The following is a 911517-nucleotide window of genomic DNA, read 5'->3' as shown; positions in this document are numbered from 1 at the left end:
GAATGATCTTGCGGATCTCAGCTCTGTAATGAGTGAGGCTCTGTTTTGAGCCACATTTTTGCTGCAGCGCAACAATGTCCGCGGCCCAAATCATCTTGCTACCCAAGTGCTTACGAGCGAGTTCATACAACCGCCGTTCAAGAGGCATCCGCAGCCCAAAGTAGCGCCGATCAATGCTCATCACTTCAAAATGCAGGAAGGCGTTGTAGATCCACTCTGACAACACGACTTCGCACTCCAACACTCCTTTGCCATTGGATGCGGTCTTGGTGACGGTGTAGTCCTCGATCCAGCCAAACCCTTTCGTCTGCTCTTGACCACCAGTAACGATATTGGTTTCGAGCTGCGTCCCTTTTAATCGCCGAAGCATGTCCAGGACGTTCGAATAGGCGTTCCCACCAGGATCGCGGGATGTACCCGTCAAAAAATCGTATGTGTCGAACTTAACCCGCTTGGAAATTGGCATTCCAGCTTTACGGGCCTCGATGATCTGCGATCCGAGGAACAGCAACAGGTCTTTGTCGAAAACGGTGGCGGCACCGATCACTGGCGGGATGATGCGTACACGCTTGTTCGTACCGGGCTGGCTGTACTCACGTACGCTTGTATCAGGTTTGGTCGACAAGCTGAAAAGCGGGAACTCCATGCTGGCCAGGTCATCCTTAACTGGCCACTCGACAATGTTCGCCTGGAACATGTCGGTCTGTACGTAGGGTACTACGTGCGCCTTTCGCCCTCTCTTGAGTGGCTTATCATCGTCCGCTGCCATATCGGCCATCTTCATCTCGATCATTACGCGTTCCCGCCATTGTACACAGGTAGATAGCGACGCTTGTGCAGCTGCCGACTCACCCTGTGTATCAGTTTTGTGCAGGCCTCATCCGAGGCCAATACGGTTCGTATTTCACCGACACCGTGCTCTCCGCAGATACCCCAGCTCCTCATTGCCACGGTGTGACCGATCAGATCGACGAGGATCCGCAGCTCATAGAAACGCGCACCACGTTCCCATCTCGCGTAGTAGGGTTGGTTGAGGTAGCTGGTTGCAGTCGTTATCATGTCCGAACCCAGACGCTCCTAGACGAGTTCTTTTCTGGTAGAAGCCCGGAACCGGTAGCCGCCGACCGGGCTTCGCTCTGCTTACGGCAAGACTTTATCGTCGTAGAGCATGACCATCTCAGCCATTACACACAGCTCCCCCTGCACCTTGGCCATCAAGCCGCGGCAATCGCCTCGCTCCAGGACACCTGCATCCCACAGTTTGCACAGCTCCGCATAGCTGTAAGTCTGCATCGGCCAGTCACAATGCCGAACGAACGTCCAACCATGGCTATCCCGAAACTCACGGGAATATGAAGCGCCCATGATCACAAATTGTCGGCCATTAACTTTCACCGTTGGAACAGTCGGGACCTTGTCGCCCGCCTCTGCGAACGCTGCAGGGCAAACAGCACCATCCCAGCGGTGAGAGTCAAGCTTATGCAGGTGGACAACGTCACGATGACTGGCCCGAAAGAAACTCGACTCCCACGGTACGAACTCACACCAGCAACGCTGTTCAGCGCTTTTCAGCCAGGCCTGCACAACTATTGAGCCGACGCCAGGAACATGGATGCCCAAGGTTTGCGAGCGCGGTGCGCGGCGCTGCTTGAAACGGCAACCATTCAAGCCACCAGCGTCTGCAAGGAAAGACAAATCTGCCCATTGATCCATGGACACAGGCAATGCCGATCGCCACATAAACGAGCCAGTTTGAACGGTGTCGGTACCGCAGCGCTTTTCCTGAAGCAATGCTTGAAGACATGATTCGATGCTCTGCTCGAACAGCGGTCGGACTTCGGCGGGTACGTCATGCAATCGGGCAGCTGCAGTGTCAAGCATCGCCTTATAGGCATCATGGGTATATTCAGGCGAGCACCAGCTCTCGCTACCGCCGAAAGCAGCTTCAGCGACGGTTTCATCAAAGCTCAAGCCCATTTGCACAGGATTCATCTTCTGCACTCCTAGAGAAATTCAACCCGGTAGCCGCCGGGGAAGCAGGAACGCTTCAGAACAAAGAATAACATACGTACGTACGCACGGAAAGAGCAAATACATTCCACCACGGAGACCTGGTGCAAATGCAGTTGATATCAGCCCAGGTAGTTGAATTCCGGGTCCAGCTCGGGGCTGGGGAGGGGAGGGAGGAGGGGTCGTCAGTGCTTGAAACCCCGAGGCCGATTGCGCAGCCCCTTTTTCATTAAACAGCCTTACCCTTGGCCTTCACCGGCAGAGTCTGGCTCTGGTGATAGGCGGGCATCCAGCGGGTAAGCAGCTTGATCCCATGGAAAGAGCTGCCTTGGCCACTGATCACAAATGCAACTGGGTCCGCCCCCTTGGGGACGCGTCGACCTTCCTTCTTCCAATACCCCGCGGTTTTGACGTCATCAGGTTGTAGTGGCCAGCACGATACATCAGGTTTGCAGTCGTAATGCGGGAGCCCGGGATGCTCGGCTTCTTCGGCTTTCAACCGTTCAATGATTGCTGCTGAACGAGTCATAAACACCTCCCCTCAACAAGGGTTTCCAATTCGCTACCCGCGTGCAGGTAACGGGTGATCGGGTCGCTTCGGAGTCACGCAAGGAGATGCGGGGTGATTTGGGTTAGCCGCTATCGCCGCGCACTCCGCCTCATACGCAGCCTGGTCAGCCGCCTTTTCGTACCTCTGCTGCCCATATCCGACGATGAGGAACGTGCCGATCAGGATCAACTTTGTAGACGTTTTCATGCTGTGTTCACTTCCCTGTAAGTCCATTTTTTAAGGTCGCCTTCCGGGCATCCTTACTTTGGTTCATCAGGTTTGCCGCCAGAAGGCTTCACCGTCGCACTGCTATGCCGGCTTTTGGTCGGGCTCAAGCGAGTCATAAGCTCGCTGTTCTGCCGCAGCACCTCTTGGAGGCCACCGGCAGTCTTGGCCAGCTCGCGGGAGTTCTCATCTGCAGCTTGGCGCCACTTTTCTGCATCAGCCTGCAACGTAGTATGCGAGCGCTGCAGTTCTGCATGTTGAGCACCTAGTGTGGCAACCTGCAACTGCAGGCCATCAGCCTGTTGCTGTTTGACATCTAGTGCCGCACGCACTCGCACCAATTCTTCATTTGCTGCCTCAGCTTGGGCCTGGGCCTGGGCAAGCTTCACCTGTGTATCACCCAATGCCATTTGGCGCTCCTCGGCCTGCTCAGTTACAGACTCAAGGCGAGCCCTGGCCGTAACCAAATTCTCGTTCAGGCTCTCGATCTGCTCGGCGGCAACACCTTTCTGCTGATCCAGCTCTGCCAGGTGGCTGATACGCGCTTGAGAAAGCTCCTGCCTCACTGCAGCGGTCTCCTCGTGGGCAACCCGCAGCTCGTCTTTAAGGTCGTTCGATCGACGTTCGATCTCAACTGCTCGGGTGGTCTGCTCGGCAAGACTCTCGCGCGCCTCTGCCAACTGCTGAGAAAGCTGCTGGTTTTGTTGCGTAAGCAAATCATTGGATCGCTGGACCTCGGCATGTGAACTACGGGCCTGCTCAGCATCAGCCACTGCCCCCTCATACGCATCCGCAAGCTCGCGACGCATAGTCTCATTGTCGCCGCGCTCCAGCTCCCATTTAGCCTCCGCTTCTCGAAGGCTGGCATTTGCTTGCTCCTGCGCGGCGGTCCAAACAATGCCGACTGCCTCAAGGTGGGCTGACTTCACTTGATCCGGCACTGCCACTGCGACAAGAGCGGGCTTGGCGGTCTGCTGCCGCTTCCATTCCTTAAATACCGCTGAGCAAGTATTCATGTCAGCCCGCGCCCGACCCCGGACATCGCTCACAGTCGGAAACTTATCGACGCGACCCAACTGGTCATACAGCTCTTCAATCGCGCTGATGATCCGTGCGCGAACGTCGGGGTTAACGGGTGACAGTTCCATTCTCAGCTCCAAGAAATCAACATAATAAGAATAATAATATTATTCTTATTATTCTTATGCAATGGATCTTCAATGAAGGAAGCTCATTTGCGTGTGCTGAAACATTGCTCCCACCTGATCTCAGACACACGGCGAGTTGGCGGGGCGACCTGATACCTGGTCGGCAACGGGGCCCACGACTGCGTAGAGGGTCTTGGGAATGGAGGTAGGTGCAGGGGGAGGCAACAGCGTGATGATCAAGCTAGTCGTCGCAACGGCCAGCATGAGCAGTTGAATGATTCGGTCGTACATGTGAAGGCACTCCTGGGCCTGGAAGATGACTGGAAGCTTGCCGTCACGACCGATTCGAAATCCTGGTGGGTTTTTTCCGCTCGAATCTGATTTGTCACGACGATGGCCAGGTCAATGATCAACCGCCCACGAACCCATACATTCCGCAAGGTTTCCGATTAACCACGCTGTCCGTGATCGAGCCAGCAACCTGGCAAGCCCTGACATATGCCAGCTCAAGGGCCATCCAGAATTAAAGAGGGCGCTCTACGCTGCAATCTGAGCGATTAGTAAGGGCGAGATGCACCAGATTCCACGTAGGAGAACGCCCATTAACAAGAGGGGCTCCGCACCTAGCAGAGATATCCAAGGATGGAATGAAAGTGGCACGGAGGAGAGCAGGTTATGTTGAGCAGGCTGGAGGTTCAGTGTGTCGAATCACTCCCCATGCACACCCACCATCTGAATTACTAATCAGGCAAAGGCGGAAGCAAAGCAGCCCCGGTAGGGGCAGGTACCTGATATACAGCATCCTTTACACCAGGTTTAATTGGCTCAGCCCCATGGTTTTGACCGGCTGGTTGTAGTGCTGGTGTGGTCTGGGGGGGGTGCTTGGGGCGAAGGGGAACAACCGACGGCGACTGTGCTTCTGTGATGACCGCCTTGTACTTGGCCACGGTTTGGCGAGAGACGCCTGCAGTCAGGGCGATAGCCGTGTAGGTAAGATGAGCCCCTTTAGCGATCAACTGCCGGCAAGCCCCACGGATCTTGTTTGCGGTCTGGTTTTGTCTGACTGCATGGGTCCGTTTGGCGGCGAGGCTCTGGCGCTCCTCGAGTGGCAGCGATCGATCAAGCTCCATCACACCACGGTGATAGTCACCACTTCCGCGGTAATGAGACCAGGTCCATCGGGCAATCGATTTAGCTGTGGCGCGCACTGATGACAAGGGCAGGTCGTTGCAACGCTCTCGCGTGCGAAAACGGTTGTCGTTGTGACATTGCGCAAGGACTCGAGAGTAGAACGACTCGAAGTAACCACCAGCTCGCTCAGCATTGACGATGCTGTATGCGTAGAAACGGACACGTTCGAACAAGGTGCAATGCCTGGAGTGGGACACTGCATCCATGTCGGGTCCTTTGGACCACAAAGGCATCGGCCTGGCCAAGTCGAGTTCTTCAGCCAGATCGCCCAAGTCGTAGACATGATTGTGCAGCTCGGTGGTGATCCACCAAGGATGACCTGGTGTCTTTGCAACTGGACCACTGTGGTAATCGGGGTCAGCCTTGAGCAGTGCGGCCATGCTGTCGTAGACAGCCTTCATGTACAGGATCGGCTTTTCACGGGCTCGCTCGGTGGTACACACCGGAGCAATCGCATAGTAGAGGTGCGAGTTGCCTGAGTTTCTGTTACGGACAATGAAGTTGGGGGGGGGAAGCCCATGCTCCTCCCAAATCAGGGAGTTGGTATGGTCGAGATCGAAAACGAGCCATGACACACGGCCAGGACGATTCACCTGCATGTAGGGGTAGCGGATCGCGTATTCACGCGGCCGTACTCTCATCGCCGTTTTATTGTCACTGCAGCGTGCGAGATAAGAGGCCTCTTCGAGGATACGGCTCATCGCTGACGCCGGCTGGTAATAGCCCGGGTGGGCAGGCGCCGTCGAAGCTGCCGTGATGAGGTTGCTCACAAGCAGGCCTCAATGAAGAAGCTGACAAATTCAGGGCGAATTAACCCGTGCCGCGTATTGCGCAGCAGAGTGCAGGTGTCCATACTCGAATTACCTGAAAGGGGCCCTCACGTCATCGATCTGCCAGGACCAGATGTGTGGGCTCTTTTTTTTTGCCCGGCAACGGTGGCCGGATCCCTCTTTTAATCGCTCGACCTTTCGATAAAACCTTCCTAAAAAGTGGCATTCGTTGAGCAAGTTTTGGCGAAGGCTAGAGGCTCAGTTTCGCCCCGTCAACCCGCTGAAACCCGCGTATTTACTGGGTTTCCTCCAAATTTCAGAACCGTTTTTCTAATTAGAATGGGCTGCGTTGCCTAAGCGGGTAGCCGCATTGATCCCGAACCCCCTCCCCGCGATTGCCCTTGTATGTCGGGGGATTCGAACGCTTCGTACGTCGGTGAAATACGAAATTTCGCATCGGCGATATACGACCTAACTATCGGTGATGTACGAATCGAAAGATCGGCGATATACGAGCCACAGCTAGTGAAAAAAAAAAGCATCGGCGATATAGGGGTTGGGGGAGCAACGGAACAGAAAGTGCACTTAAGCTCAGTCGCTGCCCCGCAAACCCTTGTAACGTCTGGACAGTTTCGAAAAACGACCGTTTTATGAAACCGTTTCAGCGAGCACTAGGAAAGGCCGTGACCACCCGAAAAGTGGTGCGATAAACTCGTTTCGCCAATCAAAGTTCGCTAATCCACAACAGATGACGAGTAAAGCGAACTTTAATTCGTGCTTATGTTGGTTTTCGGTTCCATTGCTCCCCAAACCCCTGGAAGAGCTGGTGCCCTCCGTGAGCAAGTTTGGCGCCCGCGAGTTTGAAAGCGTCATGGCCGTGGTCGTGGACCTGCTGGGCGGTGATGGCATTGCCGTGCACGGTGAGCTGCCTATCTGGCTCCGTGTTTACCCCAGCGTGGAAGGCAAGCTCCCTGCCTTCAGTGTCGATGACTGGCGATGGATTCGCCTGTCCTCGATCCAAGAGGTTCAACCCCGCCGCGCAATCGCCATTGGCGAAGATACGTCTAAATGGCAGCTCATGGTCAACGTTGTTGCCAATGGCCAGGTGTACCACGCTACACAGCGCCTGTTCCTCGGCGCATCGGTAGAAAAGCCGGTAGACCGTCTGTTGACGTTGGTTAGCGCCGCTGTGAGTGAAGAACAGCGGCGCCGGATGCAACTGTGATAGTGCGCAGCAAGTAGCACACCCGCACCAAACCAGCCCCGCATTTGCGGGGCTTTTGTTTACCGCTATATCTTGTGCTCGATCAGCTGGCCAGCGACACAAGATGTTGTGTTTCGAGGGGTAATTTTGAAGCAAACAAACTGGACGGTTATTGGTGTGGCCAGATGGTACGACTGGAAGCTGGGCAAGCTTTCCGACCGGGACCTGGCCAAACTGGTCGGAACCAGCGAGGGCAGCATACGCCGCCGACGTGTTCAGTTCGGGATCGAGGTTTACTCGGTCGCGGTGGCCATCGCCCCTTACCAGCACCTGCTGGGCGTGGAGTCGGACAGGTCTGTCTCGGCCAAATGTGGTGTATCGGTGAAGAGTGTCAAAGCTTACCGCGAGTCCCAGGGCATCAAGCCCAGGTCAAAGGCCACACGGCGCATTCAGCGCCTTCCGCTCGATCATCCCGTCAGGCCGTACAAGGGGCGAATAGAGAAAACGGAAATTTTCGTACGCTAAGCGCTCTGTCTGTCAGGTTGAGGTCGTAGAGGTGGACGCTGGAACGTCAGGAAATTCAGAAAGCCATCCTACTCTGACGCGGCCTGAATGGTCGGCCTTACGCCCGGTTGGGGTGTACTTCAACTGGACGCAGTCCATGCCCGTTGCGGCTTACAGCCATCACGCGGGGCTTAGCGTACAAAAAACTCCGTATTCTGCGGGCTCCCCTGGATGAACTGCGCGAACGGCCTCAATTAGGCAATCCCGGACTCTCAGATACACTGCGTGTGTTCGGTCGTCAGGAATTTGTAGGGATTTATTGACGTTGGAGGCCTGCCAAACCAATCGCAGAATCAGCTCGAAATCCTGAGTGTCGAAAAACTCGAAAAGACGGTCAACATCCTTAGTAATAAGACCATTTTGCTGGGCGTGCTCAAGCAACGACCCGTAAGCAAAGCGGGGTGAGAGGGCGATGCTGGCTCCGTTGCCCAGCAGGATAGTTCCGTGCCCGTACTCAGCGACAATCTCGGCCCATTGTGCAACCTGATGTGGCATATCGGATCCCTCCGGCTCTTATGGATACGGATAATACCCGATTGATTTGCGGCGACCTATGATCGTGAGATCTGTATGGAAACTTTACGATTTAGATCATAAGCAGCCCTACCCTAGCGATCCCTCCCAATCCGTTGCAGCATTCTAGGTGTACGGTCCCGGAATGAGATGGTGCGGATTGATAGTGAAGCGCGCTGGGTTTTTCGTCCAGGCCTCACAGATCACCTTGAAGGGTGTACGCCATCGCAAGGCCTTGAGGTGTCTGGCGAAGTTGTAGGCCATAACAAAGGCCTGCACGTGCGCCTGTAGGGCAGCGAAGTCGGGATAGTGGAAGGCCTTGATCGTGGCTTCTTTGATCGTCCGGTTCATGCGCTCGACCTGGCCATTGGTCCAGGGATGGTAGGCCTTGGTCAGACGGTGCTTGATGCCGTGTTCGTGGCAGACGCGATCAAAAATGTGGCCACCGAACATATTTGTCGCGCCGTTGCGATACCGCGGCTGCTCAGTGAACGCCACACCGTTGTCAGTCAGGACGGTGTGGATCTTGTACGGAAACGCCTGCACCACCTGGCGTAGAAATTCAGCACCGTTACGCTTGGTCGCCGAGTCGAAGAACGCAACGTAGGTAAACTTCGTAACACGATCAATGGCCACGAACAGGTGCTGCTTACCGCTCTCAAGACGCAGCTCCGAGCTATCGATATGCAGATAGCCCATCTCTGTTTTGTCGAATTTTCCGCGTTTGGTTGCGCTACCGCTTTTGGGCGTCTGGTTGATCCCGTGGCGTACCAGGCAGCGGTGCAATGCGCTGCGGCTCAGCTGTGGAAAGTAATCAAGGAGATGGCCCAGCATGTCGTCCAGGGGCATCATCGTGCGCTGTCGAAACTCGACCACCATTGCCTCTTCAGCGGCTGTCAGCTTGGCGCTGCATGGCTTGGCAGGGCCCATCCGAGCATCCTGCGTGGTCGTGCGTGATCGCCATTTGATGACCGTCTTCACGTTCAATCGGTAGCGTGCGGCGAGCTTTCGATTCGACTCTTTCGATGCTTGGAGCTCGGCTCGGATTCGCGGCGTCGTGCGGGCTGAGCCATGGATACGTCCTTCCAAAATGCATCCTCCTCATGAGGCGTTAAGGATGCACCATGACTCTCTGGGACTGAACACCTAGCATTGGCGCTTAACAGTACTACTGGCAAAGCGGGAACTCTCTTACCGCCAGCTGAATGCTGCTAGCCAGAGAGGCCCTGTCCCCTCCAGGCTGACGCCAAGCGCGCCAAGGCTTTCCCTATGTCAGGCTGCATAAGAACCCGTCATAAGTTAATACTCCCATGTGAGGTCTCACTAGTCTGTCGGATCTTGTTCGTCAGCCGCATAACCGTGCCGTCTTTGACCTGCACCACCTCATCAGCGATCTCAATCAGGTGAGGCCGGTGAGAAACAGCAATGATGGTGATGTCAGGCGTGAGGGCTTTCAAGGATGCGCAGATGTCCCTTTCCGCTTCAGAGTCGAGAGCACTGGTAGCTTCATCAAGGATGAGCAGTTGAGGACAATGGGCCAATGCGCGAGCGATCACGATGCGCTGGCGCTGACCGCCAGAGAGCAAGCCGCCGCGCTCGCCTACAACCGAGAGCATGCCACCCTGGAGTTTTTCAACGAACTCCCAGGCCCCGGCTTGGCGCAAGGCTCGCTCGGCGTCGGCCGCCGTTAAAGCGGGCTCACCCAAGGTAACATTGGCCAGAATACTGTCATGCAGCAATAGGGTTTCTTGCGTCACGTAACCGATCATTCGCCGCCAGCGGCGCCGGTCGAGGTTGGCCAACGGCACACCATCCACGCTTATTTGCCCTCCCTGGGGGCTGAGCAGTGCGCAAAGCAGATCGAGAATGGTGGTCTTGCCAGCACCGGAAGGACCAATCAACGTAGTCATGGTGCCAACTTCGAAAGCAAAAGAAACGCCATCGAGCACTGTGCGTCCGTCGTACGAAAATGACACTTTGTTAAAGCCGATACGCTGAATCAAGGTCGGCTGCACACTGCCGCCCCTGGGCTCAGCCTCAGCGCTGGCCTTCTCGACGGCTTCGTGCAGCGCCCAGAATGCGCTTTCTTGAGCTGCCATTCGGTGGTAACGCTGCTGGGCCTTATGCATCAAGCCGAGCACCCGTACTACCATGAAGATCAGTACCATCACCGAAGACAACGGCAGCGCCCAGACTACCAGCCCTGCGTACAGACCCGCTGCTGCGAGGATAGCCAATAGCGGTTCCTGCAGCGCTCGCAGCGTTTCACGACTGGTCACTTCCTTTTCCATCGCAGCGTTAAGTTCCGTGGCCTGATGACGCAGCAAGGAATCGGCAATATCCTCTCGGGCCATCGCCTTCAACGGTTTGACCGACCCAAGGGTATCGCTCAGGCTGACCAGCAAATCTCGCATAAGGCTAGTCTGACTTTTGCCCGCTCGGCGAGAGGTCTTCACCAGACCACGCAGGGCAAGGAGTATCGCCAGGCCTACCAAGAGGCCTACCAGCGCCGCTTGCCAGGACACGATCAGCGCAATTATTCCATAGGCGGCCGCCTGAATAGATAGCGCGACCATGTTGGCCGCGTGTTCGTAGGCTGTTGAAGCGCGGTAGGCCTCGGTGGCCACTGCATTGGCCAAAGCGCCACCGGGCTGGCGCAGGTAGTATTCCCAGCGACTGCCGAGGGTGGCGTTGATCAAATCAACGCGCAAATCAGTGGCCACATGCGCTACGGTATAGCCCACCTGACGGTTAGCAGCGAGAATCAATAGGCTGCTTAGCACCATGCCGACCACGATGATCATCAGCAGTACAAGGATGGTCGGCTGCAGGCCAAACAGCTGCAAGGCGTTGACGATATGCATGCCGAAGGTCGACTGGACATTGTCCCCGACCATCACCGAAACCAGCGGCAGCATGGTGGTCAGGCTAACGCCCTCTACTAGCCCTGACACTATCAGGCTCAATAGCATCAGGACGGTACGGATAGGGTAGGAGCGACCAAAAGCAAAGATAATTCGCATCACACTCACTTCGAAATCAACTGTGTGCCACTCTAAAGCTCAACACATGGCGTTTGCTGCGCCTATGACCAAGCGCCGGTCACAGGCGTCCGGTATTGCGTGTTCTGTCAATCAGTCAGACCTGCCAAGGGGCGCAGCACTGAAAATGCCTGAATAATCTGCCCGATCTGCTCAGGTGTATGCGCCGCGCTTACGCTGCAGCGCACCAGTGTAACGCCGGCCGGTGTGGCGGGTGGCAGTACCAGATTGACGTAAACCCCCTGGCCGATAAGCGCTCGCCAGAAGTGCAGGCCTTGCTCCTTCGTGCCCACCATCACTGGGACCACTGGACTGGCATGTGGCCCGAGGGAATAACCTAGTCTCGCCAGGCCGTCGTAGAGACGATTGGCATTGTTCCATAGGCGCTCGCGCAATTCCGGCCGCGTGGCTATTGCCTGCAATGCCGAACGCACCGACGCCACGACTGAGGGTGATGGCGACGCGGTGAAGATGTAGGGGCGGCTCGCATAGCGCAAGACTTCCATGTCGCTACTTCGGCCAGCGGCAAAACCGCCGATCGCGGCCAGGCTTTTGCTGAAGGTTCCCAGGATGATGTCGACATCGGCCTCTACTCCGAGGGCTTCGGACAGCCCTCTACCGTTAGGCCCCATCACGCCGAATGAATGGGCCTCGTCCACCAACAAGTAGCCGCCCAAGCGACGTTTGATCTCGACGATTTCCTTGAGGGGTGCCGTATCCCCCAGCATGCTGTAAATGCCTTCGACGATGATCAGTGCATCCTTGGCACGCTCTCCCAGGCGCAACATGCGGCGTTCGAGGTCCATAGCATCGTTGTGGTGAAAACGGATAATCTGTGCCCCCCCCAGGGCGCACGCGTCATAGATGCTTGCATGGCAATCGGCGTCTAGCAGGACGACTTCACGCGGGCCCGCCAGCGACCCTATGATGCCCAGGTTCGCCACGTAGCCCGTAGAAAACACCATCACCGAAGGGCGATCCAGGAATGCGGCGATTTCGGACTCGAGTGCCGTGTGGCCGCCGTAGCTCCCGTTAGCCATCCGCGACCCGGTGGTACCGGTGCCCTCGGCAGCCAACGCTTGTTGCGCCGCTTCGATTGCCTGCGCGTCGAAGGTTAGACCCAGATAGTTATTGGTGCCCGCGAGGATGACGTCCTTATCGCCTATACGCCCCTCTGTCGGCGAGTAGATAGCATCCATACGGGTGCCGAACGGGCTGGGACCGGAATCTTGAAAATTGTTGCGCTCAGCGGCCAGCCGGCTGAATTTGTCATATAGCCCCATGGCTTTTCTCCACGTACGCCACCAGAGAACTGGCGAGCTGGCGGGGGGTTCTGACATCCATCAAGATGTTAATCGGAATTGAAATATCGTATTCATCTTCCAATTTCATCAACAGGTCCATCATTTTCACTGACTCCAGGCCAAGGTCATTGACCATGTCGCTGTCTGCAGAGATGTGCTCCTGTAAGGGGACCATCTCTAACAGACAGGCCAGAATATTCTCTACGATAGTATCTTGGATAAGCATGGTTGACCTCTTCGACATTCGAATTGCCGCACGCTCAGAACAGGCCATCCTGCAGGGCGCGGTGTAACTTTATCTGGGGCGCCCAGCCAATGGAGGCGGTGATTTCCGTGTTGCTGCAGGTCCAGTCGTGGTGGGTCAGTTCGTTGACCTTGCTAGTCGTCAGCATCGGTGCGCGTGGCAGTAGGTACGACAGCGCCAGATTGGCCTTGGCAATGGCTTTCAGCAGCCTGACTGATACCTGAATCTGCCGGACTGGCTTCTGGCGGAGATCTACACCGATACTCGCCAGGCTCTCCCAGCTGTACCCACCTGGAGTGCCGTCACTGATTTCATAGGTAGCCGACTTAGCTACGGGCGAAGTGATCCACTGTATGACGGCAGCTGTCAGGTCGAACACATGCACGAAACTCAGGTGCGCTTCTCCTGACCCCAGCCGTACCAAAAGACCCCGCATCAGCCAAGCGAACAGCGGTTGCAGTTCACGATCTCCTGGTCCGTACACTGCCGTAGGTCTGAAAATGCCGACGCTGACGGTGCCGGCAGCGTCCATGACTTGCTGCTCTGCGTCGAACTTCGATCTGGAGTACCAAGACAAGTTGGGATAACGAGCCGCGAGGGAAGACATGTGCAAAAACCGCTCACAGGTTCCGGACTGCCGGGCGGCTTCCATTACGCGGCGACTACCGTCTACGTTGATGGCATGAAAACCTGTCGCATCGCGCCCTCTGACAGCCCCCGCGCAATGAATCACGGCCTGCGCTCCGGCGACCAATTCGGCGAGCGATCCTGCGTCCTCTAAGGAACCCCGCACCCATATAACTCCGCGATGCAGACCTGATTGGGTCCTGCTCAACGCACGAACACTTATGCCCTGAGCGACTAACATTCGCGCGATTTGACCGCCGATAAAACCGCTTCCTCCGGTTAGCGCAACGACCAGAGCCATCAAGCAGAACCTGCCGTCGTCAGCGTATGCGGCGCCATTGATAGCTGGCTCAGGAAGCGCTTACGCGCTTCGGCCCTGGCCGGCTTGCCTGAGGACGTACGCGGGATGCTATGGGGAGGTACCAAGTCGATCGTTGGGGATACACCGAATTCACTATGGATCTTCGAAAACAGCGTGTGCACCAGCCGCTCACGTTTGTCCAAGGACAAGATACGACATTGCACTTGCATCACCACCGCCGGTTCGCCGTCCTTGTCCACGATGAATACGATCACGTCTCCAGGCCTGACGTCGGCCTCGGTTTCGGCCACCAGCTCGATGTCCTGGGGCCAAATGTTACGCCCGCGTATGATGATGAGGTCTTTCTTGCGGCCAGTCACATACAGATTGCCGTTCAACAGATAGCCGAGGTCACCGGTGTCCAGCTGCTGGGTTTCGGCAAGCTGGCGTTTTGACTCAGGGTCGTGGAAATAGCCCTGCATCAGACTCGGACCGGAAATCACAATCCGTCCGACGCTGCGCTCCGGCAGCGGATTGCCGGCCTCATCGAGTACCTGAACCTGATGGCCCGGCAACGGGCCGCCACAATTGACGAAGGTGCTGATGGCCGTTGAGCGCTCGGTGGCCGGAATGGCTCTACTCTCGAGCTCAAGGATGTCACGATCCACGCGATCGGTCTGGCCGCCTAGATCAGGGGCAGCGAAGCTTACGGCCAAGGTATTTTCGGCAAGGCCGTAGCACGGCATGAATGCACTGGCTTTAAAACCTGCGGGCGCGAAGTGCTCTGCGAAACGATCAAGGGTGGTCATTGCAATAGGCTCCGCCCCTACCCCAGCCACGCGCCAATGGGAGAGGTCAAGGTTCTGCACCTCGGTCGAACTGCAGCGACGTACGCACAGGTCATAACCAAACGGCGGTGCTACGGACACCGTGCCCCAATTACGGCTCATCAGGTTAAGCCACTGCTTGGGGCGCATGGCAAAATCTTGGGTCTGTAGATAATCTACTGACAACTGTGTGGCAACCGGCGTCAGGACGAAGCCGACCAATCCCATGTCGTGGTAGAAGGGCAGCCAGGAGATGCAACGGTCTCCGGGCCGCAACCGAATGCCAGCAAGGCTTATACCGTGCAGATTCGCCATCACCGAGCGCTGAGTGACGACTACCCCGCGAGGAAATCGCGTGCTGCCAGAGGTATATTGCAGATAGGCAATGTCATCCGGTTGAGGACGCGCCAACTCGACATCTGCCACCGGCAGCACTTCAAGCTGCTCGGCGGTACCGATGAAAGCCTGGGTCGCCGGATCAATGGCTTCGCGCACGAAAGATAGCCATTCTTCACTGCCCAGCACCGCTGAAGGCGAGCAGCTTGCCAGCAAGCCGCGGAGCTTTTCAACGTAGGACTGATGGTGACCTACGCCCATGGGGATCGGCAGGGGAACCGGTACCAACCCTGCGTACTGGCAGGCAAAGAAAATTTCCACAAACTTGGGCGTCGTATCAGCGATCAGCGCCACCCGGTCGCCCTTTGCCAAGCCAAGGCCCAGCAGCCGTTTCGCTGCGCTGATAGCGCGCATTCTCAATGCGGAATATTCCATGACCGCAGTCAGGTGACAGCGCCGGTCATAAAAATTCATGCCTGTTTGCCCGAGCGCGGCATAATCCAATGCGTCCGCGAGAGAGGAAAAGTCTGCAAGGCGCTGCTTAAGTGAATGCTCAGCGCTTGTCTCTGACAGGTAAAGAACAGCCATTGATTTGAGCTCATTCAGGGAGGTGGAAAACAGTCACGCTGGACGTCGTGCGAGAGCTGCTGAGCGAAATCCTCAAACACACGCCGAAGGCGATTTATCTCAAAGCCATTAGGTGGATTCCTGAAAGATGGCAAATGTTAGTACGATGAGAGACAATGCAACAAAGTATTTCATACAGGCTGGGAACATTATTCGCAACCTCCCAGAGGATCGCAGGGCTCTAGAGCCAGATGCCTTGCACCCGACACGCGATGAGGGAAACGCTATTACATGAACAAAATGCTTTCTCCGATCGTCACGGAAATGGTGAAGTCTCGCAGCGGCCTGGACAGCTTCATTTCGCTACCAGGTAAGCTTTTTCAGAATGACCCCCATTGGGTCGAGCCGTTGCATATGGAGCGTCGTGAACACCTGTCCGGTAAGAACCCCACCTCTCCGCACGTCACGTGGCAAGCATGGGTGGCGAAGCGCGGCAACATTCCGGTAGGCCGAATCCTGGCCCAGATCGATACGCTTCACCGTGAGCTCCACGGTGCAGACACAGGGCATTTCGGGATGCTCGACGCCATCGATGATGCCGAGGTTTTTCAGAGCCTGATAACGACGGCCGAGGCGTGGCTGCGTGAACATGGTGCGCGGAGGATCACTGGCCCGTTCAGCCTGAACATCAATCAGGAAAGCGGATTGCTCGTCGAAGGATTCGACACGCCACCCTCCGCGTTCATGAACCACAATCATCCCTATTACCCAGCACAGCTGACGGCGCTGGGTTACCAGCCGGCGATGGATCTGCTTGCCTACTGGATGCGCACCGATGAGCTGAACTTCCCTGCCCCGCTGCAGCGGATGATGGACCGCGAACGTGGGCGGGTCTGCATCCGCGCGCTCGACCGAAGCCGGTTCGAAGCCGAAATGCAGACGCTTCGAGACATATTCAACGATGCGTGGGCGAAAAACTGGGGGTTTGTACCCTTCACCGAAAAAGAATTCAGTGAGCTGGGCGCGCAGATGAAAATGCTGGTGCCCGAGGACCTCATCTACATTGCTGAGATCGACCAGCACCCGTGTGCCTTTATCGTCGCGATGCCGAACATCCATGAAGCCATAGCCCCCTTGAAAGGTCGACTGCTGCCGTTTGGCTGGCTGCGCTTGCTGTGGAAACTGAAGGTCACAGGCACGCGCACTGCTCGCGTGCCACTAATGGGGGTGCGGCAACACTATCAATTCAGCCGGCAAGGCCCCGTGCTGGCGCTGTTGCTGATCGAGGCGCTGAAGCAACCTTTTGTCCAGCGCAAGATTGATGCCTTGGAAATGTCCTGGATTCTTGAAACGAACACAGGCATGCGCACTATTCTGGAGCGCATCGGCGCGGCGGTCTACAAACGTTATCGCCTGTATGAAAAACGCATCTGACGTGACGCGCTTTTCAGCGCTGGTGCTAGCCGGAGATCGTCGACCTGGCGACCCGGTTGCAGCGCTTGGCGCGGCCGGGTGCAAAGCCTTGGCACCGGTCAACGGCATTCCTATGCTGCACCGGGTGTTGGCCACGCTGCAGGCCAGCGGGCAGATTGGCCAGATCACCCTGGTAGGGCCCCATCGACCCTTGCTCGAGGGCGATCCGTTCATGCACGCCTTGTTGAATTCCGGCGCAGTGACGGCGCTGGAACCGGCGGCATCTCCCAGTGCCAGCGCACTGATGGGGCTGCAACATATCACCGTGCGCCCAGTATTGGTCACCACGGCCGACCATGCGCTGCTGCGACCTGAGATGGTCGACTACTTCCTTGAGCACTCGCGTTCGAGCGGCTATGACGTCACCGTTGCGGTAACGCCACTCAAGACCGTCTTAGCAATGTTTCCGGAGAATCGACGCACGGCCATCAAACTGCACGGCGGGCCTTACTGTGGCAGTAACCTGTTCACCTTCATGACCCCTGAAAGCGAAAGACTGGCGGCGTTCTGGAGAAATATCGAACAGCAGCGCAAGGACCCGAGAAAGGTCATTGCCAAGGCCTTGGGGCTTGCTGCCACACTTAGGTACCTGTTAGGCACATTGTCCCTGGATGGGGCGATGCAGCGTATTTCCGCAGCTGTCGGGATGCGCGTAGGGGCGGTGGTCATGCCCTTCGCCGAAGCCGCTGTCGATGTCGACTCGCTCAGCGATCACCGACTCGTTGAAAAGATCCTGCGGCAGAGGACCGAGAGCTGACACGCTTGAGCCTGGCCTGCAATTGCCATTTACTGATGGATCAACACAGCGCACCCGGGGTGCGCTGTGTTCCTGTGCGCCCAATCCTGAGTCCAAGGTGTGCCGAATGCTGCTGATCGAGCGCTACATCATCGCCGAAATTCGGCGCCCCGTTTCAGTGATGGTCGGTATTCTGACCTTCGTCTTCGCCAGCTATTCGGCTGAACGCTACCTCACGCAAGCCGTCAACGGCACCTTGGCATTGCAGTCGGTGCTGGACATGGTCGTATACAAGGTGGTCATTGCGCTCGAAATGTTAGTACCGGTGGCGCTGTATGCCTCAGTAGCGATCGCCCTTGGCAGGCTTTACCACGACTCGGAAATCACCGCCATCCTGGCGTCTGGCGTCAGCCCGCTGCGGCTGTATCGGGCAGTAGCCTTGATTACCTTACCAATAGCCATTGGCGTCGGCGTGCTTTCGGTCTACGGCCGCCCTTGGGCGTATACGCAGACGTATCTCCTGGAGCAAGCATCACGCGCCGACCTGGATGTCAGTCATCTCTTGCCACAACGATTCAACCTTAACCAGGACAACGGCCGGATGATTCTTGCCGAACGTATCGACCAGGCGACCGGTAACCTTGAAAACGCGCTTATCTACGACCCTGGAGAGGGCAAGAGCCGGGTCTTCCGCTCCAATGTGGCCCAGGTGGTCGATCCCAACCCGGCCGACCCGATCGTGGCACTGACCCGAGGCACGTCATATTCCCTGGAGCACACCGGCACTCAGGATGTGGTCAGCGTGTTTGAAAACCTGTTATTGCACCTCAAGCCGATCGAACCCGAGCCGGACAATAAACGGAAATCCACCGCTACTGGTTTGCTCAGCGTGTCCCCGCTGCCCCAGGACCAGGCGGAGTTACAATGGCGCGAGACGCGTGGTGTAAGCGCGCTCTTGCTCGCGCTGCTGGCGGTCCCGTTAAGCAGGACCGCGCCGCGCAAGGGCCGCTTCTCGACCCTGCTGCCAATTGCGATGCTCTTCGCGGTAATCTTCTACGCGGGCAATATCTGCCGGACACTGGTTGCCAATATGGCCCTGCCACTCACCCCCGGTGTGTGGCTGGTGCCCTTGTCAATGGGGGCGGTGGTACTGATATTCATCGCCCGGGACATGGCTGTCCTGCGGTTGCGTTCCACATGAGAATCACCAGCCTCTACCTGATTCGTAACGTGCTGATTGGTTTCGCCGCGGCGGCCGCCCTGCTGCTGCCTCTGTTCACCACCTTTGACCTGATCAGCGAACTCGACGATGTGACCACCGGTGGCTATCGCTGGACCCAGGCATTGGAAGTGGTGCTGATGACACTGCCACGCCGCGCCGTGGACCTCGGGCCCTTTATCGCGCTGTTGGGTGGCATCGTCGGGCTGGGGCAACTGGCCTCCACCCAGGAATTGACCGCCATGCGCACAGCGGGCATTTCCATTGTGCGCATCGCCATTACCACTGTAATGGCAGGCCTGATCCTGGTAGTGCTGTTAGGGACAATTGATGAATGGGTAGCGTCCCCCTTGCAGCAACGAGGCGTGCAGCTGCGCAACGCTGCCTTGGCCATCTCCGGAGAAGCGGCCAGCCCGTCCGGGAGCATCTGGGCCAGGCGCGGTGACGAAATAGCTCGGATCGGCGCGTTGTCGCGCGATAACACCCCAGTCAATGTCGAGATATTCCAGTACACCTCTGACATGTTCCTGAAGTCGTACGTGTTTGCCGAGAGCGCGGAAATCGGCGCGGGTGGCACCTGGGTGCTGAAGAACGCCCACATCAAGGAGTGGAACCATATCGATGAAAGTATTCGCCAGCAGGACAGCCTGGTTTGGCAGTCGGTGTTCTCCGACCGACGCTTGAAGGAGCTGACGCTGCCAACCGACAGTTTCTCGATTAGACAACTGCGTCGCTACATCCAGTTTCTCGATGCCTCTCATCAGCCGTCTGCCGAGTATGAGATGGCGATGTGGCAGAAGCTCGGCCGCCCCTTGCTGACGCTGGCGATGATCCTCTTCGCGGTGCCCTTCACCTTCGCGCAGCCACGCTCGCCGGGGCTGGGCGGTCGGCTGGCCGTTGGCGCGGTGATAGGCCTGCTGATCTACGTGGGCAACCAGATCATCGCCAACCTTGGCCTGCTGCTGGCCGGCAACGTCATGCTGACTACCTTGCTGCCATCGGGTGTGTTACTGGGGATCGCCTTGTGGCTTATCTACCGTTTTGACCGAGTCCGATAAATGAGCGGCAGCCAACATGACTAAGTTGACACCCCGCCCCGAGCGGATTGGTATTCTCCTCAACCCCGCCAGTGGATACGTGCGGCGCCATTTGCCAAGCCTGCGCCGACGCGTGGCTGGGATAGCGAACGCCAGGGTGGTCGAGGCCTCCTCGGCTGAGCAGATCAAGGGCGCGGTCGAGTCGTTACAGTTAGGGCCCTCGGACCTGCTGGTGGTCATAGGCGGCGACGGTACCCTGCAAGCGGCGCTCACGGCGACCCTAATTCAGGGGCCATCGGCCACTCCGTACGTGCTTGCCTTACCCGCGGGCACGACCAACATGAGCGCTAGAGATCTGGGCATACGCGTGAATCCCACCGTCGCCTTGCAGGAGCTGGATAACTGGCTTAGCGGCAAGACCTCGGCACCTGCCGTCCGTGCCCGGGCTGTGCTGCGGGTCTCTGACGCGAGCCTGGCGCCGCCACAGTTCGGCATGTTTTTCGGGGCCGGCGCGATCATCAGCGGGGTCCGGTATTTCCACAGCAGCGTGCGGCCCAAAGGCGTGCGCGGTGCCCTGGGTCCGTCATTGGCTTTTGTGCGCATGTTGCTGTCGCTGCTTCGCCGCCGTGAGCACAGCCTGTTACCGGCTACCTCGGCGCGGCTGCACCTGGCCGCCGAGCCCCTCCTGGTCCCATGGTTACTTATTCTGGCGACCACGCTGGATACCTTGTTGCTCGGCAGCACCCCCTACTGGGGGGGCGAAAAAGCCCCCATGCATTTTACCGCCATCGCCCACCGGGCGCCGTGCCTGTTGCGCTCACTGGTATTCCTATTGCGGGGCAAATCCACTGCGACCATGAGCAACAACCCAGCATATGTGAGCCATAACCTGAGCCACACAGCGATCGATGACCTGACTGAATACCTGCTCGATGGCGAGATCTTTTCAAGCCACGGGCAACTCCAGCTAACGGCGACCCCCGCCATTCGTTTTATCGTGCTCTAGTGAAAGGCCAACCCATGCTCTGCTCCGCGCCCCCCCGTTTGCTGGCCACCGTGGCCCAGGCCTGTGCATTGCCGGTGGCTGATGAACTACAAGCGCTGGTACAGGTACTGCGCGCACGCTTGGGCGACGCCTTGAGCGGATTGCTGTTTTATGGTTCGTGCCTGCGCAGTGGCGATCCGACTCAAGGGCTGGTGGACCTCTACGTACTGGTCGATGACTATGCGAGCGTGCGCACCAGCCTGCTGCCCAGACTCGCAGACCAATGGCTGCCACCCACCGTGTTCCTGCTCAAGACCAAGATGCCAGACGGCCGGATGCTGCGCGCCAAGTGCGCCCTGATTTCCCTGAAGGATTTCGAGGAAGGCACGACCCGCTGGTTTCAGAGCTATCTCTGGGCGCGCTTTTCTCAACCGTCGCGCCTGGTGTATTACCGCAACACAGCCATCCGTGATCGTGTACACGCCTCAATCGCCAGTGCAGTGATCCGCATGATGTCGGAAACCCTCGCGGCACAGGACCAAACATTCTCCAGTATGGCCTTCTGGGAACGCGCGTTTTCCCTGACCTATAGCACCGAGCTGCGCCCGGAAAAAGCCAGCCGCCCCGCGGAAATCGTCGGCAATGACGCGGCTTATTACGCCCGGGTTACAGGCGAGGCGGCAGGCTCCGTGAAAGGCTTGAACCTCTCAGAGCATCAGAGTGGTGTATTTTCTCACCACTGCACCGCAGCCCAGCAAAGGAAGAGCCGCCGACGCTGGAAAGTCAGAAGAGTCCAAGGGCGCATGCTGAATGTGCTGCGCCTGATCAAATCGCTCTTCACCTTCGAAGATGGGGTCGACTATGTGATCTGGAAACTTGAGCGGCACCTCGGTGGGCCAGTGGAAGTCAGCCCGCACCTGCACCGCTATCCACTGATCTTTTGTTGGCCATTGCTATGGCGACTGCTCAAGAACCGTCGCCTGCGCTGAGCAATACGTTCTGTTTAAGCCACTGCTGGGTCGTCGAGCCAGCAACGGCCACGGGCGCGCTGTTCAATCGGTTTTTTTAGGGCTAGATGCGTTGCATTCAGGCTTGATTGTGTTGGTACGAGTCACATCTACTGCCCCCAGGTGTTGCAACGTGTTCCGCCCGAGTACGACCGTGTAATCCTTCTTGGCGCGACTCTTAAGCATTAGCTCCTCTTGGTAAGCCTGGTTACCGATGCACAGGGTCATTTTTATCACCTGCCGATGCCCGCCCCCACCGATCAGCCCCTTACCCTTTTCCGTGCGCACAATCTTGCGTTCAAATGGAATACCTACCGACGCACCGGTCAAACTCTTAGGCCCCTCCACCGAAAATCGCACCCACTTTTCACCGTCCTTGTCGAAAGGCTCGATGTTGGTTGCCGCCAAATAAGAATTTTCAGCCGAGGTATCCAACTCTATCTTGATCGACGTGTGTTCTGGCAATAACACCGCTTCCTCTTCCCAACCGAATACCTGAGCTGGCGATGCGGCGCACGCCAATTGTGGCAACATCAGGGCGAATGTGGTGCCGAGGATAAGTTTGCTGAGGGCCTGCATGAGGTTCTCCGGGGGCAAAGTTAGAGTCGCGGCGCCAGTTATCCGCATGGCCGGGCGCCTCTTCAGCCAGAGTTATAGCTTGACGATGTGGGGTCAGCCGGCCGGCCGCTCAAGTCGAAATGTGAGGCAAGCCGGAACTCATCCATTTGCGCTTGGTAATCCCAGCGTTCTACGCGCACCTGCTTTTGCGGATCGTTGGTGATGATAATTCGATTGAACGAATTAGGTGCATCGCCGCGCAGGCGACTGGACAGTGCTGTGCCAGCCTGCACGGTCCAGACCTCGCGCTTCAAGTGATACTGCTGGCTTAGCTGTAGCACGTAGGGCAGGTGAATGTGACCGCCCATGACGATATCCAGCCCAGCCTCCGCCCAACGCACAAGGGCTTCCTTGGCGCCGTGCTGCAGGTTGCGCTCATCCGAAGCGACCATTGCTCCAAAGGGCTGATGGGCCACTACCACCCGCACCTTGCTCGGGTCGCATCGCCGCAGCCGTTCGACGACCGCCGCCACTTGCGCCGGGGTGACTGCCCCATCCTTGCGGCGTCGGGGGTGGGTGGTGTTCAAGCCAATCATTAGCACCTGGTCATTTTCGAAGAGAGGCTCTAGTTCGTGGCCGAAGGCGCGGCTGTAATTGCGGTAAGGGCATAGAAAGCGTGTTGCCAGGTTGTACAGTGGCAGGTCGTGGTTGCCAGGGATTACCAGCCGGCCCGGGACGCCGAGCGCCTGCACGCTCTCTACGAAACGTTTCGCCGCCACGAACTGACTGGGCTTTGCCCGCTGGGTGATGTCGCCCGACAACACTAGCAGGTCCGCCGACTGTTCGCGCACATGGCGCAGCAGCGCTTCGACAACGGCGCTCTGCTCAGTACCGAAATGGGTGTCGGAAATATGCAGGATATGGGTCATGGGAACTGAGGGCGGTCCGGTAACAAGCCCTCGACCGGTAGAGGGCGATGGTGCAAGATTCGGGGCAAGGGCAGTCAGAACTGCGGACTATATACGTCGCAGCTGATCCGGCCAAGCGGGGCATGCTCGGACTACGAGGGGACACATGACGTTCGATTCAAACTCTGTGGATCGACCGGGAGATCCGGTCGCAGCGAGAAATTCATGTGCTATTGCCGGTGCTTTAGGAGAAGCCCTCTCCTGCGGCAAGGATGGCGCCGACCAAGGTGTGCCGTTCATCGTGCCCGTGGTGTTCGAGGCAGCAGTGGGCGCGCCGGTCAGGCCGCCGGTGCGCCTGTTCCTCGGAACGGAGCCTGCTCAGCACCGTGCCGAACGGGTCTTCTTCTACTCATTGGAGCGGGTGCGCGACCCGCTGCGACGTTACGAGATCTACCGAATGACCGGCCTGCCCGGTTTCAGGCAGGAAGGATGGCGTACCGGCTTCACTAACTATCGATTCGCCATCCCTGATCTGGCCGGCCGTCATGGTCGGGCCATCTACAACGATGTCGACCAAGTGTACACGGCCGACCCTGCGTTGTTGTTCGACCAGCCCATGAACGGCAGTGCCTACTTGGCTCTGTCTCCCCAGGACACCGCGGTCATGTTGATCGATTGTGAACGAATGGCGCATTGCTGGACCTTCAGCAAAGCCTGCCGGGAAAGCAAGAAGACGCTGCACAGGCAGGCTGCCGCCGAGCCGGGACTGTGGGGTGCCCTCGATTCTCTGTGGCATGCGCGTGATCTTGAATACCGCAATGGCCAGTCGCGGTTGCTGCACTACACGACGTTGCACCTGCAGCCGTGGCGCCCGACGCCGGAGCAGTACTCCTACCATATTCACCCCTACGCCGAATATTTCCTGGGGCTCGAGCAAGCGGCCGACGCGGCGGGTTATGAAATCTATACGGCGGCTCGTCCCAGCCCAGCTTTCGCCACGGCCTGCCAGCAACCGTGGGCACCGGTCCCGCTCACGGGTCTGCCTAGCAGGCTCGACGCTGATCTGCAGGCAAGCAGCGCAAACCATCTGGCGCTTGTAGGTTCGTGGGGCGACGGCCGGACTGAAGTCACGACGCTGCGCTGGTCGTTCGATCAACTGCGCCGGGACGACCTGCCGGCCTGCGAGGCGGTTGTCACTAGCGGCCTCGAGCGCCTACCGGTTGAGGACCTCCCTTGGGTACTGGCCCGACTGTTCGAACGCGCCAAAAAGTGGGTCTATATCAAGGTGGCGCTCGGGCCGCAGAGCAACAGCATGGCGGAGTGGCGCCGACTGCTACGGCGCGTCGCACTGCGCTATCCGGGACGTTGCTGGCAGCTCGACTGTATTGATAGTGAAGGCCACTTTCATCGGTTCCGTGCTGACTTCACGCAGCGCTGCGCAGAGCGCGGCGCACTCCCATCTGTCTGGGTGCTGCTAGGCAAGCATGCTGGTGACAACGCTCAGATGACGGACATTGCCAAGGCGCTCGGCTGGCCATACGCACTTAAGCAAGCAACGACAGACGAAGGTTCGCAGGCGCTTGTAGCGCCACCGTGGCCAGACCTGGTGATCAGTGCGGGACGGCGGACCGCGCCCCTGGCACGCAGTATTTGCGAACGCTCTGGCGGCTCGACCCGTTCAGTGGTGGTGGGCCGCCCGCGGGCGCCGTTAAGCAGCTTTGACCTGGTACTCACTACCCCGCAGTACGGCCTGCCACTGCGCGACAACGTGGTGGATATGCCGGCGCCCTTTATTGCCGAGCGATTGTTGGACGATGCAACGCTCGAGGCTTGGCGGCAGCGCTTTGCCAAACTGCCACGGCCTTGGGTCGCGCTCCTGGTTGGCGGCAACAGCATGCCTTATCGACTCGATGCCGCTATTGCAGCCGAGCTAGGGCGTCAAGCCAGTTCGGCCGTGGCTGCCCAGTGTGGGTCGCTACTGGTTTCGACCAGCCCGCGAACACCGACCGACGCCAGCCAGGCATTGCTGAAGGCGATCGATACGCCAGTGCTCAGCTACAACTTCGGCAGTGGTGAGGAGAATCCCTATGGGGCTCTGCTAGCCTTGGCCGATGCCTTCATCGTCACCGGTGAAAGCGTTTCCATGCTCACAGAGGCTTGCATGACCGGGCGTCCGGTGGCGGTCTTCCCACTGCCGGTCCGACGCCACATGAAGGCCCGACTACACCATGCGATTGAGCGCCGCCTGGGCATCATTGACCGGGCCGCGGGCAGTCGCGGCACGCCGCGGCAACAGAACAAGGTCGGGCGAGTGTACGACGAACTGGTCGCGGCTGGGCGGGTCAAGCGTGAGCGGCGCACCGAGGAGGTCCATCTGGCCCTTGGTGTATCGCCGCTGCCAGAGGGGCTGATACAGCTGCCGGGGCTGTCTCCCCCACAGCTGGCCGATGCACGGACACGGGCACTGGCGGCGATCCGGGCGCTCGTCGAAGGCGAGCGGCCCCTTTGACAGGCAGCGCTATCGTGGGGCTCTGCTAGCGGTTCAGCCCGCGCTCCCAGGCCCGATGGTTGCGCCGGGCATCCTGGATGAACGGTGACCAGCGGATCAATTGCAGGACGACCCGATTGAGCCAGGCGCCGGGCCACACCAGCGGCCGCTGTACATCAAGAAACAGCACCACCCGTGTGCCGTCTGTGTCGTTCCATACCTGATGACGGAAGGTGTCGTCGAAGATGACGAACTTCCCCTTTTCCCAATGGCGCGTTTGGTCCTCGACCTGGATGCGGCACTGCTCCTTGGGCTCGGGCACCATCAATCCCAGATGGGCGCGTAGCAAGCCGTTGTACGGACCGCGGTGTGGCGGAATGTGCTTGCCCGGCGCCAGGATCGAAAAGAATGCTGTGAACATGCCGGGGATGGACTCGACCAGCCGAGTCGTCTCCGGGCATCGCTCACAGTTGTTTTCCATCTTATAGCCGTACCCATACAGGAAAAACGTCTTCCACCGATCGTCCTGCGTGATGTTCAACTGGTCCTTGGAAATGTCCTGGAAGTTGGGGATATCGTCCTGGCGGGTGAGCACTTGTTCCAGTTCACCGCGTATCACCTGCCACTGGGCTTCCAGCGCGCCGGTCCAGGAGAACTGCGCCGGATCGAAGAAGGGCGTCACACCAACTTTTGAATAGCGGCGGATCGCGTTTTCCAGGCGTTTGATGACCCACAAGCCAATGGCCACGCTGGGCCGATGCTTGCGCTTGCGTTTGGGTCGGCCTGCATCGATCTTGTTGTTGCCTTGGCTCATGTTTCCTCCAAAAGACGTGTCGGATAGGGCACTCGGATCAGCCCAGGCGCCGGTGCCATCAAGCACCACCCTGCTCCCGAGCAACTGGACCTCCACGAGTCGTACGCCTGCAGGCCGGGCATCAGGCGTCGTGTAGCCCGGAGCGCGGCGCAAACAGGCGTACCACCGGCCTGTGCCTTTCAGCTTTCAGATCGACCTGAGTGAGCCAAGGCTGCAGCTCAGCGCCGCGCTTGCGCAGGCTGATCGCCCAGATGACCCGCACCGCCAGTACCAGCGTCGAGATCAGGGTCCAGAGCGCCACGAGTTGCAGGCCGATGTCATTGGCCTGTGCTATCCAGGCCAGGCTGAGCAACAGCAGGTTGGGATTACGCCGCGCGGTCACCAACCGGTTGACGGAATCGAACGGCCGCCAGAGAAACAACGAAAAAGGCGCCGCCAATTTGAACGCTCCTTCGCACAGGCGCCCGCCCAGGTAACCGAGGAAAATCACCCAGTACAGGGCGTCGAGCGGCATGGCATGGTTCCAGCTTGCTGCGAGCCCGACGCCCCAGGCGATGTACCACAGGGGCGGATGCACCAAGTCCAGGGCGTGGTCAAAGATATTGCCGAAACGCGTCGAGGTGACGGTCACCCGGGCCAGCTTGCCGTCAACGGTGTCGAGGAATGTCATCACCCAGCCCGCCAGCAGGCCGGAACCATAGTTGCCGTTCCAGAACCACCATCCAGCGAGAATCGCCAGTACGTAGCTCGCCGCCGTGACATGATTGGGGCTCAGCCCCAGGCGCACGCATACGCCGGTCACCCAACGCGCCGGCAGTGGCCATACCTTCAGGGTGATGAGGTCGGTGACGCCTTTGTAGGCACCGCTGAACAGCGCTTTTTCCAGTTGTGCCCGGTTGGAATCCGTTATGAAGGCGACCCAGGGCCGATCCAGTTTGCGCAATTGAGTCTGCAGTCCGGACGCTACAGTGTCGGGCCGAACCTTCTGCAAGCCGGCAATGACTGGGCCTTCGAGGCGGACGGCTCGCTCATCGAGTTGATCGGCACCAAGGCAGGCCGCCGCCACCGTGCCGTTACGCGGGTCCTGCAGGGCAACGCCTTCACTGGCCAGGAGGCCGCGTATGACGCGCTCGTCATACAAATAATCCTCGCGCAGTAACAACACAACGCCATCCTTGGGTAGCGGCTGGCCGGCCCCTAGCAAATGAACCTTGGGTAGCCTGCGCAACATTCGGTGCAGCCTTTCCCTGGAGCTTAACCCCCACAACGTCACCGTACATTGGCCTACTAGATAAACTTTCGTTGTCATAAATGCCATGCCTTTTTTTGCGAAAATCGTAGGCCGACCTAGCTCAGTTAGTGCGGCGGCGTAAATCATACGCTAGCATGGCGCGACGCGTGCATCGGCACGACTTATTGACTGGGCGGCTCTGTCCCAGTTTCAGTACCCTGCTTGGAGACGGCATGACGCAGAGCAACGGGCTTCATCGTGTAATCATTCTCAGTGCAGGCCAGGGCCGTCGCCTTCTTCCCTATACCGAGAGCAGCCCAAAATGTCTGATCGAACTCGGCGGCAAGACGGTCATCGAATGGCAGATAGACGCGCTTCGGGCAAGGGGCTTCGATGACATCAATGTCGTCGCCGGCTATGGAATTGACCAGGTTGAACACTTGCTTGAACAGCGTTATGGCCAAGGCAGCATTTCCATTCACTACAACCCGTTCTTCGAGGTGGCCGACAACCTTGCCAGTTGCTGGATGGCACGGCATTTAATGGATGGTGAATTTCTTTTGCTCAACGGCGACACCGTGTTTGATCTTCCGGTGCTTGACCGCCTGCTCAAGGCACCGGCTAGGCCGATTACGCTTGCCATAGACCACAAGCCCGGTTACGACAGCGATGACATGAAAGTCTGCTTGGACGGCGACCGGCTTGCCCGGGTGGGCAAGAACTTGCCGCTGGACAGCGTGGACGGCGAGTCGATCGGCATGATGCGCTTTCAACCCGAAGGCGCCCTGTTGTTCCGCTGTGCGCTGGAAGCCAGCATGCGCACCCCGGAAGCATTACAGCGGTGGTACTTGAGCATCATTGACCACTTGGCGCAAACCACAGGCCAAGTGTTCGTCCACTCCATTGCCGGCTTGAGTTGGGGAGAGTTAGACTTCCCACACGATCTCGAGGCAGCCACCCTTAAGGTTCGCTCATGGAGCCGGCCGGCGACCGGAGTGTATGACAAGCCGTTTCAGCCATGATCCTCTCTAGAAGCTTAGTTGGAAGTGGATCGCCACCGATGGTGCTTCGGCAGACGGACCGTCTACCGCATTTATCTTGCTTTAGCCACCCGTATAGATGTCTAGCGTCTCTACAGGGGTGAGGTGACTACACGGTGGCGGGGCACGCTATGGCCATACGCTTAGGCTCCTTCATTACGTCTACTACCCGATCAAAAAGTGCAACCATGACTTCATTCGGCCTGCCCTTCGAATTCGAAAGGCTCTAGTGGCCTTTACTTGCTAACCGAGGGACGCCATGAGCAAGTCACCCTGTGATCAACCTCCATCCGCAGGCCGGCGCGGCCTGCTCAAGGATCTGCTGGGCCTGAGTGCCGCCGTGAGCCTGCTGCCCCTGGCCAGCACCGCCCAGGCCGGCATTGGCGACCAGCCGCCCCGGCGGCCGGGCATTGAGGGCAAGCGCTACGGCATGCTGGTGGACCTGCGCAAGTGCATCGGCTGCCAGGCCTGCACGGTGAGTTGTTCAGTGGAGAACCTGCCGCCGATCGGCCAGTTCCGCACCACAGTACTGCAGTACGAAGTCACCGAAACCCCCGACGCCCCCTCGGCACTGATCAACCTGCCGCGCTTGTGCAACCACTGCGATGAGCCGCCGTGCGTGCCGGTCTGTCCGGTGCAGGCCACCTTCCAGCGCACCGACGGCATCGTGCTGGTGGACAACGAGCGCTGCGTGGGCTGTGGCTACTGCGTGCAGGCTTGTCCTTACGACGCGCGCTTCATCAATCACGAAACCCAGACCGCCGACAAGTGCACCTTCTGCGAGCATCGCCTGGAGGTCGGCCTGCTGCCGGCCTGCGTGGAAAGCTGCGTGGGCGGGGCGCGCGTGATCGGCGACCTGAATGATCCGCAAAGCGAGATTTCCCGCCGGCTGGAAACCCACAAGGACGAGATTCGTGTCCTCAAGCCGGGGATGAACACCGACCCGCACGTGTACTACATCGGCCTGCCCGAGGCCTTCGTCAACGAAGTGGACGGCCAGGCGGGTATCCGTCTGATCGCCAAGCATTAAGGACGTTGCCATGCAGATCGTTGAGCTGCTGACCCCCGAGTACGAGGCTGCCTGGCTGCCCTGGGCGGTGCAATATTTCTTCTTCATCGGCATCGCCGCCACCACGGCGCTCACCGCCGCCGTCCTGGCATTCGGCAAGCCCGGCTCGCCCTCGGCGCGCCTGATGCCGGCGGCCGTGGTGGTGCTGCTGGTCACCGCCATCGCCGCGCCAGTGTCGCTACTGGCCGACCTGCACCAGCCGGGGCGCTTCTGGCACTTCTATGCGCATTTCACGCCCTGGTCGTGGATGTCCATTGGCGCCTACCTGCTGCCGCCGTTCGTGATGCTGGCCCTGGGTTTTTGCCTGCTGTGGTGGCTGCGCTGGGAACGCCCGCTGCGTCTTGTCGGCCTGGCCATGGCGCTGCTGGCGGTGGGCATCCTGGTCTATACCGGCGCCGAAGTGATGGTGGTGCGCGCCCGCCCGCTGTGGAACACGCTGCTGCTGCCGTGGAACTTCGCCGTCACCGGCTGGCTGGCCACGCTGGGCGCCATGCTTTTGGTCGGCCGCTGGCTGCCGGGCGGTCTGGCCGCCATGCCGCTGGAACTGCTGCGTCGCCTCGGCCTCAGTGCGCTGGCGCTGGTGGTGCTGGGCGCGCTGGTCTGGGTGGTGACCGGCAGTCTGGGCCTGGATCCGTCGTTCCCCGTGGCGCTGCGCCTGTTCGAGGACTTCCCGGTATGGCGCCTGAGCCTGCTCGGCGCGGTACTGAGCGGCTTGCTGTTGCTGGCCATGCTGGCCCGCCCCGCTGCGCGACTGGGCGGCGCCGGCTACTCGCTGCTGGTGGCGCTGGCCATGCTGGCTTCGGCCTGGGTGTTCCGCTGGGTGGTGTTCATGAGCGTGCAGGGCGTGCCCAAGTACGGTGCCGGCCTGTACCTGTACAGCATGCCGCTGGGCGGTGACGGACTGCTGGGCATTGCCGGCATGTTCGGCCTGTGTCTGGCGCTGCTGGTTGCCGTGGTATTCGTGCTGGAACGCTTTCCCTCTTTTAACCCGGCCCGGGCCGGTCACTGATCAGGAGTCGATGACATGACCGACAAGTCCAAGCAACAAGAACTGCAGGATGCCGGCCGGCGCAAAGTGATCACCCAGGGCGCCGCCGTCGCCGGTGGTCTGGCGGTGTTCGCCGCAGGCTACAGTGAAACCGTCAGCCGGGCGGTGACCGGGCTGGTGCACGGCACCGCCGGCACGCCCACCGCCGACGCGGTGCGCGGCAATTCCCTGACCCCGGAATTTCGCATTGACCCGCTAACTGGCGCGCTGTCCACCCAGCCGGGGCAGACAGTTAGCCCGTCGGTGTGCCTGGGCTGCTGGACCCAGTGCGGCATTCGCGTACGGGTGGACAACGAGGCCAACCGCATCATTCGTGTGGCCGGCAACCCTTATCACCCGCTGGCCACCACCCAGCCGGCGGACATGCAGACGCCGGTGCGCGATGTGTACGCAGCGCTGGGCGGCGATGCCGGCATCGAAGGCCGCGCCACCGCCTGCGGGCGCGGCTCGGCGATGTTCGAGCAGCTGACCAGCCCCTACCGCGTGCTGCAACCGCTAAAACGGGTGGGCAAGCGCGGCGAGGGCAAGTGGCAAACCATTTCCTTCGATCAGTTGGTCGAGGAAGTCTGCGAGGGTGGCGATCTGTTTGGTGAAGGTCATGTGGACGGCTTGCGCGCGATCTATGACCGCGAGACCCTGATCGATCCGGCCAACCCGGAGTACGGCCCGCTGAGCAACCAGTTGCTGTTCACCGATGCCGGCAACGAAGGCCGCACGCCGTTCGTGCGCCGCTTTACTCAGCAGTCGTTTGGCAGCGTCAACTTTGCCAACCACGGCTCGTACTGCGGCCAGACCTACCGGGTGGGCACCGCTGCCGCGCTCGGCGACCTGGCCGGCACGCCCCACGGCAAGCCGGACTGGGACAACGCCCGTTTCGGCCTGTTCATCGGCACTGCGCCGGCCCAGGCGGGTAACCCTTTCCAGCGCCAGGGCCGGCAACTGGCCGAGGCGCGTACCCGCACCGACAAGCCGGTGTTCGAGTACGTGGTGGTTTCGCCGACACTGCCGGCCACCTCCAACGTGCTCAGCGATGGCAGCGAGTGGCTGGCGGTCAAGCCGGCCGGCGACCTGGCGCTGGTGATGGGCATGATCCGCTGGATCCTCGACAACCGTCGCTACGACGCCGGCATGCTCGCCCAGCCGGGCCAGGCGGCCATGCGGGCGGCGGGCGAAGTGTCCTGGAGCAACGCCACCCATTTGCTGGTCAATGATCCGGAGCATCCGCGCTTCGGCAGTTTCCTGCGCGGCGCCGACCTGGGCTGGAGCGATGTCGATGCCTACGTTGTGCAGCGCGCCGACGGCGAGTTGGCCGCGCACACCCAGGCCGAACCGGCGGAGCTGTTCGTCGAACGCACGGTGACGCTGGACGGTCAGCCGGTGCGGGTCAGCAGCTCGCTGAGCCGCCTGCACGCTGAAGCCCGGCGCATGAGCCTGGAGGAATACGCTCGCGAATCCGGCGTGCCGGTGGAGAAGATCATCGGGCTGGCCGAACGCTTTACCGGCTACGGCAAGCAGGCGGTGGCCAACTCCCACGGCGGCACCATGAGTGGTTCCGGCTTCTACACCGCCTATGCCATCGGCATGCTCAACACGCTGATCGGCAACCTCAACGTCAAGGGCGGCCTGGTGGTGGACGCCGGCCAGTTCCCGCCGTTCGGCCCGGGGCCGCGCTACAACATCGGCGGTTTCGCCGGCAAGGTGGACCCCAAGGGTGTGGCCCTGTCGCGCCACCGTTTCCCCTATGAAAAGAGCAGCGAATACCGCCGCAAGAAAGAGGCCGGCCAGTCCCCGTACCCCGCCAAAGCGCCCTGGTATCCGGCAGTCGGCGGGCTGAGCTCGGAAATGATCGCCGCCGCCCTGGATGGCTACCCGTACCGCGCCAAGGTGTGGATCAACCACATGGGTAATCAGGTGTACGGCATCGCCGGCTGGCGGCACGTCATCGAGGAGCGCCTGCGCGATCCGAAACTGATGCCGCTGAGCATCGCGGTGAACCCGTTCATCAACGAAACCAGCGCGCTGGCCGACTACATCGTGCCGGACACCTTGACCTACGAAAGCTGGGGTGTCTCCGCGCCCTGGAACGGCGTGGTGGCCAAGGCCTCCAGCGTGCGCTGGCCGGTGGTCGAGCCGCGCGTGGCGAAGACCGCCGAAGGTCAGCCGATCAGTCTGGAAAGTTTCCTGATCGCCACCGCCAAGCGCCTCGGCATGCCGGGCTTTGGCGCCGGCGCGATTCGTGACGTCCAGGGCAACCGCCACGACCTGAACAGCGCCGCCGACTTCTACCTGCGTGGCTTTGCCAACATCGCCTACGCCGGCGGCCAGCCGGTGCCGGAAGCCAGCGATGACGACCTGGCGCTCACCGGCGTGATACGTCACGCCGAGCAGTTGCAGCACGGTCTCAAGCCCGAGGAGTGGCGGCGTGTGGCGCTGTTGATGAGCCGTGGCGGACGCTTTGCGCGCGTCGAGGATGCCTGGAACGAGGATGGCCAGCTGCGCCAGGGTTACGCAAATCCGCAGCAGATCTGGTACGAGGACCTGGCCAGGATGCGTCACTCGCTGACCGGCGAGCGTTACAGCGGTTGCCCGACCTGGTATCCGGTGCGCATGGCCGACGGTCGTCCGATGCGCGAGTTGTACGGCGAGGCGCAGTGGCCGCTGCTGATGATCTCCTTCAAGTCGCACCTGATGAGCGCGTTTTCCATCGGCGCCGACCGGCTGCGTCAGGTGCACCCCCATAACCCGGTGTATCTGCATCGCGACGATGCGGCGCGGTTGGGCATCGGTCATGGCGACCGAGTGCGCCTGGTCACTCCAGGTGGCACGCGGGAAGGGGTGGCGCTGGTGCGTGACGGGCTGATGCCGGGCACCGTTGCCGTTGAGCACGGCTACGGACACACCGAGCTGGGCGCTCGCACCCATCAGGTGAATGGCCAGCCCATGCCGCACAACCCGGCGCTGGCGGCGGGGGTCAACCTCAACGACCTCGGCTTCGGCGATCCGACCCGTCCGGACACCAACGTGTGGATCGACTGGGTCTCGGGTGCGGCGGTACGCCAGGCCCTGCCGGTGCGCATCGAACGGGTCTGAGTCGGGCGGCACGTCAGACGCCGGGTCAGGAGCAATCCTGGTCCGGCGTTTTTCTGTCTGGAATTCATGTAGGGCGTGAAAACGATGCCGGCAATTGGCAGGCTTAAAATCTATTGCCTAATAAAATATAAAAACATATATTGTTTCTGTCTTAGATGAGTGAGATTTCATGAATACCCATCCCATTCCCCTGGACATCCAGAAACTGCGCGCCAATGCCGACAGCGCAGGCCAGTTGCTCAAGGCGCTGGCCAATCCCGATCGTTTGCTGCTGCTCTGTCAGCTGTCACAGGGCGAGCGCAACGTGAGTGAGCTCGAAGCGTTGCTGGGCATTCAGCAGCCGACGCTGTCCCAGCAGTTGGGCGTGTTACGCCGTGAAGGTCTGGTGGAGACCCGGCGCGAGGGCAAGCAGATCTATTACCGCATCAGTAGCCCCGAGGCGCTGGCGGTGATTTCCACGCTCTATCAACTGTTTTGCGCAAAGGAGTCGACATGATCATTGATTGGGCTCATTTCACACCCTGGACTTCGCTGGCCGGCGGCATGTTGATCGGCCTGGGCGCCGGCCTGTTTGTGGTCCTCAATGGGCGCATCGCCGGCATCAGCGGGCTGCTGGCCAGCCTGTTGGAGCGGGGTGGCGAGGGGCGCGGCGAAAAAGGTCTGTTTCTGCTCGGGGTGCTGCTCGCGCCACTGTTATGGGTGGTCTTCTCCACGCTGCCAGTGCCGCAATTCCAGACCAACGGGTTGGGCCTGTTGATGGCCGGTCTGCTGGTGGGCGTGGGCACGCGCTATGGCTCCGGGTGCACCAGTGGTCATGGCGTATGTGGCATTTCACGCCTGTCGCCCCGCTCCATGGCTGCAACCGCTGCGTTCATGGCCAGCGGTTTTGTCACGGTTTTCATGCTACGTCATCTGTGGGGAGGCTGATATGCGCAAGGTGACTGCTTTTGCCGCCGGATTGATCTTCGGTATCGGCTTGTTGTTGTCGGGCATGGCCGATCCCGCCAAGGTCATCGGCTTTCTCGATCTGGCCGGCCAGTGGGACCCGTCGCTGGCACTGGTTATGGGTGGCGCTGTCGCCGTGGCCTTTTTACCCTTCACCTGGGCGCGTCGGCAGACCCGTTCGCTGCTGGACGCTCCCATGCGGCTGCCCGAGAAGCGCGAGCTGGATCGTCGCCTGATCGGCGGCAGTTTGCTGTTTGGCATCGGCTGGGGAATTGCCGGGATCTGTCCGGGGCCGGCCGTGGCGCTGGTGCTGACCGGCTACTGGCAAATCCTGCTCTTCGTGTGCGCCATGTTCGCTGGAATGTGGCTGTTCTCCGCGCTGGAACGCCGGCGCCCCTGATGACCTAGAGGTCTGTATGAAAACCAACGTGGGAACCCTTGATCGCGGCCTGCGCATTGTCGTTGGCGTGGTGCTCATCGCTCTTAGCCTGTTCGGCGTGATCGGTTGGTGGGGCTGGCTCGGCGTGCTGCCGCTGGCCACCGGGCTGTTCCGCTTCTGCCCGGCGTATCCGCTGTTGGGCATCAACACCTGCAAACGTTCCTGACGTTTTGTTCCTGACAAGGAGTGGCCTATGAAAACCATCAGTGTGCAAGGCGGCATGGGTAACGGCTTCGCCATCGAAATGGCCTGCGGCAATCATTCGGTGTTCATCGACCAGCCGCGTGCGGCATTCGGCACCGATACCGGCCCGAGCCCGCTGGAGCTGGTCCTGGCGGCGTTGGGTGGCTGCCTCGGCACCATCGCCCGGTTCCTCGCCCACCAGCGAAAGATTGAACTTCGCGGCATGCGCTTCGAGATCGAGGCGGATTACGACCCGGCCGGTCTGCTGGGGCGTGATAACACCGTGCGCCCCGGTTTTGAGGAGGTGCGCTTGCGCGTCGAGATTGATGCGGACCTGAGTCCTGAAGAGAAACTGGCGTTCTTGGAAGAAGTCGAGCGCCGCTGCCCGTTGGTCGACAACCTGCTGAACGGCACCCACTTGCACACCGAGCTGGCTGAGCCGTCCTGAAGTGAAAACTGCCTGGACCAGGGGCGTAGCGACACACTCAAGTCACTACGCCCCTGCCTCTGGGCTGCAAAACTCAGCGCATATCGAACAGTTCCTGATGGAAGTCGGCAGGGCTAAGGCCGTGGGCATTGAAGTCCTCGCTCAGCGCCTGGCCAAAGCCGGCCGGGCCGCAGAACCAGATATTTGCCGCCGACCATTCCGGCACTTCCTGACGGATGCGTTCGCCGTTCAGTCGACCGTCGCGAGCCGTGACCAGCACATGCAGTCGAACCCCGGCGCGTTTGGCGAGCTGGCGAACTCGCTCGATAAAACCCTCGTCAGGCTCGTTGGTGCTGTAGAACAGATCGATGGCCTTGCCATCCGGCTGTTTGATCAGAGCCTGCAGGCGGGCAATGAACGGGGTGATGCCGATACCACCCGCTACCCAGATCTGCCGCGATTTGCCGCAGCTGAAGTCGAAGCGGCCATAGGGACCCTCCACGCTGACCAGATCGCCGACCTTCACCTTGTCAGGCAATGTTTGGGTGTAGTCGCCGAGGCCTTTGACCAGGAAGAACATGCGGCCATCGTCATGCCAGGCCGAGGAGATGGTGTACGGGTGGGCGCCCTCGTGTGGATCGAGGGTCACGAAGGCGAACTGTCCAGCCTGGTGGCCGGGCCAGCGGTCTTTCAGCTTGATGGCAAACTTCAGCACGCGGTTGTCGCGGTGGTGCAGCACTTCCTCGATTTCGCCCACGGCGCGGCGCTTGTAGCCCACGCGGCGGAATAGCGAGACAAAGGCGGCGATCGTGCCGCCGGCCATGAGCGCCAGCATCAACAGGCCGATGGGTGCGCTCCAGAAATCGAACGGCATCAGCACCACCGAATGCACGACCAGCGCCAGATAGACCAGCGCCAGCAACCGGTGAGTCTTGAAAAAATGCCGGTAGGGGAAGCGTTTGAGCAGAGCCAAGACGACCAGCACGACCAGTGCATAGAAGGCCCATTCGCCGATACTCTCGGCCAGGCCGCGCTGGCTGCGAAAAAAGCGGAACAGTTCTACTGTCTGCTCGGGCTGCGGTCCCTTGTGCGGTTTGGTCAGCAAGCCCCAGCCAACCGCCCATTTGGTGCCTTGGGCCCACAACCAGTGGATGATCGAGACCACCAAGCCGGTTATGCCTAGCCACTTGTGCAGCCGGTAGGTCTTGTCCAGACCGCCGAAAAAGGGCTCGATCCGCACCGGGCGCAGCGCCAGCAGCATGCCCACGCTCATCACGCCGATGCCGATGATGCCGGTGTAGGTCACCAGCACATGGCGTACGTCGAAAAATCCATAGTTGGGCGGCAGCAGCGGATCGGCCAGCAGCCACAACGCGCTGAGAATCAGCAGTAGGGCTATATAACCGACTTTGATGGGCTTCATGAGGGTATCTCCGGACTTACTTGCCGGTATTGTCCGTTAAGGCCGGTCACCAGTGACCGGCTTTTTCATTTGAGCGAGGGCTGGCCTTGGTCTGTGTGCAAATCGTGCAATCGCTGTTCAGACTGAATGCAACTGCTGTTCAGTGGCGTTGCAATTGGGTGTTCAGTGCGAATGCAACTCGATGTGCAGGTCACTGCGTTTTCGCAGTTTTATGAAACCGTTTCAGCGAGCACTAGGAAAGGCCGTGACCACCCGAAAAGTGGTGCGATAAACTCGTTTCGCCAATCAAAGTTCGCTAATCCACAACAGATGACGAGTAAAGCGAACTTTAATTCGTGCTTATGTTGGTTTTCGGTTCCATTGCTCCCCAAACCCCTTGTTCACATAAACGACGACGATGTCGCCCACCTCTGCGTCGAGTGACCGGTCGATCACGAGCAATGTGCCGTGGTAGATGCCAATACCGGACATGCTGTCGCCTTCGGTCTCGGCCAACCAGATATGAGGGGCTCGGAGGTTCAGCAGCACGTCGAGCGATATCGGTGGTTCGTAGTAGTCCGCAGCAGGGCTTGGGAAGCCTCCCTGGACCGTTCCGGAAAGGACGCTTACCAGAATGTTTGTTTCGACGTCGGTACACCTTCGGAGACGCATAAACGGCACTTCACTGTAACTGTACGCATATACAGTAACGCGCCCGGCACTCAAATTTCTAGAGCATTCGGTCTCCGGATCCAGGGCTCAGCGCCGTATCGATTGCATAAGCATAAGCGGCGTCGGCCAGCTCCTGTCTTTCCCGGCGCTCCGCGTCGTCAATGAGATCAAGGCGATAGAGGGTGTCGAGATGCGCACGGAGCGCGCCATAGCGGAATGCTATGTCGCCGGCCGAGGTCAGCTGCTCAATCTCTACATCCCAAATGGCCAGCTCCTCGATCAATGTCGTCGCCATGGCTTGTCCTGGCGAAGCTTGATTAGAAGCTGCAGAACCAATCCGACGCGGCGTACTCGGCGTCGGCGAAGGTCATCTGCTTCATCGGGAAACTCGGTGGGTGGAATCCGGGTATTTTGCCAAAATCTGGAAGTCTTCTTCAGAGTTTCCCTAGTGTGCGCTCTCTTGCTTGGATGGCATTACGTTCTGGCCCAACGTTACTGTAGCGAATCCGCAGCAGTATCAATCAAAGCCTCCTGTATCCCGCGTGAAGAAAGACGCTACGTTGCGCCCGTTCTTCCACGGCTTCGCTTGCCGCCCCGCTACGGCAGATTCGAAGTATTCATCGAAATGTCATCCTTTAGAAGCAGTGCGGTAACAAGGAATTTCTACCCTCTGCATCGCGAACCGCAATTGTGCGGCCAGCAATATTGCGAAAGGTGATCAAATGACGCCCCATCCGATACAGGACGCCGTGCTGCGGGTCGACCGGTTGAGCGTCGTCTATCCAGGCGGCGTGACAGCCCTACGCGATACCTCGATTGCATTTCGGCGTGGTGAGTTCACCGTGCTGCTTGGTCTCTCGGGCGCAGGCAAGTCGACCTTGCTCCGTAGTCTCAATCGACTCGTCACGCCCACTGGCGGCAGTGTCACCAGCGAACTCGGTGAACTCGGCAGCGGCTCGGCCTTGCGTCAGCATCGTCGGCGTACCGCCATGATCTTTCAGCACCACCAGCTAATCGAACGTCAAAGCGCACTGGCTAATGTGCTGACCGGTCGGCTGGCCTTTCACAACACGCTCCGCTCGCTGTTTCCTCTGCCGCGTGCCGATCAGGAGATTGCGCTCAGTTGCCTCGCTCGGGTCGGTCTGGCAGACAAGGCGCTAAGCCGGGTGGACAAACTGTCCGGTGGCCAGCAGCAGCGGGTAGGCATCGCGCGTGCGCTAGCGCAACAGCCGGCGATCATTCTGGCCGATGAGCCGGTAGCCAGTCTCGACCCGGCCACTTCGGTCCGTGTTCTCGGATTGCTGCGCGACATCTGCAAGGAAGACGGCATCACCGCCATCGTTTCGCTGCATCAACTCGAATATGCCCGCCGCTTCGCCGATCGCGTCGTCGGGCTGGCCGATTCTCAGATCGTTTTCGATGCCGCGCCCTCGGAACTCACCGATGCGCAGCTTGAGCGCATCTATGCAGGCGGCTCTACGACTCAGCCAGCGAATGCTCCGGCTGAACCACCTGTCATGCTCGAACCTTCACAGGAGATGTCCCGATGAAACGCTTATCCGCGCTCTTATTGACTTGCTTGCTGTCCGCTGTTTCAAGTTTGTCCGCCCTAGCGGCCGATGCCGATCCGGATGTGCTAAAGGTTGCCCTGCTGCCGGACGAAAACGCCTCCGAGCTGATCAAGCGTAACCAGCCGCTGAAGGATTATCTGGAAGAGCATCTGGACAAGAAGGTGCAGCTGATCGTAACCACCGACTATTCCTCGATGATTGAGGCGCTGCGCTTTGGCCGTATCGACCTGGCGTATTTCGGTCCGCTGTCCTACGTCATGGCCAAAAGCAAAAGCGACATCGAGCCCTTCGCTGCCATGGTCATCGACGGCAAGCCGACCTATCGCTCGGTGATTATCGCCAATGTGGCGTCAGGCGTGAATGAGTATGCCGACCTTAAGGGCAAGAGAATGGCCTATGGTGACCGGGCATCGACGTCCAGCCATTTGATTCCCAAAACCGTGCTTCTTGAGACGGCCGATTTGACGGGTGGGCAGGACTACGAACAACATTTTGTGGGCACGCATGACGCCGTTGCCGTCAACGTGGCGAACGGCAACGCCGATGCGGGTGGGCTGTCGGAGGTAATTTTCAATCACGCAGCCGAACGTGGCCTGATCGATCCGAGCAAGGTGAAAGTACTTGGTTACAGCGGCGAATACCCCCAGTACCCCTGGGCGATGCGCTCGAACCTGAGCCCCGAGCTGAAAACCAAGGTGCGGGATGTATTCGTCGGTATCGACGATCCCGAAGTGCTGCGCAACTTCAAGGCCGAGGCCTTCGCGCCAATCACCGACGCCGACTACGATGTGATCCGCAACATGGGATCGCTGCTCGGCCTCGACTTCGCCACGATGTGAGCACCGATATGTCTTCTCATTACGACGTGCAGGCGCTGCCTGCAGAGCAACGCGAGCACATCCTTCGAGGCTTCGGCCTCGGTTGGTGGCGCCAGCTGGGGCAGGTGGCGATTGTATTCGGAGTGGTGCTGTTGGCCTGCTGGTACGTGGGGCTGCTCGATGCCACCACGCTGCTGAACGGGCTGCCCTCCATCGCGACCCTGGCAGGCGAGGCCATGCCGCCAGACTTTTCGGGCTATCGAAGCTGGATTCGCCCCTTGATCGACACCTTGGCGATGAGCATCGCCGGTACGGCCATCGCAGTGGTGTTCTCGCTGGTGGTGGCCTTCGTTGCAGCGCGCAATACGGCGCCGCACCCCCTTGTGTTCGGTGTTGCCCGGGTGCTGCTCAATGCCCTGCGGTCGGTGCCGGAGCTGATCATGGGCATCATCTTCGTTGCAGCCGTAGGGTTCGGCGCCTTGCCGGGCGTGCTTGCCCTGGGTCTGCATTCGGTCGGCATGGTCGGCAAGTTCTTCGCCGAGGCCATCGAGCACGTCGACGAAGCGCCGGTGGAAGCCGCTCGGGCGGCGGGGGCTACGCCGATGCAAGTGCTGCTGCACGCGGTTTTGCCACAGGTGACGCCGCAGTTCGCCGACGTGGCGATCTACCGCTGGGAATACAACTTTCGCGCCTCCACCGTGATGGGCATGGTTGGCGCCGGCGGTATCGGCTTCGAACTCATGGGCTCGCTGCGCATCATGCAGTACCAGGAGGTTGCAGCAATCCTGCTGGTCATCCTGGCCATGGTCACGCTAGTAGACGCCTTCAGTGGCGTGCTGCGCAAACATTTCAAATAGGACAAACCATGCTGCCGAAACTCGTTATAACTCACCGAGTACACGATGAGATCCTGCAACTGCTGGCGCCACATTGCGAGCTGATGACCAACCAGACCGACAGCACGCTGACGCGCGAGGAAATTCTGCGCCGCTGCCGCGATGCTCAGGCGATGATGGTGTTCATGCCCGATCGGGTCGATGCAGACTTTCTTCAAGCCTGCCCTGAGCTGCGTGTAGTCGGCTGCGCGCTCAAGGGCTTCGACAATTTCGATGTGGACGCCTGTACTGCCCGCGGGGTCTGGCTGACCTTCGTGCCTGATCTGTTGACCGTCCCGACTGCCGAGCTGGCGATCGGACTGGCGGTGGGGCTGGGGCGGCATCTGCGGGCAGCAGATGCGTTCGTCCGCTCTGGCGAGTTCCAGGGCTGGCAACCACAGTTCTACGGCACGGGGCTGGATAACGCTACGGTCGGCATCCTTGGCATGGGCGCCATCGGACTGGCCATGGCTGATCGCTTGCAGGGATGGGGCGCGACCCTGCAGTACCACGAGGCGAAGGCTCTGGATACACAAACCGAGCAACGGCTCGGCCTGCGCCAGGTGGCGTGCAGCGAACTCTTCGCCAGCTCGGACTTCATCCTGCTGGCGCTTCCCTTGAATGCCGATACCCAGCATCTGGTCAACGCCGAGCTGCTTGCCCTCGTACGGCCGGGCGCTCTGCTTGTAAACCCCTGTCGTGGTTCGGTAGTGGATGAAGCCGCCGTGCTCGCGGCGCTTGAGCGAGGCCAGCTCGGCGGGTATGCGGCGGATGTATTCGAAATGGAAGACTGGGCTCGCGCGGACCGGCCGCGGCTGATCGATCCTGCGCTGCTCGCGCATCCGAATACGCTGTTCACTCCGCACATAGGGTCGGCAGTGCGCGCGGTGCGCCTGGAGATTGAACGTTGTGCAGCGCAGAACATCATCCAGGTATTGGCAGGTGCGCGCCCAATCAACGCTGCGAACCGTCTGCCCAAGGCCGAGCCTGCCGCATGTTGAATCCGGTCTGGCTGAAGAGCCTGGTAGCGATCGTTCAAACAGGCAGTTTTCAGAGCGCGGCGAGGGCGTTGGGGCTGGCCCAGCCGACGGTGTCGCAGCACTTGCAGAAGCTTGAAGAGCAGGTCGGCGTAACGCTGGTGCAGCGCAGTCGTAGCGGCTGCCAGCCTACCACACGGGCGCTGGCCTTCATGCCGCATGCGACCGCCTTGCTCGACATGCACGCCCGGGCGCTAGAAGCCCTGCATGGCAATCGTGAGCGCGTCGGGGCCAGCTCCAACATCGGCACCTACCTTCTCCAGCCATTCGTGCGCAACTATCTGACGACCGCAAATGAGAGGGGCGAGGTGGATCTGCGCATCGCCGCCAACCCGGATGTGGCCGACCAGCTACTGGCGGGCCAGCTCGACGCCGCGATCATGGAATGGTGGCTACCTCACCCCGACTTCGAACACCGCCTCTGGCGGGTCGAGCCGCTGGTGCTTATCGTCAGCCCCGACCATGCGCTGGCTGAAGCAGGGTGCATAGAACGTGATCGTCTGGTGGACCTGCCGATGCTGGGAGGTGAACCGGGTAGCGGTACCGGACGGCTTCTGACCGAATACTTTGGCGAACTGGGCGTGCCTCGCAGCGGTATGCAGCTAGGCAGCACCGAGGCAGTCAAACAAGCAGTGAGGGCGGGACTCGGCGTGTCGTTGGTGATGGCTTCCGCAGTACAAGACGAAGTTCGCAGTGGCGCGCTGGTAGCTCTTCCCATCCCGGGGCTTGAAAAGCGTCTCCAACTGATCTGGCGCAAACCTCCCGGAAATCTGCACCCGCCGGGATTTGTGCGGCACTTATTGGAGGAGGCAGATCTAGCTGGATAAGGTGATGGATGGTTGCGATCCAGCGCTTGGCTTGTCAGCCTAGGGAAACTCTGAAAAAGACTTTCTGATTTGGCAAAATACCGCGACCCCACCCACCGAGTTTCCCGATGAAGCAGATGACCTTCGCCGACGCCGAGTACGCTGGCAAGCGCAAGCAAACCCGCAAGGAGTTGTTCCTGATCGAGATGGATCGGGTGGTGCCGTGGAAGGGCTTGATTGCTTTGATCGAGCCACATTATCCGAAGGGTGAAGGTGGCCGTCCGGCCTACCCGTTGATGGCGATGCTGCGTGTGCATCTGCTGCAGAACTGGTTCGGCTACAGCGATCCAGCGATGGAGGAAGCGCTGTACGAAACCACGATCCTGCGCCAGTTTGCCGGGCTGAACCTGGAGCGCATCCCCGACGAAACCACCATTCGACGACCTGCTGGAGCTGTACTGCGGCAACGGCAACTTCACTCTGCCGCTGGCCACCCGCGTGCGTCGCGTGCTGGCCACCGAGATCAGCAAGACCTCGGTCAACGCGGCGCTGGCCAATATCGCTGACAACGGCATCGACAACATCGAGCTGGTGCGCCTCTCCGCCGAGGAGCTGACCCAGGCGCTGAACGAGGTGCGGCCGTTCCGCCGCCTCGCCGATATCGACCTGAAGCGCTACGATTTCGGCAGCGTCTTCGTCGACCCACCGCGCGCCGGCATGGACCCGGACACCTGCGAACTGACCCGTCGCTTCGAGCGCATCCTCTACATCTCCTGCAACCCGGAAACCCTGGCGCAGAACATCGCCCAGCTGGCCGACACCCACCGCATCGAACGCTGCGCGCTGTTCGACCAGTTCCCCTACACCCACCACATGGAATCCGGGGTGCTGCTGGTCCGCAAGTGACCCGCTGCGATTGAACGCCGGCGGCCAACCGGCGCTCACATCCGTAACCCTCACGGATTACGGAGGCACACGCATGCTGGTATTCGAGTCGATCTACACCGAAGGTCTGGCGCAGATTTCCTATCTGGTGGGCGACAGCAAGGCCGCCGTCGCCGCGGTGATCGATCCGCGGCGCGACGTCGAGGTCTACCTCGACCTGGCGCGCGACAAGGGCCTGCGCATCGCCTATGCCATCGAGACGCACATCCACGCCGACTTCGTTTCCGGCGCCCAGGCGCTGGCCGAACGCTGCGGCGCCGAGATCATCGGCGGACTACGCCTTCGGGCTGCGTCAGGTGGACGACGGCGAGGTGCTGGAACTGGGTCAGGTCAGCCTGGAAGTGCTGCACTCGCCAGGCCACACCCCCGAGCACATCTCGCTGCTGCTACGTGACAGCCAGCAGGGCGAAGCGCCCTTCGCGCTGTTCACCGGCGATACGCTGTTCAACCTCGACGTCGGCCGCCCCGACCTGCTCGGCGAGGACAGCACCAAGCAGCTGGCAGCGCAGCTCTACGCCACGCTGTTCACCCGCTACCTGCCGCTCGGCGAACGCATCGAGATCTACCCCTGCCACGGCGCCGGCTCGGCCTGCGGCAAATCCATCGGTGACCGTCGCCACTCCACCCTCGGCAACGAATTGCTGTTCAACCCGGCGCTGAACCAGCGCCGCACCGAGCAGGAGTTTGTCGACTGGCTGCTCGACGGCATGCCCGAGCCGCCGCGCCACTATGCGCGGCTCAAGCAGCTCAACGCGCGCCCGCTCGAACGCCTGCATGGCCCGGCGCTGCCACCGCCGTTGGCGCCGGAGGAGTTCCGCCAGCGCACCGCCGATCACGATGCCGTGCAGCTGGTGGATGTGCGCTCGATCCTCGCCTTCGGCGGCGGCCATGTGCCGGGTGCGCTGAACATCGCGCTGCGCGACGAGTTCGCCAGCTGGGCCGGCTGGATGCTCGACGACCAGCGACCGATCTACCTGATCGGCGAGGACAGTGTGGAGGTCCACCAGGCGACGCTGCAGCTCTATCGCATCGGCCTCGACCAGGTCGCCGGCTACCTGCGCAACGGCATGACCGACTGGCAGAACGCCGGCCTGCCGCTGGCGTGCGTCATGCAGTGGACGGTGCACGAACTCGACCGCCGGCGCGGCGACCCCGAGGTCCAGGTACTCGACGTGCGCTCCCCCGAGGAGGTTGCGCAGGGCCGCGTGCCCGGCGCGCGGCATGCCTTCGTCGCGCACCTGCCGCAGCATCTCGAGCAGCTGGACCGGGACGGCATCGTCGCGGTCTATTGCGGCAGCGGCTATCGCGCCTCGATTGCCGCGAGCCTGCTCAAGCGCCACGGCTTCAACCGGGTCGCCAACGTGCCCGGTTCCTGGGCCGCCTGGCGCAAGCATGACCTGCCGGTGGCGCAGCGCTGAATTCGCCGCGGCACGATCCGCATCAGCTGAAGAATGGCCAATCGCTTTTTCCACCGGCCAGAGGCACAGGTACTGCCGGATAAGGCTGCGCCGTTATCCACCCTACGCCCCGTCGATCACCCGATGCGCAGGGTGGATAACGGCCAGCGGCCTTTCCCACACGTCAGTATTCGACTTGCAGTTCGGCGCTGCGCGGTTCGGCTTGGCAGGCCAGCGCCCAGCCCTGACGCACCTCGCTTTCGCTCAGCACCTGGTTGCTGCGCATGCTCACGCTGCCCTCCACCACCCGGCACTTGCAGGCGGCGCAGACACCCGAGCGGCACGCGCTCGGCGGTTGCAGGCCAGCCTGTTCCATGGCCTCCAGCAGCACCTCGCCGCGCGGCACGTCCAGCTCGTGACGGCGACCGTCGAGCGCGACCCGCAGGCGGCTGCGGCGCCCGCCCGGTGCGGCCGTCGGCGCTGCGGCGGCAAAGCGTTCCAGATGGATACGCGCCGCATCCACACCCCGCTCGCCCAGCGCGGCACCCGCGGCATCCATGAACGGTTGCGGCCCGCAGATGAAGGCGTCGGCGGCTGACCAGTCAGCGATCTTCGTGGCAATCGCCGGGCCGCTCGGCACACCCTGCTCGGCATCGAGCCAGATGCGCAGCTGCAGGCGATCGGGGTAACGCGCAGACCACTCGGCCAGCTCCTCGGCAAAGATCAGCGAGGCGGCATCGCGGCTGGCATAGAACAGCCGTACCTGCCCGCTGCCCTCGACCAGCGCCGCCTGCAGGATCGCCATCAGCGGCGTGATACCGCTGCCGGCGCCGAGCAGCAGCAGATCGTCATCCAGGTTGCGCGGCACGAACACGCCGGCCGGCGGCAGCGCCTCGATGCAATCGCCGGCCTGCAGGTTGTCCAGCAGCCAGTTCGACGCGCGGCCGCCGGGCACCCGCTTGATGGTGATGCGCAGCGCGCCATCCGCCTGCGGTCGCTGCGACAGCGAGTAGCAGCGCAGCAGCGCCGGCTCGGCAGCGGGCACCTTCAGCGTGAGGAACTGCCCCGGCTGCGCGGCAAAGCGTGCGCGCTGGGCGGCCGGCACCTGCAGGGTGAACGAGCAGCTGTCGGCGGTTTCGGCCTGGCGTGAGACGATGCGCAGACGGGTGAACTCCCCGGCGGCAGGCGCTGGCGCCGATGCGAACGCGGTCGCGACCGACGTCGTTGCCGGTGTCGACGTCGAAGCCGAAGGTGCAGTCGAAGCCGGCCCCGCCTTGGGCACGCCGCGCAGCATCGGCCATACCGACTTGCGGCGGAACAGCAGCACATAGCCGACATGCAGGCCGATCAGCCACAGCCCCAGGTTGGCGAAGAACTCGTGCACCTCTTCGGCGTCGCCCATCCAGCCGACGAATTCGATGTCGCTGGCGGCGCCGAAGACATCCGGCCCCACGCCCGGCAGGGCGGCCAGCACATCACCGTTGTCGACCATACCCAGGCCGACCACGCTGGCAATGGCGAAACTGCCCAGCGCGCCGACCGTCAGCCACTTGCCGACGCTCGACAGGCCGGGCTTGCTCCGCTGGCCCTTCGGCGGCAGCAACTGCGGGAAGCCGCGCAGGCGCAGCGGCACGATCAGCAGGCGCCACATCAACAGCGCCACCAGGCCATAGCCCAACCAGATATGCAGCGTCTCGGCGTCGTCACCGCTGAGGTAGGCGCCAAGAAAGAAACCGGCCAGCAGCCAGTGGAACAGACGGAAACGATTGAAAGCAGCCACGACGGCGATCCTCTTTGAATGGATGCCGCCTTTGTATTCCTGCGAGCTGAAACGAAACTGAACGGCACCGACCGCTGCGCTTCAGCTTGGCGTAAGGTAGCGCGCCTAGGCTGCGCTCATTCCCAACCGGAGAGCGCACCATGAAAGCCCGCTGGATCATCCTCCTGTCCTGCTGCCTGAGCCTGCCGGCCCTGGCCAAAACCGAACACCCGCTGCTGGCCGGCTACGCCGCACAGGCGCGTCAGGAGAATCCGAACTTCACCAGCTTCTCCGCCGAGCGCGGCAAGGCACTGTACTTCGCCGAGGAGCAGCGCAACGGCAAGACCATGAGCTGCACCACCTGCCACACCGCCGACCCGCGTCAGCCCGGCAAGACGCCGGCGCACCGCAAGGTCGATCCGCTGGCGCCGGCAGCCAACCCCGAGCGCTTCACCGACCTGAAGAAGGTCGAGAAATGGTTCCGCCGCAACTGCGACGACGTCTACGCCCGTGAATGCACCGCGCAGGAAAAGGGTGACTTCATCAGCTGGATCGACAGCATCAAGGGGTCGTCTCAGAAAACGGAAAATAAAGCACGCTAAGCCGGTGGCAGCGGTCGCAATGGCCTGAACTTCCCCGCACCGACCTTGGCACTGCTGCGCCATAGGTAATCGCCGGTCAGGTTGATATGCTCCCACCCCAGCGGGGACAGATATTGCAGCAACGTGTCGTCCAGCGCCATGCCGTGGGCACGCAAAGCACTGGTGGCACGCTCCAGATAGACCGTGTTCCACAACACGATGGCCGCCGTCACCAGATTGAGGCCGCTGGCCCGGTAGCGCTGCTGCTCAAAACTGCGGTCGCGGATTTCACCCAATCGGTAGAAGAAGACCGCCCTGGCCAGCGCGTTGCGCGCCTCGCCCTTATTCAGCCCCGCATGGACGCGGCGGCGCAGCTCCACGCTTTGCAGCCAATCCAGAATGAACAGCGTGCGCTCGATGCGCCCCAGCTCGCGCAGGGCGACGGCCAAGCCGTTTTGGCGCGGATAGCTGCCGAGCTTGCGCAGCATCAGCGAGGCCGTCACCGTGCCCTGCTTGATCGAAGTGGCCAGCCGTAGGATTTCATCCCAATGAGCGCGAATAGCCTTGATGTTCAGCCTGTCGCTGCTAATCATCGGCTTGAGTGCATCGTAGGCAGTATCGCCCTTGGGAATGAACAGCTTGGTGTCGCCCAGGTCGCGGATGCGCGGCGCGAACCGGAATCCCAGAAAGTGCATCAGGCCGAACACATGATCGGTGAAGCCCGCCGTGTCGGTGTAGTGTTCCTCGATACGCAAGTCAGACTCGTGGTACAGCAGGCCATCGAGCACATAAGTCGAGTCGCGCAAGCCGACGTTGACCACCTTGGCGCTGAAGGGCGCGTATTGATCGGAGATATGGGTATAGAACGTCCGCCCAGGGCTACTTCCATACTTCGGATTGATATGCCCGGTGCTCTCTGCCTTGCTGCCGGTTCGGAAGTTCTGGCCGTCCGACGATGACGTGGTGCCGTCGCCCCAGTTTCCGGCGAAGGGTTGTCGATACTGTGCGTTCACCAGCTCGGCCAGCGCCGTCGAATAGGTTTCGTCGCGAACGTGCCAGGCTTGCAGCCAAGACAGCTTGGCGTAGGTGGTGCCAGGGCAGGACTCGGCCATCTTGGTGAGCCCAAGATTGATACCATCAGCCAGAATCGTCGTCATCAGCAAGGTTTTGTCCTTGGCCGTGTCGCCGGTCTTCAGGTGTGTGAAGTGGCGCGTGAAGCCCGTCCATTCATCGACCTCCATCAGCAACTCGGTGATCTTGAGGTGCGGCAGCAACATCGCCGACTGGGGTTGTAAGCCGGAAACCCAGAAATTTCCGTCAGCCGATCAACATGGCTTGTCTCGCGCTTGGTCGATGAGTTCCTGCATCGCCCGCATGACTTCTTCGTGGGTGTACGACTTGGCGTTGGGGTCGTCGGCCTCTCGGAGAGCTTCCTCGACCTCGCGGGTCATCCGCGCATATTCTTCCGGCCACAGCGCTTGCTCCATGCGCAGCGACGCCTGCCCAAGCAGGTGCAGCAGGCCGAACAGCCGCATGTCATTGGTGGCGACGACGTGCTCTCGAATCCGCTCCTGGATCACCTCGCAGGCCCGATGCGCCTCTGGCGTCGCCGTGCCCTCGTAGCCGGCTGGGAGTTCTGCTTCTTCAGCGATTCGCGCCCAAGCGATAGCCGGTGGACAGGTTCATTTGCTCATCCACTTGCGCAGCAGACGCTTTTTCAGGGAGGCGCGCTCTTGCGGATTGCGTCCCTTGTGGTTGGCAATGCGATCCGCCGTGGCGGCCTGGCGCTTGATGGGCCAGTAGGAGCGGCCATCCTTACCCATCGACCAGACGTTGCTGACCTGGTTTTCCAGTAGAGGCAGATGGGCGCATAGAGCTTCCGGCGACGCGCTGGCCAGCGCGGTGCGCTCGTGAGTTCGCCAGCGCTGATGCCAGAGTTTCTTGTCCTCGCGCTCGCTACGGCAGGTCGTGTGCCCAACGATGGGCGTTTTGCGGCGGCTGCGGCTCATGATGTGGTTGTCTCCAAGAACATTCAGGACAGGCTTTCTGGGTAGAGCGCCGTCAACCGGGACAGGGTTTCTTGCACTTGTTCCAGCGAGGTCATCAGATGATCAACCTGATCCTGAAGATCCACGGCGAGATCAAATAGCTCAGCCACTCGGCTGCGTGATCCCTCGTTGAACGCGGCCATTGCCAGTTGATGCAGCTTCAACAGGTCGGTGCGCAGTTGCGGAGGTGCGCCGTCTGCGCTGTCATTCAAATCGCCGCGCAGCACGTCCACGGCATCGACTGCACGCAGCAGTGCCGTGGTATCGAAATTCTCGGGAGTCAGTTCGTCCCATTCGTCGTCGGTGATGCGGGCTGCCATCAGGAGGGCTCCGATTAAGCGGTTGCGAGCGTTAGATGCCCGATCGGCTCGGCTGCTGGCCGTACCTTGATTTCGATGTCGTAGCCGAGGCGATTCAGACAATCCATCAGCTTGCGTTCGGATAGATTGGTGAAGTCGCCGCGCATCATGCCCGACACCTTCGGTTGCGGGATGCCCATGCGTTTGGCCGCCGCTTGTTGAGTCAGCCCAAGGGCGCGCATGGCCCTCCTGATCTCGACCACCAGGCCGGTCTTGATCTTGAGCTTTTCAGCGTCAGGCAGTCCAAGGTCGGCAAAGACGTTGCCCGAGCTGCGCTGAACCTCGACGCCTTCAATGATTCGTTTTTGCATTTCGTAGCTCCTGTGCCAATACCTCGGCCACCTTCAGCCGAGCGCGGATGATGTCCATGTCGGCCTTTGGCGTGGCGATTCCGCTCTTGCTCTTCTTCTGGAAGCAGTGCAGGACGAACACCGCTTCCGCAAACTTGACCGTGTATACCGCTCGATAGGTGCCGCCGGCATCGTCTTCGACGACCTCCAGCACGCCGGCACCACCGAACCCCTTGAGCACCTTTGCTGCGTCATCCTGATCGCCTATCTGCGCCAACGAGAGCGCGTAACCGAAACGGCGACGCACGTCGGACGGCAACGCCATCAAATCCTTGTGGCTGCTCGCGATCCATTCGAGCGGTTTTTCTTTGTTTGTCATGACGGAATTTTATACCTGTTCAGGTAATGATGTAAACGCGGCAACCTCAAGGAGGTGTCGTAAAACATTAGCGTACGATTTTTTCCGTTTTCTCTATTCGCCCCTTCCAGTGACATGCCAAAAGAGCGGCATCGGCGAATAAACAGCAGTTTGTCCGCATGGTCTGCTTTATAGGTTCGGTAGCCATTGTCCTGGCGATTAGGCGGTGGAAGCAGTCCCTGACGTTCATAAAAACGAATCGTCTGAGTGTCCACTCCTGTCTGCTGTGCAAGTTGACCGATGCGCATGGTCTGTCCCTTGGTAAAAAAGCCAGTATATCCAGGCTTGACCCTATAGCCACTACATGGTTTTTAATCGGTAGAATCAAGTCCTATAGGAGAGGCGAGTCATGACTTCTTGTGATAAATCCTGTGGCTGTGGCCCTGAGCCGGCAACCACTGAAGCGGCAACCGCGCCTTCGAATGAAGGGACTTGGGTCAGCAGTTTTTCTGTGCCGAAGATGGATTGCCCTTCAGAAGAGCGCATGATTCGGCTCGCGCTCAATGGCTTTCCTGAGCTCAATTCGTTGTCCTTTGATCTGAGCAGCAGACAGGTACGCGCTTTCCATGACGGTCCGGTTGACCAGATCGCGACCAAGCTGGAATCACTTGGTTTAGGGGCAACGCTGCTGGGCACTCAACCGGCCAGTCAGGAAGCAGCTTCGGCCAATAGCGCCAGTGAAGAGCTGACTGCTTCCAAGGAGGCCAGCACGCTCAAAATCCTGCTCGGTATCAATGCCGCGATGTTTGTCATCGAGATGGGCGCAGGCTTGATCGCCCAGTCGACGGGCCTAATCGCCGACTCGCTGGACATGTTTGCTGATGCTGCCGTCTATGGCCTGGCTCTCTTTGCGGTCGGTCGGGCTGCGCGGCTGCAGGTTCGCGCTGCGCACCTGGCGGGTTTCTTCCAGATCGTTTTGGCTCTGGGGGTACTGGTGGAAGTGGCTAGACGCTTTCTCTACGGCAGCGAGCCTGAGTCGATGCTGATGATGGGGATTGGCTTAGTAGCACTCGTCGCAAACGTCAGCTGTCTCTTGATGATCTATGGCCACCGCGAAGGTGGTGCACACATGAAAGCGAGTTGGATTTTTTCAGCCAACGATGTGCTCGCGAACACTGGTGTTATCGTAGCCGGCGCGCTGGTCGCGTGGACAGGTTCTCCCTACCCTGACTTGGTAATTGGTACGGTCGTTGGCCTCATCGTGCTGAACGGTGCACGCCGAATCTTGGCATTGAAAGCCTGACCAACCGGATCGACAGCTACCCCCATTTTCCCAAACAGAGACGCGTAGCTTGTGACTGACGTTGAGACGACTGAGATAGAACAGTTGATGGCTGGATTGGACGGCAAAATCGCCGAAGGGCATGCCGCCCAGAGTCGCGATGCTGCTTATGCCGTCTATGTGAAGCTCGCGTCGCTTCGTGAACAGCTCCCAGCCCAGCCTGATGTCAGTAAAATCCTCACAGAAGTCGGGGTGGAGAAGGCCTTGGAGCAAGCCAGCCAGAAGGCCTGGCGACTCTATGAGGCCTTTTACCTCGAAGTGCAGTATGACTTGGAATGGGCGAGCAGCCGCAGCTACGAAGACGCTTAGAAATTCTTCCTTGAAAGATGAGAAAGCGGCGAATGGGCCACGGGTGATACCTGGCCTAAACGAATCCAACGCGCCATAAATGAGGTTTCCACTATGCAGCATCGAACTACCAGATGGTTGTCTGCCGTTTTTATCGCTTTGGCGATGGCACCCTGCTTCGCTGCGACGAACACACCCCCCAAAGTATTTGGCTGGGTGGAGGAAGGACTGATTCAGCCGGAAAACATCTCCGTAAAAATCAAATTGGATACGGGGGCCTTGACCTCATCGATGGATGCGAAGGACCTGGAAAGGTTTGAAAAGGACGGCGAGAAATGGGTCCGCTTCAACGTGGAAGTCAAAGACAGTGAGACCGGCAAGATGGCCAATTCATCATTTGAGCGCAGGGTCATTCGCAATGTGAAGGTGCGTGGTGCGGGCGGCGCTGAGAAAAGGCCAGTTGTAGTCATGCAAATGTGCATCGGGTCACGTATTTATAGTGAGGAGTTTTCGCTCAAGGATCGAGGCAAGATGAATTATCCAGTCCTTATCGGCCGCCGCACACTGGCGCGTATCGGTGCGGTTGATGCCTCCCAGACATTCACCATGGAGCCGCGATGTGGCAAATCATGACCCTGAGACGCAACCTCTTGTCATGACTTTAGTTAGATTTGCTCTGCCATTGGTTTCGGTAGTCATAAGTTTATTGATCGCCTTCCAGACCTATGCAACTGACCTCAATGTGGAGTGGCCAGAAGGCTGGAGTAGCTCGCGCCAGCCCGCTCTGCTGGATGCACAGGGACAGCCTACCGGCTCGCGCCAGAGAGCTGTATTACAGGACAAGGATGGCAACCAACTAGCGGCAATGGAGGTCACACGTCTAGCCGTGCCAAAAGAGCATGCCGTGAGCATCGAGAACGTTATCGCGACTATGCGCAAAGCGTTGCAGTTCCACTATGCCCAGCTCGGGCTCCTGGCGAACTGCACCAAGCCGACTGAAACAGCACTTGGCGACCTGCGTGGTCTTCAAGTTATGTGCACCATGACTGCACGAGGTGAGGCGGTACTTAAACACGCATTGGTCACTGCCGCAGGAGGGCAAGTAGCCTACTCACTGGAATACGCTGCAGTTCCCGTAGCGTTCTCTGAGCATTTGCAAGAGTTCCTCCAGGTGCGCAAGTTACTCTGATTGACGGCTGTGCCTGTGTCGCCACTCCTTAGAGAGAACTTGGCAGCTGAGTCAAAGAGCCTGCATCCAGGTTTAAAGGGATGACGGGCTTTGCAGCCAAACCGCCAAATGAAACCGAGGGGTCGATGTAGCGCATCGCCGACTTGATGTCCTTCCAGCCGACATAGCTCATCAACGACTTGATGTCCCAACCATTCGCCGTGGCCCAGGTGGCGAAGCCACGGCGCAGGGAATGGCTGGTGTACAACTCGGCCGGCACACCCGCGCGCTGCAGGACCTGCCGCAGGAGCGCAATGATGCTGTTGGGGTTGAAGCTATCCTCACCCAGATGCCCCCAGCGATCGATCCGGCGAAACACCGGTCCGCGTGCAATACCGGCCACGCTGATCCAGTTCAGGTAGGCCTGTACCGGACAGAGGCGTTTCAACGCTGGCGTTTGATAGGTAGTCCCGAGGTGCTGGCGATCCCCCTTGCTGTGCGGCAGGTACAACGCTATGCCGGAGCCAGCCTCTGCCTGGATCTGCTCGACCTGCAGACGGCACAACTCGTCACTGCGAAAGCCGCGCCAGAAACCGATCAGCAGCAAGGCGGCATCCCGACGGCAGCGCAGCAGTCCACCGAGATTGGCTTGCACGGTCGCCCGTGCAGCTTCTGCATCCAGCCAGGCGATGACCTGTTCGAGGTGGTGAAGCTGCAGCGGCACCGCCTGTTTTTCTTGAGCGGGATGCAGGGTTCGGATGCCTTTGAGCACCTGCTTGACGGTCGGTGTTTTGGTCGGATCGGGGAAACCCTGGCTGCTGTGCCATTGAGCGAGCGCCGCCATGCGTTGCTTGAGGGTGTTGATCGACAGCTTGTCAGCGTGATCCACCAGATAGCGCACGATGCTGTCGCTGGTCGCCGGCAGAAACCCGCCCCAGGTCACTTCGAAGTGTTCGACAGCCGACTGGTAACTGCGCCGGGTGTTCTCCCGCGTGCCCGCCTGCAGATAGCGATCTACCTCACTCATCACATGACCTCCGCCCACCGTACTGAAAAGCAGCTGTTTGACCGCCGTTTTCAGCTTTCCCATTCGATAACACTCCATTATTTTATCTGATTAATCCAGTTGAAACGCGCTTTACATCAATCAAATATAGTATGTAAATACATAGTATGTAATCCACTATGAAATTGTAGGAGCAGGCCATGGCCCGCGGCGGCATCAACAAGGCGCTGGTTCAGAAGGCACGACAGGCCATCCTGGCGCGGGGCGAGAACCCCAGCATCGATGCGGTACGGGTCGAGCTGGGTAATACCGGCTCGAAAACCACCATTCACCGCTACCTGAAAGAACTCGAAGACGCCGAGCGCGGCCGGAATGCGGGCTCAATCCCGCTCAGCGAACAGCTGGCCAATCTGGTCGGCCAACTGGCAGATCAGTTAGAGGAGGACGCGCAGGCCACCGTGGCCCAGGAGCGCGAACAACTGGCACGCGAACGGCTCGATTTCCAGAACCAGGCTCGGCAAGCCGAAGGCCGAATCCAGCTGTTGGAAAGTCAGAGCAGCGGGCTCACGGAACAGCTACGGGCTGTTCAGCAAGCGTTACAGCAGGAGCAACAGCAACGCCAACAGAGCGAGATCGAAAAGGGGTGCCCGCAGAATTAGGAAAAAATCGTACGCTAAGGTTTTCCGGGCATCCGTAGGGGCCGAAACTTCCCGTCTTCCAGCCTGCGGCTCAGCCGCCAGACGTAATCGCCGGTCAGGTTGATGTGCTCCCAGCCCAACGGCGACAGGTATTGCAGCAGCTCACCGTCCACCGGTTTGCCGGCTTCGACCAGCCCCTGGGTGGCACGCTCCAGGTACACCGTGTTCCACAGCACGATGGCCGTCACCTAGCAATTTGACCGGATCTTGGTCAGATCCCTAATAAATTGACATCCGTCAATTTCTCTACGTTAATGTCGTTATATTATATTTGCATCTTCAAGTAAGCCATGTTCGCGGATTGTTCCTGCGAGGGAGCTTTGCTCGAGCAATTCCACCATGCATCCTGATTGTTAGCAGAAAAAGGCGGATATCTGATGTCTTTGTTTAAAGTCGCGGTTGATCCAGCGCTTGACGGCCTGTTTCTGACTGAATATGGGCAAGTCGATGTTTTTTCTACCGACTTTACGGACATCGCTGCCGCGGTTGCCCCCTTGGGCTCGCTGGCCCAGGTGGCAAGCCGAATCGAGCAGACCGGTTTTTCCGTCCCGCTGTTCGCCGCAGTCCAACCTGGCGAGTCCCTTCCCGAGAACCTGCTGCTGCGGGTAGCCGGCGTGATCCAACTGGGCCACGGCGGACGGCATTATTTCGGCCGTCAGATATCCGATGCGGCCAAGCGGTACACGGAGAATCTGCTGCCGCCGTTCTTCAAGGCGCTGAAAGACTACGTGCAGCGCGGCTACGTCGAATTCGACTGCCCGGGTCACCAGGGCGGCCAGTTCTTCGCCAACCATCCGTTGGGCCGGGTGTTCTTCGATTTCTACGGCGAAACCCTGTTCCGGTCCGACCTGTGCAACGCGGACGTCAAGCTGGGCGACCTGCTCATCCATGAAGGTGCCGCGCTGGAGGCCCAGCGCAACGCGGCAAGAATCTACAACGCCGACAAGACCTATTTCGTACTAAACGGTACATCGACGTCCAACAAGGTCGTCACCAGCGCGCTGCTTGCGCGCGGTGACCTAGTGCTGTTCGACCGCAACAACCACAAGTCCGTGCACATGGGCGCGCTGGTGCTGTCCGGCGCGCGGCCGGTGTACCTGGAGACGGCGCGCAATGCCTGGGGCTTCATTGGCGGTATAGACGCCAGCGCCTTCGACGAGCAGAGCATCCGCGCACAGGTGCGCGAGGTCGCGCCCGAGCGCGCCGACCTGCCGCGTCCGTTCCGCCTGGCGGTGATCCAGCTTGGCACCTACGACGGCACCATCTACAACGCCCGCCAGGTGGTCGACCGCATCGGCCATCTGTGCGACTACATCCTGTTCGACTCGGCCTGGGTAGGCTACGAGCAATTCATCCCGATGATGCAGGACTGCTCGCCGCTGCTGCTCGAACTGGGGCCGGACGACCCCGGCATCATCGTCACGCAGTCGGTACACAAGCAGCAGGCGGGTTTCTCGCAGACCTCGCAGATCCATAAGAAAGACAGGCACCTGGAAGGGCAGCAGCGCTTCTGCGACCACCGGCGCTTCAACAACGCCTACATGATGCATGCCTCGACCAGCCCGTTCTATCCCATGTTCGCGGCGCTGGACGTGAATGCCCAGATGCACGACGGCCAGGCCGGCCGCCGGTTGTGGCGCGATTGCGTGAAGATGGGCGTGGAAGCCCGCAAGCTGCTGCTCAAGACGTGCCGGCAGATACGGCCGTTCATCCCCCGGATGATCGACGACAAGCCCTGGGCGGATCACGACACCGAGGTCATCGTCGACGATCTGCGCTTCTTCCGCTTCCACCCGGCCGCAGACTGGCACGGCTTCGAGGGATATGCCGACAACCAGTATTTCGTCGATCCGTGCAAGCTGCTGCTGACCACGCCCGGCATCGACCGCGACACCCACGCCTATTCCAGCTTTGGCGTACCCGCTTCGATCCTGGCGCGCTACCTGCGCGAGAACGCGATCATTCCCGAAAAGGCGGACCTGTATTCCATCCTCTTCCTGCTTACGCCGTCCGAGTCCGCGGGCAAGCTGCAGCACCTGATTGCCCACATCGCGCAGTTCGAGCGCCACGTGGACAACGACGCGTCGCTGCGCGAGGTGCTGCCCTCGCTGTGCGCCGCCTACCCGGAGGTCTACGGCCACATGGGCATGCGCCAACTGTGCCAGCGCATGCACGATTTCTACCGCGGCCACGACATGAAGCAGTTGCAGACGCGCATGTTCCGCAAGGCGGAGTTCCCCAGCAAGGCCATGCTGCCCGTCGAGGCCAACGATGCGCTGGTGCGCAACGAGGTCGAGCTGGTTCCGCTGAGCGCTATCGACGGACGCATCGCCGCGGAAGGGGCGCTGCCGTATCCGCCCGGCATCCTATGCGTGGTGCCCGGCGAACGCTGGCAAGGCCCGGCGCTGGACTACTTCCGGGCGTTGGAATCAGGCATCAACGCGCTGCCGGGCTTCGAACCCGAGATACAGGGCGTCTATCTCAACCGGGAAGCGGACGGTTCGCGCCGCGCCTATGGCTACGTCGTGAAGGAAGCCTCCGCATGAGCACTGCCGCCACTGTCCACAAGATGGGGGTCATGCAGCTAACGCTGCTGACCGTGGTCAACATGATGGGCTCGGGCATCATCCTGCTGCCCACCAAGCTCGCCGAGGTGGGCACACTGTCCATTACTTCCTGGATCGTGACCGCGCTGGGGTCGCTGGCGCTGGCCTACGCCTTCGCCAAATGCGGCCGCTTCAACCGCAAGGCTGGCGGCATGGGCGGCTACGCCGAGTACGCCTTCGGCACGGCGGGCAACTTTCTGGCCAACTACACCTACGGCGTATCGTTGCTGATCGCCAATGTTGCCATCGCACTGACGGCGGTGGGCTACATGCAGGCCTTCTTCGGCTGGACGCTGTCGCCCGTAGCGGTGTCACTGGCTAGCATCGCGGTGCTGTGGCTGACCACCGTGCCCAACTTCGGTGGCGCGCGCATCACCGGCCAAATCGGTGCGGTCACGGTATGGGGCATCATCCTGCCCGTGGTCGGCATCTCGCTGATCGGCTGGTTCTGGTTTGATCCGCAGATTTACCTCGACGCCTGGAACCCTCGCAACATGGGTACGCTAGACGCCGTGTCGGCCTCCATCTCAATCACGCTGTGGTCGTTTCTGGGTCTGGAGTCGGCCTGCGCCAACGCCGACGCGGTGGAAAACCCCGAGCGCACCGTGCCCATCGCCGTGCTGGTGGCCACCATCGGGGTGGCGCTCATCTACATCGCATCGACCAATGTCGTCGCCGGCATCATTCCCAACGCGGAACTGATCAAATCCAGCGCACCCTTCGGTCTGGCCTTCTCGAGAATAATGTCGCCGGCCGCTGGCCAGGTAGTGATCGCGCTGATGATCATCGCCTGCTTGGGATCGTTGCTGGGCTGGCAGTTCACGGTGGCGCAGGTATTCAAGTCGTCGTCAGATGTCGGCTACTTCGTGCGCCTATTCGGCAAAGCCACGGCCAAAGGGACGCCGGTGGTCGGCATGATCATCTTGACGTTGGTGCAGACGGGGCTTGCCATTATGACCATGAGTCCTTCGCTGTCCGAGCAGTTCAACTTGCTGGTCAACCTGGCGGTGGTGACTAACCTGGTGCCGTACATCCTGAGCATGTCTGCGCTGGCGGTCATGATGAAAGCCTACGGCGCGGGGTCGCGCGAGTACTCCCTGTCGCTGTCCATGGCCTTCGTCGGCAATGCGTACAGCTTCTATGCGTTGTACAGCTCGGGCCAGGAGGCCATGTTCTGGGGCGCGTTGGTGACCTTCTTCGGCTGGCTGCTCTATGGCACGGTTTCCCACAAGTTCGATCTGGTACGCAACCAGGACCAGAAGGCGGTCTGACAGCGGCCTCAACGCAGCAAGGAGTACAAAATGTCAACTCTTTCCCGGCGGCTGGGCATGAAGGGCCTGCTGGTGCATGAAGACTATGACAACGCCACCGCGGCCGGCCGCGCCGTGCGCGGCATCGCACTGGAACTGGAGCAGCGCGCCGTCGAAGTGCTGGTGGCGCGCTCGGGCGACGATGCCCGGGCCGTCATCCAGTCCGATCCCATGATCCAGTGCCTGCTGCTGAACTGGGACCTGGATGGCGACGAAGACCATGGCCAAGCCATGGGAGTGCTAGATGCCGTGCGCGAGCGAAACGCCACGGTTCCCATCTTTCTGCTGGCCGACCGTAGCAGTGCCTCGCAAGTGCCGGTGCAGGCCATGCAGAAGGCGGACGATTTCATCTGGCTGCTGGAAGACACCACGGTCTTCATCGGTGGACGCATCGTCGCCGCCATGCAGCGCTATCGCGAAGCCGTGCTGCCGCCCATGTTCGGCGCGCTGGCGCGCTTCTCGCAGGTCTACGAATATTCCTGGCACACGCCAGGCCACACCGGCGGCACGGCTTTCCTGAAGTCGGGACCAGGCCGTGCGTTCTTCGATTTCTTCGGAGAGAACCTGTTCCGCTCCGACCTGTCCATTTCCGTGGGCTCGATGGGGTCGCTGCTGGACCATTCCGGTCCGATCGGCGCCGGAGAGGCCTATGCCGCGCGCGTGTTCGGCGCGCATCGCACGTATTATGTGACCAACGGCTCGTCCACGTCCAACCGGGTCATCCTCATGGCCAGCGTGACGCGCGGTCAGATCGCACTGTGCGACCGCAATTGTCACAAGTCGGTAGAGCACGCCATGACGCTGTCAGGCGCCATTCCTACTTACCTTGTACCGTTGCGCAACCACTTCGGGCTGATCGGCCCCATCCCGCCCGAGCGGCTAACGCCCGCCGCCATCCGTCGCAGCGTGGCCGACAATGCGCTGGTGGTAGAGGGCATCGATCCGGCTCCGGTCCACGCGATCATCACCAACTCCACCTATGACGGGCTTTGCTACAACGTGTCACGGGTGGAGGAACTATTGGGCGGCAGCGTCGACCGGCTGCATTTCGACGAGGCGTGGTACGGCTACGCCCGCTTCAATCCGCTGTACCGTGAACGCTACGCCATGCACGGCGACCCCGCACAGTACGTCGGCGACAGGCCATCGGTATTCGCCACTCAGTCCACCCACAAGCTGCTGGCGGCCCTGTCTCAGGCGTCCATGATCCACGTGCGCGACGGCCGCAGGCCCATCGAACACTCGCGCTTCAACGAGGCGTTCATGATGCACGCCTCGACGTCGCCGAACTACGCCATCATAGCGTCTAACGACGTCAGCGCGGCGATGATGGACGGCCCGGGTGGAGCGGCGCTTACCGGCGACTCCATCCGCGAGGCGATTGCATTCCGGCAATTGCTGGCTCGCATTAGTGCAGAGTTCGCCGCCAAGGGCGACTGGTTCTTCGACGTGTGGCAGCCCGACCTGGTGACCGAAGTGAATGGTGGTGTTACGCGCCCATTCCATGCTGCCGATGCGGAGCAACTAGCCACGGACGCGTCTTGCTGGGTATTGAGGTCTAACGCCGCGTGGCACGGCTTCGGTGCGATCGAAGACGGCTACTGCATGCTGGATCCAATCAAGGTGTCCGTCATCACACCCGGCATGGGGCAGAACGGCCTATTGCCGGTCGGCATTCCTGCTGCGGTGGTTACTGCTTATCTCGCACGGCAGGGCATCGTCGCCGAGAAGACCACAGATTTCACTATCCTCTTCCTGTTCTCCATGGGTGTCACCAAGGGCAAATGGGGCACGCTGGTCAACGCGCTGCTGGATTTCAAGCGCGACTACGATGCCAACGCGCCCCTGCAGCAGGTACTGCCGGACCTAGTGTACGACTATTCGGGCCGCTATCAGGACATGGGCTTGCGCACGCTCTGCGACAGCATGTTCGGCGCCATGGCCGAGCTGCGTACGACGCACAGCATGTCTCAAGCGTTCTCCACACTGCCCGAGCCCGCGCTCAGCCCGGTGCAGGCGTATGAGCACCTGGTGCGCGGTGACATTGAAGAGGTCGGACTGGATGCAATGGCCGGCCGCGTGGTCGCCACCGGCGTAGTGCCTTACCCGCCGGGCATCCCCCTGATGATGCCCGGCGAGAACGTCGGCCCACTCGATGGCCCCCTGCTGACCTACCTGAAGGCCTTGCAGGACTACGACCTGCGCTTTCCCGGTTTCGAGCATGACATCCACGGCGTGCGCAAGGAGGACGGTGCGTACATGGTCTCTTGCGTCGCAGGTTCGCAGCCCAGCCTGGAGCCGACTTCCCGCTAAGCCTTCCTGTCCTTGTTCCCGCGAGAACGCGTAATGAGAAAAATAATGTTTGCCGCTGCCCTGGCGGCGGGCGCCGGCGTGGCGCAGGCCGAACCCACGATCACCCTGTACGGGCTGATCGACACCGGCATCAGCTACTACAAGGTCGATGGTGGGGGGGTATGATCACAGCCATCCGGTCGGCGTAAACAGCCGCCAGCTTAATCACCTCAAAGTCGTAGGCAACGCCCAGGGCGTACTGACGCGGCGCACCGGGCACGTCAACCCGAGGTACGGCAGCGAGCCGGGACGGCTGTTCTACACCCATATCTCCGACCAGTACGCGCCGTTCAGCACCCGCGTGGTGAATGTCGGCGTCCGCGACTCCACCTATGTGCTCGACGGCTTGCTGTACCACGAATCCGACCTGCGGATCGCAGGGCAGCACCACAGAATTTTCTGCGAAAAGAATTATGCTAGCACAGCTGATTATTCGCGCTTCTGGCAGAAATTGGCTGACGGCCATCCTAAATCAGGTTTATTTAGGCGGCTGCGCAAAGACGGTAACTTAGTATTGATTGAGGCTACTTATATTCCAGTTCAAAATCAAGATGGAAAAGTTATTGAGATCATTAAGATTGGCTCAGATGTCACTCAGAGAGAAAACGAGTTACTCTCACTAAGAGCCGTCCATGCAGCCATCTCCCGCTCGATGGCGGAGATCGAGTTCACACCTAGCGGTGACATTCTGCATGCAAATGAGAATTTTCTCCGTGCTATGGGTTATCGCCTCAGCGATATCAAGGGTCGACACCACCGAATGTTCTGTTTCGATAATTTTTATCAAGAAAATCCAAATTTTTGGCAGAGTTTAAAGGGAGGAGCTTTTTTCAGCGGGCAATTTGAGCGCAAGACCGCATCGGGAAAGACCATCTATCTTGAGGCCACCTACAACCCCGTCGTTGATGAAGCCGGCCAGGTTGTGAAAGTGTTAAAATTTGCCACCGACGTCAGCTCGCAGAAGCATAAGGCTGATGAAATCCGTCAAGCCGCAGAGCTTTCCTTCACCACCGCCGAGGAGACATCTCAAATTTCCGTGCGGGGCATGGAGTCCCTTGCTAGTTCAATTGAATTATCTCAGAGCACACTTAATTTAATAAACGGTGCGGTTATTTTGATTACACAGCTAAATGCTCAGGCTAAAGATATCGAGAAAATTGTTACCACCATCCAAGGCGTGGCAGAACAAACTAACTTACTAGCACTTAACGCCGCAATTGAAGCTGCCCGAGCGGGTGAAATGGGCCGAGGATTTGCTGTAGTAGCCGACGAGGTTCGTCAGTTGGCAGCTCGAACTAGCAGTGCCACCGTGGAAATCCAGAATGTGGTAACTGCTAACGGAAAGCTTACTCAGCAACTGAATATAGATATGAACAGCATCGCTAGAAGCGCCGAAGAAAACAACGATCAGATCGCAACTGTAACAACTATTATGCGTGAAATCAGTGACGGTGCAGACCATGTTGCCCGTACCGTATCGACGTTGTTCAAAGACAATAGCTAGTGTCCAGTTTTAGGAAAAATCAGGATCGGAACTTCGAGCCGCAGCGCTACAGAGCCAGAAGCCCAAACTTGGTGACGGCCATCGTGCTGTGGAACACGGTGTACCTGGAGCGGGGGTCATGCCGAGATAAAGGAAAATTAGGACATACGCGCTGCAACTGATTGTATTTAAATATTTTTCTAGCGTCGCTGAGCTGCTCAGGGTGGGCTTTATAGGCTTTTATAGTCAATTATAGAAACGGCTCTGAACGCCTGATTGAGGTTATGCCGAGGCAAGGGGGAAATTCACTCATTTGTCCTGTAACTCATTGTTATTAATGAGTTTATTTCGACAAGAGGGCGTGCCGAGATAAGGCAAAAATTAGGGCATTCGCTCTGTAACTTGCCGCACTTAAACGAACAGATTGGAAATCCTGCTCAAGCGAAGGCGCGCTTAGCGTAATGGCTTCAGCCAGATACCGCTGAGGATCAGTTCGGCCTGCTGCGAATTAAGTAGGCCGATCTGGAGTTGGCAAAGGTACTGGGGTGTCGGTATCAAGGCTCTGAGCCCAAGTCTCGACCAATGCGTGATCGATCACCAAACCCTCGCTCACGTCGGCCAATGCCTCGCGTGTTAGATCAGCGAGTCGTTGGTCGTGATTTATTGAATTGGCCATTCCCCGTCCATTTTGCCGTGCTCTGCTGCTAGCTGACGGGCGTTGGCTCTGAATAGCCCGTCTTCACGCCCTGGGTGGCCGCGTAATGGCGGGTTTGGAAAGCCAGGACATCCTGCATCTGCTTGCTGACGTCCTCTTCAAGCCCCCATTCATAGGCCAGCTTGTCGAGTTGGTAGCGAGAGACAAGCTGGGTCGCACGCGGTGAGCGCTCTGCTGGTTTCAGGTTTGACCAACTGCTGACAAAGCCTTTTAGGCGCGCGGCTTTGTCCGTTGATACACAGGGAAAGCGACGCAGCAGGTCGACGAGATAGAGGGCACGCAGCTTCTGTTCAGGCTGGCGCAGCTTGCCTGCCACTTCACGCTGCAGTACTGGCACGAGGTCGCGCTCTTCGTACCACAACTGCTTGGCGAGCTCCACAAGAGCATCGGACGCAACTTGGCTAAGACGCTGCTGGGTGACAGTCTCCAGAAGCGTGCCAAAGCTTTGTTTACGATCCAGACGTGGCATCTCGCCCATCCTCCAGGTACTTCGCTGTGACCAGTTTCAGGCAGCCTAGCATTGCACTTCGGTTGCCCACGGCATAATCGATTGCCTCTGTTGCTAGTGTAACAAACTGGCCGACATCGACACGGCCACATTCGATGAGCTGTTCGATATCAGATTGATCGTTTTCCGTAAAGCGGCCGAGCTTGGAGATGGCCAGATCCACGCCGGCGGCAACGAAGATATGTAGCGGCTGCTCACCCTCGAAACCCTCCATGGGGATGGCGCGCTCGCGGTAATCCTCGTGCAGTGGCCCGAGGGCATTGGTGTAGTTCTGGTCCAGGTACACCTGCAAGTCGCGGCCGTCGCCGTCCTCATATCCCTCTGGCGGTGTGTAGACGGCCATGATCTCGTCCTTACGCAGCACACGGGCCGCCTCGATCTCCGCATCGATGTCCGCACTACCACGCGCATGGGTGAGCAGGTGCACCGCGCAGCCGCCGAAGACGAAGACCTTGAGTGAGCCTGGCGGATTGCCATCCAGTAGCGGCAAGGCCCGGGCGAACAGATTACCAATGGCCTGGCCCAGCGGCGTAGTCAGCCGGACAGGTTCCGCAGCCCCCTCATCGGCAGTCTCAAGTAGTGTCATCTCCACCTCCGCTCAGTGCATAGGCTCAGTGTGCCGGTTCATGTGCTACGTGCGCCATCGCTGTTCACAAGCGGCACCCCGAGTAGCTTTAGCTGTGTAGTGGCTTCGACCAAGCGCTCCTGCAGGCCCTGCGTCTACTGCACCTGAAGCGCGGATGCTTCGCTCAGCCGGGACACCTCCTCCTGCAATGTGCGACAACGCTGTTCAAGGGCTTCATTCGAGCGTTCGGAGCCGGCCAGCGTGCTCTGCAGAGCCTCCAGGGCCTGAGTTTTCTGCGCCACTAGCTGTTGCTGTGCATGTCGCTCTTTTTGCAACTGCCGCGCCTCGGTGAGCAAGCGTGCATTGTCGCGGTTCAGTTGCGTCAGTTCGTCCTGCTTGATTATCAAGGTCTGCTGCAGTTGCCGCAGTTCTAGTTGCAATTGTTGTATCTGCGACTCGTGTCGGCGTTGTTCCTGCTCACGCTGTTCCTTGCTGGCCTGCCGGTAGTGCTCCAGGGTGTCGCGCGCATGTCGGTGTTTTTCCTCCAGCGAGTGGATCTGTGCGTCGCGATCCTTGTGCCGCTCCTCCAGGTCGCGATTAGCCTGCTGTAGGCGGGCGTTCTCGATCTCGGCCTGCTGCAACTCGTGATGAGTGGTCTGAAGTCGTTCCGCGTCGAGCGCGGTCTGGCCTTCCAGTTGTTGGATGCGGTTTTCGGCCTGTCGAAACCGATGCTGGTAATCGAGCCGTTCGCGGGCCAGTTGTTCGCGCTCCTGGGCCACGGCGGCCTGCGCCTCCTCCTCTAGCTGATCTGCCAGTTGGCTGACCAGATTGGCCAACTGTTCGCTGAGCGGGATCAAGGCCGCATCCCGGCCGCGCTCGGCGTCTTCAAGCTCTTTCAGGTAGCGGTGAATGGTGGTCTTTGAACCGGTATTGCCCAGCTCGATGCGCACCGCATCAATACTGGGGTGGATATCGCGGGCGAGTAGAGAATTCCGGGCTTTCTGCACGATTGCTTTGTTGATGCCACCGCGGGCCATAAGTGGAACTCCTGACGATTTCGTTCTGTGGTATGTACTATGTAAATACATAGCATATTATCAAGAACTTCGTTTTTTTCCGCTCGTATTCTAGAATTGGATAATCATGAATTATCCAAGGTGATGCGGTGTTTTTGTCGTTTGGCAGTCGCTCACCGGTACACCAAGGGGATGCGCTCAGATGAGCCAGGAGATCGAGCGGTACCTGCAGGCCGGCACTCGTGCCAACACCCGGCGGAGCTATCAGCAGGCGCTTGAGCACTTCGAGGTGACGTGGGGTGGCTTTCTGCCGGCGACTAGCGATACAGTCGTGCGCTATCTGGTCGATCACGCCGCCACCCTGTCCAGCAATACCTTGAAGTTGCGCCTCGCGGCGTTGGCGCAGTGGCATGTCAGCCAAGGCTTCCCGGATCCGACCAAGACTCCGCTGGTCCGCCAGATCCTCAAGGGCATTCGTACTTTGCACCCACGCCAAGAGAAGCAGGCCGAACCTTTGCAGCTGCGCCAGCTCGAACAGTGCGTGTTGTGGCTGGAACAAGCTTTGGAGCAGGCCCGCGCGGAAGACGACTTGCCACGGCTACTGCGCTGTTGCCGCGATCGCGCTCTGATACTGATCGGCTTCTGGCGGGCCTTTCGCAGTGATGAGCTATGTCGCCTACAGGTCGAGCACATCCAGGTGCGGACCGGGGAGGGCATGCAACTGTTCCTGCCCTGGAGCAAAGGTGATCGGGACAACCAAGGCCAGACCTTCAACGCGCCGGCGCTGGCCAGGCTGTGCCCAGTACAAGCCTACGTCGACTGGATCAGTCTTGCGGGTATCGCACGCGGGCCGGTATTCCGTGGAATTGATCGCTGGGGGCACTTAGGTGAGCAGGGCTTGCACCCAAATAGCGTTGTCCCACTCATGCGCGCCGTACTGCAGGCAGCAGGGCTGCCTTCGGAGCTGTACAGTAGCCACTCGCTGCGCCGCGGGTTTGCCACCTGGGCCACCCGCAGCGGCTGGGATATCAAAGCGCTGATGCAGTACGTAGGCTGGAGCGATGGGCAATCCGCATTGCGCTATGTCGAGAGCACAGGAGTGTTCCCTGGGCAACTGAGTGCGCTACAACACATCTCAAACTGGCCCGAGGGACTGCCATAAGACCGCCTTCCGCGGCCCCGATCTGCACCTAGCTGCGCACTGGGAACACCAGCTCGTCATGTGCGGTGCAAATGAGTCGATGATCCAGCACATGGAAAATTGCAGGGTTCTTGGCATCCTGGGCACCCACAAAGAAGAGGTAACTGCGGGATGCCTGCTTGTCTTTTTTGGCTTTTATGTTCTCTTGCCGGGCTATTTCCAGCTCATTTTTCAGTCGCCCGCGGGCAGCTGCTGACCACTCGCTCCAAAGGACGACCACCTGGTAAGGCGTTAGTTTTTTCTCTTCCCATTCGCCCGCGTTGAGTGAAATGGTCAAGTGTTCATGCTACAAAGACGCGCTGAGGGAACGCTGGTCGAGGCAGTCCAGGTTGTACTGCCTGCGAGGCTGAATGGATCCAATGACTGGACGATGGAGAAGCTGACCGAGCTGATAAGGGTCTATGACCGGGACGAACGAGTCTTGGGCTACGACTTCAAAACGGCATCAGGCCAGACCTACTCGCACAGAGATTGCCTGTACTCACAGGACGGAGCCAAGCACCAGGTCTATTGTTCGATGATGTGTCCCGCATGAGATGGTCGCCACCTCTGGTGGTTCTTGGCAGGGCCACTCACGAGGTTTGACAGGACAATGAAGGCTCTTCCGGAGAAAATCCTGGACATCATTCAACAGCTTCCAGAAGGTGAGGTTCTGACACCTAGCAGATTCCTGCATCATGGTTCTCGCCATGCTGTGCAGCGAGGACTCTCTCGCCTGGTCGAAGGTGGAAAGCTGTTTCGCGTTGCTCGGGGCATTTATGTTGCCGCAGTCGAAACTCGGTTCGGCGTGCGCCCGCCGGCACCGGAGAAGGTTGTCCACTCGCTGGCTAATGCGCTGGGTGAAGTGCTGGTCGACCACGGGGCTCGTGCCGCGAATAAATTAGGGCTGGGCACACAGGTTCCAGTTCGCTATGTCTTTCTAACCGACGGACGCTCTAGGGAGCTTCAGGTAGGCAAGACCACCGTGTCGATTCGGTATGCGCCTCGATGGTTGATGGCTCTAGGCGCTACTGGAGCGGGGGAAGCCATTCGAGCATTGGATTGGATTGGCGAGGCAAGCGTGGGGTATGCCGTTTTCAAACTTCATAAACTACTACCCGAGAGCGAATGGGGTGATCTGGTGTCAGCTCACCGCTCGTTACCTATCTGGATGGCGAATGCAATCTGCGCTCAGTCGAGTTGCACCCACCCTGTCAAGTTGGGCTAGCGGTTTAGCTGTAGCCTACTTACCGCCAGATCGGCATCATCTGGAATGGGGCAATTCGATGTGAAAGCCCGTGAGGCCGGCGGCTGAGGTGCACCAGATGCGGCCTTTGTGAGCCTCAATGATGGATCGGGTGATGGCAAGTCCGAGCCCGGCGTTGCTCGGGCTTCCCTCCCGCCGAGCGGGGTCGACCCGGTAAAAGCGGTCGAAGAGCTTCTCTAAATGCTCTGAGCTAATTGTGTCCCCTGGGTTCTCGATGCTGAAGGTGGTGGAGTCCGCTGCCTGGCGGATCAGAACCGAAATTGTCTTTCCCGCCGGCGTGTAGCGCAGCGCATTGGACAACAAGTTGGATAGCGCACGATCAAGCATAAGCCGATCTCCCAGTACTTGGCCTGTGCCAATGAGCGATAGTCCAATTCCGTGCTCTTCGGCCAGTAGATGGTAGTAGTCAAACAGTTTGAAGACTACGTCAGCCAGTTCGATCCTGGCTTGCTCTGGGATGATTAAGCCATTATCAGCCTTGGCCAAGAACAGCATGTCATCAATCATTCGTGACATGCGCTTAAATTCTTCCAAGTTGGAGTAGAGATTCTCCTCGTAAGCGGTGATGTCGCGCTTATGGCTCAAGATCACCTCAGTATGGGTCATGAGGTTGCTAACGGGTGTTCGTAGTTCGTGTGCGATGTCCGCCGAGAAGTTGGAGAGTCGAATGAAGGCCTCTTCAAGTCGAGCCAGCATCGCGTTGAAGGACAGAACTAACTGCTGAAGTTCTTGCGGTACTGGTTCGAGAGGAATTCGCTCCTGCAATGATCGGGCGGACATCCCGGAGGCCACGCGAGTGACTTGCCGCAGAGGCTTGAGGCCGCTTCGAGCAACCACCCAGCCTAACGCGGCACTAACCAGAGCACTGATGATCAATCCAACCCAGAACCATCGCTGCAGCGTGTCGAAAAAGTGTGTGTGATTGGTGACGTCGAGAATCAGCAGGGCTGTAAGTGGTTCAGGTTGGTCGGCTACCGAAATTTGTGCCGTCATACCGCGGTACATGTGCTGTCCGTTCTGCCACTCCCACATGCTCTGCTCGTTAGCACGCCTGAAGCTTTCAGGAATCTCGACTGCTCTGGGATCGGAAAAGAGAACCGCGCCGTCGCTAGAAAGGATGGTTGCCGCCAGGTCCTGATGCGCTCCCAGCAAGGCTCGCAATTGCGGTAACTCTTCGGAAAGGCTTGCTCCGCCGCGGGCATTATTGAGGATATGCTTGGCTGATTCGAGCTTCTCAACCAGGGCCTGCCGATCCAGCATTCTGAAGTGGTGCTGACTGAGCATATTGAAACTCAGTCCTGCTACCGTCAGAACTGCAATTACCGCAGACATGAACATCAGACTCATGCGTGCTGTCAGCGAAAGGTGCTTCATATTCACTCCGGCGCATCCATCATGTACCCCATGCCGCGGGCGGTATGGATCAGCTTGAGATCGAAATCATCATCGATCTTTGCGCGTAGCCGGCGTACAGCAACCTCGATGACGCTGGTGTCGCTGTCGAAGTTCATGTCCCAAACCTGAGAGGCAATCAGGGGTTTCGGGAGGACCTCGCCGCGCCGGCGCAGTAACAATTCCAGGAGGGAAAACTCCTTGGCCGTCAGGTCAATTCTTTTCCCGCCACGGATCGCACGCCGCTTCATCAGGTCGACTTCCAGATCAGCAATTCTCATAGTGGTCTGCGTAGGAGAGCCATTACCTCTGCGCAACAGCGTTCTGACCCTGGCCAGAAGCTCTGAGAAAGCAAATGGCTTGATCAGGTAGTCGTCCGCGCCAAGCTCCAGACCTTTAACGCGGTCTTCCACACCATCGCGTGCGGTCAAGAACAGCACAGGGACATCTTTTCCTGCCGCTCGCACCATGCGCAGCACTTCCCACCCGTCCAATCCAGGCATCATCACATCCAGGATCAGAAGGTCATAGGACTTGCTCAGAGCATGCTGAAGGGCATCTGTACCTGTCATGACCCGGTCGACATTGAATCCGGCCTCGGTAAGACCTTGCTGTAGGTACGCACCGGTTTTGGGTTCATCTTCAGCTACAAGTAGTTTCATGCGAGCAGATTCCAAAAGTCGGGTGGCCTGAGTTTGCAGGCAAACGGCACCACCAACCAGAAGCTTACGAAAATGTAATCCTGGCTTCAGGTCACTGACAGGGGGCTTTGTCTAGGGTGCAAGCATGAGCACTGGGTTGTGCTCACGGCTCTCGTTAAGACCCAAAGCAGAGTGCCGATTACAGCTTTCCCTGATGGAGACTGCCCCTATGAATTCGTTGAAACCTTTACTTCTGGTTGGTTCGCTGCTGCTTTCTTCTATGGTCTGGGCCGAAGGGGGGGGTGATCGTACCTTTGAGCGCATGCAGCAGATGCGCGACAAAGCGGAAGCCGTGCTGATCCAGGCAGAGAAGGCCCCAGTCGGCGAGCGGCATGTGCATATGAAGGAGCACATGAACATGCTCGAAGACCTCATGAGTCAGCTGCACAATGAACATCCTGCTCCAGGCATGTCTGCCGAAGATCATTTGGCCTGGATGGAAAAACACGACAAGTTAGTAGACGACGTGCTGGGTCAAATGATTCGCGAGCACAAGCTGATGATGGCCGACAAAGAGTGCCATAAGTAAGAGTTTCCCCCATCTTCCAGGCCTTCCGTGATTGCTCCTTTGGCCTAGCGGCGCCTCAATGGCGCCGTGCTTTTTTCCAGCTGACGCAATTGTAGTTTTGGGGTCAGCGGCCTGGCAGGAAGCGGGGAATAGCATGAGATTTCCAGCCTACCTAGCGAGGTCTCACCATGAAACGCATCCCTCTTAAGCTGCTGATCAGCACACTGTTCATCAGCACCACTTTTCCGGCATTTGCCGAGACCAGCGACAGTAGCAATGGCATTGGGCAGCAGGCCCAGGCGACGCCAGCGACTCGTACCATCTTGGTAAAGATGGACGACATCAACTACAGCCAGAAAACGATCGATGTGAAGCCAGGTGAAACCGTGCGCTTCGTTCTGAAGAACGAGGGCGCGTTGATGCACGAGTTCAACATCGGGCAGGCAGCGTCCCAGCTGGAGCACCAGCGCAAGATGGCGTCCTTGTTCAAGGACGGCACACTGACCCCGACCGGCATGGCCGAGCGCATTGTCTGGCATGAGCGTTATGGCACGGGAGACTCCAACCCTCCAGGCTATCCGGAAGTCATCAAAGCCAAGCATGACGACCCGAACGCGGTTCTCGTCGAGCCCGGCACAACCAAAGAGTTCGTGTGGACCTTCCCTAAGGCGGGCAGTTTGAGCTTCGCCTGTACATTGCCTGGGCATTACCAGGCGGGGATGGTCGGTGAGTTTGCTCTGCGTTAGTCCGGCATCGGTGCTACCCGTTGGCAGCGGGCTGGGTAGCACCGATCTGACGAACCTTACTGCGATGTAGTTTTCACGTCAGCGTACCGCCAGCTGCACCTCATTAGCATCGGGACTCATCCCTCCTCAACACCTCAGAGGCACACCATGAAACTCAGACCCGCTTTCATAATCACCACCCTTGGCTTGCTGCTCAGTGCTGCCAATGCGCTGGCCAGCCCGGGCCACAAGAAAGACAGTATTGGGCAACCGGGAGACGGTCAGGCAGTAGATCGCACCATCGAAGTCCGGATGGGGGACATCTTCTTCGAACCCAAAGCAATGGAGATCAAAGCAGGCGAGACAGTTCGCTTCGTCCTGAAAAATGACGGTGCACTGCTACACGAATTCAATCTTGGCAAAGCGGCATCTCATGCCGCGCACCAGAAAGAGATGGCCGCGATGTTTCAGAACGGCACGCTGTCCCCTACAGGTGCACATGACATGAGCAATATGGGCCATGCCATGGGCGGCATGAAGATGGTCGGTATGGAACACGATGACCCCAACAGTGTTCTTGTCGAACCTGGAGCACGCGAAGAGTTGATCTGGACCTTCTCCGCCGCCACCGAACTGGAGTTCGCCTGCAATATTCCAGGACATTATCAGTCGGGAATGGTCGGTAAGGTGACCGTACGCTGACGTTTATTGATACTCGCCAACTCCGTCCAGTCTGAGACACCTATACTGATCCGGCCGCCATTGAAACGAGGCTATTGTCGTGGACCATACCCATCACACCAGTACCACTGAGCCGCCTTTTTGGAAGAGCAAGATTGGCATTGCGCTGATCATGCTGGCCGTAATCGGCATCTTCTATGTAGCGCGTGAGCATTACGGTCATCTTTCGCAGGCCCTGCCGTACCTCATCCTGCTGCTATGCCCGCTGATGCATCTGTTTGGCCACAATCACGGCGGGCACTCCCACTCCAGCAGCACCGCTGTTTCCAAGGACGAAGAAAGGACATAGATCGCATGCAAAAGACCTCCTGCCATCATGACCAGGATCATTCACATAACTCGCACGCCCACTCCGAGAGCCAGCGCGACCCGGTGTGTGGCATGGAGGTGAAATCTGATAGCCCATACCGCGAGAGCGTTGAAGGGAAGACCTATCGCTTCTGCAGTGCCAAATGCCTGCAGAAGTTTCAAATTGATCCCCACTCGTACATGGGCCACTCGTCTCATGAAGCACATCAGCATACGAGTCACCCTACGATATCGGCACCAGAAGGAGCCGCATATACCTGTCCGATGCATCCAGAGATTCGCCAACCGACCCCTGGCAACTGCCCGATCTGTGGCATGACGCTGGAGCCTGTCATCCCGGAGCTGGAAGAGGAGGAAAACCCGGAGCTGAAGGACTTCTCTCGGCGATTCTGGTGGACCCTACCGCTGACCGTCATCGTGACCGTGCTGGCGATGGCTGGCCATTCCTTGCAACTGTTTCATGGCACGACCCAGAACTGGGTCGAGCTGGCTCTGGCGACGCCCGTGACGCTATGGGGTGGCTGGGTGTTCTTCGCCCGCGGCATTGACTCCATCCGGCACCGCAGCCCCAACATGTGGACCCTGATCGGTTTGGGAACGGCCGCTGCCTACCTCTACAGCGTGGCCGCTACCTTGGTTCCGCAGTGGTTTCCGGCGGCTTTTGCCCAGGACGGACGTATCGGCGTCTATTTTGAAGCAGCCGCGGTGATTATCTCACTCACGCTGTTGGGCCAAATGCTCGAACTCAAGGCCCGCTCGCAGACGTCCGCAGCTATCAAATCGCTGCTGGGACTGGCACCAAAGACAGCGCGGCGCATCATGCCCGATGGAGTAGAAGAGGACATTCCTCTAACCCATGTCCATCAGGGCGATCATCTGCGTGTCCGGCCAGGCGAGAAGGTTCCTGTAGATGGCACTGTGCTGGAGGGTGAGAGCGCAGTCGACGAATCGATGCTTACTGGAGAACCGTTACCCGTGACCAAACGGGCAGGGGATGCCCTTATCGGTGCCACCCTAAACACCCACGGCAGCCTAGTTATGGAGGCGCAGAAAGTCGGTGCCGAAACCATGCTGTCGCAGATCGTGCTGATGGTGGCCAAGGCCCAGCGCTCTAAGGCACCCATGCAGCGTATGGCCGATGCCGTTGCGGGGTATTTCGTGGTCGGGGTGATCCTGATCGCGATTCTGACCTTCTTCGGCTGGGGGCTGTTCGGGCCGGAATCTGGCTGGGTATTTGGCCTGATCAATGCGGTGGCGGTGCTGATCATTGCGTGTCCCTGCGCCCTGGGTCTGGCAACCCCGATGTCCGTCATGGTTGCGACTGGCAAGGCCGCTAGCAGCGGTGTGTTGTTCCGCGATGCCAGCGCCATCGAAAATCTATGCAAGATCGACACGCTCATCGTCGACAAGACCGGAACCCTGACTGAGGGGTGCCCCGTATTCCATAGTGCGGAAGGGACAGGCGGTTACGACTCCAATGAAGTGCTGCGCCTGGCTGCCAGTCTCGACCAGGGTAGTGAGCACCCGCTGGCTCATGCCATCGTCGATCATGCGCGGGGTCAAGGCATTGCACTGGTCAAGCCGGACACTTTCGAGTCGGGCTCGGGTATTGGCGTGCGCGGTCAGGTCGATGGCCATCAGCTGCAGCTCGGCAACACCGCACTGATGGACGAGGCGGGCGTCGATATTACCCCGCTGCGCAATCGCGCCGAGCAACTGCGTCTGGAAGGCATCAGCATCATCTATTTGGCCGTTGATGGTCGCCTGGCGGGACTCCTGGCCGTTTCCGATCCGATCAAGCCTACTTCTCAACAGGCTGTCTCCAAGCTTCAAAGCGAAGACGTAAAGGTCATCATGGCCACTGGTGATGGCCTCACCACAGCAAGAGCCGTGGCGAAGCTGCTCGGAATCGAGGAAGTGCATGGTGAGGTCAAACCGCAGGATAAGGAGAAACTGGTCGCCGATTTGCAGGGCTATGGCCGTCGTGTCGCCATGGCGGGTGACGGCATCAACGATGCGCCCGCCCTGGCCAGGTCTGACGTAGGTATCGCCATGGGCACCGGTACCGATGTGGCGATGAACAGCGCCCAAGTGACGCTGGTCAAGGGAGATCTGATGGGCATCCTGCGAGCGCGCACCCTGTCAGTGGCAACCGTGAAAAACATGAGGCAGAACCTCGCCTTTGCGTTCCTCTACAACGCGATGGGAATCCCGCTAGCAGCGGGGCTGCTGTACCCGCTGACGGGGCATCTTCTGTCGCCCTTGATTGCTGCGCTGGCGATGAGTGTCAGCTCGGCGTCGGTGGTCTTCAATGCTCTGAGGTTGAAATCAACGGACATCGGATAGGCTTCCATACCACCGACCAGGTGATTATTCAGAAGCGCATCTGACCGGAAAATGCCGTACGGTAGTTTCCGGTCCGACCTATCTGTCGCAACACATAGTGACGAGGTGACGTTCGATGGACTGTTGCCGCTGCGGGTAGGAGACTGGTCGTCGTTAACCCATGAGGACTCTCCGTGGCCCGCATTCGCAGACTGATTATCAGCAACTTCCGATCTATCCAGGCGCTCGACTGGGTGCCGGCCCCAGGAATTAACTGCCTCATAGGTCCTGGCGATAGTGGAAAGTCCAGCATTCTAGATGCGATTGACCTTTGCGTCGGTGCCCGCCGGGGCGGCACGTTCGGCGACATGGACTTCTTCGCTCTGAACGTCGAAACACCCATCACCATCAGTGTGACGCTTGGCGATTTGCCGGTATCGCTGATGGATATCGATGTTTACGGCGAGTTCTTGCGTGGATTCAATCCAGGAACGGGAGAAGTCGAAGACGAACCGCGAGCGGGGCTGGAGACCGTTATCACCTTGCTTCTGCAAGTTGGTGCCGATTTGGAACCTACCTGGACACTTTTTTCTGAGCGTGCGGAGCAGCAGCAACTCGAACGCACTCTTCCCTGGAAGGAACGAGCGGCACTAGCACCCGCCCGTATCGGCAGCTTTGCGAGTTCGAACTTGTCGTGGAGTCGTGGCTCAGTGCTCAATCGACTTACTGACGAGCGTGCAGAGCTAGGTGCCGAACTTGCGCGCGCCGCGAGGCAAGCAAGAGCGAACTTTGGCAATCAAGCCGTCGGACATCTAACTCAGACGCTTGAGGTGGTGCAACGCACGGCTCAGCATCTTGGGGTTTCGGTTGGAGCGATGCCACAAGCACTCCTTGACGCACATTCTGTGTCGATTGGCGAGGGTGCGATCGCGCTGCACAGCGACACAGGCATTCCCCTTCGCTCCCTTGGCACGGGCTCGTCGCGATTGCTAGTGGCAGGGTTGCAAAGAGCTGCAGCTAGCGCCGCGCCAATTGCTCTTGTCGATGAGGTGGAATATGGGCTTGAACCTCATCGGCTCATGCGATTCCTGGACTCCCTGGGCGCAAAGGACGCTGCCGCTCCGCTGCAGGTCTTCATGACGACTCACTCACCGGTCGCGCTGCGCGAATTGTCCGGCAGCCAGTTATTCGTTGTTCGGTCTGGGCCTCAACGCCACAGCGTTATGGCGGCAGGGGAGGCCAACGAAGTACAAAGTACCCTTCGGAAGGACCCAGAGGCATTCCTCGCCAAATCCATTATCGTTTGCGAGGGTGCCAGCGAGGTTGGCTTCGCGCGTGGCCTTGACCAATGGTGGGGCAGCCTTGGCGCTACCTCATTCCTGGCTCATGGTGGCGCTTATGTGGACGCCGGCGGGGGAAGTCCCGATAACAGTCTTATCCGCGGAACGGCACTTCAGAACCTAGGCTATCGCGTGATGGTTTTTGTAGACGCCGACAAACCTTCGACCGCAGGGCTACCTGAAGCATTCTTGGCCGCAGGCGGACAAATTCTGACATGGCGACCAGGTCTCACTCTGGAGGACGAGATCTTCCGCCATCTCAGTGACCAAGCACTCGATGCACTTCTGGCGAAAGCCGAAACAATAGTGGGTGCAGAGCTGATGAATGCGCACATCCAGACGAAGTCCCAAGGACGTATGACACTACATGACATCAAAGCTGAAAGACTTATTCAGGGCTACTTGCCCGCGACGCGAGAGCTTTTGGGAGCTGCATCTCGTATCCGCAACAGCGGGTGGTTCAAGTCGTTGACAACCTATCAGGAGGTTGCAAGGGACATCGTCGGCCCGTCTCTACAGAACGCCGACCAGGGCTTCATGGCAGTCACGAATCAGCTCTGGACGTTTACAAGTGCCCCTTGAGATCGATCTTTTCGCTATCGAGCGTGGCTCCATAACAGCCCCCGCAGGTTGTGGAAAAACGCAATTGATTGCCGAGACGCTCATCGCGCATAGGCAGAGCAAACCCATACTCGTACTAACGCACACGAACGCAGGCGTTGCGGCCTTACGGGCACGCCTGAGACGAGCCGGCGTTCCTAACTCCGCATATCGAGTCTCCACCATTGATGGATTTGGCCCGTGACCGTGGGCTTGAGTTCTCATTCATGGGCGTGCGTATGCCGCTGCCGGTCGACATCGATGTCAACAAGGTGCCCTACGACACCCTGATGTTGATGATCCGCTCCCAGGTTGGGTACCGCGCCGAACCAGCGACCTATCCTGAGTCGTGGGCTCCAGTTGGAGAAGGTGGCTGAGACGGAACAACAGCGAGCGATGGGACCTGAAATGCTTCCAGATCAACGGCAGGTAGTTATTACCGCCGGTAGCCTGGACTTCGGCACAGGTTTCGCGCAACCGTTCCAGGTTGCCGTCGGGGGAGAGGTATTCCCGAATCAGGCTGCCTGCCTCTTGGTCATCCGGTTCATGAACCAAAATCTGCACCACACCGTCCAGGGTGGCCGCCAGTTGCTCCAGTTTCTGACGTTGCCGTGCTTGGATGTGCTCCAGTTCTTCCTTGGCGCGTTTGTGAATCGTAGAGATTCGCCGGATGAACATCTCGGCTAGGTGATCGCGAGTCCGTACGCGCATCCGATATATCAGGGCAAGCATCAGCGTGTAACGCTTCGGCAGCGAACAGTCCTTAAGCTCGGCGACGTCCGACGCCGCAGCTTGGGCAGCGAAGTGGCGGATTTTGGTATCGACGATTCCATCAAAAATGACATCTAGATTCCCAAAGCTCTCGAGCCAAGCCATGTGATCTATCAGCACATCCAAGTGTTTGCGGGATGGTTTCTTGGGTGCCTGTTTGAGGGCGTTGAAGTCACTTTGGCGTCGCCCGAAATCCGTTTCGAGCAGTTCTTTCAGTTTGTAGACCGCCTCAATTGGCGCCCTGGTCACAACGAGATTGAATAGCCGCTCCTGCATTGCAACTAAGGCATCCTCAGCAGCGTCATTGAGGGTGGAATAGGCTGGGAGTTCGTAGCTGCGCTGCAGCAACTCGCCGATCAGCACATTGATGATATCCGCCCGCTGGTCGAGTACCTCGGCAGATTCGTGCGCAAGGTGGAGAGCTATGGTGAGCGCTTCACTACCATAGAAAGCCTTGATCTGGAGGTACTCACGAATGGCCGCCTGATGCCTATAAAAAGTACGCGGGTTGGTGTAGCGGGAAGTGATACGAGGGCCAAAACCGAGGGTATTCCTGATGTGATCAGTAATTTCTGGAGGTATCTCGTCTAGGGGAGGAAAGTAATGGAGCTCTTGGAATACCTTGAGCTGGACTGCCAGCCCAAGGGAAAGGGCAGGGCTACGAGCTGCCCTGGAAATCCAGTCAAGCTCTCCTGCGGAAAGCGAATAGTTGCGGTGTAAATCCTTAGCACTGAGGGTAGTTGCTAGTCGTGGATATGCCGTTCTCTCCAAAGCCGCCATCGCTCAGCCCCCATGTAAATAGATCAGCATAGACGCTTACGAGCATGAGGCAGGCGAGACAAACAGACCAAATAGAATTCTTTTTATATCAATACGATAGGACCCCTATGTCCTAATTTTCCTTTATCTCGGCATGACCCCGAGCGTGCCACCCAGGGGCTGGTCGAAGCCGGCAAACCGGTGGACGGTGAGCTGCTGCAATACCTGTCGCCGTTGGGCTGGGAGCACATCAACCTGACCGGCGATTACGTCTGGCGGCTGAGCCGCAGGCTGGAAGACGGGAAGTTTCGGCCCCTACGGATGCCCGGAAAACCTTAGCGTACGATTTTTTCCTAATTCTGCGGGCACCCCGAAAATGCCCGCTTGCTGCAGGCCAACCGCGACCTGGAGGAGCGCCTGCGGGACCGCGATGGGCAGATTCGCTCGCTAGAGGAAAAGCATCAGCACGCACGCGACGCCTTGGCGCACTACCGCCAGGCCAGCAAGGAGCAGCGTGAGCAGGAACAACGTCGACACGAGTCGCAGGTACAGCAGCTGCAACTGGAACTGCGGCAACTGCAGCAGACCTTGATAATGAAGCAGGACGAACTGACCCAATTGAACCGCGACAATGCACGCCTGCTCGCCGAGGCGCGGCAACTGCAAAAAGAGCAACATGCGCAGCAACAGCTAGTGGCGCAGAAGATCCAGGCCTTGGAAGCCGCCCAGAGCGCGTTGATCGGCGCCGAGCGCGCGAATGAAGCCCTGGAACAGCGTTGTTGCACATTGCAGGAGGAGGTATCCCGGCTGGGCGAAGCCTCTGTGATCCAGGCGCAGCAAGCGCAGGGCCTACAGGAGCGCCTGATCGAAGCCATTGCACAGTTGAACCTACTCGGGACGCCCGTTGCGAACAGCGATGGCGCACGTAGCACCTGAACCGGCACACTGAGTCCATGCGCTGAGTGGAGGTGAAGATGACACGACTTGAGACTGCCGATGAGGGCACGCGTGGACCTGTCCGTTTGACTACGCCGCTGGGCCAGGCCATTGGTAATTTGTTCGCCCGGGCCTTGCCGTTACTGGAGGGCAACCCACCAGGCTCGCTCAAGGTTTTCGTCTTCGGCGGCTGCGCGGTGCACCTGCTCACCCATGCGCGTGGTAGTGCGGACATCGATGCGGAGATCGAGGCGGCCCGCGTGCTGCGTAAGGATGAGATCATGGCTGTCTACACACCACCAGAAGGCTATGAGGACAACTACGGCCGCGACTTGCAGGTGTATCTGGATCAGAACTACACCAATACTCTCGGGCCGCTGCACGAGGACTATCGCGAGCGCGCCATTCCCATGGAGGGTTTCGAGGGTGAGCAGCCGCTGCATATCTTCATTGCCGCCGGCGTGGATCTGGCAATATCCAAGCTCGGCCGCTTTACGGAAAACGATCAATCTGATATCGAACAGCTCATCGAATACGGCCGTGTCAATGTCGGCCAGTTTGTTACACTGGCAACAGAGGCTATCGATTATGCCGTGGGCAACCGAAGCGCAATGCTAGGCTGCCTGAAACTGGTCACAGCGAAGTACTTGGAGGATGGGCGAGATGCCACGTCTGGATCGTAAACAAAGCTTTGGCGCGCTCCTGGAGACTGTCACCCAGCAGCGCCTCAGCCAAGTTGCGTCCGATGCTCTCGTGGAGCTCGCCAAGCAGTTGTGGTACGAAGAGCGCGACCTCGTGCCGGTACTGCAGCGTGAAGTGGCGGGCAAGCTGCGCAAGCCTGAACAGAAGCTGCGTGCCCTCTATTTGGTCGACCTACTGCGTCGATTTCCCTGTGTATCAACGGACAAAGCCGCGCGCCTAAAAGGCTTTGTCAGCAGCTGGTCGAGCCTGAAGCCGGCTGAACGCTCGCCTCGTGCAACCCAGTTGGTCTCTCGCTACAAGCTCGACAAGCTGGCCTATGAGTGGGGGCTGGAGGAAGACGTCAGCAAGCAGATGCAGGATGTCCTGGCTTTCCAGACCCGCCATTATGCCGCTACGCAGGGCGTGAAGACGGGCTATTCAGAGCCCGCGCCTGTCGGCTAGCTGGCAGCGCTTTATAGGTCTTTATAGTCGATTATAGAATCTATTCCGGCTGCCGATTGCCGCAACCTGGTCAAGGTTGTAATCCGACTTTTCCGAACACCAGGGAACTGCTCCTATACCTGTACGAGGCCGCTCTTCGTTTGATCAGTATCAGGATTGTTGCTAGGTTTTCTGACATATTTCAAAAACTAGCCATCCATGAAATCCCTTCCCGCGGCAATCATCGAACACAGCAGGCTTCTCCCTGAAGGAGGCATTCTTGCACCAAACGAATTCCTTCATTTGGCTAGCCGCGCTGCCGTGGACCAAGCATTCTCTCGATTAGCCAAAGGCGGGGAGTTGATGCGAATTTCACGTGGCCTCTATGTGGTGCCGGTCACCGGGCGCTTCGGCAAACGTGCGCCGGCGACGGAGAAAGTCATCAGTGCGATAGCTTCGAAAAGTCATCAGGTAATCGCGTTAAGCGGTGCCCGCGCAGCGAACCTTCTAGGGCTGACGCAACAGGTGTCGATTAGGGAAGTATTTGTCACCGACGGACGACCAAGAACCCTGCAGCTAGGCAAGGCTCAGGTGAGAATCGAACATGCGCCACAGTGGCAAGTCGCCCTCGGAGCGACCATTGCTGGCGACGCTATACGTGCGCTTGCCTGGTTGGGCAAACCCCACGCCAAAGAGGCCGTCGCGAAGCTGCGCACGTGCCTGTCGAGTAGCGATTGGCAGGTATTGAAATCGCATAGATCCAACCTTCCTCCATGGATGGCTGAAGCGATTGAGCACGAAGCAGCTTTTGCTTGAGCAAGGCTTGTAATCTATTCGTTCAAATCCAGTAGGTTAGAGAACGAATGCCCTGATTTTCCCTTATCTCGGCATGATCCAGTTGCGCTCTGATAAAACTCTATAGAAAACATATAGATAGGAGAGAAGTGAGTGAATTTTCACTTTATCTCGGCATGACCCCATAGGCGCAGCGCAACAGGCTGGTCTTGCCGCTGCCATTAGGGCCGATCAGGCCGACGAATTCACCGGGGTGGACTTGCAGGTCGATGTCGTCGAGCAGGCGTTGACCGCCGGGCGAGGGAGCCCAGTGCACGCTTTCCAGACGTAGGGTAGGGGATGACATGCAGACCAACCGTACCGGGGGTGAATGAAGCCCGACTGGAGACGGCGCGCAAGGAAATCGCGGACAGTGGCCTGTCCAAGACGGCCCGCGCCCGCCCACCGCGGGTGTTGCCAACAGAGGTGACAGGCCGGTCTCCGGGCTTGCGAGGGGCTTGAGGCATTCACCTTCCCATGCCGGCGGCACAGTGGTGTATCGAATGCATCGCTCGCTTACCGTTGCGGGGGCAGCGCCGGACTGATCGCGCAAGGCGAGGCACCGGCTTCCCGTTTAATCCCCGGCACGGCGGCAGGGGACACCTGAAACTGGGGCGCATCTGAGCATTAATGGACGGGTCAGTCAACCGAACAGGGCGTTCTGGCTTTGCCGGCTTTCTTGCGTGACTGATTGTTACGCGATGTTACCCATTGCCCCAAGCCCAGGGCGGTCTCTGAAAGCTGATTCGACTGCAAGGGGCTGTTTGAGAGGGCGATACAAGGGCACAGCATTTGCATTACCGAATCTACGAATTCGGACTGGAATAGACCATGAGTTCTCCACTGCACTGCTGCACCGTTTCGCCAGTCGCGGGCAACCTCGGCGTCCTGTCGGCTGCTGCCAGTGGGCTGGAGGGGTTCGTGACGGAAGTTGGGGGTGACATCGACCTGGTGCTGGGACGTGCCGGCGTCAATCCTGAAAGCCTGCGCCAACCCACACTCAGCCTGCCGCTCACCAATTACTGCCAGGTGCTCGAGGAGGCAGCCCGCCAATCGCACTGCGACAATTTCGGTTTGCATTACGGTCTGCAGTTTCAGCCTCAAGCCTTGGGACTGCTGGGCTATGTCGGGTTGTTTTCCAGTACGTTGGAGGAGGCCTTGCGCAATTTCGCAGCAGCGTTTCCTTATCATCAGCACGATACCTTGATACGGCTGGCCGACTGCGGCGAGTGCTATCGCTTCGATTATCAGGTTCGGCACAGCGCCATCCTGGAGCGCCGGCAGGATGCCGAATTGACCATGGGCATGGTGCTGAACCTGATGCGCCACGTATTGGGCAAGGACTGGGCGCCATTTGCAGTCAGCTTCGAGCACGCGCGCCCACTAGACGGGCAAGCCCATCAGCGGGCGTTCGGCGCGCCTGTCTATTTCGATCGCAATTGTAATTCGATGCTGGTACCTAAGACCGACCTAAAGGACCAGATCATGCCGGAGCGCGATGCCAATCTGCTGTTTCTGGTCCAGGACGTGCTCCGGCGCTTGGGCGCACGCGATCAACGGCGCAACCTACTGGACGAGGTGGACGCTCAGGTACGCCTTGCCCTGAGCGGCGGAGAGCCGTGCCTGGAAACGATCGCGCAGTCGCTGCAGCTCAGCGGCGCCGGATTGCAGCGCCATCTGCGCGAAGCAGGCGTGAGCTTCAGCCAACTGGTGGAGAAGGTGCGCCGCGAAGTGGCGGTGCATTACCTGCGACAGCCCAAGCGGCCAGTGTCTGACCTGGCAGCGTTGCTTGGGTACTCCGAAACCAGTGCGTTCTCCCGGGCTTTTCGCCGTTGGTTTGGCGTTAGCCCGCGACAATGGCGTAGCCAAAAGCCTTGACGATTTGTCCGCAGGCTCATGCCTTGAATCCAGTCACGCTAAGCCCCGAATTGACTTTGTACGTAGAAACTCACTCGCAGGGTCAATTCTTGGTCTAGTCCAGTTGTTAACATCAAGGTCGCAAGCTCCGGATACCTCCCGGCCGGCGCCTTGATAGAGCAGTGCAGGGTGGCAGGCCTACGTTGCGGTAATCACCAGAGGACAACAACATGTACAAAAGTCCTGAGAACGCCCGCTATTACTGGAAATCCCTTCAACGCTGGCGCGTCCAGATATTCATCATCACGTGGCTGGCCTATGCCGCGTTCTATTTCACCCGCAAGGCATTTTCAGTTGCCAAACTGGGCATTGCCGAAGACCCCACTTTCACGCTCGACAAAGCGGCTATGGCCAACCTCGACGCGCTGTACCTGGCTGCCTACGCCGTCGGCCAGTTCGCATGGGGTGTGTTCGCCGACCGCTACGGTACCCGCGTCGTCGTGCTCGGCGGGCTCGTGGTGTCGGCCCTGGCCGCGCTGGCCATGGGCACCTTCGCGACGTTGCCGATCTTCGCCAGCTGCATGGTGATCCAGGGGCTGGCGCAATCCACCGGCTGGTCAGGGTTGTGCAAGAACATCGGCAGCTTCTTCGCCACACGCGAGCGAGGACGTGTGCTGGGCTACTGGAGCACCTGTTATGCCTTTGGCGGCCTGGTCGCCACGCCGTTCGCCGGGTGGTGGGCCTATCAGATCTCCCATGACTGGCGCATGGCGTTCGTATCTTCGGCCGGTGTCGTTATCGTTGTTGCCGTGCTGTTCTTCCTGCTGCAGCGCAATCGCCCGCAGGATGTGGGGTTGCCTGCGGTCGAGGCGCAGGTCCAGCCGACCGGTCGAGACGACGTCCCCCGGGAGAACTACTGGACTGTGCTGCGCAAAGTGCTCGCCAATCGTACGGTCCTGGTACTGGGGATGGCGTACTTCCTGCTCAAGCCTGCTCGTTATGCAATCCTGATGTGGGGGCCGGTGATCGTCTACGAGCGCATGCCAAGCATCGGCAAAGTGGCTTCGGCCATCGTACCGTCCGCATTCGAAGTCGCCGGGTTGGTCGGGCCAATCCTGATCGGCATCGTCTCTGACAAGTTGTTCGGCGCTCGGCGCATGCCGGCTTGCGTCCTCAGCCTGATGGCGCTGACCTTGTGGCTAATACTGTTCGTGCCGACGATGCAAAGCGGCAACATCTATCTGGTCGTCGGCTTGCTGTTCATGATGGGTGTGACCCTGTACGGCCCTGACTCGATGATCAGCGGCGCCGCAGCCATCGATTTTGGCACTAGCGAGTCCGCGGGTACCGCCACAGGCTTCGTCAACGGGTGTGGCTCGGTTGGCGCCATCCTTGGCGGGCTGCTGCCTGGCTATTTCGACACCATTACCGTGTTCTTCGTCTTCACGGGCGCGGCGCTGCTTGCAAGCTTGCTGCTGGTCCCGTTCTGGAACAGTCGCCCGGCAAACCAGGCGGCCGACGCCCAACCCCTGGCAGCGCCTGCCACCGTCGCGTCTCGCTGATGCCGCTGACATTTCACCGGGCGAAGGCTGGAAGGGCCTTCGCACCACGAACCTGTATCTTGGAGGTGGCCAATGGCCCTCGCACTTTTTGACCTGGACGACACCCTTATCGATGGCGACTGCGCCAGTTTGTGGAGCAGCCATATGGCAGCGCTCGGCTGGGTTGACGGGCCCAGCTTCATCGAACGCGATCGCGAACTCATGGCGCTCTATGCGCAGGGCAAGTTGGCGATGGAAGCGTATATGACGTTCAGCCTGTCCCCGCTGGTCGGCCGAACGATAAAGGAGGTGGCCGAAGCGGTGGACCCCTTCGTGGAGGACATCATCACCCCGCGTATCCACGACGACGCCATGGCGTGCCTGGCGAGACATCGAGAGGAGGGTGACCGGGTGTTGATCATTTCAGCATCGGCACACTTCTTGGTGAGTCGTATTGCCAAGCAATTGGGGGTCGGAGAAGTCCTGGCGATTGATCTTGAACAGCAGCAGGGCAGTTATACCGGCAATACCTGCGGGATCTTGACCTATCGAGAAGGCAAAGTGGCGCGGCTGCACAGCTGGCTGCAGGAGCATGGCGAAGGGCTAGAAGGGGCTTATTTTTATTCGGATTCTCGCAATGACCTGCCGTTGCTTTCGCTGGTCGCCAAACCGCATACCGTCAATCCGGATCCAGTGCTGCGAGCGCACGCTGACGCGACGGGATGGCCGGTTTTGCGGTGGCGGTAGTGCAAAGTATGACGGGTGAATTATATAACTCAACAAAATGACTATTTAGTGTAGTTATATCCTGTAGTTATATATGGGGAAGGGTGTCCCGAACTCATTAATGCTGCGCCTCATTCAATTAGCATGGCCGACTTTCAAAAACGATTTTGCCGCCTGCAAGACCAATCCTGCAGACGCTAGCCAGGTCTTGGCTGCCTTGCCCGTGAGGGTAACGTCGATGAGTACGGGCAAGGCGATTACGTCCTCGATGTGCTGGTGGCCGATGCTGTGAGCGGCAAAGTCATTGCCCGCAGTTGCCATGAGGCTGCGATTGTCTCTGACGCGCTGAAGTTTTCTGGAGTGACTTTGGATACCGCGCGATATCAGTTGGCTCCAGGGCTGCGAGCATTTGGCGTGCGTATCAGGTACACAGGCTCGTTACGGGGCAATCCGTTCAGCAGCGAAACCCTGAGTCTGTACGTGAGCGACGGTTCGCAGTTGCGCGAGATTCTGGCGAAATGGTTGTCAGCGAGAGCCAAGGCGATTGGGATGGTTTCTGTACCGGGCATTTCGGCGAGAAAAAGCGAACCCTGGCAGAGGATGATTGTGATGATATCGAAGGCAAGTCGACGACGAACACATTCAACCCGATGAACTGGACTGACCGTCAGGGCTATTGTGGAGATTTGGATCTGGTCTCCATTGATGCTCGCCAGCCAATACGATAGTGCGCATAATGTGTATTATGTTAAATTGTATTTATTCCAGATGGATGCTGCCTCCAATTCATCCCAGCTCTCAGGCAATCGTGAATTTTGCGATAGCCATATATGCCTGCGTTTTCTAATCTTCGGCAGATTGAGACTCCACCGGCCATGCAAGCTTTTGCGGGCTGCTGGTATTTACTCTTTCTGCCCTACCCTGATTCTTTTTTAAGTTGCGTGTGGCAGCGTGTAAGCAAAGAAGCTCAGTCCATCAAGATATCTATGAGCACATGGGTAGGACTGCTCAGTTCCACGTCGCGTCGTGTGACTACTTCGTAAGGTTCACTTCGCGACATCAGTTGCAATGGCAGCCGTACCAACATGCCATGCTCCACGGCCACTTTCGCCACATCCCACGGCATGACGGCGAGCAGTCCGGCATCCTGCTGCAGCATCGACAATGTGGTGAAGGTCGATGAGGTTTCGATGGGATACTGCGGAAAGCTCAACCCGGCCTCACGAAACTCACGCTCGAGCGTAAGGCGCAGGGGCATGTTCACCGGAAACACCACCCAGCGCGAGTCAGTCAGCTGGGACAAGTTCAGGGACTGGCTGCCAGCCAAGGGGTGTGCCGGGTTGGCCACCAACACGAGTTGTTCCTGGTGCTTGACCCGGCTTTCGTAAGCTGCCGGACGATGGCTGACGCTGGTTCGACAAATCACCACGTCCAGTCGTCCCTGATCGAGCAAGCTGAGCAAGCGGTCGCTGGTGTCCTCTACCACCGTGACCGACAGATCCGGCTGGGCCTCGCGCAAGCGCGCTAAACCCTCCACCATCATCGGCACCGCCCCCATGATAGTACCCACCGAGAGACGCCCCCCGTGCCCCTGGAGGATCCCCAACATCTCTTCGCGCAGGTGGGCGAGATCTGTGTTGATCAAACGTGCGTAGCGCACCACGCAACGACCCAAGTCATTGGCCTCCAACCCTTTGTTGGTCCGCTCGAACAGCACTGCACCCAGGGTCGACTCGATCTCGTTCAGGGCCTTGGTGGCCCCAGGCTGGGTTATGGACATTGCCTCGGCTGCTTTGTGGATCGAGCCAAGTTCATCGAGGCTGATCAGGAGGCGCAACTGACGAAGGCGCAGTCGCGAAGCCATGGAAGTCAAAGATGGGAGCATAGGGGATCACTAAAAGTTATCGCGGTGTCAGCAGCTCTCATTAGGCAGCATCGACAGGGAGAAATAAAGTGGCCAGCAATTGATCCCACAAGAACAACAGGAGTCAGCATGCGTCTGATCCAATTTGAAACTGGCCATGCCCAGCGCCGTGTCGGGGTGGTCGAAGGCGACGTAATTCAGGTCGTACGCAATACCACACACATGCGCGAACTGGCCCTGGCGGCCATCCGCAACCGGCGCAGCCTGGGCGACGAAGTTATTGCGCGAGGCCTTGAGCACAGCGATGAGTGCTACGCCCAGATGCTGGCGGAGTGTCGCGTACTGCCACCGCTGGACCACGAAGATCCCGCCCATTGCCTGGTCAGCGGAACAGGCCTGACCCACCTGGGCAGCGCCTCGACGCGTGACAAGATGCATCAGCAGAAAATCGACGATGCCGCTGCTCTGACCGACACGGCGCGCATTTTCCAGTGGGGCATCGAAGGGGGGCGCCCTACCCCTGGGACTGCTGGCGTGCAGCCGGAATGGTTTTACAAGGGCGACGGTTCGATAGTGGTCCGTCCAGGCCAAGCGTTCCAGAGCCCGGCCTTTGCCGAGGATGCAGGTGAGGAGCCGGAGCTCGCCGGGCTTTATATCATCGGCGACGATGGCCGCCCCTATCGACTGGGCTTCGCCATCGGCAACGAGTTTTCCGATCATGTGATGGAGCGGCGCAACTACCTGTACCTGGCTCACTCCAAACTGCGCAACTGCTCGTTCGGCCCGGAACTGCGGATAGGCGAGTTGCCGCGCCACCTGGATGGTGTCAGCCGAATCCTTCGGGGCAACAGCGTGATCTGGGAAAAGGCGTTCCTCAGTGGCGAGGACAACATGTGTCACTCCCTGGAAAACCTGGAGTACCACCACTTCAAGTATGCGCAGTTCCTGCGCCCTGGCGATGTGCACATTCACTTCTTCGGCACCGCGACCTTGTCGTTCGCCGACCACGTCAGGACAGCTGTCGGTGACGTATTCGAAATCAGCCTGCCGGAATTCGGTGCCCCGCTGCGCAACGGCATTGCCCTGTCGCCAGCGACCTTCGCACCTGGACAGGTGACGGCGCTCTGATTCAGCGGCGCTTAGCTGCGCCGGCATTTCATAAGAACCATAAGAGAGAGATGAGCATGAAGAATAGCCCTTACACGGCGTCACCCTCGTCGTCCCTGGCGAGCGCCGACACTGCCCGCCCGACCAACGTACGCTGGCGGATCTTCCTGATTCTCCTGTTGCTCGCTGCCATCAACTACATCGACCGCGCCTCGCTGTCGGTAGCGTTGCCGTTGATTTCGGCCGAATTCGAACTTACCCCGGCGCTGGAGGGCCTGATACTCAGCGCTTTCTTCTGGTCCTACGCTCTGATGCAGATTCCCAGCGGCATGCTGCTGGACCGCTTCCAGGTGCGCAACATCATCGGCGTGGCCACGGTCGGCTGGGGGGCCTTCCAGGCGCTAGGCGGCTTTGCCCACCACTGGATCACCCTGCTGATCACCCGTGTCGGCCTGGGCGTTGCCGAGTCGCCGATCATGCCGGCAGGCGCCAAGCTCAATGGTGCTTGGTTGACCCCGAACGAACGCGGCCGTGGTGCGACCTTGGTTGATGGCGGCGCACCGTTGGGCACCGCGCTGGGGGCGATCATCATCGCAGGCCTGATCACCTGGTTCGACTCGTGGCGCATCGCATTCATCATCGCGGGTGTCGGCACCATCGTCGTGGGTGTCTGGGCCTGGTGGTACATCCGCAACCATCCAAGCGAACACCCGCAGGTCAACACCGCCGAGTTGTCTTACATCACCCAGGCCAATGAAGCTGCAAGCAAGCACAACGGCAACCGCAAGGCCGTGCTCAAGGAACTGCTCAAGAGCCGGTCGGTGCTGTGCATGTTTGCCGGCTATGCCTGCTACAACAGCGTGTTCTACGGTTTGCTGACCTGGATGCCGAGCTACCTGCACAAGGCTCACAACCTCGACATCAAGGCCATGGGCGGCGCGACTTTCCTGATTTTCATGTGCGGCTTCGTCGGCGAGTTGGTCGGCGGCTGGATCGCCGACAAATGGAAAACCAACGGTGGCCAGCCGAACACCGTGATGCGCAGCATGTTCGCAGGTTCTGCTGCCGTGGCTGCCTTGTGCATCCTGCTGGTCGCCTATACCCCGGATGCCGTGAAGGTCATCGCCCTGCTCTGCGTCGCGCTGTTCTTCATTCGCTGGTGCGGCATGTACTGGTGCCTGCCGGCGATCCTTGGCGGCAAGTCCAAGGCGGGCGTGCTGGGCGGCAGCATGAACTTCTGCGGCAACATGGTCGGTGTTCTGGTGCCGATCCTGATCGGCCTGATCGTGCAGTTCACCGGTTCTTACTTCCTGGCCCTGATCTTCTTCGTGGTCATGGCGTTCGGCCTGATGCTGTTCTCGGGGCTGATCGACTATCGCGAACGCGGCCTGGCCTGAGTGCCGCGTCCCCTTGAGGTAAATGTCATGCAATTGATTACAAAGACGGGCAGTGAAAGTGCTGCCAATGCCGTGATTCGACTCAACCCGCTGGACGACGTGCTGATCGCCCGCCAGGCGCTGCCCAAAGACTTGCAACTGGAAGAAGGCGTGCGGGTGCGCGAACCGATCCCCGCCGGCCACAAGGTGGCCGCTCGCGATCTCGAAGCCGGCCAGCCCCTGCGCCGTTACGGGCAGATCATCGGCTTCGCCAGCCAGGCCATCGAAGCTGGAGAACATGTGCATGTGCACAACCTGGCGATGGGCGACTTCGCCCGTGACTATGCCTTCGGTATCGATGCTCGGGGCGTGCAAGCCCCCGTAGAAGACACTTTCATGGGAATCGTGCGCCCGGATGGCCGGGTTGCTACGCGCAATTACATCGGCATCCTGACCTCGGTTAACTGCTCGGCCACGGTAGCCCGAGCGATCGCTGATCATTTCCGCCGTGACATCCATCCCGAAGCTCTGGCGCCCTACCCCAATGTCGATGGCGTGGTCGCCCTGACCCATGGTGTCGGCTGTGCCGTCGACCCCGGTGGTGAAGCGTTGGCGATGCTGCGTCGGACCCTGGGCGGATACGCCGTACATGCCAACTTCTCTGCAGTGCTGCTGATCGGTCTTGGCTGCGAGACCAACCAGATTCCTGACTTGCTCGCTGCCCAAGGCCTCAAGAGTTGCAATGCGCTGCGCACCTTCACCATCCAGGGTACCGGAGGCACATCCAAGACCATCGCCAGCGGTATCGCCCAGGTGAAGTCGCTGCTCGAGGAAGCCAACCGCGTCGAGCGTCAACCTGTCAGCGTTCGCCATCTCACTGTAGGGCTGCAATGCGGTGGCTCGGATGGCTATTCGGGCATCACCGCCAACCCGGCACTGGGCAATGCCGTGGATCGCCTGGTGGCCGCTGGCGGCACTGCGATCCTCTCGGAAACTCCGGAAATCTATGGCGCCGAGCATTTGCTAACGCGCCGCGCGGTGAGCCAGCAGGTCGGCGAAAAACTGATCGCCCGCATCCGGTGGTGGGAAGCCTATTGCCAGCGCATGGGCGCCGAGTTGAACAACAACCCTTCGGCCGGCAACAAGGCCGGCGGCCTGACCACCATCTTGGAAAAGTCCCTCGGTGCTGTGGCCAAGGCCGGTTCCAGTGACCTGGTGGATGTCTATGAATATGCCGAGCCGGTACGCGCCCATGGCCTGGTGTTCATGGACACCCCCGGCTACGACCCGATCTCCGCCACCGGCCAGGTCGCAGGTGGTGCCAACCTGATCGCCTTCACCACCGGACGCGGCTCGGCCTACGGCTGCGCGCCCTCCCCCTCGATCAAGTTGGCCACCAACACGCGTCTGTGGGAAACCCAGGAAGAAGACATGGATGTGAACTGCGGCGGCATCGCTGACGGCAGCATGACCATCGAGGAGCGTGGCGAACACATCTATCGACTGATGCTGCGCATTGCCTCAGGCGAGCGCAGCAAAAGCGAGCAGCACGGCTATGGCCAGAACGAGTTCGTGCCGTGGCAGATCGGCGCTATCACCTGATTTCCTTGTTTACGCTTACAGGAGCCTTTCATGACCCGGATCCTCGGTCACAACTACATCGGCGGCCAACGCTCGGCCCAAGGCAACATCCAGCTCGAGAGCCTGGACGCCACTACTGGCGAACCCTTGCCAGGCCTGTTCAGCCAGGCCACCGAAATGGAGGTGGACGCCGCTGCAAAGGCCGCTGCGGCCGCCTTCCCGGCCTATCGCAGCCTGCCCGCTTGGAAACGTGCGGACTTCCTGGAGACCATTGCCGATGAACTCGACGCCCTGGGGGAAGACTTCATCGCCACGGTGTGCCGCGAAACAGCGCTGCCCAACGGTCGCATCTTGGGTGAGCGTGGTCGTACCAGCATGCAAATGCGCCTGTTCGCCAAGGTCTTGCTCCGTGGCGACTTTTATGGCGCCCGCATCGACCGTGCGCTACCCCAACGCCAGCCTGCAGCTCGCCCGGACCTGCGCCAATACCGCATCGGCATTGGCCCGGTCGCGGTGTTCGGCGCCAGCAACTTCCCATTGGCGTTCTCCACCGCCGGCGGCGACACTGCCTCGGCGCTGGCCGCTGGTTGTCCGGTGGTGTTCAAGGCCCACAGCGGCCACATGGCCACCGCCGAGTGGGTGGCCGATGCCATTCTGCGTGCTGCTGAGCGCACCTCGATGCCAGCGGGCGTGTTCAATATGGTCTATGGAGGCGGCGTCGGTGAATGGCTGGTGAAACATCCGGCGATTCAGGCGGTCGGCTTCACTGGCTCGCTCAAGGGCGGCAACGCCTTGTGCCGGATGGCCGCCGAGCGGCCGCAGCCAATCCCGGTTTTCGCCGAAATGTCCAGCATCAACCCGGTGATCGTTCTGCCCGAGGCGTTGCGCGTACGCGGCGAGGCGATCGCACGCGAGCTGAGCGCCTCGGTCACTCTGGGATGTGGGCAGTTTTGCACCAATCCAGGCCTGATCCTCGGCCTGCGCTCCCCTGCATTCAGCGCTTTCGTCGAGCAGCTCAAAGCCCAGATGGCCGACCAACCAGCGCAGACCATGCTCAATGTCGGTACCCTGGCCAGCTACCGTCAAGGCTTGGAGCACCTACACGCCCACCCAGGCATCCAGCACTTGGCCGGCGCGTCGCAAGGGATGCAACAAGCCTCGCCACAGCTGTTCACAGCTGACGTCAGCCTGCTGCTTGAAGGTGATGAGCTGTTGCAGGAGGAGGTTTTCGGCCCCGCGACCTTGCTGATCGAAATCGAAGACCAGGCTCAGCTGGCCGATGCTATCAAGGCCCTGCGTGGCCAACTGACCGCGACCCTCCTCGGCGAACCGTCCGAGCTGCTGGCCTATGGCTGGTTGAGCGATCTGTTGCAGGAAAAAGTCGGCCGACTGCTGCTCAATGGCTATCCAACCGGTGTGGAAGTCTGCGACGCCATGGTACACGGCGGCCCCTACCCCGCCACTTCTGATGCCCGCGGTACCTCTGTAGGGTCCTTGGCCATCGATCGCTTCCTGCGGCCAGTGTGCTTCCAAAACTACCCCGATGACCTCCTGCCCCCTGCGCTGCAAAATGCCAACCCATTGGGCCTTTTGCGACTGATCGATGGGGAATATAGTCGGGAAGCGGTGGCAGTTTAGCCTGCGCTTTCAGGAGCCATCATGAAAAAACCCCGCCAGTTGGCGGGGTTTCGATCCGACGGCGCGATTATGCAGCGCGCGTCCCACGTTGGATCACCCACTGGATCAACAGCGAGCCCCTGACCCTGGAACAGCTGCGCGGACAGGTCGTTCTCGTCGAGTTCTGGACCTATGACTGCGTCAACTGCCAGCGCGCCCTGCCCCATGTGCAGCAATGGCACGAACGCTATCGCGATCAGGGGCTGGTCGTCATTGGTGTGCACACGCCCGAGTATGCACATGAACAGGTAACGGCCAATCTCGATGAGGCGGTAGGCCGACTCGGCATCACCTATCCGGTCGCCCAGGACAATGACTACAGAACTTGGAACGCCTTCGGCAATCGCTACCGGCCGGCCCTCTACCTGATCGACCAGGGCGGTCGGATCGTCTACCAGCACTTCGGCGAAGGTGCCTATGCCGAAACCGAAACCAAGATTCAGCAACTGCTTCAGGTCACACACTGAGAGAGGAATAGAAACCGGGCGACGGGATATACCATCCCGTCGCCCTGTGGCGGTCTCATGTCATGCCCTTCGCGGGGCAGGGATCACTGCTCCAGCACGAGCAGCGGTTTGCCTTTCTTGACGATGTAAGTCGCCAGCTCAGAGGCCTTGCCCCCACCGACATTGGTGGCGATATGCGGCGTGCCGGCTGGGATGTAGAGGGACTCGCCGGCCTTGAGAATCACCGGCGCCCGCCCCTTGAGCCGATACTCGAAGGTGCCCTCGATCACGTAAGCGACCTCCACTCCCGGATGTGAATGATTCGGCGATGCCACTCCCGGGTCGAAATCGACCCGCGCCTGAATCACTTCGTGAACCGAGTCGCCAAGATCATCGCGAGTCAGATCCGTGCGCTGGATACCTTGTTTCCAGTTGGCGCTCCTAGCGCTTTCGGTCTGGTGCTGGTCGGCCTGGGCAAGCGCGGCAAATGCAGTGAACGTCACGACGGCGGCGAGCACATGGGGATAACGCATGGTCGTCTCCTTTCAGAGCAGTCAAAGGGAGGCGCTACTCTAACCAGTCGCCGTAGCGTCGATATTTCGAAAGGGTGCAGATTTGTATGCCTGAGTGTGCGCAAGGACTTGAGATACATAAGGGTACAGTCGGCAAGTTGACCTTCTACCCGCGCACTGACTACAGCGGCCTTCGCGCTCTTTAACTGTATTCACTGAGTAGCCCTTCGACTTCGACAAGGTCTAAATCGCTGATGTCAAATCCGCGCTACGCGGCTTGCGGGTCATCAGATGGAACAAGCAAAAGGCGCTTATAGCGAATGCACCCTGCAGGCCTAACATCGGCGACGCAGTGCCATCTTGCAGCGCGCTCAGCAGTAAGCCACTGCAGGTAGCACCGAGCATCTGAGAAAAGCCCATGAGACCAGCCGCAAGCCCAGCACGATGAGCATTGGGCATGACAACGCCAGCAACCGACGCAGGGATCAGCATGCCCCCCCCCAGGGTCACCAGTACCTGCGGCAGGGAGACGCCCAGCACCGACAGACCTAATACAGAGTGCACCAGAATAGAGAGTGCGGCGCCGGCAGCAACCAGACTGATGCCAAACCCCACAATGCGCTGCGGCCCCAATTGCATGATCTTGCGCTGGGTGAACAGGGCACCGGCGATCAGGCCCGAAATGGTTATCCCAAACACCATTCCGTACTGCGCCGAGCTCAGTCCCAGCAAATGAATGTAGACCGCGGATGAGCCTGCTATCACAGCGAACATCGCTCCGTAGGTGCCCGCAAGGGTCAAGGCCAGGGCACGACTGGAACGCTGTTTTAGCAGGGAGAAGTAGTCACGTGCCAAGGTCGCAGGATGCCCCGCTGTAGGATCAAGGCTGAGATTGGACTCACGGTAAAACGCTATAACCAAAAGCAACGCAGTGCTACCTATAGTCATCGACGCCAGAACGGGGGCGTGCCAGCCCCCCCATTGGGTCAGCAGACCACCGACCATCGGAGCCAGGGCAATTGCGCTGAGCATACCAATGACCGTCAACGCCAAGGCCGGCGCGGCCTGAGCCTTCCAAGCATCGCGGACGATAGCTCGGGCCAGGACCAAAGCGGCGCAGGCTCCAAGACCTTGGGCCACACGTGCGACGATGAAGCCGATCATGCTGTCGGCCAGAAGCATCAAACCAGTGGCGGCCAAGTAGAGCGTGAGGCCGCCGATCAGAACCGGTCGCCGGCCAATCCGGTCGGATAGAGGTCCGAGCAGCAACTGTCCCAGACCAAATGCAGCGACAAAACCGGACAATGCCGCAACGCTGGCTCCAGGCATCGCACCGAGGCCCTGTTCAATCCTGCTCAAGGCAGGGATCAACAACTGTGTGGAGATTTCCCCCAGCGCAGTTAGCACCATCAGGATTGCAAGCAGCAGGCGGGACGGGTTCATGGCTTGGTTCCTTCTGCGGCTTTCAATTCCAGGATAATCAGCTGCCATTCCATGGCATTCCTGCCGTCGTTGCTAAGGGCGAGCGTCAAAACGCTTTTCGCATCGCACTGCACCGCTTGTCGTTCATTACTCATCGAGCACACCTCAATTGGTCGTACCGTACCCGGTGGGTCGGAAAATATGATGACCATAATATATACACGAAATTTTATTATGCCTATCATATTTTGGACGCGTGGTGCTCAGCCCCACGACCGCCCTACACCCAAGGATCGCACTATGAAACACCTTGCCCTACTTGCCCTGGTTTCTGTATCTGGGCTGGCTTTAAACGGTTGCGACAGCCAAGCCGACACCTTGGCCTTCGCCGCCCAACCACGGGCAGTGATCGCAACGCATGTGCAACCGGCTTCCCAGCAAGACTCGCTCTACACCGGTGTGGTGGCCGCTCGCACGATCAGCGACCTTGGCTTTCGGGTTAGTGGTAAGGTCATCGCCCGCAAGGTGGACCCGGGCACTCGTGTCAAGCGAGGTGACGTGCTACTGGAGCTGGATAACACCGACTTCGAGCTGGCCCTGCGTACAGCACGTAACCGAGTTACCGCCACCGCAGCCGAGTTGCGCCAGGCTCTTGATGATGAAGCACGCTACCGTCGCCTGATTAGAACCGGAGCGGTCTCTGCGCAGACCTATGACCAGGCCCATACTCGTCTTCGGGTGGCCGAAGCCGAGCACGCCGCCGCCACCTCGGAAGCGGCCCAGGTTGAAAATCGTAGAACCTATTCCACCCTGAAGGCCGACGGAGACGGGGTGATCACCGATGTACGGGTGGACCGGGGTCAGGTTGTCGCCGAAGGCCAGATCGTCGCAAGCCTGGCCCACGACGGTGCCCGCGAGGCGGTGATAGATATTCCGGAGACCCAGCGAGCGCTAGCCGATCATCCGGCCCGGGCCTATCCCTACGGCGCCTCCGGCGTCGCCATATCTGCCTCCCTGCGAGAGCTTTCCGCCGCAGCGGATACCATCACGCGGACTTTCCGTGTCCGGTACACCCTAGGGGATGAATCTACAACCCTGGCTATCGGATCTACCATCACCTTGCGCCTCGATAGCACGAGCGAGCAGCAGTTGATGCGTGTCCCACTAGGTGCCCTGCATGACAGGGGCCAAGGCACTGGCGTCTGGGTCATTGGTAACGACGACAAGATCGATCTGCGCTCCATCAAGGTGGTGCGACTGGAACAAGAAGAAGCGGTACTGCAGGGCGGCGTGCAGCCGGGTGAACGCATAGTCGCCCTCGGTGCAAATCTGCTCAGCCCCGGCGACAGCGTGCGTCAACTGCCAGGGCCCTCCCTGGCCCTGGAGCACTGAAATGAGCCGCTTCAACCTCTCCGCTTTCGCGGTGCGCAACCAGGCAGTCACCCTATTCCTGATCCTCGCCACCCTGGTTGCCGGGGCCATAGCCTTTGGCAAGCTGGGGCGCGCCGAAGACCCATCCTTCACGGTCAAGACCATGACCATCACTGCTGCCTGGCCGGGCGCCACCGCGCGAGAAATGCAGGAGCAGGTTGCCGACCGCCTGGAAAAGCGCCTGCAGGAGCTGGACTTCTATGATCGGGTGGAAACCATCGCCCAGCCCGGCTTCGTCTCCATGAAACTGCAGTATCAGGACTCTACCCGCCCGGGCGACATCCAGGCACTGTTCTACCAGACCCGCAAGAAGCTCTCCGACGAGGCCAAGCGCCTGCCCCGTGGCGTCATCGGTCCGTTCTTCAATGACGAATATTCCGACGTCTATTTCGCCCTCTACGCCCTGGAAGCCGGGCGAATGCCGCACCGCCAACTGGTGCAGATGGCCGAGGATCTGCGCCAAGGCATGCTGCGCCTGCCCGGTGTAAAGAAGGTCAACATTCTCGGCGAACAGGCCCAACGCATTTTCGTCGAATTCTCCTACGAGCGTCTGGCCACCCTGGGCCTTAAGCCGGAGCAGATCTTTGAAGCCCTGGGCAAGCAGAACGGTGTGGCCCCAGCCGGCTTCGTCGAGACCAGCGGGCCGCGCGCCTACATCCGTCTGGACGGTGCTTTCGACAGCCTGAAGCTGATCGAGAATGTGCCGATCAATGCGGGCGGCAAATTGCTGCGCATCGCTGACGTCGCAACGGTTAAGCGTGGTTACGAAGACCCACCGACCTACCGCATTCGCCACCAGGGTAAGCCCGCTCTGATGCTAGGCGTGATCATGGAGCCGCACTTCAACGGCCTGGAGCTGGACAAGTCGCTGCAAGCCGAAGAAGACCGCATCCATGCCGAACTGCCGCTGGGTGTGATGTTTGACAAGGTTTCCGACCAGGCCGAGAAAATTCGCATCGCAGTGAACGAGTTCATGCTCAAGTTCTTCGTTGCCCTCGGCGTGGTCATGCTGATCAGCCTACTGGCTCTGGGCTTTCGCGTGGGCCTGGTGGTGGCCGCCGCCGTGCCGCTGACCTTGGCCATCGTCTTCGTCATCATGCTGATGACTGGGCGCGAGTTCGACCGCATCACCCTTGGCGCGCTGATTCTATCCCTCGGCCTGCTGGTTGACGACGCGATCATCGCCATCGAAATGATGGTGGTGAAATTAGAAGAAGGCTTCGACCGCATCCAGGCCGCCACCTTTGCCTGGACCTCCACCGCAGCCCCCATGCTTACCGGCACCCTGGTAACCGTAATCGGCTTCCTGCCGGTGGGCTTTGCCAAATCCGGAGCCGGGGAGTATGCCGGCAACATCTTCTGGATCGTCGGCTTCGCTCTGCTCGCCTCCTGGCTAGTGGCGGTATTTTTCACGCCCTACCTTGGAGTGAAGATGCTACCGAAGATCCAGCCAGTCGCAGGCGGTCATGACGCGATCTACGCCACAGTTCTTTATCAGCGCCTGCGCGCCCTGATTACCTGGTGCGTGAACCACCCCAAGACTGTTACCGCATTGGTGGTAGCGGCCTTCCTCGTCAGCGGCCTGGGCATGGGTGCAGTGAAAAAGCAGTTCTTCCCCAACTCCGACCGTTCCGAGCTGCTGGTGGAGGTGTACATGCCGCCAGGCAGCGCGTTCGTGGCTACCGAAAGCGTGGTCGCCCAGGTGGAAAACGCACTGCTGGAAGAGCCCCAGACGAAACTGGTAGATGCTTACGTGGGCGGCGGCGCGCCGCGCTTCTTCCTTTCTTTAAATCCCGAGCTGCCGGACCCGGCCTTCGCCAAGATCATCGTGCAGACGGCGGACTCCAAGTCCCGCGACGCCCTGCGCGAACGCATGCAGGCACGCATCGCCGCTGGCGAGTTTCCTTCCGCGCGGGTGCGAGTCACTCAACTGGTGTTCGGCCCGCCGGTGCCTTTCCCAGTGGTATTCCGCGTATCCGGCCAGAATCTGGAACAGCTTCGGCACATCACCGAAGAGGTACGCCGAGTGGTAGCCTCCAACCCCATGACCCGCGATACCTTCATCGACTGGGGCGAGCGAGTCAGCGCCTATCGCCTGGTACTGGACCAGGATCGCCTGCGTCTGCTGGGCTTCACTCCCGATGAGGTAAAGAGCCAGCTCAATGCCCTGCTCACCGGCAACCCAGTGACCGAAGTGCGCGAAGGCACCCGCACCGTGACGGTGATGGTGCGAGCACAGAATGTCCAGCGGGAGAATCTCGGCGGTATCGAGGGCCTGACCATCACCAACGCCGCCGGCGTTTCGATTCCGCTGGAGCAGGTGGGGCGCTTCCAGCCGGTGATGGAGGAACCGATCCTTAAACGCCGCGACCGCGACCTGACCTTCGAGGTACGAGCCGACATCCTCAAAGGCACGCGGCCGCCGGACGTAGGAAAGGCCGTGTACGCTGATCTGCAGCCGATGATCGCCCAACTGCCGGCTGGCTATCGGGTGACTATCGGCGGTCCGGTGGAAGAAAGCGCCAAGGCCAACAAGGCTCTGGCAGTCCTGTTCCCGGTGATGATCATGCTGACGCTGGTCGTGATCATGTTCCAGGTGCGCTCCTTCGCCCTGATGTTCATGGTGTTCGCCACCGCACCGCTGGGCTTGATCGGGGCGGTTCCTGTGCTCCTTCTGTTCGATCAGCCCTTCGGTTTCAATGCCATCCTGGCGCTGATCGGCATCGGCGGCATCCTGATGCGCAACACCCTGATCTTCACCGACCAGATCGAGCAGGAGCAGGCCCACGGCCGCCCCCTGCACGAGGCGATCATCGAAGCCACGGTGCGCCGCGCCCGGCCGGTGCTGCTCACTGCACTGGCCGCCGCGCTGGCCTTCATCCCACTGACCTTCTCGGTGTTCTGGTCGTCCCTGGCGTTTGTACTGATCGGTGGAATTCAGGTGGGCACGGTGCTGACGCTGCTTTATCTACCGGCACTCTGCGCTCTGGTGTTGCGTGCCAATCGCGGGGCCAACGCCAGCAACGAGCCTGAGTGGGAAAAGCTGAGCGTGCAACAGGCGCCTCTGGATACACACCAAGGTGTGTGAGCGCCGGCGAGATCCTGCACGTCGACGGTAGTCAGAGCGCAGGCCATTGATTGACAGAATGCTCATCACCGGCACATTCCGGTGATGAGCAGATTCCCTGTGGAGTCTGGTTTTTTAGAAGTCGAATGCGCTGCGATAGGCATAAACACCTGGTCCGCCGCCTGTGAACAGGAACAGTAGGTTAGCCCCCTCGATGAAATCTCCCGCCGCTATGTCATGAAGCATGCCGGCAAAGGCTTTTGCAGAGTAAACCGGATCAAGCAAGATACCTTCGGCCTGAGCCAGGGATGCAATTGCCTCAAGAGCCTCAGCCGTCGGAATCCCATAGCCTTCTCCCCGGTGATTCCCATCTACATCGATTTGATTGGGCGCGATCTCTGAGGACCCGACAAATGCCAGCGCGTCGTTAGCGAGCTTCAAGGTTTGCTGCACCGCCTGTTCTTGGTCTCCCAACACTGTATAGGATCGAATGATCGTCGGGGAGCGTCCACGCGTGACGAAACCTGCGGCTAGACCCGCATGAGTTCCCGAGCTGCCGTTAGGCAGAAGAACCTTCTCGAAGCGGATGTCGTTATCCCGTTCATACTGCATTATCTCGTCACTGCATTTGGCGTAACCCAGCGCGCCAAGAGGTGACGATCCCCCCATAGGGATCAGGTAGGGTTTCTTGCCCTCTTCTTTGAGCAGCTGGATTCTTTTATCTGCGAATTCGGCTGCCTTCTCCCCTAGCGGAAGTACATGGAGCTTGGCGCCATAGATCTGATCAAGCAGCACGTTGCCGTTGCTTTCGTATTCTGCATCATGCCGCGGCACCACCCTGCCGAGGACCAGTTCGCAGTCCAAGCCGAATCGCGCAGCAGCAGCGGCAGTAAGTCGTGCGTGGTTGGATTGGAGTCCGCCAGTCGTGACGATTGTGTCGCATCCTTGTGCAATCGCCTCACCTAACAGGAACTCAAGCTTGCGAAGCTTGTTGCCACCCCCGGCGAATGCCATGTGATCGTCACGTTTGATGTAAAGATTGACTCGCTTGATACCCAGTCGCAGTTCAAGCTTTTGTAGCCGCTGAATCGGAGTGGCCGCCTCGATGAGCGCCACTTTCTCGAAAGCGTCCAGTACATCCTTTTGAGCATCCCTCATTGATATGTGCTCCGGTTGGTATTTCACTTTGATAGCGATCCAGCCCCCACAAAATCAATCCCCGGAAACCTGGGAAAGTGCCGGGCGATCGGACTGCGGCTTGAGATGCAAAGCGCATCTTTGTAATTCAACGTACTGTGAGACACCGCAACGGTGACACTGCCGACTGGCAATTGTCATCGGATAGCTCTCGGTCCCTCGCCGATCGTAGCGCTCGACTCACGGGGTGCAAGCGCATTGATCACTGCGGCCGCAGTGGACAGCAGGATGCCAACAGCGGCAAGGCCGATCCAGCCGGCCCGGTGCACGCCATAATTCCCCAATGCGGCGCCGATCGCTCCCCCCAGAAAATACGACCCCATGAATAGGGTATTGAGTCGGCTTCTGGCCTCGCTCCTCAGAGTGAATACGCGTGCCTGGTTGGCAACCAGCCCTGCACGATTGCCCATGTCGAGCAGCACCATGCCGAGGATCAGCCAGCCAAGATCTCGCCCGCTCGCTGCAATGCAGGCGAAACCCAGGACGAGGGTCATTGCGCCGGCGAGGACCATGGTGCGTGCGCCCACGCGATCGGTCAGCGCGCCAATATGAGGTGACGCGACGATGCCCAGCAGCGCGACCAGCCCAAACAGACCAATGGTGGCGGAGTCGAGTCCGTATGGAGGTTGTGCCAATAGCGCGGCAAGCGAAGCCCACAGTGCACTGAATGCGGCGAACATCAGCAGGCCGCTCGCCGCGCAGTAACGCAGCACGCCTTCCTGTTTGACCAGGCTGCCTAACGAACCCAGGAGCTGCCCGTAGCTTATCGTCTGCAGGCTGCTGGTGGCGGGCAGGCGCTTGGCAACGATGACCAGCAACAGGACATCGCTGAGCGAGGCCAGAACGAACACGGCTTTCCACCCGGCATGTGCGCCGGCGAAGCCTCCGAGCATGCGCGCCAGTAAAAGACCTGCCGAGAGGCCGCTGAGCAGGCTCCCGACGATGCGACCTCGCTCAGCTGGAATGGCCAACCCCGACAGACAGGGGATGATGAGCTGCGCAGTGATCGCTGTCACGCCGACAAGAAAGCTGCTCACGCACAGCATTGTGAAAGTCGGCGCTACAGCGCAAAGAAGTAAGGCAACGGCATTCCCCGCGATGGCCAGCAGCGCGAGTTGGCGTGGTTGTCGACAATCGGCGAGCGGCACGATGAACAGCAGGCCTAGCGCATAGCCAAGCTGCGTCAGCGTGGCGATCAGGCCGGCCTGTGTCGGCGCCAGGCCAAAGGACGCGGCCATCTGGGGCAGAAGCGGCTGGTGGTAGTAGATAGTCGAGACCGCCAGCGCGCAGCACAGGGCCATAAGCGTGACAAGGCGGCTGGAAACTCCCATTGGCGATGCGCAAGAGGCAGACATGACGCAGCCCCTTCACTGCTGCTGCAAAGTCTGCACGAGCCCACGGGTGTCGACGATGCTGTGCGCAAACGTCGGCCCGTTCAGCTCGTGCGCCGCGTGCATCATTTCCTTGCTGAAGGCGGCTGTCGCATCGCGTACCAGCGTGACGTGATAACCCAACTCCATGGCGAAGCGTGCGGTCGATTCGATGCAGGTGTTCGCCAGCAGGCCGACGACGATCACGTGTGTGATGCCTCGCTGCTTGAGCTGGAAGTCGAGGTCGGTATTGGCGAACCCGCTTTGTCCCCAGTGTTCCTGGATGATGATGTCGCCCTCCTGTGGCACGAAGTCAGGATGCCATTCGCCGCCCCAGGAACCCTTGGCAAAGGTGTGACGTTCCTGGATCAGGCGTTGGGTGGGATTGGGGTGATCCCAGCGGGTGTAGTCGCCGGGCTGCCAGCGCCGATGAGGTACGTAGTACACCTGAATTGCTTGTGCTCGCGCGGCGGCAACGATCGTGCGCAGGTTGTCGAGCAGTCGAACTTCATCCGCGACGCTTCTGAGCATGGAATAAAGCTTGCCGCCATCGGACAGGAAGTCGTTGTAGGGATCGACCAGCAGCAGAGCGGTCCGCTCCGAGGCATACACAGGATGGGTCATGATGGTGCTCCAGATGAAAGGAGAGGCGATCTAGGACGTTTGCTATACCGACAAATGCCGCGCTGCGACAGCGCAAGCCGCATAGGCTTCATATTAACTATGATAATCATAGTGTCAACGGGGGTGAGGCTTTGAGCGTTAATCCATGCGACATGGTTAACCTGGCTGCGTTACTATGAAAACAATAGTTTCTACGGAGAAAACAGCGTGATGCCGAGGCTGGACGTGACAAGCGATACGGTGTGCCCGGTGGCACGCTCGATGGATTTGGTGGGCGACAAATGGACCTTTTTGGTCCTGCGTGAGCTGTACATGGGCGCGACACGCTTCGAGGAAATGCAGATCCAGACCACCGCTACGCCCCAGATGTTGACTTCGCGCCTCAAAGCGCTGGAGGCGAATGGCCTGGTCGAACGCCGGCCCTACAGCGAGAAGCCGCTGCGCTACGAATATCATCTGACCGACAAGGGCTGGGACTTCTATCCTGTGATTTACGCGCTGCGCGCTTGGGGTGAGAAGTGGTGCAAGAACCCGGATGAGGGGTTGGCCGTGCATTTCGTGCACCGCGCCTGCGGCCATGATGTGGGTGTGGCCAGCGTTTGTCCTCACTGCGGCGACGCTGTGGAACGCAAGGACCTGGAAGCGCTGGTCAGCGATCGTTTCATTGCCGAACGCGAGTCTCGCCGAGAAGCCTTCAAGCGGAAGTAGCTGAGGCTAAGACGAGCAACGACGACGTTCCTGGAGCGGCGGTGCAAGCTGCAAACGTCTACTGGGTATAGATCACTACCCCGATCCAGTCGGCGACGCTGTACTGGCCGGGCTCGCGCTATATTCGCGTGCGAACTCGATGAAGGCTTTCAATGCCGCTGGCACCTGCCGCCGGCTTGGGTAATACAAATGCAGCCCCGGATAGTAGTGGCACCAGTCGCCCAGAACCTGCTGCAGATCGCCTCGCTCCAGATGTTCCTTGACCATGTCCTCGAACACATAGGCCAGGCCGATACCTTGCAAGGCAGGCGCCAGCATCAGGCTGACATCACCCAGTATCAACGGGCCTTGGACGTCGACCTCCAGTTGGACACCTCCCCGCTCGAACTCCCAACGGTAAAGTGCGCCACTGGGAAAACGGTGTCCGATACAAGGTAGTTTTTTCAGGTCTTGTGGATGTTGCGGAATGAAATGGCGTTCGAAGAACTCGGGCGAACCGACCACCACCGAGCGCAGATAAGGACCAATGGTCAATGAGACCATATCGGCCTGTAACCGTTCTCCCAGGCGTACACCGGCATCGAAACCGGTACCCACCATATCCACCAAGGCATCGTCGCTGAGAATTTCGAGGTGTACATCCGGGTACGCGACCAGGAAACGCTGGGCCATTGGCAGCAGCGCAAGTTCCGCTGCGGCGCGTCCGGCGGTGATGCGCAGATTGCCAGACGGTTTGTCGCGGAAATTATTGAGATCTTCCAAGGCGTCGGCGATGTCACGGAAGGCCGGTTGCAGCCGCTGGTAAAGGCGCTCCCCGGCCTCGGTAAGGGCGACGCTGCGGGTGGTGCGGTTGAACAACCGCACATCCAGGCGGGTTTCCAGGGCCCGCAGCGCATGGCTCAGGGCCGAAGGTGTAAGCCCCAATTCGACTGCCGCACGACTGAAATTCAGATGGCGGGCAATGCACAGGAAGAGCGACAGATCGGCGGTACTGGCTGGCTTCATTGATGAAAATTACTCAAAGGCCCATGCGATATTCATGGGATTATCACAGTAAATCAAAAATCTTAAAGTTCGCTCAACTCATCGAGAAGGCCCCGCACGGTGCAGGGTCGGATACAGGAGGAGTTGACATGCGTACTTGGCTCATTACCGGCGCTTCCCGTGGTTTCGGCACCCTGATCGTCCAGCAGGCCCTCGCGGCAGGCGATGCAGTCATCGCAACGGCGCGTAAACCGGAGGACATCGAGGCCCGTCTTGGTCAGCACCCGAACCTGCTGGCCGTGCGCCTGGACGTGACCGGCGAAGAAGAGGCTTACGCAGCGGTCGCTGCTGGCATCGAGCGCTTTGGGCAAATCGACGTGCTGGTCAACAATGCCGGGTTCGGCGTGCTCGGCGCGGTCGAAGAAACCAGCGCCAGCGAAACCGAGCGGTTGTTCGCCACCAACGTCTTCGGTGTACTGAATGTCACTCGTGCGGTATTGCCCCATATGCGCCGGCAGCGCAGTGGTCATGTGATCAACATCTCGTCGCTCGGCGGCTACCAGGCTTATATGGGCTGGGGCGTGTATGGCTCGACCAAGTTCGCCGTCGAAGGCATCAGCGAAGCGATGCATCAGGAGCTGGCCCCCTTGGGTATCAAGGTGACTGTGGTCGAACCAGGCTTTTTCCGCACCGACTTCCTGGATGAGCAGTCCCTGGTGAAAACGGCTCTGGAACTGCCGGATTACGCCTCCACCGTCGGTGTCATGCGCAATTATGCCGAAGCGGCCAACCATGCCCAGCCGGGCAACCCTGCAAAGCTGGCCGAAGCCCTGATGACCTTGGCCAACGCGGCCAACCCACCGTTGCGCCTGGCCTTGGGCAGTGATGCCGTCGCGCGTATCGAGGCCAAGCACAGCGCAGTCGAGCAGGAGCTGGCACGGTGGCGAGCGCTGTCCCTGTCCACTGACTTTGCCTCGTAACCTTCGTTGGGGCACTAAACCTGAACCGGGCGCGCCGGCTCAGGTTTTTTGTGGCGGATAGTAGGCTCATCCAAGCATGAAACCCAAGGTCAACGTCATGAAAAAAGCCAGCTTTCAACCCATGCCCTGCCCTGTAGCCCGAGCGCTGGAACACATCGGTGATGGCTAGAGCCTGTTGGTCCTGCGCGACGCGTTCTATGGCTTGCGTCGGTTCGATGAGTTCCAGCGCAGCCTGGGCATCGCCACCAACACGCTTACTCGTCGGCTGACCGACCTGGTCACCGCCAGCTTGCTCGAGCACCGACCCTACCAGAGCAACCCGCCACGCTTCGAGTACCTGCTCACCGAGGCCGGGCGTGACTTGCGGCCTGTGATCCTGACGCTGATGGCCTGGGGCGCAAAGCTATCGCCGCCTGCGCCACCGTGCTCAACCTGCATTTCCTGCGCCTTGCCGAGCACCTTAACGGTCAAAACGAGACAATGAATACCTGGATCGAGCAATGGAGCAGCAACGCCCAGGCTCTCGGCCAGGACAGCCTGGACGCCAGCCACACCGCACTGCGCCAGCTCTGGGCACTGACGTGGCGTGAAGCGCAAACGTTGACCTATGCCGACGCCTTCCTGGTGATCATGGCGTGTTTCGCGTTGGCCACGCTGCTCGTGCCGTTGATGCGCAAGGTACAACCCCCAGCACAACCGTCGGCTGACGCCCATTGACCCCTCTCGAAGCGCCCTCTTCGTCTTTTGTGGGTACAGGCTTTCAGTTTTTGCGCTATGCGCAGCAGCGCAGCCCATACAACAAGAAGCCCGCGTACCTAATCAGTTACGCGGGCTGGGGTGTATCTGAACGCCATCACAGCATCACGAAACCCACTTCGATATTGCCGCGGGTCGCTTTCGAGTACGGGCATATCTGATGCGCCTCAGCTACCAGCTTCTCCTTTTCCTCGGCGGCCAGGCCAGGCAAGCGCACCGTGAGTTGGGCAGCCAGCGCGAAACCGCCGTCTGCGGTATTGCCCAGGGAAACATCGGCATCCACTGCTACATCGTCAGGCAGGCGAATGTTGTACTTCTGCCCCGCGCGGCGCAGGGCACCAATGAAGCAGGCAGACCACCCGATGGCGAACAGCTGCTCGGGGTTGGTGCCCGGGCGACCGGAGCCTGGCGGGCTCAGCGGCAGGTCGAGCTCGCCATCGACAGATTGGCCGCGCCCATCGCGGCCACCGGTCGTATGGGTATGGGCGGTGTAGAGGATCGTTGTCAGGGTATTGGGCATGGTAGTTCTCCAAAGGGCATGCTGCCCTCCCCGACCAGGCACACAGGGAGGGCGTTGGCTGCGATCAGTGCTTGGCCTGGCTCAGTTTGCTGCACAGGTGTGCGGAAAATGGGTTGTCGTTGTCCGCGATGGGGGCTTGCGGAACTGCAGGCCTCGTCCAGGTGGGGCCATTTCACGTCCCGCCTGTATCGCCGATGTATCCGAAGGTGGCGGCATTTGTATGCCAGAGCGTCGGACATCGGCGCTGTACACACAGTGATACGGTTCTGTGACTGGACGTTTCCGAAAATGAGGCAGCCCTCGCGAGGGCCGCTTCACCTCGTACGGCATGACGAACGTCAGCTGCGGTAGCGTGTCGCGGGAGTCCTCAACGAAAGATTCGGCATCAACGCTTGCCGCGCCGCCTCGTAACGTTCCAGGTCACCCAGGTCGGGCAAGGACGGGATCGTGATGAACTCTCCTTGGTCCAGCCCGGCAAGCGCCGCGTCCACCATGTCGTCAGCCTTCATGACGATCTCGCCCGGCAGGTAATCCAGGGGTGTGCCTGCTGCCGCCCAAAAGTCGGTCGCCGTCGCACCAGGCAGTACCACCTGAACCCTAACGTGCTTGTCCGCAAGCTCGTGGTGCAGGGATTGGCTGAATGCCAGCACGAACGCCTTGGTGCCTCCATACACGCCGTTGAGCCGTTCAGGCGCAAGGGCCACGACGGAGGCGATATTGATGAGCGTGCCCTGGCGCGCGACCAAGCCTGGAACCGCGGCATAGGTCAAACGCGTCAACACGTTCACGTTGAGCGTGATCATGTCTTGCATTTTGTCGACGTCCGACTCCAGAAGCGGCTGCGTGGCCCCCACTCCGGCATTGTTCACCAGCAAGGTAATGCTGGCGTCAGTGCGCAGCAGCAATTCCACTTGGCGCAGGTCATCTGGGTTGCCAAGGTCGGCTGCCACCACTTCGACGGAACGGCCAGTCTCGTCAGTCAGGCGCTTGGCCAAGGCATTCAGGCGTTCGCGGTTTCGCGCGACCAGGATCAGGTCATAGCCACGATGGGCCAGACGCTCGGCGTAGAGGGCACCGATACCGGATGAGGCGCCGGTGATGAGGGCGGTACCAGGATGGGACTGAGTCATGATGCATCTCCAGGGTTGGGGTGGGTCTGGAGAACAGGATGCAGGGGGATGACGGTATCTCAAATGACGTATAAGGTACTGTTTCCGGACATTGGGGAGTAGGCAATGCATCGCATCAGCTATTTGCTGGCAGACGGGTTCCAAGTGCTTTCGCTGGCCACCCAGGCCGCGTTCGAACTGGCCAACATCGCCGCGCAAGACATCTTCTACACTGTCGAGAACTTCTCGCTCGAAGGCGGCAAGGTGCGTTCGTCCCTGGGCTTGGCCCTCGATACCCAGCCACTCGAAACGCCCCGCCTGACCGACACCTGGATCATCGTCGGAGTCACCAACCCCTTGGAGGTGCCCACCTCGGCGGCGACCCTGGAGTTCCTTCGCCAGGCGAGCACCCATGCCAGGCGCACCGTGGGCCTGTGCACTGGCGCTTTCATCCTCGCCGAGGCGGGGCTGCTGTCAGGGCGTAGAGCCACGACACACTGGGCATTCGCCCGCGAGATGCAACGGCGTTATCCGGATATCAGCGTCGAGGAAGACCGCATCTATATCGCCGACGGTACCCTCTGGACGTCGGCAGGCATGACCGCAGGGCTCGACCTGGCGCTCGGGCTGGTGGAAAAGGACCTCGGCGCGGACATCGCGCGGTCGGTGGCACGCAAGCTAGTGATGCAGCAGTACCGCTCCGGCGGACAGTCCCAACACTCCGAACTGCTGCACCTCGCCCCTAAGTCCGACCGGATCCAGCGTGCGCTGGACTATGCACGCCAGCATCTGAACCGCCCACTAGGCGTCGAGGAGCTGGCAGAGGTGGTGAACCTGAGCCCACGTCAGTTCTCCAGGGTCTTCAGCGCCGAAACCGGGCACTCCCCAGCCAAGGCGATCGAGGGACTAAGGCTGGAGGCGGCACGCCTGATGATCGAGCAAAGCCGGCATCCCTTGGACGTGGTCGCCCAGGAAACCGGCTTTCGCGACCGTCGTCATATGCGCGAGGTGTTCCTGCGGGGCTTCGGCATACCACCGCAAGCGATACGCCGGGATGCCCGTCGCCCGATGCCCTCTTGAGGACTCGGTTGTTGGCATTCACAAGCAAGCTTTCAGTTAGAACCGGTCCGAAGGGCAAGGCAACTCCCAAGACCGGATTACAGATCCAGCTCACCTCTGATCAACGCCCCGAGCGTCTGGGCAACATCGGATCGTTGCGCATTCAGCAAGCCCACCGGAGTGCCCTGCAGAAGCGCCTTGGAAGCGTCCAGTTCGTCTCCCATGAGCGCCAGTGGACAGGCAATCTCCATATGCAACCAACGCAGTCGCTTGGCCAGCTGTGGGCTTATCACTCCCTGCACCACAACCACCAAGGCAGCCGGCTGCAGCGTTGCGCACAACAAAGGCAGCTCTTCAAACGGTTGGCCGCAGCCGAGCACCTCGACGCGCTGTTGATCGCTGCTCAACAACCGGCCAGCGCACAGTAGCTCGAACTCGGCTTGCTCCTGCAGACCTGCCAGTAATACGGGCGGCACCTCAGGCTGGTTCATTTGAAGGCGCATCAACAAGCGGGCGCGCAGGAAATTATCCAGATACAGCCATTGGCTGCGTTCGCCGAAGCCGTCACCTGAAGCCAGTTCATGCCAGACTGGCAACAACACCTCCCGCAACACAGTCACCTTAGGCAGAACAGTCCACAATTGACCGTGCACGGCTTCCAGCGCCCGTCCATCGAATGCCCGTGCAGCCCGCGCCACGGCATCGCGCCACTGCTGGAAGACGCTGTTCGGCTCCGGGGCTGGCTGATGGTCACCGATGAGCCTTTCGCCGACTTTGCTGATCGGCAGCCCATTGGCTGTCCAGCGCTGGATGTCGCGAATTCGCTGAACGTCCTTGGCCGTGTACAGGCGATGGCCGCCCTCGGTGCGTTGCGGACGGATCAGTCCATGGCGACGTTCCCAGGCACGCAAGGTCACCGGATTGATGCCAGTCAGGCTGACCACATCGCGCATGGGCAGTAGGTCGGTTGGTACGGACTCAGTCATTGCGAGCAGTCATCTGAACGGTGGATTACTCTAAACCTATACAGACCTTCTGCGCCGTGCAACCTTAGGTCATCATGCAGCGAATCGTGCCGTAGCTCTACGCTCGGAAGCTACGCTGCGCTTACCGCACATGAAGATTCGGGTGGGCTGGCTAATGATCAATGCAAAACTGCTGCAACTGATGGTCGAAAACTCCAACGATGGCATCGTCGTCGCCGAGCAAGAGGGCAACGACAGCATCCTCATCTATACCAACCCCGCTTTCGAGCGCCTGACCGGCTATCGAGCGGACGACATCCTTTATCAGGACTGTCGATTCCTCCAGGGCCAGGACCATGACCAGCCCGGCGTCGCCTCGATCCGTGAGGCGATTCGTGCAGGCCAGCCTTGCCGCCAGGTCCTTCGCAACTACCGCAAGGACGGCAGCCTGTTCTGGAATGAACTGTCCATCACGCCTGTGCGCAACGAAGCGGACCAGTTGACCTATTACATTGGCATCCAGCGTGACGTCTCGGCCCAGGTCTTCGCCGAGGAACGGGTCCGGGAGCTGGAAGCGGAAGTCGCCGATCTGCGCCGGCAACTGAGCGAGGCCAAGTCCTGATCGAAAAAGCTGTACAGCTATCATTTTGTGTATAGCTTTTATGGCAGGCTTCAGCTATACCTGTACAACAAATCGCGGTTGTACAGGTTTTTCTGGAGCCAAGCATGTCAGCCTATCTGCAACAGTTCGCCGAGCGCTTCGCCCAACTCGATGGCAGTCGTCTCCATGGGCTGGAAAAACTGTACGCCGACGACATCACCTTTCGTGATCCCTTGCATGAAATTCAGGGGCTTGAGGCCCTGAGGGCCTACTTCGCCCAGCTGTATGCCAACACCCACGACATCCGCTATGTCTTCTGCGGCGCTAATGAAGTTTCACCCGGCGAAGGCTACCTACGCTGGAGCTTGCAGTTTCGCCACCCCCGACTGGCCCGCAACCGGCCGGTCAGCTTGCAAGGATGCAGCTACCTGCGATGGCGTGAACGTGTCCATTTTCACCAGGACTACTTCGATGCCGGTGCCCTGCTCTATGAGCATCTTCCGGTCATGGGCTGCGCGATCCGCTGGCTCAAAGGCAGGTTGGCATGAGCCGCTGCTGGTTGACCGGAGCAAGCAGCGGGCTGGGCGCTGCGCTTGCGCAATGCCTGTTGGAGCAGGGTCATCACGTTGCCCTAGGCGGTCGTCACGAGCAACGCCTTGCCCCTTTGGTGGAGCATTTTCCCGGGCAGGTTCTGCTGGCTGTCGGCGACGTCGATGACCCTATCCAGATCGCTCGGATCGCAGCGCAGATCAAGGCTGCCTGGGGAGCGCTGGATTTGGTGATCCTCAATGCGGGCACGTGCGAGTACCTGGAACCTGGTCATTTCGACCCGGCCATGGTCGAGCGGGTGATGCGCACCAACTTTCTGGGCGTCAGCCAGTGCCTGGCCGCTGCCCTGCCCTTGCTTCGCGCTGGCAAACGTCCTCATTTGGTGGTGGTGGGCAGCTCGGTTACCTGGCTGGCTTTGCCCCGGGCAGGCGCCTATGGCGCCTCCAAGGCCGCCGTGCGTTATTTGGTGGAGTCTCAACGCATCGACCTGGCCCACGAAGGCATCGATGTCACGTTGGTCAGCCCAGGCTTCATCGACACGCCTCTGACCCGTCGTAACGACTTCCCCATGCCACAGCTGTGGTCAGCCGAACGCGCCGCACGGCACATCGTCAGGCACCTGCACCGACGTCCGCTGGAGATCAACTTCCCAGGCCTTTTCACCTGGGTGTTGCGTGTGCTGGGTCGACTCCCGCCACGCGCCCGTCTGGCGCTGGGCCGGCGTCTGGCACGTCATGAACAGGAATGAAACGCCATGCGTATAGCGATTATTGGCAGCGGTATCGCGGGCCTGACCTGTGCCCACCTACTGTCTCGCAGACACGAAATCACGGTGTTCGAGGCCAGCGACTGGGTCGGAGGCCACACCCATACCGTCGATGTGGACTGGTGCGGCGAACGCCATGCGATAGACACCGGCTTCATCGTCTTCAACGACTGGACCTACCCGAACTTCATTCGCTTGCTCGATCAGCTCCAGGTGGCTTCACAGCCAACCGAGATGAGCTTTTCTGTCCATGATCCGCTCACCGGGCTGGAGTACAACGGTCACAACCTGAACACGTTGTTCGCTCAACGCCGTAATCTGATCAGCCCACCGTTCTGGGCGATGCTGCGCGATATCCTGCGTTTCAACCGGCAGGCACTGGACGATCTGGACGCACGGCGGATCGATACCTCCACCACCCTGGGCGCCTACCTCCAGGCTCAAGGCTATGGCCAGCGCTTCATCGAGCACTACATCGTGCCCATGGGGTCGGCGATCTGGTCGATGTCCCGGACGCAGATGCTGGGTTTCCCCCTGCAATTCTTCGTGCGCTTCTGTCGTAACCACGGCTTGCTCTCGGTCAATCGACGTCCGCAGTGGCGGGTCGTCCAGGGTGGCTCGAGAAGTTACATCGCCCCTCTTTGCCGACCGTTCGCCGAGCGTATTCGCCTGAACTGCAAGGTGCATCGTGTCGGACGCGACGAGGGAGGCGTCACGCTGCTCAGTGCCGCTGGCACCGAACGGTTCGACAGTGTGGTCTTCGCCTGCCACAGCGATCAGGCACTGGCGCTGCTGGAGACCCCCAGCGTTGAAGAGCGCGCCGTGCTGGGCGCCATCGGCTATGCGCAGAACGACGTGGTACTGCACACCGATCAGCGTCTACTGCCACAGCGAAAGAAGGCCTGGGCCAGTTGGAACTATCGACTGGGTGGCCCCGCGCATGCCCCAGCTGCGGTGACCTACAACATGAACATCCTGCAAGGTATCCAGGCACCGGTGACGTTCTGTGTAAGCCTCAACCAGACCGCGCTCATCGACCCTGCACAGATCATCGCCCGCTTCTGCTACGCCCACCCGCAGTACAGCCTCGCAGCGTCAGAAGCCCAGACGCGCCAGGCACGACTTCAAGGCTACAAGCACAGCTATTTCTGCGGCGCTTACTGGGGCAACGGCTTTCACGAAGACGGTGTGGTCAGCGCGCTGCAGGTGGCCCGGCACTTTGGAGAAACACTGTGAACAGTGGTCTTTGCCTGGGTTGGCTCAGTCATCGCCGACTGTCCCCGCGGTACCACGCGTTCCGCTACCGCATCGGCATGTTCTATCTGGACCTGGATGAACAAGCCTGGCTGATGAGCCTATCCCGTTGGCTGGGTAGCAGACGACTGTCGCCGCTGAACTGGCGCCAGACCGACTACCTGCCAGCGCTGACCCGCCAGGGGGAGCCGCTGGCCGAGGCTGCCCGCTTGCTCGTTGAACAGGCAACGGGGCACAGGCCCGAAGGCCCGGTCCACTTGCTGACCCAATTGCGCTGCTGGGGGCTGTCGTTCAATCCGGTGAGTTTCTATTTCTGCCACGACCGCCATGGACACCTGACGGCGATCCTACTGGAGGTGCGCAACACCCCATGGCATGAGCGGTTTCACTATGTCCTGCCGGTGCAAGGCCGCCTGGACAGGCCTTTCTCCATGGCCAAGGCCTTTCATGTATCGCCGTTCATGCCCTTGGACATGGACTACCGACTGCAGTTGTCCCTGAACCTCAAGTCGGTGCGCATCCATATGGAGAACTGGCAAGGCTGCCAAAAGGTGTTCGAAGCCGATTTGGCCTTGCAGCGCCAACCGCTGGATCGCAAAGCGTTGCATCGATACCTGCTGAGCTTTCCCTGGATGAGCCTGCGCACCGTCTCGGCCATCTATTGGCAGGCCCTGCGCCTTTTGTTCAAGCGCACTCCCATCCATGACCACACCGCCAGCCGGGGCAGCCTGGCACTCGGCCAACCTTGCGAGGACCCTGATCATGTCGAATCCCACCCTGAGCGTTAGCAAGACCACGGTCCTGGCACCCTTGCTTGGCGCATTGGCCCGAACAGTCGTGCTCGCACAACTGGGCAAGCTCCGTCACGGCCATCTCCGGCTGCTCTGCCATGGACAGCAATGGAGCTTCGGAGAGGCCAGCAGCCCCTTGCAGGCTGAAGTGGAAGTGCTCGATGACGCAACCTGGAGCCTGATCGCCGGTAACGGCTCGATCGGCGCGGGCGAAGCTTATATCCATGGGTATTGGCGCAGCCCGGATCTTGCACGGGTGACCCGCCTGTTCGTGGCCAACCTGGACGTGCTGGACGCACTCGAAGGCGGGCTTGCGCGGTTAGGGCGACCTGCCCTGCGGCTACTGCACCGATTGAACCGTAACAGCAGGCGAGGAGCCCGGCGCAACATCCTCGCCCACTACGATCTGGGCAACGCCCTGTTCGAACAATTGCTGGACCCGACCATGATGTATTCGGCCGCCCAGTTCGAATACCCCGAGCAGTCCCTGGAGCAGGCCCAGTTGCACAAGCTCGAGCGCATCTGCCAGAAACTGGAGCTGCGTGCACAGGATCATCTGCTGGAGATCGGCTGTGGCTGGGGCAGCCTGGCCATCCACGCCGCCACTCATTTCGGCTGCCGTGTCACCACCACAACCTTGTCGCAAGCGCAGTATGCCTATACGCAAGCACGTGTGCGGGCCCTCGGACTGGAACAACAGATCACAGTTCTGTGCGATGACTATCGCGACCTCAAAGGTACCTTCGACAAGCTGGTGTCCATCGAAATGATCGAAGCGGTCGGTCACCGCTACCTACCGGTTTATTTCCGCCAGTGCGCCGCGTTGCTCAAGCCCGACGGGTTGATGCTGTTGCAGGCGATCACCATCCGTGACCAGCGCTACGCCCAGGCTCGGCGCTCGGTGGACTTCATCCAGCGTTACATCTTTCCCGGCGGCGCCCTTCCCTCGCTGAGCGTGCTGCTGGACACCGCCAGCCGCCAGACTGCGCTCAACCTCATACACCTGGAAGACTTTGGCCTGGATTACGCCCGAACCCTTGAGCACTGGCGCGACAACCTGCGCAAAAGTCGAACGCTGCTGGCCGACCAAGGCTATGACGATACGTTCCAGCGCCTGTGGGAGTTCTATCTGTGTTATTGCCAGGGCGGCTTCGAGGAACGGGCCATCGGCGTAGCGCAGTTGTTGTGGGCGGCGCCTCAGGCCCGACGTGCGCCCTTGCCCGCACTTCGATGATCAAGCGCTACGGGGTGATTGCCAATGCCCTATGGTTGCAGGCCGGCTGGTGGGCCTGCGTGCTGGGCGCCAAGGCCCCTGGGTGGTTGCTGGTGGTGCCCATCGGCCTGGCCATTCACCTGTACCTGTGCCCGGACTTCAGGGCAGAGGTCAGAGCCGTAGCACGCACAGCGCTGGCTGGCAGTGTGCTCGATAGCGTATTGGGCGCAATGGGTGTGTTCAGGTTCGACGCATGGCCGCTCCCGCTGTGGCTGGTGTTGCTATGGCTGGTGTTGGCCAGCGGCTTGCGACACAGCCTGGCGTGGGCGGGCTGGCCTTTCTGGCGCGGTGCGCTGGCCGGTGCGCTGACAGGTCCTTTGGCCTATCTGGGCGGAGCCCGTCTGGCCGAGGTCAGCTTGCCGCTGGGCCCGTTGGCAACAGGCCTTCTACTGATACCGGTGTGGGCGCTGGCCCTACCGCTGCTGGTACGCATCGCGGCGTGGCGCTGACCGACGGCATCGCTGGGAGCAGTATCGCACCTGCTCCCAGCATCGGGCCCAACGCTTGCGCCAGTTGAAAGGCCGGCCACAGACCACGCAGACCTTGCTTGGCAACAAACGCTTGTTCACAGGCAGTCCCCCGCATCGAGACGCGCCAGTAACGTCTGACCACGGCGCCATACAGCCTCGCGCCGCGCCGGTGCCATGCCATCGAGGTTCCGATAGACCAGCGCCAGGCGAGGGTTATGCGCGAGCTGCGCGCGGTGACGGATGAGAAAGTGCCAGTACAACGCATTGAATGGGCAGGCATCGGCTTCTGTCGCCTGTTCGACCTTGTAGCTGCAGGCCTTGCAATGATCGGACATCCGCTGGATGTAGCGACCACTGGCACAGTACGGTTTGGACCCCAGGTAACCACCATCGGCATGCATCACCATGCCCAGTGTGTTGGGCAGCTCGACCCAGTCGAACGCGTCCAGGTACACCGATAGGTACCACTGGCAAATGGCTGTCGGCGCGATGCCCGCGAGCAAGGCGAAGTTGCCGGTCACCATCAGGCGCTGGATGTGGTGCGCATAGCCCAACTTCAGGGTCTGTTCGATGACCTGCGCCATGCACCGCATGCGGGTGCGTCCGGTCCAGTAGAAGTCCGGCAACGGCCGGGTGTTGTGCAAATGGTTGAGCTCAGCGTACGCCGGCATGCGTAACCAATAGATGCCTCGCACATATTCGCGCCAGCCGATCAACTGCCTGATGAAACCTTCGGCGGCGTTCAACGGCACCCGCCCCTCCCGCCACGCGGTGTCCACGTCTTCGCACACACGCCGCACATCCAGCAATCCGATATTCAGGGCTGCGCTGATGCGGGCATGGAACAGGTAGGGTTCGCCCTCGGCCATGGCGTCTTGATAGTCCCCAAAGGCCGCCAGGCCGTAGTCCAGAAAATGGCGCCACAGCTGCTGCGCCTGGTCATGGGTCACGGGGTAGTCGAAGCCGTCCACGGCGCCGTAATGGTCGCTGAAGTGTTGGCGAACCAAGGCCACGACCGCCGAAGTGATGGCGTCCTGCTCGAAGTGGGCTGGAAACGGCCCGCGCAATCCTCGTGGCAATGGCTTGCGATTGTCACCATCGAAATTCCAAGCGCCTCCAGCGGGGCTGCCGTCTGGCTCCAAGAGCAAGCCGCAGCGTTTGCGCATTCCCCGGTAGAAATGCTCCATGCGCAGTCCAGAGCGCCCTTGGGCCCAGCGCGCGAACGCTTCGCGCGAGCAGAGAAAGCGGGTATCGCGGTGCCACACCAGCGGCAGCTGAGCATCCCGTAGCGCCTGTTCCAGGCGCCATTCTCCGCACTCGGTCACATGTATTTGCGTAGCGCCCAGTGATTGTCGCCAACGTTGCAGCTCACCGACGATGGTCCCGCTGTTGTCAGCCGCGTCGAAGGCCACGTAATGCACTTGCCAGCCGCGCGCTCGCAAAGCGAGCGCAAAATGGCGCATGGCACTGAAGATGAGCACGATTTTTTGCGGGTGATGCGGCACGTAGCGAGCCTCCTGCGCCACTTCCGCCATCAGGATCGCATCGTGGGCAGGGTCCAGCGCGGCGAGGCTGGCCAGGTCGAATGACAGCTGATCACCCAGAACCAGCCCCAGGCGCACCTTCCTGGCTACCACTGGCTGGCCAAGGTCAGCGGCATCCGCAACGGCGCGACGGGGCCGTCCCTTTGTCCGCACATTTCATCATGTACCACCTGCTGCACCAGCATGCACGGCACCGGGGGCAGGTTGGCCAGAAGCTCGCGCAGCTCAGTGGTAGAACGCAATCGAATGGCCTGCCCGCGCTCATCGCTCAGGGTGACCGGGCTGGTCCCGGTCATCGCGCGCAAGACATAGAACCCGCCTTCGAGCGACAGCAGCTCAAGTGACTCGACCTCGCCGGCCGATACCCGCTGGGAGAGTGTGTTCAGGTTCATGGTGTGCCCTCCGGCAGACGGCGGAAGAACAGCGTGATCTGGCCGATCTCCACGCCCAGTTTGCTCATGCTCGAGCGGTTGATGAGGGTGTCGTCATCTATCAGGTACATCCAGTCGTCCAGGTCAACCTTCCAGTGCCTCCCATCGACCGGCAGATCGAGCTGGTAACGCCATCTCAGGGCGTTGCCCGCTACTTCTCCACGGGCTTGCCCAATTACATCCCCGGCTGTTCCGCGCCAACGACCAGGGCCGTCCGGCACCAATGTCCAGGTTCGTTGCTGACGTGTGCCGTCGCTGTAGAGAAAGTGCTCGTCTAGGATCAAGCGCTCGCCTTCCCGACGGCTGTCGATACGTACTACAAAGCGCTTGACCACTTCTCCGGAGCGCTTTTGGAACATTCCCCAAGCCTGTACCGGCCGCGAGAAGAAGGCCGCCAGGTCAAGGCGGGGCTGCTCAGCGGCATACCGCTCGACCCCGACGTTGCCACAACTGCCCAGCAGCAGGCAGGCGGTCAGCAATAGCGCTTTGTACATGTTCAGTTTCCTCGGTCGTCATCGGCCAGGCCGAGCAGGCGCTGGCGCAATTGAGGATCCCGGGCTCGCGGATCCAGCCAGATAGCGAAGAACGCCCGGGCGAACGCCGGATCGGCGACCTCACGAGCGAGCCGTCCGTCGACATAGAAGCGGCAGCCCTCCTGTGGCAAGTACACCCCCGTGATGCGCATGCCCGGACGTACATCCACGAAGGCCGCTGCCATGGTGTCTGACCAGGCGCTGATCTGCCGGTCCGTCACACTGCCGCCTCCCAGGCGCCGCATTTCCTGAAGGCTGGCCTGCACCAGCGTGTCCCGGGATAGAGAGCGGTGGTAGGTCAATTCAAGGGCGAAGGGCTGGCTCCAGTCCTGCACCGGTCCGGCGGCCCACAACCGAGCGCTGTACAGGCGCAGACCGAACCAGGTGAACTCCCCCTCGCCGAGCCGCTGCGCGGCCGGCAGCGCAGCCCGCCAGTCCGCAGAGACCGACGACATCGTGCCGAACAGCAAACAGAGACAGACCATCCGAACCAGGTATGCCATGACGAGCCTGTATGCACCAGAATCTATACAAAGGCTAGCCACTTGTACAACTTAAATCAAACTGTGTATAGATTTTAAAAATCTCGCGGTAGATCCATATGTCCGCTCTGTCCCTTTGCAACAGGTGTCCTTGACCTTCAGAATGCGGCCCTTAGCGCACCGAGAAGGAAGCCTTCATGTTGTACATAGTCATGCTCGGAGGTCGCCACCCACGCGCCAGCATCGAGGTGCACGATGTGGTGTTCGCCCAGGCGCAGACCCTGGAGCAGACCTACCCGCAATTGCGCCAAGGCTGGTTCGGTAGCCGTGAGGGCCTGCATATCGACGGCTGGCTGGAAGTCGATGGCATCGATGCCTACCGCGTCGAGTTCAGCCACTTGGCGCCTGGGCCAGACGATCCAAGGCTGTTTTTCATTAACCTCGGCGGCTATGAGCCAGCGGTCTTCGGTGAAGCACACCGCTACCTTTTGGTCGTCGCTCGGAACAAGCAACAGGCAAGGCAACTGGGCAAGCAGCGCTTGCACGCCCACTGGCTCAAGCCTCACACCGACGCAGTACTCGAGGTGGATGACTGCCTGCCGATCGACTGTGTGGATGGCCGTTACGTGCACCTGGTCGAAGGTGCGCACAGCGGGATCGGTCAATACAGCGACTATCTGCTGCTCTGACGCCGCCTGCCTGGCTCTGCCTCTCTACAAAGCGATACATAAAGACCGATCCCAGACACATCTGAGATAAACACCTCGGACACCATGGCTCCGGACCGCGGTGGCACCCTGCACGCCGCCCCAACGACGGAGTTTGCCATGCACCTTCATGCTCAACCTGCCAGCCTGCATGGCTGGCGTCTGTTCAGTGTGCTGTCTGTTTCGGTTCTGATCATCACGGCATTGGCGCTGATGGCTCAATCGCCTCTGGTGGAGGCGTTGCGCAGTGCGATCCGGGTGACTGCGCGCACATCGTTCCTGTTGTTTCTGGCGACGTTCCTGGCCTCCTCGCTAGCGACCCTGGTGCCCAGTGCCTTCACGCGCGGGCTACTGCGCGAGCGACGGTTTCTCGGATTGGCTTTCGCCTTTTCCCACGCGGTGCATGCGGTGCTGATCATCGTGTACGCCAACTCGTTCCCCGACACCTTCTGGCAGGGTCGCACGGCCGTGACCAACATCCCCGGCTCGGTCGGCTACTTCTTCATCATTTTGCTGACCCTCACCTCGTTTCCTGCGGCCGTCCGGCTGCTCGGCGCACGCACCTGGAAGGCGCTGCACAGCACCGGTACGTGGGTGATCGCGGGGGTTTTCGTGCTGTCGTTCTACAAACGCATTCCCATGGGATCCTGGTATCCGCTGGCATTCGCGCTGATTTTCAGTGCCATCGTCTTCAAGCTCACGGCCAAGTTGGCCACGCATCTGCGGCGCAGTGCGCGCACTGAGGTCAGGGCCTGATCGTGTCGGCCAAGCCCTGGCCATCGCCGATGGCATGGACCAGCCGCTTGGCCGACAGGCCCTCACATGGAAACATTCGGTAATATTTATCCAGCCAATCGGATAGCCTGCCAGGGGCGCTCCTTAGAGCCTTTGATAAACTCGCCGCTTTTGCTCGCGAGCCCTGCCGCGTCAAAAGAAGTCTCAACGCGATAGGATGTTGTGCCGTGTCAACCGATCAGAACCTGGTATTCAAAGCTCCTGCAACCACCGGCGCCCAGGCTGCCGCCGACCGCAGCAAGGCACACGGGGCTCCTACCGGTGTGCAACCGGCCTCGTACCGCGCCGATATCGACGGGCTGCGCGCCGTTGCTGTCCTGCTGGTGCTGATTTTTCATGGTGGGCTGGCGCTGTTCCCTTCCGGGTTCATTGGCGTCGATATTTTCTTCGTGATCTCCGGCTACCTCACCACCTCGATCATCCTGGGCGCGCTAAGCCGGGGTGATTTCAACCTTGGACAGTTCTATGTCAAGCGCCTATGGCGCTTGCAGCCAGCGATACTGGCGCTGTTGATCGTCACGCTCGGCGCGGCCAGCGTGCTGTATCTGCCCAAGGACTTCATCGATTTTCTCAAAAGCGAGAAGTACACCAGCCTGCTGCTGTCAAACCAGTACTTCTCCAAAGCCACCGACGGCTATGCGACCGCCGAGGCGGCGACCCTGCCCTTGCTGCACACCTGGTCGCTGGCCATCGAATGGCAGTGGTACATCTTCTTGCCGCTCGGGTTGATGGCGCTGACGCGCTACCTGGCGCCCCATCGATTAAAAGCCGCTGTCGTGATGCTGACCGTCGTCTTCATGGCTGTCGCGCTGTTCATCGCAAAAACCTCCCCGGATAAAAGCTACTACGCGTTCTTGGCGCGCAGCTTCGAGCTGCTGATCGGCTCGTGCGCAGCCGTGTTCGGCAACGACCGCCAACGACTCGGCCGTGTCAGTGCCTGCGCACTGGGCCTGGGCGCCCTTGGCGTGCTCCTGTATGGCGCAACGCAATCCATACCGACCACTGCCTATCCAGGCTACCCTGCCATCGCAATCTGCCTGGCAACGGCGGTACTGATCTCGGGCCAGGTTGGCCGGGTGGGCATCACGTCCAGGCTGCTGTCATGGTCACCGCTGGTATTCATCGGGACGATTTCCTATTCGCTGTACCTGTGGCATTGGCCTGTCATCGCCATCGTGGAGTACCTGGGCGTTGAAAAGACGCCAGCCATCCTTGCCGGCTACTTCATCGCCTCGTTTGCCCTGGGCATCGCCTCGTACTACCTCATCGAAAAGCCCCTGCGCCGTACCCGGCTGGGTTTTGGCAAATCGCTGTTCATGCTGCTGGTCGTACCTGCCATCGCGTTTTCGGCGCTGCACTCGGCAGGCAAGTCCGCCGGCGGCTGGATGGAGCGCTTCGGCAATGGCCCGACGCACATCCTGCCGCGTCTGAAGGCAAGCGAAATACCCCAGCGTGGGCCGTGCCTGGGCGGTGCCAGCGACGGCTCCGACAGCAGTTGTGTGCTGGGGCAAGCCAACGCCAGCACCACCGCATTGCTGATGGGCGATTCCTACTCCAACCACTTCTGGGGCTTCATTGACATTTTGGCCAAGGACGCCAACCTTTCCGTCATGGCCCAGGGCAGCCCAGGGTGCCTGGCTCTGCCGGATGTCTATCTCTACGACTGGTGGAAGTACAAGAACACCCTCTACAAGAAGTGCCATGACGCCGCCGCCGAGTACCACAAGCTGATCGCTCGCAGCCACTATGACTACGTGATCATCGGCCTGACTTGGGAAACCTACGCCAACAGCAGCGCCGTGGTGCTGTCGATCGATGACCAACGCTCCCAGGCCCTGTCGCGCGAACGCATGAAAGCCGCCCTGCTCAAGAGCCTCGACATCATCGAGCGCTCCGGCGCCAGGCCCGTGCTGATCAAGAGCAACATCGTCATGCCCGAAGGCGCCAATGACTGCCTGTACCGCAGCATCAAGCTCAGGGGCACGATCGAGGAGCATCATTGCGCGACGAGCGTCGCGCAACCGGAAGAAAACCCCTGGCTTGCGCAGCTGTTCCGGGACGCCAAGCAGGCACACCCGGACTTGCTGGTCATCGACCCCAAGGACGTGCAGTGCGTCGATGGCCAGTGCAAGCTGTCGATCGACGGCCTGCCGATCTATCGGGACATCGGCCACATCACCGATTTCGCATCCACGGCGATGGGCAAGATGTATTTGCAGGCCAAGGGCAATCCCTTTAACGAATCCAACCCTTGATGCCGGGCTGCCCCGCCATGAACAGCCAAGCGCTAGAGGCCCAGTTCGCTCAAGCCTGGATGGTCGTCCGGGCGTCTCCCCAACGGCCAGTGGTACTTGCGCTCCTGCTCGGTGATGGGCAGGTCATTGATACTTGCATAGCGCCGCTGCATCAGGCCGTTCGGGCCGAACTCCCAGTTTTCGTTGCCATAGGAGCGGAACCAATTGCCTGAATCATCGTGCCATTCGTAGGCGAAACGCACGGCGATCCGGTTATCGGCGAATGTCCAGAGTTCCTTGATCAGGCGGTAATCCAACTCCCTGCGCCATTTGCGCTCCAGAAACGCCTGAGCCTGGTCGCGCCCTTCGATGAACTCGCTGCGGTTGCGCCAGTAGGTGTCCTCCGTATAGGCCAGCACCACTTTCGCAGGATCGCGCGTATTCCAACCGTCCTCGGCGCGTCGGACTTTCTCGATGGCGGTTTCCAGAGTGAAAGGCGGCAAGGGTGGGCGTGATGACTCGCTCATTTCGATGACCTCCAGAGGCGTTCAGAGGCCTTAAGCTATAGCTCAAATGGGCGACGCGTGGAGCGCCGCCTCTCACCTGCCCCTCGCCTACTGCCCGCAGCGCAATGGCAAACGCTCATAGTTCAGCGCCTTATCGCGCGCGGGCAACGCATAGGATGCCTGACATTGCTGGTCGCCCCAGCGAATCGTCAGCTTGCCCTGCTCTTGCTCGACCAAGGCCAACGCCTTGCCGCTCGGGTCGGAGATCGCCAGTTGCTTGCCCTCGGCATCTTCCAGCGCGGCACCGAACGGGATCTTGCCACCTTGGCTGTCGGACAGCTCGAACTGCACGCGGCGCCCGGTCTTGCCGGCGTAACGCGCCAGCACCACGGCGCCGCGCCGGGGTACCAGTTGCTGGGTGGCATTGTCGATCTCGATATCGGCGCCCAACTCTCGGGTATCCAAGCTGATCCAGTTGACTCGATAGGGCTGTGCGCTCGGGATCACCGCATAGCCATTGCGCCCGGTCTCGACGCCGCTGTAGCTGCTGATCTTGGCACCACGCACACCCGAAACCTCCACCAACGCGAAGGTTTCGCCCACGGTCTGGCCGAGGTTGATGCCACCTTGATGGGCCACCACTGAACCTGAGACGTTCAGGCTCTGCGAGTCGTACCCCCTGCCCTGGCTGTAGCCGACGCTGACATCGGCAACCGATGTCCGCGTGCTGACGTTGGCCGAGGCCGAACGCCCGCCCCCATCGCTGCTGCCGGCCTGCAGCGAATAGAACGTGTCGGCGCTTTCGTTGAAGTAGCCATTGATACCGGCCTGGGTGTTGTTGCCGCTTTTCTGCGAACTGGTGGTGACGAACGCCCGCGGTGCACGTGGGCGAGTACCGAGCGGGAACGACACCGACAGGCTGACCTGGGTGTCGGTGCCGCCAGCGCCGCTGCTCAGGTCCTGTGTCTGGCTCCAGGTGAGGTTGTAGCTGGCATCGCCCCAGTTGTTGCCATAGCCGGCCGAGAAGCTGCGCGATCCGCCGCGGTTCCAGTAGCGCTGGTCGCTGGCGTTCAGGTAGAGGCTGCCCAGTTGTCGATCCGCGCCCAGGCTCTGGTTGATGGTCAAGTCGGTGCGGGTCTTGGAGTGCCCCGAGCGCAGCAGCGGGCCGCTACTGAGGTCCTCGATATGGTTGCTCAGCGTTCGGTAGCCTTCGGTGGAATAGCGGTAAGCCGCCAGGGTGAAACTGGTGGCCGTGCCGGTGAAGGTCTTGGCATACAGGGCACGCAGGCTGTTGCCCGTCTTGCGCTCGCCCTGGGCCTGGCTGCTGGAATGGGTGATGTCCAGCGACACTGCGCCCAGCGAGGTATTTCGTCCTACGCCTAAGGCCAGCGCCTTGTACTGATCGGTGGCCTGGACGCCGACGATGCCGGTCAGGTTGCTGTCGATGCCATAGGCCAGGTTGGCGCTGAGCATCTGCGGTGTGGCCAGCCCTTCGCTGTTGCTGTTGTAGCGACCGGCCGAGACGCTGTAGCGCACCTGCCCTTCACGGACCATGATCGGCAAGCTAGAGAACGCCTGCTGGGTCACCCGCCGGCTGCCATCGGCCTCGATGACGGTGATCTGCAGGTCGCCGTTGGAGCCGCTGGGGTAGATGTCGCTGATCTCGAACGGGCCAGGCGGTACGTTCGTGGTGTACAGCAGGTAATTGTCCTGGCGGATCTCCACCGTTGCGTTGGTCTGCGCCACACCACGAATAATCGGCGCATAGCCACGCTCGCTGTCTGCGCGCATGCCGTCGTCGGATTCAAGCTTCAGGCCCCGGTAGCGCACGCTGTCGAACAGCTGCGCATCGGAGAAGATGTCCCCTGCGCTGAACTGTCCTTTCAGGGCCGTGACATCATGCTGCAAGTAGCTGCGGTTGCTTTTGAAGGTGTCCGGGCGGCCAGTGCCGCTGCTGAAGTTGGACTCGTTGCGCAACCGCCATCCGCCCAGGTTGATGCCATTGCGCAGGCCCAGGTTGGTGTTGTAGCGGGTGTCGGTGCTGCCAGCGTTGCGGCTGGTACTCATCTGGTAGTTGACGAAGGCCGCCGGCACCCCGTTATCCCACAGCTGCGGATCGACGTAGCCGCGTAGACCGCGCTGCATGGCCACCTGCGGCACGCTGATTTCCAGGCGCAAGCGACTGGCATCGAAACTCACGGCGGCCTGGTCGATGAGCGCTGAGAGGTCCTGGCAGGCCTGAACATTTTCAAGATCAAGCTTGGCCTGGGCCTGGAGCTTGTCCAGGTCGATCCCCAACTGCTTGAGTAGCTCGACGGTCAGGCACGGTTCGACGCGGCCACTGGTGGGGTTGCGTTGAAAGTCAACGTCCCGTCGCCCGACCAATACTTGGTTGCTGTACAGGTCGACACGGTAGCTACCGGGCAGCACACGAGTGCCGGCCAACAGAAGTTGTAGATCGACCGATGAGGCCGCGCCCTGCAGGAAAGAGGTATTGAAGGCCAGCAACTGCGGTTCGGCAACCTGCTGGGAAGCTGCATCGGCGTGTACACAGGCGCTGTGAATGGCCAGAGACAAGGCGGCGAGCTTGAGCGGCGCGGGTGCACGGAAGCATCCCCGGTTGTCGAACGGCAGAAACATGCGTGGAAACCTTTCATCCGTGGCAAATACCGGGCACGGCGATGCCGCGCGTGCGCCGGCATGCGCCCAAGATATTTGAGGGTGTTAAGAAGAAGCGGCGGGCTCGACAGCCTTGGCCTTGACCACAGTGCTCGGCATCAGCGCCGCGTGGTACTCGCTCTGCGCCCCATAATCGTTGATGCTGCGAAAGGACAGGTTCGCCGGTGCATCGGCCAAAACCTTGGCCAAGGCAAAGGTCCGGGTCTGTCCGGGCGCGATCATCGCCGAATCGGCCGCCAGCGTTCGCTGACCATTGGCCGTAACCGTGAGGTCGGCCATCGACACGTGGTACAGGCTCGGATTAGTCACCGACAGGACTGTGGAGGCGCCCTCGCGGGTCACGCGCCAGCCCAGCTCCGTCGGCGCCTGCAACGCATCGCCAGGCAGCCCGGCCGGTCGGAAGAACACCTTGATGCGCTGGCGCACGGCCAGTTGCAGTGTGTTGGCCTTTTCGCTGGCCTGAGGGATTTCCTGGACATTGAGCCACACGACCGACTCGCGATCCTGAGGTAAGCCTGTCCCTTCATAGAGGATTCGCAGCAATTGCTGCTGCTTGGCCATGACCCTGGCCAAGGGCGGTGTCACCGCGAACGGGACCGTATGGTGCTGGTCGTCGTCACTGTCGATCCACGACTGGATCAAGACGTCCTGGCCGCCATTGCGCACGGTCACGTTGGCTTCCTTGTGGGCGCCGTCGAACACCACACGTGTGGCGCTCAACGAAATGCCGGCCATCGCCGGAGGCGCTAGGAGCATGCCCAGCAGGCCCAGGCAGGCAATGAGTCTGGGAGTCAACATGTGCAATCACCCCGTTTATCTAAGCGGACGGCGAGGCCCTGAGGCCTCGCGCGTACAGAACCCTGGGTGACGGCTTATTCGTACTGCAGGATGAATGGCAGGGTGGCATCACCGCGACCGGCGGTGGCAGTGCCCTCGGCGCCGGTGGTCACGTAGGCGGCCGAGAAACTCAAGGTGGCATCGCCGCCCGCTGCGCCGACACCATGCATGCCGCTCTGGATAGTGGCAGTGGTCTTGCTGCTGAGGTCGATCTTCGCCCCAGTGCTGTCGAGCAGTGCGATACCGACGTTCTTGGCTGCGCCACTGCCTGGAGTCAGTGCCAGCACGCCCTTGCCGGTGACGATACCGGAGCCGCCGAGGATGGTCGGGTCGAAGACCATGGAAACCTTGGTGCCCAGGTTGCAGTTGACGTTGAGGTTGAAGTCCTTGCTGGTGACACGACCCGAGGCTGGAGCTTCGGCGCTACCCATGTCTTTGATCGAAACGTTGCCCATATCCACAGAGATCACGCGATCGGCATTGGCGCCGTCGACCGAGCACGCGTCATTGTTGATGACGCCGCTGAAGCTGATCTTGCCGCTGCCACCTTGTACAGGAACCGGTGGTTCTCCTGCGGCCAAAGTGCCCATGGAAGTAACGAGTGTCGACAGTGCCAAAGCGGCGAGTGAATAGTTTTTCATGATGATGTCCTAGTTGAAATGTACTGCAGTGAACTGCCAGAACACATTAATAAACCCGGACACCTATCCCCATAAGACGATCCTGATAAGCTCCGCCGAGCGTCAATTAAACAGACGCCGCTCCAGGCAATAAGCCAATAGTGCCTGGTCATTATCGACTTCAAGTTTGCGCATGGCCGAGACTTTTTGCGCACTGATTGTCTTGGGGCTGCGGCTGAGGCTAAGGGCAATATCACCCACGGTCTTGCCGGCCACGAACAAGCGCAACACTTCACGTTCTTTGAGCGACAGCGTTTCCAGGCGCTGGTCAGTGTCCAACCCCGAATCAACCACTGAGGCTCTGGGCGCCTGAGGGCTCAAGTACGGGCGTTTGCCGCGAATCGCCTTGAGCGCGCGCTCGATCTCGGTGTGCAGATGATTCTTCTGAATGACGCCCACCACACCCAACTCGTGCAGGCGCTCAAGAATCATCGAGCTGGATATCATCGTCAATATCAACACTTGAACTGCGGGGTAGTGCCGTTTGAGATAGTCGATCAACTTCAAGCCGTCGCCATAGGGCGAGTCATCCGGCATGTTGTAGTCGGTAATCACCAGATCGACTGGTTGTTCCTGCAGTAAAGCGATCAATGCGCTGGAACTTACCGCCTCCCCGACCACGCAAAAATGCGGGTCCCGTTCGACCAGTTCGCGAACGCCAAACAACACGATGGGATGATCGTCGGCAATGATGACCTTGAGTTTTTCCATAAAGCCTCAGGCGAGTGGATGAACAGTCTGGTTAATGTTACTTGAGCGCGTCGATCATTGCCGCCAAGCGTTGAATGACCTTTCGGACCTGTAGGTGTGCGGCCTCATCGAACGCCTGGTCGGCGAGCAACACCTCAAGCGCGATGCAATGTTGCGCCAGGCTGGTCGCCTGTACCGCGCCCAGCGCGCCGGCGATGCTGTGCAGTTGTCTACCGAGCGCCTGCAGGTCGCCCTGCTCCAAGGCGGTCTCCAGTGCCTGGATGTCCTGGGTCATGGTCTCGATGAACAGGGCGCGCATGGCCGGCGATAGCTTCGCCAGCACATCCTCGTGCTGCTCATCCGTGGTGTGGGCTTGCGGCACCACGGGTTCCTGCTTGTCGCCCTGCCAGTGTGGCCGGCACAGTTTGAGCAGTTGGCTGCGCAACGTCTGCAAGCTCAGCGGCTTGACGATCCAGGCATTCATGCCCACCTCCAGGCAACGTGCGCCCTCCTCGCGCATCGCGTTGGCGGTGACACCGATGATCGGCAGCTCAGGGTCCTGTTCACGCAGTGCGGTGGCCAGCTCATAGCCATTGACGACTGGCATGTTCACATCGGTCAGCACGAGGTCGAACACTTCCGGCTGCCATAGCTGCAGGGCGTGTTCGCCATTGCGTGCAACCACGACACTGCAACCCAGCGCCTCGAGCTGCTCCTTGAGGATCGCCTGGTTGATCGGGTTATCCTCGGCCACCAGGATGTGCAAGCCTAGCTCGTTATCGGTGCCGGCCTGCCGCTGCACAGCAGGTTCCATCTGCCCCTGGTTGATCCGACAAACCGCCCGGGCTATGGCCTGGACATCGTGCAGGCTCATGTCCCAGTCGCCGCGCCCGGCTTGCGCCGAGTCGGTAGCATGGCAACGAATGCGCGGGCCAGGCCAAGCTGGCGCCGTTTCATCGGGCAGCACATCGACCAGCACCGCCCGCGCAGGAATTGCAGCGGACGTAGAGGGCGCCAGATGGGCACGCAGTCCCAGGCGATTGAGCCAGTCGCAATGGTGCTGCGCCAGCTCCGGAATCGGCGCGCGGACGAACACCGGCATCGCCGACGGCACGCCTTCGGTAAGCGAGGGCAACGCGTCCGTCACCACCGGCAAGGCAAGCCGCAGCGTGAAGCTGCTGCCCAGGCCCGGCTCGCTGACCACTTTCATCTGCCCGCCCATCATTTCGCTCAGCCATCCGCAGATCGGCAGGCCCAGGCCGGCGCCGCCCTCATTGGAGCCTCCATGCACCTGATAGAACAGCTCGAACAGCCTGGCCTGCTGCGAGTCGGACAACCCGATGCCGGTATCGGCGACCTGCCATTCCAGGTGCACCTGGCCCTCGGCGCAGTCGAGCACCCGGGTACGCAGCACAACGCGGCCACTGTCGGTGAACTTGATAGCGTTGCTGAGCAGGTTGTTGAGGATCTGCCGAATCCGGATCGGGTCGCCAAATACCCGCTGTGGCAGCCGGGCATCGGTGCAGCCGTACAGCAGCAACCCTTTACGCTGGGCGAAGGCTGAATAGGTGCGCAGGGTGTCTTCGATCATCTCCAGTGGACAGAACTCCACGGGCTCCAGGGCCATCTGCCCCGACTCGATCTTCGAAACATCCAGCACGTCGCTGATCAGCTGGAACAGCGTGGCCGAAGAGCGCTGGATGGTCTGTAGGTACGCTTGCTGGCGAGGCGCCAACGGCGTCAGGCCGAGCAGCTCCAAGGTGCCCAGCACCCCATACAGCGGTGTGCGAATCTCATGACTCATGGTGGCCAGGAACAGTGTCTTGGCCTCGTTGGCCGCAGCCGCCGTGCGCCGGGCGTCTTCCAGCGCCCGGGCATCCTCGACATGACGCGTCACGTCATTGAAGGCATAAAGCCGTACATCCTGGCCCTGGTAGCGAGTGGCGACGAAACCAACCTGCAGATGCCGTCCCTCGATCTCGAGCGCATGCTCGGCCCCCTCGCCGCTGTCCTGCCAATGGTCCAAAGCTGCCACCAACGCCGCGGTCCCTTGCCACTGCCTTGCGCGCTGGTTTTCCAGCAGTACCTTGCGATCTGCCCGGCGCACCACACACAGCCCTGTGGGGGCAGTATCGATGACCACACGGCTGAAGGCCTCGCTCTCGGCAATGGCGGCGTGGGCCTGGTTGGCCGGCAGGATCACCTGGCGCCGATACCAGCGGCTCGCCGCCCAACCCAGGCCGCCCAGGCCGGCCAGCCCCGCGCCTAGACTGAGCAACGAACCCAGCGCATAGCGGAAAAAGCTCTTGAAGCCGATGGTGTAGATCGCCGTCCAGGCTGGCCCGTCGTGGTTGACCAGCTTGAACACCAGCCCGTCGGACTTGAGGTTGAACCCCTCATGCAACGTCATCTCGGGACGCAGGATGCCCGAGAGCACTTGCCCCGACGGGGTGACCAAGGTGAAACGGTCATACACCGACCAGTCCATGGTGCGCTGAAAATCATTGGCATGGGTCAGGTCGAGCATTACCGCAGCCGTGGCGTGCGGACCGGAATCCTTGATGCGCAGCTGTTCAGGCAGCAAATCGAGGTTGGCATAGGCCAGCACGCGCGCGGCAACCACCCCGTTTCCGGGGCTGCCATAGGCGCGCCACTTGACCTCGGGGCCATCGCCCTGTGGTGCCTGGGCGCGAACCATGTCGAACATCTGGCCGATTGGCTCCCGTGTACCCGTACCGGTACTGTGCTCACCTCTCGCGGGCACGGCCACGTCGAAATCGCCCTGTCGATTGAACAGGAAGGCTTGGGGAGACTGGAAATGCGAAGTGGCCCAAAAGGCGCTGTAATAAGCGCTCAGGTGCGCTGCGAGGACGGCAACCTGGGCGGCCTTGTCAGTGTCCTCGGCATGAGTGGCGAGCCTGACACTGAACGGCATCGAGAAGGGATTCTCCTGACCACGGTACATGCCATCGCCTTCCCATTGACGCGGCTCGACCCCGGGCATCTGGGCTGCATCGCGGGGCATCAACTCGCCGCGCAGGCTACGCTGGCGCAGCGAGGTCAGGAACAGCTCCTGCTCCTGAATGTTCTGCATCAGCCGGGTGAAGTGGAAACGCACCGTGTCGTGGTGCTCCTCGATCAGCCGCTGGAACGACCAATAGGTGGTGCTCACCAGCAGCACCGCCACCCCGAGCAGCACCATGATGCCTTTGCTCAGGCGCGACGAGCTGCGGGTGAGATTGTCCAGAAGCGCGTTGGAGTGTTTCATCAAAGGGTCCGTGGGCCAGCAATACGCGTAAGGGTGGGAGTCTACCTCCTAAGCTAGGCGCGAGCGTTGCGCCAGGTCCGATTAATGGCTCATTGCCGGTCCATCGACCTTCAGCAAATGCAGGAACTGGTCCAGGGACACCGCATGGGAAATCAGGAAGCCCTGCACATGGCTGCACTCCAGCCGGCGCAGCAAAGCCAGTTCCTCAGGTTTCTCCACACCCTCGGCGACCACGTTAAGGCCCAGCCGGCGGCCAAGGGCGACAATGCTGGCCAGGGCGCAGGCCAGGTTGTCGTTCTCGTGGCAGCCCTGCACCAACGCGCGATCGATCTTGAGCTCGGTGAACGGCGTAGACACCAGATTCATGTAAGAGCTGTAGCCCTTGCCGAAATCATCCTGTGAAAGGCCGAAGCCCTTGATGCGCAGACGGCAGGCGCCCGCGTAGTAGTTGCTCACCTCGTCAGGAACGGAGCATTCCATCAGCTCGAAGCAGATCCGGGCTGGGTTGCCCCCATGGTGCAATACGAATTCCAGCAGACGGTCAGCCAGGTCATGACTGTTGAGCAGGTGGGTCGGCAGGTTGATCGACACGGGCAAGTCATAACCCCGGGCGCGCCATTGGGCCTGGGCGTCCAGGCTCTGCTTGAGCATCGACCACAACAGGCGCTCCTCCAGATCGAAGGCCCTGAGCGCTGGCAGAAATGCCCCTGGCAACAGCACACCGTGCTCGGGATGTATCCAGCGCACCAGGGCCTCGGCGGCGACGATACGGCCGGTGCTCAAAGATTTCTTGGGTTGGAACCAGGCCTGGAACGCCCGGTTGTTCAGGGCTTCGAGCAAAGTCTGGCGGTCATAATCGACTGCCTGCGGTGTGGCATGGGCGGGTGTTCGCCGCTGCTCGCGCAGTTGCTCGACGACAGCCCTTAGCGCCTCGGGCGTGACAGGCTTGGACAACAACCCCACCACGTCCACGCCAAGATGTTTGGCCGCCAAGCTTGCGGCCATCAGCATCCGCCGTGATGCCGCGCTCATGATCGCCAGGCCTGTCCTGCCTGGCAGTGCTGCCAGGTGCTGGATGAACTGCACACCGTCCATGCCTGGCATCAACAGGTCCGTAAGGATCAGGTCATAGTCGCGCTGCTGCAGGCGCAACAGCGCCTCGGTGCCGTCCCGGGCGGTGTCCACACGCAGCTCGCCCAGTTCATTGAACAGGTGCTGCAGGTACATGCACTGGAACGGGTGGTCCTCGACGATGAGGATTTCAAAGGCTCTCATGGGCGTTTCCTTGGTAGGCGGCCAGGCAGTGGTACAGCGTCTGCAACGTGAAGGGCTTGACCAGGCAGTGATTCATGCCGGCGGCCAGGCACAGCTCCTCCTCGCCGCGCAGGGCATTTGCCGTGGCACCGACGATGGGTACGGTGCAGCCTCGCCGGCGCAGGGTTCTGGCCAGTTCGTAGCCGTTGACCCGGGGCATGTTGACGTCGCTCAGCACCACATCGAACGCCCCCTGATCCCAGCAGCGCAGGGCCTGCTCGCCGTCGCCAGCGAGCACTACGGTGCAGCCGAGTTCTTCGAGCTGATCACGCAGAATCAACTGGTTGATGATGTTGTCCTCGGCCACCAGAATGCTCAGGCCAAGGTGGCGGATCTGCGGGCCAGCGCTGCGCGTCTGATCACCTGCCACCCAAAGCCCTTGGGCCTGGCAGATGGCCTGGTGTAATGCGACCAGGTGGCTGAGGTTGACGTGCCAGCTTTCGCCGTCCTGGCGCGGTTCGCTGCAGCCATCGGCGCTGGCTAATACCCGGCGTCCATTCCATTGCGGCACCAGCTGAGTGTCCAACCTGCCGGGATGCGCCTCGAGCAGGACCCCGCCTGCACTCATCGATACCGGCTGCCCGACCTGGGCCCGCGCGCCCCAGCGCCGCAACCACCCTGCCAGGCTCTCGGCCAGCTCGCGCAGCGGCGACACCACATGGATGCGCTCGGCCAACAGGTTGCAGGGCAAAGCCGCCTCGTGGGTGCGCAAGGACTCCTCCAGCGGCAACAGCAAGGTGAAGCTGGTGCCCAAGCCGAGTTCGCTGACCATACGCATCTGGCCGTTCATCAATTGCGTCAGGCGCTGGCAGATCGGCAGGCCCAGGCCAGTACCCGCCACCCCTTGGATGTTGCCTGCGGTCTGATAGAACGGGTCGAAGATCAATGGGTGTTCTTCCTCGGCGATGCCACGCCCGGTGTCGGCGACCTGCCACAGCAGACAGGAACGCTCTCCCTCCCGGTGCGACAGGCGCACACGCAGCACAACGCGGCCATAGTCGGTGAACTTGACGGCGTTGCTCAGCAGGTTATTCAGGATTTGCCGGATGCGCGCACGATCCCCCAACAGCCGCAGCGGCAGTTGCGGATCGAGGCAGGCATAGAGCTCCAGGCCCTTGCCCAGGGCCGCGGCGCTGTAGCCCTGGATCACCTCGTGCACCAGCTCCAGCGGGGAAAACTCACTGACCTCCAGGGCCAACTGGCCGGCTTCGATTTTCGAGACATCCAGCACATCGCAGATCAACTGCAACAAGGTGGCCGAAGAGCCTTCGAGCGCTTGCAGGTAGTCGCGCTGTTGGGCATCCAAATGTGTACGCGACAACAGCTCCAGCGTCCCCAGCACGCCATACAGCGGTGTCCGGATCTCATGGCTCATGGTGGCCAGAAACAGTGTCTTGGCTTCGTTGGCCGCATCCGCCGATTGGCGCGCCGCTTTGAGCGCCGCCTCCACCTGCTTGCTGGCGGTGACGTCATTGAAAGCACACAGCAGCACATCCTCTCCTTTGTAGCGGGTGGGCACACTGCTAAGGTGCAGGTGACGACCGCTTGAGGTCTCGAAGGTCTCGCCATGGGGAGCTTCGGGCGCGTCGAATGCCTGGCGGATCCAGCCTGGGCAGAGGATCTCCCGGTCCAATCCCTTGCCCAGCCACTGCTGGGCCAACGAATTTTCCAGCACCATCTGACCGTCACTGCGGCGCAGTACGCACAGCGCCACCGGCGCGGCCTGGATCACGTCACGGCTGAACGCCTCACTTTCGATCAGCGCCTGGATCCGATGGATGGTCGGGGTGATCAGGCGCTGCTCGAAGCGGCGCAGCAACAGCACGATCAATAAAATATTGAGCAGACAGAACAGCAAAGTGCCGAGCAACTGCTTCCACAGCCCCTGCAATACGTCGACAAGATCGATCGAATAGACCAGCTGCCAGTCCGAGGACATCAGGTTCTTGCGGATGACCAGATGATCCGGAAACAGGCCGTCGCCGACGAAACCGAAAAAGTTGTCGCCCCGGCGCTCCAGCAGCGATCGGCTCAAGCGCGCGCCCGGCATGTTGCTGAACACCAGCATTTCATCGGCGTTGAGCATCATGAATTCGCCGGCGCTCTGGTCGCTCAGCGCTGCCGACACGGCCCGGCTGTCCATCTCCAGGCCCAGCCAGCCGGAGTCGGCATCCTCTTCGTCCAGGCGCTTGAAGATATACAGGTGCGTGGCCTGTTGATCCTGATCGGTCAGCCACAGTTCTTGTAGCGGTGAGCCATCGTCGTCGCGCAACGCCTGCAATTGCTCGAGGATGCGGCGAGGCAACGCCGGCTCTGCGCCGGACGGGCTGAACAGGCGCACGCCGTGGTCATGCGCCCCATTACCCACATACAAAAGACTGACCTGCTGTGCCCTGAGGTAGTCGCACATGCGTCGGGTCAACCAGATGCTCCACTGCTTGCCGGCCGCATCGCCTAGTTGCAGGTGAACCTCCTCGAAGGACGGCAGGTAGACCAGCGGCTCGGCCTGCCAGCCCTTGCGCACGGCCGACAGGCTCAGGCTTTCGAGCAATGCTTCGCGGGTGGTGAAGAAGGTGTGCGCCTCGGCGATGGCACTGCTCATGTAGCCGCGGCGTTGGGAAATGTCGTTATTGAAGGTGAACAGCAGGAAGTTGTAGGCACCGCTGAGGATGCCGACCGACAGCACGATCGCGAACACCCGAAGCAGTCGGCGGACGGCTTCGGGACTGGAAAGCAAAGGGCTGATCTGCAACAGGTAGCTTTTTAATCTCATCCGCCGAATCTAAGATTCGAGCTGGCCAATGGACATCAGACGATCCTTAGTTCCGACGCATACTGCCTGCCATCTCCCATGGGTCTGGCTCCTCTTCTTGCCAGTCCACGGCTCGAGCAAGCGTCGATCAAAGCCTCAAGGTTAAGGCCAGGCCATCCGGCGCCCCATGAGACGAATCCTAATGTGCTGACTTCGCCTGAGGACAATGCCAGTCTCCCCTACCCCAGGGGTTAACCCTTCGACGGGATAGGAAAGCATTCGGTACGCGCCTACATTCGCCCTACCCCTTTTGCAGCGCGATAACAAGGATTACAAATGCAGCTCGTACGTCCCCCAGCCCTCGGCCGTCGCCTGGCCACGCTCGGCCTTGCCGGGCTCCTCAGCCTCGATGCCGTCGCCGCCGGTGCACCCACCGTGCATTTCTACAACTGGTCCGACTTCCTGGCACCGGAAACGCCCAAGGCCTTCGAGCAGGCCACCGGCACGACCTTGGTGCTGGATGCCTTCGACAACGCCGAAGTCATGGAAAGTAAGCTGATGGCCGGCCATAGCGGGTATGACGTGGTGATGGTGCCCGACGACCTGCTGCCCAACTTCATCAAGGCCGGCGTGCTCGCGCCGCTGGACCTCGCCCAGTTGGGCAACCGCTCGCACCTGGACGAGCAGCTGATGCGCAAGCTCGCCACCAACGACCCGGGCAATCGCTACGCGGTGCCTTACATGTGGGGCACCACCGGTATCGGCTACGACAAGGCTAAGGTGACCCGACTGCTGGGCAAGGACGCGCCGGTGGATTCCTGGGACCTGGTGCTGCGCAAGGAGAACATCGAAAAGCTAAGCGCCTGTGGCGTGGCCATGCTCGATGCGCCGGTAGAGATCCTGCCGATCGCCCTGCACTACCTTGGCCTGCCCGCCAACAGCCGCAACCCGGACGACTACCGCAAGGCCGAGGAACTGCTGCAGGGCATCCGTCCCTATGTGCGCTATTTCGATTCGTCGAAGTTCACCACGGACCTGGCCAATGGCGACATCTGCGTGGTGGTAGGCTGGGGCGGCTCGGTGTACAGCGCCAAGCAGGCGGCCGAGCGGGCCAACAATGGCGTGCAGGTGACCTACAGCATCCCCCGCGAAGGCGCGCCCATGTGGATCAACAACATGGTGGTGCTCAAGGACGCCCCACACCCCGAGCAGGGGCACGCCTTCATCAACTACATGATGCGTCCGGAGGTGGTGGCCAAGTCATCCGACTATGTGGGCTACCCCAACGGCAACAAGGACGCACTGTCCCTGGTCGATCCACGGCTGTTGAAAGACCCGGCGGTCTATCCACCGGCTGAGGTGATGGGCACGTTGTTCACCCTGGAGACGTTGCCGCTCAAATACGAGCGGATGCGCACACGGACCTGGAGCAAGATCAAGAACGGGACCTGATGCGAATCCGCAGGGCAACGCCGTTCCTGTAGGAGCGGCTTGAGCCGCGACCCTGTGAAAGGGCCGCAGCGCGGCCCCGAGGGCTCAGATACCGTCGCGCGCCAGGTCCATCGCGAAGTAGGTCAGGATCAGGTCCGCACCAGCACGCTTGATCGAGCCGATGCTCTCACGCACCACGCGGGCTTCGTCGATGGCACCGGCCAAAGCACCGAACTTGATCATCGCGTACTCGCCGCTGACCTGATACGCCGCCAACGGCAAGCGCGAGGCGGCGCGGATGTCGGCAATGACATCCAGGTAGGCACCGGCCGGCTTGACCATCAGCACATCCGCCCCTTCCTGCTCGTCGAGCAACGACTCGCGTACGGCCTCGCGGCGGTTCATCGGGTTCATCTGGTAGCTCTTGCGGTCACCCTTGAGTGCGGTGCCGCCGGCCTCGCGGAACGGGCCGTAGAGCGAGGAAGCGAACTTGGTCGAGTAGGCCATGATCGCGGTGTCATGGAAGCCTGCGCCGTCCAGGGCGCTGCGGATCGCCTGGACCTGGCCGTCCATCGCCGCCGACGGGGCGATGAAGTCGGCACCGGCCGCCGCGGCCACCACCGCCTGCTTGCCCAGGTTGGCCAGGGTGGCATCGTTGTCCACGCCGTGATCGTGCAGCACGCCGCAATGGCCGTGGCTGGTGTATTCACAGAAGCAGGTGTCGGACATCACCACCATTTCCGGCACCGTGTCCTTGCAGATGCGCGCCATGCGCGCCACCAGGCCGTTTTCGTTCCAGGTGTCGCTGCCTGTGGCATCCAGGTGATGCGAAACGCCGAAGGTCATCACCGACTTGATACCGGCACGGGCATAACGCTCGATTTCACGGGCGAGCATCTTCTCAGGAATGCGGTTGACCCCCGGCATGCTGGTGATCGGGACGAAATCATCGATACCCTCTTCGACGAAGATCGGCAGGATCAAATCGTCTAGGCGAAATTCGGTCTCCTGGAACAGCGTACGCAGGGATTCGTTCTGCCGCAGGCGACGAGGGCGGACAGTGGGGAAGTTCGACATTGGAGCTCCAGACAGTTTTGCTTGCTGCCACCTTAAGTCGTAGGGCCGCCACTGAAAAGTCTTGACGCAAAGAATATCTGTTGCGCGCCGGGCAACAAACCGGGGCAGACGGCCTGCGCCGCCCTCCCCGGCGTCCGCTCAGCGACAATCGGTCGCAATCATTTGGCCAGCGGGTACAGCGCCTCGTCGAATTGCGAAAGCTTGGGGAACTCAAGCGGCAGGTCGTCCGACAGGTGCTCCAGGCGCTGCTGGTAGTCGCGCAAAAAGCCCTTGCGTGCTTCATCGCTGATGTAAGGCACGTGCCAGGCCACGAACGGCGGCAGCACTTCCAGCCCCACGTACGCCAAGGTGCCGCGCAGGATCGGCCGGAGCATGTCTTCCAGCGGCCCATGAATCGCCCCTTCGCCGAACATGTGCTCGCGCCCGCCAAGGGTCACGGTGACCAGCGCTTTCTTGCCCACCAGCCCGCCTTGGTCGTAGAAACGCTTTCCGCCATAGCAAACGCCGGACACCAGCACCCGGTCGATCCAGCCCTTGAGCATGGCCGGCGCCGAGAACCAGAAGATCGGGAAGTTGAGCACCAGCAGGTCCGCCCACAGCAACTTGTCCAGCTCGGCCTGGATGTCCGGGGCGATCGAACCGCTCTTGACGCCCAGGCGCTGCTCCAAGGCATAGACCAGGTAGTCGGGGTTTTCGCGTTTGCCGAAGTCCTCGGCGCTGGCCACCGGGTTCCAGCCCATCGCGTACAGGTCGCTGACCTGCACCTGATGCCCCTGGGCCTTGAAGGTTTCCACCGCCTGGTCACGCAGGGCGGCGGTGAAGGATTGCGGCTCGGGATGAGCGTGGACGATCAGTACATTCATGAAGGTTGTCCTTGCACAGGTTGCAGGTTGGAGTCTCCGGCGCGGCGGGCCAGCAGGCGGTCGAGCCAGTCAGGGTCCATTTCCGGTTCGGAGGAGAACAGCAGCCCGGTGTAGTCGCGATACGGCGGCGAGAAGATGGCCTCGCGGCTGCCGTGATCGACCACTCGGCCGCGTTGCATCACCATCACTTCGTCGGCAATGGCGCGTACCGTGGCCACGTCGTGGGTGATGAACAAGTAGGAAACGCCCAGTTGCCGCTGGATGCGATCAAGCAGCTTGAGCACGCCCTCGGCCACCAGTTGATCGAGGGCCGAGGTGACTTCGTCGCAGATGATCAGCTCAGGCTCGGCCGCCAGTGCCCGGGCGATGCAGATGCGCTGCTTCTGCCCGCCGGATAGCTCGCGGGGCTGGCGGTCCATGTACTTGGCCGGGTCCAGTTCGATCATCTCCAATAGCTCAGCCACGCGCTGGCGCAAGGCCTTGCCCTTGAGGCCCAGGTAGAAGGTCAGCGGACGGCCGATGATGTCGACGATGCGCTGGCGGGGGTTCAAGGCGGTGTCGGGGATCTGGTAGATCATCTGGATCCGCCGCAACTGCTCCTTGCTGCGCTGGCGATAGTCCGCTGGCAGCGCCTGGCCGTCGTACAGCACTTGCCCACTACTGGCCGGCAACAGGCCGGTGATCAGCCGCGCGGTGGTGCTCTTGCCGCTGCCCGACTCGCCGATCACCGCCAGGGTCTGGCCCCGATGCAGCGTGAGCGACACCTCATGCAGCACCGGCTGGGCGCCGTAGCTGGCATTGGCCTTGCGCACCTCAAGCAAGGGCTGGGCCTGGGGTGGGCGCGCTTTGGGCTGGGTGTGGAAACTGCGCACCGCCCATAGCGAGCGGGTGTAGTCCTGGGTGGGGGTTTGCAGCATGGCGCGGGTCTGGGCCTCTTCCACCAGGCTGCCGTGACGCAACACCATGATGCGATCGGCGATCTGGGCTACCAGCGCCAGGTCATGACTGATGTACAGCGCGGCGCTCCCATAGGTGCGCACGGCATCGCGAATGGCCGTCAGCACTTCGATCTGGGTGGTGACGTCCAGGGCCGTGGTGGGCTCGTCGAAGACGATCAGGTCCGGATGACAGGCCATGGCCATGGCGGTCATCACCCGCTGCAGTTGACCACCGGAGACCTGGTGCGGGTAGCGTTGACCGATGTGCTCGGGGTCCGGCAGGCGCAGCACCCGGTACAGCTCCACCGCTTCGGCCTCGGCCTTGGCCCGGTCGACGCCACCGTTCTTCACCGCCGTCTCGATGTGTTGGTCGATCAAACGGTGGGCCGGGTTGAACGATACTGCCGCGCTCTGTGCCACGTAGGCGATGCGCAAGCCGCGCAGACGGCGCAAGGTCTCGGGCGCTGCACCCACCAGCTCTTGGCCATCGAAACGCACCGAGCCGCCGCTGATGCGACAGCCGTCGCGCACGTAGCCCATGGCCGCCAGGCCCAAGGTCGATTTGCCCGCCCCCGATTCGCCGATCAGCCCCAGCACCTCGCCTCGCGCCAGGGTCAGGTCGATGCCCTTGATCAGCGGGTGCCAGGCATCGTCGTGGTGGCCGTCGATGCGCAGATTACGAATTTCCAGCAATGGTTGGCTCATGTTCAGCACTCCTTGAGGCCACTGGCCGTGTGCAGCACCCAGTCCACGACGAAGTTCACGCTGACGGTGATCAGCGCCACGGCCAGCGCCGGCAATAGTGGGCTGACGTCACCGAAGGTGATCAGCACGGCGTTGTCACGCACCATGCTGCCCCAGTCGGCGGTCGGTGGCTGGATACCCAGGCCCAGGAACGACAAGGCACTGATGAACAGAAAGACAAAACAGAAGCGCAGGCCGAACTCGGCGATCAACGGCGCTGCGGCATTGGGCAGCACCTCGCGGCTGACCAGCCACCACAGTCCCTCCCCGCGCAGGCGCGCGGCCTCGACGAAGTCCTGTACCACCACTGTCATTGCCACCGCCCGTGCCAGGCGGAACACCCGGGTGGCATCGAGCAGTGCGATCACCAGCACCAACGAGGTGGCCGTGGTGCCGACTACGCTCAGGATCAGCAAGGCGAAGATCAGCTGCGGGATGGCCATCAACACATCTACCAGGCGCGACAGGCCCTGGTCGATCCAGCCGCCCTTGATCGCCGCCACCAGGCCGCAAAAGCCGCCCACGGCAAAGGCCAGGGCAGTGGTCAGAAAAGCGATCCCCAAGGTATTGCGCGCGCCATAGACCAGACGGCTGAACATGTCGCGACCCAGGTTGTCGGTGCCCAGCAGGAACTGCCCACCCCAGGGCGCGAAGCCCTCGCCCACCACCTCGGTCTCGCCGAATGGCGCCAGTACCGGAGCAAACAATGCCACCAGCACATACAGGACGATCACCAGCAAACCGAACTTGGCGCTCAGCGGCGCACGCTGCAATTGCTTGAACAGGCTCATCGGCTACCCCTTCGGATGCATCAGGCGCGGATTGCTGGCGATCGACAGCACATCGGCACTGGTGTTGAGCAGAATGTAGGTGGCGGCGAAGATCAGGCTGCAGGCCTGCACCACCGGGATGTCGCGCTTGGCGACAGAATCCACCAGCAGTTGGCCCAGGCCTGGGTAGACGAACACCACCTCGACCACCACCACCCCCACCACCAGATACGCCAGGTTCAACGCCACCACGTTGATGATTGGCGCCAAGGCGTTGGGCAAGGCATGGCGGAAGATGACTCGCGCCGGCGAGATGCCCTTGAGCCGGGCCATCTCGATGTAGGGGCTGGCCAGCAGGTTGATCAGCGACGCACGGGTCATGCGCATCATCTGCGCGACCACCACCAGGGCCAGGGTCAGCACCGGCAGCAACGAGCGCTCCAGCACTTCGCCCAGGGAGGCATCAGGCGACAGGTTGGAAATGCTCGGCAGCCAGGCCAGCTTCACCGCGAATACCAGGATCAGGATGTAGGCGACGAAGAACTCCGGAAACGACACCGCCGTCAGCGCACTGGTGTTGAGCAACCGGTCGAACCAACAGTTGCGGTACAGCGCCGCCAGCATGCCCAATAGCAAGGCCAACGGCACCGAGACCAGCGCCGCCAGCAGCGCCAGGCTGAAGGTGTTGCCCAGTCGCGCGCCGATCAGCTCTGCGATCGGCCGCTGGTTGGCCAGCGATACACCCAGATCACCGTGCAACAGCTGCCAGGCCCAGTGGCCGAAGCGGCTCCAGGCCGGCATGTCCAGACCCAGTTGTGCCCGCAGCGCCGCGACGGTTTCAGGGGTGGCCGCCTGGCCCAGCATGGCCTGGGCGACATCGCCAGGCAGCATGCCCACGGCCAGGAAGATGATCACCGAGACGGCCAGCAGCGACAACAGGCCCAAGGCCAGGCGTCGCGCGAGTAATGAACCAAGACTATTCACCATGGGCTCCTCGTGCAGTAACGAAAGGGATCAGGCCTGCCACCAGCGCTCGATCAGCCGCAGGCCATCGAGTTCGCCATAGGGCGCGGTGACCCCGCCGTGGGTGACCCGACGCGAACGCGCCGCCACCGAGCTTGCGAACAGCGGCACGATGGCGCCGCCGTCGTCGCGGCACAGGGCCTGCATTTCGTTGTACATCTCCTGCCGCAGCGGCGCGTTCATTTCGCCACGGGCGGCATTGAGCAGCTGGTTGAAGCGGGCGTTGTCCCAGTGCGTCTCGTTCCAGGCTGCGCCTTTTGCATAGCCGATGCTGAACATGCGGTCGGCGGTCAGGCTGCTGTACCAGAACGAAGTGGTGAACGGCTGCTTCATCCATACGTTGGTGAAGAAGCCATCGGCCGGTTCGCGCACCACATCGATGTCGATACCCGCCTTGCGCGCCTGCTCCTTGAACAGCACCGAAGCGTCCACCGCGCCGGTATAGGCGGCGTCCGAAGCCTGCAAACGCACCTTGAGCGCGTCCAGCCCAGCCTGGCGCAGATGGAAACGGGCTTTGTCCGGGTCGTAGGCGCGCTGTTCGAGCGCCGGGTTGATGAAGCGGCTGCCCGGCTGGATCGGATGGTCGTTGCCGATCTGGCCGTAGCCATGCAGCACTGAAGTCAACAAGGCCTGGCGGTCGATGGCGTACTTGAGCGCCAAACGCACGTCGTTGTTCTTGAACTGGGTGCTGTCGCAGAGCATGGGGAAGGTGTAGTGCTGGGCGCCCTTGGTCTCTTCGATCACCAACTGCGGGTTGCGCTTGAGCAGCGCCACGGTCTTGAGATCGACCTTGTTGATCACGTCCACCTGGCCGGTGACCAGGGCATTGACCCGCGCAGCGCCATCGGCGATGGCCAGCAGTTCGGCGCTGGCAAAATGCGCACGACCGGGCTTCCAGTAGTTCGGGTTGCGCTCCAGGTCCATGCGCACGCCTGGCTCGAAGCGCTTGAGGCGGTAGCCGCCGGTGCCGTTGCCGGAGCGCCAGTCAGCCACACCGTCCTTGGCCGGCATGATCACCAGATGGTAATCGGCGACTACATAGGCGAAGTCGGCATTGCCCGAATGCAGCTCGAACACCACGGTGTCGTTGCCCTGGGCGCGGACCTGGGCGACATCGCCGAGCACGGTCTTGGCCGCCGAGGTGGATTTTTCGCCCAGGTGGTGCTGGATCGAGGCGACCACATCGTTGGCGTCCAGGGTCTTGCCATCGTGGAAGGTGACGCCCTGGCGCAGGGTGAAGGTCCAGACCTTGGCGTCGGGGCTGGACTCCCAGCGCTCGGCCAACTCTGGAATCGCCGTGCCGTCGACGCTGATTTCGCTCAGGGTGTTGTATACGGCCGAGAACCCGACAAACGTAAACGTATCGCTCCACGAGCCTGGGTCGCCGGAATCAGTGGTGCTGCCACCCGCCAGGCCCATGCGCAGGACGCCGCCGGCCTTAGGGGTGCCCTCCTCGGCCCAGCCCGACATCGGCAGGCCCAGCGAGAAGGCGCCGGCGAAGGTGGCCGCCGCCGCGCTGTACTTGAGGAAATCCCGACGCGGCAGGCCGCTATCGGGCATCGCTTGAGTGATCTTGTTCTTGTTATCGCTCATGGCATCGCCTCTGTTGAACCGCCAGGAAAGGTCTTGTTCGCCCGACGACCAAATATTTGTAATTGTCATCGTGACAAATACATTAGACTCAATGCCACGCCCCTGCCAAGTGAGATTTTCACAGGGGTGTAGACTTCGGTTTTTACCCAGGGACCTTTGCCGATGAGCCAGTCGACTCGCCTGATCACCGCCTCGTACATCCTCTCGTTCGTGGCCGCCAACGCACCGCAGAAACTGCGTACGGAGACCATCGCCAAGTGGGTCAAGGTCCATCCGGCACGGGTGCGCAGCCTGGCCTCGCAACTGGTCAAGGCCGACATTCTCAAGTCCTGGCGTGGCGCTCATGGCGGCCTGACCCTGGCCCGCCCGGCCAGCGAAATCACCCTGCGCGAGGTGTACGACGCGGTGCAGGAAAGCTCATTGATCGCCGAGAAGATCGACAACCCGTTTTCCGGGATGGAGGATCACTGCAAGGTGTACGAGGTGTTCACCCGTCTGTTCGCCATGCTCGAGGCGAACATGCGCCTGGATCTGGGGGCGATCACGGCCGATCAATTGTTCGTGGCGTTCGACAGGCCCGTGGAGGATGTGGCGGTGGGGTGATCCTTCCCCTTCGCGTCCTCTTCGCGGGTAAACCCGCTCCCAAAGGTTCACCGTTGCCCTAAAGCAGCGAGGTTGCTGTGGGAGCGGGTATACCCGCGAATGGGCTGCACAGCAGCCCTCCGGTCTCAGAGCTGAACCGCCTTCACTTCGATGAACTCACCCAACCCCTCCTCGCCCCATTCACGCCCGTTTCCGGACTGTTTGTAGCCGCCAAACGGTGCCCGGTAGTTGAACCCGCCACCGTTGACGAAGCACTGCCCGGCACGCATCTGTCGGGCCAAGGCCAGCCCACGCTCGCGATTGCCTGCCCACACTGCGCTGGACAAGCCAAACGGCGAGTCGTTGGCCATCGAAATAGCCTGCTGCTCATCGGCATACGGGATCAGGCACAGTACCGGCCCGAAGATCTCTTCCTGGGCGATGCGCATGCGGTTGTCGACATCGGCGAACAGCGTCGGCGCAACGTAGAATCCACGCTCGAACCCAGGCGCCGAATCACCACCGCACAACAATCGCGCGCCCTCTTCCTGCCCCAGGCGGATGTAGTCGAGCACCGTGCGCCGCTGCCCTGCCGAACACATCGGCCCCAGAAAACTCTGCGGATCACGCGGATCGCCCATGACCAGCGCACGCGTCTCGGCCAAGGCGATCTCCAAGGCCTCGGCGTAGCGCTCGACCGGCAGCAGCATGCGGGTCAACGCCGTGCACGTCTGTCCGGAGTTGATCATCACGTCCTGCACACCATGGCGCACCGCCGCTTCCAGGTCGGCGTCGGCGGTGATCAGCAGCGGCGACTTGCCGCCCAGTTCGAGGCACACCCGTTTGACCGTCGGCGCCGCCGCCTGGGACACCCGCACCCCGGCGCCGGTAGAGCCGGTAAATGACACCATGTCTACCTGCGGATGCCGAGCCAGCGCCTCGCCCACCTTCGACCCCGGCCCGCTGACCAGGTTGAACACCCCGGCCGGCAGCCCAATGGCGTCGATCATCTCAGCCAGCAAGAAGGCGTGCAGCGGCGTCTCCTGGCTCGGCTTGACCACCACCGTGCAACCGGCAGCCAAGGCCGGTGCCAGCTTGCCGATCATCTGGTGCAGCGGGTAGTTCCACGGGTTGATGAAGGCACACACGCCCACCGCCTCGCGGTACACCAGCGAGTTACCGACTTCACGCACCTCATCCATCAAGCCAGCCAGTTCGACATACTGCTCCAGCCCTTCGATTGGCCCGTCGACCTGCACCATCTGGCACCACTGCACCGGCATGCCCAGTTCGCTGGTGATCACATCGGCCATTTCTCCGGCCCGCGCACGCAATTGCTCGGCCAAGGCACGGATATAGCCTGCACGCCGGCTCGATGGCGTGCGCGACCACTCAGCGAACGCCCTTCGCGCCGCATTCACCGCCCGCTCCACATCCTGCTCGTCACCCAGCGGCACACGGCCGATGGCAACTTCGCTGGCCGGGTCGATGACCTCGGCCATCCCCTGCCCGCTCGGCACCTGCCAGGCGCCGTCGATGTACAGCCGCGCGTACTCACGCATGGGTCTGCTCCTTCATCAGTTCGGCGGCGCACCGGGCGATGCGTCGGCACGCCTCTTCCAGCGCCTGTGCACCGACCACCAGGCCAAGGCGGATATGCCCGGCAGCGCTCGGGCCGAAGGCCTCGCCCGCCAGTACCGATACACCCTGACTATCCAGCAGGCGGTCGGCGAAGGCTTGGGCACTGAGGCCGGTTTCGCGGATATCGACCATCACGAACATGCCCCCATCAGGCTTGAGCGCCTTGATGCCCGGGCAACCAGCCAGACGCTCGCAGACCAGGTCACGGCGCTGGCGGTACGCCAGGCGCATTGCCTCAAGCTCCGGCAGCTGTTGCTCCAGTGCCGCCACCGCAGCGTCCTGGATGAAGTCGGGCGAGCCGTAGAGCATGCACAGGGCCAGATTTTCCAGATGGCCCGCCAGCGCGGTCGAACCCACCACCCAGCCCACCCGCCAGCCGGTCATCGCGTGCGACTTGGACAGGCTGTTGAGGGTCGCCGTGCGTTCGGCCATGCCCGGCAGGCTGCCGGGGCTGACATGCTCGCCGTCATACAAAAGCTCGCTGTACACCTCATCGGAGATCAGCCACAGGTCATGGGCGATGCACAGCTCGGCCAGCGCCTCCCAGGTGGCGCGCGGCAGGCTCGCGCCCGAAGGGTTGTGCGGGCTGTTCAGTGCCAAGGCACGGGTACGCGGGGTGATACGTGCCGCCACATCCTCGGGGCACACGCGGAACCCGTTCTCAGGCTTGACCGGCACCGGCACCACCGTCGCGCCACAGGCGCCGAACACGGCCTCGTAGGTCACGTACATGGGTTCGGCGACGATCACCTCGTCGCCCGGATCGAGCACGCACTGGGCCACGCAAAACAACGCGCACTGCGCACCGGCCAGCACCGTGACCTGGTCGGCGCTCACCGCCTGGCCGCTGCGTTGCTGGTGGCGACGGGCAATGGCCTGGCGCAGGGCCAGCTTGCCGCGTACATCCGAATAATGGGTGTGGCCATCGCGCAGGCTATCGATGGCCGCCTCGACGATGGGCGCCGGCGTGTCGAAATCCGGATCTCCCACCGACAGCAACAGGACGTCCTTGCCCTCGGCCTGCATCGCAAGGGCGCGGTAGTGGATGTCCCAGGCGGCGGCGCCGTCGCCGGCGATGCGTTGGGTCAGCTTGGCAAAGCGCATGAGCGTCTCCTATGAAGGCGTCAGTCGACGAGGATCTTCGGGTTGGCACTACCCCAGACCGTGTAGAGGTCGGCCAGCAGCGCGTCATTGATTTCTTCCATTTCGCTCTGGGTGATTTCACCGCCCGCCTGCTTGCCGAACAGCACCACCTCGTTGCCATTCTTGACGTCAGGGAAATCGGTGACATCCACCATCAGGGTGTTCATCGACACCTTGCCTACCACCGGCACACGGTGACCGTTGATCAGCACATGACCTTTGTTGGTGAACACCCGGCGATAGCCATCGGAGTAGCCGACGGTGATGTTGGCCAGGCGCGAATCGCGGCTCAGGGTGAAGGTGCGGTCATAGCCGACGGTGTTGCCGGCCGGGTAACTGTGCACAGCCGCCACGCGGGACTTGAACTGCATGGCGCGGCGGTACTCGGTGTGGCTGGGCACGGTGTCGCCGAACAGCGCGCCGCCGGTGCGTACCATGTCCAGGCGCGCTTCGGGCACCTCCAGGGTGGCGAAGGAGTTGGCCGCGTGCAGGGTCAGCTTGCGGCGGTCGAGTTTGGCATGCTTGATCAGCCAGTCGCTCTGCTCCTTGAAGGCGGCCAGGCCCTTGCGCACGTCGTCCTTGTCTTCGACGGCGAAGTGGGTCATCAGCGCGACCAGTTCCAGGTTCGGCTGCTCGGCGATCTCCAGTGCTTCACCACGGCCCGACCAACTGGCCATTTCCACGCCGTTGCGGCTCATCCCGCTGGAGTTCAGGGCCAGGTGTATACGCAGGGTCTTGCCGTGGCGCTGGGCGATCGCCGCCACCTGGCGGGCGAACTCGGCGCTGCCGACCAACTCGTCCATGTTGTACTGCAAGGCGTCTTCCACCTCGCTCACGCTGGCCAGGCGCACCCGCACCAGTTGCCCTTTGAAGCCGCTGGCACGGACCACACGGGCTTCCTCGTTGCTCGCCACCGCCACGCACGGCACATCCAAGGCGATGATCGAGGGCATTACCAGACCAATACCGTGGCCATAGGCGTCAGCCTTGAGCACCGCGCACAGCTTGGATTTACCGTTCAGTTCTGCCTGCAGGGTCCGGATGTTGTGTTCGATGGCGCTCTTGCTGATCTCGACCCAGGCGTTACTGTTCTGGATGGTCAGGGCGTTGATGCCGTTGTCCATCGACAACGGCGGTGCGGCGTACAGCGGGGCCTGGGCGGCCAGCAGGGCCAGGGAGGCGGCAAGAAGGGTACGACGGAATGGCATCATGCTTGTTCTCTATTTGTTGTCCTGAAGGTGCGGTCAACGGGCACAGGCGTGCTTGAGTTCGATGAAGGTCACGCCTGGCGTGGCAAATCCGTCGACCAAATCCGATTGCAACTCGTCCAGACTGCGCGGCTGGCGCACGGCGCACCCAAAGGCGCGGGCCAGGCCGATGAAGTCCGGGTTGCGTGGCAATACGCCAATCGGTTCGATGTCCAGGCCCAGCATGTCGTCACGAATCTGCCCCAAGGCGTCGTTGTTCCACAGCAGCACCACCAGCGGGCGGTCGAGCTCTTCAACGGCGGTGGCCAGTTCCTGGGCGGTATAGAGGAAGCCGCCATCACCCACCAGCACCAGGCCCGGGCGGTCTTCGGTGGCGAACATACCGCCGATGCCGGCCGGCAGGCCGTAGCCCAGGGTGCCGTAGCCGGTCGGGTGCAGCCAGCTGCGCGGTGCCCGGCTGGTGAAGGCGTAGTTGCCGGTGTAGGCGAGTTGGGTCATGTCGGTGCTGATGAAGGCGTTTTCCGGCAGTGCGGCGGCGATGCGGTCGAGAATCGCCTGGTGAATCGCCTGCAGCGGCGCATGCCCTGCCCGGATCGCCTGGCGCAGGTTGTTGACGGCCGCGATGGCGGCACCGGCATCGCGGGTGGCCTGCGGCAGATGCTCCAGCAGGCTGGCCAGGGTCTGCCGGGCATCGCCGTGCAGGGCAATCGCGCAGGGGTAGAAGTCGTTGAACTTGCGTGGGTCGATGTCCACCCGCAGCAGTTCGCCGGCCAATGGCAGACGTTCACGCCAGAAATCGGTACCGGCCATCTCGGTGCCTACCGCCAGCACCACATCGGCCTCGCCGATCATTTGCCAGCCCGGTTCGACGCACAGGCTGGCACCGGCATTGAGCGGCGCCTGCGGGGCCAGCAGGCCCTTGCCGGCGACACTGGTGAACACCGGTGCGGCCAGGCGCGTACTCAGTTGCACGAGCTCAGCCGCCGCGTGCAAAGCGCCACCGCCCGCGATGATCATCGGCCGCTTGGCGTTGGCCAGCTTGACGGCAGCCTGCTGCAGACTGTCGCGATCCGGCAGGCCGCGCCCTGGGCGGCGCACCACGTCATTGCTCCAGTCGCGGGTAACCGGCGCGGCCAGCACATCCAGCGGCACCGAGATGTGCACCGGACGCGGGCGTTCGCTGTCGAACACCGCCCAGGCACGGGCGATCAGCTCCGGCAGGTCCTCGGTGCTCAGCGCCACGGCGGAGAATGCGGTGATCGGCGCGGTCATGGCGCGCTGGTCCTGGGTCTCGTGCAGACAGCCCCAGCCTTTGCCCAGGCTTGCGGTGTGGTTGACGCTGGAAATCACCAACATCGGGATGGAATCGGCGTAGGCCTGGCCGATGGCGGTGGCAGCGTTGGTCACACCAGGGCCGGTGATGACGAAGCACACACCCGGCTTGCCACTGACCCGCGCATAGCCGTCGGCCATGAAGCCCGCGCCTTGTTCATGGCGAGTCAGCACATGGCGGATGCCGCTGCCCGGCAGCCCCCGGTACAGCTCCAGGGTGTGCACCCCGGGGATACCGAACACCGTGTCGACCCCATAGTTGCTCAACAGCCGTACCAGGGCTTGGCCGCCGGTCAAAGGACGTTCATGCATGTTGTTCTCCTTGCGCCTGGCCGAGGCGGATCAGCGCGTCGACCGCGGTGGTGCCTTGGGCACCGACCATCAATGGGTTTACGTCGAGCTCCAGCAACTGGCCGGCGTTTTCGCAGGCGTAGTCGGCCACCGCGCGGATCGCCGCCACCAAGGCGTCGAGATCGGCGGCCGGGCGGCCACGGAAACCTTGCAACAGACCGGCGCTGCGCAGGCCCAGCACGGCGTTGCGGATGGCGCCGTCGGTGGTCGGCAGCAGCAGATTGACGCTGTCCTTGAGCAATTCCACCAGCACCCCACCGGCACCGATCACCAAGGCCAGGGCAAAATCGTTCTCGCGCTTGATGCCGACGATCAGCTCGGCCAACGGCGCCTGGGCCATGGGCTCGAGCAACACCTGGTCGAACGGCACGCCAGGGGCGTAGGCCGCGATGCGCCCGTGCATCTGCTCGAGCGCCGCTTGCAGGGCGTCGGCATCGCGCAGGTTGAGGGCCACCGCGCCGGCTTCGGTCTTGTGCGGCAATTGTGCGCTGACCGCCTTGAGCACCAGCGGGTAGCCAACGCGTGCGGCATCCTTGAGTGCCTGCTCGGGCGTGCTCAGCACACCGCCAGGTACCGGCAGGCCAAAGGCACGCAGCGCCTGCTTGGATTGCCATTCATCGAGCAGTTGCGCCTGGCCACCCAGGGCCTGCGGGCACAGTGGCACCAAGGCCGACTCGCCCAGCTCCAGCAAGCGCTGGCGGTTGCGCTGGTAGGCAACGATCCGCCCCCAGGCCGCCAAGCCATCTTCCACGCCCTGCAATGCGGCGATGCCTCGCGCATGCAGGCGTTCACGTGCGCTGGCCGGCAGCAGCTCAGGGAAGGCCGAAGTGACGAAGCCGATCTTGCCGTGGCGCTGCAAGGCATCGCAGTACAGCCCCAGCAGCAGGTCGCACTCCTTGCGCTCGCCGGTGAACTCCGCCGGGTAATCCAGCACCAGCATGGCCGCATCGGCATCGGTTTGCAGGGCGCTGTCGAGCATGCGCTCGAGCGCCGCGCCATCGCCCCAGATCGCCGTGGTGAAGTCCAGTGGGTTGACCAGGTTGGCGTAGGCCGGCAACACCTGGGCCAACTCATCCACCTGCATTTGCTCAAGCTTGGGCAAGGCCAGGTGGTTGCGCTCGGCGTAGTCGGCGATCAGGCCCGCATCGCCTCCAGAGCACGCCAGGGCGATCAATCGGCCATCCTGGGGCAAGTGGCCGCAGGCGGCCGCCTTGAGGGTTTCGGCAAAACTGACCGGGCCGCTCACGCGGATCACGCCCAGGCGCTGGAACAGGCTGTCGTACAGGGCATCGGAGCCCGACAGCGAGCTGGTGTGGCTCAGGGCGAGCTCGGCGCCGATCTGCGACACGCCGGTCTTCAAAGCGATGATCGGGATGCCCCGTTCCAACGCCTTGTGTGCGGCACGGGCAAAGCCCGGCACGTTCTTCAGGCCTTCCAGGTGCAGGCCAATGGCGGTGACGCGAGGGTCGTCGAGTAGCACGTCCATTAGCTCGGCCATGCCCAACTGCGCCTGGTTGCCCACCGAGGCCATGTAGGCCACGGGCAGCGAGCGGTCGCTCATGGACAGGTTGTAGGCGAAGTTGCCGCTCTGGGTGAGGATCGCCACGCCCTTCTCTACCTGTTTGCCGCCGTGGGCAACCGGCCACAGGGCTGCGCCATGCAGGTAATCGAGCAGGCCATAGCAGTTAGGGCCGAGCAAGGCCATGGAGCCGGCCGCCTCGAGCAGGCGCTGTTGCAGCACGCGCCCTTGCTCGCCGCTCTCGGCAAAGCCTGAGGCGTAGCAGATGGCGCCACCGGCGCCGATCGCGGCCAGGTCCTTGACGCATTGCAAGGTCAGGTCACGGTTGGTGGCGATGAACACCGCGTCCGGCCCACAGGGCAACTCGGCCACACTGGGCACGCACGGTACGCCATCGAGGCTTTCATGCTGTGGGTTCACCAGCCACATCTGGCCGGCGAAGCCGCCTTCGGCGCAGCGCTTGAGCGCCCGCGCCATGCTGCGCCCGCCGACGAAGGCCAGGTGCCGGGGCGCCAGCAGGCGCTTGAGGTTGTCACGAATCGAGTGCGACATGGGCAATCTCCAGGCCGATCAGCGCAGCAGCGGACGCAGCAGTTCGCGGGAAATGATGTGTCGCTGGATTTCGGATGTGCCCTCCCAGATCCGCTCGATCCGCGCGTTACGCCAGATGCGCTCGACCGGTCCCTCGTCCATCAGGCCCATGCCACCGAAGATCTGCACCGCCTCGTCAGCCACCTTGCCCAGCACTTCACTGGCGAACAGCTTGGCCATGCCGGCCTCGCCGTCGGTCATGCTGCCTTGGTCCATCTTCCAGGCGGTGTGCAGGGTCAGCAGTTCCGCGGCGCGGATCTGGGTGGCCATGTCGGCGAGCTTGAACGACACGCCCTGGTAGCTGCCGATGGCCTGGCCGAACTGCTTGCGGTCGGCGGACCACTGCAGGGAAAGGTCAAGGGCGCGCTGGGCCTGGCCCACGCAGTTGGCGGCCACCATCACCCGACCTGCGGTGAGCCAGGCGTTGGCCACCTCCCAGCCTTTGTCCACCTCGCCCAGCACCTTGCTGGCCGGCACGCGGCAGTCGTCGAAGAACAGCTCGTAGGTGTGGTAGCCACGGTTGCTCACGCACTTGGGGCCACGGCGGATGGTCATGCCTGGCGTACCGCGGTCGACCAAGAAGGCCGTCACGGCATTGCGCTTGCGGCCGTTGTGTTCGTAGGTGTCGGTGACCGCGAAGACGATGGCGAAGTCGGCGTGGCCGGCGTGACTGATGAAGTGCTTGCTGCCATTGATGACGAAGTCGTCACCGTCGCGTACAGCGCGGGTCTTGATGGCATTGGCGTCGGAGCCGGCGCCCGGCTCGGTGAGGGCGAAGCAATCGATCTTCTCGCCTTGCACGCACGGCAGCAGGTAGTCGTTGATCTGCTCGTCCTTACAGGCCATGAGGATCTTTGAGGGGCGCGCCACGAACACGTGCAAGGCCCAGGAAACCTTGGACAACTCACGCTCGATCAGCGCCTGGGACAGATAATCCAGGCCACCGCCGCCGACTTCCTCGGGCATGTTGAAGGCATAGAACCCAGCCGCGATCGCTTTGCCGCGGATCTGCGCCGCCAGCTCCGGCGACACCGCATCGGCGCGGTCCACCTCTTCCTCATAGGGCAGCAGCTCTTTGGTCACGAAGCTGCGTACCGCTTCCACCAACATTTCTTGTTCTTGGGTCAGTTGGAAATTCATCTGGAATCGTCCTGAAGAAGGTCGTGTAAGGGGTTATTTACCAACGAATTCTGGCGCGCGTCGTTCGACCGAAGCCCGTAGCGCCTCGGCGCCGTCCTGGCTGCGCCCGCACAGCAGGCCTGCGGCAAGCTCGGCTTCCAGCTGCTCGCTCAAGGTGCGCTGGGCTCCGTCACGGATCAGGCGCTTGGTCTGGGCGTAGGCGAAAGTCGGCCCCTTGGCCAGGCGAGCGGCCAGTTCGGCAGTGACGGTCGGCAACTGGTCATCGGCGCACACCTCACTCACCAGTCCGGCAGCCAGGGCGCGCTCGGCGCCCCACAGCTCGTCCAGGAACAACAAACGCTTGGCCTGCTCGGTACCGATCAGCCGTGGCAAGTGCCAGCTGGCACCGGCGTCCGGGCTGTAGGCCATGCTGGTGTAACCGGCCTTGAAGCGCGCCGAGGCGGCGGCGATACGCAGGTCGCAGCACAGGCTCAGGTCCATCCCGGCGCCGACGGCGGTGCCGTTGATGGCGGCGATGGTGGGTTTGTTCAGGCTGTGCAGACGCTGCATCAAGGCGTGGGCGGTCTCGGTCCAGCCGTAGCTTTCCAGGGCACCGCGGGCTTCGGCCTCGGCCCACTCGGCCAGGTCCGCGCCTGCGCAGAAGCTGCGCCCAGTGCCGGTCAGCACCACCACCCGCACGGCTGGATCGGTGTTGAAGGCTTCCAGCAGTGCGTGCAGTTGCTTGAGGCTGGGGATGTCCAGCGCGTTGCGTTGCTCGGGGCGGTTCAGGGTGATCCAGGCAACGCCGGCTTCGACCTTGCTCAGCAGTGAGGACGGGCTAGTCATGGGAGGCCTCGATATTGTTGTTGGTGGGTATGAGGGGGACGACTTGGGAGAGATACTAAACAAGTGTTCAACAAGACGGCAATCGGGGCCTGAGTTACTGTAACAACTCAATAAAGCGCCATATCTAGTTGTTTTTTAGGAGTATTTCTCCAACAGAAAAAGGCTTTGATGCGTCGGCTGTTACAACTTCGCACAACTACGGTTTTGCACTGACGGCGCCAAAGCATTCGCGGGTAAGCCCGCTCCCACAGGGCTTGTGCAACACCCTGTAGGAGCGGGCTTACCCGCGAATAGGCACCGCCACTGTCACGTCATACGCCAGGCGCGCTCGGCTCGAAGGCCCCCTGCCGACGACGGTTGATCAGGAAGTACGCCGCGTAGCACACGGCAATGAAGCCAAAGCCCCAGTACAGCGACGGACGCTGGGTCTCGTCCAAGGCCAGGAACACGAACAACGAACTGCACAAGGTGATGCACAGCAGCGGCACCAGGGGGTACAGCGGCGCGCGGTACTTGAGCTCCTCAAGCTTGCCGCCATCACGCAGGAAGGCTTTGCGGAAGCGGTACTGAGCCAGGGCAATGACGATCCAGGTCACGGTGCCGGACATTCCGCTCACCGCCATCAACACCATGAATAGGGTGTCGGCGGCGACGAAACTGGTCATCAGCGAGATCAAAGCGAAGCACAAGGTGATGCTCAGCGCCCGCAGCGGCACGCCGCGCTTGCTCAGCGGCGACAGGCTCTTGGGCGCCATGCCGGTCTTGGACATGGCCCAGAGGATACGCGTGGAGGCATACAGCCCCGAGTTACCCACCGACAGGATCGCGGTGAGGATCACAAAGTTCATCAGGTCCGCCGCGTAAGGGATACCGACCATGTCGAACACTTGCACGAACGGGCTTTCCATCAGGCCGGCCTGCTCGTGCGGCACGATGGCCGAGAGCACGGCGATGGCCAGCACATAGAAGATCAGGACGCGGAACACCACGTTGCGCACAGCGCGAGGGATGCTCTTTTCCGGATGCTCGGTCTCGCCCGCGGCCACGCCCATGATCTCGCAACCCTGGAAGGCGTACACCACGGTCATCATGACCGCGAACACCGCCGACAGCCCATGGGGGAACAGCGAATCGCCAATGAGGTTGTCGAGCATCGGGGCCGGCGCCCCATTGTTCAGCGGGATGCCGCCGAAGATCACCAACAGGCCGATCACGATAAAGCCCAGGATGGTCGCGACCTTGATGCCCGAGAACCAATACTCGGCCTCACCGAAGGCGCGGGTGGCCAGGGCATTGAGCCCGAACAGCACGGCGACGAACAGCGCCGACCAATACCAGATCGGCACCTCGGGGAACCAACGGGTCATCAGCATGCCGGCGGCGGTGAACTCAAGGCCCACGGTGGTGGCCCAGCTCATCCAGTACACCCAGCCGATCATGAACCCCGTGGCCGGGCCGATGAACTTGGTGGCATGGGCCTGGAACGAACCGGACACGGGCATCTGCACCGACAGCTCGCCCAGGCAGACCATGACCAGGTACATCAGAAGGCCCGCGACCAAATAAGCCAGGATCGCCCCCATCGGGCCGCCCTGGTTGATCGTGACCCCCGAGCCCATGAACAGGCCGGTGCCGATCACCCCGCCCAGCGACAGCATGAAGATGTGCCGGCTCTTGAGCGCACGGGTCAGTTGGATGCCTTTGCGGTCAGTGGATTCAGACATGGCGCACCTCGACCTGGCAGGCGCACTGGGCGGGAAGACAATTCAGGAGGTCTTGAGCTTTACGGCATTTCATTATTCTTATCTCCAATAAGCCTCATGGACCGTGTGGAGCACGGTTGCCATCGATTATTGGAAACGGATGTAAGGTGCCGTTGTACGGACGGATCGAAGATGTAAAAAGTCGTAACTTTTTTGTACGTCAGCCCTGGATCAGCTGTTCCAAGGTGGTGCGGGCTAGGCGGATCTGCTCGGCCAGCGGTTCGCTCAAGGCTTCGAATGCCCCAGCATCTCCCTTCAACCCGACGTTCTCCAGGTGTCGTAACGTCGTCGCCAGGCCCGCAAAGCCCAACGAATCGCAGCTGCCCGCCAGACGATGGGCCAAGTGGACCACCTCTGTGCAGTCACCTGCCTTCAGCGCCTCCCCCAGCGCCGCCTCGTGCTGATCGATCGCCTGGCGCAGAACCACGAGCAGACCTTGCAGTTTCTGCTCGCCCAGTAACGCGCGGTGGGTCTGCAGCAAGGCCCAGTCCATCGACGCCTCGGGCACTTGTGCGTCCACCACCGGCGTCAGGTCAACCAGAGCCTCGCGCAGGCTGTCCAGCTTCAAAGGTTTGGCCAGCACGCCCTGCATCCCAGCCTCCAGGTAACCGGGCACCTGCGCCGGTTGCACACCTGCGGTCAAAGCCAGGATGCGCGTCTCACGGTTGAGCCCTGGCGTAGCGCGGATGAGGCGGCACAATTCCACCCCGCTCATCCCAGGCAGGTGCACGTCCAGCAGGATCAGGTCGAACCGGCACTCGGCGCACGCTTGAAGGGCTTGCTGGGCATGCTCGGCGAAACTGACTTGGTGGCCATCTCGGGTGAGCAACCCCCCGGCGACTTCTCGGTTCAGCGCCACGTCCTCGACCACCAGAATTTTCAGTGGTGACAGGGCCTGGCGTACCAGCGCCTGGGTCTTAGGCTGCCGACCGCAGGCCAGGTCCAGCTCGAACCAGAAGCAGCTGCCCTGCCCCTCGACGCTGTCCAGGCCGATGCGCCCGCCGAGTTTCTCCACCAGGTGCTTGCAGATCGCCAGGCCAAGGCCGGTACCGCCGTAGCGCCTGGCCACGGCTTCGCTGGCCTGGGTGAAACGATCGAAGATCTTCGCCTGCATGGCAGGGGCGATGCCGATGCCATCGTCACTCACGTTCACCCGCACCCGTTGCAGGTCCATCCGCGGCTCCAGCACCTGCACCTGCAGCGTGACCTGCCCGTGTTCGGTGAACTTGATGGCGTTGGCCAACAGGTTGCTCAGTACCTGGCGCAGGTACTGTTCGGCGCCGTGCTGGAACTCGGCCAGCTGTTCGTCGATGTGGCAGTGCAGGCGGTTGCCGTTGTCGACAGCCCTGGGCTCGAGCAGGGTCATGACTTCCTGGCACAACTGGCGCAGGGAGAAGTCGACCATTTCCGGACGGCTCTCGCCTTCTTCCAGGCGGGCGAAATAGAGCACTTCATTGAGAATCGCCAGCAATCCCTCGCCGGCCTTGTACAACGCTTCCAGGCGCTCGCGGTCACGCAGCGCCAGGCTGCCGCCGCGCAGCAGCTCGGCCATGCCCAGGATGCCATTGAGCGGCGTGCGCAGTTCATGGCTCATGGTCGCCAGGAACCTGGACTTGGCCAGGTTGGCCGCCTCCGCCTCGTCCTTGGCCCTGGCCAGGCTCGCGGTGCGCCGCTCGACCATCGCCTGTAGCTCGTCGCGCTTGTCCTGCAAGGCCAGGCGATCCAATTCGCGGCGCTCGATGTCCCGCAGGATGGCCCGGCGCATGTCATCCAGGGCATGGGCCACGGTGTCGATCTCGTCCGGACGGGCCGAGCGGCGCCGGGCCAGGCGCAGCGGTTCCTGCCACTGCCCCGCACCGATACGCCGTGCGAATTCGGCCATCACTTGCAGGTGGCGCGTCACCAGGCGGTAGAACAGCCCGGACAGCGCCACCGCAAGGCCGCAGAGGAACACGCCCATCCACAACAGGCTGGTCAGCCCCGTGGCAAACAATCGCCGATGCACAGCGCCCAGGTCGATGCTGACCTCCAGCTCGCCCAAGTGCCGCGCAGGCCCGGACGGCGGTTGGTAATCCAGGGCGAAACGTTCGATGCGCAGCGGCCCCTTGGGCGTGGCGTCGCCGCGCAGCAGCCTGAAGTCTTCGCTGATCAGCCGCACCCGCGCCACGTCGGAAAAGTCCACCAACCCACGCAGTTGCACGTCCAGTTGCGCCTCGTCCAGATCCCACAGGCTGCGCTCCAGGCTCGCCAGGTAGCCGGCGCGGATCAACGCCATGCGCGCCTCGATGTCGCGCATTTCCCGGCGGTACTCGAAGTACAGCTGGACGGAGCTTGCCAGCACGGTAAAGCACAGGCTGAACAGAAAGATGAACAGCAGCAGGCGGCGCAGCAGGCCGTCGGTGTGCAGGCGGATCATCGGGCGTCCACCGGCAGGTTGATCATGTCGCGGTAAGTCACTTCGCTCTGCTCCAGCCAACGCTGGATCTCGCCAGCCTCGGTCATCTTGCGCAACTGCTGGTCGATGGCATCCATGCGCCGGCTCAAAGGGGAATGTCGCGAAACCGCAACGCGCAGATAATCCACGCTCAGTGCGGTGGGCAAGGCGTGGATATCCTTGGCCCCAGGCAGGTGCTCGACGAACAGCTGGCCGGTACGCCGCTCCTGGATCACGAAGTCGATGCGACCACGGATCAGCTTGCCGAAGTTCTGCTGGCTGGAGGACACCCATTCGATGTTTTGGTGCCGCGCCACGAAACGGTCGAACTCAGGCCCATAGCTTTCGCCGTAGAGCAGACCGCCCCGGTAGCCGGCCAGGTCGTCCAGGTGCTCGAAGCGCACCGGCCGGCGCTGATTGACGAACACCGCCACCTCCTCGCGCAGCACCGGCACCGTGGAAAAGCGCATGCCCTGGTCGCGCTGGTCGCTGTTGTAGGCCAGCACCACATCGACCCGCCCTGCGGCGGCGTCCATCAGGCAGCGCTTCCAGTTGCCCAGCACAACGATCTCGACCTCGTAGCCCAAGCGCCCGAGCAACTCGCGCACCACGGTGGGTGCCAGGCCTCGGACCTGGCGGCCATCGCTCCAGGAAATCGGCGGGTACACCGGGTAGTCGCAGTAGCGGATGCGCTCGCCGGCCACACCGTGCAGGCTCACCAGCATCAGGGCCAGGGCGCACAGGCGGCCCATGGACGTCAGGCCGCCACGCTGGCGGTGAACAGGTAACCGGTGCCGTGGATGGTGATGATCAGGTGCGGCTCGGCCGGATCGTCATGCAACTTGCGCCGCAGACGGCCGACCAGCACGTCGATGGAGCGGTCGTTGGGCACCCACTCGCGATTGCGGATCTGGTCCATCAATTGGTCGCGGGTCAGGGTATGGCCGCTGTTGCGCAGGAACACACTGAGCAGTTGGAACTCGCCGTGCGTGAGCAGGGTTTCGGCGCCGCGCGGGTCGATCAGGCGACGGCGATCGGTATCGAGCGCCCAATCGGCAAACTGCTTGAGCGACTGCACGCAGGCCGGCGCAGGCTTGGCGACACGAGCGTGGCGCACGCGGCGGATGAGGTTCTTGGCGCGCGAGACCAGCTCGCGTGGGTTGAGGGGTTTGATCACATAGTCGTCGGCGCCGCATTCCAGGCCGACGATACGGTCGATGTCGTCGTTGCGACCGGTGATCAGGATGATGCCGACTTCCGAGCGCACCCGCAGTTCGCGGGTCAGCGTCAGACCGTCCTTGCCCGGCAGGCGAATGTCGAGCAGCACCAGATCGACATCCTGGCTGGCGAGGAAGGCATCGGCCTGTTCGGCGGTGTCGGCACAGTGGACGTCGTAGCCTTCCTGGGACAGGTAGGCGTGCAGCAAGTCGCGAATAATCGGATCGTCATCGACGATCAGTACCCGAGGCGTCATTGCGTGTTGTCTCTTTTTTATAGGTGTTGTTCATCGAACCCGCGCCCGCAGCGTACTCGTTACTGAACAGGCGATCAACAGCCCCCACTTACACTGAAGCGACGTCGACCGCCTGCCTGGAGACCATCGACCCAGGCCTCGCAGATCAACACCCCCTGTTCCGGCGAGAACGTCCCAGGGTTGAGGCCGGATTCCAGCCACAAACCGTCGAGCAGTGCGCTGAGGCTGATGGCCGCAAGGTCCGCATCGAAGCCTTCCCAGCCCTCCTCCGTGGCCAGTGACGCCAGCAGTTGGCTCAGTTCGTTGCGGTATTCACCGTAGGAATGGTCGTGCACCTGGTTGATCGCCTCGGCGGTCTTGACCGCGCCCCAGAATGCCAGCCAAGCGTCGAGCAGCTTGGGGTCCAGTACGTCCGATCCGAACGATGCGCGAAAGAACGCCGACAGCCGCTCGCGGGCATTGGGCGCGGCCTTGGCCATGGCCTCGCGCAACAGGCCCATGACCCGCCCGGTGACCGCCATGTAGGCATCGGCCACCAGTTCATCCTTGCCCGAGTAGTGGTGGCTGATCAGCCCCACCGACACCCCTGCCTCGGCGGAGATCTTGCGGATCGACGCGCCCTGGAAGCCATGGCGTTTCAGGCACACCAAGGTCGCCTCCACCAGATTGGCCTTGCGCAGTTCCGGCAGCATGCGGTTGTAGCGGGCTTCCTGACTCATCGGTGCTCCTGGAGAAAAACAGCGTTATCGAGTTGGCACGCGCCTTTGGCAGCGGCGACTTTCATTCTCTGTGCGCCAGGGCGACTGGGGCTCCCACAAGGGGACTAGTCTGGCTGAACGACTGTACAACAAGCCAAGCACCGTGATAAACCCTCACGGCGCCCTTGCGCCAAGACCCCGATTCCAACAACAAAAGCGGCTGCCATGAACGACCTGATCACACGCGAGCTGGACCAAGGCCTGTTGACCCTGACCTTCAATCGCCTGGACAAGCTCAACGCCCTGAACATCGCCATGTACGAGCAGCTCGCCGAGCGGCTGCTGGCGGCTGACGAAGACCCGCAGGTGGACGTCATCCTGCTCACCGGCGGCCCGCAATGCTTCAGCGCCGGTAATGACCTGCGCGACTTTCTCGATAACCCGCCACGTGACCGGGACAGCCCGGTGTTTCACCTGATCCGTGTGGTCATGGGTGTGAAGAAACCACTGATCGCCGCCGTCAACGGCGCGGCCATCGGCATCGGCAGCACCCTGCTGCTGCACTGTGACCAGGTGCTGGTCAGCCGCTCGGCCAAACTGCGCATGCCTTTCGCACCGCTAGGGGTGTGTCCGGAATTCGGCTCCAGCCTGCTGCTGCCTCGCCTGCTCGGCCATGCCCGCGCCGCTCGCCTGCTGCTGGCCAACGAACTGCTGACCGGCGAGCAGGCCGTGGACTGGGGCTTGGCCAACGAACTGCACGAAGACGGCGAGCAATGCCTGGCGGCGGCGCGGAAGCTTGCCCGGCGCCTGCAAGCGATGCCCCGTGAGTCACTGCTCATCAGCAAGCGCCTGATCAAAGAGGCCCATCGCGCCGAACTTGAGGCCACAGTCGAGCGTGAAAGCCAACTGTTCGTCGAACGCCTGCAAACCCCTGAAGCCAAGGCCGCCTTGCGCGCCTTGCTCAAGGACTGACCGCTCAGCCCTCGAAGGTTCGGACCAACTGGTCGATGACCAGACGAACCCGGGCCGTGTGGCGCAAATCCTTGTGGGTGACCATCCACACCTCGTAAGGCGCGCTGCGTTCACGTGACGGCCAGACCCGCGCCAAGCCGTCGCGCTCGCCCAGGGCAATGGGAATCTCGCCGATTCCTAAACCTTCGGCGATGGCGCGGCGCACCATCATGCTGGAGTTCACCGCTGCCACCACCCGCCCCTGGTCGATCACCTCATCGACCAGCGTCGGCACCGTCCGATCACGCCAGTACGGCTCATACATCACCAAATCGTGCCCTGCGAAACCACTGGCCGGCACCGGTTCGCCTTGGCGGGCCAGATAGTCGGTGCTGGCGTACAGGCCCATCGGCCAGCTCGCCAGCTTGCGCAGGATCAGGTCCGGGTTGTCCGGACGCTGGTTGCGGATGGCGATATCGGTCTCGCGTTGCGACAGGTTGACCAAATCCGAGGAGCCATGCAGCACCACGCGGATCTCAGGGTGGGCCAGGTGCAACTGACGCAGGGCTGGCATCACGAAATCGCAGGCCAGGGAATCGGTGGTGGAAATCCGCACCTCCCCAGCGCCTTCATTGTCTACTCCGCGAATACGCCGGGTGAGCTCAAGCGCCGCGCTTTCGACCTTCTGCGCGAGCGCGAACGCCTCCTCGCCAATGGCGGTCAGTTGATAGCCTGCGGGCGTTCGCAGGAACAGGGTCGACCCCAGGTCGGCCTCCAACGCAGCGATCCGTCGCCCTACGGTCGCCTGGTCGACCCGCAGCACGCGCGCGGCCCGGCGCAATGTCTGTTCGCGGCCCAGGGCCAGCAGGATCCTTGCGTCATCCCAATTCATCGATGGTCTTTCCTCACAGCACTTGTGCAACAGGGCGCCGCGAAATCGCCGCGCGCCCGGGGCCGACGAGTTCCGTACCCTTGGGAGCAAGTCGCCAACGCGGCCAACCTTCACCTCACAAGGGCACAGTACCCATGAACAACGTTTCCAACATGACCGCCATCGAGATCACCCAACCGGGCGGCCCCGATGTCCTCCAACCCACTCGCCGGACGATTCCCGAGCCTGCCGCACGCGAGGTCCTGATCAAGGTTCGCGCCGCAGGCGTCAATGGCCCGGACCTGCTCCAGCGCAAGGGCCTGTACGACCCACCCGCAGGTGCCTCGGACATCCCTGGCCTGGAGATCGCAGGTGAAGTCGTTGCCCTTGGCAGCGAAGTCCGAGGCTTTGCCGTTGGTGATCCGGTGATCGCACTGGTGACCGGTGGCGGCTACGCTGAATACGCCGTGGCCGACGAGCGTACCACCTTGCACCTGCCCGAGGGCCTGTCGATGATCGAAGCCGCGGCCCTGCCCGAGACGTTCATGACCGTCTGGGTCAACCTGTTCCAGCGAGGCGGGTTCAAAGCCGGCGAGTCGGTGCTGATCCACGGGGGCGTATCCGGTATCGGCACCACCGCGACGATGCTGGCCAAGGCCCTCGGTGCCTCGCGGATTTTCACCACCGTCGCCAACCCCGAACAGCAAGCGGCCAGCCAGGCCCTGGGTGCCGACGTTGCGATCGACTACAACCGTCAGGACTTCGTCGAGGAGGTCTTGCGCCATACCGAGGGCCAGGGTGTGGACGTGATCGTCGACATCATCGCCGGCGAATACGTAGCGCGTAACTTCCAGGCCGCGGCCATGAACGGGCGGATCGTGCAGATTGGCGTCATCAAGGGCCCGGCGCCGCAGGTTGACCTGTTCCCGATGCTGGTCAAGCGCCTGACCCACACAGGCTCGACCTTGCGTGCACGAAGCGCAGACGACAAGGCGCAGATCATCACCGACCTGCAACGACACGTCTGGCCCCATGTGCGCAGTGGCGCGGTCAAGCCGCTGATCTTCCGCACCTTCGCCCTGGGCGATGCGGCCCAGGCCCACGCCTTGATGGAAAGCGGCCAGCACATGGGCAAGGTGGTGCTGACCGTCGACGCCTGACACCAAAGCAACTCACCCGGCGCCGACTTCCTTGAGCAGCGCAGCGGCCGCCAGCTTGCCCAGTGCATTGCCGGCCAACGGGCTGTCGCCGGTGAGCAGCTTGCGGTCCTGCAAGGTGGCGCCGGAAATGTCTTTGTTGATGATTTCCACGCCCAGGGCCTTGAGCTGCTCGCCGAACTTCCACGTCAGGTGCCCGGGCATGTAGCCAATGTCCGGGGTCTTGGCATCCAGATCGTCCGGGAAGGCGCAGATGCGGTAGCCGTTGTAGATGCAGCTATCGCGCGTCTCGCCGAGACCCGCGGCGAGCAGCGCCGCTGGGCCATGGCATAGAGTGATGACGAACTTGTCGTGCTTGGCCGCCCAGAGCAGCAGCTGTTTCACCGCTTTGCTTTCGGGCAGGCCAATCAACGCGCCGTGGCCACCGGGGATGAACACACCGATGTAGTCCGAGTCAGGGCCCAATGCACGCTCGACGACATCCTCGAGTTTGAGCGGTTGTTTGAAGGCATCGCGATAGCGGGCGTACAGGCCCTTGACCTCGGCATCCTCCGAAGGCATCGCCCAGAACTCGAACTTGACCGGGTTGCCAGACAACGTCGCCACATCGAAGGCAAAGCCGGCTTTGTCCAGGTGGTACATGGGCAGCAGGGTTTCCACCGGATGGTTGCCGGTGGAGAACATCGTGCCGTTGTCGGTGAGCAAGTAGCGCTCGTCGGCACCGATCATCAGCACTTTCCAGCGGCCTCCCGTGTAGGGCCTTGGGTAATCGGCGCCACTGAGGTCGGATGTGGGCGAAGTGAACTGACTCAGCGAATAGGGCGAGGGGAAAAACGCATTGTCCTCGGCCGGGTCAGGCGTGGGGCGTTTGTCATCGTTCGGCTGTGCCATGGCGTTCTCCAACAGGCTGGTGGGGACAATCGGGCAGTCTAGTCCAGCCCAGTAAAAGCTATCGCAGGACGCGACTTGCGGTGCGTCGGTCAATAAAGGCTATGTGCCACCAGTCATCCAGCTGTCATCTTTCTGTCGTATTTTCCGATCACTACCCAAGGTCGGGACCATCAGCTGTGATTCGCCGTTTCTTATCGTCCGCAGGGTTGCTTCCCCTACTGATACTGACGCTCTGCGCCATCACCCTCGCCTTCCTGTGGGGGCTGCATGTCACCCAGAAGGCCGCCTCGCGCCAGGATGCGCTGTCGGCCAAGGCCGCCGAGCACATGAACCTGGCCAGTATCGTCGCGCAGAACCTTGGCCAATTGGTGGACCGCGCCCAAGCGGTGGGCCGGGTGACACAGCACGACATGAAATCCCTGCGCCAGGGCAATCTGAGCCTGGCGCGGATCTTGGTCGAAGACCCAGCGTTCAAGCGCATGAGCCTGTATGACCGCCAGGGCCGGCTGCTCGCCTCCAGCCACGCCGACGAACCCCAGGCGCTGCCCCCGGATTGGCTCGACCAGCTCAAGGTGCGGGTTTCCCACGATGGCTTCAAACCCTTCATGCCCCACCTCGCGCCTTCAGACACCCCAACGTCCGGGCCCCACTGGCGCCTGCCGTTCATTCTGCCGCTGACCGACGTGCGCGGGCGGGAGATCGACAGCCTCCTGGTGGTACAGCTGGATGTCGGCTATCTCGCTGTCCTGCTCCAGCACATCGACCTAGGCCGCACCGGGTTGATGCGTGTGCTCCAGGACGATGGCCAGGAGCGCCTGCGCATCGACTCCAGCGGCGTGGTGATGACCGGCGACCGACTGATGCCGAACCTGCCCGAAACCGGTGAGGAGGCCGGCCTGCTCACCCAGTACAGCGTCGAGGGCGCCTACCAGAGCCTGTACCGGCGCGTGGCCAACCGGGGGTTCAGCGTGGTGGTGAGCCAGCAGCACGATGAGATCCTCGCCCCCTCGGCGCTGACCTACGCCCGCCAGTTCTGGCTGAACCTGAGCATGACCCTGATGATTCTCGCCAGCCTCGCCTGGAGCCTGCGCCTGCTGGGCAAGCGCCAGGAGGCCTTCAGCGCCCTGGAGCACGCCCAACGGGTCAACCAGCAACTGATCGGCCGCCTGGAGGATGAACATCGACGCAGCAGCCACGCCGCTGCTACCGACCACCTGAGCGGTTTGCACAATCGCCGACAATTCGTCGAAGTGGCGACCCAGGCCCTGGCCCGGCAACGGGGCAAGCGCCGATTGATGGCGATCCTGTTCATCGACATGGACCGCTTCAAATCGATCAACGACTCCCTCGGCCACAAGATCGGCGACCTGCTGCTACAGGCCGTGGCCGGGCGCATCCAGCGCCTGCTGGAACTCGGCGACGAGGCCTCGCGCTTTGGCGGGGACGAGTTCGTGGTGCTGCTGGCCGGCGAACGCGACGAGGAGCAGATCGACACCTGGGTGCGCGAGCTGGTCGCCAAGCTCTCTGCCACCTATGCCCTGGACGGCCAGGAGGTCAATACCAGCCCCAGTGTCGGGGTGAGCATCTGCCCGCGCGATGGTCAGGACATCGACACACTGATCCGCTGCGCCGACGCTGCGATGTACTCGGCCAAGCAGGCCGGGCGCGCCCAGTACCGCTTCTTCGACCCGTCCTTGAACCTTTCCGACATCCAGGCCTTCACCCTTGAGCAAGCCTTCGGCATCGCCCTGGCCGAACGCCAGTTCCTGCTCCATTTCCAACCCCAGATTCGCCTCGACACCCTGAAGGTGCAGGGCTACGAAGCGCTGGTGCGCTGGAACCACCCTGAGTTCGGCTTGCTTTACCCTGATCGCTTCATCGCCATGGCCGAGCGCAGTGGTTTCATCGTAGAGCTGGGCTGGGAGGTGCTGCGCCTTGCCTGCGAAGCGCTCGGCCGCTGGCAAGCCCAAGGGCGTGATGTGCGCCTGGCAGTCAATGTCTCGGCCTTGCAACTGCGCCAGATGGACTTCAGCGAGCGCTTGCTGGCCACGCTGCACGAGCATGCCATCGACGCACACCGGCTGGAGCTGGAAATCACCGAAACCACCGTGCTCGACCCCGAAGGCACCGCGCTGGACCACCTGCACCGCCTACGCCAGGCAGGCCTGGGCGTCAGCCTGGATGATTTCGGTCGAGGTTATGCAGGCTTTGCCCACCTGCATGCGCTGCCACTGACCAAACTCAAGATCGACCGTGCCTTGATCGCCCCGTTGTGCAATAGCCACGACGACAGCCCGATCGTCTCCTCCACCATCATCCTGGCCAAACGCCTGGGCCTGGAAGTGATCGCCGAGGGCGTGGAGACCCGCGAGCAGGTGGTGTGCCTGAAACTCGCCGGATGCGACAGCGCTCAGGGCTACCACTTCAGCCGGCCTCTGTCACCGGCGCAACTGCTGGAATACCCGCCCTTCAGTGGCGCCCGGGACAGCGCCTGTTGCAGCCTCTGACGGCGTCTCCTGCGTCCAGGCGACCCATCGCCGCGAATCGCGTTCAGTCCCGCGCCACCTGCCACAACCGGGCGACGTCAGTGGCCCGCGCTTGCAACAACTGCGCTGCCTGGGCGCACGCCTGTTCCAGGCTCATCGGCCCGCTGGCCAAGGCGAAGGCCGCATCGATGCCATGGGCATACAACTGCTGGTAGCCCTCGCCCAAAGTTCCGGCCAGCACCACCACAGGCACACCATGACGCTTGGCCACCCGGGCCACGCCCATCGGCGTCTTGCCGCGCAAGGTCTGGGCATCGAAGCGCCCTTCCCCGGTGATCACCAGATCCGCCCCCTGCACCAGCGCATCGAGCCCTGCCAGTTCTGCCACCACTTCAACCCCAGGGCGGAATTGCGCGCCCATGAAGGCCTTGGCCGCAAAGCCCATGCCGCCCGCCGCGCCACATCCGGGAAACTCACGCACATCGTCACCCAGCAATTGTGCGCACAGGTCGGCAAAATGCCCCAGGGCCTGGTCCAGTGCCTGCACCTGCGCGGGGCTTGCGCCCTTCTGCGGGCCAAAGATCGCCGAGGCGCCATTGGGGCCGCACAAAGGATTGTCGACATCGGCCGCCACCTCTACCTGAACCTCCGCCAGGCGGGGGTCCAGATCGCTGGCATCGATACGGGCCAGTCGGCCCAAGGCCAACCCGCCCTCCTCCAGTGCCTGACCGTCGGCATCCAGCAGGCGCAGGCCCAGGGCTCGCAGCATGCCGCTGCCGCCATCGTTGGTGGCGCTGCCGCCAATGGCCAGGACGATGCGCGTCGCACCGGCGGCCAACGCGGCGGCGATCAGCTCGCCAGTGCCCCAGGTGCTGCTGCGGCACGCATCACGCTGGTCGGTCGGCACCCGTTGCAAGCCACTGGCCTGGGCCATCTCGATGATCGCCGTACGGCTCTCGGCCAGCCAGCCCCAGCCGGCCTCGACGCTATGGCCCAGCGGCCCACGTACCACCTGGCGACGCAGCTCGCCATGGCTGGCGGCCAGGATCGCGTCCATGGTCCCCTCGCCTCCATCGGCCATGGGGCATTCGACCCGTTCGGCGTCCGGCCACACTTCGGCCAGGCCCGCACCGATAGCGCGGGCCACACCGGCAGCGTCGAGGCTGTCCTTGAACGAATCGGGGGCGATGACGACTTTCATGGGGATTCTCCTGTCCAGATACCCCGCATGCTGCCAGTTGTGGTGCAGCGGGGCCTCTGTCGAATGCACAAAAGCGTTGCGGTGTTGTTTGGGCGAATGCCTTTTTTGCCAGGGGGCATCACTGCGTCGGCAGCAGTTGCAAGCCCAGGTACAGGCTGAGCATCCCTTCAAGGCGCAACGGATCGACCTCGCTCACCTCGGCGATCCGCTCCAGGCGATACCTCAGGCTGTTGCGATGGATACCCAGGGCATCGGCGCAGGCCTGGCTCTGCCCGTCGTGGGCACACCAGGCGCGCAGGGTCGCAAGCAACTGCCCGCTGGCATCCTTGGCGCGGATGCGCTGCAAGGGCTCGAGCAGTTCGTCCAGCGCGTCATCGTTGCGATGGCGCCAGAGCAAGGCAGGCAGGCGGTAGCGCGATAGACTCAGCAGCCGTTCCTGAGGCAGGACCTCGCGCCCGTAGGCTAGCAGGTCGCGCACCCGCCGATAACCCCGGCGCAGTTGCTCCAGGCTCTGCGCCGTATTGCCCATGGCCAAGCGCTGGACCTGCCAGCCATGGCGATGAAGACGTTCGACCAGGCGCTGTTCATCCAGCGCGACGCCTGCAGGCCGACACCACAACAACGAATGCCGGGCCGGGCTGACGCACCAACTGTCGGGAAAACGACTCGTCAACCAGCCGGACAATGTCTCCGCGCTCGGCCCAGGCTCGAGTTCGAACAGGCACGGCACCCGAGGCAACTGGGGCTTGAGGCCCAACTGCTGGGCTTCATCGAGCAGCCGTGGGGAGTCGCTGCTGCCTCCGAGCAACAAGGCCAACAGGTCGTCGCAGCGCTGACGCCGCCACTGTTGCTCCACCTGCAAGTGGCGCTGGGCCAGGAGCATTTCGGCGGTCATGCGCACCAACTCGCCATAGGTACGCAACTGCTGCGGATCGCCCGTAAGCCCCAACACGCCGATCAGGCGGTCATCGAGCATCAGCGGCAGGTTCACCCCGGGCTGCACGCCCTTGAGGCACTTGGCGGCCTCCACATCCAGTTCGACGATCCGCCCGTTGGCCAACACCAATTGCGCGCCTTCATGGCGGGTGTTGATACGCTCCGGCTCGCCACTGCCCAGGATCAAACCCTGGCTGTCCATGACGTTGACGTTGCACGGCAGGATAGCCATCGCCCGGTCGACGATGTCCTGCGCCAGGTCGTGGTCCAGTTCGAACATTCAAGGGTCCTTGCGGTGGTAGGCTTTGGTCGCCGGCACAGCGCCCCGTGCCAGAAGCTGTGCAAAAGCACAAAGACAGCCGCGCCGCGCTCACCGAGACTCGTCGTGGCGAGCGCCGGAACCCGCGACGCCGCGACAACCATAAAAAAAGAGAATCCGATCATGGCACACAGCCCCGCCCCTGACCAAGGCAAAGACATCACCCGCGATGCGCTGTACCGGCGTATCACCGTGCGGCTGATTCCCTTCATCTTCATCTGCTACCTGTTCAACTACCTGGACCGCGTCAACGTCGGCTTCGCCAAGCTGCAAATGCTCGACGCCCTGAAGTTCAGCGAGACCGTCTACGGCCTGGGTGCCGGGATCTTCTTCATCGGCTACGTGCTGTGCGGCCTGCCCAGCAACCTGGCGCTCAACCGCTTCGGCCCGCGGCGCTGGATCGCACTGATGATGATCGCCTGGGGTACGCTCTCGACCTGCCTGCTGTTCGTCACCACGCCCACGGAGTTCTACGCCCTGCGCCTGCTCACCGGCGCCGCTGAGGCCGGCTTCTTCCCCGGCGTGGTCCTGTACCTTTCGCGCTGGTTCCCGGCGGACCGCCGCGGCCGCATCATGGCGCTGTTCATGTCGGCGATCCCGGTCTCGGGGCTGCTGGGCGGGCCGTTCTCCGGCTGGATCCTCGATCACTTCGCCGCAGGCCAGCACGGCCTGGCCGGCTGGCAGTGGATGTTCCTGATCCAGGGCGTGCCTACCGTGGTGCTGGGCATCCTCGCCGTGCTGCTGCTCAGCGACGGTTACCAGAAAGCCGCCTGGCTGAGCCCGGCCGAGCGCCAGGTGATCGAGGCCGACCTCAAGGCCGATGCCGCTAGCAAGCCCACCACCCAGGGTGACGGTGTGTTGGCCGTGCTCACCAATCCGCTGGTCTGGACCTTCGGCTTCGTCTACTTCTGCATCCAGAGCGGCGTGTACGCCATCAACTTCTGGCTGCCCTCGATCATCAAGAACCTGGGCTTCGACAATCCGCTGCTGATCGGCTGGCTGAGCGCCATCCCCTACCTGCTGGCCGGTGTGTTCATGATCGTCGTCGGGCGTTCGGCGGACCTGCGCAACGAGCGGCGCTGGCACCTTGTGGTGCCGATGCTGATGGGTGCGCTCGGTCTGTTGATCGCGGTGAATTTCGCCCAGAGCCCGACCATCGCCATCCTGGGCCTGTCAATCGCTACCATGGGCGCGCTGACCGGGCTGCCGATGTTCTGGCCGATGCCGACCGCCCTGCTCAGTGCCAGCGCTGCCGTAGCGGGCCTTGCGATCATCAACTCGGTGGGTCAGATGGCTGGTTTCCTGAGCCCCTACCTGGTCGGCTTCATCAAGGACCAGACAGGCTCCACCGACGCTGCGCTCTATTCGCTGGCCGCGCTGATCGTGTTCGGCAGCCTCGTGGCCCTGCGTGCGACCCGTGCCGGCGCGCTGAGCGCTGCCCGCGCCAACTGAAGCTGTTCGGGGGCGCTTCGGCGCCTCCGATCGTCGGTCTGTTGCATCCCCGGCTCGGCGAAGGCGTCAAATGAACCTGAACGGTTCTACGGAGACGCCCCATGACCCAGCACAGCGTGGCCCGCCTCGAACAGCTCGACGACCACACGCCTTTGCGCGTCCAGGCTGGCAGCGAAGAAGTCATCCTGATCCGTCAGGGCGACTTGGTGCATGCCTACCAGGCCCATTGTCCCCATGAAGGCGCGCCGCTGGACGAAGGTGCCCTGTGTGGCGGGTTGCTGGTGTGCCCTTGGCACAAGGCGGCGTTCGCCGTGGACGAAGGCGCGGTCTGCGAGCCTCCGGCCCTGGCCGACCTGCGGCGTTATCCCGTGCAGGTGAAAAACGGCGAGATCCTGGTCGACGACCAGCCGCTGCCCAGGGCCAACCCTCCCCGGCACAGCGACGCCCGCTGCTTTGCCGTGATAGGCGCGGGTGCGGCTGGCAGCGCGGCGGTGGCAACCCTGCTCAGCCATGGTTTCGGCGGCCGTCTGGTGTGGATCGACCAGGAACAGCACCCTGCCTACGACCGCACGTCCTTGAGCAAATTCGTCATCGCCGGGCAGATGGCCCCCGACGAAGTCCCCGCCCTGCTCGAGCCTGACGCCCTGCGCCAGGGCCATCTGGAGCGCTGGCACGCCAAGGTGCGGGCGCTGGATGTCGCCAAGCGCCAAATCCTGCTGGCCGACGGCAAGCGCCTGGATTACGACGCGGCCCTGGTGGCCACCGGGGGCAAACCCAAACGCCCGGACCTTCCCGGCGCCCAGTTGCCTGGCATCTGCTTGTTGCGCTCCCGGGACGACGCCGCACGCCTGCTCGATGCCGCCGAACCGGGCCAGCCGGTGGTCATCGTCGGCGACGGCTTTATCGGCCTGGAGGCGGCTTCGGCCCTGCGCAAGTACGGCGCGCAAGTGCATGTGGTCAGCCGCCATGAAATCCCCCTGGCCAGGCAGCTCGGCGAACGTATCGGCCGCACCCTGCGCGAGCTGCACGAGCTCAAGGGTGTGGTGTTCCATGGACCGACGGAGGTCGAACGCTTCGAAGGCACCGACCACGTCCAGACCGTGGTGCTGGCCAATGGCGAGCGCCTGGATACCGCGCTGGTGCTGCTGGGAGTGGGCGTCAGACCGGCCACCGGTTTCGTGCAGGGCCTGGAGCTGGCAGACGATCAGTCCTTGCCGGTGGACGCCGAGCTGCACGCCGCCGAAGGGCTCTGGGCCGCCGGCGACATCGTCACCTTCCCCTTGGCCGGCCGCCCCGTGCGCATCGAGCACTGGCGACTGGCCGAACAGCACGGCGTGATCGCCGCCGCCAACATGCTCGGTGAGCAGCGCCGTTACGACGACGTGCCGTTCTTCTGGACCTACCAACACGGACGCACCTATGAAGTGCTCGGTCATGGGCAGCACTGGAACCGTATCGAGTATGTGGGTGAACCGGAGAAAGGCGATTTCATTGCCCTGCAATGCATCGACGATCAGGTCGAAGCCGTGATCGCCAAAGGCTACGCCCGCGCCATGGCGGTACTGTCGCAACGGATGAAACGCCCCTTGAACAGTCGCGAGGCGCGGGAACTGATCGATGCCTGGCCGGGCTGAGCCTGCACGTGCCCTGTGGCCAGCCGGATCCTTTCAATGGCAGGTGGATGTGTGTAAAACAGCCCTACACTCCTCGAGACAAGGCGCCGCGCATGATCTACCGCCCCCTCGGCCACAGTGGCCTTCAGGTTTCCGCCCTCACCCTTGGCAGCATGATGTTCGGCGAACAGACCAGCACCGAGGACTCGCTGCGCATCATCGACAAGGCCTGGGACCAAGGCATCAACTTCATCGACACCGCTGACGTTTACAACGCCGGGCGCTCCGAAGAGATCGTCGGCGAGGCCGTGGCCCGCCATCGCCAGGACTGGATCGTCGCCTCCAAGGCCGGTTTCGGCCCGGCAGAAGGCTTGCCCAACCGCAGTGGGCTCTCGCGCAAGCACCTGTTCAATGCCATCGAGGCCTCGCTCACGCGTATGGACCTGGACTACCTGGACATCTACTACCTGCACCGCGAAGACCACAAGGTGCCCCTGGAAGAGACGGTGCGGGCCATGGGCGACCTGCTGCAACAAGGCAAAATCCGCTATTGGGGCGTGTCCAACTTCCGCGGCTGGCGCATCGCCGAGCTGTGCAACCTGGCCGAACGCCTGGGTGTGGCCAAGCCGGTGGTGAGCCAGCCTTTGTACAACATCGTCAACCGCCAGGCCGAGCCCGAGCAACTGACTGCAGCCGCCTACCATGGCCTGGGTGTAGTGCCGTTCAGCCCGCTGGCCCGAGGCGTGCTCAGCGGCAAGTACGCGCCGGGTGCCGAGCCTGCGGCTGGCAGCCGCGCTGCGCGCCAGGACAAACGCATCATGGAAGTAGAGTGGCGCCAGGAATCGCTGGCCATCGCCCAGAAAATCCAGGCCTACGCCCAGGCCAAAGGGGTCGGGATCGTGGAGTTCGCCATTGCCTGGGTGCTGAACAACCAACTGGTCAGTTCGGCGATCGTCGGACCGCGCACCGAGGCGCAGTGGGACACCTATGCCGGTGCGCTGGAGGTGAAGATCACCGCCGAGGACGAAGCCTTCATCGATTCGCTGGTCACCCCGGGGCATGCCTCGACGCCCGGGTTCAACGATGTGGCGCATTTCGTCACCGGGCGCCTGGCTCGCCCATAGGCGTTGGGCGCGCGCAGCCCCCACTGCAATCCCTCAGCCTCGGGCGATGGCAAGGCTCAACGCCCCGCCTCGCGTTGCCCTAGGTATTTCTCGGTCCAGGCCGCCAGCGGCAGCGGAGGCTGCTGCTGGACAATGCGCCGCCAGATCAGCGCGAGGTCCTCGCCGTTGAACATCGAGCCCACGCCATCGCCCAGCCACAGGGTCGGCGTCACCGCGTTCCAGCGCCCGGTACTGTCCCGGCTGGCCATTTGGAAGCGGAAGGTGTAGTTGCCTGGGATGCCCATGCGCAGGTCGGTCACCACCAAGGCATTGCCCACCCTGTCGTAGCGCAGCCAATCATCGGTGAACCAACGCAGTCGCTCGTGCAGCGGCATGCCACGCAGTACCTGGGCGGCCTCCAGGTTCAGCGACTGGCGCTGCATTTCCGGCGGTTCCTGGTCAAAGGCGCTGCTGATGCCTTCGTAGTACTGGCCATCCGGGGTTTTGGCCAATACCCGCCAGACCAAGCTGTTGAAGGCGATGGGCACGGCGCGCACGTGGGTCACGGCAATGCCCTGCTCATCGAGGGCGAGCGCAAAACGCTGTTCGGCCGCCATGCGCCCGGCCAGCCCATAGCCCAGGTAAGCGGTGCTGAACGCCAAGGCCACGCCTAGCACGGTGACAGCATTGCCACTCATGCCTTTGAACGCCGCGTACAGCACAGCGCCGAGCAAGGGCAAGGTGTACACAGGATCGATGATGAACACCGCCGCCCAACTCTGCGGGGTCAGGTGCAGGGGCCAGAACAACTGGGTGCCGTAAACGGTGAAGGCATCGAGTATCGGATGAGTCACCAACACTAGCCAGAACGCCAGGAACACCCGCGGTAGGCGGTAGCCTTTGTCGGGCCAGCGCCTTCGGGCGACCGCGCTGACCAGCCAGGCCAGGGCCGCCGCCAGGGCGGTGAGGACGAAGAGGGAGTGGGAAAAGCCTCGGTGGTAAGTCATCTGCGACACCGGGTCGGCATAGCGGATCAGCACGTCGAGGTCCGGCAAGGTGCCCAGGGCCGCGCCGTACAACAACGAACGACGCCCCTGGATACGCCCCAGCACCGCGCCTTGGAGGGCGGCGCCGAGGACAGCTTGGGTCAGTGAGTCCAAGGTGAAAGTCCCTGATCGGTGTTTTTCAGGAACCTACCCTCATTCACCGTACTCGCCAAGGGGCGGCTGCGCAGCCTATCGCAGGCTGCACCTGGGCCTTGCGTCGTAGAGGCTCAAGAAGGCTTACAGCAGTTGCCAGGTATACACCAGGATCAAGCGGTTCTCATCGATGTCACTGCGGTAGTTGGAGCGTGCCATGGCATTGCGCACGCGAATCCCCAAGCCTTTGAACAGCCCGCCCTGCACCGCGTAACCAAGATCCAGGTCGCGCTCGCGGTCCTTGCCCTCGTAGCCTTGGCCGGTGTCGACGTTGTTGCCGGTGATGTAGCGCACCGTGGCCGTCAGTCCAGGGATACCCATCGCGGCGAAGTTGTAGTCGTAACGCACCTGGTAGGAACGCTCGTCGGTGTAGGCGAACTCGTACGTCGGCACTTCATTGCCCAGCGGCGAGATGTTGGCGAATACCCGAGGGAACGGGCTGTCGCCATAGATCCCCTGATAGCCGACATGGAAGCTATGCCCGCCCTGCCGGGCGGTGAGCATCGAAAAGAACGCCTGGTTGTCGATGTTGCCCAGCAGCGCATCACCGTCCTCGCGGGCGGTGAAGTAGCCCAGATTGGCGCTGAGCACCCAGTCGCCGAGCGGCTTGCTGTGCTTGAGGCCAATGAAGCCCTGTTCGTAGATGTCCTGCAGTTGGCCGTACCAGAGGCTGGCGCTGCTTTGGTTGTCGTTGAAGGCATAGTCGCCACCGAGGTAGTTGAAGGCGTCGCTTTGTGCCTGGCGCATGGGCACATGCCCGAGCATGGCGATCATCTTGTCGTCACCGGCCTCGTTACGCAGGTGGCTGGAGGTCAGGTGTCCGGCCTGCAGGGTCAGGCCGGTCAGTTCGCCGGAGCTGAGGCTCACACCTTGGTAGGTCGGCGGCAGCAGGCGAATGTCGCTGAACGTCAGCACTGGCAGGTTGGGCTGAAGTTCGCCGAACCTCAGTTCGGTCTTGGACAGACGCGCCTTGAAGGTCGGCGCCAGGCGGCTGTATTCGTCCGCGGCGCGGCCATCGCTGTGAACCGGCAACAACCCGGTATTGACCCGGTCAGGGCTGCTGTCGAGCTTGATGCCCAGCAAGCCCAGGGCGTCCAGGCCGAACCCCACCGTGCCGGGGGTGTAGCCCGACTTGAAGTCGAGGATGAAACCCTGGGCCCACTCCTGGGCCTTCGATTGCTGATTGGCCCCGACGATATCCGAATAGTCGCGGCTGAAGTAATAGTTGCGGGCGCTCAGGCTGGCCTTGGCATCCTCGAAAAAGCCGTTTTCCGCGGCCAGCAGGGGTTGGCTGAGCAAGGTGATGCCCAGGGCGACACAAGGGGTGTGGTTCATTCCGAAGCTCTCTTTGATCTTGTTTTTATGGGTAAAGCGCTGGGAACGCGTGGGTCTTGAGTGATGCCTCTCCTCTTCAGCGGGCGCGGCGCAAGGCCGCTTGAACAAGGGGGCGACGCAGGCGTGGCAAGACGTGGGCGGCAAGACCGAACAACAAACCCCAGAACGGCGCCGACAACCCCAGGTAGGACACACCGGAGGCCGTCACCAGGAAAGTGAACAACCCCGCGTCGCGTTCGCCCGGTTCGGACAGGCTCCTGACCAGGGCCTCACTGATCGCGCCGTACAAGGCCAGGCCTGCCAGCGCGGAAATGAGCGCGGCGGGAAAGGCCGCGAACAGCGACATCAAGGTAGCGCCGGCGATACCCAGCAGCAGGTACAGCACGCTGCCGGATACTGCCGCCACATAGCGCCTGCGTGGGTCCTCATGGGCTTCGCGCCCGGTGCACAGGCTCGCGGTGACCGCCGCAAGGTTCAGTCCATGGCAGCCAAAGGGCGCGAGCAACGCCCCCCCTACGGCACTGGCGCTGATCAGCGGGCTCGCCGGCACGCTGTAACCGGCATTGCGCAGTACCGCCATGCCCGGCATGAACTGCCCGGTCAGGGCCACCAGCACCATGGGCAGCGCCAGGCTGAACAGGGCTGCAACACTGAACTGCGGTGCGATCAAGCGTGGCGAGGCCAGCTCCAGCACCAACGCATCACTGCGAAACTGCCCGCTCAGTAGCGTGACAAGCGCACCGACCAGCAGCACCATCGCCACCGCATAGCGCGGCTGGCGCGCGCGCATCAGCACATAGGTGGCGAACATAGCCAGCACCAACATTGGCTGTGCCGGTAACGCGCGGAACACCTCGGCCCCGAAACTGAACAGAATCCCAGCCTGCATGCCGGCGGCAATGGAGCCTGGCAGGCGAGCGATGATGCGGTCGAAGGCGCCGCTGATGCCGATCACCAGCAACACCAGGTTCGCCACCAGATAGGCGCCGATGGCCTGTTCCAGCCCCAACTGCGGCAAGGCGGTGACCAGCAGCGCCGAGCCCGGGATCGACCAGGCGATCACCACCGGCACCCGATAGCGCAGGCTCAGCAGCGCCCCCAGCAGCGCGCTGCCCATGGACACCGCCCAGACCCATGAGGACAGCACCGCGTGGGGCAAGCCGGCTGCCTCGGCGGCATGGAAGATGATGACCAGTGGCCCGGCATAGGAAATCATCGTTGCGATCATGCCGGCGACGATGGCCGACACGGAGCAATCCTTGAACAGGTCTTTCATGGGACCTCTCGCAAGCGCTGGCCGGCCTTGATGGCTGGCACTTGTTTTGTGTTGACTGCATCGCAGGCTGGCGTTGCGTGTGCGATGCGTTCTTCACGAGTAAGCCCGCCCACCGTCCCTGTGGGAGCGGGTTTACCCGCGAAGGGGACACCTCGGGGTATCAGCCCTGCTGCAATGCCCGCGGCCGTCCGCTGCGCTGCTCTGCCTCGCTGTCCACAGCCTTCTGCAGTTGGAAATCGAACGTGAGCTCGGCATACCGCCCCTGTACACCCCGCGCGCCGTCCTCGCGGAACTTGATCTCGCCGACCAGCCCATCACGGGTGGCGTAGGCGAAGTCGTCCCACAGGTACTGGTCACCGGCCAGGTTGATCTGGGTGGTCAGGTGGCGATGGCCCGGCGCAGAAATGAAGAAGTGGATGTGCGCCGGGCGCTGGCCGTGGCGGCCGAGCAAGTCCAGGCATTCCTGGGTCGGGCCCTGCGGGTCGCAGCCGTAGCCCGAAGGCACGATGCTGCGTGCGCGGTAGCGGCCCTGGGCGTCGGTGACGATGCGCCGGCGCAGGTTGTACTGCGACTGGCTCTGGTCGAAGAACGAGTAGGTGCCGCGGGTGTTGGCATGCCACAAATCGACCGTGGCGCCGGCCACCGGCTGGCCGTTCGGGTCGAGCACCTGGCCTTCGAGGAACATCACCGTGGCCACGCCCTCCTCGCTACCGTCGTCCATGCGCACTTCGCCTTCAGCAATAGGCGCACCGGCGACATACAGCGGGCCTTCGATGGTGCGCGGGGTGCCCCCGGTCAAGCCGGCCTGGGCGTCCTTGGCGTCTTGCAGCAGGTCGAGGAAATGCTCAAGACCCAGGCCTGCCACCAGCAGCCCGGCCTCGCCTCGCCCGCCCAGGCGGTTGAGGTAGTCGACGGCGAGCCAGAACTCGTCCTCGGTGATCTCCAGGTCCTCGATCAGGCGCGCGGTATCCTGCAGCACGCGCTGGATGATGCGCTTGATGCGCGGGCTGCCATCATCGTTACCGAAGCCGGCCGCTTCTTCGAAGAACTTCTGGATATCGGCAGTGTGGGAAATCTTCACGGTCATGGTGCGTACCTCATCTTGTTCTTGTGCAAGGGTTCGAATCAGCGATCGTCGCTGTGGATCGACGAGGGGTGGCGGCACAGGCCGTCGACCTCGATGTCCATGTAGGGAAACAGCGGCAGTTGCATCAGGGTGTCGTGCAGGGCCTCGACGCTGGGCACGTCGAATACGCTGTAGTTGGCGTAGTGGCCGGCAATACGCCACAAATGGCGCCAGGTGCCCTCGCGTTGCAGACGCTGGGCCAGTTCCCTTTCATCGGCCTTGAGTTGCGCGGCCTTGGCCGGGTCCATGTCGACCGGCAGCTTCACGGTCATCTTCACGTGGAACAGCATGGGATTCTCCTTGAGTCTGGTTAAGTCGTTGCGGGCGCGGCTTTAGCCGCGAACACCGGCACAGCCGGTGCTATCCACCGCGTTGTCTGCTTCGCGGCTTAAGCCGCACCCACAGGGTCGTGCGTTTTTTCAGCGGCGGGCGAAGCGCGCCAGGCGGGCTTCGTCCAGGGTCAGGCCCAGGCCCGGGGTGCGCGGCACATGCAACTGGAAGTCGCGGTACTCCGGCGCCTGGGTGACGATTTCCTCGGTCAGCAGCAACGGCCCGAACAGTTCGGTGCCCCAGGTGATCTGGCGCAGGGTGAGGAACGCGTGGGCCGAGGCCAGGGTGCCGATCGCGCCTTCGAGCATGGTTCCGCCATACAGGGCGATACCGGCGGCTTCGGCGATCTGCGCGGTGCGCAGCACGGCGCGTGGGCCACCGTTCTTGGCGATCTTCAGGGCGAAGATGCTGGCGGCGCCGTCGGCGGCCAGGCTGAACGCATCCTCGACGCTTTCGATCGACTCATCGGCCATGATCGGCGCCGGGCTGCGCTGGTTCAGGCGGACCTGGCCGGCGCGGTTGATACGCGAGATCGGCTGCTCGATCAGATCGATACCGTTGTCGCCCAGCACCTGGCAGGCACGGATGGCCTGGGACTCGTCCCAGTACTGGTTGACATCGACCCGCACGCTGGCCCGCTCGCCCAGGGCACGCTTGATTGCCACCACGTGCTTGAGGTCCTGCTCCACCGGGTTGGCGCCGATCTTGAGCTTGAACACCCGGTGGCGACGTGCCTCGAGCATGTGCTCGGCCTCGGCGATGTCGCGTGCGGTGTCGCCGCTGGCCAGGGTCCAGGCCACTTCCAGGCTGTCGCGCACCCGCCCGCCGAGCAGTTCGCTGACCGGCAGTCCCAGGCGTTTGCCCTGGGCGTCGAGCAACGCGCTCTCGATGCCGGATTTAGCAAAGGTGTTGCCCTTGGCCAGCTTGTCGAGCTTGAGCATGGCGGCGTTGATGTTGTCTGCCGGCAGGCCGATCAACGCCGGTGCCAGGTGCGCGTCGATGTTGGCCTTGATGCCTTCGGGGCTTTCGTAGCCGTAGGCCAGCCCGCCGATGGTGGTGGCCTCGCCGATGCCCTCCACGCCGTCGCTGCAGCGCAGGCGCAGGATCACCAAGGTCTGCTGCTGCATCGTATGCATCGCCAGCTTGTGCGGGCGGATGGTCGGCAGGTCGACGATGATCGCCTCCAGCCGGTCGATAGTCGGGCTTGTCATGCAAGGCCTCCAGTTGAGTCAGTGAACGGTCAGGCCTGGGCAGGCGCGGTCAGGCCGTGGCGCCGGCCGCTGGCCAGGTGCACGGCCATGGCCAGCGCGGCAATGGCACCAGGGATGGCAAATGCGATGAAGTTCAATTGCAGCGGCAGGTTGATGCCCATCAGCGCACCCCCCAGCAGCGGGCCGACAATGGCGCCATTGCGGCCGATACCCGACGCCCAGCCCAGCCCCGTGGAGCGCACCGACAGGCCGTAAAGCTGGGCGGCGCCGGCATACAGCAGGATCTGCGTGCCGATGGTGGTGGCGCCGGCGATGAAGATCAGCCCATAAAGCACCGGCATTGGGCTGTTCACGCCCAGAAGACTGATGGACAAGGCCGCAGCCAAGAAGAACGCCACCTTGACCTTGACCAGGTTGTAGCGGTCCCCCAGCCAACCACCGAAGATCGCCCCGGCCATGCCACCAAAGTTCAGCGCCAGTAGGAACGACAGGCTCGAGCCCAGGCTGTAGCCGGCATTGGCCATCAGCTTTGGCAGCCAGGAGCTCAGCGCATACACCATCAGCAGACAGCAGAAGAACGCCAGCCACAGCGCCAGGGTGCGCACCGCCAGGCCCTCGCGGAACAACGCCGCCACTGAAGCGCCCTTGGCCTTGCGCTCCGAGACCTGCAGTACATCGTCCGTCTGCACATCGCAGTCAGGATCCACACGCTTGAGCAGCGCACGTGCGTCCTTCACGCGGCCCTGGCGCACCAGAAAGCCGATGGACTCCGGCAGGTAGTAGAGGATCACCGGCAACAGCAGCAGCGGCAGCGCTGCGGCAAAGAACATCGACTCCCAGCCAAAGCGCGGCAGCAAGTAGATGCCGACGCCTGCCGAGAGCATGCCGCCCAGGGAGTACCCGCTGAACATGACCGCCACCAGGGTGCTGCGCAGGCGCTTGGGCGCGTATTCGTTCATTAGCGCCACGGCGTTGGGCATCAGCCCGCCGCAGCCGAGCCCGGCGATAAAGCGGTAGATACCGAATTCGCCAGGGCTGCTGGCAAAGCCATTGAGGATGGTCGCCCCGGAAAACAGCGCAAAGCACAGGGCAATGCCTTTCTTGCGGCCGATGCGGTCGGCCAGGCTGCCGAACGCCAGGGCGCCGAACATCATGCCGAACAGCGCATAGCTGCCCAGGGCACCGGCCTGCAACGGGGTCAGGCCCCACTCTTTCATGATGACCGGCAGGACCACGCCGTAAATGAACAGGTCATAGCCGTCGAAGATCAGCAGCAGGCCGCACCAGGCCATGACCATCCAGTGAAAGGGCGTGAAGCGTGCGTTGTCGATGATCGCTTGGACGTCGAGGGTTCGCATGGCATCTATCTCTGTTGTTTTTGTTGTGTGAAGAAAACCTTGCCGCAGGCGATCTCAGCCGAGATCGCCACCACCGACCGGCAACGTGACGCCGGTGATGTAGGAGGCCTCGTCGGAGGCCAGGAACAGGATCGCGCCGACCTGCTCGTCGATGGTTCCGTAGCGCTTCATCAGGCTGCTGGCGACGGTCTGGTCGACGATCTGCTGGTACCAGGCCTTTTCCTGCTCGCTCTGCTCGGTGCTGTTACGCGGGATGCGCCGCGGTGGCGCCTCGGTGCCGCCCGGAGCGGTGGCATTGACGCGCACCCCACGGCCGGCGGTTTCGAACGCCAGGCAGGCGGTCAGCGCGTTGACGCCGCCTTTGGCTGCGCCATAGGGCACGCGGTTGACGCCACGGGTGGCAATGGAGGAAACGTTGACGATGGCGCCGCTGCCGCGCTCGAGCATGTACGGCAGCGCCGCATGACAGCACCACAGGGTCGGGAACAGCGAGCGCCGCACTTCGGCCTCGATCTGCTCGACCGCGTAGTGCTCGAACGGCTTGGCCCAGATGGTCCCGCCGACGTTGTTGATCAGGATGTCGAGACGGCCGAAGGTCGCCACGGCCTCAGCCATCACCTGGGCGCAGTCAGTGTGCTGCTCCAGATCGGCGATGAGGGTCAGCACGCCCTCCCCGGCCAGCTCGTGGACCAGCTCGGAGCGGTCCACCGCAACCACCTGGGCGCCCTCGGCCTTGAGCCGCCAGCACACGCCACGGCCGATGCCTTGGGCGGCGCCGGTGACCAGGGCGACCTTGCCTTGGAATCTGTTGTTCATCTGCACTTCTCCGATGCGCCGCTGCCACAGCGTTCGCGGACGAAATAAAAAGGGGGCCGCCCTCACCCGCACGATGCGGGCAGCCCCGTGAAACCTCAGGCCGCCGCCGCGAACTTCTCGTAGTAGAAGTTCGCCGGCGTGATGCCTTGCTCGCGGATGTACTGGCTGACCGCCTCGACCATCGGTGGCGGCCCGCACAGGTACACGTCCACGTCGCCGTCATTGAGGTGGCGTGGGTCGATGTGCTGGGTCACGTAACCCTTTTGTGGGTACTGGCTGTCGGGGTTGGCCACGCAGGCGCTGAAGGTGAAGTTGGGAATCTGCGCGGCGAAGGCCTGCAGGCGGTCCAGCTCGACCAGGTCGAAGTCGTTGGTGACCCCGTAGATCAGATGCAGCGGATGCTCGCTGCCCTGCTCGGCGATCTTCTCCAGCATCGCCGTGAACGGTGCCAGGCCGGTGCCACCGGCCAGCAGCAACAGAGGCCGCTGGATCGGGCGCAGGTAGAAGCTGCCCAGAGGGCCGGCCAGGGTCATCTGGTCGCCCGCCTTGGCTAGGCTCGTGAGGAAACTGCTCATCAGGCCACCCGGCACATTGCGGATCAGGAAACTGACCTCGCCGTCCTTTTGCAGCGAACTGAACGAGTAGGCGCGGGTCTGTTCGCTGCCCGGCACCTTGAGGTTGACGTACTGCCCCGGCAGGAACGCCAGACGGTTCAACGCCTCGCCCTTGATCGACAAGGCAATGGTGCTTTCGGACAACTGCCGCACATCGGCGATGGTGGCCTCGAAGCTGGCCTGCTCGGTCTTGCACAGCTGCGAGGACGCCGGAACGCGGATCACGCATTCGCTCAACGCACGCATCTGACAGGTCAGGACATAACCCTGGGCGATCTCGTCCTCGTTCAGGGCGTCTTCGATGAAGTTGTCGCCCAAGTCGTAGCGCCCGGCCTCGGCCTGGCACTTGCAGGTGCCACAGGCACCGTCGCGGCAGTCCAGCGGGATGTTGATGCCTTGGCGGTAGGCGGCATCGGCGACGGTTTCGTGGCCGTCGGCCTGGATGAAACGGGTGACCCCGTCTTCGAAATTCAGTGCGATCTGGAAGCTCATGGCGTACCTCCGGGGCGAGCCTGGCCGCGGCGCGCCTTGCGGCACCCCGAACGGCCCTCGCCGTGACCTGGAATCAGATGTGGTAGATGTCGATGACCTGACGGACGTAGTCGTTCTTCAGGACCACCTTCTTGGCCAGGATCAGCGGCTGCTCGCCGCGCAGATCGAGGGTGTAGAAGCTGGTGCCGAAATAGCTGTCGGTGGTCTTGTAGCGAAAGCTCAAGGTGTGCCAGTTGAAGCGCACCTGGCATTGGCCATCGCCCTGCTCGACGATCTCGATGTTGCTGATGTTGTGCGAGGTGCGGGTGTCGGGCACCGTGGCGCTGGAGCGCTCGGTCTTGATGCGGAACACCCGGTCCTCAAGACCGCCACGGTTGCCGTACCAGATCAGCGAGATTTCACTCTGCGGGTCTTCGGTGAGCGTGTCGTCATCGTCCCAGGAAGGCATCCAGAAAGTCGCATCGGCGGCGTACAGCTCCAGCCATTGGTCCCACTGGGCATCGTCCAGGTAGCGCGCTTCGCGGTAGAGAAAGTCGCGCACGGTCTCGTAAATGCTCATTGCACGGCCTCCACGGGGATCAATCGCTGTTCCTGCTCCAATGCCTTGAGCATGGTGTCCTGCCAATACTTGTGCTGCAGCACGAACAGGCCTTCATCCTCGGTGCGCACGCCCGAGAGCAACGGCTTGAGTTCGATTTCTTTGGCCGCCTCGTCGGCGCCCTCCACCCAATGAGTCGCGCCCCGGGACATGTCGTTCCAGCCGGTGCCCGCGCCGTAGCCGGTCTGGCAGGAGCGGAACTCTTCCAGATCGTCCGGGGTGGCCATGCCACTGACGTTGAAGAAGTCCTCGTACTGGCGGATGCGCTTGGCCCGCGCCTCGGCGCTTTCGCCCTTGGGCGCAATGCAGTAGATGGTGATCTCGGTCTTGTTCACCGAAATCGGCCGGGCGACACGAATCTGCGAGCTGAACTGATCCATCAGGTAAACGTTGGGGTACAGGCACAGGTTGCGCGAGTTCTCGATCATCCAGTCGGCGCGGGCCTGGCCGAAATCGGCGGCCAGCTGCTCGCGGCGCTCGTAGGCCGGACGGTCCTCAGGGTTGGCCCAGCGGGTCCACAGCAGCAGGTGGCCATGGTCGAAGGAGTAGAACCCCCCACCCTGCTTGGCCCAGGCGCCGGCGCTCATGGTCTTGATCTCTTCCCCGGCCTCGCGCTGCTTGCGCTGGTTCTGGGTGGCGGCGTAGTTCCAGTGCACGGAGCTGACGTGGTAGCCGTCGGCACCGTTTTCGGCGGTGAGCTTCCAGTTGCCTTCATAGATGTAGGAGCTCGAGCCGCGCAGCACTTCCAGGCCTTCGGGGGACTGGTCGACGATCATGTCGATGATCTTGGCCGACTCACCCAGGTGCTCACTCAACGGTTTGACGTCCGCGTTGAGGCTGCCGAACAGGAAGCCACGGTAGGACTCGAAGCGGGCGACCTTGGTCAGGTCGTGGGAGCCGTCGCAGTTGAAACTGTCGGGATAGCCGGCGTTGGCCGGATCCTTGACCTTGAGCAGCTTGCCGCTGTTGTTGAAGGTCCAGCCGTGGAACGGGCAAGTGTAGCTTGAGCGGTTGCCGCGCTTGTGACGGCAGAGCATGGCGCCGCGGTGGCTGCAGGCATTGAGGAAGGCATTGAGCTCACCGTCCTTGTTGCGCGCGATGAAGATCGGCTGGCGCCCCATGGTCAGGGTGAGGAAGTCGTTCTTCTCGGGAATCTGGCTTTCGTGAGCCAGGTAGATCCAGTTGCCCTCGAAGATGTGTTTCATCTCCAGGTCGAACAGGCGCGGGTCGGTGAACATCTCCCGCTTGCAGCGGTAGACACCTTTTTCCCGATCGTCCTCGAGCATGGCATTGACGTAGTCGAATCCCAGGGACATGGCCAGGGTCTCCATTGTTATTGTTCAGGCCAGGTCAGGTTAGGGATTGGGCGGCGGGGGCAATATCCGGATCGTGCAGAGTGCTATCCAGTTTGTGCAGGCAGATCGGTGCGCAGGGTGCAGGGCTTGCGCAATCGCGGGCAAGCCCGCGAGCACAGGTCAGTTGCGGCGCTTGAGAGTCTCCGATGGCAGCTCGCCAAAGCGCTGCCGGTAGTGCTCGGAGAACCGACCGAGGTGCAGGAAGCCATAGTCCATCGCCAGTTCGGTGACATTGCGGACCGAACAGCTGGCGTCGCGCAGGCAGGCATGCACCTGCTCGAGCTTGCGCTGGCGGATGTACTGCTTGGGCGTGGTGCCCAGGTGCCGGTCGAACAACGCATACAACGAGCGCAGGCTCATGCAGGCCTGCTCGGCCAGGCCTTCGGCGGTGAGTTCGTGCTTGAGGTTGCGGTCGATGTGCTCGAGGATGCGCTCCAGGCTCGCACCCGCCGCGCCCAAGGGTTCGCGCTGGACATTGGTGCTCATCAGCGTCAGCAGCTTGCTGGCGACGATCTGGCTGTAATGGCCCTGTACCCTGGGCAGCGAATCGCTCACCTCGGCTTCATGGCACACCATCGACAGCAGGTTGACGAAGCCGTCGAGTTCTTCCAGCCGGTAGTGGTTGCGCAAGAAACGCACCCCGCCGCTGGGCCGCTGCCAGCGTTGCTCCTCGCAGATCGAATCGAGCAGATGGGTGGGCACCTTGAGGATGAACTTCTCGCAGTCCTCCGAGTAGGTCAGGTCCACCGGTTCGTCCGGGTTGATCAGCAGCAGTTCGCCCGGCACCAGGTAATGCTCGCGCTGGTGCCCTCGCCACAGGCAATTGCCGTTGAGCAGGATCTGCAGGTGATAAATGGTCTCCAGCGCCGGCGATGTGACCCTGACGCTGCCGCCGTAGCTGATGCGGCACAGGTCGAGCTCGGCCATCTTGCGGTGGCTGAGGCTCGATTGGGGATGGGTGGTGCGGGACAGGCCGATGCAGTGCTGGCCCACGTGCCGGTTGACGTAGTCGGACACGACATAAGGATCGGCGCGATGAAACACGCTGCTGCGCTCGCTCAACAGGCGGCTTTCCATAGGCAAGGCACTCGGCTTCGTTATTGTTCTGGTCGCCGCGTCCTACGGGCACTGGGGCCAGTGGTTGCGGTCATTCACGGTCAGTCTATCGAGCCGGTGGAGGGAACATGGAGGCAGGCGACCACCGGCGTGGTGCTCGCCACACACTAAGCAAAAAGCGGGACCTTGGGCAATGCGACTTAAGCAAACGACGTGCGGATAGCGAACGTCCCGCAAGCGAGACGTGTTCGTTTATCGCACAGCGCTACGCGGGTAAACCCGCCCCCGGAAGGTTGCCAGACCTTGTCGACTTCAGAGGCCGGCTACTGCACCGGCAGGAAGTTCAGCAACAGCAAGCTTTGCGCATAGTTCAGACCGATCCGCCGGTAGCGTTCGTCAAGCATCTGGGCCAACAGGTCCAACCGCGCGACGATCTTGCCGAACTCCACGGCAAAGCTCAGGTTGCTGCCCTCTTCGGAGATTTCATTGGAAAACAGCAACAATACGCCATTGGCGTCCTGCCGCTGGCTCAGCATCCAGGTGGCCTTCTCGATGTTGCGGGCGGCGTTGTTGACGAACAGCGGGTCGATGGTGTCGGTCATGTAGAACTCGGTGCGCCCGCCATGAGCGGTGATCAGCATGCTGCCGATGGCGTAGATGAAGGCGCCGACCCGGTCGCCGCGAAATTCCGGGCTCAAGGCGTAGCTCAAGGCCGCCAGGTCGCGCCGATTGCCAAGCTGTGCCAAGGGTTGGCGCTGCTCGATGGCCAGGCGGATCTGGCGCTCGGCGGTAGCGGCGTCGAGGTAGCCCGATTGCTTCCACTGGTTGGGATTGCGCTGGTAGAGCTTGTTCATCAGCAAGTACAGGCTCTGCAGGTTGTCACGCATGGCAATCGTCGCCATGCGGTCGACACTGGTCTGGAACAGCTCGCTGGGCTTGCCGTCACCGAGCTGGGTGAGGACATCGCGCCCCTGCTCCTGGGTGCAGGCGCACAAGGCCGTCAGGGCGCCAGCCAGGAGCAGGCGGGATAAAAGTCTGGGCAGTGAAACAACCATCGGCACCGGGGTCTGGGATCAACGGCTGGGTCGGGCATCGGCTCAGCCTGGCCATCGATAGAGCGTGCAAATGGAGAAAAGTGCGGCGGGTAAGCGAAACGCTTGTAGTGCTGGGACGCTTCACAGGCCAAACAGCAGACTCAAAGACAGCGCTGCGCCGTGGCAGCACCTGTCTTGTGTTGCTTGCTATGGCCTGTTCGCGGGTAATCCCGCTCTACAGGGACTGCCGCGTTGTTGAAAGCGCCGCAGCACCCCGAGGAGGGTTCACCCGCGAAGCGATCACATGGCGTGACGCAGCATCTCGATAACCTGGGCATGCAACGCCGGATCGCCACAAGCCACCACGCAACCGCCATCCTGCGCCGAGGTGCCGTCCCAGGCAGTGATCACACCGCCTGCGCCCTCGATGATCGGCATCAGCGCCTGCACGTCATACGGCTGCAGGCTGGCTTCGACGATGACATCGACAAAGCCCGACGCCAGCATGCAGTAGGCGTAGCAGTCACCGCCATAACGCATCAGCCGCGCCTTGCCGGCAACCGCCTCGAAGGCCGCCTTGCGCGCGGGCGTGTCGAACATGTCCGGAGTGGTACACATCAAGGTCGCCGATGCCAGGTCGACGCAAGCGCGGGTCTTGAGCGGCGTGCCGCTGCGCCAGGCGCCCTCCGGGGTGCCGACGAAGCGCTCGCCGGTGAACGGCTGGTTCATCACCCCGACCACCGGACGTTCGCCGTCGTTCAGGGCGATCAGCGTGCCCCACAGCGGCAGGCCGGTGATGAATGCGCGAGTGCCGTCGATCGGGTCGAGCACCCAGGTCAATGGGCTGCTGCCCTTGGCCACACCTTGCTCTTCACCGAGGATGCCATGGGCCGGATAACGCGCCTGGATCAGCTCACGCATGGCCTCTTCGGCGGCCTTGTCGGCCACGGTGACCGGGTCGTACAGGCGCCCGCCCTTATCCTCGACGTCCAGGCTTGCACGGAAATACGGCTTGATCGCCGCAGCGGCGGCATCGGCCAACTGCTCGGCGAAGGCGCGGAATTCGCCAATCTGTTCAACGCTCAGGGACATGGATCGGGCCTCGATGTAGGAGAAAAGGCTCGCATCATACCCCAGTCGCCGGGCACCGGAGGCATCGACACAAGGCCTACCAGCCACCAAGGTCTAGACTGAGAAAGGAACTTGGGCGCCGCTTGGCGCGTAAACCGGCACGGGCGGTTTGGGGGCCGCCACACGTGGAGGTATGAGATGAGCCAGTTCAAGCGATTGTTCGTGATGCTCGGCCCGCAGATGCGCCACACACCCGCCCTACAGAGGGCCGCGGCGCTGGCCGAATCCAGCGGCGCACTGCTGGATATCAACGTGTTCGTTGACGATGTCGACACCTTTGGCTTGATGAGCGATACCCGCGAGCGTGAGCGGCTGCTCGAGCACAACCGCCAGTGGCTGGCCGACGAAGTCGAACAGCTGCGCAACGCCGGGCTGGATGTGTCCACCGAGCTGCTACTGACTCGCGACCCGCTGGGCAGTGTGTTGGAACAAGTGGAGCGCCTGGGATGCGATATTTTGATCAAGGACGTTCAGCACGAACCGGTGCTCAAGCGCCTGCTGGTGACGCCGTTGGACTGGCAACTGCTCAAGGACAGCCCTGTCGCCGTGCACCTGGTCAGCGACATCCGTCTGCCCCTGCCCCGGCAGATCGCCGCCGCGGTCGATCTGAACTGCCATGGCGCAGGCGAGCATCTGGATGAACAGGTCATCCGCTGCGCCCATGCCCTGGCCCTGCAGTGCAACGCCGAACTGCACCTGCTGCATGTGTGCGACGCGGCCAAGACCCACATCGCCGACTTCGGCGCCGGCACGGTGACCATGCCAGGCTTTGACGGTAGCGTGCGCACGGCCCAACGCGCCGCTTTCAACCGTCTGGGCGATCACCACCAGATCGATCTTGAGCGTCGACACTTTCTGGAGGGGCCGGCCACGCGCGCGATTGCCCAGTTCGTCAGCCATAGCCGAATCGACGTGATCGTCATGGGCAGCCATCGTCACGATGCGATGCAGACCTTCCTCGGCGGCACCACCGCCCATGTGGTGGAGCATCCGTTGTGCAATGTGCTGGCGATCAAGGCGGTGCGCTGACATGCAGAGACGTCGCAGGCGTGCAGAAGCCGTTGTCTCGCGAGCCTGCGCTGGCCAATTCGCGGGTAAACCCACCCCCACAGGATTGGCGGTGATCCCTGCAGGAGCGGGTTTACCCGCGAACACCGGCGCAGCCGGTGCCAGGCAAAGCCTAGCGCTCCGACAGCCGCACTCTCACTCAACGGGTATCAGAAGCCCTTGCTGTAGTACAGCGAGTAGGACTCGATGCCGTCGTTCGGCTGCTTGAGACCGGCGTTGGAATAGTGCATTGCGCGTACACCGATCTTCTGTTCGGCCGGCAACTTCAGGCCAAAGCCGATGCGGTCTTCGAAGTTGACCGAAGAGCCCAGGCGCTGATCGCCCACATCGGTCTTGGAAAATGCCGCAAGACCTATACCGGCTTCGATGAAGGGGGTGTAGGTAAAGCCGCTGAACTCATAGACGAACACCGGGCTGAACGACAGCGAGTGTGCGCCGCTGGCCTCGCCGCCTTCCCAATAGGTGTAGGCCGCATCCCAGTAACCGGTCAGGTGGCCAGTGTTGCTTTCGAACCACTTCTTGTCCCAGTCGAAGGAAAGGCCGATACGGTAGGTCATATCGCCTTGGCCGGTGGCGCCAACGGCACCAGACACTTGTGCGGCCTGGGCCATGTTGGCGCCGGCGAAAGCCAGGACGGCGGCAGCCAGCGAAGCGGCGAGACGGGTTTTCATCTATGAATCTCCTGATGGTCTTCACGGACAAGCCAGCGCAATGCCTGCCAGCTTGATTCCAGATTGGGGGCTTATGCCCCTCCTTCTTAGTGCCCTGAACTGGGTGCATCCAACCAAGTTACAAGACGCAATACTTTTTGGATTATCGGCCAACCCAACAAAAAGTTGAAAGGCTATTTACCGCTTGTTGATAAAACACTCTGTTGCATATTTGTAAACAATTGAGCATGCCGCACGGAATCTAATATCCCAGCGTCTGAAGATCGCTCAGAAATACTTTAAACATGCTGACGATTTTCCCTCTCGCTAATGCTGTCGCCCCCCGCTCAGTCATACACCGACTCCTCGTGTTCCCCCAATAAGCGCCGCTGCCTGGGCGTCGCTTCTTCCAGCACTTCAGGGTTGAAGTGCCAGGCCAAGTAGGGAGAGAACTTCTGCGCAACCATGCGCCGGCCGTAGTGCACTTGCAGCATGTCGCGCATTGCGGCGCTATGGTTGGCACCCCCGCCATGCCACAGGTCACTGCGAAACACCAACGCGTCGCCGGCGTGACACAGTACATCCCTGGCACCTTGCCCCTGCCAGCTGTCCTCGCCCTCCTGGGGCGAGCGACCGGCGAAATGGCTGCCCGGTACGACCCGGGTCGGGCCAACGGACTCATCGATATCGCACAAGTACAACTGGGCGGTGAGAATCTGGACTGGCTGGCTGTAGTCCCTCCGAGCGCGGATCCAGTCCGGCAACTCGATGGGCAGGTAATCCAGGTGCAGCTCCATGCCGGGGTAACCGGGATGACTGCGCCAGGCGGTCTGGCCAATCACATGACAATCCTGTCCTAGGACGGCCTCGGCCAGATCGATCAAGGGCGGAAGATCCAGAAACGACAACCACAGCGGATTGCGGTTGAACACACATTTGTAGTGTTCCAACAGGCCTTGGTAGTCCCAGTGAAGTGGCTGCAGGTCGTCGATGGCACAGCGCAGCAAGGCAATGCGCAATGGCTCCAGGACGCCCGGAATCAGCACGTAGCCGTATTCATCCAGCGATTTCAACTGAGTTTCCAGGTTCATGGCCATGCTCCGGCAGGCGCTCTGCTGAAATATCAGAAGGACGCGGAATCAAGATCGTTCAAAAAAATATAGGCCCGATCGGTACCTCCTGCAGGAAGCCACGATCAGGCCTGTGGTCTGGATCCGACAGGAGTACAGATGTACTCCTTGATATTCAGGGACGTTTTACCGCCAGTGCAAACTCACATTGGCGGGGGATTTGCCGCTCACGCTCACCTGCTGCTGCACGGTTTGGCCGTCGGCATTGCCGGTGACCCGGTATTGCCCTGGCGGCAGTTGCACGAACAACAGCGGGCCGACGTCCTGCAACGCCAGGACCTGCTGGCCTTGGGCGTTCTGTATATCCACCGTTGCGCCGCTCTGGAACTTGCCCTCCGGGCCCACAGACAAGGTGACATGCAGGTCATAGCCAGGGGTGCGACGCAAGGCATTGGCTTCATCCTGGCCGATCCCGCCTTGCAGGTAGCGCACGCCGTTTTGCTCTTGCGGTTGCAGTTGCACCGCTTGCGGATCGATTGGCGCATTCAGGTCGGCAGCGGCCGCAAGGGTCCAAGGCAAGGCCATGGCCACCAGCAAGGCGGCGCATAGCCCGTAATGATGTTTGCGCATGGTGCATTCCTCCCTGCGAGGGATGGTCTACACAATGTTCGACGCCATAGGGCCAGGGGTGTTCGAGCAGAGGACAGCCGTCGGTCAGGCCGCGCGCCGCTCCTCCAACAGCTTGACGAACATGCTCAGGCTGCGCGAGACCGTTCCTCGGCGCCACACCAGCCAAGTCTTGAGGTAGCGAAAATCCTCGGACAACGGCCAGACGCTCACCGTGCTGCATCCCGGCATGCTGTCGAGCATGCTGCGCGGCATCAGGGCCAGGCCGGCCCCGGCGCTGACGCAGGCCAGCATGCCATGGTAGGACTCCATCTCATGGATCTTGCCCGGCACCGCCTGGTCCTGGACGAACCAGTTCTCGAAGTGATGCCGATAGGAGCAGTTGGCCCGGAAGGCATAGATGCTCTCGCCGTTCACATCCCGGGCCCTGCCCACCGGGGCATGGTTGAGCGGTGCGATGATGACCATTTCCTCCTCGAACACCGGCATGCCTTCCAAGGTCGGGTGCAGCACCGGGCCGTCGACGAACGCCGCCACCAGGCGCCCGGACAGCACTCCCTCGAGCATGGTGCCCGACGGCCCGGTGGACAGGTCCAGGTCGACCTTTGGAAAGCGCTGGTTATAGGCCGCCAGCAGCCCTGGAATGCGCACCGCCGCGGTGCTCTCCAGCGACCCGAGGGCAAAAGTGCCCTGGGGGTCCTCGCCAGCTACGGTCAGGCGCGCCTCATGTACCAGGTCGAGGATGCGCCGCGTGTATTCGAGAAAGTTCCAGCCCGCCGGCGACAGCCGCAACCGGCTTTTCTCACGGATGAACAGCTCCACGCCCAGGTCCTCCTCCAGCTGCTTGATGCGCGTGGTCAGGTTCGAGGGGACGCGATGGATCTGCTGCGCCGCAGCGCTGATGCTGCCGTGCTCGGCCACGGCCTTGAAGATTTCCAGTTGCACCAGGTCCACGGTCTTTCTCCATTCGTGAATGTTTCGCTCATTATTATTCAGTTTTCATTAAAACCACACACCACTAGTCTGGGCGCCAGTCGGATACAACAACGAGGAGCCCGCCATGAGCGAGATCAGCAGCCTGACCCATGCCATTTCCGTCGACCCGCACAGCGGTGAGCGGATCGGCCATTACCCCTTCGACACCGACGCCGCACTGGAAGCGGCGCTGCAACGCGCCAAGAAAGGCTTTGGCCAGTGGCGCCAGGTGTCGCTGGGTCAGCGCAGCGAATACCTGCTCGCCTTGGCAGATGCCCTGCAAGCCAATCATGAAGCCTTCGCCCACATGATCACCCGCGAGATCGGTAAGCCGATCACCCAAGCCCGCGGCGAAGTCACCAAGTGCATCGGCCTGTGCCAGTGGTACGCTGAACACGGTCCGGCCATGCTCGCGCCAGAACCCACCCAGATCGAAAAAGCCCGCATCGAATACCGTCCGATGGGCCCGATTCTGGCGGTGATGCCGTGGAACTTCCCGATCTGGCAGGTCCTGCGCGGCGCGGTGCCTGCCTTGCTGGCCGGCAATACCTATGTCCTCAAGCACGCGCCGAACGTGATGGGCAGTGCCTACCTGCTGCTCGACGCCTTCAAGCAGGCCGGGCTACCCGAGGGCGTGTTCGAAGTGGTCAACGTGACCCCAGAAGGCGTCACCCGAGCCATCAATGACCCGCGCATTGCCGCCGTCACCCTCACCGGCAGCGTACGTGCCGGTATGGCCATCGGTGCCCAGGCAGGTGCGGCGCTGAAAAAATGCGTGCTGGAACTGGGCGGATCGGACCCGTTCATCGTCCTGGCCGACGCCGACCTGGATGCGGCGGTCAAGGCGGCCGTGATCGGCCGTTACCAGAACACAGGCCAGGTCTGCGCTGCCGCCAAGCGCATGATCGTCGAACAAGGCGTCGTCGAGGCATTCACCCGCAAGTTCGTCGAGGCCACCCGGCAGCTGAAGATCGGCAACCCACAGGACGACGACACCTACATCGGCCCCATGGCCCGCTTCGACTTGCGTGACGAACTCGACGGCCAAGTCCAGGCGACCCTGGCCGAAGGCGCCACTTTGCTGCTCGGCGGCAACAAGATCGAAGGCGTGGGCAACTACTATGCACCCACTGTGTTCGGCGACGTTACCCCCGAGATGACCGCCTTCAAGCAGGAGCTGTTCGGCCCTGTCGCGGCGATCATCACCGCCAAGGATGCCGAGCATGCGGTAGAACTGGCCAACGACAGCGAGTTCGGCCTGGCCTCGACCATCTACACCGCCGACCTCGCCTTGGCCGAGCGCATGACGGCCGCCCTGGACACCGGCGGCGTGTTCATCAACGGCTACTGCGCCTCCGACCCCCGTGTAGCCTTTGGCGGTGTGAAGAAGAGCGGTTTCGGCCGCGAACTGTCGCACTTCGGCGTGCGCGAGTTCTGCAACGTGCAGACGGTGTGGCTGGATCGCAACTGATCCTCTGCCGTTCCCTTGGGTTGCGCCGGTTCAGCCCCGGCGCAACCAGTCGATGAAGCGGGCGAACAGCTCCGATTGGGAGTTGATCTCGAGTTTGAGGTAAAGGTTCTTGCGGTGCATGCGGACCGTTTCCGGCGAGATGCCCAACTCGATGGCCGTGGATTTCACCGAGTGCCCACGCAGGATCATGTGCGCCACCTCGCGCTCCCGGTCGGTGAGAACCTGGCAGCCAAAGCTGTCGAACGCTGCCTGCAAACCGCCCGGCTCGGCGGCGTGCGGGGCTTCCAGCAGATGCGCGCGGGCATAGCGCCCCAGCAGCTCACGCACCATCGGCTCCACCGCCCGCAGCACGTCCAGCTGCGCAGCGCTAAGGCGTGTGCCGCTGCAGCCTTGGAACAGGCTCAGCGAGACTTTGCGGTCCTCGGCGATATCGGCGATGAAGTAACTGTCTTCGCTGCAGCCGGTACCTAGGTAGTAGGCCTTGTAGTAGTCGCTGTCGAAGAAGTTGTCCGGCGCGATGTCTTGCAGGTGATAGAAACCTTCAGCCAGCCCGTTCTCCACCGCCAGGCAGAACGGGTCGAGCAGGTAGCCTGCGGCAAAATAGCGATTGAGCACCGCATCGCGATGGCATTCGGGAATACCCTGCTGGTACAGCAAGCGCGGCGCCCGCCCCCGGCATTCCAGGCTGATCATCATCGACTCCACGCAAACCAGTTGGCCGATAGCGGCGGCCAGGTGGGCCAGGGCATCGGGCGTGTCGCTGTGGGCGAAAGCGTGCTGCAAGGCTGCATGCCACTGCTGCAGGGCGCCGAAGGTCAGGGTGATGGGCGTGTCGGGGGTAGGCTGGGTCATGCCCGGCAGTCTAGCCTGCCGGACATGCTCGCGCACAGCCTGTCTCAGGTGGGTCATTGGCCGTGATACAGCCCTTCGCTGTGCAGCTCCTGGGCGGTGTCGAGTATGCATTGGCGCAGGATCTCGACGATCTCGTCGACCTGGGCATGGGTGATCACCAGCGGTGGCGACATCACGTTCAGGTGCATGATCGGCCGCACCAGCAGCCCCTTGGCCTGGGCTTTGCGGTGGATGCGCTCGCCGATGTTCACCGCGTCGTCGAACAGCGCCTTGCTGGCTTTGTCGGCCACGAACTCGACACAGGCCATCAGTTTCAGGCAGCGCACATCCCCCACCAACGGCAGGTCGCGCAGGCTAGCCAAGCGCTGCTCCAGGTAGCCACCCACGTCATTGACGTGGTCCAGCAGACGCTCGCGCTCGATGATCTCGATGTTCTTCAACGCTGCGGTACAGCACACCGGGTGGCCGCTGTAGGTGAAGCCGTGGGTGAAGCAGCGGCCTTTGCCTGGCTCGGCGATCACCTGCCAGATCCGCTCGGAGAAGATGCATGCCCCCAGCGGCAGGTAGGCCGAGGTCAGGCCCTTGGCGGTGGTGATGATGTCCGGTTGCACGCCGAACAGCTCCTCGCTGGCGAAGAAGGTGCCCAGGCGCCCGAAGGAGGTCACCACTTCGTCGGCGACGAACAGGATGTCGTAGGTCTGGCACAGTTGCCACATGCGCAGGAAGTAGCCTTCGGGCGGGATGATCACCCCACCTGAGCCCATGATCGGCTCGGCGAAAAAGGCCGCGACGTTGTCCGGGCCCAGCGAGAGGATCTTGTCCTCGAACTCGGCCACCAGGAAGTCGAGAAACTCGGCCTGGTCCATGTCATCCGGGGCGCGGTAAGGGTTGGGGTTGGAGACATGGTGAATCAGCGGGTGTGCGTAATCGAACTCCGGCACCCGGTCGGCGGCCTTGTTGCCGATCGACATGGTCAGGGTGGTGGAGCCGTGGTAGGCGTTGTAGCGGGCGATGATGTGCTTCTTGTTCGGCTTGCCACGGCAGTTCTGGTAGTACTGGATCAGCCGGTAGGCGGTGTCCACCGCGGTCGAGCCGCCGGTGGTGAGAAACACATGGTTCAGGTCGCCGGGCGCCAGCTGGGCAAGCTTCTGGCTCAGCGCGATGGCCACGTCGTTGGCCATGTCGGAGAACGGGTTGGAATAGGCCAGCTTGCGCACCTGGTCGGCGATGGCCAGGGCCATTTCCTCACGGCCCAGGCCGATGTTGGTGCACCACATGCCGCCCACGGCATCGAGGAAGCGGTTGCCCTCGGTGTCGCGGATATAGGCGCCCTCCCCGGCCACGATGTTCAACGCGCCTTGCTCACGGTGCTCGTCGAACATGTGATAGCCGTGCATGTAGTGGGCCTTGTCGGCCTCAACCAATGCGTCCTGGGCAGGTGTCGAAGCGAATGCTTTGCTGGGCATGGCCATAGGGCAGCTCCTTGGCAGAATACGAAGAAAAAGAACTCAGTAGCCGGTCTTGACCGTGCTCCACACCCGGGTGATGGCCCGCATGTCCCGAGGGGCTTGGGTCTTCTGGGCAAACAGCCGGCCACGGGTGGCGTCGTCGGGGTAGATGGCCGGGTTGTCGCGGATGTCCGCCTGCACCAAGGCCGTGGCGGCGCCATTGCTGTTGGCGTAGTGAATGTAATTGGTCACCTTGGCCATGGTCTGCGGCTGCAGCAGGAACTCGATGAAACGGTGCGCATTGGCCACGTGGGGCGCGTCCTTGGGCAGGTAGAGGTTGTCGAACCAGATCAGCGAGCCTTCCTTGGGAATGAAGAAATCCAAGGTGATGTTCTTTTTCGCCTCCTCGGCACGGGCCTGAGCGGTGGCGTAGTCACCGGACCAGGTCAGGGCCATGCAGACATCCCCGTTGGGCAAACTGGTGAGGTAGTTCACCGAATCGAACTTCTTGATGTAGGGGCGGATGCCCATCAGCAGCGTCTCGGCGGCCTTCAGGTCAGCGGGTGCGGCGCTGTGCGGGTCCTTGCCCAGGTATTGCAGGGCCAGCGGTATGACTTCGCTGGGCGCGTCCATCAAGGTGACACCGCAATCGGCGAAGCGCGAGACGATCTTGGGATCGAACAGCATGGCCAGCGAGCCGATCGGCGCGTCGGGCATGCGTGCCTTGATCTTCTCGACGTTGTAGGTCACCCCGGAGCTGCCCCAGGTGTAAGGCGCCGAGTACTTCAAGCCTGGGTCGTAGCCTTGCAGCTCATCGACCACCTTGGCGTCGAGGTTGTGCCAACTGGGCAATTGACGCTTGTCCAGAGGCTGGAACACCCCCGCCTGGATCAAGGGCGGCACCAGGGAGGCATTGAGCATGACCAGATCGTAGCCAGAGCGGCCGGTGAGCAACTTGGTCTGCACGGTCTCATAGCCATCGAAAGTGTCGTAGATCACCTTGATGCCTGTGGCCTTCTCGAAATCGGCCAGGGTGGTTTCGCCGATATAGTCGGTCCAGTTGTACAACCGCAGCGTCTTGCTGGTGTCCTCTTGCGCCGCTTGCGTGGCGGTAGCGGCGCACGTCAGCAACAGACTGCCAATCACCTTCAGTGCCTTGCCCATAGCAACTCCATCGTGTGACTGCTCGGGATGAGCCGGTGGACCTACTATCGGGACAATCGGCGAAGGGGAACATACCCCGAATGTGTGGGTCACCTGGATTCTGGGGGCGCTGCGCGGCCCATCGCAGGCGTGGCACCGGTATTTTCATTCCCACCGCGAGTCGCGTAGAGTTTTTCCAAGCGACCAAGGGCTGCATCACTCATGGACAAATACACGCCGCGCCAGTGGCTCCCCCACGAAAAGCCCAGCCTGCCTGGTTCACCCTCCACCCCCCTGCACGCACCCGGCAAACGCCTGGCCTATGGCGCGGTCGGTCTTTTGGTGGCGATCACCGGTGGCCTGGGCAATGCCCTGGTCACGGCCAATCTGTCCTTCCTACAAGGTGCCCTGGGCGCGACCAGCGCCGAGATGGCCTGGCTGCCCGCCGCGTTCGTGATGACCAACGTCTCGATGAACCTGCTGCTGGTGAAGTTTCGTCAGCAGTTCGGCCTGCGTGCCTTCACCGAAGTGTTCCTGGTGCTCTACGCCCTGGTCACCTTCGCCCATTTGTTCGTCAACGACCTGAACTCGGCCATCGCGGTGCGCGCCGCCCATGGCATGGTCGGTGCGGCCCTGAGCTCGTTGGGTCTTTACTACATGATCCAGGCCTTCCCCGCCCAATGGCGACTCAAGGCCATGGTGTTGGGCCTTGGCGCCTCGCAACTGGCGGTGCCCCTGGCCCGGGTGTTTTCCGAAGACCTGTTGCAAATCGCCGAGTGGCGGGGCCTCTACATGTTCGAACTCGGCCTGGCGCTGGCCGCACTGGGTTGCGTGCTGCAGCTCAAATTGCCACCGGGCGATCGCTTCAAGACCTTCGAACCTTTGGATTTTCTGACCTTCTCGCTGATGGCCAGCGGCACCGCCCTGCTCTGCGCCGTGCTTTCGCTCGGGCGCATCGACTGGTGGCTTGAGGCGCCCTGGATCGGCGTGGCCCTGGCGTCTTCCATCGCCCTGGTGTGCTCGGGCCTTGCCATCGAGCACAACCGCACCAACCCGTTGTTGATGACGCGCTGGCTGGGCAGTGGCGCGGTGGTGCGACTGGCCTTGTGCGTGGTGCTGATCCGCATGGTCACGTCCGAGCAATCCACCGGCGCGGTGGGCTTTCTGCAGGCCCTGAACATGAGCAGCGAGCAGATGCGCAGCCTGTACTGGATCATGCTGCTGGGCGCAGCCACGGGCCTTGCCACCAGCGCCCTGACCATCAACCCAGCGCACCTGGTCACACCGCTGTTCATCTCGCTGGCGGCGATGGCCACCGGGGCCTTCATGGATTCGAGTTCCAGCAACCTGACCCGGCCCGAGCAGATGTACCTGAGCCAGTTCCTGCTGGCCTTCGGCAGCACGTTCTTCCTCGGCCCATCCATGGCCCTGGGCATCAGTCACGTACGGGCCAACCCGCGCAACCTGGTGAGCTTCTCGGTGATGTTCGGGATCTGCAACAACCTCGGCGGGCTGATCGGTGCAGCGTTGCTCGGCACCTTCCAGACCGCGCGGGAGAAGTTCCACTCCAGCAACCTGGTCGAGCGCCTGAGTGCGCTCGAACCGCTGGTCAATGCCAGGGTCCAGGGCGGCGGTGCCGGTTACGCCGGCCTGATCGCCGACCCCGCCTTGCGCACCGAAGTCGGCACGCGTCTGTTGGCCAGTGCGGCGACCCGCGAGGCCAATATCCTGGCCTACAACGATGTATTCATGCTCATCGGCGCCATTGCCGTGGCGACGATGATCTGGATTCTGATTCGCAGCTACTGGCTGCGCCGCGCGGCGCAGCCGATAGCCTCCCCCGACACCTCCAGTGGCGCTTCGACCTGATGACCCAACCCACCCAGTCCACGACCACCACCGCCATCGCCGAAACCCCGGAGGGCACCGCCCCGCCCAGCGGGCCGGGCGATCAGACCCGCACGCGCCGTGTGCGCCTGCTTTCCTCACTCAGCTTCGCCTGCGTGGCGCTGGCCGGCATCCTGCTGGTGCTCTATGCCTGGCGCCTGCCGCCGTTCAGCAGCGCCATCGAAAGCACCGAGAACGCCCTGGTCCGTGGCCAGGTGACGATCATCGGCCCACAACTGCCCGGCTATATCGTCGAGGTGCCGGTGCACGACTTCCAGTTCGTCAAACGCGGCGATTTGCTGGTGCGCCTGGATGATCGCATCTACACCCAGCGTCTGGCTCAAGCCATCGCTCAACTGCAACAGCAACAGGCGGCGCTGGCCAACAACCTGCAACAGCGCAAGAGCGCAGAGGCGGCCATCATCCAGCGCGAGGCCGCCATCCTCGATGCCACCGCCCAGGCCGACAAGGCCCAGGCGGACCTGCGCCGCAACCAGGCACTGGTCAGCGATGGCTCGGTGTCTCGCCGGGAACTGGACCTGAGCCGTGCCACCCACGCTGGCGCAGTCGCCAACCTGGAACAGGCCAAGGCGGCACTGGAAATCGCCCGGCAGGATAAAGAAACCGTGGTCGTCAACCGCGCAGCCCTGGAAGCGGCCGTGGCAAACGCCAAGGCCTCGGTGGAGCTGGCCCGCATCGACCTGGACAATACCCGCGTGACCGCGCCGCGCGACGGTCAGCTGGGGCAGATCGGTACGCGCCTGGGCGCCTATGTCAACTCAGGGGCACAGTTGATGGCGCTGGTGCCCGACACGTTGTGGGTCATCGCCAACATGAAGGAAACCCAGATGGCCCACGTGCGCATCGGTCAACCGGCCACCTTCACCGTCGATGCGCTCGACCACCTCGAGCTGCGGGGGCAAGTGCAACAGATCTCGCCGGCCACAGGCTCCGAGTTCGCCCTGTTGCAGGCCGACAACGCCACCGGCAACTTCGTGAAGATTGCCCAGCGCATTCCAGTGCGCATCACCGTCGATCCCGACCAGCCGGATGCCAAGCGGCTGCGGCCAGGGATGTCAGTGGTGGTGAGCATCGATACCCGCCAGTGATGCGCTTGCTCAAGGTGTCCAGTCCACAGCGTGGTCCTGCAAGTAGGTGTCCACCGCGGCGCCCACCGTGGGCTGGAAGATGTCGCTGCCGATGTGGCTCAGCACCTCGAGGCGCAGCAGCTTGTCCCTCACCGGGTCCTTGACCTCGGCAAAATGCAGCTCCACACCGGCCTCGCGCAGGGTCTGCTCAAGTTCCACGAGCATGTCGGCGGAGGTAACGTCCACGCTGGTCACCGGTTCCGCCGCGACCACCACCCGCCGCACCTCGCCGTCCGACCGGGCGACAGCTTCCAGCACGCAGCGCTGGAACAGTTCGGCATTGGCGAAGAACAGCGGCGCATCCCAGCGAAACAGCACCAGGCCCGGCACCCGGCGTGCATCGGGGTAGCGGGACACATCGTGGTAGCCGCGGATGCCATCGACCCGGCCCAGCACCGCATAGTGCGGCCGCCAGCCGTCCCAGAGAAACTCGATCACCGCGATGACCACCGCAAGGCCGATGCCCGGCACCGCACCAAACACCGCCACCCCGACGAAGCAGGTAATGGACAGCCAGAACTCCCAACGTTGGATGCGGTAGATCCGCGCCAGGTCCTTGAACTCGAACAACCCGATAGCCGCGGCGATCACCACCGCCGCCAGGGCGCTTTGCGGCAGGTGGCGCAACAGATCAGGCGCAAACAACAGCAACGCCGCCACGCCCAGAGCGCCGAACACACCCGCCAGCTGACTGCGCGCCCCCGCTGCCTCGGCCACCGGCGTGCGGGACGAACTGCTGCTGATGGGAATGCCCTGGAAGAACCCCGACGCCAGATTGGCCAGCCCCAGCCCGACCATTTCCTGGTTCGGGTCGACCTGGGCGCGGGTCTTGGCGGCGTAGGTGCGCGACAGCACGCTGGTGTCGGCAAACGACACCAACGCCACCGCCGCGCCACCGATGGCCACGGTGGCCAGGTCGTTGAAACCGATCAATGGCAACGCGAACCCTGGAAGGCCCTGGGGTAATGACCCGACCACCTTCACCGCGTGGGCGGCTTCCAGGCCCATCAGCCCGCAGATCCCAGTCGCGGCCACTACGGCGATCAGGATGCCCGGCAAGCGCTCCCAGCGCTTGAGCAGCAGAATGATCACCAGCGTACCCGCCCCCAGGGCGAAGGCATGCCAGTTGGCCTTGCCGTCCAGCAGGGCGTTGACCAATTGCAGGGTATCGCGCAGCGGCCCGGCGCTCTGCCCAGAGATGCCGAACAACTTGGGCGCCTGGCTGACCAGCACCGCCAAGGCGATGCCGTTCATGTAGCCATAACGGATCGGTTTGGACAGCAGCTCGGTGATGAAGCCCAGGCGCAACAGGCCCGCGCCGATGCAGATCAGCCCCGATACCAGCGCCATGGCCGCTGCCAGGGTGACCGCCCGCCCCGGGTCGCCCGCCGCCAAGGGCAACACCACGGCCAGGATGATCGGCACCAGCGCCGAGTCTGGGCCCAGCACCAGGATGCGGCTGGGCCCGAACAGGGCGTAGGCCAGCAAGGGCACGATCGTCGCGTACAGGCCGTGGATGCCCGGTACGCCGGACGCCTGCGCGTAGGCGATGCCGACCGGCACCAGCATGGCGGTGAGCACCAGCCCTGCGACCAAGTCCTTGGGCAGCCATGCCATCGGGTACTGACGTACCACACGCAAGCCCGGTATCCAGCGCTGCAAGCCACGGTCGACCGGCTGCGCCGCATAGGCCAAGGGCTTTGGCGGTGGTGTCGAGGTGTCCATGCCCGCCTGGCCTCAGTATCGCTCGGAGACCATCTTGAACGGGTACGGCACCGCCTTGTACTTGCCGATCTTGCCGCGCTTGGGCAGGGCGATCTTCTGCTTGGCACTCAGGTCCTGGTAAGGGATCTGCTGCAGAAAGTGGCTGATGATGTTCAGTCGCGCCTTGCGCTTGTCTTCGGAGCGCGCCATGAACCACGGTGCCCAGGACGAATCGGAGGCTGCGAACATATCGTCGCGGGCGCGGGTGTAATCGTCCCATCGGGTGTAGGACTTGATGTCCATGGGCGAGAGCTTCCACAGCTTGCGGCCATCGTTGATGCGATCTTGCAAGCGGCGGGTCTGCTCCTCGGCGCTCACCTCCAGCCAGTATTTGATCAGGATGATCCCCGAGTCGACCATCATCCGCTCGAACAGCGGCACCACGGCGAGAAACTTGTGCGCCTGCTCTTCGGTGCAAAAGCCCATCACCCGTTCGACGCCGGCGCGGTTGTACCAACTGCGGTCGAAGATCACCACCTCGCCGGCTGCCGGCAAGTGGGTCAGGTAGCGCTGGGCATAGATCTGGGTTTTCTCGCGCTCGGTCGGCGCCGGTAGCGCCACCACACGAAAGACGCGAGGGCTGACCCGTTCAGTGAGTGCCTTGATCGTCCCGCCCTTGCCGGCGCCGTCGCGCCCCTCGAAGACCACGCACACCTTGAGCCCTTTGGCCACCACCCACTGCTGGAGTTTGACCAGTTCCACATGCAGGCGCTTGAGCTCTTGTTCGTAGGTTTTGCGTCCCAGTTTCTCCGGCAGCTCGTCCTTGTGCTTCTTGTTCACAGCCTTGGCCATCGCCTACTCCCCTCGCAAACCGTTGGTTGTCCCGGCAGCGCCGAGACGCCTGAGCCTGGCGCTTGAGTGCGGCAGGTCAGTGGAGTATGGATGAGCCATGGCACTTTGCCTGTGGGCAGGACAGGATGCCGCAGCCGGGGCTTATAGCCACCAGGCCAACACCGCTGGCAACCAGGCGAAAGACAGCACCGTCGAGCACATCACCAGGTTGGCTACCTGTTCGGGTGACCGGTTGGCGCGCACCGCCAACAGATAGTTGAACACCGCCACCGGCATGGAAGACTGCACCACCAGCACCGCACGCTCCAACGATTCCAGGCCCAGCGCAGTACCCACGCCCCACCCCACTGCCGCCCCCAGCACGATGCGCAGACCACCCAGTAACAGGCCACTGCCCACGTGGTGCAGGCGGATGCTGGCCAGGGACACGCCCAAGGTGAGCAACATCAAGGGGATGGTCATGCCGCCGAGCAGGTCCGCGGTGTTGGCCAGCCAGCGCGGCAGCTCCAGGTCCAGGAAGATGATCGGCAGGGCCCCGGCCAGGCTGATCACGATCGGGTTGCGCAGCAGGGCCTTGAACGACGCGCTGGCCCCGGACATGGCGATGCCTAAGGTGAACTGGAAGATCGACAAGGTCAGAAAGAACGCCACCGCCAGCGCCAGGCCATGTTCGCCGAAGGCGTACAGGCTGATCGGCAAGCCCATGTTGCCGGTGTTGGGGAACATGAATGCCGGCATCAGCACGCGCCAATGCTGGCCCGAAGCGCGGCTGACGAGAAACCCGGCCAGCGCCATGCCCAACATGCACAGCACGCACGCGACGGCCATGCTGGTGAAGGCTGCGGGGTCCAGTTGCGTGCGGCTGAGGGTCGAGAGCACCAGTGATGGGGTGCCGACCGTCATGACGATGCGGGCGATGAATTCGGTGGGGTAGTCCAGACCACGGCGGGCCCAGCCATAGCCGATGCCGGCTACGATGAAGACAGGCGCCAGGACGGCGAACAGCGAAGCCAGCATGAAGCGGATCCCCCAGAAGTCGAAGCGACATTATGCGGTTTTCCTCCCAGAACGGTGAAAACGCGTTGGCCTATACCCGGTCCGGTGCGGCTTCTGGTCGCAGGGCCCGGCCACCGCCCAGGCTTTAGAATCGCGCCTCCTTTTCGCCCCCGGCCATGCCGTCATTGCAGACGGTTGAGCCGCACCTCGCTCGCACCGACAGCCAGGCATACCCGCGCAGCCCTTGCGCCCACCGAAAAGGCACACTTTCGGCGTTTTCCAACTAGAGGTAACTATGTCTCCGCGTTTGCTGGCCATGGCGCTGGCACCCCTGCTCGGGCTGTTCATCATTGCCCTGGGCAACGGCTTCCTGTCCTCCCTCACCACGTTGCGCCTGGGCTCGGCCGGCGAATCGGCCACCATGATCGGCATCGTCTCGTCGGCCTACTTCATCGGCCTGACACTCGGGGCGATCTTCAACGACCGGTTGATCCTGCGCATTGGTCATATCCGTGCCTACACCAGCTTCGCCTCGCTGATCGCCGCGACCATCCTGCTGCAGGGCCTGTTCTACGACACCACCTGGTGGTTCGCTTTGCGCCTGATCAACGGCTGGGCTGCGGTCGGTGTGTTCCTGGTCATCGAGAGCTGGCTGCTGCTGGCCGGCGATCCAAAGATACGTGGCCGTCTGCTGGCGCTGTACATGATCGCCTTCTACGGCGCCGGGGTCCTGGCCCAGGCGACGCTAGGCGAAGTCACCGGCTGGGGCGAGACCGCACCGTTCATGGTCGCCGGCATGCTCGCCACCCTGTCGGTGCTGCCGATCGTGATTCTGCCGCGGGTCTCGCCACTGCTCGATCAGGTCGAACCGCTCAAACCGCGCCAGCTCCTGGGCATCGCCCCGACCGGCTTGGTCGGCTGCTTTGGCTCGGGCGTGGCCATCGCCGGGATCTACGCCCTGCTGCCGCTGTACCTGCAACGCATCGGCCTGGACGTAGGCGAGGTGGGCAACATGATGGCCTGGGTGATCCTCGGCGCCATGTTGCTGCAATATCCTGTTGGGCGTTGGTCGGACCGCAAGGACCGGCAAAGCGTGCTGGTCGCCCTGGCGGCGATGTGCACCGTGCTGTCGGTGGTGATCGTTCTGCTGCCGGCTGAGTCGCAGTGGTTGCCAGCGATGCTGTTCTTGCTCGGCGGCGGCGTATTCGCCTTGTACCCGGTGGCGGTCAGCAGCGCGGCCGACCGTGCCCCGGCCGATGCGCTGGTGCCCATGATCCAAGGCCTGCTGTTGATCAACTCGCTGGGCTCGTCGATGGCCCCGCTGGCGATCTCTCCGGTGATGAACGTCTACGGCGAGACGGGGCTGTTCTGGGCCTTTGCGGTGATCAACCTGGCGATGGTGGGTTTCTTCCTGTGGCGCCGCGGCAAGCGCCCGGCCCCGGAACATCCCGCGCCCTTCGCGCCGACGGCCACCTTTTCGCCCACCGGCGCCGAGCTGCGGGTGACCGAGGAGCTGATGCATGCGGCCCAGGAGCATCCGCCGATGGGCGAGACAGCGAACGGGGAGACCCCTTCGTCGCGCACAGAACCCTCCTCCTGATGGGCTGACCGGGCAAGGCCCTGTGGGAGTGTCAGGCCGACGCTCCCACTTATCCCTTCTCCCCTTACCATCCGTCGCCTGAAGGGCACCCTGCCCCGTCTCCCATGGCCGAACGCAGGACAATCATCCCGACAGGAGATTCGCCATGGTTCGTTTCCAGCCCCTGTTCCTCGCCCTGTGCCTGGGCCTGACCACCACTGCCAGCCTGGCCGCCACCGATATGAACGGCACCGACACCCACCCCAAGGCCGACCACTCCTCCGGTGAGCATTCCCAAGGCACCACCGGGAGCCAAGGCAACAGCGTCAACGACCCTGATAGCACCCGCGATAACGACAGCACCGATACCAACTCCAGCTCTGACGTGCCCGACGGCACTACCGGAGGCTCCAATAACACCGGCGAGGCCACCGGCACCGGTGCAGGCGCCTCGGGCGGTGCCGCCGAGGATCAGGACAGCCGCTGAGCAGACGTTGGATTGGCCTGGAATAGATGCGGGGCCAAACCCGAGGATGGCATGAGGTGCTGACTTGGATCGTGTGGGGGGTTCAACCGCCAAGAGGCCACCTCAGGGCCGCTCCGCAAGGGTCACCGCCAGTAGCGCGGGTCGTCCACCACCTGTTCATGGGCCTGGAACAACACCGGCAACTGCTCCTTGAGAAAATCCAGCCAGGTGCGGACCTTGGCGTCCAGGTAATGCCGCGACGGGTAGATCGCATAGATCTCCCGCTGACGCAGCCGATGGGGCGCGAGCAATCGGCACAGGCGGCCTTGCTCGATGGCCTGGGTAGCTGAGTAATACGGCAACAGGCCGATGCCCATGCCAAGCTCCGTCGCCTTGAGCATGGCGTCTGCCACATTGGTCAGGAAGGTGTCCTGGGGCACGATCACGCAAGGGTCTGCCCCTTCGAACGACCAGTCCTCCTCGAACAACGGGTCCACTGTGCGCAGGCACACATGTTGGTGCAGGTCTTCCGGGCGCTGAGGCACGCCATGACGTGCCAGGTAATCGGGCGAAGCGCAGAGAATGCTGTGGATGCTGCCCAGGGGGATGGCGATCAGTTGCGAGTCCGGCAGGCCCTGGCCGATGGCGATCACCACGTCCTGGCCGTCCGCCAGCGGGTCCGGGTTGCGCTGGGACAACGTGAGTTCCATGACCACTTCCGGGCAGGTGGCGTTGTAGCGGGCCACCAGCGGCATCATCAACAGCCCCAGACCATGAGTGCAATGCAGGCGCAATCGACCACGGGGGGTGAGGTGGGCTCCGCGTGCCTCGTCCATGGCTTCTTCGGTCAGCAGCATGATCTGCCGCGAGCGCTCGAGGAACCGCTCGCCCGCCTCGCTCATGCGCAGACGCCGGGTGGTGCGGTGCAGCAGGCGGGTCTGCAGCTGGTTTTCCAGTTCCGCGACGATCCTCGACACCTGTGCGGCAGAAATGTCCAGGGCGTTGGCGGCGGCGGCGAAACTGCCGCATTCCACAACCCGGGCGAAGGTTCGCATGGCGTGCAGCATGTCCATGATGTGTCTTTCCCTGTGACCTATTCGTGCATTCGAGGCAGGAATCTATCACGGATCAGAGTCTTTATTGGCGATACCCAAGAAACACATCATGAGTCAACGCCAAACGAGAACATCGCCATGAAACCTTCGATCGCCTTCTTCACCTTGTTCGCCGCTCTGGCTTCGTTCGGTGCCGTCGCCGAACCTGCGAACAGCCAGCCCGTAGCGGCCACCAGCGAGACCTATGAATACGGGATGCCCTTGGATGTGGCCAAGGTGATTTCCATCACCCCGGCGAGCAATGCGGCCGATTGCGCGGTGGGCACCGCCCATATGGTCTACATCGATCACCAGGGCCAGACCCACAAGGTCGACTACCGAGAAATGGGCAACTGTTCGCAGCTGTAACGGGAATTACGCCAGCAACTGCTCGATCCAGCGCACCTGTCGAGCCACTTCCTGGGCCTTTTGTGTCGGCACCGCCTGCCGGGCACGGGCGAAGTGGGCCATGACCCGTTGCTTGCGTTGCAGGTTCAGGCCCCATTTGGCCAGAAACGCAGGGCTGCGCTCCTGCATCAACAACGGCCCGAAATACAACTCCTCTGGGGAGTACGCTACCGCCTGACACGGTTCGGCCACGATGATCTCGTAGGTGAACTCGTTTTCCTCAAGCAACTCCTCGCAAACGATACGGTAGTCGTTTTCCATCAACCACTCGCGCAGGGTGCCTTCACGCACGTTCGGCTGCAGGATCAACCGCTCCTTGCCGCTCAGGCGATGCTTGCCCCGCTCGAGGATCTCGCGGATCTTCTCCCCGCCCATGCCACACAGGCTGATGGCGTCGATGCGATCCTGTGGCTCGATGGCTTCCAGACCGTCGGCCAGGCGCACGGTGATCGCCTGCTCCAGGCCGTTCTTGCGCACCTTGCGCTGGGCCGAGCGAAACGGCGTCATCGCCGCCTCGCCGGCCACGGCGGCTTCGATACGGCCACGCAGCATCAGCGCCACCGGCAGGTAGCCGTGGTCTGAGCCGATATCGGCCAGGCGTGCCCCAGCCGGCACATGGGCGGCCACGCGCTCCAGGCGCATCGACAATGTCTGTTCGTTCAACCCTTGCCCCTTTTCGCATCAATCGACCGGCGCCAGTGGCCGGTTCGGGGCGCGATTCTGACGAGCAATGCCTGGCATTTCAAATACCGCCGACCAGAGCCACCGCTCGACCCGCCTGGGCCGCTCGCGTAGGCTTGCTGGTTTCCTTCCGTTGCAAGGCAAATACCCTCATGGCAAACGCAGACATCACCTTCATCCCGGACCCGGACCCGGAGTCCATTTCCTCCGACGTCGCGGATTTTCGCGGCCTGCTGGTCACCACCCAGATCCCGACCCGCGCCGACGGCAGCCTGGAGCTTGGCGGCATCGTCGAGCAGAGCGAATGCACACTCCAAGCGCTCAAGGATGCCCTGGAGCGCGCCGGCAGCTCGATGGACCGCGTACTGCACCTGACCATCTACCTGACCGACATGGCCGATCGCCCGGCGTTCAACGAGGTGTACCAGCGTTTCTTCGCCAAGCCTTGGCCTGTGCGCGCGGCGGTTGGCGTGGCGGCCCTGGCGGTCGAGGGGATGCGGGTGGAAGTCACGGCAATGGCAGCCAAGGCCTGAGCCGGTCCTCAAAGCTGGGCGTCATTAAAGCCCTGCCTCCCACACGGGTCGCGCCAGGCCCTGTGGGAGCGGGTTTACCCGCGAATGCGGTCGCGAAACCACCGACGCACCCGCGGATTGCCCAGCGCCCCACCACACGGGGCACGCCATCGGACAGCCGATGGATGCCCCCGGGCCATTTCACCGGTACAATGCGCGCCTTGACCGTGACAGCCCGACCCTAACGACATGTCCCTCCCAAAGAATCACCTGGAACTGCTCAGCCCCGCCCGTGACGTGGCCATCGCCCGCGAAGCGATCCTGCACGGCGCTGACGCCATCTATATCGGCGGCCCGAGCTTTGGCGCCCGCCACAACGCGTGCAACGAAGTCAGCGATATCGCCGAGCTGGTGGAGTTCGCCCACCGCTACCACGCGCGCGTCTTCACCACCATCAACACCATCCTGCATGACAACGAGCTCGAACCTGCCCGCCAGCTGATCCACCAGCTGTACGATGCAGGCGTCGATGCGCTGATCGTCCAGGATTTGGGGGTGATGGAGCTGGACATCCCACCGATCGAGCTGCACGCCAGCACCCAGACCGACATCCGCACCCTGGAGCGGGCCAAGTTCCTCGACCAGGCCGGCTTCTCCCAACTGGTCTTGGCACGCGAGCTGAACCTGCAGCAGATCCGCGCCATCGCCAGCGAAACCGACGCGGCCATCGAGTTCTTCATCCATGGCGCCCTGTGCGTGGCCTTCTCCGGCCAGTGCAACATCTCCCACGCCCAGACCGGGCGCAGCGCCAACCGTGGCGACTGCTCCCAGGCTTGCCGCCTGCCCTACACCCTCAAGGATGACCAGGGCCGCGTGGTAGCGTTCGAGAAGCACCTGCTATCGATGAAGGACAACAACCAGACCGCTAACCTGCGCGACTTGGTCGATGCCGGCGTGCGTTCGTTCAAGATCGAAGGCCGCTACAAGGACATGGGCTATGTGAAGAACATCACCGCCCACTATCGCAAGGAACTCGACGCCATCCTCGAGGACCGCCCGGACCTTGCCCGCGCCTCCAGCGGTCGCACCGAGCATTTCTTCGTGCCGGATCCGGACAAAACCTTCCACCGCGGCAGCACCGATTACTTCGTAACCGACCGCAAGATCGACATTGGCGCCTTCGACTCGCCCACCTTCACCGGCTTGCCGGTGGGCGTGGTGGAAAAAGTCGGCAAGCGCGACCTATACGTGGTCACCGAGGTGCCGCTGACCAACGGCGACGGCCTCAACGTGCTGGTCAAGCGTGAGGTGGTGGGCTTTCGTGCCAACATCGCAGAACCCAAAGGTGAATTCGAAGAGGACGGCCAGAAGCGCTATCGCTACCGCGTCGAGCCCAACGAAATGCCCGAAGGCCTGCACAAGCTGCGCCCGAACCATCCGCTCTCGCGCAACCTGGACCACAACTGGCAACAGGCGCTGCAACGCACCTCCGCCGAACGTCGTGTGGGCGTCGAGTGGCACGCCGTGCTGCGCGAACAGCGCCTGGCGCTGACCGTCACCAGCGAAGAAGGCGTCAGCGTGCAGGTCGCCCTGGACGGCCCGTTCGGCGAAGCCAACAAGCCCCAGCAGGCCTTGGACCAATTGCATGATTTGCTCGGTCAACTGGGCACCACCCAGTACTACGCCCATGCCATCGAGCTGGACGCCCCGCAGGCGTACTTCATCCCCAACTCGCAGCTCAAGGCCCTGCGCCGCGAAGCCATCGAGGCGCTGACCGAGGCGCGGGTCAAGGCCCACCCGCGTGGCGGGCGCAAAGCCGAGACCACACCGCCACCGGTGTATCCGGAGGCGCATCTGTCGTTCTTGGCCAACGTCTACAACCAGAAGGCCCGCGACTTCTATCATCGTCATGGGGTCAAGCTGATCGATGCCGCCTTCGAGGCGCACGAAGAGCACGGCGAGGTGCCGGTGATGATCACCAAGCACTGCCTGCGCTTCTCCTTCAACCTGTGCCCCAAGCAGGCCAAGGGCGTCACCGGCGTACGCACCAAGGTCGCGCCGATGCAGCTGGTGCATGGCGATGAAGTGCTGACCCTGAAGTTCGACTGCAAGCCCTGCGAGATGCATGTGATCGGCAAGATGAAAGACCACATCATCGACCTGCCAAGCCCGGGCAGCGCCGTAGCCCAGGTGGTCGGACACATCAGCCCGGAAGACCTGCTCAAGACCATCCCGCGCGCACCGCACTGATGACGAAACCGGGGGCCCTGTGCCCCCTTTTTCGTGCCCGCTCACGACGCTTCGAAATTGGTACTGTGGTACACCAAATACCACTGTAAATGATAATACCTATCAGTTAAGATCCGCAGCTCCCGCCCTCCCTAGGATCGTGCTGTCGATGCGTCGTACGTTCGTTTCTCTCTGCCTGATTCCCGCTATTTCTCCCGTTGCATTGGCCGACTCGCAGGCCTCGCCTGCTCTTGAGTTGCAAGCGGTCAACATCGATGCCACCAGCGACCTGGAGCGCGCCGACGGTCCGGTGATCGGCTACAAGGCTACGCGCTCAGCCAGTGCCACACGCACGGACACCGCGCTGCACGAGACGCCTCAATCGATCAGCGTGGTACCCAGCGATGTGCTGCAAGACACCGCCGCCACCCGCTTGCAGGATGGGCTGGACTATGCCGGTGGTGTGGGACGAGCCAACAACTTCGGCGGCCAGGGCCTGACCACCTTCACCGTGCGCGGCTTTACCACTGGCGAGTTCTACCGCAATGGTTTCCCCATCAACCGCGGCTACCCCAACGCGCCGGATGCCAACACCGTCGAGCGTCTGGAGATCCTGCGCGGCCCGGCGACCAGCCTGTACGGCCGTGGCGATCCCGGTGGCACTTTCAACGTGGTCAGCAAGCAGCCGCTGGCCGACCCCAAAGTCACCTTGGGCAGCCAGTTCGATGACCAAGGGATGCACCGCGCCACCCTCGATGCCACCGGTCCGCTCGACGAGGAAGGCCGCCTGGCCTACCGCCTGAACGTACTCGGCGAAGGCGGCGAGACCTTCCGCGACGACGTGCAGACCGAGCGCTACGACGTCGCACCCGTGCTCAGCTGGCAGGTCAACGACACCACACGCATCGTCTTCGAAGGCGATTTCATGCGCAACAACCACCCTCTGGACCGCGGGCTGACACGCTTTGCCAATCAGCGCGACCGAGCTTCGCGCGATACCAACGTCTGGGAAAAAGGCTCCGACAACCTGCTGCACAACGACAACAACATGGCCCAGCTGCGCTTCGAGCATCAGCTCAACGAGGACTGGACCCTGGGCGGTGGCATGCAGTGGCTCGACGGCACGCTCAAGGGCAATGCGGTGGAAGCCAATGAACTGCAAGCCGATGGCCGTACCCTCGGGCGCAATTTCAGCTATCGGAAACTGCAATGGACCGATCGGGACTACCAGCTCAACCTGACCGGGCACTTTGAAACCGCAGGTTACGCCCATACCTTGCTGACCGGCATCGAATACGAAGACTACGACTACCAATCCATCATCCGGCGCTCGGCCAAAGGCAGCACGGCCTACCCGATCGACCTGTTCGATCCAGTCTTGGGCCAGCCACGCCCTGCCCTCACCCGCACCACTACCGACGACAAGGAAAACCTCAAGACCTGGGCAGCGTTCATCCAGGACCAGGTGGCCCTCACCGACCGCCTCAAGGCCCTGGCGGGCTTGCGTTTCGAGCGATTCGAACACCAGTACGACAACTACCTGCCGGGCGCTGCTGACTGGACCGCCGCCGATAACGCCGTCACCCCTCGTCTGGGTCTGATGTACGACCTGACCGACACGCTCGCCGTCTACGCCAACACCGCCCGCTCGTTCAAGCCCAATAGCGGTGCCAGCCGGCAAGGCCAGGGCTTCGACCCGGAAAAAGGCAAATCGTACGAGGTGGGTGTGAAGTGGGAGGCGTTGGATCGCCAGTTGAGCGTCGATGCGGCGATCTACCACATCGTCAAGGAAAACGTCCTGGCCAACGACCCGCTGGACCCCACCGGCACCTACAAGGTGGCCGCCGGCAAAGTACGCAGCCGCGGCCTGGACATCACCGTGGCCGGCAATCTCACCCCCGAGTGGCGGATGATCGGTGGCTATGCCTACGTCGATGCCGAAGTGACCAAGGACACCAGCCTGCCGACCGGTACCCGCCTGGCCAACATTCCGCGCAACAGCTTCAGCCTGCTCAACACCTATGAGTTCCAGGACGGTGGCCTCAAAGGGCTGGGCCTGGGCATGGGCGTGAAGTACGTGGACGACCGCGCCGGCCAGACCGCGCCGCAGACCTACACCATGGAGCAGTACACCGTGGTCGACCTGCTGAGCTTCTATCAGGTCAACGAGCACGTACGACTGAACCTGGACCTGAAGAACCTGTTCAACAAGGAATACGACGAAGGCGCCTTCAACAACTACGTCTACCCCGGTGCGCCACGTACCGTGCAGGCCGGCGTAAGCTACACCTTCTGATCGAGCGGTTCCCTCATTTGCAGTAGCGCACGTTATCGACAGGATCGGTTCGAGCCGCGAAGGGGCCGCGAAGCGGCCACCTTTCACGCTGCCGACGGCTTACAGCAAACCCAAACCCCGCGCCGTGCGGTCCACGGCACTCTTGGTCTTAGCCACCAGCTCATCGATATCGCCACGGCTGGCGACCAAGGCCGGGGCCATGATCATCCGGCCCAGGGTCGACCGGATGATGACGCCTTCCTCGAAACCATAGGTCCGGCACTGCCAGGCCAGGTCGTTCTCGTTGGCGTAGCGCTTGCGGGTGGCCTTGTCCTCGGCGAACTGCAACGCAGCGACCAGGCCGGCGCCCTGGATCTCGCCAATCAGCGGGTGATCACCGAACACCTCGCGCAAGCAACGCTGCAGGTACGGGCCGGTGTCGTCCTTGACCTGACGCACGATGCCTTCATCGCGCAGGGCCTTGAGGTTGGCGATGGCCACGGCCGCCGCCACCGGGTGACCGGAGTAGGTCAGGCCGTGGGCGAACACCCCGCCGCGCTCCACCAGCGCCTCGGCGATGCGCTTGCTCAGCACCAGGCCGCCCATGGGCACGTAGCCAGAGGTCAGGCCCTTGGCGATGGACAGGGTGTCCGGCTGGAAGCCGAAGTGCTGATGGGCGAACCACTCGCCGGTACGACCAAAGCCACCGATCACTTCGTCGGCGCACAGCAGCACGTCGTACTGGCGGCAAATGCGCTGGATTTCCGGCCAGTAGCTCTCTGGCGGGAAGATCATGCCGCCGGCGCCCTGGAACGGTTCGGCGATAAAACCTGCAACGTTCTCGGCGCCCAGTTCGAGGATCTTTTCCTCCAGTTGCAGGGCGCAGCGACGACCGAACTCGGCAGGGGTCAGATCGCCGCCTTCGGCGTACCAGTACGGCTCGTCGATGTGCGCGACATCCGGGATCAGCCCGCCCATCTCGTGCATGAACTTCATGCCGCCCAGGGCCGTGGCGGCCAGGGTCGAGCCGTGATAGCCGTTCCAGCGGCCGATCATGATCTTCTTCTCAGGCTTGCCCATCACCTGCCAGTAGCGGCGCACGGTGCGGATCAGCACTTCGTTGGATTCGGAGCCGGAGTTGGTGTAGATGGCATGGCTGTAGTGCCCCGGCAGCAGGCTGAACAGCAGTTCGGACAACTCGATCACCGCCGGATGGGTGGTGTGGAAGAACATGTTGTAGTACGGCAACTGGTCCATCTGTGCGGCGGCGGCAGCGGTCAGGTCCTTGCGGCCATAGCCCAGCTGGGTGCACCACAGGCCGGACATGCCGTCCAGGTAGCGCTTGCCGTCGTTGTCCCACAGGTGCAGACCTTCACCCCGCACGATGACCCGCGGGCCTTCGGCGTTCAGCGCCTTCTGGTCGAGGAAGGCATGGATGTGGTGGGCGGCATCGGCGTTCTGGTAGTCGCGGGTTTCGCGTTGTGGCTGGAAAGGTGCGTTCATTGTTGTTCTCCGTAGAAATATCAGCGCAGCTGGAACCAGGTGGTTTTCAGTTGGGTGTACTTGTCGAACGAATGCAGCGAGAGGTCGCGGCCGAAGCCGGACTGGCGGCCGCCACCGAACGGCACCACCACATCCAAGGCGTCGACGGTGTTGACCGACACGGTGCCTGCCTTCAGACGCCGGGCCACACGGTGGGCGCGGTTGAGGTCATCGCTCCATACCGAGGCGGCCAGGCCATAGATGCTGTCATTGGCCAGGCGCAGGGCCTGCTCTTCGTCCTCGAAGGTGCTGACCGCCAGCACCGGGCCGAAGACCTCCTGGCGGGCCAACGCCATGTCGGCGCTCACGCCGGTGAATATCGTCGGTGCGATGAAATTGTCCGAGCCGTTGATGCTCAGGCGCTGGCCACCGCACAGCAGACGTGCACCGTCGGCCTTGGCTTGGTCGATGGCCGCACTGATGCGTGCGCTTTGCCCGGCATCGACGATGGCCCCGGCGCGGCTGGCCGGATCCAAGGGGTCGCCCGGCATCCAGTCGCGGGCTTTGGCCAGCAAGCGTTCGACGAACTCGTCGTGGATCGAGCGCTGCACGTAGAGGCGCGAGTTGGCCGAACAGACTTCGCCTTGGTTGAAGAAGATGCCGAAGGCTGCCTTGTCCGCCGCCAGGTCCAGGTCGCGGCAGTCCTCGAACACCAGGTTCGGGCTCTTGCCGCCACATTCGAGCCAGACCTGCTTGAGGTTCGATTGCGCCGAGTACTGCATGAAGTACTTGCCCACCTGCGTGGAGCCTGTGAACACCAGGCAGTCCACATCCGGGTGCAGGCCCAGGGCTTTACCGGCCTGCTCGCCAAGGCCTGTCACCACGTTGAGCACCCCTTCCGGCAGGCCGGCCTCCAAGGCCAGTTCAGCCAGGCGCAGGGCAGAGAACGGCGACTGCTCGGCGGGCTTTAACACCACGCTGTTGCCGGCCGCCAAGGCCGGCGCGACTTTCCAGGCGGCCATATCCAAGGGGAAGTTCCAGGGCACCACCGCCCCCACCACCCCAAGGGCTTCGCGGGTGACGGTCGCCAGCGCGTTGCCTGCGGTCGGCGCCACCTGGTCGTAAAGCTTGTCCAGGGCCTCGCCATACCACGCAAAGACGTGCGCCGCACCCGGTACATCGATGGTGTAGGCGTCCATGACCGGTTTGCCCATGTTCAGCGAATCGAGCAGGGCCAGTTCCTCGCGGTGGGCCAGCATCAACTCGGCCAGGCGCAGCAGGATGCGTTTGCGGGCCGTGGGCGCCATGCGGGCCCAGGGGCCTTGCTCGAAGGCCCGACGGGCAGAGCGCACCGCCTGATCGACCTCAAGCTCGCCACAGGCGGCAACCTTGGCCAATAGCTGGTTAGTGGCCGGGTTGATGGCCTCGAAGGTCGCGCCCGAGCAGGCAGCCACGCGGCGGCCGTCGATCAACGCGGTGTCGATGAAGCTTTGTTGCGCAGCGCGCTGCTGCCAATCGCTCAATGTATGCACGCAGGACTCCCTTGCGACCGCCTGGGCGGCCGCTGGTTATGGTTGTAGGTGGGGTGATGCGGTAGGCCGGTCAGCGCCTTCGCAGGTAACTTTCCAGCGGATCCTTGCTCAAGCCTTCCTGAGCCTGGGCCAACGAATCGATGAACAACGAGAACAGCTCGGACTGCTTGGCGATGTCCAGCTTGGTGTAGAGGTTCTTGCGGTGGGTCTTGACCGTGTCTTCGCTGATACCCAACCGTTCCGACAGCGAGCGGGTCGAGTGGCCGCGCAGCAAGTATTGGGCGACCCGGCATTCGCGCTCGGTCAGCAGGGAGGAACCGAAATTGTTCAGGGCGGCGTTGATCTGCCGGCCCAGGGCGCTTTCGAAGCGTCCGCCCAGGCTGTCGGCATCCAGCTGGCCCCAGTGCCGGCGCACGACCGCCACCACCCACGGGGCGATGCGTTTGAGGTCGGTGACCTGCGCCGCGCTCAGGCGCCGGGTGCTGCCCAGGGCCACGGCGATGGTCAGTTGCGCATCGAGCGGGACGATGTAGTTGAGTTCGTCCTCAAGGTGCGCGTGCTGGTAGAACGACAGGTAGTACTCGCTGCGCTTGAAGTGGTCCGGTGCCACGTCGCTCAGGCGATAGCAGCCAGGGCCCAGCCCTTCCATGCAGGCGCGGTAGAACGGGCACAGCAGGTAATAACCTTCGAGGTACTTCTGCACGTTGCCTTCAGGCAACCAAGGGCCCTCTTCGTCTTTCTCGAACAAGGCCGAAGGCAGACCTTTGCGTGGGTAGAGGAACACTGTGATGGCCTGGCATTGGGCCAGGCAGTTGAGCGCGCCGAACAGCGCTTCGACGAAGCCTGGCGTGCCGATGGCCTCGATGACACGGGCCATCTGCTCGTACCAGTCGGGCGATTTCAGCTGGTCTTTGCTCATGTCTCAGGTCCCCGCCAGGGTTGTTGTACGTGTTCGTGGCTGGCTGGGATTGTTTCACGCGCTGACCAGGGCGACCATCACCCTTCGGGGTGAGCTGCCGTTCGTACCGCCGCAGTGAACGCATCCCTCGGCCCACGAACCTAATGCCAGGCAAGCCAACCCGTCTCGGAGGCCAGTCATGGCAGATCCCAAGCAGCCCAATGATCCCGATCCCTATGTGGACAACATCCCTCACAATCCCGGAGAACCGGTGCCACCACCGGAGAAGGAAGCCCCCGACTGGCCGGAAGGCCAGGTCCCCCCAGAAGAGCAGTCCGATGGCTGAGCGCCGTATCGGCCCATTCGCGGGTAAACGGCCAAGCCCCACAGGACCGTTGGTCGCAGGTCCTGCACGAAAAACCGATCGCACTCGTCCCATCAAGGCTCTCAATCCATGAGAGGTGCGGCAACGGCTTCGCCTCCACTCCTGTGTTCGGCCCGCGTTTCTGGCGGGCCCTTTTTTCGAACCCGAGGAGGTCACCATGCACACCACATTGCAGATGGGCGGCGGCAACGTCCAGGACGACTGGCCAGAACTTAACCCTGATCAGCGCAACGACCGCGCCGATGATCCCGATACCGATCCGGACCTGGAAGACGACGGCAACCGCCCCGGCGTTCCAGCCAGCGACCCTGAATCAGGAGCCTGAACGTACACGGGGCAAGCCTGTGTCCCTGCAGGTGCAGGAATGCAGACTTGCCCCGCATGGATCAGCCGCAGGTCAGGCGGTCGCCGCGTCTTCCTGGGTTGAACCAACCTCAGGTTGACCCTGGCCATCGCCTGGGCCCGACCGCGGTACGAAGGCCGGTCCGCTGCCCGAAAGTCGCCAGCTCACGTCACTCAGGCCATAGCGCTCGGCCATGGGCCGGCTTACCTTGCGGATCTTCTCTCGGCCGAACTTCGGAATGATCCCCACCCCAGCATCGCAGCTTGCCCAATGCCAGGCCTCGGCATTGTCCATGCGCTCCAGACGGATGATGAAACTGCGCGGCTGGCCATGCAGCCGGTAGTCGATGATGTACAGCTGTGGGGTTGGCATCGTAGGGGCCCTCCTCTTCTCCATGGATGACATCCAGATGGATCAAGGTTTTGCGCGAAGATTCAAAAGATTGTCGAACAATTCGAATGAGTGGCCCGATACCTGAATCTTGCTAGGCGCTCGGTGCGGCGCCAGGCACCAGAATGACCTTTCGGCAACGCTCCTGCTGCTCATCGAACATTTCGTAGCCGCGCACCGCCTCTTCCAACGCCAGGCGATGGGTGACGATGGCTGAAGGGTCGAGCCGCCCCGCTTCGATGTGCTCGAGCAGCTCAGGCAGATAGCGCTGCACGTGGGTCTGCCCCATGCGGAAGGTCAACCCCTTGTCGAAGGCATCGCCGAACAGAAAACCGTGGATGAAGCCGGCATAGACACCCGGTACGCTCACCACGCCGCCTCGACGCACCGCCGCCATGCTCTGGCGCAGCGCCTTGCCACTGCTGCCTTCGAGTTTCAGCGCGGTGAGCACGGTCTCGGTGGTGCTGCCCTTGGCCTCGAAGCCCACCGCGTCGATGACCCCATCCACGCCACGCATGCCCGCGGTCTGGCGGATGATAGTGTCGGCTGGGTCGTCATCGTGGGTGTAGTCGATCGGAATCACGCCATAGGCCTGGCGTGCGTACTCCAGCCGATAACCGCAGCCATCGACCATGAAGATCTGCTCGACGCCCAGCAGACGTGCGCAAGCCGCCGACAGCAGGCCCACCGGCCCCGCCCCGTAGATGGCCAGGGACGCGCCCTGCCCGACCTCGGCGTTGAGAACCGCCTGCCAGGCCGTCGGCAGGATGTCCGAAAGAAACAGCACCTTATCGTCCGCCAACTGCCCCGGCACCTTGAACGGCCCGACATTGGCCTTGGGCACCCGTACGTAGTCGGCCTGGCCACCGGCCACACCGCCATAGAGGTGGCTGTAGCCGAACAAGGCCGCCCCCGGTGGAATGCTCTTTTTGTTGAGGATGGCGCCGCGTCCGGTATTGGTGGTCTCGCAGGCCGCGAACAAATCATGCTGGCAGAAGAAGCAGCTGCCGCAGGCGATCACGAAGGGAATCACCACCCGGTCGCCGGGACGCACAGCGGTCACCTCGCTGCCGACCTCCTCGACAATGCCCATGAATTCGTGGCCCAGAATGTCACCGGACTCCATCGCCGGGACTTTGCCATGATAAAGGTGCAGGTCTGAGCCACAGATTGCCGTGGCGGTCACCCGCAGCACGATGTCGTCGCTCTGCTCGATGACCGGGTCCGGTACGGTGTCGACCCGAACGTCTCCGGCGCCGTGGTAAGTGAGTGCGCGCATGCTTCAATCTCCCATCAGAACAGGAACGACCCTGGGCAGGCGGCACGTGGCTACTTGCCCAGGGTCGGTGCCCGGCAGGTACTACACCGGGCTGGAGCGGGCGTGCATCACTGATTGCGACCGCCGCCGTGGCTGTGCTGGCCACCTTTGCGGCCGGCCTCGGAAGCGCGCTCCCGGTCGTTGGCAAAGTTGCCCCCGGAGTTCTGCCCGCCTTTGTGGCCTGCGCGGGAGGCTTTTTCGCGGTCGTTGGCGAAGTTGCCCGGGTTGGTTTCCTTGGTGCCGCCACGTTGTCCGCTGTTTTCTTGATCACGAGCCATGTCGTTTCTCCTTACAAGTGGATTAGCTGGGCACGGAATCGCACCGTGCAGTAGTTCCGAACCGGTCAGGGCAGGCTCTGCTCAATCGGTCTGTCGAGGCTCGGACGAGTGGCGCCAAACAATGCTTGAGCCAAACATTTGTACGCGAGTCTCTGGGTGGAGGATTTTTTGGCACTTTGAAAGTGGCGGCGCGGTCATACAGGGACGCCCATTATTCCTCGACCAGGAACCGTGCCATGATCCATGCCCACCCCGCCCACGCCTGCCGACAACTCGCCCTGGAACAGAACCGCCGTCTGCTCCAGCAGGCCTACCAACTCGACCACACTGCCTTCGCCTTGCTTGACCGCCCCGGGCTCGATGCCGGCCGCTTCGACCGCTACCAAACGTTGCGGCGAAAGGCGGCCGAACGCTATCAGGAGGCACTGGAACACCTGGCGCTGATCGAGCGAACGTTCGACGCGGGCAACGAGGCCCAAGAGCACTCGCCGCGCCGTTGAGAGCGGGCCTATAATCGCGCATCAACCGCCCGGCTATGCTTCGATGGGCCGAATCGTTAGGTCTGCAGAAGGCTGCACCCATGAAGTCATCCTCCAAGCCCGCCGTCGCCTCGCCTCAGAATCCGACGTTGAGCCCGAGCCACCTGGACTTTCCGGTGGTCGGCATCGGCGCTTCGGCAGGTGGGCTGGAGGCGATCTGCACTTTCTTCAAGCAAATGCCCGCCGATTGCGACATGGCCTTCGTGGTGGTGCTGCACCTGTCGGCGGACCACCAGAGCGTCGCCGACCGCATCATCCAGGAAACCACCGCCATGCCGGTGCGGCAGGTCAGCGAACCGGTGCCGATCGAGCGCAATCATGTCTACGTGATTTCGCCGGCCAACCGCCTGTCCACCAACGATGGCTACCTGCGGGTCAGCCCGGCCAACCGTCGCCGGGGCGATCATGTGGCGATCGACCTGTTCTTCCGCGACCTGGCCGATGTGCACAAGGACCATGCGTTTTGCGTGGTCCTCTCCGGCACCGGCGCCGACGGAGCGGTAGGTTTGTCGCGGATCAAAGAACAGGGCGGCGTGACTCTGGTGCAGTCCCCCGATGATGCCCTCTACGACAGCATGCCGCGGGCGGCACTGGAGACGGGCATGGTCGATGCCGTGCTGCCGGTGGCCGAGATGCCGCAAAAGCTCATGGAGCTATGGCGCAACGCTCGCCAGGTGAGGCTGCCGACCATCGAGGACGACACCCTGCCCCCTGCCCTGGGCACCCGTAGCGGCGACCCCGCCCAGGCCGAGCCGCTGCTCGATGAAATCCTCCTGCTGCTGCGCACCAATACCGGCCATGACTTCCAGCACTACAAGCGTGCCACCGTACTGCGGCGCATCGAGCGGCGCCTGCACGTCACCGGGCAGCCGAACCTGGCTGCCTACCAGCGCTACCTCGAGCAGCACCCGGCCGAATCTGCCGAGCTACTGGCAGACATGCTGATCGGCGTGACCAACTTTTTCCGCGACCGCGAAGCGTTTGAATCCCTGGAGCGCCATGTCCTGCCGGAGCTGGTCAGCGATGGCGAAAGCGGTGAGGGACCAAGCGAGGTGCGTGTCTGGTCGGCCGGCTGCTCCACCGGTGAGGAGGCGTACAGCCTGGCCATGCTCGTATGCGAGCAACTGGCGCTGGAGCGGCGCGCAGCGAAGGTCCAGGTGTTCGCCACCGACCTGGATGAGCGTGCCATCGGCACCGCCCGTACCGGCCTCTATCCAGAGTCGATCGTCACCGATGTGCCGCCGGCCCGGCTGCGCCAGTTCTTCGTCAAGGAAGACCAGCATTACCGGGTGCGCAAGGAAATCCGCGAAAAAGTGCTGTTCGCCCGGCACAACCTGCTGTCCGATCCGCCGTTCTCGCAAATCGACCTGATCGTCTGCCGCAATTTACTGATCTACCTGGATCGCGAGGTGCAGCGCGACATTCTGCAGATGTTCCACTTCGCCCTGCGCCCGGGTGGGCACTTGTTCCTGGGCACGTCCGAATCGGTGGATGTGGCCAGCGAGCTGTTCATCCCGGTGGACAAGCGCAACCGTATCTTCCGCGCAAGCCCGGCCAGACCGGTCATTCGCTCTTCCGGCCGGCAGCTGCCGGGCGCCGAAGTATCCGTCGCTTTGCAGGACAGCCAGGCCAAGCTACGTCCCGGCCGGAAGATCTCCTATGCCGAGGTGCATCACCGCGCCCTGGCCAAGCGAACCCCGCCCAGCCTCATTCTCGATGGCGACGGCAATATCCTGCACATGAGCGATGGCGTCGGGCGCTTCCTGCACCTGGTCGGCGGCGAGCCCAGCCGGAACCTGATCAACCTGGTGCTGCCAGAACTGCGCCTGGCCCTGCGCAGCACTTTGTTCCAGGCTCGCCATGGCAACGAGGCGGTGACCTCGCGGCCGGTAGAACTGGGCCGGATGCAGGTGGAAATCGCCGTGCATCCGCACAAGGACGAACCCAGCGGCAGCGAATGCCTGCTGGTGGTGTTCGAGGAGCGCGTGCCCGACCCTTCCCTGCTGCCAACCAGCGCCATTCGCCAGACCGACAGCATGGTCCTGAACAACCTGGAGCGCGAGCTGCAACGCACCCGCCTTCAGTTGCAGGAAACCATCGAGCAATCGGAAATTTCCAGCGAAGAGCTGACCGCCTCCAATGAAGAAATGCAGGCGATCAACGAGGAGCTGCGTTCGGCCAGCGAGGAGCTGGAAACCAGCAAGGAAGAGCTGCAGTCGATCAACGAAGAACTGCTGACCGTCAACTATGAACTCAAGAACAAGGTCGAGGAGACCGACAAGGTCAACGACTACCTGAGCAACCTGATCGCCTCCACCGCCATCGCCACGGTGTTCGTCGACCGTAACCTGTGCATTCGCTGGTTCACCCCCCGCGCCGCCGACATCTTCAACATCCTGCCCGTGGATACCGGGCGCTCGTTGCTCGACATCACCCACCGGCTGGATTACCCCGAGTTGGCCGACGATGCCCGCGCCGTGGCCCAGGGCACCACGTCCATCGAGCGCGAAGTGTGCGGTGAAAACCAGCACTGGTACCTGGCCCGCCTGCTGCCTTATCGGGCCAACGAGCAGAAGATCGACGGTACGGTGCTCACGTTCATCGATATCAGCAAAGGCCGTGCCGCCGAGGAGCGCCTGCGCCTGGGCGAAGAACGCATGCGCCTGGTGGCTGAAAGCACCCATGACTTCGCCATCATCCTGCTCGATGAACACGGGGTGATCACCGACTGGAACACCGGCGCCACGCTGATCTTCGGCCACGCAAAAGACGAGGTGGTCGGCCGCCATTACGAGCTGATCTTCACCGAGGAGGACCGCGCCAACGGCGTGCCCAGCCGAGAGCTGCGCGGTGCCCGCCTCAACGGTCGTGGCCAGGACGAGCGCTGGCACGTGCGCAAGGACGGCAGCCGCTTCTTCTGCAGCGGCGAAGTTTCCCTGCTCAAAGGCACTAGCCTGCTTGGCTACGTCAAGATCGCCCGTGACCTGACCGGCCACAAGCGCCTGCACGAGGAGCAGAGCAAGCAACTGGCCGAATCCCAGAGCAGCAGCCACATGAAGGACGAGTTCTTCGCCATCATGTCCCATGAGCTCAAACACCCGCTCAACCTGATCCAGCTCAATGCCGAAATCTTGCGCCGCCTGCCTTCGGTGAAGAACACCAGCGCCGCCAGCAAGGCCGTCGGCACCATCTGCGAAGCCGTCGCCAGCCAGGCGCGGATCATCGACGACCTGCTCGATGTGGCACGCATCCGCACCGGCAAGCTCAAGCTCAAGACCGAACCTGTGGACCTGTGCACCATCCTGCGTGACATCCATGCCGTGGTGCGTAGCGAGCAACACCCGTGCGACGTGGTGCTGGAGTTGCCGGCAGACGACAACGCCCTGTTCATAGAGGGGGACATCACCCGCCTGGAGCAGATCATCTGGAACCTGCTCAACAACGCGCTGAAGTTCAGCCCCGCCGGTAGCGAGATCCGCCTGGTGCTGTCCAACCACGGCGAACAGGCGCTGCTGCAGGTGATCGACCAGGGGCTGGGGCTGAGCGAGGAAAGCCTGGAGAACATCTTCGACCTGTTCACCCAGGCCACCCCGCAAGTCACCAGCCACAGCCGCGAAGGCCTGGGCATCGGCCTGTCGCTGGTACGCCAGCTGGCCCAAGCCCATGGCGGCAGCGTTCAGGCCAGCTCGCCGGGGCTGGGCAAAGGCTGCACCTTCACCGTCCGCCTGCCGCTGTGCCACTTCAGTCCGCAACCGCAGCACAACCCAGGCGAGCAGCAGATGGCCCCACGGCTGGACAATACCCGGGTGCTGTTGGTGGACGACTCACCGGATGTACTGGAAATCATGCAACAGCTGCTGGAGATGGAAGGGGCGCAGGTCCATGCCTTCACTGATCCGCGCGCGGCGCTGAAGGCCGCGGCCAACGGGCAGTACGACATCATTCTTTCGGACATCGGCATGCCGGTCATGGATGGCCATGCGCTGATCAAGGCATTGCGCGAGCACCCGCACCTGCATGACATACCCGCCATCGCCCTGACCGGCTATGGCGCCAGCGCTGACCAGTACAAATCACGCCAGTCAGGCTTCGACCGCCATTTGAACAAGCCGGTGGCCTACGACGAGCTCGTGGAAGCGATCGAGGCATTGAGCGGTTCGCAGCCTTACTGACCGCTCATCCTGGCGGGTACAACTTCCAGCTGGCACCCAAGGCCCAATTCAGTAGGCATACTGGATTTTGCCTGGAGTCTGCATGAAGCCCCTCAAGCATCGCGCTACCGTGATCTGCCGCCATGGCAGGAAAACCCGCAAGTGGTTATGGGTCAGAAAGCCCAAAGCCGCCTGGACATTGCCAGGCGGCAAGATCGAGCCAGGCGAGACCCCGGTGGAGGCGGCCGAACGCGAGCTGTTGGAGGAAACCGGGCTCAGGGCCCGGGAGCTGACCTTCCTGATGCGCTATGAGTCGCCCGCCCGGGTGCATTACGTCTTCGAAGCCGAATTCGCCGACGCCCCGCGGCCCACGGCCAGCCACGAGATCGCCGATTGCTGCTTCGCGCATCTGGATCAGGTGCCCGAACTCAAAGATGACATCAGGCTGCTGATCCAGTCGCTACTCGCCTGTGATCGTGGCCTGGCTGAATCCGTGCGTTGATACTTGACCGGTTTTCGGCGGTGCCCCTTCGCGGGTTTACCGCGAAAGGGCACATCAGCCCGAATCACGCATGGACACTGTGCTGGCAGGCATCGGCCTCGATCGGCATTTCGTCGATGGCGTCGATCATGCCGCTGGCCAGGGCCTCCTTGGCGCCCAGGATGCGCGGATAGGCCATCAGGTAACGCGGCACATCGAGCACTTCGCTAGCCCCCTCGGTCCGTTCGGCCACGATCTGGGCATACAGGCGCAGGTCGTAGTCCAGGCTCATGGCGTATTCGGCCATCCGCGAGTGGTCCACCGAGCCGTGCAAGGTCCAGTGGAACGGATGGAACAGAAACTTGCTCAGCACGCATGCGGTGCGCCGCTCGCCCGCCAGGAACAGAATATTGCCCATGGATTCGACCGTACCCAGGTTGTGGGTATGCACCGGCACCGGCAACGAGCGCAGGAAGTTGTAGAGCGTGAAGCCGTAGCTGCACTCCCCGCCCATGGTCGCGATGTTGATTTGCAGAATATCCGCGCCCTGTTGCAGGGCGCGGGTGCAGGTAGTGATCAGGTTGCCGCAGGTGGATGAATTGATGGGGCCGGTGAAGTGAATGATGTGTCTGGCCATGCTTGCCTCCAAAGTTGGCGAAATCAGTCCAGTGAAGCGGGCAGACGGTCAGTCGGACTCGTAGTTGGCGGCCGGTGGCAAGTCGTCGCAGCCCTCGCCCATCTGCTGGTACTGCTTGCGCAGGGCGTGCAACTTGGCCGGATCCATGTGCTCCAGGTCCAGCAGCGCCTTGTGTGCCTTGTGCGTAGTACGCAGCAGTTCGTCGATCTTGATGTGCAAGACGTCGTTATCGCGGTTCTGGGTGTTCTGGATCAGGAACACCATCAGGAAGGTGATGATGGTGGTCGAGGTATTGATCACCAGTTGCCAGGTGTCGTTGAAGTCGAACAACGGCCCGCTCACGGCCCAGGCCAGGATCAACAACAAGGCGATGGCGAAGGTCAGCGGTCGGCCGGCCCATTTGGCCAGCCATTGGGCGAAACGGTCGAATTTCATGCCGGCGGTCCTCCCTTGCTACCGGCATCAGCCCGGCAGCTTGTCCTCGCCTGGCAGGCCCTGCAAGTCAGGGTCGTCGGGCATGACCTCTGGATCGTCCTCGGGTCGCTCGCTGGCCTGAGGAAGCTGATTGAGTTCGTCGAATTCGGTATCGGTATTCATAGCGCCGCTCCTCTGACAATGCCGGGCGGACGAAATCGCCCCCGGCATCCGGTGGAATCGCCCAGCGCGGCAAAGTTCAAAAACGATGGCGCCAGAGCCGGTCAGAGGCCCAGCGAACGCCCCTTGGTTTGGTGGTCGGCCAGCCAACGCTCCAGCACTGACGCTGGCATCGGCCGCCCGAGCAAAAAGCCCTGGCCTTGGTCGCAGCCAACGTTGCGCAGGAATTCGTACTGCGCCTGGGTCTCGATCCCCTCGGCAGTGATCCGAAAGCCCAGGGCATGGCCCAGGTCGATGATGCCTCGGGCCACCGCTTCGGCGTCATCATCGCCTGGCAGGTCCTTGATGAACGCCCGATCGATCTTCAAGTGATCGATCGGCAGTGCCCGCAGATAGGCCAACGACGAATAGCCCGTGCCAAAGTCGTCCACCGCCGTGACCACGCCCATGGCCTGCAATTGCGCCAGCACCGCACAGGCCTGTTGCTGGCTTTCCATCAGCAGGCTTTCGGTGATCTCCACCTCCAGCAGGCTGGCCGGTAGTTCGTGGCGCGCCAGGGCCGTGGCCAAGCTGGCGACGTAGTCGCTGCGCTCGATCTGCAACGCCGCCACATTGATCGCCAGCGGCCCAGGCAGGCAGTCCGCCGCACGCCAGGCTGCCAGCTGGGCGCAGGCCAGTTCCAGCACCCGCTCACCGAGGGGGATGATGAGCCCGGTGCGCTCGGCCAAGGGGATGAACTCGCCCGGCGAGACCAGTCCATGGTCAGGATCGCGCCAGCGCAACAGGGCCTCGACCCCTTCAAGCCGACCGCTGAACAGGTCCACCTTGGGCTGGTACCACAGCTCGAACTCATCGCATTCCAATGCCCGGCGTAGGTTGCGCTCCAGTTCCAGGCGCTGTTGCAGGCGCTCGGTCATCTCCGCCTGGTAGGGGCGCCAGGCGTTACGCCCGCCCTCCTTGGCCGCGTACATCGCCGTGTCGGCGTGGCGCAGCAGGCTGTCGGCGTCCTCCCCATGCTGCGGGCACCGGGCCACGCCAATGCTGCCGGTGACCAACGCGGCATTGCCATTGAGGTCGAACGGCCGCTGCAGGCACCGCAACAAGGCTTGTATCTGGAGATTGACCTGGCCTTGGCTGCCCTGAAGCATGAACACAAACTCGTCACCGCCCAGACGGCAGAGCCGATCGGCGCTGTGCAGTTCCTGCAGAAAACGTGCAGTGGCTTGTTGCAACAGTAAATCGCCCATCGGATGACCGAGGCTGTCATTGACCTGCTTGAAGCCATCGATATCGAGCATCAGCACCGCCAGACCATGGCCTTGGGCAATCGCCTCGGCGAGTTGGCGTTGAAACAAGACACGGTTGGGCAAGCCAGTAATAGTGTCGTAATGGGCCAGGCGTTCGAGCTGAGCCTGGGACTGTCGCAGCTCGCGGTTACGCTGTTTCAGCAGGCGCTGGTTGCCGTTGAGCTGAGCGACGAACACGCTGAACAGCCCCGTGCAGGTCAAGGCAAACATGAACAGCGGCGACGTGAACAAGCCCAGCACTGGCCATCCGCCCTGTGGGGCGGCGACCATTTGCCAATGGCCGCCGGGCACCTCCACCACCTGGCTGAGCAGCGGCTCATCGAACAAATGCGGATCACCCCAGATCATCGCACCCTCGGCGCCTTTGCCGTCCGTACCGCGGACCGCCACCTGGAAGTCCATGTCCGGTCGCAGGCCCGCAGCCCACAGCAAGCGATCGATATCCGCGACGATCGATACATTGCCCCAGTAGAACCTCACCCCTCGCTTGCCCGTGACGAATACCGGCCGCCGATAGATCAGCGCCCGGCCGCCCTGGAACAGCTGGACCGGCCCGGCCAGCACCGCCTGGCGATGCTCACGGGCCGATTGCAGCATGGGGAACTGGTCGGGCAGGCGACGGTAATCCAACCCAATGATGGCGAGGTTACCTTCACGCGGGTAGACATCAGTGATCACATCATCCGGAGCCAGGGCGATGTGATGCATGTAGGGCACCGACTCGAGGGCATCGAAGGCCATGCCTTGAAAATGCGCCTCGCTGATGCGGCCATCGGTGGCGATCAGTTGCGCAATGCCCTCGGCCTCGCCGAAGGCTGCGCGCAACTGGGCCTCCAGGGCACCACGCACCCCAGACAAACGCGCCGAGATATTGGCGATCTGCTCGCTTTCCTCACGCTGGTTGTCCAAGTGTCCAAGTACCACCGACAGGCCGATGCCGACCACGGCGAAACCGACCGGCAACAGGCGATGGAGCGTGCGCCGCAGCGCGCATTTTGCGGGCGGAGCCGGTTCATCGAGGGAGAGCTGAAGAGTGTTCATGGGCCACGGTCGAGTTCGATTGATCCTGTATCGGCGTGCGGGGGGCAAATTTGAGCCACACTGGTGTTTTTCTACGACAGGGTGCATGCTCACCAGCTGAAGCGTTTCACCAAGCCAAAAACAACGTGAGGTGCCGTACCCATGGATCCTTTGCTCGATTCGCTGTTTCCTGCTGCCGACGACATTCCCGAAGCCTGGCGCCTGGGCGCCCCGCTGGAGCAACGCGACTACCTGGTCGGCGGCCAACTGCGCCGCTGGGACGGCCCATTGGCCACGGTGCGCAGCCCGGTCTGGCTAAAGGAGGGCGACGAGGAACGCCAGGTGATCCTGGGCAGTGCGCCGCTGCTCGATGCCGACACCGCCCTCACCGCTCTGGACGCCGCCGTACAGGCCTACGATAAAGGGCGAGGCACCTGGCCGACCCTGCGCGTGGCCGAGCGTATCCAGCATGTCGAAGCCTTCCTGGCGCGCATGCGCGAGCAGCGCACGGCGGTGGTCAAGCTGCTGATGTGGGAGATCGGCAAGAACCTCAAGGATTCGGAAAAGGAATTCGACCGCACCTGTGACTACATCGTCGACACCATCAACGCCCTCAAAGACCTGGACCGGCGCTCCAGCCGCTTCGAGCTCGAGCAAGGCACCCTCGGCCAGATCCGCCGCGCACCGCTGGGCGTCGCGCTGTGCATGGGCCCCTACAACTACCCGCTCAACGAGACCTTCACCACGCTGATTCCGGCGTTGATCATGGGCAATACCGTCGTGTTCAAGCCGGCCAAATTCGGCGTGCTGCTGATCCGCCCACTGCTGGAGGCATTTCGCGACAGCTTCCCGCCGGGGGTGATCAACGTGATCTATGGCCGTGGCCGCGAGACGGTCAGCGCCCTGATGGCCAGCGGCAAGATCGACGTGTTCGCCTTCATCGGCACCCACAAAGCCGCCAGCGACCTCAAGAAGCTACACCCGCGCCCGCATCGGCTGCGCGCAGCCCTGGGCCTTGACGCCAAGAACCCCGGCATCGTCCTGCCCCAGGTGGACTTGGACAACGCCGTCGAAGAGGCCGTGACCGGCGCCCTGTCGTTCAACGGCCAGCGCTGCACGGCCCTGAAGATCCTGTTCGTCCATGAAGACGTGGTCGAGCCGTTCCTGGACAAGTTCCAGCGCAAGCTCGCTGCGCTCAAGCCCGGCATGCCGTGGGAGCCAGGCGTGGCCCTCACGCCGCTGCCTGAGCCGGGCAAGATTGACTACCTGGACGGTCTAGTGGCCGATGCCACCGCCAAGGGTGCGCGGGTACTCAACGAAGGGGGTGGGCTCAGCCGCGGCTCGTTCTTCTACCCAGCCTTGCTCTACCCTGTCAGCGCCGACATGCGCGTCTACCATGAAGAACAGTTCGGCCCCCTGGTGCCCGTGGTGCCCTACCGCGACCTGCAAACGGTGATCGACTACGTGCTCGACTCCGACTACGGCCAGCAGCTGAGTCTGTTCGGCAACGACCCGCAGACCATCGGCATGCTGGTGGACACCTTCGCCAACCAGGTCGGGCGTATCAACCTCAACGCCCAATGCCAACGCGGGCCAGACACCTACCCGTTCAACGGCCGCAAGAACAGCGCCGAAGGCACCCTGTCGGTGCATGACGCACTGCGCGTGTTCTCGATCCGAACACTGGTGGCGACCAAGTTCCAGCAAGCCAACAAGGAGCTGATCAGCGAGATCATCCGCAACCGTCAGTCGAGTTTCCTGACCACCGATTACATCTTCTGACGCCGGCGCTTATAGAAAATCGATCTAACCGACCTGTCGATTTTCTCTGTGCGCAAACGACTCTAAGCAACAGGGCGCCAACCGGCGCCCTCACGCGAAGGAGAATCGAACATGGCAGTCAAACCCATTCCCGAAGGCCAGCACAGTATTACCCCATACCTGGCCATCAACGACGCCGCCAAGGCCATCGAGTTCTACAAAAAAGCCTTTGGCGCGGTCGAAATGTTCCGCCTGGACGCCCCCGGCGGACGCGTCGGCCATGCCGAGCTGAAGATCGGCGACTCCTCGCTGATGCTTGGCGATCCCTGCGATATGGAAGGCGGCCTGACCGCCAGCCAGAAGCTCGCCGGCGCCGGTGTCGGCCTGCATCTGTATGTGGAGGATTCGGACAAGGTCTTCGCCCAGGCCCTCGCTGCTGGCGCGACACAGCTGCACGCGGTGACGGACCAGTTCTACGGTGACCGCAGCGGCAGTCTGAAAGACCCGTTCGGCAACATCTGGTTCGTCTCCACCCACAAAGAAGACCTCACCCCCGACGAAATCCGCGCCCGCGCCGCGAAGATGTTCGGCGGCAACTGAGCACGGTTGAATGCGCGGCGCGTTTGCTTGAAGCTTGTCGCTCGTAGCTTGGAGCTGCTTCATGCGAATCATCGACAAAACCGCCGCGCAAGTGCGCAGCCTGACCCCGGCCGAAGAGGAACTGTTGGTCGGCTTTGCCACTGGCGCCCTCGCCGGCCCGCGCCTGCTGCAAGCCAACCAGTGGCTGATGAAAGTGCGCAGCGCCAACCAGTGGTTGGCCTGCGATTGCCGGCGCGATGCCCTGCCGGTGCTCAACATCACCCTCAACGGCAGTACCGGCACCTTGTTCCTGCGCAACAACCCTGACACCCCCGAGCACGCTCCGGGCTGCCCGTTCACGAAGGTCGAGCGCGAAGCCAGTGAGCGCACTGAGCAGGCCGCACAACCTGCCGCGTGGCTGGCGCCCGATACTCCACTGCGTCTGCTGGGCGACTTCCACGCTGCCAGCGAAGGTGGCCCAGCCAGCGCCGGAACCGCTACGGAACGTCGCGAACAGCAGCGTTTGCTCTCGGTGCTGCTGACCTGGATGGAAGCCAGCGGGCTCAACGTCTATGCCACGCATGTGAAGAAAGACCTCACCGCTCAGTTCGCCGACCTGCGCGGCGTGGCTGCCCGATACCCGCTGGTCGAGCGTGTACCGGCGAGCAACTACTTGGAAACTCGCCTGGACATGAAGCACATGGTGATGCTCAAGTCCCGTCTGCGCGAAGCCAAGGCCTTCGGTAATCATCGCCGTCATGGGTTGTTGCTCGACTGTGTCGACCAGATCAAGGGACGCAAGGTCTTCAACGCCCGCACCGAGGACGGCTTTGACTTCCAGGGCCACCACCTGTATTGGGACGGCGGCAAGACGCGCGGGCCGTTGCTGGCACTGATGCTCTATTCACCGACCACCGCCGGCAGCCATTTCTACGAGCTGATCCACGTGGCGAGCGTCCCGGTGCTGTCACGTGGGCACCTGTTCCCGGTGTACCGCGACGAAGAGCGCGAGCCGCTCAAAGCCTTGGTGTCGTTGATCGACTGGATGGCGAGCAAGGGGGTCAAGGTGTTGATGCGCAGGCCGGTGATCGGCGGCCAGGTGATGGATGAGCTGGTGCTGACCTCGGATCAGGACCGGGTGCTGTCGGTGTCACTGCTCGAACAACCGATCGGACCTGAGCCAGACACCGAGAACTTCAAGCGCTACGCCGACTTCAAGAGCCTTGAGACCTTCCGCAAGTTCGTCGTCGGCTTCTTCATGCGCGAGCGCTGAAGCCAGCGCTGCCCTCTTCGCGGGTAAACCCGCTCCCACAGGTTCGCTGTTGCCCTGAAGCACAGCGCGGTGCCAGTGGGGGCGGGTTTACCCGCCAAAGCGTCAGTACAGACGCCCCAAGACTTGGCCTAGAACGCCGCCTTGAAGATCGCCTCGATCTGCGCCTGGCTCGCAGGGCGTGGGTTGGTCAGCCCGCAGGCATCCTTCAGGGCATTGGCCGCCAGCAGCGGCACATCCTCGACCTTCGCCCCCAACTCCGCCAGCCCCGCCGGGATCCCGATCGCCGCCGCCAGATGCTCGATGGCCGAAATCGCCGCGCCAGCGCCCTGCTCGGCATCCAGCGCACAGACCTTCACGCCCATGGCCTTGGCCACGTCACGCAGCCGTGCGGCGCTGACCTGGGCGTTGAAGCGCTGCACATGGGGCAGCAACACCGCATTGCACACGCCGTGAGGGAGGTCATAGAAACCACCCAACTGGTGCGCCATGGCATGCACATACCCAAGCGAAGCGTTGTTGAACGCCATGCCGGCGAGGAACTGGGCGTAGGCCATGTTCTCCCGCGCCTTCAGGTCGCCACCATCGGCCACGGCCTGACGCAGGTTGTCGCTGATGAGGGTAATGGCCTTGAGTGCACAGGCGTCGGTAATCGGCGTTGCCGCCGTAGACACATAGGCCTCGATGGCATGGGTCAGGGCATCCATGCCGGTCGCGGCGGTGAGGCTCTGCGGCATGCCGACCATCAACGCCGGGTCGTTGACCGACAGGATCGGCGTCACGTTGCGGTCGACGATGGCCATTTTCACGTGCCGCGCCTCGTCGGTGATGATGCAGAACCGCGTCATCTCGCTGGCGGTGCCGGCGGTGGTATTGATCGCGATCAGCGGCAACTGCGGCTTGCTGGAACGGTCGACGCCCTCGTAATCACTGATGTGACCGCCATTGGTGGCGCATAGGGCGATGCCCTTGGCGCAGTCGTGGGGCGAACCACCGCCCAGGGAAACCACACAGTCGCACCGCGCCTGACGCAGCAAGGCCAGCCCCGCCTCGACGTTGGCGATGCTCGGATTGGGCTTGGCGCCATCGAACACCACCGAATCGATGTCGCGCATGGCCAGCATGCCGGCGATACGCTCGGCGACCCCGGCCTTGACCAACCCAGGGTCTGTGACGATCAGTGCCTTGCGCAGGCCGAAACCTGCGATGGCGGCCATCGCCTCCTCCAGGCAGTCGATACCCATGATGTTGACGGCGGGAATGAAGAACGTGCTGCTCATGGCCGAACCCTCGCGAAAAGTCTGTTTGTCTTCGAGGATCTGCCTGATTGCAGTGAGGGGTGTTGATCCAGCGCAAGGCCACGCCTACAAACGCAGCGTGGCTGACACGCTGAAGGGCCGCAAAGCGGTCCCTGCGCGCTAGGTTCTGCACGAAATGTATCCGCGCTCGAGCGCTGCCCTAGCCCAGGAACAACCGATACGCCGGGTTGTCGGTTTCATCCCAATAGCGATAGCCCATGTCATCCAGGGCCTGGGGCAGGCCTGGCAGCTCATCGCCCGGGACCTCCAGCGCAGCGAACACCCGCGCCTCAGCCGCACCGTGGTTGCGGTAGTGGAACAGGCTGATGTTCCAGCGCTTGCCCAAGCGCTCGAGAAAGCCCAGCAATGCCCCGGGGCGCTCGGGGAACTCAAAGCGCAGCACCCGCTCATCCGCCCCTGGCGCAGCATGGCCGCCCACCGTATGGCGCACGTGCAGCTTGGCCAGTTCGTTGTCGGTCAGGTCCAGCACGTTGTAGCCCTGTTCGCGCAGGCTGGCCAGCAGGCGCTCGCGCGGGTCGTGCTGGGGGTGGGTTTGCACGCCCACGAACAGCCGCGCCTCCTTCCCAGGAAAATAGCGGTAGTTGAATTCGGTGATCTGGCGCTTGCCCAGCGCCTGGCAGAACGCCCGGAAGCTGCCGGGGCGCTCGGGGATGGTAACGGCGATGATCGCCTCGCGCTGCTCACCCAGTTCGGCGCGCTCGGCCACGTGACGCAGGCGGTCGAAATTGACGTTGGCGCAGGAATCGATCGCCACCAGGGTCTGGCCTTGGACGCCTTCGCGGGCCACGTACTTCTTGATCCCGGCCACCGCCAGGGCACCGGAGGGCTCGGTGATCGAGCGGGTGTCGTCGTAGATGTCCTTGATGGCCGCGCACAACTCGTCGCTGCTGACCGTCACCACCTCATCGACAAAATGGCGGCACAACTCGAAGCAATGGGCACCGACCTGCGCCACTGCCACGCCGTCGGCGAACGTACCGACCTGGGGCAGGATCACCCGCTCGCCCGCCGCCAGGGCAGCCTGCAGGCAATTGGAATCCTCTGGCTCCACCCCGATCACCTTGACCTGCGGGCGCAGGTACTTGACGTACGCTGCAATGCCCGCCACCAAGCCACCGCCCCCCACCGGCACAAAGATCGCGTCCAGGGCGCCGGGTTGCTGACGCAGGATTTCCATCGCCACGGTGCCTTGGCCGGCGATCACGTCCGGGTCGTCGAACGGCGGCACGAAGGTCGCGCCGTCGCTGTCGGCCAGTTGCAGGGCATGGGCCAGGGCATGGGGGAAGCTTTCGCCATGCAGTACCACGTGCCCCCCACGCGAGCGCACTCCTTGCACCTTGAGTTCCGGGGTGGTGGTCGGCATGACGATGGTCGCCCGCATGCCCAGCCGCGAGGCGGCCAGCGCCACGCCTTGGGCATGGTTGCCCGCCGACGCCGTGATCACGCCGCGCTCGCGCTGGGCCGGGGTCAGGCGCGACAAACGGGTATAGGCGCCGCGAATCTTGAAAGAGAACGTCGGTTGCAGGTCTTCGCGCTTGAGCAGCACCTGGTTGCCCAGGGTGGCCGACAGCGCAGGTGCCAGTTGCAGGGGTGTCTCGATGGCCAGGTCGTACACCGGGGCGCTGAGAATGCGGCGCACCTGCTCTGAAAGCAGCTGCGCGGGCGAGGCGGTGTTACGAGGGCTGACGCTGAGGTTGGTCATCGATGACTCCTGGTGTTTTCGAGGGCCCAGGAGTCGGAAAGAAAAAACCCGCCTCCAGGGCGGGTTCGGTGCACGTACGCGCTAGCCCGCCAATCCGATAATGGCGGTAATAATAATGGCGCGACGCTGCAGGTATGGGTTCATGGGTTGGGAAATTAGCCCGCCACCCCGTAGGAAGTCAACACCTCCTCTTTCAGGTAAATTCCCCGCCAGGCCTTTATGCGCGTCAATCTAGCGCTTGGCGAGCGGCAGTCGACGCCGCGGTAGCGGTAGCAGACGTTCGCCCGACGGGACGCCAGCACTTGGCTGGACCAGTTGAGCAGTCTGGGCTTGACTCTCTGAGGGCGGAGACATCCGCTGCAGCACAGCGCCAATCAAACACCAGAGAACTTCAAGGAGTTCCCGTCCAGCATGTTCAAGACCATCGAAGACCAGTTGCGCAAGCAGGTGGCCCCCGCTGCGCTGCGCGCCGAATTCCGCCAGCACGAATTCGAGGCCATGCGCCGGTTCTGCCTGCTGATATTCAGCGTCAGCATCGTCATTTGGCTGATCTTCGACCTGATCGTCAGCTACCTGGGCGATCAGGAATTCACCTGGCGATCGATGGTGTTTCTCGCTGCACTGTGCGCCATCACGGTCGTGCTTGGGTTTATCCGCAAAAGCCAGCATTTCGACGTGCTCAACCTGATGTTCATCGCGACCATCACCCTGGGCATGCGCCTGGTGATAGACGGCATTCCCATTGCCCTGCGCCCCGTGTGGCTGGTGTTGGGGGTGTCGACGGTGCTCTACAGCGTTTCGGTGCTGCCGGTACAGCGTTGGTCGTTCTTCTGTGCCATGGCCATCACTTGGCTGGTGCTCAATCCTTTCCAGCACACGCGTATCGAGTTTCTCGAACTCGAAGGTGCGATGTTGACGAGCTATGCGGTGTTTCTTTGCGGGCTGGTGATCTACGCCTATTTGCGGATGCGCCAAGCCAAGCTGCACAACTTCTACCTATCCAAGGTCCTGATGGAGCAGGCCTACATCGATGCCCTGACTGAAATCCCAAACCGCCGGTCGTTCATGCTCAAGGCCGAACAGCAGTTGCAACAGGCCCCATCCGGGCAGTACCTGGCGATGATCGACATCGATAATTTCAAGCGGGTCAACGACCGCTTCGGCCATGACATCGGTGATGAGGTGCTCAAGCGTGTGGCCGCGCACATCAAGGCGAGCATGGCCAGCTATGCCTATGCACGCCTGGGCGGCGAAGAGTTCGCCATCTATTTCCAAGGGCTGGATCAGCAAGGTGCCGAGCGGCAAGTGGGAGCGCTGTGTCAGCGGGTGCGCGAAGACCTGAACGCGCACCCGGTGACCATCAGCATCGGCCTGACCCGCGTCGAGCAGGGTGACACCCTGAGCATGGCGCTGGTGCGGGCCGACCAGGCGCTGTACGAAGCCAAGCACAGTGGCAAGGACCGGTTCGTCTGCTGGTCGGCGCAACTGGCAAAAGGTGCCTAGTGGCTGGGTTGCGCACTCCGATTTACCCGCCAAGAACGCACCTTGGTGTCGGAACAACCTGGCCGTTCTCTAACCTGCCGGCAGACGAATCCTGAACTGCGCGCCACCAAGCGCCGACTGGGCCACGGTCAGTGTCCCGCCCTGCCCCTCGATGGCCCGCCGGCTGATGGCAAGCCCCAGCCCGAAGCCACCGGTACTGCGGTCCCGGCTACGGTCCAGCCGGTAGAACGGCTGGAAGATCCGCTCGCGTTCCTCGGGAGGAATGCCGATGCCGTCGTCTTCCACGGTCACCAGGCACGCGCCGTCTTCTTCCGCGCGCAGGCGCAGCAGCAGGCTCTCGTCGCAATAGCGCATGGCATTGCGCACCAGGTTCTGCACGGCGCGCGCGGTCAGACGGGGGTCGAGCACGAAACGCGGCAACCGGGTCTCGGCCCGCACTTCCCACTGAATGCCCCGCCCGTCGAGCTCTTCGGCGAACCCGCCGAGCACGCTGTCGACCAGCTCCAGCAATGACACCTCGACCCGCTCGCGGGCCTGGTCGGCATTCTGCAGGCGGCTGTAGGACAGCAGCTCCAGCACCAGCTCATCGAGTTCACGCACGTGCCCGACCAGTTCCAGCAGGCGCTTGCGGCATGGTGGTGGCACCTCATCGAACAACAGCACCAGGCCGAAATCCAGCCGAGTCAGCGGTGTGCGCAACTCGTGGGACACCGCATTGAGCAGCTCGCGCTGCTGATTGACATGCCGCTCCAGGTCGCTGGCCATGGTGTCGAATACCCCGGCCAGCTCGCCGATGTTCGAGCGCGGTGAAATATGTGTCCTTTCGGCCATCTGCCCCTGGCCCAGACGCCGGGCGGTTTCCTTCAGGCGTTCCAGATCACGCCAGTGCGGCCACACCCACAGCAGCAGGCAACCGAGCATGGCGGCGCCGATCAGCACCGTGACTCCCCAGGACAACAGGTTGATGTCCAACGGGTCCGGTGGGGTGTACAGGCTCACCAGCCAGTCCTGGTCCAACGGCGCCAGGGCGGTGTCGTAGTAGCCCCAGTCGGCGATACGCACCACGTTCTGGCCTTGCGTCAGGCGCGCGCGCTCCGGCGCCGTCAGTTCGGCCTGGTCCATGCGCAGCAATTTGATTTCCAGTGGCGCGAAGCTCTGCGCCAATTGCCGCTCCACCTGCGGCCACTGCTCGCGCGGGGTTTGCTGGAACTGGCGCACCAGCAGCGATTGCACGCCCTTGGCCTGCTCCAGGTTGTAGGCCATGAAGCGGTCATGGAACAGGCCGACGATGGTGTCGGGGATGAACAGCAGGGCGCCGGCGTAGGCGGCGATGATCACCAGATACAGGCGCACCAGAATCTTCAGCATGGCGTGTCAGTACTCCCACTCGACCCGGCTGAACAGATAACCCTTGCCCCACACAGTCTTGATCTTGCGCGCCTCACCGGCGTGGTCATCGAACTTGCGCCGCAGCTTGGAGATGGCCACGTCCACCGAGCGGTCGGTGCCGTTGAACTCGATGCCGCGCAATTGCTGGAGAATGCGGTCGCGGCTGAGCACCTCGCCGGCATTGCGGGCCAGCACCACCAACAGGTTGTACTCGCTGCTGGACAGCTCCACCTCGTCGCCGCGCCAGGTGACGACACGCTCGGCCAGGTCGATGCGCAAGCCCCCGACCTGGATCAGGTCACTGTCCAGGCGAGGTTCGTTGACCATGCTGCGACGCAGCAAAGTGCGTACCCGTGCCAGCAGCACGCGTGGCTCACACGGCTTGGTGACGTAATCGTCGGCGCCCATCTCCAGCCCCAACACCTGGTCGTGGCTGTCGTCGCGGGCAGTGAGCATGAGGATCGGCAGGGATTGCGACTCCTGACGCAGCAAGCGGCATACCTGCAGGCCATCCAGACCCGGCAACATCAGGTCAAGCACCACCAGATCGGGCTTTTGCCGGCGGAACTCTTCCAGCACGTGGTCGCCTCGGGCAATCACCCGGACGTGAAAATCGTTTCGTTGCAAGTAGCTGGCGATCAGTTCGGACAAGGCACTGTCGTCTTCGACCAGGAGAATATTCGGCATAGGCGGTGAGAAGAACGGGTGAATGAAGAGGATTGACGCGCTGCAGGATATAGAATCCCATGGCCGTCAATGAGAATTCTTACACTTTTTCACATTCGCCCTACATAGCTTCACAGCCAACGCAGGAGCGGCTGCCTTAGCATAGGCTCGGTCATTTTCGGAAGATCCGCATGTCAATTTCTTTCCCTTTTCGTCTGCGCCCCCTGGCGCTTCTGGCGCTGCTGACCCTGTCGTTGGCCGGCTGCGACGACGCCGCCGAGCAGGACGCACAGACACCCCCGCCCCAGGTCCGGGTCGAAACCGTGCAGGTTCAGCCCCTGGCCATCAGCACTGAGCTCAGCGGTCGCATCCTCGCGCCGCGCACCGCCGAGGTCCGCGCACGGGTCAGCGGCGTGGTGCTCAAGCGCGTGTACCGCGAAGGCAGCGACGTCAAACAGGGCGATGTCCTGTTCTTGATCGATCCTGCGCCGTTCAAGGCCGACCACGACGCCGCCCGCGCCACCCTGGCCAAAGCCGAGGCCAACCTGTACCAGGCGCGCCTGCAAGAGCAGCGTTACCGCGAGCTGGTGGACGACAAGGCAGTCAGCCGCCAGGAGTACGACAATGCCCGCGCCGCCTTCCTCCAGGCCGGCGCTGTCGTGGCCGAGGCCAAGGCAGCCCTGGAACGTGCCCGCCTGAACCTAGGCTACGCCACAGTCACCGCGCCGATTTCCGGACGCATCGGCAGGGCCCTGGTCACCGAGGGCGCATTGGTGGGCCAGAACGAAACCACACCGCTGGCGACCATCCAGCAGTTGGACCCGATCCACGCCGACGTCACCCAGTCGACCCGCGAGCTCAACACCCTTCGCCGGGCCATGCGCGCCGGCGAGTTGCAGCAGGTCGGCGAAGGCCAGGCCAGGGCGACCTTGATCCAGGACGACGGCACGGCCTATCCGCTGCCGGGCAAGCTGCTGTTCTCAGACATCAGCGTCGACCCGAGCACCAACCAGATCACCCTGCGCAGCGAGTTCCCCAACCCGGACCTCGACCTGCTGCCGGGTAGCTATGTGCGCGTGCGCCTGGACCAGGCCGTGCAACCGAAGGGCATCAGCGTGCCGCAGCGCGCGATCCTGCGCGACAGCGCCGGTGTGCCCAAGGTGCTGGTGGTCGATGAGCAGGCGCGCATCAGCGAACGCCAGGTGGTACTGGGCAACGCCCAGGGCGATCGCTGGATCGTCACCCAGGGGCTGGCCGCAGGCGAGCGCGTGGTGATCGAAGGCCTGCAACACGTCAAGGCAGGCGACCAGGTCCAGGTCGACACTGCCCCAGATGCCCTGCCCATCGTTCAGCACACTGGCCAGTGAGGGCCTGATTCATGCCGCAGTTCTTCATCGACCGCCCGGTGTTCGCCTGGGTGGTCGCGCTGTTCATCCTGCTTGCCGGCGCCCTGGCCCTGCCCCAGTTGCCGGTGGCCCAATACCCCAACGTGGCGCCGCCACAGGTGGAGATCTACGCGGTCTACCCGGGCGCCTCGGCGGCGACCATGGACGAAAGCGTGGTCAGCCTGATCGAGCAGGAGCTCAACGGCGCCGACAACCTGTTGTACTTCGAGTCCCAGAGCAGCCTGGGTAGCGCCACCATCACTGCCACCTTCGAGCCGGGCACCCACCCGGACCTGGCCCAGGTGGACGTGCAGAACCGCCTTAAGGTGGTCGAGTCACGCCTGCCACGCCCGGTGACGCAGCAGGGCCTGCAAGTGGAGAAGGTCTCCACGGGCTTTTTGCTGCTGGCCACCCTCACTTCCGAGGACGGCAGCCTCGATGAGACCGCCCTCTCCGATATCCTCGCGCGCAACGTGATGAACGAGATCCGCCGCCTCAAGGGCGTGGGCAAGGCCCAGCTGTATGGCTCGGAGCGAGCCATGCGGATCTGGATCGACCCGCAGAAGCTGATCGGTTTCAACCTCACGCCCAATGACGTGGCCGACGCCATTGCCGCGCAGAACGCCCAGGTCGCCCCCGGCAGCATCGGCGATCTGCCGGGGCGCGGCACTCAGGAAATCACCGCCAACGTGGTGGTCAAGGGCCAGTTGGGCACACCCGAGGAATTTGCCGCCATCGTCCTGCGCGCCAACCCCGACGGCTCCACGGTGACCATCGGCGATGTCGCCCGGGTGGAGATCGGCGCCCAGGAATACCAGTACGGCACACGCCTCAACGGCAAACCGTCCACCGCCTTCAGCGTCCAGCTCTCACCGGGCGCCAACGCCATGGAGACCGCGACCCTGGTGCGGGCCAAGATGGAAGAGCTGGCACGTTACTTCCCCGAGGGCGTGCGCTATGACATCCCCTACGACACCTCACCCTTCGTCAAGGTGTCGATCCAGCAAGTGATCAGCACCCTGTTCGAGGCCATGCTGCTGGTGTTCCTGGTGATGTTCCTGTTCCTGCAGAACATCCGCTACACGCTGATTCCGACCTTGGTGGTGCCCGTGGCGCTGATGGGAACCTTCGCCACGATGCTCGCACTGGGCTTTTCGGTGAACGTGCTGACGTTGTTCGGCATGGTCCTGGCCATCGGCATTCTGGTGGACGATGCCATCGTGGTGGTGGAGAACGTCGAACGGATCATGGCCGAGGAAGGCCTCTCGCCCAAGCAGGCCACGCGCAAGGCCATGGGCCAGATCAGCGGCGCCATCGTCGGCATCACCCTGGTGCTGGTGGCGGTGTTCCTGCCGATGGCCTTCATGAAGGGCTCGGTGGGGGTGATCTACCAGCAGTTCTCGGTGTCGATGGCGGTATCGATCCTGTTCTCGGCGTTCCTGGCCCTGAGCCTGACTCCGGCCCTGTGCGCGACCCTGCTCAAGCCCTTGGCCAAAGGCGAGCACCACGAGCGCAAGGGCTTCTTCGGCTGGTTCAACCGTCGCTTCGAACGCATGAGCGAAGGCTATCAACACTGGGTGGTGCATGCCCTCAAGCGCAGCGGCCGCTACCTGTTGGTCTACGGCGTACTGCTGGCGGTGCTCGGCTATGGCTTCAGCCAACTGCCGAGCGCCTTCCTGCCAACCGAGGACCAGGGCTACACCATCACCGACATCCAGTTGCCGCCGGGTGCCAGTCGCATGCGCACCGAGCAGGTGGCCGCGCAGATCGAGGCGCACAACGCCGGCGAGCCTGGCGTGGGCAACACCACGCTGATCCTGGGCTTCAGCTTCTCGGGCAGCGGGCAGAACGCCGCACTGGCATTCACCACGCTCAAGGACTGGTCCGAGCGCGGTGCCAAGGACAGCGCCCAATCGATCGCCGACCGCGCAACCGAGGCCTTTGCCCAGCTCAAGGACGCGGTGGCGTATTCCGTGCTGCCACCACCCATCGACGGGCTGGGTGAGTCCACCGGCTTCGAGTTCCGCTTGCAGGACCGCGGCGGCATGGGCCACGAGGCATTGATGGCAGCCCGAGACCAATTGCTGGACGAGGCCCGCAAGAGCAAAGTGCTGACCAACGTGCGCGAAGCCTCGCTGGCCGAGAGCCCGCAGGTCCAGCTGGAGATCGACCGACGCCAGGCCAACGCGTTGGGCGTGTCGTTCGCCGACATCGGCGCGGTGCTCGACACGGCCGTGGGCTCGAACTACGTCAACGACTTCCCCAACCAGGGCCGCATGCAGCGGGTGGTGGTGCAGGCCGAAGGCGATCAACGCAGTCAGGTGGAAGATCTGCTCAAGATTCACGTGCGCAACAGCAGCGGCAAGATGGTGCCTCTGGGGGCGTTCGTGCAGGCCAAGTGGGTCAGTGGCCCGGTGCAGTTGACCCGCTACAACGGCTACCCGGCGGTGTCCATCTCCGGAGAGCCTTCCGCTGGCTACAGCTCCGGCGAGGCCATGACCGAAATCCAGCGCCTGGTCGACCAGTTGCCGGCCGGCGCAGGCCTTGAATGGACGGGCCTATCGCTGCAGGAGCGGTTGTCCGGCAGCCAGGCGCCGCTGCTGATGGCGTTGTCGCTGCTGGTGGTGTTCCTGTGCCTGGCGGCGCTGTACGAGAGCTGGTCGATCCCCACCGCAGTGTTGCTGGTGGTCCCGCTGGGCGTGCTCGGCGCCGTGCTGGCGGTGACCTTGCGCGGCATGCCCAACGATGTGTTCTTCAAGGTCGGCCTGATCACCCTGATCGGCCTGTCGGCGAAGAACGCCATCCTGATCATCGAGTTCGCCAAAAGCCTGGTGGACCAGGGGCAAGACCCGGTCAGCGCCGCGGTGCAGGCCGCGCGTCTGCGCTTGCGGCCAATCGTGATGACCTCGCTGGCGTTCATCCTCGGCGTGGTGCCCCTGGCCATCGCCACAGGCGCAAGTTCAGCGAGCCAACAAGCCATCGGCACCGGCGTGATCGGCGGCATGCTCAGCGCCACCCTGGCGGTGGTGTTCGTGCCGGTGTTCTTCGTGGTGGTGATGCGCCTGGCCGGGCGACGCCAGGCCAAGGACAGCCAGGCGCAGCCCCACGAAGCCTGACTGGACAACACCTGCGTGACATGGGAGGGTTCCGGGCAATGACTGCCTGGAACCCTTTTTCATGTCTGCTCCCCTGCCCCCTTGTTCCGTTCTCATTCTTGCCGGCGGCCGCGGCCAGCGCATGGGCGGCCGCGACAAAGGCCTGGTGCCCTGGCACGGCGAGCCGCTGGTGGCCCATGTGCAGCGGGTGGTACGGCCGCTGAGTGACGATGTGGTGATCTCGTGCAACCGCAACCACGAGGCATACCGGGCCTATGCCGATCAGTTGGTGTCCGACGCCGAGGCGGACTTCCCCGGCCCGCTGGCCGGCGTAATCGCCGGGCTCGCGGCAGCACGGCATGACTGGGTGGTGGTGCTGGCGTGCGATGCCCCACGCCTGGATCAAGCGTTGGTCACCGACCTGCTGCGCCTGGCAGTCGAGCACGACAGCCCGGCCATGGTGCGCCAAGGTGGGTTCTGGCAGCCGATGTTCAGTGTGTTGCCACGCAAGGTATTGCCGCTGCTGGAACAGGCCTGGAGCACTGGCGAACGGAGCTTGCAGAAGGCCCTGTTGCGCACGTCCGTGCAAGGGCTGGAATGTACCGAGACAGATAGTCGGCTGAGCAACTTCAACAGCCCCCAGTGGCTCGAACAGTGACCAAGGCCGCTGCGCGGCCCATAGCAGGCTTGGCCAGTACCCCCAGGCGCCATCCCCGACCGCACGGATATTTGCTACACGTCATCCCAGACACCACCACCAACCGCACGGATACTTACTACACGCCAGCCCAGACACCACCAATCGCGACCTCAGAAGGCCAAGTGGAGGTGTCTGGAGGGGTTGGCGCGCAGCGCCCTTCGGCGCAGCCGAAGTCGCGAGATGGAGGCTTGCGCAGCAAGCCGGAGGCCGCAAAGCCCCGCAAGGCACCGGAGCGCAGGGAACCCCGGAGCGCAGCGCAGGGGCCGTATGGGGGAGCCAACGGCTTTGGTTACTTTGGCCAAGACCAAAGTAACCCGCAGTAAAGGCGGAAAGCGTCAGCCGTGCCACCACAAAAAAATGGACACAACCAAAAAAACCCAAACCTACCCTTTCAACGCCTCGATACTGATCTCCCGCATCCGAAACTTCTGCACCTTCCCCGTCACCGTCATCGGAAACTCCTCCACGAAGCGGAAGTAACGCGGCACCTTGAAGTGCGCGATGCGGGCCTTGGCCCACTCGCGCAGTTCCTCTTCGCTGGCGACATGCCCAGGATGCAAGCGAATCCAGGCCACGATCTCCTCGCCATACTTGCTGCACGGAATACCGATCACCTGCACATCGGCCACCGCCGGATGGGTGAAGAAGAACTCCTCCAACTCACGCGGATAAATGTTTTCGCCGCCACGAATGATCATGTCCTTGCTGCGCCCGACGATGCGCACATACCCATGCTCGTCCATTACCGCCAGGTCACCGGTGTGCATCCAGCCCTCGGCGTCGATGCTCTCGGCGGTGGCCTTGGGGTTGTTCCAGTAACCGAGCATCACGCTGTAGCCGCGGGTGCACAGCTCGCCGATCTGCCCTCGGGGCACGGTGGCACCTTCGGCGTCGATGATCTTGTTTTCCAGCCGAGGCTGGGTACGGCCCACCGTGGTCACGCGCAGTTCCAGCTCATCGTCCGGGCCGGTCTGCAGCGACACCGGGCTGGTCTCGGTCATGCCATAGGCGATCTGCACCTCGGCCATGTGCATCTCGTCGATCACCCGGCGCATCACCTCGATCGGGCAGGTGGCGCCCGCCATGATGCCGGTGCGCAGGCTGGAGAGGTCGAATTCACCGCGCTGAGGATGATCGAGCTCGGCGATGAACATCGTCGGCACCCCATAGAGCGCGGTGGCATGTTCCTCGGCCACCGCGCGCAGGGTGGCCAGCGGGTCGAAGGCGTCGTTGGGGTAGATCAGGGTGCTACCGTGGGTGAGGCAGCCCAGGTTGGCCATGACCATGCCGAAACAGTGATACAGCGGCACCGGCACCACCAGGCGGTCGTGCTCGGTCAGGCCCAGGCTTTCGCCGACCATGTAGCCGTTGTTGAGAATGTTCTGGTGGCTCAGGGTCGCCCCTTTGGGAAAACCGGTGGTGCCCGAGGTGTACTGGATGTTGATCGGATCGTTTGGCTGCAACTGCGCCTGGCGCTCGGCCAACGCCTGTGCGCTGACCTCATCGGCACGTGCCTGCAAATCATCCCAGGCGAGAAAGCCCGCCGGGGGTTCCTTGGCCAGGCTGATGACCCCGCGCAACTCAGGCAACCGTTCGCAGTGCAGCTCACCTGGGCGGCTGCCCTGCAGCCCCGGCACCAGGCTCAGCAGCATGGCGTGGTAGTCGGAGGTCTTGAAGGCACCTGCGCAGATCACCCAGCGGCAACCAGCCTGCCCCAGCGCATAGTCCAGTTCGCTGCTGCGATACGCCGGATTGATGTTGACCAGGATGGCCCCGACTTTGGCGCTGGCGAACTGGGTGATGCACCACTGGGCGCAGTTCGGTGCCCAGATGCCCAGACGATCGCCGGCCTGTACACCCAGGGCCATCAATGCACGAGCATGGCGGTCGACGGCCTCGGCCAGCTCGCGCCAGGTGTAGCGCAGCCCTTGGTGACGGACGATCAGGGCGTCGCGATCAGGGAAGCGCGCGACGGTGGCGTCGAAGGCATCGCCGATACAGTGAGTGAGCAAGGCCTTGTCCGGGCTGCCCTGGGAGTAGCTTGGCTCAGGCATGGGGGTTCTCTTGTTGTTCTGGCGTTTACCGATCGGCCTCCTCGCGGGTAAACCCGCGAAGAAGCCCACACCGACCTAGCGGACGAACACCTGGGTGGTGGTGATCGCCATGTCTCCGCCGGGCAGCTTGATGTTCTTCACCTTCTTCATCGTCTGCGGGTCGAACACCGCGATGTCGTTGAAGGTCCCGGCCAGGTACAGCTTGCTGCCAGCACGGTCGAACGCTACGCAATAGTAAGTGTGGTCCAAATTCGCAGCCTGGATCAGCTTGCGCTCCTTGATGTCATAGCGGGCCAGGCGATTGAGCACGCCGTACATCTGGTTGGGGTCCTTGGGCGAGCGCAGGCCGGTGAAGTACAGCTCGGTGAGGTCGGCGAACTCCTGGGTGTGGGTCTTGCCGGTTTTCAGGTCCACGCTCAGGTAGCCATACAGCAGCGCGGCCTCGTTCGGGTCCTGCTTGGCGTCCTTGAACTTGGCCACGGTGTAGAGCATCGAGAATTCGTGACGGCCAGTCTGGTGCGGCCAGAAGTACAGCACGTCCGGCGCGCTATAGCCTGGGCGGTTCCAGTTGCGCAGGGGCAAGGCCACTTCGTACTTGCCGGTGTTCACGTCCATCTTGTAGATGTCCGCCCCGGCCACGTACAGGCTGCCATCGTCCCCGGCGCGCATCAGGTAGACCTGGCGCGGCATGGGGAAGTGGCGAACCGGCTTGGCATTGAGCCCATCGGCAGTGCGGAACACCTCGAGGCGCGGCGGCTTGACCACGTAGTGATCGTTCAAGCGCTGGGTCGGGTTGACCGTGGCATACACTTCCTTGCCGTCGGGGCTGATGGCGAAGGAGAACATCGAACGCCCCACTTCCCCCGGTACATTGGACAGGTTGGCATGGAAGGTGGTGCCACAGGTGTCCAGGTCGATGCCGTAGATGTCGCCGAAATGGTTGTTCAGCACGTAGGCGGTGCGCTTGTCCGGCGCCATCATCGCCGTGCCGGGTCCGAAGGCGTCGGGCATGCGGCAGGTCTTGTAGAGCGTGTCGCTGGCCACGTCCACCACGTGCAGGTTGTTCGGGTAGTTGGTGGCGATCAGGTACTCGTGGCCGGCCTTGAGGGCGGGCCCGGTGTCGGCCGCCTGGGCCGTCCAGGCGCCGGCACAGACGGCGGCGGTGAGCGCGAGCTGTGCGCAGAATCCAGGTTTCATGCGGTTTCCCCTTGTTGTTCTTGTCTGGCCGGTCACTTGTCTTTCGGGAATACGGTGCCCAGGTTGCGCCAGTCTTCCATCGAGTTGGTGGCCTGGGCGTTCCAGTCCTGGTAGGTGCTCATCATGTCCGGCACCTGGGCAGGCCACCAGCACGGGTCGGAGCAGCCATACAGGTCCGCCTCCATCGGCTGGCAGAGGGAGCTGACGCCGCCAAAGGCGTCCACTTCCCAGCCCGGGTCGGTGGTGGCGGTGCAGCCTGCCACCGCGCTCATGGCCACGACCTCTTCCACACGGTCTTCGGCGGCGGCCTGCTCAAGGATGCGGGCCTTGTTGTTCAGGGGCTTCAAGTGCTTCATGTCAGTGCGCCTTCCGCGGAGTGATGTAGCGATCGATGAAGGCCGGATTGGCGGCCATGATGCGGCTGTAGACCTCGATGCCGAAGTCCACCCAGTCGCGCATCAGTTCGCAGTAGTGATAGGTCGGGTGGGTGGGGTCGCCATAGCGCGCGTAGCTTTCGTGGTAGCAGCCACCGGAGCACAGGTTGCGGATACGGCAGCTGTCGCAACCGGTGCCGCTGCGGTCCAGGCGCTGGGACAGAAAATCATTGAGCTGCGCGTGCTTCACGCCTTGGTGCACATTGCCGAAGGTGGGCAGGCTGGAGCCGGTGAAGCGATGGCAGAGGTTGAGCTCGCCTTCGTGGTCCACGGCCAGCATTTTCAGCCCGGCACCGCACGGCAGGGCCTTCTTGTGGCCCTCGTGGATATCGGTGATCAGCTGATGCAGGTTGGAAAAACCGATGTTGCGATGCTCCAGTGCCGCCTCCAGGTAGCGCTGCCCAAGGGCTTTCATGTTGGCGAAGACTTGCACCAGCTCCTCGCCGGTCAGGTTGAAGCTGGCCATGTCGCCTGAGGTGACCGGGGCGAAACCGACTTCGGCGAACCCCAGCTCGTTGAACAGGTGGTTCCAGATGGTCTCCACATCGGTGATGCCACGGGTCAGGGTCACCCGCGCACCCACCGGCCGGCTGTGGTAGCGCGACAGCAGCATGTCGACCTTGCGCCGCACCACGTCATAGGTGCCCTGCCCGCCCACGGTGATGCGGTTGCGGTCGTGCACGGTCTTGGGTCCGTCGATGCTCACCGAGAGGCCAAAACGATGGGCGTTGAGCCAGTCGACGATCTCTTCGGTCAGCAGCGTGGCGTTGGTGGTCATGATGAACTCGACCTGCTTGCCCGCCTCGGCGAAACGCCGCTCGCAGTAGGCGACCATGTGCTCGATCAGCGGCCGGTTGGACAGCGGCTCGCCGCCGAAGAACACCACGCTGTAGCGCTGCTCGTCGGGCGATTCCTTGAGCAGCATCTCCACCGAGGCCTCGGCGGTGGCGGCGCTCATCTTCTTGCCGGCCGAGGGTTTGTCCAGGTCTTCCTTGTAGCAGTAGGTGCAGCTGAGGTTGCAGCCGGTATTGACGTTGAGCACCACAGTGTTGAGCGCCGTGCGCTCGACCTTGCGCAGGGCGATCTCCGGCGTCAGTGGCGAGCCGTCGCTGACCAGCTCCAAGGCGATCAGCTCGCGCAGCGTGTCTTCGACGTCCTGGCCGGCGAAGCGCTGGCCCAGGCGTTGTACCAGCTCCTCGGCCGAGCAGCCCTGTTGGCGCAGGGTGTCGATGATGTCGCCGGTCACCGCGTCGGCGGCGAACAGCGAACTGCTGGGGATATGAAAGAGCATGCGGTCGGCATCCACCCGCACCTCGTGCAGGTTGCGTTCGACCAGGTTCAATAGTGCGCCCATGGCGACCTCTCGATGATTCTTCAGCCCGTTCTTGGATGGCACGCGCGACAACCGGCCGTCATGGCAAGGGTGGGTTGTTCCAGCGCTGCACGGTGACGATCATGTGGCCTTCGCCCTTCTGGCCGCCGTCTTCGAGTTCGGCGATGACCTTCAGGTTGCCGGCATTGTTGGTCATCATCTTGCGCTCGGGGTTGGGGCCGGCACCGGCCGGCATGAAGATGCCGTCAGGTTGCATCTGGCCTGCGAACTTCACGTCCTCGTCTTCCACGGCGCGCTCGTTGTACGGCTCGACCTTCCACTTGGCCGGCAGGTAGCCGATACGCAGTGGCTGGCCACTGGCGTCCTTGCCCCAGGCTTCGGCCTCGAAGCGGCCCTGGACCTTGGGCGTGGAGCCGCCGTTCTCACCGATACGGGCGATGGAGAAGGCCGGGACCACCTTGACCTCCTCGACCTTGTCGTACACCGCCAGATTCACGCCCTTGAGCGCGCCAATGGCCACCTCGCGCTGACCCGGCGCGGCATCGGCCGCAGCGCGTGCCTTGACCCGCACCTGCGTCGGCGTGGACTCCAGCACCTCGGTCACCTCGACCCCGGCGCCCAATGCCGGCTTGCCGGACAGGCCGCTGCCGACCAGAGTGATCTCGCTTTCGCTGCCCGCCTTGATGAACGCCGGCTGCACCGCCAGCAGGCGTGCCTTGCCCTCCTTCACCGCGCTGAAGTCCAGGCCACGCTCGTCGTGCTCGGCCTCGAACATGCGGCCTTTCATCTCGCCATCGAGTGCGGCGAACACCTGACGCAAGTTGCTGTCGCCGACCTTCACAGTGCCGCGCCACTCGTAGCCGTTGTAGAGAATCGCCGAGCCGCTGCCGTTGAACGGCGTGCCGTCGGCATAGGTGCCCTTGACCTCGACCTTGAAGGTGTCGTCCTTGTCGGCAGTCACGCTCATCACACCGCGCACATCGCCCTTGGCCAGCATGTGCCCGCTGAAGGCCCACTGGCCCGGCAAGGCATCGGCCTTGGGCCGGTTCTTGAGCCATTGGGTCCAGGCCGGGTTGTCGAGTGGGTAACGCTTGGCCAGGTCCGGGACCATCTGCTTGAGCGCGATGTCCAGCCAGTCGCGGTCGCGGGCCTGGGCCTGGTACTCGAGGGACGGCCACTGGCCGAGGTGGAAGTTGACCAGGTGTTCCCATTCCTGGGCCGGGCGACGCTGCAAGGCGACGCGGGCACCGGAGTGGCAACGGCCGCACATCTGGCTGGTCTGGTCGTCGAAATGCTCGACGGTATTGAGCCGGCGCTCCATGGCGTAACGCACGCCTTCGGTCTCGCTGGGTGCCAGGCCTTGCTTGTCCGCCAGGTACTTGACCAGGGTGCGACGGTCATCGTCGCTGATCTGCAGCCCATGCATCACCTGCATGCGCGCAATGCTCATCAGCCAGCCTTCGGGGGTCTTGCGCTGGTGACTGATGCGGCTGTAACTGTCGTTACCTTCGGGGATGTGGCACCCCATGCACTTCGATTGCAACAGGCTCAGGCCCTGCTCGGCCGCCATGGCCTGGGTGCTCAGCAGTGCGGCGGCGACCAGCGCCAGTTTGCCCGCATGCCGCCGGAGTCGAGTCGTCTTCAAGGTCAGACCTCCACGGTGTTGTTCTTATCGTTATCGCACGCTCTGATACCGCTGGTGCATGTGACGAGGGCTGATACAGAAAGTGTGCCAGCCTGCGCAAAAACCTTTGTTTTCAATAGATTGGGGGCTTTTCTCCGAGGATTTCATCTAGCCACCGGCAAACCGGAACGTCCCATTTCGCGACAGACTGTTTCAGTGTGAGACACAGCTCCGGCATCGGGCGCTTCGCGGCGCCAAACCCGCGAAGCACCCGACCCGGCCCCACTGTTTCAGCACCGTCTCATCCCGTCTCAATGTGCAACAGCATAGCCCTTGGCAGTCGACCTCCACCCAGCACCAAACCCTTGTCGGTCAAGGCCATTGCCGCACCCGCCCGGCCTTGGCACGGCCATTGCGCAGGTGCCTCCACACTCCCATGACAAGAGGCACCGAACCATGCATTGCGAACTGCCCCTCCTCCCTGCCACCCGTGCGTTTCTCGAGCGCAAGCTGAAAATGCGCATCGGCGCCGATTGGCAGGACGCCGCCAGCGGACGGACCATGAGTTTTCGCAACCCGGCCACTGGCGAGGTACTGGGGGAAGTGCCCTCGGCCGACCCGCAGGATGTGGACCGCGCAGTCAAAGCCGCGCGCCAGGCTTTCGACGACTCGCCCTGGAGCCGCCTGCGCCCACGGGAGCGGCAGAACCTGCTGTGGCGCCTGGCCGATTTGATGGAGCGCGACGCCCAAGTACTGGCCGAGCTCGAGTGCCTGAACAACGGCAAGAGCGCTGCCGTGGCCCAGGTGATGGACGTGCAGCTGGCCATCGATTTTCTGCGCTACATGGCCGGTTGGGCGACCAAGATCGAAGGCAGCACGGTCGAGCCGTCCCTGCCTTTGATGCCGAACGAGCAGTTCCATGGGTTCATCCGTCGCGAGGCGGTGGGCGTGGTCGGCGCCATCGTGGCCTGGAACTTCCCGCTGCTGCTGGCCTGCTGGAAACTCGGCCCGGCCTTGGCGACCGGTTGCACCTTGGTGCTCAAGCCCGCCGACGAAACCCCGCTGACCGCGCTCAAGCTTGCCGAGCTGGTGGATGAAGCCGGCTATCCGGCCGGGGTCTTCAACGTGGTCACCGGCACCGGCCTTAACGCTGGCGCCGCCCTCAGCAGCCATCCTGGGGTGGACAAACTGACCTTTACCGGCTCCACCGAAGTCGGCAAACAGATCGGCAAGGCGGCCATGGACAACATGACCCGGGTCACCCTGGAGCTGGGCGGCAAATCGCCGACCATCGTCATGCCCGACGCCAACCTGCAGGAGGCCGCCGCCGGCGCCGCCACGGCGATCTTCTTCAACCAGGGCCAGGTGTGCTGCGCCGGCTCGCGTCTGTATGTGCACCGCAAGCATTTCGACAATGTGGTCGCCGACATCGCCGGCATTGCCAATGGCATGAAGCTAGGCAATGGCCTGGACCCGTCGGTGCAGATGGGCCCGCTGATTTCGGCCAAGCAACAGGATCGGGTTACCGGCTACATCGAGCTCGGCCGTGAGCTGGGCGCCACCATTGCCTGCGGCGGCGAGGGCTTCGGGCCAGGCTACTTCGTCAAGCCGACGGTGATCATCGATGTCGACCAACGCCATCGCCTGGTGCAGGAGGAGATCTTCGGGCCCGTGCTGGTGGCCATGCCCTTCGACGACATCGACGAAGTGGTGCGCTTGGCCAACGACAACCCCTACGGGCTGGGCGCGAGCATCTGGTCCAACGACCTGGGCGCGGTGCACCGGATGATTCCGCGTATCAAGTCCGGCTCGGTGTGGGTCAACTGCCACAGCGCTCTGGACCCATCCCTGCCCTTCGGCGGCTACAAGCTCTCTGGGGTCGGTCGCGAGATGGGGGCCAATGCCATCGAGCACTACACCGAGCTCAAGTCGGTGCTGATCAAGCTCTGACGCGCACGCCGTTGCGGTCTGTTCGCGGGTAGACCCGCTCCCACGGGGTTTGTGTGACCCCCCGCGAACAGGCCGGAGCAGGCAACACACACAACAAAAACAAACATGGAGCACACCATGAGGCACACACTCGCCTGCACGTTGGCCCTGCTGGCCGCCGCCCCTCTGACCCAGGCCCACGAACTCTACAACCAGGAGGGCACCGTCCTGAACGCTGAGCTCGAGGCCCTGTTCGGCGCGTTCCACAGTGACGAGAGCTTCAACCTGGCCGGCAACCGCCGACCGGGCAGCAGTGACTGGCGCGAGGGCTACGTCAAGTATGGGCTTAGCGGTAGCCAGGCGCTGGCCGGCACCGGCACGCTGTATGGCGCCTTCAGCCTGCTCAGTTCCGCGACCTGGGGCGATGGCGATGCTGCCGGATTGTCCTTGGGCGATGAGCGCCGCACCGCCGTCGAGGACGCTTACCTGGGCTGGCGCTCGGGTACCCTGTTCCCGGCATTGGGCGAAGATGGCATCGATGTTTCCGGCGGACGCCAGGTGGTGACGTTGGGCGATGGTTTCCTGATCCAGGGCGACCCGGTCAATCTCGGCAACGTCGATCTGGGCGCCAACTTCGACCGAGGTGGCGCGTATTACCTGGCCGCACGCAAGGCCTTCGACCGTACCGCCGTGCTGCGCCTGGGTGGCAGCCAGGGCTGGCGAGGCGATCTGATGTGGCTCAAATCCGACAACCACTACCAGGCGGACACCTCCCTGGCCGTGACCAATCTGGAGCATGTCGCCGACGCAGGTACCCTTGGCGTGAGCTGGATCCGAGGGCTGGACGTCGACCGGCGCTATGCCCAGATCATGGGCCTGGAGCACCGCGACGGTATGGATACCTACAGCCTGCGCGGGCGCGGCAGCCTAGGAGTGAAAGACCTGGAACTGGCAGCGGAATACGTCACCCAGGACCGTACCGGCGGGCGCGAGGACGCCTGGTACCTGGAAGGTAACTGGACCTTCTCCGACGTGCCCTGGTCGCCGACGGCCACCTACCGCTACAGCCGCTTCTCCGAAGACTTCGACCCGCTGTTCTATGGCGCCAGCCGTGGCTATGGCACCTGGTTCCAGGGCGAGGTAGCGGCCAACTATGCCGGGCCATTCAACAGCAACACCCAGGTGCATCACGTGGGGCTCAAGGCAAAGCCAAGGGACAACCTGACCCTGGGCGCACTGTATTTCGACTTCGATACCCTCGAAACCGACCAAGGCAATCTGGGCGGGCGTGAACTGGACCTGTACGTGGAATGGATGGTCAATGACCACGTCTTGATCAGCCCTCTGGTGGGGTTCTACAAACCTGAGCGCAGCGCCAGTGACGGCGGCGTTCAGTTGGGTGGGCGGGATACCGGAACCTACCTGCAACTGCTGGTCGGGACCTTCTTCTAGCAACGCGCAGCTGCTGAACGGCCCTTCGCAGCTTCGCCTGCGATGGGCCTCAACGCTCTCACCGATACCCCTGCTCGGCTAACCACCGGCGCACCATCCCCTGCTGCTCCACAGCCATCCCGGCCAGTACCGACTGCAACGCCTCGCCCACCTGCACGGCTCGCACCACCGGTGCCAGTTCGACCCCATGCAGATGCCAGATTCCCAATGGCTGGTCCCGGGTCACGACCACCTCGGCCTCCTCCACCAGGCCGTCGCGCAGCACCGGTCGACGCGCCACCTGCACAGCCTGCCAGTGCGCCTCGGCGTGCATCGGCTGAGCGTCTGGCCACGCGCGGCGCCGGGCCCAGAACGTGTGCTCGGCACGGCCCTGCTCCTGGGCGTAGAAGTCCCGGCCGATGCGGGCAAAGCGCAGGAACAGTTGCTCGACCCGCGCTTGGTGGAACTGCCGCGCCAAGACCGCGCGCTCGGGCCGGCGCAACAAGGTATTGATCACCACCGGTGCCTGCAGCGCTGACGATAGCGACTGGAAGATGCCATTGCCCGACAGCGGGTCCACGGCCATGGCCGCATCGCCCACCCGGATCCAATCATTGCCCACACACTCGCCTGCCAGGATCGCTGTGCTGCTACGGGCATGCACCTGGCAAGGCAGCAACGCCTGCTCGTCGAATAGCTGTGCCACCAGCGTCGACTGCCGACGCCGCGCGGCACAGTACGCCGGCAGCGCGGCCTTGCCCGGCAGGCTTGCCGCACCGGCATCGAGCGTGATCTGCCAGTAGCACTGCCCATCAGCCAGGCGTGCCATCCAGGCCCAGCCGTCGTCCAGGCTCTGCACCGCCGATGCCGGTTCCCTGGGCGCACCCTGCCAGCGGTTGAGCAGGCTGACGGTTTCCGGACCGCGTGATCGGTCAGCCGCCAGCGGTGCCTGGCGGCCACGGGCTTCCACCAGAAAATCGGCCCGCAAAACCTGGCCATCTTCCAGCCGTACCTGGTGCCCGTCCTCGTGCAGGAGCTCGCGCACCCGGCCTTCGATCACGGTCACGCCTGCCCGCAGCAGATCGCCACGCAAGGCACGGTCGAACGCTGGGCGGTCGAGCAAGTATTCCTGATTCAGTCGCAGATGCTCGCCATTCCAGAGCACTTGGCGCTTCGCCAGGCTCACCGCCTCGCCCAGCGCCCTGCCCAGACCGGCATGGCGCAGCCCCTCCAGCACCCGCTCGGAGATCCCCTCGACCGCGGCGAAACGGCGCCAGTCCGAGACGACCGTGACGGCGTAGCCGAGGCGCCGCAGGCCCAGGGCCGTAGCCGCGCCCGCAGGGCCTGCGCCCAATACCAGGATGCGCGGGTCAGCCATTGTAGGCACCTCTGCGCTCAGGGCCGGTGAAGGCGGCCGCGTCGCGCAGGTGCGCCAGCAACTGCGGATGATCCATGTCCGGGTGTTGCGCCAGCAGACGCGCTATCTGCCCGCTCAAGGCCGCGCAGGCCAGGCTCGCACCGGCCATGCCCTGCCCGCCGACATACCCGCCGAGGTCGGCCTGGCCGCTGCCCAGCCAGGACCACTGCCCTGGCGCACAACGGGCATCGCCGGTGATACGCAGCACGCCAGGATAGCTGGCCGGATACACCGGCCCACCCCGTGCGGGGCTTGAGGCGCACAGCAGCACGCCAGCGGCCTGTGCCTCTGCGCAGGCCTGGCGCAGCACAGGTCGGTCCTGATGCAGGCCGAGGCTCAGGTTGACCAGGGTCGCGCCCTCTTCCACCAGCCAGAGCAATGCCCCGGCGACCTGCAGGGCGCTGGTGCTCCACTGTCGATCGAAGACCTGGGCCATCAGCGCCGGCAACTGGCCGGCCTCCGATTGCAGGCGGGCCAACACCGCACTGCCATGTCCCAGGTGGTCGGGCACCGGCTCCCCTTCGCACAGCACACCTTCTTCGAGCCGAAAGCGCCGAGCCGCCACCAACGTCGCGGCCTGCTCAGGCGAGCAGCCGCTGTCGATCACGCCGATGCGCAGTTCAGTGGCCATGGCCGGCAACCTCCCGGGGCCTGACCTTGAGTTGGCCATCCTGCACCTGCAGGTGCAGGTCGGCATCGGCAAGGGTCGAGGCACGGTGGCTGATGAGGATGCGAGTGCGGCCGGCGAACAGCTGGTCGATGGCCGCGATGACTTCACGTTCGGTGGCTTCGTCCACCGCCGAGGTGGCCTCGTCGAGCACCAGGATCGCAGGGTCCTGTAGCAGCGCGCGGGCAATGGCGATGCGTTGCTTCTGCCCGCCGGACAACTGTTGGCCACGCTCGCCGAGCAGGCCATCCAGGCCCAGCGGCAAGCTTTGCACCAGGCTCTGGAGCTGGGTCAGACGCACCACGCGCTCAAGATCGGCCAGGCTGGCCTCGGGCGTGCTGTAGGCCAGGTTCTGCGCCAAGGTGCCACGAAACAGCACGATGTCCTGGCTGACCACGGCGATACGTCGGCGCAGCGCCTGCAGGTCCAGCTCGCGCAGGTCCGTGCCGTCCAGCAGGATGCGCCCGGCATCGGGGTCGTAAAAGCGTTGCAGCAGGTCGATCAGGGTCGATTTGCCCACGCCCGAGGCGCCGCTGATGGCAACCTTCAGCCCGCCCGGTATGCACAGGTTCACGTCCTGCAGCACCGCGCCCTGGCGTCCTTCGTGGGCGAAAGCCACCTGCTCCAGACGCAGCTCGCCCGGACCATCGGGCATGGGCCTGGGCGTCTGGGCCTCATGCACCGCCAGCGGTTCCTGCTTGAGCTCCATCACCCTGCCCAGGCTCACCGCCATACGCTGCACCGCCACATAAAGGCCCAGCAGGCTCTGTACCGGCCCTACTGCCATCCCCAGGTAGGTGGAAAAGGCGATCAGGGCACCCAACTGCCAGGTGCCCTGGATCACCCACCAACCACCGACCAGAAACGCACAGGCGCGGCACAGGGAGGTCAGCGTCCCGGGCACCGCCTGGGTGAAGAACTCGGTGACCTGGACTTTGAGCAACTGGCCCATGTAGCCCTGACCGAGCTGCTCCAGGCGCCTGGCCTCGCGGGCCTGCTGCCCCGCCGCCTGGATGAACTTCATGGCCGGCAAGGTTTCGACCAGAAACGACGACACATCCGTCGAACGCTCGCGCAGGCTGCGCACCTCGCGCTCGACCTTGCGCCGCATCCAGCGCAGCCACAGCACTTCGATGGGAATCAACAGCGCCAGCAACAGCGACAATTGCCAGGAGAGCATCAGCATCAGTGCCAACGCGCCGAGCAAGCCGATCACGCTGGACACCGCCGAGAACAGCGAGTCCACGGCAAAGCGCTGGATCTCGGCGACATCGCCGTCGAGCCGGGAGAGGATGTCGCCGGTACGTCGACGCCCGTAGAACGTCGGCGAGAGCTGCTGCAAATGCCGATAGAGGTCATCGCGCAGGGCAAACAGGATGCGCCCCGACAAGCGCGTGTGCAGGTAGCGGTTGATGCCCGCCAGCAGCGTGCCGAACACGCCGGCCAGGATCATCACCGCAGCCATGTGCCAGAGGGTCGTGTAATCGCGTGCCAACAGGCCCTCGTCGATCAGGGTCTTGACCAGCCAAGGCTGGGCCAGGGCCAACAGCGAGGCGCATAGCGACAAGCCCAGGAGCATGGCGATGGCCCGCCGGTGCGGGCGCACGAAGCTGTACAACCAGGCCAGAGCCTGGCGCATCAGTTGCGGGTCACTGGTTTCCACCAGCCGTGCGAACAGCCCGCCCATGTCAGCTGCGCAGCTGCTTGAGCTTGCGGTACAGCGTGGCGCGGCTGATGCCCAGGGCCTCGGCGGCGGCCGAGACATTGCCTTGGTGCCGGGTCAAGGCCCCACGGATCAGTTCCAGTTCGTTTTCGCGCAGGCTGCCGGAGGGCGCCGCGCCGCTGGCCAGCTCGTCCAGCAGGCAGTCGGTGAGGTGCTCAAGGCTCAGCACCTGCTCATCGTCCTCGCGCATGGCCAGGGCGGTGCGCAGCACCATTTCCAGCTGGCGGATGTTGCCCGGCCAGTCGAAGCCCTCGAGCAGCTCGGCCAGGGGCGGGTCGAGGGTCACGCCCTTGGCACCGAACTTGTCCAGCAGGCCTTCGATGATGCTCGCCAGATCGTCCCGCTCGCGCAGCGCCGGCAGGCGCAGGGAGACGCCGTTGACCCGGTAGTACAGGTCCTCGCGAAAATGCTGTTCGGCCACCAGGCGTTTGAGGTCGCGGTGGGTGGCGCAAATCAATGCCACGTCGATCTCCTGCTCTTCGCCAGCCCCCAAGGGCGCCACGCGGCGTTCCTGCAACACACGCAGCAGACGGGCCTGCAAGGCCAGGGGCATGTCGCCGATTTCGTCGAGGAACAAGGTGCCGCCATGGGCCTGCATCAGGCGTCCGACCATGCCGCCGCGGCGCGAGCCGGTGAAGGCGCCCTCCCGGTAACCGAACAATTCGGACTCGATCAGGCCTTCGGGAATCGCCGCGCAGTTGACGGCAACGAAGGGTTTGTCCGCGCGCGGGCTGGCCTGGTGCAAGGCACGGGCGGCCACTTCCTTGCCGGTGCCTGTCTCGCCCAGCAGCAGCACGGGCAGGCCATTGACCAGGCCCTGCCGCGCCATGCGCAGGCCTCGGGACAAACGCGCATCGCCACCGGCCAGGGCTTGCAGGGCTGGGGATTGGTTCGAGGCAGACGCCCTGCCAGGCGCTACGTTGACGCTGAGGTTGCCGTGACGCGGCAGTTGCAAGGCGCGGAAGAAGAACTCGCCCTTGGCGGTCTGCACACTGCTCACACCGCCCTGCCACAAGCGGGCGATGAACGCCGGTGAGCGCTCGCCGAGCAGGTCGCTGCTGCGCCGACCGATCAGCGCCTGACGTGAGACCTGCAACAGTTGGCAGGCGTTGTCGTTGGCCGCCAGCACTTCGCCGTCCAGGCTCAGGGCCAACAGCCCCTGCCAGGCGCTGGTGAGGTATTGCGGACGGCTGTGCAATGCCAGCACCAGATGCTCGCGGTGGCACAGGCCGAACAGCCGGCTTTCGATGTTGCCGGCGGCGAGCATTAGCGTGGAGAGGTTGTCCTGGGGTTGCGTCATCACCCCTTCGCGGGTGATGTCCAGCACGCCGATCACCTCGCCATGCGGGTCACGCAGGGGGACCGAGGTGCACGAGAACGGGCTCAGGCGGTCCAGATAATGTTCGCCGCAGTTGATCAGGGTCGGTCGGCCTTCGACCACCGCCGTGCCGATGGCATTGGTGCCGCGCAGCGCCTCGCTCCAGCAACTGCCCGGGTGCAGATCACGCAGGCCCTCACGGCCGAGCACGTGGGTCTGCCCCTCGATGGCCAGGACGTTGGCCTGGGCGTCACCGAGGATGACGATGCCACTTTTGCCCTGGCGCTTGACCAAGTAATCGAGTTCCGGGGCGACCGCGTCGATCAGCAGCCGGTTGTGTTCGAGCAGCGAGCGCAGGTCGAGCCCCTGCTGGGTGCCCAGGCCCACCTGTTCGTCCTGCAGGCAGTCCAGGCCATGGCCGAGGCTGCGGCGCCAGGAAGCATCGATCTCCTCGCGCAGCATCCCGGAGGGCAGTTCGCCTTCGTTGGCCAGCTTGAGCCGGGCCTGGCGGGATTCCTGCAAAGGGTCAGAGGCGTTTGTTATTGGGTATTGTCGCGCCATCGTTTACTCCAGCTGTGCCCCCACAGGGGAAGGGCTCCGGGACTTGTTGCAGTGTGCGTCAGAATCCCCGGGCCGTCATCCGGTTGAGGTGGAGGTTGGCATAAAGCTTACGTTTACGTAAAGGCACTGACTGCCGGTGCGCGACCTTTCGCAGGTGTATCCGCGCTACCGGTCGGCGTGCCCCCTGAGGGAGCGGGCCTGACCGCCAAGACGACGCCCCACAAGTCGCGCCCCAATTCCCCAATGCTGGGGGACTCAGCCCACCACCGTCTGGCGAAAAAGCAACCTGCAGTGTGCCAGACGCCAAGTCCTGCAAGGCCTGCAGCGCAATATCAAAAAACTGGCACGGCTGTTGCCGATCCCTGTGCAGACGCCCCAACCCATGGGCCCGTTTGCAGGAGGGTTTGACTCATGCACCGACCGACACCCCACCCGCTGGCAGTGGCGATCTTCGCCAGCATGCTCCAGCTTCCGGCCCAGGCTGCGCTCAATGCAGTCGACCAGGGCACCTACACACCGGAGAACGGCGGCTTCGCCGCGTGGTATCAGGACACCCATGGCCGGGTATTGGACCTGTGCCTGACCAAAGCGGTCAGCTCACGGGTGCCAGGTGCTCCAGGCGCGCCGTCGTACATGTGCACGTTGCTGCCGACCCCGGGCGTGTTCGACGATACCCAGCCGATCGTCTTCCCCAGCAACTTCCCTGACGAGGCGTTCTGGTTCACCGCCGACGCGGCCATCAATGATGCCGCCCGCGGAGTCAACCTGGGCTATGTTTCGGCGATCGAGGCCGCGTTCGGCGGTGGCGACCCTCTCGAAGGCGACCAAGTCAGCTTCGCCCGGGTGCGCATCCGCGTCGATGTCCCCACTGCGGGGACCTACATCATCACCCACCCCTACGGCGTCGAGGTGTTCGACGTGGCCACCCCGGGCCGTCGGGCCATCAACATGACCCGCGACATCGGCATCGGCTCGCCAGGCAACTTCACCGGTGCGCTCAAAGGTGACATCGGCCCGTTCCTGCGCAGTGTCAACGGCCCGTACACCGAAACCAATCCCAGCACCGGGGCCAGCGAGCAGTTCATCGGCGACCCCAACCTGAACGAAGCCGTGACCGGCAGCCCGTTCAATACCAACTTCGTACGCATCGAGGGCCCTAACGGCATCGACCTGCGTACCGAGCTGTTCGCCGTGTCCGGCAAACTGTCCACGGTCAACCTGCCGACGCCGTTGCTGCCTCAACGCAGCACCTACTCACGGCACACCGAAAATGGGGACCTGCGCGCCCAGCAGGATGTGTTCGCCTTGGCGCCGCCGCCACCGGCCACGGTCAGCCTGACCAGCCAGTCCCCCAACCTGCCGCTGACCGAAGCCAACAAGACCGGCACCTGGTACGGCCAGTCCACGCTCGACCCGACGCTGCCGGCCACCCTGACCCTCAGCGCCGACAACAGCCTGGCCATTCCCACCAGCACCGCCACCACCGCCAATCTGCCGCTGACCGACCTGGTGACCATCACCCGCGCCGAATACAGCTTGTCCAGCGGTCAGCTGACCCTGGTCGCGAGCAGCAGCGACGAGACCTCCCCACCGCCCATGGTCGCGCGCACCGGCAATGGCGCGCTGATCGGCAGCCTCTCCGGCGACGGTGCGGTGAAGACGTTGAGCACAGGGCTTTCGCCGATTCCGCCCGCGAAGGTGCACGTCACCAGCGACAACGGCGGTAGCGACAGCGAAGACGTGGTGCTGGTGCCATGAACAGACAAAGGCTTCGCCTTCAAGGAGGCAGCATGAACACTTGGCCGCGCCGGGCGCTTTACGCCGCCGGGCTCTCCCTCTCTCTCAGCGGCGCGGTATCGGCTGCGCTCACCGAGGTCGATCCAGGCCCCTACACCCTGGCCACCGGCGGTTATCCGATGTGGTACAAGGACGCCAGCGAACTGTCGCTGGAGCTGTGCCAGTCGCGCGCCACCAGCTCACGGGCACCCGGCGCACCCGGAGCACCTGCGTACATGTGCACCTTGCTGCCAGAGCCGGGCGTGTATGACGACACACTGCCGCTGGTATTCCCGGATAACTGGCCGCCTGAGATGTTCTGGTTCCTGGCCGAAACGTCGATTCCTGCCGTGGGCAACAGCGGCTATGAACTGGAGGTGTACGTCGCCGGCATCGAAGCGGCGTTCGCCTCCGAGAACCCGGTGGACGGCGACCAGCAGAGTTTCGCCCGCATTCGTATCCGCGCCTCGGTGCCGACCCCTGGCACCTACCGCATCACCCACCCCTATGGCGTCGAAACCGTGGTGGTCAACACCCCCGGCCGGCGCGCGATCAACATCACCCGTGACATCGGCATCGGCGCCCCAGGTGACTTCAGCGGTGCACTCAAAGGCGACATCGGGCCGTTCCTGCGCAGCGCCACGGGCTTCTATACCGAGCTCAACCCGGACACCGGCGCCACCGATACCTTCATCGGCGACCCCAATATCACCGAGGCAGTGACCGGCAGCCCGTTCAATACCAACTTCGTGGCCATCGACGGCCCGGCCGGACACATCCAGACCGACGTGTTCACGCTCTCGGGCAAGGTCCTCGACCCGCGCGCGCAGACACCCGTGAACCTGGAGCGTGCCACCTATCAACGTAACGGCAACGGCACCCGCGTCGAGGTGTTCGCCAAGGCACCGAGCGATGCCAGCCTGTGCATGCGCTATGGCCTGGCCCTGGTCGGCACCCCGGGCTCGCCCTGCGAGTTCACCTTGTTGTCCGACAACAACGGGCTGTTCTTCAGCCAGCAGTTGAACCAAGCCGCACCGCCACCTGTGTTGGTGGTCACCGCCAGCAGCACCACAGGTGGCACTCGGCCAACAGCGTTGTCCAGCAAGCTCAGCGACGTGGTGAAGATTCGCACCGCGCATTTCGACTGGGCCAGCAAACGCCTGGTGATCGAGGCCAGCTCCAGTGACGAAGTGCTGATACCGGACCTGGTAGCCCAGGGCTATGGTCGCCTGTCCAAGTCCGGCACGTTGCAGACCTTGACCGTCACCGACCTGACCCAGCCACCTGCCACCGTCACGGTCAAGTCCGCCCGCGGCGGCAGTGACGTCGAACCGGTAACGGTGGTGGGCAACGCACCGGTCGTCGCCGAGAACCAGCCGCCGCTGGCTCAGGCCGATGTCGGTGGGACCAGTGTCGGCGTACCGCTGACCCTCAACTTGCTGACCAACGACACGGACCCCGACGGCGACATGCCGTTGACCATCACCGATCTCACCCAACCGGGTACCGGCCTGGGCTCGGTGGTCCTCAACGGCACCACGTCGGTGACCTATACCCCGCCTGTCGGTGCCACCACGGCCTTCCCGGCGATCTTCAGCTACCGCGCCCAGGACGCCAAAGGGCTGAAGTCCGAGCCTGCCACGGTGACCGTCAACGTCGTGCCCAACCGCGCACCGACCGCTGTCGCCGACAGTGTCGCGACCCTGGGTGTACCGCTGACCATCAACGTGCTGGCCAACGACACCGACCCTGAAGGCAACCTGCCGCTGGCCGTGGCCAGTGTCACTCAGCCACCCGTCGGTCGCGGCACGGTCAGCCACAACGGCACCACGGTCACCTACACGCCACCGGCCACCGTCACCGCGCCTTTCACCACCACGTTCACCTATGTGGTACGGGACTCGATCGGCGCGCTGTCCGGCAATGGCACCGTCACCGTGCAGGTCTCGCCCAAGCCGCCGACCGAGACCCTCACGGTCACCGCGGCGACGGTCACCGCACGCTCCAACAACCGTTACAACTGGGACATCAGCGGTACGTCCTCGGTGACCACCGGCAACACCGTCACGGTGCAGGTGACCACCCGTAACGGTCTGGTGACCCTGGGCAGCACTGCAGTACCACTGACCGGACGCTGGCGGGTGATCGTGAGCAACAGCACCACCCTGGTACCGACCGCCACGCCGTCAGCGACCATCCGTACCAGCCAAGGCACTGTTCGCACCGTGCCGGTCAGGCTGCAGTAAGCCCGGGAGGCTGCCATGAAACGCCTGAATCCCCTGCTGCTCTGCCTGGCCCTGGCGGGCCAGGCCCTCCAGAGCGGCTGGGCCGACGACCTGATGGACAATGCCGACCTTGCGCTGGGCAACGACCTGGGAGAACCGGTGATCGTGCGCCTGATCCCCGCAGGTGCCGGCCAGATGGCGGTCATCGAGCAGCAAGGTTCGGGCAACCGCGCCGCCCTCGATCAGAACGGTCAGGCCCTGCTGGGCCGGATCGTCCAGGCCGGGGGGGCGCAGGAGGCGTACATCCTGCAGGAAGGCAGCGACCTGATGGCCTCGATCGTGCAACAGGGCCAGGGCAACAACGCTGCCATCCGCCAGAGCGGTAGCAACAACAGCGCCTCGATCGAGCAGTTCGGCAACTACAACACCGCCAGCATCCAGCAAAGCGGCACGGGGCTCACCAGCGCCGTGACCCAGGCTGGCAATGGCCAACATGTTCAGATCACTCAATACCGTTAGACCTGGAGGCACCACCATGTTCAAGCTCGCTCCCTTAAGCGCCACCGTTGTCCTGGCGATCGCCGGCCAGGTCATGGCCGATGACAGCCTTTCGACCCAGAGCCAGCAGGGCAAGGCGAACATCGCCGAAGTCCAGCAGACCGTCGCCCCCTACGCCTCGGCCACCCAGGACCAGAACGGCCAGGGCCACAACCACCTGGCCGTGCAGGACACCAGCACCAGTGATATCAGCCAGAGCGCTACCGGCTCCTTCAACGCCGGCTACGCCGACCAGATCCTGGAGAACGGCAGCAAGACCCTCCAGCGCTCCGGCGGCAGCCTGAACGACAACTTCTCCAGCCAGTCGCTGGGCCAGGACAACCAGGTGCTGCAGGTCCAGCAGGGCACCGGCAACATGTCCAGGGTGTTCCAGGAGTTCCAGACTGGAGCCCAGGCCACCACGCTGCAGCAAGGCAGTGCCAACGATGCCGTGGTCGAACAATTGATCGGCGGCACCAACAACCGCGCCCAGATCATGCAGGAAGGCACCGGCAACACCGCCGCCGCCGAGCACATCCTCCATGACAACGGCGACATCCGCATCGGGCAAAAGGGCCAGGCCAGCTGGGCCTATGGCGACCAGCGCAACGGCCTGGGCGGCACCATCGACATCCAGCAGGTCGGTAGCGGCCACTCTGTAGAGGTATGGCAGGACACCCAGGTCGCCAGCCAGGCCAGTGTCTATCAGCAAGGCCAGCTCAACGAGGGCTACATCGACCAGAGCTTCGGCGAGGCCAACTCCGCCCATCTGTCCCAGAGCGGCCAGCGTAACGCCAGTTGGTCGGACCAGTTCGAGTCCACCCACTCGGTGGTCGACATCACCCAGAACGGCAAAGACAACCTGCACTTCACCTACCAGACCGGCGACAACCACAGCCTGACCATCGACACCACCGGCAACGGTAACAAGGTCCTGGCCAGCAACTGGAAGGGCGAGAAGTTCGGCGGCCAGTTCGGCAGCAGCCAGACAGCCCAGGTCAAGCAGAACGGCAACGGCAACAGCGTCAACTTCAACCAGGAAGGCATGAACCAGGTGGCCAAGCTCGAGCAGAACGGCAACCGCAACACCATGGAGACCAACCAGGTCGATGGCAACAACGAGCTGTACTTCGAGCAAAATGGCAGCGACAACCTGCTCATCGCCGCGCAACGCGACGGCGGCAACTACGCCGAGGGCTTGAGCGCCGGTAACGGCAACGTCATCAACCTCGACCAGTCCGGCCAGGGCAACCAAAGCTACACCTACCAACTGTATGGCAGTGGCAACACCGCCAACATCACCCAGACCGACGTCGCCAACGTCGCCTATGTCACCCAGGGCGGCACCGGCAACCTGGCGACCGTCACCCAGAGCAACATGAATCAGAACGCCGCCATTACCCAATACGGCAGCACCAACACTGCCATCGTCACCCAGCAGTAGCGGGTCCCCCCTTGGACCGCGGTGTTCCCTCTCCCTGGCGCCGCGGTTCCTTTTTACTCCCCCTTCCTTGGCGGTAAACCCTCTCCCCTGTCACAGCGCTTGGCTTGAAGTCGTCGCTGCTCCTTCCCGGATACACCCGCAAAGGGGGCAGCGCTCACACCGCGCAGGCTGAGCGGTTCGTCGCTTCGACTGGCCCACGGACAGGCCGCCGGCATTACAATGCGTGCAGACTCAACCGACGCCAACCCCATGATCCAATCCGACCTCGACCTGTTCGGCCCGCAGCCGCAACGCCTGGCCAGCCACACGGTGCTGCTGCCAGGCTTCGCCCTGGCCGAAATCGAGGCTGTACTCGATGCCCTGCGCCCGGTATTGCGCGCCGCGCCCTTTCGCCATATGCGCACCCCGGGCGGCCTGCACATGGCCGTGGCACTGACCAACTGCGGCGCCCAGGGTTGGGTCAGCGACGAGCAAGGCTACCGCTACAGCCCCACCGACCCCAAGACCGGCCTGCCCTGGCCGGCCATGCCCCAGGTTCTGCTCGATCTTGCCGATCGCGCCGCCTGCGCTGCCGGTTTCGATGGCTTCGTCCCGGACGCCTGCCTGATCAACCACTACGTCCCCGGCACTCGCTTGACCTTGCACCAGGACCGTGACGAGCGCGATTTCGGCCAGCCGATCGTGTCGCTGTCCTTGGGATTACCAGCGGTGTTTCTCTTCGGTGGACTGCAGCGCTCGGACCGGACTCAACGGATACCCTTGAGCCACGGCGATGTGCTGGTATGGGGAGGCGAGGATCGACTGCGCTATCACGGGGTGATGCCGATCAAGCCTGGCGTGCACCCGAGAATGGGTGAGCGGCGGATCAACCTGACACTGCGCAAGGCGCGTTGACGATAGAAAGCGCTCTGACCTGTTCGCGGATGAACCCGCGCCCACCAGGATCGCACCGCATCGGGAGGCGACGCTGTACCTGTGGGAGCGGGTTCTCCCGCGAAGTGGCAGTTAAGCCAATCACTGCTGCTGGTTCTGGCTCAGGAATTTGTCCACCTGCCCGTTGCCCTCCCCTGCATCCGCCACCTGCCACAACCGGCGCTCGATGCCCTGGGCCAGCAGGTGTCCCACAGCCGCCTCGATCGCCGACAGCACGCACAGCTGGGCCGGTTCGTTGGTGGTATAGCCCACCTCGGCTTCGAGCAGTTTCTTGAACTCGATGAACTTGAACACCCCGGCGCTGCGACCGACCGAATAGATGGTCTTGCTGGTCATCACATTGGCCAGCACCTGGCCACTGCGCACATCCACCGCCCGCAGGTTCACGGTCACCTGATCGACGCGGTACTCACGGGATAGGTCGATGCCCAGATACCGAGCACCCTCCCCGCCACTGCGCACGTTGGTGTCGTAGGCGATGATGCCGCCTTCGAGCATCAGGTTGGCCGCCTGCAGTGGCGGCAACTCGCCCTGGATGTTCAAGGGCGCGTCGGGTTTCTTTTGCGAAGCGCGGATGATCTTGCGCTCGGTCAACAGGTTCTGCAGGCCCTCGCGCTCCAGGACCACGAACCAGCCGCTGGCGCTCAAGGCGTCCATCAACATGCTCGCCGCGCCTTGGGTGACGCTGGTGGAGAAGGAGCTTGCCGGGGTCGGCTTGTACTGCCCGGTCTGGTCACGGAAGCCGTACACCACTGCCATCAGCCTGCCCTTGGGCCGTGGCATGTTGATCAAGTCGTAGTAGGTCGAGGCGCGCGGGGTCAGGGTCGGGGTCTCCGTATCCTGTTCGGCGGGCATCGGCTCGCGCAGGCCGCAGCCTTGCAAGGTGGCGAGGATCAGCAGTGTGCTCAGCAAGCGTTTCATGGTCGTTCTCCCCTATTGGCCCGTCCCTCTCAGGGGTTCAGGCCGCTGACCTCGATGATCGAGACTTCCCCTGTCGCACGGTCGGTGACCTTGATGCTGAGGGCCCCGGAGTCGTCGATCACATCGATCAGGAACGAATCCGTAGAGAGGCTGCCGGTCTTGCCGTCGTTGATGTTGTCCAGCAACTGGGACAACAACCGCGACTCGAGCTGGTTGCTGAAGCGCTCCAAGGCCGAGGTGCCGGCGAAGGCCGAGGCGCGGTCCTTGAGGTCTGGGTCGTCATGGTCGTTCTGCGCCTGGGCGTTGTTCAAAAGCCAGGTGCCGTTGAGCGGGTTGCCGCCGAACGCCGGATTGACCGGGGTGTACACAAGCTCCGTGGCCTGGGTGTGACCGGCAAAGGCGCCGGCCAGCAGGCAGACGGCGACGCACCGGGAAATGTGGTTGCTCATAGCTCGTCCCTCTCCAGATCAGTGGTGTCCTGCAGCAGCCGTTGCAGCTTGCGCTGGATGATCTGCTGCTTGACCAGGTCCGCCGCCGCGACGGCCTCGTCTTTGAGTTGCGTGGTATTGGGCGGCAGGAAGCGCCGGTACAACACCTCGCGTTCGTACTCCACCGTCACCAGGCTGCCCCAACGGGCGTCGGGGCGTTCGCGCACCACCAGGTTGAAATCCAGGCGGCTCGTGGCGCGCAGGCGGTCGGTGAAGTCGTTGTAGAAGTCATGGCCGATGTGCGAGATGGTGTTGTCGACGATGAACCCCTTCATCTCGTCCTCGGCGTCAGCACGGGCCGGGGTGCCAGGCAAGGCAAGCAGCAGGCACAGGCAGCACAGGGCAGCGAGCGGCTTCATGGCGTATCTCCTGGGCCGCTGTGGGTACGGGCTGCGCCGCTACCCTCGGCGAACGGCTGCTCGGCGACGAATTGCCAGTCGCTGTAGTGCTCGAGCCCCTCGAAACCGGACCACTGGGCATCGAACCCGCTGCGTTTGAGTGGCGTGGCATCCGAACGGCTGTGAATGCCGGTGATCCGCCCGTCCTCCGAACGCAGCAGGCCCCAATCTTCGCCGTTGGTGATCGGGTCGGGGTACAAGCGGCGGATGTGCCGCTGGGGCGATGGGAACCGGTTGTCCTCCAGCAGCTCTTCCAGCGCCTGCGGGTACTGGGCCAGGCCAGGCGATGCACGGTAGTAGCTGCGCAGCGCCTGGGCGTACTGGCCACCGATCCACAGCAGCTGGCGCTCGTGTTCGCGCTGGGCGGCCGTGGCCCACAGGGTGCCGGTGGCGGCCAGGGCCATGCTGCTGACCGCGATCAGAAACAGCACGCCCAAGTAGGTGAAGCCCGCGCAGGCCTTACCATTCGGCATAGAGGCTGCCATCACGCGCCCTCCCGGTTGCACCGCTTTTGATATCGGCCACCCCGCCCGTCACGCCCTCCGGCGGCGGCACCAGTTGCCAGGCATCGCTGCGCTCGGTGATCGGGTCCACCGGGGTGTTGCGCAGGTAGCGCTGCTCCACCAGTTGCTCCAAGGACTCGGGGTAATGGCCGGTGTCGCCGTAGTAATGGTCCAGGGCCTCGCGCAGCACGGCCAGGCTCTGGCGCAGCGTGGCCTCGCGGGAGGCCTCCAGGCTGTTGAAATAGCGCGGCAAGGCGATGGTCATCAGGGTGGCGATGATCGCCATGACCACCAGCAGTTCGATGAGGGTAAAGCCACGGTTGCGTTTCATGACCGTCACCATTGCCCGTAAGGGATGCCGTTCAGGCCAATGCCGCTGGCCTTGGAGTACACATCGAAGACGTCCTTGCCATCACGCGGATTGTCGGCGCTGCTGTCGTAGGCACGCAGCCCCCAGCCCCCTTCGTCCTCACGCTTGGCTGCCACCAACGGGTCATGGGGGATGCGCCGCAGGAAGTAGAACTTCGCCCCTTTGGCACTGCGCACGTCGCGCACCCCTTCGACCAGCACCTCCAGGCTCGGCGGGTAGCCACTGCTGTCCAGGCGCTTCTCGATGTAGCCGGCATCGAAGGCACGTTTGTAGGCGTCGATGGCGTCGCGAATCTGATACAGCGCTTCGCGCAGCTGTTGCTCCTTGCCCCGGCGCACCACGGTTTCGGTCAAGGGCGCGGCCATGCTGGCGAGCAACCCGAGCAGTGCCAGGGTCACCACCACTTCGATGAGGCTGAACCCCCGCTGCTGGCGTTTCATGGCCGTGGGCCCACTGGGGTGGTGATCGCGGCCGGGACGGTGGCGACCGTGCCCTGGGTCGGCTCGGCCTCAGGCTGCACGACAGGGGCCATCATCTGCTGACGGACCTGCAGGCTCGACTCGGTACCCGTGGCGAACTCCATGTCCGACGGACTCTGGTACGGCAGGTTGCGCACGATGCGCGGGGTGATCGCCAGCACCAGCTCGGATTTGCTCTTGTCGTCGCGGTTGCTGCCGAACAGCCGCCCCAGGCCGGGGATGTCACCCAGGCCGGGGATCTTGTTACCACTGGAGGTCAGGTCGTTGCGTACCAGGCCCGCCAGTACCTGAGTCTCGCCATCATGCAAGCGCAGGCTGGTCTGGGCGTTGCGGGTATCGACCTGGACCGGGATGGTGCCCTGGCGAGTCGGCTCCAGCGGGGTGGCGTTGCTCACTTCCAGGGCCACCTTGATCGCCACTTCGTTGTTCAGGTGCACGGTGGGCTGCACTTCGAGTTTCAGACCTACATCCAGGTAGGTGACACTTTCAGTGATCACCGGGCCTTGGGTCGACGGCACCGAAGTGGCGCTGATGATCGGCACCCGCTGGCCGATGTGGATGCGCGCTTGCTCACGGTTGCTGACGCGGATCACTGGGCTGGCCAAGGTGTTGATGTCCTTGTCGGCGGCGTTGATCTTGGCCTGGGGCGCCGGGGCGATGCTGATGCGGCTGGAGTCGATGCCGCGCAGCTGGTCGAGCACGCTGACCGGGTTGCCCTCGTCGTTGAGCACACCGAAGGTACTGGGCCACTGCAGGCCCAGGTCGAGGATGCGTGACCGGGCCACCTCCATCACTTCCACCTCCAGCACCACCTCCGGGTTGGACTGGTCCTGGGACTGCAAGAGCTTCTCGGCCATGCGGATGGCATCGGGTGTATCGCGCATGGTCAGGGTGTTCAGGCGTTCATCGACGAACACATCACGGGTCTTGAGCATGGTCTTGACCATGTTCAACGCGGTGTTGGCGTCGATGCTGGTCAGATAGAAGGTGCGCATGACCAGTTCCTGGTAGTCCTTGGTCTTCTGCGGGGAATCGGGGTAGATCAGCAAGGTGTTGTCGTTGACGATCTTCTGGTGCAGTTGGTTCTGCTCCAGCAGCAGGGCCACGGCGTCTTCGATGCGCACATCGCGCACGAAGATGGTGGCTTTCATGTCCGGGCGCAGGTCTTTGTCGAAGATGAAGTTGATCCCGGCGACCTGGGACAGCACCTCGAAGATGGTCTTGAGATTGGCGTCGCGGAACTCCAGGGTCACCGGCCGCTCCAGCTTGCTGCGCAACTGCGGGAACGGCTGCGCGGTGCGCGCCTGAACGTTTTCGATGTCGCTGCGCAGCGCAATGCCCTTCTGGTTCTGCGGATCCAGGCGCAGCACATCGCGCATGTAGCGTTCGGCACCGAATAGATCGCCCTGGCGCAGCGCGGCCTGGCCCATGGCCACACGTTCGTCGAGGTTGCGCACCAGCTCCAGTTGGCGAATGCCTTCCTGGGCGCGACGGTTGTTCGGCTCGATGGTCAGGACCCGGCCATAGCCCATGCGTGCACTGGCGAAGTCATGGCGGATGCGGTCGGCGTCGGACTGGGTCAGCAGCACTTCGACAGCCTGCTGGCGACCATGGGCCAGAGCGATGTTCAGCTCGGTATCGCGCGGGTCTTCACGCAGCGCGTCTTCCAGCATGGCGATGCCCGCCTCGTACTGGCCCTCCTTCATCAGCTCGGCGCTGTCCTTGCGCGTACCGCTGGAGCCGCAGCCCGCCAGGGCCACGCACAAAGCCAGCATCATGAACGGAGCAGGCTTGCACAACTTCGAAGGCTTCATGGTGCGCTCCCGACAGACAATGTCTGTGACTGGTGCAAAGGCAGGTAGACCAGGTCCAGCTCGGTGGCCGAGATCCGGTCGAGGCGGTAGGTGTGTTCGATGACATCGCCCTGGCGCACGACATAGAGTTTCTCGCCGTTCTGCAGGAACACCTGCAGGTCGTCGCGATCCCCCAGGCGGCCTACGAACTGGAAAGGCAACACCGGGGCGGTGGGTGCGGCCTCCACCACCGGCGCCGGGGCAACGGGTTGCTCGGTGACGGTGGCCATGGTTTTTGGCGCGGTCCATTGCTGGGCCGGGAACAGGTCTGTCGAGGCCTTTGCTTTTCCTATCGCGGGCAAATCCGCTGCCACAGGTGCTGTGCGGGCGCTGGTTGTCGTGGGCGCGGGCTTACCCGCGAAGGGCTCGACACCGTCTTGCTCGCCGAACCAGTGCCCTGGCGCCCAGGCCAGAGCGCCTGAAAGCCCGAGGAAGCCGACCCACATCACCGCGCGTTGAGTGTTCATCACGACCTCGACAGGTAAAGGGTCATGCGCAGACGACCGTTGAGCTCGCGCTCACCGATGCGTTTGCGCTGCAGCTCCAGGTCCTCGAGCACCAAAGTCGGTACCTGGCCGAGCAGCGCCTGGAGAAAACCGCGGATCTGCGGATAGCTGCCGCGCACTGGCAGCACGATCTGGTAGCGCGCCAGCTGGGTTTTCGGGTCGACGCCCAGGGCGTACTCGCCACGCGCCAGGCTGATGCGCTCGGCGCTGGCCAGGTGATACAGGCGCTCGATCAGCTCACTGGCCTGGGGTTGTCCAGGCAGTTGCTGGCGCAGACTGTCCAGCGCCTGCTGCTCAGGCTGAAGCGCCACCTTGAGCTCGCCGCGCTTGACCCGTTGCACCTGCACCGCCGCGTCCGCCTCGCTGGCCCGCAGTTCCCGCACGGCCTGCCATTGCGGCAGCACCCAGGTGACCCCGACCAACAGCGCCAGGGTGCCGACGGCGACTGCGGCGCACCCGACACGGCCCAGGCGTGCAAGGCGCTCATGGAGAATCAGACTAGGGACGTGCATGGCCGGTCTCCCAGGTCGCGGTCAGGTTGAAGCGCACCGGATGCTCAGGCTGGCCGGTCACCACCTCATGGTTGAGCAGCGAGACATCGCGCAGCTCCTCGCTGCGCTCCAGGCGCTGGTGGTACTGGAGCATGGCTTCCAGGTTGCGGGCTTCGGCAGCGATACGGACTTGGCCTTTGCGCGCATCGGGAGTCAGGCTCAGCAGTGCCACGTCTTCCTGGGGCATGCCCTCGAGCATGGCGAACAGTTGCTGCCAGGGCCGTTGCAGTTGCTGGGAGACGCTGCGCATCTGCGCCAGTTGTTCGGCCTGCTCGCGGCTGGCGGCGCTGCTCAGGGGGGCGGCGCTGACCGGGCGGCGTCCCAGCTGCTGCTCGAGCAGATGGACCCGGGCCTGAAGGTCCGCCTGTTCGTCCTGCAAGTGCTGCTCGATCAGCAGCATCGCTGCGAGTACGGCGCATCCCAGGGTCAACAGCGACCAGGCGATCGGGCTGCCGGGGGCTGGCTGGAATTCCAGATCGAGGCGGCGCATGTCAAGCCACCGCCCGCCACATGGCGCACAGCGGATCGCTGTCGCCTGCCGGCTGGCACAGTTGCACGGCGGACAACCGCGGCACATCCCCTCGCCCCGGCGCATGCAGGTAGACCCTGGGCAGGTGCTCGCCGTACAGCTCACAGGTGCGCTCGATCAGCGCCTGCAGCGCCTGGTCGTTGTCGGCGCAGCCCTGGGCCAATACCTGTTGCCAGGCCCCCCCAGCGGCCAGCAGCAGCACACTGCGCCGTGGCTCGGCGAGCACGAAAAGAAAATCGCCCTCCTCCAGTTGCGCCGAGCAGCGGTTATAGGCGGCCATCAGATAAGGCTGGACCGAGCGCAGGCTCAGGCGGCTTTCCCGGCCCAGTGCCTGCAGAGCCTGCAGCAGTGCTTCGGGCAAGGCCGTGGCGATGCGCGAAGCCCCTGCCGGCTCCGGCGAGAGCACGATGCGCCAGTCGTCCAGCGACTGACCGTAGAGGTTCTCGAAGCAGGCCCGGGCGTAGGCGTCCAGCTCACGCGGATGACCGATGGCGTCGCTCCAGGGCACCAGGCAGAAGCGGCTGTAGCGCGCCGACAGCAGCACCCGCAACTGGGCCCGCCGTGGCGCATGTTCGGCGAGCAATTCGCCCAGGGCCTCGAGTGCCGGTGCCCAGGCCGGTTGGGCGGGATCGCAGGTGAAGGCGCGGCTGCCCAGCCACTGATGTTGGTTGGCGTGCCAGCGACCCAGGCCGACACCCTCGGCGCCGAGCACGGCGCAATAGCGATCAAGCGATAAATGTGACACGGTTGATCTCCTCAAGCGTGGTACGGCCCTCGCGGACCAGGTCCAGGGCAGAGGCGCGCAGCAGACGCAGACCCCGCTGGCAAGCCAGCGACTTGATCTGCGACAGGGGCCGGCGCTCGACGATCATCTGCCGCAGGTCGTCATCCAGGTGGAGCAATTCGGCGATGGCGCTGCGTCCGCGGTAACCACTGCCACGGCACTGGCCGCAGCCCTGGGCGCGAACGAAGGTCCATCCAGCCACGCCTTCACGGGTGAGCCCCGAGGCGGCCAGGGTTTCGTCATCCGGCTCGGCGTGGACCGCGCAATGCGGGCAGGCCAGGCGAATCAGGCGCTGGGCCAGCACGGCGTTGAGCGCCGAGACGAAACTGTAGGGGTCGACCTGCATCTGGCTGAAGCGGCCGATCACATCGAAGACGTTGTTGGCGTGGATGGTGGTGAACACCAGGTGCCCGGTCAGGGCCGATTGCACGGCGATCTGGGCGGTGTCCGGGTCGCGGATCTCGCCGACCAGGATCTTGTCCGGGTCATGACGCAGGATCGAGCGCAGCCCCCGGGCGAAGGTCAGCCCCTTCTTCTCGTTGACTGGAATCTGCAGCACACCCGGCAATTGATACTCGACTGGGTCTTCGATGGTGATGATCTTGTCCACGCCGTGGTTGATCTCGCTGATCATCGCGTAGAGCGTGGTGGTCTTGCCGCTGCCGGTGGGGCCGGTCACCAGGATCATGCCGTAGGGCTCGGCGGCCAGGCGGCGCAGGGCCACCAGGGTGTGGTCGGCAAAGCCCAGGGCCTGCAACTGCACCCCGCTGACCCGGTCGGACAGGTCCTGTTTGTCCAGTACCCGCAGCACGGCGTCTTCGCCGAAGATGCTCGGCATGATCGAGACGCGGAAGTCGATTTGACGCTCGCCCACCGCGACCTTGAAGCGGCCATCCTGGGGCACGCGCTTTTCGCCGATGTCCAGCTCGGCCATGACCTTGATACGCGAGATCACTTGGTCGGCGAAGGCACTGCCACTGGCTTTGCCGGCACCGTTGAGCACACCGTCGATGCGGTATTTGATGGTCAGCCCCTGGCCGGTCATGCTCAGGTGGATGTCGCTGGCATGCTGCTTGAGGGCGTCGTAGAGGGTCGAGTTGACCAGCTTGACCACCTTGCTCTGGTCCTCGCTGATGCTGGTCAGCGACAGACGCTGCAGCGGATCGGTCTCGGTGCCGGGCTCGGCATCGTGCTCCAGGGCGTCGACGGCATGGAAACTCTCCTCCTGGCGGGCCAGGAAGGCGGCGATGTCGGCGGCATGGGCCAGGTACAGCGGCGCGCCCTGCAGGCAATCGTCGATCCAGGCCAGGCGGGTATTGTCGAAGGGGTCGGCGAACACGCCGACGGCCTGGCCTTGGTGCTGGACCAGGATGAACTCGCGTTTGAGGCACTGTGCCAAGCTGACCTGCTCGAACAGCGGCGTGCTGGCGAACAGTGCCTGGCTGTCGAGTACGGGGTAATGGAGGGTGGCGCCCAGGCGTTGGGTGAAGGTGGCGGCGTCGTCGCCGGCAAGGCGCGCCAGGCAGCTGAGCAGGCGTTCGTCACCGGCTTGCAGGCGGGCCTGGGCCAGCAGTTCGCGGGGGTAGGCACCAATCCGTGGTGCATCGCCCACAGGCTCAGCGCGCGCCTGGAGGCAATGGAGATCCTGTGGGAGCGGGTCTACCCGCGAATGACCCTGTACAGGCTGGGGTGCTTGGGCTGTATCGACGACGTCTGACATGGCCTGCGACTCCGCTCAGGGGCGCGTCGCAGGCTGGCTCGGGGTTGCCGGGGTGGCCGCGGGCGCCGCTATTCCCCGGTGAGCAGTTCGTCGTCAGGTGTGGGCGGTTTCACGCCGTTGCGTCGGCGGTCGGCCAGTACCCAGCTGCCATCGTACATCTGCAGGGGGAACGTCTGGTTCCTGTTCTGGCGTCGTTCGACGAACCCCTCGGCCTGTGTGTCCGCTGTCCGAGTCTGGTGCTGTGGGCCGGTCAGGTCGGCGACTGCGCGGGCCAGTTCCGCCAATGGGAACGGCTTGAACAGGACATGGGTGACACCGAGTGCCGCGGCCCGCTCACGGACTTCGGCGGTCGGGTGGGCGGTGATCAGCACGAAATGGCACTGCATGCTCCTGCGCACGGTCTCCAGGACCTCGAACCCCTCCATATCGGGCAAGCGGTAATCCAGTACGATCACATCCGGTGCCAGGACCTGTGCCTGGGCAATGCCACTGATACCGTCGTGGGCGACATGGACTTCCAGGCCTTGCGCTTGCAGGTAGGCCTGCAGGTTCTGCGCAAGGGTCTGTTCGTCATCGACTACCAATACTCTGTTCACCAAGGTCGACTCCCAAGAACTTCCCGGTTGCCCGGACTCTGGAGTTCGGCCTTGTACAGGCTTGAGCATCCTTCGTGCCAGGCGTGAATAGTCATGTCGCACCACTGTAAGTCGTTGATTTTGCGGTATCACCCAATCCAGGCGAGGACCGGCTCCCCCACTTGCGGGGAAGTTGATGGCACTTTGCCCGATCGCTTACCCCCAGCATTGGGGAAAACCCCCTGCCGGGCAAGCCCGTGGCAGCGCAATGTGCAAGCGGCCTCTCACATTCAGTCGGCAAGCTCGACCTTCGCACCTTCGCGCAAGCGCTTACGCACCGACTGGCGGGCCTGGGCCTGCATTTCGTCCACGAGCGCGAGCCTGGCCAAGGCCAGACCCTGCTCTCGTTCGACTAAGGTATTGGTACTTTGGTTCTGCATCCGTTGCAATCTTTCCCTGTTTGCCTGATAGAAGGCTTCGACCTGCTCTGGGGTGGGCTCATCGGTGGCGGTCATCTGGGCGTACAGTTGCTGCGCGGCCATCTCGTGACGAGTGTAGTCGGCGTACTCAGTCCTATCGAAGCCGGCCTCGGCAAGACGTTGCTCGAACACCGCAGCGCTGCCGAAGGCCCGCTCCAGCTCAGCGAGACGGGCCGATACGCTCTCCTCGCTGACGACCACGCCACGGCGCTGGGCCTCCTGCCACAGCAGCTCCTTGTCGATCAGCTCGTCCAGGGCCTGGTCGCGCAAGCGCTTGTACAGGCTCGGGCTGCGTATGCTGGCGACCGGTCGACCTTGATCCTGGAGGTATTCGGCAAAGTAGCGCTCAAGGCGCATGCTGCTGATCTCGACGCCATTGACCCTCGCCACGGCGACGTCCGCCTGACCCAACGGCGCGAACCCCAGCAGCAGACACAGCAACACGATGCGCATGACGACCTCCTTCAAGGGGTAAGCGGCAGTGGCTTGTACGCAGCGACAGTCTGGAACTGCGGGCCAGGCAGCGTCACCGCCACCACGTGGGCACCGGCAAGGCCCTGACGCCGGCCGGGGCCGAATCCCAGCGCCGGCGTGAGGCCGGTGTCCAGGTCATGCAGCCCCTCCAGGGCTCGCACCAACTGCTCCCGGCTAGCGTCCCGCCCTACCTGTCTAAGGGCCTCGGCCATCAGCAGCAGCGCGCAGCGGGTGCTGACCTGCAACGCCGCCTGGCGACCATCGAGCCCTTGGCGCTGACGCAGCCCGTTGAGCGCGGCCCGCCCTTGCTCGGTCCAGTCCTGGGGCGTGAAGGGATAGGCCAGGAACAGCCGCTGCGACCAGTCGGCAGACAACCCCGCCAGGGCACCTGCGACCTGGCTCGAGGCCGCGAACAGGTAGGGTTTGCGGCCTGCGGCCTGCTGTGCCTGCGCCAACTCGCCGAACGCCTGGGCGCGCCCCAGGAAGACGACGCCCTCGCCCTCCACCGCCTGCCCCGCGAAGACTTGCACCGGCCCCGGGGTCCAGCCGGCGGCGAGCAGTCGCTGGCGCAGCGCCTCGGCAGGTGCCGCCTGCTCGCTGCCGGCATAGATCACCCGCAGCCCGTCAGGCCCCACGCCCAGGCGGTCACGGGCGAAACCGGCCAGGCTCTGCAATTGCTCGGGCAGGCTTGGCAACGGATCGAAGATCTGCGCACTGCCGACACTGCCAGGGGAGCTGCCGACCAGCGGCACGCCACGTTGTTCGAGTGCGCTGCCCAGACGCGCGTCGAGCATCGGCGCCAACGGCGCGATGAGGGCGAAGACCTGCGCGTCGTCGAGCAAACGCTCGAGGGCCTGTTCGGCGCTGGCGGGCGTATGACCCGGGTCTAGCACCACCAGCTCCAGCCGCCGACCGTGCAGCCCGCCCTGCTGGTTGAGTTGCGCCAGGCCGTCCTCCAGCACTGCGCGCACCACCCTGCCCGCCTCGGCCAGCGGCCCGCTGGCCGGCAGCAAGGTGCCCAGACGCAGGATGTGCTCTTCCACGCCTGGGTCGCGTTCCTGGCCCAGGCGCTTGAGGTAGGCGGTGAGGTTGCGCTGGTCGGACAGGGTCAGTTCGAAACGTGGCATGGCCGGGTCCAGGCGGTTGCCTGCAGGGTCGATGCCTTGCCCGACGGCACGCGCCAGCGTTGCTTCGGCATAGGCCGGGTAGCGTCGGCCATTGGCCTCACGCTCGCCCTGCCCCAACGCCAGGCGCTGCCAATCCAGGCTCGGCGGGCGTACCCCGCCTTCGGCGCGGCCACGGCCATCGTTGCCATGGCAACTGGCACACGGCAGCACACTGGCCGGCACACTGATGTCGCTGGCGCCCACCCGGGCCATCAACTGCGCGTCGCTGCTGGACACCCCTTCGCGGTACAAGCGCTTGCCCGCCTGCTCCTGCTCGGTCAGGTCCAAGGCCAGCGCCGTGTGGCTCGCGAACAGGCCGAGCCACACCACCAGGGGCAGAAGGCGCATGGCACTCACCGTCCCGCCAGGGGCTGGGCCAGCAGTTGCATGCGCTGGGCGATGGCAACGGGCGGTGCGTCGGGCCGGATCTTGCTCCAACGTTTGCCGGCCACGTCGCCGGCGATCAACTGGGTAGAGTGCTGCTCGGGGCTGGGCAGGAACTGCCCGAGACGCCCCAGCACCAGGTCGACATTGGCCTTGTCCCCAGTCAGGAACAGCCAGTTCGGTCCATCCACGCCTTGTTTCTGGGCAAAGGCCTTGAGCGCCTCGGGGGTGTCGTTGAGCGGATCGCTGCTGATGGACACGAAGGTGACCTGCCCGGCCAGCTCAGGGCCCATGGCTTCGCGTACCTCGCGCAGCTTGCGGGTGATCAGGGGGCAGGCGTCGTTGCAGTGGGTGAAGATGACGTTGAGCATCACCACCTTGTCCTTGAGCACATCGCTGTAGAAGCGCAGCTCACGCCCGTTCTGGTCCTTGAGCACGGTGTCGGTGAACCAGGTCTGCGCATCGCGGGTGCCGCCACCGCTGCTCATCGCTTGGGGCGCGGGCTGTGGCTGGGGCGCGCTCGGCGCTTGGCCGTCATGGCCGCCGTCATGGGCCACGGCCACCGAAGCGAGGATCCACAGGCAGCCGACCAGGGTCAGCCAATCCAGGCCCCGCATGCCGACGCGGCGAATCGTCGAGCTGCTCATGGCTGCACCTCCTGGCTGTCCGGCCCACCGGCGATGGCGGTGCTCTTGGCGTGCACACGGCGAGCGCTGAGGCGGTTGATTTCGCTGATCAGCACGGCCGGATCGGTAAAGCCGTAGTAGCGGGTCCAATGGCCGCTGCGCCCGTCACCGACCAGGATCAATGGTGGATGCTGGCTCAGGTCGGCACTGAAGCTGCCCAGGCCCTTGAGCGTCTCGGTGATGGCATACGACGAGCCAGTCAACCAGCTCCACCCCGGGCCACGCTGGAATGCCTTGGCGTAGCCAAGTAGGCGCTTGGAATCATCGCGCTGGGGGTCGACGCTGATCGATACCAGCTGGATCTCCTCGCCCACACGTCCACCCAACTGCTGCTGGACCTTGGACATGATCGACGAGACCACCGGGCAGACCGTGGTGCAACGGGTGTAGATGAAGCCCATGACCACCAGGCGGTCGCCCACCAGGTCCTTCTCCAGGCGCACCGGCATGCCGTTCTGGTCGAGCAACGACACGTCGGCAAAGCGCACGCTGGCCTTCTCCTGACGGGCTGCCGGCGGTTGCTCGGCATGGCCGCTGTGGTCATGCCCGGCGTGGGCCAGGACGTGCTCGCCTCCGAGCAGCAGGCTCAGGACAAGCAGATTGCAGGCGAGCTTGGCGTTCATCTCACACTCCTGGGTTCCACGTGGGAAGCGGTAGGTACGGCGGCCGGCAGGACGCGCAGACTGGTGTAGTTCTCTTCGGCGAACTTGCGGCCCAAGGTCGGCGACTGCACGTGCAGGTACCAGGCGCCCGTCTCGGCCAGTTGCAGCGATCCTTGGTAAACACCATCCCCCATCTCTTGCAGCGGCAGGCTGCGCGGCATCGACGAAGGCGCCAGGAAGTAGCGCAGGCTCAGGTCACGCAGGCCCAGGCGTGGCTCACCGTCGTCCCCGAGGATGCGCACGCGGGCGATATAGGCAGTGTTTTGCAATGCAGGCTGCTCGTTACCCAGGAATTCGGCATGCACACCTTTGCGCTTGACCGCGTCCGGCGCTGCCGAGACCTGGGTGCTGAAGCAGTGGATGATCTGCGGCTGGTTGAGCAGGAACGCCACGTCGAAGGTGCCTGCCGCCGGCAGTTTCACCGTCGAGCCGTATACCCCCGGGGCGATTTCGCGCAGGCTGCGGTCGACCACGATCGCCGCGCGGGCCTGGTGCCCACGGTTGTTGTAGCCCGACATCGGGGCGTTCATGCCCTCGGCGTAGAAGTACGTGGTGTTGTCCACCGGGTTGACCACGAACACCGAGTTGTCGTCGCGGGCCACGGTCAGCCCCTGTGCCAACGGCAAGTCGCCTGCCTGGCGTGGCGCGGCGGGGCCGGCCTCGAACCCCTGGATGATCGGCTCACGCCCGGCCCCCAGGCTGGCCAAGTTGATCATGCTGACTTTCGGCGAGGCCAGGCCGCGCACGTAGGCATAGCCCTTGGTGAAGGTCAGCTGGTACGGCTCGGCCGCGACCGGGAGGCGGTGAATCAATTGATCGTTGCTGGCGTCGATCACCAGGGCCTGGTTTTCCAGGGTGTTGAGCACGATGCCGTAGCGACCGTCCTCGCTGAAACGCATCGGCCCCAGGCCCTGCTCAGCCTTGACGGTGTTGCGCAGCTGGTGGCTGCGGGCGTCGATCACCCGCACCGTGCCTTCCTTGCCATCGGCCACGTACACCGCCTGGGACAGCGCCGAATAGGCCACCGACAGCGGATGGGGGCCCACCGGCAGGGTCTTGGCCAGGCGCATGTCGGCGATGTCGATGATGCTCAGGGTGCCGGCATCGCGGTTGCTGACGAAGGCGTAGCGTGAGTCGCTGCTAAAGGCGATCTCGTGATGCCCGGAGCCGGTGGCGAAGGTCTTGAGCATGGTGCGGCTGGGCACATCGATTACCGTCACCCCACCCTTGGCCGGATCGTCGCTGTTGTTGCCCACCCACAGCCGGCGTTGGTCCGGCTGCAAGGCCACCCGCAGCGGCTGCTCGCCCGCCTCAAGGGTGGCCACGCGGGTGAAGGTCTCGGTGTCGATCACCGCCACCTGGTTGCGCTCGGGCATGGACACGAACACCTGCCGGTCATCGCCGGTGGCCACCCAGTCCATCGGCCGGCCCGGCAGGTCGATGCGCGCCAGCGTGCTGGTGACCCCGCCCACCGAAACGGTGGGGTCGATGACCGTGAGGCTGGCATCCTTGTTCAGGACCAGCAGGAAGTAGCTGTTCAGATCCAGCAAGGGCCGCGCGCCGATGCTGCTCTTGAGAAACAGCGCCACCCGCGCCTTGCAGCCGCTCTGGCGATCGCCGGGCGGCGCCGACTGGGCCGGGTCCAGCCAGGCGCCAGGGGCCATCCCCGAGAGCGGCTGGCCGCTGGTCTGGTCGCTGACCTTGAAGCGGATGTTGGCGAAGTTGCCCTCGCGCAGTTCGCCGCCATCGAGGGGGCGCGCCTCGAACTCCACGGTCACGCCGTCCCGGCTGAGCCGGTGCAGGCCCTGGGGATCGGCCTGCTCCTGCAGCAGCTCGCGCGGGTCGCACCACAGCTTGTCGTAGGCCAGACCCAGGCCGATCAATGTCAACCCCACCATCAACCCCAGGTAGGCGGGACGAGTCTTCTTGTTCATGCGCGCTCCCCCTCTTCTCATTGTGCCGGGGCGGTGGCCGGCGGGGCTTCATTGGTGACCCGCAAAATCCCCCACAGCCCGGAAAGGTTGCCGTAGGCCCCGTAGTCGCGGAACAGGTAGTCGCCCGGCACGCCGTTGGCGCCGCCTGCGCTGGGCAGCATGAAGCTGAAGTGCGCGGCCGGCAGCACGCTTTCCTGGGCGCCGATGTACATCGCCATCGGGTTGTAGCCAAAGCGCACCGAGCCGATGCCAGGCAGCCCCATGGGGTAGCCATTGACGTCGCTCTTCTCCGCCTGGTGAGCGTGCAGTGGCCACAGGTGCCCATCGAGCTGGTAGATCATGCCGCGGCTGCCACCGCTGGGCATGAGGATGTGGTTGCGCAGCGGCTGGCCGGGCTTGGCCCAGAGCACCGGGGTCTGCGGGTCGCCACCGACCAGATCGTTGCTGTAGGCCATATGGGCGTTGGGCACATCGCCAAAGCCCAAGCCATCGGCACGGCCGAACGGCGAGTCAGGCGCCATGCCAAAGCGCAGCCACAAAGGCTCGGTCTTGTAGTTGACGGCCATGTTGCCGTTGTCCTGCGGGTCGCCCGCTGCGCCATTGCCCTCGGTGTTGATGCCCTCCACTGGCCGGCCATCGGCCCAGCGCATGTTCAGCGAGCGTTGCCACACCGTGACGAAGTCGCGGTAGTCCGGCTGGCCAGTGACCTTGACGGTGGCCTGGGCACGGCTGGCAGTGTCCTCGGTCCAGGTCGCGCTTTGGGGCAGGATGCTCATGGCGCCGACCAGACCTTTCTGCGGCTGCTTGATCACATCCGCCGGGGTCAGGTTGAGGCCGCCGAACTCGATGGCCGTGGTGTTGATGTTGTCCACCGTGCGGCCCAACTGCAGCACCGGTTTGCCTTCGCGCTCCAGGTGCCCGGCATAGAACTGGTACACCTTGCTGGGGTAGGCGCCACTGGTGCCCACGCGTGGCGGTACGGTCTGCACCGGGTTCAGGCCAACGTTGGCACCGTCGGACTTGGTGATGTCGTAGGCCAGCAGCTGGGCGTGCAGGCCCACGTGGCTCGATGGCCGCATCTGGTTGTTGTTGAACGCGGTGGAGCCTTCGCTGGCGTTGCGATCGCGCTTGACCACCCCATGCATGACCGCGGTGCTGGCCAGATCCGGCATGACCATCGGCAGGCGGTTCTCCAGGGTGATGCTGATGCAGTCGCCGGAATTGGCGCGCAGCACCAGCGGCTCCACCGGGACGCCAGCCTTGAGCTTGCCGGTGGTTGGATCCAGGTCGGCCTTGCGCACGTACAGGATCGCGGTCGGGTCATGCAGCGGTGCGGCATGGCCACCGATGGTGAAGGTCTCGCCATCTTCCGGATCGACCCCAGACACCAGTGGGATGCTGGTCCGACGGCTGTTGAACACCAACGTGCCGCCGTTGGCCTTGAGCGGGCCGCCGACATGCTGGCCGATACCGGCCGGGTCGGCGATGCTGACCCCGTTGCGGTTCTCCAGGATGTCGTTGGCCAAAGCCGCAACCACTTCATAGCTGCGCTTGACCGTCGGCCGGCTGCCGATGCCATTGGCGTTGGCCGTGGTTTTCGGGCAGATGCCGTCGAACGCCACGGTGTTGCGCATAGCCACCGGTTGCGGGTTGTTCGGCAGCGCGAACAGGTCCGCGCGCTGGGCCGTGTAGTTGCGCATGAGGCCCCAGATGCCGTTCCAGTAACCCTCAAGCGCCGCATCGAGGGAGTACAGGTAGTCACCGTTGGTGGCGGCGGAACTGGAGATCATCGACACCGGCGCCATGAAGCCCAGCTGCTCGGAAATTCCGATCATTTGCGACGACTTCCAGCCCGAGTTGGAGCTGTTGCCGAAGCCAGAGCCGTTCTGCAGCCATTTCACGCCGTGCAGGGTGATGTTGTGCTCCTCCTCATGACCACCGGCATGCATGCGCAGCCGCACGTTGTCACCCGAATAGGTGCGCAGCATCGGGGTGAACGGGTCGCCCGGCTCGGTGCCCTGGTTGATGTGCGGCGGAAACAGCGTGGTGCCGCCGGTCGGCCCGACCGCCGAGGTGATCGCCGAGGGTGCCAGGTTCATCGCCGGGATGGCGCGGTCGGTGCGGCTTTGCATGGCGTAGGCCAGGTCGCCGGCCATGCCGTCGGCCTGCATGCCGCGCTTGCCATCCGGGCCGACCTTGTTCGGGTCGAACACGCGCAAGGCCAGTGGTTCGTTGCGGTAGTTGACGACGAACATGCCAGGGTCATCCACCGAGATCGCCTGCGGGCACGGACGGCTTGGGCAGCCTGGGGCCAGCCCGCCGCGCGACTCGACGATCGCTTCGAGCAGGTTGGAGGCCTTCTGCCGCACAGGCGGGTTGATAGCGTAGCGGAAGCTGTCAGCCGTGGCCGGATAAGCCTGGCCGTCAGGCTTGCCGTCCGGGCCTGCCCCCACATACACGCCCGCTTCATAGGCATGCTGGAAGTCGCTGTACTCCAGGAAGAACTCGCGATAGCTGTCATTCTTACCGTCACCGTCATGATCGCCGGTCTGGATCACCGCTTGCCACGAGGTCGGCCCGCCATCCTGGCGTGTGGCCGGGTTGTACAGCTTTTCGCCCGTTTCGGCGTGGTACCAGGTCGAGCCGGCAGGCTCGGCCAGCACCGTGGCGTACAGGCCCAGTTGCTGGTGGGTCGATGGGCCAAGGTGGTCGTGGGTGAAGATGGTGCCCAGGCCCCGGTCGACGTTATGCACGTTGATCAAAGGGTCGGCGAACCAACGCTGCATGGCGGTACGCGCGCCCAGCCAATCGGCCCGACCGAAGCGCCCGAAGTACGGGTGTTGCTTGGCTTTCGGGCAGGTGTCGGTGCCGTCGCGTGGATCGCCCTCGGTGCAGCCGTTGAAGCTGCGGATGGCCTGTATACGTTCGACCACACTGCCGGGCGAGAGGATGCCGTCTTCATAGTTCCAGCCGTTGGCCGAGCCGTCGGCAGCGGTCAGGTCCCACTTGGGCAGGTGGATGTGCTGACCGATCACGTCGGTCGGGGTGCGCACCTGGTAGTCGTCCATCTCGTAGAACGACGGGATCAGGTTCGTGTGCTGGTACATGGTGCAATCGAAGGTGTTCATGCGCATCACCAGCGGCTCCGGTGGGCGCTGCTTGGTAATCACCGGCCACGCGTCCTCCCACAGGGCGATGATGCGCGCCTGCGGGAAGTGGTAGCCGACCTTGTTGTACACCGCGTCGAACTGGATGTTGGCGCCCTTGTAGATGCGCGGACGGTCGGCGGTGAAGGTGGAACTGCCACGGAAGCTCATGGCGCCCAGACTTTCGCCGCTGATGAACTCGCCCACGCCTGAGGACTGGGTCAGGCGCTTGCCGCGGTCATCCATGCAAGGCTCGTAGTACGGAGCGCCGGCCGTGGGCAAGGCACCGTTGGTGCGGAAGTTGCGCGGTACCGGCGCGCTGCCGAGCATCAGCGCATAGCTGGGATGCTCGGCCTTGGCATGGAACTGCATGGCAGCCTGTTCGACGTCGGTGCCTTCTTCCGGCAGGTAGATCGGCTTGGCCTTTTGCACCGACTTGGAGAAGTCCAGCTTGGTGGTGGTGATCTCGGCTTCGCCGCCTGCGGAGACGCCGTCCAGCGCATGGCGGCCCAGGCCACCGTTCCAGCCATCGACCTGGTTGGGGTCGAGGTTGGCCCACAGGGCCTTGCCGCTGTCCTTGAGCTGACGGGCCAGGGCCGGGTCGAGCATGTCCAGCGGCGGGGTCGGCGGACGTTGGCCGACACTGCTCTCCATGCCCCCGACCCAGAACGGATAGCCGGGGTTCTTCAGGGTGCCATCGGCGTTGCGATTGCTCTCGCTGCGATCGACCAGGGCCAGGGACCCCACGGCACGCGGCGCGTTGGTTTCCTGCGGATGATCGTCATCGCCCGCTTCAGGTTCGTCATCGTCGTCCTGCTCTGCCACGAGGGTCTCGGCCAGCTTCGGCACCACGGTGACCTTGCCAGGCATCGGCGCCATGGCCTTGCCGGGTAGCGGCACGATGGCCGGAATCGGCGTGCCGGCAATGATCTCGCCATCCGGCAACGCCCGCGCGCCTGCTGCCGGCTTGCCGCTGCGCAGGCCGAAAGGCACGGTATGGAAGCCATTTTCGCCTTCGCCGCTCACGGCCAGGCGGGTGCCCTGCTCGAATACATCGTGCACCCGCCACATAGCCCACATGCCTTGGGCGAAATGCGGATAGAAGTGGCAGTGATAGATAGCATCGCCCGCCACCCGGTTGCGGTTACCCGAGCCCCCGTTGGCGATTTCATAGGTATAGCCGCCACCGGCACCGATGCCTTGGGCATCGATGTAGTCGGAGTTGTCGTCGTTGGGGTTGAACAGCCATTGGTGGCCGTGCAGGTGGAAGATGTGCTGCTCATGGCCATTGTGGGTATTGCGGAATTTGGTGAAGTCACCGATGTAGCTGTGGTGCACGTTGGCCGGCTCCGAGGGGTACAGGGCCATGGTGGCCTTGACCCCGACCGCATTGGCCGGCGGCGTCTCGCCGGGGCGGATGTGCTCCAGGCCAACGTTGGCCGGGACATCCACCAAGGTGCCGACGTCGCCCACGGTGTGGGCACTGAGGAAGAATTCCTCGTAGGCGCAGGACAGGCAGTCATGCATCGGCCCTACGCCCAGGCGGTTGGCGATCACCTCGGCGCCCATGCCGCCGGAGCCGTAGTTGATCATGAACGAATCACGGGTCGGCTCCAGCACATGCCCCATCACCGGGTCCGCCCAGTAACCGGGGAAGGCCTGGGTACCGGCCACTTCATCGGCGAACTGCGAGGCGAAGTCGCGGAAGGCTTCCAGCCGGTTGGGCAGCGCCGGGTTGCGCTTGCCGATGGACTCCAGCGGGTAGGTCGAGGGCGGGAAACTACCGTCCTGGTTGGGGCCCATGACGATGGCGTCGGTTTCGCTGCTGAGGATCTCGTTGCCATCGACCATCGCGATGATCGGCTTGCCCGCCTTGCCTTCGGCGATCCATGGCTCGACCTGGGGATAGCGGGCGTTGTAGTCGATCACCGGCTGGCCGGTGGCGGTGCGGCCGGTGGTGGCCAGGCGCATTTCCTCTTCGGTCAGGGTGTTGCGAAAGGTTCGCCCATTCTTGGGAACCACCACCACCTGGCCGAACAGGCCGTTGGAGACATTGCCCGCCGTGCCTTCGCCGCCGAACGTGGCGCCCTTGCTGGTAGCGGCGAACGCGCCTTCACGCTCGGCATAGAGGGTGTAGCTGCGGGTGTTGCCCGGTGCCACCAGGAAGTTACCGTTGCGACCGGTGTTGGCGGCGATGTCGCTGATGCCGTTGACCGCCTGCATACCGTTGACCTGGAAGCCCACGAAGCGGTCGGTGACCTGCTCGTCGGCCACAGGCCCTTCGAGGTTTTCGATTTCCAGTTCCGGGGCTTGCTCGCCCTCGACTACGTTGTCTTCGGGATCGAAGCCATGTTTGTTGGGATTGGCCTGGTAGGCCAGCAGGTTAGTCAGGTTGACTGTCAGGCAGTCACCGGCCGCAACCCGCAGCACGATCGGCCGCGGACGCTTGTCCGGCCGCAAGGTGACCTTGCCGGGAACCGCCGCCCCGCCGTTGCTCAGCGGCACCAGGTGTTCGTCCACCACGTCCTGGCGCAGGGCGAAGATCATTCCATTGGCATTCTGTGCCCCCAGGCGGTTGAACATCAGCGGCTGATCCAGTGCCACTACGTTGGCCACCAGCGTGCGCTGGCACTGCACCGCAGCCTCGCTCACCGCGCCCCACCCCAGCAGGGTCAGGGCCAGTGAAGTCAGGACGGAGCCTTTCGACGGGGTCATCATGCTGCACCTCCGGAAAACACAGACGTTCTGCGCAAAGCCGGAGCAAGTGGCATGCCATAAATTTTTTATCGTTTTTTCAAAGGCTTAAGCTGACATTCAAAACCGACTGGGGAGGATTCCCCAGCCGATTCCCCGATTCGGGGGTAATGCGTCGAGATCGCATTGGAGCGAGCACCACACACTGCGCCAGGGCTAATCTCCCACAGAGGCTGCGCTGACCGGGTAGGAGCAGGTTCATCCGCGAATGGCGCACAGGCCTACCGATACCTCAACAGCCTTTCATCCTCGGCATCTCGATGCCGTGCTCGTGTACACGCCGGTACAGGGTCGCCCGTGAGATGCCCAGTGCCTTGGCCGCATCTGCCGGTTTCCAGCGATGCCGAATCAACGCATCGAGCAGCAACTGGCGCGCAGGGTCGCAGGTCGTCTCGGCAGCTGTCGCACCCACGCCGCGCACCGCTTCGGGCAGATCCTCGCGCCTCACCTGCCCGCCATCGCAGACCGCACAGGCGTAGCGCAGCACCTGGCGCAACTGGCGCAGGTTGCCCGGCCAGTGATAGGTGAGCAGCGCTTCGAGCGCTGCGTCCGTCAGTGTCACATCGACGCCGCAGGCCGCGGCTTCCTCGGCCAACAGTCGATGAATCAACCCCAACCGGTCGTGCCGCTCGCGCAGCGGTGGCAACTCGAAGCGCGCATTGGCCAGGCGGAAGTACAGGTCCTCGCGAAAACGCCCCTCGGCCACCATCGCAGCCAGATCCCGATGGGTGGCGCAGATCACCTGCATGTCCACCCGCTGGCGACGTGCCGCGCCCAAAGGTGCCACTTCACCTTCGGCCAATACCCGCAACAGACGCGTCTGCAGGTTCAAGGGCATGTCGCCGATTTCGTCGAGAAACAGCGTACCGCCATCGGCCTGCTGCAAAAGGCCTTGCATGCCCTTGCTCGACGCGCCGGTAAAGGCCCCGGCCACATAACCGAACAGTTCGCTCTCGATGAGGTTTTCCGGGATCGCCGCGCAGTTGAGGGTGACGAAAGGCCCTTCACGGCGCAGGCTTTGCTGGTGCACCTGGCGGGCGAAGACTTCTTTGCCCACACCGGTCTCGCCTTGCACCAGCACGGCCAGGTTGCAGTCCTTCACCCGCGTGGCCAAGCGCAGGTGCTGCTCGATGCGCGTGTCCTGGGCCGGCTGCACCACCGCTGGCCGGGCCCGGCGCTGGGGTGCACTCACCCGGCCATAGAGCCCGCCCCAGCCAGGCAGGCGCTGGGCGCAGGCATCGCTGGCATCGCGCAGTTGGTCGAGGTCGAACAATTCACCGATATGCACCGGCAGCCGCCCAAGGCCCTCCAGCAGGCGCTGCCGAGCCAGGCTGTTGATCGCCTGCAGGCGACCATCGGCATCCCAGGCCAGCAGATAGTCCGGTTGGCTTTCCACGTAACCGGGGGTGCCGTGGGCGCGCATCACCCAGTGGCCTTGGGCGTTGTGCATGAAAAACGCGTTTTCGATCTCGCGTGCGGTCTGCTCCACCAACTGGCGGATCAGGTGCTGGCTGCGCCGGTCGTCCGGTGACTGCAACGCAGACACATCCACCACGCCCAGCAACTCCCCCTGCGGATCGAACACCGGCGCGGCCGTGCAGGTCAGGCCGATGAACGCAGCGCGAAAGTGATCGCGCTTGTGCACCGTGATCGGCGCCTTGCTGGTCAACACCGCCGCCACCCCGCAGGTGCCCTCTTCGCCTTCCGACCAGCACGTGCCCAAGTACAGCCCGGCCTTGCGGCAGTCGTTGCGGATGGCCGACTCGACCCGATAGTCGATGGTGCGCCCTTGGGCGTCGGTGAGCAGTACACAGTAGTCGGCACCGCGCACTTGCGCGTGCAAGCGGGCCACAGCGTCGCTGGCAATGCGCAGGAACAGCTCGGCACGCTCACGGCACTCGTTGAGCACCGCCTGGGACAGGATGCGCGGCCCCTGCAAGGATCCAGGATCAAGGCGGTACAGGTCCATGGAGCGGCGCCACGAGTCGAGGATCAGCGTCGGCACCGGCGCCTGGGGCAGGCGCTCGGCGTTCTTCAGCACCCGGCTGACGCAATCGACATGGGCTCGGGAGTTCGCGGCAAGCATTGGGGCCTCCGGTTCTCATGTTCTTGTCGTTGTGCGGCCATTAAGCGCCTGCAAGCCGTGCCCGACAAGCGCTGCGTGATCATCGGCCGACCTGAGACGCTGCGTCTCAGCGTCTCGCCTGCGTCCGGGCCTGGCTGGCACCCGGCGTCTCGCCCGGCACTGCGCCAATCGCGGCCAGAGAAACATGAGGACGCTCTGCCACAGGCCTTACAGGCGAGCCAGGCCAACCTGGCACTGCGCTTGCTCAAGCACTGGCAAACAAGAAACCGAGGTGCGCCATGCCGCAACCTGCCCCGACCATCGGCATCATCGCCAACCCAGCCTCCGGCCGCGACTTGCGCCGCCTGACCGCCAACGCCGGGCTTTATTCGAGTACCGACAAGGCCTCGGCCATCCAGCGCCTGCTCGCCGCCTTCGGCGCCACCGGCATCGCCCAGGTACTGCTGCCAACCGACATGACCGGCATCGCCGCCGCCGTACTCAAGGCCAGCGCCGGCCCGATCGCCCGCAGCCAACACTGGCCCGCCCTGGAAGTACTCGACCTGCCGCTCACCCAGACCGTGGCCGATACGCGCCTGGCCACCCGCCGCATGGTCGAGCGCGGCGTGGCGATGATCGCCGTGCTCGGCGGTGACGGCACTCACAAGGCGGTGGCCACCGAGGCCGGTGACGTCCCCCTGCTGACCTTGTCCACCGGCACCAACAATGCCTTCCCCGAGCTGCGCGAGGCCACCAGCGCGGGCCTGGCCGGAGGGCTGCAAGCCAGTGGACGAGTCCCGGCCGGAATCGGCCTGCGCCGCAACAAGCGTCTGTTGGTGCACGTCCCCGAACAGGGCCTGTGCGAGTGGGCGCTGGTGGAGGTCGCCGTATCGCCCCAGCGCTTCATCGGCGCCCGCGCCCTGAGCCGCAGCGATGACCTGGCCGAGGTGTTTGCCTGCTTCGCCGAACCCCACGCCATCGGTCTCTCGGCCCTGTGCGGATTATGGTGCCCGGTGTCGCGCCAGGACCGGCATGGCGCCTGGGTGCACTTGGACGCCGACAGCGAACAGGCCCTGCTCGCGCCCCTGGCCCCTGGCCTGCTGCAAGCGTGCGGCATCAGCGCCTGCGGCCTGCTGGAGCCCGGCGTCGCCTACCCCTTGACCCTCGCCAGCGGCACCCTGGCGCTCGATGGCGAGCGCGAGATCGAATTCGCCCCCCACGACACCCCCACCGTGACCCTCGATGCCAACGGCCCCCTCACGGTCGATGTCGAGGCCGTGCTGGCCTACGCCGCCCGCCATCACCTGCTGGAGGTCCCTCGCGATCACCGGCACTTCGCTGCACACCCGTGTTGAGACAACCCTGGAGAACAACAAGATGTCCACTCACCTCAGTTCCGAACAATTGCTGCATGCCTATGAAGTGATGCGCACCATCCGTGCCTTCGAAGAACGCCTGCACGTGGAGTTCGCCACCGGCGAGATTCCTGGCTTCGTCCACCTCTATGCCGGCGAAGAAGCCTCTGCTGCCGGGGTCATGGCCCACCTGCGCGACAGCGACTGCATCGCCTCGACCCATCGCGGCCATGGCCATTGCATCGCCAAGGGCGTGGACGTGTACGGCATGATGGCCGAGATCTACGGCAAGAAGACCGGGGTCTGTGGCGGCAAGGGCGGCTCGATGCACATCGCCGACCTGGAAAAAGGCATGCTCGGCGCCAATGGGATCGTCGGTGCCGGCGCTCCACTGGTGGCTGGCGCTGCCCTGGCAGCCAAGATCAAGGGCCGCGATGACGTGTCGGTGGCCTTCTTCGGCGATGGCGCCTCCAATGAAGGGGCGGTGTTCGAGGCGATGAACCTGGCCTCGATCATGAACCTGCCCTGCATCTTCGTCGCCGAAAACAATGGCTACGCCGAGGCCACCGCGTCGACCTGGTCGGTGGCGTGCGATCACATTGCCGACCGCGCCGCCGGCTTCGGCATGCCCGGCGTGACCATCGATGGATTTGATTTCTTCGCCGTGTACGAGGCCGCGGGGGCGGCCATCGAGCGCGCCCGCGCAGGGCAAGGTCCGTCGCTGATCGAGGTCAAGCTCAGCCGCTACTACGGCCACTTCGAAGGCGACGCCCAGACCTACCGTGCCCCGGACGAGGTGAAGAACCTGCGCGAACAACGCGACTGCCTGCTGCAGTTTCGCAACAAGACCACCCACGCCGGCCTGCTCACCCACGACCAGCTCGATGCCATCGACGCCCGCGTCGAGGATTTGATCGAAGACGCCGTGCGCCGTGCCAAGTCCGATCCCAAGCCACAGCCCGCCGACCTGCTCACCGACGTCTACGTCGCCTACCCATGAGCTGCGGATTACAAGAACAACAGGAGAACCACCATGGCAAGAAAGATCAGCTACCAGCAGGCCATCAACGAAGCGTTGGCGCAGGAAATGCGCCGCGACAGCACGGTGTTCATCATCGGCGAAGACGTGGCTGGCGGCGCCGGCGCCCCCGGTGAGGACGATGCCTGGGGCGGTGTGCTCGGCGTCACCAAGGGCCTCTACCATCAGTTTCCTGGCCGCGTGCTGGACGCGCCCTTGTCGGAAATCGGTTACGTGGGCGCTGCCGTCGGCGCCGCGACCCAAGGCCTGCGGCCGGTGTGCGAACTGATGTTCGTGGATTTCGCTGGCTGCTGCCTGGACCAGATCCTCAACCAAGCGGCGAAATTCCGCTACATGTTCGGCGGCAAGGCAGTCACCCCCCTGGTGATGCGCACCATGTACGGCGCGGGCCTGCGTGCCGCCGCCCAGCATTCGCAGATGCTCACCTCCCTGTGGACCCACATCCCTGGTCTGAAGGTGGTCTGCCCATCCTCGCCCTATGACGCCAAAGGCTTGTTGATCCAGGCGATCCGCGACAACGACCCGGTGATCTTCTGCGAGCACAAGTTGCTCTATGGCTTGCAGGGCGAGGTGCCCGAGGAGGTCTACAGCATCCCGTTCGGCGAGGCCAACTTCCTGCGTGACGGCGACGACGTGACCCTGGTGACCTACGGTCGCATGGTCCATGTGGCCATGGAAGCGGCCGCCAACCTGGCGCGTCAGGGCATCGACTGCGAAGTGCTGGACCTGCGCACGACCAGCCCGCTGGACGAAGACAGCATCCTTGAAAGCGTCGAGAAGACCGGTCGGCTGGTGGTGATCGACGAAGCCAACCCGCGTTGCGCCATGGCCACCGACATCAGTGCCCTGGTGGCGCAGAAGGCCTTCGGCGCCCTCAAGGGCCCGATCGAGATGGTCACCGCGCCCCACACACCGGTGCCCTTCTCGGACGCACTCGAAGACCTGTACATACCGGACGCTACGAAAATCGAAACCGCCGTGCGCAAGGTGATCGAAGCCACAAGGAGCGCCGCATGAGCCAGATCCATACCCTGACCATGCCCAAATGGGGGCTGTCGATGACCGAAGGCCGGGTCGACACCTGGCTCAAGCAGGAAGGCGACGTCATCAATAAAGGCGATGAAGTGCTGGACGTTGAGACCGACAAGATCAGCAGCAGCGTCGAGGCGCCGTTCAGCGGCGTGCTGCGCCGCGTCGTGGCAAGGCCTGACGAAACCCTGCCAGTGGGCGCCCTGCTGGCGGTGGTGGTCGAAGGCGAAGCCGACGAGGCACAGATCGACGCGGTGGTACAGCGCTTCCAGGCCGAGTTCGTCGCCGAGGGCAGTGCCGACCAAAGCCAGGGGCCGGTCCCGCAGAAGGCCGAGGTAGGCAATCGCTTGCTGCGCTGGTTCGAACTCGGCGAAGGCGGCACGCCGCTGGTGCTGGTACATGGCTTTGGCGGTGACCTCAACAACTGGCTGTTCAATCACCCGACCTTGGCCGGCGAGCGCCGCGTCATCGCCCTCGACCTGCCCGGCCACGGCGAATCGACCAAAGCCCTGCAACGGGGGGATCTGGATGAATTGAGCGAAGCGGTGTTGGCGTTGCTCGACCACCTGGACATTCCCCGCGCCCATTTCGTCGGCCATTCCATGGGCGGCGCCGTGAGCCTGAACCTCACCCGCCTGGCTCCCCAGCGGGTGGCGAGCCTGGGGCTGATCGCCAGCGCGGGCCTTGGCGAAGCGATCAATGCAGGCTACCTGCAAGCCTTCGTCGAGGCCGGCAGCCGCAATGCCCTCAAGCCCGCGATGAGCCAGCTGTTCGCCGACCCGGGCCTGGTGACCCGGCAAATGCTCGAGGACATGCTCAAGTTCAAGCGCCTGGAAGGCGTCGACAGCGCCTTGCGCCAACTGGCCTCGGCCATTGCCGACGGTAATCGGCAACGGCACGATCTGCGCGGCGTTTTGGGACAGCATCCGGTGCTGGTGATCTGGGGCGCGGAGGACGCGATCATTCCGGCCACCCAGGCCCAGGGGCTGGACGCCGAGACGGTGGTGATTCCAGGAATGGGCCATATGGTGCAGATGGAGGCGGCCGAGCAGGTCAACCAGCGGTTGCTGGCGTTCCTGCGCCAACACTGAGTCCAGGGCCGCCCCGCGGCCCTTTCAACACACGGGACGGCGGCGTGCTGGCGACGCCGCTGTGTCCGCAGCCCCTGGATGCAATACTGGGCTCACCCATACAGGGAGTGGTGAACGTGTCCAGAGCGTCTTTACTTGCAGGTAACTGCCCGCAGAACGGACGCACGCCTATGAAGATCGTGATCACCAGCATTCTGGTCGACGACCAAGCCAAGGCCCTTGCCTTCTACCACTATGTGCTGGGGTTCGAACCCAAGCATGACATTCCCATGGGCCAGCACCGCTGGCTGACCCTCACCTCGCCCAACGACCCCAACGGTGTGGAGTTGCTACTCGAACCCGATGCCCATCCCGCCGCCAAGACCTACAAGACCGCCCTCAAGCAGGATGGCATCCCGGCCACATCTTTCGGGGTGCGCGATATCCAGGCCGAGTACACCCGCCTGTGCGCAGCCGGGGTGCGCTTCACCCAGCCGCCGACCGCCATGGGCCCGGTGACCGTGGCCGTGTTCGACGACACCTGTGGCAACCTGATCCAGATCGCCCAGCGTCACTGAGACGTGCCGGCCTCCAGGCGCACGGTCGCCCGCAGCCCATGGGGGGCAACGTTGCACAGCTGCACGCTGCCACCCAGGCGCTTGGCGATCATGCTGACGATCGACAACCCCAACCCCGCGCCATTGGCGGAATCCTTGCTGTAGAAGCGTTCGAACACCCGCTCGAGGTCCGCTTCGTCGATTCCGGGCCCTTCATCCTCCACGCAGAGCAGTACCTGTTCTTCGACGTGCGCCAGCGACACGCGGATCCGGCCGCCAGGCGGGGAATGGTTCACCGCATTGGTCAACAGGTTCTGCAGAGCGATGGCCAAGGCGCTGGCATCGGTTGCCAGATGATAGTCACCGGGGGCGATGTCCAGCGAAGGCTCCTGGCCCTGCTCGAGAATCCATGGCGTCAGCTCGGCCAGATGCTCGGTCACCAGTTCCTCCAGATCGATCACCTCCCGGTTGTGCTGCGCCAGGCGTGGTTCCAACCGTGCCAGGGTCAGCAACTGGTTGACCACCCGGCCAAGCCTATCGACACCTGCAATCAAAAAGCCCAAGGCCTTTTGCCGTTCCTCCTCGGAGGTGGCGGTCTGGGCGTTCTGCGCATGCAGGCGCAGGATCGCCAAGGGCGTACGCATTTCGTGGGCGGCATCGGCGATGAAGCGGTGCTCGCGGCGCAGCAACTGCTCGATCTGTGCCAGCAGCCGGTTGATGGCCGCCTGCATCGGCTCAAGCTCGCGCGGCAACGGCACCAGTTGCAGCGGCGCCAGGGATTCGGCGTGCCGCCCGCGGATGACCTGGGCCATGTTCTGCAGCGGCATCAGGCCGCGACCGATGGCCAACCATACCAACAGCGCCAGTGCCAGGCTGCCCAACAGAAACGGCAGGAGGGTGTGGCGTACGATCCGCCCGACCAGGTCGGCGCGCACATCGCTACGCTCCCCCACCCAGATGATCCAGTGCTGGTCGGGCACCGGCAGGACAAAACTGCGCCATTGCCGTCCATCCACCACCACATCGGAAAACCCTGGCGTGGCCGGCGGCGTGACGAATGCTGGCGCGCTCGGTGTACGCACCAGCAACGGGCCATCGTCGCGCCAGACCTGAAACGCAAGCTTGCTCTCGTAGGGGTGCCCGACCCCGCGCCGCCCGGCCTTGCCCAAGGCAACGTCCAAGGCTTGATAGAGGTCTTCGCGGTGCTGCTCGTGCAGTGGCAGGCTCAACACGCCCTGCAGCAGCCGGGCGTTCTGTGCCAGATGGGCGTCATAGACCTCGGCAATTTCGTGGCGGCTGTCGTGATAGTTGTACAGGGCCAGCAAAGCACTGCCGAGCACCAGCACCAGCATGACCCGCCATAAGGTGCGTCGACGCAGCGAACTCATGGCTTGCCTTCCACCAGGTAGCCGATGCCACGCACGGTACGGATCAGCCCGTTGAACAGCTTTTTTCGTAGGTGATAGATGTGCACTTCCAGGGTATTGCTCTCCGGTTCTTCACCCCAGCCATACAGCAGTTGGGTCAAGCGCTCGCGGGTGAACACCTTGCCCGGCTGGGCCAGCAACTCGTGCAGCAGCCGGTACTCGTTGGGCGTGAGCACCACCGGTTGGCCGTTGTAACTGACCTGCTGAGTCGCCGGGTCCAGCGCGACCCCGGCATGTTCGATCACCAGCCGGGCCCGGCCGGCACTGCGGCGCAACAAGGCGCGCAGACGGGCCTTGAGCTCGTTGAGATCGAACGGCTTGATCAGGTAGTCGTCGGCGCCGGCGTCCAGCCCTGCGATCCTGTCTTCGGTGGCATCACGCGCCGTGAGGATCAACACCGGCACCGCATTGCCGTCCAAGCGCACACGCCGAAGCAGTTCGACGCCATCCAGGCGCGGCAACCCCAGATCCAGCACCACCAGGTCAAAAGGCTCATGGCGCAGGGCGTGCAGCGCGTTGATGCCGTCCTGCAACCAGTCCAGCGTATAGCCCTCCTGGCGCAAGCCGTCGCAAATCCCCTCCCCCAATGCCCTGTCATCCTCCACCAGCAGCAGCCGCATGTTCAGTCCTGTTTGTCTTGGATGCTCTTGAGTAAAGCATCGATTTCCTGACGCCGGCCCTGGTCCGCCAGCTCCCGTCCGGGTCGGGCCGGTGCCTGACGTGCCTTGAGCAAGGCCGCTCTGGCCTGGGCATAGTGGCCTTCGCGCACCAGATGGTCGGCCCAGAAGTAATTGCTGTCGATCCCTTCGGGGTTGAGCGCCAGTGCCTTGCGCAGCATCGCCTCGGCCTTGTCGCTGTCACCGAACCCGATGGGCCAGCCCGGCACCTGGTCGTACAACGCCCCAAGGCTGGTATAGGCCGAGCCCTGGAGGGCGGCCGGGTCCATGGCGATGGCCTTTTCCAGACTGGCGCGGGCAGCCTTGACCTTGCCCAGCGCCCCCAGACCGCCCGTGGCGCCAGCCCAACTGCTGTTGACGATGCCGTCCCAGATCAGCGCCTCAGGCGAGCTTGGGTATTGGCGCACGAACGCACCGCTGTCAGCGGCGAGTTTTTCCAGCGCATCGGCGCGCTGGGCCTTGGGCAATGTGTACTGGATCTGCGCCCAGCGCTGCTGGACATCCGTCAGACGCTGGGTACCCGCCTGGTCCAGGGCCCAGGTGAAGGGGGCGACGGCCAGCAGGCCGGCGAGGATCAGGTATCTCATTTGTTCGACTCCTTGCTGTTGGCATCGCTGTAGCGGCGGATCAACGGCAACTGCTTGCGCAGCGCCCGGTCGACTATGCCGGGCAGCATGCCGTTGAGGCGCACGAAGAGTTTTTCCGGCCAGCCCAGGTACAACTCGCTACGCTCGGCCTGCACGGCGTCGAGTACGGCCTTGGCGACGTCGCCTGGGTCATCCATCCCGACCTTGAGCGCTTGGTTCAAAGCGGTGGCGGCGCTGCTGTTCATGCTGGTTCGGGTCGCCCGGGGTGCGGCGTACAGCACGTTCACCGAGGTGTCGGCAAGCTCCCGGCGCAGGGCTTCGGAGAACCCGCGCAAGGCGAACTTGCTGGCACTGTAGGTGGCATAGCCGGGGTAGCCGATCGAGCCGTAGATGGAGCCGACGTTCACCACTAACGCCCGGGGTTGCTCGCGCAGCAGTGGCAGCAACCCGCAGGTCAGCTGCAGGGTGGCCTTGATGTTGAGGTCGATCAGGTCATCCAGGGCAGCCTCGTCGAGTTGCTCGAACAGCGCGAAACGATTGACGCCGGCGGCATTGATCAGCAGATTGGCCCCGCCGTGGGCGCGTGCCGCAGCGATCACGGCCTGGCGCCCGGCCGGGCTGCGCAGATCGGCCGATTGCCAACGCAACTGCTGGGGGTAGCGGTTCATCAGCCCCGCCAGCGGGCCCATGTGCCGGCTGACCGCCAGCACCCTGGCTCCGGCCGCGCACAGCTGGCTCGCCAGCTCAAGGCCAATGCCACCGCTGGCCCCGGTCAGTACCGCCGAGCATTCAGATAGACGCATGGCGCACCTCTTGCCCGGTGGCACGCGGCAGGCCCTGGAACATCTCGGTGTACAGCCGGTACACCACTTGGGCGGCGTGGATCACCGCCTCCTGGTCTTCGGGTTGGTCCAGACGATCCATCAGGCCGCGGTAGGTGACCATGTGGTCCTGGTCCAGCGCGCCGTGGGAACTGAGGTAGCTGAAAGCCTTGTCCGGCAGACCAAGGCTGCTCTGGATGGTGCCTGCAGCCTGGGTGGCCAGGGCAATGCTGGTGCCTTCGAGCACGTTGACCATGCCGAACAGCCCCACCGGATTGCCCCGGGCGATGGTGTCATAGAGAAACGCTACCATCAGTTCGATCGGCAGCGCCGGGCGGCTGTTGCGCACTTGATCGGGGTCACCGCCGCAGGCCGCGATGTCATCTAGGATCCAACGCTCGTGGCCGTATTCTTCATCGATGTATTCGCACACCGCACCGCGCAGCCATTCCAGGCGCACAGGCAGTCGTGCGCCGCAAGCCATCATCAGCGGCACGGTATGGCGCACGTGGTGATAGGCCTGGGTCAGGAAAGCCACGTAACCCTCCAGACTGACGGTACCGGCGAGTGCATCGCGAATGACAGGCACGCTGAACAGGGCGCCGCGTTCCTGGGTGGTTCGTGCTTGGAGGGTTTCAAAGAAGGACATGACAGGCCTCATGAGTCAGCAATCGCGGATAACAAGCCGTGGTAGCGCTGCAGGATCTGGTCCCGGCGCGGACGGCCATTGGCGGTCAGGGTGGCACTGGCGGCGCTGAAGGGTTCGGGCAGGCGTCGCCAGGCGTGTACACGGGCGTAGTCCGGCAGGCCGGCATTGCACTGGGCCACGGCCTGCTCGATCAGCGGGTCCCCGATGTTCGGGTCCAGTGGCCAGAGCAGCGCCACGTTGCGGGCCAAGCCCTCGCCATGGACGAAGGCTTGGAGTATCACCCCGCCCTGGGTCAGCTCCGCCTCGACCCATTCAGGGTTGACGTTGCGCCCAAAACTGGTGATGAACTGGTTCTTCTTGCGTCCTGCGAGGTACAGATAGCCATCGCCGTCGAAGTGGCCGATATCGCCCGTGGGCCACCACTGCCCGGTGAAGGGCGGCTCGCCCAGGTAGCCCAGCAGGGTCGAGCCGGCCACCAGCACTTCGCCGTCCTCGGCGATACGCACCTGCACATGGGGCAAGGGGCGCCCGACACTGCCAGGTCGCTGTGCCCCCGGACGGTTCAGACAGACCACCGATGCGCATTCAGACAGCCCGTAGCCCTCGAACACCGGCAGGCCCACCGCCTCGGCGCGCGCCAACAAGCTTTGCGCCACGCGTGCCCCGCCCACGGCGACGAAACGCAGCGGGCCGACCTGGGTCCAGCCATGCTCGATGGCGCTCACCAGCCCCAGCAGCAGCTGCGGTACCAGGATCAAGCTTTCGGCACCGCTCAAGGCGATGCTGCCCAGCAAGCGCTTCCAGTCGATCTGTCCTGCGCCCCGCATGCCCAGGTGTGCCTGCGGATAGACCATGACACGGGCGCCGGCCAGCAAGGCCGCGTACAGGCCGAGGTTTTCCAGCAGCACACCCAAGGGCAGCACCGCCAGGTACGTGCTCGGCGCCGACGGCCGACTGGCCGCCTCCAGTTCACGGGCCACCCGCAGCATCGCGTCGGCCCCCAGGCACACCCCCTTGGGAGCCCCTGTGCTGCCGGAGGTGTAGGTGATCTTGAGGGTGCCCGCCGGCAGGGCGTTGGCCACCTGCACCTGGCGGGACCAGACGCCCTCTCTCTCATTAAAGCCTGCCGCCTGCAGCGTCGGTGCAAGGTCAGGTTCGGCCAGCATCAGGGTCACCCCGCTGTCGTCGAGGCTGTGACGGACCTGCGCCGGCGTGAAGAACGGCGGCACGATCACGCACGGGCGTTCGGCCAGTAGCGCCGCCAGGTCCCAGAACACTGCCTCGGGCCCGTTGTCCAGGGCCAGGGCGAAGGTACCTGGCGGCTGAGCGCGCAACCAGGCCTCGCGCTGCTGGACCTCGCTCAACAACTGGCCATAGTCATAACGGCCTACGGCCCCTTGCAGCGCGACCAGCGCTGCGCGCTGACGGGCATGCAGGTTCAGCACCTCGCGAAACGCCTGCAACTCATGCGGCATGACCGGACTCCTGTAACGCCGCAGGCAACCCCAGGCGCTGGAACACGCCCGCGCGCATCAGCGCGTCATGGCCCAGGCCGATGTTGCCGGCGAACACGTGGGGGTGCTGGTTGTAGTAACTGCCCCAATGGTCGCGCTCGCCATTGAGCCGGTCCGGGTCAGCGTCGGCCAGCAACGTCGGCACCAAACCCAGGCGGTGAAAGCTGTTGACCAGCGTCGAGGCGCCGGTGAAGGCGACCCACTCCAGCCCTCGCGCAGCCAGCAGCCAGGTCACGACGATGATCATGATGCGGGCACTGCCGGCGCTGAGCGCTGCAAGATTGCCCACCTCGACCACCTGTTGCCGGTTGACGTCTGCACCGGCCAGGCGCGAGGCCGCCTGCTCCACGGGCTCGTCCAGGTAGCGCTCGAGAAACAACGGCCCGTCCCCGGCCAGGCGCATGCCAGCAGCGGCGATCAGGCGGCCATGGCTGTCGCTCAGCCCGAGCAGCTCAGGCAGATAGTGATGGACATCGGCGTGGTGGATCGAAGCAAAACGCTGATGGATGAAATGTTCGATCGAGTTGCGGTCTGGCTCGCCCGCAAGGCTCAGGGTCAGGTGCGCCGTACCGCGCTCGGCATGAGTACCGATGGCCAGCGGAAACAAGGCACGCCAATGTGCGTCGCTCATGGAAATCCCCCCAGGGGACGTTTCGTTGGGGGGAGTATCGGCGGCTAATCTGAAGGCTATCTGAAGACAGCCTCAAGGCCTTGCGCTACAGTCAGCGGCCCTCACCAGCGCAGCCATAACAAGGAAAACCCAATGCGCTACGAATTCAGCGAAGTCCTGAACGATCTGATCGACTACTTCATCCTGGGCGATATCCAGCTGCTTCATCGCTTCAAGGAAGAACACGCGCTGCCGGACGACCTGGCCCACGCCTTTACCCATGGCGACAGCGGCGACCAGGCAGTGCTCGAGGGCATCGTCCTGCCGTTGGCCGGGGTCGAGAACCTGCCCTACCGGATCATCTTCAGCCTGGGCGACGACACCCCCGCCCTGCTCGCCGCCGGCAGCCGCCTCAAGCACCGTCGGCCGGGCTATGTGCTTCAGGTGCAGAATCGCTCGTTGATGCTGTTTACCTGGCGCATTCTGCAGCACTTCACGCCCAAGGCCTTGGGCGATTTGCTCGCACGTTACCAGCAACCCGGTCGACCCATCATCGAGCTGGACAACGGCTGGTACCACGTGGAGGTGCTCGCAGGTGCCGTGCTGCGCGACGGCTTGTACGAGCCAGCCTTCGAATTCGTGCTGAAGAAAACCCCCGGTCGCGGCAGCGCCACCGGGGTCGATATCGGTTACCGCTTCGCCTTGCGCGGCTGTTTCGATTGACCCGCGAAGGGGCGCATAGCGCCCCTTCGACTGCGCCACTCAGGCGTGATGAATGTCCCGATCCTTGGTTTCGGGAAGGAAGAAAGTCCCCAGTATCGCGGTCATCACCGCAATGACGATCGGGTACCACAGCCCGTAGTAGATATCGCCCGTCGCGGCCACCATCGCAAATGCCACGGTCGGCAGGAAACCGCCGAACCAGCCGTTACCGATGTGGTACGGCAGCGACATGGAGGTGTAACGGATGCGCGCCGGGAACAGCTCCACCAGCCATGCGGCGATCGGCCCGTAGACCATGGTCACGTAGATCACCAGCAAGGTCAGCAGCAACAGCACCATCGGGTAGTGGGTCTTGGCGGGATCGGCTTTTTCAGGATAGCCCGCTTCTTTGAGCGCACTGCCGAGGGTGGCGGTGAAACGCTCGCTCTGGGCCTTGAAGTCCGCCGGGGGCAACGCCCTGCCGTCAAAGCTTGGGATCACCCGCTCGCCGATGCGGATCTGCGCCACGCTGCCTGGCTCGGCGCGTTCGTTCTGGTACGGTATGGCCCGCTTGGCCAGCAAGCTCTTGGCGATGTCGCACGAGCTGGTGAATTTGGCCTTACCCACCGGGTCGAACTGGAATGCACACTGGTCCGGGTCGGCGACCACAACCACCGGGTTCTGCTCCTGAGCGACGAACACATCCGGGTTGCCGTACTCGGTCAGGGCCTTGAAGATCGGGAAGTAGGTCAGCGCGGCGATGATGCAGCCGGCCATGATGATTTTCTTGCGCCCGATGCGGTCGGACAGGCTGCCGAACAGGATGAAGAACGGCGTGCCGATCAACAGCGAGCCTGCGATCAGCAGATTGGCGGTCTGCGGGTCGATCTTGAGCATCTGCAGCAAGAAGAACAGCGCATAGAACTGCCCGGTGTACCACACCACTGCCTGGCCGGCGGTGCCGCCGAGCAGCGACATGATCACCACCTTGAGGTTGTCCCAGCGGGCGAAGGACTCGGTCAGCGGCGCCTTGGAAGCCTTGCCTTCGGCTTTCATCTTCATGAACACCGGCGACTCGTTGAGCTGCATGCGGATGTAAACAGAGATCGCCAGCAGCAGGATCGACAGCACGAACGGGATGCGCCAGCCCCAATCCTCGAAGGCCTCCGAACCCAGCAGCGTGCGGCAGGCCAGGATCACCAGCAACGAGAGGAAAAGGCCCAAGGTTGCGGTGGTCTGGATCCATGAGGTGAAGAAACCACGTTTACCCTTGGGTGCATGCTCGGCCACGTAGGTCGCCGCTCCACCGTACTCACCGCCCAACGCCAGACCTTGCAACAGCCGCAGGGTGATCAGGATGATCGGCGCCGCCACGCCGATGGCGGCATAGCCGGGCAGCACGCCGACCACCGCGGTGGACAGGCCCATGATGACGATGGTGATGAGGAAGGTGTACTTGCGCCCGATCATGTCGCCCAAACGGCCGAACACGATGGCCCCGAACGGCCGCACGGCAAACCCGGCAGCAAAGGCCAGCAAGGCGAAAATGAAGGAAGTGGTCTCGTTGACCCCGGCGAAGAAGTGCTTGGCGATGATCGCCGCCAGGGAGCCGTAGAGGTAGAAGTCGTACCACTCGAACACGGTGCCGAGGGATGAAGCGAAGATGACCTTGCGCTCCTCCCGAGTGATGCCACGCTGGGGCGCGCTGCCCGTGGATGTGCTGTCGATGACCGCCATGGGTTGCCTCCGTCTCTAGGTTGCAGGCCGCAGGTGCCTCTCATGCACTCATCCCGTACACCCAGGCCCTAGGACTTGCGCGAAACACGACAGGCGAAGCGCCAAGGGTCGCAGCAAGGTCAGTTGAAGCATAATCGGCTTTGCCGATGTGGCCATGGCACACCGACCACAGGGCATTCGCCCAGACGATTTACCCGCGAACAGATGGCGCCGATTCAAATGCCCGGCTCTGTGCCAGCAACCGCACCACCTCTTCATCGCGGGTCTGATCAAACTGCTCGTAGTGAAGACCCACCGCGCGAAACGGCTCGGGCGCTTCCAGACAGACCAGCTCATCTACCAACGGGCTCAGCATGGCCAGCGCCTCCCGCGCCCCTACGGGCGCCGCGAACAGCAACCGCGACGGCCCGGCGGCAATCAGGGCGAGCAATGCAGCCCGGGCGGTGTTGCCGGTGGCAATACCATCGTCCACCAGCACCACTTCGTGCCCGCTGATTTCAGGCCGCCGATCGCCGCAATACACCTGCCGTCGACGTTCGATTTCCAGCAACTGTCGGTCTCGCTCGGCATCGAACCAGACCTGCGTGGCGCCAAACAGCGCCATCATCGCCTGGTCAGCCACACAGTACGGCGGATTGCCCTCGGCCACCGCGCCAAGGGCAAACTCTTCATTACCTGGCGCGCCGATCTTGCGCACCAGCACAACATCGAGCGGTGCACCCAGCGCCTTGGCCACCTCGAAGGCGACCGGCACGCCACCACGCGGCAATGCCAGCACCAGAGGCCGACCCTGCAGACGGGGTTTAAGTGCCTGGGCCAAAGCCCGCCCGGCCTGGCGACGGTCCTTGAACAACACGTGCGCAGAAACATCAGGCTTCATGGCTTCACACTCCGAATGGGAAGGTATCGTCCTCGTGGCTGACACCGGCTGGTACCGGCAGTGGCGTCAGGGCGTTGGTCTGCTCGATCCATACCAAGGCGTCGAACTGCTCGCCCAGGACCGCCTCGAAATAATGGCTCTGGCGCTCGGTGCGCGGCCGATAGATCACCCCGATGGCGCGCTCCAGCAAGGTCCCGCTCAGCGCGTCGCGCAGGGCCTCGGCGCCGTCCCCGCGCCAGTCGGTCAACGAGGCGGGAACGCCGGCATCGACCCAGCGCCGCTCCCAGCTGTCCGGCCGCGAAGGCAGTACCTCCTGGATGCGCACCTCGCCGTCCCAGTCATCGGCTGCCGCGACCTGGCCGCGGTCGGTGCTCATGCCAATCAGCACCGCCTCACGACCAAGAGCGGTGCGACACAGCTGGCCCAGGTTGAACTCGCCGCGCCAGCCCATCAGCGTGGCGGCAGCATTGCCGATATGGGAATTGTGCGCCCAGACCACGGCCTTGGCCGAGGCACCCCGATGGGCGAGCACGGCCTGGAGCGTGTCGAACATGTGCTTGTCCCGCAGGTTCCACGACGCCGCCCCGCCACGATACATGGCGCGGTAATACTGCTCGGCGGCACGCACCACCCGGGCGTTCTGGGTAGCGCTGAAAAACGCTTCGCCGTCATCTGCCAGACGCTTGGCGAGCAAGCTGTTGAGCTGTTGCACGACCGCGTCCTCACAAGGGGCCTGGCCTGCGCGCTCGACAAAATGTCCGTACAGGGCCGGGTCGTCCTGCCAAGGCGTGAGACAGCCATATCGCTGGCGGGCTTGGTGGGCCAGCGCGGGATCGGTGCGGTCCAGGTAGCTGAGCACCTGTGCCATCGAATTTCGCAGGCTGTAGATGTCCAGGCCGCGAAACTCGGTGCGCTCGGCAAGCGGCAGGGTGTGATTGTGGCCGCGCAGCCAGGTGATGAACTCGCTCACCTCGGCGTTGCGCCACATCCAGCTGGGAAAGCGGCCGAAAGCCGGGTCCTGGACCGGCATGGGGTCGATCCCCCTGACCTTGCGATCGAGCTGGCCCGCATCGGGCCAGTCGGCCTCCACGGCCACGATGTTGAAGCCGTGCCGCTCGATCAGATGCCGAGTGATCGCCGCCCGGGTTCGGTAGAACTCCCGCGTGCCATGGCTGGACTCGCCGATGAGCACCACCTTGGCATTGGCGTATCGGTCGAACAGAGCGCCGAACATCGGGGTATCGATATGCGGCAACGGCTCGGCATGGCGACGCAACAGCTCCAGCAGTGTGCTGTCTGCGGCCTCGCGGGCATTGGCTTGAGCGGACATGATCACCTCCTGTTGGCCGCGCTCCGATATCCCGGAAGACGCCAGCAGTGCCGGCGATGTTCCTCAGCATTGCATCGGCGGTCGACGATCGCGCCAGGCGCGCCACAGGCCGCCCAGCACGCTACTCGTCAATGCGCCGAGCAGCGCCAGTGCCATGTCCTTCTGTGCATCCCACGGGTCACGCTGGGTGGCGACGAAGGCCTGGGCGGTGTCCTTGCCCACGTACTGGCCCCCCACCCATTCGATCAACTCGTACAGGGCCGACGTGGCCAGCACCACAGTGAGCGTCAGCACGACCAGCCAGGCGCCCCGCAGCACAGTGAGGCGCCACAGGGTTTCGCGCAGCGGCCGATAGAACAGCAGACCATAGCTCAGGTGCACCAGGCGGTCGTACTGATTGCGCTGCCAGCCCAGGGCAGCATCCAGGGAGTGGCCCGATACTGCCTTGGCCCAACGGTCATAGGGCACCTGGGCATAGGTGTAATGTGCGCCCAGTTCATGGATGGCGAACAACAGCACGATCGCAACATAGGCCGACGGTGACAGGCGCAGCCAGCGCCAACCCGACACCAGGGCCAGCAGCAAGGCCAAGGGGACGATGTTTTCCATCAGCCAGTCGGCGCGGTGGGCAGGCGCCACGCCTGAAACCACGATCATCGCCAGGGCCAGAAGCAGCAGGGCCAGCGCTTGAGCTGGGGTAGCGGGTGAGCCAATCGACTGTCGAACCACGGCGGTGCTCTTCGTAGGGCCGTTTCCTCTTAGAGTCATTCCTTCGAAGAGGTTCTGAACCTGAGCCAGCGCCTAGCGCAGCTGAGTACTCTTCATAGGCGCTGGGAGGCACGACTGCCCCCTGTTCAAGTCAGCGGCCCCTTGAGTTCCACTTGGTTGCCGTCCGGGTCGAAGCAATACAGCGACAGGCCTTCGCCCTCGGCGCCGTAGCGCTTCTGCGCAGGTTCGACGGTCACGCCGGCCGCTTGCAGATAGGTGGTCAGGGCTTGCTCGTCGAACGGCTCGATACGCAGGCAGAAGTGATGAAGGTTGTTGCCCTGCCCGTTCGCCGCCGGCCCGCCCGGGCGTCCCAGGGGACCGTCGAGGGTCACCAGGTCGATCATCGCAGTCCCTGCCGCCAGGTGGACCATTCCTAGATCCTCACGCGTTCGGCTCACCTGGCAGCCGAGCAGGTCGCGGTAGAAGGCGATGCTGCGCTCCAGATCCTGGACCCGCAGGACGATATGATCGATGTGCCGGATGGCGAAAGGTGGCATGCCGCTGCTCCATATGGCGGACCCTGAAAGGTACCCAGGCAACATAGCCCATCCCAACGCCTGCCGACAGCCCCGCCTTTTGCTTACTCGTTGACCAGACGCTGCAACTGGGCGCTGTCGTGGCTGGCCAGCACCCGCAGGATCTGGTCGACCAGCGCTCGGTCAGGCGCCTCAAGATGGAAGTGATGACCACCTGGGTGCCAGGTGACCCGGGCATGCTCGGGCAAGGCGCCCTGGCGCTGCTCGAAGCCGTCGCCAGCGAACGCCCCCTGGCGCCCCAGCATCAGGTACAGCGGGCAGGCAATCTGGCGGAGCAAGTCACAGGCCTCATGCTCGGTCAACGGCATCGGTTCGGGCAAGACCAGGCGCGGGTCGTGGCGCCAGCAGTAGCCATCGCCCACCTGCAGCAGATCGCGTAACGCCAAAAGACGTGCCGCCTCACTCGACAACGTACTGTCCAGACGGTTGCGCCGCTGCATCAACGCCGACTCCACGTCATCGAACTGACAGCCGCCAGGCTCGGCGAACCCCTGCAGCCGGCTGCGCCGGACCATACGCTTGAGACGGTAGGCCCGGGCCAGGTGCTGGACGCGGTCATCGGCCGCCACGGTAAACGGCACGCCCATGCCATCGAGGAAGATCATGCTGGCGATGCTGCTGGTGAGCGCCGCCAGCAGCGAAGCGATGCCGGTGCCCATGCCGTGGGCCACCACATGAAAATGCCCGAGCCCCAGGCTGTCGACAACGGCCAGCATGTCCTCGGCGTGTTCCCACAAGTAATAGCCGCTGTCATCGCGCCGGTGGTCCGACCGACCATGGCCGGCCAGGTCCGGCGCCACCACGAAGCACCCATCGAGCAAAGGTGCCAGCCGCTCGAACGAAGCGGCATTGTCCAACCAGCCGTGCAAGGCGAGCACGGGGATGCCGTCCTCCGGCCCCCAGCAACGCACGGCAATTTCGACGCCATCGAGGTCTAGCAGGTGATCCTTGGGACTGCACTGCGAACGCATGAACTCTCTCCCTTGGCTTTGGCCTGGCACCCGCGCATCAGGCCGGTAACCTACCTTGGCGCAGGCAGCCTAGGCTCGCTGGCCCGCGACCGACGGTAACGTGTTCGACACCGACCCCTTGGGTGTTATCTCGTTATCACCCGCGCCACGCACCGAGACCGCTCAATGGCAGCTCTTTGTAACGGAGTTGACCATGACCACCGAGCCCCCCTTCCATCACGCACAGATCGTTCGTTCCTTGCCGACCTGGTGCAAGGCCCTGCCCGCCCAGCGCGTGCCCGACCTGCTGAGCCGGCTGCGCAAGGACTATCTCCAGGCCGATGGCAGCGCCCACGCCTGGTACACCAAAGCCAGCGCCGAGGATCAACAGGCTCTGAACACTGCCATCGACCGCCGGGACGCCAGCCGCAGGACCCTGCAGGATGCGCTGAAGCCACTCAAGGGCATCACTGACTTCTGCAAGCCACTGCTCGAAGCGCGCTTGGGCATCGATCAGCCCGTCGATCAGGCGCAGTACCACTTCCAGCCGTTCAGGCAAATCATCGAGGTGCTCACAGAAACGACCGCCGCCGTTGCCGCACAGACTGACACAGCACGCTATGAACGCGACCCCGAGGGCAAGCCGCGCAGGCTCAGCCTGCTGGAAGCGGCGCTGCACAATTTCGAAAGCGCGGACGAAGCCGGCCCCTTCAGTACCTTGCAGCGCAGCAAGACCGACGCCAGCCCGGTGACAGGCCCCGTGGCCGGGCTGACCGCTGCCGGATTCGTCAAGATCTGCCGCGATCTGGACCTTGGTCGGCAGTACCAGACGCATCTCAGCGCCCTCTATGACGGTCCTGCCTCGGCCTGGATCCAGCGCCTGTCCATCCAGGCCAGCCAGGACGAGCTGCGGGTCCAGGCATGGATTGCCCGACTGCGTGAAAAGGTGAGCGACGCAGGGCATGCTGCGCTCATGCAACTGTGCGAGAACGCCGCCAAGCCGAACTCCCAAGGCCACACTCTGAAATGCTGGCGCGTCAACCTGTTCAAGACGCCCCTGAACGAAGTGTTGGTGATCGGCCCGGACCAGGTGGAGGGGACCAACCCGTGCATGGTCTACATTCCCGGCGCACCGGATGCGCCTTTGCAGGAGTATCCGTCGGCGAGCCAAGCGGCAAGCGATCTCGCCAAGCGCATGCAGGACACTGACCTGTTGCGCTTGATGATCGGCTTCGCCCCTCACAACCTGCAGGGCGAGTTGACCACCAAGCTGCGTCAGGCCTTGTTCATCCAAAAGCGCTTGTTCGGACGCAAGGTCCGGCTGAACAAGAAGGCGCCCAGGCTCCTCTATGAGCGCGTGGCATTGCCCGATGCTCCCTGGGTCACCCTGCACCGCGACCACGTACGCCGACTCAAGAGCGATGCCGCCAGCATTGCGGTACCCACCGCCGATGCCGATGCCAAGTCGCGCCTGGAGCGTCTGGAGCACTGGCTGTCGGTGGGGCTGGACGTGCTTAACGTCGCGGCGATGTTCGTTCCGCTGCTCAACCCGATCATGATGACCATCGGTGCAGCGCAAATCATGGGCAGCGTGTTCCATGGCATCGAAGCCTGGGAGGACGACGATACCGCCCAGGCCCTGGCCCAGGTGGAATCCATCGCGGTCGACATCGCCAGCGCAGCAACCCTTGGTGCCGGCCTCAAGGCACTGAAGGCGTCGGGCTTCGTCGATGCCCTGCAATCGATCCGACACGATGGGGAAGAACGCCTGTGGCGCCCTGATCTTACGGCTTACCAGAGCCCTGTCGAGCTGCCTGCCGAGCTGTCTGCCGATGCTCAAGGCCTGTATACGCTGGACGGTAAGCACTACGTACGCATAGAAGGCCATATGTATGCCCTCGAACAAAGCGAGCACGGCGAGTGGTCCCTGCTCCAACCCGATTCCACCGATGCCTACCGTCCGCGCCTGAGCCATAACGGCCACGGTGCTTGGCGTCTGACCCTGGAACAACCGCTGGACTGGAGCGATCTTCAACTGATGCGTCGTCTCGGGCCTGTGACCGACGGGCTGGAAGATACCTACCTGATCACGGCCATGGCTGCCACCGGTACCGATGCCGATGTGCTGCGTCGCGTGCACATCGATGGACAACGGCCACCGGCGCTGCTCATCGACGCGCTCAAGCGTTTGCGCACCGACCAGGAGACTGACGATGTCATTTCCCGTGTGCGCCACGCCAAGCCGCTTGCCGCCTACAAGCACTATGCGCTTCCGGCCCTGCCCACATTGGCAGGCTGGCCTGAGGATCATGTGATCCTCGCTTTCGAAGGCGCAGAGTCAACCGGTAACGCCACTCGATATGGCGCTGCACAAACTGCGGGCGAGGTGCAAATCAAGATTACGCGCACCGAGCTGGAACAGGGCCAACTCAGTCAGACGGTCATATCGCAGATGGCCCCGCAGGCCATCCGCGCGCTGCTGTCGGGCCATAACGTGAACGAACAAAACGCCTCGGCCCTCAACGAGATCCTGGCCAATCATTTGGCGGGCCAGCGCGCGTCAATGTTCGAAAGCCTCTATAAAAGTCGCCAACCGGTCTTGAGTGCGCCAGCCCAAGTGTTGGCCCGTCAGTTTGGTGGCTTACCCGTCGATGCCCTGGACGCGATCATCGACAACGCCAGCGCCACCGAAAAACAGCGCCTGGCAGCAGGCCGCGTGTCGTTGCGCATCGCCGAGGAAGCACGGCGCCTTCAGGCCCGTGCGCGGCTGGATCGGGCCTTGTTGGGGCTTAATCGGGCAGACCTGGCCAACGCCGACAGCCAGCGCCTGGCTGACGCCTTGGCGGTGGAACAACCCGATGCCAGCCCGGATGAACGTCTTGCAGCGGCGCAGGCAGACCGGAACCTGGCAGCTCGATTGATAGGCCAGCAACCGATCAAGCCTCGTTGGCGCTCGCCGATGCGCCTGAGCGACGGGCGGGCGGGCTATCCGTTGAGCGGCAGATTCCGTTTTTCCAACCTGCTAAGAAGCGGCAGGGACGCTATCCATACCCACCTGCAAAGCCTGTATCCGGGGCTCAACCGGGAGCAGATCCGTACGCTGGCCCGAGATATGGCCCGCCACGGCGATGTTGCGGGGCAAATCAGGGTGTTGGGTGAACAACGCACCACCCTGGCCGAAACGCTGCAAAACTGGACCGATACGGGCACGGAGGATGAATACGATAACCGCCGCAGGCTCAGCCGCCTGCTCAACCGCACGTGGAGCCGCGAGGGTGGTCAGCACCTGCATCTGGACTATCTGGTGCTCGATACCCTGCCTTCGTTGCCAGTCCCGTTTCCCCATATCACCGAGCTCTCCATGGACAGTGTGCATTTGCAGACGATTCCAGAGGACTTCCTGCAGAGCTTTCCGAACCTGCAACGGTTGGAGCTGGCCAATAACCCGCAACTGGACACACGCGCCCTGTTCCGGGCACTGCGCAGCGCGCCAGGGCTACGAGCGCTGGCCCTTAACCGCACACCGCTCCAGCAACTGGATGCAGCGGCCCGCGAGGTACTGGGCGCCATGCGACACCTGCACACGTTGCACATCTCCCATGCCGGTTTGACCCTGAGCGTTGCCGACATGCAGATGCTGGCCAGGCTGCCGCTGCAGATACTGCAACTCAACACCAACGCCATCGACCTCACCCCCGGCTTGGCAGCGCATTTCAGCCAGATGACATCGCTGCGCGAACTGAGTCTCTCGGACAATCCACTGGGAAACGCCCCGCTGCTGGGTGAACTGCACAATCTCGAAGGGCTCTACCTGGACGACTGCCTGCTCACCCAATGGCCGACCGGCCTGACCGAACTGATGGAGCGGCAAGACTGCCGATTGCGCGACCTGCAGCTGAGCAACAATCACATCACCGAGTTCCCGGCGCTTGAGCGGATCCTGCAAAGCCACTTCGTCAACGAATTGCGCACCGGCAGGCGCTTGATCATCTGGACCTTCTTCGACAACGGTATCCCCGAAGAGACGGCCGAGCGCTTGCGTGGAGCAGGCGTCAGGATTCTGGAAACACGCGAGCTGCTACCTCAGCCCCCGGCGGCGAACGTGCCCGCAGTGCCCCCTGAAGTCGCGCCGGTGCAGTGGCTGGCTAACGCGACCGACGCGCAACGCGAATTGTGGAACCACATGTTCGAGGATGGCGCCTACCCGTACCTACGTGAGGTCATCGAGCGCTCCGGACGCTCGGCACAGGCACGGACCAGCCCGCAAGGGTTGGCCCGGCAAATCTGGGGGTTGCTGGAAACGGCGAGCCAGGATGAACACTTGCGTGCCCATCTGGATCGGATCGCCAGTGAGTTCCCGACCACCTGCGGCGATGCGGCTACCGACGGGCTGAGTACCCTCGAGGTAGAAGTCTTGGCGTATGACGAAAGCACCGATGGTGAGGTTGCCGGGCCACGCTTGTTCACCTTCTACGGTCGCCTGTACCGGCGCCACCAAGTAAACAAGCTGGCATCGCGTATCTATGCAACCCGGCTGAAACGTCAGGCGCGATACCTTGAATGGAAAAACCTCCCAGCCATGCAGAGGGGGCCTCTCCCAGCACTTCCTCCCCTCGATCCGCTGGATGACATCGGTCTGGAGCAATTGGGGCAAAGCCTGGTCGATGACATCGAAATACGCTTGGCCTTGCGTCAGGCAGTAGCTGCTCGGCTGGAATTTCCAGAGCCTAGCCACGAGATGCTCTACCGTCAGACCGCGATGATCTCCGATCACACGGCGGACGAGGTGGTGAACGCCGTCGAACGGTTCGAGGAGGACGAAAAAAGCGACGGGCCGCGGCAGGTCTGGATCGCCACGGAGCCGAGCTGGCAGCGGTTTCTCAAAGATCGCTATGCCCAAGACTTCGACGCCCTGACCAAGCGCTGGCAGTCAGGCCTGGATTACCTGGAGTACTGCATGGATTCTGAAGCGGAGCCTGTCGAATTTCTGGACGAGGCCGTGATCAAGGTGCTGGAGCCCGTGTTGCCAGAGCAGCCATTGGATGCAGCTGGCCAGCCGCGCCGGGTAGCGGTCAACGAGGGCGTGCATCTCAAAGCGACCAGTGTACTGCTCAAAGCTCGTCGGGAAGAGGAAGAGGCCCTGCTGCTCGAGCTGACCAAGCAACAGGACCCGAACGCTCATTGACCGCGGAGGTCTTCGAAAAACGCGTGCCGGCCAGCCACCTGGCCGGACGCGCGAGGCGCACCCGCCGACTCGCCGTTGGCGGCTTCCACGTGCCAATAGCAGTGCCTGACCGCGCGGGTCACCGCGACATAGGCCAGGCGCTGCACCTCTTCCTTTTGCGCCGTGTCGAACGGCTGGGCATCACCGGCACGCCCCAGACCGGCCATGCGGTACGCCTGGTTCTTGTACGGCGAGCTGGTCAGGTACTGACAGTCGCCGAGCATGAATACGGCATCGGCCTGCAACCCTTTAGCGCTGTGATAAGTGAGCTGGCGCAGCCGACGTTGGTCGGGCGGCAAGCTAGAATCAGCTTTATAAATAGACGATAAATGCTGTTCTATCAAAGACTTATCCGAACTTCTTCGAAACAGCATCATCACCGTTTCGCCGCGCGCGTAATGCTCCATCAAGGTCTCGGCCAGGGCTGCCTCATCGCGGTCGAAGACTTTGACCGGCGACAACGGCAGCTCGGCGGCCAGACCACTGGCCTTGGCCTTCTTGCCGGTGATGGCCGGCGCGCCTTTGACCAAGTGCTCGGCGGCATCGATGATGTGCTGCTGGCTGCGGTAGTTCTCCACCAACATGACTCGGGTATTGGCCGGTGACGGAAACGCCTTGGTGAACTCCATGAAGTATTTCGGCGAGCTGCCCCGCCAGCCGTAGATCGATTGCCAGTCGTCCCCCACGCACATCAATGAACTGTGACCGGCGTTGCGCCCGAGGTGCATGGCCGGGCCACGTCGGCGGATCTCGGCCAGGCTCGCCCGTAGCCAACTGACGATCTGCGGGGAGACATCCTGGAACTCGTCGATCATCAGGTGCGCCAGCGGGCGCAGCAGCGGGTCGGGCAACAGGCGCAAGTTCTCCGGATTGTTCTCGCCGAACAGGGCGAACATACGGTTGTAGGTCATTACCGGTGGCGACTGGGCCAGCAGGTGCGCCTCCAGGGCTTTCCAGAACAATGCCAACGCCTCGAAGAACGCTGCATCACTGTCATCGGCCGAGAAGCTCATGCCGGCCACCGCAGTGTTCACTTCCAGCCCCAGGTTCTCGATGAAGCTGGCGGCTGCGACGAACGCATCCAGAAGCGGCGCCGGTGCCAGCTCGCCTTTGACCTTGTACTCAAAGCCGGGGCCCGCTACCGCATCACCGGCCAGCGAAGCTGCCAGGCGCTTTGCGGAGGTGTAATTGTCTAGCCATATCAGTGGTTTATCGCAGAAAGCTTGAAACAACGTTCGCTTTACAGCCCACTCCGCCCGCACCCCGAGCTTGGCGCCGGGGCGTTGGTACTGGGCACTTTCGGATGGGTCGAAACCGAGCACCACCCAGGCGTCCAGCCCTTCCAAACGGCCATGCACATGAAAACGACTGCCACGGATCTGCACCGTGTCGCGACAGGGCTCGATGCCTTTGATCGGCCAGGCCCCCGCGGCGAACCATAGGTCCTCGATCACGTCGCACAGTTCTTCGTCGCGCTGGGCCGCCAACTGGGTCACTTGTACGCGCTTCTGCACATCGGGGTGGTCGGGGTCCAGGGGTTTTAGCTGCAATGCCTCCCGGCGCAACGTGCCGATGAGCTCGGCGAAGCGGGGGCTGGCTTGCAACAGATCGCGGTAGCAGAGATTGAGCTGTTGGCGCTGGGCATCGTTCAGGCGCAGGTCGAACGGGTTGCCGTCGGCGTTGGCTTCGCCACCTGCGGGCAGTTCCTGGCCCAGGGTCTCGAAGGCCCGCAGTTGGCCGAAGCCTGGCAGGCTGCGCACCAACGGCAGGATGCGGGAATGGAAGGTGCGCACCAGTTCCCGGGCCTGGGCTGGCTGCAGGTCGAGCTGCCACAGGGCAAAGACCTGCACCAGGCGCTTGATGAAATCCTTGCGCGATTCGCGAGTGAAGGTCACCACGGTCATGGCGTCCAGCTCATAGCCCAGGTAATGGCGCAGCAACAGGATGCGCAGCACCAGGGAGGTGGACTTGCCCGCGCCGGCGCCGGCCACCACACAAGTGGAGGGGGTGTCGCTGAAGATCAGCTTCCACTGGGCGGCGCTGGGTTGAGCCGAAGCTGGCAGGCGCTGGGCGACATCGGCCTTGAAGCGTTTTTTCAGCTCGACGGTCAGTGGGAGACGCCAGTCGTCGAACAGGTTGGAGTCCTGGCCGGGAACGGCCGCCGCCTCGGGGCGCAGGTCACGAATCACCAGCACCTGGCGCCCCGCCTCATAGCCCTCGACGCGGCCACGCTCGTAGCCTTCACGCAGGCCATCGGCATGGCCGCTGCGCTGGCCGGTGACATGGCCCAGGAACCAGGAGTCGCGGTGCTGTGCCTGCAATCGGGTCAGGCCGCGGCCCAACAGGCGGGCGGCCAAGCGGCGAAACCAAGGCAGTTGGGCGGGTGGCGTCAGCTCGGCCGGAGCCGGGGGATGCTCGTGGGACACAGTCACTCCGTTGAAGATCGAATCAGCGGGCCATGTTCACCTCATCCGTAAAAAATCGCCAGCGAATGCTTTCAGATCAGGGTATTAGGCGATGAATCGCATGTATTTGCGCACCTAAAAGAATCTAATAAATAGATAAAAACAAGCCGATATTTACGCTTATTTTCGATCTTTGTTTGGCGCATCATGGCGCCATTCCACCCATTCAAGGAGCACGACCATGCTGCAACTGCGCCCGTTCGAAAGCCTCGGCCACGCCAACCACGGCTGGCTCGATGCCCATCATCATTTCTCGTTCGCCGAGTACTACGACCCAGCACGCATGAGCTGGGGCAACCTGCGGGTCTGGAACGATGACTTGATCGCGGCGGGCAGCGGCTTCCCGCCTCACCCGCACCGCGACATGGAAATCATCACCTATGTACGTGAAGGCGCCATCACCCACCAGGACAGCCTGGGCAACAAAGGCCGCACCGAGGCGGGGGACGTTCAGGTGATGAGCGCAGGCACCGGGATCGTGCACAGCGAGTACAACCTGGAAAAGGTCGACACTCGGATCTTCCAGATCTGGATCATGCCTGAGCGCGTCGGCGAAGCGCCTTCCTGGGGTACCCGGCCCTTCCCCAAAGGCGAGCGCGGCGAAGGTTTCGTGACCCTGGCCAGTGGCCGGGACGGCGATGAAGACAGCCTGCACATCCGCACCGACGCGCGCCTGGTGGCCGCCACCTTGCGTGCCGGTGAAACCGCCGAGTACCGCTTCGACGCCGGCCGCCGGGGCTACCTGGTGCCAGCCAAGGGATTGGTCGAGGTCAATGGGCTCAGGGCCAAGGCGCGTGATGGCGTAGCCATCGAGCAAGAAGACGTGCTGCGGGTCATTGCGATCGAGGACAGCGAAATCGTCCTGGTGGATGTGGCCTGACTCCGGCCTTCACGCCCGAAGTAGGCTGACGGTGAAACCCCAAGCGTTCGGCGAAACAGTACGCTGAACGCGCTGGGGCTTTCATGGCCCACGTCCGGCGCGAGCTCACCGGATGCGATTAATCAGATGCTCCGCTCAAAGCGGACCGACTGTCGAAGGGCTCAGCGGGTTTGCAGGAAACTCATGACCTGCTCGGCCGCCGCTGCCGGGTCTTCCTGCATGAAGCAGTGCCCTCCGGCCACCTGCTGGGCACTCACCTGATGGTTCAATGCGGCCAGCCGCTGCACCGAGTGGGGTACGAAGGGATAGGTATGTTCACCGTAAAGGATGCGGGTGGGGGTCTGGATCCGCGTCAGATGGGTCCACATCCGCTCGGGAAACGAACTGAAGATTTCGACCTCGCGGCTAGGCCGGCACTTGAGCACGACACCTTCACCACATTCACCGATGGCATGCTCCACATAGGCGTGCAACGAGGCATCGGTCCAGCCTTTGAAAATGCCACGCCCTTGCAGCGAGGCCAACGCCGCCTCCCGATCCGGCCAGTGGCTGCGGCGGGTCGCAGCCTTGCGTGCCAGGGCATGGCGACGGTGCAGCCCGACCAGCGCGGCGGCACCCATCACGCCGATCATGCGACGGCTGAACAGCACCGGGTCCAGCAGCACGGCGCGCTCGAACAGGCGCGGCTCAGTGGCCAGAATCAGGCCGGTCAGCACCCCGCCAAAACTGTGCCCGACCGCGAAGCGGGGCACGTCGCCGTATTCGCCGCGTCCAGCGTCGAAGGCTTCCACCGCCAGCGCCGCGCTGCGATTCCACCCACGAAACACCCCGCCGTGGTCACTGTCGCCATGCCCCTGAACATCACTCAGCCACAGATCGAAGTGTTCACCCAAGTGCATCAGCAAGGGCTGGTAGGCCAGGCAGCAAAAACCGTTGCCGTGCAAGAAGTGCAACAAGGGCCGCCCGCTGGCTGGCGAGCGCCAGCCACGCAAGGTGAAACCTTCGGAGCTTTCGTGGGACCAGGGAATCAACTGCATCGGCCTTGTGTACTCATCGGTTCAGGAAAACGCCGATTCTACAAATAGCAGCGGGTACAGCGAAATCACCAGCAGCAAGGCCATCAGGACATTGAACAGCATCAGCCAGCGCGGGTTCTGCAGGAAGTTGCGCAAAGCACTGCCAAACATCACCCAGATCCCGACGCTGGGCAAATTGACCAGTGCGAACAAGGCTGCGATGACGATCACGTTGAGCACATAGCCCTGGGCCGGCGTATAGGTGGTAATCGCCCCCACTGCCATCACCCAGGCCTTGGGGTTGACCCACTGGAACGCCGCCGCCCCCCAGAAGCCCAGAGGCTTGCGTGTGTGTGCGGCATCGCCGGAGATCGGCCCGGAGGTGGCGATCTTCCAGGCCAGGTAAAGCAGATACACGGCGCCCGTGTAGCGCAGGATGCTGTACAGCGACGGCCAGGCAGTGAACAACTGGCCCAGGCCGAAGCCCACGCCCAGCACCATCACCATGAAGCCAATGCTGATACCCAGGGCATGAGGGATCGACCGGCGCACACCGAAGTTCACCCCCGAAGCCAGCAGCATGGTGTTGTTCGGCCCTGGGGTGATCGATGAAACGAAGGCAAAGAGCACGAAGGCGGTGAGCAGATCGGCTGATCCAAGCATGGCAGGCTTCCACAAAGGGTTGTTGTGTTGTCACACTAGCCGAGCGCTTTTCTGCGCGACCCGTACAGTTGCAACAAATTGCACCGATACACATGACTGTATCGGCTTCAAACGACTTGCCCTGCCCCCTCAAGGACGTCTGCACATGAGCTTGACCATTCGCCCTGCCGTGCGTACCGATGCTGCGCAAATCCTCGCCTTCATCACTGAGCTTGCCGAATACGAACGCGCGCGCCATGAAGTGGTGGCCACCGTTGCCGACATCGAACACAGCCTGTTCGACGAAGGCAGCACCGTCCACAGCCTGATCTGTGAGCGCGACGGTGTGGCCATTGGCTTTGCCGTGTACTTCTACAGTTACTCCACCTGGCTTGGACGCAACGGCATCTACCTGGAAGACCTTTACATCACGCCCGAACAACGCGGCGACGGCGCCGGGCGGCAAGTTTTGCGGCACATTGCCCGCGAAGCCGTGGCCAAAGGCTGCGGGCGTATGGAGTGGAGCGTGCTGGACTGGAACGAGCCAGCCATCGGTTTCTACAAGTCCCTCGGCGCCGAGCCTCAGGATGAGTGGGTGCGTTACCGGCTCGATGGGGAGCGGTTGGCGCAATTTGCTGCGCAGACCTGAGACCCCGGGGCCGCGTCCCGGCCCTTACCCGTCCGGGACGCCTGGCGTCCATGTGTCCTGATCGATGATGCATGGCCACATATCATTCCGCTTGATAATAACCTTCGCGCCGTTCGATTCGTTCCCCGCGCGCAAGACTCGCAGAATCCGCCCACTATCCAATCATTGGCGGAGTTCTCCATGGAACAATCACTCAAACCCCTGCGCTTTCCCCTCGCTGCCCTGGCAGTGCTGGTGATCGCCGCGTGCGGTCGTACTCCGGAGGCTGTACAGGCTCCTGCCGCGCCCAAGGTCAGCGTGGCCAAGGTGATCGAGCAGCCGATCAACGAATGGGACGAGTTCACCGGTCGCCTGGAAGCGCCGGAAACCGTCGAGGTGCGTCCGCGAGTCTCCGGCCAGATCGACCTGGTGGCTTTCACCGAAGGCGCCCAAGTGCAAAAAGGTGACCTGCTGTTCCAGATCGACCCGCGTCCGTTCCAGGCCGAGGTACGCCGTCTGGAGGCGCAACTGCAACAAGCCCGCGCCACGGCGCTGCGTAGCGAGAACGAAGCCCGTCGTGGTGAACGCCTGCGTGACAGCAACGCGATTTCCGCAGAGCTGGCCGAATCGCGCAGCAGCGCCGCCGCCGAGGCTCGCGCCGGCGTCGCGGCGATCCAGGCGCAACTGGACCTGGCCCGCCTGAACCTGAGCTTCACCCGAGTGACCGCGCCGATCAGCGGCCGTGTCAGCCGCGCCCAGTTCACCGCCGGCAACATCGTCACCGCAGACGTCACGCCGCTCACCTCCGTGGTTTCCACCGACAAGGTCTACGCCTACTTCGACGCCGACGAGCGGGTCTACCTCAAGTACACCCAGCTGGCCCGCGACGGTCAACGCGGCCAGAGCACCCCGGTGTACCTGGGCCTGACCAACGAGACCGGCAATCCGCACCTGGGCCAGATGAACTTCGTCGACAACCAGGTCAACCCGCGCACCGGCACCATTCGTGGCCGCGCGGTGTTCGACAACCGCGACGGCCGGTTCACTCCCGGCCTGTATGCCCGCCTGAAGCTGGTCGGCAGCGCCAAGTACGACGCCGTGCTGATCAACGACGAGGCCGTGGGCACCGACCTTGGCAAGAAGTTCGTACTGGTCATGGACAAAGACAACAAGGCCGCCTACCGCGCTGTGGAACTTGGGCCCAAGCTCGAAGGCCTGCGGATCGTGCGCAGCGGCCTGAGCAAGGATGACCGCATCGTGGTCAAGGGCCTGCAGCGCGTACGCCCCGGCTCGCCGGTCACGCCACAGGAAACGCCGATGGCCAGCGAAGAGACCCTTGCCACCCTGGCCCGCCAGCGCCAGGCCCTGGAAGCCAGCAACAAGGCAGCACCGGCCGTCGCCGGCGCTCGTGAAAACGTCGCCAGTGCCCAGGCACCGCGCGGTTAAGGGACCCCACCGATGAACTTTTCGAAATTCTTCATCACCCGGCCGATTTTCGCCGCCGTGCTTTCGCTGGTGCTGCTGATCGCAGGCTCCATCGCGCTGTTCAAGCTGCCGATCAGCGAATATCCGGAAGTGGTGCCGCCTACCGTGGTGGTGCGCGCCAACTTCCCCGGCGCCAACCCCAAAGTGATCGGCGAAACCGTCGCCGCACCGCTGGAGCAGGCGATCACGGGCGTCGAGAACATGTTGTACATGTCCTCGCAGTCTACCGCCGACGGCAAGCTGACCCTGACCATCACCTTCGCCCTGGGCACCGACCTGGACAACGCCCAGGTGCAAGTGCAGAACCGGGTCACCCGGACCCAGCCGAAGCTGCCCGAAGAAGTGACGCGCATCGGTATCACGGTCGACAAGGCCTCGCCCGACCTGACCATGGTCGTGCACCTGACCTCGCCGGACAACCGCTACGACATGCTGTATCTGTCCAACTACGCCATCCTCAACATCAAGGATGAGCTGGCGCGCCTGGGTGGCGTGGGTGACGTGCAATTGTTCGGCATGGGCGACTATTCCCTGCGGGTCTGGCTCGATCCGAACAAGACCGCCTCGCGCAACCTGACTGCCAGCGACGTGGTGGCGGCCATCCGCGAACAGAACCGCCAGGTCGCCGCCGGCCAGCTGGGCGCCCCGCCCGCCCCTGGCGCGACCAGCTTCCAGTTGTCGATCAATACCCAAGGCCGCCTGGTCAATGAGGAAGAGTTCGAGAACATCATCATCCGCGCCGGCGAGAACGGCGAGATCACTCGCCTGAAGGACATCGCCCGGGTAGAGCTGGGCTCCAGCCAGTACGCCTTGCGCTCGCTGCTGAACAACCAGCCGGCGGTGGCGATCCCGATCTTCCAGCGCCCGGGGTCCAATGCCATCGAAATCTCGGACGAAGTTCGCGCCAAGATGGCCGAGCTGAAGAAGGACTTCCCCGAGGGGATGGACTACAGCATCGTCTATGACCCGACCGTGTTCGTTCGCGGCTCCATCGAGGCCGTAGTGCACACCTTGTTCGAGGCCCTGGTGTTGGTGGTGCTGGTGGTGATCCTGTTCCTGCAGACCTGGCGCGCCTCGATCATCCCGCTGATGGCCGTGCCGGTATCGCTGATCGGCACCTTCGCGGTGATGCACCTGTTCGGCTTCTCGCTCAACGCGCTGTCGCTGTTTGGCCTGGTGCTGGCCATCGGGATCGTGGTGGACGATGCCATCGTCGTGGTGGAGAACGTCGAGCGCAACATCGGCCTGGGCCTCAAACCCATGGAAGCGACGCAAAAGGCCATGAGCGAAGTGACCGGGCCGATCATCGCCACCGCGCTGGTGCTGTGCGCCGTGTTCGTGCCGGCCGCGTTCATCTCCGGCCTTACCGGGCAGTTCTACAAGCAGTTCGCCCTGACCATCGCCATTTCGACCGTGATTTCGGCGTTCAACTCGCTGACCCTGTCGCCGGCCCTGGCCGCGGTGCTGCTCAAGGACCACCACGCGCCCAAGGACCGCTTCTCGCGGTTCCTGGAAAAACTGCTGGGCAGCTGGCTGTTCGCCCCGTTCAACCGCTTCTTCGACCGTGCAAGCCATCGTTATGTTGGCGGTGTGCGCCGGGTCATTCGTTCCAGCGGTATCGCCCTGTTCGTCTATGCAGGCTTGATGGGCCTGACGTACCTGGGCTTCTCGTCCACCCCTACCGGTTTCGTCCCGGCCCAGGACAAGCAGTACTTGGTGGCCTTCGCCCAACTGCCGGACGCCGCCAGCCTCGACCGCACCGAGGCGGTGATCAAGAAGATGAGCGAGATCGCCCTGGAGCAACCTGGCGTAGCCGACTCGGTGGCCTTCCCTGGCCTGTCGATCAACGGCTTCACCAACAGCCCCAACAGCGGCATCGTGTTCACCCCGCTCAAACCCTTCGACGAGCGCAAGGACCCGAGCCAGTCGGCGGCCGCCATCGCGGCGGCGCTGAACGCCAAGTTCGCTGACATCCAAGACGCCTACATCGCGATCTTCCCGCCGCCGCCCGTGCAGGGCCTGGGCACCATCGGTGGCTTCCGCCTGCAGATCGAGGACCGTGGCAACCTGGGTTACGAAGCGCTGTACAAGGAAACCCAGAACATCATCGCCAAGAGCCATAACGTGCCGGAGCTGGCAGGTCTGTTCACCAGCTATCAGGTCAACGTGCCTCAGGTCGATGCCGCCATCGACCGCGAAAAAGCCAAGACCCATGGCGTGGCGATCAACGACATCTTCGAGACGCTGCAGATCTACCTGGGCTCGCTGTACACCAACGACTTCAACCGCTTCGGCCGCACCTACCAGGTCAATGTCCAGGCCGAACAGCAGTTCCGTCTCGACGCCGAACAGATCGGCCAGCTGAAGGTACGCAACAACCTGGGCGAGATGATCCCGCTGGCGACCTTCCTCAAGGTCAGCGATACCTCGGGACCTGACCGGGTGATGCACTACAACGGCTTCATCACCGCCGAAATCAACGGCGGTGCCGCGCCCGGCTACAGCTCCGGCCAGGCCGAGGCCGCCATGGAGAAACTGCTCAAGGAAGAACTGCCCAACGGCATGACCTTCGAATGGACCGACCTGACCTACCAGCAGATCCTGGCGGGCAACACCGCGCTGTTCGTCTTCCCGCTCTGCGTATTGCTGGCCTTCTTGGTGCTGGCCGCCCAGTACGAGAGCTGGAGCCTGCCGTTGGCGGTGATCCTGATCGTGCCGATGACCCTGCTGTCGGCCATCACCGGTGTGATCATCTCGGGGGGTGACAACAACATCTTCACCCAGATCGGCTTGATCGTGCTGGTGGGCCTGGCGTGCAAGAACGCCATCCTCATCGTCGAGTTCGCCAAGGACAAGCAGGCCGAGGGCCTGGATCCGCTGGCTGCGGTGCTGGAGGCGTGCCGCCTGCGTCTGCGTCCGATCCTGATGACCTCGATCGCCTTCATCATGGGTGTGGTGCCGCTGGTGTTCTCCTCCGGTGCCGGCGCTGAAATGCGCCATGCCATGGGGGTGGCGGTGTTCTCGGGGATGATTGGCGTGACCGTGTTCGGCCTGTTCCTGACGCCGGTGTTCTTCTTCCTGATCCGCCGTTTCGTCGAACGTCGCCAGGCCCGCAAGGCCGAGCGCGCCCACTCGCTGGAGAGCCATGCATGAACCTGCTCAAACCCCTGACCCCGAGCCTGCTGGCATTGGCCCTGGCGGCCTGCGCGGTGGGCCCGGACTACCAGGCGCCGGCGACCGAGCCTGCGCACCTGGACGCCGAACTGCCGACCAAGGCCTTGGACCGCAGCCGCTTCGAGAGCATCTGGTGGAAGCAGTTCGACGACCCGGTGCTCAACCAACTGGTACAGGCATCGCTGGAAGGCAACCGTGACCTGCGCGTGGCTTTCGCCAGGCTCAAGTCAGCGCGCTCGATTCGCGAGGACGCCGAGAACGACCAACTGCCGGTGGTGACCAGCCGCGTCAGCAGCGACATCGGCAAAGGCCAGATCCCTGGCCAGACCGAGCAGCGGGTCAACAGTGAGCGCTATGACCTGGGCCTGGACATGGCCTGGGAGCTGGACCTGTTCGGCCGCATCCAGCGGCAAATCGAGGCCAGCCAAGCGCAGGAGGAGGCTGCTGCGGCCGACCTGCAGCAGTTGCAGGTCAGCCTCATCGCAGAACTGGTGGACGCCTATGGCCAACTGCGCGGCGCCCAACTGCGCGAGAAGATCGCCTTGGCCAACCTCAAGACCCAGCAGGAGTCGCGCAGCATCACCGAGACCCTGCGCGATGCCGGGGTCGGCAATGACCTGGACGTGGTTCGCGCCGATGCCCGCCTGGCCGCGGTGGAAGCGACCGTGCCACAGTTGCAGGCCGAACAAGTGCGCGCCCGCAACCGCATCGCCACCCTGCTTGGCCAGCGTCCGGATGCGCTGAGCGTGGACCTCTCGCCCAAAGCCTTGCCGGCGATTGCCAAGGCCTTGCCGGTGGGTGACCCCGGCGAACTGCTGCGCCGCCGCCCGGACATCCGCAGTGCCGAACGCCAGCTGGCAGCGGCCACGGCCAACGTCGGTGTGGCCACCGCGGACCTATTCCCGCGGGTGAGCCTCAGTGGATTCCTGGGCTTTACCGCGGCGCGTGGGTCGCAGATCGGCTCGTCGGCGGCCAATGCTTGGGCCTTGGGGCCGAGCATTACCTGGGCGGCGTTCGACCTGGGCAGCGTGCGGGCCCGCCTGCGCGGCGCCAAGGCCGATGCCGAGGGGGCGCTGGCCAACTATGAACAGCAGGTGCTGCTGGCCTTGGAAGAATCGGCCAATGCTTTCAGTGATTACGGCAAGCGTCAGCAACGGCTGCTGGCGTTGATCCGCCAAAGCGATGCGAGTCGCAAGGCGGCTGACTTGGCGTCGGTGCGGTATCGGGAAGGGACTGTCGATTATCTGGTGCTGCTCGATGCGGAGCGGGAGCGGCTCAGTGCCGAGGATGCGCAGGCGCAGGGTGAGGTTGAGCTTTATCGGGGCATTGTGGCGATCTACAAGGCTCTGGGGGGCGGGTGGCAGCCTGAGGGGCAGGCGGTGGCCAGCGTTCGCTGAGGTTTTTCTAGGACTCCTTTGGTTGGTTCCTCCCCCAACCGTTTGCCCTGCTGGCCTTTGGTCTGCGGGGCTTTTTTTTGAGGGGCTTGGGCGTTCAGGCTGTGTGAATATCCGGGTTTGGTGGGGGCGCCACCGGCGCTTTTCGCCTTTACGGCGACCTACTTTTGCTCTTGGGCAAAAGTAGGCAAAAACCGCTGGCTCCCACATCCGGCCCCTGCGCTGCGCTCCGGGGCCCCCTCCGCTCCGGTGCCTTTCGGGGCTTCGCGGCCTCCGGCTGGCTACGCCAGCCTCCATCTCGCGACTTCGGCTAGCGCCGAAGGGCGCTGCGCGCCTGCCCCTCCAGACACCTCCACTCGGCCTTCTGAGGTCGCGATAGGTGGCGTCTGGACTATCGCGTATCAAAAGCAACGGCAACGGCAAACAAGTTAATTGTTTGGCTGTTTGTTCCGGCCTATTAGCGGGTAGGAGCGCCGCCGCTCCTACAGGCACAGCGCCGTTCTCAAGAGCTGTGAGCCTGTGTGTGCGGCGGTTCGGCGCCCCGATTTACCCGCGAATAGGCCCAAAAGCTCACCACAAAAACCACTGAATGAAACAACGCCAGTCCAGGCGCCGCCCGTAACTTGCGCCCCATCAGCAGGCCGAGCGGAGGTGTCTGTAGGGGCAGGCGCGTAGCGCCCTTCGGCGTAGCCGAAGTCGCGAGATGGAGGCTGGCGTAGCCAGCCGGAGGCCGCGAGGCCCCGTAAGACACCGCAGCGAGGGGACCCGGTGCGAAGCGCCGGGCCGGATGCAGGGGCGCGCGGCTTTTGGTTACTTTTGGCCAAGACCAAAAGTGACCCGCCGTAAGGGCGGAAAGGTGACTAACCGTCGCCAAATCAAACGGATAAGCCCACAAACCACCAAACCACCAAACCACAAAACCATCAGGAAACCGCCGAAACCCCCTCAACCCCACGCGCAGCGTACTTCTGAGCCAACACCGCACACACCATCAACTGAATCTGATGAAACAACATCAACGGCAAGATCATCGCCCCAATCCCACCGCCCACGAACAAGACCTGAGCCATCGGCACTCCCGTAGCCAGGCTCTTCTTCGACCCGGCAAACAAGATGGTGATGCGATCTTCCACACTGAACCCCAACACACGCCCCAACAGCCGGGTCACGAACAACACCGCTGCAAGCAAGATCCCGCAGACGACGAACAGCCCCGCCAAATGCTGCGCCGAGACCGTATGCCAAAGCCCGGTGACCACCGCATCGCTGAAAGCCGTATACACCACCAGCAGGATCGAACCTTGGTCGACGATCTTCAGCCACCGTGCATTGCGCTTGACCCATTCTCCGATCCAGCGACGGGCAATCTGCCCTGCCACGAATGGGACCAGCAGTTGCAGCGTGATCTTCAACACCGCGTCCAACCCCGACCCGGTGTCGCCTTCGGCACCGAGCAGCAGCATCACCAGCAACGGTGTGAGGAAGATCCCCAGCAGGCTCGATGCCGCTGCGCTGCAGATCGCCGCCGGAATGTTGCCGCGCGCCAGGGAGGTGAAGGCAATCGCCGACTGCACTGTCGCCGGCAAGGCGCACAGATAAAGCACGCCCAGATACAGCTCGTTGCCCACCAACGGCACGAACAGCGGCTTGAAGGCCATGCCCAGCAACGGGAACATCACGAACGTGCAGGCGAACACCAGCAAGTGCAACCGCCAATGGCTGGCGCCAGCGATGATCGCTTCGCGCGACAGCTTGGCGCCGTGCAGGAAGAACAGCAGGCCAATCGCCAAATTGGTCAACCAGCCAAAGAACACCGCGCCATCGCCTGAGCACGGCAAGAAGGTGGCGATCAGCACGACCCCAAGCAAGGCTAAGGTGAAGTTATCGAAGATTTTTCTGACGTACTTCATGGTTTATTCCGAGTTGTATTTATGCAGGAGCAAACGATAAGGTCTCGCCTTCCCTACCGCTAACGCCGGAACCCCCACTAGTGTCGCTGAACGGACATCCCGAGGCCTGCCTCGACCAGCTCGAATGCCTACCACGACAGGTCTATGGCCAGGCCGAAAGCCTCCCCAACATTGCCTTGGGCTATCGTCACCGGCATCCATGGGGGCAACTCTCCCACGCCCGCAACGGCATCCTGCGCGTGCACACGCCCGAAGGCCTGTATCTGGTGCCCCCCCAACGGGCCGTCTGGATCGCCGCACAGGTTCCCCACCGTGTGGTCTGTGAGCCCAACACCTGTATCCGTAGCCTGTATATCGAACCTGCCGCCCTGCCCTGGCCGGCCATGGCCTGCCGGGTGGTGGTAGTGGAACCGCTGCTGGGCGAACTGATCCAGGCGTTCTCGCAATTGCCCGTGCACTATGACGAGTCAGGCGCCGATGGGCGTCTGGTGCAGGTGCTGCTCGACCGTCTGGCCAGTGCCCAGGAAGAACAGATGCTCCTGCCGCTCCCTCGCGATCGTCACTTGCGTCAGATCTGCCGCCGCCTGCAAGCCTCGCCCGACGATACCCGCAGCCTGGCCGACTGGGCGCTGCGTCTTGGCATCTCGGAAAAGACCCTCAGCCGGCGCTTTCTGCGCGAGACCGGCCTGACCTTCCGCCTATGGCGTCAACGGGTGCGCCTGCTAAGTGCCTTGCCAGCGCTGGAGCGCGCAGAACGGGTCACTGACGTGGCCTTGGCTTGTGGCTATGCCTCGCTTTCAGCATTCATCGCGGCCTTTGGCGAGCATTTCGGCCAATCGCCAGGCGAGTTCCTGCGACGCCACACACCTTACTGAATCTGAAAAGGATCTTTTGCATGAAGCCACTGCCCTACGTGCGCTTTGCACTCGCTTTGAGCCTCGCCACCGTGACCGGGCACAGCCTGGCCGACGCGCTGCACACACAGGTCGATGAGGTTATCGAGCCCTTGATGCGTGAACACGACATCGCGGGCATGGCCGTGGCCGTGATCGCCGATGGCAAGGAGCACTACTTCACGTACGGCGTGGCCAACAAGGCCAACGCCCAACCCGTGAAACGCGACACGTTGTTCGAGGTCGGCTCGCTCAGCAAGACCTACACCGCCACCCTCGTTGCGCTTGCCAGCGCCCAGGGTACGCTGGCGCTGGATGCCCCCGCCAAACGCTACCATCCGGCCCTTGAAGGCACGTCCCTGGGTGAGGCCAGTGTGCTGGAACTGGGTGCCTACAGCGCCGATTGCCTACCGCTGCAATTCCCCGACAACGTGCAGACCGAAGCGCAGGTGCAGGCCTTCTATCAGCACTGGAAACCGCGTGTTGCACGGGCCACTCAGCGCTGTTACTCCAACCCCAGCCTAGGCCTGTTTGGTGATCTGGCGGCGCGTGCACAGAAACAATCGTTCGCCAAGATCATGACCGAACAACTCTTGCCTGCACTAGGCCTGACCGATACCTACCTTGCCGTACCTGGCACTGCACAACAGCGTTATGCCCAGGGCTACAACGCCAGCAACCAGCCGGTGCGGGTCAATCCAGGACCATTGGCGGACGAAGCCTATGGAATCAAGACCACCGTGAACGATGCCGCACGCTATGTGCGCCTGCAGTTGAACGCCGACTCGCTGGCGCCATCGCTGCAAAAGGCGATCGCCCTCACCCAGGCGGGCTATTTCAAGGTCGGCCCGATGACCCAGGGCCTTGGATGGGAGCGCTACCGGTATCCAGTCGCCTTGGAAACCTTGCTTAAAGGCAATAGCTCTGAGGTAGCTCTCAACCCCCAACCTACCGTCCGTTTGCAACCGACCCTGCCGACCGAACCAGCCGCTTGGTACAACAAGACCGGTGCCACCGGAGGTTTCGGTGCGTACTACGCCTTCATCCCGGCCAAGGGGCTGGGGATCGTCCTGCTCGCCAACCGCAACTACCCAAATGAAGCCAGGGTACGCGCGGCCTACCAGATCCTTTCCGCCTTGGAACACTGAGACACGAAGCAGCCACTTCAGCCCCAGAACACGCTCGAGGCGCTGCGCGTGATCGATTGTCGGACAACATGTAGTGCCAAAAAATATTCACTACAAACCTGTTGACGTCGTTCATCAGCCTTGGGCATGATGAGGCCGTCTCCCTGATCGGGAGCGGTGGCAAGGGTGTTCCAGACGGCCTGCGCGGTAACGCAGGCCGTCCGTGGAGAGGGAAACTGTCCAAAAGGCAGCGTGAGAAGGCCCCTGTTGCAATGCTGCTGTAGCAGCCGTGTTAGTGCGCTACACATCGTGGCGCCGAGTGAAAAATCACTGACTGATGGGTAATGGGGGCTTTATGATGAATTTGAACAACAATCCTACGATCGACCAATTGGCCCAGCTGTTCGCCGCGCGCAAGGACAGCCTCGATGACCACCTGCTGTGGGTCAGCCAGACTGGCGAGGTACGCCTCGACCGTCTGCCACCCAACACGGTCGAAGATGAATTCGAATCGCACATGCCCAGCATGCGCGCCCGCTTCAAGGTCTACCGCCGTGGCCAAGGCTATGTCGGCAAGAAGGCCGCCGCCGACACCGAGTTCGTCGGCCGCGTCCTGCAGACCCTACAACAAGAATGGCCTACCGCCCGTGAGCGGCAGGCAGTCAAGGTGATAGACCCATTGAACTGAGTCGTACCACCCTTCTTTGAGCCCGGCCCTGCAAGGCCGGGCTTTTTCATGCCTGTTACACTGTGCGCTCCTGTTTGTTGGAGCCTGCGATGAATATCCCTGCCTATGGCACCGGCGACGCGTCCTACCTGGCCGCTGGCGGCATCGACGGCCTGCGCCGTCTGGTCGATGATTTTTACCGATTGATGGACCAGCGCCCTGAAGCATCCAGCGTGCGGCGCATGCACCCTGACAACCTTGAAGGCTCACGGGACAAACTGGCCTGCTTTCTGAGCGGTTGGCTCGGTGGACCACGCCTGTACAGCGAGCGCTATGGCTCGATCGCCATTCCCTCATTCCACGCACAATGGCCAATCGACGAAGAGCACGCCAACGTCTGGCTAAGCTGCATGGAACAAGCCATTGCCTTGCAGCCTTGGGCCAAGGATTTTGCAGAGTACCTGTTGCGCCAGCTGCGCGTGCCGGCCGAGCGTATCGTCCAGGCCAGCCGCAACCGCCGCGCTCAGGCCTGAAGTCGCCGGGCCCTGGCCGCGGGCAACGGCACGGCGCCGGTGGCCAAGGCCCGAGCGCGCTCCACGCCCCAGACCAGGGCACGGGTCATGGTCTCACCGGGGCGCGCGGGATAGTACTCCTCCAGCAGGGCTTTGCCGTTTCCAGCATATAGCCCGAGAAACAATTGCGTGGCACCCAACCGCGACAACCGCACCTGGATATCGAGCACGGTGCCATCACTCAGGACTTCGTCATGGCAGCGGCTGTGCAACTGGGCATCGGCCCATTCCCAGTAAGTCTGTTCCCTGACACGCATGCTTTCACCTCCTTGTGCTGAAAATCGGCGCAAGAAAAGCACAGCCGTGAGCGCCCGGCGAGTACGACCCACCGATGCCATGAGCAAGATCAACAAACAGGATGAAAAGCTGCCAGCGATCGTGATGCAGTTCTCCGATCGATCAGGCAAGCGTCGGCGCAGGAGCCAAAGTGCCCTCGCCTGACCGCTGTATTGCTGGCCAGGCGAGAACGCTGGGCGGGGTTACTTCCGGGTCCGGAACCGGGGCGTGAAACGGCCCTTTTTGACGCGCTGCAAATGTGCAGGCTTAAGTTGTTCCGATTCATCCAGGGTCATGTTGGCGAACCCCAGGCGCAAGAACGCCTGGCCACACCACACTTGGCTGTTGATCGGGAACGCATCGTTCATGTCTTCGGAAAAGGATTCGCTCATGCCCTGCTCCCTCCAATGATGGCTGCGCCAGCAAGCACTCTGCTTGCTCAGAAGCGGCGGCCCGTTGAAATGGAGACTAGTCGGTCATTTGCAGACCTTCCGGACAATCCGGCATCACCCGACCAGTGGCAAAGTGCCCTACTTCAGGCGGACTGCCGTACCGGTTGCGAATACCACGACCATGCCGCCTTGGACTGATGGCATGCTGATTTCGAAATCCACGCCCAGCACTGCATCGGCTTGCAATTGACGTGCCCGCGCCTTCAGCTCCTCGGTGGCCTGCTCACGCGCCTCGCGCAGGGCGCTTTCCAGAGTCTGGGAACGGCCGCCGAAGAAATCACGAAAGCGAGCAAAGAAATCGCGCACGAAGTTGATGCCTTGCACCGATTCGGCGCTGACCACACCCAGGTATTCGGCGACGGGGCGGCCTTCGAGCTGGCTGGTGGTGCTGATGATCATGAAACGGCTCCTTGGCCACAGTTGGAAACGCGCGAATCTTAACAGACCTTTCCATACGATCTGGCCTGGCCAGCTGCCGCACGGGCGTTGCAATTAGTGTCCGGCTGTCCCAAGCTCTGCCATTCCCGCCGCCACGGACCGCCCGATGCCCAACCGCCGTCGTTACCTGATTGCCCTGCTCTTGCTGGTCCTGGTATCGGGTGTCATCGGCTACCTGAGGCGTGACCCGCAACCCACTGCCCCTGCCATCCCTGCCCACAGCTATGCCAAGGCCTTGCGCCAAGCTCATGATGGCGAGCCGGGTGCAGCGCGGGTGCTCTACCAGCAACTGCAGCGCAACGACCTGGCGCCGATCCGCCGGGCAGCCCTGCACGCCGAGCTGCCCAACTACCCCTCCCCCCAGGCACTGAAACTCGCTCGCCAGGACCTGGAGCACGACGACCCGATGGTTCGCCGCGCCGCCATTACCAGCATTCGCCGGCTGTTACCCGCAGCTCAACGTAGTCTGGTTCTGGGCCCGTTGCTGGAGGACGAGGACCAAGGCGTGCGTTTTGCTGCGGTGGATGCCTTGCTGGGCCTCGATCCCGATGCAATCGGTTTGTACTTCGGCCCCTTGCAGGACACCTTGGAGCAGTACCAGCAGGCACTGGAGGCCCAGCCCGACGACGCCGCCGCGCAAGTGCACCTGGCGCGTCTGTATCTGCATGAAGATGCCTACGACCAGGCCGCCGCCGCCCTGCAACGCAGCCTCAAGATCGCCCCTGAGAACCTCGACGCACTGGCCACGCAGGTCCGACTGCTCGAACGCCAGGGCCAGCACGACGCCTCTCGTCAAGTGCTCGCCAAAGCCTTGGCCCTGCGCCCGGACTCAGCCTTCCTGCAGCATCAGCTGGGCCTTTGGCTGACCCGCCACGATCAAGAAGAGTACGCCCTGCTCGCCTTCTCACGCGCCGTCGAGCTGGAGCCGGACAACCTCGACTACCGCTACAGCCTGGCCGTCACTCTGCATGACTTGGAGCAGGTCGAGGCTGCGCAGAAACAGCTGGAGACCGTGCTGAGCCGGGAACCTGCGAATCGGCGTGCGCGGGTGCTGTTGATTCAGTACTGGAAGGAAACCGGGCAACTGCAGAACGTACAGGTGCTGCTGGCCGAACTCGAGCGGCAGAATCCGGACGATCCGTTGCTCCAGCAAGGCTTGTAGGACGCCGCTCATCTGCGGCGGAACCCCTGCTCTCTGTTCGTGGTCCAGTGGGTATCGGTGACCAGAGTCAGGAGAATCCCTTGGCCGCTGCGGTGCTCATAGACGAACGGGCTCTCATCCTGGGGCCCGCGCAGATCGCTGCGCAGATGTCTCGCCTGCTGACAGGTGCAGGCTTCGTGTGCCTGTGCACCGACAATGTCACGCGCCTGGGCGAATGGCTGGCCGAAGGTGTAGGCCTACTGATTGCCGCCAACAGCACGCTGCCGACAGACCCGCAATCGCCACTGCAAGTGTTCATCGACCAACAACCGGTGTGGTCGGACCTGCCTGTTCTGCTGCTGCTCGATACCCCCCCTTCAGGTACCGACCCTCCCACCTCACGACTGGGCCATCTGCTGCAATTGCCATCGCCTGTCGACGATACCCAGCTCCTTCAGATGAGCCAGGTGGCCCTGCATGCACGGCGCCGGCAGTACCGTGCCCGTGACCGCCTGTGCGAACTGCAACAGCGCCTCGATGACCAACGGCAACGGCCTCAGGAGGAGGATCGGGCATGGCGCCAGACCCGGAAGATGGACGCCGTAGGCCAGCTGGCTGGCGGCATCGCTCATGACTTCAACAACTTGCTCACCAGCATCGGCGGCAGCTTCGAACTGATCGAAAAGCGCTTGCTCCAAGGACGTACGGAGCAGTTGGGAGGCGTACTGCGCATGGGACGCGAAGCCGTGGCACGCGCCGCTCGCCTCACCCATCAGTTGCTGGCGTTCTCTTCTCGGCAGTCCTTGCAACGAAAAATCATCGATCTGCGCAGCCTGCTCCAGCGAGAATCCCTGCAAGCCAAGCTCAGCGTATCCGTGACGTTGCAGCTGATCCTGCCAACGAATCTTTGGTTGGTCGAGGCAGACGAGATGCAATTGCGTGAAGTACTGGACAACCTGGTACTAAACGCCTGCGAAGCTATGCCAAGCGGTGGTCAGCTCGACATCGAAGCCAGCAATCAGCATATCGACGATGCCTGTTTCAGCGGCGGTGGACTGTCCGATGGCGACTATCTGCGCCTGAGCATCCGTGACACCGGCCATGGCATGTCGCAAGGCACCCTTGAACGTGCCTTCGAGCCGTTCTTCAGCACCAAACCGATCGGTCAGGGTATCGGCCTGGGCCTGTCGATGGTCTACGGTTTCAGCAAACAGTCTCACGGCCATGTGGTGCTGCACAGCCAGATTGGACACGGTACCCAGGTCGACCTTTACCTGCCACGCTATCGCGGCCAGGCAAAGCCCAAGACAGATACGCACCCCATGAAAGCCGTCGACGGCAATCGTGATGTGCTGATCGTCGAGGACGATCCTCATGTACGAAACCTGGTTTTCCAGGCGCTGCGCGAAGAGGGTTTCCCCTGTCAGGCCGCCTGCAATGCCGATGAAGCCCTGCAACTGCTGAACTCGCCAAGGCAGTTTGCTTTGCTGATCAGTGATGTAGGGCTACCAGGAATGAACGGTCGTCAGCTCGCGCAGATCGCCCGTAAACGGCGGCCTGGCCTGCAGGTGCTGTTCATCACCGGCTATGCCGAGACCGCCATGGCTCGCGACGACTTTCTCGACCCCGGCATGCAGCTGATCTGCAAACCGTTCGAACTGAGCCAGTTGCAGGCCCGGGTCATGCAGATGCTCGGCGAGGCCTGATCAACGACCGATGTCTTCATTCCACAGCGCTGGATGGTTTTCGATGAAGTCGCGCATCATCTGCTCGCACGAGGCATCCTGCAGCACTTCTACGCGTACTCCCCGGCTTTGCAGCAATTGCTCTTCACCCATGAACGTGCGGTTCTCTCCCACCACTACATGGCCGATGCCATAGAGCAAGATGGCGCCACTGCACATCGAGCAAGGCGACAGTGTCGTGTACAGCGTAGCCTCGCGGTAGACCTGCGCGTTTTGGCGACCGGCCCGTTCCAGGGCATCCATCTCGCCGTGCAGGATGGCACTGCCGCATTGCACCCGGCGGTTATGCCCACGCCCGATGATCCGCCCCTCATGAACCAGCACCGAGCCAATGGGGATGCCCCCTTCGGCAAGTCCTTGGCGCGCCTCATCGATGGCCGCCTGCATGAATGTGTCCATACTGCCTCCTGTCATGCCGCCATGCTCGACGGTCTGCCGAGCAGGCTAGCACACGCGCCGGGCCGTGGCTTTCCCGCCATGGGCGTCTATGCTCATTAGGTTTTCTTCTGCCCCGGGCAGATCCGGGCCCTTTGCTGGCGCTGGGAGTGTGGTCATGAGCAAGAAAATCCTGGTTGTGCTGACCAATACGGCGAAATATCCAACGCTGCGGCGCGCCACCGGTCTGTGGCTGGGCGAAGCGGTGCACTTTGTCGACGAGGTCCAGAAGGCCGGCTATGCCGTCGACTACGTCAGCCCCGCCGGGGGCTATGTACCGATCGATCCCCACAGCCTGCAAATGGCGCCCGAGCTCGATTGGCAGTGGTATGACGACAAAGCCTTCATGAATCGCCTGGGCAGCACCCTTTCTCCCGGCCAAGTCAAGGCCGACAGTTATTGCGCGATCTACTACGCCGGCGGCCATGGCGTGGTCTGGGACCTTCCCGACAACGCGCCGCTGCAGGAACTGGCCCGACGCATCTACGAGGCCGGAGGGGTGGTGGCTGCGGTGTGCCATGGCGTGGTCGGCTTGCTCAACATCAAGCTCAGTGACAACAGCTTGTTGGTCAGGGGGCGACAGGTCACCGGGTTCTCCAACACCGAGGAGAAACTCGCCGAGTTGGACAAGGTCGTTCCGTTCCTGACGGAAAACGAACTGGTCGCCCGTGGCGGCAAATACAGCAAGCACGAGGACCCTTGGGCTGCCTTCGTCGTCAGCGACGACCGGCTGATCACCGGGCAGAATCCGGCCTCGAGCCGGCAGGTAGCGCAACAGGTGCTGGAGCGACTGAAAAAGCCGGCATGACTCCGACAACGTCTTTTGCCATGTACCGCTGCGCAAACGGATCGCAGCTACAGTCCACCGGCTACCTGCCCCGTTAATCTTTCCGGCTTCTGTCCATTCAGGACAGTCTGGTCGGAGGGTTACATTTCGATGTCGAGGTTCACTCACGCAGGCCGCAGCCTGCTCGAGATACTGCTGGTCCTGACGATCGGACTGGTCCCGATGGTGTCAGGCCTGCTAGTGATGGTGTACCAGCTGGAAAGAAAACTCGAAGAAAACGCCTTGGTGTCCGTTCAGGAGGCCATCTTCACCGTCGACCGAGTATTGGACCATTTGCAAACAGCCGCCTCCACTGCACTGCCGCTGGCTGGACAGCCCTGTGCGAAGGTTCTGGGGAAGCTCGAACGGCTGGTGGCTGGCGATCCGCGCATTCGCTCGCTGGTGCTGACCCAGGATGGCCAGGCCTACTGCAGCACGATCGAAACCACTTCGTCCTACAGCCCTGCCTTTTCCACTCCCAGCGCCCATGTGCAGCTCAACTTCAACTCGCCGGTCACACCCAATGACGTGGTCGTCGAACTGCGTCTGACCTATGCCAACCCAGGTGTGATTGCCACCGCCTACGGCCTGGAGCTGCGCAACGAACTACGCGGGTTCCAGGATGGCCTGGTGCTGCTGTTGGAATTTGGGGAGACATACCTGTGGAGCGCAGGCGATAGCCGAGAAGCCCAACGCCCTTCGCAAGCGGAGTTCTTTCGCAGTGCGATGTCGAGCAAGCATGGGTACACGGTCAAGGGAGGTTATCCCCAAGGCCATACCAGCCAGGAGATTCGTCAATCGATGTTGCAGATACTCCCCTCACTCGCCCTGATAGGGTTGCTGACGGGGGCAATGATGTATTGGGGAATTTTCAGGAATCGTGCCAGTGGCAGGCACGCTGCGTCATCCCGGGGATGACCCAGCGTGCCCTGGGCCTTATTCGACGTTCAGGACGCCGCGGCGAACCTGGTCACGCTCGATGGACTCGAACAGCGCCTTGAAGTTGCCTTCACCGAAGCCGTCGTCACCCTTGCGCTGGATGAACTCGAAGAAGACTGGGCCGAGCAGGGTCTCGGAGAAGATCTGCAGCAACAGACGCTTGTCGCCCGCCTCGGAAGAGCCGTCGAGCAGGATGCCACGGGCCTGCAGCTCGTCGACTGGCTCGCCATGACCTGGCAGGCGCTCTTCGAGCATTTCGTAGTAGGTCTGTGGAGGCGCGGTCATGAAGCGCATGCCATAACCTTTGAGGGCATCCCAGGTCTTGATCAGGTCATCGGTGAAGAAGGCCACGTGTTGGATGCCCTCACCGTTGTACTGCATCAGGAACTCTTCGATCTGCCCCGAGCCCTTGGACGATTCTTCGTTCAGCGGAATACGGATCATGCCATCGGGCGCCGTCATGGCACGCGAGGTCAGGCCGGTGTATTCACCTTTGATGTCGAAGTAGCGGATCTCGCGGAAGTTGAACAGTTTCTCGTAGAAACCGGCCCAGTAGGCCATACGGCCGCGATAGACATTATGGGTCAGGTGGTCGATGAGCTTGAGGCCCGCGCCTTTCGGATTGCGGTCAACGCCCTCGATGAACTTGAAGTCGATGTCGTAGATCGAGCTGCCTTCTTCGAAGCGGTCGATCAGGTACAACGGCGCTCCGCCAATACCTTTGATCGCTGGCAGACGCAGCTCCATCGGACCGGTTTCGATTTCGACCGGCTGCGCACCCAGCTCCAGGGCGCGGGCGTAGGCTTCGTGGGCATTGCGAACACGAAATGCCATGCCGCAGACCGATGGGCCGTGCTCGGCGGCAAAGTACGAGGCGATGCTCTTGGGTTCGTTGTTCAGGATCAGGTTGATGCCGCCCTGACGATACAGGTGCACATCTTTGGAACGGTGGGTAGCCACCTTGGTGAAACCCAGCATCTGGAAGACCGGCTCCAGAACGCCTGGGGTGGGGGAAGCGAATTCGATGAACTCAAAGCCCATCAGACCCATCGGGTTGTCGAAGATATCAGCCATGTTGGTGTCCTCATCTATAAGCGAAAAACAGTGAAATCAGGTGCTTTGGATGTCGGACAGGCGTGGTGGCGAGCAGGGTATGCCGCGCACGCTGCGGGCAAGGAAGTCACCAATGATGAGTTTGAACCCTTGATATGTCATATGGACCCATTCTCGGCGGGCTTGATCCTCCGGAACGCGGAGAACCTTATTCTTGTATTCGTAAACGGATTCTACAGTGCGTAAAATCATTTGTCGCGCTTTAGTTCACCGCTTCGGCCGACAAACGGCTATCCTCTGCCCATTGTTTTTCATCAGATTAGATCAGCATGCCTTTCAAGGTTAAACGCTCCGCCCGTCGGGGCTGGCGAGTCCTGCTTCCCTGGGCCGTCGGCGCGCTGCCGCTGCTGTGTGGCCTGGCAATCATGCATTGGCAGGCCCAACGCGAGTTGCAAAACACCAGCCAGGCCACGACCCGACAAGTGGTAGAACAGGTCGAACATATCCTCGACAACATTTCCAACGCCGCCAAAGAGCTATTGCCGCTGGTCGGCCGCCCGTGCGACGAAATCGACCTGGCTCTGCGCAGCCAAGTCACCCGGAACGCCTTTGTGCGCTCCACCAACCTGTTCCACAACAACACCCTCTATTGTTCCTCGCTGTTCGGCAACTTCGACGAGCCGGTAGATGCGCAAGACTATACCGACGGTCGCCTCTGGCTGATGAGCGGCAACTCGGTTACGCCCAACCACCCCTTGCTGGCCTATCGCGCCAGCAACGCTGACAGCGGTGCGATCGCCACCGTCGATGGCGACCACCTGACCAGCGCACTGCAGTGGGTCAGTTCTGGAGAAGAACTGCAGCTTCAGGTCGGCGACCACTGGATGGGCAAGGACGGTGTGGTACACAAAGGCACGCCGCCAGCAGCGGCCATCGCACCCTCGGTACAGGCATCGATCCGCTACCCGTTCAGCGTTCATGGCGGCTATGGAACAGGGAAGAAAGTCCAGTTCGTCTCCGAACACTATCCGGCCCTGCTCAGTCTGTTGCTATTGCTCGGCGTCCTCGCCGGCATCGTCTGCCACTGGCAGATACGGCGTGCCTCGTCGCCTCGAGCCGAACTTAGCCGAGCCCTGGAGGCCGATGAATTCCTCCCATACTTCCAACCCGTGGTGCGCAAGGACGACTACCGCTGGGCTGGGGTCGAAGTCCTGATGCGTTGGGACCACCCACGCGAAGGCCTGGTGCGTCCCGACCTTTTTATTCCCTATGCCGAGCACAGCGGCCTGATCGTCCCCATGACCCGCGCTTTGATGCTGCGTACCGCCCAGGCCCTGGCGCCGTATGCCGCACTGCTGGAGGATGGATTTCACATAGGCATCAACATTACCGCCGATCATTGCCGCGACTTGGAGTTGCTGGATGATTGCCGCACCTTCCTCCAGCACTTCCCGCCGGGGCGCGTGGTGCTGACCTTGGAGCTGACCGAGCGCAAGCTGATCGAAGCCACCCCCATTACCCTGGAGTTGTTCGAGAAACTTCATGACATGGGAGTGATGATCGCTCTGGACGACTTCGGCACGGGCCAGTCGAGCCTCAACTACCTGCGCCAGTTCAAGGTCGACTACCTGAAGATCGACCAGAGTTTCGTGGCCATGATCGGCGGCGACGCGTTGTCCCAGCACATTCTCGACACCATCATCGAACTCTCAGGCAAGCTGGGCCTGGGCATCGTGGCCGAAGGAGTCGAGACCGAGGTTCAACGCGATTACCTGGCCCGGCACCAGGTAGGCTTCCAGCAAGGCTACCTGTTCGGCCGACCGATGCCTGTGGGCGACTTCCTCCAAGCCCTGGCCGCCCGCCCGGGGAGCTCGCGGTTGCCGCACAGCATACGGCCTGAGATCATTCCCAACTGATCCACACGCTCATATCCATTAACAGAGGCATTCGTGTCAAAAGGCATCGTTTCGTCCGTCATGGCGTCCTGTCTGTTCGCCGTGATGTATTTCTATACCTCCCTGATGGCTCCACTGGATGGCGAGGAGATCTTCGGCTGGCGCACGCTGCTCACGCTCCCCTGCCTCACCCTGTTCATGCTGGCCACCAAGGACTGGAAACTGGTCGGTGGCTTGCTCGCTCGGGTCAAACAGACGCCGACATTGCTACTGGGGATGATCGGCACGTCCTGGCTGATGGGCGTGCAGCTATGGCTGTTCCTCTGGGCGCCTTTGCATGGGCGCAGCCTGGAGGTTTCCATGGGCTACTTTCTGTTGCCGCTGGCCATGGTCCTGACTGGTCGACTGGTCTATGGCGAGCGCCTTTCGCGCCTGCAAAAAGTTGCGGTAGCGTGCGCCGTCCTGGGCGTGGGGCATGAGCTGTACCAGAACGGCAGCTTTGCCTGGGAAACCCTGGTGGTGACCATTGGCTACCCAATCTACTTCGTCCTGCGTCGGCGCTGCCGCACCGATCACCTGGGCGGTTTGTGGTGCGACATGTTCCTGTTACTGCCGTGGGCGCTGTACTTCGTGATGCAGCGCCCGCTCACGCCGGCCGACTTGGCCGAACATCCGGGCCTCTATGGCTTGATCCCGTTGCTCGGCGCGATCAGCGCCTCAGCCCTGATCGCCTACGTGCTGGCCAGCCGCTTGCTGCCATTTAGTCTGTTCGGGCTGCTCAGCTACGTGGAGCCGGTGCTGTTGGTCGGCGTAGCCCTGCTGCTGGGCGAGACCATCGGCCCTGACCAGTGGCTGACCTACCTGCCGATCTGGGCCGCAGTGCTGGTGCTGGTGCTTGAAGGCTTCAAGCACCTGCTACGCCAGCGTCGTCGCTCGGTGTAAGGCGAACCTGGCGCACCCTGCGCTCCTCCACTGCCATCACCGTCAGCGTCCAGCCATCGCAGGCCAGACGATCACCGACCACCGGCAGACGATCCAGCAAGCTCATGACCAGACCCGCGAGGGTCTGGTAATCCTCGGTAGCGCGGGCGCTGAAACCGGTACGCGCCTGTACTTGGCTCAGGTTCAACGCACCGCTGACCACAAACGCCCCGCCCTCTTCGACGATGCCTGGCCCAGTCACTTCACTGGCGTCAGGCAGTTCTCCGGCGATCGACTCAAGGATGTCGGTCATGGTCAGCAAGCCTGTGAAGTCACCGAACTCATTGACCACGAAGGCGATATGCGTGGAATGTGCGCGCATCTGCTCCAAGGCATTGAGGATGCTGAAGCTCTCCAGCAGGTTAAGCGGCGCACGTGCCAGGCGCTCCAGGTCAGGTCGCCCACCGGACAGCAATTCCTTGAGCAGTTCTTTCTTGTGCACGAAGCCCAACGGCTCTTCGATCCGCCCATCACGGATCAGCGGCAGACGTGAATAGGGCGAGTGGGCCAGCGCTTGGGCGATGGCATCGGCAGGCAGGGCCAGGTCGATGGCATCCACCTTGACGCGCACGGTCATCACGGTGCGGATCGGCCGCTCGGCCAGATTCAGCACGCCACTGATCATCACCCGCTCGCGACGGTCGAAGACCACCTGTTCACCACCGCCTTCGACCAGATCGGCGATCTCATCGCCCACTTCGTCCGCCTCCACCCGGCGCCCGCCCATCAGCCGTAGGACGGCATGGGCAGTTCGCTCGCGCAGCGGTCGATGCTGTTGCAAGCTGCGCTTGCGACGCGCACGCGCCAACTGGTTGAACAGCTCGATCAGCAACGAGAAGCCGATGGCCGCGTACAGGTAGCCTTTCGGAATGTGGAAGCCCAGGCCCTCGGCTGTCAGGCTGAAGCCGATCATCATCAAGAAGCCCAGGCACAGCATGATCACCGTGGGGTGGGCATTGACGAAGCGGGTCAGGGGCTTGCTGGCGACGATCATGATGCCGATGGAGAAGATCACTGCGATCATCATCACCGACAAATGTTCGACCATACCCACTGCGGTAATCACCGCGTCGAGGGAGAACACCGCATCCAACACCACGATCTGCGCCACGATGGGCCAGAACGCCGCATGCCGGGTAGCGCCGTTGGTCTGCACCACATGCCCTTCCAAACGCTCATGCAACTCCATGGTGGCCTTGAACAACAGGAACACACCACCGAACAGCATGATCAAGTCACGACCCGAAAAACTCTTGCCCAGCACCTCGAACAATGGCGCGGTCAAGGTGACCATCCAGGAAATGCTGGCCAACAGGCCCAGACGCATGATCAAGGCCAGGCTCAGGCCAATGACCCGCGCACGGTCGCGCTGATGCGGCGGCAGCTTGTCGGCCAGGATGGCGATAAACACCAGGTTGTCGATGCCCAGCACCAGTTCGAGCACGATAAGCGTGGCAAGGCCCAGCCAGGCCGTAGGATCGGCTAGCCATTCCATTGCGAAGTACTCATGCGGGAGGCGTCACAGGGACGTGGGAAGGAAGGCCGATATGGCCAGAGACTGGGGGGCTCCGAGAAGGTGCTCATGGTGACCTTGATGGCTAATTGGGATGTTGATCCTACAGTCACCGCGGCTTTTTCTGACAGGGTGAAACTATTACAAAAGCTGTAGGGAACTTTTCTTCAATACCCTGCCTGCCCCCTTCGGCCACGATGGTGCGTCCCACCACTCAAGGAATATTTCTCATGAGCCTGTCCCTGTCCATGGCTGCTTTCGCTCTGGCGGCGTCCATTTCACCCGGCCCGGTCAACATCGTTGCCCTAGGCAGTGGCGCTCGCCATGGCCTGCGCGCAAGCCTTGGCCATGCCGCCGGAGCGACCCTGGGCTTTTGCCTGTTGTTGGTGCTGGTTGGCCTGGGCCTGCATGAACTGCTGCTGCGCTGGCCGTTGCTGGGCCGCTTGCTGCATGGTGGCGGGGTGCTTTTCTTGCTGTACATGGCCTGGAAGCTGGCCTGTGACAATGGCCAGTTGACTACCGAGCATCAGGACGACGCGCCTTCAGCCTGGCATGGCGCGGCCATGCAGTGGCTCAACCCCAAGGCCTGGCTGGCCGCTGTGGCAGGCATTGGAGCCTATACAGGGGGTGAGCAGCATTTGTTATGGCTGTTTGCCTGGATCTATGGGCCGATCTGCTTCGTCTCGATTGCCAGTTGGGCCTGGGCCGGCAGTGTGATTCGCCAGTACCTGGGCAACCCTGGGCATATGCGCATGTTCAACCGGGCACTGGCAGCTTTGTTGCTCGCCAGCGCGTTGTACCTGGCCTTGGGCTGACCCTAGCGGCCCGAGCGATAATGCCCAGGGGTCGCCGCCAGGTGCTGCTTGAATGCCCGTTGCAGATGCGCCTGATCGGCAAAGCCTGCCTCCGCCGCTACTTCGGCGATCGCCCGCCCCTGGCGTAATTGGGCCCGGGCGTGCTGCACGCGTTGGTCGAGCAGGTAGCCATGGGGTGTCAGGCCGAAACGCTGACCAAAGGCGCGGATCAGGTAAGCCCGCGACAGGCCGACGGCAGCGCAGATATCTTCGATCGTCAAAGGGTCGAGCCGATGAGCGCGGATGAACGCAGCAGCAGCTTCCAACCGGGGATTGAACTGTATCGGCGGTGTCGGCTCGTCGTCGAGGTCACCCCGCAATGTCCTGAAAAACGCGGCCAGGCAGGCTTGACGGTCTGCGCACTGGTCATCGAACAGTGTGGCAAAGACCTCAAGCAGCCGCCCGTACAGCACCGGTGAGGTGCTGTACGTCGCCAACGGCAGTTCAAAGCCCTGGGCCTGTAGCCACGGCAGGTCGACGAACAGCATCAGGTAGGACCAAGGCTCGTCCTTGATGGGGTTGCAAGTATGGACCACGCCGGGGTTCATCAGCACCGTGGTGCCTGCACTTACCTCCCGTCGTACGGTGCCCGTCACGTAGGTGCTGCGCCCGCCGGTGATAACGCCAATCGAAAAGCTCTCGTGGGAATGGGGCGCATAGCACACCTGGCGGCCATCCCCCACTCGCCGGGCTTCAACGAAGGGTAAAGCCGGATCCCGCCAGAACCGCGACACCTCGATCATCGCTGCGCCCTCATCGCGCCTGGAAAAACGTCAAAACATGATGTGATACGGCGTATAGGCCCACTCTGATGCACGCTGAACAGCGCCGGTTTGCGGCTCGAGCAGTTGCAGGCGCAGCCATTGGTCGATGAACAGATTCGCCGCATGGGCACCTTTGGCATTCTGCCCGAATACGATGCCCACCGAGTAGGGATACAGATTGTTTTCCAAGTACGCCGTTTTGGCGGCCTTGGATTTGTAGGCCAAGGCGAAATCATCGCAATCGAACACCTCTGGCTTGTACTCGAAATACTTGAGGCCTGACTCAACCCAGATGCCGCGCGCTTGTTGAGCGGATATGGCCTCGTAGTACGAATCCACGGACGTCTGATACGTCAAAGTCGTATTGGGCCAGGTCGCTTTGATCAACTCTCTCACCCTGACAAGCGGAATCGACAATTTGTGCAAAGAGAACCGAAGCTGGTCATCGTCGGAGACGTCGCTTTCAGGCACCAGCTTCACCCACCCCCACTTACCAGCAGGCGCCTGCACGGCCATACGCGTGCTGCCGATTTCACAGCTCAGCGTGAAAGCAAACATTTGTCGATGGTTGACGATTGTGGTCCCACTTCGCTTGATCCTGAAGTGCAGGCGCGGATAGTCCGTCCAAACCTTGAACCCCGCGAATACATAGTCTCCAGCGGTCGAGTTGCCATCGGCGAAGAAGGACCAGCCGACCATCTTCTTTTCCGCGGACATCGACAGGTTTTGACTGGTCGGGTCCAGATGCACCACCAACGGCACTAGTTCAGCGCCATATCGTTCCGGCTCACCCAGATACACCCACCCCCAATCATCGGACTTTGCATGAACGCACAGGACACGCCCATGTTGATCACGCAGCACCATGCGATCAGTGGCCTTGATCTGCTTAAGGCCCAGCGCACGGGTCAGCTCTGCCGTGAAATCCGGGGCGGTGGTGTCAGGCTCCGGTGGCGGCTCGACGGGTTCAGGGCGCGGCAGTATCTGACCAACGAGTGGGCTGTTGGCATCATCGGGTTGACCGGGGACAAGTTTGTGAATGGGCATGGGTAATTGCTCGTCGACTTGAAATGAGTCGACAACATGCGCGAGACCTGAGCCAGCCATCAGCGGGTAAACATTCCAGAGACCACTGACAAGGCGCACTCATCAGGCAAAAAAGGGCGGTTCTCACCGCCCTCTTCCCACACTCTGCAAACCTTACGGCATGACCGGTGGCACATAGTGCAAAGTCGTGCCCAGGGCCCACAGCAACACCAGCACCAACGGCACGTGCACCAGCAATTGTACGAATGAAAAGCCGATCAGGTCCCGCGCCTTGAGCCCCAGCACGCCCAGCAGAGGCAGCATGTAGAACGGGTTGATCAGGTTGGGCAAGGCCTCGGCGGCGTTGTAGATCTGCACCGCCCAGCCCAGGTGGTACTGCAGGTCGTTGGCCACCAGCATCACGTAGGGCGCCTCGATGATCCATTTGCCGCCGCCGGACGGGATGAAGAAGCCCAGCACTGCCGAGTACACCCCCATGAGCACGGCATACGTGTCGTGGGAGGCGATCTGCACGAAGAACGTAGAGATGTGGTGCGCCAGGGTCTGTTCATCCACGCCCTTGACCTGAGTGAGGATCGCGGCGATCGAGCCGTACAACGGGAACTGGATCAACACCCCGGTGGTGGTCGGCACCGCGCGGGTCACAGCATCGAGGAAACTGCGCGGACGCCAGTGGAGCAAGGCGCCGAGCATGATGAACAGGAAGTTGTAGGTATTCAGGCCGGAGATAGCGGTGATCGCAGGTTTGGTGGCGAATTCCTGGTACAGCCAACCGCCAGCCAGGGCAACCAGCAGCAGGGTCAGTATTGGGCTGTACTCCAGCCACTCGCCCGGACGGGTGCGTTGGGCCACCGGTGCCGCGCTGAAGCTTGGGTCGACGCCGCATTGCTCGGCGGTGCGGGCACTGTTCGGCCCTGGCGCAGTGGCATAGGCAATGACCAGCGAAACGATCACCAAGGCCGCCAGCATGACGCCGGATTGCCAGAGGAAAATGGTCTCGGTGAATGGAATCACCCCCGTAATGGCGAGGATCGACGGCGGCAGACTGGCCGGGTTGGCCTGCAACTGTGCAGCCGACGACGAAAGCCCTAGCGCCCAGACCGCACCCAGGCCCAGATAGGCGGCAGCGCCTGCGGCACGGTAATCCATCTTCAGGTCTTGGCGCCGGGCCAGGGCACGAACCAGCAAACCGCCGAATACCAGCGACAGCCCCCAGTTGAGCAAGGATGCGAGCATCGAGATCAGCGCTACCCAGCACACCGCCGAACGACCGTTCTTCGGCAACCTGGCCAGGCGGTCGATCAGCCGCGCGGCGGGCGGCGAGCTGGCCACCACATAACCACCAATGACCACGAAAGCCATTTGCATGGTGAATGGGATCAGGCTCCAGAAGCCATCGCCGAACGCCTTGGCGGTATCGGTAGGCTTGGCGCCCATGACCATCGCGCCCAGGCACACCAACACAACGGCCAGGGCGGCGAATACCCAGGAATCGGGGAACCAGCGTTCGGCCCAATTGGAGCAACGCAGGGCAAAACGGGCGGAGCGGCTGTCTTGGATTTCAGCGGCCACGGGATTTTCCTTTTATTTGTTTTTTTGATTTTCAAGCACTGAAGCAGCACAAAGCCCTGTGGGAACAGACTCACCCGCGAAGACGTCCGTTCAGGCGACGGTGTCGCCTCGACTGACGCTTTCGCGGGCAAACCCGCTCCCACAGGGCCGATGTTTCTTAGAAGGTCATTTCCTTCACGTCATCCGGCACGATCAGCTTGCCGGCGGTCTTCTCGATGATTTCCTCCACGCTGACCCCCGGGGCGGTCTCGCGCAGGATGAACGCGCCGTCTTCGATTTCCAGGTAGGCCAGGTCGGTGAGCACCTTGCGGATGCAACCGGCGCCGGTCAGCGGCAGGCTACAGCGCGGCAGCAGCTTGGATTCACCATCCTTGGAGGCATGGGTCATGGTGACGATGATGTTCTCGGCACCAGCTACCAAGTCCATGGCGCCGCCCATGCCCTTGACCAGCTTGCCAGGAATCATCCAGGAGGCGATGTTACCCTCCACGTCAACTTCGAACGCTCCCAGCACGGTAAGGTCGACGTGGCCGCCACGGATCATGGCGAAGGATTGCGCGGAGTCGAAGATCGATGCACCGCGGCGGGCGGTGACGGTCTGCTTGCCGGCATTGATCATGTCGGCATCGATCGTGCCTTCGGTGGGGAACTCGCCCATGCCGAGCAGGCCGTTTTCCGATTGCAGCATCACGTCCATGTCGGCGGGCACGTAGTTGGCCACCAGGGTGGGGATGCCGATACCGAGGTTGACGTAGTAACCGTCCTTCAGTTCACGGGCGACGCGTTGCGCCATCTGTTCGCGGGTCAGTGCCATGGTCAGGATCTCTTTGTTGTTCTGTGGACGGCGCGTTAGGCCTTGACGGTGCGCTTCTCGATGCGCTTTTCGAACGTGCCGACGATGACCCGGTCGACATAGATGCCGGGGGTGTGGATCTCGCTGGGCAGCAACACGCCCGGCTCGACGATCTCCTCGACCTCGACCACGGTGATCTTGCCGGCGGTGGCGGCCAGCGGGTTGAAGTTCTGCGCGGTGTTGCGGTACACCACATTGCCGTAGTGGTCGGCTTTCCAGCCCTTGACGATGGCGAAATCGCCCGTGATGGATTCTTCGAGGATGTACTTGCGCCCCTTGAATTCACGCACTTCCTTGCCTTCGGCGACGGGAGTGCCGTAGCCGGTGGCCGTGTAGAAGGCCGGGATGCCGGCACCGCCTGCGCGCATCTTTTCGGCCAGGGTGCCTTGAGGGGTCAGCTCGACTTCCAACTCACCGCTGAGCAGTTGGCGTTCGAACTCGGCGTTTTCGCCGACATAGGATGCGATCATCTTGCGGATCTGACGGTCTTCCAAGAGGACACCCAGGCCGAAGCCGTCGACGCCGCAGTTGTTGGAGACCACGGTCAGGCCTTTGACGCCGCGGCGCTTGATTTCAGCGATGAGGTTTTCGGGGATGCCGCACAAGCCGAAGCCGCCGGCCAGTACCGTCATGTTGTCGGTCAGGCCTGCGAGGGCCTCTTCATAGGTTGCTACGCGCTTGTCCAGTCCGGCCATGCTCAGTCGCCTTTTGTAGTTGTTGGAACCGTGGAGGCATCTTCACCGCTGTCGACTGATTTGTTAATTTTGTTTTCGTCATCGATTGATAACTTTTTCAAAACAAAATCGGGTTCGTCATGAACGTCAAGCAGTTACGCGCCTTCATCACCGTGGCCAAGTACCAGAGCTTCGCCCAGGCCGGCGAACATCTGCATGTCTCCCAGCCGGCCTTGAGCCTGACCATCAAGGCCCTGGAGGACAACCTCGGCGGTGCGCTGTTAACCCGCACCACCCGCAGCGTCAGCCTCACCCCCGAAGGTGAAGTGCTATTGCCCTTGGCCCGGCGCCTGCTGGCAGATTGGGATGACACCGAGGAAATGCTACGCCAGCGCTTCACCCTGCAATTGGGGCGGGTCTCGGTGGCGGCCATGCCCGCCTTTGCCGGCAACCTGCTGCCGCGCTCGCTGAAGGTGTTCCGCCAGCGCTACCCCAAGGTCAACGTCACCGTGCATGACGTGATCAACGAACAGGTGCTGGAGCTGGTGCGCCATCGCCGCGTCGAGCTGGGTATCGGTTTCGAGCCGGAAAACCTCGACGGTTTGCGTTTTCATCCCCTTTATCTGGACCGCTTCGTGGCGGTGGTACCCGCCGACTCGCCACTGGCAAGCCAACCTCAGGTCACCTGGCAGGATCTGCTGGCCCAGGATTTCATTGCCTTGCAGCGTCCTTCGGCGGTGCGTCTGCTGATGGAGCAGAATGTAGCAGCCAGCCACGGCAAACTGACTGCGGCGTTCGAGAGCCATCAACTGTCGACCGTAGGTCGCATGGTCGCCAACGGCCTGGGCGTGAGCGCCGTGCCAGCGCTGTGCATCAACCAGATGCAGGAGCTCGGCGCGCGCTGCGTGGCCCTGGTCGAGCCCCGCGTGGAGCGCCGCATCGGCGTCATTGCCCTGGCCGACCACAAACTTTCCACGGCAGCGCAAGCGTTGCTCGACGTCGTGCTTTCCCACACCGATCCACAGGAGGTGACATGCGTTTCGTGAATCTGGCAGACGCCAGCGTCCCGGCCATTGGCCAAGGCACCTGGTACATGGGCGAGGACCCACGACACAAGGCCGCCGAGGTGGCCGCCCTGCAACAGGGCATCGAACTGGGCCTGACACTGATCGACACGGCGGAGATGTACGCCGAAGGTGGCGCCGAGCAGGTGGTCGGCCAAGCCATCGCCGGACGCCGAGAACAGGTATTCCTGGTCAGCAAGGTCTACCCGCACAATGCCAGCCGCCGCGGCATTCCCGCTGCCTGCGAGCGGAGCCTGACGCGTATGGGTACCGACTGCATCGACCTGTACCTGTTGCACTGGCGTGGCCAGTATCCGCTGGAGGAAACCGTCGAAGCCTTCGAGCGCCTACGCGAGCAGGGCAAGATCCGTCGCTGGGGCGTGTCCAACTTCGACCTGGAGGACCTGCTCGAGCTGGACAATCCCGACTGTGCCACCAACCAAGTGCTGTATAACCCGGCTCAACGAGGCATCGAGTTCGATCTGCTGCCATGGAGCCAGACACATCGATTGCCGACCATGGCCTACTGCCCGCTGGCCCAGGCCGGGCGTTTGCTGCAACACCCGGTACTGGCCGAGATCGCCGAGCGTCATGGGGCCACACCGGCCCAGGTGAGCCTGGCCTGGGTGACGCGCAACGAAGGCGTCATCGCCATCCCCAAGGCGGTGGAGCCACTGCATGTGCGGCTCAACGCGGCGGCGGGCGAACTGAGCCTGACCGACGAGGACTTGCAGGCGATCGACAAGGCATTTCCGGCGCCGACGCGCAAGCAGCACCTGGCGATGGTCTGAGCGTTCTTCGGGGCTGCTTGGCCCGGCGCTCTCCGCGATCGGGTTCGAGGCTAGTGAAAATCCCGGCTGCGCACATCCAGCCCCTGCAACAAGGGGCTGATGTCCTCAAGGCGCCGGGCAATCAAGTGGCGGACGCCCTTCTCCTGCTCCAGCCGTCCGCTCACCTTGAGCAGTTGCGACCCGACCAGTGCCCTGCGTTGGCGCTCAGCCAGGTCACGCCAGACCACTACGTTGACCATGCCGTGCTCATCTTCGAGGGTAACGAACGTCACGCCGCTGGCGGTCTGCGGCCGCTGTCGCCCTACCACCACGCCGGCCACGGCGATGCTGTCCCCATGCTCGACATCCGCCAGCTCGGCAGAGCTGCGACATCCCAATGCCCGAAGATTTCGTCGCAACAACGCCAGAGGATGTGGCCCTAGGGTCGTGCCCAGGGTGGCGTAATCGGCAAACAGGTCCTCGGCCACGCTCGGCACCGGCAACTCCACCGCCACTTCTGGCGCAGCCTCCACCTGGGCGAACAACGGCAGCTGCGCCTGCACGGCCGCCACCTGCCAACGTGCCTGATGACGGTCGCGAGCCAAAGCACGCAAAGCACCGGCATCGGCCAAGCGGGCACGGGCGCGGCTGTCGAGCTCGGCGCGCAAGCACAAGTCCTCGACATCACGCCAGGGCTGACGCGCCCTCGCCTGCTCAAGGCGTCGGGCATCGGCCTCGCTGAACCCGCGTATCTGCCGCAACCCCAGGCGAATCGCCAACGCGCCCTCACCGTGCGGTTCCAGGGTGCAGTCCCATTCGCTGTGGCACACGTCCACCGGTCGCACCTCGATGCCCTGGCGACGCGCCTCCTGCAACAGCTGATCAGGGCTGTAGAAGCCCATGGGCCAGCTATTGATCAGCGCGCAGGTGAAGATCGCTGGCTCATGGCACTTGAGCCAACTGCTGGCATAGCAGAGCAAGGCGAAGCTGGCGGCATGGGACTCGGGGAAGCCATAACTGCCAAAGCCCTTGATCTGCTCGAAGATCCGCTCGGCAAAGGCCCGCTCGTAGCGGTTCTTCAACATGCCATTGATCAATCGTTCACGGTGCGGCTCCAGGCCGCCGTGGCGTTTCCAGGCAGCCATGCTGCGGCGCAACTGGTCCGCCTCGCCCGGGGTGTAGTCGGCGGCGATCATGGCCAGCTCCATCACCTGCTCCTGGAACAACGGCACCCCGAGGGTACGCTCGAACACAGCTTCCAGTTCGGGTGAGGGATAGGTCACTTTCTCCTGCTTCAGGCGTCGGCGCAGGTAGGGGTGGACCATGTCACCCTGGATCGGCCCGGGCCGGACGATGGCCACCTCGATCACCAGGTCATAGAACTTCTTGGGTTTGAGGCGCGGCAGCATGGCCATCTGCGCCCGCGACTCGATCTGGAACACACCCATGGTCTCGGCGCGGCTGATCATGGCGTAGGTGGCGGGGTCTTCCTTGGGGATAGTCGCCAAGGTCAGGTGCCGGTCTCGGTAACGGGCCAACAGGTCGAAGCAGCGGCGCAAGGCGCTGAGCATGCCCAAGGCCAGCACATCGACCTTGAGCAGGCCGACCAGGTCGAGGTCGTCTTTGTCCCACTGGATCACCGTGCGCTGCGCCATGGCGGCGTTCTCCACCGGCACCAGGCGGTCCAGCGGCTGCTGGCAGATGACGAAGCCCCCTGGGTGCTGCGACAGGTGCCTGGGAAAGCCGATCAGCTGGCCAGCCAGCACCAGGATGCGTTGCAGCGAAGAGCTCTGTGCCTCGAAACCCGCCTCGGCCAGGCGCTGGGCATCGGGGATGCGGTCGCTCCAGCGCCCGCAGCACTTGGCCAGGGCGTCGACCTGGTCGGCCGGCAGCCCCAGGGCCCGGGCCACATCACGTATCGCGCCGGCGGCATGGTAGGTGTTGACCACTGCCGTGAGCGCCGCCCGGTCACGGCCATAGCGACGGAACACATACTGGATGACCTCTTCCCGGCGGTCATGCTCGAAGTCCACGTCGATGTCCGGCGGCTCGTTGCGCTCACGGGACAGGAAGCGCTCGAACAGCAGCCGATGCTCCATCGGGTCCAGTTCGGTGATGCCCAGCACGAAACACACCACCGAATTGGCGGCAGAGCCCCGCCCTTGGCAGAGGATGCCCTGTTTGCGAGCGAAATCGACGATGTCGTAGACGGTGAGAAAGTAGCTTTCGTAACCCAGTTCGGTGATCAGTCGTAACTCTTTGTCCAAGGTGTCCAGCGCCTTGCGGCTGACACCTTGCGGCCAGCGTTCGGGCAAGCGCGACTGGCACAGATGGCGCAACCAGCTGGCGGGGGTGTGTCCTTGCGGCACCACTTCGCTGGGGTACTGGTATTTCAGCTCATCCAGGCCGAAGCGACAGCGGTGGGCAATGACCTGGGTTTCGGCCAGCAGGTCGGGCGGATACAGCTCGCCAAGCTCGGTCAAGGTGCGCAGGTGACGCTCGCCATTGGGGTACAGGTAGCGGCCGGCCTCTGCCAGGGTGCAATGCTGGCGGATTGCGGTCATGCAGTCCTGCAGGGCGCGCCGGCCCCGGACATGCATATGTACGTCGCCGCACGCCACCGCGCGAATCCCCACCTGGCCCGCCAGAACGTGCAGTTGTTGCAGACGCCGGGCATCGTCGCACCCTCGATGCAGGTGCACCGCCAGCCACAGCCGCTCGCCGAACAGCGACTTCAGCCATAGCCCATTGGCCGGTGCATCCCCGGGCTGGGCAACCCACAGCGCCAGCAGACCCTGGCAATGGGCTTGCAAGTCCTCGCGGAGCAATTGGTAGGTGCCTTTTTCCGACCGGCGTCGCGCCCGAGTGATCAGTGCGCAGAGGTTCTGGTAGCCCTCGAGGCTTTCGACCAGCAGCACCAGCTTGGCGCCCCCATGAAGCTGTACTTCGCTCCCGACGATAAGCCGTACACCCTCCTGCCGGGCTGCCTGCCAGGCGCGGACGATGCCGGCCAGGGTGCATTCGTCGGTGATCGCCAGGGCCTGGTAACCCAAGGCCTTGGCCCGCTTGAACAGCTCGTCGGCACTGGAGGCCCCGCGCTGGAAGCTGAAATTCGACAGGCAATGCAGCTCGGCGTAATCCAACCCACTCATGCGAACCACCCCTGCAGCCACAACTGCCCGGGCTTGCTCAGGTCGTCATAGGCCCACCCCTGCAAACCATCACGGGTCTCTATGCGGTAGTAGTCACGACGCACGTCGCCGCCGTCCCACCAACCCGACTCGATACGCTCGGCCCGCCCCAACCGGCGCAAACCTGCTTCGCTCAGAGGCTGGGGCTCAGGTAGCAGCCAGCCAGGGCGGCTGCCTGGCGCGACCGGCAATACGCCCAAGGCCCCCTGCTCCACCGGCTGCCAAGCGCATTCGGGACGGTGATCGGCTTCGGCGCTCAGCGCCTTGACCGCATCGTCGCCCAGGCGCGCCCGCAGGCGTTCGCGCAGCTGCTCCCAGGGTTGGGCCTGTTGGGCCCGAGGGTCGAACAGTGCCTGGTGCTGGGGCACGAAAGGTGGCAGGTCCTCGGCCAGTAAACGAAGGTTACGTACCGGCGCAGGAATGCGCAGCGACTCCAGGCGCCCGCGTGCCAGCTCGAACAGCCTGGCAGCATCGCGCTCGGCGGCCAGCAGACCGACCTTGAGCTCGGTCGCCGGCCCTTGGGCATGTTCCAGGTACAGGTGGAAGCGCTGCACGCCGCAGTCCCGCCCCGCGAGAAAGACCGCCAGGTCGCTCAGCAGACGGCGCAAGGGGAACAACAACGCCTGGTGCGATTCGACATCGAAGTTCAGCTCCAGCCGCACCTCGAAGCGCTCCGCTGGTTGATGGTAGGCCAGGCCCAGGCTGCGCAGGCCGAGCAACTGGTCCAGGTGCACCTGCACCTGGGCGGCAAAGCGCCGGGCCAGCGCATCGCGTGGCAGGGCCAGGACTTCACCGAGATGGCGCAGCCCCATGCGGGCGAACGCCGTCGCCGCCTCCGGGGGCAGACCGATCTTGTCGACAGGCATGCATGCCAGGGCAGCCCGGGTATCCTCCACCGTCATCACTGCCAAGCCGTCATGACCATTGGCGAGCACGCGCGCGGCCACCGGGTTGGTGGCCAGGACAATACGGTGACGCAGCCCCAGTTCGTCCAGCTCCAGACGCAATCGAGCCTCGAACGCCGGCCAGGGCCCGAACAGCCCCAGACTTGAACCGACCTCCAAGAGCAATGCCCGCGGGTAGTGCCGACTGACCTGGCCACTGAAGCGGTAGGCCCAAGTGGCGAGCAACTGCTGGAGCTGCTCGATGCGCGCAGGGTCGGCCTCCACGCACGTGAAGCCATCAGCCAGGGCACGGGCGGTCGTGAGGGTTTGCCCGGCCCGCAGGCCCAGCGCCGCAGCCGCCGCATTGACCGATTGCACCACCCGCCGCTGCTGCGGCCCGCCGATCAGCACCAGGGGGGCGCCAGGGTCGTCACGCTCACGCAGGACGCTGTCCAACGCCAGTTGCGGAAACACGATACACGCCCACAGCATGCTGCATCAGCTCCGCACCGGGCAGGCGATGGGCGCTGCCGGCGACAAGCCGCCACGGCATTTGAGCACCCGCCATTGGGCAGGCCGGGTGTCGATGGCAATACGCAAGGCTGCTGGCGAAGGATTGTGCAAAGCCTGCTGCCCGCGGCAGACGAACGCCAGGGCCTGCCCTGTCTCGGCAGCCACCTGCAAGCGCCGCAGGGCTCGGTCATCGGCACGCCCAGGCCAGCACAGCACGGCCGCGCAACTGCCGGAGCGCAGGCACTGCTCGGCGGCCCACAAGGCTTCGGCCGCAGGGGCCTCGACCTGGGCCAACCAGCGCAGGTCGACACCGGCCGCCTGCCAGGCCGGCGCATAGGGAATGAACGGTGGTGCCACCAGCACCACCCGGCCGCCTTCACCGGTCAGGCGCGCCAGGCTTGGCCAGAGCAATTGCAGCTCACCGCAGCCAGGACTGGCCAGCAGCAGTTCCGTGAGTGCAGCAGCCGGCCAGCCGCCTTCGGGCAGCCGATCGTCGAGCGAGGCATGGCCGGTAGGCTGCAGGCCCTGAGGCCGTGCCTGGACCTGGCGCCCGCGCCAGATCCGACGCTGGTCAAGCAGGCGATCGAGGTCGACTACCGCGCCCATCAGTCACGCCTCAGCAGGCCACAGAACACGCCTTCGATGACGAAATCCCGACCCGACGCCACATCGATTGGCGCATAGGCAGGGTTGCGTGGCAGCAGGCGATAGCCTCCGGGGATGCGCTGAAGGCGCTTGATGGTCACCTCGCCATCCAGGCGGGCGACCACGATCTGCCCGTCGCGGGCCTCGCCCTGCTGGCGGATGCCGACCAGATCGCCATCGAAAATGCCGTCGTCGATCATCGAGTCGCCGCGCACCTTGAGCAGGTAGTCGGGCGTACGACGGAACAGGCTGGGGTCGAGCAACAGCTGCTCGTGGATGTCCAGGTCGGGACCGATCGGCGCGCCCGCCGCCACTTGGCCAAGCACCGGGATTTCGAGGATCTCGGGCCGACGCAGCGGCTCGGCCAGCCGGATGCCGCGGGCCTGGTTAGGTGTCACGTCGATGAAGCCGGCCTGGCTCAAGGCGGTGATGTGCTTGCGCGCCACGCTGCGCGAGGCAAAACCGAAGCGCTGGGCGATGTCGGCCAGGCTGGGGGGCTGGCCGTGATCGGCGATGCGCTCGCGGATGAATTCGAGAATGGCGCGGCGTTTGGGGGTCATGTTATCCATGGAGTACATTTGTACTCTTTTCGGCGTACAGTGAACAGCCCCCTTCGTCGTCCGGTTTGGCTATCATGGCCGGGATTGACGTTTTCCCCTTTTGGATACCCGATGCTGACCGCCCTGCTGTTCGACCTCGATGGAACCCTCACCGATACCGATACCCTGCATTTGCAGGCCTTCCGCCAGTTGCTGCGCGAGCATGACGGCCGCGAGCTGAGCCAAGCGCAGTTCGAGGCCCAGGTCAGCGGGCGGGCCAACGGAGAGCTGTTCGCCGAGCTTTTTCCTCTCTGCAGCCCGGCCCAATGTCTGGCCCTGGCCGAGCGCAAGGAGGCGTTATTCCGCGAACTGTCGCCTCGGCTGACGCCCATGCCCGGACTGGCACGCCTGATGACCTACGCCCGGCAGCATGAAATCGGTATGTGCGTGGTGACCAATGCGCCCCGCCTCAATGCCGAGCACATGCTGACAGCCATGGGCCTGGAGGGATGTTTCGGACATGTACTGGTGGCCGAGGAACTGGCCCGCCCCAAGCCCGACCCGCTGCCCTACCTGACTGGCCTGCAGCGCCTTGCAGCCACGGCCAGCCAGGCCCTGGCCTTCGAGGACTCTCTGCCCGGCGTAAAGGCTGCCAGCGATGCAGGCATCTTCACAGTGGGCATCGCCACTACCCAGACTGCCGAGCGATTGCTCGCTGCCGGGGCGCGATTGGTGGTCGAAGATTTCAACGACACGCGGTTGTGGGCGTTGATAGACGAGATGGCCGGCTAGCGTCGACGGTAGCTTTTGTTGCCCGAGGGTGTCAGGCAATACACCCCGCCTCGCGGGCCCGTGCAGTAGTTGCCACTGCCGCATCCGCAGCCTTCGTCGCTGGCGCGCAATGACTGCACTGCCGGGCGCGCGGTACGGCTCCCGTATAACGCGCTGCAGTTTTTCTTCGAAGCGCTGATCGAACCGTCGTTGCACAGGAAGATCTCGCCGTCACACCCTGCAATCCCACCCTTGCGACCCGAGCACGGGGTGTTAGCCGCCTGGGCCGACGTGATGCCGAGCAGAAGAGTCAACAGAAATAACGACAGACAACGCCAGCGCATGCACAGCTCCTTGTGATTAATGGCCTGATGATATCACTCGAATTCATCCGGGCTACTGCACCATTCGTCGTGAGGGGGCAAGCCTTTGTCGAATCCAACAGCCGCCATTCGACCATTCGCTGAATCCCTCACGTGGAGCCAGCGTCATGAACAATCCAGACATCAAGCACCCAGTGGTGACCCGAAGCGAGTGGCTCGCCGCCCGGCGCCAGCTCTGGCTGCATGAAAAAGCCCTTACTCATCAGCGTGACGAAGTGGCAGCGGCCAGGCGGGCCTTGCCGTGGGTCAAAGTCGAACAGCCTTACCGCTTCCACGGGCCCGATGGCGAGCTGGGGCTGACGGACCTGTTTGCCGGGCGCAGCCAACTGCTGGTCTATCACTTCATGTTCGCCGACGGTTGGAGCGAGGGCTGCCCGGGGTGTTCGTTCCTGGCCGATCATTTCGACGGTGCCAACCTGCACCTGGCGCACCATGACGTTTCGCTGGTCGCGGTGTCGCGGGCGCCCTATGGGCAGTTCCAGGACTTCCGGCGGCGGATGGGGTGGCGGTTTCCTTGGTTCTCGTCACACGGTGGCAGTTTCAACGAGGACTTTGGGGTGAGTGTCGCCACGGATGGGTCTGGGCAGTACAACTACGAGGCCTATGCGGGGAGCGAGCAGGAGCTGCCAGGGCTCAGTGCGTTCTACCGGGACGGGAATGGGGCGGTCTATCACACCTATTCTACGTATGCGCGGGGGCTGGACATTCTGGTGGGGGCTTATAACTTTCTCGACATTGCGCCGTTGGGGAGGAATGAGGGGGGGACGATGGATTGGGTGCGGCATCATGATCGGTATGAGGTGGGGGCGCGGGCTGGGCAGTGTTGTCATGAGTGAGGGCTTGGGCTTGGGCTTGGGCTTGGGCTTGGGCTTGGGCTTGGGCTTGGGCTTGGGCTTGGGCTTGGGCTTGGGCTTGGGCTTTCAGGCTGTGTGGATATCCGGTGTTTGTGGTGGCGCCGCCGGCGCTTTTCGCCTTTACGGCGACCTACTTTTGCTCTTGGGCAAAAGTAGGCAAAAACCGCTGGCTCCCACATGCGGCCCCTGCGCTGCGCTCCGGGGTTCCCTCCGCTCCGGTACCTTTCGGGACTTCGCGGCCTCCGGTTTGCTGCGCAAACCTCCATCTCGCGACTTCGGCTCAAGCCGAAGGGCGCTGCGCGCCTGCCCCTACAGACACCTCCACTCGGCCTCCTGAGGTCGCGATGGGTGGTGTCTGGACTATCGCGTATCAAAAGCAACGGCAAACAAATTAATTGTTTGGGTGTTTATTTCTGCCTATTCACGGCTAGGAACGCCGAACCGCCGCTCCTATAGGCACAGCGCCGTTCTCAAGAGCGGCGGTGAGCCTGTGTGAGCGGCGGTTCGGCGCCCCGATTTACCCGCGAATGGCCCAAAAGCTCACCACAAAAAACATTGAATAAAACAACGCCAGTCCAGGCGCCGCCCGTAACTTGCGCCCCATCAGCAGGCCGAGCGGAGGTGTCTGGAGGGGCAGGCGCGTAGCGCCCTTCGGCGGTAGCCGAAGTCGCGAGATGGAGGCTGGCGTAGCCAGCCGGAGGCCGCGAGGCCCCGCAAGACACCGCAGCGAGGGGACCCGGTGCGAAGCGCCGGGCCGGATGCGGGGGCGCAGCGGCTTTGGTTACTTTGGCCAAGACCAAAGTGACCCGCCGTAAAGGCGGAAAGGTGACTAACCGTCGCCAAATCAAACGGATAAGCCCACAAACCTCAAAACCAACAACCAACAACCAACAACCAACAACCAACAACAACCAACGCCAAATCAAATCTCGTGCGCCGCAAGCAACTCCATGAGCACCTCGGCCAACGCCCGAACCATTCCATCCGCCGTCGGCCGATGCACCACCACGATCTCGTAGCTATCGACCTCCGGCAGCCCCTGCTCCACTCCCAACACCCGGTGCTCCGCCGTCGCCGCCCGCGGCGGCAACAGACTGATCCCCATGCCATCGGCCACCGCCGCCTGTATCCCGCTCAAGCTGGAGCTGGTAAAGCTGATACGCCAACGCCGCCCCATCCCCTCGATCGCGGTAATCATGTCATCGCGATACAACCCCCGCGGCGGAAAAGTCACCAGTGGGATCGGGTCGAGTTCGAAGGCCGGTGTCCGGGCACTGTCGATCCACTGCAATCGCTCAGGCCAGCACGCCACCCCTTCCCTCGCATTACGCCGCTGCTTGAGCAACACCAGATCCAATTCGCCGTTGTCATAGGCTTGGCTCAGGTCCCGGCACAACCCGCTGGTAACCTCCAACTTGACCTGAGGATGGCGTCGACTGAATGCCGACAAGGCATTGGTGGTGCGCCCACCGACGAAATCCTCAGGTACTCCCAAGCGCACCGTCACGCCAACCATCGCCCCCGCCAGGGCTTCGAGCATCTGGTCGTTCAGCGCCAGCATGTGCCGGGCATAACCCAGCAGTGTCTGCCCTGCGTCCGTGGGCAGCACGTCGCGGTTGCCTCGCACCAGCAGGCGGTGCCCCACCATGTCCTCCAGCCGGCGTACTTTCTGGCTGATGGTCGACTGGGTGGAGTGCAAGCGCGTCGCCGCCGTGGTGAAACTGCCGCAGTCGGCCACCACGACAATCGCGCGCAGCAGGTCGAGGTCGAACAGGGCCCTATTCGGTTTAACGCTGATAGACATCGGTGTATTCAACTTCTGAATGACAGACCCGACTTCTAGCACGCCCATACACCGCCGGCAACCGCACGCGCCAGCGCGTCAGTCGCCCAGCGCCGTCCCTTCGCGCCGAGGATCGGCACCCGCCGACCAGCCGTCAGCGGTGCGCTGGATGATCTGCGTCCCGCTGGTCATCGTCATCGGTGTCACCTCATGGCCGCGGGCTTGAAGCGCCTGTATCAGGGCTGGGCTTGCCAACCCCGCTTCCACCTCGGTGCCGAGGTTGCGACTGCCGAAGTTGGGCAGGTTGATGGCCGCTTGGGGATCGAGCTTCCAATCCAACAGGCCGATCAATGCCTTGTTCACGTAACCGATGATCTGCGAGCCACCGGGTGAGCCCAGACTGGCCAGCAGTTCGCCGGACTCACGTGTGAATACCAGTGTCGGCGACATCGAGGACAGCGGTCGCTTGCCGGGAGCGACCGCATTGGCGACGGGCTTGCCGTCTGCGCTGGGTACGAACGAGAAGTCGGTCAGGTGGTTGTTCAGCAGAAATCCTTTGACGAACAGGTGCGAGCCAAAAGCGGCCTCCACGGACGTGGTCATGGCAACCGCACCGCCCAGATCGTCGACGGCCGAGACATGGGAGGTGGCAATGCGCAAGGGAGACCGGTCAGGCGACAGGGCCAAGTTGTTACCCGGCGGTGTACCGGCCTCGGCGTGCTTCATGCTGCTCGGGCCGATCAGCCGGGCACGACTCGCCAGGTACGCCTTGTTGGTCAGCCCTTGGAGATTCACCGCCACATAGTCGCTATCAGCCAGATACTGAGCACGGTCGGCGTAGGCCAGGCGCTCGGCCTCGGCAATCAGGTGAACCGCCATGGGCGCGGGTTCCAGACCCGCCACCGACGCCGCCTGCGTCGGTGCCATGCTGGCCAAGTCCAGCGACGGTGTGGCCGACTGCAGGGCTTCGAGGATGCCCAGGGTCTGCAATACCGCGACGCCACCGGAGGATGGCGGTGGCATGCCGCAAATGCGCCAGATCTTGTAGGGCCCACAGACGGGCGTGCGCTCCTTGGCCTGGTAGCGACGCAGGTCTTCGAGCGACAGCAGGCCGGGGTTGGCATGGCCGCGCACAGCCTCGACCATCGCCTGGGCAATGTCGCCGGTGTAGAACGCATCAGGCCCCTGCGTGGCGATCAGTTCCAGCGTCTGTGCAAGCTCGGGGTTCTTCAGAAGCGTGCCGACCGCCAAGGGCTTGCCTTGGGCATCGAGAAAATAGCGGGCCATGCCGGGCGAGCCGGCGACATAGGTGTCCGCTGCCAGCAGTGTGTGCAATCGCTTGGACATCGGGAAACCGTCGCGGGCCAAGGCGATGGCCGGGGCAAACAGGTCGCGCCATGGCAGTCGACCATGCTGTTCATGGGCCAAATGCAAGGCGCGCAGCACGCCGGGTACGGCCACTGAGCGGCCGCCGATCTGGGCGTCACGAAATGCCATGGGCGTGCCGTCAGACTTAAGGAACAGGTTCGGCGTAACCTGCGAGGGCGCGGTTTCACGACCGTCGAAGGCCTGGACCTGGTGCCCGTCCCAATAGAGGATGAACGCCCCTCCACCGATACCGCTGGACTGCGGTTCGACCAAGGTGAGCACCGCCTGCATGGCGATGGCAGCATCGATGGCGCTGCCACCTGCGCGCAACACCGAGCGCCCTGCGTCACTGGCCAAGGGGTTGGCGGCGGCAGCCATGTGCCGGCTGGCATGAGTCGGCTTTAACCCGGCGCGGTAGCCGGAGTCGAGCTCGGGTGGCAACGGCAAGACCGAGGGCGTTTCTGCCGTTCGTCCACCCCAGCCACAACTGGTCAAGGTCGCCAGGCAACACAGAGCCGTGACACGCACTACAACGGGTAAAGGCCTTTTCAAGAAGGACATCCTGTAATTCGAGGGCAGGCGCAGGGCGCCAAAACCAGCGATTTTAGCCGAACCTGCGCAAAAGCCCGAAAACAGGGGTATATCCAGAAATGCACTGATGTTCATGCGCAGAATTAACTTCAAGCACTCAAGGGTATTTCCTAGGATGAAGACCGGTCATTCAGGAGCCTCTCCCATGCGCTTGCCGTTCGCCGCCCTCTTCGCCTTGCTCATCAGCGTTGTCGCCCACGCCGAGACCCTTGCCATGGATACCCAACTGCTCGATGCCGCCCAGCGTGGCGATGCTTCTGCCGTACGCCGTCTGCTCGATGAAGGCGCCAACGTCGATGCGCGGGACGCTCGGCGCCGCACCGCGCTGCTGGTGGCCACCCACGCCAATGAGGTCGCGACAGCCAAGGTGCTGATAGAAGCTGGCGCCGACGTCAATGCCAAGGACGACATCCAGGACAGTCCTTATTTATATGCCGGGGCCCGTGGTCTGAACGAGATCCTGCGATTGACCCTGGATCACGGTGCCGACCTCAAGAGCACCAACCGCTACGGTGGCACCGCGCTGATTCCCGCCGCCGAACGCGGCCATGTGCAGACCGTACAGATGCTGATCGACGCAGGTGTCGACGTGAACCATCTCAACCGCCTGCACTGGACCGCCTTGCTGGAGGCGGTGATCCTTGGCGATGGCGGCCCGCGTCACGTGGACATCGTCCGCCGGCTGCTGGCGGCCGGGGCGGACCCGGCGATCGCCGACAAGGACGGCGTGACGGCACTGGAGCACGCGCAGCAGCGAGAATATCGGGAGATCGTGGCGTTACTGGAGAAATGAGGGCGAATGGAGCCGTCCGCCCTACTCCACCGCCTCGAACGGCAACCCCACATAGTTCTCGGCAATGTTCACCAACCCGGCCGGCGAGCTGAGGTAATACTCCCGGTCAGCTTCCTGCATCTTGCGGTCCCAGTCATCCTGATGCTCGCCGAAGTCATGCAGCAACTGGGTCATGAACCAGCTGAAGCGCTCACCCTTCCACACCCGGCGCAGGGCCAGGGGCGAGTACTGAGCCAGCAGGTCGGTACGCCCTTCGCGGTAGACCTTGACCAGGATCCGGTAGAGGTAATTGACGTCCGACGCCGCCAGGTTAAGCCCCTTGGCACCCGTGGGCGGGACGATGTGCGCGGCATCGCCGAGCAAAAAAAGCCGGCCGAACTGCATGGGCTCGACCACCTGGCTGCGCAGCGGTGCGATGCTTTTCTCCAGCGCCGCCCCGGTGACCAGTCGTGCCGCCACGTCCTCTGGCAGCCGCGCCTTGAGCTCTTCCCAAAAGCGCTCGTCGCTCCAATCTTCCACACGCTCTTGCAGCGGCACCTGCAGGTAGTAGCGGCTGCGGGTGTGGGAACGCTGGCTGCACAGCACGAAACCGCGCTCATGGTGGGCGTAGATCAGCTCGTGGTTGACCGGCGGCGTATCGGCCAAGAGGCCCAGCCAGCCGAACGGATAGACACGCTCGTATTGCTTGAGCACCCCCGCAGGGATGCTCTGGCGCGACACACCGTGGAAACCATCGCATCCGGCAATGTAATCGCAGTCCACGCGCAGGCGTCGGCCGTCCTGCTCGAAAGTGACAAACGGCTGTGAAGAGTCCAGCCCGTGCAACTGCACCTGACTGGCCGAATAGACGATCGGCGCACCGCTGGCCTGGCGGGCCTGCATGAGGTCACGGGTGACCTCGGTCTGGCCGTACACCATGACTGTTTTGCCGCCGGTGAGGGCCTTCAGGTCAAGGCGTTGGCGACGACCGCCGACTAGCAGCTCGACGCCCTCATGCACCAGTCCTTCACGATCCATGCGTTCGGCGACACCCGCCTCGCGCAACAGGTCGACCGTGCCTTGCTCCAGCACGCCGGCACGGATGCGGCCGAGCACGTAGTCTGGGGTCTGACGTTCGAGGATCACGGTGTCGATGCCAGCTCTGTGCAGCAACTGGCCAAGCAGCAGGCCGGACGGACCAGCCCCGATGATTGCAACCTGAGTCTTCATTGTTGTTGTCTCGTCGTATCGATGCCGGTACTGGCAACGCATGCCTTGGCATCTGCAGATTTGGGTTTGCACCTGCATTTTTACTGGCCACTGCAGGGCAAAAAGTGTGAAATCCCGTGCATTAACTGCACTTTTGCAAATTTCGTTCGATTAACGGACAGACATGCCATGACCACCCGACTTCCCGGAGTGCCACTGTTCCAGCTCTACGGCGAAAACCAGGCCTGGCCCGGTGCCGACTTGCTGCATTGCGAGTCGATCCCTGCGCGCAGCCGTTTGCACCACTGGGAAATCAAGCCCCATCGCCATGCCGAGCTGTTCCAGCTGCTTTACGTGCAAAGGGGCCGGGCGCAGGTACAGATCGAAGGCCAGCGCAGCGAAATCCACGAAGCGGCGATTCAGGTGGTCCCTCCGCTGACCGTGCATGGGTTTCGTTTCAGCGCCGACATCCAGGGCCACGTGCTGACGTTCGGCACCGCCCTGGTGGCCGATCTGGAGCAGCGCCTCGGCGCACCCCTGGCAGTGCTGACGTCGGTGGGTTGCTACCCGCTGGGCAAGGACCGTATCCGCCTGCACGGTCTGATCGACACGCTGCAGCAGGAATACCAGGGCCACGCGCCAGGGCGGGGCGCCATGCTGCAGGCGCTGCTCACCGCACTGATGGTGTGGATCAGCCGTCGCCAACAACTGGGCCAGGCCCCGCGCAACCGAGATGAACGCGACCGGCAATTGCTAAGCCGATACCTGCGCTTGGTGGAAGCCCATTACCGCGAGCACCTGTCGGTCGAATACTTCGCGGCGAAGCTGGGTATTTCCAGCCTGCGTCTCAACCAGCTGTGCCGGGACCTGGCCGGGCAGACCGCTCTGCAAGTCGTTCACCAGCGCCTGTTGCTGGAAGCACGACGCAACCTGGTGTACACGCGCATGAGCATCGGCCAGCTGTCAGACCGCCTGGGCTTCACCGACCCGACCTACTTCGCCCGGTTCTTCAAGCGCCTGTCCGGCCAGACGCCAAATGGCTTCCGGCGATCGGCCCAATCCCAGGGGCCAGCAGCGCCTGCTTGACGTTTACGTCAAGCAGCCTTTAGGTTAGCGGCTATCACCTCTTCCGAGCCCAAGCATGAGCAGCCAGACCTACAGCATCTCCGACCTGTCCCGCGAGCTGGACATCACCACCCGCGCGATTCGCTTCTATGAGGAGCAAGGCCTGCTGAGCCCCGAACGTCGAGGCCTGGAGCGCATCTATTCGGCGCGCGACAAGGTCACCTTGAAGCTGATCCTGCGCGGCAAGCGCATCGGTTTCTCCCTGGCCGAATGCCGGGAGCTGATCGAGCTGTATGACCCTACCAGCGGCAATCTCAAGCAGCTCAACAGCATGCTGGCCAAGATCGCCGAGCGCCGCGCTCAGTTGGAACAGCAGATGCTCGATATCCAGCAAATGCACCTGGAGCTGGACACTGCCCAGGAACGCTGCGAACAGGCCCTGGCCGCCACCCTCAACCAGCACAATCACAATAACCGTTGACCTGACACAGGAACCCCGCCATGTCATTGCCCGAGAAAGTCCGCCTGGTCGAAGTCGGCCCGCGCGACGGCCTGCAGAACGAAGCCCAGCCCATCAGCGTCGCGGACAAAGTGCGCCTGGTGGACGAGCTCACCGAGGCCGGGTTGTCCTATATCGAGGTGGGCAGCTTCGTCTCGCCCAAATGGGTACCGCAGATGGCCGGCTCAGCCGAGGTGTTCGCCGCCATCAAGCAACGCCCAGGCGTGACCTACGCCGCCCTGGCGCCCAACTTGCGCGGTTTCGAAGACGCCCTGGCAGCTGGGGTGAAAGAAGTGGCGGTATTCGCCGCCGCATCCGAGGCCTTCTCACAGCGCAACATCAATTGCTCGATCAGCGAGAGCCTCAAGCGCTTCGAGCCGATCATGGAGGCGGCGCGCAGCCATGGCGTGCGCGTGCGCGGTTATGTGTCGTGCGTGCTGGGCTGCCCTTACGAAGGCAAGGTCAGCGCCGAGCAGGTCGCGCCGGTGGCGCGGGCACTGCATGAGATGGGCTGCTACGAAGTGTCTTTGGGCGACACCATCGGCACCGGTACCGCTGGCGAAACACGCCGGTTGTTCGAGGTGGTCTCGGCCCAGGTGCCACGTGGGCAATTGGCCGGGCATTTCCATGACACCTACGGCCAGGCCCTGGCCAATGTCTATGCCAGTCTGCTCGAAGGCATCCAGGTCTTCGACAGTTCCGTGGCGGGCCTGGGCGGCTGTCCGTACGCCAAGGGCGCGACCGGCAACGTTGCCACCGAGGATGTTGTGTACCTCATGCAAGGCCTGGGAATCGACACCGGCATCGACCTGGAGCGCCTGATCGCGGCCGGCCAGCGCATCAGTTCGGTGCTGGGCCGCGTCACGGGGTCGCGGGTTGCACGGGCGCGTAGCGCTCAATAAGTCATACGGGTGTCACATGTGTGTGGGTGAGTGTTACCTCACCCTCGTTTGCCAGCAAAAAATCGGGTAACAGGGAAACAAATCGACAGATTTTCAGGTGGCCCGGCTTCTGCGAATTCAGACAAGGCATTGATTTTAAAGGATTTTAAAAAGTTGGCATGGCATCTGCTTTATCTCTGGCATAACAAGAACAACAAACGTGACACCCAATAAAAACAATAGGTAACGGCTCTGACATAACAAGAACAACACGGCAGAGGCGTAGCAAGCAGATTTTTTTGGAGTAGGCACGCTTTTCAGAGGGTTCGCCCTCGCGGTCTGACACAGAACAATAAAACTACCTGCAAGGTAGCGGCAGTCAGCATCGGATCAGCAATGATGAAAGCAGGTCAGCGCTCAAAAAAATACGTTTGCTCTTGTGCCCCGAGTGGGGGCCACCCGCACTACCGAGGCAATGGCTGACAAAAACAACAACAGGCCAGTCTCCAATAATAAAAAAAAGAGCAGGCAACAACGCTTTGAGGGGAGCTTCGGCTCCCCTCAGTGCTTCCTGTCACGCTCCTCCTCCTGCTTCCCTTCATCCTCGCCTTCAAGCTTCTCCACCAACAACGGCATGCTGCCCAGCACCAGCAGCGCCAGCACCGTGCTGATCACGGCAGTGGCCTCACGCCCCACACCCGCGGCCGTGCCGATGGCGGCGGTCATCCACAATCCGGCGGCGGTGGTCAGGCCTTTCACATGGCTGGTCTCCTGGCCGTTCCCTTTGAGAATCGTCCCGGCGCCCAGAAAACCGATCCCCGCGACGATCCCCTGGACCACTCGGCTGAGCGCCTGCTCGTCAGCGCCGGCCATGCTCGGCGCCAGGACGAACAGCGCCGCCCCCAGGCACACTAACATGTGCGTGCGCACGCCCGCGGACTTGCCCTTGTGCTCGCGCTCGAAGCCCAGCACCGCGCCCAGCACGGCGGCCATCAACAAGCGCACCAGGATCTGGGTGACCTCGCGCAGGTCGGCGATGTCGGCGAACTCGGCTTGTATGGCCAGCCATACCGTGTGCCACCAAGGGTGCATGTCAGACCTCCAGGTCGTGGGAGCGACGCTCGTACCTCTCAAGGGATGGACCGTTGGGCTTGCCGGGAGTGCAACCGAATCCACTGAGCGCAGCGATGCAGCAACCACCTGTTTGGCGCGGTCACAACTGCAGACCGCCAACCAAGAGGACATCGCCATGCCCGTAGAAATCGACGAAAGCACCCGCCGCTGTACGTTGATCGGCGAAGACCTACGCCTCGAGGCCGAAGGGCCGGACATCGAGATCGTCACGGATGAGCAGTTGCGCATGTCGGTGGCCCTGCTCGCCAACCAGCGCGTCCCCATCACCGAAGCCGAGGCCGACGCGCTCACCGTGGCCGGTGCGGTGGATAGCCGCAGGCATCTGAAGGCAAGCACGCCAGGCTCCGTGATCTGAGGCCTGCGAGGTACCAGCGGTTCATCTGATACGGTTTTTATCGCGCCACCTGAGTCTGTGCTGGAAACAGATCGCGCCCCATAGTGAACGGGCCTGATCGAGACTCAAGAGCACAAGCCATGAGCGATAGAATCCCGTACCGCGTGATCGACGTTGACGCGCCCGCCAGCCCGCGCAAGCGCCTGGGCGACAGCGGCATCCATACACGCAGTTTCACCGGCCTGTACCGCAACCTGCGCATTGGCTTTGCCGGTGCGCTGTTCGTGCTGTTCTTCGGCACCGCCTGGCTGGACTGGAACGGCCGCCAGGCTGTGCTGTGGGACCTTGCCGAAAGCAAATTCCATATCTTCGGCGCCACCTTCTGGCCTCAGGACTTCATCCTGCTGTCGGCGCTTTTGATCATCTGCGCCTTCGGGCTGTTTGCCATCACGGTGTTCGCGGGCCGTGTCTGGTGCGGCTACAGTTGCCCGCAGAGTGTATGGACCTGGCTGTTCATGTGGTGCGAGAAGGTCAGCGAAGGTGACCGCAACCAGCGCATCAAGCTCGCCGCAGCCCCCTGGAACCTTGAAAAGCTTGCGCGCCGCACCCTAAAGCACAGCCTGTGGTTGGCCATCGGAGTGCTCACAGGGCTGACCTTCGTGGGGTACTTCACGCCCATCCGCCCCTTGGCCGAGGCGCTGTTCACCCTGCAGTTGGGCGGCGTGGCGCTGTTCTGGGTGGTGTTCTTCACCGCCGCCACCTACCTCAACGCCGGCTGGCTGCGCGAAGCGGTGTGCATGCACATGTGCCCCTATGCACGTTTTCAGAGCGTGATGTTCGACAAGGACACCCTGGCGGTGGCTTACGACCCTCGCCGCGGCGAGGCCCGTGGCCCGCGCAAGAAAGGCAGCGACCCGCGCGCGCAGAACCTGGGCGATTGCATCGACTGTACCCTGTGCGTGCAGGTGTGCCCCACCGGCATCGATATCCGCGACGGCCTGCAGATGGCCTGCATTGGCTGCGCCGCCTGCATCGACGCCTGCGACAACGTGATGGATAAGATGGGCTATGCCCGTGGCCTGATCGGCTACAAGTCCGAACACACCTTGCAAGGCGGCAAGACGCACTGGCTGCGCCCACGCCTGCTAGGCTACGCCAGTGCCCTGGTGCTGATGATCGGTGCCTTGGTGGTGGCCCTGAACCTGCGCCCGATGGTGTCGCTGGATGTGATCAAGGACCGCGGCCTGTTCCGCGAGAACGCTCAAGGCCAGATCGAGAACATTTACCTGCTCAAGGTCATCAACAAGACCCAGTCTCCCCAGCGCTACGAACTGCGTCTGGTGGACGCCGAGGGCTTCGCGCTGAACGGCAAGACGGCCTTCGTCATTCCCGCCGGAGAAATGAGCGAGCTGCCGGTATCGGTCGCATTGCTGGCCGACCGCCCCACCAACAGTGCCCAGCAGATCACCTTCGAAGTCCGCGACAGCGATGAGCCGACGATCTACAGCCGCGCCGACAGCCGCTTCGTCGCGCCACTGAACCGTTGATCCCTTACACTGACTTGTCACCTTGACTGCCGAGCCACGATGAAACGCTACGAACGATTCGCTGACGACATTGCCGAACTGATCCGCTCCGGCGTCCTGGGGCCCGGCCAACGTGTACCTTCGGTGCGCTACGCCAGCCAGACCCACGGCGTCAGCCCGTCCACGGTGTTTCAGGCTTACTACTTGCTCGAGCGCCGTGGCCTGATTCGCGCCCGGCCGCGCTCAGGCTACTTCGTCAATGCCCACGCACCCCGGCCGTTCAGCGAACCCCAGGCCTTGGCACCGGTCAGCGAATCCACCCAGGTGGACGTCAGCGCGCTGGTGTTCTCCATCCTCGACTCGATCAAGGATCCGCATACCGTGCCGTTCGGCTCGGCCTTCCCCAGCCCGGAACTCTTCCCCCTCCAGCGTCTGTCGCGCTCGCTGGCGAGCGCCAGCCGAGCCATGGACCCGCGCATGGTGGTCACCGACCTGTCGCCGGGCAATCCGCAACTGCGCAGGCAGATCGCCCTGCGCTACATGGTAGGTGGGCTGATGCTGCCCATGGAGGAGCTGCTGATCACCAACGGCGCCCTGGAGGCGCTCAATCTGTGCCTGCAGGCGGTCACCGAACCTGGCGATCTGGTCGCAATCGAAGCCCCGGCCTTCTATGCCTGCCTGCAGGTGCTCGAGCGCCTGAAGCTCAAGGCCGTGGAAATCCCGGTGCATCCACGTGAAGGCATGGACCTGGCCGTACTGGCGCAAACCTTGGAGAAACACCCGGTAAAAGCCGTCTGGTGCATGACCAACTTCCAGAATCCGGTGGGCGCAAGCATGCCTGAGGCGAAGAAGCAGGCGTTGGTGGAGCTGCTGCGCCGCCACCAGGTGCCGCTGATCGAAGACGATGTCTACGCCGAGCTCTACTATGCCCAGCAAGCGCCCAAGCCGGCCAAGGCCTTCGACACCGAGGGCCTGGTGATGCACTGCGGTTCCTTCGCCAAGAGCCTGGCACCGGGCTATCGCATTGGCTGGGTGGCTGCCGGGCGCTTTGCCCAGAAGATCGAGCGGCTCAAGCTGATGACCTCGCTGTGCGCCTCGATGCCCGCCCAGGCTGCGATCGCCGACTACCTGCAACACGGCGGCTACGACCGCCACCTGCGCAAGCTGCGCTATGCCCTGGAAGGCCAGCAGTTGAGCATGCTGGCCGCCATCGCCCGGCATTTCCCGGCACAGACCCGGGTCAGCCACCCCAGCGGTGGTTACTTCCTGTGGCTTGAACTGCCGGAGCAGATGGATGCGCTCAAGTTGTTCCACATGGCCCTGGCCCAGGGCATCAGCATCGCCCCAGGGCCAATCTTCTCGCCCACGCGGCGCTTTGGTAACTGCATCCGCCTGAACTACGGCAGCCCTTGGAATGAGGGTGCCGAGCAGGCCATGGAGACGTTGGGGCGGATCGTGAGGTCGTTCTGATAGCGCAGCAGGGTCTGCTTCGCAGCCCACCGCGGTGCGCGCTCCCCCAGCTACTTAGCGCCCACCACCCAGGTCAATGAAACTACCTGTCGAATAGGACGCTTTGTCCGACAGCAGCCACAGGATCGCCTCGGCCACTTCCTCCGGCCGTCCTCCACGCCCCATGGGCAAACCCGGTTCGAGTTTGGATACCCGCTCCGGATCGCCACTCAACGCATGGAAACCTGTGTGGATGTAGCCAGGCCGTACGCCATTGACCCGCACGCCCTCGCCTGCCACTTCCTTGGCCAGGCCGACGGTGAAGGTGTCCAGCGCACCCTTGGAGGCGGCGTAGTCGACATATTCGTGGGGAGCGCCAAGGCGCGCCGCCACGGACGATACATTGACGATCGCCCCGCCCTGCCCACCATGACGGCGGGCCATGCGCAGCAATGCGTGCTTAGCGCACAGCATTGGGCCGACCACGTTGGTCTTCATCACCTTGAGCAGGCGGAACTCAGACATCTCCTCCACCCGACTCTGCTGGCCGATGGTGCCGGCGTTGTTGACCAGCGCGGTAACCGGACCAAGCTCCTGGTCGACGCGATGGAACAGCTGCGCCACTTCATCTTCGACACTGGCATCGGCTCGCACGGCGATGGCCGTGGCCCCGAGCGCACGCACCTGAGCCAGCACCTGTTCGGCGGCCTGGTCGTCGGCGTGGTAGTTGATGCAGATGCGATAACCCTGCTGCGCCGCCAGCAAGGCGGTGGCGGCGCCGATGCCACGGCTGGCACCGGTGATGACGATGACGTTCTCCATGAATCTGCCAATTGCCTGGAAATGAACGTTCGACAATAGAAGAAATGCAGAGGGTTGTGAATGCCCGCCTGAAGGTTAGCGGTCGCACGCGTGCAGAGCCCCTTCGCGGGCGAGTCCACTGTCACAGGGAGCAACCCGGGCCAGGCGCGAGTGGCTCATCCGCGAAGAAGCCGTTGCATCAGTGTCCGGCCGACGCTGGTCCCGCCTTGGCGGTGAACGGCGGCCGTGCGAGCCATACCAGCAGGATCAGCCCTGCGAACACCCAGGTCATCAAGGTGAAGTAATCCACCGTCGACATCATGTAGGCCTGGCCGTTGAGGATCCGTTCCAGCTGCGCATAGCTCTGCGGGTTGGCCCCGCCCAACTGCTCCAGCATGTGCTGGGTGGAAGGATCGTACTGACTGATGTGCTCGCTCAGGTACGCGTGGTGCTGGTCGGCGCGGCGAATCCAGATCCAGGTGGTCAGCGAGGCGGCGAAGCTGCCTCCGAGGGTGCGCAGGAAGGTCGCCAGCCCCGAGCCATCGGCGATCTGGTGAGGCGGCAGGTCCGACAGCAGGATGCTCAAGGTCGGCATGAAGAACAGCGCCACGCCGATGCCCATGAACAGTTGCACCAGTGCCACGTGCTGGAAGTCCACCTCGCTGGTGAAGCCGGCGCGCATGTAGCAGCTGGCGCCAATCGCCAGGAACGCCAACCCCGCCAGCAAACGCAGATCGACCCGGTGCGCATACTTGCCAACGAATGGCGACAGGACCACAGGCAGCAGGCCGATCGGCGCTACTGCCAAGCCCGCCCAGGTGGCGGTGTAACCCATCTGGGTCTGCAACCATTGCGGCAGGATCAGGTTGATGCCGAAGAAGCCCGCATAGCCAAGCACCATCACCAAGGTGCCGACACGGAAATTGCGGTGCACGAACAAACGCAGGTTGACCACCGGATGGCGATCGGTGAGTTCCCAGATGATGAAGACCGCCAGAAATACCACCGAAATCAGGCTGCCGATGACGATGAACGAGGATTCGAACCAATCCAGGTCGTTGCCTTTGTCCAGCACCACCTGCAACGCGCCCACGCCGATGATCAGCGTCAGCAGGCCGATATAGTCCATCGGCTGACGGCTGGTGACCACGGGTCGCGCGCGCATCTGCTGGCGCACCACGGCCGCGGCGAACAGGCCGATGGGGACGTTGATGAAGAAGATCCAGGGCCAGCTGTAGCTGTCGGTGATCCAGCCACCGAGAATCGGCCCGGCAATCGGCGCCACCACCGTGACCATGGCCAGCAAGGCCAGCGCCATGCCCCTTTTAGCGGGCGGGTACACGGCGATCAGCAGGGTCTGGGTCATCGGGTACAGCGGCCCGGCGACCACACCCTGCAGCACGCGGAAGGCCACCAGTTCCGGCATCGACTGGGCGATGCCGCACAGGAACGAGGCCAGCACGAACAGCAATGTGGCCCACAGGAATAGCTTCACCTCGCCGAAGCGCCGGCTCAGCCAGCCCGTCAGCGGCAAGGCGATGGCATTGCTCACCGCGAACGAGGTGATCACCCAGGTGCCCTGCTCGTAGCTCACCCCCAGGTTGCCGGAGATGGTCGGCAGGGCCACGTTGGCGATGGTGGTGTCGAGCACCTGCATGAAAGTCGCCAGCGACAGGCCGATGGTCGTCAGCAGCAGGCTCGGCGGAGTGAACTGCGCGGGCGCGTCCTTGCTCATCGCTGGGCCGTCTTGCCGGTGGCGCTGTTCTCGTGGATCAGCCGGGCGATCAGGTTGTCGGCTTCGACCAACTGGCGATCGTACACCTGGGTGGTGTAGCTGGCTTGCTGTGGCGGCTGCTGGGCCAGCGCCGGGCCGCTCTGGTCATGCAGATCGACCTCGACAACGGTGGACAGGCCAATACGCAGGGGGTGGTCCTTGAGCTGTTCGGGGTTCAGGTGAATACGCACCGGTACCCGTTGCACGATCTTGATCCAGTTGCCGGTGGCGTTCTGCGCCGGCAACAGCGCAAAGGCGCTGCCGGTACCGGCGCCCAGGCTGTCCACGGTACCGCTGTATTTCACGTCGCTGCCATAAAGATCGGCAGAAATTTCCACCGGCTGACCGATGCGCATGTCGCGCAGTTGGGTTTCCTTGAAGTTGGCATCGATCCAGACCTGGTCCAGCGGGATCACCGCCATGGTCGCGACACCCGGCTGCAGGCGCTGGCCCAGTTGCACGGTACGCTTGGCCACGTAGCCGGTGACCGGTGCTACCAATGTGGTGCGGGCATTGTCGAGGTAGGCCTGGCGCAGGTCGGCGGCGGCAGCCATTACCTCGGGGTGCGAGGAGACTACGGTGTCGTCGACCAGTGCAGTGCTGGTGTTCAGTTGCTGGCGGGCGCTGTTCAGGGCGCTCTGGGCGACGGTCAAGTCGTCGCGAGCGTGGGAGATTTCCTCAGCGGCGATTGCCCCACTGTCTGCCAGCACCTTGCGCCGGTTGTAATTGTCCTGGGCTTTCTGCAGCTCAGCCTGACGCGTCTGCAATTGCGCCTTGAGCGCATCGACATTGCTGTACAGGCCCCGGACCTGACGCACAGTGCGCGCCAGCTTGGCCTCGGCGGCCTGCAAGGCGACCTCGCTGTCGGCCGGGTCGAAGCGCAGCAGGACCTGGCCTTCATGCACCAAGTCGCCATCATCGGCACCGATGCTGGTGACGGTACCGGTCACCAGCGGCGTGATTTCCACCACGTTGCCATTGACGTAGGCGTCGTCGGTGCTTTCATGCCAGCGCCCGACCAGGGTGTACCAGCCCCAGGCGGCGGCACCGGCAAGGATCAGCACCAGCAGCAAGCCAAGCAACCAGGCCTTGCGCTTGCCTGTGTTGTCCGGCGCAGGTGCTGGGGTGGAGGTGTCAGCGGAAGTGGCCATGACAATACCTTGGATGAGTCGTGAGGGATCAACGATCGGCGAAACGGCTGATCGTCAGGGGGTCGCCGGCGCTGATCAGCACCTTGGCAAGCAAGCCTTCAAGGGCCTTGAGCTCTTCGGGCTCGAGCACACCGACCAGCTCGTTCATCGCCGCCGCGCCGATCTCCGGCAGCCGGTCGGCCAGGCGCTGACCCTCGGCAGTCAACGCCAGGCGCACCTGGCGACGGTCTTCTGGGCAGCGGTTACGCACGATCAGCTCCTTCTGCTCGAGGCGATCGAGCATGCGGGTCATCGAGCCGCTGTCCAGGCCCAGGTAGCGACACAGCTCGGCCGGCGTGTCCACTTGGTACTGGGTGACGATGATCAGCACCTTGAACTGGGCGGCAGTGACGCCGTCGGCTTCCAGGTGAGAGTCGAGGATGCGGTCCTTCAGGAGCGCGGCGCGGCCAAGCAGCAGGCCGATGGTGCAGGTCTGGAAGTTTTCCGGTGAGAAATGGGACATGACAGGCTGCTCAGGCAATTGTTTAAAAATATTACTGCCTAGGCAGTGAATGTCAAAGCCTTAAATAGCTTGCTATATAAATTTTCGTACAGAAGCCCTCAGGACTCCTGTAATCCCAGCGCCGCGACCTGCCCACAAGCGATGGCCATGCCCACCAGCTCAGGAAGGCTCGCAGCCTGCAGGCGCTTCATCACCCGCCCTCGATACAGGTCGACGGTCTTGACGCTGACGCCCAATTGCTCGGCGATTTCCCGGTTGCTCAGCCCTTGGGCCAAGGGAATGAACACGTCGCGCTCACGGGGCGTGAGCCCGTCGATCCGCGCCTGCACGGCGGCCAGGGCTTCGCTGCCCTGCTGTCGGCGACGGACCTGGTCCAGGGCGGCTTGCACGCTGTCGAGCAGCAATTGGTCGTTGTAGGGTTTTTCGATGAAGTCGCAGGCACCGGCCTTGAAGGCCCGTACCACGATGGGCACATCGGCGTGGCCGCTGACGAAGATCACCGGGATGTCGAGCCCGCGCTCACGTAGCGCCGCCTGTACCGCCAGCCCGCCCAGGCCTGGCATGCGCACATCCAAAAGCACGCAGGCCGGCTCGCGGTCATCGCAGACATCGAGAAACGCCTGCCCCCCTGTGAACGGCAGCGCGCGCAGGCCTACCGACTCCAGCAACCAGACCGTCGAGTCGAGCATGCCCTGGTCGTCATCGACCACATACACCTTCGCTTGCACCACTGGCCCCTCTCCTTATCCGTTGTTCGCCGGCAGACGACAGCACAGCACCAAGCCACCCGCCTCGCCCGGCCGCGCCTGTAGGCTGCCACCAAAGCCCTCGACAATGCTCCGGCTCATGCTCAACCCCAATCCCAGGCCATCGGCCTTGGTCGTGGTGAACGGCGTGAAGATCTCATCCAGGCGTTCCACTGCCACGCCCGGGCCCTGATCGCAGACCTCCACCAGCAGCCCGTCGTCCACGGCCTTGGCGATGAGCAGGATACGCGAGGCCTGCGTCCCGTGCTGCTCGCGGTTGGCGTCGATAGCATTGCGCAGCAGATTGAGCAGCACCTGCTCGAGCAATACCCGGTCCGCGTACACCTTGGGCAACTGCGGGCCCAGGCGCTGTTCGATGCGCACCTGGGCCTGCCCGGCCTCCCAGGCGCACAGACGCAACGCCTCACCCACCACATCGGCGATATCCAGCGCCTGGAGATGACGCGGCCCCTTGCGCAGGAAGGCCCGTAGGCGACGGATCACCTGCGCGGCATGGTTGGCCTGGGCGTTGATACGTTGCAAGCCCTGAGCGATGCGTTCGCGGGCCTGGGGGTCATGGTCGAGGTTGTGCAGGTAACGCAGGCTGGCGTTGCTGTAATTGAGCACCGCTGCCAGCGGCTGGTTGATCTCATGGGCAATGCCCGAGGCGAGCTCGCCCAAGGTGGCGACGCGGGCGCTGTGGGCCAGGGTCTCCTGGGCTTCGATGCGCAACGTGATGTCGCGCGAGACGGCGACGATTTCCACCACCGTGCCGGTATAGGTCTCGCGGATCGCCCGACAGGCAATCTCGAACCAGCGGTAACGGCCATCGGCATGGCGCACCCGACAGGTCAGGGTGTGGTAGCCCTCCACTTCCAGCGCCGCGCCGGCCTGCAGCAGCACCTGACGCCGCTCGCTGGGGTGCAGCAAAGTGTGCACGGCGCTGCCGCGCAGTTGTTCAGGCCACAGGCCGAGCAAGCGGAACGCCGCCGGCGTGGCATCGAGAAAACGCCCGTCCGGGCTGTGCCGGGAAATCAAGTCGGTGGTGTTTTCAGTGATCAGTCGGTACAGACGCCGGGCACGGCTGGCTTCGCGCGCCTCGCGACGTTCATCGCTGGCGTCGCGGCAGCGGGCCACGACCTGCTGGCCGTTGTCATCGGGAATGAACGTCCAAAGCAGGATGCGCTCCCCAACCTCGGCCTCCACTTCGACGATGGCACGGCGTTGACGCAGACATGCCTTTACCAGCGCGGCGGTATTGGTGGGCAATGCCTGCGTGTCCTCGCCGAACAGCGTCTGGAATGCGGAGTTGAACGCCAACGGGCGTGCGTCGGAGGCCAGCAAGAGGCTCGGTTGCGGGTCCTTGACCAGCAAGGGCGATAGGGTCGTATTCACCGTAGAAGACTCTTCTTATAGTAGTTTTACTATATTGCTATAGTCGATCTTCCAGCTACCATAGCGGTTCGCGTAAAAATGCGACAGGGGCAGCAGCCATCGGCCTGCTCCCTTTCCCTGATCAGAGCTAACAATCAGCCACCGGGGGCCATGCGCACAGGCTGCGTCTGCCTCCTTACAGGACCACCGCATGTCGATCTATTCCCAGGGCCTGATGCCCACTGCTGTCAATCATGTCGCCCTCACCCCCTTGAGCTTCATCGAGCGAACCGCCGCGGTGTATGGCCGCTATCCGGCGGTGATCCACGGCGCCATCCGTCGTGACTGGGCCCAGACCTACGCCCGTTGCCGACGCCTGGCCAGTGCCTTGGCCGGGCGCGGTATCGGCCGGGGCGACACCGTCGCAGTGATGTTGCCGAACATTCCGGCAATGCTCGAAGCGCACTTTGCCGTGCCGATGATCGGCGCGGTGCTCAACACCCTCAACGTGCGTCTGGACGCCGAGGCCATCGCCTTCATGCTGCAGCACGGCGAAGCCAAGGTGCTGATCACCGACCGCGAGTTCCACAGCGTGATCGAAGGCGCCCTGGCCCTGCTCGAACACCCTCCCCTGGTGGTCGATGTGGACGATCCAGAATACGGTGAAGGCCGCGCCGTCAGCGATCTGGATTACGAGGCGCTGCTAGCCGAAGGCGATCCAGCGTTCGCCTGGGAATGGCCCGATGATGAATGGCAGGCGATTTCTCTGAACTACACCTCCGGCACCACCGGCAATCCCAAAGGCGTGGTGTATCACCATCGCGGCGCCTACCTCAACGCCCTGGGCAACCAGATGACCTGGTCCATGGGCCAGCATCCGGTGTACCTGTGGACACTGCCGATGTTCCACTGCAACGGCTGGTGCTACCCCTGGACCGTCACCGCCCTGGCCGGCACCCATGTGTTCCTGCGCCGGGTCGATCCACAGAAGATCCTCAACCTGATCCGCGAGCACCGGGTCAGTCACCTGTGTGGCGCGCCCATCGTGCTCAACGCCCTGGTGAACGTGCCCGATGCCGACAAAGCCGCCATCGGCCACCCGGTGCAGGCAATGGTCGCGGGCGCTGCGCCACCAGCCAAGGTGATCGGTGCGGTCGAGCAGATGGGCATCCGCGTCACCCACACTTATGGCCTGACCGAGGTCTACGGCCCGGTCACCGTCTGCGCCTGGCACGAGGAGTGGGATGAACAGCCGCTGGAGCAGCGGGCTCGGATCAAATCCCGCCAAGGTGTGCGTTATCCGACCCTGGATGGGCTGATGGTGGCCGATCCACAGACCCTGCAACCGGTGCCGCAGGACGGCACGACCCTGGGCGAGATCTTCATGCGCGGCAACACGGTGATGAAGGGCTATCTGAAGAACCCCGAGGCCACCGCCGAGGCCTTCCGTGGTGGCTGGTTCCATACCGGCGACCTGGCCGTCTGGCATGCCGACGGCTACGTCGAGATCAAGGATCGGCTCAAGGACATCATCATCTCCGGCGGCGAGAACATCTCCACCATCGAAGTCGAAGATACCCTCTACAAGCATCCGGCAGTGCTCGAAGCCGCCGTGGTGGCCCGCCCGGATGAAAAGTGGGGCGAAACACCCTGCGCGTTCGTCGCCCTCAAGGCAGGGCAAGCCAGCACCCGGGAGGCAGACATCATCCAGTGGTGCCGCGAGCACCTGGCCGGTTTCAAGGTGCCCAAGACCGTGGTGTTCGGCGAGCTGCCCAAGACCTCCACGGGCAAGATCCAGAAATACGTCCTGCGCGACCGGGCCAAGGCCCTCTGACTATCCACGCGAGCCCCGACATGACTGATTACAACGCGCCTCTGCGCGACATGCGTTTCGTCCTGCACGAAGTCTTCGACGCTCCGGCCCTGTGGGCACGCTTGCCCGCTCTGGCCGAGCGGGTCGACGCCGACACCGCCGATGCCATCCTCGAAGAGGCGGCAAAGATCACAGGCCAATTGATCGCCCCCCTCAGCCGTAACGGCGATGAGCAAGGCGTACGCTTCGACGACGGCCAGGTGATCACCCCTGACGGCTTCCGCCAGGCCTGGCAGACCTACCGCGAAGGCGGCTGGGTCGGTCTGGGTGGCAACCCTGAGCATGGCGGCATGGGCATGCCGAAAATGCTCGCCGTGCTGTTCGAAGAGATGCTCTACGCCGCCGATTGCAGCTTCAGCCTGTACTCGGCGCTGAGCGCCGGCAGTTGCCTGGCGATCGATGCCCATGCCAGTGACGACCTCAAGGCTATCTACCTGCCACCGCTTTACAGCGGCCAGTGGGCGGGCAGCATGTGCCTGACCGAGCCACACGCCGGAACTGATCTGGGGCTGATCCGCACCCGCGCCGAACCCCAGGCCGACGGCACCTACCAGGTCAGCGGCAGCAAGATCTTCATCACCGGTGGCGAACAGGACCTGACCGAGAACATCATCCATCTGGTACTGGCCAGGCTGCCGGATGCGCCGGCCGGTCCAAAGGGGATTTCGCTGTTGCTGGTGCCCAAGTTCCTGGTCAACCCGGACGGCTCGCTCGGTGCGCGCAACGCCGTGCAGTGCGGCTCGATCGAACACAAGATGGGCATCAAGGCTTCGGCGACTTGCGTGATGAACTTCGACGGCGCCACCGGCTACCTGGTCGGCGAGCCGAACAAAGGCCTGGCGGCGATGTTCACGATGATGAACTATGAGCGCCTGTCCATCGGTCTCCAAGGTATCGGTTGCGCCGAGGCCTCGTACCAAAGCGCTGCGCGCTATGCCAAGGACCGCCTGCAAAGTCGGGCCGCCACTGGCCCGCAGGCCAAGGACAAGATCGCCGACCCGATCATTCATCACGGCGACGTACGGCGCATGTTGCTGACCATGCGCGCCTTGACCGAAGGCGGACGGGCCTTCGCCACCTACGTAGGCCAGCAACTGGACCTGGCCCGCTATGCCGAGGACGCGGGCGAACGGGAGCAGGCCGTGCGTCTGGTGGCGCTGCTGACGCCGGTGGCCAAGGCGTTCTTTACCGACAACGGCCTGGAGAGCTGCGTGCTGGGCCAGCAGGTGTTCGGTGGCCATGGCTATATCCGCGAATGGGGCCAGGAACAGCGCGTGCGAGATGTGCGGATCGCACAGATTTACGAGGGCACCAATGGCATCCAGGCACTCGACCTGCTCGGGCGCAAGGTGCTGGCTGACGATGGCCAGGCGCTGGCCGGTTTCCTGGCAGAAGTGCGCACCTTCTGTGCCGACGCACCGGCGCACCGGGAGGCCTTGCAGGACGCCCTGGACCGCCTGGAGCACACCAGCCACTGGCTACGCGCCCAAGCATCCAATGATGCCAATCTGGTCAGTGCCACCGCCGTGGAATACCTGCACCTCTTTGGCCTTACCGCCTACGCCTACATGTGGGCACGCATGGCCGCCGTCTCCCTGCGCAACCTCGAACAAGACCCTACCTTCCATGGGGCCAAGCTGTCGTGCGCGCAGTTCTTCTTCCAACGCCTGCTGCCGCGCAGCCTGGCCCTGGAAGTCAGCATCAAGGCTGGCAGCGGGAGTCTGTACGGCATGACCCCTGAGCAGTTCTGATCCGACAAGGGGCGCTCCGCGCCCCTGCTTATCGGCGCGAGAAGTCGGCTGATGCCGACAAAAAACCCCACAACTGATAGTCATTCGCCATTATCTCGGTTCTCGCCACCCCCCTGTGGAGGGTAGAATGCCGCAAAACCGGGAGCCACGATGAACCAAGACCGCCTCAACCCAGACGATGCCCTCGCCGATGCCGCCGCGCACTGGTGCATGCGCGTGCATGCCGAAGATTGCACGCCAGCCGAGCGCGAGGCGTTCAAACGGTGGCTTGCGGCCGATCCGAGGCACCTGGAGGAATACGAGGCGATGCTGGAGATCTGGCAGACCGCCGAGTTGCTGCCTCGCACCACCACGGTGGTCGATTTCAACCCCAACGCCCGTCAACCGGCTCGTGCGCGCAACTGGCGCCCTTTGGCCTCGGCGGCGGCGATCGCCTTGCTGGCCCTGCCCCTGGCGGGTTGGGTCGGCTGGGAACAAGGCTGGCTGCCCAATCGTTACCAGCACGTTCAAAGCACCGACCAGATGCGCCAGGTCACGCTCAGCGACGGCAGCGTTGTCGAGCTCAACCTTCACAGCGAACTGCGCTACCTCAATTACAAGGATCAGCGCCAGGTCACCCTGGTCCAGGGCGAGGCGTTCTTCAAGGTTACGCACGACAGCACCCACCCGTTCATCGTTCGGGCGGGTACAGGCCAGACACGGGTGACCGGCACCCAGTTCAACGTCTGGAAGTATGAAGATCAGGTCAAGGTGACCTTGGTGGAAGGCTCTGTGCTGGTCAGCAGCAACGGCAACGATGGTGGCTACCGACTGGGCCCCGGCATGCAGGCCAGCTACCGCGCCGGCGACTTCGAACCGGCGCTCGCCCAGAGCGACGACTCAGGCAACAGCCTGGCCTGGCGCAGCGGCAAGTTGATTCTCGACAACCTGAGCCTCGCCCAGGCCCTACCGGTGATAAACCGCTACCTGGACACCCCCCTGCAACTGGCTGACGAGAGCACCGGCACCATTCGCGTCAGTGGCGTCTACAGCATCCATGAGGTCAAGCGATTGGTGGACAATCTGCCCAAGGTACTGCCGATCTACCTGACCCGCAGCAAGGACGGCAGCACCGTCCTCAATCGTATTTCCCCGCCGCCTGGACGCGGCTGACGCCGCAGCGTGCCAGCCTAGCCCTCTAGGTGCGGGCCGAACCTGCGATGGGCTGCAGGGCAGCCCGGGTTCTTCAAAGCACCATCGCCGCCAGCCAGCCAAAGGCCAGCAACGGCAGGTTGTAATGGATGAAGGTCGGCACCACGGTGTCCCAGATATGGTGATGCTGGCCATCCACGTTGAGGCCCGAGGTCGGGCCCAGGGTCGAGTCCGACGCGGGCGAACCGGCATCGCCCAGCGCACCGGCGGTACCGACGATGCACACCGTGGCGACCGGGTCGAAGCCCAGCTGCACGCACAGCGGCACGAAGATCGCGGCCAGGATCGGCACCGTGGAAAACGACGAGCCGATGCCCATGGTCACCAGCAGCCCTACCAACAGCATGAGCAGGGCACCGATGCCCTTGCTGTGGTCGATCCACTGCGCCGAGGTTTCCACCAGGCTCTTCACCTCACCGGTCGCCTTCATCACCTCGGCAAACCCCGAGGCGGCAATCATGATGAAGCCGATCATGGCCATCATCTTCATGCCTTCGGTGAACAGGTCGTCGGTGTCCTTCCAGCGCACGATGCCCGAGAGCGAGAAAATCAAAAAGCCCACCATCGCCCCGATGATCATCGAGTCCAGCCAGAGCTGGATGATGAATGCCGCGGCGATGGCCGCGCCTGCCACCAGCAAGGTCAAGGGGTTGTAGCTGACGCTGACCTGCTCGACCTGTTCGATGCGATCCAGGTCATAGTCACGCTTCTTGCGGTAGCTGAAGAACACGGCCAGCAGCAATCCGGCCAGCATGCCGGCGGCCGGGATGGCCATGGCATGGGTGACATTCACCCCACTGACGTCCACCCCTGCACGGCTGACGTTGGCCAGCAGGATCTCGTTGAGGAAGATGTTGCCAAAGCCGACCGGCAGGAACATGTACGGAGTGATCAGGCCAAACGTGATCACACAGGCGATCAACCGACGGTCGATGCGCAAGCGGGTCAGCACATAGAGCAGCGGCGGCACCAGCAGCGGTATGAAGGCGATATGGATGGGCAGTATGTTCTGCGACGAGATCGCCACCACCAGCATCAGGCCGATCAGCAGCCACTTGAGCCCACCCGCGTTGCCATGCCCCTGGCGGTCGACCATCGCCAGGGCGCGATCGGCCAGGGCGTGGGCCAGCCCGGACTTGGCGATGGCGACGGCGAAGGCCCCCAGCAGCGCGTAAGACAGCGCCACCGTGGCGCCACCGCCCAGGCCACTGTTGAAAGCCTTGAGCGTGCCTTCGGTGCCCAGGCCTCCGACCAGGCCACCGGCCAGGGCGCCAATGATCAGGGCGATGACCACATGCACGCGGGACAGGCTCAGGATCAGCATGATGCCGACCGCGGCAATGACAGCATTCATTGTGTGGGTTACCTCGTAACGACGGACAAAAAGCGGACGCGCCGGCGACAGGCTGCCTCAAGGCAGTGGCCGGGCCAGGGGATATTGTTATGAAGGGCGCACACTCTGAAGCACGCTCGGTCGCTTGTCAAAGCGCTCAACGTCGCGACCTGACGCAACAGGCTCAGGCAATACGAATTTTTATTGAACGCTTGAATAAAGAAAGCCTGGGAGGCGCCGACACAGGAGGCAGACCCCCGATTTATAACAAGGGATTCGCCCGAAAATGCCTCTGCGACAACTCTCCATCCAGTGGAAGATCACCCTGCTGGCCGGGCTCTGCCTGGCCACCATCGTCACGGTACTGATCGGCCTTTCGCTTTACCGCATGGACCATAGCTCCGACCTGGTCAAAGCCAGCAGCATGCAGATGCTCACCGAGTCGGCCCAGGCGCGCATCGAGTCGCAAGGCGAGGTCCAGGCCTTGAACATCCGCCGCCAGTTCATGGATGCCTACCAGTACGGCGCAGGGTTTGCCCGTCAGGTGCTGTTCCTGCGCGAGCAGGCCGAAAAGCGCTTCCTGGACGCCTACGACCTGCGCGAAGACATGACCCGCCAGGTGCGCGCTGCGCTTCAGGCCAACCCCGACTTGCTGGGCCTGTCGCTGGTGTTCGAGCCTGACGCGCTGGATGGCAAGGACAAACTGTTTACCGGTCAGGCCGAACTGGGCAGCAACGAGACCGGCCGCTTCGCCCTTTACTGGTCGCAACCGCGTGCCGGCCAGCTGACCTCCATGGCCCTGCCCGAGCAGGACATGGCCAACACCGAGATCGGCCCGAGCGGCGAGCCGAACAACACCTGGTGGGTCTGCCCGCGCAGCACCGGCAAGGTCTGCGTGAGCGAGCCGTACTTCTACACCATCGAAGGCCAGCAGGTGCTGATGACCAGCATCGTGTTCCCGCTGATCGTCGCCAACAAGGTGATCGCCACCTTGTCCATCGACATCAACCTCAACAGCCTGCAGGCCCTCAGCCAGGATGCCAGCCGCAACCTCTATGAAGGCCGCACCACGGTCGGCATTCTGAGCCCTGCAGGCCTGCTGGCCGGCTACAGTGCCGATGCCAGCAAACTGGCCCACCGCTTCGACCAGGTCGACACCGCCCAAGGCGCCAGCCTCGTGGGCAAGCTGCCCGAAGGCAAGCTGCAGATTTTGCGCAACGAGCAGCGTCTTAAGGTGCTGGCCGCGTTCGAACCGATCCCTGGCGGCAAGCCTTGGGGCGTGCTGCTCGATGTGCCGGAAAGCGCCCTGACAGGCCCGGCCGAGACGCTCAAGCAGGAACTCGACAGCCTCAACACCAGCGGCACCTTGCTGGAGCTGGGCCTGGGTCTGGCCGTGGCGATTGCCGGCCTGTTGCTGGTGTGGCTGATGGCCCGGGGAGTCACCCGGCCGATCCTGGGCGTGGCCGCCATGCTCAAGGACATCGCCAGTGGTGAAGGCGACCTCACCCGTCGCCTGACCTATGACAAACGCGATGAACTGGGCGAGCTGGCCGGCTGGTTCAACCGTTTCCTCGACAAGCTGCAACCGACCATTGCCGACGTCAAAGCGTCGGTCCAGGCTGCCCGTGGTACCGCCGACCAGTCCGCGGCCATCGCTGCCGAAACCAGCTCCGGCATGGAACAGCAGTACCGCCAGGTCGACCAGGTGGCCACTGCCTCCCACGAAATGAGCGCCACCGCCCAGGATGTCGCCCGCAGCGCGGCTCAGGCGGCCCAGGCCGCACGCGAGGCCGACCAGGCGACCCGCGAAGGTTTGGCGGTGATCGACCGCACCACCACCAGCATCGACGCCTTGGCCGCCGACATGAGCGGCGCCATGGCCCAAGTCCAAGGCCTTGCACAGAACAGCGAGAAGATCGGCTCGGTGCTGGAGGTGATCCGTTCGATCGCCGAACAGACCAACCTGCTGGCCCTCAACGCCGCCATCGAGGCGGCCCGTGCCGGCGAGGCCGGACGTGGCTTTGCTGTGGTCGCCGACGAAGTGCGCAACCTGGCACGCCGCACCCAGGAGTCGGTGGAAGAAACCCGCCAGGTGATCGAAGCCCTGCAGGCCGGGACCCAGGAGGTCGTCGGTGCCATGGACAACAGCCATCGCCAGGCCCAGGGCGGCGTCGAACAGGTCGGCCAGGCGGTCACGGCCCTGCAGCGCATCGGCCAGGCCGTGACGGTGATCACCGACATGAACCTGCAGATCGCCTCGGCCGCCGAGGAGCAAAGCGCGGTGGCCGAAGAGATCAACAACAATGTCGCGACCATTCGCGATGTCACCGAATCGCTGTCCGGCCAGGCCAACGAGTCGGCGCGGGTGAGCCAGTCGCTCAATGACCTGGCCAACCAGCAGCAGCGACTGATGGATCAGTTCCGCGTCTGAATCCTGCATCGCCGGGGCCGCTGCGCGGCCCTTGCAACCTCGTCGTCTACACTTGCCACAACCCAAGGACCGGCAACCGACGAGGCTCTGATGAAACGAATTCCAACGCTGCTGGCCGGCCTGCTGCTTGCCGTGGGCCTGGCCAGCACCGACAGCGCAGCCGCCGAGGAGCGCACGCCGATTCACTTCGGTGCCATCGGCTGGGAAAGCGGCGCCCTGACCACCGAGATCCTGCGCCTGATCGTCGAACACGGCTTCGGCTACCCCACCGATACCCTCCCCGGCAGCACCGTCAGCATGGAAGTGGCCTTGGCACGCAACGACCTGCAGGTGATCGCCGAGGAATGGGCCGGACGCAGCCCCGCCTGGGTCAAGGCCGAACAGGCCGGCCAGGTATTCGCCCTGGGCGATACAGTGAAAAATGCCGAAGAAGGCTGGTGGGTGCCGGCCTATGTGATCAAGGGCGACCCGGCCCGCAACCTGAAGGCGCTGGCGCCGGATCTGCGTAGCGTCGAAGACCTCAAACGCTACCCTCAGGTGTTTCGCGATCCGGAAACACCGGAAAAAGGCCGCTTTCTCAATAGCCCCAGCGGCTGGACCTCCGAAACAGTCAACAGCCAGAAGCTCAAGGCCTATGGCCTGGATACCCTCTACAACAATTTCCGCAGTGGCTCCGGCGCCGCCCTGGATGCGGAAATCGGCTCGGCGATCCGTCGCGGCCAACCTGTGCTGTTCTATTACTGGAGCCCTACGCCGCTGATGGGCCGCTATGACCTGGTCCGACTCGAAGAACCGCCGTTCGACCCCGCAGCCTGGGCAACCCTCACCGACGCGAAAAACCCACACCCCAAAGGCAGCCGTTCGCTGCCCGCCAAATTGTCGATCGGTGTGTCGGCGCCCTTTCGCGAGCACTACCCAGACCTGGTGGCGGTGTTCGAGAAAGTCGACCTGCCCATCGACCGCCTGAACAAAGCCCTGGCCCACATGAGCGAAACCCGCCAGTCACCACGTGAGGCTGCCTTGATGTTCCTGCGCGACCATCCAGCGGTCTGGAAGGCCTGGCTGCCCGCCGAGGTCGCCGCCAAGGTCGAGGGCGCGCTGTGAGCGCAGGGTTTCCCGATGCCTGGCAGTTCTCCTTCGCCGAATGGGTCAACCGCCTGGTCGACTGGCTGGTGCTGCGCTATGGCGATCAACTGCGCAGCTTGTCCGACCATTTGCTGCAATTGCTGGTGGGCCTGGAAAGCCTGTTGCGCTTGCTGCCCTGGTGGCTGCTGCTCCTGCTGGTCGGCCTGCTCGCCTGGCACGCCAGCCGCAGCCTGACACGCGCGCTGGTGCTCAGTGCCCTGCTGGCGCTGATCGGCATGATCGGGTTATGGGACAAGCTGCTGCAAACCCTGGCGCTGGTGCTGGTCAGTACCGGCTTGTGCGTGCTGATCGGAGTACCCCTAGGGGTCGTCCTGGCGACCCGTCCCTTGGCACGGCGCCTGGTGCTGCCGGTGCTGGACGTGATGCAGACCTTGCCGGCCTTCGTGTACCTGATCCCGGTATTGATGCTGTTCGGCCTGGGCAAGGTCCCGGCCGTGTTCGCCACCTTGGTCTACGCCCTGCCCCCCTTGGTACGCCTGACTGAGCTGGGCCTGGCGCAGATCGACCCATCACTGCTGCAAGCGGCCCACGGCCTGGGCGCCAACCGCTGGCAACGCCTGCGCCGCATCGCCCTGCCCCTGGCGTTGCCGAGCATCATGGCCGGGCTCAACCAGTCGGTGATGATGGCGCTGTCGATGGTGGTGGTAGCCTCGATGATCGGCGCCCGAGGCCTGGGCGAGGATGTGCTGTCCGGGATCCAGACACTCAATGTTGGCCAAGGTGTTGAGGCAGGGCTTGCGATCGTCGCACTGGCCATGGTCATCGACCGCATCAGCCAGGCCTACGGGCAACCACGACGTTGAGCAATGAGGCCGCGCAGCGGCCCCAAGGCGTCAGGCTCAACGCTTCATGCAGCGCTGGTAACGCTCATCGACCCTTCCTGCGAACCATGCGGTGGTCAGCTTGCGAGTGATCTTCGGGCTCTTGAGTTCGATTCCCGGCAGCACCGCACGCGGCAACGGTTTGCCCGCCTTGGCGTCCGCCAGGGCGAACACGCCTTGGTACAGATCGGTGTCCTCGAACGCCAGGCTGTCACCTTTCTCCAGCTGGCTGCGGATCTGCGGGTTGCGCAGCCCCAGCTTGACGCCCAACTTACGCGCCGCCTGTTCAGTGCTGCCCGGCATGATCGAGCCTGGCGCAATCAGGTCGCCATCGAGCGCCAGCGTCACACCACTCGCCCGGCTGAGCGCCGCCTGGAACGCCGCGTTGCGGCTGGCGTACCAGCCCGCGTTGAAATCTGCGAAGCGATACAACTGGCGTTGATAGTGGCTGGGATACCCCAGCAGGTGGGCAATACCGAAGTACAGACCGCCACGGCGGGTGAAGACCTCCTGGCGAATCGTGCCCTCATAGCTGTAGGGATAATCCTTGGCATGGCGCTCGGCGAATTCGATGCTGACCTGCATCGGCCCACCGGTACGGACCGGGTTCAGACCGCCCAGCAGCGTACGCCCCAGCGGCAGGCCGGCGATGAAGTCATCGAACAGGCCGCTCAACTGCTTTTCGCTGCGCACGGCCATCAAGCGTTGCTGGTAGGTCTTGCCATTGCCCGACGGGGTTTTCAATGCCCCATCGACCAGCAATTTGGGAATGTGCAGCCGCGCGGCGCGCCGATCGATCTCTTCGCGGGCGATGCGGCCCAGGTTCGGCACCTGAGGATCGGCATTGAACGTCGACTCCTGCTCGGTCACCGCCAGCACCGCGCACAGGTTGCTCTTGCTTGGATTGATGCGTTGGGCAGCAAAAGCGGTCTGGATATCCCGGGCCCAGCCGTCCCTGTCCTTGATCGATGCCGGCAGCAGGCGCTTGACCTGAGCCTGCACCTGGGCCGGATCGGCCTCGGAAACTTCAGGCGAGGTCGTACACCCCTGCAATACCCCCAGGACCACCAAGCCCAGGGCGGCCAGCCTGCCGCTCGTCCTGGCAGTCAAGGCTGTTCGCCCACCAGGTAAGTCTTGCTTAGGTGGCGGAACAGCGGATGATCGGCGCTGCCCATCAACTCGAACAACACCATCTCGCGGGTCACCACCTGGGCGCCGGCATCGCGCATGCGAGCCAGGCCCGCCGCCTTGCTGGCGGGGGTGCGGCTGTCGCAGGCATCCTCGACCACGAACACCTGCTTGCCCAGGCCCAAAAGGCCCAGCACGGTCTGCAACACGCAGACATGGGTTTCCATGCCACAGACGATCACCTGCTCACGCGCCATCAGGCTGGCCGGCAAGCACTCGGCGGCCACGCAAGAAAAATGCTGCTTTTCCACGATCTGCGCCGCCGGCGATGCGGCCTTGAGTTCGGCCAAGGTCGGGCCAAGGCCTTTGGGGTACTGTTCGGAAATCACCGTCGGCAGCTCCAGCTCGGCGGTCGCCGCCAACAGCCAGCGTGCCCGGGCGCGGGTGCCTTCGGGGTCGCTCATGGCGTTGATGAGTTTTTCCTGGATATCGACGACCAGCAGCGTGGCCTTGCGAGGATCGATCAGCATTGTCTGCCCTAGCCTGTGAAAATGGGCAGCCCAGGGTGGGCTGCAAAGCCCACTAGGCTGGCCGAGGCAAAGGGCGACGTCAATCAGGCACAGTGTCGAAGCGGCGCCAAGGCATCGGCCAAGAGGCCCAGTACCTGGTCTTCGTGCTGATGAATGAAGAAGTGCCCACCGGGGAAGATATCAAGGGTGAACGCACCCTGCGTCTCTTGTCCCCAGGCCTGCAATTGCTCCTGGCTCGCCCGGTCGTCTTCGCCGCCCAACACATGCAGCGGGCAGTCCAGGGGCGGACGCTGACGGTAGACATAGCGCCCGCACAGCAGAAAATCCGCACGCAAGATCGGCAAGGTGAGGCTCATCAGTTCCTGGTTGGCCAGCACCTCTTCGGGCGTGCCCTGCAGCTTGCGCAACTCTTCGATCAATTCGTCGTCGCGCCGAGGTTCACGCCATTGCACGCCGTCATAGTCCTCACGGCGGCTCGGCGCCGCGGTACCGCAGGCAAACAACGCGAGCGGCGGCGGGCAACCCTGGGCCTGCAGCGCGTGGGCAAGCTCGAAGGCCAACAGCGCACCCAGGCTGTGGCCCAACAAGGCATAAGGGGCACGGGCCGATGCGCGGTGTTCGGCAGCCAGTTGCCGGGCCAGGGCCTGCATGTCGGTCTGCAAGGGCTCGCCCAGGCGCATGCCGCGACCGGGCAGTTCCACCGGGCACACCTGCAGCCAGGCCGGCACCTTGCGACGCCAACGGCGATAGACCATGGCGCTGGCGCCGGAGTACGGCAGGCACAGCAGATTCACTGCATCCACAGGCAACGCCTCATTGAACCTGGGCCTGGGCCATCTTCTGACGCAGGCTCAGCGGCCGCATGTCGGTCCAGACTTCATCGATGTAGGCCAGGCAGTCTTTTTTCAGGCCGCTCTTGCCCACGGCACGCCAGCCGTTGGGGATCGCCTTGTAGTCAGGCCAGATGGAGTATTGCTCTTCGTGGTTGACCACTACCTGGAACACGATATCGTCGCGGTCGAATACGGACGTCATTGCCTGTCTCCTTGAATGATGAGGGCCGCTGCGCGGTGCGTAGGGCGGCTATCCAACAAACGAAAGGTCGACGGCGAAAATTAGTCGCTGTCCGTGCTTTGCAAGCAGCGTGTAGGGTGGCATAAATCCAGATCCCCCTTGGCGATGCCTATTTCGGAGATCCCCCCATGCTAGGCGTGACCGACTACGGTGCTTTCGTTGTTGCGTTCCTCATCCTCCTGGCCATCCCCGGGCCTGGCAACTTCGCGCTGATCACCGCCACCGGCAAGGGTGGCATCAAAGGTGGGCTGGCCGCGACCTTGGGCGTGATCCTGGGTGATCAGGTCTTGATGTGGTTGGCGGTGGCCGGTGTCGCCACGCTGCTGGCAGCCTACCCTGCGGCTTTCCATGTGGTGCAGTGGGCGGGGGCGGCCTACCTGGCTTGGCTCGGCCTGCGCATGGTGCTGAGCAAGCCGCGGGGCGCCCCGCGCGAGAGCCGCATGGCCAGCGGGCACTATCTGCGCCAGACGATGATGATCACGCTGCTCAACCCCAAGGCGATCATGTTCTACATGGCGTTCTTCCCGTTGTTTGTCGACCCGGTGCGCCACCAGGGCGTGGTGACTTTTGCCTTCATGGCGGTGACCGTCGCCGCGCTGACCTTCCTGTATGGCCTGATCGCGGTGCTGTTGACCCATCACCTGGCCGAGCGCATGCGCGCCAACCCACGGGTGTCCAATCTGCTGGAGCGCCTGGCAGGCGCCTGCCTGGTGGGGTTCGGGATCAAGCTGGCGGCGATGCGCTGAAAATCAGGCGTCGCGCAGCAGGTCGTGGGCATCGAGCAGACGGAAGGCCACCTGCGGGTTGCGCTCGAGGCCTCGGCGGATGGCGGCCGGAATGGCCTGGCGGGTCTTGCGGCACAGCCCGGGCTGTTCCTCCAGTTCGATACTGATACCGCGCATGGTGCGGACTTCGTTGTAGCCAGGGGCGATGCGCAGGCGAATCCCCAGCTGCTCGTACAGGCGCACCTGTAGACGCTCCAGATCGTCCAGGTCCCTGAGGTGCTCCAGGCGCTCTAGCAGGCGCTTTTCTTCCTGGCGGGTCAACAGCAGGATCCGCTGGGCCTGGGGTGGGCTTTCGTGCAGCCGCTCGCGCCCGCAATCGCAGAGGCCCGGTGGGCAGGGTTGGCGAAGGGGAAGCTCGGTGATGGTCATGGAGCAAGCATAGATCTTTCCCTGTCCAACTTCATGAGTGCGTTGCGATCGGCTGATTACACCGACACCGCACTTTTCGAGCAGCCAGGGGTCTACCCCCTCTTTTGCCGTACGCAATCGATTGCCGGCCGTTTTTTCACCATGCACAAAGCGGGGCCAAACGCCGTGTGCTTGTGTAGGATGGGCAGCTAGGCGCTGCCAGTCATAGGGAGATTTTCATGCGCGTCCTGTCATCCGTTGCCCGCTTTGCCGCCCTGACGCTGGGCCTTGTCGCCTCCACCGGTGCCTTGGCCTTTACCGGTGAAGAAGGTCAACTGATCGAGTCGATCAATGCCTATCGCAGCCAAGCCCAGCGCTGCGGCGGCGAGGCCTCCCTGGAGCTGCCGCCGCTCAACAGCGACACCCGCCTTGCGCTTTCGCCGGAAGGCACCCGGGACCTGCAACAGGCCATGAGCCGCGCCGCCTATCCCATGGTCAACGTCCAGGCGATCAGCCTGTCCGGCCCACGCGATGCCCGGGCGGCGATGAATGCCATCGAGGAAAGCTTCTGCCAGGTTGTCCTTGACCCACAATTCGTCGACATCGGTGTCAGCCAGGAAGGCCGTGACTGGCGCATAGTCTTGGCCCGCCCCCTGCTCAGCGGGCGCCTGGGTGACTGGCAGGCCGAAGGCCAGAAACTGCTGCAGGCGATCAACGCCGCACGCAAAGCGCCGCGCCAATGCGGCGGTCAACCCTTCGCCGCTGCCCCTGCCCTGAACTGGAACAACACCTTGGCCGGTGTCGCCGCCAACCACACCCGGGCCATGGCCAACCAGAACTTCTTCGACCATATCGACCGCGACGGCCGTACCCCTGGCGACCGGGCGGAGCTGGCCGGCTACCTGTACCGGCAGATCGGCGAGAACATCGCCGCCGGTCGTGACACGGCAAACAAGGTGGTCGATGGCTGGCTGGCCAGCCCCGGCCATTGCGCCACCCTGATGAACCCCGACTTCACCGAGCTGGGCGCCGCCTATGCGGTGGACCCTAAGAGCGATGCGGGTATCTACTGGACCGGGTTGTTCGGGTCGCCGCAATGATTGCCGTGGAGATGTTCGCAACGCCGGGGGAGACTCACTCCCCTGGCCTTCCCGAGGCGCGCAGCGTCAACGCCGTACAGCCAAACCTGCGGCGTACGCACTTGCCCAGGTAACTGACATCCCCCAACCCCACCTCATCGGCGATCTGCGCCAAGCCGTGACTTGAGTTGAGCAACCGCCAGCGCGCCTGCTGCAGGCGCATCTCGAGCCACCAGGCCTTGGCCGTCATGCCGTGACTGGCCTGGAACTGGCGGTCCAGCTGGCGCCGGCTGATGCCCAGTTCTGCCGCCAGCTGTTCAAGGGTCAGGTTCGAGCCCAGGTGATGACGCATCAACGCGATAGCACGCTGCACCGCACGCCCCTGCCCTGGCTCCTGCTCCAGGGAGCGCAAGGCATGGCGACTGTCGCGGGTCTCGTCCACGAGCATGTCGGCCAAGCCCTTGAGTGCCCGCGCCCGGCCACAGGCACGCGACAACAGTTCCACCGCCAGGTCGATGGCCGCCGTGCCCCCAGCACAGGAGATCCGTGCGCCATCGAAGCAATACAGCTGCTCGCGCAGCACCTGCACGGACGGGAATGAGGCGCGAAACTCCGTCTCGTGGCGCCAGTGCACCACCACTTTGTGGCCATCGAGCAAACCACAGGCCGCCAGCAGAAACACCGCATTGTCGACGCCTACCAGCTTCAGCCCCGCCCGGACAGCGCGCTTGAGCAAAGCCCGGTAACGCGGAGCCAGCGCCGCCGTCGCCGCGGCGTTGCGCCCGCCGAACAGCACCAGGTAGTCATGGCCTTTGAAGTCCACCGATTGCGCCGTGGCCTGCACCTGAACCACCGCGCCGCTGCTCGAGGGCACAGGATCGGCAGTCAGCCCGAGCAAAGTCCAACTGCAATAGCGCTGGCGACTGTAGTCTTCGTCGTCCGCACTAAAGCGCAGTTTGTCGAGGAAAGCCCCGAACGGTAGCAAGGCGAATTCCGGCAGGGGAAGGATCAACAGACGAATGTCAGGGGTCATGCAGGGCACGTCCAAAGATAACCGCAGAAAGTCCAGATATTACCTTAGCAATCTCGACGCTTACCCTAGACTGGCGCTCTTCACCCCCAAAGGCTTTCTCCATGGCGCTGGATATTTGGCTCATCTATCTGCTGGCCAGCATTGGCTTGTCCCTGACCCCTGGCCCGAACAGCCTGCTGGCCCTGACCCACGGCGCGCTCTATGGCGCCCGTCGCACCCTGTACACCATCGTGGGAGGCGTGTTCGGATTCAGCGCGCTGATTGCCTTGGCGATGTTCGGCCTCAGTGCCCTGCTGCATACCTCAGCCTCGCTGCTGCAGGTGCTCAAATGGGTCGGTGGGGCCTATCTCTTGTGGCTGGGCATTCAGCTCTGGCGTAGCCCGGCGATGCGCCTGGAGCTTGCTGAGGGCGCCACGCGTCTGGGCAACCGCGGGCTGTTCCGCCAGGGCTTTCTGTCGGCCATGGCCAACCCCAAGGTGTTGTTGTTCTATGGCGCCTTTTTGCCGCAGTTCATCGACCCTCAACGCGGTCTGGCGATGCAGTTCGTGATCATGGCGGCGACCTTTGCCAGCGTGGAGTTCGTGGTCGAATACCTGCTGGCGCGCCTGGCCTTTCGCGTGCGCCCTTGGCTGGCCAAGGGGGGGCGTGGCTTCAATCGCTGCTGCGGGACGCTGTTCGCGCTGATCGGCGTGGCGCTGCCACTGGGGCGCTGAGCCGATCTACACTCAGGGGCCTCACTGGCTTAGCACGCGAGGCCCCAATGCCCGAAAACCTGTTCACGGCCCTTCCTCCGCTCGCCCCCCAGGCGAGCGAGCAGTTCGACGAGCTTCTGCGCCGGCCGGGTCTGCGCATCGAGCGCATCGTCTCCAGTGGCCAGGCCAGCCCGCCTGGCTTCTGGTACGACCAGGTCGAAGGTGAATGGGTACTGCTGCTCACCGGCAGCGCCGGGCTCAGGCTTGAGCATGAGCCCCACGAGCGGGTGCTGCGCCCCGGCGATCATCTGGATATCCCGCCCCATTGCCGGCACCGGGTGGAGTGGACCGAGGCCGGTGTGGCGACGGTCTGGCTGGCAGTGTTCTACGGCAACTGAGGCTGAACCCCCTCTGTCGGGCCACCCTGCAACTGGTAGAAGCGCCAAGGCAGCAGCAACGCCGCCACCGCCAGGCCGCAGGCAAAACCGACCCAGACCCCGACCGGCCCCAACGGCGAATGGAACGCCAGGGCGTAGCTGAGCGGCAATGCCAACAGCCAATAGCTGACCAAGGTCACGCCCACCGGCCAGCGGTAGTCCTGCAATCCGCGCAGGGCTCCCAAAGCTGTGGACTGCAAACCATCGGCGATCTGCATGGTCGCGACCACCACGAACATCGGCACCGCGATGGCGATCACCTGCGGGTCGTCACTCATGGCCTCGGCGATCGCCCGGCCAAACACCATCAGCAGCAGGGTACTGGCCACCATCCAGGCGCTGACACTGATGAAGGTGGCGCTGCCAATGGCCTTGATACGCGCACGCTGGCCTTGGCCCTGGGCCTGGCTGATGCGGATGCTCACCGCCGCGGCCATGCCCAACGGCAGCATGTACAGCAACGAGCCGATCGACTGCACCACCTGATTGGCGGCCAGCGCCGCCGTGCCCAGCCAGCCGAGCATCCAGGCCGCGATCACCACGGCGCCAGCCTCGGCCAGGTAGCCCAGCCCCAGCGGCCAGCCCTCTCCCATCAGCGTGCGCCAGGCCAACCGGGGGCCCAGGGAGGCTCGCCGGTAGACCGATAGCGAAGGCGCCAGACGCCAATAGGCAAATGCCAGCAGCACAGCCAGGGATTCGGCCAGCACGCTGGCGATACCGGCGCCCAACAAGCCCAGGGCCGGCAAGCCGAAATGTCCGTGGATCAGGCCGTAGCTCAAGGGCACGTTGAACACGACCGCACTCATCACCACCAACACCGCGGCCCACGGGCGACCGACGGCCTCCAGCACGTCCTTGAACACCACGGCCAGGCAGAACGGAATCAAGAACACCGCCATCGCCTGCCAGTACGGCGCCAGTACCTTTACGTCCGGCAACGGCACGCCGGCCCATTGCAGCACCGGCAGGCTGCCCAGCATCGCCAGGCAGCCGAGGGTGCCGACCAACAGGCCGTAACCCAGCCCCGCACGCAGTGTGCGTGCCACGCCCTCGGCATCGCCGGCACCGAAGGCATGGCCCACCCGCACACTGAGGGTGGCGAGCATGCCGTAGAGCCCAGCGTGGAAGATCAACCCGGCGCTGGCCGTGAGCGAAACACAGGCCAGTACCAGCGTCCCCAGCGAGGCCAGCATCAGGGTGTCGGTCAAGCTGATCAGCTCACTGGCCGAGAGTCCCAGCACCAGCGGCAAAGCCAGGCGCAGCAAGCCCGGCAATTCGGCAAGCCATGTACGTTGAGGGTGCTGCAGGGACGCGGACATGGGACAAACCTCCAATTAGCATACGCCGCGTATGCTAATACCCCTTATTGACATACGCAACGTATGCTAATTTGCGTCCACTGTTATCTCCCAGGAGCTGCCGATGCCCGCCCCTCGCCGAACCCGAGCCGCCATGAGCGCCGAAACCACCGAGCGTTTGATCGCTGTTGCCCGCCGTCAATTCGCGGAAAAAGGCTTCACCGCCGTGGTCATGGACGAACTGTGCGCCGAGGCTGACCTGACCCGGGGCGCCTTGCATCACCATTTCGGCGGCAAGGCCGGGCTGTTCACCGCCGTGGTGACGCACCTGCTCGACGAGATCAACCAAGCGCTCGATGAGCGTTTCGCCACCCATACCGATCCTTGGGAGGGCTACCTGGACACCTGTCTGCACTACTACGACTTGCTACATGATCCCGCCCTGCGCCGCATCCTGCTGCAGGATGCTCCCGCCGTACTCGGCCCCCGCCTGCGCGAACTCGAGGAAGAAAGCTACATCGGCCCCATGGCCGCCGGATTGATGGAGCTGCAGCACGCTGGGGTGCTGCGTGACTTCGACCCGGTGGCCATGGCGCATCTGATCAACGGCGCCATGGGCGACAGCGGTATGTGGGTGATTGCCCAGGACGACCCACAAAAGGCGGCAGAACGTGTCAAGACAGCCCTCAGATGCCTCATGGAAGGGCTTCGCCGCGCCGAATCAACGGTTTCACACTGATCACCCGAGGCGCTTGGGTAGACGCTGTTTCAGCGATTTTTCGTTCATGATCTAAGCTTTTAAGCGTTATTGGAGAGTTCCGGCCCTGCGACAATCTGACCTGAAAAATAATGTACTAACTTGTTAATTAGCTTGCTAAGGGCCTAAACTGCGCGCAGTCCCACCTGCGAGATCCCTGGCAATGACACAAACACCTCGCGCCTCTGGCGCCTCAACCTTCATCCTGGTCGGGCTCGGCGTGATCATCGCCCTGCTCGGCCTGCTTCTGGCCGTCGGCGGCGTCAAGCTAGCCATCCTTGGCGGTTCTTGGTACTTCCTGCTCGGCGGCCTGGCCATGGCCATGGCCGGCGGGCTCATCGCCCGCCGCAAGCCCGCCGGTGCCTGGCTGTTCGCCGCTTTCCTGGTCGGTACGGCGGTCTGGGCCGTGCTCGATGCAGGCTTGGCGTTCTGGCCGCTGTTCTCGCGGTTGTTCATGTTCTCGGCTATCGGCCTGGTCGTGACGCTGGTCTATCCGATGCTGGTGCGCGCCAGCGGTGGCAGCAGCGGCCGTGGTGCCTACGCCGTGGCCGGCGTGCTGGCCGTCGCCTTGGCGATTGGCGTTGGCAACATGTTCGTCGCTCACCCAAGCGTCGCCCCTACCGGCAAAGGCCCTGGCATGACCCCGGTCGAACCCGGCCAGGCACAGAAAGACTGGGCGCACTACGGCAATACCGAAGGCGGCAGCCGCTTCGCCGCGCTGGACCAGATCAATCGTGACAACGTGAACGAACTCAAGGTCGCCTGGACCTATCACACCGGCGATGTGGCGCTGAGCGACGGCAACGGTGCCGAAGACCAGCTGACCCCGCTGCAGGTGGGCGACAAGGTATTCATCTGCACCCCGCACAACAATCTCATCGCGCTGGACGCGGACACCGGCAAGGAGCTCTGGAAGAACGCGATCAACGCCCAATCCAAGGTCTGGCAGCGTTGCCGCGGCCTGGCCTACTTCGACGCAACCGCCCAGATCGCCCAGCCGACCCAGCCCGACAGCTCGCCGATCGCCGCCGTCAAACTGCCCGCTGGCGCCAACTGCCAGCGCCGCCTGCTGACTAACACCATCGATGGCCGCTTGATCGCCGTCGATGCCGACACCGGCGCGTTCTGCGAAGGCTTTGGCAACAACGGCCAGGTCGACCTCAAGGCCGGCCTGGGCGATGTCCCGGATTCCTACTACCAGCTGTCCTCCGCTCCTCTGATGGCCGGCACCACCGTGGTGGTTGGCGGCCGGGTGGCCGACAACGTCCAGACCGACATGCCAGGCGGCGTGATCCGTGGCTTCGACGTGATCACCGGGCAAATGCGCTGGGCCTTCGACCCGGGCAATCCAGAGGACCGCAACGCCCCGCAAGGCGACAGCACCTACGTGCGCAGCACCCCCAACAGCTGGGCGCCGATGTCTTATGACCCGGCGATGAACACGGTCTTCCTGCCGATGGGCAGCGCCTCCACCGACCTCTACGGCGTCGAGCGCAGCGAGCTGGACCACACCTATGGCGCGTCGGTACTGGCTTTGGACGCCACCACCGGCAACCAGAAATGGGTGTTCCAGACCGTGCACAACGACCTGTGGGACTTCGACCTGCCCATGCAGCCGAGCCTGATCGATTTCACGCGGGACGATGGCAAGACCGTCCCGGCGGTGGTGATCGGCACCAAGGCCGGGCAGATCTACGTGCTCGACCGTGCGACCGGCAAGCCGCTGACCCAGGTCGACGAAGTGCCGGTCAAGCCGAGCAATATCCCTAACGAGCCGTACTCCCCGACCCAACCCAAATCGGTAGGCATGCCGCAGATCGGTGCACAGACCCTGACCGAATCGGACATGTGGGGCGCCACCCCGTATGACCAACTGCTGTGCCGCATCGATTTCAAGAAGATGCGCTATGACGGCCTGTACACCGCGCCAGGCACCGACCTGTCGCTGAGCTTCCCAGGTTCGCTCGGTGGCATGAACTGGGGCAGCATCTCCACCGACCCAGTACATGGCTTTATCTTCGTCAACGACATGCGTCTGGGTCTGTGGATTCAGATGATCCCGTCGCAGAACAAAGGCCAGGCCACCTCCGGTGGCGAGGCGCTGAACACGGGCATGGGCGCCGTTCCCCTCAAGGGCACGCCTTATGCTGTGAACAAGAACCGCTTCCTGTCCGTGGCCGGTATTCCGTGCCAGGCACCGCCTTTCGGCACCCTGACCGCCATCGACATGAAGACCCAGCAGATCGCCTGGCAAGTGCCGGTCGGCACTGTCGAGGACACCGGCCCACTCGGTATCCGCATGCACCTGCCGATCAAGATCGGCCTGCCGACCCTCGGCGGTACGCTGTCCACCCAAGGCGGCCTGGTGTTCATCGCCGGTACTCAGGACTTCTACCTGCGCGCCTACGACAGCGGCAATGGCAACGAGATCTGGAAGGCTCGCCTGCCCGTCGGCAGCCAGGGCGGCCCGATGACCTACGTCTCGCCCAAGACCGGCAAGCAGTATGTAGTGGTCACTGCCGGCGGTGCGCGGCAATCCCCTGACCGTGGCGACTACGTGATGGCCTATGCCCTGCCGTAAACCGCGCCGCCTTCTTCGCGGATAAACCCTACCCCACCGAGACCGCGTCGCTCCCTTCGCCGGTTCTCACAAAGACTCCGAGCAGCCTTTGTGGGACCGGCGAACGGGCCCTCACAGACAACCCGAGACTCCGTAATGCCCCGCGTTATTCGCATCACCCCCGCTCTTGCGCTGGCCCTGGCCAGCACCACCGCCATGGCCGACGGCGACCTGATGACCCGCAACACCCTGACCGGTGACTGGGGCGGCTTGCGCCACCAGCTCGAGGAAGATGGCATCAGGTTCACCGGCGACTACAGCGGCGAAACGGCCTACAACGCCCACGGTGGCCTGCACCGTTCGGCACGCTACTCGCAGAACCTCAAGCTCGGCGTACAGTTCGACCTCTCGAAGCTGTACGGCCTGGACAATGCTGGCAAGGTCCAGCTGACGGTCAACGACCGCCGCGGCAACAGCGCCTCCGAGGACCTGGTGGGCAACCGCCTGCCGATCCAGGAAAACTACGGCGGCCTCTACACCCGCCTGACCGAGCTCAGCTACGAGCGCACCCTGTTCACCCCGGCACTCAACGTCAAGCTCGGTTACATGGCCATGGGCAACGACCTGGGCGGGCTCGACAGCGGCATCCTGTGCAACTTCATGAACGCCGGCTTCTGCGGCCACCCGCTGAACATGTCCGGCGGCAGTGGTTGGACCAACTACCCCAACGCGCATCTGGGCGTGAGGGTCAAATACGACTTGTCGCCAGCCTGGCAGGTGCGTGTGGCAGCGTTCAACGTCGACCCCGAAAGCAACGGCAACGCCAGCCGCGCCTGGCACCTGGGGCCCAAGCACACGACCGGCACCGTGGTCCCGGTCGAGCTGGTGTACAAGCTGCAAGGCCAACTGCCTGGCGAGTACAAGCTCGGCTACTACTACGACAGCTCCGATGCCAAACGCATCGGCCGCAATGACCAAGTGTCCGGGCGCAGCGGCCATTACCTGCTGATCGACCAGGCGGTGTGGAACGACCCTGCCCTGCCGGGCCGAAGCTTGCACGCCTTCGGCCAGTATTCGGCCTCAAGCAAAGCGGCCTCGCCGTTTACCAAGTGGTATGGCGCAGGCGTCGTGCTGTACAAGCCGTTCGAAGGGCGCCCGCGCGATACCCTGGCGCTGGGCTACGGTCGCGCCGTGCCCAACCCCCGTAGCCGCGATGTACTCGAGGACGCCGCCCAGGCCGATGGCCAGGACTTCCCCAACCTGGACAGCGCCGAACAGCTGATCGAGCTGAGCTACGGCTACCAGGCCACACCCTGGCTGAACCTGCGGCCGGATGTGCAGTACATCATCGAGCCGGGCGCATTCTCCGGGCAACGCATCGACAACGCGTTGGTGGTGGGACTGCAGGTCAAGGCGAGCTTCTGATCGATTGCACCTCGGGGCGCGGCGAAAGGGGCGCACGCGCCCCAAGGCTCATCGACCCGCGCTCAGGTGCTGCACCAGGCGAAGCAACATGGCATCGCAGGCCTTCAACTGCTCGACACTGATGAACTCATCGGGCTTGTGCCCCTGATCCATGCTGCCAGGCCCGCAGACCACCGTCGCAATGCCCGCCTGATCGAACAGCCCACCCTCGGTACCAAAGGCCACGGTGCCAAACTCCTCGGAGCCGCTGAGCAGCGCGACCAGTTGCGCCGCCTCGCTGTCGGCCGGGGTCGCCAGGCCAGGGTAGGCACTGAGCGGCTTCAGGCGAATGTCACTGTCTGCGCTGACCGCACGCATGCGCGGCAGCAGTTCGGCCTCGGCGTAGGTCTGCAACTGGTCGGCCACGGCCTGGGCCTCGAAGCCCGGCAAGGCGCGCACCTCGAAGTCGAACTCGCACTCGGCCGGGACGATGTTCAGCGCCCGCCCCCCTTTGATCATGCCGGTCTGCACCGTGGAAAACGGCGGGTCGAAGCGTTCGTCATGGTGCTCGGGACGCGCCAGGCCATCGCCGATCTCGCCGAGCTTGCCGATCAGGCGCGCGGCGTATTCGATCGCATTGACCCCATAGGGCGCGTACGCCGAATGGCACGCGGCGCCGTGCACCTGGCAACGCATGGCCAACTTGCCTTTGTGGCCCAGCACTGGCTTGAGCTCGGTAGGCTCGCCGATCAGGCACAGGCGCGGTTTGTGGGGACGTTGCTCGAGGGCTGCCAGCATGGAGCGCACGCCTAGGCAGCCGACCTCCTCATCGTAGGAAAACGCCAGATGCACCGGCCATTTCAACGGCTGCGCGAGAAACGCCGGCACCGCCGCCAGCACCGAAGCGATGAAACCTTTCATGTCCGCCGTACCGCGCCCGTACAGACGCCCGTCACGTTCGGTCAACGCGAAAGGCTTGACTGTCCAGGCCTGGCCATCGACCGGCACCACATCGGTGTGCCCGGACAACACCACGCCACCCTGGTCCTTAGGGCCTATGGTGGCGAACAAGTTGGCCTTGGTGCCCTCTTCGTTGTGGAAAAGCTCGCAGTCCACACCCAGCCCGGCCAGGTAATCACGAATGAAACCGATCAGCTCCAGGTTGGATTCGCGGCTGACGGTGGCAAATCCCACCAGCCGGGCCAGCAGTTCGCGACTGCTCGACTCACTCATCGCCTGGCACTCCATAGCTTGGCGCGGCGGTTGGGTTCAACGCACGGGTCACGTAGTCCTGCATCTGCGGGCGGTAGTCTTGCCACAGTTTGTCCAGCGCGCCGATAGGGTCCTCGTCCGCCCAGTCCACCCGCAGGTCTACCAGCGGCCAGGTCAGCTCACCGGCAATCTTCATCGCTGCCGAATGCACCGGCCCCGCTTCGCCGCCAGCGGCCATGGCCGCGTGCATCGCAGCCAACAGACGATCGGCCAGGTGCCCGGCCGTTTGCTCGAAGGCCGCGACCATGGCCTCGATCACCTGGATCGAGGACAACAGATTGCCTGCTGCCGCGCACTGCTCGCCGGCCACTGCGTTGTGCACGCCGAGTGCTTCCTTGCCAGTGAACAATGCCACCTGCCCCTGGCTGTCGATCACCGTCACCTGCCGGTATTCGCTCCAGCCATTGGCCGTGAGCACCCGGTCCAGCGCGGCCGCCGGCAGTTGCCCTTGCTCCAGGGCATCGAGTATTTGCGGGCCCAACGCGGGCAAGGTGATGTTCTGCGTGGCCACCGCGCCGACACCTGCACGTACCCAAGGACAACGTGCGCCTACTGCGATGCTCGATGAGCTGATGGCGATACCGAGCTGGCCGGTTTCCTGGCAACGGCCGATGATGGAAAAGGTCATGTTCTGTGGCTCCTGAGGGTCTGTCTAATGCACAGCGAAAACAACTTTTCGCGCGAATGGGAGCATTCTGGGCAGAAGCCATTGACCCACGAAACCAACTTTTTCCTAGGACCAGAAAAGGAAAAAACTAAGGCCATAAAACATCAATAAAAACGGCACTCAAATAAACAGGAAACATAGCTCAACGCCGCGCCGATCAAGGCCTTCGGTAATTTATAGGCAATCATTAGCTAAATAATATTTTCGCGTTGCAAAGCACATCCCTAGTCTGGCCTCAGGCAAAGGCGGTACCCCACCGACCTGAATAAAACCGCCTTCCAAGAAGGGCTCAGACATGACATTGAACAACATCGAAATCGACACTCTCGTGGTCGGCGCCGGCCAGGCTGGCGTGGCCATGAGCGAACACCTGAGCAAACTCGGCGTGCCGCACCTGGTGCTGGAGCGCAAGCGCATCGCCGAGGCCTGGCGCACCGGGCGCTGGGATTCGTTGGTGGCCAACGGCCCGGTCTGGCACGACCGCTTCCCGGGCCTGGAATTCGACCTCGACCCGGATGCCTTCGCCGGCAAGGACCAGGTCGCCGACTACTTCGAGACCTACGTGCGCAAGTACAACCTGCCCGTACGGACCGGCATTGAAGTGAAGAAGGTGGTACGCAACGCCGACTGCCCAGGCTTCACCATCGAAACCAACGAAGGCGTGATCCGTGCCAACCGCGTAGTGGCCGCGACCGGTCCTTTCCAACGCCCGGTGATTCCGGCCATCGCCCCGAAGGACGAGCGCCTGCACCAAATCCACTCGGCCGCCTACTACAACCCCGAGCAACTGCCCGAAGGCGCTGTGCTGGTGGTGGGCGCTGGCTCCTCCGGCGTGCAGATCGCCGAAGAGCTGATGCGCGCCGGGCGCCAGGTGTACCTCTCGGTCGGGGCCCATGACCGTCCGCCACGGTCCTACCGCAACCGCGACTTCTGCTGGTGGCTGGGTGTGCTGGGCGAATGGGACGCCGAGATCGCCAAACCGGGCCGCGAACACGTGACCATCGCCGTCAGTGGTGCCCGCGGTGGCCATACCGTGGACTTCCGCGCCCTCGCCCACCAAGGCATGACGTTGGTCGGCCTGACCCAGTCGTTCGAGAACGGCGTGGTGCGCTTCCAGGACGACCTTGCCGACAACATCCGCCGTGGCGATGAGAACTACCTGGCCCTGCTGGATGCCGCCGATGCCTACATCGAGCGTAACGGCTTGGACCTGCCGCAGGAGCCAGAAGCCCGCAAGCGTCTGCCCGATCCTGAATGCGTCAGCCACCCGCTGCGCGAGCTCGACCTGGCCAAGGCCGGCGTCAACACCATCATCTGGGCCACCGGCTACGGCGTGGATTTCAGCTGGCTGCAGGTCGACACCTTCGATGCCAACGGCAAGCCGCTGCACCAGCGCGGCGTGTCCCGCGAGCCGGGTGTGTACTTCCTCGGCCTGCCCTGGCTGTCGCGCCGCGGCTCATCATTCATCTGGGGCGTCTGGCACGACGCCAAGCATGTGGCCGGCCACATCGCCACCCAACGCACATACCAGGCCTACCGCGATCGCGAACAGCGTGAAGCGGATGCCGAGCAGTCCCCAACCTCGATCCAGAAAGTCAGCACCCTCGGAGCGCACTGATGCCTACCCATACCCGTATCCGCATGTTCAACACCAAGGCGACCTACCCCAATCAGTCGCTGGACAACGACCTCTGCCAGGCAGTGCGTGCCGGCAACACGATCTATGTGCGCGGCCAGGTCGGTACCGACTTCGAAGGTCGTCTGGTAGGCCTGGGCGATCCTCGTGCCCAAGCCGAGCAAGCGATGAAGAACGTCAAGCAGCTGCTTGAAGAAGCCGGTTCGGACATGTCGCACATCGTCAAGACCACCACCTACATCACCGACCCCCGCTTCCGTGAGCCGGTGTATCAGGAAGTCGGCAAATGGCTCAAAGGCGTGTTCCCGATCTCCACCGGACTGGTGGTGGCGGGCCTGGCCCAGGCTGAATGGCTGATGGAGATCGATGTGATCGCCGTGGTGCCGGACCAGGCGTAACACCCTGGCGTTTGCGGGGTTGCTTTGCAGCCCCCTTGCGGGCAAGCCCGCTCCCCTCAGGCGACAAGGCCTTGGGGAGCGGGCTTGCCCGTTCAGGGCTCATGGAAGCTCAAAGCTTGGCCAGTTCCTCCCGGCAGAACTCGACGAACAATTGCGCAGGTTTGGTCAGTTGGACCCGCTTCAACCGCGCCGCCGCCAGCCCCGACAGGGCCACCGGCTCGGCGATGTCCAGCGTCACCAGCCGCTGTCCATCGTAGGTGTATTCGGAATGTGGCCGGGTCACCAGCAACGAAAACCCGAAACCCTGCCCAACCATCCCCCGCACCATCTCGATCGATGGCGAACTGAAGACAATGTTCGGCGTCAGGCCCATCTCGTTGAACAGGCTGACGAAATAGGTGCGGCTCGGCGCGACATCGAGCAGGATCATCGGCTCCGGGCACAAGTCACGCAGCGACACCTGAGCCTGACCTGCGAAGCGGTGCTTTTCAGGAAGCAGCACGTAGGGCTTTTGCGGCGGCATCAATGGCTCGGCTTCGATGGTGCCGTCCAGGTCATGGTCGTAGAGAAAAGCCAGATCGAATGTGCCGGCGGTCAGGCCCTGGATCAGGTCCTGCTGCTCGCCATCGCGCAGGCGGATGTCCACGCCCGGATAACGCTCACGAAAGCCTGCGATCAACCTGGGCAGATACAGCGGCGCCACCGTCTCGAAGCAGCCGATATCGATCTGCCCGGCCACGGTGTCGTTGTCGGCCAAGGCGTTCTGCTCGAACTCGTGGGTCATCTGCAGCAGCGCCTTGGTCTTGGCATAGAAGCGCTTGCCGCTGGGGGTCAGCGAAACGCCCTGGGCATGGTGGCGGATGAACAACTGGACGCCGAAGCTCTCTTCCAGGCTTTTGATGGCCGTGGAGATCGACGGCTGCGCGATGTACAGCTGGCGCGATGCCTCGGCGACGCTGCCGGCCTCCACGGTGGTGACGAAATACTTGAGTTGACGCAAGGTATAGGAAGCCACAGGTACCTCTCTGACGCCGCATGCGGCGTAGCGGATTTTTCCTGCCACCTTACCTTAGCGCTGGGCCCACAGGCGCGTGGGTGAGCAAGGATTTGCCTATGGGTTGAAGATATTTTTCATGGCACGAGCGCAGCCGTGAGGTTAAACGTGTGACGCGCAAAAGGGCCGCAGAGCGGCCCCTCCGAAAAGCCCTGGCTGTTCAGGGCGGTTACGACATCACATCGCGTATACCTGGGATGCGCTTACTGCACCACCCCGCACGCTACCCGGGCGCCGCCACCGCCCAGTTTCTCAGGATGGTCGCTGTGGTTGTCACCACCGGCATGCACCATCAGGGCATGCTCCTTGAAATCGTCCACCTTGAGTCGAGGTGCCAAAACTGGAGTCGTAGCCTTGCCGTCGGCACCGACATACAACGCTGGCAAGTCGCCGCGATGGCCGCCTGCGTCGTACGGGCCTTTGTGAGCGTTGGTCGCCGCCGGATCCCAGTGGCCCCCGGCGGCGCCGGCCGGCACGGACTTGCCGTTCTCCTCGGCCGCGTCGCATGTAGGGCGCTGGTGCAAGTGGAAGCCGTGCACACCCGGAGGCAGGTCGGCAAGATCCGGGGTGAGCAATGCCCCGTACGGGGTCTGCTCGAGGGTGACCGTCCCGATCGACTTGCCTGGGCCGTCCGGGCCGGCAAGCTGCAATTCCACCTTCTGGTCGGCCTGAGCAAGGCCGGCGGTGACCAGCAAGGCGGTCATTACCAGTGCTTTCATGTGATTTCTCCTTGGTTTGGAACAACGGACGTCTTACCTGCAGAACACGCCACCTGACAGGTGGACTGCGTACGCTGCCAGCGATTCCATTCGATCGCAGTCAGACGTACTTCTGTCTTGTGTAAGGAACCTCTACGAGGTTTGCGTTTTCTACCCGACATCCACTCAAGGAGGGCTGCACCATGCTCGATCCCGCAACCGGCATGCAACCAGGCGAACGCTACACCGTCGATAACGAGGAGCGTACCTGGCAATTCACGGGTTTCTTCCTCGATGGAAAGTACTATCTCGACACCGACCTCAACACCGCCGTCGGCTGGCTGGAGGGTACTCGGTTCTACTATGACGACCTTGACCCGGATGGCCAGCCGATCTTTGCGGATCGACTGGCCGGCACCATCGAGGATCTGGTGTTGACTCTGGTCGATGGCGCGACGCTCAAGCTCGAAGGCTCATTGCAGGGTCATCCGAGCGACGCACGCAAAGGCCTCTGAACCGCTCGAGACCTCCGGGTCAATCGAAGTCCCAGTAAGGCTGGCAGTGCCCGACTTCGGTCCAGCCCGTGCCCTCCGGGCACTCTGGCCCGAAATCCCAATAGCTGAGCAGGGCATCGCCGGCGATGACGCCGGTCTGGACAATTGGAGACGGCGTAGCGGCCCCAGGGGCGGACTCGGTGCTGTGGGCGAACGGGGTCAGGCCCGCGGTGAACAACAGAGCGATTACGGCACGTTTTTTCATATCGTTTTCTCGTGTGTTTCTGACGTCGATGAAGCAGGCGAACCGTCATGATCTGCCTGCCGACCGGTGAGGGATCTCGTCCTTCACCTACGCCCACTGTCGTCTGGCAACGCCCCCTCTAGCACCAGGAAATCTACTCGGTCATTACGCTGAATCGATGTCGCGTTCGAGCGCCGTCCTACGCCTGCCCTCAAGACATCGTTCAGCTCTCTTCGCATTCCAGCGACTGCGCTGATGGGGCGAGTCACCTTCAAACTCACTCTGACGACGCTGATCTGGCCACCAGCCTCGTTCGACCATTGGGCCACACTCAAGGAGCGCCACCTCCCAACATCCCACGCTCTACGATGAAATCGATCACCGCCTGCAACCCCTCACCCTTCTTCAGATTGCTGAAAGTCCACGGTCGCTCGGGGCGCATGCGTCGGGTATCGCGCTCCATCACCTCCAGCGAAGCACCGACATGAGGCGCCAGATCGGTCTTGTTGATCACCAGGAAATCCGACTTGGTGATGCCTGGCCCTCCTTTGCGGGGAATCTTCTCGCCTTCGGCGACATCGATGACATAAATCGTCAGGTCAGCGAGTTCCGGACTGAATGTCGCACTGAGGTTGTCGCCTCCGCTTTCGACGAAGATCGCATCGAGATTGCCAAACTTACGCGTCAGCGCCTCTACGGCAGCCAGGTTCATCGAGGCGTCTTCGCGGATCGCCGTATGCGGACAACCACCGGTCTCCACCCCGACAATACGCTCAGGCTCCAAGGCACCGGCCTCGGTGAGGATGCGCTGATCCTCCTTGGTGTAGATGTCGTTGGTCACGACCGCGAGTTGGTAGTGGTCACGCATGGCCTTGCACAAGGCTTCGAGCAATGCGGTCTTGCCGGAGCCGACCGGTCCGCCGACGCCGACGCGCAGGGGGTTTTGATGACTTTGCATGAAGGTCTTCCTCAAGAACGGAACAAACGGGTGTATTGGATTTCATGACAGGAAGAGGCAATGGCGAGCCGCGGCAGGCTGCCGCCGAGCTGGTCATCGTCCAGCGCCAGGGCGCGATCGAGCACGGCAGGCAGCGCCTGCCCCAGGTCGCGCAGTAGCGTCTGGGCCGCCTGCTGGCCGAACGGCACCAGCTTGACCCCGGCCATCACCGCGCTTTCGAGCCAGGCAAAGCCGTGGCCCAAGGCCAACTGACGCAACGGGATGGACCAATGCACGCCAAGCCAGGCCATGCCGCTCAGTTGGCTCAGGTCGAGACTGGCCCGCCAGTCCGGGGCCTGCCCCAGCTGCCAGCCATCGAGCAGCCGCGCCAGCGCACTGCCACGCTGCTGTTCTTCCAGCCGCAACTCGGCAGTCTCACGGTTGGCCAGCACGAAGCGGCTCCAATGCGCGAAGGCGCCGGCATCATTTGCCTGGCAGGCGTGATAGAGCCGCGCCAACACTGGCCAGTCGAGGTAGCCGAGGGTGTCGTTCAATTGCTCGCGTTGCCAGGCAGCGAAGGTTGCAGTGTCGCGCACCCAACCGGCCTCCACGGCCCACTCCAACCCCTGGGAGTAGGTGAAACCGCCTACCGGCAGGCCTGGACTGGCCAGTTGCAGTAGGCGCAGCAGCGCGAGGTCGACGTCCATCAACCGGCCAGCACCAAGGCCGCCCCCGCCAGCATCCCCCCACCGACGGCCTTCTGCAGGCCCGTGTGACGACGCAACAGGCAGCCGACGGCAAATCCCACTGCCAGCAGCAGCGTGCTGACGAGAACGAAACCTGAGCCGAACAGCCAGAATGCGCTGGGTGTAGCCTCCACGCCATGGGCCCAGCCATGGAACAGGGCGAACATCGGCATGATCACTGCCAGCAGCCTTTGCCGACTGGGCAGCAACAAGGCGCCTGCGATCACCCATACCGACACGGCGATCATCGCTTCCATACCCAGCACGTCACCAACCAGATGACCGCACACCGCCCCACCAACCATCGCCGCCAAGGTGGCCAGCGGCAGGCCCAGGCTTCGGCGCGTCAGGGCCGCCAGCACACCGGTGCCCAGCAACATCAACAGATGATCGAGACCGGTCAGTGGATGCAACAGGCCGTCGCGCAAGGGGCTACTGTCGTGACCAGGGTGGGCGAAGGCCGGCAGGGCCACCAGCAGCAGGACAACGGCTAACGTCTTTTTCATTGAAAACTCCCAAGATGGCTCAGCAATAGGCAGGCAAGCGCACGAACTGATGGTCGTGGCCGTGATGATGGGGCGCGCTCTGGTAGGCCCCAGCTTCAGGTTCGAAAGGCGCCTGTTCGGTCACCACGCTCAAGCCCAGGCCGCGCAGCATCTCGTCCAGGACATGATCGTGCTGGAAACGCAGCAGGCCAGGTTCGATCTGCAACGGCACATGGCGGTTGCCCAGGTGGTAGGCCGCGCGGGCCAGCAGCAGCGGGTCGGTGCAACGCACCGTGGACACCTGCTCGGGCGCGGCAAGCACTTGCACTACATGGTGACCTTCGGCGTCACCGAGCAGCTCGCCGCCACGCAGCAGGTGACCACGCTCAAGCATCAGGCCTGCCTCTCGGCCGTCGTCCAGGGTGATACGCAGGCGGCTTTTGATGCGGCAATCCACGTCCAGGGTAACGGTGCCGGTCACAGGGCCTACTTCGTTGAGTCGACGGGTCAGGACAATCATGGGTTTTCCTCAGAACAGAAAATAACGCTGGGCCAACGGGAGTTCGCGGGCCGGTTCGCACACCAGCAGCTCGCCGTCGGCGCGCACCTGATAAGTCTGGGCATCTACCTCGATAAGCGGTTGCAGGCTGTTGTGGACCATGTCGGCCTTGCGTACCCGCCGACAGCCGCGGGCCACACCGATCAGACTGCGCAGACCAAGTGTCTCGGCCAGGCCCCTGTCCATGGCCAATTGCGGCAGGAAGGTCATGCGCGTGGCCTGCCGGGCCGCGCCGAGTGCGCCGAACATCGGCCGGTAATGCACAGGTTGCGGCGTGGGAATCGAGCCATTGATATCGCCCATCGGCGCCGTGACGATCATTCCGCCCTTGAGCACCAAGGCCGGCTTGACGGCGAAGAAGGCCGGCGACCAGAGCACCAAGTCAGCAAGCTTGCCCACCTCCACCGATCCCACCTCATGGGCGATGCCATGGGTCAGGGCCGGGTTGAGGGTGTACTTGGCGATGTAGCGCTTGACCCGGAAGTTGTCGCTGTAATCGCTGTCAGGCGACAACGGCCCGCGGCGCAGCTTCATCTGGTGCGCCACTTGCCAGGTGCGCAGCACCACCTCGCCCACCCGGCCCATGGCCTGTGAGTCCGAAGAGGTCATCGCGAAAGCCCCCATGTCATGGAGGATATCCTCGGCGGCAATGGTCTCGCGGCGTATGCGCGACTCGGCGAAGGCCACATCCTCGGCAATGCTCGGGTCCAGGTGATGGCAGACCATGAGCATGTCCAGGTGTTCGTCGACGGTGTTCACGGTATAGGGCAGCGTCGGGTTGGTCGAAGAGGGCAATACATTGGCCTGCCCGGCTGCGCGGATGATGTCCGGCGCATGACCGCCCCCGGCACCTTCGGTGTGGAAGGTGTGGATGGTGCGATCACCGATGGCGGCCAGGGTGTCTTCGATACACCCGGACTCATTGAGCGTGTCGGTGTGGATCGCCACCTGGATGTCCAGCGCCTCGGCCACGCCCAGGCAGCAGTCGATGGCAGCCGGCGTGGAGCCCCAGTCTTCGTGCAGTTTCAGGCCCACCGCTCCGGCGGCGATCTGCTCCTGCAAGGCTTCGGGCCGCGAAGCATTGCCTTTGCCCAACAAGCCGATGTTGATCGGCAGGCTGTCGGCGGCCTGGAGCATGCGCGCCAAGTACCAGGGGCCGGGCGTGCAGGTGGTGGCATTGGTGCCGGTGGCCGGCCCGGTGCCGCCCCCGATGAACGTGGTGACGCCACTGATCAAGGCTTCCTCTACCTGTTGCGGGCAGATGAAGTGGATGTGCGAGTCGATGCCACCGGCAGTGATGATCTTGCCCTCGGCAGCGATCACTTCGGTGCCCGGCCCGACGGGGACGGTGACCCCTGGCTGGACATCCGGATTGCCCGCCTTGCCGATCGCGGCGATACGCCCATGACGCACGCCGATATCGGCCTTGACGATGCCCCAGTGATCGATGATCAAGGCGTTGGTCAGCACCAGGTCCATCGCCTCGGCGGCGAGCATCTGGCCCTGGCCCATGCCATCGCGGATAACCTTGCCACCACCGAACTTGACCTCTTCACCGTATACGGTGAAGTCCTTTTCCACCTCGACCCACAGGGCGGTATCGGCCAGGCGCACACGGTCGCCGACCGTCGGGCCGAACATGTCGGCATAGGCCTGCCGGGATATCCGACTCATACCCTGCCCTCCAGTGCGCCCATGACCCTGCCCTGGAAGCCGTACACCTCCCGCTTGCCGGCGTAGGCGACCAACTGAACGGTACGGGCCTGCCCAGGCTCGAAACGCACGGCGGTGCCGGCCGGGATATCCAGGCGATAGCCCCGGGCCACCTCACGCTCGAAGACCAGGCAATCATTGACCTCGTAGAAGTGGTAGTGCGATCCGACCTGCACCGGACGGTCGCCATGGTTGGCCACGCTGACGCTGACAGTCGGGCGGCCCTTGTTGAGTTCGATGTCGCCGTCAGCGACCTGGATTTCTCCGGGGATCATGCTCGGCTCCTCAGACGATGGGGTCATGCACGGTCACCAGCTTGGTGCCGTCGGGAAAGGTCGCCTCGACCTGAACGTCGTGGAGCATCTCGGCCACGCCCTCCATTACCTGCGCCCGCCCCAGTACTTCACGGCCCAGGCTCATCAGCTCGGCGACACTGCGCCCATCACGGGCGCCTTCGAGCACAGCGGCGCTGATCAGCGCCACCGCCTCCGGGTAGTTGAGCCTCAAGCCACGGGCCAGGCGCCGCTCGGCCAGCAACGCTGCGGTGAACAACAGCAGTTTGTCTTTCTCTCTTGGGGTCAGCTCCATGGCCTCTCTCTCAGGTGGCCCAGATGCGCGGCGGGCACGGCGCCAGGCCGAGGACAGCCGGACGCAGCAGGTGCCAGAGGCGCTGCAGGGTGGATTGCAGGTGTTGGTTGTCATGGTCGAGCAGGCGGATCACCAGCAAGGGCCCCAGCAAGGTGGCGCCAGCAGGATTGCCCAAGCCCTCCAGTGCCTGGCGCACGCGCTCGAGCAGCGCTGGATTGGCGGGCGCTGCGCAAAACGTAGCGACCAGCGGGTAGCCGCCAAGCTTGTCCAACCCCCCGGCTTCGATGCGCAGCCGCTCCTGCAGCCCAGGGTCATCTGCCAGTTCGATGCACAGGCTGCTATCGAGTGCGCCCTGCTCGAAGCGCTCGCCCATGACCGGTCGCCCCAGGCACAGGGTTTCCCAGGCCAGCAACCGTGCACCGGGCTCGAGCGTGAAGCGGCTGTCGAGCCTGGCTCGCGCGCCACTGAAGAAGATGCTGTCCTGGGGCAGCCATTCCAGCGTGCTGCCCGCCGCCAGGTGGAACCGCTGCGTGAGCCGTGCCGTAGGCCCGATGCTGCGGTAGAACTTGCTCGCCCCCGGCATGGTCAGCAGTGCGTGGCTGCCAGGTTCTAGATGAACCTCCAATTCCAGCCGGTCACCGGCGACGATGCCACCTGGCGGATGCAGGACATAGACATGACAGGGTGCACCTTCGGGATGGAACGGACGCTGCACCAAAAGAGGACCGAAGTGCCGCCGCGCACCAAGGCGGGTCACCCCTTCGCACTGGATGAAGCGCAGTTGGAGACAGGCGCTCCAGCCAGGTTGCTGCTCGAGTTGTTCCTTGCGCTGCGCCAACGACATCCACAAGCCCCCGAAAACACGCGGCCTTGCGGCCGTGAAGCGGGTCAGAAGCAGCGCTGGATGCCCTGCAGGCCTGACCACTTGATCAAATTCTTTGGCAGGGACATAGCAGGTAACGGGCCAACTCTTCGCTTGAGGCTGGATGAAAAGATTCAGCGCACCACGTCGTCGCAAGGGCTGACCAGCCGGTCGCCCGTCTGGGCAATTCATGACTGGACGTTTCGGATCCGCGGCGGATGTATTATCGTGGCGAGGTGCGCATATAAAAGCAGCCTGAGCGATCAGGCCCTAGGCAATACAAGAGGGTGTCATGAGTAACGAGAGCATTAACTGGGACAAGCTGGGCTTCGACTATATCAAGACCGACAAGCGCTACCTGTCCGTATGGCGCAACGGCGAGTGGGACAAAGGCACCCTGACCGAAGACAACGTGCTGCACATCAGTGAAGGCTCCACCGCCCTGCACTATGGCCAGCAATGCTTCGAAGGCCTGAAGGCCTATCGTTGCAAGGACGGCTCGATCAATCTGTTCCGCCCTGACCAGAACGCCGCCCGCATGCAGCGCAGCTGCGCCCGGCTGCTGATGCCGCAAGTGCCGACCGATGTGTTCATCGAGGCCTGCAAGCAAGTGGTCAAGGCCAACGAGCGCTTCGTACCACCGCACGGCAAAGGCGCCCTTTACCTGCGTCCGTTCGTCATCGGCACCGGCGACAACATCGGCGTGCGCACCGCGCCGGAGTTCATCTTCTCGATCTTCGCCATCCCGGTCGGCTCGTACTTCAAAGGCGGCATGAAACCGCACAACTTCACCATCTCCAGCTATGACCGCGCCGCCCCGCAAGGTACCGGCGCCGCCAAGGTCGGTGGCAACTATGCGGCCAGCCTGATGCCAGGTGCCGAAGCGAAGAAGAACAACTTCGCCGATGCCATCTACCTGGACCCGCTGACCCACAGCAAGATCGAGGAAGTCGGTTCGGCCAACTTCTTCGGCATCACCAAGGACAACGAGTTCGTCACCCCGAAATCGGCCTCCGTCCTGCCGGGCATCACCCGTCTGTCGCTGATGGAACTGGCCGCCTCGCGCCTGGGCCTTAAAGTGGTCGAAGGCGATGTCGAGATCAACAACCTCGATCGCTTCGTCGAAGCCGGCGCCTGCGGTACCGCCGCAGTCATCACGCCGATCGGCGGGATCGAGTACAACGGCAAGCTGCACGTCTTCCACGACCTGGAAAAAGTCGGCCCGGTCACCCAGAAGCTCTACAACGAGCTGACCGGCATCCAGAGCGGCGACGTCGAAGCGCCAGCCGGCTGGATCGTCAAGGTCGCCTGAGGCTCCGTCCTCCCCTTGAAAAACGGGGCATGCCAGCAATGGCATGCCCCGTTTTCATTTTCCATACCCGCCTTTGGCGGTGCGCCCGTTCACCAAGGTCAAAGGGGGATCTCGGCCCCGCAGACTCAGGCCGATCAGGTCTTGATGCAGCAAATGAATTTTTCTTAAATCGCGCAATGTCTATTCTTTGGCACAATCAAGCCTCCAATCGCTGCCCAGGTACTAGCATGCCCCGCGTACTGACCATCGAAGACGACGCCGTCACCGCCCAGGAGATCGTCGCCGAACTGTCCAGCCATGGCCTGGAAGTGGACTGGGCCGACAATGGCCGTGAAGGCCTGTCCAAGGCCATCGGTGGAGGCTACGACCTGATCACCTTGGATCGCATGTTGCCCGAGGTCGATGGGTTGACCATCGTCACCACCCTGCGCAACCTCAAGATCGCCACCCCTATCCTGATGATCAGCGCCCTCTCCGATGTCGACGAGCGCGTGCGCGGCTTGCGCGCCGGCGGCGACGACTACCTGACCAAGCCGTTCGCCTCCGACGAGATGGCCGCACGGGTCGAAGTACTGCTGCGCCGCAACAGCGTGCCGGTGACCCAGACCCGTCTGCAGGTCGCCGACCTCGAGTTGGACCTGATCAGCCACGAAGCGCGCCGCGGCGAGCAGACCCTCAACCTGCTACCCACCGAATACAAGCTGCTGGAATACCTGATGCGCCATGCCGGCCAGGTCATCACCCGGATGATGATTTTCGAAGAAGTCTGGGGCTACCACTTCGACCCTGGCACCAACCTGATCGACGTGCACATCGGTCGCCTGCGCAAGAAGATCGACCCGCCTGGCCAGAACCCGCTCATCCGTACCGTGCGGGGCTCCGGCTATGCCATTGCCGAACCCGTCTAAGGGCTGGAGCTCCTCCACCAGCCGCCTGCTGGCGCTGTACAGCTTCCTGTTCGTGGCCTGGAGCAGCATCCTCATGGGGGTGCTGTACTTCGAGGTCTCAAGCTACCTGAACAAGCTCACCCGCCACTCCATGCTGCAACGCCAGCACCTGTTCTCCCACATGAGTGGCAAGCAGCTCGACGATGCGCTGATCGCAAGCCAGGCGTTCGAGGAGCGCGGTTTCGACGCCTACGGCCTGTTCGACGCCCAGCTCAACCCCATTGGCGGGCGTGTGCGCTTCATCCCACCGGAGCTCGGGCTCGATGGCGAAGTCCACGAACTCAAGCGATGCCTGGATGCCGACGACCCACACCTGCCCCGCGACAGCTGCGACGCCGTGGCGATCCGCATCAAGGATGGACGCTGGTTGGTGCTGGTCCGCGACAACGGCTCGCTGTTCGTGGTTACACGGATCATCCTGCATGCCTTGCTCTGGGGCATCTCCCTGACCTTGATCCCCGGTTTCGCCGGTTGGTACCTGCTGCGCAGGCGACCGCTCAAACGTATCAGGGCGATCCAGGCCCAGGCCGAGCTGATCGTCGCAGGTGACCTCACCCATCGCCTACCGCTGTCGGCGCGGCGTGACGAGCTGGACATGCTGGCGGCCATCGTCAATGCCATGCTCGACCGCATCGAACGGTTGATGCACGAGGTCAAGGGTGTTTGTGACAACATCGCCCATGATCTGCGCACGCCGCTCACTCGCCTGCGTGCGCAGCTTTACCGGATCCGCCAGCAAGGCGGTGACAACGCGCCCGAGGCCCAGGCCTTGGAGCAGGCAATTGCCGAGACCGACACGCTGATGGCGCGCTTTCGCGGACTGTTGCGCATCAGCGAACTGGAAGACCGTCAGCGCCGCGCCGGGTTCGTCGAACTCGATCCCCACGCCTTGCTGCTGGAGCTCTTCGACTTCTACCTGCCGCTGGCCGAAGATGGTGGCATCCGCCTGACCCTGGAGCAGCCCGTGCAGTTGCCGGCGCTGCACGGGGACCGGGAACTGCTGTTCGAGGCGCTGGCCAATCTGGTGGGTAACGGCATCAAGTTCACACCGGAGGGTGGACAGGTACGGATCCAGGCGCGTGAGTATGCCAGCGGCCTGTATATCGCCATCGAGGACAGTGGACCGGGGATTCCGGAGCAAGAGCGCGCGGCAGTGTTGAAGCGTTTCTATCGCAGTGAGGAAGGCCATCGCCACCCGGGGTTCGGGCTGGGGCTGTCGATCGTCGCGGCGATCGTCGACCTGCATGGGTTCCGGCTGGAGGTGGGAAGCAGCGAGCTGGGCGGGGCGAAGCTGACGCTGCATTGCCCGTTGGCGGGGCCAGCCAAGTAACGACTGGGGCCGCCTTGCGGCCCTTCGCGGGTTGACCCGCGAAAAGCTGCAAAAAGCAGCCCCAATCAACGCATCGATCAGTCAGCCAGGCGCCAGGTGGTACCGCCCTTGCCGTCTTCCAGGACCACGCCCATGGCGGTCAGCTGGTCACGGATACGGTCGGACTCGGCCCAGTTCTTGTCCGCACGCGCCTGCAAGCGCGCCTGGATCAGCGCTTCCACTTCAGCGGCGTCGACCTTGCCCTCAGCCCCGGCGCGCAGGAAGTCATCGGCGTCCAGTTGCAGTACACCCAGCACATCTCCCAGCTCACGCAGACGACCCGCAAGACCGGCAGCGGCCTCAGGATCGCTGTCACGCAGGCGGTTGATCTCGCGCACCAGGTCGAACAGCACGGCGCAGGCCTCCGGCGTACCGAAATCGTCGTTCATCGCCACGCTGAAACGCTCGACGAACTCCTCGCCTCCCTTGGCCTCGACACGCGGCAGACCACGCAGCGCGTGGTAGAAGCGCTCCAAGGCACCCTTGGACTCACGCAGGCTGTCCTCGGAGTAGTTAATGGCGCTGCGATAGTGGCTGGCCACCAGCAGGTAGCGCACCACCTCAGGGTGATACTTGTCGAGCACATCACGGATGGTGAAGAAGTTGTTCAACGACTTGGACATCTTCTCGCCGTTGATACGGATCATGCCGCAGTGCATCCAGGCATTGGCGTAAGGCTTGCCGGTGGCCGCCTCGCTCTGGGCGATCTCGTTCTCGTGGTGCGGGAACTCCAGGTCGCTGCCGCCGCCGTGGATGTCGAAGCTCTCGCCCAGGCAGCAGGTGGACATGACCGAGCACTCGATGTGCCAGCCCGGACGGCCCGGCCCCCACGGCGACTCCCAGCTCGGCTCGCCCGGCTTGGCGGCTTTCCACAGGACGAAGTCCAGCGGGTCCTGCTTGGCTTCGCCCACTTCGATCCGCGCGCCGATGCGCAAGTCTTCGATCTTGCGCCGCGACAGCTTGCCGTAGCCGACGAACTTGCCGACCCGGTAGTACACGTCGCCATTGCCCGGTGCGTAGGCATAACCCTTGTCGATCAGGGTCTGGATCATTGCGTGCATGCCGGGGATATGGTCGGTGGCGCGCGGCTCCTGATCCGGCGGCAGAATGTTCAGACGGCGCTCGTCTTCGTGCATGGCATCGATCATGCGCGCGGTCAGCTCATCGAAGCGCTCGCCGTTGTCATTGGCGCGGTTGATGATCTTGTCGTCGATGTCAGTGATGTTGCGCACATAGGTCAGCTCGTAGCCGCTCTTGCGCAGCCAACGGGTGATCAGGTCGAAGGCGACCATGCTGCGGCCGTGGCCCAGGTGGCAATAGTCGTACACGGTCATGCCGCACACGTACATGCGCACCTTGTTGCCGTCCAGGGGCTTGAAGGCTTCCTTGGTCTTGCTCAGGGTGTTGTAGATGGTAAGCACGGCGATTCCTTAGCTGCCCCAGGAGTCACGCAGGGTGACGGTGCGGTTGAACACCGGACGGCCCGGTTGGCTGTCCTTGAGGTCGGCGCAGAAGTAGCCTTCGCGCTCGAACTGGAAGCGGTCCTCAGGCGCGGCCTGGGCCAGCGACGGCTCGGCGCGGCAGCCGGTCAGCACCTGCAGCGAATCCGGGTTGATGTTGTCCAGGAAGCTGCCGCCCTCCTCGGTCTTCTCCGGGTTCGGCGAACGGAACAGGCGGTCGTACAGGCGCACCTCGCACTCCACGCTGCCTTCGGCCGGAACCCAGTGGATCACGCCCTTGACCTTGCGGCCCTCGGGGTTCTTGCCCAGGGTGTCCGGATCATACGAGCAGCGCAGTTCGACGATATTGCCGTCGGCATCCTTGATGGCCTCGTCGGCACGGATCACGTAGCTGCCGCGCAGACGCACCTCGCCAGCAGGCTCCAGGCGCTTGTAGCCTTTGGGCGGCTCTTCCATGAAGTCGTCACGGTCGATGTACAGCTCACGGGAGAACGGCAGCACGCGCACGCCCATGTCTTCTTTCGGATGGCGCGGCAGTTCGAGTTGCTCGACCTTGCCTTCCGGGTAATTGGTGATCACCACCTTCAGCGGACGCAGCACGCACATGGCGCGCGGCGCGGTGCGGTCGAGGTCGTCACGGATGCTGAACTCGAGCATGGACATGTCGACCACGCCGTCGGAGCGGTTGGTGCCGATCATCTCGCAGAAGTTGCGGATCGAGGCCGGCGTGTAGCCGCGGCGGCGGAAGCCCGACAGGGTCGACATGCGCGGGTCGTCCCAGGCATCGACGTGCTTTTCGTCAACCAGTTGCTTGAGCTTGCGCTTGGAAGTGATGGTGTAGTTGAGGTTCAGACGGCTGAACTCGTACTGGCGCGGGCGCGCCGGCACCGGCAGTTTGTCCAGGAACCAGTCGTACAACGGACGGTGGCTTTCGAACTCCAGGGTGCAGATCGAATGGGTGATGCCCTCGATGGCGTCCGATTGACCGTGGGTGAAGTCGTAGTTGGGGTAGATGCACCACTTGTCGCCGGTCTGGTGATGGTGGGCATGACGGATGCGGTACAGGATCGGGTCGCGCAGGTTCATGTTAGGCGACGCCATGTCGATCTTGGCGCGCAGCACACGCTCGCCATCCTTGAACTCGCCGGCCTTCATGCGCGCGAACAGGTCGAGGTTTTCCTCGACGCTGCGGTCGCGGAACGGGCTGTTGCGGCCCGGCTCGGTCAGGCTGCCGCGGTATTCCTTGGCCTGCTCAGGGGTGAGGTCGCAGACATAGGCATCGCCCGATTTGATCAGCTCCACGGCCCAGTCGTGCAATTGATCGAAGTAGTCCGAAGCGTAGCGCACCGGGCCTGCCCACTCGAAGCCCAGCCATTTGACGTCACGCTGGATGGAGTCGATGTACTCCTGGTCTTCCTTGGCCGGGTTGGTGTCGTCGAAACGCAGGTGGCAGACACCCCCGAATTCCTGGGCCAGCCCGAAGTTCACGCAAATCGACTTGGCGTGGCCGATGTGCAGGTAACCGTTGGGCTCCGGCGGGAAACGGGTGACGATGCTGCTGTGCTTGCCCGAGTCCAGATCGGCCTGGACGATCGGCCGCAGGAAGTTTGCAGGGACGGCGGGGGCGCCTTTGGCAGCGGCGTTGGGCGCGTTTTCGGCAGTGGGCTTGCTCATAGGATCCTTGAATGCTGGTATCCGGCCTGGGTAGGCCGATTGAATCAAAGGGCCTATCATAGCCGAAGCAGTCAAGCTGCTGACAGCCGGGCACCGACAAACTGGCGCGATTTGTCGCAAGCCATGCAAAATGGCCGACGCGCGCCTTGTGTCGCAGTCGCCCGATCCTGCGTCAGGTGACAGTACGCGCCCTGCGCAGCCCATTTTCCGAATGCCTTTCAAAGAGCGAATTCAGCATGTCCAAAGTCAAACTGAGCACCAACCACGGCGACATCGTCCTGCAACTGGACGGCGAAAAGGCACCGAAAACCGTCGAAAACTTCGTTCAGTACGTCAAGGACGGTCACTACAACGGCACCGTGTTCCACCGCGTGATCAACAACTTCATGATCCAGGGTGGTGGTTTCGAAGCGGGCATGAAGCAAAAGCCAACCCGTTCCCCGATCCAGAACGAAGCCGACAACGGTCTGAAGAACGCCAAGTACAGCATCGCCATGGCCCGCACCATGGAACCGCACTCCGCCTCGGCGCAGTTCTTCATCAACGTCGCCGATAACGATTTCCTCAACCACAGCGGCAAGAACGTCCAAGGCTGGGGCTACGCCGTGTTCGGCGAAGTGATCGAAGGCCGTGACGTGGTCGACGCGATCAAAGGCGTCGCCACCGGTTCCAAGGCCGGCCATCAGGACGTGCCGAAGGACGACGTGATCATCGAGAAAGCCGAGATCATTGAGTGATTCTGCTGATCTCCGATCTGCACCTGCAAGAAGAACGCCCGGACATAACCCGGGCGTTTCTTGATCTGCTCGACGGCCGTGCCCGGCATGCCAAGGCGCTGTACATCCTCGGCGACTTCTTCGAAGCCTGGATCGGCGACGATGCCATGACGCCTTTCCAGCAGTCGATCTGCCAGGCCCTGCGTCGGCTAAGCGACAGCGGCACGGCGATCTACCTGATGCACGGCAACCGCGACTTCCTCATCGGCCAAGCCTTCTGCGAAGCGGCAGGCTGTACCCTGCTGGCTGACCCCAGCGTGGTGCAACTCGGTGGCGAGCCGGTGTTGTTGATGCATGGCGACACCCTGTGCACCCGCGACCTGGCCTACATGAAGCTGCGTCGCTACCTGCGCAACCCGCTGAGCCTGTGGATCCTGCGTCACCTGCCGCTGTCCACCCGGCAGAAGCTGGCGCGTAAGCTGCGCAGCGAAAGCCGGTCGCAGACACGCATGAAGTCCACCGAGATCGTCGACGTCACACCCGAGGAAGTTCCCAAGGTGATGGCAGCCCATGGCGTGCGCACCCTGGTGCATGGCCATACCCACCGGCCAGCGCTTCACAAGCTGGTGGTCGAAGGGCAGCCGGCTCGACGCATCGTGCTGGGTGACTGGGACCGCCGTGGCTGGGCCTTGCAGGTCGATGACCAGGGCTTCCAGCTGGCCCCGTTCGACTTTCCTTGATTCGGGGCCGTCGTGATGGGGCGCCAAGCGCCCCTTCTTGACTCAATGACCTGCGCCGGCCACCACAGCCTGGTCCCCCTCGCTGATCACATACTGGCGATACTGCGGATCAGCCTTGATCTGCGCCTCGGTGAACGGTATCGGTGCCAAGCGCTTGGCAGAGAACGCACGGGTCTGGTCACTGGCATAGGGTGATGCGGCCTCGCTTGACTGCGAAAACGCCAGCAACCCAAGCGCCTGCGGCCCCTGCCGGGTGAAGCTGACCAGCTGCAGATAGCTGGTGCCACTGACGACCTGCTGTTTGCCCGCTCCCGCAGGGACACTGTACATCGCGTTGTACACCCCAAGCTCCTGAGGCCCACCCGGCACAGGTGTGCCATCGGCGGACTGCTGAATCTGTCCCCAATGGCGATCGACATTCACACCCGCCTCATCCAACCGTGCCAACGAAGCCAGCGCTGCTTCATGTACACGCTTGCTCACCGACGCCTGCTCCACCGCCAAGCCGCGCGGCGTATGCTGCGGATCGACCGGATCGAAGGCTACACGCCAGCTTTCAGGATGCTCTGCCATCGCCTCGACGATGTTGGCAAAGTGCAGAAGGCCCACGCCGCTGTCCAGGTCGGCCTTGCCATTCCAGGCGCCCAGACTTGCGCACACCGCTTGCACATCGGATGGCGCCGCCTGGCACCAGGCCAGCAGATCCGGGAGCACGAGATTAGCGGCATACACCTCATCATCCAGCACCATGCGTTGCAGCTCGGCCATCCCGAGTTTGCCGGGCCCTTGCAGGCGCTGCAGGGCAAAGCGGCTGCGCAGGCCCAGCGGCTGACCTTCGCGGCTGACCAACGGTGAGTAACCAGTCAAGGGTTGCGCAGGGTTGGCAAGCCAGGCCGGGTCGTTGGAGTTCTGCACGAAGTCGCGGCGCTCCAGGCTTGGCAGTAGCCGCGCCGGGAAGATGCCGGGTTGAGCCGCTTGCGCATCGGTCTTCCATTGGCACACGCTGCGCGAGCCATCCAGCACCACCAGTGGCTCGGTTGCCGCCGGATCGCCGCAGCGCGCCAGCAACGCCTGGTCCACATAAGGCACCACCGACTGATTCAGATACGCAGCACGCCCCCCGGCATCGACAGCCAGGGTGTTGACCCATGGAACGCCTTGGATCTGCCCCACCGCCTGTTTGAGGCGGTCCAGGCTGTCGGCACGGTTGATCGCATCCCACTGCTGCAACACCCGGGTGTTCTCCAGGTTCGCATCGCGCAGGCTATAGGCGTGTTGCCGGTCCCAGTCCAGCCGGCCAGGCCACTGCACCACCGGACCGAAGCTCGAGGTATAGACGTGTCGCTGGACTCGCTGCAGTTGGCCATCCTCACCCTTGACCGTCACGCTCAAGGTCTGGCGGGTCAGTGGCACGGACTTGCCATCGAGCAGATAGCGAGTGGGGTCCTTCGGGTCGAGTTGCAGGCGGTACAAGGTGAAGTGCTTGGACGTATCGACGGTATGGGTCCAGGCCAGGTGGCGGTTGAAGCCGATATTGATCAATGGCAATCCCGGCAATGCGGCGCCCATGACATCCAACTGCCCCGGGATGGTCAGCTGCATCTGATAAAAACGCATGCCTCCCTCCCATGGGAAGTGTGGATTGGCCAGCAACAGGCCGCCGCCGGTGGACGAACGCTCGGCGCCGACCGCTACCGCATTGCTGCCTCGGGCCGAGGCGAACTGCGCCTGGCGCGCCAAGGCGGCGCTGAAGTCCCGCCCCTCCCCTCGCTCGGCCGCTTGCGGCGGTGAGGCCGCCACCAGCGCCTCGACGAATTGACCGATGCCCCCCTCTGCCAACAACCGGCGGGTGAGCTTGGCCAGGTCCAGGCTGGTGATCGGCCGCAGCCAGTCGCCACTGCCGCATTCAACCGGCAGCCCCTGGCCCTTGCGCTCGGCAAGGGCGCGGTTGTAGCCCGCGGCATACCCCTCCAGCCGCTGACGCACCGGGTCTGGCTGGGCCTGGAGGAAGGCATTGACCACCGAGTCGGTATTGAGCCAGGCGAAGAACGTATCGCTGTCGAGGTTCTCACGCTGCTCGATCGTCTTGCCCCGGGCACCGAAGTAGCGCGCGCGCTCACCATTGACGGTCAGCACTTCGTTGGCCAGCAGGCAAAGGTTGTCTTGGGCATAGGCATAACCGATGCCATACCCCAGGCTTCGTTCGTCCTTGGCCAGGATATGCGGGACGCCAAAAGTGGTCCGGCGGATCTGCGCCGATGCCTCGCCAGTAGCTTCAAGGGCTTGCGCGGCAAGGCCTGAGCTGAGCAGAACGGCTGCCAGCCCAAGGTGGGTCAGGTGACGCGGGAGTATGGACACGGGCACTCCTGGGATTGGAAGGGTCATCCCGATCAGACGAACAGCCCGGTGAAAATTTTACGCAAGACAACCCAGCGCGACGTCTTCAACACAAAGCAGCGATTTTTTTCGCCAAGGGCTGCAGTTTTGCCCATCTCATTCGTCCTATTAAGTGAGGCACTCATGATTTCGGGACAGCCCACGAAAAGGAGCATTCACATGTACGACCCACAACCTGCGTTGCAGAGCGGCCCTCGCCTGGCCACGACCAGAGCGGTCGCGGGCGCCGAGGTGCGTGCCGGTAACGAGCAGATCCGCGAATTGCTGCGAACCTTTGGCCTGCGTACCAGCCTGATCCGCCTCAAAGTCATCGATGCCCTGCACGCCGCCGATCGCGACGGGCGCAGCATCGGGGTGCGCGGCGTCCATGCGCAGTTGGAACAGCTGGACATCCCACTGTCGTTTCTCAGCGTGCGCGAGGTGCTCAAGCGGCTGTGCGCCGAAGGCGTGATCAGCCTGGGCAACGACAAGTGCTACAGCCTCAACCCCGAGGCCCGGGCCGTGCTGGAGCAAGCCACCGCCCGTTGACCCCATGGCCGGCCGCGCTTGGCCAGCCCGCCTGCTTCAAGGCTTGGGCCCGACCTTGCGACGCAGGATTGCGTTGATCACCACCACGACTACGGCGATGGCGATGGCGATGTACTGGAAGGTCTGCTCGGTAATGGTCCCCTGTTTTTGCAGATAGGACAGGCCCAGCATGATGCCCAGCACCACCAGGATGATCAGGATCGAGTATTTCAAGCGTTGCACATGTGTCATCGAAGGTTCCTTGCGACATCAGGGACATATGGCTCGCGACGAGCCGAGGCCATGATACAACGTCCCCCCCATAGGCGGCGCTTTTGCATCTAGCCCTTCCCCGGCACTTGCATCATGGGGTGAAGGTAGGCTGACCCTCCGATGCGCAATGCAAACTGAAAATACGAGTCATCAAGGCCTTCAGGGCTTTGTTGACGCCACATCCTACGTATTCGACCCTCGCTGCCTGCACAACCTCACGCCAGAAGGCTACACCCGCCGATCCGCTTGGCGCCTAGCGACCCCACTCGTGGCTGCCGGAGAATCAAGCTCAGGCCGACGACGACTTCGCCCATTGAGGCAAAGCCCGCCCGCCTTTCGACATGGACCACCATGCCCTGCGCCTGCTTATTTCTCCGAGGAATCACCAATGGAACTGCCAGACCTCAATCGCATCGATATTTCCCAACTGCCTCACTCCCTGCAATCGCTGATCGAATGCATCGGCATAGAAAACGCCTACCGACTGACTTGCGCTTATGGCGGGCGCCCTAAATACATCCCCAAGCATCTGGAACGTACCAAGCTTGCCGATCTATTGCCTCCAGAGGCCTTGCAAAGCCTGATCAAGCGTTTTGCCGGTGTCGCCCTGGAAATTCCGAAGCCGGATCACTTCATGCGCCAACTGCGCAACCTGCAAATCAAACAGGAAAGTGCTGACGGTCTTTCGCGCAGTCTGTTGGCGGACAAGTACGGCTTGAGCTTGCGCCAGATCGGCAATATCCGCCGACAGGAAGATCACGCGAGCTGAGACCTGCTGGCCTAAGTGCCACAGCAGCACGAGGTCCAACTGTTTGAGCGCCTCTCAAAAGCAAAGCGCCCCACCCCTTGAAGGATGAGGCACTCGACACGTTTGCTGAAAGCTGTGAAGGGTTCAAAAATCGCGCTTGTAGAAGATATCCAAGGAACTGGCCAAGCCGCTGGCCGCTTCCAGGAAAACCCTTCTGCTCAGTTTGTAGCGCAACGCGATGGTATTGGCCGGCTCGAACACCCCGACGCCGTAGCGCAAGCTCAGCCGCTCGGTGATGTTACCGCTGGCCACCACGCTGGTGCTGTTGCCCGAGCCTTCGGAGCCTAGTTGGAAGTCCTCGATGCCGAGACTCGAGGCCAGGCCACCTGTCAATTCCTCCCCGCCCAGCAGGCCAAGCCCGAGGGCCGCCTGGGCCAGCATGTTGTTGTCTTCGCCCGTGGCAGTCAGAGGGCGGCCCAGTACCAGGTAGGACAGTGCCTGTTCCTGGCTCATGGCAGGCTCGGAAAACACCTTGGTGGTCGGCTGCTCGGCATTGCCACTGAGGCGAATGCCAGCGATGACGTCGTCGACCCGACGGATCGCTTCGATATCCAGGTACGGCTGGTCGATCGGACCGGCGAACAACAGCCGTGCCCGACGGATGATCAAGTTCTGGCCATATTTGCGGTAGCGACCGTCGGCCAGGCTGAGTTCACCGCGAGTATCCATGTTGTTGCCGATGTGCACATGCCCGAGCAGATTGGCCGTCAGACCAAAGCCTTTGAACGACAGTTTGTCCTGCCCCACGTCCACATCGACGTCCATGGCGATCGCCATGGGCGGCGCACCTTCTTCGGTCTGATCGCCGACGATCACCGTGTCATCCGAAACCTTGACGGTCGATGGCGGCAATTCGCGCACAGTGATCTTGCCCTTGGGCACCTTCACCTTGCCAGCGACCGCCAGCTTGTCATCGACCAGCCGGATGGTCAGGTCTGGCGCAACTTCAAGAGCCGCATAGGGCTCGACGTTGACAGGCAATTGCTGGCCCCTCAAACGCAAATCCATGGCCAGGGCCTGGCCCCAGGTCAGGTTGCCCTCCAATTGGCCACGGCCGGCCTCGCCGCTTTGCCAATTGCCGTTCAGCTGTACCTGCTCACCGGCGATCAGCGCCTGCAGCGAAAGGTTCTTGAGGCTGACCGGCAACTGCGCTCCACTGACTTCGCCACCACTGAGCGCCAGGTTGCCGTTGACCTGTGGGCTCAACAGGGTGCCGGACAAACGACCGCTGCCATTGAGCTGACCGGTGAGGCGCTCGACCATCGGCACGAAGGGACGCGCCACGGACAAGTCCAGGCCCGTCAGGCGGAAATCCCCTGACAGCGGCTTGTTCTTGCCCAGCGGGTCGATTCGGGTGCTCAGGCTCAGCTCACCCAGGCGCTCGCCGCGAAAATCCAGGCGGGTGTCGACCCGACGGGGAGCAAGGGTACTGTCCAGACGCAACACCTGGTACGGGAAGTCGATCCAGCGGTCCTGGTCGCGAACCCGCAGGGTGCCGCCACTGGCATCGACGCGGATGTTGCCCTTGGGCCCGGCGTCTGGAATGTCCAGGTTGATGTCTGCATTGAGCAGGCCCTGCCAGGCGAAATCCTTCGGCAACCACTGGGCCAGGCTGTCCAGCGGGAACTGCTTGAGGTGATAGCGCAGCCGCGGCTCGGGCATCAACCGCTGGTCCTCGCCACACAGGCTCGCCTGCCCGGCGCGCCAGCAATGGGTGCCCAGATCAAGCTGACCGCTGGCCAGGCGCTGCAGTTTTGCCGGAGCCTGCAAGCGCCAATCCTGGCCACCGGCCTGGATACGCCCCTCTGCCAGACGGCCGCGCCAGTCACCCTTGGCCAGTTGACCGTCCAATGCCAGATTCAGCTTGAGCTGCGGCCCGTCGAGCGCGAGGGTGACTGCTTGCTGGCGGATATCCCCTTTGCCGTTGATGTCCAGATTGCCCAAGGCCGTTTCGTCCAGGCGGATATTGCCAGCTTTCAAGGTAACCAGGGCGCGTTGCGCGCTGTCTAGCTTGGCGTCGAGGTCCAGGCGTTGGATCCGATTCTGCGCCTGGCCAAGTTGTTGTCCTTGGAGGGTCAAGGTCCCTTGCGGCGCTTGTAATGTACCGGCGACATCCAGGCGGCCATTCACCCGCCCTTGAAGGTGCGGCCAGAGCTGGCCCAGGCGTGGCAGATCGAGATCGATGCGACCGGCCAAGCGCTGTTGCAGGCTGCCACTGCCATTGATGCGGTTATCGCCCAACTGCACGGCAAGAGTTGCGAGTGTCCAGCGCTCGTCCGCACCGTCGGCCTCCACCTTGAGCACGGCGGGTTGCCCCCGCAAGCGCCCCTTGAGATCAAGCTGAGCCTGCACCTGCAGGTGCTCGTTCTTCAGCTCACCTTTGCTGCGCAGGGGCCCGCCCAGGGAGCCTGGCATCTCCGCCAGCCAGAACGCAGGGTCCAGCGCTGACAGTTGCACATCCACATCCCAGGCCAGTGTGTCGGCGAAACGAACGGCAACACTACCGGCAGCCTTGCCCTGCCCGGCCGTCAAGGCAAACTGTGGCAAGCGCACCTGGCTCAGGTCGCCCTCGAAGGGGCTGGCCACGTTGAACGCTCCGGCGGGGCCGTCGAGGTCACCCTTGAAGTCACCTTTGTAATTGCCGTCTCGGTATTGCACCTGGGCATTGAAGCGTTTGAGGGTAACCTGAGGTGGCTCCTCCAAGGGATAGAGGCGCAGCCAAGGAAAATCCTGCCAGTCGATGCGGGCGTCGGCCTCAAGCCCTTTTTGCCAGTCGGCGCTGGCCTGCAGCTTGACCCGTTGGGTCTCGCTGGCGTTGAGGTCCAGCGCATCCAGGCGAGCGCCCTTGGCATCCACCTGCCCGCCCAGTACCAGGCCAATGGGGCCTTGTTCGGCAGGCAGGCTGGCGGAACCTGCCAGGCGATAGCCCTTGAGCAGATCGCCCGTGGCGTCGAGACGCAGTTGGTTTAGTTGAAGGGTGTCGGGCAATGATGCCGAAGGCTTGAAGCCATCGGCGCGAAGGCTCAGGGTAGCCGGTAGGTGTTCAGCCAATGCCTGCAACTCGCCGCTCAGGCGGGCATCGAGGTAGCCACTGCTGATGGCTTCGAGCGTCAAGGTCTTCTGCAATTCACCCTTGGCTGTCAGCGCCAGCTGCCAGGGCTTACCGTCCACGGCGGGTAACTGCACGGTGCCGGCCACTTGCAACGGCCAATCGCCTTCAGGCTGAAGATCGCCCTGCAGGTTCAGGTGCAAGTCGTCCCGTTGCAGTTGCAAGGTGTCGATGCGCAGGCCGCCGACAGTCCAGTGCGCAGCCAGTTGCAGGTCACCCAGCAGGTCGTTGCCGTCCAGGCGCAATTGCCCGACTTTGACCTCACCCAGCTCGATGGCGATCGGCAGACGCAAGGCGGGCAGTTGCAATGGCCCGCTGTCTGCCGCTGCCTCTGCGGGCGCAAAGGCCATGTCGATACGCTCGGCCTGCAGGCGGTCCACGCACAGTGTGGCGCGCAACAGGCAGGCTGGCGACCACGTCAACCGTGGCGCCTGCACTTCGATCCGGTTGTCGCCATCGGCCCAGACCAGTCGGCTGGCCTGCCAGTTGCTGCCCAGGCGCCCCTCGAAATCGGTGACCTCAAGCCCCGGCACACGCCCCAGTGCCCAGCGGCTGCCCATCTCCGAGCCCAACAGCAGGCCTAGGGCCAAGGCAATGAGCAGCAGCAACGCCAGCAATGTCAGAAGGATGGGTTTGAACACACGAGTCACAGCTCAGGCCCCATGGAGAAATGCAAGCGGAAACCACCGTCCTCATCCAGCGCTCGGGCCAGGTCCAGGCGCAACGGCCCGACCGGCGAAACCCAGCGTACGCCGATGCCGACGCCTGTCTTGAGGCTGGGCAGTTCCAGCGTATTGAATGAATTGCCTTGGTCGATGAACGTCGCCACACGCCACTTTTCGGCGACTGAGTACTGGTACTCGGCGCTGCCTGCCACCAAGTAGCGGCCGCCGATTCGGTCGCCGTCGCTGTTTTTCGGAGACAAGCTCTGGTAGTCGTAGCCGCGCACGCTCTGGTCGCCACCTGCGAAAAAGCGCAACGAAGGCGGGATGTTCTGTTTGTAGCCATTGGTAGCGCTACCGCCGAACTGCACACGGCCAAGCAGTCGGTGGCGCTGGCCGAGGGTGGTCAGGCCCTTGAGCAGCACGTTCCCGTGCAGCAGGTTGGTGTCGGACACCAGCCCTTCTTTTGCCCCTTGCAGGTCGAACTGCAGCCGGTAGCCGTTGTGCGGATCGATGCGGTTGTCGCTACGCAGGTAGGAGAAACTGACCCCGGGCATCAACAGGTTGCTCAACCCCGAATCATCACCCAAGCGGTACTCTTCGCGCTGGTACTTGAGCGAGACGACCCGCTGCCAACCGCTGGGCAGCTTGCTGTGCCACTCTGGGCCCACGGTCAGCAGTTTACTCAGGGTGTCGGTTCCGGCGATCTCCTCGTTTTGGTAACCGCCGGCAAAGCGTAGCTTGTCGGTCAGCGGTGGGTCCAGAGGCACGTCGTACCACAGACCGACGTTTTGCCGCGGCGCGGACAGCTCGGTTTCCCAGCCATAGCTGTGCCCTTGGGCATTGACCCAATGACGGGTCCAGTTGGCCTTGCCGCGTGGCCCGACGTCGGTCGAGAACCCCAGGCCCAGCCCCATGGTACGAGGCTTACGGGTTTGCAGGTGAACGTCCACCGGGATTTCCTCATTGACCGCCGCGGTCGGCGCCGCGTCGACGCGTACGCCTTCGAAATAGCCACTCGATTGGAGGTCGTTGTTGAGCTCGGCGATCAGCTCGGAATCATAGGGTGTGCCGGGTTTGAAGGAGACCATGCGCTGCAGCAGGTCGTTGTCCAAGGGCGTATCGCCGCCGAACGTGACAGCCCCCATGCGGTAGCGGGGACCACTTTGGTAGATGAGTTCGATATCGGCCACGCCCGCCTGGGGGTCGACCGACAGGCGCTGGCGGGTGAAGTGGCCGCTGAAGAAACCATAACGCGATGCCTGGTTCTGGATCAGACGCTTGGCGTCTTCGTAGACCCCGTGATTGAGTGGCTCGCCTGGGCGCAACGCCTTGCTGTCGGGAATGCGAAATGCCCTGAGCTCGCTGGCCGGGCCTTCGATACGCACGGTGACGTTGCGCAAGTGCACAGGCTCGCCGGGCTCGATGCTGATGATCAGTTGCGGGGGATGGTCCTTGTCGCTCGGTGGCTTGACCTCGGTGTCGATCTGCGCCTGGTAGTAGCCCAGGGCCTGGGCGGCCTTGCGCGCCTGCTCCTGAGCACCACGACTGAAGCGTAGCAAGGCTTCTTCGTCACGGTTGCCGAGGCTGCCAATGTAGTTTTCGATATTGCTCTTGAGCGCTTTGTTGGCCGGTTTTACCTGCACCTTCAATTCGCTCTGGGCCCATGCTGCGGTACTGGCGGCCCAAAAAATCAGGCCCCAGGTTAGTCTTCCTGAATACGTCATGGGGCGAATGCTACCAGAGGCGACCCGTTCAGGGTGCCGCTTGTCGAACGTCTTACCCAATCGCAGTCTCCACGGACATCGGGTTGGGACGCATGAAAACGCGCTCACGGATCGGCCCTACCGCAATTTCACCCACCTCCTGATAGCCCACACGCTGGTAGAACGCCAGAAAATGAGCATTTCCAGTATTGAGCACCACGCCTTGGCTCTGCGGGTCTTCGCTGCACCAGTCATGAACAGCTTGTAACAATTGTTCACCATAACGTTGCCTCTGGTACCGAGGATGCACGCCCACCAGCGACAGCACATGCACCCTGCCCGGCGGCAAGGCACTGGACAGCGCCGCTTGGTAATCCAGGTAACGCCGGGTGCAGCGTATGCCTGTGCCGAGGATCATGCGCAGACGCCAGGCCCAACTGTCGGTCACCCCCAGGCGCCGCAGCGAAGGTGCAATCAGCGCCAGACCGACCAAACGATCGTCCACCAGCAAGCCCATGGCTGGCAGTTGAAGGTAGAAGTGCTGTCGCACCCATTCACGCAGCATCATTCGAAGACGCCGCTCATACCCTGGGCGCTGGGCCTCGAAGACATAGGCGAGCGTGGGATCGTGACGATAAGCGTGATAAAGGAGCGAGCGCACCTCGCGGTGGTATCCATCATCGAGCAGACAGACACGGGCCGAGGCAGCAGTGACGTCGGGCATTGCAGGTGATCCTCCTGGAACGGACTTGGACGGGCCGGGAAACGCCTTGAGTGTATCGTTTCAGCTGCCTTGGCACGTTAGCAGCCAGGGCCATAGGGTGCCATGCTGGTGGTGGTCGCCGATGTCAGCTAGCATCCCTGCTTTTATCAGGATTATCTTTCAATGAAGATCGTCTCGTTCAACATCAATGGTTTACGCGCGCGCCCCCATCAACTGGCGGCGCTGATCGACAAGCACCAGCCGGATGTAATCGGCCTGCAGGAAACCAAAGTCAGCGACGATCAGTTCCCGTTGGCCGAGGTACAGGCCCTGGGCTATCACGTGCACTATCACGGCCAGAAAGGCCACTACGGCGTCGCCCTGCTCTCGCGTCGGGAGCCTCTGTCGTTGTTCAAAGGCTTTGCCAGCGACGAGGAGGATGCGCAACGGCGTTTCATCTGGGGCACCTTTGCCGATGCACAGGGCACCCCCATCACTGTCATGAACGGTTATTTCCCGCAGGGAGAAAGCCGAGATCACCCCACCAAGTTTCCGGCCAAGCAACGGTTCTATGGTGACTTGCAGGCATTGCTCGAAAGCCAGTTCAGCAGCGAGCAACCCTTGTTGGTGATGGGCGACATGAACATTTCGCCCCAAGACTGCGATATCGGTATCGGGCCTGACAACGCCAAGCGCTGGCTGCGCACGGGCAAATGCAGTTTCCTGCCTGAGGAGCGTGAATGGATGGAGCGGCTCAAGGGCTGGGGATTGGTCGACAGCTTCAGGCATTTGCATCCTGAGGTGGATGACCGGTTCAGTTGGTTCGACTATCGCAGCCGGGGGTTCGAGGATGAGCCCAAGCGGGGGCTGCGCATCGACTTGATCATGGCGTCGCAGGGGTTGGTGTCGCGGCTCAAGGCGGCTGGGGTCGATTATGAGTTGCGGGGGATGGAGAAGCCTTCGGATCATGCGCCTATTTGGTTGGAGTTGGGGTGAGGGGCTTGGGCTTGGGCTTGGGCTTTCAGGCTGTGTGAATATCCGGGTTTGGTGGTGGCGCCACCGGCGCTTTTCGCCTTTACGGCGACCTACTTTTGCTCTTGGGCAAAAGTAGGCAAAAACCGCTGGCTCCCACATCCGGCCCCTGCGCTGCGCTCCGGGGTCCCCTCGCTGCGGTGTCTTGCGGGGCTTCGCGGCCTCCGGCTGGCTACGCCAGCCTCCATCTCGCGTCTTCGGCTACCGCCGAAGGGCGCTGCGCGCCTGCCCCTTCAGACACCTTCACTCGGCCTTCTGAGGTCGCGATGGGTGGTGTCTGGACTATCGCGCATCAAAAGCAACGGCAAACAAGTTAATTGTTTGGCTGTTTGTTCCGGCCTATTTGCGGGTAGGAGCGCCGCCGCTCCTACAGGCACAGCGCCGTTCTCAAGAGCTGTGAGCCTGTGTGTGCGGCGGTTCGGCGCCCCGATTTACCCGCGAATAGGCCCAAAAGCTCACCACAAAAACCACTGAATGAAACAACGCCAGCCCAGGCGCCGCCCGTAACTTGCGCCCCATCAGCAGGCCGAGTGGAGGTGTTTGTAGGGGCAGGCGCGTAGCGCCCTTCGGCGGTAGCCCAAGTCGCGAGATGGAGGCTGGCGTAGCCCCGCAAGACACCGCAGCGAGGGGACCCGGTGAGAAGCGCCGGGCCGGATGCAGGGCGCGCGGCTTTTGGTTACTTTTGGCCAAGACCCAAAGTGACCCGCCGTAAAGGCAGAAAGGTGACTACCTGTCGATAAAACAATCGGATAAGCCCACCAACAAGAAACCAACAGAAACCAACGATTCACTGCAAAAGAATCTGAATCTGCTCCCGCAAACTATCCAGATCGAACGGCTTGGCCAGTATCGGCGCCCGCCGCGCAATCGGGCTCTGGCACTCGCGGATCTCCGCCGGATACCCACTGATGAAAATCACCTTCAAGTCCGGCCTCAACTTGACCGCAGGCTCAGCGATCTCCACCCCCGAAATCCCACCCGGCAAACGAAAATCCGTCACCATCAAATCCAGATGCGGCTTGCTCGCCAAGATGGCAAAGGCCTGTTCACCGTCTTCGGCCACCAGCACGTGATACCCCTCCCCAGCCAGATAATCACGCAGGATCATGCGAATCGCCGGTTCATCCTCGACGACCAATACGACATCTTGTGCATCTTCACTCATGACTTCGCCTTGGGATTCAATAACTTGGCCATCAGACCGTCACCTCAGGCAGAGGTTGCCTGCGTCTGGTCGCTTTGTCGACGTTGTGCCGCCAGCGGCAGGTAGAGGCTGAACGTCGCGCCTTTACCTTCCTCGCTGTCGACATGAATGCGTCCGCCATGGGCCTGGGCGATCTGTTCGGAGATATACAGCCCCAGCCCCAGGCCCGCGCTGGATTGCTGCGTCGCGACGCGTTCGAACTGCTGGAAAATACGCTGCTGATTGGCCGCGCTGATGCCGATCCCTTGATCCTGCACCTGCACGCAGGCCATGGCGTCGTGCTCGAACACTCGCACTCGCACCGGTCGCCGTTCGCCGTAACGCAAGGCATTGGACAACAGATTGGCCACCACTTGCTCAATCCTGAACTCGTCCCACTCTCCCGGTACCGCCTCGCAACGCTCCAGTTCGAGATGGGTTTCCAGGGCCGCGGCCTGTGCCGCGAAATTCTCCACGAGCCCTCGCACCAGTTGCGCCAGGTCGAACGCCTTGGGTCGGATCGACAGCTTGCCGGTACGGATGCGGGCCACATCGAGCATGTCTTCGATCAAGCGGATCAGGCTGTTGATCTGCCGTTCGTCACGCTCGACCATCGCCCGCAAGCGATCTTCACTGAACGCCGCAATATTGCCCTTGGCCAGATGCATCTTGCGCAGTTGGGTTTCCAGAATCAGGCCATTGAGCGGCGTGCGCACCTCATGGGAGACGATCGACATGAAGTCGTCGCGCATGCGCACCGCGCGCTCCAGCTCGCCACGCGCCACTTCGAGCTCGGCCAGCAGTTGCGCCTGCTCCTGGCGGCTGCGCTCCAGGGCCTCCAGCTGACGCCCCAGCGCCTTGCGCTGGCGGAACAGGTCGACGAAGACCGAGACCTTGCTCTTGACCGCCAGGGTGTCCAGGGGCTTGTGCATGAAGTCCACCGCGCCGCTTTCATAGCCTTTGAACGCGTAGTTCATCTCGCGACCGGCCGCACTGACGAAGACGATCGGGATGTTCTTGGTCTTTTCGGTGCCACGCATCAGTTCGGCCAGCTCGAACCCGTTCATGCCAGGCATCTGCACATCGAGAATGGCCAGCGCGAATTCATGCTCGAGCAACAACGACAGCGCCTGCTCGGCGGACTGGGCCCGGTGCACTTCGCGGTCCTCACCCTGGATCAGGGCTTCGAGGGCCAACAGGTTTTCCGTCAGATCGTCAACGATCAACAGTTTGGCGGTGATATCGCTCAGCATGCGCGCGGTTCCAGGGTAGCGAGCAAATGCCCGATACCACTCAGGGAAAGAATATGGTCGGGCTGCTGCAAGGCCAGCGCGGCCTCCGGCATCTGCGCGACCTGTGCGTCGCGAGGGTCCTGGATCACGGTCCGGCCCCCGCTGTTTTTGATCTGAAGCAAACCCTCGGCACCGTCTTCGTTGGCACCGGTGAGCAGCACGCCGAGCAGGCCGGCGCCATAGGCATCCGCCGCCGACTGAAACAGAAAATCGATTGCCGGGCGGGAGAAATGCACCGGGTCTTCCTGGCTCAACGACAGGGTCAGGTCGCGTTCAATCGACAAATGGTAACCGGGTCCGGCCACATAGATCACCCCGTCGACGATGCGCTCTTTGTCCCGGGCCTCATGTACCGGTCGATGCAAGCGTCGCTGCAACACCGTGGCCAGCTGGCTGTGCCGATCATCGGGCAGGTGCAATACGCACAGCACCGGAATGGCAAAACCTTCGGGCAGCCCGCCTAATACTTGCAACAGCGCCGAAACGCCGCCCGCCGAGGCACCGATGACCACCGCCGCCACGCCACTCATGACTTGCGATAGATCCGTTCAGGCCGCACGAGCGCTTCGAAGCGCTCGCTGTAGGCGGAAAAATCCAAGGACTCCTTGCTGCCGAGTACCAGGAACCCACGATGGCACAAGGACTCATGGAACAGGCCCAAGGCGCGATCCTGCAGCGCCTTGTTGAAATAGATCAGGACATTGCGGCACGACACCAATTGGGTTTCGGAAAACACACTGTCGGTGGCCAGGCTATGGTCGGCGAAAGTCACGTTCTCGCGCAGGCTGCTATCAATGATCGCGTTGCCGTAGGCGGCCGTGTAGTACTCGGACAAGTCCCGGCGTCCTCCAGCCTTGCGGTAGTTCTCGGCGTAGGTCTGCATGGCCTTCAGGGGGTAGATACCCTGCTTGGCTTTTTCCAGTGAATGGGGGTTGATGTCGGTGGCATAGAGGATGGTGCGCTCCAGCAAACCCTCCTCGCGCAGCAGGATCGCCATCGAGTAGACCTCCTCACCCGTGCTGCAACCGGCGATCCAGACCTTGAGCGACGGCCAGGTGCGCAGCAGCGGTACCACCTCCCTGCGCACGGCCAGAAAGTGCTCAGGATCGCGGAACATCTCACTGACCGGAATCGTCAGGAACTGCAGCAACTGCATGAATGCTGCCGGATCGTGCAAGACCCGCTCCTGCAAGGCCGATACCGTGCGGCAATCGAACTGGCGCACGGCGTGCAGGATCCGGCGCTTGATCGAAGCGCCGGAATAATCGCGAAAATCGTAGCTGTACTTGAGGTAGATCGCCTCGATCAACAGCCGGATCTCGATATCGGTGTTGCGTTCGTTACTCAAATTCGCTCCAGTTGCGGCAGCCATACACGGATCAGTGAGAACAATCGGTCCAGTTCGATCGGTTTGGCCAGGTAATCATTGGCGCCAGCCTGCAGGCAGCGTTGCTGGTCGTCCTTCATGGCCTTGGCGGTCACGGCGATGATCGGCAACTTGCGCCAGCGCGCTTGCTGGCGGATCAACCGAGTGGCCTCGTAGCCGTCCATCCCGGGCATCATCACGTCCATGAGCACCAGGTCGATGTCCGGGTGCTGCTCCAGACGCTCGATGGCCTCATGCCCATTGCGACCGATCTCGACGATGGCGCCCTTATGCTCAAGGGCGCTGGTCAAGGCGAAGATATTGCGCACATCATCGTCCACCAAAAGGATCTTGCGCCCTTCGAACACTTTGTCACGACTGCGTGCGGTCTTGAGCATGCGCTGGCGCTCATGGGAGAGCTGCGATTCGACCTTGTGCAGGAACAGCGTGACCTCATCGAGCAGCCGTTCAGGCGAGCGTGCGCCTTTGATGATGATCGAGCGCGAGTACTTGAGCAGGTCCGCCTCCTCCTCACGGGTGAGGTTGCGCCCGGTGTAGACGATCACGGGCGGGAAGGACCGGATCGTCTCGGACGTCATGCGCTTGAGCAACTCGTTGCCAAGCATGTCCGGCAGCTTGAGGTCGATGATCATGCAGTCGTAGATGTTTTCGCGAAGCAGCGCCAGGGCATCCTGTGCCAGAGCCACTGCAGTGATCTCGACATCCTCATCGCCGATCAGGCGGGCGATGCTCTCGCGCTGCAGATCATCGTCCTCCACCAGCAGGATGTGCTTGAGCTTCTGGGTGAGTTTGGCTTCCAGGCGACCGAACACCGCCTTGAGTTCCTCACGGCTGGCCGGTTTGACTGCATAACCCACCGCGCCCATGTGCATGGCCGCCTCGATGCGATCCTCCACCGAGATGACATGCACCGGGATGTGGCGGGTGCTGGCCTGTTCCTTGAGCCGTTGCAGCACCGTCAGCCCCGAATGATCGGGCAGGCGCATGTCCAGCAAAATGGCATCCGGCGTGTACTGGGCGGCCAACGCGTAACCCTCGTCGGCCCCTTGGGCCACCAGGCAGCTGTACCCCAGTTCATGGGCAAGGTCATAGAGGATACGGGCGAAACTTGGCTCGTCCTCCACCACCAGGATGCAGCGGTTGGCGAACGGCGCCTGCTCGCGGTCATCGGCAAAAGCCGGTGCCTTGGCAGGTGGCGGCGCGGCAGGCAGCGTTGCCGGTGGCGTCGGCGCCGGCGCGCTCACCCGCGGCGCAGAGGGTCCTACCTCATCGGCTTCGAGCTGCTCGGGCAGGACAAGACTGAACGCGCTGCCCTGCCCTGGCGCGCTCTCGACCTTGATCTGCCCGCCCAGCAACCGCGCCAGGTCACGAGAGATCGACAGCCCCAGACCGGTGCCGCCGTAACGGCGGTTACTGGTGCCATCGACCTGATGGAAGGCGTCGAAGATTGCCTGGTGCTGGTCGGTCGCGATGCCGATGCCAGTGTCACGGACTGTGAAGACGACACTACGGTCCTGCTGCTGGTCGATGGTCAGGCTGACCTTTCCGTGCTCGGTGAACTTGATGGCGTTGGACAGCAGGTTCTTCAGGATCTGCTCCAGGCGCTGACGGTCGGTGAGCAGCGTTGCCGGTACCCCCGGCTCGAGTCGTACGTCGAACGCCAAGCCTTTGTCCTGGGCAAGCGGCTGGAACAAGCTGCGCAAGCCATCGGCCAGGCTATCGACCTGGGTGACCTGTGGCCGCACTTCGAGCTTGCCCGCCTCGACCTTGGCAATGTCGAGAATATCGTTGATCAGATTGAGCAAGTCGTTGCCCGCTGAATAGATGGATTCGGCGAACTTGACCTGTTCGCTGCTCAAATTGCCCTGCGCGTTCTCGGCCAGCAATTTGGCCAGGATCAACGAGCTGTTGAGCGGCGTGCGCAGTTCGTGGGACATGTTGGCGAGAAACTCGGACTTGTAGCGATTGGTGCGCTGTAAATCCTCGGCTCGGGCCTGCAGCTCCAACTGCGCCTGATTGAGCTCACCATTCTTGCGGCCCAGGGCATCGGTGCGCTCGGCCAACTGCTCGTTGGTCTGCTCAAGCTCCGCCTGTTGAATCTCCAGATGCGCCTGGGACTCCTTGAGTACGCGGGACTGCTCCTCAAGCTCCTCGTTGGCGGTCTTGAGCTCTTCCTGCTGCACTTGCAGCTCTTCGTTGAGCTGTTGCGTCTCGGCCAGTACCTGCTGCAGGCGATGTCGGTAGCGTGCGCTTTCTATGCTGATGCCCAGGCTGCCCGCCACTTGCTGCAGCAGCTCCACATCGCGCTCCTGCAAAGGGCGCAGGAACCCCAGCTCCAACACGCCATTGACCTGACCATCGTCGTGGGTCGGCAGCAGCAAGGCACTGCGTGGCAGACCGCTGCCCAGGCTCGAGCTCAGCCGCAGGTAGTCCTCAGGCAGGTTGTCCAGGCGCAACGGCGCCCGTTGACGGACCGCCTCGTCCAACAGGCCCCCCTGACCAGCGGTCAATGGCCCTTGGGCCTGTTCGGTGTCCAGGCCGTAGCTGGCCACACGCACCAGTTGCCCTTGTTCATCGCGTACATGGAAGGCCCCCACCACGCTGCCCAGGTAACTGGCGAAAAAGCGCAGGATATTGTCGCCGAGCATCGCCAGGGTCAGTTGGCCCAGGACCTGTTCGGCGAGCTGGGTCTGGCCGCTGCGCAGCCATGCCTGGTGCTCCAGGCGCTCGGTGGCGCGGCGCTGGGCCTGCAAGTTGTCCACGTAGCTGTTCGACAGCAGCAGCAGGTCGCGACGGCCAAGATACGCCAGCAAGGCACTGAGCGTGACGATGAACAACACAAAGGCCGTGATCGCCCAGACCGTGACACTGTTGACCTTCTCGTTGCGCGCCATGCGCAGTTGCTGCTCGGTGACAATGAAATCGTCGAACTCCTTGCGGATTTCATCGGTCAAGCGCTTTCCGCGGCCATTGCCTATGGAAGTCTGGTAATCGCCCTGGTTGCGCCGCGAGGCGATCATTTGGCTGCTGAAATCGTTCCAGGCCTGTTGCAGGGCCACCAGGCGGTCAATGCGCTCTGTCTGTTGCGGGTTGTCCTGCACCATCGCTCGCAAGGCCTTCAGACTCGTGAAAATGCGAGGCTTGGCCACTTCGTAGGGGTCGAGGAAGCGCTCGTCCCCGGTGATCAGGAACCCGCGCATACCCGTTTCCATGTCGATCGACAGTTTGACGGTTTCGTTGGCATTGCCGATCACCCGATCGGTGTGCTCGACCCATTGCATGGCCGAGAGCAGGTAGTTGATCACCGCGACGAAAGCCACGGCGCCCAGCAGGCCTACCCCCAGGGGGAGCCCTACGTTGCGGCTCAACAGTTTGCGAAAGCTCTGTTGATCCATCGAGGCTGCTTGAATCATCTGAAAACGCCCGGGTAAAAAAGTCCATTGAAAGGATCGCGGCCACTACGCAAGGCGGACGCTATAGCGAGTCTAACCAGCTTTGCCCGCTCTGACAGGGCAGTTAGCCAGTATTTGAAGGTTGCTGGCGCCAATCGTTCCATCGATCGACAGGGGCCGTTATGCTGGGGAACTTCTGCAACGTACGCACCCACACAAGTAAGGACAACCCATCTGAACAGGACGCCCCCATGCAACTTCTGGTAGTCGAAGACGACGACATCGTTCGGATGTTGATGGTCGAAGTGCTCGACGAACTGGGCTACACCGCCATCGAAGCCGAGAACGCCACCGCGGCCTTGAAGATCCTCGAGGACGCCAACCAGCCATTGGCACTACTGATGACCGATGTAGGCCTGCCGGACATGCGCGGCGAGGAACTGGCAGCCAAGGCCCGAGCACTGCGTCCAGCGCTGCCCGTGCTGTTTGCCAGTGGTTTTGCCGAGAGCTTCGATGTACCGCAGGGCATGCACCTGATTGGCAAGCCCTTTGGTATCGATCAGTTGCGCGACAAGGTGATGGGGATACTGGGAACGCCTTGAGCGCAGGCGCCGCCCTAGGGTCGGCGCTCGCCGAAATAGTAGCGATCCAGACTGCCTTTGCCAAAATAGCGCTCGTATTCCTGGATGGCGTACAGGTCCATCATGCCTGCGATGTAGTCGATGATCAGCCTGTGCCTGTCCGCCTTGAGTGAGCGAAGCTCCGGCGGCAGCAACCTGTTTTTCTCGTTATAACGCTCATCGCTGTACACCTCGAACAGCCCCTTGATCACCTGCTCGCCTCGTTTTTCGTAGAGCTGTACGTCTTTCTTGCGCAGGATGGCCTTGAACAAGAGTTTCTTGAGGCCCTCCGCCAACTTGGCATAACGCGTGTAACCGAGTTTGCCATCCACCAGGCCGATGTCCGAACACAGCGTGTTGACGATCTTGGAGGTCAGCTCCTTCTTCAACACCATGGCGTACTCTTCCGACGACCCCAGTCGATGCGAGCACATCGCATCGTTCTGCACCGCCTGCGCCAGTTGCTCCATCATTGGATACGCCTCGGCGAAGGTGTCGCTGATCTTGAACTCGTGCAGGATCTCTCCCAGGCTGATCAGACCAAAACTCAAGGCGTCCTCCAGATCATGGGCGGCATAGGCGATTTCATCGGCAAGGTCCATGATCTGGGCGTCGATGCTTTTGCTGCCTTCGAAACCCTGCTTCGCCAGTTCGGCACAGAGGAACTGGTAATCCTCGTCGTAGAGGAACTTCGCCGGATTGTCCTCCCGGCGATGAAAGTACTTGGTCACCGCCATCAGCGTACGGACATTGAGGTTGAGCCCGTCGTACAAATGATGCTTGCGCTCCAGGGTACGCAGAATACGAAAGGCCTGGGCATTGCCTTCATATCCGCCACAGTCGCCACACAGTTCGTTGAGCACTTTTTCTCCATGGTGCCCGAATGGCGGGTTGCCGATGTCATGGGCCAGCGCTGCAGTCTCGGCGACGACAGTGTCATTGAGCGCCAGGTCAATGGCTATCGAACGCGCGATCTGTGCGACCTCCAGGCTGTGGGTGAGGCGATTGCGGTTGAAGCGCCCGGCGTCGATACCCAGCAGTTGCATCTTGCCTTGCAAGCGCCGGAAGGAAGAGGAGTACAGGACCCTGGCATAGTCGCGCATGAGTTCCTGACGCCCATTGGATCGTCCATCGTCATGGACGAAGACTCGGTACTCCAATTTCGCAGCTTCGATTTCTTGTTCCTTGGCGTAGGCCTTTACATCGCTGTCGTACATGTCATCCCTTTCCTCGGTTGTACGTAAGTCTCATCGTGGCCGCTATGGCCGAAACGGCAAGCAGGCCGCATCCGATGTCGCGACATCCGCCTCGAACGCCTGCTCACTGTAATCGCGTGGGTAATAGGAAAAGCGCTTCAGATCAAAGTAATCCTGCTTTGCCATGTAGCGCCTGGACAGCGCCAGGCTCGCGCGCTCCACCTGCTCAGCGTCCAGTTCAGGGCTCAGGTTCAGCTGCGTGATGCCACAGTCCTCGGCGCTTGCTGGGTCGACAGGTGTCGCGCCCCGTGCCCTTAGTGCCGTCAGAAACTCAGAACAATGGCTGGGCGGGCCATAGACCACCACTGGCCCGACCGACACGCCCTTGATGCAGTGGGCATGGGCATCGAGCCACTGTCGGGTCTGCTCAAGGGTGTGCGCCGTTTCACCGGCGTAAAGCATCACGTTTACCTTGACCCAAATGCCGTGACGGGCACAGGCCTGCAGTAATTTTGACGCCGCCCCTAGGTAGCGCGCCGGGTCCCGGGCCTTGTTCATCGCCAGGATCTGCTCGGGCGCCGCCGACTCAAGGCCAAGGTCGATGACTTTCATGCCCGCCGCAGCCAGGCTTGGGACTATCTCGGGTTTGATGCCATCGACCCGGCTCTCGCAGCGCCAGAGAATCCTGGCATCACAGCGCTGGACCTGTTCGGCCAGCGCCTGGGCCCATCGCGGGTTGGGCAGGAAGAAGGACGACTGGAAGTAAGGATGGATGCCGTGGTCGCCATAGTCGCCTGCAAGCTGGCGCAGCTCGTCGGCGATCCGTTCAGGGGCTTTGAGCTTTTGCAGCGGGACGTCTCGCTCTTGGCAAAAAGTGCAGCCCTTGCCACATCCGCGCGAGGTCTCGATGCTGGGCTGATAACGATGATGCCCCTCGACCAGCAGATGGTTGAGCCCAGCGGCCCGCCCATCCCATGCACCCTGAAACCCCAGCAACGAAGGCAACAGGTCTTCACCCAAGCCTTGAACGATCCGATCGACCAACGGCAGCTTGCCGTGCAGCCATTGCCGGTCAGGCCCTGTCACCCATCGCCCACCGAGTACGATACGCACCCGTGGCTCCATGCCCTTGACCGCCGAACAGAACACGCGCGCCCACTCCAGAGCATGGAAGCTGGTCATCGACAGCATCAGCGGCGCATCGACCCGGAGCAACCCCTGCCGGTGAAGACGCTCGGCGAGCGCAACGGGAGCCTCGTGTTCGCCATGCACCAACAGGGTCTCGAGACCGTTTCGCTGACACAGGGTCGCCAGACCTAACGCGCCGTAGTTCAGGTACAGCTGCCGACGGGCCAGGGCGTGATCCCGCTTCTTGGGGCGCAGCAGGCCGGCGGACACGAACAGCACCGGTACACGTCCCGCGCCGATCAGCATTCGCCGAGTTCTCGGGCACACCAGTCACACTCGCCGTCCTCGGACTCGCCCTGCACGAAGAGTATCTGGCCGGCTTCACCGGCTTTGCGGTCGTCTTCGATGCAGCCGTCACAAAGGGTGATCGTGGGGTATTGCTCTGCGGCGCGATCAGACATCAGATCGCCATACACTACGCATTTCTTCATGGTCGCATCTCAGGTGATGAGGGCCTTTCGTTAGCCGTTGGCATCCTTTGCCTCGGTCTGGACACCTTCAGCCAGGCCACTTCGACCTGTCAAAAACGCAGTGTTTAGACAACGCCTGGAAAGCCAAGCGCCTTCTTACAACGCACGACTGAACGACCGACACAGACCTTCTTGTCGATGGATCGAAAGCCTGTCGGTGTTCTGAAGTACACTTGCCGTCCAACCTGACCAAGGCTTACCTCATGGCTCGCTTCCCTCGCCTGCTGCTCCCCTTGCTGCTGCTCGTCACTTTCGCCGCCTGCGACCAGAAACCCACCCGCGAAGAAAAGATCCTGGCCAACCTGCCGCTGCAGGAAGCCTACGAGCACAACATCGAGAAGATCGCCACACTGCTCGCACCCAAACATCCGCAGTTGTCCGAGCAACAGATCCAGGCCGTGCTGCGCAAGTACCTCACCGCCGAGGACCAGCGTCAGGACCTGTTCAAGCTCTACAGTGAACAGCACTTCAGCGATGCCGAATTCGACCTCATCGTCGCCGCCACACACGATCCGCAGAAAGCCAAGGCGCTGGAAAACAGCGACGAAGGAAAGCGCCTTAGCGAGAAGCTGACCGCCTTTATGCGCGAAAGCGCCAGCGACGAGCAGGTGCAGGCCCTGGCCGAGCAACGCATGCAGCAGGTCGAGGACGAACTGAGCGAGCTGGAAACCTCCAAGGAGTGAAAACGGCTGCGACTGAGCCCTGTAACAGGTAAGGTTGTTTCTCTTCCCCGCCCAAGAGGTCAGGATTGCCACACACCAAGAAAGGCCTGCGCCTGGATCTGCGCACGCTGATTCTCGTACTTGCGGCACTCACCGCCACCGTGATGCTGCTGACCAGCTACTTCGCCAGCTACCGCGTGCAGCGCCAGCTGCTGATCGACCATGCGCTGGAAGCCAATCGGGTGTACGCCGCGAAACTGGCCTCGATCACCGAGATGTTCCTCGGTAACGCCCTGCAACAACTGGCCTTCAGTGCTTCGGTCCAAGGCCGCCAGCTCGACGATGCTTTGGCGATGCAGAACGAAACCCAACGGCTGCTGCGCCAGAGCAGCGCCTTCAACTCGACGTTCGTGGTCGATGCCCAAGGCGTCCTGCAGGCCATTTCACCGGCGCCGCTGCGAAAGATGATCGGTGCCCGCCTGCAGACCCCTGGCGCCACCCAGGCACTGCGCGAACGGCACGCGTTGGTGTCGACGCCGTTTCTTTCCACCGCCAGCAACCTGGTAGTGGTGCTATCGCAACCTATCTTCGACGCCAAGGGTGGCTACCTTGGTTATGTAGGCGGCACGCTGTACCTGCGCGAGCACAACATTCTCAAAAGCCTGCTAGGCGAGCATTTCTACAAGGATGGCTCCTACCTCTATGTGGTCGATCGCAACCGACGCCTGCTCTATCACCCGGATGCCGAGCGCGTGGGCACAGTGGTCCAAGGCAATGCGTTGATCGATGAACTGGAGGCCCTGGGCAATGGCACGCAGCAGGTGCGCAACAGCACCGGCGTGGACATGCTGGCGGGCTTCGCCACCGTGCCCAGCACGGGCTGGGGCATCGTTGCCCAGCAGCCGTTGGCGCAAACCGTCGCCCCACTCAAGCGCCTGATACTCGATGTGGTCGGCATTTCCGCGCCGCTGGCCCTGCTGGGCTGCCTGGTGCTCTGGTGGCTGACCGTGGCCATCACTCGACCATTGCAACAACTGGCCGCCAGTGCACGCGCCCTGGACCGTCCCGGAACGGCCGAAGGCTTGCAACGGGTCAAGGCCTGGTACTTCGAAGCCGCCGAGCTCAAGCGAGCGCTGCTGTTTGGCTTGAACCTGTTGCAGGAGCGCATCGGCCGGCTCAACCGGGCAGCCCAGACCGATCCGCTCACCGGCCTGGGCAACCGTCGCCACCTGGACTTCAGCCTGTCGCTGCTGGAGGCTGAAGCCTGTGACTTTTGCGTCGTGGCACTGGACATCGACCACTTCAAGCAGGTCAACGATGGCCATGGGCATGAGGTGGGCGACCAGGTGCTGCGTCGACTGACCGAACTGATGCGCCGCTGTTGCCGGGAAGGCGATGTGCTGTGCCGCACCGGCGGCGAAGAGTTCTTGATGCTACTGCCCGACGCCAGCCTGCAAGCCGCCCTCGCCGTGGCCGAGCGCTTGCGCAAGGGCGTGCAGGATACCCCCATCGAGCCGGTGGGTGCGGTGACGCTCTCGCTGGGCGTGGCGCGTTGGGAAGCAGACAGCAACGAGGCGCCCACCGAAGCCCTCAACCGCGCCGACCGGGCGCTCTACGCGGCCAAGCAGGCCGGGCGCAATCGCGTGATGACCAGTGACTGAGGGCACCGTCCGTCGCGGTTTCGGCACCCACCTTGGCATCGAGGGTTCCAATGCACGCAGACCTGATCCAGGAGACGTGCCATGAGACACCCACACCTGCTTTCATTGAGCCTTGCCCTGTGTCTGGGCGCCAGCGCGCCTTTGGCGCTGGCGGCCGGCACTGCCAATACCGTACGCACTCCCAGCGAGCAGACACCCGGCACCGGTACCATCGATCGCGACGGCGGTGCCATGGGCTCTGGCACTCCAGGTGACGCCACGGGCAGCGGCAACGGTGGCACCGATGCCAACGACACCGACAACACCGGCGGCGACGGCACCTCCCAAGGCAGCAAGGGCGACCAAGGCCCGGGCACCGGCAACAGCGGCGATGTCGATGACGCCGGCACCTCGGGCGGTTCGGACATCCACGATGATCGTGAAGCACCCTGAGGCCTGCACCTGCTCTAGTACAGGGCCTCTGCCCGACATGTAACAAGCCTTGTCTTAATACTGTCATCTTACGGTCATAGGATTGACCTCGATCTGCAACCTATCAGGGATGAAGTACCATGCGTCGTGTCGTGTTCAACCACAAAGGCGGTGTAGGCAAGTCCAGCATCGCCTGTAACCTCGCTGCCGCCAGCGCCGCCGAAGGTTATCGAACCTTGCTGGTCGATCTGGACCCGCAGGCCAACGCCACCTACTACTTGACCGGCCTTGCCCACGATGCAATCCCTGCCGGCATCACCGATTTCTTCCGCCAGACCTTGACCACCACGGCGGCCGGCAATAAGCACCGCGTGACGATCACCGAAACACGCTATGACAACCTGCACCTGGTCACCGCCAGCCAGGACCTCACCGACCTGCAGCACAAGCTCGAAAGCAAATTCAAAATCAACAAGCTACGCAAATTGCTCGTGCAGCTGTCGGATGATTACGAGCGCATCTACATCGATACGCCCCCAGCCCTGAACTTCTATACCTTCAGTGCCCTGGTGGCGGCCGAGCGGCTACTCATCCCGTTCGATTGCGACAGTTTTTCGCGCCAGGCGCTACGCAGTGTTCTGGTGGAAGTGGAGGAACTGCGCCAGGACCACAACGCCAACTTGGTGGTCGAAGGGGTGGTGGTCAATCAGTTCGCCGGGCGTACGGCCCTGCACCAAACCCTGGTCGATCAGTTGCGCGCCGAGGGGCTGCCGGTGCTGCCGGTGTACTTGAGCAGTTCGATCAAGATGCGCCAATCCCATGAAGCGGCGATGCCGCTTGTACACCTGGCGCCCCGACACCGCTTGTCCCAGGAGTTCGTCGATCTGCTGGATGTGCTGGAGCGGGCAGCCTGAACCGGCGCAGCATCTGGGCGCCATGCTGCGACAATCCACCACATCACGACCGTTCGTCCGAATGGTAGATTCGCCGCCATGAAAACCTTGCGCCGGACACGTGTGTTGACCGCCTGGACGCTCTATGCCAGCGTCCTGTTCAGCCTATTGCTGTGCGGCCTGCACCATGGCCAGATGAGTGGCCTTCGCCTGTCCGGACTGGAAGGCGGGTTCTGCTCGCTGTCGAGTGACCACGGCCCGGCCGTCGACCTAGGCGACAGCGGCAGCGACTCGCACATGGCGCAGCTCGATTGCCCAGTGTGCTCTTCCTTCGCCCTGGCAGTACCGCTGACCAGCAGCGCCTGGACTTTCACCCAGGCCCAAGGCAATTCGCCCTCGCCGATCGTGGTGCGCAGCTGGGCGCAACCGCCACCGCGCTACCTGCGCCCTGCCCTCAACCCTCGCGCCTCCCCCTCCGATTTCCTCGCAGCAGCAACTTCAGCCTGACCTCGACCGGGTGCTTTCGCGTGCACGGTCGTGGCCAGCCATGACCTTTGCGTGGAATCCCTGACAACATGATCCGCAATACTTCCCTGGTGCTCCTGATGGGCACCTGCAGCTACGCCTGGGCGGGTGCCAACCCCGTCGAACTGACCGCCACCACCATCGATGGCGAACGCGAGGCACCCAGTGGCGTGCAACTGGACGAGCCGATCCAGACCGGCTCCCGATTGGGCCTGACTGCGCGGCAGACGCCAGCCTCGGTGAGCGTTTCGGACCGCCGCGTGATCGAGGAACGTGATGCCAAGGACACCCAGGACGTACTCAACACCATGACCGGCGTGAACGCGTCGGCCAATCCGGGCTACGGTGGGTTCGTGTCCTACCGGGGCTTTACCCAGAACCAGGTCACCCAGCTCTACAACGGCATCAACCTGGGCTACAGCAGCGCCACCCGCCCGGTGGACGCCTGGGTCGTCGACCGGGTCGAACTGATCGGCGGGCCGTCGTCGTTCCTGCATGGCACAGGCGCCGTGGGAGGCTCGATCAACACCATCACCAAGCTGGCCAGCCGTGATGAACAGACCTTCGACGGCCGGGTGCGCTATGGCAGCTACGACGATTCGGAAGTCGCCTTCGGCATCAACCAGGCCCTGGCCAGCAACCCGGCCGACGCCCGGCATTTCGCCCGACTGGACTTCAGCCGTGGCCATGGAAACGGATACGTGGACCGCAACGAACGCTGGACCGACAGCCTGGCCTTCTCCGTGCTCAGCGACCTTGCCCCCGACCTCACCCACACCCTGGCCCTGGAATACCAGCAAGACAAGGAAGACAGCCCCTACTGGGGCTCGCCCATCCTGCCCGGGCGCAGCACGATGAAGATCGACCGCAGCCGGCGCTTCGAGAACTACAACGTCGCCGATGGCCGCTATGAGCAGCGGGTTCGTTGGCTGCGTTCGATCCTCGATTACCAGATCAGCGACACGACGAGCGTGCAGAACACCCTATACCACTACAACGCTCAGCGCGACTACCGCAACCTCGAAAGCTACGCCTACAACGACGCAGGCAACGTGGTGCGCTCGAGCCCCTACCTGCAACGCCACGAACAGCGTCTGCTGGGCGACCGCATCGAACTGCGCCACGATGATCAAGTGCTGGGCCTCGCCAGTCAGTGGTCCTTGGGCCTGGACTATTCGCGCATGCGCCAGACCCTCTACCCCACTTCGGGTAGTTGGCGTGATGTCGTCGATCCAGCGCATTTCGACCCGGGCAGCTTCGATGACATCCCCGGCGTGAACGCAGGCCTGACCAAGCAGCGTCACAACGAGGTGACCAACCGCGCCCTGTTCGCCGAGAACCGCCTGCAACTCACCGACCGCCTGGCCCTGCTCACCGGTCTGCGCTACGACTACCTGGACATGCAAGTGACCAACTATGGTCCTGTCTCGCCGACCAGCCCGGCCTTCTTCGAGCGCCGCTGGGAGCCGTTGAGCGGGCGCATCGGCCTGACTTACGAGCTGACACCTGCTGCGAGCGTTTACATGCAGTACAGCACCGCTGCCGACCTGCCCGCCGGCTCGCTGGCCGCAGCGACCTACTCCAACGTCGGCCTGTTCGACCTCTCCAAGGGCGAGCAGTGGGAGGCTGGCAGCAAGTTCGACTTCCTCGACGGAAGGGGTGCAGCGACGGTGGCGGTGTACCAGATCGTGCGCAAGGACTTTGCCGTGCGCGATTCCAACGACCCCAACGTGATGGTCCAGGCTGGCCAGCAGACTTCCCGCGGCATCGAGCTGTCGGGGCGGCTGCAGGTCACGCCCAAGCTGCTGGCCGAGGGCAACTACGCTTATGTCGATGCCCGATACGACGATTTCAACGAAGCGGCCGGCGGCCAGTCGGTCTCGCGCAAAGGCAACACCCCAGTCAACGTGCCAGCCAACGTCGCCAACCTGTGGCTGACCTATAGCTTCACCTCGGCTTGGTCGGCGGGCGTGGACGTGCGCTACGTCGACTCGGTGTACGCCAACAACGCCAACACCCTGCAAGCGCCGGCCTACACATTGCTGGGCAGCTTTGCCCGCTATCGGCTGGACGCGCACACCACCCTCACCGCTCGGGTGCGCAACCTCACCGATGAGCTGTATGCCAAACAGGCGTATGGCGGGCAGTACTACATGGGCGCGCCGCGTACCGTCGAGGTGGCGATGGACTTGCGCTTCTGAGTGGCGGACCGAAAGCTGGCGGAAAAATCTCAATACACATTGTATTTTTCCGCCATTGCTCAACCCCTTTAAGATCCCGCACGCCTCTCTCACTACGCCGGAGCATGAACGCTCCGGCTATCGACCAAGGATGTTCCCGTGCGACCCGCTTTCTTACACGCCTACCCGCTCCACTTGTGTTTATGGGCAAGCATGCTCTCGCTCGCAGCCTGCCAGGCATCGACCGTCACCCCAGCCGAGAAGCCCTTTATCGAGGCCATGCAGTCTGTCCTTGCCAACGACGTAACGACCGCAACCCAAGGCAAGCTTAGCGGGGCAGTCGATCTTAAGGTCACCCTCGATCGCCAGTCCCGCCCCGTCGCCTGTTCAACCCAGCCCGGCAAACCGGAGTACGCCGCCAAGCTGCCTGCTGAAGTGGTCCGTTCCGCCTATCCGGTTCTGGCCCGCGCAGTCGAACGGCAATGCTGGAAGACCATTTATCCCTTGGTGCCGAGCGAGCTGTATGGAGGCGAAGAGACCGTCCAGATCACTGCCCCCATCGTGATAGTCGCGCCCTGGCCGACATTGGCCAGCGATCACCCCTGGCGGATCCATGAAGCGCGCAAGGCATTTTTCTGGCAGCAACTGATGCGTGAGCAACCCGTCGACAGCGTTGGCCAGGCGGTCATCCGCTACCAGGCCGACGCCCAGGGCAAAGTCACCGGTTGCCTGGTTGATCTGGCCCCCGTACCGCAGCGAACCGATGCCTTTCGCCTGGATGGGCAATTGCAAGCCGACCTGAGCCGTCGCTGCATGCAACTCGACCTGCGTGACATGCCTAGTTTCATGCTGGAGGCGCAGGCGCCTGCAGAAAATCATGCGGTCGTTGAATACGCCCCCTGGAAAGTCGGCCGCCAATAGCCGTCTCGATTGCACAGAACGCCCTCCGGCGCCCTGCAGGCCAAAACAGGTATCCCGATGTCGCCCACGAAAAAGCGCGCCCTCCCGCCTGCCGTTCTACTGGTCTTCACAACAACGATGCCGTGGCCTGACCACGGCACTTGCGCCCAGGCTGCCTTTGAAGACCGGAGAACATCCCAATGTCCGTACCCCATGAGGTATCCCCCGCCACCTTGCGCCGGGTGATCGCCGCCTCGGCCATCGGCAATTTCGTCGAATGGTTCGATTTTGCCGTCTATGGCTTTCTCGCCACGCTGATCGCCAGCCTGTTCTTCACAGGCGAAGATGCCAGCGTCGCCTTGCTCAAGACCTTTGCCGTATTCGCCGTAGCGTTCGCCCTGCGACCGCTGGGCGGTATCGTGTTCGGCGCGCTGGGCGATCGGCTGGGTCGCAAGCGCATCCTGTCGCTGACCATCCTGTTGATGGCCGGCTCAACCACCCTGATCGGCCTGCTGCCGACCTACGCCAGCATCGGCCTGGCGGCGCCGCTGTTGCTCACCGTGGCGCGCTGCCTGCAAGGTTTTTCCGCAGGCGGCGAGTACGCCGGCGCCTGCGCCTATCTGATGGAACATGCACCGCAGGACAAACGGGCCTTCTACGGCAGCTTCGTGCCGGTCTCGACCTTTTCCGCCTTCGCCTGCGCGGCAGTGATTGCCTACACCCTGGAGGCGAGCCTGACCCCCGAGGCCATGAGCAGTTGGGGCTGGCGTGTTCCGTTCCTGATCGCCGCGCCTTTAGGCCTGGTCGGCCTCTACCTGCGCTGGCGGATGGAGGAAACCCCAGCCTTTCGCGAGGCCATGGCCGAGGGCAAGGAACACAGCCACTCGCCGCTCAAGCAAACCCTGCGCCACCACGGCAGGGCGATCCGCAACCTGGGCGCGTTCATTTCGCTGACCGCGCTGTCGTTCTACATGTTCACCACTTACTTCTCTACCTACCTGCAGATGGTCGGCAACCTGAGCCGCGCCCAGTCGCTGCTGGTGACCACCGTGGCGCTGCTGTTCGCCGCGGTCGGCTGCCCGCTGGCCGGCGCCTTCTCCGACCGGGTCGGGCGGCGCAAGACCATCGGCTTCACCTGCCTATGGGTGATGGTGGCGGTATTCCCGGCCTACTGGCTGGCCAGTTCCGGCTCGATGTCCGGCGCGTTGCTGGGGGTCATCCTGCTGGCCGTCGGTGCCTTGCTCAGTGGCGTGGTCACCGCGGCGTTGCTGTCGGAGACCTTCCCGACCCGCACCCGCTACACCGCCTCGGCGATCACCTACAACGTGGCCTACACCCTGTTCGGCGGCACCGCGCCTCTGGTGGCCACCTGGCTGATCAGCCAGACCGGCAGCAGCCTGGCGCCGGCCTTTTACCTGGTGGTGATCGCATTGGTGGCGCTGGTGGGCGGCTTGGCACTGCCGGAGACCTCGCGGATCTCTCTGCACGAGGACGCCGGCGAGCGCCAGCCTGCGCGCGCGATACCCTAGCGATTGAGCAAAGTGCGGCGTGTGGGGCGGCTCAAGCCGCCTCCTCACGCCGGTGCGCCCACTGGTACAACGCCGGCAGCACCAGCAAGGTCAAGGCGGTGGACGACAGGATGCCGCCAATCACCACGGTCGCCAGCGGTCGCTGCACCTCGGCGCCGGTCCCGGTGGCCAGGGCCATGGGGATGAACCCCAGCGAGGCCACCAGAGCGGTCATCAGTACCGGTCGCAGGCGAGTCAGTGCCCCTTCCTCGATCGCCGCATGCAGCGTGCGCCCTTCCTCACGCAGGTTGCGGATGAAGGCGATCATCACCAGTCCGTTGAGTACCGCGACCCCGGACAATGCGATGAACCCGACCCCGGCGGAAATCGACAGCGGGATGTCACGTAGCCACAGCGCCAACACACCGCCGGTCAAGGCGAACGGGATGCCGGTGAACACCAGCAAGCCGTCCTTGAGGTTGTTGAACATCATCAGCAGCAACGCCATCACCAGCAGCAATGCAACCGGCACCACCACCTGCAGGCGCTCGGTCGCCGACTGCAACTGCTCGAACTGGCCACCCCAGCGGGTCCAGTAGCCCGCTGGAATCTGCACCTCGCCGATCAGCCGTTGCTCGGCCTGTTCGACGAACGAACCCAGGTCACGACCACGCACGTTCGCGCTGACCACCACCACCCGCTTGCCATCCTCACGGCTGACCTGGTTCGGCCCCAATTGCAAATTCAACGTGGCCACCTGCGACAGCGGGATGAACCCGATTTGCGCAGCTCCCGCGGCGCTGCTGGCCGGAACGGGGATCAGCAGGCCCGACAGCCCGTCGACATCGGTGCGCAATGTTTCGGACAGGCGCACCAGCATGTCGAAGCGTCGGTCGCCTTCGTACAGGGTACCGGCGGTACGGCCACCGACGGCGATGGCGATGGCGTCTTGCACATCCCCCACGTTCAGGCCGTAACGGGCGGCCTTGTCGCGATCGATGTCGATGGTCAGCACCGGCAGGCCGGTGGTCTGCTCCACCTTGACCTCGGAGGCGCCCGGCACTTGTTGCAAGCTAGCGGCGATCTGCGCGGCGATCCGGTTGAGCACGTCCATGTCATCGCCGAACACTTTCACCGCCACATCGCTGCGCACGCCGGAAATCAGCTCGTTGAATCGTAACTGGATCGGCTGGGACAACTCGTAGTTGCTGCCCGGCACACTGGCCGCGGCACGCTGTACTTCGGCGATCAGCGCTTCGCGCGGCTTGCCGGGATCGGCCCATTGCTCGCGCGGTTTGAGCATCACATAGGCATCGGAGATGTTCGGCGGCATCGGGTCAGAGGCGATCTCGGCAGTGCCAGTGCGGGCGAATACCCGCTCCACCTCCGGCACCTGGGCGATGATGATCTGTTCCAGGCGCTGCTGCATCTGCACCGACTGGCTCAGGCTCGTACCCGGTACCCGCAGGGCCTGGAGGGCGAAGTCGCCCTCGCTGAGGCTGGGGATGAACTCGCTGCCCATGCGGCTGGCCAATGCACCGGACAACACCACCAGCAAGGCGGCGCCGGCGAAGGCCAGCGTGCGCTGGCGCAGGACCCAGGCCAGGACAGGTGCATAGCGCTGGCGGGCGGTGCGCATCACAACGCCCTCTTCTTCCTTGACCTTGCCGGTGACGAACAGGGCAATGGCCGCAGGCACGAAGGTCACCGAAAGGATCATCGCCCCCAGCAAGGCCATCACCACCGTGAACGCCATGGGGTGGAACATCTTGCCCTCGACGCCGGTCAGGGCAAAGATCGGCAAGTACACCACCATGATGATCAGCTGGCCATAGATCAGCGGTCGGCGCGCTTCGCGGGCGGCAGCGAACACCTCATGGAAGCGCTCGGCGCGGGTCAGCATGCGGCCGTGGCGCTGCTGGGCGTGGGCCAGTCGGCGGATGGCGTTCTCGACGATCACCACCGCGCCGTCGACGATGATGCCGAAGTCCAAGGCCCCGAGGCTCATGAGGTTGGCGCTGACCTTGTTGTTGAACATGCCGGTGAAGGTGAACAGCATCGACAGCGGAATGACCATCGCGGTGATCAATGCCGCGCGGATATTGCCCAGGAACAGGAACAAGACCGCGATCACCAGGATCGCGCCCTCCACCAAGTTCTTCTTGACCGTGGCGATGGCCTTTTCCACGAGGTTGGTGCGGTCGTAGACCGTCACGGCCATCACCCCCTTGGGCAGCGTGCGGTTAATGTCGGCCAGCTTGCGCGCCACCGCCTGGGACACCGTGCGACTGTTCTCGCCGATCAACATGAACACCGTGCCCAACACCACTTCGCGGCCGTTCTCGGTGGCCGCACCGGAGCGCAGCTCCTGGCCCAGGCCTACTTGGGCGACATGGCTGACGCGGATCGGCGCGCCGTCGACACTGGAAATGACGATGTTCGCAATGTCCTCAGCCGAAGCCACCTGACCCGGGGCGCGGATCAGCAGTTGCTCGCCGTTGCGCTCGATGTAGCCGGCGCCGACGTTGGCGTTGTTGCGTTCCAAGGCGCCGATCAAATCGTTGAGCGTGAGTTTGTAGGCCGCCAAACGTTTTGGGTCCGGAGCGATCAGGTATTGCTTGGCATGGCCGCCGATGGAGTTGACCTCGGCCACGCCCGGCACGTTGCGCAGTTGTGGCTTGATGATCCAGTCCTGGATCACCCGCAGGTCAGTCGCCGTATAGGGCGTGCCGTCGTCCTTGAGCGCCCCTGGCTCGGCCTCGACGGTCCACAGGAAGATCTCACCCAGCCCGGTGGAGATCGGCCCCATGGCCGCTTCGATGCCGGCGGGCAACTGCTCGCGGGCCACCTGCAGGCGCTCATTGACCAACTGGCGGGCGAAGAAGATGTCGGTGCTGTCTTCGAAGATCACCGTCACCTGGGACAGCCCCGAGCGCGACAGCGAGCGAGTCTGCTTGAGCCCCGGCAGGCCGGCCATGGCGGTCTCGATGGCAAAGGTGATGCGCTGCTCGGTCTCCAGCGGCGAGTAGCCGGGCGCGGCCGTGTTGATCTGCACCTGGACATTGGTGATATCCGGCACCGCATCGATCGGCAGCTTCTGGTAGCTGTTGATGCCGACGGCAGCCATCAGCACCACCGCGAGCATCACCACCAGGCGCTGCTCGATAGCAAATTGGATCAGGCGTTCGAACATGAAGAGGTCCCCAGTCAGTGGCTGTGCTCGGCCGAGCCCTTGCCGAGCTCAGACTTGAGAACGAAGCTGCCAGCGGCCGCCACCTGGGTGCCGGCCGCCAGGCCGTCGGTGATTTCCACCTGGCCTGCGTCGCGTCGGCCGGTTTTCACCGGGCGGGCCTGGAAACCCTCGTCGGTGCGGGCGAACACGACGGTCTGTTCCTCCCACGTTTGCAGCGCTGCCTCTGGTACCACCACGGCGGCATCGAAGCGCTCGACGTTCACCGCGATATTGACGAACAGCCCCGGACGCCAGGCGCCGTTGGGATTGGCCAAGGTGGCACGGGCAGTGGCTGCGCGGCTTTGCTCGCCCAGCAGACTGCCCACATAGTTGACCTGGCCTTGGACCTGAGCCCCCAGATCCGGCGCGCTCACGGTGACCGTCCGCCCGGTCGTGACCCGGCCCAAGTCACGCGGGGTGACCGAAAAGGTGGCCCAGACCCGGCTCAGGTCCGAGAGGGTGAAGGCGTTGCTGGTCTCGTCGACCACTTCGCCGACGGTCAGGTGCTTCTCCACCACCACGGCGTCGAAGGGGGCGCGCAGCTCGTAGCGATTGCCTGCGCCGGCCGGAGCGACGGCGGCGACTTTCTGCTGGGCGTTGGTCAGCGCGATTTCGGCCTCCTGCAAGGCCTGGCGGGCTTGCAGGTAGTCCTGTTCGGCACTGATACGTTCCTGCCACAGCTGTTGTTCGCGCTTGAAGGTCAACCGCGCCAGTTCCACGCGGCGCTGGGCAGCCTGCTGCTCGCTGCGCAGATCGGAGATCTGCTGGCTGGCGATCACCGCCAGGACTTGTCCACGCTTGACTGGCTGGCCCAGGTCGGCGTGCACCGATTCCACCACCCCGGGCACACGGGGCACTACATGAGCGGTATGGTCCTCGTCGAAGCGGATCTCGCCAGGGAAGCTGATAGCGGTGCCCAAGGTCATCGGCGCGGCAGCGACCAACTGCACACCAGCGGCTTCGATCTGGGTGGCGGACAGGTGCAGGCTGCCCTCCTGTTCCTCATGCCCTTCATCGCCACCCTCGGCGTGAGCATGACCATCGTCTTGCTGCGGGCTGTCATGGGTAGGGTTGTTTTCGCCCTGGGTGTCTTGAGGAGCCTGGCCGATGGATTGGGTCCAGGCCAGGCCGCCCAGGCCGATCACGGCGATGGCAGCGGCCAGGATGGCGAGTTTGCGGGTGTTTTGCATGGTTGCTCCTAAAGAGATTGCCGATGGCATCGGTGCAGACGGGCAAGACAGGCCTCGGTCAACGGTCTGGGCCAAGGTCGCCGTAGATGCGCTCGACCTGAGCACGGGCATCGGTTGCCGAGGCCAGGGCCTCCAGGTACAGCCCACGTGCCTCGATCAGCGTGCGCTGGGCATCGAGCACATCGAGGAAGGCGAACTTGCCCATCTCGAAACCACGGGTGGCGGTGTCCACAGCCTGCTGCGCCGAAGGCAGGATGGTGCGGTCATAGGCCTGCACCTCCTGCATTGCCGACGCCCACTGGCTGACGGCGCTGCGGGTGTCGCTGTGCAGGCGCAACTGCACGGCGTTGCGCAGGTCACGGGCCTGGTCGGCGCGGCGCGCGGCAGCCAGCACATTGCCCTGGTTGCGGTCGAACAACGGCAGGGGCATGGACAGACCGACCACGTTGACCCGTTCACGCTCCTCACGGCTGTACTGGCTGCCCAGGCTCACGGTCAGGTCGGGGATGCGCTTGGCTTTTTCCGAGCCGAGGGACGCCTCCCCTCTCTGGATCTGCGCTTCTGCCAGGCGCCACTCGGCGGTTTGCGACACCTTGTCGAGCAAGGTCTGGGCGCGAGGTGCCGGGCCCGGCGACAGCTGGCTCGTATCCAGGCGAGCGAAGGCCGCCTGCGGGCTGCCGGTCAGCCGCGCCAAAGACTGATTGGCGACGACGCGCTGCGACTCGGCACGGCGCACCTGCGCCTGCGCCTGGGCCAGCTGAACCTGGGCGCGGGTGGCCTCGACCGGCGAGGACTGTCCCGCCTTCACCCGCCCTTGCACGACCCGCAGGCCGCGCTCGGTCAAGGCCTGGGATTGCTGCGCCAACTCCAGGGCGGTCTGGGCGCGCAAGGCGGCATGGAAGGCCTGCACCACATCGGCACGCAGGCCATTGCGCTGGCGCTCCCACTCCAGCTGGGCGACGCTCTGGCCGGCGGCGGCCACGTCGATGCGTGCGCCGCGCTTGCCGCCCAGTTCCAGGGCCTGGCTGAGGGTCACGGTGGTCGTTCGGGTATCGCGGCGGGTGTCCTCGGCTTCCCAGGACAACTCTGGATTGGGCAGTAGCCCCGCCTGGCGCCGCTCACCTTCGGCGATACCGATTTCGCGGCCGGCGGCAGCAAGGTCGGGGTTCTGGGCGAAGGCGGCCTCGATCGCCTGGGGCAGGCTCAGGCGCTGCTCAGCGCGCAGGCTGGGCGCAGCGAGGCCAGCCAGCAGTAGACAGAACAAGGCGGTACTGCGGGGGATGAACCGGTTGCGCGGCACGTTTGAAGTCCTCGTCGGCAAGCGTCGGAAAGCATGGCGAGGGACTGTAAAGAGCGCCGCCTATCGGCTCGGTGGCGGCAAAATTACAATTTTGAAAGGGAGGCCGAAGGACGACACTATCCGATAACCGCACACATTCGCTGCGGGGCAAACGAAGGAAATTGACGAAACTAACCAGGTGGTACATATATCGGGGCATCCAAAAACAACAAAGCGATGCCCCGCCATGACGCCCCGAATCCTCGTGCTCAACGGCCCCAACTTGAACCTGCTCGGCACCCGCGAGCCCGACCAGTATGGCCAGGAAACCCTCGCCGACCTGGCCCAAGGCTGTGCCGACTGCGCACACGCGCTCGGCCTGGAAATCGAATTTCGCCAGACCAACCATGAAGGCGAGCTGATCGACTGGACACACGCCGCACGCGGACGCTGTGCCGGCATTCTGATCAATCCCGGCGCCTGGACACACACGTCGGTAGCCATTCGCGATGCCTTGGCGGCGAGCGAGTTGCCAGTCATCGAGGTGCACCTTTCCAACGTGCACAAGCGCGAGCCGTTCCGTCACCTCTCCTTCGTGTCATCGATCGCCGTGGGCGTGATCTGTGGCCTTGGCAGCCACGGCTACCGCCTGGCCCTGACGCATTTCGCCCAACTGCTCAAGGAGCCACGCGGATGAACCCGAACACTGTCCTGGCCGGGCTGATCGGCCGTGGTATCCAAGCCTCGCGGACCCCGGCGCTGCACGAGCACGAGGGCGACGCCCAAGCCTTGCGCTACCTGTACCGGTTGATCGACGCCGACCAGCTGGGCCTGGATGACAGCGCTTTGCCCGGCCTGCTGGATGCGGCCCAGCGCACCGGGTTTACCGGCCTCAACATCACCTACCCGTTCAAGCAGGCGATCCTGCCGCTGCTCGATGAGCTGTCGCAAGAGGCTGAAGGCATCGGTGCGGTGAACACTGTCGTGCTCAAAGACGGCAAGCGGGTCGGCCACAACACCGACTGCCTGGGCTTTGCCGAAGGCCTGCGCCGGGGCCTGCCGGATGTGGCACGTGACCAGGTGGTACAGATGGGCGCCGGCGGCGCGGGCTCGGCGGTGGCTCATGCGCTGCTTGGTGAAGGCGTACGCCATTTGGTGCTGTTCGATGTGGACAGCGCGCGCGCCCAGGCGCTGGTGGGCAACCTCAGCGCCCGCTTCGGCGAAGGCCGGGCGTCACTCGGCACGGACCTGGCCGCCGCCATGGCTACGGCGGACGGGCTGGTCAACACCACCCCGGTGGGCATGGCCAAGCTGCCCGGCACACCCCTGCCCGTGGCGCTGCTGCATGCCCGGCTGTGGGTGGCCGAAATCATTTATTTCCCGCTGGAAACCGAGCTGCTGCGCCATGCCCGGGCGCTGGGATGTCGCACGCTCGATGGCAGCAGCATGGCGGTATTCCAGGCAGTCAAGGCATTCGAGCTGTTCACCGGCCGAACCGCCGATGCCGGGCGCATGCAAGCGCATTTCGCACGCCTGGGGTGAGGTACCTGCTCGCGGGTACATCGCCGTACCCGCGAAGCAGATTGCACGTCATCAGGCGGGCAGCATCCCACGCACCATGAACGCAGTCGATTCACGCACCTCGCGCCAGTACCGCTCCAAGTCCATGGGCTCGCTGCGGCACAGGCGCAGCAGTTGCAGGTGCCCATAGTCGTTGAGCATGAAGGCGGCATAGTCGACATCCAGATCGGCGCGTAACTTGCCCAGCCCGCGCAGCTCGTCCAACAGCGCAGCGATCTCGCTCACCAACGCATCGTTGACCCGCTTGTAGGGCGCAGGCAACGCCGACTGATCAGGCCCAAGCAGCGCAATCACTTGGGGCAGGATCTCGCGCCACAACGCAGGCGACAGCACCTCGAAGGCGAACTCGGTCAGGCAACGCTCGAAATAGCAAATGGTGTCGATCGGGTCGTCCAGCTCGGGGATGCGCTGGCGCGCGGCGCTGATGGCGCGGTGATCCGCCTCGCGCAGTTTCTCCAGAAGGATCTCCTGCTTGCTGCCGAAATAGGCGAAGACCGTAGGCACCGAGACCGCCGCCGAACGGGCGATCTGCTCCATGGTAGTGGTCTGGAACCCTTGGCTCTCGAACAGGCTAAGGGCCGACTGACTGATGGCCTGGCGGCGCAGGGCCTTTTGTTGTTCGCGCAATCCGCTCATGGCTCTCCTGGCTGGCGTTGGCGGGTGGGCGCCCAGCATAACGGCAAACTCATTCGATTAAAAATTTTATTGACTAAAAGTTTTTATGGATTAAAAAATATTTCCACGTGATCGACCGACCACGCCGTACCGGCCGCACCCTGCCCGACAACAACAACCAGCGGGAGCCTTGCAATGCCTACCCTCGCCTGTCGTCCGCGGCCCTCCCTCGCCCAGCCCCACGAGTACCGCCATGACTGAACATGCCGACCTGATCATCCACCACGCCCGTATCTACACCGTCGATCCGCACCGCCCCTGGGCCAGCGCCGTGGCGGTGCGCGGCGAGCGTATCGTGCATGTCGGCGACGACCGTAGCGTGCTGGCTTTCAAGGGCCCTGCCACGCGCATGCTCGACGCCCAGGGCAAGTTGGTGCTGCCAGGTTTCGTCGAATCCCACTGGCACTTTTCCACCACCGCGTTCGCCCATCAGGCCTTCGTCAACCATGAAGACCCCCATCAGGTGCTGGCTGCGCTCAAGCGCTACGTGGACGAGAACCCCAACGAGAAGGCCATCACCGGCATGGGTTGGGTCCAGGCCTTGGTGCCTGGGGACATGCTGCGCCGCGAAACCCTGGACGCGATCTGTGCCGACAAGCCAGTGTGCCTGTTGTCCACCGACTACCATTCCATGTGGGTCAACTCCAAGGCCCTGGAGCTGGCAGGCATCGACCGTGACACGCCACCGGTGGAAGAAGGCGCCAGCTGGTTCGAGAAGGACCCGCACACCGGCGAACCCACCGGCCTGATCGTCGATGGCGCGGCCTATTCGCTACTGATGCAGCGCCTGAGCGACCTGGGTTATCTGCCTGTCGGCATCGATCTGTACCTGCGCTCGATCGCCTTGTGGCAGGAGAAACTGGTCGCCGCCGGCATCACCACCGTGTTCGACGCAGGCTTCCTCGACCCGAGCGGCGATCAGTCGCTGCTGTACCAGACCCTGATGCGCCTGGAAGACGAGCAACGCCTCAAGCTCCGGGTGGTCGGCAGCTACATCGACATGGGCACCGACCCGGACCCGGTGGCCAGTCTCAAGGCCCTGCGCGCTGAGTACGCAAGCCCTCTGGTCAAGGCCCAGGCGCTGAAACTGATGCTCGACGGCACCGAGATGAACCACACCGCCTACCTGCTCGAGCCCTACTGTGACAAGCCGCACAGCTGCGGCAGCACCACCATGCCGGAGGAAACCTTCGAGCGGCACGTGCGCGAGGCCGACCTCAACGGCATCGATGTGATGGTCCACGCCGTGGGCGATGGCGCCGTGCGCATGGCCTTGGATGTGTTCGAGCGTGTCAGCGCGAGCAACCCGCCACGTGACCGTCGCCATGTGATCACCCACGCGTTCCTCACCCACCCGGACGACATCCCGCGTTTTCGCCGCATCGGCGTAATGGCCAATACCCAGCTGCAGTGGGGTGTGGTCGACGCCTATACCCAGGCGATCCAGAAGTCCTATGGCCCGCAGCGCTGGGCCTCGATGTACAAGTTCCGCAGCTTCATCGAACAGGGCGTGACCGTGTCCATCGGCATGGACGGGCTGGCCTGCCAGTGCCGCTGCCAGCATCGACCGGTGGAGCACATCGAGTCCGGACATACCCGGCAGTTGGCGGGCGAGCCCGATGCCCCGGTGATGCCGGACATCCACGAGAAGCTGAGCATCCCCCAGCTGATCGCCGCCTACACCATCAATGGCGCCTACCAGTTGGGCCTGGAGAAAGAGATCGGCTCGATCAGCGAAGGCAAGCGCGCGGACATCATCATTCTGGAACAGGACTTGTTCGAGCTGGACCGCTACCAGATCGGCAAGACCGAGGTTCTGCTGACCCTGATGAACGGCCAAGTCACCCATGACCAGCTGAGCCGCGCCCTGACCTGAGCCCAGGCCCTTCGTCCCAAGCCGCTTCGCAGTGTCGCGCCAACGCGCGGGCTGCGGGGCGCTCCACTGCGACACGCATCAGCCATTTCATTCATCGGGACCCCACAATGCACAACAACAATTCCCGGCTCCAGCGTGCTTCTCTGATCTTCATCGCCAGCACGGCCATCATCGTAATTGGCGTTCAACCCATGTTCATCGGCCTGCTGGCCGAACGCCTGGCCCTTTCCCTCAGCCAGCAAGGCCTGGTGATCGCCATGGAAATGGGTGGCCTGGTCCTGGGTACCCTGCTTAGCCCCTTGTTGGCTCGGCAAGGTAGCCAGCGCCGCGTCTATCTACTGGCCGCGCTGCTGGCGCTGGCCTGTAATCTGTTCACGGCGCAAAGCGCCAGCTTCACCCCGGTACTTGCCTGGCGCCTGCTCGCGGGGATTGGCGGGGGCCTGTTGTACGCCAATGCCCTCAACGACCTCGGCCGCCTGCCGGGACAGGACCGCTCCTTTGGCCTGGTGCTGTTCCTGCAGACAGGCATCTTCGCGTTCTCAGCCGCCACCCTGCCGCTGGTGGCCGAAGCGTTCGGCAGTTCGCTGGCAATCGCCTCGATGGCGGGCTGGTTCGGCCTGATCAGCGTCAGTTGCATCGCCTTACCGGTCTGCCACGCCGTCACCCGCGGCACCGTGCTGGCCGCCAGCGGTCAGGGATCGGCGCGCATCGGCCGCTATTCATTGCTGGGTATGTTGTTCCTGCAACTGGCGATCTACAGCGTCTGGGGCTTCCTCGATCAGCTGGGGCATGACCAAGGCCTGAGCGCCGTGGAGGTGGGTTGGGCATTCGGCATGGGCGTGCTGGGCGGCCTGCCTGGCTCGGGTCTGCCGAGCCTGTTGGGGGCACGGGTCAGCCGCGGGCCGATGATCGGCCTTGGCTCGTTGCTGGTGCTGTTGGCCATCGTCCTGCTCGCCGGGGGTACACCGAGCGCGATCAGCCTGTTCGTGGCGCTGTTCATCCTGAACTTCGGCTGGGCCCTGGCGTTGAGCTACTACATGGGCGCCATCGCCACCAACGACCCCCAAGGCCAGTTCACCCCACTGGTGCCGATCACGCTGGCCAGTGCGGCTGCAGTTGCGCCAGCGTTCATCTCGATGCTGTTGCAGGTGACCGGAAAGCCTTCGATCTTCATCACCGCAGCCAGTGCGGTGACCATCGGTTTTCTGCTCAAGTGCATGGCGGGCATGCGCGAGCGGCAGAAGGCCCTATGAAAAGGGGCGCCAAGCGCCCCAAGATACGCGGTCACTCAGCCAGCAACGCCTGTATCACCTTCTCCTGACCGTCATAGCCGCCTTCGCCGTAATGCACATGGCGCACCTGTCCCTGACGGTCAATGAAGTAATGGGCTGGCCAGAACTGGTTGCCCCAGGCGTTCCAGATCCGGTAGTCGTTGTCCACCGCTACCGGATAACCGATGCCTAGACTGGCCACCTTCTGGCGCAGGGTGCCCAGATCATGCTCATAGTCGTATTCCGGCGTATGCACCCCGATCACCACCAGCCCTTGGTCGGCATAGCGCCGAGACCAGTCGTTGACATAGGGCAGGCTGCGCTGGCAGTTGACGCAATCCCAGGTCCAGAAATCCACCAGTACCACCTTGCCCTTGAGCGCCGGGGCATCCAGCGGCGCCGAGTTCAGCCACTGGCTGGCGCCGGCCAGCGAAGGCATGGCGCCCTGCCCGTCCCGCGCCGCCAGGTAACCGGCCAGGCCAAGCCCAACCAGTCCCATGCCCAACCCGCCGACCTTGATCAGCATGCGCCGGTCAATTTTCATGGCAGCCGCCGGTGGCGTAGGTACGGTACTCGACGCTCTGACGCTGGCCGTGGGAGTCCAGGTAATCCATGCGGGTGGTGACCACGCCACAGGCGTTGGCCTGGTCGTCCTGGGTAGAGAGTACTTTCTGGATATCCAGATGATCGCCATAGCGGTATTGCATCACGTTGTCCTGCATCGGTTGCGGGCTTGCCTGGGCACCGATGGCGCCCAAACTGGACAAGGCAAACAAGGCGGCGATGGCAAAAGTCTTGGTGGTCATGGCATCTCTCCTGCGAGTGTTTATGCGGTGGGGAGTCTTCCCCGGTCGAGAGCCATTTCACCGCTGGCGGGTATCCGGGCTGTGTCCGCAAAGGCCTCCTATTGCCTTGTGCTGTATCTGCACCGCCGACGGATACACTGCAATACAAAGCCCGGTCCGCAAGGGCCACAACGCTCGGTACACTGCGCCTATCCAACCCTGTACAGGAACCCTCCGATGGAACATGTCGATCACATCCTGATCGTCGACGACGATCGCGAAATCCGCGAGCTGGTCGGCAATTACTTGAAGAAGAACGGCCTGCGCACCAGCATCGTCGCCGATGGCCGGCAAATGCGCGCCTTCCTGGAGAACAACACGGTCGACCTGATCGTGCTCGACATCATGATGCCCGGCGACGACGGCCTGCTGCTGTGCCGTGAACTGCGCGCCGGCAAGCACCGCAACACGCCTGTGTTGATGCTCACCGCACGCAACGATGAGACCGACCGCATCATTGGCCTTGAGATGGGGGCCGACGACTACCTCACCAAACCCTTCTCGGCGCGTGAACTGCTGGCGCGCATCAACGCCGTGCTGCGTCGCACGCGGATGCTGCCGCCCAACCTGACCATCAGCGAAAGCAGCCGACTGATCGGCTTCGGCCAATGGCGGCTGGACACCACCGCCCGCCACCTGCTCGACACCGACGGCACCCTGGTGGCTCTGAGCGGCGCGGAGTATCGCCTGCTGCGGGTGTTTCTCGACCACCCCCAGCGGGTGCTCAGCCGCGAACAACTGCTCAACCTCACCCAGGGCCGCGAGGCGGATATCTTCGACCGCTCCATCGACCTGCTGGTCAGCCGCCTGCGCCAACGCCTGGGCGACGACGCCCGCGAACCCACCTGCATCAAAACCGTACGCAGCGAGGGCTATGTGTTCTCCCTGCCGGTGCAGTTACTCGAGTCGCCGTTATGAGATGGCCCCGTACCCTTGCCTCGCGCCTGGCGCTGATCTTTCTCACCGGGCTGGTGCTGGCCTACGGGCTGTCGTTCGGCCTGCAGTTCTACGAGCGCTACGTCAGCAGCCGTTCGATGATGCTCAACAACCTGGAGCAAGACGTGGCAACCTCGGTGGCGATCCTCGAGCGCTTGCCAGCAAACGAACGTGCTGCCTGGCTGCCACGCCTGCAACGGCAAAATTATCGCTATCAACTCAGTGAAGGCCTCAGTGGCCAGGCCATGGCCAGCGAGGACCCGCCCATGGCCGCCGAGTCGATCGTCAAGGCGATCGGCCAGGATTATCGCCTGACCTTCCAGGAGATCCCGGGCCCCATTGCGCATTTTCAGGCCCACCTGCGCCTGGCGGACGGCGCGCCGCTGACCATCGACGTCACGCCGGCCGGCGTGCCCTTGGCCAAATGGCTGCCGGTGGTGCTGTTGATCCAGCTGGCGGTGCTGCTGGGCTGCACCTGGCTGGCCGTGCGTCTGGCGATCCGTCCACTGACCCGGCTGGCCCGTGCGGTGGACGATCTGGACCCGGACAAACCCGGCCCCCAACTGGACGAAAGCGGCCCCCGAGAGGTGCGCTACGCGGCCGTCGCCTTCAACGCCCTGCAGGCGCGCATCGCGGCCTACCTCAAAGAGCGCATGCAACTGCTGGCGGCCATCTCCCATGACCTGCAAACCCCCATCACGCGCATGAAATTGCGGGTGGAGGTGATGGACGACGGCCTGGAGAAGGACAAACTCTGGAGCGACCTGAGCGCCATGGAACACTTGGTGCGCGAAGGCGTGGCGTACGCGCGCAGCATGGACAGCAGCACCGAGGCGCCCTGCCGCATCAAGCTCGATGCCTTCCTCGACAGCCTGGTCTTCGATTACCAGGACAGCGGCGCAAAGGTCGAGCGCCTGGGTGCCACCGATGTCACCCTCCACACCCGCCCCCATGCCCTGCGCCGGGTGCTGGTGAACCTGGTGGACAATGCGCTGAAGTTCGCAGGTGCCGCGCAGCTTGAGGTGGAACACACCGGGAACGGCACCTTGATCCGTGTGCTCGACGAAGGGCCTGGCATTCCCGCCGATGAGCTGGCCGAAGTGCTCAAACCGTTCTACAGGGTGGAAGGTTCCCGCAACCGCAGCACCGGAGGTACCGGCCTGGGGCTGGCGATCGCTCAGCAACTGACCCAGGCCATGGGAGGGCAACTGACCTTGAGCAACCGCGCTGGCGGCGGGCTGTGCGCGCAGATCGAGCTCAGATGACGTGGGGCCGCGTCCCGGCCCCGGCTTCGACTACACGCCGATACATAACGCCACTGCCCTGGACACACTGCAGATACCCTCGCCGCACACACTCCTTGTCACACCTCGAGCCCCCAGGGCTCGAGTTCTCCAACCTGCTGACAAGAGAGCCTGACCATGAACGCATTGCCCCGCGCCTTTAACGCCCTGGATCGCCTCGGTACCTGGAGCGCCGACCTGCCCCTGCGCCTGTTCCTGGCCTGGGAGTTCTTCGAATCGGGTATCGAGAAATTTAACGGCGCCAACTGGTTCACTGATCTGCAAGCGAGTTTTCCCTTCCCGTTCAACCTATTGCCAGCCAATGTGAACTGGCAGCTCTCGCTGTGGGCTGAATTGATCTGCCCGCTGTTGCTGCTGCTCGGCCTGGGCACGCGCCTGGCCTCGGCCGTGCTGATGGTGGTGACAGTAGTGGCTATCGCCGCGGTGCACTGGCCGGCGCAGTGGTCGAGCTTGGCCGAGCTTGCCCAGGGCTATGCGATTACCAACCAGGGCTACGGCAACTTCAAGCTGCCGGTCATCTATCTGGTGGCCTTGCTGCCACTGTTGCTCAAAGGGGCCGGCCGCCTGAGCCTGGATCACTGGCTGCGCGGCCGGTTCCAGCCAATGAGCGTCAGAGCACCCGCCTGATCAATGGCTCGAGGCGGCTGTAGCGCAGCCGCCGCAGCAGCTTGAGCACTTCGCGCGGGTGTTCGCCGGCCTCGCCCAGCTCCTCGGCCGACGACAGCCGGGGGGCGTGCCGACGGATCCTTTCGAGTTCGGCCTCACGGGGGGCGAGCCACTGTCCCTGGGGGTCATCGATCAACAGGCCGTTCTCAAGGTCCAGATTGAACCCACGGGGATTGAGGTTGTTGCCGGTGAGCAAGCTGTAGCGTTCGTCGATCCACACGCCCTTGGCATGGAAGGTGTGCCCCGGATCGTTCCAGATCCGCACCTGCAGCTGGCCGCTGGCAATGGCGCCCTGACGCCGATGGGCGAAGGCGCGCAGGTTGTCCTCGTACAGATAGGGCAAGGCGGCGCTGGCGGTGAAGGGTTGCCCGGGGGCGACGTAGAAATCGTTGGCGGTTCGGTGACCGATGATCATCTCCACCGTCACCCCACGGGCCAGCGCCCGGTCGATCTCGGCGATCAGTACACGGGGCGGGTTGAAGTACGGTGTGCTGAGCACGATCTGCGAACGCGCAGCCGCAAGCAGCGCGCACACGCTGCGGTTGAGCGGATTGCCTCGGCCGATGCCCAACAGAGGGATCACCCGCAGCCCTTCCCGGGCCGGAGCCACGGGCAGGTCGTAGGCCATGTGCCTCAAACGCGCTCGCAGCCGGCGAATCGCACCACGCAGGCGTTTGGTCGTCGGCGGTGCAGGCAAGTCCAGGCGCGGTGTCGCGGTACTTGCCAGTATCTGCCGCACCAGGCCGGCCATGGCGTCAGCCAACCCGGCATTGTGGAACAGGTGGTATCGATCCAGCCGGTAGCGGTCGAAGCGGTGTAGGTAGACGTTGTTCAGGCTCGCCCCGGTGTACAGCACCTGGTCATCGATGATGCTGCCTTTGAGGTGCAGCACGCCGAACAGCTCGCGGGTCTGTACCGGCACACCATGGATGACCACATCAAGGCCTCGGCGTTGACGCTGGGCCTGGTACCACGCCGCGTTGCCCGGTTGCCGGCCCGCCCCCAGCAAGCCGCGCCGGGCCCGGAACCAGTCGACGACGACGAGAACCTCCAGCGCTGGTCGCGCCGCCTTGGCCTGGTACAAGGCGTCGAGCACTTCTTGGCCGGCCTCGTCCTCTTGCAAGTACAGGGCGACGATGACAATACGTTGGGTGGCGCTGGCAATCAGCTCAAGCAAGCGAGTGCGGTAGCTCGCCGCATCGGGCAACACCTCGATGGCACCGGGGGCCAGGGCGAAGCCTTCCTGGGGTACCGGCACGGATTTACGGTTCAAGCGGTCGTCTCCTGTGCAAAAGGGGCTCCGGGTCGTGGGCATTCCGGCCCCTTGTCATCCGGGTGTACTATCGGGCCGGCCACGGCATAGAACAACAAGAATTCCTCAAGGCTGGTTTTTTCTTATAGCCCGGAAACAACGACGCCTCAGCTTGCACAGGTAAATCGCACATGGTCCAGCCCTGCTCTGCGCAGCCTGCCTCCCCCCTCCCCCCACCCAGGACGTTCGGCTTTCTGGTACAACCCAACTTCACCACCATCGGCCTGGCCTCGGCGGTCGAGACCCTGCGCATGGCCAACCTGGCCGCCTGCCGCCCGTTGTTTCGCACCGTAGTCGTCGCCGCCACGCCGGAACCTGTGACCGCCAGCAACGGCATGCGCGTGCTGCCTGACCATGGCATCGCCGACGCACCCGCACTGGATGCCCTGTTCGTGGTAGGTGCCAACCCCATTGCCAACGACCGTGACAGCCGCCCGCTGATCGACTGGTTGCGACAACTCGCCCGCCAGCGGGTACCCCTGGGTGGAATTTGCACGGGCAGCTACCTGCTGGCACGGGCGCAGCTGCTCAAAGGCTACCGCTGCACCATCCACTGGGAAGACATCGAAGCGCTCAAGGAGCGTTTCCCCGGCATCGTCATCTCCAACCAACTGTACGAGCTCGATCGCGACCGCTACACCTGTTCCGGCGGCGTGGCCGCCATGGACATGATGTTGCAATTGGTCGCCCGCCTGCCCGATGGCCAAGCCATCGCCGCCAAGGCGGCCGAGCTGTTGCTGTGCGACCGGGTGCGTGGTGAGCGTGACCGCCAGCGGGTTCCGCTGCGCACCCGCCTCGGCAATGCGCAACCCAAGCTAAGCCAGGTGGTGGCGATCATGGAAGCCAACCTGGAAGAACCCCTGGGGCTGGAAGAGCTGGCAACCCTCAACGAGGTGACGGTGCGCCAACTGGAGCGGCTGTTTCACAAGTACCTGCAGCGCACCCCCAGCCAGTACTACCTGGAGCTACGTCTGTCACGGGCGCGGGAGATGCTGCTGCGCAGCGACGCCAAGGTGCGGGAAATCGCCCTGGCCTGTGGCTTTACCTCGCCTGCGCATTTTTCCAAGAGCTACAGCCGGTTCTTTGGCCTGTCACCGCTCGGAGAGCGGCGACAGGCGTCGTTGCACTGACGGGTTGCTAACGAAGGTAGGGTTCACCTCGAACAAGGTTTCCCGGCGGCACCTGGCACCGGCTCCGCCGATGTTCGCAGGTGAACCCCGCTCCCACAGGTTCTGGATTGCTCGCAAACACCCGTCCTACCGGTTGGGAGCGCTGGGCGCTCTGCGCAGTCAATCCTGCAACGCACGATGCGCCGTTTCCCGGCAGGCCAGCATAGCCACCAGTGCCACCACCGCAGCGACCAGCAGGTAGCCCGCCGGAGCCAGCTTGTTGCCAGTGACCTGGATCAGCCAGGTGGCAATGAACGGCGCGGTGCCACCGAACAGCGCGTTGGCGATGTTGAAGCTCAAGGCAAACCCGCTGAAACGCACACGTGTGGGAAAAATCTCCGCCAGCAAGCAGGGCAAGGTGCCGTCGTTCATCGCCAGCATCGCACCGAACAGGATCTGGATCGCCAGGATCACCAACAGCGGCTGATGATCGAGCAAACTGAACAGCGGCACCGTCAGCCCCAGAAACAGCAGCGAGGCGACCACCAGCATGGGCTTGCGACCAAAGCGGTCCGACAAGCGCCCCATCAGGAAGATCAACCCGATGTAAGTTGCCAGCGACACCGTCGAGGCAATGAACGAGTCGCGCTCGCTCATGCCCATTTCGTTGGACAGGTATGTGGGCATGTAGCTGAGCAGCAGGTAGAAGGCCACCGCATTCAGGCAGGTCACGCCAATGCCGATCAGCACACTGCGCCGGTGCAGGGTCAGCAATTCGCGCAGCGGTGTGGCGCCCGCGCAGCCCTTGCTTTCCAGGCGCTGCTCCATCTCCAGGAATTTCGGCGTGTCCTGCAGACTCATGCGGATATAGCGCCCCACCAGGCCGAACGGTGCAGCCAGCAAAAATGGCAGGCGCCACCCCCAGCTGTGCAAGGCCTCGGTGCTGAGCAGCGCATGCAAGGCGGCGACGAACGCGGCGCCGAACAGCAACCCGGCGGCAGTGCTGGCCGGCACGATGCTGGTGTACAGCCCGCGACGGCCTGCTGGCGCGTATTCGGCCAGAAACGCCGAGGCCCCGGCATACTCGCCGGAGGCGGAAAAACCCTGCACCAGGCGAATCAGCAGCAAAAGGCACGGTGCCCACACGCCGATCTGCGCATGACTGGGCAATATGCCGATGCAGAACGTCGACACCGACATGATCAGGATCGACCACGACAGCGCGTTGCGCCGCCCATGGCGGTCACCGAAATGTCCCCAGACCACCCCGCCCAACGGCCGGACGATGAAGGACAGGGCAAACACTGCAAAGGTGGCCAGCAGGCCAGTGGTCTTGTCGGCATCGGGGAAGAACGTGGCGGCAATGATGGTGGCCAGGTAGCCATAGGCGGCATAGTCGAACCATTCGACGAAGTTGCCCATGAAGCTGGCTCGCGCGGCCTTGCGCAGCGCCTGGCGTTCGGCGTCCTGTGCCGGGAGGTCAAGGTGACGGGCGCTCATGGTGATCATCGCGCACCTCCCAGGGCGGGCAGCAAACGAGATTTCGGCACAACGGAATGACGCTGGGACATGACGGATACCCTCTGTTCTTGTAATTGGCGGCAGGGTCGAGCGGTCACTGGCGGGAAGGTCGCGGGCAGGCCCGCGACCGTGCCCGAGGGTCACTTGCGGATGATGTTGTGCTCCGGCCCGTACGGGAAATGGGTAATGTTCTCGGCACCGTGCTCGTTGACGATCAGGATGTCGTGCTCACGGTAGCCACCCGCGCCGGGGTGCCCTTCGGGCAGCATGATCATCGGCTCGATCGACACCACCATGCCTGGCTCGAGGACGGTGTCGATGTCCTCGCGCAGCTCCAGCCCCGCTTCGCGCCCGTAGTAATGGCTCAGGGTGCCGAAGGAATGGCCGTAACCGAAGGTGCGGTACTGCAGCAGGTCATGACGAAGGAAAATCTCGTTCAGCTCGCGGGCGATGTCGCAGCAGCGGATGCCGGGACGCACCAGCTTCAGGCCCGCTTCGTGCACCTCGACGTTGGCTTGCCACAGGCGCAGGTACTCGTCCGGACAGTGGTCGAGGAACAAGGTGCGCTCAAGCGCGGTGTAGTAACCGGCGATCATCGGGAAGCAGTTGAGGCTGAGGATCTCGCCCTTGCTCACCGTGCGGCTGGTGACCGGGTTGTGGGCACCATCGGTGTTGAGCCCGGACTGGAACCAGGTCCAGGTGTCCATCAGCTCGGCGTCAGGGAAGCTGCGGGCGATCTCGCGCACCATTGCCTGGGTGGCATGCAGCGCCACTTCGTACTCAGGCACCTGATCGCGCAGGGCCTCGACCACTGCCGCGCCACCGATATCGGCGATACGCGCGCCCTGACGGATCAACGCCTGCTCTGCGGCGGACTTGATCATGCGCATACGCATGCAAGGCGCGCCGATGTCGACCAACTCGGCCTTGGGATAGCAGGCAGCGAGCTTGGCATGATTCTGTAGGTTGAGATGGTCATGCTCCACGCCGATGCGCGAGGCCAGCGGCAGGGCCTGCTGGATGGCGACGAAGAAGTTGTCGCGCTGCCAGTCGGTGTAGACGATGTTGTCGGTGCCGACCGTCCGCCGCCAGGGTTGGCCGCCATCGATGTTGGCGCTGATCGAGACCACCTTGTCCTGGGTGACCACCAGCGCATAGGGGCGCCCGAACGAGCAGTAGAGGAAGTCGCTGTAGTAGTTGACGTTGTGGTACGAGGTGAAAATCGCCGCCTCGATGTCATGCTCGGCCATGTAGGCGCGCAGGCGGGCTTGGCGGGCAGCGTATTCCTGGGCGCAGAACGTGGGTTTGGCCTTCTCGCCATTGTGGATCTTCAGGGTCTTGGGCATTTGCATGGTGGGTTTCCTTGTCGTTATGGGCATGCTGTTCAGGCCGGTTGCCTGGGATGCATTGCAGCAGAACGATCAAGGGCGCTTTTGTATCTATCCGACCTGAAATTGGCGAAACGGCCACCGCCCCTTGGCGGCCTTTTTGCGGATCACCTAGACACAAGGCCGCCCCACAGGCACAGCGCAATGGCGTGCGCAGCACCTGTGGGGCGGCCATGTATCGCGATAGGGGGCGCACAGGCCCCTCAAGCCACGGTCACTTCAAGTCGAACCTATCGAGCTCCATCACCTTGACCCAGGCAGCGACGAAGTCCTTGACGAACTTGTCCTGGCCATCACTGCTGCCATAGACCTCCGACAAGGCCCGCAACTGGGCGTGGGAGCCAAACACCAGGTCGACGCGGGTACCGGTCCACTTCACCTGGCCAGTCTTGCGGTCGCGACCTTCGAAGGTTTCGTTGTCCGCCGAGGTCGGCTTCCACTCCACGCTCATGTCCAGCAGGTTGCGGAAGAAGTCGTTGGACAGCACACCGGGCTTGTCGGTAAAGACCCCGTGTCGGCTGCCACCGACATTGGCGCCCAGTACCCGCAGGCCGCCGATCAGCACGGTCATCTGCGGTGCGGTGAGGGTCAGCAACTGGGCTTTGTCCAGCAATAGTTTCTCGGCCTTGACGCTGTAGCGGGCTTTGGTGAAGTTGCGGAAACCGTCGGCCAAGGGCTCGAGCACACCGAACGACTCGACATCGGTCTGCTCCTGCGAGGCGTCCATGCGTCCAGGCCTGAACGGCACATTGACTGTGTGCCCACCGTCCTTGGCAGCTTTTTCCACCGCGGCGCAGCCCGCCAGCACGATCAAATCGGCCAGGGAAACCTTCTTGCCCGAGGCGTTGAACTCACTCTGGATCTTCTCCAGCGCCTTGAGCACTTTGTCCAATTGTTCAGGCTGGTTGGCTGCCCAGAACTTCTGCGGCGCCAGGCGCAGGCGGCCACCGTTGGCACCACCGCGCTTGTCCGAACCCCGGAAGGTCGAGGCCGAGGCCCAAGCGGTGGAGACCAGTTCGCCGACGCTCAGGCCCGAGGCCAACACCTTGGCTTTGAGGGCGGCGATGTCTTGATCGTCGATCAGCGGGTGGTCCACCGGCGGGATCGGGTCCTGCCAGAGCAGCACCTCCTTGGGCATTTCCGGGCCCAGGTAGCGTGACAGCGGGCCCATGTCCCGGTGGATCAGTTTGTACCAGGCACGGGCGAAGGCATCAGCCAACTGGTCGGGGTTGTCCTTGAAACGCCGGGCGATCGGTTCGTAGATCGGGTCGAAACGCAGGGCCAGGTCGGAGGTGAGCATGGCCGGCGCGTGACGCTTGGAAGGATCGTGGGCATCGGGGATCTGTCCTGCCCCGGCGCCGTTCTTCGGCCGCCACTGGTGGGCACCGGCCGGGCTCTTGGTCAGTTCCCAGTCGAAGTTGAACAAGTTCTCCAGGTACTCGTTGCTCCACTTGGTCGGGGTAGACGTCCAGGTCACTTCCAGGCCACTGGTGATGGTGTCGCCGCCCTTGCCGGTACCGAACTTGTTCTGCCAGCCCAGACCTTGCAGCTCGAGGCCTGCGGCTTCTGGCTCAGGGCCTACGTTGTCGGCGGGGCCGGCGCCGTGGGTCTTGCCGAAGGCATGTCCGCCGGCGATCAGGGCCACGGTTTCCTCATCGTTCATGGCCATGCGCCCGAAGGTCTCGCGAATGTCCTTGCCCGAGGCCACAGGGTCGGGATTGGCGTCCGGGCCTTCCGGGTTCACGTAGATCAGCCCCATCTGCACGGCAGCCAGCGGGTTCTCCAGGTTACGCTCCCCTCCCAGGGTGCGGCTTTCTTCTTCACCGTGCTTCTGCGGCTCGGCCACCAGGTCGCCCTGGCCTGGGGCTTGGGCCTTGCCATAGCGCGTGTCGCCTCCCAACCAGACCTTCTCGGAGCCCCAGTAAACGTCTTCGTCCGGCTCCCATACGTCTGCGCGCCCGCCGGAGAAACCGAAGGTCTTGAAGCCCATGGATTCGAGGGCGATGTTGCCGGTGAGCACGATCAAGTCGGCCCAGGAGATCTTGTTGCCGTATTTTTGCTTGATGGGCCAGAGCAGGCGCCGGGCCTTGTCCAGGCTGACGTTGTCCGGCCAGCTGTTGAGCGGCGCGAAACGTTGCTGGCCAGAGCCTGCGCCGCCGCGACCATCGCCGATGCGGTAGGTACCGGCACTGTGCCAGGCCATGCGGATGAACAGCGGGCCATAGTGGCCGAAGTCGGCGGGCCACCAGTCCTGGGAGTCAGTCATCAAGGCGTGCAGGTCCTGCTTGAGGGCCTGGAAGTCGAGGCTCTTGAACGCTTTGGCGTAGTCGAAACCGGGATCCATCGGGTCGGACTTGGCAGAATGCTGGTGGAGGATCTTCAGGTTCAGCTGGTCCGGCCACCAGTCACGGTTGCTGGTGCCACCACCCGCGGTTTGATGAAACGGGCATTTCGATTCGTTCGACATCTGCGTGTACCTTTGGGTCGGTTGTCCAGATTTCCCGGTCTAGGCCAGGTGTTCGATCGGTTGAGCACGCAAGCTCATGCGCCCCCTCATCAGGTCGCGTCGGCGAAAGCCCGACACAGGCTCGTCAACGGCGGAAAAAGCAGGCGCCCCGAGGGGTATCCCTGCCCACGCCCACCCGCCGTTGTCACGGGGCAGAATGAAGACTAGCCGAGCGGCGGCAGGTTTCTAATAGAGTGGCTATGTGGGGGTAATAGGCTGGGACTTTCGGGGGCCGAGGTTCACTTGCCGCGCTGCATCCAGGCTGCGCCCAACCCACTCAGGCAGATGATGGCGATGCCCACCAGGCTGCTGGTTTCAGGTACCTGGCTGAAAATCACCAGCCCCAACAGCCCTGCGAAGACGATCTGACAGTAGCTGAACGGCGCCAGCAAGGCTGGGGCGGCGAAGCGGAAGGCTTGGGTCAGCAGCAGATGGGCGGTCATGCCGCAGCCGCCCAAGGCCAGCATCAGCAAGGCGTGATTCCAGTGCGGCAGTTGCCAGAAGAACGGCACCAGGGCACTGAGCACCAGGGTGTTGCACAGCCCGGCGTAAAAGTTGCTGGTGGTCGGGGAGTCATAGGCGGACAGCTTGCGGGTCAGCAATTGATAGAAGCAAAAACCCAGTGCCGAGCCCAGGGGGAAGAGGATCGCCGGCGTGAACATCGCCCCGCCCGGATGCACAACCATCAGCACGCCGATAAAGCCCATCACCACCGCCACCCATTGGCCGAGGGAGACACGCTCCTTTAGCAGTGGTGCCGAGAGCGCAGTGACCAGCACCGGAGCCAGGAAATTGACCGACGTCGCCTCGGCCAGCGGCAGATACTGCAAGCCTGCAGTGAACAGCAGGCTGGTGCTCAGCAGACTCAGGGCTCGCAGGGTCTGCAGCAGCGGCCGGCGGGTTCGCAGTACTGCCATGCCGGCTTTGGGCAGGAAGATCCCCGCCATCAGCAGGGTGTGCACCAGATAGCGCGCCCACACCACCATGACGATCGGGTACAAGCCACCGAGGAACTTCGACAGCGCATCGTGACTGGCGAACAGGAACGTTGCCACGACCACCAGGGCGATGCCGCGCAGCGGTTGGTTGACTCCGGACAGCGGGGTTCTGGAACTCATGGCGCTCTCGACGGCGCGCGTGGCAGGGCCGGCGCAGGTATGGGCGGATTCTAGAAGAGATGCACCGGGATGAGAAATCGGCGTGCACGGGTTTGTGTTCGCTGATCGACCGGATTTGCCAGTGTGGGTACCGCCTCCACCTGCTCCGGCCGGTTCGTGGGTAAACCCGCTTCTATAGGTATGCGGTGCAATTGAGAGCGACACCGAACCTGTGGGGCGAGTTCACCCGCCAAGCAAGCACCGCCGAGCTTCAGCCTTGCACGGGCACGACACTCCTGAGCCGCTGGCTCGCTGGCGCCGGCTTGCCATACAGGTAGCCCTGGAAATGCGAGCACCCTTCCGCCGCCAGGCGGCGCATCTGTTCAGGCGATTCCACCCCTTCGGCCGTGGTCTTGATCATCAGGCTGTTGGACAGTTCGGTGATGGCGCGAATGATCGACATCGCTTCGCGGCTGTCGCACATGTCATGGACGAACGACTTGTCGATCTTAATCCGGTCGAACGGAAACGAGCGTAAGTACCCGAGCGATGAATATCCCGTGCCGAAATCGTCGAGGGAAATCGACACCCCCAGATCCTTGAGCGCCCGCAGAGTGCGTACGTTTTCCTCGCTGTTGCCCAATAAAACCGACTCGGTGATCTCAAGTTCCAGCCGCTGCGCCGCCAACCCCGAATCGGCCAGGGCCAGGGCCACGGTCTGTACCAGGTTGGCGTTCTTGAACTGCACGGCGGACAGGTTCACCGATACCGTCTGGGTGCCTTCCCACGTGGCGGCTTCCTGGCAGGCCAGATTCAGGGCGCGGGTGCCGATCTCGTGGATCAGCCCGGTTTCCTCGGCGATGGGGATGAAGTCCATGGGCATGACCATGCCACGGGTGGGGTGCTCCCAGCGCAGCAGGGCTTCGTAGCCGGTGACGCTGTTGGTTTGCTGGTCCACCACTGGCTGGTAGTGCAACTGCAACTGCCCCAGGTGCAAGGCGGTGCGCAGGTCGGTCTCCACCAGACGGCGCTGGCGGGCAGCGACATCCATCTCGACGCTGAAGCATTCGTAGCGGTTACGGCCGTTGCGCTTGGCCTCGTACAGGGCCATGTCGGCATAGCTGAGCAGTTGCTCGGCCTGGCCATGATCGTCCGGCGCAAGGGCGATGCCAATGCTCACGCCCACCGAAAACTGATGCCCTTCGATGCGAAACGGCGGGCTGATCGCCTCGATCAGGCGTTGGGCGGTATGGCAGGCGGCCTCGCGGGTATCCAGCCCGGCCAGGACCACGGCGAACTCATCGCCGCCAAGCCGGGCCAGGGTATCGTGCTCGCGCAACTCGCGGCGCAGGCGCTTGCCCAGCGCGCGCAGCAGCTTGTCGCCGAAGGCGTGACCGAGGGAGTCGTTGATGTTCTTGAAGTTATCCAGGTCAAGGCACAGGGTCGCGGTCAACTTGCCGCTGTCCTGGCCGCGGCCCAGCGCCTGCTTGAGCCGCTCGCTGAACAGGGTGCGATTGGGCAAGCCGGTCAACGCATCATGGTGCGCCATGTAGTGGATCTGGGCGTGGGCCGCCAGTTCCTCGGTGGCATCCTCGGCCACGAACAGCACGTAGTCAGCCTGCCCTTCGCGGTTCTGGCTGAGCAACGTCCTGCTGCGCAAGGTGCGCAGGCCGAGCGCTGTGGCCACGCGACTCTCATCGGCATAACCCTTGACGCTGCGCGCGCCTCGGGCCAGCTGCTGGGTCAGGTACTGGGCAGCTTCAGGTGCCAGGCACTGCTCGGGCAACTGGCCGACCATGCATGTGCCCTGAGCGCCAAACAGCTGCTCGGCTTGCTGGTTGGCCAGCAGGATGCGCTGGCTGTCGAGGTCCTGGACGATGACACTGGCTGGGATGTTGGCGATCACCGAGTCGAGAAAACGCGACAGGTCGGCCATTTCCTGGCTGTACTGCTCGGCCAACTGCTTGGCCTGGCGCAGCTCGGCCTCCTGGCGCCGGTGCTCGGAGATGTCGCGGGTGGTCTTGGCGAACCCCACCAGTTGCCCTTGGTCGTCGTGCACCGCGTCGATCACCACATGGGCATGGAACGCCGATCCGTCCTTGCGCAGGCGCAGGCCGCTGGCCTCGAAGCGACCGGTGCGCCGGGCCTGCTCGAGGTTCTGCTGCGGCAGCCCCGCAGCACGTTCATCCTCGTGGTAGAACAGCGAATAATGCTTGCCGACAATCTCCTCGCTCGAATACCCCTTGGCCCGCTGCGCTCCGGGATTCCAGTTGGCCACCCTGCCATCGGGGGTCAATAGGTAGATGGCGTAATCCGCCACACTTTGGATCAACAGCCGGTACATGAGGTCGGGGCTGACTGGCGTCATGATTTACCCTATGGCAGCACGGAACATGCCGGCCTGTCAGGGCCGGATCGAAGTCATCAAAGTGCTGGCATTATGCCGTTATCCGGAAGCGTTTTGTGAAGTGCGTCACAAAAATTTATGGTCAGCTCAGTGGACGGGCGAGACCAGAAAGTTGAGCAGCGGCGGCTCATCGTCCAGGGCGATAACCCGCCAGGCACGGGGCAAGTCCGCCAGCACAGCGCGACAGAACGCCACCGCAGGCGGGTCTTGGGCGTAGCAGCGCAGCAGCCAGTCTCCTGTACCGCTGCATAGCAGTTGCTGGGCAATGGCCTTGCCGATGCCCTGGCGGCGATAGCGCTTGAGAATGAACAGGTCGGCGAGTTCCGTGGCCGCAAGCCCCGGCAGCTCACTGCGCTCGATCAGCACAAAGCCTGCGATGAAGCCATCGACCAAGATCACGCTGGCACTCCAGCCGGGCGATTGCCAATACCGGACCAGGTGTTCTTCGTGGATATAGAAGCGCCCGTCCACTTCGACGTCTTCGGCTTCCCAGTCGGAGGACTCGTAGGCGTAGAACTGGTAGAGGTTGCGGATCAGCTCGGCCTGATCGGCGGAGGTCTGGAGCAGTTGGAGGGGGGCGTGCATGGTGTGGCTCGGCGAAAAAGAGGTGGGATTCTAGCGAAGTTCGCGGGGCGCGTTGCGCCCCGGATTCCCCCTGGGAACTGGCGACAGCCTGCGGCGCAAGGCGATGCGGCCCTGGCCATCATCGTTCTTCCAGCACCGCCCTGCCCTTGACCGCTCGCGGCCCTTTCCAGGCCCAGAAGATCAGCCCTGGCAAGGGCACATACACCACGAAGACGACCCATAGCATCTTGCGTTCGGCACGCCGGTCGCTGCCGATGATGTGCCAGATGGCGACGATCTCCAGCAGGATGAGAATGGCCGCGACAATGATCCAGATCGTTCCGATTTCCATGAGCGTTCTCCCGTAAGCATGTACTGCATTGGGCGACGCTCAGGCGCAAGGGTTCAGTCGGATCCGTCAGGCTGGCTCAGGGCGTGGCACGCTCCAGGGCGGCCTTGAGCGCCGTGGCATCGGTGTACACCCGCTGCCCGGCGAGCACCCGGTGATCCAGTTGCAGCCACAGCACCTGACCCTCCCCGACGCCATAGCGGCTGGCCACCCGTCCCTCGCGGTCGAGCACCACGCGGTAGTTGTAATCGCGCATGGCGGGGATGGCGAACAGCTTGCCGATGATCGCGGGCATGCGCTGGATGTCAGCAAGGAACACAGCATGACGCGCTTGCAGATACCCCTTGGGTTGCTCGGCCAAGGCGGCCTTGACGAGCTTTGCGCCATCCATGTCGCGTGCCACCAGCAGGATGCGGGTGTCGGTATCGAGGCTGTAGGGCTGGTCGTATTGATCGAGCAGCGTCCAGGGTGCGAGCGTGTCGCCCGACTCCAGCGCCTGGGCCAGCAGTGGGAGCAGGCTCAGCAGCAATGCGGCGGCGTATTTCATCGGGGATTGTCCTCGAGGCGGTGGCTCAGCATAGCCCAGTGACCCTGCGCCCGCCATGCGTGCTCCGGTTGTCTTTCCCGCAGACTCCCAGCACACTCATCCGGCCAGCCAGGAAGCGGAGTCAGCAGTGTCCACGCCACGCCAGTTCAGCCAGAAAACCAGCACCAGCAACATGTTGAGGCTCAAGTCCACTGCCGGTAACGGTCAGATGCCCTATCGGGTCGACTTCGTCCTGCTCGAACACTTCTCCATGGCCAGCTTCACCGTGGCGATGGATGTGCTGGTGACGGCCAATCTGCTGCGCGCCGACAGCTTCCGTTTCACGCCGCTCTCGCCCAAGGGCGACCGGGTGCTGAGCGACCTGGGCCTAGAGCTGGTGGCCAGCGAACTGAACGCCGCCAGCCTCAAGGAGCTGGACCTGCTGGTGATCTGTGGCGGCTTGCGCACGCCGCTCAAGTACCCCGAACTCGACCGCATGCTCAGTGACTGCGCCGCCCATGGCATGGCGCTGGGCGGGCTGTGGAACGGCGCGTGGTTCCTCGGTCGCGCTGGCGTGCTCGACGACTACGGCTGCAGCATTCATCCAGAGCAGCGCGCCAGCCTTGCCGAGCGCAGCCCGCAAACCCGCCTGACACCGGCCAGCTTCACCCTCGACCGTGACCGCCTGACCGCCGCCAGCCCCAACGGCGCGATGGAATTGATGCTCGGCCTGGTCCGACGCCTGTATGGCGATGCGCTGGCCGAAGGGGTCGAGGAGATTCTCTCGTTCTCCGGCGCCCGCTATCGCCAGGTCGGGCCGGGGGCGAAGAAGTCCATGAGCCTGCATCTGCGCACCATCGTCGAACTGATGGAGAACAACCTTGAGGAAACCCTGAGCCTCGACCAGCTGGCCGCCTACAGCGGACGCTCGCGGCGCCAGATCGACCGCCTGTTCCAGGCGCAGCTCGGCACCTCGCCACGGCGCTACTACATGGAACTGCGCATCACCAAGAGCCGCCGCCTGCTGCAGTACTCCGACCTGTCAGTGATGGAAGTGGCGGTGGCCTGCGGCTTTGTCTCGGTGTCGCACTTCAGCAAGTGCTATGCGGCGTACTTCGGGTATCCACCCTCGCGCGAGCAACGGCTGGGCGAATGAGTTTCTGGGGCTGCTTTGCAGCCCCGAAGGCATGAATCAAGCGCGGATGTAGCGCAGCACCGCGTCACAGATCATCTGCTTGTGGCGCTGCTTGATCTGCTCGTCGGAGAGGTCGATCTGGAAGATCTCGCTGAAGGTGTGGCGATTGGATACCCGGTAGAAACAGAACGAGCTCATCAGCATGTGCAGGTCGATCACCTCGATACCGGCGCGGAACACGCCCTCCTCCACGCCCCGGCGCAAGGTGCGGCCCAACGCTTCAAGCACCAGACTGCTCATCTCGCGGATGACCGGCGATTGCTTGACGTACTCGCCGTAGTGGATGTTCTCGGTGCAGACGATGCGGACGAAATCCACGTTATGGTCGTGGTGGTCGAAGGTGAACTCCACCAGCCGCTCGATGGCCTGCACGGCCGGTAGAGACTCCAGGTCCAGGCTGTGCTCGGTCTTGCGGATATCGCCGTAGAGTTTGACCAGGCACTCGACGTACAGCTGCTCCTTGCTGCCGAAGTAGTAGTAGATCATGCGCTTGGAGGTGGCGGTGCGCTCGGCGATGGCGTCGACCCGCGCCCCGGCCAGACCTTGCTGGACGAACTCGTGAATGGCGGCCTGGAGGATATCCTCGCGGGTTTTTTCGGGGTTGTTCTTGCGCGACTTGCGCGGCCCTTCGATCTCAGGCTGGCCGAGATTGACTACCGAATCACTCATACCCACTCGCAGGCTGTTGTTTTCAATGGGGTGGGATTATCCGCGAGCGGGACGATGCAGGGAAGCGTGGTGTTGGTCGGGTGGTCAGGTTTGGGGGCCCTACCTGGTCTGGTGGGCCCTTGTCGAAGCACCGCAACCCAGAGTCATCACAGGACCGGTTTGCGCCCTGCCCCGCTGCGCGCCTTGGCCAGCGCCGCCAGGCGCACCGCCACGTTGGCCGCGCCGTACCCTGCGTAATCTCCCTTGCGCTGCAGGACCTCGAAGAAGAACCGCCCCTCGAACGGCTCGGTGTACACGTGGAACAGCTCCCCGCCCTGGGCATCGCGGTCATAGAGCACGTTGTAGTACGCCAGTTCGCTCAAGAACTCATCGTCGAAGTCGAAGCGCGCCGCCAGGTCGTCATAGTAGTTCAGCGGAATTTCCAGCAGCGGCACGCCGGCTTCCTTGGCCCGGGCCACCTCGGCAAAGATGTCGTCGCAGGCAAAGGCGATGTGGTGCACGCCCGAGCCACGGTAGCTCGAAAGCGCGTGGGCGATGGCGGTGTTGCGGTTTTCCGAGATGTTCAGCGGCAGCCGAAGCGTGGCGCAGGCGCTACGCAGGGCGCGGCTCTTGACCAGACCATAGGGGTCGGGCAACACCACCTCGTCGTCGGCGGCAAAATCGAACAGGCTCTTGTAAAACAGCACCCAGCTGTCCAGCGACTCGGCCGGCAGCGCCAGGGCCATGTGGTCGATGCGCTGCAGGCCGCCACTGGGAATGGCCTGCGGGTCGAGGCGAAAATCGCTGTCATAGATCGTCTGGCCCTCGCCCGCCTGCTCCACCAGATAGATCAGACTGCCGTCGGGGGCGCGCACAGCGGGGATCTCCCGCTCGTTGGGGCCGACCAATCCACGGAACGGTTGTCCTCGATAAGCGGTCGCCCGCCCCAGGGCGGCCTGGCCGTCGGTGACGCGCAGCGCCGTGGCACACAGCGATGGGCCATGGGCCTCGAAGAAGTTGTGGGCGAAGGAATAGGGTTCGGCATTGAGCACGATATTGATCTCGCCCTGGCGCAGCAGACGCACGTCCTTGCTGCGGTGCTGTCCGCTTTCGGCAAAGCCCAGGCGCTTGAGCCATGCGCCCAAATGCGCTCCGGTGGCCTCGTCCACCGCGAACTCGAGAAACTCAACGCCCTCGTAGCCGCTGGCCGGCGGCGGGTCGAACAACACGCCCGGCTCCACGGTGTGGGCTTGCTGGGCGAGCCGCACGCGGGTCTGCTCCTCCAGGTAAAGCAACGAGCGCAGGCCATCGGCGGCGTTCTGCCGGGGCGGGGCGGCGCGGAAACCGTCGTTGAAGATCTCCAGCGACAGTGGGCCGCGGTACCCCGTGGCCAGAATCGGGGCGAGAAAACCCGCCAGATCCATCTCACCCTGGCCAGGGAAGCAGCGGAAATGCCGGCTCCACTCCAGCACATCCATGGCCAGGATCGGGGCATCGGCCATCTGCACGAAGAAGATCTTCTCGCCAGGGATCTGGTGGATGCCACTCGGATCGCCCTTGAGCGACAGGGTGTGGAAGCTGTCGAGGATCACCCCCAGGGCCGGATGATCGGCCTGGCGCACCAAGTTCCATACCTGCTGGTAGGTATTGACGTGACGCCCCCACGCCAACGCTTCATAGCCAATGCGCAGCCCGCGCTGGCCGGCACGCTCGGCGAGCAGGCGCAGATCGTCCACCAGCAGCTGCTCATCGCCCAGGGCGTCGGCCTGGACGTTGCTGCACACCAGCACCAGGTCGGTGCCCAACTCCTGCATCAGGTCGAACTTGCGCTCGGCGCGGTCGAGGTTTTTCTGCAGGCGCTCGCGTCGGCAGCCCTCGAAGTCGCGAAACGGCTGGAACAGCGTGATCGCCAGGCCCAGATCGCGGCACAACTGACGGACTTCACGGGGGCTGCCGGCGTAATACAGAAGATCGTTCTCGAAGATCTCGACGCCGTCGAAGCCGGCAGCGGCAATGGCTTCGAGCTTTTCCGGCAATGTACCGCTCAAGGACACGGTGGCAATCGAACGCTGCATGGGGGAGTTCCTTGTTATTGGCGCGCCCCCCGAAGGTTGCGCGGGCTGACGGTCACAGGCCCGTGGGAGCCTGGCACGATCGATTATTCGCAGGTAAAGTCAGCCCCGCAATGCGTTTTGTACGAAACAGTTAGTTTTTGTTCGATTACCGAACAAAAGCGGTTTTGGCGAATTGATTCAGGTCTGCCCCTGGACAACCATGAATCCCCAGCAACGGCCCCTGCCCCCACGTTCAGCAGGTGTCGTGCTGACAGGCCCAGCGTCACGGCATAATAAATTCAATAACCGGGTACCGACCTATGCACACTTCCCTCGCCCTGCGACCCGCACCTGCTTGTTCGTCCCATCGGCATCAGTCATCGACTGATCACTCCTGAACAGCCTCCCGCTGACCTACAAGAACACCGGAGAAAACGATGGCCCACTCCAACTCCCAAGCCAAGAAAGCGACCGCCAGCGGGTGGATCGGCTCGGCACTCGAGTACTACGACTTCTTCATCTATGCCCAGGCTGCGGCACTGATCTTTCCGCAGATCTTCTTCCCCTCCACCGACCCGAAAATGGCCATCATCGCCTCGCTGGCGACCTACGGGGTCGGCTACCTGGCCCGCCCGCTGGGCGCCTTCGTACTCGGCCATTGGGGCGATACCCGCGGTCGCAAGAACGTCTTGTTGCTGTGCATGTTCCTGATGGGGCTGTCGACCATGGCCGTCGGCCTGCTGCCGACCTACCACGACATCGGCCTGCTGGCCCCGGCCCTTTTGGTGGTGCTGCGCCTGGTCCAAGGCTTCGCGGTGGCCGGCGAGATCTCCGGCGCCAGCTCGATGATCATGGAGCACGCCCCGTTCGGGCGGCGTGGCTACTACGCCAGTTACACCCTGCAAGGCGTGCAGGCCGGCCAGGTGATGGCGGCGGCGGTGTTCCTGCCGCTGGCTTATTTCATGCCTAGCGAGGCCTTCAATGAATGGGGCTGGCGTATTCCGTTCCTGATGAGCGCGCTGGTGCTGGTGGCCGGCTATTTCATCCGCAAGGAAGTCCACGAGACCCCGGCCTTCGTGCAGGAAGAACAGCAGGACAAAGTCGCCAAGTCGCCGATCAGTGAAGCCTTCCGACACAGCTGGAAATGCATGGTGCTGGTGGCCTTCATGGCGTTGATGAACGTGATTCCGGTGGTGGCAACCATCTTCGGCGCAGCCTACGCGGTACAACCGGCCTATGGCATCGGCTTCGACAAGAGCGTGTACCTGTGGATCCCGGTGGTGGGCAATATCGTCGCGGTGCTGGTGATCCCGTTCGTCGGCAACCTGTCGGACAAGATTGGCCGTCGCCCGACCATGATCGCCGGCTGCCTGGGCTCGGGCCTGCTGGCCTTCGTCTACCTCTATGCGATCAGCATCCAGAACGTGCCGCTGGCCTTTGGCGTGTCGATCCTGATGTGGGGCATGGTCTACCAGGGGTACAACGCGGTATTCCCAAGCTTCTACCCGGAGCTGTTCCAGACCCGCTATCGCGTCTCGGCCATGGCCATTGCGCAAAACATCGGCACCATGCTCACCGCCATGTTGCCCGCGCTGTTCGCCACCGTCGCCCCGCCCGGCTCGGACAACATTCCGCTGGTGGTCGGTAGCCTGGCGTTCTTCATCACCTGCCTGTGCGCCCTCGCCGCCTACATCGCGCCGGAAACCCACCGTCTGGCCATGGAAGACCTGGGCAACCCACAGGCCAGGCCCATGGACAAAGGCGCCTATGAAGCCAGCCGCAAAAGCAGTTTCCAGGCGGTGAGCCGCTGACACACACCCTGTGAGAGCGGCCTGAGCCGCGCAAAAAGCCCGCTCCCGCAGGGCCCAGCTGACCTTGTGGGAACGGGGTTCATAGAGGCTGCTGTCAGCCGTTGACGATGGTCTGAAGCCTCGCCCACAACTGCTCCACATGCGCCCGCTCGGTCGGTAGCGCCCCCACCGACACCCGCACCATCCAGCGCCCCTCCAGGGTCGCCGGGGTCACGTAGGCATCGCCGGAGCCATTGAGCCGATCCGCCCAGGCCCGGGTATGGGCATCCAACGCCTCCCCCTCCAGCCCCGGCGGGCAGTGACGAATGCACAACGTCTGCAGCTGCACCGGCGCCAACAACTGCCAGTGCGGTGCGGCCTCGATCTGCTCGGCCAGCCAGCGGGCGTTGTCCAGGTCCCGGCGCAGGCGCTGCTGCAGGGCCTCGACGCCTTCGCTGCGCAACATGAACCACAGCTTCAGCGCACGGAAACGCCGGCCCAGGGGGATACCCCAGTCGCGCAGGTTTTTCACCTGGCCATCGACTGCCGATTGCAGGTAGCTGGGGTTGGTGCTCATCACCCGGATCAGGTGTTGTGGATCACGCACGTAGTAGATCGAACAGTCGAACGCCACACCCAGCCACTTGTGGGCATTGACCACCACCGAGTCGGCCAACTCGATGCCATCCCACATCCAGCGGCACTCGGGCAGGATCATCGCCGAACCAGCCATGGCCGAGTCCACGTGCAGCCACAGCTTGTGCGCCTGAGTGATGGCGCCGATCGCCGCCAGCGGGTCGAGGGCCGTGGTGGCCGTTGTGCCGGTGGTGGCGACCACCGCGCAAGGCTGGTTGCCGGCTGCCAGGTCCTGCTCGATGGCAGCCTGCAGCGCCTCGGGGCGCATGGCGAAGCGTTCGTCGGTGGGGATCAGGCGGATGTTCTGGCGGCCAAAGCCGGCCAGCAGCGCAGCCTTGTCCACCGAGCTGTGGGCGTGGGCGCTGACATACACCACCAACGGTTTGGCCTGGGCCTGCAGGCCGCCGCGCACCAGGGCGTAGTCGGTGGCACGCTCGCGGGCGCAGATCAATGCCACCAGGGTGCTGGTCGAGGCGGTGTCCTGGATTACCCCGCTCCACTGTGCTGACAGCCCGAGCAGCTGGCGCAGCCAGTCCAGGGTGGTTTCCTCCAGTTCGCTCAGGGCCGGGCTCGATTGCCAGGACAGCCCCAGCACGCCCAGCCCGGTGCTGAGAAAATCACCCAGCACCGACGACAAGGTGCCGTTCGACGGGAAGTAGCCATAGAAGTTGGGGTGTTGCCAGTGGGACAGACCCGGCATCAGCAGCTTGTCGACATCGGCGAGTATGGCTTCGAACGGCTCACCTTGTTGTGGCGCCTCGCTGGGCAAGGCGGCCTTGAGGTAGCCAGGCTCGACCTGGGCCATGACCGGTCGCTCGGCGACGCTTTGGCGGTAGTCGGCGATCAGGTCGATCAATTGGTGGCCGTATTGGCGAAAGTCTTCCGGGTTCACGCGCAATCTCCTTGGGCTGCTGACGCTATGGACGACAGAGTCTAGGTGCGCCAGGCACTGCGAAGAACCCCGTTTCGCGCATAGGTGCTATGGCGAAGACGCATGCCCGCCCTGCACCCCAAACTGCGACTGCCGCCACAACTCGAAGACCCGGTTGCGCAGCCAGCGGTGTTCCGCCGAGGCCTGCAAACGCTGGTGCCAGACCACCCAATAGCGCTGGGTATGTTCGATGAAACCCAGGGGCCGCCAGGCCAGACGGTGCAGACGACACAGCTGGCGGGCGATGTGCTCGGGCACGGTCGCCAGCGCCTGGCCATTACCGATCACCTGCACCGTGGCAGAGAAGAACGGCACCTCCAGGCTGATCCGCCGCTGCAACCCCTGGGCACGCAAATGACGGTCGATGAAGCTGTCCTTGTCGCCGCCGCCGGAAATGCGCACATGCTTGAAGGCCAGGTAATCCTCCTGGTTCAAGCTCTGCTGGGCGGTCAGTGGGTGATCGTCGCGCATCAGGCACACTGCGCGGTCTTCCCCCAGCAGCCGGCCGTGCAGGTTGGGCGGAGACTCGTCGAACAAGGTAGTGGCCAGGTCGATCTCGCCGCTGGCCAACAAGGCGTACTGGCCGGCCTGCCAGGTGCGGTACTCCAAGGATACGCCCGGCGCCTCACGCTCCAAGGCGCTGACCAGCAGCGGCAGCATGTGTTCGGCCACGTAGTCCGAGGCGGCAATACAGAAGCGCCGCTCACAGCGCGCCGGATCGAAGGCGGCGGGTTGGCGCAGGGCGGCCAGCTCCTCCAACACCTGGCGCAGCGGCTCGACCAGCGACTCGGCATGCTCGCTGAGCACATAGCCGCGTCCTTGGCGGACCAGCAACGGGTCATCGAAGGCGTCACGCAGATGCGCCAGTTGCCGGCTCAAGGCCGACTGGCTGGTACCGAGGCGTTCGGCGGCGTGGCTGAGGTTCTTCAACTGCAGGAGGCAGTCGAGGGTACGCAGGTGAGCGAGGCTCAGGGAAGCGAAGGTGGGATGCATCGATGGGTGACTCCGGCGAGGGCCGTGCCCTCGGTCGCCGGACACCTCGGGAGGCCGAAGTGTCCGGCGATGGGGGCCCCGCTGATCAGTCAGTCAGGCCGACGTAGACGTTCTGCACGTCATCGTGGTTGTCGATCGCTTCCAGGAACGCCTCGACTTCGGCCAGGGCTTCTGCGCTCAGGCTGGCTGCGCTGACTGGGTTTTTCGGGGTATAGCCGATCTTGGCGGAGGTCACGGTGAAACCATGTTCTGGCAGGGCCTTCTGCACCGCATCCAGGTCGGTGGTGTCGGTGATGAACAGGGTCGAGCCCTCTTCCTCGCCTTCCTCGAAGTCCTGGGCGCCGGATTCGATGGCGGCCAGCTCAGGGTCGGCATCGCCGTTGGGAGTGGCTTCGATCAGGCCGACGTGGTTGAAGTCCCAGGCGACCGAACCACTGGAGCCGAGCTGGCCCTTGCGGAAGGCGACGCGGATTTCAGCGACGGTACGGTTGATGTTGTCGGTCAGGCACTCGACGATCAGCGGGACCTGGTGCGGGGCGAACCCTTCGTAGGTCACCGCGTGGTACTGCACGGCATCGCCGTCCAGGCCTGCGCCCTTGCGGATCGCGCGTTCCAGGGTCTCACGGGTCATCGAAGCCTTCTTGGCCTGCTCCACTGCCAGGCGCAGGCGCGGGTTCATGTCCGGATCGGCACCGGATTTGGCGGCGATCTGAATTTCTTTGGCCAGCTTGCCCATGATCTTGCCTTTGGCGTTGGCTGCGGCTTCTTTATGCTTGGCTTTCCACTGTGCGCCCATGTCGACTCTCTTTGTTTCAGCGGCCGGTTCAGGAAGCGACCGGCCAAAAGTGGGAGCAGTTTATACGCCCTCGCCTGCTTGATCGACAAGAAATCGCACAGCAACCGCAGAGCGGCTCCCCTGGCATCAAGCCTTGTCGGCCTTGCCCGCCGCCGCCGCGAACTTGGCCAGACGCACATCGAACCGCCGTGGCCGCACGCCGCGGTCCTCGGCGCGTTCCTTGCGGCGAATGGCATTGCGCACCATCAGCGAGCCCAGGTAACGGATCGGCTCCGGCGGGAAGTAACCGAGCGGCCCCTTGACCAACGGCGAGCGTGTCCACGGGTTGTCCAGGCCCAAGGCCAGCGAGGACAGAATCTGCCCGCCCATGTGGCACGGCCCGACACCGCTGCCCGAGTAGCCAAAGCCGTAGAACACGTTGCCCTGCCCGTCCAGCCGGCCAAAGAACGGCAAGCCGGTCACCGAGCGATCCGACGGTCCGTTCCAGCTGGCCGCCAAGGGCACGTTGGCCAACGCCGGGAAGAAATCCCCCAGGCTTTCACGCAGCAGGGGCTGGTAAGGCGAAGGCTGGTCGAACACTGGTAGCATGCGCCCGCCATAGGCGAACGTGTTGCCGCCCTTGCCCAGCATCAGTCGGCCATCGCTGGTGTTGTGGTAGTAGTGGACGAAAATCCGCGAGTCCAGGACGCTGACGCCACTGACCAGGCCGATCTCGCGCAGCAGCTCTGGACACGGCTCGGTGATGATCATGTCGCTGGAAACGATCGCCACACTGCGCTCGAACTGCGGGAAGGCCCGGGCCATCCAGGCATTGAGGCCCAGCACTACGCGATCTGCACGAATGGTCCCACGCGCCGTGCGCACCTGGGCCGGCGCACCATGCTCCAGCCCCGTCATGGCGGTGCCTTCGTGAATCCGCACACCCCGTTGTAGCGCGACCCGGCGCAGGCCACGCACCAGGCGGCCGGGCTGCACCGTGGCGGCGGCCGGTGAGTACCAGCCTTCCAGATGACGCTCAGAGCCTGCCAGACGTTGTACCTGTTCCAACGGCAGGCGCTGGAACGAATTGATCCCTTTTTGCTCCAGGGCCGCGATCACCGCATCGGTGCCTCCGACTTGGGCCTGGTTGGTCGCGGTGTACAAGGTGCCATCTAGGCGATAGTCGCACTGGATGCCGTTGGCCGCGCAAAACTCACCGATGGCGCTGATGCTGCGCTCCGACTCGCGCACCAGGCGCACTGCCTCCTGCACCCCGAACAGGCGTTCGAGGGTGAAGTATTTAGCCGACCACGACAGCGCGCATCCCCCGTTCCGGCCGCTTGCCCCGGCACCGCAGATGTCCGCCTCGATCAGCATCACATCCAGTTCGGGCGCCTGCTCCTTGAGCATCAGCGCCGTCCACAAGCCGGTGTAGCCTCCGCCGACGATGCACACGTCGCATCGCGCATCGCCGATCAGCGGCGGACACACCGCCTGATCTTCCGTGTCCAGGGCCTGTTGCAGCCAGAAGGGTCTCATGGGTCGCTTTCCTTTAGGTGCGCGCCGGCTTGATTGCCATTGCGGTGTTGGGTGCCACGTCATTGGCCGCAGCGACGCTGGCCGGGCGGCTGTTCCAGTGCGGCAGCAGGACCAGGGCCGAGAACAGCGCGGTGCCGGCGAAGATGATGAACACCGTGACGCTGTCGAAGTAGCCCGGCAGCAGGCCACCGAGCACTGCGCCCACCGAGCCGCAGCCGTTGACGAAACCGGCGGCGGTTGCGCCGGATTTGGCGGTACCGAAGTCGATGGCTGCCGCGCCGCTGATCATCGAGTCCGGCCCGTACAGGGTCAGGCCCATCACGAACAGCAAGCCGACCACCAACACCACGCTGCCGGTGTGCATGGCGCCCATGAACGCCGCCAGGGCGACCGTCAGCAGCACCAGGCTGATCACGCAGGCCGGCATGCGGCGCGCGCCGAACAGCTTATCCGAGGCCAGGCCGATAAGGATCGGCCCCAGCAGGCCGGCCAGCTCGAAGGCCGTCGGGATGATGGCCGCGCCGACCTTGCCCACCGATGGCATCTGCTCGAAGACGATCACTGGCCCCCACAGCAAGATCGCGTAACGGGCAGGTTTGAGCATGAAGTAGGCCAAGCCCAGGGTCAGCACAGTACGGTTGCGCAGGATTTCCTTCAAAGGCTCCCACACGCTGCCCAGGCTCGCGCCAGGGGCCATGCTCTGCGGCTCCGGCTCCACCGCCGGCAGCCCCACATCCTCAGGCTTGTTGCGCTGGAAGATGAAGAACAGAACGGCCACGCCCGCCACCACCGCGGCGCTGGAGAAGAACGCCGCGTGCCAGCTGCCGATCAGGGTGTAGGCCCACCACCCAGCGAACGGCGAAGCTACCAGGCCGCCGAAGGCATAGCAGGAACTCCACAGGCCCAGGACACGCCCACGCTGCACGGCCGGGAAGAAACTACCGATGTTCTTGCACAACCCCGCCCACCCGGTGGACTGCGCCAGGCCTTGGATCAACATGCAGGTGGCAAAGATCGGGAACGTGGCATAACTGCCCATCACCACGGCAGCGGCTGCGGAAATCAGCAAGCCGCCGAGCACCACCACGCGTGGCCCGAAGCGGTCGGCGAGCATGCCCCAGGTGAACTGGCCCACGGCATAGGCGGCCAGGTAGATACCGTCGAGGTTGGCCATGGCGGCCTTGTCGAGCATGAACGTCGGGTCCTCGCCGATGCCAAGCTTGGCGACCGAGAAGGCTTTGCGTGTGAAGTAGAAGGCGGCGTATGCCAGCCAGGTGATTGCGAAGATCTGGACGCGCCAGCGCTTCATGGCCGCTAGGGATTGATTCATTTGACTCTGACCTCTTGCTCAAGTGTGCCGGCAGAATGTGAAAAAACGCCTGTTTTGTTGTTGTGTTGCGCACTGCATGACGAGGAGGACCGTCACTGGTCAGATGGCACCGCAGATCGGGATGACCGGCTGATTACCATGGCCCCCGGTGATTGCTTGCAAAGCACCGTCGGACTGTCGGACATGGAACCAGTTGGTGACTGATAAATAAAATCGATTTATCGTATTTCACACATAAGCTCAGCTTGTAACGGAGTACGTCATGTCGGTCTCCCACGCTCAACTGAAGGCCTTTCACGCTGTCGCCCAGCACGGCAGCTTTACCCGCGCCGCCGAAAAACTCTTTCTGACCCAGCCGGCGGTCTCCGATCAGGTCCGCAAACTGGAGGAGCGTTATGGCGTGTTGCTGTTTCACCGCAACAAGCGCTCGGTCCAACTGACCGACCTGGGCGAGCGTCTGCTGGGCATCACCCAGCGCCTGTTTGCCTGCGAGACCGAGGCGGTGGAACTGCTGCAGGATTCCCGCGCCCTGCACACCGGCAGCCTGGTACTGGCCGTGGATGCCCCGGTACACGTGCTGCCGCAGATCGCCCGGTTCTGCCAGCGCTACCCGGGCATCCAGGTGAAGATCGAAACGGGCAACACCGACGAGTCTCTGGCCCGGCTGTTCAGCTACCAGGCCGACCTTGCCCTGCTCGGCCGCGATGTGGATGACGAGCGGTTGTTCTGCGTGCCCATGCGCCGCGACCCGATGGTCGCGTTCGTCTCCCACAACCACCCTTGGGCCAGCCGCGGCGCGATCCACCTGGCCGACCTGGACGACACGCCACTGGTGCTGCGTGAGCCCGGCTCGGTGACCCGCCAGACCCTCGAAGAAGAAATGCAGCGCGCCGGCCTGCGCATACGCTCGGCGATCCAGGTGGAGGGCCGTGAGGCGGCCCGCGAGGCGGTGGTGGTGGGGATCGGCGTGGGCGTGGTCTCAGCGGCCGAATTCGGTGCCGATGCACGGGTATGCGCCTTACCGATCCTTGATTGCCAACGGCACCTGACCGAGACGCTAGTCTGCCTGAGCGAGCAGCGCACTCGGCGGGTGGTGGCGACTTTCCTGCAGATGGTGCAGGAAGAACACTGACAATCGCGTTGGCCTGTTCCCAGGTAAGCCCGCGAACAGGTCGGGACAGGCAATAGCAGACGTTTAGCCGGCGGCAACGGCAATGGCATATGCTCAAGGCACCGTTGTTGCGCAGGGATTCACCGCATGCTGTATCGCCTTGCCGCCGACGCCTTGGTTCTGGTGCACCTGGCGTTCATCCTGCTGGTGCTGTTCGGCGGCCTGCTGGTCGTCAAATGGCGCGCGGCCCTGTTCATTCACCTACCCGCCCTGGCCTGGGGGCTGGCGGTGGAGGGCCTGCACCTGGCCTGCCCGTTGACCGGCTGGGAGAACCGCATGCGCGCCGCGGCCGGTGGGGCCGGCTACCAGGGTGGCTTCGTCGAGCACTACATCTGGCCGCTGATCTACCCCGCTGGATTGACGCCCCAGATCCAGACGCTGTTGGGGTTGTTCGTGCTGTTGCAGAACCTCGTCGTGTACAGCTACGTGATCCGGCGCTGGCGCCAATCTAGCGGGTAGCGACCACGAACAACCGTGGAAACGCCAACAGCACCTTGCCATCGGTCGAGGGCGGGTAGTCGCGCTGCATCGCTTGCAAGTACAACTGCAAAAAATCTTCCTGCTGCTGCGCGTCCAGGCGCGCCAAGTAGGGACGCAAGGCCGACCCTTTGAACCACTCGACCACAGCCTCTGCCCCGCCCACGAGCGGGTGGTGGTAGGTGGTGCGCCACACATCCACGCGGCTGCACAGCGGGCTGAGCAAGTCGTAGTAGAACGCCGCGTTGTGCCGGGGCGGCAGTGAGAAGTCGGCGAACAGGTCGGCCCAGGGGCCTTGGCTGGCGATCTCACGCAACTGGCGATGGGCAGGCTCGTCCAGGTTGTCGGGGGTTTGCACCGCCAGAGTACCGCCCTCGGTGAGCTGGCGAATCAGGTGCGGATAAAGGGTGCCATGGTCGGGCACCCATTGCAGCGAGGCATTGGCGAGAATCAGGTCCTGCGGCTCAGCGGCCGACCAGCTGGCGATATCGCCGACTTCACAGCGTACCTGCGGCACGCACAGGCGACGACGCTGGCGTGCCTTGTCGATCATGTCCGGGTCACTGTCCAACGCTACCACCATCGCATCGGGGTGCTGGCCGCGCAGCACTTCGGTGGAATTGCCCGGTCCGCAGCCCAAGTCGGTGGCATGGCGTACCGGCCGGGGGGGCACCGCGGCGAGCAGGTCACGCACGGCGCGGGTGCGCTCATCTTCGAACAGGGAATACTGCGTAGCGGACCAGGCCATGACGGGGCTCCTGCAAAAGGCTCAATGCCAAGAGCCTAGACTTCGGTCAGCGGGATGTCACCGGCACTGCCCTTGCCTTCGCGTCGCTCGCTCATCCAGTCATTGATTTGCTGACCGAACTGCGCCGGCGCCTTGCGCCCGAAACGCCGGGCCAGATCGAGGATGGTCTGCTGGGCCAGGGCTTCCTCCATGCGCTTCTGCGCTCCCATCATCACCGCATGGATCGCGCAGACACCCTCGGTGGCCCAGCCCGGCGGCGCGCCCTCGAACAGGACGCAGCGCTCGCGGATCTCGCGGCAATCGAAAATCTTCTTCGGTCCATCGATGGCGTGGACGATATCCAGCACGGTGATCTCATCGGACGGCCGCGCCAGTCGAAAACCGCCACGCACGCCTTCTGTAGCGGCCACAAGCCCTGCACGGGCGAGTTTGGTGAATACCTTGGCCAGGTACTCCTGGGGCACGCCTTGCAACTCGGCCAGGTCACGGACGCTGGACTCGCGGCTTTCACCACGCTCATCCACCAGAAACAGCAGGCAATGGATGCCGTATTCGACCCCGGCACTGTAAAGGGACATGTCAATCTCCGACCAATATTGTCGCAAATAGTACGCCTATGTGAATCGGCGAGCAAAATTTCGCGATGCCGTCCGTCTTGCCCATGAGCCTTGCAGCCCCTTTAAACCGAAGGTCCTAGCCAAACGGCAGAACGCACTCGCAGCGCCGTGCGCAAAAAAACCTTGCCGTTTTAAACTACGACCAATAAAGTCGTAGTTACTCGGCGACAGTGCAGACCCTCGCCGAAGGCTCGTTCACTTCCCCTTGCGAACCTTGTTGGAGCACCTTCATGAACCCACATATCCTGATCATCGGTGCCGGCTTTGCCGGTGTCTGGAGCGCTTTGAGCGCCGCCCGCCTGCTCGACCAGGCCCAGCGCGGCGATGTCAGCATCAGTGTGCTGGCTCCCCAGGCCGAACTGCGCATCCGCCCGCGCTTCTACGAAAGCGACGTGCACAGCATGAAGGCGCCGCTGGGCGCCCTGTTCGAGACCGTAGGAGTCACCTTCATCAAGGGGCACGCCCAGACCATCGATGTGGAAGGTCGCACCGTCGGCTACACCGACGCCGACGGCCAGCCGCGGCAAATCGGTTACGACCGCCTGGTGCTCGCCGCCGGAAGCCAGGTGGCCCGCCCACCGGTCCCGGGCCTGGCCGAGCACACCTTCGATGTCGATCAGATGGAATCGGCCATGCGCCTGGAGCAGCACCTGGTTGGCCTGACCAAGCAGCCGGCCTCCCCGGCCCGCGATACCGTGGTGGTCTGCGGTGGTGGTTTCACCGGCATCGAGACCGCGACTGAAATGCCGACGCGCCTGCGTACCATCCTCGGCGAAGACGCCCCCGTGCGGGTAGTGGTGGTCGATCGTGGCCCCAGCATTGGCGCGGCGCTGGGTGCAGGTATCACGCCTTCGATCGTCGAAGCTTGTGAACAGGCGGGAGTGCAATGGCTGACAGGGCGCTCGGTGGTGGCAGTCGATGCGGGCGGCGTGACCTTGGACGACGGCGAGTACATCGCCAGCAAGACCGTGATCTGGACCGTGGGCGTCAAGGCCAGCCCGCTGACGGCTCAGGTCCCCGGCGAACGTGACGGCTTTGGCCGCCTGCGAGTGGATGACCACCTCAAGGTGATCGGCCAGGAACACATCTACGCCACTGGCGATGTGGCCTGGGCGGCGGTGGACGAGTCGGGCAATCACGCTCTGATGACCTGCCAGCACGCCATCCCCATGGGTCGCCACTGCGGTAACAATGCGGCCGCCGACCTGCTGGGTGTGGCGCCGGTGGTGTACCGCCAGCCGGTGTACGTGACCTGCCTCGACCTCGGCGGTTGGGGCGCGACGTTCAGCGAGGGCTGGGAACGCACACTCAAGTACAAAGGCCAGGAGGGCAAGGACCTCAAACGCCAGATCAATACAGTGTGGATCTACCCACCGGCGGCGGATCGAGCCGTAGCCCTGGCGGCGGCCGATCCGCTGATCCCTGTCGTGTAAACCCTGTGTCAAAGAGGCCGCAATGCGGCCTCTTTTTTTGCCTTTTTTTGACCAACTGTTCAAGAGTGATGGCACTGTGGCATCATCGATAAAAACAATAGAAATGGTAAGGACTTAACCCAATCCGCAGTGTATCGAGCGCCTGATCTCCCCTGCTGTCCAGCGCTGGGTCGCTGCCACATGCGATGGAGCATTTCTATGCAGTTACGCAACCTGAAAATCGGCCTACGGGCTGCCTGCATGTTCGTCCTGTTGGGCGTTCTGGTGCTGGTCATGGGACTGGTCTCGCTCTACGAGACCCGGCAAATGGACCGCGCCACCGATGAGATTCGCGTCACCTGGATGCCGGCGGTCATTTCCTTGGGCGATGTCAGCAGTGCCCTGGGCCGGGCACGCGCCCTAACCCTGCGCAGCGCCCTGGAAGAGCAGCCCTCGGCCCGCAAGGCCACCCTGGAGAAAATCACCGAGATCAACCAGACGCTGCAAGGTAATCTGGACGACTATGAGCGCACCATCATCGCCGATGACGACCGCGCCCTGTTCAACACTTTCCTGCAGATGAGCGAGCGGTACCACGGCCTGCAGAAATCCATCCGTGATGCGGTTGCCGCCGAACAGCTCGACGAGGCCCGCCGGCTGATCAATGGCCCCTTGGCCGAATACGCCGACAGCATGATGAAAGCCCTCGCAGCGCTCATCGAGTACAACGCCAAAGGCGCCGAGCAAGCATCCCAACGTAGCAGCGCGGTGTTCGAAGAGGCCTTCTCGCTGATCGTCGTTGCCTTGGTGATGATACTTGTAGCGCTGATCGCCATCGCCACCCTGCTCACCCGCAGTATCGTCCTTCCCCTGGCCGATGCCGTGGCCGTGGCCGAGCGCGTGGCCACCGGCGACTTGACCCAGGATATCCCGGTGCTCGGACGTGACGAGCCCGCCCTGCTGCTGCGCGCCCTGAGCCGCATGCAACAGAGCCTGCGCGATACCTTGCGCAAGATCGCCGCCTCCTCCGACCAATTGGCCTCGGCCTCCGAGGAGCTGCATACCGTCACCGAGGACACCAGCCGCGGCCTGCACCAGCAGAGCGCGGAAATCGACCAGGCCGCCACCGCGGTCAACCAGATGACCGCCGCGGTCGAAGAAGTCGCGAACAACGCCGTCAGCACCGCTGACGCGTCCAAAGGCGCCGATCAAACCACCCGCGAGGGCCGCGACCAGGTCAACCAAGCCCTGGCGTCGATCCAGTATCTGGTCAGCGATGTCACCGACACCTCAGGGGAAATCGAGCAACTGGCCAGCAATGCCAACGAGATCAGCCGCGTGCTGGACGTGATCGGCGCGATCGCCGGGCAAACCAACCTGCTGGCGCTCAACGCGGCCATCGAAGCGGCCCGGGCCGGCGAGGCCGGACGTGGGTTTGCCGTGGTCGCCGATGAAGTGCGAGCCCTGGCCCACCGCACCCAGCAGTCCACAGCGGAAATCGAGCAGATGATCAGTGGTATTCAGTCCGGCACCGAGCGTGCGGTCAGCGCCATGCATACCAGTCAGGATCGTGCCAACGGCACGCTGGAAGTGGCTCAGTCGGCAGGCCAGGCCCTGGAGGTGATCGCCGAGGCCATCACGTCGATCAACCAGCGCAACCTGGTGATCGCCAGCGCTTCGGAGCAGCAGGCCCAGGTGGCCCGCGAGGTGGATCGCAACCTGGTCAACATCCGCGACCTGGCCATGCAAACCTCAGCAGGCGCCAACCAGACCAGCGCGGCGGCGCAGGACCTGTCCCGCCTGGCCGTAGACCTGAACGCGATGGTGGCGCAGTTCAAGGTCTGAGCCTAGGGCTGTTCTCACGCAGACCGCCTCGCGCGATGGGCTTTATGGCAGCCCATCGCGCTGCTTGTTCAGTCACTGGCACTCACAGCCCGGCCTACCTTGCCCAAAGACTTGCCCCGAGTCGCCAGGCAGTAGTACAGCGGGCAGGTCACCAGCAGGCCGAACAGCCATGACAGGTCCGCCCCTTCCACCAGGTTCGAGTACGGCCCGACATACAGGGACGTATTGGCGAACGGCAACTGGACCAGGATGCCGCAGGCATAGGCGACGATCGCATGATGGTTGAAGCGCCCGTAGATGCCACCGTCGGCGCAAAAGATCGATGCGATGTCGTATTCACCTTTCTTGATCAGGTAGAAATCGATCAGGTTGATCGACGCCCAGGGCACCAGCACCAGCAGCAGCGCCAGAATCAGGCCGATGAACTGACCGATGAAGTCCGCCGAGGCGTTGAGCGCGACCATCCCGCATGCCAGCAGGATCACCGAAGCCAGCACCACCCGCACCTTGACGCTGGGCGTCCATTGGGCGGCGAAAGTCTGGATGGCAGTGACGATCGACAGCACCGCGCCATACAGGTTGAGTGCGTTGTGGCTAATGATGTTGCACAGGAACAGCACCATCAGCACCGGGCCCAGCCAGCCGGTGGCTTGTTCCACCGCAGCCATGGCGTCGGTGCCTTCAGGCACGCACAGCACCGCCACGACACCGAAGCTAAAGCACAGGATGGTGCCCACGGTGGCGCCGAAGTAGGTCGCCCAGAAGGGCCGGGCGATGCCCACTTCACGCGGCAGGTAGCGTGAGTAGTCGGAGGTGTAGGGCGAGAAACTGATCTGCCAGATCACCCCCAGCGATACCGTGGCCACGAAACCTGAAAGGTTGAAGGCCCCGCGACTGAAGAAGTCCACCGGCAGCGCCTGGCTGAACATCATGACGAAGCCCGCCAGCAACGCCGAGCCCATGACCCAGGTACCGATGCGGTTGAGGGTGTGGATGAAGCGGTAGCCAATCACACCGATGGCTGTGGCACTCAAGGCGCCAATCACAATCGCGGTGGGCATCGGCACGCTCGGGGCGATGCCGTGGATCGACTTGCCTGCCAGCACGATATTGGAAATGAAGAAACCGACGTAGATCAACGCCGTGAAAAACACGATCAGCAACGCGCCGTAGCGGCCGAATTGGCCCCGGCTCTGGACCATCTGCGGAATGCCTAGCTGCGGTCCCTGCGCAGACGCCAAGGCGATGACCACACCGCCCAACAGATGACCCAGCACGATGGCGAACAGGCCCCACAGCAAGTTCAGGTGAAATACCTGGACGACCATGGCACCGGTGACGATGGGCAACGGCGCAATGTTGGTGCTGAACCAGAGGGTGAACAGGTCGCGCGCCTTCCCATGGCGTTCGGCAGGTGGGACGTAATCGACCGTATGGTTTTCGACAAACTGGTGCTGCGACGACGATTGGGACATGGTTTTCAGCTCGAAAGGGTCGTTTTTTATCTTTGTAGGAAACCGCTCAAGGCGGCCTCTCAGCTGCGCACCATATTATGGTATTCCAAGCTTTTGACAACACTGCGCTGCGCTTTTTCGGCGCATCTGCTCCGTATTGCGCCCCACACCAATGCACTTAGTTTCCCAGCAACGCCAATGAATACGGGGCCTGTACCGTTCATCGCATGCGTGCGACAGGTGAAAATTCCACTTGCAATCCAGGTATTACGGTATACCATCAGACACATCAACGATAAAAATGCGGACCACCGCTGCCCTACCTCGAGGAACACGCCATGATCGACGCAACCGTCTACAAGAACGTCCTGGGCTCCTTCCCGTCCGGCGTCACGGTCATCACCACCCTGGACGACGACGGCTCGATCGTCGGCCTTACCGCCAGCGCTTTTTCGTCCCTGTCCATGGACCCGCCGCTGGTGCTGTTCTGCCCCAACTACAGCTCCGATTCCTACCCCGTACTGATCAAGCAGAAGCGCTTTGCCATTCACCTGCTCTCCGGCGAGCAGCAGGCCGAAGCCTATGCCTTCGCCAAGAAAGGCAAGGACAAGGCCGCCGGAATCGAGTGGCGCCTGAGCGAGCTGGGCAATCCGCTGCTGGCCAATGCCACGGCGATCATCGAGTGCGAGCTGTGGCGTGAATACGAAGGTGGCGACCACGCGATCATGGTCGGCAAGGTGCATAACCTCATCGTCCCTGAAGAGGCGCCACGGCCGATGGTCTACTGCCGCGGCAAGATGGCCAGCCTGCCAGCCTTCGCCTGAAGTCACCCTTTATATGACGGATGCCCAGGCATGCGTCGAGACACCTGACGCCTGCCCCGACAGGCGACACTTCCAAGCTTCGAGGAAAGCCCCATGAAATTTTCGTTGTTCGTGCACATGGAACGTTGGGATGAACAGGTCAGCCACCGCCAGCTGTTCGAAGACCTCACCGAACTGACCCTGATGGCCGAGCGCGGCGGTTTCAGCACCGTGTGGATCGGCGAACACCACGCCATGGAATACACCATCTCGCCAAGCCCGATGCCGCTGCTGGCCTACCTGGCCGCACGCACCGAGACCATTCGCCTGGGTGCCGGCACCATCATCGCGCCGTTCTGGAACCCCATCCGCGTGGCGGGCGAATGCGCGTTGCTCGATGTGATCAGCAATGGCCGCATGGAAGTGGGCCTGGCTCGCGGCGCCTATCAATTCGAATTCGACCGCATGGCCGGCGGCATGCCCGCCACCGACGGCGGCAAAGCCCTGCGCGAGATGGTCCCGGCCGTGCGCAAGCTGTGGGCAGGCGACTACGCCCACGACGGCGAGGTCTATAAGTTCCCCACCTCCACCAGCGTGCCCAAGCCGGTCCAGAAGGGCCAACCGCCAATGTGGATCGCCGCCCGCGACCCGGATTCGCACAACTTCGCGGTGAAGAACGGCTGCAACGTCATGGTCACCCCGCTAATGAAGGGTGACGAAGAAGTGCTGGACCTGAAGAACAAGTTCCAGACCGCCCTGGACAACAACCCCGACGTACTACGCCCACAACTGATGGTGCTGCGCCACACCCATGTGCACAGCCCATCCGACCCTGAGGGCTGGAAGATCGGCGCCCAGGCCATCTCACGCTTCTACCGCACCTTCGATGCCTGGTTCGGCAACAAGACCACTCCGGTCAACGGCTTCCTGGAGCCAAGCCCTGAATCGAAGTTTGCCGAAGTGCCGGCGTTCGAGCTGGAGAACATCCGCAAGAACACCATGATCGGCACACCTGAGCAAATCATCGCGCGCATCAAGTACTACCAGGAGCTGGGCGTTGATGAGTTCAGCTTCTGGTGCGACAACAGCTTGCCCCATGCCGAGAAGAAGAAGTCGCTCGAGCTGTTCATCAAGGAAGTGGTCCCGGCGTTCGCCTGATTCCCCGGCGGCGAGCGGCGAGCTGCAAGAAACAGCAGCGCGCGCGGCTTGGAGCTCGGAGCTTCCCGCTTGCCGCTCGATTCTGAAGAGAAATTCTACCGCCCTCTTGCACAACCAATATTATGGTATACCATCAGACAGCAAGAGCTGATAACCCTCACCAGGAGCCATCCATGAGTTTCGAAATCCGCAAGATCGTCACCTACTCCGAAGAGACCCGCATCGAAGGCGGCAAGGCCACCGACAAGCCGGTGACCATGGTCGGCCTGGCCGTGGTGATCAAGAACCCGTGGGCCGGTCGCGGTTTCGTCGAAGACCTCAAGCCCGAGATCCGCGCCAACTGCTCCGAGCTAGGCGCCCTGATGGTCGAGCGCCTGTGCGCAGCGATCGGCGGTGCCGACAAGATCGAGGCCTACGGCAAAGCTGCCGTGGTCGGTGCCGACGGTGAGATCGAGCACGCCTCCGCCGTCATCCATACCCTGCGCTTTGGCAACCATTACCGCGAAGCCGTGCAGGCCAAGAGCTACCTGAGCTTCACCAACAAGCGCGGCGGCCCAGGCACCTCGATCCAGATCCCGATGATGCAGAAGGACGATGAAGGTCTGCGCTCGCACTACATCACCCTGGAAATGCAGATCGAAGACGCCCCGCGTGCCGACGAGATCGTCGTGGTCCTGGGCGCCGCCGACGGGGGCCGGCTGCACCCGCGCATCGGCAATCGCTACATCGACCTGGAAGAACTGGCCGCCGAGAAGGCCAACGCTCAATAACAACAACCAGACGGGCCGGGGCGTTGCGTGCAAGCACTGCCGCCACGCCCGACCTTCAAGGAGCGCCCTCCATGATTCAGCCTGTTGCTGAACGTACACCCGCCGGGACCAGCTACCTGAGCCTCGGCCAGGGCCAGCCCGTGGTGCTGATCCACGGCGTAGGCCTGAACAAGGAAATGTGGGGCGGCCAGTTCGTGGGCTTGGCCGGTGACTACCGCGTCATCGCCTACGACATGCTCGGCCACGGCCAGAGCCCGCGCCCCGACGCCGACACCGGCCTTGCCGGCTATGCCGCGCAACTGGCCGAACTGCTCGACCACCTGCAGATCCCGCAGGCCACGGTCATCGGTTTCTCCATGGGTGGCCTGGTCGCCCGCGCCTTCGCCCTGCACTACCCTGCACGCCTGACGGCGCTGGTGGTGCTCAACAGCGTGTTCAACCGCAGCCCCGAGCAGAGCGCCGGCGTCATCGCCCGCGCCGCCCAGGCCGCCGAGCACGGCCCTGACGCCAATGCCGAAGCGGCGCTGGCGCGTTGGTTCAGCCGCGAATACCAGGCCGCCAATCCGGCCCAGGTCGCGGCCATTCGTCAGACCCTGGCCGGCAACGACCCGCAGGGCTATCTGACCACCTATAAATTGTTCGCCACCCAAGACATGTATCGCGCCGATGACCTGGGCAGCATCCAGGTACCGGCCCTGATCGCCACCGGCGAGCACGACCTGGGCTCGACCCCGGAGATGACCCGCCAGCTGGCAGCGCGTATCCCCGGTGCCCGCAGCGTGGTGCTGGCCGAGCAACGCCACATGATGCCGGTCGAAGCGCCACGGGAGGTCAACAAGATGCTGCTGGACTTCCTGGCGCACGCCCGCACCCTCAACGAATCCGCCAAGGGGATTGTTGCATGACCCTCGTACGTTTCCAGATGTGCATCGACGGCCAATGGTGCGATGCACAGAGCGGCAAGACCTTCGACAGCCTCGACCCGGCCACCGCCAAGGCCTGGGCGCAACTGCCGGACGCCGATGAAGCCGATGTGGAGCTGGCCGTGCAGGCCGCCCAGCGCGCCTTCGAAAGCGCCGCATGGCGCGGCCTGACCGCGACCGCGCGGGGCAAACTGCTGCGCCGGCTGGGCGATCTGATCGCCGAGAACAAAGAGCACCTGGCCCAGCTGGAAAGCCGCGACAACGGCAAGCTGATCCGCGAGACCCGCGGCCAGGTCGGCTACCTGCCGGAGTTCTTCCACTACACCGCAGGGCTTGCCGACAAGCTCGAAGGCGGCACCCTGCCGCTGGACAAGCCTGACCTGTTCGCCTACACCGTGCACGAGCCGATCGGCGTAGTGGCCGGGATCATTCCCTGGAACAGCCCGCTGTACCTGACCGCCATCAAGCTCGCCCCTGCCCTGGCGGCCGGCAACACCATCGTGCTCAAGCCTTCCGAACACGCCTCGGCGACCATCCTGGAGCTGGCCCGCCTGGCCCATGAAGCCGGCTTCCCGGCAGGCGTGGTCAACGTGGTGACCGGTTTCGGCCCGAGCACCGGCGCAGCGCTCACCCGCCATCCGCTGGTGCGCAAGATCGCCTTTACCGGCGGCGCCGCCACCGCCCGCCATGTAGTGCGCAGCAGCGCCGAGAACTTCGCCAAGTTGTCTCTGGAGCTGGGCGGCAAGTCGCCGAACATCATCTTCGCCGACGCCGACCTGGACAGTGCGATCAACGGCGCGGTGGCCGGCATCTATGCCGCCTCCGGCCAGAGCTGCGTGGCAGGTTCGCGCCTGCTGGTGCAGGACGAAATCTTCGATGAATTCGTCTCGCGCTTGGTCGAGCGCGCCAAGCGCATTCGTATCGGCAACCCGCAGGACGACGCCAGCGAAATGGGCCCGATGGCCACCGCCCAGCAATTGGCTGTGGTCGAAGGCCTGGTCGCCGCGGCCAAGGCCGAGGGTGCCAAGCTGCACCTGGGCGGCAAGCGCGCCGAGGTCGAGGGTGACGGCTGGTTCTACGAGCCGACCCTGTTCGAGTGCGACAGCAACTCGATGAAGATCATGCAGGAAGAAGTCTTCGGTCCCGTGGCGGCAGTGATCCGTTTCAAGACCGAAGAACAGGCCCTGGCGATCGCCAACGACTCACAGTTCGGCCTCGCCGCCGGTATCTGGACCCGCGACCTGGGCCGCGCCCACCGCCTGGCGCGCGACGTGCGCTCGGGGATCATCTGGGTCAACACCTACCGCGCGGTCTCGGCCATGGCGCCGATTGGTGGCTTCAAGAACAGCGGCTACGGCCGCGAGAGCGGCATCGACTCGGTGCTCGCCTATACCGAGCTGAAGACGGTGTGGATCAACCTCTCCACCGCGCCCATGCCCGACCCGTTCGTGATGCGTTAACGAGGTAGCACCAAGATGATCGAACCTGGCATCTACAAAGACGTGATGGGCTCCTTCCCGTCCGGCGTCACGGTGGTCACCACCCTGGACGCCGAAGGCGGCATCGTCGGCATCACCGCCAGCGCGTTCAGCGCGCTGTCGATCGACCCGGCGCTGGTGCTGTTCTGCCCCAACTACGCCTCCGACACCTACCCGATCCTGCGTGACAGCAAGCAGTTCGCCATTCACTTGCTGTCCGCCGACCAGACCGCCGAGGCCTATGCCTTCGCCGGCAAGGGCAAGGACAAGGCCAACGGCATCGAGTGGCACCTGAGCGAGCTGGGCAACCCTCTGCTGGCCAAGGCCACGGCAATCATCGAATGTGAATTGTGGCGCGAGTACGACGGCGGTGACCACGCGATCATCGTCGGCCAGGTGAAGAACCTGGTGCTGCCGCCCGAACCGGTCACGCCGATGGTCTATCACAAGGGCAAGCTCGGCGCGCTGCCGCCGCTGGGTTGAGACCTGAACGGACGGCGTTGGTCTACCCGCGAAGAAACCAACGCCGTTCCCTGTTTCCGGGGGCCGCGCATCCTCCCCCTCACCTTCGGTTGCGGCCCCTTTTTTTCATGCAGGAGCACGGCAATGAGCAACGAGAAGTACGAGAAAGGCCTGAAGATCCGCACCCAAGTGCTGGGCGAGGACTATGTCAACCGCTCGATCCAGAACGCCGACGACTTCAGCAAGCCCTTGCAGGAGCTGGTCACCGAGTATTGCTGGGGCCACGTCTGGGGCCGCGACGGCTTGTCGCTCAAAGAGCGCAGCATGATAAACTTGGCCATGATTTCCGCGCTCAACCGGCCCCACGAGCTCAAGCTGCACATTCGCGGCGCCTTGCGAAATGGCCTGAGCCGTGAACAGATACGCGAGATCCTGCTCCAGGTCGGCATTTATTGCGGCGTGCCCGCGGCGGTGGACAGCTTCCGCCTGGCCCGCGAAGCGTTCGCCGAGGCCGATGCGGAGTCAACCCGTTAACAGCGGGCTGTTCGAACCACGCAAGGAGAGCGCCCCAGGTTCGTGGTGCTCTCAAGTTGTGGCCAGGCAGCCTCATTCAGAGCGCAATCGATGAAACGCCAGCCTCTCGACGACAGCTTCAAGGTCAACCGCAACCCCGTTACCCTGCGCGAAATCGTACTCGACAAACTGCGCGGGGCGATCATGAACTTCCACCTGCTGCCCGGCGATCGCCTGGTCGAGCGCGACCTGTGCGACCGCCTCGGTGTCAGCCGCACCTCGGTGCGTGAAGCCCTGCGCCACCTGGAATCCGAAGGCCTGGTGGAATTCGCCGATGCCAAGGGCCCAAGGGTGGCGATCATCACGCTCGAAGACGCCCGCGACATCTATGAACTGCGCTGCGTGCTCGAAGGCCTGATCGTCCAGCTGTTCACCCTCAATGCCAAGGCCAAGGACATCCGCGCCCTGGAGCGCGCCCTGGAGGTCAACCGCGAAGCCCTCGAAGAAGGCGAGCTGCAACAGGTGCTCGAATCGGTGCAAGGCTTCTACGACGTGCTCCTGGAAGGCTCCGGCAACCAAGTCGCCGCCCAGCAGTTGCGCCAGTTGCAGGCACGCATCAGCTACCTGCGCGCCACCTCGGTGTCCCAGCAGAACCGTCGCGGCGCCAGCAACCGGGAAATGGAAAAGATCGTCGAGGCGATCAAGACCGGCAATCCCCAGCTCGCCCACCAGGCCTCGGTCGACCATGTGCGCGCCGCCGCCAAGGTGGCTCTGGATTACCTGCGCCAGAAGCAGGACGACAACGCCAAGGTCCGTGACATCGTCGAACCCCTGGCCCTCAAAGATCCTCGCATAGGCCGCTGATCATGCCCGCCGCCCCGCGCTACTGCCCGCACTGCACCACTGCGCTTGCCCGGGGCGTTCCCAGCGGCGACACCCACGAGCGCCTGCATTGCACCGGGTGCGGCTACGTCCACTACATCAACCCCAAGATCATCGCTGGATGCATCATCGAGCGTGACGGCAAGTACCTGTTGTGCCAGCGCGCGATCCCGCCACGCCCCGGCACCTGGACCTTGCCGGCAGGCTTCATGGAGGCCGGCGAAACCACCGAACAGGCGGCCCTGCGCGAGGTCTGGGAAGAAAGCGGCGTGCGCGGCGAGATCGTCTCGCCCTATTCGATCTTCAGCGTGCCCAAGATCAGCGAGGTGTACATCATCTTCCGCGCCATCGCCACGGAAGAGACCGGCCAGCACGGCCCCGAGACCCTCGCCTACCGCTTCTTCGAGCCCGACCAGATCCCCTGGGACGAGATCTACTACCCCGCCATCCGGCAGATTCTCGAGCGCTATATCCTCGAACGCCAGGCGGGGGTCTATGGCATCTACATGGGCAACGACGATACCGGCAAGGTGCATTTCATCCGCTGATCGACGCGCCCCGCGTCACAGCCGGCAGCTTCAGCGCATCTGCCCTGCAATCAGCCCCAGCGCAATCAGGATCATCACCAGCCCCGACACTCGCCCCACGACCTTGGCCGCCGCCGGCCGAGTGCGCAGCACGGCCTTGGCCCCGTAACCCACCATCAGGTACACCACCAGCGAACTGGCCAAGTGCACCAGGCCCAGCAGCAATATCTGCATCCACACCGGCCAGCTCGATGCCGGGTCGGTGAATTGCGGCAACAGCGCAACGAACAGCAAGAACACCTTGGGGTTCAGGCCGCTCACGCAAAACCCTTTCAGTGCCCAGCGCGATCCGCTCTCCTGGCTGTGCGATGCGCCCGCCTGTGGCACCGACGGACTCAGCAACAAGTTGGCGCCCAACCACAGCAGGTAGATGCAACCGGCCAACGTCAGCAACGACAGCGCCAGCGGATGCCCGGCGATCAAGCTGCCCACCCCCGCCGCAACGATCAAGGTCGCCGCAAAATGCCCCGACAACATCCCAGCCACCGCTGGCATCACCCAGCGTCCGCGCATGCCCGCCGAGATGGCATAGGCCCAGTCCGCGCCAGGGGTGATCACGAACAACATCGACACAGCCCAGAACGCCGTCAACACACTGATTGCCACGTTGAATCTTCCTTCACACTCGGTTGGGTGAAAAAAGAGTACGGATTTCAACGGGGGATTTTCTTTCGTATATTCCCGCCATCGCTCAAAAAAATGGAAGGTTCTCCCTCGTGGACAGAACAGATCGAAAGATTCTTGCCGAGCTACAAAAAGACGGTCGCCTTTCGGTGACCGAACTGGCCGATCGTGTAGGCCTGAGCCTCTCGCCCTGCCACCGTCGTCTCAAAGCCTTGGAAGAATCCGGCGCCATCCTGGGCTATCACGCACGCTTGGCGCCCAGCGCGCTGGGCCTGAACTTCGCCGCACTGGTGTTCGTCACCCTGCGCGAGGTCACCCGCCAACCGGTAGCGGATTTCGAGGCTGCGGTGGCAGCGATCCCACAGATCGTCGAAGCCCAGCGTCTGTTCGGCGACCCGGACTACCTGCTGCATGTGGTCGCTCGCGATCTGCCGGCGTTTCAGAAGCTGTACGACGAACAGCTCACCAGCATCCCCAATGTGCAGCGGCTGAGCTCCACCTTGGTCATGAAGGAAGTGCTGCAGGATCGGCAATTGCCCATGTAGGCCTCCTCAGAATTCGCGTACCTTGAACATCCGCTCGTCATAGACGAAATCGAGCACCTCGCGCACCCGGATGTGCGCCGCGGCCGGGTGCAGGGGGTTGACCACCAGGTTGCGTTCAAGCTGCAACACCACCGAGGGCACGACCAGACCCAAATGGCTGCGGGCCTGGAGCCAGCGCGTGCCATACGCCATGCTGGGGCTGTCGGCGGGCAGCGCATCCCAGCCGGGCGGCAGGTCCTGCGGCCCGGGCGCCAGGTACAGGGCGGGGTCGTCAGGCAGTTCGAAGCAGGTGATCTTCAAGGGAAACTGCGGACGCCCGGCGGCATGCACGAACGTCTCCAAGGTGCAGATCGCCGGTGATAGCCCCATGTACAGCGCAGGGACATCGACCTGGTTCCAACGGCCACCAACCAAGGCCGCTCCCTTGCCGCTCAGGTCATCGGCCCGGGAGGCCTTGGCCACACGCCAGGCCAGCATCAGACGACGCCGCCCCACTCCAGGGCCGCCAGCACCCGACGCACTTGCCGTGCACCGATCTCGGTCTGGCACAGCATCACCGGCGTCATGACGCCAAGGGCATCGTTGGGTCGGGACATCCAGGCCACAGCCTGTTCCTCACTCTCGAACACCGCCACGGCCTGGTGGGTGATCTCGGCGATCCGGTCCAGACGCTCGGATGCCACGGCATCGAGTGGCTGGTTGTCCCGCACACGGCGTTCAAGGGTCGAGATCGAGGCATTGAACAGTTCGGCCACTTGTTTTTCGGGCAAGCCGAACAAGCGCTTGACCTCCAGGTAGAGCTTGGCGGACAAGCCGTCGCGGATCTGCGCCAGGCGCTGTGCTTCGGTGCGTTGGTCATGAGTCTGTGTATAGCCCCAGAACACCCCGGCGGTTTCGCTGCCTGGCGTGGCCTTGCGTCCGCCTTCGATGGTGGCGTAACGCGCGCGGCGTGGCGTGGGCTTTTTGGTGGTCTCGATCATGGAAAGCCTCATTTGATGAGTCCCAAACGTCAAATGAAGGATACACCCCCTGCCCGGCCCTTGCATCGGCCGTTTGCTAACCGTTTGTCAGCCTTAGTTTTTTTAACGTTTGTAGGCACATATTTACTAATTTATCGATCCGCTCCCACCCCTCATGATCGCGCTTACAAGAACGCGTCGCCCTTTGCCGGCCCGCACCCGGGCACATTCCTGCGCCCCTCCCTGCCTTGGAGTCCGTCATGACCCGTGCAGCTACATCGGCCCCTCTCATAGAAAAACACACGATCGGATACGTGCCCCCGCAAGACCGCCATGGAAAGGTAAGGGATCTGTTCACCCTCTGGTTCGGGGGCAACATCGCCCCCCTGCCGATTGTCACCGGCGCCTTGGGCGTGCAGTTGTTCCACCTCAACCTGGTGTGGGGCATCGTCGCCATCCTGGTCGGCCATTTGGTCGGCGGCGTGTTGATGGCGCTGCACTCGGCCCAGGGCCCACAGATGGGCATCCCGCAGATGATCCAGAGCCGCGCCCAGTTCGGCTCGCTCGGCGCACTGTTGGTGGTGGTGATCGCCGGGGTCATGTACATCGGTTTCTTCGCCTCCAACATCGTGCTGGCCGGCAAGTCGCTGCATGGCGTGGTCGATACCGTGCCGGTCCCGGTGGGCATCGTCATCGGCGCGCTGGGTTCGGGCATCATCGGCATCATCGGCTATCGCTTCATCCATGTGCTAAACCGCATCGGCACCTGGGTGCTGGGCATCGGCATCGTGGTGGGCTTTGGCTACATCTTCAGCCACGTGCAAAGCGATGACTTCCTGACCCGCGGCAGCTTCAACATCTCCGGCTGGCTGGCCACCGTGTCGCTGGCAGCGCTGTGGCAAATCGCCTTCGCCCCGTATGTGTCGGACTACTCGCGCTACCTACCGGCCGACGTGAAGGTGTCCTCGACCTTCTGGACCACCTACCTGGGCTCGGCCTTGGGCTCGAGCCTGTCGTTCGTGTTCGGTGCGGTGGCGGTACTGGCGATCCCGGCGGGCATGGACACCATGGATGCCGTCAAGCTCGCCACCGGCGCCATCGGCCCACTGATGCTGGTGCTGTTCCTGCTCAGCGTGATCAGCCACAACGCCCTTAACCTGTATGGCGCGGTACTGTCGATCATCACCTTGGTACAGACCTTCGCCTATCGCTGGATCCCCACCGCCAAGAGCCGCGCGGTACTGTCGCTGGTCGTGCTGGCGGCATGCTGCGTGGTGGCGGTATTCGCCTCGGCGGACTTCATCGGCCACTTCGTCGACATGGTCCTGGTGCTGTTGGTGGTGTTGGTGCCCTGGACGGCGATCAATCTGATCGATTTCTACGTCATTCACAAAGGCGACTATGACATCCAGTCGATCTTCAAGGTCGACGGGGGCATCTACGGGCGCTACAACCCCCAGGCATTGATCGCCTACGCGGTGGGTATCGCAGTGCAGATCCCATTCATGAACACCCCGCTGTACGTAGGCCCGGTATCCGCCCACATCGATGGCGCCGACCTGTCGTGGCTGGTGGGCCTGCTGGTCACCTCGCCACTGTACTGGTGGCTGGCGACCCGGGACAGCGGCTACCGCCGCCGGCAAATGAGCGCCAAACTCGCCGCTGGCGTCTGAGCACTCAACGACACCTGACCCCAGAAGACCCGCCATGGCGGGTCTTCTGTTCTTCTTGATTTGCGACAACCCCTACAGCGACGCTTGATTCACCTGATGGTGACCAACGCAACCGATCGCCAGCATGCCCGCTCCTCGGACAAGGAGTTCCCCATGCAAAAACTTCCATTGGTCAAGTTCATCGCCCCTCGCATCAACCGCAAGCTCGTCACCACCGTCACCCTCCCGGTACTCGCCCTTGGCGGCCTGGCTGTGCTGTTCAATAGCGTGTTTTTCTACAACGAAGCGGGTCAGATGACCCATGTGCGCACGATCTTCGGCGAAGAGAAAGTAGTCGAGGACGTGGGCTACGCCACCAAGTGGTTCGGACGCAGCACGGTCTGGCGCCGCACCATCGGGGTCCAGTCCGCACTGCAAGCGGACATCCAGGAGGACAGGCGTAGCGGGCAGCCTTCGATCGTCCTGCCAAACCTGCCCATCGTGTTCCTGGGCAACGTCGATGCAAAGGCCGAGTTCAGCACGCAGTTTCGCCTGCCATCGGGCGAGGCCTTCCTCAAGATCGCCCAGGAATACCGAACGCCAGACAACTTCCTGCAACGCGCCTTGCTGCCCGCGGTCAAGGAAACCCTCCAGGCCACAGCCTCGTTGATGAGCGCAGACGATTACTACGCGGGTAACCGCAGCCACTTCGGCGCCGAATTCGAAAACCAGTTGCGCAATGGCCTGTACCTCACCAGCCGCAAGGAAGTGCGTATCAAGCGCGACGCCTTGCCGGCACAGACCGCCATCCTGCAGGCCGGTACCGACCAAGGCAGCTTCGGCGACAACACCGCCACCCGCTTCATCATCGAGAAGAAACTCGACAAGCACGGCCAGGAGCTACGCAAGCAGCAGCAATTTCGCCTGTATGGCGTAGAAGTCGTCGATGCGCGGGTCACCCACATCGACCCCAACCCTCAGTACCAGCAACGGATGGTCCGGGTGCAACAGGCCTTGGCGGAACTGGCGGTGGCCCGGCAGAACCGCCTCAAGGAAGAGGAAGAAAAGGAGCTGGTGTCCGCCCGGGGAGCCAAGGATGTCGAGGCCAAGCGTCAGGAAAGCCTGCGCCAGCAGATCGAACGCACGACCGAGGCCGAGACGGAAAAACAGCTCACACTGATCAACGCCGAGCGAGAAAAGCGGCGTGCCGAGATCGACAAACAGACAGCCGAACTGCTGCGCGACAAGGCCCGGGTCAATGCCGAGGCCACCAAGATCACCGCCGACGCCGAAGCCTACGCCCGTGAGGCGTCCCTGAAGGCTGACGGTGCCTTGCAGAACAAGCTCGATGCGCTGGTGCAGATCAACAAGGCCTGGGCCGATGCCGCCGCCAGGGCCCCGGTGCCCAACGTGATGATGGGCGGCACGGAAGCGGGCATCGGTCGCCAGGATGAAATGAACAAGCTCATGAGTGTACTGGCCACCAAGGCAGCCAAGGACCTCGCAATCGATCTCAAGACGCCCTGAGCCCTGCACTCATTGCGCCTTGTAGTTTCAGGGCGCAATGCCCTCGACGATGATCACCTCGGCCGTCGCCACTCCCTGCCGATGCCGGCAAGCCTCCTGGTATGCCTCGGACCGGTAGCACGCCACCGCCTGTTCGTATGAATCGAACTCGATCACCACGCTACGCTGTGGCGTGGGCCGTCCTTCCATCGCCTCGCTGCGCCCGCCACGGGCCAGCAGGCGCCCACCGAACGCGGCGAAGGCCGCGGGGGCGCGCTGGGTGTAGTGCTGGTACTGCTCAGGATCGGTGACATTCACGTGGGCAATCCAGTAGGCCTTCATCCATCGCTCTCCTGTGAACGGTTATTTGTGTATGATGGTATACCATAAAAATCACCCTACCACAGCGAGTGTGCAGCATGGCTTTCAACAGCATCGAAGAACTCCTCGAGGACTACCGCCAGGGCAAGATGGTCCTGCTGGTGGACGACGAGGACCGTGAAAACGAAGGCGACCTGCTGATCGCCGCCGAGCGCTGTGACGCCCAGGCCATCAACTTCATGGCCCGCGAGGCACGCGGGCTGATCTGCCTGACCCTGACAGACGAGCACTGCCAACGTCTGGGCCTGGAGCAGATGGTGCCGGCCAACGGCAGTGTGTTCAGCACAGCGTTCACCGTCTCTATCGAAGCCGCCACCGGCGTCACCACAGGCATCTCGGCCGCCGACCGAGCCCGTACCGTCGCCGCCGCCATGGCGCCCGACGCACGTCCTGAGGACCTCGTCCAACCAGGGCATATCTTCCCCTTGCGCGCCCGCGAAGGCGGCGTGCTGACCCGCGCCGGGCACACCGAAGCCGGCTGCGACCTGGCGCGCCTGGCCGGATTCACCCCCGCCTCGGTGATCGTCGAAGTGCTCAACGACGACGGCACCATGGCGCGCCGCCCGGACCTGGAAGTGTTCGCCGAACGCCACGGCATCAAGATCGGCACCATCGCCGACCTGATCCACTACCGGCTGAGCAACGAGCAGACCATCAAACGCATCGGCGAGCGCGAACTGCCCACCGTGCACGGTACCTTCCGCCTGGTGACCTACGAAGATCGCATCGACGGTGGCGTGCACATGGCCATGGTGATGGGTGATATCCGTCGAGAACAGCCGACCCTGGTACGGGTGCATGTCATCGACCCCTTACGCGACCTGGTCGGCGCCGAATACGCAGGGCCCGCCAACTGGACTTTGTGGGCAGCCTTGCAAAAGGTCGCCACCGAAGGCACGGGCGTGGTGGTGATCCTGGCCAACCACGAGTCCTCCCAGGCCCTGCTCGAACGCGTGCCGCAGCTGACCCAGCCGATCAAGCCATTCCAACGAGGCCAGTCGAAGGTCTACTCCGAAGTGGGCACTGGCGCCCAGATTCTCCAGGACTTGGGCGTGGGCAAACTGCGACACCTGGGGCCACCGCTCAAATACGCAGGCCTGGCCGGATACGAGCTGGAGGTGGTGCAGAGCATTCCCTTCGAGCCCGCCGAGTTCAACTGAGCCGACACCCGTGACAGCCACCGTCCTGCTCTGCGGTGTGCTTCGCGGGTAAACACACAACCCACCGCTTGAGAACGCCACGCCGTCCCCCTGGAGGACGGCGTGGCGTTTCGCTGAGTGGGGCCGGCGTTTTTAGTGATGGCCGGTCGCCTTCGACCTCTTGCGAAAAGTTTGGAATACCATAATATGATATCCCGTAGACCTTAGATTTCCGGCCGCACCTACACTTCAAACAACGGCCACGCGACATCGTTGGAAAGCTGCTCCCCGAATACATGGCGGGCGACAGGAAGCCCGCTCAAATAACAAAAGCAATGAGGGCGTTAACCATGCTGTTGAGCAAACGAGTCACCGCAGTGCTGTCCGCCAGCCTGCTCTCCCTGGCCTGCCAAGCCACCCTGGCTGCTGACAGCATGAGCTTCGTCAGCTGGGGCGGCACCACCCAGGACGCCCAGAAACAGGCATGGGCCGAACCCTTCAGCGAAAGCAGCAAGATCAAGGTCGTGCAGGACGGCCCCACCGACTACGGCAAGCTCAAGGCCATGGTCGAGAGCGGCAACGTGCAGTGGGACGTGGTCGATGTCGAAGCCGATTTCGCCCTGCGCGCCGCCAGCGAAGGCTTGCTTGAGCCTTTGGACTTCACCACGATCCAGCGCGACCGCATCGACCCGCGATTCGTTTCCGACCATGGCGTCGGCTCGTTCTTCTTCTCCTTCGTGCTCGGCTACAACGAAGGCAAGCTCGGCGCCAACAAGCCGGTGGACTGGTCGGCCCTGTTCGACACCAAGACCTACCCCGGCAAGCGCGCCCTGTACAAATGGCCGAGCCCCGGTGTCTTGGAGCTGGCCCTGCTGGCCGACGGCGTACCGGCGGACAAACTCTACCCCCTGGACCTGGACCGCGCCTTCAAGAAGCTCGACACCATCAAGAAAGACATCGTCTGGTGGGGCGGCGGCGCCCAGTCCCAGCAACTGCTTGCCTCCGGTGAAGCCTCGCTCGGGCAGTTCTGGAACGGTCGGGTCTACGCCTTGCAGCAGGACGGTGCGCCGGTGGGCGTGAGCTGGAAGCAGAACCTGGTCATGGCCGATTTCCTGGTCATTCCCAAGGGCGCCAAGAACAAGGACGCGGCCATGAAGTTCTTGGCCAACGCCAGCAGCGCCAAGGGGCAAGCGGACTTTGCCAATCTCACCGCCTACGCCCCGGTCAACCTCGACAGCATCGCCCAGCTCAAGCCGGAGCTGGCACCGAACCTGCCGACTGCCTATGCCCAGGACCAGGTGACCCTGGACTTCGCCTACTGGGCGAAGAACGGCCAGGCCATCGCGGCCCGCTGGAATGAGTGGCTGGTCAAATGAAAGTCGCCATCAACGCCTTGCACAACGCCCAAGGTGCCCCTAGCGGCACCGGCGCCCCGGGAGCGGCCGTGCGCCGCCCTCCCCTGAGCCAGCGCTGGCGGGGCAGCCGCAATCTGCTGCCGGCGCTGCTTTTCCTGGGCCTGTTCTTCTTCGCCCCGCTGATTGGCCTGTTGCTGCGCGGGGTGTTGGAGCCCGTACCGGGGCTAGGCAACTATGAGCAGTTGTTCGCCAATTCGGCTTATGCGCGGGTGCTGTTCAACACCTTCTCTGTGGCGGGCTTGGTGACCCTGATCAGCGTGCTGCTGGGCTTCCCGCTGGCTTGGGCGATCACCCTGGTGCCGCGCGGCTGGGGCCGCTGGCTGCTGAACATCGTACTGTTGTCGATGTGGACCAGCCTGCTGGCCCGCACCTACTCCTGGCTGGTGCTGCTGCAGGCCTCGGGGGTGATCAACAAGGTGTTGATGGCGCTGGGCATCATCGATGCGCCGCTGGAGATGGTGCACAACCTCACAGGCGTGGTGATCGGCATGAGCTACATCATGATTCCGTTCATCGTGCTGCCGCTGCAGGCGACCATGCAGGCCATCGACCCGATGGTCCTGCAGGCCGGCTCGATCTGCGGCGCGAGCCCTTGGACCAACTTCTGGAAGGTGTTCATCCCACTGTGCCGCTCGGGGCTGTTCTCCGGCGCGCTGATGGTGTTCGTCATGTCGCTCGGTTACTACGTGACCCCCGCCCTGCTCGGCGGCGCACAGAACATGATGCTGCCCGAATTCATCGTCCAGCAGGTGCAATCGTTCCTCAACTGGGGCCTGGCCAGCGCCGCCGCCGCGTTGCTGGTACTGATCACCCTGGTGCTCTTCTACTTCTACCTGAAGCTGCAGCCGGAATCCCCGGTCGGCAACGCGAGGTAAACCGCCATGCTCCTGACTCCCAATGCCATGGGCCGGCCGCTGCGCACGGGCCTGTACCTGACCACCGGGGTGATCGCGGCCTTCCTGCTGCTGCCGATCCTGTTCATCGTGCTGCTGTCGTTCGGCTCGTCCCAGTGGCTGGTGTTCCCCCCACCCGGCTGGACCTTGAAGTGGTACGGCCAGTTCTTCTCCAACCCCGAGTGGATGGACGCTGCCCTGGCCAGCCTCAAGGTGGCCGTGCTCACCACGATCTGCGCCGTACTGCTGGGCCTGCCCACGGCCTTTGCCCTGGTACGCGGACGCTTCCCAGGCCGCGAGCTGCTGTATGGCCTGTTCACCCTGCCGATGATCGTGCCGCTGGTGATCATCGCCGTGGCGGTGTACGCGCTGTTCCTCAAGCTCGGCTACACCGGCACGCTGTTCTCCTTCGTGGTCAGCCACGTCATCGTCGCGCTGCCCTTCACCATCATCTCGATCATCAACTCGCTCAAGCTGTTCGACCAGTCGATCGAGGACGCCGCGGTGATCTGCGGCGCCTCGCGCTTGCAGGCGATCTTCAAGGTGACCTTCCCGGCGATCCGTCCAGGGATGATCGCCGGTGGCCTGTTCGCCTTTTTGGTCTCTTGGGACGAGGTGGTGCTCAGCGTGATGATGGCCAGCCCAACCCTGCAGACCCTGCCCGTGAAGATGTGGACCACCCTGCGCCAGGACCTGACCCCAGTGATCGCCGTCGCCTCGACGCTGCTGATCGGCCTGTCGGTCCTGGTCATGGTCATCGCCGCCGCCCTGCGCCGGCGCAACGAAGTCAGCGCCTGAGCGCCCGGAGACAACAACAATGAGTGCAGTGATGAAAGATGCCGCGCCCGCCAAGACCCTGGTCAGCCTGCGCAACCTGAACAAGCACTACGGCGACTTCGCCGCGGTGGACAACATCAACCTGGAGATCCAGGACGGCGAGTTCCTGACGTTCCTTGGCTCCAGCGGCTCAGGCAAGTCCACCACCCTGTCCATGCTGGCAGGCTTCGAGACCCCCAGCAGTGGCGAAATCCTGGTGGACGGCCAATCGCTGGTGAAAGTGCCGCCGCACAAGCGTGACATCGGCATGGTGTTCCAGCGCTACTCGCTGTTCCCGCACCTGTCGGTGCGCGACAACATCGCCTTCCCCCTGGCGATCCGCAAGCAGAGCGCCGCCGAGACCGCCAAGCGGGTCGACGCCATGCTCAAGCTGGTGCAGCTGGAAAAGTTCGCCCACCGCCGCCCCGCCCAGCTCTCCGGTGGTCAGCAGCAACGCGTGGCCATTGCCCGGGCGCTGGTGTACGAGCCGCGCATCCTGCTGATGGACGAGCCCCTTGGCGCGCTGGACAAGAAGCTGCGCGAAGACCTGCAGGACGAACTGCGCCAGTTGCACCGCCGCCTGGGGATCACCATCGTCTACGTGACCCACGACCAGGAAGAAGCCATGCGCCTGTCCCAGCGCATCGCGATCTTCAGCCACGGCAAGATCGTCGGCCTGGGCACGGGTTATGACCTGTACCAGAACCCGCCGAATGCCTTCGTGGCATCGTTTTTGGGCAATTCCAACTTCCTGCGGGTCAAGGCCAGCAGCCATGGCGCGGCCGCGTTCGAAGGGCAGTCCTTGGCGATCCGCCTGACCACGGGCCTTAATGCCGGGCAGGATGCGCTGATCATGGTGCGCCCGGAAAAAGCCCTGGCCTTGAGCGCCGAGCAGGCAGCCCGCGAGCCATTGCCCGCCGGCTGGAACGAAGTGACCGCCAAGGTAGGGGAAGTGTTGTTCCTCGGCGAGAGCCAGACCTGCCATGTGGTGACTGTCGGCGGCACCGAAATGACCGTCAAGGCGCTGTCGGCAGCCGGCATGCCGATGCAGCCCGGAGATACCGTGAAGGTCCGCTGGGCAGTCGCTGATGCCTGCATCTACACCGAATGGGCCGAGAGTGACCTGAGCAAAGCTGCCGGAGCGCATTGAGCAGGGTCAGGCGCAGAGCGTACCGGCCCTTTCATGGCTAAGCCCGCTCCCACAGGCTCTGCGGTGCTCTCAATGACACCGCTGTCCCTGTGGGAGCGGGTTTACCCGCGAACGCAACAACGCTGAACATCAAGGCTCACACAGGCAGCTGATATCGCTCGGCGAAGTACTGCCGGAAGAACTCCACCGCCACCCGCACCTTGGCCGACCCGGCCAGGGGCGTGGTGTACACCGCCCAGATGTCCGCCGCCTGCTGGTAGTCCTCCAGCACCTGAACCAGTCGCCCGTCGGCAAGGTTGTCGTGCACATCCCACCATGAGCGCAACAGGATGCCCCGCCCATCCAGGCACCATTGGTGCGCCACCTCGCCATGGTTGCTGGACAACGGGCCGGTCACCCGCACGCTTTGCTCGCCGCCTGGTCCCTCCAGGTGCCATACACCAAACGGGTGGTCACGCTCCTTGATCACCAGGCAGTCATGGCTGGCCAGATCCGCCAGGCTTTTGGGCGTGCCCCTGCGCGCCAGGTAGCCAGGTGCCGCGCACAGCACCCGACGGTTGCGCGCCAGGAGCTTGGCGATCAGGTTCGGCGCAATGACGTTGCCCACGCGAATGTCCAGGTCCACCCCCTCGGCAATCAGGTCGATCAGGCGGTCATGCACATCCAGGCGGATATCCAGCTTCGGGTAGCGCGCCGCCAGCTCCGACAGCGCAGGCGCCACGAAGCGTCGGCCCAGCCCCAGGCTGCTGGCGATACGCAACTGCCCGGCCGGTTCGCGCTGGCCAGCGTTGAGGTCATCGTCCATGCGTTGCAGGGATTCGAAGATCTGCAGCGCCCACTGGTACACCCGCTCGCCCTCCTCGCTCACCGTCACCCGCCGGGTGGTGCGGTGCAGCAGCCGCACACCGAGATTCTCCTCAAGCAGACGAATACGCTTGCTGACAAAGGCAGCCGACATGCCGCGCTCGTCGGCCACGGCGGCGAAGCTGGCGCGGCGCGCCACCTGCAGGAAGATATCCAGGTCGTCAAGGTTAGGCAGATTATTCACGATTCGTGCACCAAGAATTGATGATTCACCAGATTATCTCCGGTTAGCGTCCTTATAGCATGGCCAGCATCCGTTACCCAGAACAGCGAGTGCGCCCCCATGAGCAAGACCTTCAAAATCGCCGCCATCCCCGGTGACGGCATCGGCAACGAAGTCCTCCCCGAAGGCATCCGCGTGGTCGAAGCCGCCGCGCGCAAACATGGCCTGAACCTTGAGATCGAATTCTTCGAGTGGGCCAGCTGTGACTACTACCTGGCTCACGGCAAGATGATGCCCGACGACTGGTTCGAACAGCTCAAGGGCTTCGACGCCCTGTACTTCGGTGCGGTCGGCTGGCCAGACAAAGTCCCGGACCACATTTCCCTGTGGGGCTCGCTGCTCAAGTTCCGCCGCGACTTCGACCAGTACGTGAACATCCGTCCGGTTCGCCTGTTCCCTGGCGTGCCCTGCCCGCTGGCCAACAAGCAACCGGGTGACATCGACTTCGTGGTGATTCGCGAAAACACCGAAGGCGAATACTCCTCCCTGGGCGGTCGCATGTTCGAGAACACCGAGAACGAGTTCGTCCTGCAGGAGTCGGTGTTCACCCGCCGTGGTGTGGACCGCATCCTCAAGTACGCGTTCGACGTGGCCCAGACCCGCGAGCGCAAGCACGTCACCTCCGCGACCAAGTCCAACGGCATGGCCGTGAGCATGCCTTACTGGGACGAGCGCACCGCCGCCATGGCAGCCAACTACCCAGAGATCAGCTGGGACAAACAGCACATCGACATCCTCTGCGCCCGCTTCGTGCTGCAGCCGGAACGCTTCGACGTGGTGGTGGCGTCCAACCTGTTCGGCGACATCCTCTCGGATCTGGGCCCGGCCTGCGCGGGCACCATCGGTATCGCACCGTCGGCCAACCTCAACCCGGAGCGCAAGTTCCCATCGCTGTTCGAACCGGTACACGGCTCGGCGCCGGACATCTACGGCAAGAACATCGCCAACCCGATCGCCATGATCTGGTCCGGCGCGCTGATGCTCGAATTCCTCGGCAAGGACAGTGAAGACGCCCGCTACCAGGCCGCCCACGACGACATCCTCAAGGCCATCGAGACGGTCATCGCCAACGGCGATACCACCCGCGACATGGGCGGGAACCGCTCGACCCAGGAAGTCGGCAAGGCCATCGCAGAACTGCTGGGGGCCTGATTCGGCGGCGTCCATTAGCAAATTAACCCGCTCGCCAGGCCCCGCGACCCTGGAGGAGCGGGTTTACCCGCGAAATAGACGCCACCAACCATCAGATTGTCTGACGATCCTATTGCAGTTTTGCCCCATTTCAATGCACACTTCGTTAACCAAAAGATATGCGTAAACTTTAGGTTAACAGTCGAGGAAAAAAGCTCTATCTGACATGGACTTCCCAAGCGCTTAGCATTCCAAACGCTCCAGGAGACAATTGATGTCCCACAACAATAAAAAGATTGATGTGTTCCTGATTACCGTGAGCCTGATCGCTGTACTGCTCACTGTCATCGGCCTTGCTGCCTACCCCGCCCAAGCGGAAAGCATGGCCAACCACCTGTTCGAACTGTCCACCCGTACCTTCGGCACCAGCGTCCAGGTGCTGGTGTTCGGCAGCTCCCTGGCCGTTCTGTACCTTGCCTTCAGCAAGTACGGCAACATCCGCCTGGGCGCTGGCAAACCTGAATACTCCACCGCGACCTGGGTCTTCATGTTCATCTGCGCCGGCATGGGTTCCTCGACCCTGTACTGGGGCGTGATGGAATGGGCCTACTACTACCAGACCCCCGGTCTTAACATCGCCCCGATGTCGGCCCAAGCTCTGGAGTACAGCGTCAGCTACTCGTTCTTCCACTGGGGTATCAGCGCCTGGTCGATCTACGCCCTGGCCTCGCTGGCCATGGCCTACCACTTCCACGTGCGCAAGAAGAGCGGCTTGAACCTGGCCTCGATCATCGAAGCGGTGACCGGCTTCAAGGCCACCGGCCCTGTGGGACGCACCGTCGACCTGATCTTCCTGCTGACCATGATGGGCGCGCTGACCGTTTCCCTGGCCTTGACCGCCTCGACCCTGACCCGCGGCCTGTCGGACCTAGCCGGCACTCCCAACACCTTCACCGTGCAATTGATGGTGATCGGTGCGGTAGCGCTGCTGTTCTCGCTCAGCTCCTACATCGGCATCGACGGTGGCCTACAGCGCCTGTCGAAGATGGTGTGCATCGGCGCCTTGTTGTTCGCCGTGGTCGTGCTGCTGGTCGGTCCGACCCAGTTCACCGTCAACAACACTGCCAACGCCATCGGCCTGATGATCCAGCACTACGTGCACATGAGCCTGTTCACCGACCCTGCCGGTGACGGCGCCTTCACCCGCAACTGGACCGTGTTCTATTGGTTGTGGTGGGTGTCCTACGCCCCAGGCGTTGCCATGTTCGTCGCCCGTGTCTCGCGCGGCCGTCAGATCAAGGAAGTGGTGTTCGCCCTGCTGCTGGGCGGCAGCTTCGGTTGCTGGTTCTTCTTCGGCGCCCTGGAAAGCTACAGCATGCACCAGTTCATCAACGGCCAGATCGACGTGCCAAAGCTGTTGAGCAGCGTCGGTGGCGAAGCCGCAGTGACCGACCTGTTGCTGGCCCTGCCATGGGGCACCCTGTTCCTGGCGGTGTACCTGTTCATCATGGCGGTGTTCTGCGCCTCGCACATGGATGCAGCGGCCTACGCCGTGGCCGCCACCAGCACCCGCAACCTGCGCGAAGGCGAGGACCCGACCCCGACCCTGCGTCTGTTCTGGTGCATCGTGCTGACCCTGGTGCCGCTGGCCATGCTCTTCGCCAAGGCCTCGCTGTCGACCATGAAGACCGCTGTGGTCCTCACCGCGATCCCCTTCATGGTGATCCTGCTGGTGAAGATCTACGGCTTCTTCAAATGGCTCGCCGCCGACTACGGCCAGGTTCCGGCCTACCGTATCGAGGAAGAAGCCGCACGCCTTGCCGGCGAAGAGCCGGAGCACCAGATACCGCGCAGCGCCGCTGCCCTGCATTGATCGTATGACCCAGGGCATCGCCAGTCTCCTGTAGGCGCTGGCGAAGCCTGCGATGGGCTGCATAGCAGCCCTAAAGCGTCCGGCCAAATTTTTTTGCCCGACTTGTTAACCAATAGATACGCGTTAACCAATAAGTAAAAACCGAGAAAGAGCCATGAACGATTTCAAACGACTGCCAGCCGATTTCTGCGCCAACCCTGAAGAGGCCTTCACCCTTCCGGCCAACTTCTACACCCAGGCCGCCGTGTTCGAGCATGAGAAAGAAGCGATCTTCGCCAAAAGCTGGATCTGCGTCGGTCACCGCAGCGAAGTCGCTGAAAAGAACGCCTACATCACCCGCCAGGTGATCGGCGAGAGCATCATCGTCGTGCGTGGCCGCGACGATGTGCTGCGTGCCTTCTACAACGTCTGCCCGCACCGTGGCCACCAACTGCTCGAAGGCAGCGGCAAGGCCAAGAACGTCATCACCTGCCCGTATCACGCCTGGACCTTCAAGCTCGACGGCGAGCTGGCCCACGCCCGCAACTGCGAGAACGTGGTCAACTTCGACAAGGAAAACTCCACCCTGGTGCAGCTACGCGTCGAAGAGTACGCAGGCTTCATCTTCATCAATATGGACATGGAGGCCGGCAGCGTCGAAGACCAGTTGCCGGGTCTGCAAAAGCGCATGCGCGAAGCCTGCGCCGTGATCGACGACCTGCACCTGGCCGCGCGTTTTGTCAGCGACACCCCGGCCAACTGGAAGTCGATCGTCGACAACTACCTGGAGTGCTACCACTGCGCCCCGGCCCACCCAGGTTTCTCCGACTCCGTGGACGTCGGCCAGTACAACCACAGCCTGCACGGTAACTGGACCCTGCAGTACGGCCTGGCCAAGCCCTCCGAGCAGTCGTTCAAGTTCGACGAATCCGTCAAGGACCCATCGTTCGCCGGTTTCTGGGCCTGGCCGTGCACCATGTTCAACGTGCCGCCAGGCGCCAACTTCATGACCGTGATCTATGAGTTCCCGGTCGATGCCGAAACCACCCTGCAGCACTACGACATCTACTTCCTGAACAAGGACCTGACCGAAGAGCAGCTCAAGCTGATCGACTGGTACCGCGAAGTCTTCCGCCCAGAAGACCTGCGCCTGGTCGAAAGCGTGCAGAAAGGCCTGAAATCCCGTGGCTACCGTGGCCAGGGCCGGATCATGGTCGACCAGCAGCGCAGCGGCGTGAGCGAGCATGGCATCGCCCATTTCCACAACCTGATCGCCGTCGCCCACCTGGACTGATGCGCCCGGCCGCCGGCTTGCAGGTCGGCGGCCTTCGGAGAGCCTTGCGTGAAACTTCAAGACACCACACTGCTGCGCCAGCAAGCCTACATCGACGGGCGCTGGTGCGACGCCGACAGCGGCCAGACCCTGGCGGTCAATGATCCGGCCAGCGGCGAGCTGCTCGGCCATGTGCCACTGATGGGCAGCGCCGAAGCCGTGCGCGCCATCGAAGCCGCCGAAGCGGCCCTGGCCGACTGGCGCGGGCGTACCGCCAAAGAGCGGGCGAGCATTTTGCGCCGTTGGTTCGAACTGCTGCTCGAACATGAGCAGGACCTGGCCCGACTGATGACCCGCGAACAGGGCAAACCCCTGCACGAAGCCCTGGGCGAGATCCGCTACGCCGCCTCCTTCGTCGAGTGGTTCGCCGAGGAAGGCAAGCGCGTCTACGGCGATGTGATCCCGAGCCCGGCCAATGACAAACGCCTGCTGGTGATCAAGCAAGGCATCGGCGTGTGCACCGCGATCACCCCATGGAACTTCCCGGCGGCGATGATCACCCGCAAGGTCGCCCCGGCGCTGGCCGCCGGCTGCACCATCGTGGTCAAGCCGGCCAACGAAACCCCGTTCAGCGCCCTGGCGCTGGTGGAACTGGCCGAGCGCGCTGGCATCCCTGCCGGGGTGTTCAGCGTGGTCACCGGCCACCCGAGCGTGCGCAAGCTCAGCTTCACCGGCTCCACCCCGGTGGGTCGCCTGCTCATGGGCCAGTGCGCCGAAACCATCAAGAAGGTCAGCCTGGAACTCGGTGGCAACGCCCCGTTCATCGTCTTCGATGACGCCGACATCGAGGCGGCCGTCGAAGGCGCACTGATCGCCAAGTACCGCAACGCCGGGCAAACCTGCGTGTGCGTCAACCGCTTCTATGTGCACGACAGCGTCTATGAGCGCTTCGCCCAACGCTTCGTCGAGCGCGTGCGCGCCCTGGCGGTCGGCCCTGGCGACACCGAAGGCACGCAGATTGGCCCACTGATCAGCGACAAGGCCGTGGCCAAGGTACGCAGCCTGATCGACGACGCCACCGGCAAAGGCGCCAGCGTACTGCTGGGCGGCAAGGCCCACGCCCTGGGCGGGCAGTTCTTCGAGCCGACCGTGCTCACTGACATCGCCCCGGGCATGGAGCTGCTGCAGGAAGAGATCTTCGGCCCGGTGGCCGCGCTGGTGCGCTTCACCACCGACGAGCAAGTGATCGAACTGGCCAACGCCACCCAGTATGGCCTGGCGGCGTACTTCTACAGCCGTGACCTGGCCCGCGTGTTCCGCGTGGCCGAGCGCCTGGAGTACGGCATGGTCGGCATCAATACCGGGCTGATCTCCAACGAGGTCGCGCCATTTGGTGGCATCAAGCAATCGGGCCTGGGCCGCGAAGGCTCCAAGTACGGCATCGAGGATTATCTGGAAATCAAGTACCTGTGCCTCGCCGTCTGAGCGAGCCAGTATCTGTGTCACGCGGCAGGGCCTGCCGCGTGATGAGCAAGTCGAGGTGAACCATGGCCAAGCAATACGAAATGTTCAAGGTGCGTGTCACCGACGTGGAACAGGCGACGCCGCTGATCAAGCGCTTCACCCTGGCCCGCGAAGACGGTGCCAGCCTGCCCGCCTTCAGCGGCGGCAGTCACGTCATCGTGCAGATGCAGTCGGCCTGTGGCAGCCAGTTCAGCAATGCCTACTCGCTGATGAGTGACCCGCGTGACCTGTCCAGCTACCAGATTGGTGTGCGCCTGGAAGAGCAGTCCAAGGGCGGCTCGGCGTTCATGCACAATCACGTCCAGGTGGGCACCGAGCTGACCATCTCCACCCCCAACAACCTGTTCGCCCTGGACCCCACGGCCGGCCGCCACGTGCTGATCGCAGGGGGCATCGGTATTACCCCGTTCCTGGCCCAGTTGCATGAACTCGAAGGCAGCGATACCCCCTACGAGCTGCACTACGCCTTCCGCGCCCCGGAGCACGGCGCCTTCCAGGGTGACCTGGAAAGCGGCCCGCATGCGCAAAGCACCCGCTTCTACATCGACAGCCTGGACCGCAAGCTGGACCTGGCCGGCCTGTGCGCGGGCTTGGCCGACGACGCGCACCTCTATGTCTGCGGTCCCAAGCCGCTGATCGACGCCGTCATCGCCACGGCCGCCGCTGCGGGCATCGATGCCTCGCGCGTGCACTGGGAGCAGTTCGCCGCCGCAGCGCCCGCCGCCGGCGCTGCATTCACCGTGGTGCTGGCCAAGTCCGGGACCGAGCTGCAGGTCGAGGAAGGCATGACCATCCTCCAGGCCATCGAGAAGTCCAAGGCTGCCAAGGTCGAGTGCCTGTGCCGCGAAGGCGTGTGCGGCACCTGCGAAACCGCGATCCTCGAGGGCGAAGCCGAGCATTTCGACCAGTACCTGAGCGACGAGGAAAAAGCCTCGCAGCAAACCATGATGCTCTGCGTCTCGCGTGCCCGCAGCGCGCGCCTGGTGCTCGACCTGTAACAGTCACAGTGGTCTAGGCTGGTCTCTTGACGACAAGAACAAGAGACCCAAGCCCATGCCGCTGTCATCCCACGGCTCAACCGCCTTCCCACGGGAGGCGTGAAGCCGAGCCATGAGTATTCTCTACGACGAACACCTGGACGGCCCCCTGCCCACCGTGGACAAGGCGGCCTTGTTGGCAGCCCTGCACGACGCCCTGCCGGATCTTCAGATCCTTCACCACGCCGAAGACCTCAAACCCTACGAATGCGATGGCCTCTCGGCCTACCGCACCGTGCCATTGCTGGTGGCATTGCCCGAGCGCCTCGACCAGGTCCAGGCACTGCTACGCCTGTGCCATCAACGCGGCGTACCGGTGGTGGCGCGCGGCGCGGGCACGGGCCTTTCCGGCGGCGCCCTGCCCCTGGCCCAGGGCATCCTGCTGGTGATGGCGCGCTTCAACCGCATCCTGGAGGTCAACCCACAAGGGCGCTATGCCAGGGTCCAGCCTGGCGTGCGCAACCTGGCGATCTCCCAGGCAGCAGCGCCTTACGGCCTATATTACGCGCCGGACCCTTCCTCGCAGATCGCCTGCTCCATCGGCGGCAACGTCGCCGAAAACGCCGGCGGCGTGCATTGCCTCAAATACGGCCTGACCGTGCACAACCTACTCAAGGTGGACATCCTCACTGTCGAAGGCGAACACCTGACCCTGGGCAGCGATGCCCTGGATAGCCCCGGCTTCGACCTGCTGGCGCTGTTCACCGGCTCCGAAGGCATGCTTGGCATCGTCACCGAAGTCACCGTCAAGCTCCTGCCCAAGCCCCAGGTCGCGCGGGTGCTGCTGGCCAGCTTCGACAGCGTCGAGAAGGCCGGCGGCGCGGTCGCCGATATCATCGCCGCCGGCATCATCCCGGGCGGCCTGGAGATGATGGACAACCTGGCCATCCGCGCCGCCGAAGACTTCATCCACGCCGGTTACCCGGTGGAGGCGGCGGCGATCCTGCTGTGCGAGCTGGACGGTGTGGAATCGGACGTGCAGGACGACTGCGAGCGCGTCGCCGCCGTGCTGCGCCAGGCCGGTGCCAGCGAGGTACGCCTGGCCTGCGACGAGGCCGAACGCGTGCGTTTCTGGGCTGGGCGCAAGAACGCCTTTCCCGCGGTGGGGCGCATTTCGCCGGACTACTACTGCATGGACGGCACCATACCCCGCCGTGAACTGCCTGGGGTACTCAGGGGCATCGCCGAGCTGTCCCGGGAATACGGGCTGCGGGTGGCCAACGTGTTCCACGCCGGCGATGGCAACATGCACCCGCTGATCCTGTTCGACGCCAACCTGCCCGGCGAACTGGAGCGCGCCGAAGCCATCGGCGGCAAGATCCTGGAGCTGTGCGTGGCGGTCGGTGGCAGCATCACCGGCGAGCATGGCGTCGGGCGTGAAAAGATCAACCAGATGTGCGCCCAGTTCAACGCCGACGAAATCACCCTGTTCCATGCGGTCAAGGCCGCGTTCGATCCCAAAGGCCTGCTCAACCCCGGCAAGAACATCCCCACCCTGCACCGCTGCGCCGAGTTCGGCGCCCTGCACGTACACCAGGGCCAACTGCCCTTCCCTGACCTGGAGCGTTTCTGATGAATGCGGACCGCGACATGAGCCAGGACCTGCTCGAGCAAGTCAACCAAGCCCTGGCCATGGACACCCCTCTGCGCATCCAGGGCAGCAACAGCAAGGCCATGCTGGGCTGCCCTGTGACTGGCGAAATCCTCGATACCCGAAGCCACCGCGGCATCGTGCGCTACGATCCGACCGAACTGGTGCTCACCGCCCGCGCCGGCACGCCCCTGCGCGAGATCGAAGCAGTGCTGCACGAAGCCGGCCAGATGCTGCCCTGCGAGCCGCCCCACCTGGGCCCGGATGCCAGCCTCGGGGGCATGGTCGCCGCAGGGTTGTCCGGGCCACGCCGGCCCTGGGCTGGGGCGGTGCGCGACTACGTGCTCGGCACGCGTGTGATCACCGGCCACGGCAAGCTGCTGCGTTTTGGCGGCGAGGTGATGAAGAACGTCGCCGGTTACGATGTCTCACGACTGATGGTCGCCAGTTTCGGCTGCCTGGGCCTGCTCACCGAGGTGTCGCTGAAAGTGCTGCCACGACCCCGTCAATGCGCGAGCCTTCGCCTGGAGATGAACACTCACCAAGCATTGCACGCACTGGCCGAATGGGGTCAGCAACCGCTGCCGATCAGCGCCGCCTGCCACGACGGCCAAGCGCTCTACCTGCGCCTGGAAGGCGGAGAAGGTTCGGTGTTGTCGGCCCGCCAGCGGCTGGGGGGGGAGGCGCTCGACAGCCGCTTCTGGGAGGACTTGCGCGAACAGCGCCTGGCCTTTTTCGACGACCCGGCGCCGCTGTGGCGACTCTCGGTACCGACCGCCACGGGCCCACTCGCGTTGCCCGGCAGGCAATTGATCGACTGGGGCGGTGCCCAGCGCTGGTTGAAGTCTTCGGCCACGCCGGCGCAGCTACGTGCGCAACTGGCCCAGGTCGGCGGCCATGCCACGGCGTACACGCCGGGCGATGACAGCATGCCGCCGCTGCCTGCCGCACTGATGCGTTACCACCGCACGCTCAAGCAACAACTCGATCCCCAGGGCATCTTCAACCCTGGTCGCCTGTACCCAGACCTGTGAGGCTGCCATGCAAACCAACCTGAGCGAGGCCGCCAAGGCCCTGCCACGCGGCGAAGAGGCCGAACGCATTTTGCGCAGTTGCGTGCATTGCGGCTTTTGCACCGCCACCTGCCCCACCTATCAACTGCTCGGTGATGAACTCGATGGCCCGCGCGGACGCATCTACCTGATCAAGCAGGTGCTCGAAGGCGCGCCGGCCAGCGCCAGCACCCAGTTGCACCTGGACCGCTGCCTGAGCTGCCGCAATTGCGAGACCACCTGTCCATCGGGTGTCAACTACCACGACCTGCTGGACATCGGCCGCCCCGTGGTCGAACGACAGGTCCCGCGCCCGCTGGGTGAGCGCCTGTTGCGCCAGGGCTTGCGCGCCGTGGTGCCGCATCCTGTGCTGTTCAAGGCCCTGACCCGTACAGGCCAGGCCCTGCGCCCGCTGTTGCCCGGCGTGCTCAAAGCCAAGCTGCCCGCACGGATCGCAGCTCCCGGCCAACGCCCGGCCCCCCACCATGCCCGTCGCGTGTTGCTGCTCGAAGGGTGCGTGCAGCCGGCCCTGTCGCCCAACACCAATGCCGCGGCCGCACGCGTGCTGGACCGCCTGGGGATCAGTGTGGAACCGGTGGCCGCAGCAGGCTGTTGTGGCGCGGTCGACTACCACCTCAACGCCCAGGAGCACGGCCTGGCCAGGGCGCGGCGCAATATCGATGCCTGGTGGCCTGCCATCGAGGCCGGCGCCCAATCCATCGTGCAGACCGCCAGTGGTTGCGGTGCCTTCGTGCGCGACTACGGACACTTGCTGGCAAACGATCCGCGCTACGCCGCCAAGGCCGCCCGGGTCAGCGCCCTGGCCCGAGACCTGGTAGAGGTGCTGCAGGCCGAGCCCGTCGAGCGACTAGGCCTGTGTGCCGAGCAGCGTCTGGCCTTCCACTGCCCCTGCACCCTGCAGCACGCCCTCAAGCTCGGCGGTGCGGTGGAGCAGTTGCTGTCACGCCTGGGCTTTACCCTTACTCCCGTGCCGGACAGCCACCTGTGCTGCGGCTCGGCCGGCACCTACTCGCTGACCCAACCTGCGCTGTCGCGTCGCCTGCGGGACGATCGCCTCACGGCGCTGGAAAGCGGCAACCCTCAGCTCATCGCCACCGCCAACATCGGTTGCCAGGCGCACCTGGACAGCGCCGGACGCACACCGGTGCGCCATTGGATCGAGATCGTCGACGCTGCCCTGACAGACACCTAGCCGACCGCCACTTCGCGGGTAGCGCCCACAAGGTTGGCGCTGCCCTCTGCTGGAGCGGCTTTACCCGCGAAGGGCTGCCCTGCAGCCCGCGCCCTTGCAGCCAGCCCCACAAACCCCGAAGCTTGCCCTCTCACCCCCCGGACAACCCCATGGAACTGCACATCCGCTTGCAAGGCCGCAAAGGCCTGGCCGACCAGCTCTATCAGCAACTGCGTGCCAGCATCGACAGCGGTCACCTGGCCGCCGGCACCCAACTGCCCCCCACTCGCCTGCTCGCCGAACAATTGGGCGTGTCCCGCAAGACCGTCGCCGAAGCCTACTCGCGCCTGACCTACGACAACCTGCTCAGCGGCGTGGTCGGTCGCGGCACCTTCGTGACACCGCAACGCCCCTTGCAAGCCATCCAGGCCCAGGCCATTCCCCTGGCCGCCGCCGCGTCCGTGGCGCGCTGGCAGCAGCGGGCCACGGTGCTCTCCCAGTCCGCTCTGCAGACCCCATCGCGCTACGACTTCGTCGGTGGCGCATCGAGCAAGGCGCAGTTCCCGTTCGATCAGTGGCGCAGTTGCCTGCAGTACGCCCTGCGCCGCAGCCAGCGTCACACCCAACGCCAGTTCGACGCCCAAGGCCTGCCGGAACTTCGCGAAGCCATCGCCCACCACATCGCCTTCGCCCGTGGCGTGCATTGCAGCGCGGCCGACGTGATGGTGTGCAACGGTGCCCAGCAAGCGCTGGACCTGATCGCCCGGGTGCTGATCGAACCCGGCTGCCAAGTGGCCATGGAAGACCCCGGCTATCCACCGGCGCGCCAGCTGTTCCTGGCGCTGGGCGCGCACCTGCAGTCGGTGCCGGTGGATGACGAAGGGCTGTGCGTCGAACAGATCGCCGACGGCACGCGGCTGATCTACGTGACACCGTCCCATCAGTTCCCCCTCGGCATGCCGATGAGCGAACGCCGGCGCACCGCCCTGCTGGCGCGGGCCGCCGAATTGGGGGCATTGATCATCGAGGACGACTACGACTGCGAGTTCCGCTACCAGGGGCCGGGCAGCGATGCCTTGCAGCGCCTGGACCGCCATGGGCTGGTGGCCTACGTGGGCACCTTTTCCAAGACCTTGCTGTCCGAGCTGCGCCTGGGCTACGCCGTGCTGCCTGCGAGCGTGCTACGCGCGGCGTGCGTGGCCAAACACCTGACCGACTGGCACAGCCCGAGCGTGCAGCAATGGGCGCTGGCGCGGTTCATCAGCGAAGGTCACCTGAACAAGCATATCCGCCGCTGTCATGAAGTATACAGCGCCCGCCGGGAGCGAATCCTGGCCCGTCTGAGCAGCGACTTGGCGCCCTGGCTGACGGCCGTCCCGGCCAACGCCGGCTTTCACTTGAGCGCCCTGGCCAGCCCCGAGGTCGATGTGGATTTGCTGGTGAGCCTGGCGCGCAAGGTAGAGGTCGGCCTGTATTCGCTGGCCCCGTTCTACAGCGAGGCCCCGGTGCGTCCGGGGCTGTTGCTGGGCTTCGGGGCCATCGAATTGCTGGATATCGACACCGCGCTGGACCGCGTGCGCGATACCCTGCAAGGCCTCAGCTGACCGCTGCCTGGGCCGGCTCACCGGGGCGAGCGATGGCGGCGACATAGCCGTGCGGGGCGAAGCGCGCCGTGACCAGCAGCATCGCCACCACGGTGATGGTGAGCAAGGTCCAGGAAGCCTGGAAATCGCCGCTGATATCGCGCAACCAGCCCGTCAGGTAGGGAATGATCCCGGTGATGATGAACCCGATGCCCTGCACGAACGCGGCCAGGCTCCCCGCTTGAGCAGGATCTTTGCGCAAATGCTCCAGGGTCAGGGTCAGGCTCAGGCTGAAGCACGCGCCCAGGCCTAGGCCGATCATCGCCACCCACACACCCATGGCCAAGGTCGGCGCCAGCAGCAGGCCAAGAAAGCCCCCCAACTGGATAGACAGCGCCAGCCACAGGCCCGGGCGACGGTCCGCCAGGCTGCGCAGCAACAGCGGCAGCCCCAAGGCGCCGGTGACCTGGAAGATCGTCATCAAACCAACCAGCTCCCCCCCCCCCTGCGCGGTACCGCCGTGCTCGATGTGGTAGGCCGGCAACCACGCCACCATGCTGGTGTAGCCGCCATTGATCAGTCCGAAGTAGCTGGCCAGCAGCCAAGCCCGGCGGTTGCCGAACCAATGCCCGCCCCCGCCACCGGCGAGTTTCGGCGTGTTGTGCCGTGGTCGCAGCGCCAGCCAGGCCAATACTGCCAGCACCGCTGGGAGCGCCCAGACGCCCAGGCCGACCTGCCAGCGCCCGGTCGCGGCACTGATGGACGGGCCAAGCACGGCCGCCAAACCACCGCCGCTCATCAACGCCGCCGAGTACAGGCCCATGGTGGTCGCCAGGCGCGTGGGGAACCAGCGATTGACCAGCCCAGGCATCATCCCTTGGACAACGGCCACGCCGAGCCCGGCCAGCACGGCACTGGCAATCAGCGCCCAGGCGCTGTCCAGTTGCAAGCGCCACAGGCACGCCAGGGCAATTGCCGCAAGGCCCATGAGCATGCCGCCATGCTCGCTCAACCAGCGGCGCAGCCAGGGTTGCAGCAATGGGATCAGGCCCATGCACAGCACCGGCAAAGCCGTCAGCAGCGCAGCCTGCTGGTAGCCCAGGCCGGTGCTTGCGCGCATGGGTTCAAGCAACGGACCGATACTGGTGAGGATCGGCCGCAGGTTCAGTGCCAGCAACAGCACCAGCAGTAGGTTCAGTGCGCCACTCATCCCTGGTGCGCCTGCTTCCATTGAAGGTACAGGTCGGCCTCACCGGCGGGTTTGAGCGGCCGCAGAGGCAGGCTCTGCTGCTGGGGTGGACGAGCCATCTGGGCATACACCGCCGCGGTGGACAGCCCATAGGGCTCGCCCTCGTCGTTGTCGTAGGCGAACCAGGCGCGCTCGATGCCGCACAGGTGCATGGCAGCCAGGCACATCGGGCATGGATGACCACTGGCGTAGATCTCGGCGCCGTCCAGACGCGCCTGCCCCAGGGCTTGGGCCGCTTTGCGGATCGCCTGCATTTCCGCGTGGGTGGTCGGGTCCTGGGTGCTGTGGATTTCATTGACGGCACGCGCCAGCACTTTCCCCTGATACACCAGCACGGCGCCGAATGGCCGGCCGCCGGCCTGGATATTGGCGCGGGCCAGGTCGAGGGCTTCGCGCATGAAACGTTCATCGGACATCGTAGGAAATCTCTCGGTGCAAGACGTGTTCATTATCGCGGCTGAGCGGCGCCAGCAAAAATGAAGAGATTGGATGCAGGTCAGTGGCCCCCTGAATAGCCCATTGGCCTCCTGGCAAAGCGCAGGATTGGCTATCGGGCCGTTCGTGCCCTAGCGCTAACGTATGACCAAGGCCAGGCGCTGCCCCAGCGCCGGCAAACGTGATCCCCTTACACCGGAGTCCGCCATGCACGAACGTATCGAATGGGCCAAGCACGCCCCGCAAGCCTACAAAGCCATGATCGGCCTGGAGCAAGCCCTCGCCAACAGCGGCCTGGAAAACTCCCTGCTCGAACTGGTCCGCCTGCGCGCCTCGCAGATCAACGGCTGCGCCTATTGCGTCAACATGCACGCCAACGATGCGCGCAAGGCTGGCGAGACCGAGGCTCGCCTGCAGACCCTCTGCGCCTGGCAGGAAACACGCTATTTCACCCCACGCGAACGGGCCGCCCTGGCCTGGCTGGAATGCCTCACCCGCCTGCCCGAGCGCGGCGCGCCGCAGCCGGAGTACGAAGCCCTGCTGGAACACTTCGAGCCCGCCGAAGTCGCCAACCTGACCCTGGCCATCGCCACCATCAATGCCTGGAACCGCTTCGGCGTAGGCTTTGCCATGGTCCCGGCCTGACACCCTGCCCTGAAAACAGCCACGACAAACAACGTTCGCACCGACTGAAAGCGTGGATGTGTACCCCTAGCATCGATCACCCGATCAATAGCCCTCAGGTACCTTTCCATGCCCGCAACCCGACCCACCCGCATCGTCGGGCGTCTGCTCGGTGCGACGTTGCTTGCCAGCGCCACCCTGCATGCCGCCCCCCTGACACGCGACAACGGCGCCCCGGTTGGCGACAACCAGCATTCGCAGACCGCCGGAGCCAACGGCCCGGTATTGCTTCAGGACGTGCAGCTCATCCAGAAGCTGCAACGTTTCGACCGAGAACGTATTCCTGAACGCGTCGTCCATGCCCGTGGCACGGGTGCCCATGGTGAGTTCACCGCGTTCGAAGATCTCTCCACGCTGACCCAGGCCCGGCTGTTCACGCCGGGAGAGAAAACGCCCGTATTCGTGCGCTTTTCCTCGGTGGTTCATGGTCTGCACTCACCGGAAACCCTGCGCGACCCTCGCGGCTTCGCCACCCGTTTCTATACCAGCAGCGGCAACTGGGACCTGGTTGGCAACAACTTCCCGACTTTCTTCATCCGCGATGCGATGAAGTTCCCCGACATGGTCCACGCCTTCAAACCCGATCCACGCACCAACCTGGCCAACGACGCCCGGCGCTTCGACTTGTTCTCGCACATGCCCGAGGCCACCCGCACCCTCACCTTGCTGTACTCCAACGAGGGCACCCCCAAGAGCTACCGGCACATGGACGGCAACAGCGTACATGCCTACAAGTTCGTCAATGCCCAGGGCGACGTAACCTATGTGAAGTTCCACTGGAAGAGCCTGCAAGGCCGCGAAAACCTCGCGCCCAAGGAGGTCGAGCGTATCCAGGGCCAGGACTTCAACCACATGACCCACGACCTCGTCGCTGCCATTGGCCGTGGCGAGTTCCCCAAATGGGACCTGTACATCCAGACGCTCAAGCCCGAGCAGCTGGCGGCCTTCGACTTCGATCCGCTGGACCCGACCAAGATCTGGCCTGATGTACCGCAGCGCCGTGTCGGCCAGATGGTGCTCAACCGCAACGTAAACAACTTCTTCCAGGAAACCGAACAGGTGACGCTGGCCCCATCCAACCTGATCCCGGGCATCGAGCCTTCCGAGGATCGCCTGCTGCAAGGACGCCTGTTCTCCTACGCCGACACCCAGATGTACCGGGTCGGCGCCAATGCCGGCCGCTTGCCGATCAACCAGCCACGGGCGGCGGTGAACAACGGCAACCAGGACGCTGCCCTCGACAACGGTCGCACCCGCAGCATGGTCAACTACGAGCCCAGCCGCCTGCAGCCGCGCACCAGCACCGAGTCGGCGCGCTACAGCCAGCTACCCCTGGCTGGCAGCACCCAGCAACGCGGCATCACACGGGAGCAGAACTTCAAGCAGGCCGGTGAGCTGTACCGGTCCTACAGCAAGCAGGAGCAGCGCGACCTGGTGAACAGTTTTGGCCAGTCCCTGGCGGGGGCCGATGACGACAGCAAGCACATCATCCTGTCGTTCCTCTACAAGGCCGACCCCGACTATGGCAAGCGCGTTGCCAAGGTCGCCAAGGGTGACCTCACCCGGGTCAAGGCACTGGCACGGGAGCTGCGCGACTGACAACGCCTAGCGGGTGCGATCGGCCAATCGCGCCCGATAGCTGCCCGGACTGTAACCGGTCCATTTCTTGAAAGCGCGGTGGAAGGCGCTGGGCTCCTGGAAGCCGGTCTGCTCGGCGATTTCGGCGATGCTCAGCACACCTTCGCGCAAACGTTCGAACGCCATGGCACGGCGCACTTCATCCTTGATCTGCTGGTAGGAGCGCCCTTCGCGCTCCAGCTGCCGGCGAAAGGTGCTGGCGCTGATGCCCTGCTGCTCGGCCATGGCCTGGAGGGTCGGCCATTGGCCGTAGCGCCGGACACGCAGATGGCGATAGACCACCGCTGCCAGGCCGTTCTGATTGCGAAAGCGAATCACCAGCCCCTGGGGCGCACTGCGCAGGAAGGTCTTCAGCGCGGCCAGGTCCTGCACCACCGGCAAGCGCAGGTAGGCGCTGTCGAACTCCACTTCCGTACGCCCACTGCCCAGCCGCAGGTCCGGGCCCCACAACAAGGTGTCGTCCTCCTGGGCCGGGCGCGCCACGGCCAGTTCGGTACGGTCGATCGCGATGCGCCGTCCGGCCAGCCAGCACAGCAATCCGACCACCAGCACCAGGTAGGTTTCTTCGGCGTAGACCCGCGTCAACGGATCGGTGATGCTCGACTGCACGCTGATCACCACCCGCCCGCCGCGCACCGAAAATGTACCGCGCACATCGCGCAGGAACAGCGCGAAATTGCCCAGGTATTGGCGTAAGGCCTTTTCCAGGGTGGGCTCCTGGATCAACCCCCGGCAGATCAGGGCGAAGCTGCCCAAGGGCATGCCATGGCTGTCGAGGTGGAAGAACTCATCGTTCAGCACATGGATCATTTGCAACCAGAGCTGGGCGAACGCCTTGGCCGGCACCCTGGCCTGGGGCTGCTCGAGCAGTGCCGGGTCGATCCCCACGCCGCGCAGGTAGGCATCGCGTTCGGCGGGGCGCTCGCGCAGGGCATGGAGCATGGCGTTGAGAAAGTACACCGCGACCGAATCGCTATCGCGCATGGCTGGTTTTCACTGTCTATGCTGGGTGGCAAAAAATGCCAGGTTTACTGAACAGATCCGGCATAGGCCAAGCCTGGGCGGTTGCCTAGACTCGACCCATTCCGGGAACGCCGGCCATTGTCTCAGAGCCTGTGCCGGTCCCGCCATGCCTTCGCAATCGGAGCCTTCCATGAGCAACGCAGAAATCTACGTCGTCAGTGCAGTCCGTTCGGCCATCGGTGGTTTCGGTGGGTCTCTCAAGGACCTGCCACTGGCAGACCTGGCCAGCGCCATCACCCGCGCCGCCATCGAGCGCTCGGGTGTCGCCGCCAGCGATGTCGGCCATGTGGTCATGGGTACCGTGATCCCGACCGAGCCGCGCGATGCCTACCTGAGCCGCGTCGCCTCGATGAACGCGGGCGTGCCCAAGGAAACCCCAGCCTTCAACGTCAATCGTCTGTGCGGCTCTGGCCTGCAAGCCATCGTCTCGGCCGCCCAGACCCTGCTGCTGGGTGACACCGATGTGGCCCTGGCCGCTGGCGCCGAATCCATGAGCCGTGGCCCCTACCTGCTGCCGCAAGCCCGTTGGGGCGCGCGCATGGGTGACCTGCAGGGCATCGACTACACCGTCGGCGTGCTGCAAGACCCCTTCGAGCACTTCCACATGGGCATCACCGCCGAGAACGTCGCCGCCCAGCATGGCATCACGCGCGAAATGCAGGATGAACTGGCCCTGACCAGTCAGCGCCGCGCCGCCCGCGCCATCGCCGAAGGTCGCTTCGACAGCCAGATCGTCCCGATCGAGCTGAAAACCCGCAAAGGCAGCGTGCAGTTCGCCACCGACGAGCACGTGCGTGGCGAAGTGACCGCCGAGCAACTGGCAGGCATGAAGCCGGTGTTCAAGAAAGACGGCAGCGTCACCGCCGGCAACGCCAGTGGCATCAACGACGGTGCAGCCGGCCTGGTCCTGGCCACTGGCGATGCGGTTCGCCGCCTGGGCCTGAAGCCTCTGGCACGCCTGGTGGCCTACGCCCACGCTGGCGTCGAGCCGGAGCTGATGGGCCTGGGCCCGATCCCGGCCACACGCAAAGTCCTGGAAAAAGCCGGCCTGAGCATCAAGGATCTGGACGTGATCGAGTCCAACGAAGCCTTCGCCGCCCAGGCCTGCGCCGTGGCCCGCGCGCTGGACTTCGATCCAGAGAAGGTCAACCCCAATGGTTCGGGCATCTCCCTCGGCCACCCAGTCGGTGCCACCGGAGCGATCATCGCCACCAAGGCCATTCATGAACTGCAACGCACCCAGGGCCGCTATGCCCTGGCCACCATGTGCATCGGCGGCGGCCAAGGCATCGCCGTTGTCTTCGAGCGCGTCTGAGGAGCCTGAACGTGAGCATTCAACACATCGCCGTGATCGGCGCCGGCACCATGGGCAACGGTATCGCCCAGGTGTGCGCGGTGGCCGGTTACCAGGTCCTGCTGATCGACGTCTCGCAGGCGGCACTGGAGCGTGGCGTGGCCACCCTGGGCAAGAACCTGGAGCGTCAGGTCAACAAAGGCAGACTGGAAGCCGACAAGGCCGAGGCGGCCAAGACGCGCATCCGCACCAGCACCGACTATGCCGACTTGGGCAGCGCGCAACTGGTGATCGAAGCGGCCACCGAGAACCTGGAGCTCAAGCAACGCATCCTCAAGCAGGTGGCGGCCAACGTCGCCAGCGACTGCCTGATCGCCACCAACACCTCGTCGCTGTCGGTCACTGCGCTGGCGGCCAGCATCGAGCACCCTGAGCGCTTCATTGGCGTGCACTTCTTCAACCCAGTGCCGATGATGGCCCTGGTGGAGATCATCCGCGGCCTGCAAACCAGCGACAGTACCTATGCCCAGGCACTGGTGGTCACCGAAAAGCTGGGCAAGACGCCGATCACCGCCGGCAACCGCCCGGGCTTCGTGGTCAACCGCATCCTGGTGCCGATGATCAACGAGGCGATCTTCGTCCGCCAAGAGGGCCTGGCCAGTGCCGAGGACATCGACACCGGCATGCGTCTGGGCTGCAATCAGCCGATCGGCCCGCTGGCCCTGGCCGACCTGATCGGCCTGGACACCTTGCTGGCGATCATGGAGGCCTTCCACGAGGGCTTCAACGACAGCAAGTACCGCCCTGCCCCGCTGCTCAAGGAAATGGTCGCCGCCGGCTACCTGGGCCGTAAGAGCGGTCGCGGTTTCTTCACCTACTGATCGGGAGCGAGCGCCATGCCAGTCACTGCCGCCCTACGCTGTGCGAGCTTCGAAGAGCGCCGCGACAAGGCCATGGCGCTCTTTGCCGAAAAAGGCTTTGGCCAGGTCAGCATGCGCGAGCTGGCGGCCCATGTGGGCTTGACCGCAGGCTCGCTGTATCACCATTTCCCCAGCAAGCAGGACCTTTTGTTCGACTTGATCGAGGAGCTCTATGAAGAGCTGCAGGCAACACTCGACCAGGGCCGGCGCGCCCTCGCTCGCGGCCAGGCGGTGCTGCCTTGTTTGATTGCCGCACATTGGCAATTGCACGAGGAGCGCCCCCTGCAGTTTCGTCTGGCCGAGCGCGATTTCTGCTGTTTGAGCGAAGACCAGCAAGCCCGCCTGGCCAGTACGCGGGCCCGCTACGAGAAAGGCTTGCTGCACCTGATCGCGCCACAGGCCCGGCTGCAAGGCCAGGCCTTGGCGGCCACCGGGCATGTGCTGGCCACACTGCTCAACCAACTGCCCGGACTGCTGCGCGGGCGTGAGCTGGACAGCGACCAAGGCCTGGACTTGATGCAGAGCCTGCTGCTCGGCGCGCTGGAACGTACGCTGGGCTAGACCAGCTGGCCTGGAGTCGAGAGGTGCCAATCAGACACCAATCGGCGCATTGCCGCCTTGGTCAATGCCAGGCGTTGATTGAGCCGCCATTGTTTCACCTGCGCCTGAAGCGCATCGAACTCCTGCCGGGTCCCACCGCGACTGGACAACTCCTGCTCTTTCTTGCGGTATTCTCGTGGCAGCTTGAGTCTGGACCCATAGGCGTGCTCAAGGTACTTGTTCCAGAAGGATTGGTTGACCATCCACAATGAAAGCGTGTCCTCGTCCTGGCTTCTCAAAATGGTTTCGCGGGCGTTCTCGACGCCTTCGTCAATGTCGCCCACCACGTCTTCGAAACGTATTTGACTGGGATGGCCCGGCAACTGCAGGTCCTTGTACAAGCGAACCCGAAATGCGAGCACCACTTCGACCTCATCCACAGGGCCACGCATGCCTGCGGCAAAACGCCTGGCATACTCCTCCAACGCGTTTTGCCGCCAAAGCTGCCCCCCCAAGCGCAGCAGCCCTGGTTCTGGATCGACTTCGTATTCATCATGCTCGGCGTCCCACGCCAGCTTTCTGTTTTCCAGGTCGACGAAACGCAACAGGGCGTTATCACCACAGTTGGGTTCTTGAGCCAGTGCCAACAAATGCTCGCTCAGCGCTTCGTCTTCCTCCATAGCACCGAGCAGGGAGAAGATTCGATCGGCCAGGTCGCGTGCGGTTTGGTCTATCGCAAAATCCTTGGACTGCACCAGGCGCTCCAACACCCGAACGAATTCCTCGGATTCGGGATCGCTTACCAATAGATGCCAGCGATGCGCCATTTCGTCCCGGTCCTTGGCATCGATACGATCCAGCCAAAGCAAGCGCGCCGGAACCTTGCCATCATCGGGCCGATACCAGGCACCTACTTGTGTCGCCGAACGGCCGAGTGTCTTGCTTGCAAAACGCACCCTGCCTTTACCCCACAGCGGCGACTCCAGAAGTCCTTCAGGCAACACTTTGAAGTCATTGCCCATCATGTCCAGCTCATACAGTTTTTGGTGCGACTCCACGCCGATGGGCATTGCGTCCAGCTGATCGTCACGCAGTATCAATGTTGTCAGTCTCGGCATTGCTGTGATCGAAAACGGGAGTTTCAGCGGGTTGCGTGACAGATTCAGGTATTCCAATGCCGCGCACTCTTCGATCAGCTCTACCTGCGCGGCATCCAGTCGGATCTTGTTGTCGGACAGGTCGAGAATTCGCAGGAGCTCCCGCTTGCCAGTCATCTGCGGGAACCGTTTCAACTTGCAATGGGTGATTTCCACCGAGACCAGATTCGGAAAAGCATTCAGGAATCCGTCAGGAAGATCTTGGAGCGCCATCGAGCGAAAATCGATTGCGGTGACATGTGGGAAACTTATTGGCTCGGGCAGGTCCGGCAAACTGCTCACATCCAGCCCCCTGCGAGAAAACCTGTAGCGCAACCGATCCTCCAATGGCTTGGGCTGCTCGGGTATCAAGTGGCGCCAGCAGCGGATCAGTTCCTTGCGCAACTTGTAGCGCGAATTGCGCTCATAGTGGAGGAGCCCCTCTCGCTGCCAGTTCGTCAGGGTGGCGCTGAGCAGTTCGTGCTGATCCTCCAGCTGGTTGAGTACATCCTGTAGGTTGTTGCCACGGTCCCGCATGCTTCGCAGCCATTTCTGAATATCACTGTCACTGAAACTGGGGTACAGGTATCGAAGTTTGGCCACCAGCGACCTGGGGCTGCCGAAACCAAAGAGCCGCCGACCACCGCTCAACGGGTAGCCGACCCGGCCATCGTCCAGGCGAAACGGCAGCAGGAAGGAAGGTGTGGGCTGTTCCCGGCCCATCAGCTCGGCCAGCTCCTGACGGCGCGAGGCAACGTCCTTGGCCAGCGTCTCGCGAAGCTGTTGGCCGAATGGTTCGCCAATGTTCATCGCCTCTCGCTGCGCCTGGGTGAATACGTCCGCCAGTACCTCGAATAGCTCGCCGGGCTGGTCAAGCGCATGACCGCGCTCATCGCGCAATACGAACACGCCTTCCTGATGGCTGAGGTGGATGGTCTCGATGGCCTCGTTTGCAGAGCGAGGCGCCAGCAGGCCGTCCCCGTCGGACAGCACCCAGTGCCGGCCCTGCGGCGCACCTGGCAAATTATCGATCAGCTTGATGACGCCACGGGCCATATCGAGCGTCTGCGGCGTGTCGATGAATAGCCCCTCGAATACCCGCGCCACCCGGATACGCATCGCCCGTTGTCGGGCAACCTGGGCCATCGGCAAGGGTACCCGCCCGGTCTGAACCAGCAATTCACGGTCTCCATCGCTCGCCTCGCTCAGGAGCTGCTCGGCAGCAAGCCGATGCAGGCTAGGGAAGTCCCTGCGCAATGCCTGCACCGAAGCATCTTCGCTGACGTTGCTCTTGTCGTAGAGGTTCTGAAACAAGACCCGTCGCTGCTCCCAGACCACCTCCGCCAGGGCTTCGCCCTCCAGCCCGGCTACACCCGGTAGCTCCAGCACCTCTTCGAGCAGCGCCGGGTCGATCACATTCCGGCCTTCCTGCAGGCGATCCTTGACCTCAACGATACGATTGGCCAGCACGAAGCGGTTCACCGTATCGGTCAGTTCTGCCTCGGGTACATTGGCAAAGACATGCACAGCCCGCAGGTGGTCCTCCTCGAGGCCGTGGGCCAGCAGGACTTGCCCAATCTGCTTATCGCTCAGGCTTGCATACGCGACGCCAAGCCTGCGAAACATGCGCTCGGTGCCTCGCCATTCCGCGGGCCGTTCGCTCCACAGCCGCCAGGCACCAGCACCATTGTGTTCGAGCAGTGGGGCATGATTTTCGTAAGGCTCCAGGTACCAATCTTCGCTTTCGGTTTGGTACACCGGGTAGTAATACCCTTCCATTTCGATCCACGATTGCTCGCCCAGGCGGTAGATCCCGCTTTGATCGACAATCGCCTGCGCAGGTGGCGGTTCGCTGACGTAAGGCGCCAGATCCTGGTTCCAGAGTTTTTCGCTGCCATCTTCAAGCATCGCAGGTACCAGCCCGTCCACCAGGACACTGCGCGTCCACAGCGTTCGCGCCGCCGCCACTCCGACAGCCGTGGCCCCCAGCAGGGCCACGTCCTTGCCTACGTTCACCAAATGGTCCAGAGCCGCATTGGTGTCCCCCTCCCGCCAGTCCTTGACCGACTGGAATACCTCGCTGAGCAGCTCCCAGGCCATCACCGCCAACAACGCCGCGCCGATCGCCGGGATGAACAGCCCTGCGAGCGCCAACAGGGCCATCCCTTGCGCATGCCGACGCTCGCTCTTGGCCAACGCGACATCGCCATCGATGCGCGCAACAGGTGTGGCGAACACGGCCGCGTCGTCCTTGATTTGCTGGATGCGCATCGTCGCCAAATGGTCGAACAAGGGCGTCGGGTAGACCTTCATGTGCTGGTCCAACTCCCGCGTGGCCCAGTCCGCCACATCGCCCACCCGCTGTTGGACAGCGGCAAAGAATCCGGCGCGGTCGCGCTGAAGGACGAACCGCTCGAAGAACTGCCGGTAATCGTCCTTGCGCAGGCGCTTGCCCAGAATCTTCCTGGCGAAGCCTTCCAGGTTCTTGGCGACGCACCAGGCACCTAGTCGGTCCCCTGGGATATACACCAGCACCCGCTTGCTGCTGTTGAGCAGCAAGCCTTCGTCGATCACGTCCAACACCACGATCTGCTGAAGGTGACAGTTGAATGCCTTGAGCTGCTTGGCGACCACCGGTGCGCCTTCGAGCCGCCCGAGCTTGCCGTCGGTATACAAGCCGATGATCAGTTCGAGTTCGGCGTCCCTGAGTACACCCTCGGCATGGGCCTTGAAGGCGTCCACCAGCAGGTTTGAGCGGTATTGCGCCTTGAGCAAGGCTTTGCAGCTCTGCATGTCTTTGAGCTCTTTGGCCTCAAGCACTGCTTCAAGATGGCTCTGGTACTGTCCCCCCAAGTCCAGGTCACGGCAGAACGTAGCGAATGCCGGCACCGAGGGTGTCGTGAGCGCGGCCCCCGGCCCATCGACCAGCGTGTTACGCGCATGCTGCCCGCCCTCGGCAGCCTGAGCCTTGCTGAAATTGGACATTGCTGCGCTGAGCAACGACACGTCGAAGTAGTCGCTCGCCGGCGTCGGGTAATGGCTGGTGTAGTAACTGTGCTCGGGGCTCGTGTAGGTGTACCACTGGCGCAGGAAGTGCTGCTTTGCATCCAGACCGGCGTTGAATTTCTCTTGCAGCGCGGTGTTCAGGCGCGTGATGCAGAAGCTGTCGAGGCTTTCAATCTTGCTCCAACACTTGGCCAATTGCCGACGACTCTGCAGGCCGTTGACCAACGCCTCCCGCAGGAGCGTGAAATCAGAAACCCGAACCTTGCCCATCCAATCAGGCAGGCGCTTGGCAATCAGTTGATCCTGGAACTGCTGCGCAATGGCCATCATGTCCATGGCCGTCGATTGCGCGTTGTCACTGACGTTTCCCATACCGCGAATTCCCTCACCGATAAACGAAGCGGTGAGGCTAGAGAGGACGGTACAGGTACACGCGTTAAATAGTTACGTCTGGTGTGTCAACGACTAAAGGCTCACGCCCAACGCCTGCCGCAATCGATCGGCACGTGCATCATCGGCCGCGCCAACCAGGGCAAAATTGTAGGCGCCATGAGACCAGTAGCGCGCTTCGAGCTGCCCCTCAGTCCGTTGCCCGCTGGGCATACGTGCAAAGCGCTCGCTGGGCGAGCGCAGGAACAAGCTGATCCGCTCACCCTTGTTGTCCTGAAACACCAGCAGCGCCGCCGGGCCTTGTTCGTTGCTCAGCAGCCGGGCGCCCACCGGCTGGAACCCGTAGGCGCCAAGGTCCGGCAACTGCCCGACGCGGTCGAAATGGCGCTCGAGCCAGGCCTGCAAGAGCTGTGGGTCGCCGGCCTGGACATCCAGCTTGGTTCCACCTGCGAACAGGCGATGGGCCTGTACGGCGTCGGCCATCGGCAAGATATCGGCCACCAGCGTTGCCTCGCGGGCCTGCCACCCTCCGAAACCTCCCACGCCCAGCGCCAGAAGCAGCAACGCAGCCGATGCCCACTGCCGCTGGCGACGCTGACGCAAGCGCCGCTTTAACTGCCCAAGATCCAGGTCGGTCGTGGTGGTGGCCTGCCCGAATCCGGCCAGGGCCGCGCGCAGGCGCCGGGCGTCGTTGCGCCAGGCCTCCACCTGCGCCGCCTCCTGCGGATTGGCTGCCAGCCAGGCGTGCACCTGGGCTCTGCGCACCGGGTCGAGCCGGTCATCGATGTAGGCATGCAGCTCATGTTCGGTGGGGATCAACGGGGTCATTTCAGTCTCCGCAAGGCTGGGGGCGTCGGGTCGCCCTCGGTCAGGTCGCGCAGGGCGGCTCGGGCGCGTGACAGGCGCGACATGACCGTACCGATGGGGATGCCCAGGGCTTGGGCGGCCTCTTTGTAGCTCAACCCTTCGACGCTCACCAGCAACAGCAAGGCGCGCTGTTCCGTGGACAGCCGGGCGAAGGCCGCAAGGTCGGCATGGGCCATGACGATGCGCTCGGTTTCGCCGCCCAGCGCTTCTTCCTGGCCACGGCCGAACCAGGCCAGCCAGCGGGCATGCAGGCGCTCGCGGCGCTTGCCGTCGAGAAACAGGCGATAAAGGATGGTGAACAGCCAGGCGCGCAGGCTGTCGGCGTCACGCTGCTGCCCGCTGCGGCGCAAGGCGCGCTCGATGGTAGCCTGGACCAGATCGTCGGCGCTGCCAGACTCACGGCACAGCCACAACGCGAAGCGGCGCAGCCGCTGCAGCAGTTCGCGCCATTGTTGTTCATCCAGGTCGTGCATGGTCAGGTCCCGGGCCCTTTGATGGTCAGTCTAAGGGGGCAGACGCACTGGCACGACATTTATTCCCATAGCGGGAATAAATCTCTGGCCGGCCCGTCGTACCGGCTCATTCACTGCGTGGAACCTGACCATGACCACTTCTCTGCACGGCCCGGCCAAGGCCTTGCGCCTGGCGGCCATCGGCGCGGCCCTGCTGGCCGTGGGCGCCGGCTTTGCCTATGCCGCCGGCTGGATCGGTGCCCCGGCGCTGACGCCCCAACGCATCATCGACACCTTCGAAGCCCAGGCCGGCCATTACCCCGGCTATCGCAAGAACCACGCCAAAGGCCTGTGCGTGAGCGGCTACTTCCAGAGCAGCGGACTGGCCGAGCCGTTGTCCAGTGCGCGGGTGTTCAGCCAGCCCCGCGTGCCAGTCGTTGGCCGCTTCGCCATCGGTGGCGCCAACCCGTTCGCCCCGGACACCAGCATTCCGGTACGCAGCCTGGCGCTGCAATTCAGCACCGATGACGGGCAGATCTGGCGGACCGGCATGAACAATCCGCCTGTGCTGGCAATCGGCACGCCGCAAGCGTTCTACGAGCAAGTCCTGGCCATGGCGCCAACCCCTGCCACCGGCAAGCCCGACCCTGCAAAGATGCAGGCCTTCTTCGCGGCCCACCCCGAAAGCGCGGCCTTCCGTCAATGGGCCGCCACCTACAAACCCAGCGACAGCTTCGCCAGCACCCAATACCACAGCATCAATGCCTTCCTGCTCAAGGATCGCGGCGGCATCAGCCATCCGGTGCGCTGGCAGCTGGAACCGCAAACCCCGTTCGTAGCGCTGCCGACGCAAATCGATGACAAGCAGTTCCTGCAGCACGACCTGCAGCGACGCCTGGCGCAAGGCCCGCTGCGCTGGACGCTGCGTCTGGTGCTTGCCGAACCCGGCGACCCAGTGGATGACGCCTCTCGCCCCTGGCCGGCCGAGCGGCGCAGCATCGAGGCCGGCACCCTGGTCGTCGAACAGGTCGATGCGCCCGAACAAGGCGCGTGCCGTGACATCAACTTCGACCCGCTGATCCTGCCCAAGGGCATCGAGCCCTCCGCCGACCCGATCCTGGCCGCTCGTTCGGCCGCGTACTCGGAGTCTTTCAACCGCCGCAGCCGCGAGTCTCTCGCTACCGGAGCACGCCCATGACCGTCACCGTCTTCCATCCACTCGCCCGACTGGTGCATTGGCTGATGGCCGTGCTGATCCTGGCGATGCTGTTCATCGGCGTGAGCATGGTCGGCGACCTGTCGCCACGCCATCCGCTGCTGGTCGAGTTGCACAAGGCCACGGGGCTGACCTTGCTGGTGTTGGTGGTGCTGCGCATCGCCCTGCGCCTGACCCTACCTCACCCACCGCTGCCCAGGGACATTCCGCCCGTTCAGCGCCTGGCCGCCGGTGCTTCCCACCTGCTGCTGTATGGCCTGATGCTAGCCATGCCGCTGCTTGGCTGGGCCATGCTCTCGGCCGGCGACTACCCGCGCCCACTGCAACTGCCGGCCATCGCCCCCCATGACCTGCAGCTGTACGCGGTGTTGCGCCAGGCTCACGGCTGGGCTGGCTACCTGTTATTCGCCACCATCCTGGTGCACCTGGGCGCTGCGTTGATGCACGCTTGGGTGCGTCGGGACGGCGTATTGCGTAGCATGTGGCCTGGCCCAGTGCGCCGCAGCGAATGAGCGCTGTGGGCCAGTTTGGCCCCTGACCTCCAACCGACTGGACTGCCCATGACCGCTGCAAAGGACCCTGCTGCCCTGATTCCCCCTGCGACCTTGGATCTGCGCCCGCTGCTGCTGATCAGCGGCGCGTGCACCCTGTCGATGATGGCGTTCGTGGCACTGATCGGCCCGATCGCCCGCCAGCTGGGCATGGCTACCTGGCAGGCAGGTGCAGCAGTGACCGTGGCAGGGGTGGTCTGGGTACTGCTGGCCCGGCCTTGGGGGCGCGCCGCCGACCGCTATGGCCGCAGACGCATCCTGTTGCTGGGCAGCGCGGGCTTCACGCTTTCGTATTGGTCGCTGTGCCTGTTCATCGACGGTGCACTGCGCTGGATGCCTGGGGCGACCCTGGCCTTCATCGGCCTGATGCTCACTCGCGGTCTGATCGGTGCGTTCTATGCAGCACTACCGGTAGGGGCCAACGCCCTGATCGCCGACCATGTCGAACCCCAACGCCGGGCGCGGGCCATGGCTTCGCTGGGCGCAGCCAACGCCGTCGGCCTGGTCCTGGGGCCGGCCTTGGCCGCCTTGCTGGCTCGCCACAGCCTGAGCATGCCGTTCTATGTCATGTCGCTGTTGCCGGCGAGCGCTTTCTTCGTGCTGCTGTTCAAACTCAAACCACAACCCTTGGCACATGGCCATGCGCCTAGCCCGGTGCGGCTGCGCGATCCGCGCCTGCGTCGCCCGTTGCTGGTGGCCTTCAGCGCCATGTTCAGCGTGACGGTCTCGCAGATCACCGTGGGCTTCTTTGCCCTCGACCGCCTGCACCTGGCCGCGGTCGAGGCTGCCCAGGCCGCGGGCATCGCCCTCACCTGCGTAGGTGTCGCGCTGATACTGGCCCAGGTACTGCTGCGCAAGCTCGAGTGGCCGCCGCTGAAGATGATCCGCGTGGGCGCCACAGTCTCGGCATTGGGGTTTGCCAGCGCCGCCCTGGCGAACACCGCGCCTTGGCTGTGGGGGGCATTCTTCGTGGCAGCCGCTGGCATGGGGTTTGTCTTCCCGGCGTTTTCGGCACTGGCGGCCAACGCCATGCATGCCACCGAACAAGGCGCCACCGCAGGTTCCATCGGCGCGGCCCAGGGCATGGGCGCAGTGCTCGGTCCGCTGGCCGGCACGCTGGTCTATGCGGTCGATCCAGCCCTGCCCTTCGCGGCGGTCGCTGTGCTGTTGCTGCTGGTCGGGCTATGGCCGACACCCGCCGATAAACGTCACTGACAAGCACAGCGCGTTGCTGTCCAGAGTGTGCTTTAATGCGTCGCCCATTATTTTTGACACCTCTCTATCTAACAAGGCGGCTATGGACACGGGGACACGACTCAAACTGGTGCGTGAACGCAACAACCTCTCCCAGCGGGAGCTGGCCCGCCGTAGCGGCCTGACCAACTCGACGATCTCGCAGATCGAGCAGAATCGCGTCAGCCCGTCGGTCAGCTCCCTTAAAAAGCTGCTCGAAGGCATCCCCATGTCCCTGGCGGAATTCTTCAGCTTCGATGAGCCGGTGCGCGAAGAGCGCTATGTGTTCCGCGGCGGCGAGCAACCCGACCTGGGCCGCAATGGCCTGCGCATGCTGTTGGTCGGCGCCAGCGTCCCCGGCCGGCAAATGCGCATGCTGCGCGAGCTCTACGCACCGGGCGCCGATTCGGGCGAACCGATCGTGCACTCCGAAGGCGAAGAATGTGGCCTGGTCACCCGTGGCACCATCGAGCTGTGGGTCGATGGCCAGGTAAGTGTCCTCAATGCAGGCGATGGCTACTACATCCCCACCACCCTGCCGCACAGTTTCAAGAACATCGGCCCGGACGAGGCCGAGATCATCAGCGCCAACACCCCGGCCAACTTCTGATCCGCCGTGCTGCCGCCCAACAGCCGAGAAGCCTGCCAACGCCTGCGTGACGCCGCTCTGGGTATCCATGCGCTGCAGGTGTTGGCCCGCACACCCGAGGGGCAGGTCGATGTACGCATCGACGGCTGGCAGCTGCGCTTGCTGCTGGACGCCGATGGCCTGGTCCAGTGCAGCCATTGCCGCACGCCCGACGGCCATGAAGCCGGCCTGCAAGATTGGCACCGCTATGGCACCAACCCCACCGATCTGCTGAGTATCTGGGAGCGTGGCCGCATCGAGCAGCTCCTGGCCACGGGAATCTCTGAATGAAGCGCATCAGCCTGTTGCTCGGCCTGGCGCTCGCCTTGCCGGCCCTGGCCGAAAACACTTGCCCGCCTGGGCAGTACCAGGTGTGCCTGATGGGCTGTTTCTGCGCACCGATCGACCCAGGCCAGGCCGGCCAGGTACTCAAGGACGTCGAACTCATGGCCTCCGGTAGCCTGGCCTTCGCTCTGCGCCAAGCTCGCGACGAAGCCACCGCCAACGGCACCGAGCCGATTCCCCTGCACATCCGCGCCCAACTCGAGCCCTGGTATGACTTTGCCGTGCTCGATGCAGCGCGTTATCGGGTGGGAGACGAGCAGCAGGTCAGCGCGGCCAATGCCCTGCTGCAAAACCCGGACGTGAACGCGGTGACCCTGATCGACACGATCATCTTCCGCCACGCCCAAGACGCCGAGGACAACGTGGCGCTCTGGGCTCATGAACTCAAGCATGTGCAGCAGTACCAGGACCTGGGGGTGGAGGAATTTGCCCGGCGGTACACCCGCAACTACGAGGACCTGGAAGGGCCGGCCTACAAGATCGAGGCCGAGGTCGCCAAGGCACTGCGACAAAAACAGTCAGGGCAGGCGCGTTGAACATACCTGCCGTCTCAGCAGGTCACTTCATCTGCCAAGAGTGTTCCACGCCGTTAAGCACTTTTTTGTCGAATGCGAGCATTGTCCCACTGGTGCAGCCACCTACCTTGGGCCTACCCATACCACCATCGGCTTTTTCAAGTTAACTATCCGTAATTTCTTACAGATCAAACGCATAACGCCTTGTATTTTTCGCGCCCTGAAAATACTAAGGGACATTCGATATGCTCGTACTTCTCAATCATTCAAGCGCCTTCAGATAAGTAGAACTCCGCTGCTTTGCTGAAAAGGCCGCTTACTTCATTTCTGTTGCCAACTTCAACTTACCGCCCCCTTTGTGCGGGTAACCAAGTATTTAGGCACGCCTGAATGAAATATGGGTTCCACGGCCTTTTCGTAGCGAAGTTACGTAACTCTTGCCCACGTGACTTTCATGAAAAACCAACCTATTTATTCCGGTACCTCTTTGGGCATCCGCTGGATGGCCTGGCTCAACATCGGCGTCCAGGCGGTCCTTCCATTGACCCTGGCATTGGCCACGCCTTCAGCCAGTGCCGCCCCCACCACTGAACCGGCCAAGCGATCACCCGCGCCTTCCCGTCTTCACACCTTCGCCATGGGTGACACCCTGGCCTCGATCGCCACCCAATACGCCACCACCATCGCCACCCTGCGCAGCCTCAACCCCGGCCGCGACCTCGATACCCTCAAGCCCGGCGATCGCTTGGTCGTACCCTCGGCCGCCGCGCACCCGCTGCCGAAGCTGAACTCGCCCGACCCACAGGCCTCCGCCGACGCCCAGGACGAACAGGCCCGCGAGCTCGCCGCCATGGCCAGCGGCACCGGCAACTTCCTCAGCAACAACCCTGACAGCGACGCCGCTGCCGCCATGGCCCGCGGTCTGGCCACCCGCGAGGCCAGCAGCCAGGCTCAGCAGTGGCTCAGCCGCTTCGGCACCGCCCGGGTGCAGATCGATGTGGACGATAAGTTCTCGCTGAAAAACTCCCAGGTCGAACTGCTCGCCCCGCTGCACGACACCCCCGAGCAGTTGCTGTTCACCCAGGGCAGCGTCCACCGCAAGGACGACCGCCAGCAGACCACCCTGGGCCTGGGCGTGCGCCGTTTCAACGACGGCTACATGCTCGGCGCCAATAGCTTTTTGGACTACGACCTGTCCCGCCAACACGCCCGTCTGGGCCTGGGGGTCGAGTACTGGCGCGACTTTCTCAAAGTCAACGCCAACAGCTACACCCGTCTGACCGGCTGGAAGGATTCGCCCGACGTCGAGGACTACCAGGAACGCCCGGCCAACGGCTGGGACCTGCGCACCGAGGCCTGGCTGCCGTCGATGCCGCAGCTCGGCGGCAAGCTCAGCTACGAGCAGTATTACGGCGATGAAGTCGGCCTGTTCGGCAAGGACAACCGCAAGAAAGACCCCAGCGCCGTCACCGTCGGTCTCACCTACACGCCCATCCCTTTGCTGACCCTCAGCGCCGACCAACGCAAGGGCAACGGCGGCAACGAGACCACCGTCGGTGCCGAGTTCAGCTACCAGATCGGCGAGCCCTGGGCCAAGCAGGTCGACCCCGCCGGCGTCGGCGCCCTGCGCACCCTGGCTGGCAGCCGTTACGACCTGGTCGAACGCAACAACCACATCGTCCTCGAGTACCGCAAGAAGCAGGTCATCCAAATGGCCGCCGCCGCCCACGTCAGCGGCCAGGGCGGCGAGACCAAATCCCTGAGCGTGTGGGTCAACAGCAAGTACCCGCTGTCGCACATCGACTGGACAGCCCCGGCGCTGCTGCAGGCCGGCGGCCGGCTCGTGCACGACGGCGGCCCCCACTACAGCGTGGTGCTGCCCGACTACCAAACCCAGCAAACCAACGTCTACACCCTCCACGGCGTGGCCGTGGACAGCAAAGGCAACCGCTCCGGGCGCAGCGAGACCCGCGTGACCGTCAACGCTCCCGCGGTCAGCACGCGCCACTCGACCTTCACCCCTGCCCATACCGTGCTGCCGGCCGATGGCAAGACTCAGCAAACCCTGACCCTCACCATCCGCGACGAGCAGCAGCAGCCGGTGGACATCGCCTTGGCGGATATCAAGATCACCAGCGACCACGTACGCGCAGGCAAGCACGGGGACGACATCAAGGTCTCGGATCCAACACGCACCTCGCCTGGCGTATACGAGATCCGGGTCACTGCCAGCAAGACCGAGCAGACAGTCACCCTGACACCGACGGTTCAGGGCACGGCACTGGCGCAAGCCTTGGTTTCCACAACGAGCGTGCTACCGAACCCAGGCAGCTCTCGATTCTCGGCAAGTCGGCCCACCATTGCAGCTGATAACAAGGCCACCACCACCTTGGCCTTTGACGCCAGGGATGCGAATGGCCTGCCACTCGAGGGCATCGGCAAACACTTGGCGTTCGTGGTGAATGGCGCCAGTGGCAATGTCTCGCCACCGGATGTCACCGTTGAAGCCATCGTGGAAAGCGCAGGCACTTATACCGCGAAGCTGCGCGGCCTCCTGGCAGGCCATTACACCGTTGCGCCTCATTTTGACGGTAAGCCCGTCGGTACCCTGAAAGCCAGCGTGGAATTACAGGCACTGCCGCCCGCGGAGCTCAACTCAGCGTTCAAGGTTATGCCACCGTCCATCGACGCAGATGGCTTCGACTCAACAACCTTGACGTTCATAGCAAGGAATGCCGACAACAAACCCGTGAGCGGCCTGGCCAACCTACTCGTTTTCAACGTGACCGATGACAGCGGCAAACAGCCTGAACCCGGCAAGATCACCGTGACGGCTATTCAAGAAAAAGGCACGACAGGGGAATACAGCGCCACGCTGCGTGGTACTCAAGCTGGGGACTTTACGCTCACACCTGAAGTCGACGGTGACGTCATGGACTCACTGGCAAAATCAGTGGAGCTGAAGGTCTTACCGCCTGCGGCAGGAAGCTCCCGGCTCGTGCTAAGCAAGACCGATATCCTGGCAGATGGCGTGGACGAGGCGAAAGCATCGTTCATTGTCAAGAACTCGCTTGGGCAGCCAATCAGTGGCATTGTCGGCCAAGTGTCATTTACCGTGACCGACTCAAAGGGCAATCCTGCGTCGGATGTTGAATTGAGCCGTATCGTCGAAGTTGGAAACACAGGGGTATACGAGGCTACATTGAGCGGCTCGCAACCCGATCTTTACACCATGACGCCCAAGATCGATAACGAACCTTTGGGAGCGGATGCGCGCCTGTCCCTGATGAGTACTCACATCACCGAACTCCACAGTTACTCGTATCCTGGTAAATATTCACACGCTGTCGATAGCGGGTTCCCCACGACGGCTTACGATCGCGTAGGGTTTTCCGCAACACTTGCAAACGGCGCCCATTCCAAAGATTACAACTGGTCATCCAGTGTCAGCTGGTTGACCCATCGCTCCTCCGGCCTTTTTATATTTTCCACTCCGCCTGATGATGCTTCAGGCGAAATCACCATTACGGGAACCCGCAAGGGCAGCCACGTCTCACACAGCTACACCTTCAGGATAAAAAAATGGTTTTATATCGATAACTCATTATCAAGGAATTGGGCTGCCGCGATGAACAGGTGTTCCGCTCTTGGACTTCAGCCAGTGTCCAAGGCCGACGCCACAAAAGGAGAAGGCGTAATAGGAGTCGGTACCCCAGCTTCAGAGTACGGCTTCGTGGGCTATTCTTTTCTGGCCAACTCTACGTGGCTGTCCGACCCCGCTGGCGCAGGCCACTATCTGCGCCTGCTTCTCATGGACGGGGCAACCGAGGTGGCACCTGAAGGCTCAGTCGATGGCAAAGCAATTTGCTACAGAACCTTAAAGTAACAAACGACCGAGCCCGGTTACATTTCGTACAAAACCTAAACAGCACTACGGCCAACGACTGGTACGTCCGCGAAACACAACCCCAAGAACCGCCGCGCCGCCCTCGACGGCGCGGCGGCATGGGGCATCAGTATCGAGAAATGCCGCGCTAATGGCTGCGGTGCAATGCCCAGCCGGTACAAGGCGTTGTCTTCATGGCGAATGGACATCGCCGACACGAAGCCAATGCCCATCCCCGCCCGTACCGCTTCCTTGACCCCCTCCACTCCGGCAATTTCTAACGCCACGCGCATCGGCACACCCTCCCGGGCAAAGGCGCGCTCCACCAACTGCCGTACCCCCGAGCCACTTTCGCGCAGCACCAACGGATACGCCCCCAGCGCTTGAAGCGTCTGCACCTGAACGCCGTCGGCCAGCGGATGGCCGCTCGGAACGATGGCGACGATCTCGTCCTCGCGCCAGGCGGTGACGCTGGTGCCAAGCGGTAGTTCCTGGCCTGGCGGGCCTTCGATCAAGGCGATGTCCAGCTCACCCAGAGCCGCGACGATTTCCGCCGTGTTGCCATGGGTCGTGGTGATCGCGATATCCGGGTAGCGGGCGTGGAAGTCCGCGATCAGGTAGGGCAACAGGTAACTGGCTGGGGTGGTACTGGCGCCGATGCGCAAGGTGCCGCGCTCCATCCCACGCATGGCGTCGCGCAGGGCCTGGGCCTGGAGAAAGGTCTCGCGCAGGCGTTGGGCGTGGCCTAGCAGTTGCTCGCCGGCGGCCGTCAGGCGCACCCCGCGTCCGGCACGTTGATACAGCGGCTCACCGAACGCTTCCTGCAGCAACTTCAGCTGACCCGACACGGCCGGCTGCGACAAGTGCAGCGCGGCGGCGGCGTGACTGATGTTGCCGTGCTCGGCGACGGTGGCGAAAGTTATCAGTTGTTCAGGGGTCATACGTTCAAAATATCAGCTAAGCGGATACTTGCCATCCTAAATCACGATTTTTTATAAGCTTATAACTGAATTAACGTAGACCTCATCAATACACATCGGAGGTCTTACCATGGCCACGGCCCACCCTACTCCCGCCCTTGCGCCTTCCCACGCGACCCGTGGGCGGCTCAACGGTATTCTGTTCGTCGCCCTGTTCGCCCTCGCCGTCACTCAGGTGGCGGCCCTGCCGGCCATCGCCGGGCTGGGGATCAGCCCGCTGATCGTCGGCATCGTCGCCGGTGCCCTGTATGGCAATGCTCTGCGCTATGGGCTGCCGGAAAGCTGGGCGGCGGGGGTCAACTTCTCGGCGCGCAACCTGCTGCGCCTGGCCGTGGCGTTCTTTGGCCTGCGGGTGAGCTTGCAAGAGATCGCCCAGGTGGGCTGGTCGGGTCTGACAGTCTCGCTGCTGGTGGTGGTCAGCACCCTGCTGGTGGGCCTGTTGGTGGGCATGAAGGTGATGAAGCTTGACCGCGACACGGCGCTGCTGACCGCTGCGGGCAGCGCGATCTGTGGCGCAGCTGCGGTGCTGGCATTCGAATCGGCGCTGCGCTCGCAGCCACACAAGGCGGCCATGGCGGTGGGCAGCGTGGTGCTGTTCGGCACGTTGTCGATGTTCCTTTACCCACTGGCGGTCAGCGCCGGCTGGGTGCAACTCGACAATCTCGGCGTAGGCCTGTTCTTCGGTGGCACCCTGCACGAAGTGGCGCAGGTAGTGGGTGCGGCCAGCAACGTGAGCCCCGAGGCCACCCACATCGCCACCATCGTGAAGATGACCCGTGTGTTGCTGTTGGTGCCGGTGCTGCTGGTGGTGGGCCTGTGGGTCAGCCGCTCGCGCAAGCAAGGCCAGGCCCAGGGCGGCGGGCGTATCGCCGTGCCATGGTTCGCCTTTGGCTTCCTGCTGCTGGTACTGGTCAATTCGTTGCAAGTCCTGCCGGCGGCGGTGGTGAACACCATCAATAGCCTCGACACCTTCGCCCTGACCATGGCCATGACCGCGCTGGGCATGGAAACCCGCGTGAGCCAGATCCGCCAGGCTGGCCCGCGCGCGCTGATCACCGGGGCGATCCTCAACCTGTGGCTGATCGGTGGCGGTCTGGCCATCACCCTGGGAGTACAACGGCTTTTCGGATGAATGGCAGCGGCTGATCCCGGAGCGCCGTGCGCCATCGCAGGCTATGCCGCCGCCCACGATCGTGCAGGGCTGGGGTAACCGCTTGGCAAGCGGCAACGAGGCTTTTTCTGCGCCCCCCTCGTTGCCGTGCGTTTTTGTCGGTATGGTGGTGTCCAAGTAGGAAGTTTCATTGCACAGGAAAGACTTAGATGCCCCAACGCCATGTCATCAACGCATCCGTCAGCCCCAAAGGCAGCCTGGAGACGCTGTCGCAACGTGAAGTCCAGCAACTGAGTGAAGTCGGTACCGGCAGCCTTTACACCCTGTTCCGCCAGTGCGCCCTGGCCATCCTCAACACCGGCGCCCATGTCGACAATGCCAAGACCATCCTCGAGGCCTACAAGGACTTCGAGGTGCGTATCCATCAGCAAGACCGCGGCGTACGCCTGGAGCTGCTCAACGCCCCGGCCGACGCGTTCGTCGATGGCGAGATGATCGCCAGCACCCGCGAAATGCTGTTCAGCGCCCTGCGCGATATCGTCTACACCGAAAGCGAGCTGGCCAGCCAGCGCATCGACCTGGAAAGCTCCCAGGGCATCACCGACTACGTCTTCCACCTGCTGCGCAACGCCCGCACGCTGCGTCCGGGCGTGGAACCGAAGATGGTGGTGTGCTGGGGCGGCCACTCGATCAGCAGCGAGGAATACCAGTACACCAAGAAGGTCGGCCACGAGCTGGGCCTGCGCAAGCTGGACGTATGCACAGGCTGCGGCCCGGGCGTGATGAAAGGCCCGATGAAAGGCGCGACCATCGCCCATGCCAAGCAGCGCATGCACGGCAGCCGTTACCTGGGCCTGACCGAGCCGGGCATCATCGCCGCCGAAGCGCCCAACCCGATCGTCAACGAGCTGGTGATCCTGCCGGACATCGAAAAGCGCCTGGAGGCGTTCGTGCGGGTCGGCCATGGCATCATCATCTTTCCCGGTGGCGCAGGCACGGCCGAAGAGTTCCTGTACCTGCTGGGCATCCTCATGCACCCGGACAACGAAGGCTTGCCCTTCCCCGTCGTGCTCACTGGCCCGCGCAGCGCCGAGGCGTACCTGCAGCAGTTGCATGCCTTCGTCGGCGCGACCCTGGGCGAGACGGCCCAGCAGCATTACCAGATCATCATCGACGACCCGGCCGAAGTGGCCCGGCACATGGTCGAGGGGCTCAAGGCGGTCAAGCAGTTCCGCCGCGAGCGCAACGATGCCTTCCACTTCAACTGGCTGCTGAAGATCGAGGAAGGTTTCCAGCGCCCGTTCGACCCCACCCATGAAAACATGGCCAACCTCGACCTGCGCCGGGACCTGCCGCCCCATGAGCTGGCCGCCAACCTGCGCCGGGCCTTCTCCGGGGTGGTGGCGGGCAACGTCAAGGACAAGGGCATTCGCCTGATCGAAGAGCACGGGCCGTACCAGATCCGTGGCGACAGCGCGGTGCTCGACCCGCTTGGGCGCTTGCTGCAGGCCTTCGTTGATCAGCACCGGATGAAGTTGCCCGGTGGGGCAGCGTATGTGCCTTGCTATCAGGTAGTGACCTAACCCGTCGCGACCGCTGAGCGGCTGAACTCGCGCCCAACAGGTCCGCACGGCCCTTGTGGGAGCGGGTTTACCCGCAAAGCGGACACTACATAGCTCGCGCCAGCGCCACAGCCGCTACTCGCAACATCCTGCAGACATTTCCTACAACAAGCAGTGAACCTGCTTCGATAAAAACGGTCTTTCGCTGACGGTCAACTCACCGACCGGTTCATCGGCCCAGTCATCGGGCCTTCTTTTGTCCAGCTCCAGCGAAGATCACCATGCCTGATTCCCGACCAGCCTCCTTTGCCCTTGCCCCTCTGCTCGCAGCCTCCTTGCTTGCCTTGGCTATCCCCGCGCATGCCGAAGAACCGGCCAGCGACGCACGCTGGGTCAGCGACAGCCTGAGCACCTATGTGCGCAGCGGCCCCACCAACGGCCACCGTATAGTGGGTTCGGTCAAGGCCGGGCAGAAGGTCACGCTGGTGGGCACCCAAGGGGAATACAGCCAGGTCCGCGGGCAAAACGGCGATCTGGTATGGATCCTGAGCAGCGACCTGCAATCGGTCCCGGGCCAGGCCGAACGCCTGCCGGCACTCGACGCGCAGGTGACGCAGTTGTCCGAACAGCTCAAGACCATCGACGACAGCTGGAAGAATCGCGTCCAGGGCATGCAGGAAACCCTCGACTCGCGCAAGGCGCTGATCGACGAACTGGAAACGCGCAACAAGTCGCTCAACGAACAACTCGACCAGGTGCAGTCGTCGCTGCGTGACACCCAGGCGCGTCTGGGTGACGAGAACAAGCAAGTGATGATGCGCTACATGGTCTACGGCGGCAGCATCGCCGGGGCCGGTCTGCTCGCGGGGTTGATCCTGCCGGCATTGACCCGCGGTCGTAAACGCAACGACCGCTGGTTCTGACAATAGCCCTCAGGCGCCGTGCAGACGCGGCGCCCAGTCTTCGACCTGGCGTTGCTCCAGGCGCCGTTGCAGGGTCTTGCGCCAGGATGGCACCAGCGGCAATGCCAGGCATTCGCGTAACAGCTCAGGCTCTAGGTGTTTATCGAACAGCACCGCCGACAGGCGCGCCACCGACCATTCGCCGTGCGGGCGCTCGACCAGCTCCAAGCGCTCGCCCGCCTGCACCACGCCCTCCTCCAGCACCCGGTAATACCAACCGGTGCGCCCACTTTGCTGAACGCGCAAGGCCATCTGCGCCACGTCGAAGCGGTCGTTGAGCTTCCAGCAGGGCATGCGCCCCTGGGACACCTCCAGCAGCGCCGACCCCACACGAATCCGGTCGCCCAGGCAGACATCCGACTCGCGCCAACCGGTGGTGCTGAAGTTCTCGCCGAATGCGCCGGGCTCGGCCAGCAATGGATGCTCGCCAAGCTCTGCCGCCCAGGCTGCATAGTGCTCGCGGGGATAGTGGTGGATGGCCTTTTCCACACCACCGTGGACCCGCAGATCCCCCTGTTCATCGCCTTCGAGCCCGAGCCGTCCTACGGCCAGCGGCCCTTGGCGGGGGTGCTTGGCAATGGCACTGCGCGAGCCAGGGCGGGTGAAAGGTTGGGCCAAGCCTGTGAGCAGGTTGTCCAGGATGAGGCTGTTCAGAATCATGCCAGGGTCTCGTTGGGTTGCCGGCGCAAAGCTTACCCCAGAGACACGAACGCCATGATCACATTCGCCTACCCAGGCCCATCGCACCGGTGGCGACCAGGCCCGGGTGGTCGGCGCGCTACTTGCCGCGGGCCTTGTTGTAGATGGTTTTGGCGCGGTCGGCTGAAGCCTGGCATTCAGCCATGTTGCCTGCGGCCTGAGCCTCCTTGGCCTGGTTGAGCAGGTTCTGATAGTCCTTGGCCATGCCGCCATGCAGGGCCTGGCCATCGGTCCGGTGGATATCCTCAAGTTCCTTGATCTTGGCGGCGCAGTTGGTTTCCGGGCTGGTTTCGGCGTGAACGGTGAAGCTCAATGCAGAAGCGATCAGCAGCAGTGTCAGGGATTTCATGGTGTGTTCTCCGTGAGAAAAGCCGGACTTCTGACAGGCACGTCGGCGGGCCCGACGCAGCCAAAAGCATAGCCTTGCTCAAAGATTCAGCCACAGTTCATTGACGCAAGCGCTCCAGCGCCTGCAGCACGTACCCGGTTGCCCGCTCCACCTGCCCCTCCCGGCAGGCGATCCCCAGCTGACGCCAAAGGCCAGGGCGCAAGGGCCGACGGGCAATCCGCGGGTTCAGCCGCTCCGCTTCGCCTTCTTGGGGCAGCAGTGTCGCGCCATAGCCTGCCGCCACCAGGCTCTTGATCGCATCGTTGTAGTTCAGCTCGATGCGCGCCTCGGGGTACAGCCCCGCTGCGGCGAACCATTCCGCCGTCACCCGCGACAGTTGGGTGGTGTTGTCGTTGAGTATCAGCGCTCGCTCGGCCAGCCAGGCCGGCGTGACCTTAGCGGGCGGCTGCCAGTCGGCCGGCAGGTAGGCCATGATCGGATCGCGTCGCCAGGGGGTGAGCTTCACCCCTCTGCCCGCTACCTGGGGCAGCGCCACCAGGCCGATGTCCAGCGTGCCCTCACGCAGGCGCGCCAGGGAAGCCTGGGAGGTCAGCACCTGCACCTGCACGTCGATGCCCGGATGCGCCTCACGCAGGTGCGCCAAGGCTTTGGGCAGCAGATGGGCGATGGCCCCGGTGGAGGCCCCCAGGCGCACACGCCCGGTCAGCCCCTGCACCTGTCGACGCACCTCGTCCAGGGCCAGGTCGGCATCGGCCAGCAGGCGACGGGCGCGGCCCAGCAGCGTCTCGCCCACGGTGGTGGGGCGCACCTGGCCTCGGGTGCGGGTGAGCAGCGGCGCCCCCACGCGCGCTTCCAGCTCGGCCACGTGCAGGCTGATGGTGGGCGCAGCCAGGTTGAGCTGACGAGCGGCCTCGGCGAAGGAACCGAGGTCGGCGATGACCACCAGCGTGCGCAGGCGGTCGAGGCTGATTTCGCGCATGGGGGTCCTCTGGGGGCTGGCCTGTTCGCGGGTAAACCCGCTCCCACAGGTACGGCGTGGATCCTGGTTCAGCGGTCGGCCTGGGAGCGGATCTACCCGCAAAAAGACTGACACGGTCATTCATTTTTTCTGAATCCAAGCATCATGATATTCAAATTTTCTTTCGTCCAGCCGCAGGCGAGCATAGGCCATCTCTCTCGCACACGGATCCCGACCATGCACACCCCTCTCGTCTTCATCGACGGCGACCAAGGCACCACCGGCCTGCAGATCCATGCCCGCCTGCAAGGCCGCCAGGACGTGCGCCTGCTGACCCTGCCGCACACCGAGCGCAAAGACCCGCAACGCCGCGCCGAGGCCATCAACGACGCCGACATCGCCCTGCTCTGTCTGCCTGACGACGCAGCCCGTGAAGCGGTGGCGGCCATCCACAACCCGGCAGTACGTGTGATCGACGCCAGTTCCGCCCACCGCACCACGCCCGGCTGGGTCTACGGGCTTCCTGAGCTGGACGCCGAACAAGCCGAGCGCATCGCCCGGGCCAAGCGGGTGAGCAACCCCGGTTGCTACCCGACCGGCGCCATCGCTCTGCTGCGCCCGCTGATCCAGGCTGGGCTGCTGCCGGCGGACTATCCGCTGAGCATCCATGCAATCTCGGGGTATTCCGGGGGTGGCCGGTCGGCGGTGGAACTTCATGAGCAAACTAGCGCCGTCAAGGTGCCTGCCCTTCAACTCTATGGCCTGGAACTGGCCCACAAGCATGTACCGGAGATCGAGCGACACGCCGGGCTCGCTGCACGCCCGGTGTTCCTGCCGGGTTATGGCGACTACCGCCAGGGCATCGCGCTGAGCATCCCCCTGCAACTGCGCCTGCTGGCCGGCGGCATCACCGCTGAACACTTGCAAACCTGCCTTGAGCAGCACTACCACGGTGCACGCCATGTACAGGTGATGCCACTGCATCAGCAGGGTCCGGCCAGCAAACTGGACCCCGAGGCGCTCAACGACACCAACGACCTGCGCTTGGCCCTGTTCGCCAACCCGGCCTACGGCCAAGTGGTGCTCACGGCCGTGTTCGACAACCTCGGCAAAGGCGCCTCGGGCGCCGCCGTGCAGAACCTCGACCTGATGCTCGCCGCCCTGGGTTAGACTGTGCCTCCCGCGCCGCTCGGCGCGGGACGGTTCGACCCTGCTGGAGCTTGCCCGATGTTCATTCTCAGCCACCTCGACGGTGTGCCCCCCGAATCCTTCCAGAATCAGATCCGTCAGTTGGTCATCGACCATGTCGGTGAACTGAGCAGCGTGGCCATCACCCCGGACAACCCGCTGTACCCGCTGTACCAGTACGGCGTCGGCCTGGAGGTGCATCAGTATTTGCAGGCCATGGACGGCACCCGAGGTCTGGCCGTGGAACTGACCCTGGCCTTGGATGCCGAAGCACCGGACCGACTGCTCGGCTTCGCCCTTGCCCTGCCGGCCCAGGATGACGATCAGGCCTGCGTGCTGGCGTTTCTGGCCGTGCACCCAGACCACCGCCGCCAAGGCATCGCCCGAGCGCTGCTGGCCGATGCCCAGTCACGCTATGCCTGTGTCGAGCTCAATGTCTTTGCAGGGCAAGTGCCATGGTTCGAGGCGATGGGTTTGCAGGTGGCCGCCGCCGCCGGGCCGCAGGTGCTGATGAGCAGCACCGGGCACGCCAGTGGCGCACTGGTCGGCCGTCTGGACATCGCCCCGATCTATCGCACCACTGAAGTGCGGCAGATTCACGCCTACCTGCTCAAGCAGCATGGCGACGAGGCCATGCTGGCGGCGGAAAAACAGCGCGACGAACGCCTTGATGCCCTGGCCTTGCAGGCACAGGCCTGTGTGAAGCAGCGCAAGACCGTGCATTGAACGGGACCGCTGGGCGGTCCCGGCGATTTCAGGCGTGTACCCACCGCCGATGCAGCCCACGGGCCAGTGCATCGAGCATGAACCCCAGCGCACCGATCAGCAGCACCATGGCCATCAGCTCCGAATAGGCCAGCCGGTCACGCGTATCGAGGATGAAATAGCCTAGCCCTGCGCTGACCCCAAGCATCTCGCACGGCACCAGCACGATCCACAGGATGCCGATCGCCAGACGCACACCGGTCAGCACATGGCCGATCACCCCAGGGATGATCACCTTGCACAAGGTTTCCCAGCGCGTGGCGCTCAGGCTACGGGACAACTGCAACCAGCGCGGATCGAGCTGGCGCACGCCTGCGGCGGTGTTGAGCAGGATCGGCCACAGCGCGGCGAAAGCCAGCAGGAAATAGATCGGCTGGTCGCCCACCCCCATCAACATCACCACCACCGGCATCCACGACAGCGGCGAGATCATTCGCAGGAACTGGAACGCCGGTGTGGTCGCAGCCTCCAGGTGGTGGTAACTGCCCACCAGCAAGCCCAAGGGCACGCCAACCGATAGCGCCAGCAACAGCCCCACCAGGATGCGCTTGAGACTGACCCAGACATGCCCATAGACCTCGCCCTCGCCCAGCAATTGCACCAGGCTGGCCAGCGTGGCCTGGGGCGAAAAACGCGCCGAAAGGCCGTCGGCCTCGCCAAACACCTGCACCCCCGCCCACCACAGCAGCAACAGCCCCAACAGCCCCGCCAGGCCCAGGAGGCCATGCATGACAGACTTGCCCATCAGACGGCGAACTCCTCATGGCGCTCGAAACTGTCGGGCTGGCCGAACGCCGCCAAACCACCGGCCGCCTCGATGGCTGTACGCACGAAGCGATCATCGACCAGGTCGCGCGCCACCTGGGCCGGGTCCAGCCCGGCCAGGAAGCCACTGTCGCCCTCGATCAGCGTGCCTTTGAGGTGCTTGACCAGCGCTTCGGTGTAGCTGGGGAATGGATACGGCTGGAAGTCGATGCGTTTCTCATCCCATTGCTGATGCGCGATCGCACCGCTGGCGATATAACCGGCGCGGTCCTCTGCGGCCGGCGCCAACACCTTGGCGAGCACCTGCGGGGTATGTGGTGTGTACTTGTTGGGGCCGGCCTTCGACAGCAGCGCGGCTGCCTCGGCCCGATGGTCGCGGGTCCACAGCTGGGCCTTGACGATGGCATTGACCACCTTCTGCGACCACTCGGGGCGGTTGTTCAGGTCGTGCTCGTGCATGAACACCACGCAGCAGGCATGGTTACGCCACACATCGCCGGTAAAGCGCTGCACGCGTCCGACCTTCAGGTCCTCGGCCAGGGCATTGAAGGGCTCGGCGACGATGTAGCCGGCGATACGCTTGCTGGCCAGGGCCGGCGGCATGTCCGACGGCGGCAGCACCAAAAGATTGACCTCGTTGGCCGCCAGCGACGCGTTGGCCGGCTTGGAAACCGGTGTAAGGCCATTGGCTTGCAGCAGTTGCTGCACCACCACGTTATGGATCGAATACCAGAACGGGATCGCCACGGTCTTGCCACCCAGTTGCTTGATGTCGGTGATGTCCGGCGCCACGGTCAGGCCCGAGCCGCCCACGTGGTTCCAGGCCACCACCTTGGCCGGCACTCGGCTGGCGTAGCGAGCCCAGATGGTCATCGGCGAAAGCAGGTGGATCACGTTGACCTGGCCCGAGATGAACGCTTCGATCACCTGGGCCCAGCTACGCAGCAGCACCGGACGCTCGGCCTTGATGCCCTCGGCTTCGAACAGGCCATTGTTGTGCGCCACCAGCAACGGCGTGGCGTCGGTGATCGGCAGATAGCCAATGCGCACCGGGGCGTCCGGCTCGCTGGCGGCACGCGCCTGCAAGCTCGAGAGCAGCGGCAAGGCGCCTGCCGCGGTGAGCATGGCGCTGAGCTTGATGAAGTCGCGACGGGAAGTAGTAGAACAGCAATCATCCATGCACATGGCGAGCCTCCGACGGCAGCGGCAAGGGAGAAGGAACAGGGTCTGGGCAGCGGCTCGCCCGCCGTAGGGTCTTGAGGATCTCGATACGCAACGTGCCCAGCTCCTCGACCCGCTGCGCCCGTGGCTGCGGCAGGTCGACAGCCCATTGCCCGAGGATGTGCGCCGGGTGGTCGCCCAGTAGCAACACGCGATCGGACAACAGCAGGGCTTCGTCGATATCGTGGGTGATCAGCACCGCCGCCGTGCGATGGGTGGCGATCAGCTGCAGCAGCAGTTGCTGCATGTCGGCGCGGGTCACCTCGTCCAACGCGCCGAAGGGCTCATCGAGCAACAGCACCTGGGGCTGACGCGCCAGGCAGCGGGCCAGCGCAGTGCGCTGGGCCATGCCACCGGAGAGCTGCGCGGGGTACTGGTTGCGCGCGTGGTCCAGCCCCACCGCCTCGATGGCATGGTCGATACGGGCGCGTCGCTCGGCTGCATTGAGTTTGGGCTGGCGGGCGAAGTCCAGGCCGAAAGCGACGTTCTTCTCCAGGCTCAGCCAGGGCAGCAAACTCGGGTCCTGGAACGCCACGGCCAGACGCGGGTGCGGCCCGTGCAACGGCTCGCCGTGCAGGGTCACGCTGCCGCCGCAAGGTTGCTGCAACCCGGCCATCACGCGCAGCAGGCTGGACTTGCCCACTCCGCTGGGCCCCAGGATGCTGACCACTTCTCCCGGCGCCAGGGCCAGGTCGAAGCGCTCCAGTACAGTCTGCCAGCCGCCATCGCGAGGGTAGCCCAGGCTGATGTCGCGGGCTTGGAGTAACGCCTGGGTCATGCTGCAGCCGCCTGACGCTGCAGCTCGGCACGCAATTGCACCAGGCTCGGGGTGACGATGGGCACGAACGCCGACTCGCGCCAGCGCCGGGCGAAACCTTCGCCATACGCGGTGAGGTAAGCCTTGCCGCCGCTGGCCTGCAGTTCCAACTGCACGGCATCGGCTGCGCTTTCAGCTAGGAGGATGCGCAGTTTGAACAACGCCGCCGGCTGCTGAGTGAAGCGCCCTTCCAGCAAGCCCTGCTTGAGCTCGTCCACGGTATTTTCCAAGCGCTCGGCCAGTACCTGCCGGGCCTCGTCGAGGAACGATCCGCGCCCCTGCAGGTGCCCGCTCACTTCCTCCAGTGCACGCCGCGCAAGGCCGATGGCCATGCCGCACTGCAGTGCCAGAAACGCCGGACGCACTTTAGGCAGGAACTCACGGGCATTGTCATGCAGCAGCCACTCGCGCCCCAGTGCTACCTGATGGAATGCCAGCGCGGCGGTGTTGCTCGACTGCAAGCCCATCAACGCCAGGTCGTCGGAGCGCTCAAGGCCCGCCAGGTTCGAAGGCACTGCCACCACGAACGGAGGGCCGCCGGTGGCGTCTTCGATCGCCGCAGCCACGGCAAAGCCGCTTTTGCGCAGGTTAGTCACCCAATGCAGACGGCCGTCGAGGGCCCAGCCGTTTGTCGCGGGCTGGGCGCAGACTTGCAAGGCCTCGATGCCCGACAGGTACTTCATGGCGTTGGATAGGCCGGTGGCACCGGCCAGCTCACCGGCGAGCAGGCTAGGCAGCAACCGCTCGCGCAGGCCCTGGTTGGGGCTCTGCAGCAGGTACTCGATGAACGAGCGTTGGCCCCAGCAGACAAAGGCCGCGGCCAGGGACCGACTGGCGATGGCGGCGATGGCTTCGACGGCGTCGGTGACCCGCCCGCCCGAGCCGCCCAGGGCGGGCTCGATACCGACCCGCAGCAGCTGCGATTCGGCGATGTGCGCCAGTACCAGGTGCGGATCGCACTGGCCCTGGTCGATGGCTTCGGCATTGGCATCCAGCCATTGTCGAAATGCGCAATCAAGCATGTCCCTACTCCTTTGTTCGAAACGCCGGCCAGGCCGGCACCAGGCGGATCAGGCCGAAGGCTGCCAGCGGTATTGGCCCAGCTCGTCATTGAGCGGCGTCTGGGCGAACACATTAGCAAAGTTGCACAGGGTCGCGAGGCTCACGCCGAGAATCGCTTCCAGGGCGTTGCCTTCGCTGTAGCCGGCCTCGCGCAGAGCGCCGTAGGTAGCCTCACTGACGTTGCCACGGGTGGCGATCACTTCGCGGGTGAACGCGGCCAGGGCTTCGTACCGGGCATTGGGCAGCTCGCCGCGGGCACGCAGGGCGTCGACCACTTCCTGAGGCAGCTTGGCCTTGTTCAGCGCCACAGCGGTGTGACCGGCGACGCAGAAGTCGCAGCCATGCTCGGTCGCGGCGATCAACTGCACCACTTCGCGCTCAGCCAGGGTCAGCTCGGCCTTGCCATTGAGTGCCGAGACAGTCACGTAGGTTTCCAAGGCCGCCGGCGCATTGGCCAGCACGCCCAGCAAGTTGGGGATGAAGCCTGAGTTCTTCAGGGCGTTTTCCAGGAAAGGCCGTGCCGCTTCCGGGGCGCTTTGCAGAGTGTGTAGAGTAATGCGCGATGTCATGGAGTGGTCTCCTTGGGTAGGTGTGCTTATAGTCTGTTGGTTATAAGAATTCCCCTCCATATTCATCAGTCGCCTTTCCTTGCTCCTGAGTCTTTGCATTAGATGATTTCATCCAGCCATCTTGTCGATTGGTTATTAGAGCGCCTGGAGCTCGATGCCAGCCTGTTCCATGTGGGCCGCTACTGTGGCGGCTGGCATGCCAGCACCCAGGGGATGGGCCGAGCCAGTTTCCACCTGGTGGTGCAGGGGCATTGCTGGCTGCATGTCGACGGCCATCCCGAGGCCGTGCGCCTGGAACGTGGCGATGCGGTGTTCCTGCTGCGCGACCTGAGCTACCGGCTTTCCAGCGATGCCGACCCGGCCAGCGCCTGCGCTCAGCCGCGACAGCCCATGCAGCCTCTGGACAGCCAGGCCGAGGAAGGCGTCGGGTTGGTGTGTGGGTTCTTTCACTTTCAATCGGGGCTGTCGACGCTGATCGTCGACGGCCTGGCCGACTGGATCCTGCTGCGCGCCGATGACCCGGCCGGGCATGCCGCGCGGGCGTTGTTCGAGTTGATCCTGGCAGAGTGCCGCCGCTCACCCGCGCCCTCGCAGACGTTGCTCGAGCGCCTGACTCATCTGTTGTTCCTGTACGTGTTGCGCCAGCAGGTGCATGCCGGGGAGACCTTGCACGGGCTGGTCGCCCTCGCCCGCCAGCCAGCCTTCGCCACGCTGCTGGAGCAACTGATCGCCAGCCCAGGCCAGGCATGGACGCTGGAAAGCATGGCCGCCTGCACGGGCCTTTCGCGATCGGCATTCTTCAAACGCTTCAACGATCTGGCCGGCCAATCGCCAGGCCAGGTGCTGCTGGCGCTGCGCATGCGCCATGCCTGTCAATTGCTCAAGGCCGGCAATACCGTGGAGCAAGTCGGGGCCCAGGTGGGGTATCAATCGGTGGCGGCCTTCACCCGGGCGTTCGCCAAGGCCGTGGGCGTGCAACCCGGCGCCTATCGCCGCCAGCACGAAGACCCGCCAGACCACTGACGCCGCGCAGGGCCTGGGCTTGCGCAGGGGGCTATGCTTGAACTGAGCTCAGCCAGAAATACGCCCCACACCCATGATCCCACCCCGCCTGTTTCCACGCCTTGCCCTGCCCCTGGCCATTGTGGCCCTGGTGGCGGCCTCCGCCCTGCTCGCCTCTCCGTGGATGGGCCAAGGCTTCGAGCTGGCCGACCTTGCCACCGACAGCCAGCACCGCCTGACCCGCAAGCTCGAAGACGGCAGCCTGCTGACCCTCGACGCCAGCTCTTCGGTGGATGTGGAATTCGATGCCCTCCAGCGGCACCTGCAATTGCTCAAGGGCCAGCTATTGATCGAGATCGCCACAGACGATGCGCGCCCCTTTCGGATCAGCACCCCCCAGGGCACCTTGCGCCCCTTGGCGGGGCAATTGATCGTCGAGTGCCTGGGCGATGTCAGCGAGGTCAGTGTACTGCGAGGCCAGGCCGACCTCGAGGGCGACAGCGGCCATTTGTCATTGCACGAAGGCCAGCACTTGCGCTTGGAGGCCAGCGGCCCCGGCACCCTGGGGAGCGTGGACAGCGGCACCTTGCAGGCGGCCTGGCATCTGCAGCGCCTGCCCGCAGACGGCCAGCCCCTGAGCGAGACCCTGGAGCGCCTGGCCCGTCACCGTCAGGGATTGCTGTGGTTCGACGCCGAGGCGTTACAAGGCCTGCGGGTCTGGCGCGACCTGCCCTTGGACGACAGCGACCAGGCCCTGGCCGAGCTGCGCGCCGAGCTGCCCATCAAAGTAGACACCTACACCCGCTGGCTGACCGTGGTGAGCCGGTCGGACACGCAAAAATGAAAACGGCCGGGTCCCCGAGGGGAGCCGGCCGCGTCATGCAGCAAGAACGCCTTAGTGGCGGTTGCCGGTACGGATCTGGTGCACCACGCCCATGGCCACCACGATGGCCGCAGCGATACCGGTGGAGATCACCAGGATCTGGTAGTCAGGCATGAACGCCATGGTCACCAGGGCCGCCACGATGAAGGCGATCACCAGGTAGGTCAGCCACGGGAACAGCCACATCTTCAGGCGGATCTCCTTGCCTTCGGCCTGCAGCTTGCGACGCATGCGCAGCTGCGAGAAGGCGATCACCAGGTACACCAGCAGGGCAATCATGCCGGTGGTGTTCATCAGGGTTTCCAGCACGTCCTTCGGACGCAGGGTCTCGCTGAAGTTGATCAGCGCGCAGAAGATCGCCACCACGCACGAGCCCATGATCGCGTACACCGGCACGCCGGTACCGGCGCGGGTGATCTTGAACATCGACGGTGCATCGCCACGCTGGCCCAGGGAGAACAGCATGCGCGAGGCGGTGTAGTGGCCGGAGATCAGGCAGCTGCTCACCGAGGTCAGCACCACGAAGTTCATCAACAGCTCGGCGTACGGCACACCCAGCAGCTCCAGGGTACGACGGTAGGCGCCGTAGCCGGACTCACCCAGGTGCGGGTCGTTCCACGGCACCAGACAGACGATCAGGAAGATCGAACCCACATAGAACAGGCACACACGCCAGACCACCGAGTTGGTCGCCTTGACGATCTGGGTGGACGGATCCTTGGCTTCGGACGCCGCGATGGTCACGATCTCCGCGCCCAGGAAGGCGAACATTACCCCCAGCAGCGCTCCGATCACCGTGGTGATGCCATTGGGCATGAAGCCTTCGGCGGTCAGGTGGCTCATGCCACGCACTTCACCGAACTGCCAGATGTTGAACACCGCCGCGGTGCACACGGTCAGGAAGCAGACGATCGCCACCACCTTGATCAGCGCGAACCAGAACTCGAACTCGCCGTAGTGCTTGACGTTGAAGAAGTTGACCGTGATCAGCACCAAGGTCGTGGCCAGCACGAACACGTTGACACTGACGCCAGGGAACCAGCCATGCAGGATCTTGCCCGCCACGTAGGCTTCCCAGGCCATCAGGATGACCCAGTACCACCAGTACAGCCAGCCGATGGTGAAACCGGCCCAGCGGCCGATGGCGCGATCGGCGTAAGTGGAGAACGAGCCAGTGTCCGGCGAGGAAGTCGCCATCTCGCCGAGCATGCGCATGATCAGCACCACCAGGATGCCGCCGGCCAGGTAGGCCAGGACCGCAGCCGGTCCGGCGCTGTGGATCACGCTGCCGGAACCGACGAACAAGGCGCCGCCGATAACCCCGGCGATCGACATCATCGTCAGGTGGCGCGACTTGAGCGAGGCACTGAGTTTGCTCTCGTGCGCTCCCTTCGCGGTGGTGGATGTGGATGTTGCGTCCATCAGTTGTGTACCCCGTGCTTCTTTTTATCCAAGGAAAAACTGTGAAACCCCGATGGCTATCGGTCTCACCTAACATCAGTACTTATGCGGGCAGGAAGGTGTGCTCTGGGGCACACGCAGGCCTTCCATGGCGGCCTGCTTACGCGTCCGAAGGCTGGCCCCCGGACGAACTGAAACCTGTGCTGGCCGAGCGGCAACGGCTCGGTGCGACGAAATGAAGGTGCGAGGCAAACCTCGACGGCAAAGCAGCGAATTTGTGATTGTGCATGACGCTGACATGTACGCTGGTGGCGATAACTGACACGTAATGTAAAAATGTCTGCCACCCAGAGCCATGCACAGTGGCACGAAATACGCACTGCACTGTACAGGCCGCCAATGCAATACACCCGCAACACCCTGCAGGCGCTTGGCGATACGCACCCCTGAAGGCACCCGAATGCTGCAACTACACCCCGACTCTTCCACGCCGCTGGTCAACCAGATCATCGATGGATTGCGCGAGCTGATCGACAAGCAGACCCTCAAGCCTGGCGCCAAGGTGCCGTCGATCCGCGCCTTCGCCGCCACCTACTCGGTGAGCACGTTCACCGTGGTCGAAGCCTATGACCGCTTGGTGGCCCAAGGCCTGCTGGTCAGTCGCGGCAACGCGGGGTTCTTCGTCAACCGTGCAGCGAGCGAGTTGCTCGACACCCAGCATCAGGAGGCCGACACCACCCGGCCGACGTTCAACTCCGAGTGGTATCTGCAACAGATCTTCGAAACCCGCCAGTTGCCTTACAAACCCGGCTGCGGCTGGCTACCCAACGACTGGATGTACGAAGACGGCCTGCGTCGTGGCCTGCGCCAGGTGGCCGGCAGCCCCCTGGAACTGTCCGGCTATGGCGACCCCATGGGCCTGCCCGAGCTGCGTGTGCTGACCGCGCAGAACCTGCAACAAGAGCTGTCGATCGTCGCCAATCCTGCACAGTTGATGCTCACCCACGGCGCCAGCCAAGCCTTGGACCTGGCCGTGCGCACCCTGGTACGTCCAGGCGATGTGGTGCTGGTGGACGACCCCGGCTACCCCAACCTGATGAGTATCCTGCGCACCCAGGGCGCAACCCTGCTGGGCGTGCCGCGCACCCCGGCCGGCTACGACCTGGACCACCTGGAGCGCCTGCTCGCCCATCACCGACCCACGGCGTTCTTCACCCAGCCGCACCTGCACAGCCCCACCTGTTCGCGTACACCTCTGCCCCAGTTGCATCGCCTGCTGCAACTGGCCACCCGCCATGGCTTGCGTCTGGTGGAGAACAACCTGTACGCCGACATGATCGCCGAGCCGCAACCTTGCCTTGCCAGCCTCGATCACCTGCAACAGGTGGTGTACGTGGGCAGCTACTCCAAGAGCATCTCGCCTAATGTGCGGGTCGGCTACCTGCTGGCAAACCCTGAACTCATGCAACAGCTGCTGCACTTGAAGATGCGCTCTGGGCTCACCACCTCCCAGGTGATGGAGCGCGTGGTGTATGCAGCCATCATCGACGGCCGCTGGCGCAAGCACCTCAAGCGCCTGCGCCAACGCCTGGCCGAAGCCCACCAGGAAGTTGGCCGGCACCTGCATCGGCTGGGCTTCGAGCTGTTCACCGAGTCCGACGAAGGCATGTACATCTGGACCCGCCATCCCGCCATCCCGGACAGCGCCGCGCTGCTGGACGATGCCTTGGAGCAAGGCATCATGCTCGGGCCCGGCCAGTTGTTCATGGTCGACGCCAAGGCCACCGGCTGGATGCGCTTCAACGTGGCCTTCAGCACCGAGCCGGCCATGTGGGAATTGCTGGAGAAGGTGCTGGTCAAGCATGTGCGCCGGGGCGGGCTGTAGCCCCCGGCCCTGCCACGCGCCGCTAAACTCAAGTCTCTCCCGTTGATCATCGAACCCCACCATGCCCAACCGCCCCTTCAACGACCGCCTCGACTGGAACCTGCTGCGCACCTTCCGGGTGATCGGCCAGGAGCTCTCCATCAGCCGCGCCGCAGCGCGCCTGCACCTGACCCAACCGGCGGTGAGCCAGGCGCTCAAGCGCCTGGAAGAGCAGCTCGGTCGCCCGCTGATCGCCCGCCGCGGACCACGCTTCGTGCTCACCGAGGTGGGCGAGCGCTTGTTCGAGCTGTCGGGCGAAGTGTATGGGCAGGTCGCGCAGATCAGCGGGCTGCTGGAGCAGCCGAGCGCGGAGGTGGTCGGCAAGGTACGCCTGCTGATGATCAGCCGCTTGTGCTGTCAGCGCTTCGATGACTTCCTGGCGCGCTTTCACCAGCAGTACCCGCGGGTGGAGATGGAGATCGAGGTGATGCGCAGCACCGACATCGTCGCCGCGCTGCAGGAAAAGACCGCCACCGCCGGCCTGAGCCTGAGCCGCCACCGCCATGCCCGCCTCGAGCAGCGTCTGCTCCAGCGCCAGCGCTATGCATTTTTCTGCGGCAAGCACCATCGCTTGTTCGGGCAGTTGGAGGGCAACCTCAAGCAGGAGAATTTCGTCAGTTTCAGCAGCGACCAGATCGGCGGCATGCTCTCGCCGTTGACCATCTTCCGTGACCAGCAAGGCTTCACCGGCCGCATCGTCGCCTCCTCGCCCAGCTTCGAGGAAGTGCGCCGGTTGGTGATCGCCGGGTTCGGCATCGGCTGCCTGCCCGAACATGGTGTGCAGGAGGACGTGGCCGCCGGACTGCTGTGGAAACTGCCGCCGCTCGACGGCATCGCCGACGTGGATGTGCACCTGCTATGGAACCGCGACCAGCGCATGAGCAGGGCCGAGCAAGCCTTCATCGAGGGGCTGTGCGAAAGCCTGGCGTAAGCACAAGGACGGCGTAGCCTCCCCTAGAAATTGGCGGACGCCTTCGATGGGCCGCACAACGGCCCCAAACCCTCAGCCCATATCGCCCCCGCCGCCATCGCCACAAGTTGGATCCGATCTGTCAGCTTGTGTATGCTTCCCGGCATAGCCAATCGCCACTACCTGAGCGATCAGCCTACTGCCCGACAAGGATGCCGCGTTGCCCAGCCATACCACCCGCCACACCGTCGCTCGCCAATGGCAGCTGCTCAACCTGCTGCCCCATCGTCACCCCGGCATGAGCGCCACCCAATTACAAGCGGCACTGGCCAGGATCGGCCACAAGACCACCAAGCGCACGGTCGAACGCGACCTCAACGAACTGGCGACCCTGTTCCCATTGCAATGCAATGCCAAAGGCATGCCCTATGGCTGGCACTGGAAGCCGGGCCTGACCCTGGGCGAGGTTCGCCCTCTGCAACCGAACGAGCTGGCCAGCGCACCATCGGTGCAATTGCAGGCCTGGGTCGACGATGCCCTGGCCCTGCGCCTGCAACGACAGCCTTTGGCCGCGGACATGCGCCTGAACGCGCTGCCCGATGGCGGCGCCCAACTCACCGCCACAGTGCAGGACAACGCCACGCTGATGGGCTGGCTGCTGTCCCAGGCTGGCGCGATCCGCGTTCAGGCGCCCGGGGCGCTGCGCAGTGCCATGCTCGAGCTGCTGCGCCAGAGCCTGGACCTGCACGAGGAAAACACCTGAAGCGAAGATCCGGGATTCGATGGAATCTTTGCGTTCACGCAACAGTCGGACTTAACAAGAGGCCAACATTGCCGGGCCCCTTCCCATCCACTGACGCAAGGATTCAACCATGGTCACGATCCTCATCATCATCCTGATCCTGCTGTTGATTGGTGGTTTGCCTGTGTTCCCCCACTCTCGCGCCTGGGGCTACGGCCCTTCCGGCATCATCGGCGTGGTGCTGGTCGTGCTGTTGGTATTGTTGTTGATCGGCTACATATGAGTGTGTGCCGGTAGCGGCCAATTCGCGGGTAACCCCGCTCCCACACGGCTTGCGCTGGTGCCCGTGGGAGTGGGCTCACCCAAGAAGCGGGCTCGGAACAGCCCTTGTGGAAGCGGGTTTACCCGCGAAGCAGGCGCCGCGAATCAGACAGCCTTGCGAAGACGCGCCAGCTTGCGCCGCTGCCTCAGGCACACAGCACACAACCCCAGCACAGCCACCGCCAGCCCCGCCACCAGCACACTGACCTCGCGGCTATAGCGCCCGACCCAGGCCGGGAACCCCACCAATTCCCGGTACACCTGCACATCCGCCGCCCCGCCGGCATGGCGAATGCTGATCCCGCCCTGGCGAATCAGCGAGTAGTCGGAGTCGAAGTACACCCACACCTTGCACGCCCCTTCCCGCCCGATCGCGTCGATATCGATCGTGCTGGTCGGCGCCTGGAGGATGTTGTCGTTGCCGGCGTCGTCGCGAATCTGTACCAGCCCCTTGGCTGGCAGACGGATGTGCACGTTCTTGAGCGGCGTCTGGCCCTTGTTGCGCAGCTCGATGAGCAGGCCGGTGCGATGGTCCACCAACCCCGCCTCGAAGGGTTTGGCGAACAGTTGCAGGTAAGGCGCCTGGGCCAGGTCGACCAGCTTGTCGACCTGCTGATGGTTCAACGCGCCTTTGCCGATGGCGCTCACCTGGGCGTGCAGGCGCTCGTACTTGAGCAGATCGTTGGTGGTGCTGATGCGTTCGCTGAATTGGCTCGGATAGGTCAGGTAGGCGTAGGTCAGACGCGCCTCAAGACCGCTGTCGTCCTTGAGCGCCACAGACAGCGCAGCAACCGAGGTCGCGACGACCAGCACGCCCACGAGGGCTTTCCCGACTTTTTCCCAGCTCACCTTGGCGGTTCCTTTTGTTGCTGTATTGGCGATACGCAATGGCCGGCAAAGGGTGCCAAGGTTCGGGGACGGGGGCAAGGGCGAGAAACGTGGGGCTGCGGGTGTCCCATCGCTGGCTTCGCCTAATCCCACTGCGGCCTAAGTCGCATTTTGTAGGAGCTGGGGAGGCCTGCGATGGGCTGCAGCGCGGCCCCCAGCCGGATCATGTCGCGAGGCGACGAAGTTCGTTGCCTAAATGACACACATTTATTATTTTGTGCCATTATGCCGACACAAAATAATAAATACGTGACATAGAGAGGACGCACGCCATGCACCACCCTGCTCCGCAAGCCTTCGATCAGCTCGGATTCGTGGTCCAGGACCTGGACCAGAGCATCGACCATTGGCTGCAACTGGGCGTCGGACCTTGGACGGTGTTTCGCGATGTCCAGCTTGAGGGCAGCTATCAAGGCCAGGCCGTGGAGGTTCGCATGAACGTGGGCCTGGCCTATCAGGGCGGCCTGCAGATCGAGCTGATCCACACCACCAGCGACGGCCCCTCCCCTTACCGCGACGCCCGGGGCCTGCACCACATGGCCTGGCTGGTGGACGAGCTGGACAGCGCCGTCGCCAACCTGCGCGAGCGTGGGCTGCAACCGGTATTCCAAGCCGGCAACGCCACCACCCGCGTCTGCTACCTGCAAAACCCCAATGAGCCAGGCGTGCTGTTCGAAGTCATCGAAGGCGCAGGCCTGCGCCAGATGATCGACCACGGCATCGCTCAAACCCGCGAGTGGAATGGCGAGCAGCCAGTGCGGGTGTTCGCCGGCTGAGCATTCCCCTGCTCCGGTGCGAGCACCGGGGCCCTTTGATAACAACAAAAGGAGCTACACGATGAGTCGATTGGCAGGCAAAGTCGCCCTGATCACCGGTGCCGCACGCGGCCAGGGCGCAGCAGAAGCTCGGCGTTTCGTCGCCGAGGGAGCAAAAGTTGTGATCGCCGATGTACTGGAAGCCGAAGGCCGGGCCTTGGCCGCCGAATTGGGTGATGCCGTGCGCTTCCAACCGCTGGACGTCACCCAGCCCGAGCAGTGGCAGGCGGCGGTCGAGGTGACCCAGGCGCAGTTCGGCAAACTCGATGTGCTGGTCAACAACGCCGCCATCCTGCGCATGGCGCCGCTGGAGCACTGCTCGCTGGAGGACTACCGGCGGGTGATCGAGGTCAACCAGGTTGGCTGCTGGCTAGGCATGAAATCGGTGCTGGCAGCCATGCGCCAGGCCGGCGGCGGCTCGATCGTCAACGTGTCCTCCACCGCCGGCATGGAAGGCGTGGCCTATGGCACGGCCTACTCCTCGAGCAAGTTCGCCGTGCGCGGCATGACCAAGGCAGCCGCCCTGGAGCTGGGCGCCTCGGGGATCCGGGTCAACTCGGTGCACCCGGGCGGCATCGACACAGTCATGTCACGTCCACCGGAAATGGCCGATTTCGACCCGGCGCAGGTCTACAAAGGCCTGCCGATTCCGCGTATCGGCCAGCCCGAGGAAGTGGCCAACCTGGTGCTGTTCCTGGCCAGTGACGAGTCCAGCTATTGCACCGGCTCCGAGTTCATCATCGACGGCGGGATGCTCGCTGGTACTTCCTTTGGCTGAGAGTCCAACCCCTGGGTGCGCGCTGCGCGCCCAGGCACTTACAGTTACCCCGCCCTATGCTGAGTAAGGCAACTTCACCCGCCTATTTCAGCCCCTTCACCGCCACCTATAGCGTTGCCCTACACCTCCACTTCCAAAAGTTATCAAATTCAACAAAAGTGGATCATTCCCACAGTTCCAGCCGGTTCGTCCCGTACTCTTCGAATACTCCAACGCCTAACGTGTCTGCGGTCTTTCGACTAACAGACCTGTAACTCACAAGACACTTCAAGTTCGACGCCGCATCGCTGGATAGCTTGTTTTTTGTGGGTTCCAGATATTTGCCTGCATCGCCATGGCGAATAACAACGCTGGCTCATCAACCCGATAGAAAGTCAGGGGCGAAGTTTCCCCTGCAACTTTCCTTGCCGTTTGTAATTCACGGCGGGTGATGCAGGCGTTCGCCTGTACTCGGCGTTCGGAGAACTTTCGGAACCTCTAATGATTAAACGTGTCCCCTCGCAACTGTCATCTACCACTCGAACATTGACCTGGATGAACATCGCCATCCAGGCCACCTTGCCGTTGACCGTTGCTCTTACCTCCACCCACGCCGGTGCCGACAGTGACCGTCTGGAAGCACTCAGCGCACAGCGCATGCCCTTGCCGGAGCTCAATTCCAACGGTGTGACCCGCGAGACGCTGGACAACCAGGACGAAGAACAGGCCCGCAAGGCCGCCAGCCTGGCCAACGGCACCGCCAACTTCCTCACCTCGGACGTCAACAAGGCCGACGCCGCCTCGTCCATGGCCCGTGGCATGGCGGCGAGCGAGGCCAGCGGCCAGGCTCAGGCATGGTTGAGCCGCTTCGGCACCGCCCGCGTGCAGATCGACGTCGACGACAAGCTCTCCCTGGCCAGCTCCTCCCTCGACTTGCTGCTGCCGGTCCGGGACGAACAGAAACACCTGCTCTTCACCCAAGGCAGCATCCATCGCACCGACGACCGCAACCAGGCCAACCTGGGTGTGGGCGTGCGTCGTTTCAACGATGGCTACATGCTCGGCGCCAACACCTTCTTCGATCACGACCTCTCGCGCAGCCACTCGCGCCTGGGCGTGGGCGTTGAGTACTGGCGCGACTACCTCAAGCTCAGCGCCAACGGCTACCACCGCCTGAGCAGCTGGCGCACCTCGCCGGACCTGGACGACTACCAAGAGCGTCCAGCCAACGGCTGGGACGTGCGCGCCGAAGGCTGGCTGCCCTCCATGCCGCAATTGGGCGGCAAGCTGACCTACGAGAAATACTACGGCAGCGAAGTCGGCCTGTTCGGCAAGGACAACCGCAAGAAAAACCCGCACGCCATCACCACCGGCGTCACCTACACCCCGATCCCACTAGTCTCCCTCAGCGCGGAGCAACGTCGGGGTAACGCCGGTGCCAGCGATACCCAGTTCGGCATGCAGTTCAACTGGCGCCTGGGCGAAGACTGGAGCAAGCAGGTAGACCCAAGCCGCGTCGCCGCCATGCGCACCCTGGCCGGCAGCCGCTACGACCTGGTCGAGCGCAACAACAACATCGTGCTCGAATACCGCAAGAAAGAAGTCATTCGCCTGAACGTCGCCCGCCAGCTGGCCGGGGCCAGTGGCGAACGCAAGTCCTTGCAAGTGACAGTGCAGAGCAAGTACGGCCTGGAGCGCATCGACTGGAGCGCCGCCACCTTGCTGCAGGCCGGTGGCAAGATCGAGCACCTGGGCGGCAGCGACTATCAACTGACCCTGCCCCAATACCGCACCGGTGCCCAGGCCGTGAACACCTACACCCTGCATGGCGTGGCCGTGGACAAGCAAGGCAACCGCTCCAACCGCAGCGAAACACAAGTCACGGTCAACGCGCCGGTGTTCGATGCCGCGCGCAGCACCTTCCTGCCAGCGGATACGATCCTGCCCACCAACAGCACCCAGGTGCTGACCCTGACCGTGCGCGACGCCCAGGACGGCCTGATCGACGTGCCGCTGAGCGACCTGAGCCTGGCCGTGACCCGTGGCACCGCCAGCACCGGCACCAAGGTCTCGGACTTCAGCCGTAAATCGGTCGGAATGTACGAAGTGACCGTCACCGCCGGCACCCTGCCGGAGGCACTGACACTGACCCCGTCCTACCAGAGCACTCCGTTGGTAGCGGCCAAGATCTCAGTCAAGGTCCGCGTACCTGAGGCAGGCAATTCGACCTTCGCGGCCTCCCCCAAAACCATCGACACCAGCGGTACCGTCCCTGTCACGCTGGAACTGAAGGCCAACGATGCGGATGGCAACCCAGTGCCGGACCTCGCCGGCCAGCTGGCCTTCGTCGTGCAAGACGCCGGTGGCAACCCGCCAGGCACGGGTATCACCATCAGCCAGGTGACCGAAACCCAGCCGGGAGCCTATACCGCTCGCCTTACCGGGACCAAAGCAGGTGTGTGGACCATCCTTCCCCATTACCAAGGCGCCGTCCTCGGCACGCTCAAAGATACCGTGACGCTGACCACCGGCCCGATTGCTGCCAAGCGCTCGCGCTTGGTCGCTGCGCCCGATTCCATCGACGCGGACGGCAGCAAAACCTCTACCCTCACGCTCACTGCCAAAGATGCCGAAGACAACCCGGTCACAAACCTAGCCGACAAACTGTCCTTCAACGCGAAAGATAGTAGCGGCGGCGATGCAGGTATCACGATCACCGTCGTGACAGAAACCAAGCCAGGCATCTATGAGGCGAAGCTCAGTGGTACCAAAGCCGATAGCTGGACCGTAAGCCCAGTCCTCGACAGCATCACCCTGGGCATCGAAGGCAAGGTGGACTTGACGCCAGGCGCGCTGGACGCCGGAAGTTCCGATTTCATCGCGAATCCCACCGCCATCGTGGCAGGCAGTGGTGAGGAATTCGAGCTTAAGCTGACGGCCAAGGACGCCCACGGCAACCTTGTACCCGGCATCGCAGGTGACCTGGAATTCGAAGTGACCGATAGAAAAGGCGTGGTGGCCTTGACTACCGAGAATCAACGAGAAACCACCCCGGGCGTCTACACCGCCAAGTTCAGTGGAACCTGGGTTGGGACTTGGAGCGTGACGCCGCTGTACAAGAAAACACGTCTGGTCAGTTTGACCAAGCAGATCTATATCACCAGCGCTGCACCTGCTCCCGGTAACTCTACATTCACGGTATCGGACACTACAGGATATCTCCATTATTCGACCATCCAGCTCCAATTCGAGGCGAGGGATGAGCACAACCAGCTAATGACCGGAATCGAGAACGCACTGGAATTTGTGGTCAAGAGCGACTCCAAAGGACGTCCTTTGGTAAAAAAGGATGTGCTCATCGGTCCAGTTCGAGAAAGGCGGCATGGTATTTACACCGCAACTTTTCGGTCAAATTTGGTAGACGTCCATACTATCGTTCCAACGTTTAACGGCGCCGACATCGGGACACTGTCCCAAACGGTTACAATTAGCCTATTTGAAGGAAGATCCGTGGAGGTCTTTTCGACAACCGGCGGGCGACTAAACGGCATACGTCCTTTCAGGGCTCCTTTATTCAAAGGGGCAGAAATCTATTTCGATGTTTTTGACGCGAAGGGCGACTATGAGGCGACCCTCGAGAGTGGAGCCACCTGGTTATCAAAAACAAACTTCAACAGCACATCATTCAAGGTCACAAGCCTGCCCAATGCAAATACAGCGAAAATAAAGCTTATCCGAAAAAGGGGCACCGAAGAACTAACTTATGAATTCACACCCAAGTACTACATGCCCATCAATGATAAATTGACATTTACGCAAGCCGTTAACTCTTGCAAAGATAAAGGGTTAGAGCTTGCAAACGGCATCATTGCGAAAAGCCATAAAGATCGTGTATCTGGCCTTTGGCTATATGATAATGGTTCATCCAAATTCAAGAACACTGACTTCAAACCTGATTGGTATTGGGTTATTGGCCCCAAGTCGCTGGGGGGCGGACCTCTGCTATACCATGCAGGCTCAGGCGAGGACAAAACCGCCGACATAACCGAGAAAAGCTATTACATATGCATGAATAATTACGGACGACCCGACTAACTTACAATCCAATACACCTTCTTCGCTCCTGCAAGTCCTGGCGTACAAGACGTCAGGACTTTGCCTTTATTTCCCTGCGCCGCTGACTGACGCATGCCGCGCCCTTGTTTCACCAACGATCCGACATAGAATATTCCTTCACCTGCGCCCTGCAGTCTCTTTGAAAGATTATCACCCCACAACCTCGGATATTTCCTATAGATTGATCCGCTTCGTCACCCATACTCTCCGCCTCACAGCTTCGAATATCAAACCTGCAACCAACAAGGCACATGCATTTCAGCGCCCAGGCGCTGCAGCGCGCGCGTTTTGTGGGCTGCAGATACTTGCCTGCATCGCCCGAGCGGATGACCCCGCCGGCATATCAACCCAATAAAAAAGCAGGGGCAACTTCTTCCTGCAACTTTTCTGGCCGCCTGCAAAGCGCGGTGGGTGATACGGGCTTTCGCCAGCACTTGGCGTTTGGAGAACTTTCGGGATCATGATTAGGAAATCTCACTCGCATTTGTCACGCCCAACCCGAGCGTTGGCCTGGATGAACATCGCCATCCAGGCCACCTTGCCGTTGACCGTTGCCCTCACCCCCACCCATGCCGGTGCCGCCAGCGACCAAAAGCCTGGCGCCGTGCACACTCAACGTACCTTCCTGCATACCCTGGCCCCCGGCGAAACCGTCGAGCGCGTGGCCGCCCGCTTCAACATGACCGTCGCCGAACTGCGCACGCTCAACCAGGGCCGCACCTTCACCAATGGCTTCGACAACCTGCGCCCAGGCGACCGCCTGGAAGTGCCCAGCGCCCCGCGCGTAGCCTTGCCGGAGCTCAATTCCAACGGGGTGACCCGCGAGACGCTGGACAACCAGGACGAAGAACAGGCCCGCAAGGCCGCCAGCCTGGCCAGCGGCACCGCCAACTTCCTCACCTCGGACGTCAACAAGGGTGACGCAGCCGCGTCCATGGCCCGTGGCATGGCGGCCAGCGAAGTCAGCACCCAGACCCAGGAATGGCTGAGCCGCTTCGGCACCGCCCGCGTGCAGATCGACGTCGACGACAAGCTCTCACTGGCCAGCTCCTCCCTCGACCTGCTGCTGCCGGTCCGGGACGAAGAGAAACACCTGCTCTTCACCCAAGGCAGCATCCACCGCACCGATGACCGCAACCAGGCCAACCTGGGTGTGGGCGTGCGTCGTTTCAACGATGGCTACATGCTAGGCGCCAACACCTTCTTCGATCACGACCTCTCGCGCAGCCACTCGCGCCTGGGCGTGGGCGTTGAGTATTGGCGCGACTACCTCAAGCTCAGCGCCAACGGCTACCACCGCCTGAGCAGCTGGCGCACCTCGCCGGACCTGGACGACTACCAAGAGCGTCCAGCCAACGGCTGGGACGTGCGCGCCGAAGGCTGGCTGCCCTCCATGCCGCAATTGGGCGGCAAGCTGACCTACGAGAAATACTACGGCAGCGAAGTCGGCCTGTTCGGCAAGGACAACCGCAAGAAAAACCCGCACGCCATCACCACCGGCGTCACCTACACCCCGATCCCCCTGCTCACCTTCAGCGCCGAGCAACGTCGGGGCAACGCCGGTGCCAGCGATACCCAGTTCGGCATGCAGTTCAACTGGAGCCTGGGCCAGAGCTGGAGCAAGCAGACCGACCCAAGCAAAGTCGCCGCCATGCGCACCCTGGCCGGCAGCCGCTACGACCTGGTCGAGCGCAACAACAACATCGTGCTCGAATACCGCAAGAAAGAAGTCATTCGCCTGAACGTTGCCCGCCAGTTGGCCGGGGCCAGTGGCGAACGCAAGTCCTTGCAAGTGACGGTGCAGAGCAAGTACGGCCTGGAGCGCATCGACTGGAGCGCCGCCACCTTGCTGCAGGCCGGTGGCAAGATCGAGCACCTGGGCGGCAGCGACTATCAACTGACCCTGCCCCAATACCGCACCGGTGCCCAGGCCGTGAACACCTACACCCTGCATGGCGTGGCCGTGGACAAGCAAGGCAACCGCTCCAACCGCAGCGAAACACAAGTCACGATCAACGCGCCGGTGTTCGATGCCGCGCGCAGCACCTTCCTGCCCACCGACAGCGTCGTGCCGACCAAAGATGGCGTCCAGGTGGTGACCTTGACCGTGCGCGACGCCCAGGACGGCCTGATCGATGTGCCGCTGAGCGACCTGAGCATGGCCGTGACCCGTGGCACCGCGAGCACCGGCGCCAAGGTCTCGGACTTCAGCCGTAAATCGGTCGGGGTGTACGAAGTGACCGTCACCGCCGGCACCCTGCCGGAGGCCCTGACCCTCACGCCGTCGGTCCAGAACACCGCCTTGGCTCAAGCCAACATCGCGATCATGGACCGGGTACCCGACGCCGGCACCTCCACTTTCAAGATCGCTCCCGACGAGATCGACACCACCGGCACCGACGTGGCCACCCTCACCCTGACGGCCAACGATGCCGACGGCAATCCGGTCCCGGACATCGCCGATCAACTGACCTTCGCCATCAAGGATGCCGCAGGCACCTCGCCAGGCACCGGCATCACCCTCGGCCCAGTGACCGAAACCACCGCTGGCAGCTATAGCGCCCGCCTCTCCGGCACCAAGGCCGGTGTGTGGGCCGTCACCCCGCAGTTCAAAGGCAGCGCCCTCGGTACCCTCAAAGGCACCGTGACGCTGACTGCCGGCCCCATCGCGGCAGCACGCTCGACCCTCACCGCCGCGCCGAACAAAATCATCGCCGGCGGCGGCGCCATCTCGGTCCTGACGCTGACCGTCAAGGACGCCGAAGACAACCCGATCTCCGACATCGCCAGCAAACTGTCTTTCAGCGTGAAGAACGACAGCGGCGCGGATGCAGGTTCCGACGTCACCGTCACCGCCTTGACCGAATCCGCGCCAGGCGTCTACAAGGCGAACCTGAGCGGGACCAAAGCCGACACCTGGACAGTAACGCCGCTCTTTGAAAGTGCCGCCCTGGACCTCGAAGAGAAGGTAATCGTGGAGCCGGGCGCAGTGGACGTCGGCAAATCGGTTTTCACTGCCAACCCACTCTCCGTCGTGGTAGGGACTGGCGAATCCGACCTTAAACTGGAGGCCAAAGATGCCCAGGGCAATCCTGTTTCCGGCATCGCGGCAAACCTGAGCTTCGATGTGCGCGACAGCTTCGGCGCACCGGCGGGTTCCGAAGTGACCATCACCCGTCTGCAGGAAACCACCCCAGGCATTTACACCGCCAAGCTCAGCGGCACCAAGGCCGAAGTCTGGACCGTGACCCCACAGCTCGAAGGCAGCGCCTTGAGCGGCTTGGCCACCGACGTGACCTTGGTTGCCGGTACCTTGGACACTTCCCTGTCCAAATTCACCGCCGCACCAAACCCTATCGTTGCCAACGGCGGCGACAGCTCGCAGCTCACTCTTAGCGCCAAGGACGCCAAGAACAACCCGATCTCTGGCCTGGCAACCAAGCTCACCTTCACCGTGAAGAACGACCATGGCCAGGAGGCCGGCACAGCCGTCACCATCGAGAACCTGAGCGAGTCCGCGCCAGGCACCTATACCGCGACCCTCAAAGGCAGCAAGGCCGACACCTGGACCGTGGCGCTCATCCTCGACGGCGCCGCCACCGGCATGAGCGAGAAAGTGATGCTGATCGCTGGCGTGGTGGACGCAGGCACCTCGACGATCGCCGCCGCCCCGGACACCATCACAGCGAATGGTTCCACCCCGTCCGAACTGACCTTCACTGCCAAGGACGCCAAAGGCAACCCGGTCACCGGTATCGTTGGCGACCTTGCCTTCAACGTAACTGACAGCGCTGGCGGTGCGGCGGGTAGCGACGTGACCGTGGAACCCCTCAAGGAAACCACCCCGGGTACGTACACCGCGACGCTCAAAGGGAGCAAGGCCGATGTCTGGACCGTCACCCCACAGCTCAAGGGCAGCGCCATCGGTAGCCTCGCAGCCAAGGTGACCCTGACGCCCGATGCACCGGACGCCAGCCGGTCGAGCTTTGCCGCCGCACCGACCCCCATCGAAGCCAGCGGCAGCGCTTACTCGGTTCTGACATTCACCGCCATGGACGCCAAGGACAACCCGGTCACCAAGAGTGCCGACAAAGTGACCTTCAGCGTGAAGGACAGCAGCGGCGGCGATGCTGGCTCTGATATCACTGTCACCGAGGTGAAAGAAACCTCACCGGGCGTGTACGAAGCGAAGCTGAGCGGGACCAAGGTCGATACCTGGACCGTAAGGCCAGTGTTCGAGGGTGCCGCTGTCGGCAGCCTGAGCGAAACCGTGACCCTGATAGCCGGCCCGGTCGCACCGGGTACGTCGAGCTTCACCGCCAATCCACCCCGCGTCCTCGCTGGCAGCGGAAACACCAGCAAACTGACGTTCACTGCCCAGGACGCGCACAACAACCCGGTCACCGGCCTCGCGAGCAAGCTGAAGTTCATTGTCGAAGGCACTGCCGGCATACCGGCGCCAGGAGATGTCGATGTCAGCGCGATCACGGAAATCGGCACCACTGGTGTGTACGAGGCATCGTTGGGTGGCACGCGGGTAGGCACCTATACCGTGACGCCACAGGCCGATTCGGTGGACCTGACGGCTCTAGCGCAGCCTTTCGAGTTGTACGCTGCCGGCCCGCCATCGGAGGCTCATTCTAAAATCCAGGTAAGCAAGGACGTGGTCCGTGCAGATGGTGTCGACAAGAGCGAGATTACCTTCACCGTGGCGGACGATACCGGCCAGCCGGTCAGTGGAATTGCGGATAAAATCACATTTGTAGCCTTGGATAGGGGCAATAACCCAGAAACCAGCATCTCATTCGGCGACATTGCTGAATCAGGAACCTCAGGTGTCTACACTTCCTGGGTGTCAGGTGATGTGAATGGAAAATTAAACGGGCAATACAAGGTAGTGCCGCATATCGAGGGTAAACAGTGGAGCAAATACGCCGCATTCGAATTGTTGAGTATCGCATTTAGCGGCGCTGTTAATGCGTATGGCACGATTCTCTCCTTCCCGGAACACAGTGGGTTCCCAAACACAGGCTACTTAGGTGCGGAGTTCACTTTGAAGATCTCGGGGAATGCCAACCCTGACGACTATGAATGGACATCCAGTGTGGCTTGGTTGGCCTCCCAAGGAGCAGGCCGGTTCAAGTTCATTTCCGAACCACCAGTCGGTATCATAGGCGTGACTCTCAAGGCCAAGCGAAAGACCAGCAATGTCGAGCTGACCTATAATTTCACTCATACAGGTTGGTTCCATATAGGCGAAAAAAGTATGTCGTTAACACCCGCCGAACTTGAGGACCAGTGCCGCGCAATGTCGATGATGACTGTGGGCGATAGGGCCTATACGGGAGAGGTGGGAGTCCCGAAAATGAAGGGCGTGCTCAGAGAATGGGAGGAACTGACACCAGATGATTATTTCTTGATTCATGCGGGTGGCTGGAACCGTTTGCCAGGAACAAAATTCAACAACTCGCCTGACGATCCCGGAGACTTGACCAAACCGGTCCGCCTCCTTTGCTGGCGACTCTAAAACAAGCCCCGGTTCTTACCGGGGCTTTTTTATTTGACCAGCCTAGACCAGGAGTATCCCCGCTATTTAACGCACGATCTTTCTACCCCTCTCCCCTGCTCAATCGGCACCCGCCGCGCCAGATGATCGGCCGCGATGAAACCAAACGTCATCGCCGGCCCGATCGTCGACCCTGGCCCTGGGTAGGTCTTGCCCATCAACGCCGCGCTGGTATTGCCGATGGCATACAACCCTTCGATCACCGCCCCGTCCGCGCGCAACACGCGGGCGTCGGCGTCGGTGCGCAGGCCGCCTTTGGTGCCCAGCTCGCCGGCATCGATGCGCAGGGCATAGAACGGCCCGCGCTCCACCGGCCCCAGGCACGGGTTGGGCCGGCAGTTGCTGTCGCCGTAATAGCGGTCGAACAGGCTGTCGCCCTTGCCGAACTGGGTGTCCACGCCCCGGGTCGCCATCTGGTTGAAACGCTGCACGCTCTGCCCAAGGCCCGACGCGCTCAAGCCGATCTTGCCCGCCAACGCCGCCAGGCTGTCGGCGCGGTAGATGACGTTGTCCAGCCAGCCCTCGGGGATCTTGCTGTCCGGCTGCACCGAGCCAGGCAGCAACACGCCACAGGGGTAGCGCTTGCGGTATTCGGCATCGAAAATCAGCCAGGCCGGCACGTTGGCGCCGGTGCGCGCCTGGTCGGCGTACATGGCGTAGATGATGTCCGGGTACGGCGCGGCCTCGTTGACGAAGCGCTCGCCCCGGCCATTGACCAGGATGCACCGCGGAAACGCCCGCTCGACGAACAGCGCCCGTTGCTTCTCCTCGCCCGGCACCCGCACGGTGGGTGCGCCCCATACATGGTCCATCAGCGCCACGTCCGCCCCCTGCGCAAGGCCTGCGCGGATGCCGTCGCCCGTGTTGATCGGCGGCGCGGCGGTCCATTCGGCGCGGGTCGGGCTGGGCAGGTACTGCTCGCGCATTGGTTGGTCGGCTTCGAAGCCGCCGCACCCGAGAATCACTCCAAACGCCGCGCGCACGTTCAACGGCTGGCCCTGACGCTCGACCACCAACCCCGTCACCTTACCCCCATGGCTCAACAGGTTGCGCATCGGCGCTTGCAACCACAACTCGATCTGCCGCGTCTGCATCGCCACGCGCAGGCTGGCGACCAGGGCGTTGCCCAGGGTCAAGCGCCGATCACGTCGCGTGCGCCGGCGCCAGGCAAAGTCGGCCATGTATTTGAGGCCCAGGCGCGCGGTGAGCCACAGCCAGCCGGGCTCCTTGGCCAGAATGGTGTGGGCCTCGACCTGAGTCATGGCGATGCGCCCGGCGATCAAGGTCGCAGGCGACGGCGCGCGCAGACGCTGGAATTCATCCCCCAGGCGCGCCGCATCGAAGCTCGCCGGCTCCATGGTGCGGTAGCCGGGCTTGCCGCCCTCGCGTTCGGGGTAGTAGTCCGGGTAGCGCTTCACGGCGCGAAAGTACGTCTGCGCCTGGGCGGCCAGGTAGCCGACCATGCGCGGGCCATGCTCCAGATAAGCCTCGATGCGCGCTGGGTCGTAGTCCTCGCCGACCGTGGCACGCAGGTAGGCCCGGGCCTCTTCCCGCGAATCGTTGCCACCGAGCCCTTCGATCTGGTCGTTACAGGGGATCCAGATCCCGCCCCCGGAGATGGCGGTGGTGCCGCCGTACTCGGCGGCCTTCTCCACCATCAATACCGACAGCCCCTGGTCGTGGGCCCGTAGCGCCGCAGTCATGGCCCCAGCGCCTGAACCGACCACGACCACGTCGTAGACGGCGTCCCAGTGCACAGCCTGCTGATTGTTGTTCATCGATGCACCTCCCCGCTGGCGGCCGCTGGCCGCGATTCCATGGAGATCGCACTATGTCACATATTTTTATTTGTGAGCCATTGCGATGACACAAAAACTTGCAGCCGTGCCATTAAGTGCGACAATCGCCGCCACTTCCAATGATCACAGAAGGTTCCGCCATGACCCGACAACTGCGCTGGGGCGATGCCAGCCGTATGGACAGTGCCGAGCAAGGGCGCCAGCAGATCCTCGAATGCGCCCTGGCGGCGATGAGCGAGATGGGCCCGGAGGGGTTTGCCATCGACGACGTGGCGCGCCGGGCGAATATTTCCCGACGCACGCTCTACCGCTACTTCGCCACCAAGCAGGCACTGGTACAGGCGGTGATCAGCAGCGAGAACGCCGGATTCTTCAGTGCCATGCAGGAGCAGTTGGTCAGCTTCGAGGACGACTTCGAGCGCTACCTGGAGGAATGCCTGTGCTTTGCCGTGCGCTACCGCGACCAGCACCGGGGTGGGTTTCACCAGGGCTACCTGGCCAAGGCGGCCAGCCCCGAGGTGTTCGCCTACATCCTTGAGGACATCGCGCCGTTGTGGCAGCAAGTGCTGGCAGGCCCCTTCGAGCGGCACGTGCAGCGCCACGGCGCCAGCGTCAGCCTGGACGACAGCATCGCCCTGATCAGCCGGCTATGCCTGGCCTACTGCCTGGTGCCCGAGGCGCCCGAGCAGATCCGCAAGCAATTGCGCCTGCTGCACCACATCGGTACCTGAGCCCGTCAGGGCAACAGGCGCATGGAACTGGGCACCGGCATGTAGCACGGCTGGTAATTGGGCTGGCAGTAGTAGGCCATGCTCAGCGGCATGGGCAAGGGGCGTGTGACCGCGGCCACATAGGCGGCGGCGAAGGCACACACGATCAGGGTCAGGCAAAATCTTGTTGTTGTTTTCATGGCCATGCCTCTATGCGCGAGGGAGACGTTGTGAAGCCAGACTAGAAGCGACGTTCTCGGCCCGCCTCGTCCAAACGGACGAGGCGGATCAATTTCACGACAGCGCCCGACGGATGTCCGCCGCAGCCCCCTGCAACGCTCGGGCGGCCGCCTCGACGAACGGCGCCAGGCTGACGAAGCCATGCACCATGCCGTCGCAGCGCTGCAAACGCACCGCCACCCCGGCCGCCTGCAGGCGCTCGGCGAAGGCCTCGCCCTCATCGCGCAGCGGGTCGTACTCGGCAGTCAGCAGCGTGGTGGCCGGCAGGCCCTGCAAATCGTCATCGCGCAGCGGCGAGGCCAAGGGGTCGGCGCCCTGCTCCGGGCGCTCCAGGTACTGCGCCCAGAACCATCCCATCATTGCCCGCGACAACAGGTAGCCCTCGGCGAAGTCGCGATAGGACGCGCTGTCGCACGCCGCGTCCGTCACCGGGTAGAACAGGCATTGGTGACGGATCGCCGGGCCCTGGCGCTCCCGGGCCAGCCGGCTCACGGCAATGGCCAGGTTGCCGCCGGCGCTGTCCCCGGCCACCGCCAGGCGGCGGGCGTCCACCCCCAGCGCATCGGCCTGCTCGACCAACCAGCACGTGGCGGCGTAGCAGTCCTCGGGCGCCGCCGGGAAGCGCGCCTCCGGCGCCAGGCGATAGCCCACCGACACCACCACCGCGCGGGTCTCAAGGGCCAGGGCGCGGCACAGGTTGTCGTGAGTGTCGAGGGTGCCGATGACAAAGCCGCCGCCATGGAAGAACACCAGCAGCGGCAAGTCCTCGCGGGCCACCGGGCGGTACAGGCGCGCCGGCAGCAGGCCCGCCGCCCCGGCCACTTGGAGGTCGCGCACTTCGGCCATGTCCGCCCCCGGCAGCGGCGGTATCAGGTTGTCGGCGTGCAGGCGGTATTGCACGGCATCGAGTGTGGCGTAGTCCGGCTCGCCCTGGGCGGTGAAGCCCTGGAGCACGGCGGCCAGCTGGTTATCGAGGGGCATGGCGCTCTCCTTGAACGTTGCGAGGTAGGCATGCACGCCAGTAGATCGGCACCGTCGATAGCGGCCATCGTCCGTTCAGACGATGACCGATGCGTCACGCGCGGCAGAATCACTCGGGTGCATCAGTACCGCCAACCGAGCTGCCAGTGACCAAGGTGGCGTGGTACGGCCGGCGGCCCCAACAAAGACCGGAGAACAACAACATGAGCACGCTGCACCGTATCGAAGCCAAACTGCTGGAGGACCGCTACGCGCGCGGCTGGCATTGCCTGGGCCTGGCGGCGCAATACCGTGATGGCAAGGCGCACCGCCTGGATGTCTTCGGCACCCGCCTGGTGGCCTTCCAGGGCGAGGACGGCCAGCTCAACATCCTCGACGGCTATTGCCCACACATGGGCGCTGACCTGAGCACCGGCTGCATCGAAGGCAACGCCATCCGCTGCCCCTTCCACAGCTGGCGCTGGAACGCCGACGGCGTGTGCGACGACATCCCCTACGCCAAGCGCATTCCTCCACGGGCGAAGATCAAGCGCTGGCCGATCATGGAGCAGAACCATCTGCTGTTCGTGTGGAACGATCCCGAAGGCAACCCGCCGATCGCCGAGCAGGCCATCCCACGCATCGACGCCTGTTTCGACGACGCCTGGGCCCACTGGGAAATCGCCGATCTGAAGATCGACACCAACTGCCGCGAACTGATCGACAATGTCGCCGACATGGCGCACTTCGGCAGCGTGCATGGCGCACCGGTCGATGAATTCAGCAACGTTTTCGAGGGCCACACCGCCGCCCAGATCATGCGGGCGCGCAGCGAGCGGTTGTCCGGTGACAGCGAGCTGACCACCGTGGCCACCTACTATGGCCCGGCCTACCAGATCACGGAAATGACCGGTGCCATGGGCGGGCAGCCGATCCACTCGATCCTGCTCAATTGCCACGTACCGATCGACCTGAACAGTTTCACCCTGCGCTATGGCGTGCTGGTCAAGAAAATCCCAGGACTGTCCGAGGAGGAAAACCAGGCCATCGCCAAGGCCTACGTCAAGCAGGCCCAGGAAGCCTTCTACGAGGATGTGGCCATCTGGCACACCAAGACCCGCGTCGACAACCCGCTGCTGTGCGACGGCGACGGCCCGGTGTATCAGTTGCGTCGCTGGTACGAGCAGTTTTACACCGACGTCGCCTTGCTGGCCGATGAGACCCGCGACTGCAAGCAATTCGTCGTGCGCAGCCGCGAGCGCGCTTGACCGTTACACCGCCTGGCACAACCTGGCAACCGCCCGAACGGGCGGCTGTCGGGCCCCCGCAACAGGACATTGCGCGCGGACAAGGGCTGCCTATATGCTCGCGGCGCCAATGCTAATAATAAGAAGCGGTAACCACCGATGCAGACTCTCAGTTTCGAAGACTTCAGCGAGCTGGTCGGCCAGCTCTACGAGGGCCCGCTGGAATCCATCCCCTGGGTCACCTTTCTCAATCAGCTCAACAGCCTGCTGCACAGCAAGTACGTCACCTTCATCCTGCGCCCGCCCAGCACCCAGGTCGACGGCCTGATGGTCAGCACCACCGGCAGCTCCAGCGACGCCACCGCGTCCTACAACAAACACTTCTTCGCCTTGGACCCGTTCGTCGGGCTGCCCAACCGGGAAGTGGTGGCCCTGGCCGACTTCATGCCCGAGGCCGAGCTCAAGCAGTCGGAGTTCTTCCGCAATTTCCTGGAGCCGGTGGATGTGTTTCACATCCTGGGGGTGGACATCAACACCAACGACGGCGCTCAGTGCCGCCTGCGTATCAGCCGCGGGCGTGACGATGCGCCCTTCGTCGAATCGGAAAAACACCTGCTGGCGCGGTTCATCCCGCACCTGGAACGTTCGATCAAGCTGCACATGCAGCTCAACCGCATCGAGACTGAACGCAACCTGTACGCCGGCGCCGTCGACCAGATGGCCGTGGGCACGATCATCCTCGACGACACCGGCAAGGTGCTGCAGACCAACCAGGTGGCCGAGCGCCTGCTGCAGGAAAAGGACGGCATCAAGCAGGTCAATGATGGGTTGCAGGTCGGCAGCGCCCGGGATACCCAGGAGTTTCGTCGCTTGGTGCGCCAGGCCATGCTCTCGCAGAAGGGCAACCTGGCGTCGGTGGTCGAGGCCATGCGCGTCAAGCGCCCCTCCGGGCGTGCCGACCTGGGCATCATCGTGCGTTCAGTACCGCTGTCGGCCTGGAGCGAGGGCAAACAATGCCCGACCGTGGTCATTTTCATCAGCGACCCGGAGCAGCAATCCTCGGCGCCCCAGGAGATCGTCCGCGCCCTGTTCGACTTCACCCCGGCCGAAACCCAGTTGGCGATGCTGCTGGCCAACGGCCTGACCCTCGACGAAGCCTCCGAGGAACTGGGCATCAGCCGCAATACCTCGCGTGCGCACCTGCGCTCGACCTTCTCCAAGACCGGCGTCACACGCCAGACCATGCTCGTGCGGTTGATCCTGCGCAGCGTCGCCACCTTGGGCTGAAGCCCCGCCCCACCCCCCTGCCTGGCCATCGTCCGCTCGGACGATGGCAGGTGCCGGCTGGCAGCGCACAGTAGCCCCTGTCGCTTTCCGTCGCCAGAGGCCCCGCCATGCGCCAGAGCCCAACCATCCTCAAGACCGAGCTGCTGGCCCAGAGCAGCCACTTCCAGATCGAAGCCCTGCACCTGCGCTTTAGCAATGGCCAGCATCGCGTCTACGAGCGCCTGCGTGGTACCGGCTACCGCTCGGTGCTGCTGGTGGCCATGCCGGATCCGCAGCATGTGCTGATGGTGCGCGAGTATGCGGTGGGGGTCGAAGGCACCATTCTCGGTTTGCCCAAGGGCGGTGCCGATACCGGTGAGGGCTATTTGGAGGCGGCGCAGCGTGAGTTGGGTGAGGAAGTCGGCCTGCGGGCCGGTCGGCTGACCGAGCTGGGTGAGCTGACCTTGGCGCCGGGGCATCTGTGTCACCGTTGTCGGGTGGTGCTGGCTGAGCAGCTGAGTCCTTGCAGCAATGACGGTGGGGATGAGCCGGAGCCTTTGGAGTGTTTGGCGGTGGCTTTGGCGGACGTTCCCAAGCTGGTGGCCTCGGGTGAGCTGCATGAGGCTCGGGCTATTGCAGCGTTGTTCATGGCGATGGGGGTGATTGCGCAGCGGGGGTGAGTTGGGCTTTCAGGTTGTGTGGATATCCGGTTTTAGCGGTGGCGCCACCGGCGCTTTTCGCCTTTACGGCGACCTACTTTTGCTCTTGGGCAAAAGTAGGCAAAAACCGCTGGCTCCCACATCCGGCCCGGCGCTTCGCACCGGGTCCCCTCGCTGCGGTGTCTTACGGGGCTTCGCGGCCTCCGGCTGGCTACGCCAGCCTCCATCTCGCGACTTCGGCTACGCCGAAGGGCGCTGCGCGCCTGCCCCTCCAGACACCTCCTCTCGGCCTTCTGAGGTCGCGATCGGTGGTGGCTGAACAGTCGCGCATCAAAAGCAACGGCAACGGCAACGGCAAGGGCAAGGGCAAGGGCAAGGGCAAGGGCAAGGGCAAACAAGCTGATTATTTGTTCTGGTCTGCGCTGGAGACTGTGGGAGCGGTGGTTCGGCGCTCAGGCGCCGACCTGACGGTCGGCGCAAATGCTTGTGGGTGCTGGCGCAGTTGCGATGGGCTGCAAAGCAGCCCTTTGGGGTTTCAGGTTGGCAGGAGGTTGCGGGCGCGGGAGAGGGTCAGGGCGAGGTCTTCGATCATGTCTTCTTGTCCTCCCACGGTGCCGCGGCGGCCTAGCTCTACCAGCAGGTCGCGGGCGGGGATGCCGTACTTGAGCTCGGCGCGCTTGGCAAACAGTAGGAAGGAGCTGTACACACCGGCGTAACCGAGTGTCAGGGCGTCGCGGTCCAGGCGGATGGGCTGGTCCATCATCGGCACCACGAGGTCTTCGGCCACGTCCATGATGCGGTACAGGTCCACGCCGCTGTTCACGCCCATGCGCTCGAGTACGGCGACGAACACTTCCAGCGGGGTGTTGCCGGCACCGGCACCCAGGCCGGCCACGGAGCCGTCGATACGCACCGCGCCGGCTTCGATCGCGGCCAGGGAGTTGGCAATCGCCATGCCCAGGTTGTGGTGGCCGTGGAAGCCCACCTCGGTTTTCGCCTCCAGCCCTTGGCGCAATACGCCGATCTTCTCACTGACTTCATCGGGCAGCATGTAGCCGGCCGAGTCGGTGCAGTAGATGCAGTTGGCGCCGTAGCTTTGCATCAGGCGCGCTTGCTCCAGCAGCTTCTCGGCGCTGACCATGTGCGCCATCATCAAGAAGCCCACGGTGTCCAGGCCCATCTTCGCCGCCATGCCGATGTGCTGCCCGGAGACGTCCGCCTCGGTGCAGTGGGTGGCCACGCGGATGGTCGAGACGCCGTGCTCGTGGGCCATCTTCAGATGATCCAGAGTGCCGATGCCTGGCAGCAGCAAGGCCGAGACCTTGGCCTGCTTGAGCTTGGGGATCACCGCGCTGAAGTACTCCTCATCGCTGTGCGCCGGGAAGCCATAGTTCAACGAGGCCCCACCCAGGCCATCGCCGTGGGTGATTTCGATCAGCGGCACGCCGGCGGCGTCCAGGCCGGTGGCCACATCGACCATCTGCTTGAGGCTGATCTGGTGGCGCTTGGCATGCATGCCGTCACGCAGGCTCATGTCGTGCAACAGCACGTTCTTACCTTGAAGGTTCATCACCACCTCTCCTCAGCGGGCTGGCAATTGCAGGGTGCCCTTGTGGGCTTCTTCGGCGAACATCTCGGCGGTGCGCAGGCCGGCGGCGGTCATGATGTCCAGGTTGCCGGCCGACTTGGGCAGAAAGTCCCCCAAGCCTTGCACCTCGATGAAGATCGATACCTTGTTGCCGTCGAACACCGGGCCGTTGACCAGCTTGTAGCCGGGCACGTAACGCTGGACCTCTTCGACCATGCTCAGCACCGACGCGCGGATGGCGTCCTGGTCGGGGGTGTCGTCGGTCAGGCAATGGATGGTGTCGCGCATCATCAGCGGCGGCTCGGCCGGGTTGATGACGATGATCGCCTTGCCGCGACGGGCGCCACCGATACTTTCCACCGCGCCTGCGGTGGTGCGGGTGAACTCGTCGATGTTCTGGCGGGTACCGGGGCCCACGGAGCTGGACGACACGGTGGCGACGATCTCGCCATAGGCCACTGGCTGCACCCGCGACACTGCCGCCACCATCGGGATGGTCGCCTGGCCGCCGCAGGTGACCATGTTGACGTTCATCGCGAGCTTGGCCGCGTGCTCCTTGAGGTTGACCGGCGGTACGCAGAACGGGCCGATGGCCGCCGGGGTCAGGTCGACCATGATCACGCCCAGCTCGTTGAGCTTGCGGCTGTTGTGCGCATGCACGTAGGCCGAGGTGGCGTCGAAGGCGATGCGGATGTCATCGTCCAGCACATGGGGCAGCAGGCCGTCGAGGCCGTCGGCGGTGGTCTTCACCCCCATCGCCCGGGCCCGCTTGAGGCCTTCGGACTCCGGGTCCACGCCCACCATCCACACCGGCTCGATCCACTGCGAGCGGCACATTTTCATCAGCAGGTCGGTGCCGATGTTTCCCGGGCCGATAATGGCCGCTTTTAGTTTCTGGCTCATGGGCCTTGCTCCTCGATCAGGCTCGGAAGGACACCTGGGCACTGCCCAGGCCGTCGATGGTCAGGGAAAAGCGGTCGCCTGCCCGCACCGGCTCCAGCGGCACCAGCGAGCCGGAGAGGATCACCTCGCCCGCCTTGAAGGGGATGCCGAAGGCGCCGAGGGTGTTGGCCAGCCAGGCGACCGCGGTCAACGGGTTGCCCTGCACCGCCGAGCCCAGGCCCTCGCTCAGCAGCTCGCCGTTCTTGAATACGCGCATGTGCAGCGCCGGCAGGTCGAGTTCGCGCGGGTCGACGCGTTCCTGGCCGAGCACGAACACGCCGCACGAGGCGTTGTCGGCCACGGTGTCCTGAATGCGGATGCGCCAGTCATGGATGCGTGAGTCGACGATCTCGAAGCACGGCGTAACGTAATCGGTAGCCGCCAGCACATCGGCCTCGGTCACTCCCGGGCCGATCAGGTCGTGCTTGAGCACGAAGGCGATCTCGCCCTCGGCGCGCGGCTGGATCAGGCGGTTCTCGGCGAGCGAGATGTCGGCGCCATTGTCGAAGGCCATACCCCGGGTGATGAAGCCGAAGTCCGGCTGGTGCACATCGAGCATGCGCTGCACGGCAGCCGAGGTGACGCCGATTTTCTTGCCGACGATGCGATCGCCCGCCGCCACCCGGCGTTCGATGCAGTGCAGGGAAATATGGTAGGCGTCTTCGATGCTGATCTGGGGCCAGCGCTCGGTCAGCGGGGCCAGGGTCTGGCCGTCGCACAGGGCCTGGTAGAGTTCGTCGCCGTGCTGGCGGCGCAGTTCGAGGCTCATGCTCGGCCCTCCGCGAGGAACGCCAGGCATTCGCGGTTGAACAGCTCACGGTGCTCGACCATCACCCAATGGCCACACTCGCTCAGTAGCACGAAGCGGATGCGCTGGCAGGCCTGCATCAGGGTGTTGGCCCCGGACACCGGACAGAACTTGTCGTTCATGCCCCAGAAGCCGAGGATCGGGCAAGCTAGCTGCGACAGCTGTTCGGCCATGTTCGGCACCTCCATGGTCGAGAGCACGCACGGGGGCTGCTCAGCGACCACCGCGACGCGCTCGGCGACGGTGTCATCGTCGATCAGCGAGGGGTCGAACAGTTGCAGGCCCAGCAGGCGCCTCATGCCGGCAGCGTCGCGCAGCTCGCCACTGGCAAAGGCCGCGGCCATGCGCTGGATGCCTTCCATCTGTAGGTAGTACTGGGCCTTGTCCATCAACCCGCCGGGGGCCATCAGCACCAGGCGCGCCACCCGCTGCGGCTGGCGCAGGGCGATGGCAATGGCGATGGCGCCGCCCAGGGAGTTGCCGACCAGGGTGCAGCGCTGGATGTCCAGCGCGTCGAGCAGCCCCAGCAACGCCTCGACGAAGAAATCCAGGGTGTAGGCGGTCTGTGGTTTGTCCGAGGCGCCGTAGCCCGGCAGGTCCGGCACGATGGCGCGGTAGCCGGCGGCGGCGAATTGCGGGTAGTTGCGCTTGAAGTTGCTGTGGCCGCTGGCGCCCGGACCGCTGCCATGGATGAACACCACCGCCTCGCCCGTGCCGACGTCCTGATAGTGCAGTTGCAGGCCATCCGCCAACCTGACCTTGTGCCCTTGCGCTGCTGCGCCCATGGGGAAACCTCCCGGCTTGTTGTTGTACCGGGATTATTCAGAGCGGCCAGGGCATACGGCATCGTCCAACAAGACTACAAGCGGCGCCCCTAGTCCCTTTGGACGTTGGCCGCACGGCAATGGCTGCCTAGCATCGAGGCAACCTTCCGACAGACAAGACAAGGCATTTCCATGCATGACCCATTGGATTTTCGCGGCAAAGTGGTTCTGGTCACAGGTGGTGCCAAAGGCGTGGGTCGCGGTATCACCCGCCGCTTCCTGGAGTGCGGTGCGAACGTGGTGATCTGCGGCCGCCAGGCACCGGAGCGGCTGCCCAGCGGCGGCGGCAAGCAGGCGGTGTTCATGCAGTGCGACGTGCGTGACCTGGAGCAGCTCGAGCAATTGATCGATAACGTGCTCAAGTTCTTCGGCCGCCTCGATGTGCTGGTCAACAACGCCGGCGGCGCGCCGTTCGCCGAAGCGGCCACGGCCTCGCCACGGTTTTCCGAGTCCATCGTGCGGCTCAACCTGCTGGCCCCGCTGAACCTGTGCCAGTTGGCCAACCGGGTGATGCAGGAGCAGGCCGAAGGCGGCGCCATCGTCAACATCTGCAGCGTCAGCGCCACCCGCCCCTCGCCCGGCACCGCCGCCTACGGCGCCGCCAAGGCCGGCTTGCTCAACCTGACCCGCTCGCTGGCGGTGGAGTGGGCGCCCAAGGTGCGGGTCAATGCGGTCACTGCCGGGTTGATCCTGACCGAACAGGCCGAACTGCATTATGGTGACGCCCAGCAACAGGCCCAGGTGGCCGCGACCGTGCCCTTGGGCCGCTTGGCCGAGCCGGACGACATCGGCGACACCTGCCTGTACCTGGCCTCGCCGCTCGCCCGCTATGTCAGCGGCGCCGACCTGATGGTGCACGGCGGCGGCGAACGCCCGGCTTTCCTCGATGCGGCGAAAAGCCAGTGACCTGGGCACAGCCAATGGCACCGAGGACTTCCCGGTGTTCGCGGGTAAATCCGCTCTCGTAGACGCAGGCAAAGCCTGCGATGGGCTGCAAAGCAGCCCCATTTGCACCGACTCCACAGACCAGAACGCAGCGTAGCACCTGGGGGAGCGGCGGTTCGGCGCTCCGATTCACCCGCGAACACCGGCGTAGCCGGTGCCATCGCTCTCAACGCGGCTGCAGGTTCACTTCGCTCCAGAAGGCCTTCATGCTGCGGATCAGGCCGTGCTCATCGAACTCCATCACATCGATCACCTGCAGCGAGCATTCGCGCCCGTCCCAGGTGAGGTCCACCCGAAACGGCACGGCGCCGCAGCCGTTGTGGGTAGCGCGCACAGGTCCGGTGAGGGCTGCGGACACATTCATCTGCCCCAACCCTTGCCGATAGAACGCACTGATCGCGTCCATCCCACGCAACGGCGGCTGGCCCACCGGGTCTTCGACGGTGGCATCCTCGGCGTACAACGCCAGGATGCCGTCGATGTCCCCGGCGTCCACCAGCTCGACGTAACGCTGCATGCTCGCCTGCACCTGCTCTGGCGTCGGCAGGCCCATCTCAAGCCACCTCGAACAGCGCAGCAGCGCCCATGCCACCGCCGATGCACATGCTCACCACCACATAGCGCACACCCCGGCGTTTACCCTCGATCAACCCATGCCCGACCATCCGCGCCCCCGACATGCCAAACGGGTGGCCAATGGCAATTGCGCCGCCGTTGACATTGAGGCGGTCGTTGTCGATGCCCAGTGTGTCGCGGCAGTACAGCACCTGGCAGGCGAACGCTTCGTTGAGCTCCCACAGACCGATGTCATCGACCTTCAGGCCATGGCGCTTGAGCAGTTTGGGGATCGCGTACACCGGCCCGATGCCCATCTCGTCGGCCTCGCAACCGGCCACCGCCAGCCCGCGATAGATACCCAGCGGTTGCAACCCGCGCTGCTCGGCCAAGCGCGCGCTCATCAGCACCGAGGCCGAGGCGCCGTCCGAGAGCTGGGAGGCGTTGCCAGCGGTGATGAAACGCCCGGCTTCGGTCCACTGCCCGCCCCCCCACACCGGCTCCAGGGCCGCCAGGCTGGCGGCGGTGGTGTCGGGGCGGTTGCACTCGTCCTGCAACAGGGTCACCGCTTCATGACGGCTCTCGCCGCTGGCCTTGTCGACGATCAGCTTCTGGGTGGTCAACGGCGCCAGTTCAAGATCGAAGCGCCCGCCCTGTTGCGCGCTGGCGGTGCGCAGTTGGCTCTGCAGGCTGTAGGCATCTTGTTCGTCACGGGTGATGCCGTAGCGCTGGGCGACGATTTCGCCGGTCTCGAGCATCGGGATGTAGGCCCGCGGGTCGCGTTCACGCACCAGGGTGGACTGCCAGCGGTAGAGGTTCTTGTGCTTGTTCTGCACCAGGGAGATCGACTCCAGGCCACCGGCCACGGCAATGTCGAGCTCGTTGCAGAGGATGCCCTTGGCAGCGATGGCGATGCTCATCAGGCCCGAGGCGCACTGGCGCTCCACCGCCATGCCGGACACCTGCACCGGCAGCCCGGCAGCCGTGGCGCACAGGCGCCCAAGGTTGTAGGCCTGAGTGCCCTGCTGGGCGGCGGCGCCGATGATCACATCGTCCACTTCGTCCGGCGCGATGCCTGCGCGGCGTACCGCTTCGGCTACCACGTGGCCACCCAGGGTCGGGGCCTCGGTGTCGTTGAAGGCGCCGCGAAAGGCCTTGCCGATGGGCGTACGCGCCGTGGAAACGATCACTGCTTCGTTCATGCTGGACTCCTTGGATGACTCATGCCGGGTAGTACCGGCTGATGGTGTCGACCACGCAGCCAGGACGCTCCTGGCCTTCGATCTCGACGCTGACGCGGATCACCGCCTGCACCCCGCTGCCGACCGCCTCGGTCGAGACCAGCAAGGCACTGCCGCGCACCCGCGACCCCACACGCACCACCGACGGAAAACGCACACGTTCACAACCATAGTTGACGCCCATGGCGATGCCCTGGACCTCGATGATCTGCGGCAAGAACAGGTTGACCAGCGACAGGCTCAGGTAGCCGTGGGCGATGCAGGCGCCGAACGGCCCCTGGGCCGCGCGCTCGGGATCGACGTGGATCCATTGGTGGTCGCCACTGGCCTCGGCGAATAGGTCGATGCGCGCCTGGTCGATGCGCAACCAGTCGCTTTTGCCAAGCTCCTGGCCCACCGCTTCGTGCAACGCCTCGGGTGTGCGGAAGATACGCGCCATGTTCAGGCCCTCTGGCTGGAAACCGACAGCACTTCGCCGGTCATGTACGAGCTGTAGTCGCTGGCCAGGAACATCATCACGTTGGCCACTTCCCACACCTCGGCGGCGCGGCCAAAGGCCTCGTTGGCCGCCAGCTGGTCGAGCACCGCCTGGGGCGCGGAGCGGGCGAGAAAATCGTGCATGGCGATGCTCGGGCTCACCGCGTTGATGCGGATACCATGCTCGGCAGCTTCCACCGCCGCGCAGCGCGTCAGGGCCATGACCCCGGCCTTGGCCGCGGCGTAGTGAGCCTGTTGCTTCTGCGCGCGCCAGCCGAGCACCGAGGCGTTGTTGACGATGACGCCGGCGCGACGCGCCATCATGTACGGCAGCATGGCGCGGGTCATGCGCATGGTGCCGGTGAGGGTCACATCGAGCACCCGGTTCCATTCATCGTCGGGCATCTCCACCAGTGCCCGCGACCCACCCAGGCCGGCGTTGTTGATCAGCACATCGACGCCGCCCAAGGTACCCTCGGCGACCTCGACCAGGGCTCGCACCTGATCTTCGTCGGTGACATTGCACAGGCGCCCATGCACCTGGGCAAGGCCGGTGGCCTCGCGGATGCGCGTGACCGCTTCATTGAGCCGGCCTTCGTGGATGTCACTGATCATCAGGGCCCGGCAGCCCTCCTCGGCCGCACGCAAGGCGGCAGAAAAACCGATGCCGGAACCGGCGGCAGCGGTGATCAGCACCGACTTGCCGCGCAGCAGGTCATGGCCGGGAACATAGTGTGGAACGGACATGCGAAGACTCCTCGATCAGGGACGCGGGCGCGGCTCCCGGGGCATGCCCAGGGCGCGTTCGGCGATGATGTTGCGCTGGATCTCGTTGCTGCCGCCGTACAGGGTGTCGGCGCGGCTGAACAGATACAGCGATTGCAGGCGGTTGAGCTGATACGGCGCAGCCTCGAGCAACTCGGCCTGGGGGCCGAGCACGTCCATGGCCAGCTTGCCGAGGCTGGCGTGCCAGCTCGACCAGCCCAGCTTGTAGATGGTCGCCTCGCGGCGCAGCGTGCCGTCCTGAGGCCCGGAGAGCATGCGCAGCGAGTTGTAGCGCAGGATGCGTAGGCCACACCACGCCTCGGCCAGGCGCTGGCGCAGGTGCGGGTCACGGTCGGCGCCGTTGGTACGAGCGATGGCGATGATCTCGTCGAGCTCGTTCTGGAACTGCATCTGCTGGCCCAGGGTGGACACGCCGCGCTCGAAGCCCAGCAACGCCATGGCGATCTTCCAGCCCTCGCCCGGCTGGCCGACGATGTTCGACGCCTCGGTGCGGGCGTCGTCGAAGAACACCTCGTTGAACTCCGAGGTGCCGGTCATCTGCTCGATCGGCCGCACGCTGATGCCCGGCTGGTCCATCGGCACCAGCAAGAACGACAAGCCCTGGTGGCCGACGCTGCCCGGCTCGGTGCGGGCCAGCACGAAACACCAGTCCGATTCGTGGGCCAGCGATGTCCAGACCTTCTGCCCGTTGATCAGCCAGTCGCCGTTGGCATCCTGTGCGGCGCGGGTCTTCACCGCCGCCAGGTCCGAACCTGCCCCCGGCTCCGAATACCCCTGGCACCAGAACGTGGTGCCTTGGACGATGCCCGGCAAGAAACGCCGCTTCTGTTCGTCGCTGCCAAACGCCGCGATGGTCGGCCCGGCCAGGCCCTCGCCGATGTGCCCCATACGACCGGGCCCTCCGGCGCGGGCGTATTCTTCGTGGAAGATCACCTGCTGGCTGATCGACAGCCCTCGCCCGCCATGCTCCGGCGCCCAGCCCACGCAGGTCCAGCCGCCCTCGGCGAGCTTGCGCTCCCAGGCTTTGCGCGCCTCGGGGAACATGTGCTCATCCCCCGGGCCGCCGCGAAAACGCAGAGCTTCGAACTCGCCCTGCAAGTGGGCGGCCATCCATTGGGCGACCTCCTGGCGAAAGCGCTCGTCCTGCTCACTGAAACGGATCTTCATGGCTGCTCCCCGATAATCACGCTGGCGATTTGTTGCAGATGCCAGGCCGGTGCGCCGAGGTAGCTCTCGCTGGCCCGGGCACGCTTGAAATACAGATGCGGGTCGTATTCCCAGGTAAAGCCCACGCCGCCATGCAACTGGATCGACTCGGCAGCGCAGTGGAAGTACGCCTGGGAGCACTGGGACTTGGCCAGGGAAGCGGCCAGTGGCAACTCTGCGGCCACCTGGGCGTCACCGGCGGGATCCAGCGCCTCCTGGGCGACGCAGGCGGCGTAATAGCTCGCCGAGCGCGCGCATTCGACTTGCAGCATCATGTCGGCGGCGCGGTGCTTGAGGGCTTGGAAGCTGGCCAAGGGGCGGCCGAACTGCTGGCGCTCCTGCAGGTAGGCCACGCTCAGGTCCAACGCCTGTTGGGCGCCGCCGACCTGTTCGGCGGCCAGGCCCACGCAGGCCAGGCGCAGCATGTCCTGCAGTTTTGGCCAGGCCGTACCGGCCTCGCCGAGCACCGCGTCCGGGCCCACGTACAGACGCGTGAGGCGCACGCGGCCCAAACGCCGGGTCTGGTCCATGGTCGGCTGCCACTGACGCGCCAGGCCGGTCTGCCCGGCCTCGACCAGGAACAGGCTCACGCCCGCCTCGCCCGTGCTGCCGGCCAGACGCGCGGCGACCACCAGCAGGTCGGCGCTGTAGCCGTCGATCACCTGGGCGTATTCGCCGTCCAGCACGTAGCCTTCGCCTTCGGGCGTTGCCGTCACGCCAATACCTTCGGCGGACCAACCACCCCCATCGCCCCAGGCTGCGGTGCCGCGCACACGGCCTTCGGCGATGGCCGGCAGCCAGCGCTGTTTTTGCGCCTCGGTGCCGGCCAGCAGCAGCGCTGGCGTGGCCAGGCAGGCAGTGGCGAAGAACGGCGAGCACAACAGGCGCCGGCCCATCTGTTCCAGGAGGATGGCCAGTTCGACGAAGCCCAGGCCCAAACCGCCGTAGGCTTCGGGAATGTGAATCGCAGGCCAGTACATTTCGTTGCACAGGCGCTGCCAGAGGTCGGTGTCATAACCGGTTTCGCTGACCATGGCCGCGCGCACGGCGGCACAGTCGGACACATCGGCAAGGAAGCCCTCGGCCGATGCGCGGATCATTTCCTGTTCGTCGCTCAATGCAAAGTCCATCGCGGCGTCTTCTACTCGTCTGGCCCAGGTGCCTGCGAGTGTGGCCAGATGCGCTGGCGGTCGAATCGGCCAAGTGGACTAGGCGCGGTGGTGTCTGCTTCGCGGGTAAATCGGCTCCGCCGGTTATCACAAGACAACCCCGCACCAGCGAAAGGACCACGCATAGATTGTGTGTAGGCAAAAAAAAACCGCACCACCCTGGCATGTGGTGCGGCCCCGCCCTAATGGCGAAAAAACCTCGAATCAGCTGCCGTAGACTTTCTGTGCCGGCACGGCACGCTCCAGCAGCTCACCGACCGCCGCGCCCACCTGGGCCACGGCCCAACGGCCTTGGTTGTCGACCAGCGGGCCGCGCCGCCAGCCGTCGGCGATGGACAATTTGCCGCCTTCGACCTCGAACATCTGCCCGGTGACGCCAGCGGATTCGCGCGAGCCCAACCACACCACCACTGGCGCGACGTTCTCCGGAGCGAAGTAATCAAAGCCTGCTTCGGGCTTTTTCATCACCTCGCCAAACACCCCTTCGGTCATGCCGGTACGGGCCGCCGGGGCCAGGGCGTTGACGGTGATGCCATAACGCGCCAGCTCCGCCGCCTGAACCAGCGTCAAGGACGCGATACCGCCTTTGGCTGCGGCGTAGTTGGACTGCCCGATCGAGCCCTGCAGGCCCGCGCCGGAGCTGGTGTTGATGATGCGCGCATCGACCTTGACGCCATTTTTGGCCTGCTCGCGCCAGTGGCGTACGGCATGGCTGGACAGGCAGAAGTGCCCCTTCAGGTGCACCGCCACCACCGCGTCCCAGTCCGCCTCGGTGAGGCTGGCGAACATGCGGTCGCGGCAGATGCCGGCGTTGTTCACCACCACATCGAGGCCGCCGAAGGCCTCCAGCGCGGCGGCGACGATGCGTCCTGCGTCTTCGTAATGCGTGATGTCGTTGCTGTTGGCGATGGCCTGGCCATCCTGCTCGCGGATCTGCGCGACCACCGCTTCGGCTGCGTCGCGGTTGATGTCGTTGACCACCACCTTGGCGCCTTCGGCCGCGAAGGCCAGGGCGTAGGCGCGGCCCAGGCCGCCGCCTGCGCCAGTGATGACCACGACTCGGTTGTTGCAACTGCTCATGGGACTCTCCTGCGCTTACAGGCGCTCGATGATGGTGACGTTGGCCTGGCCGCCGCCTTCGCACATGGTCTGCAGGCCATAACGCCCGCCGCTGCGCTCAAGCTCGTGGAGCAGGCTGCACATCATCCGGGTGCCGGTGGCGCCCAGTGGATGGCCCAGCGCGATGGCGCCGCCGTTGACGTTGGTCTGGGCGTGGGGGTAGCCGGTCTCGTTGATCCAGGCCATGGCCACCGCGGCGAAGGCTTCGTTGATCTCCACCCGGTCGATCTGCTCCAGGCGCATGCCGGCGCGCTTGAGCGCATAGGCGGTGGCCGGGATGGGCGCGGTGAGCATCCACACCGGGTCGGCGGCACGCACGCTCATGTGATGGATGCGCGCCCGGGGTGTGAGGTTGTAGCGCTTGAGCGCCGCCTCCGAAACCACCAGTAGCGCGCTGGCCGCGTCGCAGGTCTGGCTGGAGACGCCCGCGGTGACGCGGTCGCAGCCAAACAGGATGTCGAGCTCGGCCATCTTGTCCAGGCTGGTGTGACGTGGGGTTTCGTCATGCTCGACCCCGGCCAGGGGCACGATCTCACGGGTGAAATAGCCCTGCTCGATGGCCCGCAGCGCACGGCGATGGGACTCCAGCGAATAGGCCTCCAGCGCCTGGCGGCTGAGCTGCCAGTGCTCGGCGATCATCTGCGCGGAGCGGAACTGGGTCGGCGGGGTCGAGCCGTAGCGGCGCACCCAGCCTTCGGAACCGGTGAACGGGTTGGTGAAGCCCAACGGCTCGGCGGCGGTCATGGCCGAGGAAATCGGGATCTGCGTCATGGTCTGCACGCCGCCTGCGACCACCACGTCCTGGGTGCCGCTCATCACCGCCTGGGCGGCGAAGTGCAGCGCCTGCTGCGAAGAGCCGCACTGGCGGTCGACGGTGGTGCCGGGCACCGCGTCGCTGAGGCCGACCGCCAGCCACGCGGTGCGGGCAATGTCGCCGGCCAACGGGCCGATGGTGTCGACGCAGCCAAAGATCACGTCGTCGTAGTCTTCATCGGGGATCGAATTGCGCTCGACCAGAGCGCGTAGCACGTGACCGCCCAGATCGGCCGCGTGGATATGGGCCAAGCCACCTTTGCGTCGCCCGGTGGGCGTGCGCAGGGCATCGACGATATAAGCTTCAGGCATCTTCTACCTCTGCCGACATGAACGTGGTGCCGGCCCCTATGGCCCGGCGTGAGTCGAACAGCGCCTGGCGGATCCGCGCCTTGTGCAGGGCATGGTCGCCCCAGGCCTTGTCCAGAGCCCAGGCGCGCTTCATGAACAGCTGCAGGTCGACCTCCCAGGTGTACCCCATGGCGCCATGGGTCTGGATGGCGTTGCGGGCGGCCAACAGCGCCGCCTCCGAGGCCGCCAGGCGCGCGTGGGACACCGCCAGCGCCTGCCCGGCCTCACCGTGGGCCACCGCGTGGGCGGCGCGGTACAGCGGGCCTTTGGCGAACTCGATGCGCACCGCAACATTGGCCATCAAGTGCTTGACCGCCTGGAACGAGCCGATCGGCTTGCCGAACTGCTTACGCTCGAAGCTGTAGTCCACGGCCAGGTCCACCATGCGCTTAGCCAGGCCCAGCAATTGCGCCGCGCAGCCCAGCGCGCCGCGCTCGAAGGCGCGCGCCAGCAACCGCGCGGCCTCCTCGCCACGGGCTACGCAGGTGGCCGCGCCGGGGGTCCACAGCACCTGGTACAGCTGGCGGCTCGGGTCCACAGACAGGTTGCGCACCAGCTCGGCATCTTCGCGCGGCACGGCGTGCAGCTCATCGGCGTGGCTGAGCAGCAGCAGGTCGGCCACGTGGGCGTCGCTGACCAGCGGATTGCCCGGCTCGCTCACCGCCAGGCGCGCCTGGCCCTCGGCCACGCGCCCCAGCCAGTCCGCCTTCAGGCCCTCGTGCGCCGCGCCCAGTTCGGCCAGCAGCGGCACCGCCACCAGCATGGTCTCCACCAGCGGCTCCGGCAGGCCCGCATAGCCGCATTCCTGGGCCAGCAAGACGAAGTCCAAGGCGCCCAGGCCCATGCCGCCGTACTGCTCCGGCACGGTCAAGGCAGTCAGGCCCAGCTCCACCAGTTGCCCCCAGAGCCGGTCGCAACGGCCGCTGTCGCTCTGCCACAGCTCGCGGATGCGCTCGGGCGTCACTTCGTTGATAAAGAAACTGCGTACGTTGTCCTGGAAGAGCAACTGGTCGCTGTTGAAACTAAAGTCCATGGTCTGCTCCTCAGGCACGCGGCATGCCGAGCATGCGTTCGGCAATGATGTTGCGCTGGATCTCGTTGGTGCCGGCGTAGATGGGCCCGGCCTGGGCGAACAGGAAGCCGTCCAGCCATTGACCGACGTCCCCAGCAGCCGGCGCCTCGGGCAGCAGCTCGCCGCGCAGGCCCAGGATGCTCATGGCCGTTTCGTGCATGCGCAGGTCAAGCTCGGACCAGAAGATCTTGTTGGTCGAGGACTCCGGCCCGATGCGCCCGCCTTTGACCAGCTGCGAGGCGGTCATGTAGGTGGACTGGGTGTAGGCCTCGGCATCCAGCCAGGCGCGCATCACCGCCTCGCCGATGGCCGGGTCCCGGTCGGCGCGTTCGCGGTTGGCCTGGTACAGCTGCACCAACCGCCGGGCGGTTTCCTGGAAGCGCGCCGGCGAGCGCAGCATCAAGCCACGCTCGAAGCCCGCCGTGGACATCGCCACGTGCCAGCCCATGCCCTCCCCACCGAGTACGTTCTCCACCGGCACGCGCACATCGTCGAAGAAGATCTCGGCAAAGCCTGGCAAGCCGTTGAGCTGCGCAATCGGCCGCACAGTGATGCCGGGGCTGTTGAGCGGCACCAGAATGAACGTCAGGCCGTGGTGACGCTGGGAACCCGGGTCGGTGCGGAAGATGCCGAACACCCAATCGGCCCATACCGCCCGAGTCGACCAGGTCTTCTGGCCATTGATCACATAGTGGTCGCCGTCACGCTCGGCGCGCGAGCGGATCGCTGCCATGTCCGAGCCTGCGCCCGGCTCCGACCAACCCTGGGCCCAGATGTCCTGGCCGGTGGCCATGCGTGGCAGGAAGCGCGCCTTCTGCGCCTCGGTGCCGTACTCCATCAGGGTCGGGCCGAGCAGGAAGATGCCGTTCTGGTTGACCCGCGCCGGTGCACCGGCCCGGTAGTACTCTTCTTCGAAGATCAGCCATTCGATCAGGTCGCAGCCGCGCCCGCCCAGGCGCGTGGGCCAGGTGACCATGCCCCAGCGGCCTTCGTTCAGGCGCGCTTCCCAGGCGCGGTGGGCGGCAAAGCCTTCCTCGGTGTCGAACGAAGGCAGCGGTTGGCTCGGCACATTGGCCTGGAGCCAGGCCCGCACTTCGGCGCGAAAGGCCTGCTGGGCAGGGGTGTAGGTAAGGTCCATGGTCTGCCCTCAGCCGTTGAAGTTCGCGTGGCGCTTCTCGACGAACGAGTCGCGGGCTTCCTGGGAGTCCTGGGTGCGGTAGGCCTCGAGGGTGAAGCCCTGCTCCCAGCGGTACTTGTCTTCCAGGTTGCCGTCCTCGATGCCGGTGAGCGCTTCCTTGGCCAGGCGGATCATCGCCGGGCTCTTGGCGGCGATGGATGCGGCGATGCCCAACGCGGTCTCGCGCAACTGCTCGCGCGGCACCACCCGCTCCAGCGCGCCCAGGCGGTAGGCCTCGGCGGCGTCGATCATCTCGCCGGTGAAGTACATGTGGCGCACCTTCTGCACTGGGAACAGCCGCTGCAGGTGGGCACCGCCGCCCATGGCGCCACGGTCCACCTCGGGCACGCCAAAGCGCGCGCAGTCGGACGCGACGACGATGTCAGCGGCACCGCAGATGCCAATGCCACCGCCCAGGACGAAACCGTGCACGGCGACGATCACCGGCACCTTGTTGCGATGCACGGCCTTGAAGGTGTCGTAGTTGCCCTTGTTGACCGCGACGATCAGGTTGCCGTCAGCAGCCAGCTCCTTGATATCGACCCCGGCGCAGAAGCCACGGCCTTCGGCGCGGATGACGATGGCCCTGACCTGCGCGTCCTCGCCCAGCGCCTGCAGGGTGCTGGCGATGTCGGCCCAGCCCTGGCTGTTGAAGGCATTGACCGGGGGATGGTTGAGGACCATCTCGGCAACGCCGTTATCGATGCTCACGTTGAATGGTTGCACTGGGAGTCCCCCTCACGAAATTCGGCGACACAGCGCGCCCAGGCGCTGCTCGGCGTCCCGGACGATCTGCTCTATCAATTCGGCGCAGCCCGGCAGGCTGTCGATGCCTGCGGCCACCTGCCCGGCCGGCAACACGCCTTCGGCGGGCAGACCTTCGACCATGGCTTTCTGGATGACCATCGGCGCGTTGGCCGCCATCAGGCTCTGGGCGGCGCTCAGGCCGCCGTCGCGGCGCATCTTCAGGGCGCTGCCCAGCAACTGCCCCAGGCCCAGGCCCGTGTGACGGCGGTAGGCCAGGCCACTGCGCACGGCCAGCAGCCAGCGACGCAGGCCGCTGCTGGTTTCCAGCTCATCGAGCAGCTCGTTGCGGATCATGCGTTGCGGCAAGCCATCGATGGCCCGGCTGACGATCACCGCCGCCGGGTCCTTGACCGCCAGGTAGCGCGCCAGGGTGGCCTGGGGCACCGGGCTGTCGGCGGTCATCAGAAAACGCGTGCCCATGGCAATACCATCGGCGCCCTGGGCCAGGGCCGACACCAACCCGCGGCCATCCTTGAAACCACCTGCGGCCACCACCGGCACCTGCACCGCGTCGAGCACCTGGCCCAGCAGCATGGCCGTGGGCACCGCACCGGTGTGGCCACCGCCCTCGCCGCCCTGCACGGTCACCACGTCGGCGCCCATCTCCACGGCCTTCTGCGCGTGCTTCAGCGCGCCCACCGTGGGCATGCAGACCACCCCGGCGTCCTTGAGCCGGGTGATCATCTGCTTGCCTGGCGAGCGGCTGTAGCTGACCGCGCGCACCTGGTGGCGCACCACCAGCTCGACGATCTCTTCGGCGTTGGCCTGGTACATGTGGAAGTTGACCCCGAACGGACGGTCAGTCAGGCGTTTGGTCTCGAGGATCGCTGCCTCCATCTGCCGGGGTTCGATGGTCGCCCCGGCCAGAAAGCCAAAGCCCCCGGCGTTGCAGGTGGCGGCCACCAGGCGCGGGTCGGCGACCCAGCCCATGGCGGTCTGGATGATCGGGTAGCGGCAGCCGAGCAAGGCGGTCAGGCGGGTATCGAGCGACACGGCCATGCTCACGCCCTCCCCGGTTCGCGCTGGGAGCTGGCCATGGCCTTGGCGTCGTAGCCACCCAGGCGATCGCCGGAAACCAACTCGTTGTGAGCATGGGCGAAGTGGTGCAGGCCGAACACCATGTCCATGGTCGAGCGCTTGCCCATCAGGTCTTCGGCGTTGTTCACCGCCTGTTTGCTCAGTTGCAGGCCCAGGCGCGGCATCTGGGCGATCTGCCCGGCCATGACCAAGGTCTCCTGCTCCAGCTGCTCGCGGGGCACCACGCGGTTGAGCATGCCCATCTGGTAGGCACGCGCCGCCGGCATCGGCGCGCCGAGGAAGAGAAACTCCTTGGCGATACGCGGATTGAGCTCATGCACGTGGGCGAAGTACTCCACCCCCGGAATCCCCATGCGCACCACCGGATCGCGGAAGTACGCATCGTCACTGGCCACGATCAAATCGCACACCCAGGCCAGCATCAGGCCGCCGGCGATGCAGGCGCCCTGGACCATGGCGATGGTCGGCTTGGGCATCTCGCGCCAGCGCCGGCACATGCCCAGGTACACCTCCTGCTCACGGGCGTAGAGGAACTCGCCGCCAGGCTTGTCGACATGGTCGTACCACAGGCTCACGCGCTCGAAGCTCTGGTTGACGTCACGCCCTGGGGTGCCGATGTCGTGCCCGGCGGAGAAGTGCTTGCCGGCCCCGCGCAGGACGATGACCTTGACCTGGTCATCGGCGCACGCACGGGCGAAGGCCGCATCCAGGGCATAGGTCATCCGCGAGTTCTGGGCGTTGTGGTACTCGGGGCGGTTCATGGTGACCAGGGCTACCGCGCCCCGCACTTCGTACAGCACCACCTCATCGGCCTCTTTATTGTTTTGCTCGCTCATTACTGCACTCCGGCAAGGCGGTTGGCTGGAACGGGCTGTCAGCGCGCGGAGCGCTGGCCCGGTGGGTTGTCCTTGAGCTGGCTGGCGCGCAGGTTATGCGGGTCCAGTCGCTGGATCAGCTGCAACTGCGCCTCGGTGGGCGCTGTGGTCACCGGGCAGTGCTCAGGCACATGCAGGGCAAAGCCTGTGTTGTCACGCACCTCGTCCAGGCTCACGCCAGGATGCAGAGAGCGCACGCGCACCTGGTGCTCAGGCCCGAGGAAGTCGAGCACGCACAGGTCGGTGACGATCAGGCGGATGTCGATGTCTTCCAGCGACCAGCCACGGGCCAGGCGCGCGGGGTTGTAGCCCACCGAGGCGACCACGTCGCACTCGCCTTCGACGAACACCCGGCGGTTGTGGCTGGGCACATAGAACGAGTTGGCATGGCTGATGGAGTTGCCCGGCAGGCCCCGCACGCCCAGCATCTGCGCCTTGGGCTTGTGGTAGTCGCCGCCGATGCAGGAGATGTTGGCCTGGCCGAAGCGGTCGACCTGGATCGGGCCGATCATGGCGTGGCGCTTGCCGCTCCAGACGTTGTCGAAGATGCGCGAGAAGCCCATCCAGCTGTCGCGTTTGGGCACGTAGCCATTGCGCGCACCGACCGGCACGGGCTCGGCGACCATATAGGCTTCCGAGTCGGTCATCATCAGTCGTGGGTTGTTGTCGAGCATGCTCAGGGACGCCGCCAGGCGTGGGATCACGCCGATGCCGGTGGCCAGGACTTCGCCGTCGTCGCGCCAGGCTTGGGCGGCGGCGCAGATCATCAGTTCGGCGAGGCTGTAGGTGCTTGCGGTGGTCATGACGTTCCTCGCTTAGAAAACCGGCAGGGGCAATCGACGGATGGCCTCAAGGCCCCCGCAACGCTCCAGGTACTGGGAGTGGGAACAGGCCACGTACTGATCGACATAGGCCTGCCAGCCCTCTTCGCTCTGCGCCGAGGCGGCGTAGGCCTTGAAGTGCGGCACGTCGAAGCCATACAGCGGCGCGCAGGACGAGGGGTGCGCGCCACCAGGCACGTGGGCCACGGCGGTGGTCAGGTTGCGCTCCCAGAACACCTGGTGCGCACGCGCAGGCTCCGCGTGGAACCACGCGCTGTCGACCCACTCGTCGCAAGTGACATAGGTGCGCGCCGCGGCCCGCACGAACAGATCGTCCATGTAGTGGTCGGGGCCGGCGATCTGGCACACGCCGCGCGCATCGGCGCGGTCCACGTGCACCAGGGCGGCGTCGAGCTTGAGCGCTGGCATCGCGACCCAGTCACGGCCATCGGCGTAAGGCGAGGCGATCAGCTTGATCTCGGGGTTGTGGCGCAACACGTCGGTGCCCAGGCCCACCGCGGTGGGGATGAACGGCACGTTCATGGCGGCGGCACGCAGGCCCAGCAGCAGCATGCCTTCGTCGATCTCCATCACTTCCAGGGCGCCTTCCTGGCGCGCCTTGCGAAAGTACGGCTCGAGTGGGATGAAGTCGAGGGAGACAAAGGCGAACACCAGTTTCTTCACCTTGCCGGCAGCGCACAGCAGGCCGACGTCAGCACCGCCGTAGGCGACGATGGTCAGGTCCTTGAGGTCCGAGCGCAGGATCTCGCGCACCAACGCCATGGGCTTGCGGCGCGGGCCCCAGCCGCCGATGCCGAGGGTCATGCCGTCGCGCAACTGGGCGACCATTTCGGCCGTGGTCATCTGTTTATCCATGGGTGTTGTCCTCATTGGCGGCCGACGCTGAAGTCGTGGCCCCACTGGCTGACCACCGTGCTTTCGAACGGGGTGTGCCGGCTCCAGTCGACCACCAGGCCGTCGCAGCCGTACTCCAGGTCGAAACCGGACGGGGTCTTCATGTAGAAGGAGATCATCTGGTCGTTGGTGTGCTGGCCCAGGGTCGCGGAGAGCTTCACGCCGTTGGCGTGCATGCGGTCCAGGGCGCGGCCCACGTCTTCCAGGCCCGCGACCTCGACCATCATGTGCACGCAACCGCTAGGCACCGGGCATTCGAAGATCGCTAGCGAGTGGTGACGGCCGTTGTTGCAGTGCATGAAGTGAATGCGTTTTTCCGGCTCGGCAGGGTCCGGGGTGAAGCGCACTTTCATCAGGTCCGACAGGCCAAAGCCCATCACCTGCTCGTAGAAATCGCGGCAGCGGTCGAAGGTCGGTGCCGGCAGGACCACATGGCCCATGCCCAGCCCGTCGCTGACGAAACCGCGCACGCCCACCGGGGAGACGAAGCGGGCGAAATCCTGGCGCGGGCCCCAGTACAGCTCGTGGCGGTTGCCATCAGGGTCGGCGAACAGCGCCAGCGCCTGGACCTGGCGCAGCGCAGCTTGCTCAGCGCTGCCCTGCTCCACCGCCACGCCGGCGGCGTGCAGCTCGGCCACGGCCTGGTCGAAGGCGGCCTGGCCGGCTACTTCCCAGCCACAGGCGCCGAAACCATCCTGGGCGCTGTGCTGCACCAGGATGCGGTACGGGCGCTCGTCCATCTTCAGGAACAGACGCTCGCCGCGCTCGTCCTCGACCACCATCATGCCCAGCACTTGGGATGCGTAGTGACGCCACTGCGCCAGGTCGCTGGAACGTACGGTGACGTAACCCAGGCCACGGATATCCATGCACGATCTCCTCGTTTTTGTACTTGGCGTATTCAAGCCAGTCAGGGGGTTGGCGGCATCGTCCAATAGGACTACCGGCCCGCAGGCCGCGTGATACCGGCAGAGCAACGGCCTTGCTCGGCGGCGAATGCTTCGCGGGCAAGCCCGCTCCCACTGGTTTGGCGCCATGCGCACCAACAGCACAGAACCTGAGGGAGCGAGTTCACCCGAGAACACCGGCAAGGCCGGTGCCATACCCCGCGCTTGCGCAAATGGGGCTGCGTTGCAGCCCCCCGATGGGCTTACTGCTTGTTGCGAAAATGCGGGATGACCTTCTCGCCGATGTTGCGCAAGGTCTCCAGCTGAGCCCACTGCGGCACGGTGCCCATCTGGCAGATGAACAGGATCTCGTCGGCGCCGGCATCGATCAGGCGCTGCACATAGCCAATGCAGTCCTCGACGGTGCCGTAGGCATGGTTGGGGTTCATCATCGCCATGGTCGGGTCGGAGAAGTCCACGCTCACTTCCTCGGAGGCAAAGCGCGACTTGATCACCGCCTGGCCATTGCCATCGACGTAGGTGTCGTCTTTCCACTTCTGCGGATCCGGACGCTCGCCGCCGCCGTACCAGTAGCCCAGCGACTCCATGAAGTAACGCTGGCCGCGAATACCGATGCGGCGCGCGGTTTCGTTGTCATCCAGCACGATGGCCGGGCACAGCGCAGCGATGTGGCGGTTCGGGCGGAAGCCCACCTGATTGCGCGCCTCACGGTTGTCGAAGGCCTGGTGGTAGACCTGGACCTTCTTGGCGATTTCCTCGGGCCCACCGAAACCCAGCACCAGCGCGCCCATGCCACGGCCGCCGGCGTTTTTCAGCGAGTCGGTGTTGGTGCAGGCCAGGTACATCGGCGGGTGCGGATCCTGGTAAGGCTTGGGGTGGATCGGGCGCTTGGGGATCTTGACGAAGTCGCCGTGGTGCTCGATCTCATCCTGCACGAACATTTTCGGGATCAGGTACATGGCCTCGTCGATCTGCGGCTGCAGGGTCGCCAGGTCATAGCCGAAGGTGCCGGCCTCCTGCTGGGTGCCGCCCTTGCCCACGCCAAAATGCACACGGCCTTTGGACAGCAGGTCCAGGGTGGCGATGCGCTCGGCCACCTTGACCGGGTGGTTCATCGCCGGCGGCAGGCACACCACGCCGTGGCCGATGCCGATGCGCTCGGTCTTGCCGGCCACGAAGGCGAGCATGGTTTCCGGCGCGGACATGTGCGAGTAGTTGGTCAGCGCGGTGTGCTCCACGCACCAGAAGGTGTCGAAGCCCAGCTTGTCGGCCAGCACCGCCTGCTCGACGGTGTCATCGAAGATCTTGCGGTCACCCTCGCGGCTGGCATCGATCGTCTGGGCTTCGTATATCAGCGAGAATTTCATGTGCGTTCCTTGTTGTTCTGTTGACGTTGGCCGGCAGCGCCGGCCTTGGTCACATCCTCTGGCATCGCGGGTGGGCTCGAATCCCTAAAACGGACTAGCCGGTTTCGGTGAGCGCCCGGCGGTTCAGAGGAAGAAGTCGGTAGTGTCCTGGCCCATGCTCACGCCGCCGAGGTTCCAGGCGTACTTGGCCGGGCTGTTGGCGACGTGGGCGCGCCCTGTGTGGATGTCGCGGAACGCACGGTTGATCGGGTGGCCACGGAAAATGGTCGATGCACCGCTGTTGAACATCAGCTGTGCCGCCGCCTTGGCGCAGCGGTCGGCCACCAGGGCCGAGTCGTAGCGCATCTTCACCCGCGCCTGCATCCCGAGCGCGGTGCCGGCGCGTGCATGGTCGAGCATCACCTCGAAGTTGCGCAGCAGCACGGTGCGGCACTCATCGACGCAGACCATGGCATCGGCCAGGGCGCTCTGGGCGGCCGGGTCCTGGAGCATCTTGCGGCCATCGTTGACCGCCACCCGCGCCTTGTTGTGGGCGATGAAGTGATCGACCGCGCCCTGCAACGCACCGATCGCCGAGGACGACACCGCGCGCACGAAGATCTGCCCGAACGGCAGGCGGTACAGCGGCGAGGTGTTGACCGCATTGCCCGGGCTGTCTTGCATGAAGCCATCGACGGCGCGGTGGGTGCGGTACTCGGGCACGAAGGCGTCCTCGACCAGCACGTCATGGGAGCCGGTGGCCTCCAGGCCCATCACGTTCCAGTTGTCGAGGATCTGGTAATCGCTGCGCGGCACCAGGAAGGTGCGGTAGTCCGGCGCGCCGCCCGGCTCAGCCGGCGGCACCATGGCCCCAAGGAACGCCCACTGACAATGCTTGCTGCCGGAAGAGAACCCCCAACGCCCACTCAGACGGAAGCCCCCTTCGACCCGCTGGACCTTGCCCACTGGCATGTAGGACGAGGAGATCAGCACGGAGGTGTCCTGCCCCCAGACATCCTGCGCGGCGCGGTCATCGAACAGCGCCAGCTGCCAGTTGTGGATCGCCACCACGCCCAGCACCCAGGCTGACGACATGCACCCCTCGGCCAGGGTCATCTGCACCTCGAAGAAGTCCTTGGGTTCGAGCTCCAGGCCCTGCCAGCGGGCCGGTTGGAGAATGCGGAAGAAGCCTGCCTCGTGGAAGTCAGCGAGGGTCTGTTCCGGCAGGCGGCCCATCTGCGCGGCCTGCTCGGCACGTTCACGCAGCACCGGCACCAGTTCACGGGCGCGCTGGCGCAACTGTTGGCGTACGAGGTCTTGATTCATCTTGTTGTTCTCCTCTGATCGCCCCGATCCCCGGAGCGTGCGAGAGAGGCGTTGGGCCTCCACCGTGGCCATTGCAACAAGGTCAATCGCGCGCGACATCCCTCAAACGGACCATGTGGGGTGCGCATTGACTAGTCCCCTCGGACGATGTTGCCCCTTGCAGTCGTTGGAAGAATTCATCCCACTGAGACAGCCAACCCGAGGGCGTGCGATGAACGACAACAACAATTTGAAAGCCGACATGCTCCAGGCCATGCGCCGCCTGGCCAAGTCCGTGACCATCATCAGCACCAGCGACGGCAGCCAGCGCTTCGCCATGGCCGCCACTGCGGTGGATTCGCTGAGCACCGAGCCGCCATCGCTGCTGATCTGCGTCAACCAGAGCGCCTCACCTCACGCCGCGCTGGCCGCCGGTGCCAGCTTCTGCGTGAACATCCTGGGCCTGGAGCAGCAGCACCTGGCACACCTGTGCAGCGGCAGCATCAAGGGCGAGGCGCGCTTCGGCCAAGGTGAGTGGCTGACCAGCGACGAAGGCATCCCGTACCTGGCCGACGCCCAGTCATCGATCCTCTGCCGCCAGGATGGCCAGTTCGCCTACGGCACCCACACGGTCTTCATCGGTCGCATCCTGCGCATCCACACCACCCCGACCATCACCCCGCTGGTGTACCTGGACGGCCACTACACCACCACTGCCAAGCCTGCGCCCCTCGCGGCCAGTGTCGGCTGAGGCGCGGCCATGGCGAAGCACGCGGTGACAGCACCGCTGCGCGTCGACAACGCCGAGCAACTGCACTGGCAGCAGCGCGCCGACCTGGTGGTGGTCGGCTTCGGCGGCGCCGGTGCCAGTGCCGCCATCGAGGCCGCCAGTCGCGGCCTTTCGGTGTTGGTACTGGAGCGCTTCGCCGGCGGCGGCGCCACGGCCCTGAGCGGTGGCGTGGTCTATGCCGGCGGCGGTACGCCCCAGCAATTGCAAGCGGGCTACCCGGACAGCAGCGAGGCGATGTTCAACTACTTGCGCAAGGAGGTAGGCGATGCGGTCAGCGAACAGACCCTGCGCACTTTTTGCGAAGGCAGCCGGGAGCAACTGGCCTGGCTGGAGCGCCAGGGCGCGGTGTTCGAGGGCAGCATGGCCCCACACAAGACTTCCTATCCCAGCGACCGCTACTACCTCTATTACTCGGGCAACGAGGCGGTGCCAGCCTATGCCGTTGATGCCGCCGCCGCGCCCCGCGGGCACCGCACCAAAGGCACAGGCATGTCCGGTTCGGCGCTGTTCCGTGCCCTGGCCGACAGCGCCCGGCGCCGTGGCGTGCAGGTGCGCACCCAGTGCCAGGTGCGGCGTTTGGTGATCGACCGTGACAACCAGGTGATCGGCGTTGAAGCCTGGCAATTGCCCGCCGGCAGCCGCGCGGCACGCAGCCATGCGCGACTGGCGCGCTGGGCCGCCGCCGTGCACATGTACGTGCCGGCGTTGTCCGCCAGGCTGCGGGCGCGCATGCAGCGCCTCGAGCAACGCTATGCCCGGCCGGTGCGGGTCCGCGCCGATCATGGTGTAGTGCTGGCCAGCGGCGGTTTCGTGTTCAACCGCCAGCTGTTGGGCGAGTATGCGCCGCGCTACCTCGATGGCCTGCCCCTGGGCAGCAGCGGCTGTGACGGCAGCGGCATCGACTTGGGGCGTAGCGTGGGCGCCAGCCTTGGGCGCATGAACAAAGTCAGCGCCTGGCGCTTCATCAATCCACCGCTGGCTTGGGCGCGCGGATTGATCGTCAACGCCCGGGGCGAGCGCTACTGCAACGAAGAACTCTACGGCGCCACCCTGGGCCATGCCATGGTCGAGGAACACGACGGCCGTGCACTTTTGATCCTCGACCGCACCTTGCGCAACCAGGCCCTGGCGCAGGTCGGGCCAGGCAAGGTGTGGTCGTTCCAGCGTTTGCCGGTGCTGCTCAACCTGCTGTTCAACTGCCGCCGAGGCAACACGCTGGAGCAGTTGGCCGACCGCTGCCGGTTGCCCGCCGACACCCTGCGCCGCAGCGTGGAGACCTACAACCTGGCGGCCCGTGGCGAGACCACCGACCCGCTGGGCAAGTCCGCCTCGATGCTGCATGACTTGGGCCAGGGCCCCTGGTATTGCCTGGATCTGTCCTACGACAGCCGCCTTTACCCCTGCCCGACCCTGACCTTGGGCGGACTGCGGGTGTGCGAGCAAAGCGGCCGGGTGCTCGACCAGCAAGGCGCCCCCATCGCCGGGCTGTACGGCGCCGGCCGCTGCGCCGTGGGCGTTGCGTCGAACCTGTATGTCTCGGGCCTGTCCCTGGCCGATTGTGTCTTTTCTGGCCGGCGCGCCGCGGCCCATGTGGCCGAGCTTGCCGCAAGCCAACGTGCCTCTGAAGGAGAACACCCATGCAACGCGCAACTGACCCGTGGCCGCTGACATGAACATCCAGGCCACCCCAGACCAGACCCAGGCCAGCCCGGCGCCTGCCAGCACGCTGCGCCTGCAGGTGAGCGCGGTGATCGACGAGACCGCCGATGCCCGCTCGCTGGTGTTCGACGTCCCGCAGGCACTGCGCGAACGCTTTGCCTACAAACCCGGGCAGTTCCTGAGCTTTCGGGTGACCGTGGACGGCAAGCGCCTGACCCGTTGCTACTCGATGTCCAGCTCGCCGTGGACCGATGCACAGCCCCAGGTGACCATCAAGCGCGTCGAAGGCGGGCGAGTGTCGAACTGGATGAACCAGCACGTGCAGGCCGGCGACTGGCTCGACGTGCTGCCGCCGGCCGGGTACTTCTGTCTCGACCAGCGCCAGGCGGCCGACGCCAGCCGGCCCTTGGTGCTGTTTGGCGGCGGCTCCGGCATCACCCCGGTGTTCTCCTTGCTCAAGGCGGTGCTGCACAGCGGCCAGCGCCCGGTGCTGCTGGTGTATGCCAACCGTGACGAGGCGTCGGTGATCTTCCGCGATCAATTGCGCCTGCTCACCCGGGCCCACCCGGAGCAATTGCAGGTGGTGCACGTGCTGGACTCGGTGCAAGGCTTTCTCGATGCCGCCCAGGTACGCCAGCTGGTGCGCCATTGGCGTGGCGCGGACTACTTCATCTGCGGGCCAGGGCCGTTCATGGACACCGTGGAAACCACCCTGCTGGCCTTGGGCGAAGCACGCGACAGCATCCATGTGGAGCGTTTCGTCTCGCCGCCCGACCCGGACAGTCAAGGCGCCGCACAGGCCCCGGTGCCACTTGACGGCACCGGCTGCGAGCTGCTGCTGGTGGAGCTGGACGGTGTGACCCACCAGATCGTGCCGCGCCCGGGCGAAACCCTGCTGCAGAGCTGTCGTTCGGCGGGGCTGGATGTGCCGTACTCGTGCGAGGAAGGGTTCTGCGGGGCCTGCATGTGCACCGTCGAGGAAGGCCAGTCGCAGCTGACCCGCAACGATGTGCTCAGCCAGGCGGAGCTTGCGGCCGGGTGGACCTTGGCGTGCCAGGGGCATCCGCAGGGCGCGCGGGTGCGATTGAAGTTTCCTGCCTAAGGCTTTCGAGGTCGCCCTGGCCAATTCGCGGGTTTACCCGCGAAAAAGCCAGTCCCCCCTAGTCTCTACAGACGATCCCACCCGCCCCCGCAACAGGTAGACTCGCCACAGCAGCAGCTTCACAACAATAAAAGACAGAGGTTCGAATATGGCTCGTTTGCAAAACAAGGTCGCGGTGGTCACCGGGGGCGCGTCGGGCATTGGCCTGGCCTGCGTGCGTCGCTTCAGCGCCGAGGGCGCCCAGGTGGTCGGGCTGGATGTCGGCCAGGCGCCAGCGGACTTCCCGGGCCTGTTCATGACCCTGGATGTCCGCGACGAAACCCAGGTGCAGCAGGTGATGGCCGAGGTCGTCCAGCGTTTCGGCCATATCGATGTGTTGGTCAACGCCGCCGGCGTCGCCAGCCAAGGCAGCGTCACCAGCGCCAGCACCGCCGACTGGCAGCGGGTCCTGGACATCAACCTGACCGGCAGCATGCTCACCAGCAAGCATGTGCTGGGGCAGATGCAGGCCCAGCGCAGCGGCTCGATCATCAACATCGGCTCGATCTTCGGCCTGCAGGGCTGCGACGGCAACGTCGCCTACAACGTCTCCAAGGGCGGCATCAACCAGCTGACCCGCAGCATGGCCATCGACTATGGCTACGCCAATATCCGCGTCAACGGCCTGTGTCCGGGCCTGGTCGAAACGCCGATGACCAGCATGGTCCGCGAGAACCAGGCGTTCCATGATTTCTTCGCCTCGCAGCACATGCTCAGCCGCCCCGGGCAGCCGGAAGAAGTGGCCAATGTCGCGCTGTTTTTGGCCAGCGACGAGGCGTCCTTCGTCAGCGGGCAGATGATCGCCGTGGACGGTGGTTTCTCCGCCGGCCGCCGCTTCGCCCCGCCCAGCGCCTGACCGACCCGGCCGGGCCTGGCGCCCGGCCTTTCCCTTCGTCTATCGATCCTCTGCCTGAGGAGGCCACATGCCGTCCGTGGAAAATGCCCAGACCTTCCCGCAACTGTTCGCCCTGGCCGCCGAGGCCTACGGCGAGCGCCCGGCCATCGAAGACGCCGGCGATCCCATCAGCTACCAGCGCCTGGACCAGTTGCGCCGCCAGGCCGCGCGTGCCTTGCTGGCCCTGGACGTGCCGGTGGCGGCGCGGGTGGCAGTGTGGGCTCCGAACCTTTGGGAGTGGATCGTCGCGGCCGCCGCCCTGCACAGCGTCGGCGCCACCCTGGTGCCGCTGAACACCCGCATGAAAGGCGCCGAGGCCGCGCAGGTGCTGCACGACAGCGGCACCTGTGTGCTGTTCTGCATCAGCCGTTTTCTCGACACCGACTACCCTGCCCTGTTGGCCGACCAGACCTTGCCCGCGCTGCGCCAGGTGATCCACCTGCGCCCTGAGGGCGATGTCGGCCAAGGCCTGGCCTGGGAGGACTTTCTCGCCCTCGCCGAGCAGGTGCCCGACGCCTGTTTGAGCGAACGCGAACGACAGGTCACGGCCGACACCTTGTCGGACCTGCTGTTCACTTCCGGCACCTCGGGCAAGCCCAAGGGCGTGATGAGCTGCCATGGCCAGAACCTGCGCGTGGTGCGTGACTGGAGCGCAATCGTCGGTCTGCAGGCGGGCGATCGCTACCTGATCGTCAACCCGTTCTTCCATTCCTTTGGCTACAAGGCCGGCTGGGTCGCAGCGCTGATGCGCGGCTGCACCCTGCTGCCGCAGCAGGTGTTCGACACCCAGGCGCTGCTTGAATGTATCCAGCGCGAGCGCATCAACGTGCTGCCCGGGCCGCCCACGTTGTACCAGTCATTGCTGGCCCACCCCGAGCGCCAGGCGTATGACCTGGGCAGCCTGCGCATTGCCGTGACGGGCGCGGCGTCGATCCCGGTGCAGATGATCCGGCGCATGGCCAGCGAGCTGGGCTTTGCCACCATCGTCACCGCCTACGGCCTGACCGAGGCCTGTGGCTTCGTCACTATCTGCCGGGCCGGCGACAGCGCCGAGCGGGTCGCCACCACCTGTGGCCGGGCGATGCCTGATGTCGAGGTGCGCTGCGTCGATCCCCAAGGCCAGCCGGTGCCGGCCAATCAGCCGGGCGAGGTGCTGGTGCGCGGCTACAACCTGATGCGCGGCTACCTGGACGATCCGAGGGCCACCGACGAGACGATCGACGCCCAGGGCTGGCTGCATACCGGCGATGTGGGGGTGCTCGATGACGAGGGCTATCTGCGCATTACCGACCGCTTGAAGGACATGTTCATCACCGGTGGTTTCAACGTGTACCCGGCGGAGATCGAACAGACTCTGGTGCGTTATCCCGGTGTGGCCCAGGCGGCGGTGATCGGCATTGCCGACGAGCGTCTGGGCGAGGTCGCCATGGCCTTCCTGCTGCCGGTGCCGGGGCAGCGGATCGACGAAGCGGCGTTCTTGGCCTGGTGCCGGGTTCAGATGGCCAATTACAAGGTGCCACGGCGGGTCCAGGTGCTGGACAACATGCCGCTCAATGCCACCGGCAAGGTGGCCAAGCAGGTGTTGCGCGCTTGGGTCGCGGAGCCTGTTTGAGAACCACGGGGGCGCGTTGCGCCCCATCGCTCCGCTGACGCCCACAGCTACCGTGCTGCTTAGCAGGGCGAGATTCGGGAGCGCTGGTGGAGCCTGCGATGGGCCGCAACGCGGCCCCGGGGTTCAGATGACCCGCGCGGGATGCTGCTGGCGGGGCTCGCCCAACATGGCGCGGTGCGACGGAGGCTGGCGGCCGTCAGCTTCGGTGATGCCGTAGCGTGGGGCGACCTCGGCGCTGATGAGGGTCTGGCCGCTGTAGTCGGCCAATTGCGGGTCATTGAGCAAGGCATGGATCAGGCGCCCGTTGAACTGCGGCGTCTCGGCGTTCTCCAGGAACGCACGGTACTGCTCACCATGCTGCTCCCCGGCAATGCGCGTGCGTTCGGTCAGCTGCGGCCCGAGCCACAGCGAGACCGCCGCCACGCCACGGCCTTCGAAGTCGATGGCCATGTCCGCCGCGAACTTGTCGCAACCGGCCTTCTGCGCGCCATACGCCGGCCCGTGCATGTAGCAACCGGCCCCGAAGGACGAGGTGAAGCACACCAACGCACGCCCGCTGCGCAGTAGCAAAGGGGCCGCGTGATAGCTGGCGACATAGGCCGAGCGCAAGCCGACGTCGAGGATGCGCACCAGCGACAGCGGTTTTTCCCAGAACGGGCCCGGCTCGATCAGCTGGTCATGGATATGGGCAACGTTGTTGACCAGCAGATCCAGCTGGCCGCATTCGCGCTCGATGCGTTCGAACAGCGCCCGCACCTGCTCATCGTCGCCATGGTCACAGGCCACGGCGATACCCCGTCCGCCCGCCGCGTCGATGGCATCGGCCGTGCCCTGCAGGTCACCCTCCAGGGCCTGGCCATAGAGCGTCGAGCCGCCCTGCCCGGCCATCCGCCCTGTGACGTACACGGTCATGCCCGCCTCACCCAGTGCCTGGGCAATACCGCGCCCGACACCGCGGCTGGCGCCTGTGACCAATGCTACCTGTGGCCTTTCGTTGTGCATGCTTACCTCCCAGTGGTGGCCAGGGACGGTTGACCCTGGTTGTGTTCGCTATGGGCATGGATATGGTTGGCCGCCAGGTAACCGAAGGTCATGGCCGGGCCAAGGGTGGCACCGGCGCCGGGATAGGTGCGGCCCATCATCGAGGCGGCGCTGTTGCCGATGGCGTACAGCCCCAGGATCGGCCCGCCATCCTGGTGCAGCACCTGGGCGTGCGTATTGGTGAGCAAACCGCCCTTGGTGCCGATGTCGCCGGCATCCACCCGCACGGCGTAGAACGGCCCCTTGGTCAGCGGTGCAAGGCATGGGTTGGGCTGCACGCCGGGGTCGCCGTAGTAGCGGTCGAACAGCGACTCGCCCTTGCCGAAATCGTCGTCGCGGCCCTGGGCGGCCATGGCGTTGAAGCGCTGTACAGTGCGGCCCAGGCCGGTGGCATCGACGCCGATCTGCGCCGCCAGCGTGCCCAGGTCATCGGCCTTGTGCAGCACCTGGCGCAGATGCGCCGGCAATCGCCAGTCCGGCTGGGCATAGCCGGGCAGCAACGGGCCACAGGGGTACTTGCGCCGGAACTGGGCGTCGAAGACCATCCAGCACGGCACGCTGGTGGCGCCTTCGCGGTTGTTCGCGTACATGGCGTAGACGATGTCGCTGTAGGGCGCACCTTCGTTGACGAAGCGCTCACCGGCCGAGTTGACCAGGATGCAGCCAGGCAGGTTGCGCTCGACGAACAGCGCGCGCTGCTTCTCCTCGCCCGCCACCTGCACGGTCGGCGCCCACCAGCTGTGTTCCATCAGGGCCGTGCGTGCGCCAACGGCCACGGCCGCACGAATGCCATCACCGGTGTTGTGCGGCGGTGTGGCGCTCCAACCGGCATTGGACGGTTGCGGGTGATACTGCTCGCGCATCGCCTGGTTCCGCTCGAAACCGCCGGCGGCGATGATCACCCCATGCCGGGCCTTGATGTTCAGCCATTGCCCGTCGCGCAGCACTCGGGCGCCGCCGATGCGCTCGCCGACGATCAACAACTGATCGAGCCGGCAATCGAGCCACAGTGGCACGCCTCGGTCGAGCAACGAGCAGCGCAAGGCGCCCACCAAGGCGTTGCCCAGGGTCAGGTAGCGGTCGCGGCGCGACAGCCTGCGGCCCTTGCGGTCGCGCCAGTAGCGCCACAGCACCTTGGCGGTCAGGCCCATCCAGCCTTTGCCTCGGCACAGCAAGACCCGCGCTTCCTTCATGGTCATGGCCATGCGCCCCATCATCAACGTACCGGGGGATGGTGCGCGCATCCGCAGGAATTCATCACCCAGCTGCGCGGCGTCGAACGGCAACGGGTCCATGGAACGGTAGCCGGGCTTGCCGCCCGGCACTTCGGGGTAGTAGTCGGTGTAGTGGGCCTGGGCTTCGAAGCGCACGCGGGTGTCGCGCTCCAGGTACTGGACCATGGACCGGGCATGCTCGACGTAGGCCTCGATGCGCCCGTCGTCGACCTCGCCTTGCGTCACGGCCTTGAGGTACGCCACCGCCTCGGCGGCCGAGTCCGCCCCACCCAGCGCGGCCACGCGGTGGTTGTCGGGGATCCAGATCCCCCCGCCGGACACCGCCGAGGTGCCGCCGTACTGCTCGCTCTTCTCGATCACCAGGGTATCGAGCCCCAGGTCATGGGCTCGCAACGCGGCGGTCAGGCCGCCCGCCCCCGAACCGATCACCAGTACATCGCAACATTCGTCCCACCTGATCATGCACGCACCTCCTCGGGGCAGACGCCTCCAAAGCCCGCGCCGGAAAAGGAAGAACGCGGCCGGGGCCAAGGGCTCGCTCGATTGTCTGGCGCGGTGCATGACCGGACATCGTCCGATGGGACTAGCGGGTCACCACCGATTGCGCGTAGTCCACTTGGACGATGTTGGTCCAAGGGTCCGGTCCCATAGTCGGCCCTGCTTCACCTCCCAAAACCGGAACGTCGGTCGGGCAGGCATGCCCGCGCATGAGGACGACAATGATAAAAACAACAATCGCCCCCCAACCCCTTAACACGTACGTGCGTCTGTCCCTGTTGCTGCTGGCCGGGGGCCTCGGCCAGCAGGCCAGTGCCTTGACCTTCCAGCCCAGCGATGACCTGAGCATCGATTGGGACACGACGTTGTCCTACAGCCTTGCCTGGCGTACCGAGAAGCGTGACCACAAGTTGGTGAACAACGCCGACGGCAACGACGGCGACAACGCCTTCGACCGCGGCAGCCTGATCACCGACCGGGTGGGTTTCCTCACCGAAGCCAACCTGCGCTGGCAGGAAAACTACGGCCTGTTCATGCGCGCCTCGGGCTTCTACGACAAGGCCTACGACCAGAGCAACGACAACGACACCGGTACCTCCAACTGCTTCGCCAGCGGTGTGTGCAGCAAACCGAACCAGTTCCCCAAGGACACCGTCGACCAGCACCGCGACGACCTGCGCCTGCTCGATGCCTATGCCTACGGCACCTGGGACATGGCCGGGCACAACCTCAACCTGCGCGTGGGCGACCAAGTGGTGAGCTGGGGTGAAAGCCTGTTCTACCCAGGCGTCTCGGGCGCCCAGAGCCCGGTGGATGCCACCAAGGCGACTACCCCCGGCGTCGAGGTGAAGGAAGTGCTGCTGCCGGTCGGCCAGGTGTTCGGCCAGTTCAGCCTGACCGACGACCTGGATGTGGAAGCCTACTACCAGTACAAGTGGGAAAAGACACAGTTGTTCGGCGTCGGCAGCTACTTCTCCACCACCGACTTCATCGACCGTGGCGGCTACAGCGATGCCAGCGGCTTCGTCAAGCGCCTGCCCGACGACGAGCCCAGTGACAGCGGCCAGTACGGCCTGGCCCTGCGCTACAGCGCAGCGTCGCTGAACAACACCGAGTTCGGCCTGTACTACGTGCGCTACCACGACAAGACCCCGACGCTGGACTTCCAGAGTGACCTGGGCTTCTACCGTGCGCGCTACTTCGACAACATCGACCTGTACGGCGCAAGCTTCGCCACCGTGCTCGGCGATACCAGCCTGGCCGGCGAAGTCAGCTACCGCGACGGCCAACCGGTGATGGTCGACAACGGTTTCTCCAGCGCGGTACGCGCCGAGACCTTGCAGGCCCAGGTATCGGCCATCCACGTGTTCGGCCCCAATGCCTTCTCCGATAACACCACCCTGACCGGTGAGCTGGTCTACAACACCGTGCTCAACAACGACAAGTCCGACCCGCTGACCCTGGCCCCTGGCTTCTCGCTGCCGGGCACCGACTCGCTGGTCGGCGATCGCGATGCCTGGGGTTACACGGTGCAAGTCAACTTCGACTACAACGACGTGTTCAGTGGCTGGGACATGTCGGTGCCGATCAACTTCAGCACCGCCGCCCAGCACGACAGCGCCCTGACCGGCTCGATCAACTACGGCCAGGGCGACGACCGCGCCAGCATCGGTACCACCTGGCGCTACCTCGGCAACTTCACTGTCGAGGCCCTCTACAGCGCCTACCTGGGCAATGCCAACAACTCGCCCTGGGCCGACCGCGACAACGTTGCCCTCAACTTCAAATACCGGTTCTGAAGCCCCCGACGGAGGATCATCGACATGTCCAATCTCAAGCATCCCTGGATACGCACCACCCTCGCCGTCGCCCTGCTCGGCAGCAGCCTGGCCCTGCAGGCCAACGTCAGCGGCACCAGTGCCGCATCCCTGGGCAAGGACCTGACGCCCATGGGCGCCGAGCGCGCCGGCAACGCCGACGGCAGCATCCCGGCCTGGACCGGCAAATGGCGCGGCGCACCGCCCCAGGTGAAATTCGCCGGCCCCGGCACCCCCTACCCGGATCCCTATGCCGACGAAAAGCCGCTGTTCGTCATCACCGCGCAGAACATGGACCAGTACGCGGCCAACCTCTCTGACGGCCAGAAAGCGTTGTTCAAGCGTTATCCCGACACCTTCAAGATGCCGGTCTACCCCAGCCACCGGGATTTTCGCGTCGATCCGGACACCGAGGCGGCCATCAGCCGCAACGCCGCCAGCGCCAAGCTCAGCAGCGACGGCAACGACGCCCTGGACGCCTTCGGTGCCTCGCCCTTCCCGGTGCCGAAGAACGGCAACGAGCTGATTCTCAACCACACCATGCAGGCCCGTGCGATCACCGAGGAGGCCAACTACAACCAGGTGGTGGTCTACGCCGATAACAACCGCGTGCTGGAGAAGGTCAACTACAAGATCTACTCGCTGTGGTCCGACCCCAAGCAGAATGCGCAAAGCACCAACGGTGTGTTCACCGACTTCCTGCTCACCACCCTGGAGCCTGTGCGCAAGAAAGGTGAGATCGTCGTCGGTCACGAGTTCATCAACGCCGCCGCCCAGCCGCGCCAGGCCTGGCAGTACACCCCTGGCCAGCGCCGCGTGCGCCGTGCGCCGACCGTGGGCTATGACTCCCCGACCGGTGCCGGTGGTTTCCGCGTGTACGACGAGGACCGCCTGTTCAACGGTGCCACCGACCGTTACGACTGGAAGATCGTCGGCAAGAAAGAGATCTACATCCCGTACAACAACTACAAGATCGACAGCCCGCAAGTCAGCCAGGCCGATATCATCAACGCCGCCGGTCACATCAACCCTGACCTGATGCGCTACGAGAAGCATCGCGTCTGGGTCTTGCAGGCCACCCTCAAACCGAGCGCGCGTCACATCTATGCCAAGCGTACCTTCTACATCGACGAGGACAGCTGGGCTGCCATCCTGGCCGACAACTACGATGCCCGTGGCCAGCTGTGGCGCACCAACATGCAGACCTCGGTGTATGCCTATGACATCCAGCGCTTCCATGCCCGTCTGGGCCTGTACCACGACCTGATCGCCGGGTCCTACATGGTCGACCGCCTGCTCGACGGCCAGACCCCGGCCAAGCTCAACGCCAGCAACTTCGGCGCTGACGAATTCACGCCAGGCAACCTGCGCAAGCTCGGCACCCGCTAAGCAGCGACCACCTCAAAGCCCCGTGTCGAAAGACCCGGGGCTTTTTGTTTTGCCTTGTGCTTTTGGGGTGGGAGGGATCAGCCGGGGTAGCAGGCGGCCAGGCGCTGGGCGAGTGCTGGCAGTTGTGCGGGGCTCAGGCGATTGATGCCCGCGGCACGCACCCGGCCGCCCCCGCTGGGGAACTGCCGGCAAAAGGCATCGGCGGACCAAAGCGCACCGTCCGGCACGCGCAGGCTGAACATCCAGTCGCCATCAGGCTTGGCGCTGAGCAGCCCCACGGCACGTCCAGGCGCGGCAGCGGCCAGGTCGTTGGCCAGCACACCGCTGACTCGCCGCGCCCAGGCCTGTTCCGGCAAGCGGAACAGGCGCATGCCCGGCCCTTCGCACCACGGCGAAAGCCCCGCGGCGGCGGCCATGTCCGCGGCGTAACCGGCCCGCAGCACGGCAAAGCTTGCGCTGTGCTGCACGAAATCCAGCGGGTCGGCATAGGGCAACAGCTCGGCGGCCAGGGCCAGCGGATCGAAGTGCAAATCGGCCACGCTGTCGCCATAAGCGTTGTAATTGAGCAATTCGCCCAACTGCGCCAGGGCCGTCAGCTCAGGTGCGCCCAGACCATGGCGTTGCGCCAGGGCCCGTGCCGGCCCGGCCATGCCATCGCCAAAGGCCGCCACCACCGCCCAGCGGTGGGCCTTGCCTTGCAGCCAGGTGTCGACCAGCAGGCTGGTACACACGTGCGCCGCCGTGTCGATGTGCGCATCGAAGGCCGGATGCTGGGGCAGTTCCCCGGCAAAGTGATGGTCGAAGTAGCGCACCTGGGCGCCGTCGGCCAGCAAACGCTGGACGTCTTCGCGGTTCTGCTCGTGACCGATGTCCAGCACCGTCACCCGCTCGCCGGGGCGGGCCTTGACCCGGTCCAACAATGCAATGTCGCGCTTGACCCCGCTGACCAGTTGCACGTTTGGGTCGAGTTCGCCCGCCAGGCGCAACTGCTGCAGGGCACACAGGCCATCGGCGTCGCCGTTGAAAGCGCAATGATCGATCATGACCGCCCCCTTCAATACATCACTTCGCCGCCATTGGCGTCGAGCTGCGCGCCGTTGATTGCGCTGGAATAGTCCGAGGCCAGAAACAGCGCCGCCCGGGCGCATTCATCATCGGTGCGCATACGCCCGCCGGGGATGCCCGCGCTGAACTCGGCCTTGACCTGCGCCTCGCTGATCCCGCGGGCCTCGGCACTCTGACGGACCACCGCCTGCACCGGCGCCCCCCACATCCAGCCGCAGGCCAGGGCATTGACGCGGATGCCATACCCGGCCTGCTCGCAGGCCAGGTACCGCACGCTGGCGGCCAGGGCCGCCTTGGACGCCGAGTAAGCCGCGCCGCCCGGGTAAGGCTTGCGCACACCGAGCGTGTTGATCATCACGATCGCCCCTGCGCCCTGCTCGCGCATCGCCGGCAGCACGGCCCGGGACATGTTCAGCGAGCCCAGCAGGTTGACCTCCAGCGCCTCGCGCAGCGGCGCGTTGTCGGCCTCTTCCACGGCCTGGAAACCGCCGTGGGAGAACGCGCTGTTGACCAAGGCATCGATGCGCCCGAAGGCCTGCAGGGTGGCTTCGGCAAACCGGGTGCAGGCCTCGGGCTGGGTGATGTCGGTGGGCACGCACAGCACGTCGCAAGCGTGGCCCAGGGCGAGAATGCGGGCGCGGGCGTCGGCCAGCCGCTCGGCGCTGCGAGCCCCGATGGCCAGGGCGCGCGCACCTTCGCGCGCGGCCTCCAGGGCCAGCTTGATACCCAGGCCCGGGCCGATGCCGGAGATCATCACGACTTTGTCGTTCAACAGCATGGAGTGTTCCTTCTTCTGGTTGTGAGGGTGTCAGGCACGGGCGCGCAGGTGGCGGCTGCGGTATTGGGCATAGTCGCGCTGCAAGATGGCCTCGGTAAGGCCGAAGCGCTCGGGGGTGTAGTGGTGGCTGGCGCGCTTCTCGCGGCCGTTGTCGGCCAGCCAACGCACGATGGCTTCGCGCACCGCGTCGCTCAGGTCCAGGCCGGCAAACGCGTAGATACGCTCGACCACCGCCAATGGCTGGCCAAGGGTGTCTTCGAAATGCACATCCAGCACACGCCCTGCGGGCAGCAGCTCGCGCACGGCCATGGCATGACGAAGGGCACGGGCCATGCGGCGGTTCCACTGCTCGCCGACGGCCTCGGCATCGGCCTGGTCGCTGTACAGCTGCCACAGGGTATGGATGAAGCTCGCCAGCGACGGGATGGTGCTGGCAGGCTCGCGGTGGGTGAGGATCACCTGTGCGCCTGGGAAGACCTTGATCAACAGCTCCAGGGTATGCAGGTGCTGGGGGCTCTTGAGCAGCCAGCGACGGCCCGGTGCGATACCGCGTAAGCCCTGCTGCCATTGCAGGAACTGCAAGCAACGCTTGAGGTAGTGGTAGACCTCGGTCTGGTCCTGGCGATCGAGCCAGGCGGTGTAGCTGGGCACATTGACATAGGAGTCCATGGCGCAGAGGAAGCTGTGCTCCATCAACATGAACTCTTCATCGGCCTGCTCGGCATCGAGGGGGTGAATGGCCAGCAACTGCGGCAGGTGCTCGACCATTGCCGCGACCTCTGCGCGGGCGCGCTGGATGCGCGCCCCGGGCTGGGCCGGGTCTTCGCCGGGCAGGGGCGCCGGGTAGCGGGTTTCCCACCATTGGGCCTTGCTGAACTGCGGATCGACCGCCAGGGTGCGCTGCAACAAGGTGGTGCCGGTGCGCGGCAGGCCGACGATCACCAGCGGGTCGTCGACAGGTTGCGCCAGGATTTCGGGGAAGCGCTTGCAGTGCTCCTCCACCACCAAACGGTTGGCCAGTTGCGCCACCAACTTTTCGCGCAGCATGCCGCGCCCGGCGGACGACAACCGGGCCTCCAGCTCCAGCGCCTGGGCCAGTACTGCCAGGGCCTCTCGGTAGTTACCGGGGCCGAAATCCTGCAGGCCGCCGGTCCGGGCGCTGGCGTCGGCCAGCAGGCGGTCTGGGGCGAATTCACTGTTGATCATCGGACGAGCTCCTCAAGGGCATGCAACTTCACGACGCGGGTGCTGGGGTGAACAGGGGATTTCGCGCCGACCCAGCGCAGGCACAGGGTGCCGTGGGGGTGACCGGCGGTGTGCAGCCAGTTGGCCAAGCCCGGGTCACGGGCGCTGAGCACCATGCGCAGGCCACCGTTGTCATCCAACTGGGCCGAGTGTTTGTTCAGGCAGATGCGGTGGTAGCGGTAGTCCAGGGATTCCATCCAGTAGTTGTTGATCTGCAGGTTCCAGAAATCGCACGCCGGTACGTGGTCGACCTCGATCAGCAACGCCTCGTCGTCAGCCAGCGCCCAGTACGAGTGGTAGTAGAAGATGTTCGGGTCGCCCCCCACCGACTGGCACAGTGCCTGGTCGGCCGGCGGCAGCTCATTGGTGTGGGCCTGGTAGCCCTGGGCCCAGTCGGCGAACAGCCGTGCGGTGTTCTCCACGAACGAGGCGGCGCGCTGCAGGCCTTGCTGCAGGAAGGCAGGGTCCAGCGGCGCGGGCACCTGGTCGGCGTCCAGGCGCTCGATGTGCAGCCGTGCAGGCTGCTCGGTGGCGCGGTCGAGGAAGGTCTGGCGCACGATCAGCGCGTTACTCTCCGGCTCCAGGCGCAACCAGTTGCCGCTGGCCTGCGGGTACTGGCTGAGGATGATTTCGAAGTTGCCCTGGGCATCGAGCTCAAGCTGGCTGGCGTCGATGAAGCCGGTCTGGATCATCTTGCCGTCGGTCTCGTAACCGCCTTTTTGTGTGCCGAAGCTCAAGTAGGCGACACTGCCGCGCTGGCCGCTGACGCGGTAGCGCTGGGCGCCATTGAGGCGGGCGTAGCGGTACAGGTTGTCGGGGTTGTCGGCGCCGATCTTGGCGGTTTCATGGGAGGGTGTGATGAAGCCTGGGAAGTCCGGGTCGGCGAACTCCAGGTGCATCTCCAGGGCGATGCGCAGCAGGCGCGTGAGGTAGCGAAAGCCTTCGGCGCGGGTCTGCGCATCGGCCGGCGCCTCGGCGCGCAGGATCTGCTCGCCGCTGCGCCTTAGCTGTTCGCAGAACCGGTTCCAGGTTTCACCGCTGCACACCTGCTGCTCGGTTGGGTCGTTAACCATGAGGGTCTCCTTGGGGGGCGGAATGCCGCGGGTTGGGAGACCATAGGAATTGCGACCCTCGGAGTACTACGTCCGAGCGGACTAAAGCGCTCTGTGCAGTGCGGTCAATACAACGGTTTATTTCTTGGATGCTGGGTAATAAAAACTTTTAGATATTTCATGCATTTTTTTATTTTGTTGCACCCCCTTCAAATATTCATGCCTGGAGGGAAACACCACGTTCCAGCCTGCCGCCAAATACTGCTTATCATTTGGATTAGCCCCAATGATGCTCCCATCCGGACTAACGCTAATGGCAATAAAGTGGTTTTTCCCTCCCGCCTCAACCTTATAGATTGGGCGGGCCGAGTCGCGTCCATGTGCCTTGCCTTGCTGACCCACGATCTCTCCCTCAGTGAGGGCTTTCATGATGATCGACTGTATTTCTACATCTTTAGTGAACCCGACGGCTTCAAAATCACCGTAATGATTTTCTCTGATGTGCCTCCACCCCTCCCCCTTTGACTTGTCTCCTTTTTTGTCTTTATCCGTTCCAATCCAGCCAGTGAGCATAAAAACAGGTCTCAACTCCTGCTTCCCGCCAACATTTACAAGTCTTCTACCCACTGCCTCGGTAGGCTCGTATTTAACACGGCTATTTCTGGATTCGACCCATTGACGCAGACCGGTGGAGGCGCTGTCTTTCAGCGCATAATTAGGCGCTGCCCTTGAGCCGCCTGCAGCGGCACCCGTGTTTGCGTCCATGCTTTGCTTGGGCTGCTGATTCCTTTGCTTCCTGCCCTTGGGCAATACAAATCCGTCGTCATCCTCATTCGGATCTCGGTCCGCCAACCCTTGGTCGTCGAGCCGCGAGACCGGATTGTTCCTGACCATGCAGTACAGGTTCAGCCCGTCCACCTTGCCAGCGGGATCGGCACTGAGCCACCGCCCGACCCAAGATTGGTAATAGCGATAGCCGTAGTAATAGAGCCCCGTCGCATCCCGCTCCTTGCCTGAGTAGCGAACTGTCTTGTAGCTCGCCTGCACCGCATTGCGATGGGTCCAGACCGCCGTCCCGCCGAAGGGGTAGAACTCCTCCTGGCTGATCAGGTTGCCCGCGCCGTCGACCTCCAGAGCGCTGCTGCCCAGCAGGTTGTCGTAGCTGTAGCGCAGTTGGTCGTTGGCAATGTCCGCAGGCTTGCCTGCGGTCCAGTGCAACACCCGCACCTGGGCACGGCCCGCCTTGCCCAGGGTGATGACCTGCAGGTCTTCGGTGACCTTGTCGCCCGTTGCCGTGCACCGCTGCTCAAGCCCGGGCAGATAAAGCACCCATTGTCTCTGCACGCTGCCGGAGGCCTGCTGGACGCTGCTCTTGAGTACACGCTGGCTGTCATGGTCATAGCGGTAGCTTTCATGATCGTTCAGGCCGCCTTCGCGCTTCACCGGAGAGACCTGGTGCAACTCGCCGCGCGGTGTCCAGGCAAGGGTTTGCCCGGGTGACAGCAGCTTTTGCTGACCTGCGGCGCCGAACAGCGCCTCGACCTCGGTCGGATCCTTGGCCAAGGTGCTCAGCACCGCCCGATTGCTTCGAGCGCTGATGGTGATGTCGGTGGTGTAGCTGTGGTTCGTGGCAGGGGCGCTGTGGCGGATCTGGCTCAGGTTGCCCGCCGTGTCGTAGGTATAGCGGCGGGTGTAGCGGGTCGTGGCGCCGGGATCGGCCATCTCGCGCCCCGTTGCGCTGACCAGTTGATAGAGGCTGTCGTACGTGTAGGTGTTTTCCGGGACCACCTTCTGGTTGCGCCAGAAGCGCGTGGCTTCGGCGTCGTTACGCACGCTCAACACGTTGCCCACCGGGTCGTAGGCGTAGCGCAGATCCTGCAGCACTTTCGCCCCACTGCCCTGACGCTCGGTCTTGATGGAGGCCAGGCGCTGGGTCTTGGGCTCGTAGGTGTAGGTCGTCACCACCCCGTTGCCATGTTCCTCGCGCAGCTTCTGGCCGGCAGCAGAGTAATGGAGGGATTTGACGATCACCTGTTCGGTGCCGCCCTTGAGCGTGAGCCAGCTGCCAGCCAATTGGCCGGCCACGTCATAGCACAGACGTTGCTTATGGCCTGCGGCATCCTGGGTGCTCAGCACTGCCCCAGTGGCATCGGTGGTGGTCTGGGTGGTGTACGCGTCGGGCTCGAGCCCCGCGTCGTCCTCGCCCTGCCAGTCGACGAGGGTGTCAGGGCTGTCGGCATTCTTGAGCAGTTGTCGGGTGACCGACTGAGACACGCCGGTCAGGGCAATGCGCTCGGTCCTCACCAGCCCGGCGGTGTCGTAGTGCCGAATGCACTGGCCGGCGAGGTTATGTGCCTGGGCCTCTGGTGTCGGATCGGCCCAAAGAAGGCGTTCGATGACGCGCGCCGGCGCACCGGCCACCTGCTCCGTCACGTACAGTGGGCGGCCCGGCAGCGAGGCGTCCTCGTACTGCCAGGTGCGGGTCACGGGCGGGTCGTCCTTGTCGGCGCTGATGTTGTGCAGCGTCAGGCACGGCCTACCGGCGACATCGCTCAGGGCCAGTGATGTTCCGGCATCGACGCTTTGCGTGCGCAAGACCTCGCCGGCCAGGCTCGTCAGGTAGGTGAAGTTGGCCAGCCCGGCCTCGTGCAGGCGCGGATCGGTGCTCTGGGTCAGAAAGCCGCGGGCATCATGGCGATGGTAGGTGATACGCGTGTCCGTCACCTGTGGGGTATCGGGGTGGCGATGATAGGCGACGCTGCGTACAGGTAAGCCGCGATTGTCCGACACCGTGACGGTGGGTGTGTTGCTGAATAGGGAAATGTTCAAGACTTGCTCCTTCAGTCATTACGAGATAACCCGCCCCTTTTCAGCATCCTAAGCACCCCCACACGCGGTGAAAGCTCAGCGATCTAACAGCCTTGTGGCTTGCCCCCTTCTCTCCGGGCGCCTGTTCCCTACAGCGGATTCCACCGAGCCTCCGGTGCGCGTGTCGTGTCGCCAGGCTTGGAGATGTTCGCGCCGATAACATACCCATTGGCAGCGACACTGACGGCAACCCGCACCAATCTTCCCCCGTACTGGATCTGGTAGACCGGACGGTTCTGCCCTTGCGTAGCGACGTGCCTGCCCGTTGTCACTGCGCTGATCACCAATTCTCTGATTTGCGCATTGCTGTAGGCCCCGACTTTATGGAAGTCGTCTAGGTGCTTGCCCACAACGTGATACATCCCGCCCTTCATCCCGGCATTCTGGATGTACACGTACAGCCCGGTCTCCTTGTCGCGCCCTACAGCCTCGATTTCATGGATGCTCTTGGCGCCTTGCGCGCGCAACACCCGCTTGAGTTTTTCACCTGGCTCACCGTTGATGATGAGGCCGGCGCCATGGTCGAAACGCTCCTTCCTGGCCTGCCAAGCTGCGGCCGTTCTTGCTTTTTCCACCTCCTTAGCCGTCGCCATGCCAGAAAAATCCTGAGACGGCAATCTTGGCGAAGTTGCCGCTCTTGGCCTTGGTTCCTCAGGCGTGTGTGCTTGCGCAGTGGGAGGCGACGAGAACAATGATCGCCCGTGCGCCCTGCCCCAGGCTGAAGGTGGATTACCGTTGGATGGCATGTGCATCACTCCTTGTTCAGTAGCGTGGGATTGTTCCTAACTTTCGATCAGAGTTCTGCACGCGCACTGCTTCACAGCAGGCGGATTTTGCCGCCACTCATACGGAACAATGCCTAGCTCCAAGTAGGATTACCTCACTCTGCCTCCTCGTCCAAACGGACGAGGAGCCCCCCGTCGCAACGGGCGACGATCCCCCGTTGGGCCATCTGGCTCTCCCGCGCCCAGCCGGGCTTGGGCCATCCAACGAGGACACCTTGATGACAACAGAAAAAAACCTGGTTCGCTCCGTCACCGTGGATATCGCCGCCCCTGCAGAGCTGGTCTGGTCGATCCTCATCGATCTGCCCCGCTATCCCCAGTGGAACCCGTACACGGTCAAGGTCGAGTCCACCTTGCGCCTGGGCGAGCCGGTCAATCTGTACCTGCCTGATCCCACGCAGCCCGGTGAGCTGATCCACGTGACCGAGCAGTTGGCCGACTTCGAACCGTACCGCCTGCTGGCCTGGGAGATGCACGCCAGCGCCAGCAACCCCGACGCCGCCCGCCGCGAGCAGGTGATCGAACGTACCGGCCCGGACAGCTGCCGCTACCACACCACCGACCAGTTCCTGGGGCCCACCGCCGACACGGTCATGGCCAACCATGGCCACTGGGTCAAGCAGGGCTTCGATGCCGTGGCCCTGGCGGTGAAGGCCCGCGCCGAGTCGCTGCACGCTGCTGCAGGGTGATCTCCATGCCCCCGGCGCACTTCGTCCGAGCAGACGAAGAGGAGCCGGGGGCGCATTGCCTACCTTGGCGTCAACCGGGCCCAAGCCCGGACGATCACGAGGAGGTATCCGATGTTGACTCATCTGCAATGGCTGGAAGCCGAGAGCATCCAGATCATCCGCGAAGTGGTGGCCGAGTGTGAAAACCCGGTGATGCTTTACTCCATCGGCAAGGACAGCGCGGTGATGCTGCACCTGGCGATGAAGGCCTTCGCTCCGGGCAGACCGCCCTTCCCGCTGCTGCACGTGGACACCACCTGGAAGTTTCGCGAAATGATCGCCTTCCGCGACCAGACCGCCAAGCGCCTGGGCCTGGAACTGCTGGTGCACATCAACCCCGAGGGCGTGGAAAAGGCCATTGACCCTTTCACCCACGGCTCGGCGCTGCACACCGATGTGTGGAAGACCCAGGGCCTCAAGCAGGCGCTGGACAAGCACGGTTTCGACGCAGCCTTTGGCGGCGCGCGGCGCGACGAGGAAAAGTCCCGGGCCAAGGAGCGGGTGTTCTCGCTGCGCTCCGAGCAGCACCGCTGGGACCCCAAGCAGCAGCGCCCGGAGCTTTGGCGTCTGTACAACACGCGCAAACGCAAGGGCGAGAGCCTGCGGGTGTTCCCGCTGTCGAACTGGACCGAGCTGGATATCTGGCAATACATCTATCTCGAGCAGATCCCCATCGTGCCGCTGTACTTCGCCAAGGAGCGCCCGGTGGTGGAGCGCGATGGCACCCTGATCATGGTCGACGACCACCGCCTGCCGCTGCGTGACGGCGAGACCCCGCAGATGCGCAAGGTGCGCTTTCGCACCCTGGGGTGCTACCCGCTTACCGGTGCCATCGACAGCGACGCCGACGACCTGCCGGCGATCATCAGCGAGATGCTGGTCAGCCGCACCTCGGAACGCCAAGGCCGCCTGATCGACAGCGATTCGGCCGGCTCCATGGAGAAGAAAAAACAAGAGGGGTACTTCTGATGAACGCCATCACCCAGCACGACGAACTCACCCCGTACCTGCAGGCGCAACAGCACAAGCAACTGCTGCGCTTCATCACCTGTGGCAGTGTCGACGACGGCAAAAGCACCCTGATCGGGCGCCTGCTGTACGAGTCCAAGGTGTTGTTCGAAGACCAGCTCGGCCAGCTCGAAGCCGACTCGAAAAAGCTCGGCACCCAAGGCGAGGAGCTGGACTTCGCCCTGCTGGTGGACGGCCTGGCCGCCGAGCGTGAGCAAGGCATCACCATCGATGTGGCGTACCGCTTCTTCGCTACTGATAAACGCAAGTTCATCGTCGCCGACACCCCCGGCCATGAGCAGTACACCCGCAACATGGTTACCGGCGCGTCCACCGCGGACCTGGCGGTGATCCTGGTGGATGCCCGCCAAGGCTTGCTGACCCAGACCCGCCGCCACAGCTACCTGGTGTCCCTGCTGGGTATCGGCAAAGTGGTGCTGGCGATCAACAAACTCGACCTGATGGATTACGCCCAGGCGGTGTTCGAGCGCATCGAGGCCGAGTACCGCGCCTTCGCCGCGCAGATCGGCCTGCATGATATCCAGTGCATCCCGCTGTCGGCGCTGCGCGGCGACAACATGCTCAGCCCCAGCCCGAATACCCCGTGGTACACAGGCCCGAGCCTGCTGGCGTATCTGGAAGACGTGCCGCTGGAGCAGGCCCGCGCCAGCGAAGCGGCGTTTCGCCTGCCAGTGCAATGGGTCAACCGGCCGAACCTTGATTTTCGCGGCTACTGCGGCAACGTCGCCGCTGGCAGCGTGAGCGTCGGCGAGCGCATCCGCGTACTGCCTTCAGGCCAGCAGAGCGAGGTCACGAAAATCCTCGGCCCCAACGGCCCGCAACAACGGGCCGAATGCGGCCAAGCTGTGACCTTGGTGCTCAAGGACGAGATCGACATCAGCCGCGGCGACCTGATCGCCCTGGCCGACGCCCCGCCTGCGGTGGCCGACCAGTTCGAGGCCACCCTGGTGTGGATGGACGAAGACGCCCTGCTGCCCGGGCGCCCCTACCTGATGAAGATCGGCTGCCGCACCGTAGGCATGAGCTGCGCCAATCTCAAGCACCGGGTCGATGTGAACAGCCTTGAGCAACTCGCGGCCAAGACCCTGGAGCTCAACGGCATCGGCGTGTGCAACCTGCACTTGGACCGGCCGATCCCGTTCGATGCCTATGCCGACAACCGCGACACCGGCGGCTTCATCGTCATCGACCGCCTGAGCAACCGCACGGTGGGCGCCGGCATGTTGCACTTTGCCCTGCGCCGCGCGCAGAACGTGCATTGGCAAGCCATCGACGTCAACCGCGAGGCCCACGCCGCGCTCAAGGGCCAGAGCCCGCGGGTGCTGTGGTTCACCGGGTTGTCGGGGGCAGGTAAATCGACCATCGCCAACCTGGTGGAACGCAAGCTGCACGCCCTGGGCCGGCACACCTACCTGCTCGACGGCGACAACGTACGCCACGGTCTGAACCGCGACCTGGGCTTCACCGAGGCGGACCGGGTGGAGAACATCCGCCGCGTGGCCGAGGTGGCCAAGCTGATGCTCGATGCCGGGTTGATCACCCTGGTCTCGTTCATCTCGCCGTTTCGCGCCGAGCGCGACATGGCCCGTAGCCTTGCCGGGGATGGCAACTTCCTGGAGATCTACATCGACGCCCCACTGGCCCTGGCCGAACAGCGCGACCCCAAGGGGCTGTACCAGAAAGCCCGGCGGGGCGAGCTGAAGAACTTCACCGACATCGACTCGCCCTACGAGCCACCGGTGACCCCGGAGCTGCACATCGACACCCAACGCGAATCGGCCGAAGCCGCCGCCGAGCGCATCGTCGAAGCCTTGCTCAGGCTATGAGCGCAGCGGGCGCGGTGCCACGCCGCCGTGCCCGCACCTGACCGCTCAGCGGGTACCGAACTCGAACGAGGGCACGAAACCCGAGCCGAGCAGGTAGGGGCAGTTGGAGTCGACGAAGTCGTCGCTGAGCAGATCCTCGGCACTGTTGTAGCCGTCCGTGTAAACGCCGGTGAGCCCCAGCAGCGTATGCGGCAGGGAGGCAATGCTCACCCGTTGGTCTTGGCGTTGCTTGAGTTTTTCGAGCTTCGCGCTCTGGTGGCGCGACACGTTGTCAGTGGCCCAGACGAACGCCGAGACCGACAAGTCGTATTCATTACCGATGCCATGCCCCAACAAGCCGCGATCATCATCCATGAGGTTCTGGCCATGATCGGAGCTGTAGACCAGCACTGACGGTTTGTTACTGGCCTCCAGTTGATTCATGAGGGTGTGCAACAGCCAATCGGTGTAGAGCACGGTGTTGTCGTAATGGGCGACGAGTCTGTCCTTGGCGCTGTCGGTGGCGGGCTGGAACTGCCCGAAGCTGTCCGGATACCGGCGCTCGTAATCGAAATGGCTGCCTTTGATGTGGATGAAGATCGCCTGCTTGGCAGCGGCCGAATGCAGGATTTGCTCATGTACAGGCAGCAGCGCGGCGTCATAGCTGCGCTCGAAGTACTGCCGGCTGTGTGCCTCGGCGGCAATCTGCGGAATGATCCCACCAAAGCTGTCGACCTCCTGGACAGACAACCAATGGGTTTTGTAGCCCGCTGCACGGTAGATGCCCACCAGGGATTTGGTCGAGGCGATCTGGTCCCAGTCGGAGATCGGCGACAGGCTCAGCATCGACGGCACGGCAAACGCGGTGTAGGGCGCGGTGGTGCACATGCGGTTGAACTTGAACAGCCCCAGGCGCTTGTCCAGGTTCGGTGTGGTCGGTTTGTCGTAGCCGTAGAGCGACCAGTTGTGCGGCCGAGAAGATTCGCCGATCACGAAAACGAGGGTTTCGATGTTCGAATCGTTCTCGACGCGGGTGATGTTGACCTCGGTGTCCTGGCGCTGCTTGATGTATTCGAGGGTTTCGCCGTGCAGGTAGGCGGTCAGGCCGATTTGCGACAGGTAACCCACCGGCGTGCTCTGGTCCTTGGCGACCAGGTCGAGCACGGCGCCCTTGCCCAGCGAATTGACCGTCACGGTCTTGTAGAAGTACGCGCCATACCCCAGCAGCAAGGCGCACAGGCTCAAGGCGAACAGCGACCGGCTCTTGGGCAGCCGACGCCGGTACAGGCCGGCCAGTCCGATCCCGTAACAAGCCGCGAATACCGCCAGCACGAACGTAATGGACTTCCAGTAAGTCAGCAGGAAGTCGGTCGTTTCCTTGTAGTTGGTCAGCCCGATGAACAGGTAGGCCGCCGTCAACCGGGAGTTGAAGTTGAGCGTCAGGAACAGGTCGATGGTGGCCAACAAATAGAACGGCAACAACCCAACATGAAGCTTGAATTGATAGGTGGAGGCAAAACGGATCGCCGCCAGCCACAGCAACGAGATGGCGACGGTGTAGAGCGCCAGCAGGTCGATCTTCGCGTACGGGTTGGCGAGGGTGCGGATAATGATGGGCGATAGCAAAAACGCCCAGAGCACCAGGTTCGGCCATTCCTGCTTCAACGTGGGGAGTTTCATTTTCTAATGCTCGTCGGGCGCCCATGGGAGAGGTGCGTCCCTGCGCGATACCCCGTTGCTGGCATACGAACGAGCATAGATCATCGGGCTTCGCCTTGGACGCCGGCGCTGACGGTTGCGGCAGGATCATCCCCGAGCATAGCCAGTTAGTCCAAACAGACGATTTACCCGGCAAGTCCCCCATCAATACTGCCCTTCCCGATACCCCGCGAGGCGCAGCATGACCGCTCATCATCCGGCTCCCATCGCTACCGACGCGCTCAGCGCCTTGCTCGCCTTGGTCTATCAAGGCCCTCTCGAATCCACGCCTTGGGGCAGCTTTCTCGAACAGTTGCGCCAGCGCCTTGACGCCCGTTTCATCACCCTGGTGCTGCGCAACCCCGAGCACGAACGCCCCGGCCTGATCGTCAACGCCTCCAGCCACGGTCCGCTGCTGCCCGGCGAGCCGTCCTACAGCGAGTACTACTATTCCATCTGCCCGTTTCTCGACTGGCCAGCCAATCAAGTGGCTACGGCCGACCAGGTGATGGGCAGCGCGCTGTGGCTGGCCCACGACTTCTACCGCAACTACCTGCAACCGCTGGACCTGCGCCACGTACTGGTGGCCAACATGGTGACCAACGCCGGGATGCACTGCGCCTTGTTCGCCAGCCGCGGGCACACCGGTACGGACTTCGATGCCGGGGAGGTCGCCCTGGTACGCCTGCTGCAGCCACACGTGCAGCAGGCGGTGGACCTGCACTCGGCCGTGGACCAGCTGGACTCCGAGCGCCAGCTGTATGCTGCGACCATCGACCGCTTGATGGTCGGTACGGTGATCCTCGATGAGAACGGCCGCAAGCTGCGTTGCAACCGCGCAGCGCAGCGGCTGTTCGACGAAGGCGATGGCCTGGTGTGCCGGCAAGAGAAGCTGTGCGCCTACCTCAACCACGAGAACCGCGCCTTGCAGCAAGCGGTCCAGGCCGTGCTGCGCCAGCGCCAGCGCGGGCTGGATGAGCTGGAGGTGCTCACCCTCTCCCGCCCCAGCGGCCAGATGCCACTCAACCTGCTGCTGCGGCCGATCCCGCTGAACTACCAGGCCGGCAAAGCCACCCGCAGACCGGCGGTGGCACTGTTCATCCGCGACCCGGCCGACTCGCCCCAGGCCTCGCGCCACCTGCTGCGCAGCCTGTTCCAGCTCACACCCATGGAAACCGAGGTGGCAATGCTGGTGATGGACGGGCAGACCCTGGACGAAACGGCGGACCTGCTGCATGTGTCGCGCAATACCGTGCGCGCGCACCTGCGCGGGGTGTTCGCCAAGACCGGCGCCACGCGCCAGGCGCAGTTGGTGAAGACCTTGCTCAACAGCGTGGCGTCGTTGGGGTAATCTGGCTTGTACAGCAGCCCCAGGAGGCCACATGCCCTACCCCATCGAGCAGAAACTTGTCGTCGGCGTCGCCTCCAGCGCGCTGTTCGACCTGACCGTGTCCGACGACATCTACAAGACCGAGGGGGTCGAGGCGTACCGCCAGCATCAGGAGCAGAACCTCGACGAGCCCTTCCCCAAGGGCGTCGCCTTCCCGTTCATCCGGCGTTTTCTGAGCATCAACAAGGCCTTCCCCGCGCAACTGCCGGTAGAAGTGGTGCTGCTCTCACGCAATTCGCCCGAGACCGGCCTGCGGGTGTTCCGCTCGATCGACCACTACGGCCTGGACATCACCCGGGCGGCATTCATGTCCGGCCGCTCGCCCTACGAGTACATCCCGGCCTTCAATGCCTCGCTGTTCTTGAGCGCCCACGAAGAAGACGTCCAGCGCGCCATCGACGCCGACTACCCCGCCGGCCTCGTGCTGCCCACGCGCATCTACGACGATGAAATCGACACCGAGCTGAGGGTGGCTTTCGACTTCGATGGCGTGATCGCCGATGACGAGGCCGAGAGCGTGTACAAGCAGCATCACGACCTCGGCGAGTTCCTGGCCCACGAGCGCGACCGCAAGGCCATCCCCCACCAGCCAGGCCCGCTGGCGGACCTCTACCGCAAGCTCTCGCACATCCGCACCCTGGAGGACCAGAAACTGGCCCAGTGCCCGGACTACCAGCGCATCCTGCGCATCGCCATCGTCACCGCGCGCAATGCGCCGTCCCATGAGCGGGTGGTGACCACCTTGAAGAACTGGGGCGTGTCGCCGGACGAGTCGTTCTTCCTGGGCGGCATGGAAAAAGACCGCGTGCTGTCGATCCTCAAGCCGCACATGTTTTTCGACGACCAACGCAGCCACCTGACGTCCGTGGCTGGGGATCTGCCGATGGTGCATGTGCCGTTTGGGGTGGCGAACAAGCGTCGGGAAGCGGGCAATGCGCTGGCCGAACCTGCAAAGGCGGAAAGCGAATAAGTTATCCGCCAGCGCCGGGATGCCTCATCCGGGCGAGTGCTGATCGAGGCTCACGGACCAACGGTGGGTATCCAAGCACATCAACTTTTCGAGCACATCACTCGCCTTCCATCACCTTGACCACCCTCCCCCCAGCCTCCATGCTCAAACGCTTCCACCACGACTCAAGGATCGATACATGAAGCTGGAAACCCTGGCCATCCACGCGGGCTTCAGCCCCGACCCGACCACCAAGGCTGTGGCCGTCCCGATCTACCAGACCACCTCGTTCGCCTTCGACGACACCCAGCACGGCGCCGACCTGTTCGATCTGAAGGTAGCCGGCAACATCTACTCGCGCATCATGAACCCCACCAACGACGTCCTCGAGCAGCGCATGGCGGCGTTGGAAGGCGGTGTCGGCGCCCTGGCCGTTGCCTCGGGCATGGCCGCCATCACCTATGCCATCCAGACCGTCGCCGAGGCCGGCGACAATATCGTCTCGGTGGCCAAGCTCTATGGCGGCACCTACAACCTGCTGGCCCACACCCTGCCACGCATGGGCATCCAGACCCGCTTCGCGCCGCATGACGATATCGCCGCCCTTGAAGCGCTGATCGACGACCGTACCAAGGCGGTGTTCTGCGAATCCATCGGCAACCCCGCCGGTAACATCGTCGATCTCCAGGCCCTGGCCGACGCCGCGCACCGCCACGGCGTGCCGCTGATCGTCGACAACACTGTCGCCACCCCGATCCTGTGTCGCCCCTTCGAGCACGGTGCCGACATCGTCGTGCACTCGCTGACCAAGTACATCGGCGGCCACGGCACCAGCATCGGCGGCATCGTCATCGATTCCGGCAAATTCCCCTGGGCCGATAACAAAGCACGCTTCGCCCTGCTCAACACCCCCGATCCGTCCTACCACGGCGTGACCTATACCGAAGCCTTCGGCCCCGCCGCCTTCATCGGCCGCTGCCGCGTGGTGCCGCTGCGCAACACGGGTGCGGCGTTGTCGCCGTTCAATGCGTTCTTGATCCTGCAGGGGCTTGAGACCCTGGCCCTGCGCATGGAGCGACACACCGAAAACGCCCTGAAGGTCGCCCACTACCTGCAAGGGCACCAACAGGTCGCCTGGGTGAAGTACGCCGGCTTGCCGGACCATCCGGAGCACGCGCTAGCGCGCCGCTACACCGGCGGCAAACCGGCGTCGATTCTTTCGTTCGGGATCAAAGGCGGGCAAGAAGCCGGCGCACGCTTCATCGATGCGCTGCAGTTGGTGGTGCGCTTGGTGAACATCGGCGATGCCAAGTCACTGGCCTGCCATCCCGCGTCCACCACCCATCGCCAACTCAATGATGAAGAGCTGGAAAAAGCTGGGGTACCAAGGGACATGGTGCGACTGTCGATCGGGATCGAGCACTGCGATGACATCATCGCGGACCTGGCGCAGGCGCTGGAGGCGAGCCGCGGGTGACGGGTTGCAATCGTTGACAGGCCCTGGCCTATTCACGGGTAAATGGGAGTGGCGCTCCGGCGCTCCAATTTACCCGCGCAGGCGTCCACAAGGACGACGCCGTCATCAGAAACCTAACGCCTACGCATTCGTTTGAGCTGTCGGATCAGGCGCCGCTGGCGGGTGCGGCGCCTGCGCATGACGCAGAGGCGTTTCCAGAGGCCTCGAAAGCGGCGGGTGTTCAGTAGCCATATCCACCACTCTGTCACCAAGGCCATCAGTGCCCAAAGCCCTGCCATTAAATCCTCTACGAGCAATCGCTACTCATACAAGCCGATCACCACTCGCCGTGCTGCCCAGTCTCCCGAGGCACTCGAAAACCACCAGACATAAAAAAATCCAGTCACCTTGCGGTGACTGGATTTTCTAGGGATTTTTGGTCGGGACGGAGTGATTCGAACACTCTACCCCTTGCACCCCATACTGGTGAAAGCTCATCCAGCACACCCCAAGGAGAACCGCCTAAAAAACGTAACCCGTTGTTTCCTATACAATAATGCCTTATTTTAGCTTCCACTGTCGTCTTGTAGCCTGCGACCGAATCCACGCACAAACGGTCACCAAACGGTCACCGGATGTAGCACCGATAAGGACGACGAAATGGCAGACATCACAGACCGACAAATGAGCATCAAGCCAGGCACTCGGGACATCTGGCTCAACGAATCCGCCCCGAAAGGTCACGGCCGCTTCATGGCAATAAAGCGGCCTAGCTGAACCTCAAGTAAAACTTACTGTAGTCATATAAAAACTAAGAGCTAGCCAGGCTGACCCAAATCAAGATCGATTCAGAACAAACAAATTCCTCTTAGCCCGCGTCGCGGCCACGTGCAGCAGGCAACGTTCGACCAGCTCGGTATCCTCGACGACCCCCGCATCCTCATCACGACTAAATTGCTCGGCATAGGCCACAGCCCCCTTGTAAGCCGCCACGATGATCACGCTAAACTCAAGCCCTTTGATTCGATGCATGGTTGCCAAGCGCACTCCTTCAGCCGAGGCATCATCTGAAGTTGAGTTATCCAGGCGCAAAGTGGGAATCCCGCCTCGTCTCAACCCCTCCCCTAGAGCATCGAGATCATCGTTGGTCCGCGCTGTAATGCAGATTTGGCGGAGCTCAATACCATCAGCCTGGAGCTGATTCAGAACCGACTGGATATGTTCCCCATCTTCTTGCAACGAAGATGAACAAATGAGGTCTGGCGCATCGCCATGAGTGAGTGATCGATATCCGCGCAAGCTGTCGGCACTACCATCCAGGTCATCAACACTGCAGCCTTCCAGCTGCGCACAGGCCCACTGACGAATCTCATCCGTTGTACGGTAGTTAATACGCAAATTGCGACTACGACCACGCACCTCAATGCCGACTCGGCTCAGAACGACTTTGTGCCGATAGATGCGCTGATGCGCATCTCCAACGATAAACAGGTCATTGTCAGCGGGGGGCACAGCTGCGCGGATCAAGGCAAAGGCTGCAGCGCTGATGTCTTGCCCTTCGTCTACCACCATGGAGCGTATGCCCAGTACCGGCTTCTCCCGCTCCAAAAGCTGACATGCCTCGCGAAATGCTTCTTCCGGCTCCCGAAGGTTGGCCGCTTGGAGTTGCGCACGGTACTCGGCAAAAACCGGCCAGATTGACTTGCGCTGGGCGCGCCCAAGCTGACCCCCGCGGCCAATACGGCTGGCACGCATATATTGATCCGCCGTTTCGCAGCCCTGGGGCAGCACAACACGCTCGAATTCGGCACGCATAAAGGGCAGAGATAAATCAGCCCCCGCAGGCATGGCAGACATTGCTGCCTGCCAGAAACGCCGACGATCCGCCTCTTTGTAGAGCAACTCATGGGGATAACCAAAGCGGCGCAACAGACCCAGGGCCCATTGATCAAGGTTGACCACCTGGATCTTTTCCAGCTCCTGCGGTGTACAAAGCATCTGCAAATGTTGGCGAATGTCTTCAGCCAGCGTTTTGGTGAAGGTGGTGAACAGAACAGGTTTACCGGGCAGTGCCGCGTATTGGCGCGCAAGCCTCGCTGCCCGATGCATCGCCACAACCGTTTTCCCGGTTCCGGCACCGCCCGTTACCTTGACCGGGCCATTCCAGTCGCGCTCCACCAGTTTGCGCTGGCTAGGATGCAAAAACACTCGCCAGCGCTCTAGAGGCGCGGCCAACAAAGCCTCCAGATCGCTGTCATCCGTCAGCACGACAAAGTGTCGACGGCTACCATCACGCTCAAGCGCTGCGGCAAAGTCGCTTTGATCCACCGCATCTGGAGCGCTTCGCTCGCTGATTATTTTCTCGTAGGATTCACCAGCAGCAAAAAGATAAAGCGCCTCGAAGGCCTCATCGGGAAGCTCACTCTGAAGAGCCTCCAGCTGCTCCTCGGTGCACACCGCCCGTACCGCCGCCAACCGATCATCCGGAACCCCCAAACGGCGAATCTCGCGATCCTTGAGCGCATGGAAAAGGCCTGCCCTCTCAGGGCTCTGCTCGAACTGCGCAGGCTGAGCATCGGATACTTCATGAACCGCATACACCTGAATACTGCCCACATCCGGGTGAATAGCTACGCGATGCCGGCTGGCCCATTGGTATGCCGCATCGTGCTGATCGACCCAGAGCAAGCAATACACATTGCCAACATTAGGCTTGAGCACAATGCCGCGCATATTGTCGTTGATACGCACCGAACGCATGTTTGCATCGGCAGCATCACGAATGCGCTCGTAATTAATCCCTGTCGCCATGGGGTTCTGCCGAAACTTGGCCACAAAATTCAGTACGGCCAACTGCTGAGCACGAGGCACGGCAGCAAAGGACTTGAGAAAGTCGTCAGACATCGCGATTTTCGGGGCCAGCGTCATGCCAGAGTCTCCATCAATAGATTACGTAACGGCTCAGGCAGCGCCCCGCCTTCAGCGACAAAACAATGCCACCCACGGTTCTCGAATACACCCAGGGTATCCGAGTAATCCGGCAGGAAAATCGCCACCTTCACTGCCGGCCAAGCCAGCTCTGCCTCCGCCAACACGCATTGCTTGTCATCCAGCAACTCAAAACCAGCAATAGGTGCATTAACCCCCATGGCGGCAAAGGCCTGACACCAGGATGAGAGTTCAGTAGCGACAATCTCCAATGCTTCCAGCCAATCGGCAGTTACATCCGGCTGTTGCAACAGAGGGCTGTTTAACAGCGTTGCCAGGCCGGGTATATCGGCACAACCGGCCCACAAATGGCGCAAAGGCAGCAGCAGGTTGAGCAAACGCCAGAGTTGCTGCCAGCGCAGCTTGATCTCTTCGCCCCCCATATTCTCTTGCAGCCATTCCAAGGCCAGCCAAGGCTCGTCATCTGCTGCGCACTTGCCGCCCATTACCTGGCGTAATTGGTCAGCACGCATCGCCACCGCCAGGTAGACACCATCCCCCAGAGCTCTGAATGACTGGCGTAAATCGGCATGGTTCGGCAGCAAGCCCAACTCATCCAACCGCTGCATGAAGGCCCGCCCCTTCATGGTCTGCAATGCACTCTGATCACCCGGAGGCATCAACAGCCCCACAGCCAGCGCCACACTGTACTGGCGCATCTGTGCGCCTGTGACACCAGCAAGACGCCGATGCAGCTGAGTGAATGGCTCAAGCACGGCAAAGCTGGAGAAGCCTGGCAATCCCATGGCGCTACAGAGCTTCTCAACAACATGCTGGGACTGAGCCTCTATCAGGTTTGGCCAGGGGGAGGGGGTCTTGACTGGCTGCCCTAAAAGAGCCGCTTCAACATCGTCCCAGGTCAACGTCCAGACAGAGAAGCGCCCGCTCTTGGCTACGGCCATACGCTTGACGAGATCAGTAGTCACAATTTCCTTGTGGTACTGCCAACCGTCGACAAACAATGCAATCGGCAGGTCATCCACAGTGTCGTCAGGCCAGAACACGAAGTCCGGCCTGCACGGCACCACCACGCCATCGGCCTCCCCAAGAGGCACCTGAAGCTCCAGCCGCCAGCGGCGCGCACCGGCCTGCAACTCATAGCCAGCCTTGCCCTTGAATAGTACCTCGCTCAGCTTGAACTTACCGCCATCATGCTCACGACGCAGTGCCTCGACAAAACGCTTCTCCAGCACACTTTCCAGCAGTTGATTGTCAGGCTGCACATCAGCCAGTTGATTGACCGGATGCAGTCCACCCTTGTGCTGCATCACCTCCCCCAACAGCTTCTGCGCAGTACTGCGGGAGATCGACTGGCGCTCATGGCTGTTGCGGTAGCGATAGACACAGCGGTAGCAACCGTCGGTTTCCGGATTCTGATTGCAACTGCATTCGTCAAGCGCCTTGAGGGCCGTTTCAAACACCTCCAGCAACGGCTCCGGCGCGCGCATCAGCTCTTTCAGATAACCCGTACCTCCGGGCACACTGTCATAGATCACCAGATAGCAACGTGGGTTGTCCGAACCGGCGGCCATTCGCATATCCAACGCGATTCGCAGGTGATCAACCGCCCCACGGAAGCGCCTGGCTAGCCCCAACTCCAACGCAGCAACAAAGCTCAACAGCGCTTCGTTGGTATCGGCAAAGCCGACCTCCGGAAGGAACAACCGAATACCTTCGCTGGTGAACTCTCTGTACAAGAACACGCACTGCTGGGTGCTGGCTTCAGGGTTCTTACGCCTGGAACACCAGGATGCGTGATTACGGAATAGCTCTTCTGCCTTACGCTTGCGCTGCAAGGTGCCGCACTCGGTGCATATGCTGAACCCAGGGCGGTTAAGCTCCTTGCCGCCGATCTCCATCGGCGCGCCCTGTTCCGACTGCTCACCGAAGTTGACCTCACGGAAGGTCACTCGGTCGAGGAACTCGAAGCCGAAGGGGAAGCTTTGCTGATCGAACACGAATGCCTGGCGCACAGCATCAGGTGGGCTATCCACCAGAGCCTGGCGCACATAAAAGCCGCGCTCACGCTCATCCGAGTCATCGGCAATGCGGCTATCGCGATCCAGGGTTCGAGCAAATACCGTGGTTAGCCGCAGCATCTCATGTACCCGACCACTGTCTTTCCACAAACCATCGCCGCACCGAGGGCAGCTCGGGTGCTGATCCCCAGAACTCAGTGGCTCGGTATAGGAGCACTGCCGACAAAAGCGCCAGTACTCTGGCTTTACCTTGGACACATCTACCTGGTTGATCACCACCTTGCGCCCTTCGGCATAGAAGGTGTTGTTCGGCGCCAACTCGGTAATGGCCGTAGACCCCGGCCGCTCATATTCGAAGGTTTCCGAATCCGGTGTCGCAGTACCCGGCTTGGAGTCCCGAACAATCATCGAGCGCAGCAGAACGCCCTGTTCGGGGAACGCATAGTTCGGCAGCAGGCCCTCATCGGTAAGCACGTTCAGCGTCGCCTTGCCCTCAATGCTGCCGATCAGTCGCGCCAGAGCCGTGCGATCCTGCGTCAGACGGGACAGTTCCTCCTCCTGCTCTTCACCACGCACTGGCAGTGCCTGAAGCTTGTCGATCTCCTTGACCGTGGCATCGCGCTTGCGCTTGATGCTTTCCACATCGGAGGCAATACCCTGCAAGCGATTGATGATCTTCAGCGCCAACGGGCTGTTCTGCGCTTCATCGCCCTCGATGAAGCGCTGTAAGAACTGCTGCGTAGCTTCACTCAGTGGCGCCTGAGCCCCGTGATTGAACAGCCGAAGGAAGCGCTCCAGCAGTAGTGCCCGGTTCTGCTCGACAAAACTCAACCAGGGATAGGGGAAGCGCGTTGTGCTCTGATTAACGATGGCACTGAACACTTGACGAATTTCTGCAGGTATCTGCGCATTGCGACCGTTCTGCTGCACCCAGCAGTCCAGGGTAAAGGCGGTCATCTGCCGCTCCAACACCGCCGAAGCATTCAGGAAAACCCCCGGAGCCTGGACCGAACCGGCGATCATGCTCTTGGGGTCTTCCCAGAAATACAGGTCATGCGGCTTGCTGGCAGCCAAGCTCATCAGCAGCGCATTACCCGTACTGCGCCCTGCCCGGCCAGCACGCTGAATGTAATTGGCTTGCTGAGGTGGCACCGAACATTGCAGCACGCTGGAGAGGTCACCGATATCAATACCCATCTCCAACGTGGGCGTTGCCGACAGTACATTTATCGCACCCGGTCGCCCGCTATCGGACTTGAAGTTACGCTCCACTGCCTCGCGCGTATCGCGGGGCAATAGCCCGGTGTGCTCATGAGCGACCACCCTTTGGATATCGGCATTGAGATAAAGCTTGCGGTAAAAATCACCTTGCTCGGCAGATGCATGCAGATGTCCGCGGCAGTCCTTACGACGGCACGGTTGCCCTGCTAGGTTCTCTTCTGGCCCAGCCATTAGGCTGCTATGGCAACGATCACAGCGCCAGCCTCGACCACCCGGCACAACAGCAAAAGCATCCGGCTGCAGCCCCCATACGCGGATGTCCGACTTGCCCTCCGCCTCCACATAATCTGCCAGCCCAGCCTCGGCTAAGGCCTCGAATGCCAGACGATAAAGCGGCAACCACAGCTGCTCGGCCCCCAGCGCCAGCCCATCCAGCTCTGGCAACGCCTGGAATGCCCAGGCGCGGAATATCCCGGAATGGCTGCCACTCACGGATGCGCAACGCTGGTAGTCGATCAAGGTGACAAAGCGCGGAGGTCTGGGGCCGCTTAGCAGTTTGAAATGGCTAGGGTTCTTCTTGTATCCCCAGGGACTGCTGCCCATGCGCGCATAAAAATTCAGCTCTTGGTCATGCCAGGCTCCCAGACGCTGCAGCATCTGGATAAGGCCATGAAGAAACACGGCCAAGTCATTGCCGTGAGTGCCAGCCAGTGGCTCCAGGGCTTCTCGCAGGCGAGGCCCCATCCAGTCCACCGCCTGCTGAAGGCGACCTGGTAGCGGCACCACGCTGGCCGTTGCCGTCGCAACCAAGGTTCGGCCGATATGTGCGTCCTGTCCGAACTCAGCTTCCAACACCCAAGGCAGTACCTTGTCCAACTCACGCCCCAGGTTGCTGCCTTGGGGCAGCTGGCCTTCCTCCATCAGCGTCTCGAAGTCGCGCAGCCATTGCAGTTGCGGCGGCAAGAAATTGGCCACGTAGTGGCCATCGCCCAACCTGGCACGCCAGAAGCCGGCAAAAGCCGCAGGCAGCTCAGCCAGGGTCAGAGGCCGCTCACCCGCCTGAGCAATTACCTGGGCCAACGCCGGACGCAGGTTCAGGCGCCAGGTACGAGCCGCGAGAAAACCTGCGCGATGCGCCGCATCCTGAACAGAATCGGAGAAAGCGATCAGCTTCTTATCGGCATTGAAGCGGCTGGCAAACAACTGCCCTACCATCACCGCCGCCAGGCTGGCTGCCTGGGAGCCGACAATGGTTAGGGTTTTGTAGCCATTGCAATAAGGACAGTCGTGGTGCGCCTTGGTGAACTTGGCACCATTACGAGTGCTCTCTCGCAGGTTGTGGGCAATATCCACCCGCACCAGCGACTGATCCTCACAATGGGCGCAGTGGCTTTGTGCATCCGGATGCAAAGTGCCGCAAGCCGGACAGACTTGCTTGCGCTCGAACACCGCAGGGTTGTGCTCGTTACCCACCGGAAAAACGAATCGGGTCGCTACATCTTCGGCAAAGAACGCGCTATAGAATCCCTGCAGATCGTGCCCCAACTGATTAGGGCTGGTCTTCTGCACAGTCGCACCCCAGCCCATGGCATGGCACTCCCTGCAGTGGATGACCGGCAGATGCAAGCGCGTCAGATCGGCCTTGCGCAGATCATCGTGGTGACGCAACTGCGGGTGCTCATCCAGCACGGCAACCATGCGGCGCAACTCACGCAGCCAGATTTCAACTTTTACCTGCAGAAAGAAATCCTGATGGGCGTCTTTACGCGCATGGGCCACCAGCGCCAGCAGGCTGGACAACCAGAGCATGGGGTAACGTGGTTCATCACACGCAGGCAGGCGACGCTGCAGCAGCGTCAGCAGATCGTCCAGCAATACCGACTTAGGCCCTAACCGTTCCAGGTCACGCAACAGGTTCTGAAAGGCAAAGTGACTTTTTAGTCGATCTCCCAGCGCACAGCGCCAACGAAAGTCCTGCACCTGCTCGGCCGTGCAGGGCTCACCAAACCACAGCTCGGCTTGAGCAGCCAAATAGGCAGGCAAATTGGCATATTGCTCAGGGGGCAGTTTATCCACCTGCATCGGCTGCGGACTCAGGGTGAACTCCACCAGAGCCTCAGCCAAGTAATCGCCAACCGACTCACGATCTTCGGAGATGACCGCTTGCTCATCCAGCGCCTCGCCGAATACATCGCCCGCAAACGCCAGTAGATCGCCTACCCCATCATCGCCCAGAGTGGCCGAAGTCCCGACACAGACCAGTTGCCCAGGCGGAGTTTGCAGGCGGCCTTTCAGGCGACGGATCAGACAGGCCAGATCGGTACCCTGCGCACCATCGAAGGTATGCAATTCGTCCACGACCAAATATCGCAGCGTATCCGGCTGCTGATGCACCCACAGCGGCGTATCGGCGGCACGAATCAGTAGAAAATCCAGCATCTTGTAGTTGGTCAGCAGGATATCCGGCGGGTTGCTACGCAGCACATCGCGATCGGTAATCACCGAAAAGCTGCCATCCTCCAGTCGGCGTACCGTTTGCGACAGCTCGGCAGGCGCATCCCCTACATACAAGCCCGCACGAACGCCTGCCAACCCAGCCGTTTTGACAATTTCCTTAGCTACCCGGCCGGCCTGGTCAGTCGCCAGGGCATTCATCGGATACAGGATGATTGCCTTGATCCCTCGCCGCCCCTCTGCCTGCGCCTGACGGCAATGCTCCAGAATCGGATACAGAAAGCACTCGGTCTTACCTGAGCCAGTACCGGTTGCCACCAACGTTGATTGCGCTGCGACGCCGCTCAGTCGAGCGAAAGCACGGGCCTGATGCGCATGCGGCACGAACCCTTCGAACAGCCAGGGAAAGGCCCGCATGCCATCCCCCATATGCTTGCGAAACGGCAAAGGAAGCGACACGTAGGGGCCCTTGAACACATTGCTGCGCTCAGCCAGAAACCGCTCTAACAAGCCCTCGAAACCATTCGTAGTCGAGGGAAATGCTGTACGCAGGAAATCCGCGACGCCCTGGGTAAGCTGCTGAGAAACGATCAAGGGCTGCATGACTAAAGCCCCTCATCGCCATTCTTTACCACCTTTAGCCCATAAAGATTCTCAAGAGCTGCAAGCATGTGCTTCCTTCTTTCAGCAACAAACGCTAAGGGCGCGTCCCAGAGCTCGCTATGTATGTCTGGGACGAAATCGTAGGCTCCAAAGTACTTACTGCCATCAGCAGCTTTGAAAAACTCACCAGGGTGGCGTGCCCGCTTGTAGTTGTTCACCTCCGCTGGAACAGGCTGGAAGTTCCAAAGCACATCGACAGCTTCTTGGTAGGCCTCATCTTGCCCATCAAGCTTAAGCGGAAAAATATGATCAACCTGAGGCTTGCTGTCGTGGAACACGTAGCTTCGACCAGGCATGAGCACCTTGGTGGACAGCCAGGGCTGGCTGAGCAACTGGTATTCATTAAGCTCACCGGTTCGGTTCTTCTCAACCGCAATCTGCCGGATTGCATCTAGAGGGAACGAGCAATTGTTTCGCCCCGCCTCCATCGCCTCTCGGGCAAAAGCATTGACCATGGTTTGAGTATTCCAGTCGCATAGCTGGGAGAGCAGGAAGTACTGATGAACAAGCCGTACTTCGGACTCATCCCAAGTACGAATACGCCACTCATGACCATGACGCTTGAGCTCTGTCAGGTACGCTGCAATAGGCAAGATCGCCAGCCAGCGAGGCACAATCGAAGCATGATTGATGCTGAAAAGACCGTTCAAATAGCCACTGAAAACCTCAACCAACGGCTCCGAGTCATTTTCCAAAATATCCAGAAATGCCGGGATGTCTTCAGCATCCAATCGAGCTTCCGAGATGCGGATAGTGTTCTTAATGAGCAGGTGAAAAAACTGCAGGATCGACGTGGAGGAGAACACAATTCCGCCACTTTTCTTGGTGATGGCTTCCGATAGCGCCCATAGTTTTTCTTCGTAATCGGACTGGACTGCCTTGATCTTACCCAATACCAGTTCCAGCTGGGTCAGTGCAATTCCACCGGTATTCAGTCTGCGAAAGACCTCGTTGACCTCTTTTTCGGTGTCAGCCTGCGGATTCCACGCCATCCGGCCACCCAGTCCACTCTCATCTGGCCAGGCATTCCACGGCCATCTGGCCACCTGTTCCACGGCCATCCGGCCGGGCAGTCGGAGCGCAGCGACGCAGGGGTTGCATTGTTAGTCTGAGGCGCTCGGTGTCGTCAATTTCTTCGTCTGTTTGCGCATCGATTCCCCCTTCAGATTGATCCGATAAGCGTTGTGCACCAGGCGGTCGAGGATGGCATCGGCCAGGGTCGGATCGCCGATCAGTTCGTGCCAGTTGTCCACCGGCATCTGGCTGGTGACCAGGGTCGAGCGCTGGCCGTAGCGATCATCCAGTAGCTCCAGCATGTCGCGACGCTGTTCGGCGGTGAACGGGGCCAGACCCCAGTCATCGAGGATCAGCAGGTCGGTCTTGGCGTAGCTGCTCATCAGCTTGGCGAAGCGCCCGTCGCCGTGAGCCAGGCCCAACTCCTCCAGTAGGCGCGGCAAGCGCAGGTAACGCACGCTGTAGCCCTCTCGGCAGGCCTGGTGGGCCAGGGCGCAGGCCAGCCAGGTTTTGCCCACGCCGGTGGGGCCGCCGATAATCAGGTTGAGGCCGTCGCGTAGCCACTGGCCGCCGCTCAGTTGCAGGATCAGCGCCTTATCCAGCCCGCGCGGGCTGCGGTAGTCGATGTCTTCGAGGCAGGCGTTGTGCTTGAGCCGGGCCTGGCGCAGGCGGCTGCTCAGGCGCTTGTCGTCGCGTTCAGTCAGCTCGCGGTCGACCAGCAGGCCGAGGCGTTCCTCGAAGCTCAGGCTGTCGATGTCCGGGGTTTTCAGTTGTTCGTTCAGCGCCTTGAGCATGCCGTGCAGGCGCAGGGTTTGCAGCTTGTCCAGGGTCGGATGGGGCAGCATGGTGAGTTTCCTTGGGTTCAGTGGTAGTAGCCGGGGCCGCGCAGGTTGGCGTGGTCGTCCGGCAGCAGGGGCAGGTTGGCTTGAGCCAACGGCAGGCTTTCCAAACCCTGGCGCAGGATCGATTCGAGGCTCTTGTAGCTGCACGCACCGAGGCTGAGGGCGCGACGGCAGGCCAGCTCCAGACGCACTTCGCCATGGGTCTTGCCCAGGCGCAGGATGCCCAGGCAGGCCCGGTAGCCGTGAGTCGGGTGGATGCGCCGTTCGAGGATGTGGCCGATCACGCCGGCGGTGTTCGGTCCGGTCTGCTCGGCCCAGCGGATCAGCCGTTGCGGCGTCCACTCGGCGTGCTCGCGATGGCTCTTGGGCATGTGCTCGGCCTGTGTGCTGTGCCGGCCCTTGTGCGCTGAGCGCAGGTGGCTGGCCACCCGCTGATTGGCGTGGAAGCACTCCACCGTGCGCGCTGTCAGGCGTACTTCCAGTTGTTTCTTCACCAGTTGGTACGGCACCGAGTAGTAGTGCCCATCGACCTCGACGTGGTAGTCGATGTGCACCCGCGCCTTCTTCCACTCGGCATGGACGTAGGGCTGCTCCGGCAGTGGGCGCAGCGCTGGACGATCCAGGGCTTCGAAGGCCGAGTGCCGGGAGCCCGGCAGCTTGCGAAACGGTCGTCGGTTGAGCCGCTCCAGCAACCCGGCGATAGCGCTGTTGAGTTCATCCAGGGAGAAGAACTGGCGGTTCCTCAGCGCGGCGAGGATCCAGCGCTCGACCACCTGCACGCCGACTTCGGCCTTGGCCTTGTCGCGCGGTTTGCGTGCCCGCGCCGGCACCACCGCCACGCCATAGTGCTCGGCCAGATCGCGGTAGCTGGGGTTGATGTCCGGCTCGTAGCGATGGCTCTTACTCACCGCGCTTCGCAGGTTGTCCGGCACCACGATCTCCGGCACGCCGCCGAGGAAGGCGAAGCAGCGGGCATGGGAGCCCAGCCAGTCAGGTAACTGCTGCGACCAGGTGGCTTCGGCGAAGGTGTAGCTGGATGCGCCGAGCACCGCGACGAACACCTGCGCCTGGCGGATCTCGCCGCTGTGGCGGTCGATCACCGGCACCGTCTGCCCGGCGTAGTCGACGAACAACTTCTCGCCGACGCGATGCTCCTGACGCATCACCACGTCCAGCCTGCCCTGCCAGGCCCGGTAGTGCTCGCAGAACCAGCTGTACTGAAAGCCTTTCGGCTGGCTGAGGCGATACTCCTGCCAGAGCAGCGCCAAGGTCACGCCGGGGCGACGCAGCTCGGCGTGCACCCAAGACCAATCAGGCAGTGGCCGCTGCTCACTGGGCACCGCCGGCGATGGCGGGAACAGCTGCTGCTCCAACTCCGCATCGGACAACGAACAGGGCCAACTGAGGCCGCTGGCGGCAAAGCGACAGAGGTAATCGCCGACGGTGACACGACCGACCTGCACACTGACTGCAATCTGGCGAGCCGATAGCCCGACCTCGAACTTGAGACGAAGTACTTCGCGAATCTTACGCATGGATAAACGCTCCACGACGACCTCTCTGCTTCGAAAAAGAGGTCGATGGTAGTGAAGAAATCCTGCGTTACTGCCTGCCCGGTTGAGTGGCCGGATGGCCGTGGAATCAGTGGTCGGATACGCGTGGAATGGGTGGCCGGATCACCATGGAATCGGTGGTCAGATGCTCATGGAATGGGTGGCCAGATGACCGTGGAATCCGCAGTCAGCCTTCACCGAAAAATAAGCAATCGATTTGTGATTGGTATCTACGAAGATGTCCCACAAGGCGCTCAGGTTTCTTCGCACACGCAGCTTCAAGCCCTTGTCATCTGCCGCTGCAACTAGAGCACGATCCTCCAGGTCGACCTTCTCATCCTCGTTGCAACGCAAACAGGACAGCTCGGTCATACGCAGATAGCGCGGATCCGCTTCCGCGCCAGCATCACGAAACAGAAAACCAGTCTCATCCGCCTCAGCTGTTGCTGAGTCGAACAGCAAATCGAAGTGCAAAATGCGCCCGTTGAAACGATGTCGAAGCACCGAGTACAACGTTTGCAAGCGTTGCTGACCGTCATACACCAGAGCCTTGGCTGCGCCCCACCGCCCCTCGTCTACCTGACGCGCATAGTGGCCTGGTAGGTAATCCTGGACGAAATAGCGATACGGCACCTTCTGATCCGTTTCCCAGAGTACTACGCCTCCAATCGGGTAGCGCTGGAGTAAGGAGTCGAGCAGAAGGCACACATAGTCTTCAGACTCATGACGAGCACCCCATACGTACTGGCGCTGCACCTGCGGTAGGTACCAGCCGTTATTGGGAGCATTGAGTTTTTCCAGAGCTTCGCGAACAGATATTCCAGCGTAAGACATGATTCATCGTCCCTGATGGGATGGAGTATTCAATGGAGAAGGGGGGCATCTTTATGTGAGCGACATAGCTACTTCATGTAAAACGACTGATGAAGTCAGCTGGGCTCAGGATCGTCCAACCCTCTATTTCAGGTGCCTGAGTCACACTGATGGCGATACGCTTGAACTCCCAAGCTACCTCTGCCTCGAATATGATCACGCGGTTTTGATTCATAACCCCGTAACCGACTTCAGGCACCTCAAACCCTTTGTGCCGCGCATGCATCAAAGCACCATGCACAGAAAGGTCGGCCAGCTCAAGCACGTGCGCCCAATCATCAGCGGTTATATTCTGCTCACGACGCAAGCGCGTCAGAAGCTGCATATCGGTCATAGAGATGAACATGTGCTCATGCAGTGGCTGCTTACGGTGGCAGTCTGCGCACAAGGGACGAAGGTTTGCGCTACTGTTGTCCTGCTTAACTCCGTTGATGTGGTGAACATGCAACAGATGGCGATGTTCGCTCAGATCCAGGCCACAGCCATCGCACTTGAATCCACACCTTCTCCGCACATCAGCAGACACCTCAGCCCAGTCCGCCGTGTAAGCATTGCCGATAGCGCGCTGACCGAGATTGCGCGGCAGATAGGTGAAGCTAGTGCTGTAGGTCTCGAAGAAGCGTGCAATTTCAAAACGATGCCAGATATGCGAGCGCGCGCTGTCATGGCAATAGTTCTGGTAATTGAGCTTCTCCAGGCAGTTTTTGCAGACCAGCAGACGTGAATCAAGCTCCTCCGGAACACCTCGACTGTTTTTGCCGCTGATCGAGAAAATACCGGTCAGATTATTGGTAACCAGATAGCGCTCGAAGCGTCCCTTAGCACGCATATCCGCCAAAGTCTTGCAATCCGCCACATGGAACCGCTTACCCTTATCGGGCGAAGCCTGCACCACATCGACTGGAGAGAACTGATCGGGGATATACAGCAAGACCTGACGCCCATCGACGCTTAACAGTCCGTTGATGACATCCAGATCTTCCAGGCGGACCTCACGCCCCTCCAGCAGCTCAATATCGATCGGATCAAGCTGCGCCGCGGCCACCCAGTCAAACTCAACAGGAGCATCGCTCAGCCGCTTGACCTGAGCCCACAGCTCGGAAAAATCAACCCTGATTTCCATCAAGCCTCTCGATGATGTTACGGATTTGCAGCTCCGAATTAGTAATCACTCGGAAATTGACACGTCGAGAGCGAGCCCCGTCTTCCATCTGACTAGCGCTATCAATAATTCGTCGCGACGAGGAGTAACCCACCGCGGCGAAGCTTGAACGCACCCACTCCCGATCATCGCCCGCCTCCAGCAGCGAGAGCACATGCTGCAGCACGGTACGTGTCCGATCCTGGGAGAGAGCCATATTCGGGAAATAGGCCTGTTCGCCGTGAAGGGTTCCCCAATCGCTACTGGTATGTCCTTCGATACGAATTTCTTCAATGGCTTTGCGGTAGCGAGACAGCACCGCCACATAGCGCGGGAAGAAGTCCGCCAGGATCGACTTAAACTGCGGGTTCAGCTCAGGCGAGCCGGAACGGAATAAAACCTCAGGGTTATTAAAGGTCACCTCCAGAGTGTCGCGCTCGATAGTGGCATTCCAGCGCGGCAAATCCGTCTCGAACTCATTAACCAAGTCGTTGTAAATCGCTACCTGGGTGTCCTTGTAGGCAACGGCAATCTCTTTGATGTTGTCCCGCTCAACCTGCACGTAGTACATGTAGGCCACAGCGATGAACAGGAACATCATCATCAGCCCGGACATGAGGTCAGAAATACCGATCCAGTGCTCGGCATCCTCCTTGTTCGAACGCCGGCTGCGAAAAAGGCTGTCCACCGCACTCATCAGGCACGTACCCGCTGCGTCAATTCGGCATGATCATCAGCAATCCTCCGGGAGATGGTGGCCAGCGCCGAGCCCATTTCCTTGAAGACTTTCTCCAGCTCGCGGCCAATGGCTTGGTCCATGGCATTGAGCTGAATCTGCAGTGAGGCACTGGCACGCTCAGTGGCTTCGCGCACCTGGGCTTCCACGGCACCCATGGTGCGATTTGCCGAACCCTGAATCTGCGCCTCGGTCTGGCTCAGGCTGCCTTCCACGCTGGAACGCAGGGTATTCATGGCGGCTTCCACTGATCCGGTCAGGCCTTCCTGAATCTTCCCGGTTGCCTGGCGGAACGCTTCGGCCATGGAGCTGGCAGCCTGCTCAACCGCCTGCCCCATTTGACGCTCCAGTGCTTGGGAATTGCTCAGCATGCTTTCGAGGGTTCCACGCACCGATGATCCAAACTCCTGCGCGGCGTCCTGCATATTCTCAGCAATCTGTTCGGACTTACTACTCACAACGTGTGCTGACTCAGTCAACGCTGCATTGGTGAGGTCAACCGAACGGCCGAACTCCTGCGCGCCTTCGTGCATAGTCATCATTACGCCCTGAATGCCGGCGGACAGCTCCTTAGAGAGTGTCTCCATGTGCTGCTGTAGCTGCGGCACTGCACTGGTGGCCTGGTCGCGCATGGCAATGAAGACGTCGAGATGCCGTTGCAGCTCCTGAATCTGATGCTGGTTGACCTGCAGTACAGGCTCCAGCTGGCCGATAGCCGTTGGGATGCTCTGGCAATGGTTATCAATAGAGCAGATGGACTGTTCCGAGCTGGTCAGGGAGCGGCTGATCGCTTCGTTGGCTGTGGCAGTACGCTCTAGCTCGTTAATCGCCAGTTCGATCCGCGCCTCCAGGGTCTCTACATGCTGTTTGTAGAGTTCCTGCCACTCATTCATCTTGCCAACCGACTCGTTTAGCGCCTTGAAGTTATCGCCGAACTGCTCCACAAGGTGCTTGTTAAAATCCTGAATGACCTGACGCAACGCCTCGATCACCGTCTCGGTGGCCGACTTGGCCAGCATCTCCCCGAACAGGGTCAGATGCAGGAAGAGCTTTTCCTGGAACTCGCGATGGGTGCGATCAATACCATTGCGGAAATCGCTTACGTCGGTGCGCATCAACTTCAGCTGGCCCGCTACCGAGCCTTCCTCATTGCCGGCCAGTGACTGATTGAGTCCCTCCAGCAGCTTGACCTGCTGAGTGAGCACGCCATGGATATGCTCGGGAGTGACACTATCCGGTTGCTCCGCACGACCGCGAGCCGGCGCAAACCACCAAGCATCCAGCGCCTTCAACAGGATGGAGAGGGTCATACCCACAAGGCTGGTGATGAAAGCCGTGCGCAGTCCATCGAGCAAACCCTCGATGCTGCCCTTGATGTCATGGGCATCAAAATCCAGCAGACCAATCACGATCCCGACAAATGTCCCTAGGATGCCCAGCGAAACCAGAACTGCTGGCGCATGCTCAAGAAACTGATCGTGTCGCCCCTTCCTACCCTGCCAGACGGATAGGGCAAAAATCGCCAGCATCACTAGACAGAACGCCTCGGTAACGGTTGCTGCCGATACCGACTTCAGGGTCTCTTCGATATAACTGCCAATCATTGCTCAACTCCAGCATCAACCGGCGCTTCAGCAGCGGCGGATAGGTTTTTATTCTGAAAAAAGGCCCAGGCCACGCGGTAGTCGGCTTCGCGGTCGGCGAGGGTGAAGGGGGCGGTGTAGCGGATGATGCGGTTGATCGGGCCGCCGGGTTGGGTGTCGTCCAGGACCATGCGCTCGATGACGGTGCCGTCGGCGAGCTGGGGCTTGCCGTCTTTGGGCATTACGTCGTCCCAGCCGAGGCGTTTGTTTTCACGGCGGCCGTCGGGGTGGACCAGGGTGCAGGGCTCGTCTTTCTTACCGGGTTTGCGTGGCAGGCCGACGCCGACCAGGCCCTTGCTGGCGGTGAAGACGATGCGGCCATTGGCGTCGTACCAGGTATCGCGCTCGTACTGGCGCATCACCGGAAACTGCACACGATAGATGGTCAGCAGCTCGTCCAGGGTCAAGCCGAGGGCCTGGGCGGCGAGCACGTCGATTTCCACCAGCGCCTGACGGCGAGCGTAGTCGCTGCGCAAGGCGCAGTTGCGCTGCCATTCGGGGGTAAGCTGAGTGAAGAAATCCTGCGGTAGGCGCGGGTCGCTGCTGGCCCAGCGGTCCTGTTGGAAAGCCGGCTGCCAGCAGTCACGCCAAAGGTCTGAGTAGTGGATGGTGAGGCAGTTGAGCGCCAGCGCCCTAATGGTAAGCTCGCGCTCATGCCCTAATGGTATTGGTAGCAACTTCGCCACTTCATTGCGGAAGTGGGTTTTACCAGATGACTTCATGAAAAAGTCGTAAGGCACGGAGCTATGTAGCGCATTGAAGTGAGGAGCAAGGGCTTGCTCACGCAAAGCAATTGAAAAGCCCAAATCAATATGCGCCATTCCCTTGGGAATGATTGATTGAATCAAGGTTCGCTCTGCTGAAGGACTTACCATTGTCCTCGCCGTCAAGCGGTAATACCCCGTCACCGCTCTCGCCTCGCGCTCCCCCTCTTCTACCCAGCTCACCCGCGGCACACGACGGGCATATTGAGCGGCATCGCAGGCGGGCCGATAGTTACTGCGCGGCAGATAGTCGTCTGGCAAGGTTTCGAGGTCGAGCACATCGTAGTGGCTGTTCTGGGTACAGACTGCGCGTGGGGTTTTGTTGAGTGGGTTGCCGACAAAAAAATGTGGGCCGGACATCACAAACTCAGCCGGATCACTGACAAAACCCTGCTCGCCGGTGCTACGGCGGCGAATAGTCCCGTCCTTTTGCGCACCGGTTTCGTGCCACATTTCCAACGTGAAGTAATCGTCCTGCAGGTCACCAAGACGACGTGGCACATGGGCAAACTTGTCCAGCACCGAAACCAGCTCACGGCTATGTACGGCAGGCAGCCTAGCCTGCAGTGCCGATGTACCAGGCGCGTCATATAACTGGGCGAATGTGGAAAGTAGCAACTCATCCACTTCAATCACTCGGCTGGCATGACCAGCAGTATTCCAGCCGCCTTCGTCACGCTTTATGCCGGGAATGGCACCGCCGCCTACATGCCGCAAACTGGCAGTCACGCTGGACGGCGCAAACAGGTTGGCGATGTGCCAAAAGGCCGGCGCTGCTAGAGCAGTACCGTAGACGTTGACGCTGTATTTGGTGTGGTGGTGGACCTCAGCAAACAGCATCAATTCGTTGGCAAACTGATAATGCGCCCGCAGGCGCGAATAGAGCGCTGCGCGTAGCTCGCCCCCTTTGGGATCGTCATAGACCCCTTCCGGATGCAGCAGCGCTTGCACACCACTGCCCACCTGCCACACCAACGGTAGGAAGCATTTGTATAGGTTGCTCTGCTGGCCCTTGAGCAACGGATAGTTCTGCGTAGCGTTAAGGAACTGCCCCATACCCTCTGTGGCCACGCATTCACTCAGATAATCCGCCTTGGCCAGCGGCAACGCAGCAAAAACGGCCTCACGCTGCTTTGCAGTGTCTGAAGCACTGAGCTTGCGAATGGCAAAGCGCGGGTCGAAGTCCGAAAGCAGTGATTGCTCGTTCCACTCCACCTTGATCCACGGCGGGTTACCGAGGATCACATCGAAGCCGCCACGCGTCTTGAACACATCGGCAAACTCTAGCGCCCAGTGCATAAAGTGCTGCTGACCGGCCACCTGCTGCGCCACCTGCAGCTGGGGCAGGGCCTCGACCAGCGAGGCGATATCAACATGGCCGTAGCGGTCGCGCTCGGGGGTAAAGTCCAGCCCCTGTTGCGACTGGGTTTCCGGAAACAGGTCATCAGCTTGGGCGCTAATCAGGCTGGCATTGCCGAGCAGCACGGTTTCTAGCACAAACCACCAGTGTTCTCGGCTGGGCAGCTCGCTGGCCTTGTCCAGCGGCCAGAACCACAGGGCGCACCAGGCATCCATCACCAGTTTTAGGCGACGGTAGGGACTGGCGTTTTTCTGCGCTTCGCTGAGCATATCGCGCTGGTAGATGGCGTCCTTCTGCGCGGTGTTGGTGGGGGCACGATTGGCGGCTGGATCGGGCCAGACGTGCAGTTCGTCGCAGGTGGCCTTGCGCACCCGCGCCAGCTCCTCTGCATGCTGCTGCCAGAGCTTTTCTGCGGCCTGACTCAGCGCCTGCACGCGACGCACTTCATCCTTGGTCAGCGGCGCAGTAAAGGCCTTGCGCCATTGCTTGAACTGCTCGAAGGCCGCTGGCTCCAGCGCCTTAACCACCTTGTCGCTGACCATACCCATACCCTCAGCGGGCAGCAGAAAGTGGTAGATATCGGTGGCCTGCGGAGCCTGCGTCAGCGGCAATGCCTTGGGCGCAGCAGCGCGCCAGTCGCGCTCGGGCAAACCGTTCTCGCCCTTGCCGGGAGTAAGCTGGGCGGTGCTGAATACCTCGCGGCGGGCGCCGACCAGGGAGTTGCCGTTATACAGCTGCAGGCCAAACCAAGGCACATGGCTGCCCTTGAAAATGGCGTTAAGCCAGAGTGAAACCTCGGCTAGCTCCACGGCAATGGGGTTCAAGTCCACACCGAAGACATTGCTGTCGGCGATGTACATCTTCACCCGCTGCTTTTCTTCGGTGTACTGCTCGTGCGGGATGCTCTGGCCCAGCTCCTTCTGCTTGGCCTGCAGGTAGGCTTCGGCCAGCTGGTTTACGGCTTCGTTAAGGAACGCAGCGCTGCCCATGGCTGGCTCGCAGATGGTGAGCTGGAGAATCTCATCCGCCGTTTTGCCGGGGAGGATTTCCTTTAGCGCATGCTCCACCAGGCACTGGGTGAGCACTTCCGGGGTGTAGTAGGAAGCGGACTTTTCCCGCGCGCGACCGGCCAGGCGGTAGATAAAGGTGCCCCTGGCGTATTTACGCGGGTTGCCACCAAACAGGCGCTCAGCGTCGGTGTACTGGCCGATGGCGCTGACCGGGACGAAATAGGCAGCCTCCAGCGGGTCGAGCTCGGCGTCCTTCTTCTTGTCCGCGTCGGAGCTTTCCGGCTCGTCACTGCTGTCGAGATCGTCCTCGCTATCGGCGTCCTCCCCCTCCTCGCCCGTGCTGGCTTTTTTGCCTTTGGGGTCGGGGCGAACTTCATAGAGATCTTCCTCGGCAAAGAAGCCACGGAAGGACAGCAGGGATTCATACACCGCACCCAGTTGGTTGATACCCAGGGTGCCGTAGCTGATACGGCCACGACTGCGTTTATTGCTGCCGCGGGAGAGCGACATCAACGCGATCACCTGCTGCAGTACGCGGTTGCGTAGTTTGATGCTACCGAGCAACGGAGTGCGAGCCGGGTCGAACAAATGGCCCTGCAGCGGGGCAATGGTAAAACCGGTATCGAGCAGCAGATCGTGCCCTGCGGTAAAGTCCATCTGCCCGCTGTTGTCCGCGCGGCGCGGGAAGCCCTGCCATATCAGACCGAACAGCTGCTTGAGGCTTTCATGGAAGTAGTAGCCCTCCAGCGCCTCGCTGGTGGTTAGCGGAGTCCGCTCCAGCTCGCGTAGGTGCTCGACGCTGTAGCCCTTGAGGTAGGCCTCGGCGTCGATGGGCGCATAGCCCAGCTCGGGGCGCGCCTCAATGTAAAAGAGGAACAGCAGGCGGTACATGTAGCGCAGGCTTTCGCGGCTGAGCTGCTCGGCCAGGTCGGTGTCGTTGCGCTCGTAGACCTTCTCCTTGGCCACGGTGCGCTTGTACCAGATGGCCTCGTTGGCGATCAGCTCGATGCATTCGCGCAGGGCGTACTTGAGGTCGGAGGAGACCTCGAAAGCATGCTTGTGGGAGTTGTCGTCCAAGCTGTCGAGCAGGGCAACACCACCTTCGGCAGGCAGCACGGACTGGCTGCCCGCCAGCGCCGCCAAGGCACGCAGCAGCTTGTCGTCACGCGGGCCGAACAGGTCGGGCAACTTGAAGCTGAGCAGCGCCTTGCGCCCCCACTTGCTGCGCTCGATCAGCAACCATTCTTCGTGGTGCACCAGCAGCACCCAGCGCGGCGGGTGGTCGTCAGCGAACAGACGACGGCTGAGGATTTCTTCCCAATCGCTGTCGGCCTGGCGGCTTTTGCCGTGGCTGTCGGCCGCCTGCGGCTTGAGCTGCAGCGGCCCAAGCTCTTCGTCATCGACTCCGGCAATGGCGGCGGCGATCACCAACAGCGGCTGGTGTTTGGCATCACGGTAGGTGGCCAGCACCGGCAGTTCGCCATCAGCCAGGGCGAGGCTTTCCGGCGCCAACTGGTAGCCAATGGCCTGCAGCAGCGGCTGCACCAGATCGATGAACAGGCTGGCCCGCTCGCTGGCCTTGCGTTCGGTGAGGAAGCGCTGGCGGGCACGGAAGTAGCCGTTAGCACCGGAGGCCGCGCGCAGACGGGCGATAGGGCTGTCGGCGCCCTGCTCCTTCCACTGGTCGAACAACGGCTTGAGGTCTTTTTCGAGGATCTCGTCCAGGTAGTGCTGGCTGTAGAACTCGTTGGCGTTGGTCAGGCCGGCAATGGCAAAACTCATGGGGTTTCCTTCCTTACGCCATCAGGGCCGCGACGACAGTGAACTGGGCGCGATCGTCCAGTTGCAGGGTGTCGCGTATCCATTGCTGGTAGTTGTTGAACAGCTCGGCGGTGTCGCTTTCCTTTTGCTTGCGCTTGGCCGCGTTGACCTGCTCGATACCCTTGGCGAAATCCAGCTCCAGCTGGGCGGTGTGTTTGTCCTGCAGGGTTTTCAGCTTGCTCAGCTCGCGATCCAGGCGTGCGCGGCAGTCGGCATCGAAGGCCTGCTTGATTGGCTTGATGTGTTGCTGGGCGGCCTGAATCACAGCCGGCAGCGCCGCTTGCAGGGCGCGAGCATCCGGGGCGTTGCCGTCGTTGGCGCGAATGTTGGCGCCGCTGCCGAGGTTGCCGGCGAGACCGGTGCGCTGCAGGGCATCCTCCAGACTGAGCACACCCTGTACCTGCCCGGCGGCATTGAGCTGCACGCCCATCCACTCGGCAAGCACCGCCTGGCCACGCCGGTTGGGCACCTGCGCCAGCACCAACACGATGGTCTCGCCGGCATTCAGGCCCTGCGCCACGCGCAGCAATGGAGCGCGCTGACGACCGAACAGGGCCATCAGCTTGTAGTCAAGCCACTGGGCAATGGGGTGCAGTGCCCAGAGGTAGTGCAATTGCGGCCAGGCGTTGGTGTCGCGGGCCTGGCGGATGGCGGACTCGACCACGGTTTTGTCGGCGCTCAGGGCGAAGGTGTTATCTTCCGGCCACATCTCGCTGGCCAGATCGCGCTTGAGCAGCTGCGCCAAGTCACGACTGGGCTGGAGGCTCAGGGTCTTGTTGGCATCGTCGTACTTGACCGGTGGGTAGTCACGCGGTGATTGCTCGGCCAGCAGCCGCAGAGCATCTCGCAGGTACTGGTAGCTGTTGCCGAACAGGCTGGTGAGTTCCTGCGTCTGGGCGCTTTGGGGTTGTGCGGTATAGACGGCGGATGTTTCCGCTGCCCTGGCACTGGCCCAGAGCGCTTCGAACGGATCGACATCATCTCCAGCCAGCAACTCCTGGAAGGCTTCCAGGGTGGCGTTGCCCTCAATGGCCTTGGCCACTTCGAGCTCTTCCAGTTCCTCGTCGTACAAGCCCATGAAGGCCGAGGGGTCGCCGATGTTCTTAGCGGCCTGCTCGTCCTTATCGATGAGGATTTCCAGGTAGCGCAGGTCACCGCGAATGCGCTCGTGGCGCGGTTCGGTGAGCAGGTAGGCGATCTTCGGTGCGCGGGTCTGGCCGTAGCGGTCGACCCGACCATTGCGCTGCTGGAACACCATCAGCGACCAGGAAATATCGAAGTGGATCAGGCGGTGCGCCTGGTAGTGCAGGTTGAGACCTTCGGAGGCGACGTCCGAGGCAATCAGCAGACGTAGTGGTGAGTGGGTCTTGCCGAAGTCCTCAACGGTCTGCTGGATCTCTTGATCCGGCAACTGGCCATGGAGGATGGTAACTGCTTCGTCCTTCAGGCCCAGCGCCTTGGGCAGCTCCTGCTGGAGGAATTTGAGGGTCTCGACCCGCTCGGTGAAAATCACCAGGCGGTCACTAGGGTCGCGGCTGTCCCAGCGCCAGTGCTGGCCATTGCGCAATTGCTCGATCAGGTGCTGGAACTTGCTGAACTGCTGCGGGCCGATGGCTTGCACCAGGCCTTGCAGATCACGCAGGCCGTCGAGGTCTGGATGTTGCGGGTCTTTGTTCTCCAGCTTGCGGATGCGCTCCCTTAGGGTCTGCAGGCAAGCTGCCGGTGAGGAAAACAGGGCCTTTTCCAGCACGGTACGGAACAGCATGGCGCCGTCACGTGCGCCTGAGCCTTCACTGTTCAGCTTCAGCTCGGCCAGAGCATCGAAGGCCAGGTTTTCCAAGGGGCTGGCATCGGCGGCCAGACGGAAGACCTCGCGCTCGGGGAAGTCCTGTTTCATCTGCTCGCGCACGTCTTTCTTGAAGCGGCGAATGAACAGATGCTCGACATCGTCACGGGTATAGTCCGCGCCGGACGGCAGCACCGTAGGGTCGAGCATGCGCATCAGGCTGGCGAAGCTGTCCTTCTTACCGTTGTGCGGAGTAGCGGTGAGAAGAATCAGAGCATCGGAGCGCTGTGAGAGCAGTTCGGCCAGACGGTTGCTCTGGGTGCGGTTGCCCTTGTAGGAGACATTGTGGGCCTCGTCGATGATGATCAGGTCCCACCAGGCCTTTTCCAGGTAGTGACGATATTCACTGTCGCGCTTAAGCGTATCCACCGAGATGATGGTACGGTCGTAGTAGTTGAACGGGTTGTGGTTGGCCGGAATATCACGGCGGATGCGCTGGATGCCGGCCGAATCCAGACGGGTAAGCGGAATGGTAAAGCGGTTCCAGAACTCCTGCTGGAACTGGCGCATCATGCTTTTGGTGGTGACCACCAGAATGCGCCGTGCCTTGCCGCGACGCATTAGCTCGGTCGTGAGGATTCCGGCCTCAAGGGTTTTACCCAGACCCACGGTATCGGCAATCAAAAGACGCGGGCGCAATTGTTCGAGAACCCGTTGCGCCGGTTGGAGCTGAAACGGCAGCGCATCCATTACCGCCTGCTGACCGATCACCACGGCATCATTCTGCAGCGCCGACTGGCGCAGGCGCGCCTCGATAAACAGGCGCGAGGCAGTGAAGGTGGGCGACTCGTCGTAGATCAGCTCGGTCTTTGCCGGGTCGATCAACGTGATGTCTTCCAGCTCGGTGAGAAACAACGCATGGCGATTGCGTACAGTTTCCGACACACCGATACAGGAAAGCTGCCAGCCCCCGAGGCTGCACTGATCGGCGTTCTGGATGATCCACTCTTCATCGCGGATCAGCGCACGGGCGCCAGGGGCTGGGGCTTGGATCAATTGCATGGTGCACCCTTCTCTTCATTCTGCGGAGCCGTGCAACGAGCAAGGTTTGCCAGTGTGTGCGCACAGCGGCCAAATCGCGGCATTCGTTGCGGGGAGAGAAGGCGATGCTCCATGAACTGCCTGGCGCTCATCCCTGATGGCTTTATGATATAGCTCACATTATCCATTCAAACAGAGGGGGTAAAGCCTGACCGAGCGGACATTTTCAACTAGAACAACGGCGTCTCACTCTCACGGAACGAGCCGTATCACCGGTCGGCCAACAAGCCACCATTAGCCGGCGAACGAGACCCTAACGCTGGAAACTGCCCCCTCCCACTAAGCGAGCGAAGCAACACTGCAGAAGCTAGCTCAGCACAAACGGTCACCAAACGGTCACCAGAAGCGATTTTTTGAAGCCCAATAAAAAAATATCACCCATAAAAAAATCCAGCCACTACTAAGTGGCTGGATTTTCTAGGGTTTTTTGGTCGGGACGGAGTGATTCGAACACTCGACCCCTTGCACCCCATGCATGCCAAGCCAGCTAAAGGCATGATACCACAGCATTTTTTGGCGCGCTCGCTGCAACCGACTGCCCATAGGTGCTCCCAAGCGTTCACGAGAGTCACGCATTTCTCACGCAGCCAAAGCTGCCCATCCCGGCGTTCTGCCGACCGATTCCTTTCCTTTATATAGCTACCCACCGTCACGGCGGATTCCATCCACCACCGCCTCGCACGCGAGCCCTGCTATTCGACTTCGCTCAAGCGCTTTCGCGAAGACTCCCGCCATTCGGTCAGCATCTTCAAGCAATCCCCCAAGCACTCCGGCGGCAGAGGTTCCTGCCTGGCGCTGCTGGGCAGCGATGGTATCGCAGGTTGCTCGATGGCCGGCCCGCAGGCGATCGATTTCGCCGCGCAGCCCGACAGACCGAGACTCAGCAGCAACAACCCTGCCTTCAAGATTTGCATACCGTTCATCTGCTTTCCTATCTGCTTCGTCCGCCACGGCCTGGCGACGTTGTTCTTCGGTTCTGGCCTGGGCGGCGGCGCGGCGGTCGCGCTCGGACACCTCAAGGCGGTAGTCGGCCAGTTCGCCACGAGCAGTGGCCGACTCGCCCTGGGCGACCGCCACCCGGTACTGCTGGCCGCCGGCGACCAGAACCAAGGCGATCAGCCACCAGCACCAGGCCGGGACCGAGCTCAGCCAGTTCACGCCAGCACCCCGCCCAGCTTCGCCCATTGCGCCAGCAGCTTGTCCAGGCGATGGGGGTTCTGCCCGTAGGTGTTACCCGGGAAGCTGGCCCATATGTTCGAGCACTTGGCGATCGCATCGGCAATGCGGCCGGCCTTGATGTCCTCCAGCGCACGACACTCGCGGATCTGCTGCAGCGCAACACGGTCCTGGTTCTCCGGAGTGAAGCCGCCCTGCAATCGCAGGCTCACGCGGTAGGCGTCCCAGTAGCGTGCCAGCAGCTGGTACCGGCCTGCTGCCGTGCTGGTAACCGGTTTTCCGTTGATGGGGAAAGTCAGCTTCTGACGTGGGTGATCCTGGTAGCCGGTGAACAGGCCGCGCCCGTAAAGGACGTTGTAGCCGTCATCGCTACCCTTGACGGTCGAGGTACCTTCCGAGAAGGCGATCAGGTCCAGGAACCGGAGCACGTTTGCGCCGCCGGCCTGGGCCTCAGTCAGTCGAGCCATGGTTTTCTCCAGGCAAAAAAATACCGCCAGGTGGCGGTCGGGGTTTCGTATGGTGCGAATCAGGCCGGCGGCGCTGGCCAGGTGATCTCGCTGGGGTAGCCAGGCTGATCTGGCAGGCGGTTCAGTGCCACGCGATAGCGCTTCCACTCCTTCAACAGCGCGGCCTCAGCCTCAGTGGCTTCATCCAGATCAACAGCGTCCTGCAGCGGAGCAATCGCCGAATCCGCCACAGCACGAAGCCGCGCCACCTCTACCGCCACATGGGACAGCAGCTGTTCAGCGGCAGCCTGCGCCTTGTCCTCCGCGGTGATCAGCTGCGACCAATCGATGACGCCCGTGGCCGAAGGCTGCGGCGCTGTTACTTCAAGACCCGGCAAAGTCACTGGCCCATCCGGAGGATCGATGATGTCGTCCGGGAACAGCGCCGATTGAGGAGCGTCGAGCGCATGCGGCAATCGCAAGGACACGATGAGTTTCCCGCCCTCCCGCTTTATCGGGTCGAGCACCCATTCGCTCGAGACGGCCTCAGCTGGCAATGTCGCCCCCTCCGGCAGCTGCGCAAAATCCAGCGCAACGTTGTTCAGGGTGAGCATGTCGCCCAGCCGGGATACGGAGAGCGTATTGTCAGAGAGGCCAGGGGATAGCTTGATGATCATCTACATATACCTTCCGATAGCGGCGGCGCTGATCACCACCGTGGGGCCAGCGGCGCGGGAAATGATGTCAATACCGCGCAGAGGTGCGGCGTTGGTTGTGACAGTGCCACCCAGAGCGGACCAAGATGCCCCGCTTCCGTGCCGGAATGCACCAGGGATCACTGTCGGCGGAGCTGTGAATACCGCCGGAAAAGTCCAAGACCGGACGCCCTGGTAAAGCTGCATGGAACCCGATGAGTACGACGAATCAATGGCTTGGTCAGTAACGCTGATGTTCAACAAGCAGATCTGCGTTCCGTCTGGGAGTCGGATGGCTGTGCCGTTGGCGTTCGTTACCGTCACGAAATCGGTCGCCTCAAGCAGTTTCGCCCATGCACCCCATGAGGCAGACGAGATTCGGGCGCGGCGATAGGCGCCGGCCGCAGCACCGGAAGACATAGCGAACTGCGCGCCCACGTTTGCCGAGCGCGAAATGTTGAAACCCATCGGTAAGTTGCCGGCTCCGCCGGGCCAGTCACTTGGCGCAGAATCAGCTGCCGCAAAGAAGCTGTTTGCTGCAATGGCTCCAATCAGGGCGCCCGCCGGCAGGTTGCCCGTCGCGTTATTGGTACGGCCGACACCATGGTCGCCAACCCTCAAAGATCGCCCAAGCGTGGAATCTTCAGTCGATGTCGTTGAGTCTGTCGTTGAGGCTGTACCCAAACCCAGGCCAAGACGAGCATCTGCCTGGGTCGTTCCCCCGGTGCCACCCTTCGCCACCGGTACCACGTTCTCAGTCGAAACAGTGCCCAGGCCAGCCAGCGTTGAGCCCCACTGGTTGGCGATATCGTTGAACTTGTCGGCCAAGGTCTTGGGGTAGCCCTGCAGCGGAGCAATGGCGTAGCTACCGCCGCTTACCGTGGCGCCCTGATAGGCCGGAAGAATGCTCAGCACGGTATTGCTGGCGATGTTGGTGATCTCATACCAACGACCGTCCGGGCCGAGAAAACCATCACCTACCCTGCCATTCGCTGAAAAGCTGGTACCGGTACCGGTCACCGTCGTTTGGCCAGCCGTGATCGCCACCTGGCCTGTTCTGTACCAAGGCATGGATTGCTCCTGAAAATCAAAGAGGACGCATTGGGCGCCCGGCGAATAAGGTCCGTCCGTTCACGCCAGAGGCATTCGTGCTTGAGGTGTATGAGCCTGAGTAGGCTTGAAGGACGTTTCGGTTGCCGACGAGAAACCCGGCAGGGTTGTCATAAACATTGGCGCCGTCATCGAAGGTTGAAAGCAGCGTTGAGGCCAGGAAGTAGTCATTGGCACTGCCGGTCCAGGGCATCTGGAAGCTCGACCACAACACCGACCCAATCACCACATCCGATCCGGCGACGCTGAAGCGATCTGAGGATGGAGCTCCACCGCTCAACAGGATGAGGTTGTCATTGCTGTTGAAGGTCCGTTCCCCTGAGCCGTTTCGAATCCTGATGCCGTAATCGCCTTCGGCCCCGCTGGGTGTGGCCGAGCCAACCATCCAGTGGACGGTGTAGAGGAGGTTGGCGAATGACCCACCAAACCAGCCATCCACGGTGAAGCCTGTCCAAGCACCTGGAGAACCGAGCACGCGATACTTGCAGACCATCATTCCGGTATCGGAACGCAGGAAGACGTATGGCTCTTCAATGGTGGTTATCGGCGCCGGGAAATTCCCGCGCCCGGTAGTGATGTAGTCGCCCGGGCCGCGCCGACCAATCTGGAACGATCCAGATCCGGCAACGCTCATGACCTTGTTGACGTTGTCGATCTGCACCAGGTTGTTGTCGTTTCGCGCCCTGATCCCATACTTGGTCGTTGCGTCTGGCGCATCGCCGTATGAGAGGACTTTGACGGTCCACTTCAAACTCTGCGCCCGCCTCAAATGAAGGGTCCCCGGGCTCCACCACGCCTCAACACCGCTGGACATATTCACTATCGGCGACTGCACCACAACAAACGAACCCGCCTTTATCTGCGGGATCGAGAAGTACTGGTCCCAGGCGCCATTCCCCTGCACCTGGGTCGTGTAGATCGACCGCAGTGGCGTCACCGATGTATCCAGCGTGATTGCACCGGACGCATCACGCGTCCGGCCACCGTATACCGCCATTAGGACAGCCTCCCCACTGCCGTACGCTCGACCCCATTGTTGTCGTAGACATACAGGCCGTTGTTGTTCAGCAGAATCGATCCATCGACCGATTGGCCTCGGATCGTGACGGCGCCAGTAACGAAATTCAGCTCAAGTAACGGCCTTCCTTGGGAGTCGACAGCCTGCGACTTCAGTGTCATTCCAACGATCAGATTCTGAATGAACGCCGAATTGATGAACGCCTGGCTGATAAAGACCTGCCCGCCCTGGACAACGAACGGCGAAGACAGCGTGCCGTTGATGCCGTTGACCACAGCAAATCGGTCGGCAGAAACCAGGAACTGGCTCTGCAAACCGGCCGGACCGTTCTCGATACCAAGGCCAATACCAGCGGCCACATACTGCCCCTGGGCATTCAGCTGCATCTTCACCGACCACATAGTCGAAAGCTTCCCGGAGGTATCCGCGAAGGCCGTCGATGTCTGCTGGATGGCGGCCGAGTTCTCGCCCACCGACACATTGAGCTGGTCGATCTTCTGCGCAGTTGCAGATTCGTTGGTCGCCACCACGCGCTCGAGCGACGTAATGTTTGCCTCATTCGTGGCCACCTTGGCATCGAAGGTGGTCAGCCGCTCGGCCATGGCCATGTTTTCGGTGGTCCGGACCCGCTTCTCTGTGGCAAGCGCCGCGGTGCTCTCCCAGCCCTTGAGCGCATCCGCCATGGCACCCGAACCGTCGTCATCCCGGGTCGAAGCGCGCAGCGCTTCAAAGGACGCCGCCTGGGCCGTGACCTTTCCGTCGACAGTGCTGATGTCCACGGTGTTGGTGGCCACTTGTTGGGCCAAGCCATTGGCCGTGACCAAGGATTGGCCCACATCGATCCAGTAGGTGGTGTTCGGCGGCGCATTCGCCCCGGACGAGTTCGCCGGCACAGCCTGCTTGGCCTGGTAGATCTTTCCGTCGGCGACAACCATCTGGTCCTTGGTGTAGGCCGAATCCTTGTCGTAGGCCGTCAGGCCGCCCAACGCATCGATCTGGTCCTGAAGGCCTGGGATCTTCTGGATCTCCTCGAGCAGGTCCTGACCGAGTTGTGTTTCCGTGATCTTCCCCGCGAGCGCTGCCAACATTGCCGTAACGTCGTTGGACGTGGATGCAGCAATCTTCAGGAATCCACTCACCCCGTATGCGTTGCGCGAGCGGATGAAGTAGTAGTAGTTGGTGAAGAACGCCAGGCCGGTGTGCGTCAGGCTGAGCCCCTGCCCCAGGTACTCGGCCTGATCTGCAGCGGCCTGCGGGTCCATGGTGTAGAAATACTCATAGGTTCCCCCGTTTAAGCCATGCTGCACGTTACTCGGGAACAGCGAGATGCTCTCGATGGTTGACTGCACAACGCAGGCCTCGGGCACGGGCGGGCCGTCGATGTTAACCGTGATGCTGGCCTCGCCCGACCGCGCCAGCGGCCCCAGAGCGGCCACGCTCATCGTGTAGTTGCCGGAGGGCAGCCCCGAGAACGGCAGCTGCATGGTGGTTTCCGGAACCTGGCGGGCCTGCACCGCTACCCCGCCCCGCCGAACTGTCACGGCATACCCGGTGACAACACCGAAGGGCGGCACCCAGCTCAACACCCCCTGGGTGATCTCCGCCGTCTCGTCCTGCGTCCAGGTGAGGCCCGCGGGCGAGCCAAGGCCGCCGGCTGGAAGGTTGATGAAGCCAATCGGGTTGTAAGGCTTGCCCACCGCATCGTCGAATTGCGCAGCATCGTATTGTTGCAACTGGGCGGTACAACCCTCATTGGCACCCATGCTCCAGTTGGTGACGATAAATTCGCCGAGCATGTTCAACGATGGGAGGTTTACCCGAACTGCACGACCCGGCCGGCAGTTATAGCCAAGAAAGTTCATCGGCACGTTAATGGTGCCGCCTGCGCGCCGGCGGCGCAGCTCGATGTTCGCAAGGCGCTGGGCCTGGTAGGCATCAGTGACGTAGGAGAAGGACAGCGTTTCTGCTGCCTCGCCGCCGTCCTCAATCACCCACTCGGCAACGGTGACCTCGGGATAGTCTGTCTCCGTCCATGATTGCGATGTGTCAATGAAGGTGCCGCGCACAGTATTGATCGCAGCATCATTGGTCGGCTCAGTGCTACCGGTAATGGTGCCAATCACCATGTCCTCGGTAATTTCGAAATCATACGGCCCGTAGTAGGCGCCGGCCTGGAACATCCAACGGCCACCTACTCGAATGGTCTTGCCGCCGCATGCCGCCTCAAGCTTCTGCAGCACATGGGTGCGCTGTTCGTCAGCACCGATCACGCAGCTGCTGCGGTACCGCGGACTGGTCGTGTTATCGGGGTTGGTGACAGATTCATCGCAGACGTTGGCGCCGCTGGCGAAGGTTTCGAAGACGATCTCATCGTCAGGGACGCCGCACCGATTGCGCAGGAACCACAGGATGTGCAGCGCCGTGTTCTCGGAGTAGACGGCCATGCCGGTACGAGGATCATAGATATCGTTGCGCCCGCGCACGATGAATCGCGCGTCTGGGATGCCCGACGGAAACTTCTCGGCGCTGTATTTAAGCGACAGGCGAACGAAGGACAGTCCTCGACCAATTTGCTCATCTTTCCAGTCCGGGCAGTTGGCTTTCAAGAAAGCGTTTACCTGGGTCGGATTGACGATCAACTCGTATGAGGCATGTTCGCCATACGTGCCGATCTCTTCTTCACCCAGATAGATTTTCTCCAGGGCATCGACTGGGCCTTCGCACAGAACATATACAAGATGGAGCCATTCTCCATTGGTCTGGCCGCCGACCTGTTCTTGAGCCCAGACCAGCACCCCACCAGTGCTGACGCGACCAAGGATGAAGCGTGCAGGAGCCTTGGACGAACGAACAGTTTGCGCAGACGGCTCGCTGTCCCGCAGCGGGGAGTTGGCATTGAGCTTTTCTTGCTGCTCGGCCATATAGAAGGCCAGGCCTGCACCAATTGCGGCGCCTACCGGACCGCCCTGGACAAAGCCAATCACAGCGCCAACAGCTACCTGAGCAATCTTCTTGACGCCACCTGCCATTATTCAACCCTCCAGACAGCAAGTGGGTCGCATACCACTCGGGCCACCCCGTCATCAGTCGTTGCCCAGAATTCGTTTGCCCAGTACACGGCCATGGACCGACCACCAGGCGCTTCGTACATGGCGATGTCGCCGCGCTGGATAAATGCCGGCGCGACTCGGGCGAAGCAGGCATCCCAGGCGGCCTCGAGACTGCCGTGCCGCGTCTTCAACGCCCGCTTCGCCCCTGCCTCGGTCTTGTATGTGCCGCGGTACACCTCTGCCGGGTCGGTGCCGCACACAGCCACTGCGCAGTCAGCCGCGAACAGGCAGCAGTCAAATTCACCCCATGAAAAAGGCCGCTCTAAGGCGGCCTTGATCACTTCGCTGAGGCGTGTGGTCCAGTCTCGGTAGCGCATAGCTATTTCCCGTAGGCGAACGTGGGGGCGTCCTTTTTGGAACCCCAATAGATGGGCCATTCGGACATCTGGGCGATGGCGTAAAAGAACCGGTCACCCTGGTGCCGGGCGCGGTGGTTCTCATCCGTGAAGCGCTCGGTACCCGTGCGACTCCACTCGGCCATCCGATCAACGATCGGGACGGTGATCTTGTTGCCGTCCTCACCGTTGCCGGCGTAGGAAAAGGTGGCGGCATCCATGCGACCGGAGAAAAGGATGTCGGCGGCATAGTTGCCTTGCTCATCGAACACCACGAAAAGGAGTTTGCCGGATCGGCCGCGACAACCGCGGATGTTGGTCTCGGTGATGATGTAGCTGTCCAGACCGTTCAGGGCCAGGTCGATGGACATGGGCGAATTCGAGTTGTCGCTCTCCTGCGACTGCCCGACCTCGCCGAATTGCCCTACCCCGAGGTACGTGATGCCGTCGATCACCAGGTCACCGGTACCGGTGTGTGCGTACACCGGACCATCCTCAAAGTCGAGCTGGCAGGCGTATACGCTGAGGAATTTACCAGTAGCGATGATATCGACCACGCTCTGGCTGAATGGAAACGTCGAGGGCATCAGAAGGCCTCCCTGAACTGGTAGCTGCCGCTGGCCACGACTGGCCGCACCGTCATGTTCCAGGTGTCCTGCGTCATGCGCATTTCCGAATATGGGTTGAGGTACTCGATAGGCGCCCCTGCTGTCAGGGTGCGCCTCATCCGCTTGTTCAGTGGGACGATGGCCTGACCCTGAGCGTTTGCGGTGACCGCTCGCACCACCTCGAACATCTCACCAGACACCGTTAGGTAATCGCCGGGTGAAAAAACCTGCACGCCTGGAGCGGCCCCGGCGACCAGCATCGACCGGGACTGTGCGACACCTGTTACCACAGTGAGGCTTCCAACGCTTTTCGAGCGCCGACGAGTAAGAGCCGGGAGGTTGAAAGTGCCGAACATACCGTCCAGTTCGCCAAGGAACGCCGAAAGCAGACGCTCCTGCGTCCGAGTGAGCAGACCGAAGGTCAAGGTGCACTGCCAGTACGCCCCTGGCTGACCCACGATCTGCTGAGCATTGGACAGCGTCGAGGTGAATGCCCGGCTGTTATTTACTATGCCCCATGTCATTTCAGACACGGGCAGCGATGCCGGCCATGCGAGAGCCATGCAGTACTCCTTGATCTATCGGTTGCGAGCGATCAGTTGGCGTGCTGGTCCGTTGGTCTTTAGGTCTCGCAGAACCAGGTTGTAGCCATCCTGAGCGCCCTTCTGGGCTGCCTGTTGGATGCGGGCTAGGGTTGCGTCGTCGGCTGTGCCTTGAACGCTGATGTGCTGGACGATAGGGGGTAGTCCAGTCAGGTTTGCAGGGAGCACCGAGGAAGACTGTGTTGCAATCGCTGCCGGCTCGACATAACCGCCACTGGCATACCCCTTCCTGTTGAGCCGATCGAGGTGGTCGCGCATTCCGGGCTGGCTGACGACCTCCTTGCGGACCACATACTCGCCGCCGTGGACGACACCCTTCGGTTCGAACTTGCCGCCATCGCCGGTATAGCCGCCGGCCGCGAAGCCAGACCGCGAAATCGTCTCGCTGAAACCGGTCATGGTGCCGCTACTGGCCGCCGCCGCGCCCCCTCCTCCGCTTAGGAATCCCAGGGCAGAGCCAAGGAAGCCGGCGGCCGCTTGGCGCACTTGAATCCGGATGAGGTCGGCCACCACTTGGTCAGCGAAATCCTTGAACGACAGCTTTCCTGTCTTAACGAAGGTGACCACGGCGTCTTCCATGTTGCCGAAGGCGTTGCTGAACAGGTTGCGAGTCTGCCCCGCAACGTCCCGGGCACTGTCCATGTAGTCCTGGAAGGCGCCGCGGGCGCCGTTGCTCCAGTCGGCCTGGGCCTGGTCGATCTGGGACCATCCCTCGCGCTGAGCAGCCACGCGCTTCTGCAGAAACTCGCGCTCGATGTCGATCTGCGCCTGCAGGTCCTGCCGCTGCTTCTCGCCTTGGGCATTGGCCAGCTCGGTCTGCAACTGAAGGATGCGGTTGTTGGTGTCCTGCTCGATCCGCAGGCGCTCCTGCATGCGCGCTGCGTCCTTTTGCCCCATGCCCACGGCATCAGCCTGCGCGGCGTACTCCATGCGCTGGGTGGCCAGCTGCCGCTCCATCTGCGCCCGGTACTGCTCGGCCTGGGTCAGGCCCTGGGCGCCCTTGATAGCCGCAGCGTAGTTCGTCGAGGCCTGCGCCAGCGCCTTGCCGTACTCCTCCTGGCTGATCTTGCCCTTCTGGAAGGTCAGGTCCAGCTGCTGCTGTTCCTTGGTCAGGGCGCGGGCGGCCTGGGATGCTGGGTCATACTGGGCGTAGAGGCGGGAGAAGGTGTTGAGCGATTCTGATAGCCCATTGCCGGTCGCAGCTTGAGCCTTGGCTGCCTCCGCAGCTGCTTTCTTGGACGCCTTCTCCGCTGCCGCCTTTGCATCCTTTTCTTGGGCGTATTTCAGAAGTAGCTTTTCTTGTTCAGGAAGCAGCTTCCCAAGCTCGCCAGCCTCAATTGCATACCGCACCCTTGCGGCTTCAGTGTTTTCGCCCTCGAGTGCAGCCTGTTTTTTCAGGTTGGCTAGAAGTTTCTCGTACTCAGCATTCACCTTCTTACCTGGATCATCCCCTTTCGGTGTCTGGAGAGATGGCTGCGCTGCAGTCTTCTGCATCTGCGCAACTACTGCCCTGACAGAGGCGGCTCGGCTCTCCAGCCCGGCAATTTCCTTGTCCAGTTCCTCGCGGCTGTAGAACTTGAACTTGAAGAAAACCGTATCACTCGAGTCGGTAGATGACAGCTTTGACCTCGCATTCTGCAGGTCTCGAATTCCAGCGAGAGTGACGCTGAGCTCATTGTTCAGCCCAGCCACTGTCTGCTTGTCGTCACGGAAGAAATCAAGGAACTCGCCTGAGTTGAACCTATCCATAGCCTCTGCCATGGATACGATTCCACGAGCCAGCCGGGCGCTGGCACCGGTAGCCTCATCAAGCTTCCCGACTGTCGTGACCAGCGAGTTGTTGAATGCAGTTATTGATTGACTGACCGTGACCTGAAGGCTGCCGCTGAGTTCGTCCACTTTGTCTTTCTGGCTCTGCAGCGCCTTGACGACAGCCTCGGACGTCAGCTTACCCTCAGCCCCCATGGTGCGCAGTTGCCCAATAGAGACGCCGAGACCACGCGCAATCGCCTGGGCGAGCGCTGGTGTTTGCTCCATTATGCTGTTTAATTCATCGCCGCGAAGGGTGCCAGAGGCTAGAGCCTGGCCAAACTGGACCATAGAGGCTTCAGCGGCCTGGGCGCTGGCGCCACTCAGTGCCACTGTCTTCGATACTGTCTCGGTGACGCTCTCCACGTCAGCAAAACTAAGCCCAAGTTGCCTCGCATTCTGGGCCACCCGCTGATACACCTCAGCGGTACTTTGGAGCGACTGTCTAGAGTTCTGAGCAACCCTGTAAACGGAATCCTGAGCAAACGCTAATTGCTCCGTGCCTTCGGTCACAAGCCTCAGGCGGTTCGTAAGGTTGGTGTACTGCTCTGAATACTGCGCGATCTTCGAAACGCTGAACGCTGCAGCAAACGGGGCGGCCAGCCCACCAACCACACCGAGGAGCTTGTCGGTCTCGGCAGCGAGGCCGCCGACCTTTCTCGAGCTTGCATCAGATCTTCGGCCTGCACTTTCAATGGACGCCCCAGCTTTATCCATTGCCGGAGCTACACGGTTTCCAGATGACTCAAGAGACTCGAGCTCTTTTCTCATAGATGCTGCGTCACGCTGCGCGCCGCGTGAGTCGATGGTTACGGCAAGGCGCGATTCTTGAGCCATGCAATATCTCCAGGCATAAAAAAACCCGCGCAAGGCGGGTTTATATTCGTTCGGTCTCAGGTCACTCTTGGACCGGCTCTAGGTCAGACTGGCAGTGCTTGCACTTGATTGCTTCCCTTTGGACAACCTCGGCGCAGAATGGGCACTTCCGATAAAGGGAGGAGACACCAAACTTCCTGGCGATCTCGATACTCTTCTGCTCGTCCACCCCCAGCGGGTTTGCCAACCATACTGCGATAAGCCCGATGGCGGGGAAGACAAAGCCCAGGATGAACCAGCCCACAGGGTTTCTGCCCTTCTGCTTTGCGAAATAGGCAGTCACGCCAGCTACGCCAGCCAGATGATGAACAGCTCCATGAACCCTCCTTGTTTGATGAGGGCAATCTACCATTTCACGGTTCGCATGGGTTAGCCTTGTACCCCGGAAATGGCTTAGCGGGTTACCTTCGTGAATTGGATCAAGCGTATTTTTTCACCGAAGCGCGCGGACAATGTCACCGATCAGCCCGTGGAAATTTCGGACATTGATGACGACTTGTACCCCAAGGCGGTCCAACTTGTACTAAAAAACAAAACAGCCTCGGTATCGCTCGTCCAGAGGGGGCTGAAAATAGGATTCGCTCGTGCAAATCGCTTTATTGAAACCATGGAAATAGACAGGGTTGTCAGCTCTATAGGCGCTGACGGGCGTCGACATGTCATCTATCCTGGCCAAGCATCTGTGACGCCTCAACAGCCTCCCGCTACGCCGGTTAAGCGCCCAGATGCCGACAGCGCGTTCGATCGTGAGCACTATTTTGTGCCCTTTCCATTCCTAACCACGCCGTACTCGGACCTCGTCCTTGTTGGTACAAAATGTTATCTAGGCGACAAGACATACGAAGAGCTTCTTGCTCGACGCGGTAGATGGGTTCCTTCCACAAAGGAAGGGAAGATTTCCGACGCATTCACCCATACGGATATAGGCCAACTTGACCTGGCCATTAACGATTACATCAATTTCCTGATTCGAGTCCGATCTGTCGCTGAAAGCGATGTCCCAATCTCCAGCAAGATTGAAATGTTACGCGCAATCTCAGAGCTGACTGGATCTGAGGGGCATAGCTATTCTGAATTTGTCCGCGCCCATGGAGGATTCAGCCACTTCATTGGAAAGCTGATCGGCTGACACCATCGGGCGGGCTTTCCACACCTGAGCTATGGGGCCACTATGCGTGGAAGCGCCGGGGCCGGGAGTGAGCCAGATGCAAAAAGCCCAGCGCAGGGCTGGGCTTCAGGCATACCACATCGACGTTAAAGAGAACGCAATTCTGTCAAAGCTTTGGCAATGCAGTATGGAATAACTGCGCAAGCCAGCCCCATCGCAGCGGAGGCTGCTTCCTGCGGGGCGCTGGTCGCCATATGGATACCGCCATAACCGATTACTGCCCCAATCAATGACATTATGATGGTGACGATCCACATGAACTTGGCCACTTACATACTTCCTTTGCTGTTTGGCCAAGGCGGAAGGCCATCGGCGCTTGAAGCTCGCGAATCTACTTCCTCTGAGCATGGAGTGTCAATTTGCCACTATTCGGCCTGCCCACCCATCCACCCTGGACGGAAAGCCAGTACGTGGGCTGGACCGGGGCGTAGTAGCGTTGTGCCTCCCAACGAACCGCCCCGGTCCGTTGCCGGAAAGCCTATGGACCGGGGCACCGTGACCAAAAGGACTACCAATGACTCAAGCAGAGTTAAACCAACAGCTCATTGATGCGGTGAACGCTCACGGAGCTGACCTGCAGAACCTCAACTGTGTGATAGCTGGCCTTGTTCACCAGCTTGCCGCAACGCAGGGAAAAGAAGGCCTGGAAGGTGCAAGAAAGTTTGCTCTCCAAGTCGCAGAGGCAATTCCTAAAAATGGACCAGTTCGGCCTAACCCAAAGGTCATTTCTGAGTTTTTCAGCGAGCATCCTCTGGCTTGATGCCGAGTTTTTTCTCGACCCGGGAGAGTCGCTCCTCGACGACGAGCAACTCTCTCGGGCCCTCCTTCATTTCCTTCAAGTCGATGGCGAATTTGCCAGCCTTCACGATGATCTGACTTTCAGGCACCGCGACAGATCCCGGTTCACTCTGATACATACCCCTCTCCTGCGGCCTGGCCGCGTCAGTCGTTGCTGTTCTGCTCCGCCCAGTTGGCGCGGAATTCTTCATCCAGGGCGAACACCACGGCCTCGAGCTCGTCGCGATCGATGGCGGTCGGGTGCCGGGCCAGGTACTCGCTCACCATGCCTGCGGTGATCGGCGCTGGCGCGGCCATCATGCCGACGTACTGCCGTGACCTGCTGATCGCGTTGTAGGCGTCGAGCAGCTGGTCAGTGATCGGATCAATCTCCGGGGCTGGCGGAACCGCGGCTACGCCGCTCAGGCGCTCGCGTTTCCAGCGCTTTTTCTCGTTTTCTTCGCCCGCCCAGTCGCGGCCCCATCGGTAGACGGCGAGAGCTTTCCCACCGACTCCTTGATGCGCTCCTCGACGCGGTTGGCTATGTCGACTCCGGTGCGCAGGGCCAGGAAGTAGACGCTCGGCATCTGCTCGATCAGGGCCTTGCCCAGTTCCGGGGTATACGGCGCAGGCTCACCCGGGCGATCAGCCACGTCGACGCCCTGCCAATCCTTGATCAGGTGGTGCGCCACCAGGTCCATGTAGAGTTCGTCGTCGACCTCGATCTCGGCCTGAGGGATCTGCGCAACGCTGAACTGCTTGGTGCCGACGCCGGCCTGGGAGTCGACTGCCGCCAGGTGCCGGTTGATCAGCGCGCGGTGTGATCGGTACAAGGGGTCAGCGGCGGAGCCAACCAAGATCTTGGCGCCGGGCGCGAACTCCACCCAGCGCTGGCCGTGGAGGTCCAGCTCAGGCTTTCGAGCGATGGTGAATCCCATGGGTTTCCTCTGCGGTAAAAGGCCCGACACACCGCAGGGCGTGCCGGGCAATGGTTACGCCGTGACAGTGATCGCCGCGGTGCCTTTTTTGGTGCCATCCACGGTGCTGGTGGCGGTGATGGTCGCGGTGCCGACAGCCACACCGGTCACGACGCCGGTGGCGCTGACGGTGGCCTTGCTCGCATCGGAGCTGGACCAGGTAACGGTCTGGGTCGCGCCAGCCGGGGCGACGGTAGCGGCCAAGTTGGTAGTAGCACCAACGGCCACGCTGGCGGTCGATGGGGCCACGGTCACACCAGTAGGCGCCGGCGGTGCCGGACGGCGGGTGATGGTCGGCGACACGCGACGGGCAGTGTAGGTCAGCTCCACCTGGATGATGTCGGTGGCTCCGCCATCCGGCCAGGAACCGCTGATTTCCATCTCCGGGATTAGGATGTCGTAGGCGCCGTCGGCATTGCCCAGAGTGAATTCGAAGCTGATCGCATCGCCGGTCTGCTGCTTCTTCCACAGCTCGTAGGCCGTCTTCGACCAGCTCAGCGTGATGCTGCCCGACGGCGTGAAGGTGGTCGGGATGATATTGCCGGCAAAGGGGTTTCCGTTGCCGATACAGCGCTGGGTCTGGACGGCATTGTCGAACTGCAGGTTGAAGGTGTCGACGCAAACGTTGTTGTCGCCGACCTGCACCCCGTTCAGCTTGAGGCCGGAGACGTCCTTGAAGCCATAGCGGCGCTGGAATGCTTCGGCCACCGGCGTGAGGATGAAGTTGGTGTCGTCGCCCTTGTCCTGCCAGCCGGTCGCAGCAAAGCTGGTGGTCACCTCGATCTCGCCGTCATTCGGCACTTGGATGTTCATTGTGGCGACCTGGGCGCCGGTGGCCTTGCCGGCGATGCCGACGTCCGCGGCATAGTAGCCTAGGCTAAAGCTGATCCGGTCGTTACCCATGGTCAGGACGTTGTTGTCCCAATCCTTGCCGAAGCAGGAGGCCATGAACTCGTCCAGCGCGCCAAAGCGCATCTTGGTACCGACATCGCCTGCCACGTCCACGGTGGTCTGGGCGGTACCTTGCGACATGCGGTCTTCGCCGATCTCATTGTTCTCGGCGGTGTTGTAGCTGGGGCCGACCCCGAAGCTGGTACGCGTCAGCACGTTCCAGGGGCCCGGCGGGGTGATGCCTGGCGTGACTTCACGAATCCAGGCGGTTGCAACCTTTGCACCACTCGACATGGCGTGTTTCTCCTATCAATAGGCGTAAAAAAACCGCCATGTGGCGGGCTTTAAAAGGGTGGATTCGGCACTGCTCAGGCGCCCTTCCCCAGATCCTTGAGAACCGCTTGGTAGCCAGATCGAATGCCAGTCGTTACTGCCTCTTTGATCTTCTCCGCTAGGTCGGCCGCAAGATGGGTTTCAGCGATGCTGATGTTCAGCTTATGAAGCACTTCATCAACCCCCAGTTCCACCCCAGCAGCAAAGTACCGCCCGCGTTCATCGCGACTTAACTTCACTGTCCCGCGCGCCGCATCGACGATCACTTGACCGGCGATGCCTTGCTCACTGCCTTCTGCCCTGCTTCGCAGGGTGATCGAACCGCTGGACAAATCCAGCTCTACCAGAGGGCGCCCGACCTCATCCGAAGCCTTGGAGCTGAGTCTCACGCTCATCGTGGCCTCACGAACCATGGCCTCGTTGATATAGGTGACGCCGTCGACCACGATGAATGGCTTGCTGTTGCTCTGCATAGCTTCTCCCGCTGACCTCAGTAGGCCCGGTATGGAATGGACAGGTTGACTTGGTACCAGCCGTGACCATCGTCGCCGATTGTGCTGGCAGAGGCCGCGTAACACTCGAATGGACCGGCTGGGTCGCTGTAGAACTGGAAATGCTCGACCAGCGTATCGGCGGCCTTGGTAATGGCCAGCGTCCCTTTGTAGCTGGGCACGAACAGCTGGACGATTATGATTCCGGTGCGACGCACGCAGGGGCCGATGCCGACCTCCGGTGCGCTGGATAGACCCGGCACATCGGAAAGCCTGGCCCAGATCGGTTTGCCGGTTGGGTCGAATGGCGCGCTGCTGTTCGGGTAGTCCACCGCATCAGGCGGTATGCCCGCCCACTGTTGCATGCGCCCGATCACGATGGCGCGAATCTGTTCGAAGGTCATGAGCTGTACTTCTGCGCGACGCTATTGAATGAAACGCCGTAGATCCCGGCAGGGGCTTTCTTCGAGTGGCCATCTTCGAGCGGGACGGCATATGGCAGATTGTTCTGTATGAACACTTGGGTAAACGGCGCCAATCCACTCATGACCGACAATCCGCGATCGAAGGTTTCATCACTATCCGGATCGACCGCGGCTGAAACCGCGTAGACCGGCGCGCCGATGCTGACGATGTTATTGCCCCTGAACCTGCCAGTGTCGACCGGAGAAGCCAGCAGAATGAGCTGAAGTATTTCAGCCGAGATCGTGCGCACTCGAAGGGCTAGCTGATCCTCAACAACGCCAGCAAACAAGCTTGGCGGCGTGCTCCATCCCCTGCTTTTTGCCATGGCTATTTCCTCAGCTGCAGTCGGTAGGTGGCCGACGCCGGGTCGGAGCGCACCGACTTGACCAGGTAGACCACCTGCTTGGACCGGTCCATCAGGTCGGACGCGGTGATCTTGTGCCCAACGTCCGGGGTATCGGTGACCTCGTTGGCAAGCGCGGTGAGGCGCAGGTCGCCGACCAGGATGTTCACGTTGTCGATCCGGCTATCTTCGTAGCGGGACAGCACGCCTCGGCCCGTGTACGTCACTGGCTGGGCCGTCGTGGTTTCGTTGACCGGATCCCACACGCCAGGACCCATGTACTCGCCCGTGAAGGCCAGCACCGCGTCGGCCAGGTCCGTATTGAACGCCTGGGCCAGGTCGGCCTGCAGTTCATCGCGAAGTCCCATATCAGCCCCTCACGATTTTGGTCTGGCCGCTGCTGTTCAGGTAATGCGCCAGCAACGCCAGGGCGAACGATTCGCCAGCGCTGATGGTGCGGGAGGTTTCCGAGTAGGTTTTGCTGCTGGAAACCCCGTCAGCGTTGACCGACTTGCTAAGCACGCCGGTCTCCTTGCTGCCGTAGATGTTGCCGGCGGCTGCCTCCCGGGCGATCTCGGCGCCGGCCTGAATTACGTCGTCCGGTACCGGATCGAACTCAGGCAGGCCGAGATTGGTGAGCCAGGTATTGGCCATCAGCACCGCCCTGGCCTTCTGGTCGTCGGGCGCCCAGGTCGGCCCAAGCAGGGCGTCTACCTGCTCGACGGTGATGTAGATGGTCATTACTTGGCCTCGTCCAGCAGCTTCTGCAGGTCTTCCGCGCTCGCGTCAGGACTGAACTGCACACCCTTCTCGCTCAGGGCGGCCTGCAGCTTTGCCTTCAGTTCGGCTGCTTCAGCGGCCTTCTTGTCGGCAGCCGACTTGCCAGCCTTCGAGCCTTTGGTGTCCTTCAGCGGCTCCGGGTGCTCGTAGCCATCGGGCGCGAAGCGCGCATCGATGATCTTGTACCCCTTCTGCCGCAGTTCGGCCTTTCGCTCAGGGCTGACCGGGTGTTTCTCGTAAATCACTTTCTCGCTCATGGCGATCTCCTGGGGAAGGCGCCCCGGAGGGCGCGGTACCGGTTACTTGGTGGCGTCACCGATGGTCAGCACGCCGGCCGAGGCCTTGATGCTGTTCGCCACCAGATCCCAGTTGGTGCCGGTGGACAGCTCGGCGTTGGTCGGCGACTTGCCGCCGTTGGCGGTGTCCCAGGTGTAGCCCTTGAGGCCCAGGCCAAAGGTGTAGTCGGCCTGCATGGTGGTCTCGATACGCTCCTTGCCGTTGGAGGTCTCGATGTTGGTGATCAGGTCGGAGCCATCCATCACCACCGCGGCGCCGTCGGCCAGGCTGAGCACCTTCTGCTTGTTCGGGGTGCCGGCCTCGTACAGCGCAGGGGCGTCGGTGATGATCACGGCCTTGCCGAGGATGTCGACCACCTGCACGCCGGAGAACTGGAACAGGCGCTCGGCGTTGGCGAGGTTCTGGCCGACCAGCTTGTGATACATGGCACCGGTCATGACCTGGGCCACCAGGCGCTGCGAGGCGTCACCGAACAGGGCGTGAGCGTTGTTGATCGCGACGTAGGTCACGCCAGCGGTCGCCGAAACGTCGTTGGTGGCGGTCGGCTGGTTACCGATGGCGGCAGCCAGGGCAGAAATTGCGGTGTTCAGCTGGTCCGCCATGATGGCTTCGGACAGGTTGCGGCTGATCACTTCCAGCGCTTCTTCCGGGTTCTTCTGGACCCAGGACAACTGGGAAGGCTCCCAAAGGATCGGGCCGAAGCCGCCGGCAATCTTCACCGAGTCGTACTGCTTTTGGGCCAGCGGGGTGGACGCCTGGGCGCCGTTGGCAGCGTAGCGGTCGACACGACGCTGGGCGCCGTGCAGACCTGCCCAGAACGATTCCTGCAGGAAGTCGCCGTCGATGCCCTGAGTAGTCAGGCGGATGGCACCGGCCGAGGATGCGTTGAACTTCTCGACATCCTGAGCCAGGGTCTCGATGGTGGTGCGCTTGAGGTATTCGTTGAACACCTTCATGTTCGAAAGGGCCATTGGGCCTCCTTATTCGCTTGCGGTCAGGCCCTTGATGGCTTCCAGGCGTTCAGCCTTGGTGCCACCGAAGTTGCCCTTCGTGGTTTTGTGCTGGCCACCGCCGTTCGGCGCGCCGCCGCCATTGGCGCCGGAGCTCTTCAGGATGTGGTCGCGATGGGGGTACTGCGAGACGAGGGTTTCGAGCGCTTCGTTGAAGTCGGCCAGTTCGCCAGGGCGAGCGCGGCTGAAGATCTTCTGGCCCTGAGCGTCGTACGCGACGACCTTGCCTTCCTCGATCTTGAAGTTGCTGCCGAAAGCGGCCTGGACCATGTCAGCAGGAACAGCCATTTTCTCGGCGATAAACTGCGAGCGCGCGAAGCTGCCGCCGATTTTCTCGGCATACAGTTGCTGCTCGAAGGTCTGCGCCTTGGTGTTGGCTTCATCCAGCTGGGTTTGGAAGGCCTTGCTGATTTCACCCTTCACCTTCTCGATTTCGCCGGCATCCACCAGCTTCTTGGCGTCGAGGTTGGCGACGATCTCTAGGGCTTTCTTGGCGGCCGCGGCATCTTCGATGCCTTCGAAGGCCTTCACGGTCTTCTCGTAGCCATCGGCACGCTCACGATGCGACTTGGCCTCGGCGTTCAGTCGAGTAATGGTGTTGCGGGTGCCCACAGCATCGAAGGCGACCTCTTTACCATCGTCCTCAACGTAGACCGGCTTGCCATCCTGGATCTCTGCGTATTGCTTGCCATCCACTTCAACAGTCTTGAGTTTCATTTCGTCTCTCTGGGCCATCCGGCCTGTTGGTGAGCCATCCGGCCCCAGGTCGCCCCGTCCATCCGAACCGCAGGCATGAAAAAGCCCCGCACTGGGCGAGGCTTTGCAATTGCGCGCCACGAAATGGCGCTTTGGTGTTTTGTGGCGCGGACTACAACAGTCGATCCCGCAGCTCATCGAGCGTCAGGAACTTGCCTTTGTCGTTGTAGAAGTCCTGCAGCTTCAGCTTGTCCTGGCGCAGCAGCTTCCCCCGCTCCGGGCCGAGGATTTCGTCCTGGCGGGCGGCAGGCTGGCGTGCAAGCCATTGAGCGTACGTGGTCTGCTGCGGTACCTGCCCGTCCATGCTTGCACGGGTCGCCGCGTCGCTGATCCCGAGCGCTAGGACGCTCTTTAGGATTGGCAGCTTGGTCGAGCGGCAGCAGAAGTGGATACGGCCCGGGCCGGCCAGCCACGGCACCTTGTGCCCGATGGGCTGATAGGTGCCCAGCGTGTACGGCAGGCGGTCGCGGATTCGGCAGGTCGTCGATGTCCGGTTATCCAGCGTGCTCAGCCATTCAACGTGGCTGATGATGTCGCTGTTGGCCTCGAACGCCTTGTCGCTGGCGGTTTCCGCCGTGCTGGATACCGCGGACCGGACAACCGCCTCCACCTCCCGGCGAGACCTCTGCAGGATGCCGTCAGCGTACTTCTCAGCCTTGGTGCCCATGATCTGCCGGACGATCTCCGGCGTCATGCGGCCCTCAAGGACCCCGGACCGAACGGCATCTCGGATCGACGCAGCGCGGTCAGCCTCGATGCCCGCCATCCACTCGCTCAGCAGCCGACCTTGGAATGGCCTTGCCAGCGCAATGGCGCGTACCTGGCTGAACTGCGCCACGACAACCGGGAATCGCGCCTGTACAAGCTCAGGAACAGCCGCTGTAAGCGCGCCAGCCTGGAACGCGATCTCGTAGCTTGCTACGCCATCGATGACGCCTGTGATCGCCTGCTGCAGGCTAAAGAACGTCGATTGATTGATCCGCAGCACGGGTGCCAGGGCAGCATCGATCGCCGCAACCGACGCGCCTGCATCCAGGCTGTCGATGGCAGCAATGAGCGCTGCCCTCAGCTCAGGGTCTGAACTGTTCAGAATCCTGATGATTGCCACAACCTGGCTGTTGCTCAGCCTGGACAGGTCGACCTCATGCCCGATCAGCTCGCTCAGCAGCTTCTCGTTGGCCGTCTTCATCACAGCGTACCGAGTGCCGGGCCCTGGGCCTCAATCTTCGCCAGTTCCTCTTCCCAGTCGTATTCATCGCTGATCACGCCGCGCCGCTGCATCTCGGTGAATAGCGTCTCCTTACTGATCATCCCTGCATTGGCCATGGACACCAGCGTCGGCAGCGACACCTCCGGCATGTAGTCGACATCGAAGTTGCCGCGCATCTCGACGGTTCCGCCATCGCCCAGGCCGCGATAATCGGCCATGAACTGGAGCAGCTGCGCCAGGCAGTCGGCGAAGTGGTGCGCCATGCGTGCCAGCGGGGACAGTTCCTGTGCCGCCTCCTCCTCCGCCTGGGTGGCGGTCTTGGTGGCCGTCTTGTCCGGCGTCAGCAGCTTGGCCCCGGCCATGCGCATCTCGTTGATCAGGTCCTGCAGCGCGGTGCGACCCGCATCGACGGCCTGGCCGGTGTGCTCGACGTACTTGAGGTCGCCGTCCTTGGGCAGATCGGTCAGCTGGCCTGTGCCCACCTTGAACTCTGGAGGGATCACCTTCCCCTGATTGTCGAACTGGGCCTGGATACCGATGCGCACCAGGATCGGCACACGGATAACGTGGAGGATGTTGTCCTGGTCGCTCTGGCTCTGCCAGTGCTTCACGTTCAGGTGCGCCAGCTCAATCAGTGGCGGCTTGGCCGTCATGAAGCCGGTGCGGCCGGTGTAGAAGGTAACCCAGGGGATCGCGACCAGGCTGTTGATGCCTTCCTCGTGCAGTTCCCAGGTGCCGCCAGATGCGGCCTGCTTGCCACGCACGGCCTTGGCCGTCCTGCGATAGGTTCGCCAGGCGCCCGGCTCCAGCACGCGAATCTGCTCGACGCACTTGGAGCCGAATTCCCCGTCTTCCTCCTCGACCACCTCGATGTAGCGGACCATGGTCAGCACACCGCCCTTGGAGCGCCAGCCGAGCACTTGCTCAGGCCTCACCATCACAACGTAGGGGCGCACACCAGCGGCCTGCTCGTCGGCCTGGGTCTTCAGTTCACTCGCTGGCGGGTGATCGACGAAGGCGTGACACAGACCATGGCTCAGGCCCTCGGTGAAGAACCCGACCGCCCAGGAGTTCAGATCATTGCCCGCGTGGTCGATGTCCTTGGTCATCTCGACAATGGCCTCTGGCACATCGTCGCCCACCTGCAGCGGCTCGGCGAACACTCGGGAGGTCATGTTACCCACGGTCTCGGAGTACGCCGGCAGCAGGGTCGAGAGGCGCAGGCGCTCTTTGTAGGCCTCGTCGTCTTCGGCGGGGTACTGCGGCAGCAGGGATTTCCCCGCCGCACGCATCGCCATCGTCCCGCCCATGAGCGGCGAGATCACGGCCCAGTAGGCGCGCATCGCGTCGACAGCGGGCAGCGTGATGCTCGGGTTATCGCTCATGGTCACATTCTCAGGGATTGGCTTGTGGTCGTCGCCACGTTGATCGGGTATCGCTTGGCGATGAAGTAGCCGGCGGCGTCATTCATGTGGTCGTGCCCCTTCTTGGGGTCTTTGTCCGGGTCGCCATGCTTGTCGTAGGTCTGCCGCTCCAGGCACAGCGTCAGCTGCGGGCATTGGTCGATGTTGACCTTCAATCGGCGCTCGCCGTAGCCGTTCAGCAGCATGGCATTGACCGAGTTCACCCGGTCTTTGACGCTGGGGTTCTGCGTGTCCACGATCACCGTGAATCCAGCTTTGCGCAGCAGGGACAGGTCCGACTCGCTGGCGTTCTTGCTACTGGTGTTCTGGCCACTTGCGTCGGGATAGACCGCTATGCCGTGCCCTGGGAAACGCGCCTTGATCTTCTCGATCATCTCCGGCGTGTCACGAACCGAGTGGAACTCATCAAGGGCCAAAGGCAGGCCATCGCGGACGACATAGACCACCGCGGCCATCTTCATGACGTTGAAGTCCATGCCGATGTGCAGGGCCTCGCCAGGCTTGATTCGCTCGCTGGTGCGGCTCTCGCTTCGGCTGAAGGTGTAGTAGACGACCCCGGCGTAGTTCTCGAAGCTGGCCTCATACTCCTGCCGGAATGTGCGCGGGTCCATCTTGCGGCGCGCCGCGTCTAGCTCCTCAGCCGGAACATTACCGCCCTGCAGTGAGGTATAGAGCCAGCTCTTGTGGTCTGGCTCGCCACCTACCTGGCCGTCGCGGTATGTGTCGAAGCAGTGATTGAAGCCCTTGGGGGTGCCGATGCGCAGCGCATGACCGCCCTTGCATTTGCCAATACCGGGCACGACGTATTCGCAGGTGGACAGCATCGGCCGCAGGACTTCTTCCCAGGCAGCCCACTTGCAGTCAGCCCATTCGTCCACCAGCACGAAAAACAGGCCGGAGCCGCGCAGGTCGTCGTAGTTCTCCAGGCCGACACAGCGAATCAGGTGACCGCTCTTGAGCGTGATCAGCATGTCCGACTCGTTCGGCTTGCACTCCCGCCACTCTCGCGGGATGGCCTGCTTCAGTCGACGCCAGAACACCCGTCGGGCCTGCTTCTGGGTCGGAGCCGCGTACCAGATCTCATCCTCGACGCTCACGCCCCACTCCGCAGCCAGCCGGGCCGCGCGGCGCATCTCTGCCTTGCCGAGGAAGGTCTTGCCGAATCGACGGCCACACACCGCATCGCGGAAGCGGGCATTACGCTGGAATCCCCATACGTAGATGTTTGCCTGCTTGGGCGTCAGCTTGACCGGCGCCTCATAGGTACGGGGTAGTCGGGCCATCTTCGTCAGGACTCAAGGTGTACTCGGCCTGGGCGAACTCGCCCTCAACCTCTTTTGGCGGCTCAAGCTCGCGGCGCAGCTTCTCGTTGGTCAGTCGCTTGTTCTCAACCTCGATTCGCTTCAGCTCGACATCCAGGTCAGCGTGCCCGGGAGCAGTGAACATCCCAAGGTGTCGGCCGATATCGACCAGAGCACCTTTCTTGTCGTGCAGCTTGACCTTCAGGCCGTCGCGCCCCTGAGAAACCTCAGCGATGGCGGCAGCCGTGTCATCGTCAATCTCGGTGGAGTCGATCAATGCCAGGCCGTGATACGGCACCATGTCTTCAGCGCCTTCATCATCGGCGTCAGCCATGCGCACCATGCTCTCGCCCCAGCGGACTACCTTGCGGATATCACTGAAGCCGATCTTTGCCAGCTCCCGCAGCACCATGTCCTGGGTGATTGCCACCCTGCCGGAGCGCGCCTCCATGCCAGCTTGGATGGCCTGCTGAATGTCAACATTTGTCAACAGGCGATTCCCGGCCTGGCGGGCGGTCTTTGCGCTGAACCCAGCGCGGATAGCGGCTTGCGTGGCATTCAGGTCGATCAGGTATTCGTCGACGAAGCGCTGCTGTTTTGCTGTCAGCGCCATAGGAATTCCTTGAGACTTTGGTGCCTCGCTGGGGCAGTATTTAAGGTGATGTGAATTTTACTGAGGGACTAGGTATGCAGTTCGCTTCTGTTGCAAAGGCGTCGGTCCTTGCACTCGCCATTGCAGCCGTCTCGGCAGCCGGCTTTTCGGCAGTCAGATCCGGCCTAGACGTCTATCAAAAGTCCGTCGAGTTTTCACAGGCTCAATGGGACAAAAACATAACCATGAAACCAGATCACGTGACGCCTGATGACCAACTGCTATCTGCAGCAAAGTTCATCTATGCATGGGCCCTCGGAAAGGACAGCCTGTTCTACAGGCTAGACCCTGGCCAAACCAGCCCGCTGGATGCCCTCTTGGCGGCTTTGGATGCCTGCGCAAGAGTTCCCAGCCATTATCAGGACGACCAGGCGGCCACCTTAATTATTCGCGTTCCCGAAGCGCCTTGGGAAGCGCGCCAGCTAGTCGAGACAGTGAGGCGGCACGCCATCGCCTACACCATTGACGCCGGCACTGATTTTATTGAGATCCCGTTTATCTTCATGGGCCAATCTAGTCTCTGAAACCGGCGCCACGAAATGGCACATGTTGGTTTGTGGTGCGCCCTACCCCGGCTGGAACACATGCCCTCGCCGGGCGACCGCATACAGGACGATCCCCAGCTTGAGGATCACGCCGTACAGGGTGGGCACATGGCCGTTCATGGCCAGGACGAACGAGCCGAACGCGCCGATGGCGACTAGGTAGAACGCGACGGCGAGCAGCGGGTGATCCATCGGGCGAATCCGCCGGAGGTAGTCGCAGGCTGCGATCACCACCAGGACGCTCAGGAATGCATTGGCGCCGATCAGGACTTGAATCAGGGTTGAGCTCATCAGGTAGCCCCCTTGGCTCCGAACTGACTCACCACCGACTTCAGGACTGGGATGATGTTCATTGCCAGTAGCCCTATCAGAAAGGCCACGCCGTATTGGGTTTCTCCGCTTGTGCCAAGGTTGAAGTAACTGATGGCGAGCGGGGTGCAGAACACTGCAGAAGCGAAGCCGGTGAAGAACGCGGCGACCGCCTGGCCACGGGTGAGGCCGCGCAGGAAGGTCAGCGAGAGGATCGCTCCTGCGAAGCCGCCAATGATCACGCCGTACTTCACCAGCAGGACGCCGGCAGTCGTGCTTGCTGGTTCGGCCATGAGTGGTTCCTAAAAAATGACCCGATTTAGACCCTTATTAGGGCGCGGGCAAGTAAAAACGGTACACAGAGAGTCAGTTACATGGCCAACAGGCTCTATGCCAGGCATCGGCCGGTATGATTACCTAGGCACAAAAAAGCCCGCACAGGGCGGGCAAAGAGGGATCGTGCTTTTTTAAATCTGGTGGCTGTAGAACAGCGAGTACGACTCGATACCGTCGTTGGGCTGCTTAATGCCAGCGTTGGAGTAGTGAATCGCTCGGATGCCAACCTTCTGCGTCTCGCCGATCTTCAAGCCCGCACCGATGCGGTCTTCGAAGTTGAAGGCCGAACCAAAGTCCTGGTCACCTGCGGACGTACCAGAGAAGACCGCCAGGCCGATGCCAGCCTCAACGAATGGCTTCACGTTACCGCTGCCGAACTCGTAAACGAAAACTGGCGCAAAGGACAGCGAGTGAGCGCCACCGGAAGCATCTCCTGCTTCCCAATAGGTATACCCAGCATCCCAGTAACCGGTTAGACGGCCAGTACTGGATTCAAACCAGCTTTTGTCCCAGTTAAAGCCAACGCCTGCACGCGCCGTAATGCCGCCTTGACTTGTCGCACCCAGCGCCCCGGAAAGCTCAGCTGCTCCGGCAGACGCAGCGACAAGGGACAGTGCTGCAGCAGCTAGAACGGTTTTCATAATCACGGTCTTCCATGTTTGTTTAGTTAGCAACCTATCAGAATCATAGCGCCATCAAAACGTTCCGTGCTACACAAAAAAAATCTGACCTCGCCAGAGGTGGCGTCGGGCCTCTTGAGGGCCTCTTCGGGCAATAAAAAACCCGGCTCATTGGCCGGGTTTCTTTTCGTCACTCCTCAACACGCGCAGGAATGACAGGATGGTGGTAATACTGATCATTTGATCATTAAATTGCAAGCCTCTTCTGCGATATATCCATGAACCCCATGATTGGCAAACTCACCATGCGCCTCGATCCTGGCTATGCGCACGGCTTTCTCTGCTTCCTCCTTGGTCTTGTACCGCTTCATGAAAACAGGCTTGCGATTGACCGCAACTTGCGCAGTCCAGCTCCCGCCGGAAAAACTAACCCCCTTTACGCCCGACTTGTTGCTGATAGGCGTCTGCGAGTTGTGGGCATTCTGCGCAGGCGTAGCTATCCGCAGGTTGGAGATCGCATTGTTCAGCCTATCTCCATCCTTATGGTCAATATGTCCGTCCGGCCATTCTCCATGCACGTAGAACCATGCAAGCCGGTGAGCGAGGTATCTTTTCCCGCCGACGTTAACCACCTGATACCCGGAGTCATCAACGACATACCCCACCAAGACCCACTTGTACCCCTTGCGCTTTGATCCTACCCGCTTCTCAAAAACGCCAGCCATGCGGCTGTAGTGGTACCGCTCCCTGAGCTTTTCGTGCGTGATTGTCATGCGGCATCTCCAATCAGCAGGCCTTCCGCCTCCAGAATGTGCTGAGCCTCAACCAGGGCGTCGTTGACCTCCTTCTCCAGGGCTTTCCTGATCCCGTTCCGCCACCGACGAAGAGTCGACTCGGGTCGGCCATCGTTGTCCCAGTTCGACATGTCGTACCAGGCCGCCGGCAGGACGCTCGTGCTGCGCTTGCCATCTACCCCAGGCAGTTTGGGCATGGCCCAGGTCAGGATCGCGCAGTGGCGGAAACGCTCCGGTGCCGGCGAGCGATGAGAGCGGGTGATTTCCTCGATCGCGGCGTGCTTGCGGTCGACGTGCGTCGAATACTTCGCCACCAAGTGCCGCCAGTGCTCCGAGGTGAGGTTTTTGTGCAGCCGGCTGAACACCATGCAGTCGAAGAGGAAGGCAGCCTCCTTGCCCACGATGGCGCCCTTCTGCTTCGCCGCTTGGACCTTCGGCTCGAAGTCGCAACCGCCCGCGCTGTTGATCGTCTCGGCCGCCAGGGCGCGGACCACTGCCGATACCACGTTCTGATAGTTCACTGTCCACCCCCTGCCCGCTTGGCCTTTCTCAAAATGAATTCTTCGTAGCTGCGCTTGCGGCGCACTGCGCCTGCCCAGGACAAAGCCACACCACCCACCACCATGAGGGCGGCCAAAATCAGAAATCCCCATGCTGGTGTCATGCTGCTGCCCTCCTCAGGTCTTTGAGCTTCTGCCTGTACAGGGCCTTGATGGCCTGCAGGTCTTCGATGGTCAGGCGCTGGGGCTTATGAGGCCCTTCGAGCCAATCCACCTTGTCGGAGCCGATGCGCTTTACCAACCGGATGCGATACTCGACCGCGTTCCCCGACAGGTTCCGGTTGCACTTCACGCACTGGCGGTGGACATTGAGCGGCTCGAAGCGCAGCTCCGGGCAGGCTCCAACCGACCGGTAATGCCCGGCGTCCCAGCGGCTGCCGGTGATGAGGTCGTGGTCGCTGGGCACCGAGTCGCAGCTGATACACGGCAGTCCGGCGTCACGCTCGCGGATGTAAGCGTTGAACGCGGTCTGGGCCTCGGCCATGTGCTCACGGCGGGTCTTCAGCTTCTCCCGGCGCTCCTGAAGGTCCTGGCGGGCCTGCTTCGTGATGGCCTTGGCCGCGATCTTCTGCAGCTTCGGTTCCTTGGCTATGGCCTTGGCACAGGCGATGCTGCACACCTTCTGCGTGGTCATGGACGGCTTGAAGTGCTTGCCGCAGCCAGGCGCCTTGCACTTCTTCGGTTTGATCTCCTTGGCCAGGGTCATGCCGCCTCCTCGTTCAGCAGGTCACTGAACACAACACCCTGCGGCGCGAACTCGGCGACGATGCGGTCGGTGTACTGGCACCCCTGGGCCCGGTCGAACAGCCGAGTGACCGGGAAGCCATCCGGACCGAACATCGCGCACGGCCCCATCAGGCGAAGCTTCACCTCATACGTCAGGTGGATGAACGACTCGGCCCAGCCAGTGCGGAACTCAGCGCAGCCGGCGCGCATGATCGGCACACCGAAGTGCAGCTTGCAGTACCGGCGCACGTCCTCGATGTCGCCCATCTCGGTGCTCTTGGCGATTCGGTCGTATATGGCGAACCACAGAGCGTTCTGGTCCAGGGTCCGATCCTTGCCCGGACGCATGGTGACCACGACGAACTTCTTGTCGCGGAACATACGGGTGAGCATGGTCACAGCCTCGGAGAGCTTGGCCTGGCTGTTGACGCTGATCTTCTCAGCCATGGCTCGCCTCCTTGGCCATAGCCTCAAGTGGGTGAGGGATACGAAGCGGTTCAACAGGAACAACTCGCTGGTTCACGCCTGCGAACGCCTGCGCAACTGGGGTCATCTTTGGGCAGGGCAGCCCGCTAAGGCCGTGGTGATACTCTCCACACGCCAAGCACTTGTTCGAGGCGCGGAAGTCCTGCGGTGGAACATTCTTCAATGGCCACAGATCAGCGATCTGTTTGCGCAGCGCCTCGTTATCGGCCTTGAGCCGGATGTTTTCCTGCATGTACTCCATGTGCTTGTCGAAGCTGCCAATAGGATCGCCTTTCGCAGATTCCAGCCGCTCGATCTCCTCAAGCAGGGCCAGGACAGTGGCAGGACTGGCGGCGGCGATGAACCGGCTGTCATCATGGTGTAGGCCATGGGTTTCTCCGGTCTTGTCGTCGCAATAGCGCAGATCGCCAGCGGCATACCACTCATCGCTGCCTGCAGCCTCAGCCATCGCTTTCAGGTCGCGCATCTTGTTGGTGTCCATCAGTGCTTCTCCCAAGGCAGGAAAATGGCCGAAACTGCTACGCGGATCTCTCGAAAATCGCGCCGGTTCTGCCAAAGGATCGCTACGGAGTAAATCAGTGGCATGAACGGGAGCAGGGCCAGCAGGTACAGACGCGCAAGCCATGGGTGGCGAATCATCCAGGCCCGCGCTCCGCGCGGATTGAACTTACGCATCACACCCCCTCCCCGGCCGGCTGCCCGGCGCGCTTGATGTTCAACTTGGCCAGCAGGTGCGCACGGCACGCAGCGGCGCTGGTTGGGATCTGCTGGACCTCCAGCAAGCGAACCTGGCGCTGGCTTGCGTGCTCGTCAGCCAGCTGGGCGGCGCTCTTCTGGCTGTCGTGGCCTATGCCGGTGGCGATGTCGCCCAGTGGCTCGCCGGCGACCAGCATGCGGATGGTGATGTCGTAGGCCCGGGCGAATACCTTCTCGGCCCGCTCCACCTCCATCGACCCAAGGTTATGCGCCTCGCACTGCAGGGCCGCATGGCGCACCGCTGCGTGCGTCCAAACACGGGAACCTGCCCTGCTGGGGTGGAAATTCTCCAGCGCCTCTGCCAGGGCCCTCGCAAGCGGCGGAATGCCCATATCTTCCGGGGTGGGCTGGCACAGCTTGATGAACTTGCCGCTGCTCGGAGCGAAGTCGGTACCCAGCACCCGGCACTTCTGGATGCCGAAGCGGATCTGCTCGAGCGTGTTGATGCCAGCGGCGACGAAGGACTTGATCCAGCTGCGTTTGGCAGCCTTCAGCGCTTCGTCGTCGGGCCATGCCTGCTTCCACGCCGGGAATATCGCCTGCAGCTCCTTGAACATGGCGTTCACCACTTCGGTAGTGCCCGGGTCCAGCTGCTTGGCCGGGGCCTGCGCCTCGGCTGGCAGGTTGCGAGCCGTGGCCATGATCTGCGTAACGCTGCGCAGTTTCGGTTGTGCGGTCATAAGCCCCCCAGGTCATCAGCCCAGCTGGTGTCGTTGAAGTCGGGACCGCTGGCCTGGCGCCGGGATGCGAACGGGGCGGCGCCTGCCGGCTGTGGCAGTTCGTCTTCCCAGCGCTTGCCGTTCAGCCAGGTGGCGGCGTGCGGGATATACTGGCCGCCGTCCTTGGTCCAGTCGGTCGACACGGTCCAGGCAGCCAGGGCCTTGGCCATCAGGTCGAACAGGTCAGCACCGACCTTGATCTTCGCCCAGGCCTTCTTGGCGTCGGCCTTGCCAACCTTGCGCGGGTAGATCTTCCAGAAGCGTTCGAAGTCCACCAGATCGCTTTGGCGAGCGTCGGTACTTGCTCCCTTCAATCCTTGCTTACCTTCAATACTTACTAGTGTCGGATTTGCCGGATACGGCTGAGCCGGAAGCGGTTCAACCGGATACGGCAAAGCCGGAAGCGGTGTTTCCGAAACGACGTAGTGGGTTTCGCCCAGCAAACCGGATTCGCCACGGTCCTGACGGCGCTGGACGTAGCCAGCGGTGATCAGCTCCTGCAAGAGGCCGTACACGCCGTCACGACCGGTCGGCTTCGACGACTTGGCGGTCTCGTTGCGCAGGTGAGTGACGGACACGGCCCAGTGGTCGGGCTTGCCCAGCAGGAAGACCAGCAAGCCACGGGCAGCCCAGCTCAGGCGCCCGTCCTCGCTGATCGACTTGTTGAGCATGTAGAAGTTGGCTTCGGGGCGAGGCGCGCGGATGATGCTCATGCCATCACCTCAAAATGGAATCTGTGTTCCTTGTCGAAGCCCAGGACCGGGAATGCACCGGCATCCTTCAGGCACATCAGCTGGGAATGGCCAAAAATCGCCACGCCAGTGACTTTCTTGGCGGTCAGGTACATGCGGTAGTGCTCAAGCGTCTTCGTGCCCTTTGAAGCGTTGCAGGAGTGACAGGACGGCATGAGGTTGCCGAGGTCGTTCGAGCCTCCCAAGGACTTAGGGAAAACGTGGTCTATGTGGAAATCTTCTTCGCACAGGTTGTCGCCGCAGTACGCGCAGTGCCCGTTGGTTTTGGCGTACACCTTGACGCGCTTGAATGGAGAGATGGATTTGCTCATTGGCCGCTCTCCTCTGCGCTCTGCTCTGCGCACTCGCACGGCATCAGGATTGGCTCTCCCCACGGCTGAACTCCACCCGAGTCAGTCAGTCCTGTGTCACTGCACTTTGGACAGACTGGTGGCTCTGCGTACTTGACCAGAGCGGAATCGATGCGTTTTGCCATAGCGCTGAGCGAGCCATTCCAGTCCCTGCCGTTCCGTACTTCACGAAGCAGCGCGCACAGGGTTTCCATATCCCGGCGCAGTTGGCGGTTCTCGGCTCGAACACAATCATCCTGAATGGCTGCGTCATCATGCATGGTGAGGTAGAGTTGCAGCTTCGCAACCTCTTCTTCGAGCAGGTCATAGGCCTCTGCCATCACTACATAGGGGCCGCAAGGGTCGTAGCTGATGCGATTTCCCTCTTCCGAAAGCATCGTGACGACTTGATAACGATGGATTTCGCTCATGCTGCACCCCGCACGGCCTTGTCGTGTGTGTGCAGGCCGTCCCAGTTCTTCTTCATGGGCAGCTCGCCGGCCAGGTACAACTCGTAGAGGCGCACGGCGCCCTTGCGCAGCAGGATCGGCGTGTAGCTGATGAACGCCTCTTTCCCGTGCGGGGTTATCTCCTGCTGGTGCTCGGTCATGTACTTGTCGCGGGCATAGGCGGCAACACGGTAGCGGGTACCGGACTTGCTCTCGTTGTAGAGCCAGTTTCGGCGCTCGAGGAAGTGGCCGACCTGCATGACGTTGACCCCATTGAGGCCCTTGCAGAACTGGACGTGGCTCATGCCTTCCTTGAACAGGTTCTCCAGGTGGTCGATCTTTTTGGCCTGGGCCTGGACCTGGACGGTGAGCAGGACGCGGGCTTTCTCCGATTCCAGCGCCATCTGGAGGATTTCTAGCTTGCTGAGGTCGGCGGGCTGGGCCGGGGCGGCTTTCGCCAGGCGCCAGAACTCCTTGACCAAGCGCTTCTTGAAGTCGCGAACGATCGAGGTGTTGCGCATGTAGGTAAGTAACAGGGTCGCTTGCTGCTCATTAAGCAACGCGATCTCGCGGGACTGCATACCGCCTGCGGTCTCGAAGGGTTCGATTTGGAATCGCACCCCTCCAAACTCGCTGAAGTCGGCCTGGTACTTGCGAACCAAGGCAATCACGCTGGCGTGCTCGTTGCCGGTTTCGTGAGCGATGGTGCCGGTGGTGGTCACCGCCTCACCGTCGACGATGGCCACAATTGGAGTTCGCGCCACGAAATCGTGGTTCGCATTTTGTGGCGCGAGGGCCACGGTATTGATTTGGCTACCAAGGTGCATATATGATTGCCTCGCACATGTGTTACGAATGCAGTACAAGAAACCGGGCGGCCACCCGGTTTTTTTGCGCCTGCGGTTTAGGTGTCACTTTTGAGGCCCTCTTTAGGGGCCAATTGGTACAGCTTCGCTTTGGGCCTACCGACCATCGCCGGCCCTCCCATTGCCAGGAACTCGATGGCAATCGCCTCAAGTGCCTGATCAATGCTCAAGCCCTTCTTCAAGGCGAAAGCACTGATCCTTCTCTTTGCACCATCACTCAGGTGCTCGTAGTCGATTTCGGGCACGTGACCTCCATAGGGCCCCTAGGCCGCGCTAGACTGCTTGTCGTCCTTGCTCAGCGCTTCAATCGCACCGTTTTCCACGGCCCACTCGATCATTTCGTAGAGGTAGGTCGCGTGCTGCATCTCTGCGCGCTCTGCTGCCCTGGCCAGGATGCGGTCCAGGGTTTTGTTGAAACGGACCTTCCGAGGCGTATCACGCTTGTGGGATTGGTCTGCGTACATGCGGGTACTGCTCCTTGCGGTTGAAATGGGTTAGGCGGCGGACTTGGTTGGCGCGGTGACAGCTAGAAGGCGCTGAGCCTTGAACGGCTTGCCATTGGCCTTGGCCAGGACTGCGATCTTTTCCGCGTAGCTGGTCTCGCCGGTGTATTCGGTGCGCGGGAGGCAGCCAGCGGTGAGCCACTTGTAGACGGCGCGCGGCGTTTTCCCGCAAGCGAGCGCAACGGCAGTTACGCCGCCTGCGTCATCGATTGCCTTCTTGAGCTCCTGCATGGGGCCTCCAAACGAAATATGAACTGTCAGTACATATTATGTCGGAACTGAAAGTACATGCAAGCGCGTGCGATATTGAACCTATGGTTCAGATAGAAGAAATACGCGCAGCCTTCGCGGCACGCCTGAGGGAAGCCCTGCTCGCCAACGACATTCCGTCGTGGGGCGCTGGTGCTCGTCTTGCGAAACTTGCCGGCGTTACGCCGAAGGCAAGCAGCAAGTGGCTGAACGGAGAGTCAATGCCGGGCGGCGCCAAGATGCTTGCCCTGGCATCCGCGCTCAAGGTCCGGGTCGAGTGGCTGGAGTATGGGCGCGGTGGAATGCGGGATGGCGATCATGAAGCCCCGAAGCCATTGGCTTCACAGCCCGCCGACATTCCCGCCTTCCCTACTGAAGATGACGAAGAAGACGCGTACGTACACATCAAGCAGTACACCGCCCTTGTTTCGGCGGGGCCAGGTCAATCCAATGACCACGTCGAGGTCAGGGGGACGCTCGCATTCAAGCGCGAGTGGATCCGGTTCATGGGCCTTAACCCGAGGAACCTGAAAGTAATTTACGCGCAGGGCTCAAGCATGGAGCCAACCATAAGTGATCGCGACGTATTGCTGATTGATGAGTCACGGATCGATCCTGTAGACGGCCAGGTGTTCGCGCTCTTCAGCGAGAACAAGGGTGCCATCGTCAAACGCCTTATCTTCTCCGACCTAGAGGGATGGATAATTCGGAGCGATAACCCAGACAAAGCACTCTATGCAGATCTCAAGGTGCCGGACGGAGAGATTCATGAGCACCGAATCCTTGGTCGCGTAATTTGGCGTGGCGGAGTCCTCTAGCCATGCCCCTAACCAAGCCCAACCAAGAACTCCGCCGCGACCTTCAGGGCCTGGCCTCCGACCTGAAATGGTCAGCGGTCGAGCTGGTGCGGATTGCTGAACGACTGAGCCTGGCCGGAAACGAGCACGACGCCCAGGCAGTGATCAGGATCTGCCAGGTTATGCAGGCTGCGGAGGATCGGTTGGTGGGGTATGGGGATGAGGTAAAGGCTCGGCGGATTGAGCGACACAAGGCTGATTAGCTCCTCCTCCGACACAAGATGAATCCAATTTTTGAGAGATCCCCGGAGATTTGCTTTAGGATGGCTGCTAGATGAGCTCTACCAAGGATGATGCCGCAAGCGGCTCCATGCTTAAGGATTTGTCGCTGGCGATTGACTCGTTCAAGGGGCTCCTGGAAATGATCTACGCCAAATCGGCGTACTTAGGCCATTTCTGCGTCATCATGATCATTGTCTGCCCCGCCTATGCTATCTACACTTGGGGAAAGATTGGGAAGCCCGAGCGCGCTGCTGACGAAAAGGCTGAGAAGGCCTTCAAGAAAAAGCTAGCCAAGGGCAAGAAATCTGGAGGTAAAGGGAAATGATCGAATTTGTCGTCGCAAGCCTGCTGGCAGCTACCACTGTCGGCTATTGGGCGCTTTGCAGATCCCGATCCCTTCCTTTGAGGGAGAAGGCATCTCAACTGGTTACCGAGTACATCGAGCGCGATGATGTGTCGGAAGCAGACGCTCAGTCGATGTTCGGGGCCTATTTCATGGCTACCAAGTGCTGGTTCTTACCGCTGGCCGTGATTCTGTCGATTGGGCTCATTCCCTACATTGCATTGGTCAGCAAACCTGGTGACAAGCCGACCCCGGATGACAAGCGCAAGATTATGGCCAGCTGCATGCTGTTCCATGTTGTGCGAAACCCTCTCATATCCGTTGTCTGCCTTTCCGTTATTTTCATATGGACAATGCTCTTTGTGGCCGGCGGCCTACTAACTCGCAGAATCACCTCTGTTCCCTCTCTAGGCCAGGTTCTCGATATTTTGAGCATATTGAGGCCAGAAAGAGATAGGCATGCACATTGATGGTAAAGCCCGCCTAGGCGGGCTTTTTCATGCCTTAACGCTTTTTTCACGCCCTGCCCTGCACAGTGAAGGCTCATCCGATTTCCCTACGTTAGCCCGCGCTTCCCAGCGGGCTTTTTTACGCCTGCGTGATGGCTCAAGGCCAGAGTGGTAGGATGGCGACTCAATTCACAGGGAGGTCGCCATGCTTCGCCACATCCACCGCTTTCTTCTCGCTGCCGTAGTCGTCGCTCTGGCTGGGTGCGCCGGCACACCATTCACCTTCGGCCAGGCCAGCCAGGTTAAGGTCGGCATGACCGAGGATCAGCTCTACGAGATCATGGGTAACCCCTACATGGTCACATCCAGGGAAGAGGGCCAGATGTGGATCTACAGCCATGCCACCGCCTTCAGTGGCGCTAAGACCGTATCCTTCGAGACGAAGGACGGCAAGGTGACCAAAGTTCCGTACATCCCGAAGGACTTCATCGCCAAACCAAGCCCTGATGAGTGATTCAACCGATTCCATGAAGCCCGCCTAGCGCGGGCTTTTTTGTGGGCGCGAGAAAAATGTGTACTTTTGGTACTTGACGACTGTGAACCACTGGTACATATTTACACCCATCGAGGCGCTACACAGCCCCTCGGGAGGCCCTCAAGGCCACACACGACTGGTGAAGCCGCCAGATAGCACGGGATCAGCGAAGTGATCTCCCAGCCCCGGAAAGCGGGACCGACTGGAATCAAGTTCTTTGACAGATGAAGCGCCGATGCTGCCGCCAGTAGCGGGCTGAGGCGTACGGACCACGAGATTCACTGAAGCACCTGGGCGACCGGGTGCTTTGGGAATCCACTGGAGGAACACAGCATGAGCATCACATTCGACGCAGATAGCGTCAGCGTGGAAAGCGTTGGCAGGAACAGCCAAGTGCGCGTGACGGTTGACGCCCAACCTCGCGAGATCGCTGCCGAACTGGATATCGACGACCGCCTGCACGACCTGGAGCCGCACGAGATCGTGAACCACATAGGCGCCGGCAAGTTGCTGGAAACCATGGACGAGGCCGAGATTTCCGAATGGCTTTCCAGCAGTAGCGCAGACCCGAACGATTTCCTCAGCGCTATCGGTGAGGAGACGGTCTTGAAGTGGCTCAACAACGAGTAACCGCCTTGGAGGGAAATACGATGGCCTGGATACTCAACAGCGCCAACAAGCCGGTAGAGGCCGCAATTGGCAGTCCTGAACAGGTCGCCACCAAGGGTGATTGGTTCCTCACCTATGAGCTGGCACTGCAAGCCCAACGCCAGCGCTGCAAGCACGAAACGAAGCTTGGCCACAGCGGCACGGGTCGGGTGTTCTGCGCTGACTGTCGCAAGCTGTTCAACTGAACAACCAGCGCCACGTCCGCCTGACGTTAACTGCCCGATGCCCTGCTCCCCATCGCAGGCTGCATCGGAGTGAATTCGGCGTAGACGAATCGGTAGAGTCACTGGCCTTGAAAAACGCCTATTTAGGCTAAGCGCCAGGGAAAACACTGCGTGCGGGTTCGAATCCCGTCGTCGAATTCACCCCGATGCATCCCGCCCCCCCCCCTTCTTGAGTGCCGCTGCTCTTCCAGCGCGCGATCACCGGAGGATTGAGCCATGAAGTAAGCCAACGCTACGACTCGTGAGACGCAGTAAGCCTGAAGGCTGCGCTCAATACCTGTCAGGCAGCGGAAAGCAGGGCCGACGATGTGACCGCGCATCAGCCTTAGGGCAGGCCCAACCGAAATGACGATGTGTACCGCAGGCGAGTCCGAGGGCATCAGCTGGCCAGACTCGACGCATCCCGGGCAGCGCCGGGCGCCTGCATCCCCTTCCCTTGACATACGACCGCATTGGCAGGCGCCAGGCCGCCTTTCACGGTGGGTTTGGTCACCCGCGCCTGGCTCCTGGCCAATGCGGCCGCACAACCAATCTGGAGGACGCTATGGGCGCACTTCGAGCAGCACAATGGCGGTATGACCATGCTGAGCCGGATGACGACTCGGCGCATCAGGAAGCGGCGCAGAACTGGATCGAGAGCAAGGCCGAGGAGCTGGTAGGCGGCTGCGACGTTCTGATCCCGCAGCGCTTTGGTGGCCCGGTAGGGGTGCGCCAAGAGCAGTTCGTGGCCAAGGTCGCCGAGCACCTTCGGTCGCTGCAGGAAGCCGAGCAGGACGACATCACCGCCCTTGCCCAGCTTCTTCTACAGGCACTGACCGGCGGCCCGGTGAAAAGCATGGTCGAGGACATCGTCGGCCAGAGCAATCACGCAAACGGCAAGCTGTACGAGATCGCCGAGGCAATGCTTGAGCAGTACGTCGACCAGGGCCTGAGCTACGACGCCGACGAGGCAAGGCTATGAGCCCTCACAGCATCGCTACCAGCGCCATTGAGGCCGCGATCGAGACGATGCTTCTGCCGGGCTCTGGCCCCGTGGAGGACGCCAAGGCCGAAACACTGGTGGTCGCCTACTTCTCCCTCTTGGCCATCGACTCCAACGAGTTCAAACACTACTGCGAGCGCATCCGGCGAATTGCCGATCGGCGCAAGGAGGCTGCATGATCACTCCACCAGTGAAGTCCCTGATTGACGAACAGCTCGAACAGATCGAGCGCAGCCTGGCCATTATCGGCGTGGGCCTGCCGCGTGAATGGCCAGTGCAGAAGCTGCGCCCGGAGATCGTAGCGGCGCTCAAGGCCGGTCAGATCGCTGTGAGGCCCCGGCCATGACCAGTAACCAGCGTGCCCGCCGAATCTCCACTTGGCGTGGTTCCTTCATCGCCCTCACCTTCTGCACTGGCTGGCTCCTCCTTAGCGCACTGGCCGGCAGCATCACTTCCTGAATCACACGCACCCGAGTACGGCGGGCCCCGCTGGGGATAACCGTGCCCGCAAGGGAGCGTAAGCCGGTAGAGCGCGCAACCATCACCGGCAGCCAGGGCCCGGACCAACCCTCCGTCGCTGGGTGACCTGGCATTCCCCTTTCAACTGACGGCGCCGGCCTGGCGCGAGGTTTTCTAATGTCCGCAGAACAGAAACTGATCGCGATCGAAGAGATCAGCGAGGCGAACGCCCCGGCCATCTACGTGGCCGGCGGCCTGCAGCAATTCATCGACCTGGTAAAGGCCGAGATCGAGGGCGAAGTTCCGGATCTGACCACCCGCAAGGGTCGCGAGCGGATCGCCAGCTTGGCCGCCAAGGTCAGCAAGTCGAAGACCGCCGTCGAGAAGCCTGGCCGCGACTACCTGCGCCGGCTGAAGGAAATGCCGAAGGTGGTCGAGGCCGAGCTGCGCGAGTTCGTGACCACGATGGACGCGCTGCGGGACGAGACGCGCCGGCCGCTCACCGAGTGGGAGCAGGCAGAAGCCGCCCGTGTCGCCCGGCATGAGCAAGGCATTGCAGCCATCAAAGCGGAAGGCGCCGAACTCGGCCTGCTGACCGCCGAGGACCTTCTGGCCAGGATCGGAAGGGTTGAAGGCGTTGTCCTGGACGACGCCTGGGAGGAATTCACCGCCGAGGCCGGACAGGTGAAAGACCAAGTGCTAGCTGTGCTTCGTGAAGCTCTGGCGGCCCGGCAGAAGTACGACGCAGAGCAGGCCGAGCTGGCCCGGCTGCGCCGCGAAGCTGAAGAGCGCGCCGAGCAGGACCGGATTCGAGCGGCACAAGAGGCCGCTGTCGAGGCCGAGCGCCAGCGCGTGGCCCAGCAACAGCAAGCAGAACGCGAAGCCGCAGCCCGCCGAGAGCAGGACCTGCTTGACCAGGCCGCTGCGCAAGAGCGCGAAGCTGAAAACCAGCGCCTCCAGCTCAAGTTGCAGGCCGAGCAAGCCGAGCGCGCCAGGCTTCAGGCCGAGGCCTACCGTGTTGCCGCCGAGCAGCGTGCTGAGCAAGAGCGCCAGGCTGCCGTCCGCCGGGCTGAAGAAGCTGCCGAGCAGGCCCGACAGGAGGAACGGCGCCGGGCCGACGCAGCTGCCGCCGAGATTGTCCGCCAGCAGGAAGCCCGCGAACGCGACGAAGCCCATCGTCGAAGCATCAACCGCGCCGCCCTGGAGGCCTTCGTGGCCGGCGGCATGACCGAAGAATGCGCCAAGCAGGCGATCACGCTGATCGCGCAGCGCAAGATCCCGAACATCACGATTTCCTACTGAGGTCGCCATGAGCCAAGCAGTAGCCATTATCTCGCAGGACATTTACGCGCAGCGGAATCAGTTCGCCAACGTGCTGACCGACCGTTCGCTGAATTTCGAGCGCGAGGCCGAATTCGCCATCCAGGTCATCACCTCGAGCGAGTACGCCACCAAGGTCGCGATGCAGAACCGGCAGTCGGTGGCCAATGCGATCACCAACATCGCCGCCATCGGTATCAGCTTGAACCCGGCCAAGAAGCAGGCGTACTTGGTCCCGCGAGACGGCCGCATCTGCTTGGACATCAGCTACATCGGCTTGATGGACCTGGCCATGTCGACCGGCGCCATACGCTGGGCCCAGGCTGAACTGGTCTACGCCGCCGACGCTTTCAGCCTGAACGGCTTCGACAAGCCGCCGACCCATTCCTACAACCCGTTCGCAAAGGATCGCGGCGAGGTGATCGGCGTGTACGTGGTGGTCAAGACCGCCGACGGCGATTACCTGACCGAAACGATGAGCATCGAGGATGTGAACGCCATCCGAGACAGGTCAAGCGCCTGGAAAGCCTGGGTCAGCAAGAACAAATCCTGCCCGTGGGTCACCGACCCTGGCGAGATGGCTAAGAAGACCGTGGTGAAACGCGGTTACAAGTACTGGCCGAAGACTGAGCGACTGGAGCAGGCGATTCACCACTTGAACACGGACGGGGGTGAGGGTCTGGCCAGCTTGGCTGGCTCGGCACCCACCGACCCCGAGATGGTGAACAACTGGATTGCACTGGCACAGAAGGCCGGCAGCCTGGAGGCACTGACTGATGTGTACCAGCAAGGCACTGCGGCCATGAAGCAGGCAAAGGATGCAACCGGACACGCTCGCTTCAAGGCCGAGGTCACCAAGCGCGCCGACGCCATCAAGGCAGAGGCGGCGCCCATCGAAGGCGAATCTGAGGAGGTGTTAGATGGAGCAGCGTAGCGCTGAATGGTTCGCGGCACGCCTTGGGTGCGTGACCGCCAGTCGAGTGAAGGACGTTATGGCGAGCGGCCGAGGTGGCGCGCCATCTGCGACCCGCAAGAACTACATGATGGAGCTGCTGTGCGAGCGCCTCACCGGCCAGCAAAGCGGACCTGACCTGTCCAACAAGCCTGCGGTGCAGCGCGGCGTCGAGCTTGAGCCATTTGCCTGCATGGCCTACGAGGCCGACAAAGGCCTGATGGTGGTCGAAACCGGCCTGGTCATGCATCCGACAATTGCTGGCTTTGGTGCGTCACCGGATGGTTTGGTAGGCGACGATGGCGTGCTGGAGATCAAGTGCCCAAACACTGCGACCCACATCGCCACCATGCAATCTGAGCGTCACGACCCGCAGTACGAGTGGCAAATGCTGGCCCAGATGGCCTGCACCGGCAGGGCCTGGGCAGACTTCGTCAGCTACGACGACCGCTTGCCAGAACCGCTTCAGTACGTTTGCCACCGCTTTGAGCGCGACTTCAAGCGCATCCGCGAGATGGAGTCAGAGATCAAGGCGTTTCTGGAAGAGCTCAGCGACCTGGAAAAGGAGATGCGCGAGCGAATGAAGGAGGCAGCATGAACCAATCCATCGACCTGGAGGCCGCAAAAGCGGCCTTCTTCGCGTCTGGCGGCCAGCTTGTCGTGCTGGAGGGCTTCACCTACCGGCCGCTGCCGCAGCGCAAGCACCCTGAGCCCAAGCCGAAGCGGGCCAAACCTGGTTCGTCCAAATCCGAACACCCGCAGCAAAGCCGTGCCAAGGCGCGCGCAGCACAAATCGCAGAGCTTGCCAGGACCATGAGCTGTGGAGAGGTCGCGAAACTTTTGGGGGTGACCAAGAGCGCGTTGTGGGGCGTTGCGGCACGGGAAGGTTTCAAGTTCTTCAAACCGCCACGCCAAGCGCAGCCGGTGAGAGACGTCGCCGCCCAGGAAGCTGCTGATCGGAAATTTGCTGATCGGATCATAGCTTTGCGCGACGCAGGCATGTCCCGCTGCCGTGTGACAGCGGAGCTGGGAATCGGAAACCGCAAACTGGAGCGGATCATTGCGGCCTTCGAGATCGACTTCCCGCTCAAACGGAGTAAGCCATGAGCAATCGCGGCGAGCACCCCAGCGTTTACTACGAAGGCCGGGACTGCCGCCGCGCCGGTGGCAGCAAGCTGGCTAACCCATTCGCCTCTCACACGTTCCACGGCTCCTGGTTTTTGGCCGGCTGGAACGACATGGACCTTGAGATTGAGCAGAAAAATCCGAAGCGCGCTGCAAAGAACAAGGCGGCGTGAGCACCTACACCTTACCCCAAGCGGCCTGCAGGAGGTCGAACATGGCATCACTTTTCGACGCATCAATGCGCAAGCCGGTGCGAAAGCTGTATATCACCCGCAGCGGCGGCCAGTACCGGCCTGATGATGTGGCCCTGGCCTTCGCGTTGAGCCTTCGAGTGCACGACAGCGCCGATCACCTGCGCAGGTTGGCTCGCCGCCTGGTGGACAAGGTCTGCCTGGAGCACCAGCCGAATATGAAGCGCCTGGCCCGCGAGCCGGACGACGCCAAGGTGTTCGACGCCGCGCTCAAGATCATCAACCGGGTGTGCGACCTGCTGGAGTACGCGCCTGGCACCCAGTTCGTGCGCAATGGAGGCGATGATGGCTCTGACGTCGAAGCAGCGTGACGATAAGCGCAAGGAGAAGGAAGCCAAGGCCGGGGTTGAAGAGCTGCGCATGAAGACCCGCGTCGGCACACGCCAGGCCCTGGCCGAGATCATGCAATGGGCCGAAGTCGAGGAAAACGGCGAGGCCATGACCCTGCTGATCCACCGCATCCATGAATTAGGGCCTGAAGCGGCCCGCCACTTCCTCAGTGCGCCGCGCCACGAAATCGTTGTGTCGGATTTTGTGGCGCGACGACTCGATCAGTTCAGGATCGGCCGGCAGATGCGCGAGCCAATCCTGGCGATCGGCGACAACCCAGACGACACGGGCGTCTATGTGATAGAGCACATGCAAGGAATGCAGATGTAGCAGAACCTCACCGGGAAGAGCTTTCAAAGCTGCCTGGAAGGAACATTGATCCTCCTCGGCGCTTCTTCTTGGGCTTCTTCTTGGAGCCAAGCGCTTTACGAAGCGCAGCCTTTGCAGCCTCATCGGCCGTTAGCTCAATTCCATCTGCTTCGGCAGCTGCTTTAGCGCTGTCGATGCCGCTGATGAATTTGCGAGTTCTCTTCTCGAAAACCATCTGGACGTCCTATATCCGGCCCCATGCCGGTCACCCGTAATACCCCATCCAAAACCAAATTGCCACCATGCCGCATCCGGCCACGGAGGGCGGCGCATGCATGGAGAAAGCCATGAAAGACCAAGAACGCTCCGAACTCGCCGCCCGCGTCGCTGAAGACCTGGCCCAGCACCAATACACCCAGCTGGTGAATGAGAACGGCGTCGAGGTTTGGCGCTGCCAGCGGCCGGGTACCCGGGTCTACCACTTCGATATCTGCGTCACTGCGTACGGCATGTCGATGTTCGGCGATATCGACGGACTGCTATGGCATGTCGGCGCCGACTACGGCATCAACTTCCTGCGCCACCAAAGCGACGGGTATCTGCACGAAAAACTGGAGAGCACCTGCAAGCGCGAGGTCATCGACTTCGACAGCATTCGCGATACGGTTTGCAGTTGCATCGTTGGCCGCATTGATGAGGAGTTTGATGCCGATCAGATCCCTGAGGAAATCAGCGGCATCCCGGACCAAGGGGCAACACTCGATCAGGCAGAGCTGCTGGCTGGATGGTTGCGCGACCAGGAAGAAGCCGGTGACCTCCGACTACCGTTCAGCGACCTGGCCGAGGTCATCGAGGAGGTTGAGACCTTCGCCGAAGGCCGGGATACCGAACTGGTGCTTGCCTACGATTTCCTCCAGAGCAATGAGTCGCTGATCGGCGGCAGCGACCTCTGGGAGACGAAGATCAGCAAGCCATGCCCGAACCTGATGGCACGCCTGTTCTACGTTCGCCACGCTGCCAACGCCATCATGGCGATCAAAGAGCAGGCCGCCGCCGCCTGAACCTCCAGCGCTGCCCGCCAGCGCCTTCCCCTATTCAACGATAACGCCTCCCCGGCGAGGGCGGCGCCTGCTTGGAGGCACCATGAAGATTCAGATCAGGACGCTCTACAAGTGCGGCTCCTGTGGCGACATCCACGACTATGAAGATGGAGCCAGGGAGTGTTGCCAGCCAGAAGTGGAGGAGATGTTCGAGTGCCCGGTCTGCAAGACCATCCACGACGGTGAGGACGAGGCTCGCTTGTGCTGCGGCAGCGACTCGATCAAGTGCCCGTCCTGCTATCGGGATCACTCATCCATCACGCTTTCGTTCCAGGCAATCAAGATCGCCGGCCACTGCACTACCTGCAACCCGATGTTCACCATCGACCAGCAGCAGGCCATTCAGGACCTGCATTACCACGAGACTGGGCGCCGAGAGCACCTTTTCGACTGACCGCCGGAGTTACCCATGCCCACAGAAAACCGATCCAGCAACACAGAGATGGTCAGCGACCTGCTGCCGTGCCCGTTCTGTGGTGAGAAGCCGCAGATCACGAAGCATCACCGCGAAGACATCTACAGCTTCATGCACCGCTGCCAGGTACTCGGCCCGATCAGTTGGGGCTTCCGCGAAGACCAGCAAGCGCACATCGAAAAATGGAATGCCCGGGCCAAGCCAGCCGGGCAGCACCAGGGCGATGCCATCGGCACACTGGTACGAGACTACAACGAGCGCATCGTTTTTACCCCAATCGGCGACCCTCACATAATTGACGATATGAAGGTCTATGCCCACGCCGACCCTCGCGAGGTTGAGCGGCTGCGCGCTGAAATCGAAGAGTGGAACAGAATCTTTGATATGCAAGAAGGAAAGATTGACGCCATACGCGCCCAGCTGGTCGAGCGGGATGCGCTGCTGCGAGAAGCCCATGAAGAACTGGTTTGCCGTGACAGTCCAGTCGCACAACGCATCATCGCTGCCCTATCCGCCAGCGCAGAGCCGAGCGCGCCGAAGTGCGAAACTTGTTCGGACCAGGGCATCGTCGGCAACATCCTGAACGCAGAAACCTGCATGGATTGCACCCCGAGCGCGCCGGTTGAGCGCGATGAGCGGGCGGCGTTTGAGAAGGGCTATCACAAGGATGCCCTGCACCGCGATGGCGACGAATATTCACGCATGGCTGTACAGATGGCATGGGAAGGCTGGCAAGCCCGCGCCGCCCTGGAGCGCAAGCCCTCCTAACCACTGGAGTACAAAAGTACTCCACTCAGCTGTAGCCCCTGTCCCCTCTATTTCGAGCAGGCGACTTTATCGAATTTCGGCTGGGTATCGGTGGCGATCCGGCGAGCCCGCCCCACTCCCCAGGCCAGAGCCCTGGTCATGGATTCGCCAGGTCGGGAATCGAAAGCCTCTTCGTGAAGGGCCATGCCACTCGCGGCATATACCCCAATGAACATCTGCGTGTTACCCGTTCGCGACAGGCGCACCTGAACATCAATGACCGTTCCATCCTCGAGTTCTTCGTCATGAGTTCGGTGGTGAAGCGTTGGATCAGCCCACTCCCAGAAAACTTCACCGCGAATCCTCATGTCGGCCTCCTACGATTTTAGTTGTATGCCACGGGTGAACTCTCACCATAGCCAAAGCGAGGCGAGACGCAATCTCGGTATCGCAGCTTGAGAACTGAATCGGACCACCGGCCGATTTTCTTGTACCGAACCCAACCACTTGTACAACTTACTGCCGCGATATGGCGGCTAAGGACGAAGTCATGCCTGAAGAAAAGCAACTGATCCAGCCGCTGCAGGTTGAGCGCGACGAATACGGCTTCTGGACCCACCCGGCCTGGCCGGACGACGGCGACGAATGCGCGCTTCCGTTCAGCTGGTTCGGCGACCACGGCCTGGAGTACTGCGTGGTCGAGATGGAAAACGACGGCCCGGAAGAACTGAATGCGGAATGGCTCGACGCCGGCGGCGACTATGACTGCACGCCCTGGCAGCCAAGCAAGCCGGTCGGTGATGGCTGGTTCACCTTCTCGATCCACGACACCGAAGACGGCCCTGTTTGCGTGTGGGTCCGCCACAAGGTGGCGGCATGACCCGCCTCGCCCTCTGCCTCCTGCTGCTGGCCACCGGCGCCAGCGCAGCAGAGCCACCCTACGGCCTCAAGGTATTTCGTGACGAAGCTCGGGGTATCACTTGCTACATGTATGCGCCCGGGCCCGGTGCTGCAATCGACTGCATTCCCGACAGCCAGCTGCAGGCCGGCAACCAGCGCCAGCTCTCCCCGCACGAAACACAACCAGAACCTACACCCGCTATGGCGCCTGGGCGCTGGATTGACGAGAGGTATCAGCTGTGAGCAAGAAGAAAACGCACTTCATCATCGTATCCAGCGATGAGCTGGAGGCCCTGCGCCAGGACAGGGCTCGCCTAAATGCCATCGAGTCCTGCTGCTGGGACGTCGTCTTCGAAAGCCATTCGAACGGCATGGACGGCGACTACACCATCGGCATCGAGATCGTTGGTCACTACATGGGCAAGCCCAACCGGCGCGTGCTGGGGGAGAACTACAACGAAAACCTGCGCGCCGCCATCGACCAGGCGCTCACCGCTGAGGCATACCCGCCAGAGCGCCCGGAGTACGACCAGTATGGTAATCCTGAGCGGAGACGAGCATGACCGACCTGATCGAAGTGAAGACGGCAGATCTCACCGGCCACGCGCTCGACTGGGCCGTTGCCCAGGCCGAAGGGCTTGAGGTCTTCCTGGTAGGACCTCAGTACAACGTGCCGTGGCGGGTGTTCTGGAAGAAGCGCGGCCAGGCGCTGGAGTGGGAGGTTCTCTACAACCCGCACGAAGACTGGAAGCTGGGCGGACCGCTGATCGAAAAACAAATGGTCAGCCTGCATTGCCCGCAGAGCACCGACGACGTTTGGGCCGGCTGGGTGATCACCGACAAGGGTGAGTTTTGCCAGGCCGGTGACATCGCCCTGGTCGCCGCATGCCGCGCCATCGTCGCCGCCAAGCTCGGCGATACCGTCCAGGTTCCGAAGGAGTTGATCCATGCCGACTGACAAGAACAGTGTTGAGGCGCTGATGAAGGATTGCCAGCGCGGCGTGCCAGGCAAGGGATCAGCGATCGAAACGGCCAACAACCTGCTGGCTGAGTGCTACGGCACGCTAGGCGGCCTGCTCAAGGTGATCGATGGCCTTCGCGCCGAAAATAAGCGCCTCGTTGAAGATCGCGACGGCCTGCTCGAATCCGGCGCCCACCTGCTGTAACCCCTCCCCCAACTACTCAAGCCCGCCGACATGCGCGGGCATGGAGAGCTACGCCATGACGAAAGAAGAACTGGCCGCCTTGCCTTCCAAGATCCGCATCGCTATCGAGGCCGGTAAAGCCGCAGCGGCAGCGTGCCCAGACGACGGCGGCAGCGCGAACCTGGACCGGGTAGTAATTCCGGTGCCGGGTCTTCGCGCCAGCCAACTGGCGGGGCTGCCTGGCTATGTTCAGAAGAAGAGCCGCTACCACCAGCAAGGTGTGCACCTCGATACGCCCTGGCCAGGCATCGGCAATCAGCACAGTGCAGGCGTGCAAGCGATGCACGCCTCGCTCAAGGCCCAGGGCGTCAACTGCTACGTCTACTACCAGGTCGACTAACCACCAACCTGCCGCCACCGGCGGCGTGGAGACCACCCCATGAACCAGTCCTCCTGCCTCATCACGAAACTACTGGGCCCTCCATACCGCAAGTTCGGCCACTGGTGGGTCGATGTCGAATACCGGTCTTTTGGCCGGACCAACAAAACACAGCTCATGTTCAGGACCCAGGAAGGCGCTAAGGCGGCCAGGGTTGGGCAGAGCTTTGTGGCCTGATCTGCCCTCAGGAGAACCCCATGGCGAACGCCAATGCGGCACCAGCCGCTCGCATCCAGCCGCGCATCATCCGCGCTGGCGATGCACCCCACTACCTCGGCATGTGCCGATCTGAATTCAACAAGACCGTCAGGCCGCATGTGAACGAGTTCCCCATCGGGGAACGTGGCATCGGTTTTGACCGAGAAGAACTGGACGCCTGGGTGAACGACTACATCCAGGCCATGGCAATTGCGAAAGAAGGCGCTCAGGGACGACAATCATCCGGCAGCGAGCGCCCATCAGGAGATAAGGGATGGCGCGAAAGACAATCACAGGCCTTTCCCAAAGGAACGGCATCTGGCACATCGACAAGAGGATCAACGGCGAGAGACTTTACGAAAGCACTGGAACTTGTGACCGGGCGGAAGCAGAAAAGTACCTGATCCACCGCCTGGAGCAGATCCGCCAACGCAAAGTGTATGGTGTTCGGCAGGTTCGGACGTTCCGTGAGGCGGCTACCAGGTACCTGCTCGAGCACAAGGATCAGCCGTCAATCAAACTGACTGCCCTGTGCCTACAGCAACTTGATCCATACCTGGGCGACCTGCCCCTGACGCACATCGACGACCAGGCACTGGCCCCATTCATTCGGGACCGGCAGACGGATGAAGATTTGCCGAATGGGAAGGTGAGGAAGGCGGTCAGCAACCGGACGGTGAACATCGCGATCGAGCGGGTGATTCGCGTTCTGTCGCTGGCTTGCCGGAAGTGGCGGGATGAAGAGCGCAGGCCCTGGCTCGACAGCATTCCGCTGCTGGCCAAGCTGGAAGAGAAGAGATCCAGTCGAAAGCCCTATCCGATGTCTTGGGATGAGCAGTCGATTCTCTTCGGGGAGTTGCCGGACCATCTGCAGCGCATGGCCCTGTTCAAGGTGAACACAGGCTGCCGAGAGCAGGAAGTCTGCAAACTGAGGTGGGATTGGGAGATCTCGGTGCCCGAGCTAGGTACCAGCGTTTTCTTAATACCTGCCGACTTCGGCGGCCGGCACGAGAACTCAGGCGTGAAGAACCGAGATGAGCGCCTGGTGGTCCTGAACAGCGTGGCCAAGTCGATCATCGACGGGCAGCGCGGTATCAGTCGGGAATGGGTTTTCCCATACAACGGCACCGGCATGCACAGGATGAACGACTCGGCCTGGAAGAAAGCGAGGGTACGCGCGGCAAAGCTCTGGCAGGAGCAACACTTGCGGCCGGCGCACCCAGGGTTCGCTTCGATCAGGGTTCACGACTTGAAGCACACTTTCGGCAGGCGCCTGAAAGCAGCTGGTGTAACAGAGGAAGATCGGAAGTCGCTACTTGGCCACAAGAACGGCAGCGTGACCAGCCACTATTCTGGCGCGGAGCTGGGACAGTTGATAGAGGCGGCAAACAAAGTTTCAGCGACGGACTCGCGTGGGCCGGTGCTGACAATTCTGAAGAGGAGGCAGGCGTAAAAACCTGAGAAGTCACGCAAAAGTCACGCAAAGGAAAAAGGCCACCCCTTTCGGAAATGGCCTAAGTCCTTGGGATTATTGGTCGGGACGGAGTGATTCGAACACTCGACCCCTTGCACCCCATGCAAGTGCGCTACCGGGCTGCGCTACGCCCCGACATCATTCTCGATATTGCTGAGAACGGTGAAGAATCTACCCTAACCTTTTGAATAATGGAAGCTTTTTTTCAAAAACTTTCCATTCATCGGGTTCGGTTCACTTCTTCAACACCACCAACACATCCTCCAACTCGGCAATCATCTGCCGGATCAGCTGCTTGTACTGGGTGGTGTCATCCTTGGCCTCATCACTGGAGAGGCGCAGTCGCGCCCCGCCGATGGTGAAGCCTTGGTCGTACAGCAGCGCGCGGATCTGGCGGATCATCAGCACGTCTTGGCGCTGGTAATACCGCCGGTTACCGCGGCGCTTGACCGGGTTGAGTTGCGGGAACTCCTGTTCCCAATAACGCAGCACGTGCGGTTTTACCGCACAGAGCTCACTGACCTCACCGATGGTGAAGTAGCGCTTGCCCGGAATGGGGGGCAGCTCGTCGTTATGGCTTGGTTCCAGCATAGGCCTCAACCCGGGCTTTCAGTTTCTGCCCTGGACGAAAGGTGACGACGCGGCGAGCGGTGATCGGGATCTCTTCCCCTGTCTTGGGGTTGCGGCCCGGCCGCTGGCGTTTGTCGCGAAGGTCGAAGTTGCCGAAACCGGACAGCTTGACCTGCTCGTTCTCTTCAAGTGCGTGCCGAATTTCTTCGAAAAACAGCTCGACCAGCTCCTTGGCCTCTCTCTTGTTGAGCCCCAGCTCCTCGTACAGCCTTTCGGCCATCTCAGCTTTCGTCAGAGCACCCATACGCTATTTCCTTAACGTGGTGTTCAACCTTTGTTCAAGCGAGGTGAGGATGTTTTGCAGGGTAGTGTTCACCTCATCGTCGTTAAGAGTGCGCGATGGATGCTGCCAGGTCAAGCCGACGGCCAGGCTTTTTCTATCAGGATCAATGCCTTTACCTTGGTAGACGTCAAACAGCCTGAGGTCTGTGAGCCATTCGCCCGCATTGTCACGAATTACTTCAAGCACGGAGCTAGAAGCAACATCACGTCCTGCGATCAAAGCCAGGTCACGCCTCACTTCTGGGAACTTGGACAGTTCGCTGAACTTCGGCAGGCGGCCTTCGACCACATCGCCCAGTACCAGCTCGAAGACGAACACTGGACGCTCCAGGCCCAGGGTCTTGGCGAGCTCTGGGTGGATAGCGCCGATGTAGCCGACTTCCTTGCCGTCGCGCTCGATGCGGGCGGTCTGGCCAGGGTGCAGGGCTGGGTGCTTGCCGGCGACGAACGTGAAGTCGTCCAGGGCGCCCGAGTAGCCCAGCAGGGCTTCCACGTCGGCTTTCACGTCGAAGAAGTCGAGGCTGTCACGGCCGTTCGCCCAGCCTTCCGGCAGACGGCTGCCCGTGGCGACGCCGGCGATCATCGGCTGCTGCTTGAGGTCGCCCAGCTGGCCGACGAAGCGCAGGCCGCTTTCGAACAGGCGTACGCGGTCCTGCTGGCGGTTGAGGTTGTGCTGCAGCGCCTTGACCAGGCCCGGCCACAGGGACGCGCGCATGGCGGCCATGTCGCTGGAGATAGGGTTGGCCAGCAGCAGCGGCTCGACGCCCGGGGTGAACAGCTCGAACAGTTTCGGGTCGATGAAGCTGTAGGTGATGGCTTCCTGATAGCCGCGGGCGACCAGCAGGCGGCGCAGGGTCGGCAGCTCGCCACGGGCTTCCGGGCGGGTCTGCGGAGCCAGGCGGGCTTGCGGGTAGCGGACCGGCAGGTTGTTGTAGCCGTACAGGCGGGCCAGCTCTTCGATCAGATCGACTTCGAGGCTGATGTCGAAGCGGTGGCTTGGGACTCCGACAGTCCACTGCCCTACGCCATCAGCGCTGGTTTTCAGCTCCAGGGCGTTGAGCAGTTGCTCGACCTGGGCAGCGTCCATGTCCATGCCAAGCATCTGGTTGATACGCTCGGCGCGCAGGGTGACTGGCGCGACCTTCGGCAGGTGCTGCTCGCTCACGGCCTCGACGATGGGGCCGGCTTCGCCGCCGACGATCTCGAGGACCAGGGCGGTGGCGCGCTCCATGGCTTCACGGGCCAGTTGCGAATCGACGCCGCGCTCGTAGCGGTGCGAGGCATCGGTGTGCAGACCGTAGGAACGGGCCTTGCCTGCGACGGAAATCGGCTCGAAGAAGGCGCTTTCCAAGAACAGATCGCGGGTCTTCTCGGTATTCACGCCGCTGTGTTCGCCACCCATGACGCCGGCGATGGCCAGGGCGCGGGTGTGGTCGGCGATGACCAGGGTGTCGGCACGCAGCGCGACTTCCTGGCCGTCCAGCAGGACGAGCTTCTCGCCCTCCTCGGCCATGCGTACGCGGATGCCGCCGTTGATTTCGGCGAGGTCGAAGGCGTGCATCGGCTGGCCGAGCTCGAGCATCACGTAGTTGGTGATGTCGACGGCAGCGTCGATGCTGCGCACGTCGCTGCGGCGCAGGCGCTCGACCATCCACAGCGGGGTCGGCTTGCTCAGGTCGACGTTGCGGATGACGCGGCCCAGGTACCGTGGGCAGGCCGCCGGCGCGCAGACTTCAACCGGGCGCACTTCGTCGTGGGCCGGGGCAACGGCAGGCACTTGAGGACGGGTGACCGGCACGTCGTACAGGGCGCTGACGTCGCGGGCCAGGCCTGCGATGGACAGGCAGTCGCCGCGGTTCGGGGTCAGGCCGATTTCGATGCTGGCGTCGTCCAGGTTCAGGTACTGGCGAATGTCTTCGCCGACCGGGGCGTCAGCCGCCAGTTCCAGCAGGCCGTCGTTCTCTTCGCTGATCTGCAGCTCGGCGGCCGAGCACAGCATGCCGAAGGACTCGACGCCGCGCAGCTTGGCCTTCTTGATCTTGAAGTCGCCCGGCAGTTCGGCGCCGATCATGGCGAACGGGATCTTGATGCCTGGGCGCGCGTTCGGAGCGCCGCAGACGACCTGGAAGGTTTCCTGGCCGTTGCTCACCTGGCACACGCGCAGCTTGTCGGCGTCCGGGTGTTGTTCGGTGGCGAGGATCTCGCCCACCACGATGCCGCTGAACTGGCCGGCAGCGGGGGTCACGCTGTCGACTTCAAGGCCGGCCATGGACAGGCGGGCGACCAGTTCGTCACGGGAGACTTGCGGGTTTACCCAACCGCGCAGCCACTGTTCACTGAATTTCATGCTGTTCTCCTAGAAAGTGCGTCGATTGGGCCTAGCGGAATTGGGCGAGGAACCGCAGGTCGTTGTCGAAGAACAGACGCAAATCGTTGACGCCATAGCGCAGCATGGCCAGGCGCTCGGCGCCCATGCCGAAGGCGAAGCCCTGGAACTCTTCCGGGTCGATGCCGGACATGCGCAGCACGTTCGGGTGGACCATGCCGCAACCCATGACTTCGAGCCAGCCGGTCTGCTTGCAAACGCGGCAGCCATTGCCGGAGCACATCACGCACTGGATGTCGACTTCAGCCGAAGGCTCGGTGAAGGGGAAGAACGACGGACGGAAGCGTACCGCCAGTTCTTTTTCGAAGAACACGCGCAGGAACTCTTCGATGGTGCCCTTGAGGTCGGCGAAGTTGATGCCGCGATCGACCAGCAGGCCTTCGACCTGGTGGAACATCGGCGAGTGGGTAATGTCCGAGTCGCAGCGATAGACGCGGCCCGGGCAGACAATGCGGATCGGCGGCTGGCTGGACTCCATGGTCCGCACCTGCACAGGCGAAGTGTGGGTGCGCAGCAGCATGTTGGCATTGAAGTAGAAGGTGTCGTGCATCGCCCGGGCCGGGTGATGGCCGGGGATGTTGAGCGCTTCGAAGTTGTGGTAGTCGTCTTCGACCTCAGGACCTTCGGCGATGCCGTAGCCGATGTGGGTGAAGAACTGCTCGATGCGCTCGAGGGTACGGGTGATCGGGTGCAGCCCGCCGGTGGTCTGGCCACGGCCTGGCAGGGTCACGTCGATGCATTCGGCGGCCAGGCGAGCGTTGAGCTCGGCTTCTTCGAAGGCAGCCTTGCGTGCGTTGAGCACGTCGGTGACGCGCTCTTTGGCGTCGTTGATCAGCGCACCGACTTTCGGGCGCTCTTCGGCTGGCAGGTTGCCCAGGGTCTTCATCACCTGGGTCAGCTCGCCTTTCTTGCCGAGGTATTGGACCCGGATCTGTTCCAGGGTAGTGATGTCTTCAGCGCGTTCCACGGCCTCGAGGGCTTGGGCAACCAGCGCGTCCAGGTTTTCCATGTACAGACTCCAGATACGAAAATAGGGGAAGAGCTTTTGAAGGCTCTTCCCCTATCGATGACGTTTTACACCCGACGACGCAAAGCGCCGCCGGATGATTGTCGTGGGTACTTAAGCCAGGACGGCTTTAGCTTTCTCGACAATCGCAGCAAACGCCGCTTTTTCGTTCACTGCCAGGTCGGCCAGAACCTTGCGGTCGATTTCGATCGACGCTTTCTTCAGGCCAGCGATCAGACGGCTGTAGGACAGACCGTTGGTGCGGGCACCGGCGTTGATACGAGCGATCCACAGAGCGCGGAACTGACGCTTCTTCTGGCGACGGTCACGGTAGGCGTATTGGCCAGCCTTGATGACAGCCTGCTTGGCAACGCGGAATACGCGCGAGCGTGCACCGTAGTAGCCTTTAGCCAGTTTCAGAATTTTCTTGTGACGCTTACGAGCGATGACGCCACGCTTTACACGAGCCATGAGTAACTTCCTCTATCGTTGACCAGAATTAACGTACGCGCAGCATGCGCTCGACTTTTGCCACGTCAGACGGGTGCAGCAGGCTGGCACCGCGCAGTTGACGCTTACGCTTGGTCGACATTTTGGTCAGGATGTGGCTCTTGAAAGCGTGCTTGTGCTTGAAGCCGGAAGCGGTTTTCAGGAAACGCTTCGCAGCACCGCTCTTGGTTTTCATTTTTGGCATGTTGGAACTCCGCATTCGATAAAATTACACATAATCATCAGGCCTGCCGTGCCCGGGAGATTACTTCTTCTTTTTGGGGGCGATGACCATCATAAGCTGGCGTCCTTCCATCTTCGGATGCTGCTCAACGGTGCCGTATTCGGCGAGGTCAGCTTCGACCCGCTTCAACAGCTCCATGCCCAGCTCCTGGTGGGCCATCTCACGGCCGCGGAATCTCAGAGAGATCTTGGCCTTGTCCCCATCGCTAAGGAAACGTACCAGGTTGCGTAGTTTTACCTGGTAATCCCCTTCTTCCGTCCCTGGACGAAACTTGATTTCTTTGATCTGGATCTGCTTCTGGTTTTTCTTGGCTTCGTTGGCCTGCTTCTTCTTTTCGAAGAGGTGCTTGCCGTAGTCCATGACCTTGCAGACAGGCGGTTGCGCGTCTGCAGAGATCTCCACCAGATCCAGCTTCGCTTCATCAGCGATACGCAGCGCTTCATCAATCGAGACGATGCCAATCTGCTCGCCGTCAGCGCCAATTAACCGAACCTCGCGTGCCGAGATATTCTCGTTGATCGGGGCTTTCGGTGCAGTTCGTTTATCGTTTCTCATTTCACGCTTAATAGTCATTACTCCGATTCTAGGCGACCGCGCTGAGCCACGGCGTCAGCGAGCAGTTGGGTGAATTGGGAGACGGGCATGGAGCCCAGGTCTTTGCCATCACGGGTACGCACTGCAACGGTCTGCGTTTCGACTTCGCGGTCCCCTATAACCAGAAGGTATGGGACCTTGAGCAAAGTATGCTCGCGGATTTTAAAGCCGATCTTCTCATTTCTCAAGTCGGACTTGGCACGGAAACCAGCCCCATTGAGGGATTTTTCCACTTCGAGTGCGAAATCGGCCTGCTTGTCGGTGATGTTCATGATCACCGCCTGGGTCGGGGCCAGCCACGCCGGGAATACGCCCGCGTAGTGCTCGATCAGCATGCCGATGAAACGCTCGAAGGAACCGAGGATCGCACGGTGCAGCATGACTGGGCGCTTACGGTTGTTATCTTCGGCGATATAGCTAGCATCCAGACGCTCCGGCAGGTTCGGATCGTACTGCAGGGTGCCGCACTGCCAGTTACGGCCCAGGCAGTCACGCAGGGTGAATTCGATCTTCGGACCGTAGAAAGCGCCCTCGCCCGGCTGGTATTCCCACTCCAGGCCCGACTCGTTCAGCGCATCGGCCAGGGCGCCTTCGGCGCGGTCCCACAGCTCTTCGGAGCCCACACGCTTGGCGGGACGGGTCGAGAGCTTCATGGCGATGTCGGTGAAACCGAAGTCCTTGTAGACATCCAGGGTCAGCTTGATGAAGTCGGCCGCTTCTTTCTTCACCTGATCTTCGGTGCAGAAGATGTGGGCGTCGTCCTGGGTGAAGCCACGCACACGCATGATGCCGTGCAGGGCGCCGGACGGCTCGTTACGGTGGCAGGCACCGAACTCGGCCAGGCGCAGCGGCAGGTCACGGTAGGACTTCAGGCCTTGGTTGAACACCTGTACGTGGCAAGGGCAGTTCATCGGTTTTACCGCGAAATCGCGACTTTCCGACGAAGTGGTGAACATGTTCTCGGCGTAGTTGGACCAGTGGCCGGAACGCTCCCAGAGGATGCGGTCGACGACCTGCGGCGTCTTGATCTCCAGGTAGCCGTTTTCGCGCTGCACACCACGCATGTACTGCTCGAGCACCTGATAGACGGTCCAGCCGGCCGGGTGCCAGAAGACCATGCCCGGGGCTTCTTCCTGCAGGTGGAAGAGATCCAGCTGCTTGCCGATCTTGCGGTGGTCGCGCTTTTCGGCTTCTTCGATGCGCTGGATGTAGGCAGCCAGTTGCTTCTTGTCAGCCCAGGCGGTGCCGTACACGCGCTGCAGCTGCTCGTTCTTGGCATCGCCGCGCCAGTAGGCGCCAGACAGCTTGGTCAGCTTGAAGGCCTTGAGGAAACGGGTGTTCGGCACGTGCGGGCCACGGCACATGTCGACGTATTCTTCGTGGTAGTACAGGCCCATGGCCTGTTCGTCCGGCATGTCCTCGACCAGGCGCAGCTTGTAGTCTTCGCCACGGCTCTTGAACACGTCGATGACTTCGGCGCGCGGGGTCATCTTCTTGATGACGTCGTAGTCCTTGTCGATCAGCTGTTGCATGCGCTGTTCGATAGCGGCCATGTCTTCTGGGGTGAAGGGGCGCTCGTAGGCGATGTCGTAGTAGAAGCCTTCGTCGATCACCGGGCCGATCACCATCTTGGCGGTCGGGTACAGCTGTTTCACTGCGTGGCCGACCAGGTGGGCGCACGAGTGACGGATGATCTCCAGTCCCTCTTCATCTTTAGGGGTGATGATCTGCAGCGTGGCGTCGTTCTCGATCAGGTCGCAGGCGTCGACCAGCTTGCCATCGACCTTGCCGGCCAGCGTGGCCTTGGCGAGGCCCGCGCCAATGGAGGCGGCGACTTCGGCAACGGTGACGGCCTTGTCGAACGTACGTTGACTGCCATCGGGAAGAGTAATTACGGGCATGGCGCCTCCTCTCCTAGTGGTGACCCCTACCAAAGGTCACATGGGTTGGGATGAGCCAGTACAAGATCCGACCTGCCTTTCCCGCGGGAAAGCCTGCCTCACAGTGGCAGGAGCCTTTCGGCCAACCAGGGACGAACCAGAGTGACTGGAAAGAAAAATGGAAAACAGCTGCCAGGGTGCAGCTGCAAGCCGAGCATGCTAGCACGCGGCTTGGGCGGCAGGCAGAAATATTTGGAAATTAAGCCGTCTGGGTGAACTTGTTCGGAAAATTCCACCTCAGAGTTTCTGAAGCATCCTACTCTTGATGAGATCCAACCCAAGGAGTGTGTGGTTATGCGACTTCAGTCTCTTCTGGCCCTGACCGCCGCCAGCGCCCTGCTGCTGCCCCTGGCGGCACATGCCGAGTGGCCTGCCGGCAAGAAAGGCGCCTACATGGAGCAGTGCGTCCAGGTGGCGTCGGCTCAAGGTGTCGATGCGAAAACGGCGGACCAGCACTGCAAGTGCGGCGCTGATGCGATCGAGAAGAACTTCACCAAGGCGGAAATCGAAGACCTGGACAGCAAGGACGGTGTCGACGCCAAGCTGATGCAGCGGGCGCAAACCGTGGTACGTCAGGCCTGCGCACCTAAGAGCTGAGCCTTTTTGCGGGGCGATGCACGCATTATTTGCCGTGGATCAGTATCCTGCGAAGGTAACAGGCGCTAGATACGCAGAATTAGACTATGATGTCGCCGGTGCTGCGTAGCCTCGGCAACATCGCACCTCGAAAAAAAACCATGTTTCTGGAGATTCACCCCATGTCCAATCGCCAAAACGGCACCGTCAAATGGTTCAATGATGAAAAAGGCTACGGCTTCATCACCCCAGCAGGCGGCGGCGACGACCTGTTCGTACACTTCAAGGCCATCGAAACCGACGGCTTCAAGAGCCTGAAAGAAGGCCAGTCCGTTTCCTTCGTTGCCGAACGCGGTCAGAAGGGCATGCAGGCTGCGCAGGTTCGTCCGGAGTAATTCGGATACGAATACAAAAAACCCGCCTTCATGGCGGGTTTTTTGTGGGTGTTCGCTTTTGTCGCAGGCGAAACCTCAACCGCAGTTAACGCGGCTCACCACGCCTTTGTCATCGACGTTCAGGTTCAGCCGCTCGGAGCGGTATTCCAGGGTGATTACATCGTGGGGCTTGAGGATACGTGCCAGTTGCGAACCGCTGGCCTTGCGTGCCTGCTCCAGCAGCGCCGGGGTGGCCTGTTTGCCTATGGTGAAGTCGGCACCGCTGGCCTCGCAGCGACCGCCGTTATCGGCCGAGGTGCCTGGGGCCTTGTCGCCACCGCTGGAAGAACCGCCTGTGCTGCAACCTGCCAGGACTGCAGCCGCCAGCAAGGTCGCCAGGTAAGCACGGGTACGGAACATGAATCCTCCTAATCATCATGGGAACTGTCTCATGCGACAGCTCCGCTCAACTTTTGTTGCAAAACCGAGCAAGTCTGCCTGAACCGGCCCCTGATGGCGAAAGGGAATCGTGACTGGATTTTGCGCCGTACGCCTGGCGGTTTATTCGCCAGCGGTCGTGCGACGAATGCAAAGGCATGATTTACTGCAACAACCGGAGCGCAGCACGCCTCCCTTCGAACGCCAGGGTCCGGTGTTCGACCCTTAGCCCAGGCTTGCCACGAGAGCCTCCCATGAGCAGCCACAGCATCGACGCCGACATCAAGGTCAAATGGGCCGAGGGCCAGAGCGCCTACAGCCCCAGCACCCCTGAAGAACTGCTGCTGATCGCCATCGACTTGTTGGTTCGCGACCGCGGCAGCGAAGCAGCGCGCAGCTTCATCGAGCAGGTGTTCGAGCGCTACGCCCCGCACGCCGCTATTGCAATCGAGCCAAGCGCTCGCTGAGCAGGTCGAAAAAGCCCTGGGCATCGCCCTCGTTCAGCCACAGCACATTGGCCGGACGCTTGAGCACCGCGTACCAGTCAACGACGGTCTGGCCAAAGGTCGGGCCTTCACGGCTGTCGACCTCCAGGTGGGCCCGCCTGCCGCTGAACAGCTCGGGCTTGATCAGGTAGGCGATGACACTGGCATCGTGCACCGGGCCTCCGGGCATCCCGTACAGGTCCATGTCGTGCTTGACGTAGGCGTCGAGGATATCCACCACACGCTGGCTGGCCTGATTGTTGATGGCTGCCAACTGCTTGAAGCGCGCTTCACTGGTGATCACCTTGTGGGTCAGGTCCAGGGGCACGTAGGTCAGCTTGACGCCGCTGGCCAGCACCACCTGCGCAGCATGGGGGTCGGCGTAGAGGTTGAACTCGGCCACCGGGGTGATGTTGCCGCCATTGAAGTGAGCACCACCCATTACCACCACTTCCTTGATGCTTTTGGCGATCTCGGGCTTCTGGATCAACGCCAGGGCCAGGTTGGTCTGCGGACCGAGCATGGCCAGGGTGATGCTGTGAGGCTCGGCGTGGGACAGCGTATCGACCAGGTACTGCACGGCATTGCCCTGGGCCAGGCCCTGTTTGGGCTCGTGGACCTTCACCCCTTCCAGGCCCTCCCGACCATGGATATCGTCAGCGTAGATCGGCTTGCGCACCAGCGGGCGCCCTGCCCCGGCGTAGACCGGGATGTCTTCGCGCCCAGCCCATTCCCGCGCGAGGCGAGCGTTGCGTGAGGTCTTGTCCAGACGCACGTTGCCGGCCACGGTGGTGATGGCGCGGATGTTCAAGTCCTCGGGCGAGGCCATGGCGAGCAGCAGCGCGACGACGTCGTCGGCACCCGGGTCGGTGTCGATGATCACATCCCGCGTAGCGGCCTGGAGGGAGTTGGTGACCACGGCTGACATGAGGACGACTCCTTTGAGGAGGTGTTTGAACATAGGGCACTCCTTGTTGCCTTCGATAGTGGGGCCGCGTTGCGGCCTTTCGTGGGTAAACCCGCTCCCACAGGGTTCGGCGCAGGACCGGGTTTACCCGCGAGTGGGCCTTGACCTCAGAACGTGACACCCGCCACTAGCGCGATGTTGCTGTAGGGTTTGCACTCCCCGGTTCGCACCACGGCCTTGGCCTGGCGGCACAACTCTTTGAACGCTTGATGGCTCAGCAGCTCGCGCACGCCCAGCTGTCCTTGCAGCCCCTGTACCTGCGCCAAGGCTGGCGGCGCTACCTCGAGCATCTGCTCGGCCAGCACATGCCGCTCCACTTGCATCTCTCCCAGCACCGCCTGCAACACACTGGCGAAATCCGGCACACCGGGGGTCACGGCCAGATCGATCTGTTCTACGCCCGGCGGCACCGGCAGCCCGGCATCGCCGATCACCAGGATGTCACCGTGGCCCAGCCCGGCGACCACCCTGGACAACGCCACGTTCAACAATCCGGTCTTCTTCATGGCGCAAGCTCCGCCAAATAGGGAATCGAAGGCTGGGCGCCCACGCGGGTCACCGACAACGCCGCGGCCCGCTGGCCGAAGGCGATGGCCTCGCCCTCCTCCAATCCGCGCACCAGGCCGGCAGCGAAGCCGCCGATGAAGGTATCCCCTGCCGCGGTGGTATCCACGGGCTTGACCACCGGGGCGGGAAAATGCCGGCTACCCGCAGGGCTGAGGAACAACGCACCCTGCGCCCCCAGCGTGACGATCACCTTGCCCGCGCCCAGCTGCAACAGCCGTTCACCGGCGCGGCGTGCACTGTCGATGTCGGTCACCGGCAGCCCGGTCAAGGCTTCGGCCTCGCTCTCGTTGGGCGTGAGGTAATCGATATCGGCGAACCAGTCCGACGGCAGCGGGCCGGTGGCAGGCGCGGGGTTGAGGATCACTGTCTTACCCAGTTCACGCCCACGGGCCAGCGTCCAGGCCACCGTGGTCATGGGCACTTCCAGCTGGCAGATGATCACCTCGGCCGCTTGCAACAGAGCGTCGTAACGCTGCACGGACGCCGGCGTCAGCTGGCCGTTGCCGCCGGGGATGATGACGATGGAGTTCTGGCTGGCGGCATCGACCATGATCAGCGCCACGCCGCTGGAGACGCCTGGGCATACGCCCACCGCTTGGCAATCGATGCCCTCATGCTCCAGGGCCTTGCGCAGTTGCTGGCCATAGGCGTCGTCGCCCACGTTGCCGACCATGGCCACGCTGGCCCCAAGCCGAGCCACGGCCACCGCCTGGTTGGCACCCTTGCCGCCGGGCACGGTGAAGAAGCTGTCGCCGGCCAGCGTCTCGCCGGGCCGGGGCAAACGCTGGGTGCGGGCCACCAAGTCCATGTTGAGACTGCCGACCACCACGACCTTGGCGCTCATGGTCACTCCTTAGCGGTAATCATTGAACAGGTCCGGGCGCGGCCCGGTGGATTCACGCAGCACGATGCGCGGGGCGACGATGCGCTGCTCCACGCCGCCGCTGCGGGGGGTGGCGATGCGCGAGAGCAGCAGCTGCGCGGCGCTTTCGCCGAGCTCGCGGATCGACTGGCCGACCGTGGTCAACGGCGGGTACACATAGCGGCTGAGCTCGATGTCGTCGAAGCCGACCACCGACAACTCGCCCGGCACGTGGATGTTGCGCTCGGCCGCCGCACGCAACACGCCAAAACCGATCATGTCGTTGCCGGCGAAGATCGCCGTGGGCCGCGGGCCGTCGAGCAGGTGCACCGCGGCGTCGTAGCCACCGGGGCTGCTGAAGTCACTGTGCAGAATGCGATTTTCACCCTCCGCCACGCCCTGCTCGGCCATGGCCCGACGGTAGCCCGCCAGGCGCAACTGGGCAGGCCCTGAGTCGGCCGGCCCGCCGATGCAGGCGATGTCGCGATGGCCCAGGTCCAGCAGGTGCCGGGTGGCGAGGTAGCCGCCCTGTTCGTGGTCGATGCGTACCAGGTCGGCATCGATGCCATCCAGGGCGCGGTCGACGATGACCATTGGCGTGCGCACGCAGGCCAGGCTTTCCAGCAGGTCGCTGTCCTGGCCGACCGAGGCGACGATCAGGCCGTCGATGCGCTTTTCCAGCAACACCCGCAGGTAGCTGCGCTGCTTTTGCGGGTTGTCGTCGGAGTTGCAGAGGATCACGCAATAGCCATTGCGCTCGCAGCCGTCCTCGATACCCCGGGCCAACTCGGCGAAGTACGGGTTGACGCTGTTGGGCACCAGCAGGCCGATGGTGGCGGTGCTGCGGGCCTTGAGCGAACGGGCCACGGCGCTGGGCACGTAGTCGAGCTCGGCGATGGCCGCCTCGACCTTCAGGCGCACATGCTCGCTGACCGGGCGGGTCTTGTTCAGTACATGGGACACGGTGGTATAGGAAATACCTGCCAATGCCGCGACGTCTTTGATGGTTGCCATGGGTTCAGTTCCGCCGGCCTGCGCGCCGGCTCCGGTAAGTGTCGAGCACCACGGCGATCACAATGACCGCCCCGGTGATGATGCGTTTGGTGGGTTCGGAGGCACCGATCTGCGCCAGCCCCGCGGCCAACACAGAGATGATCAGGACACCGAAGAAAGTGCTGATGACCGAGCCGCGCCCGCCCATCAGGCTGGTGCCGCCGATGACCACGGCGGCGATGACCTGCAGCTCCAGGCCAGCGCCGGCATTGGGGTCGGCGGCTTCCAGGCGGGAGATCTGGAACAGCGCGGCCAGGCCCGCGAGTAGCCCCATCAAGGCGAACACCAGCACCTTGTAGGGGCGCGGGTCGATGCCGGCCAGGCGCACGGCCTCCTCATTGGTGCCGATGCCGATCAGGTAGCGGCCGAACACCGTGCGGGTCAGCGCCAACTGGGCGACGACGATGACCAGCAAGGCGATGATGAAGGCTGGCGAAATACCGAAGGCGATGGGGTTGGAGAACCAGGCGAAGGCATCGCCGATGTAGGCGGTGCGCGAGTCGGTGAACTGGTAAGCCAGGCCTCGGGCCATCTCCAGCACGCCCAAAGAGACGATGAACGATGGGATGCGCCAGGCCACGGTGATGCCACCGGTGACGCTGCCGGCCAGCGCCGCCACGGCCATGCCCAGCAACGCCGCAGGCAACGGGCTCCAGCCCCAGCCCAGGATCGCCACGCTGACCGCCGAGGCGGCCAGGGCCAACACCGAGCCCACCGACAGGTCGATGCCGCCGATGATCAGCACGAAGGTCATGCCCACCGCCAGCACCATGAGGTCCGGGATCTGGTTGGCCAGGGTACTGAAGGTGGCGTAGGACAAAAAGTGGCTGCTCAAGAACGAGAACAGCACGATCATCGCCAGCAAGGCGCCGGCCAGGCCCAGGTAGGTACCCAGGCCGAAGTAATTGGCGCTGCGGCGCGCGGGGGCGCGGCCCGGGGTGTCGAGGGGTGTGGTCTTCATGGGTCCATCCTGGGAGCTGCTTCATGCAGCAGTGCGTCACGTTTCTGATAGCCGGCGAAGGCGGCGGCGAGCAGTTGATCCTGGCTCCAGCGCTCGCGGTCGAAGGTGTCGATCAGCCGGCCCGCCGAGAGCACAGCGATGCGATCGCAGATCAGCATCAGCTCGCGCAGGTCGCTGGACACCACCACCAAGGCCTTGCCCTGGCGCGCCAGCTCGGCCAGCAGGCCATAGATGTCGAACTTGGCGCCGACATCGATGCCCCGGGTCGGCTCGTCGAACAACAGCACCTGGCAGTTGCGCTCCAGCCAGCGGCCGATCACCACTTTCTGCTGGTTGCCGCCGGAAAGCTCGCCCACGGCCTGGGCCGGGCTGGCGCTGCGGATGCGCATGGCATTGATCTGGCGCAGCGCCTGGGCGCGCTCGGCTTCGGCGTCGAGTATGCCCGCGCGGGACACCGCCCCCAGGTTGCCCAGGGCAATATTGGCGCTGATCGATTGAGTGAGCAGCAGGCCTTCGCCCTTGCGGTCCTCGGTGATCAACGCGATGCCCGCGCGCACCGCCGCCTTGGGCGAATCGAGGGTGACCGGCTGCAAGGGCTGGCCAAGTTCGATCTGCCCGCTGTCGGCGCGGTCGGCGCCGTAGATCAGGCGCAACAGCTCAGTGCGTCCGGCGCCGATCAGGCCGGAAATACCGAAGATCTCCCCTGCCCTGACCTCGAACGACACCTCGCGCACCTTGTCGCCACGGCTGAGCTTGTTGACCTTGAGCAGCGTCTGGCCGATCTCGCGACGACCGAGGTCGATATGCTCGCCCAGCTCGCGACCGACCATGAGGTTGACCAGCTCGGCGCTGCTGTAGCGCTGGATCGGCTCGACGCACACCAACTTGCCATCGCGCAGCACGGCGATGCGCTGGGCCACGCGCTGCAGCTCTTCCAGGCGATGGGAGATATAGACGATGGCCACGCCGCGCTGGCGTAGGCGTTCTATCTGAGTGAACAGCAGCTCCACTTCGCGAGCGGTGAGCATCGCCGTGGGCTCGTCGAAGATCAGCACATGGCAATCGCCAATGAGGTTGCGGGCGATCTCCACCATCTGCTGATGGCCGATGCCCAACTCGCCGACCGGGGTGTCCGGGTCGATGGCATCCAGGCCGACCTGGGCCATGGCGGCGGTAGCCAGTTGGCGCAGGCGTTTCTGACTGATCCAACCGGCGCGGCTGGGCAGGTTGTCGAGGAACAGGTTCTCGGCCACGGTCAGGGTGGGCAGCAGGTTGAGCTCCTGCATCACCATGCGCACGCCCAGGCGCTCGGCCGCGCTGCGACTGCCGGGCGCGTAGGGCTCGCCGCGATAACGCATCTGCCCTGTGGTGGGCGTTTCCAGGCCGCTGATCAGCTTGGACAGCGTGCTCTTGCCCGCGCCGTTCTCGCCGGTGAGCGCCAGCACTTCGCCGGCGCGCAGCTCCAGCGTCACATCGCCGAGCACCGGCTGGGTGTAAGTCTTGCCCAGGCCGCTGACGGCAAGGGTGACCTCATTCGCTTCTTTCATGGCAGACACCCCGCCCCAGGGAACGCAGCGGTCTTGTATTGGCTGTGCTGGCCTCCTCGCGGATGAGCCGGTGCCCACAGACCTTGCGCAGGCCTGGAAAACCCTGCTGTACCTGTGGGTGCGGTCCTACCGGCGAAACCGGCGCCGCGATGCCGCATCTTCATTCGGTAACCAGTTCGACCGGGGTCTGGATGACGTTGTCGGCATCCACCGCAGGCTTTTCGCCCTTGAGCATCTGCAAGGCCGCCTGGATGCCGAACACTGCCTGGTCGGCGCCATGCTGCTCGAGGGTGGCAAGCACACGGCCGTCCTTGAGCATGGGCTTGATGGCGCGGATGTTGTCGTACCCAACCACTTGCACCTGGCCAGTCTTGCCTGCCGCCCGCACCGCCGACACAGCGCCCAGGGCCATGCTGTCGTTGCCGGCCAGCAATGCCTTGAGATCGGGGTATTCGTTGAGCATGGCGGCGGCGACGGCGTTGCCCTTGTCGATCTCCCAGTTGCCCGACTGCACCGAGACCACTTTCATCTGCGCAGCTTCCATGGCGTCCTTGAAGCCTGCGGTGCGCTGCTGGGCGTTGGTGGTGGTCGGCACGCCTTCGATGATACCGACCTGGTCCCCGGCCTTGAGCTTCTGCTGGGCCAGGTAGTCGCCGACCAAACGTGCGCCCTTGCGGTTGTCGGGGCCGACGAAGGGCACGCTCAGGCCTTTGCTCTTGAGCACGTCGGGGTCGAGGCGGTTGTCGATGTTGACCACGGTGATGCCCGCGTCCATGGCCTTCTTGATCACCGGCACCAGGGCTTTGGAGTCGGCCGGAGCGATGACCAGGGCGTTGACGCCGGAGACGATCATCTGCTCGACGATGCGGATCTGGTTGCCAGTATCGGATTCGTCCTTGATGCCGTTGGCCACCAAGTCGAAATCATCAGCGTGGGTTTTCTGGTAGGTCTTGGCGCCGTCTTCCATGGTCAGGAAGAACTCGTTGGCCAGGGATTTCATGACCAGGGCGACCTTGGGTTTGTCCTGGGCCTGGGCGGCGGACACGGGGATCGAGAGGGCAAGCGTGGAGAAGACAACCAGGGCCAGCAAGCGGCCAGGGAATGGCAATTTCATGAATTTGACTCCGAATCTTGTGTTTTTTATCGGATAGCAAACGTTTGCGTTGCCTAACTATGGAAACAAGACCTGCTTTTGTCAAATCCCTCACGCGGTTTTGCCCAGGCCGCGTACGTCGGGATTATCCGAAAAATTTCCGAAAAACCGAACACCTTTTCCTACTCTCATTCGGGATACCGAACGGAACAGGCTGTCATGCAGCCCGAACCATCTCACAGGTTTGTCGTAACGCGCCCTGATCACGGCTTCATCCAGCCCTTGCTGGGGCCACGGCCCCCGCTGGTACGAAACCTGCCTGCTCTAGGGCGCGACACAGCCAACCGTCTCATTTGGAAGAGAGAAAATAAAAACATGAATGCTGCAGTGAAAACCTTCGCCCCAAGCGCCCTCGCCCTGTTGCTGATCCTGCCGACCGGCCTTAGCGCCAAGGAAGCCGAGCAACAGCAGAAACTGGCCAACGTGGTCATCCTCGCCACCGGCGGCACCATCGCCGGCGCCGGTGCCAGCGCCGCCAACAGCGCCACCTACCAGGCCGCCAAGCTCGGTGTCGACAAACTCATCGCCGGCGTACCGGAGCTGGCCACCTTGGCCAACGTGCGCGGCGAGCAGGTGATGCAGATCGCCTCCGAGAGCATCAGCAACGACGACCTGCTCAAGCTTGGCAAACGCGTCGCGGAGCTGGCCGACAGCAAGGACGTCGACGGCATCGTCATCACCCACGGCACCGATACCCTCGAAGAAACCGCCTACTTCCTCAACCTGGTGGAGAAGACCGACAAGCCAATCGTGGTCGTCGGCTCCATGCGCCCGGGCACCGCCATGTCCGCCGATGGCATGCTCAACCTGTACAACGCCGTAGCAGTAGCCAGCGACAAGCAGTCCCGCGGTAAAGGGGTGCTGGTGACCATGAATGATGAGATCCAGTCCGGCCGTGACGTGAGCAAGTCGGTCAACATCAAGACCGAAGCGTTCAAGAGCGCCTGGGGCCCGATGGGCATGGTGGTCGAAGGCAAGTCCTACTGGTTCCGCCTGCCGGCCAAGCGCCATACCGTCAACTCGGAGTTCGACATCAAGCAAATCAGCGCCCTGCCCCAGGTGGACATCGCCTATGGCTACGGCAACGTGACCGACACCGCTTACAAGGCGCTGGCGCAAAATGGCGCCAAGGCTCTGATCCACGCCGGCACTGGCAATGGCTCGGTATCGTCGCGGGTGGTGCCAGCCCTGCAAGAGCTGCGCAAGAACGGTGTTCAGATCATTCGTTCGTCCCACGTCAATCAGGGTGGTTTCGTGCTGCGCAACGCCGAACAGCCTGACGACAAGAACGACTGGGTCGTGGCCCATGACCTGAATCCGCAGAAGGCGCGGATCCTGGCGATGGTGGCGATGACCAAGACCCAGGACAGCAAGGAGCTGCAGCGGATCTTCTGGGAGTATTGATTCGTTACCATGACGTCGGGCCGGCGCGTTGTCTGAGCCGGCCCATTCGCGGGTAAACCCGCTCCCACAGTGCCCAGAGCGGACGCGGGAGGAGCGGGCTTACCCGCAACTGCATTCACCCGTGAGTGAACCAATTCCATCCCTGCGGTCATAGACGCTTTCGCCTTACACGCTGTTGCGAAATGCCTTACAGTGAAATACTGTATGCGCATACAGCAAAACAAGGAAAAGCCCCGTGGCCAGTACCTCTGCAGCATCCCCTAGCACCTACGAACAACTGGGTCTGCGCATCCAGAAGATCATCAACAGCCCCATCGCCCAGCGCAGCCGCGCGGCCTTGATCTTCCGCCTGGAGCACGAGTCGCCCGACGACTGGGAAACCCTGCTCGAGGAAATCGCCGAAAACGACAACGTCACCCTCGCCCACCGCGATGACGGCGGCGTGCAGATCTTCTGGACTGTGCCCAAGGAAGACTGACCGCGCATGAGAGTTTCGCTTTTCGCAGGCCTGTGCCTGCTGTTCACCGCTGTCACTGCCCACGCCGACGCCCCACGCACCTTCCAGGAAGCCAAGAAGGTCGCCTGGCGCCTGTATGCACCGCAATCCACCGAGTTCTACTGTGGTTGCAAGTACAAAGGCAACAAAGTGGACCTGGCCTCCTGCGGCTACACCCCGCGCAAGAATGCCCAACGCGCTTCGCGCATCGAATGGGAACACATCGTGCCTGCCTGGCAGATCGGCCATCAGCGCCAATGCTGGCAGAATGGTGGACGCAAGAACTGCTCGCGCCACGATGAGGTGTACAAACGCGCCGAAGCCGACCTGCACAACTTGGTACCGAGCATCGGCGAGGTCAATGGCGACCGCAGCAACTACAGCTTCGGCTGGCTGCCGCAGCAACAGGGCCAGTACGGCAGCTGCCTGACCCAGGTGGACTTCAAGGCCAAGAAAGTGATGCCGCGCCCTTCGATCCGCGGGATGATCGCGCGCACCTACTTCTATATGAGCAAGCAGTACAACCTGCGCCTGTCCAAGCAAGACCGGCAGTTGTTCGAGGCCTGGAACAAGACCTATCCACCGCAGACCTGGGAGTTGCAGCGCAACCAACAGGTGGCGTGCGTGATGGGCCATGGCAACGACTTCGTCGGGCCGGTGAACATGCAGGCCTGTGGCTGATCAGTTGAGGGTCTGCAGGTAGGCGCTGGCCTGCTGGTAGCGGCAAAGCCGGGCCAGGTCCGCCGGGCCCGGGCATGGGATACGCGACAGGTCACTGTTGTCGGCCAGGTCCGCCAGCTTGACCTGCCGCGCCAGCGGGTCGCCGCCCAGGCGCACCACGAACGCTTCGTAGCTCTCGCCTTCACGCCGGCTCAACGCCAGCACGGCGGCGAGGATCTTCAGGGGGAAGCCTTCGCGCGCGAGGTCCGACAGGGTCAGCGGGGTGTCCTCCAACACGTCGTGGAGCACCGCGACGATCCGCTGCTCGGGCGTCGAAACCCGCATCATCACCCGCAACGGGTGGAGAATGTAGGCCGCCCCACCCTTGTCGTATTGCCCTTCATGCGCCCTGGCAGCGACGGCAATGGCCCGTTCCAGCGTAGACATGAGGCCTTTCCCCCTCAACCACCTGCTTCCCTGCAAGCATAGCCGCACACGCCCCGGACATGCATTTTTGACGCCCTGGAGCCGCTGTGCGGCCCGTGGCCTTAGCGCTGTGCGCCGTGCTGGATGACGATCGAGTCCGTGCCCAGGCGCGCCATGACATCGGCCTTGCGTGCCTCGGCCTCGGCCTTGGTGGGGAATGGCCCCATCAACACCACCGGCTTGCCATTGCGATACTCGACCGAGGACGGGATGCCCTTTTCGATCAGGCGGGCAGTCATGTCGGTCAAGGCGCCCATGTTGGCCCCCTGGATCACTTCCACATCCCAACCTTCCGGGGCCGGCTGGTCAGCCAGGGCATCGGCGCGGCGTTGCAGCTCGGCACCGCCGCAGACCTCACGGATGCGCAGGTTGTTGCCGGTGTCATCGACGAGGATTTCATACTGGCCATCGTGCTTGATCGCCACATAACTGCGGTACGCCTCGTACTGCCCGGCGTCGTCCTTGCCGCGCACCTGGCCGCAGATCGAGCCCTGGGTGTCGATCCGCACGTTGGCGAACTTGGCCGTCTTGGGGTTGTGCAGGTGTTCGGCCACCTGTTTGTGGACACCCTCGACCTCGTTCTCACAGCCCGTCAGGGCCAGCACTGCCATTACCACTGCCAGTTTGCGCACGCGTCTACCTCCTGATTCGAAGCGGCGGATTCTAGCATGAGCGACACCTTGATCTGACTCAGCAACATGGCTTTGACCCGACAAATGCACTGTCGGACAACACTTTGTCCAGCAACTTCGGCAACTGTGCGCTACATATCATTGGAGGGCGCGCGACCTTGCGTTTCCACGACACCGTCACACGAACTCGAATCCAAGGCCACCGCGCGATGCCAATGTCCCAAGGAGAACCTGAATGAACCTGAAGTCGTTCGCTACAACCTTGTGCCTGTCCTCGCTACTGCTCTCCGGTTGCGCGAGCAAATACGTGGAGTCCGATCAGTATTCCGGCTTTCTGAAGGACTACAGCATCCTCAAGGAAGAAAAGTCCCCCTCCGGTGCGCCGGTGATGCGCTGGATCAAGCCTGGCGTCGACGTCAACGCCTTCCGCAGCGTCTACATCGAGCCCAGCCAGCTCTATCCGCGGCCGCAGCCGACCGAGAAGGTTCCGCAGTCCACGCTTCAAGGCATCACCCAGTACTACGACCAGACCTTGAAATCACACTTCTCCAAGGTCCTGCCGCTGGCCACCAGCCCGGGCCCAGGCGTGTTGGTCGTGCGCCCGGCGATCACTGCGGTCAGCGCCTCCACCAAGAGCCTGCGCCCGTATGAAGTGATCCCGATCGCCCTGATCGCCGCGGGTATCAGCACCGCCACCGGCATTCGCGACCAGGACACCAGCATCGCCACCGAGGCGGCCTTCATCGATGGCAGCAACAACCAGGTAGTGGCCGAGGTGGTGCGCAAAGGCGCCGGCACAGAGCTGGAGAACTCATCGCAAGTCATGCAGGCCAAAGATGCCAAGGCCGTGCTCGACGGTTGGGCGCAGGACATGGTCAAGTCGTACCAGGCCCTGAAGAAATGATCCTTGTCGGCGCTGCCCTTCTGCGTGGCGCCCGCTTCGCGGGTGAATCGGTTCGGTGTCCGGTTTACCCGTGAAACCTGCACGACCTCACGGTTTTGTCGCGGGCACGGCTTCGAGAAGCGCGCTCACGGCATCCAGATCACAGGCTTCGGCCAATGCACACATATGGGCCGCCAGCATCTCGAGCTCCTGCGGAAGACCTTGCACCCATTCGAACAGGTCCGTGACCGCCCCCGGCAGAGGGGGTTGGTGACCGAGCAGGAGTGGATTCAAATGGTGAAGACGGCAAACCTTCTCCTGGCCCGGGCCACATCCTGAACGTGCTCTGGGTCACGGCTCACGGCGGTGGAATCAAATCCAACGTGCGCTCCACTTCCTCGATGTCGATCCTGAAACCGTCGCCATCGGGGGTACCGACCACATAAGCGAAGTGCTGGTTGTCTCGGTCGGTGTGGTACTTGTAATAGCTGACGAAGCGATTGGGCGGTTGCAGGGCGAGCAAAGCACCGCCCGGTTGCAGGACATTGACCCCATGTACCAGCTGGCTGCCCTCGACACCGATCACCACCTGCGCCCCGGCGCAGGCCGCAACGATGGACGGCACGTCGCTTTTCAGCGGATCGACCACGTGAAAACCACGGGTTCGACGCAGGTGCTCGGCCAACTCCAGTTCGTTGCGCAGCAAGCGCAGGTCGCCGTCGCCACCGCGCAGCAAGAACACGCCGGGGTGCGCCTGATAGTTCACCCGCGACAGCAGCTTGTCACCCATGGCGCGAAAACGCAGATACTTGTTGCGGTTGTTACAGAAGTCATCGAACAGCACCAGTTCATGGAAGTAGGCGCCACTCAGGCGCCTTGGCTTCATGCCGAGCCAGTCTTCGTAGGGCGGCGCCTGGGTGTAGATAGGAAACCGCGCTGACGGCCCGACAGTGACCGGCACACCTTCCTCGGCGGCCAGGGGATAGGTCACGCAGTCTTCGACCATCCAGTTGCCGAACCAGGTATTGCCGTTGACCGAACAGTAGATCGCCCCGCGATCGATCTCATGCTCCACGACCACAGGTGGGAATGCCCTGGGCCGTTGGGAAAGCCAGAAACTGGCCCGCCCCTTGTACAGCACACCGTCGATCAACCAGACGTCCTTGAGCAGATAGCCCCGGGTCGGGCCCTGCACCACTTCGCCCAACCCTGCCATGGTGCGGGCCGGGTGCTCATATGGATAGAAGCGTTTTTCCTCCCAGCCGGTGACACGCTCCAGCTGGCCGGGCAGCGCAATGGCTGGCGGAGAGAACGACAGGCAACCTGGGGCGATGTCCCAGCTTTTTTCCGCGATGCTTTTCAGGCTGATATCGACATGACGCGCCAGCCGTTTTCGCGCGATGTATTTATACGCGGCCAATGTCCAGTGCCGACGATGATGGGGATCCAATTGACTGAACGCCGACACCTCACTTTCCATGAACAGTCCTCCCCACTGAGCGGGACCCGTCAGCAACGGCAAACCCATAAAGGATGTAGCCACCCTTTATGAATCTGACAAATAGGCCGGAATATCAACGCGAAACGTCAATGCACCCTTTAACTCATTGATATGAAAGCCACGCTTCATTGAAACAGCGCCCCTCATATCCAGTAACAAGTAAAGGTGCCAACAAATGACTTTGCAAGCGCTCTACCTCGGGTATTTGCCAATTATTTTATGGCGTCAAATTAATCACCCGACTTAAATAGTTTGCACTTGCAATGAACATTCAGACTCCGCTTTGCGCCGTCAGTCGATATGAGGATGCTGTTGCGCCAAACGTGCGCGCTGGGCTTGAAGCTCGGCAATCTTCGCGTCGATGTCTTCGATCTTCTGTTCCAGCGTGTCGTGGTGTTCCTGCAGCAGCTCGCGCGCTTCTTCGATGTCCGAGGCAGCGGGGGCAGCGCCGTGCAGGGGTTTGTTGGCCGTCTCCTTCATCGACACGCCCGTGGCCAACCCCACCAATGCGATCACCATCAGGTAGTAGGCCGGCATGTACAGGTTTTCGGTGCTCTCCACCAGCCAGGCGGCGATGGTTGGGGTCAGCCCGGCGATCAGCACCGAAATGTTGAAGGCGCTGGCCAAAGCGCTGTAGCGGATATGGGTGGGGAACATCGCCGGCAAGGTAGAAGCCATCACCCCGATGAAGAAATTGAGCAGCACGGCCAGGATCAGCAAACCGGCGAAGATCACTCCGAGCACGCCGCTGTTGATCAGCATGAACGCCGGAATGGCAAGCACCAACAGCCCCACGCTGCCACCGATGATGAAAGGCCGGCGGCCGACCTTGTCGCTCAAAAGGCCAATGATCGGCTGCACGAACAACATGCCGACCATGATCGCGATGATGATCAGCACCCCATGGTCTTCGCTGTAGTGCAGGTTGTGGGACAGATAGCTGGGCATGTAGGTGAGCAGCATGTAGTAGGTGACGTTGGTGGCGATGACCACACCCACGCAGGTCACCAGGCTGCGCCAGTGCTGGGTGGCGACCTCCTTGAACGACACCTTCGGGCCTGAAGCCAGGCCCTCGCGATCGCCCTGCTCCAGCTTGTCGACATGCTGCTGGAAAGCTGGCGTCTCTTCGAGGGCGTGGCGCAGGTAAAGGCCGATCAGGCCCAGCGGCAAGGCCAGGAAGAACGGCAAGCGCCAGCCCCACTCCAGAAACGCCGCCTCGCCCAGTGCAGTGGAGATGAGCACCACCAGGCCCGCGCCCAGCACGAACCCTGCGATCGAACCGAAGTCCAGCCAACTGCCGAGAAAGCCCCGCTTGCGGTCCGGTGCGTACTCGGCCACGAAAATCGACGCCCCGGTGTATTCGCCGCCCACCGAGAACCCTTGGGCCATCTTGGCCAGCAGCAACAGGATCGGCGCCCAGATGCCGATCGAGGCATAGGACGGGATCAGCCCGATGGCGAACGTACTCAAGGACATGATCACGATGGTCGCCGCTAGCACCTTCTGACGCCCATAGCGGTCACCCAACGCGCCGAAGAACAGCCCACCCAGCGGGCGGATCAGGAATGGCACCGAGAACGTGGCCAGTGCCGCGATCATCTGCACCCCGGGGCTTGCGTTAGGGAAGAACACCTTACCCAGTGCATAGGCAACGAAGCCATAGACACCGAAGTCGAACCACTCCATGGCATTGCCCAGCGCCGCGGCGGTGATCGCCTTGCGCATCTTGGCGTCGTCGACGATGGTGATGTCCTGCAAGCCGATCGGCTTGACGGTCTTTTTCCGTGATTTCATGGTCGCTCCCTGTCGCGGATGCACGCTCTATGGCATCAGATACAGCGGAACGTAAAAAAATTCACCGAGAAGGCTGTGCAGGCTTTGTGGCGGTGCACGGCGCAGCCTTCTTTGAGAACAGATTTACCCAAAGACTAACTGTCCCTGTGGCAGCGGGTTCACCCGCGAATGCGGTCGTGGATTCACCAACGTATTCGCGGGTGAACCCGCTCCCACAGGGATCGCGCCAGCCCAAAAGTCAGTGCCCCAATCGGGATCAGGCGATCGCCTGGGCCCCGACTGCCTCGCGGTGGCGTCTGACCATCCGCTGCAGCAGGCTGGACACCACCACACCCACCACCGCCAGCACGCTCATCAGGCTGAACACATAGGTGTAACCCTGCTCACCTGGGTAGTGGTCCAGCAGCGCGCCATAGATGACGTAGGCGAACATGCCCGGTGCATAGCCGATCAGGCAGCCGATGCCGAACGCGGAGCCGGTGATGCGCGAAGGGATGCCCACTTCGCTCATCGGCGCCCAGAACACCCCACGCATGGTGAACACCACCAGGGCGAAGGACAGCGTCGCCGCCAGGCCCGCGTAGATGTAGCTCTCGCCACGCGGGATGCTGAGGATGACCAGCATCAGCGGCAGCAAGGCAACGAAGGCCCACTTGAGGTAGCGGCTCGAACTCTTGAGCTGTTTGTCGGCGATGAAGCCACCGGCCGGGCCACCCAGCACCTTGAGGAAGTACTGGTTGATGATGCCGTAGGCGCCCACCAGTGCCACCGGCAGGTGGTACATGTCCTTGAGGTACGGGATGAAGTAGGTCAGGCCGCAGTACACGATGTAGACCATGAACACGTTCAGGCTCACCAGCCAGATCCCCGGCATGCGCACCGCCTCCAGCAGCCCCGACAGGCCGATGGGCTCGCGGGTGCTGTTGCCCTGGCGGGTGTCCTTGAGCAGGAACAGCGCCAGCACGCCGACCCCGATGTCGATCAGCGAATAGAACGCGATGGCTGCCTTGAGCCCGGCCGCACCGGAGCCCAGGGCAACGAACACGCCAAGGGCGGAGAACGCCACCAGGGTGTCCACCGCGCCACGCCCGCCTTCGAGCAGGCCGAACATGCGGCTTTGCTCCTGGTCATTGCCCAGGTTGCGGATGGCCTTGAGCAGCGAGGGCCAGAAGATGCAGTCGGCGCACACCGCCAGCAGGCCGAAGATGATGAGTAACTGGCTGTAGCCGGGGAAGCTTGCCAGGTACAGGCCCAGACCACCGATGCTCACCAGCCCCAGCGGAATGAGCTTGCGCGTTTCGAAGCGGTCAGCCAGAAAGCCACCCACCACGAACAGCGTAGTAGCGACGATAGCGTTGACGCTCAGCAGCGTGCCGATCTGGGTATGGGTCAGGCCCATGTGCTCCTGCATCGGGATGTAGAAGGCATCCTTGAGGTTGGAGAGTTTGTAGATGGTCCCGCCGCCGAGGACGAGGATCAAAAAGCGTAGCCACTTGGCTTTGACCGAAGCTGTCATTGTTGTTCTCCACGGTTTCCAGGTTGAGGGTCAGGCTACGGCGGCATCGGCCAGGGTCAGTTCGGCCAGCAGGCGCATCTGGGCCAGCAGTTCGCGGACGTAGCGCACCTGGTCATTGGCCCAGCGATGCTCGTCCGCCAGCATCTGCTCCAGGCTGTAGCCGGGCGGCAGCGGGGTTTCGCTCATCTCGCGGTAGACGATGAAGGGGTCGGCCTCCTCGCCCACTTGGCGGAACGCCGGGGCGATGTAGTGGTTTTCCTGCTCGAGGATGAACGCCACCACTTGAGGCGTGGATTCGCCCAGCAGCAACAACTCCAGCAGCATGCGCGCACCAGGCAACTGGTCTTCGGCGCTGCCCTGCAGCACGCCGTAATGGCCAAAGCCATTGGCCTCGGGCACTACGCGCACGCCCTTGAGGTGCACCTGGCGAATGAAGGGCGCCAGGTTCGCCAGCGCAGGCAACGGCTGCTCGCAGGCATTGATCATGTTGCCGAAGTCGAACAAGGCATTGAGCCGTGGATGCCCGACCCGGCGCAGCAAGGTGGCGATCTCGTCGCTCTTGAGCTCTTCGTGCTGCTCGAAGTCGAAGTTCAGGTCGTGCTCGTCGGCCAAGCGCGCCAGGCGGCGCAGGTCGTCCTCGATGATGCCCATCACCCGCGACAGGTGCCCTTCGTAGCGCGAGTACACGCGGATGTTGCGACTGCCGATGGCACGGGCGACAGTCACGGCCTGGTCCACGTCCGCGGGCAGCGTGCTGCTGATCTCCAGGTGCACGTCCAGCCCGAGGCCGCGGGCTTTGTCGGCGAAGGCCGCCAGGCGCTCGGCCGGCATGCGCGACAGGCTGTTGTGCTCGCCATCGAGCAGGTGCAGCGAGAGGCCGTCGAGCCCATGCCGGTAGGCAAAGTCGAGCATGTCCTCGGGGGTGACCCGTCCGTGGGTGAGGTTGGTCAGAAGCGGGTAACCGTGGGCGAACAGCCGCAGACTGTCCAGACGCGCCAGCAGGCGGCGGGCAAGGTCGGCGGTGAGTAGCACGGGCGTGCACGGCGCCTGCGCGTTATGGCCCATGAGCGTGGCGAAACGGGCTTGGATAGGATTCATTATTGTCATTTCCTCAGAGCGATGCCGGGGTGGCCGGCCGTGCCTTTATCGCTCCGAAGTGGCCCCATCCATAGAGCCATTAACCTTTTGTTGGTATAGCCATTTTGAAGCCCGAGCTCAGCCGTGCATGCCCAACGCTTCAAGGGCCTGGGCCAGCTCGCGCACCCGCTGCGCGGCCTGCTCGGCGGGCGTGGCGGCAAAGCCCAGCAGCAGCCCGGGCGGCAGGTAGCGCTGCAGGCAATAGTCGCTCAGCGCATAGGTGTAGACCTGGTGATTACCCAACCCACGGGCCAGGGCGTCATCGTCGACCTGCTCGGGCAACCAGCCGATCAGGTGCAGCCCGGCCTCCACCGGCGCCACCGAAAGAAATCCCCCCAACTGGCCTTGCAGCGCCTCCACCAGGCTGGCCTGGCGCTCTTGGTAGAGCGCGCGCATATGGCGGATGTGCCCGAGAAAATGGCCATCGAGCATGAAGTCGGCAGTGGTCGCCTGGTGCAGCGTGGAGGGGCTGCGGTCCATCACCGCGCGGATCGCGCAGAACGGCTCGACCAGCGCCTCGGGCAGGATCACATAGCCCAGGCGCAACGATGGGTACAGCACCTTGCTGAAAGTGCCGACGTAGATCACTCGCTGCCCCGGGTCCATGGCGAACAACGCCGGCAGCGGCCGGCCCACGTAGCGGAACTCGCTGTCGCAGTCGTCTTCGACGATCCAGCCCTGGCTGCGAGCGGCCCAGTCGATCAGCTCCTGGCGGCGCGGGTAGCTCATGGTGGTGCCCAGAGGATGCTGGCGTGAGGGCGTGGTGAAGGCCAGGCGCGCCTCAGGGCATTCGCGTATCCCCTGCTGCACGTCCAGCCCCTGCTCGTCGATCCGCAGGGGCACGAGTTGGCAGCCCAATGCCTGGAAGGCGATGCGCGCGGCGATGTGGCCAGGGTCTTCCATCCACACTCGATCATCGGGGTTGAGCAGCAGCATGCCCAGCAGGTTGAACGCCTGCTGGGCACCGGAGGTGATCACCACCTGCTCCACGCTGCACTCGATGCCTCGGGCGTCGAACACGTATTCGACGATGGCCTCGCGCAAGCGCTGCAAGCCTTTGAGCTCGCCGTAGGCCAGCTGGGCTTTGTCCGGTTTGCGCAGGTGGCGGTTCATCAGGCGCTTCCACACCGGCATGGGAAACGCATCGTAGGCCGGATGGCTGGGCAGCAGGGATACTGGGCGCTGCGGGTCCCAGGCGCTGTAGGAGATGCCGCTGAAATGCTCGCTGCGCAGCGAATGCACGGCCTGGCTCAGGCTCGACAGCCGCGGGGGTTTGATGGGCAGGTCGGCCTGGGCCACCCTGCCCTGCCATTCGTGGCCCACGTAGGTGCCCGCCCCAGTGCGCGAGGCCAGAAAGCCCTCGGCGGTGAGCAGGTCGAAGGCGTTGAGCAGCGTGATCCGCGACAGCGACAGCTCCTTGCACAGGGTACGGGTGGATGGCAGTCGCGTGCCGCCCGGCAGGCGACCGCTGAGGATCTGCTTGCGCAGTTGCAGGTAGAGTTGGCGGTAGAGCGGGACCGAGCTGCCGCGATCGAGCTCGACGCCGCTGAGCAGCACGCCACCGGGGGTTTTCATGGATTTCGTGTCCTGAGGGCCAGAGGGCTATTGTGCGCTGGCGCTCACCTTCCATGAAACGGGTTTACCCGCGAATGCGATAGTGGATTCACCAACGCTTTCGCTGGTAACCCCGCTCCTACCGTGATCGAAGCGCGGCTCAGGCCCGCACTTTGCGCACGGGCTCAGCGCTACGTTGTTGCTCTTCCCAGCCTTCCACCAGCCCGACCGGCACATCGGCAGGCGCGAGGGGCTGGCGGCCGCGTACCAGGTCCGAGGCGCGTTCGGCGAGCATGATGGTCGGTGCGTTGAGGTTGCCGTTGGGCTCGCTCGGAAACACCGAGGAATCGATCACCCGCAGCCCTTGCAGGCCACGAACACGCAGCTCGGAGTCGACCACCGCCATGTCATCCTCGCCCATCCGGCAGGAACCACAGGGGTGCATGGTGCTTTCCATGTTGGCGCGCACGAAGGCGTCGATCTGCTCATCGGTCTGCACATGGGCCCCCGGCGCGAGTTCCTCGCCCCGGAAGCGGTCCATGGCTGGCTGGGCGATGATCTCCCGAGTCAGGCGCACGCAGCGTCGGAAGCCTTCTTTGTCCTCCTCGCTTTGCAGGTAGTTGAAGCGGATCTCCGGGTGCTGGTACGGGTCGGCCGACAGCGCCCGTACATGGCCGCGGCTCTTGGGCTTGTTGGGCCCGGTGAGCACCATGAAACCATGGCCCTTGAATGGTTTATCGCCGTCATAGCGCATGGCCGCCGGCAGGAAGTGGAACTGGATGTCCGGCCAGCGCAGGCCCTTGGCCGAGCGGATGAAGCCACCGGCCTCGAAGTGGTTGCTCGCCCCCAGGCCATCCTTGAACAGCAGCCAGCGCAGGCCGATCATCGCCTTGCCCAGCAGGTTCATCTTGCCGTTGAGGGTCACCGGCTCCTTGCAGGCGTACTGGATGTAGATTTCCGAGTGATCCTGCAGGTTCTCACCCACACCCGGCAGGTCGTGGCGCACGTCGATGCCGGCCTTCTTCAACACCTCCTGCGGGCCGATGCCGGAGCGCTGCAACAGGTGCGGCGAGCCGATCGGACCGGAGGACACCAGCACTTCGCGATTGCAGTACACCTTGTGAGTCTTGCCGCCCTCGTCGTATTCGACCCCCACCGCGCGCTTGCCGTCGAGCAGGATGCGCCGGGTCATGGCGTGGGTGACGACGGTGAGGTTCGGCCGGGTCATGGCCGGGCGCAGATAGGCATTGGCGGTGGACCAACGCACGCCATCCTTGACCGTCATGTGCATGGCGCCAAAGCCTTCCTGCATGTAGCCGTTGCAGTCGTCGGTCTTGATGTAGCCGGCCTCGGCGCCGGCCTCCACCCAGGCGCCGTACAACGGGTTCTGCATGTTGTTGCCGTTGTTAGTGGCCAACGGGCCGCTGGCACCGCGGTAGTCGTCACCGCCGAACTTGAACGTCTCGGCGCGCTTGAAGTACGGCAGGCAGTTGCGGTAGCTCCAGTTCTTCGCACCCAGGCTTTCCCACTCGTCGAAGTCATGGGCATGGCCGCGGATGTAGACCAGGCCGTTGATCGAGGATGAGCCGCCCAGTACCTTGCCCCGCGGGCAGTGCAGGCGCCGGCCATCGAGGTGGGGCTCGGCGACGGTCTCGTAGCGCCAGTTGTACTTCTTGGTGTTCATCGGCAGCGAGAAGGCGCTGGGCATCTGGATCAGCACACTGCGGTCGCTGCCGCCGAACTCCAGGACCAGCACCGAGGTGCCGGCGTCTTCGGTCAGGCGGTTGGCCAGGACGCAGCCGGCAGAGCCTGCGCCGATGATGATGTAGTCATATCGCTTGTTCATTTGCTGTAGCCCTTTGCTTCGAGGCCTGCTGCCTCGATGTTGCGTTCATTGCCCGTTGGGTAGCCGCCCCAGCCAAAGCGCCTGGCCAGTGCACGGGTCAGCCCGTAGTGCACAAGCCCGGCCAACAGGCAGGACGGCAGAGAAGCGGTGGCGAAGGTGAAGAAGGTGGTGTTGGCCAAGGTCTGCGGGTTGAACACCACCACGTAGATCACGAAGCCCGCCACCAATGCCACCAGTGCGATGGGGTTGAAGCCGCCGCAAAAGCGCAGTGGCGATGTTTCTTGTGGGGCGTAGAGCTGGCGCAGGTTCACGCGCTGGCGTCGAAGGAAGAAGTAGTCGGCGATGCCGATCCCGGCCAAGGCGCTGTTCAGTGCCGATGTCCACACCAGGAAGATGAAGAAGCCGTCATAGATGCCCGGGAAGAACAGCACGATGGCCACCGGAATCACGCAGAACAGCCCCACCAGCACACCCCAGCGCACACTGCGCAAGCGCTCTGCGGTCACTTGCCGCAAACCGATGACCGCGGTGTAGAGGATGTTGACCATGCCCGTGAGGTTGGCCAGGGCCAGGAAGCCCAGCGCCACCACCCCGAACACCATGCCACCGGCCAGGCGCATCCAGGCGGTCGGGTCGCTGCTGCCCAGCGTCGACGCGGCGAACAGGCTGACGGTCTCGCCCAGGGAGGCGGCGCCGAAGATCCCCACCAGGTTCGGCCAGAAGGCCGTGCGCTGGTTGCTGCACAGGCGCGACAGGTTGCCGATGTAGGGCCACCAGGAGAATCCAGCGGCGATGTTGATCTCCACGGCAATCATGAAGTTGATGCGTGAGTCGGCGAACGGCGGTTGCAGCGCCGGCATGGCCAGCAGTTGGTCCAGGCTGTGGCTGCGGGAGATGAAGTACATCAGCGCCAGCATGATCAGGATCAGGCTGGGCGCGATGATCGCGCTCAGCAAGCGGATCATGTCCGGCCCGCGCATGGCCACCAGCGCCGCCAGCACGATGGCCAGCAAGGCGCCACCGGTCACCAGCCAGCCGTCGCCATCGGGCGGGACTTGCTGCACCAGGGTCTCCAGGTTATCCAACGCACGCCCGCACATCAGCCCCAACACCGCCAGCCAGCCCATGGTGAGCAACACTACCGACAGGATGTAGACCAGGCGGCTGCCATTGAGGCCGAACATGCTGCGCAGGAAGGTGAACTGCTCCACCCCATACTTGCCGCACGGCACGCAGGTGGAAAACGCCGCGAGGATCACCCCCACGATGTTGCCGATGACGATGGCGCAGATCCCTTGCTTGGGGCCGACGAACAGCGCCGTGGCGCCGCCGATCAGAAACACCCAGGTAGCCACGGCCAGCGCGGAGTTGGCATAGGCATACCCCCAGAAACCCCACACGCGCTCGCTGGGCAGCAAGGGGGTGTCGCCGCGTTCAGCGGCCAGGCGCAATTCCTGCTCTCTGGACGGGCTCATGCGTGGCCCCCCCACAGGTAGAAGCCCACCATCACGACCAGGGCGAACACCGCCAGCGCCAGGTAGTCACCGACGCCCATCGCACCCGGCCAATCCGTCCGTCCTTCCAGTTCCTCATAGGCGCACAGGCGCCTTTCCAGATCTTGCGCTCGCTCTACATCTGCCTGGCTGTTCATGGGCATCACCTCGATAGGTTCTTGTTCTTGAAATTCGATGCATCCGATAAATCAGCGCCGCCCGCCAACCTCAGCGGCGCTGGCCAGCCCTGGACCTCAGGGCAAGGTGATCCAGACCGCCTTGGTCTCCAGCAAGAACTCCAGTTGTTCGGCGCCCATGTCCTTGCCATAGCCCGACTGCTTGTAGCCGCCGAAGGGCATGGATGGATCGAGGGTGCTGTGCGCGTTGACATAGACGGTCCCTGCCCGCAGACGTGGGATCAGCCCGTGGACCCGGCCCAGGTCGTTGGAGTAGATCGCCGCGGCCAGGCCGAACACCGAGTCGTTGGCCAGTTCCACGGCCTGCTCCTGGGAGTCGAACGGCTGGGTCACCAGCACCGGGCCGAAGATCTCCTCGCGCACGATGCGCATGTCGTGGGTGCAGTTGACGAAGATCGTCGGCTGCACGAAGAAACCCGGGCCTTGGACCGGCTCGCCACCGTAATACACCTGCGCGCCTTCGGCCTTGCCCAGGGCGATGTACTCCAGCACCCGCTGCTGTTGCTGACGCGACACCATGGGGCTGATGAAGCAATCCGGATCCAGGCCCGGGGCGATCTTGAGCGTTGCGGTGTAGCGCGCCAGCGCTTCCAGGAAGGCCGGGTAGACGCTGCGCTCGATGTAGGCGCGGGTCCCGGCGTCGCACACCTGGCCCGAGTTGAAGAACACGCCGTTAGCCACTGCCTGGGCTGCGGCTTCGATGTCGGCATCGGCGAACACGATCACCGGTGACTTGCCGCCCAGTTCCAGGGTCAGGCGCTTCATCTGGTCCATCGAGGCCTTGCCCACCGAGCAGCCGACTGGGGTGGAGCCGGTGAAGCTCAGCTTGTCGATACCCGGGTGGCTGGTCATGGCATTGCCCACCACGCTACCACGGCCGGTGACGATGTTCACCACGCCGTCGGGCAGCCCGGCTTCCTGCACCAGCTCGGCGAAACGCAGGGCCGAAAGCGAGGTGAGTTCTGCCGGTTTGACCACCACGGTGCAGCCGACCGCAAGGGCCGCGCCCAACTTCCAGGCCATGGTCTGCAGCGGGAAGTTCCACGGCACGATCACCCCGACCACACCAACCGCTTCTTTGCGGGTGTAGGCCAGGTAGTTGCCCGGCAGTGACGGCTCGACGGTGCGGCCATGGATCTTGCTGGCCCAGCCGGCGAAGTAACGGAAGGTGTCGATGGTGCCCTGGATGTCCACGGCGCGCGCCTGGTCGACCGATTTGCCCATGTCGATGGATTCGATCTGCGCCAGCTCCTCGCCGTTGGCCTCGATCAGGTCCGCCAGGCGGTGCAGCACGCGCTCACGCTCCAGCGGCTTGAGCTGGCTCCAGGGGCCGCCGTCGAACTGCGCACGCGCAGCCTTCACCGCACGGTCCAGGTCCTCGGCGGTGGCCATGGGAATGCGGGTGAGCACCGCTTCGGTGGAGGGCTCGATCACCTCAGCGGTGGCGCCATCGCTGGCCTGCACCCAGGCGCCGCCGATGAACATGTGCTGCTGCTTGGTGAGAAAACGCTGGGTTGCCTCGGAAACACCGAAGGTCTGCAGGTAGGTCTTTACCTTGTTGTCCACGTTGGAAACTCCGGATCAGCGAGCGTTGGCGCGCGCGTGGAAGATGAAGCCGATGCTGTTCATCAGCAGTTGCGCGGCGAGGATGGACGTCACGCCAGCGGGGTCGTAGGCCGGGGCCACTTCCACCAGGTCCATGCCGACGATGCGCCCATTGCTGCGCTTGGCCAGGGCCTGGATGATCTCCAGCACTTCGTAGTACTGGAAGCCGCCATGGCTCGGCGTGCCGGTACCTGGGGCGATGGACGGGTCGAAGCCATCGATGTCGATGGTGATGTAGTAGTCGATGTCCTGGGGGATCTTCGCCAGCACGCCTTCGACGCCCAGGCGGCGTACGTCGCGCACCGAGAGAATGTTCGAGCCGGCATCGCGGGCGGCGTCGTAGTCGTCGCGGTTGGAAGACGACACGTTGCGGATGCCCATCTGGGTCATGCCGGTGATGTTCGACAGCTCCGAGGCACGGCGCAGGGGGTTGCCATGGCCATAACGCACGCCGTGGCGCTCGTCGACGAAGTCCAGGTGAGCATCGAAGTGGATGATGTGGATCGGATCGCGCCCTTCGAAGGCCTTGATGACCGGCGCATGGATCGAGTGATCGCCGCCCAGCACGACCGGCATGGCGCCGCTGGCAAGGATCTGGCGCACGGCCGACTCGATGTTGGCGTTGCTGGTGGCCATGTCGGTGTGGACGATGTCGGCATCCCCCACATCGACCATGCGCACTTGGTCCTCGGTCAGGTAGGTGGCGTCATCTTCGTGGTCATAGGCGCCGGAATGGCCGAAGGAGAACAGCGTGGACGCCTCGCGGATGCCGCGCGGTCCGAAACGTGCGCCGGAGCGCCACTGGGTGCCCATGTCGTTGGGCGCGCCGAGGATCGCGACATCGGCGTCGATGGCATTCCAGTCGGTGCAGATGGGCGACTTGGCGAACGTGCAGTGCCCCACGAAGGGCAGGTTCAGGCGGCCGGATTCATAACCATGCTTTGCCATGTTAGAGCTTCTCCACATTTCTTGTTCTGGTCAGGAGACGGGGCGACTGTGCGACACCGTTGAGGCCACTATGGGCCCGGCTCGGCCTTGGAAAAATGCGCAAGTCCAGATGCATACATCGGCTGCGCCGAAGTATCTGGCGCGGCCGATGTCTGCATCTGTTCAGACCGACGCTGCCGCAGGCGTTTTGCCAAATGCCGGGATTGCGGTTGCTCTGCGTAGAGGGTTAGCTTTGGCAAAAACACATTCAGCCGAGCGTTCATATCAGCAGCCTGCGATGTGACCTCGGCCCGGGAGGCCGCGGTGATCCAGCTCCACGATGTCGATCTGAAGCTCCTCAGGGTGTTCGCTACCATCGTCAAGTGCGGCGGGTTTTCCGCGGCGCAGGCGGCGCTGAACACCGGCCAGTCGACCATCAGCGAACAGATGACGCACCTGGAGACCCGCCTGGGCGTCAAGCTCTGCCAGCGCGGGCGCAGCGGCTTTCGCCTCACCGAGCAGGGCGTGGCGATCCATGAAGCCACCCTGCGGCTTTTGAGTGCGGTGGAAAGCTTCTGCCTGGACGCCGACGTGCTCAAGCAGCACATCAGCGGCCAGCTGAACCTGGGGATCATCGACTCCACGCTGACCGACCCCGACTCACCGGTGCCACGCACCACCCAGCGCTTCGTCTCACGCGGCCATGATGCCCAGTTGAACATTTACATCGGCGCCCCGGCGGAGCTCGAAGAGCGGGTGCTGGACGGGCGCCTGCACCTAGCGATCGGGCACTTTCCCCTACGGGTGCCGGGGCTGTCCTACCTGCCGCTGTATAACGAAGCCCTGGGGCTGTACTGCGGCCGTCGCCACCCGCTGTTCGCCAGCAAACCGGCCAACGGGCGCCTGCTCGAAGAGGTGCGCGCCTGCCGGATCGTGGTGCGCGGCTACATGCAGCAGTACGACCTGACTCAGTTGGGCATGAGCAAGGCCGATGCCACCGTGGAGAACATCGAGGCAGCGGCGATCTTGATCATCTCCGGGGCCTATATCGGGTTCTTGCCGGTGCACTTCGCCGAGCAGTGGGTCAAGACCGGCGAGATGTACCGCCTGGGCGCCAACGCCCTGGACCTCACCTCCCCCTTCGACGTCATCACCCGACGCGGCGTGACCCCGCCGCCGATCCTGCAGGCGTTTCTGGAGGACCTGAACACGTGCATCTACCAGCCCGGGCTTGCGTGAATCCAGATCGAGCAGTGGTTGGTTTTGAGGTTGTGGGTTTATCCATTTGACGTGGCGACGCTCGTTCACCTTTGCGCCCTTACGGCGGTGCCTGGGCTGGCGTTATTTCATTCAGTGGTTTTTGAGGTGAACTTTTTGGCGCATTCGCGGGTAAACCCGCTCCCACAAGGATCGCGTCGCTCTTGGGGTTGTGTTGCGCCTGTCAGACCGGGCGCAAACGTTAGGACGACGCGATACCTGCGGGTTTACCCGCGAAGAGCGCACCACGGATTCAAAGCCAGACTGCATCCCAGTGCGGATACTCCCTGATGCTACTCACCAAGCCCGCACGCAGCGGGTTGGCCACCATGTACCTGGCCACTGCCTTCACCTCCTCCTCCCGACGCAGCGCCCGGTCTTGGTAGCTCGGTTGCTAAATCGGATGATCTTCAACACCTGACTGATGCAAGGTACGGCTTGAGCGCGACTTGAACCTGCGCATCAAGGTGCCCAGCGTTGCAACCTCCAGTTCGATCAACCAATGAAGATGATCCGGCATTACCACCCATGCCAACGATCGACAGGCCTGCTCCTGGTCCAACAGACGTAGATGGTGAATCACCAGGCGAGCCGGTTGAAGATTGCAAAACAACGGTTTGCGACGATGCGTGACAGTGGTCAACAGGTACAACCTGCCAGGCGCCGAGTAGCGGCCACGGCGCAGCAGGTGGGATTTGGCGAGAGGCATTGGATCTTCCTTGAATCAGGTCTCGCCTTAAGCCTAGTGATTCGGTCGAGCTGCCCAAGTGGGGAATGGTTTCTGGATATGCTTGTGTTGTCCTCTTCGCGGGTAAACCCACCTGGTCCGCGCAGGCCCTTGTGGTGGGTTTACCCGCGAAAAGCCCAGTGCCTAAAGGCAGGTTTGGCGGATGCGCTTCTTGTCGATCTTGCCCACGCTGGTCTTGGGGATTTGGTCCACGAAACGCACCTGCCGGGGTACGGCCCACTTGTTCAGCCGCCCGCTGTCGACGTATTGCTGCAGATGCCGGGCAAGGGCTGGCTGGTCCAGCGTCACGCCGTCGGTGCAGACCACCAAGGCCAGCGGCTGCTCACCCCAGCGTTCGTCCGGCAGGCCGATCACGGCGACCGAGTCGACGCCGGGGTGCTGGCTGATCAGGCTTTCCAACTCTACCGAACTGATCCACTCGCCTCCGGTCTTGATCACGTCCTTGATCCGGTCGCGGATGCGCATCACCCCGTGCGCGTCGATGCACGCCAGATCGCCCGTGTGCAACCAGCCGCCGGCCCAGAGCGCGGCGCCTTGCTCGGGCGCGTTCAGGTAGCCCTGGGTCAGCCAGGGCGCACGCACCACCACTTCTCCGAGGGTTTCGCCGTCATGGGCCACGTCTTGGCCCTCGCCATCGACGATGCGCAGATCCACCAACGGGATCGGCACGCCGGCCGCGATGCGCAGGGGAACCTGCTGCGCCATGGGCAGCGCCAAGTCTTCGGCGCTCAGGCAGGTCAGGCTGAGCAATGGGCAGGTTTCGGACATGCCGTAACCGCAATGAACGCGAATCCCCCGCTCGCTGGCTCGCTGGGCCAGGCCCTGGGTCAGGGCGCTGCCGCCCAGGAGCATCTTCCAACCCTTGAGGTCTGTGCGCTTGCCCTCTTCGCAGTCGAGCATCATCTGCAGCAAGGTGGGCACGCAATGGGAGAAACTCACCCCTTCGTCACGGTACAGGCGCACCAACTGATTGGCCTCGTAACGCCCGGGATAGACCTGCTTGATACCCAGCGCCGTGGCCACATAGGGCACGCCCCAGGCATGCACATGGAACATTGGCGTGATCGGCATGTACACATCGCCCGTGCGCAACAGCGGCTCGCCGCCACAGGCGGCGAGCGTGCCCAGTTCGTTGAGGGTGTGCAGCACCAGCTGGCGATGGGTGAAGTACACGCCCTTTGGATCGCCAGTGGTGCCGGTGGTGTAGAACAGCGTCGCGACGGAGTTTTCATCGAAATCGGGGAAGTCGAAGTGGCTGTCCACCGCCGCCAGCAAGGCCTCGTACTCGCCCACCAACGGCAGGCCGGTCACCGGCGCCAGGCCTTCGCCGAGGCGGATGAAGCGCTCGACCGTGCCCAACTCGCCGTGCAGTTGTTCCATCAGCGGCAGGAAATCGTCATGCACCAGCACCAGCCGGTCTTCGGCGTGGTTCATGGTGTAGCGGATCTGCTCGGCGGACAGGCGCACGTTGACCGTGTGCAGCACCGCGCCGATCATCGGCACGGCGAAGAAGCACTCCAGCGCCCGGTGGCTGTCCCAATCGAGCAAGGCCACGGTATCTCCCGGGCGCACGCCGGCCTCGGTGAGTACATTGGCCAGGCGCTGGATGCGCGTTTGCAAGGTGGTGTAGCTGTAGCGCAACTGGTCGGCGTAGACGATCTCCTGCCCCGGCTGGTAGCGCACGCCCGACAGCAGCAGGCGCTTGATCAGCAACGGGTAGGTGTAGGCCTCGGCCGCCGGTGCGATGACGCGAGTCTTGATCATGGTGCCCTCCATCACAGCTGCGCCTCGTCGAGCAGATAGAGGCTGTCGCTGCCGGCCTTGATCACGGCGCTGAGCGAATGGATGCGCGGCAGCATGCGAGCGAAGTAGAACCGCGCCGTGCCCAGCTTGCTTTGGTAGAACGCGCCCTCCTGCGCCATGGCCACATCGGCCATCCGCGCCCACAGGTAGGCGTACAGCGTGTAGCCGAAGGCGTGCAGGTACTCCACCGCCGCCGCGCCGATTTCTCGCGGGTTGCCCTGGGCGCGATCGAGCACCCAGGCAGTCAGTTCGTCCAGGTTGTCCAGCGCGGCCAGCAACGGCGTGCGGAACTCGCCGCGCGACGGCGCCAGGCCTTGGGCGAATGCGCGCATCTCATTGGACAGCAACTGGTAGCTGCGCCCGCCGTCGGCGACCAACTTGCGGCCTACCAGGTCCAGGGCCTGGATGCCATTGGCGCCCTCGTAGATCTGGGTGATGCGGCAGTCGCGGATCAACTGCTCCTGGCCCCACTCGCGGATATAGCCATGGCCGCCGAACACCTGCTGGCCATGCACCGTCGTCTCCAGCCCCATGTCGGTCAGAAACGCCTTGGCCACCGGCGTCAGCAACGCCACGCGGGCCTCGGCCTGGCCGCGCACGTCGGCTTGCTCGCTGTACTTGGCCACGTCCAGTTGCTGCGCCACATAGGTGGAAAACGCCCGCCCACCTTCGTTGAGTGCCTTCATGGTCAACAGCATGCGGCGCACGTCCGGGTGCACGATGATCGGGTCGGCCGCCTTGTCGGGCGCCTCGGGGCCGGTGGCCGCGCGGCCCTGCAGGCGGTCCCGGGCATAGGCCACGGCGTTCTGGTAGGAACGTTCGCCCAGGGCCAGGCCCTGGATGCCGACGCCCAGGCGCTCGTAGTTCATCATGGTGAACATGGCGTTCAGGCCCTTGTTCGCCTCCCCCACCAGGTAGCCGAGAGCACCGTCGAAGTTCATCACGCAGGTGGCCGAGGCTTTGATGCCCATCTTGTGCTCGATGGAGCCACAACTGACCGCGTTGGCCCCGCCCAGCTCACCATCGTCCTCGACCAGCATCTTGGGCACCAGGAACAAGGAGATCCCCTTGGCACCGGCCGGTGCGTCAGGCAGCTTGGCCAGCACCAGATGGATGATGTTTTCGGTCAGGTCCTGCTCGCCGCCGGTGATGAAGATCTTGGTACCGGTGATGCGGTAGCGACCATCGGCCTGGGGCTCGGCGCGGGTGCGGATCAGGCCCAGGTCGGTACCAGCGTGGGGCTCGGTCAGGCACATCGAACCGGTCCAGCGACCCTCGTACATCGGCGGCAGGTAGCGGGCCTTGAGCGCTTCGCTGGCATGGTTGAGCAGCGACAGGCAGGCGCCGGCCGTGAGCATCGGGTACAGGCCGAACGACAGGTTGGCGGCGTTGAGCATTTCCTCGACCTGGGCGCCGATCACCTTGGGCATGCCCATGCCACCAAACGCCGGGGCGCCCGTCACACCCACCCAGCCATCGGCCGCGTAGGTCCGGTAGGCGTCGACGAAGCCATCCGGGGTCGTCACCGTGCCGGCCTCGAAGCGACAGCCTTGTTCGTCGCCGCTGCGGTTGAGCGGCGCCACGACCTGGGCGATGACCTTGCCAGCCTGTTCGAGCACGGCCTTGGCGGTATCGGCATCGACCTGCTCCACCAGTGCAGGCGTCTGCGCCCACCAGGCCGGGATATCGAAGACTTCGTTGAACAGAAAATCCATATCGCGCAAAGGCGCAAGGTAATCAGACATGAGACGAACACTCGGCTTCTTGGTTGTTGGAGTGCAGCCCACCTTGGGTGCGGGGGCCGGTGACGGTCGCCCGGACCTCGTCGCCGGGCAGGAGGAAGTACGACAGCGCCGGGATCAGCACCAGCGCGCCGAGCATGTTCCACAGGAACATGAAGGTCAGCAGCAGGCCCATGTCGGCCTGGAACTTGATCGGTGACCAGGCCCAGCCCACCACACCGGCGGCCAAGGTGATGCCCACCAGGCCCACGACCCGGCCGGTGAAGGCCACCGCGTTCTGGTAGGCCTGGGCCAGCGAGAGGCCCTTGCGCTGGTAGTGCAGTTGCACGCTGAGCAGGTACAGGGCGTAATCCACTCCGATACCCACGCCCAGGGCGATCACTGGCAAGGTGGCGACCTTCACACCAATGCCCATGGCCACCATCAGTGCCTCGCACAGCACCGAGGTGAGCATCAGCGGCAGTACCGCTACCAAAGTGGCGCGCCAGCTGCGGAACGTCACCAGGCAGAACAGCGTGACGGCCAGGTACACCAGCAACAGCATGGTGCGGTTGGCCTCGCGCACCACGATGTTGGTGGCGGCCTCGATCCCGGCGCTGCCGGCGGCCAGCAGGAACTGCCGATCATCACTGCTGTTGGCCTGGGCGAAGCGCTCGGCGGCAGCCACCACCTCGTCCAGGGTGTCGGCCTTGTGGTCCTTGAGGTAGGCGATCACCGGCATCAGCGAGCAATCGTTGTTGAACAGCTCAGGGGCATTGACCGAGGCCTGCTGCGCGGCGTAGTTGAGCACATCCTGGTTGCGCTGGATGCTGTTGAGCTTGGGGTTGCCCTCGTAGGTACCGGCGGTGATCTGGCGCACGGCGTTGGTCAGCGACAGCGTGGTCTGCACCCCTGGCAGCTGTTGCAACTCCCAGGCCAGGCGATCGGCCAACACCAACGTCTGGTAGCGCAGACAGCCTTCAGGCGCGGTCTTGACCATGACCGCGAAGGTGTCGCTGGAGAGCGCGTAATGGTCGGTGATGTAGGCGTTGTCGCGGTTGTAGCGCGAGTCGGCGTGCAGCTCCGGGGCGCCGCTGTCCAGATCGCCGATCTTCAGTTGCAGGCTGGTCCACAGCCCCCCTGCCCCCATTGCCACGGACACCAGCACCGCCGCCGTGGCCCACTTGCGCTCGGTAAAGCGGTCTAGCACATCCCACAGTTTGCCGAAGCCCCGGTGCGCGGCGGCGCGCGAATCGATGCGCAAGGCGCGCTCGGCAGCCTTGCGTCCGACACCGATGTACGACAGCGCCACCGGCATCAACAGCAGCGAGGTGAAGATCAGCACCGCCACGCCGATGCTGGCGGTGATGGCTAGGTCCTTGATTACCGGAATGTCGATCAGCATCAGCACGGCAAAGCCCACCGCGTCGGCCAGCAGCGCCGTCACCCCGGCCACGAACAGGCGGCGGAAGGTGTAGCGAGCCGCGACCTGGCGGTGGGTGCCGCGCCCGATGTCCTGCATGATGCCGTTCATCTTCTGCGCGGCGTGGGACACGCCGATGGCGAAGATCAAGAACGGCACCAGAATCGAGTACGGATCGATCGCGTAGCCCAGCCAGGCGACGATGCCCAACTGCCAGACCACCGCGGTCAGCGAGCACAACACCACCAGCAAGGTACTGCGCACGCAGCGGGTGTACAGGTAGATGATCACCAGACTCGTGACCACTGCCAGGGCGAAGAACAGCATCACCTGGATCAAACCGTCGATCAGGTCGCCCATCAGCTTGGCGAAGCCGATCACGTGGACCTTGTAGGGGCCGGCCGCTTCGTAGTGGCTGCGCAGCTGTTCGAGCTGACGGGAGAACGCGTGGTAGTCCACGCCACGGCCGGTGGCCGAATCCCGGTCGAGCAGCGGCACCACCAGCATGCTCGACTTGAAGTCGCGGGCCACCAGGCTGCCGACGATGTTGGCGCGCTCGATGTTCTGACGCAGTTGCTCGATATCCGCCTGGGCACCCTGGTAGCCGTCCGGCATCACCGGGCCGCCCTGGAAGCCCTCTTCAGTGACCTCGGCCCAGCGCACCGCCGGGCTCCACAACGACTTCATCCAGGCGCGGTCCACGCCCTGGCTGAGAAACAACTCGTCGTTGATGTGCCGCAGCGCCTGCAGGTAGGCCGGGTCGAAGATGTCGCCCTCGGTGGCCTCCACCACCACCCGCAACGAATTGCCCAGGCCGCGCAGGGACTGGCGGTTGTCCAGGTAGTTCTGGATGTAGGGATGGCTCTGCGGAATCATCTTCTCGAAGCTTGGACGCAGCTCCAGGCGGGTCAGCGCCACATAGCCCAGTACCAGCGTGGCCAGGCACATGGCGAGCACGAACGCCAAGCGATGGTTGAACACCAGGCGCTCCAGCCCGTTGCCCGAGCGCGTGTCGAAGTCTTCGAGGTTGCGGATCACCGGCAGGGTGTCTTGTTGGATATCGGCCATCAGGGTTTTCTCTTGTTAGGGACGGCGCTTACTGGAGCGCCAGCGTGCGTACGCCGCGCTCGCCCACCAGCACCAGGTCGGTGGCGGTGTCAAAGGCGCTGGCACTCACGGGAGTGCGCGAGGCTTGGCGCACCAGGATGAAACTGGCGCCCCCATCGCGGCTTTGCAGCAGGTCACCGGCCTGGCTCGACAGCCAGAACTGGCCGTTGCTGTCCTGGCTGGCAGCGGTGAGGCTGGTGGCCAGGCCCGTGTTCACCGGCTGCCAGTTCAGGCCGCCATCGGTGCTGCGGTAGGCATGGCCGCGCAGCCCGTAGGCCAGCAGCACCCCCGCTTTGCCGGTGATGCCGAAGAACGTGCCGCTGTAGGGCGTGGTCAGCCGGGTGAAACGCTGGCCGGCGGCATCGAGCTTGAGCAGCAGGCCCTGCTCGCCGGTGATGTACAGCGCGCCGTCGATCTGGGCCAGGCTGGTCAGGTGCAGGCCCTGGGGGTTGTCGCTGCGCTCGAGCCAGGGCGTCCAGCTGCGCCCGCCGTCAGTGGTGTGCAGCAGCAGATTGAACACGCCGACGGCAAAGCCGTGCTGTTCATCGGTGAACCACACATCCAGCAGCGGCTTGTCAGCACCTTCGGCCACAAGGCGCTCGCCCTCGGCCACCCAGGCGGCCCAGCGTTCATCCTGCGGGGCGGCCTGGGCCTGGGCGCGGTACCAGGCGAGTACTTGCTCTGCGAGCACGCGACCGTCCAGCTGTTTTTCCCAATGCTCACCGCCATCGCCGCTGTGCAGGATCACCCCGTCGTTGCCCACGGCCCAGCCACTGCGGGGAGTGGGAAAGCTCACAGCATTGAGGTCGGCGCTGACCGGTACCTGAGCCTGCTGCCAGTGCGCGCCGTGGTCATCGGAATACACGATGTGCCCACGGGGGCCGACAGCCACCAACCGCTCACCGGCACGGCCCACATCGCGCAAGGAGCTGACCGGCGCCAGCGCGCTGGGCATCGCTGGCAGGTCCAGCACATCCACGTAGGGCGCGGCCTGGGCCAGGCCATGCAGGGCGGCACAGAGCATCAGCACCTGGGCGCTTGATTTGAAGACAGACATCCTGAACCTCCCGATTCGTCGGACGAGGCCTGCGCAAGGCAACCGCGCAAGCCCCAGGCACTCAGCGAATACCGGCCCCCGCCAGGGACTCGGGCGACCATTGGGTCTTGGACAGGGGGTCGATGTAGCGGATACCGCCGTAGGCACCGACCACGCCATTGAGGTTGTAGGTGCCACCGATCAGGTCGTAGATCATGAACGGCGTGGCATCGGGGGTGGTCTTGTCGTAGCTCTGGGTGAGGAAGGCGAACGAGCCACGGTACAGCTGGCCACGGGCGTCGTACTGGTCCGAGGCCAGGGCGACCCAGCTGTCTTCATCGAGGTAGAAGCGACGCTTGTGGTAGATGTGGCGCGCGCCGTCCTTGAGCTTGCCCTCCACCACCCAGACCCGGTGCTTCTCCCAGCGCACGAACTGCGGCGCCAGGTGGTTGGGCGTGGTCAGCTGGCTGACATCGGTGTTGTAGGTCAGCTTGTAGGTGTTGTACGGCACGTACATTTCCTGCTTGCCCACCAGGGTCCAGTCGTAGCGGTCCAGGGCGCCGTTGAAGACGAACACGTCATCGTAGGTGCCCGAGCCCGAAGTGCCCGGGTTGGGTGTGTCGTAAGCCAGGTTCGGCGCCAGCTTCACCCGGCGCTGGCCCGGCAGGTACTGCCAGGCGCTACGTGGCTGGGCCAGGGGGTTGGCGGCGTCGCGCAGCATCATCGCTTCGCCGGCGCGGCGGGCTGGGGCGGTGTACACCAGTTTCATCTGGTAGTAGGTGTCCTTGGCGCCGATGGTCTTGCCCATGTCCTCATAGACCGGGTAGCTGATGTTGGCCTGGCCTGTGGTGGACAAGGTGGCCTTGCCGGCCGCATCGACGTTCCAGGAGTCGTACTTGGCGGTCATGCTCACGCCCTGGTAGCGCAGCAGGAAGTTCCACATGGCCTCGGCGCCGGTCTGCGGAATCGGGAACGGGATGCCCGGCAGCACGTTGTCCACCGCGGTACCGCCTTCCTGGCTGCGGGCGCCGGTGGCGTTCTTGAGGGTGTTGTCCAGCACCGGCTGCGGCAATGCGACGGTGCGGTGTGTCGGGTAGACATCCACCTGGAAGGTCGGGAAGCGCTTGAGCAGCTCCAGGGTGGTGGCGGTGAGCTGCGCCTTGTACTGCTCGGCGTTGGCAGCGTTGATCACCAGCAGCGGCTTCTCGCTGGCGAAGGGGTCCGGGCGCATGCTAGCGCCCTGCTGGTAGCTGGCCGGCGGGGTGACCAGGCCGCCCTGGTAGGCCGGGATGCTGCCGTCGGCGCTGGCAGCCTTTTCGGCCCCCACCGACGTCAGGCTGGTGCCCAGGCGCGCGGCCTGGTCACTGGAGACTGCCGCCTGGGCGACACTGAGGGCGAGCAGCGACAGGCACGAGGCCAGCAGGGTGTTGTGCAACGTTTTCATGATTGGGGGTTCCTGTACTCAGAAGGTGGTCTTGAGGGTCAGGTAGAGCGCACCACGGTCCTCGGTGGTGGCGCCGCCACCGGAGAAGGAGGCGTAGCCGCCGCCATAGCAGGTGTAATCCTGCTCACCATCCAGGGCATTGGGGGTCGAGCCGTCGGTCTGGCCGTCCTTGCAGGACTCGGCCTTGCCGAAGCTGTCGACGTATTTGAGATCGACGAAATACTGGTTGTAGAGCGCAGCGCTCACACCGACGGCGTAGTTGCCGGTGTCTTCGGCGCCACCGCCCTGGACCGGCGACACACCGTCCAGGCCGACGTTGATCGACAGCGGCAGGCTCATGTCCACGCCGGGGAACACCTGGTACCAGGTGGGGGTGAAGTTGACCGCGATGCCCCAGTTGTCACGGGTGGGCTTGTCGATGCCGCGGTAGCTGCCCTTGCCCTTGTACAAGGCCTCGTTGTGGCTATCGAGCTTGAGCAGGTTGCTGTAGAACAGCTCGCCCAACAGGGTCGCGGAGTCGAACAGCGGCGTGTCGCCGATGCTCATCAGCCCGTTGAGGGTCCAGTGCAGGGTGTCGCCGGTGGCGCTCATGCTGTCGCCATCGTGTGGGGTCTCGTAGACCACGCCGCTGCTGGGCAGGCGCGGCGGCAACAGGCCGAAGCCATTGCCCAGGCCGCCCTGGCCGGGCGCGCTGACGATCGCCGGGATGCTCGACAGCGGCATGTTGTGGCGGATGTTCAGGTCGCTGCCGACGCTGATGCCACCGACGTCCTTGGACAGGCTCAGGCCATAGATGTCGATATCGTCGGCATAGGCGAACTGGTACGTGGCGCTCTGTAGCGAGTTGTACAGGTTGCCCACGGCGCCCGGCAGCCCGGCTGGCGGGTTGCCGAACGGGCCGCGAGCGACGGTCAGGCCGCGGGCATCGAGCCAGGCCTGGGGCAGGATCTCCGAGCTCTTGCGGTAGTAGAAGCCCAAGGTGCCATCCAGCCATTCGGGCGACCATTTGGCCATGACGCCCCAGTCGCCGCGCTTGCGCGGGGTGAGGTCGTGGCCACGGCGAATGTTGGTCAAGGCGCCCTGCACCGGAATCAGCCCCGGGGTGCCGGTGTGACCGAGCAGGAAGCTCTGGGCGCCCTCGCCTACCAGGTCCGAGCCGCCGTAATAGGTGCCCGCTTCCGGCAGTCGGGCGGCGTCCCAATCCAGGAAGTACTGGGCGCCCAGGGTCAGTTCGGGATTGACCAAAAACGAGGCCGACAGCTGGTTACGCGGCACGAACAGCTCCTTGGCCTCGGTGCCGGGCGAGGCCGCAAGCTTGGCCAGGTCCAGGCCGGACTGCCCATAACTCAGCGAATGCACCGGGTTGAGCAGGGTCTCGCCCCAGAACAGGTTGTGCTGGCCGAGTTTGCCGCTGAGTTCGGACGTCTCGCCCACCTCGGTGCGCATGAACACGAACGCATCGAGCACTTCACCGGACGGCCCGCTGTAGTAGCGCTGGGCGTAGTTGCTCAGGTGCGGACTGCCCAGCGGCACACCGGTGCCGGGCAGGCCATTGAGGCTGGGGTTGATGCCCGATTGCTCGCCGTTGCCGTTGACGAAGGGGTTGGCATTGGAGCCGGTGTTGTCGTAGGCCTTGTCGTACCAGCTGGCGGCGCTGACACGAAAGCCCATGCGCTGCTGATAGATCACATCCAGTTCAGTCAGCAGGTCGACCCGGTTGGTGATGGTGGTACCGGCCTTGCGGAAGTTGTAGTCGCCGTCGTTGTTGTTCGGCGTGGCCAGCATGCGCTTGTCGGCGCTCTGGGTGCGGACGCCGTAGTTGTACTTGATGGTGTTGTCCAGGCGAACGGACCAGTCCTCATGGCCGGTATCGACTTCGAAGGCCTGGGCACCAGGCAAGGTGAGCAGGCCAACGGTGCAGACCAGCAGACAGTGGGTGCGTGACTTGGGCATTGCGTGACTCCGGTTATTGTTATTGTTCTGTTCACCGCCCGTCGTGCGCGGGCGTTGGTCAAGCGGTATTGCGGTATCAGCGGTCGAGTTGTTGGATCAGCGCCTCGGCCTGGGGCCAGGGGCCAAAACCGGCAGCCGGGTTGAGATGGCCGACCGCGCCCAGCGCCAGCAACTCGCTGCCCCAGGCCTTGGCCATGGCGACGGCGGCGTCCAGGCTGGCCAGGTGATCGTTGCTGCTGGCCGCGACGATGCTGGGGAACGGCAACGGCGCGAGCGGCAAGGGTGTCCAGCCGTTTTCCTGCAGGCGTTCGGGGCTTGGGTAGGCGGCGGGCCACTGGGCCTGCAAGTCCGGCGGTGCGGCCAGCAGCGCGCCCTTGATCGGCCGCTGATGGCGCGCCGCCCAGTGGGCCACCATCAGCACCCCGGCGCTGTGGGCCACCAGCACCACATCGCCGTCGATCTGCTCGATCTCGCGCTGGATTGCCTCGACCCGGGCATTGCAGTCCAGGCCATTGATCTCCAGCGGCGGCACCGTACGCACCTTGGCCAGGCGTGCGTGGAGCAAGGTCTGCCAATGCTCGGCAACGTGCTCGCGCAGGCCGGGAACGATCAAGACGGTCGCGTTGGTATGCAGTTTTTCCACGTCGGCACCTCAGCCAGGGGTGGTGCGCCACCTGGTCGCAGGGGCGCGTTGGACCTCACAGTAATGAGCGGTCCAGCCAGGCGCTTTACATTGGGCGTCAGTGACTTTTCATTTGATGACAGCGACTTTGCCGGGGGTCGGCATCGCCTGGGTTATGGGGAAATGGCCGAAATTTCCAGACCAACAGCAGCTTCTCATTTGGTGACACCCGAGCTATAAGAAGAGACCCGTGGGCCGTCGCGGGTCACCTAATGAGAACGCGTGGAAAACAATAAAATGACCGCCCTCGTACGTGCTGCAAGCCTGACCAACTACCTCGAAGTGTCCCGTCATCTGGGGCTGAACCCCCATGCCTTGCTGGCCCAGGTCGGGCTCAGCGCCAGCCTTCTGGACGACCCCAACCAGCGCATCCCAGCCGCCACGGTGATCGCCTTGCTGGAGGCTTCGGCACAGGCCAGCCAGTGCGAGACGTTCGGCCTGCGCATGGCGGAACTGCGCCAACTGTCGGACTTCGGCGAGATCAGCCTGCTGCTCAGCCACCAGCGCACCCTGCGCGATGCCTTGCAGGTAATCGTGCAGTATCGGCACTTGCTCAACGATGCCTTGGCCATCCATGTCGAGGAAGCCGGCAAGACGGTGATCATTCGCGAAGAGGTGGTCACCGACCGCGCCCACGGCAGTCGCCAGGCCACGGAGCTGGCCATCGGCGTGATGCTGCGCCTGTGCGCGGCCCTGCTAGGCGCGCATTGGCGGCCGATCAGCGCCAACTTCACCCACACCGCGCCCGCCGATCCGACCATCCACCGGCGTATCTTCGGCTGCAAGCTGGTGTTCGGCAGTGAGTTCAACGGCATCGTGTGCCCGGCGACCGACCTTGACACCACCACCCCACTGGCCAACGAAGCCATGGCACGCCTGGCCCAGCGCTACCTGGACACCCTGCAGGCCAGCGGCACACCGTCGCTGGAGCTGGAAATGCGCAAGACCATCTACCTGCTGCTGCCCATGGGCCGCGCTACCATCGAACAGGTGGCGCAGACCCAAGGCATGAACGTGCGCACGCTACAGCGGCGCCTGGAGGACTGTGGCGTGACCTTCAGTGACCTGGTCAACGGCGTGCGCCGCGACCTGGTGCTGCGCTACCTGGAGAACCCCAATTATTCGCTGGGACGCATTGCCGACATGCTCGGCTATTCGATGCCCAGCTCCTTCACCCGCTGGTTCATCGCCCAGTTCGGCATGCCGCCGGCCAGCTGGCGGGCCAGTCATCCGCCCTCGGCGGCGCATTGAAGTGCTTGGGGCCGCAGCGCAGCCCCGGGGGATCAGCAGGCCACCTCGGCCTCGATCAGGATGAACACGGCCTCCCCTTCCCGCTCCACCGGATAACGGGCCACCTTTAGCACCGTGGAATTGAGCAGGTACCCGCTGGTCAGGTCGAAGCGAAGCCCATGGGCGCAGCACTGGATAATGCGTCCTTCCAGGCGCCCACCGCACAACGAGGCCCCCTGGTGCGGGCAACTGTCGTCGATGACATAGAGCACACCCTCGACATCGAACAAGGCCAGGCTTTTATCCTGATACTCGAACAACGCCCTGCCGTTACGCGGCGGCAACTTGCCCGGAGGCACCGCGACACGCCGGCTCATGCCGGTTGCGCTTCGCACAAGGCCTCGAACAACACATCAGCAGGTTGCGCGCCCGACACCACTCGACGCCGGTCGACGACAAAACACGGCACCCCACCCGCCGCCCGCCCCTGCTCGCCCATGAATGGCCGTGCATCCTCGCGCAGGCAATCGGCAACCTGCGCGTGCATCAGGCCACAGCCCTGGGCGATGGCGAGCAAGGTCGTGCGATCGCCCAGGTCCTGCCCTTCATGGAAATACGCCGCGAACAATCGCATCAGCAAGGCATCGGCCTGTTGCCGGTTGCCCAGCGCCTGCACGCGCTGCAACAGACGATGGGCATTGGCGGTATTGGGCATGCGCCGGATCCGGGCAAATTCGATGTGCTCACCCACCGCGCTCGCCGCGTCGCGCACCTGGGCCTGGCGCTGGCGCACCGCTTCGTCGCTGCCCAGCCGCTCGCGGTAGAACGCCTCGAACGGCACCCCTTCAGCAGCAAGGCCAGGCAGCAACTGCACACCCTGCCAGTGCACCCGGACCTGGCGCTGCGGCTGCTCGCGACGCAACCGCGCCAGGGCCTGGTCCAGGTGGCGCTGGCCAATCAGGCACCACGGGCAAATGAAGTCAAAGAACACATCCAACGTCACCGTCTGCATCATGGCTGCGCTCCAGGGACCAGGGTCGGCTCGTTGTCCTGCAGACGGGCCATGTCCCGGTGGTAGTGACGCTTGGCGATGAAGAACACCAGCGCAGCGCCAAGGCTCATCAGCGGTACCAACTGCATCGCCGCGTGCAGGCCAAGCACATCGGATACGCGCCCGGTGATCAACGGTCCGGTGGCCAGGCCCAGCAGGTTGTTGGCCAAGGTCAGGGTGGCGAACGCCGTGCCGTGCACCGAATAGTGAGTCAGGTTCGCGACCATCGCACTGGACGGCCCGCTGGTGCCTGCCGCGACCATCATCCCCAGGCAGATCAGCACCAGTTGCGCCGTGCCCGTGGGCAAGGCGAAGGCCACCGACAGCAGCAGGCAACTGCCCAGGCAATAGGCAATGGCCAGGCTGATCTTGCGGTCCTGGCGCACACGCCCCAGGCGGTCGCAGAGCATAGCGCAGAGGATCATGCCCACACCGCTGCACAGCACGATGATCGCGGCGATCACCCCGGCCCGGTCGGTGCCCATGGCGTAGTAGCGGCTCAGGTAGCTGGGCATCCACACGATCACCGTGCCGCCGACGAACAGCTGCAGGCCGCTGCCGACATAGGCGGCGATCACCGAGCGGCTGCTGTACAGGGTGCGCAACGGCCGGGCTGCCTTGCACAGGGCCTTGTCCAGCCGCCGCGGCGCGACCTTGGCCTCCTTGACCACCATCGGATAGATCAGGGCCAGCAGCAACCCGAACAACGCCATGCCGGCGAACGACCAACGCCAGCCGAAATGCTCGGCCAGCACCCCGCCCAGAGCCATGCCCAACACCGAGCCGAACATGCCACCAGCCATGAAGGCGCCCGCCAGGGTGGCGCGCATGTCACGGGGGAATACCGCGACCACCACGGCGATGCCGACGCTGCCGTAGGCAGCCTCGCCCACCCCCACCAGAAACCGCGCCACGAACATCTGCGGGTAGTTCTGCGCCAGGGCGCAGCCCAAGGTGGCCAGGCTCCAGAGCACGGCCATCAGCACCAGGCTGCGGACCCGGCCGAAGCGGTCGGCTAGCAGCGACAACGGAAAGGTCAGAAGCCCCACCATCAGCGCGACAATGCCGCTGAGCAGCCCCAGCTGGCTGTCGCTCAGGACCCATTCTTGCTTGAGCAGAGGAAAGACCGCATTGAGTACCTGTCGCGACATGTAGTCGGAGATCAACAGGCCAAAGGTCAAGGCAAAGACCACCCAGGCATAGCGCCTGGATATGCCACGGGAAGTGTCAGCGTCATCGTCTGCGGCGCTGGCGAGATAGGCGGCCATGCTGCCTCCTTGGGGTATCTGGCGTGGATGTTGTTTTTGTTGTTATGAGATGAAGCCAAAAAACCTGGGCCGCCTCTAAAGACGCGGTCTTGCGCCGCGATAGGGCTGCAAAGCAGCCCAAGCCATCGTTGCAGCGACGTCAATCTTTCGGGCCGCAAGACCGCGTCTACAGGGCCCACGCGCCATCAGGCGCGCTGCGGCACGCCCTTGCGTCCGGGCTGGCGGTTGGGCGCCATGCCGTTGGCCTTGAGTGTCTGCTCGATGCTGCTGTACTGCTCGCCAATGCGATAGATGGCGCGGGCCTCTTTGCCGGTAGCGATTTCCCGGCCCAGCTCGTGGGCCACGCGCACGGTCTGCTGGATCTGCTGCACCGAGGTGAAGCGCTTGCCGTGCTGGTCGATGATGGTGTCTTCGTTGCCACAGCGCGGGTGCAGGCCCATGGCCAATGCCATGGTGTTGAACGGCAGCACGTTCTTGAGCAGCGATTCGGCGGTCAGGGTGCAGCCATCCGGCGCGCGGTGGATGAAGTTGAAGAAGTTGAACGGGTTGGGGCCGTCGAAACCGCCGCCGATGCCGATCCAGGTCAGATTCAGCGGGCCCATGTAGTCGCCCCGACGCACGATGCGCTCGAGGGTTTCCAGGGCGTGCATGCCGGTCAGTTGGAAGTGCGGCTGGATGTTGCTGGCCTGCAGGCGACGCAGGTGCTCGCGCACCCAGGCCGGCCCGGCTGGCACGGTCATTTCGCTGTAGGCCGCCTGGATGGCCGGGTGGGCCAGGGAGGTGCCTTCGAGGTACTCGGGGTACAGCAGCTCCATGATGTTCATCTGGGTGGTGTTGATCGCCACCGTCACCTGGTCGGGCTTGGGCGTCAGTTCGGCCAGCATGTGCCGGGTGTCGTCTGACAGCCACTTGGCCGCCTCGCCCTCGCTCTCCGGGGCAAAGGAAATCGAGCCGCCCACCTGGATGATCATGTCCGGTACCGCTTCACGTACGCCGGCGATCAGCTCGTTGAACTTGGACAGGCGCTTGGAGCCCTTGCCGTCCAGCTCGCGCACGTGCAGGTGCAGCACGGTGGCGCCGGCCTCGTAGCAGTCGACTGCCTTTTGCACCTGCTCGTCCATGGTCAGCGGGATGTCTTCGGGGAAGTCCTCGGGCATCCACTCCGGGCCATAAGGGGCCACGGTGATCACCACCTTTTCCATGTTTTCCGGGTGCAACGAGTCGTCGAAGAATTGCATGAAGTAGCCCTCGCTATTGTTATTGTCCTGGTGCCGCCAACCGGCGGCGGGTGACTCAGAATGTGCGATCGCCTTTGATCCCGGCCCGCTCCATCTTGCGGTGACAGGGCGGGTAGTCCATGACCGCGTAATGCTGGGTGCTGCGGTTGTCCCAGATGGCGATGCTGCCCGGCGACCAGCGCCAGCGGACCTGGTACTCGGGCAAGTAGGCCTGACTGACCAGATAGCGCAGCAGGTCTCCGGCACCGGGGTTGGCGTCCTGGCCGAAGCGCACCCGCTGCGGGGTGTGGTAGTTGGTGAAATGGGTGGTGAAGGCGTTGACGAACAGCACCTGCTCCCCGGTTTCCGGGTGGGTGCGCACTACCGGGTGCTCGGCGTCGGGGTACTGGGCCTTCAGCGCCAGGCGTTTTTCCAGCGGCATGGCGGCACCGAAGCTCGCCTCGATGCTGTGGCGTGCGCGCAGGCCTTCGATCTTGGCTTTCACCTCATCCGGCAGGTTCTGGTAGGCCAGCACCATGTTCGCCCACATGGTGTCGCCCCCCACCGGCGGACACTCCACGCAGCGCAGCACACAGCCCATGGGCGGGGCCTCGCGCCAGGTGGCGTCGGTGTGCCAGGCGTTTTCGTAACGGTCGGCCGGCTGGTCGGGGCGCTTGTAGATCTGCACCAGGCCTGGGTGGTCCGGATCGCTGCCGGCCACCGGATGATCCTCCAGTTCACCGAAGCGCCGAGCGAAGGCCACATGCTCGGCGCGGGTGATGGCCTGGTCGCGCAGGAACAGCACGCGGTGCTTGAGCAATTGCGCACGGATCTGTTCGAACAGAACATCGTCGTGGATCGCATCCGCCAGCTTGACCCCGATCAGCTCGGCACCGATGGCGCAGGTCAGTTGTTCTACGTGCATGGTGTTGCCCTCTTCAGATGATGAAGATCGACGAGCCGGTGGTTTTGCGTGCTTCCAGGTCACGATGGGCCTGGACCGCGTCCTGCAAGGCGTAGTGCTGGTTGATCTCGATCTTGATGCGACCGCTGCTGACATGGTCGAACAGCTCGCCGGCAAGATCGGCTTTCTCGGCCGGATCGGCGATGTAGTCGGCCAGCGCCGGACGGGTCAGGTGCAGGGAACCCTTGATCGCCAGCAACTGCGGGTCGAACGGCTCGATGGTGCCGGAGGCGGTGCCGACGCAAACCATCAGCCCGCGACGCTTGAGCGAGTCGAGCGAGGCCATGAAGGTGCTGCGGCCAACGCTGTCGAATACCACGTTCACACCGACCCCGTCGGTGAGTTCGCGCACGCGCTTGGCCACGTCCTCGACGCTGTAGTTGATGGTGTGGGTGCAACCGTGCGCGCGGGCAAGCTCGGCCTTGGCCTCGGTGGACACCGTGCCGATCACATTCACGCCCAACAGCTTGGCCCACTGCGAGACGATCAGGCCGACGCCACCGGCGGCGGCGTGCAGCAGCACCGTGTCACCGGGCTTGAAGTCGTACAGCCGGCGCATCAGGTAGGCCGAGGTCAGGCCACGCATGGTCATGGCCGCCGCGGTTTCGAAGGCGATGGTTTCCGGCAGTTTGATCAGCGCATTGGCCGGGATCAGGCGCTCGGTGCAGTAGGCGCCCAAGGTGTTGAGAAAGCCGGTGTAGGTCACCCGGTCGCCCACCACCACGCCGGTCACGCCCTCGCCCACCGCCTGCACCACGCCGGCCGCTTCGACGCCGATGCCGTTGGGCATCGGGATCGGATAGGTGCCATTGCGAAAATACGTATCGGCGTAGTTCAGGCCCACTGCCACATGGCGCAAGCGCACCTGGCCAGGCCCCGGTTCGCCGACCTCGGCATCTTCATAGCGCAATACCTCGGGACCGCCAGGTTCATAGAAGCGTACGACTTTGGCCATGCTTTCACTCCAATCGATCGATCTGGACGCAGTGCGTCAGTTCAGGTTGATTGGACTCTAAGCGCTGCGCCCGGCAGGTGCTTCGCATCCGACGACACGGGTTTTTCATTTGGTGACAGCGAGCGGCGCTTCGTCACGGGCCATCCTGGTGACAGGCATATCGCCAGGGTCTGGCTATGCTTGCTAGGCGCGTGCGCAGCGCACGCCTAACCGGAATCGACGACATGGAAAGAAGCCCGATGAAACTCACCCGCTCCCTCGCCCTTGCTTCGCTGACCTGCGCCGCCAGTTTCACCGTCGTTGCGGCCCCGCTGCCGCTGGGCAGTGAAGCCCTGGAAAGCCACGTCTCCACCCATGTACTGGCGGTGGATGCGCCGAACTACCAGGTCACCGTCGAAGGCCCCAACCAGAAACCTGTGACCTTCCAGCTCACCGAGAAAGCCAAGGCCTTGCCCAACCTCAAGGTGGGGGACAACGTGGACATCTACGTGACCCGGGCGGTCGCCTACGAACTCAATACCGAGGTCGGTGGTGCGCCGAAGATGAGCGAGGAGTCCGGCACCATCCGCGCCACCAAGGACAACCCCAACCCCGGCGGCGAGGCGTTCCGCCAGGTCAAGGTCACTTCCAAGATCAGCAAGATCGACCTGAAGAACCATGAAGTGACCCTGCTGCCGCCGGAAGGCAAGGTGCAGGTGGTCAAGGTCGAGAACCCTGATCTACAAGCGCGCATGAAGAACCTCAAGGTCGGCCAGACGGTCGATGCCATCTACACCGAGGTGCTGCGCGTCGAGACCTCACGCTGAAGGTGTGGCGGTGTTGCAGCCCATCGTAGGCTTTGCCCCACAGGTCCAAGCGCGACGTGGTACCTGTGGGCCTTCATTCGGCGCTCGGCCATTGCGCCTGCAAGAACGCCATCAACGCCCCCGCCGCCGGTGACAGGCTGCGCCCCTTGCGGGTGAGCATGCCGATCTGGCGCTCCACCTTGGGCGCGGCCAAGGGCAGGAAGGCGAGTTTTTCGTTTTCCAGCGGAAACGCCAGGTACGGCAGGGTACTGATCCCTACCCCTTCTTCCAACATCGCGATCAACGAAATCATGTTGGAGACGAACAACCGCCTGTGCTCCAGCAAACACGCTGCATCCGTGCCTTCCAGTAGCCGCGAGGTGCCGTTGCCGATCATCGGCAGGCCCTGCAGCTGCGACCAATGCAAGGCCCCGCCCACTTGCACCAGTGGATGATCGGCCCGGCACACCACGCCCACCTGGTCATGGGCGATCGGCATGAACTCGATCTGCTCGTCCTCCATCCACAGGCTACTGATCCCGAAGTCCACCTGCCCCTTGGTCAACAGTTGCTGGACACTTTCGGCCGTGCCGTCCTGGATGCTGACTTGCACGTTCGGGTGCTCGGCCACGAAACGCGCCAACGGCCCTGGCAGCAAACGGCTGGCCACCGAGGGCACGGTGGCGATGCTGACCTGGCCAATCTCGTGCCGGGCCAGCAAGGTGGCCTCGCGGGCGATGCGGTCGTGGTGTTCGATCAAGCCGCGAAACAGCGGCAGGCAATGCTCGCCGAACGGCGTGAGCTCCACGCGGCCACCGCCCTTCTCGACCAGGGCCTGGCCCAGTTTCTGCTCCAGCTCCCGCACCGCCAGGGAAATGGCCGGTTGGGTGCGAAACGCCTGGCGTGCGGCGGCGTGGAAGCTCTTGAGTTCGGCGACCAGCACGAAATAGCGCAGTTGGGCAATCTTCAGTTCGGGCAGCATGGTTAGCGATCCTTATCAAAGCATTTTTTTTATTAATTTTTATTTGCTGCATATTGCTCGCAAGATGAGAGCCAGGCAAACGGAGGCTTTCATCCATGACGTACAAGAACTACATCGATGGCCAGTGGTGCGAAGGCCAGGCCACCCTGGCGAATCACAGCCCCTCGGATACTCGCGACCTGATCGGCGAGTACCACCAGGCCAGCGCCGAACAGGCCCGCCAGGCGATCCAGGCTGCCCGCGCCGCACAACCCCTGTGGGCCGCCTCGGGCCTTGAGGCCCGCCAGCAGGTGCTGATGGCCATCGGCGACGAGCTGATCGCCCGCAAGGAAGAACTCGGCGAGCTGCTCTCGCGTGAAGAAGGCAAGCCGCTGGCCGAAGGCATCGGCGAGGTCAACCGCAGCGGCCAGTTCTTCCACTACTACGCCGCCGAAGTGCTGCGCCAGATGGGCGAGACCGCCGCCTCCGTGCGTCCAGGGATCGACATCGAAGTGCACCGCGAGCCAGTGGGCGTGGTAGGCATCATCACCCCGTGGAACTTCCCCATGGCTACGGCGGCCTGGAAGATCGCCCCGGCCCTGGCCTTCGGCAATGCCGTGGTGTTCAAGCCGGCCAATCTGGTGCCGGCCAGCGCCTGGGCCTTGACCGAGATCATCAGCCGCCAAGGCCTGCCCGCCGGCACCTTCAACCTGGTCATGGGCAGCGGCGCCAGCGTCGGCGAAACCCTGGTCAACTCGGCCGACATCGACGCCCTGACCTTCACCGGATCCCTGGAAACCGGCCGCCGCGTCGCCGTTGCCACCGCCGGCAACCTGGTGCGCTGCCAGCTGGAGATGGGCAGCAAGAACGCTCTGGTGGTGATGGACGACGCCGACCTGGACCTGGCGGTGGAATGCGCGCTCAACGGGGCGTTCTTCGGCACCGGGCAGAAGTGCACGGCGTCTTCGCGCTTGATCGTCTGCGAGGCAATCCACGACCGCTTTGTCGAGGCCCTGCGCCTGCGCATGCGCCAGCTCAAGGTCGGCCATGCCCTGCAAGCCGGGGTGCAGATCGGCCCGGTCGCCGATGCGCGCCAGCTGGAGCAGAACCTGGAGTACCTGCACCTGGCCCAGTCCGAAGGCGCCACCTTGATCGAAGGCGGCGAACGCCTGCAGCTGGACACCGACGGCTATTACATGCGCCCGGCGCTGTTCATCGACAGCCGCAACGACATGCGCATCAACCGCGAAGAGGTCTTTGGCCCCATCGCCTGCGTAATCCGCGTGCGCGACTTCGAAGAGGCCCTAGCCACGCTCAACGACACCCAATACGGCCTCACCGCCGGCATCATCACCCAGTCCCTGCGCCACGCCAGTGAGTTCAAGCGCCGCGCCCAGACCGGCTGCGTGATGGTCAACCTGCCCACCGCCGGCACCGACTACCACGTGCCGTTCGGCGGGCGCAAAGCGTCGAGCTTCGGCCCGCGCGAACAGGGCCAGTACGCCCGCGACTTCTACACCGTGGTCAAGACCACCTACCTGCGGCCCTGAAGGAATACGCGCCATGCATGACCTCTTGATGATCGACGGCCTGCAGTACTCCAACTGGGGCCCGGAGATATTCCAGCAAATGCAGGCCGGTGGCCTGAGCGCGGTGCACGCCACCATCGCCTACCACGAGAACGCTCGCGAAACCCTGTCGCGCCTGGGCGAGTGGAACCGCCGCTTCGAGACCTGGCCCGAACTGATCCGCCCGGTACGCTCGGCCAGCGACATTCGCCTGGCCCATGAAGAGGGCCGCGTGGGGATCTTCTTCGGCTTCCAGAACTGCTCGCCGATCGAGGACGACATCGCCTTGGTGGAAGTCTTCCGCCAGCTCGGGGTGTTCGTCATGCAGCTGACCTACAACAACCAGAGCTTGCTGGCCAGCGGTTGCTACGAGCGCGAAGACAACGGCATCAGCCGCTTCGGGCGCCAGGTGATCGCCGAGATGAACCGCGTCGGCATGCTGATCGACATGTCCCACAGCGCCGAACGCAGCACGCTGGAGGCCATCGAGCTGTCGACCCGGCCAGTGATCATCTCCCACGCCAACCCGTCGAGCTTCCACGCCGCCAAGCGCAACAAGTCCGACGCGGTGCTGCGCGCAATCGCCGAGTCCGGCGGGCTGCTGGGCTTTAGCACCTACCCGTTCCACCTCAAGGGCGCTTCGGAGTGCTCCCTGGAGAGCTTCTGCGACATGGTCGCGCGTACCGCCGACCTGATGGGCGTCGAGCACATCGGCATCGGCACCGACCTGTGCCAGGGACAGACGCTGTCAGTGCTCGAATGGATGCGCAACGGCCGCTGGAGCAAGGAGAAAGACTACGGCGAAGGCTCCAAGGACAACGCCAACTGGCCAGCGCCGTTGCAATGGTTCCGCGACAGCCGCGACTTCCCCAACATCGCCCAGGGCCTGCGCGCCCGTGGCTTTGCCGAGGAAGACGTGCGCAAGATCATGGGGCTGAACTGGTTGCGCCTGCTGGAAACCGCCACCACGGCGCAGGCCTGAGCCCCTCGCACGGACAGCCTTACAAAAACAACAATCACAGGTTCCGGAGGCTAAATGAAAAACCCAACCACCCTGCCGGCTGACGACCAGACCCTGCGCCTGCCGCTGTCGCGGGACATCGACTGGCCGCTGTTTCTGATCAGCGGCGGTTTCCTCGGCGCATTCCTGTTGGCGGCCCTGATCGACATCGATGTGGTCTCGGCCCTGGTCAACACGTTGTTCGCCTGGTCGACCAAGGCCTTTGGCCTGTATTGGCAGGTCTTGATGCTGGCGACCTTCGTGGTCAGCCTGGCCATTGGCTTTTCCAAGTGCGGGCGCGTACGCCTGGGCGGCGTGACCCAACGCCCGGACATCAGCACCTTCAACTGGATCGCCGTGATCATGTGCGCCCTGCTGGCCGGCGGCGGCGCCTTCTGGGCCGCGGCCGAGCCGCTGATGCACTTTGCCAGCCCGCCACCGCTGTTCGCGGGCGTGCAACCGCACAGCGAAGCGGCGGCCACTGCAGCCCTGGCGCAGTCCTTCGTGCACTGGGGTTTCCTGGCCTGGGCGGTGCTCGGCAGCTTGCTGGCGATCGTGCTGATGCACCTGCACTACGACAAAGGCTTGCCACTGGCTCCGCGCACCCTGCTCTACCCGCTGTTCGGCGAACGCGCGCTCAAAGGCCCGATCGGCACCCTGGCCGACGCCACCTCGATCATCGCGGTGGTCGCCGGCACCATCGGCCCGATCGGTTTCCTGGGCTTGCAGATCAGCAGCGCCTTGCATGCGGTGTGGGGTGTCCCCAACGGCATCGTCACCCAATCGATCACCATCGTGCTGGTCACGGCGATGTACACCGTCTCCTGCCTGGTAGGGCTCAAGGGCATCCGCTTCGTCAGCGAAATCAACGTCTGGCTGATGATTGGCCTGGCGGTGTTCATGGTGGTGTTCGGGCCGACGCTGTTCATCCTCGGCGGTTTCCCGCAGGCCTTCGCCCTGCATGTGGAGCACTTCATCCCGATGACGATGTTCCGCGCCGATCCCAAGTGGCTGGACTGGTGGACGGTGTTCTACTGGGGCTGGTTCATCGGCTATGCGCCGATGGTGGCGCTGTACGTCGCGCGGATCTCGCGGGGCCGCACCATCCGCGAGATCATCATGACCCTGTCGATCATCGCACCGTTGGTGACCATGTTCTGGTTCACCGTGGTCGGCGGGACCGGCATTGGCCTTGAGTTGCAGACCCCAGGCATTGTCACCGCTCATGGCGCCCAACCCGAGGACCTGCTGCTGGGCGTGACGCAGAACCTGCCGCTGGGCGGCTTGATCAGCGCGCTGTTCCTGTTCCTGAGCTTCATCTCGGTAGCCACCAACGGCGATGCCATGGCCTTCACCGTGGCGCTGGCGATGTCCAGCAACGATAAACCGAAGAAATGGCTGTGCGGCTTCTGGGCCATCGGCATGGGCCTGGCGGCGGTGGTGCTGATCACCATCGGCGCAGGCGGCGTGACCGCCCTGCAGTCCTTCATTGTCATCACCGCGGTGCCGGTGTCGCTGGTGATCCTGCCAGCGTTGTGGGATGCGGTGCGCATCGCCCGGCACATGGCCCGCGAACAAGGCGTCTGAACATGATGCATCCAGGTACGACAACAATGTCCAACACCGTGCTTGCCACCCCCACGCTGCGCCCTGCCGACCAGGTCATGGACTTGGCCCGGTTGGGCAGCCACTTCCAAAGCCCGCTGAGCTTCGTGCGCAGCAGCATGCGGCGGATGATGAACCAGCGCTGGCAGATCCAGCGCAGCCGCTTCGACCTCGATGGCGAAGGTTTCGGCACTGTGATCTACCGCATCGACACGCCGAGTGCCCATTACCACTGCGTGATCTTCTCGGCCTACCTGCCGCCGGAAAAGCGCAGCGACCGGGTGATCGCCGACCAGTGGGACGTGACCTTCGTGCTGGTGGCCGGGGATGTCGACGCGGCGCAACTGGACGACCTTGCGCGCAACGTGCCGCTGCAGGAAGCCGGTCGCTTCGATGCCCGCGTGCTGGTGCTGTCCCGGGCCAACCGCAGCCTGCGCAACTTCGACCGGTTCCTGGCGGCGCTGGCCGAAGGACAGCAACCGGACCCGCGTCAGCTGGCCGAGGTGGGCTACCTCTACCGCACCACCGCCGTCTACGGCAACGGTAAGTTCGGCATCGCCGACTTTGGTTGCCTGCAAGACAACCCGGACTTCAACCAGCCGTTCAGCGCGCAAATGTTCACGGTGTACCTGCTGCGCCATTTCAGCATCGAGCAGATCGAGCACATGGCCCGTGCGCTCAACCCACAACGGGCGGTACAGCTGGCCCCGGCACTGCAACGCTACCTGGGCGTAGGCAATGCCACGGGCCTGGGCATGGCGCCTTTTTTGATCAATCACCCGCAGCTCGTGGAGCGCTGGATCAGCACGCGGGAAACCGCCCTGGCGCAGGTACTGGCACGATCGGCCGAACCTGCGCATCTGGCCCGCCTTCAGCGGTTGCTCAGCCGCGCCCATCTGCACCTGAGCCAGACCCAGACCGAAGATGTGCGCCAGCACGAGCAAAACCTGCGCACCCTCGCCGAGCTGTCGGCGTTGGCCGACTGGCTCGGTGGCCAGCCGGCGGGCGACGATCTCTGGCCGCGCCTGCTGGCCTGGAGCGAAGCCCACGCCGGGCTAGGTTGCCAGGAACTGCTGGTGAGCCTGTTGCTGGAGCTGTACCCCGAGCAAGTCACGCCGCTGGCCGAGCAGATGGGTGTGGTCGAAGGCCTGCGCCTGGATGCCCAGATGCCCCTTGCGCAGTTATGTGAACTCATCGAGCGGCAGTACGCCTGGGCCCTGGCCTACGACTTCGGCAATGTCGAAGCCGAGCACTTCTTCTGGTACCGCTCGGCCGAAAAAGAAGAGCCGCGCCTGGGCATGCGCGCCGAGGAGCCGGGCGCCGAAAAAGAGATGCAACTGGGCATCGCCCGCAATATCCAGCGCTGCCATGGAGCGTTAGTCGAGCACCTGCGCGAGCAGCCCCAGGCACTGACCGCGCATTTCCTCATCGCCCAACCGGCGTTCAAGGGCACGGTGCGCCGCCTGCAAGGCATGGCCCATACCAGCTATGGCGAAATCCGCGCCAACCTGCTGGCCCAGGACATGCTGCCGATCCACCTGCTGCGCTGCAAACTGGCGTTCTTCGGCGCGGGCAAGTTCGACCCCAAGTCCAGTCGCTGGGTACGCATCACGCTGTTCCAGGGCGCGCCGCTGGTCAGCGACATCGGCCAGCCGTTCGATGACGACTGGAACTTCGCGGTGATGCCGCAGGAGGGGCTGTGACCATGCGCGTATCGCTCAACGAAATCCAGGTGATGTGCCGCAAGGCCTTCGAAGGCATGGGCTTTGCCGCTGGCGACTGCGAGGACGCCGCCGACCTGGTCGGCTGGTTGCACCTGCAGGGGCTGGACGGCATCGGCACGCTGGAAAAAGCCCTGGACTACCTGCAAAGCGAAGCCGAGCAGCCGTTCACCCTGTGCTACGAAGACAGCGCCCTGCTGGTGATCGACGCCAAGGGCCAGAGCGTGCTGCGTTGCGCCGCGACCGTGGTGGAACTGGCGCTGGGCAAGGCCCTGCGCAGCGGTCAGGCGGTGCTGCGTATCCACCACTGCCACAACCGCCTGCTGTTGCTGGGCTACCTGAGCCGGGCGGCCGAGATGGGGCTGCAGGTGCAGGCCCGCTGGGGCGATGCCCGCCAGCGCCATGTGGCCAGCTTCGCCGCAGGCGCCAACCATCCTCAACTGCACTGCGACGCCCCGCCCGGTGCCGGGGATGCGATCGAGCAAAGCATCACGGTGTTGTTCAGTCGGCCTGCCCGGGCCATCGCTCCGGTCGCCGCGACCCACAGCCTGCTCAACCAAGGGTTCACGGTCAGCGAACACACCTGGCGCAGGCTCAAGCAGATGGCCGATCACATCCTCGTCGAAAGCACCGAAGCCTCCCGCCGCCATGGCGCGGGCGGCGGCAGCGATGCCGACTGACCCTTACCGAACACTCAGGAATTTCCTTCATGAAACATGCGATCAAGACCAACCTGTTCGCCTCCAAGGCCCCATTGGAATGGGCGGTCGTCGGCAATGGCACTCTGTACACCGCACAGATTCCCATCGACGCCCACGGCCAGGTCGTCGCTGGCGGCATCGAGGCCCAGACCCGCCAGACCCTGGACAATCTGCGGCACACCCTGGAGGCGGCCGGCAGCTCGCTGGACGCCGTGACCCAACTGCTGATCTACGTCACCGACCGCAGTTACCTGGCCACGGTCAACAGCCTGTACACCGATTATTTCCAAGCGCCCTACCCCAACCGTGCAGCCGTGGTGGTGGCCGGTTTGGCGCGGGAGGAAATGCTGGTGGAACTGGTGGTCTACGCCTGCGTGTAAACCCACCCTGAGGCTGCCTGGCAGCCTCGCTCGCGCAAGGCACCGGCCGTGCCGTTCACGGCAGTTCGGTTAACCCGCTCGCACAGGATTCACCGGGACCAGGTGGGTGTCGATTTACACGCGAATGGGCCTCGAAAACCCTGCAAGAACAGGAGTTGGATAGACAGATCGCGCACCGCGCAGACCAATCGCGCACTCATCGTCGTCGCCAGGGGCCTGTGCAATATCGCGGCCCAACGAACGCGCTAATAGTGGCTAGCCCCTACACAACAACGAGGCTAGATCCGTGTATTCACGCGTCCTGTGTTCCCTATCCCTGCTCACCCTCGCCATTGGCGCCGCTCACGCCGCCGAACCGCTCAACACTCCGCGCCTGGTGGGCATGGACAACTTCCGCGACATTGCCGGCACCACCACCGCGTACAGCACCGCCCACAATGGGACCCTGCGCGCCGGCGTGTTCTACCGCACCAACGCCGTGACACCGACCAACGCGGACATGGCCACCCTCACCAGCCTGAACATCGGCAAGGTGTTCGACCTGCGCACCCCCAACGAGATCGCCGTCACGCCTGACCGCCTGCCGCCCGGCGTTCGCTACCAGAACATCGACATCATCGGTGCGACCACCTCGGGGGTGGACATCACCAACACCACCTTCCACAACGCCGACGAGGCGATTGCGATGATGAAGGAGACCAACCGCGCATTCGTCTATGACGCGGGCATGCGTAGCCAGTACACCGTGCTGTTCAACGAACTGGCCAGCGCCGAAGGCGCGACATTGTTCCATTGCACCGCCGGCAAGGACCGCACCGGCTGGACCGCTGCGGTACTGCAAAGCATCGCCGGGGTGGACGACGCCACCATCATGGCCAACTACCTGGCCACCAACGACTACACCGCTGACCGCATCGCGGCGACGCTGGCAGCGCTGCCGCCGAACCTGGCGGCGATCTACGGGCCGATGATCGGCGTGGACGCCAGCTACCTGCAGGCTGGGCTCGATGAGGTCAAGGCGCGCTACGGCACCATGGACAACTACCTCAAACAGGGCCTAGGCCTGTCCCAGGAAACGATCTACGTGCTGCGCGGCAAGATGGTCCGCTATAACAGCCTGCCCGGCCAGGCCAGCCTGCAAGGCAACGCTGCCGCCGGCGCAGGTCTGTTGCAAGACCTGCAGGACAGCTCGCTCTCTGGCACTTACAGCGCCTACAACTACTACCTGCAATCGGCCATCGATGCTGGCACTTTGGGGGGCTTGGAATCCACTGTCGGGGGCCAGGTGCATGCCGATGCGGCCAGCTACCTGCTGCGCCAGGGCGCGATGATCGACCAGGCAGCAGCGCCCTTCACCCATGGCGCGGACCTCAAGCCTGGTCAGTCGCGCCTGTGGAGCACGGCGCTGGCCGGCTATGTGGGCACCGACGGCTCGTCCCACGCACAAAGCAGCAACGAGCACAGCCAGGGCCTGATGATCGGCGTGACCCAGCGCGTTTCCGAGCAGCTCAGTGCCCATGCCGGCTTCGGTTACAGCAACGGCAACGTCGGCGGCGCTGGCGGTGAGGCAGACACCGACCTGACCTTCCTCAGTGCAGGTGCCCGCTTCGCTCCCGGCAGCCTGGAGCGAGGGCTGTTCATCGATGCCAAGGCCAGCGCCGGGTGGTTCGACTATCAAAGCAAGCGCGATCTGGGCGGCGGCCTGGGCCGGGCCAAGGGCGACAGTCACGGCAACCTGGCGGGGGCGAGCGTTGCCTTGGGCTATCGCCTGAACAGCGGCGCGCTGGTGCTGGAAACGAGCCTGGGCGTGAGGGTCAGTCATGTGGACCTGTCGGGGTTCACTGAAAAAGGCAGCGAGCTGGCCCTGGACGTCGATGGCATCGGGCAGACCCGACGCAGCGCCGTGGCCAACCTTCAGGGCAACCTGGCGACGGTGCACCTGGACAGCGGCTGGCAGCTGGTGCCGGGCTTCTCGGTGGGTTACGAGCATGTGCTTGGGGATCATCAGGTGGACAGCGAAGGTCATCTGCTGGGGCTGGATATCGAACAACGCGCCGCGTTCGACAATCGCGACCAGTTCACCGGCGCGGTCAACCTCATGGCCAACCTGGGTGCGTTCAGCGTGGGCGGTGAAGTGGCGGCCATGGGGGGCGGTGACAGCCATGGGGTGAGCGGGAGCCTGAAGGCCAGCTACGCGTTCTGACCCCCACTGCTCTGCAGAGCGGGGGCTTACACTCCCCGCAGCACCTGAGCGGGGCTCACGCCATAGGCCTGTTGGAAGTAGTGCGAAAACCGCCCGGCGTTGCTGAACCCATGACGCAACGCCACCTCCGACACCGAGCCGGACTCCCCACGTGCCAGGGCTTCATAGGCCCGCTCCAGGCGTACCTGGCGTTGATAATCGACGATCGATGCCCCCACGAACCGCTTGAAGCCCTGCTGCAGAGCCCGCAGGCTGACGTTGGCCAGCGCTGCCAGCTCGGCCCCGCTGGACAGGCTGTGGGGGTTGGCGCGGATGTAGTCCATGGCCAGCTTCACATGCCGCGGCGCGATTTGCGGCGAGGGCCGGCGCAGCGCTTCGCTGTGGTTGTGCGGCCAGGCCTCGAGCACCGCGTCGACCAGCATTTCCTGCAAGCGCACTGGCATCAGCACGCCCGCGTGGATCAACGAGTCGAACGCGTTCCCCGTGGCCAGCTCGAGCAACGCACGAATGCCCTGGAACGCCGCGACACCCAGGTCCACCACCGGCTCGAAGCGGATCGGCTGTAATACCGGACGGCCCAACAGGATCGCCAGCCGCTCGGTGATCAGCCCCCGGCGGATCGACATGCCGCACTGGGCATGGTCGTCGGCAAAATGCAGGGTCCGGATCGCTCGCTTGTCGATGGCCAGGCCCATACCGGGCCGGCCGGTCGTCTCGACGCCGTGCTCGAAGACGACCCGCCCGGCGCTGGGCAGCACGAAGGTGATCTCATCTTGCGGGGCGCCAAAGGTGATGGAGCAGTCGCCCCGGTAGTGCATGCGGCGAAAGCTGACGCCCTCGTGCCGCCCATAGACGCCACTGATGACGATGTCGTCCGACAGCGCCAGCGAGTCGGCATAGAGGTTGTCGAACATCTGCGAGAACAACGCACCGAAAGCGTCGCTGCGCAGGCCTCGGGAGCGGAGGATGATCTGTTTGCGGGGCGTGCCGGAAAACACCTTAGGGTCACCTTCTTGTTGTTTGGACGCATGGGCGCCTGACCTTACCAAGGGGGCATGACAGCGACGTGACCTGCACATGGCCAGGGCTTGAGCAAAACAAAACACAACCGCGGCAACATTTCGAAGTAAATTCCTACAGAAAGTAGCGAATTACCCTCGTAGAATTGTCGCCTGGCGTGTGCTGCGTGCGCCCGGGAGCCTTCCCGAATACGGAGAACATTCATTTGTTTTCCGAGAGCTATTTTCATGTTGCATGCAGCCTCCACACTGTTTTGGCGTTCCCCGCTCCGCCGTGTCTCGGCCGGGCTTTCCAAGCGCCATCCCCTTCCCTTCTTCCCATCCTTTGCTGCAGTGGCCCGGAACGTCCGGGGCCATCGTTTTGCTGTGTCCGCATTCCGACGCGCCGCTGCCCTCGCGAAGGTGACGTCATGAACGAGGACTCCCGTATGAATGCACCTGTGCCCACCCTTGCGCGGCCGTCGCTGCTGCACCGCCTGCTGACCAGCGAGGCCGCTGGCGGCGTGCTGCTGATGATCACCGCTGCCCTTGCCATTGTCCTGGCCAACAGCCCTTGGGCCAGCACTTACCAACATCTGTTGCACTTGCCCGTGGGGCCCACGCTCAGCGACAAGCTCGGCCCGATGACCGTTCACCTGTGGGTCAACGACGGGTTGATGGCGGTGTTCTTCCTGCTGGTGGGGCTGGAAATCAAGCGCGAGCTGGTCGATGGCCGTCTGGCCACCTGGGAGCAACGCCGCCTGCCGGCGTTGCCGGCCTTGATGGGCATGGCCGTCCCGGCGCTGATCTTCCTGGCGGTCTCGCGCAGCGAACCGGGCCTTGCCAGCGGCTGGGCCATCCCCGCGGCCACGGACATCGCTTTCGCCGTCGGCGCCCTGGCGCTGCTGGGTCGGCACGCACCGCTGTCGCTGAAGGTGATGCTGGTCTCGGTGGCGATCATCGATGACATGGGCGCCGTGGCGATCATCGCGCTGTTCTACACCTCGTCGATCAACCTGCTGGCCCTGGCTGCAGCAGGCGGGATCATCCTCGTGCTGCTGGCGTTCAACCGTCTGCGCGTGGTGTCGCTGTGGCCGTACCTGCTGGGTGTCGCGGCGCTGTGGTACGTCACCTTGCTGTCGGGTGTGCACGCCACCATCGCTGGCGTGGTCGGCGCACTGTTGATTCCCTACAGCGCCGGGGTCGGCAAAGCCAGCCCGCTGCTCAAGCTCGAGCACACCCTGGCGCCATGGGTCGGGTTCTTGATCGTGCCGGCCTTTGGCTTTGCCAATGCGGGGGTTTCCTTCAGCCACTTGAGCGTGAGCGATGTGCTCGCCCCGCTGCCACTGGCCATTGCCCTGGGCCTGTTGCTGGGCAAACAGCTGGGCGTGTTCACAGGCGTCTGGCTGGCGGTCAAGACCGGCCTTGCGGCCAAGCCGCGCGGCGCCAGCTGGCTGCAGATCTACGGGGTGGCGATGCTGTGCGGCATCGGCTTTACCATGAGCCTGTTCATCGGCGAGTTGGCTTTCCCAGGGCAGCCCGAGCGGATCGACGAGGCCAAGATCGGCATCCTGCTCGGCTCGCTGGTGTCGGCGCTCGTCGCCTGCGCCATCCTGCGCTTTGCGCCCAAGCGCCAAGCCTGAAGCGCGGCACTCACGCGCGCACCGTTCGTCGAGGGCCGCACACATGCGGTCCAACCCCCGATGCCAATGCCCTTCTAACGAGCACGTGTTCAACACTGCCTTGGAGGGCAACCGACGATGAACGAACGATTCCTCGAATCGCTGACGACCACGACGCTCTTTGGCATCTCTGTGCTCAACCTGATGCTGGCCCTGGCGGTCAGCATCCTCACCTTCCTGATCGCTCGCTGGGCGATCAGCTTCGTCAAGCGCCGGGTCCAGCATTGGTCCTCCCACGATGGGCATTTCGCCCAAGTCCTGGCCAAAGTCCTCGATGGCACCAGCAACGTGCTGTTGCTGCTCGCCGCGCTGCTGGTGGGCCTGGGCGTGCTGGACCTGCCCGAGCGCTGGCTGGACCGGGTCGGCAGCCTGTGGTTCGTGGTCGCCGCCCTGCAGATCGGCCTATGGGCCAACCGCGCCATCGCCCTGGGCCTTGCCCGCTATTTCGCGCGGCACAGCGCCGAGGGCTTCTACCAAGGCAGCGCCCTGGCCACCCTGTCGGCCTGGGGCGCGCGGGTGCTGCTGTGGTCGATGGTGTTGCTGGCGATGCTGTCGAACCTGGGGGTGAACATCACCGCCTTCGTCGCCAGCCTCGGCGTGGGCGGGATCGCCGTAGCGCTGGCGGTGCAGAACATCCTCGGCGACCTGTTCGCTTCCCTCTCCATCGCCGTGGACAAGCCATTCGAGGTGGGCGACTTCATCGTCATCGGCCCACTGGCCGGCACGGTCGAACACATTGGTCTGAAGACCACGCGCATCCGCAGCCTGGGCGGCGAGCAGATCGTCATGGCCAACGCCGGCATGATCAGCAGCACCATCCAGAACTACAAACGCCTGCAGGAACGGCGCATCGTCTTTGAATTCGGCCTGTCCTACGACACGCCCACCGAGGCGGTGAAAAAGGCGCCGGGCATCGTCGCCCAGGTGATCAAGTCCCAGCAGCAGGTACGCTTCGACCGCGCGCACCTGCGCGGCTTCGGCAAGGAGTCGCTGGAGTTCGAATGCGTCTACATCGTGCTCGACCCCGGCTACAACCTGTACATGGACATCCAGCAGGCGATCAACTTCCAGTTGCTTGAGCAGTTCGCCAGCATCGGGGCCAAGTTCGCCGTGCCGGCGCGAGCGATCAAAGTGACCTCCCTGCCCCAGGCTTCGAACCAGATGGGCCGCGAAGCCGGCGTGTTCAAGGCCAGGGACTGATCGGTCCGGGCTTTGGCCGCACCACTTCGAAGTGCCCGCGAAATACCGTTTCGACGATGCGCCACTGACCCGCCTCTCGTCGGTAGCGGTCCTGGTAGAAGCCACCAAGCTGGCGGGTCACGCCGGTTTCAGCGTCGCGGTTCTGGTAGTGCAAGGCCCAGCGCGCCTGGGCGTTGTCTGGGTCTTGGTAGTCGATCTGCGGGTTGGCGGCGTGGTGCAGATCGATCACCCGGGGCACACAGGCCAGTTCGCGGTATAGCGCCAGGAACGGTTCGCGGTCGTTGAACACGCCCAGCGGGCCGTAGTCGATCAGCACCGGGCCTTGAGCGAAACAGTCGCGAATCGCGGCCACGTCCTTGAGATCGCATGCGTTCAAGTAACGATGCTTGAGCTCTCGGATGGCCTCCAGGGCCTCGAGGCGGGCGATGCGTTGCTCCAGTGTCATTGCGTCTTGCATGAGGTTCTCCCTGGGATGGTTGCCACCAGACGCTGTTTTCATCTGCTGCACCTTGGGCAGGTGCGCGCCCTCGCAGCCCCCTGCCCTTGAACGTTCCGGGCGCCGCCTGCTGCTTGTCCTGTCGCGGACGGTGCTAGCAAACCTATCCTTACGCGAACGCCCGATGCACCCTCCATTTGGACTAGGTCTGTAGCACAGACCCCGACACCCTCCAACGACATCCCTTTGCCCACTCTCGCCATGCGTAAGCATTCGATTGAGTGCGCGCTTCTTTACACTTGCTTTACATTTGTGAATCTTTACTATTTGCGACAGAAAACAACAACGCGAGTGATTCGTAATGGCAAAAAAGTCTGTCGCCCCAGCATCTCTGTCGATGCTGGGCCTGTTGGTAATCCCTGCCGCCTACGCTGAAACCCAGCAAACGCTGGCCTTGCCAGCGACCCCGGTCACCGGTGCCTACGAGCAGCAAAGCTACAAGGCCAGCGAAAGCAAGAGTGCCCTGAAGATCGATGCGCCCCTGCGCGACATACCCCAGACGGTCAATGTGGTGCCAGAGAGCGTGATCAAGGATCAAGGCGCACAGTCCATGGAAGACGTGCTCAAGAACGTGCCCGGGGTCGGACTCTCCAACGGCGATGGCCAACGCGACCAGGTCACCATTCGTGGCTTCAGTGCTATCGGCGATATGTACATCGATGGGGTTCGCGACGACGCCTTGTATTTTCGCGATCTGTCCAATATCGAGCGCGTCGAGGTCATCAAAGGCCCGGCTGCCGTGCTCTACGGCCGTGGTTCGTCAGGTGGCTTGATCAACAGCGTCAGCAAGAAACCAGGCTTTGCGCCCAAACACGAAGTGGGGATGACCTTCGACACCCAAGGCAAGCGCCGCACCCAGTTCGACACCGGCTATGCCGACCCGCAGGGCAACCAGGCCTATCGCCTCACCGGCGCGTTCGAGGACAGCGACACCTTCCGCGACGATGGCTACATTGATCGCAAGGCCATCGCACCGTCGGCGTATTTCCGTCTTTCTGACGATTTGGAATTGAACCTGGGTGCCACCTACCTGTACGACAAACGCCTGATCGACTTCGGTATCCCGGCCCTGGGCAACCGCCCGGTGGATGTGGACCGCGACAAGCGCTTCGGCTCCGGCGACGCCGACCAAGACTACGCCCGCAGCGAAGTGTTTTCCTTCACCGCGAGCCTGGACTACCGCATCAACGACGACTTCACCCTGACCAACACCAGCCGCTACTACCACTACGATCTGGACCGCAACAACACCCTGGCCGACAGCAGCCCGACCCGCTTCGTCACCGCGCCGGACGGCGAGCTGTTGGTCAAACTCAACCGCGGCAACGTGGCCCGCGACGAGTACGGCGTGTTCAACCAGACTGAGCTCAAGCAGCAGGCGCAACTGGCCGGCATGCAGCACAACCTGCTGTATGGCGTGGAAGTGGGCTATCAAGACAAGTACCAACGCGTGTTCAGCCAGAACAACGTCGCTCAGGTACCGGTGTATCGCGACGGCTTGGTCCCGGTCCCGGAGCATGCCGCCAACCTGACCTCCAAGGGCACCAATTACCAGCAGACCGCAGGCTTTTACGTGCAGGATTTGATCGAGCTGAACGAGCACTGGAAAGCGCTGGTCGGCGTGCGGTATGACATCTTCGGCCAGGAGTACGACGACATCCGTGCCGACGACGTCGACCTTGACCGTACCGACAAGACCTGGAGCCCACGCGTGGGCCTGGTGTACCAGCCCGACCAGATCCAGTCGTACTACGTATCCGTCAGCCGCAGCTACCAGCCTTCAGGGGAAATGTTTGCCGTCAACGCCGGCAACGCGGATTTGGAGCCTGAGAAAACCACCAACTACGAGTTGGGCGCCAAGTGGGACTTGCTGGACAACAAGCTGGCGGTGACTGCAGCCATCTTCCGCCTGGAGCGCACCAACATGCGGACCCCAGACCCGGTCGTCCCAGGATTGACCATCCTGGCCGGCGAGCAGCGTACCGACGGCTTCGAGGCGACGGTCACCGGTCAGCTCTCGGACAAATGGCAGGTCTATGCCGGCTACGCCTACCTGGATGCAGAAATCATCAAATCCAACGCCAAGACCAACGGCGTTGCCAACGAAGGCCAGACCCCAACGCTCACTCCACGCAACAGCGCCAACCTCTGGCTGGTACGCAGCCTCAACGCACAGTGGCGCGTCGCCGCCGGCGCCAATTATGTGGACGAGCGCTACACCGCCTTGGACAACCGTGTGGTGATGCCTGGCTACACCACCTTCGATGCCGCGCTGCTGTACAGCGAACAGCACTGGGACATGGCGCTGCGCTTGAAGAACGCATTCGACCGGGACTACTACGCCTCTGCCCATGGCTCGGTGGACCTGATCACCCCAGGTGCCCCTCGTACCCTGGAAGCCAGCCTGGCCTACCGCTTCTGATGCCACAGGCTGTCCTGGTGCCTGACCAGGACAGCCTGCCACTTGCCACTCACCCCGACGCCAGCCACCGCTCATTGGCTTTCAATGTCCGGCTGGAAGGCTCCAGTTCCCCGATCCGCTCCAGCCGAGCCCGCACGATGTTGCGGCTGATGCCCAGCAGCCGTGCGGTCTGCAACTGATTGCCATGGCAGTAGCGATAGGCCGTGCGAAACACGGCCTCCTCGATGTGCTCGTAGAGGTCCGGCAGGTTGCGCTCGTACAACGCCAGCAACGCAGCATCCAGGCTCGCTTCGAGGGGCGGGGCGGGCAGCGCCTCATGGCGTGACGCAGGGGTGCGCATGTCGGCCAGGTGCAAGTCGCCCGGCTGAACCCGCTGCTGGCGGCAGACCAGCAGCGCATGGTGGATGGCGTTCTCCAGCTCGCGGATGTTGCCAGGCCAGCTGTGCCCGAGCAGCTTGCGTTCGGCCTCGGGGCTCAAGGTGGCGCGCTGGTAGCCCAGACGCTGGCAATGCTCCTCGACGAAGAACTTGGCCAGCGGCAGGATGTCCCCGGGCCGTTCGCGCAACGGCGGCAGGCGGATGGTCGCCACGTGCAGGCGGTAGAACAGGTCCTCGCGAAAATGCCCGGCCACCACGGCATCGGCCAGGTTGACGTTGGTCGCCGCCACCAAGCGTACGTCGATGGGGATAGCGTTGCGCGAACCCAGGCGCACCACTTCGCGCTCCTGCAGCACCCGCAGCAGCTTGACCTGCATGTTCAGTGGCAGATCGCCGATCTCGTCGAGAAACAGCGTGCCGCCATTGGCCGCCTCGAACCAGCCGGCCTTGCTGGTGGTGGCCCCGGTGAAGGCGCCCTTCTCGTGTCCGAACAGCTCGCTCTCCACCAGGCTCTCGGGGAACGCGCCGCAGTTCACGGCAACGAACGGCGCCCGGGCGCGTCGGCTCAACTGATGGATATGGCGGGCGACCAGTTCCTTGCCCGTGCCCGTCTCGCCGATGATCAACGCATTGGCTTCACTGGGGGCAAGGCGCTCGATGCGGCTGAGCAGTTCGCGCGAGCGCGGGTCCTCGAAGACCAACACGGTGGCACGCACCGATTTGCTCAGTTCACGGGCGTGGGGATGGGTGAGCAGCGACATGGCGGCAAGTCCTTTGGCAGGCAATGGGTCGATAGTGCCCGAAAATCCTTATTACAAAATAATTATAAATATTCATTTACTTATAACTTTAGTGACACTGTTGCACCAGCAGCACAGCAGCAGCAACCCTTGCTGCCAGCGCAGATCCCCCAGCCCATGCGATAAGCCCGCCAAAATCAAGAAAATCACAATAAATTCAATTAGTTATCCAACAAAAATGAAAACCGGTACGGTTGTTGCCCTACCCCCAAGGTGTCCTGCCAGACCAGGACGCGCCGGATGCCATGCGCGCCAGCCAACGGACGCACGCACCGTCATTACGACAACGCAGCCACACCGCTGCACGACGTCCGTTCCGAATGCCATTGGGGATCAGCATGTTCAAACGCACCGCACTTTCCATCGCCGTCGCCCTGGGGGGGCTGCCCGCATTAACGGCGCAGGCTGACGAAAGCCTTACGCCCAGTGAGTCGACCACCGTCGACAGTACCGGCTCTACCTTGTCCAAGGTGGTGGTCACCGCGCAGAAGCGCGAGGAGACCGCCCAGGAAGTTCCAGCTTCGATTTCAGTGCTCAGCGGCGACAAAATCCGCGACAGCTCGCTGCAATCGGCCAACGAGGTCACACGCTTCATCCCCAACGCTTCGGCCGGTACTACCGAGGGTCATGGCCGGCCGCGCTGGTGGATTCGCGGCCTGGGCACCGGCGATCAAGGCGCCAATACCGTGAGCCCCGTGGGCATCTATGTCGATGACGTATACATCGCCAACATCAGCGCCACAGGTTTCCCGCTGTTCGACCAGGAGCGCGTCGAGGTCCTGCGCGGCCCCCAAGGTACCCTCTGGGGCAAGAACACCACCGCCGGCGCAATCAACTTCATCTCGCGCAAGCCGACCTTCGAACGCTCTGGCTATGCCAAGGCCGGCTATGGCGACTATGACGATCGTGTGCTCGAAGGCGCCATCAGCGATGCCCTGGTGAGCGATCGCCTGGCCGCACGCCTGTCGTTCCGCCATCAGGGCCGCGATGGCTACAACGAGAACATCGCCGACCACAACGACCAAGGGGCGCTCGAGGACGACGCCGCGCGGCTGCAGTTCCTGGCTTACATCAACGATGATCTGGAGGCCAACCTCAACCTGCATGCCCGCAGCTATCACGACACCGGCGGCTACAGCACCGTGAGCTATGGCCTGCGTCCCGATGGCAGCAACCAGTTCGGCTACCGTATCGATCCCAAGCAGGGCAAGGTCAACTACAACGCCAAATACCAAGTGCAGATCGACCAGGTCGGCACCAACCTCAACCTCAACTGGCAGTTGGGCGACTTGACGCTCACCTCCATCAGCGCGTTCGAGCACTTCACACGCGACGGTTTCAGCGATTCGGACAACACCCCGCTCGAGCTGCAACGCAGCTACGCCTATGCCGACAGCCAGCAGTGGTCCCAGGAGCTGCGCCTGGCCTCGCCGCGCGAGGACCGGCTGAACTGGGTGGTGGGCCTGCACTACTTCAACGAGGACCTCGACTCGCGCAACGCCAGCGCCGCCCTGGACAACCCGTTCATCCCTCGCTACTACAACAACCTCAGCTACAACCAGGGCACCGAGAGCTACGCGGTCTTCGGCAGCAGCACGTTCCGCTTCACCGAGGACTTCAGCATCACCGCCGGCCTGCGCTGGACCCGCGAAACCAAGGACATCGACCTGCGCCGGGTGCAGAACCAGGGCCAGGCTGACTTTTCCAACGGCGACTGGTGGAAGCCTGGCAGCGTGACCAGCCCGCTGGTGGTCAACGCTGTGCAGGACGAGCGCAACACCTGGAGCGACTGGACTTACGATCTCACCCCCGAGTACCAGATTTCCGACAACGCGCGGGTGTACCTGCGCTACGCCTATGGCTTCCGCTCCGGCGGTTACAACACCGGCGCGACCAGCCAGGCGACCGTGGCCACGGTGAACCCGGAATACCTGACCTCCTACGAGCTGGGGGTGAAGTCCGAGTGGCTGGATGGGCGGCTGAACGCCAACGCCGCGCTGTTCTACTACGACTATGAAGACATCCAGCTGAATATCGTCAGCGCGGTGAACAACCAGACCGTCTCGCGCCTGGCCAATGGTGCCGAGGGCGAGGCGTACGGCGCGGAGTTCGAGCTCGAAGCGGTGCCAGTGCAAAACCTGCACCTGAACTTCGCCCTGGGTCTGTTGCACACCGAGTTCACCGACTACACCTCCGGCAGCAACGACTATTCGGGCAACAAGTTCGTCCGCGCACCGAACGTCTCGGCGGTGATCGGCGCGGACTACCGCATCCCGCTGCAAGTCGGCGGCGCACTGGTGCTGGGCACCGACTGGAACACCCGCAGCCGCCAGTACTTCTTCTCCAACGACCAGAGCCAGAACATGCGTAGCGGCGGCTATACCCTGGGCAACGCGCGGATCACCTACGAGCTGCCCGGCGACACCACTCAAGTGAGCGCCTATGTCAGCAACCTGACCGACAAGGAGTACCGCAACCACACCCTGCCGGGCGGCTTCCAAACTGCCGGCGTGATGTTCGGCGACCCGCGCACCTTCGGCGTTTCCGTCACCACCGAATTCTGACCCCAACGCCCGCGGCATGTGCCGCGGGCCTGCTCGAGGAGCCCATCATGCCCATCGCTACCCTGCCCCGGCTGCTGCGTCACCTGCTGCTGCCCGCCGCGTTGCTCACGGCCCAGGCCCAGGCGGCTGAACCACAGACCGTGCGCATCGCCACCGTGGCCTATGCCAATGCCGGCAAGACCATCTTCAATGGCCCGTCCTACGTCATGGATCGGGACAAATGGCTCGAACAGCAGCTGGCCCAGCGCAACATCAAACTCCAATGGGTACCGGCCGCCACTGCCTCGGTGGGGACATTCGTCAACGAAGAGTTCGCTAACCGGCGTATCGATTTCGCCTTCTATGGCGACCTGCCGTCGATCATCGCCAATGCCTCAGGCGTCTCGACCCAACTGATCGTGCCTGGCGGCAGCGGCAACAACGTGTACTTGGTGGTGCCGCCGGGGTCATCGGCCAAATCCATCGCCGACCTCAAGGGTAAGCGCATCGCCCTGCACCGCGGGCGGCCCTGGGAGCTCTCGTTCGCCAAGTTGCTCGACGCCAACCAGCTGCGGTTCGATGACTTTCGCATCTTCAACCTCAACCCCCAGGCCGGTGCCGCTGCGCTCAGTGCGGGGCGTGTCGATGCGCTCTTCACCCTGAGCGATGCGTATCTGCTCGAAGACAAGCAGGTCGGGCGCATCATCTGGTCGAGCAAGCAGGCCCCCGCTGACTGGCGGATGCGCGCCGAACTGTGGGGCGCCAAGGATTTCATCGCCCAGCAGCCTGAGATTACCCAACTGGTGGTCGATGCCTACCTCAAGGCCGCCCACTGGACCGCGCAGCCAGAGAATCAGGCAGCGTACCAGGCCTACCAGGCGCAGTCCGGGCAACCTTTGAGCGTGTTGCAGCGCGAAGCCGAGGGCCAGCCTTGGGCGCAGCATTTCAGCCCCCTGTACGACCAGGCGCTGCGCCAGCATTACACCGACGCCATTGCCTATGCCCTCAAGGCTCGGTTGATTCGCGGCGAGGTGAACGTAGAGACCTTGCTCGAGCCGAAATTCGTGCAGCAAGGGTTGCAGAATCTGCAGCTGCAGCAGTACTGGACAGTGCCTGTGGCTTCGGTCGCCACCCAGCCCTGATCAACACCGCCGGGGCTGCTGCGCAGCCCATTTGCGGGTAGGCCCGCGAATGGGCTGCGCAGCAGCCGCCGGGATCAGGCCACGCGTTCCAGCAACTTTTGGCCCTGTGCCCACAGCCCGGTCATCTTCCACTGCTGCTCCAGCACGCCCGGGCCGAACTCCTGGGAGCCGCCGAACAGTTCAGCCAGCCCTTGGAAGTGCGCGCCCTCCTCGATCAGCAAAATCAACTTGGACACCTGCAACAACGACTCACCCCAGAACGTGGCGCCGCCATTGGCTTCGAGAATGGCCGGTGTATACGGGTTCTGCTCGATACGCTCGACGATGAACGCTTGTTCAGGCTGGCGACGGTCGATGTAGATCGGCAGCTCGCGGGCCAACGTCACGCGCTGGGAGGCGGCATAGCGGATCGGCAGTACCCGGTGCGCACTGGCCCAGCCCCCCAGGTACGGCGTATGCACGTGAATCACCACATTCACCTCAGGACGCCGCTGGAACACCTGGGCGTAACGCTGGCCATTGCCGCCGGCCTTGCGTCCGCTCAAGGGGGAACTGCCGTCGGCGGTCTCGTCCAGCACCACCTCGCCATCGTAACTGGCAACCACTGCGCGAATGGTCGGGTCATCGGCCCAGGGGCTTGGGGCGTGCAGGGCGATCACCAGATCGCTGTCCGGCACACGCAGGTAGGCCTGGAAGGTATTGGTGGCGCTCAGCGTGCGGGTATCGCGCAACACCTGGAAGGCCTTGGCGAAATCGTGCCGCACGCGATCGAGCTGGGCGAGCAGTGCCGGGGTGATTCGATGGGACATGGTGCAACTCCTGTGTAGCGCCTCGGAAAGTCGGGCTAGCACTGTCTGAGCAGAAGTTGTGCCACTCCTGAATTTCAAGTTTTTTCAATCACTTATCCGTTACAAGATCAATTTCCACGGCACGTACGGCCCGCATCTGCTGCGGCGCCAACAGCCGTTGCTGACCAAGTGTTGCTGGATCAGCAATCGCGCTCATGGATGCGGCTTGAACCACGCTGCACCCCTTGCTGCACAAGGCTTCCAGACTTTCGGCACAGCCCTTGCTCAATGACTGGCAAGCCCACGCTGGATGCGTTCGGGCCTTCCTTCATGCAGCCACTGGAGCACAGCCATGAGCACCGAATTCTTCTGGCGCCTACCCTTGGGTAGCGACGGCCCTTACCTGGCCACCGACAAGAACAACCGCGGCGCCCCGACTTACCGTCCGGGCAACATTGCCCCCGGGCGTCTGCCCAACGGCGAGGCCGACGGCTTCACGTACATCGACTACATCGCCCAGGTGGCCAAGGCCGCCGAGCTTGCAGGCTTCGAAGGGGCCCTGCTGCCCACCGGGCCGGAGCCGTGGATCGCCGCCGCGGCTTTGGCCCGGGAGACCCGCCGCATCAAGTTCCTGGTGGCCTTCCAGGCCACCTGGACGCTGCCGGCCTATGCCGCCCAGCAAGCCGCGATCCTGCAGAACCTCAGCCACGGCCGCCTGGAGTGGAACATCATCACCGGTGGCAACCCTGCCAGCCAACGCGCCAACGGCGACTTCCTCGAACACGACAAACGCTACCAGCGCACCGGCGAATTCCTCGACATCATCGAGGGTCTGTGGCGCAACGAACAGTTCAGCTACCAGGGCGATATCTACCAACTGGAGAACGGCGCGCTGCCACCAGGGCTCAAGCACGAGCGCAAGCCGAGCATCTACTTCTCCGGCTTCTCCGACGCCGCGCTGGACGTGGCCGCGCGCCACGCCGATGTCTACCTGAACTGGGCAGAGCCGGTGGACAAGCTCAAACCCCACTTGGACCGTGTCCGCGAGTTGGCCGACAAACAAGGCCGCCAGGTGCGCTTCGGCATCCGCATCGACCTGTTCGCTCGCGAAACCGAAGACGCCGCCTGGCGCGAGCTGCGCCAGCAATACGAGCGGATCGACACCCGCACCAGTGCCGCAATTAAGCACTTCGCCAGCGGCTCCGACTCGGTGGGCGCCGCCCGCCAGAGCGCCTATCACCAGCACCTGGAACGCTTCGACGACCTGATCCTGGGCCCTAACCTCTGGGCCGGTTTCGGCAAGGCCAAGCCAGGGCCCACCGTGGGTCTGGTGGGCAGCCACGAGAACGTCGCCGAACGCCTGGCCGAATACCGCGACGCCGGTTTCTCGACCTTCATCCTGGCCGGCAATCCGCACCTGGAAGAAGCCCTGCGCATCGGCCAGGAAGTGCTGCCGCTGGTGCAGACCCGCCGTCACTCGCAAGACGACCACCCCACCGCGCTGAAGGCCAGCGCCTGACCCTGCAAGGAGCTGCACATCATGAGTCAACCGCTCGATACCCTCTGGTACACCCGCTGCCCCGTGCCCACCGGGCTCGGCATTGCCTTGCAGAAAGGCTGGCTGGAACAGGCCCTGGGCGACCAGGGCACGCGCATCCAGTCGCTACGTGAGTCCGCCAGCCAGGCAGTGCGTGAGTCGCATTTCGATCACAGCCTGCAGAACTCGGTGCGCCACGGGGGCAGCATTCCGGCCATCTGGGCCCGCGCCAGCGGGCGCGAGACTCGGGTGATCGGCTTGTCTTGGGCCGACGAGGTGCAACTGATCCTCAGTTTGCCGGACAGCGGCATCCGCTCCGTCAAGGACCTCAAGGGCCGGCGCTTCGGCCTGCCCCACTGGACTGGCGCACAGATCGACTTCACCCGCGCCCAGGCCATCCGCGGTCTGGAAAATGCCCTGCGTCTGGAAGGCCTGGAGGTCAAGGACGTGGAGTTGGTGGACTTCATCCAGGGCGGCACCTTCAGCGATGAAGCGCCCCAGCGCATCGCCGGTCTCGGGGCCTTCGGCGGCAGCCGCCGTGGCGGGCAGAACCCGGAGCTCACCGGGCTGCTGCGCGGTGAAGTGGATGCGATCTTCCTCAAGGGGGCTCATGCGGTGCAGCTGGCCCAGCAGTTTGGCCTGCACACGGTGATCGACACCGGCTCGCACCCTGAGCCGCTGGTGCGTTCGAACAACGGAACGCCGCGCACCCTGAGCGTCGATCAGCACCTGCTCGACCAGCACTTCGACAGTGCCGTGGGCATCCTCGGTGCGGTGCTGCGCGCCGAGCAATGGGCCCATGCTCACCCGGAGGACACCCGCCGCTACCTCGCTCGCGAAGCCAACAGCAGCGAGTATTGGGTGGTCCAGGCCTACGGCGAGGACGCGCACCTGCGCCTGCACACCGCGCTCGACGAGCGCGCCGCCACGGCCTTGCAGGACTTCACCGACTTCCTGCACCGCTGGGGCTTCATCCCCGAGCGCTTCGCGGTGCGCGACTGGATCGACCCGCGCCCGCTGGACGCCCTGCGCAGCGCCGTCGCCAAGCGCGCCAGCTGAGCATCATCTGGCCCCGGCGCAGGCTGGGGCCGACTGCCCATCCGCACAAGGCTCTTGCATGAACAACCCACTCGACACCCTCTGGTACACCCACAGTCCGGTACCCACGGGGCTCGGCATCGCTGTCGAATCCGGTCGACTGGCCCGGGCCTTCCAGCCCTGGGGTACGCGCATCCAGGCCCTGCGCGAATCCTCCGACCGCGAGGTGCGTGAGGCGCACTTCGACCATCATCTGCACAATTCGGTACGCCATGGCGGCAACATCCCGGCCATCTGGGCCCGCGCCAGCGGGCGCGATACCCGCGTGCTGGGCCTGTCATGGAGCGACGAGGTGCAGTTGATCGTCACCACCGCCGATAGCCCTGTGCGCGGTATTCGCGACCTGCGCAACCGCCGCTTCGGCCTTCCCAAGTGGGCCAACGTGCAGATCGATTTCACCCGTGCCCAGGCCATCCGGGGCCTGGAAAACGCCCTGCGCCTGGAGGGCCTGAGCCCCCATGACGTGGAGCTGGTGGACTACCCCTATGGCGGTACCTACAGCGACGACCCGGTGCGCCACGTGCACGGTGCCCAGGTCAGCCTCGGCGACCGTGTGCGCCAGCGCAACAACGAGTTGATCGGCCTGCTGCGAGGCGATATCGACGCGATCTTCCTCAAGGGCGCCCACGGCCTGCACCTGGCCGACGAATTCGGCCTGCGGGTGGTGGTGGACATCGGCTCGCACCCCGATCCGCTGGTGCGCGCCAACATCGGCACCCCACGCACCCTGACCGTCGACCAGCACCTGCTGGACCAGCACTTCGACGCGGCGGTGCTGATCCTCGACAGCGTGCTGCGTGCCGAGCAATGGGCCTGGGCCCACCCCGAAGAGACCCGCCGCTTCCTCGCCCGCGAGCTGAACACCAGCGAGTACTGGGTCGCGGCGGCCTATGGCGAAGACGCCCACCTGCGCCTGCGCACCAATCTGGCCGAGCGCTCCATCGAGGCCTTGCAGGACCTCACGGACTTTCTCGAACGCTGGGGGTTCATTGCGCGCCGCTTCGATGTGTGTCAGTGGATCGAACCCCGGCCGCTGGCGCACCTGCTGGAGAACGTCAATGTCGCCATCTAGGCCGCACGGCTTCATCGCCAGCTTCATGTTCCTGGCGACCTTCAGTGGCGCCACCATCGGCATGGCGAAGATCGTCACCACTCTGTACGCCATGCACCTGGGCGCCAGCCCGTTGCAGTTGGGGGTGATCTCGGCCATGGAGTCGCTGGGCATGGTGCTGCTGACCCTGCCGGCGGGCTTCGTCATCGCCCGCGTCGGTGCACGCCGGGTGTACTTTCTGGCCAGCCTCGGGCCGCTGCTGCTGAACTTGGCGATCCCGCTGTTCGCCCATTGGACCTGGCTGGCCGTGGCGCGGCTGCTGATCGGCCTGTGCATCCCGTTTCGCATCGTGGCCATGAACAGCGCCTTTCTGCGTCACTTGCGCCACATAGGCCGCGACAAGGCCGGCTGGTATCGCGGCGCGCTGACCCTGGGCATGGGCTTGCTCGGCCCGTTACTGGGCAATGCCCTGAGCGGTGGCAGCTTTACGTTGGGCTTCGTGGTGATCGGGCTGTGCTTCGGCTCGATGGCGGTGTACAGCCTTGGCTTTTGGGAGCACGAAAACCCGGCCGAGACCGCCCCCGAGATTGACGGCGGCATCCTCGCCCAGTCCCGTGCCTTGCTCGGCCATGCCGAGGTGGCCGAGAGCTGCCTGATCGAACTGTTGTCCGGCGCCACCGGTGCGTTGTTCGGCACCTTCGTCATCGTGCTGGCCATGGAGGTCGCACACCTGAGCCAGGAGCGTGCCGTGAGTCTGGTGATGATCCAGGGCCTGGCGGCGGTGCTGGGCCTGTTCAGCCTTGGCCGCTTGGTAACGCGCGCGGGGCGGCGCCTGACCTACCTTGCAGGGCTGGGCCTGGCAGTGACGGGCCTGCTGCTGCTCGGTCGTGGCCAGGGCTATGCCTGGCTGGCCGCGGGGGCAGTGCTGCTGAGCGTGGCCAGCGCCCTGGCGCACTTGGTGAACATGGCGCGGATGAGCGACTCGCCGCTGGACAAGAGCAAGCTCTCGGGCCTGTTCAACCTGGCCGGGATGCTTGGCGGCTGTACCGGTGCCTTGCTAGGTGGGGTGATCAGCCACTGGATCGGCACGGCCAACCTGTTTTTGGCGTGGACCCCGCTGGTGCTGCTCACCGCCCTGTTCTGCTGGCTGCGCCACGTGCGGCGCGGTACGACCCCTGTCATCGTCGTGGAGGGCTGACTCGATGCGCACACTCCCTTGGCATCACCTGACTCTGCTCGTCTCGCCGCTGGCGCTGCTCGCGGCGTGGATAGTGCTGGCCGACAGCGGCGCCTTCCCGCGCCAGCTGCTGGTACCACCGCGCGAGGTCTGGCAAACCTTCGAGCAGTTGCTGGCCAGCGGCGAGCTGCGCGAACACCTGGGCAGCAGCCTGTCGCGCTTGGCCCTGGGCTTCGTGTTCGGCGCCGGCGCAGGCCTTGCCTTTGGCTGTGCCATGGCCCTGTCGCCCGGTGTCGAGGCCTATTGCGGGCCACTCTTCCATACCCTGCGCCAAGTCCCGTCGATTGCCCTGATCCCGATGTTCATCCTGTTCTTCGGCGTCGAGGAGACGTTCAAGATCGTGATCGTCATCAAGGCCACGTTCTTCCCTGTGGCCCTTGCGACCTGCGAGGGCGTGCGCGGCATCCCGCGCAGCTACTTCGAGGTCGCCCAGGTGCAGCGCCTACCCCTGCCGACCCTGCTCACGCAGGTCGCCTTCCCGGCCGCCGCGCCACCGATCCTCACTGGCCTGCGCATTGGCCTGAGCCGCGCCTGGATGGTGCTGGTGGCTGCTGAGCTGCTGGCCGCCGACAGCGGCCTGGGGCAGATGATCGAGATGAGCCGGCAGATGCTGCGCATCGATGTGGTGATGGTCGGTGTGCTGGTGACCGGGCTGGTGGGCTTCACCCTCGATCAAGGTCTAAGACTGCTGGAGCGGCGCGTGCTGCGCTGGAAACCCCTATGAACCGACTGATTTCATTGGCCCGCCGGGGCCGCGGGCTGGTACTGCCCCTGCTGTTGATCGCGGCCTGGGACATCGCCTCGCGCCAAGGCGCCAGCCAGGCCTATGCCTTCGTACCGCTCGAGCGCATCGGCCAAGGCCTGGTCGAGCTGCTGGCCAGCGGTGAGCTGTGGTTGAGCGTGCAGGCCAGCCTGCAACGCACCTGCCTGGGGCTGCTGTTCGGCGTGCTGGCAGGCTTCGCCCTGGGCGCCGGGATGGCCTCGTCGCGCTGGCTGGAGCGGCTCTTCGCGCCGTTGTTCCATGGCCTGCGCCAGGTTCCCATCCTAGGGCTGATCCCCCTGTTGGCGTTGTGGTTCGGCAGCGGCGAAGCGACCAAGGTATTGATCGTCTCTCTGGCGGCGTTCTACCCGATGACGCTCAACGCCTTCGAAGGCTTCAGCCACGTGGAGAAACGCTACCGGGAAGTCGGGCGCCTGTATGCCCTGTCGCCCTGGCAGCAGTTCGCGCAGATCCTCCTGCCTGGCGCTCTGCCCAGCTTGTGCAACGGCGTGTTGCACGCGCTGGCCTTCGCCTGGGTCAGTTCGGTGGGCAGCGAGCTGTTCCTCTCCACCGGCATGGGCCTGGGCAACCTGATGATGAACGCCGAGACCGGCTCGCGCATGGAGGTCATCGTGATCGGCGTGCTGTGCATCGGCTTGCTCGGCTATGCCATGAACCAACTGTTCTCCCGCCTCAGCCGGCACCTGCTGCGCTGGCGCGCTCTTCGTCGATAGGTGACCGTGATGACCGCATTGCTCAATTCCGTTCTACCCGCCTACACCCTCGGCCAACCCGGCGCCTTGCAGATTCGTGGGCTGAACAAGCACTACCAGATCGACGGCAAGCCGTTGCAGGTGCTCAAGGACATCGATCTGCAGGTGCTGCCGGGCGAGTTCGTCTGCATCGTCGGCGCCAGCGGGTGCGGCAAGTCCTCGCTGTTGCGGCTGATCGTGGGGCTGGAGCAAGACTACGCCGGGCACATCCATCTGGATGGCGAACGCGTACAAGGCACCAGCCTGGACCGGGGCCTGGTGTTCCAGGATCACCGCCTGTTTCCCTGGAAAACCGTCGAACAGAACGTGGCCCTGGCCCTCAAGCCCCTGCGCCTGGGCAAACGGGAAAAAGCCGAACGGGTCGCCGAGCATCTGGCGTTGGTCGGCCTGCAAGGCTTCGAGCACGCCTACCCGCACCAACTCTCCGGCGGGATGGCCCAACGCGCAGCCATTGCCCGGGCGTTGATCACCCGGCCTAAGCTGCTGTTGCTCGACGAGCCCTTCGGCGCCCTGGATGCCCTGACCCGCATCCACCTGCAACGCGAGCTACAACGCATCTGGCTGCAACAGGGCAGCAGCATGATCATGGTGACCCATGACGTGGAGGAAGCCCTTTACCTGGGCGACCGGGTCATCGTGATGGACCCTCGCCCTGGGCGCATTCGCCATGAAGTGCGCGTGGAGCTACCGCACCCGCGCGAACGGCACGCGCCGCGATTGCAGAAGCTGCGCGACGAGCTGCTGGCCGAGCTCACGGGGGCCTGACGATATGGCGCCAGGTTGCTACCCAATTGCGTCACCGCGATTGAGACAGCCGCCCGGCTTGTGTTACGAGGTTCCTAGGCCCGCCGACCCGCAGCGGGTGAGACAAGGAATCTCGTACATGCCCACGCCAAGAACAATAATCGCCACCACCGCTCTGCTACTCGCCGCGCCCTTCCAGTTGGCGCTGGCCGATACCGCCCCCGCCAAGCCCAACCTGCTGACTGCCGCCGTCGCCTGGCGGCAGACTGCGGCCGAATACCGTGCCTTGTACTACCAGGGCTTCAACTTGGCCAAGCTGCGCCTGGACCAGGCCCTGGCCGAGCGCAAACCTGGTGCCAAGCCGCCAGCGATCATCAGCGACCTGGACGACACGATCCTCAGCAGCAACACCTACTGGGGCGCGCTGATGAACGAGGATAAGGACTTCTTCGACGATGCCCTCTGGGACCGCTGGGTCGCCGACAACGGCCCGACCCTGACACCAGGTGCACTGGCGTTTCTCGAATATGCCAAGTCCAAGGGCGTGGAAATCTTCTATGTATCCAGCCGCGATCAGGGCGACAAGACCGACGCGTACGCACTCGAAAACCTGCGCGCACTGAAGGTGCCCTTCGCCGACAAAGAACACGTGACCATCCTGCGCGAAAGCTCCAACAAAGAGCCTGCGCAAAAGGCCATAGCCGAGCACCACGACGTGCTGCTGATGCTGGGCGACAACCTCAACGACTTCAAACGCCGGTACTACGTCGACAACGTCCAGCAGCGCGCCACGTTGCTCGATGAAGACCGTGCCCAGTTCGGCGATAAGTTCATCGTCTTCCCCAACCCGACCGACGGGCACTGGATGAAGGCGATCTTCGGGGAGTCCGAGCCTGCCGACACGCCCGAGAATCGCGCCAAATTCCGCGCGGCAGCGGCCTCGGGTGCCTGGAAGGCCAAGCCATAGGTGCTCGCATTGGGTGGACGCGCAGTGCATGTGCGCACAGTTGAGCGGCGTTTGCCTGCCCCAGAGGCATGACCTTCGGGTAGCTGAGCGCTTCATTGGCTCTCGTTCAAACGGACGATGTGAGGGTTCGACCTCTGGGTCATGGTGGGTGCCTGCGCAGGTAGGCGTCCACTCTCAACCCGACAGAAAACCGAAGATGACGACATCCATTCGTTTCGAAGGCGGTACCGCGGTCATTACCGGCGCGGCCAGTGGCATCGGCAGTGGGCTGGCGCGGCATGCCGCCAAGCTTGGCATGCGTGTGGTGCTGGCCGACCTGGACCGCGACAAACTCGAGGCCGTCGCGGCCACGCTCGACACCGAGACGCTGTGCGTACCGACCGATGTGCGCAATCCGCAAGCGCTCGAGGCGCTGGCCGAGGCCACCTGGCAGCGTTTCGGCGGTGTCGATCTGCTGTTCAACAATGCCGGCATCATGGCCACGGGCTTTAGCTGGGAGATCTCACCGGAGCGCTTCGAAAACAGCTTTGCGGTCAATGTCCATGGCGTGCTCAACGGCCTGCGCAGCTTCGTGCCACGCATGCTAGAGCGCAACGCGCCGGCGCGCATCATCAACACCGCATCGGTGGGCGGGTTTTTGGCAAGCCCACTGATGGCGCCCTACTCGGCGACGAAGTTCGCCGTCGTCGCCCTGACCGAGTCGCTGCATGGCGAGTTGAAAATGCTCGGCACGCCCGTGGGGGTGTCGCTGCTCGCACCGGGCCCGGTGCGTAGTGGCATCTTCGACAATCCCTTTGGCGATGCGCTCGACCGCCCCGAAGTGCGAGGGTTCGTCGACACCATGCGTCAGATGCTGGACGCGCATGGGCTGACCCCGGACCAGTTCGCCGAACGGGTATTCGAAGGAATTCAGGAGGAACGTTACTGGCTCATTCCACAACCGCAGGTGCTCAATGATGCCCTGCAACGACGTGTGGAAGATATTCTCGCCGGACGTGAGCCGGTGATGCCGACGCTCTGACACTTACCATACGCACCGCCAACGGCACGAACGTCCAGGCGGTGCCCATCCCCCTGGTTCAGCCGGGAGCTTGCGCCTCTGACTGGCGTGGCGTATTGGAAACGGGAAAAACAAAAAAGGCCAAAGATAAAATCTTTGGCCTTTTCTGGAAGCGTTCCGGGATATCGGGTGACACCCCATGAACACTGAATTTGGAGCGGGAAACGAGACTCGCATCGGGCCGGCGAGCCATTGAAAAATAAGGGTTTTCAGCTATCCCTCAAGCAGGGATAGCCTTCATTCTGGACTCATTCTTCGCAGCTTACAACGGGCGCGCGCATGCTCATCGCACCGAAATGGGTTTGGCTGTGACCACCTACAACCTCATGCGGGCAGTCGCGCCTTAGGGGTTCGGAAAAATGATTTCGCGGATGGGCTGAAAGGCCTCTTCCCGCACAACAACAAACGCCCCGATCAAATCAGGGCGTTTAGTGAAGGGGCACCTCAGTGCGTCACAGTTGTTGGCGCTGATGCGATTTTGAACCGGATTACCGAAATTTGCTGATCCATCCGAGTGCTCGAAAAGTGATGGCCCTGCAGTGATTTCGGGAGCAGCATGTGGGTCAGTCGAGATCAGCCGGACCTCATTTCTGGCGTAACGCGCGTCATTGATCGGCTAAATTGTAACTAACGAATCGACGTCGACCTGAGGTGTATCCGAAATACAGCAATGCCCCACCGACCGCCGCCAAGAAGCATTCTACCTGCTCGAAGCCCATGTACGGGTCGTAAAGCAATCCGACCACCAGCGGCCCAGTCGCACCAATACCATAACCCACACCCTGCACCATGCTTGAAAGTTCGGCCGCGACCTGCGCGTTATCCGATCGTAATACAATCATCGTGATTGCAATGGCGGTTAACGCGCCCTGGCCGATGCCTTGCATCCCAGCCCAAAACCAGATCTGCTGAACGGGTGCCGACAGGCATCCTAGGAAGCCGATGGTAGTCAGCAAGACCACCACGACATTGAACCAGGATTGGTTCGGCAAGCGTGTGGCGATCAGCGGCGCTGCCAGGCAGGCGATTGTTTGCAGGAGGATCGAACTGCAGACGATGACGCTGGCTTCCAACGGGGCCAAGCCACGCCCTTGGAGAAACGGGGCCAGCCAGCCGAACACGGTAAACGAGTACATCGACTGCAAGGCCATAAACAGCGTCAGTTGCCAGGCAAGTGTACAGCGCCACACCCCTTTTACCTTGAGCGCAGCGAGGCGGGGTACCGCCCTGCCCTTGGGCACTTGCAAAGACCAACAAGCGCCCGCAACGGCCGCCGGCAATGACCACAGAGCTAGAGCCGTCGCCCACCCACCGCCGAGCAAACGCTGCAGTGGGAGCGTGAGCCCCGCGGCCATGGCAGCGCCACTCAACAACGCCATGGAGTAGAGACCGGCAATCAGCCCGGTCGAGGTGGAAAAGTCCCTTTTAATGAGCCCGGGTACCAGCACGTTGATGATGGCGATCGCACTGCCGACCACGGCCGAACCGGCCAGCAGCCCGTAGATATTCCCGTTGCCACGAAGCCATATCCCCGCCGATAGCGCGGCCATCAATACGAAGATCGTACGTTCCGCGCCCGCCTTCCTGGCTAGGTAAGGCGCCAAGGGGGCAAAAACGCCCAAGCAAAGTACTGGCAAGGTGGTAAGCGCACTGGTGGCGGCAGCGGTCAACCCAAGGCTGATCCTGATATCCGACAACACAGCACCCAGGCTAGGGAACGCCGTGCGAAGGTTCAACGCCACCAAAACGATACTGCAAGCCAGAAAAAACGACCGACTTCTCGTCGCGGTATGACCTGGGTGTGATGATGGTTCAGTGAGTGCCTGCGTTACAGCCTGCTCCATGCCTGCCCTCCCTGAGCGCCCGCCACTTTCGATGGCATGGCCCAGCAATGAGAAAGGCCGCACAGGGTATCTGTGCGGCTTTGCGGCTTGTTCAGTTACTTCTTGATGATGTTGTGTTCCGGGCCGTATGGGAACTTGGTGATGTTCTCGCTGCCGTGCTCATTGACGATCAGGATGTCATGCTCGCGGTATCCGCCAGCACCCGGCAGGCCCTCGGGCAGCATGATCATCGGCTCGATCGAGACCACCATGCCTGGCTCGAGTACGGTGTCGATATCTTCGCGCAACTCGAGGCCCGCCTCGCGACCGTAGTAGTGGCTCAGCGTACCGAACGAGTGGCCGTAACCGAAGGTGCGGTATTGCAGCAGATCGTGCTCCAGGAAGATCTCGTTCAGCTGCAGGGCGATCTCGCTGCAGCGCATGCCAGGCTTGACCAGTTTCAGGCCAGCCTCATGCACCTTGACGTTGACTTCCCACAGGCGTAGGTGCTCATCGGAGCAGTGGTCCAGGAACAATGTCCGCTCCAGCGCGGTGTAGTAACCCGCGATCATCGGGAAGCAGTTGAGGCTGAGGATGTCGCCTTTGTTGACCTTGCGCGACGTCACTGGATTGTGGGCGCCGTCGGTGTTGATACCCGACTGGAACCAGGTCCAGGTGTCCATCAGCTCGGAGTCAGGGTAAGTGCGGGCGATTTCACGCACCATCGCCTGGGTAGCGTGCAGCGCCACTTCGTACTCAGGCACCTGATCACACAGGGCCTCGACGACCGCCGCACCACCGATGTCGGCAACCCGGGCCCCCTGACGGATGATCGCGTGTTCTTCAGCCGACTTGATCATGCGCATGCGCATGCATGGCGCGGCGATGTCCACCAGCTCGGCCTGCGGATAACGACTGGCCAGTTTGTCGCGGTTCATCAGGTTCAGGTGGTCGAACTCGATGCCGATACGCCCAGCCTTGGGCAGTGCCTGCTGAATCGCGACGAAGTAGTTATCGCGCTGCCAGTCGGTGTAGATGATGTTGTCGGTACCGACCGTACGGCGCCATGGCTGGCCACCATCGATGTTGGCGCTGATCGACACGACGGCTTCCTGCGTGACGACCAGTGCATAGGGACGGCCGAACGAGCAGTACAGGAAGTCGCTGTAGTAGTTGATGTTGTGGTAGGAAGTGAAGACCGCAGCATCGATATTGTTTTGTGCCAGGTAAGTGCGCAACTTGGACTGACGGTTGGCATATTCCTGTTGCGAGAACGTCGGTTTAACTTTTTCGCCGTTCTTGATCTGGATGGTTTTTGGCATTTGCATGTCTTCTATTCCTTGGTAGTGAGCAGCAGAGAGGCCCTGTTATCGGTGCCACTGGTGATCATTCGACCAGATAAATCACATGCTTTTTTGCGCCAATCCGACCCCTAAGTGATCAGATCCGTCGCCGTGCAAACGAGGCCAAGAGCAATGAAGGCGAAGCAAACCCGCACGAAATTTAATCTGGTGCTTTCTGAAAAAACTCCTTGGCTGCTGGGCACTCGCCACACTTCCCCTTCCGTGCGAGAAGAACCTTTTATTGGAGGGTATAGGCGATGGCAGGTAGAGAACTAACGACACCGTGAGCAGGGTCTACGCGCAGTATTAAACCCTGCTGAGCGGGTCGGTCGCAGTCGCGCCCATTGCAGGCGCAAGTCCGGGTAACAGATGGCGAGGATTCAGTGTGGGCAGTGCACGAACAAGCGTTCAAGAACGGGCCGGGAAACCCCGATCAGTGCTGCCAGTTCGCTGATTCCAAGTAGGCGAGATGTCAACGGCGTGATCAACGTCAGGGTCTTCTGGACCTGCTCCGAAACGCTACCCGGCGCATGCACATACCGGATGTGACCAGCAGGCAGGTTCGCCTGATCATCAACGGCGGGCAACAACCACATCACCTGCGCCGCCGCACTGCGCATCATCGGGCTCGATACATAGTGGCGCAGTTGTGGGGCGCCTGTGCGTGACGGCATTTCATTGCCGAGGCAGAGAATCAGTACATCCAGCGGTTTTGCCTGGTTCAGTTCCACGGTGGCTGTGGCAATGCCGTTGCTAGCCTTCAACGGCCGGCCTGCAAGGCTGAGGATCTGCCACTCGCACACATCGCACCGGGCCATTTCATTGGCGACGCGCAACGGCTCCAACGCGGCGGCCAACGCATAGAAATCGAACCCTTCGCTCAACAAGAAACCAATGCGCACGGCGCTGGTCAGTCGCTGGCCGACTTCAGTCAATTGCTGCATGTACTGCCTCCTACTCTACCCACGCAGCGTCTACTGCGAACACCACGATTGTCCCTGCAGTTGCTTGGCCAGACGTGTCAGATTTCGACCCCTAATTGCCGCGCAGAATCAGGGCACGCGTATCAGCCCATCCAGCATGAACGGTCTGGCCGGCCTTCAACTCAAGCGCGTGGTAGTCCGCGTTGGGCCTCTGTACCTGCAATTCCAGGCCATCGCGGGTTTCCAGGTAAACGTTGACCATCGAGCCATTGAACTCTTCACCCACGACCGTGCAAGGCAACCGGCTATCGGCTGTCGGTTGCGTGGTCAGGTCGATATGTTCGGCACCGATGCAAACCGTTACCTTCTCACCCAACGCAACCGTTCGGCCTTCAGGCAAGCGTGCCCGGAAGCGACCATGGGGCGAGTCGATCTGAACCACCCCTGTATCGATGAAACCGAGCACGACCCCCGCGAATATGTTCTTGCCGCCGACAAACTCGGCGACAAAACGATTGTGTGGTTCCAGGAAGATATTCTTCGGCGAACCGATCTGCTCGACGCGACCGCGGCTCATGATCACCACCCGGTCAGCCATGGCAAAGGCTTCCGATTGGCTGTGAGTGACGTACACAAAGGTGATACCCAGGTCCTTCTGCAAACCGGTCAACACCGCCTGCATGCGAACACTCAAGTGCGCATCGAGCGCGCTGAGCGGCTCATCCAGCAGCAGGATCGACGGTTCGGTGACCAGCGAACGAGCCAAGGCCACGCGTTGCCGTTGCCCGCCGGAGAGCATACTGATATCCCGTGTGGCGAATTCCCCCAGATCAAGTCGTTCCAGCCATTGCAATGCCTTCTTGCGCCGCGCCGCCTTGGCCATACCCCGCATCCGCAAGCCGAATTCAACGTTTTCCACCACGTTCAGAAAGGGGAACAACGCCAGGTTTTGCCACACCAGCGGCGTGTCCCGCTGCCACGAGTAGAGGTCGTTGATGCGCTGGCCGTTCAAGCGAATCTCGCCAGAGCTTGGCCTGTCGAGCCCGGCCAGCATGCGCAACGTGGTGGTTTTGCCACAGCCGCTGGAGCCCATGATCGCAACGAATTCACCCTTGTATATTTCCAGGTTCATCGGTTCGACAGCCATGAAACTGCCGAAGTGTTTGGCCACGTTGTCGAATACCACTAACGGTTGAGTCATGTTCGAGTCCTGCTGGGCATGGAGGGTTCAGCTGCGTTTGCCGTCAGCGGGCTTTTGCTGCCGGCTCATCAGCAAGATCTGCGCGATGGTCGTAAGCGTGATCGTCGTGATGAAAACGATCGTGCCGATAGCGTTGATGGTCGGGCTCACTTGGCCTTGCAAGGTATTGAGAATGCGCACCGGCACCGTCTCGTTGAGCCCCGAGACGAACCAGGCAACCGCGAATTCGTCGAACGAAACCGCCATGGTCACGAACAATGCGGCGAAGATGCTCGGTACCGTGAACGGCAGGATCACGAAGCGCATAGCGTGCCACTGGCTGGCGCCGAGATTCCAGGCAGCGGCCTCCAGTTGCGGGTCCATCTGCGCCAGGCGCATGCGAATCACCGCCATGGCGAACGGCGAGCACATCACAATGTGGCTGATCATCACCGCATGGAGTTCACCGGACAGGCCAACCCGCGACAAGAACGCCAGCATCGCCAGGCCAAGGATCACCACGGGAATGGTCGGTGGCAGTAGCGCCAGCGCCATGTAGACCGACTTGCCGAAAAAGTGGTAACGGAAGTCTGTATAAGCCGCAGTAAAACCGAGCAACGTAGAAACCAGCGATACCACCACCCCGACCAACAGGCTGTTCTTGAAGGCTTGCCACACTTGCGGGTCTGTGGCGATCGCCTCGTACCAACGCAAACTGAACCCACCCAACGGCAAAGATGGGAAACGGTCGACGTTGAAGGAGAACACGAAGCTGCCAATGATCGGCGTGAGGATGAACAGGAAGACCAGCGCAACAAAGCTGCGCAGCATGAAGTTGATGACACGATGCTCGTTCATGCGCGCCTCCTGTAAGCGTAGCGAACCATCAGGAACGCCACCATGAGCAAGGTCACGATCATCGCCGTGGCAATCACCGCCGCACGCGGCCATTGCTGCCCTGACTTGGTGGTGTCGGTAATGAGCGTGCTCAAGGTCGGCGGTTGGCCACCGCCGAGGTAAAGCGGGCTGACAAAATCGCCGAAGGTCATGATGAAACAGAACAGCGCCGCCACCACGATGCCAACCCGCGCCGACGGTATGATCACCAGAAACACCGTGCGCACACGGCCTGCGCGTAAGTTGTGCGCCGCTTCGATCAAAGTTCGGTCGATATACATCAGGCTGAACAGCTGCAACAGCACCACCAGCGGCAAGCACAGGGTGAAGTAACCTACGTAACTTCCAAAGGCGGTGTTGAGCATGGGCAACGGCCCTATTCCCAGCAGTGCCAGCGCGCTATTGAGCAAGCCTTGATCGCTGAGGAAGACTTGCCAGGAATACGTGCGGACCAGGTAGCTGGTGAAAAACGGTGTAATCAACAATAAGATAAGCCACTGCCTGGTCGCCGCACGAAACTTGAATGCAATGGCGTAGGCGCACGGGAACGCCACGACACTGATCAGAACGCAGGCACCTGCTGCCATGGCCCATGTGTGAAAGTAGGCATCTCAGAAGAACCCACGGCTGAACATGTAGCTCCAGTTCTGGCTTTCGAATGCAGGTTGCATGCGAAAGTTACGGACCAGCCAGAAGCTGATGGTCACCAGGAATACCAGCGGGAATACAAAGAACACCGATTGCCAGATCAGTATCGGTAAAGAAAAACTCAACCCATACCAGGGCAAGCGAAAGTTTCGCCTGCCTGGACGAGAAGCGCGCGTGTCGGAGGGTTCCTCACGGGCGGGCAGCGGGGGCGATACCTTGTTCGTGATCATTGCGCCGGTCCTCTCTGCGCGCCATCAAGCGCCCTTGTATTCCGACCAGAAGTCGTTCCACTGCTCCAGGCTCTGCTGCACAGGGAGTGCGCGGTACTGGATACGCCCCTCGCGGATATCGTCCATGACGTTGCGCTGGCCCGGCACCATGCCCTGGCGTTTCGCTTCGGCCGGGTCGACCAGGTTGAGCAACTCCCAGCCGCGCTTGTTGGGTATCAGCGCTGGATAGGCCTCCATCTTCGCCGACTTGACCTGGCCTTCGGGTGAGGTGATGTATTGAATGAACTTTTTGGCCAGCTCAGGGCTACGGGCTTTTTTCGCGATGCAGTAGGACTCGGTCCACTGCAACCCACCCTCCTCTGGCACGACGGTTTTCACCGGCGCACCGGCACGCTGCAGGACACCGGTGATCCAGTCGCCAATGCCACACATTGCATGGACCTGGCCACTTTTGAGCGAGGCGAACGTGCCGCCATAGTCGAAGAAGCCGCCCACTTGGCTGCGAAGGCTCAAGGTTTTTTCCTGCACCATTTTCCAATGAGCGACATCAATGTCGTAGGGCATACGGTTGTTATTGAGCAAACTGATTTGCCCAAGATTCGGCAAGTGCCAATCGAAGTGCCCAACTTTACCCTTTAGACTTTCGCCCCAGAGCACCTGGTAACTTTTGACTCTAGATTCGGACAGCAGTTGGGTATTGAAGGCAATACCGAGGAAACCAAAGCGGATCATCACCGAATACAGTTCATCACCCTCCCAGTGGCCAGGGAAGTGTTGGAATTCTGGAAAGAAGTCATCGAACGGGTAATCGGCCGGGTCCAGTCGCTCAATATAATCAGCGGCGTTAAGTTGCTGTACATACTCGGCATCCGACAAGATCAGGTCGAATGTACCCGGGGGCGACTGGGATATCAGCCCAAGCATGTTATCGCCGCCAGTATAATATTTGGCACGGACCTTGACCCCGTGCTGGCGCTCGAAATCAGCGACGATATCGGGCGCGGCATGCCCGGCCCAGGCCAATATCACCAGTTCTTTTTCTGCTGCGCCCAAGCCTCTGGACGGCCACCAACTACCCAGCGCTGCCGCACCGGCGAGCACGCTGCTGTTTTTTATGAATGTACGGCGTGATAGATCGGCGCGATACTTCATGAAGATATCCTCGGTAATCAAAACATGCCTTGGCCCGTCGTGCTCTCGCCACGCCGTGCCAAATTTTTACCGCCTTATTGATTACCGATTGCAGCAGATCGCCAGCAGGACGATTTGCATTTTTCCGACCTGTAGTTTATCAAACTCGCCCCTCGCCGCACTGGCAGGGCCACTGCCGCGCCCGCGGATAGCGCTACGGCAGTATTTGTCAACTCCAGGTCGGAAACTGACAATTACAACAGGTTGCGATCTGATCAAATCGTGACATCTGCTACCTGCTACAAGCCGGACGACCTCAACGATTACAAGAACATAGAGAGACCACCCGATGAACGATAGCGTAGTAATTGGCGAACTCACCTGGCCTGAGTACGCCCAGCGTGTTGCATCCGGCAGCCCGATTTTCTTGCCAGTGGGCGCCTTGGAGCAACACGGCCATCACATGTGCATGGAAGTGGACGTATTACTGCCGAACGCGCTGTGCAAGGCAGTAGCGCGCAATGTCGACGGCCTGGTATTGCCCGCTTTGGCCTACGGCTACAAGTCGCAGCAAAAATCGGGCGGGGGCAATCACTTTCCCGGCACCACCAGCCTGGATGGCGCGACACTGACGCATACCATCCAGGACATCATCAGGGAGCTGGCCCGGCATGGCGCGCGCAAGCTGGTGATGATGAATGGGCACTACGAGAACTCCATGTTCATCGTGGAGGGTATCGACCTGGCGCTGCGCGAGCTTCGTTATGCCGGCATCACCGACTTCAAGGTCGTCATCCTGTCCTACTGGGATTTCGTCAATGCGCCCGAAGTCATTCAGGAACTTTACCCAGACGGATTCCTCGGCTGGGACATCGAACACGGTGGGGTCTTCGAAACCTCGTTGATGCTCGCCCTGCACCCTGACAAAGTCGACCTGGCCCGAGCCGTCGATCATCCGCCAGCCACCTTCCCTCCCTACGATGTGTTTCCGATCATTCCGGAGCGCACACCGGCGTGTGGAACTCTGTCATCGCCCAAGGGCGCCAGCCGCGAGAAAGGCGAGTTGATTCTGCGCGTCTGCACCGAAGGCATCAGCAACGCCGTCCGCGAGGCATTCGGCTAAGCGTCAAGACACTGCATGAATTTCCCAGAGCACGATTCGCATTAGCTGTTCACCCGCCATCTATAACAACAAGGGTAATGATAATGTCCAGCCACTCAACTCTGGCACCCGGCCTCAAACAGCGCCACGTCACCATGCTCTCAATAGCCGGCGCTATCGGCGCCGGCCTTTTCATCGGATCGGGGCACGCTATCGCAGCCGCTGGGCCCGCCGCCATCCTTGCCTACATCATGTCTGGCACACTGGTTGTGCTGGTCATGCGTATGCTCGGTGAAATGGCAGTTGCCTCCCCTGATACCGGTTCGTTTTCCACCTATGCCGAACGCGCCATGGGACGTTCGGCCGGTTTTACCATCGGATGGCTGTACTGGTGGTTCTGGGTGCTGGTCATTCCCATCGAAGCGATTGCCGCAGCGGCTATCTTGAATGCGTGGTTCCCGGCGATCGAAACCTGGGAGTTCGCGCTGGCAGTCACCGCCTTACTGACCTTGACCAACTTGTTCAGCGTTGCCCGCTATGGGGAGTTCGAGTTCTGGTTCGCCATGCTCAAGGTCATTGCCGTGCTGGGCTTCATCGCCTTGGGTGCGCTGGCCCTGACCGGCGTCGTGCCAAACCTCAGCGTCAGTGGCGTGGTCAAGTTGAGCAATGACTTCGGCGGCTTCATGCCCAACGGCATGGCTGCGGTCATTGGCGCCATGCTGACCACGGTGTTCAGCTTCATGGGCACTGAAATCGTCACCATCGCCGCCGCAGAGTCGAAAGACCCCTCCAGGCAGATTACCCGAGCCACCAACTCGGTCGTCTGGCGCATGGGCATCTTCTATATCGTCTCGGTGTTCCTGATCGTCTCGATCGTGCCATGGAACGACCCCATGCTGGTGCAGGTCGGCTCCTATCAAAGAGCCCTTGAGCTGATGAATATCCCTCACGCCAAGATGATCGTGGATATCGTCGTGCTGATCGCCGTGGCCAGCTGCCTCAACTCGGCGATCTACACCGCATCGCGCATGGTCTACTCGCTGAGCAAACGTGGCGACGGCCCTGCCGTTCTACAGCGCACCTCATCAGTCGGTGTGCCATTCGTCGCGGTACTGGCCAGCACCGCTGTAGGCTTCCTGACCACCGCGTTGAACTACTTCGCACCGGACGAGGTGTTCTCCTTCCTGCTGGCGAGCTCCGGTGCCGTGGCATTGCTGGTCTACCTGGCCATCGCGGTATCGCAATTGATCCTGCGCAAGCAGATGACCCGCCGAGGTCAGGTCATGGCCTTCAAGATGTGGTTGTTCCCTTGGCTCAGCTACCTGGTCGTCGCCTCCATCATCGGTATTCTAGCGATGATGCTGGTCATGCCGGGACACCGCATGGAAGTGCTGGCAACTGGTGCGCTGGCACTGTCCATCGTGTGCATGAGCTCTATCTTCTCGCCCAAGAAGCGCCCACTGCCCAATGCTGCAACCGAATCAGCCTAAACCTGGTCGAGCCATTTCCCCCTGCGAAGGCAACGCGTTCGCAGGGTTTTTGCTTTTTGCGACGAGCCGTAATCATGGGGCGAATATCGGCCAGTACGTCCCTATTGCCCGATCACTCCGTGTAATATGCCCTCAATTCTGGCATGAATACCTTGTACACAATAAATTGCCGGTATCGGTAAACAGGCGCGAAGCACGTCATTTTGCATTGAAGGAGCCGTATTGATGGGTACGCTGAAGTCCTCGCTACTGGCCACGGGATACCCTGTCAATGATCCCCCGCCCAAGGTTATCGGGTTTCTGGTGATTCCTAATTTCACCACCATTGGGTTTGCCTCCGCCGTGGAGACCTTGCGCATGGCTAACCTGGCCGCCCGCAGGACCTTGTTCCAAACGCTCATCATCGCCGCCGACATGGAGCCGGTGAGCGCCAGCAACGGCATGCGCATCCTGCCTGACCACAGCATCAAGGACGTGCCCAAGCTCGACATGCTGTTCGTGGTAGGGCCTAACCCCATCGTCTCCGACCACAATACCCGCGCCATCGTGAACTGGCTGCGCAGGCTCGCCCATGACCAGGTGGCGTTGGGTGGCATTTGCACAGGTAGTCATTTGTTGGCGCGCGCCAATTTGCTCACGGGTTACCGCTGCACCATCCATTGGGAAGACATCGAAGCGTTGAAGGAGCGCTTCCCTGGCATCATCATTTCCAACCAGCTGTTTGAACTTGACCGAGACCGTTACACCAGCTCCGGTGGTGTAGCCTCCATGGACATGATCCTGCAACTGATCACCCGCGAGCCTGGCGGGCGAGAGATTGCCGCGCATGCAGCCGAACTGCTGTTATGTGACCGAGTCCGTAGTTCGCAGGAACGTCAGCGCGTGCCCTTGCGACAGAAACTAGGTACCTCCCAACCCAAGCTCAGCCAGGTCGTCAGCATTATGGAAGCTAACCTTGAAGACCCCATGACCTTGGAGGAGCTGGCACAGTTGAACGACATCTCCGTTCGGCAGCTGGAGCGTCTGTTTCACAAGCACCTACAAAATACGCCAAGCCAGTATTACCTTGAATTGCGCCTGTCGCGGGCCCGGCAGCTGTTGTTGCACAGTGAATCGCAAGTACGCGATATCGCACTCGCCTGTGGCTTCGTTTCGCCGGCGCATTTTTCCAAATGCTACAGCCGTTTCTTCGGTGTTTCGCCCATTGGTGAACGCAAGCAGGTTGCCGCAGCACATTGCTGATCATTTCCATTCGGCCATGCGGCCTGTTGCCGCTGACCGAAAAATGACCCAGTTTCGCCCATTGTGCTGACTGAAAACTGACCCAGGTGTTCCACTGCACCTGCTCATTTTTTGAGCAGGAGAACACAGGGTGATCAGCATGGAAATGATGGGCAAAATTCGGCGGATGTATTTCCGCGACAAGCTGTCGTTGCATGAGATAGCCAAGCGCACCGGACTGTCGCGCAACACCATCCGAAAATGGATCAGAGCACCGGAGTCCAAGCAGCCGGTTTATCAGCGTCGAGCTGTGTTCAACAAGCTCAGTCCCTTTCACGAGATGTTGGAGCAGGCGCTGCGGGCTGATGCCTTGAGGGCGAAGCAACATCGCCGCAGTGCCAAGGCGCTACTGACCATGATCAGGGCTGAAGGCTATGACGGCGGCTACAGCCAGCTCACAGCCTTCGTTCGTCATTGGCGCGGAGAGCAAGGCAAGGCGGTACGGGCATTTGTGCCGTTGGCGTTCGCGTTGGGCGAGGCCTTCCAGTTCGATTGGAGCGAGGAAGGCTTGCTGATTGGCGGTGTTTTCAGGCGCGTCCAGGTCGCGCATATGAAGCTATGTGCCAGCCGAGCCTTCTGGCTCGTGGCCTACCCCAGCCAAGGGCATGAGATGCTGTTCGATGCCCATACCCGCTCATTCGCCGCCTTGGGCGGCGTGCCGCGTCGCGGCATCTACGACAACATGAAAACGGCGGTCGACAAGGTCGCCAAGGGTAAAGGCCGCACGGTCAATGCTCGCTTCATGGTGATGTGCTCGCACTACCTGTTCGACCCGGACTTCTGCAACGTAGCGTCCGGCTGGGAAAAAGGTATCGTCGAAAAGAACGTCCAAGACAGTCGGCGCCGCATCTGGCTGGCCGCCTGCGACAACACTTTCCATAGCTTCGAAGAGCTGAATGCCTGGCTTGCCCAGCGCTGTCGGGCTCTTTGGCACGAGCTGATCCATCCGCAGTACAACGGCCTCACCGTCGCAGAAGTCTTGGAACTGGAGCGCGTCGAAATGATGCCGATGCCGAGGCCCTTCGACGGCTATGTAGAGCGCACGGTTCGCGTTTCCAGCACCTGTCTGATCAACGTGGCTCGCAACCGCTATTCAGTACCCTGCGAGCGTGTTGGACAGTGGGTCAGCAGTCGGCTCTATCCCTCGCGAATCGTCGTGATTGCCGATGATGGTGTGATTGCCAGCCATGAGCGCCTGTTTGATCGCGATCAGGTCAGCTACGACTGGCAACACTACATCCCCCTCATTGAGCGTAAACCGGGAGCCCTACGCAATGGTGCCCCGTTTGCCGATCTACCCAGGCCCCTACGCCTGCTCAGACGCGGGCTGCGGCGGCATCTACAGGGTGACCGAGTCATGACCCAGGTGTTGGCCGCCGTGCCCATCGCTGGCCTGGATGCCGTCCTCGTGGCGGTTGAGCTGGTTTTGGAATCTGGCAGCCTGAGCGCTGACCACATCCTCAATGTCGTGGCCCGTCTGACCGCCCGTGAAGTACCACCCTCGGTCGAAACCAACCTGCAACTGAAGGTGTCCCCTGTTGCCAATACCGCGCGCTATGACCGGCTGCGCAGCACGGATGAGGAGGTGCGGAATGCGTGATCTCACAGAGGAACTCAAAGACTTACGCCTGCACGGCATGGCCGATGCCTGGGCAGAGCTGGCCGCACAAGGCGAATCTTCCACTGCGTCATCGAAATGGCTGATCGAGCATCTCCTTGATCAGGAGCACGCCGATCGGGCAGTGCGCTCGGTACATCATCAGATGAATATGGCAAAACTGCCCATGCACCGTGACCTGGCTGGCTTCGACTTCGGTGTATCCAGCGCTGATGCCCGGCTGATCAAGGAACTGTCCACTCTGACCTTCACCGACACAGCGCAAAATGTGGTGTTCATCGGCGGCCCTGGCACCGGTAAAACGCATCTCGCCACCGCCCTGGCAGTGGCCGGCATCACCCAACATAACAAGCGTGTGCGTTTTCACTCCACGGTCGATCTGGTCAACCTGCTGGAGCGTGAAAAACATGAGGGCAAGACAGGGCGGATCGCCCGAGGACTACTGCGTGCAGATCTGGTAATCCTTGATGAGCTTGGCTACCTACCTTTCAGTCAGAGCGGCGGAGCCCTGCTGTTCCACCTGCTTTCGAAGCTTTACGAGCACACCAGCGTGATCATCACCACCAACCTCAGCTTCGCCGAGTGGTCGAGCGTATTTGGCGACGCCAAGATGACCACGGCCTTGCTCGACCGATTGACACACCACTGCCACATCGTCGAGACGGGGAATGAATCGTACCGCCTGCAAAACAGCACCCTGGTGGCCAAGACCAAGATCCAGGCGAGGGAGCGGAGACGGCAGGATGTCGAGGAAGCGGAGGACGACCCGTTTTGACCTCTTTGGGCTGGCCTTGCTGAGTGCAGGGTCAGCACTTTTACGATGCTGTCGACTGCTAGGCTTATCCACAATTGCCGGGGTCAAAATCGGCAAGCAGCCCTGGGTCATTTTTCAATCGGCAGGGTGGGTCAACTTTCAATCAGCGCCAACAGCTCAGGGCACATCGGTGCCCTGCCCTCCTCTCGGATGGAGAATTTTCATGTCCTTGAATTTCTACGATCGAGCCGGTGCTCCCATCGCGTATACCGACGATGGTGAGCATATTTTCACAATCAGCGGTCGCCCCGTAGCCTACCTATATGGTGGTTCCGTCTATTCCTACCAGGGACGGCATCTAGGCGTCATGACTGAAGGGGTCATACGGGATAATAGTGGTCATGTCGCCTTTTTCACCAAAGATGCAAGACTAGGCGTAACGAGGCCGATGGTTCGACTGATGCCGTTGAAGGGGCTAAAGCAACTGAAGCCTCTCAAGCAATTACGACAACTCAGGCCGCTGAAGCCGTTAAATCGGATGACCTGGTCTCAGCTATCCGGCCAGCAATTTTTCTTTTAACTCACCATACGGTCAACCCCTCACACATGGACGTGTGTGCGGAGTGACCATTCTAGACACTTCGTTGCTCATCAAGAGAAATCCCGGGATCTCACCTACAGGTGACTTTTCGGAGGTACATGATGGAAGACCTAGCTACAAAAATCATTCCGCTGGTTCAGACACTGATCCCGGGCTTTTTAACCGCCATGATTTTCTACTGGCTGGCAGATGTAAAAAAACCTGGCCAGTTCGAACGCACCGTTCAAGCACTGATCGGTACCGGCCTAATCACAATGATGGTCGCAGGCATCAAGGCAGGGCTAAGCTGGACTGGTGAGCATTACTTCACCTTGGGTGAGTGGACGACCCAGGTAGAGGGTGTCTGGGGTATTGGCCTGGCGGTGGCGTTGGGCTTGCTTCTGGCCTTCGCTTCGAACCATGACTACCTGTATCGGTTCGCAAGGTGGCTGACCCTAACCTCTCGTTCCTCATACCCGGAGTGGATTTATGCATTCCGCAAGCGGGAAGGAATGAGCGTCGTGCTGACACTGCTTGATGGTCGTCGGCTGTTCGGATATCCCGCTGTTTGGCCAACCGATCCAAAAGAAGGGCATTTTCTTATCACTCATCCGTGTTGGATGGACGAGAACAACCAATGGATAGAGACGCCTGGCATCGAGAGCTACCTCATTGCCAACTGCGACGTCTACCTGATCGAATTCTTAGAGGAGGTAACCGAAAGTGAGCAACGATAACCGACCTAAGCAGCACGTGCTTGAGCTGCGGGTCGCCAACGATGGCATGAACGTCAGCCCTCCGGCACCAACCAATATCCGCCCTAAAGCACCGCCACCAGCCCCGCCAAAGGCACCGAAAAAGTAAGAGGCCGAAATGTACGAAGAAAGAGGTATATCGCCCCAACCCCGCCGGCCAAACACCGGACAGTCAAATCCAGCCAAACCGTTTGCCCAACGTCCAGCTACACCTCCGAAAGCCCCACCACCACCCAGCAAACGGTGATCAGCATGACCATTCAAACTGGCGGCAAGATTCACGTTAACGACGGTATAAGCAAGCAGACAACCAGTCAGCGCCCGGCAACTCCACCAGTTGCTCCGCCGCCGGCGCCTCCAAAGCGCTAATGCTGTGAAGGTAGGTTGAGGACGTGTGTGGAATTGATGTCACGTGCTCAAGGATTGGCAAGCTTTCATGGCGCTGATATCAAGTATGGGAGCCAAACGGACGCGACAATGAGGCGCATCCTTCTGAAATCATGAGAGTCCTCGCCTGCGCTTGGAGCTCGCTTGAAAAAATCTGGACGTGCAGCAAATCCTTTCCTTCTTCGTCACTTCTGTCGAACGCGAGCGCAGTATGGCTTCACCACACTGAACTTAGTGATTCTAAGTCAAAGCCGCCCCGTCGCTGGCACGCATGGCCATCAGCTCGGTGACCAGCCAGATGGCATTGATGTGGGTCGCTTTTGGCAGTCTCACTTCCTACTCGAATGGTAGCTTTCGGTTACTCTTTTCGACTGGGAGCAGGGGGGCCAAGATGTAATAGGACACCTGCATTCGATCGCCATCAAGGAAGTCAGCTCAGCATGCACATCACTTTTGGCCTTTTCCTGGACGCCCGTCAGGGCCCGTCTCCAACGAACTTCTTCAATAATCCGATAGTCGGCCGCCTAGGCTTCCTTTCCCTGCTGGAAACCTATCTTGGTCTGAGCGCGCCAGAAACCTCAACGGCCAGACGCGTGGCCATTTACTCCGGTCTGCTGCGGGCTCATGACAACGACTCGCGCTTCTACAGCGACTCCCTGAAAGTCGACAGCATTGGCACGGCCGCGCGCCTCCTGGCGTGGCGTGACGAGTGGCGGCTTGGCGGCTGGGACGGCAGCGCTAATCCGGAGCACCCGCCGCGAATCCAAGAACTTGCGGCCGTCGAAAAGGCCGCTCTCGAATCTCTACCGCCCGGAGAGGCCGAGCGCTTGCATCAGGTGATACTAGCTCTGAGTGCCTCCGGACCTGGTCCCATCAGGTCAGTTCACCTGGTTGACCCGCCTGAGGACTTCCCACGCCTCTGGCAGCAGGTGTTGGAGCACCTGCCCGAGGTCGAAGTTCGCCTTCCCGAACCACAGGGAGCAGGCCAACTCCGCGCGGTGCAGGAGCACGCCCTGACCGTGCTTAACGGAGGCTCTGCGGGCGATTTGGCTGTGCAGACCGACGGGGCCATCATGCTGGTGCACACCCTCGCAGCCACTACCGCCGAACATTGGCTAGGTACGCAGCACGTGCACACGCCCGGAGACCGACTGATCCTGGCCGAAAGTGCAGGAGACTCACTGGACGTATCACTATCTGTTGCTGGCAGCGTCAACTGCGGGTTCGAACGTCCTAGTCAACTGCGCCCGGCCCTTCAGGCACTAGCCCTTGCCTTGGAGCTGTGTTGGGAGCCAGTGGACATGAACCGCCTTTTGGACTTCCTGACTCATCCGGTCGGCCCATTCAGTCGCGCTGCGAGAAGCAGACTCGCACGCGCTGTCTCCAACCAACCCGGAATAGGTGGCGAAGCCTGGACGACAGCCAAGAACAAAATCGCCGCAGGTGACGATGCCCAGGAAGTGGCAGATGAAATCACCTTCTGGCTGGAGTCGAAGCGCTGGGCACGCACAGATGGAGTGCCGGTAGATGCACTGATCGCCCGTGTCGATCGGATGCAGGAGGCTATGCGGCGTCGCCTCTCAGGTGAGTTTGCTGACGCGGCGATTTTTATCGCGGCGCATAGCCAATGCGCGGCTGTTCATGACGCATTGATCGAGCTGGCTCGGCAAGGTGTGCCCAAGCTGCTGCCTCGACAAGTTGAGCAGTTGGTCGCACACGCCACACCCGCCGGAGCAACCAACCCCGCGGCGGTTCCTCATATTGGTTGCATGCGCTCGAGCGGCACGGCAGCCGCGTGCATCGAAGCAGCTGATGAAGTGATTTGGTGGATGCCGTCGACGCCTGACCTGCCCTCGCCTCTGCCTTGGTCTCCTGCTGAGGTGAATGCTCTGACTCAATTAGGTGTGCAGTTGCGAGACCCGGCGCGTGAGCTTGTATCGTTAGCACTGAGGTGGCTGCGGCCACTACTTGCCGCGAGAAAAAGATTCGTCATCGTCTGCCCTCCTCCTGGTTCAGAAGTGCATCCGATTCGCCAGCTTCTTAAGAAGCTCGTACCGGATATCGAGTCCGCGTCGCTTGACTTGGACACCGCACTCAACTCCACGCTTCTAGGGGTAACCGCCGAGGTGCTTGCACCTCAGGCGCTGCCCGCGACTCCACGACACATCCAACTGCCTCATCCCGTGCAGCTCGGCGACGCCCTACAGTCGTTCACTACGCTGAACGAGCTTTTCAATGACGCAGCCCTATTCGTTTTGAAACGAGTGGCGAAGCTGGATCCTTCCTCAGTCCTAGAGGTTGATGAGGGCAACCGCCTGCTGGGCATCCTCGCTCATAGGGTGCTCGAGAAACTCTTCGCGCACGACAAAGCCTTGAGTTGGTCAAACGCCGAAGCCGTTGACTGGTTCCGCACCGTAGCCGACTCGCTCTTGCTGACTGAAGGCGCTGTACTGCTCATGCAGGGTGCGGGGGTAACACAGCAGCACTTCCGGCAGGTTTGCGAACGAGCCATCGGAAGTCTCCTCGATCACCTCAGGCTCGCAGGTGCCATTCAGGTTCAGACTGAGGTGGAGTTCAGAGGAACCCTGGGAGCAGTTCCGCTGATCGGCAAAATTGATCTCTTGGTCACGCTTGGTGACAAGCGAACTGTTGCCGTGGACATAAAGTGGAGAGGCGATACCTACTACGCCGGGCTGCTTCGCTCTGGCGAGCACCTGCAGTTGGCGCTCTACTCCAGCCTCATAGAGCAAGCAAGCGGTGTCGCACCCGCCGCGCTTGGCTATTTCATCCTGGAAAGCGGCGGACTGTACATCAGCGCTGCTGACATCTTCCCAAAAGCGCAGGTCAGAAGACCGCCGGACGGCGTAACCGTATCCAACCTACTCGATCGCGCGCGCGCTACCTGGGAGTGGCGCAAGCAACAGCTGGACGCCGGGATCATCGAAGTCGTTCCGGAAGAACCGGGCGACGAGTTCCAGGGCCCTGAGGGAACCCTTTCGGTCAAAGGTCCAAGCAGCTGGGACCGAGACCACCTTATCTTGCTGGGAGGCTGGAAATGATGAACAGCATCGAATTCATCAGTGCAGGCGCCGGTAGTGGCAAAACCTACAAGCTGACCGAAACACTCGCCCAAGCCCTCGAATCGGGCGCAGCCCGCCCTCACGCTATCTTGGCCACGACCTTCACCGTGAAGGCCGCTACCGAGCTGCGTGAACGCGCCCGGTCCTGGCTCCTTGAAAAGGGACGTATCGACCTCGCCACAGCCATCGGCCAAGCCCGCTTAGGCACCGTCAATAGCGTTTGCGGTCAGATGCTCAAGCGGTTCTGCTTTGAGCTTGGCCTGTCTCCCGATCAGACTGTATTGAGCGAAGGTCAATCCAAGAGACTGCTCAAAGCTACACTGGCCGAGTCGATGGAGGCCGACGCTCAAACGGAACTGGTTCGGCTCACAGGGCGGTTCGGGATTGAGCAGGCGGACTGGTCCAAGACTGTTGAGGCTGTCGTCAAGGCCGCACTCGACAACGATATTGGACCGGATGAGCTTCGAGTGATGGGTTCCAAGAACGCAGACGAGATGCTCAGGAATTGGCCTGTTCCGGGGGTGGACCCGACCGAAGCATTGGCGACTGCGCTGGCCGAAGCGCACAGGCAAGTAGCGGCGTATGTAGAAAAGCAGCAAGCTGCCGATGCCAAAGTTGCAGGCAACCTGTTAAAAGGCCTAGAGGACCTCCAGAAGCTGGATCGACTCTTCCGTGAAGGACGCTGGAGCTGGCCCGACTGGATCGGTGCAGCCGGGTTCGACGCCGGCGCCAAGGTCAAAGATATCGTGGCACCAGTCAAAGCCGCAGCGCAGGCGCATGAGTCTCACCCTGCCTTTCATGCCGAAGTCCGCCAGTACCTTGACCAAATATTCAACCTGGCCGCCGACGTTCTCAATGCATACGAGCAGGCCAAGAAGGCGCTGGGTGCCGTCGACTTCAGCGACCAAGAGGTGTTGCTGTTACGTGCGTTGAGGACGAAGCCAGCTGTCCGTGAAATCTTGGCGGCAGAACTGGATCTGATCATGGTCGATGAGTTCCAAGACACCAGCCCTCTCCAACTGGCGCTTTTCATCGAGCTGGCCAAGCTAGCTAAGAAGTCGGTGTGGGTCGGCGACCCTAAACAGGCTATCTACGGCTTCCGCGGTACTGACGCAAGCCTCATTGCCGGCGTTCTCAATGCCATCAAGGGCTGGGGCGGAATAGTAGGGAAGGCCCTGGACACCTCCAGGCGCTCCAACGAAAGCCTGGTTTCGCTCACTAATGGTCTATTCAACTCTGCGTTCGAGCCCGAGCTGACGCCCGAACAGGTCCGGTTGCAGCCACTGCGCAAGGACATTCCGGACCAGCCGGCGCTGTTGAACTGGAACTTCGAGAGCAGTCGAAACGACTCGGATTACCTGTGCCTTGGCCAGGCCGTCCGCGACCTGCTGGAGTCCGGGCTCAAGGTCGAAGATAGGGACACCAAAGAGCTCCGCCTGATTCAGGCTGGCGATATCGGAGTGCTTTGTCGCTACAACGACCAGGTCGAATTTGCCGTCACGTCGCTCACCCGCTGGGGAATCCCGTCAGCCAGCCCACGCTCCGGCTTGTTGGGAACCGCCGAAGCCATCTATGTCATGGCCTGCCTGAGGCGTATGAGCGACCCAACCGACACTGTCGCCACCGCGCTGGTTCTAACCCTGGTTGACAGCACCCCGGTCGAAACCTGGCTTGCAGACAGGCTGCAGCACCTCGCCACGGATGAGGCCAAGCCATACGAGTGGCGGACGACGGGCGATAGCGCTCACAGACTAATTGCCCGATTGGAAAAACTGCGTCCGACACTAATGGCTTTGACGCCACTGGAAGTGCTACGACTTGCCGCTGCCGAGTCCCAAGTAGCAAGACTGGTCGGCCAATGGTCCACCTCCCCCCACGAGAGCCGCAACCGGATGTCCAACGTCGAGGCACTGGTCGAGCTCGGAAAGACTTTCGAGGACGAGTGCGTCGCGGCGAAGCGGCCAGCGACGGTTAGCGGCATGCTTCGTTGGCTGGAAGAACTCGCTAGCCAAGAGGATGATAATCGGGCCACTTCGGCAGACAACGCAGTCTCGGTCCTCACTTATCACGGGGCAAAGGGGCTGGAGTGGCCAGTCGTCGTGCTGACAAGCCTCGATGCAAAAGCACGTACTTCGCTTTGGGGCGTGCGCGCGAGGACCGTTGGAGGCTTCGACCCTCAGCAGCCACTCGCCAACCGCTTCGTCCACTGCTGGTTAAAGAGCTGGGGCAAGCGGTCCCAGCCCCAAGCCGCACTCAATGCCGAAGCCAGCGTAACTGGCCAAGCCATGCAGGCAGAGGCCTTGGCGGAGAACAAGCGTCTGCTATATGTGGGCTTGACCCGCGCCCGTGACATAAACATCGCACTGTCTTTCGTGCGCAAGTCAGGGCCGGGCCGCGCTTGGGTTGGCGAGATTAAAGGCGCAGCCGAACTGTTGTTCGGTGGCTCAGAAATCATAACGACTCCCGAAGGCAAGCAGCTTTCCAGGCTATCGAAGTCCTGGAGCATGGATGAGTGCTCAACGGAGCCACCTGCCAAAGCCCCCGAGGCTTGCCACTGGTTTACAGCTCGTCCGCGCGTGCAGGCCGAACCTTTGTGGCACCGACCGAGTTCTGCTTCGGGGGGTACATTCACGGTTGTCGAGACCGACGCCGTCGGAGTTCGACTAAGCCTGGCAGGCAAGCCCGACATGGCATCGCTGGGTACAGCGCTCCACCTGTGCATTGCACGCGCCGGCGTGCTTGGCGGTATTTCTCCCCCTGACGTCGAGCACATCCTGAAGACCTGGACCGTGGCTGATTCTGTAGATAAGGATGCCGTGTGCTCCCAGACCTCAGCGTTCCAAGCTTGGATAGCCAAGCGCTGGCCCGGCTGTCCCGTTTACATCGAGGTCCCCATCGAAGCAGATGGCCCGAACGGTACTCGTATCCGGGGCCGTATCGATTTGCTGGTTGAGTTACCAGACAGCTGGATTCTGGTGGACCACAAGTCGAACCCCGCTGGCTCAGCCAGAGACGATGACTTGGTAGCCTTGCATGGCCCACAGCTAGAGTCCTATGGCCACGCCCTTCTCAGCGCAACCGGCAAGCCCGTGAGCCAGCGATGGCTCTATCTGCCGGTAGCTGCACGAGCCGTCCGCCTGTCCTGACGCTCTCATAGGTGCACGAGTTTGGATCAATAGAATAACGAGGGTAAGCCATGCAACCATCGGCGACGTGCTCGATGAATTGACTGAGTACGGGATGGTCAACATCAGACGAGGGCGTGAAAACCGAACTCTCTACATTCCCTTTAGCCCGTGCCAACGCCAACCTTACTCATCATGGTGAAGACTAGTCATTCAGCTGGATTTCACCATGATGCTTTCTCCCTACCCCTTACTCATAACTTGCTTGGTTGCCGTCACGGCCGCCGCACAGGATGGGCGTGAGCGCTCAGACCTTGGCCTGATGCAGCGGCATCTCGATACCATCGAGCTCTTGGCTGGTCGAGCAAGTAGCAGCGCTACCGGCACTGACCAAGTTCGTTTTCGCTTCGACTACCCCAGATTGACTGCGGACTTGGCGCGCGTGCGGCACGGCATCAACAACTATCTATCGCCCTCACGCGCGCAGCCGGCCGACCTGGTCGAACTGGCCGATGATTATCGTGCTGACGCGCGCCATTCGAGTCCTTCCAATGAGCATGACTGACGCCCAACTCAACGCGTTCTCCGCCGTGGCCGGGTTTACCCCGCAGCTGAGTTCGGTGCTATGGCGCTCATCCGTGCTAGTGCTCGCGTTGCTCTGGTGTACCTGGGCCTTGTGGACCGGCTACCGCGGTTGGGCGGCCGGTAACCTCAATTTTGGCGCGCTCGGCGGCAGCACGCTGCGCCTGGCCCTCGCCCTGATCGTGCTGATGTTTTTCATGCTGTCGTAACCCGGAGACCGTGCCATGAAACTCTCCCACCATTGCCACCGCCCGCTTCTGCTGCTGCGGGATACCTGTTCAAAAGCCCTGTTCGGCGGTCTGGTTTTGCTGAGCTCGACGTTCGCCTGGGCCGACCTACCGACCATGGAGGCACCTTCTCGCGGCGAGGGCTCGGGCTTGATCGACACCATCAAGAACTACGCCTACGACGGCGGCATCCTGCTCGGTCTGTTGATCGCCACCCTCGCCTTCCTGGGCGTGGCCTGGCATTCGCTCACGGTCTACGCCGACGTGCAGAACCAGCGCAAGACCTGGAAGGACCTTGGTGCAGTGGTGGGCGTCGGCGCGCTGCTGGTGGTGGTGATCCTGTGGTTCCTCACCAAAGCCGCGACGATTCTGTGAGGTCACTATGTCCGACACCCCTGCGACCCTGCCCGACGGCACGCTGACCTTCCTGCCGGAACGCCTCAACCGTGACCCGGCCGTCCTCCGTGGTCTCACTAATGACGAAATGTGGGTCGCTTTGAGCGTCGGTGCCGGGCTGGGTGTGATTCTCGGCGCACCGCTGGCGGTAGCCACTGCTTCCATAGCGACTCTCCCCACCTGCATGTTCCTGTGCATGGCATTGGTGTTGCTCGGCGGCGGCAAGCTGCTGCGCCGGGCCAAGCGCGCTCGCCCCGAGACCTGGTTGTACCGGCGCCTGCAGTGGCACCTGGCGGTGCATTGGGGCATCGGCACCCACCAGCTGATCCTGCACTCAGGGCCGTGGACGGTGCGCCGGACGCGCCGGCATAGGAGGGCCAACCCATGAGCCGCTTCCGCAACAAGGTGGATGCCCAGCAGGCGCATATTCTCAGCCTGCGCCTGGCCGTGGCCATCCTGGCGCTGCTGTGCGGTGGCCTGTGGTACGGCTGGCAGGCCGCGCCCTCCGAACTCACCATTCACGTACCGCCTGATCTGCGCTCAGGCAGCACGCGCAAGTGGTGGGATGTGCCCCCGGAAAACATCTACGCCTTCGCCCTGTACATCTTCGGACAACTCAATCGCTGGCCCACCGACGGTGAGATCGACTACCACCGTGCCATCTTTGCCCTGCAGCCCTACCTGACGCCAGCGTGCAAGACGTTCTTCGACGGTGACTTCGAATATCGCAAAGCCGCCGGCGAACTGCGTGGCCGGGTGCGCGGCGTTTACGAGGTGCTCGGCCGTGGCTACAGCGACGACCCCGACCTGCGCGTGAAGCAGCTGGATAAGCACAGCTGGCTGGTCAAGCTCGACCTCAACGCCGACGAGTACTACGCCGCCGAGCCGGTAAAACGCGTGGTCGTGCGCTATCCGCTGCGGGTGGTGCGCTTCGACGTCGACCCTGAACGCAACAAGTGGGGCCTGGCGCTGGACTGCTACGAAGGCACACCGCAGAAACTGACATTGCCGGGAGGTGCGTGATGATGCGTGTCTTGATCCTGATTCTGGTGATGGCCAGCGGCTGGTGTTCAGCGGTCGGCGCCGTCGAGGTCAAATACTGGGACCGCCTGCCGTTGGCCATTCCGCTCACGGTGGGCCAAGAGCGGGTCCTGATGCTCGATGAAGATGTTCGCGTCGGACTGCCCAGTGCGATCTCCGGCAAGCTCCGAGTGCAGTCCGTCGCTGGTACGGTGTACCTGCGCGCCGCCGAAGCGCTCCCCCCTACCCGGCTGCAGCTGCAGTCGTTGAAGACGGGCGACATCATCCTGATCGATATCGAGGCGCTTGACGGCAGCGAGGCGCTGGAGCCGGTCAAGATCGTGGCCCAGGCTCAGTCGCCGGACATGGAAGTCGCGAAGGATGTCGCCCCCGCGGCGACGCCGGTACCGGTGGTGCTTACCCGCTATGCCGCACAGAACCTCTATGCGCCTCTGCGTACTGTGGCGCCATTGCCCGGTGTGCGGCGTGTGCCGCTGACCGACTCCATCGCATTCAGCACCTTGCTGCCCACCGAGCGGGTTTCGATCAAGGCGCTTGCTGCGTGGCGGCTCGGCAATTACTGGGTAACGGCGGTAAAGATCGTGAACCGCGGTCCCGGCAACGTCGCGCTGGACCCGCGTCATCTGCAGGCCACGCTCTACGCCGCGACGTTTCAGCACGCAGACCTTGGTCTCGCTGGCACGCCTGAAGACACTACGGTGGCCTACTTGGTTACCCGAGGCGGGGACTTGAAGCACGCGCTGCTGTTACCTCCACCAAAACCGGACGCTGCCGATCATGAAAGCTAACAGCCTGCTGAAGTGGTTGGTACCCGGGGTCCTGCTGGGCATCGTTCTGATCATCGGCAAATCCTGGCTAGCCGCTCCAGACGGCCAGCCCGCGCACGATCCAGACAAGACCACGCTCAGTGCGGAACAAGCCAAGGCCTTGGGCATCGCGGGCGACACCCCGCGCGACACCGTGGCTACGCTGATCGGCCAGGTCAAGGCGATGCGCAGCGAGATGCAGACGCTGAAGAAAGGCAACGATGCGCTGCAGACCGAAAACAATCGGCTGCGCTCGCGCGAAGGCAATATCGACACGCGCATCCAGAGCACCTTGAGCAGCGTCACCCAGCAGGTCACCGAGCAGCGCCAGCAAGCCAACGATGCCCGGCAGAAGGCTGAGCAGCAGCACCGCGAAACTCAGGGCCTGCTGTCCAGGCTCAAGGACCAGCTCACCAACAAGCCGGCCGCCAAGTCGGATCTCCCCGCAGGCTTTGGCCTTGAGCCCGGCGACGAGCAGCAGTTTTCGGGGGATCAGCAGCCGGCTGACGCGACGCAGTGGATCGAACCGTCGAATGCGCGCGCCGGCCAGGGCGACGCCAGCAAAGCTGAGGGTCCGCTGTCATCGCTGACGTCGACGTTCAAGGACCTGAACGGCCTGGACAACAACGCCATTGATCGTGGCCAGGACCGCTTGCGTGCCGTCGCCAAAGGCGAGCGTGACTTGGAGAATGCCCAGGGCCGTACCGAAGGCGCCAGGCCCGTCTACACCCTCCCCGAGAACTCGACGTTGATCGGCTCGATAGCGATGACCGCGCTGATTGGCCGGGTCCCGGTGGACGGCACGGTGAACGATCCCTATCCGTTCAAGGTGCTGGTGGGACCAGACAACCTCACTGCCAACGGCATCGACCTGCCGGACGTAGTCGGCGCGGTCATGAGCGGCACCGCCGCCGGTGACTGGACGCTGTCCTGCGTGCGCGGACAGGTCGAGTCGATCACCTTTGTCTTCAGCGACGGTACTGTACGCACGGTGCCGCAGCCGCAGAAGGTTGTCAGCCGCAATCGCAGCAGCAACCAGACCTCGGACACCGAGAAGATCCGTGGTGGCCTGGGCTACATCTCCGACCCTTACGGCATTCCCTGCATTTCCGGCGAGCGCCGCTCCAACGCTCAGCAGTATCTGGGCAGCCAAAGCCTGATCACCGCGGCCGGCGCCGGCTTCGCCGCGGCCTTGGGCAGCGAGCAGACCAACACCTCGTTCATCAATTCGTCCAGCGGTAGCCTGGGTTTGACCCAGAACAGCGGCAACAGCGCGCTGAACTCGGTCATCAGCGGTGGCATTGGCGATATTCGTGAGTGGATCAACAAGCTCTATGGTGAAGCCTTTGCCGCCATCTACGTGCCGCCTGGGGCCAAGGTGGCCCTGCACCTGGATCACGAGATCACCATCGACTACGAGCCGAAAGGCCGGAGAGTGAACCATGAAAGCCCTTCCGTTTCGGTACTGGATCTGGATTAGCCTGTTGCTCGCTCTGCATCTGACCGGCTGCTCTACCAGCAAGGAGGAAATGCTGCCCCATGGCGATCAAACCATGCTGGACATCTGGAATGGCGGTGGCTCCGTCGGCTCCCAACAACAGCTGCAGGAAGCGCGTGGCGAACTGCGCCGTCCAGTACTCAACCCTGAGCGCCTGATAGGCGACCAGAACGCCTACACGCGCACGGCTGCCAACGAGATCCGCGCCCAGTTCCCGCGCCTGCCCAATCCGGACCTGGTCATGTACGTGTACCCTCACCTGGCCGGTACCCAGCAGACCCCGGTACCAGGCTACTCGACGGTGTTCCCGCTGTACGAGAAGGTCCAGTATGCGCTGCCCGGCGAGCGCCTGGACGATCTGTGATGGCCGATGACCCGAGTCGCGACCAACTGCACTGGAAACCTTGGCGCGCGGCGCAGCGCCGGCGCGCGACGCTTGCCGACGAGGCCGCCCAGTATGCGCACAATCCCAGCTTTGCTGATCACCTGCCCTGGGTCGAATACCTCGAGGACGAGCAGTGCTTTCTGCTCGACGACAACCGCTCGGTGGGCGCGGTGTTCGAGCTGCAGCCGATCGGGACCGAGGGCCGTGAGCCCGAGTGGTTGATGGCGGCCCGCGACGCCCTGGAAGATGCGCTGCAGGACAGCTTCGACGAACTGGACCAGGCGCCCTGGGTGGTGCAGTTCTTCTGCCAGGACGACAGTGACTTTGCCCCGTACCTCGAACGCCTGGAGCGCTATATCGCGCCGAGGGCCCGCGGCACACCATTCACCCAAGCCTTCTTCACGTCGATGCAGCGTCACCTCGACGCCATTGCTAAACCGAGCGGGCTGTTCGACGACCATGTCGTGTCCCACCTGCCCTGGCGCGGCAGCAATCGGCGGATTCGACTGGTGGTCTACCGCTGGCTCGGGGAGCAGGCCGATGATGATGGGCAGAGCCCGACTCAGCTGCTGAGCCGCACGTGCGACCGCCTGGTGGCCTCGCTGCAGGCTTGCGGGGTCTGCCCTCGCCGGTTGACCGGACGCGACTTCTACGCCTGGTTGCTGCCCTGGTTCAACCCGTCCCCTGCCTTAACTGACGAATCCCCCGCAGCGTTCTATCGACGCGTGCCCTATCCGGAGACGGACGACGGCGAGGACCTGCCGCTGCCGTTCGACCACGATTTCGCCGAGCGGCTGTTTTTCCAGGAACCGCGCTCCGATAGCGAACAGGGCCTCTGGTACTTCGATCAACAGCCTCATACGGTGATGGTGGTCGACAAGCTGCGCAGGCCGCCGCATATCGGCCAGCTGACCGGGGAAACGCGCAAAGGCGAGGCGTTGAACGCCTTGTTCGATCAATTACCCGAGCAGGCGGTGATGAGCCTGACCCTGGTGATCACGCCCCAGGATGTGCTCGAAGAGCAGCTCAACCGCCTGGCACGTAAAGCCATCGGCGAGAATCTCGCCTCCACCCAGACCCGCCAGGACGTGGAGGAAGCGCGCGCGCTGATTGGGCGCCAGCACAAGCTGTACCGCGGCACGCTGGCGTTGTACCTCCGCGGTGCGGATGAACAGCAGCTGCGCCAGCGCTCGATTCAGGCCGCCAACGTACTGCTCGGCGCCGGCCTGCAGCCGGTACGCGAGGGCGACGAAGTGGCAGCCTGCAACAGCTACCTGCGCTGGCTGCCGATGATCTACAACCCGCTCCGAGACACGCGCAATTGGTACACGCGGCTGTTGTTTGCCCAACATGTCGCCAACCTGTTGCCGCTGTGGGGGCGCAGCATCGGCACCGGCAATCCAGGTGTCACCTTCTTCAACCGTGGGGGTGCACCGCTGTCGTTTGACCCATTGTCACGTTTCGACCGCTCGATGAATGGCCACCTGCTGTTGTTCGGTCCGACCGGCGCCGGCAAGTCGGCCACCTTGGTTTCGATCCTGATGCAGGTCATGGCCGTGTACCTGCCGCGGCTGTTCATCGTCGAAGCGGGCAACTCCTTTGGCCTGCAGGGCGACTACTTCGCCACGCTCGGCTTGTCCGTCAACAAGGTTCAGCTCAAACCCGGCAGTGGCTTAAGCCTGGCGCCGTTTGCCGACGCCCGTCGGCTGATCGAGCACCCGGATCAGGTGGCCAGTCTGTCGACCGAGGACCTAGATGAAACGGCGCCGGACAGTGATGAGCAGCGCGATGTGCTGGGCGAATTGGAGATCACCGCACGGTTGATGATCACAGGTGGTGAAGCGAAGGAAGAGGCACGCCTGACCCGCGCAGACCGCAGCCTGATCCGCGAGTGTATCCTCGATGCCGCCCAGCACTGCGCAGCGACCGAACAGCAGGTGTTGACCCGTCATGTCCGCAATGCCCTGCGCCAGGTCGCCAGCGACGCCCATTTGCCGGACAAACGCCGGGAGCGTGCCCAGGAGATGGCCGAGTCCATCGACTTATTCTGCCAGGGTTTTGAGGGCGCGCTGTTTGACCGCCCCGGCACGCCCTGGCCAGAGAGCGATGTGACGATCGTCGACCTCGCCACGTACGCCCGTGAGGGTTACGAGGCGCAGATGTCGATCAGCTACATCAGCCTGATGAACACGGTGAATAACCTCGCCGAGCGCGACCAGTACCTAGGCCGGCCGATCATCATGGTCACCGACGAAGGCCACATCATCACCAAGAACCCGCTGTTGGCCCCCTTTGTAGTCAAGGGCACGAAGATGTGGCGCAAGCTGGGCGCCTGGTTCTGGCTGGCCACACAGAACCTGGCCGACTTCCCCGACGCGGCGCAGACCATGCTCAACATGATCGAGTGGTGGATCTGCCTGAACATGCCGCCGGCGGAAATCGAGGAAATCGCTCGCTTCAAGAAACTCACGCCGGCTCAGAAGGCGCTGCTGCTCTCCGCGAGCAAGGCCTCGGGCAAGTACACCGAAGGCGTGGTCCTGTCGAAGAACCTGGAAACACTGTTCCGCGCAGTGCCGCCGAGCCTGTACCTCGCGCTGGCCATGACCGAGCCCGAGGAAAAAGCCCAGCGCTGGCGATTGATGGAGGAGCACCACCAGTCCGAGCTGGAGGCCGCCTTGCAGGTCGCCGCGGAGATCGATCGCCTGCGGGGCATATCCTGAGCGCACCTGCGCCAACGTTATTCAAAGCCCATTCCCCTAACAAAATTCGACAAGGAGCACACTTGTACTCCTTTGGTCATTTTGCCCATTCGCCCCCACTCAACCCGACAACAGGCAAAACCGATCCCCCCAGTCTCGGTTTGTCAGCCCTCCGTTTCGACCGGATTGGGGATGCTGCAGCTAGGCGCACGGATGCACACCGCCGCTACCTGCTGAGCGCTGCCCATGAACGTGACCACCCCACGCAGATCTGCAAAGCCACGGAATACTGGCCATGCCCTCACCGCGGCCGCTCTGCTCGTCGCCGCCGAACAGTGCCTGGCATTGACCACCCCGACGATCATCGCCTCTGTTACCTCGCTGCAGTGTCTGGAGTACCGGGTCGTCGGCATCTGCTACTGGCTGCTGTGCACGCCGTTCGGCTGCACGGTGCGGACCTCGCCGAAAGTCCGGCATTTCATTCCCGAGCTGGTGGTGTCGAGTTACGCCGACACCGGCGCCAACCCTTGGAGCGAGATGTCGGCACTGTCGACACCGACGCCAGCGTCACAAGGGGGTGGCAACCTGATCACGCCTTCGCCTCAGCGCGATAACCTGCCACGGTTCAAGAATGTCGATGGCATCGGGCACCCTGGGGGAGCTGCCCTTACCGCCCTGGCGCATACGTTCGGCTATGCCTGCCCAAGCAGTGCCGTGCCGTATGCACCCTATTACCTCAGCACGCTCGACCCGCTGGCGTGGCGCCAGGCCATTCCCGAATCTGTCTACCCGCAAGCACTGGTTCCGGGCATGCGCGAGATCGGCAACCAGGCACTCGGCGACATGTGGGGTAGCGTCTACCCACGCCACGGATTTCTGGTGCAGCCCGACGACTTCAAGGCGGGTGCCGTAATGGCGCAGCGCGCCAGCGACTTCATCACTCGCGTTGGCCAGCCGCACGTCTATCGGCCGCTGCAGCCGATGCCTGCTCCCGGCTACTGGCCCCCGCAGCCGGTACTGGAAAACAACGTCAACAACCACCGCTGGCAGTTGCTCGTCCCGTTGATCCAGAACACCTGCGCCATCTTCCCTAGCCCTGCGATCCAGAGCGCCGACGGCGCCTATGCCTGGTCGCTGTGGCGGCCCTACCGCTGCTGCCAGCGCATGGGCCAGACCTTCCTGTTCAGCATCGATTTTGACGGAGGCCAATGATGAAGATCCTCTTGCTCGGTCTGCTGTGCTTCCTCTTCTATGCCGTGGGCCACGCCGCCGAGAACGGCTACCACCTTGGTGACCAGGCCCAGGTCCTGGACGACCGCGTGATGTACACCATTGGTGGCGGCTCGGCGGCCGGCGCGCCCTCCTCGCTCTACCGACCCAATGGCCTTGGCGTGGGCATGTCCTGGCGCGCCAACATGATGTGCGGAAACATGAACCTCTCGAACACCCTGCAGAACCAGCTCAATGGCGCCACCCAGGGGTTCCAGCAGATCATGGGCAACGTTATCCAGAACGCCACGCAGGCCGTCATGTCGCTGCCGGCGATGATCATCCAGCGGGCTAATCCCGGGCTGTATGAGCTGCTCAGCAATGGTGTTCTGCAGGGACGGATCGACTTCGACCGATCCAAGCTCACCTGCCAGGCAATGGCGGCGAAGATGGCCGACAAGGTCGACCAGGCCGGCTGGGGCGCGCTGGCGCAGAACCAGGAGATGCAGCACAACCTCGAGCAGTCCGGCGGTGACGCCGTGACGGCAGTGAAAGACACCGAATCCAATAACGGCAACAACGGTGTCAGCTGGGTCGGCGGGCAAAAAGCCGGTGGCAACGGCCAGCAACCCATCCGGGTCACTTCGGATGTCGTCAAAGCCGGCTACAACCTGCTGCACAACCGGGCGGTCGAGGATACCTCAGCTCTGGGTTCGGGTTGCCAAAATGGCGCCATCTGCCAAGCCTGGTCGAGTCCCGAGGAGGCCTCCGAGTGGGCGACGCGTGTGCTCGGGGAAACCGAGGTGCAGACCTGCGACGACTGCGAGACGTTGCGGGTAACCGCCGGTACCGGCCTTTCGCCGCTGATCCAGGAAACCTACACGGAAAATCTTGAAGGCTTGCAACGCATGGTCTCGGGTGCCGAGCAGCCGACACCCGAGCACCTGGGCAAAGTCTCCAGCCCGTTGCTGCAGGTCTCCCGAGGTGTCATCGAGGGGCTACGCGACGACCCCGATCAGAACCTGCTGGCCCGACGCCTGGCCAGCGAAACCGCGCTATCGAGCGTGATCTACAAGGCGATGCTGCTGCAGCGCACGCTGTTTGCCGGCAGCCATGAGCCCAATGTGGCCTCGGCGCAGCCCGCCACCACTGCCCTCAACAGCAACGTCGAAACGCTGGAACGCGAGATCCGCCTGCTGCAAACCGAGCTACAGGTACGCCAGTCGCTGGCCACCAACACCGCCAGCCTGGTCCTCGATCGCCACGCCGGCGGTGCCGACGCCTCGCGTAGCATCGATCAGCGCGATCCGGAGCCGGACCGGCTGCGCCGAGCCGAACAGGAGAGGAGCACGCCATGATCTTGATTTCGGTGAGATCCACGCTCGCACGTGTACTGCTGGTACTCGGCGCCATGCTGGGCATGTTGCTGATTGCTTGGATGGCGCTGCACCTGTCCGTAACCAAGTTCAATTGGCTCGAACCAGCGCCAGCGACAACGCCCTACTTCGCGTGCTGGCGCGCGCTCTTGTACACCCTGATGTTCGCCGGTTGGGTCGCAGCGTTGCGCAGGCGGCCCACGCCAGCAGATCAACAACGGCTAAAGCGCCTGGGATTGATCGGCTTTAGCTCGATCATCCAGGTCGAACTGTCTCGCGTGTGAGGTGCAACCATGAACATGAGCACCAACAGCTACCTCGAGTATTACCTTTCGCTGCTGGCCTGGATCATCAATAACGGCATCTGGAACACATTGGCGGACACCGGGCTGTTCGCCGCTCCGTTCGGCGCGATCATCCTGCAGGAATGGCTGTCGGCCCGCCAGCAAGGCGCCGACGAGGGCAACAAGGGATTGCTGTCGATCCCTCGCGTCGAGAACCGGCTGTGGATGAGCTACGTGGTCATATTGTTTGGCTGCATGCCGTTCTTTCCGCTCAACCTGTCCTCCGTGAGCTTTGACGATGCTGCGAGCCAGCGCTGTGGCGTCTCCATGGCCAAACCTGCGGATACGGCTTGGGGCACGACCTTCAACACCATCGGCGAGAAATCAGCGAACGTGCCGGTGTGGTGGTTTCTGGTGCATGCCATGAGTAAAGGCATCACCGCCGCCGCCACATCGTCGATCCCGTGCGCGCCAGACATCCGCGCGATGCGCATGGAAATCGACAGTTCGAGGATCAATGACCAGGTGTTGCTGCAGGAGGTCGCCGACTTCACCCGGGACTGCTACGGCTTTTCGCGCTCGCGGCTGTTTACCAATCGGCCCGATTTGGACGAATCCCAGAGCTACGATGCTTCCTGGATTGGCTCGACCTACCTGCTCAACACACCGGGCTACTACGATACCGATCGCTCGCGAATGCCCAGGGTCGATTGGCCATACGACGAGACGAGAGATACCTCTCTGCCCCAGCTCGAAAATGGTGCTGGTTATCCCACCTGTAAGCAGTGGTGGAGCGATGGCACGGTCGGCTTACGTGATCGCTTGGTGGCCGAGGTGGATCCAACGCTGATGTCGCAGTTGCGGGGCTGGCTGACTGGGCGCACCACCACCGAGATCGAAGACGCTACCTTGCGCGAACTGGTGAGCCCGCGGCAGCAATCGTTGAGCATGGCGCCCGGGCAAGTGTTCCAGGACTACGGCAGCAGTGCCAGGGGCGGCTCGCTGAGGCAAGGGCTCAACAACCTGGCCACCAACACCGGCCTGGCCCTGGGTTCTTTCAGCAACTTCCCAGCGATGAATGCCTTGCGTGCAGCCTTACCCATGGTTCAGGCCTTTCTGATCATGGGCACCATCATCAGCTTGCCCCTGGTGCTGCTGATCAGCACCTACCAGCTCAAGGCGCTCATGACGATCACGTTCGCGCTGTTCACCCTACATATGTTGACGTTCTGGTGGGAGCTTGCGCGCTGGATCGATTCGAGCATGCTGGAAACGCTATACAACCAGGTCTCAGCCACAGACCAGGCGCTGTTGTCGTTGCCGACGGCAGGCTTCATGGACGGAACGGTCACCGCTCAGGTAATCGAGTACGTCATGGGTGCAATGTTCATTGTATTGCCTGCATTGTTCGTAGGCACTATAAGCTGGGCAGGTTACGCCGTGGGTAATGGGATCCAGAGCATGTTGGCAAGTGGCGGCAAGAATGCAACCGACGCTGCAAGCAAAGGCACAGCGCAATTGACGAGTGCCGGAAAGAAATCAATCAGGTGACTTAAAGTCACCTATGTAATGGCCGTTGCTATCATAATCGCCAATATAGAGGTCAGCACCCAGAGAGTCTGGGACTGACTCTTCTCGACTCGCCAAAGGTTCGCCGTTCTCCCACCAGCTTCGAACCAGAGCAACTGCCAGGCTGGTGATGATCAGCAAAGCAAAGGCGAGAGCTACTGCAGCAAGGCCAATCAAGCAAAGTAGTCTAACAGCTGCCGTTACCCAAAATTTTCTATGCGGTAATTGAGACGAACTCTGAGCGCTTACTAATTTGGATGCCAAATTTCGCCAGGCTGTTCCAAGGCTAGAACCTATAAGGCCCGGAACTGAATGAGGACAGATTTTGGTACTCATGTTACACCTCCACAGGCCGGTAGCCCGTTGGATCCAAGATTCGAGTTTACTCCTTTCAGCCCCGCGAACAGTACCGCTCATCGTTCAGCAGCGGACTGAAACATCGCCATGGAACTATGCGGACACGGATCCTGACTCTGCATCTGCCCCGCCGTTGACCACAGTCAGCCGGCCTGATATTGAGTAAGTGCAATCGCTGGTTATCCAGCATCCCAGGTAGCCGTAACCTTTGAGGCTACGTCACGTTTGTGATGGTTATCCCCAAATGCGATTCGCGTTCGGCAGCTCGCATGGTCACCGCTCCCCGGTGATGAACGCCTTCCAATCCCCCATAGCTCATTGAGCCCGCGTCTTCGACGCCCCCAAACCCAATCCATACCAGTGCTGGGAATTCTCCCGCATGGGTGGCATTCCTCCGCACCTTCTGGAGGATCTTATCATGCTGCGTTTCACAGGCACTGAACTTCACGCCGTATTAGCAGAGGCCGGTATCAACGGTTGCAGAGTGATATTGGGCGGCGGCAAAAACTGAGTGCAACACCTGACCTTTCCGGTACGGTGCTGCCCCTATGTCATATACCGAACTCAGCGTTGAAGAACGCGCCACCATCCAAATCGGCCACGCCCAGGGCTTCAGCCTGCGCAGGATTGCTCGCCTGATCAATAGGTCTCCTTCGACCATCAGTCGAGAGCTGCGCCGCAATCGAGATGTCTGTGGCAGCTACTCGGCCCGCGCGGCCCAGGAGCAGATGAAGGCCCGCCGCCAAGTCTGTCGACCGAGCCGAAAGCTGCTGCCGGGGAGCGAGCGCTTCGAACTGGTGGTTCATATGCTGCGTGAGCGTTTGTCTCCCGAACAGATTGCCGGCAAGCTGCGCCACATGAACATACCTAGCCTCAGAGATGCCTACGTCTGTCGCGAGACGATCTACAACGCGATCTATGCCCTGCCAGTGGGTGAGCTGCGTAAGGAGCTGATCATCTGTCTGCGCCAAGGCAAGACGACGCGCCGGCCGCGCTCTGGTGGCGTGGATCGGCGCGGCCAGATCCCCGAGATGGTCAGTATTCATGTGCGCCCGCCGGAGATTGAAGACAGGCTGATGCCGGGGCATTGGGAAGGCGACCTCATCAAGGGTAAGGCCAACGCCTCGTCCGTCGGTACGCTGGTGGAACGCACCAGTGGGTACCTGATGTTGGTGAAGATGAACGACGCGACGGCGACTTCGGCGCTGGAAGGCTTCAGCGCCGCGCTCAATAGCATGCCGCTGGAGATGCGCAAGAGCATGACTTACGACCAGGGCCGGGAGATGGCACGACACGCCGAGATCACCCAAAGAACCGGCGTGGCGATCTACTTTTGCGACCCGCACAGCCCCTGGCAGCGCGGCAGCAACGAAAACATCAACGGCCTGATTCGCCAGTACTTGCCCAAGGGCACAGACCTGTCGGTACATAGCCAGGAGGAGCTGGACGCCATTGCGCTGCAACTGAATATGCGACCGCGTAAGCGCTTCGACTTCAAATGCCCAATCGAAGTTATGGGCGAGGTGATGCAGAAGGCCATGGCTATGCGGCATGATGCTCCAGTTTCAATTCAATGACCGTGTTGCACTCAGCTCCTGCAACCGCCTTGGTCAAAGACCACGGCGTCTACCTCATGTCAGAGGTTGGCGAAAGCAAAGCAGATGGCGGTGGGCGTAAACGTGTGGCCTATGCCACCGGTTGCAACCCTGCCGTCGACGACTTCGACACCTGGTGGAACCGCGCCCGCGATGAATTCGGCGGCGATGATTTTGCCGAGTACTTTGACATCGATGATCCCGTTCTCGCCAGCCTTCGCGGTACTGCAGGATCGCTGGTGGTGGAAGCCACCTCCACCCACCTGTACCTGGCCGCCGAGGTTGACCCTGCGGGAAAATCTTGAACTCACAAGCGAGCATCTCGCACTTCCCGAGAGGCACCTTAGCGGGCCTCTCGGGACGCATTCCGCACTACGTTCCAACTAACTGGAGATCGCCGCTGGTCAGAAATTACAGGCCAATAGTCTTCCGTGGAACGCTCTGGATAGACGCACTCAAATGAGGTCAGGGCCGGAGATTGACCCCACGTGCAAGCGCGCTTTAATAGACGGACGCTACCTGCTCGGTGCGTTGATCGGATCGTGCAAGGGCACACCAAACCTCTAACAGGTGACGCGGAATCGGCTAAACGGAGGCCACCATGTCCAGGATGAACCACCTCTCCACTGCCATTGTGCTGAGCCCAGGTGTCTGGCGACAGTTCATTGAACCTGCCACAGGCGAGGAGCCGGTTGGTCAGTCCGCAGTGCGCTTGGCAGAACTGCTCAATAGCGCGCTGACGTCTGCACCGCTTGCCCTGCACCGTCCCATAGCACTGCAGCTCGAGCTGCAGAGCAACGGCACTTCAGTAGTTGCTCATTTGCCGCAGCTTCAGCTGGCTCGCGTCATACCACGCAGCGGCCCAGCTTTTTTGCTCGTCCGACTGCCTGATGAGCGCGCGGTAGACATCGCTTCCCTCTGACCCACTCAGCACCGTCACTGCCCCTCTACCCCACCGGGAACCCTTCCCGGTGGGGAGGTGTTCCCCCTTCACGCCCGGAGAACGCCATGTCCGATATCTACCTGGACGTCACCAACAAGATCGTCAGTGCCCTGAGCCAGGGCGTGATCCCCTGGATCAAACCTTGGACCACCACAGGTACGAGCGCTGACTCCCCATTTCCCATCAACGCCATTACCCGGCGGCCCTACGCCGGCATCAACGTTCCACTGTTGTGGGCTGAGGCCCGCCTGCGAGGGTTCACCCAGGATCGCTGGCTGACCTTCAATCAGGCACGCAAGGCTGGCGGCCATGTACGCAAGGGCGAGCAATCCACCCTCGCGGTACTGTACAAACCGATGAGCAAGGAGGCGCATGACGAGGACGGCCAGGTCGTTCGCGATGAACAGGGCAACATCAAATTGGTGCAGTTCGCACTTCTGCGCACGCACTGCCTTTTCAATATCGAGCAGACCGAGGGCTTGCCTGATGAGAAGCCAACCACCGCTGAGCACGCCGAGCTCGCGACCTTCATCGATCATGAACCGGCCGAGCAACTACTGGTCGCCAGCGGTGCGCGCATCGAGCATCGCTACAGCGATGACGCGTTCTATCAGCCGATTCGTGATCTGATCCAACTACCTACGAAAGCGCAGTTCGAAGATGTCGGCAGCTACTACGCAACGGCGCTGCATGAGCTGACACACTGGTCGGGCCACCAGTCGCGTCTGAACCGTGAAGGTATCACCGGCGGGCATGCATTCGGCTCCACGGCGTATGCCTTTGAGGAACTGGTCGCAGAAATGGGCGCCGCGTTTCTCTGCGCACTTACCGGTACCACAGGTGAGTTGCGTCACGAGGAATACCTAGCGTCCTGGCTGAAGATACTCAAGGAGGACAAACGAGCCATTTTCCGTGCCAGTGGTCAGGCCCGGGAAGCCTCTGAGTACCTGTTGGCCTTGCAGTCTGATCGAACCAGGGATACGCCAGTTCGACTCACCGCATGATTCCACTCACCCAGCAAAAAGGCCCCTGTCCGGGGCCTTTGTTTTGTCTGCAGCGCGACTTTTGCCGCTGTCTGCAAGTCAGTGATTACTGAACCCAACTCTCTACGGTTTCCGAGCCGTGCTCCTGCTTCCACTGCTTAAGGATCTTGTGGTTGCCGCCCTTGGTTTCCACAATCTCACCGCTCTGCGGATGCTTGTAGCGTTTCACCTCGCGCGGCTTGCGCTGACTGCTGCTGGAGGCGCTCGCGGTCGGTACGCTCAGGCCCTTGGCCGGATCCAGAATGCTGATCACCTGGCGCAGGCCCATGCCGTATTGTTCCAGCAACGCTTTGAGTTTCTGTTCAAACTCGATTTCCTGCTTCAAACCGGAGTCGTTTTTCATGGCATCCAGCTGTTGCAGCTGCGCGGCCAGTTGCGCTTCCAGTGCTTTGAACTCGGCAAGTTTGGACATGAATGATGTTCCTAGTTGTAGGACAAGTGCTGGGATAGTAGCTGAGACTGCGGATTTAGCCGAGGGTTTACTTAAAGCGCACGCGCTCTTGCGAGGTGTCGGTAAAAGCGACCTCGCCTGGTTACTCAATCAGGCAAGTGCTGACACAGGTGCGCCACAAGTTGCCGCGGGTTTGCGCTGTTCCCGATCTTGAACACCATATCACGCTGGCTGCGGGGCAGTTTTTTCGCACAGCGCTTGGCCGCAGATCGGATGGCCGCATCCGTGCCATGAATCCGATCGGCCAGTAACACGACCAATCCCGCATCACCCAACGTCATCCGCGCCCCTGCTCTAGCAATCATGCCGGGCAGTCTACGCCCTGAACAAAGGGACCGCTATTCCGATCGGCCGCCGATCCCGATGCGCCTGACTTCGAATTATCACACGCGCAAAAAAGGCCAAGCCGGTAAAGGGTAACGGCGGCAATGGAAGGGGGCGCAAGGGTAAGAGGTCTATCCGAAAAGGCAAAAGGACCTCCCGAACGAACAGCAGGTCATGCGATGAAACGCTGGTGGTTGAAATCTCGAAAAGGTGAGGCGACAGAGCTCACTCCCTCTCCCTTCGTCGAGGGCTTCATGCTTCCTCAGTCGGCCGAATCTCTACTCGCCGCCGATCACCGGAGAAAGCTGCTCGAACGCATCTGGCAGTACACGGCCCTCTCCGAAGCGCAGTTTGATCGGCTCTACCTCGAGCCCATCCGCCGCTACGCCAGCTTCGTACAGCAACTCCCGGCCAGCGAAAGCCATCATCACGCCTATCCCGGGGGCATGCTCGATCACGGGTTGGAGCTGGTGGCCTGCAGCTTGAAGCTACGCCAGTCCTACCTCCTCCCCAGCGGCGCTGCACCGGAAGACCAGGCGGCACAAGCCGATGCCTGGAGCGCCGCGATTGCCTACGGTGCCCTGCTCCATGACATCGGCAAAATCGCCGTCGATTTGCAGGTGGAGTACCAGAACGCAGCGCGCTGGTACCCCTGGCACGGTCCCATAAACCAGCCCTACCGTTTCCGCTACAACCCCGACCGCGATTACAAGCTGCACGGTGCCGCGGCCGGGCTGCTCTATACGCAGGTCTTGCCGCCAGCCCTGCTCGACTGGCTCAGCAGCTTTTTCGAATTGTGGAGTCAATTGCTGTTTCTGCTCGCCGACCACTACGAGCACGCTGGAATACTCGGGGAACTGGTGCTGCAAGCGGACCGGGTGTCCACCGCGCAAAACATCGGTGGCAATCCTGCGAAGGCTTTGCAGGCGCCCAAGCACTCCCTGCAGCACCACTTGCTAACGGCACTGCGCCATCTGGTGAAGAACGAGTTCAAGCTCAACCAGCCCGGCGCGGCCGGCTGGCTCACCGAAGACCACCTATGGCTGGTCAGCAAGACCACGACCGACAAACTTCGCGCACATCTACTGGCCCAGGCTGTGGACGGTATCCCCACCTCCAACATCGTCTTGTTCGATGAGCTGCAGTCACATGGATTGGTGGAAGCGACACCGGAAAGCAAAGCGGTTTGGAACGCAACTGTCACAGACGGTGACTGGCAGCATCGCTTCACCTTCCTTCGCCTGCAGCCGAGTCTGATTTGGGCCAATGAGTCCAGGCCAGACTGCTTCAGTGGCACGGTTGAACCGATGATGGACCATCCCGTATCAACCAGTGAACCCTGCGAGCCGAGCACAGATGGGCCGCAAACTGCCGCGAAGGAAAAGCGGCCGACCACAACGATCTTGGATGAGGATTTCAACTATCTCGATGATCTGATGGATATGTTGGAAGAGCCGCGTCAACTTGAGACTGAATCAAGCACTGGAAACTTGCAGTCCGAAACTACGCCTCCCCAGGATGCCATTGGGCTGGTTTTTCTAGAGTGGCTGCGCGACGGTGTCCGCAGTCATCGACTGTTGATTAACGACAGCAAGGCGAAGGTCCACTCCGTGGAGGGGACTTTTTTTCTGGTCACGCCGGGGATTTTCCAACGCTACGTCGCTGAGTGTTTGAAGTGCACTACAGAAGATGAAAAAAATTTAGCATGGCGGCAGTTACAACGCCACTTTGAGCGGCTGGGCATCCACAAAAAACGATCTAATGCGCAAAATATCTGGACCTGCAGAGTAAACGGCCCGCGTAAATCCAGCACTCTGAATGGATACCTTCTACATAACGCTAATTTCTTAAATAGCGTTCCGCCGCCAGACAATCCCTTTATCTCATTACAATCTTAACCTGGCGAGAATTCACGAAGCAAACAAACACACAATCAACCCACATCTAAAAGCCAGCTTGAAAACCGAAAATCTGCCTTGCAGGCAAACCCTTCAAGAATTTTACTTGGCCGACCTGATGCCTATATTAACTAATCACTCAGAAAAAACATGACCGAGCCTGATAAAACACCAGGAAAATATTACGCACGGCGGTTGCAGGAGCTGAGTGCAACACGGTCATTGAATTGAAACTGGAGCATCATGCCGCATAGCCATGGCCTTCTGCATCACCTCGCCCATAACTTCGATTGGGCATTTGAAGTCGAAGCGCTTACGCGGTCGCATATTCAGTTGCAGCGCAATGGCGTCCAGCTCCTCCTGGCTATGTACCGACAGGTCTGTGCCCTTGGGCAAGTACTGGCGAATCAGGCCGTTGATGTTTTCGTTGCTGCCGCGCTGCCAGGGGCTGTGCGGGTCGCAAAAGTAGATCGCCACGCCGGTTCTTTGGGTGATCTCGGCGTGTCGTGCCATCTCCCGGCCCTGGTCGTAAGTCATGCTCTTGCGCATCTCCAGCGGCATGCTATTGAGCGCGGCGCTGAAGCCTTCCAGCGCCGAAGTCGCCGTCGCGTCGTTCATCTTCACCAACATCAGGTACCCACTGGTGCGTTCCACCAGCGTACCGACGGACGAGGCGTTGGCCTTACCCTTGATGAGGTCGCCTTCCCAATGCCCCGGCATCAGCCTGTCTTCAATCTCCGGCGGGCGCACATGAATACTGACCATCTCGGGGATCTGGCCGCGCCGATCCACGCCACCAGAGCGCGGCCGGCGCGTCGTCTTGCCTTGGCGCAGACAGATGATCAGCTCCTTACGCAGCTCACCCACTGGCAGGGCATAGATCGCGTTGTAGATCGTCTCGCGACAGACGTAGGCATCTCTGAGGCTAGGTATGTTCATGTGGCGCAGCTTGCCGGCAATCTGTTCGGGAGACAAACGCTCACGCAGCATATGAACCACCAGTTCGAAGCGCTCGCTCCCCGGCAGCAGCTTTCGGCTCGGTCGACAGACTTGGCGGCGGGCCTTCATCTGCTCCTGGGCCGCGCGGGCCGAGTAGCTGCCACAGACATCTCGATTGCGGCGCAGCTCTCGACTGATGGTCGAAGGAGACCTATTGATCAGGCGAGCAATCCTGCGCAGGCTGAAGCCCTGGGCGTGGCCGATTTGGATGGTGGCGCGTTCTTCAACGCTGAGTTCGGTATATGACATAGGGGCAGCACCGTACCGGAAAGGTCAGGTGTTGCACTCAGTTTTTGCCGCCGCCCACACATTAGTAAAACTTTATAAATGCATGCGCAACCTTGACACAAAATATCAGAGAGACCAGAGAAAGCCTTCCAACTTAAAAGCTCCGACCATCAGAGATCAAAAGTATCCTCTATATCTTCTGACTCACCATCTTCGCTAGTTAGCAATGATACGCGAGCGCTTTGCACATAATCAAAAAGCGGCATATACACTTTTAAGAACCCATCAGCAGTCAACACCTTATTACCCTTTACGAAATTAATCACCTTATCAGCGACAAAGTCTTCAGGATGCTCCTCATGTGCCAAAATCACCTGTGTATTTACAGGAGCCTTAAGCGCAACATTAACAAGCAGCTTCTTCAAATGCTCTTTATCTTGCGCACCTTGATTTGGTGAGTCAATGACGACAGGCGCAGGCAAAGAACCATTTTCTGCTATTGTTTTCCACAGAGCCGAATAATATGCAATGATGGAACGGGCCGACCGACTACCAGAGTTAGAAGGCCGCTTTGCGAGCCCCCACTTATCAAGCCCAGATAAAGACTCAACACTCAAATCCACAATTGTGGCCGAGAAATAATTTCGAAATTCTTCGAGAGGCGCTTTAGAGTCGTGGGTTTTCGCCAGCTCCTTTAGGGCACGAAACTAGGGGCGATTCATTCTGATCATGGCTGTGGTTACCCTCGTGACCCGCTGGGGCGGGGTGTTCGTGATGTCGCTTGTACCTATCAACTACAGGGTGCAGCAGTTCATCAGTGCCATGTCCGGATCGGTTTTGGTAGCGGTGCTCACGCCCTTGGCGATCACGGGTGATAACGGCGCGCGCCTAGCCTTGCTGACGACGGCAATCGTAATGCTGACGTTACGCAAGCCACTTCCAGCGATCGCCGCAGGCATTTTTATTGCTGCACTGTTCCGCCAAGTTCAGGTTGTATTGTAGCAGACCAATCTGCTTGCCAATTCAATTGAAGCTGAACCACGGGTCTGCAATTCGATAGTAGCCATGAATAGATTCGTCTTTTGACGACGCCATTCGGCCCCGCTCAGCCTTCAAGAAACGTCCGCTTAGGGTCCAGGCTGTGTGAAAACTCCAAGGCCAAGTCGGACAACGCGCTTCTATGCGAATTCTGGATAAGCTCGGATACTCAACTGACCAAGAATTCACGCAGAAGCGCGATTTTTAGGTTGTTTTTTAATCAACCAGAGTCCGCTTGGAGTTTTCACACAGCCTGGGTCGAAAACTGCCATTCGTGACAGAGCAGTTATCGACCCGTCGCGGCGATTTCCGCGCCTAGCAAATAGAAGTCAGAAGGTTCACAAGCTCTTCAAAATTATCAACGGTAACAGCGGTGCAAGGAGCATTTCCGCGCAGTTTTGCATGGGGATTGGTCAGCATGCGGTAGACATCCCAGGCTCCCATTGCAGGCAGTGCTTCGAATACCGCAAGCACCAGCTTGAGCTTCAATGGATCAAGCTGCCAATCCGGAATCCTTTGACCCCGATTACCAAGACTGACTGAGAGCAACCTCCGAGCCTTGATATCCCGGTTGAGCTGATCCCGAGACTTGCCAGCGAGTCGAGCAAATGTGGGGAGTGGAAGATTACTTGGCGCTTCAAATGCTGCGAGCATCTCCGCGCGCTCTTTTTGGATGCCTGAGACTTCACTGCCGCCGATCTCAGACCGCGACTCGACAGCCGGCTGCCTATACGATTTGGCATCATACCGGGCCCCATTCGGCTTAGGTTGTGCGAGTGCATTGTGCAGTGGAACCACAAATTGTGTGGCGGCAGTCCGCGCCGGAATGGACGCTGTGCCTTCCAGGCGTATTGTTAAGGGTGCACTTGCGGCCTGTACATGCCCTTGCGCGCAGAGATCCAGTCGGTTCGCCCAGTCCTGCATCATTGCCCGGCGTTGCTCCACGTATTCGGCGTGGTTATACGAAGCGCTGACCCTGTCTGGGTCGGCGTGAGAAAGCTGTGCGTCAACCCATGCTTTCGGGTAGCCGATCTCGTTAAGGGCTGTAGAGATAGTAGCTCGCATGCCGTGCCCGGTGAGCTTGTCAGCAAACCCCATACGCCGCAGCGCACTGTTCAAAGTGTTCTCACTGATGCGTTTACTCAAGTCGCTTCGATGGGCAAGCAAGTGTCGCTGCGCGGGCACAACACGATCGATCAGCAGCCTCACCACCTCCAGCGCCTGGACCGACAGAGGTACGATGTAGGGCGGCACCTTGGAGGCCTGGCTGCGGCTTTTGCGCATTTTGAGCTGTAGTTGCTTAACCACTTCAGGCGGGATGACCCACAGTCGACGCTCCAGATCGAACTGATCTGGAGTAGCCAAGCGCAGCTCACCGGTACGTACACCAGTGAGTAGCAGAAGCCAGATCCCCAAAAGAGTCTGCTGACCGCCGTGATAAGTACGGAGTTTACTCAGCAGCAGGGGTAGCTCAGCCATACGCAGGAAAGGATTATGCTCCACTGGAGGTTTCGGCATCGCCACAACGTCCAGGTCGGCCGCAGGGTTATGCTCCAGGCCAGCGATCCGCACCAGCGCATAACGAAACAGTTGATTCAGCCAGGTCCGGCACTTTTCCGCCGTGGTAAATGCACCGCGGGACTCAATACGATCCAGCACCTCCATGAGCACATGCCGGGTGATGTCATGGATGGAGCGTTCGCCGATGTGGGGAAGAATATCTTTGGCGAAGATGCGTAGCATCTGCGACAGCGTGCTCTGACGCCCCTCTTTGAGACTCAAGCGGCGGAAGGCGATCCACTGATTGAACACAGCCTCGAAGGCATGATCGCTGGAGAGGCGAACTGCAAGACGCTGTTGCTTGCGTTGCTCGCTTGGATTCGTGCCTTGAGCTATCAACGCTCGCGCTTCATCTCGCTTGGTGCGCGCATCCCGCAGCCCGAGCTGAGGATAACTGCCGAACGACATGCGCTTCTGCTTACCAGCCCAGTAGTAACGGAAATGCCAGACCTTTCCACCTTGCGCGGTGATATGAAGAATCAGGCCATCGCTGTCAGCGAGCGTATAGTCCTTGCCGGTGACTCGGGCGTGCCGAATCGCCATCTCCGAGAGTGCCATGGTGACCTCCTGAACCTGTCAGAGGCCAAATGCTCGTCTCATGCGCCACCAAGCTCCACCGGAAAAGCGAATTGGGGCATATCCAATTCTGGCCTTAAATCTGGCCTTAAAATGCCCGGATACTACCGGTTTTTGGTGGTTCCCGCTGGAACGAAAAAAGGGCCTTTCGGCCCTTTTTTCAACGACTTACAGACTTCCGTGGAACTCTGTAGATCTATATTTGGAGCGGGAAACGAGACTCGAACTCGCGACCCCGACCTTGGCAAGGTCGTGCTCTACCAACTGAGCTATTCCCGCGTCGTGATGGGTGCCATTGTAGCGATCTGCAAAACAACGTCAACCCTTTGATTCAAAAAAACTTTTACTTCTGCTCCGAGCCTTCGCGCAGGTGCGGCCAGGCAGCGACCAGGTAGTGGACCATCGACAGCAGCGTCAAGCCAGCGGCGACCAGCAGCAAGGCGTAGCCGAGCACCACCCAGAAGGTCAGCACCGGTGGATTGGCCAGCAGAATGACCAGCGCCAGCATCTGCGCGGCGGTTTTCCACTTGCCGAGGTTGGACACGGCCACATGCGCCCTCGCCCCCAGTTCCGCCATCCATTCACGCAGCGCCGAAACCACGATCTCGCGACCGATGATCACCGCAGCCGGCAACGTCAGCCAGAAATTGGCATGCACCTGCACCAGCAACACCAAGGCGACCGCGACCATCAGCTTGTCCGCCACCGGGTCCAGGAAGGCACCGAATGGCGTGCTCTGCTGCAGGCGACGGGCCAGGTAGCCGTCCAGCCAGTCAGTGGCGGCGGCAATGGCGAACACCGTGCTGGCGGCAATGTAGCTCCAGTGATAGGGCACATAGAACAGCAGGATGAAGATCGGGATGAGCAGGACGCGTAGAACGGTGAGCAGGTTTGGAATATTCATCGGTACGACTGGCTGCGGGTTGAGGGTGGCATTCTACTCGCTATGCAGGCTGGCATAAATCGACTCGGCAAGCTTTTTACTGATGCCTGGCGCCTTGGCGATTTCATCGATGCTGGCGCGGTTGAGCTCCTGCAGGCCGCCGAAATGTTTCAGCAGGTCACGGCGGCGCTTGGGCCCGACCCCGGCCACGTCCTCCAGGCTCGAGGTGCGCCGAGCCTTGCCGCGCCGGGCACGGTGGCCGGTGATGGCAAAACGGTGGGCTTCGTCGCGGATCTGTTGGATCAGGTGCAAGGCCGGTGAATCCCCCTTGAGGGTGAACTCGTGGGCCACGTCGTTGAGGTACAAGGTCTCGAAACCAGCCTTGCGCGTCACACCCTTGGCCACGCCGAGCAAGGTCAGGTCGGTCAGGGCAAGCTCCTGCATGACCTCGCGGGCCATGTTCAACTGTCCCTTGCCGCCGTCCACCAGGAGCACGTCGGGCAGCTTGCCCTCGCCGTCCTTGATGCGACCGAAGCGGCGCGTCAGGGCCTGGTGCATGGCGGCGTAGTCGTCGCCGGCGGTCACGCCTTCGATGTTGAAGCGTCGATAGTCGGACTTGAGCGGTCCTTCCGGGCCGAACACCACGCAACTGGCCACGGTGGCTTCACCGCTGGAATGGCTGATGTCGTAGCATTCCAGGCGCTGGGGCACTTCATCGAGGCCCAGCACCTGGGCCAGAGCCTCGAAACGCGCGGCCATGTGCTGGCGGTTGGCCAGGCGGGCGTTGAGGGCCTGTTCGGCATTGGTGACCGCCAACTGCTGCCAGCGTGCCCGCGTGCCACGCACCCTATGGCTGATGGCCAGTTCCCGGCCACGCAGGGTCTGCACCGCCTCGCTGATGGCGGCAAAGTCTTCGTGGGTCACGTTGACGATCAATTCGCCCGGCAGTTCGCGCTCGGCATTGCCCAGGTAGTACTGAGACAAGAACGCGGCCATGACCTCGGCCACCTCCTCCTCGATGCCCACCTGGGGAAAGAAGTTCTTGCTGCCCAGTACCCGCCCGCCCCGCACGCTGATCAAATGCACGCAGGCGCCACCCGGGTTGACGAAGGCGGCCACGACGTCGACATCCCCCGAGCCACCTTCCATGTACTGTTGGTCCTGCACTCGGCGCAGCAAGGCGATCTGGTCGCGCAACTCTGCCGCCTTCTCGAAGTTCAGGGCCATGGCGGCCTTTTCCATCTCGGCATTGAGCTCATTGCCCAATTGTTGGCTGCGGCCTTCGAGGAACATCATCGAATGGCGCACATCCTCAGCGTACTCCTCTGGCGTCACCAGGCCGACGCACGGGCCTTTGCAGCGCTTGATCTGGTATTGCAGGCATGGCCGGGTGCGGTTGGCGTAATAGCTGTCCTCACATTGGCGCACCGAGAAGGCTTTTTGCAGCAGGCTCAGGCTCTCGCGAATGGCGCCAGCGCTAGGGTACGGACCGAAGTAACGCCCCTTGGCCTTCTTGGCGCCACGATGAATGCCCAGCCGTGGGAATTCACCGTCGGAAAGAAAGACATAGGGGTAGGATTTGTCGTCGCGCAGCAGGATGTTATAGGGCGGACGCCATTCTTTGATCAGCGTCTGCTCCAGCAGCAACGCCTCGGTCTCGTTGGCGGTGATGGTGGTCTCCACCTGGGCGATGCGCCCCACCAGGGCTGCCGTCTTGGGCGCAAGACCCGTCTTGCGAAAATAACTGGCCAGGCGTTTCTTGAGGTTCTTGGCTTTGCCCACGTAGAGCAGCCGCGCCTCGGCGTCGAACATTCGGTAGACGCCTGGGCGACCGCTGCAGGTCGCCAGGAATGCACTGGCATCGAAGATTTGAGACATGGGGCCTTACAGACTTGCGTCAACCATACCGTGGCGAACGGCCAGCAAGGTCAGTTCGACGTCGCTGGTGACCGAGAGTTTTTCGAAGATCCGATAACGGTAAGTATTGACGGTCTTGGGCGACAGGCACAACTTGTCGGAGATGATCTGCACTTTCTGGCAGCCCACGATCATCAACGCGATCTGGATCTCCCGCTCCGACAGGGCATCGAATGGCGAGCCCTGGGGCTGGAACGACTTGAGCGCCAGCTGCTGGGCGATCTGCGGGCTGATGTAGCGCTGGCCGGCAAAGGCCAGGCGGATAGCCTGGACCATTTCGTCCAGCCCTGCCCCCTTGGTCAGGTAACCGGCCGCCCCGGCCTGCATTAGGCGCGTGGGGAACGGGTCGTCCTCACACACGGTGACCGCGACCACTTTGATGTCCGGATGGCTGCGCAACAACTTGCGGGTCGCCTCCAGGCCGCCGATGCCTGGCATTTTCACATCCATCAGGACGACGTCCGGCTTAAGCTCCCGGGCCAGCTTCAGTGCCGACTCGCCGGAATCCGCCTCCCCCACCACCTGCAGGCCATCGATATCGGCCAACATGCGCGTGATGCCGGTACGCACCAGATCGTGATCATCGACCACCAAGACCCTAATCAAACAGACACCTCGTCAATGGGGCGATTGGATCCCGCCACCTTAACAAAATTTTTCACTGCTGACCTAGTGACCTGGTTGGCTATTTCGCCTCCTAGCGCGCAGCGGTCACTAGGTCAATGCATCGTCGAAAATCACAGACCGACCCGATGTGCGTACCTGGCCACCATCGCGCTCGCCCGCCTCTCCAGCCAGACGCTGCAACAGGTGGCGCAAGGCAACCTGATCAGCCTCAGGCAGTCGGCGGAAAAGCGCCAGCACGCGGTCTTCATCGACGGTCAGGCTGTCCAGTGGGGCTGGGGTATGCGCACCACTGAGCACATAGAGCGCATCAACGCCCCGCTTGGCCAGCGCGGCCAGATAATCGACCCGCGGCGTGCGCTCACCACTTTCATACTTGCCCTGGGCATTGGGCTCGACACCGCCGATGTCGCCGAACACCCGCTGGGTGAGGCCAAGGCGCTCACGCTCTTCCCGCAGCCGCGGACCAATTCCACTCATTCGACTCCCTTCCCTTGCTGTCCATGAATCCCACGGAAATGGTGACCTTCGAGCAAGTGGCCATCACCCCGGATGGCACTATGCCAAGTGGGATCCAATCCTGGCAAGCCATCATTGCGCCATTGGTCACGATCCGTCTCGACAGTCAGCTTTTCGGCGCGACCCCGCGTTGCATACGCACGAAACAGTCGTCCTCGCCCATCTCGACGAAACCATGTCGCCGATAGAGCTGACGCGCAGGATTGCTCTTGAACACCATCAATCTGAGCAAGGGCAGCCCCCGTTGCCCTGCCCACTGGGCCAGGGTCTCCAATACCCAAGCGCCGACACCACGCCCCCTGTGCTCCGGCAGCAGGTGCAACTCGCGGATGAACAGGGCCTGACGATCCTGGCTGAGGCTGCAAAAACCCAGCACTTGCCCCTCCTGCGTCACCAGCCACTGTTCGCGCCAACCCCAGGCTTCGTCGAAGGCTTCCTCGATCCACAGCAGGTCGAACTCCCGGTAGTAAGGCAGCATGGCGCGCCGGGTCAGATCGCGGGCGAAGGTGCGGTAGGCGTCGGTGGCGGGGGTCAGTTCGAACGGCATGTGGAGTGGTCTTCCAGTCAATCTACGGGGCATAGCACACCGGTGAACTACCCGGTCCACGGCGCTCCAGTTCATCCTCCAGCCACCCGGCCAGCACCACGGCGTTATTGTGCTTGGTGTCCTTGCCGGCATAGAGCAAGGTCAAGTTGCCCTTGGCCGCCAGATCCAGCAGGGGGTACCAATGCTCGGGATGGGCCGCGAGCTCCTGCTGGTAGCGCTGGGTGAAACCGGCGAAATCAACCTCGCCATGATGAAACGCCTTACGCAACTCATCGGAGGGTGCGACCTCTCGCAACCATCGGCCGTGAAGGTCGTCCTTGCGTTTGTTGCGTGGCCACAGGCGATCGACCAGCACCCGCTGACCGTCCTCGGCCTCCATTGGATCGTAGACACGTTTGCAACGGATCACGACGTTCTCCTACGCCAGGCTTTCCCATCAGCCTAGGGCCTTCATTGACCAAGGTCACGTGCAGACTCTGAATTGCCTTCTATGCTTTGCCCGCCTGGCATCTTTGCCCGACGCCACCCGGAGCCCTCCATGGCAACCTCGTCACTGGCCAACCAGACCGACCTGGCCCACTGCGACGTCCGCCCGCCGTTGTCGCACAGACCCGGCCGCGGCACCCTCACGCTGTTCATCGGCCTGCTGCTGGCCGCTGTGGCTTACACCGCCTGGAGCCTGAAACAGGATGTCAGCGCCAGCGGCACCGTCGTTACTACCTTCACTCCCTTCCTGCTGCTGGGCCTGGCGCTGCTGATCGCCCTGGGCTTCGAGTTCGTCAACGGCTTTCATGACACGGCCAATGCGGTCGCCACGGTGATCTACACCCATTCGTTGCCTGCGTCGGTGGCGGTGGTATGGTCTGGCCTGTGCAATTTCCTTGGGGTGCTGCTGTCCAGCGGTGCCGTGGCCTTCGCCATCATTGCGCTGCTGCCGGTGGAGTTGATTCTGCAGGTCGGCTCAACGGCCGGCTTTGCCATGGTGTTCGCCTTGCTGCTGGCGGCAATCATCTGGAACCTGGGCACCTGGTGGCTGGGTCTGCCAGCCTCGTCCTCACACACCTTGATCGGCTCCATCATCGGCGTCGGCGTGGCCAACGCCCTGATGCATGGCCGCGCAGGCACCAGCGGGGTGGACTGGGCCCAAGCCGGCAAGGTGGGCTATGCCCTGCTGTTTTCGCCGCTGATCGGCTTCGCCTGCGCCGCCTTGCTGTTGCTGGCAATGCGCCTGCTGATCAAGCGTCGCGAGCTGTACCAGGCACCGCAAGGGCAGACACCTCCTCCCTGGTGGATCCGCAGCGTGTTGATCCTGACCTGCACCGGCGTGTCGTTCGCCCATGGGTCCAATGATGGCCAGAAAGGCATGGGGCTGATCATGCTGATTCTGGTGGGCACCTTGCCAATGGCTTACGCGCTGAACAAGACCATGCCCACCGAGCAGGCACAGCAGTTCTCTGTCATCGCCCAAAGCACCCGTCAAGCGCTGGTGCGCAGTGCGCCTCAAGCAGCACCGGGCGACCCCCGTCAGGCGCTGGTCGCCTTCATTGCCGAGCCCAAGGCGAGCCCCCAGCTGGTCCCCGCCTTGGCCGCACTCAGCGGGATGATCGGCGAACAGGTCAAAGGCTATGGCTCGCTCAACCGAGTGCCAGCCGAAGCCATGGCCAACATACGCAACGACATGTATCTGGCGAGCGAAACCATCCGCCTCATCGACAAGCAACAGTTGGCACGCTTCGACGCCGATACCCACCGCCAGATAACGGTGTTCAAACAGCAACTGGACGATGCCACCCGCTATATCCCGCTGTGGGTCAAGGTGGTGGTCGCCATTGCATTGGGCCTGGGCACGATGGTGGGCTGGCGACGCATCGTGGTCACGGTGGGGGAAAAGATCGGCAAGACCCACCTGAGCTATGCCCAGGGCGCCTCGGCAGAAGTGGTGGCCATGTGCACCATTGGCGCGGCGGACCTGTTCGGTCTACCGGTGTCGACCACCCACGTGCTCTCATCCGGTGTCGCGGGGACCATGGTGGCGAACGGCTCAGGCGTCCAGCGCCGGACGCTGTTCAATCTGTTGATGGCCTGGGTGTTGACCTTGCCGGCAGCAATGTTGCTGGCCGGATGCCTGTACTGGCTGCTGTGCCAGGTATTCTGAAGGTTCAGGGCCGCGTCGCGACCCTGAACACCTGCAGACTCAGCCCGGAATCTTCAGGCCCCGCTGCACGGCAGGCCGGGCCAGGAAGGCCTCCAGCACTCGCTGCACCTGCTTGAACTCATCGAACCGCACCAGCTCCCGTGCGTTGTAGCGCTCCACCAGGTTGCGCACCCAGGGGAAGATGGCGATGTCGGCGATGCTGTAGTCATCAACCATCCATTCGCGTCCGGACAGATGCCGGTCGAGCACGCCCAGCAGACGCCGGGATTCATTGACGTAGCGGTCCCGCGGGCGCTTGTCCTCGTACTCCTTGCCCGCGAAGAAATGGAAGAACCCAACCTGGCCGAACATCGGCCCGATCCCGCCCATCTGGAACATCAGCCACTGCAGGGTCTGGTAACGGGTGGCCGGGTCCTGGCTGAGCAATTGGCCGGTCTTCTCAGCCAGGTACTGCAGGATCGCGCCGGACTCGAACAGCGGCAATGGCTGACCGTTCGGCCCGTTGGGGTCGAGGATGGCAGGAATCTTGTTGTTGGCGCTCAAGGAGATGAACTCAGGGCTCATCTGGTCATCGTTGTCGAAACTGACCTTGTGCACTTCATAAGGCAGGCCGATCTCCTCCAGCATGATCGAGACCTTGACGCCGTTGGGCGTGGCCAAGGAATACAACTGCAGGCGCTCGGGATGACGCGCCGGCCATTTGCGGGTGATGGGAAAAGCGCTGAGATCGGTCATGGGCACTTCCTGAAAACGAGGAAATGACCACTGTAGGGGTAACCCGGTGGTTTGGCCATCGGTTGTTACTGGGGATTTCGCCGCCATGCGTGGGAGTGGGTTTAGCCGCGAATACGTTGGTGAATCCACTACCGCATTCGCGGGTGAACCCGCTCCCACAAAGACCGTGCAGTGTTTCCGATGGCGCGCCCGTGGATGCGCCATCCGTCACATCAGTAGCGCGTCGGAACGCGCTCTGCACCCTTGGAAATGATCACTTCCACACGACGATTGAGCTGCCGGGAATGCGCATCGGCATTGGAGGCAACCGGGTATTCCTTACCATAACCGCCAGTGGTGATGCGGCCAGGCTCCACGCCCTGACGGCGTAGCGCCATCGCCACGGAAGCGGCGCGCTGTTCGGACAGCTTCTGATTGAACGCATCGCTGCCAGTGGCATCGGTGAAGCCTTCTACCAGCACCTTGCGTTCAGGGTTGTCGTTGAGGAATGCGGCCAGCTTCTGGATATCGCGGTCGCTGCTCGGACGCAGTTGCGCTCGCCCGGTGTCGAACAGCACATCGCCGAACGTCACGACGGTGCCACGCTCGGTTTGCTGGGACTTGAGCGATTGCAACGCCTTGAGCTGGGCGGTACGCACCTGAAGGCGCGCCTCGGTACGCTGGGCCTCGATACGCTGAAGACCGGCCTCGGCCTGACGCAGCACGATGGTCTGCTCGGCCGTCTCGATCTTGCGGTTGGCCAGGTAGGCGAGCTGCTCGACCTGCATGTCCTTGCGGTCCTTGAGCGAGGCCAGCTCCGCCTTGCCAAGGGCACGGTAGGCTTCCTGGGTCTCCAGGGCGGCAAGGCGGCTGGCGTCAGGCTTGCTTTGCAGGACCGAATACGCCTCGCGGGCCTCCAGCAAGCTTGGGTTTTCTGGCGTCGCGCTACAACCGGCCAACGCCAGTGCGAGTACCGAGACACAAGGCAACAGATACGATTTCGACATGGTCAGCTCCTTATTCGGCGGTCACGGCAGGCAGTGTGTCGGGTGCTTCGAGCATTTCCCGCTTGAGCACTTCGATGCCTTCGCGGGCGGCACTGAGTTGTGCCTGTGCCTTGCTCGCCTGGGCCTTGCGCTCGGCGAAGCTGGCATCGGCCTCGGCTTGTTCGGCGAGGGTGCGGACTTGAGCCATGTCCTGCTGGCCCATGGCCCGCTCCATAGCATTGAGTTTGTCTTGGGCCGCACGCATTTCGACGGGCGCATACTGGGTCGCATCGGCAGCCACGGCACGATTGACCGCGTTACGGGTCAGCTCGATCTGTTCTGTCGGCACGACAACACTGGCGCAGCCGCCCAGGGCCAATAACAGGCCGCCCAGAGGCATGAGATTGCGGATGGATCTGGCACGCATGAAAACAACTCCTCGGTGCAAGGCGCATGGGCACGGAGCTCCCGCCGCGATCACGCACGCGTTTGCATCAGGGGGGTAGGAAAAGTCTCGGATGCTCAGCAGAACCTCGCCTGCGTCGCAAAGGCGAGAGTGGGAGCTTTATGTGGGATTAAACGAACATCCAAGACCGTCGGTTGCGAAAACCAGACCAGCCTATTCGTAACCCTGGACGAGCCGCATAGGACTCACCTGACAAGCCCGTAAGGTTTTTCAACGAATTGGGGCATTAACCACTCGGCAGACGGCTCAGGACCGTCTGCCGATAGCAGCACTCAAGACAAACCATGGGCCTTGAGCTTGAGCTTCTCGGTATCCACGCGCACGAACACCGAGTCAGCCGTCACGGTCAGTACATCGCCTGCCCAGACTTCGCAGATGACCCGGGTCTTGCGCCCGACTTCACCTTCGACACGTGCTTTGAGCACCAGCTCCACGCCCATCGGCGTGGGTTTGAGGTACGTCAGGCTGAGGGTGCCGGTGACACAATCGATTCGCGGCAGGCTCCCCGCTTCGCGTCCTTCGGCCCGGTAGTGATAGGCCATGGCCGTCCAGTTGGAATGGCAATCCACCAGCATGGCCAGGAAGCCACCATAGACCAGCCCCGGCCAGCCGATGAAGCTGCTGTCGGGCGAGTGGCGACAGACCAGGTGAATACCATCGTCATCCCAATGACTCTTGATGTGCAGTCCGCTGGGGTGCGAGCAGCCACAGCCGTAGCAGGTACCCTCAGGGGCCGCCAGCTCCTGCTGGGAAAGTACGTGTTCGTTCATACGCGTCCTGTGCTTGTTGGTGTGCGGAGAAGACGCCACCGATGGTAGCGCCCCACCCTTCCCCCGCCAACGACGAGGCTGCGCTGGCAGCCTCGTTTTGCGCTACCGATCCGTTGCAGGGGCCAGCACCGAGATACCACGCCTGCGGGTCAGGGCAATCAGCAGGATGAAGCAGGTCACCCCCGCCGTCATCAGCGTCTCGTAGCGATAGGCATCGCTGAACAGCATGTAGCCAAGCACCATGACGATCAGCCCGATCACCAGCCAGGTCAGCCAAGGGAACAACCACATCTTCAGCGCAAGCTCCGTGCCTTCGCGCTCGGCACGCGCCCGCATGCGCAACTGCGACACGGCAATCACCAAGTACACCAGCAAGGCGATGGCGCCGGTGGTCGACAACAGGAAGCCGAACACCTTGCCAGGCAACACATAGTTGACGAAGCAACCGGCGAAACCTGCCAGGGTCGACAGCACGACTGCCACGGTCGGCACGCCATTGCCGGAGATACGCTTGATCATCCGCGGCGCCTCGCCCCGTGCACCCAGCGAATAGAGCATGCGTGAGGCGGTATAGAGACCGGAATTCATGCAACTGGTGACCGCCACCAGCACCACCAGGTCAACCATCAACTTGGCACCCGGCACGTTCAGCACCTCGAGTACGCGCTGGAAGGACCCCACTGCTTTAAGGCCAGGGTCGTTCCAGGCCACCAGCGACACCACCAGGAAGATCGAGGCCAGGTAGAAGATGGCGATGCGATACACCACCAGGTTGGTAGCGCGGCGAATCTTGTCTTTCGGGTTGGCGGTCTCGTCGGCCGCAATGGTGACGATCTCGGCGCCGAAGAACGAGAAAATCGTAATCAACACGCCGCCGAGCACCGTGCCAAAGCCGTTGGGCATGAAGCCGCCGCTGGCCCACAGATGGCTGACACCGGAGACTTCCGCCAGCGGCCAGACGCCGAACACGGCCATGCTGCAGATGCCGATGAACGCAAGAATGGCGATCACCTTGACCAGCGCGAACCAGTACTCGAATTCACCGAAGTTCTTCACGCTGATCAGGTTGGTGGCCGACAGCACGACCATGATCAGGAACGCGAACAACCAGGACGGCACGCCGGGGAAGTACGCATGGAGGATATCCGCGCCGGCAATCGCTTCGACCGGGATGATCAGCACCCAGAACCACCAGTACAGCCAACCGATGGTGAAACCCGCCCAGGGTCCGATGGCCTCGGCGGCATAGGTGGAGAATGAACCACTGTTGGGGTTGGCAATCGCCATTTCGCCCAACATGCGCATCACCAGCAAGACCAGCAGGCCAGTCATGGCGTAGGAAATCAGGATCGCCGGGCCCGCGGTGGCGATGGCGTTGGAAGAACCGATGAAAAGGCCGGCTCCGATGATGCCGGCGATGGAAATCATGGAGACCTGACGCGAGGTCAGGCCATGTTGCAGCGAGCGTTGTTTTTTTGGGTGTGGCGATGCCATGGGGAACCCTCGAATGGGTCGGCCGCCGCCAGCGGCGGCTGAAAAGGGAGCAGAAGGCAAAAATCGTTGCTTTCGTGTTCTTGTTGTTTTCGGTCCGATCAGGCGCAGGCCCTTATCGATGCCGTGCAGTCGGACGCTGGCATTTGCCGATGGCAAATAACATTTCAGCCGCGCCGAGACGTTCGAACGCGTCGACAGTCATTGTTCTTCTCCTGTTTCAACAGCGGGTTGTCATCGTTGATATAGGTCAGTATTAATCTAATAAGACGAGGTCAACAAACGACCTTTTCGAAGCACATGATTCCGTTGCGGAATGAAATCCTTCCAAATTCACGGGGTACTCACCGCTCATGTCAAAACGACTGATGCCTTCTTCCACCGCCCTGCAGTGCTTCGAAGCGGCCGCTCGTCATCTGAGCTTCACGCGGGCGGCGCAGGAACTGCACCTGACCCAGAGCGCCGTGAGCAAGCAAGTGGCGCAACTGGAGGACATGCTGGCGCACCCGCTGTTCCAGCGCATCCGCAGGCGCCTACAGCTGACACCGGCCGGCGCGCTGTACCTGACCGAAGTGAACAAGATCCTCACCCAAATCGACATCTCCAGCCGCTACATCCTGAGCTACGGCGATGAAACCGAGGTGCTGCGCATCGCCACCCAGCCGACGTTCGGAGCCCGCTGGCTGGTGCCCAGGCTCAAGGGTTTCGGCGATCGTCACCCACGTATCCACCTGGACATCCGCAACGAGCTGGAACCTTTCGACCTGGTCCAGTCCAAGGCGGACATCGCCTTTTTCTTCGGCCAGGGCACCTGGCCGGGCGCGACGTGCATCGAACTGTTCAGCGAGGCAGTGGTGCCGGTGTGTGCGCCATCGCTACGGGCCCAACACCGCTTCGACAGCGCCGAAGCATTGACCCAGCATCGCCTGTTGCAATGCGCTTCGCGGCCCGAGGCTTGGCATGAGTGGTTCCTGGGCCTTGGGTTGCATAGCGAAAACAGCTATCACGGCCCACGTTTCGACACGTTCTACCTATGCATCCGCGCCGCCATCGCAGGTTGCGGCATCGCCCTGATCCCGCGATACCTGGTCGCCGAAGAGCTGGCCGAAGGCAAGCTGGTGGTGGCCTGGGACCACCCGGTACCCAGCAATGGCAAGCACTTCATCGCCCATGCCGAGCATGCGGCGGAGGTACCGAAGGTGCGGGCGTTCGTGCAATGGATCCTGGAGCGGGTGGCACAGGGGGACTGAAGTTTGTCGTGGCCGCTGGTGACAGACCGCGCTGGCGCGCAGGAGGCTAGCCCTGGAAAAGCAAGAATTTTTGGAATGACCGCAATCGAATAATTCGTTTGCGAAACGACACTTCGCCGCGCTTGGATAATAAGAAAATCAAACCAAGGTTTGCGTGCACATGAATCAGGAAAGTATCAGTCAGTCCATTGCAATTGTTCATCCGATTACACTTTCCCATGGCCGCAATGCCGAAGTCTGGGACACCGACGGCACACGTTACATCGACTTTGTCGGCGGTATCGGCGTTCTGAACCTGGGCCATTGCAACCCAGCCGTGGTCCAGGCCATCCAGACCCAGGCCACACGCCTGACCCACTATGCGTTCAATGCCGCCCCCCATGGTCCTTACCTGGCGCTGATGGAGCGTTTGCAGCACTTCGTGCCGGTGAGCTACCCCCTGGCGGGGATGCTCACCAACAGCGGCGCCGAGGCTGCGGAGAACGCGCTGAAAGTGGCCCGTGGCGCCACCGGCAAGCGCGCCATCGTCGCCTTCGACGGTGGTTTCCATGGTCGCACCCTGGCCACCCTCAACCTCAACGGCAAGGTCGCGCCGTACAAGCAACGCGTGGGTGAATTGCCCGGGCCGGTGTACCACCTGCCCTATCCAAGCGCCGACACCGGCGTCACCTGTGAGCAGGCGCTCAAAGCCATGGACAGGCTGTTCAGCGTGGAACTGGCGGTGGAAGACGTCGCAGCGTTCATCTTCGAGCCCGTGCAAGGCGAAGGCGGCTTCCTGGCGCTGGACCCGACCTTTGCCCAGGCACTGCGCCGCTTCTGCGACGAGCACGGCATCCTGATCATCATCGACGAGATCCAGTCTGGCTTCGGCCGCACCGGTCAGCGCTTCGCCTTCCCTCGCCTGGGCATCGAGCCTGACCTGTTGCTGTTGGCCAAGAGCATCGCCGGTGGCATGCCACTGGGCGCGGTGGTCGGCCGCAAGACGGTCATGGACTCGCTGCCCAAGGGCGGCCTGGGTGGCACCTATTCGGGCAACCCGATCGCGTGCGCGGCAGCTTTGGCCAGCCTGGAGCAGATGACCGACGAGAATCTCGCGACCTGGGGAGAGCGCCAGGAGCAGGCCATCGTGGGCCGCTACCAGCGCTGGAAGGCCACCGGGCTGACGTCGGCGCTAGGTCGCCTGACCGGCACCGGAGCGATGCGCGGGCTGGAGCTGGTCAACGCCGACGGCAGCCCCGCGCCAGCCCAACTGGCCAAGGTACTCGAGTCGGCCCGCGCCAAAGGCCTGCTGTTGATGCCAAGCGGCAAGGCGCGGCACATCATTCGCCTGCTGGCACCGCTGACGATCGAGCCGCAGGTCCTCGAAGAAGGCCTGGATATCCTCGAACAGTGCCTCGCCGCGCTGGGCTGACGCGTTAGAGGCCCAACTCTTCCGGGGTGAGCATGTCGGACTCGAAGGCGATCCAGCCGCCTTCGAGTTCGGCGTGGCCATTGACGATCGGGCCGTAGTAGGTCAGGCCGTTCTCCAGCGTCACGCAGATGTGCGTGGCAGACTTTTCCGGTGCGGCCAGGGTGCCGACGAAGTGCACCTTCTTCAGCGTTTCGGTGACCGCTTCCAGGCCCACGCGCATGTTGGGGTTTTCCATGGCTTCGGCATCACCCCCACGGTCTTCGGCGCTGACGGTCACGGTGGCGATGTAGGGGTACTTACTCAATCGGGTTGCCTCATAAGAAAGGGACGGCGCATCGGGCGCCAAGGGTGCGTAGGTTACGGCAGGCGATGCGCGCGCGCGAGTACCGCGCGCGCATTTGCCCGGGCAAACCGCTCGTTCACAGGCATCCGCCCGTCCCGAGACCGCAGCCCCGAAATCTGTTAGGGTGCCCGCCGATGCACGCCCCACCACACGAGGATCCCGAGTGAGCGCCGAAGAACCCCTAATCGCCGACCTGTTCGAAGTCGACAAACGCCTGAGTCTCAAGCCCGTCGTGGACTTCAACGCCTACCTGCGCAATGCCTTCGGCGAAGGCGCCTGCCGCTGCCACCGCTGCCTGGAACGGGGCGGCGACGAAAGTGACTACAGCCACCAGCACACCTTCGCACTCGAAGGCCGTACCATGCACCGGCGCTTCGCCAACACCGCGGGGAGCGATGTCCTGCTGGTGCTGAAGAAGGCCTGGCTGTCCTACACCAAGAACGATCTACCACTGACCGGCGCGCTGGACCTGGCCACCGTCAAGACGTTCACCGAAACCGCCCTGCACGAGCGTCTGCTGGCCCTGCTGCCAGCCAGCGGCCTGGCCCGCGAAACCGACGGCCAGTGGCACTTGCAAGCCCTGGCCGACTGACCCGGGCGCTTGGCCGCCGGGCTTAGCGCCCCTGGCGGCCATGCACGATGGCACGGCCTTTTTCCAGGTAAGCGTCCATCTCCTCACGCGGCACCATGCTGCCGCCCGTCGCCCAGACTAGGTGGGTGGCATTGGCCATGCGCCGCTCATCCAGGCCCAGACGCTGACGATAGCCTTGGTTTTCCTGCAACACCCGGCCCATGCCCGGCACGCCCGCCAGCGCCGAAGGCTCCAATGCCAGCCCTTCTAGCTTCTCCACCAGCGCCAGCAAGCGGAACAATTCGGCATCGCTGACGGTGTAGTAACCGTCGATCAGGCGCTGCATGGCACGCCCGACAAACCCTGAAGGCCTGCCGACCGCGAGCCCGTCGGCGGCGGTATGGTTGTCCAGACCGAAGTCATAGACCGACACCTGCTCATGCAAACCGGTGTACACCCCCAACAGCATGCACGGCGAGTGGCTGGGCTCGGCGAACAGGCAGTGCACCGCATCGCCGAACGCCTGCTTCAAGCCAAAGGCCACGCCCCCTGGACCACCGCCCACGCCACAGGGCAAATAGACGAACAGCGGATGCTCGGCATCGACGACGATGCCCGCCGCCTGCAACTGCCCGCGCAAGCGTTCGGCCGCCACGGCATAGCCCAGGAACAGGTCGGTGGAATTTTCGTCATCGACGAAGTGACATTGGGGATCGGCATCGGCTTCGCGCCGCCCCTGCTCGACCGCGACGCCGTAATCGGCGTCGTATTCGCGCACCTCGACACCACAGGCCCGCAAGCGATCCTTCTTCCATTGACGGGCATCGGCGGACATGTGGACCGTCGTGCGCAACCCCAGGCGCGCCCCCATGACGCCGATGGACAACCCCAGGTTGCCGGTCGAGCCGACGGCGATGCTGTACTGGCTGAAGAAGGCCCGTGCCGCCTCGCTGTCGAGCGTTGCGTAATCATCTCCAGGCTTGAGCAGGCCGCCGGCCAGGGCCAGACCCTCGGCGTGCTTGAGCACTTCATAGATACCGCCACGGGCCTTGATCGAGCCTGAGATTGGCAGCAGGTTGTCTGCCTTGAGCCACAGCGTGCCGAGCGGCGCGATGTCGAGCTCATCGCACAACGCAGCTTGCAGGCCGGGCAAAGGCAACAGTGGCGATTCGATCAACCCACCGGCGGCTTGGGTCTGCGGGAAGGCCGAGGCGATGAACGGTGCAAAACGCGTCAACCGTGCGCTGGCCTCGGCGATATCGCCTGCCCCCAGCGGTACATCGCCCAACGCCTGGGCACTCGGTGCGACGCCAGGATTGAACCAAGTGACCGGGGCGTGGCGCACCAGGTCGGCGATCAACGGGTGCTGCTGGCACCAGGTCTGCAGCGGAACTTCGAGGGCCATGGGCGACTCCAGGCAGATCATTAGGCAGGGCCTGGATTAGGCGGCACATCAGCCCCCCTTGGCAACCGTCGGATACTTGGCCTGGGCCCCATCAGCAGCGCCATCGTCTGCTACCTTGGGAGAACCCGCTCACCCACAGGTGAATGACCATGGCCCGCACGACTCCCATCGAGCTGTACCGCAACATTGGCATCGTCGCCCACGTCGACGCCGGCAAGACCACCACCACCGAACGCATCCTGTTCTACACCGGGGTCAACCATAAAATGGGCGAAGTTCATGACGGCGCCGCCACCATGGACTGGATGGCCCAGGAGCAGGAGCGCGGCATCACCATCACCTCGGCGGCGACCACGGCGTTCTGGCAAGGCTCGACCAAGCAGTTTGCCGACAAGTACCGGTTCAACATCATCGACACCCCCGGCCACGTCGATTTCACCATCGAGGTGGAGCGCTCGCTGCGCGTGCTCGACGGCGCGGTGGTGGTGTTCAGCGGCGCCGACGGCGTCGAGCCGCAGTCCGAGACAGTCTGGCGCCAGGCCAACAAGTACCATGTGCCGCGCCTGGCCTACATCAACAAGATGGACCGCCAGGGCGCGGATTTCCTGCGGGTGGTCAAGCAGATCGACCAGCGCCTGGGCCACCACCCGGTACCGATCCAGCTGGCCATCGGCAGCGAGGAGCACTTCGCCGGGCAGATCGACCTGGTGAAGATGAAAGCCATCTACTGGAACGACGCCGACCAGGGCACCAGCTATCGCGAAGAGGAGATTCCCGCTGAGCTGCGCGCGCTGGCCGATGAATGGCGCGCGCACATGGTCGAAGCCGCCGCCGAAGCCAATGACGAGCTGACGATGAAGTTTCTCGAGGGTGAAGCGCTGAGCGTTGACGAGATCAAGGCCGGGCTGCGCCAACGCACCTTGGCCAACGAGATCGTGCCGACCATCCTCGGCTCGTCCTTCAAGAACAAAGGCGTGCCTCTGATGCTCGATGCCGTGATCGACTACCTGCCCGCCCCCAGCGAGATTCCCTCGATCAAGGGCGTCGACCCAGATGACGAGGAAAAGCACCTGGAGCGCCACGCCGACGACAACGAACCGTTCTCGGCCTTGGCCTTCAAGATCGCCACCGATCCGTTCGTGGGCACCTTGACGTTCGCGCGCGTCTACTCTGGCGTGCTCAGTTCCGGCGACGCCGTGCTCAACTCGGTCAAGGGCAAGAAGGAACGGGTCGGACGCATGGTGCAGATGCACGCCAACCAGCGCGCCGAGATCAAGAATGTCTGCGCCGGCGACATCGCCGCACTGATCGGCATGAAGGATGTCACCACCGGCGACACCCTGTGCGACATGAACAAGCCGATCATCCTCGAGCGCATGGATTTCCCCGACCCGGTGATTTCCGTGGCCGTTGAGCCCAAGACCAAAGCCGACCAGGAAAAAATGGGCATTGCCTTGGGCAAGCTGGCCCAGGAGGACCCCTCGTTCCGGGTCAAGACCGACGAGGAGACCGGCCAGACGATCATCTCAGGCATGGGTGAGCTGCACCTGGACATCATCGTCGATCGCATGCGCCGCGAGTTCAACGTCGAGGCCAATATCGGCAAGCCGCAGGTGGCCTATCGCGAGAAGATCCGCAACACCTGCGAAATCGAGGGGCGCTTCATCCGCCAGTCCGGTGGACGCGGCCAGTATGGCCATTGCTGGATCCGTTTTGCACCGGGCGACGATGGCAAGGAAGGCCTGGAATTCATCAACGAGATCGTCGGCGGCGTGGTGCCACGCGAGTACATTCCCGCCATCCAGAAAGGCATCGAGGAGCAGATGCAAAATGGCGTGCTGGCCGGTTACCCGCTGATCAGCCTCAAGGCCGCGGTGTACGACGGCTCGTACCACGACGTGGACTCCAACGAGATGGCCTACAAGATTGCCGCGTCCATGGCCACCAAGCAACTGGCCCAGAAAGGCGGTGCCGTGCTGCTGGAGCCGGTGATGAAGGTCGAGGTGGTCACGCCCGAGGAATACCTGGGCGACATCATGGGCGATCTGAGCCGTCGGCGCGGCATGATCCAGGGCTCGGAGGACAGCCCCGCCGGCAAGGTGATCCGTGCCGAAGTGCCATTGGGCGAGATGTTTGGCTATTCCACCGACATGCGTTCGATGACCCAGGGCCGGGCCAGCTACTCGATGGAATTCACCAAGTATGCAGAGGCGCCGGCAAGCATCGCCGACAGCATCGTCAAGAAGAGCAAAGGGGAGTAATCCGCTGTAGCGGCAAGTGGCCAGACACCTTCGCGGGCTCACCCGCGAAGGGGCCGATGCGGGCAAAAGCCCTGCTCAATGCTGCTCCCCTGCCCGCTTGAGCAGCTTCTTGCAGCGCTCCGACAGGTGCATCACGCGCAGGTGCTTGCCAGCCTTGGCATAGCGTTCGCGCAGGGTCTTCAACGCCGCGATCGCCGAGTAGTCGACAAAGCTCAGGTGCTTACAGTCCAGGGTAACGCTGGCTGGATCCTGCGCCGGGTCGAACTGATCGAGAAACGGCGTGGTCGAGGCGAAGAACAGCGTGCCGTGCACTTGATAGACCTTGCCGCCCGCCTCGTCCAGATGGCTGTCGGCATAGAGTTCGCGGGCGTGCTGCCAGGCAAAGTTGATCGCGGCGATGACGATGCCGAACAGCACGGCAGTCGCAAGGTCAGTCAATACCGTCACCACCGTCACTGCGATGATTGCCAGCACGTCGCTGACCGGCACCTTGCGCAACACTCGAAGCGATGCCCAGGCGAAGGTCTGCTGGGCGACCACGAACATCACGCCAACCAACGCCGCCAGCGGGATACGCTCGATCAGCGGCGAGAGGAACAACACGAACAGCAGGATCATCCCGCCCGCCACCACGCCCGACAGCCGGCCGCGGCCATTGGAGCTGAGGTTGATCACGGTCTGGCCGATCATCGCGCAGCCACCCATGCCGCCACATAGCCCCGAGACCATGTTGGCCGCCCCGAGCGCCACGCATTCGCGATCGGGGTAGCCACGGCTTTCAGTGATCTCATCGGTGAGGTTCAAGGTCAACAGGGTTTCCAGCAGGCCGACCATTGCCATCAACACGGCGTAGGGCGCGATGATCTTCAACGTCTCAAGGTTCCACGGCACCTCTGGCAGGGCCAGTCGTGGCAGACCGCCAGCGATGTGCGCCATGTCGCCCAACGTGCGGGTCGGCAAACCAAGCAGATAGACCAGCAGACCGACGCCAAGAATCGCGACCAGCGCCGGAGGCACGGCGCGGGTCAGGCGCGGCAGCACGTAGACCACCAGCATGGTCAGCGCCACCAGGCCGACCATCAGGTACAGCGGTGAGCCGCTGAGCCAGTGCTCGCCGTCCTTGAAGTGCTCCAACTGGGCCAGGGCAATGACGATCGCCAGGCCATTGACGAACCCGAGCATCACCGGATACGGCACCAGGCGCACCAGTTTGCCCAGGCGCAGTACGCCAAACAGGATCATCACACCCCCACCGAGTAGCACCGTAGCCAATAGATACTGGGCACCGTGCTGCACCACCAGGGCGACGATCACCACCGCCATGGAGCCTGCGGCACCGGAGATCATCCCGGGGCGCCCACCGAACAGCGCGGTCAGGGTACAGATGATGAAAGCACCGTACAGGCCCATGAGGGGGTTGAGGTGTGCCACCAGGGCGAAGGCAATACATTCAGGCACCAGGGCGAAAGACGTGGTCAGGCCAGCGAGCACGTCGGCGCGAAGTCGGGCGGGTTTCATGGGGTTCCTGTGTCGTGTCCGGATGCAGAAGCGACCGGGATGAAAAATCGAGGGGCGCGATGTTACGAGATTTGTCCGATAGCGACCACCGATCGGCAGCTCAGCGCACGCGCTCGCGACTCTGTACCGCCAGGTCCAGTGCCCGCAGCATGTCCAGACGCGCCGAACGCCCCAAATCCGGATGCTGCAACTGGCCATTGCGTTCGGAAGGCAGGATTGGCGCGGTCAGGTCTTCGGCGTCCATGGCTTCGAAATCCTGCTGCGGGCCCAAGGTCAGCGCACTGCGGCGCAGCAGCATGCGCACCTGGTCGGGGGTCAGCTGTGGGTTGATCGACAGCATGGCAGCCACTGTGGCAGTGACCAGCGGGGTCGCATAGGAGGTACCGCAATGGACCCGGCCTTGCGGCGCAGGACGGATGCAGGCAGCAGCACTGATATCCACACGCATGTCGACATTGGAGCTGCGCCGCTTGGTCACGTGGGTCGGGCTTTCGAGCGCAACGGCTTGGTCGCTGCGTTGGTGGCCGCCGACCACCAGCAACTGATCGGTGATGAATGACGACGGCAGGCGATACTCATCCCTTCCAGACCAGGAAGCACCGTTGCCTGCCGAATTGACCACCACCACATCCGGATGTGCCTTGCGCAACCACAGGAAGAATTCCTCTAGCAGTTCTTCATAACCGCTCATGGCGAGCCCTGAGCGTACCAGCGAGTCCACCTCATCGCCCCGTACGTCCCTGGCCCCGACGCGGTGGATACCCCAGCTCCAGTTCAGCACCCTCACGCCATCCTCGACCAGATTCACCGAGGCGGCGATGTTGGCAGTGATTCCAGCATCGGCATTGCGCTCGACGATCACTTCGAAGCCCGGGGCGGCCTTGCCCAGCCCCGTGAGAAAGCCGCCTGGCGCGCCCTCGCCGCCTCGTCCGGCGAGAATCCCGGTGACCTGCGTGCCATGGCTTTGCGCCTGATCGCCATCCCGGGCGTACACACAGGTTTCGCCCGCACCGCAAGCGCCGCGGTAGGCCATGAATGCCGGAGCATCGAAGTCCACCGCCCGCTCGATCACGCCGATCCGCAATGGCTTTACGGGCACCTTTGAGGCCGGGATACGGCGCTGGTAGTAATACAAGGCATCCATGAAGCGATTGGCAGCCCATTCCTGGGCCTGATCGATGGGCGGCTTGGCGACTTGCACAGCGCCTTCCTCGCCGCGTTCGGGCGCGGACTCCTCGACGATCACTGCATCCACACTGGTTTCGCTGCCGATACGCAGGATCATCGCGTCCCGCTGCACCAGGTCATGGACTGGCAAGCGCAACTGATAGACGTTGAGCGGTGCAATCGCGCCGACGACCTGGGCGCCATATTTGTCGGCGATGCGCTGCGCTTGGCGCAGACCGTCGTGATGTTCCTCGATCAATACACTGACCAAGTTCAGGTAGGTGGTCAGGCCATCCATGTTCTTCGCCACTTCGTCGGGCCCTGCGGCCAGCACATGGCTGCGCTGGCGCGTGAGCCAAACCGGATTGCTCCTCTGGCCGCGGGCTTCGAGCCACAACGGGGCGCTGCGCTGGCGGGGCGGATCGAGGGTCAATGTGAGCGTGTCGCCCTGACGCACCACATGCGTTTCGGACAACGGCTGGTCACCGAGCCACACCGCAGGCTTGCCTTGCTCCAGCCCCTGGACCCGCAGACACCATCGCTGCGGGCCTTCGCCCAGCAAATCGCCACAACGTTGCAGTTGCTGGATGCGCAAGGGTTGCTGTGCGGCCACGGCCGCGCTCAAGGGCAGACAAATCAACAAGACGAGCAAACGCAGCATCAGGGCAGTCCTTTGGGCTTCTTGTGCTGCGACTGCCAGGCCCTGTCAAAGGTTCAGGCAGCCTGCTGCGGGGCCTTCGCAAGCCCGCAAGCAACATGAGCTGCCCAGCCTGTGATCCAGACCCAGCAGAGGCGCGACAAATTTGCCATCATGATCATTCCACCTGCGGAGATCATGGACATGCCGCTACGCCCCTTCATCACGTCTTTTCTGTTGGCCATCAGCCTCACCGCCCAGGCGGCCACCGAGGTGCTGCCACTGCAACATCGCACCAGCGCCGAAATGCTGCCTACCGCTCAGTCATTCCTGGGCAAGGACGGCACGGTCAGCACCTTCGAGAACAAGCTGATCGTCAATGCCAGCCCCGAGCGCATCGATGACCTGCGCGCACTGTTGCAACAGCTCGACACTGCGCCCAAGCGCCTGTTGATCAGCGTCGACAACGACGACAGCAACTTCCAGGACAACCGTGGCAACGCCCGCATCATCCATTACGGCACGAGCAACCGTGAGGGCGGGATGCAGCAGATCCAGGCCAGCGAAGGCCAGCCGGCGTTGATCCAGATCGGTCAGAGCATTCCCATCACCAGTACCAGCACCGACGGCTACGGACGCATTCAAAGCGACACTGAATACCGCAATGTCACCCAGGGTTTCTATGTCACGCCGAGCCTGAGCGGCGATACGGTTCGTCTGCAAATAAGCACCAATAATGACCGAATGAGCCTTGAACGTCAGGATGTAGTAAAAGTTCAAAGCACCGACACGACCGTCACCGGCAAGCTCGGCGAGTGGATCACCCTGGCCGGGTTCAATCAGCAGAGCCAAGCCGAACGTAGCGCCTCAAGCTACACCTACAGCACCCAACGGGGTGAAAACATGACATTACGCGTCAAAGTCGACCTTCTTGACTGATCCCAGGCAATTCAAGGCCTCGACCAAAGGCCTTGAAACTGACCGAAGAGTCTCATTAGACCAAAGATGTAGTAAGCGAAAAAAACCACTACAAAACATTTGACAGGTACTTTTTTCCAAGGGCATGATGGCCTCGCTCCCGCTAATCAGAGGCCCTGGCAAGGGCCTTCGAGACGCGCTCCTCCTTACCCCTGGGGGCGTCTCGTGTCTATACGGCCCACAAGGCGGTTCGACGGGATAGTGACTGCAACGAAGAAGTTGTCCCGAGGGACGGAAGCGCATCACCGCAGTACCTGGCAGTCCTGTCGCACCGCAGCAAGGCATCCACGAGCCGACCTGCCGCCACACCTCGCCCGGCCCTGCACCTCTTCCCCTTCGAGCCTCCCTCGTACGCACTCACCTTCCGCCGGACAGGACAGCCGCCAGGCTTCTGAACCGCAGAGCACAAGCACTTACTTCAAAGACTGATGCGACGAGGTTTTATTTCCATGGCACTGACACGCGAACAGCAAATTGCAGCCCTTGAGAAAGACTGGGCCGAGAACCCGCGCTGGAAAGGCGTGACCCGTACCTATACCGCCGCCGATGTCGTCCGCCTGCGTGGTTCCCTGCAGCCGGAGCACACCTTCGCTCGCCAGGGTGCAGAGAAACTGTGGAAGCTGGTCACCGAAGGTGCCCATCCGTCCTTCCGCCCTGAAAAAGATTTCGTCAACTGCATGGGCGCCCTGACCGGCGGCCAGGCAGTCCAGCAGGTCAAGGCCGGCATCCAGGCCATCTACCTGTCTGGCTGGCAGGTGGCCGCCGACAACAACTCGGCCGAGTCCATGTACCCTGACCAGTCGCTGTACCCGGTCGATTCGGTTCCGACCGTGGTCAAGCGCATCAACAACGCCTTCCGCCGCGCCGACCAGATCCAGTGGAAAGCAGGCAAGAACCCAGGTGACGAAGGCTACATCGACTACTTCGCACCGATCGTGGCAGACGCCGAAGCCGGTTTCGGCGGCGTGCTGAACGCCTACGAACTGATGAAGAACATGATCGAGGCAGGCGCAGCCGGGGTTCACTTCGAAGACCAGCTGGCCTCGGTGAAAAAATGCGGCCACATGGGTGGCAAGGTACTGGTCCCAACCCAGGAAGCCGTGCAAAAACTCGTTGCTGCCCGCCTGGCTGCGGACGTCGCTGGCGTACCGACCATCATCCTGGCCCGTACCGACGCCAACGCCGCTGACCTGCTGACTAGCGATTGCGACCCGTACGACCAGCCGTTCGTGATCGGCGAGCGCACGCGTGAGGGCTTCTATAAAGTCCGCGCCGGCCTCGACCAAGCCATCGCCCGCGGCCTGGCCTATGCCCCGTATGCCGACCTGATCTGGTGTGAAACCGCCAAGCCGGACCTGGAAGAAGCTCGCCGCTTCGCCGAGGCGATCAAGAAGGAGTACCCGGACCAGATCCTGTCGTACAACTGCTCGCCATCCTTCAACTGGAAGAAGAACCTGGACGACGCCACCATCGCCAAGTTCCAGCGCGAACTGTCGGCCATGGGCTACAAGCACCAGTTCATCACCCTGGCAGGCATCCACAACATGTGGCACGGCATGTTCAACTTGGCGCACGACTACGCCCGCAACGACATGACCGCCTACGTCAAGCTGCAGGAGCAGGAGTTCGCTGACGCCAGCAAAGGCTATACCTTCGTGGCGCACCAGCAGGAAGTCGGCACCGGCTACTTCGACGACATGACCACCGTGATTCAAGGTGGCGCTTCGTCGGTAACCGCCCTGACCGGCTCGACCGAGGAAGAGCAGTTCCACTGAGTGTGACGCCCTTCGAACGAGGCCCGACCCTGCAAAGGTGTCGGGCCTTTTTCTTTATCGAGTGGCAACAACGTTGTTCCTACACGTATTTCTGATTACCACGTAGGAACCCGCTTAGCCCTCAGCGTTCGCAGCACAGCCGGCAACATGGGTCTATGCTTGTGGCTACCCAGCAGCAAGGACCGCCCATGCCCCGTCCAAGCCATCTGATCGCCATCGCCCTCACGGCCGCCGCCTTCTATATATATGCATTGGCCAGCGACAATACCCTGCTCGCATTGCTGGCCAAGCCATTGCCAGTGCTGGCATTGATTGCCTGGCTATGCAGCGCTCCTGCGACGCCCTACACGCGCTGGATCAGTATCGGACTCGGTTTTTCGGTACTGGGCGATATCATTTTGGCCGTTCCACGCGATTGGTTCGTTTTCGGCCTTGCTGCCTTCTTCTGCGCACACCTGGCCTACCTGCATGCCTATTGCCGCATCACTCGGCGCCCCGCCCTGGCCACACTGGCGGTATGTGTACTGCTCACCTGCGCGCTGTTCGCACTGCTGGCCAGCCACGGCCTGGGGTCCTTGCTGATACCCGTGGCGCTTTATGCCTTGGCGATTGGTGCAATGCTCTGGCGCGCCCTCGCCTGCGGTGGGCTGGCTGCAATCGGAGCCGGCCTGTTCGTGTTCTCCGACAGCCTGATCGGCATCGACCGCTTCGTCATGCCATTCGCCGGCGCCCAATTCTTGATCATTCTCGCCTACTGGCTGGGCCAATGGGCAATCGCCGCGTCGGCTTATCGTGGCTCAATCGATAAACTGTTGATTCAGAGCGGTGCAAGACGCGAGCCCAGCTGCTAGAACGAGAGGCTTTCTTATTTGCAAGATACACGCTGGAAAAATGAACTTTGCAAGCGTCAGGCCAGGTTTAAAACAACACATCAGGACAAATGATATTAATTATCATTACTGGCGCAAAAAGTCGTTACGTGATGCAAGAAACATAATTAACAAAAGCGCGTGCAATGCCCGAAACTCAAGGGTTTCAGCCATTTAGGAGATTTTTTTGTTCTTAATCCTACGAATAAATTTGCCACAGAAATTTTACTTGCATCGGGTTTACCCATAAAATCAGCCCGATTGATTCAGCTGCGACATTTGGTCACTGCAACCGCGACACGCGTCGCCGCTCTACTTATTTCAGACTGCAGAGCTGGGTCTCTGTATAAGGATTTCTAGCATGTCCGATTCGGTAGGACTCATCGCCCACAACTGGGGCTTTGCCATCTTCCTCCTGGGTGTCGTCGGCCTGTGTGCCTTCATGCTCGGCCTCTCCAGCCTGCTCGGTAGCAAGGCTTGGGGTCGCGCCAAGAACGAACCCTTCGAATCCGGCATGCTGCCCGTCGGCAGCGCCCGTCTGCGCCTGTCCGCCAAATTCTATCTGGTCGCGATGCTGTTCGTGATCTTCGATATCGAAGCCCTCTTCCTGTATGCATGGTCTGTGTCCGTCCGCGAAAGCGGCTGGACCGGATTCGTCGAAGCACTCGTTTTCATTGCAATTCTGTTGGCTGGTCTTGTCTACCTATGGCGCGTCGGGGCGCTCGATTGGGCTCCCGAAGGTCGCCGCAAGCGGCAAGCGAAGCTGAAACAATGAGGCTTTGGCATGCAATACAATCTCACCAGAATCGATCCGGATGCGCCCAACGAGCAGTACCCGGTCGGTGAACGGGAAACCGTCACCGATCAACTGCTAGAGGACCAGGTCCACAAGAACATCTTCATGGGCAAGCTCGAAGATGTGCTGCGTGGCGCGGTCAACTGGGGTCGCAAAAACTCCCTCTGGCCGTACAACTTCGGCCTGTCCTGCTGCTACGTGGAAATGACCACGGCCTTCACGGCACCCCATGACATCGCCCGCTTCGGCGCCGAAGTCATCCGGGCCTCGCCCCGTCAGGCCGACTTCATGGTCGTCGCCGGCACCTGCTTCATCAAGATGGCGCCGATCATTCAGCGCCTCTACGAGCAGATGCTCGAACCCAAGTGGGTGATCTCCATGGGCTCGTGCGCCAACTCCGGCGGCATGTACGACATTTACTCGGTCGTTCAGGGGGTCGACAAGTTCCTCCCCGTGGATGTCTACGTGCCTGGCTGCCCGCCTCGCCCCGAAGCCTTCCTGCAGGGCCTGATGCTGCTGCAGGAGTCGATCGGCCAGGAGCGACGCCCGCTTTCCTGGGTTGTCGGTGATCAAGGCATTTACCGTGCCGAGATGCCCGCCCAGAAAGACCTGCGTCGTGAACAGCGCATCCAGGTCACCAACCTGCGCAGCCCCGACGAAGTCTGATCCAGCGACATGCCGCCCGCTCCGGAAGGAGCCGGCGGCCTGGCTTCATTCTCTACGTTGACTCAAAGCGACCGAGACCATGACAGCGGACACCGCTATTTATATTCCGCCTTACAAGGCTGACGACCAAGATGTGGTCGTCGAACTGCACAACCGTTTTGGCGCAGACGCATTCGTCGCCCAGGAAACCCGCACCGGCATGCCGGTCCTGTGGGTAAACCGCGCCCAGCTCAAAGACGTCCTCTCCTTCCTGCGCAACGTTGCCAAGCCGTACAGCATGCTGTTCGACCTGCACGGCGTGGACGAGCGCCTGCGCACCCAGCGCCGCGGCCTGCCGGCTGCCGATTTCAGCGTGTTCTACCACCTGCTGTCGGTCGAACGTAACAGCGACGTGATGATCAAGGTGGCCTTGAGCGAAGGCGACCTGAACCTGCCGTCGGTCACCGGCATCTGGCCAAACGCCAACTGGTACGAGCGCGAAGTCTGGGACATGTTCGGCATCGACTTCGCCGGCCATCCGCACCTGTCGCGCATCCTCATGCCACCGACCTGGGAAGGCCACCCGCTGCGCAAGGACTTCCCGGCGCGCGCCACCGAATTCGATCCGTACAGCCTGAACCTGGCCAAGCAGCAGCTTGAAGAGGAATCGGCGCGCTTCAACCCCGAAGCCTGGGGCATGAAGCGTCACGGCGCCAACGAGGACTACATGTTCCTCAACCTGGGTCCCAACCACCCTTCGGCTCACGGTGCCTTCCGTATCGTCCTGCAACTGGACGGCGAAGAGATCGTCGACTGCGTTCCGGACATCGGCTACCACCACCGTGGTGCAGAGAAGATGGCCGAGCGCCAGTCCTGGCACAGTTTCATCCCCTACACCGACCGCATCGACTACCTCGGTGGGGTGATGAACAACCTGCCGTACGTCCTGGCTGTCGAGAAGCTGGCCGGCATCAAGGTGCCGCAGAAGGTCGACACCATTCGCGTCATGTTGGCCGAGTTCTTCAGGATCACCAGCCACCTGCTGTTCCTGGGTACCTACATCCAAGACGTGGGCGCCATGACCCCGGTGTTCTTCACCTTTACCGACCGCCAGCGGGCCTACACCGTGATCGAGGCGATCACTGGTTTCCGTCTGCACCCGGCCTGGTACCGCATCGGTGGCGTCGCCCACGACCTGCCACGCGGCTGGGACAAGCTGGTCAAGGACTTCGTCGAATGGCTGCCCAAGCGCCTGGACGAGTACGAAAAGGCTGCGCTCAAGAACAGCATCCTCAAGGGTCGTACCATCGGCGTCGCCGCGTACAACACCCAGGAAGCGCTGTCGTGGGGTACCACCGGTGCCGGCCTGCGTGCCACCGGCTGCGACTTCGACCTGCGTAAAGCCCGCCCCTACTCCGGCTACGAGAACTTCGAGTTCGAAGTACCGCTGGCCCACAACGGCGATGCCTACGATCGCTGCATGGTCCGCGTCGAGGAGATGCGCCAGAGTATCCGCATCATCGACCAGTGCCTGCGCAACATGCCGGAAGGCCCGTACAAGGCGGATCACCCGCTGACCACGCCGCCACCCAAAGAGCGCACCCTGCAGCACATCGAGACCCTGATCACCCACTTCCTGCAAGTCTCGTGGGGCCCGGTCATGCCGGCCAACGAGTCGTTCCAGATGATCGAGGCGACCAAGGGCATCAACAGTTACTACCTGACGAGCGATGGCGGCACCATGAGCTACCGCACCCGGATCCGTACCCCGAGCTACCCGCACCTGCAGCAGATCCCATCGGTGATCAAAGGCAGCATGGTCGCGGACCTCATCGCGTACCTGGGCAGTATCGACTTCGTTATGGCTGACGTGGACCGCTAAGCATGAACAACACGCTTATCCAAACCGACCGTTTCGTCCTGAGCGAAACCGAGCGCTCGGCCATCGAGCATGAGATGCACCACTACGAGGATCCGCGCGCGGCGTCCATCGAAGCCCTGAAGATCGTTCAGAAAGAACGTGGCTGGGTGCCGGACGGCGCCATCTACGCCATCGGCGAAGTCCTGGGCATCCCAGCCAGCGACGTCGAAGGCGTGGCCACGTTCTACAGCCAGATCTTCCGCCAGCCGGTCGGTCGCCACATCATTCGCGTCTGCGACAGCATGGTCTGCTACATCGGTGGCCACGAGTCGGTGGTCAGCCAGATCCAGAGCGAGCTGGGCATCGGCCTGGGCCAGACCACTGCCGATGGCCGCTTCACCCTGCTGCCGGTCTGCTGCCTGGGCAACTGCGACAAGGCCCCGGCACTGATGATCGACGACGACACCTTTGGCGACGTGCAACCTGCCGGCGTCGCCAAACTGCTGGAGGGTTACGTATGACCATCACTTCCTTCGGCCCGGCCAACCGCATCGCGCGCTCGGCTGAAACCCATCCGCTGACCTGGCGCCTGCGTGACGACGGCGAGCCGATCTGGCTCGAAGAGTACCAGGCCAAGAACGGCTACGCCGCCGCCCGCAAGGCGCTGGCGCAAATGTCTGCGGATGATATCGTCCAAAGCGTCAAGGACTCCGGCCTCAAGGGCCGTGGTGGCGCAGGCTTCCCCACTGGCGTGAAGTGGGGCCTGATGCCCAAGGACGAGTCCATGAACATCCGCTACCTGCTGTGCAACGCGGACGAAATGGAGCCCAACACCTGGAAAGACCGCATGCTGATGGAGCAACAGCCCCATCTGCTGGTCGAGGGCATGCTGATCAGTGCCCGCGCCTTGAAGGCCTACCGCGGCTACATCTTCCTGCGTGGCGAATACACCACCGCGGCCAAGAACCTCAACCGCGCCATCGAGGAAGCCAAGGCCGCAGGCCTTCTGGGCAAGAACATCCTCGGCAGCGGTTTCGACTTCGAACTGTTCGTGCACACCGGTGCCGGCCGCTACATCTGCGGTGAAGAAACCGCACTGATCAACTCCCTGGAAGGCCGCCGCGCCAACCCACGCTCCAAGCCGCCCTTCCCTGCCGCCGTCGGTGTGTGGGGCAAGCCGACCTGCGTGAACAACGTCGAGACCCTGTGCAACGTTCCGGCCATCGTCGCCAACGGCAACGACTGGTACAAGTCGCTGGCCCGCGAAGGCAGCGAAGACCACGGCACCAAGCTGATGGGCTTCTCCGGCAAGGTGAAGAACCCTGGCCTGTGGGAACTGCCGTTTGGCGTCACCGCCCGCGAGCTGTTCGAGGACTACGCCGGTGGCATGCGCGATGGCTACAAGCTCAAGTGCTGGCAGCCAGGCGGCGCCGGTACCGGTTTCTTGCTGCCCGAGCACCTCGACGCACAGATGTATGCCGGTGGCATCGCCAAGGTCGGCACCCGTATGGGTACGGGCCTGGCCATGGCGGTCGACGACAGCATCAATATGGTCTCGCTGCTGCGCAACATGGAAGAGTTCTTCGCCCGGGAATCGTGCGGCTGGTGCACCCCGTGCCGTGACGGTCTGCCATGGAGCGTGAAGATGTTGCGCGCCCTGGAGAAAGGCCAAGGCCGTGCCGAGGACATCGAGACGCTGCTAGGACTGGTCAACTTCCTCGGCCCAGGCCGGACCTTCTGTGCTCACGCACCGGGTGCCGTCGAGCCTCTGGGCAGTGCCATCAAGTATTTCCGGTCCGAGTTCGAGGCCGGTGTCGCCCCAGCCAGCGCTGGCGACGCCCTGCGCCCGAACCTGGCCAAGCCGATACCGACCGGGCCGGTCGTGGTCGGCGCATAACAAGATGAATCGCGGATGGTCCGTGCCATCCGCCAGCCTGCAGGCCGGCCCGAACGATTCGTGGCTGGCCGCAGGCTCACCGATTTCCATTAGCCACGCCTGCTCACGCGGGCCAACGAAGAACTTTGAACCATGGCCACTATCCACGTAGACGGCAAAGCGCTCGAAGTCAATGGTGCGGACAACCTGTTACAGGCCTGTCTGTCGCTCGGCCTCGACATCCCCTATTTCTGCTGGCACCCGGCGCTCGGTAGCGTCGGCGCCTGCCGGCAGTGCGCGGTCAAGCAGTACACCGACGAGAACGACACCCGCGGTCGTATCGTCATGTCCTGCATGACCCCTGCCTCCGACGGCACCTGGATCTCCATCGACGATGAAGAATCCAAGGCGTTCCGCGCCAGCGTCGTCGAATGGCTGATGACCAACCACCCGCACGACTGCCCAGTGTGCGAGGAAGGCGGTCACTGCCACCTGCAGGACATGACGGTAATGACCGGCCACAACGAGCGCCGCTACCGTTTCACCAAGCGTACCCACCAGAACCAGGACCTCGGCCCGTTCATCGCCCATGAGATGAACCGCTGCATCGCCTGCTACCGCTGCGTTCGCTACTACAAGGACTACGCAGGCGGTACCGACCTGGGTGTCTACGGCGCCCACGACAACGTGTACTTCGGTCGCGTCGAAGACGGCGTGCTGGAGAGCGAGTTCTCCGGCAACCTGACCGAGGTCTGCCCGACCGGCGTGTTCACCGACAAGACCCACTCCGAGCGCTACAACCGCAAGTGGGACATGCAGTTCGCCCCGAGCATCTGCCACGGCTGCTCCAGCGGCTGCAACATCAGCCCCGGTGAGCGCTATGGTGAACTGCGCCGTATCGAGAACCGCTTCAACGGCTCGGTCAACCAGTACTTCCTGTGCGACCGTGGCCGCTTCGGCTATGGCTACGTCAACCGCAGCGACCGTCCACGCCAACCGCACCTGGCCGACGGCACCAAGCTGGGCCTGGACGCTGCCCTGGACAAAGCCGCCGACCTGCTGCGCGGTCGCACCATCGTCGGTATCGGCTCGCCACGCGCCAGCCTGGAAAGCAACTATGGCCTGCGTGAGCTGGTCGGCGCCGACTATTTCTATTCGGGTATGGAAGCCGGCGAGCTGGCCCGCGTGCGCCTTGCTCTCGAGGTGCTCAACAATAGCCCGCTGCCCGTGCCGACCCTGCGCGACATCGAAGACCACGACGCTGTGTTCGTCCTCGGTGAAGACCTGACCCAGACCGCCGCCCGCGTCGCACTGGCCGTGCGCCAGGCCACCAAGGGCAAGGCCGAAGCCATGGCCGACGCCATGCGCGTACAACCGTGGCTGGACGCTGCGGTCAAGAACATCGGCCAGCACGCGCTGTATCCGCTGTTCATCGCCTCGCTGGCTGAAACCAAGCTCGACGACGTCGCCGAGGAGTGCGTGCACGCAGCGCCGGCGGACCTGGCTCGCCTGGGCTTCGCCGTGGCCCACGCCATCGATCCGAGCGCACCTGCCGTTGACGGCCTGGACGCCGAAGCCAAGGCTCTGGCCCAGCGCATCGCCGATGCCCTGGTCGCAGCCCAGCGTCCGCTGGTAGTCGCCGGCACTTCCTTGGCCGACCCCGCACTGATCGAAGCCGCCGCCAACATCGCCAAGGCCTTGAAGCTGCGTGAGAAGAACGGCTCGCTGAGCCTGGTGGTGCCAGAAGCCAACAGCCTCGGCATGGCCATGATGGGCGGTGAGTCCGTCGACGCCGCGCTGGATGCCGTCATCAGCGGCAAGGCCGACGCTATCGTAGTGCTGGAGAACGACCTGTACGCCCGCGTGCCGGCCGCCAAGGTTGACGCTGCCCTGGCCGCGGCCAAGGTGGTGATCGTCGCCGACCACTCCAAGACCCCGACCACCGACCGCGCCCATCTGGTGCTGCCGGCGGCCACCTTCGCCGAAGGCGACGGTACCCTGGTCAGCCAGGAAGGCCGTGCACAGCGCTTCTTCCAGGTGTTCGACCCGCAATACCTCGACAGCAGCATCCTGGTTCACGAAGGCTGGCGCTGGATGCACGCCCTGCGTGCGACCCTGCTGAACAAGCCGGTCGACTGGACCCAACTGGATCACGTCACCAGCGCCTGCGCCGAAGCCGCACCGCAACTGGCCGGCATCGTCAACGCAGCGCCTTCGGCCGCGTTCCGCATCAAGGGCTTGAAACTGGCCCGTGAACCGCTGCGCTATTCCGGTCGTACTGCCATGCGCGCCAACATCAGCGTGCACGAACCGCGTACCCCGCAAGACAAGGACACCGCCTTCGCCTTCTCCATGGAAGGCTACTCGGGCTCGGCCGAACCGCGCCAGCAGGTGCCATTCGCCTGGTCGCCGGGCTGGAACTCCCCACAGGCCTGGAACAAGTTCCAGGACGAGGTCGGCGGCCACCTGCGCGCTGGCGATCCAGGCGTGCGCCTGATCGAGCCGCAAGGCGATCGCCTGCACTGGTTCACCACCATCCCGGCGGCCTTCAACCCGGCCCGCGGCACCTGGACTGCCGTGCCGTTCTACCACCTGTTCGGCAGCGAAGAGTCTTCTTCCCGCGCCGCCCCGGTGCAAGAACGCATCCCGGCCGCCTACGTGGCACTGGCCAAGTCCGAGGCCGACCGCCTAGGCGTCAACGAGGGTGCCCTGCTGAGCCTGAACGTGGCGGGCGTCTCCCTGCGCCTGCCGCTGCGTGTCAATGAAGAGCTGGGCGCTGGCCTGGTCGCGCTGCCGAAAGGCCTGGCCGGCATTCCGCCTGCCATCTTCGGAGCATCCGTCGAAGGTCTGCAGGAGGCAGCACAATGAGCTGGTTCACCCCCGAAGTGATCGATGTGATCCTCACCGTCGTCCGGGCCATCGTGGTCCTGCTGGCGGTGGTGGTCTGCGGCGCGCTGCTCAGCTTCGTCGAGCGTCGCCTGCTGGGTTGGTGGCAGGACCGCTACGGTCCGAACCGTGTCGGCCCGTTCGGCATGTTCCAGATCGCTGCCGACATGCTGAAGATGTTCTTCAAGGAAGACTGGAACCCGCCTTTCGTCGATCGCATGATCTTCACCCTGGCGCCGGTCGTGGCCATGAGCGCCCTGCTGATCGCCTTCGTGGTCATCCCGATCACCCCGGTCTGGGGCGTGGCTGACCTGAACATCGGTCTGCTGTTCTTCTTCGCCATGGCCGGTCTGTCGGTGTATGCGGTGCTGTTCGCCGGCTGGTCGTCGAACAACAAGTACGCCCTGCTCGGCAGCCTGCGTGCTTCGGCCCAGACCGTGTCGTACGAAGTGTTCCTGGGCCTGGCACTGATGGGCGTGGTGGTTCAGGTCGGTTCGTTCAACATGCGCGACATCGTCGACTACCAGGCACAGAACCTGTGGTTCATCATTCCGCAGTTCTTCGGCTTCTGCACCTTCTTCATCGCTGGCGTCGCCGTGACTCACCGTCACCCGTTCGACCAGCCAGAAGCGGAACAGGAACTGGCTGACGGCTACCACATTGAATATGCCGGCATGAAGTGGGGCATGTTCTTCGTCGGTGAGTACATCGGCATCATCCTGATCTCGGCGCTGCTGGTGACCCTGTTCTTCGGCGGCTGGCACGGCCCATTCGGCCTGCTGCCACAGGTTCCGTTCCTGTGGTTCGCCCTGAAGACCGCGTTCTTCATCATGCTGTTCATCCTGCTGCGCGCGTCGATTCCGCGCCCACGCTATGACCAGGTGATGGACTTCAGCTGGAAGTTCTGCCTGCCGCTGACCTTGATCAATTTGCTGGTGACCGCTGCGATCGTGCTCTACAACACGCCAGCCGTCGCGGCCCAGTGAGGATTTGACCCATGTTCAAATATATCGGCGACATTGTTAAAGGCACCGGCACCCAGCTGCGCAGCCTGGTGATGGTGTTCTCCCACGGGTTCCGCAAGCGCGATACCCTGCAATACCCCGAAGAGCCCGTGTACCTGCCGCCGCGCTACCGCGGCCGCATCGTCCTGACCCGCGACCCCGACGGCGAGGAGCGCTGCGTGGCGTGCAACCTCTGCGCGGTGGCCTGCCCGGTTGGCTGCATCTCGCTGCAGAAGGCCGAGACCGAGGACGGCCGCTGGTATCCGGAGTTCTTCCGCATCAACTTCTCGCGCTGCATCTTCTGCGGCCTGTGCGAGGAAGCGTGCCCGACCACCGCGATCCAGCTGACTCCGGATTTCGAAATGGCCGAGTTCAAGCGTCAGGACCTGGTGTACGAGAAGGAAGACCTCCTGATCTCCGGCCCCGGCAAGAACCCTGACTACAACTTCTACCGTGTTGCGGGTATGGCGATCGCTGGCAAGCCTAAGGGCGCTGCACAGAACGAAGCCGAGCCGATCAACGTGAAGAGCTTGCTCCCATAAGGACAGAAAGATGGAATTCGCTTTCTACTTCGCATCCGGGATCGCCGTGGTTTCCACCCTTCGGGTGGTGACCGGCACCAACCCCGTGCACGCCCTGCTCTACCTGATCATTTCCCTGATCTCCGTGGCGATGATCTTCTTCTCCCTGGGTGCGCCGTTTGCCGGCGCCCTGGAAGTAATCGCCTATGCTGGCGCCATCATGGTGCTGTTCGTCTTCGTGGTGATGATGCTCAACCTCGGGCCGGCTTCGGTCGCGCAGGAGCGTGGCTGGCTCAAGCCGGGTATCTGGGCAGGGCCCGTGTTCCTGGCCGCCCTGCTGCTGCTTGAGCTGCTGTACGTGCTGTTCGCCGAGCCAAGCGGCGCGGCCATCAGCGGTACTACCGTGGACGCCAAGGCCGTGGGCATCAGCCTGTTCGGTCCTTACCTGCTGGTGGTCGAACTGGCTTCGATGCTGCTGCTGGCCGCGGCCGTCACCGCCTTCCACCTGGGCCGCAACGAGGCGAAGGAGTAAATCATGGGTGCTATCCCTCTCGAGCATGGGCTGGCGGTCGCCGGCATCCTGTTCTGCTTAGGTCTGGTTGGCCTGATGGTCCGCCGCAACATCCTCTTCGTGCTCATGAGTCTGGAAGTCATGATGAACGCCGCTGCCCTGGCGTTCATCGTCGCCGGCGCCCGTTGGGTTCAACCCGACGGTCAGGTGATGTTCATTCTGGTGATCAGCCTGGCAGCCGCCGAGGCCAGCATTGGCCTGGCGATCCTGCTGCAGCTGTATCGCCGCTTCCACACTCTCGACATCGATGCTGCCAGTGAGATGCGCGGATGAACCTTATCTTCCTGACTTTCGTCTTCCCCCTGATCGGCTTCCTGCTGCTGTCGTTCTCGCGCGGGCGGTTCTCGGAGAACCTGTCCGCGCTGATCGGCGTCGGTTCCGTCGGCCTGTCGGCCGCCGTGGCCGCCTATGTGATCTGGCAATTCAATGTCGCGCCGCCTGAAGGCGGTGCGTACAGCCAGCTGCTGTGGCAGTGGATGTCGGTGGACGGCTTTGCGCCGAACTTCACCCTGTACGTGGATGGTCTGTCGATCACCATGCTCGGCGTGGTCACCGGCGTGGGCTTCCTGATCCACCTGTTCGCGTCCTGGTACATGCGTGGCGAAGCCGGTTACTCGCGCTTCTTCTCGTACACCAACCTGTTCATCGCCAGCATGTTGTTCCTGGTGCTGGGCGACAACCTGCTGTTCATTTACTTCGGCTGGGAAGGTGTGGGCCTGTGCTCCTACCTGTTGATCGGTTTCTACTACAGTAATCGCAACAACGGTAACGCTGCACTGAAGGCCTTCATCGTCACCCGTATCGGCGACGTGTTCATGGCCATCGGCCTGTTCATCCTGTTCGCCCAGCTGGGCACTCTGAACGTCCAGGAACTGCTGGTGCTGGCACCGCAGAAGTTCCAGGCAGGCGATACCTGGATGGTGCTGGCGACCCTGATGCTGCTCGGCGGCGCCGTCGGTAAATCGGCCCAACTGCCACTGCAGACCTGGCTCGCCGATGCGATGGCCGGTCCGACTCCGGTCTCCGCGCTGATCCACGCCGCAACCATGGTGACCGCGGGCGTCTACCTGATCGCCCGTACCCACGGCCTGTTCCTTCTGGCGCCGGACATCCTGCACCTGGTGGGTATCGTCGGTGGCGTGACCCTGGTCCTGGCCGGCTTCGCCGCGCTGGTCCAGACCGACATCAAGCGTATCCTCGCCTACTCGACCATGAGCCAGATCGGCTACATGTTCCTGGCCTTGGGCGTCGGTGCCTGGGAAGGCGCGATCTTCCACCTGATGACCCACGCCTTCTTCAAGGCCCTGCTGTTCCTTGCCTCCGGTGCGGTCATCGTTGCCTGCCACCATGAGCAGAACATCTTCAAGATGGGTGGCCTGTGGAAGAAGCTGCCGCTGGCCTACGCCAGCTTCGTGGTCGGTGGTGCCGCCCTGGCCGCCCTGCCGATCCTGACCGCGGGCTTCTACTCCAAGGACGAGATCCTCTGGGAAGCCTTCGCCAGCGGCCATACCGGCCTGTTGTACGCTGGCCTGGTCGGTGCGTTCATGACCTCGCTGTACACCTTCCGCCTGATCTTCATCGCCTTCCACGGCGAAGCGAAGACCGAAGCCCACGCCGGCCACGGTATCTCCCACTGGCTGCCACTGGGTGTGCTGATCGTGCTGTCGACCTTCGTCGGCGCCTGGATCCACCCGCCTCTGGCGGGTGTACTGCCACAGAGCGTCGGTCATGCAGGTGGCGAAGCCCAGCACTCGCTTGAAATCGTCTCTGGCGCCATCGCCATCGCCGGTATCCTGCTGGCTGCGGTGCTGTTCCTGGGCAAACGCACCCTGGTCAGCGCGATCGCCAACAGCGGCATCGGTCGCGTCCTGTCGGCTTGGTGGTTCGCCGCCTGGGGCTTCGACTGGATCTACGACAAGCTGTTCGTCAAACCTTATCTGCTGATCAGCCACATCCTGCGCAAGGATCCGGTTGACCGCAGCATCGGCCTGATTCCTCGGATGGCTCGCGGCGGTCACGTCGCCATGAGCAAGACCGAAACCGGCCAGCTGCGCTGGTACACCGCCTCGATCGCCGTGGGTGCCGTTCTGGTACTCGGCGCCGTGGTAGTGGCCGCGGTATGACTATGAACCTTGCGACTTTGCGAAAGGAAACGAACCCGTCATGATTCTGCCTTGGCTGATCCTGATCCCCTTCATCGGCGGCCTCCTGTGCTGGCTGGGTGAGCGCTTCGGCGCCACCCTGCCCCGCTGGATCGCGCTGCTGACCATGTCCCTGCTGCTTGGCATCGGCCTGTGGCTGTGGGCTAACGGCGACTACACCCTGGCCCCTGCCCCGGGCGCGGAACCGGCCTGGACCCTCGAATACAAAGTCGAGTGGATCAAGCGCTTCGGCATCAGCATTCACCTGGCCCTCGATGGCCTGTCGCTGCTGATGATCCTGCTCACCGGCCTGCTGGGTGTGCTTTCGGTCCTGTGCTCCTGGAAAGAGATCCAGCGCCACGTCGGCTTCTTCCACCTCAACCTGATGTGGATCCTGGGCGGTGTGGTCGGTGTGTTCCTGGCCCTGGACCTGTTCCTGTTCTTCTTCTTCTGGGAAATGATGCTGGTGCCGATGTACTTCCTCATCGCGCTCTGGGGTCACAGCTCCGCCGACGGCAAGAAGACCCGGATCTACGCTGCCACCAAGTTCTTCATCTTCACCCAGGCCAGCGGCCTGATCATGCTGGTGGCGATCCTTGGCCTGGTACTGGTGAACTACAACAGCACCGGCGTCATCACCTTCAACTACAGCGACCTGCTCAAGGCCGAACTGCCAGCCGGTACCGAGTACCTGCTGATGCTGGGCTTCTTCATCGCCTTCGCCGTGAAGCTGCCGGTGGTGCCGTTCCACTCCTGGCTGCCTGACGCTCACGCCCAGGCACCGACCGCAGGCTCCGTGGACCTGGCCGGTATCTTGCTGAAGACTGCGGCCTACGGCCTGCTGCGCTTCGCCCTGCCGCTGTTCCCGAACGCTTCGGCCGAGTTCGCGCCAATCGCCATGACCCTGGGCCTGATCGGTATCTTCTACGGGGCCTTCCTGGCCTTCGCGCAAACCGACATCAAGCGCCTGGTGGCCTTCTCCAGCGTCTCGCACATGGGCTTCGTGCTGATCGGCATCTATTCCGGCAGCCAGCAAGCACTGCAGGGCGCGGTGATCCAGATGCTGGCCCACGGTCTGTCGGCCGCGGCGCTGTTCATCCTGGCCGGCCAGCTGTACGAGCGCATGCATACCCGTGACATGCGCGAAATGGGCGGCCTGTGGCACCGCATCGCCTATCTTCCTGCCATCAGCCTGTTCTTCGCCGCCGCCTCCCTGGGCCTGCCAGGTACCGGCAACTTCGTCGGTGAGTTCCTGATCCTGATCGGCAGCTTCGTCCATGTACCCTGGATCACCGTGATCGCCACCACTGGCCTGGTCTTTGGCTCGGTCTACTCGCTGATCATGATCCACCGCGCCTACTTCGGTCCGGCCAAGTCCGACACCGTACTGGCCGGCATGGACGGTCGCGAACTGGTCATGGTCCTGGGCCTAGCCGGCCTGCTGATCCTGCTCGGCGTGTACCCGCAGCCGTTCCTGGACACCTCTGCCGCCACCATGAGCGGTGTGCAGCAGTGGATCGGTTCCGCTTTCACTCAACTCGCTTCGGCCCGGTAAGAGCGCTATGGAATTCACCACTCAACACTTCATCGCATTGGCGCCGATGCTCATCACCACCGTCACGACGGTGGTGGTGATGCTGGCGATCGCCTGGAAGCGCAATCACTCGCAGACCTTCCTACTGTCCACCGTGGGCCTGAACCTGGCCCTGCTGTCGATCCTGCCGGCGCTGAAGGTCGCGCCGCTGGCGGTCACCTCGCTTGTGACCATCGACAAGTTCGCCTGCCTGTACATGGCGATCATCCTGGTGGCAACCCTGGCCTGCGTCACCCTCGCCCATGCCTACTTGGGCGAAGGGTCCAAGGGCTACCCGGGCAACCGTGAAGAACTGTACTTGCTGCTGCTGATGTCCGCCCTGGGCGGCCTGGTGCTGGTCAGCGCCAACCACCTGGCTGGCCTGTTCATTGGCCTGGAACTGCTGTCGGTACCGGTCTATGGCCTGGTGGCGTATGCATTCTTCAACAAGCGTTCGCTGGAAGCCGGCATCAAATACATGGTGCTTTCTGCGGCAGGCTCTGCCTTCCTGCTGTTCGGCATGGCCCTGCTGTACGCCGATGCCGGCAGCCTGACCTTCGACCAGATCGGCAAGGCACTGGCTGCCACCAGCATGCCGAGCCTGCTGGCCCAACTGGGCCTGGGCATGATGCTGGTGGGCCTGGCCTTCAAGCTGTCGCTGGTACCGTTCCACCTGTGGACCCCGGACGTGTACGAAGGTGCTCCGGCGCCGGTCGCCGCGTTCCTGGCCACTGCCAGCAAGGTCGCGGTCTTCGCCGTGGTCGTTCGCCTGTTCATGCTCTCCCCTGCCGCCAGCAGCGGTGTGCTGAGCACCGTACTGGCCGTGATCGCCGTCGCCTCGATCCTGATCGGCAACCTGCTGGCGTTGACCCAGAGCAACCTCAAGCGTCTGCTCGGTTACTCGTCCATCGCCCACTTCGGCTACCTGGTCATCGCTCTGGTCGCCAGCAAGGGCCTGGCCCTGGAGGCCATGGGTGTTTACCTTGTGACCTACGTCATTACCAGCCTGGGCGCCTTCGGCGTGATCACCTTGATGTCTTCGCCCTATGCCGGTCGTGATGCCGATGCCCTGTACGAGTATCGCGGCCTGTTCTGGCGCCGTCCGTACCTGACCGCGGTGCTGACCGTCATGATGCTGTCGTTGGCAGGTATCCCGCTGACCGCAGGCTTCATCGGCAAGTTCTACATCATCGCCACTGGCGTCGAGTCGCACCTGTGGTGGCTGGTCGGTGCCCTGGTCATCGGTAGCGCCATCGGCGTGTACTACTACCTGCGCGTCATGGTCACCCTGTACTTGGTAGAGCCAAACCTGCGTCGCCACGACGCTCCGCTGAAGTGGGAACAGCGCACTGGCGGCGTCATGCTGCTGGCCATCGCTATCCTCGCCTTCGTCCTGGGCGTGTACCCACAGCCTCTGTTGGAGCTGGTCCAACAAGCCGGCCTGCAATTGATCGGCTGATCAATCTGCAAAAACAAAACACCCCGCACATGCGGGGTGTTTTGTTTTCTGCTCCATGTAGGCGAAGGCGGGTGTCATGCTGTGCTTGGTGTATTTTTGCCATTGCGCGCCGGCTTGCGTGTACAGCCCGGGTTGTGGGCGGCGCGCCGCAACTCACCATAGGCGCTCGGCAGGTGGACATCTGGATTTGGCATACCGCTGGGGGAGAGTTCATGGGTCATCTCGAACTGGGCACGCACCGACCAGCCGCAGGCCTCGTTGACGCATTGCAGGTAGGCGATACGGAGGAAGATATGACGCCCTTCACTGGTGCGAATCCGCATTTTGCCGGTGCAATGAGGGCATACCAATTTGTAGCTGCTCACAGGCACCTCCTTTTAGGTACCCTCGCCGCGTGTAAGACACCGTGACGATCACAGTCAGTGTCCGCCCCCACCGATTTAAGACTTCTCGATAAATTCATGTTACTTACCATCCGACGCTGAGTGGAGCTTCACCCATCCATCCAGATGGGTTCGGCTCATGGGCTTACAGAAACATTTACTCGTATTGAGTACTTTCTCCGTCCTGCGATAGCCGAACCAAGCGTCCTGCCTGACTATCTTTTGCCTGAGATTTGTCCATAAGCTTGATTGATTGTTGTTGTAGGTATATAGCTGAGCAAATGTAGGCATTTTCGCTGCGATCATCATTCATACCGTTACCGATTTGTTTGGTGCTCCCAATATATTCTTATCGCATATTTTTGCCTACAGATCTCATACATAGTCCTTTTTTGGTATTCATAATGAGTACACTTTCCCTGTCTGCGATATTGCATCGAATGAAGGACCTCACCGGCGCCAGAACCGATGCCGAACTTGCCAAAGCATTGAGTATCAGCCCGCAAACCTTGAGCAGTTGGAAGATACGCGGGAGTATTCCTTACGCGTTGTGCATGGAGTTGGCGCAGAAACAAGGGGTGTCCCTCGACTGGCTGCTTCTAGGGGACGGGCAACAAAACCGAACATCCAGCGCATCCCTCCCTCAAGGGCATCCCTCTGCTTGGGAGGCGGATCTGCTCGATCAGTTGCGGGCCCTGTCGGCACTGGATCTGCAAGCCATCCGCGCGACCATCGAGGACAAGTTGCGCATCTCTCAGCTGGAACGTCGCCTCGAAGAATTGACCCATCGCCCTGTCAAGCATTGATCCCCCTGCGCTTCGCTACCGGCACCGCTCACCGTCGTTTCCCTGACCTGTTGGGCCAGGCTCCAGCGGGTCCGGGCCTCCACCAGACGCAGATAGCAAATCGAAAGTGCCCGCCCCTGCTCATGACCGTCGACATCGATCAGCCGCCGATAGCCACGCTCGCGCAGGCAACGGCGCCAATCAGCGAACTCTCGCGCTGCAACCTCCATCGAGCTCCTGGCGGCGAGCTCCAATCGCGTATCGCTGACCTGCGATGACAACCCCAGTCGCTCACGCAACCGCCCAAGCTCTATCCGCGGCCAGAACGGATCGTGGTAGACCAGATAGCGCTTGGGCCGGCACTCAAATGGGACGTATGAATCCCGACTCACGGCTCGCCCTCCACTCACTGATTGTTCAGCATGCCGTAACGTATCGCCTTGATCACCGCCGCTACCCGGGTGTTCACGGCGAACTTGCGCAAGATATTGCTGACATGGAAATTGACCGTTGACTCCTTGCAGCCCACGATTTGGCCGATTTCCCAGGAGGTCTTGCCGTAGGCGCACCACAGCAGCACTTCCCGTTCTCTGGGGGTAAGGTGGATGGGCTGATCGGCGTCGACGTCAGGTACCAGTTGGCGTTGCAGGTTCATGAGGCACTCTCCTACGGTCATAAGAGCCCAAAGGCATTTACGTTTGATGTGCTTGAACCTTACGAAGCCGTCGCCGCTTGATTCCAGCGCCCAGGGTTGTAGATCGGCGTCCTACACAAAACGTCCTACATGCAGAGGGGCACTTTTTCCCCATAAAAGCGACGTGCTCTGAAGGATTTTGCGTACGTCTGACACCTGTTACCCGCCCTACTGCCCGGAGTTGTACGATGCGTCCCGTTTCACCTTTCCCTTGCGCTGTCGGCCTATGGGTCGTTGCTACCGGCCATTCGACACTGGCCGCTGCGCCTTTGGAGCTGGAGCAGGTCGTGATCGAAGGCCAGCAGCAAAGTGAGCTGGAGTCTGCCGCGCAGCGCCTACGGGAGGTCCCAGGGGCTACCAACCTCATCGACATGCAACGTGTCGAGCAAGGGCGCGTCGCCACCAACCAGGACGTGCTGGCCTATCAGCCTGGTGTCTTCGCCCAGTCGGCCGGCAACGATGGCATCAAACTGTCGATCCGCGGCTCAGGCATCAATCGCGCACCCGGTGCCCATGGCTCTGGTGTCTACACGATGTTCGACGGCCTGCCGTTGACGGGCCCAGGGGGCACGCCCTACGAGCTGTTCGAACCCCTGTGGCTGAGCCGTGCCGAAGTGCTGCGTGGCGCCAATGGCTTCGACCGGGGGGCATTGGCCCTCGGCGGCGCGATCAACTATGTGACCCACACAGGCTACGACGCTGCGCCTGCTCAAGTGCGCTATGAAGTGGGCAGTCGCGGATACGCCCATCGGCACGTGAGCTCCGGACAGGTATTGGGTGACCTGGATTACTACGTGGCCTTGACCGACGCCGAATACGATGGCTATCAGGAACACAGCAGCGGCAGCGCCAAGGGTTTCGCCGCCAACGTCGGCTATCGCTTCAATCCCAACCTGGAAACACGCTTCTACCTGCGCTACCGCGAAACAGAGAACGACCTGGCTGGACGCCTGACCAAAGAACAGGTCAAGCATGATCCACGTGCAGCCAATCCAGCCTACTTGGCCCGAGACGACAGTCGTCCGCAGCCGGGTAGCACTTGGGTCGCCAACAAGACCACCTTCTACCTGGAGGATGACGCTCGCCTGGAAGCGGGACTGGTCTACCACGACTACCCGATGGACCTGCGCGAAGGCCCCATGCGTCTTAAGGTCGCCTATACCGATGTCAGCGGGACCCTCAACTATGTGCGCCGCGACACCCTGTTCGGGCATCAGAGCAACACCACCATCGGTTGGCGCACCACCAAACACTTGCCCAACAGCGGCGCCTCGCAGTTCTTCCGCGATGGCGATGTCTTCGGCCCACGCACCCGGGACTTCAGCTACCAGGGCTCGGACACCGTACTGCATGTCGGCAACGACCTGGAACTCATGCCTGACCTATGGCTGACCAGCGGCCTGGCGATGATCTATACCCGCCGCGAAAGCGATGTGACCTACCCGCAGGATGGCGGCAAGGTCAGCCAGCATGACTGGGACTATGCGCCTCGCCTGGGCTTGCGGTACGACATCAGTCCGCAAGTGCAGGTGTATGGCAACCTCAGCCGCTCCGTGGAACCTGCACACCCTTGGTCGCTGATCTGGAGCTCGACAGTCCCTACCCAGCCGATCGAAATGCAAAACCAGACCGCCACCACGCTGGAGCTGGGTGCACGGGGCGATTCGCAGCTGGGGCGTTGGGACCTGGCCTGGTACTACTCGCAGGTACGTCACGAACTGCTGGCCGTAGAAATCGTGCAAGGCGCCCTGCCCAAGGAGTTCAACGCCAGCCCCACCGTACACCAAGGCGTCGAGGCTAGCCTGGACAGCACGCTCTGGGAACAGGCCGGCATCGGCAGGGTATCCCTGCGCCAGGCCTATACCTTCAGCGACTTCCATTACCGGGACGACGACACCTTCGGCGACAACCGCCTGCCAGGCATCCCGATGCACTATTACCAGGCCGAGGTGCGCTACGACTGGCCAAGCGGCTTCTATGCAGGCCTCAACACCCAGATGGCCTCCAAAGTCCAGGTCGACTACGCCAACAGCTACCATGCCGATGCCTACGCCCTGCTCGGCGCCCGCCTGGGCTGGAATGCTCCGAAGCAGGACTGGCAGACCTGGCTGGACCTGCGCAACCTGACCAACAAACGCTATGCCGCCACGGTGACGCCTGGGTATGACGATCAGGGCAAGGACAGCCCACGCTCCACGCCGGGCGAAGGTTTTGCTGTCTACGCCGGCGTTTCCTACAGCTTTCTCTGAAAGGTCATGACGGCAACTGTACCTGCAACCGACTCGTGAAGATCGCCCAGCTGGACATGAATAGCGCGGCGATCAGCGGACCGATGACGAATCCGTTGAGGCCGAACACCGCCAGGCCGCCCAAGGTGGAAATCAGGATCAGGTAGTCGGGCATCTTGGTGTCCTTGCCCACCAGGATCGGGCGCAGCAGGTTGTCCACCAGGCCAATCACCAGTACCCCAAAAGCGATCAACACAATACCCGGCAGTATTGCGCCGGTGGCCAGGAAATAGACCGCCACCGGCGCCCAGACAATGCCCGCCCCCACCGCTGGCAACAACGACAGAAACGCCATCAACACGCCCCAGACCAACGCACTGGGAATGCCCAGCACCCAGAAGATAAGACCACCCAGCGCCCCCTGGGTAATGGCCACCAGCAGATTGCCCTTGACCGTGGCACGTACCACACGGCTGAACTTCAATTGCAGGCGACGCTTTTGCTGCTCGGGAAGCGGCACGGCCAGCCGTACCTTGCGCGCCAGCTCGCCGCCTTCTCGCAGGAAGAAAAACAACAGGTACAGCATGATGCCGAAGCTCACCAGAAAATCGAACGTACCCTGACCAAAGCTGAACGCCTGGCCCGCCAGGAACTGGCTGCCTTGCGTGGCCCACTTGGTGATCTTGTCCCGCAGCCCTTCCAGATCGCCCATGCCCAGGCGCTCCAAGGCGTTCTGGACGAAGGCCGGCAACAATGACTTGAAACCTTCCAGATGACCGGCGATATCCAGCTCGCCCTTCTCGATGCGCTGATACAGGCTAGCGCCCTCCTGCACCAGCAAGGTACCAATGATGATCACCGGCAAGATGGCGATCAGCAGGCACACCAGCAACGTCAAGGCTGCCGCCAGGTTGCGCCGTCCTCCCAAGCGCAGCATCAGGTCACGCTGCAACGGGGAGAACAGGATGGCAAGGATCACTGCCCAGAACACCGCACCGTAGAACGGCAGCAAGATCCACAGGAAGGCGATGGTCACCAACGCCAGGAGGACAGTCAGGGCCTTGTTCTGCAGTGCGGTCTGGTTCATGGAGTTTTCTCGCGGGGGTCATCCCTTTAGTGCCCGCCGCTTGGGCAAAAGTGCCGTTGATCCAGATCAATGTCGCATCGACGTGCTGGCTTTAGCATCCGCGCCTTTGCCCCGGTGCGCACATGACCCCTCCCGCCAAGCCCGAACTGCTGGCTCCCGCCGGCACCCTCAAGACCCTGCGCTACGCCTTCGCCTACGGTGCCGATGCGGTCTATGCTGGCCAGCCGCGCTACAGCCTGCGCGTGCGCAACAACGAGTTCGACCACGCCAACCTGGCGCTGGGTATCCGCGAGGCGCATGCCTTGGGCAAGCGCTTCTACGTGGTGGTCAACATTGCGCCGCACAATGCCAAGCTCAAGACCTTCATCAAGGACCTCGCACCGGTCATCGAGATGGCGCCCGACGCCCTGATCATGTCCGACCCGGGCTTGATCATGCTGGTTCGCCAGCACTTCCCGCAGATGCCGATCCACCTCTCGGTGCAGGCCAACACGGTGAATTGGGCCAGTGTCGAGTTCTGGAAGCAGCTCGGCCTTAGCCGGGTGATTCTCTCGCGCGAGTTGTCGCTCGAAGAGATCGAGGAAATCCGCCAGCACGTGCCCGACATGGAGCTGGAAGTGTTCGTCCACGGTGCCCTGTGCATGGCCTACTCCGGTCGCTGCCTGCTGTCTGGCTACCTGAACCGTCGAGACGCCAACCAGGGCACCTGCACCAATGCCTGCCGCTGGAAATACCAAGCCACCCCAGCCACAGAGAACGCCACCGGTGAAATCGTCCAGCAGGTCGAGCCGACCCTGGGCATCGGCGCGCCGACCGAGCAGGCGTTCCTGCTTCAGGAAAGCAACCGCCCAGGCGAAGAAATGCCAGCCTTCGAAGACGAACATGGCACCTACATCATGAATGCAAAGGACCTGCGCGCCATCCAGCACGTGGAGCGGCTCACCCGAATGGGTGTGCATTCGCTGAAGATCGAAGGCCGGACCAAGTCGCACTTCTACTGCGCCCGCGCCGTCCAGTCCTACCGTCAGGCCATCGACGATGCCGTGGCCGGACGGCCCTTCGATCGCGGCTTGATGGGCAATCTGGAGTCCCTCGCCCAACGGGGCTACACCGAAGGCTTCCTGCGACGCCATGTGCACGATGAGTACCAGAACTACCAACGCGGCAACTCGGTCTCCGAGCGCCAGCAGTTCGTGGGCGAACTGACCGGCGCACGGGTGGAGGGTCTGGCCGAGGTCAAGGTGAAGAACCGTTTTGCCGTGGGCGATCACCTGGAACTGATGACCCCGCGGGGCAACTATCACTTCGACTTGAATCACCTGCGCGACCGCCATCAACAGACCATCCAGGTGGCGCCAGGCGATGGCCATGTGGTTTACCTGCCCATTCCCGAACAAGTCTCTCTGGAATACGGGTTGCTGATGCGCGACCTGGAATTGGAGCACAAGCGCCTGACAGATCTGTAATGCTGCGTTCAGGCCGCTGACAGCTGGCGAAGGCGAACATCGTGCAGGCCGCCGGTACAGGTGGCAACCGACTGCGCTGCGCCAGAAGGCCGGTTACGCTATGCTGCGGGTCAATTCAGGGTTACGGGCCGCCCTTCCAGACCACGCTGTTCGCGCGTGTCCCAGCACATCGCGGACATGCAAGCGGCCCATCCAGACGCCAGTATCTGCCTGCGTATCTAGAGGACTATCACCATGCTGCGCAAACACCTGTTCTCCCTCGGCCTGCTGGCGATTGCCGGCCTGGCCCAGGCCGCCGAGACCATCGACGTCTACCGCGACCCCAATTGCGGCTGCTGCAAGGAATGGATCAGCCACCTGCGGGAAAATGGCTTCACGGTCAACGATCACGTCGAGCCGAACATGAGCGAGGTCAAGCAGCGCCTGGGCGTAGCCCCACGTCTTGCGTCCTGCCATACCGGAGTGATCAACGGCAAGTTCGTCGAAGGTCATGTGCCGGCCGAACAGATCCGCCTGCTCGCCAAGCGCAATGACCTCAAGGGCATCGCCGTGCCGGGCATGCCCATGGGCTCGCCCGGCATGGAGATGGGTGACCACAAGGACGCCTACCAGGTCATCGGCCTGACCCAGGAAGGCAAGGACGAAGTGCTGGCCAACTATTGATGCTCAGTCTCTGGGCGCTGTTTCTCAGCGCCTTCGGTGCCGCCACCTTGCTGCCACTGCAATCGGAGGCGGTGCTGGTGGGGTTGCTGCTGCGCCAACCCGAAGCCTGGGCGACGTTACTGCTGGTGGCCACCCTCGGCAACGTGCTGGGCTCGATCGTCAACTGGCTGTTGGGGCGGGCCATCGAGCACCTGCGCGATCGACGTTGGTTCCCCTTCAGTGCCCATCAGCTGGAGCGCGCCCAGCAGCGTTACCGGCGCTGGGGGCAATGGTCGCTGCTGCTGAGCTGGATGCCGGTGATCGGCGACCCATTGACCTTGATCGCCGGCATCATGCGTGAACCGTTCTGGCGCTTCGTGCTGCTGGTGACCTTGGCCAAGGGCGGGCGCTACCTGGTACTGGCGATGATCACCCTCGGGTGGATGCACGGACGCTGACCGTAGTCCGACGTTGAGCCTTGCAAGAGCAGTCTCGCAGGAGAACCGCCGCCCTTACGAGCGTCCCCAGACCAACGCCTCGGTCCATCCCAACTCGGCGAAGTCATCGGCCCGAAGGCAAGCCTCCTCTTCACAGAAGAACTCGTCCAGCTGAGGCGGACGCACCGTCGTATCACTGAGCATGGCGTGCACCTGGCCACGATGATGGATCTGATGCTCGAACAGGTGCGACAGCAAGCGCAGGCGCTGTTCACGCTGCAGGCGATCCGGACGCACGATGCTCACATAACGTTGCAATTGGTCATCGCGCAGAAGCTGGCAATAGGCAATCAGCCGGTGGTCGACCTGGGCCTGCTCGGCATGCAGGTCTGCACAGGTGGCAAAAGGCTGCTCGGGCTCGAAAAATCGCTCGCCGTCCGGGTCCGGTGCCTCCCCGCGCTGCTCGCACTCCAGCGCATGCAGGTAGAACCAGTCCACCGTCAGGAGGTGGTTGAGCGTGGCCTTGATCGAAGGAAAAAAGCTGCAACGAGGGGCGACGAACTCGTCCTGGGTCAGTTGCAGGCATGCCTTGTACAGGCGGTGGTTAGCCCAGCCATTGTTGTAGGCCTGGGTCAGCAGATGATGCGACAGCGGCTCCATGGTCGACTCCTTCAGGCGAAGCGTTGCAGTTGCATCTCCCGTAGCCGGCTCAGGGTCCGCTGGTACGGGAACGCCAGATACCCTTGAGTGTAGAGCGCTTCGAGCGGGACTTCGGCTTCCAGGTACAAGGCGACCCGACGGTCGTAGCATTCGTCGACCAGGGCGATGAAGCGACGCACGCTGTCATCCTTGGGTGCCAGCGTCGGCAAGTCGCGGTCTCCGGCCACCACTCGCTGGGCCCCATCTTCGGTGCCACGTGCAATGCGTCCCGCCCGCTGGGCACCGCCCAATGCCGGGATGCCTTGGACCAGAATCGCCGAAAAGCGGTCGCACAGCCCCATGAACTCCAGCGCCGACAAGGGTTGCTCGCACACTTCGCTGAAATGGCACCAGATCGCCTGCTCGCTGCGACGAATCACGCGGATTTGCCGCGAACCGATCGACAACGGCTGGTCAGTGGCAGGACCGTCCTGGCTCAGTTGACCGAACACAGCCCCCAGGGCCGTGGGCCGCCCGGGTTCAGCGACCCAATAGCGTTGTCGAAGGGCGCCTGGATGCAGGCGATGATCCTGCTCGCCCGCCACGTTCAGCACACGCATGTGCCGCCCGATGGCAGCGATCGCCGGCAAGAAGCGCTCACGGTTGAAACCGTCTCGGTAGAGCTGCTCCGGCGGCTGGTTTGAGGTGGCGACAATCGTCACCCCCTGGTCGAACAGGGTCTGAAACAGGCGCCCCAGGATGATTGCGTCGCCGATGTCGCTGACGAACAGCTCATCGAAGCACAACACGCGAATCTCGGTCGCCAGGGCCTTGGCCAAGGCCTGCAAGGGGTCACGGGTGCCATTGAGCTGGAACAGCCGCTGGTGCACCCAGGCCATGAAGTGGTGGAAATGCTGGCGTCGGGACGGGACCTGCAGACTGCGGTGGAACTGATCCATCAGCCAGGTCTTGCCTCGCCCGACCGGGCCCCAGAGGTACACGCCCAAAGTGGGCTTGCCCAATCGCAGCGCCTCGAAACACGCCTGGAGCGCGTCCACTGCCAGAGCCTGGGCGCCGTCATGGACGAACCCATGCTCGTCGATAGCCTGGCGATAAAGGGTTTGCGGATCGAAGGACATGCCCTGACGCTCGATAAAAGAACGCATCCTACGCATTCGGGCTTGCTGGGGGCAAACGCCCGTCAGTCTTCGCTCAATCCCACCTTGAGCAGCGCCCCGTCCTTCGCATCGGTCAACACGTACAGATAACCATCCGGCCCGACCCGCACGTCTCGGATGCGCGCCTTGAGCTCACCCAGCAGGCGCTCCTCATGCACGATCTTGTCACCCTTGAGCTGCAAGCGAATCAGCTCCTGGGTAGCCAGGGCACCGATGAACAGGTTGTGGTCCCAGGCCTTGAAGGTCGGGCTGTCATAGAACGCCATGCCGCTGATGGCGGGCGACTTTTCCCAGACATGATGGGGGGGCTGGGTGCCCTCCACGTGCTGGCCCTTGGCTTCGGGGATCGGTAACAGCGAGTAGTTGATTCCATGGGTCGCGATAGGCCAGCCGTAGTTCTTGCCGGGCTCAGGGATGTTGATCTCGTCACCGCCCCGGGGCCCGTGCTCGTGAGTCCAGAGCTTGCCAGTCCAAGGGTTGAGCGCGGCACCCTGCTGGTTGCGATGGCCAAAGGACCAAATTTCGGGCCGCACATTGGCCTGACCGACGAAAGGGTTGTCCTTGGGAATTTCGCCATCCGGGAGGATACGTACGATCTTCCCTTGGAGTTTATCCAAGTCCTGAGCAGTGGCACGCTGGTTGTTCTCACCCAACGCGATAAAGAGATAGCCGTCACGGTCGAATACCAGGCGTGAGCCGAAGTGGATGCCTTCAGAGAGCTTCGGCTGCTGGCGGAAGATCACCGTGAAATGCTCCAACCGGGCGAGATCCTGGGACAGCTGCCCACGACCGACCGCGGTACCGGCCTTCCCGTCGGCGCCTTGCTCGGCATAGGAGAGGTATATCGTGCGGTCCTTGGTGAACTCGGGGGACAGCACCACATCAAGCAGTCCGCCTTGCCCCTGGGCCCAGACCACAGGCACACCGCTCAGTGGCGGACCGACCTTGCCCTCGGCACTGACCACCCGCAGGTTGCCGGGGCGCTCGGTCACCAGCATGCCCTGGCCGCCTGGCAAAAAGGCCAAGGCCCAGGGGTTGCGCAAACCTTCGGCAATCGTGCTGACCGTCAGTTGCCCCTCCTCGCTGGGCAAGCGCTGTTCAGGGGCCGCTTGGGCCAACAGGGGTATCAGGGCGAAGGTGGCCAGCCAGGTTCTACGGTTCATGCTCGGTTCCTTCCAGTGGGGCTCAGGGCGCGCGTTGGTTATCACGCGGCGGCCGAGTAGGTTCCAGGTTCGGGCTTTGCTGCTCGCGCCGCAGGTTATCGCCATTGCCTATGCCACGGTTGTCCAGCGTTGGAGGCCGGATGATCGGCTGAGTGGACGGCCCGCGGACCGGAGGTGTGGCCTGCATGCTGCCTTGGCGACTATTGGGGTTGGCGCGCTGGATCGGGCTGTTGTAGGGATTGTTGCGGTCGGCGGCAATGAGCAACGGTTCGGGAAACGGTGCGGCCGACAGTGGCAGGCTCAGCGAAAGGCCGATAACCAGAGCGGATATCGTGGGATTCATGCTCCACCTCCTATACGCAACCGCGCGCTAAAGCGTTGGATAGCCTAAGACGCGACAGGTTCGCGGCAAAAGTGCGAATCCAGGGAGAGAGGTTTCCTGATGTTTCAGTATGAGCCCAGGGGATTGCCCCGCTGGGCTTTCGGACACAAGAACCACTCATCGCTCAATGGCGCGAGCGGCCTTGATCGAGGTGCTCAAACCTTGGCGTCGACCTTGTGCCGAGCGGCATACAGGCAAAGCATCTCCATGGCCAGCGTGGCGCCAGCCAAGGCGGTGATGTCGGCGTGGTCATAGGCCGGCGCCACTTCCACCATGTCCATCCCCACCAAGTTGATGCCGCGCAGCCCGCCCAGAATCTCCAGCGCCTGCACCGTGCTCAGGCCGCCACAGACCGGCGTACCCGTGCCAGGTGCGAACGCAGGATCGAGGCAGTCGATGTCGAACGTGAGATACACCGGTCGATCTCCCACCCGCTGGCGGATCGCCGCGATCACAGCCTCGGTGCCCTGACGGTGCACCTGGCGCGCGTCGAGGATGGCAAAACCCTGGGTGTCGTCATTGGTGGTGCGCAAACCGATCTGCACGGAACAGGAGGGGTCTACCAGCCCCTCACGGGCTGCGTGCCAGAACATGGTGCCATGATCGATACGCTTGCCCTCCTCGTCCGGCCAGGTATCGCTGTGCGCGTCGAAGTGGATCAGCGCCAAAGCTCCGTGGCGCTCGGCATGGGCCTTGAGCAGCGGGTAACTGATGAAATGATCGCCCCCGAGGGTCAACATGGCGCACCCAGCGTCGAGGATCTGCCTGGCATGGGCCTCGATGCTGGCCGGGACCGACTCGGGTGTACCACTGTCGAAAGCGCAATCGCCATAGTCGATCACCGCCAGATGATCGAAGGGGTCGAACGTCCACGGCCAATGTCTGGCCCAGGCCTGCTGCACCGAGGCGGCGCGGATGGCCCGTGGCCCGAAGCGGGCGCCAGGACGGTTGCTGGTGGCGGTATCGAACGGCACACCGCTGACCACCACATCGACGCCGCGCAGGTCACGGCTATAGCGGCGCCGAGAAAAACTGGTAATGCCGGCGTAGGTGCTTTCCGCGGCAGTGCCGTAAAGGCTATCGCGGGTCATGGCCTGGTCATTGTTATGGGCGTGTTCCACGGTCAAGCTCCTGGTTGTCATTGTTCGTTACTGACGGCTGCGAAACGCAGTCCACATCCGATTGCGCTGGCGCAAGTCGGACAGCGCCATGCCACGGTCGCCATACAAACGCTGGCGGACCTCGGCGGATGGGTAGATGTCCGGGTCGTTGCGCACGGCATCGTCCACCAGTGGCGTGGCAGCCCGGTTGGCATTGGCAAAGAACAGCGTGTTGGTCAGTTCGGCCACGGATTCAGGACGCAGCATGAAGGCGATGAAGGCGCGAGCAGCCTCCGGGTGCGGGGCGTCCTTGGGGATGACCAAATTATCCTGCCAGACCAACGTTCCCTCGCGCGGGATGCGGTAGATCACTTCGAAGGCCTTGCCGGCACGACGCGCCTGGTCAGCAGCCATCGCCGCATCGCCGTTGTAGGTCAACGCCAGGCATACGCTGCCGTTGGCCAGATCATTGATCTGCCGGCCGTTGGCCACGTAGCTCACCGAGGGCTGCAACTGACGTAGCAAAGCCTGAGCGGCATCCAGATCGGCCTTGCTCTGGCTGTATGGGTCTTTGCCCAGGTAATTGAGGGTTACCCCGATCACTTCCTGAGGCGAGTCGGGCAAGGCGATGCCACAGCCTTTGAGGCGACTGGCGTATTCGGGTTTGAACAGCAGATCAAGGCTGTCCAGCGGTACGTCCCCCAGACGTTCTCGCACCGCCTCGACATTCACACCCAACCCCAGGGTGCCCCAGGTGTAGGGCACCGCATAGCGATTGCCGGGATCGGTCTCGGCCAGCTTGGCCAGCATATCCGGGTCGAGGTTGCTGTACCCGGGCATTTCCTGGGCCTGCAAGGGCTGCAACGCATTGGCCTTGAGGGCCCTGGCCAGAACCGTGGATGAAGGCACCACCACGTCATAGCCGCTACCGCCGGTGAGCAGTTTGGTCTCCAGTACTTCGGGCGTGTCGAAGGTGTCATAGCGCACCGTGTAACCGGTCTGCTGCTCGAATCGCTTGAGCGTCGACTCCGCGACATAGTCGGCCCAGCTGTAGAGGTTGACGACCTTCTCTTCGGCCTGGAGCGGCAAAGCCAGGACCAGGGACAGCAGACACAGCGATCGACGCATGGCGAACACCTCGGCAAATGAGTGGATGCCGTCAGCATGCCAGCCGGGTTACATTGAAAAAATCGCAAGTTTGCAAAGCTGACATTCACCAGGAGTGATGTAATGCTCGGACAACTGCACGACCCGGACCTGCACCTGCTGAGGCTGTTCGTCACTGTAGTCGAGGCCGGCGGCTTCAGTGCCGCCCAAGGCGTGCTGGGCCTGAGCCAGCCCAGCATCAGTCAGCAGATGGGGCGCCTCGAAACCCGCCTGGGATACCGCCTGTGCAGTCGTGGCAAGGGTGGATTTCGCCTGACCGAAAAAGGCGAGTTGCTGCTCAAGGCTACCCGGGAGTTGCTGGTCCAGATCGAGCAGTTCCGTCAGCAGGCCAATGGTGTAGGCGGACGGCTGCTGGGGTCTGTACGCATCGGCATGGCCGAGAACCAGGACGCCAGCGTCACGCTTCGTCTGGCCAATGCCATCGCACGCTTTCGCCAACGCGAGGAGTCGGTGCAACTGGAGTTGATCAGCGCGCCGCCGGCTGAGCTCGAGCGGCTGCTTCTCGAGCAGCGCCTGGACTACGCCATCAGCTACTTCTCCGGTAGCCAGGCTGCGTTCGATTACCAGCCGCTGTTCAACGAAACCCAACGGCTGTATTGCGGCCAGGGACACCCGTTGTTCGCAGTTATGCAGGTGTCGGCGGAGGAGTTGCTCGAAGCTGACCAGGTCCGCCACCCCTACCGCTTCCTCAAAGCGGGTGAGCCCTTCCAGAGCCGACGCAGCTCTGCCTTGGCCGAGCAGATCGACAGTGCCTTGACGTTCATCCTTTCGGGGCGCCACATCGGCTACCTGCCCCTCCATTGCGCCGCGCCCTGGGAGACGCGCGGGCTGCTACGGGCGTTGGATCCGGGCCTGGATTTCAGCGTGCCCTTTACCCTCGCCCGGCATCGTGCACAAGCACCGGGTGAGGCGCAGCAAGCCTTTGCCGAAGACCTGCGGGAGGCCTTCGCCTGAGTCTTTCGGAGGACTCTGTACAGAGGGTCTTTCAACGCCTGCACCCTTTTGCCACACTGCGGGCTTGATCGTTACGCCAAGGCCATTGCCATGACCACTCGCCGCCTCCGATTCTGGCTGATTGCCCTGTTGGCCTTCACCCTCAATGCCTGCGCCCTGTTCCAGGCGCGTGATCCATTGAACATCAGCGTCGTCGGGATCGAACCACTGCCGTCCGCGGAGCTTGAAATGCGCATGGCAGTGAAAATCCGTGTGCAAAATCCCAACGAGGCGCCGGTCGATTTCAACGGCATTGCGCTCAAGCTTGAGGTCAACGGCCAGCCCCTGGCTGCCGGGGTCAGCGATCAGAAGGGGCACATTGGCCGCTACGACGAAGCGGTCATCGTCGTGCCCATGAGCGTCACGGCCTTTGCGATGGTGCGCCAAGCCTATGGTTTGGGAAGGCTGGGCTCACTGCAAGGGTTGCCCTACGTGCTGCAGGGCAAGATGGCTGGCGGCCCCTTAGGGACCGTGCGCTTCACCGACAAGGGCAAGCTCGACCTGCCCACTGTCGGTAGCGCGACCTGGTGATCGCGCAGGCGGTGTGGCTCAGCGATTGCTGCTGGCCGCGGCCATCATCTTGTTGACTTCGCTGCGCACCATGTTGGCGAACTCAGGGGGCGACATGCCATCGAGTTCGGCGCGAACCCATTCCGCCCATTTGCTCTTGCGCCGTGGCTTCTCACCGATCAACCGCGCAGCCTCGCCCTTAGCCTTGCCGAGGTTGTTCTGCCAATGTTCGAACAGCCGGGCCTTCTCTGCCTCGATCTGTGCCCGTTCCTCGAAGCTTCTGTTGGCCAGATTGAAACTCATGGGATTACCTACCGCTTGAAAATGGCCGCTATCTTACACTGTAGCGGCGAGCAACCGTTACGCCGCGGCAACTTTCCGCACGGCGCGGCATCCATTGCTCAACCCCCTACGATCGAGGACACATTCATGGCCAGGAAAATCGCCGCGCACAGCGACAACGAACAAATTAAGGACCAGGTTTTCAGCGAACTGCAGGCCTTGATCGAAGAATCGGAGCGTCTGCTCCAAGACAGTGCTGCGCTGGTGGGGGACGAGGCCGATACCTTACGGGCACAGGTCGCCCTCAAGCTGCGCCAAGCACGCCAGGCCGCGGATACCCTGCGAGGCAAGGCACAGCCTGCGATAGAAGCTGCTGAGCACTATATGGGCGGACACCCATGGCAGACGGTGGCAATCTCTGCGGGTGTGGGGCTGGTGATCGGCCTTGTGTTGGGCCAGCGACGCTGACTCGCCCGATCACCGGACCGCTCAGGCCGCCATGGCCATTGGGATACCGCTGTGGAAGCGCAGTTCCTGATCTGGCGAACTGATCAGTTCCGCCTCGGCTTCACGCACCTGTTCTACGACCCGGGCGATGTCAGTGGCCTCGCCATATTGGTGGGCCAACTTGAGGTAACCTTGGTAATGGCGCGCTTCGCTCTTGAGCAGGCCGTGATAGAAGGTCCCGAGTTCTTCGTCCAGGTGCGGCACCAACGCTGCGAAACGCTCGCAACTGCGGGCCTCGATGAAAGCACCGACCACCAGCGTATCGACCAGCTTGACAGGTTCGTGAGCCCGCACCAGGCGCCGCAGACCGGACGCATAACGCCCCGCCGACACCGGTCGCAACGGAACACCACGACGCTTCATCAGGCGCAGGACTTGCTCATGATGCACCAACTCCTCACGGGCCAGGCGCGACATCATGTTGATCAAGTCAAGATGGGTGTTGTACTTGGCGATCAGGCTCAGCGCGGTACTGGCGGCCTTGAACTCGCAGTTTTTGTGATCGATCAACAAGGTTTCCTGGTCGGCGAGCGCCGCTTCGATCCAAGCGTCGGGGGTAGGACAGCCCAGGAAGGCATCGATTTCAGGAATCAGGGACATAAGCTCACAACGACAGGCCAACGGCAGGATTGGCGATTATACCGGCGGTGGCGCTGATCGCCAGCGACTATGCTGATACATATCAAGCGGCACTGCGCGGGATGCTGACTATAGTCAGCCATTGGCCGCCACCTACCAAGGGAGTTAATGCCCATGCAAGCCGTCCGCAGCATACTCGTCGTCCTAGACCCCGAACACGCCCACAGTCGCGCCTTGACACGCGCCAAGCTCATCGCCGGGGTGACAGGCGCACGCATGCACTTGCTAATGTGTGACAAGCGCCAGGACCACAGTGCCCTACTCAGCCTGCTGAGCAGTCAGCTACACGATGACGGGTATGACAACATCACCCATGAACAGACCTGGCATGAAAGCCTGCATGAATCCATCATCGAGGTGCAGCAGGCCGAAGGTTGCGAACTGGTCATCAAGGAGCACCGGCCAGACAATCCACTGCGCAAGGCACTGCTGACCCCTAGCGATTGGAAACTTCTGCGGTATTGCCCCTGTGCAGTCCTAATGGTGAAGAACGAGCGGCCCTGGACGGGAGGCGCGATTCTTGCCGCAGTGGACGTAGGCAACAACGATGAAGACCACAGGCGTCTACATGCCAGCATCATCGACCATGGCTATGCGATTGCCGGCCTGGCCAAGGGTGACCTGCACGTCATCGCCGCCCACCCTTCTCCCATGCTTTCGGCGTCTGACCCGACTTACCAGCTCTCCGAAACCATCGAGCAGCGATATCGCGAAGCCTGCACGGCCTTTCAGGCCGAATTCGGTATTTCTGATGATCACTTGCACATTGCCGAAGGCCCGGCAGACGTTCTTATTCCTTACACCGAAAAACAGCTCGATGCGGTGGTGACCGTCATGGGTACTGTGGCCCGCACAGGCATTTCCGGTGCTTTGATTGGCAATACTTCGGAAGTGGTTCTCGACGCCTTGGAAGGGGACGTGTTGGTCCTCAAGAGTGAAGAGGCGACCGCACACCTGGCAGAGCTGGCGCGTGGCTGACGGAGCCAGGGAAGCGACGCGATTTGTATAGGCGTTTATTTCAGGGACCCAAAAGACAAAACCCCTACCTGCTCACGCAGATAGGGGTTTTGCGAAATGAATCTTGACGATGACCTACTCTCACATGGGGAAGCCCCACACTACCATCGGCGATGCATCGTTTCACTACTGAGTTCGGGATGGGATCAGGTGGTTCCAATGCTCTATGGTCGTCAAGAAATTCTGTTGCCAGACTGTCTTATGACACTCCAGCCAATTCGGATATGTGATCGTTGTGGTTGCGAACTTTCGGTTCTTTCGTCTTCACCACCGCAATCTGCAGAAGCAAATTGCTTGGGTGTTATATGGTCAAGCCTCACGGGCAATTAGTATCGGTTAGCTCAACGCCTCACAGCGCTTACACACCCGACCTATCAACGTCGTAGTCTTCGACGGCCCTTTAGGGGATTCAAGATCCCAGTGAGATCTCATCTTGAGGCAAGTTTCCCGCTTAGATGCTTTCAGCGGTTATCTCTTCCGAACATAGCTACCCGGCAATGCCACTGGCGTGACAACCGGAACACCAGAGGTTCGTCCACTCCGGTCCTCTCGTACTAGGAGCAGCCCCTCTCAAATCTCAAACGTCCACGGCAGATAGGGACCGAACTGTCTCACGACGTTCTAAACCCAGCTCGCGTACCACTTTAAATGGCGAACAGCCATACCCTTGGGACCGGCTTCAGCCCCAGGATGTGATGAGCCGACATCGAGGTGCCAAACACCGCCGTCGATATGAACTCTTGGGCGGTATCAGCCTGTTATCCCCGGAGTACCTTTTATCCGTTGAGCGATGGCCCTTCCATACAGAACCACCGGATCACTAAGACCTACTTTCGTACCTGCTCGACGTGTGGGTCTCGCAGTCAAGCGCGCTTTTGCCTTTATACTCTGCGACCGATTTCCGACCGGTCTGAGCGCACCTTCGTACTCCTCCGTTACTCTTTGGGAGGAGACCGCCCCAGTCAAACTACCCACCATACACTGTCCTCGATCCGGATCACGGACCTGAGTTAGAACCTCAAGGTTGCCAGGGTGGTATTTCAAGGATGGCTCCATGAGAACTGGCGTCCCCACTTCAAAGCCTCCCACCTATCCTACACAAGCAAGCTCAAAGTCCAGTGCAAAGCTATAGTAAAGGTTCACGGGGTCTTTCCGTCTAGCCGCGGATACACTGCATCTTCACAGCGATTTCAATTTCACTGAGTCTCGGGTGGAGACAGCGCCGCCATCGTTACGCCATTCGTGCAGGTCGGAACTTACCCGACAAGGAATTTCGCTACCTTAGGACCGTTATAGTTACGGCCGCCGTTTACCGGGGCTTCGATCAAGAGCTTCGCTTGCGCTAACCCCATCAATTAACCTTCCGGCACCGGGCAGGCGTCACACCCTATACGTCCACTTTCGTGTTTGCAGAGTGCTGTGTTTTTAATAAACAGTCGCAGCGGCCTGGTATCTTCGACCGGCATGGGCTTACGGAGCAAGTCCTTCACCCTCGCCGGCGCACCTTCTCCCGAAGTTACGGTGCCATTTTGCCTAGTTCCTTCACCCGAGTTCTCTCAAGCGCCTTGGTATTCTCTACCCGACCACCTGTGTCGGTTTGGGGTACGGTTCCCAGTTATCTGAAGCTTAGGAGCTTTTCTTGGAAGCATGGCATCAACCACTTCGTCGCCTAAAGGCAACTCGTCATCAGCTCTCGGCCTTGAAATCCCGGATTTGCCTAAGATTTCAGCCTACCACCTTAAACTTGGACAACCAACGCCAAGCTGGCCTAGCCTTCTCCGTCCCTCCATCGCAATAACTGGAAGTACAGGAATATTAACCTGTTTTCCATCGACTACGCTTTTCAGCCTCGCCTTAGGGACCGACTAACCCTGCGTCGATTAACGTTGCGCAGGAAACCTTGGTCTTTCGGCGTGCGAGTTTTTCACTCGCATTGTCGTTACTCATGTCAGCATTCGCACTTCTGATACCTCCAGCAAGCTTCTCAACTCACCTTCACAGGCTTACAGAACGCTCCTCTACCGCATCACCTAAGTGATACCCGTAGCTTCGGTGCATGGTTTGAGCCCCGTTACATCTTCCGCGCAGGCCGACTCGACTAGTGAGCTATTACGCTTTCTTTAAAGGATGGCTGCTTCTAAGCCAACCTCCTAGCTGTCTAAGCCTTCCCACATCGTTTCCCACTTAACCATGACTTTGGGACCTTAGCTGACGGTCTGGGTTGTTTCCCTTTTCACGACGGACGTTAGCACCCGCCGTGTGTCTCCCATGCTCGGCACTTCCAGGTATTCGGAGTTTGCATCGGTTTGGTAAGTCGGGATGACCCCCTAGCCGAAACAGTGCTCTACCCCCTGGAGTGATACATGAGGCGCTACCTAAATAGCTTTCGAGGAGAACCAGCTATCTCCGAGCTTGATTAGCCTTTCACTCCGATCCACAGGTCATCCGCTAACTTTTCAACGGTAGTCGGTTCGGTCCTCCAGTCAGTGTTACCTAACCTTCAACCTGCCCATGGATAGATCGCCCGGTTTCGGGTCTATACCCAGCGACTAAACGCCCTATTAAGACTCGCTTTCGCTACGCCTCCCCTATTCGGTTAAGCTCGCCACTGAATATAAGTCGCTGACCCATTATACAAAAGGTACGCAGTCACCTAACAAAGTAGGCTCCCACTGCTTGTACGCATACGGTTTCAGGTTCTATTTCA

831 protein-coding genes, 3 tRNA genes, 2 rRNA genes, 24 pseudogenes and 1 riboswitch (2 of these 861 running past the window's edge) are annotated in these 911517 nt (G+C 62.8%); of the genes and pseudogenes, 393 read left to right on the top strand and 467 right to left on the bottom strand.

The features are described 5' to 3' along the window. The 5 genes from J5X93_RS13115 to J5X93_RS13095 form a co-directional block, all read right to left on the bottom strand. Positions 1 to 793 carry the 5' portion of a replication initiator protein A gene (locus J5X93_RS13115; RefSeq protein ID WP_250035830.1) on the bottom strand. 164 nt of this gene lie to the left of the window's left edge, so only the first 793 of its 957 coding nucleotides appear in the window; it begins with the start codon at positions 791 to 793; the stop codon falls past the left edge of the window. 347 nt (positions 794 to 1140) lie between these two features. Then, on the bottom strand, positions 1141 to 1992 hold the full coding sequence (locus tag J5X93_RS13110; RefSeq protein ID WP_250035815.1) for a hypothetical protein: 852 nt from the start codon (positions 1990 to 1992) through the stop codon (positions 1141 to 1143). 247 nt (positions 1993 to 2239) lie between these two features. Further along, positions 2240 to 2539, bottom strand: a complete 300-nt coding sequence (locus tag J5X93_RS13105) for a hypothetical protein (RefSeq protein ID WP_250035798.1) — start codon at positions 2537 to 2539, stop codon at positions 2240 to 2242. 281 nt (positions 2540 to 2820) lie between these two features. Next, positions 2821 to 3933 carry a DNA-binding protein gene (locus tag J5X93_RS13100; protein ID WP_250035786.1) on the bottom strand — a complete coding sequence of 371 codons (1113 nt, stop codon included), beginning with the start codon at positions 3931 to 3933 and terminating at the stop codon, positions 2821 to 2823. A 740-nt stretch (positions 3934 to 4673) separates the two neighbouring features. Continuing rightward, positions 4674 to 5894: a replication initiation protein gene (locus tag J5X93_RS13095; protein WP_250342637.1), complete on the bottom strand. Its 1221-nt coding sequence runs from the start codon at positions 5892 to 5894 to the stop codon at positions 4674 to 4676. An 835-nt stretch (positions 5895 to 6729) separates the two neighbouring features. Between J5X93_RS13095 and J5X93_RS13090 the strand changes: the two genes are divergently transcribed. Beyond that, a complete protein-coding gene (locus J5X93_RS13090) occupies positions 6730 to 7119 on the top strand; it encodes a hypothetical protein (RefSeq protein WP_250035770.1) in 390 nt (129 codons plus the stop codon). A gap of 126 nt (positions 7120 to 7245) precedes the next feature. After that, complete coding sequence (locus tag J5X93_RS13085; protein WP_224397002.1) at positions 7246 to 7623, top strand: hypothetical protein; 378 nt, start codon at positions 7246 to 7248, stop codon at positions 7621 to 7623. A 159-nt stretch (positions 7624 to 7782) separates the two neighbouring features. Here J5X93_RS13085 and J5X93_RS13080 read toward each other — a convergent pair whose 3' ends face one another. The 7 genes from J5X93_RS13080 to J5X93_RS13050 all read right to left on the bottom strand — a co-directional run bounded on the left by J5X93_RS13080 (position 7783) and on the right by J5X93_RS13050 (position 15443). Beyond that, positions 7783 to 8157, bottom strand: coding sequence for a DUF4917 family protein (locus J5X93_RS13080; protein WP_250342636.1), 375 nt, complete (start codon positions 8155 to 8157; stop codon positions 7783 to 7785). Positions 8158 to 8301: 144 nt separating this feature from the next. Then, entirely contained in the window at positions 8302 to 9264 is a 963-nt protein-coding gene (locus J5X93_RS13075) for an IS481 family transposase (protein WP_250035756.1), read from the bottom strand. Positions 9265 to 9467: 203 nt separating this feature from the next. Next, on the bottom strand, positions 9468 to 11198 hold the full coding sequence (locus J5X93_RS13070) for an ABC transporter ATP-binding protein (RefSeq protein WP_062378651.1): 1731 nt from the start codon (positions 11196 to 11198) through the stop codon (positions 9468 to 9470). 107 nt (positions 11199 to 11305) lie between these two features. Beyond that, complete coding sequence (gene spt, locus J5X93_RS13065) at positions 11306 to 12499, bottom strand: serine palmitoyltransferase (RefSeq protein WP_062378653.1); 1194 nt, start codon at positions 12497 to 12499, stop codon at positions 11306 to 11308. Then, complete coding sequence (locus J5X93_RS13060) at positions 12486 to 12746, bottom strand: acyl carrier protein (protein WP_062378968.1); 261 nt, start codon at positions 12744 to 12746, stop codon at positions 12486 to 12488. Before J5X93_RS13060 ends, spt begins: the two co-directional genes overlap by 14 nt. Before the next feature lie 34 nt (positions 12747 to 12780). Then, the gene (locus J5X93_RS13055) at positions 12781 to 13692 is read right to left on the bottom strand and encodes an NAD-dependent epimerase/dehydratase family protein (protein WP_062378655.1); all 912 of its coding nucleotides are present in this window, start codon (positions 13690 to 13692) and stop codon (positions 12781 to 12783) included. Next, positions 13692 to 15443: a fatty acyl-AMP ligase gene (locus tag J5X93_RS13050; protein WP_102886377.1), complete on the bottom strand. Its 1752-nt coding sequence runs from the start codon at positions 15441 to 15443 to the stop codon at positions 13692 to 13694. The genes J5X93_RS13055 and J5X93_RS13050 overlap by 1 nt, the downstream gene beginning before the upstream one ends. Before the next feature lie 270 nt (positions 15444 to 15713). Between J5X93_RS13050 and J5X93_RS13045 the strand changes: the two genes are divergently transcribed. From J5X93_RS13045 to J5X93_RS13020, 6 genes are all read left to right on the top strand, one after another. Continuing rightward, positions 15714 to 16856 (top strand): N-acetyltransferase, encoded by a 1143-nt coding sequence (locus J5X93_RS13045; protein WP_202967467.1) that lies wholly within the window; start codon positions 15714 to 15716, stop codon positions 16854 to 16856. Between the two features lie 88 nt (positions 16857 to 16944). After that, positions 16945 to 17652: a nucleotidyltransferase family protein gene (locus tag J5X93_RS13040; protein ID WP_349666379.1), complete on the top strand. Its 708-nt coding sequence runs from the start codon at positions 16945 to 16947 to the stop codon at positions 17650 to 17652. Positions 17653 to 17758: 106 nt separating this feature from the next. Beyond that, positions 17759 to 18832 carry an LPS export ABC transporter permease LptF gene (gene lptF / locus J5X93_RS13035; RefSeq protein ID WP_038409906.1) on the top strand — a complete coding sequence of 358 codons (1074 nt, stop codon included), beginning with the start codon at positions 17759 to 17761 and terminating at the stop codon, positions 18830 to 18832. Then, positions 18829 to 19908, top strand: a complete 1080-nt coding sequence (gene lptG / locus J5X93_RS13030) for an LPS export ABC transporter permease LptG (protein ID WP_038409908.1) — start codon at positions 18829 to 18831, stop codon at positions 19906 to 19908. The genes lptF and lptG overlap by 4 nt, the downstream gene beginning before the upstream one ends. A gap of 16 nt (positions 19909 to 19924) precedes the next feature. Continuing rightward, positions 19925 to 20893, top strand: coding sequence for a diacylglycerol kinase family protein (locus J5X93_RS13025; protein ID WP_038409909.1), 969 nt, complete (start codon positions 19925 to 19927; stop codon positions 20891 to 20893). A 14-nt stretch (positions 20894 to 20907) separates the two neighbouring features. Next, positions 20908 to 21861 (top strand): hypothetical protein, encoded by a 954-nt coding sequence (locus J5X93_RS13020; protein ID WP_038409910.1) that lies wholly within the window; start codon positions 20908 to 20910, stop codon positions 21859 to 21861. Between the two features lie 63 nt (positions 21862 to 21924). Here J5X93_RS13020 and J5X93_RS13015 read toward each other — a convergent pair whose 3' ends face one another. Together J5X93_RS13015 and J5X93_RS13010 are read right to left on the bottom strand one after the other, a co-directional pair. Then, positions 21925 to 22458 carry a retropepsin-like aspartic endopeptidase gene (locus J5X93_RS13015; protein ID WP_038410461.1) on the bottom strand — a complete coding sequence of 178 codons (534 nt, stop codon included), beginning with the start codon at positions 22456 to 22458 and terminating at the stop codon, positions 21925 to 21927. Positions 22459 to 22520: 62 nt separating this feature from the next. Then, positions 22521 to 23366 carry a metallophosphoesterase family protein gene (locus J5X93_RS13010; RefSeq protein ID WP_038409911.1) on the bottom strand — a complete coding sequence of 282 codons (846 nt, stop codon included), beginning with the start codon at positions 23364 to 23366 and terminating at the stop codon, positions 22521 to 22523. Between the two features lie 145 nt (positions 23367 to 23511). On the opposite strand from J5X93_RS13010, the gene J5X93_RS13005 reads away from it, so the two are divergent. After that, positions 23512 to 25854, top strand: a complete 2343-nt coding sequence (locus tag J5X93_RS13005) for a mitochondrial fission ELM1 family protein (RefSeq protein ID WP_080708176.1) — start codon at positions 23512 to 23514, stop codon at positions 25852 to 25854. Positions 25855 to 25879: 25 nt separating this feature from the next. Here the strand turns inward: J5X93_RS13005 and J5X93_RS13000 are convergent, their stop codons facing one another. Then, positions 25880 to 26647, bottom strand: coding sequence for an aspartyl/asparaginyl beta-hydroxylase domain-containing protein (locus tag J5X93_RS13000; RefSeq protein WP_038409912.1), 768 nt, complete (start codon positions 26645 to 26647; stop codon positions 25880 to 25882). Between the two features lie 121 nt (positions 26648 to 26768). After that, positions 26769 to 27878, bottom strand: coding sequence for a CDP-alcohol phosphatidyltransferase family protein (locus tag J5X93_RS12995; RefSeq protein WP_225776318.1), 1110 nt, complete (start codon positions 27876 to 27878; stop codon positions 26769 to 26771). Positions 27879 to 28111: 233 nt separating this feature from the next. On the opposite strand from J5X93_RS12995, the gene J5X93_RS12990 reads away from it, so the two are divergent. From J5X93_RS12990 to J5X93_RS12950, 9 genes are all read left to right on the top strand, one after another. After that, a complete protein-coding gene (locus tag J5X93_RS12990; RefSeq protein WP_235208009.1) occupies positions 28112 to 28900 on the top strand; it encodes a phosphocholine cytidylyltransferase family protein in 789 nt (262 codons plus the stop codon). Positions 28901 to 29177: 277 nt separating this feature from the next. Beyond that, the gene (dsrO, locus tag J5X93_RS12985; RefSeq protein WP_034054928.1) at positions 29178 to 29948 is read left to right on the top strand and encodes a sulfate reduction electron transfer complex DsrMKJOP subunit DsrO; all 771 of its coding nucleotides are present in this window, start codon (positions 29178 to 29180) and stop codon (positions 29946 to 29948) included. A gap of 10 nt (positions 29949 to 29958) precedes the next feature. Continuing rightward, positions 29959 to 30996, top strand: a complete 1038-nt coding sequence (gene nrfD, locus J5X93_RS12980) for an NrfD/PsrC family molybdoenzyme membrane anchor subunit (protein ID WP_034054929.1) — start codon at positions 29959 to 29961, stop codon at positions 30994 to 30996. A 15-nt stretch (positions 30997 to 31011) separates the two neighbouring features. Further along, positions 31012 to 34125, top strand: a complete 3114-nt coding sequence (locus tag J5X93_RS12975; RefSeq protein ID WP_034054931.1) for a tetrathionate reductase subunit A — start codon at positions 31012 to 31014, stop codon at positions 34123 to 34125. A gap of 169 nt (positions 34126 to 34294) precedes the next feature. After that, on the top strand, positions 34295 to 34621 hold the full coding sequence (locus J5X93_RS12970; protein ID WP_034054933.1) for an ArsR/SmtB family transcription factor: 327 nt from the start codon (positions 34295 to 34297) through the stop codon (positions 34619 to 34621). Then, positions 34618 to 35052, top strand: coding sequence for a YeeE/YedE family protein (locus tag J5X93_RS12965; RefSeq protein WP_034054934.1), 435 nt, complete (start codon positions 34618 to 34620; stop codon positions 35050 to 35052). Before J5X93_RS12970 ends, J5X93_RS12965 begins: the two co-directional genes overlap by 4 nt. 1 nt (position 35053) lies before the next feature. Continuing rightward, positions 35054 to 35470, top strand: coding sequence for a YeeE/YedE family protein (locus tag J5X93_RS12960; protein WP_034054935.1), 417 nt, complete (start codon positions 35054 to 35056; stop codon positions 35468 to 35470). A 16-nt stretch (positions 35471 to 35486) separates the two neighbouring features. Further along, positions 35487 to 35675, top strand: a complete 189-nt coding sequence (locus tag J5X93_RS12955; RefSeq protein WP_034054936.1) for a YgaP family membrane protein — start codon at positions 35487 to 35489, stop codon at positions 35673 to 35675. 27 nt (positions 35676 to 35702) lie between these two features. Beyond that, entirely contained in the window at positions 35703 to 36140 is a 438-nt protein-coding gene (locus tag J5X93_RS12950; RefSeq protein WP_034054937.1) for an OsmC family protein, read from the top strand. A 73-nt stretch (positions 36141 to 36213) separates the two neighbouring features. On the opposite strand, the gene J5X93_RS12945 is transcribed toward J5X93_RS12950, so the two are convergent. From J5X93_RS12945 to J5X93_RS12935, 3 genes are all read right to left on the bottom strand, one after another. Continuing rightward, on the bottom strand, positions 36214 to 37542 hold the full coding sequence (locus J5X93_RS12945) for a ferredoxin reductase family protein (protein WP_034054938.1): 1329 nt from the start codon (positions 37540 to 37542) through the stop codon (positions 36214 to 36216). A 339-nt stretch (positions 37543 to 37881) separates the two neighbouring features. After that, entirely contained in the window at positions 37882 to 38193 is a 312-nt protein-coding gene (locus J5X93_RS12940) for a LexA family protein (RefSeq protein WP_250035744.1), read from the bottom strand. A 58-nt stretch (positions 38194 to 38251) separates the two neighbouring features. Then, positions 38252 to 38488, bottom strand: a complete 237-nt coding sequence (locus J5X93_RS12935; RefSeq protein WP_070087029.1) for a hypothetical protein — start codon at positions 38486 to 38488, stop codon at positions 38252 to 38254. Positions 38489 to 38915: 427 nt separating this feature from the next. Between J5X93_RS12935 and phnC the strand changes: the two genes are divergently transcribed. From phnC to J5X93_RS12890, 9 genes and pseudogenes are all read left to right on the top strand, one after another. Continuing rightward, a complete protein-coding gene (gene phnC, locus J5X93_RS12930) occupies positions 38916 to 39743 on the top strand; it encodes a phosphonate ABC transporter ATP-binding protein (protein ID WP_250035730.1) in 828 nt (275 codons plus the stop codon). Beyond that, on the top strand, positions 39740 to 40603 hold the full coding sequence (phnD, locus tag J5X93_RS12925) for a phosphate/phosphite/phosphonate ABC transporter substrate-binding protein (protein WP_070087027.1): 864 nt from the start codon (positions 39740 to 39742) through the stop codon (positions 40601 to 40603). Before phnC ends, phnD begins: the two co-directional genes overlap by 4 nt. Before the next feature lie 8 nt (positions 40604 to 40611). Beyond that, positions 40612 to 41439, top strand: a complete 828-nt coding sequence (phnE, locus tag J5X93_RS12920) for a phosphonate ABC transporter, permease protein PhnE (protein WP_003118430.1) — start codon at positions 40612 to 40614, stop codon at positions 41437 to 41439. Between the two features lie 8 nt (positions 41440 to 41447). Then, positions 41448 to 42458, top strand: a complete 1011-nt coding sequence (gene ptxD, locus J5X93_RS12915) for a phosphonate dehydrogenase PtxD (protein WP_094867759.1) — start codon at positions 41448 to 41450, stop codon at positions 42456 to 42458. Beyond that, complete coding sequence (locus tag J5X93_RS12910; protein WP_010466239.1) at positions 42452 to 43321, top strand: LysR family transcriptional regulator; 870 nt, start codon at positions 42452 to 42454, stop codon at positions 43319 to 43321. Before ptxD ends, J5X93_RS12910 begins: the two co-directional genes overlap by 7 nt. Before the next feature lie 107 nt (positions 43322 to 43428). Further along, a pseudogene (locus J5X93_RS12905) lies at positions 43429 to 43737 on the top strand (IS5/IS1182 family transposase); the annotation flags it as partial. 1 nt (position 43738) lies between these two features. Then, positions 43739 to 44206 (top strand): annotated as a pseudogene (locus J5X93_RS12900) (methyltransferase domain-containing protein); the annotation flags it as partial. A 73-nt stretch (positions 44207 to 44279) separates the two neighbouring features. Beyond that, on the top strand, positions 44280 to 44639 hold the full coding sequence (locus J5X93_RS12895) for an MBL fold metallo-hydrolase (RefSeq protein ID WP_230357762.1): 360 nt from the start codon (positions 44280 to 44282) through the stop codon (positions 44637 to 44639). Beyond that, positions 44542 to 45663 (top strand): rhodanese-like domain-containing protein, encoded by a 1122-nt coding sequence (locus J5X93_RS12890; protein WP_232881381.1) that lies wholly within the window; start codon positions 44542 to 44544, stop codon positions 45661 to 45663. The genes J5X93_RS12895 and J5X93_RS12890 overlap by 98 nt, the downstream gene beginning before the upstream one ends. Positions 45664 to 45826: 163 nt before the next feature. Here the strand turns inward: J5X93_RS12890 and J5X93_RS12885 are convergent, their stop codons facing one another. Then, a complete protein-coding gene (locus tag J5X93_RS12885) occupies positions 45827 to 47422 on the bottom strand; it encodes a 2Fe-2S iron-sulfur cluster-binding protein (protein WP_250035718.1) in 1596 nt (531 codons plus the stop codon). Positions 47423 to 47562: 140 nt separating this feature from the next. Here J5X93_RS12885 and J5X93_RS12880 point away from each other — a divergent pair, with 140 nt between their 5' ends. Beyond that, a complete protein-coding gene (locus J5X93_RS12880; protein ID WP_250035703.1) occupies positions 47563 to 48003 on the top strand; it encodes a DUF1924 domain-containing protein in 441 nt (146 codons plus the stop codon). Here the strand turns inward: J5X93_RS12880 and J5X93_RS12875 are convergent. The 7 genes and pseudogenes from J5X93_RS12875 to J5X93_RS12845 form a co-directional block, all read right to left on the bottom strand. Then, positions 48000 to 49268 (bottom strand): annotated as a pseudogene (locus tag J5X93_RS12875) (Tn3 family transposase); the annotation flags it as partial. The gene J5X93_RS12880 and the pseudogene J5X93_RS12875 overlap by 4 nt on opposite strands. A 39-nt stretch (positions 49269 to 49307) precedes the next feature. Continuing rightward, positions 49308 to 49562, bottom strand: a complete 255-nt coding sequence (locus tag J5X93_RS12870; RefSeq protein ID WP_425312399.1) for a hypothetical protein — start codon at positions 49560 to 49562, stop codon at positions 49308 to 49310. A 102-nt stretch (positions 49563 to 49664) separates the two neighbouring features. Then, positions 49665 to 49991: a hypothetical protein gene (locus J5X93_RS12865; protein ID WP_000091614.1), complete on the bottom strand. Its 327-nt coding sequence runs from the start codon at positions 49989 to 49991 to the stop codon at positions 49665 to 49667. A 23-nt stretch (positions 49992 to 50014) separates the two neighbouring features. Next, positions 50015 to 50350 (bottom strand): hypothetical protein, encoded by a 336-nt coding sequence (locus J5X93_RS12860; protein WP_000741275.1) that lies wholly within the window; start codon positions 50348 to 50350, stop codon positions 50015 to 50017. Between the two features lie 14 nt (positions 50351 to 50364). Further along, positions 50365 to 50700, bottom strand: a complete 336-nt coding sequence (locus J5X93_RS12855; protein WP_001172026.1) for a helix-turn-helix domain-containing protein — start codon at positions 50698 to 50700, stop codon at positions 50365 to 50367. Beyond that, positions 50681 to 51058: a type II toxin-antitoxin system RelE/ParE family toxin gene (locus J5X93_RS12850; RefSeq protein ID WP_003151133.1), complete on the bottom strand. Its 378-nt coding sequence runs from the start codon at positions 51056 to 51058 to the stop codon at positions 50681 to 50683. The genes J5X93_RS12855 and J5X93_RS12850 overlap by 20 nt, the downstream gene beginning before the upstream one ends. Positions 51059 to 51165: 107 nt before the next feature. Then, positions 51166 to 51345, bottom strand: a pseudogene (locus J5X93_RS12845) (MerR family transcriptional regulator); the annotation flags it as partial. Between the two features lie 101 nt (positions 51346 to 51446). On the opposite strand from J5X93_RS12845, the gene J5X93_RS12840 reads away from it, so the two are divergent. The 4 genes from J5X93_RS12840 to J5X93_RS12825 all read left to right on the top strand — a co-directional run bounded on the left by J5X93_RS12840 (position 51447) and on the right by J5X93_RS12825 (position 53856). Next, on the top strand, positions 51447 to 52340 hold the full coding sequence (locus tag J5X93_RS12840; protein WP_349666372.1) for a cation efflux transmembrane domain-containing protein: 894 nt from the start codon (positions 51447 to 51449) through the stop codon (positions 52338 to 52340). An 87-nt stretch (positions 52341 to 52427) separates the two neighbouring features. Next, complete coding sequence (locus J5X93_RS12835; protein WP_250033552.1) at positions 52428 to 52688, top strand: hypothetical protein; 261 nt, start codon at positions 52428 to 52430, stop codon at positions 52686 to 52688. Between the two features lie 93 nt (positions 52689 to 52781). Continuing rightward, on the top strand, positions 52782 to 53300 hold the full coding sequence (gene rloA3 / locus J5X93_RS12830; RefSeq protein ID WP_045665860.1) for a retropepsin-like aspartic peptidase RloA3: 519 nt from the start codon (positions 52782 to 52784) through the stop codon (positions 53298 to 53300). Then, positions 53287 to 53856, top strand: coding sequence for a DUF4946 domain-containing protein (locus tag J5X93_RS12825; protein WP_250033550.1), 570 nt, complete (start codon positions 53287 to 53289; stop codon positions 53854 to 53856). Before rloA3 ends, J5X93_RS12825 begins: the two co-directional genes overlap by 14 nt. A gap of 28 nt (positions 53857 to 53884) precedes the next feature. Here J5X93_RS12825 and J5X93_RS12820 read toward each other — a convergent pair whose 3' ends face one another. Further along, positions 53885 to 54862: a site-specific integrase gene (locus tag J5X93_RS12820; protein WP_250033546.1), complete on the bottom strand. Its 978-nt coding sequence runs from the start codon at positions 54860 to 54862 to the stop codon at positions 53885 to 53887. Positions 54863 to 55041: 179 nt separating this feature from the next. Here J5X93_RS12820 and J5X93_RS12815 point away from each other — a divergent pair. Beyond that, positions 55042 to 55479 (top strand): annotated as a pseudogene (locus J5X93_RS12815) (DNA-binding protein); the annotation flags it as partial. A gap of 35 nt (positions 55480 to 55514) precedes the next feature. On the opposite strand, the pseudogene J5X93_RS12810 reads toward J5X93_RS12815, so the two are convergent. Then, positions 55515 to 55721, bottom strand: a pseudogene (locus tag J5X93_RS12810) (Tn3 family transposase); the annotation flags it as partial. A gap of 195 nt (positions 55722 to 55916) precedes the next feature. Here J5X93_RS12810 and J5X93_RS12805 point away from each other — a divergent pair. From J5X93_RS12805 to J5X93_RS28550, 7 genes and pseudogenes are all read left to right on the top strand, one after another. Next, complete coding sequence (locus J5X93_RS12805; RefSeq protein ID WP_026083691.1) at positions 55917 to 58085, top strand: ornithine decarboxylase; 2169 nt, start codon at positions 55917 to 55919, stop codon at positions 58083 to 58085. After that, positions 58082 to 59416 (top strand): putrescine-ornithine antiporter, encoded by a 1335-nt coding sequence (gene potE / locus J5X93_RS12800; protein ID WP_250033543.1) that lies wholly within the window; start codon positions 58082 to 58084, stop codon positions 59414 to 59416. The genes J5X93_RS12805 and potE overlap by 4 nt, the downstream gene beginning before the upstream one ends. A 30-nt stretch (positions 59417 to 59446) precedes the next feature. Then, positions 59447 to 61768, top strand: a complete 2322-nt coding sequence (locus J5X93_RS12795) for an Orn/Lys/Arg family decarboxylase (RefSeq protein ID WP_037063316.1) — start codon at positions 59447 to 59449, stop codon at positions 61766 to 61768. A 45-nt stretch (positions 61769 to 61813) separates the two neighbouring features. Then, entirely contained in the window at positions 61814 to 61933 is a 120-nt protein-coding gene (locus J5X93_RS12790) for a porin (protein WP_206605129.1), read from the top strand. 85 nt (positions 61934 to 62018) lie between these two features. Beyond that, positions 62019 to 62399: pseudogene (locus J5X93_RS28560) on the top strand (Tn3 family transposase); the annotation flags it as partial. Positions 62400 to 62459: 60 nt separating this feature from the next. After that, a pseudogene (locus J5X93_RS28555) lies at positions 62460 to 62765 on the top strand (PAS domain-containing protein); the annotation flags it as partial. An 87-nt stretch (positions 62766 to 62852) separates the two neighbouring features. Continuing rightward, on the top strand, positions 62853 to 63311 hold the full coding sequence (locus tag J5X93_RS28550; RefSeq protein WP_255260238.1) for a methyl-accepting chemotaxis protein: 459 nt from the start codon (positions 62853 to 62855) through the stop codon (positions 63309 to 63311). 487 nt (positions 63312 to 63798) lie between these two features. Here the strand turns inward: J5X93_RS28550 and J5X93_RS28545 are convergent. The 4 genes and pseudogenes from J5X93_RS28545 to J5X93_RS12760 all read right to left on the bottom strand — a co-directional run. Beyond that, positions 63799 to 63930 (bottom strand): annotated as a pseudogene (locus tag J5X93_RS28545) (hypothetical protein); the annotation flags it as partial. 64 nt (positions 63931 to 63994) lie between these two features. After that, the gene (locus J5X93_RS12770) at positions 63995 to 64474 is read right to left on the bottom strand and encodes a hypothetical protein (RefSeq protein ID WP_004577578.1); all 480 of its coding nucleotides are present in this window, start codon (positions 64472 to 64474) and stop codon (positions 63995 to 63997) included. Then, entirely contained in the window at positions 64455 to 65099 is a 645-nt protein-coding gene (locus J5X93_RS12765) for a DUF6036 family nucleotidyltransferase (RefSeq protein ID WP_004577577.1), read from the bottom strand. The genes J5X93_RS12770 and J5X93_RS12765 overlap by 20 nt, the downstream gene beginning before the upstream one ends. A gap of 134 nt (positions 65100 to 65233) precedes the next feature. Next, the gene (locus tag J5X93_RS12760; RefSeq protein WP_004577576.1) at positions 65234 to 66115 is read right to left on the bottom strand and encodes a DNA-binding protein; all 882 of its coding nucleotides are present in this window, start codon (positions 66113 to 66115) and stop codon (positions 65234 to 65236) included. Between the two features lie 181 nt (positions 66116 to 66296). Here J5X93_RS12760 and J5X93_RS12755 point away from each other — a divergent pair, with 181 nt between their 5' ends. After that, positions 66297 to 67256: a site-specific integrase gene (locus tag J5X93_RS12755; RefSeq protein WP_004374696.1), complete on the top strand. Its 960-nt coding sequence runs from the start codon at positions 66297 to 66299 to the stop codon at positions 67254 to 67256. Between the two features lie 28 nt (positions 67257 to 67284). Here J5X93_RS12755 and J5X93_RS12750 read toward each other — a convergent pair whose 3' ends face one another. Further along, entirely contained in the window at positions 67285 to 67572 is a 288-nt protein-coding gene (locus tag J5X93_RS12750) for a hypothetical protein (protein WP_016487034.1), read from the bottom strand. A gap of 315 nt (positions 67573 to 67887) precedes the next feature. Between J5X93_RS12750 and J5X93_RS12745 the strand changes: the two genes are divergently transcribed. Beyond that, a complete protein-coding gene (locus tag J5X93_RS12745; RefSeq protein ID WP_103462445.1) occupies positions 67888 to 68502 on the top strand; it encodes a DUF6088 family protein in 615 nt (204 codons plus the stop codon). 36 nt (positions 68503 to 68538) lie between these two features. Here the strand turns inward: J5X93_RS12745 and J5X93_RS12740 are convergent, their stop codons facing one another. Then, positions 68539 to 69915 (bottom strand): heavy metal sensor histidine kinase, encoded by a 1377-nt coding sequence (locus J5X93_RS12740; protein WP_181005135.1) that lies wholly within the window; start codon positions 69913 to 69915, stop codon positions 68539 to 68541. 2 nt (positions 69916 to 69917) lie between these two features. Further along, positions 69918 to 70595 carry a heavy metal response regulator transcription factor gene (locus tag J5X93_RS12735; RefSeq protein WP_250033540.1) on the bottom strand — a complete coding sequence of 226 codons (678 nt, stop codon included), beginning with the start codon at positions 70593 to 70595 and terminating at the stop codon, positions 69918 to 69920. 208 nt (positions 70596 to 70803) lie between these two features. Here J5X93_RS12735 and J5X93_RS12730 point away from each other — a divergent pair, with 208 nt between their 5' ends. The 7 genes and pseudogenes from J5X93_RS12730 to J5X93_RS12700 all read left to right on the top strand — a co-directional run. Next, positions 70804 to 71163: a co-regulatory protein PtrA N-terminal domain-containing protein gene (locus tag J5X93_RS12730; protein ID WP_103469653.1), complete on the top strand. Its 360-nt coding sequence runs from the start codon at positions 70804 to 70806 to the stop codon at positions 71161 to 71163. Between the two features lie 167 nt (positions 71164 to 71330). Beyond that, on the top strand, positions 71331 to 71888 hold the full coding sequence (locus J5X93_RS12725; protein ID WP_024616818.1) for a cupredoxin domain-containing protein: 558 nt from the start codon (positions 71331 to 71333) through the stop codon (positions 71886 to 71888). A 147-nt stretch (positions 71889 to 72035) separates the two neighbouring features. Continuing rightward, the gene (locus tag J5X93_RS12720; RefSeq protein WP_003246762.1) at positions 72036 to 72569 is read left to right on the top strand and encodes a cupredoxin domain-containing protein; all 534 of its coding nucleotides are present in this window, start codon (positions 72036 to 72038) and stop codon (positions 72567 to 72569) included. Between the two features lie 79 nt (positions 72570 to 72648). Beyond that, entirely contained in the window at positions 72649 to 72897 is a 249-nt protein-coding gene (locus J5X93_RS12715) for a DUF2933 domain-containing protein (RefSeq protein ID WP_003246761.1), read from the top strand. A 5-nt stretch (positions 72898 to 72902) separates the two neighbouring features. Next, a complete protein-coding gene (locus tag J5X93_RS12710) occupies positions 72903 to 75263 on the top strand; it encodes a heavy metal translocating P-type ATPase (protein ID WP_181005136.1) in 2361 nt (786 codons plus the stop codon). 173 nt (positions 75264 to 75436) lie between these two features. After that, complete coding sequence (locus J5X93_RS12705) at positions 75437 to 77164, top strand: ATP-dependent nuclease (protein ID WP_003139541.1); 1728 nt, start codon at positions 75437 to 75439, stop codon at positions 77162 to 77164. Beyond that, positions 77154 to 77378: pseudogene (locus J5X93_RS12700) on the top strand (UvrD-helicase domain-containing protein); the annotation flags it as partial. The gene J5X93_RS12705 and the pseudogene J5X93_RS12700, both read left to right, overlap by 11 nt. A 128-nt stretch (positions 77379 to 77506) precedes the next feature. Here J5X93_RS12700 and J5X93_RS12690 read toward each other — a convergent pair. Beyond that, positions 77507 to 78733 (bottom strand): annotated as a pseudogene (locus J5X93_RS12690) (DUF4158 domain-containing protein); the annotation flags it as partial. A gap of 141 nt (positions 78734 to 78874) precedes the next feature. Here J5X93_RS12690 and J5X93_RS12685 point away from each other — a divergent pair. The 5 genes and pseudogenes from J5X93_RS12685 to J5X93_RS12665 all read left to right on the top strand — a co-directional run. After that, positions 78875 to 79051, top strand: a pseudogene (locus J5X93_RS12685) (Tn3 family transposase); the annotation flags it as partial. A 33-nt stretch (positions 79052 to 79084) separates the two neighbouring features. Continuing rightward, a pseudogene (locus J5X93_RS12680) lies at positions 79085 to 79648 on the top strand (cointegrate resolution protein T); the annotation flags it as partial. A gap of 38 nt (positions 79649 to 79686) precedes the next feature. Then, positions 79687 to 80331, top strand: a complete 645-nt coding sequence (locus tag J5X93_RS12675) for a DUF6036 family nucleotidyltransferase (protein ID WP_250033538.1) — start codon at positions 79687 to 79689, stop codon at positions 80329 to 80331. Next, positions 80312 to 80791: a hypothetical protein gene (locus tag J5X93_RS12670; RefSeq protein WP_250033535.1), complete on the top strand. Its 480-nt coding sequence runs from the start codon at positions 80312 to 80314 to the stop codon at positions 80789 to 80791. Before J5X93_RS12675 ends, J5X93_RS12670 begins: the two co-directional genes overlap by 20 nt. A 198-nt stretch (positions 80792 to 80989) precedes the next feature. Next, positions 80990 to 81586 carry a DUF6088 family protein gene (locus tag J5X93_RS12665; RefSeq protein ID WP_250033533.1) on the top strand — a complete coding sequence of 199 codons (597 nt, stop codon included), beginning with the start codon at positions 80990 to 80992 and terminating at the stop codon, positions 81584 to 81586. A gap of 163 nt (positions 81587 to 81749) precedes the next feature. On the opposite strand, the pseudogene J5X93_RS12660 reads toward J5X93_RS12665, so the two are convergent. Beyond that, positions 81750 to 81911, bottom strand: a pseudogene (locus tag J5X93_RS12660) (ATP-binding cassette domain-containing protein); the annotation flags it as partial. Between the two features lie 108 nt (positions 81912 to 82019). Next, positions 82020 to 82226: riboswitch (cobalamin riboswitch) on the bottom strand. Positions 82227 to 82435: 209 nt separating this feature from the next. On the opposite strand from J5X93_RS12660, the gene qhpR reads away from it, so the two are divergent. From qhpR to J5X93_RS12645, 3 genes are all read left to right on the top strand, one after another. Beyond that, the gene (qhpR, locus tag J5X93_RS12655) at positions 82436 to 83482 is read left to right on the top strand and encodes an AraC-like transcriptional regulator QhpR (protein WP_090342868.1); all 1047 of its coding nucleotides are present in this window, start codon (positions 82436 to 82438) and stop codon (positions 83480 to 83482) included. 209 nt (positions 83483 to 83691) lie between these two features. After that, positions 83692 to 85023 carry an MFS transporter gene (locus J5X93_RS12650; RefSeq protein ID WP_182819061.1) on the top strand — a complete coding sequence of 444 codons (1332 nt, stop codon included), beginning with the start codon at positions 83692 to 83694 and terminating at the stop codon, positions 85021 to 85023. Positions 85024 to 85095: 72 nt separating this feature from the next. Then, positions 85096 to 85749, top strand: coding sequence for an HAD family hydrolase (locus J5X93_RS12645; RefSeq protein WP_182943212.1), 654 nt, complete (start codon positions 85096 to 85098; stop codon positions 85747 to 85749). A 114-nt stretch (positions 85750 to 85863) separates the two neighbouring features. On the opposite strand, the gene J5X93_RS12640 is transcribed toward J5X93_RS12645, so the two are convergent. Further along, the gene (locus J5X93_RS12640; protein ID WP_043210525.1) at positions 85864 to 86049 is read right to left on the bottom strand and encodes a hypothetical protein; all 186 of its coding nucleotides are present in this window, start codon (positions 86047 to 86049) and stop codon (positions 85864 to 85866) included. Between J5X93_RS12640 and J5X93_RS28540 the strand changes: the two are divergent. Both J5X93_RS28540 and J5X93_RS12635 read left to right on the top strand, forming a co-directional pair. Next, a pseudogene (locus tag J5X93_RS28540) lies at positions 85999 to 86190 on the top strand (PA3715 family protein); the annotation flags it as partial. The gene J5X93_RS12640 and the pseudogene J5X93_RS28540 sit on opposite strands and share 51 nt — an antisense overlap. Positions 86191 to 86246: 56 nt before the next feature. Next, positions 86247 to 86456: a hypothetical protein gene (locus J5X93_RS12635; protein ID WP_182943214.1), complete on the top strand. Its 210-nt coding sequence runs from the start codon at positions 86247 to 86249 to the stop codon at positions 86454 to 86456. 239 nt (positions 86457 to 86695) lie between these two features. Here the strand turns inward: J5X93_RS12635 and J5X93_RS12630 are convergent, their stop codons facing one another. Then, positions 86696 to 87613 (bottom strand): LysR family transcriptional regulator, encoded by a 918-nt coding sequence (locus J5X93_RS12630; protein WP_182943216.1) that lies wholly within the window; start codon positions 87611 to 87613, stop codon positions 86696 to 86698. A gap of 108 nt (positions 87614 to 87721) precedes the next feature. On the opposite strand from J5X93_RS12630, the gene araD1 reads away from it, so the two are divergent. Genes araD1 through J5X93_RS12605 form a run of 5 tightly spaced genes read left to right on the top strand, consistent with a single transcriptional unit; the run spans position 87722 to position 93800 of the window. Continuing rightward, positions 87722 to 88720, top strand: coding sequence for an AraD1 family protein (araD1, locus tag J5X93_RS12625; protein WP_090342859.1), 999 nt, complete (start codon positions 87722 to 87724; stop codon positions 88718 to 88720). Positions 88721 to 88776: 56 nt separating this feature from the next. Then, positions 88777 to 90096 (top strand): MFS transporter, encoded by a 1320-nt coding sequence (locus tag J5X93_RS12620; RefSeq protein WP_182819059.1) that lies wholly within the window; start codon positions 88777 to 88779, stop codon positions 90094 to 90096. Positions 90097 to 90123: 27 nt separating this feature from the next. Further along, positions 90124 to 91677 carry a UxaA family hydrolase gene (locus J5X93_RS12615; protein WP_090342853.1) on the top strand — a complete coding sequence of 518 codons (1554 nt, stop codon included), beginning with the start codon at positions 90124 to 90126 and terminating at the stop codon, positions 91675 to 91677. 30 nt (positions 91678 to 91707) lie between these two features. Continuing rightward, positions 91708 to 93294 carry an aldehyde dehydrogenase (NADP(+)) gene (locus J5X93_RS12610; protein ID WP_182943218.1) on the top strand — a complete coding sequence of 529 codons (1587 nt, stop codon included), beginning with the start codon at positions 91708 to 91710 and terminating at the stop codon, positions 93292 to 93294. 53 nt (positions 93295 to 93347) lie between these two features. Then, the gene (locus J5X93_RS12605; protein WP_414628452.1) at positions 93348 to 93800 is read left to right on the top strand and encodes a redoxin domain-containing protein; all 453 of its coding nucleotides are present in this window, start codon (positions 93348 to 93350) and stop codon (positions 93798 to 93800) included. A gap of 83 nt (positions 93801 to 93883) precedes the next feature. Here J5X93_RS12605 and J5X93_RS12600 read toward each other — a convergent pair whose 3' ends face one another. From J5X93_RS12600 to J5X93_RS12590, 3 genes are all read right to left on the bottom strand, one after another. Continuing rightward, complete coding sequence (locus J5X93_RS12600; RefSeq protein WP_090342842.1) at positions 93884 to 94312, bottom strand: cupin domain-containing protein; 429 nt, start codon at positions 94310 to 94312, stop codon at positions 93884 to 93886. A 222-nt stretch (positions 94313 to 94534) separates the two neighbouring features. Beyond that, positions 94535 to 95734, bottom strand: coding sequence for an MFS transporter (locus J5X93_RS12595; protein WP_182943220.1), 1200 nt, complete (start codon positions 95732 to 95734; stop codon positions 94535 to 94537). Further along, positions 95731 to 95868 carry a hypothetical protein gene (locus J5X93_RS12590; protein WP_167358057.1) on the bottom strand — a complete coding sequence of 46 codons (138 nt, stop codon included), beginning with the start codon at positions 95866 to 95868 and terminating at the stop codon, positions 95731 to 95733. Before J5X93_RS12590 ends, J5X93_RS12595 begins: the two co-directional genes overlap by 4 nt. Before the next feature lie 145 nt (positions 95869 to 96013). Here J5X93_RS12590 and J5X93_RS12585 point away from each other — a divergent pair, with 145 nt between their 5' ends. Together J5X93_RS12585 and J5X93_RS12580 are read left to right on the top strand one after the other, a co-directional pair. Continuing rightward, entirely contained in the window at positions 96014 to 97105 is a 1092-nt protein-coding gene (locus tag J5X93_RS12585) for an efflux RND transporter periplasmic adaptor subunit (RefSeq protein WP_182943222.1), read from the top strand. 1 nt (position 97106) lies between these two features. Continuing rightward, complete coding sequence (locus tag J5X93_RS12580) at positions 97107 to 100232, top strand: efflux RND transporter permease subunit (protein WP_182943224.1); 3126 nt, start codon at positions 97107 to 97109, stop codon at positions 100230 to 100232. A 114-nt stretch (positions 100233 to 100346) separates the two neighbouring features. Here J5X93_RS12580 and J5X93_RS12575 read toward each other — a convergent pair whose 3' ends face one another. From J5X93_RS12575 to J5X93_RS12560, 4 genes and pseudogenes are all read right to left on the bottom strand, one after another. Next, positions 100347 to 101369: a D-cysteine desulfhydrase family protein gene (locus J5X93_RS12575; RefSeq protein ID WP_182943226.1), complete on the bottom strand. Its 1023-nt coding sequence runs from the start codon at positions 101367 to 101369 to the stop codon at positions 100347 to 100349. A gap of 44 nt (positions 101370 to 101413) precedes the next feature. After that, positions 101414 to 101545: pseudogene (locus J5X93_RS12570) on the bottom strand (oxidoreductase); the annotation flags it as partial. Then, on the bottom strand, positions 101546 to 102763 hold the full coding sequence (locus J5X93_RS12565) for an MFS transporter (RefSeq protein WP_232092093.1): 1218 nt from the start codon (positions 102761 to 102763) through the stop codon (positions 101546 to 101548). It lies immediately after the preceding pseudogene. Between the two features lie 12 nt (positions 102764 to 102775). After that, positions 102776 to 103402: a cysteine hydrolase family protein gene (locus J5X93_RS12560; RefSeq protein WP_182943228.1), complete on the bottom strand. Its 627-nt coding sequence runs from the start codon at positions 103400 to 103402 to the stop codon at positions 102776 to 102778. Positions 103403 to 103612: 210 nt separating this feature from the next. Here J5X93_RS12560 and J5X93_RS12555 point away from each other — a divergent pair, with 210 nt between their 5' ends. Further along, on the top strand, positions 103613 to 104110 hold the full coding sequence (locus J5X93_RS12555; protein ID WP_090342826.1) for a winged helix-turn-helix transcriptional regulator: 498 nt from the start codon (positions 103613 to 103615) through the stop codon (positions 104108 to 104110). 75 nt (positions 104111 to 104185) lie between these two features. Here J5X93_RS12555 and J5X93_RS12550 read toward each other — a convergent pair whose 3' ends face one another. Further along, positions 104186 to 105115, bottom strand: coding sequence for a LysR family transcriptional regulator (locus J5X93_RS12550; RefSeq protein ID WP_182943230.1), 930 nt, complete (start codon positions 105113 to 105115; stop codon positions 104186 to 104188). Between the two features lie 128 nt (positions 105116 to 105243). Here J5X93_RS12550 and J5X93_RS12545 point away from each other — a divergent pair, with 128 nt between their 5' ends. The 3 genes and pseudogenes from J5X93_RS12545 to J5X93_RS12535 form a co-directional block, all read left to right on the top strand. Continuing rightward, positions 105244 to 106074: an oxidoreductase gene (locus J5X93_RS12545; protein ID WP_043210490.1), complete on the top strand. Its 831-nt coding sequence runs from the start codon at positions 105244 to 105246 to the stop codon at positions 106072 to 106074. A 175-nt stretch (positions 106075 to 106249) separates the two neighbouring features. Next, entirely contained in the window at positions 106250 to 106558 is a 309-nt protein-coding gene (locus tag J5X93_RS12540) for a winged helix-turn-helix transcriptional regulator (protein WP_331370680.1), read from the top strand. Beyond that, positions 106468 to 106791, top strand: a pseudogene (locus tag J5X93_RS12535) (DHA2 family efflux MFS transporter permease subunit); the annotation flags it as partial. The gene J5X93_RS12540 and the pseudogene J5X93_RS12535, both read left to right, overlap by 91 nt. Before the next feature lie 136 nt (positions 106792 to 106927). Here J5X93_RS12535 and J5X93_RS12530 read toward each other — a convergent pair. Continuing rightward, the gene (locus J5X93_RS12530; protein ID WP_043210485.1) at positions 106928 to 107350 is read right to left on the bottom strand and encodes an organic hydroperoxide resistance protein; all 423 of its coding nucleotides are present in this window, start codon (positions 107348 to 107350) and stop codon (positions 106928 to 106930) included. Positions 107351 to 107688: 338 nt separating this feature from the next. Continuing rightward, a complete protein-coding gene (locus tag J5X93_RS12525; protein ID WP_043210482.1) occupies positions 107689 to 108480 on the bottom strand; it encodes an SDR family NAD(P)-dependent oxidoreductase in 792 nt (263 codons plus the stop codon). A gap of 105 nt (positions 108481 to 108585) precedes the next feature. Here J5X93_RS12525 and J5X93_RS12520 point away from each other — a divergent pair, with 105 nt between their 5' ends. Continuing rightward, complete coding sequence (locus tag J5X93_RS12520; RefSeq protein WP_182943232.1) at positions 108586 to 109539, top strand: GlxA family transcriptional regulator; 954 nt, start codon at positions 108586 to 108588, stop codon at positions 109537 to 109539. Between the two features lie 77 nt (positions 109540 to 109616). On the opposite strand, the gene J5X93_RS12515 is transcribed toward J5X93_RS12520, so the two are convergent. Next, complete coding sequence (locus J5X93_RS12515) at positions 109617 to 110504, bottom strand: MerR family transcriptional regulator (protein WP_182943234.1); 888 nt, start codon at positions 110502 to 110504, stop codon at positions 109617 to 109619. A gap of 154 nt (positions 110505 to 110658) precedes the next feature. On the opposite strand from J5X93_RS12515, the gene J5X93_RS12510 reads away from it, so the two are divergent. From J5X93_RS12510 to J5X93_RS12480, 7 genes are all read left to right on the top strand, one after another. Next, the gene (locus tag J5X93_RS12510) at positions 110659 to 111105 is read left to right on the top strand and encodes a PAS domain-containing protein (RefSeq protein WP_043213914.1); all 447 of its coding nucleotides are present in this window, start codon (positions 110659 to 110661) and stop codon (positions 111103 to 111105) included. A 104-nt stretch (positions 111106 to 111209) separates the two neighbouring features. Then, positions 111210 to 111632: a nuclear transport factor 2 family protein gene (locus tag J5X93_RS12505; protein ID WP_182943236.1), complete on the top strand. Its 423-nt coding sequence runs from the start codon at positions 111210 to 111212 to the stop codon at positions 111630 to 111632. Beyond that, the gene (locus J5X93_RS12500; RefSeq protein ID WP_182943238.1) at positions 111629 to 112381 is read left to right on the top strand and encodes an SDR family NAD(P)-dependent oxidoreductase; all 753 of its coding nucleotides are present in this window, start codon (positions 111629 to 111631) and stop codon (positions 112379 to 112381) included. Before J5X93_RS12505 ends, J5X93_RS12500 begins: the two co-directional genes overlap by 4 nt. A 6-nt stretch (positions 112382 to 112387) precedes the next feature. Beyond that, positions 112388 to 113635 (top strand): NAD(P)/FAD-dependent oxidoreductase, encoded by a 1248-nt coding sequence (locus J5X93_RS12495; RefSeq protein WP_102081663.1) that lies wholly within the window; start codon positions 112388 to 112390, stop codon positions 113633 to 113635. Further along, positions 113632 to 114441: a DUF1365 domain-containing protein gene (locus tag J5X93_RS12490; protein WP_090342804.1), complete on the top strand. Its 810-nt coding sequence runs from the start codon at positions 113632 to 113634 to the stop codon at positions 114439 to 114441. The genes J5X93_RS12495 and J5X93_RS12490 overlap by 4 nt, the downstream gene beginning before the upstream one ends. Beyond that, positions 114416 to 115678 (top strand): SAM-dependent methyltransferase, encoded by a 1263-nt coding sequence (locus tag J5X93_RS12485; RefSeq protein ID WP_043213926.1) that lies wholly within the window; start codon positions 114416 to 114418, stop codon positions 115676 to 115678. The genes J5X93_RS12490 and J5X93_RS12485 overlap by 26 nt, the downstream gene beginning before the upstream one ends. After that, complete coding sequence (locus J5X93_RS12480) at positions 115675 to 116166, top strand: DUF2878 domain-containing protein (RefSeq protein WP_102081664.1); 492 nt, start codon at positions 115675 to 115677, stop codon at positions 116164 to 116166. Before J5X93_RS12485 ends, J5X93_RS12480 begins: the two co-directional genes overlap by 4 nt. Here the strand turns inward: J5X93_RS12480 and J5X93_RS12475 are convergent. Genes J5X93_RS12475 through J5X93_RS12455 form a run of 5 tightly spaced genes read right to left on the bottom strand, consistent with a single transcriptional unit; the run spans position 116131 to position 119198 of the window. Next, positions 116131 to 116286, bottom strand: coding sequence for a DUF2256 domain-containing protein (locus J5X93_RS12475; RefSeq protein WP_080642134.1), 156 nt, complete (start codon positions 116284 to 116286; stop codon positions 116131 to 116133). The two genes, J5X93_RS12480 and J5X93_RS12475, sit on opposite strands and share 36 nt — an antisense overlap. After that, the gene (locus J5X93_RS12470; protein ID WP_182943318.1) at positions 116283 to 117809 is read right to left on the bottom strand and encodes a cryptochrome/photolyase family protein; all 1527 of its coding nucleotides are present in this window, start codon (positions 117807 to 117809) and stop codon (positions 116283 to 116285) included. Before J5X93_RS12470 ends, J5X93_RS12475 begins: the two co-directional genes overlap by 4 nt. Before the next feature lie 8 nt (positions 117810 to 117817). After that, a complete protein-coding gene (locus J5X93_RS12465) occupies positions 117818 to 118123 on the bottom strand; it encodes a DUF6482 family protein (protein ID WP_043213933.1) in 306 nt (101 codons plus the stop codon). Continuing rightward, a complete protein-coding gene (locus J5X93_RS12460) occupies positions 118120 to 118656 on the bottom strand; it encodes a DUF3833 domain-containing protein (protein WP_090342788.1) in 537 nt (178 codons plus the stop codon). The genes J5X93_RS12465 and J5X93_RS12460 overlap by 4 nt, the downstream gene beginning before the upstream one ends. Positions 118657 to 118658: 2 nt before the next feature. Further along, on the bottom strand, positions 118659 to 119198 hold the full coding sequence (locus J5X93_RS12455; protein WP_090342785.1) for a chalcone isomerase family protein: 540 nt from the start codon (positions 119196 to 119198) through the stop codon (positions 118659 to 118661). Positions 119199 to 119374: 176 nt separating this feature from the next. Here J5X93_RS12455 and J5X93_RS12450 point away from each other — a divergent pair, with 176 nt between their 5' ends. The 3 genes from J5X93_RS12450 (at position 119375) to J5X93_RS12440 (ending at position 122934) form a co-directional block, all read left to right on the top strand. Continuing rightward, positions 119375 to 119866, top strand: a complete 492-nt coding sequence (locus J5X93_RS12450) for a DUF1543 domain-containing protein (RefSeq protein ID WP_043213941.1) — start codon at positions 119375 to 119377, stop codon at positions 119864 to 119866. Positions 119867 to 120004: 138 nt separating this feature from the next. Then, positions 120005 to 120640 (top strand): ferric reductase-like transmembrane domain-containing protein, encoded by a 636-nt coding sequence (locus J5X93_RS12445; RefSeq protein WP_070573681.1) that lies wholly within the window; start codon positions 120005 to 120007, stop codon positions 120638 to 120640. Between the two features lie 206 nt (positions 120641 to 120846). Further along, the gene (locus tag J5X93_RS12440; RefSeq protein ID WP_182943240.1) at positions 120847 to 122934 is read left to right on the top strand and encodes an acyltransferase family protein; all 2088 of its coding nucleotides are present in this window, start codon (positions 120847 to 120849) and stop codon (positions 122932 to 122934) included. A 32-nt stretch (positions 122935 to 122966) separates the two neighbouring features. On the opposite strand, the gene J5X93_RS12435 is transcribed toward J5X93_RS12440, so the two are convergent. The 8 genes from J5X93_RS12435 to J5X93_RS12400 form a co-directional block, all read right to left on the bottom strand. Further along, entirely contained in the window at positions 122967 to 123440 is a 474-nt protein-coding gene (locus J5X93_RS12435; protein WP_043213943.1) for a nuclear transport factor 2 family protein, read from the bottom strand. 87 nt (positions 123441 to 123527) lie between these two features. Next, positions 123528 to 126059 carry a fimbria/pilus outer membrane usher protein gene (locus J5X93_RS12430; RefSeq protein WP_182943242.1) on the bottom strand — a complete coding sequence of 844 codons (2532 nt, stop codon included), beginning with the start codon at positions 126057 to 126059 and terminating at the stop codon, positions 123528 to 123530. 84 nt (positions 126060 to 126143) lie between these two features. Further along, entirely contained in the window at positions 126144 to 126896 is a 753-nt protein-coding gene (locus J5X93_RS12425; RefSeq protein WP_182943244.1) for a fimbrial biogenesis chaperone, read from the bottom strand. Between the two features lie 74 nt (positions 126897 to 126970). Next, positions 126971 to 127576: a fimbrial protein gene (locus J5X93_RS12420; protein ID WP_043213948.1), complete on the bottom strand. Its 606-nt coding sequence runs from the start codon at positions 127574 to 127576 to the stop codon at positions 126971 to 126973. A gap of 102 nt (positions 127577 to 127678) precedes the next feature. Further along, positions 127679 to 128326: a response regulator gene (locus J5X93_RS12415; protein ID WP_043213950.1), complete on the bottom strand. Its 648-nt coding sequence runs from the start codon at positions 128324 to 128326 to the stop codon at positions 127679 to 127681. Between the two features lie 37 nt (positions 128327 to 128363). Beyond that, on the bottom strand, positions 128364 to 131573 hold the full coding sequence (locus J5X93_RS12410; protein ID WP_182943246.1) for a hybrid sensor histidine kinase/response regulator: 3210 nt from the start codon (positions 131571 to 131573) through the stop codon (positions 128364 to 128366). Positions 131574 to 131654: 81 nt separating this feature from the next. Beyond that, complete coding sequence (gene pvrR / locus J5X93_RS12405; protein ID WP_043213953.1) at positions 131655 to 132848, bottom strand: response regulator cyclic di-GMP phosphodiesterase PvrR; 1194 nt, start codon at positions 132846 to 132848, stop codon at positions 131655 to 131657. Beyond that, the gene (locus J5X93_RS12400; protein WP_182943248.1) at positions 132835 to 135660 is read right to left on the bottom strand and encodes an ATP-binding protein; all 2826 of its coding nucleotides are present in this window, start codon (positions 135658 to 135660) and stop codon (positions 132835 to 132837) included. The genes pvrR and J5X93_RS12400 overlap by 14 nt, the downstream gene beginning before the upstream one ends. A 315-nt stretch (positions 135661 to 135975) precedes the next feature. Between J5X93_RS12400 and J5X93_RS12395 the strand changes: the two genes are divergently transcribed. Then, positions 135976 to 137091, top strand: coding sequence for a polyamine ABC transporter substrate-binding protein (locus J5X93_RS12395; protein WP_052352496.1), 1116 nt, complete (start codon positions 135976 to 135978; stop codon positions 137089 to 137091). An 84-nt stretch (positions 137092 to 137175) separates the two neighbouring features. Here J5X93_RS12395 and hemB read toward each other — a convergent pair whose 3' ends face one another. The 6 genes from hemB to J5X93_RS12365 form a co-directional block, all read right to left on the bottom strand. After that, the gene (hemB, locus tag J5X93_RS12390; protein ID WP_043213955.1) at positions 137176 to 138147 is read right to left on the bottom strand and encodes a porphobilinogen synthase; all 972 of its coding nucleotides are present in this window, start codon (positions 138145 to 138147) and stop codon (positions 137176 to 137178) included. Between the two features lie 158 nt (positions 138148 to 138305). Next, positions 138306 to 139010, bottom strand: a complete 705-nt coding sequence (locus tag J5X93_RS12385) for an NAD(P)H-dependent oxidoreductase (protein WP_043213957.1) — start codon at positions 139008 to 139010, stop codon at positions 138306 to 138308. Then, complete coding sequence (locus J5X93_RS12380) at positions 139007 to 140653, bottom strand: ABC transporter ATP-binding protein (RefSeq protein ID WP_182943250.1); 1647 nt, start codon at positions 140651 to 140653, stop codon at positions 139007 to 139009. The genes J5X93_RS12385 and J5X93_RS12380 overlap by 4 nt, the downstream gene beginning before the upstream one ends. 2 nt (positions 140654 to 140655) lie before the next feature. Continuing rightward, positions 140656 to 141483: an ABC transporter permease gene (locus tag J5X93_RS12375; RefSeq protein WP_043210859.1), complete on the bottom strand. Its 828-nt coding sequence runs from the start codon at positions 141481 to 141483 to the stop codon at positions 140656 to 140658. Between the two features lie 3 nt (positions 141484 to 141486). After that, positions 141487 to 142449, bottom strand: a complete 963-nt coding sequence (locus tag J5X93_RS12370; RefSeq protein ID WP_414628448.1) for an ABC transporter permease — start codon at positions 142447 to 142449, stop codon at positions 141487 to 141489. A 27-nt stretch (positions 142450 to 142476) separates the two neighbouring features. Next, complete coding sequence (locus tag J5X93_RS12365) at positions 142477 to 144078, bottom strand: ABC transporter substrate-binding protein (protein WP_043210857.1); 1602 nt, start codon at positions 144076 to 144078, stop codon at positions 142477 to 142479. A gap of 162 nt (positions 144079 to 144240) precedes the next feature. On the opposite strand from J5X93_RS12365, the gene J5X93_RS12360 reads away from it, so the two are divergent. Continuing rightward, a complete protein-coding gene (locus tag J5X93_RS12360; RefSeq protein WP_043210854.1) occupies positions 144241 to 144681 on the top strand; it encodes an RrF2 family transcriptional regulator in 441 nt (146 codons plus the stop codon). Positions 144682 to 144806: 125 nt separating this feature from the next. On the opposite strand, the gene J5X93_RS12355 is transcribed toward J5X93_RS12360, so the two are convergent. The 12 genes from J5X93_RS12355 to J5X93_RS12300 form a co-directional block, all read right to left on the bottom strand. Next, positions 144807 to 146222 (bottom strand): aldehyde dehydrogenase family protein, encoded by a 1416-nt coding sequence (locus tag J5X93_RS12355; protein ID WP_182943252.1) that lies wholly within the window; start codon positions 146220 to 146222, stop codon positions 144807 to 144809. Further along, complete coding sequence (locus J5X93_RS12350) at positions 146215 to 147405, bottom strand: pyridoxal phosphate-dependent aminotransferase (RefSeq protein ID WP_043210850.1); 1191 nt, start codon at positions 147403 to 147405, stop codon at positions 146215 to 146217. Before J5X93_RS12350 ends, J5X93_RS12355 begins: the two co-directional genes overlap by 8 nt. Before the next feature lie 20 nt (positions 147406 to 147425). Further along, on the bottom strand, positions 147426 to 148652 hold the full coding sequence (gene alr / locus J5X93_RS12345; protein WP_043210868.1) for an alanine racemase: 1227 nt from the start codon (positions 148650 to 148652) through the stop codon (positions 147426 to 147428). Positions 148653 to 148688: 36 nt separating this feature from the next. Beyond that, positions 148689 to 150296 (bottom strand): 5-guanidino-2-oxopentanoate decarboxylase, encoded by a 1608-nt coding sequence (locus J5X93_RS12340; protein ID WP_182943254.1) that lies wholly within the window; start codon positions 150294 to 150296, stop codon positions 148689 to 148691. Further along, a complete protein-coding gene (locus J5X93_RS12335; RefSeq protein WP_182943256.1) occupies positions 150289 to 152406 on the bottom strand; it encodes an acetate--CoA ligase family protein in 2118 nt (705 codons plus the stop codon). Before J5X93_RS12335 ends, J5X93_RS12340 begins: the two co-directional genes overlap by 8 nt. 18 nt (positions 152407 to 152424) lie before the next feature. Then, positions 152425 to 153585 (bottom strand): acyl-CoA dehydrogenase family protein, encoded by a 1161-nt coding sequence (locus J5X93_RS12330; protein ID WP_043210842.1) that lies wholly within the window; start codon positions 153583 to 153585, stop codon positions 152425 to 152427. 33 nt (positions 153586 to 153618) lie between these two features. Continuing rightward, on the bottom strand, positions 153619 to 154410 hold the full coding sequence (locus tag J5X93_RS12325) for an enoyl-CoA hydratase/isomerase family protein (protein WP_182819041.1): 792 nt from the start codon (positions 154408 to 154410) through the stop codon (positions 153619 to 153621). Positions 154411 to 154721: 311 nt separating this feature from the next. After that, on the bottom strand, positions 154722 to 156134 hold the full coding sequence (locus tag J5X93_RS12320) for an amino acid permease (RefSeq protein ID WP_043210838.1): 1413 nt from the start codon (positions 156132 to 156134) through the stop codon (positions 154722 to 154724). A gap of 199 nt (positions 156135 to 156333) precedes the next feature. Then, positions 156334 to 158589 (bottom strand): ATP-binding protein, encoded by a 2256-nt coding sequence (locus tag J5X93_RS12315; protein ID WP_090342751.1) that lies wholly within the window; start codon positions 158587 to 158589, stop codon positions 156334 to 156336. After that, positions 158586 to 159359 (bottom strand): substrate-binding periplasmic protein, encoded by a 774-nt coding sequence (locus tag J5X93_RS12310; protein ID WP_090342749.1) that lies wholly within the window; start codon positions 159357 to 159359, stop codon positions 158586 to 158588. The genes J5X93_RS12315 and J5X93_RS12310 overlap by 4 nt, the downstream gene beginning before the upstream one ends. A 5-nt stretch (positions 159360 to 159364) precedes the next feature. After that, complete coding sequence (locus J5X93_RS12305; RefSeq protein ID WP_043210832.1) at positions 159365 to 160081, bottom strand: response regulator; 717 nt, start codon at positions 160079 to 160081, stop codon at positions 159365 to 159367. Positions 160082 to 160155: 74 nt separating this feature from the next. After that, positions 160156 to 160800 (bottom strand): TetR family transcriptional regulator C-terminal domain-containing protein, encoded by a 645-nt coding sequence (locus tag J5X93_RS12300; protein ID WP_043210829.1) that lies wholly within the window; start codon positions 160798 to 160800, stop codon positions 160156 to 160158. Positions 160801 to 161004: 204 nt separating this feature from the next. Between J5X93_RS12300 and J5X93_RS12295 the strand changes: the two genes are divergently transcribed. Continuing rightward, positions 161005 to 161751, top strand: a complete 747-nt coding sequence (locus J5X93_RS12295; protein ID WP_182940821.1) for an enoyl-CoA hydratase — start codon at positions 161005 to 161007, stop codon at positions 161749 to 161751. A gap of 4 nt (positions 161752 to 161755) precedes the next feature. On the opposite strand, the gene J5X93_RS12290 is transcribed toward J5X93_RS12295, so the two are convergent. Continuing rightward, a complete protein-coding gene (locus J5X93_RS12290) occupies positions 161756 to 162622 on the bottom strand; it encodes a LysR family transcriptional regulator (protein ID WP_043210825.1) in 867 nt (288 codons plus the stop codon). Positions 162623 to 162774: 152 nt separating this feature from the next. Here J5X93_RS12290 and J5X93_RS12285 point away from each other — a divergent pair, with 152 nt between their 5' ends. Next, positions 162775 to 163761, top strand: a complete 987-nt coding sequence (locus tag J5X93_RS12285) for an NAD(P)H-quinone oxidoreductase (protein WP_102081733.1) — start codon at positions 162775 to 162777, stop codon at positions 163759 to 163761. A 12-nt stretch (positions 163762 to 163773) separates the two neighbouring features. Here the strand turns inward: J5X93_RS12285 and hchA are convergent, their stop codons facing one another. Beyond that, the gene (hchA, locus tag J5X93_RS12280; protein WP_043210822.1) at positions 163774 to 164649 is read right to left on the bottom strand and encodes a glyoxalase III HchA; all 876 of its coding nucleotides are present in this window, start codon (positions 164647 to 164649) and stop codon (positions 163774 to 163776) included. Positions 164650 to 164825: 176 nt separating this feature from the next. Here hchA and J5X93_RS12275 point away from each other — a divergent pair, with 176 nt between their 5' ends. Next, positions 164826 to 167156, top strand: coding sequence for a bifunctional diguanylate cyclase/phosphodiesterase (locus J5X93_RS12275; RefSeq protein ID WP_182940823.1), 2331 nt, complete (start codon positions 164826 to 164828; stop codon positions 167154 to 167156). A 43-nt stretch (positions 167157 to 167199) separates the two neighbouring features. Here the strand turns inward: J5X93_RS12275 and J5X93_RS12270 are convergent, their stop codons facing one another. Together J5X93_RS12270 and J5X93_RS12265 are read right to left on the bottom strand one after the other, a co-directional pair. Next, the gene (locus J5X93_RS12270; RefSeq protein ID WP_090342741.1) at positions 167200 to 168336 is read right to left on the bottom strand and encodes a glycerate kinase; all 1137 of its coding nucleotides are present in this window, start codon (positions 168334 to 168336) and stop codon (positions 167200 to 167202) included. A gap of 118 nt (positions 168337 to 168454) precedes the next feature. After that, positions 168455 to 169552, bottom strand: coding sequence for a sugar diacid recognition domain-containing protein (locus tag J5X93_RS12265; RefSeq protein ID WP_182940825.1), 1098 nt, complete (start codon positions 169550 to 169552; stop codon positions 168455 to 168457). A 162-nt stretch (positions 169553 to 169714) separates the two neighbouring features. Here J5X93_RS12265 and J5X93_RS12260 point away from each other — a divergent pair, with 162 nt between their 5' ends. The 3 genes from J5X93_RS12260 (at position 169715) to J5X93_RS12250 (ending at position 173780) form a co-directional block, all read left to right on the top strand. After that, complete coding sequence (locus J5X93_RS12260) at positions 169715 to 171043, top strand: MFS transporter (RefSeq protein WP_102081679.1); 1329 nt, start codon at positions 169715 to 169717, stop codon at positions 171041 to 171043. Between the two features lie 101 nt (positions 171044 to 171144). Continuing rightward, positions 171145 to 172677 carry an FAD-dependent oxidoreductase gene (locus J5X93_RS12255; RefSeq protein ID WP_182940827.1) on the top strand — a complete coding sequence of 511 codons (1533 nt, stop codon included), beginning with the start codon at positions 171145 to 171147 and terminating at the stop codon, positions 172675 to 172677. A 92-nt stretch (positions 172678 to 172769) separates the two neighbouring features. Beyond that, a complete protein-coding gene (locus J5X93_RS12250) occupies positions 172770 to 173780 on the top strand; it encodes an aldo/keto reductase (RefSeq protein WP_043210809.1) in 1011 nt (336 codons plus the stop codon). A gap of 56 nt (positions 173781 to 173836) precedes the next feature. Here the strand turns inward: J5X93_RS12250 and J5X93_RS12245 are convergent, their stop codons facing one another. The 14 genes from J5X93_RS12245 to hisN all read right to left on the bottom strand — a co-directional run bounded on the left by J5X93_RS12245 (position 173837) and on the right by hisN (position 188651). Next, positions 173837 to 174919, bottom strand: coding sequence for a metal-dependent hydrolase (locus J5X93_RS12245; RefSeq protein WP_250034862.1), 1083 nt, complete (start codon positions 174917 to 174919; stop codon positions 173837 to 173839). A gap of 123 nt (positions 174920 to 175042) precedes the next feature. After that, complete coding sequence (locus J5X93_RS12240) at positions 175043 to 176293, bottom strand: OprD family porin (RefSeq protein WP_090342724.1); 1251 nt, start codon at positions 176291 to 176293, stop codon at positions 175043 to 175045. A 76-nt stretch (positions 176294 to 176369) separates the two neighbouring features. Then, the gene (locus tag J5X93_RS12235) at positions 176370 to 177569 is read right to left on the bottom strand and encodes a benzoate/H(+) symporter BenE family transporter (RefSeq protein ID WP_250034860.1); all 1200 of its coding nucleotides are present in this window, start codon (positions 177567 to 177569) and stop codon (positions 176370 to 176372) included. Positions 177570 to 177729: 160 nt separating this feature from the next. Further along, a complete protein-coding gene (catA, locus tag J5X93_RS12230) occupies positions 177730 to 178656 on the bottom strand; it encodes a catechol 1,2-dioxygenase (protein WP_043210803.1) in 927 nt (308 codons plus the stop codon). 38 nt (positions 178657 to 178694) lie between these two features. Continuing rightward, positions 178695 to 178985: a muconolactone Delta-isomerase gene (gene catC / locus J5X93_RS12225; protein ID WP_043210800.1), complete on the bottom strand. Its 291-nt coding sequence runs from the start codon at positions 178983 to 178985 to the stop codon at positions 178695 to 178697. 129 nt (positions 178986 to 179114) lie between these two features. Further along, positions 179115 to 180236 carry a muconate cycloisomerase family protein gene (locus J5X93_RS12220; RefSeq protein WP_090342718.1) on the bottom strand — a complete coding sequence of 374 codons (1122 nt, stop codon included), beginning with the start codon at positions 180234 to 180236 and terminating at the stop codon, positions 179115 to 179117. Positions 180237 to 180265: 29 nt separating this feature from the next. Then, the gene (locus J5X93_RS12215) at positions 180266 to 181594 is read right to left on the bottom strand and encodes an MFS transporter (protein ID WP_090342715.1); all 1329 of its coding nucleotides are present in this window, start codon (positions 181592 to 181594) and stop codon (positions 180266 to 180268) included. A gap of 54 nt (positions 181595 to 181648) precedes the next feature. After that, a complete protein-coding gene (locus J5X93_RS12210) occupies positions 181649 to 182410 on the bottom strand; it encodes a 1,6-dihydroxycyclohexa-2,4-diene-1-carboxylate dehydrogenase (protein WP_043210794.1) in 762 nt (253 codons plus the stop codon). A gap of 95 nt (positions 182411 to 182505) precedes the next feature. Next, positions 182506 to 183516, bottom strand: a complete 1011-nt coding sequence (benC, locus tag J5X93_RS12205; protein ID WP_043210792.1) for a benzoate 1,2-dioxygenase electron transfer component BenC — start codon at positions 183514 to 183516, stop codon at positions 182506 to 182508. Positions 183517 to 183589: 73 nt separating this feature from the next. Further along, entirely contained in the window at positions 183590 to 184075 is a 486-nt protein-coding gene (gene benB, locus J5X93_RS12200; RefSeq protein ID WP_043210788.1) for a benzoate 1,2-dioxygenase small subunit, read from the bottom strand. Next, positions 184072 to 185430, bottom strand: coding sequence for a benzoate 1,2-dioxygenase large subunit (gene benA / locus J5X93_RS12195; protein ID WP_043210865.1), 1359 nt, complete (start codon positions 185428 to 185430; stop codon positions 184072 to 184074). The genes benB and benA overlap by 4 nt, the downstream gene beginning before the upstream one ends. Before the next feature lie 159 nt (positions 185431 to 185589). Then, entirely contained in the window at positions 185590 to 186546 is a 957-nt protein-coding gene (locus J5X93_RS12190; RefSeq protein ID WP_043210786.1) for a helix-turn-helix transcriptional regulator, read from the bottom strand. 302 nt (positions 186547 to 186848) lie between these two features. After that, complete coding sequence (locus J5X93_RS12185; protein ID WP_043210784.1) at positions 186849 to 187580, bottom strand: hypothetical protein; 732 nt, start codon at positions 187578 to 187580, stop codon at positions 186849 to 186851. Between the two features lie 279 nt (positions 187581 to 187859). Continuing rightward, positions 187860 to 188651 (bottom strand): histidinol-phosphatase, encoded by a 792-nt coding sequence (gene hisN / locus J5X93_RS12180; RefSeq protein WP_090342712.1) that lies wholly within the window; start codon positions 188649 to 188651, stop codon positions 187860 to 187862. Between the two features lie 177 nt (positions 188652 to 188828). Between hisN and J5X93_RS12175 the strand changes: the two genes are divergently transcribed. Then, entirely contained in the window at positions 188829 to 189719 is an 891-nt protein-coding gene (locus J5X93_RS12175; protein WP_182940834.1) for a universal stress protein, read from the top strand. 188 nt (positions 189720 to 189907) lie between these two features. Here the strand turns inward: J5X93_RS12175 and J5X93_RS12170 are convergent, their stop codons facing one another. From J5X93_RS12170 to ptrR, 4 genes are all read right to left on the bottom strand, one after another. Next, on the bottom strand, positions 189908 to 190369 hold the full coding sequence (locus J5X93_RS12170; protein ID WP_371906675.1) for an acyloxyacyl hydrolase: 462 nt from the start codon (positions 190367 to 190369) through the stop codon (positions 189908 to 189910). A 386-nt stretch (positions 190370 to 190755) separates the two neighbouring features. Continuing rightward, positions 190756 to 191499 carry a phytanoyl-CoA dioxygenase family protein gene (locus J5X93_RS12165; protein WP_182940836.1) on the bottom strand — a complete coding sequence of 248 codons (744 nt, stop codon included), beginning with the start codon at positions 191497 to 191499 and terminating at the stop codon, positions 190756 to 190758. 165 nt (positions 191500 to 191664) lie between these two features. Next, a complete protein-coding gene (locus tag J5X93_RS12160; protein WP_043210775.1) occupies positions 191665 to 192108 on the bottom strand; it encodes a flagellar hook assembly protein FlgD in 444 nt (147 codons plus the stop codon). Positions 192109 to 192192: 84 nt separating this feature from the next. Next, positions 192193 to 193059: a putrescine utilization regulator PtrR gene (gene ptrR / locus J5X93_RS12155; protein ID WP_043210773.1), complete on the bottom strand. Its 867-nt coding sequence runs from the start codon at positions 193057 to 193059 to the stop codon at positions 192193 to 192195. Positions 193060 to 193165: 106 nt separating this feature from the next. Between ptrR and J5X93_RS12150 the strand changes: the two genes are divergently transcribed. Next, positions 193166 to 194551, top strand: a complete 1386-nt coding sequence (locus tag J5X93_RS12150) for an aldehyde dehydrogenase family protein (RefSeq protein WP_043210770.1) — start codon at positions 193166 to 193168, stop codon at positions 194549 to 194551. Positions 194552 to 194581: 30 nt separating this feature from the next. On the opposite strand, the gene J5X93_RS12145 is transcribed toward J5X93_RS12150, so the two are convergent. Genes J5X93_RS12145 through J5X93_RS12135 form a run of 3 tightly spaced genes read right to left on the bottom strand, consistent with a single transcriptional unit; the run spans position 194582 to position 198015 of the window. Next, positions 194582 to 195403, bottom strand: a complete 822-nt coding sequence (locus J5X93_RS12145) for a helix-turn-helix transcriptional regulator (RefSeq protein ID WP_090342702.1) — start codon at positions 195401 to 195403, stop codon at positions 194582 to 194584. A 53-nt stretch (positions 195404 to 195456) separates the two neighbouring features. Further along, positions 195457 to 196875, bottom strand: coding sequence for an aminotransferase (locus tag J5X93_RS12140; RefSeq protein ID WP_090342699.1), 1419 nt, complete (start codon positions 196873 to 196875; stop codon positions 195457 to 195459). A gap of 36 nt (positions 196876 to 196911) precedes the next feature. Beyond that, positions 196912 to 198015, bottom strand: a complete 1104-nt coding sequence (locus J5X93_RS12135; RefSeq protein WP_043210762.1) for a polyamine ABC transporter substrate-binding protein — start codon at positions 198013 to 198015, stop codon at positions 196912 to 196914. 201 nt (positions 198016 to 198216) lie between these two features. On the opposite strand from J5X93_RS12135, the gene J5X93_RS12130 reads away from it, so the two are divergent. After that, the gene (locus J5X93_RS12130; RefSeq protein ID WP_070573788.1) at positions 198217 to 199863 is read left to right on the top strand and encodes an MFS transporter; all 1647 of its coding nucleotides are present in this window, start codon (positions 198217 to 198219) and stop codon (positions 199861 to 199863) included. Continuing rightward, complete coding sequence (locus J5X93_RS12125) at positions 199863 to 200990, top strand: HlyD family secretion protein (RefSeq protein WP_043210758.1); 1128 nt, start codon at positions 199863 to 199865, stop codon at positions 200988 to 200990. The genes J5X93_RS12130 and J5X93_RS12125 overlap by 1 nt, the downstream gene beginning before the upstream one ends. 9 nt (positions 200991 to 200999) lie before the next feature. On the opposite strand, the gene J5X93_RS12120 is transcribed toward J5X93_RS12125, so the two are convergent. The 3 genes from J5X93_RS12120 to J5X93_RS12110 form a co-directional block, all read right to left on the bottom strand. Further along, entirely contained in the window at positions 201000 to 202754 is a 1755-nt protein-coding gene (locus J5X93_RS12120; protein ID WP_043210755.1) for a SulP family inorganic anion transporter, read from the bottom strand. A gap of 12 nt (positions 202755 to 202766) precedes the next feature. Then, a complete protein-coding gene (gene ppk2 / locus J5X93_RS12115) occupies positions 202767 to 203585 on the bottom strand; it encodes a polyphosphate kinase 2 (RefSeq protein WP_070573793.1) in 819 nt (272 codons plus the stop codon). Positions 203586 to 203726: 141 nt separating this feature from the next. Then, entirely contained in the window at positions 203727 to 204602 is an 876-nt protein-coding gene (locus tag J5X93_RS12110) for an AEC family transporter (protein WP_070573796.1), read from the bottom strand. 274 nt (positions 204603 to 204876) lie between these two features. Here J5X93_RS12110 and J5X93_RS12105 point away from each other — a divergent pair, with 274 nt between their 5' ends. Both J5X93_RS12105 and J5X93_RS12100 read left to right on the top strand, forming a co-directional pair. Beyond that, entirely contained in the window at positions 204877 to 206181 is a 1305-nt protein-coding gene (locus J5X93_RS12105) for an MFS transporter (protein WP_043210748.1), read from the top strand. Positions 206182 to 206326: 145 nt separating this feature from the next. After that, positions 206327 to 206647, top strand: coding sequence for a hypothetical protein (locus J5X93_RS12100; RefSeq protein ID WP_070573800.1), 321 nt, complete (start codon positions 206327 to 206329; stop codon positions 206645 to 206647). A 122-nt stretch (positions 206648 to 206769) separates the two neighbouring features. Here J5X93_RS12100 and J5X93_RS12095 read toward each other — a convergent pair whose 3' ends face one another. Beyond that, on the bottom strand, positions 206770 to 207699 hold the full coding sequence (locus tag J5X93_RS12095; protein WP_043213317.1) for a LysR family transcriptional regulator: 930 nt from the start codon (positions 207697 to 207699) through the stop codon (positions 206770 to 206772). Positions 207700 to 207819: 120 nt separating this feature from the next. Between J5X93_RS12095 and J5X93_RS12090 the strand changes: the two genes are divergently transcribed. Next, complete coding sequence (locus J5X93_RS12090) at positions 207820 to 208089, top strand: DUF2790 domain-containing protein (protein WP_182940838.1); 270 nt, start codon at positions 207820 to 207822, stop codon at positions 208087 to 208089. 6 nt (positions 208090 to 208095) lie between these two features. Here J5X93_RS12090 and J5X93_RS12085 read toward each other — a convergent pair whose 3' ends face one another. Further along, positions 208096 to 208791, bottom strand: a complete 696-nt coding sequence (locus J5X93_RS12085) for a tRNA (adenine(22)-N(1))-methyltransferase (protein ID WP_232092021.1) — start codon at positions 208789 to 208791, stop codon at positions 208096 to 208098. A 170-nt stretch (positions 208792 to 208961) separates the two neighbouring features. Between J5X93_RS12085 and J5X93_RS12080 the strand changes: the two genes are divergently transcribed. The 3 genes from J5X93_RS12080 (at position 208962) to J5X93_RS12070 (ending at position 213846) form a co-directional block, all read left to right on the top strand. Further along, positions 208962 to 209342 carry a RidA family protein gene (locus J5X93_RS12080; RefSeq protein WP_070573807.1) on the top strand — a complete coding sequence of 127 codons (381 nt, stop codon included), beginning with the start codon at positions 208962 to 208964 and terminating at the stop codon, positions 209340 to 209342. Positions 209343 to 209570: 228 nt separating this feature from the next. Continuing rightward, entirely contained in the window at positions 209571 to 211571 is a 2001-nt protein-coding gene (locus tag J5X93_RS12075; protein WP_102081696.1) for a peptidase U32 family protein, read from the top strand. A gap of 148 nt (positions 211572 to 211719) precedes the next feature. Continuing rightward, on the top strand, positions 211720 to 213846 hold the full coding sequence (locus J5X93_RS12070) for a TonB-dependent siderophore receptor (RefSeq protein ID WP_182940841.1): 2127 nt from the start codon (positions 211720 to 211722) through the stop codon (positions 213844 to 213846). Between the two features lie 99 nt (positions 213847 to 213945). Here J5X93_RS12070 and J5X93_RS12065 read toward each other — a convergent pair whose 3' ends face one another. The 3 genes from J5X93_RS12065 to J5X93_RS12055 all read right to left on the bottom strand — a co-directional run bounded on the left by J5X93_RS12065 (position 213946) and on the right by J5X93_RS12055 (position 217758). Next, complete coding sequence (locus tag J5X93_RS12065) at positions 213946 to 215328, bottom strand: aspartate aminotransferase family protein (protein ID WP_043213329.1); 1383 nt, start codon at positions 215326 to 215328, stop codon at positions 213946 to 213948. 20 nt (positions 215329 to 215348) lie between these two features. Then, the gene (locus J5X93_RS12060) at positions 215349 to 216839 is read right to left on the bottom strand and encodes an aldehyde dehydrogenase (RefSeq protein WP_182940845.1); all 1491 of its coding nucleotides are present in this window, start codon (positions 216837 to 216839) and stop codon (positions 215349 to 215351) included. A gap of 70 nt (positions 216840 to 216909) precedes the next feature. Further along, positions 216910 to 217758: a helix-turn-helix transcriptional regulator gene (locus tag J5X93_RS12055; RefSeq protein ID WP_250034857.1), complete on the bottom strand. Its 849-nt coding sequence runs from the start codon at positions 217756 to 217758 to the stop codon at positions 216910 to 216912. 178 nt (positions 217759 to 217936) lie between these two features. On the opposite strand from J5X93_RS12055, the gene J5X93_RS12050 reads away from it, so the two are divergent. Beyond that, positions 217937 to 218083 (top strand): hypothetical protein, encoded by a 147-nt coding sequence (locus J5X93_RS12050; protein WP_167358054.1) that lies wholly within the window; start codon positions 217937 to 217939, stop codon positions 218081 to 218083. 196 nt (positions 218084 to 218279) lie between these two features. Next, positions 218280 to 218447, top strand: coding sequence for a hypothetical protein (locus tag J5X93_RS12045; protein WP_167358052.1), 168 nt, complete (start codon positions 218280 to 218282; stop codon positions 218445 to 218447). A gap of 72 nt (positions 218448 to 218519) precedes the next feature. Here the strand turns inward: J5X93_RS12045 and J5X93_RS12040 are convergent, their stop codons facing one another. The 3 genes and pseudogenes from J5X93_RS12040 to J5X93_RS12030 form a co-directional block, all read right to left on the bottom strand. Then, positions 218520 to 218837: a DUF6555 family protein gene (locus J5X93_RS12040; protein WP_232092022.1), complete on the bottom strand. Its 318-nt coding sequence runs from the start codon at positions 218835 to 218837 to the stop codon at positions 218520 to 218522. A 112-nt stretch (positions 218838 to 218949) separates the two neighbouring features. Further along, positions 218950 to 220134 (bottom strand): zinc-dependent alcohol dehydrogenase, encoded by a 1185-nt coding sequence (locus J5X93_RS12035; RefSeq protein ID WP_182940848.1) that lies wholly within the window; start codon positions 220132 to 220134, stop codon positions 218950 to 218952. A gap of 107 nt (positions 220135 to 220241) precedes the next feature. After that, positions 220242 to 220397, bottom strand: a pseudogene (locus J5X93_RS12030) (con-10 family general stress protein); the annotation flags it as partial. Between the two features lie 290 nt (positions 220398 to 220687). Between J5X93_RS12030 and J5X93_RS12025 the strand changes: the two are divergent. From J5X93_RS12025 to J5X93_RS12015, 3 genes are all read left to right on the top strand, one after another. Then, positions 220688 to 220951: a hypothetical protein gene (locus J5X93_RS12025; RefSeq protein ID WP_090342670.1), complete on the top strand. Its 264-nt coding sequence runs from the start codon at positions 220688 to 220690 to the stop codon at positions 220949 to 220951. 80 nt (positions 220952 to 221031) lie between these two features. Next, positions 221032 to 225162: a CheR family methyltransferase gene (locus J5X93_RS12020; RefSeq protein WP_250034855.1), complete on the top strand. Its 4131-nt coding sequence runs from the start codon at positions 221032 to 221034 to the stop codon at positions 225160 to 225162. Between the two features lie 82 nt (positions 225163 to 225244). Continuing rightward, positions 225245 to 225643: an NUDIX domain-containing protein gene (locus J5X93_RS12015; RefSeq protein WP_043213342.1), complete on the top strand. Its 399-nt coding sequence runs from the start codon at positions 225245 to 225247 to the stop codon at positions 225641 to 225643. 64 nt (positions 225644 to 225707) lie between these two features. Here the strand turns inward: J5X93_RS12015 and J5X93_RS12010 are convergent, their stop codons facing one another. The 4 genes from J5X93_RS12010 to J5X93_RS12000 form a co-directional block, all read right to left on the bottom strand. After that, complete coding sequence (locus J5X93_RS12010; RefSeq protein ID WP_043213344.1) at positions 225708 to 226259, bottom strand: ATP-dependent Clp protease proteolytic subunit; 552 nt, start codon at positions 226257 to 226259, stop codon at positions 225708 to 225710. Positions 226260 to 226307: 48 nt separating this feature from the next. Then, positions 226308 to 226694, bottom strand: coding sequence for a low affinity iron permease family protein (locus J5X93_RS12005; RefSeq protein WP_182940854.1), 387 nt, complete (start codon positions 226692 to 226694; stop codon positions 226308 to 226310). Positions 226695 to 226721: 27 nt separating this feature from the next. Then, positions 226722 to 226856: a hypothetical protein gene (locus J5X93_RS28300; protein WP_256664376.1), complete on the bottom strand. Its 135-nt coding sequence runs from the start codon at positions 226854 to 226856 to the stop codon at positions 226722 to 226724. Between the two features lie 101 nt (positions 226857 to 226957). Next, positions 226958 to 229201, bottom strand: a complete 2244-nt coding sequence (locus J5X93_RS12000) for a putative bifunctional diguanylate cyclase/phosphodiesterase (RefSeq protein WP_043213347.1) — start codon at positions 229199 to 229201, stop codon at positions 226958 to 226960. A gap of 141 nt (positions 229202 to 229342) precedes the next feature. On the opposite strand from J5X93_RS12000, the gene J5X93_RS11995 reads away from it, so the two are divergent. The 3 genes from J5X93_RS11995 (at position 229343) to J5X93_RS11985 (ending at position 232793) form a co-directional block, all read left to right on the top strand. Further along, the gene (locus tag J5X93_RS11995; RefSeq protein WP_043213350.1) at positions 229343 to 230962 is read left to right on the top strand and encodes an NADP-dependent glyceraldehyde-3-phosphate dehydrogenase; all 1620 of its coding nucleotides are present in this window, start codon (positions 229343 to 229345) and stop codon (positions 230960 to 230962) included. A 111-nt stretch (positions 230963 to 231073) separates the two neighbouring features. Next, positions 231074 to 231541 carry a VOC family protein gene (locus tag J5X93_RS11990; RefSeq protein WP_043213352.1) on the top strand — a complete coding sequence of 156 codons (468 nt, stop codon included), beginning with the start codon at positions 231074 to 231076 and terminating at the stop codon, positions 231539 to 231541. A gap of 61 nt (positions 231542 to 231602) precedes the next feature. Continuing rightward, entirely contained in the window at positions 231603 to 232793 is a 1191-nt protein-coding gene (locus J5X93_RS11985; protein ID WP_250034853.1) for a DUF8534 domain-containing protein, read from the top strand. Positions 232794 to 232921: 128 nt separating this feature from the next. Here J5X93_RS11985 and yiaY read toward each other — a convergent pair whose 3' ends face one another. Then, entirely contained in the window at positions 232922 to 234070 is a 1149-nt protein-coding gene (gene yiaY / locus J5X93_RS11980; RefSeq protein WP_070573835.1) for an L-threonine dehydrogenase, read from the bottom strand. 178 nt (positions 234071 to 234248) lie between these two features. Continuing rightward, positions 234249 to 235811: a threonine ammonia-lyase, biosynthetic gene (ilvA, locus tag J5X93_RS11975; protein WP_284454595.1), complete on the bottom strand. Its 1563-nt coding sequence runs from the start codon at positions 235809 to 235811 to the stop codon at positions 234249 to 234251. Between the two features lie 411 nt (positions 235812 to 236222). Between ilvA and J5X93_RS11970 the strand changes: the two genes are divergently transcribed. Then, complete coding sequence (locus tag J5X93_RS11970) at positions 236223 to 237314, top strand: GGDEF domain-containing protein (RefSeq protein WP_043213361.1); 1092 nt, start codon at positions 236223 to 236225, stop codon at positions 237312 to 237314. 69 nt (positions 237315 to 237383) lie between these two features. Here the strand turns inward: J5X93_RS11970 and J5X93_RS11965 are convergent, their stop codons facing one another. Both J5X93_RS11965 and J5X93_RS11960 read right to left on the bottom strand, forming a co-directional pair. Further along, positions 237384 to 238682 (bottom strand): ATP-binding protein, encoded by a 1299-nt coding sequence (locus tag J5X93_RS11965; RefSeq protein ID WP_043213362.1) that lies wholly within the window; start codon positions 238680 to 238682, stop codon positions 237384 to 237386. 6 nt (positions 238683 to 238688) lie between these two features. Next, positions 238689 to 239390 carry a response regulator gene (locus J5X93_RS11960; protein ID WP_250034850.1) on the bottom strand — a complete coding sequence of 234 codons (702 nt, stop codon included), beginning with the start codon at positions 239388 to 239390 and terminating at the stop codon, positions 238689 to 238691. A 170-nt stretch (positions 239391 to 239560) separates the two neighbouring features. On the opposite strand from J5X93_RS11960, the gene J5X93_RS11955 reads away from it, so the two are divergent. The 3 genes from J5X93_RS11955 (at position 239561) to mobA (ending at position 244507) form a co-directional block, all read left to right on the top strand. Beyond that, positions 239561 to 240736: an efflux RND transporter periplasmic adaptor subunit gene (locus J5X93_RS11955; protein ID WP_090342658.1), complete on the top strand. Its 1176-nt coding sequence runs from the start codon at positions 239561 to 239563 to the stop codon at positions 240734 to 240736. Positions 240737 to 240747: 11 nt separating this feature from the next. Then, complete coding sequence (locus J5X93_RS11950) at positions 240748 to 243870, top strand: multidrug efflux RND transporter permease subunit (RefSeq protein ID WP_148921552.1); 3123 nt, start codon at positions 240748 to 240750, stop codon at positions 243868 to 243870. A gap of 61 nt (positions 243871 to 243931) precedes the next feature. Next, positions 243932 to 244507 carry a molybdenum cofactor guanylyltransferase MobA gene (mobA, locus tag J5X93_RS11945; RefSeq protein ID WP_043215940.1) on the top strand — a complete coding sequence of 192 codons (576 nt, stop codon included), beginning with the start codon at positions 243932 to 243934 and terminating at the stop codon, positions 244505 to 244507. A gap of 425 nt (positions 244508 to 244932) precedes the next feature. Here the strand turns inward: mobA and J5X93_RS11940 are convergent, their stop codons facing one another. From J5X93_RS11940 to peaA, 5 genes are all read right to left on the bottom strand, one after another. Then, complete coding sequence (locus J5X93_RS11940; RefSeq protein WP_043214477.1) at positions 244933 to 246603, bottom strand: fatty acid CoA ligase family protein; 1671 nt, start codon at positions 246601 to 246603, stop codon at positions 244933 to 244935. A gap of 75 nt (positions 246604 to 246678) precedes the next feature. Then, positions 246679 to 247800, bottom strand: a complete 1122-nt coding sequence (peaD, locus tag J5X93_RS11935) for a quinohemoprotein amine dehydrogenase subunit beta (protein ID WP_090342651.1) — start codon at positions 247798 to 247800, stop codon at positions 246679 to 246681. Between the two features lie 32 nt (positions 247801 to 247832). Further along, entirely contained in the window at positions 247833 to 248156 is a 324-nt protein-coding gene (qhpC, locus tag J5X93_RS11930; RefSeq protein ID WP_043214471.1) for a quinohemoprotein amine dehydrogenase subunit gamma, read from the bottom strand. Between the two features lies 1 nt (position 248157). Then, complete coding sequence (peaB, locus tag J5X93_RS11925) at positions 248158 to 249588, bottom strand: quinohemoprotein amine dehydrogenase maturation protein (RefSeq protein WP_182940860.1); 1431 nt, start codon at positions 249586 to 249588, stop codon at positions 248158 to 248160. A 58-nt stretch (positions 249589 to 249646) separates the two neighbouring features. Next, a complete protein-coding gene (gene peaA, locus J5X93_RS11920) occupies positions 249647 to 251212 on the bottom strand; it encodes a quinohemoprotein amine dehydrogenase subunit alpha (RefSeq protein ID WP_182940863.1) in 1566 nt (521 codons plus the stop codon). A 435-nt stretch (positions 251213 to 251647) separates the two neighbouring features. On the opposite strand from peaA, the gene J5X93_RS11915 reads away from it, so the two are divergent. Together J5X93_RS11915 and J5X93_RS11910 are read left to right on the top strand one after the other, a co-directional pair. Beyond that, positions 251648 to 253141, top strand: coding sequence for an aldehyde dehydrogenase family protein (locus J5X93_RS11915; RefSeq protein ID WP_102081709.1), 1494 nt, complete (start codon positions 251648 to 251650; stop codon positions 253139 to 253141). A gap of 117 nt (positions 253142 to 253258) precedes the next feature. Then, the gene (locus J5X93_RS11910; RefSeq protein WP_043214463.1) at positions 253259 to 254572 is read left to right on the top strand and encodes an alginate export family protein; all 1314 of its coding nucleotides are present in this window, start codon (positions 253259 to 253261) and stop codon (positions 254570 to 254572) included. Positions 254573 to 254630: 58 nt separating this feature from the next. On the opposite strand, the gene qhpG is transcribed toward J5X93_RS11910, so the two are convergent. Genes qhpG through J5X93_RS11890 form a run of 4 tightly spaced genes read right to left on the bottom strand, consistent with a single transcriptional unit; the run spans position 254631 to position 260237 of the window. Continuing rightward, positions 254631 to 255929: a flavin-dependent monooxygenase QhpG gene (gene qhpG, locus J5X93_RS11905; RefSeq protein ID WP_182940867.1), complete on the bottom strand. Its 1299-nt coding sequence runs from the start codon at positions 255927 to 255929 to the stop codon at positions 254631 to 254633. Next, the gene (gene qhpE, locus J5X93_RS11900) at positions 255922 to 256599 is read right to left on the bottom strand and encodes a subtilisin-like serine protease QhpE (RefSeq protein ID WP_043214459.1); all 678 of its coding nucleotides are present in this window, start codon (positions 256597 to 256599) and stop codon (positions 255922 to 255924) included. Before qhpE ends, qhpG begins: the two co-directional genes overlap by 8 nt. After that, positions 256589 to 258322: an ABC transporter ATP-binding protein gene (locus tag J5X93_RS11895; protein WP_043214456.1), complete on the bottom strand. Its 1734-nt coding sequence runs from the start codon at positions 258320 to 258322 to the stop codon at positions 256589 to 256591. The genes qhpE and J5X93_RS11895 overlap by 11 nt, the downstream gene beginning before the upstream one ends. 1 nt (position 258323) lies before the next feature. Next, a complete protein-coding gene (locus J5X93_RS11890; RefSeq protein WP_102081713.1) occupies positions 258324 to 260237 on the bottom strand; it encodes a sigma-54-dependent Fis family transcriptional regulator in 1914 nt (637 codons plus the stop codon). A gap of 411 nt (positions 260238 to 260648) precedes the next feature. On the opposite strand from J5X93_RS11890, the gene J5X93_RS11885 reads away from it, so the two are divergent. The 5 genes from J5X93_RS11885 (at position 260649) to alkB (ending at position 267113) form a co-directional block, all read left to right on the top strand. Beyond that, positions 260649 to 261995 carry a hypothetical protein gene (locus tag J5X93_RS11885; protein WP_102081714.1) on the top strand — a complete coding sequence of 449 codons (1347 nt, stop codon included), beginning with the start codon at positions 260649 to 260651 and terminating at the stop codon, positions 261993 to 261995. Positions 261996 to 262027: 32 nt separating this feature from the next. Beyond that, complete coding sequence (locus tag J5X93_RS11880; protein WP_182940870.1) at positions 262028 to 264259, top strand: Ig-like domain-containing protein; 2232 nt, start codon at positions 262028 to 262030, stop codon at positions 264257 to 264259. A 15-nt stretch (positions 264260 to 264274) separates the two neighbouring features. Continuing rightward, positions 264275 to 264757 (top strand): curlin, encoded by a 483-nt coding sequence (locus J5X93_RS11875; protein ID WP_070575871.1) that lies wholly within the window; start codon positions 264275 to 264277, stop codon positions 264755 to 264757. A 16-nt stretch (positions 264758 to 264773) separates the two neighbouring features. Then, positions 264774 to 266219, top strand: a complete 1446-nt coding sequence (locus J5X93_RS11870) for a curlin (protein WP_182940873.1) — start codon at positions 264774 to 264776, stop codon at positions 266217 to 266219. 249 nt (positions 266220 to 266468) lie between these two features. After that, positions 266469 to 267113, top strand: a complete 645-nt coding sequence (gene alkB, locus J5X93_RS11865) for a DNA oxidative demethylase AlkB (RefSeq protein WP_043214478.1) — start codon at positions 266469 to 266471, stop codon at positions 267111 to 267113. A 120-nt stretch (positions 267114 to 267233) separates the two neighbouring features. Here alkB and J5X93_RS11860 read toward each other — a convergent pair whose 3' ends face one another. The 20 genes from J5X93_RS11860 to J5X93_RS11765 all read right to left on the bottom strand — a co-directional run bounded on the left by J5X93_RS11860 (position 267234) and on the right by J5X93_RS11765 (position 290600). Then, positions 267234 to 268073 (bottom strand): CsgG/HfaB family protein, encoded by an 840-nt coding sequence (locus J5X93_RS11860; RefSeq protein ID WP_043214446.1) that lies wholly within the window; start codon positions 268071 to 268073, stop codon positions 267234 to 267236. Between the two features lie 29 nt (positions 268074 to 268102). Continuing rightward, positions 268103 to 268522, bottom strand: coding sequence for a curli assembly protein CsgF (locus tag J5X93_RS11855; RefSeq protein WP_043214444.1), 420 nt, complete (start codon positions 268520 to 268522; stop codon positions 268103 to 268105). Then, positions 268519 to 268920: a curli production assembly/transport protein CsgE gene (csgE, locus tag J5X93_RS11850; protein WP_043214441.1), complete on the bottom strand. Its 402-nt coding sequence runs from the start codon at positions 268918 to 268920 to the stop codon at positions 268519 to 268521. Before csgE ends, J5X93_RS11855 begins: the two co-directional genes overlap by 4 nt. Further along, complete coding sequence (locus J5X93_RS11845; protein ID WP_043214439.1) at positions 268917 to 269444, bottom strand: type II secretion system protein; 528 nt, start codon at positions 269442 to 269444, stop codon at positions 268917 to 268919. The genes csgE and J5X93_RS11845 overlap by 4 nt, the downstream gene beginning before the upstream one ends. Next, positions 269419 to 269793: a type II secretion system protein gene (locus tag J5X93_RS11840; RefSeq protein ID WP_043214435.1), complete on the bottom strand. Its 375-nt coding sequence runs from the start codon at positions 269791 to 269793 to the stop codon at positions 269419 to 269421. The genes J5X93_RS11845 and J5X93_RS11840 overlap by 26 nt, the downstream gene beginning before the upstream one ends. Positions 269794 to 269798: 5 nt before the next feature. Further along, complete coding sequence (locus tag J5X93_RS11835) at positions 269799 to 270272, bottom strand: type II secretion system protein (RefSeq protein ID WP_070575883.1); 474 nt, start codon at positions 270270 to 270272, stop codon at positions 269799 to 269801. After that, positions 270269 to 272125, bottom strand: a complete 1857-nt coding sequence (locus tag J5X93_RS11830) for a secretin GspD/PilQ domain-containing protein (protein ID WP_182940876.1) — start codon at positions 272123 to 272125, stop codon at positions 270269 to 270271. The genes J5X93_RS11835 and J5X93_RS11830 overlap by 4 nt, the downstream gene beginning before the upstream one ends. Then, complete coding sequence (locus tag J5X93_RS11825) at positions 272122 to 272631, bottom strand: hypothetical protein (RefSeq protein WP_090342625.1); 510 nt, start codon at positions 272629 to 272631, stop codon at positions 272122 to 272124. The genes J5X93_RS11830 and J5X93_RS11825 overlap by 4 nt, the downstream gene beginning before the upstream one ends. Further along, a complete protein-coding gene (locus tag J5X93_RS11820; protein WP_182940879.1) occupies positions 272631 to 273182 on the bottom strand; it encodes a GspMb/PilO family protein in 552 nt (183 codons plus the stop codon). The genes J5X93_RS11825 and J5X93_RS11820 overlap by 1 nt, the downstream gene beginning before the upstream one ends. Next, positions 273169 to 273711, bottom strand: coding sequence for a PilN family protein (locus tag J5X93_RS11815; RefSeq protein WP_043215025.1), 543 nt, complete (start codon positions 273709 to 273711; stop codon positions 273169 to 273171). The genes J5X93_RS11820 and J5X93_RS11815 overlap by 14 nt, the downstream gene beginning before the upstream one ends. Position 273712: 1 nt before the next feature. Continuing rightward, positions 273713 to 274495 carry a hypothetical protein gene (locus J5X93_RS11810; RefSeq protein ID WP_182940882.1) on the bottom strand — a complete coding sequence of 261 codons (783 nt, stop codon included), beginning with the start codon at positions 274493 to 274495 and terminating at the stop codon, positions 273713 to 273715. After that, positions 274476 to 276254 carry a GspE/PulE family protein gene (locus tag J5X93_RS11805; RefSeq protein ID WP_232092023.1) on the bottom strand — a complete coding sequence of 593 codons (1779 nt, stop codon included), beginning with the start codon at positions 276252 to 276254 and terminating at the stop codon, positions 274476 to 274478. The genes J5X93_RS11810 and J5X93_RS11805 overlap by 20 nt, the downstream gene beginning before the upstream one ends. A gap of 68 nt (positions 276255 to 276322) precedes the next feature. Beyond that, the gene (locus J5X93_RS11800) at positions 276323 to 276853 is read right to left on the bottom strand and encodes a response regulator (RefSeq protein WP_043215034.1); all 531 of its coding nucleotides are present in this window, start codon (positions 276851 to 276853) and stop codon (positions 276323 to 276325) included. Positions 276854 to 277119: 266 nt separating this feature from the next. Next, on the bottom strand, positions 277120 to 277761 hold the full coding sequence (locus J5X93_RS11795) for a SurA N-terminal domain-containing protein (RefSeq protein ID WP_043215036.1): 642 nt from the start codon (positions 277759 to 277761) through the stop codon (positions 277120 to 277122). Positions 277762 to 277772: 11 nt separating this feature from the next. Next, complete coding sequence (locus J5X93_RS11790; RefSeq protein WP_090342614.1) at positions 277773 to 279296, bottom strand: ABC transporter substrate-binding protein; 1524 nt, start codon at positions 279294 to 279296, stop codon at positions 277773 to 277775. Positions 279297 to 279301: 5 nt separating this feature from the next. Continuing rightward, the gene (locus J5X93_RS11785) at positions 279302 to 279979 is read right to left on the bottom strand and encodes an SCO family protein (RefSeq protein WP_090342611.1); all 678 of its coding nucleotides are present in this window, start codon (positions 279977 to 279979) and stop codon (positions 279302 to 279304) included. After that, positions 279976 to 280641, bottom strand: a complete 666-nt coding sequence (locus J5X93_RS11780) for an SCO family protein (RefSeq protein WP_182940885.1) — start codon at positions 280639 to 280641, stop codon at positions 279976 to 279978. The genes J5X93_RS11785 and J5X93_RS11780 overlap by 4 nt, the downstream gene beginning before the upstream one ends. Beyond that, the gene (locus tag J5X93_RS11775) at positions 280638 to 282614 is read right to left on the bottom strand and encodes a cytochrome D1 domain-containing protein (protein ID WP_182940888.1); all 1977 of its coding nucleotides are present in this window, start codon (positions 282612 to 282614) and stop codon (positions 280638 to 280640) included. The genes J5X93_RS11780 and J5X93_RS11775 overlap by 4 nt, the downstream gene beginning before the upstream one ends. A 17-nt stretch (positions 282615 to 282631) precedes the next feature. Next, complete coding sequence (gene mnxG / locus J5X93_RS11770) at positions 282632 to 288478, bottom strand: manganese-oxidizing multicopper oxidase MnxG (protein ID WP_043215047.1); 5847 nt, start codon at positions 288476 to 288478, stop codon at positions 282632 to 282634. A 268-nt stretch (positions 288479 to 288746) separates the two neighbouring features. Beyond that, complete coding sequence (locus J5X93_RS11765; protein ID WP_090342603.1) at positions 288747 to 290600, bottom strand: sigma-54-dependent Fis family transcriptional regulator; 1854 nt, start codon at positions 290598 to 290600, stop codon at positions 288747 to 288749. A 278-nt stretch (positions 290601 to 290878) separates the two neighbouring features. Here J5X93_RS11765 and J5X93_RS11760 point away from each other — a divergent pair, with 278 nt between their 5' ends. The 5 genes from J5X93_RS11760 to J5X93_RS11740 all read left to right on the top strand — a co-directional run bounded on the left by J5X93_RS11760 (position 290879) and on the right by J5X93_RS11740 (position 295650). Continuing rightward, a complete protein-coding gene (locus J5X93_RS11760; RefSeq protein WP_182940891.1) occupies positions 290879 to 291934 on the top strand; it encodes an ATP-NAD kinase family protein in 1056 nt (351 codons plus the stop codon). Positions 291935 to 291956: 22 nt separating this feature from the next. Next, positions 291957 to 292934, top strand: coding sequence for a thiamine pyrophosphate-dependent dehydrogenase E1 component subunit alpha (locus tag J5X93_RS11755; RefSeq protein WP_043215900.1), 978 nt, complete (start codon positions 291957 to 291959; stop codon positions 292932 to 292934). A gap of 33 nt (positions 292935 to 292967) precedes the next feature. Continuing rightward, on the top strand, positions 292968 to 293990 hold the full coding sequence (locus J5X93_RS11750; RefSeq protein ID WP_182940894.1) for an alpha-ketoacid dehydrogenase subunit beta: 1023 nt from the start codon (positions 292968 to 292970) through the stop codon (positions 293988 to 293990). Then, positions 293987 to 295093, top strand: coding sequence for an acetoin dehydrogenase dihydrolipoyllysine-residue acetyltransferase subunit (locus J5X93_RS11745; RefSeq protein ID WP_182818951.1), 1107 nt, complete (start codon positions 293987 to 293989; stop codon positions 295091 to 295093). The genes J5X93_RS11750 and J5X93_RS11745 overlap by 4 nt, the downstream gene beginning before the upstream one ends. Positions 295094 to 295263: 170 nt before the next feature. Further along, the gene (locus tag J5X93_RS11740; RefSeq protein WP_043215929.1) at positions 295264 to 295650 is read left to right on the top strand and encodes a VOC family protein; all 387 of its coding nucleotides are present in this window, start codon (positions 295264 to 295266) and stop codon (positions 295648 to 295650) included. On the opposite strand, the gene J5X93_RS11735 is transcribed toward J5X93_RS11740, so the two are convergent. The 7 genes from J5X93_RS11735 to J5X93_RS11705 are packed head-to-tail and all read right to left on the bottom strand — an operon-like array spanning position 295644 to position 301935. Beyond that, positions 295644 to 297017 carry a sensor histidine kinase gene (locus tag J5X93_RS11735; protein WP_182940896.1) on the bottom strand — a complete coding sequence of 458 codons (1374 nt, stop codon included), beginning with the start codon at positions 297015 to 297017 and terminating at the stop codon, positions 295644 to 295646. The genes J5X93_RS11740 and J5X93_RS11735 overlap by 7 nt on opposite strands. Continuing rightward, positions 297014 to 297676 carry a response regulator gene (locus tag J5X93_RS11730; RefSeq protein ID WP_043214027.1) on the bottom strand — a complete coding sequence of 221 codons (663 nt, stop codon included), beginning with the start codon at positions 297674 to 297676 and terminating at the stop codon, positions 297014 to 297016. Before J5X93_RS11730 ends, J5X93_RS11735 begins: the two co-directional genes overlap by 4 nt. Positions 297677 to 297678: 2 nt before the next feature. After that, positions 297679 to 298320 (bottom strand): tetratricopeptide repeat protein, encoded by a 642-nt coding sequence (locus J5X93_RS11725; protein ID WP_102081727.1) that lies wholly within the window; start codon positions 298318 to 298320, stop codon positions 297679 to 297681. Further along, positions 298317 to 299123, bottom strand: coding sequence for an SDR family oxidoreductase (locus J5X93_RS11720; protein ID WP_043214031.1), 807 nt, complete (start codon positions 299121 to 299123; stop codon positions 298317 to 298319). The genes J5X93_RS11725 and J5X93_RS11720 overlap by 4 nt, the downstream gene beginning before the upstream one ends. Further along, complete coding sequence (locus tag J5X93_RS11715; RefSeq protein WP_102081728.1) at positions 299110 to 299790, bottom strand: iron-containing redox enzyme family protein; 681 nt, start codon at positions 299788 to 299790, stop codon at positions 299110 to 299112. Before J5X93_RS11715 ends, J5X93_RS11720 begins: the two co-directional genes overlap by 14 nt. 8 nt (positions 299791 to 299798) lie before the next feature. Beyond that, the gene (locus tag J5X93_RS11710; protein ID WP_090342576.1) at positions 299799 to 301265 is read right to left on the bottom strand and encodes an AMP-binding protein; all 1467 of its coding nucleotides are present in this window, start codon (positions 301263 to 301265) and stop codon (positions 299799 to 299801) included. After that, positions 301255 to 301935, bottom strand: a complete 681-nt coding sequence (locus J5X93_RS11705; protein WP_090342572.1) for a thermostable hemolysin — start codon at positions 301933 to 301935, stop codon at positions 301255 to 301257. The genes J5X93_RS11710 and J5X93_RS11705 overlap by 11 nt, the downstream gene beginning before the upstream one ends. A 132-nt stretch (positions 301936 to 302067) precedes the next feature. On the opposite strand from J5X93_RS11705, the gene J5X93_RS11700 reads away from it, so the two are divergent. Beyond that, a complete protein-coding gene (locus tag J5X93_RS11700) occupies positions 302068 to 302637 on the top strand; it encodes a hypothetical protein (protein WP_043214041.1) in 570 nt (189 codons plus the stop codon). Between the two features lie 39 nt (positions 302638 to 302676). Here the strand turns inward: J5X93_RS11700 and J5X93_RS11695 are convergent, their stop codons facing one another. The 6 genes from J5X93_RS11695 to J5X93_RS11670 all read right to left on the bottom strand — a co-directional run bounded on the left by J5X93_RS11695 (position 302677) and on the right by J5X93_RS11670 (position 308838). Beyond that, entirely contained in the window at positions 302677 to 304353 is a 1677-nt protein-coding gene (locus J5X93_RS11695) for an MFS transporter (RefSeq protein WP_043214043.1), read from the bottom strand. Between the two features lie 190 nt (positions 304354 to 304543). Next, the gene (locus J5X93_RS11690) at positions 304544 to 305233 is read right to left on the bottom strand and encodes a phosphoribosyltransferase (protein ID WP_090342568.1); all 690 of its coding nucleotides are present in this window, start codon (positions 305231 to 305233) and stop codon (positions 304544 to 304546) included. A 4-nt stretch (positions 305234 to 305237) separates the two neighbouring features. Further along, positions 305238 to 306563, bottom strand: coding sequence for an erythromycin esterase family protein (locus J5X93_RS11685; protein WP_182940899.1), 1326 nt, complete (start codon positions 306561 to 306563; stop codon positions 305238 to 305240). A gap of 63 nt (positions 306564 to 306626) precedes the next feature. After that, positions 306627 to 307292 (bottom strand): DUF2238 domain-containing protein, encoded by a 666-nt coding sequence (locus J5X93_RS11680; RefSeq protein WP_232092024.1) that lies wholly within the window; start codon positions 307290 to 307292, stop codon positions 306627 to 306629. A gap of 125 nt (positions 307293 to 307417) precedes the next feature. Next, on the bottom strand, positions 307418 to 307828 hold the full coding sequence (locus tag J5X93_RS11675) for a VOC family protein (protein WP_043214049.1): 411 nt from the start codon (positions 307826 to 307828) through the stop codon (positions 307418 to 307420). A gap of 83 nt (positions 307829 to 307911) precedes the next feature. Next, positions 307912 to 308838 (bottom strand): alpha/beta fold hydrolase, encoded by a 927-nt coding sequence (locus tag J5X93_RS11670; protein ID WP_090342554.1) that lies wholly within the window; start codon positions 308836 to 308838, stop codon positions 307912 to 307914. Between the two features lie 193 nt (positions 308839 to 309031). Between J5X93_RS11670 and J5X93_RS11665 the strand changes: the two genes are divergently transcribed. Continuing rightward, positions 309032 to 314002 (top strand): dermonecrotic toxin domain-containing protein, encoded by a 4971-nt coding sequence (locus tag J5X93_RS11665; RefSeq protein ID WP_182940903.1) that lies wholly within the window; start codon positions 309032 to 309034, stop codon positions 314000 to 314002. On the opposite strand, the gene J5X93_RS11660 is transcribed toward J5X93_RS11665, so the two are convergent. After that, positions 313996 to 316467, bottom strand: a complete 2472-nt coding sequence (locus J5X93_RS11660) for a UvrD-helicase domain-containing protein (protein ID WP_182940906.1) — start codon at positions 316465 to 316467, stop codon at positions 313996 to 313998. The genes J5X93_RS11665 and J5X93_RS11660 overlap by 7 nt on opposite strands. Positions 316468 to 316687: 220 nt before the next feature. On the opposite strand from J5X93_RS11660, the gene J5X93_RS11655 reads away from it, so the two are divergent. Beyond that, entirely contained in the window at positions 316688 to 317386 is a 699-nt protein-coding gene (locus J5X93_RS11655) for a pirin family protein (RefSeq protein ID WP_043214056.1), read from the top strand. An 11-nt stretch (positions 317387 to 317397) separates the two neighbouring features. On the opposite strand, the pseudogene J5X93_RS28535 reads toward J5X93_RS11655, so the two are convergent. The 3 genes and pseudogenes from J5X93_RS28535 to J5X93_RS11645 form a co-directional block, all read right to left on the bottom strand. Then, a pseudogene (locus J5X93_RS28535) lies at positions 317398 to 317493 on the bottom strand (helix-turn-helix domain-containing protein); the annotation flags it as partial. A gap of 54 nt (positions 317494 to 317547) precedes the next feature. Then, positions 317548 to 318423 carry an alpha/beta fold hydrolase gene (locus tag J5X93_RS11650; protein WP_043214059.1) on the bottom strand — a complete coding sequence of 292 codons (876 nt, stop codon included), beginning with the start codon at positions 318421 to 318423 and terminating at the stop codon, positions 317548 to 317550. A 21-nt stretch (positions 318424 to 318444) separates the two neighbouring features. Beyond that, positions 318445 to 319065: a LysE family translocator gene (locus J5X93_RS11645; protein ID WP_090342545.1), complete on the bottom strand. Its 621-nt coding sequence runs from the start codon at positions 319063 to 319065 to the stop codon at positions 318445 to 318447. Positions 319066 to 319210: 145 nt separating this feature from the next. Here J5X93_RS11645 and J5X93_RS11640 point away from each other — a divergent pair, with 145 nt between their 5' ends. From J5X93_RS11640 to J5X93_RS11625, 4 genes are all read left to right on the top strand, one after another. Then, complete coding sequence (locus J5X93_RS11640; RefSeq protein WP_043214063.1) at positions 319211 to 319693, top strand: GNAT family N-acetyltransferase; 483 nt, start codon at positions 319211 to 319213, stop codon at positions 319691 to 319693. A gap of 180 nt (positions 319694 to 319873) precedes the next feature. Beyond that, positions 319874 to 321118: a multidrug efflux RND transporter periplasmic adaptor subunit MexE gene (gene mexE, locus J5X93_RS11635; protein ID WP_043214066.1), complete on the top strand. Its 1245-nt coding sequence runs from the start codon at positions 319874 to 319876 to the stop codon at positions 321116 to 321118. Between the two features lie 12 nt (positions 321119 to 321130). Next, entirely contained in the window at positions 321131 to 324310 is a 3180-nt protein-coding gene (locus J5X93_RS11630; RefSeq protein ID WP_043214068.1) for an efflux RND transporter permease subunit, read from the top strand. After that, positions 324307 to 325728 carry an efflux transporter outer membrane subunit gene (locus tag J5X93_RS11625; protein ID WP_102081732.1) on the top strand — a complete coding sequence of 474 codons (1422 nt, stop codon included), beginning with the start codon at positions 324307 to 324309 and terminating at the stop codon, positions 325726 to 325728. The genes J5X93_RS11630 and J5X93_RS11625 overlap by 4 nt, the downstream gene beginning before the upstream one ends. Before the next feature lie 920 nt (positions 325729 to 326648). Here the strand turns inward: J5X93_RS11625 and J5X93_RS11620 are convergent. Beyond that, a complete protein-coding gene (locus J5X93_RS11620) occupies positions 326649 to 327635 on the bottom strand; it encodes a bile acid:sodium symporter family protein (RefSeq protein WP_182940909.1) in 987 nt (328 codons plus the stop codon). An 80-nt stretch (positions 327636 to 327715) separates the two neighbouring features. Between J5X93_RS11620 and J5X93_RS11615 the strand changes: the two genes are divergently transcribed. The 4 genes from J5X93_RS11615 (at position 327716) to J5X93_RS11600 (ending at position 330855) form a co-directional block, all read left to right on the top strand. Continuing rightward, a complete protein-coding gene (locus J5X93_RS11615) occupies positions 327716 to 328510 on the top strand; it encodes an AraC family transcriptional regulator (RefSeq protein WP_043214970.1) in 795 nt (264 codons plus the stop codon). 20 nt (positions 328511 to 328530) lie between these two features. Next, positions 328531 to 329676 carry a class C beta-lactamase gene (gene ampC / locus J5X93_RS11610; RefSeq protein ID WP_182940911.1) on the top strand — a complete coding sequence of 382 codons (1146 nt, stop codon included), beginning with the start codon at positions 328531 to 328533 and terminating at the stop codon, positions 329674 to 329676. 334 nt (positions 329677 to 330010) lie between these two features. Further along, the gene (locus tag J5X93_RS11605; RefSeq protein WP_070572416.1) at positions 330011 to 330343 is read left to right on the top strand and encodes a hypothetical protein; all 333 of its coding nucleotides are present in this window, start codon (positions 330011 to 330013) and stop codon (positions 330341 to 330343) included. An 89-nt stretch (positions 330344 to 330432) separates the two neighbouring features. Beyond that, positions 330433 to 330855 (top strand): group II truncated hemoglobin, encoded by a 423-nt coding sequence (locus J5X93_RS11600; RefSeq protein ID WP_043214976.1) that lies wholly within the window; start codon positions 330433 to 330435, stop codon positions 330853 to 330855. On the opposite strand, the gene J5X93_RS11595 is transcribed toward J5X93_RS11600, so the two are convergent. From J5X93_RS11595 to J5X93_RS11585, 3 genes are all read right to left on the bottom strand, one after another. Continuing rightward, complete coding sequence (locus J5X93_RS11595) at positions 330846 to 331151, bottom strand: hypothetical protein (protein WP_043214979.1); 306 nt, start codon at positions 331149 to 331151, stop codon at positions 330846 to 330848. The two genes, J5X93_RS11600 and J5X93_RS11595, sit on opposite strands and share 10 nt — an antisense overlap. A gap of 222 nt (positions 331152 to 331373) precedes the next feature. Continuing rightward, the gene (locus J5X93_RS11590; protein WP_043214981.1) at positions 331374 to 331562 is read right to left on the bottom strand and encodes a hypothetical protein; all 189 of its coding nucleotides are present in this window, start codon (positions 331560 to 331562) and stop codon (positions 331374 to 331376) included. Positions 331563 to 331700: 138 nt separating this feature from the next. Then, positions 331701 to 332021, bottom strand: coding sequence for a YbjQ family protein (locus J5X93_RS11585; protein WP_070572421.1), 321 nt, complete (start codon positions 332019 to 332021; stop codon positions 331701 to 331703). A 145-nt stretch (positions 332022 to 332166) separates the two neighbouring features. Between J5X93_RS11585 and J5X93_RS11580 the strand changes: the two genes are divergently transcribed. Together J5X93_RS11580 and J5X93_RS11575 are read left to right on the top strand one after the other, a co-directional pair. Continuing rightward, entirely contained in the window at positions 332167 to 333222 is a 1056-nt protein-coding gene (locus J5X93_RS11580; protein WP_090342529.1) for a tetratricopeptide repeat protein, read from the top strand. 80 nt (positions 333223 to 333302) lie between these two features. Further along, positions 333303 to 334907: an ATP-binding protein gene (locus J5X93_RS11575; protein WP_102082534.1), complete on the top strand. Its 1605-nt coding sequence runs from the start codon at positions 333303 to 333305 to the stop codon at positions 334905 to 334907. Here the strand turns inward: J5X93_RS11575 and J5X93_RS11570 are convergent, their stop codons facing one another. After that, positions 334908 to 335345, bottom strand: a complete 438-nt coding sequence (locus tag J5X93_RS11570; protein WP_102082533.1) for a nucleoside deaminase — start codon at positions 335343 to 335345, stop codon at positions 334908 to 334910. Between the two features lie 154 nt (positions 335346 to 335499). Here J5X93_RS11570 and J5X93_RS11565 point away from each other — a divergent pair, with 154 nt between their 5' ends. Continuing rightward, entirely contained in the window at positions 335500 to 336189 is a 690-nt protein-coding gene (locus tag J5X93_RS11565) for a type 1 glutamine amidotransferase domain-containing protein (protein WP_182940914.1), read from the top strand. 129 nt (positions 336190 to 336318) lie between these two features. Beyond that, the gene (locus J5X93_RS11560) at positions 336319 to 337125 is read left to right on the top strand and encodes a CSS-motif domain-containing protein (protein WP_043214995.1); all 807 of its coding nucleotides are present in this window, start codon (positions 336319 to 336321) and stop codon (positions 337123 to 337125) included. An 18-nt stretch (positions 337126 to 337143) separates the two neighbouring features. On the opposite strand, the gene hppD is transcribed toward J5X93_RS11560, so the two are convergent. Beyond that, complete coding sequence (gene hppD, locus J5X93_RS11555; RefSeq protein ID WP_043214998.1) at positions 337144 to 338220, bottom strand: 4-hydroxyphenylpyruvate dioxygenase; 1077 nt, start codon at positions 338218 to 338220, stop codon at positions 337144 to 337146. A 308-nt stretch (positions 338221 to 338528) separates the two neighbouring features. Here hppD and J5X93_RS11550 point away from each other — a divergent pair, with 308 nt between their 5' ends. Both J5X93_RS11550 and rarD read left to right on the top strand, forming a co-directional pair. Next, a complete protein-coding gene (locus tag J5X93_RS11550; protein WP_250034848.1) occupies positions 338529 to 340115 on the top strand; it encodes an EAL domain-containing protein in 1587 nt (528 codons plus the stop codon). 33 nt (positions 340116 to 340148) lie between these two features. Further along, positions 340149 to 341036, top strand: coding sequence for an EamA family transporter RarD (gene rarD, locus J5X93_RS11545; protein WP_043215003.1), 888 nt, complete (start codon positions 340149 to 340151; stop codon positions 341034 to 341036). Here rarD and J5X93_RS11540 read toward each other — a convergent pair. Further along, positions 340999 to 342570, bottom strand: coding sequence for a TerC family protein (locus tag J5X93_RS11540; RefSeq protein ID WP_043215005.1), 1572 nt, complete (start codon positions 342568 to 342570; stop codon positions 340999 to 341001). The two genes, rarD and J5X93_RS11540, sit on opposite strands and share 38 nt — an antisense overlap. Before the next feature lie 248 nt (positions 342571 to 342818). Between J5X93_RS11540 and J5X93_RS11535 the strand changes: the two genes are divergently transcribed. Beyond that, positions 342819 to 343403: a LysE family translocator gene (locus tag J5X93_RS11535; RefSeq protein WP_043215007.1), complete on the top strand. Its 585-nt coding sequence runs from the start codon at positions 342819 to 342821 to the stop codon at positions 343401 to 343403. A gap of 2 nt (positions 343404 to 343405) precedes the next feature. On the opposite strand, the gene J5X93_RS11530 is transcribed toward J5X93_RS11535, so the two are convergent. The 5 genes from J5X93_RS11530 to J5X93_RS11510 form a co-directional block, all read right to left on the bottom strand. Further along, the gene (locus tag J5X93_RS11530; protein WP_090342518.1) at positions 343406 to 344185 is read right to left on the bottom strand and encodes a helix-turn-helix transcriptional regulator; all 780 of its coding nucleotides are present in this window, start codon (positions 344183 to 344185) and stop codon (positions 343406 to 343408) included. Positions 344186 to 344215: 30 nt separating this feature from the next. Next, on the bottom strand, positions 344216 to 345253 hold the full coding sequence (locus J5X93_RS11525; protein WP_182940920.1) for a lectin MOA-related protein: 1038 nt from the start codon (positions 345251 to 345253) through the stop codon (positions 344216 to 344218). Positions 345254 to 345406: 153 nt separating this feature from the next. Beyond that, positions 345407 to 346825, bottom strand: a complete 1419-nt coding sequence (locus tag J5X93_RS11520) for a short-chain fatty acid transporter (RefSeq protein WP_102082529.1) — start codon at positions 346823 to 346825, stop codon at positions 345407 to 345409. A 157-nt stretch (positions 346826 to 346982) separates the two neighbouring features. Then, positions 346983 to 347639, bottom strand: a complete 657-nt coding sequence (locus tag J5X93_RS11515; protein ID WP_070572443.1) for a CoA transferase subunit B — start codon at positions 347637 to 347639, stop codon at positions 346983 to 346985. 35 nt (positions 347640 to 347674) lie between these two features. Further along, positions 347675 to 348373: a CoA transferase subunit A gene (locus J5X93_RS11510; protein ID WP_043215587.1), complete on the bottom strand. Its 699-nt coding sequence runs from the start codon at positions 348371 to 348373 to the stop codon at positions 347675 to 347677. 119 nt (positions 348374 to 348492) lie between these two features. On the opposite strand from J5X93_RS11510, the gene J5X93_RS11505 reads away from it, so the two are divergent. Beyond that, complete coding sequence (locus J5X93_RS11505; protein ID WP_043215586.1) at positions 348493 to 349398, top strand: LysR family transcriptional regulator; 906 nt, start codon at positions 348493 to 348495, stop codon at positions 349396 to 349398. Further along, a complete protein-coding gene (locus J5X93_RS11500) occupies positions 349386 to 350207 on the top strand; it encodes an aldo/keto reductase (RefSeq protein ID WP_043215584.1) in 822 nt (273 codons plus the stop codon). The genes J5X93_RS11505 and J5X93_RS11500 overlap by 13 nt, the downstream gene beginning before the upstream one ends. A 50-nt stretch (positions 350208 to 350257) precedes the next feature. Here J5X93_RS11500 and J5X93_RS11495 read toward each other — a convergent pair whose 3' ends face one another. Genes J5X93_RS11495 through lexA form a run of 4 tightly spaced genes read right to left on the bottom strand, consistent with a single transcriptional unit; the run spans position 350258 to position 355997 of the window. After that, the gene (locus J5X93_RS11495) at positions 350258 to 353359 is read right to left on the bottom strand and encodes an error-prone DNA polymerase (RefSeq protein WP_414628458.1); all 3102 of its coding nucleotides are present in this window, start codon (positions 353357 to 353359) and stop codon (positions 350258 to 350260) included. Next, complete coding sequence (locus tag J5X93_RS11490; RefSeq protein WP_090342499.1) at positions 353335 to 354753, bottom strand: Y-family DNA polymerase; 1419 nt, start codon at positions 354751 to 354753, stop codon at positions 353335 to 353337. The genes J5X93_RS11495 and J5X93_RS11490 overlap by 25 nt, the downstream gene beginning before the upstream one ends. 6 nt (positions 354754 to 354759) lie before the next feature. Beyond that, complete coding sequence (gene imuA, locus J5X93_RS11485; protein WP_090342495.1) at positions 354760 to 355380, bottom strand: translesion DNA synthesis-associated protein ImuA; 621 nt, start codon at positions 355378 to 355380, stop codon at positions 354760 to 354762. Continuing rightward, a complete protein-coding gene (lexA, locus tag J5X93_RS11480; RefSeq protein WP_043215574.1) occupies positions 355380 to 355997 on the bottom strand; it encodes a transcriptional repressor LexA in 618 nt (205 codons plus the stop codon). Before lexA ends, imuA begins: the two co-directional genes overlap by 1 nt. Positions 355998 to 356090: 93 nt before the next feature. On the opposite strand from lexA, the gene J5X93_RS11475 reads away from it, so the two are divergent. Then, positions 356091 to 356750 (top strand): HAD family hydrolase, encoded by a 660-nt coding sequence (locus J5X93_RS11475; protein ID WP_102082815.1) that lies wholly within the window; start codon positions 356091 to 356093, stop codon positions 356748 to 356750. On the opposite strand, the gene J5X93_RS11470 is transcribed toward J5X93_RS11475, so the two are convergent. After that, positions 356747 to 357073 (bottom strand): YdcA family protein, encoded by a 327-nt coding sequence (locus J5X93_RS11470; protein ID WP_090342390.1) that lies wholly within the window; start codon positions 357071 to 357073, stop codon positions 356747 to 356749. The genes J5X93_RS11475 and J5X93_RS11470 overlap by 4 nt on opposite strands. A gap of 146 nt (positions 357074 to 357219) precedes the next feature. On the opposite strand from J5X93_RS11470, the gene J5X93_RS11465 reads away from it, so the two are divergent. Further along, a complete protein-coding gene (locus J5X93_RS11465; protein ID WP_102082816.1) occupies positions 357220 to 357948 on the top strand; it encodes a DUF899 domain-containing protein in 729 nt (242 codons plus the stop codon). Between the two features lie 940 nt (positions 357949 to 358888). On the opposite strand, the gene J5X93_RS11460 is transcribed toward J5X93_RS11465, so the two are convergent. Next, a complete protein-coding gene (locus J5X93_RS11460) occupies positions 358889 to 359770 on the bottom strand; it encodes a LysR family transcriptional regulator (RefSeq protein WP_043211342.1) in 882 nt (293 codons plus the stop codon). Between the two features lie 78 nt (positions 359771 to 359848). Further along, complete coding sequence (gene ggt, locus J5X93_RS11455; protein ID WP_182940926.1) at positions 359849 to 361678, bottom strand: gamma-glutamyltransferase; 1830 nt, start codon at positions 361676 to 361678, stop codon at positions 359849 to 359851. A gap of 175 nt (positions 361679 to 361853) precedes the next feature. Between ggt and J5X93_RS11450 the strand changes: the two genes are divergently transcribed. Beyond that, positions 361854 to 362501 (top strand): ankyrin repeat domain-containing protein, encoded by a 648-nt coding sequence (locus J5X93_RS11450; RefSeq protein ID WP_182940929.1) that lies wholly within the window; start codon positions 361854 to 361856, stop codon positions 362499 to 362501. A 21-nt stretch (positions 362502 to 362522) separates the two neighbouring features. Here the strand turns inward: J5X93_RS11450 and pobA are convergent, their stop codons facing one another. Continuing rightward, positions 362523 to 363710, bottom strand: a complete 1188-nt coding sequence (gene pobA, locus J5X93_RS11445; protein WP_182818896.1) for a 4-hydroxybenzoate 3-monooxygenase — start codon at positions 363708 to 363710, stop codon at positions 362523 to 362525. Between the two features lie 168 nt (positions 363711 to 363878). On the opposite strand from pobA, the gene J5X93_RS11440 reads away from it, so the two are divergent. From J5X93_RS11440 to J5X93_RS11430, 3 genes are read left to right on the top strand one after another with little or no spacing between them, the layout of a single operon-like run. Further along, positions 363879 to 364775: a helix-turn-helix domain-containing protein gene (locus J5X93_RS11440; RefSeq protein ID WP_182940932.1), complete on the top strand. Its 897-nt coding sequence runs from the start codon at positions 363879 to 363881 to the stop codon at positions 364773 to 364775. Between the two features lie 55 nt (positions 364776 to 364830). After that, positions 364831 to 365235, top strand: a complete 405-nt coding sequence (locus tag J5X93_RS11435) for a MerR family transcriptional regulator (RefSeq protein WP_043211252.1) — start codon at positions 364831 to 364833, stop codon at positions 365233 to 365235. Positions 365236 to 365255: 20 nt separating this feature from the next. Continuing rightward, positions 365256 to 366155, top strand: coding sequence for a hydroxymethylglutaryl-CoA lyase (locus J5X93_RS11430; RefSeq protein WP_090342373.1), 900 nt, complete (start codon positions 365256 to 365258; stop codon positions 366153 to 366155). Between the two features lie 540 nt (positions 366156 to 366695). On the opposite strand, the gene J5X93_RS11425 is transcribed toward J5X93_RS11430, so the two are convergent. Continuing rightward, positions 366696 to 367226 carry an MgtC/SapB family protein gene (locus tag J5X93_RS11425; protein WP_043211255.1) on the bottom strand — a complete coding sequence of 177 codons (531 nt, stop codon included), beginning with the start codon at positions 367224 to 367226 and terminating at the stop codon, positions 366696 to 366698. Between the two features lie 157 nt (positions 367227 to 367383). Between J5X93_RS11425 and J5X93_RS11420 the strand changes: the two genes are divergently transcribed. From J5X93_RS11420 to mapR, 3 genes are all read left to right on the top strand, one after another. Continuing rightward, positions 367384 to 367623, top strand: a complete 240-nt coding sequence (locus J5X93_RS11420; protein ID WP_043211257.1) for a DUF3203 family protein — start codon at positions 367384 to 367386, stop codon at positions 367621 to 367623. Positions 367624 to 367742: 119 nt separating this feature from the next. After that, positions 367743 to 369149 (top strand): cytochrome c oxidase accessory protein CcoG, encoded by a 1407-nt coding sequence (ccoG, locus tag J5X93_RS11415; protein ID WP_182940935.1) that lies wholly within the window; start codon positions 367743 to 367745, stop codon positions 369147 to 369149. Positions 369150 to 369188: 39 nt separating this feature from the next. Continuing rightward, positions 369189 to 370598 carry a GntR family transcriptional regulator MpaR gene (gene mapR / locus J5X93_RS11410; protein WP_090342361.1) on the top strand — a complete coding sequence of 470 codons (1410 nt, stop codon included), beginning with the start codon at positions 369189 to 369191 and terminating at the stop codon, positions 370596 to 370598. A 54-nt stretch (positions 370599 to 370652) separates the two neighbouring features. Here mapR and J5X93_RS11405 read toward each other — a convergent pair whose 3' ends face one another. The 6 genes from J5X93_RS11405 to J5X93_RS11380 all read right to left on the bottom strand — a co-directional run bounded on the left by J5X93_RS11405 (position 370653) and on the right by J5X93_RS11380 (position 376946). Then, a complete protein-coding gene (locus J5X93_RS11405; protein WP_090342358.1) occupies positions 370653 to 371399 on the bottom strand; it encodes an SDR family oxidoreductase in 747 nt (248 codons plus the stop codon). A 178-nt stretch (positions 371400 to 371577) separates the two neighbouring features. Next, the gene (locus tag J5X93_RS11400; protein ID WP_043211265.1) at positions 371578 to 373113 is read right to left on the bottom strand and encodes a DHA2 family efflux MFS transporter permease subunit; all 1536 of its coding nucleotides are present in this window, start codon (positions 373111 to 373113) and stop codon (positions 371578 to 371580) included. Then, entirely contained in the window at positions 373110 to 374303 is a 1194-nt protein-coding gene (locus tag J5X93_RS11395; RefSeq protein ID WP_070574659.1) for an HlyD family secretion protein, read from the bottom strand. The genes J5X93_RS11400 and J5X93_RS11395 overlap by 4 nt, the downstream gene beginning before the upstream one ends. A 28-nt stretch (positions 374304 to 374331) precedes the next feature. Continuing rightward, a complete protein-coding gene (locus J5X93_RS11390; protein ID WP_043211269.1) occupies positions 374332 to 374805 on the bottom strand; it encodes a MarR family winged helix-turn-helix transcriptional regulator in 474 nt (157 codons plus the stop codon). Between the two features lie 98 nt (positions 374806 to 374903). After that, positions 374904 to 375536 (bottom strand): response regulator transcription factor, encoded by a 633-nt coding sequence (locus J5X93_RS11385; RefSeq protein WP_102082599.1) that lies wholly within the window; start codon positions 375534 to 375536, stop codon positions 374904 to 374906. 12 nt (positions 375537 to 375548) lie between these two features. Then, the gene (locus tag J5X93_RS11380; RefSeq protein ID WP_182940938.1) at positions 375549 to 376946 is read right to left on the bottom strand and encodes a sensor histidine kinase; all 1398 of its coding nucleotides are present in this window, start codon (positions 376944 to 376946) and stop codon (positions 375549 to 375551) included. 190 nt (positions 376947 to 377136) lie between these two features. Between J5X93_RS11380 and J5X93_RS11375 the strand changes: the two genes are divergently transcribed. The 3 genes from J5X93_RS11375 (at position 377137) to J5X93_RS11365 (ending at position 381701) form a co-directional block, all read left to right on the top strand. Further along, positions 377137 to 378759 (top strand): acyl-CoA synthetase, encoded by a 1623-nt coding sequence (locus tag J5X93_RS11375; protein ID WP_043211273.1) that lies wholly within the window; start codon positions 377137 to 377139, stop codon positions 378757 to 378759. Positions 378760 to 378779: 20 nt separating this feature from the next. Beyond that, the gene (locus J5X93_RS11370) at positions 378780 to 380549 is read left to right on the top strand and encodes an acyl-CoA dehydrogenase C-terminal domain-containing protein (RefSeq protein ID WP_182940941.1); all 1770 of its coding nucleotides are present in this window, start codon (positions 378780 to 378782) and stop codon (positions 380547 to 380549) included. A gap of 150 nt (positions 380550 to 380699) precedes the next feature. Next, on the top strand, positions 380700 to 381701 hold the full coding sequence (locus J5X93_RS11365) for a FecR family protein (protein WP_043211277.1): 1002 nt from the start codon (positions 380700 to 380702) through the stop codon (positions 381699 to 381701). 73 nt (positions 381702 to 381774) lie between these two features. Here the strand turns inward: J5X93_RS11365 and J5X93_RS11360 are convergent, their stop codons facing one another. Then, a complete protein-coding gene (locus tag J5X93_RS11360) occupies positions 381775 to 383094 on the bottom strand; it encodes a Na+/H+ antiporter family protein (RefSeq protein ID WP_070574645.1) in 1320 nt (439 codons plus the stop codon). A 265-nt stretch (positions 383095 to 383359) separates the two neighbouring features. Between J5X93_RS11360 and J5X93_RS28530 the strand changes: the two are divergent. The 4 genes and pseudogenes from J5X93_RS28530 to J5X93_RS11345 form a co-directional block, all read left to right on the top strand. After that, positions 383360 to 384646: pseudogene (locus tag J5X93_RS28530) on the top strand (methyl-accepting chemotaxis protein); the annotation flags it as partial. Positions 384647 to 384748: 102 nt separating this feature from the next. Continuing rightward, positions 384749 to 385504, top strand: a complete 756-nt coding sequence (locus J5X93_RS28525; RefSeq protein ID WP_371906685.1) for a methyl-accepting chemotaxis protein — start codon at positions 384749 to 384751, stop codon at positions 385502 to 385504. A 90-nt stretch (positions 385505 to 385594) separates the two neighbouring features. Further along, entirely contained in the window at positions 385595 to 386608 is a 1014-nt protein-coding gene (locus tag J5X93_RS11350; protein ID WP_090342342.1) for an ABC transporter substrate-binding protein, read from the top strand. After that, the gene (locus J5X93_RS11345; RefSeq protein WP_043211287.1) at positions 386605 to 387453 is read left to right on the top strand and encodes an ABC transporter permease; all 849 of its coding nucleotides are present in this window, start codon (positions 386605 to 386607) and stop codon (positions 387451 to 387453) included. Before J5X93_RS11350 ends, J5X93_RS11345 begins: the two co-directional genes overlap by 4 nt. 36 nt (positions 387454 to 387489) lie before the next feature. Here the strand turns inward: J5X93_RS11345 and J5X93_RS11340 are convergent, their stop codons facing one another. The 4 genes from J5X93_RS11340 to J5X93_RS11325 form a co-directional block, all read right to left on the bottom strand. Further along, positions 387490 to 388581: a DUF1615 domain-containing protein gene (locus tag J5X93_RS11340; RefSeq protein ID WP_372240757.1), complete on the bottom strand. Its 1092-nt coding sequence runs from the start codon at positions 388579 to 388581 to the stop codon at positions 387490 to 387492. After that, positions 388578 to 389129 (bottom strand): hydrolase, encoded by a 552-nt coding sequence (locus J5X93_RS11335; RefSeq protein WP_043211289.1) that lies wholly within the window; start codon positions 389127 to 389129, stop codon positions 388578 to 388580. The genes J5X93_RS11340 and J5X93_RS11335 overlap by 4 nt, the downstream gene beginning before the upstream one ends. A gap of 83 nt (positions 389130 to 389212) precedes the next feature. Continuing rightward, positions 389213 to 389932 (bottom strand): thioesterase II family protein, encoded by a 720-nt coding sequence (locus tag J5X93_RS11330; RefSeq protein WP_090342332.1) that lies wholly within the window; start codon positions 389930 to 389932, stop codon positions 389213 to 389215. Positions 389933 to 389942: 10 nt separating this feature from the next. Then, entirely contained in the window at positions 389943 to 390164 is a 222-nt protein-coding gene (locus J5X93_RS11325; protein WP_043211294.1) for an MbtH family protein, read from the bottom strand. A gap of 167 nt (positions 390165 to 390331) precedes the next feature. On the opposite strand from J5X93_RS11325, the gene J5X93_RS11320 reads away from it, so the two are divergent. Continuing rightward, the gene (locus tag J5X93_RS11320) at positions 390332 to 390949 is read left to right on the top strand and encodes a LysE family transporter (protein WP_182818877.1); all 618 of its coding nucleotides are present in this window, start codon (positions 390332 to 390334) and stop codon (positions 390947 to 390949) included. 3 nt (positions 390950 to 390952) lie between these two features. Here J5X93_RS11320 and J5X93_RS11315 read toward each other — a convergent pair whose 3' ends face one another. Further along, on the bottom strand, positions 390953 to 391357 hold the full coding sequence (locus tag J5X93_RS11315) for a hypothetical protein (RefSeq protein WP_043211298.1): 405 nt from the start codon (positions 391355 to 391357) through the stop codon (positions 390953 to 390955). A 218-nt stretch (positions 391358 to 391575) separates the two neighbouring features. Here J5X93_RS11315 and J5X93_RS11310 point away from each other — a divergent pair, with 218 nt between their 5' ends. Then, a complete protein-coding gene (locus J5X93_RS11310; protein ID WP_043211300.1) occupies positions 391576 to 392436 on the top strand; it encodes a CAP domain-containing protein in 861 nt (286 codons plus the stop codon). A 34-nt stretch (positions 392437 to 392470) separates the two neighbouring features. Here the strand turns inward: J5X93_RS11310 and J5X93_RS11305 are convergent, their stop codons facing one another. Next, complete coding sequence (locus J5X93_RS11305; protein WP_090342325.1) at positions 392471 to 393448, bottom strand: GlxA family transcriptional regulator; 978 nt, start codon at positions 393446 to 393448, stop codon at positions 392471 to 392473. A gap of 101 nt (positions 393449 to 393549) precedes the next feature. Here J5X93_RS11305 and J5X93_RS11300 point away from each other — a divergent pair, with 101 nt between their 5' ends. Both J5X93_RS11300 and J5X93_RS11295 read left to right on the top strand, forming a co-directional pair. Then, positions 393550 to 394161 carry a LysE family translocator gene (locus J5X93_RS11300; RefSeq protein ID WP_182818872.1) on the top strand — a complete coding sequence of 204 codons (612 nt, stop codon included), beginning with the start codon at positions 393550 to 393552 and terminating at the stop codon, positions 394159 to 394161. A 47-nt stretch (positions 394162 to 394208) separates the two neighbouring features. Further along, positions 394209 to 394538, top strand: a complete 330-nt coding sequence (locus J5X93_RS11295) for a cupin domain-containing protein (RefSeq protein ID WP_182940944.1) — start codon at positions 394209 to 394211, stop codon at positions 394536 to 394538. Here J5X93_RS11295 and J5X93_RS11290 read toward each other — a convergent pair. Then, on the bottom strand, positions 394526 to 395896 hold the full coding sequence (locus J5X93_RS11290; protein ID WP_182818869.1) for an MATE family efflux transporter: 1371 nt from the start codon (positions 395894 to 395896) through the stop codon (positions 394526 to 394528). The two genes, J5X93_RS11295 and J5X93_RS11290, sit on opposite strands and share 13 nt — an antisense overlap. Positions 395897 to 395999: 103 nt before the next feature. Between J5X93_RS11290 and J5X93_RS11285 the strand changes: the two genes are divergently transcribed. The 3 genes from J5X93_RS11285 (at position 396000) to J5X93_RS11275 (ending at position 400617) form a co-directional block, all read left to right on the top strand. After that, positions 396000 to 396614 carry a TetR/AcrR family transcriptional regulator gene (locus tag J5X93_RS11285; protein WP_043211308.1) on the top strand — a complete coding sequence of 205 codons (615 nt, stop codon included), beginning with the start codon at positions 396000 to 396002 and terminating at the stop codon, positions 396612 to 396614. Between the two features lie 181 nt (positions 396615 to 396795). Further along, complete coding sequence (locus J5X93_RS11280) at positions 396796 to 399213, top strand: glucose/quinate/shikimate family membrane-bound PQQ-dependent dehydrogenase (RefSeq protein WP_182940947.1); 2418 nt, start codon at positions 396796 to 396798, stop codon at positions 399211 to 399213. 135 nt (positions 399214 to 399348) lie between these two features. Beyond that, complete coding sequence (locus tag J5X93_RS11275; RefSeq protein ID WP_043211311.1) at positions 399349 to 400617, top strand: carbohydrate porin; 1269 nt, start codon at positions 399349 to 399351, stop codon at positions 400615 to 400617. A gap of 48 nt (positions 400618 to 400665) precedes the next feature. Here the strand turns inward: J5X93_RS11275 and argE are convergent, their stop codons facing one another. Beyond that, positions 400666 to 401829: an acetylornithine deacetylase gene (gene argE, locus J5X93_RS11270; protein ID WP_182940950.1), complete on the bottom strand. Its 1164-nt coding sequence runs from the start codon at positions 401827 to 401829 to the stop codon at positions 400666 to 400668. After that, positions 401822 to 402496, bottom strand: a complete 675-nt coding sequence (locus J5X93_RS11265; RefSeq protein WP_043211313.1) for a DUF1028 domain-containing protein — start codon at positions 402494 to 402496, stop codon at positions 401822 to 401824. Before J5X93_RS11265 ends, argE begins: the two co-directional genes overlap by 8 nt. A 300-nt stretch (positions 402497 to 402796) precedes the next feature. On the opposite strand from J5X93_RS11265, the pseudogene J5X93_RS11260 reads away from it, so the two are divergent. Then, positions 402797 to 404153: pseudogene (locus tag J5X93_RS11260) on the top strand (flavin-containing monooxygenase). Continuing rightward, a complete protein-coding gene (locus tag J5X93_RS11255; RefSeq protein WP_043211317.1) occupies positions 404153 to 404569 on the top strand; it encodes a RidA family protein in 417 nt (138 codons plus the stop codon). Before J5X93_RS11260 ends, J5X93_RS11255 begins: the two are co-directional and overlap by 1 nt. A 109-nt stretch (positions 404570 to 404678) precedes the next feature. Here J5X93_RS11255 and J5X93_RS11250 read toward each other — a convergent pair whose 3' ends face one another. Together J5X93_RS11250 and sodC are read right to left on the bottom strand one after the other, a co-directional pair. Continuing rightward, positions 404679 to 405584, bottom strand: coding sequence for a LysR family transcriptional regulator (locus J5X93_RS11250; RefSeq protein WP_043211318.1), 906 nt, complete (start codon positions 405582 to 405584; stop codon positions 404679 to 404681). Between the two features lie 242 nt (positions 405585 to 405826). After that, entirely contained in the window at positions 405827 to 406342 is a 516-nt protein-coding gene (gene sodC / locus J5X93_RS11245) for a superoxide dismutase family protein (RefSeq protein WP_182940954.1), read from the bottom strand. A 182-nt stretch (positions 406343 to 406524) separates the two neighbouring features. On the opposite strand from sodC, the pseudogene J5X93_RS11240 reads away from it, so the two are divergent. Further along, positions 406525 to 406788 (top strand): annotated as a pseudogene (locus tag J5X93_RS11240) (short chain dehydrogenase); the annotation flags it as partial. 67 nt (positions 406789 to 406855) lie between these two features. Here J5X93_RS11240 and J5X93_RS11235 read toward each other — a convergent pair. The 9 genes from J5X93_RS11235 to J5X93_RS11195 form a co-directional block, all read right to left on the bottom strand. Next, the gene (locus J5X93_RS11235; RefSeq protein ID WP_182940957.1) at positions 406856 to 407080 is read right to left on the bottom strand and encodes a hypothetical protein; all 225 of its coding nucleotides are present in this window, start codon (positions 407078 to 407080) and stop codon (positions 406856 to 406858) included. Between the two features lie 310 nt (positions 407081 to 407390). Next, positions 407391 to 408017, bottom strand: a complete 627-nt coding sequence (ureG, locus tag J5X93_RS11230; RefSeq protein WP_182818858.1) for an urease accessory protein UreG — start codon at positions 408015 to 408017, stop codon at positions 407391 to 407393. 11 nt (positions 408018 to 408028) lie between these two features. Further along, positions 408029 to 408703, bottom strand: coding sequence for an urease accessory protein UreF (locus J5X93_RS11225; RefSeq protein ID WP_070574603.1), 675 nt, complete (start codon positions 408701 to 408703; stop codon positions 408029 to 408031). Then, positions 408703 to 409248: a HupE/UreJ family protein gene (locus J5X93_RS11220; protein WP_043211325.1), complete on the bottom strand. Its 546-nt coding sequence runs from the start codon at positions 409246 to 409248 to the stop codon at positions 408703 to 408705. Before J5X93_RS11220 ends, J5X93_RS11225 begins: the two co-directional genes overlap by 1 nt. Positions 409249 to 409267: 19 nt before the next feature. After that, positions 409268 to 409747 (bottom strand): urease accessory protein UreE, encoded by a 480-nt coding sequence (gene ureE, locus J5X93_RS11215; RefSeq protein ID WP_182940960.1) that lies wholly within the window; start codon positions 409745 to 409747, stop codon positions 409268 to 409270. Positions 409748 to 409756: 9 nt separating this feature from the next. Beyond that, positions 409757 to 411460: an urease subunit alpha gene (gene ureC / locus J5X93_RS11210; protein WP_043211328.1), complete on the bottom strand. Its 1704-nt coding sequence runs from the start codon at positions 411458 to 411460 to the stop codon at positions 409757 to 409759. Continuing rightward, positions 411457 to 411774: an urease subunit beta gene (locus tag J5X93_RS11205; RefSeq protein ID WP_043211329.1), complete on the bottom strand. Its 318-nt coding sequence runs from the start codon at positions 411772 to 411774 to the stop codon at positions 411457 to 411459. The genes ureC and J5X93_RS11205 overlap by 4 nt, the downstream gene beginning before the upstream one ends. 10 nt (positions 411775 to 411784) lie before the next feature. Then, the gene (locus J5X93_RS11200) at positions 411785 to 412087 is read right to left on the bottom strand and encodes an urease subunit gamma (RefSeq protein WP_043211330.1); all 303 of its coding nucleotides are present in this window, start codon (positions 412085 to 412087) and stop codon (positions 411785 to 411787) included. 10 nt (positions 412088 to 412097) lie between these two features. Continuing rightward, positions 412098 to 412931, bottom strand: coding sequence for an urease accessory protein UreD (locus tag J5X93_RS11195; protein WP_182940963.1), 834 nt, complete (start codon positions 412929 to 412931; stop codon positions 412098 to 412100). 310 nt (positions 412932 to 413241) lie between these two features. Between J5X93_RS11195 and J5X93_RS11190 the strand changes: the two genes are divergently transcribed. The 3 genes from J5X93_RS11190 (at position 413242) to J5X93_RS11180 (ending at position 416538) form a co-directional block, all read left to right on the top strand. Further along, the gene (locus tag J5X93_RS11190) at positions 413242 to 414261 is read left to right on the top strand and encodes a branched-chain amino acid aminotransferase (RefSeq protein WP_070574590.1); all 1020 of its coding nucleotides are present in this window, start codon (positions 413242 to 413244) and stop codon (positions 414259 to 414261) included. 227 nt (positions 414262 to 414488) lie between these two features. Beyond that, positions 414489 to 415169, top strand: a complete 681-nt coding sequence (locus J5X93_RS11185) for a response regulator transcription factor (RefSeq protein ID WP_043211335.1) — start codon at positions 414489 to 414491, stop codon at positions 415167 to 415169. Next, positions 415147 to 416538 carry a sensor histidine kinase gene (locus J5X93_RS11180; protein WP_102082587.1) on the top strand — a complete coding sequence of 464 codons (1392 nt, stop codon included), beginning with the start codon at positions 415147 to 415149 and terminating at the stop codon, positions 416536 to 416538. The genes J5X93_RS11185 and J5X93_RS11180 overlap by 23 nt, the downstream gene beginning before the upstream one ends. A 77-nt stretch (positions 416539 to 416615) precedes the next feature. On the opposite strand, the gene cysS is transcribed toward J5X93_RS11180, so the two are convergent. Both cysS and J5X93_RS11170 read right to left on the bottom strand, forming a co-directional pair. After that, positions 416616 to 417998 carry a cysteine--tRNA ligase gene (cysS, locus tag J5X93_RS11175; protein WP_043211339.1) on the bottom strand — a complete coding sequence of 461 codons (1383 nt, stop codon included), beginning with the start codon at positions 417996 to 417998 and terminating at the stop codon, positions 416616 to 416618. 9 nt (positions 417999 to 418007) lie between these two features. After that, a complete protein-coding gene (locus tag J5X93_RS11170; protein ID WP_070574585.1) occupies positions 418008 to 419711 on the bottom strand; it encodes a glutamine--tRNA ligase/YqeY domain fusion protein in 1704 nt (567 codons plus the stop codon). Positions 419712 to 419947: 236 nt separating this feature from the next. Between J5X93_RS11170 and J5X93_RS11165 the strand changes: the two genes are divergently transcribed. Both J5X93_RS11165 and J5X93_RS11160 read left to right on the top strand, forming a co-directional pair. Beyond that, positions 419948 to 420448 carry a peptidylprolyl isomerase gene (locus tag J5X93_RS11165; RefSeq protein WP_043215507.1) on the top strand — a complete coding sequence of 167 codons (501 nt, stop codon included), beginning with the start codon at positions 419948 to 419950 and terminating at the stop codon, positions 420446 to 420448. Then, positions 420445 to 421167, top strand: a complete 723-nt coding sequence (locus J5X93_RS11160; RefSeq protein WP_043215510.1) for a UDP-2,3-diacylglucosamine diphosphatase — start codon at positions 420445 to 420447, stop codon at positions 421165 to 421167. The genes J5X93_RS11165 and J5X93_RS11160 overlap by 4 nt, the downstream gene beginning before the upstream one ends. Positions 421168 to 421209: 42 nt before the next feature. Here the strand turns inward: J5X93_RS11160 and pvdQ are convergent, their stop codons facing one another. Further along, positions 421210 to 423525, bottom strand: a complete 2316-nt coding sequence (gene pvdQ, locus J5X93_RS11155) for a bifunctional acylase PvdQ (RefSeq protein WP_232092026.1) — start codon at positions 423523 to 423525, stop codon at positions 421210 to 421212. 198 nt (positions 423526 to 423723) lie between these two features. On the opposite strand from pvdQ, the gene J5X93_RS11150 reads away from it, so the two are divergent. Then, positions 423724 to 424092, top strand: coding sequence for a fe2+ zn2+ uptake regulation protein (locus J5X93_RS11150; RefSeq protein WP_043215512.1), 369 nt, complete (start codon positions 423724 to 423726; stop codon positions 424090 to 424092). Between the two features lie 36 nt (positions 424093 to 424128). On the opposite strand, the gene J5X93_RS11145 is transcribed toward J5X93_RS11150, so the two are convergent. Continuing rightward, positions 424129 to 424323, bottom strand: coding sequence for a hypothetical protein (locus J5X93_RS11145; protein ID WP_043215515.1), 195 nt, complete (start codon positions 424321 to 424323; stop codon positions 424129 to 424131). Positions 424324 to 424732: 409 nt separating this feature from the next. Here J5X93_RS11145 and J5X93_RS11140 point away from each other — a divergent pair, with 409 nt between their 5' ends. After that, on the top strand, positions 424733 to 425113 hold the full coding sequence (locus J5X93_RS11140; protein WP_043215517.1) for a Mor transcription activator family protein: 381 nt from the start codon (positions 424733 to 424735) through the stop codon (positions 425111 to 425113). 123 nt (positions 425114 to 425236) lie between these two features. Here J5X93_RS11140 and J5X93_RS11135 read toward each other — a convergent pair whose 3' ends face one another. From J5X93_RS11135 to J5X93_RS11125, 3 genes are read right to left on the bottom strand one after another with little or no spacing between them, the layout of a single operon-like run. Beyond that, positions 425237 to 428911 carry a translocation/assembly module TamB domain-containing protein gene (locus J5X93_RS11135; protein ID WP_232092027.1) on the bottom strand — a complete coding sequence of 1225 codons (3675 nt, stop codon included), beginning with the start codon at positions 428909 to 428911 and terminating at the stop codon, positions 425237 to 425239. Continuing rightward, positions 428908 to 430650, bottom strand: a complete 1743-nt coding sequence (locus J5X93_RS11130; protein ID WP_102082585.1) for an autotransporter assembly complex protein TamA — start codon at positions 430648 to 430650, stop codon at positions 428908 to 428910. Before J5X93_RS11130 ends, J5X93_RS11135 begins: the two co-directional genes overlap by 4 nt. Before the next feature lie 52 nt (positions 430651 to 430702). Next, positions 430703 to 431353, bottom strand: a complete 651-nt coding sequence (locus tag J5X93_RS11125) for a GNAT family N-acetyltransferase (protein ID WP_182940969.1) — start codon at positions 431351 to 431353, stop codon at positions 430703 to 430705. Positions 431354 to 431515: 162 nt separating this feature from the next. On the opposite strand from J5X93_RS11125, the gene xthA reads away from it, so the two are divergent. Next, entirely contained in the window at positions 431516 to 432328 is an 813-nt protein-coding gene (xthA, locus tag J5X93_RS11120) for an exodeoxyribonuclease III (RefSeq protein WP_043215524.1), read from the top strand. An 823-nt stretch (positions 432329 to 433151) separates the two neighbouring features. Here xthA and J5X93_RS11115 read toward each other — a convergent pair. The 5 genes from J5X93_RS11115 to J5X93_RS11095 are packed head-to-tail and all read right to left on the bottom strand — an operon-like array spanning position 433152 to position 439639. Continuing rightward, a complete protein-coding gene (locus J5X93_RS11115; RefSeq protein WP_043215057.1) occupies positions 433152 to 433529 on the bottom strand; it encodes a response regulator in 378 nt (125 codons plus the stop codon). Between the two features lie 44 nt (positions 433530 to 433573). Beyond that, entirely contained in the window at positions 433574 to 434800 is a 1227-nt protein-coding gene (locus J5X93_RS11110) for a hybrid sensor histidine kinase/response regulator (RefSeq protein ID WP_182940972.1), read from the bottom strand. After that, the gene (locus tag J5X93_RS11105; protein ID WP_043215061.1) at positions 434794 to 435369 is read right to left on the bottom strand and encodes a chemotaxis protein CheB; all 576 of its coding nucleotides are present in this window, start codon (positions 435367 to 435369) and stop codon (positions 434794 to 434796) included. Before J5X93_RS11105 ends, J5X93_RS11110 begins: the two co-directional genes overlap by 7 nt. Next, positions 435366 to 436187 carry a CheR family methyltransferase gene (locus J5X93_RS11100; RefSeq protein ID WP_043215065.1) on the bottom strand — a complete coding sequence of 274 codons (822 nt, stop codon included), beginning with the start codon at positions 436185 to 436187 and terminating at the stop codon, positions 435366 to 435368. The genes J5X93_RS11105 and J5X93_RS11100 overlap by 4 nt, the downstream gene beginning before the upstream one ends. Beyond that, positions 436184 to 439639: a response regulator gene (locus tag J5X93_RS11095; protein ID WP_090342279.1), complete on the bottom strand. Its 3456-nt coding sequence runs from the start codon at positions 439637 to 439639 to the stop codon at positions 436184 to 436186. The genes J5X93_RS11100 and J5X93_RS11095 overlap by 4 nt, the downstream gene beginning before the upstream one ends. Positions 439640 to 439869: 230 nt before the next feature. Here J5X93_RS11095 and J5X93_RS11090 point away from each other — a divergent pair, with 230 nt between their 5' ends. Further along, positions 439870 to 440220, top strand: coding sequence for a response regulator (locus J5X93_RS11090; RefSeq protein ID WP_043215070.1), 351 nt, complete (start codon positions 439870 to 439872; stop codon positions 440218 to 440220). 14 nt (positions 440221 to 440234) lie between these two features. Here the strand turns inward: J5X93_RS11090 and dgt are convergent, their stop codons facing one another. The 3 genes from dgt to J5X93_RS11075 are packed head-to-tail and all read right to left on the bottom strand — an operon-like array spanning position 440235 to position 443053. Beyond that, complete coding sequence (gene dgt / locus J5X93_RS11085; protein WP_070575457.1) at positions 440235 to 441455, bottom strand: dGTP triphosphohydrolase; 1221 nt, start codon at positions 441453 to 441455, stop codon at positions 440235 to 440237. 42 nt (positions 441456 to 441497) lie between these two features. Beyond that, the gene (locus J5X93_RS11080; protein WP_182940975.1) at positions 441498 to 442868 is read right to left on the bottom strand and encodes a B12-binding domain-containing radical SAM protein; all 1371 of its coding nucleotides are present in this window, start codon (positions 442866 to 442868) and stop codon (positions 441498 to 441500) included. Beyond that, complete coding sequence (locus J5X93_RS11075) at positions 442862 to 443053, bottom strand: hypothetical protein (RefSeq protein ID WP_043215077.1); 192 nt, start codon at positions 443051 to 443053, stop codon at positions 442862 to 442864. The genes J5X93_RS11080 and J5X93_RS11075 overlap by 7 nt, the downstream gene beginning before the upstream one ends. A gap of 242 nt (positions 443054 to 443295) precedes the next feature. Between J5X93_RS11075 and J5X93_RS11070 the strand changes: the two genes are divergently transcribed. The 8 genes from J5X93_RS11070 to J5X93_RS11035 all read left to right on the top strand — a co-directional run bounded on the left by J5X93_RS11070 (position 443296) and on the right by J5X93_RS11035 (position 451853). After that, positions 443296 to 443775, top strand: a complete 480-nt coding sequence (locus tag J5X93_RS11070) for a hypothetical protein (RefSeq protein ID WP_182818836.1) — start codon at positions 443296 to 443298, stop codon at positions 443773 to 443775. 65 nt (positions 443776 to 443840) lie between these two features. Next, entirely contained in the window at positions 443841 to 445415 is a 1575-nt protein-coding gene (locus J5X93_RS11065) for a sensor domain-containing diguanylate cyclase (protein WP_043215078.1), read from the top strand. An 81-nt stretch (positions 445416 to 445496) separates the two neighbouring features. Continuing rightward, entirely contained in the window at positions 445497 to 445847 is a 351-nt protein-coding gene (locus tag J5X93_RS11060; protein ID WP_043215081.1) for a hypothetical protein, read from the top strand. A gap of 119 nt (positions 445848 to 445966) precedes the next feature. Then, complete coding sequence (locus J5X93_RS11055; RefSeq protein ID WP_043215089.1) at positions 445967 to 446740, top strand: ParA family protein; 774 nt, start codon at positions 445967 to 445969, stop codon at positions 446738 to 446740. A 78-nt stretch (positions 446741 to 446818) separates the two neighbouring features. After that, positions 446819 to 447226, top strand: coding sequence for a DUF2946 domain-containing protein (locus J5X93_RS11050; RefSeq protein WP_043215091.1), 408 nt, complete (start codon positions 446819 to 446821; stop codon positions 447224 to 447226). A 68-nt stretch (positions 447227 to 447294) separates the two neighbouring features. Next, positions 447295 to 449445, top strand: coding sequence for a TonB-dependent receptor (locus tag J5X93_RS11045; RefSeq protein WP_182818832.1), 2151 nt, complete (start codon positions 447295 to 447297; stop codon positions 449443 to 449445). Between the two features lie 192 nt (positions 449446 to 449637). Next, positions 449638 to 450345 (top strand): hypothetical protein, encoded by a 708-nt coding sequence (locus tag J5X93_RS11040; protein WP_145997246.1) that lies wholly within the window; start codon positions 449638 to 449640, stop codon positions 450343 to 450345. A gap of 179 nt (positions 450346 to 450524) precedes the next feature. After that, positions 450525 to 451853, top strand: a complete 1329-nt coding sequence (locus J5X93_RS11035; RefSeq protein ID WP_090342257.1) for an MFS transporter — start codon at positions 450525 to 450527, stop codon at positions 451851 to 451853. Positions 451854 to 451884: 31 nt separating this feature from the next. On the opposite strand, the gene J5X93_RS11030 is transcribed toward J5X93_RS11035, so the two are convergent. From J5X93_RS11030 to J5X93_RS11020, 3 genes are read right to left on the bottom strand one after another with little or no spacing between them, the layout of a single operon-like run. Beyond that, positions 451885 to 455025, bottom strand: coding sequence for an efflux RND transporter permease subunit (locus tag J5X93_RS11030; RefSeq protein ID WP_102082336.1), 3141 nt, complete (start codon positions 455023 to 455025; stop codon positions 451885 to 451887). 14 nt (positions 455026 to 455039) lie between these two features. Continuing rightward, positions 455040 to 456254, bottom strand: a complete 1215-nt coding sequence (locus J5X93_RS11025; RefSeq protein WP_090342249.1) for an efflux RND transporter periplasmic adaptor subunit — start codon at positions 456252 to 456254, stop codon at positions 455040 to 455042. A 58-nt stretch (positions 456255 to 456312) separates the two neighbouring features. After that, positions 456313 to 457554, bottom strand: a complete 1242-nt coding sequence (locus tag J5X93_RS11020) for a TolC family protein (RefSeq protein WP_232092028.1) — start codon at positions 457552 to 457554, stop codon at positions 456313 to 456315. Positions 457555 to 457780: 226 nt separating this feature from the next. Between J5X93_RS11020 and aroQ the strand changes: the two genes are divergently transcribed. Both aroQ and J5X93_RS11010 read left to right on the top strand, forming a co-directional pair. Next, positions 457781 to 458230 (top strand): type II 3-dehydroquinate dehydratase, encoded by a 450-nt coding sequence (gene aroQ / locus J5X93_RS11015; RefSeq protein ID WP_043213671.1) that lies wholly within the window; start codon positions 457781 to 457783, stop codon positions 458228 to 458230. Then, positions 458227 to 459075, top strand: a complete 849-nt coding sequence (locus J5X93_RS11010; protein ID WP_250034844.1) for a shikimate dehydrogenase — start codon at positions 458227 to 458229, stop codon at positions 459073 to 459075. Before aroQ ends, J5X93_RS11010 begins: the two co-directional genes overlap by 4 nt. 51 nt (positions 459076 to 459126) lie before the next feature. On the opposite strand, the gene J5X93_RS11005 is transcribed toward J5X93_RS11010, so the two are convergent. Then, complete coding sequence (locus tag J5X93_RS11005) at positions 459127 to 459750, bottom strand: TetR/AcrR family transcriptional regulator (RefSeq protein WP_043213676.1); 624 nt, start codon at positions 459748 to 459750, stop codon at positions 459127 to 459129. 232 nt (positions 459751 to 459982) lie between these two features. Here J5X93_RS11005 and J5X93_RS11000 point away from each other — a divergent pair, with 232 nt between their 5' ends. Together J5X93_RS11000 and J5X93_RS10995 are read left to right on the top strand one after the other, a co-directional pair. Further along, the gene (locus J5X93_RS11000; RefSeq protein ID WP_043213679.1) at positions 459983 to 461665 is read left to right on the top strand and encodes an amidohydrolase; all 1683 of its coding nucleotides are present in this window, start codon (positions 459983 to 459985) and stop codon (positions 461663 to 461665) included. A gap of 107 nt (positions 461666 to 461772) precedes the next feature. Next, positions 461773 to 462918, top strand: coding sequence for an MFS transporter (locus J5X93_RS10995; RefSeq protein ID WP_102082334.1), 1146 nt, complete (start codon positions 461773 to 461775; stop codon positions 462916 to 462918). Between the two features lie 31 nt (positions 462919 to 462949). Here J5X93_RS10995 and J5X93_RS10990 read toward each other — a convergent pair whose 3' ends face one another. Together J5X93_RS10990 and J5X93_RS10985 are read right to left on the bottom strand one after the other, a co-directional pair. Continuing rightward, a complete protein-coding gene (locus J5X93_RS10990) occupies positions 462950 to 463480 on the bottom strand; it encodes a thioredoxin family protein (protein WP_052352489.1) in 531 nt (176 codons plus the stop codon). Further along, the gene (locus J5X93_RS10985; protein ID WP_043213683.1) at positions 463470 to 463742 is read right to left on the bottom strand and encodes a DUF2790 domain-containing protein; all 273 of its coding nucleotides are present in this window, start codon (positions 463740 to 463742) and stop codon (positions 463470 to 463472) included. The genes J5X93_RS10990 and J5X93_RS10985 overlap by 11 nt, the downstream gene beginning before the upstream one ends. 216 nt (positions 463743 to 463958) lie before the next feature. On the opposite strand from J5X93_RS10985, the gene J5X93_RS10980 reads away from it, so the two are divergent. The 3 genes from J5X93_RS10980 to J5X93_RS10970 all read left to right on the top strand — a co-directional run bounded on the left by J5X93_RS10980 (position 463959) and on the right by J5X93_RS10970 (position 466648). Then, positions 463959 to 464699, top strand: coding sequence for a response regulator (locus J5X93_RS10980; RefSeq protein ID WP_182940979.1), 741 nt, complete (start codon positions 463959 to 463961; stop codon positions 464697 to 464699). Next, a complete protein-coding gene (locus J5X93_RS10975) occupies positions 464696 to 465982 on the top strand; it encodes an ATP-binding protein (protein WP_102082332.1) in 1287 nt (428 codons plus the stop codon). The genes J5X93_RS10980 and J5X93_RS10975 overlap by 4 nt, the downstream gene beginning before the upstream one ends. A gap of 156 nt (positions 465983 to 466138) precedes the next feature. Further along, entirely contained in the window at positions 466139 to 466648 is a 510-nt protein-coding gene (locus J5X93_RS10970; protein WP_090342236.1) for an HvfX family Cu-binding RiPP maturation protein, read from the top strand. Here J5X93_RS10970 and pssA read toward each other — a convergent pair. Further along, the gene (gene pssA, locus J5X93_RS10965) at positions 466632 to 468002 is read right to left on the bottom strand and encodes a CDP-diacylglycerol--serine O-phosphatidyltransferase (RefSeq protein WP_052352490.1); all 1371 of its coding nucleotides are present in this window, start codon (positions 468000 to 468002) and stop codon (positions 466632 to 466634) included. The two genes, J5X93_RS10970 and pssA, sit on opposite strands and share 17 nt — an antisense overlap. Positions 468003 to 468130: 128 nt before the next feature. On the opposite strand from pssA, the gene cahR (J5X93_RS10960) reads away from it, so the two are divergent. Further along, the gene (gene cahR / locus J5X93_RS10960) at positions 468131 to 469129 is read left to right on the top strand and encodes a transcriptional regulator CahA (RefSeq protein WP_090342233.1); all 999 of its coding nucleotides are present in this window, start codon (positions 468131 to 468133) and stop codon (positions 469127 to 469129) included. A gap of 159 nt (positions 469130 to 469288) precedes the next feature. Here cahR (J5X93_RS10960) and J5X93_RS10955 read toward each other — a convergent pair whose 3' ends face one another. From J5X93_RS10955 to J5X93_RS10920, 8 genes are all read right to left on the bottom strand, one after another. Beyond that, on the bottom strand, positions 469289 to 470617 hold the full coding sequence (locus J5X93_RS10955) for an MFS transporter (protein ID WP_090342229.1): 1329 nt from the start codon (positions 470615 to 470617) through the stop codon (positions 469289 to 469291). Positions 470618 to 470769: 152 nt separating this feature from the next. Beyond that, positions 470770 to 471981: a creatinase gene (creA, locus tag J5X93_RS10950; protein ID WP_043213695.1), complete on the bottom strand. Its 1212-nt coding sequence runs from the start codon at positions 471979 to 471981 to the stop codon at positions 470770 to 470772. A 250-nt stretch (positions 471982 to 472231) separates the two neighbouring features. Next, on the bottom strand, positions 472232 to 474484 hold the full coding sequence (gene katG, locus J5X93_RS10945; RefSeq protein ID WP_250034842.1) for a catalase/peroxidase HPI: 2253 nt from the start codon (positions 474482 to 474484) through the stop codon (positions 472232 to 472234). A gap of 278 nt (positions 474485 to 474762) precedes the next feature. Then, a complete protein-coding gene (locus J5X93_RS10940; RefSeq protein WP_182940985.1) occupies positions 474763 to 475641 on the bottom strand; it encodes a DMT family transporter in 879 nt (292 codons plus the stop codon). 250 nt (positions 475642 to 475891) lie between these two features. Continuing rightward, complete coding sequence (locus J5X93_RS10935) at positions 475892 to 477988, bottom strand: sensor domain-containing protein (protein WP_232092029.1); 2097 nt, start codon at positions 477986 to 477988, stop codon at positions 475892 to 475894. A gap of 126 nt (positions 477989 to 478114) precedes the next feature. Beyond that, positions 478115 to 478612, bottom strand: a complete 498-nt coding sequence (locus tag J5X93_RS10930; RefSeq protein WP_182940988.1) for a GNAT family N-acetyltransferase — start codon at positions 478610 to 478612, stop codon at positions 478115 to 478117. A 118-nt stretch (positions 478613 to 478730) separates the two neighbouring features. Continuing rightward, entirely contained in the window at positions 478731 to 478943 is a 213-nt protein-coding gene (locus J5X93_RS10925) for a PLDc N-terminal domain-containing protein (protein WP_043213707.1), read from the bottom strand. Between the two features lie 76 nt (positions 478944 to 479019). Beyond that, a complete protein-coding gene (locus J5X93_RS10920) occupies positions 479020 to 479487 on the bottom strand; it encodes a hypothetical protein (RefSeq protein ID WP_043213709.1) in 468 nt (155 codons plus the stop codon). Between the two features lie 127 nt (positions 479488 to 479614). Here J5X93_RS10920 and J5X93_RS10915 point away from each other — a divergent pair, with 127 nt between their 5' ends. After that, the gene (locus J5X93_RS10915) at positions 479615 to 480622 is read left to right on the top strand and encodes a GlxA family transcriptional regulator (RefSeq protein ID WP_043213714.1); all 1008 of its coding nucleotides are present in this window, start codon (positions 479615 to 479617) and stop codon (positions 480620 to 480622) included. Positions 480623 to 480658: 36 nt separating this feature from the next. On the opposite strand, the gene J5X93_RS10910 is transcribed toward J5X93_RS10915, so the two are convergent. Together J5X93_RS10910 and quiC are read right to left on the bottom strand one after the other, a co-directional pair. After that, entirely contained in the window at positions 480659 to 481330 is a 672-nt protein-coding gene (locus tag J5X93_RS10910) for a TetR/AcrR family transcriptional regulator (protein ID WP_043213716.1), read from the bottom strand. Positions 481331 to 481476: 146 nt separating this feature from the next. Further along, on the bottom strand, positions 481477 to 483384 hold the full coding sequence (gene quiC, locus J5X93_RS10905; RefSeq protein WP_182940991.1) for a 3-dehydroshikimate dehydratase QuiC: 1908 nt from the start codon (positions 483382 to 483384) through the stop codon (positions 481477 to 481479). 416 nt (positions 483385 to 483800) lie between these two features. Here quiC and J5X93_RS10900 point away from each other — a divergent pair, with 416 nt between their 5' ends. Next, entirely contained in the window at positions 483801 to 485174 is a 1374-nt protein-coding gene (locus J5X93_RS10900; RefSeq protein WP_070575361.1) for an MFS transporter, read from the top strand. A gap of 94 nt (positions 485175 to 485268) precedes the next feature. On the opposite strand, the gene J5X93_RS10895 is transcribed toward J5X93_RS10900, so the two are convergent. From J5X93_RS10895 to J5X93_RS10875, 5 genes are all read right to left on the bottom strand, one after another. After that, positions 485269 to 486681, bottom strand: coding sequence for a DOPA decarboxylase (locus tag J5X93_RS10895; RefSeq protein ID WP_090342208.1), 1413 nt, complete (start codon positions 486679 to 486681; stop codon positions 485269 to 485271). An 87-nt stretch (positions 486682 to 486768) separates the two neighbouring features. After that, complete coding sequence (locus J5X93_RS10890; protein WP_043212743.1) at positions 486769 to 487713, bottom strand: LysR family transcriptional regulator; 945 nt, start codon at positions 487711 to 487713, stop codon at positions 486769 to 486771. Between the two features lie 85 nt (positions 487714 to 487798). Next, on the bottom strand, positions 487799 to 488509 hold the full coding sequence (locus J5X93_RS10885) for a YebC/PmpR family DNA-binding transcriptional regulator (RefSeq protein ID WP_043212740.1): 711 nt from the start codon (positions 488507 to 488509) through the stop codon (positions 487799 to 487801). Between the two features lie 126 nt (positions 488510 to 488635). Continuing rightward, a complete protein-coding gene (locus J5X93_RS10880; RefSeq protein ID WP_182940994.1) occupies positions 488636 to 490027 on the bottom strand; it encodes an FAD-dependent oxidoreductase in 1392 nt (463 codons plus the stop codon). A gap of 13 nt (positions 490028 to 490040) precedes the next feature. Next, on the bottom strand, positions 490041 to 491357 hold the full coding sequence (locus tag J5X93_RS10875; RefSeq protein ID WP_043212738.1) for an MFS transporter: 1317 nt from the start codon (positions 491355 to 491357) through the stop codon (positions 490041 to 490043). Positions 491358 to 491619: 262 nt separating this feature from the next. Between J5X93_RS10875 and J5X93_RS10870 the strand changes: the two genes are divergently transcribed. Together J5X93_RS10870 and J5X93_RS10865 are read left to right on the top strand one after the other, a co-directional pair. Continuing rightward, positions 491620 to 492489, top strand: coding sequence for a LysR substrate-binding domain-containing protein (locus J5X93_RS10870; protein ID WP_043212735.1), 870 nt, complete (start codon positions 491620 to 491622; stop codon positions 492487 to 492489). A 126-nt stretch (positions 492490 to 492615) separates the two neighbouring features. Beyond that, the gene (locus J5X93_RS10865; RefSeq protein WP_182940997.1) at positions 492616 to 492987 is read left to right on the top strand and encodes a DUF2784 domain-containing protein; all 372 of its coding nucleotides are present in this window, start codon (positions 492616 to 492618) and stop codon (positions 492985 to 492987) included. Here the strand turns inward: J5X93_RS10865 and tam are convergent. Further along, entirely contained in the window at positions 492977 to 493753 is a 777-nt protein-coding gene (gene tam, locus J5X93_RS10860; RefSeq protein WP_102082324.1) for a trans-aconitate 2-methyltransferase, read from the bottom strand. The two genes, J5X93_RS10865 and tam, sit on opposite strands and share 11 nt — an antisense overlap. Before the next feature lie 35 nt (positions 493754 to 493788). Continuing rightward, positions 493789 to 494331, bottom strand: coding sequence for an RrF2 family transcriptional regulator (locus J5X93_RS10855; protein ID WP_043212729.1), 543 nt, complete (start codon positions 494329 to 494331; stop codon positions 493789 to 493791). A 269-nt stretch (positions 494332 to 494600) separates the two neighbouring features. Here J5X93_RS10855 and J5X93_RS10850 point away from each other — a divergent pair, with 269 nt between their 5' ends. Further along, the gene (locus J5X93_RS10850) at positions 494601 to 495803 is read left to right on the top strand and encodes an NAD(P)/FAD-dependent oxidoreductase (RefSeq protein ID WP_090342198.1); all 1203 of its coding nucleotides are present in this window, start codon (positions 494601 to 494603) and stop codon (positions 495801 to 495803) included. Positions 495804 to 495983: 180 nt separating this feature from the next. Beyond that, positions 495984 to 497627, top strand: coding sequence for a methyl-accepting chemotaxis protein (locus J5X93_RS10845; protein ID WP_409287203.1), 1644 nt, complete (start codon positions 495984 to 495986; stop codon positions 497625 to 497627). Positions 497628 to 497695: 68 nt separating this feature from the next. On the opposite strand, the gene J5X93_RS10840 is transcribed toward J5X93_RS10845, so the two are convergent. Further along, a complete protein-coding gene (locus tag J5X93_RS10840) occupies positions 497696 to 499102 on the bottom strand; it encodes a purine-cytosine permease family protein (protein ID WP_043212722.1) in 1407 nt (468 codons plus the stop codon). 317 nt (positions 499103 to 499419) lie between these two features. Between J5X93_RS10840 and J5X93_RS10835 the strand changes: the two genes are divergently transcribed. The 9 genes from J5X93_RS10835 (at position 499420) to J5X93_RS10795 (ending at position 506618) form a co-directional block, all read left to right on the top strand. Continuing rightward, the gene (locus J5X93_RS10835; RefSeq protein ID WP_070094061.1) at positions 499420 to 499905 is read left to right on the top strand and encodes a flavin reductase family protein; all 486 of its coding nucleotides are present in this window, start codon (positions 499420 to 499422) and stop codon (positions 499903 to 499905) included. A gap of 93 nt (positions 499906 to 499998) precedes the next feature. Then, the gene (locus J5X93_RS10830) at positions 499999 to 501042 is read left to right on the top strand and encodes an LLM class flavin-dependent oxidoreductase (RefSeq protein WP_182941000.1); all 1044 of its coding nucleotides are present in this window, start codon (positions 499999 to 500001) and stop codon (positions 501040 to 501042) included. Between the two features lie 173 nt (positions 501043 to 501215). Beyond that, complete coding sequence (locus J5X93_RS10825) at positions 501216 to 501812, top strand: amino acid synthesis family protein (RefSeq protein WP_043212716.1); 597 nt, start codon at positions 501216 to 501218, stop codon at positions 501810 to 501812. Positions 501813 to 501883: 71 nt separating this feature from the next. Further along, complete coding sequence (locus J5X93_RS10820) at positions 501884 to 502717, top strand: alpha/beta fold hydrolase (protein WP_182941003.1); 834 nt, start codon at positions 501884 to 501886, stop codon at positions 502715 to 502717. Next, positions 502714 to 504195, top strand: a complete 1482-nt coding sequence (locus J5X93_RS10815; protein ID WP_043212712.1) for an aldehyde dehydrogenase — start codon at positions 502714 to 502716, stop codon at positions 504193 to 504195. The genes J5X93_RS10820 and J5X93_RS10815 overlap by 4 nt, the downstream gene beginning before the upstream one ends. Positions 504196 to 504210: 15 nt before the next feature. Beyond that, positions 504211 to 504696 carry a flavin reductase family protein gene (locus J5X93_RS10810; RefSeq protein WP_043212710.1) on the top strand — a complete coding sequence of 162 codons (486 nt, stop codon included), beginning with the start codon at positions 504211 to 504213 and terminating at the stop codon, positions 504694 to 504696. Positions 504697 to 504819: 123 nt separating this feature from the next. After that, positions 504820 to 505209: a carboxymuconolactone decarboxylase family protein gene (locus tag J5X93_RS10805; RefSeq protein WP_043212708.1), complete on the top strand. Its 390-nt coding sequence runs from the start codon at positions 504820 to 504822 to the stop codon at positions 505207 to 505209. A 90-nt stretch (positions 505210 to 505299) separates the two neighbouring features. Further along, on the top strand, positions 505300 to 506052 hold the full coding sequence (locus J5X93_RS10800) for a GntR family transcriptional regulator (protein WP_043212706.1): 753 nt from the start codon (positions 505300 to 505302) through the stop codon (positions 506050 to 506052). Between the two features lie 2 nt (positions 506053 to 506054). Next, the gene (locus J5X93_RS10795) at positions 506055 to 506618 is read left to right on the top strand and encodes an NUDIX hydrolase (protein WP_043212704.1); all 564 of its coding nucleotides are present in this window, start codon (positions 506055 to 506057) and stop codon (positions 506616 to 506618) included. Between the two features lie 30 nt (positions 506619 to 506648). Here the strand turns inward: J5X93_RS10795 and J5X93_RS10790 are convergent, their stop codons facing one another. Further along, the gene (locus tag J5X93_RS10790; RefSeq protein WP_090342185.1) at positions 506649 to 507263 is read right to left on the bottom strand and encodes a LysE family translocator; all 615 of its coding nucleotides are present in this window, start codon (positions 507261 to 507263) and stop codon (positions 506649 to 506651) included. Positions 507264 to 507373: 110 nt separating this feature from the next. On the opposite strand from J5X93_RS10790, the gene J5X93_RS10785 reads away from it, so the two are divergent. Further along, entirely contained in the window at positions 507374 to 507826 is a 453-nt protein-coding gene (locus J5X93_RS10785) for an Lrp/AsnC family transcriptional regulator (RefSeq protein WP_070575303.1), read from the top strand. A gap of 6 nt (positions 507827 to 507832) precedes the next feature. On the opposite strand, the gene J5X93_RS10780 is transcribed toward J5X93_RS10785, so the two are convergent. Next, positions 507833 to 508303 (bottom strand): RES family NAD+ phosphorylase, encoded by a 471-nt coding sequence (locus J5X93_RS10780; protein ID WP_043212697.1) that lies wholly within the window; start codon positions 508301 to 508303, stop codon positions 507833 to 507835. Beyond that, entirely contained in the window at positions 508303 to 508806 is a 504-nt protein-coding gene (locus J5X93_RS10775; RefSeq protein ID WP_102082319.1) for an Xre family toxin-antitoxin system antitoxin, read from the bottom strand. Before J5X93_RS10775 ends, J5X93_RS10780 begins: the two co-directional genes overlap by 1 nt. A gap of 239 nt (positions 508807 to 509045) precedes the next feature. Here J5X93_RS10775 and J5X93_RS10770 point away from each other — a divergent pair, with 239 nt between their 5' ends. After that, entirely contained in the window at positions 509046 to 510458 is a 1413-nt protein-coding gene (locus tag J5X93_RS10770) for a purine-cytosine permease family protein (protein WP_182941005.1), read from the top strand. Positions 510459 to 510611: 153 nt separating this feature from the next. Next, positions 510612 to 511964, top strand: a complete 1353-nt coding sequence (locus tag J5X93_RS10765) for an SPFH domain-containing protein (RefSeq protein ID WP_043212747.1) — start codon at positions 510612 to 510614, stop codon at positions 511962 to 511964. A gap of 27 nt (positions 511965 to 511991) precedes the next feature. On the opposite strand, the gene J5X93_RS10760 is transcribed toward J5X93_RS10765, so the two are convergent. Continuing rightward, complete coding sequence (locus J5X93_RS10760) at positions 511992 to 512285, bottom strand: DUF1330 domain-containing protein (protein WP_043212693.1); 294 nt, start codon at positions 512283 to 512285, stop codon at positions 511992 to 511994. A 77-nt stretch (positions 512286 to 512362) separates the two neighbouring features. Here J5X93_RS10760 and ribBA point away from each other — a divergent pair, with 77 nt between their 5' ends. The 5 genes from ribBA (at position 512363) to J5X93_RS10735 (ending at position 517737) form a co-directional block, all read left to right on the top strand. Further along, positions 512363 to 513484: a bifunctional 3,4-dihydroxy-2-butanone-4-phosphate synthase/GTP cyclohydrolase II gene (ribBA, locus tag J5X93_RS10755; RefSeq protein ID WP_070575289.1), complete on the top strand. Its 1122-nt coding sequence runs from the start codon at positions 512363 to 512365 to the stop codon at positions 513482 to 513484. Between the two features lie 329 nt (positions 513485 to 513813). After that, positions 513814 to 514839: a polyamine ABC transporter substrate-binding protein gene (locus J5X93_RS10750; protein WP_070575286.1), complete on the top strand. Its 1026-nt coding sequence runs from the start codon at positions 513814 to 513816 to the stop codon at positions 514837 to 514839. After that, positions 514836 to 515753, top strand: coding sequence for an ABC transporter permease (locus tag J5X93_RS10745; protein ID WP_043212687.1), 918 nt, complete (start codon positions 514836 to 514838; stop codon positions 515751 to 515753). Before J5X93_RS10750 ends, J5X93_RS10745 begins: the two co-directional genes overlap by 4 nt. Before the next feature lie 6 nt (positions 515754 to 515759). Then, entirely contained in the window at positions 515760 to 516569 is an 810-nt protein-coding gene (locus J5X93_RS10740; RefSeq protein WP_043212685.1) for an ABC transporter permease, read from the top strand. 19 nt (positions 516570 to 516588) lie between these two features. Then, positions 516589 to 517737 (top strand): ABC transporter ATP-binding protein, encoded by a 1149-nt coding sequence (locus J5X93_RS10735; protein WP_070575279.1) that lies wholly within the window; start codon positions 516589 to 516591, stop codon positions 517735 to 517737. 136 nt (positions 517738 to 517873) lie between these two features. Here the strand turns inward: J5X93_RS10735 and J5X93_RS10730 are convergent, their stop codons facing one another. Further along, positions 517874 to 518785 (bottom strand): LysR substrate-binding domain-containing protein, encoded by a 912-nt coding sequence (locus tag J5X93_RS10730; RefSeq protein WP_043212682.1) that lies wholly within the window; start codon positions 518783 to 518785, stop codon positions 517874 to 517876. A gap of 99 nt (positions 518786 to 518884) precedes the next feature. Between J5X93_RS10730 and J5X93_RS10725 the strand changes: the two genes are divergently transcribed. From J5X93_RS10725 to pdxR (J5X93_RS10685), 9 genes are all read left to right on the top strand, one after another. Next, positions 518885 to 519976 (top strand): tartrate dehydrogenase, encoded by a 1092-nt coding sequence (locus tag J5X93_RS10725; RefSeq protein WP_043212680.1) that lies wholly within the window; start codon positions 518885 to 518887, stop codon positions 519974 to 519976. Between the two features lie 253 nt (positions 519977 to 520229). Beyond that, the gene (locus J5X93_RS10720) at positions 520230 to 521828 is read left to right on the top strand and encodes a BCCT family transporter (RefSeq protein ID WP_182941008.1); all 1599 of its coding nucleotides are present in this window, start codon (positions 520230 to 520232) and stop codon (positions 521826 to 521828) included. Between the two features lie 154 nt (positions 521829 to 521982). Beyond that, positions 521983 to 523101 carry an aromatic ring-hydroxylating oxygenase subunit alpha gene (locus J5X93_RS10715; RefSeq protein ID WP_043212675.1) on the top strand — a complete coding sequence of 373 codons (1119 nt, stop codon included), beginning with the start codon at positions 521983 to 521985 and terminating at the stop codon, positions 523099 to 523101. 48 nt (positions 523102 to 523149) lie between these two features. After that, entirely contained in the window at positions 523150 to 524565 is a 1416-nt protein-coding gene (locus J5X93_RS10710) for an NAD-dependent succinate-semialdehyde dehydrogenase (protein WP_182941011.1), read from the top strand. Positions 524566 to 524627: 62 nt separating this feature from the next. Beyond that, on the top strand, positions 524628 to 525602 hold the full coding sequence (locus tag J5X93_RS10705) for a PDR/VanB family oxidoreductase (RefSeq protein WP_043212670.1): 975 nt from the start codon (positions 524628 to 524630) through the stop codon (positions 525600 to 525602). A gap of 112 nt (positions 525603 to 525714) precedes the next feature. After that, positions 525715 to 527214 (top strand): glycolate oxidase subunit GlcD, encoded by a 1500-nt coding sequence (glcD, locus tag J5X93_RS10700; protein ID WP_182941014.1) that lies wholly within the window; start codon positions 525715 to 525717, stop codon positions 527212 to 527214. Next, the gene (gene glcE, locus J5X93_RS10695) at positions 527214 to 528266 is read left to right on the top strand and encodes a glycolate oxidase subunit GlcE (RefSeq protein ID WP_182941017.1); all 1053 of its coding nucleotides are present in this window, start codon (positions 527214 to 527216) and stop codon (positions 528264 to 528266) included. Before glcD ends, glcE begins: the two co-directional genes overlap by 1 nt. A gap of 7 nt (positions 528267 to 528273) precedes the next feature. After that, positions 528274 to 529497 (top strand): glycolate oxidase subunit GlcF, encoded by a 1224-nt coding sequence (gene glcF / locus J5X93_RS10690; RefSeq protein ID WP_182941020.1) that lies wholly within the window; start codon positions 528274 to 528276, stop codon positions 529495 to 529497. Between the two features lie 149 nt (positions 529498 to 529646). Further along, the gene (pdxR, locus tag J5X93_RS10685; protein WP_043214775.1) at positions 529647 to 531080 is read left to right on the top strand and encodes a MocR-like pyridoxine biosynthesis transcription factor PdxR; all 1434 of its coding nucleotides are present in this window, start codon (positions 529647 to 529649) and stop codon (positions 531078 to 531080) included. Here pdxR (J5X93_RS10685) and J5X93_RS10680 read toward each other — a convergent pair. Continuing rightward, positions 531073 to 532269, bottom strand: a complete 1197-nt coding sequence (locus J5X93_RS10680) for a cyanate transporter (protein ID WP_197853718.1) — start codon at positions 532267 to 532269, stop codon at positions 531073 to 531075. The two genes, pdxR (J5X93_RS10685) and J5X93_RS10680, sit on opposite strands and share 8 nt — an antisense overlap. Then, positions 532266 to 532724, bottom strand: a complete 459-nt coding sequence (locus J5X93_RS10675) for a nucleoside deaminase (protein WP_102082309.1) — start codon at positions 532722 to 532724, stop codon at positions 532266 to 532268. Before J5X93_RS10675 ends, J5X93_RS10680 begins: the two co-directional genes overlap by 4 nt. A gap of 226 nt (positions 532725 to 532950) precedes the next feature. On the opposite strand from J5X93_RS10675, the gene J5X93_RS10670 reads away from it, so the two are divergent. Together J5X93_RS10670 and J5X93_RS10665 are read left to right on the top strand one after the other, a co-directional pair. After that, positions 532951 to 533388: a carboxymuconolactone decarboxylase family protein gene (locus J5X93_RS10670; RefSeq protein WP_070575245.1), complete on the top strand. Its 438-nt coding sequence runs from the start codon at positions 532951 to 532953 to the stop codon at positions 533386 to 533388. 108 nt (positions 533389 to 533496) lie between these two features. Continuing rightward, positions 533497 to 535026 carry a catalase gene (locus J5X93_RS10665; RefSeq protein ID WP_090342149.1) on the top strand — a complete coding sequence of 510 codons (1530 nt, stop codon included), beginning with the start codon at positions 533497 to 533499 and terminating at the stop codon, positions 535024 to 535026. A gap of 6 nt (positions 535027 to 535032) precedes the next feature. Here the strand turns inward: J5X93_RS10665 and J5X93_RS10660 are convergent, their stop codons facing one another. Next, positions 535033 to 536049, bottom strand: coding sequence for an AraC family transcriptional regulator (locus J5X93_RS10660; RefSeq protein WP_182941023.1), 1017 nt, complete (start codon positions 536047 to 536049; stop codon positions 535033 to 535035). Between the two features lie 169 nt (positions 536050 to 536218). Here J5X93_RS10660 and J5X93_RS10655 point away from each other — a divergent pair, with 169 nt between their 5' ends. Genes J5X93_RS10655 through J5X93_RS10645 form a run of 3 tightly spaced genes read left to right on the top strand, consistent with a single transcriptional unit; the run spans position 536219 to position 538863 of the window. After that, complete coding sequence (locus J5X93_RS10655) at positions 536219 to 537403, top strand: acetyl-CoA C-acyltransferase family protein (protein ID WP_043214765.1); 1185 nt, start codon at positions 536219 to 536221, stop codon at positions 537401 to 537403. Between the two features lie 11 nt (positions 537404 to 537414). Next, on the top strand, positions 537415 to 538263 hold the full coding sequence (locus J5X93_RS10650; protein WP_182941026.1) for a 3-hydroxybutyryl-CoA dehydrogenase: 849 nt from the start codon (positions 537415 to 537417) through the stop codon (positions 538261 to 538263). Between the two features lie 15 nt (positions 538264 to 538278). Beyond that, the gene (locus tag J5X93_RS10645) at positions 538279 to 538863 is read left to right on the top strand and encodes a TetR/AcrR family transcriptional regulator (protein ID WP_182941029.1); all 585 of its coding nucleotides are present in this window, start codon (positions 538279 to 538281) and stop codon (positions 538861 to 538863) included. Here the strand turns inward: J5X93_RS10645 and J5X93_RS10640 are convergent. The 3 genes from J5X93_RS10640 to J5X93_RS10630 form a co-directional block, all read right to left on the bottom strand. After that, positions 538860 to 543356 carry an NEL-type E3 ubiquitin ligase domain-containing protein gene (locus tag J5X93_RS10640; protein WP_182941032.1) on the bottom strand — a complete coding sequence of 1499 codons (4497 nt, stop codon included), beginning with the start codon at positions 543354 to 543356 and terminating at the stop codon, positions 538860 to 538862. The two genes, J5X93_RS10645 and J5X93_RS10640, sit on opposite strands and share 4 nt — an antisense overlap. 93 nt (positions 543357 to 543449) lie before the next feature. Next, complete coding sequence (locus J5X93_RS10635; protein WP_043214757.1) at positions 543450 to 544202, bottom strand: anti-sigma factor family protein; 753 nt, start codon at positions 544200 to 544202, stop codon at positions 543450 to 543452. Next, positions 544199 to 544714 (bottom strand): sigma-70 family RNA polymerase sigma factor, encoded by a 516-nt coding sequence (locus tag J5X93_RS10630; protein WP_043214755.1) that lies wholly within the window; start codon positions 544712 to 544714, stop codon positions 544199 to 544201. Before J5X93_RS10630 ends, J5X93_RS10635 begins: the two co-directional genes overlap by 4 nt. A gap of 124 nt (positions 544715 to 544838) precedes the next feature. Here J5X93_RS10630 and J5X93_RS10625 point away from each other — a divergent pair, with 124 nt between their 5' ends. The 7 genes from J5X93_RS10625 (at position 544839) to J5X93_RS10595 (ending at position 553067) form a co-directional block, all read left to right on the top strand. After that, positions 544839 to 545891, top strand: a complete 1053-nt coding sequence (locus tag J5X93_RS10625; protein WP_090342137.1) for a catalase family peroxidase — start codon at positions 544839 to 544841, stop codon at positions 545889 to 545891. Continuing rightward, positions 545888 to 546421: a cytochrome b gene (locus J5X93_RS10620; RefSeq protein ID WP_043214752.1), complete on the top strand. Its 534-nt coding sequence runs from the start codon at positions 545888 to 545890 to the stop codon at positions 546419 to 546421. Before J5X93_RS10625 ends, J5X93_RS10620 begins: the two co-directional genes overlap by 4 nt. A gap of 48 nt (positions 546422 to 546469) precedes the next feature. After that, positions 546470 to 547675, top strand: a complete 1206-nt coding sequence (locus J5X93_RS10615) for an MFS transporter (RefSeq protein WP_090342134.1) — start codon at positions 546470 to 546472, stop codon at positions 547673 to 547675. A gap of 82 nt (positions 547676 to 547757) precedes the next feature. Then, positions 547758 to 548303, top strand: coding sequence for a cupin domain-containing protein (locus tag J5X93_RS10610; protein ID WP_043214747.1), 546 nt, complete (start codon positions 547758 to 547760; stop codon positions 548301 to 548303). Between the two features lie 6 nt (positions 548304 to 548309). After that, on the top strand, positions 548310 to 548612 hold the full coding sequence (locus tag J5X93_RS10605) for a DUF7693 family protein (protein WP_324724601.1): 303 nt from the start codon (positions 548310 to 548312) through the stop codon (positions 548610 to 548612). Beyond that, positions 548609 to 549202, top strand: coding sequence for an eCIS core domain-containing protein (locus J5X93_RS10600; RefSeq protein WP_090342131.1), 594 nt, complete (start codon positions 548609 to 548611; stop codon positions 549200 to 549202). Before J5X93_RS10605 ends, J5X93_RS10600 begins: the two co-directional genes overlap by 4 nt. A 481-nt stretch (positions 549203 to 549683) precedes the next feature. Next, complete coding sequence (locus J5X93_RS10595; protein WP_250342650.1) at positions 549684 to 553067, top strand: inverse autotransporter beta domain-containing protein; 3384 nt, start codon at positions 549684 to 549686, stop codon at positions 553065 to 553067. Positions 553068 to 553102: 35 nt separating this feature from the next. Here the strand turns inward: J5X93_RS10595 and J5X93_RS10590 are convergent, their stop codons facing one another. After that, on the bottom strand, positions 553103 to 554008 hold the full coding sequence (locus J5X93_RS10590) for a LysR family transcriptional regulator (protein WP_043215366.1): 906 nt from the start codon (positions 554006 to 554008) through the stop codon (positions 553103 to 553105). A gap of 109 nt (positions 554009 to 554117) precedes the next feature. Here J5X93_RS10590 and J5X93_RS10585 point away from each other — a divergent pair, with 109 nt between their 5' ends. The 3 genes from J5X93_RS10585 (at position 554118) to J5X93_RS10575 (ending at position 557643) form a co-directional block, all read left to right on the top strand. Then, complete coding sequence (locus tag J5X93_RS10585) at positions 554118 to 555179, top strand: YeiH family protein (protein WP_090345774.1); 1062 nt, start codon at positions 554118 to 554120, stop codon at positions 555177 to 555179. A 188-nt stretch (positions 555180 to 555367) separates the two neighbouring features. Continuing rightward, a complete protein-coding gene (gene ppnN, locus J5X93_RS10580; RefSeq protein WP_182941038.1) occupies positions 555368 to 556741 on the top strand; it encodes a nucleotide 5'-monophosphate nucleosidase PpnN in 1374 nt (457 codons plus the stop codon). A 260-nt stretch (positions 556742 to 557001) separates the two neighbouring features. Then, complete coding sequence (locus tag J5X93_RS10575) at positions 557002 to 557643, top strand: TIGR04211 family SH3 domain-containing protein (protein WP_043215374.1); 642 nt, start codon at positions 557002 to 557004, stop codon at positions 557641 to 557643. Positions 557644 to 557652: 9 nt separating this feature from the next. Here the strand turns inward: J5X93_RS10575 and J5X93_RS10570 are convergent, their stop codons facing one another. The 3 genes from J5X93_RS10570 to J5X93_RS10560 all read right to left on the bottom strand — a co-directional run bounded on the left by J5X93_RS10570 (position 557653) and on the right by J5X93_RS10560 (position 559709). Further along, entirely contained in the window at positions 557653 to 558342 is a 690-nt protein-coding gene (locus J5X93_RS10570; protein WP_102082493.1) for an MOSC domain-containing protein, read from the bottom strand. A 118-nt stretch (positions 558343 to 558460) separates the two neighbouring features. Then, positions 558461 to 558730, bottom strand: coding sequence for a PA2433 domain-containing protein (locus tag J5X93_RS10565; RefSeq protein WP_090345767.1), 270 nt, complete (start codon positions 558728 to 558730; stop codon positions 558461 to 558463). A 97-nt stretch (positions 558731 to 558827) separates the two neighbouring features. Further along, the gene (locus tag J5X93_RS10560; protein WP_043215381.1) at positions 558828 to 559709 is read right to left on the bottom strand and encodes a LysR family transcriptional regulator; all 882 of its coding nucleotides are present in this window, start codon (positions 559707 to 559709) and stop codon (positions 558828 to 558830) included. 216 nt (positions 559710 to 559925) lie between these two features. Between J5X93_RS10560 and argC the strand changes: the two genes are divergently transcribed. Together argC and J5X93_RS10550 are read left to right on the top strand one after the other, a co-directional pair. Beyond that, on the top strand, positions 559926 to 560858 hold the full coding sequence (argC, locus tag J5X93_RS10555; protein ID WP_182941041.1) for an N-acetyl-gamma-glutamyl-phosphate reductase: 933 nt from the start codon (positions 559926 to 559928) through the stop codon (positions 560856 to 560858). Between the two features lie 57 nt (positions 560859 to 560915). Continuing rightward, complete coding sequence (locus tag J5X93_RS10550; RefSeq protein WP_043215385.1) at positions 560916 to 561602, top strand: GNAT family N-acetyltransferase; 687 nt, start codon at positions 560916 to 560918, stop codon at positions 561600 to 561602. A 28-nt stretch (positions 561603 to 561630) separates the two neighbouring features. Here J5X93_RS10550 and J5X93_RS10545 read toward each other — a convergent pair whose 3' ends face one another. From J5X93_RS10545 to J5X93_RS10525, 5 genes are read right to left on the bottom strand one after another with little or no spacing between them, the layout of a single operon-like run. Next, positions 561631 to 562386 (bottom strand): ABC transporter permease, encoded by a 756-nt coding sequence (locus tag J5X93_RS10545; RefSeq protein WP_182941045.1) that lies wholly within the window; start codon positions 562384 to 562386, stop codon positions 561631 to 561633. Beyond that, complete coding sequence (locus J5X93_RS10540; protein ID WP_090345761.1) at positions 562386 to 563591, bottom strand: ABC transporter substrate-binding protein; 1206 nt, start codon at positions 563589 to 563591, stop codon at positions 562386 to 562388. The genes J5X93_RS10545 and J5X93_RS10540 overlap by 1 nt, the downstream gene beginning before the upstream one ends. Continuing rightward, the gene (locus J5X93_RS10535) at positions 563578 to 564405 is read right to left on the bottom strand and encodes an ABC transporter ATP-binding protein (protein ID WP_182941048.1); all 828 of its coding nucleotides are present in this window, start codon (positions 564403 to 564405) and stop codon (positions 563578 to 563580) included. The genes J5X93_RS10540 and J5X93_RS10535 overlap by 14 nt, the downstream gene beginning before the upstream one ends. After that, positions 564402 to 565466, bottom strand: a complete 1065-nt coding sequence (locus J5X93_RS10530) for an acyl-CoA dehydrogenase family protein (RefSeq protein ID WP_043215394.1) — start codon at positions 565464 to 565466, stop codon at positions 564402 to 564404. The genes J5X93_RS10535 and J5X93_RS10530 overlap by 4 nt, the downstream gene beginning before the upstream one ends. Positions 565467 to 565514: 48 nt before the next feature. Beyond that, positions 565515 to 566075, bottom strand: coding sequence for a carboxymuconolactone decarboxylase family protein (locus tag J5X93_RS10525; protein WP_043215397.1), 561 nt, complete (start codon positions 566073 to 566075; stop codon positions 565515 to 565517). A 102-nt stretch (positions 566076 to 566177) separates the two neighbouring features. Here J5X93_RS10525 and J5X93_RS10520 point away from each other — a divergent pair, with 102 nt between their 5' ends. Together J5X93_RS10520 and J5X93_RS10515 are read left to right on the top strand one after the other, a co-directional pair. After that, positions 566178 to 567098, top strand: a complete 921-nt coding sequence (locus J5X93_RS10520; protein WP_090345752.1) for an AraC family transcriptional regulator — start codon at positions 566178 to 566180, stop codon at positions 567096 to 567098. Positions 567099 to 567171: 73 nt separating this feature from the next. Next, the gene (locus J5X93_RS10515; RefSeq protein ID WP_182818722.1) at positions 567172 to 567921 is read left to right on the top strand and encodes a FecR domain-containing protein; all 750 of its coding nucleotides are present in this window, start codon (positions 567172 to 567174) and stop codon (positions 567919 to 567921) included. 51 nt (positions 567922 to 567972) lie between these two features. Here J5X93_RS10515 and J5X93_RS10510 read toward each other — a convergent pair whose 3' ends face one another. Further along, positions 567973 to 569382: an amino acid permease gene (locus J5X93_RS10510; protein ID WP_043215407.1), complete on the bottom strand. Its 1410-nt coding sequence runs from the start codon at positions 569380 to 569382 to the stop codon at positions 567973 to 567975. Between the two features lie 439 nt (positions 569383 to 569821). Here J5X93_RS10510 and J5X93_RS10505 point away from each other — a divergent pair, with 439 nt between their 5' ends. The 4 genes from J5X93_RS10505 to J5X93_RS10490 all read left to right on the top strand — a co-directional run bounded on the left by J5X93_RS10505 (position 569822) and on the right by J5X93_RS10490 (position 573220). Next, positions 569822 to 571246: an aminotransferase-like domain-containing protein gene (locus J5X93_RS10505; RefSeq protein ID WP_043215409.1), complete on the top strand. Its 1425-nt coding sequence runs from the start codon at positions 569822 to 569824 to the stop codon at positions 571244 to 571246. Between the two features lie 61 nt (positions 571247 to 571307). Then, positions 571308 to 572216: a LysR family transcriptional regulator gene (locus J5X93_RS10500; protein WP_043215411.1), complete on the top strand. Its 909-nt coding sequence runs from the start codon at positions 571308 to 571310 to the stop codon at positions 572214 to 572216. 199 nt (positions 572217 to 572415) lie between these two features. Beyond that, entirely contained in the window at positions 572416 to 572958 is a 543-nt protein-coding gene (locus J5X93_RS10495; protein ID WP_182941051.1) for a WCX domain-containing protein, read from the top strand. A 109-nt stretch (positions 572959 to 573067) separates the two neighbouring features. After that, on the top strand, positions 573068 to 573220 hold the full coding sequence (locus tag J5X93_RS10490) for a DUF3309 family protein (RefSeq protein ID WP_043215415.1): 153 nt from the start codon (positions 573068 to 573070) through the stop codon (positions 573218 to 573220). A 143-nt stretch (positions 573221 to 573363) separates the two neighbouring features. Here J5X93_RS10490 and J5X93_RS10485 read toward each other — a convergent pair whose 3' ends face one another. Beyond that, positions 573364 to 574107 carry a hypothetical protein gene (locus tag J5X93_RS10485; protein WP_043215418.1) on the bottom strand — a complete coding sequence of 248 codons (744 nt, stop codon included), beginning with the start codon at positions 574105 to 574107 and terminating at the stop codon, positions 573364 to 573366. Between the two features lie 311 nt (positions 574108 to 574418). Between J5X93_RS10485 and J5X93_RS10480 the strand changes: the two genes are divergently transcribed. From J5X93_RS10480 to J5X93_RS10465, 4 genes are all read left to right on the top strand, one after another. After that, positions 574419 to 574922: a VOC family protein gene (locus J5X93_RS10480; RefSeq protein WP_182941054.1), complete on the top strand. Its 504-nt coding sequence runs from the start codon at positions 574419 to 574421 to the stop codon at positions 574920 to 574922. Between the two features lie 61 nt (positions 574923 to 574983). Continuing rightward, positions 574984 to 575739, top strand: coding sequence for a glucose 1-dehydrogenase (locus tag J5X93_RS10475; protein ID WP_043215421.1), 756 nt, complete (start codon positions 574984 to 574986; stop codon positions 575737 to 575739). Between the two features lie 534 nt (positions 575740 to 576273). Then, positions 576274 to 579813: an inverse autotransporter beta domain-containing protein gene (locus tag J5X93_RS10470; RefSeq protein ID WP_250034818.1), complete on the top strand. Its 3540-nt coding sequence runs from the start codon at positions 576274 to 576276 to the stop codon at positions 579811 to 579813. 535 nt (positions 579814 to 580348) lie between these two features. Then, positions 580349 to 585361, top strand: coding sequence for an inverse autotransporter beta domain-containing protein (locus tag J5X93_RS10465; RefSeq protein ID WP_182941060.1), 5013 nt, complete (start codon positions 580349 to 580351; stop codon positions 585359 to 585361). Between the two features lie 62 nt (positions 585362 to 585423). Here J5X93_RS10465 and J5X93_RS10460 read toward each other — a convergent pair whose 3' ends face one another. Continuing rightward, a complete protein-coding gene (locus J5X93_RS10460; protein WP_182941063.1) occupies positions 585424 to 587178 on the bottom strand; it encodes an FAD-binding protein in 1755 nt (584 codons plus the stop codon). Positions 587179 to 587339: 161 nt separating this feature from the next. On the opposite strand from J5X93_RS10460, the gene J5X93_RS10455 reads away from it, so the two are divergent. Further along, positions 587340 to 587930, top strand: coding sequence for a TetR/AcrR family transcriptional regulator (locus tag J5X93_RS10455; RefSeq protein ID WP_052352527.1), 591 nt, complete (start codon positions 587340 to 587342; stop codon positions 587928 to 587930). A gap of 5 nt (positions 587931 to 587935) precedes the next feature. Here J5X93_RS10455 and J5X93_RS10450 read toward each other — a convergent pair whose 3' ends face one another. Both J5X93_RS10450 and lipP1 read right to left on the bottom strand, forming a co-directional pair. Next, a complete protein-coding gene (locus J5X93_RS10450) occupies positions 587936 to 588109 on the bottom strand; it encodes a hypothetical protein (RefSeq protein ID WP_167358108.1) in 174 nt (57 codons plus the stop codon). A 94-nt stretch (positions 588110 to 588203) separates the two neighbouring features. After that, positions 588204 to 589130 carry a LipP1 family hormone-sensitive lipase gene (gene lipP1, locus J5X93_RS10445; RefSeq protein ID WP_182941066.1) on the bottom strand — a complete coding sequence of 309 codons (927 nt, stop codon included), beginning with the start codon at positions 589128 to 589130 and terminating at the stop codon, positions 588204 to 588206. A 203-nt stretch (positions 589131 to 589333) separates the two neighbouring features. Between lipP1 and J5X93_RS10440 the strand changes: the two genes are divergently transcribed. The 3 genes from J5X93_RS10440 to nudE all read left to right on the top strand — a co-directional run bounded on the left by J5X93_RS10440 (position 589334) and on the right by nudE (position 592302). Next, complete coding sequence (locus tag J5X93_RS10440) at positions 589334 to 590377, top strand: 3-ketosteroid-9-alpha-monooxygenase, oxygenase component (RefSeq protein WP_043215875.1); 1044 nt, start codon at positions 589334 to 589336, stop codon at positions 590375 to 590377. Between the two features lie 138 nt (positions 590378 to 590515). Next, positions 590516 to 591643: a helix-turn-helix transcriptional regulator gene (locus tag J5X93_RS10435; protein WP_043215874.1), complete on the top strand. Its 1128-nt coding sequence runs from the start codon at positions 590516 to 590518 to the stop codon at positions 591641 to 591643. A 107-nt stretch (positions 591644 to 591750) separates the two neighbouring features. Next, positions 591751 to 592302 carry an ADP compounds hydrolase NudE gene (nudE, locus tag J5X93_RS10430; protein WP_182941069.1) on the top strand — a complete coding sequence of 184 codons (552 nt, stop codon included), beginning with the start codon at positions 591751 to 591753 and terminating at the stop codon, positions 592300 to 592302. A gap of 514 nt (positions 592303 to 592816) precedes the next feature. Here nudE and dmpG read toward each other — a convergent pair. Genes dmpG through J5X93_RS10410 form a run of 4 tightly spaced genes read right to left on the bottom strand, consistent with a single transcriptional unit; the run spans position 592817 to position 596404 of the window. Beyond that, complete coding sequence (dmpG, locus tag J5X93_RS10425; RefSeq protein ID WP_043214688.1) at positions 592817 to 593851, bottom strand: 4-hydroxy-2-oxovalerate aldolase; 1035 nt, start codon at positions 593849 to 593851, stop codon at positions 592817 to 592819. Positions 593852 to 593863: 12 nt separating this feature from the next. Beyond that, positions 593864 to 594772, bottom strand: a complete 909-nt coding sequence (locus J5X93_RS10420) for an acetaldehyde dehydrogenase (acetylating) (protein ID WP_043214686.1) — start codon at positions 594770 to 594772, stop codon at positions 593864 to 593866. Positions 594773 to 594788: 16 nt separating this feature from the next. Continuing rightward, a complete protein-coding gene (locus J5X93_RS10415) occupies positions 594789 to 595580 on the bottom strand; it encodes a fumarylacetoacetate hydrolase family protein (RefSeq protein ID WP_182818683.1) in 792 nt (263 codons plus the stop codon). Continuing rightward, positions 595577 to 596404 carry an alpha/beta fold hydrolase gene (locus J5X93_RS10410; RefSeq protein ID WP_182941072.1) on the bottom strand — a complete coding sequence of 276 codons (828 nt, stop codon included), beginning with the start codon at positions 596402 to 596404 and terminating at the stop codon, positions 595577 to 595579. Before J5X93_RS10410 ends, J5X93_RS10415 begins: the two co-directional genes overlap by 4 nt. Positions 596405 to 596575: 171 nt before the next feature. Between J5X93_RS10410 and J5X93_RS10405 the strand changes: the two genes are divergently transcribed. Beyond that, on the top strand, positions 596576 to 597349 hold the full coding sequence (locus J5X93_RS10405; RefSeq protein WP_182941075.1) for an SDR family oxidoreductase: 774 nt from the start codon (positions 596576 to 596578) through the stop codon (positions 597347 to 597349). Positions 597350 to 597554: 205 nt separating this feature from the next. Here J5X93_RS10405 and J5X93_RS10400 read toward each other — a convergent pair whose 3' ends face one another. The 18 genes from J5X93_RS10400 to J5X93_RS10315 all read right to left on the bottom strand — a co-directional run bounded on the left by J5X93_RS10400 (position 597555) and on the right by J5X93_RS10315 (position 615390). Further along, on the bottom strand, positions 597555 to 597941 hold the full coding sequence (locus J5X93_RS10400) for a steroid Delta-isomerase (RefSeq protein WP_232092030.1): 387 nt from the start codon (positions 597939 to 597941) through the stop codon (positions 597555 to 597557). Between the two features lies 1 nt (position 597942). Beyond that, positions 597943 to 599145: an acetyl-CoA C-acyltransferase gene (locus tag J5X93_RS10395; RefSeq protein ID WP_182941078.1), complete on the bottom strand. Its 1203-nt coding sequence runs from the start codon at positions 599143 to 599145 to the stop codon at positions 597943 to 597945. Positions 599146 to 599164: 19 nt separating this feature from the next. Next, the gene (locus J5X93_RS10390) at positions 599165 to 599623 is read right to left on the bottom strand and encodes a MaoC family dehydratase (protein ID WP_043214675.1); all 459 of its coding nucleotides are present in this window, start codon (positions 599621 to 599623) and stop codon (positions 599165 to 599167) included. A 2-nt stretch (positions 599624 to 599625) separates the two neighbouring features. Then, positions 599626 to 600408, bottom strand: coding sequence for an SDR family oxidoreductase (locus J5X93_RS10385; protein ID WP_250034814.1), 783 nt, complete (start codon positions 600406 to 600408; stop codon positions 599626 to 599628). Between the two features lie 15 nt (positions 600409 to 600423). Continuing rightward, positions 600424 to 601614, bottom strand: a complete 1191-nt coding sequence (locus J5X93_RS10380; protein ID WP_090345724.1) for an acyl-CoA dehydrogenase family protein — start codon at positions 601612 to 601614, stop codon at positions 600424 to 600426. Continuing rightward, on the bottom strand, positions 601611 to 602783 hold the full coding sequence (locus tag J5X93_RS10375) for an acyl-CoA dehydrogenase family protein (RefSeq protein ID WP_182941084.1): 1173 nt from the start codon (positions 602781 to 602783) through the stop codon (positions 601611 to 601613). Before J5X93_RS10375 ends, J5X93_RS10380 begins: the two co-directional genes overlap by 4 nt. Positions 602784 to 603026: 243 nt before the next feature. Further along, complete coding sequence (locus J5X93_RS10370; RefSeq protein WP_043214667.1) at positions 603027 to 603902, bottom strand: SDR family oxidoreductase; 876 nt, start codon at positions 603900 to 603902, stop codon at positions 603027 to 603029. 15 nt (positions 603903 to 603917) lie between these two features. Beyond that, a complete protein-coding gene (locus J5X93_RS10365) occupies positions 603918 to 605066 on the bottom strand; it encodes an acetyl-CoA C-acetyltransferase (protein ID WP_182941087.1) in 1149 nt (382 codons plus the stop codon). After that, positions 605059 to 606138 (bottom strand): acyl-CoA dehydrogenase family protein, encoded by a 1080-nt coding sequence (locus J5X93_RS10360; RefSeq protein ID WP_182941090.1) that lies wholly within the window; start codon positions 606136 to 606138, stop codon positions 605059 to 605061. The genes J5X93_RS10365 and J5X93_RS10360 overlap by 8 nt, the downstream gene beginning before the upstream one ends. A 10-nt stretch (positions 606139 to 606148) precedes the next feature. After that, positions 606149 to 607315 carry an acyl-CoA dehydrogenase family protein gene (locus J5X93_RS10355; protein ID WP_043214659.1) on the bottom strand — a complete coding sequence of 389 codons (1167 nt, stop codon included), beginning with the start codon at positions 607313 to 607315 and terminating at the stop codon, positions 606149 to 606151. 9 nt (positions 607316 to 607324) lie between these two features. Then, positions 607325 to 608080: an enoyl-CoA hydratase family protein gene (locus J5X93_RS10350; RefSeq protein ID WP_182941093.1), complete on the bottom strand. Its 756-nt coding sequence runs from the start codon at positions 608078 to 608080 to the stop codon at positions 607325 to 607327. Between the two features lie 12 nt (positions 608081 to 608092). After that, complete coding sequence (locus tag J5X93_RS10345; RefSeq protein ID WP_182941096.1) at positions 608093 to 609160, bottom strand: NAD(P)H-dependent flavin oxidoreductase; 1068 nt, start codon at positions 609158 to 609160, stop codon at positions 608093 to 608095. 2 nt (positions 609161 to 609162) lie between these two features. Next, positions 609163 to 610035: an enoyl-CoA hydratase gene (locus J5X93_RS10340; protein ID WP_043214653.1), complete on the bottom strand. Its 873-nt coding sequence runs from the start codon at positions 610033 to 610035 to the stop codon at positions 609163 to 609165. A 38-nt stretch (positions 610036 to 610073) separates the two neighbouring features. Then, positions 610074 to 610877 carry a CoA-transferase subunit beta gene (locus J5X93_RS10335; protein WP_090345702.1) on the bottom strand — a complete coding sequence of 268 codons (804 nt, stop codon included), beginning with the start codon at positions 610875 to 610877 and terminating at the stop codon, positions 610074 to 610076. Positions 610878 to 610889: 12 nt separating this feature from the next. Continuing rightward, a complete protein-coding gene (locus J5X93_RS10330) occupies positions 610890 to 611771 on the bottom strand; it encodes a CoA transferase subunit A (protein ID WP_043214650.1) in 882 nt (293 codons plus the stop codon). A gap of 11 nt (positions 611772 to 611782) precedes the next feature. After that, positions 611783 to 612679: a VOC family protein gene (locus J5X93_RS10325; protein WP_043214648.1), complete on the bottom strand. Its 897-nt coding sequence runs from the start codon at positions 612677 to 612679 to the stop codon at positions 611783 to 611785. A 281-nt stretch (positions 612680 to 612960) separates the two neighbouring features. Beyond that, positions 612961 to 614085 carry an LLM class flavin-dependent oxidoreductase gene (locus J5X93_RS10320; RefSeq protein WP_102082469.1) on the bottom strand — a complete coding sequence of 375 codons (1125 nt, stop codon included), beginning with the start codon at positions 614083 to 614085 and terminating at the stop codon, positions 612961 to 612963. Between the two features lie 123 nt (positions 614086 to 614208). Next, on the bottom strand, positions 614209 to 615390 hold the full coding sequence (locus J5X93_RS10315) for an acyl-CoA dehydrogenase family protein (RefSeq protein WP_043214643.1): 1182 nt from the start codon (positions 615388 to 615390) through the stop codon (positions 614209 to 614211). 211 nt (positions 615391 to 615601) lie between these two features. On the opposite strand from J5X93_RS10315, the gene J5X93_RS10310 reads away from it, so the two are divergent. From J5X93_RS10310 to J5X93_RS10290, 5 genes are all read left to right on the top strand, one after another. Beyond that, complete coding sequence (locus J5X93_RS10310; protein WP_043214641.1) at positions 615602 to 616120, top strand: flavin reductase family protein; 519 nt, start codon at positions 615602 to 615604, stop codon at positions 616118 to 616120. 9 nt (positions 616121 to 616129) lie between these two features. Beyond that, the gene (locus J5X93_RS10305; RefSeq protein ID WP_182941099.1) at positions 616130 to 617827 is read left to right on the top strand and encodes an FAD-binding protein; all 1698 of its coding nucleotides are present in this window, start codon (positions 616130 to 616132) and stop codon (positions 617825 to 617827) included. 1 nt (position 617828) lies between these two features. After that, a complete protein-coding gene (locus J5X93_RS10300; protein ID WP_182941103.1) occupies positions 617829 to 618920 on the top strand; it encodes a ferredoxin--NADP reductase in 1092 nt (363 codons plus the stop codon). 148 nt (positions 618921 to 619068) lie between these two features. Beyond that, on the top strand, positions 619069 to 619815 hold the full coding sequence (locus tag J5X93_RS10295; protein ID WP_182941106.1) for an SDR family NAD(P)-dependent oxidoreductase: 747 nt from the start codon (positions 619069 to 619071) through the stop codon (positions 619813 to 619815). Positions 619816 to 619882: 67 nt separating this feature from the next. Next, on the top strand, positions 619883 to 621466 hold the full coding sequence (locus tag J5X93_RS10290; RefSeq protein ID WP_182818638.1) for a FadD3 family acyl-CoA ligase: 1584 nt from the start codon (positions 619883 to 619885) through the stop codon (positions 621464 to 621466). A gap of 123 nt (positions 621467 to 621589) precedes the next feature. On the opposite strand, the gene J5X93_RS10285 is transcribed toward J5X93_RS10290, so the two are convergent. Further along, positions 621590 to 622468, bottom strand: coding sequence for an SDR family NAD(P)-dependent oxidoreductase (locus tag J5X93_RS10285; protein WP_090345687.1), 879 nt, complete (start codon positions 622466 to 622468; stop codon positions 621590 to 621592). 2 nt (positions 622469 to 622470) lie between these two features. Continuing rightward, positions 622471 to 624204 carry an FAD-dependent oxidoreductase gene (locus tag J5X93_RS10280; protein ID WP_182941109.1) on the bottom strand — a complete coding sequence of 578 codons (1734 nt, stop codon included), beginning with the start codon at positions 624202 to 624204 and terminating at the stop codon, positions 622471 to 622473. Positions 624205 to 624461: 257 nt separating this feature from the next. Between J5X93_RS10280 and J5X93_RS10275 the strand changes: the two genes are divergently transcribed. After that, complete coding sequence (locus J5X93_RS10275) at positions 624462 to 626039, top strand: DUF1302 domain-containing protein (RefSeq protein WP_102082467.1); 1578 nt, start codon at positions 624462 to 624464, stop codon at positions 626037 to 626039. Positions 626040 to 626063: 24 nt separating this feature from the next. Beyond that, the gene (locus tag J5X93_RS10270; RefSeq protein WP_043215152.1) at positions 626064 to 627446 is read left to right on the top strand and encodes a DUF1329 domain-containing protein; all 1383 of its coding nucleotides are present in this window, start codon (positions 626064 to 626066) and stop codon (positions 627444 to 627446) included. 77 nt (positions 627447 to 627523) lie between these two features. Here J5X93_RS10270 and J5X93_RS10265 read toward each other — a convergent pair whose 3' ends face one another. From J5X93_RS10265 to J5X93_RS10240, 6 genes are all read right to left on the bottom strand, one after another. Beyond that, the gene (locus J5X93_RS10265) at positions 627524 to 628489 is read right to left on the bottom strand and encodes an acetyltransferase (RefSeq protein WP_182818628.1); all 966 of its coding nucleotides are present in this window, start codon (positions 628487 to 628489) and stop codon (positions 627524 to 627526) included. Positions 628490 to 628500: 11 nt separating this feature from the next. Beyond that, entirely contained in the window at positions 628501 to 629289 is a 789-nt protein-coding gene (locus J5X93_RS10260; protein WP_182818625.1) for an SDR family oxidoreductase, read from the bottom strand. A 30-nt stretch (positions 629290 to 629319) separates the two neighbouring features. Then, on the bottom strand, positions 629320 to 630495 hold the full coding sequence (locus J5X93_RS10255; protein WP_182941113.1) for a sulfotransferase family protein: 1176 nt from the start codon (positions 630493 to 630495) through the stop codon (positions 629320 to 629322). Next, positions 630492 to 631607, bottom strand: a complete 1116-nt coding sequence (locus J5X93_RS10250; RefSeq protein WP_182818619.1) for a DUF1214 domain-containing protein — start codon at positions 631605 to 631607, stop codon at positions 630492 to 630494. Before J5X93_RS10250 ends, J5X93_RS10255 begins: the two co-directional genes overlap by 4 nt. Before the next feature lie 117 nt (positions 631608 to 631724). Continuing rightward, positions 631725 to 634415: an RHS repeat domain-containing protein gene (locus J5X93_RS10245; RefSeq protein ID WP_250034812.1), complete on the bottom strand. Its 2691-nt coding sequence runs from the start codon at positions 634413 to 634415 to the stop codon at positions 631725 to 631727. 128 nt (positions 634416 to 634543) lie between these two features. Next, positions 634544 to 635047, bottom strand: coding sequence for a hypothetical protein (locus J5X93_RS10240; protein WP_043215909.1), 504 nt, complete (start codon positions 635045 to 635047; stop codon positions 634544 to 634546). A gap of 410 nt (positions 635048 to 635457) precedes the next feature. Between J5X93_RS10240 and J5X93_RS10235 the strand changes: the two genes are divergently transcribed. From J5X93_RS10235 to cysN, 3 genes are all read left to right on the top strand, one after another. Next, positions 635458 to 635928, top strand: coding sequence for an SRPBCC domain-containing protein (locus tag J5X93_RS10235; RefSeq protein WP_102082462.1), 471 nt, complete (start codon positions 635458 to 635460; stop codon positions 635926 to 635928). A 93-nt stretch (positions 635929 to 636021) separates the two neighbouring features. Beyond that, positions 636022 to 636936, top strand: coding sequence for a sulfate adenylyltransferase subunit CysD (gene cysD / locus J5X93_RS10230; RefSeq protein ID WP_256664336.1), 915 nt, complete (start codon positions 636022 to 636024; stop codon positions 636934 to 636936). Beyond that, positions 636936 to 638822, top strand: coding sequence for a sulfate adenylyltransferase subunit CysN (cysN, locus tag J5X93_RS10225; RefSeq protein ID WP_250034810.1), 1887 nt, complete (start codon positions 636936 to 636938; stop codon positions 638820 to 638822). The genes cysD and cysN overlap by 1 nt, the downstream gene beginning before the upstream one ends. 45 nt (positions 638823 to 638867) lie before the next feature. On the opposite strand, the gene J5X93_RS10220 is transcribed toward cysN, so the two are convergent. Continuing rightward, positions 638868 to 640481 carry a phosphoethanolamine transferase gene (locus J5X93_RS10220; protein ID WP_182941118.1) on the bottom strand — a complete coding sequence of 538 codons (1614 nt, stop codon included), beginning with the start codon at positions 640479 to 640481 and terminating at the stop codon, positions 638868 to 638870. A gap of 220 nt (positions 640482 to 640701) precedes the next feature. On the opposite strand from J5X93_RS10220, the gene J5X93_RS10215 reads away from it, so the two are divergent. The 3 genes from J5X93_RS10215 (at position 640702) to J5X93_RS10205 (ending at position 644315) form a co-directional block, all read left to right on the top strand. Then, positions 640702 to 641850: a helix-turn-helix transcriptional regulator gene (locus J5X93_RS10215; protein WP_090345656.1), complete on the top strand. Its 1149-nt coding sequence runs from the start codon at positions 640702 to 640704 to the stop codon at positions 641848 to 641850. A gap of 31 nt (positions 641851 to 641881) precedes the next feature. Beyond that, the gene (locus J5X93_RS10210; RefSeq protein ID WP_102082457.1) at positions 641882 to 642859 is read left to right on the top strand and encodes a 5'-nucleotidase; all 978 of its coding nucleotides are present in this window, start codon (positions 641882 to 641884) and stop codon (positions 642857 to 642859) included. A 178-nt stretch (positions 642860 to 643037) separates the two neighbouring features. Further along, complete coding sequence (locus J5X93_RS10205; protein ID WP_043213632.1) at positions 643038 to 644315, top strand: bifunctional O-acetylhomoserine aminocarboxypropyltransferase/cysteine synthase; 1278 nt, start codon at positions 643038 to 643040, stop codon at positions 644313 to 644315. An 816-nt stretch (positions 644316 to 645131) separates the two neighbouring features. Here J5X93_RS10205 and J5X93_RS10200 read toward each other — a convergent pair. The 22 genes from J5X93_RS10200 to J5X93_RS10095 form a co-directional block, all read right to left on the bottom strand. Next, entirely contained in the window at positions 645132 to 647222 is a 2091-nt protein-coding gene (locus tag J5X93_RS10200; RefSeq protein ID WP_250034808.1) for a UvrD-helicase domain-containing protein, read from the bottom strand. Next, entirely contained in the window at positions 647219 to 653539 is a 6321-nt protein-coding gene (locus J5X93_RS10195; RefSeq protein ID WP_250034807.1) for a DEAD/DEAH box helicase family protein, read from the bottom strand. Before J5X93_RS10195 ends, J5X93_RS10200 begins: the two co-directional genes overlap by 4 nt. Before the next feature lie 2 nt (positions 653540 to 653541). Continuing rightward, positions 653542 to 654654, bottom strand: coding sequence for a hypothetical protein (locus J5X93_RS10190; protein WP_250034805.1), 1113 nt, complete (start codon positions 654652 to 654654; stop codon positions 653542 to 653544). Between the two features lie 48 nt (positions 654655 to 654702). Beyond that, positions 654703 to 655458: an IS21-like element helper ATPase IstB gene (istB, locus tag J5X93_RS10185; RefSeq protein WP_250034212.1), complete on the bottom strand. Its 756-nt coding sequence runs from the start codon at positions 655456 to 655458 to the stop codon at positions 654703 to 654705. Between the two features lie 17 nt (positions 655459 to 655475). Beyond that, entirely contained in the window at positions 655476 to 656990 is a 1515-nt protein-coding gene (istA, locus tag J5X93_RS10180; protein WP_218816148.1) for an IS21 family transposase, read from the bottom strand. A gap of 159 nt (positions 656991 to 657149) precedes the next feature. Then, on the bottom strand, positions 657150 to 657842 hold the full coding sequence (locus J5X93_RS10175) for a DUF262 domain-containing protein (protein WP_250034803.1): 693 nt from the start codon (positions 657840 to 657842) through the stop codon (positions 657150 to 657152). Positions 657843 to 657915: 73 nt separating this feature from the next. Beyond that, positions 657916 to 659004, bottom strand: coding sequence for a hypothetical protein (locus J5X93_RS10170; protein WP_250034802.1), 1089 nt, complete (start codon positions 659002 to 659004; stop codon positions 657916 to 657918). Beyond that, on the bottom strand, positions 658988 to 659719 hold the full coding sequence (locus J5X93_RS10165; RefSeq protein ID WP_250034800.1) for an OmpA/MotB family protein: 732 nt from the start codon (positions 659717 to 659719) through the stop codon (positions 658988 to 658990). Before J5X93_RS10165 ends, J5X93_RS10170 begins: the two co-directional genes overlap by 17 nt. Then, a complete protein-coding gene (locus tag J5X93_RS10160) occupies positions 659719 to 661362 on the bottom strand; it encodes a coiled-coil domain-containing protein (protein WP_250034798.1) in 1644 nt (547 codons plus the stop codon). The genes J5X93_RS10165 and J5X93_RS10160 overlap by 1 nt, the downstream gene beginning before the upstream one ends. Next, complete coding sequence (locus tag J5X93_RS10155; RefSeq protein WP_250034795.1) at positions 661359 to 666317, bottom strand: Eco57I restriction-modification methylase domain-containing protein; 4959 nt, start codon at positions 666315 to 666317, stop codon at positions 661359 to 661361. The genes J5X93_RS10160 and J5X93_RS10155 overlap by 4 nt, the downstream gene beginning before the upstream one ends. Before the next feature lie 13 nt (positions 666318 to 666330). After that, on the bottom strand, positions 666331 to 669204 hold the full coding sequence (locus J5X93_RS10150; protein WP_250034792.1) for a DEAD/DEAH box helicase: 2874 nt from the start codon (positions 669202 to 669204) through the stop codon (positions 666331 to 666333). A gap of 678 nt (positions 669205 to 669882) precedes the next feature. Next, entirely contained in the window at positions 669883 to 670401 is a 519-nt protein-coding gene (locus J5X93_RS10145; protein ID WP_250034781.1) for a DUF2514 family protein, read from the bottom strand. Further along, entirely contained in the window at positions 670398 to 670886 is a 489-nt protein-coding gene (locus J5X93_RS10140) for a glycoside hydrolase family 24 protein (RefSeq protein WP_250034779.1), read from the bottom strand. Before J5X93_RS10140 ends, J5X93_RS10145 begins: the two co-directional genes overlap by 4 nt. A gap of 59 nt (positions 670887 to 670945) precedes the next feature. Continuing rightward, positions 670946 to 671542 (bottom strand): tail fiber assembly protein, encoded by a 597-nt coding sequence (locus tag J5X93_RS10135; RefSeq protein ID WP_250034777.1) that lies wholly within the window; start codon positions 671540 to 671542, stop codon positions 670946 to 670948. Then, positions 671543 to 672631 (bottom strand): hypothetical protein, encoded by a 1089-nt coding sequence (locus tag J5X93_RS10130; protein WP_250033843.1) that lies wholly within the window; start codon positions 672629 to 672631, stop codon positions 671543 to 671545. It abuts the gene before it with no gap. Between the two features lie 16 nt (positions 672632 to 672647). Continuing rightward, complete coding sequence (locus J5X93_RS10125) at positions 672648 to 673667, bottom strand: hypothetical protein (RefSeq protein WP_250033625.1); 1020 nt, start codon at positions 673665 to 673667, stop codon at positions 672648 to 672650. Beyond that, positions 673667 to 676717 carry a phage tail protein gene (locus tag J5X93_RS10120; RefSeq protein WP_250342649.1) on the bottom strand — a complete coding sequence of 1017 codons (3051 nt, stop codon included), beginning with the start codon at positions 676715 to 676717 and terminating at the stop codon, positions 673667 to 673669. Before J5X93_RS10120 ends, J5X93_RS10125 begins: the two co-directional genes overlap by 1 nt. Beyond that, positions 676717 to 677115 carry a DUF6950 family protein gene (locus J5X93_RS10115; RefSeq protein WP_250034773.1) on the bottom strand — a complete coding sequence of 133 codons (399 nt, stop codon included), beginning with the start codon at positions 677113 to 677115 and terminating at the stop codon, positions 676717 to 676719. Before J5X93_RS10115 ends, J5X93_RS10120 begins: the two co-directional genes overlap by 1 nt. A gap of 2 nt (positions 677116 to 677117) precedes the next feature. Then, positions 677118 to 677720: a hypothetical protein gene (locus tag J5X93_RS10110; RefSeq protein WP_250034771.1), complete on the bottom strand. Its 603-nt coding sequence runs from the start codon at positions 677718 to 677720 to the stop codon at positions 677118 to 677120. Continuing rightward, entirely contained in the window at positions 677720 to 678304 is a 585-nt protein-coding gene (locus J5X93_RS10105; protein ID WP_250034769.1) for a hypothetical protein, read from the bottom strand. The genes J5X93_RS10110 and J5X93_RS10105 overlap by 1 nt, the downstream gene beginning before the upstream one ends. A 15-nt stretch (positions 678305 to 678319) precedes the next feature. Then, positions 678320 to 680989, bottom strand: a complete 2670-nt coding sequence (locus J5X93_RS10100) for a phage tail tape measure protein (protein WP_250034767.1) — start codon at positions 680987 to 680989, stop codon at positions 678320 to 678322. 61 nt (positions 680990 to 681050) lie between these two features. Beyond that, a complete protein-coding gene (locus J5X93_RS10095) occupies positions 681051 to 681311 on the bottom strand; it encodes a zinc ribbon domain-containing protein (protein WP_250034764.1) in 261 nt (86 codons plus the stop codon). 126 nt (positions 681312 to 681437) lie between these two features. On the opposite strand from J5X93_RS10095, the gene J5X93_RS10090 reads away from it, so the two are divergent. Continuing rightward, positions 681438 to 682157 carry a DNA translocase FtsK gene (locus J5X93_RS10090; protein WP_250034761.1) on the top strand — a complete coding sequence of 240 codons (720 nt, stop codon included), beginning with the start codon at positions 681438 to 681440 and terminating at the stop codon, positions 682155 to 682157. A gap of 125 nt (positions 682158 to 682282) precedes the next feature. Here J5X93_RS10090 and J5X93_RS10085 read toward each other — a convergent pair whose 3' ends face one another. Then, entirely contained in the window at positions 682283 to 682465 is a 183-nt protein-coding gene (locus J5X93_RS10085) for a hypothetical protein (RefSeq protein WP_082405739.1), read from the bottom strand. A gap of 245 nt (positions 682466 to 682710) precedes the next feature. On the opposite strand from J5X93_RS10085, the gene J5X93_RS10080 reads away from it, so the two are divergent. Further along, complete coding sequence (locus J5X93_RS10080) at positions 682711 to 682956, top strand: hypothetical protein (RefSeq protein ID WP_250034758.1); 246 nt, start codon at positions 682711 to 682713, stop codon at positions 682954 to 682956. Here the strand turns inward: J5X93_RS10080 and J5X93_RS10075 are convergent. The 16 genes from J5X93_RS10075 to J5X93_RS10000 form a co-directional block, all read right to left on the bottom strand. Further along, positions 682934 to 683113: a hypothetical protein gene (locus tag J5X93_RS10075; RefSeq protein ID WP_250034755.1), complete on the bottom strand. Its 180-nt coding sequence runs from the start codon at positions 683111 to 683113 to the stop codon at positions 682934 to 682936. The genes J5X93_RS10080 and J5X93_RS10075 overlap by 23 nt on opposite strands. A gap of 25 nt (positions 683114 to 683138) precedes the next feature. Continuing rightward, positions 683139 to 683294 (bottom strand): hypothetical protein, encoded by a 156-nt coding sequence (locus J5X93_RS10070; protein ID WP_201775115.1) that lies wholly within the window; start codon positions 683292 to 683294, stop codon positions 683139 to 683141. Between the two features lie 101 nt (positions 683295 to 683395). Continuing rightward, positions 683396 to 683911, bottom strand: coding sequence for a phage-derived protein YdaY family protein (locus J5X93_RS10065; protein WP_250034754.1), 516 nt, complete (start codon positions 683909 to 683911; stop codon positions 683396 to 683398). Positions 683912 to 683965: 54 nt separating this feature from the next. Further along, entirely contained in the window at positions 683966 to 685135 is a 1170-nt protein-coding gene (locus tag J5X93_RS10060) for a phage tail tube protein (protein ID WP_250034752.1), read from the bottom strand. 74 nt (positions 685136 to 685209) lie between these two features. Then, positions 685210 to 685647 carry a hypothetical protein gene (locus tag J5X93_RS10055; protein WP_250034750.1) on the bottom strand — a complete coding sequence of 146 codons (438 nt, stop codon included), beginning with the start codon at positions 685645 to 685647 and terminating at the stop codon, positions 685210 to 685212. Between the two features lie 17 nt (positions 685648 to 685664). Beyond that, a complete protein-coding gene (locus tag J5X93_RS10050; protein WP_250034748.1) occupies positions 685665 to 686069 on the bottom strand; it encodes a phage tail terminator-like protein in 405 nt (134 codons plus the stop codon). Beyond that, positions 686066 to 686455: an HK97 gp10 family phage protein gene (locus J5X93_RS10045; protein WP_250034746.1), complete on the bottom strand. Its 390-nt coding sequence runs from the start codon at positions 686453 to 686455 to the stop codon at positions 686066 to 686068. The genes J5X93_RS10050 and J5X93_RS10045 overlap by 4 nt, the downstream gene beginning before the upstream one ends. A 2-nt stretch (positions 686456 to 686457) precedes the next feature. Next, entirely contained in the window at positions 686458 to 686841 is a 384-nt protein-coding gene (locus J5X93_RS10040; RefSeq protein WP_250034744.1) for a glutamate 5-kinase, read from the bottom strand. A gap of 1 nt (position 686842) precedes the next feature. Then, positions 686843 to 687214, bottom strand: a complete 372-nt coding sequence (locus J5X93_RS10035; RefSeq protein WP_250034742.1) for a hypothetical protein — start codon at positions 687212 to 687214, stop codon at positions 686843 to 686845. Then, positions 687214 to 687510, bottom strand: coding sequence for a hypothetical protein (locus J5X93_RS10030; RefSeq protein ID WP_250034740.1), 297 nt, complete (start codon positions 687508 to 687510; stop codon positions 687214 to 687216). The genes J5X93_RS10035 and J5X93_RS10030 overlap by 1 nt, the downstream gene beginning before the upstream one ends. Before the next feature lie 42 nt (positions 687511 to 687552). Continuing rightward, positions 687553 to 688521, bottom strand: a complete 969-nt coding sequence (locus J5X93_RS10025) for a major capsid protein (protein ID WP_250034738.1) — start codon at positions 688519 to 688521, stop codon at positions 687553 to 687555. A gap of 9 nt (positions 688522 to 688530) precedes the next feature. Beyond that, positions 688531 to 689277 (bottom strand): DUF6651 domain-containing protein, encoded by a 747-nt coding sequence (locus J5X93_RS10020; protein WP_250034736.1) that lies wholly within the window; start codon positions 689275 to 689277, stop codon positions 688531 to 688533. Positions 689278 to 689428: 151 nt separating this feature from the next. Next, positions 689429 to 690505 (bottom strand): hypothetical protein, encoded by a 1077-nt coding sequence (locus J5X93_RS10015; RefSeq protein WP_250034734.1) that lies wholly within the window; start codon positions 690503 to 690505, stop codon positions 689429 to 689431. Further along, positions 690505 to 691911, bottom strand: a complete 1407-nt coding sequence (locus J5X93_RS10010) for a DUF4055 domain-containing protein (RefSeq protein WP_250034732.1) — start codon at positions 691909 to 691911, stop codon at positions 690505 to 690507. The genes J5X93_RS10015 and J5X93_RS10010 overlap by 1 nt, the downstream gene beginning before the upstream one ends. Positions 691912 to 691913: 2 nt before the next feature. After that, complete coding sequence (locus J5X93_RS10005) at positions 691914 to 693233, bottom strand: phage terminase large subunit family protein (RefSeq protein ID WP_250034730.1); 1320 nt, start codon at positions 693231 to 693233, stop codon at positions 691914 to 691916. Further along, positions 693208 to 693864, bottom strand: coding sequence for a terminase small subunit (locus J5X93_RS10000; protein ID WP_250034728.1), 657 nt, complete (start codon positions 693862 to 693864; stop codon positions 693208 to 693210). Before J5X93_RS10000 ends, J5X93_RS10005 begins: the two co-directional genes overlap by 26 nt. A gap of 74 nt (positions 693865 to 693938) precedes the next feature. Here J5X93_RS10000 and J5X93_RS09995 point away from each other — a divergent pair, with 74 nt between their 5' ends. Then, positions 693939 to 694427 (top strand): hypothetical protein, encoded by a 489-nt coding sequence (locus tag J5X93_RS09995; RefSeq protein WP_250034726.1) that lies wholly within the window; start codon positions 693939 to 693941, stop codon positions 694425 to 694427. A gap of 42 nt (positions 694428 to 694469) precedes the next feature. Here the strand turns inward: J5X93_RS09995 and J5X93_RS09990 are convergent, their stop codons facing one another. From J5X93_RS09990 to J5X93_RS09905, 18 genes are all read right to left on the bottom strand, one after another. Further along, the gene (locus tag J5X93_RS09990) at positions 694470 to 694739 is read right to left on the bottom strand and encodes a hypothetical protein (protein ID WP_250034724.1); all 270 of its coding nucleotides are present in this window, start codon (positions 694737 to 694739) and stop codon (positions 694470 to 694472) included. Further along, on the bottom strand, positions 694739 to 695050 hold the full coding sequence (locus J5X93_RS09985; protein ID WP_250034722.1) for a peptidase M48, Ste24p: 312 nt from the start codon (positions 695048 to 695050) through the stop codon (positions 694739 to 694741). Before J5X93_RS09985 ends, J5X93_RS09990 begins: the two co-directional genes overlap by 1 nt. A 174-nt stretch (positions 695051 to 695224) precedes the next feature. Further along, positions 695225 to 695734, bottom strand: coding sequence for an acyloxyacyl hydrolase (locus tag J5X93_RS09980; protein WP_038409512.1), 510 nt, complete (start codon positions 695732 to 695734; stop codon positions 695225 to 695227). Between the two features lie 215 nt (positions 695735 to 695949). Next, positions 695950 to 696486 carry an HNH endonuclease gene (locus J5X93_RS09975; RefSeq protein ID WP_250034720.1) on the bottom strand — a complete coding sequence of 179 codons (537 nt, stop codon included), beginning with the start codon at positions 696484 to 696486 and terminating at the stop codon, positions 695950 to 695952. Then, entirely contained in the window at positions 696483 to 697028 is a 546-nt protein-coding gene (locus J5X93_RS09970) for a hypothetical protein (protein ID WP_250034718.1), read from the bottom strand. Before J5X93_RS09970 ends, J5X93_RS09975 begins: the two co-directional genes overlap by 4 nt. Continuing rightward, positions 697025 to 697171 (bottom strand): hypothetical protein, encoded by a 147-nt coding sequence (locus J5X93_RS09965; protein WP_200885760.1) that lies wholly within the window; start codon positions 697169 to 697171, stop codon positions 697025 to 697027. Before J5X93_RS09965 ends, J5X93_RS09970 begins: the two co-directional genes overlap by 4 nt. Beyond that, on the bottom strand, positions 697168 to 697773 hold the full coding sequence (locus J5X93_RS09960; RefSeq protein WP_250034717.1) for a recombination protein NinG: 606 nt from the start codon (positions 697771 to 697773) through the stop codon (positions 697168 to 697170). The genes J5X93_RS09965 and J5X93_RS09960 overlap by 4 nt, the downstream gene beginning before the upstream one ends. Continuing rightward, entirely contained in the window at positions 697770 to 698240 is a 471-nt protein-coding gene (locus J5X93_RS09955; RefSeq protein WP_250034706.1) for a hypothetical protein, read from the bottom strand. Before J5X93_RS09955 ends, J5X93_RS09960 begins: the two co-directional genes overlap by 4 nt. Next, positions 698233 to 698760: an ead/Ea22-like family protein gene (locus J5X93_RS09950; protein ID WP_250034703.1), complete on the bottom strand. Its 528-nt coding sequence runs from the start codon at positions 698758 to 698760 to the stop codon at positions 698233 to 698235. Before J5X93_RS09950 ends, J5X93_RS09955 begins: the two co-directional genes overlap by 8 nt. Further along, positions 698760 to 698954 (bottom strand): hypothetical protein, encoded by a 195-nt coding sequence (locus J5X93_RS09945; protein ID WP_250034700.1) that lies wholly within the window; start codon positions 698952 to 698954, stop codon positions 698760 to 698762. Before J5X93_RS09945 ends, J5X93_RS09950 begins: the two co-directional genes overlap by 1 nt. Beyond that, entirely contained in the window at positions 698954 to 699715 is a 762-nt protein-coding gene (locus J5X93_RS09940; protein ID WP_250034692.1) for a replication protein P, read from the bottom strand. The genes J5X93_RS09945 and J5X93_RS09940 overlap by 1 nt, the downstream gene beginning before the upstream one ends. After that, on the bottom strand, positions 699712 to 700467 hold the full coding sequence (locus J5X93_RS09935; RefSeq protein WP_250034690.1) for an LvrA C-terminal domain-related protein: 756 nt from the start codon (positions 700465 to 700467) through the stop codon (positions 699712 to 699714). The genes J5X93_RS09940 and J5X93_RS09935 overlap by 4 nt, the downstream gene beginning before the upstream one ends. Further along, positions 700464 to 700817, bottom strand: a complete 354-nt coding sequence (locus J5X93_RS09930; protein ID WP_250034681.1) for an HNH endonuclease — start codon at positions 700815 to 700817, stop codon at positions 700464 to 700466. The genes J5X93_RS09935 and J5X93_RS09930 overlap by 4 nt, the downstream gene beginning before the upstream one ends. Then, positions 700814 to 701266 carry a hypothetical protein gene (locus J5X93_RS09925; protein ID WP_250034679.1) on the bottom strand — a complete coding sequence of 151 codons (453 nt, stop codon included), beginning with the start codon at positions 701264 to 701266 and terminating at the stop codon, positions 700814 to 700816. Before J5X93_RS09925 ends, J5X93_RS09930 begins: the two co-directional genes overlap by 4 nt. Then, entirely contained in the window at positions 701263 to 702111 is an 849-nt protein-coding gene (locus J5X93_RS09920) for a Rha family transcriptional regulator (RefSeq protein WP_250034677.1), read from the bottom strand. The genes J5X93_RS09925 and J5X93_RS09920 overlap by 4 nt, the downstream gene beginning before the upstream one ends. Before the next feature lie 77 nt (positions 702112 to 702188). Continuing rightward, the gene (locus J5X93_RS09915; RefSeq protein WP_151883371.1) at positions 702189 to 702395 is read right to left on the bottom strand and encodes a hypothetical protein; all 207 of its coding nucleotides are present in this window, start codon (positions 702393 to 702395) and stop codon (positions 702189 to 702191) included. Positions 702396 to 702413: 18 nt separating this feature from the next. Next, on the bottom strand, positions 702414 to 702614 hold the full coding sequence (locus J5X93_RS09910; protein WP_060476701.1) for a hypothetical protein: 201 nt from the start codon (positions 702612 to 702614) through the stop codon (positions 702414 to 702416). A gap of 30 nt (positions 702615 to 702644) precedes the next feature. Further along, on the bottom strand, positions 702645 to 702884 hold the full coding sequence (locus J5X93_RS09905; protein WP_151883370.1) for a helix-turn-helix domain-containing protein: 240 nt from the start codon (positions 702882 to 702884) through the stop codon (positions 702645 to 702647). Positions 702885 to 702967: 83 nt separating this feature from the next. Here J5X93_RS09905 and J5X93_RS09900 point away from each other — a divergent pair, with 83 nt between their 5' ends. The 18 genes from J5X93_RS09900 to J5X93_RS09815 all read left to right on the top strand — a co-directional run bounded on the left by J5X93_RS09900 (position 702968) and on the right by J5X93_RS09815 (position 711950). Then, a complete protein-coding gene (locus tag J5X93_RS09900) occupies positions 702968 to 703720 on the top strand; it encodes an XRE family transcriptional regulator (protein WP_250034881.1) in 753 nt (250 codons plus the stop codon). Between the two features lie 2 nt (positions 703721 to 703722). Continuing rightward, the gene (locus J5X93_RS09895) at positions 703723 to 703962 is read left to right on the top strand and encodes a hypothetical protein (protein ID WP_250034674.1); all 240 of its coding nucleotides are present in this window, start codon (positions 703723 to 703725) and stop codon (positions 703960 to 703962) included. Between the two features lie 71 nt (positions 703963 to 704033). Beyond that, positions 704034 to 704306: a hypothetical protein gene (locus J5X93_RS09890; protein ID WP_182815840.1), complete on the top strand. Its 273-nt coding sequence runs from the start codon at positions 704034 to 704036 to the stop codon at positions 704304 to 704306. Then, positions 704303 to 704794, top strand: coding sequence for a hypothetical protein (locus J5X93_RS09885; protein ID WP_250034672.1), 492 nt, complete (start codon positions 704303 to 704305; stop codon positions 704792 to 704794). The genes J5X93_RS09890 and J5X93_RS09885 overlap by 4 nt, the downstream gene beginning before the upstream one ends. 184 nt (positions 704795 to 704978) lie before the next feature. Next, positions 704979 to 705287, top strand: coding sequence for an outer membrane protein assembly factor BamE domain-containing protein (bamE, locus tag J5X93_RS09880; protein ID WP_232858308.1), 309 nt, complete (start codon positions 704979 to 704981; stop codon positions 705285 to 705287). Positions 705288 to 705641: 354 nt separating this feature from the next. Next, positions 705642 to 705938 carry a hypothetical protein gene (locus J5X93_RS09875; RefSeq protein WP_250034670.1) on the top strand — a complete coding sequence of 99 codons (297 nt, stop codon included), beginning with the start codon at positions 705642 to 705644 and terminating at the stop codon, positions 705936 to 705938. Between the two features lie 20 nt (positions 705939 to 705958). Next, entirely contained in the window at positions 705959 to 706162 is a 204-nt protein-coding gene (locus J5X93_RS09870) for a hypothetical protein (protein WP_250034668.1), read from the top strand. Between the two features lie 74 nt (positions 706163 to 706236). Further along, positions 706237 to 706339: transfer RNA gene (locus tag J5X93_RS09865), tRNA-Ser, on the top strand. A 406-nt stretch (positions 706340 to 706745) separates the two neighbouring features. After that, positions 706746 to 707162 carry a hypothetical protein gene (locus tag J5X93_RS09860; protein ID WP_250034666.1) on the top strand — a complete coding sequence of 139 codons (417 nt, stop codon included), beginning with the start codon at positions 706746 to 706748 and terminating at the stop codon, positions 707160 to 707162. Next, positions 707159 to 707362, top strand: coding sequence for a hypothetical protein (locus tag J5X93_RS09855; RefSeq protein WP_250034664.1), 204 nt, complete (start codon positions 707159 to 707161; stop codon positions 707360 to 707362). Before J5X93_RS09860 ends, J5X93_RS09855 begins: the two co-directional genes overlap by 4 nt. After that, the gene (locus J5X93_RS09850; protein ID WP_250034662.1) at positions 707359 to 707529 is read left to right on the top strand and encodes a hypothetical protein; all 171 of its coding nucleotides are present in this window, start codon (positions 707359 to 707361) and stop codon (positions 707527 to 707529) included. The genes J5X93_RS09855 and J5X93_RS09850 overlap by 4 nt, the downstream gene beginning before the upstream one ends. 290 nt (positions 707530 to 707819) lie before the next feature. After that, positions 707820 to 708944 carry a coiled-coil domain-containing protein gene (locus J5X93_RS09845; protein ID WP_250034660.1) on the top strand — a complete coding sequence of 375 codons (1125 nt, stop codon included), beginning with the start codon at positions 707820 to 707822 and terminating at the stop codon, positions 708942 to 708944. A gap of 7 nt (positions 708945 to 708951) precedes the next feature. Beyond that, entirely contained in the window at positions 708952 to 709896 is a 945-nt protein-coding gene (locus J5X93_RS09840) for a recombinase RecT (RefSeq protein WP_029885837.1), read from the top strand. Next, positions 709883 to 710512: a lambda exonuclease family protein gene (locus tag J5X93_RS09835; RefSeq protein WP_207936446.1), complete on the top strand. Its 630-nt coding sequence runs from the start codon at positions 709883 to 709885 to the stop codon at positions 710510 to 710512. The genes J5X93_RS09840 and J5X93_RS09835 overlap by 14 nt, the downstream gene beginning before the upstream one ends. Continuing rightward, the gene (locus J5X93_RS09830) at positions 710509 to 711021 is read left to right on the top strand and encodes a hypothetical protein (RefSeq protein ID WP_250034658.1); all 513 of its coding nucleotides are present in this window, start codon (positions 710509 to 710511) and stop codon (positions 711019 to 711021) included. Before J5X93_RS09835 ends, J5X93_RS09830 begins: the two co-directional genes overlap by 4 nt. Continuing rightward, entirely contained in the window at positions 711018 to 711212 is a 195-nt protein-coding gene (locus J5X93_RS09825; protein WP_084854850.1) for a hypothetical protein, read from the top strand. The genes J5X93_RS09830 and J5X93_RS09825 overlap by 4 nt, the downstream gene beginning before the upstream one ends. A 41-nt stretch (positions 711213 to 711253) precedes the next feature. Then, the gene (locus J5X93_RS09820) at positions 711254 to 711601 is read left to right on the top strand and encodes a DUF7740 domain-containing protein (protein WP_250034656.1); all 348 of its coding nucleotides are present in this window, start codon (positions 711254 to 711256) and stop codon (positions 711599 to 711601) included. After that, on the top strand, positions 711576 to 711950 hold the full coding sequence (locus tag J5X93_RS09815) for a hypothetical protein (RefSeq protein ID WP_250034654.1): 375 nt from the start codon (positions 711576 to 711578) through the stop codon (positions 711948 to 711950). The genes J5X93_RS09820 and J5X93_RS09815 overlap by 26 nt, the downstream gene beginning before the upstream one ends. 7 nt (positions 711951 to 711957) lie before the next feature. Here the strand turns inward: J5X93_RS09815 and J5X93_RS09810 are convergent, their stop codons facing one another. Next, positions 711958 to 712164: a hypothetical protein gene (locus J5X93_RS09810; protein WP_250034652.1), complete on the bottom strand. Its 207-nt coding sequence runs from the start codon at positions 712162 to 712164 to the stop codon at positions 711958 to 711960. 112 nt (positions 712165 to 712276) lie between these two features. Between J5X93_RS09810 and J5X93_RS09805 the strand changes: the two genes are divergently transcribed. From J5X93_RS09805 to J5X93_RS09795, 3 genes are all read left to right on the top strand, one after another. After that, a complete protein-coding gene (locus J5X93_RS09805) occupies positions 712277 to 712990 on the top strand; it encodes a hypothetical protein (RefSeq protein WP_250034649.1) in 714 nt (237 codons plus the stop codon). An 82-nt stretch (positions 712991 to 713072) separates the two neighbouring features. Then, entirely contained in the window at positions 713073 to 713423 is a 351-nt protein-coding gene (locus J5X93_RS09800) for a hypothetical protein (RefSeq protein ID WP_250034647.1), read from the top strand. Between the two features lie 48 nt (positions 713424 to 713471). After that, positions 713472 to 714212, top strand: a complete 741-nt coding sequence (locus J5X93_RS09795; RefSeq protein ID WP_250034645.1) for a Lar family restriction alleviation protein — start codon at positions 713472 to 713474, stop codon at positions 714210 to 714212. 47 nt (positions 714213 to 714259) lie between these two features. On the opposite strand, the gene J5X93_RS09790 is transcribed toward J5X93_RS09795, so the two are convergent. Then, positions 714260 to 714559: a hypothetical protein gene (locus J5X93_RS09790; RefSeq protein ID WP_012273082.1), complete on the bottom strand. Its 300-nt coding sequence runs from the start codon at positions 714557 to 714559 to the stop codon at positions 714260 to 714262. 182 nt (positions 714560 to 714741) lie between these two features. On the opposite strand from J5X93_RS09790, the gene J5X93_RS09785 reads away from it, so the two are divergent. From J5X93_RS09785 to J5X93_RS09745, 9 genes are read left to right on the top strand one after another with little or no spacing between them, the layout of a single operon-like run. Beyond that, positions 714742 to 715071, top strand: coding sequence for a hypothetical protein (locus J5X93_RS09785; protein WP_013971285.1), 330 nt, complete (start codon positions 714742 to 714744; stop codon positions 715069 to 715071). Next, a complete protein-coding gene (locus J5X93_RS09780; protein ID WP_250034643.1) occupies positions 715068 to 715334 on the top strand; it encodes a hypothetical protein in 267 nt (88 codons plus the stop codon). The genes J5X93_RS09785 and J5X93_RS09780 overlap by 4 nt, the downstream gene beginning before the upstream one ends. Then, positions 715331 to 715654, top strand: a complete 324-nt coding sequence (locus tag J5X93_RS09775) for a hypothetical protein (protein ID WP_250034641.1) — start codon at positions 715331 to 715333, stop codon at positions 715652 to 715654. Before J5X93_RS09780 ends, J5X93_RS09775 begins: the two co-directional genes overlap by 4 nt. Then, complete coding sequence (locus tag J5X93_RS09770) at positions 715651 to 716049, top strand: DUF2591 domain-containing protein (RefSeq protein WP_250034639.1); 399 nt, start codon at positions 715651 to 715653, stop codon at positions 716047 to 716049. The genes J5X93_RS09775 and J5X93_RS09770 overlap by 4 nt, the downstream gene beginning before the upstream one ends. Further along, positions 716039 to 716257 carry a hypothetical protein gene (locus tag J5X93_RS09765; protein ID WP_250034636.1) on the top strand — a complete coding sequence of 73 codons (219 nt, stop codon included), beginning with the start codon at positions 716039 to 716041 and terminating at the stop codon, positions 716255 to 716257. Before J5X93_RS09770 ends, J5X93_RS09765 begins: the two co-directional genes overlap by 11 nt. A gap of 55 nt (positions 716258 to 716312) precedes the next feature. Continuing rightward, positions 716313 to 716636 (top strand): hypothetical protein, encoded by a 324-nt coding sequence (locus J5X93_RS09760; RefSeq protein ID WP_250034633.1) that lies wholly within the window; start codon positions 716313 to 716315, stop codon positions 716634 to 716636. 39 nt (positions 716637 to 716675) lie between these two features. Then, the gene (locus J5X93_RS09755; RefSeq protein ID WP_180962760.1) at positions 716676 to 716852 is read left to right on the top strand and encodes a hypothetical protein; all 177 of its coding nucleotides are present in this window, start codon (positions 716676 to 716678) and stop codon (positions 716850 to 716852) included. Positions 716853 to 716872: 20 nt separating this feature from the next. After that, the gene (locus J5X93_RS09750) at positions 716873 to 717277 is read left to right on the top strand and encodes a helix-turn-helix transcriptional regulator (protein WP_250034630.1); all 405 of its coding nucleotides are present in this window, start codon (positions 716873 to 716875) and stop codon (positions 717275 to 717277) included. Continuing rightward, on the top strand, positions 717163 to 718326 hold the full coding sequence (locus J5X93_RS09745; RefSeq protein WP_241106813.1) for a tyrosine-type recombinase/integrase: 1164 nt from the start codon (positions 717163 to 717165) through the stop codon (positions 718324 to 718326). The genes J5X93_RS09750 and J5X93_RS09745 overlap by 115 nt, the downstream gene beginning before the upstream one ends. A gap of 79 nt (positions 718327 to 718405) precedes the next feature. Here J5X93_RS09745 and J5X93_RS09740 read toward each other — a convergent pair. The 9 genes from J5X93_RS09740 to thrS all read right to left on the bottom strand — a co-directional run bounded on the left by J5X93_RS09740 (position 718406) and on the right by thrS (position 725879). Continuing rightward, positions 718406 to 718482 (bottom strand) — tRNA-Pro (locus tag J5X93_RS09740). A gap of 99 nt (positions 718483 to 718581) precedes the next feature. Then, positions 718582 to 718938 (bottom strand): MerR family transcriptional regulator, encoded by a 357-nt coding sequence (locus J5X93_RS09735; RefSeq protein WP_043213594.1) that lies wholly within the window; start codon positions 718936 to 718938, stop codon positions 718582 to 718584. Further along, complete coding sequence (ihfA, locus tag J5X93_RS09730) at positions 718919 to 719221, bottom strand: integration host factor subunit alpha (RefSeq protein ID WP_003250679.1); 303 nt, start codon at positions 719219 to 719221, stop codon at positions 718919 to 718921. The genes J5X93_RS09735 and ihfA overlap by 20 nt, the downstream gene beginning before the upstream one ends. Before the next feature lie 3 nt (positions 719222 to 719224). Continuing rightward, positions 719225 to 721606 (bottom strand): phenylalanine--tRNA ligase subunit beta, encoded by a 2382-nt coding sequence (pheT, locus tag J5X93_RS09725; RefSeq protein WP_182941145.1) that lies wholly within the window; start codon positions 721604 to 721606, stop codon positions 719225 to 719227. A 31-nt stretch (positions 721607 to 721637) separates the two neighbouring features. Continuing rightward, on the bottom strand, positions 721638 to 722654 hold the full coding sequence (gene pheS, locus J5X93_RS09720; protein WP_043215859.1) for a phenylalanine--tRNA ligase subunit alpha: 1017 nt from the start codon (positions 722652 to 722654) through the stop codon (positions 721638 to 721640). A gap of 111 nt (positions 722655 to 722765) precedes the next feature. After that, positions 722766 to 723122, bottom strand: a complete 357-nt coding sequence (rplT, locus tag J5X93_RS09715; protein WP_003250671.1) for a 50S ribosomal protein L20 — start codon at positions 723120 to 723122, stop codon at positions 722766 to 722768. 28 nt (positions 723123 to 723150) lie between these two features. Next, positions 723151 to 723345, bottom strand: a complete 195-nt coding sequence (gene rpmI / locus J5X93_RS09710; RefSeq protein WP_003250667.1) for a 50S ribosomal protein L35 — start codon at positions 723343 to 723345, stop codon at positions 723151 to 723153. 60 nt (positions 723346 to 723405) lie between these two features. Next, the gene (gene infC / locus J5X93_RS09705; RefSeq protein ID WP_170831750.1) at positions 723406 to 723957 is read right to left on the bottom strand and encodes a translation initiation factor IF-3; all 552 of its coding nucleotides are present in this window, start codon (positions 723955 to 723957) and stop codon (positions 723406 to 723408) included. Then, on the bottom strand, positions 723957 to 725879 hold the full coding sequence (gene thrS / locus J5X93_RS09700; protein WP_043215858.1) for a threonine--tRNA ligase: 1923 nt from the start codon (positions 725877 to 725879) through the stop codon (positions 723957 to 723959). The genes infC and thrS overlap by 1 nt, the downstream gene beginning before the upstream one ends. A 333-nt stretch (positions 725880 to 726212) precedes the next feature. Here thrS and J5X93_RS09695 point away from each other — a divergent pair, with 333 nt between their 5' ends. Beyond that, positions 726213 to 726515, top strand: a complete 303-nt coding sequence (locus J5X93_RS09695; RefSeq protein WP_043215857.1) for a hypothetical protein — start codon at positions 726213 to 726215, stop codon at positions 726513 to 726515. Between the two features lie 161 nt (positions 726516 to 726676). Further along, on the top strand, positions 726677 to 726889 hold the full coding sequence (locus J5X93_RS09690; RefSeq protein WP_070091905.1) for a cold-shock protein: 213 nt from the start codon (positions 726677 to 726679) through the stop codon (positions 726887 to 726889). A gap of 75 nt (positions 726890 to 726964) precedes the next feature. Here J5X93_RS09690 and J5X93_RS09685 read toward each other — a convergent pair whose 3' ends face one another. Continuing rightward, the gene (locus tag J5X93_RS09685; RefSeq protein ID WP_182941148.1) at positions 726965 to 727288 is read right to left on the bottom strand and encodes an I78 family peptidase inhibitor; all 324 of its coding nucleotides are present in this window, start codon (positions 727286 to 727288) and stop codon (positions 726965 to 726967) included. 272 nt (positions 727289 to 727560) lie between these two features. Here J5X93_RS09685 and J5X93_RS09680 point away from each other — a divergent pair, with 272 nt between their 5' ends. Next, positions 727561 to 727773: a hypothetical protein gene (locus J5X93_RS09680; RefSeq protein ID WP_043214792.1), complete on the top strand. Its 213-nt coding sequence runs from the start codon at positions 727561 to 727563 to the stop codon at positions 727771 to 727773. Here J5X93_RS09680 and J5X93_RS09675 read toward each other — a convergent pair. From J5X93_RS09675 to J5X93_RS09645, 7 genes are all read right to left on the bottom strand, one after another. Then, complete coding sequence (locus J5X93_RS09675; protein ID WP_182941150.1) at positions 727745 to 728752, bottom strand: nucleoside hydrolase; 1008 nt, start codon at positions 728750 to 728752, stop codon at positions 727745 to 727747. The two genes, J5X93_RS09680 and J5X93_RS09675, sit on opposite strands and share 29 nt — an antisense overlap. A gap of 113 nt (positions 728753 to 728865) precedes the next feature. After that, entirely contained in the window at positions 728866 to 729264 is a 399-nt protein-coding gene (rbsD, locus tag J5X93_RS09670) for a D-ribose pyranase (RefSeq protein WP_182941153.1), read from the bottom strand. Then, entirely contained in the window at positions 729261 to 730169 is a 909-nt protein-coding gene (gene rbsK / locus J5X93_RS09665) for a ribokinase (protein ID WP_182818538.1), read from the bottom strand. Before rbsK ends, rbsD begins: the two co-directional genes overlap by 4 nt. 9 nt (positions 730170 to 730178) lie before the next feature. After that, positions 730179 to 731201: a LacI family DNA-binding transcriptional regulator gene (locus J5X93_RS09660; RefSeq protein ID WP_043214798.1), complete on the bottom strand. Its 1023-nt coding sequence runs from the start codon at positions 731199 to 731201 to the stop codon at positions 730179 to 730181. 4 nt (positions 731202 to 731205) lie between these two features. Continuing rightward, positions 731206 to 732201 (bottom strand): ABC transporter permease, encoded by a 996-nt coding sequence (locus J5X93_RS09655; RefSeq protein WP_090345617.1) that lies wholly within the window; start codon positions 732199 to 732201, stop codon positions 731206 to 731208. Beyond that, positions 732198 to 733748, bottom strand: a complete 1551-nt coding sequence (locus J5X93_RS09650; protein WP_043214804.1) for a sugar ABC transporter ATP-binding protein — start codon at positions 733746 to 733748, stop codon at positions 732198 to 732200. Before J5X93_RS09650 ends, J5X93_RS09655 begins: the two co-directional genes overlap by 4 nt. Positions 733749 to 733908: 160 nt before the next feature. After that, positions 733909 to 734862, bottom strand: coding sequence for a sugar ABC transporter substrate-binding protein (locus tag J5X93_RS09645; protein WP_182941157.1), 954 nt, complete (start codon positions 734860 to 734862; stop codon positions 733909 to 733911). Between the two features lie 354 nt (positions 734863 to 735216). On the opposite strand from J5X93_RS09645, the gene J5X93_RS09640 reads away from it, so the two are divergent. The 3 genes from J5X93_RS09640 to J5X93_RS09630 all read left to right on the top strand — a co-directional run bounded on the left by J5X93_RS09640 (position 735217) and on the right by J5X93_RS09630 (position 737482). Next, positions 735217 to 736305, top strand: a complete 1089-nt coding sequence (locus J5X93_RS09640; protein ID WP_043214809.1) for an asparaginase — start codon at positions 735217 to 735219, stop codon at positions 736303 to 736305. A gap of 235 nt (positions 736306 to 736540) precedes the next feature. Then, positions 736541 to 736783: a DUF1654 domain-containing protein gene (locus tag J5X93_RS09635; RefSeq protein ID WP_043214811.1), complete on the top strand. Its 243-nt coding sequence runs from the start codon at positions 736541 to 736543 to the stop codon at positions 736781 to 736783. A gap of 6 nt (positions 736784 to 736789) precedes the next feature. Further along, complete coding sequence (locus J5X93_RS09630; RefSeq protein ID WP_070571888.1) at positions 736790 to 737482, top strand: endonuclease; 693 nt, start codon at positions 736790 to 736792, stop codon at positions 737480 to 737482. Here J5X93_RS09630 and J5X93_RS09625 read toward each other — a convergent pair whose 3' ends face one another. Both J5X93_RS09625 and J5X93_RS09620 read right to left on the bottom strand, forming a co-directional pair. Beyond that, a complete protein-coding gene (locus J5X93_RS09625; protein WP_043214816.1) occupies positions 737483 to 737908 on the bottom strand; it encodes a GTP pyrophosphokinase in 426 nt (141 codons plus the stop codon). Between the two features lie 101 nt (positions 737909 to 738009). Then, complete coding sequence (locus J5X93_RS09620) at positions 738010 to 738579, bottom strand: SPOR domain-containing protein (protein ID WP_070571887.1); 570 nt, start codon at positions 738577 to 738579, stop codon at positions 738010 to 738012. 235 nt (positions 738580 to 738814) lie between these two features. On the opposite strand from J5X93_RS09620, the gene J5X93_RS09615 reads away from it, so the two are divergent. Beyond that, positions 738815 to 739483 (top strand): DUF3313 domain-containing protein, encoded by a 669-nt coding sequence (locus J5X93_RS09615; protein WP_070571886.1) that lies wholly within the window; start codon positions 738815 to 738817, stop codon positions 739481 to 739483. Positions 739484 to 739820: 337 nt separating this feature from the next. On the opposite strand, the gene J5X93_RS09610 is transcribed toward J5X93_RS09615, so the two are convergent. From J5X93_RS09610 to speB (J5X93_RS09565), 10 genes are all read right to left on the bottom strand, one after another. Beyond that, positions 739821 to 740942, bottom strand: a complete 1122-nt coding sequence (locus J5X93_RS09610) for a glycosyltransferase 61 family protein (protein ID WP_070571885.1) — start codon at positions 740940 to 740942, stop codon at positions 739821 to 739823. 312 nt (positions 740943 to 741254) lie between these two features. Further along, the gene (gene proP, locus J5X93_RS09605) at positions 741255 to 742757 is read right to left on the bottom strand and encodes a glycine betaine/L-proline transporter ProP (protein WP_043214829.1); all 1503 of its coding nucleotides are present in this window, start codon (positions 742755 to 742757) and stop codon (positions 741255 to 741257) included. A gap of 256 nt (positions 742758 to 743013) precedes the next feature. Then, a complete protein-coding gene (locus J5X93_RS09600) occupies positions 743014 to 744273 on the bottom strand; it encodes an MFS transporter (RefSeq protein WP_102081991.1) in 1260 nt (419 codons plus the stop codon). Positions 744274 to 744303: 30 nt separating this feature from the next. Further along, the gene (locus J5X93_RS09595) at positions 744304 to 745374 is read right to left on the bottom strand and encodes a sugar phosphate isomerase/epimerase family protein (RefSeq protein ID WP_070571912.1); all 1071 of its coding nucleotides are present in this window, start codon (positions 745372 to 745374) and stop codon (positions 744304 to 744306) included. A 114-nt stretch (positions 745375 to 745488) separates the two neighbouring features. Beyond that, positions 745489 to 746985 carry a MocR-like pyridoxine biosynthesis transcription factor PdxR gene (pdxR, locus tag J5X93_RS09590; RefSeq protein ID WP_102081990.1) on the bottom strand — a complete coding sequence of 499 codons (1497 nt, stop codon included), beginning with the start codon at positions 746983 to 746985 and terminating at the stop codon, positions 745489 to 745491. A 139-nt stretch (positions 746986 to 747124) separates the two neighbouring features. Beyond that, positions 747125 to 748810 carry a choline dehydrogenase gene (gene betA, locus J5X93_RS09585; RefSeq protein WP_070571882.1) on the bottom strand — a complete coding sequence of 562 codons (1686 nt, stop codon included), beginning with the start codon at positions 748808 to 748810 and terminating at the stop codon, positions 747125 to 747127. Then, complete coding sequence (locus tag J5X93_RS09580; RefSeq protein ID WP_070571881.1) at positions 748807 to 750285, bottom strand: purine-cytosine permease family protein; 1479 nt, start codon at positions 750283 to 750285, stop codon at positions 748807 to 748809. The genes betA and J5X93_RS09580 overlap by 4 nt, the downstream gene beginning before the upstream one ends. After that, on the bottom strand, positions 750282 to 750461 hold the full coding sequence (locus J5X93_RS09575; RefSeq protein WP_070571880.1) for a hypothetical protein: 180 nt from the start codon (positions 750459 to 750461) through the stop codon (positions 750282 to 750284). The genes J5X93_RS09580 and J5X93_RS09575 overlap by 4 nt, the downstream gene beginning before the upstream one ends. Positions 750462 to 750557: 96 nt before the next feature. Next, positions 750558 to 752066, bottom strand: coding sequence for an aldehyde dehydrogenase family protein (locus J5X93_RS09570; protein WP_102081989.1), 1509 nt, complete (start codon positions 752064 to 752066; stop codon positions 750558 to 750560). A gap of 15 nt (positions 752067 to 752081) precedes the next feature. Further along, complete coding sequence (gene speB, locus J5X93_RS09565; RefSeq protein WP_070571878.1) at positions 752082 to 753053, bottom strand: agmatinase; 972 nt, start codon at positions 753051 to 753053, stop codon at positions 752082 to 752084. A gap of 303 nt (positions 753054 to 753356) precedes the next feature. Here speB (J5X93_RS09565) and J5X93_RS09560 point away from each other — a divergent pair, with 303 nt between their 5' ends. Continuing rightward, the gene (locus J5X93_RS09560) at positions 753357 to 754271 is read left to right on the top strand and encodes a LysR family transcriptional regulator (protein ID WP_102081988.1); all 915 of its coding nucleotides are present in this window, start codon (positions 753357 to 753359) and stop codon (positions 754269 to 754271) included. A gap of 271 nt (positions 754272 to 754542) precedes the next feature. On the opposite strand, the pseudogene J5X93_RS09555 reads toward J5X93_RS09560, so the two are convergent. The 8 genes and pseudogenes from J5X93_RS09555 to J5X93_RS09520 all read right to left on the bottom strand — a co-directional run bounded on the left by J5X93_RS09555 (position 754543) and on the right by J5X93_RS09520 (position 766167). Further along, positions 754543 to 754998 (bottom strand): annotated as a pseudogene (locus J5X93_RS09555) (REP-associated tyrosine transposase). A 162-nt stretch (positions 754999 to 755160) separates the two neighbouring features. Beyond that, a complete protein-coding gene (locus J5X93_RS09550) occupies positions 755161 to 756801 on the bottom strand; it encodes a fatty acid--CoA ligase (protein WP_180962723.1) in 1641 nt (546 codons plus the stop codon). 11 nt (positions 756802 to 756812) lie between these two features. After that, positions 756813 to 758585, bottom strand: coding sequence for an acyl-CoA dehydrogenase C-terminal domain-containing protein (locus tag J5X93_RS09545; protein WP_070571876.1), 1773 nt, complete (start codon positions 758583 to 758585; stop codon positions 756813 to 756815). Continuing rightward, positions 758578 to 761052: an efflux RND transporter permease subunit gene (locus J5X93_RS09540; protein WP_102081985.1), complete on the bottom strand. Its 2475-nt coding sequence runs from the start codon at positions 761050 to 761052 to the stop codon at positions 758578 to 758580. Before J5X93_RS09540 ends, J5X93_RS09545 begins: the two co-directional genes overlap by 8 nt. 28 nt (positions 761053 to 761080) lie before the next feature. Next, the gene (locus J5X93_RS09535; protein ID WP_070571874.1) at positions 761081 to 762148 is read right to left on the bottom strand and encodes a WD40/YVTN/BNR-like repeat-containing protein; all 1068 of its coding nucleotides are present in this window, start codon (positions 762146 to 762148) and stop codon (positions 761081 to 761083) included. Between the two features lie 61 nt (positions 762149 to 762209). Further along, positions 762210 to 763571 (bottom strand): DUF1329 domain-containing protein, encoded by a 1362-nt coding sequence (locus J5X93_RS09530; RefSeq protein ID WP_102081984.1) that lies wholly within the window; start codon positions 763569 to 763571, stop codon positions 762210 to 762212. 18 nt (positions 763572 to 763589) lie between these two features. Beyond that, entirely contained in the window at positions 763590 to 765524 is a 1935-nt protein-coding gene (locus J5X93_RS09525) for a DUF1302 domain-containing protein (protein WP_102081983.1), read from the bottom strand. A 76-nt stretch (positions 765525 to 765600) separates the two neighbouring features. After that, positions 765601 to 766167 (bottom strand): RBBP9/YdeN family alpha/beta hydrolase, encoded by a 567-nt coding sequence (locus J5X93_RS09520; RefSeq protein ID WP_070571872.1) that lies wholly within the window; start codon positions 766165 to 766167, stop codon positions 765601 to 765603. 276 nt (positions 766168 to 766443) lie between these two features. On the opposite strand from J5X93_RS09520, the gene J5X93_RS09515 reads away from it, so the two are divergent. Next, positions 766444 to 767457, top strand: coding sequence for an AraC family transcriptional regulator (locus J5X93_RS09515; protein WP_182941164.1), 1014 nt, complete (start codon positions 766444 to 766446; stop codon positions 767455 to 767457). A gap of 32 nt (positions 767458 to 767489) precedes the next feature. On the opposite strand, the gene J5X93_RS09510 is transcribed toward J5X93_RS09515, so the two are convergent. From J5X93_RS09510 to J5X93_RS09485, 6 genes are all read right to left on the bottom strand, one after another. Then, entirely contained in the window at positions 767490 to 767813 is a 324-nt protein-coding gene (locus tag J5X93_RS09510; RefSeq protein ID WP_070571870.1) for a Rieske (2Fe-2S) protein, read from the bottom strand. Continuing rightward, a complete protein-coding gene (locus tag J5X93_RS09505; RefSeq protein WP_070571869.1) occupies positions 767810 to 768451 on the bottom strand; it encodes a DsbA family oxidoreductase in 642 nt (213 codons plus the stop codon). Before J5X93_RS09505 ends, J5X93_RS09510 begins: the two co-directional genes overlap by 4 nt. After that, on the bottom strand, positions 768448 to 769755 hold the full coding sequence (locus tag J5X93_RS09500; RefSeq protein WP_102081981.1) for an MFS transporter: 1308 nt from the start codon (positions 769753 to 769755) through the stop codon (positions 768448 to 768450). Before J5X93_RS09500 ends, J5X93_RS09505 begins: the two co-directional genes overlap by 4 nt. A gap of 185 nt (positions 769756 to 769940) precedes the next feature. After that, positions 769941 to 770993: a beta-keto acid cleavage family enzyme gene (locus J5X93_RS09495; RefSeq protein ID WP_043215843.1), complete on the bottom strand. Its 1053-nt coding sequence runs from the start codon at positions 770991 to 770993 to the stop codon at positions 769941 to 769943. A gap of 55 nt (positions 770994 to 771048) precedes the next feature. After that, complete coding sequence (locus J5X93_RS09490; protein WP_070571867.1) at positions 771049 to 771897, bottom strand: TauD/TfdA dioxygenase family protein; 849 nt, start codon at positions 771895 to 771897, stop codon at positions 771049 to 771051. A gap of 13 nt (positions 771898 to 771910) precedes the next feature. Further along, complete coding sequence (locus tag J5X93_RS09485; protein WP_102081980.1) at positions 771911 to 772891, bottom strand: quinone oxidoreductase family protein; 981 nt, start codon at positions 772889 to 772891, stop codon at positions 771911 to 771913. 239 nt (positions 772892 to 773130) lie between these two features. Here J5X93_RS09485 and J5X93_RS09480 point away from each other — a divergent pair, with 239 nt between their 5' ends. Further along, a complete protein-coding gene (locus tag J5X93_RS09480) occupies positions 773131 to 773697 on the top strand; it encodes a hypothetical protein (protein WP_232092033.1) in 567 nt (188 codons plus the stop codon). A gap of 73 nt (positions 773698 to 773770) precedes the next feature. Here the strand turns inward: J5X93_RS09480 and J5X93_RS09475 are convergent, their stop codons facing one another. After that, a complete protein-coding gene (locus tag J5X93_RS09475) occupies positions 773771 to 774658 on the bottom strand; it encodes a LysR family transcriptional regulator (RefSeq protein ID WP_182941167.1) in 888 nt (295 codons plus the stop codon). Between the two features lie 95 nt (positions 774659 to 774753). On the opposite strand from J5X93_RS09475, the gene J5X93_RS09470 reads away from it, so the two are divergent. The 7 genes from J5X93_RS09470 (at position 774754) to J5X93_RS09440 (ending at position 783815) form a co-directional block, all read left to right on the top strand. Then, a complete protein-coding gene (locus J5X93_RS09470) occupies positions 774754 to 776187 on the top strand; it encodes an aldehyde dehydrogenase family protein (RefSeq protein ID WP_182941170.1) in 1434 nt (477 codons plus the stop codon). Between the two features lie 13 nt (positions 776188 to 776200). Further along, complete coding sequence (locus tag J5X93_RS09465; RefSeq protein WP_182941173.1) at positions 776201 to 777187, top strand: dipeptidase; 987 nt, start codon at positions 776201 to 776203, stop codon at positions 777185 to 777187. Positions 777188 to 777241: 54 nt separating this feature from the next. Further along, entirely contained in the window at positions 777242 to 778792 is a 1551-nt protein-coding gene (locus J5X93_RS09460) for a BCCT family transporter (RefSeq protein WP_043209246.1), read from the top strand. 26 nt (positions 778793 to 778818) lie between these two features. Then, positions 778819 to 780513, top strand: coding sequence for a hypothetical protein (locus J5X93_RS09455; RefSeq protein WP_182941176.1), 1695 nt, complete (start codon positions 778819 to 778821; stop codon positions 780511 to 780513). Positions 780514 to 780515: 2 nt separating this feature from the next. After that, positions 780516 to 781211, top strand: a complete 696-nt coding sequence (locus tag J5X93_RS09450; RefSeq protein ID WP_182943333.1) for a DUF3726 domain-containing protein — start codon at positions 780516 to 780518, stop codon at positions 781209 to 781211. Between the two features lie 29 nt (positions 781212 to 781240). Further along, the gene (locus J5X93_RS09445) at positions 781241 to 781612 is read left to right on the top strand and encodes a RidA family protein (RefSeq protein ID WP_182941179.1); all 372 of its coding nucleotides are present in this window, start codon (positions 781241 to 781243) and stop codon (positions 781610 to 781612) included. 286 nt (positions 781613 to 781898) lie between these two features. Further along, the gene (locus J5X93_RS09440) at positions 781899 to 783815 is read left to right on the top strand and encodes a tyrosine-protein phosphatase (protein WP_182941182.1); all 1917 of its coding nucleotides are present in this window, start codon (positions 781899 to 781901) and stop codon (positions 783813 to 783815) included. Positions 783816 to 783841: 26 nt separating this feature from the next. Here the strand turns inward: J5X93_RS09440 and J5X93_RS09435 are convergent, their stop codons facing one another. After that, positions 783842 to 784813, bottom strand: coding sequence for a helix-turn-helix transcriptional regulator (locus J5X93_RS09435; RefSeq protein ID WP_232092034.1), 972 nt, complete (start codon positions 784811 to 784813; stop codon positions 783842 to 783844). A 449-nt stretch (positions 784814 to 785262) separates the two neighbouring features. Between J5X93_RS09435 and nhaA the strand changes: the two genes are divergently transcribed. After that, positions 785263 to 786456, top strand: a complete 1194-nt coding sequence (nhaA, locus tag J5X93_RS09430; protein ID WP_182943335.1) for a Na+/H+ antiporter NhaA — start codon at positions 785263 to 785265, stop codon at positions 786454 to 786456. Between the two features lie 117 nt (positions 786457 to 786573). Beyond that, the gene (locus J5X93_RS09425) at positions 786574 to 787695 is read left to right on the top strand and encodes a mechanosensitive ion channel family protein (protein ID WP_043209235.1); all 1122 of its coding nucleotides are present in this window, start codon (positions 786574 to 786576) and stop codon (positions 787693 to 787695) included. Here the strand turns inward: J5X93_RS09425 and J5X93_RS09420 are convergent. Continuing rightward, positions 787679 to 788152, bottom strand: coding sequence for a nuclear transport factor 2 family protein (locus J5X93_RS09420; protein WP_232092036.1), 474 nt, complete (start codon positions 788150 to 788152; stop codon positions 787679 to 787681). The genes J5X93_RS09425 and J5X93_RS09420 overlap by 17 nt on opposite strands. Before the next feature lie 340 nt (positions 788153 to 788492). On the opposite strand from J5X93_RS09420, the gene J5X93_RS09415 reads away from it, so the two are divergent. Then, positions 788493 to 790613 carry a TonB-dependent receptor gene (locus J5X93_RS09415; RefSeq protein WP_197971505.1) on the top strand — a complete coding sequence of 707 codons (2121 nt, stop codon included), beginning with the start codon at positions 788493 to 788495 and terminating at the stop codon, positions 790611 to 790613. Between the two features lie 49 nt (positions 790614 to 790662). On the opposite strand, the gene J5X93_RS09410 is transcribed toward J5X93_RS09415, so the two are convergent. Continuing rightward, positions 790663 to 791751, bottom strand: a complete 1089-nt coding sequence (locus tag J5X93_RS09410; protein ID WP_182941185.1) for a sigma-54 interaction domain-containing protein — start codon at positions 791749 to 791751, stop codon at positions 790663 to 790665. Positions 791752 to 792128: 377 nt separating this feature from the next. Here J5X93_RS09410 and J5X93_RS09405 point away from each other — a divergent pair, with 377 nt between their 5' ends. Together J5X93_RS09405 and J5X93_RS09400 are read left to right on the top strand one after the other, a co-directional pair. After that, positions 792129 to 794354: a TonB-dependent receptor gene (locus J5X93_RS09405; RefSeq protein ID WP_102082002.1), complete on the top strand. Its 2226-nt coding sequence runs from the start codon at positions 792129 to 792131 to the stop codon at positions 794352 to 794354. Positions 794355 to 794401: 47 nt separating this feature from the next. Further along, positions 794402 to 795475: an ABC transporter substrate-binding protein gene (locus tag J5X93_RS09400; protein WP_043209228.1), complete on the top strand. Its 1074-nt coding sequence runs from the start codon at positions 794402 to 794404 to the stop codon at positions 795473 to 795475. Positions 795476 to 795549: 74 nt separating this feature from the next. On the opposite strand, the gene J5X93_RS09395 is transcribed toward J5X93_RS09400, so the two are convergent. After that, positions 795550 to 796284, bottom strand: a complete 735-nt coding sequence (locus J5X93_RS09395) for a class II aldolase/adducin family protein (protein ID WP_182941188.1) — start codon at positions 796282 to 796284, stop codon at positions 795550 to 795552. 331 nt (positions 796285 to 796615) lie between these two features. Here J5X93_RS09395 and J5X93_RS09390 point away from each other — a divergent pair, with 331 nt between their 5' ends. The 9 genes from J5X93_RS09390 to J5X93_RS09350 all read left to right on the top strand — a co-directional run bounded on the left by J5X93_RS09390 (position 796616) and on the right by J5X93_RS09350 (position 805451). Continuing rightward, positions 796616 to 797782 carry an LLM class flavin-dependent oxidoreductase gene (locus tag J5X93_RS09390; RefSeq protein WP_043209223.1) on the top strand — a complete coding sequence of 389 codons (1167 nt, stop codon included), beginning with the start codon at positions 796616 to 796618 and terminating at the stop codon, positions 797780 to 797782. 21 nt (positions 797783 to 797803) lie between these two features. Next, positions 797804 to 798859 carry an ABC transporter substrate-binding protein gene (locus J5X93_RS09385; RefSeq protein WP_090345579.1) on the top strand — a complete coding sequence of 352 codons (1056 nt, stop codon included), beginning with the start codon at positions 797804 to 797806 and terminating at the stop codon, positions 798857 to 798859. A 58-nt stretch (positions 798860 to 798917) separates the two neighbouring features. Further along, positions 798918 to 799970, top strand: coding sequence for an ABC transporter substrate-binding protein (locus J5X93_RS09380; RefSeq protein ID WP_182941191.1), 1053 nt, complete (start codon positions 798918 to 798920; stop codon positions 799968 to 799970). After that, positions 799957 to 801147, top strand: coding sequence for an MFS transporter (locus tag J5X93_RS09375; RefSeq protein WP_182941195.1), 1191 nt, complete (start codon positions 799957 to 799959; stop codon positions 801145 to 801147). Before J5X93_RS09380 ends, J5X93_RS09375 begins: the two co-directional genes overlap by 14 nt. 4 nt (positions 801148 to 801151) lie before the next feature. Next, complete coding sequence (locus J5X93_RS09370; RefSeq protein ID WP_180962722.1) at positions 801152 to 801910, top strand: ABC transporter permease; 759 nt, start codon at positions 801152 to 801154, stop codon at positions 801908 to 801910. Beyond that, complete coding sequence (locus J5X93_RS09365; protein ID WP_178113765.1) at positions 801907 to 802680, top strand: ABC transporter permease; 774 nt, start codon at positions 801907 to 801909, stop codon at positions 802678 to 802680. Before J5X93_RS09370 ends, J5X93_RS09365 begins: the two co-directional genes overlap by 4 nt. 9 nt (positions 802681 to 802689) lie before the next feature. Further along, the gene (locus J5X93_RS09360) at positions 802690 to 803484 is read left to right on the top strand and encodes an ABC transporter ATP-binding protein (protein ID WP_043209210.1); all 795 of its coding nucleotides are present in this window, start codon (positions 802690 to 802692) and stop codon (positions 803482 to 803484) included. A gap of 118 nt (positions 803485 to 803602) precedes the next feature. Continuing rightward, positions 803603 to 804430, top strand: coding sequence for an HAD family acid phosphatase (locus J5X93_RS09355; RefSeq protein WP_182941198.1), 828 nt, complete (start codon positions 803603 to 803605; stop codon positions 804428 to 804430). A gap of 196 nt (positions 804431 to 804626) precedes the next feature. Continuing rightward, a complete protein-coding gene (locus J5X93_RS09350) occupies positions 804627 to 805451 on the top strand; it encodes an SDR family NAD(P)-dependent oxidoreductase (RefSeq protein ID WP_043209205.1) in 825 nt (274 codons plus the stop codon). 644 nt (positions 805452 to 806095) lie between these two features. Here the strand turns inward: J5X93_RS09350 and J5X93_RS09345 are convergent. From J5X93_RS09345 to J5X93_RS09310, 8 genes are all read right to left on the bottom strand, one after another. Next, complete coding sequence (locus J5X93_RS09345) at positions 806096 to 807334, bottom strand: CynX/NimT family MFS transporter (RefSeq protein ID WP_232092037.1); 1239 nt, start codon at positions 807332 to 807334, stop codon at positions 806096 to 806098. Between the two features lie 95 nt (positions 807335 to 807429). Beyond that, entirely contained in the window at positions 807430 to 808641 is a 1212-nt protein-coding gene (gene creA / locus J5X93_RS09340; RefSeq protein WP_182941202.1) for a creatinase, read from the bottom strand. A 395-nt stretch (positions 808642 to 809036) separates the two neighbouring features. After that, positions 809037 to 809600: a type 1 glutamine amidotransferase family protein gene (locus J5X93_RS09335; RefSeq protein ID WP_182941205.1), complete on the bottom strand. Its 564-nt coding sequence runs from the start codon at positions 809598 to 809600 to the stop codon at positions 809037 to 809039. A 91-nt stretch (positions 809601 to 809691) separates the two neighbouring features. Then, positions 809692 to 810750 (bottom strand): ABC transporter ATP-binding protein, encoded by a 1059-nt coding sequence (locus J5X93_RS09330; protein ID WP_232092038.1) that lies wholly within the window; start codon positions 810748 to 810750, stop codon positions 809692 to 809694. A gap of 57 nt (positions 810751 to 810807) precedes the next feature. After that, positions 810808 to 811617 carry an ABC transporter permease gene (locus J5X93_RS09325; RefSeq protein ID WP_182941211.1) on the bottom strand — a complete coding sequence of 270 codons (810 nt, stop codon included), beginning with the start codon at positions 811615 to 811617 and terminating at the stop codon, positions 810808 to 810810. Beyond that, positions 811614 to 812243: an ABC transporter permease gene (locus tag J5X93_RS09320; RefSeq protein WP_250034627.1), complete on the bottom strand. Its 630-nt coding sequence runs from the start codon at positions 812241 to 812243 to the stop codon at positions 811614 to 811616. The genes J5X93_RS09325 and J5X93_RS09320 overlap by 4 nt, the downstream gene beginning before the upstream one ends. A 24-nt stretch (positions 812244 to 812267) precedes the next feature. Next, entirely contained in the window at positions 812268 to 812534 is a 267-nt protein-coding gene (locus J5X93_RS09315) for an ABC transporter permease family protein (protein WP_250034625.1), read from the bottom strand. A 24-nt stretch (positions 812535 to 812558) separates the two neighbouring features. Beyond that, entirely contained in the window at positions 812559 to 813686 is a 1128-nt protein-coding gene (locus J5X93_RS09310; protein WP_182941217.1) for an extracellular solute-binding protein, read from the bottom strand. Positions 813687 to 814014: 328 nt separating this feature from the next. On the opposite strand from J5X93_RS09310, the gene J5X93_RS09305 reads away from it, so the two are divergent. The 22 genes from J5X93_RS09305 to J5X93_RS09200 all read left to right on the top strand — a co-directional run bounded on the left by J5X93_RS09305 (position 814015) and on the right by J5X93_RS09200 (position 839891). Further along, positions 814015 to 814788 (top strand): creatininase, encoded by a 774-nt coding sequence (locus tag J5X93_RS09305; protein ID WP_182941220.1) that lies wholly within the window; start codon positions 814015 to 814017, stop codon positions 814786 to 814788. An 83-nt stretch (positions 814789 to 814871) separates the two neighbouring features. Next, the gene (gabP, locus tag J5X93_RS09300; protein ID WP_182941223.1) at positions 814872 to 816257 is read left to right on the top strand and encodes a GABA permease; all 1386 of its coding nucleotides are present in this window, start codon (positions 814872 to 814874) and stop codon (positions 816255 to 816257) included. A 225-nt stretch (positions 816258 to 816482) separates the two neighbouring features. After that, positions 816483 to 817499, top strand: coding sequence for a transcriptional regulator CahA (gene cahR, locus J5X93_RS09295; RefSeq protein ID WP_182941226.1), 1017 nt, complete (start codon positions 816483 to 816485; stop codon positions 817497 to 817499). 139 nt (positions 817500 to 817638) lie between these two features. After that, on the top strand, positions 817639 to 819138 hold the full coding sequence (istA, locus tag J5X93_RS09290) for an IS21 family transposase (protein ID WP_182943259.1): 1500 nt from the start codon (positions 817639 to 817641) through the stop codon (positions 819136 to 819138). Further along, on the top strand, positions 819131 to 819931 hold the full coding sequence (gene istB / locus J5X93_RS09285; RefSeq protein ID WP_064305084.1) for an IS21-like element helper ATPase IstB: 801 nt from the start codon (positions 819131 to 819133) through the stop codon (positions 819929 to 819931). The genes istA (J5X93_RS09290) and istB (J5X93_RS09285) overlap by 8 nt, the downstream gene beginning before the upstream one ends. A gap of 202 nt (positions 819932 to 820133) precedes the next feature. Further along, complete coding sequence (locus J5X93_RS09280; protein WP_156859949.1) at positions 820134 to 820490, top strand: 4-fold beta flower protein; 357 nt, start codon at positions 820134 to 820136, stop codon at positions 820488 to 820490. Between the two features lie 119 nt (positions 820491 to 820609). Continuing rightward, positions 820610 to 821227 carry a DUF6338 family protein gene (locus tag J5X93_RS09275; RefSeq protein ID WP_232092041.1) on the top strand — a complete coding sequence of 206 codons (618 nt, stop codon included), beginning with the start codon at positions 820610 to 820612 and terminating at the stop codon, positions 821225 to 821227. A gap of 845 nt (positions 821228 to 822072) precedes the next feature. Further along, complete coding sequence (locus J5X93_RS09270; protein WP_182941287.1) at positions 822073 to 824691, top strand: PD-(D/E)XK nuclease family protein; 2619 nt, start codon at positions 822073 to 822075, stop codon at positions 824689 to 824691. After that, positions 824688 to 827858 carry a UvrD-helicase domain-containing protein gene (locus J5X93_RS09265; protein WP_182941290.1) on the top strand — a complete coding sequence of 1057 codons (3171 nt, stop codon included), beginning with the start codon at positions 824688 to 824690 and terminating at the stop codon, positions 827856 to 827858. The genes J5X93_RS09270 and J5X93_RS09265 overlap by 4 nt, the downstream gene beginning before the upstream one ends. A gap of 208 nt (positions 827859 to 828066) precedes the next feature. Next, positions 828067 to 828402, top strand: a complete 336-nt coding sequence (locus tag J5X93_RS09260) for an integrative conjugative element protein, RAQPRD family (protein WP_182941293.1) — start codon at positions 828067 to 828069, stop codon at positions 828400 to 828402. Next, a complete protein-coding gene (locus J5X93_RS09255; protein ID WP_103436873.1) occupies positions 828389 to 828628 on the top strand; it encodes a TIGR03758 family integrating conjugative element protein in 240 nt (79 codons plus the stop codon). The genes J5X93_RS09260 and J5X93_RS09255 overlap by 14 nt, the downstream gene beginning before the upstream one ends. 15 nt (positions 828629 to 828643) lie before the next feature. Then, positions 828644 to 829021, top strand: a complete 378-nt coding sequence (locus tag J5X93_RS09250) for a TIGR03745 family integrating conjugative element membrane protein (protein WP_182941296.1) — start codon at positions 828644 to 828646, stop codon at positions 829019 to 829021. Positions 829022 to 829028: 7 nt separating this feature from the next. Further along, positions 829029 to 829430, top strand: a complete 402-nt coding sequence (locus J5X93_RS09245) for a TIGR03750 family conjugal transfer protein (protein ID WP_182941300.1) — start codon at positions 829029 to 829031, stop codon at positions 829428 to 829430. Beyond that, complete coding sequence (locus tag J5X93_RS09240) at positions 829427 to 830065, top strand: PFL_4703 family integrating conjugative element protein (RefSeq protein WP_182941303.1); 639 nt, start codon at positions 829427 to 829429, stop codon at positions 830063 to 830065. The genes J5X93_RS09245 and J5X93_RS09240 overlap by 4 nt, the downstream gene beginning before the upstream one ends. Beyond that, on the top strand, positions 830065 to 830871 hold the full coding sequence (locus J5X93_RS09235; RefSeq protein WP_182941306.1) for a TIGR03749 family integrating conjugative element protein: 807 nt from the start codon (positions 830065 to 830067) through the stop codon (positions 830869 to 830871). The genes J5X93_RS09240 and J5X93_RS09235 overlap by 1 nt, the downstream gene beginning before the upstream one ends. Next, entirely contained in the window at positions 830861 to 832369 is a 1509-nt protein-coding gene (locus J5X93_RS09230; protein ID WP_182941309.1) for a TIGR03752 family integrating conjugative element protein, read from the top strand. The genes J5X93_RS09235 and J5X93_RS09230 overlap by 11 nt, the downstream gene beginning before the upstream one ends. Beyond that, positions 832332 to 832751: a TIGR03751 family conjugal transfer lipoprotein gene (locus tag J5X93_RS09225; RefSeq protein ID WP_182941312.1), complete on the top strand. Its 420-nt coding sequence runs from the start codon at positions 832332 to 832334 to the stop codon at positions 832749 to 832751. Before J5X93_RS09230 ends, J5X93_RS09225 begins: the two co-directional genes overlap by 38 nt. Beyond that, complete coding sequence (locus J5X93_RS09220) at positions 832751 to 835492, top strand: conjugative transfer ATPase (RefSeq protein WP_182941315.1); 2742 nt, start codon at positions 832751 to 832753, stop codon at positions 835490 to 835492. The genes J5X93_RS09225 and J5X93_RS09220 overlap by 1 nt, the downstream gene beginning before the upstream one ends. Before the next feature lie 225 nt (positions 835493 to 835717). Then, positions 835718 to 836683 carry a TIGR03756 family integrating conjugative element protein gene (locus J5X93_RS09215; protein WP_182941318.1) on the top strand — a complete coding sequence of 322 codons (966 nt, stop codon included), beginning with the start codon at positions 835718 to 835720 and terminating at the stop codon, positions 836681 to 836683. Then, positions 836683 to 838038, top strand: coding sequence for an integrating conjugative element protein (locus tag J5X93_RS09210; protein WP_182943343.1), 1356 nt, complete (start codon positions 836683 to 836685; stop codon positions 838036 to 838038). The genes J5X93_RS09215 and J5X93_RS09210 overlap by 1 nt, the downstream gene beginning before the upstream one ends. Continuing rightward, a complete protein-coding gene (locus J5X93_RS09205) occupies positions 838035 to 838340 on the top strand; it encodes a hypothetical protein (RefSeq protein WP_182941321.1) in 306 nt (101 codons plus the stop codon). Before J5X93_RS09210 ends, J5X93_RS09205 begins: the two co-directional genes overlap by 4 nt. A 9-nt stretch (positions 838341 to 838349) precedes the next feature. Beyond that, complete coding sequence (locus tag J5X93_RS09200) at positions 838350 to 839891, top strand: conjugal transfer protein TraG N-terminal domain-containing protein (protein WP_182941323.1); 1542 nt, start codon at positions 838350 to 838352, stop codon at positions 839889 to 839891. On the opposite strand, the gene J5X93_RS09195 is transcribed toward J5X93_RS09200, so the two are convergent. Next, positions 839880 to 840245: a hypothetical protein gene (locus tag J5X93_RS09195; protein ID WP_232092042.1), complete on the bottom strand. Its 366-nt coding sequence runs from the start codon at positions 840243 to 840245 to the stop codon at positions 839880 to 839882. The two genes, J5X93_RS09200 and J5X93_RS09195, sit on opposite strands and share 12 nt — an antisense overlap. A gap of 569 nt (positions 840246 to 840814) precedes the next feature. On the opposite strand from J5X93_RS09195, the gene J5X93_RS09190 reads away from it, so the two are divergent. From J5X93_RS09190 to J5X93_RS09175, 4 genes are all read left to right on the top strand, one after another. Then, entirely contained in the window at positions 840815 to 841843 is a 1029-nt protein-coding gene (locus tag J5X93_RS09190; protein WP_050161940.1) for an IS30-like element ISPsp8 family transposase, read from the top strand. After that, on the top strand, positions 841840 to 842166 hold the full coding sequence (locus J5X93_RS09185; RefSeq protein ID WP_250034623.1) for a DUF3085 domain-containing protein: 327 nt from the start codon (positions 841840 to 841842) through the stop codon (positions 842164 to 842166). The genes J5X93_RS09190 and J5X93_RS09185 overlap by 4 nt, the downstream gene beginning before the upstream one ends. A 296-nt stretch (positions 842167 to 842462) precedes the next feature. Continuing rightward, a complete protein-coding gene (locus J5X93_RS09180; protein WP_232092043.1) occupies positions 842463 to 842783 on the top strand; it encodes a hypothetical protein in 321 nt (106 codons plus the stop codon). A gap of 86 nt (positions 842784 to 842869) precedes the next feature. Beyond that, positions 842870 to 843808, top strand: a complete 939-nt coding sequence (locus J5X93_RS09175; protein ID WP_182941329.1) for an ArdC family protein — start codon at positions 842870 to 842872, stop codon at positions 843806 to 843808. An 85-nt stretch (positions 843809 to 843893) separates the two neighbouring features. Here the strand turns inward: J5X93_RS09175 and J5X93_RS09170 are convergent, their stop codons facing one another. Next, positions 843894 to 844259 (bottom strand): histone-like nucleoid-structuring protein, MvaT/MvaU family, encoded by a 366-nt coding sequence (locus tag J5X93_RS09170; RefSeq protein WP_182941332.1) that lies wholly within the window; start codon positions 844257 to 844259, stop codon positions 843894 to 843896. A 125-nt stretch (positions 844260 to 844384) separates the two neighbouring features. Beyond that, on the bottom strand, positions 844385 to 844579 hold the full coding sequence (locus tag J5X93_RS09165) for a DUF7740 domain-containing protein (protein ID WP_232092044.1): 195 nt from the start codon (positions 844577 to 844579) through the stop codon (positions 844385 to 844387). 222 nt (positions 844580 to 844801) lie between these two features. On the opposite strand from J5X93_RS09165, the gene mobH reads away from it, so the two are divergent. Continuing rightward, positions 844802 to 846520 carry a MobH family relaxase gene (gene mobH, locus J5X93_RS09160; RefSeq protein ID WP_182941334.1) on the top strand — a complete coding sequence of 573 codons (1719 nt, stop codon included), beginning with the start codon at positions 844802 to 844804 and terminating at the stop codon, positions 846518 to 846520. 219 nt (positions 846521 to 846739) lie between these two features. Here the strand turns inward: mobH and J5X93_RS09155 are convergent, their stop codons facing one another. After that, on the bottom strand, positions 846740 to 847768 hold the full coding sequence (locus J5X93_RS09155) for an IS30-like element ISPsp8 family transposase (protein WP_050161940.1): 1029 nt from the start codon (positions 847766 to 847768) through the stop codon (positions 846740 to 846742). Positions 847769 to 847917: 149 nt separating this feature from the next. Further along, complete coding sequence (locus J5X93_RS09150; RefSeq protein WP_182941336.1) at positions 847918 to 848370, bottom strand: hypothetical protein; 453 nt, start codon at positions 848368 to 848370, stop codon at positions 847918 to 847920. A 106-nt stretch (positions 848371 to 848476) separates the two neighbouring features. Here J5X93_RS09150 and J5X93_RS09145 point away from each other — a divergent pair, with 106 nt between their 5' ends. Further along, positions 848477 to 848749, top strand: a complete 273-nt coding sequence (locus J5X93_RS09145; protein ID WP_182941338.1) for an AzlD family protein — start codon at positions 848477 to 848479, stop codon at positions 848747 to 848749. Positions 848750 to 849100: 351 nt separating this feature from the next. Here J5X93_RS09145 and J5X93_RS09140 read toward each other — a convergent pair whose 3' ends face one another. The 8 genes from J5X93_RS09140 to J5X93_RS09105 form a co-directional block, all read right to left on the bottom strand. Then, positions 849101 to 850903 carry a tyrosine-type recombinase/integrase gene (locus J5X93_RS09140; protein ID WP_182941340.1) on the bottom strand — a complete coding sequence of 601 codons (1803 nt, stop codon included), beginning with the start codon at positions 850901 to 850903 and terminating at the stop codon, positions 849101 to 849103. Between the two features lie 221 nt (positions 850904 to 851124). Beyond that, a tRNA-Gly gene (locus J5X93_RS09135) sits at positions 851125 to 851200 on the bottom strand. 64 nt (positions 851201 to 851264) lie between these two features. Then, complete coding sequence (pgsA, locus tag J5X93_RS09130; RefSeq protein ID WP_043209203.1) at positions 851265 to 851825, bottom strand: CDP-diacylglycerol--glycerol-3-phosphate 3-phosphatidyltransferase; 561 nt, start codon at positions 851823 to 851825, stop codon at positions 851265 to 851267. A gap of 33 nt (positions 851826 to 851858) precedes the next feature. Further along, on the bottom strand, positions 851859 to 853682 hold the full coding sequence (uvrC, locus tag J5X93_RS09125; RefSeq protein ID WP_070571852.1) for an excinuclease ABC subunit UvrC: 1824 nt from the start codon (positions 853680 to 853682) through the stop codon (positions 851859 to 851861). Between the two features lie 6 nt (positions 853683 to 853688). Further along, positions 853689 to 854327, bottom strand: a complete 639-nt coding sequence (gene gacA / locus J5X93_RS09120) for a response regulator transcription factor GacA (protein ID WP_043209199.1) — start codon at positions 854325 to 854327, stop codon at positions 853689 to 853691. A gap of 108 nt (positions 854328 to 854435) precedes the next feature. Further along, on the bottom strand, positions 854436 to 854825 hold the full coding sequence (locus J5X93_RS09115; protein ID WP_043209197.1) for a helix-turn-helix domain-containing protein: 390 nt from the start codon (positions 854823 to 854825) through the stop codon (positions 854436 to 854438). Between the two features lie 145 nt (positions 854826 to 854970). After that, positions 854971 to 855411, bottom strand: a complete 441-nt coding sequence (locus J5X93_RS09110) for a GNAT family N-acetyltransferase (protein WP_043209194.1) — start codon at positions 855409 to 855411, stop codon at positions 854971 to 854973. Positions 855412 to 855433: 22 nt separating this feature from the next. Next, positions 855434 to 855820 (bottom strand): DUF488 domain-containing protein, encoded by a 387-nt coding sequence (locus tag J5X93_RS09105; RefSeq protein WP_043209192.1) that lies wholly within the window; start codon positions 855818 to 855820, stop codon positions 855434 to 855436. A gap of 129 nt (positions 855821 to 855949) precedes the next feature. On the opposite strand from J5X93_RS09105, the gene J5X93_RS09100 reads away from it, so the two are divergent. Then, positions 855950 to 857566: an inorganic phosphate transporter gene (locus tag J5X93_RS09100; protein ID WP_043209190.1), complete on the top strand. Its 1617-nt coding sequence runs from the start codon at positions 855950 to 855952 to the stop codon at positions 857564 to 857566. A 39-nt stretch (positions 857567 to 857605) separates the two neighbouring features. Here the strand turns inward: J5X93_RS09100 and J5X93_RS09095 are convergent, their stop codons facing one another. The 5 genes from J5X93_RS09095 to J5X93_RS09075 form a co-directional block, all read right to left on the bottom strand. Continuing rightward, positions 857606 to 858301, bottom strand: coding sequence for a glutathione S-transferase N-terminal domain-containing protein (locus J5X93_RS09095; protein WP_043209187.1), 696 nt, complete (start codon positions 858299 to 858301; stop codon positions 857606 to 857608). A 212-nt stretch (positions 858302 to 858513) separates the two neighbouring features. Next, a complete protein-coding gene (locus J5X93_RS09090) occupies positions 858514 to 859287 on the bottom strand; it encodes an OmpA family protein (protein ID WP_043209186.1) in 774 nt (257 codons plus the stop codon). A 10-nt stretch (positions 859288 to 859297) separates the two neighbouring features. Next, positions 859298 to 859693, bottom strand: coding sequence for a DUF4398 domain-containing protein (locus J5X93_RS09085; RefSeq protein ID WP_070571846.1), 396 nt, complete (start codon positions 859691 to 859693; stop codon positions 859298 to 859300). 311 nt (positions 859694 to 860004) lie between these two features. Next, positions 860005 to 860502 carry a PaaI family thioesterase gene (locus tag J5X93_RS09080; RefSeq protein ID WP_043209182.1) on the bottom strand — a complete coding sequence of 166 codons (498 nt, stop codon included), beginning with the start codon at positions 860500 to 860502 and terminating at the stop codon, positions 860005 to 860007. A 102-nt stretch (positions 860503 to 860604) separates the two neighbouring features. After that, a complete protein-coding gene (locus J5X93_RS09075) occupies positions 860605 to 861996 on the bottom strand; it encodes an amino acid permease (protein WP_102081964.1) in 1392 nt (463 codons plus the stop codon). 350 nt (positions 861997 to 862346) lie between these two features. Here J5X93_RS09075 and gcvA point away from each other — a divergent pair, with 350 nt between their 5' ends. Together gcvA and J5X93_RS09065 are read left to right on the top strand one after the other, a co-directional pair. After that, entirely contained in the window at positions 862347 to 863243 is an 897-nt protein-coding gene (gene gcvA / locus J5X93_RS09070) for a transcriptional regulator GcvA (protein WP_043209178.1), read from the top strand. Between the two features lie 160 nt (positions 863244 to 863403). Then, the gene (locus J5X93_RS09065; protein ID WP_043209177.1) at positions 863404 to 864654 is read left to right on the top strand and encodes a 2-aminoadipate transaminase; all 1251 of its coding nucleotides are present in this window, start codon (positions 863404 to 863406) and stop codon (positions 864652 to 864654) included. A 4-nt stretch (positions 864655 to 864658) separates the two neighbouring features. Here J5X93_RS09065 and J5X93_RS09060 read toward each other — a convergent pair whose 3' ends face one another. Then, complete coding sequence (locus J5X93_RS09060) at positions 864659 to 864958, bottom strand: hypothetical protein (RefSeq protein ID WP_043209175.1); 300 nt, start codon at positions 864956 to 864958, stop codon at positions 864659 to 864661. A 202-nt stretch (positions 864959 to 865160) separates the two neighbouring features. Between J5X93_RS09060 and J5X93_RS09055 the strand changes: the two genes are divergently transcribed. Next, on the top strand, positions 865161 to 865589 hold the full coding sequence (locus tag J5X93_RS09055; RefSeq protein ID WP_090345563.1) for a hypothetical protein: 429 nt from the start codon (positions 865161 to 865163) through the stop codon (positions 865587 to 865589). A 22-nt stretch (positions 865590 to 865611) separates the two neighbouring features. On the opposite strand, the gene dsdA is transcribed toward J5X93_RS09055, so the two are convergent. Beyond that, positions 865612 to 866973, bottom strand: a complete 1362-nt coding sequence (dsdA, locus tag J5X93_RS09050) for a D-serine ammonia-lyase (RefSeq protein ID WP_182818476.1) — start codon at positions 866971 to 866973, stop codon at positions 865612 to 865614. A gap of 149 nt (positions 866974 to 867122) precedes the next feature. Here dsdA and fusA point away from each other — a divergent pair, with 149 nt between their 5' ends. Then, on the top strand, positions 867123 to 869234 hold the full coding sequence (gene fusA, locus J5X93_RS09045; RefSeq protein WP_043209170.1) for an elongation factor G: 2112 nt from the start codon (positions 867123 to 867125) through the stop codon (positions 869232 to 869234). A gap of 75 nt (positions 869235 to 869309) precedes the next feature. Here the strand turns inward: fusA and J5X93_RS09040 are convergent, their stop codons facing one another. Both J5X93_RS09040 and J5X93_RS09035 read right to left on the bottom strand, forming a co-directional pair. Then, positions 869310 to 870752 (bottom strand): SulP family inorganic anion transporter, encoded by a 1443-nt coding sequence (locus J5X93_RS09040; protein WP_182941342.1) that lies wholly within the window; start codon positions 870750 to 870752, stop codon positions 869310 to 869312. 100 nt (positions 870753 to 870852) lie between these two features. After that, the gene (locus J5X93_RS09035; RefSeq protein WP_090345554.1) at positions 870853 to 872580 is read right to left on the bottom strand and encodes a S8/S53 family peptidase; all 1728 of its coding nucleotides are present in this window, start codon (positions 872578 to 872580) and stop codon (positions 870853 to 870855) included. Positions 872581 to 872730: 150 nt separating this feature from the next. Between J5X93_RS09035 and J5X93_RS09030 the strand changes: the two genes are divergently transcribed. The 16 genes from J5X93_RS09030 to nuoN all read left to right on the top strand — a co-directional run bounded on the left by J5X93_RS09030 (position 872731) and on the right by nuoN (position 891511). Beyond that, complete coding sequence (locus J5X93_RS09030) at positions 872731 to 873495, top strand: secretin N-terminal domain-containing protein (protein WP_180962721.1); 765 nt, start codon at positions 872731 to 872733, stop codon at positions 873493 to 873495. A 488-nt stretch (positions 873496 to 873983) separates the two neighbouring features. Next, entirely contained in the window at positions 873984 to 875309 is a 1326-nt protein-coding gene (gene aceA / locus J5X93_RS09025) for an isocitrate lyase (RefSeq protein WP_043209162.1), read from the top strand. Between the two features lie 188 nt (positions 875310 to 875497). Further along, positions 875498 to 876160 (top strand): lysoplasmalogenase, encoded by a 663-nt coding sequence (locus J5X93_RS09020; RefSeq protein ID WP_177343685.1) that lies wholly within the window; start codon positions 875498 to 875500, stop codon positions 876158 to 876160. A gap of 379 nt (positions 876161 to 876539) precedes the next feature. After that, on the top strand, positions 876540 to 876953 hold the full coding sequence (locus J5X93_RS09015; RefSeq protein WP_043209159.1) for an NADH-quinone oxidoreductase subunit A: 414 nt from the start codon (positions 876540 to 876542) through the stop codon (positions 876951 to 876953). 9 nt (positions 876954 to 876962) lie between these two features. Beyond that, complete coding sequence (locus J5X93_RS09010) at positions 876963 to 877640, top strand: NuoB/complex I 20 kDa subunit family protein (protein ID WP_043209157.1); 678 nt, start codon at positions 876963 to 876965, stop codon at positions 877638 to 877640. A 79-nt stretch (positions 877641 to 877719) separates the two neighbouring features. Further along, entirely contained in the window at positions 877720 to 879501 is a 1782-nt protein-coding gene (gene nuoC, locus J5X93_RS09005; protein WP_043209154.1) for an NADH-quinone oxidoreductase subunit C/D, read from the top strand. Between the two features lie 2 nt (positions 879502 to 879503). Further along, complete coding sequence (nuoE, locus tag J5X93_RS09000; protein WP_043209152.1) at positions 879504 to 880001, top strand: NADH-quinone oxidoreductase subunit NuoE; 498 nt, start codon at positions 879504 to 879506, stop codon at positions 879999 to 880001. Next, positions 879998 to 881377, top strand: coding sequence for an NADH-quinone oxidoreductase subunit NuoF (nuoF, locus tag J5X93_RS08995; protein ID WP_043209150.1), 1380 nt, complete (start codon positions 879998 to 880000; stop codon positions 881375 to 881377). Before nuoE ends, nuoF begins: the two co-directional genes overlap by 4 nt. 132 nt (positions 881378 to 881509) lie before the next feature. Then, entirely contained in the window at positions 881510 to 884224 is a 2715-nt protein-coding gene (gene nuoG, locus J5X93_RS08990) for an NADH-quinone oxidoreductase subunit NuoG (RefSeq protein WP_043209148.1), read from the top strand. After that, entirely contained in the window at positions 884221 to 885228 is a 1008-nt protein-coding gene (nuoH, locus tag J5X93_RS08985; RefSeq protein ID WP_043209145.1) for an NADH-quinone oxidoreductase subunit NuoH, read from the top strand. Before nuoG ends, nuoH begins: the two co-directional genes overlap by 4 nt. Before the next feature lie 11 nt (positions 885229 to 885239). Beyond that, the gene (gene nuoI, locus J5X93_RS08980) at positions 885240 to 885788 is read left to right on the top strand and encodes an NADH-quinone oxidoreductase subunit NuoI (protein ID WP_043209143.1); all 549 of its coding nucleotides are present in this window, start codon (positions 885240 to 885242) and stop codon (positions 885786 to 885788) included. Positions 885789 to 885798: 10 nt separating this feature from the next. Beyond that, complete coding sequence (gene nuoJ / locus J5X93_RS08975) at positions 885799 to 886299, top strand: NADH-quinone oxidoreductase subunit J (protein ID WP_043209139.1); 501 nt, start codon at positions 885799 to 885801, stop codon at positions 886297 to 886299. Positions 886300 to 886302: 3 nt separating this feature from the next. Then, complete coding sequence (gene nuoK, locus J5X93_RS08970) at positions 886303 to 886611, top strand: NADH-quinone oxidoreductase subunit NuoK (RefSeq protein WP_023631349.1); 309 nt, start codon at positions 886303 to 886305, stop codon at positions 886609 to 886611. Further along, positions 886608 to 888461 carry an NADH-quinone oxidoreductase subunit L gene (nuoL, locus tag J5X93_RS08965; protein ID WP_070091880.1) on the top strand — a complete coding sequence of 618 codons (1854 nt, stop codon included), beginning with the start codon at positions 886608 to 886610 and terminating at the stop codon, positions 888459 to 888461. The genes nuoK and nuoL overlap by 4 nt, the downstream gene beginning before the upstream one ends. A gap of 40 nt (positions 888462 to 888501) precedes the next feature. After that, positions 888502 to 890034 (top strand): NADH-quinone oxidoreductase subunit M, encoded by a 1533-nt coding sequence (gene nuoM, locus J5X93_RS08960; protein WP_043209137.1) that lies wholly within the window; start codon positions 888502 to 888504, stop codon positions 890032 to 890034. Between the two features lie 7 nt (positions 890035 to 890041). Further along, the gene (nuoN, locus tag J5X93_RS08955; RefSeq protein WP_043209136.1) at positions 890042 to 891511 is read left to right on the top strand and encodes an NADH-quinone oxidoreductase subunit NuoN; all 1470 of its coding nucleotides are present in this window, start codon (positions 890042 to 890044) and stop codon (positions 891509 to 891511) included. Positions 891512 to 891585: 74 nt separating this feature from the next. Here nuoN and J5X93_RS08950 read toward each other — a convergent pair whose 3' ends face one another. Continuing rightward, positions 891586 to 891876: an Ogr/Delta-like zinc finger protein gene (locus J5X93_RS08950; RefSeq protein WP_043209133.1), complete on the bottom strand. Its 291-nt coding sequence runs from the start codon at positions 891874 to 891876 to the stop codon at positions 891586 to 891588. A 422-nt stretch (positions 891877 to 892298) separates the two neighbouring features. Between J5X93_RS08950 and J5X93_RS08945 the strand changes: the two genes are divergently transcribed. Then, the gene (locus J5X93_RS08945; RefSeq protein WP_043209131.1) at positions 892299 to 892700 is read left to right on the top strand and encodes a helix-turn-helix domain-containing protein; all 402 of its coding nucleotides are present in this window, start codon (positions 892299 to 892301) and stop codon (positions 892698 to 892700) included. 8 nt (positions 892701 to 892708) lie between these two features. On the opposite strand, the pseudogene J5X93_RS08940 reads toward J5X93_RS08945, so the two are convergent. Then, positions 892709 to 893023: pseudogene (locus J5X93_RS08940) on the bottom strand (head completion/stabilization protein); the annotation flags it as partial. Between the two features lie 62 nt (positions 893024 to 893085). Then, the gene (locus J5X93_RS08935; protein ID WP_043209129.1) at positions 893086 to 893334 is read right to left on the bottom strand and encodes a helix-turn-helix domain-containing protein; all 249 of its coding nucleotides are present in this window, start codon (positions 893332 to 893334) and stop codon (positions 893086 to 893088) included. Positions 893335 to 893561: 227 nt separating this feature from the next. Between J5X93_RS08935 and J5X93_RS08930 the strand changes: the two genes are divergently transcribed. Then, positions 893562 to 895622: a TonB-dependent receptor family protein gene (locus J5X93_RS08930; RefSeq protein WP_182941344.1), complete on the top strand. Its 2061-nt coding sequence runs from the start codon at positions 893562 to 893564 to the stop codon at positions 895620 to 895622. Between the two features lie 4 nt (positions 895623 to 895626). Here J5X93_RS08930 and J5X93_RS08925 read toward each other — a convergent pair whose 3' ends face one another. Then, positions 895627 to 896688 (bottom strand): AI-2E family transporter, encoded by a 1062-nt coding sequence (locus tag J5X93_RS08925; protein ID WP_090345546.1) that lies wholly within the window; start codon positions 896686 to 896688, stop codon positions 895627 to 895629. Between the two features lie 122 nt (positions 896689 to 896810). Between J5X93_RS08925 and trhP the strand changes: the two genes are divergently transcribed. The 3 genes from trhP to J5X93_RS08910 all read left to right on the top strand — a co-directional run bounded on the left by trhP (position 896811) and on the right by J5X93_RS08910 (position 899254). Continuing rightward, entirely contained in the window at positions 896811 to 898154 is a 1344-nt protein-coding gene (trhP, locus tag J5X93_RS08920; protein ID WP_070571833.1) for a prephenate-dependent tRNA uridine(34) hydroxylase TrhP, read from the top strand. 234 nt (positions 898155 to 898388) lie between these two features. Then, positions 898389 to 898817: a DUF411 domain-containing protein gene (locus J5X93_RS08915; RefSeq protein ID WP_043209122.1), complete on the top strand. Its 429-nt coding sequence runs from the start codon at positions 898389 to 898391 to the stop codon at positions 898815 to 898817. After that, positions 898817 to 899254 (top strand): YqaA family protein, encoded by a 438-nt coding sequence (locus J5X93_RS08910; RefSeq protein WP_043209121.1) that lies wholly within the window; start codon positions 898817 to 898819, stop codon positions 899252 to 899254. Before J5X93_RS08915 ends, J5X93_RS08910 begins: the two co-directional genes overlap by 1 nt. Positions 899255 to 899308: 54 nt before the next feature. On the opposite strand, the gene J5X93_RS08905 is transcribed toward J5X93_RS08910, so the two are convergent. The 6 genes from J5X93_RS08905 to J5X93_RS08880 form a co-directional block, all read right to left on the bottom strand. Continuing rightward, positions 899309 to 899893 carry a DinB family protein gene (locus J5X93_RS08905; RefSeq protein WP_182941346.1) on the bottom strand — a complete coding sequence of 195 codons (585 nt, stop codon included), beginning with the start codon at positions 899891 to 899893 and terminating at the stop codon, positions 899309 to 899311. An 11-nt stretch (positions 899894 to 899904) separates the two neighbouring features. Continuing rightward, complete coding sequence (gene zapE, locus J5X93_RS08900) at positions 899905 to 901011, bottom strand: cell division protein ZapE (protein ID WP_102081955.1); 1107 nt, start codon at positions 901009 to 901011, stop codon at positions 899905 to 899907. A 62-nt stretch (positions 901012 to 901073) separates the two neighbouring features. Then, entirely contained in the window at positions 901074 to 902213 is a 1140-nt protein-coding gene (locus J5X93_RS08895) for a PQQ-dependent sugar dehydrogenase (RefSeq protein WP_043209112.1), read from the bottom strand. 22 nt (positions 902214 to 902235) lie between these two features. Further along, entirely contained in the window at positions 902236 to 902556 is a 321-nt protein-coding gene (locus J5X93_RS08890) for a hypothetical protein (protein WP_043209110.1), read from the bottom strand. Positions 902557 to 902750: 194 nt separating this feature from the next. Beyond that, positions 902751 to 903716 (bottom strand): agmatinase, encoded by a 966-nt coding sequence (gene speB / locus J5X93_RS08885; RefSeq protein WP_090345540.1) that lies wholly within the window; start codon positions 903714 to 903716, stop codon positions 902751 to 902753. 27 nt (positions 903717 to 903743) lie between these two features. After that, positions 903744 to 904823 carry an extracellular solute-binding protein gene (locus tag J5X93_RS08880; protein ID WP_102081954.1) on the bottom strand — a complete coding sequence of 360 codons (1080 nt, stop codon included), beginning with the start codon at positions 904821 to 904823 and terminating at the stop codon, positions 903744 to 903746. A gap of 102 nt (positions 904824 to 904925) precedes the next feature. Here J5X93_RS08880 and J5X93_RS08875 point away from each other — a divergent pair, with 102 nt between their 5' ends. Together J5X93_RS08875 and J5X93_RS08870 are read left to right on the top strand one after the other, a co-directional pair. Continuing rightward, a complete protein-coding gene (locus tag J5X93_RS08875) occupies positions 904926 to 905816 on the top strand; it encodes a LysR family transcriptional regulator (RefSeq protein WP_182941348.1) in 891 nt (296 codons plus the stop codon). A gap of 90 nt (positions 905817 to 905906) precedes the next feature. Then, entirely contained in the window at positions 905907 to 906386 is a 480-nt protein-coding gene (locus tag J5X93_RS08870; protein ID WP_043209101.1) for an LEA/WHy family protein, read from the top strand. A gap of 18 nt (positions 906387 to 906404) precedes the next feature. Here the strand turns inward: J5X93_RS08870 and J5X93_RS08865 are convergent, their stop codons facing one another. Continuing rightward, positions 906405 to 906668: a hypothetical protein gene (locus J5X93_RS08865; RefSeq protein WP_043209099.1), complete on the bottom strand. Its 264-nt coding sequence runs from the start codon at positions 906666 to 906668 to the stop codon at positions 906405 to 906407. Positions 906669 to 906794: 126 nt separating this feature from the next. Here J5X93_RS08865 and J5X93_RS08860 point away from each other — a divergent pair, with 126 nt between their 5' ends. Next, positions 906795 to 907115 (top strand): ElaB/YgaM/YqjD family protein, encoded by a 321-nt coding sequence (locus tag J5X93_RS08860; RefSeq protein WP_070571826.1) that lies wholly within the window; start codon positions 906795 to 906797, stop codon positions 907113 to 907115. A 21-nt stretch (positions 907116 to 907136) separates the two neighbouring features. Here the strand turns inward: J5X93_RS08860 and J5X93_RS08855 are convergent, their stop codons facing one another. After that, complete coding sequence (locus J5X93_RS08855; protein ID WP_090345534.1) at positions 907137 to 907754, bottom strand: MiaE family protein; 618 nt, start codon at positions 907752 to 907754, stop codon at positions 907137 to 907139. Positions 907755 to 907907: 153 nt separating this feature from the next. On the opposite strand from J5X93_RS08855, the gene J5X93_RS08850 reads away from it, so the two are divergent. Next, positions 907908 to 908771: a universal stress protein gene (locus J5X93_RS08850; protein WP_043209095.1), complete on the top strand. Its 864-nt coding sequence runs from the start codon at positions 907908 to 907910 to the stop codon at positions 908769 to 908771. 101 nt (positions 908772 to 908872) lie between these two features. Here the strand turns inward: J5X93_RS08850 and rrf are convergent. Then, a 5S ribosomal RNA gene (gene rrf / locus J5X93_RS08845) occupies positions 908873 to 908988 on the bottom strand. 127 nt (positions 908989 to 909115) lie between these two features. Next, positions 909116 to 911517, bottom strand: a 23S ribosomal RNA gene (locus J5X93_RS08840) (it continues 489 nt past the right edge of the window).

The sequence above is a fragment of the Pseudomonas sp. BYT-1 genome (assembly GCF_023611805.1).
GTDB lineage: Bacteria > Pseudomonadota > Gammaproteobacteria > Pseudomonadales > Pseudomonadaceae > Aquipseudomonas > Aquipseudomonas guariconensis.
Note: the sequence above shows the minus strand (reverse complement) of the source record. Positions and strands in the feature narration are given on the sequence as shown.

Excerpts from the sequence above, each read along its gene's own strand:
- J5X93_RS11465 (WP_102082816.1), top strand. The coding sequence starts at position 357,220 with ATGAACAATCCAGACATCAAGCACCCAGTGGTGACCCGAAGCGAGTGG.
- J5X93_RS28525 (WP_371906685.1), top strand. The coding sequence starts at position 384,749 with ATGGAACAGCAGTACCGCCAGGTCGACCAGGTGGCCACTGCCTCCCAC.
- J5X93_RS12025 (WP_090342670.1), top strand. The coding sequence starts at position 220,688 with ATGATCCATGCCCACCCCGCCCACGCCTGCCGACAACTCGCCCTGGAA.
- lipP1 (WP_182941066.1), bottom strand. The coding sequence starts at position 589,130 with ATGCCCCTCGATAACCAGCTGGCCGCCGTGCTCCAGGGCTTCACCGCC.
- J5X93_RS10005 (WP_250034730.1), bottom strand. The coding sequence starts at position 693,233 with ATGGCCCGACTACCCCGTACCTATGAGGCGCCGGTCAAGCTGACGCCC.
- J5X93_RS09845 (WP_250034660.1), top strand. The coding sequence starts at position 707,820 with ATGTCCGCAGAACAGAAACTGATCGCGATCGAAGAGATCAGCGAGGCG.
- J5X93_RS12765 (WP_004577577.1), bottom strand. The coding sequence starts at position 65,099 with ATGACACTACTTGAGACTGCCGATGAGGGGGCTGCGGAACCTGTCCGG.
- J5X93_RS12315 (WP_090342751.1), bottom strand. The coding sequence starts at position 158,589 with ATGATCCGCCTGCACACCGACGGCCTGCTGCGCCGCCTGCTGCTGTTC.
- J5X93_RS09225 (WP_182941312.1), top strand. The coding sequence starts at position 832,332 with ATGAAAGCCCTTCCGTTTCGGTACTGGATCTGGATTAGCCTGTTGCTC.
- J5X93_RS11790 (WP_090342614.1), bottom strand. The coding sequence starts at position 279,296 with ATGCGCCTTCTGCCCCTGGTGGTGTGGCTCGGCCTGTTCGCGAGCCAC.
- J5X93_RS10585 (WP_090345774.1), top strand. The coding sequence starts at position 554,118 with ATGGCCACGGCCCACCCTACTCCCGCCCTTGCGCCTTCCCACGCGACC.
- J5X93_RS10620 (WP_043214752.1), top strand. The coding sequence starts at position 545,888 with ATGACCGTCACCGTCTTCCATCCACTCGCCCGACTGGTGCATTGGCTG.
- J5X93_RS10830 (WP_182941000.1), top strand. The coding sequence starts at position 499,999 with ATGAAATTTTCGTTGTTCGTGCACATGGAACGTTGGGATGAACAGGTC.
- J5X93_RS09455 (WP_182941176.1), top strand. The coding sequence starts at position 778,819 with ATGTCCAACACCGTGCTTGCCACCCCCACGCTGCGCCCTGCCGACCAG.
- J5X93_RS10300 (WP_182941103.1), top strand. The coding sequence starts at position 617,829 with ATGAACATCCAGGCCACCCCAGACCAGACCCAGGCCAGCCCGGCGCCT.
- J5X93_RS12935 (WP_070087029.1), bottom strand. The coding sequence starts at position 38,488 with ATGGCGACGACATTGATCGAGGAGCTGGCCATTTGGGATGTAGAGATT.
- J5X93_RS09875 (WP_250034670.1), top strand. The coding sequence starts at position 705,642 with ATGAGCATCACATTCGACGCAGATAGCGTCAGCGTGGAAAGCGTTGGC.
- J5X93_RS09870 (WP_250034668.1), top strand. The coding sequence starts at position 705,959 with ATGGCCTGGATACTCAACAGCGCCAACAAGCCGGTAGAGGCCGCAATT.
- J5X93_RS12380 (WP_182943250.1), bottom strand. The coding sequence starts at position 140,653 with ATGAGCCAACCATTGCTGGAAATTCGTAATCTGCGCATCGACGGCCAC.
- J5X93_RS10415 (WP_182818683.1), bottom strand. The coding sequence starts at position 595,580 with ATGAGCCTCGAACTGCGCCGCCAGCACGGCGACGAACTCTACCAGGCC.
- J5X93_RS10490 (WP_043215415.1), top strand. The coding sequence starts at position 573,068 with ATGGTCACGATCCTCATCATCATCCTGATCCTGCTGTTGATTGGTGGT.
- J5X93_RS09495 (WP_043215843.1), bottom strand. The coding sequence starts at position 770,993 with ATGCAATTCTTCGACGACTCGTTGCACCCGGAAAACATGGAAAAGGTG.
- J5X93_RS12075 (WP_102081696.1), top strand. The coding sequence starts at position 209,571 with ATGTCCCTCCCAAAGAATCACCTGGAACTGCTCAGCCCCGCCCGTGAC.
- J5X93_RS12895 (WP_230357762.1), top strand. The coding sequence starts at position 44,280 with ATGCTGGTATTCGAGTCGATCTACACCGAAGGTCTGGCGCAGATTTCC.
- cahR (WP_182941226.1), top strand. The coding sequence starts at position 816,483 with ATGGGTACGCTGAAGTCCTCGCTACTGGCCACGGGATACCCTGTCAAT.
- J5X93_RS12435 (WP_043213943.1), bottom strand. The coding sequence starts at position 123,440 with ATGAGCGAGTCATCACGCCCACCCTTGCCGCCTTTCACTCTGGAAACC.
- J5X93_RS10930 (WP_182940988.1), bottom strand. The coding sequence starts at position 478,612 with ATGCACGCCCCCCTCCAACTGCTCCAGACCTCCGCCGATCAGGCCGAG.
- J5X93_RS11370 (WP_182940941.1), top strand. The coding sequence starts at position 378,780 with ATGACTGATTACAACGCGCCTCTGCGCGACATGCGTTTCGTCCTGCAC.
- J5X93_RS11300 (WP_182818872.1), top strand. The coding sequence starts at position 393,550 with ATGGCGCTGGATATTTGGCTCATCTATCTGCTGGCCAGCATTGGCTTG.
- J5X93_RS11310 (WP_043211300.1), top strand. The coding sequence starts at position 391,576 with ATGCGCGTCCTGTCATCCGTTGCCCGCTTTGCCGCCCTGACGCTGGGC.
- zapE (WP_102081955.1), bottom strand. The coding sequence starts at position 901,011 with ATGTCCTTCGATCCGCAAACCCTTTATCGCCAGGCTATCGACGAGCAT.
- J5X93_RS12850 (WP_003151133.1), bottom strand. The coding sequence starts at position 51,058 with ATGACAAACAAAGAAAAACCGCTCGAATGGATCGCGAGCAGCCACAAG.
- J5X93_RS09805 (WP_250034649.1), top strand. The coding sequence starts at position 712,277 with ATGAAAGACCAAGAACGCTCCGAACTCGCCGCCCGCGTCGCTGAAGAC.
- J5X93_RS12450 (WP_043213941.1), top strand. The coding sequence starts at position 119,375 with ATGTTGTACATAGTCATGCTCGGAGGTCGCCACCCACGCGCCAGCATC.
- J5X93_RS11290 (WP_182818869.1), bottom strand. The coding sequence starts at position 395,896 with ATGTCCGCGTCCCTGCAGCACCCTCAACGTACATGGCTTGCCGAATTG.
- J5X93_RS12125 (WP_043210758.1), top strand. The coding sequence starts at position 199,863 with ATGACCCAACCCACCCAGTCCACGACCACCACCGCCATCGCCGAAACC.
- J5X93_RS11010 (WP_250034844.1), top strand. The coding sequence starts at position 458,227 with ATGAACCCGAACACTGTCCTGGCCGGGCTGATCGGCCGTGGTATCCAA.
- J5X93_RS09335 (WP_182941205.1), bottom strand. The coding sequence starts at position 809,600 with ATGCAGCAATTGACTGAAGTCGGCCAGCGACTGACCAGCGCCGTGCGC.
- J5X93_RS10995 (WP_102082334.1), top strand. The coding sequence starts at position 461,773 with ATGCACAACAACAATTCCCGGCTCCAGCGTGCTTCTCTGATCTTCATC.
- J5X93_RS09955 (WP_250034706.1), bottom strand. The coding sequence starts at position 698,240 with ATGGCTGAGAAGATCAGCGTCAACAGCCAGGCCAAGCTCTCCGAGGCT.
- J5X93_RS10305 (WP_182941099.1), top strand. The coding sequence starts at position 616,130 with ATGGCGAAGCACGCGGTGACAGCACCGCTGCGCGTCGACAACGCCGAG.
- J5X93_RS12120 (WP_043210755.1), bottom strand. The coding sequence starts at position 202,754 with ATGGACACCTCGACACCACCGCCAAAGCCCTTGGCCTATGCGGCGCAG.
- J5X93_RS10875 (WP_043212738.1), bottom strand. The coding sequence starts at position 491,357 with ATGAATCAATCCCTAGCGGCCATGAAGCGCTGGCGCGTCCAGATCTTC.
- J5X93_RS12260 (WP_102081679.1), top strand. The coding sequence starts at position 169,715 with ATGGCACACAGCCCCGCCCCTGACCAAGGCAAAGACATCACCCGCGAT.
- J5X93_RS11595 (WP_043214979.1), bottom strand. The coding sequence starts at position 331,151 with ATGCGTGTCAGGGAACAGACTTACTGGGAATGGGCCGATGCCCAGTTG.
- J5X93_RS09360 (WP_043209210.1), top strand. The coding sequence starts at position 802,690 with ATGACCGCATTGCTCAATTCCGTTCTACCCGCCTACACCCTCGGCCAA.
- J5X93_RS10510 (WP_043215407.1), bottom strand. The coding sequence starts at position 569,382 with ATGGACGCAACATCCACATCCACCACCGCGAAGGGAGCGCACGAGAGC.
- rbsD (WP_182941153.1), bottom strand. The coding sequence starts at position 729,264 with ATGAAGAAGACCGGATTGTTGAACGTGGCGTTGTCCAGGGTGGTCGCC.
- J5X93_RS09685 (WP_182941148.1), bottom strand. The coding sequence starts at position 727,288 with ATGTTCCGTACCCGTGCTTACCTGGCGACCTTGCTGGCGGCTGCAGTC.
- J5X93_RS10750 (WP_070575286.1), top strand. The coding sequence starts at position 513,814 with ATGCTGTTGAGCAAACGAGTCACCGCAGTGCTGTCCGCCAGCCTGCTC.
- J5X93_RS12320 (WP_043210838.1), bottom strand. The coding sequence starts at position 156,134 with ATGTCTGAATCCACTGACCGCAAAGGCATCCAACTGACCCGTGCGCTC.
- J5X93_RS11420 (WP_043211257.1), top strand. The coding sequence starts at position 367,384 with ATGCCCGTAGAAATCGACGAAAGCACCCGCCGCTGTACGTTGATCGGC.
- J5X93_RS09515 (WP_182941164.1), top strand. The coding sequence starts at position 766,444 with ATGACCGCCCTCGTACGTGCTGCAAGCCTGACCAACTACCTCGAAGTG.
- J5X93_RS10285 (WP_090345687.1), bottom strand. The coding sequence starts at position 622,468 with ATGCACAACGAAAGGCCACAGGTAGCATTGGTCACAGGCGCCAGCCGC.
- J5X93_RS09305 (WP_182941220.1), top strand. The coding sequence starts at position 814,015 with ATGAACGATAGCGTAGTAATTGGCGAACTCACCTGGCCTGAGTACGCC.
- J5X93_RS09190 (WP_050161940.1), top strand. The coding sequence starts at position 840,815 with ATGTCATATACCGAACTCAGCGTTGAAGAACGCGCCACCATCCAAATC.
- J5X93_RS11550 (WP_250034848.1), top strand. The coding sequence starts at position 338,529 with ATGCCTTTCAAGGTTAAACGCTCCGCCCGTCGGGGCTGGCGAGTCCTG.
- J5X93_RS11940 (WP_043214477.1), bottom strand. The coding sequence starts at position 246,603 with ATGCCTGAGCCAAGCTACTCCCAGGGCAGCCCGGACAAGGCCTTGCTC.
- J5X93_RS09405 (WP_102082002.1), top strand. The coding sequence starts at position 792,129 with ATGTTCAAACGCACCGCACTTTCCATCGCCGTCGCCCTGGGGGGGCTG.
- J5X93_RS12445 (WP_070573681.1), top strand. The coding sequence starts at position 120,005 with ATGCACCTTCATGCTCAACCTGCCAGCCTGCATGGCTGGCGTCTGTTC.
- J5X93_RS10590 (WP_043215366.1), bottom strand. The coding sequence starts at position 554,008 with ATGACCCCTGAACAACTGATAACTTTCGCCACCGTCGCCGAGCACGGC.
- J5X93_RS09270 (WP_182941287.1), top strand. The coding sequence starts at position 822,073 with ATGCACATCACTTTTGGCCTTTTCCTGGACGCCCGTCAGGGCCCGTCT.
- J5X93_RS09910 (WP_060476701.1), bottom strand. The coding sequence starts at position 702,614 with ATGTACGCAGACCAATCCCACAAGCGTGATACGCCTCGGAAGGTCCGT.
- pobA (WP_182818896.1), bottom strand. The coding sequence starts at position 363,710 with ATGAAGACTCAGGTTGCAATCATCGGGGCTGGTCCGTCCGGCCTGCTG.
- infC (WP_170831750.1), bottom strand. The coding sequence starts at position 723,957 with ATGACTATTAAGCGTGAAATGAGAAACGATAAACGAACTGCACCGAAA.
- J5X93_RS12555 (WP_090342826.1), top strand. The coding sequence starts at position 103,613 with ATGCCGAGGCTGGACGTGACAAGCGATACGGTGTGCCCGGTGGCACGC.
- J5X93_RS10885 (WP_043212740.1), bottom strand. The coding sequence starts at position 488,509 with ATGGGCGCACAGTGGAAAGCCAAGCATAAAGAAGCCGCAGCCAACGCC.
- J5X93_RS12240 (WP_090342724.1), bottom strand. The coding sequence starts at position 176,293 with ATGAACCACACCCCTTGTGTCGCCCTGGGCATCACCTTGCTCAGCCAA.
- J5X93_RS10870 (WP_043212735.1), top strand. The coding sequence starts at position 491,620 with ATGTCGGTCTCCCACGCTCAACTGAAGGCCTTTCACGCTGTCGCCCAG.
- J5X93_RS09610 (WP_070571885.1), bottom strand. The coding sequence starts at position 740,942 with ATGGAAAGTGAGGTGTCGGCGTTCAGTCAATTGGATCCCCATCATCGT.
- J5X93_RS11960 (WP_250034850.1), bottom strand. The coding sequence starts at position 239,390 with ATGCCGAATATTCTCCTGGTCGAAGACGACAGTGCCTTGTCCGAACTG.
- J5X93_RS12560 (WP_182943228.1), bottom strand. The coding sequence starts at position 103,402 with ATGACCCATCCTGTGTATGCCTCGGAGCGGACCGCTCTGCTGCTGGTC.
- J5X93_RS09400 (WP_043209228.1), top strand. The coding sequence starts at position 794,402 with ATGCCCATCGCTACCCTGCCCCGGCTGCTGCGTCACCTGCTGCTGCCC.
- J5X93_RS12040 (WP_232092022.1), bottom strand. The coding sequence starts at position 218,837 with ATGCCAACCCCACAGCTGTACATCATCGACTACCGGCTGCATGGCCAG.
- J5X93_RS12755 (WP_004374696.1), top strand. The coding sequence starts at position 66,297 with ATGAGCCAGGAGATCGAGCGGTACCTGCAGGCCGGCACTCGTGCCAAC.
- J5X93_RS12840 (WP_349666372.1), top strand. The coding sequence starts at position 51,447 with ATGACTTCTTGTGATAAATCCTGTGGCTGTGGCCCTGAGCCGGCAACC.
- J5X93_RS11720 (WP_043214031.1), bottom strand. The coding sequence starts at position 299,123 with ATGCGTCTATCTGAATGCTCGGCGGTACTGACCGGGGCCAGCGGTGGC.
- J5X93_RS09020 (WP_177343685.1), top strand. The coding sequence starts at position 875,498 with ATGCCCCGTCCAAGCCATCTGATCGCCATCGCCCTCACGGCCGCCGCC.
- katG (WP_250034842.1), bottom strand. The coding sequence starts at position 474,484 with ATGTCGAACGAATCGAAATGCCCGTTTCATCAAACCGCGGGTGGTGGC.
- J5X93_RS10725 (WP_043212680.1), top strand. The coding sequence starts at position 518,885 with ATGAGCAAGACCTTCAAAATCGCCGCCATCCCCGGTGACGGCATCGGC.
- J5X93_RS12635 (WP_182943214.1), top strand. The coding sequence starts at position 86,247 with ATGGTTGTCAGCGAGAGCCAAGGCGATTGGGATGGTTTCTGTACCGGG.
- J5X93_RS09475 (WP_182941167.1), bottom strand. The coding sequence starts at position 774,658 with ATGCTGCCCGAACTGAAGATTGCCCAACTGCGCTATTTCGTGCTGGTC.
- J5X93_RS10635 (WP_043214757.1), bottom strand. The coding sequence starts at position 544,202 with ATGACCCCGTTGATCCCCACCGAACATGAGCTGCATGCCTACATCGAT.
- J5X93_RS10475 (WP_043215421.1), top strand. The coding sequence starts at position 574,984 with ATGAGTCGATTGGCAGGCAAAGTCGCCCTGATCACCGGTGCCGCACGC.
- J5X93_RS09100 (WP_043209190.1), top strand. The coding sequence starts at position 855,950 with ATGGCAACCTCGTCACTGGCCAACCAGACCGACCTGGCCCACTGCGAC.
- J5X93_RS11910 (WP_043214463.1), top strand. The coding sequence starts at position 253,259 with ATGAGGCACACACTCGCCTGCACGTTGGCCCTGCTGGCCGCCGCCCCT.
- J5X93_RS10520 (WP_090345752.1), top strand. The coding sequence starts at position 566,178 with ATGATTTCATCCAGCCATCTTGTCGATTGGTTATTAGAGCGCCTGGAG.
- ppk2 (WP_070573793.1), bottom strand. The coding sequence starts at position 203,585 with ATGGCCAAGGCTGTGAACAAGAAGCACAAGGACGAGCTGCCGGAGAAA.
- J5X93_RS12710 (WP_181005136.1), top strand. The coding sequence starts at position 72,903 with ATGCAAAAGACCTCCTGCCATCATGACCAGGATCATTCACATAACTCG.
- J5X93_RS09840 (WP_029885837.1), top strand. The coding sequence starts at position 708,952 with ATGAGCCAAGCAGTAGCCATTATCTCGCAGGACATTTACGCGCAGCGG.
- J5X93_RS10175 (WP_250034803.1), bottom strand. The coding sequence starts at position 657,842 with ATGTCTTACGCTGGAATATCTGTTCGCGAAGCTCTGGAAAAACTCAAT.
- aceA (WP_043209162.1), top strand. The coding sequence starts at position 873,984 with ATGGCACTGACACGCGAACAGCAAATTGCAGCCCTTGAGAAAGACTGG.
- J5X93_RS12355 (WP_182943252.1), bottom strand. The coding sequence starts at position 146,222 with ATGCGTGAGTACGCGCGGCTGTACATCGACGGCGCCTGGCAGGTGCCG.
- J5X93_RS12350 (WP_043210850.1), bottom strand. The coding sequence starts at position 147,405 with ATGCGCTTTGCCAAGCTGACCCAACGCATCGCCGGCGACGGCGCCGCC.
- J5X93_RS09990 (WP_250034724.1), bottom strand. The coding sequence starts at position 694,739 with ATGAGCTCAACCCTGATTCAAGTCCTGATCGGCGCCAATGCATTCCTG.
- J5X93_RS10375 (WP_182941084.1), bottom strand. The coding sequence starts at position 602,783 with ATGGACTTTGCATTGAGCGACGAACAGGAAATGATCCGCGCATCGGCC.
- J5X93_RS10100 (WP_250034767.1), bottom strand. The coding sequence starts at position 680,989 with ATGGCTCAAGAATCGCGCCTTGCCGTAACCATCGACTCACGCGGCGCG.
- rloA3 (WP_045665860.1), top strand. The coding sequence starts at position 52,782 with ATGCAGCATCGAACTACCAGATGGTTGTCTGCCGTTTTTATCGCTTTG.
- J5X93_RS10195 (WP_250034807.1), bottom strand. The coding sequence starts at position 653,539 with ATGCAGCCCTTGATCGTTTCTCAGCAGCTTACCCAGGGCGTCGCGGAT.
- dgt (WP_070575457.1), bottom strand. The coding sequence starts at position 441,455 with ATGTACGACAGCGATGTAAAGGCCTACGCCAAGGAACAAGAAATCGAA.
- J5X93_RS09095 (WP_043209187.1), bottom strand. The coding sequence starts at position 858,301 with ATGACCGATCTCAGCGCTTTTCCCATCACCCGCAAATGGCCGGCGCGT.
- J5X93_RS09485 (WP_102081980.1), bottom strand. The coding sequence starts at position 772,891 with ATGGCCAAAGTCGTACGCTTCTATGAACCTGGCGGTCCCGAGGTATTG.
- J5X93_RS13005 (WP_080708176.1), top strand. The coding sequence starts at position 23,512 with ATGACGTTCGATTCAAACTCTGTGGATCGACCGGGAGATCCGGTCGCA.
- J5X93_RS11025 (WP_090342249.1), bottom strand. The coding sequence starts at position 456,254 with ATGCAAAACACCCGCAAACTCGCCATCCTGGCCGCTGCCATCGCCGTG.
- J5X93_RS12965 (WP_034054934.1), top strand. The coding sequence starts at position 34,618 with ATGATCATTGATTGGGCTCATTTCACACCCTGGACTTCGCTGGCCGGC.
- hppD (WP_043214998.1), bottom strand. The coding sequence starts at position 338,220 with ATGGCTGATATCTTCGACAACCCGATGGGTCTGATGGGCTTTGAGTTC.
- J5X93_RS09315 (WP_250034625.1), bottom strand. The coding sequence starts at position 812,534 with ATGATCACGAACAAGGTATCGCCCCCGCTGCCCGCCCGTGAGGAACCC.
- J5X93_RS09390 (WP_043209223.1), top strand. The coding sequence starts at position 796,616 with ATGAGCACCGAATTCTTCTGGCGCCTACCCTTGGGTAGCGACGGCCCT.
- hisN (WP_090342712.1), bottom strand. The coding sequence starts at position 188,651 with ATGTCCCTGAGCGTTGAACAGATTGGCGAATTCCGCGCCTTCGCCGAG.
- J5X93_RS09195 (WP_232092042.1), bottom strand. The coding sequence starts at position 840,245 with ATGAGTACCAAAATCTGTCCTCATTCAGTTCCGGGCCTTATAGGTTCT.
- ptxD (WP_094867759.1), top strand. The coding sequence starts at position 41,448 with ATGCTGCCGAAACTCGTTATAACTCACCGAGTACACGATGAGATCCTG.
- J5X93_RS10865 (WP_182940997.1), top strand. The coding sequence starts at position 492,616 with ATGCTGTATCGCCTTGCCGCCGACGCCTTGGTTCTGGTGCACCTGGCG.
- J5X93_RS11565 (WP_182940914.1), top strand. The coding sequence starts at position 335,500 with ATGAGCAAGAAAATCCTGGTTGTGCTGACCAATACGGCGAAATATCCA.
- J5X93_RS10125 (WP_250033625.1), bottom strand. The coding sequence starts at position 673,667 with ATGGCGGTATACGGTGGCCGGACGCGTGATGCGTCCGGTGCAATCACG.
- J5X93_RS12600 (WP_090342842.1), bottom strand. The coding sequence starts at position 94,312 with ATGCGTTATCCCCATGTGCTCGCCGCCGTCGTGACGTTCACTGCATTT.
- J5X93_RS11335 (WP_043211289.1), bottom strand. The coding sequence starts at position 389,129 with ATGCTGATCGATCCTCGCAAGGCCACGCTGCTGGTCGTCGATATCCAG.
- J5X93_RS12165 (WP_182940836.1), bottom strand. The coding sequence starts at position 191,499 with ATGAACCTGGAAACTCAGTTGAAATCGCTGGATGAATACGGCTACGTG.
- J5X93_RS10780 (WP_043212697.1), bottom strand. The coding sequence starts at position 508,303 with ATGCTGGCCTGGCGTGTGGCCAAGGCCTCCCGGGCCGATGACCTGAGC.
- J5X93_RS10525 (WP_043215397.1), bottom strand. The coding sequence starts at position 566,075 with ATGACATCGCGCATTACTCTACACACTCTGCAAAGCGCCCCGGAAGCG.
- J5X93_RS11675 (WP_043214049.1), bottom strand. The coding sequence starts at position 307,828 with ATGCCACCTTTCGCCATCCGGCACATCGATCATATCGTCCTGCGGGTC.
- J5X93_RS12070 (WP_182940841.1), top strand. The coding sequence starts at position 211,720 with ATGCGTCGTACGTTCGTTTCTCTCTGCCTGATTCCCGCTATTTCTCCC.
- J5X93_RS12215 (WP_090342715.1), bottom strand. The coding sequence starts at position 181,594 with ATGCGAACCCTCGACGTCCAAGCGATCATCGACAACGCACGCTTCACG.
- J5X93_RS09230 (WP_182941309.1), top strand. The coding sequence starts at position 830,861 with ATGAAAGCTAACAGCCTGCTGAAGTGGTTGGTACCCGGGGTCCTGCTG.
- J5X93_RS10880 (WP_182940994.1), bottom strand. The coding sequence starts at position 490,027 with ATGAGACCCTTCTGGCTGCAACAGGCCCTGGACACGGAAGATCAGGCG.
- nuoF (WP_043209150.1), top strand. The coding sequence starts at position 879,998 with ATGACCATCACTTCCTTCGGCCCGGCCAACCGCATCGCGCGCTCGGCT.
- J5X93_RS10040 (WP_250034744.1), bottom strand. The coding sequence starts at position 686,841 with ATGGGACTTCGCGATGAACTGCAGGCCGACCTGGCCCAGGCGTTCAAT.
- J5X93_RS12255 (WP_182940827.1), top strand. The coding sequence starts at position 171,145 with ATGACCCAGCACAGCGTGGCCCGCCTCGAACAGCTCGACGACCACACG.
- J5X93_RS12855 (WP_001172026.1), bottom strand. The coding sequence starts at position 50,700 with ATGCAAAAACGAATCATTGAAGGCGTCGAGGTTCAGCGCAGCTCGGGC.
- J5X93_RS10775 (WP_102082319.1), bottom strand. The coding sequence starts at position 508,806 with ATGATCGAGACCACCAAAAAGCCCACGCCACGCCGCGCGCGTTACGCC.
- J5X93_RS11825 (WP_090342625.1), bottom strand. The coding sequence starts at position 272,631 with ATGAACACTCAACGCGCGGTGATGTGGGTCGGCTTCCTCGGGCTTTCA.
- J5X93_RS09180 (WP_232092043.1), top strand. The coding sequence starts at position 842,463 with ATGTCCAGGATGAACCACCTCTCCACTGCCATTGTGCTGAGCCCAGGT.
- J5X93_RS12745 (WP_103462445.1), top strand. The coding sequence starts at position 67,888 with ATGAAGGCTCTTCCGGAGAAAATCCTGGACATCATTCAACAGCTTCCA.
- ccoG (WP_182940935.1), top strand. The coding sequence starts at position 367,743 with ATGAGCGATAGAATCCCGTACCGCGTGATCGACGTTGACGCGCCCGCC.
- J5X93_RS12105 (WP_043210748.1), top strand. The coding sequence starts at position 204,877 with ATGTCTCCGCGTTTGCTGGCCATGGCGCTGGCACCCCTGCTCGGGCTG.
- J5X93_RS11090 (WP_043215070.1), top strand. The coding sequence starts at position 439,870 with ATGCAACTTCTGGTAGTCGAAGACGACGACATCGTTCGGATGTTGATG.
- J5X93_RS09385 (WP_090345579.1), top strand. The coding sequence starts at position 797,804 with ATGAGTCAACCGCTCGATACCCTCTGGTACACCCGCTGCCCCGTGCCC.
- J5X93_RS12880 (WP_250035703.1), top strand. The coding sequence starts at position 47,563 with ATGAAAGCCCGCTGGATCATCCTCCTGTCCTGCTGCCTGAGCCTGCCG.
- J5X93_RS11570 (WP_102082533.1), bottom strand. The coding sequence starts at position 335,345 with ATGGACACATTCATGCAGGCGGCCATCGATGAGGCGCGCCAAGGACTT.
- J5X93_RS12290 (WP_043210825.1), bottom strand. The coding sequence starts at position 162,622 with ATGAATTGGGATGACGCAAGGATCCTGCTGGCCCTGGGCCGCGAACAG.
- J5X93_RS09540 (WP_102081985.1), bottom strand. The coding sequence starts at position 761,052 with ATGGCCGATATCCAACAAGACACCCTGCCGGTGATCCGCAACCTCGAA.
- J5X93_RS12545 (WP_043210490.1), top strand. The coding sequence starts at position 105,244 with ATGCGTACTTGGCTCATTACCGGCGCTTCCCGTGGTTTCGGCACCCTG.
- J5X93_RS09830 (WP_250034658.1), top strand. The coding sequence starts at position 710,509 with ATGAACCAATCCATCGACCTGGAGGCCGCAAAAGCGGCCTTCTTCGCG.
- J5X93_RS10320 (WP_102082469.1), bottom strand. The coding sequence starts at position 614,085 with ATGAAATTCTCGCTGATATACGAAGCCCAGACGATCGATGCCAGCCGC.
- J5X93_RS12140 (WP_090342699.1), bottom strand. The coding sequence starts at position 196,875 with ATGGCCATGCCCAGCAAAGCATTCGCTTCGACACCTGCCCAGGACGCA.
- J5X93_RS12505 (WP_182943236.1), top strand. The coding sequence starts at position 111,210 with ATGTCAGCCTATCTGCAACAGTTCGCCGAGCGCTTCGCCCAACTCGAT.
- J5X93_RS09860 (WP_250034666.1), top strand. The coding sequence starts at position 706,746 with ATGGGCGCACTTCGAGCAGCACAATGGCGGTATGACCATGCTGAGCCG.
- J5X93_RS09275 (WP_232092041.1), top strand. The coding sequence starts at position 820,610 with ATGATGGAAGACCTAGCTACAAAAATCATTCCGCTGGTTCAGACACTG.
- J5X93_RS10500 (WP_043215411.1), top strand. The coding sequence starts at position 571,308 with ATGCCCAACCGCCCCTTCAACGACCGCCTCGACTGGAACCTGCTGCGC.
- J5X93_RS12190 (WP_043210786.1), bottom strand. The coding sequence starts at position 186,546 with ATGGAAAGCCGCCTGTTGAGCGAGCGCAGCAGCGTGTTTCATCGCGCC.
- J5X93_RS09145 (WP_182941338.1), top strand. The coding sequence starts at position 848,477 with ATGGCTGTGGTTACCCTCGTGACCCGCTGGGGCGGGGTGTTCGTGATG.
- J5X93_RS10565 (WP_090345767.1), bottom strand. The coding sequence starts at position 558,730 with ATGAAATCCCTGACACTGCTGCTGATCGCTTCTGCATTGAGCTTCACC.
- qhpR (WP_090342868.1), top strand. The coding sequence starts at position 82,436 with ATGAGTTCTCCACTGCACTGCTGCACCGTTTCGCCAGTCGCGGGCAAC.
- J5X93_RS13015 (WP_038410461.1), bottom strand. The coding sequence starts at position 22,458 with ATGCAGGCCCTCAGCAAACTTATCCTCGGCACCACATTCGCCCTGATG.
- mobA (WP_043215940.1), top strand. The coding sequence starts at position 243,932 with ATGTCTGCTCCCCTGCCCCCTTGTTCCGTTCTCATTCTTGCCGGCGGC.
- J5X93_RS09115 (WP_043209197.1), bottom strand. The coding sequence starts at position 854,825 with ATGAGTGGAATTGGTCCGCGGCTGCGGGAAGAGCGTGAGCGCCTTGGC.
- J5X93_RS11765 (WP_090342603.1), bottom strand. The coding sequence starts at position 290,600 with ATGCTTGCCGCGAACTCCCGAGCCCATGTCGATTGCGTCAGCCGGGTG.
- J5X93_RS12065 (WP_043213329.1), bottom strand. The coding sequence starts at position 215,328 with ATGAACGCACCTTTCCAGCCACAACGCGAAACCCGCGACTACCAGAAC.
- J5X93_RS11460 (WP_043211342.1), bottom strand. The coding sequence starts at position 359,770 with ATGTCTATCAGCGTTAAACCGAATAGGGCCCTGTTCGACCTCGACCTG.
- J5X93_RS09900 (WP_250034881.1), top strand. The coding sequence starts at position 702,968 with ATGGTTCAGATAGAAGAAATACGCGCAGCCTTCGCGGCACGCCTGAGG.
- J5X93_RS08910 (WP_043209121.1), top strand. The coding sequence starts at position 898,817 with ATGCTCAGTCTCTGGGCGCTGTTTCTCAGCGCCTTCGGTGCCGCCACC.
- J5X93_RS12585 (WP_182943222.1), top strand. The coding sequence starts at position 96,014 with ATGAAACACCTTGCCCTACTTGCCCTGGTTTCTGTATCTGGGCTGGCT.
- J5X93_RS12960 (WP_034054935.1), top strand. The coding sequence starts at position 35,054 with ATGCGCAAGGTGACTGCTTTTGCCGCCGGATTGATCTTCGGTATCGGC.
- J5X93_RS10355 (WP_043214659.1), bottom strand. The coding sequence starts at position 607,315 with ATGGACCTTACCTACACCCCTGCCCAGCAGGCCTTTCGCGCCGAAGTG.
- J5X93_RS10675 (WP_102082309.1), bottom strand. The coding sequence starts at position 532,724 with ATGTCCGATGAACGTTTCATGCGCGAAGCCCTCGACCTGGCCCGCGCC.
- J5X93_RS11625 (WP_102081732.1), top strand. The coding sequence starts at position 324,307 with ATGAACCTGCTCAAACCCCTGACCCCGAGCCTGCTGGCATTGGCCCTG.
- J5X93_RS12395 (WP_052352496.1), top strand. The coding sequence starts at position 135,976 with ATGCAGCTCGTACGTCCCCCAGCCCTCGGCCGTCGCCTGGCCACGCTC.
- J5X93_RS09755 (WP_180962760.1), top strand. The coding sequence starts at position 716,676 with ATGAACCAGTCCTCCTGCCTCATCACGAAACTACTGGGCCCTCCATAC.
- ilvA (WP_284454595.1), bottom strand. The coding sequence starts at position 235,811 with ATGACCAACCTCAGCGTCAGCCCTCGTAACACCGCCTCGCCCGCGCAG.
- J5X93_RS11645 (WP_090342545.1), bottom strand. The coding sequence starts at position 319,065 with ATGCTTGGATCAGCCGATCTGCTCACCGCCTTCGTGCTCTTTGCCTTC.
- glcF (WP_182941020.1), top strand. The coding sequence starts at position 528,274 with ATGCAAACCAACCTGAGCGAGGCCGCCAAGGCCCTGCCACGCGGCGAA.
- J5X93_RS11350 (WP_090342342.1), top strand. The coding sequence starts at position 385,595 with ATGAAACGAATTCCAACGCTGCTGGCCGGCCTGCTGCTTGCCGTGGGC.
- J5X93_RS09035 (WP_090345554.1), bottom strand. The coding sequence starts at position 872,580 with ATGCTGCGTTTGCTCGTCTTGTTGATTTGTCTGCCCTTGAGCGCGGCC.
- J5X93_RS11780 (WP_182940885.1), bottom strand. The coding sequence starts at position 280,641 with ATGAACGCCAAGCTCGCCTGCAATCTGCTTGTCCTGAGCCTGCTGCTC.
- J5X93_RS10735 (WP_070575279.1), top strand. The coding sequence starts at position 516,589 with ATGAGTGCAGTGATGAAAGATGCCGCGCCCGCCAAGACCCTGGTCAGC.
- lptG (WP_038409908.1), top strand. The coding sequence starts at position 18,829 with ATGAGAATCACCAGCCTCTACCTGATTCGTAACGTGCTGATTGGTTTC.
- J5X93_RS11560 (WP_043214995.1), top strand. The coding sequence starts at position 336,319 with ATGTCGAGGTTCACTCACGCAGGCCGCAGCCTGCTCGAGATACTGCTG.
- J5X93_RS11785 (WP_090342611.1), bottom strand. The coding sequence starts at position 279,979 with ATGAGCAGCTCGACGATTCGCCGCGTCGGCATGCGGGGCCTGGATTGG.
- gcvA (WP_043209178.1), top strand. The coding sequence starts at position 862,347 with ATGTCAAAACGACTGATGCCTTCTTCCACCGCCCTGCAGTGCTTCGAA.
- J5X93_RS11265 (WP_043211313.1), bottom strand. The coding sequence starts at position 402,496 with ATGACCTTTTCCATCATCGGCCGTTGCCAGGAAACCGGCCAGCTCGGT.
- J5X93_RS12220 (WP_090342718.1), bottom strand. The coding sequence starts at position 180,236 with ATGACAAGCCCGACTATCGACCGGCTGGAGGCGATCATCGTCGACCTG.
- J5X93_RS10370 (WP_043214667.1), bottom strand. The coding sequence starts at position 603,902 with ATGAGCAGTTGCAACAACCGAGTCGTGGTCATCACTGGCGCAGGCGGC.
- sodC (WP_182940954.1), bottom strand. The coding sequence starts at position 406,342 with ATGAAAGCACTGGTAATGACCGCCTTGCTGGTCACCGCCGGCCTTGCT.
- J5X93_RS12375 (WP_043210859.1), bottom strand. The coding sequence starts at position 141,483 with ATGAGCCTGTTCAAGCAATTGCAGCGTGCGCCGCTGAGCGCCAAGTTC.
- J5X93_RS12665 (WP_250033533.1), top strand. The coding sequence starts at position 80,990 with ATGAAATCCCTTCCCGCGGCAATCATCGAACACAGCAGGCTTCTCCCT.
- J5X93_RS11305 (WP_090342325.1), bottom strand. The coding sequence starts at position 393,448 with ATGACCCCTGACATTCGTCTGTTGATCCTTCCCCTGCCGGAATTCGCC.
- J5X93_RS09695 (WP_043215857.1), top strand. The coding sequence starts at position 726,213 with ATGCGACTTCAGTCTCTTCTGGCCCTGACCGCCGCCAGCGCCCTGCTG.
- J5X93_RS12000 (WP_043213347.1), bottom strand. The coding sequence starts at position 229,201 with ATGAACACTCTTCAGCTCTCCCTCGATGAACCGGCTCCGCCCGCAAAA.
- J5X93_RS09735 (WP_043213594.1), bottom strand. The coding sequence starts at position 718,938 with ATGCTGGAACCAAGCCATAACGACGAGCTGCCCCCCATTCCGGGCAAG.
- J5X93_RS12265 (WP_182940825.1), bottom strand. The coding sequence starts at position 169,552 with ATGTTCGAACTGGACCACGACCTGGCGCAGGACATCGTCGACCGGGCG.
- J5X93_RS11915 (WP_102081709.1), top strand. The coding sequence starts at position 251,648 with ATGCATTGCGAACTGCCCCTCCTCCCTGCCACCCGTGCGTTTCTCGAG.
- J5X93_RS08915 (WP_043209122.1), top strand. The coding sequence starts at position 898,389 with ATGCTGCGCAAACACCTGTTCTCCCTCGGCCTGCTGGCGATTGCCGGC.
- rbsK (WP_182818538.1), bottom strand. The coding sequence starts at position 730,169 with ATGAGCGCCAAGGTCGTGGTGGTCGGCAGTCTCAACATGGACTTGGTG.
- J5X93_RS08895 (WP_043209112.1), bottom strand. The coding sequence starts at position 902,213 with ATGAACCGTAGAACCTGGCTGGCCACCTTCGCCCTGATACCCCTGTTG.
- J5X93_RS09325 (WP_182941211.1), bottom strand. The coding sequence starts at position 811,617 with ATGAACGAGCATCGTGTCATCAACTTCATGCTGCGCAGCTTTGTTGCG.
- J5X93_RS11145 (WP_043215515.1), bottom strand. The coding sequence starts at position 424,323 with ATGACACATGTGCAACGCTTGAAATACTCGATCCTGATCATCCTGGTG.
- J5X93_RS09480 (WP_232092033.1), top strand. The coding sequence starts at position 773,131 with ATGAAACTCACCCGCTCCCTCGCCCTTGCTTCGCTGACCTGCGCCGCC.
- J5X93_RS11585 (WP_070572421.1), bottom strand. The coding sequence starts at position 332,021 with ATGATCATCAGCACCACCAGCCAGCTCGAAGGCCGCCCCGTCGCCGAA.
- J5X93_RS09980 (WP_038409512.1), bottom strand. The coding sequence starts at position 695,734 with ATGAAAACCGTTCTAGCTGCTGCAGCACTGTCCCTTGTCGCTGCGTCT.
- J5X93_RS12645 (WP_182943212.1), top strand. The coding sequence starts at position 85,096 with ATGGCCCTCGCACTTTTTGACCTGGACGACACCCTTATCGATGGCGAC.
- J5X93_RS10270 (WP_043215152.1), top strand. The coding sequence starts at position 626,064 with ATGTCCAATCTCAAGCATCCCTGGATACGCACCACCCTCGCCGTCGCC.
- J5X93_RS11605 (WP_070572416.1), top strand. The coding sequence starts at position 330,011 with ATGATGAATTTGAACAACAATCCTACGATCGACCAATTGGCCCAGCTG.
- J5X93_RS09075 (WP_102081964.1), bottom strand. The coding sequence starts at position 861,996 with ATGGCATCGCCACACCCAAAAAAACAACGCTCGCTGCAACATGGCCTG.
- J5X93_RS09355 (WP_182941198.1), top strand. The coding sequence starts at position 803,603 with ATGCCCACGCCAAGAACAATAATCGCCACCACCGCTCTGCTACTCGCC.
- J5X93_RS08875 (WP_182941348.1), top strand. The coding sequence starts at position 904,926 with ATGCTCGGACAACTGCACGACCCGGACCTGCACCTGCTGAGGCTGTTC.
- J5X93_RS09525 (WP_102081983.1), bottom strand. The coding sequence starts at position 765,524 with ATGCCCAAGTCACGCACCCACTGTCTGCTGGTCTGCACCGTTGGCCTG.
- J5X93_RS11955 (WP_090342658.1), top strand. The coding sequence starts at position 239,561 with ATGTCAATTTCTTTCCCTTTTCGTCTGCGCCCCCTGGCGCTTCTGGCG.
- J5X93_RS10360 (WP_182941090.1), bottom strand. The coding sequence starts at position 606,138 with ATGGACTTTAGTTTCAACAGCGACCAGTTGCTCTTCCAGGACAACGTA.
- J5X93_RS11540 (WP_043215005.1), bottom strand. The coding sequence starts at position 342,570 with ATGGAATGGCTAGCCGATCCTACGGCCTGGCTGGGCCTTGCCACGCTT.
- J5X93_RS09015 (WP_043209159.1), top strand. The coding sequence starts at position 876,540 with ATGTCCGATTCGGTAGGACTCATCGCCCACAACTGGGGCTTTGCCATC.
- J5X93_RS12310 (WP_090342749.1), bottom strand. The coding sequence starts at position 159,359 with ATGGGCCGCCTGTGCGCCCTGGCCCTGATGCTGGTGAGCCTGCACGGT.
- J5X93_RS10010 (WP_250034732.1), bottom strand. The coding sequence starts at position 691,911 with ATGAGCGATAACCCGAGCATCACGCTGCCCGCTGTCGACGCGATGCGC.
- J5X93_RS12330 (WP_043210842.1), bottom strand. The coding sequence starts at position 153,585 with ATGAATTTCCAACTGACCCAAGAACAAGAAATGTTGGTGGAAGCGGTA.
- J5X93_RS10575 (WP_043215374.1), top strand. The coding sequence starts at position 557,002 with ATGCCTGATTCCCGACCAGCCTCCTTTGCCCTTGCCCCTCTGCTCGCA.
- J5X93_RS10855 (WP_043212729.1), bottom strand. The coding sequence starts at position 494,331 with ATGTCCCTTTACAGTGCCGGGGTCGAATACGGCATCCATTGCCTGCTG.
- J5X93_RS11475 (WP_102082815.1), top strand. The coding sequence starts at position 356,091 with ATGCTGACCGCCCTGCTGTTCGACCTCGATGGAACCCTCACCGATACC.
- J5X93_RS09030 (WP_180962721.1), top strand. The coding sequence starts at position 872,731 with ATGATCATTCCACCTGCGGAGATCATGGACATGCCGCTACGCCCCTTC.
- J5X93_RS12640 (WP_043210525.1), bottom strand. The coding sequence starts at position 86,049 with ATGGCAACTGCGGGCAATGACTTTGCCGCTCACAGCATCGGCCACCAG.
- J5X93_RS11505 (WP_043215586.1), top strand. The coding sequence starts at position 348,493 with ATGAACGTCAAGCAGTTACGCGCCTTCATCACCGTGGCCAAGTACCAG.
- J5X93_RS09215 (WP_182941318.1), top strand. The coding sequence starts at position 835,718 with ATGAACGTGACCACCCCACGCAGATCTGCAAAGCCACGGAATACTGGC.
- J5X93_RS10030 (WP_250034740.1), bottom strand. The coding sequence starts at position 687,510 with ATGAGCGAGAAAGTGATTTACGAGAAACACCCGGTCAGCCCTGAGCGA.
- phnC (WP_250035730.1), top strand. The coding sequence starts at position 38,916 with ATGACGCCCCATCCGATACAGGACGCCGTGCTGCGGGTCGACCGGTTG.
- tam (WP_102082324.1), bottom strand. The coding sequence starts at position 493,753 with ATGGCCTGGTCCGCTACGCAGTATTCCCTGTTCGAAGATGAGCGCACC.
- J5X93_RS12035 (WP_182940848.1), bottom strand. The coding sequence starts at position 220,134 with ATGCGCGCACTCACTTACCACGGCGCCGGAGACGTTCGGGTCGACACC.
- J5X93_RS12835 (WP_250033552.1), top strand. The coding sequence starts at position 52,428 with ATGGCTGGATTGGACGGCAAAATCGCCGAAGGGCATGCCGCCCAGAGT.
- J5X93_RS12955 (WP_034054936.1), top strand. The coding sequence starts at position 35,487 with ATGAAAACCAACGTGGGAACCCTTGATCGCGGCCTGCGCATTGTCGTT.
- J5X93_RS10345 (WP_182941096.1), bottom strand. The coding sequence starts at position 609,160 with ATGGCCGTGTCGCTCGATACCCGCCTGACCGCCTTGCTCGGCTGCCGC.
- J5X93_RS12425 (WP_182943244.1), bottom strand. The coding sequence starts at position 126,896 with ATGTTGACTCCCAGACTCATTGCCTGCCTGGGCCTGCTGGGCATGCTC.
- J5X93_RS09235 (WP_182941306.1), top strand. The coding sequence starts at position 830,065 with ATGATGCGTGTCTTGATCCTGATTCTGGTGATGGCCAGCGGCTGGTGT.
- nhaA (WP_182943335.1), top strand. The coding sequence starts at position 785,263 with ATGAATGCACCTGTGCCCACCCTTGCGCGGCCGTCGCTGCTGCACCGC.
- J5X93_RS11860 (WP_043214446.1), bottom strand. The coding sequence starts at position 268,073 with ATGAAACGCTTGCTGAGCACACTGCTGATCCTCGCCACCTTGCAAGGC.
- J5X93_RS10200 (WP_250034808.1), bottom strand. The coding sequence starts at position 647,222 with ATGACGCTGGCCCCGAAAATCGCGATGTCTGACGACTTTCTCAAGTCC.
- J5X93_RS10610 (WP_043214747.1), top strand. The coding sequence starts at position 547,758 with ATGGACACGGGGACACGACTCAAACTGGTGCGTGAACGCAACAACCTC.
- J5X93_RS09680 (WP_043214792.1), top strand. The coding sequence starts at position 727,561 with ATGAGCAGCCACAGCATCGACGCCGACATCAAGGTCAAATGGGCCGAG.
- J5X93_RS13105 (WP_250035798.1), bottom strand. The coding sequence starts at position 2,539 with ATGACTCGTTCAGCAGCAATCATTGAACGGTTGAAAGCCGAAGAAGCC.
- J5X93_RS12360 (WP_043210854.1), top strand. The coding sequence starts at position 144,241 with ATGAGCCAGTCGACTCGCCTGATCACCGCCTCGTACATCCTCTCGTTC.
- J5X93_RS11690 (WP_090342568.1), bottom strand. The coding sequence starts at position 305,233 with ATGAAGCCTGATGTTTCTGCGCACGTGTTGTTCAAGGACCGTCGCCAG.
- J5X93_RS11205 (WP_043211329.1), bottom strand. The coding sequence starts at position 411,774 with ATGATCCCCGGAGAAATCCAGGTCGCTGACGGCGACATCGAACTCAAC.
- J5X93_RS12045 (WP_167358052.1), top strand. The coding sequence starts at position 218,280 with ATGCACACCACATTGCAGATGGGCGGCGGCAACGTCCAGGACGACTGG.
- J5X93_RS09545 (WP_070571876.1), bottom strand. The coding sequence starts at position 758,585 with ATGTCTGATTACCTTGCGCCTTTGCGCGATATGGATTTTCTGTTCAAC.
- J5X93_RS12595 (WP_182943220.1), bottom strand. The coding sequence starts at position 95,734 with ATGAACCCGTCCCGCCTGCTGCTTGCAATCCTGATGGTGCTAACTGCG.
- phnE (WP_003118430.1), top strand. The coding sequence starts at position 40,612 with ATGTCTTCTCATTACGACGTGCAGGCGCTGCCTGCAGAGCAACGCGAG.
- J5X93_RS11150 (WP_043215512.1), top strand. The coding sequence starts at position 423,724 with ATGTACGACCCACAACCTGCGTTGCAGAGCGGCCCTCGCCTGGCCACG.
- J5X93_RS13050 (WP_102886377.1), bottom strand. The coding sequence starts at position 15,443 with ATGGCTGTTCTTTACCTGTCAGAGACAAGCGCTGAGCATTCACTTAAG.
- J5X93_RS10390 (WP_043214675.1), bottom strand. The coding sequence starts at position 599,623 with ATGGCGCGTATCTTCCGCACACCCGAGGCGTTGCACGAAGCGGTGGGC.
- J5X93_RS10820 (WP_182941003.1), top strand. The coding sequence starts at position 501,884 with ATGATTCAGCCTGTTGCTGAACGTACACCCGCCGGGACCAGCTACCTG.
- J5X93_RS09210 (WP_182943343.1), top strand. The coding sequence starts at position 836,683 with ATGAAGATCCTCTTGCTCGGTCTGCTGTGCTTCCTCTTCTATGCCGTG.
- lptF (WP_038409906.1), top strand. The coding sequence starts at position 17,759 with ATGCTGCTGATCGAGCGCTACATCATCGCCGAAATTCGGCGCCCCGTT.
- J5X93_RS09200 (WP_182941323.1), top strand. The coding sequence starts at position 838,350 with ATGAACATGAGCACCAACAGCTACCTCGAGTATTACCTTTCGCTGCTG.
- rplT (WP_003250671.1), bottom strand. The coding sequence starts at position 723,122 with ATGGCTCGTGTAAAGCGTGGCGTCATCGCTCGTAAGCGTCACAAGAAA.
- dsrO (WP_034054928.1), top strand. The coding sequence starts at position 29,178 with ATGAGCAAGTCACCCTGTGATCAACCTCCATCCGCAGGCCGGCGCGGC.
- J5X93_RS10260 (WP_182818625.1), bottom strand. The coding sequence starts at position 629,289 with ATGCTGTTGAACGACAAAGTCGTGATGATCTCCGGCATCGGCCCGGGC.
- J5X93_RS09935 (WP_250034690.1), bottom strand. The coding sequence starts at position 700,467 with ATGAGCATCATCCGCGCGCCTCGCCCCGAAGCCAACTTCTACATGCTC.
- J5X93_RS11195 (WP_182940963.1), bottom strand. The coding sequence starts at position 412,931 with ATGTCGTTGGCGCAGCGCAAGGAACAACTCGAGCAGCAACCTGGCTGG.
- J5X93_RS09065 (WP_043209177.1), top strand. The coding sequence starts at position 863,404 with ATGAATCAGGAAAGTATCAGTCAGTCCATTGCAATTGTTCATCCGATT.
- J5X93_RS12340 (WP_182943254.1), bottom strand. The coding sequence starts at position 150,296 with ATGCATGAACGTCCTTTGACCGGCGGCCAAGCCCTGGTACGGCTGTTG.
- J5X93_RS09580 (WP_070571881.1), bottom strand. The coding sequence starts at position 750,285 with ATGAGCCCGTCCAGAGAGCAGGAATTGCGCCTGGCCGCTGAACGCGGC.
- J5X93_RS12460 (WP_090342788.1), bottom strand. The coding sequence starts at position 118,656 with ATGTACAAAGCGCTATTGCTGACCGCCTGCCTGCTGCTGGGCAGTTGT.
- J5X93_RS10265 (WP_182818628.1), bottom strand. The coding sequence starts at position 628,489 with ATGATCGATCATTGCGCTTTCAACGGCGACGCCGATGGCCTGTGTGCC.
- argC (WP_182941041.1), top strand. The coding sequence starts at position 559,926 with ATGCACACCCCTCTCGTCTTCATCGACGGCGACCAAGGCACCACCGGC.
- J5X93_RS10720 (WP_182941008.1), top strand. The coding sequence starts at position 520,230 with ATGTCCCACAACAATAAAAAGATTGATGTGTTCCTGATTACCGTGAGC.
- J5X93_RS12795 (WP_037063316.1), top strand. The coding sequence starts at position 59,447 with ATGTCAACTCTTTCCCGGCGGCTGGGCATGAAGGGCCTGCTGGTGCAT.
- J5X93_RS11360 (WP_070574645.1), bottom strand. The coding sequence starts at position 383,094 with ATGAATGCTGTCATTGCCGCGGTCGGCATCATGCTGATCCTGAGCCTG.
- J5X93_RS09895 (WP_250034674.1), top strand. The coding sequence starts at position 703,723 with ATGCCCCTAACCAAGCCCAACCAAGAACTCCGCCGCGACCTTCAGGGC.
- J5X93_RS11075 (WP_043215077.1), bottom strand. The coding sequence starts at position 443,053 with ATGAAGAAATGCGTAGTGTATGGCGATCTGATGTCTGATCGCGCCGCA.
- J5X93_RS09320 (WP_250034627.1), bottom strand. The coding sequence starts at position 812,243 with ATGGCAGCAGGTGCCTGCGTTCTGATCAGTGTCGTGGCGTTCCCGTGC.
- J5X93_RS09460 (WP_043209246.1), top strand. The coding sequence starts at position 777,242 with ATGAAAAACCCAACCACCCTGCCGGCTGACGACCAGACCCTGCGCCTG.
- J5X93_RS11710 (WP_090342576.1), bottom strand. The coding sequence starts at position 301,265 with ATGCCGCATGAGTTGCAGGCGTTTCGCGAGGTGCTGAACCTGCATGCC.
- J5X93_RS11855 (WP_043214444.1), bottom strand. The coding sequence starts at position 268,522 with ATGAGCAACCACATTTCCCGGTGCGTCGCCGTCTGCCTGCTGGCCGGC.
- J5X93_RS11895 (WP_043214456.1), bottom strand. The coding sequence starts at position 258,322 with ATGGGCGGGCTGTTCGCACGGCTGGTGGAAACCAGTGACCCGCAACTG.
- J5X93_RS12610 (WP_182943218.1), top strand. The coding sequence starts at position 91,708 with ATGACCCGGATCCTCGGTCACAACTACATCGGCGGCCAACGCTCGGCC.
- J5X93_RS11875 (WP_070575871.1), top strand. The coding sequence starts at position 264,275 with ATGAAACGCCTGAATCCCCTGCTGCTCTGCCTGGCCCTGGCGGGCCAG.
- J5X93_RS11880 (WP_182940870.1), top strand. The coding sequence starts at position 262,028 with ATGAACACTTGGCCGCGCCGGGCGCTTTACGCCGCCGGGCTCTCCCTC.
- J5X93_RS09080 (WP_043209182.1), bottom strand. The coding sequence starts at position 860,502 with ATGAACGAACACGTACTTTCCCAGCAGGAGCTGGCGGCCCCTGAGGGT.
- J5X93_RS12945 (WP_034054938.1), bottom strand. The coding sequence starts at position 37,542 with ATGAAGCCCATCAAAGTCGGTTATATAGCCCTACTGCTGATTCTCAGC.
- J5X93_RS10985 (WP_043213683.1), bottom strand. The coding sequence starts at position 463,742 with ATGACCACCAAGACTTTTGCCATCGCCGCCTTGTTTGCCTTGTCCAGT.
- J5X93_RS10155 (WP_250034795.1), bottom strand. The coding sequence starts at position 666,317 with ATGAGTTTTGCCATTGCCGGCCTGACCAACGCCAACGAGTTCTACAGC.
- J5X93_RS11280 (WP_182940947.1), top strand. The coding sequence starts at position 396,796 with ATGACACAAACACCTCGCGCCTCTGGCGCCTCAACCTTCATCCTGGTC.
- ureC (WP_043211328.1), bottom strand. The coding sequence starts at position 411,460 with ATGAGTCGGATATCCCGGCAGGCCTATGCCGACATGTTCGGCCCGACG.
- J5X93_RS11295 (WP_182940944.1), top strand. The coding sequence starts at position 394,209 with ATGCCCGAAAACCTGTTCACGGCCCTTCCTCCGCTCGCCCCCCAGGCG.
- J5X93_RS12455 (WP_090342785.1), bottom strand. The coding sequence starts at position 119,198 with ATGGCATACCTGGTTCGGATGGTCTGTCTCTGTTTGCTGTTCGGCACG.
- J5X93_RS10210 (WP_102082457.1), top strand. The coding sequence starts at position 641,882 with ATGCCCTACCCCATCGAGCAGAAACTTGTCGTCGGCGTCGCCTCCAGC.
- fusA (WP_043209170.1), top strand. The coding sequence starts at position 867,123 with ATGGCCCGCACGACTCCCATCGAGCTGTACCGCAACATTGGCATCGTC.
- J5X93_RS10140 (WP_250034779.1), bottom strand. The coding sequence starts at position 670,886 with ATGGCTCGACTGACTGAGGCCCAGGCCGGCGGCGCAAACGTGCTCCGG.
- J5X93_RS11745 (WP_182818951.1), top strand. The coding sequence starts at position 293,987 with ATGAGCCAGATCCATACCCTGACCATGCCCAAATGGGGGCTGTCGATG.
- J5X93_RS10400 (WP_232092030.1), bottom strand. The coding sequence starts at position 597,941 with ATGGGCCTGCCGACGCCAGAGCAGGTGCAGGCGAGCATGCAGCGTTAC.
- J5X93_RS10670 (WP_070575245.1), top strand. The coding sequence starts at position 532,951 with ATGCACGAACGTATCGAATGGGCCAAGCACGCCCCGCAAGCCTACAAA.
- J5X93_RS11390 (WP_043211269.1), bottom strand. The coding sequence starts at position 374,805 with ATGTCCCATTTCTCACCGGAAAACTTCCAGACCTGCACCATCGGCCTG.
- J5X93_RS11060 (WP_043215081.1), top strand. The coding sequence starts at position 445,497 with ATGAGACACCCACACCTGCTTTCATTGAGCCTTGCCCTGTGTCTGGGC.
- J5X93_RS11285 (WP_043211308.1), top strand. The coding sequence starts at position 396,000 with ATGCCCGCCCCTCGCCGAACCCGAGCCGCCATGAGCGCCGAAACCACC.
- J5X93_RS09310 (WP_182941217.1), bottom strand. The coding sequence starts at position 813,686 with ATGAAGTATCGCGCCGATCTATCACGCCGTACATTCATAAAAAACAGC.
- J5X93_RS10800 (WP_043212706.1), top strand. The coding sequence starts at position 505,300 with ATGAAACGCCAGCCTCTCGACGACAGCTTCAAGGTCAACCGCAACCCC.
- J5X93_RS10420 (WP_043214686.1), bottom strand. The coding sequence starts at position 594,772 with ATGAGCCAGAAACTAAAAGCGGCCATTATCGGCCCGGGAAACATCGGC.
- J5X93_RS12495 (WP_102081663.1), top strand. The coding sequence starts at position 112,388 with ATGCGTATAGCGATTATTGGCAGCGGTATCGCGGGCCTGACCTGTGCC.
- J5X93_RS10640 (WP_182941032.1), bottom strand. The coding sequence starts at position 543,356 with ATGGGAAACGTCAGTGACAACGCGCAATCGACGGCCATGGACATGATG.
- J5X93_RS11030 (WP_102082336.1), bottom strand. The coding sequence starts at position 455,025 with ATGTTCGAACGCCTGATCCAATTTGCTATCGAGCAGCGCCTGGTGGTG.
- J5X93_RS11170 (WP_070574585.1), bottom strand. The coding sequence starts at position 419,711 with ATGAGCAAGCCCACTGCCGAAAACGCGCCCAACGCCGCTGCCAAAGGC.
- J5X93_RS12740 (WP_181005135.1), bottom strand. The coding sequence starts at position 69,915 with ATGAAGCACCTTTCGCTGACAGCACGCATGAGTCTGATGTTCATGTCT.
- J5X93_RS13110 (WP_250035815.1), bottom strand. The coding sequence starts at position 1,992 with ATGAATCCTGTGCAAATGGGCTTGAGCTTTGATGAAACCGTCGCTGAA.
- J5X93_RS12575 (WP_182943226.1), bottom strand. The coding sequence starts at position 101,369 with ATGAGGGATGCTCAAAAGGATGTACTGGACGCTTTCGAGAAAGTGGCG.
- J5X93_RS11835 (WP_070575883.1), bottom strand. The coding sequence starts at position 270,272 with ATGAAACGCCAGCAGCGGGGGTTCAGCCTCATCGAAGTGGTGGTGACC.
- J5X93_RS09375 (WP_182941195.1), top strand. The coding sequence starts at position 799,957 with ATGTCGCCATCTAGGCCGCACGGCTTCATCGCCAGCTTCATGTTCCTG.
- J5X93_RS12210 (WP_043210794.1), bottom strand. The coding sequence starts at position 182,410 with ATGAACAACAGATTCCAAGGCAAGGTCGCCCTGGTCACCGGCGCCGCC.
- cysN (WP_250034810.1), top strand. The coding sequence starts at position 636,936 with ATGAACGCCATCACCCAGCACGACGAACTCACCCCGTACCTGCAGGCG.
- J5X93_RS11055 (WP_043215089.1), top strand. The coding sequence starts at position 445,967 with ATGCGTCGTGTCGTGTTCAACCACAAAGGCGGTGTAGGCAAGTCCAGC.
- J5X93_RS12005 (WP_182940854.1), bottom strand. The coding sequence starts at position 226,694 with ATGAAATTCGACCGTTTCGCCCAATGGCTGGCCAAATGGGCCGGCCGA.
- J5X93_RS11580 (WP_090342529.1), top strand. The coding sequence starts at position 332,167 with ATGCCCAACCGCCGTCGTTACCTGATTGCCCTGCTCTTGCTGGTCCTG.
- J5X93_RS09750 (WP_250034630.1), top strand. The coding sequence starts at position 716,873 with ATGGCGAACGCCAATGCGGCACCAGCCGCTCGCATCCAGCCGCGCATC.
- J5X93_RS10065 (WP_250034754.1), bottom strand. The coding sequence starts at position 683,911 with ATGGGATTCACCATCGCTCGAAAGCCTGAGCTGGACCTCCACGGCCAG.
- J5X93_RS08890 (WP_043209110.1), bottom strand. The coding sequence starts at position 902,556 with ATGAATCCCACGATATCCGCTCTGGTTATCGGCCTTTCGCTGAGCCTG.
- J5X93_RS12480 (WP_102081664.1), top strand. The coding sequence starts at position 115,675 with ATGATCAAGCGCTACGGGGTGATTGCCAATGCCCTATGGTTGCAGGCC.
- J5X93_RS12510 (WP_043213914.1), top strand. The coding sequence starts at position 110,659 with ATGATCAATGCAAAACTGCTGCAACTGATGGTCGAAAACTCCAACGAT.
- J5X93_RS10615 (WP_090342134.1), top strand. The coding sequence starts at position 546,470 with ATGACCGCTGCAAAGGACCCTGCTGCCCTGATTCCCCCTGCGACCTTG.
- J5X93_RS11080 (WP_182940975.1), bottom strand. The coding sequence starts at position 442,868 with ATGCTGATCGGCGCGGGACGTGTACCGGTGCTGTTCGTGTCCGCCGGC.
- J5X93_RS12080 (WP_070573807.1), top strand. The coding sequence starts at position 208,962 with ATGGCAAACGCAGACATCACCTTCATCCCGGACCCGGACCCGGAGTCC.
- J5X93_RS13060 (WP_062378968.1), bottom strand. The coding sequence starts at position 12,746 with ATGCTTATCCAAGATACTATCGTAGAGAATATTCTGGCCTGTCTGTTA.
- J5X93_RS11735 (WP_182940896.1), bottom strand. The coding sequence starts at position 297,017 with ATGAGTTCGCTGCGTCGACGCACCTTATGGCGGGTCATGCTGGTGCTG.
- J5X93_RS11440 (WP_182940932.1), top strand. The coding sequence starts at position 363,879 with ATGACCACCCGACTTCCCGGAGTGCCACTGTTCCAGCTCTACGGCGAA.
- J5X93_RS10470 (WP_250034818.1), top strand. The coding sequence starts at position 576,274 with ATGAACATCGCCATCCAGGCCACCTTGCCGTTGACCGTTGCTCTTACC.
- J5X93_RS11755 (WP_043215900.1), top strand. The coding sequence starts at position 291,957 with ATGTCCACTCACCTCAGTTCCGAACAATTGCTGCATGCCTATGAAGTG.
- J5X93_RS09470 (WP_182941170.1), top strand. The coding sequence starts at position 774,754 with ATGACGTACAAGAACTACATCGATGGCCAGTGGTGCGAAGGCCAGGCC.
- ribBA (WP_070575289.1), top strand. The coding sequence starts at position 512,363 with ATGGCTTTCAACAGCATCGAAGAACTCCTCGAGGACTACCGCCAGGGC.
- J5X93_RS12090 (WP_182940838.1), top strand. The coding sequence starts at position 207,820 with ATGAAACCTTCGATCGCCTTCTTCACCTTGTTCGCCGCTCTGGCTTCG.
- J5X93_RS10935 (WP_232092029.1), bottom strand. The coding sequence starts at position 477,988 with ATGACGCCAGTCAGCCCCGACCTCATGTACCGGCTGTTGATCCAAAGT.
- J5X93_RS09425 (WP_043209235.1), top strand. The coding sequence starts at position 786,574 with ATGAACGAACGATTCCTCGAATCGCTGACGACCACGACGCTCTTTGGC.
- benA (WP_043210865.1), bottom strand. The coding sequence starts at position 185,430 with ATGTCCCTGGGATTCGACTACGTCAATGCCATGCTCGAGGACGATCGG.
- J5X93_RS10680 (WP_197853718.1), bottom strand. The coding sequence starts at position 532,269 with ATGAGTGGCGCACTGAACCTACTGCTGGTGCTGTTGCTGGCACTGAAC.
- J5X93_RS09885 (WP_250034672.1), top strand. The coding sequence starts at position 704,303 with ATGATCGAATTTGTCGTCGCAAGCCTGCTGGCAGCTACCACTGTCGGC.
- J5X93_RS10535 (WP_182941048.1), bottom strand. The coding sequence starts at position 564,405 with ATGACCCAGGCGTTACTCCAAGCCCGCGACATCAGCCTGGGCTACCCT.
- J5X93_RS10280 (WP_182941109.1), bottom strand. The coding sequence starts at position 624,204 with ATGATCAGGTGGGACGAATGTTGCGATGTACTGGTGATCGGTTCGGGG.
- J5X93_RS10115 (WP_250034773.1), bottom strand. The coding sequence starts at position 677,115 with ATGCGCTACCGAGACTGGACCACACGCCTCAGCGAAGTGATCAAGGCC.
- J5X93_RS11130 (WP_102082585.1), bottom strand. The coding sequence starts at position 430,650 with ATGACGTATTCAGGAAGACTAACCTGGGGCCTGATTTTTTGGGCCGCC.
- istB (WP_064305084.1), top strand. The coding sequence starts at position 819,131 with ATGCGTGATCTCACAGAGGAACTCAAAGACTTACGCCTGCACGGCATG.
- J5X93_RS10765 (WP_043212747.1), top strand. The coding sequence starts at position 510,612 with ATGCAAAAACTTCCATTGGTCAAGTTCATCGCCCCTCGCATCAACCGC.
- J5X93_RS09365 (WP_178113765.1), top strand. The coding sequence starts at position 801,907 with ATGAACCGACTGATTTCATTGGCCCGCCGGGGCCGCGGGCTGGTACTG.
- J5X93_RS11830 (WP_182940876.1), bottom strand. The coding sequence starts at position 272,125 with ATGAAGCCTTCGAAGTTGTGCAAGCCTGCTCCGTTCATGATGCTGGCT.
- J5X93_RS11430 (WP_090342373.1), top strand. The coding sequence starts at position 365,256 with ATGTCATTGCCCGAGAAAGTCCGCCTGGTCGAAGTCGGCCCGCGCGAC.
- catA (WP_043210803.1), bottom strand. The coding sequence starts at position 178,656 with ATGACCGTGAAGATTTCCCACACTGCCGATATCCAGAAGTTCTTCGAA.
- qhpE (WP_043214459.1), bottom strand. The coding sequence starts at position 256,599 with ATGGCCACTGAACTGCGCATCGGCGTGATCGACAGCGGCTGCTCGCCT.
- J5X93_RS11740 (WP_043215929.1), top strand. The coding sequence starts at position 295,264 with ATGAAGATCGTGATCACCAGCATTCTGGTCGACGACCAAGCCAAGGCC.
- J5X93_RS08870 (WP_043209101.1), top strand. The coding sequence starts at position 905,907 with ATGACCACTCGCCGCCTCCGATTCTGGCTGATTGCCCTGTTGGCCTTC.
- J5X93_RS09255 (WP_103436873.1), top strand. The coding sequence starts at position 828,389 with ATGAGCATGACTGACGCCCAACTCAACGCGTTCTCCGCCGTGGCCGGG.
- J5X93_RS08945 (WP_043209131.1), top strand. The coding sequence starts at position 892,299 with ATGAGTACACTTTCCCTGTCTGCGATATTGCATCGAATGAAGGACCTC.
- J5X93_RS10120 (WP_250342649.1), bottom strand. The coding sequence starts at position 676,717 with ATGGCAGGTGGCGTCAAGAAGATTGCTCAGGTAGCTGTTGGCGCTGTG.
- J5X93_RS09530 (WP_102081984.1), bottom strand. The coding sequence starts at position 763,571 with ATGAAAACGTTGCACAACACCCTGCTGGCCTCGTGCCTGTCGCTGCTC.
- J5X93_RS10330 (WP_043214650.1), bottom strand. The coding sequence starts at position 611,771 with ATGGATAAACAGATGACCACGGCCGAAATGGTCGCCCAGTTGCGCGAC.
- J5X93_RS11365 (WP_043211277.1), top strand. The coding sequence starts at position 380,700 with ATGAACCAAGACCGCCTCAACCCAGACGATGCCCTCGCCGATGCCGCC.
- J5X93_RS11035 (WP_090342257.1), top strand. The coding sequence starts at position 450,525 with ATGTCCGTACCCCATGAGGTATCCCCCGCCACCTTGCGCCGGGTGATC.
- J5X93_RS09850 (WP_250034662.1), top strand. The coding sequence starts at position 707,359 with ATGATCACTCCACCAGTGAAGTCCCTGATTGACGAACAGCTCGAACAG.
- J5X93_RS10920 (WP_043213709.1), bottom strand. The coding sequence starts at position 479,487 with ATGAAATACGCCGCCGCATTGCTGCTGAGCCTGCTCCCACTGCTGGCC.
- J5X93_RS11275 (WP_043211311.1), top strand. The coding sequence starts at position 399,349 with ATGCCCCGCGTTATTCGCATCACCCCCGCTCTTGCGCTGGCCCTGGCC.
- J5X93_RS12770 (WP_004577578.1), bottom strand. The coding sequence starts at position 64,474 with ATGCCACGTCTGGATCGTAAACAAAGCTTTGGCACGCTTCTGGAGACT.
- J5X93_RS09930 (WP_250034681.1), bottom strand. The coding sequence starts at position 700,817 with ATGAGCAAATCCATCTCTCCATTCAAGCGCGTCAAGGTGTACGCCAAA.
- J5X93_RS10275 (WP_102082467.1), top strand. The coding sequence starts at position 624,462 with ATGATAAAAACAACAATCGCCCCCCAACCCCTTAACACGTACGTGCGT.
- J5X93_RS11890 (WP_102081713.1), bottom strand. The coding sequence starts at position 260,237 with ATGGCGCGACAATACCCAATAACAAACGCCTCTGACCCTTTGCAGGAA.
- J5X93_RS11040 (WP_145997246.1), top strand. The coding sequence starts at position 449,638 with ATGCTCTCGCTCGCAGCCTGCCAGGCATCGACCGTCACCCCAGCCGAG.
- J5X93_RS12010 (WP_043213344.1), bottom strand. The coding sequence starts at position 226,259 with ATGGCCAGACACATCATTCACTTCACCGGCCCCATCAATTCATCCACC.
- pheT (WP_182941145.1), bottom strand. The coding sequence starts at position 721,606 with ATGAAATTCAGTGAACAGTGGCTGCGCGGTTGGGTAAACCCGCAAGTC.
- pdxR (WP_043214775.1), top strand. The coding sequence starts at position 529,647 with ATGGAACTGCACATCCGCTTGCAAGGCCGCAAAGGCCTGGCCGACCAG.
- J5X93_RS11840 (WP_043214435.1), bottom strand. The coding sequence starts at position 269,793 with ATGAAACGCAACCGTGGCTTTACCCTCATCGAACTGCTGGTGGTCATG.
- J5X93_RS09245 (WP_182941300.1), top strand. The coding sequence starts at position 829,029 with ATGTCCGACACCCCTGCGACCCTGCCCGACGGCACGCTGACCTTCCTG.
- J5X93_RS12305 (WP_043210832.1), bottom strand. The coding sequence starts at position 160,081 with ATGACGCCTCGGGTACTGATCGTCGATGACGATCCGATTATTCGCGAC.
- quiC (WP_182940991.1), bottom strand. The coding sequence starts at position 483,384 with ATGCAGCGTTCGATTGCCACCGTGTCCTTGAGCGGTACATTGCCGGAA.
- J5X93_RS09795 (WP_250034645.1), top strand. The coding sequence starts at position 713,472 with ATGGTCAGCGACCTGCTGCCGTGCCCGTTCTGTGGTGAGAAGCCGCAG.
- pheS (WP_043215859.1), bottom strand. The coding sequence starts at position 722,654 with ATGGAAAACCTGGACGCGCTGGTTGCCCAAGCCCTCGAGGCCGTGGAA.
- mexE (WP_043214066.1), top strand. The coding sequence starts at position 319,874 with ATGGAACAATCACTCAAACCCCTGCGCTTTCCCCTCGCTGCCCTGGCA.
- J5X93_RS12730 (WP_103469653.1), top strand. The coding sequence starts at position 70,804 with ATGAATTCGTTGAAACCTTTACTTCTGGTTGGTTCGCTGCTGCTTTCT.
- J5X93_RS12520 (WP_182943232.1), top strand. The coding sequence starts at position 108,586 with ATGCATCGCATCAGCTATTTGCTGGCAGACGGGTTCCAAGTGCTTTCG.
- J5X93_RS09975 (WP_250034720.1), bottom strand. The coding sequence starts at position 696,486 with ATGACAATCACGCACGAAAAGCTCAGGGAGCGGTACCACTACAGCCGC.
- J5X93_RS11180 (WP_102082587.1), top strand. The coding sequence starts at position 415,147 with ATGCCATTGCCGAACCCGTCTAAGGGCTGGAGCTCCTCCACCAGCCGC.
- J5X93_RS09820 (WP_250034656.1), top strand. The coding sequence starts at position 711,254 with ATGGCATCACTTTTCGACGCATCAATGCGCAAGCCGGTGCGAAAGCTG.
- J5X93_RS11045 (WP_182818832.1), top strand. The coding sequence starts at position 447,295 with ATGATCCGCAATACTTCCCTGGTGCTCCTGATGGGCACCTGCAGCTAC.
- J5X93_RS09345 (WP_232092037.1), bottom strand. The coding sequence starts at position 807,334 with ATGGAGCAGGCTGTAACGCAGGCACTCACTGAACCATCATCACACCCA.
- J5X93_RS12100 (WP_070573800.1), top strand. The coding sequence starts at position 206,327 with ATGGTTCGTTTCCAGCCCCTGTTCCTCGCCCTGTGCCTGGGCCTGACC.
- alr (WP_043210868.1), bottom strand. The coding sequence starts at position 148,652 with ATGCCATTCCGTCGTACCCTTCTTGCCGCCTCCCTGGCCCTGCTGGCC.
- J5X93_RS11965 (WP_043213362.1), bottom strand. The coding sequence starts at position 238,682 with ATGCTGAAGATTCTGGTGCGCCTGTATCTGGTGATCATCGCCGCCTAC.
- J5X93_RS10070 (WP_201775115.1), bottom strand. The coding sequence starts at position 683,294 with ATGATGGCCGCGCCAGCGCCGATCACCGCAGGCATGGTGAGCGAGTAC.
- araD1 (WP_090342859.1), top strand. The coding sequence starts at position 87,722 with ATGCGTCTGATCCAATTTGAAACTGGCCATGCCCAGCGCCGTGTCGGG.
- J5X93_RS11525 (WP_182940920.1), bottom strand. The coding sequence starts at position 345,253 with ATGCCCATTCACAAACTTGTCCCCGGTCAACCCGATGATGCCAACAGC.
- J5X93_RS09250 (WP_182941296.1), top strand. The coding sequence starts at position 828,644 with ATGAAACTCTCCCACCATTGCCACCGCCCGCTTCTGCTGCTGCGGGAT.
- J5X93_RS12675 (WP_250033538.1), top strand. The coding sequence starts at position 79,687 with ATGACACGACTTGAGACTGCCGATGAGGGCACGCGTGGACCTGTCCGT.
- J5X93_RS10240 (WP_043215909.1), bottom strand. The coding sequence starts at position 635,047 with ATGGCGACGGCTAAGGAGGTGGAAAAAGCAAGAACGGCCGCAGCTTGG.
- J5X93_RS12020 (WP_250034855.1), top strand. The coding sequence starts at position 221,032 with ATGAAGTCATCCTCCAAGCCCGCCGTCGCCTCGCCTCAGAATCCGACG.
- J5X93_RS10595 (WP_250342650.1), top strand. The coding sequence starts at position 549,684 with ATGGCCTGGCTCAACATCGGCGTCCAGGCGGTCCTTCCATTGACCCTG.
- J5X93_RS09465 (WP_182941173.1), top strand. The coding sequence starts at position 776,201 with ATGCATGACCTCTTGATGATCGACGGCCTGCAGTACTCCAACTGGGGC.
- J5X93_RS12050 (WP_167358054.1), top strand. The coding sequence starts at position 217,937 with ATGGCAGATCCCAAGCAGCCCAATGATCCCGATCCCTATGTGGACAAC.
- J5X93_RS09240 (WP_182941303.1), top strand. The coding sequence starts at position 829,427 with ATGAGCCGCTTCCGCAACAAGGTGGATGCCCAGCAGGCGCATATTCTC.
- J5X93_RS10630 (WP_043214755.1), bottom strand. The coding sequence starts at position 544,714 with ATGCACGACCTGGATGAACAACAATGGCGCGAACTGCTGCAGCGGCTG.
- J5X93_RS11000 (WP_043213679.1), top strand. The coding sequence starts at position 459,983 with ATGACTGAACATGCCGACCTGATCATCCACCACGCCCGTATCTACACC.
- J5X93_RS09535 (WP_070571874.1), bottom strand. The coding sequence starts at position 762,148 with ATGTCTGTCTTCAAATCAAGCGCCCAGGTGCTGATGCTCTGTGCCGCC.
- J5X93_RS09960 (WP_250034717.1), bottom strand. The coding sequence starts at position 697,773 with ATGACCCTGGCCAAGGAGATCAAACCGAAGAAGTGCAAGGCGCCTGGC.
- J5X93_RS11805 (WP_232092023.1), bottom strand. The coding sequence starts at position 276,254 with ATGTCAGACGTCGTCGATACAGCCCAAGCACCCCAGCCTGTACAGGGT.
- J5X93_RS10715 (WP_043212675.1), top strand. The coding sequence starts at position 521,983 with ATGAACGATTTCAAACGACTGCCAGCCGATTTCTGCGCCAACCCTGAA.
- J5X93_RS12500 (WP_182943238.1), top strand. The coding sequence starts at position 111,629 with ATGAGCCGCTGCTGGTTGACCGGAGCAAGCAGCGGGCTGGGCGCTGCG.
- J5X93_RS10310 (WP_043214641.1), top strand. The coding sequence starts at position 615,602 with ATGAACGACAACAACAATTTGAAAGCCGACATGCTCCAGGCCATGCGC.
- J5X93_RS12670 (WP_250033535.1), top strand. The coding sequence starts at position 80,312 with ATGCCACGTCTGGATCGTAAACAAAGCTTTGGCGCGCTCCTGGAGACT.
- J5X93_RS11815 (WP_043215025.1), bottom strand. The coding sequence starts at position 273,711 with ATGCGCCGCCTCGATCTGGAATTCCAGCCAGCCCCCGGCAGCCCGATC.
- J5X93_RS09675 (WP_182941150.1), bottom strand. The coding sequence starts at position 728,752 with ATGTTCAAACACCTCCTCAAAGGAGTCGTCCTCATGTCAGCCGTGGTC.
- J5X93_RS09420 (WP_232092036.1), bottom strand. The coding sequence starts at position 788,152 with ATGCAAGACGCAATGACACTGGAGCAACGCATCGCCCGCCTCGAGGCC.
- J5X93_RS09575 (WP_070571880.1), bottom strand. The coding sequence starts at position 750,461 with ATGAACAGCCAGGCAGATGTAGAGCGAGCGCAAGATCTGGAAAGGCGC.
- yiaY (WP_070573835.1), bottom strand. The coding sequence starts at position 234,070 with ATGAGCAGCACGTTCTTCATTCCCGCCGTCAACATCATGGGTATCGAC.
- J5X93_RS11760 (WP_182940891.1), top strand. The coding sequence starts at position 290,879 with ATGCCGCAACCTGCCCCGACCATCGGCATCATCGCCAACCCAGCCTCC.
- J5X93_RS11725 (WP_102081727.1), bottom strand. The coding sequence starts at position 298,320 with ATGAGATACCTGATCCTCGCCGGCCTGCTGGCCGTCGCCCCCTTCACC.
- J5X93_RS11885 (WP_102081714.1), top strand. The coding sequence starts at position 260,649 with ATGCACCGACCGACACCCCACCCGCTGGCAGTGGCGATCTTCGCCAGC.
- J5X93_RS10990 (WP_052352489.1), bottom strand. The coding sequence starts at position 463,480 with ATGAAAATTGACCGGCGCATGCTGATCAAGGTCGGCGGGTTGGGCATG.
- rpmI (WP_003250667.1), bottom strand. The coding sequence starts at position 723,345 with ATGCCAAAAATGAAAACCAAGAGCGGTGCTGCGAAGCGTTTCCTGAAA.
- J5X93_RS11235 (WP_182940957.1), bottom strand. The coding sequence starts at position 407,080 with ATGAAAAAACGTGCCGTAATCGCTCTGTTGTTCACCGCGGGCCTGACC.
- J5X93_RS12760 (WP_004577576.1), bottom strand. The coding sequence starts at position 66,115 with ATGGCCCGCGGTGGCATCAACAAAGCAATCGTGCAGAAAGCCCGGAAT.
- proP (WP_043214829.1), bottom strand. The coding sequence starts at position 742,757 with ATGAAATCACGGAAAAAGACCGTCAAGCCGATCGGCTTGCAGGACATC.
- J5X93_RS09655 (WP_090345617.1), bottom strand. The coding sequence starts at position 732,201 with ATGAAGACCACACCCCTCGACACCCCGGGCCGCGCCCCCGCGCGCCGC.
- nuoJ (WP_043209139.1), top strand. The coding sequence starts at position 885,799 with ATGGAATTCGCTTTCTACTTCGCATCCGGGATCGCCGTGGTTTCCACC.
- dmpG (WP_043214688.1), bottom strand. The coding sequence starts at position 593,851 with ATGAACCTTCAAGGTAAGAACGTGCTGTTGCACGACATGAGCCTGCGT.
- J5X93_RS10980 (WP_182940979.1), top strand. The coding sequence starts at position 463,959 with ATGGAACATGTCGATCACATCCTGATCGTCGACGACGATCGCGAAATC.
- spt (WP_062378653.1), bottom strand. The coding sequence starts at position 12,499 with ATGGGGCTATATGACAAATTCAGCCGGCTGGCCGCTGAGCGCAACAAT.
- J5X93_RS10545 (WP_182941045.1), bottom strand. The coding sequence starts at position 562,386 with ATGGGCAAGTCTGTCATGCATGGCCTCCTGGGCCTGGCGGGGCTGTTG.
- J5X93_RS09825 (WP_084854850.1), top strand. The coding sequence starts at position 711,018 with ATGAGCAATCGCGGCGAGCACCCCAGCGTTTACTACGAAGGCCGGGAC.
- J5X93_RS12160 (WP_043210775.1), bottom strand. The coding sequence starts at position 192,108 with ATGCGCAAACATCATTACGGGCTATGCGCCGCCTTGCTGGTGGCCATG.
- J5X93_RS09370 (WP_180962722.1), top strand. The coding sequence starts at position 801,152 with ATGCGCACACTCCCTTGGCATCACCTGACTCTGCTCGTCTCGCCGCTG.
- J5X93_RS12185 (WP_043210784.1), bottom strand. The coding sequence starts at position 187,580 with ATGGTTGTTTCACTGCCCAGACTTTTATCCCGCCTGCTCCTGGCTGGC.
- J5X93_RS09395 (WP_182941188.1), bottom strand. The coding sequence starts at position 796,284 with ATGTCCCATCGAATCACCCCGGCACTGCTCGCCCAGCTCGATCGCGTG.
- J5X93_RS12430 (WP_182943242.1), bottom strand. The coding sequence starts at position 126,059 with ATGTTTCTGCCGTTCGACAACCGGGGATGCTTCCGTGCACCCGCGCCG.
- J5X93_RS10165 (WP_250034800.1), bottom strand. The coding sequence starts at position 659,719 with ATGAGTGCGGTGGACAGCCTTTTTCGCAGCCGGCGTTCGAACAAGGAG.
- J5X93_RS10335 (WP_090345702.1), bottom strand. The coding sequence starts at position 610,877 with ATGACCACCGCAAGCACCTACAGCCTCGCCGAACTGATGATCTGCGCC.
- J5X93_RS10020 (WP_250034736.1), bottom strand. The coding sequence starts at position 689,277 with ATGAAACTCAAGACTGTTGAAGTGGATGGCAAGCAATACGCAGAGATC.
- J5X93_RS09265 (WP_182941290.1), top strand. The coding sequence starts at position 824,688 with ATGATGAACAGCATCGAATTCATCAGTGCAGGCGCCGGTAGTGGCAAA.
- J5X93_RS10845 (WP_409287203.1), top strand. The coding sequence starts at position 495,984 with ATGCGATGGAGCATTTCTATGCAGTTACGCAACCTGAAAATCGGCCTA.
- J5X93_RS09815 (WP_250034654.1), top strand. The coding sequence starts at position 711,576 with ATGGCTCTGACGTCGAAGCAGCGTGACGATAAGCGCAAGGAGAAGGAA.
- J5X93_RS10325 (WP_043214648.1), bottom strand. The coding sequence starts at position 612,679 with ATGGATATCCGTGGCCTGGGTTACGTCACCGTACGTTCCAGCGACCTG.
- J5X93_RS10530 (WP_043215394.1), bottom strand. The coding sequence starts at position 565,466 with ATGCTTGATTGCGCATTTCGACAATGGCTGGATGCCAATGCCGAAGCC.
- J5X93_RS12790 (WP_206605129.1), top strand. The coding sequence starts at position 61,814 with ATGTTTGCCGCTGCCCTGGCGGCGGGCGCCGGCGTGGCGCAGGCCGAA.
- J5X93_RS09640 (WP_043214809.1), top strand. The coding sequence starts at position 735,217 with ATGAATGCTGCAGTGAAAACCTTCGCCCCAAGCGCCCTCGCCCTGTTG.
- J5X93_RS10505 (WP_043215409.1), top strand. The coding sequence starts at position 569,822 with ATGCTGCAACTACACCCCGACTCTTCCACGCCGCTGGTCAACCAGATC.
- J5X93_RS11125 (WP_182940969.1), bottom strand. The coding sequence starts at position 431,353 with ATGCCCGACGTCACTGCTGCCTCGGCCCGTGTCTGTCTGCTCGATGAT.
- J5X93_RS12970 (WP_034054933.1), top strand. The coding sequence starts at position 34,295 with ATGAATACCCATCCCATTCCCCTGGACATCCAGAAACTGCGCGCCAAT.
- nuoE (WP_043209152.1), top strand. The coding sequence starts at position 879,504 with ATGAACAACACGCTTATCCAAACCGACCGTTTCGTCCTGAGCGAAACC.
- lexA (WP_043215574.1), bottom strand. The coding sequence starts at position 355,997 with ATGTACTCCATGGATAACATGACCCCCAAACGCCGCGCCATTCTCGAA.
- J5X93_RS12620 (WP_182819059.1), top strand. The coding sequence starts at position 88,777 with ATGAAGAATAGCCCTTACACGGCGTCACCCTCGTCGTCCCTGGCGAGC.
- J5X93_RS11730 (WP_043214027.1), bottom strand. The coding sequence starts at position 297,676 with ATGCGGCTGCTGCTGGTGGAGGATGACAGGGCATTGGGGGAGGGGATT.
- J5X93_RS11535 (WP_043215007.1), top strand. The coding sequence starts at position 342,819 with ATGAGCCTGTCCCTGTCCATGGCTGCTTTCGCTCTGGCGGCGTCCATT.
- glcD (WP_182941014.1), top strand. The coding sequence starts at position 525,715 with ATGAGTATTCTCTACGACGAACACCTGGACGGCCCCCTGCCCACCGTG.
- J5X93_RS09170 (WP_182941332.1), bottom strand. The coding sequence starts at position 844,259 with ATGTCCAAACTTGCCGAGTTCAAAGCACTGGAAGCGCAACTGGCCGCG.
- speB (WP_070571878.1), bottom strand. The coding sequence starts at position 753,053 with ATGGCAAAGCATGGTTATGAATCCGGCCGCCTGAACCTGCCCTTCGTG.
- cahR (WP_090342233.1), top strand. The coding sequence starts at position 468,131 with ATGGTCCAGCCCTGCTCTGCGCAGCCTGCCTCCCCCCTCCCCCCACCC.
- J5X93_RS09780 (WP_250034643.1), top strand. The coding sequence starts at position 715,068 with ATGACCCGCCTCGCCCTCTGCCTCCTGCTGCTGGCCACCGGCGCCAGC.
- J5X93_RS11255 (WP_043211317.1), top strand. The coding sequence starts at position 404,153 with ATGCCTACCCATACCCGTATCCGCATGTTCAACACCAAGGCGACCTAC.
- J5X93_RS09410 (WP_182941185.1), bottom strand. The coding sequence starts at position 791,751 with ATGTCGCTGCTCACCCATCCCCACGCCCGTGAACTGAGCAAATCGGTG.
- J5X93_RS10075 (WP_250034755.1), bottom strand. The coding sequence starts at position 683,113 with ATGTATCAGAGTGAACCGGGATCTGTCGCGGTGCCTGAAAGTCAGATC.
- J5X93_RS08865 (WP_043209099.1), bottom strand. The coding sequence starts at position 906,668 with ATGAGTTTCAATCTGGCCAACAGAAGCTTCGAGGAACGGGCACAGATC.
- J5X93_RS11515 (WP_070572443.1), bottom strand. The coding sequence starts at position 347,639 with ATGGCACTGACCCGCGAACAGATGGCGCAACGCGTCGCCCGTGAACTG.
- thrS (WP_043215858.1), bottom strand. The coding sequence starts at position 725,879 with ATGCCCGTAATTACTCTTCCCGATGGCAGTCAACGTACGTTCGACAAG.
- nuoI (WP_043209143.1), top strand. The coding sequence starts at position 885,240 with ATGTTCAAATATATCGGCGACATTGTTAAAGGCACCGGCACCCAGCTG.
- J5X93_RS09185 (WP_250034623.1), top strand. The coding sequence starts at position 841,840 with ATGACCGTGTTGCACTCAGCTCCTGCAACCGCCTTGGTCAAAGACCAC.
- J5X93_RS10660 (WP_182941023.1), bottom strand. The coding sequence starts at position 536,049 with ATGCGCGATAGCGATTCGGTCGCGGTGTACTTTCTCAACGCCATGCTC.
- J5X93_RS11600 (WP_043214976.1), top strand. The coding sequence starts at position 330,433 with ATGAATATCCCTGCCTATGGCACCGGCGACGCGTCCTACCTGGCCGCT.
- J5X93_RS10540 (WP_090345761.1), bottom strand. The coding sequence starts at position 563,591 with ATGTGCATGGATGATTGCTGTTCTACTACTTCCCGTCGCGACTTCATC.
- J5X93_RS09800 (WP_250034647.1), top strand. The coding sequence starts at position 713,073 with ATGAAGATTCAGATCAGGACGCTCTACAAGTGCGGCTCCTGTGGCGAC.
- J5X93_RS08925 (WP_090345546.1), bottom strand. The coding sequence starts at position 896,688 with ATGAACCAGACCGCACTGCAGAACAAGGCCCTGACTGTCCTCCTGGCG.
- J5X93_RS08855 (WP_090345534.1), bottom strand. The coding sequence starts at position 907,754 with ATGTCCCTGATTCCTGAAATCGATGCCTTCCTGGGCTGTCCTACCCCC.
- imuA (WP_090342495.1), bottom strand. The coding sequence starts at position 355,380 with ATGGGCGCGGTAGTCGACCTCGATCGCCTGCTTGACCAGCGTCGGATC.
- J5X93_RS12300 (WP_043210829.1), bottom strand. The coding sequence starts at position 160,800 with ATGAGTCAGGAAGCCCGCTACAACCGCATGCTGCCGGAACTGCGCAAG.
- J5X93_RS11425 (WP_043211255.1), bottom strand. The coding sequence starts at position 367,226 with ATGCACCCTTGGTGGCACACGGTATGGCTGGCCATACAAGCCGAGTTC.
- csgE (WP_043214441.1), bottom strand. The coding sequence starts at position 268,920 with ATGAAGCCGCTCGCTGCCCTGTGCTGCCTGTGCCTGCTGCTTGCCTTG.
- J5X93_RS10560 (WP_043215381.1), bottom strand. The coding sequence starts at position 559,709 with ATGCGCGAAATCAGCCTCGACCGCCTGCGCACGCTGGTGGTCATCGCC.
- aroQ (WP_043213671.1), top strand. The coding sequence starts at position 457,781 with ATGACGCCCCGAATCCTCGTGCTCAACGGCCCCAACTTGAACCTGCTC.
- J5X93_RS12175 (WP_182940834.1), top strand. The coding sequence starts at position 188,829 with ATGAGCCAGTTCAAGCGATTGTTCGTGATGCTCGGCCCGCAGATGCGC.
- J5X93_RS11775 (WP_182940888.1), bottom strand. The coding sequence starts at position 282,614 with ATGAACAAGAAGACTCGTCCCGCCTACCTGGGGTTGATGGTGGGGTTG.
- J5X93_RS09920 (WP_250034677.1), bottom strand. The coding sequence starts at position 702,111 with ATGCACCTTGGTAGCCAAATCAATACCGTGGCCCTCGCGCCACAAAAT.
- J5X93_RS12420 (WP_043213948.1), bottom strand. The coding sequence starts at position 127,576 with ATGAAAAACTATTCACTCGCCGCTTTGGCACTGTCGACACTCGTTACT.
- istA (WP_182943259.1), top strand. The coding sequence starts at position 817,639 with ATGGAAATGATGGGCAAAATTCGGCGGATGTATTTCCGCGACAAGCTG.
- J5X93_RS08935 (WP_043209129.1), bottom strand. The coding sequence starts at position 893,334 with ATGAACCTGCAACGCCAACTGGTACCTGACGTCGACGCCGATCAGCCC.
- J5X93_RS11395 (WP_070574659.1), bottom strand. The coding sequence starts at position 374,303 with ATGGCCACTTCCGCTGACACCTCCACCCCAGCACCTGCGCCGGACAAC.
- J5X93_RS09940 (WP_250034692.1), bottom strand. The coding sequence starts at position 699,715 with ATGACCGCACAACCGAAACTGCGCAGCGTTACGCAGATCATGGCCACG.
- J5X93_RS09450 (WP_182943333.1), top strand. The coding sequence starts at position 780,516 with ATGCGCGTATCGCTCAACGAAATCCAGGTGATGTGCCGCAAGGCCTTC.
- J5X93_RS11050 (WP_043215091.1), top strand. The coding sequence starts at position 446,819 with ATGAAAACCTTGCGCCGGACACGTGTGTTGACCGCCTGGACGCTCTAT.
- J5X93_RS11450 (WP_182940929.1), top strand. The coding sequence starts at position 361,854 with ATGCGCTTGCCGTTCGCCGCCCTCTTCGCCTTGCTCATCAGCGTTGTC.
- J5X93_RS10000 (WP_250034728.1), bottom strand. The coding sequence starts at position 693,864 with ATGGCGCTGACAGCAAAACAGCAGCGCTTCGTCGACGAATACCTGATC.
- J5X93_RS13100 (WP_250035786.1), bottom strand. The coding sequence starts at position 3,933 with ATGGAACTGTCACCCGTTAACCCCGACGTTCGCGCACGGATCATCAGC.
- J5X93_RS12485 (WP_043213926.1), top strand. The coding sequence starts at position 114,416 with ATGTCGAATCCCACCCTGAGCGTTAGCAAGACCACGGTCCTGGCACCC.
- J5X93_RS12725 (WP_024616818.1), top strand. The coding sequence starts at position 71,331 with ATGAAACGCATCCCTCTTAAGCTGCTGATCAGCACACTGTTCATCAGC.
- J5X93_RS09090 (WP_043209186.1), bottom strand. The coding sequence starts at position 859,287 with ATGTCGAAATCGTATCTGTTGCCTTGTGTCTCGGTACTCGCACTGGCG.
- J5X93_RS09205 (WP_182941321.1), top strand. The coding sequence starts at position 838,035 with ATGATCTTGATTTCGGTGAGATCCACGCTCGCACGTGTACTGCTGGTA.
- J5X93_RS09995 (WP_250034726.1), top strand. The coding sequence starts at position 693,939 with ATGCAGTTCGCTTCTGTTGCAAAGGCGTCGGTCCTTGCACTCGCCATT.
- J5X93_RS13010 (WP_038409911.1), bottom strand. The coding sequence starts at position 23,366 with ATGACCCATATCCTGCATATTTCCGACACCCATTTCGGTACTGAGCAG.
- J5X93_RS11640 (WP_043214063.1), top strand. The coding sequence starts at position 319,211 with ATGAGCTTGACCATTCGCCCTGCCGTGCGTACCGATGCTGCGCAAATC.
- J5X93_RS11110 (WP_182940972.1), bottom strand. The coding sequence starts at position 434,800 with ATGCTGAGCGATATCACCGCCAAACTGTTGATCGTTGACGATCTGACG.
- J5X93_RS08880 (WP_102081954.1), bottom strand. The coding sequence starts at position 904,823 with ATGCGTCGATCGCTGTGTCTGCTGTCCCTGGTCCTGGCTTTGCCGCTC.
- J5X93_RS11190 (WP_070574590.1), top strand. The coding sequence starts at position 413,242 with ATGAGTAACGAGAGCATTAACTGGGACAAGCTGGGCTTCGACTATATC.
- J5X93_RS10645 (WP_182941029.1), top strand. The coding sequence starts at position 538,279 with ATGCCAGTCACTGCCGCCCTACGCTGTGCGAGCTTCGAAGAGCGCCGC.
- J5X93_RS10600 (WP_090342131.1), top strand. The coding sequence starts at position 548,609 with ATGAAGCGCATCAGCCTGTTGCTCGGCCTGGCGCTCGCCTTGCCGGCC.
- J5X93_RS12615 (WP_090342853.1), top strand. The coding sequence starts at position 90,124 with ATGCAATTGATTACAAAGACGGGCAGTGAAAGTGCTGCCAATGCCGTG.
- glcE (WP_182941017.1), top strand. The coding sequence starts at position 527,214 with ATGAATGCGGACCGCGACATGAGCCAGGACCTGCTCGAGCAAGTCAAC.
- J5X93_RS12400 (WP_182943248.1), bottom strand. The coding sequence starts at position 135,660 with ATGAGATTAAAAAGCTACCTGTTGCAGATCAGCCCTTTGCTTTCCAGT.
- J5X93_RS13055 (WP_062378655.1), bottom strand. The coding sequence starts at position 13,692 with ATGGCTCTGGTCGTTGCGCTAACCGGAGGAAGCGGTTTTATCGGCGGT.
- J5X93_RS11985 (WP_250034853.1), top strand. The coding sequence starts at position 231,603 with ATGCGAATCATCGACAAAACCGCCGCGCAAGTGCGCAGCCTGACCCCG.
- J5X93_RS11320 (WP_182818877.1), top strand. The coding sequence starts at position 390,332 with ATGCTAGGCGTGACCGACTACGGTGCTTTCGTTGTTGCGTTCCTCATC.
- J5X93_RS11500 (WP_043215584.1), top strand. The coding sequence starts at position 349,386 with ATGCGTTTCGTGAATCTGGCAGACGCCAGCGTCCCGGCCATTGGCCAA.
- J5X93_RS09985 (WP_250034722.1), bottom strand. The coding sequence starts at position 695,050 with ATGGCCGAACCAGCAAGCACGACTGCCGGCGTCCTGCTGGTGAAGTAC.
- catC (WP_043210800.1), bottom strand. The coding sequence starts at position 178,985 with ATGCTGTTCCACGTGAAGATGACCGTGAAGCTGCCGGTCGACATGGAC.
- J5X93_RS10435 (WP_043215874.1), top strand. The coding sequence starts at position 590,516 with ATGCAGACTCTCAGTTTCGAAGACTTCAGCGAGCTGGTCGGCCAGCTC.
- J5X93_RS09660 (WP_043214798.1), bottom strand. The coding sequence starts at position 731,201 with ATGGCAACCATCAAAGACGTCGCGGCATTGGCAGGTATTTCCTATACC.
- J5X93_RS13080 (WP_250342636.1), bottom strand. The coding sequence starts at position 8,157 with ATGCCACATCAGGTTGCACAATGGGCCGAGATTGTCGCTGAGTACGGG.
- J5X93_RS09790 (WP_012273082.1), bottom strand. The coding sequence starts at position 714,559 with ATGAGGATTCGCGGTGAAGTTTTCTGGGAGTGGGCTGATCCAACGCTT.
- potE (WP_250033543.1), top strand. The coding sequence starts at position 58,082 with ATGAGCACTGCCGCCACTGTCCACAAGATGGGGGTCATGCAGCTAACG.
- J5X93_RS12950 (WP_034054937.1), top strand. The coding sequence starts at position 35,703 with ATGAAAACCATCAGTGTGCAAGGCGGCATGGGTAACGGCTTCGCCATC.
- J5X93_RS28550 (WP_255260238.1), top strand. The coding sequence starts at position 62,853 with ATGGAGTCCCTTGCTAGTTCAATTGAATTATCTCAGAGCACACTTAAT.
- J5X93_RS13045 (WP_202967467.1), top strand. The coding sequence starts at position 15,714 with ATGAACAAAATGCTTTCTCCGATCGTCACGGAAATGGTGAAGTCTCGC.
- ampC (WP_182940911.1), top strand. The coding sequence starts at position 328,531 with ATGAAGCCACTGCCCTACGTGCGCTTTGCACTCGCTTTGAGCCTCGCC.
- J5X93_RS11095 (WP_090342279.1), bottom strand. The coding sequence starts at position 439,639 with ATGATTCAAGCAGCCTCGATGGATCAACAGAGCTTTCGCAAACTGTTG.
- J5X93_RS08905 (WP_182941346.1), bottom strand. The coding sequence starts at position 899,893 with ATGGAGCCGCTGTCGCATCATCTGCTGACCCAGGCCTACAACAATGGC.
- J5X93_RS13070 (WP_062378651.1), bottom strand. The coding sequence starts at position 11,198 with ATGCGAATTATCTTTGCTTTTGGTCGCTCCTACCCTATCCGTACCGTC.
- J5X93_RS12135 (WP_043210762.1), bottom strand. The coding sequence starts at position 198,015 with ATGGGCAAGGCACTGAAGGTGATTGGCAGTCTGTTGCTGACGTGCGCC.
- J5X93_RS10975 (WP_102082332.1), top strand. The coding sequence starts at position 464,696 with ATGAGATGGCCCCGTACCCTTGCCTCGCGCCTGGCGCTGATCTTTCTC.
- J5X93_RS10060 (WP_250034752.1), bottom strand. The coding sequence starts at position 685,135 with ATGTCGAGTGGTGCAAAGGTTGCAACCGCCTGGATTCGTGAAGTCACG.
- J5X93_RS10810 (WP_043212710.1), top strand. The coding sequence starts at position 504,211 with ATGATCGAACCTGGCATCTACAAAGACGTGATGGGCTCCTTCCCGTCC.
- J5X93_RS11630 (WP_043214068.1), top strand. The coding sequence starts at position 321,131 with ATGAACTTTTCGAAATTCTTCATCACCCGGCCGATTTTCGCCGCCGTG.
- J5X93_RS09765 (WP_250034636.1), top strand. The coding sequence starts at position 716,039 with ATGCCGACTGACAAGAACAGTGTTGAGGCGCTGATGAAGGATTGCCAG.
- J5X93_RS13025 (WP_038409909.1), top strand. The coding sequence starts at position 19,925 with ATGACTAAGTTGACACCCCGCCCCGAGCGGATTGGTATTCTCCTCAAC.
- J5X93_RS13020 (WP_038409910.1), top strand. The coding sequence starts at position 20,908 with ATGCTCTGCTCCGCGCCCCCCCGTTTGCTGGCCACCGTGGCCCAGGCC.
- argE (WP_182940950.1), bottom strand. The coding sequence starts at position 401,829 with ATGAGTGAGTCGAGCAGTCGCGAACTGCTGGCCCGGCTGGTGGGATTT.
- J5X93_RS12580 (WP_182943224.1), top strand. The coding sequence starts at position 97,107 with ATGAGCCGCTTCAACCTCTCCGCTTTCGCGGTGCGCAACCAGGCAGTC.
- J5X93_RS12410 (WP_182943246.1), bottom strand. The coding sequence starts at position 131,573 with ATGAAACACTCCAACGCGCTTCTGGACAATCTCACCCGCAGCTCGTCG.
- J5X93_RS09175 (WP_182941329.1), top strand. The coding sequence starts at position 842,870 with ATGTCCGATATCTACCTGGACGTCACCAACAAGATCGTCAGTGCCCTG.
- J5X93_RS10890 (WP_043212743.1), bottom strand. The coding sequence starts at position 487,713 with ATGCATCCCACCTTCGCTTCCCTGAGCCTCGCTCACCTGCGTACCCTC.
- xthA (WP_043215524.1), top strand. The coding sequence starts at position 431,516 with ATGAAGATCGTCTCGTTCAACATCAATGGTTTACGCGCGCGCCCCCAT.
- J5X93_RS12150 (WP_043210770.1), top strand. The coding sequence starts at position 193,166 with ATGAGCGAGATCAGCAGCCTGACCCATGCCATTTCCGTCGACCCGCAC.
- J5X93_RS10045 (WP_250034746.1), bottom strand. The coding sequence starts at position 686,455 with ATGGCAAAAAGCAGGGGATGGAGCACGCCGCCAAGCTTGTTTGCTGGC.
- J5X93_RS12130 (WP_070573788.1), top strand. The coding sequence starts at position 198,217 with ATGGACAAATACACGCCGCGCCAGTGGCTCCCCCACGAAAAGCCCAGC.
- J5X93_RS11490 (WP_090342499.1), bottom strand. The coding sequence starts at position 354,753 with ATGCTGTGGGCGTGTATCGTGTTTCCGCAACTGGCGTTGGACAGCGTC.
- J5X93_RS11650 (WP_043214059.1), bottom strand. The coding sequence starts at position 318,423 with ATGCAGTTGATTCCCTGGTCCCACGAAAGCTCCGAAGGTTTCACCTTG.
- J5X93_RS10295 (WP_182941106.1), top strand. The coding sequence starts at position 619,069 with ATGGCTCGTTTGCAAAACAAGGTCGCGGTGGTCACCGGGGGCGCGTCG.
- J5X93_RS28300 (WP_256664376.1), bottom strand. The coding sequence starts at position 226,856 with ATGAATACCGATACCGAATTCGACGAACTCAATCAGCTTCCTCAGGCC.
- J5X93_RS09615 (WP_070571886.1), top strand. The coding sequence starts at position 738,815 with ATGAACCTGAAGTCGTTCGCTACAACCTTGTGCCTGTCCTCGCTACTG.
- phnD (WP_070087027.1), top strand. The coding sequence starts at position 39,740 with ATGAAACGCTTATCCGCGCTCTTATTGACTTGCTTGCTGTCCGCTGTT.
- J5X93_RS11665 (WP_182940903.1), top strand. The coding sequence starts at position 309,032 with ATGACCACCGAGCCCCCCTTCCATCACGCACAGATCGTTCGTTCCTTG.
- J5X93_RS11685 (WP_182940899.1), bottom strand. The coding sequence starts at position 306,563 with ATGTCCGCTCAAGCCAATGCCCGCGAGGCCGCAGACAGCACACTGCTG.
- J5X93_RS09690 (WP_070091905.1), top strand. The coding sequence starts at position 726,677 with ATGTCCAATCGCCAAAACGGCACCGTCAAATGGTTCAATGATGAAAAA.
- J5X93_RS09010 (WP_043209157.1), top strand. The coding sequence starts at position 876,963 with ATGCAATACAATCTCACCAGAATCGATCCGGATGCGCCCAACGAGCAG.
- trhP (WP_070571833.1), top strand. The coding sequence starts at position 896,811 with ATGACCCCTCCCGCCAAGCCCGAACTGCTGGCTCCCGCCGGCACCCTC.
- J5X93_RS11750 (WP_182940894.1), top strand. The coding sequence starts at position 292,968 with ATGGCAAGAAAGATCAGCTACCAGCAGGCCATCAACGAAGCGTTGGCG.
- J5X93_RS11670 (WP_090342554.1), bottom strand. The coding sequence starts at position 308,838 with ATGCGTTCGCAGTGCAGTCCCAAGGATCACCTGCTAGACCTCGATGGC.
- J5X93_RS10970 (WP_090342236.1), top strand. The coding sequence starts at position 466,139 with ATGAACGCATTGCCCCGCGCCTTTAACGCCCTGGATCGCCTCGGTACC.
- J5X93_RS11990 (WP_043213352.1), top strand. The coding sequence starts at position 231,074 with ATGGCAGTCAAACCCATTCCCGAAGGCCAGCACAGTATTACCCCATAC.
- J5X93_RS11200 (WP_043211330.1), bottom strand. The coding sequence starts at position 412,087 with ATGGAGCTGACCCCAAGAGAGAAAGACAAACTGCTGTTGTTCACCGCA.
- J5X93_RS11870 (WP_182940873.1), top strand. The coding sequence starts at position 264,774 with ATGTTCAAGCTCGCTCCCTTAAGCGCCACCGTTGTCCTGGCGATCGCC.
- J5X93_RS09770 (WP_250034639.1), top strand. The coding sequence starts at position 715,651 with ATGACCGACCTGATCGAAGTGAAGACGGCAGATCTCACCGGCCACGCG.
- J5X93_RS11705 (WP_090342572.1), bottom strand. The coding sequence starts at position 301,935 with ATGAGCGACGCACATTGGCGTGCCTTGTTTCCGCTGGCCATCGGTACT.
- J5X93_RS11620 (WP_182940909.1), bottom strand. The coding sequence starts at position 327,635 with ATGAAGTACGTCAGAAAAATCTTCGATAACTTCACCTTAGCCTTGCTT.
- creA (WP_182941202.1), bottom strand. The coding sequence starts at position 808,641 with ATGCAAATGCCAAAAACCATCCAGATCAAGAACGGCGAAAAAGTTAAA.
- J5X93_RS12055 (WP_250034857.1), bottom strand. The coding sequence starts at position 217,758 with ATGAGCAAAGACCAGCTGAAATCGCCCGACTGGTACGAGCAGATGGCC.
- J5X93_RS12910 (WP_010466239.1), top strand. The coding sequence starts at position 42,452 with ATGTTGAATCCGGTCTGGCTGAAGAGCCTGGTAGCGATCGTTCAAACA.
- J5X93_RS09855 (WP_250034664.1), top strand. The coding sequence starts at position 707,159 with ATGAGCCCTCACAGCATCGCTACCAGCGCCATTGAGGCCGCGATCGAG.
- J5X93_RS10110 (WP_250034771.1), bottom strand. The coding sequence starts at position 677,720 with ATGCCCTCGACGTTTCCATTCAGCCAGAGCGTGGTCGATATCATCGCT.
- J5X93_RS09810 (WP_250034652.1), bottom strand. The coding sequence starts at position 712,164 with ATGGTTTTCGAGAAGAGAACTCGCAAATTCATCAGCGGCATCGACAGC.
- J5X93_RS09645 (WP_182941157.1), bottom strand. The coding sequence starts at position 734,862 with ATGAAATTGCCATTCCCTGGCCGCTTGCTGGCCCTGGTTGTCTTCTCC.
- alkB (WP_043214478.1), top strand. The coding sequence starts at position 266,469 with ATGATCCAATCCGACCTCGACCTGTTCGGCCCGCAGCCGCAACGCCTG.
- J5X93_RS09905 (WP_151883370.1), bottom strand. The coding sequence starts at position 702,884 with ATGCAGGAGCTCAAGAAGGCAATCGATGACGCAGGCGGCGTAACTGCC.
- J5X93_RS09600 (WP_102081991.1), bottom strand. The coding sequence starts at position 744,273 with ATGACAGCTTCGGTCAAAGCCAAGTGGCTACGCTTTTTGATCCTCGTC.
- J5X93_RS10480 (WP_182941054.1), top strand. The coding sequence starts at position 574,419 with ATGCACCACCCTGCTCCGCAAGCCTTCGATCAGCTCGGATTCGTGGTC.
- J5X93_RS10410 (WP_182941072.1), bottom strand. The coding sequence starts at position 596,404 with ATGGGCGCAGCAGCGCAAGGGCACAAGGTCAGGTTGGCGGATGGCCTG.
- J5X93_RS10315 (WP_043214643.1), bottom strand. The coding sequence starts at position 615,390 with ATGAATCAAGACCTCGTACGCCAACAGTTGCGCCAGCGCGCCCGTGAA.
- J5X93_RS09630 (WP_070571888.1), top strand. The coding sequence starts at position 736,790 with ATGAGAGTTTCGCTTTTCGCAGGCCTGTGCCTGCTGTTCACCGCTGTC.
- J5X93_RS12650 (WP_182819061.1), top strand. The coding sequence starts at position 83,692 with ATGTACAAAAGTCCTGAGAACGCCCGCTATTACTGGAAATCCCTTCAA.
- J5X93_RS10135 (WP_250034777.1), bottom strand. The coding sequence starts at position 671,542 with ATGATCATCAAGCTATCCCCTGGCCTCTCTGACAATACGCTCTCCGTA.
- J5X93_RS11845 (WP_043214439.1), bottom strand. The coding sequence starts at position 269,444 with ATGGCAGCCTCTATGCCGAATGGTAAGGCCTGCGCGGGCTTCACCTAC.
- J5X93_RS11970 (WP_043213361.1), top strand. The coding sequence starts at position 236,223 with ATGTTCAAGACCATCGAAGACCAGTTGCGCAAGCAGGTGGCCCCCGCT.
- pvrR (WP_043213953.1), bottom strand. The coding sequence starts at position 132,848 with ATGAGAGCCTTTGAAATCCTCATCGTCGAGGACCACCCGTTCCAGTGC.
- J5X93_RS12015 (WP_043213342.1), top strand. The coding sequence starts at position 225,245 with ATGAAGCCCCTCAAGCATCGCGCTACCGTGATCTGCCGCCATGGCAGG.
- J5X93_RS12860 (WP_000741275.1), bottom strand. The coding sequence starts at position 50,350 with ATGGCAGCCCGCATCACCGACGACGAATGGGACGAACTGACTCCCGAG.
- J5X93_RS09220 (WP_182941315.1), top strand. The coding sequence starts at position 832,751 with ATGGCCGATGACCCGAGTCGCGACCAACTGCACTGGAAACCTTGGCGC.
- J5X93_RS12590 (WP_167358057.1), bottom strand. The coding sequence starts at position 95,868 with ATGAGTAATGAACGACAAGCGGTGCAGTGCGATGCGAAAAGCGTTTTG.
- J5X93_RS10220 (WP_182941118.1), bottom strand. The coding sequence starts at position 640,481 with ATGAAACTCCCCACGTTGAAGCAGGAATGGCCGAACCTGGTGCTCTGG.
- ureG (WP_182818858.1), bottom strand. The coding sequence starts at position 408,017 with ATGCAAAGTCATCAAAACCCCCTGCGCGTCGGCGTCGGCGGACCGGTC.
- J5X93_RS12515 (WP_182943234.1), bottom strand. The coding sequence starts at position 110,504 with ATGACTGAGTCCGTACCAACCGACCTACTGCCCATGCGCGATGTGGTC.
- J5X93_RS10455 (WP_052352527.1), top strand. The coding sequence starts at position 587,340 with ATGACCCGACAACTGCGCTGGGGCGATGCCAGCCGTATGGACAGTGCC.
- J5X93_RS08930 (WP_182941344.1), top strand. The coding sequence starts at position 893,562 with ATGCGTCCCGTTTCACCTTTCCCTTGCGCTGTCGGCCTATGGGTCGTT.
- J5X93_RS12550 (WP_182943230.1), bottom strand. The coding sequence starts at position 105,115 with ATGAAGCCAGCCAGTACCGCCGATCTGTCGCTCTTCCTGTGCATTGCC.
- nuoL (WP_070091880.1), top strand. The coding sequence starts at position 886,608 with ATGAACCTTATCTTCCTGACTTTCGTCTTCCCCCTGATCGGCTTCCTG.
- mnxG (WP_043215047.1), bottom strand. The coding sequence starts at position 288,478 with ATGATGACCCCGTCGAAAGGCTCCGTCCTGACTTCACTGGCCCTGACC.
- J5X93_RS11695 (WP_043214043.1), bottom strand. The coding sequence starts at position 304,353 with ATGGCGGTCATCGACAGCACATCCACGGGCAGCGCGCCCCAGCGTGGC.
- J5X93_RS10665 (WP_090342149.1), top strand. The coding sequence starts at position 533,497 with ATGCCCGCAACCCGACCCACCCGCATCGTCGGGCGTCTGCTCGGTGCG.
- J5X93_RS09040 (WP_182941342.1), bottom strand. The coding sequence starts at position 870,752 with ATGAAACCCGCCCGACTTCGCGCCGACGTGCTCGCTGGCCTGACCACG.
- J5X93_RS11165 (WP_043215507.1), top strand. The coding sequence starts at position 419,948 with ATGTCCAAAGTCAAACTGAGCACCAACCACGGCGACATCGTCCTGCAA.
- J5X93_RS10050 (WP_250034748.1), bottom strand. The coding sequence starts at position 686,069 with ATGACCTTCGAACAGATTCGCGCCATCGTGATCGGGCGCATGCAACAG.
- mobH (WP_182941334.1), top strand. The coding sequence starts at position 844,802 with ATGAAACGCTGGTGGTTGAAATCTCGAAAAGGTGAGGCGACAGAGCTC.
- J5X93_RS12335 (WP_182943256.1), bottom strand. The coding sequence starts at position 152,406 with ATGTCGCACTCGATTCGTGACAACCTCAAGCGCCTGCTGGCGCCCCGG.
- J5X93_RS11185 (WP_043211335.1), top strand. The coding sequence starts at position 414,489 with ATGCCCCGCGTACTGACCATCGAAGACGACGCCGTCACCGCCCAGGAG.
- J5X93_RS10150 (WP_250034792.1), bottom strand. The coding sequence starts at position 669,204 with ATGCAATTGATCCAAGCCCCAGCCCCTGGCGCCCGTGCGCTGATCCGC.
- ureE (WP_182940960.1), bottom strand. The coding sequence starts at position 409,747 with ATGATTGTCCTGACCCGTCGACTCAACGAAGTAGGCCCTGTGACCGGC.
- nrfD (WP_034054929.1), top strand. The coding sequence starts at position 29,959 with ATGCAGATCGTTGAGCTGCTGACCCCCGAGTACGAGGCTGCCTGGCTG.
- J5X93_RS10900 (WP_070575361.1), top strand. The coding sequence starts at position 483,801 with ATGGCCCACTCCAACTCCCAAGCCAAGAAAGCGACCGCCAGCGGGTGG.
- J5X93_RS10160 (WP_250034798.1), bottom strand. The coding sequence starts at position 661,362 with ATGATTGGCAGTTATATCGAAGAGACCCTGAAGTCGGTATCGGCAGCA.
- pssA (WP_052352490.1), bottom strand. The coding sequence starts at position 468,002 with ATGCCCACGACCCGGAGCCCCTTTTGCACAGGAGACGACCGCTTGAAC.
- J5X93_RS12735 (WP_250033540.1), bottom strand. The coding sequence starts at position 70,595 with ATGAAACTACTTGTAGCTGAAGATGAACCCAAAACCGGTGCGTACCTA.
- J5X93_RS10365 (WP_182941087.1), bottom strand. The coding sequence starts at position 605,066 with ATGCCTGAAGCTTATATCGTCGATGCCCTGCGCACGCCCACCGGGCGA.
- J5X93_RS09510 (WP_070571870.1), bottom strand. The coding sequence starts at position 767,813 with ATGAGCCGGCGTGTCGCGGTGCCTCCGGGCAAGTTGCCGCCGCGTAAC.
- J5X93_RS10440 (WP_043215875.1), top strand. The coding sequence starts at position 589,334 with ATGAGCACGCTGCACCGTATCGAAGCCAAACTGCTGGAGGACCGCTAC.
- J5X93_RS10055 (WP_250034750.1), bottom strand. The coding sequence starts at position 685,647 with ATGCAGAGCAACAGCAAGCCATTCATCGTGGTCGACGGCGTCACCTAT.
- J5X93_RS10465 (WP_182941060.1), top strand. The coding sequence starts at position 580,349 with ATGAACATCGCCATCCAGGCCACCTTGCCGTTGACCGTTGCCCTCACC.
- J5X93_RS12720 (WP_003246762.1), top strand. The coding sequence starts at position 72,036 with ATGAAACTCAGACCCGCTTTCATAATCACCACCCTTGGCTTGCTGCTC.
- J5X93_RS10940 (WP_182940985.1), bottom strand. The coding sequence starts at position 475,641 with ATGAGTTCCAGAACCCCGCTGTCCGGAGTCAACCAACCGCTGCGCGGC.
- nuoK (WP_023631349.1), top strand. The coding sequence starts at position 886,303 with ATGGGTGCTATCCCTCTCGAGCATGGGCTGGCGGTCGCCGGCATCCTG.
- qhpG (WP_182940867.1), bottom strand. The coding sequence starts at position 255,929 with ATGGCTGACCCGCGCATCCTGGTATTGGGCGCAGGCCCTGCGGGCGCG.
- J5X93_RS10835 (WP_070094061.1), top strand. The coding sequence starts at position 499,420 with ATGATCGACGCAACCGTCTACAAGAACGTCCTGGGCTCCTTCCCGTCC.
- J5X93_RS10705 (WP_043212670.1), top strand. The coding sequence starts at position 524,628 with ATGGCCAAGCAATACGAAATGTTCAAGGTGCGTGTCACCGACGTGGAA.
- qhpC (WP_043214471.1), bottom strand. The coding sequence starts at position 248,156 with ATGAAGCACTTGAAGCCCCTGAACAACAAGGCCCGCATCCTTGAGCAG.
- J5X93_RS12385 (WP_043213957.1), bottom strand. The coding sequence starts at position 139,010 with ATGAATGTACTGATCGTCCACGCTCATCCCGAGCCGCAATCCTTCACC.
- J5X93_RS10215 (WP_090345656.1), top strand. The coding sequence starts at position 640,702 with ATGACCGCTCATCATCCGGCTCCCATCGCTACCGACGCGCTCAGCGCC.
- nuoG (WP_043209148.1), top strand. The coding sequence starts at position 881,510 with ATGGCCACTATCCACGTAGACGGCAAAGCGCTCGAAGTCAATGGTGCG.
- J5X93_RS10760 (WP_043212693.1), bottom strand. The coding sequence starts at position 512,285 with ATGAAGGCCTACTGGATTGCCCACGTGAATGTCACCGATCCTGAGCAG.
- J5X93_RS11115 (WP_043215057.1), bottom strand. The coding sequence starts at position 433,529 with ATGAGTGAAGATGCACAAGATGTCGTATTGGTCGTCGAGGATGAACCG.
- hemB (WP_043213955.1), bottom strand. The coding sequence starts at position 138,147 with ATGTCGAACTTCCCCACTGTCCGCCCTCGTCGCCTGCGGCAGAACGAA.
- J5X93_RS10250 (WP_182818619.1), bottom strand. The coding sequence starts at position 631,607 with ATGGTTAACGACCCAACCGAGCAGCAGGTGTGCAGCGGTGAAACCTGG.
- J5X93_RS09760 (WP_250034633.1), top strand. The coding sequence starts at position 716,313 with ATGACGAAAGAAGAACTGGCCGCCTTGCCTTCCAAGATCCGCATCGCT.
- J5X93_RS10405 (WP_182941075.1), top strand. The coding sequence starts at position 596,576 with ATGCATGACCCATTGGATTTTCGCGGCAAAGTGGTTCTGGTCACAGGT.
- nudE (WP_182941069.1), top strand. The coding sequence starts at position 591,751 with ATGCGCCAGAGCCCAACCATCCTCAAGACCGAGCTGCTGGCCCAGAGC.
- J5X93_RS11950 (WP_148921552.1), top strand. The coding sequence starts at position 240,748 with ATGCCGCAGTTCTTCATCGACCGCCCGGTGTTCGCCTGGGTGGTCGCG.
- J5X93_RS08860 (WP_070571826.1), top strand. The coding sequence starts at position 906,795 with ATGGCCAGGAAAATCGCCGCGCACAGCGACAACGAACAAATTAAGGAC.
- benB (WP_043210788.1), bottom strand. The coding sequence starts at position 184,075 with ATGAGCATTTACGAGACCGTGCGCGACTTTCTCTACCGCGAAGCGCGC.
- J5X93_RS10840 (WP_043212722.1), bottom strand. The coding sequence starts at position 499,102 with ATGTCCCAATCGTCGTCGCAGCACCAGTTTGTCGAAAACCATACGGTC.
- J5X93_RS09165 (WP_232092044.1), bottom strand. The coding sequence starts at position 844,579 with ATGACGTTGGGTGATGCGGGATTGGTCGTGTTACTGGCCGATCGGATT.
- J5X93_RS09945 (WP_250034700.1), bottom strand. The coding sequence starts at position 698,954 with ATGCGTAAGTTCAATCCGCGCGGAGCGCGGGCCTGGATGATTCGCCAC.
- istA (WP_218816148.1), bottom strand. The coding sequence starts at position 656,990 with ATGCGTAAGATTCGCGAAGTACTTCGTCTCAAGTTCGAGGTCGGGCTA.
- J5X93_RS10460 (WP_182941063.1), bottom strand. The coding sequence starts at position 587,178 with ATGAACAACAATCAGCAGGCTGTGCACTGGGACGCCGTCTACGACGTG.
- J5X93_RS11005 (WP_043213676.1), bottom strand. The coding sequence starts at position 459,750 with ATGAGCGGATTGCGCGAACAACAAAAGGCCCTGCGCCGCCAGGCCATC.
- J5X93_RS09835 (WP_207936446.1), top strand. The coding sequence starts at position 709,883 with ATGGAGCAGCGTAGCGCTGAATGGTTCGCGGCACGCCTTGGGTGCGTG.
- J5X93_RS10015 (WP_250034734.1), bottom strand. The coding sequence starts at position 690,505 with ATGAAGACGGCCAACGAGAAGCTGCTGAGCGAGCTGATCGGGCATGAG.
- J5X93_RS10380 (WP_090345724.1), bottom strand. The coding sequence starts at position 601,614 with ATGAAGATCCGTTTCAGTGAGCAGGACGAGCGCTTTCGCCAGGAGGTC.
- benC (WP_043210792.1), bottom strand. The coding sequence starts at position 183,516 with ATGAGCTTCCAGATCGCACTGAATTTCGAAGACGGGGTCACCCGTTTC.
- J5X93_RS10850 (WP_090342198.1), top strand. The coding sequence starts at position 494,601 with ATGAACCCACATATCCTGATCATCGGTGCCGGCTTTGCCGGTGTCTGG.
- J5X93_RS09085 (WP_070571846.1), bottom strand. The coding sequence starts at position 859,693 with ATGCGTGCCAGATCCATCCGCAATCTCATGCCTCTGGGCGGCCTGTTA.
- J5X93_RS09650 (WP_043214804.1), bottom strand. The coding sequence starts at position 733,748 with ATGAAAGAAGCGAATGAGGTCACCCTTGCCGTCAGCGGCCTGGGCAAG.
- J5X93_RS10805 (WP_043212708.1), top strand. The coding sequence starts at position 504,820 with ATGAGCAACGAGAAGTACGAGAAAGGCCTGAAGATCCGCACCCAAGTG.
- J5X93_RS09890 (WP_182815840.1), top strand. The coding sequence starts at position 704,034 with ATGAGCTCTACCAAGGATGATGCCGCAAGCGGCTCCATGCTTAAGGAT.
- J5X93_RS12095 (WP_043213317.1), bottom strand. The coding sequence starts at position 207,699 with ATGGACATGCTGCACGCCATGCGAACCTTCGCCCGGGTTGTGGAATGC.
- peaD (WP_090342651.1), bottom strand. The coding sequence starts at position 247,800 with ATGAAACCTGGATTCTGCGCACAGCTCGCGCTCACCGCCGCCGTCTGT.
- J5X93_RS12820 (WP_250033546.1), bottom strand. The coding sequence starts at position 54,862 with ATGAGTGAGGTAGATCGCTATCTGCAGGCGGGCACGCGGGAGAACACC.
- J5X93_RS12145 (WP_090342702.1), bottom strand. The coding sequence starts at position 195,403 with ATGACCCAGCCTACCCCCGACACGCCCATCACCCTGACCTTCGGCGCC.
- J5X93_RS12325 (WP_182819041.1), bottom strand. The coding sequence starts at position 154,410 with ATGACTAGCCCGTCCTCACTGCTGAGCAAGGTCGAAGCCGGCGTTGCC.
- J5X93_RS11715 (WP_102081728.1), bottom strand. The coding sequence starts at position 299,790 with ATGTCCTTCTTTGAAACCCTCCAAGCACGAACCACCCAGGAACGCGGC.
- J5X93_RS10925 (WP_043213707.1), bottom strand. The coding sequence starts at position 478,943 with ATGGAAATCGGAACGATCTGGATCATTGTCGCGGCCATTCTCATCCTG.
- J5X93_RS12365 (WP_043210857.1), bottom strand. The coding sequence starts at position 144,078 with ATGAGCGATAACAAGAACAAGATCACTCAAGCGATGCCCGATAGCGGC.
- J5X93_RS10910 (WP_043213716.1), bottom strand. The coding sequence starts at position 481,330 with ATGAGTGATTCGGTAGTCAATCTCGGCCAGCCTGAGATCGAAGGGCCG.
- J5X93_RS09140 (WP_182941340.1), bottom strand. The coding sequence starts at position 850,903 with ATGGCACTCTCGGAGATGGCGATTCGGCACGCCCGAGTCACCGGCAAG.
- J5X93_RS11530 (WP_090342518.1), bottom strand. The coding sequence starts at position 344,185 with ATGATCGAGGTGTCGCGGTTCTGGCGGGATCCGGCTTTACCCTTCGTT.
- pdxR (WP_102081990.1), bottom strand. The coding sequence starts at position 746,985 with ATGAAAACCCCCGGTGGCGTGCTGCTCAGCGGCGTCGAGCTCGATCGC.
- J5X93_RS10745 (WP_043212687.1), top strand. The coding sequence starts at position 514,836 with ATGAAAGTCGCCATCAACGCCTTGCACAACGCCCAAGGTGCCCCTAGC.
- J5X93_RS09500 (WP_102081981.1), bottom strand. The coding sequence starts at position 769,755 with ATGGCCGCCTATCTCGCCAGCGCCGCAGACGATGACGCTGACACTTCC.
- J5X93_RS12370 (WP_414628448.1), bottom strand. The coding sequence starts at position 142,449 with ATGGTGAATAGTCTTGGTTCATTACTCGCGCGACGCCTGGCCTTGGGC.
- betA (WP_070571882.1), bottom strand. The coding sequence starts at position 748,810 with ATGAACAAGCGATATGACTACATCATCATCGGCGCAGGCTCTGCCGGC.
- J5X93_RS12995 (WP_225776318.1), bottom strand. The coding sequence starts at position 27,878 with ATGTTGCGCAGGCTACCCAAGGTTCATTTGCTAGGGGCCGGCCAGCCG.
- J5X93_RS10105 (WP_250034769.1), bottom strand. The coding sequence starts at position 678,304 with ATGGCTCTCGCATGGCCGGCATCGCTGCCCGTGTCTGAAATGACATGG.
- J5X93_RS10255 (WP_182941113.1), bottom strand. The coding sequence starts at position 630,495 with ATGATCAACAGTGAATTCGCCCCAGACCGCCTGCTGGCCGACGCCAGC.
- J5X93_RS11590 (WP_043214981.1), bottom strand. The coding sequence starts at position 331,562 with ATGAGCGAATCCTTTTCCGAAGACATGAACGATGCGTTCCCGATCAAC.
- J5X93_RS10395 (WP_182941078.1), bottom strand. The coding sequence starts at position 599,145 with ATGAACGAAGCAGTGATCGTTTCCACGGCGCGTACGCCCATCGGCAAG.
- J5X93_RS10170 (WP_250034802.1), bottom strand. The coding sequence starts at position 659,004 with ATGGAAATCAGGGTTGATTTTTCCGAGCTGTGGGCTCAGGTCAAGCGG.
- J5X93_RS12415 (WP_043213950.1), bottom strand. The coding sequence starts at position 128,326 with ATGGAAAAACTCAAGGTCATCATTGCCGACGATCATCCCATCGTGTTG.
- J5X93_RS10515 (WP_182818722.1), top strand. The coding sequence starts at position 567,172 with ATGATCCCACCCCGCCTGTTTCCACGCCTTGCCCTGCCCCTGGCCATT.
- J5X93_RS09445 (WP_182941179.1), top strand. The coding sequence starts at position 781,241 with ATGAAACATGCGATCAAGACCAACCTGTTCGCCTCCAAGGCCCCATTG.
- J5X93_RS12465 (WP_043213933.1), bottom strand. The coding sequence starts at position 118,123 with ATGAACCTGAACACACTCTCCCAGCGGGTATCGGCCGGCGAGGTCGAG.
- J5X93_RS09925 (WP_250034679.1), bottom strand. The coding sequence starts at position 701,266 with ATGAGCGAAATCCATCGTTATCAAGTCGTCACGATGCTTTCGGAAGAG.
- J5X93_RS10825 (WP_043212716.1), top strand. The coding sequence starts at position 501,216 with ATGAGTTTCGAAATCCGCAAGATCGTCACCTACTCCGAAGAGACCCGC.
- J5X93_RS12285 (WP_102081733.1), top strand. The coding sequence starts at position 162,775 with ATGACCGCCATCGAGATCACCCAACCGGGCGGCCCCGATGTCCTCCAA.
- J5X93_RS11795 (WP_043215036.1), bottom strand. The coding sequence starts at position 277,761 with ATGCGCATCGTGTTGCTGTGTCTGCTGCTGGGGTTCGCGCCGTTGGGT.
- uvrC (WP_070571852.1), bottom strand. The coding sequence starts at position 853,682 with ATGTCTCAAATCTTCGATGCCAGTGCATTCCTGGCGACCTGCAGCGGT.
- J5X93_RS09785 (WP_013971285.1), top strand. The coding sequence starts at position 714,742 with ATGCCTGAAGAAAAGCAACTGATCCAGCCGCTGCAGGTTGAGCGCGAC.
- J5X93_RS08850 (WP_043209095.1), top strand. The coding sequence starts at position 907,908 with ATGCAAGCCGTCCGCAGCATACTCGTCGTCCTAGACCCCGAACACGCC.
- J5X93_RS11470 (WP_090342390.1), bottom strand. The coding sequence starts at position 357,073 with ATGCGCTGGCGTTGTCTGTCGTTATTTCTGTTGACTCTTCTGCTCGGC.
- J5X93_RS11700 (WP_043214041.1), top strand. The coding sequence starts at position 302,068 with ATGCGCTACGAATTCAGCGAAGTCCTGAACGATCTGATCGACTACTTC.
- J5X93_RS10340 (WP_043214653.1), bottom strand. The coding sequence starts at position 610,035 with ATGAGCGAGCAAAACAATAAAGAGGCCGATGAGGTGGTGCTGTACGAA.
- J5X93_RS10770 (WP_182941005.1), top strand. The coding sequence starts at position 509,046 with ATGACCCGTGCAGCTACATCGGCCCCTCTCATAGAAAAACACACGATC.
- J5X93_RS10130 (WP_250033843.1), bottom strand. The coding sequence starts at position 672,631 with ATGCCTTGGTACAGAACAGGCCAGGTGGCGATCACGGCTGGCCAAACG.
- J5X93_RS10450 (WP_167358108.1), bottom strand. The coding sequence starts at position 588,109 with ATGAAAACAACAACAAGATTTTGCCTGACCCTGATCGTGTGTGCCTTC.
- J5X93_RS11315 (WP_043211298.1), bottom strand. The coding sequence starts at position 391,357 with ATGACCATCACCGAGCTTCCCCTTCGCCAACCCTGCCCACCGGGCCTC.
- J5X93_RS11225 (WP_070574603.1), bottom strand. The coding sequence starts at position 408,703 with ATGGACGTCGACCTCGCGCTGCTGCGCCTACTGCAACTGGCCAGTCCA.
- J5X93_RS11070 (WP_182818836.1), top strand. The coding sequence starts at position 443,296 with ATGGCTCGCTTCCCTCGCCTGCTGCTCCCCTTGCTGCTGCTCGTCACT.
- J5X93_RS12805 (WP_026083691.1), top strand. The coding sequence starts at position 55,917 with ATGTCTTTGTTTAAAGTCGCGGTTGATCCAGCGCTTGACGGCCTGTTT.
- J5X93_RS10290 (WP_182818638.1), top strand. The coding sequence starts at position 619,883 with ATGCCGTCCGTGGAAAATGCCCAGACCTTCCCGCAACTGTTCGCCCTG.
- dsdA (WP_182818476.1), bottom strand. The coding sequence starts at position 866,973 with ATGGCCCTCGAAGTTCCGCTGCAGACCTGGTGCCAGCAGCACCCGTTG.
- J5X93_RS11995 (WP_043213350.1), top strand. The coding sequence starts at position 229,343 with ATGGATCCTTTGCTCGATTCGCTGTTTCCTGCTGCCGACGACATTCCC.
- J5X93_RS11820 (WP_182940879.1), bottom strand. The coding sequence starts at position 273,182 with ATGCACGTCCCTAGTCTGATTCTCCATGAGCGCCTTGCACGCCTGGGC.
- nuoM (WP_043209137.1), top strand. The coding sequence starts at position 888,502 with ATGATTCTGCCTTGGCTGATCCTGATCCCCTTCATCGGCGGCCTCCTG.
- J5X93_RS12110 (WP_070573796.1), bottom strand. The coding sequence starts at position 204,602 with ATGCTGGCTTCGCTGTTCGCCGTCCTGGCGCCTGTCTTCATCGTAGCC.
- gabP (WP_182941223.1), top strand. The coding sequence starts at position 814,872 with ATGTCCAGCCACTCAACTCTGGCACCCGGCCTCAAACAGCGCCACGTC.
- J5X93_RS11325 (WP_043211294.1), bottom strand. The coding sequence starts at position 390,164 with ATGACGTCCGTATTCGACCGCGACGATATCGTGTTCCAGGTAGTGGTC.
- J5X93_RS11435 (WP_043211252.1), top strand. The coding sequence starts at position 364,831 with ATGAGCAGCCAGACCTACAGCATCTCCGACCTGTCCCGCGAGCTGGAC.
- mapR (WP_090342361.1), top strand. The coding sequence starts at position 369,189 with ATGAAACGCTACGAACGATTCGCTGACGACATTGCCGAACTGATCCGC.
- J5X93_RS09380 (WP_182941191.1), top strand. The coding sequence starts at position 798,918 with ATGAACAACCCACTCGACACCCTCTGGTACACCCACAGTCCGGTACCC.
- pgsA (WP_043209203.1), bottom strand. The coding sequence starts at position 851,825 with ATGAATATTCCAAACCTGCTCACCGTTCTACGCGTCCTGCTCATCCCG.
- J5X93_RS10655 (WP_043214765.1), top strand. The coding sequence starts at position 536,219 with ATGAGCAACGCAGAAATCTACGTCGTCAGTGCAGTCCGTTCGGCCATC.
- J5X93_RS09350 (WP_043209205.1), top strand. The coding sequence starts at position 804,627 with ATGACGACATCCATTCGTTTCGAAGGCGGTACCGCGGTCATTACCGGC.
- J5X93_RS11140 (WP_043215517.1), top strand. The coding sequence starts at position 424,733 with ATGGAACTGCCAGACCTCAATCGCATCGATATTTCCCAACTGCCTCAC.
- J5X93_RS09950 (WP_250034703.1), bottom strand. The coding sequence starts at position 698,760 with ATGGACACCAACAAGATGCGCGACCTGAAAGCGATGGCTGAGGCTGCA.
- istB (WP_250034212.1), bottom strand. The coding sequence starts at position 655,458 with ATGCTGCCCCATCCGACCCTGGACAAGCTGCAAACCCTGCGCCTGCAC.
- J5X93_RS10795 (WP_043212704.1), top strand. The coding sequence starts at position 506,055 with ATGCCCGCCGCCCCGCGCTACTGCCCGCACTGCACCACTGCGCTTGCC.
- hchA (WP_043210822.1), bottom strand. The coding sequence starts at position 164,649 with ATGGCACAGCCGAACGATGACAAACGCCCCACGCCTGACCCGGCCGAG.
- J5X93_RS11105 (WP_043215061.1), bottom strand. The coding sequence starts at position 435,369 with ATGAGTGGCGTGGCGGCGGTGGTCATCGGTGCCTCGGCGGGCGGCGTT.
- J5X93_RS12250 (WP_043210809.1), top strand. The coding sequence starts at position 172,770 with ATGATCTACCGCCCCCTCGGCCACAGTGGCCTTCAGGTTTCCGCCCTC.
- J5X93_RS10035 (WP_250034742.1), bottom strand. The coding sequence starts at position 687,214 with ATGACCATCTACATCACCGTCGAGCAGGTAGACGCCCTGCTTGGGCCG.
- J5X93_RS10025 (WP_250034738.1), bottom strand. The coding sequence starts at position 688,521 with ATGGCCCTTTCGAACATGAAGGTGTTCAACGAATACCTCAAGCGCACC.
- ppnN (WP_182941038.1), top strand. The coding sequence starts at position 555,368 with ATGCCCCAACGCCATGTCATCAACGCATCCGTCAGCCCCAAAGGCAGC.
- J5X93_RS09415 (WP_197971505.1), top strand. The coding sequence starts at position 788,493 with ATGGCAAAAAAGTCTGTCGCCCCAGCATCTCTGTCGATGCTGGGCCTG.
- J5X93_RS12295 (WP_182940821.1), top strand. The coding sequence starts at position 161,005 with ATGAACGACCTGATCACACGCGAGCTGGACCAAGGCCTGTTGACCCTG.
- J5X93_RS13000 (WP_038409912.1), bottom strand. The coding sequence starts at position 26,647 with ATGAGCCAAGGCAACAACAAGATCGATGCAGGCCGACCCAAACGCAAG.
- J5X93_RS10815 (WP_043212712.1), top strand. The coding sequence starts at position 502,714 with ATGACCCTCGTACGTTTCCAGATGTGCATCGACGGCCAATGGTGCGAT.
- nuoH (WP_043209145.1), top strand. The coding sequence starts at position 884,221 with ATGAGCTGGTTCACCCCCGAAGTGATCGATGTGATCCTCACCGTCGTC.
- J5X93_RS10385 (WP_250034814.1), bottom strand. The coding sequence starts at position 600,408 with ATGTCCGTTCCACACTATGTTCCCGGCCATGACCTGCTGCGCGGCAAG.
- J5X93_RS09110 (WP_043209194.1), bottom strand. The coding sequence starts at position 855,411 with ATGCCGTTCGAACTGACCCCCGCCACCGACGCCTACCGCACCTTCGCC.
- J5X93_RS12170 (WP_371906675.1), bottom strand. The coding sequence starts at position 190,369 with ATGGCCCAGGCCGCACAAGTGTCTGGTGCCGTTGGCGCCACCGGCCAA.
- J5X93_RS10550 (WP_043215385.1), top strand. The coding sequence starts at position 560,916 with ATGTTCATTCTCAGCCACCTCGACGGTGTGCCCCCCGAATCCTTCCAG.
- J5X93_RS11405 (WP_090342358.1), bottom strand. The coding sequence starts at position 371,399 with ATGGAGAACGTCATCGTCATCACCGGTGCCAGCCGTGGCATCGGCGCC.
- J5X93_RS10235 (WP_102082462.1), top strand. The coding sequence starts at position 635,458 with ATGACAACAGAAAAAAACCTGGTTCGCTCCGTCACCGTGGATATCGCC.
- J5X93_RS09280 (WP_156859949.1), top strand. The coding sequence starts at position 820,134 with ATGTCCTTGAATTTCTACGATCGAGCCGGTGCTCCCATCGCGTATACC.
- nuoN (WP_043209136.1), top strand. The coding sequence starts at position 890,042 with ATGGAATTCACCACTCAACACTTCATCGCATTGGCGCCGATGCTCATC.
- ggt (WP_182940926.1), bottom strand. The coding sequence starts at position 361,678 with ATGTCCTTCTTGAAAAGGCCTTTACCCGTTGTAGTGCGTGTCACGGCT.
- J5X93_RS12565 (WP_232092093.1), bottom strand. The coding sequence starts at position 102,763 with ATGTCTGCCTCTTGCGCATCGCCAATGGGAGTTTCCAGCCGCCTTGTC.
- J5X93_RS12940 (WP_250035744.1), bottom strand. The coding sequence starts at position 38,193 with ATGCGTCTCCGAAGGTGTACCGACGTCGAAACAAACATTCTGGTAAGC.
- J5X93_RS11400 (WP_043211265.1), bottom strand. The coding sequence starts at position 373,113 with ATGAGCAAGGACGCGCCCGCGCAGTTCACTCCGCCGAGCCTGCTGCTG.
- J5X93_RS11510 (WP_043215587.1), bottom strand. The coding sequence starts at position 348,373 with ATGGCCGGACTGGACAAGCGCGTAGCAACCTATGAAGAGGCCCTCGCA.
- J5X93_RS11655 (WP_043214056.1), top strand. The coding sequence starts at position 316,688 with ATGCTGCAACTGCGCCCGTTCGAAAGCCTCGGCCACGCCAACCACGGC.
- J5X93_RS12990 (WP_235208009.1), top strand. The coding sequence starts at position 28,112 with ATGACGCAGAGCAACGGGCTTCATCGTGTAATCATTCTCAGTGCAGGC.
- J5X93_RS09625 (WP_043214816.1), bottom strand. The coding sequence starts at position 737,908 with ATGTCTACGCTGGAACGGGCCATTGCCGTCGCTGCCAGGGCGCATGAA.
- J5X93_RS10955 (WP_090342229.1), bottom strand. The coding sequence starts at position 470,617 with ATGATCACCATGAGCGCCCGTCACCTTGACCTCCCGGCACAGGACGCC.
- J5X93_RS12235 (WP_250034860.1), bottom strand. The coding sequence starts at position 177,569 with ATGAAAGACCTGTTCAAGGATTGCTCCGTGTCGGCCATCGTCGCCGGC.
- J5X93_RS09490 (WP_070571867.1), bottom strand. The coding sequence starts at position 771,897 with ATGCACGTAGAACAACTGACCTGCGCCATCGGTGCCGAGCTGATCGGG.
- peaB (WP_182940860.1), bottom strand. The coding sequence starts at position 249,588 with ATGGGCGCACTATTGAACCTGGTCGAACGCAACCTGCACGAGGTGCGG.
- J5X93_RS12975 (WP_034054931.1), top strand. The coding sequence starts at position 31,012 with ATGACCGACAAGTCCAAGCAACAAGAACTGCAGGATGCCGGCCGGCGC.
- ihfA (WP_003250679.1), bottom strand. The coding sequence starts at position 719,221 with ATGGGTGCTCTGACGAAAGCTGAGATGGCCGAAAGGCTGTACGAGGAG.
- J5X93_RS12530 (WP_043210485.1), bottom strand. The coding sequence starts at position 107,350 with ATGCCCAATACCCTGACAACGATCCTCTACACCGCCCATACCCATACG.
- J5X93_RS12630 (WP_182943216.1), bottom strand. The coding sequence starts at position 87,613 with ATGCTCCCATCTTTGACTTCCATGGCTTCGCGACTGCGCCTTCGTCAG.
- J5X93_RS12270 (WP_090342741.1), bottom strand. The coding sequence starts at position 168,336 with ATGAAAGTCGTCATCGCCCCCGATTCGTTCAAGGACAGCCTCGACGCT.
- creA (WP_043213695.1), bottom strand. The coding sequence starts at position 471,981 with ATGCAAATGCCCAAGACCCTGAAGATCCACAATGGCGAGAAGGCCAAA.
- J5X93_RS09260 (WP_182941293.1), top strand. The coding sequence starts at position 828,067 with ATGATGCTTTCTCCCTACCCCTTACTCATAACTTGCTTGGTTGCCGTC.
- J5X93_RS10740 (WP_043212685.1), top strand. The coding sequence starts at position 515,760 with ATGCTCCTGACTCCCAATGCCATGGGCCGGCCGCTGCGCACGGGCCTG.
- J5X93_RS09965 (WP_200885760.1), bottom strand. The coding sequence starts at position 697,171 with ATGACACCAGCATGGGGATTTCTGATTTTGGCCGCCCTCATGGTGGTG.
- J5X93_RS09505 (WP_070571869.1), bottom strand. The coding sequence starts at position 768,451 with ATGATGCAGACGGTGACGTTGGATGTGTTCTTTGACTTCATTTGCCCG.
- J5X93_RS11375 (WP_043211273.1), top strand. The coding sequence starts at position 377,137 with ATGTCGATCTATTCCCAGGGCCTGATGCCCACTGCTGTCAATCATGTC.
- J5X93_RS12525 (WP_043210482.1), bottom strand. The coding sequence starts at position 108,480 with ATGACTCAGTCCCATCCTGGTACCGCCCTCATCACCGGCGCCTCATCC.
- J5X93_RS10080 (WP_250034758.1), top strand. The coding sequence starts at position 682,711 with ATGACTCAAGCAGAGTTAAACCAACAGCTCATTGATGCGGTGAACGCT.
- J5X93_RS09155 (WP_050161940.1), bottom strand. The coding sequence starts at position 847,768 with ATGTCATATACCGAACTCAGCGTTGAAGAACGCGCCACCATCCAAATC.
- J5X93_RS10205 (WP_043213632.1), top strand. The coding sequence starts at position 643,038 with ATGAAGCTGGAAACCCTGGCCATCCACGCGGGCTTCAGCCCCGACCCG.
- nuoC (WP_043209154.1), top strand. The coding sequence starts at position 877,720 with ATGACAGCGGACACCGCTATTTATATTCCGCCTTACAAGGCTGACGAC.
- J5X93_RS09550 (WP_180962723.1), bottom strand. The coding sequence starts at position 756,801 with ATGATCAAGACTCGCGTCATCGCACCGGCGGCCGAGGCCTACACCTAC.
- bamE (WP_232858308.1), top strand. The coding sequence starts at position 704,979 with ATGCTTCGCCACATCCACCGCTTTCTTCTCGCTGCCGTAGTCGTCGCT.
- J5X93_RS12865 (WP_000091614.1), bottom strand. The coding sequence starts at position 49,991 with ATGAGCCGCAGCCGCCGCAAAACGCCCATCGTTGGGCACACGACCTGC.
- J5X93_RS10570 (WP_102082493.1), bottom strand. The coding sequence starts at position 558,342 with ATGATTCTGAACAGCCTCATCCTGGACAACCTGCTCACAGGCTTGGCC.
- J5X93_RS11220 (WP_043211325.1), bottom strand. The coding sequence starts at position 409,248 with ATGAAAAAGACGTTAGCCGTTGTCCTGCTGCTGGTGGCCCTGCCGGCC.